Annotated in this window: 839 protein-coding genes, 2 tRNA genes and 16 pseudogenes (2 of these 857 cut by a window edge); 374 read left to right on the top strand and 483 right to left on the bottom strand. The window is 61.9% G+C overall.

Annotation, left to right across the window (positions count from 1 at the left end; genetic code table 11):
- The 6 genes and pseudogenes from ABIE49_RS33390 to ABIE49_RS33365 all read right to left on the bottom strand — a co-directional run.
- Positions 1-802, bottom strand: partial view of a bifunctional cytochrome P450/NADPH--P450 reductase gene (locus ABIE49_RS33390; RefSeq protein WP_192737252.1) — the 5' end (the start) only. Its footprint begins 2,435 nt before the window's first position; the window shows 802 of its 3,237 coding nt (coding positions 1-802); the start codon lies at positions 800-802; its stop codon lies beyond the left edge, outside the window.
- A gap of 161 nt (positions 803-963) precedes the next feature.
- Positions 964-1,960: pseudogene (locus tag ABIE49_RS33385) on the bottom strand (alpha/beta fold hydrolase).
- A 9-nt stretch (positions 1,961-1,969) separates the two neighbouring features.
- On the bottom strand, positions 1,970-3,517 hold the full coding sequence (locus ABIE49_RS33380; RefSeq protein WP_192737250.1) for a WS/DGAT/MGAT family O-acyltransferase: 1,548 nt from the start codon (positions 3,515-3,517) through the stop codon (positions 1,970-1,972).
- A 101-nt stretch (positions 3,518-3,618) separates the two neighbouring features.
- Positions 3,619-4,353, bottom strand: a complete 735-nt coding sequence (locus tag ABIE49_RS33375; protein ID WP_354067683.1) for an esterase/lipase family protein — start codon at positions 4,351-4,353, stop codon at positions 3,619-3,621.
- A gap of 62 nt (positions 4,354-4,415) precedes the next feature.
- Positions 4,416-4,670: a DUF6489 family protein gene (locus ABIE49_RS33370; RefSeq protein WP_192737248.1), complete on the bottom strand. Its 255-nt coding sequence runs from the start codon at positions 4,668-4,670 to the stop codon at positions 4,416-4,418.
- Positions 4,671-4,769: 99 nt separating this feature from the next.
- Complete coding sequence (locus ABIE49_RS33365; protein ID WP_192737247.1) at positions 4,770-6,023, bottom strand: NAD(P)/FAD-dependent oxidoreductase; 1,254 nt, start codon at positions 6,021-6,023, stop codon at positions 4,770-4,772.
- A 193-nt stretch (positions 6,024-6,216) separates the two neighbouring features.
- Here ABIE49_RS33365 and ABIE49_RS33360 point away from each other — a divergent pair, with 193 nt between their 5' ends.
- The 12 genes from ABIE49_RS33360 to ABIE49_RS33305 all read left to right on the top strand — a co-directional run bounded on the left by ABIE49_RS33360 (position 6,217) and on the right by ABIE49_RS33305 (position 20,261).
- Positions 6,217-7,812, top strand: a complete 1,596-nt coding sequence (locus tag ABIE49_RS33360) for an ABC transporter substrate-binding protein (protein ID WP_192737246.1) — start codon at positions 6,217-6,219, stop codon at positions 7,810-7,812.
- Between the two features lie 106 nt (positions 7,813-7,918).
- Positions 7,919-8,899, top strand: coding sequence for an ABC transporter permease (locus ABIE49_RS33355; protein WP_192737245.1), 981 nt, complete (start codon positions 7,919-7,921; stop codon positions 8,897-8,899).
- A gap of 14 nt (positions 8,900-8,913) precedes the next feature.
- Positions 8,914-9,885 (top strand): ABC transporter permease, encoded by a 972-nt coding sequence (locus tag ABIE49_RS33350; protein WP_192737244.1) that lies wholly within the window; start codon positions 8,914-8,916, stop codon positions 9,883-9,885.
- Entirely contained in the window at positions 9,882-10,880 is a 999-nt protein-coding gene (locus tag ABIE49_RS33345) for an ABC transporter ATP-binding protein (RefSeq protein ID WP_192737243.1), read from the top strand. Before ABIE49_RS33350 ends, ABIE49_RS33345 begins: the two co-directional genes overlap by 4 nt.
- A complete protein-coding gene (locus tag ABIE49_RS33340; protein ID WP_192737242.1) occupies positions 10,877-11,875 on the top strand; it encodes an ABC transporter ATP-binding protein in 999 nt (332 codons plus the stop codon). Before ABIE49_RS33345 ends, ABIE49_RS33340 begins: the two co-directional genes overlap by 4 nt.
- A gap of 99 nt (positions 11,876-11,974) precedes the next feature.
- Positions 11,975-13,780 (top strand): gamma-glutamyltransferase family protein, encoded by a 1,806-nt coding sequence (locus tag ABIE49_RS33335; protein ID WP_192737241.1) that lies wholly within the window; start codon positions 11,975-11,977, stop codon positions 13,778-13,780.
- A 12-nt stretch (positions 13,781-13,792) separates the two neighbouring features.
- The gene (locus tag ABIE49_RS33330; RefSeq protein ID WP_192737240.1) at positions 13,793-14,515 is read left to right on the top strand and encodes a DUF1028 domain-containing protein; all 723 of its coding nucleotides are present in this window, start codon (positions 13,793-13,795) and stop codon (positions 14,513-14,515) included.
- Complete coding sequence (locus ABIE49_RS33325) at positions 14,512-15,564, top strand: ABC transporter ATP-binding protein (RefSeq protein WP_354067116.1); 1,053 nt, start codon at positions 14,512-14,514, stop codon at positions 15,562-15,564. The genes ABIE49_RS33330 and ABIE49_RS33325 overlap by 4 nt, the downstream gene beginning before the upstream one ends.
- Positions 15,561-16,667 carry an ABC transporter ATP-binding protein gene (locus tag ABIE49_RS33320; RefSeq protein ID WP_192737239.1) on the top strand — a complete coding sequence of 369 codons (1,107 nt, stop codon included), beginning with the start codon at positions 15,561-15,563 and terminating at the stop codon, positions 16,665-16,667. The genes ABIE49_RS33325 and ABIE49_RS33320 overlap by 4 nt, the downstream gene beginning before the upstream one ends.
- 17 nt (positions 16,668-16,684) lie before the next feature.
- On the top strand, positions 16,685-18,196 hold the full coding sequence (locus tag ABIE49_RS33315; protein WP_192737238.1) for an ABC transporter substrate-binding protein: 1,512 nt from the start codon (positions 16,685-16,687) through the stop codon (positions 18,194-18,196).
- Between the two features lie 232 nt (positions 18,197-18,428).
- Positions 18,429-19,370 carry an ABC transporter permease gene (locus ABIE49_RS33310; RefSeq protein WP_192737237.1) on the top strand — a complete coding sequence of 314 codons (942 nt, stop codon included), beginning with the start codon at positions 18,429-18,431 and terminating at the stop codon, positions 19,368-19,370.
- A 3-nt stretch (positions 19,371-19,373) separates the two neighbouring features.
- Positions 19,374-20,261 (top strand): ABC transporter permease, encoded by an 888-nt coding sequence (locus ABIE49_RS33305; protein WP_192737236.1) that lies wholly within the window; start codon positions 19,374-19,376, stop codon positions 20,259-20,261.
- A gap of 192 nt (positions 20,262-20,453) precedes the next feature.
- Here ABIE49_RS33305 and cnbZ read toward each other — a convergent pair.
- From cnbZ to ABIE49_RS33270, 7 genes and pseudogenes are all read right to left on the bottom strand, one after another.
- Positions 20,454-21,199: pseudogene (gene cnbZ / locus ABIE49_RS33300) on the bottom strand (2-amino-5-chloromuconate deaminase CnbZ).
- Between the two features lie 19 nt (positions 21,200-21,218).
- Complete coding sequence (locus tag ABIE49_RS33295) at positions 21,219-22,469, bottom strand: adenylate/guanylate cyclase domain-containing protein (protein WP_192737234.1); 1,251 nt, start codon at positions 22,467-22,469, stop codon at positions 21,219-21,221.
- Positions 22,466-22,855, bottom strand: coding sequence for a response regulator (locus tag ABIE49_RS33290; RefSeq protein ID WP_192737233.1), 390 nt, complete (start codon positions 22,853-22,855; stop codon positions 22,466-22,468). The genes ABIE49_RS33295 and ABIE49_RS33290 overlap by 4 nt, the downstream gene beginning before the upstream one ends.
- 61 nt (positions 22,856-22,916) lie before the next feature.
- Positions 22,917-25,499, bottom strand: coding sequence for a sensor histidine kinase (locus ABIE49_RS33285; RefSeq protein ID WP_192737232.1), 2,583 nt, complete (start codon positions 25,497-25,499; stop codon positions 22,917-22,919).
- 121 nt (positions 25,500-25,620) lie between these two features.
- Positions 25,621-28,716: a MexW/MexI family multidrug efflux RND transporter permease subunit gene (locus ABIE49_RS33280; protein WP_192737231.1), complete on the bottom strand. Its 3,096-nt coding sequence runs from the start codon at positions 28,714-28,716 to the stop codon at positions 25,621-25,623.
- A 96-nt stretch (positions 28,717-28,812) separates the two neighbouring features.
- Positions 28,813-30,006: an efflux RND transporter periplasmic adaptor subunit gene (locus ABIE49_RS33275; protein WP_192737230.1), complete on the bottom strand. Its 1,194-nt coding sequence runs from the start codon at positions 30,004-30,006 to the stop codon at positions 28,813-28,815.
- 1 nt (position 30,007) lies between these two features.
- Entirely contained in the window at positions 30,008-30,709 is a 702-nt protein-coding gene (locus ABIE49_RS33270) for a TetR/AcrR family transcriptional regulator (RefSeq protein ID WP_192737229.1), read from the bottom strand.
- Positions 30,710-31,040: 331 nt separating this feature from the next.
- On the opposite strand from ABIE49_RS33270, the gene ABIE49_RS33265 reads away from it, so the two are divergent.
- Positions 31,041-32,279 (top strand): cytochrome P450, encoded by a 1,239-nt coding sequence (locus ABIE49_RS33265; RefSeq protein WP_192737228.1) that lies wholly within the window; start codon positions 31,041-31,043, stop codon positions 32,277-32,279.
- 12 nt (positions 32,280-32,291) lie between these two features.
- On the opposite strand, the gene ABIE49_RS33260 is transcribed toward ABIE49_RS33265, so the two are convergent.
- Positions 32,292-32,483, bottom strand: a complete 192-nt coding sequence (locus tag ABIE49_RS33260) for a hypothetical protein (protein ID WP_192737227.1) — start codon at positions 32,481-32,483, stop codon at positions 32,292-32,294.
- A 188-nt stretch (positions 32,484-32,671) separates the two neighbouring features.
- Here ABIE49_RS33260 and ABIE49_RS33255 point away from each other — a divergent pair, with 188 nt between their 5' ends.
- Positions 32,672-32,809, top strand: a complete 138-nt coding sequence (locus ABIE49_RS33255) for a hypothetical protein (protein WP_192737226.1) — start codon at positions 32,672-32,674, stop codon at positions 32,807-32,809.
- A 214-nt stretch (positions 32,810-33,023) separates the two neighbouring features.
- The gene (locus ABIE49_RS33250; RefSeq protein ID WP_192737225.1) at positions 33,024-33,512 is read left to right on the top strand and encodes a hypothetical protein; all 489 of its coding nucleotides are present in this window, start codon (positions 33,024-33,026) and stop codon (positions 33,510-33,512) included.
- A gap of 183 nt (positions 33,513-33,695) precedes the next feature.
- Here ABIE49_RS33250 and ABIE49_RS33245 read toward each other — a convergent pair whose 3' ends face one another.
- The 7 genes from ABIE49_RS33245 to ABIE49_RS33215 form a co-directional block, all read right to left on the bottom strand.
- Positions 33,696-34,559 carry a sugar phosphate isomerase/epimerase family protein gene (locus tag ABIE49_RS33245; protein WP_192737224.1) on the bottom strand — a complete coding sequence of 288 codons (864 nt, stop codon included), beginning with the start codon at positions 34,557-34,559 and terminating at the stop codon, positions 33,696-33,698.
- Positions 34,559-35,752 (bottom strand): dihydrodipicolinate synthase family protein, encoded by a 1,194-nt coding sequence (locus ABIE49_RS33240; protein WP_192737223.1) that lies wholly within the window; start codon positions 35,750-35,752, stop codon positions 34,559-34,561. The genes ABIE49_RS33245 and ABIE49_RS33240 overlap by 1 nt, the downstream gene beginning before the upstream one ends.
- A gap of 9 nt (positions 35,753-35,761) precedes the next feature.
- Positions 35,762-36,913, bottom strand: coding sequence for a Gfo/Idh/MocA family protein (locus ABIE49_RS33235; RefSeq protein ID WP_192737222.1), 1,152 nt, complete (start codon positions 36,911-36,913; stop codon positions 35,762-35,764).
- Positions 36,910-38,313 (bottom strand): mandelate racemase/muconate lactonizing enzyme family protein, encoded by a 1,404-nt coding sequence (locus tag ABIE49_RS33230; RefSeq protein ID WP_192737221.1) that lies wholly within the window; start codon positions 38,311-38,313, stop codon positions 36,910-36,912. The genes ABIE49_RS33235 and ABIE49_RS33230 overlap by 4 nt, the downstream gene beginning before the upstream one ends.
- Before the next feature lie 13 nt (positions 38,314-38,326).
- Positions 38,327-39,175: an ABC transporter ATP-binding protein gene (locus ABIE49_RS33225; protein WP_192737220.1), complete on the bottom strand. Its 849-nt coding sequence runs from the start codon at positions 39,173-39,175 to the stop codon at positions 38,327-38,329.
- Between the two features lie 160 nt (positions 39,176-39,335).
- Positions 39,336-40,331, bottom strand: coding sequence for an ABC transporter substrate-binding protein (locus tag ABIE49_RS33220; protein WP_192737219.1), 996 nt, complete (start codon positions 40,329-40,331; stop codon positions 39,336-39,338).
- A 63-nt stretch (positions 40,332-40,394) separates the two neighbouring features.
- On the bottom strand, positions 40,395-41,204 hold the full coding sequence (locus tag ABIE49_RS33215) for an ABC transporter permease (protein ID WP_192737218.1): 810 nt from the start codon (positions 41,202-41,204) through the stop codon (positions 40,395-40,397).
- 376 nt (positions 41,205-41,580) lie between these two features.
- On the opposite strand from ABIE49_RS33215, the gene ABIE49_RS33210 reads away from it, so the two are divergent.
- Positions 41,581-42,621, top strand: coding sequence for an IS110 family RNA-guided transposase (locus ABIE49_RS33210; RefSeq protein ID WP_354066976.1), 1,041 nt, complete (start codon positions 41,581-41,583; stop codon positions 42,619-42,621).
- 992 nt (positions 42,622-43,613) lie between these two features.
- On the opposite strand, the gene ABIE49_RS33205 is transcribed toward ABIE49_RS33210, so the two are convergent.
- Both ABIE49_RS33205 and ABIE49_RS33200 read right to left on the bottom strand, forming a co-directional pair.
- The gene (locus ABIE49_RS33205) at positions 43,614-44,321 is read right to left on the bottom strand and encodes a TetR family transcriptional regulator (protein ID WP_192734772.1); all 708 of its coding nucleotides are present in this window, start codon (positions 44,319-44,321) and stop codon (positions 43,614-43,616) included.
- 216 nt (positions 44,322-44,537) lie between these two features.
- Positions 44,538-45,392 (bottom strand): VOC family protein, encoded by an 855-nt coding sequence (locus tag ABIE49_RS33200; RefSeq protein WP_192734773.1) that lies wholly within the window; start codon positions 45,390-45,392, stop codon positions 44,538-44,540.
- A gap of 240 nt (positions 45,393-45,632) precedes the next feature.
- On the opposite strand from ABIE49_RS33200, the gene ABIE49_RS33195 reads away from it, so the two are divergent.
- Together ABIE49_RS33195 and ABIE49_RS33190 are read left to right on the top strand one after the other, a co-directional pair.
- Positions 45,633-46,526 carry a sugar kinase gene (locus ABIE49_RS33195; protein WP_192734774.1) on the top strand — a complete coding sequence of 298 codons (894 nt, stop codon included), beginning with the start codon at positions 45,633-45,635 and terminating at the stop codon, positions 46,524-46,526.
- Positions 46,527-46,548: 22 nt separating this feature from the next.
- Entirely contained in the window at positions 46,549-47,457 is a 909-nt protein-coding gene (locus ABIE49_RS33190) for a ribokinase (RefSeq protein ID WP_192734775.1), read from the top strand.
- A 44-nt stretch (positions 47,458-47,501) separates the two neighbouring features.
- Here the strand turns inward: ABIE49_RS33190 and ABIE49_RS33185 are convergent, their stop codons facing one another.
- Positions 47,502-48,488 (bottom strand): sialic acid TRAP transporter substrate-binding protein SiaP, encoded by a 987-nt coding sequence (locus ABIE49_RS33185; protein WP_210337176.1) that lies wholly within the window; start codon positions 48,486-48,488, stop codon positions 47,502-47,504.
- A 97-nt stretch (positions 48,489-48,585) separates the two neighbouring features.
- Positions 48,586-49,836, bottom strand: coding sequence for an NAD(P)/FAD-dependent oxidoreductase (locus tag ABIE49_RS33180; RefSeq protein ID WP_192734776.1), 1,251 nt, complete (start codon positions 49,834-49,836; stop codon positions 48,586-48,588).
- 269 nt (positions 49,837-50,105) lie between these two features.
- Here ABIE49_RS33180 and ABIE49_RS33175 point away from each other — a divergent pair, with 269 nt between their 5' ends.
- On the top strand, positions 50,106-50,909 hold the full coding sequence (locus ABIE49_RS33175) for an enoyl-CoA hydratase/isomerase family protein (RefSeq protein WP_192734777.1): 804 nt from the start codon (positions 50,106-50,108) through the stop codon (positions 50,907-50,909).
- A 45-nt stretch (positions 50,910-50,954) separates the two neighbouring features.
- Here the strand turns inward: ABIE49_RS33175 and ABIE49_RS33170 are convergent, their stop codons facing one another.
- Positions 50,955-52,664, bottom strand: a complete 1,710-nt coding sequence (locus tag ABIE49_RS33170) for an IlvD/Edd family dehydratase (RefSeq protein WP_192734778.1) — start codon at positions 52,662-52,664, stop codon at positions 50,955-50,957.
- Positions 52,665-52,833: 169 nt separating this feature from the next.
- Here ABIE49_RS33170 and ABIE49_RS33165 point away from each other — a divergent pair, with 169 nt between their 5' ends.
- Together ABIE49_RS33165 and ABIE49_RS33160 are read left to right on the top strand one after the other, a co-directional pair.
- Positions 52,834-53,841 (top strand): Gfo/Idh/MocA family protein, encoded by a 1,008-nt coding sequence (locus ABIE49_RS33165; RefSeq protein WP_192734779.1) that lies wholly within the window; start codon positions 52,834-52,836, stop codon positions 53,839-53,841.
- Complete coding sequence (locus ABIE49_RS33160) at positions 53,838-54,521, top strand: GntR family transcriptional regulator (protein ID WP_192734780.1); 684 nt, start codon at positions 53,838-53,840, stop codon at positions 54,519-54,521. The genes ABIE49_RS33165 and ABIE49_RS33160 overlap by 4 nt, the downstream gene beginning before the upstream one ends.
- Positions 54,522-54,615: 94 nt before the next feature.
- On the opposite strand, the gene ABIE49_RS33155 is transcribed toward ABIE49_RS33160, so the two are convergent.
- Positions 54,616-55,434: an NAD-dependent epimerase/dehydratase family protein gene (locus ABIE49_RS33155; protein WP_192734781.1), complete on the bottom strand. Its 819-nt coding sequence runs from the start codon at positions 55,432-55,434 to the stop codon at positions 54,616-54,618.
- A 95-nt stretch (positions 55,435-55,529) separates the two neighbouring features.
- Between ABIE49_RS33155 and ABIE49_RS33150 the strand changes: the two genes are divergently transcribed.
- Entirely contained in the window at positions 55,530-56,495 is a 966-nt protein-coding gene (locus ABIE49_RS33150) for an SMP-30/gluconolactonase/LRE family protein (protein WP_192734782.1), read from the top strand.
- A 28-nt stretch (positions 56,496-56,523) separates the two neighbouring features.
- Here ABIE49_RS33150 and bla read toward each other — a convergent pair whose 3' ends face one another.
- From bla to ABIE49_RS33135, 3 genes are all read right to left on the bottom strand, one after another.
- A complete protein-coding gene (gene bla / locus ABIE49_RS33145) occupies positions 56,524-57,414 on the bottom strand; it encodes a subclass B3 metallo-beta-lactamase (protein ID WP_192734783.1) in 891 nt (296 codons plus the stop codon).
- Between the two features lie 136 nt (positions 57,415-57,550).
- A complete protein-coding gene (locus ABIE49_RS33140) occupies positions 57,551-58,981 on the bottom strand; it encodes an aldehyde dehydrogenase family protein (protein ID WP_192734784.1) in 1,431 nt (476 codons plus the stop codon).
- 352 nt (positions 58,982-59,333) lie between these two features.
- Complete coding sequence (locus tag ABIE49_RS33135) at positions 59,334-61,712, bottom strand: thiamine pyrophosphate-binding protein (RefSeq protein ID WP_192734785.1); 2,379 nt, start codon at positions 61,710-61,712, stop codon at positions 59,334-59,336.
- A 136-nt stretch (positions 61,713-61,848) separates the two neighbouring features.
- Between ABIE49_RS33135 and ABIE49_RS33130 the strand changes: the two genes are divergently transcribed.
- On the top strand, positions 61,849-62,310 hold the full coding sequence (locus ABIE49_RS33130) for an Lrp/AsnC family transcriptional regulator (protein ID WP_192734786.1): 462 nt from the start codon (positions 61,849-61,851) through the stop codon (positions 62,308-62,310).
- 718 nt (positions 62,311-63,028) lie between these two features.
- The gene (locus tag ABIE49_RS40120) at positions 63,029-63,376 is read left to right on the top strand and encodes a YunG family protein (protein WP_210337177.1); all 348 of its coding nucleotides are present in this window, start codon (positions 63,029-63,031) and stop codon (positions 63,374-63,376) included.
- Here the strand turns inward: ABIE49_RS40120 and ABIE49_RS33120 are convergent, their stop codons facing one another.
- The 4 genes from ABIE49_RS33120 to ABIE49_RS33105 form a co-directional block, all read right to left on the bottom strand.
- Entirely contained in the window at positions 63,377-63,937 is a 561-nt protein-coding gene (locus ABIE49_RS33120) for a GNAT family N-acetyltransferase (protein ID WP_192734788.1), read from the bottom strand.
- A 184-nt stretch (positions 63,938-64,121) separates the two neighbouring features.
- Positions 64,122-65,753, bottom strand: a complete 1,632-nt coding sequence (locus tag ABIE49_RS33115) for an acetolactate synthase large subunit (protein ID WP_192734789.1) — start codon at positions 65,751-65,753, stop codon at positions 64,122-64,124.
- Positions 65,750-66,289, bottom strand: a complete 540-nt coding sequence (gene msrA / locus ABIE49_RS33110) for a peptide-methionine (S)-S-oxide reductase MsrA (RefSeq protein WP_192734790.1) — start codon at positions 66,287-66,289, stop codon at positions 65,750-65,752. The genes ABIE49_RS33115 and msrA overlap by 4 nt, the downstream gene beginning before the upstream one ends.
- 245 nt (positions 66,290-66,534) lie before the next feature.
- Entirely contained in the window at positions 66,535-66,915 is a 381-nt protein-coding gene (locus ABIE49_RS33105) for a GYD domain-containing protein (protein WP_192734791.1), read from the bottom strand.
- Positions 66,916-67,369: 454 nt separating this feature from the next.
- Here ABIE49_RS33105 and ABIE49_RS33100 point away from each other — a divergent pair, with 454 nt between their 5' ends.
- From ABIE49_RS33100 to ABIE49_RS33085, 4 genes are all read left to right on the top strand, one after another.
- Positions 67,370-69,172, top strand: coding sequence for an NAD(P)/FAD-dependent oxidoreductase (locus tag ABIE49_RS33100; protein WP_192734792.1), 1,803 nt, complete (start codon positions 67,370-67,372; stop codon positions 69,170-69,172).
- A gap of 208 nt (positions 69,173-69,380) precedes the next feature.
- On the top strand, positions 69,381-70,187 hold the full coding sequence (locus tag ABIE49_RS33095) for a hypothetical protein (RefSeq protein WP_192734793.1): 807 nt from the start codon (positions 69,381-69,383) through the stop codon (positions 70,185-70,187).
- Between the two features lie 262 nt (positions 70,188-70,449).
- Positions 70,450-72,768: a tetratricopeptide repeat protein gene (locus ABIE49_RS33090; protein WP_192734794.1), complete on the top strand. Its 2,319-nt coding sequence runs from the start codon at positions 70,450-70,452 to the stop codon at positions 72,766-72,768.
- A 240-nt stretch (positions 72,769-73,008) separates the two neighbouring features.
- Complete coding sequence (locus ABIE49_RS33085) at positions 73,009-73,353, top strand: hypothetical protein (RefSeq protein ID WP_192734795.1); 345 nt, start codon at positions 73,009-73,011, stop codon at positions 73,351-73,353.
- Positions 73,354-73,389: 36 nt separating this feature from the next.
- Here the strand turns inward: ABIE49_RS33085 and ABIE49_RS33080 are convergent, their stop codons facing one another.
- Positions 73,390-73,560, bottom strand: coding sequence for a hypothetical protein (locus ABIE49_RS33080; protein ID WP_192734796.1), 171 nt, complete (start codon positions 73,558-73,560; stop codon positions 73,390-73,392).
- Between the two features lie 406 nt (positions 73,561-73,966).
- Between ABIE49_RS33080 and ABIE49_RS33075 the strand changes: the two genes are divergently transcribed.
- The gene (locus ABIE49_RS33075) at positions 73,967-74,920 is read left to right on the top strand and encodes a cyclase family protein (RefSeq protein WP_192734797.1); all 954 of its coding nucleotides are present in this window, start codon (positions 73,967-73,969) and stop codon (positions 74,918-74,920) included.
- A 74-nt stretch (positions 74,921-74,994) separates the two neighbouring features.
- Here ABIE49_RS33075 and ABIE49_RS33070 read toward each other — a convergent pair.
- From ABIE49_RS33070 to ABIE49_RS33060, 3 genes and pseudogenes are all read right to left on the bottom strand, one after another.
- A pseudogene (locus ABIE49_RS33070) lies at positions 74,995-75,834 on the bottom strand (GNAT family N-acetyltransferase).
- Positions 75,835-75,869: 35 nt separating this feature from the next.
- Entirely contained in the window at positions 75,870-76,562 is a 693-nt protein-coding gene (locus tag ABIE49_RS33065) for an endonuclease/exonuclease/phosphatase family protein (protein WP_354067115.1), read from the bottom strand.
- A complete protein-coding gene (locus tag ABIE49_RS33060) occupies positions 76,559-78,592 on the bottom strand; it encodes a VTT domain-containing protein (RefSeq protein ID WP_192734799.1) in 2,034 nt (677 codons plus the stop codon). The genes ABIE49_RS33065 and ABIE49_RS33060 overlap by 4 nt, the downstream gene beginning before the upstream one ends.
- Before the next feature lie 209 nt (positions 78,593-78,801).
- On the opposite strand from ABIE49_RS33060, the gene ABIE49_RS33055 reads away from it, so the two are divergent.
- Together ABIE49_RS33055 and ABIE49_RS33050 are read left to right on the top strand one after the other, a co-directional pair.
- The gene (locus ABIE49_RS33055) at positions 78,802-80,865 is read left to right on the top strand and encodes an ATP-dependent helicase (protein WP_192734800.1); all 2,064 of its coding nucleotides are present in this window, start codon (positions 78,802-78,804) and stop codon (positions 80,863-80,865) included.
- Positions 80,866-81,069: 204 nt separating this feature from the next.
- Positions 81,070-81,285 carry a hypothetical protein gene (locus ABIE49_RS33050; RefSeq protein ID WP_192734801.1) on the top strand — a complete coding sequence of 72 codons (216 nt, stop codon included), beginning with the start codon at positions 81,070-81,072 and terminating at the stop codon, positions 81,283-81,285.
- Positions 81,286-81,403: 118 nt separating this feature from the next.
- Here ABIE49_RS33050 and ABIE49_RS33045 read toward each other — a convergent pair whose 3' ends face one another.
- On the bottom strand, positions 81,404-82,576 hold the full coding sequence (locus tag ABIE49_RS33045; protein ID WP_192734802.1) for a fumarylacetoacetate hydrolase family protein: 1,173 nt from the start codon (positions 82,574-82,576) through the stop codon (positions 81,404-81,406).
- A 69-nt stretch (positions 82,577-82,645) separates the two neighbouring features.
- A complete protein-coding gene (locus ABIE49_RS33040; RefSeq protein WP_192734803.1) occupies positions 82,646-83,533 on the bottom strand; it encodes a LysR substrate-binding domain-containing protein in 888 nt (295 codons plus the stop codon).
- Between the two features lie 133 nt (positions 83,534-83,666).
- On the opposite strand from ABIE49_RS33040, the gene ABIE49_RS33035 reads away from it, so the two are divergent.
- A complete protein-coding gene (locus tag ABIE49_RS33035; protein WP_192734804.1) occupies positions 83,667-84,449 on the top strand; it encodes a 2-keto-4-pentenoate hydratase in 783 nt (260 codons plus the stop codon).
- A 10-nt stretch (positions 84,450-84,459) separates the two neighbouring features.
- Here the strand turns inward: ABIE49_RS33035 and ABIE49_RS33030 are convergent, their stop codons facing one another.
- Positions 84,460-85,065, bottom strand: a complete 606-nt coding sequence (locus ABIE49_RS33030; protein WP_192734805.1) for a TetR/AcrR family transcriptional regulator — start codon at positions 85,063-85,065, stop codon at positions 84,460-84,462.
- 100 nt (positions 85,066-85,165) lie between these two features.
- On the opposite strand from ABIE49_RS33030, the gene ABIE49_RS33025 reads away from it, so the two are divergent.
- Together ABIE49_RS33025 and ABIE49_RS33020 are read left to right on the top strand one after the other, a co-directional pair.
- On the top strand, positions 85,166-85,654 hold the full coding sequence (locus tag ABIE49_RS33025) for a tautomerase family protein (RefSeq protein WP_192734806.1): 489 nt from the start codon (positions 85,166-85,168) through the stop codon (positions 85,652-85,654).
- A gap of 45 nt (positions 85,655-85,699) precedes the next feature.
- Positions 85,700-86,479, top strand: coding sequence for a crotonase/enoyl-CoA hydratase family protein (locus tag ABIE49_RS33020; RefSeq protein ID WP_192734807.1), 780 nt, complete (start codon positions 85,700-85,702; stop codon positions 86,477-86,479).
- Between the two features lie 9 nt (positions 86,480-86,488).
- Here ABIE49_RS33020 and ABIE49_RS33015 read toward each other — a convergent pair whose 3' ends face one another.
- The 7 genes from ABIE49_RS33015 to ABIE49_RS32985 all read right to left on the bottom strand — a co-directional run bounded on the left by ABIE49_RS33015 (position 86,489) and on the right by ABIE49_RS32985 (position 96,380).
- A complete protein-coding gene (locus ABIE49_RS33015; RefSeq protein WP_192734808.1) occupies positions 86,489-86,653 on the bottom strand; it encodes a hypothetical protein in 165 nt (54 codons plus the stop codon).
- Positions 86,654-86,673: 20 nt separating this feature from the next.
- Positions 86,674-88,185, bottom strand: a complete 1,512-nt coding sequence (locus tag ABIE49_RS33010; RefSeq protein ID WP_192734809.1) for a hypothetical protein — start codon at positions 88,183-88,185, stop codon at positions 86,674-86,676.
- A 167-nt stretch (positions 88,186-88,352) separates the two neighbouring features.
- The gene (locus tag ABIE49_RS33005) at positions 88,353-89,435 is read right to left on the bottom strand and encodes a zinc-binding dehydrogenase (RefSeq protein WP_192734810.1); all 1,083 of its coding nucleotides are present in this window, start codon (positions 89,433-89,435) and stop codon (positions 88,353-88,355) included.
- A gap of 98 nt (positions 89,436-89,533) precedes the next feature.
- Positions 89,534-93,424 (bottom strand): autotransporter domain-containing protein, encoded by a 3,891-nt coding sequence (locus ABIE49_RS33000; protein WP_354067114.1) that lies wholly within the window; start codon positions 93,422-93,424, stop codon positions 89,534-89,536.
- 224 nt (positions 93,425-93,648) lie between these two features.
- Positions 93,649-94,593 (bottom strand): DMT family transporter, encoded by a 945-nt coding sequence (locus ABIE49_RS32995; RefSeq protein ID WP_210337193.1) that lies wholly within the window; start codon positions 94,591-94,593, stop codon positions 93,649-93,651.
- A gap of 306 nt (positions 94,594-94,899) precedes the next feature.
- Positions 94,900-95,742, bottom strand: a complete 843-nt coding sequence (locus ABIE49_RS32990) for an aldo/keto reductase (RefSeq protein WP_192734812.1) — start codon at positions 95,740-95,742, stop codon at positions 94,900-94,902.
- Between the two features lie 8 nt (positions 95,743-95,750).
- Positions 95,751-96,380: a LysR family transcriptional regulator gene (locus ABIE49_RS32985; protein WP_192735217.1), complete on the bottom strand. Its 630-nt coding sequence runs from the start codon at positions 96,378-96,380 to the stop codon at positions 95,751-95,753.
- 128 nt (positions 96,381-96,508) lie between these two features.
- Between ABIE49_RS32985 and ABIE49_RS32980 the strand changes: the two genes are divergently transcribed.
- Positions 96,509-97,378 (top strand): VOC family protein, encoded by an 870-nt coding sequence (locus tag ABIE49_RS32980; protein WP_192734813.1) that lies wholly within the window; start codon positions 96,509-96,511, stop codon positions 97,376-97,378.
- Positions 97,378-98,052, top strand: a complete 675-nt coding sequence (locus ABIE49_RS32975; protein WP_192734814.1) for an L-2-amino-thiazoline-4-carboxylic acid hydrolase — start codon at positions 97,378-97,380, stop codon at positions 98,050-98,052. Before ABIE49_RS32980 ends, ABIE49_RS32975 begins: the two co-directional genes overlap by 1 nt.
- 144 nt (positions 98,053-98,196) lie before the next feature.
- On the opposite strand, the gene ABIE49_RS32970 is transcribed toward ABIE49_RS32975, so the two are convergent.
- The 6 genes from ABIE49_RS32970 to ABIE49_RS32945 form a co-directional block, all read right to left on the bottom strand.
- Complete coding sequence (locus tag ABIE49_RS32970; protein WP_192734815.1) at positions 98,197-100,899, bottom strand: nitrate reductase; 2,703 nt, start codon at positions 100,897-100,899, stop codon at positions 98,197-98,199.
- 13 nt (positions 100,900-100,912) lie between these two features.
- Positions 100,913-102,130: an NAD(P)/FAD-dependent oxidoreductase gene (locus ABIE49_RS32965; RefSeq protein ID WP_192734816.1), complete on the bottom strand. Its 1,218-nt coding sequence runs from the start codon at positions 102,128-102,130 to the stop codon at positions 100,913-100,915.
- A gap of 55 nt (positions 102,131-102,185) precedes the next feature.
- Complete coding sequence (locus ABIE49_RS32960; RefSeq protein ID WP_192734817.1) at positions 102,186-102,980, bottom strand: ABC transporter ATP-binding protein; 795 nt, start codon at positions 102,978-102,980, stop codon at positions 102,186-102,188.
- A gap of 12 nt (positions 102,981-102,992) precedes the next feature.
- Positions 102,993-103,901 (bottom strand): nitrate ABC transporter permease, encoded by a 909-nt coding sequence (gene ntrB, locus ABIE49_RS32955; RefSeq protein WP_192734818.1) that lies wholly within the window; start codon positions 103,899-103,901, stop codon positions 102,993-102,995.
- Positions 103,902-103,963: 62 nt separating this feature from the next.
- Positions 103,964-105,277 carry a CmpA/NrtA family ABC transporter substrate-binding protein gene (locus tag ABIE49_RS32950; protein WP_192734819.1) on the bottom strand — a complete coding sequence of 438 codons (1,314 nt, stop codon included), beginning with the start codon at positions 105,275-105,277 and terminating at the stop codon, positions 103,964-103,966.
- Positions 105,278-105,608: 331 nt separating this feature from the next.
- Positions 105,609-106,547: a dioxygenase family protein gene (locus ABIE49_RS32945; RefSeq protein WP_192734820.1), complete on the bottom strand. Its 939-nt coding sequence runs from the start codon at positions 106,545-106,547 to the stop codon at positions 105,609-105,611.
- Positions 106,548-106,682: 135 nt separating this feature from the next.
- On the opposite strand from ABIE49_RS32945, the gene ABIE49_RS32940 reads away from it, so the two are divergent.
- The gene (locus ABIE49_RS32940; RefSeq protein ID WP_192734821.1) at positions 106,683-107,945 is read left to right on the top strand and encodes a serine hydrolase domain-containing protein; all 1,263 of its coding nucleotides are present in this window, start codon (positions 106,683-106,685) and stop codon (positions 107,943-107,945) included.
- A gap of 48 nt (positions 107,946-107,993) precedes the next feature.
- Here the strand turns inward: ABIE49_RS32940 and ABIE49_RS32935 are convergent, their stop codons facing one another.
- The 3 genes from ABIE49_RS32935 to ABIE49_RS32925 all read right to left on the bottom strand — a co-directional run bounded on the left by ABIE49_RS32935 (position 107,994) and on the right by ABIE49_RS32925 (position 110,903).
- Entirely contained in the window at positions 107,994-109,313 is a 1,320-nt protein-coding gene (locus ABIE49_RS32935; protein ID WP_192734822.1) for a TRAP transporter large permease, read from the bottom strand.
- The gene (locus ABIE49_RS32930) at positions 109,310-109,825 is read right to left on the bottom strand and encodes a TRAP transporter small permease (protein ID WP_192734823.1); all 516 of its coding nucleotides are present in this window, start codon (positions 109,823-109,825) and stop codon (positions 109,310-109,312) included. The genes ABIE49_RS32935 and ABIE49_RS32930 overlap by 4 nt, the downstream gene beginning before the upstream one ends.
- Before the next feature lie 79 nt (positions 109,826-109,904).
- Entirely contained in the window at positions 109,905-110,903 is a 999-nt protein-coding gene (locus ABIE49_RS32925; RefSeq protein WP_192734824.1) for a TRAP transporter substrate-binding protein, read from the bottom strand.
- Positions 110,904-111,179: 276 nt separating this feature from the next.
- Between ABIE49_RS32925 and ABIE49_RS32920 the strand changes: the two genes are divergently transcribed.
- Positions 111,180-112,688, top strand: a complete 1,509-nt coding sequence (locus ABIE49_RS32920) for a sensor histidine kinase (protein ID WP_192734825.1) — start codon at positions 111,180-111,182, stop codon at positions 112,686-112,688.
- 193 nt (positions 112,689-112,881) lie between these two features.
- On the opposite strand, the gene ABIE49_RS32915 is transcribed toward ABIE49_RS32920, so the two are convergent.
- On the bottom strand, positions 112,882-113,148 hold the full coding sequence (locus tag ABIE49_RS32915) for a hypothetical protein (RefSeq protein WP_192734826.1): 267 nt from the start codon (positions 113,146-113,148) through the stop codon (positions 112,882-112,884).
- Between the two features lie 647 nt (positions 113,149-113,795).
- Here ABIE49_RS32915 and ABIE49_RS32910 point away from each other — a divergent pair.
- Positions 113,796-114,191 carry a helix-turn-helix domain-containing protein gene (locus ABIE49_RS32910; protein ID WP_192734827.1) on the top strand — a complete coding sequence of 132 codons (396 nt, stop codon included), beginning with the start codon at positions 113,796-113,798 and terminating at the stop codon, positions 114,189-114,191.
- Between the two features lie 195 nt (positions 114,192-114,386).
- Here the strand turns inward: ABIE49_RS32910 and ABIE49_RS32905 are convergent, their stop codons facing one another.
- Together ABIE49_RS32905 and ABIE49_RS32900 are read right to left on the bottom strand one after the other, a co-directional pair.
- Entirely contained in the window at positions 114,387-116,027 is a 1,641-nt protein-coding gene (locus tag ABIE49_RS32905) for an FAD-dependent oxidoreductase (protein WP_192734828.1), read from the bottom strand.
- Positions 116,028-116,093: 66 nt separating this feature from the next.
- Positions 116,094-117,077 (bottom strand): Bug family tripartite tricarboxylate transporter substrate binding protein, encoded by a 984-nt coding sequence (locus tag ABIE49_RS32900; protein WP_192734829.1) that lies wholly within the window; start codon positions 117,075-117,077, stop codon positions 116,094-116,096.
- Positions 117,078-117,246: 169 nt separating this feature from the next.
- On the opposite strand from ABIE49_RS32900, the gene ABIE49_RS32895 reads away from it, so the two are divergent.
- Entirely contained in the window at positions 117,247-117,972 is a 726-nt protein-coding gene (locus ABIE49_RS32895; protein WP_210337179.1) for a glutathione S-transferase family protein, read from the top strand.
- Between the two features lie 20 nt (positions 117,973-117,992).
- The gene (locus ABIE49_RS32890) at positions 117,993-118,814 is read left to right on the top strand and encodes an enoyl-CoA hydratase (protein ID WP_192734830.1); all 822 of its coding nucleotides are present in this window, start codon (positions 117,993-117,995) and stop codon (positions 118,812-118,814) included.
- A 124-nt stretch (positions 118,815-118,938) separates the two neighbouring features.
- On the opposite strand, the gene ABIE49_RS32885 is transcribed toward ABIE49_RS32890, so the two are convergent.
- The 8 genes from ABIE49_RS32885 to ABIE49_RS32850 all read right to left on the bottom strand — a co-directional run bounded on the left by ABIE49_RS32885 (position 118,939) and on the right by ABIE49_RS32850 (position 128,053).
- Complete coding sequence (locus tag ABIE49_RS32885) at positions 118,939-120,021, bottom strand: isocitrate/isopropylmalate dehydrogenase family protein (RefSeq protein ID WP_192734831.1); 1,083 nt, start codon at positions 120,019-120,021, stop codon at positions 118,939-118,941.
- 167 nt (positions 120,022-120,188) lie between these two features.
- Complete coding sequence (locus ABIE49_RS32880) at positions 120,189-121,256, bottom strand: alcohol dehydrogenase (RefSeq protein WP_192734832.1); 1,068 nt, start codon at positions 121,254-121,256, stop codon at positions 120,189-120,191.
- 111 nt (positions 121,257-121,367) lie between these two features.
- Positions 121,368-122,348, bottom strand: a complete 981-nt coding sequence (locus ABIE49_RS32875; RefSeq protein WP_192734833.1) for an ABC transporter ATP-binding protein — start codon at positions 122,346-122,348, stop codon at positions 121,368-121,370.
- Positions 122,345-123,325, bottom strand: coding sequence for an ABC transporter ATP-binding protein (locus ABIE49_RS32870; protein WP_210337180.1), 981 nt, complete (start codon positions 123,323-123,325; stop codon positions 122,345-122,347). The genes ABIE49_RS32875 and ABIE49_RS32870 overlap by 4 nt, the downstream gene beginning before the upstream one ends.
- 11 nt (positions 123,326-123,336) lie before the next feature.
- Positions 123,337-124,209, bottom strand: coding sequence for an ABC transporter permease (locus tag ABIE49_RS32865; RefSeq protein ID WP_192734835.1), 873 nt, complete (start codon positions 124,207-124,209; stop codon positions 123,337-123,339).
- Entirely contained in the window at positions 124,196-125,146 is a 951-nt protein-coding gene (locus ABIE49_RS32860) for an ABC transporter permease (RefSeq protein WP_192734836.1), read from the bottom strand. The genes ABIE49_RS32865 and ABIE49_RS32860 overlap by 14 nt, the downstream gene beginning before the upstream one ends.
- A 6-nt stretch (positions 125,147-125,152) precedes the next feature.
- On the bottom strand, positions 125,153-126,694 hold the full coding sequence (locus ABIE49_RS32855; protein ID WP_192734837.1) for an ABC transporter substrate-binding protein: 1,542 nt from the start codon (positions 126,692-126,694) through the stop codon (positions 125,153-125,155).
- A gap of 153 nt (positions 126,695-126,847) precedes the next feature.
- A complete protein-coding gene (locus ABIE49_RS32850) occupies positions 126,848-128,053 on the bottom strand; it encodes a CaiB/BaiF CoA transferase family protein (RefSeq protein WP_192734838.1) in 1,206 nt (401 codons plus the stop codon).
- A gap of 190 nt (positions 128,054-128,243) precedes the next feature.
- Here ABIE49_RS32850 and glgA point away from each other — a divergent pair, with 190 nt between their 5' ends.
- Positions 128,244-129,671, top strand: coding sequence for a glycogen synthase GlgA (gene glgA, locus ABIE49_RS32845; protein WP_192734839.1), 1,428 nt, complete (start codon positions 128,244-128,246; stop codon positions 129,669-129,671).
- Positions 129,672-129,937: 266 nt separating this feature from the next.
- Positions 129,938-130,222: a hypothetical protein gene (locus tag ABIE49_RS32840; RefSeq protein ID WP_354067113.1), complete on the top strand. Its 285-nt coding sequence runs from the start codon at positions 129,938-129,940 to the stop codon at positions 130,220-130,222.
- Between the two features lie 107 nt (positions 130,223-130,329).
- Here the strand turns inward: ABIE49_RS32840 and ABIE49_RS32835 are convergent, their stop codons facing one another.
- The 3 genes from ABIE49_RS32835 to ABIE49_RS32825 form a co-directional block, all read right to left on the bottom strand.
- A complete protein-coding gene (locus tag ABIE49_RS32835) occupies positions 130,330-132,276 on the bottom strand; it encodes an alkyl/aryl-sulfatase (RefSeq protein WP_192734840.1) in 1,947 nt (648 codons plus the stop codon).
- Between the two features lie 43 nt (positions 132,277-132,319).
- Positions 132,320-134,140, bottom strand: a complete 1,821-nt coding sequence (locus ABIE49_RS32830) for a flavin-containing monooxygenase (RefSeq protein ID WP_192734841.1) — start codon at positions 134,138-134,140, stop codon at positions 132,320-132,322.
- Positions 134,141-134,232: 92 nt separating this feature from the next.
- Entirely contained in the window at positions 134,233-134,661 is a 429-nt protein-coding gene (locus tag ABIE49_RS32825) for an anthrone oxygenase family protein (RefSeq protein ID WP_192735220.1), read from the bottom strand.
- Positions 134,662-134,714: 53 nt separating this feature from the next.
- Here ABIE49_RS32825 and ABIE49_RS32820 point away from each other — a divergent pair, with 53 nt between their 5' ends.
- Positions 134,715-135,188 (top strand): MarR family winged helix-turn-helix transcriptional regulator, encoded by a 474-nt coding sequence (locus tag ABIE49_RS32820; protein ID WP_192734842.1) that lies wholly within the window; start codon positions 134,715-134,717, stop codon positions 135,186-135,188.
- A gap of 139 nt (positions 135,189-135,327) precedes the next feature.
- Here the strand turns inward: ABIE49_RS32820 and ABIE49_RS32815 are convergent, their stop codons facing one another.
- Complete coding sequence (locus ABIE49_RS32815) at positions 135,328-136,332, bottom strand: ABC transporter substrate-binding protein (RefSeq protein WP_192734843.1); 1,005 nt, start codon at positions 136,330-136,332, stop codon at positions 135,328-135,330.
- Positions 136,333-136,441: 109 nt separating this feature from the next.
- Here ABIE49_RS32815 and ABIE49_RS32810 point away from each other — a divergent pair, with 109 nt between their 5' ends.
- The 6 genes from ABIE49_RS32810 to ABIE49_RS32785 all read left to right on the top strand — a co-directional run bounded on the left by ABIE49_RS32810 (position 136,442) and on the right by ABIE49_RS32785 (position 141,773).
- Positions 136,442-137,089, top strand: a complete 648-nt coding sequence (locus ABIE49_RS32810; protein ID WP_192734844.1) for a TetR/AcrR family transcriptional regulator — start codon at positions 136,442-136,444, stop codon at positions 137,087-137,089.
- Between the two features lie 209 nt (positions 137,090-137,298).
- Positions 137,299-138,069, top strand: coding sequence for an ABC transporter permease (locus ABIE49_RS32805; protein ID WP_192734845.1), 771 nt, complete (start codon positions 137,299-137,301; stop codon positions 138,067-138,069).
- Positions 138,070-138,084: 15 nt separating this feature from the next.
- Entirely contained in the window at positions 138,085-139,122 is a 1,038-nt protein-coding gene (locus tag ABIE49_RS32800) for an NAD-dependent epimerase/dehydratase family protein (protein WP_192734846.1), read from the top strand.
- Positions 139,109-139,933 carry a GNAT family N-acetyltransferase gene (locus ABIE49_RS32795; protein ID WP_192734847.1) on the top strand — a complete coding sequence of 275 codons (825 nt, stop codon included), beginning with the start codon at positions 139,109-139,111 and terminating at the stop codon, positions 139,931-139,933. The genes ABIE49_RS32800 and ABIE49_RS32795 overlap by 14 nt, the downstream gene beginning before the upstream one ends.
- An 8-nt stretch (positions 139,934-139,941) precedes the next feature.
- Complete coding sequence (locus ABIE49_RS32790) at positions 139,942-140,997, top strand: dihydrodipicolinate synthase family protein (protein ID WP_192734848.1); 1,056 nt, start codon at positions 139,942-139,944, stop codon at positions 140,995-140,997.
- A complete protein-coding gene (locus ABIE49_RS32785; protein WP_192734849.1) occupies positions 140,985-141,773 on the top strand; it encodes an ABC transporter ATP-binding protein in 789 nt (262 codons plus the stop codon). The genes ABIE49_RS32790 and ABIE49_RS32785 overlap by 13 nt, the downstream gene beginning before the upstream one ends.
- A gap of 38 nt (positions 141,774-141,811) precedes the next feature.
- Here ABIE49_RS32785 and ABIE49_RS32780 read toward each other — a convergent pair whose 3' ends face one another.
- The 3 genes from ABIE49_RS32780 to ABIE49_RS32770 are packed head-to-tail and all read right to left on the bottom strand — an operon-like array spanning position 141,812 to position 145,712.
- A complete protein-coding gene (locus ABIE49_RS32780) occupies positions 141,812-142,915 on the bottom strand; it encodes an ABC transporter ATP-binding protein (protein WP_192734850.1) in 1,104 nt (367 codons plus the stop codon).
- A 28-nt stretch (positions 142,916-142,943) separates the two neighbouring features.
- Entirely contained in the window at positions 142,944-143,975 is a 1,032-nt protein-coding gene (locus ABIE49_RS32775; protein WP_354067112.1) for an ABC transporter substrate-binding protein, read from the bottom strand.
- Between the two features lie 21 nt (positions 143,976-143,996).
- The gene (locus ABIE49_RS32770) at positions 143,997-145,712 is read right to left on the bottom strand and encodes an ABC transporter permease (protein ID WP_354067111.1); all 1,716 of its coding nucleotides are present in this window, start codon (positions 145,710-145,712) and stop codon (positions 143,997-143,999) included.
- 292 nt (positions 145,713-146,004) lie between these two features.
- On the opposite strand from ABIE49_RS32770, the gene ABIE49_RS32765 reads away from it, so the two are divergent.
- The 9 genes from ABIE49_RS32765 (at position 146,005) to soxA (ending at position 153,929) form a co-directional block, all read left to right on the top strand.
- Complete coding sequence (locus tag ABIE49_RS32765; protein ID WP_192734852.1) at positions 146,005-147,399, top strand: MFS transporter; 1,395 nt, start codon at positions 146,005-146,007, stop codon at positions 147,397-147,399.
- Positions 147,400-147,605: 206 nt separating this feature from the next.
- Positions 147,606-148,058 (top strand): (2Fe-2S)-binding protein, encoded by a 453-nt coding sequence (locus tag ABIE49_RS32760; RefSeq protein ID WP_192734853.1) that lies wholly within the window; start codon positions 147,606-147,608, stop codon positions 148,056-148,058.
- Positions 148,059-148,068: 10 nt separating this feature from the next.
- Positions 148,069-150,261, top strand: a complete 2,193-nt coding sequence (locus ABIE49_RS32755; RefSeq protein ID WP_192734854.1) for a xanthine dehydrogenase family protein molybdopterin-binding subunit — start codon at positions 148,069-148,071, stop codon at positions 150,259-150,261.
- Between the two features lie 57 nt (positions 150,262-150,318).
- Positions 150,319-150,615, top strand: a complete 297-nt coding sequence (locus ABIE49_RS32750; protein ID WP_192734855.1) for a c-type cytochrome — start codon at positions 150,319-150,321, stop codon at positions 150,613-150,615.
- A gap of 18 nt (positions 150,616-150,633) precedes the next feature.
- Positions 150,634-151,908 carry an FCSD flavin-binding domain-containing protein gene (locus ABIE49_RS32745; RefSeq protein WP_502916008.1) on the top strand — a complete coding sequence of 425 codons (1,275 nt, stop codon included), beginning with the start codon at positions 150,634-150,636 and terminating at the stop codon, positions 151,906-151,908.
- 7 nt (positions 151,909-151,915) lie between these two features.
- Positions 151,916-152,353: a sulfur oxidation c-type cytochrome SoxX gene (soxX, locus tag ABIE49_RS32740; protein ID WP_192734857.1), complete on the top strand. Its 438-nt coding sequence runs from the start codon at positions 151,916-151,918 to the stop codon at positions 152,351-152,353.
- 9 nt (positions 152,354-152,362) lie between these two features.
- Entirely contained in the window at positions 152,363-152,839 is a 477-nt protein-coding gene (locus ABIE49_RS32735) for a SoxY-related AACIE arm protein (RefSeq protein WP_192734858.1), read from the top strand.
- Entirely contained in the window at positions 152,839-153,159 is a 321-nt protein-coding gene (gene soxZ / locus ABIE49_RS32730; RefSeq protein ID WP_192734859.1) for a thiosulfate oxidation carrier complex protein SoxZ, read from the top strand. Before ABIE49_RS32735 ends, soxZ begins: the two co-directional genes overlap by 1 nt.
- Positions 153,156-153,929: a sulfur oxidation c-type cytochrome SoxA gene (gene soxA / locus ABIE49_RS32725; RefSeq protein ID WP_192734860.1), complete on the top strand. Its 774-nt coding sequence runs from the start codon at positions 153,156-153,158 to the stop codon at positions 153,927-153,929. The genes soxZ and soxA overlap by 4 nt, the downstream gene beginning before the upstream one ends.
- A gap of 84 nt (positions 153,930-154,013) precedes the next feature.
- Here soxA and ABIE49_RS32720 read toward each other — a convergent pair whose 3' ends face one another.
- Complete coding sequence (locus tag ABIE49_RS32720) at positions 154,014-154,787, bottom strand: ferredoxin--NADP reductase (RefSeq protein WP_192734861.1); 774 nt, start codon at positions 154,785-154,787, stop codon at positions 154,014-154,016.
- 152 nt (positions 154,788-154,939) lie between these two features.
- Here ABIE49_RS32720 and ABIE49_RS32715 point away from each other — a divergent pair, with 152 nt between their 5' ends.
- Together ABIE49_RS32715 and ABIE49_RS32710 are read left to right on the top strand one after the other, a co-directional pair.
- Complete coding sequence (locus ABIE49_RS32715; RefSeq protein WP_192735222.1) at positions 154,940-156,139, top strand: amidohydrolase family protein; 1,200 nt, start codon at positions 154,940-154,942, stop codon at positions 156,137-156,139.
- A gap of 142 nt (positions 156,140-156,281) precedes the next feature.
- Positions 156,282-156,968, top strand: coding sequence for a hypothetical protein (locus ABIE49_RS32710; RefSeq protein ID WP_192734862.1), 687 nt, complete (start codon positions 156,282-156,284; stop codon positions 156,966-156,968).
- 55 nt (positions 156,969-157,023) lie between these two features.
- On the opposite strand, the gene ABIE49_RS32705 is transcribed toward ABIE49_RS32710, so the two are convergent.
- Positions 157,024-157,320: a hypothetical protein gene (locus tag ABIE49_RS32705; protein WP_192734863.1), complete on the bottom strand. Its 297-nt coding sequence runs from the start codon at positions 157,318-157,320 to the stop codon at positions 157,024-157,026.
- A gap of 163 nt (positions 157,321-157,483) precedes the next feature.
- Between ABIE49_RS32705 and ABIE49_RS32700 the strand changes: the two genes are divergently transcribed.
- Together ABIE49_RS32700 and ABIE49_RS32695 are read left to right on the top strand one after the other, a co-directional pair.
- Positions 157,484-157,867, top strand: a complete 384-nt coding sequence (locus ABIE49_RS32700) for a RidA family protein (protein ID WP_192734864.1) — start codon at positions 157,484-157,486, stop codon at positions 157,865-157,867.
- A gap of 108 nt (positions 157,868-157,975) precedes the next feature.
- Positions 157,976-159,088, top strand: coding sequence for an NAD(P)H-dependent flavin oxidoreductase (locus ABIE49_RS32695; protein ID WP_354067110.1), 1,113 nt, complete (start codon positions 157,976-157,978; stop codon positions 159,086-159,088).
- 128 nt (positions 159,089-159,216) lie between these two features.
- Here ABIE49_RS32695 and ABIE49_RS32690 read toward each other — a convergent pair whose 3' ends face one another.
- Entirely contained in the window at positions 159,217-159,768 is a 552-nt protein-coding gene (locus tag ABIE49_RS32690) for a cytochrome P460 family protein (RefSeq protein WP_192734865.1), read from the bottom strand.
- Between the two features lie 246 nt (positions 159,769-160,014).
- Between ABIE49_RS32690 and ABIE49_RS32685 the strand changes: the two genes are divergently transcribed.
- From ABIE49_RS32685 to ABIE49_RS32660, 6 genes are all read left to right on the top strand, one after another.
- Positions 160,015-160,371: a hypothetical protein gene (locus tag ABIE49_RS32685; RefSeq protein WP_192734866.1), complete on the top strand. Its 357-nt coding sequence runs from the start codon at positions 160,015-160,017 to the stop codon at positions 160,369-160,371.
- A 316-nt stretch (positions 160,372-160,687) separates the two neighbouring features.
- Positions 160,688-160,822, top strand: a complete 135-nt coding sequence (locus ABIE49_RS32680; RefSeq protein WP_354067109.1) for a hypothetical protein — start codon at positions 160,688-160,690, stop codon at positions 160,820-160,822.
- Positions 160,823-161,561: 739 nt separating this feature from the next.
- Positions 161,562-161,744, top strand: coding sequence for a hypothetical protein (locus tag ABIE49_RS32675; protein ID WP_192734867.1), 183 nt, complete (start codon positions 161,562-161,564; stop codon positions 161,742-161,744).
- A 38-nt stretch (positions 161,745-161,782) separates the two neighbouring features.
- Complete coding sequence (locus ABIE49_RS32670) at positions 161,783-162,109, top strand: GcrA family cell cycle regulator (RefSeq protein ID WP_192734868.1); 327 nt, start codon at positions 161,783-161,785, stop codon at positions 162,107-162,109.
- Positions 162,110-162,330: 221 nt separating this feature from the next.
- A complete protein-coding gene (locus tag ABIE49_RS32665; protein WP_354067108.1) occupies positions 162,331-163,257 on the top strand; it encodes an RNA-binding protein in 927 nt (308 codons plus the stop codon).
- 473 nt (positions 163,258-163,730) lie between these two features.
- Entirely contained in the window at positions 163,731-164,702 is a 972-nt protein-coding gene (locus ABIE49_RS32660) for an ABC transporter substrate-binding protein (RefSeq protein ID WP_192734869.1), read from the top strand.
- An 83-nt stretch (positions 164,703-164,785) separates the two neighbouring features.
- On the opposite strand, the gene ABIE49_RS32655 is transcribed toward ABIE49_RS32660, so the two are convergent.
- On the bottom strand, positions 164,786-166,375 hold the full coding sequence (locus tag ABIE49_RS32655; protein ID WP_192734870.1) for an ATP-binding protein: 1,590 nt from the start codon (positions 166,373-166,375) through the stop codon (positions 164,786-164,788).
- Positions 166,376-166,933: 558 nt separating this feature from the next.
- Here ABIE49_RS32655 and ABIE49_RS32650 point away from each other — a divergent pair.
- A complete protein-coding gene (locus tag ABIE49_RS32650) occupies positions 166,934-167,863 on the top strand; it encodes an ABC transporter substrate-binding protein (protein WP_192734871.1) in 930 nt (309 codons plus the stop codon).
- Positions 167,864-167,879: 16 nt separating this feature from the next.
- On the opposite strand, the gene ABIE49_RS32645 is transcribed toward ABIE49_RS32650, so the two are convergent.
- On the bottom strand, positions 167,880-168,143 hold the full coding sequence (locus tag ABIE49_RS32645; RefSeq protein WP_192735224.1) for a DUF1127 domain-containing protein: 264 nt from the start codon (positions 168,141-168,143) through the stop codon (positions 167,880-167,882).
- A gap of 172 nt (positions 168,144-168,315) precedes the next feature.
- Between ABIE49_RS32645 and ABIE49_RS32640 the strand changes: the two genes are divergently transcribed.
- On the top strand, positions 168,316-169,887 hold the full coding sequence (locus ABIE49_RS32640) for a winged helix-turn-helix domain-containing tetratricopeptide repeat protein (protein ID WP_192734872.1): 1,572 nt from the start codon (positions 168,316-168,318) through the stop codon (positions 169,885-169,887).
- A gap of 217 nt (positions 169,888-170,104) precedes the next feature.
- Here the strand turns inward: ABIE49_RS32640 and ABIE49_RS32635 are convergent, their stop codons facing one another.
- Positions 170,105-170,893: a bestrophin-like domain gene (locus ABIE49_RS32635; RefSeq protein ID WP_192734873.1), complete on the bottom strand. Its 789-nt coding sequence runs from the start codon at positions 170,891-170,893 to the stop codon at positions 170,105-170,107.
- 351 nt (positions 170,894-171,244) lie between these two features.
- Here ABIE49_RS32635 and ABIE49_RS32630 point away from each other — a divergent pair, with 351 nt between their 5' ends.
- Together ABIE49_RS32630 and ABIE49_RS32625 are read left to right on the top strand one after the other, a co-directional pair.
- Positions 171,245-172,645, top strand: coding sequence for a selenium-binding protein SBP56-related protein (locus ABIE49_RS32630; RefSeq protein ID WP_192734874.1), 1,401 nt, complete (start codon positions 171,245-171,247; stop codon positions 172,643-172,645).
- A gap of 2 nt (positions 172,646-172,647) precedes the next feature.
- A complete protein-coding gene (locus ABIE49_RS32625; RefSeq protein WP_192734875.1) occupies positions 172,648-173,316 on the top strand; it encodes a hypothetical protein in 669 nt (222 codons plus the stop codon).
- 52 nt (positions 173,317-173,368) lie between these two features.
- Here ABIE49_RS32625 and ABIE49_RS32620 read toward each other — a convergent pair whose 3' ends face one another.
- The 8 genes from ABIE49_RS32620 to ABIE49_RS32585 all read right to left on the bottom strand — a co-directional run bounded on the left by ABIE49_RS32620 (position 173,369) and on the right by ABIE49_RS32585 (position 181,755).
- Positions 173,369-173,824: a MarR family winged helix-turn-helix transcriptional regulator gene (locus ABIE49_RS32620; RefSeq protein WP_192734876.1), complete on the bottom strand. Its 456-nt coding sequence runs from the start codon at positions 173,822-173,824 to the stop codon at positions 173,369-173,371.
- Positions 173,825-173,856: 32 nt separating this feature from the next.
- On the bottom strand, positions 173,857-174,561 hold the full coding sequence (locus tag ABIE49_RS32615; protein WP_192734877.1) for an ABC transporter ATP-binding protein: 705 nt from the start codon (positions 174,559-174,561) through the stop codon (positions 173,857-173,859).
- A complete protein-coding gene (locus ABIE49_RS32610; protein WP_192734878.1) occupies positions 174,558-175,349 on the bottom strand; it encodes an ABC transporter ATP-binding protein in 792 nt (263 codons plus the stop codon). Before ABIE49_RS32610 ends, ABIE49_RS32615 begins: the two co-directional genes overlap by 4 nt.
- Complete coding sequence (locus tag ABIE49_RS32605) at positions 175,346-177,244, bottom strand: ABC transporter permease (protein WP_192734879.1); 1,899 nt, start codon at positions 177,242-177,244, stop codon at positions 175,346-175,348. Before ABIE49_RS32605 ends, ABIE49_RS32610 begins: the two co-directional genes overlap by 4 nt.
- Positions 177,245-177,533: 289 nt before the next feature.
- Positions 177,534-178,739, bottom strand: a complete 1,206-nt coding sequence (locus ABIE49_RS32600) for an ABC transporter substrate-binding protein (RefSeq protein WP_192734880.1) — start codon at positions 178,737-178,739, stop codon at positions 177,534-177,536.
- Between the two features lie 26 nt (positions 178,740-178,765).
- On the bottom strand, positions 178,766-179,350 hold the full coding sequence (locus ABIE49_RS32595; protein WP_192734881.1) for an amino acid synthesis family protein: 585 nt from the start codon (positions 179,348-179,350) through the stop codon (positions 178,766-178,768).
- 15 nt (positions 179,351-179,365) lie between these two features.
- Positions 179,366-180,274 (bottom strand): UPF0280 family protein, encoded by a 909-nt coding sequence (locus ABIE49_RS32590; protein WP_192734882.1) that lies wholly within the window; start codon positions 180,272-180,274, stop codon positions 179,366-179,368.
- Positions 180,271-181,755, bottom strand: coding sequence for a 6-hydroxynicotinate reductase (locus ABIE49_RS32585; protein WP_502915945.1), 1,485 nt, complete (start codon positions 181,753-181,755; stop codon positions 180,271-180,273). Before ABIE49_RS32585 ends, ABIE49_RS32590 begins: the two co-directional genes overlap by 4 nt.
- 262 nt (positions 181,756-182,017) lie before the next feature.
- On the opposite strand from ABIE49_RS32585, the gene ABIE49_RS32580 reads away from it, so the two are divergent.
- From ABIE49_RS32580 to ABIE49_RS32560, 5 genes are all read left to right on the top strand, one after another.
- Positions 182,018-182,500, top strand: coding sequence for a (2Fe-2S)-binding protein (locus ABIE49_RS32580; RefSeq protein ID WP_192734883.1), 483 nt, complete (start codon positions 182,018-182,020; stop codon positions 182,498-182,500).
- Positions 182,500-186,048 (top strand): molybdopterin cofactor-binding domain-containing protein, encoded by a 3,549-nt coding sequence (locus ABIE49_RS32575; RefSeq protein WP_192734884.1) that lies wholly within the window; start codon positions 182,500-182,502, stop codon positions 186,046-186,048. The genes ABIE49_RS32580 and ABIE49_RS32575 overlap by 1 nt, the downstream gene beginning before the upstream one ends.
- Before the next feature lie 62 nt (positions 186,049-186,110).
- Positions 186,111-187,415 (top strand): nicotinate phosphoribosyltransferase, encoded by a 1,305-nt coding sequence (gene pncB, locus ABIE49_RS32570; RefSeq protein ID WP_192734885.1) that lies wholly within the window; start codon positions 186,111-186,113, stop codon positions 187,413-187,415.
- A gap of 48 nt (positions 187,416-187,463) precedes the next feature.
- Positions 187,464-188,759 carry an O-acetylhomoserine aminocarboxypropyltransferase gene (locus ABIE49_RS32565; RefSeq protein WP_192734886.1) on the top strand — a complete coding sequence of 432 codons (1,296 nt, stop codon included), beginning with the start codon at positions 187,464-187,466 and terminating at the stop codon, positions 188,757-188,759.
- 3 nt (positions 188,760-188,762) lie between these two features.
- A complete protein-coding gene (locus ABIE49_RS32560) occupies positions 188,763-189,545 on the top strand; it encodes an alpha/beta fold hydrolase (protein WP_192734887.1) in 783 nt (260 codons plus the stop codon).
- A 115-nt stretch (positions 189,546-189,660) separates the two neighbouring features.
- On the opposite strand, the gene ABIE49_RS32555 is transcribed toward ABIE49_RS32560, so the two are convergent.
- From ABIE49_RS32555 to ABIE49_RS32540, 4 genes are all read right to left on the bottom strand, one after another.
- Positions 189,661-190,686 carry a S1C family serine protease gene (locus ABIE49_RS32555; RefSeq protein WP_192734888.1) on the bottom strand — a complete coding sequence of 342 codons (1,026 nt, stop codon included), beginning with the start codon at positions 190,684-190,686 and terminating at the stop codon, positions 189,661-189,663.
- Positions 190,687-190,771: 85 nt separating this feature from the next.
- On the bottom strand, positions 190,772-191,221 hold the full coding sequence (locus tag ABIE49_RS32550; RefSeq protein ID WP_192734889.1) for a gluconate 2-dehydrogenase subunit 3 family protein: 450 nt from the start codon (positions 191,219-191,221) through the stop codon (positions 190,772-190,774).
- Positions 191,222-191,228: 7 nt separating this feature from the next.
- Positions 191,229-192,833: a GMC family oxidoreductase gene (locus ABIE49_RS32545; RefSeq protein ID WP_192734890.1), complete on the bottom strand. Its 1,605-nt coding sequence runs from the start codon at positions 192,831-192,833 to the stop codon at positions 191,229-191,231.
- Between the two features lie 109 nt (positions 192,834-192,942).
- Positions 192,943-194,166 (bottom strand): cytochrome P450, encoded by a 1,224-nt coding sequence (locus ABIE49_RS32540; protein WP_192734891.1) that lies wholly within the window; start codon positions 194,164-194,166, stop codon positions 192,943-192,945.
- Positions 194,167-194,362: 196 nt separating this feature from the next.
- Here ABIE49_RS32540 and ABIE49_RS32535 point away from each other — a divergent pair, with 196 nt between their 5' ends.
- Complete coding sequence (locus ABIE49_RS32535; protein WP_354067107.1) at positions 194,363-195,973, top strand: flavin-containing monooxygenase; 1,611 nt, start codon at positions 194,363-194,365, stop codon at positions 195,971-195,973.
- A 150-nt stretch (positions 195,974-196,123) separates the two neighbouring features.
- Here ABIE49_RS32535 and ABIE49_RS32530 read toward each other — a convergent pair whose 3' ends face one another.
- The 11 genes from ABIE49_RS32530 to ABIE49_RS32480 all read right to left on the bottom strand — a co-directional run bounded on the left by ABIE49_RS32530 (position 196,124) and on the right by ABIE49_RS32480 (position 211,768).
- Complete coding sequence (locus tag ABIE49_RS32530; RefSeq protein WP_192734892.1) at positions 196,124-199,441, bottom strand: carboxyl transferase domain-containing protein; 3,318 nt, start codon at positions 199,439-199,441, stop codon at positions 196,124-196,126.
- Between the two features lie 20 nt (positions 199,442-199,461).
- The gene (locus ABIE49_RS32525) at positions 199,462-200,346 is read right to left on the bottom strand and encodes an ABC transporter permease (RefSeq protein WP_192734893.1); all 885 of its coding nucleotides are present in this window, start codon (positions 200,344-200,346) and stop codon (positions 199,462-199,464) included.
- Positions 200,343-201,299 (bottom strand): ABC transporter permease, encoded by a 957-nt coding sequence (locus ABIE49_RS32520; protein ID WP_192734894.1) that lies wholly within the window; start codon positions 201,297-201,299, stop codon positions 200,343-200,345. The genes ABIE49_RS32525 and ABIE49_RS32520 overlap by 4 nt, the downstream gene beginning before the upstream one ends.
- 4 nt (positions 201,300-201,303) lie before the next feature.
- Positions 201,304-202,851 carry an ABC transporter substrate-binding protein gene (locus ABIE49_RS32515; RefSeq protein WP_192734895.1) on the bottom strand — a complete coding sequence of 516 codons (1,548 nt, stop codon included), beginning with the start codon at positions 202,849-202,851 and terminating at the stop codon, positions 201,304-201,306.
- Positions 202,852-202,875: 24 nt separating this feature from the next.
- Complete coding sequence (locus ABIE49_RS32510; protein WP_192734896.1) at positions 202,876-203,871, bottom strand: ABC transporter ATP-binding protein; 996 nt, start codon at positions 203,869-203,871, stop codon at positions 202,876-202,878.
- A complete protein-coding gene (locus ABIE49_RS32505; RefSeq protein WP_192734897.1) occupies positions 203,868-204,944 on the bottom strand; it encodes an ABC transporter ATP-binding protein in 1,077 nt (358 codons plus the stop codon). Before ABIE49_RS32505 ends, ABIE49_RS32510 begins: the two co-directional genes overlap by 4 nt.
- Entirely contained in the window at positions 204,944-207,388 is a 2,445-nt protein-coding gene (locus tag ABIE49_RS32500) for a CaiB/BaiF CoA transferase family protein (protein WP_192734898.1), read from the bottom strand. The genes ABIE49_RS32505 and ABIE49_RS32500 overlap by 1 nt, the downstream gene beginning before the upstream one ends.
- A gap of 140 nt (positions 207,389-207,528) precedes the next feature.
- Entirely contained in the window at positions 207,529-208,962 is a 1,434-nt protein-coding gene (locus ABIE49_RS32495; protein ID WP_192734899.1) for an amidohydrolase family protein, read from the bottom strand.
- 103 nt (positions 208,963-209,065) lie between these two features.
- Positions 209,066-210,091: an ABC transporter substrate-binding protein gene (locus ABIE49_RS32490; protein WP_192734900.1), complete on the bottom strand. Its 1,026-nt coding sequence runs from the start codon at positions 210,089-210,091 to the stop codon at positions 209,066-209,068.
- A gap of 43 nt (positions 210,092-210,134) precedes the next feature.
- A complete protein-coding gene (locus tag ABIE49_RS32485) occupies positions 210,135-210,911 on the bottom strand; it encodes an ABC transporter permease (protein ID WP_192734901.1) in 777 nt (258 codons plus the stop codon).
- Entirely contained in the window at positions 210,908-211,768 is an 861-nt protein-coding gene (locus ABIE49_RS32480; RefSeq protein ID WP_354067106.1) for an ABC transporter ATP-binding protein, read from the bottom strand. The genes ABIE49_RS32485 and ABIE49_RS32480 overlap by 4 nt, the downstream gene beginning before the upstream one ends.
- A gap of 200 nt (positions 211,769-211,968) precedes the next feature.
- Between ABIE49_RS32480 and ABIE49_RS32475 the strand changes: the two genes are divergently transcribed.
- Positions 211,969-212,727 carry a GntR family transcriptional regulator gene (locus ABIE49_RS32475; protein ID WP_192734902.1) on the top strand — a complete coding sequence of 253 codons (759 nt, stop codon included), beginning with the start codon at positions 211,969-211,971 and terminating at the stop codon, positions 212,725-212,727.
- A 146-nt stretch (positions 212,728-212,873) separates the two neighbouring features.
- Here the strand turns inward: ABIE49_RS32475 and ABIE49_RS32470 are convergent, their stop codons facing one another.
- On the bottom strand, positions 212,874-213,296 hold the full coding sequence (locus tag ABIE49_RS32470; protein ID WP_192734903.1) for a nuclear transport factor 2-like protein: 423 nt from the start codon (positions 213,294-213,296) through the stop codon (positions 212,874-212,876).
- Positions 213,297-213,464: 168 nt separating this feature from the next.
- Here ABIE49_RS32470 and ABIE49_RS32465 point away from each other — a divergent pair, with 168 nt between their 5' ends.
- Together ABIE49_RS32465 and ABIE49_RS32460 are read left to right on the top strand one after the other, a co-directional pair.
- Positions 213,465-214,700 (top strand): amidohydrolase family protein, encoded by a 1,236-nt coding sequence (locus ABIE49_RS32465; protein ID WP_192734904.1) that lies wholly within the window; start codon positions 213,465-213,467, stop codon positions 214,698-214,700.
- A 109-nt stretch (positions 214,701-214,809) separates the two neighbouring features.
- Positions 214,810-216,025: pseudogene (locus tag ABIE49_RS32460) on the top strand (mandelate racemase/muconate lactonizing enzyme family protein).
- Positions 216,026-216,224: 199 nt separating this feature from the next.
- Here ABIE49_RS32460 and ABIE49_RS32455 read toward each other — a convergent pair.
- From ABIE49_RS32455 to ABIE49_RS32430, 6 genes are all read right to left on the bottom strand, one after another.
- Positions 216,225-217,454, bottom strand: a complete 1,230-nt coding sequence (locus ABIE49_RS32455; RefSeq protein ID WP_192734906.1) for an ABC transporter substrate-binding protein — start codon at positions 217,452-217,454, stop codon at positions 216,225-216,227.
- Between the two features lie 95 nt (positions 217,455-217,549).
- Positions 217,550-219,592 (bottom strand): hydantoinase/oxoprolinase family protein, encoded by a 2,043-nt coding sequence (locus ABIE49_RS32450; RefSeq protein ID WP_192734907.1) that lies wholly within the window; start codon positions 219,590-219,592, stop codon positions 217,550-217,552.
- Between the two features lie 2 nt (positions 219,593-219,594).
- On the bottom strand, positions 219,595-221,259 hold the full coding sequence (locus tag ABIE49_RS32445) for a hydantoinase B/oxoprolinase family protein (protein WP_192734908.1): 1,665 nt from the start codon (positions 221,257-221,259) through the stop codon (positions 219,595-219,597).
- 40 nt (positions 221,260-221,299) lie between these two features.
- Positions 221,300-222,616 carry an aspartate aminotransferase family protein gene (locus tag ABIE49_RS32440; RefSeq protein ID WP_192734909.1) on the bottom strand — a complete coding sequence of 439 codons (1,317 nt, stop codon included), beginning with the start codon at positions 222,614-222,616 and terminating at the stop codon, positions 221,300-221,302.
- Between the two features lie 72 nt (positions 222,617-222,688).
- On the bottom strand, positions 222,689-223,924 hold the full coding sequence (locus ABIE49_RS32435) for an MFS transporter (protein ID WP_192734910.1): 1,236 nt from the start codon (positions 223,922-223,924) through the stop codon (positions 222,689-222,691).
- Between the two features lie 82 nt (positions 223,925-224,006).
- Positions 224,007-224,852 carry a CmcJ/NvfI family oxidoreductase gene (locus ABIE49_RS32430; protein ID WP_192734911.1) on the bottom strand — a complete coding sequence of 282 codons (846 nt, stop codon included), beginning with the start codon at positions 224,850-224,852 and terminating at the stop codon, positions 224,007-224,009.
- A gap of 283 nt (positions 224,853-225,135) precedes the next feature.
- Between ABIE49_RS32430 and ABIE49_RS32425 the strand changes: the two genes are divergently transcribed.
- Positions 225,136-225,915: an SDR family oxidoreductase gene (locus tag ABIE49_RS32425; protein ID WP_192734912.1), complete on the top strand. Its 780-nt coding sequence runs from the start codon at positions 225,136-225,138 to the stop codon at positions 225,913-225,915.
- A gap of 137 nt (positions 225,916-226,052) precedes the next feature.
- Here the strand turns inward: ABIE49_RS32425 and ABIE49_RS32420 are convergent, their stop codons facing one another.
- Positions 226,053-226,352 (bottom strand): HU family DNA-binding protein, encoded by a 300-nt coding sequence (locus ABIE49_RS32420; protein ID WP_192734913.1) that lies wholly within the window; start codon positions 226,350-226,352, stop codon positions 226,053-226,055.
- Positions 226,353-226,780: 428 nt separating this feature from the next.
- Here ABIE49_RS32420 and ABIE49_RS32415 point away from each other — a divergent pair, with 428 nt between their 5' ends.
- Genes ABIE49_RS32415 through ABIE49_RS32400 form a run of 4 tightly spaced genes read left to right on the top strand, consistent with a single transcriptional unit; the run spans position 226,781 to position 231,868 of the window.
- Positions 226,781-228,397: an ABC transporter substrate-binding protein gene (locus tag ABIE49_RS32415; protein ID WP_192734914.1), complete on the top strand. Its 1,617-nt coding sequence runs from the start codon at positions 226,781-226,783 to the stop codon at positions 228,395-228,397.
- A gap of 24 nt (positions 228,398-228,421) precedes the next feature.
- On the top strand, positions 228,422-229,399 hold the full coding sequence (locus ABIE49_RS32410; protein WP_192734915.1) for an ABC transporter permease: 978 nt from the start codon (positions 228,422-228,424) through the stop codon (positions 229,397-229,399).
- Positions 229,400-229,403: 4 nt separating this feature from the next.
- Positions 229,404-230,234 carry an ABC transporter permease gene (locus ABIE49_RS32405; protein ID WP_192734916.1) on the top strand — a complete coding sequence of 277 codons (831 nt, stop codon included), beginning with the start codon at positions 229,404-229,406 and terminating at the stop codon, positions 230,232-230,234.
- The gene (locus ABIE49_RS32400; RefSeq protein WP_192734917.1) at positions 230,231-231,868 is read left to right on the top strand and encodes an ABC transporter ATP-binding protein; all 1,638 of its coding nucleotides are present in this window, start codon (positions 230,231-230,233) and stop codon (positions 231,866-231,868) included. The genes ABIE49_RS32405 and ABIE49_RS32400 overlap by 4 nt, the downstream gene beginning before the upstream one ends.
- A 12-nt stretch (positions 231,869-231,880) precedes the next feature.
- Here ABIE49_RS32400 and ABIE49_RS32395 read toward each other — a convergent pair whose 3' ends face one another.
- Entirely contained in the window at positions 231,881-233,248 is a 1,368-nt protein-coding gene (locus ABIE49_RS32395) for an NAD(P)/FAD-dependent oxidoreductase (protein ID WP_192735228.1), read from the bottom strand.
- Positions 233,249-233,321: 73 nt separating this feature from the next.
- Between ABIE49_RS32395 and ABIE49_RS32390 the strand changes: the two genes are divergently transcribed.
- Positions 233,322-234,176 (top strand): VOC family protein, encoded by an 855-nt coding sequence (locus tag ABIE49_RS32390; protein ID WP_192734918.1) that lies wholly within the window; start codon positions 233,322-233,324, stop codon positions 234,174-234,176.
- Between the two features lie 39 nt (positions 234,177-234,215).
- Positions 234,216-234,827, top strand: a complete 612-nt coding sequence (locus tag ABIE49_RS32385; RefSeq protein WP_192734919.1) for a TetR/AcrR family transcriptional regulator C-terminal ligand-binding domain-containing protein — start codon at positions 234,216-234,218, stop codon at positions 234,825-234,827.
- On the opposite strand, the gene ABIE49_RS32380 is transcribed toward ABIE49_RS32385, so the two are convergent.
- Positions 234,814-235,782: a fatty acid desaturase gene (locus tag ABIE49_RS32380; protein WP_192734920.1), complete on the bottom strand. Its 969-nt coding sequence runs from the start codon at positions 235,780-235,782 to the stop codon at positions 234,814-234,816. The genes ABIE49_RS32385 and ABIE49_RS32380 overlap by 14 nt on opposite strands.
- 34 nt (positions 235,783-235,816) lie before the next feature.
- The gene (locus ABIE49_RS32375; protein ID WP_192734921.1) at positions 235,817-236,836 is read right to left on the bottom strand and encodes an alpha/beta fold hydrolase; all 1,020 of its coding nucleotides are present in this window, start codon (positions 236,834-236,836) and stop codon (positions 235,817-235,819) included.
- Positions 236,837-237,130: 294 nt separating this feature from the next.
- Here ABIE49_RS32375 and ABIE49_RS32370 point away from each other — a divergent pair, with 294 nt between their 5' ends.
- From ABIE49_RS32370 to ABIE49_RS32360, 3 genes are read left to right on the top strand one after another with little or no spacing between them, the layout of a single operon-like run.
- Positions 237,131-238,459, top strand: coding sequence for an ABC transporter substrate-binding protein (locus ABIE49_RS32370; protein WP_192734922.1), 1,329 nt, complete (start codon positions 237,131-237,133; stop codon positions 238,457-238,459).
- A 5-nt stretch (positions 238,460-238,464) separates the two neighbouring features.
- A complete protein-coding gene (locus tag ABIE49_RS32365) occupies positions 238,465-239,388 on the top strand; it encodes a carbohydrate ABC transporter permease (protein ID WP_502916007.1) in 924 nt (307 codons plus the stop codon).
- A complete protein-coding gene (locus tag ABIE49_RS32360) occupies positions 239,385-240,209 on the top strand; it encodes a carbohydrate ABC transporter permease (RefSeq protein WP_192734924.1) in 825 nt (274 codons plus the stop codon). Before ABIE49_RS32365 ends, ABIE49_RS32360 begins: the two co-directional genes overlap by 4 nt.
- Here the strand turns inward: ABIE49_RS32360 and ABIE49_RS32355 are convergent.
- Positions 240,196-240,906, bottom strand: coding sequence for a cysteine hydrolase family protein (locus ABIE49_RS32355; RefSeq protein WP_192734925.1), 711 nt, complete (start codon positions 240,904-240,906; stop codon positions 240,196-240,198). The two genes, ABIE49_RS32360 and ABIE49_RS32355, sit on opposite strands and share 14 nt — an antisense overlap.
- 173 nt (positions 240,907-241,079) lie before the next feature.
- On the opposite strand from ABIE49_RS32355, the gene ABIE49_RS32350 reads away from it, so the two are divergent.
- Positions 241,080-242,093 carry a formamidase gene (locus ABIE49_RS32350; protein ID WP_192734926.1) on the top strand — a complete coding sequence of 338 codons (1,014 nt, stop codon included), beginning with the start codon at positions 241,080-241,082 and terminating at the stop codon, positions 242,091-242,093.
- 772 nt (positions 242,094-242,865) lie between these two features.
- Here the strand turns inward: ABIE49_RS32350 and ABIE49_RS32345 are convergent.
- Positions 242,866-244,230: a hypothetical protein gene (locus ABIE49_RS32345; protein ID WP_192734927.1), complete on the bottom strand. Its 1,365-nt coding sequence runs from the start codon at positions 244,228-244,230 to the stop codon at positions 242,866-242,868.
- Between the two features lie 274 nt (positions 244,231-244,504).
- Entirely contained in the window at positions 244,505-245,776 is a 1,272-nt protein-coding gene (locus tag ABIE49_RS32340; protein WP_192734928.1) for an allantoate amidohydrolase, read from the bottom strand.
- 420 nt (positions 245,777-246,196) lie between these two features.
- Between ABIE49_RS32340 and ABIE49_RS32335 the strand changes: the two genes are divergently transcribed.
- The 6 genes from ABIE49_RS32335 to ABIE49_RS32310 all read left to right on the top strand — a co-directional run bounded on the left by ABIE49_RS32335 (position 246,197) and on the right by ABIE49_RS32310 (position 252,018).
- A complete protein-coding gene (locus tag ABIE49_RS32335) occupies positions 246,197-247,306 on the top strand; it encodes a BMP family ABC transporter substrate-binding protein (protein ID WP_192734929.1) in 1,110 nt (369 codons plus the stop codon).
- Positions 247,303-248,412, top strand: a complete 1,110-nt coding sequence (locus ABIE49_RS32330) for an ABC transporter permease (RefSeq protein WP_192734930.1) — start codon at positions 247,303-247,305, stop codon at positions 248,410-248,412. Before ABIE49_RS32335 ends, ABIE49_RS32330 begins: the two co-directional genes overlap by 4 nt.
- Positions 248,412-249,338 carry an ABC transporter permease gene (locus ABIE49_RS32325; protein ID WP_192734931.1) on the top strand — a complete coding sequence of 309 codons (927 nt, stop codon included), beginning with the start codon at positions 248,412-248,414 and terminating at the stop codon, positions 249,336-249,338. Before ABIE49_RS32330 ends, ABIE49_RS32325 begins: the two co-directional genes overlap by 1 nt.
- Before the next feature lie 13 nt (positions 249,339-249,351).
- Complete coding sequence (biuH, locus tag ABIE49_RS32320) at positions 249,352-250,035, top strand: biuret amidohydrolase (RefSeq protein WP_192734932.1); 684 nt, start codon at positions 249,352-249,354, stop codon at positions 250,033-250,035.
- Positions 250,032-251,564 carry an ABC transporter ATP-binding protein gene (locus ABIE49_RS32315; RefSeq protein WP_192734933.1) on the top strand — a complete coding sequence of 511 codons (1,533 nt, stop codon included), beginning with the start codon at positions 250,032-250,034 and terminating at the stop codon, positions 251,562-251,564. The genes biuH and ABIE49_RS32315 overlap by 4 nt, the downstream gene beginning before the upstream one ends.
- Before the next feature lie 181 nt (positions 251,565-251,745).
- Positions 251,746-252,018 carry a hypothetical protein gene (locus tag ABIE49_RS32310; protein WP_192734934.1) on the top strand — a complete coding sequence of 91 codons (273 nt, stop codon included), beginning with the start codon at positions 251,746-251,748 and terminating at the stop codon, positions 252,016-252,018.
- Between the two features lie 16 nt (positions 252,019-252,034).
- On the opposite strand, the gene ABIE49_RS32305 is transcribed toward ABIE49_RS32310, so the two are convergent.
- The 5 genes from ABIE49_RS32305 to ABIE49_RS32285 form a co-directional block, all read right to left on the bottom strand.
- Entirely contained in the window at positions 252,035-252,286 is a 252-nt protein-coding gene (locus ABIE49_RS32305; protein WP_192734935.1) for a DUF3551 domain-containing protein, read from the bottom strand.
- A gap of 154 nt (positions 252,287-252,440) precedes the next feature.
- Positions 252,441-252,875 (bottom strand): cupin domain-containing protein, encoded by a 435-nt coding sequence (locus tag ABIE49_RS32300; RefSeq protein ID WP_192734936.1) that lies wholly within the window; start codon positions 252,873-252,875, stop codon positions 252,441-252,443.
- A gap of 185 nt (positions 252,876-253,060) precedes the next feature.
- A complete protein-coding gene (gene puuE, locus ABIE49_RS32295) occupies positions 253,061-253,999 on the bottom strand; it encodes an allantoinase PuuE (protein WP_192734937.1) in 939 nt (312 codons plus the stop codon).
- Positions 254,000-254,413, bottom strand: coding sequence for a DUF3830 family protein (locus ABIE49_RS32290; RefSeq protein ID WP_192734938.1), 414 nt, complete (start codon positions 254,411-254,413; stop codon positions 254,000-254,002).
- Between the two features lie 150 nt (positions 254,414-254,563).
- Positions 254,564-255,427, bottom strand: a complete 864-nt coding sequence (locus ABIE49_RS32285; protein WP_192734939.1) for an aldose 1-epimerase family protein — start codon at positions 255,425-255,427, stop codon at positions 254,564-254,566.
- Positions 255,428-255,628: 201 nt separating this feature from the next.
- On the opposite strand from ABIE49_RS32285, the gene ABIE49_RS32280 reads away from it, so the two are divergent.
- From ABIE49_RS32280 to ABIE49_RS32265, 4 genes are all read left to right on the top strand, one after another.
- A complete protein-coding gene (locus ABIE49_RS32280) occupies positions 255,629-256,702 on the top strand; it encodes an LLM class flavin-dependent oxidoreductase (RefSeq protein WP_192734940.1) in 1,074 nt (357 codons plus the stop codon).
- Between the two features lie 76 nt (positions 256,703-256,778).
- A complete protein-coding gene (locus ABIE49_RS32275; protein WP_192734941.1) occupies positions 256,779-257,756 on the top strand; it encodes an NADPH:quinone oxidoreductase family protein in 978 nt (325 codons plus the stop codon).
- Between the two features lie 51 nt (positions 257,757-257,807).
- Positions 257,808-258,353 (top strand): DUF2889 domain-containing protein, encoded by a 546-nt coding sequence (locus ABIE49_RS32270; protein WP_192734942.1) that lies wholly within the window; start codon positions 257,808-257,810, stop codon positions 258,351-258,353.
- Between the two features lie 299 nt (positions 258,354-258,652).
- A complete protein-coding gene (locus tag ABIE49_RS32265) occupies positions 258,653-260,929 on the top strand; it encodes a hypothetical protein (protein ID WP_192734943.1) in 2,277 nt (758 codons plus the stop codon).
- Positions 260,930-260,941: 12 nt separating this feature from the next.
- Here the strand turns inward: ABIE49_RS32265 and ABIE49_RS32260 are convergent, their stop codons facing one another.
- The 10 genes and pseudogenes from ABIE49_RS32260 to ABIE49_RS32215 form a co-directional block, all read right to left on the bottom strand.
- On the bottom strand, positions 260,942-261,568 hold the full coding sequence (locus tag ABIE49_RS32260) for a pyridoxamine 5'-phosphate oxidase family protein (RefSeq protein WP_192734944.1): 627 nt from the start codon (positions 261,566-261,568) through the stop codon (positions 260,942-260,944).
- A gap of 71 nt (positions 261,569-261,639) precedes the next feature.
- Positions 261,640-262,256 (bottom strand): annotated as a pseudogene (locus ABIE49_RS32255) (FMN-binding negative transcriptional regulator).
- A gap of 79 nt (positions 262,257-262,335) precedes the next feature.
- Positions 262,336-263,607, bottom strand: a pseudogene (locus ABIE49_RS32250) (SulP family inorganic anion transporter); the annotation flags it as partial.
- Positions 263,608-263,630: 23 nt separating this feature from the next.
- The gene (locus tag ABIE49_RS32245; RefSeq protein WP_192734946.1) at positions 263,631-264,533 is read right to left on the bottom strand and encodes a CHAD domain-containing protein; all 903 of its coding nucleotides are present in this window, start codon (positions 264,531-264,533) and stop codon (positions 263,631-263,633) included.
- Between the two features lie 272 nt (positions 264,534-264,805).
- A complete protein-coding gene (gene uxuA / locus ABIE49_RS32240; RefSeq protein WP_192734947.1) occupies positions 264,806-266,002 on the bottom strand; it encodes a mannonate dehydratase in 1,197 nt (398 codons plus the stop codon).
- A gap of 25 nt (positions 266,003-266,027) precedes the next feature.
- Positions 266,028-267,068, bottom strand: coding sequence for an L-idonate 5-dehydrogenase (locus tag ABIE49_RS32235; protein WP_192734948.1), 1,041 nt, complete (start codon positions 267,066-267,068; stop codon positions 266,028-266,030).
- 13 nt (positions 267,069-267,081) lie between these two features.
- Positions 267,082-268,488 carry a TRAP transporter large permease gene (locus ABIE49_RS32230; RefSeq protein ID WP_192734949.1) on the bottom strand — a complete coding sequence of 469 codons (1,407 nt, stop codon included), beginning with the start codon at positions 268,486-268,488 and terminating at the stop codon, positions 267,082-267,084.
- A 4-nt stretch (positions 268,489-268,492) separates the two neighbouring features.
- The gene (locus tag ABIE49_RS32225) at positions 268,493-269,065 is read right to left on the bottom strand and encodes a TRAP transporter small permease (protein WP_192734950.1); all 573 of its coding nucleotides are present in this window, start codon (positions 269,063-269,065) and stop codon (positions 268,493-268,495) included.
- An 88-nt stretch (positions 269,066-269,153) separates the two neighbouring features.
- Entirely contained in the window at positions 269,154-270,131 is a 978-nt protein-coding gene (locus tag ABIE49_RS32220) for a sialic acid TRAP transporter substrate-binding protein SiaP (protein ID WP_192734951.1), read from the bottom strand.
- Positions 270,132-270,209: 78 nt separating this feature from the next.
- Positions 270,210-270,944 (bottom strand): FadR/GntR family transcriptional regulator, encoded by a 735-nt coding sequence (locus ABIE49_RS32215; RefSeq protein WP_192734952.1) that lies wholly within the window; start codon positions 270,942-270,944, stop codon positions 270,210-270,212.
- A gap of 187 nt (positions 270,945-271,131) precedes the next feature.
- Between ABIE49_RS32215 and ABIE49_RS32210 the strand changes: the two genes are divergently transcribed.
- From ABIE49_RS32210 to ABIE49_RS32180, 7 genes are all read left to right on the top strand, one after another.
- Positions 271,132-272,601 carry a mannitol dehydrogenase family protein gene (locus ABIE49_RS32210; protein ID WP_192734953.1) on the top strand — a complete coding sequence of 490 codons (1,470 nt, stop codon included), beginning with the start codon at positions 271,132-271,134 and terminating at the stop codon, positions 272,599-272,601.
- 136 nt (positions 272,602-272,737) lie between these two features.
- Entirely contained in the window at positions 272,738-273,067 is a 330-nt protein-coding gene (locus ABIE49_RS32205) for a hypothetical protein (protein WP_192734954.1), read from the top strand.
- Positions 273,068-273,145: 78 nt separating this feature from the next.
- The gene (locus ABIE49_RS32200) at positions 273,146-273,340 is read left to right on the top strand and encodes a hypothetical protein (RefSeq protein ID WP_192734955.1); all 195 of its coding nucleotides are present in this window, start codon (positions 273,146-273,148) and stop codon (positions 273,338-273,340) included.
- A gap of 304 nt (positions 273,341-273,644) precedes the next feature.
- Positions 273,645-274,094 (top strand): nuclear transport factor 2 family protein, encoded by a 450-nt coding sequence (locus tag ABIE49_RS32195; protein WP_192734956.1) that lies wholly within the window; start codon positions 273,645-273,647, stop codon positions 274,092-274,094.
- A gap of 107 nt (positions 274,095-274,201) precedes the next feature.
- Positions 274,202-274,993: an alpha/beta fold hydrolase gene (locus ABIE49_RS32190; protein ID WP_192734957.1), complete on the top strand. Its 792-nt coding sequence runs from the start codon at positions 274,202-274,204 to the stop codon at positions 274,991-274,993.
- 36 nt (positions 274,994-275,029) lie between these two features.
- Complete coding sequence (locus ABIE49_RS32185) at positions 275,030-275,911, top strand: MBL fold metallo-hydrolase (RefSeq protein ID WP_192734958.1); 882 nt, start codon at positions 275,030-275,032, stop codon at positions 275,909-275,911.
- Positions 275,912-276,080: 169 nt separating this feature from the next.
- Positions 276,081-276,821: a DUF3750 domain-containing protein gene (locus ABIE49_RS32180; RefSeq protein ID WP_210337182.1), complete on the top strand. Its 741-nt coding sequence runs from the start codon at positions 276,081-276,083 to the stop codon at positions 276,819-276,821.
- Positions 276,822-277,409: 588 nt separating this feature from the next.
- Here ABIE49_RS32180 and ABIE49_RS32175 read toward each other — a convergent pair.
- The 9 genes and pseudogenes from ABIE49_RS32175 to ABIE49_RS32135 form a co-directional block, all read right to left on the bottom strand.
- Positions 277,410-277,758, bottom strand: a pseudogene (locus tag ABIE49_RS32175) (RidA family protein).
- Between the two features lie 18 nt (positions 277,759-277,776).
- Positions 277,777-278,898 (bottom strand): NAD(P)/FAD-dependent oxidoreductase, encoded by a 1,122-nt coding sequence (locus ABIE49_RS32170; RefSeq protein WP_192734960.1) that lies wholly within the window; start codon positions 278,896-278,898, stop codon positions 277,777-277,779.
- Positions 278,895-280,310, bottom strand: a complete 1,416-nt coding sequence (locus tag ABIE49_RS32165) for an FAD/NAD(P)-dependent oxidoreductase (protein WP_192734961.1) — start codon at positions 280,308-280,310, stop codon at positions 278,895-278,897. Before ABIE49_RS32165 ends, ABIE49_RS32170 begins: the two co-directional genes overlap by 4 nt.
- Positions 280,307-280,604 (bottom strand): annotated as a pseudogene (locus tag ABIE49_RS32160) ((2Fe-2S)-binding protein). The gene ABIE49_RS32165 and the pseudogene ABIE49_RS32160 overlap by 4 nt, the downstream one beginning before the upstream one ends.
- Positions 280,605-280,639: 35 nt before the next feature.
- Entirely contained in the window at positions 280,640-281,779 is a 1,140-nt protein-coding gene (locus ABIE49_RS32155; RefSeq protein WP_192734963.1) for an NAD(P)/FAD-dependent oxidoreductase, read from the bottom strand.
- Between the two features lie 10 nt (positions 281,780-281,789).
- On the bottom strand, positions 281,790-282,596 hold the full coding sequence (locus ABIE49_RS32150; protein WP_192734964.1) for an ABC transporter permease: 807 nt from the start codon (positions 282,594-282,596) through the stop codon (positions 281,790-281,792).
- Positions 282,593-283,474: an ABC transporter permease gene (locus ABIE49_RS32145; RefSeq protein WP_192734965.1), complete on the bottom strand. Its 882-nt coding sequence runs from the start codon at positions 283,472-283,474 to the stop codon at positions 282,593-282,595. The genes ABIE49_RS32150 and ABIE49_RS32145 overlap by 4 nt, the downstream gene beginning before the upstream one ends.
- Entirely contained in the window at positions 283,471-284,514 is a 1,044-nt protein-coding gene (locus tag ABIE49_RS32140) for an ABC transporter ATP-binding protein (protein ID WP_192734966.1), read from the bottom strand. The genes ABIE49_RS32145 and ABIE49_RS32140 overlap by 4 nt, the downstream gene beginning before the upstream one ends.
- A 111-nt stretch (positions 284,515-284,625) precedes the next feature.
- The gene (locus ABIE49_RS32135; protein WP_192734967.1) at positions 284,626-285,660 is read right to left on the bottom strand and encodes an ABC transporter substrate-binding protein; all 1,035 of its coding nucleotides are present in this window, start codon (positions 285,658-285,660) and stop codon (positions 284,626-284,628) included.
- Positions 285,661-285,912: 252 nt separating this feature from the next.
- Here ABIE49_RS32135 and ABIE49_RS32130 point away from each other — a divergent pair, with 252 nt between their 5' ends.
- The gene (locus ABIE49_RS32130; RefSeq protein WP_192734968.1) at positions 285,913-286,824 is read left to right on the top strand and encodes a LysR substrate-binding domain-containing protein; all 912 of its coding nucleotides are present in this window, start codon (positions 285,913-285,915) and stop codon (positions 286,822-286,824) included.
- Between the two features lie 7 nt (positions 286,825-286,831).
- Here ABIE49_RS32130 and ABIE49_RS32125 read toward each other — a convergent pair whose 3' ends face one another.
- Entirely contained in the window at positions 286,832-288,349 is a 1,518-nt protein-coding gene (locus ABIE49_RS32125; RefSeq protein ID WP_192734969.1) for a porin, read from the bottom strand.
- Positions 288,350-288,997: 648 nt separating this feature from the next.
- Between ABIE49_RS32125 and ABIE49_RS32120 the strand changes: the two genes are divergently transcribed.
- Positions 288,998-289,309, top strand: coding sequence for a hypothetical protein (locus ABIE49_RS32120; protein ID WP_192734970.1), 312 nt, complete (start codon positions 288,998-289,000; stop codon positions 289,307-289,309).
- Between the two features lie 168 nt (positions 289,310-289,477).
- On the opposite strand, the gene ABIE49_RS32115 is transcribed toward ABIE49_RS32120, so the two are convergent.
- The 6 genes from ABIE49_RS32115 to ABIE49_RS32090 all read right to left on the bottom strand — a co-directional run bounded on the left by ABIE49_RS32115 (position 289,478) and on the right by ABIE49_RS32090 (position 295,012).
- Positions 289,478-290,737: a TRAP transporter large permease gene (locus tag ABIE49_RS32115; protein WP_354067105.1), complete on the bottom strand. Its 1,260-nt coding sequence runs from the start codon at positions 290,735-290,737 to the stop codon at positions 289,478-289,480.
- A gap of 50 nt (positions 290,738-290,787) precedes the next feature.
- Positions 290,788-291,315: a TRAP transporter small permease gene (locus ABIE49_RS32110; RefSeq protein ID WP_210337183.1), complete on the bottom strand. Its 528-nt coding sequence runs from the start codon at positions 291,313-291,315 to the stop codon at positions 290,788-290,790.
- Positions 291,316-291,350: 35 nt separating this feature from the next.
- Positions 291,351-292,316: a TRAP transporter substrate-binding protein DctP gene (gene dctP, locus ABIE49_RS32105; RefSeq protein WP_192734972.1), complete on the bottom strand. Its 966-nt coding sequence runs from the start codon at positions 292,314-292,316 to the stop codon at positions 291,351-291,353.
- A gap of 33 nt (positions 292,317-292,349) precedes the next feature.
- Complete coding sequence (locus ABIE49_RS32100; RefSeq protein ID WP_192734973.1) at positions 292,350-293,381, bottom strand: L-idonate 5-dehydrogenase; 1,032 nt, start codon at positions 293,379-293,381, stop codon at positions 292,350-292,352.
- Positions 293,382-293,405: 24 nt separating this feature from the next.
- Positions 293,406-294,173 carry an SDR family oxidoreductase gene (locus ABIE49_RS32095; protein WP_192734974.1) on the bottom strand — a complete coding sequence of 256 codons (768 nt, stop codon included), beginning with the start codon at positions 294,171-294,173 and terminating at the stop codon, positions 293,406-293,408.
- 170 nt (positions 294,174-294,343) lie between these two features.
- Complete coding sequence (locus tag ABIE49_RS32090; RefSeq protein WP_192734975.1) at positions 294,344-295,012, bottom strand: glutathione S-transferase family protein; 669 nt, start codon at positions 295,010-295,012, stop codon at positions 294,344-294,346.
- A gap of 109 nt (positions 295,013-295,121) precedes the next feature.
- On the opposite strand from ABIE49_RS32090, the gene ABIE49_RS32085 reads away from it, so the two are divergent.
- Both ABIE49_RS32085 and ABIE49_RS32080 read left to right on the top strand, forming a co-directional pair.
- The gene (locus ABIE49_RS32085; protein ID WP_192734976.1) at positions 295,122-295,472 is read left to right on the top strand and encodes a hypothetical protein; all 351 of its coding nucleotides are present in this window, start codon (positions 295,122-295,124) and stop codon (positions 295,470-295,472) included.
- A 790-nt stretch (positions 295,473-296,262) separates the two neighbouring features.
- Positions 296,263-298,965, top strand: coding sequence for an AMP-binding protein (locus ABIE49_RS32080; protein ID WP_354067104.1), 2,703 nt, complete (start codon positions 296,263-296,265; stop codon positions 298,963-298,965).
- 56 nt (positions 298,966-299,021) lie between these two features.
- Here the strand turns inward: ABIE49_RS32080 and ABIE49_RS32075 are convergent, their stop codons facing one another.
- Positions 299,022-299,516, bottom strand: coding sequence for an RlpA-like double-psi beta-barrel domain-containing protein (locus ABIE49_RS32075; protein ID WP_192735231.1), 495 nt, complete (start codon positions 299,514-299,516; stop codon positions 299,022-299,024).
- A gap of 708 nt (positions 299,517-300,224) precedes the next feature.
- On the opposite strand from ABIE49_RS32075, the gene ABIE49_RS32070 reads away from it, so the two are divergent.
- Positions 300,225-300,497 carry a hypothetical protein gene (locus ABIE49_RS32070; RefSeq protein WP_192734978.1) on the top strand — a complete coding sequence of 91 codons (273 nt, stop codon included), beginning with the start codon at positions 300,225-300,227 and terminating at the stop codon, positions 300,495-300,497.
- Positions 300,498-300,639: 142 nt separating this feature from the next.
- Here the strand turns inward: ABIE49_RS32070 and ABIE49_RS32065 are convergent, their stop codons facing one another.
- Entirely contained in the window at positions 300,640-301,458 is an 819-nt protein-coding gene (locus ABIE49_RS32065) for a DUF2066 domain-containing protein (protein ID WP_192734979.1), read from the bottom strand.
- A 518-nt stretch (positions 301,459-301,976) separates the two neighbouring features.
- On the opposite strand from ABIE49_RS32065, the gene ABIE49_RS32060 reads away from it, so the two are divergent.
- A complete protein-coding gene (locus tag ABIE49_RS32060; RefSeq protein WP_192734980.1) occupies positions 301,977-302,882 on the top strand; it encodes a transglutaminase family protein in 906 nt (301 codons plus the stop codon).
- Between the two features lie 73 nt (positions 302,883-302,955).
- On the opposite strand, the gene ABIE49_RS32055 is transcribed toward ABIE49_RS32060, so the two are convergent.
- The 4 genes from ABIE49_RS32055 to ABIE49_RS32040 form a co-directional block, all read right to left on the bottom strand.
- Entirely contained in the window at positions 302,956-305,046 is a 2,091-nt protein-coding gene (locus ABIE49_RS32055; protein ID WP_192734981.1) for a putative bifunctional diguanylate cyclase/phosphodiesterase, read from the bottom strand.
- Between the two features lie 33 nt (positions 305,047-305,079).
- Positions 305,080-306,744, bottom strand: coding sequence for a methyl-accepting chemotaxis protein (locus ABIE49_RS32050; RefSeq protein WP_192734982.1), 1,665 nt, complete (start codon positions 306,742-306,744; stop codon positions 305,080-305,082).
- A 314-nt stretch (positions 306,745-307,058) separates the two neighbouring features.
- Positions 307,059-308,072: a PAS domain-containing protein gene (locus ABIE49_RS32045; protein WP_192734983.1), complete on the bottom strand. Its 1,014-nt coding sequence runs from the start codon at positions 308,070-308,072 to the stop codon at positions 307,059-307,061.
- Between the two features lie 356 nt (positions 308,073-308,428).
- Positions 308,429-309,535: an AraC family transcriptional regulator gene (locus ABIE49_RS32040; protein ID WP_354067103.1), complete on the bottom strand. Its 1,107-nt coding sequence runs from the start codon at positions 309,533-309,535 to the stop codon at positions 308,429-308,431.
- Positions 309,536-309,723: 188 nt separating this feature from the next.
- Between ABIE49_RS32040 and ABIE49_RS32035 the strand changes: the two genes are divergently transcribed.
- Together ABIE49_RS32035 and ABIE49_RS32030 are read left to right on the top strand one after the other, a co-directional pair.
- Positions 309,724-310,944: an ABC transporter substrate-binding protein gene (locus ABIE49_RS32035; protein WP_192734985.1), complete on the top strand. Its 1,221-nt coding sequence runs from the start codon at positions 309,724-309,726 to the stop codon at positions 310,942-310,944.
- A 175-nt stretch (positions 310,945-311,119) separates the two neighbouring features.
- On the top strand, positions 311,120-311,551 hold the full coding sequence (locus ABIE49_RS32030; protein ID WP_192734986.1) for a hypothetical protein: 432 nt from the start codon (positions 311,120-311,122) through the stop codon (positions 311,549-311,551).
- A 96-nt stretch (positions 311,552-311,647) separates the two neighbouring features.
- On the opposite strand, the gene ABIE49_RS32025 is transcribed toward ABIE49_RS32030, so the two are convergent.
- Together ABIE49_RS32025 and ABIE49_RS32020 are read right to left on the bottom strand one after the other, a co-directional pair.
- Positions 311,648-311,911 carry a hypothetical protein gene (locus ABIE49_RS32025; RefSeq protein WP_192735232.1) on the bottom strand — a complete coding sequence of 88 codons (264 nt, stop codon included), beginning with the start codon at positions 311,909-311,911 and terminating at the stop codon, positions 311,648-311,650.
- A 534-nt stretch (positions 311,912-312,445) separates the two neighbouring features.
- Positions 312,446-312,721 carry a hypothetical protein gene (locus tag ABIE49_RS32020; protein ID WP_354067678.1) on the bottom strand — a complete coding sequence of 92 codons (276 nt, stop codon included), beginning with the start codon at positions 312,719-312,721 and terminating at the stop codon, positions 312,446-312,448.
- Between the two features lie 903 nt (positions 312,722-313,624).
- On the opposite strand from ABIE49_RS32020, the gene ABIE49_RS32015 reads away from it, so the two are divergent.
- Positions 313,625-313,816 carry a hypothetical protein gene (locus ABIE49_RS32015; protein WP_192734987.1) on the top strand — a complete coding sequence of 64 codons (192 nt, stop codon included), beginning with the start codon at positions 313,625-313,627 and terminating at the stop codon, positions 313,814-313,816.
- A gap of 41 nt (positions 313,817-313,857) precedes the next feature.
- Here the strand turns inward: ABIE49_RS32015 and ABIE49_RS32010 are convergent, their stop codons facing one another.
- The 10 genes from ABIE49_RS32010 to ABIE49_RS31965 form a co-directional block, all read right to left on the bottom strand.
- Positions 313,858-314,496 (bottom strand): NapC/NirT family cytochrome c, encoded by a 639-nt coding sequence (locus ABIE49_RS32010; protein WP_192734988.1) that lies wholly within the window; start codon positions 314,494-314,496, stop codon positions 313,858-313,860.
- Entirely contained in the window at positions 314,493-314,963 is a 471-nt protein-coding gene (locus ABIE49_RS32005) for a nitrate reductase cytochrome c-type subunit (protein ID WP_192734989.1), read from the bottom strand. Before ABIE49_RS32005 ends, ABIE49_RS32010 begins: the two co-directional genes overlap by 4 nt.
- The gene (gene napA / locus ABIE49_RS32000) at positions 314,960-317,473 is read right to left on the bottom strand and encodes a nitrate reductase catalytic subunit NapA (protein ID WP_192734990.1); all 2,514 of its coding nucleotides are present in this window, start codon (positions 317,471-317,473) and stop codon (positions 314,960-314,962) included. The genes ABIE49_RS32005 and napA overlap by 4 nt, the downstream gene beginning before the upstream one ends.
- A gap of 16 nt (positions 317,474-317,489) precedes the next feature.
- Positions 317,490-317,813, bottom strand: a complete 324-nt coding sequence (locus ABIE49_RS31995; protein WP_192734991.1) for a chaperone NapD — start codon at positions 317,811-317,813, stop codon at positions 317,490-317,492.
- Between the two features lie 25 nt (positions 317,814-317,838).
- The gene (gene napE, locus ABIE49_RS31990) at positions 317,839-318,021 is read right to left on the bottom strand and encodes a periplasmic nitrate reductase, NapE protein (protein WP_192734992.1); all 183 of its coding nucleotides are present in this window, start codon (positions 318,019-318,021) and stop codon (positions 317,839-317,841) included.
- Between the two features lie 160 nt (positions 318,022-318,181).
- Positions 318,182-318,613, bottom strand: a complete 432-nt coding sequence (locus ABIE49_RS31985) for a hypothetical protein (protein WP_192734993.1) — start codon at positions 318,611-318,613, stop codon at positions 318,182-318,184.
- A gap of 19 nt (positions 318,614-318,632) precedes the next feature.
- Entirely contained in the window at positions 318,633-319,559 is a 927-nt protein-coding gene (locus ABIE49_RS31980; RefSeq protein WP_192734994.1) for a DUF2950 domain-containing protein, read from the bottom strand.
- The gene (locus ABIE49_RS31975) at positions 319,556-321,217 is read right to left on the bottom strand and encodes a DUF3300 domain-containing protein (protein WP_192734995.1); all 1,662 of its coding nucleotides are present in this window, start codon (positions 321,215-321,217) and stop codon (positions 319,556-319,558) included. The genes ABIE49_RS31980 and ABIE49_RS31975 overlap by 4 nt, the downstream gene beginning before the upstream one ends.
- 101 nt (positions 321,218-321,318) lie before the next feature.
- A complete protein-coding gene (locus ABIE49_RS31970) occupies positions 321,319-323,217 on the bottom strand; it encodes a sensor histidine kinase (protein WP_192734996.1) in 1,899 nt (632 codons plus the stop codon).
- Between the two features lie 128 nt (positions 323,218-323,345).
- Positions 323,346-323,765, bottom strand: coding sequence for a hypothetical protein (locus tag ABIE49_RS31965; RefSeq protein WP_192734997.1), 420 nt, complete (start codon positions 323,763-323,765; stop codon positions 323,346-323,348).
- Positions 323,766-323,996: 231 nt separating this feature from the next.
- Between ABIE49_RS31965 and ABIE49_RS31960 the strand changes: the two genes are divergently transcribed.
- Together ABIE49_RS31960 and ppk2 are read left to right on the top strand one after the other, a co-directional pair.
- Positions 323,997-324,452 carry a hypothetical protein gene (locus tag ABIE49_RS31960; protein WP_192734998.1) on the top strand — a complete coding sequence of 152 codons (456 nt, stop codon included), beginning with the start codon at positions 323,997-323,999 and terminating at the stop codon, positions 324,450-324,452.
- Between the two features lie 38 nt (positions 324,453-324,490).
- Positions 324,491-325,291, top strand: a complete 801-nt coding sequence (gene ppk2, locus ABIE49_RS31955; RefSeq protein WP_192734999.1) for a polyphosphate kinase 2 — start codon at positions 324,491-324,493, stop codon at positions 325,289-325,291.
- A gap of 57 nt (positions 325,292-325,348) precedes the next feature.
- On the opposite strand, the gene ABIE49_RS31950 is transcribed toward ppk2, so the two are convergent.
- The 5 genes from ABIE49_RS31950 to ABIE49_RS31930 form a co-directional block, all read right to left on the bottom strand.
- Positions 325,349-325,783, bottom strand: coding sequence for a hypothetical protein (locus ABIE49_RS31950; RefSeq protein ID WP_192735000.1), 435 nt, complete (start codon positions 325,781-325,783; stop codon positions 325,349-325,351).
- 35 nt (positions 325,784-325,818) lie between these two features.
- Entirely contained in the window at positions 325,819-327,519 is a 1,701-nt protein-coding gene (locus tag ABIE49_RS31945) for an aspartate:alanine exchanger family transporter (RefSeq protein ID WP_192735001.1), read from the bottom strand.
- 15 nt (positions 327,520-327,534) lie between these two features.
- Positions 327,535-330,288, bottom strand: a complete 2,754-nt coding sequence (locus ABIE49_RS31940) for a decarboxylase (protein WP_192735002.1) — start codon at positions 330,286-330,288, stop codon at positions 327,535-327,537.
- Positions 330,289-330,506: 218 nt separating this feature from the next.
- Positions 330,507-332,237, bottom strand: coding sequence for a SulP family inorganic anion transporter (locus tag ABIE49_RS31935; protein WP_192735233.1), 1,731 nt, complete (start codon positions 332,235-332,237; stop codon positions 330,507-330,509).
- A complete protein-coding gene (locus ABIE49_RS31930; RefSeq protein WP_192735003.1) occupies positions 332,234-332,911 on the bottom strand; it encodes a YoaK family protein in 678 nt (225 codons plus the stop codon). Before ABIE49_RS31930 ends, ABIE49_RS31935 begins: the two co-directional genes overlap by 4 nt.
- Positions 332,912-333,205: 294 nt before the next feature.
- Here ABIE49_RS31930 and ABIE49_RS31925 point away from each other — a divergent pair, with 294 nt between their 5' ends.
- Positions 333,206-334,096 (top strand): alpha/beta hydrolase family protein, encoded by an 891-nt coding sequence (locus tag ABIE49_RS31925; RefSeq protein ID WP_192735234.1) that lies wholly within the window; start codon positions 333,206-333,208, stop codon positions 334,094-334,096.
- 28 nt (positions 334,097-334,124) lie between these two features.
- Complete coding sequence (locus ABIE49_RS31920) at positions 334,125-334,742, top strand: invasion associated locus B family protein (RefSeq protein ID WP_192735004.1); 618 nt, start codon at positions 334,125-334,127, stop codon at positions 334,740-334,742.
- Positions 334,743-334,753: 11 nt separating this feature from the next.
- On the opposite strand, the gene ABIE49_RS31915 is transcribed toward ABIE49_RS31920, so the two are convergent.
- Together ABIE49_RS31915 and ABIE49_RS31910 are read right to left on the bottom strand one after the other, a co-directional pair.
- Positions 334,754-335,125, bottom strand: a complete 372-nt coding sequence (locus ABIE49_RS31915) for a response regulator transcription factor (protein WP_192735005.1) — start codon at positions 335,123-335,125, stop codon at positions 334,754-334,756.
- 183 nt (positions 335,126-335,308) lie between these two features.
- Positions 335,309-335,944 carry a response regulator transcription factor gene (locus tag ABIE49_RS31910; RefSeq protein ID WP_192735235.1) on the bottom strand — a complete coding sequence of 212 codons (636 nt, stop codon included), beginning with the start codon at positions 335,942-335,944 and terminating at the stop codon, positions 335,309-335,311.
- 315 nt (positions 335,945-336,259) lie between these two features.
- Between ABIE49_RS31910 and ABIE49_RS31905 the strand changes: the two genes are divergently transcribed.
- Positions 336,260-336,943, top strand: a complete 684-nt coding sequence (locus tag ABIE49_RS31905) for a helix-turn-helix domain-containing protein (protein ID WP_192735006.1) — start codon at positions 336,260-336,262, stop codon at positions 336,941-336,943.
- On the opposite strand, the gene ABIE49_RS31900 is transcribed toward ABIE49_RS31905, so the two are convergent.
- From ABIE49_RS31900 to ABIE49_RS31885, 4 genes are read right to left on the bottom strand one after another with little or no spacing between them, the layout of a single operon-like run.
- The gene (locus ABIE49_RS31900) at positions 336,900-337,379 is read right to left on the bottom strand and encodes a potassium channel family protein (protein ID WP_192735007.1); all 480 of its coding nucleotides are present in this window, start codon (positions 337,377-337,379) and stop codon (positions 336,900-336,902) included. The genes ABIE49_RS31905 and ABIE49_RS31900 overlap by 44 nt on opposite strands.
- 58 nt (positions 337,380-337,437) lie before the next feature.
- Positions 337,438-337,782, bottom strand: coding sequence for a phasin family protein (locus ABIE49_RS31895; protein ID WP_192735008.1), 345 nt, complete (start codon positions 337,780-337,782; stop codon positions 337,438-337,440).
- Positions 337,783-337,808: 26 nt separating this feature from the next.
- Positions 337,809-338,678 carry an alpha/beta fold hydrolase gene (locus ABIE49_RS31890; RefSeq protein WP_192735009.1) on the bottom strand — a complete coding sequence of 290 codons (870 nt, stop codon included), beginning with the start codon at positions 338,676-338,678 and terminating at the stop codon, positions 337,809-337,811.
- 7 nt (positions 338,679-338,685) lie between these two features.
- Positions 338,686-341,193 carry an alpha/beta hydrolase gene (locus ABIE49_RS31885; protein ID WP_192735010.1) on the bottom strand — a complete coding sequence of 836 codons (2,508 nt, stop codon included), beginning with the start codon at positions 341,191-341,193 and terminating at the stop codon, positions 338,686-338,688.
- A 129-nt stretch (positions 341,194-341,322) separates the two neighbouring features.
- Here ABIE49_RS31885 and ABIE49_RS31880 point away from each other — a divergent pair, with 129 nt between their 5' ends.
- The 5 genes from ABIE49_RS31880 (at position 341,323) to ABIE49_RS31860 (ending at position 344,721) form a co-directional block, all read left to right on the top strand.
- Positions 341,323-342,249: an alpha/beta fold hydrolase gene (locus ABIE49_RS31880; RefSeq protein ID WP_192735011.1), complete on the top strand. Its 927-nt coding sequence runs from the start codon at positions 341,323-341,325 to the stop codon at positions 342,247-342,249.
- Positions 342,246-342,848 carry a hypothetical protein gene (locus tag ABIE49_RS31875; RefSeq protein ID WP_192735012.1) on the top strand — a complete coding sequence of 201 codons (603 nt, stop codon included), beginning with the start codon at positions 342,246-342,248 and terminating at the stop codon, positions 342,846-342,848. The genes ABIE49_RS31880 and ABIE49_RS31875 overlap by 4 nt, the downstream gene beginning before the upstream one ends.
- 100 nt (positions 342,849-342,948) lie before the next feature.
- The gene (locus ABIE49_RS31870; protein WP_192735013.1) at positions 342,949-343,596 is read left to right on the top strand and encodes a CoA transferase subunit A; all 648 of its coding nucleotides are present in this window, start codon (positions 342,949-342,951) and stop codon (positions 343,594-343,596) included.
- Between the two features lie 3 nt (positions 343,597-343,599).
- Positions 343,600-344,250: a 3-oxoacid CoA-transferase subunit B gene (locus ABIE49_RS31865; RefSeq protein WP_192735014.1), complete on the top strand. Its 651-nt coding sequence runs from the start codon at positions 343,600-343,602 to the stop codon at positions 344,248-344,250.
- A 12-nt stretch (positions 344,251-344,262) separates the two neighbouring features.
- Positions 344,263-344,721 (top strand): MaoC family dehydratase, encoded by a 459-nt coding sequence (locus ABIE49_RS31860; protein WP_192735015.1) that lies wholly within the window; start codon positions 344,263-344,265, stop codon positions 344,719-344,721.
- Positions 344,722-344,743: 22 nt separating this feature from the next.
- Here ABIE49_RS31860 and fabI read toward each other — a convergent pair whose 3' ends face one another.
- From fabI to ABIE49_RS31835, 5 genes are read right to left on the bottom strand one after another with little or no spacing between them, the layout of a single operon-like run.
- Entirely contained in the window at positions 344,744-345,532 is a 789-nt protein-coding gene (gene fabI / locus ABIE49_RS31855) for an enoyl-ACP reductase FabI (RefSeq protein ID WP_192735016.1), read from the bottom strand.
- Positions 345,529-346,743 (bottom strand): acetate/propionate family kinase, encoded by a 1,215-nt coding sequence (locus ABIE49_RS31850; protein WP_192735017.1) that lies wholly within the window; start codon positions 346,741-346,743, stop codon positions 345,529-345,531. Before ABIE49_RS31850 ends, fabI begins: the two co-directional genes overlap by 4 nt.
- A 5-nt stretch (positions 346,744-346,748) precedes the next feature.
- Positions 346,749-347,717: a phosphate acetyltransferase gene (locus ABIE49_RS31845; RefSeq protein ID WP_192735018.1), complete on the bottom strand. Its 969-nt coding sequence runs from the start codon at positions 347,715-347,717 to the stop codon at positions 346,749-346,751.
- A 29-nt stretch (positions 347,718-347,746) separates the two neighbouring features.
- Positions 347,747-349,975, bottom strand: coding sequence for a DUF3141 domain-containing protein (locus tag ABIE49_RS31840; RefSeq protein WP_192735019.1), 2,229 nt, complete (start codon positions 349,973-349,975; stop codon positions 347,747-347,749).
- A gap of 55 nt (positions 349,976-350,030) precedes the next feature.
- Entirely contained in the window at positions 350,031-351,131 is a 1,101-nt protein-coding gene (locus ABIE49_RS31835) for an AI-2E family transporter (protein ID WP_192735236.1), read from the bottom strand.
- A gap of 151 nt (positions 351,132-351,282) precedes the next feature.
- Between ABIE49_RS31835 and ABIE49_RS31830 the strand changes: the two genes are divergently transcribed.
- Positions 351,283-351,804 (top strand): GNAT family N-acetyltransferase, encoded by a 522-nt coding sequence (locus tag ABIE49_RS31830; RefSeq protein WP_192735020.1) that lies wholly within the window; start codon positions 351,283-351,285, stop codon positions 351,802-351,804.
- Between the two features lie 360 nt (positions 351,805-352,164).
- Here ABIE49_RS31830 and ABIE49_RS31820 read toward each other — a convergent pair whose 3' ends face one another.
- Complete coding sequence (locus tag ABIE49_RS31820; protein ID WP_192735021.1) at positions 352,165-352,677, bottom strand: DUF1269 domain-containing protein; 513 nt, start codon at positions 352,675-352,677, stop codon at positions 352,165-352,167.
- A 229-nt stretch (positions 352,678-352,906) separates the two neighbouring features.
- Here ABIE49_RS31820 and ABIE49_RS31815 point away from each other — a divergent pair, with 229 nt between their 5' ends.
- On the top strand, positions 352,907-353,089 hold the full coding sequence (locus ABIE49_RS31815; RefSeq protein WP_192735022.1) for a hypothetical protein: 183 nt from the start codon (positions 352,907-352,909) through the stop codon (positions 353,087-353,089).
- Between the two features lie 859 nt (positions 353,090-353,948).
- Here ABIE49_RS31815 and ABIE49_RS31810 read toward each other — a convergent pair.
- Together ABIE49_RS31810 and ABIE49_RS31805 are read right to left on the bottom strand one after the other, a co-directional pair.
- Positions 353,949-355,154, bottom strand: a complete 1,206-nt coding sequence (locus ABIE49_RS31810; protein ID WP_192735023.1) for an FAD-dependent monooxygenase — start codon at positions 355,152-355,154, stop codon at positions 353,949-353,951.
- 106 nt (positions 355,155-355,260) lie between these two features.
- The gene (locus ABIE49_RS31805; RefSeq protein ID WP_192735024.1) at positions 355,261-356,247 is read right to left on the bottom strand and encodes a Bug family tripartite tricarboxylate transporter substrate binding protein; all 987 of its coding nucleotides are present in this window, start codon (positions 356,245-356,247) and stop codon (positions 355,261-355,263) included.
- A 188-nt stretch (positions 356,248-356,435) separates the two neighbouring features.
- Between ABIE49_RS31805 and ABIE49_RS31800 the strand changes: the two genes are divergently transcribed.
- From ABIE49_RS31800 to ABIE49_RS31780, 5 genes and pseudogenes are all read left to right on the top strand, one after another.
- Positions 356,436-357,206, top strand: a complete 771-nt coding sequence (locus ABIE49_RS31800; RefSeq protein ID WP_192735025.1) for an IclR family transcriptional regulator — start codon at positions 356,436-356,438, stop codon at positions 357,204-357,206.
- A gap of 107 nt (positions 357,207-357,313) precedes the next feature.
- Positions 357,314-358,915 carry an FAD-dependent monooxygenase gene (locus tag ABIE49_RS31795; RefSeq protein ID WP_192735026.1) on the top strand — a complete coding sequence of 534 codons (1,602 nt, stop codon included), beginning with the start codon at positions 357,314-357,316 and terminating at the stop codon, positions 358,913-358,915.
- Between the two features lie 75 nt (positions 358,916-358,990).
- Positions 358,991-360,724 (top strand): thiamine pyrophosphate-requiring protein, encoded by a 1,734-nt coding sequence (locus tag ABIE49_RS31790; protein WP_192735027.1) that lies wholly within the window; start codon positions 358,991-358,993, stop codon positions 360,722-360,724.
- 73 nt (positions 360,725-360,797) lie between these two features.
- Positions 360,798-361,769: a Bug family tripartite tricarboxylate transporter substrate binding protein gene (locus ABIE49_RS31785; RefSeq protein WP_192735028.1), complete on the top strand. Its 972-nt coding sequence runs from the start codon at positions 360,798-360,800 to the stop codon at positions 361,767-361,769.
- A gap of 85 nt (positions 361,770-361,854) precedes the next feature.
- A pseudogene (locus tag ABIE49_RS31780) lies at positions 361,855-362,826 on the top strand (Bug family tripartite tricarboxylate transporter substrate binding protein).
- Between the two features lie 108 nt (positions 362,827-362,934).
- Here ABIE49_RS31780 and ABIE49_RS31775 read toward each other — a convergent pair.
- The gene (locus tag ABIE49_RS31775) at positions 362,935-363,915 is read right to left on the bottom strand and encodes a Bug family tripartite tricarboxylate transporter substrate binding protein (protein WP_192735031.1); all 981 of its coding nucleotides are present in this window, start codon (positions 363,913-363,915) and stop codon (positions 362,935-362,937) included.
- Between the two features lie 61 nt (positions 363,916-363,976).
- Positions 363,977-365,653: an FAD-dependent oxidoreductase gene (locus ABIE49_RS31770; protein WP_192735032.1), complete on the bottom strand. Its 1,677-nt coding sequence runs from the start codon at positions 365,651-365,653 to the stop codon at positions 363,977-363,979.
- Positions 365,654-365,772: 119 nt separating this feature from the next.
- Between ABIE49_RS31770 and ABIE49_RS31765 the strand changes: the two genes are divergently transcribed.
- Positions 365,773-366,684, top strand: a complete 912-nt coding sequence (locus ABIE49_RS31765; RefSeq protein ID WP_192735033.1) for a LysR family transcriptional regulator — start codon at positions 365,773-365,775, stop codon at positions 366,682-366,684.
- A gap of 407 nt (positions 366,685-367,091) precedes the next feature.
- Here the strand turns inward: ABIE49_RS31765 and pdxR are convergent, their stop codons facing one another.
- A complete protein-coding gene (gene pdxR, locus ABIE49_RS31760; protein ID WP_192735034.1) occupies positions 367,092-368,549 on the bottom strand; it encodes a MocR-like pyridoxine biosynthesis transcription factor PdxR in 1,458 nt (485 codons plus the stop codon).
- Positions 368,550-368,639: 90 nt separating this feature from the next.
- Between pdxR and ABIE49_RS31755 the strand changes: the two genes are divergently transcribed.
- From ABIE49_RS31755 to ABIE49_RS31720, 8 genes are all read left to right on the top strand, one after another.
- Positions 368,640-369,080 (top strand): nuclear transport factor 2 family protein, encoded by a 441-nt coding sequence (locus ABIE49_RS31755; protein ID WP_192735035.1) that lies wholly within the window; start codon positions 368,640-368,642, stop codon positions 369,078-369,080.
- The gene (locus ABIE49_RS31750) at positions 369,077-369,931 is read left to right on the top strand and encodes an NAD-dependent epimerase/dehydratase family protein (protein WP_192735036.1); all 855 of its coding nucleotides are present in this window, start codon (positions 369,077-369,079) and stop codon (positions 369,929-369,931) included. Before ABIE49_RS31755 ends, ABIE49_RS31750 begins: the two co-directional genes overlap by 4 nt.
- A 28-nt stretch (positions 369,932-369,959) precedes the next feature.
- Positions 369,960-371,204, top strand: coding sequence for a branched-chain amino acid ABC transporter substrate-binding protein (locus ABIE49_RS31745; protein WP_354067101.1), 1,245 nt, complete (start codon positions 369,960-369,962; stop codon positions 371,202-371,204).
- A 74-nt stretch (positions 371,205-371,278) separates the two neighbouring features.
- Positions 371,279-372,226: a branched-chain amino acid ABC transporter permease gene (locus tag ABIE49_RS31740; protein ID WP_192735037.1), complete on the top strand. Its 948-nt coding sequence runs from the start codon at positions 371,279-371,281 to the stop codon at positions 372,224-372,226.
- The gene (locus ABIE49_RS31735; RefSeq protein ID WP_192735038.1) at positions 372,223-373,524 is read left to right on the top strand and encodes a branched-chain amino acid ABC transporter permease; all 1,302 of its coding nucleotides are present in this window, start codon (positions 372,223-372,225) and stop codon (positions 373,522-373,524) included. Before ABIE49_RS31740 ends, ABIE49_RS31735 begins: the two co-directional genes overlap by 4 nt.
- On the top strand, positions 373,521-374,270 hold the full coding sequence (locus ABIE49_RS31730) for an ABC transporter ATP-binding protein (protein WP_192735039.1): 750 nt from the start codon (positions 373,521-373,523) through the stop codon (positions 374,268-374,270). Before ABIE49_RS31735 ends, ABIE49_RS31730 begins: the two co-directional genes overlap by 4 nt.
- Positions 374,270-374,965, top strand: a complete 696-nt coding sequence (locus tag ABIE49_RS31725) for an ABC transporter ATP-binding protein (protein WP_192735040.1) — start codon at positions 374,270-374,272, stop codon at positions 374,963-374,965. The genes ABIE49_RS31730 and ABIE49_RS31725 overlap by 1 nt, the downstream gene beginning before the upstream one ends.
- Positions 374,966-375,047: 82 nt before the next feature.
- Positions 375,048-375,611 carry an AMP-binding protein gene (locus tag ABIE49_RS31720; RefSeq protein ID WP_192735041.1) on the top strand — a complete coding sequence of 188 codons (564 nt, stop codon included), beginning with the start codon at positions 375,048-375,050 and terminating at the stop codon, positions 375,609-375,611.
- Between the two features lie 643 nt (positions 375,612-376,254).
- Here the strand turns inward: ABIE49_RS31720 and ABIE49_RS31715 are convergent.
- The 8 genes from ABIE49_RS31715 to urtA form a co-directional block, all read right to left on the bottom strand.
- A complete protein-coding gene (locus ABIE49_RS31715) occupies positions 376,255-377,295 on the bottom strand; it encodes an aliphatic amidase (protein ID WP_192735042.1) in 1,041 nt (346 codons plus the stop codon).
- A 44-nt stretch (positions 377,296-377,339) separates the two neighbouring features.
- On the bottom strand, positions 377,340-377,681 hold the full coding sequence (locus ABIE49_RS31710) for an FmdB family zinc ribbon protein (RefSeq protein WP_192735043.1): 342 nt from the start codon (positions 377,679-377,681) through the stop codon (positions 377,340-377,342).
- 84 nt (positions 377,682-377,765) lie between these two features.
- Positions 377,766-378,995: a formamidase gene (fmdA, locus tag ABIE49_RS31705; protein WP_192735044.1), complete on the bottom strand. Its 1,230-nt coding sequence runs from the start codon at positions 378,993-378,995 to the stop codon at positions 377,766-377,768.
- Between the two features lie 38 nt (positions 378,996-379,033).
- A complete protein-coding gene (gene urtE / locus ABIE49_RS31700; RefSeq protein ID WP_192735045.1) occupies positions 379,034-379,723 on the bottom strand; it encodes an urea ABC transporter ATP-binding subunit UrtE in 690 nt (229 codons plus the stop codon).
- A 70-nt stretch (positions 379,724-379,793) separates the two neighbouring features.
- Positions 379,794-380,549, bottom strand: coding sequence for an urea ABC transporter ATP-binding protein UrtD (gene urtD / locus ABIE49_RS31695; RefSeq protein ID WP_192735046.1), 756 nt, complete (start codon positions 380,547-380,549; stop codon positions 379,794-379,796).
- Positions 380,550-380,617: 68 nt separating this feature from the next.
- Complete coding sequence (gene urtC / locus ABIE49_RS31690) at positions 380,618-381,766, bottom strand: urea ABC transporter permease subunit UrtC (protein ID WP_192735047.1); 1,149 nt, start codon at positions 381,764-381,766, stop codon at positions 380,618-380,620.
- An 18-nt stretch (positions 381,767-381,784) separates the two neighbouring features.
- The gene (urtB, locus tag ABIE49_RS31685) at positions 381,785-382,711 is read right to left on the bottom strand and encodes an urea ABC transporter permease subunit UrtB (RefSeq protein ID WP_192735048.1); all 927 of its coding nucleotides are present in this window, start codon (positions 382,709-382,711) and stop codon (positions 381,785-381,787) included.
- A gap of 137 nt (positions 382,712-382,848) precedes the next feature.
- Entirely contained in the window at positions 382,849-384,108 is a 1,260-nt protein-coding gene (urtA, locus tag ABIE49_RS31680; protein WP_192735049.1) for an urea ABC transporter substrate-binding protein, read from the bottom strand.
- A 214-nt stretch (positions 384,109-384,322) separates the two neighbouring features.
- On the opposite strand from urtA, the gene ABIE49_RS31675 reads away from it, so the two are divergent.
- The 3 genes from ABIE49_RS31675 (at position 384,323) to ABIE49_RS31665 (ending at position 388,873) form a co-directional block, all read left to right on the top strand.
- Entirely contained in the window at positions 384,323-387,694 is a 3,372-nt protein-coding gene (locus tag ABIE49_RS31675) for a hybrid sensor histidine kinase/response regulator (RefSeq protein ID WP_192735050.1), read from the top strand.
- Positions 387,684-388,613 carry a response regulator gene (locus ABIE49_RS31670; RefSeq protein WP_192735051.1) on the top strand — a complete coding sequence of 310 codons (930 nt, stop codon included), beginning with the start codon at positions 387,684-387,686 and terminating at the stop codon, positions 388,611-388,613. The genes ABIE49_RS31675 and ABIE49_RS31670 overlap by 11 nt, the downstream gene beginning before the upstream one ends.
- Positions 388,614-388,714: 101 nt before the next feature.
- Complete coding sequence (locus ABIE49_RS31665) at positions 388,715-388,873, top strand: hypothetical protein (protein WP_192735052.1); 159 nt, start codon at positions 388,715-388,717, stop codon at positions 388,871-388,873.
- Between the two features lie 132 nt (positions 388,874-389,005).
- On the opposite strand, the gene ABIE49_RS31660 is transcribed toward ABIE49_RS31665, so the two are convergent.
- From ABIE49_RS31660 to ABIE49_RS31650, 3 genes and pseudogenes are all read right to left on the bottom strand, one after another.
- Positions 389,006-389,467, bottom strand: a complete 462-nt coding sequence (locus ABIE49_RS31660; RefSeq protein ID WP_192735053.1) for a hypothetical protein — start codon at positions 389,465-389,467, stop codon at positions 389,006-389,008.
- 21 nt (positions 389,468-389,488) lie between these two features.
- Positions 389,489-389,782 (bottom strand): hypothetical protein, encoded by a 294-nt coding sequence (locus ABIE49_RS31655; RefSeq protein ID WP_192735054.1) that lies wholly within the window; start codon positions 389,780-389,782, stop codon positions 389,489-389,491.
- 236 nt (positions 389,783-390,018) lie between these two features.
- A pseudogene (locus ABIE49_RS31650) lies at positions 390,019-390,373 on the bottom strand (hypothetical protein); the annotation flags it as partial.
- Positions 390,374-390,653: 280 nt separating this feature from the next.
- Here ABIE49_RS31650 and ABIE49_RS31645 point away from each other — a divergent pair.
- On the top strand, positions 390,654-392,594 hold the full coding sequence (locus ABIE49_RS31645; protein ID WP_192735055.1) for an AI-2E family transporter: 1,941 nt from the start codon (positions 390,654-390,656) through the stop codon (positions 392,592-392,594).
- Positions 392,595-393,019: 425 nt separating this feature from the next.
- Positions 393,020-393,259: a hypothetical protein gene (locus tag ABIE49_RS31640; protein ID WP_192735056.1), complete on the top strand. Its 240-nt coding sequence runs from the start codon at positions 393,020-393,022 to the stop codon at positions 393,257-393,259.
- A 197-nt stretch (positions 393,260-393,456) separates the two neighbouring features.
- Here ABIE49_RS31640 and ABIE49_RS31635 read toward each other — a convergent pair whose 3' ends face one another.
- From ABIE49_RS31635 to ABIE49_RS31610, 6 genes are all read right to left on the bottom strand, one after another.
- Positions 393,457-394,245: an SDR family oxidoreductase gene (locus ABIE49_RS31635; protein ID WP_192735057.1), complete on the bottom strand. Its 789-nt coding sequence runs from the start codon at positions 394,243-394,245 to the stop codon at positions 393,457-393,459.
- Positions 394,246-394,301: 56 nt separating this feature from the next.
- Positions 394,302-395,093 carry a crotonase/enoyl-CoA hydratase family protein gene (locus ABIE49_RS31630; protein ID WP_192735058.1) on the bottom strand — a complete coding sequence of 264 codons (792 nt, stop codon included), beginning with the start codon at positions 395,091-395,093 and terminating at the stop codon, positions 394,302-394,304.
- A 184-nt stretch (positions 395,094-395,277) separates the two neighbouring features.
- Complete coding sequence (locus ABIE49_RS31625) at positions 395,278-396,378, bottom strand: NADH:flavin oxidoreductase (protein WP_192735059.1); 1,101 nt, start codon at positions 396,376-396,378, stop codon at positions 395,278-395,280.
- Between the two features lie 69 nt (positions 396,379-396,447).
- Positions 396,448-397,647 carry an ABC transporter substrate-binding protein gene (locus tag ABIE49_RS31620; protein WP_192735060.1) on the bottom strand — a complete coding sequence of 400 codons (1,200 nt, stop codon included), beginning with the start codon at positions 397,645-397,647 and terminating at the stop codon, positions 396,448-396,450.
- Between the two features lie 114 nt (positions 397,648-397,761).
- Positions 397,762-399,357, bottom strand: coding sequence for a class I adenylate-forming enzyme family protein (locus ABIE49_RS31615; protein WP_192735061.1), 1,596 nt, complete (start codon positions 399,355-399,357; stop codon positions 397,762-397,764).
- 516 nt (positions 399,358-399,873) lie between these two features.
- Entirely contained in the window at positions 399,874-400,218 is a 345-nt protein-coding gene (locus ABIE49_RS31610; protein WP_354067100.1) for a winged helix-turn-helix transcriptional regulator, read from the bottom strand.
- A 436-nt stretch (positions 400,219-400,654) separates the two neighbouring features.
- Between ABIE49_RS31610 and acuI (ABIE49_RS31605) the strand changes: the two genes are divergently transcribed.
- The gene (gene acuI, locus ABIE49_RS31605; protein WP_192735063.1) at positions 400,655-401,641 is read left to right on the top strand and encodes an acrylyl-CoA reductase (NADPH); all 987 of its coding nucleotides are present in this window, start codon (positions 400,655-400,657) and stop codon (positions 401,639-401,641) included.
- Positions 401,642-401,927: 286 nt separating this feature from the next.
- Here the strand turns inward: acuI (ABIE49_RS31605) and ABIE49_RS31600 are convergent, their stop codons facing one another.
- The 3 genes from ABIE49_RS31600 to ABIE49_RS31590 all read right to left on the bottom strand — a co-directional run bounded on the left by ABIE49_RS31600 (position 401,928) and on the right by ABIE49_RS31590 (position 404,683).
- Positions 401,928-402,707 (bottom strand): SDR family oxidoreductase, encoded by a 780-nt coding sequence (locus ABIE49_RS31600; RefSeq protein ID WP_192735064.1) that lies wholly within the window; start codon positions 402,705-402,707, stop codon positions 401,928-401,930.
- A gap of 74 nt (positions 402,708-402,781) precedes the next feature.
- The gene (locus ABIE49_RS31595) at positions 402,782-403,786 is read right to left on the bottom strand and encodes an NADP-dependent oxidoreductase (RefSeq protein ID WP_192735065.1); all 1,005 of its coding nucleotides are present in this window, start codon (positions 403,784-403,786) and stop codon (positions 402,782-402,784) included.
- Positions 403,787-403,819: 33 nt separating this feature from the next.
- Positions 403,820-404,683, bottom strand: a complete 864-nt coding sequence (locus ABIE49_RS31590) for an alpha/beta fold hydrolase (RefSeq protein ID WP_192735238.1) — start codon at positions 404,681-404,683, stop codon at positions 403,820-403,822.
- Between the two features lie 449 nt (positions 404,684-405,132).
- Between ABIE49_RS31590 and ABIE49_RS31585 the strand changes: the two genes are divergently transcribed.
- Positions 405,133-405,726: a TetR/AcrR family transcriptional regulator gene (locus ABIE49_RS31585; RefSeq protein WP_192735066.1), complete on the top strand. Its 594-nt coding sequence runs from the start codon at positions 405,133-405,135 to the stop codon at positions 405,724-405,726.
- 49 nt (positions 405,727-405,775) lie between these two features.
- Here ABIE49_RS31585 and ABIE49_RS31580 read toward each other — a convergent pair whose 3' ends face one another.
- The 4 genes from ABIE49_RS31580 to ABIE49_RS31565 form a co-directional block, all read right to left on the bottom strand.
- On the bottom strand, positions 405,776-406,597 hold the full coding sequence (locus ABIE49_RS31580) for an enoyl-CoA hydratase-related protein (protein WP_192735067.1): 822 nt from the start codon (positions 406,595-406,597) through the stop codon (positions 405,776-405,778).
- A gap of 89 nt (positions 406,598-406,686) precedes the next feature.
- Positions 406,687-407,391 carry an SDR family NAD(P)-dependent oxidoreductase gene (locus tag ABIE49_RS31575; RefSeq protein ID WP_192735068.1) on the bottom strand — a complete coding sequence of 235 codons (705 nt, stop codon included), beginning with the start codon at positions 407,389-407,391 and terminating at the stop codon, positions 406,687-406,689.
- Between the two features lie 18 nt (positions 407,392-407,409).
- A complete protein-coding gene (locus ABIE49_RS31570) occupies positions 407,410-409,737 on the bottom strand; it encodes a molybdopterin-dependent oxidoreductase (protein WP_192735069.1) in 2,328 nt (775 codons plus the stop codon).
- Positions 409,738-409,751: 14 nt separating this feature from the next.
- The gene (locus ABIE49_RS31565) at positions 409,752-410,468 is read right to left on the bottom strand and encodes a TetR/AcrR family transcriptional regulator (RefSeq protein ID WP_354067099.1); all 717 of its coding nucleotides are present in this window, start codon (positions 410,466-410,468) and stop codon (positions 409,752-409,754) included.
- A gap of 78 nt (positions 410,469-410,546) precedes the next feature.
- On the opposite strand from ABIE49_RS31565, the gene ABIE49_RS31560 reads away from it, so the two are divergent.
- Together ABIE49_RS31560 and ABIE49_RS31555 are read left to right on the top strand one after the other, a co-directional pair.
- Positions 410,547-411,746 carry an acetyl-CoA C-acyltransferase gene (locus tag ABIE49_RS31560; RefSeq protein ID WP_192735070.1) on the top strand — a complete coding sequence of 400 codons (1,200 nt, stop codon included), beginning with the start codon at positions 410,547-410,549 and terminating at the stop codon, positions 411,744-411,746.
- Positions 411,700-413,067: a multidrug effflux MFS transporter gene (locus ABIE49_RS31555; protein ID WP_354067098.1), complete on the top strand. Its 1,368-nt coding sequence runs from the start codon at positions 411,700-411,702 to the stop codon at positions 413,065-413,067. The genes ABIE49_RS31560 and ABIE49_RS31555 overlap by 47 nt, the downstream gene beginning before the upstream one ends.
- On the opposite strand, the gene ABIE49_RS31550 is transcribed toward ABIE49_RS31555, so the two are convergent.
- Genes ABIE49_RS31550 through ABIE49_RS31520 form a run of 7 tightly spaced genes read right to left on the bottom strand, consistent with a single transcriptional unit; the run spans position 413,064 to position 420,755 of the window.
- A complete protein-coding gene (locus ABIE49_RS31550) occupies positions 413,064-413,717 on the bottom strand; it encodes a flavin reductase family protein (protein WP_192735071.1) in 654 nt (217 codons plus the stop codon). The genes ABIE49_RS31555 and ABIE49_RS31550 overlap by 4 nt on opposite strands.
- Before the next feature lie 35 nt (positions 413,718-413,752).
- Positions 413,753-414,766 (bottom strand): NAD(P)H-dependent flavin oxidoreductase, encoded by a 1,014-nt coding sequence (locus tag ABIE49_RS31545; protein ID WP_192735241.1) that lies wholly within the window; start codon positions 414,764-414,766, stop codon positions 413,753-413,755.
- A gap of 34 nt (positions 414,767-414,800) precedes the next feature.
- On the bottom strand, positions 414,801-415,988 hold the full coding sequence (locus ABIE49_RS31540) for an acetyl-CoA C-acyltransferase (protein WP_192735072.1): 1,188 nt from the start codon (positions 415,986-415,988) through the stop codon (positions 414,801-414,803).
- A gap of 53 nt (positions 415,989-416,041) precedes the next feature.
- Positions 416,042-417,172, bottom strand: coding sequence for an acyl-CoA dehydrogenase family protein (locus ABIE49_RS31535; protein ID WP_192735073.1), 1,131 nt, complete (start codon positions 417,170-417,172; stop codon positions 416,042-416,044).
- Between the two features lie 21 nt (positions 417,173-417,193).
- Positions 417,194-418,375, bottom strand: a complete 1,182-nt coding sequence (locus ABIE49_RS31530) for an acyl-CoA dehydrogenase family protein (RefSeq protein WP_192735074.1) — start codon at positions 418,373-418,375, stop codon at positions 417,194-417,196.
- A 15-nt stretch (positions 418,376-418,390) separates the two neighbouring features.
- The gene (locus ABIE49_RS31525; RefSeq protein WP_192735242.1) at positions 418,391-419,128 is read right to left on the bottom strand and encodes an SDR family oxidoreductase; all 738 of its coding nucleotides are present in this window, start codon (positions 419,126-419,128) and stop codon (positions 418,391-418,393) included.
- Between the two features lie 19 nt (positions 419,129-419,147).
- Positions 419,148-420,755 (bottom strand): class I adenylate-forming enzyme family protein, encoded by a 1,608-nt coding sequence (locus tag ABIE49_RS31520; RefSeq protein WP_192735075.1) that lies wholly within the window; start codon positions 420,753-420,755, stop codon positions 419,148-419,150.
- 235 nt (positions 420,756-420,990) lie between these two features.
- Here ABIE49_RS31520 and ABIE49_RS31515 point away from each other — a divergent pair, with 235 nt between their 5' ends.
- Both ABIE49_RS31515 and ABIE49_RS31510 read left to right on the top strand, forming a co-directional pair.
- Positions 420,991-421,734, top strand: coding sequence for an SDR family NAD(P)-dependent oxidoreductase (locus tag ABIE49_RS31515; RefSeq protein WP_192735243.1), 744 nt, complete (start codon positions 420,991-420,993; stop codon positions 421,732-421,734).
- Between the two features lies 1 nt (position 421,735).
- Positions 421,736-422,413 carry a glutathione S-transferase family protein gene (locus ABIE49_RS31510; RefSeq protein WP_192735076.1) on the top strand — a complete coding sequence of 226 codons (678 nt, stop codon included), beginning with the start codon at positions 421,736-421,738 and terminating at the stop codon, positions 422,411-422,413.
- Positions 422,414-422,445: 32 nt separating this feature from the next.
- Here ABIE49_RS31510 and ABIE49_RS31505 read toward each other — a convergent pair whose 3' ends face one another.
- Both ABIE49_RS31505 and ABIE49_RS31500 read right to left on the bottom strand, forming a co-directional pair.
- Positions 422,446-423,645 carry a CaiB/BaiF CoA transferase family protein gene (locus ABIE49_RS31505; RefSeq protein WP_192735077.1) on the bottom strand — a complete coding sequence of 400 codons (1,200 nt, stop codon included), beginning with the start codon at positions 423,643-423,645 and terminating at the stop codon, positions 422,446-422,448.
- 99 nt (positions 423,646-423,744) lie between these two features.
- Positions 423,745-424,377 carry a 2-hydroxychromene-2-carboxylate isomerase gene (locus tag ABIE49_RS31500; RefSeq protein ID WP_192735078.1) on the bottom strand — a complete coding sequence of 211 codons (633 nt, stop codon included), beginning with the start codon at positions 424,375-424,377 and terminating at the stop codon, positions 423,745-423,747.
- Positions 424,378-424,617: 240 nt separating this feature from the next.
- Here ABIE49_RS31500 and ABIE49_RS31495 point away from each other — a divergent pair, with 240 nt between their 5' ends.
- Positions 424,618-425,133, top strand: coding sequence for a winged helix-turn-helix transcriptional regulator (locus ABIE49_RS31495; protein ID WP_192735079.1), 516 nt, complete (start codon positions 424,618-424,620; stop codon positions 425,131-425,133).
- A 16-nt stretch (positions 425,134-425,149) separates the two neighbouring features.
- On the opposite strand, the gene ABIE49_RS31490 is transcribed toward ABIE49_RS31495, so the two are convergent.
- From ABIE49_RS31490 to ABIE49_RS31470, 5 genes are all read right to left on the bottom strand, one after another.
- The gene (locus ABIE49_RS31490; protein ID WP_354067097.1) at positions 425,150-426,994 is read right to left on the bottom strand and encodes an AMP-binding protein; all 1,845 of its coding nucleotides are present in this window, start codon (positions 426,992-426,994) and stop codon (positions 425,150-425,152) included.
- Between the two features lie 151 nt (positions 426,995-427,145).
- A complete protein-coding gene (locus ABIE49_RS31485; RefSeq protein WP_192735081.1) occupies positions 427,146-428,345 on the bottom strand; it encodes an ABC transporter substrate-binding protein in 1,200 nt (399 codons plus the stop codon).
- A gap of 369 nt (positions 428,346-428,714) precedes the next feature.
- A complete protein-coding gene (locus tag ABIE49_RS31480; RefSeq protein ID WP_192735082.1) occupies positions 428,715-431,828 on the bottom strand; it encodes an efflux RND transporter permease subunit in 3,114 nt (1,037 codons plus the stop codon).
- Positions 431,829-431,912: 84 nt separating this feature from the next.
- Positions 431,913-432,404 carry a nuclear transport factor 2 family protein gene (locus ABIE49_RS31475; protein WP_192735083.1) on the bottom strand — a complete coding sequence of 164 codons (492 nt, stop codon included), beginning with the start codon at positions 432,402-432,404 and terminating at the stop codon, positions 431,913-431,915.
- Positions 432,405-432,444: 40 nt separating this feature from the next.
- Positions 432,445-433,557 carry an efflux RND transporter periplasmic adaptor subunit gene (locus ABIE49_RS31470; RefSeq protein ID WP_192735084.1) on the bottom strand — a complete coding sequence of 371 codons (1,113 nt, stop codon included), beginning with the start codon at positions 433,555-433,557 and terminating at the stop codon, positions 432,445-432,447.
- A gap of 84 nt (positions 433,558-433,641) precedes the next feature.
- Between ABIE49_RS31470 and ABIE49_RS31465 the strand changes: the two genes are divergently transcribed.
- From ABIE49_RS31465 to fabF, 3 genes are read left to right on the top strand one after another with little or no spacing between them, the layout of a single operon-like run.
- Entirely contained in the window at positions 433,642-434,220 is a 579-nt protein-coding gene (locus tag ABIE49_RS31465) for a TetR/AcrR family transcriptional regulator (RefSeq protein ID WP_192735085.1), read from the top strand.
- 36 nt (positions 434,221-434,256) lie between these two features.
- Positions 434,257-435,417, top strand: coding sequence for an iron-containing alcohol dehydrogenase (locus ABIE49_RS31460; protein WP_192735086.1), 1,161 nt, complete (start codon positions 434,257-434,259; stop codon positions 435,415-435,417).
- Between the two features lie 44 nt (positions 435,418-435,461).
- Positions 435,462-436,724 carry a beta-ketoacyl-ACP synthase II gene (gene fabF / locus ABIE49_RS31455; RefSeq protein WP_192735244.1) on the top strand — a complete coding sequence of 421 codons (1,263 nt, stop codon included), beginning with the start codon at positions 435,462-435,464 and terminating at the stop codon, positions 436,722-436,724.
- Between the two features lie 183 nt (positions 436,725-436,907).
- Here the strand turns inward: fabF and ABIE49_RS31450 are convergent, their stop codons facing one another.
- The 3 genes from ABIE49_RS31450 to ABIE49_RS31440 form a co-directional block, all read right to left on the bottom strand.
- Positions 436,908-437,681 carry an SDR family NAD(P)-dependent oxidoreductase gene (locus tag ABIE49_RS31450; RefSeq protein ID WP_192735087.1) on the bottom strand — a complete coding sequence of 258 codons (774 nt, stop codon included), beginning with the start codon at positions 437,679-437,681 and terminating at the stop codon, positions 436,908-436,910.
- Positions 437,682-437,760: 79 nt separating this feature from the next.
- Entirely contained in the window at positions 437,761-438,057 is a 297-nt protein-coding gene (locus ABIE49_RS31445) for a YciI family protein (RefSeq protein WP_192735088.1), read from the bottom strand.
- A gap of 60 nt (positions 438,058-438,117) precedes the next feature.
- Complete coding sequence (locus ABIE49_RS31440) at positions 438,118-438,951, bottom strand: oxidoreductase (protein ID WP_192735089.1); 834 nt, start codon at positions 438,949-438,951, stop codon at positions 438,118-438,120.
- Positions 438,952-439,121: 170 nt separating this feature from the next.
- On the opposite strand from ABIE49_RS31440, the gene ABIE49_RS31435 reads away from it, so the two are divergent.
- Complete coding sequence (locus ABIE49_RS31435) at positions 439,122-439,715, top strand: TetR/AcrR family transcriptional regulator (protein WP_192735090.1); 594 nt, start codon at positions 439,122-439,124, stop codon at positions 439,713-439,715.
- 522 nt (positions 439,716-440,237) lie between these two features.
- Here the strand turns inward: ABIE49_RS31435 and ABIE49_RS31430 are convergent.
- From ABIE49_RS31430 to ABIE49_RS31420, 3 genes are all read right to left on the bottom strand, one after another.
- Positions 440,238-440,954 carry a cytochrome P450 gene (locus ABIE49_RS31430; RefSeq protein WP_192735091.1) on the bottom strand — a complete coding sequence of 239 codons (717 nt, stop codon included), beginning with the start codon at positions 440,952-440,954 and terminating at the stop codon, positions 440,238-440,240.
- A 47-nt stretch (positions 440,955-441,001) separates the two neighbouring features.
- Entirely contained in the window at positions 441,002-442,735 is a 1,734-nt protein-coding gene (locus ABIE49_RS31425; RefSeq protein ID WP_192735092.1) for a hypothetical protein, read from the bottom strand.
- 97 nt (positions 442,736-442,832) lie between these two features.
- A tRNA-Gln gene (locus ABIE49_RS31420) sits at positions 442,833-442,907 on the bottom strand.
- 382 nt (positions 442,908-443,289) lie between these two features.
- On the opposite strand from ABIE49_RS31420, the gene ABIE49_RS31415 reads away from it, so the two are divergent.
- Together ABIE49_RS31415 and ABIE49_RS31410 are read left to right on the top strand one after the other, a co-directional pair.
- Positions 443,290-445,071, top strand: coding sequence for an acyl-CoA dehydrogenase family protein (locus tag ABIE49_RS31415; protein ID WP_192735093.1), 1,782 nt, complete (start codon positions 443,290-443,292; stop codon positions 445,069-445,071).
- 68 nt (positions 445,072-445,139) lie between these two features.
- A complete protein-coding gene (locus tag ABIE49_RS31410; RefSeq protein ID WP_192735094.1) occupies positions 445,140-446,321 on the top strand; it encodes a MalY/PatB family protein in 1,182 nt (393 codons plus the stop codon).
- A 14-nt stretch (positions 446,322-446,335) separates the two neighbouring features.
- On the opposite strand, the gene ABIE49_RS31405 is transcribed toward ABIE49_RS31410, so the two are convergent.
- From ABIE49_RS31405 to paoA, 5 genes are all read right to left on the bottom strand, one after another.
- Positions 446,336-447,421, bottom strand: coding sequence for a hypothetical protein (locus tag ABIE49_RS31405; protein ID WP_192735095.1), 1,086 nt, complete (start codon positions 447,419-447,421; stop codon positions 446,336-446,338).
- Positions 447,422-447,783: 362 nt separating this feature from the next.
- On the bottom strand, positions 447,784-448,179 hold the full coding sequence (locus tag ABIE49_RS31400) for a (R)-mandelonitrile lyase (RefSeq protein ID WP_192735096.1): 396 nt from the start codon (positions 448,177-448,179) through the stop codon (positions 447,784-447,786).
- A gap of 133 nt (positions 448,180-448,312) precedes the next feature.
- Positions 448,313-450,517 (bottom strand): aldehyde oxidoreductase molybdenum-binding subunit PaoC, encoded by a 2,205-nt coding sequence (gene paoC / locus ABIE49_RS31395; protein ID WP_192735097.1) that lies wholly within the window; start codon positions 450,515-450,517, stop codon positions 448,313-448,315.
- Between the two features lie 3 nt (positions 450,518-450,520).
- Entirely contained in the window at positions 450,521-451,471 is a 951-nt protein-coding gene (locus tag ABIE49_RS31390; protein ID WP_192735098.1) for an FAD binding domain-containing protein, read from the bottom strand.
- A complete protein-coding gene (gene paoA / locus ABIE49_RS31385; protein ID WP_192735099.1) occupies positions 451,468-452,130 on the bottom strand; it encodes an aldehyde dehydrogenase iron-sulfur subunit PaoA in 663 nt (220 codons plus the stop codon). Before paoA ends, ABIE49_RS31390 begins: the two co-directional genes overlap by 4 nt.
- Positions 452,131-452,316: 186 nt before the next feature.
- Here paoA and ABIE49_RS31380 point away from each other — a divergent pair, with 186 nt between their 5' ends.
- The 3 genes from ABIE49_RS31380 to ABIE49_RS31370 all read left to right on the top strand — a co-directional run bounded on the left by ABIE49_RS31380 (position 452,317) and on the right by ABIE49_RS31370 (position 456,269).
- Positions 452,317-453,210, top strand: coding sequence for a LysR family transcriptional regulator (locus ABIE49_RS31380; protein ID WP_192735100.1), 894 nt, complete (start codon positions 452,317-452,319; stop codon positions 453,208-453,210).
- A gap of 114 nt (positions 453,211-453,324) precedes the next feature.
- Positions 453,325-455,682, top strand: coding sequence for an Orn/Lys/Arg family decarboxylase (locus tag ABIE49_RS31375; RefSeq protein ID WP_192735101.1), 2,358 nt, complete (start codon positions 453,325-453,327; stop codon positions 455,680-455,682).
- On the top strand, positions 455,679-456,269 hold the full coding sequence (locus ABIE49_RS31370) for a GNAT family N-acetyltransferase (RefSeq protein WP_192735102.1): 591 nt from the start codon (positions 455,679-455,681) through the stop codon (positions 456,267-456,269). Before ABIE49_RS31375 ends, ABIE49_RS31370 begins: the two co-directional genes overlap by 4 nt.
- Here ABIE49_RS31370 and ABIE49_RS31365 read toward each other — a convergent pair.
- On the bottom strand, positions 456,231-456,620 hold the full coding sequence (locus ABIE49_RS31365) for a TfoX/Sxy family protein (protein WP_192735103.1): 390 nt from the start codon (positions 456,618-456,620) through the stop codon (positions 456,231-456,233). The genes ABIE49_RS31370 and ABIE49_RS31365 overlap by 39 nt on opposite strands.
- A 6-nt stretch (positions 456,621-456,626) precedes the next feature.
- The gene (locus ABIE49_RS31360; protein ID WP_192735104.1) at positions 456,627-457,625 is read right to left on the bottom strand and encodes an aldo/keto reductase; all 999 of its coding nucleotides are present in this window, start codon (positions 457,623-457,625) and stop codon (positions 456,627-456,629) included.
- Positions 457,626-457,791: 166 nt separating this feature from the next.
- Here ABIE49_RS31360 and ABIE49_RS31355 point away from each other — a divergent pair, with 166 nt between their 5' ends.
- Positions 457,792-458,106: an EthD family reductase gene (locus tag ABIE49_RS31355; protein WP_192735105.1), complete on the top strand. Its 315-nt coding sequence runs from the start codon at positions 457,792-457,794 to the stop codon at positions 458,104-458,106.
- Positions 458,107-458,531: 425 nt separating this feature from the next.
- Positions 458,532-459,248: a type 1 glutamine amidotransferase gene (locus ABIE49_RS31350; protein ID WP_192735106.1), complete on the top strand. Its 717-nt coding sequence runs from the start codon at positions 458,532-458,534 to the stop codon at positions 459,246-459,248.
- 42 nt (positions 459,249-459,290) lie between these two features.
- On the opposite strand, the gene ABIE49_RS31345 is transcribed toward ABIE49_RS31350, so the two are convergent.
- Positions 459,291-460,313 (bottom strand): hypothetical protein, encoded by a 1,023-nt coding sequence (locus ABIE49_RS31345; protein WP_192735107.1) that lies wholly within the window; start codon positions 460,311-460,313, stop codon positions 459,291-459,293.
- A gap of 319 nt (positions 460,314-460,632) precedes the next feature.
- Here ABIE49_RS31345 and ABIE49_RS31340 point away from each other — a divergent pair.
- Positions 460,633-460,815 (top strand): annotated as a pseudogene (locus ABIE49_RS31340) (ClpX C4-type zinc finger protein); the annotation flags it as partial.
- A gap of 836 nt (positions 460,816-461,651) precedes the next feature.
- Here ABIE49_RS31340 and ABIE49_RS31335 read toward each other — a convergent pair.
- Entirely contained in the window at positions 461,652-462,344 is a 693-nt protein-coding gene (locus tag ABIE49_RS31335) for a hypothetical protein (protein WP_192735108.1), read from the bottom strand.
- Positions 462,345-463,252: 908 nt separating this feature from the next.
- Positions 463,253-464,206 (bottom strand): ring-cleaving dioxygenase, encoded by a 954-nt coding sequence (locus ABIE49_RS31330; RefSeq protein WP_192735109.1) that lies wholly within the window; start codon positions 464,204-464,206, stop codon positions 463,253-463,255.
- Between the two features lie 134 nt (positions 464,207-464,340).
- Here ABIE49_RS31330 and ABIE49_RS31325 point away from each other — a divergent pair, with 134 nt between their 5' ends.
- The 9 genes from ABIE49_RS31325 to ABIE49_RS31285 all read left to right on the top strand — a co-directional run bounded on the left by ABIE49_RS31325 (position 464,341) and on the right by ABIE49_RS31285 (position 474,796).
- Positions 464,341-465,102, top strand: coding sequence for a crotonase/enoyl-CoA hydratase family protein (locus tag ABIE49_RS31325; RefSeq protein WP_192735110.1), 762 nt, complete (start codon positions 464,341-464,343; stop codon positions 465,100-465,102).
- Between the two features lie 299 nt (positions 465,103-465,401).
- Positions 465,402-467,054 carry a bifunctional metallophosphatase/5'-nucleotidase gene (locus ABIE49_RS31320; protein ID WP_354067673.1) on the top strand — a complete coding sequence of 551 codons (1,653 nt, stop codon included), beginning with the start codon at positions 465,402-465,404 and terminating at the stop codon, positions 467,052-467,054.
- 106 nt (positions 467,055-467,160) lie between these two features.
- The gene (locus ABIE49_RS31315) at positions 467,161-468,087 is read left to right on the top strand and encodes a histone deacetylase family protein (protein ID WP_192735112.1); all 927 of its coding nucleotides are present in this window, start codon (positions 467,161-467,163) and stop codon (positions 468,085-468,087) included.
- A gap of 78 nt (positions 468,088-468,165) precedes the next feature.
- The gene (locus ABIE49_RS31310) at positions 468,166-468,417 is read left to right on the top strand and encodes an exodeoxyribonuclease VII small subunit (protein ID WP_192735113.1); all 252 of its coding nucleotides are present in this window, start codon (positions 468,166-468,168) and stop codon (positions 468,415-468,417) included.
- Between the two features lie 142 nt (positions 468,418-468,559).
- Positions 468,560-469,858, top strand: a complete 1,299-nt coding sequence (locus tag ABIE49_RS31305) for a hypothetical protein (protein ID WP_192735114.1) — start codon at positions 468,560-468,562, stop codon at positions 469,856-469,858.
- 330 nt (positions 469,859-470,188) lie between these two features.
- Positions 470,189-472,135, top strand: coding sequence for a 1-deoxy-D-xylulose-5-phosphate synthase (gene dxs / locus ABIE49_RS31300; protein WP_192735115.1), 1,947 nt, complete (start codon positions 470,189-470,191; stop codon positions 472,133-472,135).
- Between the two features lie 99 nt (positions 472,136-472,234).
- The gene (locus tag ABIE49_RS31295; protein ID WP_192735116.1) at positions 472,235-472,795 is read left to right on the top strand and encodes a nucleoside 2-deoxyribosyltransferase; all 561 of its coding nucleotides are present in this window, start codon (positions 472,235-472,237) and stop codon (positions 472,793-472,795) included.
- Positions 472,796-472,797: 2 nt separating this feature from the next.
- Positions 472,798-473,553, top strand: a complete 756-nt coding sequence (locus ABIE49_RS31290; protein WP_192735117.1) for a TlyA family RNA methyltransferase — start codon at positions 472,798-472,800, stop codon at positions 473,551-473,553.
- Positions 473,546-474,796: a class I SAM-dependent RNA methyltransferase gene (locus ABIE49_RS31285; protein WP_192735118.1), complete on the top strand. Its 1,251-nt coding sequence runs from the start codon at positions 473,546-473,548 to the stop codon at positions 474,794-474,796. Before ABIE49_RS31290 ends, ABIE49_RS31285 begins: the two co-directional genes overlap by 8 nt.
- Positions 474,797-474,812: 16 nt before the next feature.
- Here the strand turns inward: ABIE49_RS31285 and ABIE49_RS31280 are convergent, their stop codons facing one another.
- The gene (locus tag ABIE49_RS31280; RefSeq protein ID WP_192735119.1) at positions 474,813-475,682 is read right to left on the bottom strand and encodes a DUF1194 domain-containing protein; all 870 of its coding nucleotides are present in this window, start codon (positions 475,680-475,682) and stop codon (positions 474,813-474,815) included.
- Positions 475,683-475,935: 253 nt separating this feature from the next.
- Here ABIE49_RS31280 and ABIE49_RS31275 point away from each other — a divergent pair, with 253 nt between their 5' ends.
- Together ABIE49_RS31275 and clpS are read left to right on the top strand one after the other, a co-directional pair.
- Positions 475,936-477,252, top strand: coding sequence for a tetratricopeptide repeat protein (locus ABIE49_RS31275; RefSeq protein ID WP_192735120.1), 1,317 nt, complete (start codon positions 475,936-475,938; stop codon positions 477,250-477,252).
- A 144-nt stretch (positions 477,253-477,396) separates the two neighbouring features.
- The gene (clpS, locus tag ABIE49_RS31270; protein ID WP_192735121.1) at positions 477,397-477,702 is read left to right on the top strand and encodes an ATP-dependent Clp protease adapter ClpS; all 306 of its coding nucleotides are present in this window, start codon (positions 477,397-477,399) and stop codon (positions 477,700-477,702) included.
- 19 nt (positions 477,703-477,721) lie between these two features.
- Here the strand turns inward: clpS and ABIE49_RS31265 are convergent, their stop codons facing one another.
- Positions 477,722-478,906: an adenylate/guanylate cyclase domain-containing protein gene (locus ABIE49_RS31265; RefSeq protein ID WP_192735122.1), complete on the bottom strand. Its 1,185-nt coding sequence runs from the start codon at positions 478,904-478,906 to the stop codon at positions 477,722-477,724.
- Between the two features lie 1,194 nt (positions 478,907-480,100).
- On the opposite strand from ABIE49_RS31265, the gene ABIE49_RS31260 reads away from it, so the two are divergent.
- From ABIE49_RS31260 to ABIE49_RS31240, 5 genes are all read left to right on the top strand, one after another.
- Positions 480,101-481,081 (top strand): ABC transporter substrate-binding protein, encoded by a 981-nt coding sequence (locus ABIE49_RS31260; protein WP_192735123.1) that lies wholly within the window; start codon positions 480,101-480,103, stop codon positions 481,079-481,081.
- A gap of 224 nt (positions 481,082-481,305) precedes the next feature.
- Positions 481,306-482,298 (top strand): ABC transporter substrate-binding protein, encoded by a 993-nt coding sequence (locus tag ABIE49_RS31255; protein ID WP_192735124.1) that lies wholly within the window; start codon positions 481,306-481,308, stop codon positions 482,296-482,298.
- 170 nt (positions 482,299-482,468) lie between these two features.
- Positions 482,469-483,539, top strand: a complete 1,071-nt coding sequence (locus ABIE49_RS31250) for an ABC transporter substrate-binding protein (protein ID WP_192735125.1) — start codon at positions 482,469-482,471, stop codon at positions 483,537-483,539.
- A 247-nt stretch (positions 483,540-483,786) separates the two neighbouring features.
- Positions 483,787-484,344 (top strand): LabA-like NYN domain-containing protein, encoded by a 558-nt coding sequence (locus tag ABIE49_RS31245; protein ID WP_210337187.1) that lies wholly within the window; start codon positions 483,787-483,789, stop codon positions 484,342-484,344.
- 518 nt (positions 484,345-484,862) lie between these two features.
- On the top strand, positions 484,863-485,063 hold the full coding sequence (locus tag ABIE49_RS31240) for a hypothetical protein (protein WP_192735127.1): 201 nt from the start codon (positions 484,863-484,865) through the stop codon (positions 485,061-485,063).
- An 83-nt stretch (positions 485,064-485,146) separates the two neighbouring features.
- Here ABIE49_RS31240 and aroC read toward each other — a convergent pair whose 3' ends face one another.
- Complete coding sequence (gene aroC / locus ABIE49_RS31235; protein ID WP_192735128.1) at positions 485,147-486,232, bottom strand: chorismate synthase; 1,086 nt, start codon at positions 486,230-486,232, stop codon at positions 485,147-485,149.
- A gap of 191 nt (positions 486,233-486,423) precedes the next feature.
- Entirely contained in the window at positions 486,424-487,023 is a 600-nt protein-coding gene (locus tag ABIE49_RS31230) for a histidine phosphatase family protein (protein ID WP_192735246.1), read from the bottom strand.
- A 255-nt stretch (positions 487,024-487,278) separates the two neighbouring features.
- Here ABIE49_RS31230 and ABIE49_RS31225 point away from each other — a divergent pair, with 255 nt between their 5' ends.
- Together ABIE49_RS31225 and ABIE49_RS31220 are read left to right on the top strand one after the other, a co-directional pair.
- The gene (locus tag ABIE49_RS31225; protein WP_192735129.1) at positions 487,279-487,767 is read left to right on the top strand and encodes an RNA polymerase sigma factor; all 489 of its coding nucleotides are present in this window, start codon (positions 487,279-487,281) and stop codon (positions 487,765-487,767) included.
- A gap of 82 nt (positions 487,768-487,849) precedes the next feature.
- The gene (locus ABIE49_RS31220; RefSeq protein WP_192735130.1) at positions 487,850-488,623 is read left to right on the top strand and encodes an anti-sigma factor family protein; all 774 of its coding nucleotides are present in this window, start codon (positions 487,850-487,852) and stop codon (positions 488,621-488,623) included.
- A gap of 371 nt (positions 488,624-488,994) precedes the next feature.
- On the opposite strand, the gene ABIE49_RS31215 is transcribed toward ABIE49_RS31220, so the two are convergent.
- Entirely contained in the window at positions 488,995-489,948 is a 954-nt protein-coding gene (locus tag ABIE49_RS31215) for a DnaJ C-terminal domain-containing protein (protein WP_192735131.1), read from the bottom strand.
- A gap of 149 nt (positions 489,949-490,097) precedes the next feature.
- Positions 490,098-490,502, bottom strand: a complete 405-nt coding sequence (locus tag ABIE49_RS31210; RefSeq protein ID WP_192735132.1) for an RT0821/Lpp0805 family surface protein — start codon at positions 490,500-490,502, stop codon at positions 490,098-490,100.
- Between the two features lie 122 nt (positions 490,503-490,624).
- Between ABIE49_RS31210 and pdxH the strand changes: the two genes are divergently transcribed.
- The 3 genes from pdxH to ABIE49_RS31195 all read left to right on the top strand — a co-directional run bounded on the left by pdxH (position 490,625) and on the right by ABIE49_RS31195 (position 492,919).
- Complete coding sequence (pdxH, locus tag ABIE49_RS31205) at positions 490,625-491,266, top strand: pyridoxamine 5'-phosphate oxidase (RefSeq protein WP_192735133.1); 642 nt, start codon at positions 490,625-490,627, stop codon at positions 491,264-491,266.
- A gap of 63 nt (positions 491,267-491,329) precedes the next feature.
- Positions 491,330-492,082: an SDR family NAD(P)-dependent oxidoreductase gene (locus tag ABIE49_RS31200; RefSeq protein WP_192735134.1), complete on the top strand. Its 753-nt coding sequence runs from the start codon at positions 491,330-491,332 to the stop codon at positions 492,080-492,082.
- 66 nt (positions 492,083-492,148) lie between these two features.
- The gene (locus ABIE49_RS31195; protein WP_192735135.1) at positions 492,149-492,919 is read left to right on the top strand and encodes a class I SAM-dependent methyltransferase; all 771 of its coding nucleotides are present in this window, start codon (positions 492,149-492,151) and stop codon (positions 492,917-492,919) included.
- Positions 492,920-492,959: 40 nt separating this feature from the next.
- On the opposite strand, the gene ABIE49_RS31190 is transcribed toward ABIE49_RS31195, so the two are convergent.
- Together ABIE49_RS31190 and ABIE49_RS31185 are read right to left on the bottom strand one after the other, a co-directional pair.
- Positions 492,960-493,190, bottom strand: coding sequence for a hypothetical protein (locus ABIE49_RS31190; protein WP_192735136.1), 231 nt, complete (start codon positions 493,188-493,190; stop codon positions 492,960-492,962).
- A gap of 212 nt (positions 493,191-493,402) precedes the next feature.
- On the bottom strand, positions 493,403-494,380 hold the full coding sequence (locus ABIE49_RS31185; RefSeq protein WP_192735137.1) for a magnesium transporter CorA family protein: 978 nt from the start codon (positions 494,378-494,380) through the stop codon (positions 493,403-493,405).
- 399 nt (positions 494,381-494,779) lie between these two features.
- Between ABIE49_RS31185 and ABIE49_RS31180 the strand changes: the two genes are divergently transcribed.
- Positions 494,780-495,463 carry a L,D-transpeptidase gene (locus tag ABIE49_RS31180; protein ID WP_192735138.1) on the top strand — a complete coding sequence of 228 codons (684 nt, stop codon included), beginning with the start codon at positions 494,780-494,782 and terminating at the stop codon, positions 495,461-495,463.
- A 270-nt stretch (positions 495,464-495,733) separates the two neighbouring features.
- Here the strand turns inward: ABIE49_RS31180 and ABIE49_RS31175 are convergent, their stop codons facing one another.
- Positions 495,734-496,852 carry an extensin family protein gene (locus ABIE49_RS31175; RefSeq protein ID WP_502915942.1) on the bottom strand — a complete coding sequence of 373 codons (1,119 nt, stop codon included), beginning with the start codon at positions 496,850-496,852 and terminating at the stop codon, positions 495,734-495,736.
- An 82-nt stretch (positions 496,853-496,934) separates the two neighbouring features.
- On the opposite strand from ABIE49_RS31175, the gene ABIE49_RS31170 reads away from it, so the two are divergent.
- From ABIE49_RS31170 to ABIE49_RS31155, 4 genes are all read left to right on the top strand, one after another.
- Positions 496,935-498,563 (top strand): fatty-acid--CoA ligase, encoded by a 1,629-nt coding sequence (locus tag ABIE49_RS31170; protein WP_192735140.1) that lies wholly within the window; start codon positions 496,935-496,937, stop codon positions 498,561-498,563.
- 439 nt (positions 498,564-499,002) lie between these two features.
- On the top strand, positions 499,003-499,902 hold the full coding sequence (locus ABIE49_RS31165; RefSeq protein WP_354067096.1) for a LysR family transcriptional regulator: 900 nt from the start codon (positions 499,003-499,005) through the stop codon (positions 499,900-499,902).
- A 150-nt stretch (positions 499,903-500,052) separates the two neighbouring features.
- On the top strand, positions 500,053-500,898 hold the full coding sequence (locus ABIE49_RS31160; protein WP_192735141.1) for a DUF1499 domain-containing protein: 846 nt from the start codon (positions 500,053-500,055) through the stop codon (positions 500,896-500,898).
- 138 nt (positions 500,899-501,036) lie between these two features.
- Complete coding sequence (locus tag ABIE49_RS31155; protein WP_192735142.1) at positions 501,037-501,996, top strand: ABC transporter substrate-binding protein; 960 nt, start codon at positions 501,037-501,039, stop codon at positions 501,994-501,996.
- A gap of 550 nt (positions 501,997-502,546) precedes the next feature.
- On the opposite strand, the gene ABIE49_RS31150 is transcribed toward ABIE49_RS31155, so the two are convergent.
- The 4 genes from ABIE49_RS31150 to ribB all read right to left on the bottom strand — a co-directional run bounded on the left by ABIE49_RS31150 (position 502,547) and on the right by ribB (position 507,230).
- Positions 502,547-503,662 carry a L,D-transpeptidase family protein gene (locus tag ABIE49_RS31150; protein WP_354067095.1) on the bottom strand — a complete coding sequence of 372 codons (1,116 nt, stop codon included), beginning with the start codon at positions 503,660-503,662 and terminating at the stop codon, positions 502,547-502,549.
- A gap of 34 nt (positions 503,663-503,696) precedes the next feature.
- Positions 503,697-504,623 carry an MBL fold metallo-hydrolase gene (locus ABIE49_RS31145; RefSeq protein ID WP_192735143.1) on the bottom strand — a complete coding sequence of 309 codons (927 nt, stop codon included), beginning with the start codon at positions 504,621-504,623 and terminating at the stop codon, positions 503,697-503,699.
- A 138-nt stretch (positions 504,624-504,761) separates the two neighbouring features.
- Complete coding sequence (locus ABIE49_RS31140) at positions 504,762-505,976, bottom strand: acyl-CoA dehydrogenase (protein WP_192735144.1); 1,215 nt, start codon at positions 505,974-505,976, stop codon at positions 504,762-504,764.
- A gap of 177 nt (positions 505,977-506,153) precedes the next feature.
- Positions 506,154-507,230 (bottom strand): 3,4-dihydroxy-2-butanone-4-phosphate synthase, encoded by a 1,077-nt coding sequence (gene ribB / locus ABIE49_RS31135; protein ID WP_192735145.1) that lies wholly within the window; start codon positions 507,228-507,230, stop codon positions 506,154-506,156.
- A gap of 199 nt (positions 507,231-507,429) precedes the next feature.
- On the opposite strand from ribB, the gene ABIE49_RS31130 reads away from it, so the two are divergent.
- From ABIE49_RS31130 to ABIE49_RS31120, 3 genes are read left to right on the top strand one after another with little or no spacing between them, the layout of a single operon-like run.
- A complete protein-coding gene (locus ABIE49_RS31130; RefSeq protein WP_192735146.1) occupies positions 507,430-508,422 on the top strand; it encodes a Bug family tripartite tricarboxylate transporter substrate binding protein in 993 nt (330 codons plus the stop codon).
- On the top strand, positions 508,419-508,925 hold the full coding sequence (locus ABIE49_RS31125) for a tripartite tricarboxylate transporter TctB family protein (protein ID WP_192735147.1): 507 nt from the start codon (positions 508,419-508,421) through the stop codon (positions 508,923-508,925). Before ABIE49_RS31130 ends, ABIE49_RS31125 begins: the two co-directional genes overlap by 4 nt.
- Positions 508,926-508,938: 13 nt before the next feature.
- Positions 508,939-510,456 (top strand): tripartite tricarboxylate transporter permease, encoded by a 1,518-nt coding sequence (locus ABIE49_RS31120; RefSeq protein WP_192735148.1) that lies wholly within the window; start codon positions 508,939-508,941, stop codon positions 510,454-510,456.
- Position 510,457: 1 nt separating this feature from the next.
- Here ABIE49_RS31120 and ABIE49_RS31115 read toward each other — a convergent pair whose 3' ends face one another.
- Positions 510,458-511,282: a hypothetical protein gene (locus ABIE49_RS31115; RefSeq protein ID WP_192735149.1), complete on the bottom strand. Its 825-nt coding sequence runs from the start codon at positions 511,280-511,282 to the stop codon at positions 510,458-510,460.
- A 139-nt stretch (positions 511,283-511,421) separates the two neighbouring features.
- Positions 511,422-513,143 carry a cation:proton antiporter gene (locus ABIE49_RS31110; RefSeq protein WP_192735150.1) on the bottom strand — a complete coding sequence of 574 codons (1,722 nt, stop codon included), beginning with the start codon at positions 513,141-513,143 and terminating at the stop codon, positions 511,422-511,424.
- Positions 513,144-513,492: 349 nt separating this feature from the next.
- Between ABIE49_RS31110 and ABIE49_RS31105 the strand changes: the two genes are divergently transcribed.
- Positions 513,493-514,737 carry an aminotransferase-like domain-containing protein gene (locus ABIE49_RS31105; RefSeq protein WP_192735151.1) on the top strand — a complete coding sequence of 415 codons (1,245 nt, stop codon included), beginning with the start codon at positions 513,493-513,495 and terminating at the stop codon, positions 514,735-514,737.
- A 161-nt stretch (positions 514,738-514,898) separates the two neighbouring features.
- Here ABIE49_RS31105 and ABIE49_RS31100 read toward each other — a convergent pair whose 3' ends face one another.
- Positions 514,899-516,179 carry an amidohydrolase family protein gene (locus ABIE49_RS31100; RefSeq protein WP_192735152.1) on the bottom strand — a complete coding sequence of 427 codons (1,281 nt, stop codon included), beginning with the start codon at positions 516,177-516,179 and terminating at the stop codon, positions 514,899-514,901.
- 332 nt (positions 516,180-516,511) lie between these two features.
- Between ABIE49_RS31100 and ABIE49_RS31095 the strand changes: the two genes are divergently transcribed.
- The gene (locus ABIE49_RS31095) at positions 516,512-516,748 is read left to right on the top strand and encodes a hypothetical protein (protein WP_192735153.1); all 237 of its coding nucleotides are present in this window, start codon (positions 516,512-516,514) and stop codon (positions 516,746-516,748) included.
- Positions 516,749-516,858: 110 nt separating this feature from the next.
- Here the strand turns inward: ABIE49_RS31095 and ABIE49_RS31090 are convergent, their stop codons facing one another.
- Together ABIE49_RS31090 and ABIE49_RS31085 are read right to left on the bottom strand one after the other, a co-directional pair.
- The gene (locus ABIE49_RS31090; RefSeq protein WP_192735154.1) at positions 516,859-518,031 is read right to left on the bottom strand and encodes an acetyl-CoA C-acyltransferase; all 1,173 of its coding nucleotides are present in this window, start codon (positions 518,029-518,031) and stop codon (positions 516,859-516,861) included.
- A 101-nt stretch (positions 518,032-518,132) separates the two neighbouring features.
- Positions 518,133-518,951, bottom strand: a complete 819-nt coding sequence (locus ABIE49_RS31085) for an aldo/keto reductase (RefSeq protein WP_192735155.1) — start codon at positions 518,949-518,951, stop codon at positions 518,133-518,135.
- Positions 518,952-519,086: 135 nt separating this feature from the next.
- On the opposite strand from ABIE49_RS31085, the gene ABIE49_RS31080 reads away from it, so the two are divergent.
- On the top strand, positions 519,087-519,215 hold the full coding sequence (locus tag ABIE49_RS31080; protein ID WP_283813476.1) for a hypothetical protein: 129 nt from the start codon (positions 519,087-519,089) through the stop codon (positions 519,213-519,215).
- Position 519,216: 1 nt separating this feature from the next.
- Here the strand turns inward: ABIE49_RS31080 and ABIE49_RS31075 are convergent, their stop codons facing one another.
- Both ABIE49_RS31075 and ABIE49_RS31070 read right to left on the bottom strand, forming a co-directional pair.
- Positions 519,217-519,717, bottom strand: coding sequence for a hypothetical protein (locus ABIE49_RS31075; RefSeq protein ID WP_354067094.1), 501 nt, complete (start codon positions 519,715-519,717; stop codon positions 519,217-519,219).
- A 54-nt stretch (positions 519,718-519,771) separates the two neighbouring features.
- On the bottom strand, positions 519,772-523,245 hold the full coding sequence (locus tag ABIE49_RS31070) for an indolepyruvate ferredoxin oxidoreductase family protein (RefSeq protein ID WP_192735156.1): 3,474 nt from the start codon (positions 523,243-523,245) through the stop codon (positions 519,772-519,774).
- 226 nt (positions 523,246-523,471) lie between these two features.
- On the opposite strand from ABIE49_RS31070, the gene ABIE49_RS31065 reads away from it, so the two are divergent.
- The 4 genes from ABIE49_RS31065 (at position 523,472) to ABIE49_RS31050 (ending at position 526,242) form a co-directional block, all read left to right on the top strand.
- Positions 523,472-524,416, top strand: coding sequence for a hypothetical protein (locus ABIE49_RS31065; RefSeq protein WP_192735157.1), 945 nt, complete (start codon positions 523,472-523,474; stop codon positions 524,414-524,416).
- Between the two features lie 64 nt (positions 524,417-524,480).
- Positions 524,481-525,035: a carboxymuconolactone decarboxylase family protein gene (locus ABIE49_RS31060; protein ID WP_192735158.1), complete on the top strand. Its 555-nt coding sequence runs from the start codon at positions 524,481-524,483 to the stop codon at positions 525,033-525,035.
- A gap of 1 nt (position 525,036) precedes the next feature.
- Positions 525,037-525,837, top strand: a complete 801-nt coding sequence (locus tag ABIE49_RS31055; RefSeq protein WP_192735159.1) for an SDR family NAD(P)-dependent oxidoreductase — start codon at positions 525,037-525,039, stop codon at positions 525,835-525,837.
- Between the two features lie 180 nt (positions 525,838-526,017).
- Positions 526,018-526,242 carry a hypothetical protein gene (locus ABIE49_RS31050; protein ID WP_192735160.1) on the top strand — a complete coding sequence of 75 codons (225 nt, stop codon included), beginning with the start codon at positions 526,018-526,020 and terminating at the stop codon, positions 526,240-526,242.
- On the opposite strand, the gene ABIE49_RS31045 is transcribed toward ABIE49_RS31050, so the two are convergent.
- From ABIE49_RS31045 to ABIE49_RS31035, 3 genes are read right to left on the bottom strand one after another with little or no spacing between them, the layout of a single operon-like run.
- Positions 526,210-526,638, bottom strand: a complete 429-nt coding sequence (locus tag ABIE49_RS31045; protein WP_192735161.1) for a cupin domain-containing protein — start codon at positions 526,636-526,638, stop codon at positions 526,210-526,212. The genes ABIE49_RS31050 and ABIE49_RS31045 overlap by 33 nt on opposite strands.
- A gap of 26 nt (positions 526,639-526,664) precedes the next feature.
- Positions 526,665-527,369, bottom strand: a complete 705-nt coding sequence (locus ABIE49_RS31040; RefSeq protein ID WP_192735162.1) for an SDR family oxidoreductase — start codon at positions 527,367-527,369, stop codon at positions 526,665-526,667.
- Positions 527,370-527,388: 19 nt separating this feature from the next.
- Positions 527,389-529,188 (bottom strand): thiamine pyrophosphate-binding protein, encoded by a 1,800-nt coding sequence (locus ABIE49_RS31035; protein WP_192735163.1) that lies wholly within the window; start codon positions 529,186-529,188, stop codon positions 527,389-527,391.
- A gap of 202 nt (positions 529,189-529,390) precedes the next feature.
- Here ABIE49_RS31035 and ABIE49_RS31030 point away from each other — a divergent pair, with 202 nt between their 5' ends.
- The 5 genes from ABIE49_RS31030 to ABIE49_RS31010 all read left to right on the top strand — a co-directional run bounded on the left by ABIE49_RS31030 (position 529,391) and on the right by ABIE49_RS31010 (position 536,163).
- Positions 529,391-530,284, top strand: coding sequence for an IclR family transcriptional regulator (locus ABIE49_RS31030; protein ID WP_192735164.1), 894 nt, complete (start codon positions 529,391-529,393; stop codon positions 530,282-530,284).
- Positions 530,285-530,449: 165 nt separating this feature from the next.
- Positions 530,450-531,694 carry an ABC transporter substrate-binding protein gene (locus ABIE49_RS31025; RefSeq protein WP_192735165.1) on the top strand — a complete coding sequence of 415 codons (1,245 nt, stop codon included), beginning with the start codon at positions 530,450-530,452 and terminating at the stop codon, positions 531,692-531,694.
- A gap of 84 nt (positions 531,695-531,778) precedes the next feature.
- On the top strand, positions 531,779-532,654 hold the full coding sequence (locus ABIE49_RS31020) for a branched-chain amino acid ABC transporter permease (RefSeq protein WP_192735166.1): 876 nt from the start codon (positions 531,779-531,781) through the stop codon (positions 532,652-532,654).
- Positions 532,651-535,188 carry a branched-chain amino acid ABC transporter ATP-binding protein/permease gene (locus ABIE49_RS31015; RefSeq protein ID WP_192735167.1) on the top strand — a complete coding sequence of 846 codons (2,538 nt, stop codon included), beginning with the start codon at positions 532,651-532,653 and terminating at the stop codon, positions 535,186-535,188. Before ABIE49_RS31020 ends, ABIE49_RS31015 begins: the two co-directional genes overlap by 4 nt.
- Positions 535,189-535,203: 15 nt before the next feature.
- The gene (locus ABIE49_RS31010; RefSeq protein ID WP_192735168.1) at positions 535,204-536,163 is read left to right on the top strand and encodes a sugar ABC transporter substrate-binding protein; all 960 of its coding nucleotides are present in this window, start codon (positions 535,204-535,206) and stop codon (positions 536,161-536,163) included.
- On the opposite strand, the gene hemC is transcribed toward ABIE49_RS31010, so the two are convergent.
- Positions 536,160-537,149: a hydroxymethylbilane synthase gene (gene hemC / locus ABIE49_RS31005; protein WP_192735169.1), complete on the bottom strand. Its 990-nt coding sequence runs from the start codon at positions 537,147-537,149 to the stop codon at positions 536,160-536,162. The two genes, ABIE49_RS31010 and hemC, sit on opposite strands and share 4 nt — an antisense overlap.
- A gap of 1,061 nt (positions 537,150-538,210) precedes the next feature.
- Between hemC and ABIE49_RS31000 the strand changes: the two genes are divergently transcribed.
- From ABIE49_RS31000 to ABIE49_RS30990, 3 genes are all read left to right on the top strand, one after another.
- Positions 538,211-539,461, top strand: a complete 1,251-nt coding sequence (locus tag ABIE49_RS31000) for a multidrug effflux MFS transporter (protein ID WP_354067093.1) — start codon at positions 538,211-538,213, stop codon at positions 539,459-539,461.
- Positions 539,462-539,644: 183 nt separating this feature from the next.
- Entirely contained in the window at positions 539,645-539,797 is a 153-nt protein-coding gene (locus ABIE49_RS30995) for a hypothetical protein (RefSeq protein WP_192735170.1), read from the top strand.
- Between the two features lie 804 nt (positions 539,798-540,601).
- Positions 540,602-542,596: an AI-2E family transporter gene (locus tag ABIE49_RS30990; RefSeq protein ID WP_192735251.1), complete on the top strand. Its 1,995-nt coding sequence runs from the start codon at positions 540,602-540,604 to the stop codon at positions 542,594-542,596.
- Here ABIE49_RS30990 and ABIE49_RS30985 read toward each other — a convergent pair.
- From ABIE49_RS30985 to ABIE49_RS30975, 3 genes are all read right to left on the bottom strand, one after another.
- Positions 542,583-543,455 (bottom strand): alpha/beta fold hydrolase, encoded by an 873-nt coding sequence (locus ABIE49_RS30985; protein WP_192735171.1) that lies wholly within the window; start codon positions 543,453-543,455, stop codon positions 542,583-542,585. The genes ABIE49_RS30990 and ABIE49_RS30985 overlap by 14 nt on opposite strands.
- Positions 543,456-543,515: 60 nt before the next feature.
- Positions 543,516-543,956, bottom strand: coding sequence for an SgcJ/EcaC family oxidoreductase (locus ABIE49_RS30980; RefSeq protein ID WP_192735172.1), 441 nt, complete (start codon positions 543,954-543,956; stop codon positions 543,516-543,518).
- A 99-nt stretch (positions 543,957-544,055) separates the two neighbouring features.
- Entirely contained in the window at positions 544,056-545,117 is a 1,062-nt protein-coding gene (locus ABIE49_RS30975) for a ketopantoate reductase family protein (RefSeq protein WP_192735173.1), read from the bottom strand.
- Between the two features lie 213 nt (positions 545,118-545,330).
- Here ABIE49_RS30975 and garD point away from each other — a divergent pair, with 213 nt between their 5' ends.
- Together garD and ABIE49_RS30965 are read left to right on the top strand one after the other, a co-directional pair.
- The gene (gene garD / locus ABIE49_RS30970; protein ID WP_192735174.1) at positions 545,331-546,875 is read left to right on the top strand and encodes a galactarate dehydratase; all 1,545 of its coding nucleotides are present in this window, start codon (positions 545,331-545,333) and stop codon (positions 546,873-546,875) included.
- A gap of 218 nt (positions 546,876-547,093) precedes the next feature.
- Positions 547,094-549,586 (top strand): hypothetical protein, encoded by a 2,493-nt coding sequence (locus ABIE49_RS30965; protein WP_354067092.1) that lies wholly within the window; start codon positions 547,094-547,096, stop codon positions 549,584-549,586.
- Between the two features lie 32 nt (positions 549,587-549,618).
- Here ABIE49_RS30965 and ABIE49_RS30960 read toward each other — a convergent pair whose 3' ends face one another.
- From ABIE49_RS30960 to ABIE49_RS30945, 4 genes are all read right to left on the bottom strand, one after another.
- On the bottom strand, positions 549,619-550,257 hold the full coding sequence (locus tag ABIE49_RS30960) for a 2-dehydro-3-deoxy-6-phosphogalactonate aldolase (protein WP_192735175.1): 639 nt from the start codon (positions 550,255-550,257) through the stop codon (positions 549,619-549,621).
- Between the two features lie 13 nt (positions 550,258-550,270).
- Complete coding sequence (locus ABIE49_RS30955; protein ID WP_192735176.1) at positions 550,271-551,194, bottom strand: 2-dehydro-3-deoxygalactonokinase; 924 nt, start codon at positions 551,192-551,194, stop codon at positions 550,271-550,273.
- Positions 551,191-553,524 carry a xanthine dehydrogenase family protein molybdopterin-binding subunit gene (locus ABIE49_RS30950; RefSeq protein ID WP_192735177.1) on the bottom strand — a complete coding sequence of 778 codons (2,334 nt, stop codon included), beginning with the start codon at positions 553,522-553,524 and terminating at the stop codon, positions 551,191-551,193. The genes ABIE49_RS30955 and ABIE49_RS30950 overlap by 4 nt, the downstream gene beginning before the upstream one ends.
- 112 nt (positions 553,525-553,636) lie before the next feature.
- Positions 553,637-554,563, bottom strand: a complete 927-nt coding sequence (locus tag ABIE49_RS30945) for a DMT family transporter (protein WP_192735178.1) — start codon at positions 554,561-554,563, stop codon at positions 553,637-553,639.
- A 158-nt stretch (positions 554,564-554,721) separates the two neighbouring features.
- Here ABIE49_RS30945 and ABIE49_RS30940 point away from each other — a divergent pair, with 158 nt between their 5' ends.
- On the top strand, positions 554,722-555,096 hold the full coding sequence (locus ABIE49_RS30940) for a winged helix-turn-helix transcriptional regulator (protein WP_192735179.1): 375 nt from the start codon (positions 554,722-554,724) through the stop codon (positions 555,094-555,096).
- Between the two features lie 65 nt (positions 555,097-555,161).
- Here the strand turns inward: ABIE49_RS30940 and dinB are convergent, their stop codons facing one another.
- The 4 genes from dinB to ABIE49_RS30920 form a co-directional block, all read right to left on the bottom strand.
- Positions 555,162-556,409 carry a DNA polymerase IV gene (gene dinB / locus ABIE49_RS30935; RefSeq protein ID WP_192735180.1) on the bottom strand — a complete coding sequence of 416 codons (1,248 nt, stop codon included), beginning with the start codon at positions 556,407-556,409 and terminating at the stop codon, positions 555,162-555,164.
- A 108-nt stretch (positions 556,410-556,517) separates the two neighbouring features.
- A complete protein-coding gene (locus ABIE49_RS30930) occupies positions 556,518-557,717 on the bottom strand; it encodes an adenylate/guanylate cyclase domain-containing protein (RefSeq protein WP_192735181.1) in 1,200 nt (399 codons plus the stop codon).
- Between the two features lie 125 nt (positions 557,718-557,842).
- Positions 557,843-558,853, bottom strand: coding sequence for a 4-hydroxythreonine-4-phosphate dehydrogenase PdxA (gene pdxA / locus ABIE49_RS30925; protein WP_192735182.1), 1,011 nt, complete (start codon positions 558,851-558,853; stop codon positions 557,843-557,845).
- Positions 558,850-560,133, bottom strand: a complete 1,284-nt coding sequence (locus tag ABIE49_RS30920; RefSeq protein ID WP_354067091.1) for a four-carbon acid sugar kinase family protein — start codon at positions 560,131-560,133, stop codon at positions 558,850-558,852. Before ABIE49_RS30920 ends, pdxA begins: the two co-directional genes overlap by 4 nt.
- A 412-nt stretch (positions 560,134-560,545) precedes the next feature.
- Here ABIE49_RS30920 and ABIE49_RS30915 point away from each other — a divergent pair, with 412 nt between their 5' ends.
- Complete coding sequence (locus ABIE49_RS30915) at positions 560,546-561,718, top strand: patatin-like phospholipase family protein (RefSeq protein ID WP_354067670.1); 1,173 nt, start codon at positions 560,546-560,548, stop codon at positions 561,716-561,718.
- Positions 561,719-561,767: 49 nt separating this feature from the next.
- The gene (locus ABIE49_RS30910; RefSeq protein ID WP_354067090.1) at positions 561,768-562,391 is read left to right on the top strand and encodes a PepSY domain-containing protein; all 624 of its coding nucleotides are present in this window, start codon (positions 561,768-561,770) and stop codon (positions 562,389-562,391) included.
- Between the two features lie 129 nt (positions 562,392-562,520).
- Here ABIE49_RS30910 and ABIE49_RS30905 read toward each other — a convergent pair whose 3' ends face one another.
- Both ABIE49_RS30905 and ABIE49_RS30900 read right to left on the bottom strand, forming a co-directional pair.
- Positions 562,521-563,213: a DUF2270 domain-containing protein gene (locus ABIE49_RS30905; protein WP_192735184.1), complete on the bottom strand. Its 693-nt coding sequence runs from the start codon at positions 563,211-563,213 to the stop codon at positions 562,521-562,523.
- Positions 563,214-563,725: 512 nt separating this feature from the next.
- A tRNA-Pro gene (locus ABIE49_RS30900) sits at positions 563,726-563,802 on the bottom strand.
- Positions 563,803-563,870: 68 nt separating this feature from the next.
- Between ABIE49_RS30900 and ABIE49_RS30895 the strand changes: the two genes are divergently transcribed.
- From ABIE49_RS30895 to ABIE49_RS30880, 4 genes are read left to right on the top strand one after another with little or no spacing between them, the layout of a single operon-like run.
- Positions 563,871-564,863 (top strand): L-threonylcarbamoyladenylate synthase, encoded by a 993-nt coding sequence (locus tag ABIE49_RS30895; RefSeq protein ID WP_192735185.1) that lies wholly within the window; start codon positions 563,871-563,873, stop codon positions 564,861-564,863.
- 24 nt (positions 564,864-564,887) lie between these two features.
- On the top strand, positions 564,888-566,315 hold the full coding sequence (locus ABIE49_RS30890; RefSeq protein ID WP_192735186.1) for an FAD-binding oxidoreductase: 1,428 nt from the start codon (positions 564,888-564,890) through the stop codon (positions 566,313-566,315).
- An 8-nt stretch (positions 566,316-566,323) separates the two neighbouring features.
- A complete protein-coding gene (locus ABIE49_RS30885) occupies positions 566,324-566,773 on the top strand; it encodes a GNAT family acetyltransferase (protein WP_192735187.1) in 450 nt (149 codons plus the stop codon).
- A gap of 12 nt (positions 566,774-566,785) precedes the next feature.
- Positions 566,786-567,367 carry an NUDIX hydrolase gene (locus tag ABIE49_RS30880; RefSeq protein ID WP_192735188.1) on the top strand — a complete coding sequence of 194 codons (582 nt, stop codon included), beginning with the start codon at positions 566,786-566,788 and terminating at the stop codon, positions 567,365-567,367.
- A 149-nt stretch (positions 567,368-567,516) separates the two neighbouring features.
- On the opposite strand, the gene ABIE49_RS30875 is transcribed toward ABIE49_RS30880, so the two are convergent.
- On the bottom strand, positions 567,517-568,278 hold the full coding sequence (locus ABIE49_RS30875; protein WP_192735189.1) for an SOS response-associated peptidase: 762 nt from the start codon (positions 568,276-568,278) through the stop codon (positions 567,517-567,519).
- A gap of 62 nt (positions 568,279-568,340) precedes the next feature.
- Here ABIE49_RS30875 and ABIE49_RS30870 point away from each other — a divergent pair, with 62 nt between their 5' ends.
- The 5 genes and pseudogenes from ABIE49_RS30870 (at position 568,341) to ABIE49_RS30845 (ending at position 570,956) form a co-directional block, all read left to right on the top strand.
- Positions 568,341-568,856 (top strand): hypothetical protein, encoded by a 516-nt coding sequence (locus ABIE49_RS30870; RefSeq protein ID WP_249133414.1) that lies wholly within the window; start codon positions 568,341-568,343, stop codon positions 568,854-568,856.
- Positions 568,857-568,948: 92 nt separating this feature from the next.
- Positions 568,949-569,368 (top strand): NUDIX hydrolase, encoded by a 420-nt coding sequence (locus ABIE49_RS30865; protein WP_354067087.1) that lies wholly within the window; start codon positions 568,949-568,951, stop codon positions 569,366-569,368.
- Positions 569,369-569,513: 145 nt separating this feature from the next.
- Positions 569,514-569,891: a TIGR02301 family protein gene (locus ABIE49_RS30860; protein WP_192735191.1), complete on the top strand. Its 378-nt coding sequence runs from the start codon at positions 569,514-569,516 to the stop codon at positions 569,889-569,891.
- Positions 569,881-570,598: pseudogene (locus ABIE49_RS30850) on the top strand (HAD family hydrolase). Before ABIE49_RS30860 ends, ABIE49_RS30850 begins: the two are co-directional and overlap by 11 nt.
- 91 nt (positions 570,599-570,689) lie before the next feature.
- Positions 570,690-570,956: a hypothetical protein gene (locus ABIE49_RS30845; protein ID WP_192735255.1), complete on the top strand. Its 267-nt coding sequence runs from the start codon at positions 570,690-570,692 to the stop codon at positions 570,954-570,956.
- Positions 570,957-571,115: 159 nt separating this feature from the next.
- Here ABIE49_RS30845 and ABIE49_RS30840 read toward each other — a convergent pair whose 3' ends face one another.
- Positions 571,116-572,450: a dihydroorotase gene (locus ABIE49_RS30840; protein ID WP_192735193.1), complete on the bottom strand. Its 1,335-nt coding sequence runs from the start codon at positions 572,448-572,450 to the stop codon at positions 571,116-571,118.
- A gap of 162 nt (positions 572,451-572,612) precedes the next feature.
- On the opposite strand from ABIE49_RS30840, the gene ygfZ reads away from it, so the two are divergent.
- The 5 genes from ygfZ to ABIE49_RS30815 all read left to right on the top strand — a co-directional run bounded on the left by ygfZ (position 572,613) and on the right by ABIE49_RS30815 (position 578,959).
- Positions 572,613-573,494 (top strand): CAF17-like 4Fe-4S cluster assembly/insertion protein YgfZ, encoded by an 882-nt coding sequence (gene ygfZ / locus ABIE49_RS30835; protein WP_192735194.1) that lies wholly within the window; start codon positions 572,613-572,615, stop codon positions 573,492-573,494.
- Between the two features lie 10 nt (positions 573,495-573,504).
- Complete coding sequence (locus tag ABIE49_RS30830) at positions 573,505-574,131, top strand: DNA-3-methyladenine glycosylase I (protein WP_192735195.1); 627 nt, start codon at positions 573,505-573,507, stop codon at positions 574,129-574,131.
- Positions 574,132-574,142: 11 nt separating this feature from the next.
- Positions 574,143-574,751 carry a YfbR-like 5'-deoxynucleotidase gene (locus ABIE49_RS30825; protein ID WP_502915940.1) on the top strand — a complete coding sequence of 203 codons (609 nt, stop codon included), beginning with the start codon at positions 574,143-574,145 and terminating at the stop codon, positions 574,749-574,751.
- Positions 574,752-575,598: 847 nt separating this feature from the next.
- Positions 575,599-576,105 (top strand): tyrosine phosphatase family protein, encoded by a 507-nt coding sequence (locus tag ABIE49_RS30820; RefSeq protein ID WP_192735197.1) that lies wholly within the window; start codon positions 575,599-575,601, stop codon positions 576,103-576,105.
- A gap of 136 nt (positions 576,106-576,241) precedes the next feature.
- Complete coding sequence (locus tag ABIE49_RS30815; protein WP_192735198.1) at positions 576,242-578,959, top strand: DUF2339 domain-containing protein; 2,718 nt, start codon at positions 576,242-576,244, stop codon at positions 578,957-578,959.
- Positions 578,960-579,003: 44 nt separating this feature from the next.
- Here the strand turns inward: ABIE49_RS30815 and ABIE49_RS30810 are convergent, their stop codons facing one another.
- The 6 genes from ABIE49_RS30810 to ppdK form a co-directional block, all read right to left on the bottom strand.
- Entirely contained in the window at positions 579,004-579,237 is a 234-nt protein-coding gene (locus ABIE49_RS30810) for a DUF6894 family protein (RefSeq protein ID WP_192735199.1), read from the bottom strand.
- 138 nt (positions 579,238-579,375) lie between these two features.
- Positions 579,376-579,963, bottom strand: a complete 588-nt coding sequence (locus ABIE49_RS30805) for a hypothetical protein (RefSeq protein WP_192735200.1) — start codon at positions 579,961-579,963, stop codon at positions 579,376-579,378.
- 164 nt (positions 579,964-580,127) lie between these two features.
- Positions 580,128-581,114: an acrylyl-CoA reductase (NADPH) gene (gene acuI / locus ABIE49_RS30800; RefSeq protein ID WP_192735201.1), complete on the bottom strand. Its 987-nt coding sequence runs from the start codon at positions 581,112-581,114 to the stop codon at positions 580,128-580,130.
- A gap of 44 nt (positions 581,115-581,158) precedes the next feature.
- Positions 581,159-582,403 carry an MFS transporter gene (locus ABIE49_RS30795; protein WP_192735202.1) on the bottom strand — a complete coding sequence of 415 codons (1,245 nt, stop codon included), beginning with the start codon at positions 582,401-582,403 and terminating at the stop codon, positions 581,159-581,161.
- Positions 582,404-582,750: 347 nt separating this feature from the next.
- Positions 582,751-584,223, bottom strand: coding sequence for a cell wall hydrolase (locus ABIE49_RS30790; RefSeq protein WP_192735203.1), 1,473 nt, complete (start codon positions 584,221-584,223; stop codon positions 582,751-582,753).
- Positions 584,224-584,677: 454 nt separating this feature from the next.
- Entirely contained in the window at positions 584,678-587,386 is a 2,709-nt protein-coding gene (ppdK, locus tag ABIE49_RS30785; RefSeq protein ID WP_354067085.1) for a pyruvate, phosphate dikinase, read from the bottom strand.
- Here ppdK and ABIE49_RS30780 point away from each other — a divergent pair.
- The gene (locus ABIE49_RS30780) at positions 587,379-587,717 is read left to right on the top strand and encodes a hypothetical protein (protein WP_354067084.1); all 339 of its coding nucleotides are present in this window, start codon (positions 587,379-587,381) and stop codon (positions 587,715-587,717) included. The genes ppdK and ABIE49_RS30780 overlap by 8 nt on opposite strands.
- Here the strand turns inward: ABIE49_RS30780 and ABIE49_RS30775 are convergent, their stop codons facing one another.
- Positions 587,718-587,873: a DUF3096 domain-containing protein gene (locus ABIE49_RS30775; protein ID WP_192735205.1), complete on the bottom strand. Its 156-nt coding sequence runs from the start codon at positions 587,871-587,873 to the stop codon at positions 587,718-587,720.
- A 233-nt stretch (positions 587,874-588,106) separates the two neighbouring features.
- Here ABIE49_RS30775 and ABIE49_RS30770 point away from each other — a divergent pair, with 233 nt between their 5' ends.
- The gene (locus ABIE49_RS30770; protein WP_192735206.1) at positions 588,107-588,466 is read left to right on the top strand and encodes a DUF1236 domain-containing protein; all 360 of its coding nucleotides are present in this window, start codon (positions 588,107-588,109) and stop codon (positions 588,464-588,466) included.
- Between the two features lie 288 nt (positions 588,467-588,754).
- Here the strand turns inward: ABIE49_RS30770 and ABIE49_RS30765 are convergent, their stop codons facing one another.
- The 8 genes from ABIE49_RS30765 to ABIE49_RS30730 all read right to left on the bottom strand — a co-directional run bounded on the left by ABIE49_RS30765 (position 588,755) and on the right by ABIE49_RS30730 (position 595,690).
- Positions 588,755-589,357: a class I SAM-dependent methyltransferase gene (locus ABIE49_RS30765; RefSeq protein ID WP_192735207.1), complete on the bottom strand. Its 603-nt coding sequence runs from the start codon at positions 589,355-589,357 to the stop codon at positions 588,755-588,757.
- A 3-nt stretch (positions 589,358-589,360) separates the two neighbouring features.
- Positions 589,361-591,499 (bottom strand): glycine--tRNA ligase subunit beta, encoded by a 2,139-nt coding sequence (gene glyS, locus ABIE49_RS30760; RefSeq protein WP_192735208.1) that lies wholly within the window; start codon positions 591,497-591,499, stop codon positions 589,361-589,363.
- Positions 591,500-591,504: 5 nt separating this feature from the next.
- Positions 591,505-591,912: an endonuclease domain-containing protein gene (locus ABIE49_RS30755; RefSeq protein WP_192735209.1), complete on the bottom strand. Its 408-nt coding sequence runs from the start codon at positions 591,910-591,912 to the stop codon at positions 591,505-591,507.
- A 101-nt stretch (positions 591,913-592,013) separates the two neighbouring features.
- Positions 592,014-592,949, bottom strand: a complete 936-nt coding sequence (locus ABIE49_RS30750) for a glycine--tRNA ligase subunit alpha (protein WP_192735210.1) — start codon at positions 592,947-592,949, stop codon at positions 592,014-592,016.
- A 207-nt stretch (positions 592,950-593,156) separates the two neighbouring features.
- Entirely contained in the window at positions 593,157-593,348 is a 192-nt protein-coding gene (locus ABIE49_RS30745; RefSeq protein ID WP_192735211.1) for a hypothetical protein, read from the bottom strand.
- Positions 593,349-593,462: 114 nt separating this feature from the next.
- Positions 593,463-594,374, bottom strand: coding sequence for a S49 family peptidase (locus ABIE49_RS30740; RefSeq protein WP_192735212.1), 912 nt, complete (start codon positions 594,372-594,374; stop codon positions 593,463-593,465).
- 271 nt (positions 594,375-594,645) lie between these two features.
- The gene (locus ABIE49_RS30735) at positions 594,646-595,425 is read right to left on the bottom strand and encodes a tRNA1(Val) (adenine(37)-N6)-methyltransferase (protein WP_354067082.1); all 780 of its coding nucleotides are present in this window, start codon (positions 595,423-595,425) and stop codon (positions 594,646-594,648) included.
- A gap of 37 nt (positions 595,426-595,462) precedes the next feature.
- A complete protein-coding gene (locus ABIE49_RS30730; RefSeq protein ID WP_044540085.1) occupies positions 595,463-595,690 on the bottom strand; it encodes a putative signal transducing protein in 228 nt (75 codons plus the stop codon).
- A 133-nt stretch (positions 595,691-595,823) separates the two neighbouring features.
- Here ABIE49_RS30730 and ABIE49_RS30725 point away from each other — a divergent pair, with 133 nt between their 5' ends.
- The 3 genes from ABIE49_RS30725 to ABIE49_RS30715 all read left to right on the top strand — a co-directional run bounded on the left by ABIE49_RS30725 (position 595,824) and on the right by ABIE49_RS30715 (position 598,719).
- On the top strand, positions 595,824-596,831 hold the full coding sequence (locus tag ABIE49_RS30725) for a polyprenyl synthetase family protein (RefSeq protein ID WP_192735213.1): 1,008 nt from the start codon (positions 595,824-595,826) through the stop codon (positions 596,829-596,831).
- A gap of 110 nt (positions 596,832-596,941) precedes the next feature.
- On the top strand, positions 596,942-597,571 hold the full coding sequence (locus ABIE49_RS30720; RefSeq protein ID WP_192735214.1) for a LysE family translocator: 630 nt from the start codon (positions 596,942-596,944) through the stop codon (positions 597,569-597,571).
- Positions 597,572-597,779: 208 nt separating this feature from the next.
- A protein-coding gene (locus tag ABIE49_RS30715) for an IS630 family transposase (RefSeq protein ID WP_502915939.1) occupies positions 597,780-598,719 on the top strand; the annotation gives its coding sequence in 2 pieces (ribosomal slippage) (positions 597,780-598,115 and positions 598,117-598,719; 939 coding nt in all).
- 12 nt (positions 598,720-598,731) lie between these two features.
- On the opposite strand, the gene ABIE49_RS30710 is transcribed toward ABIE49_RS30715, so the two are convergent.
- From ABIE49_RS30710 to ABIE49_RS30700, 3 genes are all read right to left on the bottom strand, one after another.
- The gene (locus ABIE49_RS30710; RefSeq protein WP_192738596.1) at positions 598,732-599,616 is read right to left on the bottom strand and encodes a 4-(cytidine 5'-diphospho)-2-C-methyl-D-erythritol kinase; all 885 of its coding nucleotides are present in this window, start codon (positions 599,614-599,616) and stop codon (positions 598,732-598,734) included.
- A gap of 27 nt (positions 599,617-599,643) precedes the next feature.
- Positions 599,644-601,425, bottom strand: coding sequence for a tetratricopeptide repeat protein (locus tag ABIE49_RS30705; RefSeq protein WP_192738595.1), 1,782 nt, complete (start codon positions 601,423-601,425; stop codon positions 599,644-599,646).
- Positions 601,426-601,720: 295 nt separating this feature from the next.
- Positions 601,721-603,382 carry an electron transfer flavoprotein-ubiquinone oxidoreductase gene (locus tag ABIE49_RS30700; protein WP_192738594.1) on the bottom strand — a complete coding sequence of 554 codons (1,662 nt, stop codon included), beginning with the start codon at positions 603,380-603,382 and terminating at the stop codon, positions 601,721-601,723.
- Between the two features lie 133 nt (positions 603,383-603,515).
- Here ABIE49_RS30700 and ABIE49_RS30695 point away from each other — a divergent pair, with 133 nt between their 5' ends.
- Complete coding sequence (locus tag ABIE49_RS30695; RefSeq protein WP_192738615.1) at positions 603,516-604,343, top strand: uracil-DNA glycosylase; 828 nt, start codon at positions 603,516-603,518, stop codon at positions 604,341-604,343.
- A gap of 2 nt (positions 604,344-604,345) precedes the next feature.
- Here the strand turns inward: ABIE49_RS30695 and ABIE49_RS30690 are convergent, their stop codons facing one another.
- From ABIE49_RS30690 to ABIE49_RS30675, 4 genes are all read right to left on the bottom strand, one after another.
- On the bottom strand, positions 604,346-605,854 hold the full coding sequence (locus tag ABIE49_RS30690) for a glycosyltransferase family 39 protein (protein ID WP_192738593.1): 1,509 nt from the start codon (positions 605,852-605,854) through the stop codon (positions 604,346-604,348).
- A gap of 147 nt (positions 605,855-606,001) precedes the next feature.
- Entirely contained in the window at positions 606,002-606,781 is a 780-nt protein-coding gene (rnhB, locus tag ABIE49_RS30685; protein ID WP_192738592.1) for a ribonuclease HII, read from the bottom strand.
- 83 nt (positions 606,782-606,864) lie between these two features.
- Complete coding sequence (locus ABIE49_RS30680) at positions 606,865-607,320, bottom strand: VOC family protein (RefSeq protein WP_192738591.1); 456 nt, start codon at positions 607,318-607,320, stop codon at positions 606,865-606,867.
- A gap of 145 nt (positions 607,321-607,465) precedes the next feature.
- Complete coding sequence (locus tag ABIE49_RS30675; protein ID WP_192738590.1) at positions 607,466-608,626, bottom strand: PA0069 family radical SAM protein; 1,161 nt, start codon at positions 608,624-608,626, stop codon at positions 607,466-607,468.
- Positions 608,627-608,782: 156 nt separating this feature from the next.
- Here ABIE49_RS30675 and ABIE49_RS30670 point away from each other — a divergent pair, with 156 nt between their 5' ends.
- Complete coding sequence (locus ABIE49_RS30670) at positions 608,783-609,355, top strand: glycosyltransferase (protein ID WP_192738589.1); 573 nt, start codon at positions 608,783-608,785, stop codon at positions 609,353-609,355.
- Positions 609,356-609,473: 118 nt separating this feature from the next.
- Positions 609,474-610,403, top strand: coding sequence for a bifunctional helix-turn-helix transcriptional regulator/GNAT family N-acetyltransferase (locus ABIE49_RS30665; RefSeq protein ID WP_192738588.1), 930 nt, complete (start codon positions 609,474-609,476; stop codon positions 610,401-610,403).
- Between the two features lie 263 nt (positions 610,404-610,666).
- Here ABIE49_RS30665 and moaB read toward each other — a convergent pair whose 3' ends face one another.
- Entirely contained in the window at positions 610,667-611,230 is a 564-nt protein-coding gene (gene moaB / locus ABIE49_RS30660; RefSeq protein ID WP_192738587.1) for a molybdenum cofactor biosynthesis protein B, read from the bottom strand.
- A 161-nt stretch (positions 611,231-611,391) separates the two neighbouring features.
- Positions 611,392-612,327, bottom strand: a complete 936-nt coding sequence (gene ypfJ / locus ABIE49_RS30655) for a KPN_02809 family neutral zinc metallopeptidase (RefSeq protein ID WP_192738586.1) — start codon at positions 612,325-612,327, stop codon at positions 611,392-611,394.
- A gap of 379 nt (positions 612,328-612,706) precedes the next feature.
- On the opposite strand from ypfJ, the gene ABIE49_RS30650 reads away from it, so the two are divergent.
- The 3 genes from ABIE49_RS30650 to ABIE49_RS30640 all read left to right on the top strand — a co-directional run bounded on the left by ABIE49_RS30650 (position 612,707) and on the right by ABIE49_RS30640 (position 615,219).
- The gene (locus tag ABIE49_RS30650; protein ID WP_192738585.1) at positions 612,707-613,840 is read left to right on the top strand and encodes a site-specific DNA-methyltransferase; all 1,134 of its coding nucleotides are present in this window, start codon (positions 612,707-612,709) and stop codon (positions 613,838-613,840) included.
- Between the two features lie 206 nt (positions 613,841-614,046).
- Complete coding sequence (locus ABIE49_RS30645; RefSeq protein ID WP_354067080.1) at positions 614,047-614,346, top strand: hypothetical protein; 300 nt, start codon at positions 614,047-614,049, stop codon at positions 614,344-614,346.
- A 180-nt stretch (positions 614,347-614,526) separates the two neighbouring features.
- Positions 614,527-615,219, top strand: a complete 693-nt coding sequence (locus tag ABIE49_RS30640) for a glutathione S-transferase family protein (RefSeq protein ID WP_192738583.1) — start codon at positions 614,527-614,529, stop codon at positions 615,217-615,219.
- Between the two features lie 271 nt (positions 615,220-615,490).
- On the opposite strand, the gene ABIE49_RS30635 is transcribed toward ABIE49_RS30640, so the two are convergent.
- From ABIE49_RS30635 to ABIE49_RS30625, 3 genes are read right to left on the bottom strand one after another with little or no spacing between them, the layout of a single operon-like run.
- On the bottom strand, positions 615,491-615,892 hold the full coding sequence (locus tag ABIE49_RS30635) for a RidA family protein (RefSeq protein WP_192738582.1): 402 nt from the start codon (positions 615,890-615,892) through the stop codon (positions 615,491-615,493).
- 15 nt (positions 615,893-615,907) lie between these two features.
- Positions 615,908-616,093 (bottom strand): DUF1127 domain-containing protein, encoded by a 186-nt coding sequence (locus ABIE49_RS30630; protein ID WP_192738581.1) that lies wholly within the window; start codon positions 616,091-616,093, stop codon positions 615,908-615,910.
- Positions 616,094-616,133: 40 nt separating this feature from the next.
- Positions 616,134-616,568 (bottom strand): nuclear transport factor 2 family protein, encoded by a 435-nt coding sequence (locus tag ABIE49_RS30625; RefSeq protein ID WP_192738580.1) that lies wholly within the window; start codon positions 616,566-616,568, stop codon positions 616,134-616,136.
- A gap of 90 nt (positions 616,569-616,658) precedes the next feature.
- Here ABIE49_RS30625 and ABIE49_RS30620 point away from each other — a divergent pair, with 90 nt between their 5' ends.
- Complete coding sequence (locus ABIE49_RS30620) at positions 616,659-617,582, top strand: LysR family transcriptional regulator (protein WP_192738614.1); 924 nt, start codon at positions 616,659-616,661, stop codon at positions 617,580-617,582.
- Positions 617,583-617,719: 137 nt separating this feature from the next.
- On the opposite strand, the gene ABIE49_RS30615 is transcribed toward ABIE49_RS30620, so the two are convergent.
- The 3 genes from ABIE49_RS30615 to ABIE49_RS30605 all read right to left on the bottom strand — a co-directional run bounded on the left by ABIE49_RS30615 (position 617,720) and on the right by ABIE49_RS30605 (position 619,740).
- On the bottom strand, positions 617,720-618,340 hold the full coding sequence (locus tag ABIE49_RS30615; protein WP_192738579.1) for a glutathione S-transferase family protein: 621 nt from the start codon (positions 618,338-618,340) through the stop codon (positions 617,720-617,722).
- A 78-nt stretch (positions 618,341-618,418) separates the two neighbouring features.
- Entirely contained in the window at positions 618,419-618,895 is a 477-nt protein-coding gene (locus tag ABIE49_RS30610) for a nuclear transport factor 2 family protein (protein WP_192738578.1), read from the bottom strand.
- A 20-nt stretch (positions 618,896-618,915) separates the two neighbouring features.
- The gene (locus tag ABIE49_RS30605; RefSeq protein WP_192738577.1) at positions 618,916-619,740 is read right to left on the bottom strand and encodes a helix-turn-helix domain-containing protein; all 825 of its coding nucleotides are present in this window, start codon (positions 619,738-619,740) and stop codon (positions 618,916-618,918) included.
- 112 nt (positions 619,741-619,852) lie between these two features.
- Between ABIE49_RS30605 and ABIE49_RS30600 the strand changes: the two genes are divergently transcribed.
- Positions 619,853-620,227, top strand: coding sequence for a Cif family virulence factor (locus ABIE49_RS30600; RefSeq protein ID WP_192738576.1), 375 nt, complete (start codon positions 619,853-619,855; stop codon positions 620,225-620,227).
- 90 nt (positions 620,228-620,317) lie between these two features.
- The gene (locus tag ABIE49_RS30595) at positions 620,318-621,583 is read left to right on the top strand and encodes a flavin-dependent oxidoreductase (RefSeq protein ID WP_192738575.1); all 1,266 of its coding nucleotides are present in this window, start codon (positions 620,318-620,320) and stop codon (positions 621,581-621,583) included.
- On the opposite strand, the gene ABIE49_RS30590 is transcribed toward ABIE49_RS30595, so the two are convergent.
- The 3 genes from ABIE49_RS30590 to mutY all read right to left on the bottom strand — a co-directional run bounded on the left by ABIE49_RS30590 (position 621,580) and on the right by mutY (position 623,918).
- A complete protein-coding gene (locus ABIE49_RS30590; protein ID WP_192738574.1) occupies positions 621,580-622,002 on the bottom strand; it encodes a PaaI family thioesterase in 423 nt (140 codons plus the stop codon). The two genes, ABIE49_RS30595 and ABIE49_RS30590, sit on opposite strands and share 4 nt — an antisense overlap.
- An 88-nt stretch (positions 622,003-622,090) precedes the next feature.
- The gene (locus tag ABIE49_RS30585) at positions 622,091-622,768 is read right to left on the bottom strand and encodes a Rossmann-fold NAD(P)-binding domain-containing protein (RefSeq protein ID WP_192738573.1); all 678 of its coding nucleotides are present in this window, start codon (positions 622,766-622,768) and stop codon (positions 622,091-622,093) included.
- 55 nt (positions 622,769-622,823) lie between these two features.
- On the bottom strand, positions 622,824-623,918 hold the full coding sequence (gene mutY, locus ABIE49_RS30580; protein ID WP_192738572.1) for an A/G-specific adenine glycosylase: 1,095 nt from the start codon (positions 623,916-623,918) through the stop codon (positions 622,824-622,826).
- Between the two features lie 116 nt (positions 623,919-624,034).
- On the opposite strand from mutY, the gene ABIE49_RS30575 reads away from it, so the two are divergent.
- From ABIE49_RS30575 to ABIE49_RS30535, 9 genes are all read left to right on the top strand, one after another.
- Complete coding sequence (locus tag ABIE49_RS30575) at positions 624,035-624,514, top strand: DUF721 domain-containing protein (protein ID WP_192738571.1); 480 nt, start codon at positions 624,035-624,037, stop codon at positions 624,512-624,514.
- Positions 624,515-624,646: 132 nt separating this feature from the next.
- Positions 624,647-625,303 carry a DsbA family protein gene (locus ABIE49_RS30570; RefSeq protein ID WP_192738570.1) on the top strand — a complete coding sequence of 219 codons (657 nt, stop codon included), beginning with the start codon at positions 624,647-624,649 and terminating at the stop codon, positions 625,301-625,303.
- A 256-nt stretch (positions 625,304-625,559) separates the two neighbouring features.
- On the top strand, positions 625,560-629,024 hold the full coding sequence (gene smc, locus ABIE49_RS30565; protein ID WP_192738569.1) for a chromosome segregation protein SMC: 3,465 nt from the start codon (positions 625,560-625,562) through the stop codon (positions 629,022-629,024).
- A 162-nt stretch (positions 629,025-629,186) separates the two neighbouring features.
- Complete coding sequence (locus ABIE49_RS30560) at positions 629,187-630,164, top strand: small ribosomal subunit Rsm22 family protein (RefSeq protein ID WP_192738568.1); 978 nt, start codon at positions 629,187-629,189, stop codon at positions 630,162-630,164.
- Positions 630,165-630,442: 278 nt separating this feature from the next.
- Entirely contained in the window at positions 630,443-631,003 is a 561-nt protein-coding gene (locus tag ABIE49_RS30555) for a LemA family protein (RefSeq protein ID WP_192738567.1), read from the top strand.
- A gap of 33 nt (positions 631,004-631,036) precedes the next feature.
- Positions 631,037-632,248, top strand: a complete 1,212-nt coding sequence (locus ABIE49_RS30550) for a M48 family metallopeptidase (protein ID WP_192738566.1) — start codon at positions 631,037-631,039, stop codon at positions 632,246-632,248.
- 158 nt (positions 632,249-632,406) lie between these two features.
- Entirely contained in the window at positions 632,407-633,171 is a 765-nt protein-coding gene (locus ABIE49_RS30545; RefSeq protein ID WP_192738565.1) for a P-loop NTPase family protein, read from the top strand.
- A gap of 59 nt (positions 633,172-633,230) precedes the next feature.
- Positions 633,231-633,899: a P-loop NTPase family protein gene (locus ABIE49_RS30540; RefSeq protein ID WP_192738564.1), complete on the top strand. Its 669-nt coding sequence runs from the start codon at positions 633,231-633,233 to the stop codon at positions 633,897-633,899.
- Between the two features lie 95 nt (positions 633,900-633,994).
- Positions 633,995-634,327 (top strand): GIY-YIG nuclease family protein, encoded by a 333-nt coding sequence (locus ABIE49_RS30535; protein ID WP_192738563.1) that lies wholly within the window; start codon positions 633,995-633,997, stop codon positions 634,325-634,327.
- A 43-nt stretch (positions 634,328-634,370) separates the two neighbouring features.
- Here ABIE49_RS30535 and ABIE49_RS30530 read toward each other — a convergent pair whose 3' ends face one another.
- Entirely contained in the window at positions 634,371-634,910 is a 540-nt protein-coding gene (locus tag ABIE49_RS30530) for an adenine phosphoribosyltransferase (protein ID WP_192738562.1), read from the bottom strand.
- A gap of 101 nt (positions 634,911-635,011) precedes the next feature.
- Positions 635,012-637,168: an anthranilate synthase component I gene (locus tag ABIE49_RS30525; protein WP_192738561.1), complete on the bottom strand. Its 2,157-nt coding sequence runs from the start codon at positions 637,166-637,168 to the stop codon at positions 635,012-635,014.
- Positions 637,169-637,521: 353 nt separating this feature from the next.
- On the opposite strand from ABIE49_RS30525, the gene ABIE49_RS30520 reads away from it, so the two are divergent.
- Complete coding sequence (locus tag ABIE49_RS30520; RefSeq protein ID WP_192738560.1) at positions 637,522-638,517, top strand: VOC family protein; 996 nt, start codon at positions 637,522-637,524, stop codon at positions 638,515-638,517.
- Positions 638,518-638,572: 55 nt separating this feature from the next.
- On the opposite strand, the gene ABIE49_RS30515 is transcribed toward ABIE49_RS30520, so the two are convergent.
- The 4 genes from ABIE49_RS30515 to petA all read right to left on the bottom strand — a co-directional run bounded on the left by ABIE49_RS30515 (position 638,573) and on the right by petA (position 643,164).
- Positions 638,573-639,469 carry an NAD-dependent epimerase/dehydratase family protein gene (locus tag ABIE49_RS30515; RefSeq protein WP_192738559.1) on the bottom strand — a complete coding sequence of 299 codons (897 nt, stop codon included), beginning with the start codon at positions 639,467-639,469 and terminating at the stop codon, positions 638,573-638,575.
- 145 nt (positions 639,470-639,614) lie between these two features.
- Positions 639,615-640,289: a dienelactone hydrolase family protein gene (locus tag ABIE49_RS30510; protein WP_192738558.1), complete on the bottom strand. Its 675-nt coding sequence runs from the start codon at positions 640,287-640,289 to the stop codon at positions 639,615-639,617.
- Between the two features lie 217 nt (positions 640,290-640,506).
- Positions 640,507-642,570 carry a cytochrome c1 gene (locus ABIE49_RS30505; protein ID WP_192738557.1) on the bottom strand — a complete coding sequence of 688 codons (2,064 nt, stop codon included), beginning with the start codon at positions 642,568-642,570 and terminating at the stop codon, positions 640,507-640,509.
- A gap of 63 nt (positions 642,571-642,633) precedes the next feature.
- Complete coding sequence (petA, locus tag ABIE49_RS30500) at positions 642,634-643,164, bottom strand: ubiquinol-cytochrome c reductase iron-sulfur subunit (RefSeq protein ID WP_192738556.1); 531 nt, start codon at positions 643,162-643,164, stop codon at positions 642,634-642,636.
- A 278-nt stretch (positions 643,165-643,442) separates the two neighbouring features.
- On the opposite strand from petA, the gene ABIE49_RS30495 reads away from it, so the two are divergent.
- The 7 genes from ABIE49_RS30495 to ABIE49_RS30465 all read left to right on the top strand — a co-directional run bounded on the left by ABIE49_RS30495 (position 643,443) and on the right by ABIE49_RS30465 (position 649,385).
- Complete coding sequence (locus ABIE49_RS30495) at positions 643,443-643,898, top strand: tRNA (cytidine(34)-2'-O)-methyltransferase (RefSeq protein WP_192738555.1); 456 nt, start codon at positions 643,443-643,445, stop codon at positions 643,896-643,898.
- Between the two features lie 35 nt (positions 643,899-643,933).
- Positions 643,934-644,566: a 7-carboxy-7-deazaguanine synthase gene (gene queE / locus ABIE49_RS30490; protein ID WP_192738554.1), complete on the top strand. Its 633-nt coding sequence runs from the start codon at positions 643,934-643,936 to the stop codon at positions 644,564-644,566.
- A 32-nt stretch (positions 644,567-644,598) separates the two neighbouring features.
- On the top strand, positions 644,599-644,964 hold the full coding sequence (locus ABIE49_RS30485; RefSeq protein WP_192738553.1) for a 6-pyruvoyl trahydropterin synthase family protein: 366 nt from the start codon (positions 644,599-644,601) through the stop codon (positions 644,962-644,964).
- Positions 644,965-645,077: 113 nt separating this feature from the next.
- Positions 645,078-647,084, top strand: coding sequence for a DNA/RNA non-specific endonuclease (locus ABIE49_RS30480; protein ID WP_192738552.1), 2,007 nt, complete (start codon positions 645,078-645,080; stop codon positions 647,082-647,084).
- Positions 647,085-647,279: 195 nt separating this feature from the next.
- Positions 647,280-648,155 (top strand): oxygen-dependent coproporphyrinogen oxidase, encoded by an 876-nt coding sequence (gene hemF, locus ABIE49_RS30475; RefSeq protein ID WP_192738613.1) that lies wholly within the window; start codon positions 647,280-647,282, stop codon positions 648,153-648,155.
- Positions 648,156-648,175: 20 nt separating this feature from the next.
- Positions 648,176-648,898: an HAD family hydrolase gene (locus ABIE49_RS30470; protein ID WP_502915938.1), complete on the top strand. Its 723-nt coding sequence runs from the start codon at positions 648,176-648,178 to the stop codon at positions 648,896-648,898.
- A 211-nt stretch (positions 648,899-649,109) separates the two neighbouring features.
- Positions 649,110-649,385 (top strand): YodC family protein, encoded by a 276-nt coding sequence (locus ABIE49_RS30465; protein ID WP_192738551.1) that lies wholly within the window; start codon positions 649,110-649,112, stop codon positions 649,383-649,385.
- 85 nt (positions 649,386-649,470) lie between these two features.
- Here the strand turns inward: ABIE49_RS30465 and ABIE49_RS30460 are convergent, their stop codons facing one another.
- Genes ABIE49_RS30460 through ABIE49_RS30440 form a run of 5 tightly spaced genes read right to left on the bottom strand, consistent with a single transcriptional unit; the run spans position 649,471 to position 653,095 of the window.
- Positions 649,471-650,241, bottom strand: a complete 771-nt coding sequence (locus tag ABIE49_RS30460; RefSeq protein ID WP_192738550.1) for a TSUP family transporter — start codon at positions 650,239-650,241, stop codon at positions 649,471-649,473.
- 10 nt (positions 650,242-650,251) lie between these two features.
- The gene (locus tag ABIE49_RS30455) at positions 650,252-651,523 is read right to left on the bottom strand and encodes a CCA tRNA nucleotidyltransferase (RefSeq protein ID WP_192738549.1); all 1,272 of its coding nucleotides are present in this window, start codon (positions 651,521-651,523) and stop codon (positions 650,252-650,254) included.
- Complete coding sequence (locus ABIE49_RS30450; RefSeq protein ID WP_192738548.1) at positions 651,520-651,798, bottom strand: DUF6111 family protein; 279 nt, start codon at positions 651,796-651,798, stop codon at positions 651,520-651,522. The genes ABIE49_RS30455 and ABIE49_RS30450 overlap by 4 nt, the downstream gene beginning before the upstream one ends.
- A complete protein-coding gene (locus ABIE49_RS30445) occupies positions 651,795-652,457 on the bottom strand; it encodes a CoA pyrophosphatase (protein WP_409363283.1) in 663 nt (220 codons plus the stop codon). The genes ABIE49_RS30450 and ABIE49_RS30445 overlap by 4 nt, the downstream gene beginning before the upstream one ends.
- Before the next feature lie 8 nt (positions 652,458-652,465).
- Positions 652,466-653,095 (bottom strand): DUF1285 domain-containing protein, encoded by a 630-nt coding sequence (locus ABIE49_RS30440; protein WP_192738546.1) that lies wholly within the window; start codon positions 653,093-653,095, stop codon positions 652,466-652,468.
- Between the two features lie 229 nt (positions 653,096-653,324).
- On the opposite strand from ABIE49_RS30440, the gene ABIE49_RS30435 reads away from it, so the two are divergent.
- From ABIE49_RS30435 to ABIE49_RS30420, 4 genes are read left to right on the top strand one after another with little or no spacing between them, the layout of a single operon-like run.
- Positions 653,325-654,326: an AAA family ATPase gene (locus tag ABIE49_RS30435; RefSeq protein ID WP_192738545.1), complete on the top strand. Its 1,002-nt coding sequence runs from the start codon at positions 653,325-653,327 to the stop codon at positions 654,324-654,326.
- Complete coding sequence (locus ABIE49_RS30430) at positions 654,326-655,270, top strand: DUF58 domain-containing protein (RefSeq protein ID WP_192738544.1); 945 nt, start codon at positions 654,326-654,328, stop codon at positions 655,268-655,270. The genes ABIE49_RS30435 and ABIE49_RS30430 overlap by 1 nt, the downstream gene beginning before the upstream one ends.
- Complete coding sequence (locus tag ABIE49_RS30425; protein ID WP_192738611.1) at positions 655,270-658,080, top strand: DUF4159 domain-containing protein; 2,811 nt, start codon at positions 655,270-655,272, stop codon at positions 658,078-658,080. The genes ABIE49_RS30430 and ABIE49_RS30425 overlap by 1 nt, the downstream gene beginning before the upstream one ends.
- 4 nt (positions 658,081-658,084) lie before the next feature.
- On the top strand, positions 658,085-660,148 hold the full coding sequence (locus tag ABIE49_RS30420; RefSeq protein WP_192738543.1) for a hypothetical protein: 2,064 nt from the start codon (positions 658,085-658,087) through the stop codon (positions 660,146-660,148).
- 18 nt (positions 660,149-660,166) lie between these two features.
- Here the strand turns inward: ABIE49_RS30420 and zigA are convergent, their stop codons facing one another.
- Positions 660,167-661,375, bottom strand: a complete 1,209-nt coding sequence (gene zigA / locus ABIE49_RS30415) for a zinc metallochaperone GTPase ZigA (RefSeq protein WP_192738542.1) — start codon at positions 661,373-661,375, stop codon at positions 660,167-660,169.
- Positions 661,376-661,686: 311 nt separating this feature from the next.
- Here zigA and ABIE49_RS30410 point away from each other — a divergent pair, with 311 nt between their 5' ends.
- Both ABIE49_RS30410 and ABIE49_RS30405 read left to right on the top strand, forming a co-directional pair.
- Complete coding sequence (locus ABIE49_RS30410; protein ID WP_192738541.1) at positions 661,687-662,097, top strand: DUF2946 family protein; 411 nt, start codon at positions 661,687-661,689, stop codon at positions 662,095-662,097.
- A 107-nt stretch (positions 662,098-662,204) separates the two neighbouring features.
- Positions 662,205-664,583 carry a TonB-dependent receptor gene (locus tag ABIE49_RS30405; RefSeq protein WP_192738540.1) on the top strand — a complete coding sequence of 793 codons (2,379 nt, stop codon included), beginning with the start codon at positions 662,205-662,207 and terminating at the stop codon, positions 664,581-664,583.
- 104 nt (positions 664,584-664,687) lie between these two features.
- On the opposite strand, the gene ABIE49_RS30400 is transcribed toward ABIE49_RS30405, so the two are convergent.
- The 4 genes from ABIE49_RS30400 to ABIE49_RS30385 form a co-directional block, all read right to left on the bottom strand.
- A complete protein-coding gene (locus tag ABIE49_RS30400; protein ID WP_192738539.1) occupies positions 664,688-665,200 on the bottom strand; it encodes a GNAT family N-acetyltransferase in 513 nt (170 codons plus the stop codon).
- Between the two features lie 68 nt (positions 665,201-665,268).
- Positions 665,269-666,204, bottom strand: a complete 936-nt coding sequence (locus ABIE49_RS30395) for a glycosyltransferase family 2 protein (RefSeq protein WP_192738538.1) — start codon at positions 666,202-666,204, stop codon at positions 665,269-665,271.
- Positions 666,201-667,391 (bottom strand): hypothetical protein, encoded by a 1,191-nt coding sequence (locus tag ABIE49_RS30390; RefSeq protein WP_192738537.1) that lies wholly within the window; start codon positions 667,389-667,391, stop codon positions 666,201-666,203. The genes ABIE49_RS30395 and ABIE49_RS30390 overlap by 4 nt, the downstream gene beginning before the upstream one ends.
- 76 nt (positions 667,392-667,467) lie before the next feature.
- Complete coding sequence (locus ABIE49_RS30385; RefSeq protein WP_354067076.1) at positions 667,468-667,956, bottom strand: NUDIX domain-containing protein; 489 nt, start codon at positions 667,954-667,956, stop codon at positions 667,468-667,470.
- Positions 667,957-668,071: 115 nt separating this feature from the next.
- Here ABIE49_RS30385 and ABIE49_RS30380 point away from each other — a divergent pair, with 115 nt between their 5' ends.
- Positions 668,072-668,959 carry a metallophosphoesterase family protein gene (locus ABIE49_RS30380; RefSeq protein ID WP_192738536.1) on the top strand — a complete coding sequence of 296 codons (888 nt, stop codon included), beginning with the start codon at positions 668,072-668,074 and terminating at the stop codon, positions 668,957-668,959.
- A gap of 15 nt (positions 668,960-668,974) precedes the next feature.
- Here the strand turns inward: ABIE49_RS30380 and ABIE49_RS30375 are convergent, their stop codons facing one another.
- The 4 genes from ABIE49_RS30375 to ABIE49_RS30360 all read right to left on the bottom strand — a co-directional run bounded on the left by ABIE49_RS30375 (position 668,975) and on the right by ABIE49_RS30360 (position 672,429).
- Positions 668,975-669,694, bottom strand: a complete 720-nt coding sequence (locus tag ABIE49_RS30375; protein WP_192738535.1) for a glycine-rich domain-containing protein — start codon at positions 669,692-669,694, stop codon at positions 668,975-668,977.
- Positions 669,695-669,814: 120 nt separating this feature from the next.
- Positions 669,815-670,366: a hypothetical protein gene (locus ABIE49_RS30370; RefSeq protein ID WP_192738534.1), complete on the bottom strand. Its 552-nt coding sequence runs from the start codon at positions 670,364-670,366 to the stop codon at positions 669,815-669,817.
- Between the two features lie 195 nt (positions 670,367-670,561).
- Positions 670,562-670,768, bottom strand: coding sequence for a DUF4170 domain-containing protein (locus ABIE49_RS30365; RefSeq protein WP_192738533.1), 207 nt, complete (start codon positions 670,766-670,768; stop codon positions 670,562-670,564).
- Positions 670,769-670,791: 23 nt separating this feature from the next.
- Positions 670,792-672,429 (bottom strand): isocitrate lyase, encoded by a 1,638-nt coding sequence (locus tag ABIE49_RS30360; protein WP_192738532.1) that lies wholly within the window; start codon positions 672,427-672,429, stop codon positions 670,792-670,794.
- Between the two features lie 210 nt (positions 672,430-672,639).
- Between ABIE49_RS30360 and ABIE49_RS30355 the strand changes: the two genes are divergently transcribed.
- Both ABIE49_RS30355 and sbmA read left to right on the top strand, forming a co-directional pair.
- A complete protein-coding gene (locus ABIE49_RS30355; protein ID WP_192738531.1) occupies positions 672,640-674,085 on the top strand; it encodes a helix-turn-helix domain-containing protein in 1,446 nt (481 codons plus the stop codon).
- A 179-nt stretch (positions 674,086-674,264) separates the two neighbouring features.
- Positions 674,265-675,485 (top strand): peptide antibiotic transporter SbmA, encoded by a 1,221-nt coding sequence (gene sbmA / locus ABIE49_RS30350; RefSeq protein ID WP_192738530.1) that lies wholly within the window; start codon positions 674,265-674,267, stop codon positions 675,483-675,485.
- A gap of 1,000 nt (positions 675,486-676,485) precedes the next feature.
- On the opposite strand, the gene ABIE49_RS30345 is transcribed toward sbmA, so the two are convergent.
- Together ABIE49_RS30345 and ABIE49_RS30340 are read right to left on the bottom strand one after the other, a co-directional pair.
- A complete protein-coding gene (locus ABIE49_RS30345; RefSeq protein WP_192738529.1) occupies positions 676,486-676,746 on the bottom strand; it encodes a GlsB/YeaQ/YmgE family stress response membrane protein in 261 nt (86 codons plus the stop codon).
- 24 nt (positions 676,747-676,770) lie between these two features.
- Positions 676,771-677,226, bottom strand: coding sequence for a YidB family protein (locus ABIE49_RS30340; RefSeq protein WP_192738528.1), 456 nt, complete (start codon positions 677,224-677,226; stop codon positions 676,771-676,773).
- Positions 677,227-677,476: 250 nt separating this feature from the next.
- Here ABIE49_RS30340 and ABIE49_RS30335 point away from each other — a divergent pair, with 250 nt between their 5' ends.
- The 4 genes from ABIE49_RS30335 to ABIE49_RS30320 all read left to right on the top strand — a co-directional run bounded on the left by ABIE49_RS30335 (position 677,477) and on the right by ABIE49_RS30320 (position 680,152).
- Positions 677,477-677,794, top strand: a complete 318-nt coding sequence (locus ABIE49_RS30335) for a hypothetical protein (protein WP_192738527.1) — start codon at positions 677,477-677,479, stop codon at positions 677,792-677,794.
- Positions 677,795-677,806: 12 nt separating this feature from the next.
- Positions 677,807-678,418, top strand: a complete 612-nt coding sequence (locus ABIE49_RS30330) for a hypothetical protein (protein ID WP_192738526.1) — start codon at positions 677,807-677,809, stop codon at positions 678,416-678,418.
- A 134-nt stretch (positions 678,419-678,552) separates the two neighbouring features.
- Entirely contained in the window at positions 678,553-678,972 is a 420-nt protein-coding gene (locus tag ABIE49_RS30325) for a ribbon-helix-helix domain-containing protein (protein WP_192738609.1), read from the top strand.
- Between the two features lie 4 nt (positions 678,973-678,976).
- The gene (locus ABIE49_RS30320) at positions 678,977-680,152 is read left to right on the top strand and encodes an extracellular catalytic domain type 1 short-chain-length polyhydroxyalkanoate depolymerase (protein WP_192738525.1); all 1,176 of its coding nucleotides are present in this window, start codon (positions 678,977-678,979) and stop codon (positions 680,150-680,152) included.
- A 220-nt stretch (positions 680,153-680,372) separates the two neighbouring features.
- Here ABIE49_RS30320 and ABIE49_RS30315 read toward each other — a convergent pair whose 3' ends face one another.
- A complete protein-coding gene (locus tag ABIE49_RS30315) occupies positions 680,373-680,795 on the bottom strand; it encodes a hypothetical protein (protein WP_192738524.1) in 423 nt (140 codons plus the stop codon).
- An 84-nt stretch (positions 680,796-680,879) separates the two neighbouring features.
- Positions 680,880-682,079, bottom strand: coding sequence for a DJ-1/PfpI family protein (locus tag ABIE49_RS30310; protein ID WP_192738523.1), 1,200 nt, complete (start codon positions 682,077-682,079; stop codon positions 680,880-680,882).
- 316 nt (positions 682,080-682,395) lie between these two features.
- On the opposite strand from ABIE49_RS30310, the gene ABIE49_RS30305 reads away from it, so the two are divergent.
- From ABIE49_RS30305 to ABIE49_RS30285, 5 genes are all read left to right on the top strand, one after another.
- Positions 682,396-682,782 (top strand): response regulator, encoded by a 387-nt coding sequence (locus tag ABIE49_RS30305; RefSeq protein ID WP_192738522.1) that lies wholly within the window; start codon positions 682,396-682,398, stop codon positions 682,780-682,782.
- A gap of 151 nt (positions 682,783-682,933) precedes the next feature.
- Positions 682,934-683,311 carry a VOC family protein gene (locus tag ABIE49_RS30300; protein ID WP_192738521.1) on the top strand — a complete coding sequence of 126 codons (378 nt, stop codon included), beginning with the start codon at positions 682,934-682,936 and terminating at the stop codon, positions 683,309-683,311.
- 245 nt (positions 683,312-683,556) lie between these two features.
- A complete protein-coding gene (locus ABIE49_RS30295) occupies positions 683,557-683,916 on the top strand; it encodes a PRC-barrel domain-containing protein (RefSeq protein WP_192738520.1) in 360 nt (119 codons plus the stop codon).
- A 237-nt stretch (positions 683,917-684,153) separates the two neighbouring features.
- Positions 684,154-684,441 (top strand): hypothetical protein, encoded by a 288-nt coding sequence (locus ABIE49_RS30290; RefSeq protein WP_192738519.1) that lies wholly within the window; start codon positions 684,154-684,156, stop codon positions 684,439-684,441.
- A 49-nt stretch (positions 684,442-684,490) separates the two neighbouring features.
- Entirely contained in the window at positions 684,491-685,480 is a 990-nt protein-coding gene (locus ABIE49_RS30285; RefSeq protein ID WP_192738518.1) for a Bug family tripartite tricarboxylate transporter substrate binding protein, read from the top strand.
- A gap of 118 nt (positions 685,481-685,598) precedes the next feature.
- On the opposite strand, the gene ABIE49_RS30280 is transcribed toward ABIE49_RS30285, so the two are convergent.
- The 5 genes from ABIE49_RS30280 to ABIE49_RS30260 all read right to left on the bottom strand — a co-directional run bounded on the left by ABIE49_RS30280 (position 685,599) and on the right by ABIE49_RS30260 (position 690,521).
- On the bottom strand, positions 685,599-686,342 hold the full coding sequence (locus ABIE49_RS30280; protein WP_192738517.1) for an enoyl-CoA hydratase/isomerase family protein: 744 nt from the start codon (positions 686,340-686,342) through the stop codon (positions 685,599-685,601).
- Positions 686,343-686,425: 83 nt separating this feature from the next.
- A complete protein-coding gene (locus tag ABIE49_RS30275; protein WP_192738516.1) occupies positions 686,426-688,030 on the bottom strand; it encodes an alkaline phosphatase family protein in 1,605 nt (534 codons plus the stop codon).
- 126 nt (positions 688,031-688,156) lie between these two features.
- Complete coding sequence (locus ABIE49_RS30270; protein WP_192738515.1) at positions 688,157-689,572, bottom strand: UDP-N-acetylmuramate--L-alanine ligase; 1,416 nt, start codon at positions 689,570-689,572, stop codon at positions 688,157-688,159.
- Between the two features lie 249 nt (positions 689,573-689,821).
- On the bottom strand, positions 689,822-689,965 hold the full coding sequence (locus ABIE49_RS30265) for a hypothetical protein (protein ID WP_192738514.1): 144 nt from the start codon (positions 689,963-689,965) through the stop codon (positions 689,822-689,824).
- Positions 689,966-690,095: 130 nt separating this feature from the next.
- On the bottom strand, positions 690,096-690,521 hold the full coding sequence (locus tag ABIE49_RS30260; protein ID WP_192738513.1) for a hypothetical protein: 426 nt from the start codon (positions 690,519-690,521) through the stop codon (positions 690,096-690,098).
- A 523-nt stretch (positions 690,522-691,044) separates the two neighbouring features.
- On the opposite strand from ABIE49_RS30260, the gene ABIE49_RS30255 reads away from it, so the two are divergent.
- The gene (locus ABIE49_RS30255) at positions 691,045-692,151 is read left to right on the top strand and encodes an acyltransferase family protein (protein WP_192738512.1); all 1,107 of its coding nucleotides are present in this window, start codon (positions 691,045-691,047) and stop codon (positions 692,149-692,151) included.
- A gap of 63 nt (positions 692,152-692,214) precedes the next feature.
- Here the strand turns inward: ABIE49_RS30255 and ABIE49_RS30250 are convergent, their stop codons facing one another.
- The 4 genes from ABIE49_RS30250 to ABIE49_RS30235 all read right to left on the bottom strand — a co-directional run bounded on the left by ABIE49_RS30250 (position 692,215) and on the right by ABIE49_RS30235 (position 696,945).
- A complete protein-coding gene (locus ABIE49_RS30250) occupies positions 692,215-692,991 on the bottom strand; it encodes a 2-keto-4-pentenoate hydratase (RefSeq protein WP_354067074.1) in 777 nt (258 codons plus the stop codon).
- A gap of 320 nt (positions 692,992-693,311) precedes the next feature.
- The gene (locus tag ABIE49_RS30245; RefSeq protein WP_192738510.1) at positions 693,312-695,576 is read right to left on the bottom strand and encodes a xanthine dehydrogenase family protein molybdopterin-binding subunit; all 2,265 of its coding nucleotides are present in this window, start codon (positions 695,574-695,576) and stop codon (positions 693,312-693,314) included.
- A gap of 17 nt (positions 695,577-695,593) precedes the next feature.
- Positions 695,594-696,070: a (2Fe-2S)-binding protein gene (locus ABIE49_RS30240; protein WP_192738509.1), complete on the bottom strand. Its 477-nt coding sequence runs from the start codon at positions 696,068-696,070 to the stop codon at positions 695,594-695,596.
- Positions 696,071-696,075: 5 nt separating this feature from the next.
- Positions 696,076-696,945, bottom strand: coding sequence for an FAD binding domain-containing protein (locus ABIE49_RS30235; protein WP_192738508.1), 870 nt, complete (start codon positions 696,943-696,945; stop codon positions 696,076-696,078).
- Positions 696,946-697,228: 283 nt separating this feature from the next.
- Here ABIE49_RS30235 and ABIE49_RS30230 point away from each other — a divergent pair, with 283 nt between their 5' ends.
- From ABIE49_RS30230 to ABIE49_RS30215, 4 genes are all read left to right on the top strand, one after another.
- Positions 697,229-698,629 (top strand): lytic murein transglycosylase, encoded by a 1,401-nt coding sequence (locus tag ABIE49_RS30230; protein WP_502915937.1) that lies wholly within the window; start codon positions 697,229-697,231, stop codon positions 698,627-698,629.
- Positions 698,630-698,845: 216 nt separating this feature from the next.
- On the top strand, positions 698,846-699,349 hold the full coding sequence (locus ABIE49_RS30225; RefSeq protein WP_192738507.1) for a DUF1993 domain-containing protein: 504 nt from the start codon (positions 698,846-698,848) through the stop codon (positions 699,347-699,349).
- Positions 699,350-699,530: 181 nt separating this feature from the next.
- A complete protein-coding gene (locus ABIE49_RS30220) occupies positions 699,531-700,391 on the top strand; it encodes an SDR family NAD(P)-dependent oxidoreductase (protein ID WP_192738506.1) in 861 nt (286 codons plus the stop codon).
- Positions 700,392-700,489: 98 nt separating this feature from the next.
- A complete protein-coding gene (locus ABIE49_RS30215; RefSeq protein WP_192738505.1) occupies positions 700,490-701,590 on the top strand; it encodes an alkene reductase in 1,101 nt (366 codons plus the stop codon).
- A 189-nt stretch (positions 701,591-701,779) separates the two neighbouring features.
- Here the strand turns inward: ABIE49_RS30215 and ABIE49_RS30210 are convergent, their stop codons facing one another.
- From ABIE49_RS30210 to ABIE49_RS30175, 8 genes are all read right to left on the bottom strand, one after another.
- Positions 701,780-703,576 (bottom strand): ABC transporter substrate-binding protein, encoded by a 1,797-nt coding sequence (locus ABIE49_RS30210; protein WP_192738504.1) that lies wholly within the window; start codon positions 703,574-703,576, stop codon positions 701,780-701,782.
- A 74-nt stretch (positions 703,577-703,650) separates the two neighbouring features.
- Positions 703,651-703,977, bottom strand: coding sequence for a DUF2160 domain-containing protein (locus tag ABIE49_RS30205; protein WP_192738503.1), 327 nt, complete (start codon positions 703,975-703,977; stop codon positions 703,651-703,653).
- 69 nt (positions 703,978-704,046) lie between these two features.
- Positions 704,047-704,853 (bottom strand): carbohydrate ABC transporter permease, encoded by an 807-nt coding sequence (locus ABIE49_RS30200; RefSeq protein ID WP_192738502.1) that lies wholly within the window; start codon positions 704,851-704,853, stop codon positions 704,047-704,049.
- Positions 704,853-705,755, bottom strand: a complete 903-nt coding sequence (locus tag ABIE49_RS30195; protein ID WP_192738501.1) for a carbohydrate ABC transporter permease — start codon at positions 705,753-705,755, stop codon at positions 704,853-704,855. Before ABIE49_RS30195 ends, ABIE49_RS30200 begins: the two co-directional genes overlap by 1 nt.
- Complete coding sequence (locus tag ABIE49_RS30190; protein ID WP_192738500.1) at positions 705,755-706,840, bottom strand: ABC transporter ATP-binding protein; 1,086 nt, start codon at positions 706,838-706,840, stop codon at positions 705,755-705,757. Before ABIE49_RS30190 ends, ABIE49_RS30195 begins: the two co-directional genes overlap by 1 nt.
- Positions 706,841-706,852: 12 nt before the next feature.
- Positions 706,853-707,938, bottom strand: coding sequence for an ABC transporter ATP-binding protein (locus ABIE49_RS30185; protein WP_192738499.1), 1,086 nt, complete (start codon positions 707,936-707,938; stop codon positions 706,853-706,855).
- Positions 707,935-709,476, bottom strand: coding sequence for a glycerol-3-phosphate dehydrogenase (gene glpD, locus ABIE49_RS30180; protein ID WP_192738498.1), 1,542 nt, complete (start codon positions 709,474-709,476; stop codon positions 707,935-707,937). Before glpD ends, ABIE49_RS30185 begins: the two co-directional genes overlap by 4 nt.
- 138 nt (positions 709,477-709,614) lie before the next feature.
- Positions 709,615-710,529 carry a DMT family transporter gene (locus tag ABIE49_RS30175; RefSeq protein WP_192738497.1) on the bottom strand — a complete coding sequence of 305 codons (915 nt, stop codon included), beginning with the start codon at positions 710,527-710,529 and terminating at the stop codon, positions 709,615-709,617.
- An 87-nt stretch (positions 710,530-710,616) separates the two neighbouring features.
- Between ABIE49_RS30175 and ABIE49_RS30170 the strand changes: the two genes are divergently transcribed.
- Complete coding sequence (locus tag ABIE49_RS30170) at positions 710,617-711,216, top strand: CGNR zinc finger domain-containing protein (RefSeq protein WP_192738496.1); 600 nt, start codon at positions 710,617-710,619, stop codon at positions 711,214-711,216.
- 7 nt (positions 711,217-711,223) lie between these two features.
- Here the strand turns inward: ABIE49_RS30170 and ABIE49_RS30165 are convergent, their stop codons facing one another.
- Both ABIE49_RS30165 and ABIE49_RS30160 read right to left on the bottom strand, forming a co-directional pair.
- Positions 711,224-711,607: a RidA family protein gene (locus ABIE49_RS30165; protein ID WP_192738495.1), complete on the bottom strand. Its 384-nt coding sequence runs from the start codon at positions 711,605-711,607 to the stop codon at positions 711,224-711,226.
- 176 nt (positions 711,608-711,783) lie between these two features.
- Positions 711,784-712,614 carry a DeoR/GlpR family DNA-binding transcription regulator gene (locus tag ABIE49_RS30160; RefSeq protein WP_192738494.1) on the bottom strand — a complete coding sequence of 277 codons (831 nt, stop codon included), beginning with the start codon at positions 712,612-712,614 and terminating at the stop codon, positions 711,784-711,786.
- 253 nt (positions 712,615-712,867) lie between these two features.
- On the opposite strand from ABIE49_RS30160, the gene ABIE49_RS30155 reads away from it, so the two are divergent.
- On the top strand, positions 712,868-714,010 hold the full coding sequence (locus ABIE49_RS30155; protein WP_192738493.1) for a hypothetical protein: 1,143 nt from the start codon (positions 712,868-712,870) through the stop codon (positions 714,008-714,010).
- A gap of 164 nt (positions 714,011-714,174) precedes the next feature.
- Here ABIE49_RS30155 and ABIE49_RS30150 read toward each other — a convergent pair whose 3' ends face one another.
- Positions 714,175-714,366, bottom strand: coding sequence for a hypothetical protein (locus tag ABIE49_RS30150; RefSeq protein ID WP_192738492.1), 192 nt, complete (start codon positions 714,364-714,366; stop codon positions 714,175-714,177).
- A 245-nt stretch (positions 714,367-714,611) separates the two neighbouring features.
- Here ABIE49_RS30150 and ABIE49_RS30145 point away from each other — a divergent pair, with 245 nt between their 5' ends.
- Positions 714,612-715,046 carry a YMGG-like glycine zipper-containing protein gene (locus ABIE49_RS30145; protein ID WP_192738491.1) on the top strand — a complete coding sequence of 145 codons (435 nt, stop codon included), beginning with the start codon at positions 714,612-714,614 and terminating at the stop codon, positions 715,044-715,046.
- Positions 715,047-715,058: 12 nt separating this feature from the next.
- Here the strand turns inward: ABIE49_RS30145 and ABIE49_RS30140 are convergent, their stop codons facing one another.
- The 4 genes from ABIE49_RS30140 to ABIE49_RS30125 form a co-directional block, all read right to left on the bottom strand.
- On the bottom strand, positions 715,059-715,412 hold the full coding sequence (locus ABIE49_RS30140) for an acyl-CoA thioesterase (protein WP_210337451.1): 354 nt from the start codon (positions 715,410-715,412) through the stop codon (positions 715,059-715,061).
- A 68-nt stretch (positions 715,413-715,480) separates the two neighbouring features.
- The gene (locus ABIE49_RS30135; RefSeq protein WP_192738489.1) at positions 715,481-717,577 is read right to left on the bottom strand and encodes a 3-hydroxyacyl-CoA dehydrogenase NAD-binding domain-containing protein; all 2,097 of its coding nucleotides are present in this window, start codon (positions 717,575-717,577) and stop codon (positions 715,481-715,483) included.
- Between the two features lie 2 nt (positions 717,578-717,579).
- Entirely contained in the window at positions 717,580-718,863 is a 1,284-nt protein-coding gene (locus tag ABIE49_RS30130; RefSeq protein WP_192738488.1) for an acetyl-CoA C-acetyltransferase, read from the bottom strand.
- Entirely contained in the window at positions 718,863-721,130 is a 2,268-nt protein-coding gene (locus tag ABIE49_RS30125; RefSeq protein ID WP_192738487.1) for an acyl-CoA dehydrogenase, read from the bottom strand. Before ABIE49_RS30125 ends, ABIE49_RS30130 begins: the two co-directional genes overlap by 1 nt.
- A gap of 635 nt (positions 721,131-721,765) precedes the next feature.
- On the opposite strand from ABIE49_RS30125, the gene ABIE49_RS30120 reads away from it, so the two are divergent.
- Positions 721,766-722,872, top strand: coding sequence for a hypothetical protein (locus tag ABIE49_RS30120; protein ID WP_192738486.1), 1,107 nt, complete (start codon positions 721,766-721,768; stop codon positions 722,870-722,872).
- A gap of 75 nt (positions 722,873-722,947) precedes the next feature.
- On the opposite strand, the gene ABIE49_RS30115 is transcribed toward ABIE49_RS30120, so the two are convergent.
- Entirely contained in the window at positions 722,948-724,348 is a 1,401-nt protein-coding gene (locus ABIE49_RS30115; RefSeq protein WP_210337442.1) for an SNIPE associated domain-containing protein, read from the bottom strand.
- A gap of 264 nt (positions 724,349-724,612) precedes the next feature.
- Here ABIE49_RS30115 and ABIE49_RS30110 point away from each other — a divergent pair, with 264 nt between their 5' ends.
- Positions 724,613-726,376, top strand: coding sequence for an adenylate/guanylate cyclase domain-containing protein (locus ABIE49_RS30110; RefSeq protein ID WP_354067073.1), 1,764 nt, complete (start codon positions 724,613-724,615; stop codon positions 726,374-726,376).
- Between the two features lie 464 nt (positions 726,377-726,840).
- Here the strand turns inward: ABIE49_RS30110 and ABIE49_RS30105 are convergent, their stop codons facing one another.
- From ABIE49_RS30105 to ABIE49_RS30085, 5 genes are all read right to left on the bottom strand, one after another.
- Positions 726,841-727,596: an SDR family NAD(P)-dependent oxidoreductase gene (locus ABIE49_RS30105; protein ID WP_192738485.1), complete on the bottom strand. Its 756-nt coding sequence runs from the start codon at positions 727,594-727,596 to the stop codon at positions 726,841-726,843.
- Positions 727,597-727,700: 104 nt separating this feature from the next.
- Entirely contained in the window at positions 727,701-727,994 is a 294-nt protein-coding gene (locus ABIE49_RS30100) for a putative quinol monooxygenase (protein WP_192738484.1), read from the bottom strand.
- Positions 727,995-728,142: 148 nt separating this feature from the next.
- Positions 728,143-728,541 (bottom strand): DUF3237 domain-containing protein, encoded by a 399-nt coding sequence (locus ABIE49_RS30095; protein ID WP_210337441.1) that lies wholly within the window; start codon positions 728,539-728,541, stop codon positions 728,143-728,145.
- 117 nt (positions 728,542-728,658) lie between these two features.
- Complete coding sequence (locus ABIE49_RS30090; RefSeq protein ID WP_192738483.1) at positions 728,659-728,847, bottom strand: hypothetical protein; 189 nt, start codon at positions 728,845-728,847, stop codon at positions 728,659-728,661.
- 772 nt (positions 728,848-729,619) lie between these two features.
- Positions 729,620-731,401 (bottom strand): tetratricopeptide repeat protein, encoded by a 1,782-nt coding sequence (locus tag ABIE49_RS30085; RefSeq protein ID WP_192738482.1) that lies wholly within the window; start codon positions 731,399-731,401, stop codon positions 729,620-729,622.
- A 222-nt stretch (positions 731,402-731,623) separates the two neighbouring features.
- On the opposite strand from ABIE49_RS30085, the gene ABIE49_RS30080 reads away from it, so the two are divergent.
- A complete protein-coding gene (locus tag ABIE49_RS30080; RefSeq protein WP_192738481.1) occupies positions 731,624-731,851 on the top strand; it encodes a hypothetical protein in 228 nt (75 codons plus the stop codon).
- A 200-nt stretch (positions 731,852-732,051) separates the two neighbouring features.
- Positions 732,052-733,233 carry a DUF3800 domain-containing protein gene (locus ABIE49_RS30075; protein ID WP_192738480.1) on the top strand — a complete coding sequence of 394 codons (1,182 nt, stop codon included), beginning with the start codon at positions 732,052-732,054 and terminating at the stop codon, positions 733,231-733,233.
- Between the two features lie 185 nt (positions 733,234-733,418).
- On the opposite strand, the gene ABIE49_RS30070 is transcribed toward ABIE49_RS30075, so the two are convergent.
- From ABIE49_RS30070 to ABIE49_RS30060, 3 genes are all read right to left on the bottom strand, one after another.
- Positions 733,419-733,604 (bottom strand): hypothetical protein, encoded by a 186-nt coding sequence (locus ABIE49_RS30070; protein ID WP_192738479.1) that lies wholly within the window; start codon positions 733,602-733,604, stop codon positions 733,419-733,421.
- 549 nt (positions 733,605-734,153) lie between these two features.
- Positions 734,154-734,321 carry a hypothetical protein gene (locus ABIE49_RS30065; RefSeq protein ID WP_192738478.1) on the bottom strand — a complete coding sequence of 56 codons (168 nt, stop codon included), beginning with the start codon at positions 734,319-734,321 and terminating at the stop codon, positions 734,154-734,156.
- An 883-nt stretch (positions 734,322-735,204) separates the two neighbouring features.
- Positions 735,205-735,714, bottom strand: a complete 510-nt coding sequence (locus tag ABIE49_RS30060; RefSeq protein ID WP_192738477.1) for a hypothetical protein — start codon at positions 735,712-735,714, stop codon at positions 735,205-735,207.
- Between ABIE49_RS30060 and ABIE49_RS30055 the strand changes: the two genes are divergently transcribed.
- Positions 735,692-736,135, top strand: a complete 444-nt coding sequence (locus ABIE49_RS30055) for a hypothetical protein (protein WP_192738476.1) — start codon at positions 735,692-735,694, stop codon at positions 736,133-736,135. The genes ABIE49_RS30060 and ABIE49_RS30055 overlap by 23 nt on opposite strands.
- Positions 736,132-736,410 carry a hypothetical protein gene (locus tag ABIE49_RS30050; RefSeq protein ID WP_192738475.1) on the top strand — a complete coding sequence of 93 codons (279 nt, stop codon included), beginning with the start codon at positions 736,132-736,134 and terminating at the stop codon, positions 736,408-736,410. Before ABIE49_RS30055 ends, ABIE49_RS30050 begins: the two co-directional genes overlap by 4 nt.
- A 445-nt stretch (positions 736,411-736,855) precedes the next feature.
- Here the strand turns inward: ABIE49_RS30050 and ABIE49_RS30045 are convergent, their stop codons facing one another.
- Positions 736,856-737,062 (bottom strand): hypothetical protein, encoded by a 207-nt coding sequence (locus ABIE49_RS30045; protein WP_192738474.1) that lies wholly within the window; start codon positions 737,060-737,062, stop codon positions 736,856-736,858.
- 351 nt (positions 737,063-737,413) lie between these two features.
- Here ABIE49_RS30045 and ABIE49_RS30040 point away from each other — a divergent pair, with 351 nt between their 5' ends.
- The 3 genes from ABIE49_RS30040 to ABIE49_RS30030 all read left to right on the top strand — a co-directional run bounded on the left by ABIE49_RS30040 (position 737,414) and on the right by ABIE49_RS30030 (position 739,720).
- On the top strand, positions 737,414-737,725 hold the full coding sequence (locus ABIE49_RS30040) for a hypothetical protein (protein ID WP_354067072.1): 312 nt from the start codon (positions 737,414-737,416) through the stop codon (positions 737,723-737,725).
- Between the two features lie 54 nt (positions 737,726-737,779).
- Positions 737,780-738,607 carry an ATP-dependent DNA ligase gene (locus ABIE49_RS30035; RefSeq protein ID WP_354067071.1) on the top strand — a complete coding sequence of 276 codons (828 nt, stop codon included), beginning with the start codon at positions 737,780-737,782 and terminating at the stop codon, positions 738,605-738,607.
- Positions 738,608-739,525: 918 nt separating this feature from the next.
- The gene (locus tag ABIE49_RS30030) at positions 739,526-739,720 is read left to right on the top strand and encodes a hypothetical protein (protein WP_192738473.1); all 195 of its coding nucleotides are present in this window, start codon (positions 739,526-739,528) and stop codon (positions 739,718-739,720) included.
- Between the two features lie 1,010 nt (positions 739,721-740,730).
- On the opposite strand, the gene ABIE49_RS30025 is transcribed toward ABIE49_RS30030, so the two are convergent.
- Positions 740,731-742,296, bottom strand: a complete 1,566-nt coding sequence (locus ABIE49_RS30025; RefSeq protein ID WP_354067069.1) for an ATP-binding protein — start codon at positions 742,294-742,296, stop codon at positions 740,731-740,733.
- A gap of 91 nt (positions 742,297-742,387) precedes the next feature.
- Positions 742,388-743,908: an ATPase domain-containing protein gene (locus ABIE49_RS30020; RefSeq protein WP_192738471.1), complete on the bottom strand. Its 1,521-nt coding sequence runs from the start codon at positions 743,906-743,908 to the stop codon at positions 742,388-742,390.
- Positions 743,909-744,206: 298 nt separating this feature from the next.
- Here ABIE49_RS30020 and ABIE49_RS30015 point away from each other — a divergent pair, with 298 nt between their 5' ends.
- A complete protein-coding gene (locus ABIE49_RS30015) occupies positions 744,207-744,530 on the top strand; it encodes a hypothetical protein (protein WP_354067068.1) in 324 nt (107 codons plus the stop codon).
- Positions 744,531-744,606: 76 nt separating this feature from the next.
- Here ABIE49_RS30015 and ABIE49_RS30010 read toward each other — a convergent pair whose 3' ends face one another.
- The gene (locus ABIE49_RS30010) at positions 744,607-744,858 is read right to left on the bottom strand and encodes a DUF2934 domain-containing protein (protein ID WP_192738470.1); all 252 of its coding nucleotides are present in this window, start codon (positions 744,856-744,858) and stop codon (positions 744,607-744,609) included.
- A gap of 666 nt (positions 744,859-745,524) precedes the next feature.
- Between ABIE49_RS30010 and ABIE49_RS30000 the strand changes: the two genes are divergently transcribed.
- The 5 genes from ABIE49_RS30000 to ABIE49_RS29980 all read left to right on the top strand — a co-directional run bounded on the left by ABIE49_RS30000 (position 745,525) and on the right by ABIE49_RS29980 (position 748,296).
- Positions 745,525-745,710, top strand: a complete 186-nt coding sequence (locus ABIE49_RS30000; protein WP_192738469.1) for a hypothetical protein — start codon at positions 745,525-745,527, stop codon at positions 745,708-745,710.
- Between the two features lie 81 nt (positions 745,711-745,791).
- On the top strand, positions 745,792-746,031 hold the full coding sequence (locus ABIE49_RS29995) for a hypothetical protein (protein WP_192738468.1): 240 nt from the start codon (positions 745,792-745,794) through the stop codon (positions 746,029-746,031).
- Positions 746,032-746,056: 25 nt separating this feature from the next.
- Complete coding sequence (locus tag ABIE49_RS29990; protein ID WP_192738467.1) at positions 746,057-746,248, top strand: hypothetical protein; 192 nt, start codon at positions 746,057-746,059, stop codon at positions 746,246-746,248.
- A 1,043-nt stretch (positions 746,249-747,291) separates the two neighbouring features.
- Positions 747,292-747,498: a hypothetical protein gene (locus tag ABIE49_RS29985; protein WP_192738466.1), complete on the top strand. Its 207-nt coding sequence runs from the start codon at positions 747,292-747,294 to the stop codon at positions 747,496-747,498.
- 351 nt (positions 747,499-747,849) lie between these two features.
- Positions 747,850-748,296, top strand: a complete 447-nt coding sequence (locus ABIE49_RS29980) for a hypothetical protein (protein WP_192738465.1) — start codon at positions 747,850-747,852, stop codon at positions 748,294-748,296.
- A gap of 156 nt (positions 748,297-748,452) precedes the next feature.
- On the opposite strand, the gene ABIE49_RS29975 is transcribed toward ABIE49_RS29980, so the two are convergent.
- Together ABIE49_RS29975 and ABIE49_RS29970 are read right to left on the bottom strand one after the other, a co-directional pair.
- Complete coding sequence (locus ABIE49_RS29975; protein WP_354067065.1) at positions 748,453-748,920, bottom strand: low affinity iron permease family protein; 468 nt, start codon at positions 748,918-748,920, stop codon at positions 748,453-748,455.
- Positions 748,921-749,348: 428 nt separating this feature from the next.
- Positions 749,349-750,344 carry an alpha/beta fold hydrolase gene (locus ABIE49_RS29970; RefSeq protein WP_192738464.1) on the bottom strand — a complete coding sequence of 332 codons (996 nt, stop codon included), beginning with the start codon at positions 750,342-750,344 and terminating at the stop codon, positions 749,349-749,351.
- 208 nt (positions 750,345-750,552) lie between these two features.
- Here ABIE49_RS29970 and phaP point away from each other — a divergent pair, with 208 nt between their 5' ends.
- Together phaP and ABIE49_RS29960 are read left to right on the top strand one after the other, a co-directional pair.
- Positions 750,553-751,179 (top strand): TIGR01841 family phasin, encoded by a 627-nt coding sequence (gene phaP, locus ABIE49_RS29965; protein WP_192738463.1) that lies wholly within the window; start codon positions 750,553-750,555, stop codon positions 751,177-751,179.
- 1,623 nt (positions 751,180-752,802) lie between these two features.
- Positions 752,803-753,510, top strand: coding sequence for a Crp/Fnr family transcriptional regulator (locus tag ABIE49_RS29960; RefSeq protein WP_192738462.1), 708 nt, complete (start codon positions 752,803-752,805; stop codon positions 753,508-753,510).
- Positions 753,511-753,697: 187 nt separating this feature from the next.
- Here ABIE49_RS29960 and ABIE49_RS40115 read toward each other — a convergent pair.
- A pseudogene (locus ABIE49_RS40115) lies at positions 753,698-753,837 on the bottom strand (response regulator); the annotation flags it as partial.
- Positions 753,838-754,412: 575 nt separating this feature from the next.
- On the bottom strand, positions 754,413-755,078 hold the full coding sequence (locus ABIE49_RS29955; RefSeq protein ID WP_354067064.1) for a DUF6328 family protein: 666 nt from the start codon (positions 755,076-755,078) through the stop codon (positions 754,413-754,415).
- Between the two features lie 116 nt (positions 755,079-755,194).
- Here ABIE49_RS29955 and ABIE49_RS29950 point away from each other — a divergent pair, with 116 nt between their 5' ends.
- Both ABIE49_RS29950 and ABIE49_RS29945 read left to right on the top strand, forming a co-directional pair.
- The gene (locus ABIE49_RS29950; protein WP_192738459.1) at positions 755,195-755,860 is read left to right on the top strand and encodes an HAD family hydrolase; all 666 of its coding nucleotides are present in this window, start codon (positions 755,195-755,197) and stop codon (positions 755,858-755,860) included.
- A 321-nt stretch (positions 755,861-756,181) separates the two neighbouring features.
- Positions 756,182-756,721 (top strand): phasin family protein, encoded by a 540-nt coding sequence (locus ABIE49_RS29945; RefSeq protein ID WP_354067063.1) that lies wholly within the window; start codon positions 756,182-756,184, stop codon positions 756,719-756,721.
- Between the two features lie 117 nt (positions 756,722-756,838).
- Here ABIE49_RS29945 and ABIE49_RS29940 read toward each other — a convergent pair whose 3' ends face one another.
- The 9 genes from ABIE49_RS29940 to ABIE49_RS29900 form a co-directional block, all read right to left on the bottom strand.
- The gene (locus ABIE49_RS29940; RefSeq protein ID WP_192738458.1) at positions 756,839-758,017 is read right to left on the bottom strand and encodes a sensor histidine kinase; all 1,179 of its coding nucleotides are present in this window, start codon (positions 758,015-758,017) and stop codon (positions 756,839-756,841) included.
- 656 nt (positions 758,018-758,673) lie between these two features.
- Complete coding sequence (locus ABIE49_RS29935) at positions 758,674-759,759, bottom strand: YihY/virulence factor BrkB family protein (RefSeq protein ID WP_192738603.1); 1,086 nt, start codon at positions 759,757-759,759, stop codon at positions 758,674-758,676.
- Positions 759,760-759,999: 240 nt separating this feature from the next.
- Positions 760,000-760,425 (bottom strand): hypothetical protein, encoded by a 426-nt coding sequence (locus ABIE49_RS29930; RefSeq protein ID WP_192738457.1) that lies wholly within the window; start codon positions 760,423-760,425, stop codon positions 760,000-760,002.
- Between the two features lie 549 nt (positions 760,426-760,974).
- The gene (greA, locus tag ABIE49_RS29925; RefSeq protein WP_192738602.1) at positions 760,975-761,460 is read right to left on the bottom strand and encodes a transcription elongation factor GreA; all 486 of its coding nucleotides are present in this window, start codon (positions 761,458-761,460) and stop codon (positions 760,975-760,977) included.
- 387 nt (positions 761,461-761,847) lie between these two features.
- Positions 761,848-762,348: an Hsp20/alpha crystallin family protein gene (locus ABIE49_RS29920; RefSeq protein WP_192738456.1), complete on the bottom strand. Its 501-nt coding sequence runs from the start codon at positions 762,346-762,348 to the stop codon at positions 761,848-761,850.
- Positions 762,349-762,431: 83 nt separating this feature from the next.
- Positions 762,432-762,893 carry a small heat shock protein HspB gene (hspB, locus tag ABIE49_RS29915; RefSeq protein ID WP_192738601.1) on the bottom strand — a complete coding sequence of 154 codons (462 nt, stop codon included), beginning with the start codon at positions 762,891-762,893 and terminating at the stop codon, positions 762,432-762,434.
- Between the two features lie 197 nt (positions 762,894-763,090).
- On the bottom strand, positions 763,091-764,017 hold the full coding sequence (gene rpoH / locus ABIE49_RS29910; RefSeq protein WP_192738455.1) for an RNA polymerase sigma factor RpoH: 927 nt from the start codon (positions 764,015-764,017) through the stop codon (positions 763,091-763,093).
- A gap of 152 nt (positions 764,018-764,169) precedes the next feature.
- A complete protein-coding gene (locus ABIE49_RS29905) occupies positions 764,170-764,628 on the bottom strand; it encodes an Hsp20 family protein (RefSeq protein ID WP_192738454.1) in 459 nt (152 codons plus the stop codon).
- A gap of 510 nt (positions 764,629-765,138) precedes the next feature.
- A complete protein-coding gene (locus ABIE49_RS29900) occupies positions 765,139-765,483 on the bottom strand; it encodes a hypothetical protein (protein WP_192738453.1) in 345 nt (114 codons plus the stop codon).
- Positions 765,484-765,945: 462 nt separating this feature from the next.
- On the opposite strand from ABIE49_RS29900, the gene ABIE49_RS29895 reads away from it, so the two are divergent.
- The 5 genes from ABIE49_RS29895 to ABIE49_RS29875 all read left to right on the top strand — a co-directional run bounded on the left by ABIE49_RS29895 (position 765,946) and on the right by ABIE49_RS29875 (position 768,715).
- Positions 765,946-766,269, top strand: a complete 324-nt coding sequence (locus ABIE49_RS29895; RefSeq protein ID WP_192738452.1) for a hypothetical protein — start codon at positions 765,946-765,948, stop codon at positions 766,267-766,269.
- 584 nt (positions 766,270-766,853) lie between these two features.
- Entirely contained in the window at positions 766,854-767,048 is a 195-nt protein-coding gene (locus ABIE49_RS29890) for a hypothetical protein (protein WP_192738451.1), read from the top strand.
- Positions 767,049-767,328: 280 nt separating this feature from the next.
- Positions 767,329-767,643 carry a PepSY domain-containing protein gene (locus tag ABIE49_RS29885; protein ID WP_192738450.1) on the top strand — a complete coding sequence of 105 codons (315 nt, stop codon included), beginning with the start codon at positions 767,329-767,331 and terminating at the stop codon, positions 767,641-767,643.
- Positions 767,644-767,654: 11 nt separating this feature from the next.
- Positions 767,655-768,266 carry a hypothetical protein gene (locus ABIE49_RS29880; protein WP_192738449.1) on the top strand — a complete coding sequence of 204 codons (612 nt, stop codon included), beginning with the start codon at positions 767,655-767,657 and terminating at the stop codon, positions 768,264-768,266.
- A 173-nt stretch (positions 768,267-768,439) separates the two neighbouring features.
- On the top strand, positions 768,440-768,715 hold the full coding sequence (locus ABIE49_RS29875; protein ID WP_192738448.1) for a hypothetical protein: 276 nt from the start codon (positions 768,440-768,442) through the stop codon (positions 768,713-768,715).
- A 687-nt stretch (positions 768,716-769,402) separates the two neighbouring features.
- Here the strand turns inward: ABIE49_RS29875 and ABIE49_RS40110 are convergent.
- Positions 769,403-769,744 (bottom strand): hypothetical protein, encoded by a 342-nt coding sequence (locus ABIE49_RS40110; RefSeq protein ID WP_502915935.1) that lies wholly within the window; start codon positions 769,742-769,744, stop codon positions 769,403-769,405.
- 190 nt (positions 769,745-769,934) lie between these two features.
- On the opposite strand from ABIE49_RS40110, the gene ABIE49_RS29865 reads away from it, so the two are divergent.
- From ABIE49_RS29865 to ABIE49_RS29855, 3 genes are read left to right on the top strand one after another with little or no spacing between them, the layout of a single operon-like run.
- Positions 769,935-770,573, top strand: a complete 639-nt coding sequence (locus ABIE49_RS29865) for a cysteine hydrolase family protein (RefSeq protein WP_192738447.1) — start codon at positions 769,935-769,937, stop codon at positions 770,571-770,573.
- Positions 770,570-770,890, top strand: coding sequence for a hypothetical protein (locus ABIE49_RS29860; RefSeq protein WP_192738446.1), 321 nt, complete (start codon positions 770,570-770,572; stop codon positions 770,888-770,890). Before ABIE49_RS29865 ends, ABIE49_RS29860 begins: the two co-directional genes overlap by 4 nt.
- Positions 770,890-771,147 carry a hypothetical protein gene (locus ABIE49_RS29855; protein ID WP_192738445.1) on the top strand — a complete coding sequence of 86 codons (258 nt, stop codon included), beginning with the start codon at positions 770,890-770,892 and terminating at the stop codon, positions 771,145-771,147. The genes ABIE49_RS29860 and ABIE49_RS29855 overlap by 1 nt, the downstream gene beginning before the upstream one ends.
- Here ABIE49_RS29855 and ABIE49_RS29850 read toward each other — a convergent pair.
- Positions 771,144-772,064 (bottom strand): NAD(P)/FAD-dependent oxidoreductase, encoded by a 921-nt coding sequence (locus ABIE49_RS29850; RefSeq protein WP_192738444.1) that lies wholly within the window; start codon positions 772,062-772,064, stop codon positions 771,144-771,146. The genes ABIE49_RS29855 and ABIE49_RS29850 overlap by 4 nt on opposite strands.
- Positions 772,065-772,156: 92 nt before the next feature.
- On the opposite strand from ABIE49_RS29850, the gene ABIE49_RS29845 reads away from it, so the two are divergent.
- Positions 772,157-773,062, top strand: a complete 906-nt coding sequence (locus ABIE49_RS29845) for a DUF72 domain-containing protein (protein ID WP_192738443.1) — start codon at positions 772,157-772,159, stop codon at positions 773,060-773,062.
- On the opposite strand, the gene ABIE49_RS29840 is transcribed toward ABIE49_RS29845, so the two are convergent.
- Positions 773,055-774,389 carry a hypothetical protein gene (locus ABIE49_RS29840; protein WP_192738442.1) on the bottom strand — a complete coding sequence of 445 codons (1,335 nt, stop codon included), beginning with the start codon at positions 774,387-774,389 and terminating at the stop codon, positions 773,055-773,057. The genes ABIE49_RS29845 and ABIE49_RS29840 overlap by 8 nt on opposite strands.
- A gap of 139 nt (positions 774,390-774,528) precedes the next feature.
- Entirely contained in the window at positions 774,529-775,710 is a 1,182-nt protein-coding gene (locus ABIE49_RS29835) for a glycosyltransferase family 4 protein (RefSeq protein ID WP_192738441.1), read from the bottom strand.
- Positions 775,711-776,831: 1,121 nt separating this feature from the next.
- Here ABIE49_RS29835 and ABIE49_RS29830 point away from each other — a divergent pair.
- The 4 genes from ABIE49_RS29830 to ABIE49_RS29815 all read left to right on the top strand — a co-directional run bounded on the left by ABIE49_RS29830 (position 776,832) and on the right by ABIE49_RS29815 (position 781,036).
- A complete protein-coding gene (locus ABIE49_RS29830) occupies positions 776,832-777,347 on the top strand; it encodes a YciE/YciF ferroxidase family protein (RefSeq protein ID WP_192738440.1) in 516 nt (171 codons plus the stop codon).
- 227 nt (positions 777,348-777,574) lie between these two features.
- The gene (locus ABIE49_RS29825; protein WP_192738439.1) at positions 777,575-779,077 is read left to right on the top strand and encodes an FAD-dependent oxidoreductase; all 1,503 of its coding nucleotides are present in this window, start codon (positions 777,575-777,577) and stop codon (positions 779,075-779,077) included.
- Positions 779,078-779,164: 87 nt separating this feature from the next.
- Positions 779,165-779,755, top strand: a complete 591-nt coding sequence (locus ABIE49_RS29820) for an alpha-ketoglutarate-dependent dioxygenase AlkB (RefSeq protein ID WP_354067059.1) — start codon at positions 779,165-779,167, stop codon at positions 779,753-779,755.
- Positions 779,756-779,791: 36 nt separating this feature from the next.
- A complete protein-coding gene (locus ABIE49_RS29815; RefSeq protein WP_192738438.1) occupies positions 779,792-781,036 on the top strand; it encodes a DUF763 domain-containing protein in 1,245 nt (414 codons plus the stop codon).
- Between the two features lie 291 nt (positions 781,037-781,327).
- Here the strand turns inward: ABIE49_RS29815 and ABIE49_RS29810 are convergent.
- Positions 781,328-781,971: pseudogene (locus ABIE49_RS29810) on the bottom strand (transglutaminase-like domain-containing protein); the annotation flags it as partial.
- Positions 781,972-782,237: 266 nt separating this feature from the next.
- Between ABIE49_RS29810 and ABIE49_RS29805 the strand changes: the two are divergent.
- Complete coding sequence (locus ABIE49_RS29805) at positions 782,238-782,420, top strand: CsbD family protein (RefSeq protein WP_192738436.1); 183 nt, start codon at positions 782,238-782,240, stop codon at positions 782,418-782,420.
- 87 nt (positions 782,421-782,507) lie between these two features.
- On the opposite strand, the gene ABIE49_RS29800 is transcribed toward ABIE49_RS29805, so the two are convergent.
- Both ABIE49_RS29800 and ABIE49_RS29795 read right to left on the bottom strand, forming a co-directional pair.
- On the bottom strand, positions 782,508-782,705 hold the full coding sequence (locus tag ABIE49_RS29800; protein WP_192738435.1) for a hypothetical protein: 198 nt from the start codon (positions 782,703-782,705) through the stop codon (positions 782,508-782,510).
- Positions 782,706-782,914: 209 nt separating this feature from the next.
- Positions 782,915-783,415: an NUDIX hydrolase gene (locus tag ABIE49_RS29795; protein WP_192738434.1), complete on the bottom strand. Its 501-nt coding sequence runs from the start codon at positions 783,413-783,415 to the stop codon at positions 782,915-782,917.
- A gap of 357 nt (positions 783,416-783,772) precedes the next feature.
- Here ABIE49_RS29795 and ABIE49_RS29790 point away from each other — a divergent pair, with 357 nt between their 5' ends.
- Positions 783,773-784,267: a hypothetical protein gene (locus ABIE49_RS29790; RefSeq protein ID WP_192738433.1), complete on the top strand. Its 495-nt coding sequence runs from the start codon at positions 783,773-783,775 to the stop codon at positions 784,265-784,267.
- Between the two features lie 320 nt (positions 784,268-784,587).
- On the opposite strand, the gene ABIE49_RS29785 is transcribed toward ABIE49_RS29790, so the two are convergent.
- The 8 genes from ABIE49_RS29785 to ABIE49_RS29750 all read right to left on the bottom strand — a co-directional run bounded on the left by ABIE49_RS29785 (position 784,588) and on the right by ABIE49_RS29750 (position 794,198).
- Complete coding sequence (locus tag ABIE49_RS29785; protein ID WP_192738432.1) at positions 784,588-785,094, bottom strand: lipocalin-like domain-containing protein; 507 nt, start codon at positions 785,092-785,094, stop codon at positions 784,588-784,590.
- 1,002 nt (positions 785,095-786,096) lie between these two features.
- Complete coding sequence (locus tag ABIE49_RS29780) at positions 786,097-786,633, bottom strand: hypothetical protein (RefSeq protein WP_192738431.1); 537 nt, start codon at positions 786,631-786,633, stop codon at positions 786,097-786,099.
- A gap of 317 nt (positions 786,634-786,950) precedes the next feature.
- Positions 786,951-787,469, bottom strand: coding sequence for a hypothetical protein (locus ABIE49_RS29775; RefSeq protein WP_192738430.1), 519 nt, complete (start codon positions 787,467-787,469; stop codon positions 786,951-786,953).
- A gap of 208 nt (positions 787,470-787,677) precedes the next feature.
- Positions 787,678-787,881, bottom strand: a complete 204-nt coding sequence (locus tag ABIE49_RS29770) for a hypothetical protein (protein WP_192738429.1) — start codon at positions 787,879-787,881, stop codon at positions 787,678-787,680.
- Between the two features lie 335 nt (positions 787,882-788,216).
- A complete protein-coding gene (locus ABIE49_RS29765; RefSeq protein ID WP_192738428.1) occupies positions 788,217-790,508 on the bottom strand; it encodes a hypothetical protein in 2,292 nt (763 codons plus the stop codon).
- The gene (locus ABIE49_RS29760; protein WP_192738427.1) at positions 790,508-792,052 is read right to left on the bottom strand and encodes a bifunctional DNA primase/polymerase; all 1,545 of its coding nucleotides are present in this window, start codon (positions 792,050-792,052) and stop codon (positions 790,508-790,510) included. The genes ABIE49_RS29765 and ABIE49_RS29760 overlap by 1 nt, the downstream gene beginning before the upstream one ends.
- Positions 792,053-792,140: 88 nt before the next feature.
- Positions 792,141-792,524 (bottom strand): hypothetical protein, encoded by a 384-nt coding sequence (locus ABIE49_RS29755; RefSeq protein WP_192738426.1) that lies wholly within the window; start codon positions 792,522-792,524, stop codon positions 792,141-792,143.
- Between the two features lie 423 nt (positions 792,525-792,947).
- On the bottom strand, positions 792,948-794,198 hold the full coding sequence (locus tag ABIE49_RS29750; protein WP_192738425.1) for a site-specific integrase: 1,251 nt from the start codon (positions 794,196-794,198) through the stop codon (positions 792,948-792,950).
- 671 nt (positions 794,199-794,869) lie between these two features.
- On the opposite strand from ABIE49_RS29750, the gene ABIE49_RS29745 reads away from it, so the two are divergent.
- From ABIE49_RS29745 to ABIE49_RS29735, 3 genes are all read left to right on the top strand, one after another.
- Positions 794,870-795,187 (top strand): DUF1648 domain-containing protein, encoded by a 318-nt coding sequence (locus ABIE49_RS29745; RefSeq protein ID WP_192738424.1) that lies wholly within the window; start codon positions 794,870-794,872, stop codon positions 795,185-795,187.
- 432 nt (positions 795,188-795,619) lie between these two features.
- The gene (locus tag ABIE49_RS29740; RefSeq protein ID WP_192738423.1) at positions 795,620-795,775 is read left to right on the top strand and encodes a hypothetical protein; all 156 of its coding nucleotides are present in this window, start codon (positions 795,620-795,622) and stop codon (positions 795,773-795,775) included.
- Positions 795,776-796,187: 412 nt separating this feature from the next.
- On the top strand, positions 796,188-796,400 hold the full coding sequence (locus ABIE49_RS29735) for a hypothetical protein (RefSeq protein WP_192738422.1): 213 nt from the start codon (positions 796,188-796,190) through the stop codon (positions 796,398-796,400).
- Here ABIE49_RS29735 and ABIE49_RS29730 read toward each other — a convergent pair.
- A complete protein-coding gene (locus ABIE49_RS29730; protein ID WP_192738421.1) occupies positions 796,386-796,589 on the bottom strand; it encodes a cold-shock protein in 204 nt (67 codons plus the stop codon). The two genes, ABIE49_RS29735 and ABIE49_RS29730, sit on opposite strands and share 15 nt — an antisense overlap.
- 486 nt (positions 796,590-797,075) lie before the next feature.
- Here ABIE49_RS29730 and ABIE49_RS29725 point away from each other — a divergent pair, with 486 nt between their 5' ends.
- Complete coding sequence (locus tag ABIE49_RS29725) at positions 797,076-797,318, top strand: hypothetical protein (RefSeq protein ID WP_192738420.1); 243 nt, start codon at positions 797,076-797,078, stop codon at positions 797,316-797,318.
- 1,031 nt (positions 797,319-798,349) lie between these two features.
- Here the strand turns inward: ABIE49_RS29725 and ABIE49_RS29720 are convergent.
- The 3 genes from ABIE49_RS29720 to ABIE49_RS29710 all read right to left on the bottom strand — a co-directional run bounded on the left by ABIE49_RS29720 (position 798,350) and on the right by ABIE49_RS29710 (position 801,718).
- On the bottom strand, positions 798,350-799,132 hold the full coding sequence (locus ABIE49_RS29720; protein ID WP_192738419.1) for an alpha/beta fold hydrolase: 783 nt from the start codon (positions 799,130-799,132) through the stop codon (positions 798,350-798,352).
- A gap of 403 nt (positions 799,133-799,535) precedes the next feature.
- Positions 799,536-800,519 (bottom strand): ABC transporter substrate-binding protein, encoded by a 984-nt coding sequence (locus ABIE49_RS29715; protein WP_192738418.1) that lies wholly within the window; start codon positions 800,517-800,519, stop codon positions 799,536-799,538.
- A gap of 212 nt (positions 800,520-800,731) precedes the next feature.
- Positions 800,732-801,718: an ABC transporter substrate-binding protein gene (locus ABIE49_RS29710; protein ID WP_192738417.1), complete on the bottom strand. Its 987-nt coding sequence runs from the start codon at positions 801,716-801,718 to the stop codon at positions 800,732-800,734.
- A gap of 429 nt (positions 801,719-802,147) precedes the next feature.
- Between ABIE49_RS29710 and ABIE49_RS29705 the strand changes: the two genes are divergently transcribed.
- Positions 802,148-803,134 carry an ABC transporter substrate-binding protein gene (locus ABIE49_RS29705; RefSeq protein ID WP_192738416.1) on the top strand — a complete coding sequence of 329 codons (987 nt, stop codon included), beginning with the start codon at positions 802,148-802,150 and terminating at the stop codon, positions 803,132-803,134.
- A 796-nt stretch (positions 803,135-803,930) separates the two neighbouring features.
- The gene (locus ABIE49_RS29700) at positions 803,931-804,194 is read left to right on the top strand and encodes a hypothetical protein (protein WP_192738415.1); all 264 of its coding nucleotides are present in this window, start codon (positions 803,931-803,933) and stop codon (positions 804,192-804,194) included.
- Positions 804,195-804,212: 18 nt separating this feature from the next.
- Here ABIE49_RS29700 and ABIE49_RS29695 read toward each other — a convergent pair whose 3' ends face one another.
- The 9 genes from ABIE49_RS29695 to ABIE49_RS29655 all read right to left on the bottom strand — a co-directional run bounded on the left by ABIE49_RS29695 (position 804,213) and on the right by ABIE49_RS29655 (position 815,089).
- Entirely contained in the window at positions 804,213-805,577 is a 1,365-nt protein-coding gene (locus ABIE49_RS29695) for a tetratricopeptide repeat protein (protein ID WP_192738414.1), read from the bottom strand.
- Positions 805,578-805,746: 169 nt separating this feature from the next.
- Positions 805,747-806,166: a hypothetical protein gene (locus tag ABIE49_RS29690; RefSeq protein ID WP_192738413.1), complete on the bottom strand. Its 420-nt coding sequence runs from the start codon at positions 806,164-806,166 to the stop codon at positions 805,747-805,749.
- The gene (locus tag ABIE49_RS29685) at positions 806,163-806,795 is read right to left on the bottom strand and encodes a flavin reductase family protein (protein WP_192738412.1); all 633 of its coding nucleotides are present in this window, start codon (positions 806,793-806,795) and stop codon (positions 806,163-806,165) included. Before ABIE49_RS29685 ends, ABIE49_RS29690 begins: the two co-directional genes overlap by 4 nt.
- Before the next feature lie 119 nt (positions 806,796-806,914).
- Positions 806,915-807,520, bottom strand: a complete 606-nt coding sequence (locus tag ABIE49_RS29680) for a TetR/AcrR family transcriptional regulator (RefSeq protein WP_192738599.1) — start codon at positions 807,518-807,520, stop codon at positions 806,915-806,917.
- Between the two features lie 18 nt (positions 807,521-807,538).
- Positions 807,539-810,691 carry an efflux RND transporter permease subunit gene (locus ABIE49_RS29675; protein WP_192738411.1) on the bottom strand — a complete coding sequence of 1,051 codons (3,153 nt, stop codon included), beginning with the start codon at positions 810,689-810,691 and terminating at the stop codon, positions 807,539-807,541.
- A 38-nt stretch (positions 810,692-810,729) separates the two neighbouring features.
- Positions 810,730-811,836, bottom strand: a complete 1,107-nt coding sequence (locus ABIE49_RS29670; RefSeq protein WP_192738410.1) for an efflux RND transporter periplasmic adaptor subunit — start codon at positions 811,834-811,836, stop codon at positions 810,730-810,732.
- A 245-nt stretch (positions 811,837-812,081) separates the two neighbouring features.
- A complete protein-coding gene (locus ABIE49_RS29665; protein ID WP_192738409.1) occupies positions 812,082-813,413 on the bottom strand; it encodes an MFS transporter in 1,332 nt (443 codons plus the stop codon).
- A 131-nt stretch (positions 813,414-813,544) separates the two neighbouring features.
- The gene (locus ABIE49_RS29660) at positions 813,545-814,714 is read right to left on the bottom strand and encodes a winged helix-turn-helix domain-containing protein (RefSeq protein WP_192738408.1); all 1,170 of its coding nucleotides are present in this window, start codon (positions 814,712-814,714) and stop codon (positions 813,545-813,547) included.
- Between the two features lie 144 nt (positions 814,715-814,858).
- Positions 814,859-815,089, bottom strand: coding sequence for a hypothetical protein (locus ABIE49_RS29655; protein ID WP_192738407.1), 231 nt, complete (start codon positions 815,087-815,089; stop codon positions 814,859-814,861).
- A gap of 507 nt (positions 815,090-815,596) precedes the next feature.
- Here ABIE49_RS29655 and ABIE49_RS29650 point away from each other — a divergent pair.
- Positions 815,597-816,226, top strand: a complete 630-nt coding sequence (locus ABIE49_RS29650; protein ID WP_192738406.1) for an OmpA family protein — start codon at positions 815,597-815,599, stop codon at positions 816,224-816,226.
- Between the two features lie 50 nt (positions 816,227-816,276).
- On the opposite strand, the gene ABIE49_RS29645 is transcribed toward ABIE49_RS29650, so the two are convergent.
- Positions 816,277-817,575, bottom strand: a complete 1,299-nt coding sequence (locus tag ABIE49_RS29645) for a phospholipid carrier-dependent glycosyltransferase (RefSeq protein ID WP_502915934.1) — start codon at positions 817,573-817,575, stop codon at positions 816,277-816,279.
- 194 nt (positions 817,576-817,769) lie between these two features.
- Here ABIE49_RS29645 and ABIE49_RS29640 point away from each other — a divergent pair, with 194 nt between their 5' ends.
- Together ABIE49_RS29640 and ABIE49_RS29635 are read left to right on the top strand one after the other, a co-directional pair.
- The gene (locus tag ABIE49_RS29640; RefSeq protein ID WP_192738404.1) at positions 817,770-818,480 is read left to right on the top strand and encodes a FecR family protein; all 711 of its coding nucleotides are present in this window, start codon (positions 817,770-817,772) and stop codon (positions 818,478-818,480) included.
- A gap of 2 nt (positions 818,481-818,482) precedes the next feature.
- A complete protein-coding gene (locus ABIE49_RS29635) occupies positions 818,483-819,598 on the top strand; it encodes a hypothetical protein (protein WP_192738403.1) in 1,116 nt (371 codons plus the stop codon).
- 113 nt (positions 819,599-819,711) lie between these two features.
- On the opposite strand, the gene ABIE49_RS29630 is transcribed toward ABIE49_RS29635, so the two are convergent.
- Both ABIE49_RS29630 and ABIE49_RS29625 read right to left on the bottom strand, forming a co-directional pair.
- Entirely contained in the window at positions 819,712-820,143 is a 432-nt protein-coding gene (locus ABIE49_RS29630) for a VOC family protein (RefSeq protein ID WP_192738402.1), read from the bottom strand.
- 191 nt (positions 820,144-820,334) lie between these two features.
- Entirely contained in the window at positions 820,335-820,880 is a 546-nt protein-coding gene (locus ABIE49_RS29625) for a cupin domain-containing protein (protein ID WP_192738401.1), read from the bottom strand.
- 132 nt (positions 820,881-821,012) lie between these two features.
- Here ABIE49_RS29625 and ABIE49_RS29620 point away from each other — a divergent pair, with 132 nt between their 5' ends.
- The gene (locus tag ABIE49_RS29620) at positions 821,013-821,228 is read left to right on the top strand and encodes a CsbD family protein (protein ID WP_192738400.1); all 216 of its coding nucleotides are present in this window, start codon (positions 821,013-821,015) and stop codon (positions 821,226-821,228) included.
- Positions 821,229-821,319: 91 nt separating this feature from the next.
- On the opposite strand, the gene ABIE49_RS29615 is transcribed toward ABIE49_RS29620, so the two are convergent.
- From ABIE49_RS29615 to ggt, 6 genes are all read right to left on the bottom strand, one after another.
- Positions 821,320-821,781: an FKBP-type peptidyl-prolyl cis-trans isomerase gene (locus tag ABIE49_RS29615; RefSeq protein ID WP_192738399.1), complete on the bottom strand. Its 462-nt coding sequence runs from the start codon at positions 821,779-821,781 to the stop codon at positions 821,320-821,322.
- Positions 821,782-821,889: 108 nt separating this feature from the next.
- On the bottom strand, positions 821,890-822,225 hold the full coding sequence (locus tag ABIE49_RS29610) for a low affinity iron permease family protein (protein WP_192738398.1): 336 nt from the start codon (positions 822,223-822,225) through the stop codon (positions 821,890-821,892).
- 8 nt (positions 822,226-822,233) lie between these two features.
- Complete coding sequence (katE, locus tag ABIE49_RS29605; protein ID WP_192738397.1) at positions 822,234-824,369, bottom strand: catalase; 2,136 nt, start codon at positions 824,367-824,369, stop codon at positions 822,234-822,236.
- A gap of 172 nt (positions 824,370-824,541) precedes the next feature.
- The gene (locus tag ABIE49_RS29600) at positions 824,542-824,814 is read right to left on the bottom strand and encodes a SemiSWEET family sugar transporter (protein ID WP_192738396.1); all 273 of its coding nucleotides are present in this window, start codon (positions 824,812-824,814) and stop codon (positions 824,542-824,544) included.
- Between the two features lie 237 nt (positions 824,815-825,051).
- Entirely contained in the window at positions 825,052-826,338 is a 1,287-nt protein-coding gene (locus tag ABIE49_RS29595) for an NAD(P)/FAD-dependent oxidoreductase (RefSeq protein WP_354067058.1), read from the bottom strand.
- Positions 826,339-826,430: 92 nt separating this feature from the next.
- Positions 826,431-828,017 carry a gamma-glutamyltransferase gene (ggt, locus tag ABIE49_RS29590; protein WP_192738394.1) on the bottom strand — a complete coding sequence of 529 codons (1,587 nt, stop codon included), beginning with the start codon at positions 828,015-828,017 and terminating at the stop codon, positions 826,431-826,433.
- 198 nt (positions 828,018-828,215) lie between these two features.
- Between ggt and trhO the strand changes: the two genes are divergently transcribed.
- The gene (gene trhO / locus ABIE49_RS29585) at positions 828,216-828,968 is read left to right on the top strand and encodes an oxygen-dependent tRNA uridine(34) hydroxylase TrhO (RefSeq protein ID WP_192738393.1); all 753 of its coding nucleotides are present in this window, start codon (positions 828,216-828,218) and stop codon (positions 828,966-828,968) included.
- A complete protein-coding gene (locus tag ABIE49_RS29580; RefSeq protein ID WP_192738392.1) occupies positions 828,961-829,176 on the top strand; it encodes a SlyX family protein in 216 nt (71 codons plus the stop codon). The genes trhO and ABIE49_RS29580 overlap by 8 nt, the downstream gene beginning before the upstream one ends.
- A gap of 56 nt (positions 829,177-829,232) precedes the next feature.
- Here ABIE49_RS29580 and ABIE49_RS29575 read toward each other — a convergent pair whose 3' ends face one another.
- The 4 genes from ABIE49_RS29575 to ABIE49_RS29560 form a co-directional block, all read right to left on the bottom strand.
- The gene (locus tag ABIE49_RS29575; protein WP_192738391.1) at positions 829,233-829,499 is read right to left on the bottom strand and encodes a hypothetical protein; all 267 of its coding nucleotides are present in this window, start codon (positions 829,497-829,499) and stop codon (positions 829,233-829,235) included.
- A 96-nt stretch (positions 829,500-829,595) separates the two neighbouring features.
- Positions 829,596-829,730, bottom strand: a complete 135-nt coding sequence (locus ABIE49_RS29570; protein WP_354067057.1) for a hypothetical protein — start codon at positions 829,728-829,730, stop codon at positions 829,596-829,598.
- A 21-nt stretch (positions 829,731-829,751) separates the two neighbouring features.
- The gene (locus ABIE49_RS29565; protein ID WP_192738390.1) at positions 829,752-829,973 is read right to left on the bottom strand and encodes a hypothetical protein; all 222 of its coding nucleotides are present in this window, start codon (positions 829,971-829,973) and stop codon (positions 829,752-829,754) included.
- A 299-nt stretch (positions 829,974-830,272) separates the two neighbouring features.
- Entirely contained in the window at positions 830,273-831,133 is an 861-nt protein-coding gene (locus tag ABIE49_RS29560; protein ID WP_354067056.1) for a LysR family transcriptional regulator, read from the bottom strand.
- 332 nt (positions 831,134-831,465) lie between these two features.
- Between ABIE49_RS29560 and ABIE49_RS29555 the strand changes: the two genes are divergently transcribed.
- The 4 genes from ABIE49_RS29555 (at position 831,466) to ABIE49_RS29540 (ending at position 835,961) form a co-directional block, all read left to right on the top strand.
- Positions 831,466-831,879: a TadE/TadG family type IV pilus assembly protein gene (locus tag ABIE49_RS29555; protein ID WP_192738597.1), complete on the top strand. Its 414-nt coding sequence runs from the start codon at positions 831,466-831,468 to the stop codon at positions 831,877-831,879.
- A complete protein-coding gene (locus tag ABIE49_RS29550; RefSeq protein WP_192738598.1) occupies positions 831,866-833,548 on the top strand; it encodes a pilus assembly protein TadG-related protein in 1,683 nt (560 codons plus the stop codon). The genes ABIE49_RS29555 and ABIE49_RS29550 overlap by 14 nt, the downstream gene beginning before the upstream one ends.
- A gap of 149 nt (positions 833,549-833,697) precedes the next feature.
- On the top strand, positions 833,698-834,744 hold the full coding sequence (hemE, locus tag ABIE49_RS29545; RefSeq protein ID WP_192738388.1) for a uroporphyrinogen decarboxylase: 1,047 nt from the start codon (positions 833,698-833,700) through the stop codon (positions 834,742-834,744).
- A gap of 176 nt (positions 834,745-834,920) precedes the next feature.
- Positions 834,921-835,961: an IS110 family RNA-guided transposase gene (locus tag ABIE49_RS29540; RefSeq protein WP_192740894.1), complete on the top strand. Its 1,041-nt coding sequence runs from the start codon at positions 834,921-834,923 to the stop codon at positions 835,959-835,961.
- A 391-nt stretch (positions 835,962-836,352) separates the two neighbouring features.
- Here ABIE49_RS29540 and ABIE49_RS29535 read toward each other — a convergent pair whose 3' ends face one another.
- The 3 genes from ABIE49_RS29535 to ABIE49_RS29525 form a co-directional block, all read right to left on the bottom strand.
- On the bottom strand, positions 836,353-837,966 hold the full coding sequence (locus ABIE49_RS29535; RefSeq protein ID WP_192740617.1) for a GMC family oxidoreductase: 1,614 nt from the start codon (positions 837,964-837,966) through the stop codon (positions 836,353-836,355).
- A gap of 134 nt (positions 837,967-838,100) precedes the next feature.
- A complete protein-coding gene (locus ABIE49_RS29530) occupies positions 838,101-838,877 on the bottom strand; it encodes an enoyl-CoA hydratase (RefSeq protein WP_192740616.1) in 777 nt (258 codons plus the stop codon).
- Positions 838,874-839,314: a MarR family winged helix-turn-helix transcriptional regulator gene (locus ABIE49_RS29525; RefSeq protein WP_192740615.1), complete on the bottom strand. Its 441-nt coding sequence runs from the start codon at positions 839,312-839,314 to the stop codon at positions 838,874-838,876. Before ABIE49_RS29525 ends, ABIE49_RS29530 begins: the two co-directional genes overlap by 4 nt.
- Before the next feature lie 285 nt (positions 839,315-839,599).
- Here ABIE49_RS29525 and ABIE49_RS29520 point away from each other — a divergent pair, with 285 nt between their 5' ends.
- Positions 839,600-839,842, top strand: a complete 243-nt coding sequence (locus ABIE49_RS29520; protein WP_192740614.1) for a hypothetical protein — start codon at positions 839,600-839,602, stop codon at positions 839,840-839,842.
- A 25-nt stretch (positions 839,843-839,867) separates the two neighbouring features.
- A complete protein-coding gene (locus ABIE49_RS29515) occupies positions 839,868-840,110 on the top strand; it encodes a hypothetical protein (protein WP_192740613.1) in 243 nt (80 codons plus the stop codon).
- Positions 840,111-840,123: 13 nt separating this feature from the next.
- Here the strand turns inward: ABIE49_RS29515 and ABIE49_RS29510 are convergent, their stop codons facing one another.
- Both ABIE49_RS29510 and ABIE49_RS29505 read right to left on the bottom strand, forming a co-directional pair.
- The gene (locus ABIE49_RS29510) at positions 840,124-841,119 is read right to left on the bottom strand and encodes a glycosyltransferase family 4 protein (RefSeq protein WP_192740612.1); all 996 of its coding nucleotides are present in this window, start codon (positions 841,117-841,119) and stop codon (positions 840,124-840,126) included.
- Positions 841,120-841,155: 36 nt separating this feature from the next.
- Entirely contained in the window at positions 841,156-842,757 is a 1,602-nt protein-coding gene (locus ABIE49_RS29505; RefSeq protein ID WP_192740611.1) for an alpha-amylase family glycosyl hydrolase, read from the bottom strand.
- Between the two features lie 302 nt (positions 842,758-843,059).
- On the opposite strand from ABIE49_RS29505, the gene ABIE49_RS29500 reads away from it, so the two are divergent.
- Positions 843,060-844,100: a uroporphyrinogen decarboxylase family protein gene (locus ABIE49_RS29500; RefSeq protein ID WP_192740610.1), complete on the top strand. Its 1,041-nt coding sequence runs from the start codon at positions 843,060-843,062 to the stop codon at positions 844,098-844,100.
- A gap of 17 nt (positions 844,101-844,117) precedes the next feature.
- On the opposite strand, the gene ABIE49_RS29495 is transcribed toward ABIE49_RS29500, so the two are convergent.
- From ABIE49_RS29495 to ABIE49_RS29460, 8 genes are all read right to left on the bottom strand, one after another.
- Positions 844,118-844,510, bottom strand: coding sequence for a VOC family protein (locus ABIE49_RS29495; RefSeq protein WP_192740609.1), 393 nt, complete (start codon positions 844,508-844,510; stop codon positions 844,118-844,120).
- A gap of 91 nt (positions 844,511-844,601) precedes the next feature.
- On the bottom strand, positions 844,602-844,865 hold the full coding sequence (locus tag ABIE49_RS29490) for a hypothetical protein (RefSeq protein ID WP_192740608.1): 264 nt from the start codon (positions 844,863-844,865) through the stop codon (positions 844,602-844,604).
- Entirely contained in the window at positions 844,862-845,779 is a 918-nt protein-coding gene (locus ABIE49_RS29485) for a DUF2778 domain-containing protein (RefSeq protein ID WP_354067053.1), read from the bottom strand. Before ABIE49_RS29485 ends, ABIE49_RS29490 begins: the two co-directional genes overlap by 4 nt.
- A 269-nt stretch (positions 845,780-846,048) precedes the next feature.
- Positions 846,049-846,474, bottom strand: a complete 426-nt coding sequence (locus tag ABIE49_RS29480; protein ID WP_192740606.1) for a DOPA 4,5-dioxygenase family protein — start codon at positions 846,472-846,474, stop codon at positions 846,049-846,051.
- 60 nt (positions 846,475-846,534) lie between these two features.
- The gene (locus ABIE49_RS29475; protein WP_192740605.1) at positions 846,535-847,107 is read right to left on the bottom strand and encodes a carboxymuconolactone decarboxylase family protein; all 573 of its coding nucleotides are present in this window, start codon (positions 847,105-847,107) and stop codon (positions 846,535-846,537) included.
- Positions 847,108-847,151: 44 nt separating this feature from the next.
- The gene (locus tag ABIE49_RS29470) at positions 847,152-847,685 is read right to left on the bottom strand and encodes a VOC family protein (RefSeq protein WP_192740604.1); all 534 of its coding nucleotides are present in this window, start codon (positions 847,683-847,685) and stop codon (positions 847,152-847,154) included.
- Positions 847,686-847,751: 66 nt separating this feature from the next.
- Positions 847,752-849,389: a flavin-containing monooxygenase gene (locus tag ABIE49_RS29465; RefSeq protein ID WP_192740603.1), complete on the bottom strand. Its 1,638-nt coding sequence runs from the start codon at positions 849,387-849,389 to the stop codon at positions 847,752-847,754.
- Positions 849,390-849,403: 14 nt separating this feature from the next.
- Complete coding sequence (locus tag ABIE49_RS29460) at positions 849,404-850,201, bottom strand: SDR family NAD(P)-dependent oxidoreductase (protein WP_192740602.1); 798 nt, start codon at positions 850,199-850,201, stop codon at positions 849,404-849,406.
- 213 nt (positions 850,202-850,414) lie between these two features.
- Between ABIE49_RS29460 and ABIE49_RS29455 the strand changes: the two genes are divergently transcribed.
- Positions 850,415-851,455 (top strand): LacI family DNA-binding transcriptional regulator, encoded by a 1,041-nt coding sequence (locus ABIE49_RS29455; protein WP_192740601.1) that lies wholly within the window; start codon positions 850,415-850,417, stop codon positions 851,453-851,455.
- An 86-nt stretch (positions 851,456-851,541) separates the two neighbouring features.
- Complete coding sequence (locus ABIE49_RS29450; RefSeq protein WP_192740600.1) at positions 851,542-852,510, top strand: Bug family tripartite tricarboxylate transporter substrate binding protein; 969 nt, start codon at positions 851,542-851,544, stop codon at positions 852,508-852,510.
- A 50-nt stretch (positions 852,511-852,560) separates the two neighbouring features.
- Here the strand turns inward: ABIE49_RS29450 and ABIE49_RS29445 are convergent, their stop codons facing one another.
- Both ABIE49_RS29445 and ABIE49_RS29440 read right to left on the bottom strand, forming a co-directional pair.
- A complete protein-coding gene (locus ABIE49_RS29445) occupies positions 852,561-853,784 on the bottom strand; it encodes a cytochrome P450 (RefSeq protein ID WP_192740599.1) in 1,224 nt (407 codons plus the stop codon).
- 66 nt (positions 853,785-853,850) lie between these two features.
- Positions 853,851-854,060, bottom strand: coding sequence for a ferredoxin (locus ABIE49_RS29440; RefSeq protein ID WP_192740598.1), 210 nt, complete (start codon positions 854,058-854,060; stop codon positions 853,851-853,853).
- 163 nt (positions 854,061-854,223) lie between these two features.
- On the opposite strand from ABIE49_RS29440, the gene ABIE49_RS29435 reads away from it, so the two are divergent.
- The 3 genes from ABIE49_RS29435 to ABIE49_RS29425 all read left to right on the top strand — a co-directional run bounded on the left by ABIE49_RS29435 (position 854,224) and on the right by ABIE49_RS29425 (position 856,794).
- The gene (locus tag ABIE49_RS29435) at positions 854,224-854,862 is read left to right on the top strand and encodes a TetR/AcrR family transcriptional regulator (RefSeq protein WP_192740597.1); all 639 of its coding nucleotides are present in this window, start codon (positions 854,224-854,226) and stop codon (positions 854,860-854,862) included.
- Positions 854,863-854,961: 99 nt separating this feature from the next.
- The gene (locus ABIE49_RS29430; RefSeq protein ID WP_354067052.1) at positions 854,962-855,900 is read left to right on the top strand and encodes a hypothetical protein; all 939 of its coding nucleotides are present in this window, start codon (positions 854,962-854,964) and stop codon (positions 855,898-855,900) included.
- A 69-nt stretch (positions 855,901-855,969) separates the two neighbouring features.
- Entirely contained in the window at positions 855,970-856,794 is an 825-nt protein-coding gene (locus ABIE49_RS29425; protein WP_192740596.1) for an SDR family NAD(P)-dependent oxidoreductase, read from the top strand.
- On the opposite strand, the gene ABIE49_RS29420 is transcribed toward ABIE49_RS29425, so the two are convergent.
- Positions 856,744-856,977, bottom strand: coding sequence for a hypothetical protein (locus ABIE49_RS29420; RefSeq protein ID WP_192740622.1), 234 nt, complete (start codon positions 856,975-856,977; stop codon positions 856,744-856,746). The genes ABIE49_RS29425 and ABIE49_RS29420 overlap by 51 nt on opposite strands.
- Before the next feature lie 206 nt (positions 856,978-857,183).
- Here ABIE49_RS29420 and ABIE49_RS29415 point away from each other — a divergent pair, with 206 nt between their 5' ends.
- Together ABIE49_RS29415 and ABIE49_RS29410 are read left to right on the top strand one after the other, a co-directional pair.
- Positions 857,184-857,405 (top strand): hypothetical protein, encoded by a 222-nt coding sequence (locus ABIE49_RS29415; protein WP_192740595.1) that lies wholly within the window; start codon positions 857,184-857,186, stop codon positions 857,403-857,405.
- Positions 857,406-857,535: 130 nt separating this feature from the next.
- Complete coding sequence (locus tag ABIE49_RS29410; protein ID WP_192740594.1) at positions 857,536-858,606, top strand: putative sulfate exporter family transporter; 1,071 nt, start codon at positions 857,536-857,538, stop codon at positions 858,604-858,606.
- Positions 858,607-858,624: 18 nt separating this feature from the next.
- Here the strand turns inward: ABIE49_RS29410 and ABIE49_RS29405 are convergent, their stop codons facing one another.
- The 5 genes from ABIE49_RS29405 to ABIE49_RS29385 all read right to left on the bottom strand — a co-directional run bounded on the left by ABIE49_RS29405 (position 858,625) and on the right by ABIE49_RS29385 (position 861,780).
- Positions 858,625-858,912, bottom strand: coding sequence for a hypothetical protein (locus tag ABIE49_RS29405; RefSeq protein ID WP_354067051.1), 288 nt, complete (start codon positions 858,910-858,912; stop codon positions 858,625-858,627).
- 31 nt (positions 858,913-858,943) lie between these two features.
- On the bottom strand, positions 858,944-859,279 hold the full coding sequence (locus tag ABIE49_RS29400; protein ID WP_354067049.1) for a hypothetical protein: 336 nt from the start codon (positions 859,277-859,279) through the stop codon (positions 858,944-858,946).
- A gap of 224 nt (positions 859,280-859,503) precedes the next feature.
- Complete coding sequence (locus ABIE49_RS29395; RefSeq protein WP_192740592.1) at positions 859,504-860,274, bottom strand: amino acid ABC transporter ATP-binding protein; 771 nt, start codon at positions 860,272-860,274, stop codon at positions 859,504-859,506.
- Positions 860,271-860,933, bottom strand: a complete 663-nt coding sequence (locus ABIE49_RS29390; RefSeq protein WP_192740591.1) for an amino acid ABC transporter permease — start codon at positions 860,931-860,933, stop codon at positions 860,271-860,273. The genes ABIE49_RS29395 and ABIE49_RS29390 overlap by 4 nt, the downstream gene beginning before the upstream one ends.
- 10 nt (positions 860,934-860,943) lie before the next feature.
- Positions 860,944-861,780 carry a transporter substrate-binding domain-containing protein gene (locus ABIE49_RS29385; protein WP_192740590.1) on the bottom strand — a complete coding sequence of 279 codons (837 nt, stop codon included), beginning with the start codon at positions 861,778-861,780 and terminating at the stop codon, positions 860,944-860,946.
- Positions 861,781-862,058: 278 nt separating this feature from the next.
- On the opposite strand from ABIE49_RS29385, the gene ABIE49_RS29380 reads away from it, so the two are divergent.
- The 7 genes from ABIE49_RS29380 to ABIE49_RS29350 all read left to right on the top strand — a co-directional run bounded on the left by ABIE49_RS29380 (position 862,059) and on the right by ABIE49_RS29350 (position 869,130).
- Positions 862,059-862,976: an NAD(P)-dependent oxidoreductase gene (locus tag ABIE49_RS29380; RefSeq protein ID WP_192740589.1), complete on the top strand. Its 918-nt coding sequence runs from the start codon at positions 862,059-862,061 to the stop codon at positions 862,974-862,976.
- 27 nt (positions 862,977-863,003) lie between these two features.
- Positions 863,004-863,357 carry a RidA family protein gene (locus ABIE49_RS29375; protein WP_192740588.1) on the top strand — a complete coding sequence of 118 codons (354 nt, stop codon included), beginning with the start codon at positions 863,004-863,006 and terminating at the stop codon, positions 863,355-863,357.
- A 27-nt stretch (positions 863,358-863,384) separates the two neighbouring features.
- A complete protein-coding gene (locus ABIE49_RS29370; protein WP_192740587.1) occupies positions 863,385-864,611 on the top strand; it encodes a pyridoxal phosphate-dependent aminotransferase in 1,227 nt (408 codons plus the stop codon).
- Positions 864,608-866,275: a thiamine pyrophosphate-binding protein gene (locus ABIE49_RS29365; protein ID WP_192740586.1), complete on the top strand. Its 1,668-nt coding sequence runs from the start codon at positions 864,608-864,610 to the stop codon at positions 866,273-866,275. Before ABIE49_RS29370 ends, ABIE49_RS29365 begins: the two co-directional genes overlap by 4 nt.
- Positions 866,272-867,543 (top strand): NAD(P)/FAD-dependent oxidoreductase, encoded by a 1,272-nt coding sequence (locus tag ABIE49_RS29360; protein ID WP_192740585.1) that lies wholly within the window; start codon positions 866,272-866,274, stop codon positions 867,541-867,543. Before ABIE49_RS29365 ends, ABIE49_RS29360 begins: the two co-directional genes overlap by 4 nt.
- 11 nt (positions 867,544-867,554) lie before the next feature.
- On the top strand, positions 867,555-868,298 hold the full coding sequence (locus ABIE49_RS29355) for an aspartate/glutamate racemase family protein (RefSeq protein WP_192740584.1): 744 nt from the start codon (positions 867,555-867,557) through the stop codon (positions 868,296-868,298).
- Positions 868,299-868,440: 142 nt separating this feature from the next.
- Positions 868,441-869,130, top strand: a complete 690-nt coding sequence (locus ABIE49_RS29350) for a GntR family transcriptional regulator (protein ID WP_354067048.1) — start codon at positions 868,441-868,443, stop codon at positions 869,128-869,130.
- A 608-nt stretch (positions 869,131-869,738) separates the two neighbouring features.
- Here the strand turns inward: ABIE49_RS29350 and ABIE49_RS29345 are convergent.
- Entirely contained in the window at positions 869,739-870,764 is a 1,026-nt protein-coding gene (locus ABIE49_RS29345) for an IS110 family RNA-guided transposase (RefSeq protein ID WP_192740582.1), read from the bottom strand.
- A gap of 201 nt (positions 870,765-870,965) precedes the next feature.
- Positions 870,966-871,391: a globin domain-containing protein gene (locus ABIE49_RS29340; protein ID WP_354067660.1), complete on the bottom strand. Its 426-nt coding sequence runs from the start codon at positions 871,389-871,391 to the stop codon at positions 870,966-870,968.
- A 119-nt stretch (positions 871,392-871,510) separates the two neighbouring features.
- Here ABIE49_RS29340 and ABIE49_RS29335 point away from each other — a divergent pair, with 119 nt between their 5' ends.
- Complete coding sequence (locus ABIE49_RS29335; RefSeq protein ID WP_354067047.1) at positions 871,511-871,648, top strand: hypothetical protein; 138 nt, start codon at positions 871,511-871,513, stop codon at positions 871,646-871,648.
- A 361-nt stretch (positions 871,649-872,009) separates the two neighbouring features.
- Here the strand turns inward: ABIE49_RS29335 and ABIE49_RS29330 are convergent, their stop codons facing one another.
- The 9 genes from ABIE49_RS29330 to ABIE49_RS29290 form a co-directional block, all read right to left on the bottom strand.
- Positions 872,010-872,210: a hypothetical protein gene (locus ABIE49_RS29330; protein WP_192740619.1), complete on the bottom strand. Its 201-nt coding sequence runs from the start codon at positions 872,208-872,210 to the stop codon at positions 872,010-872,012.
- A 258-nt stretch (positions 872,211-872,468) separates the two neighbouring features.
- A complete protein-coding gene (locus tag ABIE49_RS29325) occupies positions 872,469-872,678 on the bottom strand; it encodes a hypothetical protein (RefSeq protein ID WP_354067046.1) in 210 nt (69 codons plus the stop codon).
- Between the two features lie 15 nt (positions 872,679-872,693).
- Positions 872,694-872,879, bottom strand: a complete 186-nt coding sequence (locus ABIE49_RS29320) for an ATP dependent DNA ligase (protein WP_354067656.1) — start codon at positions 872,877-872,879, stop codon at positions 872,694-872,696.
- Positions 872,852-873,211: a DNA ligase-like domain-containing protein gene (locus tag ABIE49_RS29315; protein WP_354067045.1), complete on the bottom strand. Its 360-nt coding sequence runs from the start codon at positions 873,209-873,211 to the stop codon at positions 872,852-872,854. The genes ABIE49_RS29320 and ABIE49_RS29315 overlap by 28 nt, the downstream gene beginning before the upstream one ends.
- Before the next feature lie 830 nt (positions 873,212-874,041).
- Positions 874,042-874,218 carry a hypothetical protein gene (locus ABIE49_RS29310; RefSeq protein ID WP_192740581.1) on the bottom strand — a complete coding sequence of 59 codons (177 nt, stop codon included), beginning with the start codon at positions 874,216-874,218 and terminating at the stop codon, positions 874,042-874,044.
- Between the two features lie 225 nt (positions 874,219-874,443).
- On the bottom strand, positions 874,444-874,665 hold the full coding sequence (locus ABIE49_RS29305) for a GDCCVxC domain-containing (seleno)protein (RefSeq protein ID WP_354067654.1): 222 nt from the start codon (positions 874,663-874,665) through the stop codon (positions 874,444-874,446).
- Between the two features lie 509 nt (positions 874,666-875,174).
- Positions 875,175-875,372 carry a hypothetical protein gene (locus ABIE49_RS29300; RefSeq protein WP_192740580.1) on the bottom strand — a complete coding sequence of 66 codons (198 nt, stop codon included), beginning with the start codon at positions 875,370-875,372 and terminating at the stop codon, positions 875,175-875,177.
- Between the two features lie 28 nt (positions 875,373-875,400).
- Positions 875,401-875,610 (bottom strand): ATP dependent DNA ligase, encoded by a 210-nt coding sequence (locus ABIE49_RS29295; protein WP_354067044.1) that lies wholly within the window; start codon positions 875,608-875,610, stop codon positions 875,401-875,403.
- Between the two features lie 1,880 nt (positions 875,611-877,490).
- The gene (locus ABIE49_RS29290; RefSeq protein ID WP_192740579.1) at positions 877,491-877,667 is read right to left on the bottom strand and encodes a hypothetical protein; all 177 of its coding nucleotides are present in this window, start codon (positions 877,665-877,667) and stop codon (positions 877,491-877,493) included.
- A gap of 594 nt (positions 877,668-878,261) precedes the next feature.
- Here ABIE49_RS29290 and ABIE49_RS29285 point away from each other — a divergent pair.
- A pseudogene (locus ABIE49_RS29285) lies at positions 878,262-878,677 on the top strand (hypothetical protein).
- Positions 878,678-878,768: 91 nt separating this feature from the next.
- Here ABIE49_RS29285 and ABIE49_RS29280 read toward each other — a convergent pair.
- Positions 878,769-879,131, bottom strand: a complete 363-nt coding sequence (locus ABIE49_RS29280; RefSeq protein ID WP_192740578.1) for a Cif family virulence factor — start codon at positions 879,129-879,131, stop codon at positions 878,769-878,771.
- Between the two features lie 280 nt (positions 879,132-879,411).
- A complete protein-coding gene (locus ABIE49_RS29275) occupies positions 879,412-879,630 on the bottom strand; it encodes a hypothetical protein (RefSeq protein WP_192740577.1) in 219 nt (72 codons plus the stop codon).
- 621 nt (positions 879,631-880,251) lie between these two features.
- On the opposite strand from ABIE49_RS29275, the gene ABIE49_RS29270 reads away from it, so the two are divergent.
- Together ABIE49_RS29270 and ABIE49_RS29265 are read left to right on the top strand one after the other, a co-directional pair.
- Positions 880,252-880,773 (top strand): septal ring lytic transglycosylase RlpA family protein, encoded by a 522-nt coding sequence (locus ABIE49_RS29270; RefSeq protein ID WP_192740576.1) that lies wholly within the window; start codon positions 880,252-880,254, stop codon positions 880,771-880,773.
- A 232-nt stretch (positions 880,774-881,005) separates the two neighbouring features.
- Positions 881,006-882,376 (top strand): transposase, encoded by a 1,371-nt coding sequence (locus tag ABIE49_RS29265; RefSeq protein WP_354066552.1) that lies wholly within the window; start codon positions 881,006-881,008, stop codon positions 882,374-882,376.
- Positions 882,377-882,600: 224 nt separating this feature from the next.
- Here the strand turns inward: ABIE49_RS29265 and ABIE49_RS29260 are convergent, their stop codons facing one another.
- Positions 882,601-883,632, bottom strand: a complete 1,032-nt coding sequence (locus ABIE49_RS29260; protein WP_354067043.1) for an AI-2E family transporter — start codon at positions 883,630-883,632, stop codon at positions 882,601-882,603.
- 756 nt (positions 883,633-884,388) lie between these two features.
- Between ABIE49_RS29260 and ABIE49_RS29255 the strand changes: the two genes are divergently transcribed.
- The 3 genes from ABIE49_RS29255 to ABIE49_RS40105 all read left to right on the top strand — a co-directional run bounded on the left by ABIE49_RS29255 (position 884,389) and on the right by ABIE49_RS40105 (position 886,589).
- A complete protein-coding gene (locus tag ABIE49_RS29255; protein ID WP_192740464.1) occupies positions 884,389-884,616 on the top strand; it encodes a hypothetical protein in 228 nt (75 codons plus the stop codon).
- Positions 884,617-885,068: 452 nt separating this feature from the next.
- On the top strand, positions 885,069-885,470 hold the full coding sequence (locus tag ABIE49_RS29250; RefSeq protein WP_192740465.1) for a DUF1236 domain-containing protein: 402 nt from the start codon (positions 885,069-885,071) through the stop codon (positions 885,468-885,470).
- Positions 885,471-886,373: 903 nt separating this feature from the next.
- Positions 886,374-886,589: a DUF6894 family protein gene (locus tag ABIE49_RS40105; protein WP_502915933.1), complete on the top strand. Its 216-nt coding sequence runs from the start codon at positions 886,374-886,376 to the stop codon at positions 886,587-886,589.
- Positions 886,590-887,125: 536 nt separating this feature from the next.
- Here ABIE49_RS40105 and ABIE49_RS29245 read toward each other — a convergent pair.
- Complete coding sequence (locus ABIE49_RS29245) at positions 887,126-887,329, bottom strand: cold-shock protein (RefSeq protein WP_192740466.1); 204 nt, start codon at positions 887,327-887,329, stop codon at positions 887,126-887,128.
- A 2,008-nt stretch (positions 887,330-889,337) separates the two neighbouring features.
- Here ABIE49_RS29245 and ABIE49_RS29240 point away from each other — a divergent pair.
- On the top strand, positions 889,338-889,562 hold the full coding sequence (locus tag ABIE49_RS29240) for a hypothetical protein (protein ID WP_502915932.1): 225 nt from the start codon (positions 889,338-889,340) through the stop codon (positions 889,560-889,562).
- 325 nt (positions 889,563-889,887) lie between these two features.
- Entirely contained in the window at positions 889,888-890,124 is a 237-nt protein-coding gene (locus ABIE49_RS29235; protein ID WP_192740467.1) for a DUF6894 family protein, read from the top strand.
- A gap of 1,297 nt (positions 890,125-891,421) precedes the next feature.
- On the opposite strand, the gene ABIE49_RS29230 is transcribed toward ABIE49_RS29235, so the two are convergent.
- On the bottom strand, positions 891,422-891,604 hold the full coding sequence (locus tag ABIE49_RS29230; RefSeq protein ID WP_192740468.1) for a hypothetical protein: 183 nt from the start codon (positions 891,602-891,604) through the stop codon (positions 891,422-891,424).
- A gap of 54 nt (positions 891,605-891,658) precedes the next feature.
- Positions 891,659-891,937: a DUF2934 domain-containing protein gene (locus tag ABIE49_RS29225; RefSeq protein WP_192740469.1), complete on the bottom strand. Its 279-nt coding sequence runs from the start codon at positions 891,935-891,937 to the stop codon at positions 891,659-891,661.
- 1,636 nt (positions 891,938-893,573) lie between these two features.
- Between ABIE49_RS29225 and ABIE49_RS29215 the strand changes: the two genes are divergently transcribed.
- Positions 893,574-893,744: a hypothetical protein gene (locus ABIE49_RS29215; RefSeq protein WP_192740470.1), complete on the top strand. Its 171-nt coding sequence runs from the start codon at positions 893,574-893,576 to the stop codon at positions 893,742-893,744.
- A gap of 65 nt (positions 893,745-893,809) precedes the next feature.
- Here the strand turns inward: ABIE49_RS29215 and ABIE49_RS29210 are convergent, their stop codons facing one another.
- The 4 genes from ABIE49_RS29210 to ABIE49_RS29190 all read right to left on the bottom strand — a co-directional run bounded on the left by ABIE49_RS29210 (position 893,810) and on the right by ABIE49_RS29190 (position 896,193).
- Entirely contained in the window at positions 893,810-894,019 is a 210-nt protein-coding gene (locus ABIE49_RS29210) for a hypothetical protein (RefSeq protein WP_192740471.1), read from the bottom strand.
- Positions 894,020-894,549: 530 nt separating this feature from the next.
- Positions 894,550-894,756: a DUF2188 domain-containing protein gene (locus tag ABIE49_RS29205; protein ID WP_192740472.1), complete on the bottom strand. Its 207-nt coding sequence runs from the start codon at positions 894,754-894,756 to the stop codon at positions 894,550-894,552.
- Positions 894,757-894,765: 9 nt separating this feature from the next.
- Positions 894,766-894,924, bottom strand: coding sequence for a hypothetical protein (locus ABIE49_RS29200; protein ID WP_192740473.1), 159 nt, complete (start codon positions 894,922-894,924; stop codon positions 894,766-894,768).
- A gap of 1,002 nt (positions 894,925-895,926) precedes the next feature.
- A complete protein-coding gene (locus ABIE49_RS29190; protein ID WP_192740474.1) occupies positions 895,927-896,193 on the bottom strand; it encodes a hypothetical protein in 267 nt (88 codons plus the stop codon).
- A 371-nt stretch (positions 896,194-896,564) separates the two neighbouring features.
- Between ABIE49_RS29190 and ABIE49_RS29185 the strand changes: the two are divergent.
- Positions 896,565-896,672: pseudogene (locus ABIE49_RS29185) on the top strand (NYN domain-containing protein); the annotation flags it as partial.
- 1,805 nt (positions 896,673-898,477) lie between these two features.
- Here the strand turns inward: ABIE49_RS29185 and ABIE49_RS29180 are convergent.
- Positions 898,478-898,822: a hypothetical protein gene (locus ABIE49_RS29180; protein ID WP_354067041.1), complete on the bottom strand. Its 345-nt coding sequence runs from the start codon at positions 898,820-898,822 to the stop codon at positions 898,478-898,480.
- Positions 898,823-899,092: 270 nt separating this feature from the next.
- Here ABIE49_RS29180 and ABIE49_RS29175 point away from each other — a divergent pair, with 270 nt between their 5' ends.
- Entirely contained in the window at positions 899,093-900,106 is a 1,014-nt protein-coding gene (locus ABIE49_RS29175) for an alpha/beta fold hydrolase (RefSeq protein WP_192740476.1), read from the top strand.
- Between the two features lie 40 nt (positions 900,107-900,146).
- On the opposite strand, the gene ABIE49_RS29170 is transcribed toward ABIE49_RS29175, so the two are convergent.
- The 10 genes from ABIE49_RS29170 to uvrA form a co-directional block, all read right to left on the bottom strand.
- Positions 900,147-900,314, bottom strand: coding sequence for a hypothetical protein (locus ABIE49_RS29170; protein ID WP_192740477.1), 168 nt, complete (start codon positions 900,312-900,314; stop codon positions 900,147-900,149).
- Positions 900,315-900,451: 137 nt separating this feature from the next.
- Positions 900,452-901,480 (bottom strand): type 2 periplasmic-binding domain-containing protein, encoded by a 1,029-nt coding sequence (locus ABIE49_RS29165; protein WP_192740478.1) that lies wholly within the window; start codon positions 901,478-901,480, stop codon positions 900,452-900,454.
- A gap of 1,348 nt (positions 901,481-902,828) precedes the next feature.
- Entirely contained in the window at positions 902,829-903,506 is a 678-nt protein-coding gene (locus ABIE49_RS29160; RefSeq protein ID WP_192740479.1) for a hypothetical protein, read from the bottom strand.
- Positions 903,503-903,895 (bottom strand): phage holin family protein, encoded by a 393-nt coding sequence (locus ABIE49_RS29155; protein WP_192740480.1) that lies wholly within the window; start codon positions 903,893-903,895, stop codon positions 903,503-903,505. The genes ABIE49_RS29160 and ABIE49_RS29155 overlap by 4 nt, the downstream gene beginning before the upstream one ends.
- Positions 903,879-904,505 (bottom strand): YtxH domain-containing protein, encoded by a 627-nt coding sequence (locus tag ABIE49_RS29150; protein WP_192740481.1) that lies wholly within the window; start codon positions 904,503-904,505, stop codon positions 903,879-903,881. The genes ABIE49_RS29155 and ABIE49_RS29150 overlap by 17 nt, the downstream gene beginning before the upstream one ends.
- Before the next feature lies 1 nt (position 904,506).
- Entirely contained in the window at positions 904,507-905,676 is a 1,170-nt protein-coding gene (locus ABIE49_RS29145) for a DUF3618 domain-containing protein (protein ID WP_192740482.1), read from the bottom strand.
- 47 nt (positions 905,677-905,723) lie between these two features.
- Positions 905,724-906,269, bottom strand: coding sequence for a hypothetical protein (locus tag ABIE49_RS29140; protein WP_192740483.1), 546 nt, complete (start codon positions 906,267-906,269; stop codon positions 905,724-905,726).
- The gene (locus ABIE49_RS29135) at positions 906,262-906,843 is read right to left on the bottom strand and encodes an AI-2E family transporter (RefSeq protein ID WP_192740484.1); all 582 of its coding nucleotides are present in this window, start codon (positions 906,841-906,843) and stop codon (positions 906,262-906,264) included. The genes ABIE49_RS29140 and ABIE49_RS29135 overlap by 8 nt, the downstream gene beginning before the upstream one ends.
- Positions 906,840-907,388, bottom strand: coding sequence for an AI-2E family transporter (locus tag ABIE49_RS29130; RefSeq protein WP_354067040.1), 549 nt, complete (start codon positions 907,386-907,388; stop codon positions 906,840-906,842). Before ABIE49_RS29130 ends, ABIE49_RS29135 begins: the two co-directional genes overlap by 4 nt.
- Positions 907,389-907,623: 235 nt before the next feature.
- Complete coding sequence (gene uvrA, locus ABIE49_RS29125; protein WP_192740486.1) at positions 907,624-910,149, bottom strand: excinuclease ABC subunit UvrA; 2,526 nt, start codon at positions 910,147-910,149, stop codon at positions 907,624-907,626.
- Between the two features lie 227 nt (positions 910,150-910,376).
- On the opposite strand from uvrA, the gene ABIE49_RS29120 reads away from it, so the two are divergent.
- The 6 genes from ABIE49_RS29120 to ABIE49_RS29095 form a co-directional block, all read left to right on the top strand.
- On the top strand, positions 910,377-912,311 hold the full coding sequence (locus ABIE49_RS29120) for a methyl-accepting chemotaxis protein (protein WP_192740487.1): 1,935 nt from the start codon (positions 910,377-910,379) through the stop codon (positions 912,309-912,311).
- Positions 912,304-913,830, top strand: a complete 1,527-nt coding sequence (locus ABIE49_RS29115) for a chemotaxis protein CheW (protein ID WP_192740488.1) — start codon at positions 912,304-912,306, stop codon at positions 913,828-913,830. Before ABIE49_RS29120 ends, ABIE49_RS29115 begins: the two co-directional genes overlap by 8 nt.
- Positions 913,827-914,891: a chemotaxis-specific protein-glutamate methyltransferase CheB gene (gene cheB, locus ABIE49_RS29110; RefSeq protein ID WP_192740489.1), complete on the top strand. Its 1,065-nt coding sequence runs from the start codon at positions 913,827-913,829 to the stop codon at positions 914,889-914,891. The genes ABIE49_RS29115 and cheB overlap by 4 nt, the downstream gene beginning before the upstream one ends.
- A 68-nt stretch (positions 914,892-914,959) precedes the next feature.
- On the top strand, positions 914,960-915,499 hold the full coding sequence (locus ABIE49_RS29105) for a HEAT repeat domain-containing protein (protein WP_192740490.1): 540 nt from the start codon (positions 914,960-914,962) through the stop codon (positions 915,497-915,499).
- A gap of 3 nt (positions 915,500-915,502) precedes the next feature.
- Positions 915,503-916,351 (top strand): CheR family methyltransferase, encoded by an 849-nt coding sequence (locus tag ABIE49_RS29100; RefSeq protein WP_192740491.1) that lies wholly within the window; start codon positions 915,503-915,505, stop codon positions 916,349-916,351.
- Positions 916,348-916,702, top strand: the 5' portion of a protein-coding gene (locus tag ABIE49_RS29095) for a response regulator (RefSeq protein WP_192740492.1). It continues 35 nt past the right edge of the window; the window shows 355 of its 390 coding nt (coding positions 1-355); it begins with the start codon at positions 916,348-916,350; its stop codon lies off the right edge, out of view. Before ABIE49_RS29100 ends, ABIE49_RS29095 begins: the two co-directional genes overlap by 4 nt.

The raw sequence follows: 916,702 nt of genomic DNA, 5'->3' as shown, positions 1-916,702 counted from the left end.
AGGTGTTGATCTGATAGCGGATGTTGACGTCGTCGAGCTGCTCGCCGGTGGCGCGGTCGACGCCGGTCATCATGGCGCCGAGCATGTCCTTCTTGCCCTCGGCGGCTTCCGCGTTGCCGCGGCGCTCGGCGATGATCTCGTCGACCATCTTGTTCATGAAGGCGACGTCCAGCGCCAGATCCTTTCGGCGCTTCTGCAGCCACAGGCCTTCGAGCGGGATGCCGCGGGTCATCATGATGGTCTCGAGCGAGCGCACCAGCGATTCCACGAACGGATGATAGTCGCGGCGGTAGAACGAATTGAAGCGGTAGTCGAAGCCGCAGAGGCCGATGGTGTCTAGCGTCAGCGCGGTCATGTCATGGACGACGTCGATCTCCTCGTCGCCGTTCAGCCGCTCCCACTTCTTGACCAGCTGCTCGGCGATGTCGACCATGCTCGGATGATAGGACGTCATCGCGCGGTTACCGAACGGCTGCAGCAGGATGTTGTGCGCCTTGCTCCAGTTCGGCTCTGACGTGTCGGCGGTGAAAAGCCCGTCGCCGCCTACCGCGCGCACCCGGCGCAGCGAGCCGCGCACCGCCTTGTCGAAGCGCTTCTCGTCGGACAGTTCATCGATCAGGTCGTGGCCCGACACGATCACCAGCGGCGCGCCCATCATGTCGAGCCAGAAGATCGGCCCGAGCTCCTTGGTCAGCCGCACCAGATGCTGAACGGGCGCGTTCGGATCCAGCGACAGCATGTTGCCGACAACGGGCTTTTTCGGCGGATGGGGAATCGGACTGAGTTTATTCGGTGACGCCATTGTCGAAATGTCTCCTGCCTTGGTCCGATTCTTTGTATCAGCCCGTCATTGTATCAACCCGTCATTGCGAGCGAAGCGAAGCAATCCATCTCGCCTTGAAAAGAAAGAATGGATTGCTTCGTCGCTACGCTCCTCGCAATGACGATGAGGTAATTTCTGCTTTAGCCAAACCGCTTCCTGCGCCATTCGATCAGTTTGGCGCTGACCTCGTCCGGCTTTTCCTGTTGCGTCCAATGGCCGCTGTCGCGCACCAGATATTTTTCGAGATCGGGAACGATCTTTTCCATGCCGTCAGCCGACGACGGCGGCAGTACATGATCGTTCTCGGCCATGATCATCAGCGCCGGTACTTTCACCGTGTGATCGATCCCGGCCGAACGCTGCCAGTTGCGCGACATGTTGCGGTACCAGTTGATGCCGCCGGTAAAACCTGACTTCGTGAACGTATCGACGAACACCTTCTTCTCTTCCGGCGACAGGATTGGCTTCCGCGGATCATGCTTGGCGTCGTAACCCGCAATCATCTGCGGAAACGCCAAATTGAGTCGCGGTGAAGCACCGACGCCGGCAACCACCTGATCGGCGGGCGTGTCGGCGGGCCGCGGCACCGGCTTGCGCATGAAGGCGTCAAACGTCTGCTCGACCCGGCTGCCGAAGATCCTGTCGGGCTCGCGGGGCCGGATCCTGGAACTGCACGATGTACATGCTGTCGCCGAACCGTTTTCGGAACAGCTCGATCGGGTCGGCCGGCGGGCGATCGTGATGCGGCGTGTTGATGCCGACCACGCCGGCAACGCGGTCGATGTGGCGGAGCGGCATCTGCCAGATGATGAAGCCGCCCCAGTCGTGGCCGACGAAGATCGCCTTGTCGATCTTCAGATGGTCCATCAGGCCGACGAGATCGCCGGTCAGGTGCTCGATGTCATAGGCCTCGACCGGCTCAGGCCGGTCGGTCGAACCATAGCCGCGTTGGTCGGGCGCGATCACCCGGATCCCGGCCTCGCTCAGCGCCTTGATCTGGTGACGCCAGGAGAACGCGATCTCAGGCCAGCCATGGCACAGTATGACCGGCGGCTTGTCGGTCTTCGGCCCGGCCTCGTAGTAACCCATGCGAATGCCGTTCGTCTCGGCGAACTGCAGCGGCGGCATTTCTATCATTGCAAAACCCTATTCAGCCGCGCTGGTCATCTTGGACGGCGGCGGCGCATAGGCCGCCTCCAGCGCTTCAAATTCCAGCGGGAGCATGTCGCACAGGACCTGGACATGCGGAATGATGTTGGCGCCGGCGATGAAGCCGAAATCGAGCTGGTCGCGATAGCTCTGCACGGTGATGTTGAGCGCCATCCCGTGGGTCGAGATCGACACCGGGAAGATGTGCAGCAATTCCGCGCCGGCCGCATAGAGCGTCTGCCGCGGCCCCGGCACGTTGGACACCACGATGTTCGCCGCCGGCGGCAGCACATTCGAGAGATCAGAGCGGCTGTAGAGCAGCGCCAGAATCTGCACCACGATCGGCGTGCCCAGCATCGAGATGTTGGACACCTGCGGCATCAAGGCCCGCAGCGGATGCGACATTTCCTTGGACTTGGTGGATTGCGCGATGATCGCCTCCAGCCGTCCCTTGGGATCTTCGACGTTGGTAGCGATCGAGCAGATCATGCCGAACACCTGGTTGTTGGCCTCGGTGTTGCCCTCCTCGCGCAGCGAAATCGGCACCGCTGCCGTCAGCGACTTCGTCGGCAGCGCACCCTGCTGCAGCAGATAGCGCCGCACCACGCCGGAAGAGAGCGCCAGCACGACGTCGTTGAGCTTGCCGCCGGAGGCTTTCGCCACCGCCTTGGCCCGCGACAGCGAGATCGAGGTGCCGGCAAAGCTGCGCTCCGACGAGATCGCCTTGTTCAGGACGGTCGGCGGCGAAACCATGCTGGCGATGCTGTCGCGCGACTTCGGATCGGAAATCTTGCCGACCACTTCGGAAACGCTCTTGAGCATCGTCGGCACGCTGGCGGCGAATTTCACCGCGCTCTCGATCTGGAACATGGCGTTGTCGAACAGGATCGATCCGAGATCGCTCTTGCCCGAACGCGGCAATTCCAGGCTCTTCGGCGCCGACGACGAATCGAACGGCTGCCGCCAGAGCTGCTGATAGGAATCGATCAGGTTGGCGGCGATGTCGCGCGGCTCCTGCGCGACCTTGCGCGCCGTCGGCGGTTCGACCTGGCGCGGCACCGGGGTCAGATCGTAGATCATGTTGGTGAGCGCCGCACCGGCGCCGCCGTCGATGCAGGCATGGTGCATCTTGGAATAAAGCCCGATCTCGTTGTCCTTCATACCCTCGAAGACATAGAACTCCCAGAGCGGACGGGCGCGGTTGAGCAGCTTGGCATGCATCCAGCCGACGATGCGCTCCAGCGTCGCGCGGTCGTACGGGGCCGGCAGGCTGCCGCGGAAAATGTGGCGGTCGATGTCGAACTGGTCGTCCTCGACCCAGGACGGATGATCGATGTCGAGCGGCGCCTTTTCCAGGCGCGCTTTCAGGATCGGCGCAAGATGCAGCCGGGAGCCGATCATCGCCTTGAAATCTTCGAAGAAGTTGCCGTTGTAATTCTCGGGCAGGCGGAAGATCGCCATGCTTCCGACATGCATCGGCATTTCAGGCGTTTCCAGATACAGAAACGACGCATCCATCGAGGACAGTTTCTTGGCGTCAGTCATGTTTTCCTCCCGCAGAGATCACGCGGCGCCTTGATGGCGCTTCTGGCGTTCAGATGGTCCTGAAGACGGGGGATGGGTATCCCGGTCCTCAACGACATTGGTCAGGATAGTGCATTTTCCGGGGCCCCATATGCAATGGCAAACGGCCCCGAACGGTCAAATTGCTTAAAGTCGCCTTCCGGCTGCGCCAGGCGGTCGGCCACCGCCCACAAGGCGGCCGGGTTGACGCCGAGGCCGATGTGGCTCGCGAGATGCACCTCGATATTTTCGGCCGTGCTGGAGGGGCGCAGCAGGCTGGTACGCCAGTTCACGATGCCATCGGTGCGGGAATAGATCGAGGTCGCGGGCACCGGCAGGTCGCCGGCGATGGCTTCCCGGATCTCCGGGTTGTCGTGGATGCTTTCCCCCGACAGCGCTTCATACAGTCGCGTCGCATTGGTCGCGGTGATGTCGTTGGCGAACGGGCTGCCGAGCGTGATGACCGACCGCACCATGTCCGGCAGTTGCAGCGCGAGATCGCGTGCGTAGATGCCGCCGAGACTCCAGCCAATGATGCTGACCTTTCGTCCCGTGGTCTCGTGGATTCGCTTGACGAGGTCGCGCAGCGCGCCGCGCTTGCTGGCGACGCCGCCGAAATTGCGGCCCATGTTCCAGGCATAGCTGTCGTAGCCGAGCTCCTTCAGGTAGCGGCGCATCGGCGCCATCGACAAATCGCTGGCGAGAAATCCCGGCAGCGTCAGCACCGGATGACCGTCGCCCCTCGGGGCGCGCATCAACAGCGGCGACAGCAGCAGGCTCGAATTCAGTTCGAACACGCTTCTGGCTTCGGCGAGCATCAGGAACAGGCTCGGCGGACGAAGCTTGCGTTCTGCCGCCGGCGTGTCCTCCGCGAGGCCCACTATTTCTTGTCCTTCTTGGCCATGCCGCCGAGGCCGGCCATGGTCACGAACATGTCCTGAAAGCGTTCAGCGATCTTGGGGTCGAAGGTGAACCAGGACTGGATCAGCGATTCCGGCGAGACCTTGTCGATGTTGGCCATCATCTGCTGCTGCAACTTGTCCATGACCGCGGTCTGCATCGGCTGAACGTCCGGAAGTCCGAAGAACTGCCGGGCCTCGAGCGGCGTGCAATCAATTTCAACGTTTACCTTCATGGCCGCTCCTTCATTAATGGCTTGCCGCAGTATCACCGTGACTGGCTGGGTCACGCAAGGACAAGACCGCCTTTCGGGGTCCCCAATCGCCCCCTATGGTCAACCAAAACGTTCGACAGCAAAAGGGCTAGTATCGGCAAACGGGGTCTCGCCGGTCATCATTTCCGCCAGCAGCCGGCCGGTTGCGGGTCCGAGCGTCAGGCCGTGGTGCTGGTGGCCGAAATCGAACCACAAACCGGGATGGCGGGGCGCCTTCCCGATCACCGGCAGCATATCCGGCAAACAGGGCCGCGCCCCCTTCCATGGCCGGGCGTCGACCGGCTCCCCCAGGGGAAACAGTCTATGCGCCTTTGGCATGGCCCGTTCGACCTGGACCGGGGTCGGCGGTGCATCGCGGCGGGCCATCTCGGCGCCGGTGGTCAGACGAATGCCGCGGTTCATCGGCGCCAGCAGAAAGCCCTGATCGGTATCCAGCACAGGATGATTGAGCACGGCGTTGCCGCGCGGCGCCAGATGGATGTGATAGCCGCGCTTGACGTTGAGCGGGATCGAATAGCCGAGCGGGGCGAAGATCTGATCGGACCACGGCCCCATCGCGACGACGACTTCGCGCGCGGTGATTGACCCTTTCTGGGTTGCGACGCGCCACCTTGCGCCGGATTGTTCGAGCGTTCGCGCATCGCCGACCAGGAACCGGCCGCCCTTGCGGCCGAACAGCGCCGCATAGGCCTTGGTGAGGCCGCCGGGATCGGGGACAAAACCGGGATCGGGAAAATGCACCGCGCCGGCGAAATCGCCGGTCAAATTCGGCTCGCGCGCTGCGATGGCAGATGCGCCGAGGATGTCGCCCGCGACGCCATATTGCTTGGCGCGTTCGAGTTCCTTCACCGCTTCCGCCAGCGTCGCATCGGAGCGATAGAGCTTGATCCAGCCGGTCCGGCGCAACAACTCCGGCACATCGGCTTCCGCGATCAGCGCCTCATGCTCGACCAGGCTGCGCTGGATCAGCGGCAATTCGGCCATTGCACTGTGCAGCGCACGCTCCGGCGAAGACGCGAGGAAGTAACGCACCAGCCAGGGCAGGAAGGACGGCAGATCGGCGAAATGATAACGCAACTGCGGCGTACGATTGGTCGCATATTGCAGGATCTGGCGCAGGTCGCGGGGAAACATGTAGGGAAAGACCGACGCGCATTCGATCAGTCCGCCATTGCCATAGCTGGTCTCCTCGCCGGCAAGTTCGTGGCGGTCGATCAGGACCGTATCGCGGCCCTTTTTCTGCAGGTGCAGCGCAGCGCCGACGCCGACCATGCCTGCCCCCAACACAAGAACGTCAGCCTTCAGTTCCGCCACCGGCACTCCGAAAGTTTAATGTAACGCGGTCTCGCGCTCAGCTTAAGGTAAAGCTAGACGTTGCCGCATCGCGGTGCAAACCGGTCCGCTGAAGGGGATCGCGCTTGCGCGGTGGCTGGACTTTGGCAACATGGATCGGCAATATCCGCCGCTATTGCGGAATTGGGCTGATCAAAGCGGGGAAATCGAACAAATGTCGTTACGTCAGAGTTTGCTTGCAGTGGCTACGGTTACAATGCTCGGCTTTGCGGTTACGCCGGCATCGGCCCAGACCCTGCGCTACGCCAACCAGGGCGACCTCAAATCGCTGGATCCGTATACGCTCAACGAATCCACCACGCATGCACATCTAGGGCAGGTCTATGAAGGCCTGATTGCGCGCGACAAGGACCTGAAGATCATTCCGGGGCTGGCCGAACGCTGGGAAACCCCGGAGCCGACCCGCTGGCGCTTCCATTTGCGCAAGGGTGTCAAGTTCCAGAACGGCGACCCCTTCACCGCCGACGACGTGGTGTTCTCGGCCGACCGCGCTCGCGCCAAGGGTTCGAACGTACAGGCCCGCATCGCCGCCGACGTAAAGGTCGTCAAGGTCGACGACAACACCGTCGATTTCATCCTGACCTCGCCCAATCCCATTCTGCACTACCAATGGGATACCTGGTACATCATGGACAAGAAGTGGGCCGAGGCGAACAACGCCACGGCGCCGACGCCGGCCGCAGCGACGACGCCGAGCTTCGCCTCGCTCAATGCCAACGGCACCGGCGCCTTCACCGTCGAGAGCCATCAGCCCGGCGTCAAGACCGTGTTCAAGGCGAACCCGAATTGGTGGCGCAAGCCCGAGCACAATCTCAAGGAAATCGTCTTCACGCCGATCGGGTCCGACGCCACGCGCGTCGCTGCCCTGCTGTCGGGCGAAGTCGACATCATGGAGCCGGTTCCGACCCAGGACATCGGCCGCGTCGATTCCACCCCGACTACCCAGGTGATGAAGGGGCCTGAGCTGCGCACCATCTTCCTTGGCATGGACCAGGCCCGCGACGAATTGCTGTATTCGAACATCAAGGGCAAGAATCCGTTCAAGGACATCAAGGTCCGCGAGGCCTTCTTCAAGGCGATCGATATCGAACTGATCAAGACCCGCGTGATGCGTGGGCTCTCGACGCCCTCGGCCCTGATGATTGCGCCGCAACTGTTTCCGCTTTCCAAGGACTTTACCCGCCCGAAATTCGATCCCGACGGCGCCAAGAAGCTCTTGACGGAAGCGGGCTATCCCGACGGTTTCCAGGTCACGATGGATTGCCCCAACGACCGCTATGTCAACGACGCCGCGATCTGCCAGGCGGTGGTCGGCATGCTGGCGCGCATCGGCGTCAAGGTCGATCTGCTGGCGCAGCCCAAGGCGCAGTACTTCGCCAAGATCCTGAAACCCGGCGGCTACCAGTCATCGTTCTATCTGCTCGGCTGGACGCCCGGCACGTCGGACTCGCACAACGTGCTCTATGACATCATGGGCTGCCGCGACGACCCGAAATCCTCACGCGGCGAAGCCAACGTTGCCGGCTACTGCAACAAGAAGATGGACGAGATCACCGACAAGGTGCTGGTCGAACCCGATCCGGCCAAGCGCGATCAGCTGATCAAGGAAGCGTTCGAGATCGCGGCGAAGGATTACGCCTACATCCCGCTGCATCAGCAGGCGCTGGCCTGGGGTGTATCGAAAAAACTGAAGGTGCAGCAACGCGCCGACAATCAGGTCCTGCCCTACTGGATGGTCAAAGAACCGTAGGCAGGCCCAACGACCCAGGTCCCGGTGGCTTCGCGCCCCCGGGACTTTTCGTTTCCGGCGGACAGTGACGTCCGCCACCGCGTAAAGAGAGAAGTGAAAGGATCACATGCTCGCTTTCACTCTTCGCCGGGCGATCCAGGCGATCGGCGTCATGCTTGCGGTCGGGATCATCTCGTTTTCGATGTTCCGGTTCGCCGGCGACCCCGTCAACCAGATCGTCTCGCTGGATACGTCTGCGGCCGAACGCGAAGCGGTGCGCAAGTCGCTCGGTCTCGACGATCCCGTGGTGATGCAATTCGCGCGTTATTTCGGCAATGCCGCCCAGTTCAAATTCGGCGTGTCCTATCAGTTCCGCCAGCCGGTCTCGAGCCTGCTCGCAGAGCGGATGCCAGCGACGCTCGAGCTCGCCATCTGCGCCACCATCTTCGCGATGGTGTTCGGCATCCTGATGGGGGTTTATTCGGCGCTCAAACGCGACACCGCGCTCGCCAAAATATTCCAGGCCGTATCGCTGATCGGAATCTCGCTACCGACCTTCCTGATCGGTATTTTGCTGATCTACCTGTTCTCGGTGACATTGGGCTGGCTGCCCTCGTTCGGCCGCGGCGATGTCGTGCGGGTCGGCTGGTGGACCACCGGCCTTCTGACCCTTTCCGGCCTCAAGGCGCTGATCCTGCCGTCCATCACACTTGGCCTGTTCCAGCTAACATTGATCATGCGGCTGGTGCGCGCTGAAATGCTGGAAGTCCTCCGCACCGATTACATCCGCTTCGCGCGGGCCCGCGGCCTGACCACGCGGGCGATCCATTTCGGCCACGCGCTCAAGAACACGCTGGTTCCCGTCATCACCGTGGCCGGGTTGCAATTTGGCTCGGTTATTGCATTTGCCATCATCACCGAAACCGTATTCCAGTGGCCGGGCATGGGGTTGCTGTTCGTGCAGGCAGTGCAAAACGTCGATATCCCGATCATGGCGGCCTACCTTTTGATGGTGTCGCTGATCTTCGTCACCATCAATCTGGTGGTCGATATCCTCTACACCGTCGTCGATCCGCGGCTGCGCTCGACCCTCCGCCGTCCGGCTTAAAAGAAAGATCATCGATGTCCGACGCCGTCGTTCCCCACCGAGCCGAGCCGAGCGCAGCGCCTTCGCGCGCCGGAGCGGGCTGGTTCAGACGCGCGCTCGATAGCGACATCTTCTATTCGTTCCGCCGTTCCAAGCTGACGATGGTGGCGGCAGCCGTTACGCTCCTGTTTTTCCTGCTGGCGATCTTCGCTTCGGTCCTTTCGGTTCAGAACCCGTTCGATCCGGCGCAGCTTCAGCTGATGAACTCCCGCATTTCGCCGCTGTGGACCGCCGACGGCCAGAGCCCGTTCCTGCTCGGCACCGATGAGCAGGGCCGCGACGTGTTCTCCGCTATTCTCTACGGGCTTCGGATCTCGCTCGTCGTCGGCGTGCTCGGCGTCGTCTTCGCCGGCACGCTCGGAATTACGCTTGGGTTGATCGCTGGCTATGTCGGCGGCGCGGTCGATGGCCTGATCATGCGCATCGCCGACGTGCAGCTCACCTTCCCGGCCATCCTGATCGCGCTCCTGGTCAACGGCGTCGCCAAATCGGTGTTCGGCAACCGGCTGGACGCCATGAGTACGCTGGTGGTGCTGGTGATCGCGATCGGACTGAGTTTCTGGGTGCAATATGCCCGCACCGTGCGCGGCTCCGTCATGGTCGAGAAGAACAAGGATTATGTCGCGGCCGCTCAATTGATCGGGCTCCCCGCCCCCATCATCATGCTGCGTCACGTGCTGCCGAACACGATGGGTCCGATCCTGGTGATCGCCACCATCAACCTGGCGCTCGCCGTCATTACGGAAGCCACGCTGTCGTTCCTCGGCGCCGGGATGCCCGATACCATGCCGTCGCTGGGCACGCTGATCCGGATCGGCAACAATTATCTGTTCGCGGGCGAATGGTGGATCGTGGCCTTCCCCGGCTTTGCGCTGGCCGGACTGATCCTGTCCATCAATCTGCTCGGCGACTGGCTGCGCGACGCGCTCAACCCGAAACTCCGATGACCAACCCTGTCCTTTCCGTGCGTAACCTCGAGGTGGAGTTCCACACCCGCCGTAGCGTCCTGCACGCCATCAACGGTATCTCCTTCGATATCGCCAAGGGCGAGGTGCTCGGCGTGGTCGGCGAATCCGGCGCGGGAAAATCCGTGACAGGCCTTGCCGTGATCGGCCTGATCGATCCGCCCGGGCGCATCTCGGGCGGCGAGATCTATCTGTCGGGGATGCGGATCGATCACCTGCCGCCGGAAGAGATCCGCCGCATCCGCGGTAAACGCATCGGGATGATCTTCCAGGATCCGCTGACCAGCCTCAATCCGCTCTACAAGATCGGCGACCAGATCGTCGAAACCATCCGGACCCATCTCAATCTCTCGGAGACCGCGGCGCGCAAGCGCGCCATCGACCTGTTGGCGGAGGTCGGAATTCCCGCGCCGGAAAAACGCATCGACGCCTATCCACATGAATTCTCCGGCGGCATGCGCCAGCGCGTCGTGATCGCGCTTGCGATCTGTGCCGAACCGGATCTGATCATCGCCGACGAGCCGACCACGGCCCTCGACGTCTCCGTGCAGGCGCAGATCATCTCGCTGATCAAACGCCTCGGCCGCGACCATGGCACCGCCGTGATGCTGGTAACCCACGACATGGGCGTGATCGCCGAAACCTCCGACCGCGTCGCGGTGATGTATTCGGGGCGGATTGCCGAGATCGGCCCGGTTCAGGACGTCGTGCAGAACCCGCTGCATCCCTACGCCAAGGGCCTGATGGGCGCGATCCCGACGCTGGCGGGCGAAGACAAACGGCTTGTGCAGATACCCGGTTCGATGCCGCGGCTGTCGGCGATCCCGAATGGCTGCTCGTTCAACCCGCGCTGCGGCTTCGTCTTCGACCGCTGCCGCGTCGAGCGTCCGGAGCCGATCGCGCACGGTACGCAGGCTGTGGCCTGTCATCTCTATGATGACGCGGCCAAGACGGCGATCAAGGAGACCGCGGCATGAGCGCGGCACCGTTCATCGACGTCAGGAATTTGCGCTGCCAGTTCGACGTTTCAAAACCGTGGCTCAACCGCGTGCTCGAAGGCGGGCACCTGGAATTCCTGAAAGCGGTCGACGGCGTGACCTTCGGCATCAAGAAGGGCGAGACTTTCGCCCTCGTCGGCGAATCCGGTTCAGGCAAGACCACCGTGGCACGGATGGTGGTCGGATTGCTACCGCCGAGCTCCGGCGAAGTCGTCATCGACGGCGTCTCGATGACCGACGCAAGGCAGGCACAGGTACGGCAGAAGCTGCGCCGCCGCATCCAGATGATCTTCCAGGACCCCTATGCGAGCCTCAATCCGCGCTTCCGGGTCGATGCCATCGTCTCCGAGCCGATCCGCGCCTTCGACCTGATCGCGGGCGAGCGCGACATCGCCGCGCGCGTCGGTGAATTGCTGAGCCTCGTCGGCCTGCATGCCGATGACGGCCTGAAGTTTCCGCATGAGTTTTCCGGCGGGCAGCGCCAGCGCATCGCGATCGCCCGCGCGCTGGCCTCGGAAGCCGAATTCATCGTCTGCGACGAGCCGACTTCGGCGCTTGACGTCTCCGTGCAGGCGCAGATCCTCAATCTGATGCGCGATCTGCAGGACAAGTTCGGCCTGACTTATCTCTTCATCAGCCATAACCTTGCCGTGGTGCGCCATATGGCGAGCCGCATCGGCGTGATGTATCTCGGCCGCATCGTCGAAATCGCGGAAGGACGCGAACTCTTCAGCAATCCACGGATGCCCTACACCAAGATGCTGCTGGGTGCGGTTCCTGATCTGGCGATGTCCGGCCGCCAGCGGATTCCGGTCAAGGGCGAGATCCCCAATCCGATCAATCCACCGCCCGGCTGCGCCTTCAACCCGCGCTGCCCGTTGGCCTACGATCTGTGCCGTCAGCAGGCGCCCGCGCTGATCAACGGCGTCGCCTGCCACGCCGTCAATTCGCCGGCCGAAGCCGTGCCTGCGTGATCACTGGGATGGGAGCCCGCTAAGTCAACCAAACGGTTGGCAGCAGGCCCCGCCTGTGGTCAAGTGGCGCACCAAATACCAGCGCAGCATCGGATTCCCATGAGCAACATCAATCCCGATCCGTTCACGACCAGGCCCGAAATCGAAGGCACGTTCGGGGTTGTGACCTCGACCCACTGGATCGCCACGGCGGTCGGAATGGGCATCCTGGAAAAGGGCGGCAACGCGTTCGATGCCGGCGTTGCCACCGCCTTCACACTGCAGGTGGTCGAGCCGCATCTGAACGGCCCGGGCGGCGATGTACCGATCATCGTGCATGACACCAAGCGCGGCCGCACCGAGGTGATCTGCGGCCAGGGCCCGGCGCCGGCCGGCGCCACCATCGCGCATTACCGCAGCGAGGGGCTGGAGATGGTGCCCGGCACCGGGCTGCTCGCGGCCTGCGTGCCCGGCACGTTCGAATCCTGGATGTTGCTCTTGCGCGATTACGGCACGATGCGGCTGCGCGACGTGCTGGAACCCGCGATCGCCTATGCCCGCGACGGCTATCCCTTGGTGGAGCGCGCGGCGGCGACGATCCAGATCGTCGAAAAACTGTTCCGCAATCATTGGAAGACGTCGGCTGCGGTCTACCTGCCGAACAACGAAGTGCCAAAACCCGGCACGCTCTTCACCAACAAACAGCTGTCGGAAACCTACGCCCGCATCCTGAAAGAAGCCGAGAGCGTCGGAGGTGACCGCGTCGCGCAGATCGAAGCCGCGCGCAAGGCGTGGTCGCACGGCTTCGTTGCGGAGGCGATCGACAAGTTCTGCCGCACCCAGGACGTCATGGACGTCAGCGGCTCGCCGCATCGCGGCGTGCTGCGCGCCGACGACATGGCGCGCTGGCAGCCGACCGTCGAGGCTCCGCTGACTTATGACTACGGCCGCTACACCGTGTGCAAGCCCGGTGTCTGGAGCCAGGGCCCCGTCATGCTGCAGCAGCTGGCGTTGCTCAAGGGTTTTGAACTCGACGGGCTTGATCCCGCCGGGCCCGAATTCATCCATCTGCAGACCGAATGCGCCAAGCTTGCCTTCGCCGACCGCGAGAAATTCTACGGCGATCCAAAGTTTACCGACATCCCGATCGCGACCTTGCTGTCGGACGCCTACAATGACGAACGCCGCAAGCTGATCTCGAGGGACAAGGCCTCGCTCGATTTCCTCCCCGGCTCCGTGGAAGGTTTCGGATCGGTCGTCAAGATGCGCCGCGCTGAAGGGCATCGCGAGGCGGTTGGCGCCATGGGTGCCGGCGAGCCGACCGTCGGCCGCTTCGGCGAGGTGCGCGGCGACACCGTGCATTTCGACATCATCGACCAGGCCGGCAACATGATCTCGGCGACGCCGTCCGGCGGCTGGCTGCAATCCTCACCGGTGATTCCCGAACTCGGCTTCTGCCTCGGCAGCCGCGCCCAGATGTTCTGGCTCGAGGAAGATCATCCCGCGGCACTGGCGCCCGGCAAGCGTCCGCGCACCACGCTCTCGCCGACCATGGCGCTACGCGACGGCGAGCCGTACATGGCCTGGGGTTCGCCTGGCGGCGACCAGCAGGATCAATGGACCACGCAATTCTTCCTGCGGCATGTCCACGCCAATCTGAACCTGCAAGAAGCGATCGACGCGCCGGCATGGCACTCCGAGCATTTCCCGATCTCGTTCTGGCCGCGCACCGCGCGGCCCGGCGTGCTCGTGGTTGAAAACCGCGTACCGAAGGCGACTATCGATACCTTGAAGAGCCGCGGCCATGTCGTCGAGATCGGCCCTGACTGGTCCGAAGGCCGCCTCACCGCGGCTTCCAAGGTCGGGCGCCGCCGCCGTGCGGCGGCCAATCCCCGGGGCATGCAAGGCTACGCGGCCGGACGGTAGGAGCGCGCCAAGATGACCTGGTCGATCATCGCCCGCGATCCCGCGACCGGCCAGTTCGGCATCGCGGTCGCGACCAAATTCTTCGCAGTCGGCGCGCGCGTGCCGCATATCGTCGCCGGCGTCGGCGGCATCGCGACCCAGGCATTGGTCAATCCCTATTACGGCATCGACGGCGTGAAACTGTTAAGAGAGGGACGAGAGCCAGACGACATCCTCAAAACCCTGATCGCCACCGACGACGGCCGCGAAAGCCGGCAACTGCACGTCATGGATGCGAAAGGCCGCATCGCCGCGCATACCGGCCGGGATTGCGTCGACTGGTGCGGACACATCCACGGCGACGGGTTTTCGATCGCGGGCAACATGCTGGCGGGCGCCGCCGTGCTCGACGACACCGCAAAAGCCTATGTGGCCAACGCTGGCCAGCCCTTTCCCCGTCGGCTGATCACCGCGATGCATGCGGGTGAGGCCGCGGGCGGCGACAAGCGCGGCAAGCAATCCGCGGCGCTGCTGATCCACGGCGAGGAGGAATGGTCCGAGCTCAATTTGCGTGTCGACGACCATACGGATCCGCTGCGTGAGCTCGAGCGGCTGGAAGAAGTGAGCCGCGAGCGCTGGGTGCATTTCCGCGCCTTCATGCCGACACGCAAGAATCCCGCCGGAATCACCGATCGCGCGACGATCGACGCCGGCATCGAGGCCAGCATCAAAGCGGCGACCGCAGGCAAGGTATGACCTCAAGAGCGTTTTCCAGCGAAGTGGAGACCGGTTCGCGTCAAGAAAACGCGTCAAATCCAGAATCCAGTCCGCTGATCGAGATCGAGGGCCTGCGCGTCATCTTTCATGGCGACGACGGCCGCGCGACCCATGCGGTCGATGCCGTCGATCTCAGCGTCGCCAACGGCGCGACGCTGGGGCTGGTCGGCGAATCCGGCTGCGGCAAGAGCGTGACGTCGCTCGCCATCATGGGACTTTTGTCAAAACACTCGGCGCAAGTTTCCGGCTCGATCCGCTTCGACGGCTTTGATCTGCTCGACGTTCCCGACGAGACCCTGCGCGACCTGCGCGGCAACCGTTTGGCGATGATTTTTCAGGAGCCGATGACCTCGCTCAATCCGAGTTTCACCATCGGCGACCAGATCATCGAGACCATCCTGCGCCATCGCGGCGGATCGAAGCGCCAGGCGCGCGAACACGCCATCGAACTGCTGCGCCGCGTTCACATCCCCTCGCCCGACAAGCGCATCGACGAGTATCCGCACAAGCTTTCCGGCGGCATGCGCCAGCGCGTGATGATCGCGATGGCGCTGGCCTGCGATCCCCGCCTCTTGATCGCGGACGAGCCGACCACCGCGCTCGACGTGACCCTGCAGGCGCAGATCCTCGATCTGATGCGCGAGCTGAAGGCCGCCAGCGGGGCCGCGATCATCCTGATCACCCACGATCTCGGCGTCGTCGCCGAGGTCTGTGACGAGGTCGCCGTGATGTATGCCGGCGAAATCGTCGAGCGCGCGCCGGTCGATGAGCTGTTCGCCAATCCGCAGCATCCCTACACCGTCGGCCTGCTTGGTTCGATCCCGCGGCTCGGTCGCCGCGCTTCGCATCTGGCCACCATCGAGGGCATGGTGCCGAACATGGCCAATCCGCCGCCCGGCTGCCGCTTCTCGGCGCGCTGTCCTTTTGTTGCTGACATCTGCGTCGCGGCGCCGCCGCCGCTGGCGATCCTCAGTCCCGGCCACGCCTCGCGTTGCATCCGGGCGCCGCTGGAGCGGCTGGTGTCATGACGGCGCTGCTCGAAGTCGAAGGACTTGTAAAACATTTCGTCGCGGGACGTTCGGTGTTCGGCCGCGCCACCGCCTTCGTCAAGGCTGTCGACGGCGTCAGCTTCCACGTCGAAGCTGGCAAGACGCTGGCGCTGGTCGGCGAATCCGGCTGCGGCAAATCCACCGTGAGCCGGCTGGTGCTGCGGCTGATCGAACCGGACGCCGGCAGCGTTCGCTTCGAGGGCCGCGATCTCCTGGCGCTCGATGCCAATGCATTGCGCAACTTCCGCCGCGACGCGCAGATCATCTTTCAGGACCCTTACGCCTCGCTCAACCCGCGCATGACCGTCAGCCAGATCCTGACCGAGCCGCTGGCGCTGCACGACCTGGTGCCCGCGCCGCGCCGCCGCGAGCGGGTCGAGGAATTGCTGCGGCTGGTCGGGCTGGAGCCGCGCTTTGCGCGGCGTTATCCGCATGAATTTTCCGGCGGCCAGCGCCAGCGCATCGCCATCGCACGGGCGCTGGCGGTGGAACCGAAACTGATCATCTGCGACGAGCCGGTGTCGGCGCTCGACGTCTCGATCCGCTCGCAGATCCTGAACCTGCTGCGCGATCTGCAAAACCGGCTGGGGCTTGCGTACATTTTTGTTTCGCACGATCTGGCCGTCGTCAAACACATCGCCGACCGCGTCGCGGTCATGAATCTCGGCGTCATCGTCGAGACCGCGGATGCGCAGGCGCTGTTCGCCGCCCCGCGGCATCCCTATAGCCGGGCTCTGTTGTCAGCTATTCCCGTACCCAAGCCGCAGGCCAAACGCAGCCGCATCGTGCTGCAGGGCGAGATGCCGAGCGCGCTCGATCCGCCGTCCGGCTGCCGCTTTCATACCCGCTGCCCCTATGTGGTCGAGCGCTGCCGCACCGAGGTGCCGCAGCTCCTGGCCGACAGCACGGGGCACGCCACCGCCTGCCACCGGATGGCGGAACTGCCGGCGCCTGATAGCATCGTGCCCAGTGATGGCGGCTTTTCACCGGTGCTGGAAAAACTGGTCGCCGCCTTTGGACGGGCGGAAGGCGTGGGCCGCAACGGGGTTGATATATCAGGAACACGACCAACAGCAGTGTAATCAAGAGGATGGGTGCGATGAAAATCTTGCGTTTGGCGGTGACCGCGGCGGCTCTGTTGCTGTCGTTCGAGGCGAGTGTTCAGGCCCAGACCACGCTGCGCATCGGGCTTGCCGAGGATCCGGACATTCTCGATCCGACCCTGGCGCGCACCTATGTCGGCCGCATCGTGTTCGCCGGCTTCTGCGACAAGCTGTTCGACATCGACGAGAAGATCAACATCGTGCCGCAGCTCGCGCTGTCGCACGAGACCTCGGCCGACGGCAAGGAGGTCATCATCAAGCTGCGGCCAGGCGTGAAATTCCACGACGGCGAGCCGCTGGACGCCGAGGCCGCGAAATTCTCGCTCGACCGCCACATGACGATGCCGACCTCGTTCCGCAAGCCGGAGCTGGCGCAGCTCGACCGTGTCGAGGTGGTCGACCCCCTCACCATCAAGCTGGTGCTTAAGACGCCGTTCTCGCCGCTGATCGCGCAGCTCACCGACCGCGCCGGCATGATGGTTTCGCCAAAGGCGGCTAAGGCCGAAGGCGACAAGTTCGGCCTGAAGCCTGTGTGCGCGGGTCCCTACAAATTCGTCGAGCGCGTGCAGCAGGACCGCATCGTGTTCGAGAAGTTCGCCGATTACTGGAACAAGGACGCGATCAAGATCGACCGCATCGTTTACCTGCCGCTGGTCGACGCCACCGTGCGCCTCGCCAATCTGAAATCCGGCGGCCTCGATCTGATCGAGCGTCTGCTCGCCACCGACATCAAGGCGGTGGTGGGCGACCCCAAACTGAAATTATCCAGCGCCATCGAGCTCGGCTATCAGGGCGTGACGCTGAACGTCGGCAAGGACAAGGCCAAGGGGCCGCTCAGCCAGTCGGCGAAAGTCCGGCAGGCGCTCGATCTGTCGCTCGATCGCGAGGCCATCAACCAGGTGGTGTTCAACGGCGAATTCAAACCCGGCAACCAGTGGGTCAACCCCGACCACCCCTATTACCAGAAGGCCTTTCCGGTCCGTGGGCGTGACATCGCCAAGGCCAAGGCACTCTTGAAGGAAGCCGGGGTCACGGCGCCCGTCAGCGTCGATTTCATGGTGCCGAAGGGCGCGGAAACCGAAGCCGTGGCGCAGGTGATCCAGTCGATGGCCTCGGAAGCCGGCTTCGACATGAAGATCAGGGTCACCGAATTCGCAACCTCGCTGAAGCTGGCTGAATCAGGCGAATACCAGGCCTTCATGCTGGCCTGGAGCGGACGGATCGACCCCGACGGCAATTCCTACGTGTTCCAGAAATCGAACGCGCCGCAGAACTACAGCGCGTGGTCCAATCCCGAAGCCGACAAGGCACTCGACGACGGCCGCCTCGTCACTGATCAGGCGCAGCGCAAGGCCATCTATGAGAAACTGGCCAAGCTCGTGCTGGAGGAAAAGCCCCTGCTCTACATCTATCACCGCAAGATCCTGATTGCGCATAGCACAAGACTCGAAGGCTACAAGCAGATGCCGGACGGGCTGGTGCGCGTGACCGGGTTGACGCTGAAGTGAGGGCGATTATGCCGCTTGCTCGGTGCGCTCCCTCCCCCCTTGCGGGGGAGGGTTGGGGAGAGGGGTACCACAGCGGTGGTGCCGGTGAGTTGCGAGCAGCATTGGCCGATCATGACGTCCTCGCCCGGGGCCACCCCTCCCCCTGTCCCTCCCCCGCAAGGGGGGAGGGAACCACGCAGCGCGCACCGTCAACCCCACCTAAACTGTCCGTATTCCAGACGGTGCATCCGCCATGCTGAACTTCCTCGGCCAGCGCATCCTGCAGCTGATCCCGACGCTGTTCTTCGTGTCGGTCCTGATCTTTTCGCTGCAGCATCTCCTGCCCGGCGATCCCGCGCTGGTCATGGCCGGCGAGGAGCGCGATCCCGAGGTGATTGCGCAAATCCGCGCGCAATACCGGCTCGATCAGCCGATCCCGATCCAGTACGTCTATTGGGTCAAGGGCGTGCTGTCGGGCGATTTCGGCGAGTCGCTGCGCATCAAGGTGCCCGTGCTCAGCCTGATCGCGCAGAAATTGCCGGTGACGATCCAGCTCGGCTCGATGGCGATCGTGATCGCCTTCCTGATCGGCATTCCCGCCGGCATCGTATCGGCCGTCAAGAAAGGCACGGCGTGGGACTACGGCGCCAACCTGTTCGCGCTGTGGGGCATCTCGACGCCGAATTTCTGGCTCGGCATCATGCTGATCTTCCTGTTCTCGATCGAGCTCGGCTGGCTTCCGGCCTCCGGCTATGTGCCGCTGTCGGAAAACTGGCGCGCCAGCCTCGCCTCCACCATCATGCCGGCCTTCGTGCTCGGCAACGCCATCGCCGCGATCCTGATGCGGCACACCCGCAGCGCGATGCTGCAGGTGCTGGAGAGCGATTACGTGCGGACAGCGCGCGCAAAAGGGCTTTCCGAACGTTCGGTGATCCTCAAGCACGCGATGCGCAACGCGCTGACCCCGGTAATCACGCTCGGCGCGCTCGAACTCGGCACGCTGCTGTCGGGCGCGGTGCTGACCGAGCAGATTTTTTCGATTCCGGGCTTTGGGAAATTGATCGTCGACGCCGTGTTCAACCGCGATTACGCGGTCGTGCAAGGCGTCGTGCTGACGACGGCGACGATCTACATCACGCTGAACCTTGTCGCCGATATCGCCTATGTCCTCGTCAACCCGCGACTGAGGGCGTAACCCATGACCGACGTCACTCTCGGCACCCTTCCAAAGGTCGCCTCCGATGAACTGGAGAGCCCGACCCGGCGCGCGCTGCGGCGGCTGTTCAAGCGCAAGGGCGCCGTGGTCGGCCTTGTCGTCATCGCGCTGTTCGTGGTGCTCTCGCTGTTCGCGCCGCTGATCGTGCCCTATGACCCGATCGCAACCAGCTGGTCGCTGGTGCGCAAGCCGCCGACGTGGCAGCACTGGTTCGGCACCGACGATCTCGGCCGCGATATCCTGGCCCGCGTGGTCTATGGCGCGCGGGCCTCGCTGATGGCCGGCGCGATCTCGGTCGGGATTGCGCTCGGCATCGGCGTGCCGCTCGGCTTGCTGTCGGGCTATCGCGGCGGCTTCATCGACAGCCTGATCAGCCGCATCACCGATGCGATGCTGGCCTGCCCGTTCCTGATCCTCGCGATCGCGCTGGCGGCGTTTCTCGGCCCGAGCCTCGGCAACGCCATGATCGCGATCGGCATCTCGGCGACGCCGATCTTCGTGCGGCTGACCCGCGGCCAGGTGATGAGCGTCAAGGTCGAAGATTATGTCGAGGCCGCGCGCGCGATGGGCAATCCGCGCTGGCGCATCGCGCTGTTCCATATCCTGCCGAACATCATGCCGGCGCTTTTGGTGCAGGCGACGCTGTCGATCGCGGCCGCCATCATTGCGGAGGCCGCACTGTCATTCCTCGGCCTCGGCCAGCAACCGCCCTCGCCGTCCTGGGGCAGCATGCTCAATTCAGCGCAGCGCTTCCTGACCAACGCGCCCTGGATGGCGATCTGGCCGGGACTGGCGATCTTCCTCGTGGTGCTGTCGTTCAACCTCGTCGGCGACGGCCTGCGCGACGCGCTCGATCCAAGGGAGCGGTAGGCGGAAGTCCTAAGCCCGTCATAGCGAGCGTAGCGAAGCAATCCATCCTTCCACGAGGAAAGTATGGATTGCTTCCGCCTTCGCTCGTTGAGCTACGGCGGACAAGTCGTCGCTTCGCTCCCATGCGCAAACGCCTTGCGTTTGTCGCAGGCAATGACGGCAATTGAGAGCTAACCCGGCAAAACTCAGCTCTCAGATCACAATCTCCCGCAACACCCGCGCCGGCAATCCATCTCATACTCGAGGTCGATCACGGGCGGCCTTGCGAAATGCCAGGTCAGGCCCGAACGCGCGGCGCCGCGGCGGACCAGCTCTTCGGCAAACACCGGATGGAAGTCGTGGATCGTGTAGGTCTGTGCCGCCGTCGCATCCTTCCAGCCAAAGCCAAATTCGCCCATGCGCTTTTCCATGGCGCCGACCACGTAGCTCACTTTCTCCTTCAACCCGTCGGGGCTGAGGTCGCGGTAACGCACGGTGCGCTCGGCATAGGTCGCACCGCCTTCCAGCGATTCACCGCTGCCCGCGATCACGAAGCTCGGCGTCGTATTCCCGCTCGGGCGCGTAAACGAGAAGGCATAGAACGACGGTTCGGCGGGCGGATCGATCTCGGGACAGACATTGCTGCGCGCCACCGGATTGGTGGTGCCGTCATAGATCTCCCATTCGGCGAGCGTCTTGACGTAATGCAGGTTGAAATTACGGAAGCCCTCGTCGGTGAAGGCGGCCGGCGAACGCAGCTCGCAGGCGCAGAACGAGGTCAGCGGCCTGCCCGCGGCCTGAATATATTTGGCAATCTGGGCAAAGCCTTCCGCCAGCGCCACCGGTTTGTCGAACCGCACCCGCTCGGTCTCGAAACCGGGACTGGCTGCTGCGCCAGCCGAATACTGAAACACTGCCGGGATGAACCGGTAATTGCCTGCCACAAAGTCGGTCGTCATATCCATTCTCCGTTTCTTGTTATTCCAGTTGCATGCGGACGCCCTTGGCGCCGTTGAGCAGCCGCTTCAGATGAAAGCCGGCGAGCGCATCGTCGGCATGCGCGCCGACCAGCGCCGCAAAAGCCGGCATCGCCGCCGGGTCACCAGCCTCGAGCTTGGTGAAGGCTTCGGAATATTGCGATGCCGCGGGGCTCTCAAACGCTGCCGCCGTCAACGGCTCATAGGCGCGCAGCGGTTCGCTGCGCCCGCGCAGCACGAGGTCGCCGACCGGCCGGCCGCGAAAATCTCCGGCGCCATCAGCGACGACGGCGCTGACGCAAATCCGCGTGCCCAGGAACTTGTTGGCGGCCTCCAGCCGCGCCGCGGTGTTGATGGTGTCGCCATAGGCGGTGTAATCGAAAAACCTGCTGCCGCCGAAATTTCCGACCAGCGCGGGACCGGCGTGGACGCCGACGCGCGTGGCCCCGAAATTCACACCCTTTTCCTCCCAGCGCAGGCGAAATTCCTGCGCCCAGCCATCGAGATCGTGGGCACAGGCGATCGCGCGCCTGGCGTAATCAGGCTGATCCCCCGGCGCGTTGAACAGAACGTGGATCGCATCGCCGATGATCTTGGCGACCGTCCCCTCATGGGCGAACACCACGTCGGTCATGCCGCCCACATAGTCGCCGAGCAGCGTCCCCAGCACGTCGGGCGCGGCGGTTTCCACCAGCGAGGTGAAACCGGTGATGTCGGTGAAGATCGCCGCGACCTCGCGCCAATGCACCTCCATGCCGTCGCTGTCGCCGATGGCGGCAAGACGGCTCGCAATCTGCGGCGAGAAATAGCGCGACAGCGAGGCGTGCGCGCGCTCGGCCTCGGCCTGGCGGCGGCGCGCCTCGCGCATCATCTCGACATGGCGGATGGTCTTGTCGATGGTCATTTCCAGATCGCCGAAATCGATCGGCTTGGTCAGGAAATCGAACGCGCCGCGATTCATCGCCGTGCGGATGTTGCTCATGTCGCCATAGGCGGACACGATGATGGTGGATTTCTTGTCTTCGGCCTCCTGCAGCTTGGCGAGCAGCGACAGCCCGTCCATGCGCGGCATGTTGATGTCGGATACCACCATGTCGACATGCGGGTTCTGCTCGATCGAGGCCAGCGCTTCGATCCCGTCATGGGCGAACACAAAGGCTACGATGCCGTCGCGGATCTGACGACGGAATTTCTGCAGCACCAGAGCCTCGAGATCGGGCTCGTCGTCGACGACGAGGATCGTTGCGGTCATGCGGCTTGCCCGAGCCGGGTATCGATCTCGTGGCGCAGCAGCGCAAAATCGATCGGCTTGGTCAGGAGGCCGATCGCGCCGCGCTCGATCGCCTTGCGGCGGGTTTCGGCATCGCCATAGGCGGTAATCATGATGACGGGCACATCAGGCCGCGCCGCGCGCACCTTCGGCAGCATTTCAAGCCCGCTCATGCCGGGCATGTTGATGTCGGACAGGATCAGGATCAGCGACGGGTCACGAACTTCCGCGGCACGCTCCAGCGCCGCAGGCGCCGACGGCGCGAACTCCATCGTAAAGCGACCGGATTTGAGATCGCGCCGGAACTGCTGCCGAAACAGCGTTTCGACATCGGGCTCGTCATCCACGATGAGGATGTAAACGCTCAATTTCTGCCTCCAGTATCATTGGGCATGACCTTATCCGAAAACCGGTCTCCACTTTTCGGAATCATGCCCGCGCTACGCCTTTTCGCGGCAGCGTAATAATGAATTCGGTGAATACATCAGGCTCCGTCCGTACGTCGATCTTGCCGCCATGCTGTTTCACCACGATGTCGTGACTCATCGATAATCCGAGCCCGGTTCCCTCGCCCGCGGGTTTCGTCGTGAAGAAGGGATTGAACATTTTCTCCTTCACTTCCAAAGGGATACCCGTGCCGTTATCGCGAATCCGGATTTCCACCTTGTTGCCGAGGTTTTTCGTCGTCGCCGTCAGCACAGGCTCGAAGCCCTTCTCGCCCGTCTCCTTGCGCTTGGTCGCGGCGTAAAAGCCGTTCGAGATCAGGTTGAGGAACACCCGCGTGATTTCCTGCGGATAGAGATCGACCATGCCGGCCTCGGGATCCAGATCGCGCTTTAGCGTGATGTTGAATCCGGATTTTTCCGCCCGCGCGCCGTGATAGGCGAGGTTGAGGCTTTCCTCGATGATCGTATTGATGTCGGCGGAGCGGACTTCGCCTGATCCCTCGCGCGAATGCAGCAGCATGTTCTTGACGATCGAGTCGGCGCGCCTGCCGTGCTGCACGACCTTTTCGAGATTGCCCTTCAGCATATGGGTGAGTTCGTCGATCTCCTCGCGGGTCTTGTCGTCGAGCGCGGCGGGCTTCAGCACATCGTTCAGCTCGTCGATCAGTTCCGCCGACAGCGCCGAGAAATTGTTGACGAAATTGAGCGGGTTCTTGATCTCGTGCGCGATCCCGGCGGTGAGCTGGCCGAGCGAAGCCAGTTTCTCGGTCTGAATCAGGCGGTCCTGCGCGGTGCGCAATTCGTCGAGAGACTCGCTCAGATCCTTGGTACGTTCGCGCAATTCTCGGAGCAGCCGCGTGTTCTCGATGGCGATCACGGCCTGGTTGGCGAAACTGCTGACAAGCGCGATCTGCTTGTCGGTAAATGGCCGGACCTCCTGGCGATAGATCGCGATCGTGCCGATCAACTCGTTTTCCTTGAGCAGCGGAACGATGACAATAGTCCGGGCCCCCGCAAGATCGGACATCGCAACGACGGCTGGATGGCCTTCGAGATAGGGGGCCTGTGTCCGAAGATCCTCGATTTGGATCGCCTGATGGGTTCTGACAATCGTGCCAAGGCCGCTTTTCGGGTGCGGACGGATCGGCATATCAGCCTGTGCGACATACGCGTCCGGTACATTGTAGAGCGCAACGTTACGGAAGCTTTCCCCGTCGTAAAGGTTCATCGTGCCGAAATGCGCTCCGCAGATATGGGTAGCTTTTTCGAGCATCTTCTGGAACACCGGATCCAGTTCGCCCGGAGATGAGCTGATGACTTCCAATACTTCCGACGTCGCGGTTTGCTGTTCGAGCGTTTCTCTCAGCTCCGCAGTCCGTGTCTCGACCTTCTTCTCCAGGTCGGCATAAGATTCCTGCAGCCGCGCGCCCATGTCGTTGAACTGATTGGCGAGGCCTTCGAGTTCGTCGCCGGTCTTGATGTTGATGCGCTGGGCGAAATCGCCGCTGCCAATGCGCTCGGCGCCGGCCCGCAATGCCTGGATCGGGCCGACCATGCGACGTGCCAGGAAAATTCCGGCGAGCACCGCAACGATCGATGCCGCCGCGAGCAGCAAGGCAAGCCGCTGCAACGCCTGGTACAGCGAGGCGTAGGCTTCGTTGACCGGCAGTTCGACGAACATTGTCCATCCCATCGGGGCGATCGGCGCGGATGCCGTCAGCACTTCCTGCCCCTGGATGTTCAGCGCACCCTGCAATTCAACGGCTTCGCTGGTTCTGCCGGTGCGGGCGGCGGCCTGCACTTGCGTCAGCTTCGACATGTCGGTGTTGCGCAGCACCAGGCTGATGTCGGGATGGGCAATCAGGCGTCCCGCCGAGCCGACGACATAGGCGTGGCCGCGCTCGCCGACCTTGATCTGCGAGACCACGTCCCAGATCAGCTTCAGATTGACTTCGGCGATGCTGACACCGGCATCCTTGCGGGTGCCGGCCAGCGATAGCGTCATGTAGGGCTCGGACTCCCGGCGAAAATACACCGGCCCGTAAAACACCTTGTTGGCGACGGCTTCCGTGAATTTCGGGTCTTTGGAAAGGTCGAGGCCGGAGTCGACGACATCCATCGCCAGCCGCGACACCCGCAGGCGCTCCTTGCCGGTGGAATCGATCTGCGACAGCTCGGTGATCGCCGGCACCTGCCGCAGCAGGCGGAGTGCGTCGAACCGGCGATCCTGCAGCGACCCGGCCGACCAGGGCAATTGGGTGGTCCAGCCCAGCTGGCTTTCGATTTCCTTGATGAACTGGCCGATCTTGGCAGCGGCAGCTTCGGCCTGCTCGTGCTGGATCCGGATCAGGGAGGTCTTGTGCTCCCGATAATAGAAGAAAACCTCGAAGATCCCGTTGGAAAGCAGCGCCACGCCCACCACGGCGACGAACAGCGCGACGTATTTGGTGAACAGCCGGCTGCGGGTTTTGGTCCCGGGCGCCCCCTGCACGGGCGCAGCATTCTCCGCCGGCGAGGCCGCCAGCGTTCGCCCCTCAGGGGTGCCGGGATGCAGGGAAATGCTCATCCCGGCCAAGCTATCAAGAAGCCTTGGGCTTGTCTCTTGCCGCACTGCGGCAAGCCGGAGCTCATAACGAAACGGCGGCGATCAGGACCGCCGCCGTTTCAATCCTAGCCGCCTGCCATGCTCAGGTTGGTTTGAGCCCAGGCGTTCCCAGATCGAAATCCGCGATTTCCTTCGTCCGCTGCGAGCCGGCCTTGGCCTGGTGGTCGGTGGCCATCCAGACATAGACCGCCGGGAGCACGAACAGCGTGAACAGCGTACCGATCGACATGCCGGAGACCACGACGAGACCAATCGAGAAGCGGCTCGCCGCACCTGCGCCCGTTGCGGTCAGCAGCGGGATCAGGCCAGTGACCATCGCCGCCGTCGTCATCAGGATCGGGCGCAGCCGGATCCGGGCCGCCATCTCGATCGCCGAACGCTTGTCGAGACCTTCCTTGAGCTGCAGTTCGTTGGCGAACTCCACCATCAGGATGCCGTGCTTGGTGATCAGTCCGACCAAGGTCAGCAATCCGACCTGGGTATAGATGTTGATCGTCGCCACGCCGAAGAACAGCGGGATCAGCGCGCCGACGATCGCCATGGGAACGCTGATCATGATCACCAGCGGATCGCGCAGGCTTTCGAACTGCGCCGCCAGCACCAGGAAGATGATGATCAGCGCGAAACCGAAGGTGATCGCGAGCTGATTGCCTTCCTGCACATATTGGCGGGAATCGGCCAGATAGTCGTGACCGAAGCCGGCGGGCAACTTCTTGGCTTCACCTTCGAGGAAGTCCACCGCCTGCCCAACCGTCACGCCCGGCATCGGCACCGCCTGGAAGGTCGCGGAGTTCAGCTGGTTGTAATGCGTCAGCGAATTCGGATCGGTCGCGGTCTCGATCGACACGATGGTCGACAGCGGCACCAATTGCCCCGTGTTGGTCGGGACATAGTATCCGCCGAGCGATTCCGGCGACAGCCGCATGTCGCGCGGCACCTGCGGGATCACCTGATACGAGCGCCCCTCGAGGTTGAAGCGATTGACGTAATTGCCGCCCAGCAGAGTCTGCAACGTGGCGCCGACCTGCGCCATGTTGATGCCGAGATCGCTTGCCTTGGAACGGTTGATGTTGACCCGCACCACCGGCTGATTGAAGTCGAGGTCGCTGTCGGAGACGATGAACAGGCCGCTCTTGCGCGCCGCGTCCTTTAGCTTGTTCATCTCCTCATAGACGGCCTGGAAGCCCGCGGTCGAATTGATCACCATCTGCACCGGCAGACCACCGGGCCCGCCCGGGAGCGGCGGCAGATTGAACGCGAACGCCTGGACACCTTCGATCTTGCTGATCTCTGCCTGTACCAGCGGCTTCAGCTTGATCGAGGAGCGTTCACGCTCGTCCCAGGGCTTGAGCAGCATGCCGGCGATCCCGCCCTGCGGCCCATTGATGCCGTTCAGGACGAAGCGCAGGTCGGTTTCGGGAAATTTGGCAAACGCCTTGTCGAGCTTGTCGCCGTAAAAGTCGACATAGTCGATGTTGGCGTATTTCGGCGCCTTGGTCACCGAGAACACAATGCCCTGGTCCTCTTCGGGCGCGAGTTCCTTGGCCGTGTTCATATAGAGGAACCCGACCAGACCGAGGATCGTCAGTGCGAACACGCCGGTGATCGGACGATAGTCGAGCGAGCGGTCGAGTTGCCTTCCGTACCAGCGCGTCATCGCGCCGAACACCCGGTTGACGATCCTGGCGAAACGCCCCTCTTCGGCGCTCTTGAGCAGGACCGAGCACATCATCGGCGACAGCGTCAGCGCGATCACGCCGGACACGATCACCGAGCCCGCGAGCGTGAAGGCAAATTCGCGGAACAGCGAGCCGGTCAAGCCGCCGAGGAATCCGATCGGTGCATACACGGCCGCCAGCGTAATCGTCATCGAGATCACGGGACCGACGATTTCGCGCGCCCCCTGCAGCGACGCCTGTACCGGCGTTTTTCCCTCTTCCAGATGGCGATGGATATTCTCGACCACCACGATGGCGTCGTCGACCACGAGCCCGATGGCGAGCACCATCGCCAGCAGCGTCAGCAGGTTGAAGCTGAAGCCCAGCGCCAGCATCAGGCTGCAGACGCCAATCAGCGACAGCGGTATCGTGACGACGGGAATGATGACCGAACGGAACGATGCCAGGAACAGGAAGATCACGACCACGACGATCAGCATCGCCTCGATCAGCGTGTTCTGCACCTCGTCGATCGACGACTGAATGAACTTGGTGGAATCGTAGGCCACCTTCATCTTCATCGAAGGCGGCAAGTTGCGTTCCAGCTCCGGGAACAGCGCACGCACACCCTTGACCAGCGTCAACGGATTGCCTTGCGGGGTCGCCTGCACGCCGATGAAGATCGCGCGCTCGCCGCTGAACGCGACACTCGCATCGGTGCTTTGCGCCGCAAGTTCGACGGTCGCGATATCCTCGACCCGAACAAAGCCGCCGTCCTTGGACTTGACGATCATCCGCTTGAACTGATCGAGGCTCCGCAAGTCGGTATTGGTCGTAATGTTGGAGACGATGAAGTAGCCCTTGGCCTGGCCGGCGGCAGCCTGGAAGTTGTTGGCCTGGATCGCCGCCTGGACATCGCTCGGCGATACGCCGCGCCCGGCCATCTTGACCGGATCAAGCCACAGCCGCATCGCAAATGTCTGGCCGCCCAGAATGTCGGCCGACGCCACGCCGTCAACGGTCGACAGCACCGGCTGAACCACGCGCGTCAGATAGTCCGAGATCGCCGAACCGGACAACTCCTCGCTGGAGAAGCCGAGATACATCACGGCCGTTGTCTGACCGGTTGTCTTGGTCACGATCGGATCGTTGGATTCTTTCGGGATCAGGTATTTGACCGAGTTCGTCTTGGCGAGAACTTCGGTCAGCGCCTGGTTCGGATCGAAATTCAGCTTGATGTAAACCTGGATCGTGCTCGTGCCCTGCACCGACGACGACGTGATGTAGTCGACACCTTCGGCGGAGGCGATCGCCTGCTCGATCGGTGTCGTGATGAAGCCCTGAATCAAATTCGCCGACGCACCCGGATAGACGGTGGTGACGTTGATCACCGTGTTCGACAGCTTCGGATACTGCCGGATCGGCAAGACGCTGGCGGCCCGCAGACCGAGCAAGAGAATCAGCAGGCTGACGACGACCGACAAAACCGGGCGCTTGATGAAGATATCAGTTAAGGCCATCGCTGGTTATCCAGTTCAAACATGTGGGCACGGTCGGTCCACGAGACCGATGCCTGAATCCTGATGTTGCAACGCGGCCCTACGGCCGCGTCGCGTTCAATAGCGCGGCGGCTTCGCCGGAATCACAGGCGCCGGATCGGCCGAAATCGTCACCGCGGCACCCGATTGCAGCTTGAGCTGTCCGACCGCAACGACACGATCGCCGGGCTTCAGCCCTTTCAGGATCTCGGCACGCCCGTCGATGCGGTTGCCGGTCTGCACGAAGGTGCGCACCGCCGTCAGGCCGGTCTTGCCGTCATCCGCTTTCTTCTCGGTGAGGAGATAGACGGAGTCGCCATACAGCGTGTAATCGACCGCGGTCTCCGGAATGGTGATGACCGGCGGCTTGTCCGGCAGCACCACAGTGGTGGTCGCGAACATGCCCGGCTTGAGGATGCGTTCCGGGTTGTCGATCGTCGCCTGCACGCGAATGTTGCGCGTGTCGGTAGCGATCTGCGGCTCGATGGTCGTGATCTTGCCCTCGAACTTGCGGCCCGGATAGGCGTCGACCGCGATACGAACGATCTGTCCGACCTTGAGCGCGCCTGAGTCCTTTTCCGTCACGGTGAAGTTGGCATAGAGCCGCGACAGATCGGTCAACGAAACGATCTGCGTTCCCGCCGTCAGGTACTGACCGACCTCGACCCTGCGAACGCCGAGCTCGCCGTCGAACGGGGCCCGCACCTGCTTTTGCGAGATGATGGCCTGCGTCTTGGCGATGCCGGCATTGGCCTGGTCGAACGCCGATTGCGCCTGGTCGACGGTTGCCTGCGGCCCGAACTGGCGGCTTGCCAGCTGCTTGGCGCGCTCGAGCGAGAGCTGCGCCATGGTCGCCTGCGCCTTGAAACTGGCGAGGTCGGCCTGCTCGGGACCATCGAACAGCTGCACCAGCGGGGTGCCTTCCTTCACGGTAGCACCCGCGGTGAACATGATCTCGGTAATACGGCCGTTCAAATCCGAGGTGACATTGACCTGATGCACGGCGGCGAGATCGCCCACCGCGGTCAACAGGTTCGGGATGACTTCGGACTTCGCGTCGGCAACGCTGACGCTGGTCGGCGGCGGTTTGTTGTTCGCGAAGAACTGCGCGATCATCTTGCCGCGGAAATAGTTGAACCAGACCAGACCGCCGACCAGCAGGCTCAGCAACAGCCCGACGACGATGAACCAGCGCACCATCCGGACCGGACGCTTGCGCGCCTTGTCGCCGATCGGCTGACCCTTGATGTGGCTTTCGGTTACGATATTCATTTCATGCACTTTCTGCAGTTACCGATTGTCCCGAATTCGGCGACGGCTCGTGGTCCAAATGCGTAGCAATTGCGGCTTCGTTGAGTCCGATGCCGCGGAGGATGAATTGGCAAAGCTGCCGTTCGAGATCGGCGGCGTTGCCGTAGGTAAGAACAGGCACCGCGGGAAGCCGCGACAGCGCGGCCATCAGCACGGTGTGATGCGCAAACCAGAACAGGTTGAGCGGTTCATCGCCGATCTTCAACGCATCGCCGGCCGCCACGGCGCTTTCGAGCGATTCAGTGAACACGCTGCCGATCAGATCGCTGATCTTGGTATAAAGCAGCCGCGCGAATTCGCCGTCGTCGAGATGGCTCGTCGTCATCAGCCGCAGCCGCTGCGCCTCTTCCTCGTCGGGTCCGTCGCAGATCTGCATGAAATGCCCGACCATGCCCTTGATCAGTTCGACCAGCGTGCCGGTCGACGGCGGCAGGCCGAGCAGATGCGCCAGATCCGGATCGGCCTCGCACTCTTCCGCCAGGATCTCCGCATAGAGCGCCGCCTTGGATGGGAAGTGCTTGAACAGCAGCCCTTCCGAAATGGCAGCAGCCGCCGCCACGCTCTTGGTCGTGGTGCCGGCAAAGCCGTTGCGGGCGAAGCACCGCTTGGCAGCGCTCAATATCAATTGACGCCGTAAATCACTCGTCATGCGAAGGCTGGACATGGGCGTGTGAGTAATCACTCACCTTGACCGAGTCAAGGTTTTATTGCAGCGCAAACCGGGCATTTCGGCCCAAATCAGCTGCAATCCAGGGCCCGTCAGGTGTTCTCGCCGGGGGTGCGCGGGAATGCATTTGCATGTCGGGGTGCATATTGGAAAGGACTTGTAGACCGCAGGCCGCCTGACAAAAGCGCATAAGCCGCCTAACCGCTTCAATTTGAGTTGACCCGGACCCCGGGACGGAGTTTAAATTAGTTGCAGATGAGACTAATTTAGTACACGCGACCTCGCCGGGCTTCACACCTTCTCTGTCTCGCAAAGAGTAAGACGCGCCATGAATTGGGATGCACGGGAGCTGTCGGCGAATTTCGATCTGGAGAAACTGACGCCCGACTTCTATGCCAACCCTTATCCGACCTATCGGGCCCTGCGCGAGAACGAGCCGGTCAAGCGGCTGCGCAACGGCTCCTACTTCCTGACCCGCTATGACGATCTGGTCGCGGCCTACAAGGCGACCAAGGTGTTCTCGTCCGACAAGAAGAAGGAGTTTCTTCCGAAATACGGCGACAGCCTGCTCTACGAGCACCACACCACCAGCCTCGTCTTCAACGATCCCCCCGCCCACACCAGGGTGCGGCGGCTGATCATGGGCGCGCTGTCACCGCGCGCGATCGCGGAGATGGAGCCCGATTTGATCAGGCTGGTCGACCGCCTGCTCGATGGCCTCGCCGCCAGGGGCGACGTCGAACTGATCGAGGATTTCGCCTCCGCCATCCCGATCCAGGTGATCGGCAATCTGCTCGACGTGCCGATGGAGGAGCGCGATCCGCTGCGCGACTGGTCGCTCGCCATCCTCGGTGCGCTGGAGCCCGTGATCGGTCCCGAGGTGTTTGCGCGCGGCAACAAGGCGGTGAAGGATTTTCTGAGCTATCTCGAAATCCTGGTCGAGCGGCGGCGCGCAAAACCCGGCAACCCCGTGCGTGACGTGCTGACGCGGCTCATTCAGGGGGAGGACAATGGCGAGCGGCTGACCTCGAAGGAACTGCTGCACAATTGCATCTTCCTGCTCAATGCCGGCCACGAGACCACCACCAATCTGATCGGCAACGGGCTGGTGGCGCTGTCGCATTATCCGCACCAGAAAGCGCGGCTGATCGAAAATCCCGCCCTGATCAAGACCGCGATCGAGGAGATGCTGCGCTTCGAAAGCTCGAACCAGCTCGGCAACCGCATGACGGTCGAGCCGGTCGAACTCGGCGGCATCGCAATGCCGTCAGGCACGCCGGTGACGCTGTGCATCGGCGCCGCCAACCGCGATCCTGCCCAGTTCACCGATCCTGAAAACCTCGATATCGGCCGCATGCCGAACCGGCATCTTGCGTTCGGTACCGGCGCGCATCAATGCGCCGGCATGGCGCTGGCGCGGCTGGAGGGCGCGATCGCGATCTCGCGCTTCCTGGCGCGGTTTCCGGATTATGCGCTGAACGGCGAGCCGATGCGCGGCGGCCGGGTGCGCTTCCGCGGATTTCTGAGCGTGCCGTGTCAGGTCGGCGAAACCACGCGGGCATCGTAGGCGGCAGCGTGCTTACGCCGTCGCCGGCTCGCCTGCGATCGCGCGGTCGATCGCATCGATCAGCACCTGCATCTCCACGAATTTGGCGCGCGCCCGCTCGGCCTTGTCGCGGTCGAACGGCGCCGCCAGCACCTTGGCGTGCGCATCGCGGTCTTCGAGCATGCGATCCCTCGCCTTCTTCAAATTGTCCAGTCGGTCGCTCATGCGGGCTCGCTTTGCTGTTGGGGTATCAGGCTTTGCCGGGAATCGCCGCGTGACCATAGGGCATAGCAAGGCCTATGGACCCAAATTAAATCAGCTTTCACCCGATCGCCCTGTATCTATCCTTCGCCAAGTTGCTACCCTCGCCCATCACGATGCTTTCGAAGCATCAACTCCAGGGAGAGACCGACATGGCCAAGGGCGAGCAAAAGAACAATCGCGAGGCGAAGAAACCCAAGAAGGAAAAGATCAAGACCATCGCAGCGGCTCCGAGCCAGAAGGGCGTCGGAAGCCTGCAGTCGGGTTTTGGCTCGGGCAAAAAGAAATAGTCAGCAAGGCTGTCTGACAGGCTTCGGAGTTGGACCGATCCTCCTCACCTGCACCGGCGTCTCACCTGCACCGGCCGTCGGCTGGGGTTTGCGCCGTTCGATCAGGCAGGATTCCGGCCTCGGCCGTCGGTCTGCTTGAGCCATTAATTAACCCGCGGTTTACCATGTTTGCGTACCTTTTTTCGCACCGGCGTTTCGAAAAAGGGCCTCCCGTATGGCGTACCGCGCAGATCAGCAGCTTCGTGAGGACATCTGGGACTACCGCTACCCCTCCGCGCCCGCCCCGCTGCCCGACGAAGAAGAGAAAGTCGTCAGTTTTGCCCGGCAACCCGCGAAAGGACCCGGCACCACCGCGCTGAGCCTGATGCAGCAGGCCACCGAGATGTTCGAGGGCATCGAAAACCAGGCCCGCGAGACCGAAGCCCGCGCCCAGTCGCTGTGCAAGAGCGCCACCGAGCGGCTGCGGCTGGCCGAAAAACAGCGCGACGCTTCCGAGCGCGCGCGCCGCGACCTGATCAATGATTTCAATGCCCGGATCGAGGAAATGGCGAAAGCCATGCAGCGGGCCGAAAAGCGTATCGTCAGCGCCGAGGATCATGCGATCGCCGCCGAGTTCCGCGCGCAGGCGGCCGAGGCCCAGCTTCACAAAGCCAACCGCGAACTCGCCGCCATCGAGGACATGATCCGCAAGCGGCTGGTTTGAGCGGTTTGGTACGCTTTCCATCGTCGTCCCGGCGAACGCCGGGACCCATAACCACAGGCTTTTGTGGTTAGTCCAAGCTGGTGCTCCAGCTCTTCTCAACAATCAACATCGGTGGTTATGGGTCCCCCGATGCGCAACTGCGCATCTGAGATCGCGCTTCGCTTGTCCGGGACGACGAGAACATTAAACCACCGACCGGTGCCGCTCGATGCAGGTCCGCAGCACCTCGTCCATCGGCTTGCGCCACCACTCCTCCGAAAAAATCTCGATCTCGGAATAGCCCGCAAAGCCCTGCGCCTCGACCGCTGCGCGCACCGATTTGATGTCGATGACGCCATCACCCATCATGCCGCGGTCGTTTAGGATGTCCCTGGTCGGCACCAGCCAGTCGCAGACGTGAAACGCCAATAGCCGATCTTTGCCGGCGCGCGCGATCTGCGGCAGCAATTCCGGGTCCCACCAGATGTGATAGACGTCGAGCGCGACGCCGAGCGCGCCTGATCGTTTCGGATCGAGCGCGTCGCAGATATCGAGCGCCTGTTTGGTGGTGTTGACGCAGGCGCGGTCGCCGGCATAGGCGGGATGCAGCGGCTCGATCGCCAGCGGCATGTTTGCGCTATCAGCATATTCCATCATCTCGGCGATGCCGTCGTGAACCTGGCTGCGGGCTTCAATGATATCCTTTGAGGCCGCACTGCCCGGCCGCGAATATTGCGGCAGTCCGCCGACGACCAGCACGATGCAGGGCGCGCCCAGCGCCTTGGCTTCATCGACGGCGCGGCGGTTGTCGTCGCGCGCCTCGATGCGATGCGCGGCGTCCGACGTGAACATGCCGCCGCGGCAATAGCCTGTCAGTTCCAGCCCGGCATCGCGCACCGCACGCGCGGCACGCTCGAGACCGACGGAGGCGACCTGATCGCGCCACGGGTCGATGGCGCGGATGCCATGCCGCGCGCAGGCCTCGATGATCGCGACGAGGTCGCCCTGCTTGCGAACCGTCGCCGTGTTCAGCGACAGCCAGCGATGGTCTTGCGAAAAATCCCGCATCAGGGCTCAACGCCGCGTGTCGCGAGTACGGTCTTCATCCGCCGCGTAGCCAGTTCCGGATTGGCCAGCAGGCCCGCCTGGTCGGCCAGCCGGAACAGTTCAGCCAGATGCAGCGTCGAGCGCGTACTCTCCTGCCCGCCCACCATGGTGAAATGATCCTGGTGGCCGTTGAGATAGGCCATGAACACGATTCCCGTTTTGTAGAACCGCGTCGGCGCCTTGAAGATATGCCGCGACAGCGGCACGGTCGGCCCGAGCACATCGTGGAAGCCGGCCTCGTCGCCGGCCGCCAACCGCGACAGCGCGTAGGACGCCGCCGGCGCAATCGCATCGAAGATGCCGAGCAGCGCGTGCGAAAAGCCCTTGTCGTCGCCGGCGATCAGTTCGGCATAGTTGAAATCGTCGCCGGTATACATTTTCACATTCTTGTCGAGCCGCCTGCGCATGTCGATCTCGCGCTGCTTGTCGAGCAGCGAGACCTTGACGCCGTCAACTTTTGCAACATTCGCGTTGATGATACCGACTGCGGTGTCCATGGCTTGATCGAGATTGGCCGTGCCCCAGTAACCGGCCAAAGCCGGGTCGAACATGTCGCCGAGCCAGTGGATGATCACGGGCTCGCGGACTTGCGACAGCACGCGGTTGTAAACCTTGGCGTAATCGTCGGCGTTGCGGCCGATCTTGGCCAGCGCGCGCGAGGCCATCAGGATGATCCGCCCGCCGGCCTTCTCGACCGCCGCGATCTGCTCTTCATAGGCCCGGATCACGTCGTCGATGCTCTTGGCATCCTCGACCGCGAGGTGGTCGGTGCCGGCGCCGGAGAACACCAGCGCATTACCCCTTGCTTTTGCGGCCTTCACCGAGCGCTGGATCAATTCCAGCGAGGTCGGCCAGTCCAGCCCCATGCCGCGCTGCGCGGTGTCCATCGACTCGGCAACGCCGAGACCGAGGTCCCAGATATGTTCGCGGAACGCGATGGTCCTGTCCCAGTCGATCGCTGATGTCAGCCACGGATCATTGTCGGCAAAGGGATCGGCGACCACATGCGCCGCCGAGAACGCGACGCGGTTCAGCGTGCCTTCAAGCCGCGCCGGAAAGACCCGTGACGCCGCAAGGCGATAGGTCTCGATTGAACGGTTTGCGGTCGGCAACCTCACGGACAGCGACGAGACAGGCATGACCGGCTTGTTCATGGCTTCACCTCACACCTTGATCGGAGCGACGTCGATCCAGCGCCGTTCGCGCCAGCTCTGAAGTGCGCATTCGGCGAGCTGCACGCCCTTGGCGCCTTCCAGCAGCGTATACTTGTAAGGCGCGTCCTCGCAAACGTGGCGAATGAACATTTCCCACTGTTCCTTGAAGCCGTTGTCGTAGACGACGTTCTCGGGGAGCGTCTGCCAGTCGGCGTAGAAATCATGCGTGCGCTTCTCGTCCGGATTCCACACCGGCCGCGGCGTCGCCTGCCGCGCCTGAATGACGCAGTCGGTGAGCCCCGCCACCGCCGAGCCGTGGGTACCGTCGACCTGGAAGGTAACGAGGTCATCGCGATAGACCCGCGTCACCCAGCTCATGTTGATATGCGCGATCACCCCGCCCTTGAGGCGGAAGGTGGCGTAGGCGGAATCGTCGGCGGTCGCCTTGTACTGCTTGTTCTTCTCGTCGAAACGTTCGGGGATGTCAGTGGTGCCGGTGCAGCTCACGCTCTCGACCTCGCCGAAGAGATTGTCGAGCACGTAGCGCCAGTGGCAGACCATGTCGAGGATGATGCCGCCGCCGTCCTCGCTGCGGTAATTCCAGGACGGCCGCTGCGCCTCCTGCCAGCCGCCTTCGAACACCCAATAGCCGAACTCGCCGCGCACCGAGAGCATGCGGCCGAAGAAGCCGGAGTCGCGCAGGAAGGCGAGCTTCTTCAGGCCCGGCAGGAACAGCTTGTCCTGCACCGTGCCGTGCTTGACGCCTTTTGCCGCAGCGAGCCGCAGCACCGCAACGGCCTCATCGAGATTGGTCGCGATCGGCTTTTCGCAATAGACGTGCTTGCCGGCATTGATCGCCTTGGTCAGCAGCGTAGGCCGCGCCTGCGTGGTCGCGGCATCGAAGAAGATGGTGTCGTTCTTGTCGGCCAGCGCCTTGTCGAGGTCGGTCGACCAGCGCTCGACGTTGAAGCGCTTGGCGAGACGTTCCACTTTATCTGCATCACGGCCGATCAGGATCGGGTCCGGCATCATGCGGTCGCCATTGCCAAGCACCACGCCGCCCTGGTCGCGGATCGCGACGATGGAGCGGATCAGATGCTGGTTGAGCCCCATGCGGCCGGTCACACCGTTCATGATCAGGCCGAGGCGTTTGGTCGTCATATCGCTTGCTCCTGCAAGGTTTTTGCTTTTGGTGGTTGAAGCGGCGGCAATGCCGACCACTCCGGATGTGCTGATGTCGCGAAGCCCGGGGCTGCCAGCGATCCCGTCAACAGATCGCCGTCGTGGATCGACAGCCTGATGATGTTGCCGTCGCGGATGTAGAGATCGGGATGCGCGACGAGAAACGCGTCGGCCTCGGCAGCGGGCGTCTCGGCAAATCCATCGACGTAATGGTGGCCGTTGCGCTCGGCATGGGTGACGCCGATCAGCGCGCCCAGCGCCAGATCCTGCTGCACACCGAGCCCGGCCTGACAGGTCAGGTCCTCGCCGGAGATGAAATACCGTCCGCCGTCAGTGCTCCATTTGGCCGCGCGAGCGGCGTTGATGACCGATTTGTAGATGCCCTTGCATGACTTCGAAGAGATACCGCGATAGCCCAGCGCGCGGGCGGCCGGGAAAGCATCGTAGGAATCGTCGGCTTCGTCGATGATGAAATCGCGGCCGGCGAGTGCGCCGAGCGGCGACTGCCGCGTGATGTCGCGCGGCATCGGCTGCTCGATATACAGAAGTTTTCCCGCGATCGGTTTCAACGCGCTGTCGCGGTCGAGACGCTCGACCAGCGCGCCCAGCGCACCGAGATCGGCATACTGCTCGTTGGCATCCAGCGTCACCTTGTACTCATACGGCAGCTTCGCAAGTTCCTTGCCGATCCGGATCAGGCGCGCCGCATCCGCCGCGGGATCGCCGTTCAGTTTCAGCTTGAAATAACGCGCGCCGGCGTTTTCATGTGCGTCGGCGACGCCGCCCTCGCCTTCGACCGTGTCGTCCATGCCGACCGTATGCCGGATCGCGACGCGCTCCAGCCGCCGGCGACCCGCCAGGAATTCCGCGATGGCGTCATCCCCCAGATCGGGCGACAATCGCGCATCGATCCCGGCCACATTTGCGGCCATGCCGTCAAAGAAATTGGCGCCTAGCCCGCGCAGCAGCCCATCCAGGATCGCCTTGTCGATCTCGGCCGGCCCAAAGCCGGCAGCGAGCGGCGGGATATCCTCTTTCGCACAGGCTTCGACCTGCGCGGCGATGATAGCGGCGTGGTGTCCGAACGCGGTGTCAAAGCCGGATCGCGCCAGATAAAGCCCGCGTGCGATCGCGAGCGCGCGGCGCAATCCGTCGATGGTTTGTTGCGGCGAAAGATGCGCGCGCTTGTCGAACCATTTCGAGGCCATCATTTCGGCGCTGGCGCCGATCGAAGCGCCCTTCCCTTCGATCTCGATCTCGGCGCGCACGAAAACCTGCACCGATGAGGTGATCACCACGCTGCCGAACCGGAACGGCTTCGCGAACGGGATCGGCCGCTCGAAGAATGAAATATCCCGCACGGCGATGCGAGGAGCCATGGCGTTCTCCACTCTAGTCCAGCGCGCTTTGGGTGAAGAAGTGCTTTCGAATTCGCTGCACCAGTTCGGTGAAGGCGGGATCGGCCATCGAATCCAGCGAACGCGGGCGCGGCAGCGGCACGTCGTAGATCGCAGCGATGGCGCCGGGACGTTCGGTCATGACCAGCACACGGTCGGCCAAAAACACCGCTTCGGGTATCGAATGCGTGATCAGCAGCACGGTCTTGCCGGTCTCGCGCTGGATCCGCATCAGCTCGACATTCATCTTCTCGCGTGTCATCGCATCGAGCGCGCCGAACGGCTCGTCCATCAGCATGATTTTTGGGTCGTGCACCAGCGCCCGGCAGATCGAGGCGCGCTGCTGCATGCCGCCGGAAAGCTGCCAGGGCAGCTTCTTCTCAAAACCTTCGAGCCCGACCATCTTGAGCAGCGCCTTGGCGCGCACGAGATATTCCTCGCGCGGCAGCTTTTTCATGTCGATCGGCAGCATCACATTGCCGAGGATGTTGCGCCATGGCAGCAGCAGCGCGTTCTGGAACACGATGCCGACATTGCCGTGCGGTTTTGTCACCTGCTCGCCTTCGACCAGAATTTCGCCGGTCGAGGGCGCCAGCAGGCCCGAGATCATCTTGAGCAGCGTGGACTTGCCGCAGCCGGACGGGCCGACCACGACAAAGAACTCGCCCTCGTTGATGTGAAAATCCAGCGGCTTCAGCGACGGCACATCGCCGTCGCGCGAGCGATAGGTCTTCGATACGCCTGATAGCGTGATCCCCGGCGTGCCGCCGGCCGCACGGCCCGACACCAGGCGCAGATGCGCGGCGGGCTGATCGGCGTCGGTTGCTTTGGTTGCTGCGCTCATTCAGAGAATTCCTCTCCACCCGTCGTCCCTGCGCACGCAGGGACCCATACGCCGTGCCCTTTCGCTCGGGCACGGAGGTAGAGGCCTTCTGCAACAACGCAGACCGGTGGCTATGGGTCCCTGCGTTCGCAGGGACGACGATGGATGTGTCATCAATGGCTCAAGACCCGCCCTTCGGCAGATAGTCGTTGGTATAAAACGCCTTCGGATTGTCCTTCGCCTTGGCTTCGAGGCCGCCATACTCGACCATCAGATTGACAGTGTCGGTCATGTTCTGGTCGGTGACCTCGAACGGCCGCTTGCCCTTGGTTTCCGCCGTGCGATAGAGCGGAATGGTCAGCTCAAAGCCCTGCGTCAGCGTTTCGATCTTGCCGCCCTTGGGGTTGGCGTCGAGGATCGATTGCGCCGCGGCCTTGGGCTCCTTCTCGGCGGCTTCGACCGCCTTGGTCGTCGCCGACATGAAGCGCTTGACGAGGTCGGCATTGGCCTTGACGAACTCGGTGTTGGCGACGACGCCCGAGCAGACCATGTTGATGCCGTAGTCGGCGAACTTGATCGCGTTGACGTCCTTGCCGGTGGCGTCCTTGATCTTCATCGACTGGTCCATGACGTAGCCGAGCAGCAAATCAGCCTGGCCGTTGATGACGGCGTTGAGCTTGGTCTGGCCGTCGCCGGCAACCGTCTGGAAATCGCTTTCCTTCAGGCCGGTCTTCTTCAGGAACAGCGGCCAGATCTGGGTCATGGAATCGGCGGGCGTGATCGCCACCGTCTTGCCCTTGATGTCTTCGGGCTTCTTGATGTTCTTTTCGACGAAACCCATCGCCGACATCGGGCTGGTCTGCAGCAGCACGCCGGTGGCGACGATCGGCGCGCCCTTCACCGCCGCGCGCATCATGGTGGGCACGTCGACATAGCCGAAATTTGCGGTCTTGGCCGCAACGGCCTGCGTGGTCGCCGCCGAACCGCGGCCTTCCTGGATTTCGAGATCGATGCCTTCGGCGGCATAGATGCCCTTGGCCTTTCCGTAATAGAACGGCGCGTGCTCGCCATAGACGTACCAGTTGAGCATCAGCACCACCTTGTCGGCGGCGGATGCGGGGACTGCCAGCGCAGCCCAGATCAGCGCGGCCGAAACCGCAGTCATCGCTCGTATCATTGTCGTCCTCCCGTTGGTGTTGGCTTGCGGCCCTTGGGTGGACCGCTTTTTTTGGGTTACAGTTTACGAAGCAAAGATGATGTCCTCGCGCTGGCTGACATGCCAGGGAATGACGAGGCTTTCGATCCGGTCGACGATCCAGAACAGGATCACGCCCATCAGCGCGAGAATCACCAGCGCGGCGAACATCGTCGGCAGATCGAAGGTGCCGATCGAGCGCTGCAGCACATAGCCGATCCCCGAATTGGAACCGACGAACTCACCGACCACCGCGCCGACCACAGCCAGCGTGATCGACACTTTCAAGCCGGAGAAAATCGCGGGCATCGCATGCGGCAGGTTGACGGCGCAGAATACCCGGAAGCGGCTGCCCTGCATCGCGCGCGCCAGATCCACCATGTCAGGATCGACCGATTTGAAGCCCTGCACCGCCGACACCACCACGGGGAAGAAGCCCAGCAGAAACGCCGAGATCACTTTCGGGATGATGCCGAAGCCGAACCAGACCACGAACAGCGGCGCGATCGCGATCTTGGGCACGGATTGGGAGAACACCAGCAGCGGATAGACGTAGCTTTCCACCGTCTTCGATCCCGCGATCAGCATGGCGACGGGAATGCCGAACACGGCCGAGAGCAGGAAGCCGCAGATGGTGGCGTAGGTGGTAGGCCAAGCCTGCCGCAGCAGTTCCGGCCAGTCGGTCCACAGCACGGCGACGACATCGCCGGGCGCCGGGATCTGGTAGGCGGGAATCCGGAACACGCGGATGGTCAGGTCCCAGATCACGACGATGAAAATCAGGAACAAAAACGGCCGCACCCACGCCGCGTTGAGCGCTTTGGTCACGCCGCTGGGGCCCTTCGGTTCGGCCACGTCTCGCTCCCTGATCAGCTTCTTGTCGGGGAGAAATTAACCCGTTGGATAAATACTGTCCAGTGGCTTCCCTGTGACATTTTGAGGCTCGTCGAGGCCCTCTCCGCCGTCATGCCCGGGCTTGTCCCGGGCATCCACGACTTCCTTTGCTACCAAGACGTGGATGGCCGGGACAGGCCCGGCCATGACGGCATGAAACAATGCGTAGATGGGGTAACGGGCCCCGGTCTGCCTTCCAAGCAAGCCGCGCTTGCTACGGCGCTGTTGGGTGCGCGCTTCGCGCGGCTTGCTTGGAAGGCGGGCGGTCGTCCCTCACATGGATGGTGTTTACGGAGTCGAGGATGGACCTCGCTCCAAGCATCAAGGAGAGACGACCATGGAGTATTATGCAGGAATCGACGTGTCATTGGAATGCTCAAGCGTGTGCGTTGTTGATGGGAACGGCAAGATTTTCCGCGAGAGCAAGGTGGCAAGCGAGCCGGCGGCGCTGATCGGTTGGTTCACCTCGCTCGGGATCGGGCTGGGCCGGATCGGGCTGGAAGCTGGGCCGCTGTCGCAATGGCTGTACGCGGTGATGAAGCAGGCTGGGCTCGCAGTTGAGCTGTTGGAGACGCGGCACGTGCACGACGCGTTCAAGGCGATGCCAGTGAAGTCGGACCGCAATGACGCACGGGGGATCGCGCAACTGATGCGGCTGGGCTGGTTCCGGCCGGTTCACTGCAAGTCGGTGGCGGCGCAGGAAGTGAGAGCCATGCTGACGGCGCGCAAGCTGGTTCAGAGCAAGCTTCTGGACGTCGAGAACAGCCTGCGCGGGATCTTGCGCGGCTTTGGGCTGAAGGTCGGCAAAACGACGGGAACAGATTTTGCTGGACGGATCAACGAGTTGGTGAAGGGGCATCCCAACCTGGAAGTGATCGCAGAAGCGCTGCTCAAGGTGCGGACCGTCCTGCTGAGCGAGTTCAAGGCCTTCGAGAAGCGGGCAGGCAGGATGTCGCTGATGAATGCCAAGGCCAGGTTGTTGATGTCGACGCCTGCGGTGGGGCCAATCATCTCACTGACCTATGCCGCAGCGATCGATGATCCCGCGCGGTTCACATCCTCCAAGCAAGCCGGGTCGCATTTTGGGTTGACGCCGAAGAAGCACCAGTCCGGCGAGACCGACCGATCGGGCCGGATCAGCAAGATCGGCGACGCTTCCGTGCGCGAGGCGCTCTACCAGGCCGCTCACATCATGCTGACGAAGCCGATCAAGGGATGTTCGCAGCTCAAGAGCTGGGCGATGCGGATCGCCAAACGGGCCGGCATGAACAAGGCTAAGGTCGCGCTGGCCCGCAAGCTCGCCGTGATCATGCATCGCATACTCAAGGACGGTGCGCCCTTCAATCCGGCCACCAAGGCTAACGCTGCAACGGCTTAGGAGCAAAAACGACAGGTTTTCGGGCGGGTCACGACACCAGCCTTCCCGAAGCGAAGTCCCTTCGCCGGGACGATGGATCAGGTCAGGCCGACATCCGGGATGTCGACACATCGAACGATGTGATCACGCTTCCGTAGATTGGCCGACCTATCCTCTTACGAACCCCATCAGGCGACGGCCCTTGCGCCGATCCCGTACAGAAGCAAGTTCCCGGCGAGCGGATGACGCAAAAGGGATTGACTAATCGAGGCCCGTTACAGAAGCCCGGATGAGCGAAGCGAAGTCCTGGACCGCTCTCACCTCCCGCGCAATCGAGCCGCGACAAAACGACCCGACGGGCAAATCACTTCCGATTTACGGAAGCCGTGTCAAGCCCGAGGATCAAAAATATTTCTGTTTACCGGAATGACAATCAGAGGCATATGTTTGCCCATCCCGCCCTACTCAGAAGGGCGTCGGCCGTCGTCACGGACGTTGGGCGGGTTGCGGTGGACGCTGATGTCGCGAAGACGTAACGCGACAGAGGCGTACGGCAAAACCGTGTGGTCCTGGCGCCCGTTGCAGGCGTCAAGCCGTCGGCTAGGCGTGAGCTGAACCGGCGGTGACGGAGTCAACCAAGAACTCGTCTCCGGGGAGATCACGGCATAAGCCGTAAAGCCATTGCGCAGGGAAGGCCGGGTGTTCTCCGCTGCCCTGTATGCTCGTGTGCAGCCTACTTAGTGCAAACCGCACACGGGACCGCGGGTGCAGCGCGCACCCGGTCTTCCCTGCGCCCTCTGTTTTCGGGGGCAAGGAAATTTCTGGCAAAGCTCGGGCGCAATGCGTCGCGAGATCGTCGAGGTGTGTGTCACACCCACAATTGTCGTCCCCGCGAAGGCGGGGACCCAGTATTCCAGAGACCGCAATGATTGAACCGAGAAGATCGCGGCGTACTGGGTCCCCCGCTTTCGCAGAGGACGACAGCGGAAAGCGCCGGGACGACGCGAGTTTTGTCACACCGGCTGATGCGCCGCCGTCCGCACCCCCGCCGCCTTGACCTTGCCGAAATCCGCGGTGGATTTCCCCGTCAGGGCCGCCAGCACCAATGCGACCATGTGCGCGAGGCGCTCGTCTCGCGCCTCCTTCTTCAGGAGGTCGCGGCCGAAGATCACGCTCAGCGTCGCACTGTTCGACAGATAGAAGAAGCACAGACCGGCGATCGAAATGTAAAGCTGGACCGGATCGACTGCGACGCGGAAGTCGCCGCTTTCGACGCCGCGATTGACCACCGTGCGGATCATCTCGACGAACGGCGAGTGCATCGATTTGACCTTGGTCGAGCGCTTGAGGTGGCGCGCTTTGGCAAGGTTTTCCGTATTGAGCAGCGCCAGGAATTCCGGATTGCGGATGAAGTAGTTCCAGGTGAAATCGATCAGCCGTTCGATCGCCTTGGGCGGATCGAGATGTTCGAGATCGAGGGTGCGCTCCTCGGCGCGGATCTGCTCATAGGCGCCTTCGAGCACCTCGAGGTAGAGGTCCTCCTTGTTGCCGACGTGGTAATACAGCATGCGCTTGTTGGCGCCGGCGTTGGCCGCGATCCGATCGACGCGCGCCCCGGCGAGGCCGTGGGCGGCGAATTCCTGCTTTGCGGCCTCGAGAATGCGGATCCGCATGCCCTCGGGGTCGCGCTGCCATTTCAAAGTTCGCTTCGCCTTGGCCAATTCATAGTGTCCGGTGGTCTGATAAGGATCAGGTGTAGCACGCTAGGAACAGATTGCGAATGGATGCGCATCTCTTCCCTTCTCCCCTTGTGGGAGAAGGTGGCGCGGACAAAGTCCGCGCCGGATGAGGGGTCTGCATCCGCGGAGACAGACCCCTCACCCGTCCGCGCTGCTTCGCATCGCGTCCACCCTCTCCCACAAGGGGAGAGGGAAAGATCATTCCTTGGCTGCCGACGGCTGTACCAGCAGCGTCGGCACGCAGCAGGTGCCGTTGCGCACGGTCATCACCCGCGTGCCCGGCTTGCGGCCGGTGCGGACCTCGGAAACATCGACGCCGGCAGCCGTCAGCCGCGCATGGGTGGCGTCGATATCGGCGACGCGCCAGCACAACCCGCGCAGACGGTCGTGCTGCTCCTGCGTGCCGGCAGCCGGCTTGCCCGGCCGGTGCGTGACCTCGACGATGAGATCGCCGCAGCGGAAGAACATCAGCCGGCCCCAGTCCGGATGCGACCGGTCGAGCGCCATGTCGAGCCCGAGCCGCGCCCCATAGAGCGCGGCGGCCCGCTCGGGATCCGGCGTCGAGACCACGACATGATCCATCGCGGTGATCGATGCCGGCCCGGTTCGCACCGACAGCGGGCGCTCCTTTGCCAGTTCGAGGAAGAACATGCGGATGCCACGCGTCGCATCGGACGCGGCGCGGGTGCGCTTCCACGACAAGGTCGCCTCGGTGACCGCATCGCGGCTTTCAACCTCGGTGACCGGCTCTGGCTTCAGGGTCAGCCGGTCGAGCCTGCGATGCAATTTTGTGATGTCGTTGGTGCGAAAACAAAGGCTCGCCAGCCCCTCGCCCTGCGCCGCGAGCACGGTGCGAATGCGCTCGGCCACCTCGCCGTCGCCATCAGGCGCCATCAATTCCAGCGTCACGTTATCGAGCGTGAACAACACCCGCTCGGCGCCGTCGCCGCTGTTGCGCCAGGCCGGCGTCCGCCCAAACAGCGACTGATAGGCGGCTTCGCCCGCCGAAATATCGCCGGTGAGAACGACCACATGATCGAGACCTGTAATCACGGCAAAGGCCCTCCCCTTTCGTCGCACCGTCCGGAACCCCGGGCAGCGGTCAGCCGTTATGGCGGGCATGCTGGAATGCCAAGGACGGTCCTAATCCCCTGACATGCCCTTCTCAAGCCGCAAACACGGCACGGTTGCGAATAATTTCAGCGAATGCATCCGACAAGCGGTGCTAGTGTGGCGCGCCGGGCCGGACCCACCCTTCAGCCCAAGACTCTGAAGTACAATGACGGAAAACGAATGCAGGCCCTCTTCATCGGACAGACCTATATCGACGTCACCTTCATCACCGACCACATGCCGACCGGCGATGAAAAGCATGTGGCCTCGGCCTACGCGGTGTCGTTTGGCGGCAACGCCGTCACGGCGGCGTTCTGCTGCGCCAAGCTCGGAATCGTGCCGGACCTGATTGCGACTGTCGCCAACGACTGGCTCGGCCGCATGTTCTGGGACATGAGCGCGAAGTATGGAATCTCGATCCATCCGCGCAAGGTCAACGCCTCCTCGCTGTCCTTCATCATGCCAAAGGACGGCAAGCGCGCCATCGTGCGTTGCCGCGACGACGAACACATCCATCCCTTCCCCATCCTCAATATCAAGGGATGCCGCGCGCTGCATATCGACGGCCACCAGCCGGACGCTGCCATCCATTACGCCAAACTATGTCGCGAAGCCGGCATCCTGACCTCGCTCGACGGCGGCGGCCTGCGCAGCAACACTCATGAGCTCCTGGAGTTCATCGACGTTGCCATCGTCGCCGAGCGGCTCTGCGAACAGATGGACAAGACCCCGGAGACGATGCTGGATTATCTCAAGAGCCGAGGCTGCCGGGTCGGCGGCGTCACGCTCGGCGAAAAGGGCCTGCTGTGGTACGACGAGACCGGTTCGGTTCGCAGCCTGCCCGCGCTGCCGATCCCGCGCGAGCGCGTGATCGACACCAACGGCGCCGGCGACGTCTTCCATGGCGCCTACGTCTATTCCTATTTGAGCAATCCCGGCAAAAGCTGGCGCGACCATTTCGAGTTTGCGCGCGCCGCTTCGACCTTCAAGATCCAGCGGCTCGGCAACGAGGCGGGATTGCCGACGCTGACGGATATCGAAGTGGTCAAGATGGCGTTCGCGGCCAGCCCGTGACCGGATGAATCGGAGCTAGAGTATGGGGCGCGTCTTCGTCGCCGGCAGCATCAACATGGATGTGGTGGCGACCGCCGACCGGCATCCGCTTGTCGGCGAGACCGTCGCCGGCAATGCGGTGCTGTATTTCCCCGGCGGCAAGGGCGCCAACCAGGCGGTGGCGGCCGCCAAGCTCGGTGCGCCAACCACGCTGATCGGCCGGCTGGGTACGGATGCCTTCGGGCAACAATTGCGGGCGTTTCTCGCCGCACAAGGCGTTGACCTCGCGCATCTCACGGACACCGCCGAGGCCCACACCGGAACGGCGCTGATCACCATCGCCAATGCCAACAACACCATTGTCGTCGTGCCCGGCGCCAATGCGCTTGTCAGCGCCGAGGATGTGGGCGCACCTGTCCTCGCCAAAGGCGACATTGCGGTCAGCCAGTTCGAAATCCCGCGACCCACGATCGCTGCATTCTTCAAGCGTGCCCGCGCTGCCGGTGCGACCACGATCCTCAACCCCGCGCCCGCGACCAGGTTCGGACGCGAACTGCTCGATCTCGTCGATATCCTCGTTCTCAACGAGACCGAGCTCGGGCTTCTCGCCGGCACCGAGCTTCGCGATACCGATGATGACAACAGCTTCATCGAAGCTGTCCGGTTGCTGCCGTCAAACCGCGACCAGATCGTCTGCGTGACGCTGGGCAGCCGCGGCGTGCTTGCGATGATCGATGGTCAGCCGTCGCTCATCCCCGGCCGCAAGGTGAAGGCGGTGGATACCACCGGCGCCGGCGATTGCCTTGTCGGCGCGCTCGCGGCGCAGTTGGCGGATGGAAAAGCCATCCGCGACGCCCTCGCCTATGCCAATGCCGCGGCGTCGATCTGCGTGCAACGGATGGGCGCAGCACCCTCGATGCCGACGGCCGCGGAAGTGGCTGGCATCATCTAAGCCCTCTCCGTTACGTTCGCGTCAGGGGCATCGAAACGCAGCCGTCACTTCAGCGACTGCAATTCGTCGTATTGCGCCCGCGTCCACCCGGCGCCGGCGGAGGCATCGTTGTGCAGCGGAACCGCTGCGTTCCGGAATGCCTCGCGATCCGGCTCGACCACGGTCATGCCGAGCTTCTTGAGCTGTGTCGCCAAAACCCGTTCGGAAGCCTCGATCGCCTCCGTCGCCTTCGCGGCCGCCTCCTTCATCGTATCCGCAAACAGCTTCTGCTCGTCTGGCTTCAGCTTGTTCCAGACGTGGCTGCCGATCACCGTCACCATCGATTCCGTGATATGGCCGGTCAGCACGATGTGGCTTTGCACCTCGTAGAATTTCTTGGCCATGATCGTGGGCAGCGGATTTTCCTGACCGTCGACCAAACCTTGCTTGAGCGCATTATAGACATCGGAAAAGGCAACAGGCGTGGCGCTGGCGCCGACGGATTTCGCGAACATCAGGTTGAGCGGCGCCGGCGGCACGCGCAGCTTCATGCCCTTCATGTCGTCGGGCTTGCTGATCGGCTTGTTGGCGGTGACGTGACGCTGCCCGTAATAGGTCAGCGCGAGGATCTTGTGCCGTGTCTTGTCTTCATAGTCCTTCGCAAGGTCGGCAAACAGCTTGCTGGCGCGGTAGGCCTTCCAATGATCGAAATCGCGCAGCATGAACGGCGCGCCGGTGATGCCGAGCGGCTTGTAGGTTGCCGCGACGAAGCTGATGCCGACATAGACGATATCGACGGTGCCGAGCCCAAGCCCCTCATTGAGCTGGTTCTCGTTGCCGAGCCGGGAAGCCGGAAACACCTCGATATCGAATTTGCCGCCGCTTCGTTTCCTGATCTCGCCCGCCGCCCACAGCGCTTCGGTGTGGTAGGGCTCGGTGATCTCATAGACATGCGCCCATCGCAGCTTGGTCTGGGCCGAGGTCGGGCTGGCCATGACCATGGCTAGGATGACGGCACTGCATAGCATCAGACAGCGTGTCCAGGCGGACATGCTACCCTCCCCGATTGACTCACCGAAGCCTCTGGCGGGCCTGCAGCAGCGTTGCCGAAATGGTCCGCCGATGCAAGTGGACCGACGGCGCGCCGGCTTAGGTCAGCGCGCTCTTCAGATCGAAGCTGCTATCAGCCGCCTGCTCCGGCCCGATCGAGCCGTTGGCGGCCAGCAGGCGCCGTCCGAACATGTGATCCCCGGCGCGGTTAACGGATTCGATACCGACGAGTTGCCCGGACTTGTAGCAGAAGGCGGAGAACGCCCCCTGCCCGCGATCGCCGCGCACCACCACCTGGTCATAGCCCGTCGTCAAACCCGCGATCTGAAGCTTGTTGGGACCCTGGTCGCTCCAGAACCACGGCAGCCCGTCATAGACTTTGGCATCGCCGGTGAGCCGCGCCGCGACACAGCGCGCATGGTCGGTGGCGTTCTGCACGGATTCCAGCCGCAGCGATCCGCCGAAGCGCGGGCTGGCATAGAGCGCGCAATCACCGACCGCCGAGATATCCGGATCGGCCGTCAGCAGATGTTCGTCGACGATGATGCCGGCCGCTACCGGCAGGCCGGCTTCGGCCGCCAGTTCGACGTTCGGCAGGACGCCGACCCCGACCACCACGAGATCGGCAGGCATATGCCGGCCATCGCTGAGGCTGACGCCGGTAACATTGCTGCCGGTGCTTTCGATGCTCGTGACCTGCACGCCGAGATGAATGCGAATGCCGGCCGCGGTGTGGCTCGACTGGAAGAATTCGGAGATTTCCGCGGTCACCGCGCGCGCCATCACGCGGGTGCCGAGTTCGACCACGTCGACTTCCAGGCCCTTGCCCCGGGCGGTCGCGGCGAATTCCAGTCCGATGAAGCCGGCGCCGATCACGACGACGCGCTGACCGGATCCGATCCGGTGCCGCAAGGCCTCGCTTTCGTCGAGGGTGCGCAGATAGCGCACGCCCTCCAGATTGGCGTTGGGAATATCGAGCAGGCGATTGCGCGCGCCGGTCGCCAGCACCAAATGACCGTAGTCGAGGAAGGAACCGGAGCCGAGCAACAGTTTATGCGCCCTGCGGTCGATCGACACCGCTCGGTCGGAAATCAGGTCGATCTTCTGGTCGGAAAAGAATTTTTCCGGCCGGAACATCAGGCTGTCAGGCCCGCCGGTTCCCTTCAGATAGGCCTTGGACAGCGGCGGCCGCTGGTATGGCAGATGGCCCTCATCGTTCAGCAGCGCGATACGCTCGGCAAAACCGTGCTGACGCAGCGAGGCCGCAACCTGAAAGCCGGCATGTCCGGCGCCGACGATGACAACAGGTCCTTGCACGACAGGTCCTTGCACAACAGATCCTTGCGTCATCGGGACAACCCAATTGCAGGCGCACAGGAATTACCCATGTCGTCTCCTCTCACTGCTGATGTTGGCTTTCACCTCGTGAGAGCGGCGCTCGTGTCCGCGTCCCGAACGATGGGCACCCCCATTAAGCCCAAAGGTTTGGCAACGCGCAAGGGCGTCCCTGCCCCGGAAGGGAGGATAAGGCCGCATCCTTCGGCCGGGTCCGGGATTGTCTCCCCCGGGCTTCTGCTATTTAAATGCGCGGCGTCCGTTCCGCCCGGAGGGTTTTTCCGATGACGACACAAGATCATACCGCTGCCCCATCCGATGAGCCGGCACGGCTCACGATCGAAGGTCCGATTGCGACCATCACGCTGAACCGGCCCGCGGCGTTCAACTCGATCGACCTGTCAATCGCGAAAAAGCTGGAACAGCTTGGCGCCGAGGTCGAGGGCAATGACGCGGTAAGAGTGCTGGTGATCCAGGGCGAAGGCCGCGCCTTCAGCGCCGGCGGCGATCTGCAGACTATCGGTGCTGCCGCGGCCGCCGACACCATTGCGCCCGTGGTCGGCGAACTCTTGAAGCACTATCACGCCTTCATCGAAACCATCCGGCGGATGCCGAAGATCGCGCTGTCGAGCGTTCACGGCTCGGCGGCCGGCGCCGGCATGGGCCTCGCCTTCGTGACCGATCTCTGCATCGCGGCCGAAGACGCCCGCTTCACGCCGGCCTACGCCAAGATCGGCGTGTCGCCGGATGGCGGCAGCACCGTCGGCATGGTCGGCACCGTCGGCACCCGCCGCGCGCTGCAGCTATTTCTCGCCGAAGACAGTTTTTCGGCGCAGCAGGCCTACGATTGGGGTTTGGTCGCCAGGGTTGTTCCGGCCGCAGAATTGAAGGCGGCGACGCAAAAATTCGCCGAGCGATTGGCGCAGAACCCGCCGGCGGCGATCAGCGGTACCAAGTCACTGGTTTATCAGGCCGCGGTAACGCCGGTCAGGCAGCAGCTCGATGCCGAGGAAGAGAAGATCATCGACGCCATGCTCACCGATGATTTCCGTGTTGCGGTGAAGAAGTTCACCAGCAAGGGGAAGTAGTCGACCGCCTCAGCGCCAGGCAACCAGCCGAACGCGTTGGGCTCCTTAGCCCTTCCCCTCGCCGCGCATGAAATCGAAATCGCAGCCTTCGTCGGCCTGCAGGATGGTTTCGTTGAACAGGTGCGCGTACCCGCGCCTGGCCCAGTCGGGCGTCGTTGGCGGCGCCAGCGCGGCGCGGCGTTTCTCGAGTTCGGCATTGTCGACCAAGAGATCGATGCTTCTTTTGGCGACGTCGAGCCGGATCATGTCGCCGTTCCTCACCAGCGCCAGCGGACCGCCGACGGCGGATTCCGGCGTGATGTGCAGCACGATGGTACCGAACGCCGTCCCGCTCATGCGCGCATCCGAGATCCGGACCATGTCCTTGACGCCCGTGCGGCCGAGCTTCTTTGGAATCGGCAGATAGCCCGCTTCCGGCATGCCCGGCGCGCCTTTCGGCCCGGCATTGCGCAGCACCAGCACGTCGTCGGCATTGACGTCGAGCGCGGGATCGTCGACCCGCAGCGTCATGTCTTCAACGGACTCGAACACGACCGCACGGCCGGTATGTTGCAAGAGCTTGGGGCTTGCCGCCGAATGCTTGATTACGGCGCCGCGCGGCGCAAGGTTGCCGTGCAACACCGCCATCGCGCCTTCCGGCTTGATCGGATTGCTGCGGGGACGGATCGCGTCCTGCCCCGGCACTTCCTCGGCGTTGGCCACGACGTCGCGCAGGGTCGCGCCGGTAATGGTTTTGGCATCGAGATCGATGAGGTCGCCGAGCTGCGCCATCAGCTTCGGCAAGCCGCCGGCATGATGGAAGTGCTCCATGTAATGCTCACCCGATGGCTTCAGGTCGATCAGAACAGGCACCTCGCGGCCGAGCTTGTCGAAGCCTTCGAGATCGATACGATGCTTGGTGCGGTTGGCGATCGCGGCCAGATGAATGAGGCCGTTGGTCGAGCCGCCGATCGCCTGCAGCACCACTTGCGCGTTCCGGAACGACGACGCGGTCAAAAACTCGCTCGGCCGCGGCCCCTTCGCCTTGGCCAACGCGGCGGCGACCTTGCCGCTCGCTTCGGCGGACCGGAAGCGTTCGGCGTGTGGCGCCGGAATCGTCGCGCTCATCGGCAAAGACAGGCCCAGCGCTTCGGTGATGCACGCCATTGTGGACGCCGTGCCCATCACCATGCAGGTGCCCACCGATGGCGCGAGGCGGCAGTTGACGGCTTCGATCTCGACATCGTCGATTTCGCCGGCGCGGTATTTTCCCCACAGCCGCCGGCAATCCGTGCAGGCGCCCAGCACTTCGCCCTTGTGATGCCCGACCACCATGGGCCCCACGGGAATGACGACGGTCGGCAGATCGGCACTGACCGCGGCCATGATCTGCGCCGGCAGGGTCTTGTCGCAACCGCCGATCACGACGATGGCGTCCATCGGCTGGGCGCGGATCATCTCCTCGGTATCCATCGCCATCAGGTTGCGCAGATACATCGAGGTCGGATGCGAAAAGCTTTCGGCGATCGAGATGGTCGGAAACACCATCGGCATCGCACCGGTCAGCATCACGCCGCGCTTCACCGCTTCGATAATCTGCGGCACATTGCCGTGGCAGGGATTGTAGTCGCTGTAGGTGTTGGTGATGCCGACGATCGGGCGGTTGAGCGCGTCGTCGGAATAGCCCATCGCCTTGATGAAGGCCTTGCGCAGGAACAGCGAGAAGCCAGCATCGCCATAACTTGCCAGTCCCTTGCGAAGTCCGTCATCAGCCATCTTGTTCTTCCCTATCGCTGCAGGCTCGCACTAAAGGAGTCTGCGTTATTATTGTCAATATTTGATATTCGGCGCCGAAATTTGCGCTATTCGTCCACCAATCATGCGCTATTATTGACAATAATATCCGTGCGTGCTGACTTCCAGCGATGATCGGAAGCGAGCATCCATGAACAAGCCGTTCCGCATTGGCCTTGTCGGCGCCGGCATGGTGAGCCGCCATCATCTGATCGCCTGGGCCAGTATAGCAGATCAGGCGCGCGTTGTTGCGGTCGCCGATCCCTCGGCCGACAACGCCGCACGCCGCGCGACCGAATTCGAGATATCCAGAACCTACGCCAGCGCCGAAGCGATGCTGGCGGAGACCGATCCTGACGCCATCGACATCGCGGCGCCACGCGAGATGCACGCGCCGCTGGTCCGGCTCGCGGCAGCTAAGCGCCTGCCGGTGCTCTGCCAGAAGCCGCTGGCGCCGAACCTGCAACAAGCGACCGACCTCGCTGCCGAGGTCCGCGACCAGACGCGGCTGATGGTGCACGAGAACTGGCGCTTTCGCGGATATTATCGCGACGCCGCAGCCTGGCTGCGCGAAGGCCGCATCGGCAACGTCAAGCAGGCGCAGCTCACGCTGCTGACCTCGGGCGTGCTGCCGGGACCCGACGGGCTTTGTCCGGCGCTGGAGCGGCAACCCTTCATGCGCCGCGAAAAGCGCATGCTGGTCGCGGAAGTCTTGATCCATCATCTCGATACGCTGCGGATGCTGCTCGGGCCTCTGCGCGTGACGGCAGCTGCGCTTTCGCGTTCGAGCGAGCAGCTCCTCGGCGAAGACGGCGCGGCGATCCAGCTCCAGGCTGGCAACGGCGCCGGCGTCACGGTGTTTGCGAGCTTTGCCGCGCACGGGCATGCTGCCAGCCAGATCGATCGGCTGGAAATTCTCGGCGACAAGGGCGCCATCAAGCTCGACGGGTCGCAACTCATCTGCTCGGGTGCTTCGCCCCAGGAAAAGATCTACGATCTCGCCACCGAGTATCAGGGGTCTTACAACCGGACGATTGCGCACTTCGTGCAATCGTTGCGGGACAACACGCCGTTCGAGACCGCGCCGGAGGATAATCTGGAGACGTTGCGGCTGGTGGAGGATTGCTATCGGCTGTCAGGCTGGGAGGCTTTGCAATGAAGCCGCAGGAAGCATTGACCGAGATTTCCGCGCTGACGCGAGAGGAAGAGCAGGCGGAAGTGATCCGCCGACTGGAAGAAGACATCATCTTCGGCCGCTTCGCGCCGGGTTCGCGGCTGGTCGAAGACACGCTGATGACGCGCTACCGCGCCAGCCGGCATTTCGTGCGCCAGGGCCTGTTTCAGCTCGAGCGCCAGGGCATCGTGCTGCGCGAGAAGAACATCGGCGCCACCGTGCGGTTCTATTCGGCTGAGGAAGTGCGGCAGATCTACGAGGTCCGGGAAATGCTGACTCGGCAGGCAGCATTGATGATCGCTCTGCCCGCGCCAACAAGCCTGATCGAGCAGTTGAGCGAATTGCAGCGGCAATATTGCGCCAAAGCCGACGCTCAGGATCTGCGCGGCATTCACGAAGCCAACGACGCCTTTCACGTCGCGCTGTTCTCCGCGTGCGGCAATCCCTATCTGGTGCGTTCGCTGCAGGATTACATGAACCTGACGCTGCCGATGCGCGCCAAGAATCTCGCCGACAATGAGGGGCTCGCGCTGTCACGGCGCCAGCACGAATTCATGATCGAACTGCTGAAAGGCCGCGACAACTGGGCGCTGGCGCAGCTCTGCGTCGACCACATGCAGTTCAGCAAGTCGGATTATCTCGACCGCATCGCAGGGGATGACTGACGGAGCACGAACCCGGAATCTCAAGATTCCCCGATGTGCAATTGCACATCTGAGGTTCGCATCTCCGATGCATCCCGGAATGACGCCAGAGGCGTCACTTCCAATCCACGATCCGGCTCTTGTCGCCGTCGAACTCCATGCCGCAGAACGTGCCGCCCTGGTAGAAATCGCTGACGGGATCGGCTGACATCTTGGCCTGCTCGGCCATCGCATGCTCGCGATGATCTTCGCCGCGGCCGGTCGGGCGATAGCCGAGATCGTAGGCGCGGTGATTGTCCCACCAGGCGCGCTCGTTGTAGGACGCGCCGTAGAAGATTTCGAAATGAATGTCGGGATGGTCGAGCCCGATCCGGCAGAGCTGCACCAGATCTTCCGGCTTCAGCCAGATTGCGAGACGGCGGCGATCCAGCGGCCTATCGCCGAAATTACCGATGCGCAGGCAGGTCACCCCAAGCCCGTGCTTGTCGGCGTAGAGCGAGCCGACCGCTTCGCCGAACACCTTGCTGACGCCGTAACGGCTGTCGGGGCGCGCGGGGACATCGGTGCCGATCCGGTGGTGGCGCGGGTAAAATCCGACCGCATGGTTGGATGAAGCGAACACCACGCGCTTGACGCCCTTCTTGCGCGCCGCCTCGAACAGATTGTAGCAGCCGATGATGTTGGATTGCAGGATCTGTTCCCACGGGCCTTCGACCGAATAGCCGCCGAAGTGCAGGATGCCGTCGACACCCTCGCAGATCGCCTCGACCTGCGCAGGATCGGCCAGATCAGCCGTCTTAAATTTTTCGTTCGCGCCGAGATCGGCTGGCGTTGTCAGGTCGCTCAGCAGCAGATCCGGATAGATCGGCGGCAACAGCCTGCGCAGGCTGGTGCCGATTCCTCCGGCAGCGCCGGTCATCAATATGCGTGGCATTTTCTTCCCTCTTTCTTACGAGCGATTTGCGGTCGCTGGCCGACAATGATAGCAAAACATTCTGCGAGGAAACGCAACAGCAACGAGAACAGCAAATGTCCGAGGCAACACCCCGCGCCGGCTGGCAGCCGGCGACCTATTATCCCGATCCGGCGATCCACGCGCTCGATCCGCGGTTTGAGAAATACTGGCTCAAGTTGTCGGCGGTGGAACGGCTGGCCACCGGCATGCGCTGGGCCGAAGGGCCGGTGTGGTTCGGCGACGGGCGCTATCTGCTCTGCAGCGACATTCCCAATAACCGCATCATCAAATGGGAAGAGGAGACCGGCGCGGTCAGCCACTACCGCAAGCCGTCGAATTTCGCCAACGGCCATACCCGCGACCGCCAGGGCCGGCTGATCAGCTGCGAACATGGCGGCCGCCGCGTTGTCAGAACCGAATATGACGGCTCGATCACCGTGCTGATCGACTCCTTTGGCGGCAAGCGGCTGAATTCGCCGAACGACGTCGTGGTGAAATCGGACGGCTCGATCTGGTTCACCGATCCGATCTTCGGCCTGCTCGGCAATTACGAGGGTTACAAGGCCGAGCCCGAACTCGATATGAATGTCTACCGGATCGATGGCGCCACCGGAAAGGCCACCATCGTCGCCGAGGGCATTTTGGGGCCGAACGGGCTTTGCTTCTCGCCGGATGAGAAGATTCTCTACGTAATCGAATCCCGGGGCGTGCCGACCCGCAAGATCCTCGCCTACGACGTCTCGCCCGGCGGCGACACGCTTTCCGACAAGCGCGTGTTCGTCGATGCCGGCCCCGGCACGCCCGACGGCATGCGTTCCGACATCGACGGCAATCTGTGGTGCGGCTGGGGTATGGGCGATCCTGAACTCGACGGCGTTGTCGTGTTCGCGCCCGACGGCGTCATGATCGGCCGCATCGCCCTGCCGGAGCGCTGCGCCAATCTCTGTTTCGGCGGCTTGAAGCGCAACCGGCTGTTCATGGCGGCGAGCCAGTCGATCTACGCGCTGTATGTGAACACGCAGGGTGCGCTCGGGGGATAGCTCCGCACCCTGCCCTCACCGCGCCGATTCAGCCCTTCTTATCCTGCGCGGCGGCGGTCTGCTTGGCCAGTCCCTCTTCGAACGCCTTTTCCAGCGTCGCGGCATAGACGTTGAACTCGCCGGGATTGACGAAGGGATTGGGCGCACCATCGGCCAGTTTGGCGCGCTTCTCCTGCATCTTGTAGATTTCCGGATGCGGCGCGAGCAGGACGTCCACCTTCATGTCCTTTGCCCGCGCGAACGTCTTGCGGTAATCGGCGACGATGCCGGGATAGGTCGGGTTGGTCACGAGGCGGTTGAGCGCCACGGTGCCGCTGCAGAAGATCAGGACCGTGCGGGTGGCGTCGCCGTCCTTCACCGAAAACTCCCAACTGGTGCAGCCCGGCGAATGGCCGGGCGTTTCGCGCGCCGTGATCTTCACGTCGCCCAGCGTAATCGTGTCGCCTTCGCGAACGGTGCGGTCCACCTTGACCGGCGGGAAATTCAACACGGTTTCCTCCCGCGCTCCCGGATAGTAGCCGCCTTCGAGCAGCGGCTTGTCGGCTTCACCGGCGATAAGCTGGGCGCCGCTCGCCGCCTTCATTTCGGCGAGGCCGCCGGTGTGATCGATATGGGCGTGGGTGTTCAGCACGTATTTGATGTCGGTGACCTTGAAGCCAAGCTTCTCGATATTTCCTTTGATCTGCGAGGTCGCCTCCGGCATCACGGTATCGACCAGGATGTGGCCTTGCGGCGATGTGATCAGATAGGATGACAGGCCGTTGGTGCCGACATAGTAGACGTTGCCGATCATCTTGAACGGCTCTGTCGGTTCGTTCCATTTCACCAGCAGCGTCGCGAGCCGATCCTTGAGGGTCTGGGCCTGTGCTGCGCTGGTCAACGGAATCAGCGCGACAAGCGCAATGGCCAGTTTCCTCATATCCAATCTCCCTTTTTTGTTTTTTTCTTGCGGCCGCGCGTTGATGCAAGCCACGACGATGCACTCTAACGAAAATGCCGGCTGCTTTAGGGCAGCCGGCACTTCTTGGAATAGACGACGCTAGCGTCGCATCAGCTTACGCGGCGTTGTAGCCGGCGACCGCCTTCACTTCGAGATATTCTTCCAGGCCGTACTTGCCCCACTCGCGGCCGTTGCCGGACTGCTTGTAGCCGCCGAACGGCGCGGTGCGGTCGTTCGGAACGCCCTGCAGGTTGACGTTGCCGGCGCGGATCTGCTTGCCGACACGGCGCGCGCTTTCGACGGTATCACCGGTGACGTAACCGGCGAGACCATACGGCGTGTCGTTGGCGATCTTGACCGCCTCGGCTTCGTCCTTGGCGCCAAGGATCGTGAGCACCGGCCCGAAGATTTCCTCGCGGGCGATGGTCATGTCGTTGGTGACATCGGCGAAGATGGTCGGGCGCACGTAGAAGCCCTTGTTGACGCCTTCCGGCAGACCGGGACCACCGGCCACGAGGGTTGCACCTTCCTCGATGCCCTTGTGGATCAGCGCCTGGATCTTGTCCCACTGGATGCGGGACACGACCGGGCCGATCGTGGTGCCGTCGGCGCGGGGATCACCGGCCTTGGTCTTGTCGGCGACCGCCTTCGCGATAGCGGCGACTTCCTTCATCTTCGACAGCGGCACGATCATTCGCGACGGTGCGTTGCACGACTGTCCGGAGTTGTTGAACATGTGCATGACGCCGCCGGTGACGGCCTTGGTGAGGTCGGCGCCTTCCAGGATCACGTTCGGCGACTTGCCGCCGAGTTCCTGGCTGACGCGCTTCACGGTCGGCGCGGCGCGCTTGGCGACATCGACGCCGGCGCGGGTCGAGCCGGTGAACGAGATCATGTCGATATCCGGATGCTCGCTCATCGCAGCGCCAACCTCCGGGCCGAGGCCGTTGACGAGGTTGAACACGCCCTTCGGCACGCCGGCTTCATGGAGGATTTCGGCGAAGATCAAGGCCGAGGTCGGCGTGAATTCCGACGGCTTCAGGATCATGGTGCAGCCGGCGGCGAGCGCGGGCGCGACCTTGCAGGCGATCTGGTTCAGCGGCCAGTTCCACGGCGTGATCATGCCGATGACGCCGACGGGCTCGCGCAGCACCGTGGCGGTGCCGAGGGTCTCTTCGAAGTGGTAGTTTTTGAGAACTTCCAGGGTGGAAGCGATGTGGCCGAGGCCGGCGCCGGCCTGCAGCCGCTCTGCCATCGGCAGCGGCGCGCCCATTTCGTCGGATACGGCAGCGCCGATGTCCTTCATGCGGCCCTTGTAGATCTCGATGATCTTCTCCAGGAGCGCGACGCGCTCCTCGCGGCTGGTCTGCGAGAAGGTCACGAAGGCGCGCTTGGCGGCAGCGACGGCCTTGTCGAGATCGGCCTTCGAGCCGAGCGCAACCTCATACATCGCCTCTTCGGTCGCCGGATTGACGACGGGCGTGGACTTCTTGACGGCGGGATCGACCCAGGCGCCGTCGATGTAGAATTGCATACGGTTGACCATCGGAAACCTCGTTATTTCACAGGGCGGAAGGATTTCAGGGAACGGGTGCGTTCGGCAGGCATCCTTGCACGAAAATCCCGGCAATTGAACCCGCCATATGCGGGATGCCGCGTTGCGGCGGGCACCGGATATAAGGTCAGTGGCGTGACGGATGCAAGACGGTCACTCGCGCTTCTGCCCGTGTGGAGAGACCCCCACCCCGCCCTCCCCCGCAAGCGGGAGAGGGAGTGGACCGAATTTGCGGCGAACATCGATCGCCACACAACGTGCTGCGCCCCCTCTCCCGCACTTGCGGGGGAGGGTTGGGGTGGGGGCCGGGCTTGCTCCGACCATCATTGTTTACACCACAATCTCACACCGCCATCTTCCTGTGCCGCACCGGGGCCCCCACCGTGAGGCTTTCCGCCGCATCGATGATGGCGTTGGCGTCCATGCCGTGGTGGCGGTAGAGGTCGGCGATGGTGCCGGTCTGGCCGAACTGCTCGACACCCAGCGCCTCCACCCGGTGGCCGCGTACGCTGCCGAGCCAGCCCAGTGCGGCCGGATGGCCGTCGATCACGCTGACGATGCCGCAGTCGCGTGGCAGCGGCGCCAGCATTTGTTCGATATGGCTGAGATGGGCCACGCCGCGGCGGTCGCGGCGCAGTTTTCGCGCCGCGGTCCAGCCTGCATGCAGGCGGTCCGCCGAGGTCACCGCCAATAGTCCAACGTCCCGGTGGCTCTCGCCGATGAAGCCGACCGCCTCGATCGCCTCGGGCGCGACCGCGCCGGTGTAGGCGATCACGACGTCGCAATTCGCGCCCGGCTTGCGCAGCCAATACGCGCCGTCGGTGATCTCGCGCTGCAGGTCCGGCGTCATGATCCGCTGCGGCTGGTCGATGATCCGCGTCGACAGCCGCAAATAGACCGAACCGCCGCCTTCTTCCCCTTGCCCGACTTCGCGCTGCATGTGCTGAAAACCCCAGCCCATGATCACGGAGAGTTCATCGACAAAGGCCGGTTCGAACGAGGCGAGACCATCCTGTGCGATGCCGATCAGCGGCGTTGCGATCGACTGGTGCGCGCCGCCCTCCGGCGCCAGCGTAATGCCCGACGGCGTCGCCGCCACCATGAAGCGCGCGTCCTGGTAGCAGGCGTAATTCATCGCATCGAGGCCGCGCTGGATGAAGGGATCGTAGAGCGTGCCAATCGGCAACAGCCGCTCGCCGTTGATCTGGTGCGACAGACCGAGCGCCGAGAGCATGATGAACAGGTTCATCTCGGCGATGCCGAGTTCGAGGTGCTGCCCTTTCGGCGAGAAATCCCAGTTGAAGGTCGAGGGAATTTTTTCTTGCCGGAACAGATCGTGGTTTTCCGCCTTCGCAAACAGGCCGCGCCGGTTGACCCAGGCGCCGAGATTGGTCGACACCGTCACGTCAGGCGACGTGGTGACGATGCGCGAAGCCAGTTCGGTGTCGCCGCGCGCGAGTTCGTTGAGCACGAGGCCAAAGCCCTGCTGGGTCGACATCTGCGCCGCCGGCTTGAAGGCGAGCCGTTCTGGCACCTCGATCACGGGCGCGGTCAGGCGCCGGCGCCCCTCGGCGTTGAACGGCGCTTCGGTGAGGAACGCTTCGAGATCAGCCGGGTCCTGCGACAACCCTTCGAACTTTTCCCATTCGTGGCCGGGACGGATGTTCTGCGCCGCACGCCATTTTTCCATCTGCGCGACCGTCATCAGACCGGCATGGTTGTCCTTGTGGCCCTGCATCGGCAGCCCGACGCCCTTGATGGTGTAGGCGATGAAGCAGACCGGGCGATCATGATCGATCGACTCGAAGGCATCGATCATGCTGGTCATGTCGTGGCCGCCCAAATTGGACATCAGCGCCAGCAGTTCCTCGTCGCTGCGGCGGTCGATCAGTTGGGTGACCTGTCCCTGATCGCCGATGTCGTCCTGCAGATGTTTTCGGAACGCGGCGCCGCCCTGGAAGCACAGCGCGGCATACATCTGGTTCGGGCAATTATCGATCCAGCGCCGCAGCGCCTCGCCGCCGGGTTCGGCGAACGCCGCCTGCATCAGCGTGCCGTATTTCACGATCCTGACGTCCCAGCCGAAATTGCGGAACATCGATTCGAATTTCTCCCAGAGCCCTTCGCGCACCACGGCGTCCAGGCTCTGGCGGTTGTAGTCGACGACCCACCAGGTGTTGCGCAGCCCGTGCTTCCAGCCTTCGAGCAGCGCCTCGAAGATATTGCCTTCATCCATTTCGGCGTCACCGACCAGCGCGATCATGCGCCCCTCGGGACGATCTTTCATCCAGCCATGCGACTTGACGTAATCCTGCACCAACGAAGAGAACAGGGTTTGCGCCACGCCGAGGCCGACCGAGCCGGTCGAGAAATCGACGTCGTCGGCATCCTTGGTGCGCGACGGGTAGGATTGCGCGCCCTTGAAGCCGCGGAAATTCTCCAGCTTCTCGCGGGTCTGATGCCCGAACAGATACTGGATGGCGTGGAACACCGGGCTCGCATGCGGCTTCACCGCGACGCGGTCCTGCGGCCGCAGCACCGAGAAATACAGCGCCGACATGATGTTGGCGAGCGAGGCCGACGACGCCTGATGGCCGCCGACCTTCAGGCCGTCGGCGTTGGCGCGGATGTGATTGGCGTGGTGGATGGTCCACGATGACAGCCAGAGCACCTTGCGTGCCAGCGCGGACAATAATTCCAGGCGTGCGGGCTCGATGGGCATGGCGTTGCTCCGGACTCGGGGTCAGGGTCAAATTTTACCGGGCATCAGGCTCCCAGAAATCTCAAATTTACGCGACATACCGGCCAGAATTGGGATAAAATACCAATCCGAACCCCATTATGCAGAGTTCATTCCAATGCACGCCCTCGACGCCATCGACCGCAAGATCCTCAGCCTGCTGCAATCCGACAGCCGCATGACCATGCAGGAGCTCTCCGAGAAGGTCGGGCTCTCGGTGTCGCCCTGCCACCGCCGGGTGAAATTGCTCGAGGAGCGCGGCGTCATCACCCGCTATATCGCGACCGTCGACCAGAAATCGCTGGGCCTGCATGTCAGCGTCTTCATCTCGATCAAGCTGGCGCGCCAGAAGGAGGAGGACCTCAACCGGTTTGCCAAGGCGATCTCGAAATGGGACGAGGTGCTGGAATGCTATCTGATGACGGGCAATCGCGATTACCTGCTGCGTGTCGTCGCCGCCGATCTGTCGTCCTACGAGGCGTTTTTGAAGAACAAGCTGACGCGGCTGGATGGGATTGCGTCGATCGAGTCGAGCTTTGCGCTGAGCCAGGTGAAGTATTCGATCGCGCTGCCGGTGTGATCTGTCGTCCCGGGCTTGACCCGGGACCCATACCGCGTGATCTCTCGATGAAGACTCGATAGCAGAGACCATTCGCAAAACTACTTCCTGTGGTTATGGGTCCCGGGTCAAGCCCGGGACGACGCTGAATATGTAGCTGCGTTCTCGCGACGCGATGCGCCCGAGCTTTGCCAGAAATTCCTTGCCCTCTCATGAGAGGGCGCAGGGAAGACCGGGTGCGCGCTGCACCCGCGGTCCCGTGTGCGGTTAGTGCTAAGTAGGCTGCACACGAGCATACAGGGCAGCGGAGAACACCCGGCCTTCCCTGCGCAATGGCTTTACGGCTTATGCCGTGATCTCCCCGGAGACGAGTTCTTGGTTGACTCCGTCGCTATCGTTTCCGCTTGCGCTTCTCCGACAGCTTGACACCTGCAACGGGTGCCAGGACCACACGGTTTTGCCGTACGCCCGTCCACGCCGTCGTCAGGCGTAAACCAGCGTCCACCGCAACCCGCCCAACGTCCGTGACGACGGCCGACGCCCTTCTGAGTAGGGCGGGATGGCGATAGATATGCCCTTGATTTGTCTTCCGGTAAACAGAAATATTTTTAATTTCGGGGCTTGACATGATTTCCGCAAATCCGAACAGATTTGCCCGACGGGTTGTTTTGCCGCACTTGCGGAATCGGCGGGACGGCATGATGCTGAGATCGCATCGATTGCGGGAGGATGCCGCGAAATGGATTTCGAACCCGATCAGGTAGTTACCGCGCTTCGTCGTTCGTGGTCGCGGGAGACTGGAAAGCAATGGACTGAGGACAATCCCGCAGCAGGGCAATGCAACGTTACCGCGCTGCTCGTGCACGAACTCTTTGGCGGCGAATTGCTGAAAACACCCTTGCCCGAGGGCGACCACTTCTACAATCGCCTCGGCGGCGTCCGGTTCGATTTCACGGAAAGCCAGTTTGCTCATCCGATCACTTACACTGATCTGCCGACGACCCGAGACGACGCAGAGCGCGGCGCAACGGACGCCGAAGTGGCAACACTCATGGCTGCCTTCCTGCGGCACACATCGAATGTTTGATCAAAGTACATCGCGCTGAGACAACCAGGGGTCCCGGGTTAGTCGATAAAGAACTTGTCGCCGCAGTGGGTCACTTTCCGGGATGCGAGGGTGGTCAAAATCCTCCGTGCTATCGTGAGACATCCCTAGCTTCGCCATCATGCGTCGTGATCGACCGTTGCGAAAGCTCGCGTGCGCCACAATCTCCGTGAGGCGGCTCTCTTCGAAACCAAATCGAAGCGCTGCTCGCGCTGCTTCCATGGCGAATCCTTGTTCCCAGAACGGCCGCGCTAACCGCCAACCGACTTCGACGGCAGGCGTGAAGCGGGCCGCAAAGGCGACGTGCAACAATCCGACAGCACCCATGAATATGCCGGATGCTCGCGATTCCAGAGCCCACATGCAGAAGCCATGAGAGGATTGATGGTTGATCTGGTAATCGATCCAGGCATGGCGTGCGTCTCGCGTTGAGAGCGGGCGCAGATATTCCATGACGTCAGCATCTTCAGACATTTCGGCAAACGGCTGCCTGTCTGAATCTCTCCATGATCGGAGGATCAGTCGTTGTGAAAAAAGCTGCATCCGACTTCGCCATAACTACGGCATAGGGACTATGGCTCAATAGAGCCATCAATCATGGTCGCGCAATCCCTTTTTCGCGATGCTACTGACAATCTGACGCGGCGCCACTATCGCCTTTGGCACCGAGCAGACGTCAAGGTCTATCGTGCAGTCCGTTATCACACCAAACGGACGCCCGCTTGTTTCATTGCTTTGGGCGCAGTTCCTCGACCAGCACGCGCATGTTCTCGCTGTAGTCGACGGGCACCACGACCAGATGCACGCCGCCTTCGCTGAACGCGGCCTCCAGCATGGTCGAGAGCTCCGAGACCTTGCCGACGCGCGCGCCCTTGGCGCCGTATGACTTGGCATAGGCGACGAAATCAGGGTTGCCGAACTCGAGGCCGAAGTCGGGAAAATTGTCGACTTCCTGTTTCCAGCGGATCATACCGTAGGCGCGATCCTCCAGTATCAGCATGACGAGGTTCAGCTTGAGCCGCACCGCCGTTTCCAGCTCCTGCGAATTCATCATGAAGCCGCCATCGCCGCAGACCGCGAGCACGCGCCGCTTGGGGTAAAGCAGCGCCGCTGCGATCGCCGAAGGCAGCCCCGCCCCCATGGTCGCCAGTGCGTTGTCGAGCAGCAACGTGTTGGCGACGCTGGTGCGATAGTTGCGGGCGAACCAGATCTTGTACATGCCGTTGTCGAGGGCCACGATGCCATCAGGCGGGATGACGGAGCGGACGTCGTGCACGATGCGCTGCGGCGTCAGCGGAAACCGGTCCTCGGTCGAGCGCTCGGCGAGATGGGCGAGAATGCCTTCGCGCAGGCCCAGCAATGCCTGACCGTTGGGGAGCTTGCCTTCGAGGCGATCGGCCAGCGCGGCAAGGCCGGCGCCGACGTCACCGACGATCTCGGCCTGCGGGAAATAGACCTGCTCCACCGTCGCCGGCGTGACGCCGACATGGATCACCTGCGGTCCGTCATGGCCCATCAGGAACGGCGGCTTCTCGACGGTGTCGTGGCCGATCGAAATGATCAGGTCGGCCTGGTCGATGGCCTCGTGCACCCAATCGCGTTCCGAGAGCGCCGCGGTACCCATATAGAGATTGGAGCCGGCGTTGACGGCGCCCTTGCCCATCTGGGTGTTGAAGAACGGAATCTTGCAGCGCCGCACGAACGCCGACAGCGGCTCGGCCAGTTGCGGGCGGCTCGCCGCGGCGCCCAGCATCACGAGCGGCTTCTTGGCGGCCATGATCATGGCCGCGGCGCGATCGATTGCCGCTGACGGCGCCACCGGCAGCTCGACGGTGTGCGGCGGGATCATATCGGCGGTGGCTTCATCGGCCGCGATGTCCTCGGGCAGTTCGAGATGCACCGGGCCCGGCCGCTCCTGCTGCGCGACGCGGAAGGCGTCGCGAACCAGGGTCGGAATACTCTGTGCTGACACGATCTGCGTCGCCATCTTGGTCAGCGGCCGCATGGTCGCGACGATGTCGACGATCTGGAAGCGCGCCTGACGGCTGCTCCGGATCGCCTTTTGCCCTGTCAGCATCACCATCGGCATCGCGCCGAGATGGGCGTAGGCCGCGGATGTCGTCAGGTTGAGCGCGCCGGGACCGAGCGTCGTCAGGCAGACGCCCGCCCGTCCGGTGAGCCGCCCATAGGTGGCCGCCATGAAGCCGGCGGCCTGCTCGTGCCGCGTCAGCACCAGCTTGATCTTCGAACGCCGCAGCGAGTCCAGCACGTCGAGGTTTTCCTCGCCGGGAATGGCGAAGATATATTCGACGCCCTCGTTCTCGAGGGCCGCCACCAAGAGATCGGAGGCCTTGGTCACGCGGCTCCCCTCACACCTGGCTCCGCTTTCTCCGCCCGGTGCGGCAGCGTCCAGTCCGGCCGGATGAAATGGCAGGTGTACCCGTCAGGATATTTCTCCAGATAATCCTGATGCTCGGGCTCCGCCTCCCAGAACGGCCCAACGGGCGCCACCTCGGTGACGACCTTGCCCGGCCAGAGACCTGATGCATCGACGTCGGCGATGGTGTCTTCCGCGACCCGCTTCTGCTCATCATTGGTATAGAAGATGGCCGACCGGTAGCTCGGGCCCAGATCGTTGCCCTGGCGGTTCATGGTCGAGGGATCGTGGATCTGGAAAAAGAACTCCAGCAGCTTGCGATAGCTGATCACGTTCGGATCGAAGATGATCTCGATGCCTTCGGCGTGATTGCCATGGTTGCGATAGGTCGCGTTCGCTACCTCGCCGCCGGTGTAACCCACCCGCGTCGAAATCACGCCGGGATAGCGGCGGATCAAATCCTGCACACCCCAGAAGCAGCCACCGGCAAGGACTGCGCGTTCCGTCGAAACCGTCATGTCGGTCCTCCCTTCGGTTCACTGCGGGCGTCATGCCCCGCAAGCCATCAAGCGCGCATAATGCGGCCGAACGATGCCAAATTGCAAACAGCGGCAAGCGGCTGCCTTGCGCCGGAGGCGTTCGAGTTGCAATAGCGATCCGGCAGCCCAGGCTCGGCTGGCGAAGCAGCAGCGGGCACGCCTATTGCCCACGACCCTGCCGGCTCCGTCATGTCGGCAGCAGCGCAGATCCCATAATTTGGCATTCAAGCCTCGATCTCACGGCCCGAATCGATCCCTACTCCGTAGTAATCAGCACGGCCCGCCGATCTGAATTTCAGAGTAAGCTCGCCTGCCCGCTGGAAGGCCTTTGCCGTATCACTCGCCGTGAGCGCCACGGTAGTGGTTATGTCTGAAAGGCTTCCACCCGCCGCGGCCGCAAGCACCGCTGAAATCATCGTGGGTTCATCCGGTGCTTCCGCTATGATTAGCCAATCGTAGGGTCCCAAAGTCAGATACCAACTGATCAGTCGAGCACCAGCGGCGGCGAACAACTCCGCGACCGCCTCGGAACGGTCCTCCGGCTTCGCCGTCATCCCCTTGATGGCCGCTGCGGTGTAACGACCTTGAGAAATGTAAATCGTCATGCTGGCCTCCTCTGCGTTCGCTAGTGGTCCATTCTCCGAAGTAACGTCGGTGTCGCGGTAATGTTCGCATTAGCATTGCAATAGAATGTCCGTACTTAGGGGGTGGGCTCAATTGGTCAGCGCAACACTCTAATCTTTTAGGCGCTCAGCCTTTCTAAACGAGAGGAGATCTCTCGATGGCTCGGCATGCACTGCTCGTTGCGTTCGATCGCGCGTCAAAAAACCGGACGATCCCTGAAAGTCAGGTGTCGGACCCAGTCCCGATGCCTGGCCGCATTTTAACCCCGATTGGCTGAATCCCCCTCGCCTCTTTGCCGCAAAGTGCTAGAATTTAGATATGTCCTGAATGACCGAATGACACTGCGCGAGCTCATCGCTTTCGTCGGCGCCTCGGCTTCAGTTCGCCGGAACGAGAAAAGAGCGCAGCTCTGCCATCGGCACAAGGGAGGACATCATGCTCGACAAGGCCCCGGACGGAAAAGTGTCTGATCTGCTCAACGCGCTCGACAAGGCGCTGTCCGCCGGCGAGGTGGAACGCGCCGTCGACCTCTTTCAGACTGACTGCTACTGGCGCGACCTCGTTACCTTCACCTGGAACATCAAGACAATGGAGGGCAAGGAACAGGTTCGCGACATGCTCAAGGCGCGGCTCGCCGATACGAAGCCGTCGAGCTGGAAAATTGCGGACGGAGAGGACGCTTCCGAAACAGATGGAATTATCGAGAGTTGGATACAATTCGAAACGGAGGTCGCGCGTGGCTTTGGCCACATGCGCCTGAAGGACGGCCGGATCTGGACGTTGCTGACGACCATGAGCGAACTCAAGGGACACGAAGAGGCAGTGGGCTTCGACCGTCCGATGGGGGCAAAACACGGCGCCGAACGCAATCGAAAAACGTGGAAGGAAGAACGCGAGGCCGAAGCCGCCGAACTCGGATACTCGCGTCAGCCCTATTGCGTCATTGTTGGTGGCGGTCAGGGCGGCATCGCACTCGGAGCCCGGCTGCGCCAGCTCAATGTGCCGACAATCATCATCGAAAAGAACGAACGACCTGGCGACAGCTGGCGCAAACGCTACAAGTCACTCTGCCTGCATGATCCGGTCTGGTACGATCATCTGCCCTATCTGCCGTTTCCCCGGAACTGGCCGGTCTTCTCACCGAAGGACAAGATCGGGGACTGGCTCGAGATGTATGCAAAGGTGATGGAGCTCAACTACTGGGGCTCAACCGAATGCAAGAAGGCATCCTACGACGACAAGAGCCGCGAGTGGACCGTCGTCGTGCAGCGCGACGGCAAGGAAATCGTCCTCAAGCCAAAACAGCTCGTACTTGCGACGGGAATGTCAGCCAAGCCCAACACGCCGAAGTTCGAAGGCATGGAGATTTTCACGGGCGATCAGCACCATTCGTCGCAGCATCCGGGACCGGACAAATACAAGAACAAGAAAGCCGTGGTGATCGGCTCGAACAATTCCGCTCACGACATTTGTGCCGCGCTTTGGGAAGCCGGAGCGGACGTTGCCATGGTTCAGCGCTCGACGACCCACGTTGTGAAGTCGGACTCGCTGATGGAGCTCGGATTGGCCTCGCTTTACTCCGAACAGGCGGTCCAGTCTGGAATGACGACGGCCAAGGCCGACCTGATCTTTGCGTCACTGCCTTACAAGATTCTGCACGAGTTCCAGATCCCGGTTTATAACGCGATCAGGGAACGCGATGCCGATTACTACAAACGCCTCGAGAAGGCAGGCTTCCTGCTCGATTATGGTGACGACGATTCCGGTTTGTTCATGAAATACCTGCGGCGTGGATCCGGATACTACATCGACGTCGGCGCTTCGGAATTGGTAGCCAATGGCAGCATCAGGCTGAAGAGCGGTGTCGATGTCAAAAAGCTCACGGAACATTCCGTCATCTTGACCGACGGGACCGAGCTGCCGGCCGATCTTGTCGTTTACGCCACCGGCTACGGTTCGATGAACGGCTTCGCCGCGGATCTGATCTCCAGGGAAGTTGCCGACAAGGTAGGTAAGGTCTGGGGACTAGGCTCGAATACGACCAAAGACCCCGGCCCTTGGGAAGGCGAACAGCGAAATATGTGGAAGCCGACGCAGCAGGAGGGGCTTTGGTTCCATGGCGGTAACCTGCACCAGTCACGTCACTACTCCCAGTTTCTGTCCCTCCAGTTGAAGGCACGAATGGAAGGCATTCCCACACCAGTTTACGGCCTCCAGAAGGCCCACCATCTGAGCTGATTGCCTATTCGATTGCTTTGAGCAGGCCTGGAGACGGCACCTATCGGCCGGCCCGGCTGGTCTGCTGATGTCCGACCAGCATAGGAGCATCCTCTCCATCATACGGCCATTCTTTGAACAAGACTGAACGCAGTGTCGGCGGCTGGTCGACCCGACGAATAGTCGACCTCAACCTTGGGATGACGTTGGACGGAAAAGGGAAGCGCCAATGAACTCCACACCCACTTCGAAGGCAAATGCCTCCCCCGATGCCCCGGTCCCGCGCACCGATGAACGACTCGCACACGCCTACGGACAGATCACACGCGCGAGTGAAGAGCTTGCGCGTGTGAGTGAACAGGTTGCAAAAATGGAGCACGATGCCGAGCGCCCACCTTCGGCCGGACCACCTTCGGCCGGACCTCGCCCGCAATCACCGCCTGGAAAGCCGGGGCGCCGGGCGCTCGTCGGCTTGGTGTTGGCGGCGTGCATCGTTGTCGCTGCCCTGGTTTTGCAGTCCTCCTATGGCGCCGGGGCCAAGCTGGTTGTCGCCCGTTGGGCCCCCCAGCTCGTTTCAACATTGCCGTCGGAAAATCCGCCGGTACCCGCCCTGCAGGCGCCATCTACCGTTCAAGTGGCCGCGGCGGAGCCAGCACCACCGCAAGCATCGCCCTTGCCCCAGCCCGCACCGCAAGACGCCGCGCCGACAACCACTGCAGCGCTTCCTGATCACACGGAGTTGCTGCAAACGATGGCGCGCGATCTCGCGACGCTCGAGCGAAACATCGAACAGCTCAAGACGAACCAGCAACAAATAGTCCGCGACAGTTCAAAGGCCATTGAGGAGCTCAAGGCGAACCAGGAAGAGATGAAACGCGTACTAGCGAAGGTTTCCGAGCAGAATCCGCCCAAGGCGTCTCCGCCTCCGGCGCAGCCGACTCCGACCTTGCGCAAGCCCGAGCGCACGCTTCAGTCGCCGCACGTAAGGGCGCGGCCTCGCCCCCCAAGAGAGTGGATCTACGACGACGACTGGTAACCTTCGATGCAACGTCCATCAAAGTCTTGTGCAGAAACAGCGCTTTGATCCGATACAGCGCGCTATGCGTCGCGCGATGTCGTCGAACGGGACGACACTGCACGTGGTCATGGACGAGCCCTTCATCTTCGCCTTGCGCAATCGCGCAAGCGGCCCCATTCTCGTCGCAGGCTATACTATGCCATGCCCGGGGGGCGATCCACGCCGTGACGACGATATGCGCCGCGCCGGCTCCCCCCAGGCGCTTTGGATGGAGTACGAGATGTTTCGGCGTTGCCTTTTCTTAACCCTATTCCTGGCTGTGGCGTTCCTGCCCCTGCTCGCGCCGCCGGCCTGCGCGGCCGACAAGGCGTGGGAGGATTGCGGTCAAACCGCCGATCAGGAACGCAAGATCGCCGGATGCACGGAAGTGTTGGCGCGCGGCGCAGCAGAGAGCGCGACAGGCCGGGCCAATGCCTATGTCAATCGCGGCTATGCCTACGGCACCGTTGACAACGACCGCGCCATCAAGGACTACGACGAGGCGATCCGCCTCGATCCGAAAGTTGAACGTGCCTATAACGCCCGCGGTCGAGCCTACTTCCTGAAAGGCGATTACGACCGCGCCATCAAGGATTACGACGAGGCGATCCGCCTCAATCCGAAATATGCGCTTGCTTATACCGGTCGCGGCAAGGCCTACCACGGCAAGGGCGACAACGACCGTGCCATCAGGGATCACGACGAGGCGATCCGCCTCGATCCGAAATTGGCGGACGCCTATAGCAATCGCGGCAATGCCTACTCCGGCAAGGGCGACAACGACCGCGCCATCAGGGATCACGACGAGGCGATCCGCCTCGATCCGAATTTTGCGGAGGCCTATTTCAATCGCGGGCTTGCCTACACCAGCAAGCGCGATCACGACCGCGCCATCAAGGACTACAGCGAGGCGATCCGCCTCAATCCGAAGGATGCGAGCGCCCATTTGCATCGTGGCGGCGCCTACTTCTTCAAAGGCGATTATATCAGCGCCATCAAGGAGTATGACGAGGCGATCCGCCTCGATCCAAAATATGCGCTGGCCTATGAGATCCGCGGGCGGGCCTATGAAAACAAGGGAGACTCCGCCCGGGCCAGGAAGGATTACGACGAGGCGTCACGGCTGCGGCCGAGAGCCGGACAAGCGGCATTGGTCCCAAAGAATGCCGACGACTATAACGATCGCGGACACGCCTACGCCGAAAAGGGCGATTACGACCGCGCCATCAAGGATTTCGCCGAGGCGATCCGCCTCGATCCGAAAAATGCCACGTCCTATAACAATCGCGGCAGCGCCTACTCCCACAAGGGCGGCGACAACGACCGCGTCATCAGGGATTTCGACGAGGCCATCCGCCTCGATCCGAAATTTGTGGCCGCCTATTTCAATCGCGGCAATGCCTACAGGGAGAAGGGCGATCACGACCGCGCCATCAAGGATTACAGCGAGGCGATCCGGCTCGACCCGAAATATGCGGCGGCCTATTTCAATCGCGGGGCGGTTTACGCCACCAAAGGTGATTACGATAGCGCCATCAAGGAGTACGACGAGGCGATCAGTCTCGATCCGAAGGACGCGAAGGCCTATTACAATCGCGGCGTCGTCTACTCCAACAAGCGCGATAACGATCGCGCCATCAAGGATTTCGACGAGGCCATCCGCCTCGATCCGAAATATGTGACGGCCTATTACAATCGCGGCAATCTCCACCGGGAGAAGGGCGATAACGACCGTGCCATCGCTGACTACAGCGAGGCGATCCGCTTCGACCCGAAGTTTGTGGCGGCCTATTTCAATCGCGCGGCTGCTTACGCCTATAAGGGCGACAACGACAGCGCCATCAAGGAGTACGACGAGGCGATCCGCCTCAGGCCGAACGATGCGGCGGCCTATGCCAATCGCGGCAGCGTTTACGCCAGCAAGAGCGACAACGACCGCGCCATCAAGGATTTCAGCGAGGCGATCCGCCTCGATCCGAAAAATATGCGGGCATATAGCGGTCGCGGCGATGCCTGGCGCCGCAAGAGCGATTTCGATCGCGCCGCCAGGGATTACGGCAAGGTGATCGAACTGGCCGGCAAGCCGGAAAAGGCGCACTGGACCTACTGGCTTTACCGCGGCGTGAGCTTCGAGCGCCTCGGCAAATGGCCGCAGGCCGAAGCGGATTTTCTCAAGGCGATGGAGCTCGATCCCGATCAACCCGACGTGCTCAATCAACTCGGCTTTAACTGGGTCGATCGGAAGCTCAAGCTCAGGGAAGGCCTGGCGCTGCTCGAGAAGGCCGTAAAGCTCAGGCCGGACGACGGCTATATGCTCGACAGTCTCGGCTGGGCGCACTACCGCCTCGGCGATTACCCGGAGGCGATCAACCTCCTGGAGCGCGCGGCCGCTCTTGAACCGGACAACAACGAAATAAGAGACCATCTCGGCGACGTGCACTGGCGGGCGGGACGCCAGGACGAGGCGCGCAAATCCTGGGAGCTGGCGTTATCGCTCAAGCCCGATCCAGCCGAGGCGAAGAAGATCAAGGGCAAGATCGCCCGAGGGCTGGAAAAATGAGGCGCCTGGCGACGCAAGCGGCGACACGACCGGCCGCATCCGCGTCTTGCGCCTGCACTGCTTTGAAGCAAAGCCTTCTTTGAAGCAAAGCCTTCTTTGAAGCAAAGCCTTGGGAACATCTAAAAAGATAGATAAAACGGAACGAAATCCAAAACGGTTCGCAACCTATCTAAATTGAGTGTTCCTCAACTTCGCGGGCTGATGCTCGGTGCAACCGATGGGGCGCACCAGGAGCCGATCATGCCGACCAAAGCCCGAGCAACCGCAACCACCGGCCCCGCGCAAGCGCGCGAAGATATCATCAGCGCGCAAGCCCTCAGTACCCTGAGCGCGGGCGCGGTAAGTGCGATGAGCGCCGTTGGGGCCGCAGTCCTCAAGAGGCATAAGAATGCGATGGCCAAAAAGCCGGAATGGTTTTGGCACATCTTCGCGAAGTGCGAAGCAAAAGCCGCTCGCATCGCCGAGCAGGCCGCCCGCGCCCCTCAAGCGTGCGGCGATGCGGCATTCATCGAGTCCTATGCCAGGAGCCTGCCGAAGCTGATGGCTGCCGCGCTGAAAGCTCACGAGAAAGCTCTAACAGACTGAGCCTGAGAGCATCAGAGAGGCATCGCCTGGAGCAGCCTACGGAGACCGACCTCTTTTTGTGGGTTCGACCAACACGCTGCGAAGTTCGTCGATCCGTTGCGCAAGATCTATCGCATTTTCCTTCAACACGTTCATCGCATGACCGCGGTGACCTTCATCTTCCAGTTCTGTGATCCGGTCGTTGAAGGCATTCAGTTCTTCTTCCAATCTCTGAATTCCATGTTGAATCGGAAATCGCTGAGCAGGATATTTATCGACCGCTGGTCGCTTCGCTGGACCCGTACCCTGCAAGCCTCGTCGGCGCTGTGTTGACATGGCTCCCCCGAATCGCGAGCACGTGGCTACTTCAATCTAGCGTGTTTTTCGCCGGAGGCACCATGTTGTTTGCTGCGGTGCAGGGTCTGCTTTGGCACCCAACCGACGTCGATAGTTGCGTCTGCTTCGCGCTATCTTAGCGTGCTTCTGCAATTCCGTTGCAGCACAACTGGATTACCTCGCCCGGATGGCACATCGTCTCAGGCACGTCGTCATGCCTTGAACCGCCCGGACGGGACCCGCATACTCTATCCTGGGGTGCCGTTTTCCAGAGCACCCGCTCTTGGGAGGAACAGGGATGAAAGCATTCACTTTGGGTGCGGCGATCACGCTTGCGTTTTCCGCCGCCGCCTATGCGCAAGCGCCAAGCTGGACCGTTCCGGCGGAAAGCCAGCGCTGCCCTTCGAAATGGGGCGCGGCCGACGAGCGCGGTTCGGCCAATCACCAGAAACCCGCGGCCGTGATGAACGCCGCGAAGCTGATCAAGAGCGGCGAGGTCATCGAACTCGCATACGTGCTCGGTCCCAGCATGCCGTTTTTCGGGACACGGCGCTTCGACGTGCACACCAAGCGAACCTTCATGAACCAGTTCTCCAACATGCGCGGTTCGAACGAGGAGCTCGTCGTCACCGAACTCGGCCAGGTCGGCACGCAGTTCGACGGCTTTGCGCACCAGACCCATCTCAACAGCTGGTACAATTGCCAGAAGGTCGACGAGAACGCCGAGCGCAACGGCTTCAAGAAATTCGGCATCCACAATGTCGGCACGCTGTTCACGCGCGGCGTCCTGATCGACGTCGCGGGCTTCAAGGGCGTCGAGATGCTGGGTGACAATTACGAAATCACTGTGGAGGATCTCGAAGGCGCGCTGAAGAAGCAGAACCTGACGCTGCAGCCCGGTGACGCGGTGCTCATCCACACCGGCTGGGGCAAGATCTACGGCAAGGACAATCCGCGCTACGTGAAATCCTGCCCGGGTATCGGCGTGCCGGCCGCGCTGTGGCTGGCCACGAAGGACCCGATGCTGCTCGGCGCCGACAACTGGCCGGTCGAAGTCTCGCCCAATCCCGACAAGCAATTGTCGCTGCCGGTGCACCAGATCGCACTTGTCGTGAACGGCATCCACCTGCTGGAGAACCTCAAGCTCGACGAACTCGCGCAAAAGGGCGTCGGCGAATTCGCCTTCGTGATGCAGCCGCTCAAGATTCAGGGCGGCTCGGGCTCGACGGTGTCGCCGATCGCGGTGAGGTAGCGGCGAGATCGCAACCCGCGATCACACCCGGGCGCGTGCGATGTCTGCTCTGCGGAGCGGACGTCGCACGACCGCTATCCGAGCTCGAAGGTGGTGACGCCGAACACCCGCTCCAGCCGCAGCGGCGGGATCGCGCCGGTATACATCCGCGCGGTCTCGAACACCGGCGTGAGCCCGAGGTCCTGCGCCAGCGCGACGGCGTCGCGGTTGATCGCGGGAACGTCGAGGAATATCTCGCCGCCGCCCACATCGGCCAGCAAAGCCGACAGAACCGTCTCGGCAGCAGTGCGGTCGTCGGCGACCAGCGGGCCGATCTTGTGGCCCTGCCGGCATGGACGGATCACGCCCCATCCGGCAAGCGCGCCATCGCGCATGAGCGCACGGCCGCTATGCCCGGGCGAACCGACCCAGGCGCGCAGGAAGCCGTGGCGCGGCGCCGGAAATACGGTCGCGTCATAGGCCTCCACAGCCGCCAAGGGTATTTCGCTCAGCGCGACGATGCCAGTTGGCGCAGCCGGGGCCGCGACGGTACCGCCGTAACGGATGTTGGCATAAGCCAGTTCGAACCCGGACCGCCGGTAGTTTTGCTGCTGCGCCACCACGCCGTCGAGCCCGATCACGCGCGATCCCGCATGCGCGATGGCCGCGTTCCATATCCGCAGACCTTAGCCGCGGCCGCGCAGATCCGCGCGCACGATATAGAAACCGAGGAAGGAGAAATGATCGCTGTAATTGACGCAGGAAACAGTTGCGGCCGGCGCGCCATCGAGCAAGCCGATGAAGAAACCCTGGGGATCTGCGGTTGAGAAGCAGGCGTCGTCGGCGAAGCCGGGGTTCCAGCCTTCGGCCGCCGCCCAATCGACGGCTATCGAGATTTCGTCCGGCCGCATCGGCCGAATACGCAACTCATTCATGGCGGCGGTCGCTCAGATGCAGTCATCAACCGATATCACAAATTATCAAGGGAAAACGCGATGTCCGCAATAACCGGCAGATGGTCGGAACAACTTCTGGCCTCGCGATCGGTCCACGCCTTCACCATCGTCCCGCTCGGGGTGGCGTAGATGCGGTCGAGACGCAGTATGGGAAGTCGCGACGGGAACGTCCGCAGGCGGGTTCGAACCGGACATCGCGATGCCAGGGCCCGGCGCACGGACTTGAACCAGAACCAGTCGTTGAAGTCACCGAGGACGATGGTCCGGGGCGCATTCACCAGCGCGGCTAGCGCCTGCGCTTGCGCATAGCGCTCGTGCATGGAGAGGCCAAGATGGGTCGCCACCACAGTCACTTCGCCGACCGGTGTAAGGATGCGCGCAGAGATCGCCCGGCGCGGTTCCCTTTCCTGATAGGACACGTCGGTCACTGCGGGTTCGCAGGCGAAGGGCCATCGGCTCAGCAGGGTCTGACCATAGTGACCGTCCTGCGCGACGATCGAGCGGGCCTCCACGCGGTGCTCGCCGACGGCGTCCGCTAGCCGTCCGAAAACATCGTCGGAACGTCCGCGCGAGTCGACCTCCTGCAGCGCGACGACGTCAGGCGACCATTTCTCAATGACCGAACAGACGCCTTCAAGGTCGAAATCGGGATTGAGATTGAACGTGCCGTGCACGTTCCATGTCATGACGCGCAGCGTAGCCGTCACGTTCGCCGACCGCTCAGCCAGGTCACCAGGAACTGGACCGCGAGACAAACGGCGATCCACAGCACGATGGTCAGGCCGAGCGGCACGATGTTCGACCATGAGGCATTCCTGGCGAAGTCCGCGATCTGCGCGCCCAGCGCGGCCATCGTGATGATGCCCGGCGCCATTCCGAGCAGGGTTCCGATCAGAAAGTCGCTCAGTCGGAGCTGACTCGCGCCGGCCAGAAGGTTGACCAGCGTAAAGGGAGCGATCGGGACCATCCGGATCATCGCCACCGCGACAACACCGCGGCCGGCGATGCGGTTCTGTACGCGCAAGGCGCGGGCGCCGAGTACCGCCTGAAGGCGCTTGTGACCCATGAGACGGCCGATCATGAACAGCAGCAGTGAGCTCAAGAGGACCCCGACCGTGGCGCTGAGGGCGCCGATCCAGGGCCCCAGCGCCGCCGCCGTCGCGGCAATCAGGACGATCACCGGAAATACCACCAACCCGCCCAGCACGAACAGCGCAACCGCATAGAGCGGTGCGAATGCCGATTGCGCGTGCTGCGAAATCAGCGAGGCTACATATCCAAGATCAGTGTAACTGCTCAGCGGCGTATAGCGCCAGGCCAGCGCCAGCCCCGCCAGCGCGACCGCGGTGCCGGCCGCCGCCATCACGGTACGCCCGTTCCACATCCGCCGCGCGGTGCGCTGAAGGTTGAGCGGATGCCGGGGATCCGCGATCGGCTGCACGATGCCGATCAGCGCCGGCGCATGTTCGAAATCGATCGGCACCAGCGCCCTGCCCGCGCCACTCGCCGCATGGGAATCGATAAATCCGAACAGGTCATCCTCGTGGTCGGCAATGACAGCTTCGTCCAGCCCGCAAAAATGCCCGATCAACCGCCGCCGCTGGCTGCGGATGAAATCACGGTGACGTTCGGACGTTGCCTCGAACGCCAGGTCGCATTCGGTATCCGCCCCCATGGAGCGGTTGTTGATGTTGGCGGAACCGACGCGGAGAAAGCCGTCGTCGACGATCATGACCTTGCTGTGCACCATGACAGCCGCGGATGATTTCTCATCGGCGACCGACGGATAGAGGATACGAAGACGATCGGTAACGCCGGCGGCAACGAACGGATCGAGGAAGCCTCCCCGGCCGCCCTGCATCGCCTGGGATTCGAACCATGACGAATGCCCCTTCGGGGTCACGATGAGAACACGCAGCGCGGGAACGTCCACCATCCGCCGCGCCAGCGAGCGCGCGATCTCGTTGGCGCTGGTAAACTGGTTCTCGATATAGATGAAGCGCTTCGCCGCGTTGATCGAGGCCTCGAACAACCGGGCGACTTCATCTATTTCCTCCCCGGTCTCGGTTTTGGGCTCGGTTCTCGCGATGCCGGCTGTGATGGCCTGCGCCTGCACCGGTACCGATGCCGGCCAATGATCGCCTGCGACGGGCAGCAAAGGTTCGCTGGTGCAGCCGGCCGCCGTCCACCTCGCCGTCGCGATTTCGCCGAGCGCGGCAGCCGCCGATCCCTCGACCATGCACTGGACATCGTGGAATGGCGGGTAAGGCTTGCCGTCAGGATCGCGGCGCAACGGATGGTCGAGACGGTGCTCGCTGGTGTCCCACCTGCGGATCGTGAGATCGAGGCCGCCGACGAAGGCGATCGCATTGTCGACCACGACGATCTTCTGATGCTGGGCGGAGCCCAGCGGCAGACAGGCATCCAGGCAAAAGCGAAGCCGTCCGTCACATCCGGAAGTGAATTTCTTGGCGGAATTCCATTCGCGCTCCGAGGCATACAGCGCCGCGAAGTCCCAGGTCAGGATGTTGATGCGCAGCGCCGGCTTGCTCTGCAGCAAGGCCTTCAGGAAGGCGCCGAGCCTGACCGGCAATCCATCTTCGGCACGGCCTGACGGCCCCACCAGGTCGGTCTCGCTGTGAATGTCCCAGCCGACGATATAGACCTGCCGCTCCGCACGGAGCAGCACGTCCCGCAGGGCCGCGAAGTATTCGGCCGCGTCGTTCAGCACCGCCACCCGGCTTGCTTCGCCCTTTTTCCAGATGGTCTGGCCAGGGACGAGAATCGATGCACGCTGAAGCAGTCGTCACCTCTGCGGAATGAGGACACATACCCCATTCAAACGCCCGGGAACTGGCTGAGTTCCTTTGCTCGCAGTGGCGAGGGATCATTGCGAACAAAGCGAGAATCAGTGACCGTTGATTCGCTCCTGGGGACGAACCATTCGTGTCAATTGCCGCTGCCTATCTCGACAATCTCAATCCGGAACAGCGCCGTGCGGTCGAGCATGGCGCGATCGGACCGGGCCCTGTTGCGCCGCTGCTGGTGATTGCCGGCGCCGGATCCGGCAAGACCAACACGCTTGCGCATCGCGTCGCCCACCTGATCGTCAGCGGTGCCGACCCCCGGCGCATTCTTCTCATGACGTTTTCACGCCGCGCCGCATCCGAAATGACCAGGCGCGTCGAACGGATCGCGCGGAAGGTGATGGGTGACAATGCCGGCATCATGACCGATGCCCTGGCCTGGGCAGGCACCTTCCACGGTATCGGCGCGCGTCTGCTTCGTGAATACTCCGACCAGATCGGCCTCAACCCCGCCTTCACGATCCACGACCGCGAGGACTCCGCCGACCTCATGAATCTGGTCCGGCATGACCTCGGCTTCTCCAAAACTGAAAGCCGTTTCCCGACCAAGGGTACGTGTCTTGCGATCTACTCGCGATGCGTCAACGCCGAGGCGCCGATCGAGCAGGTTTTGGGGGCGTCATTTCCCTGGTGCGCCGGATGGGCGACTGAGCTGAAAGAATTGTTCGCCGGCTATGTCGAGGCCAAACAGCGCCAGAACGTGCTCGATTATGACGACCTCCTGCTCTACTGGGCGCAGACCATGAACGAGCGTGAAATCGCCGACGATATCGGCGGCCGCTTCGACCATGTCCTGGTCGACGAATACCAGGACACCAACCGCCTGCAGTCGTCCATTCTGCTGGCACTCAAGCCCGGCGGCCACGGCCTCACGGTCGTCGGCGACGATGCGCAGGCGATCTATTCATTCCGCGCGGCGACCGTGCGCAACATCCTCGACTTCCCCACGCAATTCTCGCCGCCAGCCAGCATCATCACGCTTGATCGCAACTATCGGTCGACACAGGCCATCCTGGCCGCGGCCAACGGCGTGATCGATCTGGCGCGCGAGCGCTTCACCAAGAATCTATGGACCGACCGGAATTCGGGGACGAAGCCTCAACTAGTCACGGTGCGCGACGAAGCCGACCAGGCGCGCTGCATCGTGGAACGCGTTCTGGAGAACCGGGAGTCCGGCGCGCGGCTGAAGGAGCAGGCCGTTCTGTTCCGGACATCCAGTCATAGCGGTTCGCTGGAAGTCGAGTTGACCCGACGCAACATCCCCTTCGTCAAGTTTGGCGGCCTCAAGTTTCTCGACGCCGCCCACGTCAAGGACATGCTGGCGTTGCTGCGCTTCGTCGAGAACCCGCGCGACCGTGTGGCCGGCTTCCGGCTGATGCACCTGATCCCCGGCGTCGGCCCCGCCTCGGCACAGCGCGTGCTTGATCACATGGCCACCGATCCCGATCCGATGGCAGCGCTTGCCCGGGCGCCCATCCCGCCGCGCGCCGGCGAGGACTGGAAAACATTCACCGCCGTCCTTGCGGACCTGCGTCATTCAACCTGGCCAGCCGATCTCGAACGCGCCCGCTTGTGGTATGAACCGCATCTGGAGCGAATTCACGAGGATGCCGAAACCCGCCGGGCTGATCTTGTCCAGCTTGAACAAATCGCGAGCGGATATGCTTCCCGTGAACGCTTCCTCACCGAACTGACGCTCGACCCGCCAGACGCCACCAGCGACCAGGCCGGCGTTCCCCTGCTCGACGAGGACTATTTGATCCTGTCGACGATTCACTCCGCCAAGGGCCAGGAGTGGAAGTCGGTGTACGTGCTCAATGTGGTCGACGGCTGCATGCCCTCGGACCTCGGTACCGGAACGACGGCCGAGATCGAAGAAGAACGACGGCTGCTTTACGTCGCCATGACCAGGGCCAAGGACGATCTGCATCTTGTCGTCCCGCAGCGTTTCTTCACGCACGGGCAGCACGCGAAGGGCGACCGCCACGTCTATGCGTCGAGAACCCGTTTTATTCCCGCTTCCCTGCTCGCCTTGTTCGACAAGACGACCTGGCCAATTGCGGTGACGGGAGCCGCCTCCCGGCCCGCAAGCAACGGTCCGCGCATTGACGTCGGTGCACGCATGCGCGGGATGTGGCGGTAGTTCGCTGGACAACACTCAGGCATCTGCCAATGAGATGAGCAGTTCGTAGATCTGCGCTGGTTCCAATTGTCTTATGTTTGCAACAGGTGCGGCGAAAATTTCCGGCGACACAATCGCGCCGCAGGAAAATCCAAATTGAAAACGCAACTGGTCCCCGATCGACGCAAATCAGGGGACAACTGAATGCGACAACAACGAAATCGGATGAATGGCGATGGGGAACCGGGTGGCTATAATTTCTTCTTTCAGATCGCGAATGACGGTGAGCGGCGGGCCTGCTGCGTCAAGGTCGACGCGCCAAGCATGCAGGAGGCGTCTCTTCTGTTCCGCGAAAAATGGCCTGTCATCGAATCGATGGCGCGCGACGGCATCAAGGACGGGGTGGTCGAGGACGGCGTGATTACGCTCGTGATGCCGTAATCGCAGAGGACAGATCGTAGGGTGGGTTAGGCGAAGCCGTAACCCACCGCCATGGGAAGCAAGTTGGTGGGTTACGCTTCGCTAACCCACCCTACGAAGCTACGGCTACGAAGCAACGTTACAGCACCTTCCGCTTCGCCAGGTTTCGCATCAGTTCGCCGATGCCGAACGTCCAGGGCTCGCATTCGTCGCTGGTGCGCATGCGGTTGACGAGATTGCCTAGCTGGGGCGCCGAGATCGTGACGATGTCGTCGCGCTTGTGGGTAAAGCCCTCGCCCGGCGCATCGCGGTCTTTCACGGGTGCGAACATGGTGCCGAGGAAAAGCGCAAAGCCATCGGGATATTGATGCACCGGTCCGATGGTCTGGGCGACGAGGTCGGTGGGATCGCGGCTGATCTTGCTGATCGAGGAATGGCCGTCGAGGACAAAGCCGTCCTGCCCCTTCACGGTCAGCCCGACATCCATTTTTCTGACGTCATCGAGCGAAAAGCCGTTGTCGAACAGCCGCAGCAGCGGGCCGACCGCGCAGGAGGCGTTGTTGTCCTTGGCTTTCGACAACAGCAGCGCCGAGCGCCCCTCGAAGTCGCGAAGATTGACGTCGTTGCCGAGCATCGCGCCGACGATCGCGCCGCGGCTGGACACCACGAGCACGACTTCCGGCTCCGGATTGTTCCAGGTCGATTTCGGATGCAGGCCCGCATCCATGCCGGTGCCGACGGAAGACATCGTCGGCGCTTTGGTGAACACTTCGGCGTCCGGACCGATCCCGACTTCCAGGTACTGGCTCCAGGCGTTCTGCTCGATCAGCACCGACTTCAGCTTCATCGCTTCGCCCGAGCCGGGCTTAAGCTTTGAAAGATCGTCGCCGACCAGCCGCACCACTTCCTTGCGGATCGCGTCCGCCGAGGCCGGATTGCCGCGCGCCCGCTCCTCGATCACGCGCTCCAGCATCGAGATCGCAAACGTGACGCCCGCGGCTTTCAGGACCTGCAGGTCGAGCGGCGCCAGCAGCCAGGGTTTTGCCCGGTCACGCCGATCGGGCGGCGTGTTGGCGACGATGCTTTCGAGATCACCGATCCGCGTCCCCGCGGTGCCGCGCAGCGCCTCTGCGGGGTTGGCCTCCTCGCACAGGGCACTGACGGTGGAGAACCGTGTGCTGACATCGAAGACGCCGTCATTGCGGACTGCGACCACGGCCGGGCCTGCGAGATCGGGCATCCAGACCCGCCCCACCAGCGTGCCATTGGCGCCGTCTTGCGGTAGGACGTCCCTGGCGGTCAGCGTGATCATCGAAAGTCTCCCCTACCCTTGTTCTTGACCGGTGCGACAATACGCAATGGGGCAGACCTGACAACCCGGCTATGTGGCGCGGTCTCTCGCCAATCGTCGCATCAACCAGTCCGCGAAGGTGGACAGCGCCGGCTCGTCAACAAGGCGCGCCTCGTACTGCAGCACGAAGGAACGGCGGGTGGGACGCACGACCGGATGAGCGATTACGAGTTTGCGCCGCATGGGATCGTGCGGCAGCAGCGCCTCGATCGCGATCGCCGCGCCCATTCCAGCAGCCGCCGCCTCGATCGCGAGCCCGATGCTCTCAAAGCTGCTGCCGCCCTGCGCCGGCACCGAACCGAAGCCGACATGGTCGAGCCAGCGGCGCCAGTCGTCTGGCCGCGGACGCGCATGCAATAGGGGCACCGCGGCAAAATCGAGCGGCCCGCGCTTGAGCCAGCGCGGCGCACAGACCGGAACGGTCGATATCGGGACCAGGGGATGGGTGATCAATCCGGCGCGCGGCGCGGCGTCGGACACCGCGATGACGGCGTCATAGCGGCCGGGCAGCAGGTCGAGAGGATTCGGACTGGTGTGAAGATCGATCGCGAGTTCGGGATGCGCGGAGCGGAGTTCGGTCCACAGCGGCAGCAGCATGCGCGAGACGAAAAAGCCGTAGACGCCGATCGACAGAGGCCGCAGCCGCTGCAGCCGGACGCCGCTGGCGCCGTCGGCGATGCGATCGAGGCCGTCGCGCGTCGCCAGCGCCAGCGCCTCGCCCGCCGACGTCGGCGTCAGGCCGGTGGCCCCGCGCAAGAACAGCGCCTTCTGCAGATGTTCTTCCAGCGCGCGCACGTGCCGGCTCACCGCCCCCGGCGTGACACCGAGTTCTTCAGCCGCGCGCGTCATCGAGCGATGGCGCGCGGCAGCTTCGAACGCGCGGATCGCATGCAGCGGGGGCAGACGGCGCCAAGACATCGAGCGACTATGCCATCTGTTGAGTTTAACTCAATACCACTGGCAAAATAATCGTTTGCTAGGAGCAAAACACAATCATAAAGGCGGGTCACAGCGCCCCGGAATGCGGGGCCTCCTTCCTCGAGGTGATCCGATGGATGACGCCCACCAGCATGAACTCGCCCGCCTTCTCGCCGCGCTTCGCCGCGACGGCCGCCAGCAGAGCGGATTGGCCACGAATCTCGTGCCGCCCGACAAGGCGACGGCCTATGCCGTGGCGCGGCTTGTCGAGCACTATATGGAACGGGAGGTCACGGGTTGGAAGATCGCCGCGCAGAAGCCGGCCTTGCAACGCGCGTTGCGCACGGACTCCCCGATCTACGGCCGCGTCTACGCACCGATCCTGATTTCGCCGGCCAGCGTCGAGCATGCCAAATGCTGCAGCCCGATCCCCGAGGTCGAATATCAGGCTCGGCTCGGCGCCGACCTGCCGCCACGGGAAAAGCCCTACAGCGTCGAGGAAGTGACCGAGGCCGTGGCCTCGCTGCACACCGGGATTGAACTCGCCGAATGCCGCTTCGTCCATGACGCAGCGTTTCCACCGCTGCCTGCAATCCTCGCTGACGGCTCCGGCGCCGGCACGATCATGTGCGGACCTGCGATATCAGACTGGAAAACGCGCGACGTCGCAGGTCAGTTGGTGACGCTGACCTGCAACGGCACGCTGCGGCGGCAGGGCATGGCGGCCGAAGCACTCGATCACCCGATGATCCCGCTGGCCTGGCTCGCCAACGAATTGTCGCGAACCGGCATCGGGATGAAGGCCGGACAGACCGTCAGCACCGGGACGCTGACTGGCATGCTGCGGCCAAAACCCGGCGAGACTTTTGTCGCGGATTTCGGTCCGTTCGGGACCGTGCAGGCGACCTACCGGTGAGGGTGGCGCCTCACCCCTTTCGCAGCGCCGCCGCCAAAACCTGTTCCAGTTCCTGCCTGACATCATCGAGCGACTGCGCGCTGCGCGCCGCACGGCACATCGCCACCGTGCCCTCGACGGAGGCGACGATCAGCGTTGCCAACCGCCGCGCCCGCGCCGGGGTCACGCCCTCGCGCCGCAGGCCGGAGTCCATGATCTCCTGCCAGTCGGCAAAGATGCCGTTCGCCAGATCGAGCAACACCCGCTGCGACGCAGGATCCGGCGCGCCTTCGGCATCGTTGACATATTGCTCGACCGCGACCGCCAACACCGGGCATCCCGCCTGGAATTTGGTCTTCTCCAGCGTCTGCCGCCACAGCGCGATGAAAGCGCGCAGGCCGTCCTGCACACCGCGGTTCTCGGTCAGATGCCGTAACGGTCCGCTGACCTGGCTGCCGGCAAAGGCGATGGCGTCCTCGATGAGTTGCAGCTTGCCGCGCGGAAAATGATGGCTGATCGAGCCGCGCGGCGTGCCGGTGTGGCGGACCACCTCGCGCATGCTGGTGGCGTTGACGCCGCGGCGGCTGATCAAGTCGGCGGCGCCAGCCACCATGTTGTCGCGGGTATTGGACGTCATGAGCCCTCTCCTGTTGCCGATCTTGTACACTATGACGCTTGACATAGCCAACGGCTTCGAACTATGTCATATGACATAGTCGATATTTAGGAGGAAGCGGATGACCTTCATTCATGTAATGGCCCCGCAAGGACGGCTGAATGTCGAGCAGCGTCGCAAGCTCGCCATAACGCTGACCGACGCGGTGCTGGTGCCGGAGGTCGGCAAGCTCTCGCCCGAGGCGCGCCGCGGCTACCAGGTCTGTTTCAGCGAGCGGCCGCTCGACATGATGGCACATGGCGGCGAATTGCTGTGCGACAAGGCCAGCGACGCCATGCTGATCGACGTCGCGGCCATGGATTGCTGCTGGACACGCGAGGACCGCGCCAGGGTGATCCGCAATTTGTTCGCGGCGCTAGCCGAGGCCTGCGGGCTGGAAAAGCCGTCGCCGGCCTGGTGGATCAATTTCCGCGTCATCGATGAAGGCAACTGGGGCTCGCGCGGCGGCGTGCTGTCGTTCCTCGACCTTCTGGATCAGGGGCCGTCCGCCTTCGCGCCGGAGCGCGCGGCCGAGATCAGAACCGCCCTCGCCGTCCGCTACGAACGATAATCGTCGCATCCGGCATTGATCGTATTGCGCAAGAGGAACATCGCCATGACAACCGAAGGCACGATCCGCACCGAAACGCACGGCCGCATCTTCCGAATCATCATCGACAATCCCGCCAAGAAGAACGCTTTCTCCCCCGCGATGATGGAGCAGCTGTCGGAAGCGCTGACCGAACTGCACAACAACGACGCGCTGTGGGTCGGCGTCATCTCCGCCGAAGGTAACGACTTCACCGCGGGCCTGGACATGCCGAAATTCTTCGGGCCCAACGCCGAGAAGCGCAACCTCAAGGAAGGTAACGTCGACGTGTTCGGGCTGCAGAAGCGCTGTCGCAAACCGATCGTCACCGCCGTGCAAGGTATCGTGTTCACGATCGGCATCGAGCTGATGCTGGCGGGCGACGTCGTCGTTGCCGCAGGCGACAGCCGGTTCTGCCAGATGGAATCCAAACGCGGGATTGCGCCGTTTGGAGGTGCACATTTCCGTTTCCTGTCACGCATGGGCTGGGGCAACGCGATGTATCATTTAATGCTGTGCGACGAGTTCAGTGCGGCGCGGGCGCGCGAGATCGGCCTGGTGCAGGAGGTGGTGCCCGCCGGCCGGCAGATCGAGCGCGCACTTGAACTCGCAGCAGTCATCGCCAAAAACGCGCCTCTCGGCATCCAGGTCACCAAGGAAGCAGCCGCCAAATATATCGAACACGGCGAAGCAGCCGCGATCGGTTACATTCCCGCGATCCGCGACCGGGTCCTGCACAGCGCTGACGCCCGCGAAGGCATCCAGTCCTTCATCGAGCGCCGCGCCGCCGTGTTCCAGGGGAAATGAATTAGCGTATCAGCGCAACGGGTCCAACATGGTCTTGGTTTGCCGTTCCGGATTGGCCAGATCCGCAAACGCCTGCGCGACGCCGTCGATGCCGACGCTTGCGGCGACCAGCGAGGCCGCATCGACCTCGCCTTTCGCGATCAGGCGCAGGGAATAGGCGAATTCGTCCGGCATATAGCGCGGCGGCCACGACGCTAACGCGCCGATCGAAGCGCGGTCAGCGTTGCCAGCATTTTCGTCCGATCGGCCGAGTCCTGATATGCGTTGACCAGCGCGATGGCGTCATCCAGCTCGGCCCGGGCGGCGCAGCCATGCCGCGCCAGCCATATCAGATTGGGCAGCTGCTCGCTGGTCCCAGGCCGTTGCAGCAGTTCGGAATAGGGCCGCGGCTCGTCCGTCGGTGCCGGGCGGTAGATTTTTGCAAACTGGGCGTGCAACTCGCTCAGCGCGTTCATGCACAGAGGCTGCGTCGCCTCGAGGTCGAGCCTGACGAGGAAGCGCTGCAGTTTCCAGCGGCTTTCCTCGTCGTATTTGTCGCGCAGGATTTCGACGGCGTCGGCGGTGCGGCTGCCCACCTGGCGGGCGCCGGCCAGCGCCTGCGCCTGCAGGCCCGCCTCATCGACAAACCTGAGCCATCCCCGCAAATGCGACTGCGCGTTCAACATCGAGAAGCGCTCCGGGCGCTCTCGCGCAGTTCGTCCCAGTTGCTTGGGGTCACGAAGCTCGGCCAGGCGATGAACGTCGTAGCTGGGATCGGTATACGCCTTCGCCATGGTTTCCCACGCCTTCGACTCCGCATCGCAGGAACAGCCATATCCGACCAGCCAGCCCATCGCGGCGAGCGCACCGGATACCTGGTCGGCGATCGCGGCATAGGGTTGGGGCTTGGCGCTATTAAGCACCAGCGGCTCAACCTGCTTGCCGAGCAGCGCGCGGGCGTTCGCACACAGCGCAGGCGTCGGATCGAGATCGAAGAAGGCGAGATAGCGAAGCGGAAAGTCACCACGGTCAAGCATCGCCTCGGCCTGGACCTGGCGCTGATCGAGCTTGCGAATGCCGTCGAGCATCCTCTGTTGCTTGGTGCCGTCACGCGTGTCGAGGAATGGCGTCCACTGCCACAGCGGCGCATCGGCGGCCATGCGGGCGAGATCGGCGTCGTACTTTTGCAGCCGCGCGGCTTCCTGATCGTCCACCGCCTTGCGCATCTGCGACAGCGGCCAGATCGAGGCGCAAACCGCAACGATCATCGCCAGCAGGACCCCGCCGACAATCCGAACGGTGCCTGCGCGTAGTCGCGCGGCCGACAACGCGAACAGAGCCCACACAACGATCAGCGGCGGCACCAGCGCCGGAATAACGATGGGCCACAAAAACGGTGCAACGAAAGGGCGCGCGAGCAAATCAGCAGCAAGCGCCGCCACGAGGCCCGAAGCCGGAACGATGACCAGCGCGGCATTTTTGGCGGCCCGGGGCGCTGCCCCTGTGGCGCCGGCGAGAATCGTGAGGACCATCAGCAACAGCCACAACACGACCATCTGGATCGCCGCATAGGCCTGCGCGAGGCCGTTGCCCGCCGCATCGCTCTGGCCGAGACTGGCCACGGTCACCAGCTGCAGGCCCCATAGAAGGAGAATGACGATGCCGAGGACGGCACCGGCGGCGATGGCACCGACGGGAGGCTTTGGCTGGGCTGGTGGATTGTTCATCGGCCCTGCCTAGCACACGGATCACGCCGTCGTCCCGGCGAACGCCGGGACACAATCCCGGTCATCTGTTGTTGAAAAAAGCCGTCGAGCGGCGTGCCTAATAATTACTGCCGCGGCGTATGGGTCCCGGCTCAAGGTCGGGACGACGGCTGAGAATGCGGCGAGATTTACCGCCACGGCTCCACGATGATCTTGGTGTGCCGCTCCGGATTGGCGAGATCCGCGAACGCCTGTGCGACGCCGTCGATGCCGACGCTCGCGGTCACCAGCGAGGCCGCATCGACCTCGCCTTCCGCGATCAGGCGCAAGGAATAGGCGAATTCATCCGGCGTGTAGCCGAGCACATACTGGACGTTGAGCTCCTTGAGGATGCCGAGCATCGGCTCGGAACGGTCGGTCTCCATGCAGACGCCGACCACGACGATGCGCGCATCGCGCGGCGCGCCCTCGAACACCTGCTGGATCACGCCGGGGATGCCGACGCATTCGAAGATCAGCGCGGGTTTCAGCGCCGGCAACAGGGCCTGCAGCGGCGGCCGGGCGGCCTTTTCCTCCGGCGACATCGCGGCGTGTTCGGCCCAGGTCGTATAAGGTTGCGTGCGCGCAGGGTCCACGACGATGTCGGCGCCAAGCTTTTCGGCCAGCGCCCGGCGCGCCGGCGAATAATCCGCCGCCACGATCGGGTGCAACCCCTTGATCTTGAGCGCGGCGATGACGGCGAGCCCGACCGGGCCGCAGCCGATCACCAGCGGCACTTCGTTGCCGATGATATTGGCTTTGGCAACCGCGTGAACGCCGACCGCCAGCGGCTCGGTCAGCGCCGCATGCTCGGCCGCCAGGCCGTTCGGGACTTCCAGCAGCAGCGCTTCACTGAGCAGCATGCGCTCGGCATAGGCGCCGACATTGTCGTTGGAATAGCCGATGCCCTGCGGGCCTTCCGCGGTCAGCAGCGCCGGCAGCGAGCATACCCTGGTGCCGGCCTTGAGTTTTCGCGTGGTGCCCGGACCGTAGTCGAGAATTTCGCAGCAGAATTCGTGGCCGAACACGACGTCACGCGAAAGGTCCATCGGCTTTCGGCCAGGGAAATGTTTTGCAAGTTCGACCATGCGGTGGGCGTGCTTGCGCGCGTGCAGATCGGAGCCGCAAATGCCGCAGGCCAACGATTTGACCAGCACCATGCCGGGACCCGGCTTGGGCTCCGGCATCTGGTCGACGACGATCTCACCGTTCCGGAAGATTGCAGCCCGCATCGGCGTTCTCTCCTGTTGTTCGTTATCTTTTCCTCTCCCACAGCTGGCTGCGGAAGGAAAGAACGAAAACAGGCGGCGGTTTACCCCGGAAGACGGCGTCACCAAGTGTAGCGGATGACGCCCTTGCCGGCATAGGAGCGCGTGATGTCGGAGAACTCGCCTTCGAAGGTAGCGGCGGCGGACCAGCCGTTCAGCCATTTCATTTCGGCGGAGGCCGTAGTCAGCGCGGTGTTCGGCGCCTGCGCCGCGCCGCTGACGAGGAAGGTGGCGCCGGGCACCGACTGGAACAGCGCCGTGATGCTGCGATCGGTGTTGAAATTATGCGCCCAGGCGGCGCGGCCGCGCAGCGTGAGGACCGCGCTCTGCATCGCAAAGGAGCGGTCGAGCCGGACGCCGAGTTCGCTGCGCCCTGTCGTGACATCCTTGGCCGCATAGTTCAGCGCAAAGGCATTCGAACCCGACAGCACCTGTTCGGCATAGGCCGGCAATTGATAGGTGGTGAACTGGCCGGCGGCATAGGGCGTGATGCCCATCCATGGCGTCACGTAACGGTAGCCGCCCTCGATGCGTCCGGACCAGGCATTGGCGTTGAACTCGGCGCGCAGGCGGTCGACACCGGCCACGGTGACGGTGCGATCCGTCGTCACATCCTGCCAGCCATAAACCGCCGCGGCGGTGACATAGGCTGCCCCCATATTGTGGCGCACGAAGGCGCCGGCCTGGAACAGGTCCGACCGCCCGTAGCCGGAGCCATTGACGTTGAAATTGGTGCCGCCGCCGGCCAGCGCGAAGCCGACCAGCGTCGACGGCGAGATCCGATAGTCCGCGCCGGCGGCGAGACCGAACGCGCGCACCGCGGCGTTGTTCGATCCGACATTGGCGTTGCCGTCGCTGTTGCTGCCGCCGCCAAAGGCCGAACCCCACACGCTCCAGCGCTGATCGAACAGATCGTTGCGCGCGACATCGGCCTTGGTCGGGAATTTGGCGAAGGCGTCGCGCGCAGTTCCCTGCCGCTTCGCCGCATAGGCGTATGAACCGCTCTCGTCAGCGAACGGCGTGGCACTGCCGCCGCCCACGCTGGCGCCGCCACTGCGGCCGGCGATGAAGGGATCGGTCAACAGGCCGAGGAAGATGTTCATCGCATCGAAGGTGGATTGCTGCGATCCGGTCGCCAGCTCGCCCGATATCTGTGTCAGGCCGGCGGATGTCAGGGAGCCGACCGCGACAGGAACGCCGCTACCCGCATTGAAAGCATTCGTCAGCGCGTTGCCGACGTTCTGCTGGTTGGGGGTGAGGCCAGGGCCAAAGCTCAGTGCGAGATTGAGATAAACATTGTTGAGGTCGTAGCTCAGGGTGGGTTTGAAGTTCGGCGCGTTGGTGCCGACCACCGGATTGAACGTGCCGCCAACGCCGCCTGCAGCGTTGAGGATAGTGTATTGCTTGACCACGTTGCCGGGTCCGAAGCTCGCATTGACGGTCGCGCCGCCGAGCGTCGCGGCTCCCGTCACATTGGTGCGGTCGGCGGTGGCTCCCGAGACCTCGACCAGATAACTGGCCGCGGCGGTGAATGCCAGACTGCCCTGCACCGTGAGCAGGCCGACCGAGTTGCCCGGCGCCAGCGTGCCACCGTTGATGGTGGTGCTGCTGACGATGCCGTTGCCGCCGAGCGTGCCGCCGGCGTTGACGGTCACGCCGCTCGACGAGGCGATCGAACCGTTCACGCTGAGTATGCCGCCGTTCACCGTCGTGGTGCCGGTGTAGGTGTTGATACCGGACAGGGTCAGGTTTCCGGTGCCGACTTTCTCCAGCGAACCGGGCCCCGGGAAGCAACCGCAATCATCGGCAATCACGCCGGTCACCTCGGTGGAAAGGTTGTTGCCACCGACGACCAGGGTATTGCCGCCGCCGATATAGTAATTGCCGGAGCCGGCAAGCGAGCCCACCGTGATGCGTCCATCATTGTTGGGACCGGCGCTGCCGCCGAATTCGACGGCGCCGGTGCCGTTGGTGATGAACTGCGCAGTTCCGCCGTTGGCATTGCCGAAGAAACTGGTGGTGCCGCCGTCATTGGTGATGATCTTGGCGTTGCCGGCGGTGCTGTTGTCGAAGAAACCGGTCGCGCCGCCGTTGTTGGTAATGATGGTGGCGTTGGCCGCGGTGGAGAATGCGTTGAACTCGGTCAACCCGGAGTTATTGTTGATGATCGTGGCATTGCCGGCGGTTGGCGCATCCGGTCCACCGGGGGCCTGGCCGAACGACGTGGTGCCGAAGTCGACGTTGGTGATGGTCGCAGATCCGGCGGAAGCCTGTTCGACGAATAGCAGCTGGGCACCATTCAGGTTGTTGATCTTCGCGGTGCCGGCGTTGGAATTCGCGAAGAAACCCACGACACTGTTGTCGTTGTTGATGGTCGCACTACCCGCCGTGGCGGTATCGGTCCCGCCGAAAGTACCGAAGGCGAGCTGGCCAAAGTTGACGTTGTTGATGGTCATGCTGCCGGCGGAGGTGGCATTGAGAAAACTCGTAAGTCCACCGTCATTGGTCAGCGAGGTAACACCGGACATGTTGGCGTTGACGACATCGAGGCGCCCGAAGTTGGTGATATCGCCGACGAGCGACGCCGTATGCGTGGCGTCGCCAAGCTGCAATGAGCCGCAGCAGGAGATTTCTGTGCCGCCGGTATAGGTGTTGTTGCCGAGCAGCACGACCTTGCCGCCGCCGAGCGAGTCCAGCATCGTCAGCTTGCCGGCGCCGACGCCGTCGGAAATGTTGCCGGCAATGATCAGTGTGGTGCCGTTGGCGTCGATCGCACTGCCAGCGGCGGAGTTGTTGATCCTGAAATTGTTGTTGAAGGTCAGGTTACCGCCGAGACCATCGGGCTGGAACACCGCGTTGTCGAGCGTCACCGTTCCGGTGCCGACCGAATTGTTGTTGGTGACCTGCAGCGTGGTGTTGGTGACCGTCGTTCCGCCGGTATAGGTGTTGTTGATGCCGGACAGCAGCACCACGGTGCCCGCGGTGTTGGTCGAATCGGTGATCTTCAACGCGCCCGCGCCGCTGATGTCGCCTGCGATCGCCAGGCTGAAGCCGGCCCCAACGAAGCCGTTGGCATCGATAGTGCCGCCACCGGCATTGAGCGTGAAGTTATTGTTGAAGACCATGTCGGCAGCAGCAACCTGGAACGTGGCGTTGCTGAGCGCTACCGTCGCGTTGCCGACCGAACCGGCGGTGGTCGCTCTCACCGTAGCTCCGGTCACGTTCAGCGTGCCGGCGATCACGTTGGCGTTCGTCAGCACCAGGGTGCCAGGACCACCGGAACTGATAACGTTCAACACGGGCAATGCGGCAATGTCGGTAATGACGCCGGAGAGCGTCAGTTCGAAGGAGTTCACGTCGATGGTGCTGCCGCCCGCGCTATTGACGAGAAAATTGTTGGCGATGGTCAGATTGCCTACGGCCTGCAACGTGCCGCCGCCCATGAGCACCGTGCTGGTGCCGAGCGCGCTGGCGTTGGAAACCTGCACGGTGCCGGCCCCGATCACCGTGAAACCGCTATAGGTGTTGGCACCGGACAGTTGAAGCGTGCTCGATCCGGCCTGCACCACGTTAATGCCCGCGCCGCCGATGATATTGGAGATGCCGATAGTCTGGCCGGCATTGGCGACGTTGAAGATGCTGCCGCCGCCGGTGAAGGTTACATCCCCGCCGCTGATCGAAAACGATTTCGAGTTGGCGTTGAACGTCCAGGAATCGGGGGTGATCGGCCCGAAGGTTACATTGACCGTGCTAGATCCCGTCGCGTCGAAAACGGCCGACTGGCCGCCAGAAATGGGCGCGCCGGTGGGGGTCCAGTTGTTGTCGTCGTTGTAGTCCGACGTGTTGGCGAGGCCGCCCCAGGTGGATTGGGCGTGAGCCGTCGGCACCGCCGCGAAGGCCAAGCCAAAGCCAACCAACGACGCAGCCAAGCGCTGCCGCAGCCGTTTTTTCACGCCCGATGCCGATCGAAAATGCACGCCCAAACCCCACTACCCTCAGCGCTCTGCGGCACTGTCCGGGCACAACCTAGCATGGGGTTCCTCCGTACAATTACGGTTTGCCGGGAATCCCTTGTTCTGGCTTCGGAAAATGGGCGTTTCCGGACACACTGTGGTACCCGGGCAACGCTTGGGGCGCGGTCCTTCTCATTCAGCGCAAGATCGTCGGCCGGGATCGCTCAGGCGTTCGGCGACGACTCGGCCGCGACCGTCAGCAGCTGCGAGCGGCGCACCCGTTCGCGATGCGCGGTGTAGAGGCCGCTGGCGACGATGAAGCAAGCACCGGTCACGGTGTAGACGTCAGGCACCTCGCCGAAGATCAGGAAGCCTAGGATGCTGACCCAGAGCAATTGCGTATAGGAGAACGGCGCCAGCACCGAGGCGTCGGCGTAACGGAACGCCAGCACCACGATCCACTGTCCCGCGGTCGAGGCGACGCCGATGAAGATGCCGAAGGCGATGTCGTGCCAGCTCGGCGTCACCCAGACGAACGGCACCAGCGCGGAGAGGATGCAGACGCCGGCGATCGACGAATAGGTCATCACGGTGATGGCGCGCTCGGTGCCGCTCATCATTCGCGTCATGATCAGCGTGCAGGCCCAGGCCAGTGCCGAGACCAGCGGAAAGAACGCCGCGGGATGAAACGCACCGGTGCCCGGCCGCAGAATGATGATGACGCCGATCAGGCCGACGCCGGTCGCGATCCAGCGCCGCAGGCCGACCTTCTCGTTGAGGAACACGATCGACAGTGCGGTGACGAGCAGCGGCGCGACAAAGCCGGTGGCGGAGGCTTCCGCGATCGGCAGGTACCGCAGGCCGGAGATGAAGAACAGCGACGAGGCCAGCACCGTCACGCCGCGCATCAATTGCAGGCCGGGCCGTCTGGTCTGCAGCGCAAACAGCGGCGAGCCTGGCAGCATCGCCGGCATCATGATCATGGCGAACACCACGAACCGGATCCACGCGATCTCGATCGAGGGCAGCGTCGCGGACAGATATTTCGCCGTCACGTCCGAGATGCCGAGGAAGACCGTCGACGCCAGGATCAGCGCGATGCCCTTGAACGGACGATCGGCACGCGCGGGCGCTTTAGGGGTGGAGTACTTCTTCTCGGGCAACGGCAATGGCGCGCTGTCCAGCCTGGCGGCTGCGGCGGGGGGCGGTGTCACGGCAATCTCGAAGGCAAAATGATCGAATCGGGCGAGGCTCTAAAAAACGCCATTTGAGGGGGAACAACAAGGTCCGATAATGGGACACGGATATGCGCTGAGGGCGCGATTGCAACACTTTGTTAAGAACCGTGTTGCGCTGAAGCTCCGCCCTCATCCTGAGGAGCGGCCACTTGGCCGCGTCTCGAAGGATGGGCCACGGGCTCTCATGGTTCGAGACGCGCGATGACGCGCTCCTCACCATGAGGAAAACAGTGTTCGCTACAGCATCGGCAGACCGCGCGGCTTCGGGCCACGCGGAAAAGCCTTGTCGAGGGCTTCGATCTCGCTGGCGCTCAGCGTCAACTTCCCCGCCGCCGCATTATCCGCGGCATGCTCCGCGCTCGAGGCTTTCGGAATAGCAAACACCGCTGGAATGCGCGTCAGGAACGCGAGCGCGATCTGGCGCGCGGTGACGCGGCGCGCATCGGCAATCGCCTGCAATACCTGCCCTTCCCTGCTGTGCGGCGAGGGAAAATCATTGTGACCGAACGGTGAATAGGCGACGACGGCAACGCCGTGGCGTTCGCACCACGGGATGACAGCATGCTCGATCGCGCGCTCCTGCAAATGATAGAGCACCTGGTTGCAGGCGATCCTGCCCTCACCGGCGACCGCCAGCAGTTCGTTGAGATCGTCGGTGTCGAAATTGCTGACACCCCATGAGCGGATTTTTCCGGCCGATATCAACTGATCGAACGCCGCCACGGTGTCTTCAAGTTCATGGGATCCGCGCCAGTGCAGCAAGTAGCAGTCGAGGTAATCGGTCTTCAGCCGCTTCAGCGATCGCTCGCAGGCGGCAATGGTGCCGCGACGCGACGCGTTGCTCGGCAGCACCTTGGAGACGAGATAGAGATCCTCGCGCTTGCCGGCCGCCATCGCCTCGGCGATCACGAGTTCGGCATCGCCATACATTTCGGCGGTGTCGACATGGGTCATGCCGAGCTCGATGCCGCGGCATAGTGCTGCGACAGCGCTTTTGCGGTCGCCGCGATCGATGTACCAGGTGCCCTGCCCGATGACGGACACTTCCGGGCCTTTGACGCCGAATTTTTTCTGCTTCACGGGTCGCCTCAACTTCTGATGTTGCCGACCAGACGAGGGCGGCGTTGGACTTCGAGCGGGTTCTCGACCGGCAGCGCGCGCAACCAATCGCGGAAGCTAACGACCTCGGGACAGTCAGCGGTGCCTTCAGGCGCAATCAGCCAATCGCCCAAACCGGATCCCTCATTGACGCGGTCGCAGCGATAGCCCGGATGGTGGCCAAGGCCGCGGGCGATCAGCAGGTCGATTTTGCCCTCGACCAATTCGTGCAGGCCGGCGGGCTGCAGCACCCGCAAGCCGATTTCCGCATGCGCGCTGCGAAACGCCGCCAACTCCAGCCGGCGCAGGTCGAAGCTGCCGTCGATCCCCAACTGCAGCAGCGCCGCGCCCGCCGGTTTCAATTGCGAGGTCGCGTCCGCAATGCGACGAAAGCCGTCGGATATCTCGGGCAGATAGGCCTGGCCGGCCGCGGTCAGGATGAGCTGCTTATGCAGCCGCTCGAACAGGCGCACGCCGAGGCGCGCCTCCAGCGCTTTTACCTGCTGCCCTACGGCGGCAGGTGTCACATGCAGCTCGTGCGCAGCCAGTTTGAAGCTGAGGTGTCGCGCGGCGGCTTCGAATGCGCGAAGCGCATTGAGTGGCGGAAGGGTGTAGGTCATCGCGCTGCAGTTTGTCACTGATAGGCCCTGGCCTTGCAATAGATTTTCTAGTGCTTGAGCGAAGGAACTATGCTTTGCGCTGACTTGAGGTCCCCGGTTACGGTCGCTTCGCAACACCAGGAGCCCCCATGCCTCGCCGACTGGATCATCTCGTTATTTGCGTCCACAATCTGGCAAAGGGCGCGCTGGACTGGCAAACGCTCGGCTTTTCTCTGACGCCGACCGGCGTCCATCCCTTTGGAACCAGCAACCGTCTGGCGATGTTCGGGAATAATTTTCTGGAACTGCTGGGTGTCACCGATGCTGCCACGGTCCCGCCAGCGGCGCCCGGCCACTTCAGCTTCGCCGCCCACAACCAGGATTTTCTTCGCACCGGTGAAGGGATGTCGATGCTGGCCCTGCACAGCACCGACTCCCATGCCGAAGCGGCGCGCTTCAACGCGGCTGGCATAGGCGCCTATGCGCCGTTCGATTTTGGCCGTGACGCGGTGCTGCCGGGCGGGGGCACGGCCCGGGTCGGATTTTCACTGGCGTTTGCCACCGATCCTGCGATGCCCGGGCTCGCCTTCTTCACCTGCCAGCAGCGCCATCCGCCCGAACTGTTCTGGAAGGCGGAATATCAGCACCACCCCAACGGCGCCTTGCGCGTGATCGAGGTCGTGATGTCGGCGCCGGAGCCGGCGCAGCACCGCGCATTCCTCGAGCGCCTCACGGAGGGTGCCGCCGAGCTTGCGCCCGGGCGGCTGACGATCGGCGAGCGTGGCGACCGGATCACCGTGCTCGGCCCATCCGAGCTGGCGCGCCGGTTGCCGAATTGCGCCATCGATGGTTCGCCACGCTTTTGCGCAGCGCGGCTGGCGGTTACCGATCTCGATGCGACCGGGCGTGTCTTGAAGAATAACGGTATCGCGTTCGAGGTCATCGGCAATGTGTTGCTGACTTCGCCCGCAGCATCGCATGGCCTGGCTCTCGAGTTCGTCGAGCAGGAGGCAATCTGATGGCTGAGATTCACCCCTTTTACGAACAGCATCGCGGTGCAATGGAGGCCGCCATGCGCCATCGCCTCGACCTTGCCGAAGCGATGTTGTCCGAGCGCGCGCATCTATCCGATATTGACGGGATCAGGCAGGAGGTGATGGACGAATTCGAAATCGTGCTCACCCAAATGCCCTATGTCGGCGGCGCGGCAAGTCGCATGAGCGATTTCTTCATGCGCCTCATCGGCTTTATGGCCATCAGTCGGGTGCTCCGGCGGCACGGCATGTCGCTGCCCGTGATCGGGGAAATCGAGCGGGAAACCTACAAGGCGCAATTACTCACCGTGCCCGAAGCGGAACGCCTCGCCTCGGGGCGTCAATTCATGTCGGCAGAGAATCAGGCTTTGCTGCGCGAGCAGGCTGCAAAAAGCCATCAGCAAGAATTTCCGGAAGATTTCGTCTACGATTTCGTCGAGCCTGATACGGGTGACAAGTTTGAATTCGGCATCAACTACAAGGCTTGCGGCTTCTGCAAATTTGCAGCTCGCCATGGCGATAAGGAAATCTTGCCGCACATTTGCGGGCTTGATTTCGACGCCTATGCAACGCGAGGCATCCACCTGGAACGGACACAAACGTTGGCCGGCGGCGCGGGCCACTGTAATTTCCGATTCTCGCGGCTGGCGTCGGAGTAGGTCGACGTCGTGTGCGCTTCGGGTCATTTGCGTCGCCTCCTCCGTCAATTGCGAGCGAAGCGAAGCAATCCATCGGGCAGCAAAAAGAACGAAAGAAAGAATGGATTGCGTCGCTACGCTCGCAATGACGTTGAGGGACCTGTTCTAATTCGCCACGACCAATTGCTGCGGCACGGCAGCCGGCGTGGTCTGCGCGATCAGCCGCTTCAACTCCGGAATGCAGGAGCCGCAATTGGTGCCGGCCTTCAGCTTGGCGCCGATGTCGGCAGCGGAACGCGCGCCGGCCGCGATTGTCTCGCAGATGGTGGTGCGGCCGACGCCGAAGCAGGCGCAGACGATCGGGCCGGCATTGGCCAGGCCATCGATCGATTTGCCCGACAGCAGCATGCGGCGCTGGTCGTTGCTGAGCGCGTCGGCGGCAAACAGGCCCTTGACCACATTCCAGTCGCCGGCGTCCCGTGCAGGCCCGATGAACAGGCAGGTCTCGATGCGGTCGGCGGCAAAGGACGCCGCGCGATAGACGCCGCCGCCAAAGTCCTTGTATTCGGCGAGGTCATCGCCCGCGATCGATCCGAGCCAGGACTGCCAGCCCTTGAGATCGGCATTGTCGGCGAGCAGATAGCCATAGCCACCATTGACGGCGACACGCGCCCACCAGGCATGATCGGGCAGTTCGAGCGGCGTGCGCGACAACGCAAAGCCGCGGAACACATATTCGTAAGGGGTGATCGAGGCCGGCGTCGCCTTGTTCTCCGGCTGGCCGGAAAACGGATCGGTGAGCGGTGCGACCAGCGCTCCCACGCGTGCGCCGGTCGCCGTGACCGCGCTCCAGTGGATCGGCGCGAACAGCATGCCGCGCTGCTGACGCTCGCTGACCACAACCCGCAGCGTACATTGTCCGTAATCGGTCGTGACCCGCGCGAAGTCACCGTCGGCGACACCGTGCCGTGCGGCATCGTCCGGGTGCACCTCGACGAACGGCTCCGGCAGATGCTGGCCGAGCCGCGGGCTCATCCCGGTGCGGGTCATGGTGTGCCATTGGTCGCGGACGCGGCCGGTGTTCAGCCGCAGCGGGCGCGCGGCCGTGGTCTCGGTCCGCAGCGCGGGAGTTTCGGGCGCGATAAAGCGGGCCTTCTGTTCGCTGGCAAAGAAACCGCCTTCGGCAAAGAAGCGCGCCTGCGGCTCGGCATTTTGGCGGATCGGCCATTGCACCGGCGCCATCGCGTCAAACGCTTCGTCCGATAGCGCCTGCAAGCCGCCGATGTCGAAATCGCGGCCCCCCTCGTTTTCGAACGCCGAGAGTGCGGCGTGCTCGCGAAAAATGTCGGCGGCCGAGGCGAAATTGAACGCGGTGCCAAAGCCGAGCCGTTTTGCGATCTCGCCGATGATCCACCAATCCGGTCGCGCCTCGCCCGGTGCGGACAGGAATGCACGCTGCCGCGAGATGCGCCGTTCCGAATTGGTCACGGTGCCGGATTTCTCGCCCCACGCCTGCGCCGGGAACAGCACCTGCGCCCCGGCATCGACGGTGTCGTTGGTAACAACGTTTTCGGAGACGACGAACAATTCGAGCTTCTTCAGCGCCGCGCTGATGGCATCGGCGTTGGGCAGCGACACTGCCGGATTGGTGCCGATCACCCACAGCGCCTTGATCTCGCCGCGTGCGATGGCCTCGAACATCTGGACTGCCTTCAGCCCTTCATGGGTGGCGATTCGCGGCGCCTTCCAGAATCGGCGCACGCGGTCGATATCCGCAGGCGTAAAACCCATATGGGCCGCCAGTTGGTTGGCGAGCCCGCCGACCTCGCGGCCACCCATCGCATTGGGCTGTCCGGTCAGCGAGAACGGCGACGCGCCCGGTCTGCCGATCCGACCCGTCGCCAGATGGCAGTTGAGGATCGCATTGACCTTGTCGGTGCCCTGCGCGGACTGGTTGACGCCTTGCGAATACATCGTGACCACGCGCGGCGTGCTGGCGAACATCTGGAAGAACGCCGCGACGTCCTGCTCTGACAGGCCGGTCGCCAGCGCCGTCGCACTGAGGCTGCCCGCCATGCTGCGCGCCCGCGCCATCGCATCGTCGAAGCCAGTGGTGTGGCGTTCAATGTATTCGCGGTCGAGCACGCCGTTGTCGGCGAGGTGCACCAGCAAGCCGCTGAACAGCGCGGTGTCGGTGCCCGGCTTCAACCCCAGAAACAGATCGTCATCGCCGACCGTATCGGTCCGGCGCGGATCGATCACCACGATGCGGGCACCGCGGCTCTGCTTGTTGACCAGCATGCGCTGGTACAGCACCGGATGACACCAGGCCGCGTTGGAGCCGACCAGTACCAACAAATCGGCCTCGTCGAGATCCTCGTAACAGCCCGGCACCGTATCCGCGCCGAAGGCGCGGCGATGGCCGGCGACCGATGACGCCATGCACAGCCGTGAATTGGTGTCGACGTTGGCGCTGCCGACGAATCCCTTCATCAGCTTGTTGGCGACGTAATAGTCTTCGGTCAGCAGCTGCCCGGAGAGATAGAACGCGACGGCGCCGGGACCGTCGCGCGCGATGATGTGCTGGAACCGGTGCGCGACATGGTCGAGCGCGTCGCTCCAGGCCACGCGCTCCATGGTCCCGTTGTCGCAGCGGATCATCGGGTGCAGCAGGCGATTTTCAAGGCCCAGCGTCTCGCCGAGCGCCGAGCCCTTCGAACACAGCCGGCCGAAGTTCGCCGGGTGCTCGGGATCGCCCGAGATCGCCGCCCCGCCCCTTCCGTCCGGCGTCGCCAGAACACCGCAACCGACGCCGCAATAAGCGCAGGTGGTCTTGGTGGCGCGCAGATGGGGATCGACGGCGGTCATGCGAGGGGCCGGCTCATGCCGCCTCTGAACGGATCGCAAGCGAACGGCCGAACATCATGTCGGCGCGAATACGCGCGGTGGGCTGGCGGGTGCGGATCAGTTCGAGATACCAGAGCGCGTCGCTGACGTCACCGATCAGCACTGCGCCGGTCAGCCGTCCGTCCGCGACCACGAGTTTCTTGTAGGTGCCGTAGTTGAGATCGCTGAGCACGATGGTCTCGGAGCCCTCAGTGCCCACGAAATCGCCCGCAGAGAACACGCTGACCCCGGAGACCTTCAGATTGGTCGCCACGATGCTGCCGCTATAAGAGGCGTCGCTACCGGCGAGATGCCGCGCCAGCACGCGCGCCTGCTCATAGGCCGGCTCGACCAGGCCGTAGCAGATGCCGCGGTGTTCGGCGCATTCGCCGATCGCAAAGATGTCGGGCGCGGCGGTTTGCATGACGTCATCGACGACGACGCCCCGGTTGACGGCGATGCCGGCTTCTTTTGCCAACGCGATGTTCGGCCGGATGCCCGCTGCGAAGATCACGGCGTCGGCGTCGATACGGCGGCCGTCCGTTAGTTCGACGCCCTCGACCCTGGTTTCGCCGTGGATGTGCGCGGTATTGGCGTTGAGCAGTATCTCGATGCCTTTGCGCTCGACCAGCGATTTCAACAGTTCCGCGGCGGGCGCATCGAGCTGGCGCTCCATCAGCCGGTCCATCAAATGAACCAGCGTCACCGGCGCGCCGGCCTTGGCGAGCCCGTAAGCCGCTTCCAGTCCGAGCAAACCGCCACCCACCACCACCACGCGCTTCTTCTGCGCGGCCAGCGTCAGCAGGAGATCGACGTCGCGGCTGTCGCGAAACGTATGCACGCCGGCAAGATCGGCGCCTGATACGTTGAGCCGCAACGGCGACGAACCCGTGGTCAGGACCAGTTTTGAAAACGGGATGCTCTCTTCATTTTCGATTTTGACTTCGCGCCGCCCGACATCGACCTCGGTGGCCCGGCAGCCATATTTCAGGGTGACGCCGCGGTCGCGCCACCATGAAGCCGGCCGGAGCTCGATGTCATGCGAAGCGGTCTCGCCGGCGAGAACCGACGACAGCAGCACGCGATTATACGCAAGCCGCGGTTCGTCCCCGATCACGGCAATGGCGTAGCGCCCGAGCGCAACCTTGGCCAGCTCGTCGACCAGACGCGCGGCAGCCATTCCGTTGCCGACAATCACCAGCGGTTCGCTCATGACGTATCCTCACTCGGCCGCTTCAGCGCCCGCGCGGGCGCGGAGATAACAAGAACTACGCCGCTTCGACGAAGCGATGCCGCTCGTACAGGAATTCGAGCACGCGCTGCCGGCACTTGAGATAACCGGGGTTGGTTGCGAGCTCGAGCCGCTTGCGCGGACGCGCCAGCGGCACTTCCAGCACTTCGCCGATCCGCGCACTCGGCCCGTTGGTCATCATCACGATGCGGTCCGACAGCAGCACGGCCTCGTCGACGTCGTGGGTGATCATCAGGATGGTGTTGCCGAGCTTCTGATGCAGCGCCATCACCGAATCCTGCAGATGCGCGCGGGTCAGCGCGTCGAGCGCACCAAAGGGCTCGTCGAGCAGCAAAACCTTCGGCTCCATCGCCAGCGCCCGCGCGATACCGACGCGCTGCTTCATGCCGCCGGAGATTTCCGACGGGCGCTTGTCCTTGGCATGGGCCATCTGCACGAGGTTGAGATTGTGCATCACCCAGGCATCGCGCTCGCTGCGGGTCTTGCTCGAAGCGAACACCTTGTCGACGCCGAGGCGGACGTTCTCATAGACGGTCAGCCAGGGCAGCAGGCTGTGGTTCTGGAACACCACTGCGCGATCCGGTCCCGGCGAATTGACTTCGCGGTTCTCCAGCAGCACGCAGCCATTGGTGCAGTCGGTAAGGCCGGCCACGATGTTGAGCAGCGTGGACTTGCCGCATCCGGAATGGCCGATGATCGAAACGTACTCACCCTTGTCGATCGTCAGGTTGATTTCCTTCAGAACCTCGGTCGTGGCATTGCCGCGGGTGAAGGTCTTGTCGATGTGGTCGAGCTTCAGATAGGCCTGCATGATATGTTCCCTTCAGCCTGCGGAAGTGCCGCGGGTCACGATCTTGCCCAGTCCTGCGATCAATCGATCGAGCACGAAGCCGATAATGCCGACATAGAACAGCGCCAGGATGATTTCGCTGATGTGCGAGGAGTTCCAGGCGTCCCAGATGAAGAAGCCGATGCCGACACCGCCGATCAGCATTTCAGCCGCGACGATCGCAAGCCAGGACAGGCCGATGCCGATGCGCAGGCCCGTGAAGATGTAAGGCGCCGCGGCCGGGATCATGATCTTGCCGAAGAACTCCAGCGGATTGAGCTGAACCACGGCGGCGACGTTGCGGTAATCCTGCGGGATGTTGCGGATGCCGACCGCGGTGTTGATGATGATCGGCCACACCGAGGTGATGAAGATCACGAAGATCGCCGAGGGCTGGCCGTCGCGGAACGCGGCCAGCGACAGCGGCAGCCACGCCAGCGGCGGGATGGTGCGCAATACCTGGAACAAGGGATCGAGCCCGCGCATCGCCCAGACCGACTGGCCGACCAGCGTGCCGAGCGCGACGCCGACGATCGCAGCGATCGAATAGCCGAGCGCGACCCGCTGCAGACTTGCGGACAGGTGCCAGAACAGCCCCTTGTCGATGCCGCCACGATCGAAGAACGGATCGAAGATCAGTTCCTTGGTGTCCTTGAACACGCGCGAGGGCGGCGGCAGGGTGGAGCCGGCGCGTTGGCAGACCAGCTCCCAGAACAGCATCAGGAGCGCGATCACGATCAGCGGCGGCACGACGCGCACCGCGGTGTCCTTTGCCATCTTGCTGTATTTTTCGGCACGCGGCGGACGCTTCGGCGTCATCGTCACGACCGGGGTGGCAACCGGGGCTGCCGCGGATGCAACAATCGCGGTGGCGGGTTCGGTCTTGATCGCAGGCATGTTCATGGGAAATGCGTCTCCGTATTTAAATGGCAGGCCGCACGCCAGGGCGTGCGGCCTCACCTGGATCAGACATCAGCGCGCTTGATGGACAGCGACTTCAGGTACGCGGCCGGATCTTCCGGATCGAACACCTTGCCGTCGAAGAAGGTCTCCTTGCCACGTGACTTCGAGGTCGGAATATCCGCAGCCGCAACGCCGAGCGCCTTGGCGGCGTCGCGCCAGATGTCTTCGCGGTTGACCTTGGCGATCAGTGCCTTGGAGTCGAAGCCGGGCTCGAACTTGCCCCAGCGAATGTCCTCGGTCATGAACCAGAGATCGTGGCTCTGGAACGGATAGGAGGCGTGGTCGCGCCAGTACTTCATGATGTGCGGTGAGTTCTCGACCACCTTGCCGGTGCCGTAGTCGAACTTGCCCTTGGCGCGATCGAGAATGTCCTCAACCGGGCAGTTGATCCACTGCCGCTTGCCCATGATGGTGGCGAGTTCTTCCTTGTTCTCCATCTTGTCGCACCATTGCTGCGCCTCCAGGATCGCCATGGTGATGGCCTGCGCAGCCTTCGGATTCTTGTCGACCCAGGCCGAGCGCATCGCGAACGACTTCTCGGGGTGCTTGTTCCAGATCTCGCCGGTGTTGACCGCGGTGTAACCGATCTTCTGATGCACGAGCTGGCCGGGCCAGGGCTCGCCGACGCAGAAGCAGTCCATGGTGCCAACCTTCATGTTGGCGACCATCTGCGGCGGCGGCACGGTAATGGTTTCGATGTCCTTGTCGGGGTCGATGCCGCCGGCGGCGAGCCAGTAACGAATCCACAGATCGTGCGTGCCGCCCGGGAACGTCATCGCGGCCTTGATCGGCTTGCCGGCAGCTTTCTTCTTTTCCAGCGCTTCCTTGAACGGCTTGGCGTCCAGGCCGACCTTGAGATCGGCGTATTCATTCGAGACCGAGATGCACTGCGCGTCGAGATTGAGGCGCGCCAGGATGGACATCGGCGTCGGCTGGTTGTTCTGCGTCACCTTGCCGGCCGAGATCAAATACGGCATCGGCGTCAGGATGTGTGCGCCATCGATGCCGTTACCTTCCGATCCCAGCACGAGGTTGTCGCGCGTGGTGCCCCAGGAAGCCTGCTTCTGCACGTCGACATCGGGCACGCCGTGTTTGGCGAACAGGCCCTTGTCCTTGGCCACGAACAATGCGCCGGCATCGCTGAGCGCGATGAAGCCGAGCTTGGCCCCCTTCACTTCGGGCCCCGCCCCTTGCGCGAAGGCGCCGGCCGGGAAATTCAGCTTGGCCGCGGCCAGCAACGCCGCCGTGCCAGCGGTCGCCTTCAGGAGCCGGCGGCGGCTGAAACCATTTGAGGTCGGAATGGTGGGCTTCGTCATGGGTGTCTGCATCCTTCGTTGGAATTGGGGCCGTCCGAATGGGTCACCGCGCGAGGTCGCACGAGGGCGCGTTCCAAGGATGCCCCCGGAGTGCGGCGTCACAATTCGGATGAGTGGTCTCAAGGGACGGCATCAATGGCGTCAGCACTAGCTATTCAAGCTTCGTGCCAAGCCTTCTTCACCACAAAAAACTTATAAATATCAGTGTGATAAATAATCTATGCCATAAAAATCGGCAGTGGTCAGGAACCAGTCATCGCTTTTCAAATTTGCGATTCGCCCAATCATTGTGCGCCGCACAAGGATTGGGCAGGCTTGGCACCAGCCTGCCTCAGGCGTCCTCTTTGGCGTTGTCAGCGGTCTTGTCAGGTGCCTTCGCCATCATCGGTTTTGGGGCGGCGCCGTCGCCCGGTTTCATCCTGAATTCGTAGGTCATCAGGTGCCACGGCGCGGCCGCCGGCTTGCCGTCCGGCATCGTTGCGTCGGTGCGTTTTTCGATCTTCGCGACCAGCTCGTCCTTGACGCCGAACACCACGTCGGAATCGAGATATTTGTCGCCTTCCATGAACACATGGGTGATCAGCGGCTGATAGCCGGGCGCATCGACCAGGAAATGCACATGCGCCGGCCGCATCGCGTGCCGCCTGACCTGGATGATCATTTCGCCGACCGGACCGTCGGTCGGGATCGGATAGCTGCACGGCAAAATGGTGCGGAAGAAGAACCTGCCGTCGGCATCGGTGACGAAGCGCGCCCGCGACGAGGGTCCCTCGGTGGCATAGGACGCCTTCTGTGAATCGTAATAGCCCTCGTCGTCGGCGTGCCAGATATCGACGGGAACATTCGCCAGCGGCTTGCCGGCGAGGTCGGTGACGCGGCTCTGCACGAACATCCGCTCGCCCGGCAAATTGGCCGAGACGTCGGTGCCGTGCGGCGTCATCTTGTGTTCGCCGACATAGAACGGCCCGAGCACGGTGGTCTCGGTGGCGCCTTCGCGTTCGCGATGATTGACGGCGTCGACCAGCATCGACACGCCGAGCACGTCGGAGAGCAGGATGAATTCCTGGCGGATCGGGGTGCACTTCTGACCGGTCCGGGTCAGGAAATCGATCGCATATTCCCACTCCTCGAAGGTGAGATCGGTTCGGCTGACATAATCGTGCAGCGATTTCACCAGTTCCTGCAGCAGGAATTTCGCCCGCGGATCCGGCGTGTCTTCGAAGCTGCGGATCACGGCGGCGGTCAGTTCGGTCTCGTTGAATTGGGGCATTTTGGCTGTCCTGCGGGGTGCATGGTGGCTCGGTCAAGCCTACACCACCACACCGCAAGGGGTAAGCGCAGGCGGTTGGAACGCGGCACACTTTTCGGCTATTAAGGCTCCCTCGCCAGCCGGAGATCAGCCTTGATGTTAGCCCCTACCCCCGCCTCGCCCGAGTCTGCCGGAATGTCGAAGCCGGCGCTCGACCGTCTCGAGAACCATCTCAAGCAGCGCTACATCGATGCCGGCCGCTTCCCGGGAACACAGGTCCTGATCTACCGCCGCGGCAAGGTCGTGCACTCGACCGTGCAGGGCTTTGCCGACATCGAGCGCAAGGTCCCGGTCAAGGACGACACCATCTTCCGCATCTATTCGATGACCAAGCCGATCACAAGCGTGGCCTTCATGATGCTGCTCGAACAGGGCCGCGTCGCGCTCGATGAGCCCGTCCATAAATACATTCCGGAATGGAAGAACCTTGGCGTGTTCCAGGCCGGCATCTTCCCGGCATTCCTGACCCGGCCGCCAACGAGGCCGATGCTGATCGTGGACCTGTTGCGGCACACCTCGGGTCTTACCTATGGCTTCCAGCAGCGCTCCAATGTCGACGCCGCCTATCGCGAGAACAAGATCGGCGAGGTCATCAAGGCCGGCACGCTGCAAAGCATGATCGAGGACCTCGCCAAGATCCCGCTGGAATTTTCGCCGGGCGAAGGCTGGAACTATTCGGTTGCCACCGACGTCGTCGGCTATCTGATCGGCAAGATCAGCGGCATGCCGTTCGAGCAGTTCCTGAAGGAACGCATCTTCAATCCGCTCGGCATGAACGACACCGACTTCTTCGTGCCGGCAGACAAGGCGCATCGGTTCGCGGCCTGCTATTCGGCCGGCGTACAGATCGGCATGACGGCCGGCGAGGCCACATTGAAGCTGCAGGATGACCCGGCTACGAGCTCGTTCCTGTCGCCCCCCTCCCTCGTCTCCGGCGGCGGCGGCCTTTGCTCGACCGCGGCCGACTACCTCACCTTCTGCCGGGCGCTGCTCAATGGCGGCGAGCTTGGCGGCGTCAGGCTGCTCGGCCCGAAGACGCTGAAGCTGATGACGTCGAACCATCTGCCTGGCGGCGCGGACCTGCCGGCGATGTCGCGTTCGCTGTTCAGCGAAGCGGCCTATAACGGCATCGGGTTCGGTCTCGGCTTTGCCGTCACCATGCATCCGGAGCAGACGCTGATTCCCGGCAGCCCCGGCGAATACAACTGGGGCGGTGCGGCGACGACGTCGTTCTTCATCGATCCCGCGGAAGAACTGATCACGATCTTCATGACGCAGGTGCTGCCGTCGAGCGCCTATCCGCTGCGTCGCGAGCTGCGCACCCTGGTGTATTCGGCGATCACCGACAGCAATCTCTGAAACCGGAGCCCCATCCCGCGGCATAGTCGCCGCGGGATGGATAGCCAGCTATTTCAGCATGTCCGGCACGATCAGGCGCGGCAGGAACAGCGACACGCTGGGCCAGATGATCAGCGCCGCCAGCACCAGCAGCATCGGTATCAGCATGATCACGGTGTCCTTGAGCGCATAGCGCAGCCGCACCCCCGCGATCGAGCAGGCGATCATCAGACATAGCCCGTAGGGCGGCGTCACCAGCCCGAACGCCAGCGAGACGATCGAAATGATCGCGAACTGCACCGGGTGCAGATCGACCGACCGCGCCAGCGGCTCCAGCACGGTGCCGACGATCACGATCGCCGGAATGGCGTCGAGGAAGCAACCGACCACCAGAAAACAGAAGGCGATGAAGAAGCCCGCCGCGATCGGCCCCATACCCCAGGTCGAGACATTGGCGAGCAGCCCCTCCGGGATCTTGTAATAGGCGAGCAGCCAGCCGAACGCGCTGGCGGTGCCGATGCAGAACAGCGCGACCCCGGCCAGCCGTCCGGTGTCGAGCAGAGCCTTGTACAGCTCCTTCGCGCCGGTTTCCCGGTAGAAGAAAGCCGAGAGCGCCACCGAATACAGCACCGCGACACAAGCGGACTCGGTCGCCGTGAACCAGCCGAGCAGAATGCCACCAACGATGATGAACGGCGTGATCAATGCGGGAATCGAGCGCCAGAGCGAGCAACGCATCTCCACCCAGCTCGATTTTGGATAGGTCGGATAACCGCGGCGGACCGCATAGACGTGCACAGTCACCATCTGCGCGCCGGCAATCAGCAGTCCCGGAACGATGCCGGCGAGATACATCGCGGCGATCGATGTCGAGATCAGCCCGCCCCACACGATCATCAGGATCGACGGCGGGATGATGACCGCGAGCACCGCCGACACCGCGGTAATGGCGATGGAGAACGAGAGGTCGTAGCCCTCCTTGGTCTGGGCGTCGATGAAGATCTTGGACTGGCTCGCCGCATCCGCGGTCGAGGAGCCAGAGATTCCGGCAAAGAACACCGACAGCACGACGTTGATCTGCGCCAACGACCCCGGCCAGTGCCCGACCATCGAACGCGACAGCGCCACCAGGCGGTCGGTAATGCCGCCAATGCTCATCAGGTTCGCGGTCAGCAGGAAGAATGGCACCGCCAGCAGGATGAAGGAGTTGTAGGCGTTGAAGGTTTCCTGCGCGAGCATCATCGCGGACAGCCGCGGCTCGATCAGCAGGATCGGCAGGCAGGCAAGCCCGAGCGCAAAGGCGACCGGCACGCGGATGATCAATAGCCCGATGAACGTGCCAAACAAGACCAGCGCGGCCTCGCCGGAGGAGAGAACGCTGCCAGTCATCGCTCAGTCCCCATCAGGATCCGCGTTTCGTCGACGATCTGCTCGCCCGCGAACGCGATCCAGGTGAAGCCTGCCACCGGCCATGCGACGTGAATCAGCCAGAGCGGCAGATCTGCGAGCTCCGACGTCCTGTTCCAGGCAAAGCGCGTGAACTCGATGCCTGCCCACACGAACACCAGCGCCAGCGCCAGGATGCCGAGGCGCGCCAGTATCCGCACCAAGGCCTCGGAGCGCCGCGACAGATCGGGCCAGACATCGACCTCGAAATGCTGCGCCTCCCTGACGCCGACCATCGCCCCGATCATGATGGTCCATATGAAGAGGAACCGCGCCATTTCCTCGGTCCAGATGTAGGACGGGATGAACGGCGTATAGCGCGAGATGATCTGCAGCGTCACGGGAATGACCAGAATGCCGACGCAGGCCGCCAGCAGGATTTCCAGCAATTTGCCATAGGCGCGCGTCAGTCGCCGCCACAGCGTCGGGTTGAAATCGATCGGCAGTTCGGTCATTGGCGCCCCCGCGCGGTAACACTCATCGAACGGGGCAAGCGGTGAAGCTTGCCCCGAAACTCTGGTCTGCGACGCAGCCCTAGGCGATGTTGATTTTTTCGAAGATTCCCTCGGCGCCAATTTCCTTGGCGTAGGTAGCCATCACGGGATCGGCGAGCTTCTTCATGGCGTCGCGCTCCTGGAACGGCACGCGCTTGAGCTTGCCTGCCTTCTCCAGCGCGTCGAGCTTGATGACTTCCTCGCTGGACTCGAGCTTGCGGCCGAAATCACCGGCCTCCTTGCCCGCCTTCATGATGGCGTCCTGCAGATCCTTGGGCAGGGTCTTGAGCGTCTTCACCGAGAAGCAGATCGGCCGGATCGAGACCGCGTGCTCGGTCAGATTTAGGTGCGGCGCCACTTCGTAGAACTTCATCGCCTCGACGCCGGCGGCTTCGTTCTCGCCGGCGGCGATCACGCCGTTCTGGATGGCGTTGTAGACCTCGTTATAGGCGATTACCGTCGGGCTCATGCCAACGGCTGCGAACGTCTTCGACCAGATCGGCGCACCCTGCACGCGCACCTTGAGACCCTTGAGGTCGGCCAGATTCTTGCACGGCTTGTTGGCGAAGATGTTGCGGATGCCGCCGCCGGAATAGCCGACCAGCACCACCTCGGCCTTCGCGGCGACTTCGTCGGCGATCGGCGCCAGGATGTTCGCTTCAACGACCTTGTTCATGTGGTCGATGCCCTTGAACACAAAGGGCGCATCGATGAACGGCGCTGCCTTGGCGAAGGTCGACATGTGGGCCGGCGAGACGATGCCGTAATCGACCGCCTTGCCCTGCGACATGTATTCGAAATACTGCTTCTCGAGACCCAGCGACGAGTTCTTGTGCAGCGTGAAATTGACGGGCTTGCCGTAATACTTCTTCACCAGCTCTTCGAACCGAACCAGCGCCTTGGTAAACGCGTGGTCGTCGTTGAACTGCACGGCGCCGTTCAGCGTGACTGGTGCCTGCGCCTTCAGAATGGATGGCATTCCAAGGATGCCCGCGGCCGCTGTCGCACCGAGCCCAGCCAATACTGTTCTGCGCTTCATGTTGTCCCCTCCCTGTGCCCCGCCCTTGTACCGGGTCGTGGGCTTTGCCGACGTTGCGGCTTGCAATTTTCGGAGCGTATTCAAAAGAGCGCTGCGATGGAAGCTAATTCCAATGCGCGGATTGAACAGCATAGAGCTGCAGCGTACGCATGATGCGGCGCACCAAGCAGGCCGCCGCTCCGCCGGTCACGAACGCGAAATCGGACTAAAATCCTTGGCGGATGCCGGCTGCTTCTCCTATGCTCGCGGCGGTTGGGGGCCGATCCGGGACGAGCATTGCCAAAGCTTTCACTGCCGATGCGTCTCGTCCTACTGGTGGCGGGAACCACGCTGCCGCTGATCATTTTCGCGGCCGGCATCGTTTTCAATAATTACGTCCAGGACCGCAAGGACGCCACGCAGCGCGTGCTCGAAACCGTACGCGGCATCCGCCTCGTGCTCGATGCCGAAATGCAGCGCATGACCGGCGGGCTCCAGGTGCTGTCGCTGACCAACGCGCTGCGGGACCGCGACTTCGACGGTTTCCGGCGCATCGCTACCGGTTTCCTCGAACAATATGGCAGGGACGGCGTGGTGCTGGTGGCGGACCGCGAAGGTCGCCAGCTGTTCTCCTCGGTCACGACCGACACCGCCACCCTTCCGATGCGCAACAACCTCGACCTTGTCGAGAAGGTCTTCGCGACCAAGCGTCCATACTACTCGAACCTGTTCACCGGCGTAGTCAAGAAGAGCCTGATCGTGACGGTCGAAGTGCCGGTCATTCGCGACGGCGAGGTGCTCTACGACATCTCGTTCAGCCCGCCGATCGAGATTTTTCAGGACATGATCGAAAAGCAGCTTCCGGGCAAGGACTGGACGATTTCGATCTTCGACGGCGAAGGCACCAATTTCGCGCGTGTACCGAACCCGCAGAACACCATCGGCCAGCGGGCATCGCCGTCGCTCTATGCGGAGCTGTTCCGCAAACCCGAGGGGACCTTTGCGACCGTGTCGCTCGAAGGCGTGCCGCTGATCACCGGCGTTGCGCGCTCCTCGCTCACCGGCTGGACGGTCGCCGGCGGGATTGCGGAAAGCTCGCTGGTCGCCCCATTGTGGCGCAATCTGGCGATCACCAGCGTGATCGGAGGCGTGCTGTTGCTGGTCGGCCTTGCCTTTGCGGTGCGGATGGCGACGGCGATTGCCCGCGGCGAGATGCTGCACGATCTGCTGATCGACGAGCTCAACCACCGGGTCAAGAATACGCTCGCGATCCTGCAGTCGATCACGACCCAGACCTTCCGCAGCGCCAGTCGGGCCGAGCGCGAGAAATTCGAGGGCCGGCTGGGTGCGCTCGCCGAAGCGCATAACCTGTTGAGCCAGGAGAAATGGCAGGGCTCCGAGTTGCAGGACGTCATCGCACGGGTTCTCAAGCCCTATCTGCTGAGCAATCCGGATCGGGTGCGAATGTTCGGACCGATGGTGCCGCTAACGCCGCGGCTCGCCGTGGTGCTGTCGATGATCGTGCACGAGATCGCGACCAATGCCGCAAAATACGGTGCGCTGTCGAACGACAGCGGAACCGTTGCGCTGAATTGGGAGATCATCGCGCAAAGCGATGGCCGCAAACTTCGGATGATCTGGACTGAATCCGGCGGGCCGCACGTTTCTGCGCCGGTGCAGCGCGGTTTCGGCTCGCGCCTGATCGAACGCAGCGCGCGAGACCAACTCGGCGGCGAAGCCACCGTCGACTTTCTGCCGCGCGGCGTCGTCTGCACGGTGACCGCGGCGCTCGAGCAGGACACTTGAACGGACGGCGATTTCGACCGCGACAAGCCGCCGCGCGTGTTCGACGGGCCTAACCGGCGGATGTCACCGCAGGTGGAGCCGGGATGGGGTTGCCCGCAACCAAAGAGCGACAACGAGTCGCACCGGCCAAGGCGCCGTGCAGTTCGACCGGTCGGGGAGTTTTTACGCTGGCCTATCGGGTCGAAGGCAGCGCTTACTTGATGAGCTTCAGATAAGGCGGCAGCCGCGGGCCTGGTGCGGCCTTGGCGCTTTGCGCAGCCTGAGCATCCGTCACCATCAGGTCGCACAATGCCTTGAGTTCGGAATCCGTCACCCGATGCAGTTCCATCCGAAGCTCGAGAATGGCCAGTGACAGCAATCTCGCGGCCTCCGGGCTGGCCTTATCCATCAGAAACGCCCGGCATTCCTCCAACGTTGCAAGGAGCGACAGCAATCGTTCTTCTGAATGGGCCGCCGGCATTTTGTCAGTTCCCGAGCTTGCAAGGTAGATTGGAGGCGGTCCGGATCGTCGCTTCATGAGCCTCTCCACGAAAAGGCACCAAAATAATTCGGCCGCTGTCACGCAATGGATCGTGTGAGAGCCTGACCTGATGATCCTGAACTTTTACTCAATTGTCCAGCGCGCTATCGATTTGAAAATCGTATCGACCGTGCTGTATTTTTCTAAATATCACGGTTGAGGCGTGCGCACGATACAAGCCACGGGAAGCCTTGGGAGTACACCTGAAGAGGTATTTCATCGGCCCACAACCTGCCACAAATATCCGTAGAAGTACCGGGTACACAGGCGCTACGCGGTAAGTATGCTCCCAAAATCTGTGGCAAGTGAACTCGCGGTGGTTGTAGTTTGTCGAATAGTTTGCCAAATGTAGGAGTGCGGGGTTTTGCTAAATCATGCCCCGGGCGCCAATGGCTGGAGGCAGCCGACGGCGCCGGTATCAGGGTGTTTCCAACACGCAAATGCGATTGGCTACCATCCCGCAATCACTCGATATCCCGTGGTTCTAACGACGAACTCACGACCCTGACGGACTTAACGCGGTAAATGCGGATGAACCCCTGGCTTGATCGCTCAGGGTTTCCCGATCGAAGGACGGTAAAACCAGAATGAAAACATCAGCAGCAAAGAAGATGAAGCAGCGCAGTGCCGGCAAACCCGACATTGAATTGGGCAAGCGGATTCGCCTGCGGCGTGTTGAGCAGAAGATCTCGCAAGCAGAGCTTGGCGACAAGCTCGGCGTCAGCTTCCAGCAGGTCCAGAAGTACGAGAAGGGCGTCAACCGTGTCGGCGCAGCTCGTCTTCAGCAGATCGCTACCGCGCTCGATGTGCCCGTCACCTTCTTCTACGACGGCGACGGCAAGGCGCGTGAGGTCGAGAGCCTGCTGTTCCTCGACAGCGCTTTCAGCCTGCGGTTGTTGCGAGCCTACAGCAAGATCAAGGACCAGACCGTACAACGTCAGCTGGTGTCCTTGATGGAATCGATCGCAGCGAACGAAGACTGATCGGTTGCCTGGTATTTCGCGCGGACCGGGGGCCGGTTCGCGCGAAGAACACGCGTGAAAAAGTGTGCGTCAAAAAAGTGTGCGTCAAAAAAAATACGCCGTGAATAACCACGCCTCCAACAAACCACGCCTTCGATAAATCCACGCCTTCAACAGATTGAACCCGGTTCTGACTCCGTCAGAACCGAAACGGCGCTAGCTTCCGGCGCCGCGCACGCGATCGATCAGTCCCAGCGAATCGTCCGGCAAGCGAACGCCCCGCCAGGCCACGTGCTGGTCCGGCCGCGACAACACCAGACCGTTGCCATCATCGGTGGCAATGTCCGCTCCCTCGACATCGAGCACCCCAAGCGGCACACCTCTCAAGCGAGCCGCCGCCTCGAGCGCCGCGACATCAGCGGCGGAATCGAACCTCAACAGCGTAAACCCCTCGCCCATCGCATCATAAATCGAACTGCCGTCGGCGCGCCGGAAATGTGGCGTGCGGCAGCCCGGAACCGTCGAGGGCGTATAGAGGCTCATCGTGTAGGCCGGATGCTCGGCGCCGTCATAGGCGATGATCGGCGAGCGATCGTAATAGGTGCCGAAGTTGAGGCCGGCGCAGGCATACTGCTGGACGTTGATCTCATAGGTGAGCCGACCGATTTCTTCGCGCACGCGCTCGCCTTCCGGACCCGCCGCCTCGATGTCTGCCGGCACTGACCCTCGGCGGCGAATTTCGGCCTCCGCATGCGACATCGCAAACCGTGACACCTGGCTGGTGATCGGCCAGCGTTCCGCCTCATAGGCGTCGAGGATGGAGGGTGGCGCCCAGCCGCCCAGATGAGCCGCCAGCAGCCACGACAGATTCATGGCGTCCGCAATCCCTGCGTTCATGCCGTAGCCGGCGTAGGGCACCCAGATATGCGCGGCATCGCCGGCGATAAAGGCGCAGCGATCACGAAACTTGCTGGCGATCAGCCGGCGACCGTACCAGTCTTCCTTTGAGAGGATGTCGTAGTTGAAATCATCTTCCACGCCGAGGATGGTGCGCAGACAGGCATCGCGGTCGATCTCGTCGAAACCGCCCTCGCCCGGCTTCATGTAATTATGCACCAGCCAGCGCTCGCGGCCGTCGATCGCATAGACCATGCCCGAGCGGCGCGGGTTGATGGCGCCGGTGCCCCACGCGCGTTCGCTCTGCTGACGATCGATCAGCCGGGGTGCCCGAATGTAGGTCGACTGCACGCGCTGGATCACGGCATCGCCGGACAATTCGGCGCCGATCGCCTTGCGAACGATCGAGCGCGCGCCGTCGCAACCGATCAGGTAACGGCAATTCACGGTCCTGACGGCGCCGGTGTCGAGGTCACGCAAATTGATACGCGCGCTGGTGTCTTCCACCACGACGTCTTCGACCGAGGTCCGGTTGATGATGCGGATGCGCGATTGCGCCGCCGCATGCGCAAACAGGATCGGCTCAAGGAATATCTGGTTGATGCGGTGTGGCGGCTCCGGCGTCGGCCAGTTGCAGTCGGGGCCATCGGTTGCCGTGAAGCGGTCGCGTCGGCAGGGAATGTGAATCCGCGTCAGCTCCTGCCCGGTAAACGAGGTGCGGTAGCTGACGTCGTGCGGATAATCCGCCGGCAACCCGGCATTGCGGATTTTTTCGGCGAGGCCCAGCCGCCGGAAGATCTCCATGGTGCGGGCGGCGACGTGGTTGCATTTCGGCTCCGGCGGCGCCGCAGGTGCCCGCGTTTCCACCACCGTCACGTCGATGCCCCGCCACGCCAGATCGATCGCAAGCGTGAGCCCGACCGGTCCGGCGCCAACGATCAGCACATTGGTGTCATTCATGTCGGACGCTGACCGTGCGCTTGTAAAGGAGCCATTACAAAAGACTTCTTGGCAGTGGACTTCTTGTTATTCGAGTTCGGCGCCGGAGTTCTTGACGATCACGGCCCAGCGCTCGACTTCGGTCTTGATGTAAGCTGCAAAACTGTCCGGTGTCGATGGCGGCAGCGGCTCCAGCGAAAGCTTCACCAGCCTTTCCCGCGTTGGCGCGTCAGCCATGAGCTTCGCCAGTTGCGCCGCCAATGCATCGACGATCGGCCGCGGCGTGCCCGCCGGCGCGACAACGCCCTGCCAGGCGACCAGTTCAAAGCCGGCGAGGCCCGCCTCGGCAAGGGTGGGAATATCAGGCGCAATCGAAACGCGCTTGGGCGTGGTCACGCCGAGCACCCTGACCTTGCCTTCGCGGATCTGCTGCAGCGCCGGCTGCAGGTCCACCACCATGAAGGGGATATGCCCCGCGATCACATCGAGCATCGCCGGCACACTGCCGCGATAGGGCACGTGGCGGACATCGATTCCGGCTGATGACTTCAGCATTTCCGCGCCGAGATGTTGCGGACTTCCATTGCCGGCAGAGCCGTAGCTGAGGCCCGGTTTTGATTTGGCGTAGGCGATGAACTCCGGCAGCGTCTTGGCCGGGATCGCCGGATTGACGATCAGCGCAAAGGGCACGCCGGCCACAAGGCCGATCGGCGCAAAGTCCTTTGTGGGGTCGTAGGGTAATTTCCTGTACAGCGTCTTGTTGATGGCGAGCGTGGTCGAGGTCGCCATCAGCAGCGTGTAGCCGTCGGGCTCGGACTTTGCGACCAGGTCCGCGCCCAGCGTGGTACCAGCCCCCGGCTTGTTCTCGACAATGACGGTCGCATCCAGGCCGCTCCTGAACTGGTCGGTGACAAGCCGGCCAAGCAGGTCGGTTGTTCCGCCCGGCGGATACGGCACGATCATCCTGATCGTCCGGTTGGGATAGGCCGCCTGGGCCTGCGCTGGCGAAACGGCCAGCCAGGCCAGCCCACCGCCGCATCCCGCAATCGCTTCCCGGCGCGTCAGCGGCATGCATTCCTCCCGAGAGAATGACGCTTCTTGCTTCTTGTCTGTTGCGAACCACCATAGCACGCCACGGCAAAAAGGCATGGCAGGATTGGGCGCGATTCCAGACCTTGCCCGGGATCGCCGAACCGTGGCACGACAGCCGAAAACAAGATCGGGTTTTCGGGAGGCGACCATGATGATCCTTCACCACGGCTCGCGCTCGAGCGCATCGCGCCGGGTGCGGCTGTGCCTCGAGGAGAAGGGCATCGCATATGAAGGCCACGTCGTCGATATGGCCGCCATGGAACATCATTCGCCGGAGTATCTGAAGATCAACCCGCTCGGCGTGATCCCGACCCTGATTCATGACGGGCAGCCGCTGCATGAGAGCGGAACCATCTGCGAATATCTCGACGAGACCTTTCCGGATCCGCCGCTGCGGCCGGACACACCCTATCAGCGTGCCGAGATGCGGAATTGGATCCGGCATATCGACGGACTGATCGGCAATCTCATCATCTTCAACTGGCGGCACCATCTGCAGAAGACAGCATCGCAATGGACCGATGCAGAACTGGCGGAAAAGCTGAAGAACATCCCGAGCAAAGAGCGGCAGGAAGCCTGGCTGCGGGTGGCGAGAAAACCTTATACCGAGGAAGAGCGCGACGCCGCGCGGGCCAAGCTGGTGGCACTCCTCGATAAGATGGAAGAGGCGCTGAAGCCTTTCGGCTGGCTCGCCGGCAAGTCTTACTCGATCGCGGACATCGCGGCGGCGCCCTTCGTCAAACGCATCGACGAGGAGATTGCGCCGGATGAAATGACCCCGAAGAAACATCCCCGCGTCGCGGACTGGTGGACTAAACTGCAGGCGCGACCGGCCTATGCGCGCGCCGATTTCGGCCCCTTTGTTACCTCCTGAACCGGACTGGAACCCGACCAATGCTAGACGTTCCCAAAAACATTGAAAAATCCTACGCAGACGGCAAGATCCTGCAGGGCGTCAGCGACGGCGTCGGGGTCATCACCTTCAACAATCCCGAGAAGCGCAACGCCATGTCGCTCGAGATGTGGGAAGGGCTCGGCAGCGCGCTGATCGAATTGCGCGACAATCCCGAAGTCCGCGTCGTGATCATGGCCGGCGCCGGCGACAAGGCGTTCGTCTCGGGCGCCGACATCAGCCAGTTCGAAAAGACCCGCCACAACGCCGAAGCCTCCGAAGAGTACTCAAAACGCAGCGCCGCACAGCGCGCGCTGCTGGCGGATTATCCGAAGCCGACGATCGCCTGCATTCGGGGCTTCTGTCTCGGCGGCGGCATGCAGGTCGCGATGCTGGCCGACATCCGGCTTGCGGCCGACAACAGCCAGTTCGGCATTCCCGCGGCCAAACTCGGCATCGCCTATGGCTATGACGGGCTCAAGCATCTGGTCTCGCTGGTCGGGCCGTCCTGGGCGCGACTCATCATGTACACGGGCATGCGGATCGACTCCGCCGAAGCATTGAGGATCGGGCTCGTCGATCGCGTCCTGCCCGGGCCTGATTTGTGGGACGCGACGATGGAGATCGCGCGCACGATTTCCGGTAACGCGCCGCTCGCGATCAAGGCCGCCAAGATCACCATCGCCGAGGTGCTGAAGGACGAAAGCAAGCGCGACATGAACGCGATCAAGGCGATCGGCACCGCCTGCATGGACAGTGAGGATTTTCGCGAGGGCCGCACTGCGTTCATGGAAAAGCGCAAGCCGCAGTTCAAGGGCAAATAGTAAGCGTAGCCCGGATGAGCGAAGCGACATCCGGGACATCCGCATCAGCGGCCTCGGATTTCGCGGAGTTTATCATCGGGCGCGCATCCGCGCGACCCGTTGGTTCATCCGGGCTACAAACTTCCTACAGCGCCGCCAGCACCGCCTTGGTGATATCCGCGGTGCCGTTGCCGCCGCCGAACTCCATCGGCTTGATTCCGTCCGCATAGGCCTTGTCGACCGCGTGCTCGATGCGCTCGCCGGCCTCGGCGACATTTTCGAGACCGTGCTTGTCGGCGAGCCAGTCGAGCATCATCGCCGCCGAAAGAATCATGGCCGTTGGATTGGCCTTGCCCTGCCCCATGATATCGGGCGCCGTGCCGTGGCAGGGCTGGAACACCGCGTGGCGGTCGCCGATATCCGCCGACGGCGCCATGCCGAGGCCGCCGATCAGGCCGGCGGCAAGGTCGGAAAGAATGTCGCCGAACATGTTCTCCGTCACCATGACGTCGAAATCCCAGGGACGCTTCACCATCATCAGTGAACAGGCATCGACGTAAACCCGCTCGGCCCTGACATCGGGGTGGCGCCTGGCGGCCTCGTCGAACATCCCGCGGAAGAACGCGAACGCCCTGAACACATTTGCCTTGTCGACACAGGTTAGCCCGCCATTCGCCCGCCCGCGCGCCTTGCGGCGTTCGGCGAGACGGAACGAAAACTCGAACAGCCGTTCCGACGTCTTGCGGGTGATGACGAGCGTCTCGCGCGCTTCGGTGTCGGTCACGACGCCCTTGCCCATCGACGCGAACAGGCCTTCGGTGGATTCCCTGATCAGAACAAGATCGATGCCCTTCTGATCGGCGCCGACGATCGGGCTCGGCACGCCCGGAATCAGCCGTGCCGGGCGCACGCCGGCATAGAGATCGAAATGCATGCGCAGTTCGATCTGCGGCGCGATCTCGGTGTTGTCGGGGTAGCGTACCGACGGCAGACCGCAGGCGCCGAGCAGGATGGCGTCGGCTTCTTCGCACAGCCGCACCGTGCTGTCCGGCATCGACTTTCCCGTCGCCAGATAATTATTGGCGCCGGCCGGCGCGTCGGTGAAGCGAAATTTCAGATCCGTCGTCGCCTCGATCTTTCGCAAGACTTCGAGCGCCGGGGCCATCACTTCAGGGCCAATGCCATCGCCGCCGAGTACGGCGATGTGGAGTGCGTTGTTGGCGGACATGGATTTCCTTCACGACGATTGATAGTGAGTTCGTCATGGCCGGGCAAAGCCGTCTGAAAGGACGGCGTCGCTTCCGCTCGCCTTTCCCGGCCATCCACGTCTTCATCGCTGTTTCGAGAAGCAAGACGTGGATGGCCGGGAAAGGCCGGGCATGACGGCAATGTAGTCTACGGCGTCAGCACCGCGCGCCCTACCAGCTTGCCCTTCTGCAAGTCAGTGAGTGCCTCGTTGGCCTTGGCGAGCGGCATTGTCGTTACCGGGATCGGCGCGATCTTCTTGGTGCGGACCAGATCGAGCAATTCCTGGGTTTCGCGCAAATTGCCGACATAACTGCCCTGGATCGTGATGGCCTTGATCGGAATCAGCGGCAGCGCGAAGGTCGCCCCGCCGCCGAACAGGCCGACGATCACGAGCTTGCCGCCCTTGGTCAGACAGTCGAATCCGAGCTGCGTGGTCTGGGCGTTGCCGACGAGGTCGATCACCGCGCGGATCGGACCGCCCGCTTTTTTCTGCAGCTGCTCCAGTGCATCAGCGGCCTTGCCGTCGACGGTCGCAAGTGCGCCGGCCGCCTCGGCGGCTTCGCGTTTGCGCGCGTCGATATCGACCATGATCGCGCCCTTGCCGCCCATCGCCTTTAGCAGCGACAGCGCCATCAGGCCGAGGCCGCCGGCGCCGAAGATCACGATCGGCGTATGCAGGACGTTCTCGACCTTTTTCAGCGCGCTGTAGGTGGTGACACCCGAGCACGCATAGGGCGCGGCGGTGACGGGATCGAGCCCGTTCAGGTTCAACAGATATTTCGGGTGCGGCACCGTCATGTGATCGGCATAGCCGCCGTCGCAATAGACGCCGAGCGAGTTCGGCTTGACGACGCACATGTTCTCGTCGCCGCCGACACAGGTCTCGCATTTGCCGCAGCCGAGCCAGGGATAGACCAGCGTGACGTCGCCGACCTTGAGGCCACCGGTCGCGGCCTTGGCGTCGGGACCGAAGGCCAGGATCTCGCCGACGGTCTCGTGGCCCATCGTGCGCGGCAGCGAGACGCCGCGGTCTTTCAGCGACAGCGGCTTGCGCCCGTGGCCAAGATCGTAGCCGCCTTCCCAGATGTGGAGATCGCTGTGGCAGACGCCGGCGGCCTTCACCTTGATCAACACCTGCGACCCCGTGGGCTCCGGCGTCGGATGATCGACCTCTTTCAGGGGGGCATTGAACTCGGCGACCTGGAAACTCTTCATCGGTTCTCTCCCGTCATTCTTGTTCTTGAGCAGGGCATTTTTCGAACGGACATTTTCTCGGGATGACATTGCCACGTCCATCCGGTCGAGACAAACGCGACCTTCCGATATTCAGATCAGCGGATGATGGCAAGCCACGAACTGCCCCGATGCCACGGCGCGCAGTTCCGGCACCTCGTCGCTGCATCGCTGATCCGCTCTGGGGCAGCGGGTCCGAAAACGGCAGCCGGACGGCGGCGAAATCGGCGATGGCGGCTCGCCCACCGGCACGGTTTCGGCAGGGCGCACGTCAGGATCGGGCACCGGGATCGCCTCGATCAACAGCGCGGTATAGGGGTGCGCCGGTTTTGCGAACAGTTGCTCGGACGGACCGACCTCGCACAACCGCCCGAGATACATCACCGCGACGCGGTCGCTTACCGCCTTCACCACGGCCAGATCATGCGCGATGAACAGCAGGGTCAAGCCATAGCGCGCCTTCATCTCCTCCAGCAAATTCAGGATCTGCGCCCGGATCGAAACGTCGAGCGCGGAGACCGGTTCGTCGCAGACGATGAATTCCGGATTGAGCACCAGTGCGCGCGCAATGCAGATGCGCTGGCATTGCCCGCCGGAGAACTCATGCGGCAGCCGGCCGACCACCAGTGCCGGATCAAGACCAACGGCGCTGAGCGCTTCGTCGACGAGCTGTTGGCGTTTGGCCGCATCCTTGACGCCCGAAATGATCAGCGGCTCGGCGATGATATCGCCGATCCGCCGGCGTGGGTTCAGCGATGCGATCGGGTCCTGGAAGATCAGCTGCACGCGCTGGCGCATCAGGCGCAGCGTATCACCCTGCATCGCCGTGAGGTCCTGGCCGTCGAACAGTACCCGTCCCGATACCGGCCGGCGCAACTGCAGCACCGCGCGGCCGAGCGTCGACTTGCCGCAACCGGATTCGCCGACCAGCCCGAGCGTTTCGCCGCGGGCGATCTGCAGGGAAACGCCGGATACCGCGTGCACAATCTTGTTGCCGACCGGATACTCAACGACGAGGTTATCGACGTCGAGCAGCGGATCGTTTGAAACGGCGGGTAAGGCTTGCTGCATCATGCGCCGGCACCCGCGCTGGCGTCGATCGGACGGAAGCAGGCAAATTGGTGACCGGGCGAGTCGGCTTCCTCAAGCCGCGGCTTCTCGACATGGCATTGGGCCCATGCATAGCGGCAGCGCGGCGAGAACGAACAGCCTTTCAGCGGCCGGGTCGGATCGGGTGGACGGCCCAAGATCGCCGGCAGCGGCGTATGTGGCGCGGCGTCGATCTTTGGAAGCGCGGCAAGCAGCGCCTCGGTATAGGGCATCCGCATTTTCTTGAACAAGGCCGGCGTCGGCGCACGCTCCACCACGCGGCCGGCATACATGACCGCGACTTCGTCGGTGCGGCCGGCGACGACGCCGAGGTCATGGGTGATTATGATCATCGCCATATGCCGGCGGCGCTGCTCGCGCGCCAACAGATCGAGGATCTGGGCCTGGATCGTGACATCGAGCGCGGTGGTCGGCTCGTCCGCTATCAGCAGCTTCGGCTCGCAGGACAGCGCGATCGCGATCGCCACCCGCTGCCGCATGCCGCCCGACAGCTGATGCGGATACTGCATCAGCCGCTGCTCCGGCGCGGGAATGCCGACCGCGGAGAGCAGCTCGATGCTCCGCTTGGTCGCAGCCGCCATGTCCAGCTCGAGGTGCTCCTGCAGCGTCTCGATTAGCTGGGTGCCGATGGTCAGCACCGGATTGAGCGAGGTCATCGGGTCCTGGAACACGACCGCCAGCGACCGGCCGCGCAGCTTACGCAGTTTTTCCGGCGACAGCTGCAGCAGATCCTGCCCATCGAACATCACGCGGCCGGAGAGTTTTGCTTTCTTCGGCAGCAATTGCAGGATCGCGCGCGACAGCATGGTCTTGCCGCAACCGGACTCGCCGACCACCCCGAGCGTCCGACCGGCGCCGACGGTGAGGTCGACACGGTCCACCGCGCGCAGATTGCCGCGCGGCGTCGGCAAATCGACGATGACGTCCTCGACGGAAAGCAACGTACCCTCTGTCACAGCGCGCCCTGACGGGGATCGGTGAGCGCCCGGAGCGTGTCGCCGACCAGGTTAAAGGACAATACGGTCAGGAACATCGCGATGGCCGGAATGAACGCCAGCCGGGGCGCCATCTCGAGACTTTCGCGGCCCTCCCCGATCATGCTGCCCCAGCTCGATATCGGCGGCGGCACGCCGAGGCCCAGGAACGACAGTGAACCTTCGGCCACGATGGTGATGGCGACGGCGAGCAGGAAGAACGCAAACAACGGCAGCATCACGTTGGGCAGCAATTCGCGCAGCAGGATGCGCGTATGCGTCGCGCCAAGCGCCTGTGCCGCGATCACGAATTCGCGGCGCGCCAGTGTCAGCGTTGCCGCCCGCGCCACCCGCATGAAGGCGGGAACGCCTAGCAGGCCGAGAATAAAGGTCAAATGCAGGATCGACTGGCCGAGATAGGCGGTCACGGCCAGCGCCAGGATCAGCGGAGGAAACGCCAGCAGCACATCCATGCTGCCGACCACCACCGATTCGAACCGGCCGCGGAAATAGCCCGCCAGGATGCCGAGCGCGCCGCCGAAGGTGAGCCCGATGATCGGCGCAAACAGTCCCACAATCAGCGATATCCGCGCACCGTAGATCACGCGGGCGAGCTCGTCGCGGCCGAGGCCGTCGGTGCCAAGCCAGTGCTCTGCCGAGAACGGTGCGCGCTTTTCCAGCATGTCCATGTCGGTCGGGCTCGGTAGCGGCAGCACGTCGGCGAAGATCGCTACCGTAAACACGAACATCATCCAGACGATCGCCATCCAGAACAGCGGTCCGAGCCGGCGGCCACGCCGCGCCGGGACTTCCGCAACTGACGCGTCGATGCCGAGTTCAAGCGTGGCCATGGCGGATCCTCGGATCGAGCATGGCGTAGAGCATATCGACGATGAAGTTGATCAGCACAAACCCGGCTCCGACCAGCAGCACCACGCCCTGCAGAATGATGAGGTCGCGCGTGGTAATGGCGCCGACCAGGAGCCGGCCAATTCCCGGCAGCGCAAAAACCGTCTCGACGATGACGGCGCCGCCGATCAATCGCCCGATATTGATTCCGGTGATCGTGACCAGCGTCATCGACGAAGGCTTCAGCGCGTGCACGAACAGGATGCGCGATGCCTTCAGGCCTTTGGCCTTGGCCAGCGCGATATAGTCTTCCTGCAGCGTCGCGATCATGTCGGAGCGAAGCACGCGCATGATGCCGGGCCATTCGGCGAGCGCCAGCGTCAACGCGGGCAGCACCATGAACCGCAGGTTTTTGGCCGGATCTTCGCCGAACGGGACGTAGCCCGTCGCCGGCAGCCAGCGCAACTCCACCGCAAACAGATAGATCAGCAGGATCGCCGACAGGAAAGTCGGCACCGACAGCATGCCGAAGGCGGTGCCGGTCATGAAGCGATCGAACGGACCGCCGCTGCGCGCCGCACAAATGATCGCCAGGGGAACACCGATCGCGAGCGCGATGACCTGGGCCAGGACCATGAGTTCCAGCGAGATCGGAAGCCGCTCGGTAACCGCCTGCAATACGGTTTGTCCGGTGCGGAACGATCGGCCCAGATCGCCCTGGAGGATGTTGCCGAGCCAGCCGAAGTAACGGACCCAGATCGGCTGGTCCAATCCCATTTCCTGGCGAAGGGCTGCGACCTTCTCCGGCGTCGCCTGATCGCCGAGGATCGTGTAGGCGAGATCGCCCGGCAGCAGCGACGCGATCAGAAACGTCAGCAGCGATACCGCGATCAGCACCGGCACGAGATACAGGAGCCTTCGCGCGACGAAACCCAGCATGCGCTGTTATTCCAGCCAGACGCGGGATACGTCGACGATTCCGCTGTACATCTTCGGCAAGCCTTTAACCTTCGCGCTCGACATTGCGTAATAGGTGTTCTGGAAGGTCCAGTACCAGATCGCTTCCTTGTTGATGAGCCGGCTGATGGCGCAGTAATCCTCGGCGCGCTTGGCCTGGTCGGCGGTGACCCGCGCGCGGTCGAGCAGTTGATCGAGTTCCGGGTTCGAATAGTTAGCCAGCGCAACCGGGCTGCCGGTGCGGAAATTGGCATACATCTGCACGTCGGGATCGGCTAGATCGACGATCCGCCATGGCGTGACCTGGAACTGCCGCATGAAGGCACGTGGCGGGATCGTGGCCTGGTCGACCTGCTCGATTTCCATGTTGGCGCCGACCCGTTTCCAGAACTGTTGCAGCACCTGGCCGGTTGCGCGCCCACGCGGCGTCGCCGTGACCAGCATCTTGAACTCGACCGGCTTGCCGTATTCCTTGATCAGCGCCTTCGCCTTCTCGGCGTCTTCGGGAAGCGCACCATCATCCTTGCATTTGACCCAGGAGCCGTCGCCATAGGGGTTGGTGGCGGGCCGGGCCAGGCCATTGGTAAGCGCCTGCGACATCTTCTTGCGATCGAGCGCCATCACCAGCGCCTGGCGCACGCGAACGTCGTCGAACGGCGCGACCTTGGTGTTGAAGGCGGCAACCGCCGCTCCGGAGCCGGCATAGGTATGCACCGTCAGCTTCGGGTCCTTCTGCGCCTTCTGGATATTGTCGGCGTCGGCCTCGTCGTCCCAGATGACGTCAGCTTCGCCGGATTGCAGGCTGGCGAAACGCGACTGCGCGTCCGGCAGCGGCTTCAGGACGATGCGATCGAGATAAACGCGGTCCTTGTCCCAGTAGTCGGGGTTCTTCTCAAGCACCAAGCGGTCGCCCGCGGTCCAGGATTTCAATATGAACGGTCCGGTGCCGACCGGATTGCGGTTGTAGTCGTCTCCCTTGGCTTTCCACGCCGTCGGTGAATGCACGGAATTGTTCCCGCTTGCGAAGCTCACCAGCGACGGCAGGTTCACCGACGGATCCTTCAGATTGTAGACCAGTGTCAGTTCGTCGGTCGCCTCCACGGAATTGACGAACGAAATGTAAAACGCGCAGCGGCACTTGTTGGCCGGATCCTTCTGCCGGTCGAAATTCTCCTTGAAGGCTTTCGCATTGAACGGTGTGCCGTCGTGGAACTTGACTCCGGGCCGCAGCTTGAAGGTCCAGGTCTTGAAATCCTCCGAGGACGACCAGGACAGCGCGAGCTTCGGTTGAACGACGCCCTTGTCATCGAGATAAGTGAGGGTGTCGAAGATCGCCGCAGCCGCCGTCAAGGCGGCCGTATCGTACACGCCGACCTTCAGCGGATCGAAGCCTGCAATATCGAGTTCGAGCCCCATCGTGATGCTGCCGCCCTTCTTCTGGGCGCTGGCGGGAACGGCACACAGCGAGACTGCAAATCCCGCCACAAGAAATAATCGCGCGAGTGCGCTCGCTCGGACCGCAGCTGTCATGGATGCTCCCTCTCGAGGTGTCGTCCGTCCGGTGTTCCGGATCGTCGATGGCTGACGGTAAGATTGTCTGGAATCGCAGTCCCGGGCAAGGCCGTTCGCAAGGCGGGATGAAAAGCCGCAGGCTTGAGCCTTGTTGCCGAAGCGCGATCGCCCTCAACCGCGCGCCGACCTCGGCGGTTTGCCGGCAAAGGCCGCGATTTCGTCTTCCGACAGGCCGGTCTCTTTCAGGTAGGCACGCGTGTGCTCGCCAAGCGTCGACATGCGTTTCGCAGCTGAAACCCTGGCGCCCGACATGCGGAACGGCAGATTGAGGACCTTGAAGCTGCCGCCGCCATCCTGGACCTCCGCCAACGCGCCGCGATGGGCGATCTGCGGATCCTTCAGCGCCTCGGCCACCGTGCGATAGGCCGATGACGGCACGCCGTGCTCATTGAGCGCGACGAGGCACTGCTCGGTCGTCACCGCGCGCGACCACGCCTCGACGCCCTCCATCAGGCTGCCCCAGTTTTCACGGCGATCGGAATATTTCGCAAAGCGCGGGTCGCTGACCCATTCGGGATGACCGATCACCTTCATCAGGCTCTGGAAGGTTTTTTCGCTGGCGATCGCGACCATGACATAACCGTCCGAGGTTTCGATCGGGCCGAACATCGGCCGCTGGGTCGCCTTGACCTCGAACTGCGACCACTGCAATTCGTTCAATGTCAGGCTCAGCATCGATTCCAGCATCGAAACGTCGATGTGCTGGCCCTTTTCGCTTCCCGCGCGCTGATACAGCGCCGCCGAGACCGCGCCGAACGCGTAGACGCCGGTGAGCACGTCGGCATGATAGATGCCGCAATAATCCGGCCGGGTGCGCCCGGGCTGATAGGCCAGATGCGCCATCTCATAGCCGGAGGCAGCATGGATCACCGGCGCATAGGCCGGCAGTTCGGCCGACGGCCCGGTCTGGCCGTAGCCGGAGATCGAGCAGTAGATCAGTTTCGGATTGAGGGCGTGCAGTGAAGCGTAGTCGAGCTTCAGTCGCCGCATCACACCGGGGCGGAAATTCTCGACCAGCACGTCCGCGTTCGCCACCAGCCGGCGCACCGCCTCCACTCCCTCGGGCGATTTCAGATCGAGCACAAGGCTGTTCTTGCCCACATTGAGCTGCCCGAACGCGGTGCTGCAGTGATTCCGAACCGGCGGGCGGGTCCGCATGGTCTCGCCTTCGACGGTTTCGATCTTGATGACCTCGGCGCCCATGTCGGCGAGCATCCGCGTGCAGTGGGGTCCGGCGATCGTGGTTGAGAAATCTATAACGCGCAGGCCGGCGAAGCTCCCTGTCAAATTCCCCTCATCCGCATTATCTATAGTCATGCTCAAAGCTCCCTGGCCTTGCGGCTTCTCGTTCGCCTTTGGTTTTCCAGGCGCGGCATGACCCTAAATTGCGCCGCCACTGCATGGAAGCGTTTCTCCAGGAACCACGGGCTATCTGGCGCATTGCCCAAGATCAAAATTGGACCCTTTCTTGCATAAGTCATAGTTCAGGTTGGTACGAGGGCGTTCCTTGAAGGTCTTATTCGTAACCACGGAAATGGATGACTTCGTCCGGGTGGGCGGTCTTGCCGCCGTTTCCGCCGCCCTGCCCCGGGCGCTGCGCCCGTGGAGCGACGTCCGGATCATGTTGCCCGGCTACCGGGACATCCTCGAACAGTTCACCCACATTGAAATCGTTGGGCAATGCGCGCCTTTGGCCGAGATGCCGGCCTGCTCGCTCGGCCGGGCGTCGACGCGAGACGGCCTGCCAGTTTATGTATTGTTGTGCCCACAACTTTACGACCGGCCAGGTAACCCCTACGGCGACGAATCCGGACGCGACTGGCCGGATAACGACATCCGTTTCGCGCGATTTGCATCTGCCGCGGCCGAACTCGCCGCAGGCAGTCTGGACAAGAATTGGGCAGCGGATCTGGTCCACGCCAATGACTGGCAGGCTGCATTGACACCTGCCTACCTCGCCTGGAAAGGCGTCAAGGTCCCCTCGATCCTGACCATTCACAATCTGGCCTATCAGGGGCTATTCCCGCGGGAGTCGCTGCGGCGGATCGGCGCGCCCGACGCTTCCTTCCACATCGACGGTCTCGAGTTCTACGACCAGATGTCGTTCTTGAAGGGCGGCATCGTTTACGCCTCGCATCTGACCACGGTCAGCGCGACCTACGCAAAAGAGATCACGACGCGCGAGCTTGGCTGCGGGCTCGAGGGCCTGCTGCGGCAACGCTCGGACGCTTCGGAATTGACCGGCATCCTGAACGGCATCGACGAAAGCTGGGATCCGCGCGCCTGCGCACAACTGGCGCAGCAGTTCGGCGCCGGCGATTGGCAAGGCAAGCAAGCCAACGCCGACTACGTCCGCAAGCAGTTTGGTCTTGCGGTATCGCGCGGACCGATCTTCGGTCTGGTCGCCCGTCTCGTGCATCAAAAGGGCATCGACCTCGTTCTGTCCGCCGCCGACGCGATCGTCGAGGCCGGCGGACAAATCGTCGTCACCGGCAGCGGTGAGCCGTATATCGAACAGGCGCTGGTCGATGCGCATCGCCGCAGGCCGGACGCGATCGGCGTCGTCATCGGGTTCAACGATGGACAGGCGCGGCGAATTTTCGCCGGCAGCGATTTCACGCTGATGCCTTCGCGGTTCGAACCGTGCGGACTGAGCCAGATGTATGCGCAGCGGTTCGGATCGCTGCCGATCGGTCACCAGACCGGCGGGCTGGCGGAGACCATCAAGGACGGCGAGACCGGCTTCCTGTTCTCGCAGCCTTCGGCGGAGTCCTTCCTTGGCGGCGTGCGCCGCGCGTTCGATGCCTTCATGGCGAAAGACCGCCTCGACCTGATGCGCCGCAGCGCCATGGCGCGGTCCTTTAGCTGGGATCTTTCGGCCTCGCTCTATAACGCGCTGTATCGCAAGACGGTAGGCTCGCACGCCGGTGCCTGAGCGCGACTGCCGGCGGCGCTGTTGACCATACGGCGCGTGATCAGCCCCGACGCCCGATAGTCGGCCCCCGGAAGCACCTTCCCGCCGCAAACCCTGCACCGGACCGCGCCACTCCCGGAGGGGGCCGGGCGACACCGTCGCAGCAGGTGCTCATCTGGTTCAAACCACTTTTTTAGGTGGCGCGCTCGAACCGCCTTCCATCTGGCATCGTCGAACTCATGTGCGAACCATTCCGGTTTCGCCGAACCGAGAAATGGAGAGTTTAGATGTCGATGAAGTCGAAATTGTCTTTGGCCGCTCTCGCCGGCCTCGTTGCGATCAGCGCTCTGGCAACCACCAGCGCCAACGCTTTTTCTCCGCTGCGGATGTGTGACGAAACCTCGCCGAGGCTGGGTTGTGGAAGTGGCTGGTTCTACCAGGAGGAGGCCCGCTCCAAGCGTCTGCCAACGCCCCCGCGTCACCAGGCCTTCGGTAGCCGCGAAGATGCCATGCTCAGTGCTGGCGGCGGCGGCGGTGGTGGCGGCGGTGGTGGCGGCGGCGGTGGCCGATAAGCTGCACTGACCCCTATTACGAGTAAGACGCCGCCGGGGTGACCCGGCGGCGCTTCGTGCTTCAACGCCGCGATGAAGACTGCTTGATCTGGGCGACGGCGGACCGCTCAGGTCACCGCTGTCCGCTTCGGTTCGACAATCTCGAACATGCGCGGGAATTCATCCATCAGCATCATCAGTTCGCCAAGCCGCATCGGATTGCCGCTGACCTTGATCGCGCCGCTGCCCACCGCGTCCGGAAACGTCGTCAGCCTGGCGATCACTTCGTCGAGCACGCTGCGCGCCAGCGTGAACGTCGCATCGGCATCCGCCGCCTGTGCGCCCGCCACGTAAGTCAGCGCGCTGTTCTCCAGATTGAGCACGAAGTTTTCGTTGGTGTCCGTAAATTGCCAATTCAGCACGATACGCTTGCCTTCGGCCTTGGGGCCGTTGAGGCGCACGCCGAGCACGTCCCACAGCTGCCCGGTACGCAGCGCGGCCAGCGTTTCGCGCGGCATCGCCGCGCGTGCCGGCACCTTCGGCATGCCCAGCCGCAATTCCTGCGCGCCGAACAGATAGGCGTTGCGCCAGGTCGAGCTTTCCGAGGCATAACCGAGCTGCTCGAACGTATCGGCCAGCATCGCGCGCGCGGCCTGATTGTCCGGATCGGCAAAGACCAGATGGCTGACGGCCTGCGCCACAAAACGAAACTCGCCCTTGGCGAAGTCTTTTCGGGCGCGATCGAGGATCGCCTCCGCACCGCCCATATACTCGACATATTTCCGGCCGGATTCGACCGGCGGCAACGGATCGAGATTGACGGGATTGGCGTCGTACCAGCCGAGATATTTCTGGTAGATCGCCTTCACATTGTGCCTGATATGGCCGTAGTAACCGCGCCCGTGCCAGGCGCCGTCGAGGCTCGCCGGCAGTTCGATCGTCTCGGCGATTTCGGCCGCGGTGAGGCCGTGGTTCATCAGACGAATGGTCTGGTCATGCGCGAACTTATAGAGATCACGCTGCTGGCGGATCATGGTGTCGATCCGCTCATCGCCCCACACCGGCCAATGGTGCTGGCCGCACATCGCATCGGCCTTGCCGCCCCACATCTGCAGCGCCTCGCCTAGATATTTCGACCAGGCCAGCGCGTCGCGGACGTCGGCGCCGCGGAACGGCAGCAGATTGTGGAAATTATGCGTGCAGTTCTCCGCGAGATTCAAAAGCTTGTAGCGCGGAATGAAGAAATGCATCTCCGCCGGCGCCTCGGAGTTCGGCGCCATCTGGAATTCAAACTCGAGCCCGTCGATGGTGCGCTTATCGCCGGTTGCGATGATCAGGTCGGTCGGGCGCAACAGCGCAACCGATCCCACCGCCATCGACTTGCCGAGACCGCAATCGACCTGCCCGTGCACGCCCTTGGCCAGCAGCGGCCCGAACTGATATTGCGCCCGGCGCAGCATCGCGGGCCCGGCGATGATGTTTTCGGAGACTGCGTGCTCCATGAAGAAATTCGGCGCTAATATCGGCACCCGGCCGCTTGAGAGCGTTTCGTCATCGAGCACGCCGCGCGCCCCACCCCAATGGTCGGTGTGGGTATGGGTGAAGATCACGGCCATGACCGGGCGTTTGCCCCGGTGCTGGAAGTACAATTCCATCGCGGCGCGGGCGCCTTCGATCGAGGTCAGGGTGTCCACAACGATCACGCCCGTGTCGCCCTCGATCAGGGTCATGTTGGCGATGTCGAGCCCGCGCACCTGATAGACGCCTGATACCACCTCGAACAGGCCGTGATGCATGTTGAGGCGCGACTGCCGCCACAGGCTCGGATCCACGGTCGCGGGCGCTTCCTCGGCCGAAAGAAAGCCATAGTGCTCGAGGCTCCAGACCACCCTGCCCTGCGGCGAGGTCACCTTCGCGTTTTCGATCGTGCCGAGGAATCCCCGCGCCGCATCGTCGAAATCGCGCGTGTCCGAAAACGGCAGCGCCTTGAGCGTTGCCGCGTGCTGCGCAATGACCGGCGCGGAAGCCTGCTTGGGAGTTTCCTTGCGCGCTTCCGCACTTGTTGTTTGGGTCATACTCGTTCACTCCCTCGCGCCGTAATAGAAACCGGGAACAGCCTCAGCGGAACTCCAACCCTTCGAAGTCACCATTGCTGCGCCACGTGTCGATATATTTGAAATAGGCCAGCGGGCCTGCGGGATGGCCGACATTCAGCTTGGCCGCCGGGCCGGGTTCGCGCCCCTCATTGTTGTAATAGCCGGGGGTGCAGTCCGGCGCGCCGATCATCCGCCCGGCGCCGGTCAACAGCAGCTCGACCCATTTGTCCTCGGCCTCTCTGGTGACTTCGATCTGCCTAAAGCCGTTTTGCTGTGCGTGCCTGACCATGACGGCGATAGTCTTTGCGGCTTCGGTCAAATTATGCGGCACGTTGGAGATCAGGTTTGCGCCCTGCGTCGGCTGCACGAAGAAGGCGTTCGGAAAACCGTGGACGTGAATCCCGTGCTTGGATCGCATCCCCCCGGCCCAATGCTCCGACAGCTTGACCCCGCTCCGGCCCGCCATGTCGAAGCCGGATCGCCGCTTGTATTCGGTGCCGACCTCGAAACCCGACGCGTAGATGATGCAATCGAGCTGGTATTCCCTGCCCGCGACGACGACACCCTTCTCGGTGATTTCATCCACGCCCTTGCCGTCGGTATCGACCAGGTGCGTGCCCGGCGTGTTGAACGCCTGCAGATAGGAATCGTGGAAGCATGGCCGCTTGCAGAGCTGGCGGTACCAGGCCTTGAGCTTTGCCGCGGTCTCGCGGTCGCCGACGATGGCGTCGATCCTCGATCGGATCTCCTCCATCTTCTCGAAGTCGGAGTCCTCAAACGCGGCCAACATCTTGGCCGGAACCCGCTCCTCGCGCGGCAGCTGCATGATCTTGGCCCGGATCCGCCGCGACAGGTCGGTCCAGCCATCCTGGACCAGATCTTCCTCGGCGTTGCCGCCGGCCTGGTTGGCCGTGAAGTTTTCCAGCCAGCGCTGCTGCCAGCCGGGCGACGCAATCCCCGAAAACCATTTGGGATCGATCGGCGCGTTGGCACGGACGTCGACGGAGGACGGCGTGCGCTGGAACACGTAGAGTTCTTTGGCGGCGCGGACCAGATGCGGCACGCACTGCACGGACGTCGCCCCGGTACCGATGATGCCGACGCGCTTGTCGGCAAGTTTGTCCATGCGCGCGCCCGAGGGATCGCCGCCGGTGTAATCGTAATCCCAGCGGCTGGTGTGGAACGAATGTCCCTTGAAGGCCTCGATGCCCGAAATGCCCGGAAGTTTCGGCACGTGCAGCGGCCCCGTACCCATGCCGACGAACTGCGCCGTGAAGGCATCGCCGCGGTTGGTGGTGACGATCCAGCGCGAGTGCGCTTCATCCCATTTCAGATCGGTGACCTCTGTATGGAACAACGCGTTGTCATAGAGGCCGTACTGCTTTCCGATGCGCCGGCAATGCGCGAGAATTTCCGGCGCGTGCGCGTATTTCTCTGATGGCATGTGCCCGGTCTCTTCGAGCAGGGGCATATAGACCATCGAGGCCGTATCGCATTGCGCGCCGGGATAGCGGTTCCAGTACCAAGTGCCGCCGAAATCGCCGCCCTTCTCGATGATGCGGACGTCTTTGACTCCGGCTTCCGTCAGCCGCGCGGCGGTGGCAAGGCCCGCAAAGCCGCCGCCGATGAAAGCGAAGGTGACGTGGTCGGTCCTGGGATCGCGCGGGGTGACGGGCGTGTAGGGATCGTCCAGATAATGCGCGAGCTGTCCCTTGACCTCGATGTACTGGTCATTGCCGTCGGGACGGAGCCGCTTGTTGCGCTCCTCCATATACTTCGCCCGCAGCTGCTCCTTGTCGAAAGCGCGGCTGCGCAGGTTTTGCGGTTCTGCCGTGACCGTCATCCGAAATTGCCTCTGATCTGCTGCCGATATTCCCGTAGCCGACACGCAGTAAGCGTCCGCACGGCGAAAAGATCAACCGGGCGAAAAAGGCGTCAGTGCTGCGCCCAGAGATAGGCTGCGGTCGCGGCGACCCCGAGCGCGGTTCGCACGGCGTGCAGCCCTCCCCAATGCACGATCAGACGGCGCGACTCCGGGCCGGCATCGGCGGCGGCGATGGCGTTCAGCCTGCGGTTCGTCGGCATGATGCCGAACAACGTGTAGGGCCAGTTGGCCAGCATAAGAATGGCACCGACGGTCCAGCGCCAATCGCCGGTCTGCCACGCCGCGATCAATCCCAAAATTCCCGATATCACCGCGCAGCTCGCCTGCATCGCAAAGCCGCGCGCATAGCTGGGTTTCCATTGCGTCAGCAGGCTCCTGTCATCGAGCAGCAGACGCGCCGGCTGTTCAGCGAAATTGATGAAGAAGGCCGCGCCGGCGAAGGCGGCGGCGACGACGGTGGCCAGTTGTCCGATCAGCATCATCACGCACTCCCATATTGACAATATATTGTCATTTCGTATACTCATTGCCAATGAGAAGCAAGCCACATACGCCAGCCGGACAGGCCCTGACCGGGCTGATCCTTGCCATATTCCGGCTCAACGGTCGGCTGCTGCTGGCCGGCGACCGGCTGGTCGCCGGTCTCGAGCTCACCAGCGCGCGCTGGCAGGTGCTGGGCGCCATTGCGCTGGCCGAGCGGCCGCAGCCCGTGGCGTGGCTGGCGCGCAACATGGGCCTCAACCGTCAGGGTGTTCAGCGCATCGTCAACGAAATGCGGGATGAGGGCCTGCTCGAGCTGCAGCCCAACCCGCATCACCGCCGCGCGCATCTGGTCGTGCTGACCAAGCGGGGGAAAGAGGCGTTTGAGGCTGCGACAAAACTTCAGGTGCCGTGGGTTAATGCGCTCGCCGAAGGCGTCAGCCTGAAGGATCTTGCGACCACGCAGAGGGTGGTTGCGGAACTATGCGAGAGGCTGGAAGCAGGGTTGAGTGAGGATACTGGCTAGCGAGGGCGGATAAACACTCAGCCGCGCTCTCCGTCATGCCCGGGGCTTGTCCCGGGCATCCACGTCTTTCTTTCCAGTATCGAAGCAAGCAAGACGTGGATGGCCGGGTCAAGCCCGGACATTACGAGGAAACCGCCTCTTACTTCTTCACCTTGCTCGCATCCATCTTGATACTCGTATCGAGCATCTTGGTCGAGAACGCGGTGCCGACCTCGAACGGCTTCTCCATGCCGAGATAGGTCTGCACCAGTTCATAGTCCTTCTTCATCCGCTCGGCGTCGATCCAGCCCAGCGCCTTGGTGGTGGTGAAGTCATCCGTCATCAGGAACTTGATGCGCTCCCACTGGCGTTCCTGGTTCTCCTTGTCGAGCCCCGACGCGGCATCGAGCAGCGCCTTCAGGCAGGGCGAGACGTCGGCGACGCAGGCGGCAAACGCCTTCTGGCTGACCTTGACGAAGGCGTCGGCGATCCTTGGATTCTTTTCCAGATAGGCGCCGTTGACGATCAGCGAGTTGCCGTACGGGTTGAGCCCGATGTCCTTCCAATTGACGTAGCCGAGGTCGGCACCGAACTCGATCACCTTGAGATCGTGTTCGTTATAGAAGTCGCTGATGATATCGACCGTATGGCTCTTCAGCGCCGCGATCTTCGCGGTCGGCCCGACATTGACGAAACTGACCGCATCGGGCGCGATGCCGGCGGCCTTGGCGAACGCCGGCCACATCACCCGCGACGCGTCGCCGGGCGGGTTGCCGATCTTGTGGCCCGGAAAGTCCTTGGCGCTGTTCACGCCATAGCTCTTCAGCCAATAGAACGTCTGCCCGGTGTTGGCGTAGATGCTCATCAGCGCCACGACATCGGCGCCCTTGCTCCGCGCCACCAGCATGGTCGCGAGATCGGCGATGCCGAACGGCGACCCACCGGAGCCGACCTTCAGCGACGACACGCCGGAACCCTTGCCGGTCTCGATGGTGAGATCGATGCCGGCTTTCTCGTACCAGCCCTGCGCCTTGGCGTAGTAGAACGGCGAATGGTCCGCGGTCGGCGCCCAGTTCAGGATCAGGTTGACGGCCTCGCCGGCATGAGAGGGAGCCGCCTGGACCGCAAGCGCAAGCGCCAGTGACGCAATCTTCAAGCCCTTCATGGCATCTCTCCTGGTTTGCAGACTGGTAATATCCCGGCCTTGTCGTTGCACGCCCGCGACGTTACCAATGCAACAAGGACGAGACGAATTGTCAACTGTTTGGTTGGAAATGCCTATAAGACGAGCTGATAGCACCGGGCCCAAGCGGCGCGATCCGGCGGCGACGCGGGAGAAGCTTCTGACGGCGGCACGCCGTGAATTTGCCGATAGTGGCCTCGCCGGGGCCCGGGTCGACGAGATCGCGGCGCGCGCGGGCGTCAACAAGCAGCTGGTCTACCATTACTTCGGCGACAAGGACGCGCTCTATCTGGCGGTGCTGGAGTGGGTCTATGAGGAAATCCGCGCCCAGGAACGCAAGCTCAACCTCGAAGGCCTGCCGCCGCAGCAGGCCATCAAGCGACTGATCGAGGCCTCCTTCGACCACCTCGCCGCCCATCCCGACTTTATCGTGCTGCTGAACGACGAAAATCGCGGCGGCGCCCGCCATGTGCGCGGGTCACGCAAGCTGGAGGCGATGCACTCGCCGCTGGTCAGCATGGTTTCCACCATTCTCAGTGAGGGCGTCCGGGCCGGCGTGTTCCGCAAGGGGATCAACGCGGTGCATCTCTACATTTCGATCGCGGGGCTGAGTTATTTCTACTTCTCGAACACCCCGACCCTGTCGGCGATCTTCGGCAAGGACCTGTCGAGCCCAACGGCGAGGCGTGCCCGTCGCAAGCACGTGGTCGACCTGGTGATGCAGTCGCTGCGGCCGTGAGGGCTCGCTCATTGTGATCGGATCCGTAGGGTGGGCAAAGCGAAGCGTGCCCACCATCGCGAGCCGAGTGTTACGCGGTGGGCACGGCGTAAGCGCGCCTTTGCCCACCCTACGGTGCGGTCTAATCAACCAACTGGTTGAAACCTAGGACGACCCACGATAGACTGCCCGCGTGTCCGGGAACCGGACGCCTCAACAAGGAGTACGCGGTGTCTGGCGATGCAGGGCGATCGGCGAGGACGGTGGCGATCATCCTGATCGCGCATCTTGCCGTGATCGTGCTCTGGCAGGTGCTGGTCGACGCCTTTCAGGTGCCGAAATTCATCCTGCCCTCGCCGCTGGCCGCGCTCTCGACCCTGACGTCGGCCAAGTATGCCTGGCTCTCCAACCTCTGGGTGACGGGGGCCGAAATCCTCGGCGGCTTCTGCCTCGGCGCGCTGGTCGGCGTCATGCTGGCTGTCATGTTCACCTGGTCGCCGCTGATCAGCCTGTTGCTGCTGCCGCTGTTCGTGACGCTGAACATGATCCCGAAGGTGGCGCTGGGACCGCTGTTCATCGTCTGGTTCTCCTACGGCATCTTTCCGAACATCCTGATCGCGTTTTCGATCTGTTTCTTCCCGATCCTGCTCACCACCGCGCGCGGGCTGAGCGAGGTCGAGTCCGACCTGCTGGATCTCGTGAAATCGCTGCGCGGCTCGCGCTGGACGCTGTTCCGGAAGATCCAGTTGCCGGGCGCGCTGCCTTACGTATTTTCAGGCATGAAGGTCGGCGCCATCCTGGCGGTCGCGGGCGCCATCGTCGGCGAATTCATCGCCTCCGAGCGCGGGCTCGGCTATCTCATGATTCAGGTGCAGGCCTCGCTCGATACACCGGCGATGGTGATGGCCGTCATTCTTCTGACCCTGCTCGGCGTGGTGCTGTACGGCCTGGTGCTCGGCCTCGAGCGGCTGTTCGTGGTCCGTGACATCAGGCTGCAATAGGACAAGGGAACAGGCATGCTGCTGACACGCGACCATTTGCCGGAGACGATCCCCGATATCGCCGCCCTCGACGAACTGCTGTGCCGCCCGAGCCAGGCGCTGATCGACGACCTGCGCAAGGTCGACGGCGACATCATGGTTTTGGGCGTGGCCGGCAAGATGGGGCCGACGCTGGCGGGGCTTGCCAAGGCCGCCGCACCTGACCGGCGGGTGATCGGCGTCGCACGCTTCAGCGATCCTGGTGTCAAGGACTGGCTGCAGGCCCGCGGCGTCGAAACGATCAATTGCGACCTGCTCGACGAGACCGCCATCAAGGCGCTGCCAAAAGTTCAAAACATCATCTTCATGGCCGGCCGCAAATTCGGCGCCGAGGGCGATTTGTCGCTGACCTGGGCGATGAATTCGCACGTCCCGGCACTGGTGGCTCAGGCCTTTGCCGGCTCGCGGATCGTGGCGTTCTCGACCGGCTGCGTCTATCCCTTTGTGCCTGTGAGCGGCAAAGGCGCCGATGAAGAACTCGCGCCCAATCCGCCCGGTGAATACGCGCAATCCTGCGTCGGGCGCGAGCGCATGTTCGAATATTTCTCGCGCAAGCATTCGACGCCCGGCCGGCTGTTCCGGCTCAACTACGCGATCGACATGCGCTACGGCGTGCTGCACGACATCGCTAGCAAGGTGCTGCAGGGCAAGCCGATCGACGTCAGCCTCGGCCATGTCAATTTCATCTGGCAGGGCGATGCGTCGTCGCAGGCGCTGCGCTGCCTCGCGCATTGCGACACGCCGACCTCGCCGATCAATGTCAGTGGCCATGAAATTCTCGCGGTGCGCGATCTCGCCGCGAAATTCGGCCAACGGTTTGGAATTGCGCCCGTCATCACCGGCAAGGAAGAGCCGACGGCGTGGCTGACCAACACGTCGCAAGCCGTAAGTTTGTTTGGCCTGCCTGTTGTCGATACCGATCAGTTGATCCGCTGGACCGCCGACTGGGTGTCGCGGTCGATGCCGAGCCTCGGTAAGCCCACCAAATATGAGGTGCGCGATGGCCGGTACTGAGCACGTAGAGCTCATCGAACTCGGCGTCGGCGATGCGCCGGCCGGATTTCTGTTGTCGACGGAGGCGCACTGGAACCAGAACGAGGCCGACTGGCGGTTTTTCCTGAGCACGGGAATCGTGTTCGGGGTGCGTGACGGCAAGCAACTGGTCGCGACCGCGGCGCTATTGCCCTACTCCGCCGGCAACGCCTGGATCAGCATGGTGCTGGTGACCGCGAGCTGGCGCCGCCGCGGTGTCGCGACCCGGCTGGTCGACGCCTGCCTCAAGACAGCGACAAAGCGCGGCCTCACCACCTGGCTCGACGCGACGCCTGACGGAGCCAACGTCTATGGCCCGCTCGGCTTCACACCGACGCTGCAATTGCGGCGGCTGCGGCTGGAAGCCCCGAAAGGCGTCAGCGCCGCGCAATCACTATCGACCTGCAGCCTCGCCGATTTCATCGCGCGCGATGTCAGCGCCATGGGGTTTGACCGCGGCGCTCTGCTGACCGAGTTCGGCGGCCGCGCCGGCTCCCGCATGGTATCATCGGGCAACGCCATTGCCCTGGTCCGTGACGGCCGCACTGCCCGTCATATCGGCCCTGTATTTGCCGAGACCCGCGACAGCGCGCTGACCCTGGTCGACGCCATCGTGCGGTCCGAGCAAGGCCCGTGGCTGCTTGACGCCGTGCATTCGCAGGAAGATTTCCTGCGTGGCCTCACCGACACCGGCTGGACCATCGAGCGGCCGTTCCAGCGCATGCGGTTCGGCCGCGCCACCATGCTGGCCGGGGAACTGCCGTTCGCGGTCGCCGGCCCGGAATTTGGATAGGGATCTTCATGCACCACAGCGAAATCAAATCCGAGGTACGAAAACTGATCGCCGACGGCACGGTGATCCCCGCGCATCCGCTGGCGCTCGATGCCAACCGCACGCTCGACACCAGGCACCAGCGCGCGCTGTCGCGCTACTATATCGATGCCGGCGCCGGCGGCCTTGCGGTCGGCGTCCATACCACGCAGTTCGCGATCCGCGATGTCGGACTCTACAAGCCCGTGCTGGAACTGGCGGCGCAGACCGCGGCCGACTGGACCAGGCGGCCGCTCGCGATGGTCGCCGGCCTCGCGGGCCCGACACAGCAGGCGACTGCGGAGGCGCAGATTGCGCTCGGCATCGGCTACCACGCCGGCCTGCTCAGCCTTGCCGCGATGAAGTCGGCCTCCGAAGACGAGATCATTGCGCATTGCGAGGCCGTGGCGCGCGAGATTCCGCTGGTCGGATTCTACCTGCAGCCCGCGGTCGGCGGCGTCATTCTCAGCGCAAACTTCTGGCGGCGGTTTGCAGCGATCGACAATGTCATCGCGATCAAGATCGCGCCATTCAACCGCTACCGCACCCTCGACGTACTCCGGGGCGTCGCCGCCGCCGGTGCGCTCGACCGCGTCGCGCTCTATACCGGCAATGACGACCATATCCTGCTCGATCTGATGCTACCGTTCGACCTGCGCGACAAGGGCGTTACCACCCGCACCTATTTCAAGGGCGGGCTGCTCGGCCACTGGTCGGTGTGGACGGCGGCCGCGATCAAGCAGTTCGAAATGTGCAAGGCCGCGCGCGGCAAGGACGCCGTGCCCGCGGACCTGTTGGCACTCGACGCCCGCGTCACCGATTGCAACAGCGCGTTCTTTGACGTCGCCAATAATTTCCACGGCTGCATCGCCGGCTGCCACGAAATCCTGCGTCGGCAGGGGTTGATGCAGGGCCTGTGGTGCCTCGATCCGGCCGAGGGTTTGAGCCCCGGCCAGATGCAGGAGATCGACCGCGTCTGCCGCGAGCACGCCGATCTCTCCGACGACGCCTTCGTCGCCGACCATTTGCAGAAATGGCTGGCATGACGGCGGAAGAGCCCTTCATCAGCCTGCGCAACGTCCGCAAGGTCTACCGCTCGAAAGGCACGGAGTTTCTGGCCGTCTCCGACGTCACCATGGACGTCAGCGAGGGCGAGCTGGTCTCCCTGGTCGGCCCATCCGGCTGCGGCAAGACCACGGTGCTGAAAATTCTGGCCGGGCTGCACGAGGCCGACGGCGGCACCATCAAGATCGGCAATACCAAAACCCCGTTCGATCCCGCGCGCGACATCGGCATGGTGTTCCAGCAGGCCTTGCTGCTGAAATGGCGGACCATTCTCGACAACGTGCTGCTGCCGGCCGAAATCGTCGGCCTGCCGATGAAGGCCGCGCGCGCCCGAGCCCGCGACCTGCTCAGTCTCGTGGGCCTCGCCGGCTACGAGGACAAATATCCGCAGCAATTGTCCGGCGGCATGCAGCAGCGCACCGCGATCGCACGCGCCTTCATCCACGATCCCAAACTGATCCTGATGGACGAGCCATTCGGCGCGCTGGACGCCCTGACCCGCGAACAGATGAACCTGGAAATGCTGCGGATCTGGCGCGAGAGCGGCAAGACGATCATCTTCGTCACCCACAGCATCCAGGAAGCCGTGTTCCTCGCCTCGCATTGCGCGGTGCTCACCGCAGGCCCGGCACGAATGGCGGAGTACTTTCCGATCGAGCTGCCGTTTCCACGCGATCTGCCGATCAAGACCACGGACGAGTTCGGCGCCTATGCGCGCCGGATTTACGGGAGTTTGGGGATGGGACCGAGCGGCTAAGCCGTCATTGCGAGCCAACGGGTCGCAATGACGGGCCGTTACTCATACGACACCGGCCCGGTGTCGCGATAGGCCCAGCAGCTTTCGCGCGGCAGCGACACCGGGGTCTCGGTGCCGACCTGATGCCGGGCGGCGGTGCCGAGCTCGACCACCTCCAGCCGGCGGCCAAACAGTTCGATGCCGTAGGCGGTTTGCGTGCCCTGGTAGCGGCGGTCGAGCACGCGGGCGGGAAAAGTATTGGCGCCGTTGTGCTGGCCGATGGTGATGTTCTCCGGCCGCAGCGCGATACGCACCTTCTCATCCGGTCCCAGCGAATGCAGCAACGCCACCTCGCCGCGCCGTCCGTCGCCGAAATCGACCGTGCCAAATTCGCCGTTGCGCGACACCAGCGTGCCCGGAAGCTCGTTGGTGGCGCCGGTGAAATTGGCGACGAACAGATCCGCCGGCCGGTTATAGATCGCGTCCGGCGTATCCATCTGCAGCAATTTGCCGTCGCGCATCACGCCGATGCGGTCACCGAGCACCACGGCTTCGGCCTGATCATGGGTGACATAGAGCGCCGTCATGCCGGTCTGCTTGAGGATCACGCGCAGATCGTCGCGCAAACGTAGCCGCAGCTTGGCGTCGAGGTTCGACAGCGGCTCGTCGAGCAGCAGCAATTGCGGCCGGTAGACGATGCTGCGCGCCAAAGCGACGCGCTGCATCTGGCCGCCGGACAGCGCCACCACCGGGCGCTCGGCGTATTCCGACAGGCCGACCAGCTCGAGCGCTTCATCGACCTTGCGGCGGGCGTCGGCGCGCGAGATTTTGCGATGCTTGAGCGGATAGACCACGTTCTGCCGCACCGTCATATGCGGCCACACCGCATAGGACTGAAACACCATGCCGAGTTCGCGCAGGCGCGGCGGCACAAGGATGCCGCTAGCGGGCGCCGACACGATCCGGCCGGCGATACTGATTTCGCCGTCGGTTGGATGTTCCAACCCCGCCACGCATCGCAGCGTCGTGGTCTTGCCGCAACCGGACGGACCGAGCAGCACCACGATCTCGCCGGCCGGCACGGCGAAGCTGACACCGTCGATCGCCGGGCGACCGACCGCAAACTGCTTGCGCAGGTCGGTTACCTCGAGAGTCGCCGTCATGAAGAAGCCTGCGTCATGCGTAGATCGCTCACTGCCGGTGACCGTAGGTCTTGTCCCATTCCGCCACCCATGGCTCGTGCAGCTTGACGTATTCGTCGAACTTGGGGAACCAGACCTTGACCACCTTGGGATCGAAACCTTCGGGGTAGACCGGCGCCACCTTGAGCGAGGTCAGATTGCCGAGTTCCTTGATCATGAAAGTTTGCCCCTCCTTCGACAGGCACCAGTTCAGGAACAGCTTTGCGGCATTGGGATTGGCGGCGGTCTTGGGAATTCCCGTGGCGTAGGGATTGACCGGGGCGCCTTCGGGCGGGAAGAAAATCTTGATCGGCGCGCCGTCCTTTTGCTTCGGATAGATCGCATTATAGAGCAGCGGACCCATCGCGACTTCGCCGCGCACCAGCGAGTCCGACATCGGCGCGCCCGACGGATAAAGGATCGGGCGGGTCGCCGCCTGCTTGGCCCAATAATCCTCACCCAGCACCTGGCGCTCGAACATCACGCGGGTCCAGGTGGTGCCGCCGGAGCGGGCGAACACCTGCCCGGTCTGCTTGTCGTATTCCTTCTTGGTCAGATCCATCCACGACTTCGGTGGATTCTTGACGATCTCAGTGTTGTAGGCGATCGACCACACCAGGGTCACGCGCGGCCATAGTTTGGGAGAAATCAGCGAATCCGGGTTGTAATCCGCAGCATTCGGCGGCGCGTAGTCCTGGAACAGGTCGGCCAGCGGCTGCATCAGCGCGCGATCGGAATGATCGACCACGTCGGCGATCAGCTTGCCGGCAGCGGCCTCGGTCTTGACGCGGGTAATGAGCTGGCCGCCCGGCGCGCGCACCATCTCGACTTTGATCTCGGGGAAGCGTTTCTGAAACTCCTTGATCACCTGCTGCTCGACCTCGGCGAAATTCGCCGTGTAGAACACCAGTTTCCCCTCCTTCTTCGCCGCAGCGATCAGTTCGGGCGAACCGAACTCCTGCGCCTGCGATGGTGCGCCCCACAGGATGCCGAGACCGGCGACGCCAGCCAGCGCTATTTTGGTGAAGATCCCTCTATTCATAACAATCCTCCCTCAAGTTTTTTATCCGGTGCGGGCAACGCCGCTCTGCGTCGCCTCGCGCGACAGCCAGTTGGCGCCGCCGATGAGAACGCCGAGCAGAACCGTCTGCACCAGGCTGAATGCGGCGGTCTTGCCGAGATTTCCGCCTTCGTAATAGTCGAGCAGCAGCACCGACATCACCATGGTGTTGCTGGTGTAGAGAAACAGCGACGAGCCGAGTTCGCGGATCGCCAGCACGAACAACAGCGTCATCGATGCGATCACGCCCGGCCGCGCCAGCGGCAGCACGATGGTCCGGATGGTGGCGAACATGCCCTTGCCGCAGACCCAGGCGGCCTCCTCGAGCTCACGATGGATCTGCATGAACGAGGTCGACAACGCCTTGACGGTGTCGGGCATGAAGCGCGCGATGAACGCCAGCGCCAGGATCCAGATCGTGCCGTAGAGGCCGCCGGGAATCCCGATCCAGGCCCATAAATAAGCGACGCCGACCACGAGGCCGGGAATCGCGACCGGCACGGTCGAGATCAGGTCGATCCAGCGCCGCCCAGTGACCTGTGTGCGGTGAATGGTGTAGCCGATCGCAAACGCCAGCGCGCCGCCGACAACCGCCGTGATCACGCCGACCTCGACCGCATTGTAGATCGACCGCAGCGTCAGCGGATTGTCGAAGATGCTGTTGAAATGCACCATCGAGTATTGGCGCATGTCGAACAGGCTGGCGACGTCGCGGATGAACATGAACTTGCGGAACGCCGCCACGATCAACGCGAGCAGCGGCAACACCACCACGATCAGGAGATAGACGATACCGATGGCGAACGTGAACCAGCGCCAGCGCCCGAGATCGAGGCTGCGCGGGCGGAACGCCTTGCCGGCCACCGTCGTGTAGCTGCGGCCGCTGAGCACCCTGTTCTGCAGGAACACCAGCGCGCCGGTCACCACCATCAGGATGATCGCAACCGCGGCAGCCGTGTTGTAGAGCGGCGGAGACCAGTTGGTGAGCTTGAAGATGTAAGTCGTCAATAGCGCCAGATTGGTCGACGACCCCAGCACCGCCGGAATGCCGTAGATGCCGAGCATCACGATAAACGACAGCAGCATGCCAGAAATGATCGCCGGCATGATCAGCGGGAACGTCACCGAGAACAATGTCGCGAAAGCGCTGGCGCCGGAGATTTCGGCGGCCTCTTCCAGGCTCGGGTCCATGTTGCGCAGCGCCGAGGAAGTGAACATGTACACATACGGCGCGTAATAGATGCCGAACACAAACACCAGGCCCCACAGCGAATAGAAATCAACGCGCCAGTCGAGCCCGATCCATTTGAACATGGTGTTGATCAGGCCGGTCTTGGGTGAGCCGAGGATCGCCCATGCCACGCCCGCGACCAGCGGCGGCGCAAACAATGGCAGGATGCTGGCGGCAGCGATAAAGCCCTTGAACGGCGTGTTGGTGCGTACCACGATCCAGGAAAACAGCAGCCCGATCACGACCGCGATCGCGGTGCCGCCGCCGCAGGCGATCAACGTGTTGACCAGCGCCTCCCCGACATTGGGATTCGCCAGCACCACCAGAAAATTCGCGATCGAAAGATGACGCAGGCTGATGCCCTCGACCACCGGGTTGGTGTCGGTGAGCGCCCCCAGCAGCAGCATCAGGATCGGATAGATGACGAGAAAGCCGAGAATAACCAGCAGGAGCACAACCCACAGGTTGGCCCACACGCGCCGACGCATCCCCTCACTCGCGCTACGCATCGCTTCGCCGCGCCGGCTCGCCTGTCCGTCCAAAGCGCTTCCCCTTGGCCTGCGACCGTCCGTTTTCGGATCTTGCGCCCGCAATGCGCGGCGAGCCTAGTCGATCGGACGGCGGGCGGGAAGTAGCAGAAAGTTGGCGGCTCAAAATGCCGCGGAAGCCCGCCTTCGCATACGCATCATGCAACGGCGTGCCTGTGGAACATCTCGCGTCCGTAGTACACGCCCCCTTAAGGCCGTTACCCGCGCCGGCTGTGGAGAACCCCCGATCTCGATGTCAGAAGTTGCGACCGCCAAGCCGCCTGCCACGCCCGGTATCGACGGCTTGCCGCCGGAACTCCGGCGCTGGGCGGTCGCGGCGATCTTTACCGCGCTGGCGCTGGCTTCGCTGGATACGGCGATTGCCAACATCGCGCTGCCCGCCATCGCCGCCGACCTCCATGTCAGCCCGGCTGATGTGGTCTGGGTCGTCAATGTCTACCAGATCGCACTGGTGGCGACGCTGCTGCCGCTCGGCGCGCTCGGCGAAATCGTCGGCCATCAGCGCATCTATATCGGCGGCCTGTTGCTGTTTACAATTGCCTCGATCGGCTGCGCGTTAGCGTGGTCGCTGCCCAGTCTGGTGGCAGCACGGGCGCTGCAGGGGCTCGGCGCCAGCGGTATTATGGCGGTGAATGCGGCGCTGGTCCGCTACGTCTACCCGACCCATATGCTGGGCCGCGGCTTTGGTCACAACGCGCTGGTGGTCGGCACCGCCTTCACGCTTGGACCGACGATCGCGTCCGGCATTCTGGCGCTGGGGCCCTGGCCGTGGCTGTTTGCGATCAACGTTCCGTTCGGCCTGATCGCGGTGTGGATCGGACTAAAGACGCTGCCGCCGACGCCACGCGCGACGCACGCATTCGATTTTGCGAGCGCGGCGCTGACCACAGGCTGCCTCGGCCTGTTCATCATCGGGATCGGAAGTGCAGCACACAGCGCACCACCGGCGCTGGTCGCGGCCGAACTGGTCGGCGCCATCATCCTCGGCTGGATCATGATGCGGCGGCAGGCGGATCACCCGGCGCCGATGCTGCCGATCGATCTGTTCCGGCGGCCGATGTTTGCGCTGTCGGCGGCGACGTCGGTGTGTACCTTTGCGGTTCAGGGCATCGCCTTCGTGTCGCTGCCGTTCTATTTCGAAGACGTGCTGATGCGCACCCAGGTCGAGACCGGTTTCTTCATGACGCCATGGCCGCTGGTGGTCGCGATCATGGCGCCGATCGGCGGCCGGCTTTCCGACCGCTATCCCGTCGGCATTCTCGGCGGCATCGGCCTCGCATTGCTATGCGCGGGAATGGTGTTGCTGGCCACGCTGCCGGCGGATCCCGGCGTCGCCAACATCGTCTGGCGCATGGTGGTGTGCGGAATCGGTTTCGGATTCTTTCAAACCCCGAATTTGCGCGCGCTGATGTCAAGTGCGCCGTCGCATCGCAGCGGCAGCGCCAGCAGCATCGTCGCGACCGCACGGCTGACCGGGCAAACGCTCGGTGCTGCGTTCGCGGCACTGTGCTTTGCGCTCGGCGGCCACGATGGCGCGACGCTTGCTTTGGCGCTCGGTGCCGGATTTGCTGCGCTCGGATGCGTGATGAGTTTCCTGCGCCTGGTGGTGAGCGCGCCGCAAGATTGATGGAGAGAATGTGCCTAGAAGGCAGGCAAACCTTGGCCGAGCATGGCGAAGATGACGGCCATGTGGCGCCCCTGCCCGCACGAAACCCCGGTCCGTCAATTTTCTTCCGCGCTGCAAACGCATTTTCTTGATTTGAACTATTCCAGATTGCGGTCCAGTGTCCCCGCCGGGTTCAATTGATGAATTGAGCTAACAGGGGAAACGCGATGGCAAACCTCACTATCAACGGCAAATCAATCAATGTGGACGTCGAGGACGACACCCCGCTGCTATGGGCGATCCGGGAGAATGTCGGACTGACCGGCACCAAATACGGCTGCGGCATTGCACAATGCGGGGCCTGCACGATCCATATTGACGGCGTTGCAATGCGCTCCTGCGGCATCTCGGTCAGCGAGGCCGTTGGCAAGCAGATCACCACGATCGAAGGTCTGGCCGCCAGCGATGGCGCACTGCACAAGGTGCAGCAGGCCTGGATCAAGAACGACGTGCCGCAGTGCGGCTATTGCCAGACCGGCATGATCATGGCGGTGGCGGCGCTGCTCAAGGACAAGCCGAAGCCGACCGACAAGGACATTGACGAGACCATCACCAATATCTGCCGCTGCGGCACCTTCCAACAGGTGCGCGAGGCAATCCACGCCGCCGCGAACGCTTGAGGGGGATGTCATGAACAAGCACATCACGCCTGCACTCAGCCGCCGCGCCTTCGTCATCGGCACCGCCGCTGCCGGCGCCGGCCTCGCGGTCGGTCTCGACATCCCCTTCGGTGGCCCCACCGTGGTCCGCGCCGCCGATGGATCGCCTGAGGTCAACGTCTGGGTGGTGATCCGCCCCGACGACACCGTCGTGATCCGCATCGCCCGTTCGGAGATGGGACAGGGCACGCTCACCGGCCTCGCCCAGCTCGTCGCCGAAGAGCTCGAATGCGACTGGTCGAAGGTCACCACCGAATATCCGACACCGGGTCAAAGTGTCGCACGCAAGCGGGCCTGGGGCGATTTCTCGACCGGCGGCAGCCGCGGCATCCGCACCTCGCAGGACTACGTCCGCAAGGGCGGCGCCACCGCGCGCATGATGCTGGTCCAGGCCGCGGCCAATGAGTGGAAGGTGCCGGTTTCGGAATGCACCGCCGCCAACAGCACCATCACGCACACGCCGTCGGGCAAGAAGACGACCTACGGCAAGGTCGTGGAAGCCGCAGCCAAGCTGTCGCCTCCCGCCGATGCCGACGTCAAGCTGAAGGATCCGAAGGACTGGAAAATTGCCGGCAAGGGCGTGTTGCGGCTCGATACCGCCGACAAGACCACCGGCAAGATGATGTACGGCATCGACGTCAAGCTGCCGGGAATGCTGAACGCCGCACTGAAGGACTGCCCGGTCTTCGGCGGCAAGCTGAAGAGCTATGACGAAGCCAAGGTCATGGGCATGAAGGGCGTCAAGAAGGTGGTGCGGGTCAACGAGTCCACCGTCGCCGTCGTCGCCGACACCTGGTGGCACGCCAAGACCGCGCTCGACGCGCTGCCGATCGTCTGGGATGAAGGCGAGAACGCCAAGGTGTCGAGCGAATCGATCGCCAAGTGGCTGGCCGAGGGCCTCGACAATTCGCAGCCCGCTTTCATCGGCAACCAGAACGGCGATGCCAAAGCCGCCATCGCCGGCGCCGCCAAGAAGATCGAGGCGGTGTACAACTATCCCTACCAGAACCACGCCGCGATGGAGCCGCTCAACGCCACCGCGCTTTACACACCCGACAAGTGCGAGGTCTGGACCGGGACGCAGAACGGCGAAGCGGCATTCGCCGCGGTGATGGAAACCTCCGGCCTGCCCGCCGACAAATGCGAAGTTCACAAGCTGATCCTCGGCGGCGGCTTCGGCCGTCGCGGCATGACCGACTATGTCCGGCAGGCCGTCTCCATCGCCAAGCAGATGCCGGGCACGCCGATCAAGCTGTTGTGGTCACGCGAAGACGACATGCAGCACGGCACCTATCATCCGGTCACGCAGTGCAAGCTGACCGGCGCCTTCGACAAGGACAACAATCTGACGGCGCTGCATGTCCGGATCTCCGGCCAATCCATCCTGTTCACCGTGCGCCCGGCGGCACTGGTCAACGGCATGGACACGGCGGCATTCCAGGGCCTCGCTCCTACCGGCGACTGGGCGATCGGATACAGTTTTCCGAACCTGCTGGTCGAACATTCGATGCGCAACCCCCACGTCCCGCCGGGCTTCTGGCGCGGCGTCAACGTCAATCAGAACGCGATCTATCTCGAGTGTTTCATCGATGAACTGGCGCTTTCGGTCGGGGAAGATCCGGTCGCGTTCCGGCGCAAGTTGATGGCGAAGCATCCCAAGCACCTCGCGGTGCTCAATGCGGTGGCGGAAAAAGTCGGCTGGGACAAGCCGCCGCCAAAGGGCGTGTATCGTGGCATTTGTCAGCACATGGGCTACGGCAGCTATGTCGCGGGTGCTGCCGAAATCTCGGTGACCGACGGCAACAAGATCAAGGTGCACCGGATCGTCGCTTCCACCGATCCTGGCCACGTCGTCAATCCGGCGCAGATCGAGCGCCAGATTGCAGGCTCCTTCGTCTATGGCCTGTCCGCGCTGTTCTACGGCAATTGCACCGTCAAGGACGGCCGCATCGAGCAATCCAACTTCGACACCTACAATTCGATGCGGATCGCGGAGATGCCGAAGGTGGAGTCGGTCATCGTGCCGAGCGGCGGCTTCTGGGGCGGCGTCGGCGAACCGACGATCTGCGTCGCGGCGCCCGCCGTGCTCAATGCGTATTTCGCGGCAACGGGAAAACGCATCCGCTCGGTGCCGCTGAAGGATCAGGACATCAGCTTCGCCTGACAAATTGGGCGGCGGCCTTCACCGGCCGCCGCCCACCCAACTTCAGGATAGCCGCCGATGAAAGCGTTTTGCGTTGCCCTTGGAATTGCAACCGTCGTGGCATGGAGCTCACCGCTGCTGGCGGCGTCCATCCCCCCGCCCGGCGCTGCGGCCTGTTCCGGCTGTCACGCCGCAGGCACCGTGCCGGCCTCGCCGGTTTCGCGGCTGTACGGCCGCGACGCCGGCGACATCATGACCGCGATGACGGGCTTCCGCGACGGTTCGCTTCCCGCCACGGTGATGACCCGCATCGCCAAAGGCTTCTCCGACGACGAGCTGCGCGCGATTGCGGCGTGGCTCGCGGCACAGAAGTAAGGGGCCGCTATCATGGGCATCAACCATCGCATGAGCCGCCGGGAATTCGTTGGCGCCGGTGCTGCCGCCGTGACGGCGCTGGCGTTTCCACTGCCAGCGCTCGCACAAGCCGCGGCGCGCGTCGTCGTGATCGGCGGTGGCTTCGGCGGCGCCAGTTGCGCCCGCGCCCTGAAACAGATCGACCCAAAACTGCAGGTCACGCTGGTCGAGCCGAACCGGACCTTCACCGCCTGCCCGTTCAGCAACAACGTGATCGCCGGACTGCGTTCGCTCGAGGAACAACAATTCGGCTATGACAAGATCGGCGCCGGCGGCGTCACCGTGGTGGCGCAGGCGGCAACGGCGATCGATGCCAAGGTGCGGACCGTTGGGCTCGCCGACGGCACGTCGCTCACCTACGACCGGCTGGTGCTGTCTCCCGGCGTTGATCTGCGTTTCGAAGCGCTGCCGGGCTACGACGAAGCTGCCGCTGCAAAGATGCCGCATGCCTGGAAAGCCGGCGAGCAGACGCTGCTGCTGCGCAAGCAACTCGAAGCCATGGACGATGGCGGCCTTGTCGTGATCGCCGTGCCCGCCAATCCGTTCCGCTGCCCGCCGGGGCCTTACGAACGCGCCTGTCTGATTGCGCACTATCTGAAAACCAAGAAGCCGCGTTCGAAACTGATCATTCTCGACGCCAAGGACACCTTCTCCAAACAGCGGCTGTTCCAGAACGCCTGGAAGGAACTCTATCCGGGAATGATCGAATGGGTGTCGCTGTCACAGGGCGGCAAGGTGAACTCCGTCGACCCGGCGACCAACACGCTGATTACCGATTTCGGCAACCACACCGCGCAGGTGGCGAACGTCATTCCGCCACAGCGCGCCGGACGCATCGCCACCATCGCTGGCGCGACCGATAATACCGGCTGGTGCGCGATCGATCCCGTCACCTTCGAATCCAAATCGGCGCCGAACATCCACGTCATCGGCGACGCCTGTATTGCCGGCTCGATGCCGAAATCCGCGTTCTCCGCGAATTCCCAGGCCAAGGCTTGCGCGAGCGCGGTGGCGACGCTGATGGCGGGCCGGACACCCGAGGCGCCGAAGCTGATCAACACCTGCTACAGCCTGGCAGCGCCCGGCTACGGCTTCTCGGTCGCCGGCGTCTACCAGCCGAAGAACGGGCTGTTCGCCGACGTCGAAGGCGCCGGCGGCGTCAGCCCGGCGGATGTGCCGCGCGATTTCCGCGCGCGCGAGGCCGACTATGCGAATTCCTGGTTCGCGACCATCACGGCGGAAGTCTTTGGCTAGGCTGCGCATGTCGGGTCCGATCCTTGCGGGCGCACTGCTCGCTTTGCCCGGCCTCGCTGCCGCGCAAGAGCTGCGCCGCTATGCCGTGACCGGCGACGCCATTGCGATGTCGCTGACCGGTGCGCCCGGCGATCCCGCGCGCGGGCGGACGACCCTCCTCAACCGCCAAAGCACCTGCATCCTCTGCCACAACGGACCGTTTCCGGAAGAGAAATTCCAGGGCGATCTGGCCCCCAACCTCGCCGGCTCCGGCAGCCGCTGGTCGGAGGGGCAGTTGCGGCTGCGGCTGGTGGACGCGAGCCGCCTCAATGAAGCGACGATCATGCCGTCCTATTATCGCGTGGACGGCCTGCATCGCGTTGGTCCGGCGTGGCGCGGCAAGCCGATCCTGTCGGCAGAACAGATCGAAGATATCGTGGCTTATCTGGTGACGCTGCGCGAATAGGAAGTGACGATGCAACACAAGGATTCCACACGCCGCCAGTTCCTCGGCCTCGCCGGCGGCGCAGCCGTGCTCGGCGCCGTCCCGATCGTGACGGTGCGGCCGAGCGAAGCGACGCCCGCCGAACTCGCATCCGCGATCCGCAGCGTCACCAATGGCGCGCAAGTGCGCACCGGCAAGGTCAAGCTCGACGTGCCGCCGCTGGTCGAGAACGGCAACACCGTGCCGCTGACCGTCAACGTCGCAAGCCCGATGGCGCCGGAGGATCACGTCCGCAGCATCCACATTTTCAACGAGAAGAACCCGCAGCCCAATATCGGCAATTTTCATCTCGGCCCGCATTCCGGCCGCGCGCAGGTGTCCACGCGCATCCGCCTCGCCGACAGCCAGAAGATCGTCGCCATCGCGCGGTTGTCCGACGGCTCGTTCTGGTCGGCCAGCGTCGACGTCGTGGTGACGCTGGCGGCCTGCACCGATGAGGTGATCTGATGACCTCCGCGCTGATCAACGTTCCCGCCAAAGCCAAACGCGGCGACATCATCGAGATCAAGACGCTGATGTCGCACATCATGGAAACCGGCTATCGGCATACCGCCACCGGCGAGGTGGTGCCGCGCGACATCATCACGAGTTTTGCCTGCCGCTATAACGGCACCGAGATCTTTCGCGCCGATCTGTTTCCAGCGATCGCCGCCAACCCGTTCATCACCTTCTTCACCACGGCGACCGCGAGCGGCAAGTTCGAGTTCGAATGGATCGGCGATAACGGCTTTTCCGAAACCGCGTCGGCCTCGATAACAGTCGAATGAGGTTGGCCGGCCTCATCGTTCTGTCTGCTCTGCTCACGGTGGATGCCGCCGATGCTGAAATCCCGCAAGCAGAGCGCCGCTCCGGCTATAGCTTCATGGCGCCGGATACCAGGGCGATGCAGGACGACGACACGACAAATCCCGGCATGCTGTGGGTGCTCGACGGCGAGAAATTGTGGGCGCGCAAGACGGGCGTTGCAAACAAGGCCTGCGCCGATTGCCATCAGGACGCGCGCGCGAGCATGAAGGGCGTCGCGGCGCACTATCCCGCCTTCGACAAGGCGCTCGGCCGTCCCGTCGATCTCGAACAGCGCATCAATCTGTGCCGAACCAATCAACAGCAGGCGACGCCGCTTCCTTACGAGAGCCGCGAATTGCTGGCGCTGACCGCCTTTGTGGCGCAGCAATCGCGCGGGGCTGCGATCGAGCCCGGCAACGACCCGCAGCTGGCGCCGTTCGTCGCCAAGGGGCGCGAGTTGTTCATGCAGCGGCAGGGTCAGCTCAATCTCGGCTGCACCAATTGCCACGATGAGAATTGGGATAAGCGCCTGGCCGGATCGGCAATGACGCAAGGACACCCGACGGGTTACCCGCTTTATCGGCTGGAGTGGCAATCACTGGGATCGTTGCAACGCCGGCTGCGCGCCTGCATGTCAGGCATCCGCGCGCAGGCCTATGATTACGGCGCGCCAGAACTGGTCGAGCTGGAGCTTTATCTGATGTCGCGGGCCAAGGGCATGCCGCTGGAAGCGCCGGCCATTCGACCCTAGTCATGGGCCCCAAAGGGCCCAGGCAAAAAAATCGCGAAAACAACCCCATGCAAAGAAAGGATGGGCCGGTCTCGCGGTCCTCGGTTACCGCTCCGCGAACGCTTTCTCGACCACGAACTGCGCCGCCTCGCCGTGATTGCCCTCGACGAATCCCTTGCCGCCCAGCAGCGTGCGGGTGTCGGCGACCAGCGCCGGGCTGCCGCAGATCATGACGCGGTCATGCGCGGCTTCGAGCGGGGCAAGCCCGATATCCGCGAACAGCTTGCCGGAATTGATCAGGTCGGTGATGCGGCCGCGGTTGTGGAAGGGATCGCGTGTCACCGTCGGATAATAAATCAGCTGGTTGCGCACGAGTTCGCCGATCAGCTCATCGTTCGGCAGTTCCTTGGTGATCATCTCACCATAGGCCAGCTCCGCGACGCGGCGGCAGCCGTGCAGCAGCACGACCTTCTCGAAGCGCTCATAGGTTTCGGGATCCTTGATCACGCTGAGGAACGGGGCAAGCCCGGTGCCGGTGCCGATCAAATACAGGTTGCGGCCGTCCTGCAGATTGTCGATCACCAGCGTGCCGGTGGCCTTGCGGCTGACGATGATCTCGTCGCCTTCCTTCAGATGCTGGAGGCGCGAAGTCAGCGGCCCGTCCGGCACCTTGATCGAGAAGAATTCGAGCCGGTCTTCATAATTGGCGCTGGCGACGCTGTAAGCGCGCAGCAGCGGCTTCTCGCCGACCTTCAGCCCGATCATGGTGAACTCGCCGTTGCGAAAACGGAACGAGGGATCGCGCGTGGTGGTGAAGGAGAACAGCGTGTCGGTCCAGTGATGGACGCTGAGAACGCTTTCCTGATTGAAATTGCTCATCTTTCGATCCGATTGGAGGCAGATTGCGTCGGCAAAATCATTCGTATACGATCATTCGTATACGAATGAATAATCCTTCTTGATCCCGCCGTCAAGCCGCGGGCAAGATGGCCGGCAACGCCCCGAAGGCATTGAACAACAAGGAAAATCCGATGGCGCACGACGCACCCCAGGCAAGCGGCCCGAGCAAGCTGGTGATCCGCAATATCGGGCTGCTGCTGTCGGGGATGTTGGAGAAGCCGATCCTGGACGCCGATACGATCGTGGCCGAGAACGGCAAGATCACCGCCATCGGCCGCCTCAAGGATGTCGACATCGAGGGCGCCACCACCGTCGTCCACGCCAACGGCACCACGGTCGCCCCCGGCCTGATCGACAGCCACGTCCATCCCGTCGCCGGCGACTGGACGCCGCGGCAGAACCAGATGGGCTGGATCGACAGCTATCTGCATGGCGGCGTCACCACGATGATATCCGCCGGTGAAGTGCATATGCCCGGTCGCCCCCGCGACGTCGTCGGCGTCAAGGCGATGGCGATTTTCGCACAGCGCGCGTTCTGGACGTTGCGGCCCGGCGGCGTGAAGATCCATGCCGGTGCGCCCGTGATCGAAAACGAAATGGTCGAGGACGATTTCAAGGAGCTCGCCGCGGCCGGCGTCAAGCTGCTCGGCGAGGTCGGGCTCGGTGGCGTCAAGGACGGCCCGACCGCGCGCAAGATGGTGGGCTGGGCGCGCAAATACGGCATCCAGAGCACGATCCACACCGGCGGGCCTTCGATCCCGGGCTCCGGCCTGATCGACAAGGATGTGGTGCTGGAAGCCGACACCGATGTGGTCGGCCACATCAATGGCGGCCACACGGCCCTGCCCGACGACCAGATCCGCTGCATCTGCGAGGGCTGCAAGCGCGGCCTGGAGCTGGTTCACAACGGCAACGAACGCTCGGCGCTGTTCACGCTGCGCACCGCGCGCGAGATGGGCGACCTGCACCGCGTCATCCTCGGCACGGACGCGCCGGCCGGCTCCGGCGTGCAGCCGCTCGGCATCTTGCGCATGGTGTCGCTGCTGTCATCACTCGGCGAACTGCCGGCCGAAATCGCCTTCTGCCTCGCCACCGGCAACACCGCCCGCATGCGCGCGCTCGACTGCGGCCTGATCGAGGTCGGCCGCTCCGCCGATTTCGTCATCATGGACATGGCGCAGCACTCACCGGGAAAGAGCCTGCTGCACAGCGTGCAGCTCGGCGACCTGCCCGGCATCGGCATGACCATCATCGACGGCATCGTCCGCACCCAGCGCAGCCGCAACACACCGCCGGCGACACGGCTGCCGGAGATCATCGTCGGGCACTGACGGGAATGGACGCCATCGTGCCCGGCGCGTCGGGCCAATGTGATTTCGCCTCCAAAGCCATGAACGAATTGCCGGCCGGTCACGTCAAATGCGGACGGCCTGCGCCGCAGCCTGCTGCGCCGTCCGAGCTTTAGAGGGACATTTGAAGAATTTACCGCAAATTGCCGGCGGGGTGGCGGGTGCAGCAGTGGGCTTTGCCGCCACGTTGCTGATCGTCGAACTCGTTGGTTTTGGAAACCGTGCCGACCCCATCGGTTCCGCGCTGCTGATGCTGTTCGTCTTCGCGCCGGCCGGCGCGATCGCAGGCCTCGTGCTCGGTACCAAGCTCGCGATGCGGATGCGCGGCGAGAACACCGGCAGCCTGGCCGGCAACAGCTTGAGAGCATTCGGTGCGCTGATCCTGCTCTGCGCCGCCGCCGGCACGGCATACTATGTCTACGCGGTCACGACAGCCACGCCGTGGCTCAACCCGAACGCCGCCACCCCGCTTCTTGTCTTCGAGGTTCGGCTGCCAACAGGAACGGTGCTGCCGGCTTCGCCCCGGGAGATCGCGATTGAACTGCAGACCGACATCAACCGCATGCCGAGCGAGCCACGCTTCAACCGGTTCCGCAGCGAAGGCGACAAGCCCGTCATCGCAGGCGACGTCGAACTCGCCTTCCGCACCGCGCATCGGCAACTGGAAATCAAGATCAAGGGCCAGCCCGACCGGCTCTACCCCATCGAACTATCGGCCAAGGCGCCGCATGCCTCTCAGCTCGGACCCTGGCAACGCAACGCCGACGGCAGCGAAATCCGCTATCGGGCCCAATGGCCCGGACGCGATTGACCCGGCGGCCGCCGGGCCGGGCGCCCTATCTGCCCTCGTCAAATCGCACATCCAACTACGCATCAGATTCTATATTCACCAAAACTTCCCCGGCGATGATTTCGGGGTCTCCAAGATTCAGGTCATGCAGGCTTGCCTGAACAAACTCCAGCACCTTTTCGTTCGCCGCACTGGCGCTTGCGCGGTCCTCGAACATCATGACTGCGACACCGACGCCGTCGCCCCCATCCAGTACATGATAGGATCTGAATCCGTGCGATTCCCTCAGCATCTGACCGATGCCGCTCTTGGCGCGGCGAGCAGCATCCGCAACCGAGCGAACCTTGGTGTACTTTCGAATGATTATGTACATGAGGCCACCCACGCGTTTCAGTTCCGGCCCCCGCGCATCAAAGCATATCAGGCCGCTGCTACACTAGGGCCTGCAGCCGCCAAACCACGGGGAGCGGCAGTGCTGGCCGGCCGGGCTAATTGCAGCTAACCTCCGGGCGTCGATCCCAACTCGCGAGCCAGGCATGCCGCAAATCCAGCGCATCATCGTTCCCGACATTCCAAAGCCAGTCAGCCACTATTGCCACGTGACGCGTGCAGGCCCCCACGTCTGGGTCGCTGGCGTCGTCGGCCAGGCGCAGGACGGCAGCATACCGTCCGACGTTGTTGCCCAATTCGACATCGCCATCGCGGTGATGGACAAGTGCCTCAAGGCGGCCGGCGCCGGGCCCGAGCACGTCGTCAAGGTGCAGGTTTTCATGACCGACATCACGGAACGGCCGAAAATCAACCCGCGCCGCATAGCTTATTTCGGCGAGAATCTGCCGGCCTCCACGCTCGTCGAGGTGAAGGGGTTGGTCGATCCACGAATGAAGGTCGAGATCGAGTGCCAAGCGTACGTTGATTAGGGAACGGCGCGTGCCGCCGGCAGCGATGGCACCCGGCGTATCGGATTGCGAGAGACTTTCGGCCAACTACAAGATACTTACGATAACGAACCAGAGGACCAGGCGGGCATGCCTGACGCGCTCGAGCCCGATGTCCATGTCATGGGAAAACGATTGATGTGGTCCCAAAACGCGTTCACCGACAGGCTCAATCTCAAGTGGCCGATCCTTCAGGCGCCGATGGGCTCGCTCAGTACGCCTGCACTCGCCGCGGCGGTCAGCAATGCTGGTGGTCTGGGCGGCCTGGGCATGTGGGGGTTTTCAGCCGAGGATGCAGAGCGGCGGATCGCCGGCTTCCAACAGCTGAGCGGCGGCAGCCTCAACGTCAACTATCCGCTGTGGCCGGAGCCCAGGTTTACCCCTGATGTCAGCGGGCCGATGCGGGCGCGTCTGCAGGCGCATTTCGACGCAAAGGGTCTCGGAGCGGTACCCGAGCCGAAAGGTGCGGCGGGAGAAGTGAGCCACGAACACCTTTCGATGCTGATGCGGGCCAAGCCACAGATGGTGAGCTTCCATTTTGGCCTGCCTCATCAGGAGGTCATCAACGCCATTAAAGACGCAGGAATTTTCATAATCTCCAGCGCCACGACCGTGGCCGAGGCACGGATGCTTGAGCAGCGCGGTGTCGACGCCATCATCGCGCAGGGTATCGAGGCCGGCGGGCATCGCGGCACCTTCACCGGTGTCGACGTCAGCATGCAGCCGGGCCTGTTCGCGCTGTTGCCGCAAGTGGTGGATGTGGTGAGGGTTCCCGTCATTGCCGCCGGGGGCGTGGCCGATGGGCGAACGGTGGCTGCGGCCTTTGTTCTTGGCGCGAGCGCCGTACAGTTGGGCACGGCCTTCCTGCGCTGCGAGGAGGCGAACGTGCTCGATGCCCATCGCGCGGCGCTGCGCGAGCCCACCGACGCCTGTACTGTCGTCACGGACCTGATCACCGGCCGGCCGGCGCGCTATGTGAAAACCGGACTGATTGACGACCTCGTGGCCTCGGAGCTGAGGCCTGTACCGTTTCCCGGCCAGCTCAGCCTCACCGCGCCGCTCGGGGGCACGGGAGACAGGGAGCTTACCGCATTGTTTGCCGGTCAATCCGCAGCACTCGCCAGCGACACGACTGCCGGCGCGTTGGTCGAGCAGCTTGCGGAAGCGACGTCAGAGTGCTTGCGCGTTTTCTCGCGTTCCTAGCCCACTACTCATTTCGATTGCCATGTCTAATCGCCGTCGCGCCGATTTCCGCTCTGGGTTGCCTGATGCGGACATCCACCATTATTCGGCGCGGCCATTACGACCGTCCGTCAACACTATCGGATACTTCACCTTTTTCCGTACTCCGTGAAAACGTAGTCGCGGTTCTGCACGGCCGAGTGGCACGCGAACCCGCACTTCGCGTTGTTTTCCTGAGGCGGACGGTCCGCTGCAGTGGCCGGCCTGAACGTATCGGACGCCGCGTCATAGAAGAACTCGGCCCACCCCCATCCGCCGCTGTCCGCGAACCTCTTGCTGTCCTTCACCATGAAACCAGCGTCATGCTGGGTACCTGGCACCGTTGGCTGACCGGGATACGTCTCTTGTTTTTTCGAGTTCCAATGAATTTTCGCCATCTTGGCGCCGTCCGGGAAAGACTTGCCATTGCCGGGCACGCCTTCCCTGAAGGCGTCGATCATTACCGGATTTCCCACGATCACAGCGATCTTGCCTCCACTCTGGCTGATCGCGATCACTGGCCAGTCCTCGTATCCTCTGAACTCAGAGAACCCGAGGCCATTCGGGACTTGCACGGTGTATTTGTCCTGCGCGGAAATCGCGACACCAGCTGCAGCGATCGATACCAAAATAGTGAGACTGAACAGCGTGCTTTTTTTCATTGTCGCATCTCCCTCGTCGGTTCAGCGGCGGATGTCGATAACCCCTTGTTGGAAATTGCGTCGTCGCATTGTCTTCTCCGAGGCCAAGGACTGCGATGACCGTTGCTCACGATGAACATGATTACAGCATGGATTAGCGCATGGCGAAATGGGTCCGATGCCATGGTGCGCACCAGTATCCCTTAACTGTCGGCGATGCGCGCCAAGGTCATTGGCGGAAGTCAACGCTTACAGCGGTGAGGGGCAATGGAGACGCAGCTCGCGGTTTCGCAACGGACGAAGCCGCCACCGCGCCCCCCGGCGGCGGTGCCGTTAAGCCGCGGGTGCCATCTGCTCGTGCAGCGCTCGCTCGGTGTGACGCTGTTCAAGGGCGGCAATGGTCATCTTGAGGTTGTCGCGCCGCTCGATCAGCGTCCTCGCCAGTATCGGATATTTGACGTCGGATCGGTCGGAAACCCGGGTGCGCTCCTCTTCGGCTGCGATTTCGGATTCGATCAGTTGAACGGTGCGAACAAGATCAGCCAACATCTTGCCGATTGCTGCGACCTCTCGCAGAGCGCTTTCGCGTGCTGTCTCAAAACGAGCGTGTATGTCCATTTGTGAGCTCCCTATGGCCCGGTTCGGCACATTATGTGCATGGATGCCGAACAGCTGACACACCCATCGCAAGCTGTTTGCCAATTGCGACCCGTAAGAACACGGTGACCGGAACCCATCCCCGGGGCCTTCGGCCTCCCGCCGCCTACATCGGAAAGGAACCTGCACTGACAGTTTTTCCCCAGTGCCCCCCGAAAAGAGATGGGGTTTTCACAGCGCAACATCCATCGAGAAATAAGTTCTTGTGATCGGAGTGGATCTTACAACCATGAATATCCGAACCAACTGTTGGCGGAATGTTTTTCCAACCTTGGAGAGCCCCATGGGCGAAGTTATCCGTTTTGTTCCGAAGTCCGAACTCGAGCGAGCCCGCTTAATCCGGGAAGCCCGTGCGATCTACGAAAGCATATTCCCGTCGGATGCCGTCGGCAGCGCGCAGCATGACCGCAGGGAATGAGCGCGCCCGAACTGCGGTTACGGTGCACTCAAGGGAAGTCTGGCTCGAATCGAGCGCTATCGACGAATTGCACTGTCTCCGTAGTACGCAATAACAGAGAGAGGTCATGCGGGCGTTACCCCACATGGCCTCTGTTGGGAATGTCCCCATCGGCGCGGGAATTCCATCCTCTATCCAATAGAACGTAGATGGCGTCTGGACGTTCCGGGCCTCGGCGCCAGCTATGTTTGGTAGCGCCTTCGGAACCGCAACCTTTTTCGATTACGTGAATTTAGTTCATGGGTCTCGGGGCTTCGCAAAACTGCGAGGCACGCAATGCATGATTTAACGCCAGCCGACGCCTTTCTGGTCGTCGCAACCCTGGGGACCGGAGTCCTGATCGAGATCGCTGCGTTCATCCTCATGGGGTTGATCTGAGATCGTTCCGCAAGCTTGCTCTGAAGTTCAGATCGGCGGGCCGGGCCGATTACTGCGGAGTAGGATCGGTTCGGGGCGTGAGACGGGCGAGGGTTGAAGGCCAAATCGTGGGATGTCCGCCTGCTGCTGACATGACGAAGCCAACAAGAGGTCGCCGGCCATAGGCGTGCCCGGTGCGGCTTCGTCGGGCCGAGCGTGGGGCGCTAATGCAACTCGAAATGAATGCCCCTTCCCGCAAACGGTGTGCGGCGCTAACCCTCATGCGGAAATCCGAGCAGAAGGGGTAAAATCCCCCAGGGGTCCATATCCGAGGAGCATCAACATGAAGCGACACATCCCGGAGGAATTTTTCACGAGGTTGATCGACTGGAGTCCCTTCGTGATCATGGGCAACGAGGTGCCGCCCCGCGTTCCCGATGAAGATGAGGAAGACGACGAAGACGAAGAGGACGAGGAGGACAATGGCGACCGACCTCCGGTCGTGCGCGAACCCGACGAAGACTAGAATAGCCTGCAGCTCGCAGTTGGCGTATAGTGGCTCGCATGAGTTGGGATGCGAAAGACGTAGCGCTGCTCAAAGAACTCTGGGCCGTAGGACAGAGCGCCGCGCAGATCGCGCGCCGTTTCGGATGTAGCCGTAACGCGGTCTGCGGCAGGCTAACTCGTTTGGGCCTGAAACGTGGTCACAAGCCGCCAACAGCAAAACCCAACATAAGGCCGGTCCCGAAGCGAAGGCCGGCGCTGTTGGCCGACTGTGCCCGACCGGTGGCGAAGGATGTGTTGCGGAAGCCAGTAGCGAGGCAGCCTAAGAAATTCAGCAAGCGCGAGCTTTACGCCATGCTAGCCGACGCGGTCAGGAATACGGGCTAGCCCGCCCACCGCGACATCGTTGCGGCGCGGCCTCCGCACCTCCGTTCAGTTCGACTGGTGTCCTTGTTGCCGGCAATCCCCGATGGACCTGAACGCGCCATGAGGTAATCCGACCTCGCGCCATCGCTCCAACAACCCCATCTGAGGCCACCCGCTGGCCCTCACAGTGTGCTAATCTGAGCCGGCACGATCCCCTGTCTTCGGCCCGGAGCCGTTGCACCGTGACCCATGATCATAACCCGGCATGGAACGAGGATGGCCGCTTCTCCGGTGCCCTCGACGACGTGATCATCATCCCGCTTGTTTCTGTCGCGCTCGCCGCAAACAAAATCCTGCGTTTCATTCTTTCGATCTTGATGCGGCTGCTCGACTACGCCTTCCCGTTGGCAATGCAGGTTGTCTGGCTTCCGCTCTTCGCTGTCAGGGTTCTCGGCAATGTCATCGTTACTGTCATAAACGGCGCATTGCGCTTCCTGCCCCTTTCCGAGACGAAACGTCGACAGTGGGGTACGTCGATCCGCCGGAACTGGTCGTGGCTCCGGCGCAAGATCAGTTATCGGGCGTTCGAACATGCTGTGTACCTCGCCTTTGAAAGCGGCATGGCATGGGTGTTCCGAAAATGCCGGCACCTGACGCCGAACACCGCATTGCTCGTGATCCTGGGTGCGGTACTTTGGCTCCCGATCTCTTTCGGGGCTGCAACGGCGATGCACGCGGTATTGTTTGCCAAGGTCACGTCCTGGCCAGCCTGGATGCAACTCCTGCATCCGCTCGCAACGGTCATCGCCAAGAGCAAGCTGTTGGTGCTGCCGGTGTACCCGGCGGCCTGGCCACAGGCCCGGAAACATCCGTTCGTGCGGCGCGTGTTCAAGAGCTATGAAACCATCAGGCGCCTGTATGTGATCAAAAAGATCGGTTTTCGCTATCGGCAGGCAGAGACCGCCGGCGCCGCGGCGGTCGAGAGGCTCGAGCGCACCGCCGGCCTCACATCGGCGATAAGGTGGCTGCGTGGGGTACATGTCGCCGAACGGTTCGGCGTGGAAAAGCCCACCCAGAAGTTGCGTTCGTTCTTCTCGCGATGGTCAATTCAGTTCTCGGCCGAATACTACGAAGCGAAGGAACGGCGGCCTCAGATATCCCATCACTAAACGGCAGCAAGCTACGAACGCCAGAGATGATCATCATCTCGCGGCGTCCACGGCCGTGGCTGGCGGCCTGGCCGGCGCCAGGTATCAAAAAGACACGCCGCCGGGATCGAAATGGATCGCCCGGCGGCGCTTATTCCTGAACTGGGACACTAAAATTCCCAGCACTGCATACACTGCACGCCTCGTGCCACAGGCCCATGACATCCGGTCGTGGCTCAAGCGCGGCCTCGTCCCAGCCCAAGACTACATGGCCAGGCCGCGACTTCCATGGGCTCCCCCCGGCTCGCTTCTTCAGGGCACCACGAGATGTCTGCCTGTTGCAGAATGGCCGCGAGAGCACGGGAAACGACGACCTGACCGTATGCGAAGGGCAGCTTCTGGACCCAAAGCGTACAGGGCCCTGACGCGCAAAGGGGTCTCGTACAAGCCCGCCGAAGCCGATACTATTTCCAATCCAGAGCGTCGAGGTGAACATGCACCGTCGTGAATTTCTGGCAGCTCTTGTCGCGGCGTCATTAACGCCACAACGCGCGGCACAGGCACAGCCGACCCGCCGGACCTACCGTATTGCAGTTGTCGAGCCGACCTCGGCGCAACTCAACGCGACCAACCTCGCTGCCTTGCGGCGCGGCTTGGAAGAGCTTGGATACGTGGATGGGCGCAATCTTGTCCTGGACTATCGGTCCGCAGACGGCAATGCCGCGCTCTACCCCAGCCTTGTGGCCGAAGTGATCGGCCGCAATCCCGATCTGATCATCGCTCGCGGCACACCCGCCGCGCTTGCGGTCAAGCGGGCGACACGCACCATTCCTGCGGTCATGATCGTCGGCGAGCCGCTGCTCGTGGTCGACAGCCTCGCGCGGCCAGGCGGCAACATCACAGGCTTCAGCGGGGTGCAGCCCGAGCTTGAAACCAAGCGCATGGAATTGCTCAAGGAGATCGCACCCTCGACCACTGGCCTCGCTGCGCTCCTGAACATGGGTAATCCCGTCTCCGCGCCACAATTGGAGGAACTTCAGAAGGGGGCGCAGTCCCGGGGCTGGCGCTTCAGATTGTTCGACGTTCGCAAGCGCGAGGACATCGAGCAGGCCTTTGCTGCGCTCGACAACAGTTCCGACGCGATCATAGTGGGACTCGAGGCCCTGACCCAGGCGCACCGCGGTCTGATCGCAGATCTTGCCGCAAAGAGCCGCCTGCCGGCAATCTACGGCGGCCGGGAGTTTATGGAGGCAGGCGGGCTGATCTTTTATGGGCCGAGTTTCCCTGACGTCTATCGTCGGGTAGCGACGTATGTTGACAAGATCCTGAAAGGGGCAAAGCCCGCCGATTTGCCCGTCGAGCAGCCAACCAAGTTCGAGATGATGATAAATCTCAAGGCCGCAAGGGCGATTGGGCTCGAGGTGCCGCTGTTTCTCCAGCAGCGCGCCGACGAAGTGATCGACTGATTTCAAGCGGTGTCGGCTTCCGGGCAGCTTTGAGACAACCGCCTATCCTGAGAATTTGGGAGCGCCTCCCCATCCCGAAGAATTCACGATGCCAGCGCGGTCCGAAGCATCCGTGCGAGATCGGAGCTGAGGTAAGGCTTAGGCAGTAGCAGCACGCCGGCATCGAGCCGGCCATGGTGGACGATGGCGTTCTCGGTATAACCGGACGTATAAAGCACCTTTAGTCCCGGACGGCGTTTCAGCGCCTCGGTCGCGAGCTGACGGCCGTTCAATCCCCCGGGGATTATCACGTCGGTGAACAACAGATCGATGCGTTCGGAACGATCAATGATTGCCAGCGCCTCGGCGGCATTGCCCGCGGCCTGTGTGTGGTACCCGAAACGGCTGATCTGGGCCACGACGTATTCGCGCACCAGCGCGTCGTCCTCGACAATCAGGATGGATTCGTCGCCGTGTTCGCCCCCCGAGATTCCGGTCTCGGCAGCCAGCGCGACCGGGACACCCGCCGCCTGCGGAAGGTAAAGCTTCACGGTGGTGCCGTGGCCCTGCTCGCTGTAGATCTTGATATGTCCGTTCGACTGTTTGACGAAGCCGTAGACCATGCTGAGGCCGAGCCCCGATCCCTTCCCGACCTCCTTGGTGGTGAAGAACGGTTCAAACACCTTGTCGAGCAGGCTGCCGGGGATTCCCTCCCCTGTGTCGCTCACCGCGATCATGACGTAGTTGCCCGGATTAACCTCGCTGTTCATGCTGGCGTAGTTCTCGTCGAGCACGATATTCTTGGTTTCGAGCGTCAGCTTGCCGCCGTTCGGCATGGCGTCACGCGCATTCAGTGCAAGGTTCAGGATCGCAGTCGAGAGCTGGCTGGGATCAATCAGGGCCGGTGCGGAATCGTGCACCAGCATCGATTCGATTTCGATCTGCTCGCTGAGGGTCGGGCGTAGCAACCGCACTGCATCGATGACCAGGACGTTGACGTCGGTGTTGCGCGGCTGCAGCGGTTGTCGACGGGCGAAGGCCAGCAAATGCCGCGTCAGGTCGGCCCCCCTCGCTGCAGCGGCGCTAATCATATCGGTGATCTGCCCGAGATGCGGACGATCCTTGACCGCATCGCCGAGGATTTCGATGGTTCCGGTGATCACGGTCAGAATGTTGTTGAAGTCGTGCGCGACACCACCGGTGAGTTGGCCGATGGCTTCCATCTTCTGCGCTTGCCGGACCTGGGCCTCGCTCGCCTCTATCTCCTGAAAGCGCTTGACCATGGCCTCGGCCTTGCGCCGTTGCCGGATTTCCTCCTCAAGTGCCGCATTGGCCTGCTGAAGTTGCCTGCGTGTCGGCAGCACCAGGATCCGCGGCAGCATCAGCAGCAGAGCCGCCGTGATCACGGCCGATATCAGCGCCAGGACGCCTTTGGTAACGGCCTCGATGCCGTAGGCCGGCACCCACAAAGTGAGCACCGACAGCAGACGGGTCACCCCGCAGAATGCGGCGAAGATGGCGAATGTCCAGAATACGCTGCGGAACATAACATCGCGGCGCCGCCACACGAAAAATCCGAGGACGAACGCGGTAGCAAAGAAGGCACCGGCGAGCATGGCGTCGGAAACGACATTCAGCCAGATCAATTCCGGCTTCCACAGCAGGCACGCGCCATGCGGGGTGAGCGTCGACATGTCCAGAATATCCTATTTGAGTTGAGACAATGTTAGAAAGCCCACTCGATAAACCTTTCTCAATTCCTGCCCACCCGCATCAGGGAAGGCGAGCCACCACGCGATGGCCGAGAACGCCGAGGTATCGCGCCGGTTCATGACAACTCTGTCCCGGGCTAAGGCCGATATTTTCGATACCCAGAACGATAGCACGCAGGGGCTCCGCGGCGTGGGAGATAATCCGTGGTGCACCGCCCGCGCGATCCCACCTCCCCCGTCCTGACCGGCGGGTGATGTCGGGTATCGGTACTTTTTCGGACCTGGAAGGCCTGGCTGAAGATGCCACTTGCTGAGGGCAAAGCGGACTGCCCGGTTGCGCACTCAGACTTCCGAGTTTGCCCCAAACCGACATTTCACCTGTCGGTACCCGGATTACCGGCGTGATTGTCGCCGAGTTGGTGGGTCACATGCCGTTCGCCGGACAGCCTAAGCCTGCTATAGTTCGGCGATAGCGCGGAGAGCGACCAGCGAGGTCACATGCGGCGACGCCAGTTCATAACTCTCCTGGGCGGAGCGGTGATGTGGCCGTTTACGGCAAGAGCACAACAGCCGGCAAGAATGCCGCGCGTCATAAGTCTCGCCCCGGTCCACGTTGCGTCGCAGGCGGAAGGAACCCGCAGGGTTTTGAGGGAGCTCGGCTACGTCGAAGGACGTAATATTCGTCTTGAGTTTCGGGACGCGGCGGGCAATGTTGATGCGCTCCCTCGGCTGGCGCAAGAGTTAGTACGAGAGGGCGGCATCGACGCCATTCTCGCGATAACCACGCCAGCCGCGCTGGCAGCTTACAAAGCAACTCAAACAATTCCGATCGTCGCGCTCACTGCCGTTGACCCGGTCGGGTCAGGATTGGCGGATAGCCTCGCGCGTCCCGGCCGCAACGTAACCGGTATCGCGGTTTTTTCCGAGGAAACCACAGAAAAGCGCGTCGAACTGATGCGAGAGGTTGTCCCGCGCGCCCTCCGCCTCGGGACGGTGACGACAAAGCTAAGCAGCGGTGCGCAGAGCCTGGCGCCTGTCTTGGAGACCGGCCGTAAGCTCGGTTTTACGGTCGAGTCCATCGACATCGATGACCCCGCTGATCTTGCGAAGGCTTTAGGCCCGGAAGTCCTGACCAGATTTGACGCCCTCGTGTTTGTCCCAGATGCCTTGATCAGTGCTCACATGGCAGAGGTCATCAAGCTGGTCGGCGCGAGCAACAAACCCGCGATCTTTCCTTCGCCCGACTGGGTCACCAACGGCGGCTTTATGTCGTTCGGGCCGGACTTCTCCGATGCCAACCGTCACCTGATCTCGCAGCTTGATCGCGTTCTGAAAGGCGCGAAGCCGGGCGACCTGCCTTTCGAACGACCGACCAAGTTCTATCTCAGGATTAATCTTCGCGTCGCAAAAGAACTGGGCATCGAGCTGCCGCCGACCGTCCTCGCACGCGCCGACGAGGTAATCGAGTGAGCGTGCCGACTTTCGATTAGGGCACCTTTGGGACATGGCGACATCGAAGGGGCGGACCGCGCTCCTCGCCGTCAAAGGACCTAGTCGAGACGACGTATTCGATCTCACCGCGCGTCATGCCGATATCCGTTAACGCCCGATCGTTCAGGCTGCACAATTCATCCTCCAAGCGTCCGCGTTGACGCCATTCTCGAAACGCACCCCAACAACTCCTGAGCAAGCTGAAGATGCGCGACGTAGAGTCGGTCGTGTGTCCCAATCCGCCTGCACTATGGGTCATGCTCATTTCGGTATCTCCCGGGGCAGGTGTTACCCCAGGAGAGGATGCCAAGGCGGGGCACGGGCCGCTTAACATTGGGCTTACATTTACCTCACCAGCGGCTTACTCTTTGCGCTCTAGCGGTGCCGGAGCTCCCGATTGACGATGGGAGCTGTCCCAAGGGAATGGCAGTTTGCGCTATCTTTTCGGGGAATTCGCATTGGACACTGCCCGGCGCGAGCTATGGCGCGGGGCGGACGTCGTCGCCATCGCGCCCCAGGTATTCGACCTGCTCGATTACCTGATCCGCAACAGGGAGCGCGTCGTCAGCAAGGATGATCTCATCAGCGCGATCTGGAATGGACGTATCGTATCCGATGCAGCACTGACGACCCGCCTCAATATCGCCCGGGGCCTGATCGGCGATACCGGGCATGAACAACGCCTCATCAAGACCCTGCCGCGCAAGGGCTTCCGTTTTGTCGGTCCCGTGCTGGAAACGCAGCCGCGCGCAGGCGGGGCAATTGCCGACATCCCGGCAGAACCGTCGAAGGCCGCCCTTACGCTTCCCGACAAACCCTCCATCGCCGTGCTGCCGTTCCAGAACATGAGCGGCGACCCGGCGCAGGAATACTTCGCCGACGGCATGGCCGAAGACATATTGACCGGGCTTTCACGGCACCGCTGGCTGTTCGTAATCGCCCGTAACTCAAGCTTCACATACAAAGGTCGTGCCGTGGATGTGCGCCAGGTCGGGCGCGAGCTTGGCGTACGGTATGTGCTGGAGGGGAGCGTCAGGCGAGTCAGCAGCCGCGTCCGCTTCACTGTGCAGCTCGTCGATACGGCCACCGGCAACTATGTGTGGGGCGAAAAGTACGACGGCGAAGCGGAAGACCTGTTCGACTTGCAGGACCGGATCACCGAGGCGGTCGTGGGCATTCTGGAACCCACGATCCAGCTTGCTGAAATCGAGCGCACACGGCGAAAGCGGCCCGAGAACCTGGGCGCCTACGACTACTATCTGCGCGCCCTAGCACTGACCGACGCATTCACGCGTGACGCGGTTCAGGTCATGTTGAGCAACTGCGTCCAGGCGATCACACTTGATCCGACGTTTGCTCCGGCGTACGCGCTGGCGGCACGCACGTACATACAAACGTATACGCAAGGTTGGACTGTTGACGAGGCGAGAGAACGTGCCGAGGTTCTCGATCTCGTCGAACGTGGTCTTCGCGCTGACCGCCTCGATCCGGTCATGCTCGGCACTGCCGGTCATTGCTTTGCCTGGTTCGCTCATGATCTTGCGAAAGGCATCGCCTACATCGACGAGGCGCTGTCCGTAAACCCAAACCACGCGCACGCCTATCTGCAAAGCGGCATTGTCAGAACACGGGCTGACGATACCGAACTTGCCATCAAGCACCTCAACCATGCGAGACGCCTCAGCCCGCGCGATTCCCGTGGTTACGCGATCTTTCAGGCGTTGGCGGTGGCACACCATGTCGGTGGAAACCTCGAAACGGCACATGACTGGGCCCATCGAGCCGTGCAGCACAATCCGAACTATGTGCCCGGTTGGGCTGCTCTTGCTTCGAGCGCAGCCTCGACTGGCAGAGACGCAGAAGCGAAGATGGCCGCGGAAACGCTGCTCGGGCTCGATCCGCAATTCTCAATAAGCCGGCACATTCGCCGCTATCCGATCAGCAGGCGCGAGAAGTTCGCGCATTATTACGAAGGGCTACGCCGCGCCGGTGTTCCCGATTGAAGGAAGCGCAAGTGTGCCACAGTTGTCGGGATAGAAGCGCGCCCCCGTAGTTCCCCGGGTTAGTCACCTTAAGCGACATTGCCTATAAGACGTTCGCGAACAGCTGGGGGATGGACTTCGGTCATCACACCGATGTCCAAGGGGTTGTTTGATCGCGAGGCCCGGACTCCTAGGCACTCCGGGCCTCGTTTGATCTCCCGTTCGCTGAATACAGCGCTCACCGGCCCGTCGACGCATCCGGCATGATCTGCAGAAGCGGCTCCGGTCCGACCGAAATTTGACCGGTGAATGGCCGGTCGTGGGCGGCGATCAGCAACACCGAGGCGGCGACGCCGGTCGCGAACAGCGCCATCGCAATCCCCGATGCCAGCCGGTTGCCGCAGTGAACCAGCGCGATCACGAAGAGTTCGCAAATCGCCTGCAAATACAGGCTCCACCATTTGACCGGATTGACTTCCGCCTGGCTGATGATGATCCGCTGCCGGCGCGCATCCAGCGCTACTCCCAATGCGCTGATGATCTCGCGCTGCGCGGTCTGCTGGCCCGCTCCCTGCGGCGACATCGAGACAACGAGTTGCAGCGCCTCGGTGAGAGCGGGAGGAGCTGGCCTCAGCGAGGCTGTCTGCCCCGCCATCATCGGCCATTCGACCTTGGCGGTTTGCTCGATATAGCCGCGAACGAGATCGCGCACCCGGCCCTCCTGTTCGGGCGGCAGGCCGGCGGCGAGCAGCACGATGGCCCGCAGCGCGCTGGCTTCACGGCTCACCGCCGCACTGGCGCGATCATTGTCGCTCCAGACCTGGGCTGCGGTGAAGGCGACGAACAGGCCGAAGATGATGCCCAGCACCGGCAGCATGCCCGGCGAAATCGCCTGGAATGATTTTGCGCGTTCTCCCGTCGCGAGTGCCGCAACCGCTGCGAAGATCATGATGGCAAGCAGATAGGTGAATGCGAAGATGGAAAGCGCCATCACTGGCACAGGCAGATTGTGCAACCAGTCGCTCATTACGCTCCCCCGCCCCGTGCCCGGATCCAACCCGACGCAATTATGTGAAATTCCCGGGCTATCCGCAATCACCTCATCTCGTTCAACAAATCCATCGGCATAGCGCTCTCCCTGACGTTGAGTGCGGCCGGCATTGTCTCGAGATGGTGGGCGCGTGCGGTGCGGCCTTCCCGGCAGCCGCGGGATCGGAGCCCGGATCGTTTCTTTCACCTAATGGCATTGAGGTGTATGATCACCACCAGCGAACCCCGCCGGCGGCACAGTCAAGAGGACTTAAACGGGCCGGGTTAGTTCTGCTGCATGCCGCTGAGCCATGTTGGTACCCACCAAGGCAAACAGGGAGGCAGTACGATGACGATGAGACCAGACCCCACGTTTCACGCGTCGCCGAAGCTTGCGATGGAAGCTCCGCCAGAGAGCTTCGCCTACACCTTGCTGCTCAGCCCGGACTTTTCAAAGCCCGACGCGCTTGCCGTGATCGACGTCAAGCCCGGCTCTTCGCGTTTCGGTCAGATCGTCCACACCGTGACGATGCCCAACAAGGGCGACGAGTTTCACCATTTCGGATGGAACGCCTGCTCATCGGCCTTGTCGCCGCTCACCGGGCACGCCTTCCTCGAGCGCCGCTACCTCATCATCCCCGGCATGCGGTCATCCCGGATCTACATCGTCGATACCAAGCCAGATCCCACCCAGGCGAAGATCCACAAGATCATCGAGCCCGAGGAGGTGTTCAAAAAAACCGGGTACTCGCGGCCGCACACGATCCATTGCGGGCCGGATGGTATTTACGTTTCTACGCTCGGCGGCGGCGGCAAGGACGGCACCGATGGCCCCCCCGGCATCTTCATTATGGACTGCGAGACATTCGAAGTGCTCGGACGGTGGGAAATCGATCGCGGTCCTCAGGAGAAGCACTATGATTTCTGGTGGAACCTGCCGCGCGATTACATGGTGAGCAGCGAGTGGGCGCTGCCGCCGCAGTTCGAGAACGGAATCGTGCCGGAGGATCTGCTCTCGAACAAATACGGCCATCGAATCCACTTCTGGGACCTGCGGGCCCGGCGAAACGTCCAGACCATCGATCTCGGCGCCAACCATCAAATGGCGCTGGAGGTGCGTCCCGCGCATGATCCCGTCAAGGAGTACGGCTTCCTGGGCGTCGTGGTCGACACCACGAACCTGGAAGGCTCGATCTGGACCTGGTGGCGCGATGGCGGAAAATTTCACATCGAGAAGACCGCGACGATCCCGCCCGAGCCCGCTGCAAAGGACCAGTTGCCGCCGCTTCTGCAGGGCTTTGGCGCCGTGCCGCCGCTGGTGTCCGACATCGACCTGTCGATGGACGACAAGTTTCTCTACGTCGCCTGCTGGGGCACCGGCGAGATGCGTCAATACAATGTCAGCGATCCCAGAAAGCCCGAGCTTGCCGGATCGGTCCATATCGGCGGCATCGCACGCCGCACGCCTCATCCGAACGGCAAGGCCTATGCCGGCGGACCGCAGATGGTCGAGATCAGCCGCGACGGCAAACGCGTCTACTGGACCAACTCGCTCTACTCGACCTGGGACGACCAATTCTATCCGCAGGGCATTCCGGGCGTCGAGGTGATGGCCAACGCAAACCCGAAAGGCGGCCTCGAACTGGCAAAGGACTATTGCGTGAGCTTCCCCGACGGATACCGCGCGCATCAGATCAGGCTCGATGGTGGAGACTGTTCGACCGATTCATTCTGCTACCCGTCGGCTTGAATGTGAGCACGGCGGATTGGACACCGGCTTGGCTCTGGCTGGCTGTCATCGCGAGCGGCCTCTACCACGGCGTAAATCCGGGAATGGGATGGCCGCTCGCTGTATCCGCCGGTTTGATGGAAAGGACGACGCGTGCCCTCGGCGCCGCGCTGGTGCCGCTGACGGCCGGCCATCTGCTGGCGATGCTGCTGGTGCTCCTACCCTTCGCGCTGCTGGTCACCCTCGTCGAATGGCAGCGCCAGATCCAGATCGGCGCCAGCTTCCTTGTCATCGGGTTTGGTATCTTCCGTCTTGCCGATCGGCGCCATCCAAGAGCATTGGCGCGGATACCGCCGACGCAACTGGGGCTGTGGTCCTTTGCCGTGGCAATCGCGCACGGCGCGGGGCTGATGCTGGTGCCGATCTATCTCGGACTCTGCCGGGAGGCCGACCTCGACAAAGGCCACGAGGCAGCTTTGAGCCTCATCAATGCCAATATTGGTATGGCCGGGCTGGTCGCCGTCGTCCACGCCATCGCGATGATTGCCGCCGGCGGATTCCTGGCGTGGCTGGTGTACCGTTACCTCGGCCTCAAATTCGTATCGCGGAGCTGGTTTAATCTGGATACGTCATGGGCAATCAGCCTCATCCTCGTCGGAGCTGTTGCACTGGTGCTCAGCCTTGCGGAGTAGCGCGAACGCTGCGGCGTCTCAGCGATTCACGCTGACCAAGGCACGCCTTGCGTCAGCGCAGCTTGTCCAGCAGCGCCATCAGCGTCTCGCGTTCCTTGGCGTCGAGCGGCGCCAGGGTTTCCCGGGTGATCGCGAGTGCATTGGGCGCGGCCTTTTCAGCGAGCTGCTGCCCTGCCCGCGTGAGGCTCACCAGCAGGCGGCGGCCGTCCTCGGGGTCGGGGCTGGTCTCGGTCAGGCCGCGCGCCGTGAGGCGGTCGATCACGCCCTTGATGGTGGCAACGTCCATCGCGGTGAGGCGACCAAGGAGATTCTGCGAGCACGGACCGGTCTCGGTCAGTTTCGCAACTGCCGCCCATTGCGTCGGGGTCAGATTGATGCCGATCTCGCGGGCGAAGATCGTCGAATGGCGTTGCCAGACCTGGCGCAGGATGAAGCCGACCTGCTCGTCCAGAATGTAGGACGGCCGCGCAGGCTTGACGCTCCGTTTCGCCGAAACACTCCTGCCCATCTGCGCTCTCTCTTCTTGTTTGCCGCCGCCGGTCACAGCGACAGGTGCGCGTCGCGGATGTCCGGACGCGCGTCGAGTTCAGCCATCGTGCCGCCATAGCAGATCTTGCCGCGCTCGATGATGTAGGCGCGGTCGCAGATCAGCCGGGCGAAATGCAAGTTCTGTTCGGAGACGAGGATGCTGACGCCTTCCTTCTTCATGGCCAGGATGGCGTCGACCATCTGTTCCACGATCTTCGGCGACAGCCCTTCCGATGGTTCGTCGAGCAGCACCAGGGATGGATTGCCCATCAGCGTCCGCGCGATCGTCAGCATCTGCTGTTCGCCGCCGCTCATGCGCCCGCCCGGCCGCCCCCGCATCTCGCCAAGGTTCGGAAACAGCGTGAACAGTTTTTCGCGGGTCCAATGCGGCGCATTGGGACGCTTCGGCTGGCGTCCGACCTCGAGATTTTCCTCGACCGTCAGATCCGTGAAGATGCGCCGCTCTTCCGGCACGTAGCCGAGCCCGCCGCGCACGATCGCATGCGTCGGCTCGGTGGAGACGTCCCTGCCTTCGAACAGGATACGGCCGGAGCGTTGCTGCACCAGGCCCACGATGGAACGGAAGGTGGTGGACTTGCCGGCGCCGTTGCGGCCGAGCAGCGCGACGACCTCGCCCTCGCCGACTTCGAGCGCAATATCGAACAGGATATGCGCCGGGCCGTAATAGCTGTTGAGGTCCTGCACCGAGAGCTTCATGCGCCGGCTCCCTCGCGGTGGCGCGAATCATAGACCAGGCCCTCGCCGAGATAGATCGCGCGAACCTGCGGATTGCCGCGGACCTGTTCGGGTGTGCCCTCGGCAATCAGGCTGCCGCGGTTGAGCACGAGGATGCGGTCGGCATGTTCGAACACCACGTCCATGTCGTGTTCGGTGAAGAGCACGCCGATCGACTTTTCACGGGCGATCTGCGCGGTGAGCCGCATCAGCTCGATGCGCTCGCGCGGCGCCATGCCTGCGGTCGGCTCGTCCATCAACAGAAGTTTTGGCTGGTTGGCGAGCGCGATTGCGAGTTCCAGCCGTTTCAAGTCGCCATAGGCGAGCTCGCCGCAGGGACGCCCGGCATAGGCGCCCATGCCTACGAGATCGAGCAGCCGGCCGGCTTCCTCGCGGGCGTAACGCGCCGTCGAGCCCCAGAGATTGAATAATTGCCGCCCATACGACACCAGTGCGACCTGCACATTCTCGCGCACGGTCATGGTCGGGAATGTCGCGGTGATCTGGAACGTGCGGCCAACACCGAGCCGCCAGACCTGGCGCGGCTTTTTACCGACGGTGTCTTCGCCGAGCAAATTGATCCGGCCGCTGTCGGGGGTGTTCTGGCCGTTGAGCATGTCGAAACAGGTGCTCTTGCCCGCGCCATTGGGTCCGATCAGCGCCAGGATTTCGCCCGCGCGCAGCGCAAACGAAACGCTGCGCACGGCGTGAACTCCGCCATAGGATTTGCTCAGGTTCTCGACCGACAGCAATGTGGGGACCATGCTCATTCGGCGGTCTCGATCGGGGAAGTGGCCAAGGACGACTTAGACGATGATTCAGACGTTGAAGACTTGCGGCGATTGCGGATCGTCTCCAGCACGCCGACGATGCCCTTGGGGAAGGCCACCACGATCAGCACGACGAAGCCGCCGAGCACGAGCTTGGACAGATCGGTCTGGCTCACGAGCCAGATGTTGAGCGCCTTGAAGACGATGGCGCCGACCACAGCGCCCGACACGGTCTCGACGCCGCCGAGCAGCACCATCACCAGCGCATCGACCGACAGCGAGATGCCGAGGCTGTCGGGGAACACGCTGCCTTTCAGGTACGCGAACAACGCGCCGGCAAATCCGGCGACCGTGCCCGCGATCACAAAGGCGGTCCATTGCACACGCTTGCCGTTGATGCCGATGGCTTCGCTGCGCAGTAGTGAATCCCGGGTCGCACGCAGCGCGAAACCGAACGGCGAGAACACGATCACCCGCAATATGGCCACCGCGATCGCGGCGACGCCGAGCGACAGCCAGTAGAAACTCGCCGGACCCGCCGCCCATTTTTCGGGCCAGACGCCCAAAATGCCGTTGTCGCCGCCAGTCACCGTGACCCACTGGAACGCGATCGACCAGACGATCTGCGCGAACGCCAGCGTCAGCATCGCGAAATAGACGCCGGACAATTGCACGGCGAAGAAGCCGAAGATGGCTGCACCGACCAGACCGAGCAGCGGGCCGACGAGCAGCGAAACGATCATCGGTAGCCCCGCCATCTTGGCGAGGAACGCAACGCCGTAAGCGCCAAGTCCGAAATAGGCGGCATGGCCGAATGAGGCGAGGCCGCCGACCGACATCAGGAAATGCAGGCTGGCGGCAAAGATCACGAAGATCGCGATCTCCGAGCCGACGGTCAGCGCATAACTGCCGGCGAACAGTGGCAGCATCGCCGCGACCGCAAGCCCGGCCATTGCCAGCCAGCGCTCGTTTGACGTCAGCGGCCGCCAGGGATTGACGGTCAGCCCCGGCGTGCGACGCGCCGCGGCTTCCGGCTTGCCGAACAGGCCCCACGGACGGACGATCAGCACCACCGCCATGACAAGGAATACGAGGATGATCGAAATCTTCGGGAAGATCAGAATGCCGAAGGCGTTGAGCTCCGACACCAGCACCGCGGCCACGAACGCGCCGATGATGCTGCCGAGCCCGCCGATGACGACCACGACGAACACGTCGACGATGATGCGCAGATCGAGCGCGTGATGCACTGCGTCGCGCGGAATCTGCAGCGCGCCGCCCAGCGCCGCGAGAAAGACCCCGAGCGCGAACACGCTGGTGAACAGCCATTTTTGGTTGACGCCCAGCGCTGCGACCATATCGCGGTCCTGCGTCGCCGCGCGCACCAGCACACCCCAGCGGGTACGTTGGAACAGCAGCCAGAGCCCGCCGAGCACGACCGGACTGATCGCAATCAGGAACAAATCGTAGGTCGGAATGTTCTGGCCGAAGAAATCGACCGCGCCCTTGAAGCCCGGCGCGCGGCGGCCCAGGAGGTCATCGGGCCCCCAGATCAGCACCACGAGATCCTCGACCATCAGGGTCAGGCCGAAAGTCGCGAGCAGCTGGAACAGTTCCGGTGCGTGATAGATCCGCCGCAGCAGCACCATCTCGACGATCACGCCGACCACGGCCACGACCAGCGCCGCCACAACGATGCCGCCCCAGAAGCCGAGCGCGCCGGAGAAACGCTCGGTCAACGTGAACGCGACATAGGCGCCGAGCATGTAGAACGCGCCATGGGCGAAATTCACGATCCGCGTCACGCCGAAGATGATCGACAGGCCCGACGCGACCAGAAACAGCGACGCCGCGCTGGCAAGACCGGTCAGGAACTGAACGAAGTAGAAGGCCATGGGCGGTCTGTTGCTCGCGCGTTGGTCGGTGTCGTCTCAGTTTCTCGGCTTCATCCTTCGAGACGGCGCTCGCGTCTCCTCAGGATCAGGTCTTGCTAACCTCTCCCCGCTTGCGGGGAGAGGTCGAATTGCCTCGGCGATGCGAAGCATCGTCCGGTGCAATTCGGGTGAGGGGGTACAGGTCTAACGACGAGCACAGGACTCGCGGATAGAGCCCCTCACCCCTGCCCTCTAAGAGCGAGCTTCGCTCGTCTCGACCCCGCGAAGAGCGGGAGAGGGAGAGTAGCCCTCAATCTTTCGGGCGAAGCTTTTCGACTTCGGCATCGCTCGGGAGATAGTCCGTGCCCTTGCGATAGACCGAGTTCACCATCACACCCTTGCCGTCCTTCAGCGCGGTCTTGCCGACGTAAGCGCCGAGCGTCGACTGGTGATCGATCTTGCGGAAGGTGATTTCGCCGAACGGTGACGGCATCGACAGCCCTTCGGTCGCGGCGATCAGCTTCTCCGGATCGGTCGAGTTGGCTTTGGCAAGGATCGCTGCAGCCGCCTTGATGGTCTGATAGCCGACGATCGAACCGAGGCGCGGATAGTCGTTGAACTTCGCCTGATAGGCTTTCAGAAACTTGTCGTGGTCAGGCGTCTTGATGTCGTACCAGGGGTAACCGGTGACGATCCAGCCCTCAGGCGTTTCGTCCTTCAGCGGATCGAGATATTCCGGTTCGCCGGTGAGGAAGGACACCACCGAACGGTTCTTGAACAGGCCTCGCGTATTGCCTTCGCGAACGAGCTTCACGAGATCCGCACCGAAGGTGACGTTGAGAATCGCCTCGGGATTAGCGGCCGCGACAGCCTGCACCACCGGGCCTGCGTCGATCTTGCCCTGCGGCGGCCACTGTTCGTCAACCCAGACGATATCGGGGCGCTTTTCCGACATCAGCTTCTTGAACACGGCGACGGCCGACTGGCCGTATTCATAGTTCGGCGCGATCGTGGCCCAGCGCTTTGCCGGCAGCTTGGCGGCTTCTTCCACCAGCATCGCCGCCTGCATGTAGTTGGAAGGGCGCAGGCGGAACGTGTAGCGGTTGCCCTTCGACCAGGTGATGGCGTCGGTCAGCGGTTCTGCTGCTAGAAAAAACACCTTCTTCTGGTTTGCAAAATCGCTGACGGCAAGGCCGATGTTGGACAGGAAGGTTCCCGTCAGCATCGCGACGTTTTCGCTCGACACCAGTTCGTTGGCCGCGGTAGTGGCGTCGGCCGGCTTGCCGCCGTCGTCCTTGGAGATGACCACGAGCTTCTTGCCGTTGATCCCGCCGGCGGCGTTGACCTCCTCAACCGCGAGCTGCCAGCCCTTGCGGTAGGGTTCGGTGAAGGCCGGCAGCAGCGAATAGCTGTTGATCTCGCCGATCTTGATCTCTCCGCTCTGCGCCATAGCAGAACTCGCCATGCCCGCAACCGCGATCGCCAATCCTGCTCCCAGCAAATAACTCCGTCGCATACCCTCACCCTCCAATGTTGAAGAAATTATCTTAATCCGTCTTCGCCCTTGACTTCAGCAACCGTCAATCCGCCGACCCGCGGCAGCGGCCTGCCGCTGTCGGTGACCGCGACCGCCACCATGATCTCGTTGGCACGCGGCGCGTCGTTGATCTGCACTTCCATGCCGTCGAAATGACTACGCACGAAGGCCGCGTCCTTGTGGCCGAGCGGAATATCCAGCGTGGTGCCCGGACCGCTGCGCTTCTTCGAGGACGGGATCAGCGCCGCGCCCTTGCTCAGCACCTTGCGCACCGGCGCGCCCATCTTCGGGTGCAGGATCGCGGCCGCGTGCTCGAGTTCGCCGTTTTCGCCGACCGCTGCGGCCTTGCCGTAGCTCTGTGCCTTGGCGCCGTCGATCCCAAGCGCCGCGACCGCGCGCTTCGACAACAGTTCGCCGAGTTCCTCGCCGATCGCGATCAAGGGCGAGAGGTCTTCGACATATTTTCCGGCGAACGGATTCTCGATCACGGCAATGGCCGCGGCACGCCGTGTCGGCGGCGCGATCGTCTTTCCCATCTCCAGATGGGTTTCCTCGACCACCGTGACGATCTTGCGAATGATGGCGCTCATTGGCCTTTTTCCCGCTCAAGCATGAACTGCACTTTCTATCGCGCTTCCGTGATGGGCATGCAACGCTGGCGCCGCGCCGCCAGTAGTTCCGACCACGAGCGTTTCGCCAAGCAGGCGTAACGCCGCGCCTTCGATCAATCCGGCTGCGAACAATTGTTGCGCACAGAGCGCCCCCGCCTCCAGCGCGGCTTCGACCTCGGCTTCGGTCAACGGCCCGACGTCGCGGGTGACGCGGCGCGCGCCGAGATCGCTGTCGGGCTGCAGTTCATTGGCCGGACAGCGGACAATCGCGGGGTGGCCGGGCAGATCCACGGCATTGGCGATGATGGTGGCGGCGGCATCGGCCATTGAGGCCGTTCGTGCCAGCACGGTGACGGCGTCGGCGATGCCGAGCGAGAAGCTGCGGCCATGGCGGCCGCTGGTCGCGACGCCCCGGATCGGGTCGTCAGCATCGACGATCATTGTGCGCATCAGGCCATGCCGGTCCGGCCGGTCCATCAGTCCGACGGTGAATTGTTCGCCGCCGGTCAGATGCAGCGCGATGTCACCGCCATTATTGACATAGGCGCGATCGAGACGCGCCGCGCCTAGCATCGCGCCGAGAATCTCTTCCGCAACCGAGCCCGCTACCGCCGCCATCGGCGTGATGAAATGACCTGACGCAAACGGCGCCACCGCCGCATGCATGCGGCGCGCGACGATGCCTTTCAGTGCGCACTGCACAGGATCAGACGCCCGACGCAGCGTCGTCAATTCCTCGCAGAGTTCATCGAGCAGACCGGTGAAGCGCCGCACTGCGGCGTCATAGGCGGCGCGGACTTCCGCCAAATTGCCGCTGGCCTCGATGATCAGATCGATTGGACCGTCCTGCAAATGCAACCGCTTGCCGTCAGGAAGAAGCGCTATTTGCGGGAGGCGTTTCATGCGTGCCGTCCCGGGATGTAGGGCATCGGGCGGATCTCGGTGTTGTCCTTGAGGGAGGCCAACGGACGAACGTAATCCATGTGGCCGCCCAGCGCCGCATAGTCCGACAGCCGCAGCGTGAACTCGATCGGCGCCACCAAGGCAGGCGTCGGCACATAGCCGAAGGCCCCCGCCGGCATCTGCGTGACATCGACCATGAAGGTGATACCGCCACCCGGCCAGACATAGACCGGCGCGCCGCCGCTGGTGACCCGCGTCAGCGCGTCCTTGACCGACCGCGTCAGCCGCACCGGATTGTCGGTGACACCCGCGCGCAGCGAGCCGCCTGCGCCGCCCATGAACAACACCGTGCATAGCGCCGGTTCACAATTTTCCTGGATACGCTCGACCGAGAGTTTCAGGTCGAGCGGCATTTGCGTCTCAATCGGCCTGAGCGCCTCGTCGAGCACGTAATAGGCGGCATGCTCGCCGGTGGTCGACACCATCAGCATGGTCAGGCCCGGCCGTGCCTCCTTTGGATTGAACGGACCCAGCACCGACAAGGGATCGGAAATCTTGGTGCCGCCCCAGCCGGTACCGGGCTCGGCGACCTGAAAGTAACGGCCCGGCGTCGAGCGCCGCCCCTTCATCTTGATCCCGGTATCGGGAATATCGAGCAGCTTGCCGGCCTGATGCTCCGAGAGAACGCCGGTAATGTGGTCGTCCACGACAACGACCTCATCGACCTTGCCGTGCCACTGCTTGGCGAACATGCCGATCGTGGCCGAGCCGCAGCCGACCCGCATCCGCTCTTCCGCGACACCGTTGACGACAGGCGGATACCCGGCCTGCACCACCACGGTGGCGCCGCCATCGATTGTCAGTTCGACCGGCTTGCAATTGGACAGGTCCATCAGCGCGTCGCAGGTGACGCGTCCCTCTTTCTTGGAACCGCCGGTCAGGTGATGCACGCCGCCGAGCGAGAGCATCTGCGAGCCATATTCGCCTGTTGTGACATGGCCGATCGCCTCGCCCTGCGCGCGGACGGTCGCGGTCTCGGGCCCGAGATGGCGATCGGTGTCGATCTTCACCTTGACGCCGCAATAGCTGAAAATACCTTCGGTCACGACGGTGACCATGTCGACGCCGTCGATCTCCGACGACACGATGAAGGGCGCCGGCTTGTAATCGGGATACGTCGTACCGGCGCCGATTGCGGTCACGAATACATTGGGCTCACGGACGAGCTTGCCGTCCCAATCGCCGCCGCCGGCCTGGAACGGCACCAGCCGTCCGCCATGCGACACCGTTCGCTCCAGCACGATATGCGGATCGACGCGCACCAATACGCCGTCATGATTGGCGTAGCGATCGCACGCGCCCGCCGCGCCCGGCTTGATGTAGCACATCACCGGACAGGCATCGCAGCGGATCTTGTCGCCACCGGCAGTCGTCGTATCCGTCATCGTGAACAAGCCCGCTCGCTGGGAGGCGCCGATCATACCCGCATTCCCGCGAGACGATCATTTTGTTCGTATACGAATGATGTTGCGCGCGGACGGAAACCCTGTCAAGCGGGGCCCCAAGCGAAAAACCGCGATTGCCGCATAAAAACTCATTTGCCTCGCGTCGTGTTTATAAATCGGGCAAGGCATTGCGTCACGGAACGCCCCGCTTGCACGTTTGTATACAAACGGTATCTTCGAAGGACGTCCGCACCACATTTTGCAGCGCAACCGGGGCCCAGGGATCAAGGCGCAGAGCATGACGCAGAGCACGATGCGCCTGACCGTCAACGGCAAAAGCTGCGATGTCGACGCCGCGCCCGACACCGCGTTGCTCTATGTGTTGCGCAACGACCTCGCCTTGAACGGACCGAAATATGGCTGCGGACTCGGCGAGTGCGGCGCCTGCGCGGTGTTGATCGACGGCGAGGCGGCGCGTTCCTGCGTGATCCCGATTGAAGGCTGCGCCGGGCGCGACATTGTGACGCTCGAAGGCCTCGGTTCGCGTGAGCACCCCGATCCGGTTCAAGATGCCTTCATCCGCGAGCAGGCTGCGCAATGCGGCTATTGCCTTAACGGCATGATCATCAGCACCAAGGCGCTGCTCGCGCGCAACGCGCGTCCTTCCGAGGCGGAGGTGCTGGAAGCGCTGCGCTACAATCTGTGCCGCTGCGGCGCGCATATCGAAATTATCCGCGCCGCGATGCGGGCCGCGGGCTACGCCGTCGAGGCCCACGACTGATGGCAACGCCGGAGACGCCAGCGAGCAGCGAACGCGCACAGGGATCGCTGTCGGTGGTTCGTCCGACAGAGTCGGGCGCGTTCGAAACCTTCATCAAGATCACCGCTGATGGTTCGGTCACCGCCTATAACGGTCATGTCGATCTCGGCACCGGAATCCGCACCGCGCTTGGACAGATCGTCGCCGAGGAACTCGACGTGTCCTTTGCCCGCGTCGTGGTCGTGCTCGGCGATACCTCTGTTGTACCCAACCAGGGCGCGACGATCGCGAGCGAAACCATCCAGATCACGGCGGTGCCGCTGCGCAAGGCCGCGGCGCAGGCGAGGCAATTTTTGATCGCGCGTGCGGCGGAACGGCTGGAGGTGCCGGCCAACGATCTCAGCATCGAAGACGGACTCATCCGCGGCAAGGACAACCGCACCGTCAGCTACGGCGAATTGATCGCCGAGGACATCATTCGGCTCGAACTCACCGAAGATGTAACGGTGAAGAACGTCAGCGCCTATTCCATCGTCGGGCAATCGGTGCCGCGCGTGGACCTGCCGGCGAAAGCCACCGGCGAACTGGTCTATGTCCACGACATGCGCGTGCGCGGCATGCTGCACGGCCGCGTCGTGCGACCGCCTTATGCCGGCATCGACGCCGGCCCGTTCGTGGGCACCAGCCTGATCGCGGTCGACGAAGCCTCGGTGCGCGATATCCCGGGGCTGGTGGCCGTGGTCAGGATCGGCGATTTCATTGGCGTGGTTGCCGAACGCGAGGAGAACGCGATCAAGGCGGCGGCGCAGCTCAAGGTGAGCTGGAAGCCGGTGCCGACATTGCCTGACCTCGGCAATCTCCAAACGGCACTACGCGCCAATCCATCGACGCCGCGGACGCTGATCGACAGGGGTAATGTCGATGCTGCCATCGCATCCGCCGCCAAGCCGATGGCGCGGACTTACGTCTGGCCGTATCAGATGCATGGCTCGATCGGACCCTCCTGCGCGGTCGCCGACTATCAGGACGGCGCGATCCGGGTCTGGTCCGGCACGCAAAACCCGCACATCCTGCGCGTCGATCTGGCGCTGTTGATCGAACGGCCGGAAGCCGAGATCAATGTTGTCAGGATGGAAGCCGCCGGCTGCTATGGCCGCAACTGCGCCGACGACGTCACCGCCGACGCGCTGCTGCTGTCGCGCGCGGTCGGCCGTCCCGTGCGCGTGCAGTTGACGCGCGAGCAGGAACACGCCTGGGAGCCAAAGGGCACCGGGCAATTGATGGACGTCAATGGCGGGCTGAACGCCGACGGCAGCGTTGCGGCTTACGATTTTGCGACGCGCTATCCCTCGAACGGCGCGCCGACGCTCGCGCTGCTGCTCACCGGGCGGATCGCACCGGAGCCCGCGGTGTTCGAGATGGGCGATCGCACCGCGATCCCGCCTTACGATTACGATCACATGCGCGTGGTGGCGCACGACATGCCGCCGATCGTGCGTGCCTCCTGGTTCCGCGGCGTCTCCGCACTGCCCAACACTTTCGCGCATGAATCCTACATCGACGAGCTCGCCACCGAGGCCGGCGTCGATCCGATCGAATATCGCCTGCGCTACCTGAAGGACGCGCGCGCCGTCGATCTCGTCAATGCGGTGGCTGAGCGCGCGGGGTGGAAACCACGGCCGGTGCGACAGGAGAGCGAAGCCGAGGGCGACATCGTGCGCGGCCGTGGCTTTGCCTATGCGCTCTATGTACACAGCAAATTCCCGGGCTATGGCGCGGCGTGGTCGGCATGGATCGCCGACGTCGCGGTCAACAAGGCGACCGGCGATGTCAGCGTCACCCGCGTGGTCGCGGGCCAGGATTCCGGGCTGATGATCAACCCGGAAGGGGTGCGTCATCAGATCCACGGCAACGTGATCCAGTCGACCAGCCGCGCGCTAATGGAGGAAGTGTCGTTCGACCGTGCACAGGTGACGGCGCGCGAATGGGGCGCCTACCCCATCATCAAATTCCCTGACGTGCCCAAGATCGACGTGCTGATGCTGCCGCGGCAGGATCAGCCGCCGCTCGGCGTCGGCGAGTCCGCCTCGGTCCCCAGCGCTGCCGCCATCGCCAACGCGATCTATGATGCGACCGGCGTGCGGTTTCGCGAATTGCCGTTTACGCCGGAACGCATTTTGAGGGGATTGCATGGCGAAGCGACAGTGGTGCCGGAGGCTCTGCCTGCGCCGCAGCCCGCACCTGATCTGAGCAAATGGAAAAACCCGTTTGCCGGACGGCGCGGCGTGCTGGCGACGGCGGCGGCATTATGCGCGGCAGTGGTCGGCATCGGCGCCGCCGTGCTGCCGTGGCGCGCGATTGCCCCAATCGCGCGGCCGGATGCGTCAGTCTATTCGGCGGCGACCATCGCACGCGGCCAGCAACTCGCCGCGCTCGGCGACTGCGCGGTCTGCCACACCAGCATCAATGGCGTGCTCAATGCCGGCGGCCGGCCGCTCGAGACGCCGTTCGGGATTATCTATAGCACTAACATCACCCCCGATATCGAAACCGGAATGGGCGCGTGGTCCTATCCAGCCTTCGAGCGGTCGATGCGCGAAGGCATTCATCGCGATGGCAAGCATCTTTATCCCGCGTTTCCCTATACGCATTTCGCGAAGACAAATGATGCCGACCTGCAGGCGCTCTATGCTTACCTAATGGCGCAATCGCCGGTGCGCGCGGAAAATCCGGAAAACAAGCTGGCGTTCCCGTTCAACATCCGCCCGCTGCTGGCCGGATGGAATGCGCTATTCCACCAGCCAAAATCGTTCCAGGCGGATGCGAGCAAATCCGACATATGGAATCGCGGCGCCTATCTGGTCGAAGGCCTCGGCCATTGCAGCGCCTGCCATTCGCCGCGCAACGTACTGGGTGCAGAGAAGCAAAGTGCTTACCTCGCGGGCGGCTTCGCGGAAGGCTGGGAAGCACCCGCCCTGACATCGCTGTCGCAAGCGCCGATCCCCTGGAGCGAGGATGAGCTCTACGCCTATTTGCGGACCGGCGAGTCGCGCTTGCACGGCGTCGCCGCGGGACCGATGGCGCCGGTCGTGAAGGAACTCGCCGCACTGCCCGATCAGGACATCCGCGCCATGGCCGTCTACCTCGGCTCGTTCAACGAGACCGCTACCGATAAGCCCGCGCAGGATGCCCTCGCCGCCAAACTCGAGGCCGCGACCAGTACCAGGCTTGTTGCGGCTTCCAGCGTCGGCGCACGGATCTATCAGGGCGCCTGCGCGGTCTGCCACGAGGTCGGCGGCGCGCCGTTATTCGGCAGCCGGCCGTCGCTGGCGCTGAACAGCAATTTGCACAGCGCCGTGCCCGACAATCTGATCCAGGTGATCCTGCACGGCATCAAAGCCCCCGTGACCAGCGACCTCGGCTATATGCCCGCCTTCAAGGACAGCCTGACCGACGGCCAGGTTGCGGAGCTGGCCGTCTACCTGCGGCGACAATTTGCCCCGGATCGGCCGGGATGGGGCGATATCCACGCAACCATTGGGCGAATCCGGCAGGAAATGGCGCGCTGAGCTGCCATGCCGCCGTCAAAAACCCACTGGTTGGGCCGTCGCGACCACGATACAGTTCCGGCATGGCAGTCACAGATATTGCATCCCGGACCTACAACCACGGCTGGCGGCTCGATCCGATCGTGCGGAGCCTGCTGGATACCGACTTTTACAAGCTGCTGATGCTGCAAATGATTCGGGAATTCTACCCGGATCAGCAGGTGACGTTTTCGGTGATCAACCGCAGCAAGCATGTGCGGCTGGCCGAGATCATCGATGAGGGCGAGTTGCGCGCCCAGCTCGACCACGCCCGCTCCATCCGCTTCACCAAGAAAGAACTGATCTGGCTCGCCGGTAATACGTTCTACGGCAAGACCCAGATGTTCTCCCCGGACTTCATCAACTGGCTCGCCAATTTCCGCCTGCCCGAATACGAGCTGCGCAAGGTGGACGGCCAGTATGAGCTGCATTTCCACGGGCCGTGGACCCACACCACGATGTGGGAAATCCCGGCGCTCGCGATCCTGAACGAACTGCGCTCGCGCCAGGCACTGAAGGGACAGGGGCGGTTCGCGCTCGACGTGCTCTATGCCCGCGCCAAGGCAAAACTCTGGACCAAGGTCGAGCGGCTGCGCAAATTGGAAGGCTTGCGGTTGTCCGACTTCGGCACCCGCCGCCGCCACGGTTTTCTGTGGCAACGCTGGTGCGTCGAGGCGGTCAAGGAAGGACTTGGATCATCCTTCACCGGCACCTCCAACGTGCTGCTCGCAATGGACAATGATCTCGAAGCGATCGGCACCAATGCGCATGAATTGCCGATGGTCGCGGCTGCGCTCGCCAATGACGATACCGAGCTGCGCTGGGCGCCCTATCGCATCCTCGATCAGTGGCGCCATACCTATGGCGGCAATTTGCTGATTGCCCTGCCCGACGCCTTCGGCACCAAGCCGTTCCTGCGCGATGCGCCGGACTGGGTCGCCGACTGGACCGGCTTTCGCCCCGACAGCGCGCCGCCGATCGCGGCCGGCGAAGACATCATCAAGTGGTGGAAGCAGAAGGGCCGTGATCCCCGGGAGAAGCTGTTGGTGTTCTCCGACGGCATGGACGTCGGCTCGATCGAAGAGACCTATCGGCATTTTACCGGGCGGGTCCGCGTCAGCTTCGGCTGGGGCACCAACCTCACCAATGATTTCGTCGGCTGCGCGCCGGATGGATCGGCCGATCTCGATCCGATCTCGATCGTCTGCAAGGTGACGTCGGTCGATGGACGGCCCGCTGTCAAACTGTCGGACAATCCGGAAAAGGCGACAGGCTCGCCGTCCGAAGTCGAGCGATACATACGCGTGTTCGGAAATGCCGGCCGCGTCCGCGCCGCCGTGCACGTCTGAACCGGCAACACGCAATCCCTGGCCACCAAACGATTTGACGAGGCCCGCATGCCCGCACCCAAGCCGCCTGCCTTCGAAACCCTAAGCCTGCATGCCGGCCAGCGCCCGGACCCCGTCACCGGCGCCCGCGCGGTGCCGATCTACCAGACCACGTCCTACGTGTTCCAGGATTCCGACCACGCCGCCGCGCTGTTCAACCTCGAACGCGCCGGGCATATCTACACGCGGATTTCCAATCCGACGACCGCGGTGCTCGAAGAGCGGCTTGCGGCGCTGGAAGCCGGCGTCGGCGCGATCTGCACCGCGAGCGGCATGGCGGCGCTGCATCTGGCGATCGCCACCCTGCTCAATGCCGGCGACCATATCGTCGCCTCCTCCTCGCTCTATGGCGGCACCATCAATTTGCTGGCGCACACGCTGCCGCGCTTCGGCATCACGACGACGTTCGTCAAACCGCGCGAACTCGACGCGTTCCGCGATGCGATCAGGCCGAACACGAAGCTCGTTATCGGCGAGACCATCGGCAATCCCGGCCTCGAAGTGCTGGATATCCCTGATGTCGCGCAGATCGCGCATGACGCCAAGATCCCGCTACTGATTGACAACACCTTTGCCACGCCATTCCTGAGTCGGCCGATCGAGCTTGGCGCCGACATCGTGATGAACTCGGCGACCAAATGGATCGGCGGCCACGGCATCGCGATCGGCGGCGTCATCGTTGATGGCGGCCATTTTGATTGGCACGATTCCGGCAAGTTCCCGGTCCTGACCGAACCTTATGCCGGCTATCACGGCATCGTCTTCGACGAGCAGTTCGGCCAGGCCGCCTTCATCATGCGCGCCCGCACCGAGGGCCTGCGCGATTTCGGCGCCTGCCTGTCGCCGACCAACGCATTCCAGCTGCTGCAGGGCGTCGAGACGCTGGGCGTCCGCATGGAACGCCACATGACCAATACGCTCGCGGTGCTGGAATTCCTGAAATCCAACAAGGCGGTCGAGTGGGTGCTGCATCCTGCGCTGGAAGATCATCCGGACCATCAGCTCGCATTGCGGCTGCTGCCGAAGGGCGCCGGCTCGATCGTCAGTTTCGGCATCAAGGGCGGAAGGCCCGCGGGCAAGAAATTCATCGAGACGCTGCGCATGGTCAGCCACCTCGCCAATGTCGGTGACGCCAAGACATTGGTGATCCATCCGGCCAGCACCACCCATCAGCAGATGGACGCAGCGCAACTCAAGGCCGCCGGCGTCGGCGAGGAACTGGTGCGGCTATCGGTCGGCATTGAAGCCGTGGCTGACATCATCGACGATCTCGGCCAGGCGCTCCGCGCATCGCAGAAGGTGTGAGCCATGCAACTGTCAGTCAAAGGGTCCGATATTTTCGTTGCCACCGGCGGGCGTCCGTTCGATCCGTCCCTGCCCGCGGTGGTGATGCTGCACGGCGCGGGTTTTGATCATTCGACCTGGGCGCTGCACAGCCGCTGGTTCGCCCATCATGGCTATGCCGTGCTGGCGCCGGATCTGCCGGGCCATGGCCGCTCGTCCGGCAATGCCTTGCCGACCATCGCGGGCATGGCCGACTGGACCGCGGCGCTGCTCGATGCAGCAGGTGCGCCGAAGGCAAAACTGGTCGGGCATTCCATGGGATCGCTGATCGCGCTGGAAACCTCGGCGCGACATCCAGACAAGGTTTCTGGCCTGAGCCTCATCGGCACCGCGGCCACGATGACGGTCGGCCCCGACCTGCTCAAGGCCGCAGAGTTCAACAATCCCGATGCGATCGACATGGTCTCGATCTGGGGCCTTGGTTTCAAGGCCGAACTCGGCGGCAGTCTCGCGCCGGGATTATGGATGCATCAGGGCGCGCAGCGCGTGCTGCAGCAGACCCGCCCGGGCGTGCTCTACAACGATCTCAACGCCTGTAATTCTTACGAGGGCGCGCTCGCGGCAGCAGCGGCGGTCAAGGTGCCAGCGACGTTCATTCTCGGCGAGCGCGACATGATGACGCCCGCAAAAGCCGGCAAGACGCTGGCGGCGGCAACCCCGAACGCCCGCGTCGTGGTGCTGCCCGGCGCCGGCCACATGATGATGGCCGAAGCGCCGGATGAATTGCTGGCGGCGTTGAGGGGGTAAATTCTCTCTCCTCATCCTGAGGAGCGCGAAGCGCGTCTCGAAGGATGCAGGCCCGTCCTTGGCCGCATGGTTCGAGACGGCGCTACGCGCCTCCTCACCATGAGGGGCAGTACCTTCACTGCCGCGCCGCACGCTTGCGCTCTATCGGGTGAATATCCACCGCGCGCAACCTTCCCGTACGCAGCACGTCCATTTCCAGCTTGCGATCGATGCGGTCGCGGTCGAGCGCACGGATCAGGTCGTCGACGCCGTTGATCTCGACGCCATCCAGTTTGATCACGACATCACCCGGCAACAGGCCGGCCTGGGCCGCCGGGCTATCAGCCTCGATCTGCGCCAATAGCGCGCCCATTGTGTTGTCGACGCCGGCCACCACCGCATGCCGCCGCGGGATCGGGGCGGTCTGGCCGGACACGCCGATATAGGCGCGGCGGACATAGCCGTGGCGGATGATCTCCGACAGCACGAACTGCGCGGTGTTGCTGGCGACCGCAAAGCAGATGCCCTGCGCGCCCTGAATGATCGCGGTGTTGATCCCGATCACTTCCGCCGCCGACGACACCAGCGGCCCGCCGGAATTGCCGGGATTGAGCGCGGCGTCGGTCTGGATCACGTCCTCGATGGTCCGCCCGCTCACCGAGCGGATCGAACGTCCCAGCGCCGACACCACACCCGCGGTCACCGTCGATTCAAACCCTAAGGGGTTGCCGATCGCGACCACGAGCTGGCCGCGGCGCAGGCTTTTTGAGTTGCCGAGCGATGCATACGGCAGGTCACGTGCGCCGTCGGCCCGCAGCAAGGCAAGATCGGTGTCGGGATCGAGCCCGAGCACATGCGCGTCGGTGACGAAACCTTCGGTATCCCGCAACCGGATCTCTTTCGACGATCCGACAACATGGCTGTTGGTCAGCACCAGACCATCCGGCGAGATGACGATGCCCGAGCCGAGGCCACCGCGCTCGCGCGCGGTGCGGACTTTCGGGCCGGTTTCAACGCGCACGACGGCAGGGCCGACGCGTTCGGTCACGCCGATCACGGCGTTGGAATAGGCGTCCAGCAGCGCCTGGTCGTTGGCGGAGGCGTGTTCGGTCGCGCGCGATGACGATCCGTCATCGGCGCTATCTGTGGTAAAATCCAACATGGCCAAAATCCTTAGGCCAACTCAGATGGTTACGGGCATACGTCGCCGCAAGAGCCTCAACCAGGGCGCAAACCTGCCCCGCCGTTTAGGTAGCTCGCCGCAAGCTCGGGGGGCTGCTCTTGACCGGATCGAGCAGCGACCAGTCGCCCTGCTCCAGCGTGTAACCTTGCGGGAACGGCGCGCGGAGCTCCAGCCCGAGCGATCGCAGCACGCGATCGTCGCGGTAGTAGCATTGCAGCACGACGCGGACGAGGGTTGCGGCCGCAGCGCCACCCGATGCGCGGAACTCCTGCGCCACCGCATCGCGCCGCGCCGGATCGAGCTCGGCGAGCGGCTTGCCGGCAAGCCGCGCGAGATGGTCGAGCGCTTGCGCCACCAGCGCGGTGTCGCGCCCGAGCGTCGCCAGCATGTCGGCCTGGACAGCGGGGTCGTCCGCGCCGGGCACCTTGTACTCGTCGCTAGCGGGGACGATCATCGCTGCGACGATGCGGAGATCGTCGCGCTGGGCTGAGGTCAGTTCATTTGATACGGACATGGCGGCCTCAGTCGAAGAGATTGGCAAGACGTTGTTTCATCTGGTCGGCGACGTAGAGCGCGATCGCCTGGATGGTCGAGGTCGGGTTCACGCCGCCTGACGTCACAAACACACTGCCGTCGACGATGAAGAGATTCTTCACATCATGCGACCGGCCCCATTCGTTGACCACCGAGCGCGCCGGATCGGTACCCATCCGTGCGGTGCCGAGCAGATGCCAGCCGCCCCACGGGATCGGGTCGTTGATGCAAAGGTCGGTAGCACCCGCGGCTTCGAGAATCTCCTTACCCCGCGCCAGTCCGTGCGCCATCATCTTCCGGCTGTTTTCGCTGATCGTGTAGTCGATCTTCGGTGCGGGAATGCCATGACTATCCTTCAGCACGGGATCGAGCGTGACGCGGTTGTGTTCCTCGGGCAGATCCTCGCAAATCGCTGAGACTCCGAGCCGATGGCCGTTGAGCTTGCGGAAGACGCGGTGATGATCCGCGCCCCACGGCAAGATGCCCTTCTGCTCGCTCGCGACGGCCTCGAACACCGGCCCTGCGCCGCGGCCGAACTGGATTCCGTAGCCGCGGACGAAGCCGCGCGACAGATCGGTGTCGTAAAACTCCTTGCTCCAGAGGCAGGTCGGCGGCGCGCGGTTAGAGTCGGTCGGCTCCTTCACGAAGCCGTAGATCTGCGCATAGGGATGGAACATCAGGTTCTTGCCGACCAGGCCGGAAGAATTCGCAAGCCCGTTCGGGAAACGGCCCGAGACCGAATTCAGTAGCAGCCGCGGCGTGCCGACGCCGTTGCAGGCGATGATCACGACCTCGGCGGGCTGGAACTGCTCGACGCCATCCTTATCGTAGTAGACGACGCCCGACGCCATGCCGTGCTCGTTGGTCAGGATCTCGCGCACCCGGCAATGGGTTTTGAGTTCGACGCCGGCGCGGAGCGCGTGCGGCCAATAGGTGATGTCGGTCGACGCCTTGGCGCCTTGTGCGCAGGCCGGCGTGCAATGGCCGAGATTGATGCAGCGCGCCCTGCCCTCATAGTCCATCGTCGCGACCGTGGTGTCCGATGGCCACCAGTGCCAGCCGAGCTTGTTCATGGCCTTGCCGATCAGCGGGCCGGAGAGCCCGAGCGGCTGCGGCGGCATCGGCGGGTGCGTCAGCGGCGAACGCGGATCGCCGGATAGGCCCGAGACGCCCATCATGCGGTCGTTCTCTTCGAAGAACGGGGTGAGCGCGTCGTAATCGATCGGCCAGTCATCGGCGACGCCGTCGAGCGTCTTCACCTTGAAATCGGACGGATGCAGCCGCGGCCAATGCGCGGTGTACATGACCGTCGAGCCGCCGACGCCGTTGAAATTCACCACCTTGATTGGTGAGTTGTCGTCGTTGATCGGGTAGTCCTCGGGCCGGCCACGGACGTTCGGGCTGGTCGACCAGTCGCCGTAGAATTTTGCCTCCCAGTCGCGCCCGGTGCTCGGATAGTCCGAGGAATTCATCCAGCCGCCCTGGTCGAGGCAGAGAATGTGCATCTTGGTATCGGCCAGGCTCCAGGCGACGGCTGCGCCGGAAGCACCGGCGCCAATGATCAGGACGTCAACGGGATCGTTCTTCGTCATTCTTGGTCCTTGTTGTCGTGATTGCGAGGAGCGTAGCGACGAAGCAATCCATACTTTCTTTGCGCGGCGCGATGGATTGCTTCGCTGCGCTCGCAATGACGCTGATGGTTCAATTCACAATCCTTACCGGCAGCGAACGTATGCCGCGGATGAAATTCGAATAGAGCCGCTGCGGCGGACCGACCATCTCAAAACGAAGGTCCCTTGCCAACACTTCCTCCCAAAGAATGCGGATTTGCTGTTCGGCAAGCCGGTCGCCGACGCAGCGATGGATGCCGGCGCCGAAGGCGAGATGCTGCCGGGGTTTGGCGCGATCGACAATGAATTGGTCGGCGCGATCGATCTTTTCCTCGTCGCGATTGCCGGAGATATACCACATCACGACCTTGTCGCCTTTTGCAATTCGGCGGCCGGCCAATTCCACATCATTGCGCGCGGTGCGGCGCATATGCAGTACCGGTGTGTGGTAGCGGATGGATTCGGAAACGAGGTTGGGAATCAACTCGCGCCGGCTGCGCACCAGCTCGAACTGCTCGGGGTTTTCGACCAGCGCCATCAGCCCGCCGGTCATTGAATTGCGCGTGGTGTCGTTGCCGCCGACGATCAGAAGCGCAATCGTCCCGATGAATTCGCGTGCCTGCAGATTCTGGGTCGCTGGCGAGTGCGCCAGCATCGAGATCAGATCGAAGGTTGGCGCCGCGTTCGCGCGGGCATCCCATAATCTGCGAAAATATTCCCCCATTTTGGTGAGTTCGGCGATGCGTTCTTCCGCCGAATGCACGACGGCGTCTGATGCTTCGACATTGGCGATCGCGACATCGGACCACCAGGTCAGCCTCTCGCGGTCCTCCCAGGGAAAATCGAACAGCGTCGCGAGCATCATGTTGGTAAGATCGGTCGAGACCCGCGCCACCCAGTCAAACGTCTCGTTGCGCGGCAGCGCATCGAGCACGTCCGAGGTGCGCTTGCGGATCAGCGCCTCGAGGTTGGCGAGGTTGGACGGCGCCACGATGGGAGCAACGGTGCGGCGATGCGCGGTATGGCCCGGCGGGTCCATCCGGATAAAGTTGGCAAACTCCTGCCCGAGTGGCTGATCTGTGATCTGGATACCGCCGAGTTCCGAGCTCGACGAATAGTTGTCGTGGTCGAGTTCGACGGTAAAAATGTCGTCGTAGCGCGTTACCGACCAATACGGCCCGAACGGTGAGGCCTCGCAATAATGCACGGGATCGTCGCGGCGCAGCTGGGCGAACAGCGGCCGCCAATTGTCGTCCTGATACAAATGGGGATCGCTGACGTCGATCGAGGCCAGCTTGCGCAGCGCCTGGGCCATCGTTTCCCTCCCCCGTTTCCGTCGCCGCTTGCCGGGCGCTCCTGCCTTCGACGATAGGGGCAGACATGGCCATGAGTAAAGGCACGAGAGGCCGTCCGGCGGCAAACCTGCAACCCTGCCACGCGTCCAGGCGGGGTTTGTCCACCGGCGCAAGAACGGATAGTTTTGGGTCCAAGGACAAGCATTGAGAACAGACTTGGGAGCAACGCCGATTCCGGATCTTGACGTCATCATCATCGGCGCCGGCCTTTCCGGCATGTACCAACTCTACCGGCTGCGCGAACTGGGCTTGCGCGTGCGCGTATTCGAGGCGGGCACCGATGTCGGCGGTACCTGGTACTGGAACCGTTATCCCGGCGCACGCTTCGATTCCGAGAGTTATTCCTATGGCTATTCCTTCTCCAAGGAGTTGCTGCAGGAGTGGGACTGGTCCGAGCATTTTGCAGGCCAGCCGGAAACATTGCGCTACTGCAACTATGTCGCCGACAAGTTCGATCTGCGCCGGGACATCCAGTTCGAAAGCCGCGTCAAGGCCGCCCATTACGAGGAGGAAAGCCGGAGCTGGACGATTGCGCTGGAAGACGGCAGCCGGTTCAACTCCCGCTTCCTGATTACGGCGATCGGGCCGCTCTCGACGCCTACGCTGCCGCGAATCGAAGGACTTGGCGATTTCAAGGGTGCATCGTTCCACACCGCCCGCTGGCCCAAGGAGCCGGTGGATTTCACCGGCAAGCGCGTCGCGGTCATCGGCACCGGCGCCACCGGCATCCAGACCATCCAGACCATCGCCAGCCAGGTCGGACATCTGACGGTGTTCCAGCGAACGGCGAATTGGGCCGCGCCGCTGCACAACGGCAAGATCGACGCCGAGACGCAGAAGAAGATCAAGGCCGGCTATCCCGAGATATTTGCCCGTTGCCAGGAGACGTTTGCCTGCTTCGTCCACACGCCTGATACGCGCGGCGCGTTCGAGGTATCCGACGAGGAGCGCGAAGCCACCTACGAGCGGCTCTATGGCGAGCGCGGTTTTGGCATCTGGCAAGGCAATTTCAAGGACATCCTGATCGACCGCAAGGCCAACGCGACGATAAGCGATTTCGTGGCGCGGAAAATCCGCCAGCGGGTGAAAAACCCTGATGTCGCCGAGAAGCTGATTCCGAAGAACCATGGGTTCGGCACGCGGCGGCTGCCGCTGGAGACGTTTTATTTCGAGGTCTACAATCAGGACAATGTCGAACTGGTCGACATCAAGGAGACACCGATCGAGCGGATCACGCCAGCGGGCATCAAGACCAGCGCGAAGGAATTCGAGTTCGACATCATCATCTATGCGACCGGCTTCGACGCGCTCACCGGCAGCTTCGACAAGATCGACTTCCGCGGCGTCAATGACGCGCGGCTGAAGGAAAAATGGAAGCACGGGCCGCAGACTTACCTGGGCATCATGGTCCACGAATTCCCCAACATGATGATGCTGATGGGGCCGCACACCGCGCTCGGCAACATTCCGCGCAGCATCGAATACAGCGTCGATTGGGTGACCGGGCTGGTACGCTTTGCGTACGACAACAATCTGACACGACTGGAAGCGACCACCGCCGGCGTGCAGTCATGGACCGATCACGTCAAGGCGCTCGGCGTCGGGCTGTTGTCCAACGAGATCGATTCCTGGATGACCGGCATCAACTCCAATGTCGAAGGCAAGCAAACCCGCATCATCGCCCGCTACAGCGGCAGCGCCCCGGCCTATCGCGCACGATGCGATGAGGTGGCAGCGAAGGAATATGATGAACTGCGGCTGGGGTAGATTTCAATGTCGTCCCGGCGAAGGCCGGGACCCATACGCCGCGGCGCCAGTTGTTTTTCGCACGCTGTTCGACGGCCTCGCTTCAACAATAGATGACCGGGGTTATGGGTCCCGGCTCAAGGCCGGGACGACGTGGATGGATTCGCGTCCTCACCACGCATCGATGCACGGCCGCTTGCGGCCGCTGCGCTGTTCCGGCTTCGGCACCGACCTGAGCCCCGACATGATCCAATGCCTGGTATCCGCGGGATCGATGACCTCGTCGATCTCCAGCACCGAAGCGATCGAGACCGCCTTGCCGTTGGCGTAGAGCTCGGCGACCTTGGCCTTGTAGTATTTCTCGCGCTCCTCGGGATCGGCGATCGCTTCCATTTCCTTGCGGAAACCGAGCCGGACGTAGCCTTCGAGACCCATGCCGCCGAATTCGCCGGTCGGCCACGCCACCGTGAAGAACGAGGCATGAAAGCCGCCGCCGATCATGGCTTGCGCGCCGAGGCCATAACCCTTGCGCAGCACGATGCCGAACAACGGCACCGTGAGGCTGGCACCGGTCACGAACATCCGCGCCACGTGGCGCACGATCGCGGTTTTTTCGGCTTCGGGCCCGACCATGAAGCCCGGCGTATCGCACAGCGAAACGATCGGAATGTCGAAGGCATCGCACAATTGCAGGAAGCGCGCCGCCTTGTCACCGGCCGCAGCGTCGATGGCGCCGCCAAGATGCTTTGGATTGTTGGCGATCAGCCCGAACGGCTTGCCTTCGATGCGGATGAACGCCGTGATCATGCCGACGCCGAAATCGCGGCGGATTTCCAGCACCGATCCCTCGTCGGCGAGAAGGTCGATGACGGTCCGGATGTCATAGACCCTCAGCCGGTTCTCCGGGATCGCGCGCCGCAGCAGCCGCTGGTCCGGCGCTTTCCAGTCCGACACCGCCCCCTGGAAGTACGACAGATATTTTTGCGCGGCGGAGGTTGCTTCCGCTTCGTCCTCGACCAGGATGTCGATCACGCCGTTCGGCGCCTGGAACGACACCGGGCCGACTTCGGCCGGATGATAGACGCCAAGCCCGCCACCTTCGATCATCGCCGGCCCGCCCATGCCGATCGAGGCATTCTTGGTCGCGATGATCACGTCGCAACAGCCGAGCATCGCGGCATTGCCAGCGAAGCAATAGCCGGAGACGACGCCGATGACCGGCACCAATCCCGACAGTTTTGCAAATTGCACGAAGGACGGCCCGTCGAGACCGGTCATGCCGAGCCGGTCGGTATCGCCGGGACGGCCGCCCCCGCCTTCCGCGTAAAACACCAGCGGCATCCGCCATTGTTCGGCGAGCCCCAGCATGCGGTCGATCTTCTTGTGGTTCATATGGCCCTGGGTGCCCGCCAGCACGGTGTAATCATAGGAGATCACCATGCAGCGCGCGCCTTCCGCGCCGAATTTTTCCGCGTTCACGGTCGCGACGCCAGAGATCAGGCCGTCAGCCGGCGTGTTCTGGATGAGGTCGTCGACCTTGCGCCGCCGCCGCTGCGCCGCGATCGCGAGCGAGCCATATTCGACAAAGGACCCTTCATCGACGAGCTGCGCGAGGTTTTCGCGCGCCGTGCGCTGGTTGGTCTTGCGCCGGCGCTCGACCGAGGCCGGCCGGTTCTCATCGAGCGTAATGGCGTGGCGCGCGATCAATTCGGCAAGGTCCGGTCGGATATGGTCGAGATCAACATCCTCTTCCTCCGCCACATCGTGGGCATCGATCTCGGCCGGTTCGAGAAACAGGATGGCCTCATCCTGCATCAGCGTGACGCCGGCTTCCGCAGCGATCCTGGTCACCTTGCCGCCATGCGGCGCGGTCACCAGATGCTCCATCTTCATGGATTCGAGCACGGCAATTTGCTGGCCCGGACGGACGAGATCGCCTTCCCTGACCTCGATCGCCACGATCGTGCCCTGCAGCGGCGCCGGCACCGGGACGGAGCCGGCGGGACCGGCTGACCCGGCCGAGGTTTCACGGGCCTCGGGAATGGTCACGGCAGCGCCCGCCTCCAGCAGCTCCGGCGCCGAAAGATCGTTCGCCGAGTGCACCAATGCAGCGACATGCGTATCGATAAAGCCGGTATTGATCCGGTTGGCGACGAAATCCGGATGCGCCAGCACCGCCCCGAGGAACGGAATATTGGTCGCGACGCCGCCGATGCGGAATTCACGCAACGTGCGCGTGGCCTTCTGCACCACATCGGCCCAGTTCGGGCCGGTCGCGCGCACGATGACCTTGGCGAGCAGCGAGTCGAAGGCGGCGCTGGTCTTGTAGCCGGAATAGCCGAACGTATCGACGCGCACGCCAGGCCCGGCCGGCAGATCAAACATGGAGAGCGTGCCGCCGGTCGGCTTGGTGACGCCGTGCTCGTCCATCACCTCCATGTTGACGCGAAGCTGCATCGCATAGCCGCGCGGTTTTGGAATATAGGCCTGCGCGAGGCCGAGCGAGCCCAGCGTGGCGCCGCCGGCGACCGCGAGCTGAGCCTGCACCAGATCGACGCCGAGCACCTCCTCGGTTACGGTGTGCTCGACCTGAAGCCGCGGATTGGCTTCGATGAAGGCGAAAGCCTCCGCATCGCCTTTGGCGTCGCCATCGACCAGGAATTCGAAGGTGCCGAGATTGTCGTAGTTTGCGGCGCCGGCGAGTTCCCGGGCCGCGTCAATGATCCGCGTGCGCAGACTGTTGCTCAGCGAGGGGCTCGGCGCCACCTCGATCAGCTTCTGGTTCCGGCGCTGGATCGTGCATTCGCGTTCCCACAAATGGCTGATCGCACCATGGTGGTCGCCGATGATCTGCACTTCGATATGGCGGGCGTTGCGAATCAGACGCTCGACATAGACGCCGTCGCTGCCAAAGGCCGCCTTGGCCTCGGACTGGCAGCGCACATAGGCTTCTTCCAGCTTTGCCGCATCGTCCACGATCCGCATGCCGCGCCCGCCGCCGCCGGCGATGGCCTTGATCATGACGGCGGCGCCGGAGCCCAGCGAGGCGAAGAAGTCCTTGGCCTCGTCGAGCGTCGTCGGGCCGCTGGTACCCTTGATGATGGGCACGCCTGTCTCTTTTGCCAGCGCCTTGGCCTTGGCCTTGTCGCCGAACAGGTCCAGCGCCGCCGGCGACGGGCCGACGAAGGTGATGCCCTCTTCCGCGCAACGCCGGGCGAGCAAGGTGTTTTCGCTTAGAAAGCCGTAACCGGGATGCAGTGCATCGCAGCCGGTGGCCTTGGCGGCGGCCACGACCGCCTCGATGTCCAGATAGGCCCGCGCGCCCCGCCCCGGGATTTCATGCGCCGCGTCAGCGGAGCGGACATGCAACGACAGCGCGTCGTCGGCGGGGTAGATCGCGACGGTGGCAAGGCTGGTCTCGCCCGCGGCCCGCGCGATACGAATGGCAATCTCGCCGCGGTTGGCGATCAGGAGCTTGTTGAAGGGCATAAGAAATGTCCGCAATAGGATTATCGATCCTTCATGGTCGGATCGAGCACGATACGCAAGGACTCTCCCAGCGCATTGAATGCCAACGAGACCACCAGAATGGCAAGCCCCGGCGCATACATCTGCTCCGGCGCGATTTCCATATACTGATAGGCGCGGGCCAGCATGGCGCCCCAGCTCGGGTTTGGCGGCTGGATGCCGAGCCCGAGGAAGCTGAGGCTGGCTTCCGCCAGTAGCGCCGCCGCCAGCAGCAGCGTGACCTGCACGATCACCGGCTGCAGGGCATTCGGCAGCACATGCTTCCACAGGATATGCCAGGCCGGCGCCCCAAAACACCTGGAGGCGTCGACATAGAGCTCCTGCCGGACAATCAGCGTCCGCGCCCGGACGATTCGGGCCAGCGCCGGGAACATCACGATGCCCACGGCAATCATTCCGTTGGTAAGGCCGATGCCGAGCGCACCGGTGACCGCAATCGCGAGCACGATCGCCGGGAACGACAGGAACGTATCGATGATCCGGCTGATGATGTCGTCGGTCCAGCCGCCGAAGAACCCGGCGGCCAGGCCGACCGGCAGGCCGATCGCGACCGCCACGCTGACCGCGAGCAGGCTGGCATAGACGGTTGCCGGCGCGCCATAGATCAGCCGGCTGAAGATATCGCGGCCGAGATCGTCGGTACCGAGCAGATGCCCGGGCCCCGGTGCGGCCAGCATGTTGTTGGCGTCCTGCGCGGTCGGCAGATAGGGCGCGATCCAGGGCGCGCCGATCGCGACAACCACCAGCAGCAACAGCACCAGGATAGCCAGCGCGGCGCGCAGATCGCCCGCCAGCCAGCGGAAAAACCGCCGCAGCCGGCTCGGCTGGTCCAGTCGCTTGGGGGTTTCGAGCGCCAAATCCGTCATTGTTCGATCCGGGGATCAACGGCCGCGCACAGCAAATCCGCGATCAGGTTCACCAGAATGACTACGATCACCATCGTAAACACCACGCCCTGCACGATCGGAAAATCACGCTGGATGGCGCCGCGCACGATCAGGCTGCCGAGGCCGGGAATCGCGAACACGGCTTCGATCACGACGGTCGCCGCCAGCATGCGGTTGACCAGGATGCTGATGATCGTGAACAGATTGACGCTGACATTCTTCAGCCCGTGCTGCCACAGGATCCGCGTCATCGACAGGCCCTTGGCGTGCAGGGTGCGCACATATTGCGACGACAGCACTTCCAGCAGCGATCCCCGCAACTGCCGCGCCACCTCGGCCATGCCGTAGGCGGCAATCGCAATACCCGGCAGCAGGGCATGCCGGATCGCCTCGATGGGCGAAACGCTGAAAGATTTCGCGCCGGTCGCAGGCAGCCAGTTCAGCTTCAGCGAAATCTCGGCGACCAGAATCATCGCCAGCCAAAAGCCGGGTATAGCGACCCCGAGCGAGGCTATCATGCTGACCGTCTTGTCGACCCAACCATCGGGCTTGATCGCCGCAATCACCCCCATTGGAATTCCCGTGACCAGCGCCAGCACCAGCGCGATCGCCACAATCAGAAGCGTGTTGGGAAAGGCCCGCGAGATCGAGGTCGCGACCTTCTCGCCCGTCAGCAGCGATTGCGAGAGATCCCCTTGCACGACATTCGCCAGCCACGCGCCGTACTGGACCAGGAACGGCCGGTCGAGGCCGTAGATTTTTCGGATCTCGGTGATGCGGGCGTCGGTGGCGTTGTCGCCGGCCAGCGTCACCGCGATGTCGCCGGGCACCAGTTTGAGCAGCGCGAACACCATGAAGGTCGCGAGCAGGATCACGGGCAGCGCCTGCAGCAGGCGGCCGCCGATGACCCTTGTCGGACTTCGTCGCGCCATACCGTTAGCTCTCCAGCCAGACGTCGTCGTATTTCGGCTTGCCCAGCAAGTTCGGCCTGTAGCCCTGCACCTTCTTGTTCATGGCGACCAATTCGAACTGGAACGCGAGCGGCGCCACGAAGGCGTTTTCCATCACCAAACGCTGCACGGTCGCGAACGCCTTGCGGCGCAGCTCGATGTCTTCCGACGCCCGCGACTCCTTGATCGCGGCCTCGAGCTCCGGCGGCACCGCGCCCCGGCCGCCATTGTAATAGGCGTCCTTGGTGAACATCAGCGAATAGGTCAGGCTCGGATCGGGCCGCCCGGTCCACGCCGCGAGAATGCCGGAGCCGCGCTTCTCGGCGCCGAAGAACGCGGCAGAGGCCTCCGCGATCGGTGCGTTCAAGAAGCGCACATTCATGCCCGCTTTGCGGAACTGTTCGATCAGGATTTCCTGGCGCTGCACCGAATCCTGATCGGGATAGCCGACCAGCTCGATCGGCAAGCCATCCTTGAAACCGGCTTCAGTGAGCAGCTTCTTCGCCTTGTCGGGATCGTAAGGATAAAGCCCGGCGACGGACTTGTCGTAGGCCCAATGCGCCTTCGGCAGGTTCATGTAAGCGGGCTCGGCCAGGCCTGCGAGCGCCGCCTTGACGAAGGTCTCGCGGTCGATCGCGAAGTTGAAGGCCTGGCGCACCTTGATATTGTCGAACGGCGGTTTCGCCCAGTTCAGGAAAATCTGGAACACGTAGAGCGTCGGCCCGTTGAAGATCTTGATGCTGCTGGCGCGCTCCACGATCGCCTTCTGCCGCGGCGGAAGCTGGTACATCAGATCGTTCTGGCCGGCGGTGACCGAGCGTGATCCGGTCGTCAGTTCCGGAATGATCGAGAACTCGATTCCGTCGGGATAAGGACGGTTCGGCTTCCAGTATTTCTCGTTGCGCTTGATGACGATCTTCTCGCCGTCCGCCCAGCTGACGAAGGCATAGGCGCCGGCGCCGACTGGCGTGCGCGCGACGTTGCCAGCCGCGCTGGCCTTGACCGCGGCCGGCGACACCATCATGCCGGCGCGGTCGGAGAGAATACCGGGCAATGCTGCGTCGGGTGTGCTCAGCTTCAACGTGACTTGCAACGGACCGGTCACCGCAGCCGATTCCATCGCAGCAAGGTCAGCCTTGATATTGGATTTCGGATCGCTCTTGTTGCGCTCCAGGTTGAACTTGACGGCCTCGGCATCCAGCGGCGTGCCATCGTGGAAGATCACGCCGGAGCGGATGTTGAGCACCAGCGTGGTCGGGTCCGAAAAACTCCAGCTCTCGGCGAGGCCGGGCTTCGGCTTCAGCGTTTCAAAATCCCATTCGGTCAGCGTGTCATACATCGTGAACAGGAACGCGTGGTCCGAACCGGCGCCGCCGGTTGCGGGGTCAAGGCTCGACGGATTGGCGGGCGCCGAGATGCGCAGGATCCCGCCGCGCTTCGGCGCGCCTTGCGCAAATGCAGGGCCGCCGAGGGTTGCACCAGCCAGCGCGCCCGATATCAGCGCCATTACCTCGCGTCGCGTCGTCTGTGTCATGGCAATTCCTCCGGCGGTTTTTTGTTAGTTCGGTGAAAAATTCGGGCGGTCGGCGAAATGGCAGGCGACCCAGTGATCGGGCATCAGCTCGCGCCAGTCCGGCGTCTTTTCGGCGCAGACGGCTTGCGCATACTGGCAGCGGGTGCGGAAGCGGCATCCGGACGGCGGATCGATTGGGCTCGGAATCTCGCCCTGCAGAACGATACGATTGTTGCCGCGCATGGTCGACGGCAGCGGCCGTGGCTCCGCCGACAGCAGTGCCTGGGTATAGGGATGCAGCGGCCGTTCCGAGACTTTTTCCGTCGGCCCCAATTCGACAAACCGGCCAAGATACATCACCGCTATCCGCTCGCTGATGTGGGACACCACGGCGAGATCGTGGGTGATGAAAACGTAGGTAAGCCCGAGATCACGCTGCAGCTCGGCGAACAGATTGAGCACATCTCCACGGATCGACATATCAAGGGCGGCCACCACCTCGTCACAGACGATCAGTTTGGGGCGCAGCGTTAGCGCGCGGGCAATCACCACGCGCTGCTTCTGGCCGCCGGACAGCTGGTGCGGATAGCGCTCGCCGAGGTCCTGCGGCAGACCAACCCGGTCCATCGCCTCATGCGCCCGCTGCAACCGCTCGGGCTTCGATCCCGCCCGCGCCAGTTCCAGCGGCTCCAGCACGGATGAAAGGATCGTCATACGCGGGTTCAGCGCGGCATTCGGGTCCTGGAAGATGATCTGGTAGTCGCGGCGATGGCTTTGGAACTGCTGCCGCGGCATCGCCAGGGGATCGACGCCATTGTGCAGGATCGCGCCGCCGCTGGGTTTCAGCAGGAACACCAGCGCACGGCCGATTGTGGTCTTGCCCGATCCGGATTCGCCGATGATGCCAAAGGTCTCGCCGCGACGAACGTCAAAGCTGACGCCGTCGACCGCCTTCACGATGGCGCGGCGATCGGTGGTCTGAAAGCCGACCTGCAGATCGCGCACCGAGACGATGGCGTTATCGGCGGAGTGCGGCGTCATGGGCTCGCCACCATCGCAGCGATCGGTGCCGTCGCCGCGTGCTGCAAGGCGCCGGGCAGATCGAGCTCGCGAAAGCGCCAGCATCGAACCTTGCGGCCATTGCCGGCATCGAGCAGCGCCTGTTCTTTCTCGCAGCCGGCGACCGCGTGCGCGCAGCGCGCCTTGAAGCGGCAGCCATTGGGCATGTCCATGATCGATGGCACGCGGCCCGGGATCGACGGCAGCTTGCCGTGCCGCGGGCTCAGATGCGGCAATGAACGCAACAGCCCGGAGGTGTAGGGATGCAGCGGCCGGACCAGCGCGTCATCGACCGCGGCGTCCTCGATCACCTCGCCCGCATACATCGTAATCATGCGTGTGCAGGTCTCGGCGACGACACCGAGATCGTGCGTGATCAGCATCAGCGCCGTATTGGAGGTTTCGCTGAGGTCGCGCAGCAGTTCCAGGATCTGGGCCTGCACGGTGACATCAAGCGCCGTGGTCGGCTCGTCCGCGATCAACAGTTGCGGCCCGCAGATCAGGCTTGCTGCGATCATCACGCGCTGGCGCATGCCGCCGGAAAGCTGGTGCGGATAATCGTCGATGCGGCGCTCCGGCGAGGCGATGCCGACCCGGCGCAGCATATCAAGCGTGCGCTCCCTCGCCTCTTCCTTGGTGACGCCGGTGTGAACCCGCAGCGTCTCGGCGATCTGATGGCCCACCGTAAACACCGGATCGAGCGCGCTCATCGGCTCCTGAAAAATCATCGCGATGCGCCGGCCGCGGATCGCCCGCATCTGGCGCGTGCTGCAGGACGCCAGATCGGTGCCGTCGAAGTGGATCGATCCATCCAGCCCGGCCAAATTGTTCGGCAACAGCCGCAGGATCGAAAGACCGGTGATGGTCTTGCCGCAGCCGCTTTCGCCGACGATGCCGACGCGCTCGCCGGGCGCGATGTCGAAATCGATCCTGCGGGTCGCCTGCCAGACGCCATGCGAGGTCTTGAAGCGGATGCCGAGGCCGCGCACCGACATCAGCGCCTGCGGGCCGCCCGCAACCGCTTCCGATCCGCGCTGTGCCGGCTCAGCCGCCATCAGCCCGCCGCCCGCTTCGTCTCTTTCACGAGCTGTTCCTCCATCAGCATCTCGGTTCCGATGATACCCTCGCGGGCCAGCTGATCGATCTCGGTATCGGAAAGCCCAAGCAGCCCGCCGAGAATTTCCTGATTGTGTTCGCCGAGCGTCGGCGGCGCGCTTCGGATCGGAAACGGCTTTGCGCCCTCACGGAACGGCATCGAGGGCTGCGGGTGTTTTCCGATAAAGGCGCGGTCGATCTCCTGGATAAAGCCGCGCGCATGCAGCTGCGGATCCTGCAGCAGTTCCATCGGCAACCGCGCGACGCCTGACGCGATGCCCGCTGCCTGCAACGCCTTCATCGCCGATTCCGGGTCGCGCGCCGACGTCCATGCCTTGATAGCGGCCTCGATCTCGCGCTCGATGGCGCGCCGTCCCACCGCCGTCTTCAGCCAGGCATCGGTGGCCCAATCGGGGCGGCCGAGCAGCTTCGCAAGCCTTGGCCACATCGCATCGCTGGAACCCGCGACCACGATCCAGTTGTCGGCGCCGGCGCAGGGGAAGCAGCCATGCGGCACGAAATCCGGATGGCGGTTGCCGTACCTGACCGGTTCTTTGCCGTCGATCGAATGCGCCACGATCCAGGGCGCCGCAAACGGCATCATGCATTCGATCTGCGCGAGATCGATGAACTGGCCCTTGCCGGTGAGCTTGGCGTGGATCAACGCCGTGAGCACCGCGGCGCAGCCGTTCAAGCCGCCGACGGCATCGCCGAACGCGGTGTGGCTCATCACAGGCGGACCGCCGGGATCGCCGACCACGCTCGGCAGGCCGGAGCCTTGTTCGAGCGTCGAGCCATAGGCGCGGCAGTCGCGGTGCACGCTGCCGGCGCCGAAGGCCGACATCGACATCATCACCAGTTTTGGATTGAGTTTGCTCAGCACCTCATAGCCGAGCCCGAGCTTCGGCAACACCTCGACGGAGTAATTGTCGACAACAACGTCGGCATCGGCCAGCAGCCGTTTTGCGAGATTAAGGCCTTGCTGGCGGGTCAGGTCGAGCGTGATGCCGCGCTTGTTGCGGTTCATGATGCAGTACCGCACCGATTTCTCGTACATCTGTTCGAGAACATAGGCCGGCCGCCGGTCTACCCCGCGCCACCAATCCGGATATTGCGTGGCCTCGATCTTGATGACGTCGGCGCCGAGATCGGCCAGCGTGCGCGTGCAGATCGGGCCGGCCCAGCCCATTGAGAAATCGATCACGCGGATGCCTTCCAGCGGCAGGCGGTCTGATCCCTCCTCTGCAGGCACCGGTACCCGTTTCGCGGCCTCGCTGACATGCGCGCAGCCGAGCATTTGCTCGCCGATATCGGGCACCGCGCCGCCGCGACGTGGCGGTGTTCCGGTCAACCGTTGCATCGAGCCCGCCGTAAAGCCGGTTTCGTCGCCGATCATGATCGGCACGATCGCGCCGCGCGCCTTCTTCTCTTCGTCGGCGATGAGGTCGCCGACATCGGGTACCGGCACGATCGGAATCTTGCGGCGCAGGCTCTCGGCGAACCATTCCTGCGCGGTGCGCTGTTTCAGCCGCGGCACGATCTTGCCCTCGATGTCAGCAATATGCTGCAGGCGATCGACGCCCATGGACAGCGCCGGATCGTCGCGCAATTCCGGCAGCGCCAGCATCTCGCAAAACGACCGCCATTGCGCCGGAGTTACCGTGGTGACGCCGAGCCAGCCTTGCTTGGTTTCGTAGATGCCGGCCGGGAACGTCGGCCAGAACCTGTTAACCCCCATGCGCCGCATGATGTCGCCGTGCACGAACGACTCGAACATGATGTACTCGGTCACCGCGATGCTGGATTCGAAGATGCTCAGGGAGTTCGCCCGTCCCCGACCGTCCTGCATCCGGCCCAGCACCGAGGAAGCCGCCGCGATAAAGCCCCAGAGGCCGGCGAAGATGCCGGTCTGGAAATCCGGCGCATGCATCGGCGGCCCCTCGACCGGCCCGACCAGTTTTACCAGACCGGTCAGCGCGCGAATCGTCGAGTCCGTCGCTTCGAATTTTGCATACGGCCCCTCACGACCGAACCAGCTTATGTCGAGATGAATAAGGCCGGGGTTGCGCTGCTTGATCGCTGCGAGATCGACGGCCGGACAGTTCGCCGCATCGATGTCGCGGCCGTCCAGCAAAATGTCACACGCCGCGATCAGTTCGGTCAGGCGCGATGAAGCGTCGGCGTCACTGCAATCGAGCGCCACGCTCGACTTGTTGAAGTTCAGAAACGCAAACCAGGCGCTGTGACCTTCCGGCGTCAACGGCGCGGTGCGGCGAAGCGGATCACCCGCGGGCGGTTCGATCTTCTGCACGGTCGCACCGAAATCGGCGAACAACCGCGCGCAATAGCTCGTTGCCGCAGCGCTTCCGATCTCGACAATCCGCAGATGCGACAACGCGCCCATCACGCTTCCTCATGGCCAAACGACCGGCGTCATGCGCGTGCCGGTTCAGTTTTTTGTTGCTGACCATGAAACCTTGCCCGCCTGTCGATGCAAGCGGAATTTTCTTCCGTGATACGGAATTGGCGAACGATGCGAAGTGCTTAACTGCAATCCAGTTGCGCTTTGAACCAGTTTTGAAGCGAAGCCGAAAGCGGCGGCCACGCGCGCTGGAAGTTTCCGAATTTGCCGGCATTGACGCGGTAGATGCCGCGCAACTCCTTCTCGATCGCGGGAAGGTCGACACCGGTGCAGTGGCCTTCGCTGACGATCGTGCGTCCATCGACAACCACCTCACGCAACAGCGACGCGTTGCCTCTCGCGAACAGCAGTTCAATCGGATCGACCGGCATGATCTGGTCGCGATCGAGGCGATCGAGATCGATGGTCACGAAATCTGCCGGAGCGCCCGGCAGCAATGCGCCTGTTCCCGGCGCACCGGTCGCCTTGCGGCCATTGGCGACGGCAAGGCCGAAGAATTCCGCTGGCGTCCAGGTTCGCTTGAAGCCGAGACCGCCGTGGAACATCTGCACCAGGCGCATCTCGCGCAGCACATCGTCGTCCTCATCCAGCGCCAGGCCATCTACGCCGACCGCAACGGCACAGCCGCAAGCGTGCGCGGCGGCGATCGGTGCCAAGCCCGAGCGCAAATGCATGTTGGAACTGAAATTGGTCACGATACGCGCACCGGACGCGGCAATCATCTCAATCTCGTCGGGCCTTGCGTGAATGCAGTGCGCCAGTGTCAGCCGCTCCGACAGAAAACCGATGTCACGGAGGTAGCGAACGATACCATCAGGGAAGTGCTCATCCGCCCAGGCGCGTTGATAGACCGTTTCCAGCAGGTGCATGTGGATGCGGCGGCCGGTCAGCGCCGAATTTTCGGCGACTGCCTTCAGCAGCGGCTTTGAACACCACTGCACGCCCGCCGGCCCCAACTGCACGTCGATATTGGGGTCAGCGATCGCCGACGCGATCGCATCGGTGAGGTCGATATAGGCCTTGGGCGACATCGGCGCACGGACGAACAATTCCTCGATCGTCTTGCGATCGTCACTGGGTAACTCCGACAGTACTGGCTCACTATCGCCATAAACGATTGGATTTTGGTCGCGCACCGCAAGGGCGAACGCGATGCGGATGCCGACATCGGAGGCCGCCCGCGCGATCGCTTTGGCTTCGTCGACCAGCGGCATGGTCCCGCTCGGCCGCGTGTAATGCACCATCATCGACGCGCACCCCGCCCGCGCCGAACGCGCCAGCGCGGAGGCAGCGGTGAGATAGGGATCGACCGGCGTGCCGAGCGCGGATCGCACGATCCAGCTTTCCAGCGGCATGCCGATCGCGCCGAACGAAGACGCCGCCGGCCGTGCGTGGTCGTGGGCGTTGACGAAGGCGGGAAGGATGAGGGAGCGCGGCCCGATTGCGGGCAATGCTCCCTCAATAGAGGTGATCACGCCACCATCGTGGCGCAGCACGACGTTTTCGAGGAGGTCAGGGCCGGAGAACAGGCTGTGTGCGGTAACTTCCGTGGGCATTTCAGCACTCCGTCATTGCGAGGAGCGAAGCGACGAAGCAATCCATCTGTCCCCGAGCCGAGACATGGATTGCTTCGCTGCGCTCGCAATGACGACTAATTTATCAGTTCGCCGTATATTTTAACTCCCTTTCAGCGCGCGGCGGCAGGAATTCGCGCGAGAATATTTCCGATGCCGCCGGCGCCCGGGCAAGTTGATAGCCTTCGACGATGATGCCGATGGCGCGGGTCATGCGGTCGTCGTTGACGTCGCCGACGCCGATTTCCTTCATCTCGGCCGAGACGATCAGCTTGTCGAAGGAATATTGCAGCCGGCGCTTTTCGACGTCGACATTGATCAGATTGTCGTAATTCAGCGCCGCCTTCATGCCGGCGTTCTGGTCCTTTGCGACCGCGATCATGCCCTTGTTGACGGCGCGGACGAGCCCGGCGACCGCCTTTGGATTGGACGCGATCAGCTTGCGGGAGACCATCAGGCCGTTGGAATAGAGATCGAGGCCGTAATCACCGAACGAGAACCACTTATAGTCCTTGTCAGGATCCTGGCGGTTCAGCACCAGGTTGAAATAGCTGGTGATGTTGAACACCAGCGCCGCGTCGATATCGCCCTTGATCAGCATCGGCTCCTGCAGGTTCGGCGCCATGTTGGAGATCTTGATCTTCTCGCCCTCCAGCTTGTTCTTCTGCGCGAACACCGGCAGCAGCCGCGTGGTCGGCGTGCCCTGCGCGCCGCCGAGCGTGCGGCCTTCGAAATCCTTGATGGTGTTGATGCCGCTGGTCTTCTTCGTAACGATTGCAAACGGCGGCTGGTTCCAGATCTGGTAGACCATCACAGGCGCGTCCTGCGGCTTGGTCGAGGCGTTCTGGATGATGGCGTTGACGTCGCCGAAACCGGCGTCATAGGCGCCCGACATGATGCGCGTCACCGTCGCGCCCGAGCCCTCGCCCTGGTCGATCACGACGTTGAGGCCCTCCTCCTTGAAGTAGCCATTGTCCTTGGCATAGAAAAATGCAGCGTCGCTGCCCTGGGTTTTCCAGCCCAGCGTGAGCTTGATGGTGGTCTCCTGCGCGTTCGCGGCGCCTGCGAACAAAGCTACTCCCAACAGCGCGGCGCCTATTTTCGTTAACATCGTGAACCTCCTCGACTGGGTTGGATGGCGTTTGGTGAAATCGTCATGTCGCGATCAGGTCGTTCTTGCGGGTGGCCCAGCCGGTAACGCGGCCCTCGATCAGCGAAAAGATCACGTAGAGCGCGACGCCGAGGCCGGCGAGCACGAACAGGCCGGCGAACACCAGCGGCACGTTGAAATTCGAGGACGCGGTCATCATCACGTTGCCGATGCCGCGGTTCGACGCCACGGTCTCGGAGAGAACAGCGCCGACAAAGGCGTAGCTGATCGCAACCTTCAATGACGCAAAGAAGAACGGCATCGTGCGCGGCAAACCGACATTCCAGAGGATGTCGAGCTTGCTGGCGCCGAGTGCCTTGAGCACGTCTTCGAGTTCGGGTTCGGTGGTCGCAAGACCGGTCGCGATATTGACGACGATCGGGAAGAAACAGATCGACAGGGCGGTCAGCACTGCCGGCACCGAGCCAGAGCCGAACCAGAGGACAAAAATCGGAACGACAGCGACTTTCGGGATCGACGAGAATCCGACCAGCAGCGGATAGGCCGTGTCGTAAGCCGTCTTGGAAACGCCGATGACCGCGCCGAGGACGACCCCAAGTCCGACACCGAGAACGAAGCCGATCATCGTCGTCGCCAGCGTCTGCAGGATGTGCGGCCACAACAGCGGAAACTTCTGATACAGCGTCACGAAAACTTCCGACGGCCGCGGCAGCACCAGGTCGGACATCCCGGTCATCACGCAAAACAGTTCCCAGGCGACAAAGAACAGCACGATCAGTGCCGCCGACCAGGCCTTTTGTCTGATATCCCTTGCGGTCATGATGCCGCTCCCTCGGCTGGCGCGCTGCGCGCATCGACGATGAACGCGCGCAGCTTCTGATTCAGCGCCACGAAATCGGGCTCGAACGTCATCGCCACCGTGCGCGGGCGGCTGAAGGTGACCGGGCTGTCGTCGACGATGCGGCCGGGCCGCGCGCTCATCACGCAGATGCGGCTGGCGAGAAAAGCGGCTTCACGCAGATCATGCGTCACCAGCAGCACGGTCGCCTTGTGGGCCATCCAGAGGTCTTGCAGGATCGACCACAATTCCTCGCGCGTGAACTGGTCGAGCGCGCCGAAGGGCTCGTCGAGCAGCAGCATGCGCGGCTCGTGGATCAGCGCGCGGCACAGATTGGCGCGCTGAAGCATGCCCCCGGAAAGCTGCCAGGGATAACGGCTGCCAAAGCCCTTGAGGCCGACCTGCTCCAGCAGTGCGTTGGCCTTGTCGCGGAATTCAGTCTTGCGCAGTTTTCGAAACTGCGAGCGAAACGGCTCGACGATCTTGAGCGGCAGCATAATGTTCCGCTCGATCGTCATCCAGGGCAGCATGGTCGGATTCTGGAACGCCATGCCGACGCGCAGCGCCCGCGCCGCGACTTCCCGGCCGCCGACGATCACGACGCCGGTGGTCGGCTGGACCAGCCCGCTGGCCAGCCGCAGGATGGTGGACTTGCCGCAGCCGGACGGGCCGACCAGCGCGACGAACTCGCCGTCGGCAATCCGAAGCGTGGTTTTCGCCAGCGCCGGCACCGCCCGGTCGCCACGGCCAAAGGTGACGGACGCGTCCGACAGCTCAATTGCGACGGGCACGGCGGCGGCTGGAACGGGCGTGCCGGAGAATTCCGAATCTGGTTGCATGCGCATCATGGCAGGAAGTGCATGCAAGCCGGATGCCAGCAAAACTCGCGTTTGAAATCAACGGGATCGCAAAAGGACCCGCAAACCAGCGGATTCCTTTTAGGCAATCCGGCCGCCAAACTGCATGCAATTCAGACGCTCAATTGTCGTCCATTTGTGATATGAGGGCGCATTCGAAGCACTTCTCCAGGGATTCGCCGATGGCGCCTCGTTCGGCCGGCAAGACTGCGGAATCATCCGACAAGGTCGGGGTGATCTGCCGCGCGCTGCGCCGCGCCATCATCGAGCAGGCGTTGGAGCCCGGCGCAAAACTGCCTGAGGATTCGCTCGGCGAACGCTTCGGCGTCAGCCGCACCATTGCCCGCCACGCGCTGGGACAACTCGCCGCGGAAGGCCTCGTCGAACTTCGCCGCAACCGGATCGCTGTCGTGGCAACGCCAAGCTGGCAGGAAGCCCGTGACGCCTTTGATATCCGGATCGAACTCGAACGCCTCGTGGTGCGTCAGCTCGCCGGCAAACTGACCAAAGCCCAGATCGCGACGCTGAACGCCCACGTCGACGCCGAGGATGGCGCGCGCGACGGCACCGACGCGGTATCCATTCGTCTTGCGACTGAATTCCACATCCTGCTCGCGCAGATGACGAACAGCCCGATCCTGGTGCGTTACGTCAGCGAAGTCGCCTATCGCTGCTGTTTGACGCTATCCCTCTACAGCCGCCCGCACTCGTCGGAATGCGCGATCAATGAACACCGCGGAATTATCGCAGCTCTGGTCAAGGGCGACGAGGCCAAGGTGATGAGCCTGATGCACAGCCATCTGGATTCCGTGGCGAACCGGGCCCTGGTGGCGCCGGCACCGCAGCGCGGCCGCGATTTGCTGGATATTCTGGCGCCGTACGCCGATGAGGGCGAGAGCGACCGCGTGGTGAAAATGCCGAAGGTGGTGAGGGCGAGGTAGTTATTCCGCATGGTCGGTGGCCTCGTGGTTCGAGACGCGCGGCGTTGCCGCGCTCCTCACCATGAGGTCCAACGTTCCACACAGGTCTAGAACCTCATCCTGAGGAGCGCGCAGAGCACGCGTCTCAAAGGATGCAGGCCACAAACCTACGCCTCAATCCCCCGCTGCACCAGAATGCGTTCCGCGCTATCATTCCAGACGTCCATCTTCACGATCTGGCCACCCCTCACGACAAAGCGATCGACATAGCGGTTGCCCTCGAACGGCGTGCCGTCGATCCATTCGCCGTACAGCGTGCCGATGCTGTAGACCACGGTTTCGTCCGCCCCCGGACAGACATCGAAGCGATCCATCTTCTTCTTGACCCAGCGATAGCGCCCTGCGTTGAAGCCGGTCGGCCCGCGCGGATGATCGAACTCGCGCCCGCCCGTAAAGGTGATGATGGTGCCCGGCTTCATGTAGGCCGCCGCCGCATCCGGATCCGGAATCATCGATGCCGTGAGATAGGCTTCGACCACTTCGGCATCCGAAAGGCGGCGGTCTTCTTGGGCTTTGGCGACAATGGACATGGCGGCTGGCTCCTGATCCCAAGAATACTACAATCGGGGGCTCCAATTGCATGCACATATTTTGAACAGTTTGGCCTTGAAACTGCACACAATCTGGGGCTGCCTCTAAAGCACTCTTCCGCTAGGCTCCCCTCACCTCAAACCAGCCTGGAAACAGCTAAAGTCCTGATGAGCGCGCGAACCGCCTTCAACCTGATCTTCCGCAACGCCCGGACCCGGGCTTCGGCCACCCCGGTCGATATCGGCGTATCCGAGGGGCGGATCGCCGCCATTGGGGCACATCTGGCCTGCGACGCGCCCGAGATCGAAGTCGGCGGCAAGCTCGTTTTGCCCGGCTTCGTCGACACCCACATCCACCTCGACAAGGCCTGCCTGCTCGGTCGCTGCGGGCACGACCATGCCACTGTGGGCGAGGCGATCGCTGCGGTTGCCGCCATGAAGCGCGATTTCACCGTCGAGGACGTCTATGCCCGCGGCGCGCGGGTGCTCGAACGCGCCATCGTGCACGGCACCACACGGATGCGCACGCATGTCGAGATCGATCCACGCATCGCGCTGCGCGGCTTCGAGGCGGTCAAGGCACTGAAGCGCGACTATGCCTGGGCGATCGATCTGTCGATCTGCGTGTTCCCGCAGGAAGGCCTGACCAACGACCCCGGCGCGGAGGAACTCCTGGTCGCGGCGCTGCGCGATGGCGGCGAAGCGATCGGCGGCTGTCCCTATATGGACACCGACCCGAACGCGCATCTCGAAAGACTGTTCGATCTCGCGCAGGAATTCGACGTCGATGTCGACCTGCATCTCGACTTCGATCTCGATCCGTCCTGGTGGCATCTAGAGGAAGTCTGCCGGCAAGCCGAGCGGCGCAACTATCATGGCCGTGTCGCAATCGGGCACGCCACCAAACTCTCGGCGTTGCCGCCGGATCGTCTGAAAGCCGCGACCGAACGGCTGGCGAAAGCCGGCGTCGCCGTGACCGTGCTGCCGGCGACCGACCTCTATCTGATGGGCCGCGACGCCACCCACAATGCGCCACGCGGCCTCACCGTGGCGCACCGGCTGGTCGAGAACGGCGTGCTGTGTTCGGTCGCGACCAACAACGTGCTCAATCCGTTCACGCCGTTCGGCGATGCGTCGCTGCTGCGCATGGCCAATTTCTACGCCAATGTCGCCCATGCCGGAATCAGCGAATTCGACGCCTGTCTCGATCTGGTCACCGACTTGCCGGCGCGCCTGATGAACCTGCGGGATTACGGCATCGCGCCGGGCAATCCCGCCGATCTTGTCATCCTCGACACCGACACCGGCCCGAACGCGATCGCAGAACTGCCCGACGTGCTGATGGGCTTCAAGAACGGGCGTCAGGTATTCGAGCGACGCCAGCCGACGCTGTTTCCACCGTAAGCTTAGGCAGCGCATCTGCCGCATACGGGCATCGCGTCACCCGCGATTGACGCCCCTGCCAATCCGTTGTTGTTATCGGTCAACGAAAACAACAGCCGGGCAGGAAATCATGACCAAATCATCCACCATCAGAAGCGTCGAAACGCTCGCCTGCGACGCCGGCTGGCGCAACTACCACTTCGTCAAGATCATGACCGAAGACGGCATCGTCGGCTGGAGCGAGTACGACGAGGGTTTTGGCGCGCCCGGCGTCACGGCGGCGATCGAGCGGCTGTCGGCGCGGGTGGTCGGCAAGAACGCCTTCCAGCACGAGCGGATTTACGCGGAACTGTTTGCGGCGACGCGGCCGGCCGCCGGCGGCGTGGTGGCGCTGGCGCTCGGCGCCATCGAGAACGCATTGCTCGACGTCAAGGCGAAGGCGCTCGGCGTGCCCTGCTATGAACTGCTGGGTGGAAAAATCCGCGACCGCGTCCGGGTCTACTGGTCGCATTGCGCGACCTGGCGCATCAATCATCCGGATTGGTTCAAGCCCGCGATCACCGATCTCGATGGCGTCAAGTCGATCGGTCGCGAAGTCCGCGAAAAGCGCTTCACCGCGATGAAGACCAACATCTTCGTCTACACCGACGGCAAGCCGCAGGGCTGGCGCCCCGGCTTCGGTTCGCCATTCGAGCCGGAGATCAATGTCGATCGCACGGTGATCCGCAATCTCTGCATGCACCTCGAAGCTATCAGGGACGGCGCCGGACCCGATGTCGATCTCTTGCTGGACCTCAACTTCAACGCCAAGACCGAGGGCTATCTGAAGATCCTGCGCGCGATCAAGGATATGGACATGTTCTGGGTCGAAATCGACACCTTCAATCCGCAGGCGCTAGGCTATATCCGCCGGCAGAGCCCGCATCCGATCTCATCCTGCGAGACGCTGCTGGGCCTGCGCGAATTCCTGCCCTACTTCAACGAACAGGCAATGGATGTCGCGATCATCGACACGCCATGGAACGGGGTGTGGCAATCGATGAAGATTGCGGCCGCCGCCGAGCATTTCGAGGTCAACGTCGCCCCGCATAATTTCTACGGCCATCTCTGCACCATGATGAACGCGCATTTCTGCGCCGCGGTGCCGAATTTGCGGATCATGGAAACCGATATCGACCGGCTGGCGTGGGACCACGAACTGTTCACCCATCTGCCCGAGATCGTCGACGGCCACCTCGTGATTTCGGACCGCCCAGGCTGGGGCACCGAACCCAACGAGGAAGGCCTGCGCGCCCATCCGGGCAAAGAGCAAGGGCGGGTTGTTGAATTACGGGCAGAAGAAGTAGGCGCTGCGTAGGAGAGATGAAGGCATGCTTAGTATTCGTCGTCCCGGCCTTGAGCTCAGATGTGCAATTGCACATCGGGGGACCCATACTCCGTGGCCCTCATTGTCGAAACAAGGTCGCTTAGTCCTCCCGTTACAATTGACTTCACGGCGTGGGTCCCGGCTCAAGGCCGGGACGACGACGGAAGGACTCCCCAGCGTCAATTATCGCCCGGCTTGCGCGCAAACGCGCTCTCGATCACGTCGCCGATCGGCTGCCAGGCGTTGCCGTCGAATTGCACCAGCCGCATCTGCTTGATGGGATGAAAATCCGCAGGTCCCGTGTTGATGGCAATGCCCGGCAGAATGATCGGGCTCTGATAATTCTTCAGCGACGCGGCCTGCCGCATGATGTTCTCGCGTGACAGGTCGTCGCCGCACTGGGTCAATACCTGGACCAGGGTTTCGGCCGCAGCATAGCCGAAGATGGCGTAACTATCTTCCCTGTCGCCGTCGGGATAGTACTTGTCCATGAATGACAGCCACGCCTTGATCGAAGGATCCTCCTTCCAGGTGGTGTCGCCGGCGTCCTTGAGGAACGAGGTCGAGATCACGCCCGTGGCGTTCGCAAGCCCGGCAGGTCTCAGCGCATTCGCGATTGAAGCCGCCGCATTGACCAGCACCACCACCGGATACCAACCCAGTTCGGCCGCTCTGCGGATGGCCCGCGCCGAGATTGGCGGCGCGCAATTGAGCACGAGCACTTCAGCTCCGGAATTCTTGAGGATGTCGACCTGCGCATCGATCGACATATCGGCCTCGATGGCGATATCAGCCACGATCATGCGGGCCGTGACGCCGAGCCCTTCCTGCAATCCCCTGAACAGATCGCGTCCGAACTGATCGTTCTGCCAGAGCACCGCGATTTTGCGATCGGGATAGGAGGCCTGGATGTAGTTGGCGTAAATCCGTCCCTCGGCGCGAAACGTCGGCTGCCAACCCATGGACCACGGAAACCGCTTCGGGTGCGCCCATTCCTCGTCGCCGGACGCGACAAAGAGTTGCGGCACTTTCTTCTCGTTGAGGTAGGTCCGCGTCGCCAGATTGCTCGGCGTACCGAACGAGCCGAACATCAGCAGCACGTTCTCCTGTTCCACCAGTTGGCTTGTGTGCTCGGCTGCCATCCTTGGATTGGAGCTGTCGTCACGGGAGATGAATTTGATCTTGCGACCGTTGATGCCGCCGCGATCATTGATCATGTCAAAATAGGCGGCCTCGGCCCTGCCGATCGCCGCGAATGCAGCCAGCGGCCCACTATAGGGCATGATGTTGCCGATGCGGATTTCGGTATCGGTGACGCCGCCGCCATGGGCCTGCCGCGCTGATATTGGAATGCCGGCGAACAGCGCGGCGGCTAACAGGGCCAGGATAGTTTCTTTTATTGTTTTCATGAACATGGCCTCACGCTAACTCAAGCTTGTGACGCCTAACCCAGCGCTTGCGACCATACTGCCCAATCCGTCGCTGCTGAAATCAATTTTTGTGTTCAGCGCAGGGTAATATCCAGCCACCCCAGCGCATTGACGCTGACACGGTCGCCGGTATCGATCAGTACCGTGGTGGTTTCAGCCTCAATGATGGCAGGACCAGTGAGGGAATGACCGGGCTGCAGCGCATCGAGCGCATAGACCGGCACCTCGCGCCAGCCGCCAAAGAACGCCTGTCGCTTACCGCGTGGCACGCACGCGCTGGCGGATGCTGCCGGCCGCGTATTCTGATCGTTTGGCGCAACAGTGCCGACCGCCGCGACGCGCGCATTGACGAACACGACCTCCTGGCCGGGTGAGGCGTAAGTATAGAGTTCCTCGTGCTTGCGATGGAAGCGCTGCTCGATCCGGTCGACGAGATCGGCCGCATTCCAGTCGAGACCGTCAAGCGATACGTCAATCTCGAAAATCTGCTCGCCGTAACGCATTTCGGCGGAACGTTCGATCGACAGCGGTCCGTTGAACCATGAACGCAACCGGCCGGCGGCCGCGTGCTCCAGTTCGGCGAACAGCTCACGCACTTCTCCGGCGGAAATGCGCGCTGCCTTACCGTAATGCGTGCGGCTCATCTCATAGCGCAGATCGCTGGTCAGCATGCCCCATGCCGACAGCACGGAGGCCACCGTCGGCACGATGATGCGCTTGATCTCCAGTTCGCGCGCAACTTCGGCCGCGTGCAGACCCGCTGCGCCGCCGAAACTCAGCAGCGCGAATTTCCTGGGATCGACGCCGCGGCGCAACGTCATCAACCGGATGCCGTCGGCCATGTTCAAATTGATCATGCGGTAAATGCCGGCGGCGGCCTCGACGCGCGAGAGCTCCATGGCTGCGGCGACGCGGTCGACCGCTGCTTCCGATGCCGCGCGATCGAGCGGGCGCTGCCCGCCCATGAAGGCGGCCGCATCGAGATAGCCGAGCACGACATTGGCGTCGGTGACGGTTGCGGCCTGCCCGCCATTGCCGTAGCAGGCCGGGCCTGGAATCGAGCCGGCGCTTTCCGGACCGACCCGCAGCGTGCGGCTGCCATCGACGCTGGCGATCGAACCGCCGCCGGCCGCAATGCTCGCAATGTCGAGGCTGCGCAACGCAATGCGCAGGCCCGCGAGCAGGCCGTCGGCGGAGAGCGAGGCCTGTCCGTCCGAAATGAGAGAGATGTCCGTGCTGGTTCCACCCATGTCGAACGGCACCAGATCGGGAATGCCGAGCAGCTCCGCACAGCGTCTGCCGCCTGACATCCCGCCCGCCGGCCCTGACAGCACCGTGCCCGCGGCGAGGCGTGAGGCTTCCTCGACCGGCGCCATGCCGCCATGCGACAGGATCACGAACAGGCTGCCCTTGAGGCCGGCCTCCTTCAGGCGCCGTTCGAGGTTGGTGAGATAGCGCCGCACGATCGGTTCGACATAGGCGTTCACGATCGTGGTCGAGACGCGCTCATACTCCTTGATCTGCGGCAGCACGTCGCTGGAACGCGACACGCTGACGTCAGGCAATTCTCTTGCCAGCCGCTCGACCACGGCGAGTTCGTGGACGGGGTTGAGATAGGAATGCAGGAAGCAGATCGCGACCGAGGTCGCGCCGGATTTCCGGATGCCGTCGATGGCCTCGTCAAGCGAGCGCTCATCCAGCGCAGTCAAAACCTCGCCATTCGCCTTGAGCCGCTCGCGAACGCCAAAACGCAGTTCGCGCGGCACCAGGGGCTCCGGCGGCGGCGAGCGCAGATCGTAGCGATCGGGCTTGAGGCCTTCGCGCATTTCGATGACGTCGCGATGGCCCTCGGTGGTCAAGAGCGCGACCTTGGCACCCTTGCGTTCCAGCAACGCGTTGGTCGCAACCGTCGTCCCGTGCACCAGCCGGTCGGTGGCCGCGAGCATTTCCGCACGCGTCGTGTTCAGCCGCCGCGCCAGTTCTTCGAGGCCGGTCATGACGCCGATCGACTGATCGGCCGGTGTCGATGGCGATTTTGCGAATATGGTTCGCCCGGACGCATCCGTGGCCACCAGGTCGGTATAGGTTCCGCCGACGTCAACTCCGATTGTGTACATCGTCAGCCACGCCGCTCCGCGGAAACACTGGTCAATCCCTGCTCGGCGTCGCGTCGCCGCGCCTCCGCCGATCGCTTTGACGGTGGCCCCCAGCCACCGCCGCCGGACGAGCGTATCTCGAGGCAATCGCCGGGATGGAGCTCGATGCCGACTTCCTTGGTGCGCAACACGCGCGGCTCGCGGCCTTCGGACAGCAGGCGATAATGATGCGGCTCGCCGTCCTCGCCGCCGAGCATGCCGCAGGGGCCGTGACGTGCGCCATCGCCCGCGGTGTTGCCGCGTGACGGCTTCTCGGTCTCCAGCACCAGATCCAGGGCAACGCCGAGACCGCCGCGGAACTGTCCGTCGCCACCGGAGCCCGGTCGGAATTCATGCTGGCGGAAGTGCAACGGAAAGCGCGCCTCGGCGACCTCGATACTTCCGAACTTCAATCCACCGACGCTGTGCCATTCGCCGATCGACGAGTAACCATCGCCACCGGACGAAGCACCGCCGCCCGGTCGAGCCTGGAACAAATGCCAGATGAACTGCTTTCCGCTACGCGGATCCTCGCCCTGAATCGCGATCCGGAATCTGCGGCTCCAACCGGCCATCGCGCGTTCCGGACAGGAGGCGGACATAGCCTTCACAATTGCTTCGACGATCTCGTTGGAAGGATGGCTGGTGCAGAGCGTCACCGGCCGGCCCGGATCGGCCCAGACAATCGTCCCTTGTTTGGCGATCACCTTCAGCGGCCGCAGCGCGCCGGTGTTCTTGGGGATGTCAGCGTCGATGAGATAGGCAAAGGCCATCGCGACCGCGGCCTGCATGTTGGCATGCGAGGAATTGACAAAACTGGTCGACTGCGGATCGGACTGCGTCAGATCGACCTCGACATCGCTGCCCTTCTTGGTGACCTTGGCCGCGATCCTTATATCCGTGCGGCCGTGGCCGTCATCGTCGAGAAACGCCTCGCCGTGGAAGACGCCGTCCTTCCAGGTCGAGACCACGGCGCGGGTCTGCGCTTCGGTTGCATCCAGGATCGCTTCGATCGCGGCTTCGACGACCGGCGCGCCGAATTCGCTGAACAGTTTTGCGACGCGACGTTCGCCGAGATGCGCCGCGCCCAGCATCGCGGCAAGGTCACCGCGAAACTCGCGCGGGTTTCGCACATTCAGCGCCAGCATCTCGAGCAGGTCCTCGCGCGGCCGCCCCGCCTCAGATAGTCTGATCGGCGGAATGCGCAGGCCCTCCTGCCAGATTTCCGTTGCCCCGGGATTGTAGGCGCCATGCGTCGCGCCGCCGATATCGCTTTGGTGGGCGCGCACGATGGTCCAGAGCAACCGCTTGTCGCCGTCGAATACCGGCACGAAGACGGTGAGATCAGGCAGATGGCTGCCGCCATAATAGGGATCGTTGAGCAGGAAGACGTCGCCCGGCTTGACGTCCTTGAAGCGCTCCTCCACCGCGATCGTCGCCCATGGCAACGCGCCGACATGCACCGGAAGGTGATCGGCCTGCGCGATCAGGCGGGCGCGCGTATCGCAAATCCCTAACGAAAAGTCGCGGCTGGAATTGAGGATCTGCGAATAGGAGGTGCGAAGCATGGCTTCGCCCATCTCTTTTACGATCGAACTGAGCCGATGCTGGACGACGGACCGTGTGATGGGATCGATCTTGGCGGACATTCTTGCCTTGTTGTTCTTGCTTGCCTTGTTGTTCTTGAACCTAGAGCGAAGCCGACACTTCCGATATCGCGCCCGATACGGCATCGATGATCGCATGTATATCGGCATCCGTCATCGGGGTCGACAATGCCATCAATCCATTGCCCGCCGCCAGCACGCCACGATTGAGCAGCGCCTGGTTGAAAACCACCTGACGCCTGGCTTCCGCTTCGGTCGGATAGGCCGAGCGATAGTCGCGCACCGGACGATCGACGAGATGTATCTTCAGCAGCGAGCCGAGCCCGACGGTGCGGCCGGGAACATTGTGGCGGCGGAACGCTGCATCGATCCCTGATCGAACCGCCTCCCCCATCGTATCGAGCCGCGCGAACGCCGCCTCGTCCAGCAGTTCCATCGCCGCGATACCGGCGCGCATCGTCACCGGATTGGCGGAGAATGTGCCGCCATGCGGCAGCGCAGGCTTGCCCGGCCGGGGGTCGAACACGGCCATGAACTCCTTGTGGCCGCACACCGCGCCAACCGGAAACCCGCCGCCGATGATTTTTGCGAGCGTGGTCAGATCGGGGTCGATATTGAACAGACCCTGCGCGCCGCGATAGCCGAGCCGGAACGTGATGACTTCATCGAAAACGAGCAGCGCGCCGACCTCGCGCGTCACCTTGCGCAAGGCCTCCAGATAGGCCTGATCGGCCGGCGCCAGTCCGGCGCGATTGGGCATGGGATCGACAAGGACACAGGCGAGTTCAGGACCATGCTCGCGGATCAGGCTGACCGCGGCCTCGGTGTCGTTGAAGGGAATGGTCAGGACATCGGCCAGCACATTGTCGGGCGTGCCCTTGGCATAGGCGACGGACACTGGCGCGTTGCGGCCCCAGGCTTCCGGCGTCGGATCGAGGCTGACCTCGGCGTAATCATAGGAGCCATGATACGCGCCCTCGCATTTTGCAATTTTCGGGCGGCCGGTATGGGCGCGGGCGGCCTTCAGCGCCATCATGACAGCCTCGGTGCCCGAATTGCAAAAGCGCACCTGGTCGACCGACGGCAATCGCGCGGCGAGCAGCTCGGCAAGATCGACCTCGGATTCGGTCGGCATCCCGAATGCCGATCCCAACGCTAGTTGCGCGGTCGCGGCCTTGATCAACACGGGGTGGGCATGGCCGTGAATCTGCGAGGTGAAATTGTTGATGCAATCGATGTACTCGTTGCCGTCGAGGTCCCACACCCGACATCCCTCGCCGCGCGCGGCGTAGATCGGATACGGTTTCATGAAGACGGTGGTGCGCGTATTGCCACCGGGCAGGCTCGCCAGTGCGCGGTTGTACATTTTTTGCGACGAGGAATTTGGATCCGGATACATGCGATCTTCCACCATCCCTGAAACTTCGGCCTGACCTTGTAGCCGCTTTTGACGAAAGCCGAAAACGGTCTGCTAGGTATACAGCAAAAACAGCGTTGTCCCGATGATCAGCGCCGCGCCCATGAACAGCAGCACGGCAGGTAGTCCAAGGAGCGCCGCGACCACGCCGGTTGCCGATTGCATCAGCGCCGCTCCCAGGAAGAACGCCAGATTGACCGCTGACAGCGCCTTGCCGGTGTTCTGCTCGTCGACGAGTTGCCGCGTCATGCCGAACACCAGTGGCTGGGCCGACATGGCAAAACCGATCAACACCAGCAGGACAATGTCATACTGAGCCGGCATCGCCGCTACGCCGAACAGGTCCGAGACCGGAAAATGAGACGCGCCCGCCGCCATCAAGGCGAGCAGCAGCGCCGCCAGGAAATGCGTGGCCGCGAGCACCTCGCGGCGATGGCCAAAGCTTCGGTCGAAAAGACCGATCAGAGCCGGCCCAACGATCAGCGCGATCGTGAACAGGCCAAGCGCGTTGCCTGCCCCGATCCGGCTGAGCCCCTTGACCTCCATCAGCCACGGCCCGCCCCACAAACCCCGAAGCACCAGCACGGCCGCCAGCGAGACCAGCGCAATGGCAATCAGGCCGCGCAGCCGATACGACACGCCGATGCGCAGGACGCTTGCCATCTGCGACAGCGGCGACGAACGATCGGCATGTTCAGCCCGCTGGTTCGGCACCAGGGCATAAACGGCGAGTGCCACCATCAGGCCGAAGCCGGCGGAAATCCAGAACCCCGCCCGCCATCCCCATTGTTCGACGACGAAGGCGAGCGGGCTCGACGACAGCAGCATGCCGATATTGCCGATCGACAGGATCAGTCCGGACCACAGGCCGAACCGCGCCGGAGATAATTGCTTTGCGGCAAGCGTCATCGGGCACATCAACATGCCCGAGTTCGCAACCCCGAGCAGGAATTGTCCGAACAGAAAACTCTCCGGCCCGGTTGCCAGGCCGGACGCCAACGCGCCGACAATCGTTCCAATCAGCAGACTGAGCGAAACCGGCCGCACGCCGAAACGATCCATCGCGGCGCCGACCGGTATCTGCGATGCCGCGAACGAAAAATGATAGATCGAGGTCAGGCTCGCCAGCGCCTGCGGCGACGTTTTGAAATCCGCGGCCATCACGTCGAGGCTGACGGCCGGGATCGTCCGCAGCAGGGTCGAAAGCATGTGACCGCAGGCAAGCGCCAGAAGCGCAAAAATCAATGCACGGATGTTGACATCCGCGTCGTCGGCCTTGCCGCCGTCCATGTTTCGTTTCTTCCCGGCCTTGTTGCAGCCGGGCGTAACACCGATACGCCGGGAATACCAAATGGTATTCCCGGCGACGCGATCAGTGCTTGTGGAACACCAGTGTCCGCAGTTCGATGCTTTCGCGCGGCGCGGCGTCTTTCGGCGTCGTTGGATCGATGAAGGCGGTGTGCGGCCCGAACCGCGTGCGGCCGTCGGTGGCGGAATCGTAGCACTTCAGCAGCAGCGCCTCGTCCGCGGTCATCTCCGGAATGTAGTACCAGCGATGGTCGGGGTTGTACTTCACGGAATAGGTTTCGCCCTGCCGGTTCGGATAGATCAGGTCGGAGGCGACGAGATCGCCGGGCGCCACAGTCTGGCCGTCAAGCATCGCGAGCGGTGTATCGCGCAGCGGTCCGCGGATCGGCCGCCACAGATTGATCACCTGGACCCGGCCCTTCAGGAGTTCGTCCGCCTCGTCAGGCAGATGTTCGCGGACCCGGTTCGCTCCTGACAGTTCGGTCTGGTCGACATGGACCCGCGTGGCCGGCTGGCGCGGGCCGGCGCCCCGCACATCGGCCGCACCCTCCACCCGCTTGCGAACGGTATGGTCGAATATCACGACCCGGTCGGCTTTCAGCGTTGCGCGGAGAAAAGCTTCGGCGGCGGGATAGTAGACGTTCCGCACCTCCTTATCGTCGTAGAAATTCCGGACGCTGGTCGGGTGCCGGACCAGGGCAAAACCCTCGCGGTCCAGCGAGAGGTTACCCGCGATCAGGCGGGCGTCGAAGATCGGAACTTGATGGGGTTCGGGCAGCGCCGTCGACCTGGGCTCGCCGGGCGGCGGATCGAAGGCGTAGGTGCGGGGTTTTCCGGGGGTTGGCGCGAGGTAGTTGAGTTCGCCGGTGACGAAGGGAAGCGACTCGAGTTTTGCTTGTTGCAGGCCCATGGCATTCTCCTGGACTCTATTGTTGGTTCGATTTGATTTTGGCTGGCCGGCCCTCCCCCACAAGACCGCATTGGAAATAGCAAAATTGCCGTTCCCGCAGGTGCGATACGGGAAACATCCTTGTCGCGCACAGCGGCTCGCCCGGATGGATATTTCTGCGCTTCACGGGTTCGTTAGCCCGCAAAACGCACGCCTTGCCATGTCCGGGTTGATCTACTCTCCCCGCCCGTCCAGCGTTACAGCACGGAGCGGCCGCAAAGACGCCGCATCCAGGGAGGAATAAATGAACGTCACCATGAAGGGCCGCGTTGCCGCCGTCACCGGCGGCAGCAAGGGCATCGGGCTTGCCGTCGCGCGTCGATTTGCCGAGTCGGGCGCCAAGGTCGCGATCCTGGCGCGCGGCGCACAGGACTTGAAGGCCGCGCGCGAGGCACTCGCCAGGGAAGGCGTCGAGGTCCGCGACTATGTCTGCGACGTCTCGAAGGCGGCGGATATAGCCAAGGCCCATGAGGCGATCGCCGCCGATCTCGGCCCGGTCGACGTCCTCGTCAACAACGCCGGAACCTCGCGCGCGATGGCGTTCGAGACCGTAACCGACGAAATGTGGCAGGACGACCTCGACCTGAAACTGTTCGCCGCGATCCGTTTCAGCCGGCTGGTCTGGCCGGGCATGAAGGCGCGCAAATGGGGCCGCATCATCAACGTGCTGAACATCGGCGCCAAGGCGCCAGCTGCCGCGTCAACCCCGACCTCGGTCTCCCGGGCGGCCGGCATGGCGCTGACCAAGGCGATGGCGAACGAGGGCGGCCCGCACAACGTCCTGGTCAATGCGATGCTGGTCGGGCTGATCGTGAGCGATCAATGGGTCAAGCGGCACGCCCAGAAGGCGCCGGATACCGATTTCGACGATTTTACCCGCGACCTCGCCAAAGGCGTTCCGCTCGGGCGGATGGGCACGGCGGAGGAATTCGCCAACCTCGCCTGCTTCCTCGCCTCGGAGCAGGGATCATACATCACCGGCACGGCCATCAATGTCGATGGCGGCCGGTCGCCGGTGGTCTAGCGGCACCCCGGCCCTGATGGGCTCAGAACCGGAATCCCGCTCTGGCGCGCTTCGCTTACGCGAACCTCTGACCATTTCGCTCGAGAACGCTATGGCCCGGGCAAAAAAGGCCTCCGTCGCCGGAGGCCTTTTCGCTATCAGACCGCGTCTTTGGCGGCCTTGACCGGGCGGGCGCGGACGATCTTGCGCGCCGGCTTGGCCTTGAACATCATTTCTTCGCCCGTGAAGGGGTTGGTGCCCTTGCGAGCCTTGGTCGCGGGCTTCTTGACCACGACGAACTTGGCGAAGCCGGGGACGAGGAACACCCCGTTCTTCTTCAGCTCCTTGTGACCAACGTCAACGAGCGCGTCCATCACGCCCTTGACTTCCTTCTTCGAAACTTCGGTGGACGTCGCGATCTTCTCGATCAGCTGCGACTTAGACATTTGGGTAGCCATGGTTGCTCCATTTGATTCTGGAAGAGGCACGATATGGCGGAAATTGCCTAAAAAAACAGGCTTTTCGACATTCTGCACAACTATATCGCTATTTGACTTGCACTGATTCGCGGGAAATAGGCTAGTTTTTAAGGCTTTGGCGGTGCATTAAACCGGTTGAATGCGGCGAAATGCCTTGCCAGACAGCCTTTTTCGACGATCTCCGACCACTCCCCGCGCCTGATCGCCGTCATGGCGAGCGATGGTTTTGATGCCGAATAAACGGCGGCGATCGCGACAATGATGCGCATGTCCGGATTTTCGGAAGGATTTTCCGAACCGGGCGGCGATTAGAAAATGACTCCAGTTCCCCTTCCATCGTAGCATCGAGGCGAGCCCGCCGCCGGCTGAACGGCGCACCGCCTGATGTACCCTTCGGAGAGTTTCGCATGGATTTGACCCGCCTCCAGATCAATCGCCGCACCGCGCTGCTGACGTCAGCCGCGATTGCCGCCAATGTCATCAATCCGATGCGGGCTTTTGCGCAGGAAACCCCGAAGAAGGGCGGCGTTTTCAACGTTCATTACGGCGCCGAGCAGCGCCAGCTCAATCCGAGCATTCAGGCGTCCACCGGCGTCTACATCATCAGCGGCAAGATTCAGGAAAATCTGGTTGACCTCGACGCCAGCGGCAAACCGGTCGGCGTTCTCGCCGAGAGCTGGGAAGCCTCGCCCGACGGCAAGACCGTCACCTTCAAGCTGCGCAAGGGCGTCACCTGGCACGACGGCAAGCCGTTCACTTCGGCCGACGTCGAATTCACCGCCATGAACATGTGGAAGAAGATCCTCAACTACGGTTCGACGCTGCAGCTGTTCCTCACCGCCGTCGAGACGCCGGATCCGCAAACCGCGATCTTCAAATACGAGCGGCCGATGCCGCTCAATTTGCTGCTGCGCGCGTTGCCCGACCTCGGCTACATCTCGGCCAAGCATCTCTACGAGAGCGGCGACATCCGCCCGAATCCGACCAATCTCGCGCCTGTCGGCACCGGCCCGTTCAAGTTCGTCAAGTACGAACGCGGCCAATACATCATCGCCGACCGCAACCCGGACTACTGGCGTCCCAACGCCCCCTATCTCGATCGCATCGTCTGGCGCGTGATCACCGATCGCGCCGCTGCAGCGGCGCAGATGGAAGCCGGCGAACTGCATTACAGCCCGTTCTCGGGCCTGACGATCTCGGACATGGCGCGGCTCGCCAAGGATAAGCGCTTCGTCGTTTCGACCAAGGGCAATGAAGGCAATGCCCGCACCAACACGCTCGAGTTCAACTTCCGCCGCAAGGAACTGTCCGACATCAAGGTCCGCCGCGCGATCGCGCACGCGATCAACGTGCCGTTCTTCATCGACAACTTCCTCGGCGACTTCGCCAAGCTCGGCACCGGCCCGATCCCCTCGACCTCGACGGATTTCTATCCCGGACCGAACACGCCGCAATATCCCTACGACAAGGCCAAGGCCGCGGCGCTGCTCGACGAGGCCGGCTTCAAGGCAGGCGCTGGCGGTACGCGGTTTTCGCTGAAGCTGCTTCCGGCGCCGTGGGGCGAGGACATCTCGCTGTGGTCGACCTTTATCCAGCAATCCCTGGGCGAGATCGGCATCCCCGTCGAGATCGTGCGCAACGATGGCGGCGGCTTCCTCAAGCAGGTCTATGACGAGCACGCCTTCGATCTTGCGACCGGCTGGCATCAGTACCGCAACGACCCTGCGGTCTCGACCACGGTTTGGTATCGCTCCGGCCAGCCCAAGGGCGCGCCGTGGACCAACCAGTGGAACTGGACGGACGCAGCCGCCGACAAGACCATCGACGATGCGGCGACGGAAGTCGATCCCGCCAAGCGCAAGGCGCTCTACGCCCAGTTCGTCAAGGAAGTGAATACCGAGCTGCCGGTCTGGATGCCGATCGAGCAGATTTTCGTCACCGTGATCTCGGCCAAGGCGCGCAACCACTCCAACACGCCGCGCTGGGGCTCGTCGAGCTGGCACGATCTTTGGCTTTCCGCCTGAGGCCATATCAGCCAAGATAGGTTTATGCGCATCCTGAGCCTTGCGGGGCGGCGGCTCGCCGCCTCGATCCCGACCCTGTTTTTGATCCTGATCGGCGTGTTTCTGCTGCTGCAGTTCGCGCCGGGCGACACCGTCGATGCGATGATGGCGCAGATGGGCGGCGGCGACGCCGCGACCGCGCGCGAGCTGCGCAAATTCTACGGTCTCGACCTTTCGGTGCCGGCCCAGCTCGGCAATTATCTGTGGCGTCTGGTCCGGCTCGATCTCGGCTTTTCCTCGATCTATGGCAAGCCGGTGGCCTCAGTCATCCTGGAGCGGCTGCCGCCGACCATTCTGTTGATGACGGCGTCGCTGTCCTTTGCGTTCTTCTTCGGCCTGTTGTTCGGCGTGATCGCGGCGCGTGGTGTCAACCGCTGGCCGGATACGCTGATCTCGACGCTTGGTCTCGTGTTCTACGCCACGCCCTCTTTCTGGTTCGGGCTGATGGCGATCGTGGTGTTCTCGGTCTATCTGCAGTGGCTGCCGCCCGGAGGTTTTGAGAATATCGGCACAGTGCAAGTAGGCATCTGGCGCACCATCGACATCGCCCAGCATCTCGTGCTGCCGACGCTGACTCTCGGGCTGATCTTCCTGGCCATTTATTTGCGCATCATGCGCGCCTCGATGCTGGAGGTGCTCAACCTCGATTATGTCCGAACCGCCCGCGCCAAAGGCCTCGACGAGACCCGCGTGGTGACGCGGCACGTGTTGCGCAACGCCCTCCTCCCGATGGTAACGCTGATCGGCCTGCAGGCCGGCACCATGCTGGGCGGGTCGGTGGTGGTCGAAAGCGTGTTCTCCCTGCCGGGGCTCGGACGGCTGGCCTACGAGTCGGTCGTGCAGCGCGACCTCAATACGCTGCTCGGCATCGTGTTCGTCTCCGCCCTCCTCGTCATTGTCGTCAACTTCGCCGTCGATCTCCTCTATGCGCGGCTCGACCCCCGCATCTCGGCGGAGGGCTAGCGCGATGGATGCGGTCAAACGCTATTTCCGCAGTCCCGCCGCGGTCGCAGGCCTGGTGCTGCTGCTGATCGTGATCGCAATGGCGGTCAGCGCCGGCTGGTTCTATCCGCGCGATCCGCTCGCACTGGCCGGTCGCCCCCTGATCTGGCCATTCTCCAATCCGCGCTTCCTGCTCGGCACCGACAATTCGGGCCGCGATATCGCCGCACAGATACTCTACGGCGCGCGGATTTCACTGCTGATCGGCGGCGTCGCCACGGCGATTGCGATTTTGATCGGCATCTTCGTCGGCGCGTTCGCCGGCTATTATGGCGGCTGGGTCGATACCGTGCTGATGCGGATCACCGAGGCCTTCCAGACCTTGCCGAACTTCGTGCTGCTGCTGGTTCTGGTCGCCGTGTTCGGCTCGACCCTGACCACCGTCACCATCGCGGTCGGCGTGGTGTCGTGGCCGGCGCCGGCGCGGCTCACCCGCGCCGAATTCCTGTCGCTGCGCAACCGCGAATTCGTCCAGGCAGGCCGCACGCTCGGCATGAAGGACATTCAGCTGATCCTCGGCGAAATCCTGCCCAACGCGCTGCCGCCGGTGATCGTCTACGCCAGCGTGGTGATGGCGGTCGCGATCCTGCTCGAAAGCGCGCTGGCGTTCTTGCGCCTGTCCGATCCCAACGTGGCGTCCTGGGGCAACCTGATCGGCCTCGGCCGCGATGTGCTGCGGGTGCAGTGGTATGTTTCGGCGATCCCCGGCATCGCGATCCTGGTCACGGTGCTCGCTGTGTCGCTGGTCGGCCAGGGCCTCAACGATGCGCTCAATCCGAGGCTGAAGAGCCGATGAGCGCGCCGCCGAACGCCGTCCTCTCGATCGAGCACCTCGGCGTCCGCCTGCCGTCGGGCGCCGACCGGCGGCACGCATTGTCGGACGTGTCGCTGTCGATCGCATCGGATGAAATCCTCTGCGTGGTCGGCGAATCCGGCTCCGGCAAGTCGATGATGGCCAACGCCATCATGCGCCTGCTGCCCAACGACGTGACCATCGACGCCGGCCGGGTGATGTTCGAGGGCCGCGACCTCGCCTCCGCCACCGTCGCCGAAATGCGCCAGGTGCGCGGCGCCGGCATTGCCATGATCTTCCAGGAGCCGATGACCGCGCTCAATCCACTGCGCACCATCGGCGATCAGATCGCAGAGATGTTTTCGATCCACACCGAACTGTCCAAGGTCGAAATCGCTGCCAGGGTTTTGGCCCTGCTCGCCGACGTGCGGATCCCCGATCCCAAGGTCGCGGCGAAGGCCTATCCGCACGAATTGTCGGGCGGCCAGCGGCAGCGCGCGATGATCGCGATGGCGCTTGCGCTCGACCCGAAGCTTCTGATCGCGGATGAACCGACCACCGCGCTCGATGTCACGACGCAGGCCCAGATCCTGAAGCTGATCCGTGACCTGCAGCAACGACGGAAGGCCGCGGTCTTGTTCATCACCCATGATTTCGGCGTCGTCGCCGAGATCGCCGACCGCGTCGTGGTGATGCAGCACGGCGCGATCGTTGAACAAGGCCCGGCCACTACGGTGCTCAACCATCCCGAGCATGCCTACACCAGGCAACTCATCGCCGCCGTGCCGCCGCTGAAGGCGCCGCCGCCGCGCGCGCTCTCGACCGAGAACATTTTGACGATATCGGATGTTTCCAAGACCTACCGCACCGGCGGGTTCCTCGGCCGCGGCGCGCGCGTGACGCCCGCGGTCAAGGACGTGTCGCTCTCCCTGCCTAGAGGCGCGACGCTCGGCATCGTCGGCGAGTCCGGATCAGGCAAATCAACGCTGGCGCGCTGCATCGTTCGGCTGATTGATCCGGACAAGGGAGCGATCCTGCTCGAGGGCAATGACTGGGCGAAGATGTCGCGTGAGAACGTCCGCCGCGAGACCCGTCACATCCAGATGGTGTTCCAGGACCCGTTCGCCTCGCTCAATCCGCGCCGCAAGGCGGCCGAGCTGGTGGCGCAGGGACCGATCGTGCACGGCACGCCGCGCGCCGAGGCAATCGCGGATGCGCGGGAATTGTTTGCGTTGGTCGGGCTCGATCCTTCCGCCGGCGACCGGTTTCCGCATGAATTCTCCGGCGGCCAGCGGCAACGCATTGGCCTTGCGCGGGCGCTCGCGCTCAAGCCGGCCGTGCTGGTCGCGGACGAACCGGTCTCCGCGCTGGATGTTTCGGTGCAGGCGCAGGTGCTGAAACTGCTCGCCGAATTGCGGCAGCGGCTCGGCCTCTCCATCGTCTTCATCACGCATGATCTGCGGGTCGCCGCGCAAATCTGCGATCTCGTCGCCGTGATGAAGGATGGCGCCGTGGTCGAGCAAGGCCTCGCAGGCGACGTGTTAGGCAACCCGCAGCATCCCTATACGCAAGCTTTGCTGGCTTCGATCCCCGGCGGCGACTTCACGCGCAAGCGCGACGCGCTGATCGTCAGTTAGAATGTTCAGCGGTCACTGCGGCCGGCGCGAGGCGAGCAGACGCTCCGCCCAAGGCAGCAACTCAAATCGATTACTCTTCATCAGCTCCTGCGCATCGCGCTGCCGGTAGAACACCATCATCCACGGCGCGAGCTTGCGCAGCAATCCGTGCATCATGAACGGCATGGGATCCGTGAACGGCAAAGCCAGTTCGTTTTCCGGCACGCCGCGGACTGCCTTCGCCAGTTCGTTGCCAAGCGGGATCGTCAGCGCGACCGCGCGGCCGTTGCAGCCGGTCCATCCATAGGCATTCGGCCCCAATCGGTGGATGCGCGGCAAGAAGTCCGCCGTCATCCCGACATAGCCGTTCCAGACATAGTCGAACGAGACCTCGCCGATCTGAGGCCACAGCCGCTGCAAGCGCTCCGTCACGACAGCTTTTATCCGTTCGACCTTGTTGCCGGGGCCGAGCACGGCGCCGCCGGTGACCAGCCGATTGCGCGCGTCGTAACGCGCAAAATACAGTTCGCCATGGGTATCGGACAGCGCCTGGCGGCCGGGGATGATGGTCTTGCGGACGTTGTCGGACAGCGGCTGCGTCGACATCTGCCAGGACAGCACCGGCATCACCTCGTGTGCGATATCAGGCACCAGCGATTTCGAGAATTCGCCGCTATAGGCGTTGCTCGCAACCACCAGCGCACGGCCGCTGATCTCGCCCTTTTCGGTCTTCACTACCCAGCGATCGCCGCGACGCTCGAAACTGATTGCCGGCGAACGGGCGTAGATGCGCGCGCCGAGCCCGAGTACCGCGTGCGCCAGCCCGCGCGCCAGCGCCAGGGGATTGATGTGGCCGCCGGTCCTGTTCCAGAAGCCGCCGTACCAGGCATCCGACCCGGTCATGTCGCGCGCCTGCTCGCGCGACAGCAGTTCAACCGGCGCGCCGAACTTCGACCATTGCCGCACACGCCTTTCCGCGATCTTGATGCGGCCCGGCGAATGTACCGGCTGCACCCATCCGGCCTGCTCCTGCTCGGCTTCAATCTTGTAGCGTTGCACCACCTCGAACAATGTCGAAGCGCTGTCGCGCAGCATGCCGACGAAGCGCTCGCCGACCGCACCGTGTTTGGCAATGATGTCTTCCGGATCGGGCCGCGACAGCGTCGGAATGACCTGGCCGTTGTTACGCCCCGACGCGCCCCATCCCGGCTCCGCGGCTTCCACGATCGCGACATCGACACCGGCCTCACGCAGGTGCAGCGCCGTCGATAGTCCCGTGAAGCCCGCGCCGATCACGATCACATCGGCCTGCTGGCTGCCGATCAATTCCGGAAGATCAGGCCCTGATGGCGTCACCGCGGCCCACAGCGAAGGCGGCCAGCGGACTTCAGCGCTATTCATCATGATCCTTTCTTGCGGGCGGCAGATCGAATGGTTAGCTTAGTACGCATCATCAGCCCGGGGAAATAGCAGAGTGGCACTCAAGAACGTCGTCGGAATAGATCACGCCGTGGTCATGGTGAAGGACCTCGACAAATCAGCTGAAAATTACAGGCGGCTCGGCTTCACGGTGTCGCCGCGTGGCACCCACAGCGCGCATATGGGATCGGGCAATTACACCATCATGTTCGACCCTGACTATATGGAATTGCTCGGTGTCTTGACGCCGACAGAACATAATGCTCCGGCGCGCGCGTTTCTGGAAAAGCGCGGCGAGGGCATCGAGCGGATCGCCTTCACCGCGGTGGATTCCGCCGACGGCGCCGAAGAGATTCGCGCGCGCGGCTATCCGCCGGTTGGACCGACCGATTTCGAACGACCAGTGACGATGCCCGATGGCACCATTTCAGCGGCAAAATTCCGCACCTTCCAATGGCCGACCGCGGAAGCCCCGGGCGGCGTGCGCATCTTCGCGTGCCAGCACAAGACCCGCGAGACGGTGTGGATTCCCGAACTGATGAAGCACGCCAATGGCGCCAAGCGCCTGCGGCAGGTGCTGATCGTATCGCCGGAGCCCGCCAACGACGCCGCGCATATGTCGCGCATGATCGATCGCGATGTCAGGGCCGAGCAGGACGGCGCCATCGCCGTGCCCTCGGGCTCCGATCGCGCCGATTTCGTATTCCTGACCAGGGATCAACTGAGCAAGCGATATCCTGAAGTTTCGCTGGCCGGCCTGCCCAACCGCGGCGGCGCGGGACTGGTGATTGAGGCCGACGTCGCCGCAGCCGGGAAGGCGCTCGGTGGCACTGGTGTTCGCAGCGGTGGTGGCGTGATCGTGCCACCCGCCGCCGGCAACGGCACCCTGCTCGCCTTCGTCAGGGCGTAGCCGGCAGCGCTTGTCGCTGTATCGGGGGACAGCCGGATCATGGCGAAGGGCAAGGGCGAACCGGACGGCGACACGGCAACGACGCGCCGTGGCCGCCCCCGTTCCGCCGAGACGACCAACGCCATTCTGCAGAGCGCCTACACCCTGATGGCAACCACGGGCCTTGCCGCCACCAGCATCGATGCGGTGGCGCGGGATTCGAACGTCTCGAAGATGACCATCTACAAATGGTGGCCGTCGCGCGAGGCGCTGCTGATCGACGCGTTCCTGCACCATGCTTCCTTGATGCTGCCGCTGCCGAGCACCGGCACGCCGGCAGACCGCCTGAGAAGCCACGCCGCGGCCTATGCGAAAGCGCTGCAGGGAGAGTTTGGCAAGGTACAGCTCGCGGTGATCTCCGAATGCATTTCGAACACCGGCTCCGCGGAGATTTTCTACGAGCGCTATCTCCGGTATCGAAGGACGGCGCTGGTCGAACTGATAGCAGTCGGCCAGCAGGACGGCAGCGTTGGCGCCGCCGGGACGCCGGAAGACCTCTATGACGCGATCTATGGTAGCCTGTTCTATCGCTACATCTTCGGCATCAAGCCGATCTCGCCGGCGCAAGCCCGCAATCTCGTTGACACCCTGCTGATCATCAAGAGCCGCTGATACCATCGACGTGCCTACGCCGCTCGCGGCGGAACCAGGCCCACGTCTCGCGCGTCACGGCCAGATAGCCCTGCCCCCGGAACGCAATCCGGTCGTCGACAATCCGGTTCAATTTCGGCAGCGCATGGAAGGGTATCGAGGGGTAGGCATGATGCTCGACGTGATAGGGCATGTTCCATGCGAACCACTTCATCACGGCGCCCGTATAGGTGGTGCGGGTGTTGTCGAAGGCGCTGCGCGTTCGTTCGCATCCGGTGTGTTCGGCATAGAGGTAGGGCCGCAGGATCAACTGGCCGATCAGCAGCGGAACGATCCAGACCCAGAGCAGAAGCGCGGTATGCAGCGCGAGCGAGATCAGCAGCAGCGCGACGTAACCCGCGAGATAGAGGCGCGCTTCCCGCACGATGATGTGGCGCTTGTTCTCGGGGATCCAGGGCAACGAAACCTTGCCGGTCAGCGCGTGACGCAGCATCAGCGCCTCGCGGCCGGCGATCTGAACAAGCCCGCTATAGGCGATCGCGAGTTGCGTGTCCGAGGACGGTTTGGGGCCAACGATCAGCTCCGGATCCTTGTCGGGATCCTGCGTGTAGCGATGATGGTCCCAGTGAAACAGGCAGTAATACTCGTAGCGATGCGCGATCATGAAGGCCGACAGATGGCCGACGACAAGATTCAGCGCGCGGCCCCGGAACGCGGTTTTATGGGCGGTCTCGTGCATCGGCATGAACAGGAAGGCCACCAGATAGGCCTGCACGACGATCAGCGGCAAGGTCCACGCCAACCCGTAATTCGACGAGACCAGCCATATCAGGGTCCCGACGATGGCAATTGCGCCGTAATGGCTGACAGTGCGAACCGCGCCTCGAAGATCCGATCGTTCCGAGAGTTCGCGGAGCATCGCGGGACTGAGCGGCTTCTCCCGGAGTTTTGGTTCAACTGACGTCACGATGTTCATGGTTGCAAACGCCTCATTGGATGGGTTCTGTTTTTCAACGTTTTAGGAACGCCGATATCTCGGCGTTGATGAATGCGCGATCCGCAGGGTAGGTGATCGGATTTCCGGCGCGGTGGCCGTGGATCGACGGAATGGGGTGAAGTTCGGCCGATTTCGCATTGACGAGTTGGCCGATCTCGGCCTCGTTGTCGCGCACGTCGAAGTAACGGTCGGTCTGCCCCGGCATCAACAGCACATGCGCCCTGATCGCTGCGAGCGCGCGGGTAATGTCGCCGCCAAATTCCGGGCACTGGCTGATGTCGCCGCGCTGCCAGATGCCGATCTGCGCGAGCAGATCATTGGCGTCGCGCCTCGAGAAGGCGATATCCCACGAGCCTGCCAAATAGTCTTCCAGCGAGTTGAATCCTGCCTCGCGCCAGACTTCATCCCGGTAGAAGGCGTGCGACATCGCCCATCCCGCATAGATGCGCCCCATGGCGCGAAGGCCGGCGGAAGGTTTCGCGATGAAGCGGCCGTCCCTGAAATTGGGGTCCGTGGTCAGCGCGGCCTTCACGCCCTCGAGGAATACGTGATTATAGGGCGAGCACCGCGCGCTGCCGCAGACGATGGCGGCGCGTTCCACCATGTCGGGATGGCTGGCCGCCCAATGGTAGGCCTGCATGCCGCCCATCGACCAGCCATAGACCAGCGCGATCTTCGAGATGCCGAATTGCTCGACCAGCAGGCGGCGCTGAACCGCGACCGCGTCGTGACAGCTGATCGCCGGAAACGGTGTGATCCCGGAATTCGACGGCGAGGAAGACAGGCCGTTGCCGAACAGATTGGGAATGATGATGAAGTAGCGCTCGGGATCCAGGATGCCGCCGGGCTGGATCAGCCATTCGGTGTCGAAGTGCTGCGCGCTGAACGATGTCGGATAGACGATCACATTGTCCTTCCGCGCATTCAGGCTGCCGTAGGTCTTGTAGGCGAGGCGCATGGAAGGGAACATCACGTCAGACTGAAGCGGGACGTCGCCCGCCTCGAAGACCTGATAGTCGCCGCTGGTCGTCATTTGCCCGGCTCCGATGCCTCGACATTAACTGTACTAATTGTACATTATATAGATACGATTGCAAGCCCGTGATGCGAAGGCGCCTGTCATCGCCGGTAACGCGCGTGCCATTGCAGGAACACGGTTTGACGGTGCGGCCGCAAGCAACGAATTGCTTCGATGGCACGCCCGCGGCCGATCCGCCGCCTCAACTCCTCGCCCCTTCCACCATAATACCGCACCAAGGGGGCTAGGCAGGCCACGCACGGACGTTACTATCGCCGCAAAACAAGCCGACCCAGGGAGAGAAAAACAATGAAGAATCATCTGATCTCGCGCCGTTCCCTTCTGGCCGGCACCGCCGCCGCAGGCGCGCTGAGCCTGACCGGCTTCCCGGCCCGCGCGGCCGAACCACAGTGGAAGAAATACGCCGGCACCAAGCTCGAGGTGATCCTCGCCAAGGGTCCGCGCGGCGACAATTTTCAAAAGAACATCAAGGAATTTACCGAACTCACCGGCATCCAGGTCGAGTCGGAGCAGATCCCCGAACAGCAACAGCGCCAGAAGGCCGTGATCGAACTCGCTTCGGGCAAGCCAAGCTTCGACGTGGTTCATGTCAGCTACCACGTGCAGAAGCGCCAGTTCGAGAAGGCCGGCTGGCTCGCCGACATCTCCGGCTACATGAAAGACCCGAATCTCACCGCGCCCGACCTCGTCGAAAGCGATTTCTCGGCCGGCGGCCTGCAATACGCCAAGAACGACAAGGGGCAGATGCACTCCCTGCCTTGGTCGGTCGACTATTTCATCCTCTATTACAACAAGGAGCTGTTCCAGAAGAAGGGCGTCGCGGTGCCCAAGACCTTCGACGAGATGGTCGCGGCGGCCGAAAAGCTCACCGACGCCAAGGAAGGCACCTTCGGCTTCGTCGGGCGCGGCCTGCGCAACGCCAACATGACGCTGTGGACCAACTTCTTCCTCAACGCCGGCGGCGAATTCCTCGATGCCAAGGGCGGCATCCTGACCGACGGCCCGGAGGCGATCGAAGCCACCAAGCTCTATCAGACGCTGCTGACCAAGGTCGCGCCTCCCGGCGTCGCCGGTTTCAACTGGATGGAGTCGATGGCTTCGTTCACGCAGGGCCGTTCGGCGATGTGGATCGACGGCGTCGGCTGGGCGCCGCCGCTGGAAGACCCCGCCGCCTCGCGCATCGTCGGCAAGGTCGGCTACACCGTGGTGCCCAAGGGATCCAAGGGACAATATTCGGCAACCTATGGCGACGGCATCGGCATCGCGGCCGCCAGCAAGAACAAGGAAGCCGCCTATCTCTTGTGCCAATGGGCGGTCTCGAAGAAGCAAGGCGCGCGGCTGCTGCAGGCCGGCGGCGGCGTGCCGTTCCGCAACTCCATCCTCAACGACCCGGAGATCCAGGCCGGCGTCAAGATGCCGAAGGAATGGCTGCAGTCGGTGATCGATTCCGCCAAGATCAGCAAGCTCGGCCTGCCCGTGATCATTCCGGTCGCCGAATTCCGCGATCTCGTCGGCGCGGCCCTCACCTCGACCCTTTCTGGTGCTGATCCCGCGACGGAGTTGAAGAAGGCTCATGAGCAGTTCCGCCCGATCCTGGAGCGCAGCGAAAAAGCGTGAAGGCCATAGCAGAAGTCACTCCGGCCGCGGCTGAAGCCGCGCCGGGGCAGGAATGGCGGCCACCGTCCTACTGGCCGTTCGTGGTGCCGGCGCTGGTCGTCGTGCTCGCCGTGATCGTGTTCCCTTGGGTGTTCACGATCTGGATGAGCCTCAACGAGTGGAAGGTCGGCTCGCCGACCACCTTTGTCGGCTTCGCCAATTATTTGCGGATGCCGAACGATCCACGCTTCGTCGAAGCGGTCGGACACACGCTGCTTTACACCGCCTTGTCGGTGCTGCTGCCGCTGATCCTCGGCACTTTTGCGGCCGTGGTGTTTCACGCCAAATTTCCCGGCCGCGGATTCCTGCGCGGGGTCTTCATCATGCCGATGATGGCGACGCCGGTGGCGATCGCGCTGGTCTGGACTATGATGTTCCACCCGCAGCTCGGCATCCTGAACTATCTGCTGTCGCTGGTCGGCCTGCCGCCGCAATTGTGGGTATTTCATCCCGGCACCGTGATCCCCTCGCTGGTGCTGGTCGAGACCTGGCAATGGACTCCCCTGGTGATGCTGATCGTGCTCGGCGGCCTCGCCGCGATCCCGACCGAACCCTATGAGAGCGCGCAGATCGACGGCGCCAGCGTATGGCAGGTGTTCCGCTACATCACGCTGCCGCTGATCACCCCGTTCCTGTTCATCGCCGGCATGATCCGCATGATCGATGCGGTGAAGAGCTTCGACATCATCTTCGCGATCACCCAAGGCGGACCCGGCTCGGCGTCGGAGACCATCAACCTCTATCTCTACAGCGTCGCCTTCATCTACTACGACCTCGGCTATGGGTCGGCGATCGCGGTGATCTTCTTCCTCTTGATCGTCGCGATGGCGGCGCTGATGCTGCATCTGCGCCAGCGCACGATGTGGACCGAGATCGGGAGCGGCGCATGAGCCTCCGTCAGATCCTCGGCAAGATCGGGCTGTGGTTTGCGATCTTCGTGGTCGTATCACCCGCGATCCTGTTCTTTCTCTGGATGGCCTCGCTGTCGGTCAAGTTCGAGGTCGACAACGCCGCCTACCCGCCGGTGTTTTTCCCCGAGCGCTTTGCCTGGAAGAATTATGCCGACGTGCTCGCCTCCAACCGCTTCCTGACCTACTTCATCAACAGCCTCGTCGTAACCGGCACCGCGACCGGCCTCGCCATGCTGGTCGGCGTGCCCGCCGGCTACGGCATCGCGCGGATGGCGGCGCATAAATCCGCGATCGTGATCCTGATCGCGCGCATCACGCCGGGATTGTCTTATCTCATCCCGCTGTTCCTGCTGTTCCAGTGGCTCGGATTGCTCGGCACGCTGGTGCCGCAGATCATCATCCATCTCGTGGTCACGGTGCCGATCGTGATCTGGATCATGATCGGCTATTTCGAGACCACGCCGCTGGAGCTCGAGGAAGCCGCCCTGATCGACGGCGCCACGCGCTGGCAGGTGTTCCTTCACGTGGCGCTGCCGATCGCGCGTCCGGGACTTGCGGTTGCCTTCATTCTCGCGGTGATCTTCTCCTGGAATAATTTCGTGTTCGGCATCGTGCTGGCGGGACGAGAGACGCGGACGCTACCCGTCGCCGTCTACAACATGATTTCGTTCGACCAGTTGAGCTGGGGACCGCTTGCGGCCGCCGCGCTCATCGTGACGTTCCCCGTTCTGCTGCTGACGGTGCTGGCGCAGCGGCAGATCGTCGCCGGGCTGACCGCAGGCGCCGTCAAGGGCGGTTAGCCGCAACCTCCGGCCCAAGCGCCTCCAGTACCGCGGCTGAGTTGGTGACCCAGCCGAAAATTCCGCCCTGGGCCTTGATCATCTTCAGGCCCATCTCGTGGAACTCGGGGAAATAGGAAGCGCAGCCGTCGGCCAGCACGACGCAGCGATAGCCGCGGTCGTTGGCCTCGCGCACGGTCGTGTTGACGCAGACTTCGGTGGTGACGCCGCACACCAGCAGATTCTCGATGCCGTATTTCTCCAGGATGTCGCCAAGTTCAGTGGCGTAGAACGCGCCCTTGCCCGGCTTGTCGATCACGATCTCCGAGTCGAGCGGATAGAGTTCGGGAATGATGTCGTGGCCGGCCTCGCCGCGAATGAGAATGCGCCCCATCGGCCCGGGATCGCCGATCCGCAATGACGGCGCGCCGCGTTCGACCTTGGCCGGCGGCGCGTCGGACAGGTCGGGCAGATGTCCCTCGCGGGTGTGGACGACCAGCATGCCGGTTTCGCGCGCCGCTGACAGCACTGAAGCGATCGGCTTGACCGCGCGCGCCAGCTGCGACACGTCGTTGCCCAGCGTCTCGCCGAAGCCGCCGGGCTCCATGAAGTCGCGCTGCATGTCGATGATCAGAAGCGCCGTAGCGGTCCAGTCAAGCGCGATCGGCTCCGGCTCGGCGGCGACCTTGCCGATGGATGGCCCCTTTGAGTTCGTCATGATGCAAACGTCCGACCGAGAGTAATTTCCGGTGAGATTAAGCAAGGCGCATGCCATTGTACAATTCTTGCGCAAGCCGGGAATGAGTTGGCACGCTTGTTGCAAAATATCGCCGTATCGCAACGTCGAAACGCCGGCGGTCTGCCGCAGCGCCACAAATTCGGGAGGAACACATGAACGGGCTTGGAGGTCTCAACAAATCGCCGGAAGGCGTCGTGATCGGGCTGGTTCAACTGCAATTGCCTGTTGTCGTGACCAAGGCGGACCTCGCGCGGCAGACCGAGCGCATCGTCACCATGGTCGGCAAGGCGCGGCGCAATCTCGGCACCATGGATCTCGTCGTATTTCCGGAATATTCGCTGCACGGGCTGTCGATGGACACCAACCCCGAGATCATGTGCCGGCTCGACGGGCCGGAAGTGGCGGCCTTCAAGCAGGCCTGTGTCGACCACAGGATCTGGGGCTGCTTCTCCATCATGGAGTTCAACCCGAACGGCAATCCCTATAATTCCGGCCTGATCATCGATAACAACGGCGAGATCAAACTCTATTACCGGAAATTCCATCCCTGGATTCCGGTCGAGCCGTGGGAGCCGGGCGATATCGGCATTCCCGTGATCGAGGGACCGAAGGGCGCCAAGCTCGCGTTGATCATCTGCCATGACGGCATGTTCCCGGAGATGGCGCGCGAATGCGCCTACAAGGGCGCGGAGATCATGATCCGCACCGCCGGCTACACCGCGCCGATCCGCGAAAGCTGGCGTTTTACCAATCAGGCCAATTCGTTCCAGAACTTGATGGTGACCGCCAACGTCTGCATGTGCGGCTCCGACGGCTCGTTCGATTCCATGGGCGAAGGCATGATCGTCAATTTCGACGGCAGCATCATCGCCCACGGCACCACCGGCCGCACTGATGAGATCATCACCGCCGAAGTGCGCCCTGACCTGGTGCGCGAGGCCCGAATTCACTGGGGCGTCGAGAACAACATCTACCAGCTCTGGCACCGCGGCTACGTCGCGGTGAAGGGCGGCGCGATGGATTGCCCGTATACGTTCATGCAGGACATGGTGGCGGGTACGTTCCGGCTGCCGTGGGAGGATCAGGTCAAGGTGACGGATGGGACGTCGTGCGGTTTTCCGCCGCCGACACGGATGTTCGGGAAGACGGCGAAGGCGGCGGAGTAGTGCGTCGCGCCTATCCTTCCGGTTGTCATCCCCGCGCATGCGGGGATCCAGTACGCCGCGGCCTCTCGGTTCTATCATCAGCGTCTCTGGAATACTGGGTCGCCGGTTAAACCGGGCGATGACAACTGAATGTGTGTCTGCGATCTCGCGACGCATTGCGCCCGAGCTTTGCCAGAAACTTCCCGCCCTCTTCAAACAGAGGGCGCAGGGAAGACCGGGTGCGCGCTGCACCCGCGGTCCCGTGTGCGGTTTGCACTAAGTAGGCTGCACACGAGCATACAGGGCAGCGGAGAACACCCGGCCTTCCCTGCGCAATGGCTTTACGGCTTATGCCGTGATCTCCCCGGAGACGAGTTCTTGGTTGACTCCGTCGCTGCCGTTCCCGCTTGCGCTTCTCCGACAGCTTGACGCCTGCAACGGGCGCCAGGACCACACGGTTTTGCCGTACGCTTAATCCACGCCGTCGTCAGGCGTGAACCAGCGTCCACCGCATCCCGCCGCGCGTTCGTGACGTGCGCAACGCCCCTCTTGTCGGGCGGGACGCGAGGATTCAAACCGCTGATTTGCCCGACGAGGGAAGCGGAATTTTGCCCGTCGGGTTAATTTGTCGCAGCAATCCATTCGCACCGCCGTCATTCCGGGGCTCGCGAAGCGAGAGCCCGGAATCCATTTGGCGACAGCGCTTGTGGCTTGATGGATTCCGGGCTCGCGCTGCGCGCGCCCCGGAATGACGGAGAGATGAAAGTTCGACGCTCACCCATCCTACGGTCTACTAACTCCCCAGCAGCGAAGTCCCGAATGCGCGCCGCCAGACCGTCAGGAAGCGCGGAAACCAGGAGTGCGCGACAGCGCTCTGATAGGCCCAGGTGCGATATTTGAGGCCTTTTTCGGATACAAGTTCCTGATATCCGCCGTGGGTCTCGGTCAAGGTGCGAATGTCGCGCAATATATCGCAGGCATAAGCCCGATACGTCCCGGTACCGAAACATTCATCGTGGTCCAGCATGCGATCGGCGAATTCGACGTTGAACGTCGGCCAGGACGAACGGCCCTGATAGGCCGGCGCCGCAATTTTGTGAATGAGCTTGTTCAGCGGATTATCGGCGGACACGAGAAAGTGCGATGTATCCGGGACTCGAAACCGCGGCTCGGCAAGGATGAAATCGGTCGTGGCCGCGAACAGCGCGCGTTCTTCCGCGTCGTTCAAATCCCAAAAGCCCTGATGCACATTCACGAAATCGAGCGCGATGGAATAAACCGGCGCCTGCTGCCGGGAGTCGAGGGAATGACTGATATAGCCGTGCCTGCCGAACAGCAGCAGCAGCTCCTTCTTGTACTGTGAAAGCGCGCGTCCGAGCAGCTGCTCCAGCCCAGTTTGCTCGATGATCCCAAGCTTGATACCGCGCAGGAACGTCGCATAGACGCAGGCATTGGTGACGAACCGCCGGCGTTCGGCACGGGTATCGGTCGCCGCAGAACGGGGCGCGCTAACGTCGCACAGCAGCGCCGAAAGCCCGTTGTCATCGAAGCGTTCCAGCGCCCCGGCGAGCTTGAATATCTCCCGCTTCAAGTCGGCGCGATACTCCGCGAGCAACAGGCGGCCGGCATGCGCGCCTTGCGACATCGCCAGATACGAAGCCGGCCTTTGCTCGGCGGAGAGCAGTTGCTCCAGGCCCGCGAGGATGCCCAGCAGCGTATCCGATGGCTGCGAAAAATAATTGATGCCGATGTAGCGGTTGCGTCCCGCAGGCACGATCGTCGTGGTGACGACGCCGGCGCGAACGGCTTCCAGCATCAACCGAACGCTTTTTTCGAGCAGGCGAACCCTGCGGACGGCATCCTGGGAATCCATGATGGTTTCGGGGTCGAGGACATCTGGATAGAACCAGGCAAAGTCGCGCGGATAATAGGCGGAGGCGTGCGGCGCCCCGGTAACGAGAAAGGCTTCCTTCTCGGCAAACGCAGCATTCATCGAATGCCGGTACAGCTCCTCGATGCCTGCCGACAAATGGTATTTTCGAAGGAAACGATCACCGAGGAAATTGACGGCTTGGATGCTGTTAGCGACAAAACTGGCCAACAGCCCCTGATGAAATCGGTATTCGCGATGCGATGAAAATGTGATCTGGCTATTCATGGGCGGGGATGAGAGCAATGTCCGGCGTGTCTGGTATCACGCGTTGGTACTCCAGACATCATTGATTCGTCTCTCCGCAACAGTGCGGGGCGAAATGTCATCGAACTGTCATGTAGCCCCGCGTCGTCCCGGCGAAGGCCGGGACCCATAACCACCGGCGACAATTGTTTTTGCACGCAGGTCGTTATCTTCCTTTTACGGCAACAAGGGCCGCGGCGTATGGGTCCCCCGATGCGCAATTGCGCATCTGAGCTCAAGCCCGGGACGACGAAGCTTATGCTTCCCTCGGCCTGAAATTCTCCACCAACCTCAGCAGCACCCTCGCCCCTGCATCGGCATCAGCGAGTTCGACATGCTCCGCCGGATTGTGGCTGATGCCGCCGCGGCAGCGGACGAACAGCATGGCGACGTCTGATATATCGATCATCGCCATGCCGTCATGCCCGGCGCCGCTCGGCAGTTCGAACACGCCGAAACCTTCGGCGGCGACGGCGTCCGCGACCTGTGCTTTGAGCCAGGGCGCGCAGGGCACGGTGCGGTTTTCGTGGGTGACGTCGAGCTGCAGGACAAGATTGCGGCGCTTGGCGATGGCTTCGATGCGGCGCACGATGTCGGCGAGGGCCATCTTGCGGTGCGGATCTGATGGCGCGCGGATGTCGAGCGTGAAGGAAACGAGGCCGGGGATCACGTTGGTGGCGCCGGGCATCGCGTCGATATAGCCGACGGTGCCGACGAGACCGGCCGCGTCGGTCTTGCAGAATTCCTCCACCATGCAGATGCATTCGGCGGCGCCCGCCAGCGCATCGCGCCGGAACGCCATCGGCACCGTGCCGGCATGACCGGCCATGCCGGTCAGTTTTGCCGCCAGCCGCGTGGCGCCCGCGATCGCGGTGACGACGCCGACCGGCAGATTATTCTCTTCCAGCACCGGCCCCTGCTCGATGTGCAGTTCGACATAGGCGTGGAGTTCGCGGCGGGTCCGCGCGGCCGCGCCGATGTGCTCGGGGTCGAGGCCGAATGTGACCATCGCATCGCGCATCGAGACACCGGCATGGTCGCGTGAATTGAGCGCGCTCTCCACAAAGGTGCCCGCGACCGCGCGGCTGCCGAGCAGCGTCGAAGCAAAGCGCACGCCCTCCTCGTCGGCAAAGCCGACGACTTCGACCGCGAACGGCAGCCGCCGTCCGCGTTTGTTCAGATCGGCAACGCAGGAGATTGCCGTGATCAAGCCGAGCGGGCCGTCCCATTTACCGGCGTCGCGCACGGTGTCGTAATGCGAGCCCAGCATCAGGCAAGGCAGGCCGGGCCGGTCGCCTTCATAGCGGCCGCAGACGTTGCCGATGGCGTCGAGATGCGCGGCCATACCGGCCTCGCGCATCCATGATAGAATGAGATCGGCGGCGGCGCGGTGCTCGGGCGAAAGGAATATCCGCGCCAGATGCTCCGGAGTCTCGGAGATCGCCGCCAGCTGGTTGATCCGGCCGACGATTTCATCGCCAAGCGCTGCTTTGCCCGACGCGCTGCTGGCCACTTCTGTCTTGCTCATGCTTTTCCTGTCCAGCACCGCGCCGTTACCAGCGCCGGCCGATCGATACACATTCAATGCCGGCGGTGTCGACGCAACCCGCCGCGGCCCCTGACTGGTAGCAGCCTCAATCCACCTGACCAGCCGGCAAGGCAAGAAATCCGCCGCCAATCGGCTGGCTGACGGCGCTGGGGGATCTAACAATTGCTTAACGACCTTGCATACAATCGTGAAATGCCGCCTAAAATTTAGCCATCTCGGCCCTGCACCAATTTTACATGGCGGATAGTTCTCCCGGATAATTCAATCCGTTCATTAGCTTATGCAGGAATGCCCGCTTCACGCCCTCTGGCATGAAGATTGCGACATCCCTCCCCGAGCCCGCCGTACCGGCGCGGCCGCGAAATAGGGGGCGGTCACATCCGCCAGAGGGAGCAGCACATGGAATTTGGCAGGATTTCACGACGGCATCTGTTGCAGGGCGGTGCGGCGCTGACACTCGGCACCGCTTTCGGCGCGGGCGCCGCGCGCGCAGCCGGCACCACCATCGGCTTCGTCTATGTCGGCTCGCGCGACGACTACGGTTACAACCAGGCGCACGCGCAAGGAGCGGCGGCGCTGAAGAAGCTGCCCGGCCTCAAGGTGATCGAGGAAGAAAAGGTCCCCGAGACCGACGCGGTCGAGAAGACCATCGAGTCCATGATCAACCTCGACGGCGCGTCACTGCTGTTCCCAACCTCGTTCGGCTACTACAACCCGCACGTCATCAAGATGGCGAAGAAATTTCCAAAACTGCGCTTCGAGCATTGCGGCGGGCTCTGGAGCGACAAAGACCCGACCAACGCCGGCAGCTATTTCGGCTATATCGACGAGGCCCAGTACATTTCCGGCATCGTTGCCGGCTACTCCACCAAGAGCGGCAAGCTCGGCTTCGTCGCGGCGAAACCGATCCCGCAGGTGCTGCGCAACATCAACGCCTTCACGCTCGGCGCAAGGCTCGCCAACCCGAAGGCGACCACGCAGGTGATCTTCACCGGCGACTGGTCGATGCCGGTCAAGGAAGCCGAAGCCACCAACAGCCTGATCGACCAGGGCGTCGACGTTCTGACCTGCCACGTCGACGGTCCCAAGACGATGGTCGAGAACGCCGCGCGCCGCGGCGCGATGGTGTGCGGCTATCACGTCAACCAGTCGCCGCTGGCGCCGAAGGCGTATCTCACCGGCGCGGAGTGGAACTGGGAAGCGCTGTATCCGAAATTCGTCAAGATGATCGCGGCTGGCGAATCCATTCCGAACTTCTATCGCGGAGGCCTCAAGGAAGAGATCGTCAAATGCTCGCCCTATGGCGAGGCGGTCTCGGCCGAGGCGCGCAAGCACGCCGACGAAATCAAGGCCAAGCTCGTCGCCGGCAACTACACCATCTTCAAGGGCCCGATCATGGACAACAAGGGCAACGCGGTCATTACATCAGGCACCGATCGCGGCCAGACGGATCCTGAACTCGAGAAGATGAACTATCTGGTGGAAGGCGTGCTCGGAGCCACTTCGTGACAACAGGTTCGGCGGATCCGGTGGAGGCGGTCGGCGTTGCGCCGGCCGCCGATCCCGGCTTCCTCCAACGCTACGGCGCGACCATCGAATATATCCTGATCCCGGGCGCGGCGCTGGTCGGCGCGCTCGCAACCTTCGGGCTATTCGTGGCGCTGTTCGGCAAGAACCCGCTCGATCTGTATTTCTACATGTACCAGGGCGCGTTCGGCACCTGGTTCTCCTGGCAGAACACGCTGACGCGTGCCGCCCCCCTGATCCTGACCGCGTTGTGCACGGCGCTGCCGGCGCAACTGGGTATGGTCATTATCGGCGGCGAAGGCGCGCTGCTCATTGGCGCGCTGTCGGCGACCTCGGTCGCACTGGCGATGCCGTGGGCCTCGCCGCTCGTGGTGCAAACCGCGATGGTGTGCGCCGGCGTGATCGGCGGCGGTCTCTGGATCACGCTCGCGGGCGCGCTCCGGCAGTATCGCGGCGTCAACGAGACGATCTCGAGCCTGCTGCTGGTCTATATCGGGCTTGCGGTGCTCAACCATCTGGTCGAGGGCGCGATGCGCGACCCCGCCAGCCTCAACAAGCCATCGACCCGCGAAATCGGCGCGGCCAACATGATCGGCAGCATTCCCGGCACCGACGTGCATTTTGGGCTGGCATTCGGCCTGGTCGCGGCGTTCGCGTCCTACATCCTGATCTATCACACCGTGTTCGGATTCTCGGCGCGCGTCGCCGGCGGCAACATCCGCGCGGCGAAAATCGTAGGCCTCGGCGTCAACAAACTGATCCTGACCATCTGCTTTCTCGCCGGCGGCGCCGCCGGCATCGCCGGCATGGTCGAAGTCGCCGCCGTGCAAGGGCGCACCAACGCCAATCTCGCCGCCGGCTATGGTTTTACTGGCATCCTCGTCGCCTTCCTGGCGCGGCATAATCCGCTGGCGATCATTCCCGTGGCGATCCTGCTCGGCGGCATCAGCGCCAGCGGTGGGCTCTTACAGCGCCGGCTCGGATTGCCTGATGCATCCGTATTGGTGCTGCAAGGCATCATCTTCGTGTTCGTGCTGGCGAGCGACGCGCTGTACGGCCGGATCGGCTTCCTGAAAGGAAAATCCTGATGGCGGATGGATCGCTCGGACTCTGGACCGTTCCGCTCGCGGTACTCGGCGGCGCCATCCGCGTCTCGACGCCGTTTCTGTTCGTGAGTCTTGGCGAATGCATCACCGAGCGTTCCGGCCGCATCAACCTCGGCCTCGAAGGCACGCTGGTCATGGGCGCGATGAGCGCCTACGGCATTTCCTATCTCAGTGGCTCGCCCTGGCTCGGCGTGCTCGCCGCCGGGATCACGGGCGCGATGCTGGGCGCGCTGCATGCCGGCATCTGCTCGCTGCCGCGCGTCAACGACATCGCGGTCGGCATCGCGCTGATGCTGTTCGGGACTGGTCTGGCGTTCTATCTCGGCAAGCCGCTGATCGAGCCGACCGCGGCACGGCTGCCGGCGATCGATTTCGGCTGGTGGAGCGACGTGCCGCAGGTCCGCGCGGCGTTGCGGATCAACGTGCTGTTCCTGATCGGCATCGCGCTGGCGCCGATATTATACTGGGCGTTCAAGACCACGCGCTGGGGCTTGTTGATCCGCACCGCCGGCGAGAGCTCGGACGCGGCGCGCGCGATGGGCTATTCGGTGCTGGCGATCCGGCTACGCGCCACCATGGTCGGCGGCTTTCTGTCGGGGATCGGCGGCTCGTTCCTGTCGCTGTTCTATCCCGGCAGCTGGAACGAGGGCCTGTCCTCCGGCCAGGGCATTACGGCCGTGGCGCTGGTGATCTTCGCGCGCTGGGATCCGATGCTGTGCCTGTGGGCGTCGCTGGCGTTCGGCGGCGCCGCGGCGTTGGGACCGGCGCTGCAATCGGTCGGCGTCACCTCAGGCTATCATCTGTTCAACGCCGCGCCCTACATCCTGACGCTGGCGATCATGATCATCACCTGTTCGCCGAAGCGCACGCTGACCGGCGCGCCGGCCGAACTGTCCATCACCCGATAAGCGAGAACGTGCCATGCCCGAGCGCTATATCTCATCCGAACCCTATGCCTGGCCCTACAACGGCGACCTGCGCCCGCAAAACACCGCGCTTGTCATCATCGACATGCAGACCGATTTCTGCGGCGTCGGCGGCTATGTCGACAAGATGGGCTATGACCTCTCGCTGACCCGCGCGCCGATCGAGCCGATCAAGAAACTGCTCGCCGTGATGCGCGCGCAAAACTTTCACATCATCCACACCCGCGAGGGCCATCGCCCTGATCTCACCGACCTTCCCGCCAACAAGCAGTGGCGCTCGCGGCAGATCGGCGCAGGGATCGGCGATCCCGGCCCGTGCGGCCGCGTCTTGGTGCGCGGCGAGGCCGGCTGGGAGATCATTCCCGATCTGGCGCCGCTGCCCGGCGAGCCCATCATCGACAAGCCCGGCAAGGGATCGTTCTGCGCCACTGATCTGGAGCTGATGCTGCGGCTGCGCGGCATCGAGAACCTGGTGCTGACAGGCATCACCACCGATGTCTGCGTCCACACCACGATGCGCGAAGCCAACGACCGCGGCTTCGAATGCGTGCTGATCGAGGATTGCTGCGCGGCTACCGACAAGAGCAACCACGACCACGCGCTGAAGATGATCAAGATGCAGGGCGGCGTGTTCGGCGCGGTCGCGACCTCGGGCGCGTTCATCAAGGCCGTGTCATGATCATCGGCGAAACGCAGCTTCCCGAAGGCCCGCTCGGCGTCGACGCGGTCGCGGTGACCATGAAGTTCGGCGACTTCCTTGCGCTCGACAATGTCGCTCTGAAGGTGCGGCCGGGCTCGTTCCACGCGCTGCTCGGTGAGAACGGCGCGGGAAAAAGCACGCTCGTCAAATGCATCATGGGTTACTATCACGCGACCGAGGGCGACATCATGGTCGGCGGCCGCGAGCAGGCGATCGCCAACCCCAAGGACGCGCACGCGCTCGGCCTCGGCATGGTCTACCAGCATTTTACACTCGTGCCGGCGATGACCGTTGCGGAAAACCTGGTGCTGGCGCGCGATGACGTTCCCGCTGTCGTCAACTGGGCCAGGGAAAAGCAGGAGCTGGAAGCGTTTCTGGCGCGGATGCCGTTCAAGGTGCCGCTCAACGCCAGGGTTTCGGATATTTCCGCCGGCGAACGGCAGAAATGCGAAATCCTCAAGCAGCTTTATCTGAAGCGGCGTTTTCTGATCCTGGACGAGCCGACCTCGGTGCTGACGCCGGGCGAGGCCGACGAGGTGCTGGGCATGTTGCGCGACATGGTCGTGAACGGCGGCCTGACCATCCTGATGATCACGCATAAATTCCGCGAGGTGATGGCGTTTGCCGACGAGGTGACGATCCTGCGCCGCGGCAAGCTCGCCGGCAACGGCAAGGTCGCCGATCTCACGCCTGACAGCATGGCGCGGATGATGATCGGCGCCGAGGAACTGACGGTTCAGCCGCCGCGCGTCGGACAATTGGGCGAGGCGCGGCTGGAACTGAGCAAGCTTTGCGCAATCGACGACGCCGGCGCGGTCGCGGTCCATGATGTCTCGCTCACCGTCCGCGGCGGCGAGATCGTCGGCATCGCCGGCGTCTCCGGCAACGGCCAGCGGCAACTCGTGGAAGTGCTGGCCGGCCAGCGCGAGGCGGAAAGCGGCGAGGTTCGCGTGCGCGGCGATCTCTATTCGGCGAGCCGCGAGGAGATGCGGCGGCACAGGATGTCGCTGCTGCCGGAGGAGCCGCTGAAGAACGCCTGCGTCGGCGGCATGAGCGTTGCCGACAATATCGCGTTCCGTGAATTCGACCGCGCGCCGTTTGCCACGCGCGGCTGGTGGCTCAATCGCTCCGCTTTCCGAAAAGACGCCGAGCGCAAGATCGGGCTGTACAAGATCAAGACCCGCTCGCCGGATACGCCGATCTCGGCGCTGTCGGGCGGCAATGTGCAGCGCGCGGTGCTGGCGCGCGAACTCGGCGGCGAGGTCGAGGTGCTGATCGCCGCCAATCCCTGCTTCGGGTTGGATTTCGCCGCGGTCGCCCAGATCCATGCCGAGATCATGGCGGCGCGTAACCGCGGCGCCGCCGTGCTTCTGGTCAGCGAGGACCTCGACGAACTCCTCGAATTGTCGGACCGTCTGGTGGTGATGTTCCACGGCCAGTTCGTCCATGAAGCCCGCGCCAGCGAGGCCGATCTCACCGAGATCGGACGGCATATGGCAGGGCATTAGCCGTCCTTCGAACGGCTATACGCCCGCTCACGACCGCATTCGCGGAATAGTGATCCGCCTGCACCACGCTTTCCCTGCGGCAATGCCTAGATGCCCCCTTGGAACAATCCGGAGAGAGCGCCCGAAGGCAGCACTCGCCGCCGCAAGCTATTGCGCAAAAAAGCGATAATGGAGAACGACCATGACTGGGCTCAAGGCGCTCCTCGCGAGCGCGCTGGTCTCGACGATACTTGCAACGTCTGCGCTTGCGCAGGAGCCGGCGGCTTATGCGGCACAAAATCCGGACCGGGATGTGCTGAACGGCGGCGTGCTCACGCCTGCTGGCCGGCTGGCGCGGGAGCAGCCCGGCGACGCTGCCGCCGCGCTTTATGCGATCAACAGGGCCAACGCGGGATTGGGAGGCGCTGCGCCTTCAGCGAGCGTCCAACGCCCTCGACGCCGTCCGTTGCAGTAAGCAACGGCACGATCAATCAGTACGCGCGGCGAGACCCGCGGGGCATTTGTGCGTTCGCATAATATGGATTGGTTAGGCACTGGGCGGAGAGGCCCGACGCCGTCGCGGCGCACTGCGCCATCGAGGTAAAGCGGCAATCGATGTCGCTCCCTCCCCAGCGGTAGTTCTGGATGCAGACCGGATAATTGCCGCCAAAAGTCTGGGCCGGAGCCGGCGCAGACGTCAAAACGGTGACGGCCGTCAATATCATCAAAGCCGGAATGCGCATCGGGACCTCCATCGGGATTGATGTCACAGCATCAATCCACCGAACCAGACAAGCCATACCGCCGGCAGTCAATTCACATTCACGCGCGGGTCCGCGAAAGCGCCATGCGTTGAGCTCAGGCTATGTCCGAGCTGGGTCGTCCAGTACGTCGCGATTATCCCGCTGACGGCGGAGGCGCCGGAATAAGCCCATAGCGCAGCATCGTTGCCTTCATTTTTGCCGGATCGGGCGCGCCACCAACCAACAGCGCAGCCATCTCTTTGAAGTAAGACGGCCCCAGCACACCGGGGGTAAGCGTGCAGAGACAAGTTGCCGGCCCAGCGCTGTTATTCGTAAAACCGTGGACGACGCCGCGCTTGATGAAGACGCTTTCGCCGGGCGCTACATCGATGTCTTCGCCATCGATGCGCCAGGTTGTCGTTCCCGTCAGGCCATAGATGATTTCATCCCAATTCTCGTGATAATGCGGCACCGGCATGCGGGCATTCGGCTGCAGCGTCATTTCGAACATATCGAGACTGCCTCCGGTCTCATCTTTGGTGTGCAGGAACTTGAGCTGCAGCGTGCCCATATTGATCAATTCCGGCATGACACTTCCTTTTTCGATCGAGGTATCACGGCGCAAACGCCTTTTTGCTCGCCGTCATTGCCTGCAACAAACGCGAAGCGTTTGTGCAAGGGAGTGAAGCGACGAAGCAATCCATGCCGGCGCGTGGACCGCTATGGATTGCTTCGCTTCGCTCGCAATGACGTCCTTCATCGGTATTCCCCGGCCTAACCGATCTCAGCGGCGCTTTCGGCGAGATGGCTGAGATGGGCGTGAAAATGCTGCGCGATCTGCAACCGCGTCGGCACCCAGACGCCGTCATGCTTCATGACGTAATCGAGAAAGCGCATCAGCGACGCCGCGCGGCCGGGGCGGCCGACGACGCGGCAATGCAGGCCGACCGACATCATCTTCGGCGAGGTCGCGCCCTCGGCATAGAGTACGTCGAAGCTGTCCTTCAGATAGGTGAAGAACTCATCGCCGCCGCCAAAGCCTTGCGGGTTCACAAAGCGCATGTCGTTGGCGTCGAGCGTGTAAGGGATCACCAAATGCGGCTGCAACCCGCTCGCCGTGATCCAGTATGGCAGATCGTCGGCATAGGAATCGCTGAGGTAGAGCAGGCCGCCGGCTTCCATCAAAAGCCGCAGCGTATTGATCGAGGAACGCCCGGTGTACCAGCCGAGCGGACGCTCGCCGGTCGCCTCGGTGTGAACGCGGATCGCTTCGGCGATTTCCGCCCGCTCTTCCGCCTCCGACATGTCCTTGTGTTCGATCCATTTCAGGCTGTGGCTGGCGATATCCCAGCCGGCCTCCTTCATGGCGGCGACCACTTCGGGATTGCGCTTCAGCGCGGTCGCGACGCCGAACACCGTGGCCGGCATCTTGCGCTCGGTGAACATCCGCCACAGCCGCCAGAAGCCGGCGCGCGAGCCGTATTCGAACATCGATTCGATATTGGCGTGGCGTTTGCCGGGCCAGGGCTGCGCGCCCAGCACGTCAGACAGGAACGCCTCGGAGGCGCGATCGCCGTGCAGGATGTTGTTTTCGCCGCCCTCTTCGAAATTCACCACGAACTGCACGGCGAGGCGCGCATTGCCCGGCCAGCGCGGATCGGGCGGATTGCGGCCGTAGCCGCGGAGGTCGCGCGGGTAGCCGGGCTCCGTCACCTAGATTTCCTCGAAGCGGATCTTCTGTGCACCCTTCCACAGTACGGTTTTGCCGAATGCGGTGAGGTTCTCCAGCCCCGAGGTCAGGGTGATGAAGTGGTTGCCGGCGAGCTGGCCCATCTTGCTGGCGAAATGCACGCCGCCATAGGCGAGCAGGATTTCGGTTTCGCTGATGCCGCCGGGATAGAGGATGATCTGGCCCGGCGCGGGATAGCTGGTGTGGTTCTCGTAGGAAACGCCGAAATCGAGATCGCCGAGCGGCATCCAGACCCCCTCGCCGCTCCAGCGGACATGGATCGCCTGGCTTTCGAACGGCATCGCCTTGCGAAAGGCGGCAACCGTCTTGGGCGCCAGTTGTTCTTCAAAACGGGCCTCAAAGGTGAAGTCGCCGGCGCGGACAATCAGTTGGCTCATCGATCTCTTCTCTTGGGTGCGGATAGGGTTCAGCCATATCCATTGCAGCCGCCAAAAGCGGAAGCAAGGACCATTCAGGCCAGAAAATGCGGTTTGTGGGGCCCTGCCGATAAAATCAGCCGAAAATGCCGTCGGTTGGCGTTCGCAACCTCAACGGGCGCGTATCCGATAGCACAGGCTCCGCTTCTCGCCCGGCGCAATCTGCATCAATCCGGGCTTGCCAGTGAATTCGCCGTCGAAATCGGACGGGCTGGCAAAGCCATGCCAGGGCTCGATGCAGAGAAACGCCGCGCCTGATGGTTTCGACCAGACGCCGAGCTCGGAAAATCCTTCCCAGGACATCTCGATCGAGGGCCCACGATCGGCCGCATAGCGAGCCGAACGGCTCGCGAGCCGGTCGATAATGACCGCGTCGTCTTCGAACAGCCGCTCGGTGAGCGCGAGGCTGTTGCCGCGAACCGGCGACGGTTCGGCCTTGGCGCGCATCAGGCCGCCTGCGAGCCTGCGGATCGGCGCGGGCTCTTCGTCCGAGAAGGTGAGCGCGTAGGCTTCCTTTTCCAATCCGGGCAGCAGCGGCCAGTTGAACGCCGGATGGGCGCCGATCGAAGCCGGCAAAGTCTCGTCGCCGGTGTTGGTGACGTCGAACGCCACTTTCAGGCCGGCATCTTCAACGCTGTAGGTAACCTCGAGCCGGAACGCGAAGGGATAGCGGGCGCGCGTCGTCTCGCTATCGACAAGCACCAGCCTGCACGACGAGGCCCCCTGTTCCACCCACTCGAACCTGACATCCCGCGCAAAGCCATGCTGGGTCATCGGATAGGTTTTGCCACGGTGGCGCAGTTGATCGTCCTTGAGGCGGCCGACGATCGGAAACAGCAACGGCGAATGGCGCGGCCATGCCGGCCCCGCCTGCCACAGCAGCTCGATCCCTTCATTTCGCAGCGAGCACAGTTCGGCGCCATCGGCCTTGATGGTCGCCTCAATCGCGCCGCTGCGAAGCGTATGCTTGTCCATGCTGATACTTCACCACGCGGGGTGCCCCTGCCCCTCTCATAAGTCATGGCATTGCCCCCAGCAACGGCGATGCCCTGGCGGCGTCATTTCCTGATGGCATGGTTGCAAGGCTGACACAGCTTCCGGCCCGTGAAGCGCTTGATTTCCCCTCTTGTTGCGCGTTTCATTCAGACAACGAACGAATACCCCGGGGAAACAACCATGCCAGCAAGAATAATCGGTATGATCGGCACCCAGCAGGAGGGCGTCGCGGTTCACCTGATCAAGGGCCAGATATCGCGCCAATGGGTGATCGATTTCACCCGCCTGCATGAGCAGTGGAACTATGATTCCGTGCTGGTCGGATATTACGCCTCGGCAGCCGAAGGTTTTGCGATCGCCCTGTATGCCGCGGATCATACCGAACGAATAAAATTCCTGATCGCGCATCGCCCGGGCTCGGTGGCACCGGCGTTGGCGGCGCGGCAGATCGCGACCTTCGACCAGCTGACGCAGGGGCGGATGTCGCTGCACGTCATCGCCGGCACCAGCGACCAGGACCAGGCCAGCGAAGGCGACTTCCTGCCCAAGAACGACCGCTACCGCCGCGCCGGTGAATATCTCGACGTGATGCGCCGGATCTGGACCAGCGACGGCCCGCTCGACCACAAGGGCGAGTTCTATCGGGTCGAGGGCGGGTTCAGCGACATCAAACCGTTTCAGCAGCCCTACCCGCAGCTGTTCTTCGGCGGCTCGTCCGACGGCGCGCTGAAAATGGGCGCCGAACATTGCGACGTGTTCGCGATCTTCGGCGAGCCGCTCGCCGAGACCCGCGCCCGCGTCGACGATTTCCGCCGTCGCGCCGCCGCGTTCGGACGCCGGGTCGGCTTCAACATGTCGTTGCGTCCGATCATGGCGGACACCGAGGGCGCGGCGTGGGACAAGGCGCACGCGCTGCTGGCGGACGTCGAGCGCAAGACCGGCGAAGCGCCGCAAGCAACCAACCAGTCCGCCGAACGCCTGCTGGGCTATGCCGCACGCGCCGACGTTCATGACGAACGGTTGTGGATGGGCATTGCGCGCGCCACCGGTGCGCCCGGCAATACGTCCTGCCTGGTGGGAACGCCGGAACAGATCGCGGCTGCGGTGCTGGAGTATTACCGGATCGGCATCCATTCGTTCCTGCTGCGCGGATTTGAGAATCCGCATGACACGATGGCGATCGGCCGCGACCTCATTCCATTGATCAAGGCCGGTGCAGACGCGATCGACCAGCAGGCCGAGGCGGCCGAGTAGCGTTGGCCCTCAGAATCTGCAAACACAAGATGCCGGGTCACAGCACGGCGCCAGGGAAGACTTTGGGACCAATTGCATGAAAGCCGTGGTGGTCGAGAATTACGATTCGATTGACGGCATCTCCATCAAGGAGATGCCGATGCCCGATATGCCGCCCGGCGGTGTCCGCGTCAGGATCGGCGCCGCCGCCATCGGCTTCGTCGACGGCTTGAAAGTGCAAGGGTTGTATCAGACCAAGGACCCGCTGCCGTTCGTGCCGGGCACGGAATTCGCTGGCGTGGTCGACGCTGCCGCAGGCGACGTCGCCGCATTCAAGCCGGGCATGCCCGTGGTCGGCATGGTCAGATCCGGCGCGCTCGCCGAATACATCTGCGTGCCGCCGGCGACGCTGAAGCACTTGCCGCCAAACATTGCCTTCGAGGCAGGAGCGTCGTTTCAGGCAAATTACCTGACCGGACTTTACGCGCTGGATGCGCGCGCTGAACTTAAGCCAAGAGAAACGCTGCTGGTGCTGGGCGCCGCGGGCGGCGTCGGCATCGCGGCGGTACAACTCGGCAAGCTGATGGGCGCCAAGGTTATCGCGGCGGCCTCGACGCATGAGAAGCGCGAATTCGCCGCAGGTTACGGCGCCGATGAAACCATCGACTACACCAAGGCGGACTGGCGCGACACGCTTAAGGGCCTGACCGGCGGTAACGGTCCGGACGTTATTTTCGACCCTGTTGGCGGCGAGGTGGCGCTGCAGGCGTTCCGCTCGATCGCCTGGCGCGGACGGCACCTGGTGGTCGGATTCGCCTCCGGCACCATTCCGGCGCTGGCCTTCAATCTGCCGCTGCTCAAGGGCGGCGCCCTGCTCGGCGTCGACCTCGCGCAAATCCAGAAGCGTGAGCCGGAAACCCATACCCGCCTGATGGCCCAATTGTTCGATTGGCTGGCCTCGGGCCAGTTGAGCCCCGTGGTCGGCAAGGTCGTGCCGTTCGAGAATTTTCGTGAAGCGTTCAAGACCATGCAGTCGCGATCTGCGCTCGGTAAAATGATCGTCAAATTTTCTTAAGGACCGAAGATGCCCGAACAGAAAACAGGTAGCAAAACCGGGCGTCGCCTGATGCATACGCGAACGGTCGAATGCAACGGCTACATCAGGGATGACGGGCTCTGGGAAGTCGAGGCACGGCTGGTGGATACGAAGCCGTTCACCCAAGCCGCCGACCGCTATCGCGAGGAGCTGAAGCCCGGCGACCCCGTGCACGACATCCGCCTGCGGCTCGCGATCGACGACGCGATGAAAATCCACGAAGCCGAAGCCACCATGCAGGCGACGCCCTATCCCACCTGCATCGACGTCGAGCCGATCCTGCAGCGGCTGGTCGGCGAGAGCATCGGCAAGGGCTGGCGCGAAGTGGTCCGGCGCAAGATCGGCCGGCTCGAAGGCTGCACCCATCTGTCCGAATTGCTGGGCCCGGCGGTGACGACGCTGTTTCAGACCATGTCGCACGGCGACGCTCCGGAAGGACGCGACTCGCTGGAAATCCAGCAGAACTCCGGCAAGCGGCCGTTCTTCATCGGCGGCTGCTATTCCTGGCGCACCGACGGCCCGATCGTCGCCGACAAGTTTCCTCAATTTGCGACCAAACCGGCCGCACGGGACTAGGGTATTCGGACCAGGCAGAAACGCGTCCAACAAGAGCCAACGCGACAATCCGGCGCAGGTCCTGATCACGTAATTGCAATCCCCGGCTGCGCTGCCTTGTGAAGCCACGCGCTTGACAATGCGCTAACCTATGGTTGTCTTTCCCCAATTGATATCCGTCTCTTGATTTTTGGTCTTGATTTTTACGAAGTCGCGAACGGCGTTTTGCAAAGGTACCGCGCTTGAAGCAAAGCGCCCGTCCGGCCGTTTCTCGCTCCTGGCGCGCGGGGGATCTCATGTCGAGGCGTTTTGGAATTGGATTGCTGATCGCCTGCGTGACGGCAGTGGTGGTCCCGGTGCTGCTGGTACTGGGTATTACGGGTTACTTTCACAGAGACATGATCGATTCCATCTACAAGAATGTCGAAGACATCGCTGACGCCACCGAGATGCCGCCGACTGTTACTTCCTTTCAATCCAGTCCGGAGGTCGTCAGCACCATTGGCGGCAGCGGCGAAGGGCTGAACTGCAGCCTCCCCGGCCTGGCCAACATGTTCTTCGACGACATCAAGAACCAAGGCGGCCGACACGGCCTCGTGCTGCAACGCTTCCGGCAGGCATGCGTCTTTCACGATCTTTGCTATCGCCATGGCCTCGCCACCTATGGCTACAACCAGAACGATTGTGATCGCATTCTGCAGAACGCCGCGCTTCGGCTCTGCAATGTCTGGAATCCGATCGACAGAAAACGCTGCCAGACCGAATCAAAAATGGTTCTGGCGGGTGTCAGCCTGGGCGGCTCGGACGCCTATCGCGCCTGGGACCGGTCGACCTATTTCGAGTTCGAGCCGGATCCTTCGCGATCCAGCAGATTTCTGGTTAGCCGGGTGGTGGATCATCCTTTCAAGTCTGTCGATCGCGACAAATACAAGGACGATCCGGATCAGGTCATTCTGACTTTCGACAATGTTCGGTCCAACCTCACCGTCACCTGTCTCAACTGCAAGGACGCGCCCGTTCTCAAACCGACCAACGACCGATACGATCTCAGCGCCGAGCTCCGATCGGTCGGCATCAAGCGGATTCCGGACGATCTGCTCAAGAGGGGCAGTTCGAATCTGTCCGATACCAATGCGGTTTGGCTGCCACCACGTCGCCGTCACGCTGCACCGCATCTGCTGGTCGATGGCGCGGGCAAAAATCGTCTGATCTGGATAACCCGGAACAATTCGGGAGACACCATGACCTGCATGGTGATGGGGGATGCGGCAAAGCTGCTGACTCACACCTTGCCGGAGCGGGACCTCTGCTCCGAGGAGGCGGATTCACAGCTTTCCATGGTTGAAGCCGACATGTTCTCGACGTCGCCGCTTCCCATGGAAATCCCGGCACGAAGTCCGAAGGACAACATATTCGCAACCGCAATCACCGTGAAGTCGTTCAAGCGCGACCTGGGCTTCTGTTCGCGGTCCGCATCCAGAACCATCGATCAAAAGGCAGGGGACGACGACAAAGCCAAGTGCATGCGTCTGGACGACGTGAAGATTTTTGAAGGTGCCGGGCTGGGTGCCTTTCAAAACTTTGCAATTGTGCGGCCGGGTCAGCTCGTCCTGTTCGCCCGCGATGTTGCGTTGGCTACGACCACGAGTTCGGCATGGAGCCGATTCTCTCAGAATATCTGGGGCATCAAACACTCGCCCAGTGGCGTCATGCTGGTAATCGATGTCGCCGCGCCTACTTCGGAAAAAGGGCCTTTGGCGCCCAAGATCAGGAAAATGGTCAAGTTCAACATCGAGGACCGCTTTGATCCGATGATGCCGATCACGCGGCGAAGAGATGATCTGCGTTTCCTCAGCCTGGAGACCACGGACAAGGAGGTCGGCGTCCGCATGATCGACTTCGCGAAGGAGGACCCTGCGGTCGGCGACGTCAGACTTGAGATGAACGGAAGCAAGGTAAACTTGCATCGATCCTGGGCATCGCGGCCCGCGCTTGTGCTCGAAACACGCGAACCAAATCCCAAGACCAAGCTTGTCTTCTCTCGCGGAGCGATAGCGGCCGACCCGCACGAATCCTTTAACGATGAACCCGACATCGCCGAACCGTCAAATCGTCCCTTCAACGCCACGAAGCCGCAAACCGAGTCGCTGGCTCTGGAAACGCTGATATTCGAACGCGACGCGGACTCCTCCGCCGATAAGCCATTCGTGAAGACGAGCGCCGCGACCTGCATGGTGAAGTACACGTTCAGGCGCCACGAAGAATTCCTGTGCTATCGCAAGTTCGATCCACAGCGCCCGATGCGGGCATCGCCGGCGGCCAGAATGCAGGCATCCCAGCTGCTGGTCGGACGCTTCGCCGGGCGCGACGGATACGGCATCGCCTTCCCCGAGTTTTGCGCGAGTGGCCCTCCCATCATTCTAAGGCAGAACGGCGACGGCACCTTCGTGCCGGAGGAAGGCTCGACCGGCGGCGCAGGCACCTTCACACGCCAGGTCACGTGCAAACCGCTCGGCTCGAACGCGTATGTCAGCGGGCCAATCAAATCCACGCCGGATATGACGATATCGGCCGCCGATTGGCCGTACCAACCATAAAACGGCAACCGGTCAACTCTCGCGCGGGCCCGTCTTGACGACCTCCGCATGCGGATCGCCGGCGGGCAGGATGTCGCGGATATAATCGCGGCCCTTCCACTCCGGCGGCGGCGGAGGCCCCGCGCCTTCGCGGGGGACGTAGGGCGATGGTGAGGCGCCCGCGAGGTCCGGCACATAGCGCGGACAGTTCGGATAGATTTCGCACTCGATCCGCACCACGAGCTGCGCGCCGTAATGCCGGCCGATCGCCGCCGCGTCGTCCAGGATTGCCGCACGGCCGTTGATGCGCATGCGCCGGCTCTTGCCGTCGAAGCGCACGAACAACAGCCCGACATTCGGATTCTTCGACAGGTTGCCGAGCGTGCGGTACATCGAATTGCCGTCATACTCGGGATATTCGATTGTATTGGGGCCAACGATTTTCACGAAGCCGGGATCGCCCGACTTGATGTTGCAGTCGACATAATCCGCAAAGGAAGTGCCGATGAAGAAGAACGGTGAACTCTCGATCAGCGCCTTCTCGTCATCCCAGAACTCATAATGCTTGCGGTGCCGCTCGATCGCCTCGGCCACACGCCGCCCGTCGAACCGGTCCTGCAGTTCGCTCATGCCTTCATGATAGAACGCCCGCTGCCACATCGATGTCGCTCCCTTTTTTCTCGGGAGACATTAACGCCGATCCAGCGCAGCCGCCAGCCGTGGCCGGACGGCTAATATTCGAGATGGGGACGAAGCGCCTTCAGCTTGGCCGCAAGTTCGCGGGCGTCGGCGTCGTCCGACTGCGAAAGATGCCGCGTGATCGAGGCATAATCCTCATCTGACTTGTGCTGGTTCAGTTTGCGCTGTCCTTCCAACTGCTTCACATCCATTTCGAGCACGACGATCGATTGCAGCATCGTCTCGCGCTTGCCGGCTTCCATCGATGACAGCGACCATGGCGGCTTCGGTACCAGCCGCTCCTCGAATGTCGAGAGCAGCGCATCGCCGTGATCGCGGTGGTCTTCGATCGGCAGCCGCCGCACCGGGCCGGAAAGATGCACGGCCTCATAGAGCCAGGTGGAGACGTGGTCGGGCGTCGCATACCAGTCATTCGAAACATAGCGTCTGGGCCCCACACGATCAGCAGGAACGGATTCTTGCCGTCGGCGAGTTCGGCCAGCCTGTTGCGTGCGGTGAGGTGAAACTGCACGGTGACGGCATCGCCCGTGCGGTTGATCCTGAACGGCACATGCGAACTGATCGGGCCATCGGCGCCGCTCGCAACCATCGCACCGAACCCGCGTGAGGCGGCGAATTGCAGCGCGCCATCGCGGTCCCAGGCAAACATCGGACGAAGGATGTGCACGGCGGCCTCCTTGCTTTGCTCAGGAGGACGGGTCTTGCCGCCTGACGCGGTCGAAAATGGCGAACGCCGCCGCCAGCGCACAGCCGGCGATGATGCCGACCGTCAGATCCTCGATCAGCGTGAGTCCGAACGTGGCGAGCAGCACGCCGGCGCCGCGCCAATCGTGCAGCAGATCAAGGAATTCTTCCTTCTCCGCCATGTTCCAGCACACCACGACAAGCACGCCCGCCAGCGCCGACAGCGGGATGAAGCTTGCCAGCGGCGCTGCGACCACCATGAACACAAGCACGAACAGCGCATGCATCATGCCGGAAACCGGGCTGACGGCACCGGCGCGAATATTGGTGGCCGTGCGCGCGATCGTTCCGGTGACGCTGATGCCGCCGAACAGTGCGGAGGCGATGTTGGCGACCCCCTGCGCCACGACTTCCATATTGTAGCGGTGCTTGCGCCCCGTCATGCCATCGGCGACCTTGGCGGAGAGCAGGCTCTCCACGGCGCCGAGCAGCGTGAAGGAGAGCGCGGCCGGCAACACAGCGAGTACGGACGCATACGAGATCGATGGCAACCGGGGTCCCGGCAATCCATCCGGCAGCTGGCCAAAGCGGCTGCCGATGGTCTCGACCGGCAGGCCGAGCAGCCATGCCGCCACCGAGGCCAGCGTCACCGCAATCAGCATGCCCGGCCAGTTCGGCGCTATCAGCCGCAGCAGGAAGATCAAGGCGACTGAGCCGATGCCGACCGCAAGTGCAGCCGGGCTGATGGTCGGCAGCGCCTGACCCAGTGCCGCCAGCTTAGGCAGCAACGGTCCGGGTTCGGCACTTGGCAATTTCAGGCCGCCGAGATCGCGCAACTGGCTGGCAAAGATCGTGACTGCGATGCCGCAGGTGAAGCCGACGGTCACGGCGTGCGGAATGTAGCGAATGAGCGCGCCAAGCCGCAGCAGGCCGATCAGGGCCAGCATGAACCCGGAGAGGAAGACGGTCAGCAACAGGCCATCCAGGCCGAATTTGGTGACGGTGGCGGCGACCAGCACGATGAACGCGCCGGCCGGGCCACCGATCTGATAGCGGCTGCCGCCGAGCGCCGAGACTAAAAAGCCGCCGATGACGGCGGCATATAATCCCCGCTCGGGCGAAACCCCCGAGGCGACGGCGATCGCCATCGACAGCGGCAGCGCCACAATCGCAACCGTCAGCGCCGCCAGCATATCCCGGCGGAGGTGGCCAAGATTGTATCCCTCGGCCAGCACGGTAGCGAGTTTCGGACGATAGGTATGGGCCGTAGCGGAGCCGTCAGGCATTGCGGGTAAACCGATTTGGACTTGAGGCATCATAGCCGACGATCAAGCGTGCGTCAGCATGCGCCGGCTTCCTTGAGGGCCCGATAAGCTGATATCGCGGCGCTCCGCAACTTTTGCCGTTGCAGGCGATAGCCCGGTGGCCGGCGTTGGCCGGGATTATCGCGTTGAGCCGACAGTCCGGGCCTTGCGAAGCGCTTGAGATCGCGAAGATCGCCGAGCGTGCGTTGCAGCTGTTTCGCCGGCTTGTGGACGTGGCGGAATTCGCCATGGTCGAACACCGGGACGATGCCCGTCAGCGCCTCCAACATGTAGCGAAATCGCTTCGCCCTGATCCGGAGCCGGTGACGATCCGATGCGCCGAGGGCTTTGAGCCGCCGGCCTTTGCGGATCAGCCGCCGGCGCCAGCGATTGAGCTCGCGCTTGCAATAGGCCTCCAGCGGACTTGCGGACTTGCGGTGCAGCATCCGTTCCCAACGCGGCAGCCATGACCCGCCCCCGATCCAGCCGGAGATCGCCTCGATCAGGTCATGAAATCGCGCCGAACGCAGGCAGTGAACCATCCGGCGATGATCGCGCGTCTGATGCGCCTCGAGATCCTCGCCGATCATGCGTTGCGCCCAGTCCCGGTACCGTTTGCGGCGTGCATATTCCACGACCACATCGCTGTCGCGGGCGGCGCCGAGCGAGCCGTTCAGCCATGCAAGCTCTTTCTTCAGGCGCCGCCATTCCGCATCGACCACGATCGAAGCGAAGAAGAATACCGCGGACCGCAGCCGGGTAATGGCGACACGAATCTGATGCACGGCTTCGGCATCGCCTGCGCAGGCGCTGCTGTGATGCAGCCTGACCTTGCCGACGCAGTCCTGCGCGATTTTCTGGAACGCGGTCGCGCAATCGAACGGCGCCGCCGCAGCGGCCTTGCGCAGGCCAATTTTGGTTTTGCCAGCGCCCGTCATCTGCCACGCCCGATCGCGCGCCGAGCATACAGGCTGCCGCACCGCAAAGCTTTCATTCCCGTCACGCGCTCCGGTCCATCCCGCCTAACATGGCCTGACCCGTCGTACGGCGCCAGCCCGTACGGCTGGCCAAAAGCAGGCCGCGGCTTGCGGAGAATGATCGCCGCAGCCGTCAAGCCGGGATAGAGGGTTTTGTGTCAGGCCAATCAGCAGTTGAGAGGTCAAGCGGGAACCGCTTGATCGCGCGATGGCTCTGGAACTAGCGCGCAGCGCTATCGGCCGGCGTGCTCGATGGCGCGGATGGCGCCGCGCAGTTCGGCCAGCCCACGCAGCCGGCCGATCGCGGTATAGCCGGGATTGGTGCGCTTGGTCTCGGCGAGATCGTCGAGCATGCGATGGCCGTGGTCCGGCCGGAATATGATTTTTTCAGCCGCCGAACGCTTACGGTTTTCGGCCAGCAATGCCTTGAGCACCGCGATCATGTCGACGTCGCCGTCGAGATGATCGGATTCGAAGAACGACAGGCCGTCGGCTTCGCGCTTGGTCGCGCGCAGATGCGCAAAGCCGATTCTGGGTGCGAATTGTCTTGCGATCGCCGGCAGATCGTTCTGCGCACGTACGCCGAGCGAGCCGGTGCAGAAGCAGATGCCGTTCGCCTTGGACGGAACCGCGTCGAACAGCGCCTGGTAGTCTTCTGCCGATGAAGCGATGCGCGGCAGGCCGAACAGCGGCCGCGGCGGATCGTCCGGATGCAGCGTCAGCGTCACGCCAAGCTGCTCGGCAACGGGCGTGACGCGCGCGAGAAACTCGATCAGATGCTGGCGCAGCACAGCGGTGTTGATGCCGCTGTATTGCTGCAGGCGATCGCGGAACTGCGGAATGGTCAGGGGATCGGTGGTCGATCCCGGCAAGGCGCTGGCGATGTTGGTGACGAGGACATCGATATCGGCCTGCGTCATCCCGGCGTGAAGCCGCTTGGCACGGGCGCGCGCGCTTTCCGAATATTCCGCCGCCGCTTCCGGGCGCTGCAGGATGTGCAGATCGAACGCCGCGAACCGTTCCTGGTCGAAGCGCATCGCCTTGGCGCCGTTCGGCAGCTCCCATTCCAGATCGGTGCGGCACCAGTCCACGACAGGCATGAAATTGTAGCAGACGATATTGATGCCGGCGGAGGCCACCGCCTCCAGGCTCGCGATCCACGCCTCGATCGAGCGCGTTGCCTTACCGCCGAGCCGCTTGACGTCGTCGGGGATCGGAATCGATTCCACCACCGACCAGGTCAGCTGCGAACGGCCGGGCTGGCTTTTCTCGATGATATGCTTGCGCTCCTCGACGCCTGATCGCGTCCAGGCCTCGCCGATCGGCACCTGATGCAGCGCGGTGACGACGTCAGTGGCGCCGGCCTGGCGGATATCGTCGAGCGACACCGGATCATCCGGCCCGTACCACCGCCATCCCTGCAGCATCATGGGAAATCTCCTGAATATCTTCCGGTCACTGCGCCGTCAGCACGACCTTGACGCTCTGCGAGCGGTCGAGCGCGAGGCGAACCGCATCGGGCGCGACCGACAGCGGACGCTCAGCGGTCACCAGCGACAGCACGTCGACGCTGCCGTCGGAAATCAGTTCGACCGCGGTCAGGAATTCCGGCCCGAAGCGGAACGAGCCGCGCAGATCGATCTCCTTGGCCATCACGGCATTCGCCGGCGTCGGAATCTGCCCGCCCGGCAGATTGCCGATCTGGACGACGACGCCCCCGCGTCTGACCGCGCCGATGGCGCTGGCTAGGCCCGCCGCCGTGCCCGACACTTCAAATGCGACATCGTAGGGCGCGACAGCCTTCAGAGCTTCATCGCCCTTGGAGATGTCGATGACATGGTTGGCACCGAGCCGGGTTGCGAACGCCAACGGCGCGGCCGCGATATCGACCACGGTGACTTCGGCAATGCCGGCGCGTCGCGCGGCCAGCATCGTCAGCAGGCCGATGGGGCCCGAGCCGAACAGCACGGCGCGTTTTCCCTTGACGTCGCCGGCGCGGGCGACCGCGTGCAGGCAGACTGCGAGCGGCTCGGCCAGTGCCGCCGCCTGGTATGTCACATGGTCCGGAATCTTGACGCATTGTGCGGGAATGGCGTCGAACAGGCTGGAAAATCCCCCCTGCATGTGCGGCGTCTTCGAAGCCGAGCCCATGAAGAAGATGTTTTCGCAGAGGTTCAGCCGGCCCTCGCGGCACGGCGTGCAGTGACCGCACCAGCGCGACGGATTGACGGCGACGCGATCGCCGGTCTTCAGGCCGGGCGCGCTGCCCGAGATCTCGACGACCTCGCCCGCGATCTCGTGACCCAGCACCAGCGGCGAGGTGACGACGAAATCGCCGGTACGGGCATGGCGATAGTAATGCATGTCGGAGCCGCAAATGCCACCGGCGCCGAAACGAATCCGCACCATGCCTGACGCCAACGGATCGAGCGGCCGCTCGACCATGCGCAGATCCTCGGGGCCGAACAGTGTTGCAGCCAAAGCGTTCGATGTCATTTTGCGAATCCTATCACTTAGCAAGTCCCATGTATTTCGGCAGCCAGAGCGTCAGCTCCGGGATGTAGGTGATGGCGATGAGCGCCAGCAGCAGCGGCACCAGCCAGGGGAGGATCGCCATCGTCGTGCGCTCGACCGAGAGTTTTGCGACGCGGGCGAGTACGAACAGCACCATGCCGAGCGGCGGGTGCAACAGGCCGATCATCAGGTTGAGCGTCATGATCAGGCCGAAATGAATGGGATCGATGCCCAGTTTCAGCACGATCGGCAGCAGGATCGGCACCAGGATGGTGATCGCAGCGATGGTGTCGATGAAGCAGCCGACGAACAGGATCAGGATGTTCGCCAGCAGCAGGAACACCCATTTGTTCTGGGTGATCCCGAGTATCGCGTCGCTCAGGATCTGCGCCGCCTGCGAGACCGTCAAGAGCCAGGCGAAGATCGAGGCCGCGGTCACGATGAACAGCACAGATGCCGTGGTCTCGATGGTATCGAACGTCGCCTTCGCCACCGTCTGCAACGTCATGGAGCGATAGCGCACCAGCCCGAGGAACAGCGACCAGATCACGGCGGCGACCGCGGCCTCCGTCGGCGTGAACCAGCCCAGCGTCATGCCGCCGATCAGGATGACCGGCGCCATCAGCGCCATCACGGCGGAGAAATCGAAATACCAGTCGAGCGCCAGCAGCGCCACGAGCCCGATGCCAACAGCCATGTTGACCGAGAGCCCGGCGAGCACCAGCAGCCAGACCGCGAGCGGAAAGCACAGTACGACCACGATCTCGAGCCCGGCCGAGCCGATCTGCCGCCAGGAAAACGGCGTATCGCTGCCCCAGCCGTTCTTGTGGGCGAAATAGGCCACGGTCGCCATCATCATCAAGGTCATGACGACGCCCGGAATGAGGCCGCCAAGAAACAGCGCGCCGATCGAGACGTTCGCCATCATGCCGTAGATCACGAACGGCAGCGACGGCGGAATGATCGGGCCAAGCGTGGCGGACGCCGCGGTCACGCCGACCGAAAACTCCGTGGAATAGCCATGGTCCTTCATCGCCTTGATTTCGATGGTGCCGAGGCCGGCGGCGTCCGCGATCGCGGTGCCGGACATGCCGGAAAAGATCACCGAGCCGACGATGTTGACGTGGCCGAGGCCGCCGCGCATCCAGCCCACCAATGCTACCGCAAAGCTGTAGATGCGCCCGGTGACGCCGGCGATGTTCATCAGATTGCCAGCGAGGATGAAGAAGGGAACCGCGAGCAGCGGAAAACTCTCGACGCCCGCGATCATGCGCTGCGCCAGCGTCACGTCGGGCGTGATGCCGGTGACGAGAATATACAACAGCGACGACACCGCCATCGCCAGCGCGACGGGAAGGCCGACCAGCATCAACAGCAAAAATGCCCCAAGCAGCAGCAGCATCGCCCTACCCTTCCGTTCCGTCGAACGCGCCGGGGCGCTCCAATATCGAATAGCCGCGCCGCCAGTTTTCGATCGCAATCTGGATCGACCGGCCGAACATCAGCACGAAGCCGAGCAGCACGCCGTAATAGACAAAACCTTTTTCAATCTTGATCGTCGTCATCCGCTCTTCGCCGATGATCTGGATGTAGACCCAGACCAGCTTGATCGCATAGCCGAAGAAGGCGATCCGGATCAGGTCGATCGCGGTCGATAGCGCGCGCCCAACCGCATGCGGCAGATAGCGGAACACCAGGTCGACCTGGATGTGCCGCGACAGCCGCACGCACATCGACGAGCCGATGAACACCACGCCGATCAGGCAATAGGTCGCGATCTCCTCGGTCCAGGCGTAGCTGTCGTTGAGGACGTAGCGGGTGAAGAACTGCAGGAAGACGCACAGCGCCATGATCCAGAAGATCACCAGCGCCAGCCAGTCCTCGAACGCATACGGACTGAGGTCGGCGCCCTTCGGCGCCTCGTCCTCGAACGTATGGGCGATCTCTTCCGCCGTGATCTGCTTGTGCACTTCAGCCATGGAGTTGGGCTTTCTTTCCAAACTGGCTCGAGGTGGCCGCCCCTGCCCGCCGCGAACACCGCAGCGGACAGAGGCAAAGCCCGTCGGTTTACTTCACCGCCTGGATGCGATCCCAGTCGGCCTTGCGATAGTCGAAGCTTTCAAAGCTCGTGGTCTTGATCACGGTGTCACGGAACGCGGCCTTGTCGACCTCGGTGACGGTGAGACCCTTCTGCTTGAAGAAATCGACCAGCTTGGCTTCGTTGACCTTGATCTCGCCGGTTGCCTTGGCGGCGGCTTCCTGGGTCACGTCCGTGAAGATCTTGCGATCCTCTTCGCTGAGCTTCTTCCAGAGCCCGCCGGAGATGATCGTGTTGAGGTGGTCGACGATGTGACCGGTCAGCACGATGTGCTTCTGCACCTCGTAGAACTTCTTCGCCTCGATGGTGGTGAGCGGATTTTCCTGGGCTTCCACGGTGCCGTTCTGCAGCGCCAGGTAAACCTCGGCGAAGGCGATCGGCGCGGTGTTGGCGCCACAGGCGCGCGGCATCGCCAGATACGCCGGCACGTCGGGCACGCGGATCTTGAGGCCCTTCATGTCCGCACAGACCTTGATCGGCTTGTTCGACGAGGTGTGACGCACGCCGTAATAGGTCACCGCCACGATGCGGTGGCCGGTCTTGTCTTCATAACCCTTGGTGAGATCCTTGAAGACATCGCTCTTGGTGTAGGCCAGGAGATGATCGGCATCGCGGAAGGTGTAGGGATAATAGGTCACGCCGATCGGCGGAAAACTCTTGGCGGCGAAGCTGGAGCCGGAGATGATGATGTCGACCGAGCCCAGCGAAAGGCCCTGGTTGATATCGGCTTCCTTGCCAAGCTGCGAGGCCGGATAGACGTCGATCGCATAGCGGCCGTTGGTGCGCTTGCCGATCTCCTGTGCGGCCCACACCGACGCGGTGTGGAACGGCTCTGATGTCTCGTAGACGTGCGCCCATTTCAGCTTGGTCTGCGCCATGCCGGCGCTGGTGGCGGCAACAAGCGCGGCAGCGGAAGCCGCCAATACAATTGTCAATTTCTTCAACATTGAAATCTCCTCCGTTGTTACATTTGCTTTTCTTACTCAACCGTCTCGGCCATTTGGCCGAACCGTTCGAATGCCAGATCAGCCGCTCCTGGCCTGCGCGCGAGGCGATGCGGCTTCGGTTCCAAAATTTTGTGCAAAGCGTTCCTGCGAACGCGCCAGATGCTCGCGCATGGTAAGGCGCGCGGCGTCGGGATCGCGCGCGGCGATGGCGTCGCGGATCGCCTGATGCTCACTGAGCGCGGCACCCCAGGATTCCGGGTTCTCGAAATAATGCGCCAGCTTGGCGAAATAGGGATTGAGCCGCTGGTCGAACAGTTCGCCGACGACACGAACCAGCACGGCGTTATCGAGACTGCCTGCCACCGCGACATGGAACGCGCGGTCGTGGATCATCGAGGCGTCGCCGGGATGTTGCGTGTTTGCCATCGCCAGCAGCGATGCGTCGATGCGCGCGATATCCTCCGGCTTCGCCACCCTCGCCGCCTCTTCGGCGATGGCGCCTTCGATAAATTCGCGGGCGCGCAGCAGCTCGAACGGCCCTTCGATCATTGCGGAGGCCGGCAAAGGCGCGGCAAGCGCGGCCGGATCGCTGACATAGATTCCGGAGCCGACACGAATGCGAACACGTCCTTCGACTTCGAGCGCGATCAGCGCTTCGCGCACGGTGGGACGGGAGACCTTCAATTGTTCGGCGATATCGCGTTCGGTCGGGAGCCTGGAGCCGACGGCGTATTCGCCGCTGTCGATCAAGGCGCGCAGCTGATCGGCAACCTGGCGGTATAGGCGTCGCGCTTCCACTGCCTCTAACGGCACGCTGGTTTCCTCCGAACGACCTCGTGGATCGATTCTTTTCTGGTTGGCTCTGGCCAATCGGCTGGTCTTGAGTTACGGTGCCGATCGGTAAATTGGCCTTACCAATTGACCAAACATTGACCTTACGGGCGCGCTATGTCAAGGCGAATGGCGAAAATTCCGCCATTCCAACCCAAAGGAGGCCGATTTGCGCCTCTCGAACGCCAGCCTCGCCCGGCTCCCCGGCCATATCCGCCGCCCCGGTTACGACCGGGCACGGGTCACATCAGGCATCGTCCATCTCGGAATCGGCGCCTTCCACCGCGCGCACCAGGCGGTCGTGATCGACGACCTGCTCGCGTCAGGCGCGACGGATTGGGGAATCATCGGCGCCAGCCTTCGAAGTTCGGACACCTATGACGCCCTCGCCCCGCAGGATTGTCTCTATGCGGTTGCCGTTCGCTCCGGCGCGGGCACCGAACACCGGATCATCGGCTCGGTGCTGCAGACGGAAGTCGCCAAGCGCAACCCCGCGCAATTGATCGCACGCATGGCTGATCCCGCCACGCGCATCGTCTCGCTGACCATCACCGAGAAAGGCTATTGCCACACGCCGCAGACCGGCGATCTCAACGCTGACCATCCCGATATCGTCCACGACCTCGCAAACCCGGACGCACCACGATCGGCTCCGGGATTCCTCGTGGCTGCGCTGGCGCGCCGCCGCGCGGCTGATATCGCGCCCTTCACCGTTCTCTCCTGCGACAATCTTTCGGCCAACGGCCATACCGTGAAACGGATCCTGACGCAGTTCGCTCACCTGCGCTCGCCCGAGCTCGGAAAGTGGATCGCCGACCACGTCGCCTGCCCGTCGACGATGGTCGATCGCATCGTGCCCGAAACCACTGACGCCGATCGCGCGGCGGTCTCGTCCGAACTCGGCATGACCGACGCATGGCCCGTGATATCAGAGCCGTTCACGCAGTGGATCGTCGAAGACAATTTTCCGGCCGGCCGCCCCGATTTCGCACGCGCCGGCGTGCAGCTCGTCACTGATGTGACACCGTTCGAACACATGAAGCTGCGGCTGCTCAATGCCAGCCATTCGGCGCTGGCCTATCTCGGCTATCTCGCGGGGCATGAGACCATTGCCGCTGCGATGACCGACGATCGTTTTGCGGCGTTCGCCCACGGTGTGATGCAAGAATCCGCCGTGACGCTTTCGATGCCCGAGGGGACCGATCTGGCGGGATACAGCGCCTCGCTTCTCGAGCGCTTTGCCAACCCCGCCCTGCGTCACCGCACCTGGCAGATCGCGATGGATGGATCGCAGAAACTGCCGCAGCGGCTGCTCGGCACGATGCAGGACCGGCTGCGGCAGGGCTTGCCGATCGATACGCATGCGCTCGCCGTCGCAGGCTGGATGCGCTACGTCACGGCCAGCGATGAAAACGGACAGCCGATCGACGTGCGCGATCCCTTAGCGGCGGAACTGGCCACGATCGCCAGAAACGCCGGCCCCGTCGCAGATCGGCTGGCGCCTGCGTTGCTCGATGTTCGTTCGATCTTCGGCGAGTTCGGAACCGAGCCTGGCCTGCGCGATGCCGTGACGCGTGCGCTGGCGCAGCTCTACGAATTGGGCGCCCGTCGGGCGGTGAAGGCCTGGCTGCCGGCATAAGCGACGGCGCTGGTCGCGGTGCATTGCTTCGCAGGGTTCCGATTTGCGCGCCAAATGAGTGGCCGGGAACATTCCAAATCCGGGAACATTCGGTAAGCGGTGGGGTTGGTGTTCATCGACCTGAAGGAGTTCAGTCATGAAGAAATTTATCGTAGTGCTCGCGATTGGCGCCGGCACGCTGCTCGCTACCGGCGCAACGGCCGCACCGCTTTCGAATGGCATTACCGTGATGCCGGATAACGGTATCGAACATGTCAGAATGGTGTGCGACGAATATGGCCAGTGCTACCGTACCCGTGGCGGTCGCCGCGTCGTCGTTGAGCGGGAATACGGCGACAGCTACAATTACGCTCCGCGCGAGCGATACATCGAACGCCGCGGCTATTACAATGACGGCCCGAGCGTCGGTATCGGCGTGGGACCGGGTGGAGTCGGTGTTGGATTTGGCGCCGGACCGCGCTGGTAGGATTTCAATTTCGCAAGTCGAGGCCGCAGAGAAATCTGCGGCCTTCGGCGCGCTCGGCCTCCGCTTGAGGGTTTGTAGATGGACGAAAACAAATTCGCCACGCTGCTCGGTCACGCAGCGCTGAAGGTGTGGCCGGAGCTGTCGCGCGACGCCCAGGAAATGTTGTTTGCGGCTGCCGTCGATGACGGCGTCATTGCAAATACACTCGCAACCTACCTGCACGATCATCATCCCCGGACCGCCCATCCGCCAAAGCCGACGGCGCTGGTCTGATTCTGATCTCATGGCGGCAGCATTTTCCGATCACAGCAGAGCTGCTCGAAAGCCGCTCCTCGCCGAGCTGACGCTCGCAGACTGCAAGCACCAAGATTGCAAATCTGGCGCGGGCTGCGGGATCGACTTCGTTCCCTCTCGCAGCGCACACCGCTGATAATACTTTCAGAAGACACAACCCTGTGTTTCAATCGGTCCTGCGGAAACCGCAACCGCGTGCGTCCGCAGGCCGGGTCCCAGATCACGAGTCCCGGCCAGCAGAAAACAACGCACGGTCTAAGAACCATAACAACGGAGGAAATCCATGGACATCGATCGTCGTCAGCTTGCGTTACCGGTACTCGCCATCGGACTTCTCGGCGTGATGCCAGCCTTCGCCGGCGCCGATGAAGATGCGGTCGCCAAAAACCTCGAGGCCTTCCGCACCGCGCAGGCCGCCGCCAACGCCGAGGGGCTCGCCGCGCTTTGCGCAGCCGAACTCAGCTACAGCCACTCGGATGGCCGGGTCGAGGACAAGGCGGCCTTCATCGCCGGCGCGACCAGCGGAAAATCGAAGTGGCTGTCGCTGACCTATAAAGACCCCGTGATCCGCGTCGTCGGCCCGGCCGCGATCGTCCGGTTCCACTGGCTCGGCGAGCAGGAAGCCGTGGCCGACGGCAAGAAGAGCTCCACCAACCTCCACATCCTGATGAACTGGCAGAAGCAAGGATCGGACTGGAAATTGTTGTCCCGCTCGGCGACCAAGCTCGGCTAGCAGCCTCCGCTTCGTAACGGCCCTCGCCGCCAATCGACCACCAACAGCGCACGCCGTGCGCTGTTGGTGCGTTGGCAGGTGTCAAAAAGAGAAGCCGGGAACTTGTAATGGATTTCATCGAACTTAATGGCGTCGGGCTGCGCTACGAACTCAGCGGCAAGGGTGACCGCACCCTGGTGCTGGTGCACGAAATGGCTGGCTCGCTCGAAAGTTTTGACGACGTCGTGCCACGGTTCTCGGAAGCGCGCCGGGTGTTGCGCTACGACACCAGAGGCGCGGGAATGTCCCAGAAGGTGCGCGACGAGCTTGGCATCGATACGATGGCCGACGACATCGCAGGCCTGCTCGATGCGCTCGGCATCGCCGGCAAGGTCGCACTGGCGGGTGTCGCCCTCGGCGGCGCAATCGCACTTCATTTCGCGGCCCGATACCCCGAGCGCACCAGCGCGGTCGCGGTCAGCAGTCCGGCCACCGGCGTCGCAGCGGAGCGTCGCGCGGCAGCGCTTGAACGGCTCCTCAAGATCGAGGCCGCCGGCATGGCTTTCGCCGTCGCCGATTCGATGCAGAATGGTTATGCGCCGGAGCTTCGCGGCGACATCGCGCGCTTTGAACGATACCGGGCGCGGTGGCTCGGCAACGATCCCGCGAGCTATGCCACGATCTGGCGCATGCTGGCCGGCCTCGACATGCAGGACGAACTGACAAGGCTGCGCTGTCCCGTGCTCGTGATCGGCGGCAGTTTTGACCGCGTGCGCCCGCCCGCACTCGCGGAAGCCACGGCCAAAACGATCCCCGGGGCACGCTACGTCGAAATTCCCTCAGGCCACTACATGGCGGTGCAAACGCCTGATCTGTTTTCCGATTGCATCGACGCGTTCCTCAAGACGCTCGATGCCTGATCGCACCCCCTCCTCCATTGCACAGGGTCTTCCAACATGCCTTCGCAGCCTACACAGCAAATTCCCGGCGTCTATCATCGCAAGATCGGGGACATCGTCGTCACCACGATCAGCGATGGCTATCTCGACGGCAATCTCGAGGTGATGCGCAACGTCGACGTCGAGAAAGCACGCCGGATCCTGCAGGACGCATTCCGGCCGGCGCGGCGAACCAGCGTCAACACATTCCTGATCCATTCGAAGGGTCGTATCGCGATCGTCGACACCGGATCGGGCAATTATCTGCAGCCGACCGCCGGCCACGTGCAGCGCAATCTCGCGGCAGCCGGCATCGATCCGAAATCGATCGACACCGTGCTGCTCACGCACATGCACCCGGATCACTCCGCCGGCCTGACCGACATGTCGAACGGCCAACGCTTGTTTCCGAACGCGGAACTGGTCATGCACGAAAACGAACAGGCCTATTGGTTTGACGATGGCGAGATGAGCAAGGTCGACGAGCGAGCCAGGCAGCTCTATTTTGGCGCCGGCCGGGAGCAGGTCGAACCGTACAGGGAACGCACGCGTTTGTTTCGAGACGGCGAGGTTTTTCCCGGCGTGACCGCCGTACCCAGCCTCGGGCATACGCCGGGCCATACCGCGTATCTGATTGCATCTGATAATGATCAGTTGATGATCTGGGGTGACACCGTGCACGTGCCGGAAGTGCAGACCGCGTTTCCCGAAGCCGGCATGGCCTTCGACACCGACCTCGCCGCGGCAGCGGCCTCACGAAAACGCATGTTCGATCGCGTCAGCGCAGACGGCGTCCTGATCGCCGGGATGCACCTGCATTTCCCCGCATTCTCGCGCCTTGCACGCCGTGGCGACGCCTATGCGCTTTATCCGGAGGCATGGGTTCACAATCTGGCCTAGGGGACGCAGCGCAGCCCGGGTGGCGTGACCAGGAGCCCGTTCTACTTTGCATGGGGTTGTTTTCGCGATTTTTTGTCGGGGCCCAGTCCGGGTACCAAACTGGCGCAAACAAAGATGCGGACTATATGAGGGATCGTAGTCCGTCATATCAATCTCGCCAGCTGGCCCCTTGATCAAACCCGTCATCATCTTTCTGTCGTTGGTGTTTTTCCCGATCGGTGTATCGGCGGCCCGCTATTGGTCCGATGACCCGCGTGGAAGCTGGCAGACCGCGGACCGCTCCAGCGCCGGGCTCTTGCCCGAGGCATCCCGCCATCCCGATGCGGTCATTCGCATTTATGGCGCGCGCACGCTGCGGTGGAAGGCGATCTTCGCGATCCACACCTGGATCGTCATCAAGGAGCAGAACGCCGCGACCTACACCCGCTATGACTACACCGCCTGGGGCGAGCCGATTCGGACCAACGGCTTCGCGGCCGATGCGCGCTGGTTCGGCGCCACCCCCGAAGCCATCGTCGCGGTCGATGGCGAGGAAGCAAGTCGCCTCATTCCCAAGATCCGTCACGTCGTCGAAAATTATCGATTCCGGGCCTATGGCGACTACAGCCCGTGGCCGGGTCCGAACTCCAACACCTTCGTGCAGGCCGTCCTCAACGCGGTCCCCGAACTGATGGCTGTGCTGCCGCCCACCGCGATCGGAAAAGACTATCCCTACGAGGGCAAGTCATTCGGACTGACGGCTTCCGGGACCGGTGTTTTTGCGTCGCTCGGAGGTTATCTCGGCCTCACCATTGGATGGGTCGAAGGCCTCGAAATCAATTTCCTCGGCGCGGTGCTGGGCTTCGATATTCGCCGGCCGGCGCTGAAGTTTCCGGGCATCGGCCGATTGGGCATGGCGGCCGGAAGTTAGCACGCCGTTAACCTTTGCCGCCCGACCGGGTTGGCGTCACGCGAATGCGCGCGCGTCCTCGCTCGCATGATGCGGCAAATATTCATGCATGATGCGCGCTATTTGACCTCGCATTTGTGCACTGCAATATCTATGTAGGATTCAGGAAGGAAATCGCCCCAAGGACAACTCCGAAAAGGAGCCATCTAATGGCGAATGTTCTAACCACTGGGGCCTGGCTTTCTGCCCCGACCGAAAAGACTTCATTTTTTGCAAGATTGTTGCGCGCTCGTATCGAATCCAACGAGCGACGGGCTGCCCGTGCCGTTGAGGCGTACGTTACCGACCACGGGATGCAACAACTGTCCGATAATGCCGAGCGCCAGATTGATCGCTTGTTCTCCAGAGCGGGCCGATAGCCATGGTCACACTCATCATCATGCAGGTCGCAGCCAGGCTCGCTCGTTTTGGCAAACAGGCTCATGAGACGTGGCGCGAAACCCAGCGCCTCCGTCGCAGCCTTGCCGGCCCAGCGGAAGAATAGCCGCACCGCGCACGGTCCCCTTCGTTTCACCGGTCAGCCGGTGAAACGAGAGGGAAATGCGCGCCTCAGCCCTTGAGCGCGGTGACCACGACCTCGATCAAGGCGCCGCCACCGAGATCGGCCACGCCGACGGTGGGCGCGCGCCGGCAAATTGTCGCCGAAGAATTCGGTCCAAGCCGCGTCCATCTCCTTCTTCTTCGAGAGATCCGTCACAAAGATCGAGGCGCTGACGACGCGCGATCGATCCGTACCCGCCTCCTTCAGATAGCCCGCGATCTTGCCGAGGATGTTGCGAGTCTGCTCGCCCATCGCGACGCTGGTGTCGTCGGCGATCGTGCCGCCGACGAAGACAAAACCGTTGGCTTCAACGGCGCGGTGCATGATCGGGGTGCGGATGTTGCGGATGATGTTCATGATGTCCTCATCTTGGTTCTAGGGTGTGGAAGAATGAAAGCGGTCGATGCCGAGATCGCCGATCCGGGTCTGGGTGCCGCCGCTCGCGATCAGCTCCGTCATTACGGCGCCGGCGCCGGGGCCGAGCTGGAAGCCGTGCAGCGAAAAGCCGAACTGGTGAAAGAGCCCTGCATGGCGGGCGCTCGGGCCGAAGACGGGCAGTTCGTCTTTTGTGCGAGCCTCGATGCCGGCCCACGCGCGCACGATGGTGGCGCTGCGCATCACGGGAAATAATTCGAACACGGTGCGGGCGCTGATGGCGAGACTGCGCCAGTCCAGCACCGTCTCGTTGCGATCCTGGTCCGGCGTCGCCAGATGACCACCGCCGATCAGCACCGTGCCATTGGCGAACTGTTTGAAGGACAGCTTGCGGCCGCGCAGGATCACGACGGGATCGATGAAATGCGGCACGCGGGACGTGATCATCAGCATCGGCGCCACGGTCTCGACCGGCACCGGCTCGCCAAGATCAGCGGCGATGCGGCCGGCCCAGGCACCGGCGGCATTGACGAGCACCGGCGCGGCATAGGTTTCGGCACCGACATCGACCCGCCACAGCCCATCCTGCTTTCGAATGTTGGTTGCGGCGACGCCCTCAACGACGGTGGCGCCGAGCGCTTCGGCCTTGCGGCGGATCGCGGTGGTGGTCCGGGCCGGTTCGGCCGCGCCATCGCGCCGCGACACCACGCCGCCAGGGCAAGTCTCCGCCACCGCCGGCACCAGCCGCCGCAGTTCCGGCCCGTCAATCAGCTCCTCGTGGGTGAAGCCGAGCGCGTTCAGCTCGGCGACGCGCGCGCGACACGCTTCGAATTCGGCGTCGTTCTCGGCGACCAGCACCTGGCCGTGGCTTTCGAAGCCGCAGCTATCGTCGACCAGCGCTTCAATCCGCTCCCAAATTCCCATCGAGCGGATCGAGAGCGGGATCTCGGCGACATGCCGTGCAAGCTGGCGGACGCCGCCGGCATTCACGCCCGAGGCGTGGCGGCCGGCATAGTCCTTTTCGATCAGCACCGGCTTCATGCCGGCGAGGCACAGGTGAAGCGCGGTCGAGCATCCGTGGATGCCGCCACCGACGATGATGGCATCCGCAAGCTTCGTCATCCGCGCACCACCGCATTGACGTCGGCTTCGGTCTTCGGCACCGCCGCCAGTTCCGCCAGCGTGATCGGCTTCACCGGTGCGCGTAGCCGGTAGTAGCCGATCTCCTGGGGTGTCTTGTTACGGGCCTGCGCCATCAACTCGGTGACCGTCAGACCGCAGAGCCGGCCCTGGCAGGGACCCATGCCGGTGCGACGATAGGCCTTGAGCTGGTTCGGACCGGTCGCACCGATCGCGACGGCGTCGAGAATGTCCTTGGCCGATACCTCCTCGCAGCGGCAGACGATGGTGTCGCCTGAAGGGATGCGAAATTGCGGGGCCGGACGGAACAGCGTGTCGAGGAAAATGCGGCCGCGCTCGGCCTTTACCAGCGATGCCTTGAAGGTCGCCATCGGCGCGAGCCTGGCAGCAGCAGCCGGCGCCAGCGCCTCGACCGCAGCCCGGGCAGCGATACGGCCGCGGACAATGGCGGCTTCCGCGCCGCCGATCCCGGCCCCGTCGCCGGCGATCGCGATGCCTTCAACCGATGTGTTGCCGTCGCGATCGAGCACCGGCGACCAGCACAGCTGCAAATCATCCCAGCGATGTTCGATCCCTGCTGCCATCGCCAGGTTGACGTTGGGCACCACGCCCTGGTGCAGCAGCAGCAACTCGGCCGGAACAGTCTCGCGACGGCCGCCGGAGAGATAGGTCACGGTTGCGAGCTGGCCGTCGCCGGCAGCAGCGAGTTCGCTGACGCCGGTCACGACAGGCACTTTCGCGCGCACCTGCTTCATCAACGCCAAACCCTTTGCGAAATAGGGCGACGTCATGAAGGCGAAGGCGTGAGGCAGCGCGGCAAAATAATTTCGACGCTCGGTGGTATCGAGGATGCGGTCGATACGGCCGCCGAGGCGCAGGATCTGCGCGGCGAGCAGCCAAAGCAGCGGCCCCTGGCCGGCGATCACCGTCGGCCCGTCCGGCACGAGGCCCGACGATTTCAGCATCGTCTGCGCGGCGCCTGCGGTCATCACGCCCGGAAGGGTCCAGCCGGGAATCGGAAATGGCCGCTCCAGCGCGCCCGTTGCCAGAATCACCCGACGCGCCTTGACGAAGAACGACGCGCCGCCGACCGACACGCCGATCTCGAGATTGCGGTCGAGACTCCAGACCGTCGCGCGCTGCATGATCTCGGCGCCGCTCGATCGCGCCGCTTCGACGAGTTCCGCGCCCGCCCAATAGTCGGCGCCGAGATGGTCGCGTTCCGTGACCGGGGTCGAGGCAATGGCGCGCCAGACCTGGCCGCCGGGGCCGGCATTCTCGTCGAGCAGCAGCGTCGACAGGCCAGCCTCGGCCGCGGTCGCGGCGGCGAGCCCGGCGGGACCTGCCCCTATCACCACGACATCATAGCTGTCGCGCCTGGCGGTCGTGTTCATCGGCCGATCTCCCGCTTGCCCTTCTGGATCTCGATTTGCATGCCCTCGGCGACGGGCACCAGGCAGCCTTGCCGATTGCCGACGCCGTCGATGGTAACGAGGCAGTCGAAGCACACACCCATCATGCAATAGGGCAAGCGCGGCGCGCCGCTCACCGAGGTCGCGCGGCGCCACGTCACGGCCGGAGGCGAGCAACGCTGTGGACACCGTGTCGCCCTCGCGCGCCGCGACGGCGGCCCCGTCCACGACGATGTGCACGGATCGTCTGCTGTCCTGATCGGATCGTTTGAACATTGGCTGCCTCTTCGCCCCTTCGGGTCGTGTCGATGTCAGTAGTAGCCGCTGCCTGTCGCAGCATGGTTAGCGTCAAAGCGGCGGGCCGAGAACGCGCCGACCAGTTCCGGTTCGAGCGCGCCCGCCGCCACCATCCGCGCAATCTCGAAGGCGTGGTTGGAAGCCAGCGTCACGCCGGAATGACAGCAGGTGACGAACGCACCCGGCGCGCTCTCCGACTGATCGTAAATCGGGAAACCATCCTGCGGCATCACGCGGATGCCCGCCCAGGTCCTGATGACGTTGAGGCGCGCCAGATGCGGGAACGTGCGCTGCGCCCGATCCGCCATCACGGCGCTGACCGAATGGTTCAGCGTGCGATCGTCGAGTTGATCTTCCTTGCTGTCGCCGATCATCACCGTGCCCTCGTCGGTCTGGCGAATGGTGGTCAGGGGATGCGGCAGGAACGGCATGGTGCGCTCGGTCACCACGATCTGGCCGCGGGTCGGGCCCATCGGCGCCGACAGGCCGACCATCGGCGCTAGCGACTGGTTGGCGTTGCCGGCGGAGAGCACGACCTTGCCGGCGCGGATCTCGCCCTGCGCTGTCGAGAGGTGGAATTCGCCGCCGCGCCGCGCGATCGCCGAGACCGGCCGCTCGGGAAAGTACTCGATGCCGAACAATTTCAGCCCGGTGTGGAAGGCGCGGAAGGTGCGCAGCGAATTGACGTGGCCGTCCCAGGGACAGAAGCTGCCACCGGAGACCTCCGGACCGATCAGCGGCAGCATCTTTTTGACCTCGGAGGCCGACAGCATCTCCATCCGGTAATCGGCCGCGCCGACCTGGTTGTGCATCCGCGTCACAAGCTGCGCGCGCTGCGCAAACTCGTTCTCGCCAAGGGTCAGGTGGAAACCGCCATTCTGCTGCAGGGCCACGTCGAGCCCGGTCTGGTCCTTCAATTCGGCGGCGAGCTTGCCCCAGGTTTCGGAGGCCCGCATGGTCCAGCCGGTGTAGGCCGGCATGCCTAGGCCTTTGCTCTGCACCCAGACCAGCGCGAAGTTTGCCCGCGAGGCGCGCTTGGCGATGTCGCCCTCGTCGAGGACAACGACCCGCTTTCCGAGCCGGCCAAGACCCCAGGCGATAGCGGAGCCGAGCAGTCCGCCGCCCACGACCGCGACGTCATAGTCTTTTGACATATGGGTTCTCCTAGCGCCCCGGGTCGTTCTTGCCGGCCAGCACGCGGTCGAGCCCGTAGAAGCGGTCGAGCAGGATCAGGGCGGTCATGGTGATTGCGATCACGCTGGCCGAGACCGACGTCACCAGCGGATCGATGTTGTCCTGGATGTAGAGGAACATGCGAACCGGCAGCGTCTCGGTGCCGGGCGTGGCCAGGAAGACGGTCATGGTCAGATCGTCAAAGGATTGAATAAAGGCCAGCGCCCAGCCGCTGATGACCCCCGGCAGGATCAGCGGCAACGTCACGCGGCGGAACAGCGTCCAATCGCCGGCGCCGAGCGAGACCGCGGCCATTTCGATCGAGCGATCCATGCCGGTCGCCGCGGCCAGCGTCAGCCGCAGTGCGAACGGAAACACCACCACCACATGTGCGACCAGCAGTCCTGCAAAACTGCCGCCAATGCCGATCGCCGTGAAGAAGCGCAGGAAGGCGATGCCGAGCACGACATGCGGGATCATCAGCGGCGACAGGAACAACGCGGCGAGCGTGTCACGGCCACGAAAACTGTAACGGGCGATGGCAAGCGCCGCCGGCACCGCGAACAGCACCGCCACCAGCGATGACAGCGCACCCAACCCGAGGCTCACCCAGAAGGCATGGACGAACTCGGGATAATTCGCGATCGTCCTGAACCAGCGCAGCGAGAAACTGGTGGTCGGCAGCGACAAATAGCCCTCGGGCGTGAAGGCGACGAGGCAGACCACCAGGATCGGCGCCAGCATGACGACGACGAAGATCGTATGGAAGATCAGCGCGAGCGGGCCGTTGGTCCTCATCGGAACACCTCGGCGTAGCGCCGCTCGATCAGCGCGTTGCTGCCGACGACGATCAGCACCAGCGCCACCAGCAGCAGGACCGCCACCGCTGCGCCGAGCGGCCAGTTCAGCGTGTTGAGAAACTCGTCATAGGCGAGCGTCGCCGCGACCTTGAGCCGGCGGCCGCCGATGATGGCGGGCGTCGCGAAAGCGCTGGCGGACAGCGAGAACACGATGATCGCGCCCGACAACACGCCCGGCATGATCTGCGGCAGCACGATGCGGCGGATGATGGTGAACGGGCCGGCGCCGAGCGACAGCGCGGCGTTCTCGATTTGCGGGTCGACGCGCTGCAGCGCGGCCCAGACCGACAGCACCATGAACGGCATCATCACATGCGCGAGTGCGATCACGACGCCGGTCTCGGTGAACATGAAGGGCAGCGGCGAGCCGATAAGCCCGAGCGACATCAGGAGCTTGTTGACGAGCCCGTTAGCGCCGCCGAACAGCAGCGCCCAGCCCAGCGTGCGCGCCACCACGGAGATCAGCAACGGGCCAAGGATCACCAGCAGGAAGAAGCTCTTCCAGCGTCCGCTCATGCGGTTGAGGATGTAGGCTTCCGGCGCACCAAGCACGGCGGTGATCAGCGTCGTCAGCAGCGCGATGCGGAACGTCCGCCAGAACATCTCGGCAAAATACGGATCGGTCGCGACCTCGTGCCAGTTCTTCAGGATGAAGACCGGCTCGATGCCCTTGTACTGGCCCCAGTCGTGGAACGAGAGCATCACCGTCATGGCGAGCGGGATCACCAGTACGCCGACGAACAACATCAGCGCGGGCGCGGTCAGCAGCCACGCCGTGCGCGCATCGCGCCCGTCCGTCGCAGGTGCCGCGCTCATGCGGCATCTCCGGCGCGGCGCAGGCTCATGTCCTCCGGCCGCCAGGCGAGCCGAACGGCCTCGCCCTCCGCGGGTTGCGGCTGGCCGTCGTTCTGGCGGATCACGATCACCGCGCCGCATTCGCTCTCGCACTGGAACAGCCAGTGATTGCCCTGGAAGATGCGGGTGACGATCTTCGCCGCGAGCCCGGCGTCACCGAAGCCGATCCGCTCGGGGCGGATGCTGATCGTCACCGGACCCGCAAGGCCGGCCGGTGCCGGCGCGCTCCAGGAGCCCGCGATCAGCCGTCCCGGCGTGGCGGTCCGGTCGATGGTCGCGGCGAAATCATTGGTCTTGCCGAGGAACTGGGACACGAAGGCGGACGCCGGCCGCTCGTAGGTTTCCTGCGGCGTACCGATCTGCTCGATGCGGCCCTGGCTCATCACCACAATCCGGTCGGACAGCGACATCGCCTCGTTCTGGTCGTGGGTGACGAGAATCGTGGTGGTGCCGAGATTTCGCTGGATCTGGCGCAGCTCGATCTGCATCTCCTCGCGCAGCTTGGCGTCGAGGTTCGACAACGGCTCGTCGAGCAGCAGCACGCTCGGCCGGATCACGAGCGCGCGGGCAAGCGCGACGCGTTGCTGCTGACCGCCGGACATCCGCCGCGGATAACGCTCCTCGTAGCCGGCGAGCCCGACCATCTCCAGCGTGGCGCGGACGCGCTCGCGGCACTCGGACCGCGGCACGCGCCGCATCTCGAGGCCAAAGGCGACGTTCTCGGCCGCCGTCATATGCGGGAACAGTGCATAGCTCTGAAATACGATGCCGAGCCCGCGCTTCGCCGGCTGCACCACGGTCAGGTCGTGTCCCTCGAGCCGGATCGCGCCGCGCGAGGGATCGAGGAAACCCGCGATCATCTGCAGCGTCGTGGTCTTGCCACAACCCGACGGACCGAGGAAGGAGACGAACTCGCCCTTGCCGACAGTGAGACTGAAGTCATCGACCACAGTCTGGGCGCCGAACTGTTTTGCGACACGGTCGAGCTCAAGAAAGGACATGGATGCTTCCGGGTGCTGCTGTGGCAAAGCGCGACGATAGGCCTGCGGCGTCGCGCCGGACCATCGCCGAAATCGTGTCCGCCGGCGCCGAGTCTTGACTCGGCTCTTGGCTCAGCGCTCGACCTCGCGATTCCAGCGCTTGGTCCATTCCTCGCGCTTGTCGTTGATGACGGTCCAGTCGGGCGTATAGAGTTTCGCGGCGCGCTCGCCGATCGGAGCCATCTTGCCGAGCTCCGGCGGGACCACGACCGACTTCAATACCGGGCCGTAGCCGTAGTCCTTCAGCAGCACGAGCTGTATTTTCGGCTCGAGCAGTGTCTTGACGAATGCCGATGCAAGCGGCGATGCGTTCGGCTTGGTGATCGGACAGGCGGTCGTCAGCAACGTGGCCGCACCTTCCTTCGGATAGACGAAGTCGACGGGGAAGCCGGTGTTGGCGAAGCTCTGCACCCGGGCCGTGCCCCATACGGCCAGCACGGCCTGGCCGGACTGGAACAGCTCGGTCATCTTGCCCGGCGAAGGCTCATAGGCCAGCACGTTGGGATTGACGTCGGCCTTGATGATCTTGAAGCCGGCGTCGACATTGGCCTCGCTGCCACCGTTCATCCGGGCGAGCATCAGCAATGTGTGCAGGCCATAGGTGTTGTTGATCGGCGGAATGACCAGCTGCTTCTGGTACTTTGGATCCTTGAGATCGTTCCAGGAGGTCGGCGGCGCCCAGCCTTTCTCCGCGAAGATTTTGGTATTGTACATCAGGCCGGTTGCGACCAGACCAATGCCAACCGCGCGGTCGTCCTTGAAGCGTGCGGCCTCGTAGATATCAGCGGGAAGGCCTTCGAGCTTGCCGCAGAAGCCGAGCTGGATGGCCTGGTACATCGGACCGTCATCGACGATCGCCACATCGATCTGCTGGTTGCCCTTCTGCGCTTGCAGCTTGGCCAGCGTGTCGGTCGAGTTGCCGGCGACATATTCGACCTTGACGCCGTTCGCCTTTTCGAACGCCGGGATGACCTCGTCGCGGATCGTCTTCTCAAACGAGCCGCCGTAACCGGCGACATAGAGCGTCTTCTGCTGCGCCAGACCCGCCGACGGGGCTAAGGCGATCGCGGCAATGCTGACGGCTCCGACAAGGGCGAGATGCTTCATATCGATCGATCTCCATATCCGTTTGCTGGGTGACACCCGAAGCGCAACTGTTCTGACCCGTGTACGGTATCGCGGTACGATGCCATGTCGGATCCGCGTGGAGATTTGGCCTAAACCGGGTCCGCTCCCAACCGGTTTCGCCCAAAAAATCAGCTACCTCCACCCTTGATGAAAAAGATCGCAATCCCCGCTTTCGTCGTCCAATTAATAATGGCACCCTCTTCATGCCGAAATGTTATGAATGGAGAGAAAATGGCGCGGATCAATTCACGGCAGGTCGAAGCCTTCCGCGCGATGATGCTGACGGGCAGCGTGACGGAAGCGGCAAAACTGATGGCTGTGACGCAGCCGGCCGTCAGCCGATTGCTGCGCGACTTCCAGGCGCTGCTCAAAATGGAGCTGTTCGACAAGCGCGGCACCGGACTGGTGCCGAGGGCTGCCTCGACGGCGCTCTACATGGAGGTCGAACGGTCCTTTGTCGGTCTCGAGCGGATCACGGCGGCAGCCGAGGAAATCCGCAGCCGCCGGACCGGCACGCTGCGGATCGCGGCGCTGCCGGCGCTGTCCAACGGCTATCTGCCGAGGCTCTCCGGGCGATTCCTGATGGAGCGGCCGAACCTCAATCTGTCGTTCTTCGGCGTGATCTCACCGATTGTGGTCGACTGGGTGTTGAACAACCAATGTGACATCGGCTTCGCCGAAGTGCCGATCGCCCATGCGGGATTGTCGAGCGTGCGGTTGCCGGCGCCGGCCCGCGTCGCCGTTCTGCCAACCGGACACCGGCTTGCGGCCAAGACAACGCTGCAACCGCGCGATTTCGAAGGCGAGACCTTCGTGTCCCTGACGTCAGGATCGACCGGCCGGCATCTGATCGACCAGGCTTTCAATCGCGACGATGTCCGCCGGGTTCTCCGGGTCGAGACGAGCCTCTCGGAAATCATGTGCGGGCTGGTGTCATCCGGACTTGGCGTCGCGATCTGCGACCCGTTCACGGCGCAGGAGTTCGAGAACCGGGGCGTCGTGGCCCGCCCTTTCCTGCCGCGGATCGATTTCGAATTCGCCGCGGTGTTTCCGCCGCAGCGCAGTCCCTCGCCAGTGGCCCTGGACCTGGTGGAAGCCGTGCGGCAGGCGCTCAGCGGGATGAGCAACCCACCGCAAGGATAGGCCAGCCTTACCAGTTACGCTGGGCGCGGAAGGCGAGTGACAATGTGCCTTGGTCCTTGAGTTCGTACAGGGCTGCCGGCTTGACACTGACGGCCGGCAAGGCGGCGAGGCCGGAATATTGCTGATCCACCAGCGTGTACATCAGCTCACCCGTGAAAGTGAGGTTCTTCACGGGGGACCAGCGCGTGTTGGTGCCGATCTGCGCGACGTTGAAGTTCGGATTGCAGGTCGAGCCGGGTGTCAGGAAGGTCGTGACGGTGGCGCAGATATAACCTCTTGCCGTGGCATTGTAGCTGACCGACGTGTAGGAGCCGAACAGCGCTGAATTCCACTGGCTGTTCCAGTTGTGCGTGTAACCAGTACGAAAGCCCCACAGTTTGGTCGTCTCGATCCCATTGCCGGTCGTGAAAATGCCGTCAGAAACACCTCCAATACTCAGGCCTTGGTAAGCGCCCGCCAGGCCGCTGCTGCCATACATGGCGACGGTGGGTGCGACCAGACTCTGCCAGACGTAACGGCTGGCACCGTCCGAATAGCCGAATGAAAGATCGATGTCGTCGCCCGGGCCAGTCGGCAGGTTCTTGATCGTCATGGCCAACTGACCAGCCCAGCCCCACTTGTTGCTGGGATGGCCTGAGGTTTCCGCCGGGCCGTAGTAGCCCGCGTTGATGTCGTGCGCGGCTACCGAGGCCTGGAACATGCCCCAGGCCTGATCGACGCGAAGCATGCCGACGATGTCGGGAGACCGCGTGCCGCCGAAATTATTGCCGCCATAGGCGCCGGCCGCGAAGCCGGCCGCAGTGAGGCCCGACGCGTTCCACAAATTGGTCTGGTAGTAGGTGACCTGATCCTGCAGCGAGACCGTGCCGCTGATGCCCTGACCGAAATCGGCCGTATAGGAAAACTGGTTCACGCCGGTTTGATCGGAGTGGCCGCCGAGGAGCGCGTCAGTGATGTTGGCGGGATAGCCGGCGAAGGGTGCGTCGAACATCGATACAGCCCTGCCGATCGTGAAGCCGGCGAACTGGATGAACGCGAAGTTGACGGCGAACCCGCCGCCTGAGGTAGCGCCGTCGGCTTGGTTAAGCGGCGACGCCGAGTACGTCGTGCCACCGACGCCACCAGCGGCGGCAGCGGCATAGGTACCCGTGGTCCAGGAAAAATTCGCATCGAAGTAAGTACGGACCACGCCGTAATCGGTCGCGGTGCGGGTGTCGACGTTGAGGTTTTCGCGGGCGCGAGCGAAATAATAGTTGCTCAGCCGGCTCTTTTGACCCGCCAGGCCACTCCAGGCCGGGGTGCCCTGAATTCCGCCGCCGTTGAAGGTGACATCGGCGCGCAGGTAACCGCCGAGCTTGATACAGGTGTCGGTACCCGGGATGAAGTAGAAGCCGTTTCCATAAAGCGAGCAGATCCTGACATATTCGACTGCCTTGGCCTTGACTGGAAGATCCGCCGCCTGGGCTCCGCTCAAGGCGACAAGACATGCTGCCGTGCCAAGAACCGCACTGTTGAATATCTTCATGATCTGCTTGCCTGCTCTTTCGGAGTGGCCCTCGACAGGCCTGGCTCCGCGCCGTTCGAATCTTAGGTCGCAGATTTAGGTAACGATCGAGCAACGGACACCCTGCACAAGTGTCCTCAGACTTCTTTCCTGGCGAGTGTTACGCGAAAGGCACAAGGACCGGCTCTTCCCTCATAAAATGGAAGCACTGCTCTGCATCGTTTGCAGTGCTGCGCCTTGCGATGGCGATGATCGCGAAAAACATCGAAGCCGAGCGGGCACGGGCTAGACTAGAGGCCCAGGCTGCGACGATGCCAGCCTCTGCTGCGAAGGCCATCGAAAAAGATCAGGCAGCCGACACTACGGCTCATCGCGCTGCGTGGTTGTCGTCACCGGGACTGCAGCAACCGAGGTCGTTTTGGCACCTCAGGCTCTGGAAACGCTCAGGGCGGCGCCACTGTTCATGGAAGGAAAAAGCCCCAGCTCGGAGGCTTGCGAGCTGAGGCCAAGGCTTGCTGGACCAGATGCGCTGAAAGCCCAGCGGCGTGAGCATAGGCCCCGGTCGCGCCCTCATCTATCATCCGTTTGATTTACCTCGAATTTTCCAAACACAGAGGATTGCAACAGGGTAAGGTTCCATACCTTTTTTTCGCGCGGGAGTTACCCCGTATGCCTCGCTCCCCGTCCATCGTGCCCCATCGCGGCGATCACGACATCTATCTCGTGCTAAACGATTTTGGCAGGCTCGGACGCGCCTGGTGCGAGGCAGACGAGGAAGGCACCGACCGCGAGGCGCTGATCCGCCGTCTTCTGGAAGACCAGTTTAGCCATCCGGTGCGGATCGTCGCCTTCAATACGGCCGAGGGCTGGTCGCGCGACGTCACGGTCGATATTGCCGACGAGTTGCGTCGGCGCTTTCCTGAATTCGACGACGTGCCGCTCTCGGTGCAGGAGTTCCTGGAAACCGCTGTCCGGCGCTGAGCTGCAGCGGGACCATTGTCGTCCTCAACAATCACACCGCCGAAATCGAGGGGACTCAGTAATCCTTCTTGAGTATACCCAAACGGTCATGTTGCGTTTCGCTTAAGCCAGGGAGCCTGGCGAGGCGGCCAGGACGATCCTTTGCCGGCACCTGACAGGTCTCATGCGTTACAACGCCTTCGTCATCCAGGTCGCCACTCCAGGCACGAGATAGACCAGCGCGAGAACTGCTATGCTGATGACGAGGTATGGGACGACCGCCTGGAAGATATGCCCCATCGATACTTGAGGCGGCGTCACCCCCTTCATCGTCATCAGCAACAGGCCGTGGGGCGGCAGCAGCATTCCCAGTTGCATGCAGATCAGGAACAGCACCCCAAACCACACCGGGTCGATCGCAAGTGAGTTCACCAGCGGCATGAAGATGGGAAGCGTGATCAGCATCATGCTGACCTGATCGATGAAGACGCCGAGCGCGATCAGGATCAACAACATGACGATGACCAGGGCGTTGGCCGAAAGCCCGCTTTGCGTGATGATGTTGACGATGCCATTCGTGGCGCCCGAGAACGACAATATTTGAGAAAAGGTCGTTGCTCCGATGATGATGAAGAGAATCATCCCGGAGATAAGCACCGTGCCATGCAGGGACTGCCACAGAACTTTCGGCGTCAACGCCCGGTAGACTGCCGCGAGCACGATCGTCGCGAAAGCGCCGATCGCAGCAGACTCCGTCGGCGTTGCCCAGCCGGCCACCATCGCACCGACGACAAGCCCGAAGATCGAAACCAGCGGCACCACATAGAGTGCGAGCGGACTGAACCTCGCCCATCCGCTGTATTCCTTGAAATCGCTATCGGGCGCCAATTCCGGCTTGGATAACGTGCGCAGGATAATCCAACCGACGAAGAGAACCGAAAGAATGATGCCCGGCATAACTCCCCCGATGAGGAGCTTGGAGATCGAAATGCCGGAGAGACTCCCCAACAGAACGGCAAGGGCGCTCGGCGGAATCAGCATATCGACCGCGCCGATCGCCATGATGGGCCCCGTTGCCATCGTGGGATGATAGCCCCTCGACAGCATGATCGGCACCATCAGGCTGCCGAGCATCGCCGTCGTTGCGATGGTCGAACCCGAGATCGCGCTGAACACGGTTCCCGCCACCACCGCGACCACCGCAAGTCTGCCCGGGACGTGCTTGATAACCCTCTCGATGCCGTCGATGACCTTGACCGCCAGACCGGTGTGAAAAAGCACTTCACCCATCAGGACAAAGAGCGGAATCGGCGTCAGGGAGAACGTGGTGATCGAGGAGACCGAGCTTCGCACGAGCTGGGACAGGCCAGCTTCACCAGCCATAAAAAGGTAAGCTCCGATCAGATTGATAAGGAGAAACGCGAAGCCGACCGGCAATCCGGCGAACATCAGAACGGTTGATCCACCTAGCAGTAACCAGGCGGCAGCTTCCCAACTCATCATGACACCGACACCTGCTCGTTGCGCGGCTGCCGAGGTCCGTCGATAAGGCTTCGCAACCGGAAGATTGCCTCGAGCGACAACAGCACGAACACACACGGCAGCGGCGCCAGGCTCCACCACTCCGGATAGACGACGGTCTTGATGAGCATGGCGTCGCTGCCCGCACTGCGCGCGGTAACAATGAAGCCGTACCAGACGATCGCGAGGCAACAAACGAGCATCGCGCAGGCAGCAAGCAACTCCATCAGCCAGCCGATCCGCGCCGGCACCATGTGGAGCAGGAGATCAATCCGGATATGGCGACCGCTTCGCAACAGATACGGCGCCACCAGCAAGGTCATCAGATAGATCGCAGACTCAGACAGGTCGCTGGCCAAGGCAAACCCTCGGGGCATCCCGGGCACGGCTACGTTGCGAAGGAATACGTCAACGCAAATGGCCAGCATCATCCCGAACAGCAACGCGCATGCCAGGGATACCAACGCGAGGCAAAGTTTGCCAATCGACCGATCCAGCACATCCATAGACCACACTCTCGACACTGGCGGATGTCGCAATATCAGCGATTGCCGAACAATGCTTTCAGCTTTTCAGCATGCGCCGGACTCGCCTTGATCGCAGCGGCCCAGGCGACGCTGTAGGCGGTATCGACGAAGACCTTCGCTTTGTCGCCATCCAGCTTGATCGTCTGGATGCCGGCATCCGCCTGCCGCTTTTCCTCATCGACGGCGTACTGCTTCCAGAAGCCATTGCCGGCCTCGAGCTCCAGCGCCATGCTATTCAGGAGTTCGCGCTGCTTCTCGGTAAGGCTCTTCCATTTGTCCAAATTGACGATGATGGAAACCTCCGCATCGTAAAAGCCAGGATCGACGCGAAATTTGGTGTGCTGCTGCCAGTTCAGGTCGAATAGCCCACCGATCGGCCAGCCATAGCCATCAACCACCCCTCGCTCCAGCGCCGTATAGACTTCACCTGGAGCCGTCGTGACGACATTCGCATTGAGCGCCTGAAAAAACTCGCGATAAACCGGCGTGATCCGGATCTTGAGGCCGGTAAGGTCCGCCTTGTCGATCTTCTTGTTGAGATAGAGATGGAACGGCTGGTTCTCGACCATCCGTGCCAGGTACTGCATGTTGGCTTTCTCGTTCCACACCTTGTTGATGTAGTCGAAGGCCCCGTTCTTCCGTTGTTCGGCGACAGACCTTTCAGTGAGCTTCAACATGTCGGATTCGGGCATGACGTTGGTGTAAAAAGCCCCGGTCGACATGGCGATATCGACAACCCCCGTCTTCACGGCATTGCCGACTTCAAATGTGGGAATGGCGCGCGGCCCGCCAATGAAGTTTATCTGCAGGACCCCTTTGCCGCGCTCGTTTACCGATTTCACCCACTTCAAAAGATGGGAAACGTAAAAGCTGTTTTCCGGAAAGGCCGACACGAGACGCAGCGACACTTCCTGCGCCATTGCCGAAGCCTGAAACAGGATCAGGCAAGCCGCCGCACCCAACACACGTACGAGCTTCATTTTGTACTCCCCTATTATTTTTGTCCGATATCTTCAGAAGCTTAGCTGAACCTTCATGGATCGGCTGCGATCTCCCGCAACCTCGAAGGCGTGTATCGCCTCTTCCAGTCCAAAAACACCGGTCAGCAGCGGCGCCAGATCCACCCGTTTCTGGTTGATGAGATCGACGGCGAGACCGAATTCTTCATGGAAGCGGAAGGTGCCGCGCATCTCAATCTCCTTGGCCACCACCATGTTCTGCGGGATCGAAACGTCGCCGCCGAGGCCGAGCTGAACCAGGATGCCGCGCGGCTTGAGCACCTCCAGCCCCGAGCGGACCGCCCGTTCGTTGCCGGACGCCTCGAACTGGACATCGAAATAGCCCTTGTTGGCGGAATACGCGCCGAGCTGATCGGGGGCTTCAGCGACATTGATTACCCGGTCGGCGCCGAGCCCAAGCGCTTTCTGGAGAACCGCGGCCATGACGTCGGTCGCAACGATCTCCCGCGCACCGTGCAGACGCGCCGCCACGATCGCCAAGGCGCCGATCGGGCCGCATCCCGTCACCAGCACCCGCTTGCCGAGCAGCGATCCGGCGCGGTTGACCGCGTGCAGGACGACTGCGAACGGCTCCGCAAAAGCCGCCTCGTTGATCGAGACGCCGTCGGCGACCCTGTGGCATTGCCAGGCTTCCGCGACGAGGCGCTGGCGAAACGCACCCTGGATATGCGGCATCGGCATCGCGCTGCCGTAGAAGCGCATGCCGAGGCAATGGTTCTGCTGGCCCTTCAGGCAATAGTCGCAGGCGTTACAGGGCCGGCTCGGCGACACTGCGACGCGGTCGCCGATCGCAAGCCCCGATACCGACGCCCCCAGGGCCTTGATGGTCCCGGCCACTTCGTGACCGAGGATCATCGGCTCGCGCACCCGCACCGTGCCGAAGCCACCATGGTTGAAATAATGCAGATCCGATCCGCAGATGCCGCCGGCCTCGACGGCGATCTCGACCTGTCCCGCGCCGGCGGCCTCTGGTTCGCGTTCCTCGACCCGCAGATCGCGGGCGGCATGGATGACGACGGCTTTCATGGTGGAACTCCCGCAGCACGAACCTTACAGACTGGTGGTGATCCCGCCATCGACATAGAGCGTGTGCCCGTTGACAAAGGACGACGCCTTGCCGGACAGGAACACGGCGGCGCCGACCAACTCCTCGACATTGCCCCAGCGTCCGGCAGGGGTTCGCTTTTCGAGCCAGCCCGAGAATTCCGGATTGTCCACCAGCGCCTGGTTGAGCGGGGTCTTGAAGTAACCCGGCGCGAGCGCGTTGATCTGCAGGCCGTATTTGGCCCAGTCCGTGCACATGCCGCGGGTCAGGTTCTTGATCGCCCCCTTGGTTGCGGTGTAGGGCGCAATGCCCGGGCGCGCGAGCTCGCTCTGCACCGAGGCGATGTTGATGATCTTGCCCCGGCCGCGCGGGATCATGTGACGGGCGACGGCCTGGCCGACATAGAACGCGCTCGAAATATTGGTGGCGAGCAATTGCTCCCATCTCTCGACGGGAAAGTCTTCCAGCGGCGAGCGGAACTGCATGCCGGCGTTATTGATCAGGATATCGATCGGCCCGGTATTCTGCTCGATCGCCCCGACGCCATCCTTGGCGGCCTGCGCGTTCGTGACGTCGAAGCCGGCCACCGATACCTTGTGTCCGGCGGACTTGAGTTTCGCCGCGGCCGCCTCCAGCTTGCCGGCGTCGCGGCCGTTGAGGACGATCTCGGCGCCGTGTTCGGCAAGGCCCTGCGCCAGCGCGAAGCCGATGCCCTGCGACGAGCCGGTAATGAGCGCCCGTTGGCCGGTCAGTTGGAAAAGTTCAAATGCCATGTAACGACCCCTGCTGGCGTCGGGGGCAACAGCTTACCGCCCGAGCGGCTCCTTGATACCGCTCAATCCGGGCCGCAGGAAGGGCGGAATGGATGTAGATTATCGACAACCCGCCTGGACCGTGTCGCGGCTCATGATGCGCGTTGGCGCCTGGGGTGAACGCCGCTCGGCTATCTCACGGCTGCACCGAGCCACCCCGGCACCGGTCGCCCCTCACTCGACAGGTAACGCGCCAGCGCGGTGACAACCGGCATCACCGCGGGCCGCGAGGTCAAGCGCTCGCGCCACGCAAGCAACCTCGGTGTCTCCTGCCCCAGCACCGCTCCCATGCGTTCGCCGAACAAGGCAGCCATGTAGAAGGCAATGTCAGCGAAGCAATAATCGCCGGCGAGCCATTCGCGATCAGCCAGAATCGCATCCATCTCCAGGTAATAGCGTGACGCACGTTCACGTGCTGCGACCGCGGCCGGGTCGTCGGGCCTGTCCTGCAGTCCCATCAACTTAACGACGTGTGGGAAGTAGATTTCATCGGACTTCATCTCGAGCAGGCGTGCGGCGGCCCGCGCCGCCGGCTTGCGGGGCCACAGCGGCGGCGCCGGTTGCACGTCCTCCAGATACTCGAAGATTTGTGTCGAGTCGAAAATCTCCACGTCACCGTCGATCAGCACCGGCACCTGCCGCTTCGGATTGACCCGCAGCACCTCGGGATGTTTCGGCTCGTAGCCGCGGTCGCGATCGTACGGCACCATGACCAGCTGGAAATCGATTGCCTTCTCGATCAGGGCGATCTGGACCTTGGCACCAAACATGCTAAGCGCTGCGGAATAGAGGATCATCATTTCCAACTTCTTGTTATTCCGGGTTTGCGACCGGGTAGGATGAACGCTTGCGCCATGGTCCAATGCATCACAGTTTGATGTCAATGCAAAACCGCAGGAGACCCGTGAAGTGACCGAAGCCTGGCCGGATACGCGCGACAATCACGCCATGCGTCCTTGCGGGCGATTGCCGATTCTCGATCAATTCGAGAATTGCGAACTCGCCAAAATCGATGCGTCGGAATGGTACGTGCCGAACGCAGACGAGCGTCGCCTGCTGACGCAGGCCGGAGATCGGCTTGGCGTCTATCTGATGGCCTATCGCGTCCGGCAAGTAGCGGAGACGGGTCGCGGTCTTTGCAATCGGATCGTCGCAGCGCGTCTGGATCCTGCCGCCCTTGATGCGATCCTTGAAATCGAGAGCGCATTTCCCGATGTGGCGATCGTCGCCTACGAACGTCCGCTGCGCCGACGCGAATGAGCGTTGCCGGCAATGGCGTTCGGGAATTCTTCTCTCCCTGCTTTCTTGAGAAGCCGTCGGCGCCACCGCAGATTGGCGCATTTCCATCGCCGATTTACGCTCCCATTTTGAAGACGTGAGAGCTCTTTTCCCATAAGGATCTGCTTAGCGAATACAGACACGCCGCGTAAAGCAGAGCGCCTCCTCCTTCGGACAATGTCAGAACGGTAATTCCGAGATCGCATTGCACCACAAGAGCAGCGACCGCCAGCAAGCCCGCAATAAAAGCATACGACTCCAGGCCAACTGTTCGAACCAGCGCATACGCCAGGACGAAATTCGATACCGCCGTGAGTGCGGCATTGAGCCCCTTCAACACAAGAAGGCTAGCCAGCTATGCGTGCCGCGGCTCAGACCCGCAAGTTTTGCGCTTCGCAGGCCTCGCTTGCGAATTGCTGGTGGCGGGTGAAAACCGGAATAAGGACATAGCAATCATCCGCCCCCATCGGAGCCTGGCCGGCCGCACGCGAGCGAACAAGGCGTGCGCCCCCTGTTACATGGCGAGCATCGCCTGCCTGCGACCATTTTCGTAGGTAAGGCCATGCGCCGTCCAGAGCTCTATCGGCTGATACGCTGCCAACGGATACAGAATTCCATAGGCAGAATTCCCCTACCCATCCGAGGTACCCATCATTGCCAGTTGTCCAGTCAGTGGGGAGGTGGGTGTAATCTTTGCCACTGGCGATTGCAGTGGCGTGGTGTAGCGGCGGCGGCAACAGCGGTCACATTCTTGTGGTCACGGGAGGCTCGTGTGACGCATTTGCTCCTGGAGAACGCGACCCCGGCTCGCGTGATCTGGCCCGAGGGAGCCTCGTCCGTCCGCGACGGCGCAGAGCCCGAGTTCCAATGCACGCTGGGCCAGGTCATCGGTCGGACTGCCAGCCGGTTACCAGACCAGCCTGCGATCGTCTCCACCAGGCTTGCGCCGCTGACGTACCGCGATCTTCAGCGCCAGTTGGACGGTATCCGACGGCAGCTTCGCTTGGCCGGGTTCGATTGCAATGCCCGGATCGGGGTACTCATGCCGAACGGCGCGGAGGCGATTCTCGCCATCGTGGCAGTGGCCTGCTGCAGCATCGCGGTTCCTCTCGATCCGCGACTGTCCGAGGCGGAATTCGATCAACGTCTCGACATGCTGCACCTGGACGCTCTTCTCGCGCCGCAAGGCAGGGCCTTTGAAGCGCGTCACGCGGCCAAGCGGAGAAGGATTACCGTGATCGAAGCCGCTCCGATCGGACACGGTCAGCTTGGTCTAAATATCGCCGTGCAGGCCTCCGACTCCCCTGCGATCGACGCTGAGCCTGATCCGGGCTCACCTGCCTTCATCCTGCAGACGTCGGGCACGACCGCGCAGCCAAAGCTCATTCCGTTCAGTCATAGCAATATGCTGGCGGCGGCCGCACGGCTTCAGGCCTGGTTCGGCCTTACGCCTGAGGACCGCTGCCTGAGCGTGTCGTCCCCTCATTACTCTCATGGGCTCAAAGTAACGGTCTTCACACCACTGCTGACGGGCGGCAGCATTGCTGTGCCGGCGAACTTTGCCATCGTGGCGCTCGATGAATGGCTCGATGCCCTGCGGCCGACCTGGTACTCAGCGGGTCCCACGCTCCACACGGCCGTGCTCGACAAGGCAAAAAGCCTTGAGGATGCGCAGGCGGCGCACACGCTGCGGCTCGTTGTATCGGGCGGCGCGCCGCTTCCGAACGAGGTGCAGAACGACCTGCAGCGCATTTTGGGCGTGCCGGTGCTGGAACATTATGGCTCCAGCGAAGCCGCGCAAATCGCCACCAACCAGCCGCCGCCTGGTCCAAACAGGCCAGGGACTTGCGGACAACCCTGGCCTGATACCGTGGCCATTGTTGGTGAGGATGGACATCCCTTACCAGCCGGCGAGCGGGGCGAGGTCTGGGTTCGTGGCCCCACCGTGATATCTGGTTATCTCAATGCGCCGGAACTCAATCAAGCTGCGTTCAAAGAGGGTTGGTTTCGCACGGGCGATATTGGCAGCCTCGACCAAGACGGCTTCCTGTCGCTGCACGGGCGCCTGAGCGAACTGATCAACCGCGGCGGTGAGAAGATCGCCCCCGCTGAGGTCGAATCCGCGCTACTGCGCCATCCCGCCATAGCCGAGGCCGCTGCTTTCGCAATCCCCCATCCACGCCTCGGCGAGGACGTCGCAGCCGCCATCGTTCCCCATCCTGGTGCGCAGGCGACACCTGCGGAGCTTCGCCAGTTCCTGCAACGCGCGTTGGCCTCGTTCAAGATTCCGCGGCGCATTCTGATCCTCGACCAACTGCCAAAGGGGGCGACGGGAAAGGTTCAGCGGCGACGGCTGCGCGAGTCGTTCGACGGGCTGTTGGGTGATCAGGGCGCGATGCCCTTGCCTGCTGTGAACAAAGGGCCATTGGATCTGGAAGCTGAACTGCTGACCCTGTGGCGGAGGCTGCTCAAGTCCGAGGCCGTGACGATCGACGATGACTTTTTCGCCAGCGGTGGTGACTCCCTTCTGGCGATGGAAATGCTCATCGAACTCGAGCGGCTCATCGGCCAGCGCGTACCGGAAACGATTCTGTACGGGGCAGAAACGATCCGCCAACTTGCCCCAAGAATCGCCATGCAGACAGGCACCCCGACGACGCCGTTCTTCCAGTTCGGTGCCAGTGGCGATCGGCCTCCACTGTTCTTCTTCAATGGGAACCTCGTTACCGGCCACTCGGGTATGCGGCGGATAGTCGAGCTTTTCGGGCCCGATTACCCGATCATTTCCATCGATCCCCATGGTCTTCGTGGGGAGCGGATTCCGCCGTCGATCGAGCAGATGGCCGCCGACCGCCTGCCGCTTATTCTGGAGAGGCAGAGCAGCGGTCCTTTCCTCTTGGGCGGCAAATGCAACGGCGCCATGGTGGCGTTTGAAACAGCCCGCCTGCTGATCGCAGCCGGCCACAAGGTTGATTTGGTTGCGATGGTCGACCCGCCGACCGTCAGCTCCCGTCCGGTGCCGCGGGCGATCATCAGGCTGATGAAGCCCCTGCTCCCGCTTTACCTTCTGGGCCGGGCATTTGAAAAAATGGCGGAGCTGGAGCGTTACGCCAAGGCGTCGACGAGCGCGCCGATTGCGACCGCCGAGCTCGAGATTCCGCCGGCGTTGTGGCACGCTTATTCATCCGCAATGGCGCAATATCTTCCGGCACCGCTTGAGGTCCCCGTGACTTTTTACGCAGCCGAACACGACGGCCGGGCGTGGCGGCATCTCAGTTCTCAACTCGACGTCGTCGAGGTGCCATGGGGACATCATGGCTGCCTGACTGTCGGCGCTGAACATCTGGTTGATCATCTGCGGGGAAGAATTGATGTTCTGGTTGACGGCGCGCGCTCTGCCGTTGAACCGCACAGGTCGCCTATCGGCTCTCACGGGGCGCAAATCGGTGGCCCCGTACTGGGCATCGAAACCTAAGGATCGGACCAGGGCGGCAGCGACGCAAGTTGCGCCGCGCCGGCGCCTTGCGACGTTCAGCCAACTGGTCCGGGGATCCAATAGTCGCCGGAAAGCGGCCTGACGCTTACGCCATGAATTACCCCGAGCTGCAGGCTTGGATCGAAATGGCGCATCGTCCGCTCATTGAGGTCAATGATGCGGCCAGGCGTTAGTGGCCCTACGTCATTTATCTTGACGATGACCTTCTTGCCTACAGCCTCAACGAGGGCATATTTCGGCCTCGCGCCATATCGGACCCCACCAAATTTCTGGCGCAGGCTCGTCTTGATGGCAGCCGCCCATACAGTGGGCTCATAGCGCTCGCCGGAGGCTGTGTTCGGGCCGCCCTCCCGCCATCCGGGCCGGAACGGATTGTACGTGGATGCTGCGCCAACGATCGCATCCCCCGAAGCGGCATTGACGACGGCGCTTGAATGAACTGCAGCCATTTCACTTCGAGCAACGGTAACAGAAATGGCAAGCAGCACTACGACACCGCAAATTGCGGCGCCCGAGCGAAACAACATCATAACTCCTCGATTGATTTTCTGGATCGTTCGGTTCCCGATCCCGCAGAAAATGGTCAAGCGAACGCGGATGCGTTGACGAGCTTGCGCCGATTTTTGCGGATTCGTGCCGACACTGGCGACGGAACCGTTGTGGGAACCAGTGTGGTCCTTCCACAGGTGTCTTTCCCACCGACTAAGAAAGAAATTGCGTCATCAGCATGACTGAATAGAGGCACTTGGTGAGTGTGTGAGCGGGCGCGCGCATCTGGCCGATGTCGGCTCGGGTCACCAGCAGACGTTCCAGCTGATCTATGAGCAAGCCTGCTTCGGCTTCACCAGCGGACATGAGAGGCGACGGCGACACCTGATCAGGTAAGCGTCTTATCCGGATGTGAGTAAGCGAGGTTTGCCTCTGTCCATTGAGAAGCGGTCGAAGACGGATTGAGAGGCGTCAAATATCGGGGAATTCTTCGGCCAGATTCCACTGCCGTCCCACCGCTCAGCGAGATCGAAATTTGCCTCCGCTGACAGTCTCCTCAAAACGGGCGTTTCCGCAGTTAGCTGGGTGGAGCACTCCTGTGGTCCTTGGCAGCCCCTCGCGTGCCAACGCCTGCCTTGCATCGTGGGCGGGCAAGGCAATTATCAGCCGCAGGGGTGTCACTTCCAGAAGGGTACAGGTTGCTGCAAACTGCATGTGTAATCCGCGATTCGTAGATGTCTTGAGGACCCATGAACGAGACCTTGATATCCGCCTGCACGATGTTTCTCATTCCAGCAACGCTCTTGTTTGGCGCTTTGGGTGTCGCGAACTCGTCCTTTCTCAAGATGCTGGTCTGCTTGCTTGGCATCGCCACGACAGGGTTATGGCTTTACCGGATATGGTGGTGGACAAACCTGTCTTTGATTGATCGCAGAACGGCGCTTGGTCTCGCGGGCATGTTTGCGTGCGCATGGCTGGTGACATTCCTGGTGCAGTTTAAGAATGTGTTCTCGTCGCGCTGACTGGCTCGTTCTGTGAGGCGCATCGGCTGACAGCAGCTTGGCTCACAACGTCGTCGGCGAGGGCGGTGTAACCGTTTCGGTCGACAGCATCCGTTATCGCGCATCGATCCGCGCCACCGCTGCCTTGCCGAATTGCGGCTCGTTACTGGTGCCCGGCAAGGATTTGCGCGGCAGCGCCGATGCCTTGCCGGAAGGCCTCGTCGAACGTGACAGCCGCAAGCTGCCATTGCTGCGACCTGCCCTGCCAATCGAGCTGCCAGTTCGAGTTCCACCGCAGCTCCTGATCGTCCCAGACGAGGCGGGCGATCAGCACAACCTCTCCGCCCCGCCCGGCCACGGCTTCGGCGATTTTCGCGGGCGCAATGCCCGCAAGCGGAAGCTCATTGGCGCCGACGCCGGCCAGCGCTGCAGCATCAGGCAGCACGATGGGCATTCCCCGCTTGGCCGCAGCCGCCAGGAGGGCGGCCCGCTGTAGATCCGTCTCTTTCGAGTCGCCTGCAACCACGTATCGTCGCGCGCCCGGCTGCATCTCCACGAAGGCGCCAAGCACCGGGCGGTGGGCAAGCCATGGCTTGACGCCCAGCTTGGCCAGCATGCCGTTGATGGCCGCCTCGTCGAACTCGGCCGTCAGAATGAAGGAGCGGTCGCGGGTGCCCTGCTCGTCGTTCTTCGGCTTGCCGCCCTTTTCATCGCGGTAGGAAAAGTCCCGAACCAATTTCGCAGCATCGGCCTTGTATGGGTCGAGACGCGGGTCGCCCGCGAGCCGCAGCATGCCGCTTACCTTGATGAGGACGTCTTCCAGGCACGATGCGAAGCCGAGGATACGGTTTGCCTCGCCCTGCCCCGTCACGATGGTCTGCGCGCGATAGAGTTCTGCCGGTGGAATGGCGTTTGCCGCGTCGGCGAGCCCCGGTTGCCGTGACGTGGGTTCGGCGGCGACGGTGGGGAGCGCAAGCAGCACTACCGCCGCGATTGCCGCCAGAAAGCAGGGAATGGAGCGTGTCGTCGCTGGATGGGTCCTCAAGGCCGAAAGCCCTCACCTGATGCTGGCTGGCGACGCAGTGCCGATCGCACCCGTCTCCAGGCAAATTCCCTGGGAAACGGAAGATATTGGAGGCCAGCGAGGACATGAGAGTAGCCCAGTAGCTGGTTGCACTGCAGCCGCCTTTGGGCCAATTCCCCCTTCAGTTCACAAGGAAATATTTCCCGGTAACAGCGAACTTTTCGGAAGAAACAGCGAAAAACAAAGCCGGCCAATGGGTCTTCGAATGTGCCGCGCTCGGTCGTACCGAAGAACCCGAATCTGTTCCGGGCCTCGGAGAGCGCAGCGAATGAGGGGCCTTATTCCCTGACCGCCCTGATCGTGAGGTAGCCGGCCCTTGATCTAGATCAAGGGCGGCCTCCGCGATGTTAGAGAGCGTCTTAAACCAGCAGCCAAGCGCTTGTGGCAAAGCACCGGTTGTACAGCAGGACGAACAAATGGCGGTTCTCGGCAGGATAAGCCACACCACCACTTACCGGTATGCCAAGCCTGTTACCTTCGGTACGCACCGGGCAATGTTCTTGCCAAGGCGCGGCGCATCGGCGCGTCTCGTCAGTTGGTCCGCGACAAGCAGCGTTCCTGCGAAAATGCACTGGACCACCGATGCCCGCTCCAACACGGTCACGGTGATGGAGTTCAGTGAACCCGCCAGTGAGCTGACGATCGTTTTTGAGGCTCGCGGAGTATATTACGGCGTAAAAGGGATCGAGGCGTTTCCGCTCGAATCCCGGGCCGATGAAGTTCCGCTGCAATACACTCCCGACGAATGGACCGATCTGGCCGGTTATCTGCGCCCTCATGCCGAGGATCCGGACGCAACCCTGGCCGCGTGGACCAAGAGCTTCGTTGCCGGCGACCAGGATCGAACCACCGATGTCTTGCACCGAATGCTGCACATTTTTCGCGACACGTTCACCTATCGTCCGAGGGACGCCGAAGGAACCCAGTCGCCTGGTGAAACCCTGCGCACCAGATCCGGCACTTGCCGCGACTATGCCTGGCTCATGATCGAGGCATTGCGCCGGCTCGGGTTCGCGTCCCGCTTTGTGACCGGTTACCTTTACGATGCGGCGCTGGATGGCGGCGCAGTCGGTGTGACCGGGTCCGGCGCAACCCACGCCTGGCTGCAGGTCTTTCTCCCAGGTGCCGGCTGGCTGGACTACGATCCGACCAACCAGATCAGTGCCGGTTTTGATTTGATTCCGGTGGCGGTGGCCCGACATCCGGCGCAAGCAATCCCGCTGGAAGGCTCCTGGTTTGGTGAAGCGAACGACTACCTGGGCATGACGGTCAACGTCGCCGTGCAAAAGATCGGGAACGCGCCCGATCTGTCGGCACGATAGAAGCAATTCCAGCACAGCGTCGCACGAACCAACAAAATGCCGGCAAGCGGCCTTCCGTGGAATGCGCCGCCTTCTACACTCCGGCTTCCGAGAGTATCACCGCCGGGAACGCGATGATTCCGCAGCCATGCGACTCGAAGGAACCAAACGGCTGCGGCTTGCTGATGGCGAAACCCTGGACGTAGTCGACGCCAATCTCACGAAGCGCCTCAAGCAGGGATGGGGTTGCAACGAACTCCGCAATCGTTGCGATCCCCATGACTTTCCCGATCTTATCAATCATCTCGACCATGGCGCGATCGACGGGACTGGTCAGCATGTCTCTTATGAATGCGCCGTCGATCTTGAGGTAGTCGACCGGCAGGTTCTTCAGGTAGGCAAATGACGACATGCCGCTTCCAAAATCGTCCAGCGCAAAGCGGCAACCCGAGCTTCGCAACGCCGAAATAAAGCGCCGTGCGCTGTCCAGATTCGAGATGGCGCTGGTTTCCGTTATCTCGAAGCAAACGACGTTGCCCGGAATACTGTGGGCATCCAGTTCGCGTCGAACAAATCCAACGAAGCTGTCATCGCCAAACGTCTGGCCACTGAGGTTGATGCTGCACTGAGAAATCGGCATCGAGCGCCGTCTCGTCAACTGATCCGCCAGCTGGCTGAAGGCGCTCCGGACAACCCAGCGGTCGATGAGGGGCATCAAGCCATATCGCTCCGCTGGCGGAATAAACTCTGCCGGCGCAATGATGCTCCCCGATCTATCCTTGAGGCGCAACAGCAACTCCAGGTGTCGGCCGCCTTTGCCTCCGTCACGCACCGGAACGATTTCCTGTTCGTAAAGACAGAAGCGATGGTTTTCCAACGCTTCCTGAATGCGATGAACCCACTTCATTTCATCCACCCGCTGTTGCAGCTCGGTGTCTCCGCTGTGGAAGACCTGTACGCGATTTTTGCCTTTTTCCTTCGCGCCATAGCAGGCGATGTCCGCCTGACGTAACGCTACCTCTGTCGAAACACCGGGTTCGTCGATACACGCGCTGCCAATGCTGGCCGTCACGCCAAATGACCGCCCCTCCCAACTAAAGCTGAAGGTCTCGATGGCCACGCGCAGATTTTCGGCGATCTCTGCGGCACGTGCTGGTTGGCAGTGAGGGAGCAAAAGACCAAATTCGTCGCCGCCCAATCGGGCAAGCACGTCGTCCGGACGAACCTGCTGCTTTAGAATATCCGACAGCTCGCGCAACAGCTGATCGCCGGCGAGATGACCACATGTGTCATTCATGATTTTGAACTGGTCCAGATCGAGGAAGATGAGCGCGTGCGCCACGTCGCCGCTCCTGAACCCATCGAGACGCTCCTTGAGCCGCGCCTCGAACTCTCGCCTGTTCGCCAGGTTTGTCAGCGGATCATGGGACGCTTGCCAGGCGAGCCGCCGCTTTTCTGCGTACAAGGCCGCCTCAAACACCTGACGCTGCAGTACCAGACGTCGCGTATGCCAGATGATCAGCAAGACCAGAAGGGTTGCCGTCGCCAGATTCACGAACGTCAGCATGAACTTCACGGCTCGCGACCCGGCGCCAAGAACGTCCGAGAAAGCATTGGCCCGAACAGTAAGCTCGCTGTTGAGTTCGTAAAGTCGTGACGAGAGAAACTGAAGCCGGGAACTGTCCGTCGGCCGACCTTCGTTCATTTCGGAATGAATGGACTCTCCAAAGATAGCCAGCTCCAGCAGCATGGAGTCGGTCGCGGCCCACTGCTGTATCGCACTTTTCAAATACGTTATTTGACCGAAATGCCGAAACAGCCAGATCATGCCGGCGATGTCGTCTGGATGATTTCCGCCTTGCAAGAATCCAGCCCTGGCGATCTCAAGGTCTGGCTGGTCCTGCTCGAGTGCCCGTCGCGCCACCTGATCGCCAAGCGGAACAGCCAGCGCAGCACGATACTCATCAAAAAGAGATTGCCGGCCCGAATGCAGATAAAGATGCAGGAAGTACACCGCGTTTTTCTGCGACCTCGACCAGCTTGCTTCGCCCGCGACGTACGCTCTGACCGCCGACAGAATATCGAGACTGAGCCCGGCAACGAACGCCTGGAGCAGAACGACCGCCACGAATGGCGAAACCAGCCTCAAGAGGCGGTAACGGAAGTACTGTTTGAGCCAGTTCATCGGAAACCAGGACTCGATGTCAAATCCTTTCGTTCAAGCCAGGGCTGCCGCCGCGCGCTGCATATTGGCCGACATGTCACCTGTCACCGTGCTCTGCTCGTTCACGGCAGCCGCGGTACTCGTCACGTATTCATTGACATGTCCAATAGCCGCTTTGATCGTACCCAGAGTGCTGACGACGTCGGTGGATACGCTGTTGAGCGCATCGATCTCGGTCCGGATTTTGTCGGTCGCTTGTTTGGCCTGGTTGGCGAGGCTTTTTACCTCGGATGCCACAACCGCGAATCCCCTGCCAGCCTCGCCAGCCCTCGCCGATTCGATCGTTGCGTTGAGCGCGAGCAGATTGATCTGGCCGGTGATACCGTTAATCAACTCAATGATGCTGCCCATCGATTCCGCTGCAGCACTCAGACGCGTGGCCTGAGCGTCTGCAGATTCAACATGGCCGACGGCGGAAACCACGACGTCCTTGGATTTCACCATCGTTTCCGAGATCTCGCGTATCGATGCGGTCATCTCCTCACTGCCGGCCGCAACCGACTCGATCAACCCCCGAGCCTCCTCCGCCTTCATCCTGGCGACGGCCTTCGCCGTGACGTCGGTCGCATACTTGACGACCTTGAACGGCTTGCCATTCAAATCGAGGATCGGATTGTAGGATGCCTCTATCCAGATATCGCGCCCACCCCTTGCCAGGCGCTTGTACTCGCCGGCCTGATATTCACCGCGGTTCAAATCCTGCCAGAACTGAGCATACGATGCCGACGCGCGGTCGGCCGTCGTCACGAACATGCTGTGGTGCCGGCCTTCAATTTCAGCGCACGAATATCCCATCGCATCGAGGAAGTTCTGGTTGGCGCGTATGACCGTGCCGTCCATCTGGAATTCGATTACGGCCTGTGATTTCTTGATAGCGTCGATTTGCCCCCTCGTATCGGCCGCCAGCAACTTCTGTTCCGTAACATCGGAAGCGAACTTGACGACCCTGAACGGCGCTCCGGTCTCGTCGAGGATCGGATTATACGAGGCCAGGATCCAGACCTCCTTACCGCCCTTGCCGAACCGCTTGTATTCTCCCGCAAGAAATTCTCCCCGATTGAGCTTCGCCCACGACTCCAGATAGGCCGCACTGGCGCGAAAGCCGGGTTCGACAAACATGCCGTGATGATTGCCCCTGATTTCATCGAGTGTGTACCCCATGACTTTCAGAAAGTTGTCATTTGCGGTGATGATCGTTCCGTCCAGATTGAACTCTATCATGGCCTGAGCGCGACCGATCGCGGCGATCTTGCCGGCATCCTCCATCGCTCTGCGTCTCTCCGCTGTAATATCCGTAGCGAACTTGATTACCCTGGTCGGTTTGCCTTTGTCGTCGAGAACGGGATTGTAGGACGCCTGAATCCAGATGGCGTTTCCGTCCTTGCGGACACGCTTGTACTGCGCGGCTTGAAACTGGCCTCGATTGAGCTTCGTCCAGAACTCGCGATAGGATGCGCTATCCCGCTCACCCGTCGGCACAAAGATGCTGTGATGCTTGCCCTTGATCTCGGCGAGCGTGTATCCGAGGGCTTGAAGAAAGTTCTCGTTGGCCTCGACGATCGTGCCGTCGAGATCGAATTCGATGACGGCTTGCGATCGGCTGATCGCATCGGCCTGAGCCAGCGCACTTTCAATGAGCTTGCCTTTGCGTCCGAACATGAGTATCCCCCAATCAAAAGAAGCGGTGCGTAACGTGTCCCGCCTGAGCCCGGACGTTGACGGTCGACATCCGGCAGCGGAGCAAATCGTCCTCTGTTGAATTAAACCGATTCCAAATCTTCAAATCATTAAGCGTTTTTGCTGGATTTCAGCGCGCATCCTGCACCACAGCGACCGAATTAGCGGTCATCGCAGGTCAAGGCACCCTTACCGCGACAAAGATTGTGCGCGATGTACAAAGCTGCGGCTCTGATCCGCAAATTTTTCTATTTGAGAAACGCCTCGCGGCGAAATCGAAGCGGGGAGAATCTGTTCTATCGGAACGTGACAGTCGGCTTCAGGCTATTCGGAAAGATGAAGACCGCTCCTCGGTCCTCCAGCTCGGCACGAAGACGCCCGCTTTCGGCCGAACCGTCTCTCGATACGCCGTCCAACTCCTCCAGGCGGCGTATGACCGCGATCGACACTCCCGTCAGCTCGCTGAGCCGTTGCACCGACATGCGCAGCATGGTGCGTGCCACTCGCAATTGTGTTCCCGTCGCAGGCCTGGCGGGGTTCAGCAACGCCTGGCCCGTCCTGTCGTTGTCGATATCGAAGCTGAGGGCAAGCCATTCCGCTATCGCCCCCTCGGCCGATCGGATCGGCGCGACATGAATTTGGCGCCAACTCAGCGCCCCATCGGGAAAGCGAACCCTGACCTCCGTCCTGAATTCCTCTCCACGGCTTACCGCGTCCCGCCAAATCTTCAGCATGCCGCCGCGGTCATCGGGATCGACCCAATCGATCCAACGCGTACCCAGGACGCTGACACTTCTGCCAAAGGGCTGCTGATACAGCACGTTGGTCACTTTGCCGTCGGGAGCCGCGACGGTTACAGTGGCCTTCGACAACTTCGCAATTGCTTGCAGGTATCTTGCTCCGGCGCATAGCAAATGGTTTCTGTTTTGGTCGGCGGTTGCATCCGCCATCAATACGAGTAATGCGCTGGCTCGTCCCTGGTCATCGACGAGGAACTCGCCATACGCGCGCACCCAGCGAACCCGGCGGTCCTCGAGGATGATGCGAAAGGTGTCGTCAAATGAGATCCGGTTCTGCAGGGCGACATTGACCCTCTCTCGATCTTGCCGATCCCTGGGATGCATCCTGTCCAGCAATGCCTCGCGCGAAGGCCGTACGCTACGCTCGAAGCCGAACAGGTCGAATATCCCTTCCGACCAGGCCATTCGCTTCTCTGCGAGATTCACCCAGCAGACGCCGACCTTGAGCTGCCGTTCGAGGAATCCGAGGACGTCGTGGGGAATTGTCTGGTGCTGCGCGATACCGGTCATCTCATTGATCTGGGCTTCGAAAGATTCGGCGACCCGGAAGGCCTGATCGCGAGGCTACTGATTTCGGCAGTCGCCCACGAGACGATTTCGCGGTCAAGACGCAAGAAGCACCCATGCAGCGGCACTGCATAGGCCAAAGAACCAAACAATCGAAAGCCAAAACAATGCATCGTCGCGTGACATGAAGCTTCCGGCTATTCCAGCCCGGTGCGGCGCCTGTGCGGATATACCGGAGCGCTGCCATGCAAATCTTGTTATCGCGCGCCAAGAATTTGGGATTCCGCGCCGAAAACTTTGCGAAGATGCCTTTTCAACGATGCCCGTGGCTTTGAATGAGCGGTCGGAGCAGCCCGACCTTAGTTGTCGCCCTGTCGCTCGCCGTCGGCCTTTTCACGGGCTTCCAACGCTATCGGCGCGCCTCTCGCCGGAACGCAATTGGACAGCCGGAACTCTCTTGGCGTGGTTCCTGTCCAGCGCTTGAATGCGTGCGTGAAGGAGCTGACTTCCTGATAGCCCAACAGCCACGCTATTTGAGTGACAGGCAGTTCGCGATCACTGAGATAGCGTTGGGCAAGAGCTGATCTCAGCCTGTCGAGTATTTCGGCGAAGGTTACACCCTCGTCTCGAAGCTTCCTCGATAACGTACGCGAACTCATGCCAAGCTGACGGGCGACTTCCGAAAGTTCGACTCGCCCGTGCGGAAGCAGTTGCGGTATTATTCCCTCCACCCGTGAATGATTACTTCCGCGCAATCCCGGTCGGTGAGCAAGCGCCTCCTCCGCATACTGCCGCAGCAGATTGTTCAGATGAGGATCGTGTCCGACAATCGGCATCGAAGCCGCCAGCGCCGGAAGCATTATCTCATCCGTATCGGCGTCAAATTCCACTTCGGTTCCAAAGAAGGCATTGAACGCCGCCGGCGAGCCGGCCCTGGCATGTCTCACCTTCAATCGACGCGCGGCTATTCGACTGCCGGTAAGCTGTCGGCATATGCGCATCAGCGCAACCAGCCAAAACTCGATCTGATGCCGATCGGAGCCTCGGTCTACGTTTACGTAGTCGATCGCGATGTTCGCCGTTCCGTCCAATTTGAAGCCCAGGCGCGCTCCGTCAGTGTTGATCCTGCTATAGCGTTCAGCGTTGCGAAACGCATCCGCAAGATGTTCTGAGGATGCCATCACATAGTAAACCAGACCAATCTCGCGCAGGTCGAAGCTGCTTGCCAAATGAAACCCGAGAAGGTCATCCCGAAGTTCTTCGGCGGCCAGTTCCAGGAGCTTGATCTGGGAATGCACCTCGAGACGAACCGTTGGATCGGTAATCTCCTCAGGTCTCAACCCCGACTTCGACAGAACGGTTTTTACGTCCTTGTCTTGCTGGCGCAGTCGCGCGCATGCAAGGCGAGCGATTCGTCCGGTGGCACTCGGGATCGAACGAAATCCAGCAGATCCATTTGAACTCATGAGGTTGGACCTCATTTCCCTTCCGAACTTGCGTTCTCAGGACCCAACATTTTTCCGATAGAAGGCTTGCCTCTGACAAGAACCGGGTCGTCGCGGGCGACCGACCTTGATCTAAATCAAGTAAATCAAGCCGAATGCCTCCAATGGTTCCAAATCAGACTGATCCCCTTGGTCACCGAGCTCATCCGATGCAAACCTTTGCTCGAACGCTGATCGCGATCGTCGTGGCGCTTACGTCGCTGGGCGCGATCACCGAGCGCGTGCGCGAACCGGGCGTGACCGACACCGAAATTCGTATCGGCAATGTTATGCCCTATAGCGGGAGTTTGGAAGCATTCGGAGCGATCGGAAAGGCCGAAGCGGCGTATTTTGAGATGATCAACGAGCGTGGCGGGATCAACGGCCGCAAGGTGCGCTTCATCTCCCATGACGACAAGTCCGATCCGTCTACCGCGCTGGAACTTACGCGCGGCCTGATCGAGAAGGAGGACGTCCTCCTGATGTTCGGTTCGTTCGGTACTCCCGGCAATTTTGCCGTCCGCACATACTTGAACGAGCGGCAAATTCCTCAACTCTTTGTCGCCTCCGGAGACGATCATCTGAGCGATCCATCGCTGTTCCGCTGGACAATGAGCTGGCAGCCCTCGATCCGGGAAGAGGGGCGCATCTACGCCAACTACATCCAGGCGTTCTACCCCGGAAAACGGATCGTTGCACTTTGGCAGAACGATCATTTCGGCCGTGAACTGTTCAGGGGACTGCAGGACGGTCTCGGTGACATCGCCCGGATGATCAGGCTCGACATCGCGCACGATGCCGCAGACGATAATCTGGGCAAGCACGTATCGGTCCTGAAGCGATCAGGCGCCGAGATTTTTGTATTTGCGGGCGCGCCCGCAAACCTGACGAAAGTCATCCGAAGCGCGGCGGATCTGAACTGGCACCCTGTGTTCATCCTGAACCACATGTCGTCATCGATCGCGACGGCGCTAAAGCCTGCCGGCCCGGAAAATGCCTTGGGCGTGATTACGGCGACCTTCCTGAAGGATGCCAGTGATCCGGCCTGGAAGGACGAGCAAACCGCCAAGGATTGGCCGACTTTCGTCGAAAAGTACAATCGGGCCGGAGGCAAAGACGACAACGCCGCCGTGTTCGGATACGCGGCCGCCGAGACACTGGCCCAGGTGCTCAAACAATGTGGCAATGACCTGTCTCGCGACAACGTCATGAAGCAGGCAGCGGCCCTCGAAAACTACCAGAGTTCGATTTTGCTGCCTGGAATCAAGATCAACACCGGACGTTGGGACTTTCGGCCGATCAAGCACCTGCGACTGGTTCAATTCGACGGCCGCAGCTGGCAACCGATCGGCGACGTGCTTGAAACCGCTTTCTCCAGATCCCAAAAATAGCGGCGTCCGGCAACACACAATCGGGGACAGGCAGCATGGGTGCCGACTGAGCGGCACGCGCGGGTTCGCGGCCGAACCCGCGGCTTGATCTAGATCAAGCACGCCGCGTCGCGTCGCCCCTGGAATGGACGGTGACCGGCACGCGCCCGGCGCTTCCGCACAGGAGGAGACGATCATGACCGTGCTGAGTTCACTGCGTATCGCCGTTCTCGCTGCCACCACTGCCCTGCTTGCTGCGAGCGCGCAGGCCGGGCCAATGCCGACCAACGTGGCGGCGATGAAATCGATGGTCGACCAAAACACGACCGAAGTGCGCTGGGGCGGCGGCTGGCGCGGCGGCGGATGGGGCTATCGCGGCGGCCTTGGTTATCGCGGCTGGGGCTATCGCGGCCTCGGCTACGGCGTCGCCGCCGGCGCCCTCGTCGGCGGCGCGATCGCCAGCCGCGGCTATTATGGCGGCTACGGCGGATATTACGGCGGCTATCCTTCTTCCTACTATAGCTACGCTGCCGTCCCGTATTACGGCTATGGCGGCGGCTACGGCTATGGCGCCGGCTATTGCCCGCCCTATGGCGGCTACGCCGCCGCACGCTATTACGGCTGGTGAAACGGTCGCGCCGCTTGTTTGCACCTCCCTTGACGAGGAGGCCGGCGCTGCGCAGCAGCGCCCTCTCCCGTGATAACGCGGTGATGTTCGCGGACCTTATTTGGGAAGGCATTCCACATTGAAGGCGATGATGATCTGCGCGGGGTCGCCCTTGCCGATGCTCTTCAGGTCTTCCAAACCACTTTTCAGCTTGGCACCCGCCTCCATCAGGCTGCCCTCAAGTGTCGACTTGGCCGCCCGGCATCGCTCTTCGTTCGAGAATTCCTGAAACACCACGTTTGGGAGCAACCTCCATTCCGCCCTGTCGTTGGTCGCGGCCGGACTGACCGAGTAGGAGAAGACGTACATCAGGATCCACATCGATATGCCGCGACAAGAACGATTGCAGCGAGTGCAAACCGAAACATCGTGCTTCCTCCCTACTAGATGCGCTTCGCCTCGCATGGCGATTGAGGCGAACGTGCCGAACTTGCGGCGCACTCATGGTGGCTGCTTGATCTAGATCAACGGCAGCAGGGCTAACTTGGCCTGCAGGCGCCCACGGACACCACGGCATCGATCCGCTCGGCCGGTCAGCATCTCACCGCTTGATGGAAAGCCAGGTTCAAAACGACATCAATATTGTCGCTGGTGGCACTGAAGCCAGGCAGATTGAAGCAATCACGAGAAACGTGTTGGATTTGCGCCTGGTAGTCAGCCGCGCGGTCTCGGCATAAAGACGGGCGGCGCGCTCGCATGAAATCCCGCCGCTTCCGAAAGCGTCATCGTATCTGTTCATGCCCAGACGGCGCACGTCGTCAGGCAATCCTCGCGCAAGCCGCGCTCGAACGAGGTTGCTTTCGCGGTAGACGCCATCCACGCTTCTTGCCAGCGAAGTGACCGGCAAGAACTGCGTCAGCGGCACACGTATCGGCCATTGACAAGAACGCGGATGCAAGCGGTGCCTGCAGCTGCGGCGCCTACAGCCGCTCCGCCGACGACCGCCCGGCGCGTTGTTCGGCGTGCAACACCTGCAACGCTGGCGGGGGTAGCCGGGCGTCCAATCCTGGCTTCGGCGCTTTGGATGGATAACGTCGGGCCGTCGCCTGACGAAAAGTCGATCGAGCCAAACGTTCCAAAACCCAGGACGGCGACGACCAGCAGCATCCGCTTCGTGTGCAAGGATTTCATGGCGACCTCCATTGGCGGCTTGAATCCGGTGGGGGTCAGTCTCTGGATGCAGCAGGTCCCCGGCTTGATCTGGATCAATCAAAGCGGGGAACAGTGAAGCTGCAGCAACGTGGCACAAACTGCATAGTCCAGAGCACGATCATCAAACCGGCTGGTGCGCGGCGCAGACGAATGCCTCAAGTGGCGGCCTCAAATCTTGATTGATCCGACGCGTGCGCACTTCTTCACCGTAGAATCCCTGACCAGATTTGTGCGGGGCTGACCTGACCTTGCAGGAGTGGTCAGAGCCTCTCCTGACGCCGATGATGCGCTGCTGCGGCGTGGGGCCGACGGGAAATTCGCGCATTGACTGTTTGGGAATGGACTAAAATGGTGGCGCTGGCGCTTCTCATTTCGAGCGTATTGGCCATCCCGCTCGCGGTTTGGGTGTTCACGCGATAGGGCCTCGTCGGCCGCCTCTCCTGACGGTCCCAATAATCTGGGCCGTGGCACAAACTGCACTGGGCGGCCCGCTGATCCGGGCATATTCTGACAGGTCTTATGAGAGACGATCGCGCATTCCAGATTGGCGTCATCGGGCTGGGGTTGGTGCCGATCGCACTGACATTCGCCGTGCTTTTCATGCGCTAGCGCCCCCGGTGCATCACATGCCCGACTCTCATGCGCGTCCGGCACCATTGCTTCTTGCCATCGAGCGCCCGCGCTGTTCGAGGTGCCATGCCGGTCGCATGGTGCTGACAGGGATCAGGCCCCTCCCCAATCACTCCGATCTGCGGACCTTTCAATGCCCCAACTGCGAGCATGTTCACAAAGTGGAAGCCGAGGACCCGCTGACATCCGCTGGCAGCAGGGGCTGGCTCAACGGCGACCTCAACCCGCCAAAGTAAGAGCTTCGGGCCAATAATGCCGCGCCTGGTCAAGGAGCCCGTCGATCTGAGCAATCTCGATGCTGAGGCAATTGCGGCACTGGAGGAAGCCCGCAACCTCCCGCCCGGACCAGATCGAACAGAGGCATTGAAGAAAGCCGGCATTCTGCGCAAGGCCGCCGATCTCCAACGTCCGCTGTTGCCAAAGCGCGGCAGACCACGAAAGTAGGCAGCTCAGTTTGCATCCATTCAATAAGCCGGGCGATTTGGCTATTGCCAGCCTGGAACGCCGCGCATGTCGGGTAGATGGTGGGCGATACCCTTGTGGCAGTCGATGCAGGTTTTCTCGTTCGTGAACAGAAAGCGCTGATGCGCGGTGGCCGCGCGTGGCGATTGCCGGGTGATGTCCATGGACTCGGCGCTGTGGCAGTTGCGGCATTCCAGCGAATCATTGGCCTTCAGGCGCGCCCATTCGTGCAGGGCCAGTTCGAGCCGGTGATCGACGAACTTCTCTCGCGTATTGATCCTGCCGAACAGATGACCCCAGACCTCCTTGGACGCCTGCATCTTGCGCGCGATCTTGTCGGTCCAGTCGTGCGGCACGTGGCAATCCGGGCAGGTCGCGCGCACGCCGGAGCGGTTGGAGAAATGGATCGTGGTCTTCAGTTCCGCAAACACGTTGTCGCGCATCTCATGGCAGCTGGTGCAGAATTTCTCGGTGTTGGTCAATTCCAGCGCGGTATTGAAGCCGCCCCAAAACACCACGCCGGCGACGAAGCCGGCGAACACCAGCACGCCAAGGCCGAACACCGAACTCGGCCGTCGCAGGACCTCCCATAGTTCGACGACAAAGGCCCAAAACCGGGCGAGCCAGGATCGTCGCGACACGCCTTGGTCAGCAGCGCTCATCGCCGCCCCCCGGGTGCGGCGCGGCTGAGCAGGGTGTCGATATCGACGAAATCATTGTCGACTGGCGGCTTCACCACATTCTGCGGAACGTGGCACTCGGTGCAGAAGAAGCGCCGCGGCGACACCGAGGCAAGAAACTGGCCGTCCCGATCCATGAAGTGGGTGATGCTGACCATCGGGGCTTGCGACTCTCCGGTCCGCGCGCGCGCGTGACAGGAAAGGCACTTATTTCCGTTCATATCGATCTGATAGCCGTCGGTGGTGTGGGGGATCACCGGCGGCTGCTCGGGATAGTTTCGCACCTCCTTCTCGGTGGTGTTACGCAACGGCGTCATCGGCGCCGCCGGCCCCTCTTCATTGAGCGGCGTCGAGCCGCGCAGCCCGGAACTGACGGTTTGCGCGACCAGCGAAGTCGAGGCGCTGGCGGAGAGAATGGCCAGTGCCACAAGCCAGTGTTTTCCGATCATGTGCTTTGTACCCGCTCGATACGCACCGCGCATTTCTTGAAATCGGTCTGCAGCGAGATCGGATCGGTAGCGTCCAGCGTCACCTTGTTGATCATCTGCGCTTCGTCAAACCACGGCACAAACACCAGCCCGCGCGGCGGCTTGTCGCGGCCGCGCGTTTCGAGGCGCGTCCGGATATAGCCGCGGCGGGATTGCACTTTCACCTCGTCGCCGCGCCGCAGCTTCAGTTCGGCTGCGTCGTCCGGGTGCATGAAGCACACGGCTTCCGGGAACGCCTTGTAGAGTTCGGGGACGCGGCGCGTCATGGTGCCCGAATGCCAGTGCTCCAGCACGCGGCCGGTGGAGAGCCAGAAGGGGTATTCGCTATCAGGCAGTTCCGGCGGCGGTTCATAGGGTAGTGCGAAGATGCGCGCCTTGCCGTCCGGGAAACCGTAGAACTCCACACCCTTGCCGTTCTTCACATAGGAATCGGTACCCTCGCGGAAGCGCCATTTGGTCTCCTGGCCGTTGACCACCGGCCAGCGCAGGCCGCGTACCTGATGATACGTGTCGAACGACGCCAAATCGTGCCCGTGACCGCGGCCAAAGCCGGCATATTCCTCGAACATGCCCTTCTGGACGTAGAAACCGAACGCCTTCGACTCGTCGTTCAAATAACCGTCCTCGATATCGGACACCGGGAATTTGTCGATCTCTCCGTTGGCATAGAGCACGTCGAACAGCGTCTTGCCGCGGTATTCGGGCTTCTTGGCAATGAGCTCCTCTGGCCAAACTTCCTCGATTTTGAAACGTTTCGAAAACTCCATTAATTGCCAGAGGTCCGATCGCGACTCACCCGGCGCGGCGACCATCTGGTGCCAGAACTGTGTGCGCCGCTCGGCGTTGCCATAGGCCCCTTCCTTTTCGACCCACATCGCGGTCGGCAGGATCAGGTCGGCGGCAAGCGCCGTCACCGACGGATAGGCGTCGCTGACCACGATGAAGTTTTCGGGATTGCGGAAGCCGGGATAGGTTTCCTCGTTGACGTTAGGTCCGGCCTGCAAATTGTTGTTGACCTGAACCCAATAGGCGTTGAGCAGCCCGTCCTTGAGCATCCGGCTTTGCAGCACCGCGTGATAGCCTGGCTTGTCCGGAATGGTGCCCTCCGGCAGCTTCCAGATCCGTTCGGCGATGTCGCGATGCGCCTTGTTGTTCACGACCATATCGGCCGGCAGGCGATGCGAGAATGTGCCGACTTCACGGGCGGTCCCGCACGCCGAGGGTTGGCCGGTGAGCGAGAACGGGCTGTTGCCGGGCTCGGAGATTTTCCCCGTCAGCAAATGGATGTTGTAGACGAGATTGTTGCACCAAACGCCGCGGGTGTGCTGATTGAAGCCCATGGTCCAGAAGCTCGTGACCTTGATCTTCGGATCGGCATAGAGTTCAGCCAGCGCCTCAATCCGGTTGACCGGCACGCCCGACATCTCGGCCGCTTTCTCCAGCGTGTAGTCGGAGACGAACTTGGCGTATTCCTCGAAGGTCATGTCGGTCGCGTCATTGGCCTTGGCCGCGCCAGTTGCTTTTTTCTGCAACGGATGTTCGGGGCGAAGGCCGTAGCCGATGTCGGTCTGGCCGCGTTTGAAAACCGTATGTTTCGCAACGAAGTCCTTGTTCACCCGGCCGGTCTTGATGATGTGGTTGGCAACGGCATTGAGCAGATAAAGGTCAGTCTGTGGTTTGAACACCATGCCGATATCGGCGAGATCGAACGAGCGGTGTTCGAACGCCGACAACACGGCGACGCGAACATGCGGCGCGCTCAGCCGACGGTCTGCTATGCGCGTCCACAGGATCGGATGCATCTCGGCCATGTTGGAGCCCCACAGCACGAAAGCGTCCGCAGCCTCAATGTCGTCGTAGCAGCCCATCGGCTCGTCGATGCCAAAGGTACGCATCATGCCAGCCACCGCCGACGCCATGCAGTGCCTTGCATTGGGGTCGATGTTGTTGCTGCGCAAACCAGCCTTGAACAGCTTGGCCGCGGCGTAGCCTTCCCAGATCGTCCATTGCCCGGAGCCGAACATGCCGACACCACTCGGCCCGCGCTTTTTCAGGGCGTCCTTATACTTCTCCGCCATGATGTCGAAGGCTTCATCCCAGGACACCGGCTCGAACTCGCCGTTCTTGTCGAATTTTCCGTTGGTCTTACGCAGCATCGGTCTGGTCAGGCGGTCATGGCCGTACATGATCTTTGAAAGGAAGTAGCCCTTCACACAGTTCAGCCCGCGATTGACCTCCGATTTGATGTCGCCGTGGGTTGCGACCACGCGGTTATCCTTGGTCGCCACCATGACGCTGCATCCGGTGCCGCAGAACCGGCACGCTGCCTTTTCCCACTTCAATTCGCTTACGCCACGTTCGGTGACGAGGTTGGCGGCGGCAGCGGCGGCAGGCATCCCGCCGGCGAGAGCGGCCATCGCGGCTGCCTCGAGCTTGAGAACCTGACGGCGGTCCAGCTTGGTTTCGGTCATGACGATCCTTCCGCAATCAGGAGGTCGCGTCGAGCGCGTGGAAAACGAGCGAGGCGGAGTAAACGTCGGGCAGCCGTGCGATGTTGTTGAGCGTGGTCCCGAGTGAGCCGGACTCCGGCGAATCGATCACGACGACGAGCTTGCCTATGGGATCACGGCCATGGATCTCGCATCCCTCCATGGTCACGATGGCAGCCTCCACGGCCGCCAGGCGCTCCGGCCGGGCCTGCACCAGAATGCCGGCGATTTCGCCGCCGGGCGGCGCTATCACGCGGTCCGGCTTGATCAGTCGGCCGGTCATCAGCGCACGGCGGTCGACAGCGGAGTGAGACTTGGCCATGTACCTACCTCCGAAAACCCGGGAGTCATCGATCCGGCGGGCCCGGGGGGCCCGTAACGATCTGAGTGATCCAAACCGCGAGCCCGTAACTGCCGACAACGGCGACGGTCAGCGCGGGCATCAGCACGGCGGTCAGAAATAGAAACGCGAAGATTTCCATGCGCCTGCGGCGCGAACGTCCGCTCGTGTCATCGCTCGCCAAAGACATGCGTGATCCCACTCAGGATTTTTAGGATTAGCGGCATCGGGGCCGCTGCCGGCACCCAGCATGGCGCGCCGGGGGTGATTAGCTTTGATCTAGATCAAGGCAACCCGCGAAGTCTTGAAGGCACCAGGAGGTTGGTCTCCAAGCTGTTCGAAAAGCCGTCTCACTTCAGCGAGATCGCAATCCTGCTGACGTTGGCGGCGAACTCCATTCCCGCCTTTGGACCTCGCAGCGCGAGGACCACGCCCTTCTCGTTCCCGAGTTGGACGCCTCCGGCGCCACCAACGAAGGCGCCGCCGGCCCCTACGGAGCTGTAGGTACCGGCGAAATCGCTGACCTGCTTGATGCCTGACGCCCAACCTTCGAGACGATTGACAGATCCTCCCGCCGTGACACCGAGGCTAAGACCGGAGACTCTGAAAGGATAGTCGCGGCCGCGATAGCTCAGGACGCCGCTGCCGCCGCCGGCGCCGAGCATCAGACCTGCTTTGGCGAACTTGAGCCTGACATATCCGGAGGCTTGCGCGAACGATGATGTTGTCGAAACGAAAATTGCGAAGAGGGCGATCGCGGCGACCCGGATTGCAGACGGCATTGCTCCAACCTTCCTCCGCTCAAGGGGCCGCCACATCCACCTTCTTCCAGGTCTGATCCGGATCGAACAGGATGATGCGCGCGACGATCCTCAACGTCCGATCTCCAAGGTCCTTCTGGTAGACGGTACCGGCATGATTGACCATGAAGGTCATAACGCCGGAATTTCCATACTCTGCGGGATATGCGATCAGCGCGAAGCCGCCGATCATTTTGCCCTTGACGACGTAATTGAACGCACCGCCCGGCGCATCCGACCCCTGTCCCCGCAAAATTCGAAAATAGTATCCGTGATAGGGCTCCGCCTGCTCCGCCTTGTATCCCTCGGCAGAGGCTTGCGCCATCAGTTCGCCAAGCGGGCTTGGGTCGCTGTCGTCGCGCCAGAACAGCCCATCCTTCTTGCCGGGGCTACTGACGACACGTTGCGCGTAAACGCCTGCTCCCTCGCCGGTGCGATCTTTTTCGGCATACTCGTTCTGCGCATCCACAAAAGCCAGGCTGGTCTGGATCGCGTCCAGTTCATTGCGTCCGATACGACGGTATAGAACTTCGCGACGCCCGGCGGCCGTATCGAACTCCCACCCGGTCCTGCCATTCACCAACGGAATCGGGAATGGAAAATCATCTGCGCCCAGTATCAGCGTGGCTTTCTTGTTTCCCTCGGTCCGAATGGAATTCCTGGCGTCATAGGCCGACAGAAAACGTTGGCGCATCTCGGCGTCCGCAACATCATCGCCGGACTCGACAATGTCGGCCCCGGCATTGCCAAGGACCTTCAGAATGGCGCTCTTGGTGCCGGTCTTGACCGCTGCAACCAAAGCAGCCGCAGCGTTCTCCGGCGAGGGATAGGCCTGCTGGGCCTGAGATGTCGAAGTCAGCAGCGCCACTGCCGCGATTGTGCCGAGGACCGTCAAAGTTATTCGACAGATCGATTTGCGGATGATCATGGCAAGACCTCCCGTGGCGTGGGAATCCTTGCGCCGCCGGCAAGCCAGTCGGTATAGGAGCCGAATTTCAATCCCAGCTGTTCATAGTAGACGCGCAGATAGCCGTCCCGGCCGCGGGTCACGGCTTCCGGCATCAGGCTCTGCACTTCCTGCGCGATGACGCCGACATAGGGCTTCGTGCTGCCGAGATAGCTGAAGCGGTAGTAGCCGAGACCGTTGGCGAGATGACCGAGCAGCACGACATCGTGCTTCAAGGCGATATCGGAGCGCCGTCCTCCACCGCCGCCGCCACGAAAGCCACCACCGCCACCGCCGCCTCGGAACCCGCCTCCGCCTCCCATGGCCGCTCTGCCGCCAAAGCCGCCTCCGCCGCCTCCAGCAAAGCTCGCACCGCCACCGCGCGGGCCCATGCTCGCCATGCTGGCCCGGCCGCGGGCCGCTTGCGCGGCGGCAGCCCTGCCCGACGACACATTCATTGCCCCGCCGCGAGCGGCGCTGCCGCCACGGTTGGCAGCCTTGGCACGATCGCCGCCACTTTTGGCGGCCTTGGCACGATCGCCGCCACCCTTGGCGCGATCCGCTGTGCTTGGGCGATTGGCGCGATCACCGCCCGGCCGATCACGCGAGGCCGCGCGGTCGCCAGTACGATCACCCGCACGATCCCCGCCACGATCTCCGCCGCCCGGACGGTCCTGCCCCGGTCGAATCACCTGCTGCCCGTCGCGACCGCGGAAATCCATCCGGTTCGCGGCACCGGCCTTCAGATTGTTGTTGCCGAAGCGCTGCTGAACATTGACGTTGTTGTACCGCACGCCCTGGCGATGCGCCGGATTGTGCTGCCAGCTGTTTCCGATGTTGGTGGTCCTGTTGAAGTGGTTGACGTAGAGATTGCGGTTGCCCCAGTTGAATCCGCCGCCCCAGTAATTGCCCCAGCGGCCGATGGCCCAGGCCGCTCCGAAGGCAAGACCCGTCGCGATGACGCCCGCGCCGATATAGGACGGATAGCCAAAATAGTACGGCGGATATTCCGCGTAAGGCCAGGTCCCGTAAACCGCCGCCGGTTCGTAGTACGGCACATACATCGTATTTGGATCGGCTGACTCGATAACAATCGCCTGCTTGCTCTCTTGTGTCTGAACGCTGACCTTCTGTTGCTTTGTGGTGACCAGCTTCTTGTTGTCGTAGGCCTTGGAACGAAGGCGCTGGATCGCGTCCATCACATCCGGCTGCTGCGCGAGCACGGCATCGCCAAGACTCTTGGTCCAGTCGACCTTGTCGCTCATCATCGAAATCACGTCCGGCGTGCTGGCAAGCGCCTTGACGCTGTCATCCCAGGATTGCTTGTCGACTTCCTTTTTCAGGGCATCGCCCTTCAGCGCCTTACGCTCCTTCAGCCAGCGATCGGCCTGCACCACTTCCAGCGGGTAGGTCGACGCCGCCAGCACATTCGCCAGCAGTTCGTCTGGATAGAGCGCGATCGGCGCCACTATTGCTTCGAGCTGGGCGGGCTTCAGCAGCTCGGCGCTCGGCTGAGGCTGGCCGGCCGGCTGGGCCGGACTGCCGGCGGCAGGCGGGTTATCGGACGTCTGCCCCGAGACGGCGACTGGCATCGCCATCATCAGCGCAAACGCCATCAGGATCTTGCCGCAGCGGATCATCACGCCCTCCTTCGAGGTCCATCGCCGCAAGCATCGGTCCGGGGCCGGGTCGTTCTTTGATAAAGATCAAGGAATCCAGAAGAGGGGCGCGGCCGGCTGGATCAGGCCGAAATTGATCGGCCGCGCGCGATCGGCAGCTTGATCGTGAACAGCGCGCCACCTGACGGTAGATTCTCCGCCGAAATCTTGCCGTGATGCGCTTCGACAATGGTGCGAACAATGGCAAGCCCCATGCCCATGCCCTGCGGCTTTGTCGTGAAAAACGGGTCGAAGACCTTCTTGAGATTCTCAGCATCGATACCGGGGCCGGTGTCGCCAACCCGGATTTCCGCGGAGGCGCCGGAGAGGTTCGTGATTACGCTGATTTCGCGCTTCCTTGGCTCGGCTTCGGATATGGCGTCCATCGCGTTGATGATCAGATTCAGAATTACCTGCTGCAGCTGAACGGGATCGCCCTTGATGCGCAGATCGGCCGAGGTTGGGGCATAGCTCAGTTGCATTTCGCGCCCATGGGCCAGGGCCGAGACAAATCCGATGACTTCCCGCACCGTCTCGTTCACGTCGAGTTCAATCATTTCGAACGGTGTTTTCTTCAGCACGCCGCGAAGCCGGCGTATCACCTCGCTGGCGCGCAAATCGTCACGTCGGATGTCAGCGAGAATTTCCCTGAGCTCATCCAGATTCGGCGAACTGCCCTTGAGTATCGATTCTGCCGTCTCGGTGTTGGTAAGAATGGAACCGAGCGGCTGGTTCAGTTCATGCGCAATAGATGTCGTCAATTCTCCGACAGCCGCATAGCGGTTGACGTGCGCAAGCTCCGCCATGCGCTGGCGCGATTCGACTTCGGCAAGACGGCGGCGCTGGCGCTCATGGAGCAATCCGCTGATCAATACGCCCTGGACCAGGATGACGCCGCCAATCAACGCCAACTGCCAACCATACTTTTCCCAGATGCTGGGCTCACGAAACAGGACTTCGCTTCCTGGGGGCAAATTGCTTCGGCTGATGTCCCAGCGTTGCATCTGCCGCCAGTCGTATTTCGGAGACGCAAAACCGATCGGCTGCACCTTGATATTGCCCGGCTTCTCGCCACCGAGAATGCGGATCGTTGCGCTGGCGGTCTGGCGGCTGGATTCAGCGATCGAATGCATCGGACCACCAACGGTATCTCCATCGAAAAACGCTTCCTGGAAGGAGAAGATCGGAGCGTTCGCGACCGCATGGAGGCTACGCAAAGCGAGATCGCCTTCATGGGCAACACCCGCCGCATCGACCGACATCAAGCCCCAGAACAGGACCGTGTGCGGCGGGAGCACCCTTGCCTGCTTCAGAACTTCCTCAAATGGGAGGTCCGCGTACCAGACGAATGCGACCCGGTTTTCGAAGGGCTTGGCTTCCCGCTTTGCTTCACCGAGCCAGAACTTCTCCAGAGGCGAGGCACCGATGACGACGGCAATCGTCTGCGTGTCCGGCAGAACCTGAAGAATGCTGCCGAAAAAGGCTGAGAAGTCGTTGTAGACCGCGATGACCGTGTCATTGTCGGTCAGAAGCGAGCGGTCAACCAGTCGCTGCTCGATCGCCGTCAGCACCATGGGTGCGTCAGGGAAAAGCTGTCCGCGATATTTCTGGACAAATAGAGCCGCTGGTGCCCCAATGCTCAGCACGATATCCGGCTGACGGCCAGCGTACAGCGACCGCAAATAGTCGACAAACGGTGCCTCCGGTCCCGGGTTGTTAAACCGTGCCGTCAGCAAATTGTGCTCCTGGATGTCCAGCGGCCATGGCGATTGTTGCTCGAGCGCCGCCTTGATGCTCAGGGCATAAGCGCTCCAAGGCCGAAAGTCGCGTCCGAAGGAATGCAACATCAGGACGCGCTTGGGTTCTCCGTGCGGCGCACTGCTAGCCGAACCCGGCAACATCGCAGCCAGAATCGACAGACAGACGCAGAGACGAACGGCCACGACTGGCCAGATCGCTCCGATCTGGAGGTGTCCGCTCATGCTGTTACCCCCGGTCGTCCGAGCGGTGCATTCGAGCACAATTCGAGCACGAATCATACCGCAGCGGGCGGTCTCACCCGAGTGGAAACGCTGCCTTCAGCAACGCGTCGTGATCGGGATGTTACACCCTAGATCTGACAGCGGTGATATTTTACTTCCATTTCGTCCATCCCCGGAAACTCCCGGGAGATGGTGTTTTCATCGAGTATCTTCAGGAAAAACTGGACGTTTGAAAGCATGATGCCCGAGGCACAAGCGACGACCATATTGACGTTTTGACCGGTTTCCTTCTTCGACTTGATCGAGCAGTTCTCGAACTTCCCCCTCAGGCGATTGGCCTCGGCGATGAAGCCGCCGCCGTAGACGCCGGAAAAGTTCGTAAAGGTGACCTGGTTCGCGCGACCTTTCCGGGCAAACACTTTTCTGCATTGCTCTGCACTCGTAGCCCATGCGCCGGTGAGTTCAAACGCCTTCACCTCCTGCGGCGACAATAAGCCGGCGCCAACCGTGATCGCCGTAGCAAGCATGAGCTTTCGAAGTGCAGCCATCGGTTTCCCCCAATCAGTGGCCGCTCAATCGAAGGGCAGATGATGCTTGCCCGTCAGATGAAGCTGCGCGTTCAACTTTCTCTCTTCGAAACAACCCAGGCGGCAGATATTCCCCTTCACCGTGCGTATGCCGCCTGCCGATTTGCTTGATTTGAATCAAGGAAACGATGTCGACGCCGCCTAGCCTTGTCGGAGCGCTGATCCAAGATCGCCGTTCAGGAGCCCTCGGCCATGTCCCGCAACATCGATGATCTCATTCCCAGTGCGAAGAAGATCCAGCAGGAAGCCGCCCTCAAGGAGGCCGAAAAGGCAGAGCAATACGCGCGACTCGCAGCTGCGGCCGAAGCCGAGAAGCGGGCCCTGATCGAGCGGCTTGCCCGACCGTCAGGCAAATCAGAGGAAGAGAAGGTTCAGCTTGCTTCGACCATCATCCAGCGGGCGGTGCGAAACGGACTGACGGAAGTACAGGTGTATCGGTTCCCCAACTCGCTGTGCACCGACAAGGGGCGCGCGATCAATCAGCAGGAACGGGGTTGGGAGAACACGTTGACGGGGATTCCAAAAGAAATATTCCAACTCTGGACCGACTACCTGCAACCGCGCGGCTATCGCATCAGCTACCAGATCATTGACTACCCGGGAGGTGTGCCGGGCGACATCGGCATCACCATAGCCTGGGGCGACTGAGGATAACTCGGACAAATCTTTTCTGACGGCAGAATGGTATGTCAGCCAAGGCGCCCACCGCGGGGATGAAACGCAAGGCCTATGAGAAAGAGCTGGGAAAGCTCCAGGTCGAACTTTGCCATCTCCAGGAATGGGTAAAGGCGAACAATCTTCGTGTCATCGTCCTGTTCGAAGGCCGGGATGCCGCCGGCAAGGGCGGCACGATCAAGGCGATCACCGAAAAGGTTAGTCCTCGCGTGTTTCGGGTGGTCGCCCTGCCCGCCCCGTCGGACCGTGAGAAAACGCAACTGTTCCTGCAGCGCTACATGCAGCATTTTCCGGCGGCGGGCGAGATCGTCATCTTCGACCGTAGCTGGTACAATCGCGCCGGCGTCGAATATGTGATGGGTTTCTGCACGCCGGCAGAGCACAAGCGGTTCCTTTCGCTGTGTCCTCAGATGGAGAAATACGTCATCGAAGGCGGCATCATCCTGATCAAGCTCTGGCTCGAGGTCGGAATGGACGAACAGGAGCGCCGATTCAGGGCCCGCATCGATGATCCGCTACGGCAATGGAAGCTGAGCCCGATGGATACGGAATCGTACCAGCGATGGTACGATTATTCGCGGGCGCGAGATCTGATGCTCAAGGCAACCAGCACCAAACACGCGCCTTGGTACATCATTCGCTCCAATGACAAGCGCCGGGCACGCCTGAACTGCATCGCGCATCTGCTGAAAATGATCCCGCACAAGCGCGTGAAAAGAGCCAAGGTCGAGCTGCCGAAGCGTTCCGACAAGGGGCGCTATAACGACCAGACCGGGCTGCGGGGGATGAAGTTCGTTGCGGAACGGTACTGAACGGATCGGGCCACGCCATCGCGCAGCCCGATCGCTTTAATTTCTATTCTCGAAAAACTATTTCAAGCGTATCGTCACCCCGCCGACCGCCGCCGACACTTCAGCGCCGACCCTCGGGCCACTGAGCTGCAAGATCACGCCGTTGGCATTCTGCAGTTGAACTCCTCCCGCGCCGGCCGCAACGGCCCCACCCGCTCCGACGGTGCCATAGGTGCCTTCGATCGAAGCTGGTCCTTTCAGATTGAGCGCCCGACCGACAAACTTGGTGGTCGAGGCCCCGATCGTGAAGCCGACGCTCATGCCCGATACGGTGAACGGATATCGCTTGCCGCGGAGAACCAGCACGCCCTCGCCGCCACCCACCCCAACGATGAACCCGCCCTTGGTGAAGACGACGGCGACCTGGCCGGTCTCGGCCCGCGATGAAGTACTGAGACCTGCCACGCCGACGGCAAGGGCAATCAAGGCAACGCTGGGGCTAAACCTTCTCATGTTTCTTCCTCTCGTGAGACGCAGTGCAACACGCACTATTGGGCCAGGAGCATCGCGAAATATCCAAACACGGTGAGCAATATTCCAGACACGGCGTAGGCGACCGGGAACCCGATCCAGGGCACGCTGCTCTGGATTTCCACGGCGGCTTCGCGGCAAGGGCCGGAGTGCGAGCGCGCACCGGCAACGCCGCCCATCAGTACGGCCGGGTTGATCTTGAAGACGTGATAACCGATCGCCCAGACGATGAACGGCGGGATCGTGCAGGCGATGAACCCGACGATGAAGATCTTCAGTGCGAGCGCCCCGGTCAGTTGCGCCAGCAGTCCAGCCCCGGCATTGACGCCGACGATGGCGACGAAGACGACGAGGCCGAGATCCTCCAGCACGTTGCGTGCGGCGTTCGGCGTGTTGCCGAAGAAACGCAGCCGCGAGACGACGGACGACACGATCACACCGGACAGAAGCAGGCCGCCGGCGTTTCCGAGGCCGATGGAGGCGCCGAACGCCGGAAACGAAATCATTCCGATCAGTAGTCCCAAAATCATGCCTGCGGCGAGTGTAAGGAGGTCAGTAGCCGTATTGGTTCTGGCAACGCGGCCCCACATTTCCGCGAGTTCATTGACGGCGGATTTCAAGCCGACGACCGAAACGATGTCCATCCGCTCCAGTTCGGTCTTGAGACCCGCGGGAATCGGTACGCCACCGCGCTCGACCTTGGTGACCTGAAGCTGACCAGCCAAGGCTTCGCTGCGGAACGATTCGAACGTGCGCCCGACGACATCTTTGTTGGTGACGAGGATTTCGGCCTGGTCCAGGGGAATGCCGAGCGTCTTGGCGTCGGCAACCTCCGGGCCGATCAGCCCCATCTTCTCGGTCAGGTGTCCGGTCGCACCACCAAGCGCGACGATATCGCCTTTCCTGAGCACAAGACCGGGATCGGCGCCGAGCTGTTCGCCGCCGCGGGACACATTGACGATACGATATTCCGGATTGCTGACGCGAAACTTGGCAATACTCATGCCGACCTGAGCCTGATTTTCCAGCCTGTAGGCACGAAGACCAAACTGCCGGAACCCGGTCAGGCCGCCGCCTTCGAGATCCCTGACGCCGAACTCGGCTTCATACTGCCTCGCCGCCGCCTTGGCATCGACGCCCCACCAGCGCGGCAAATATTTGCAGATCAGAATGATACCGACGGTGCCCCAGATATAGGTGATACCGTAGGACAGCGCGATCATGCCGGTGGCGTCCTCGGGCTTCACGCCCGCCGGCAGCTTGACGACGCCCGATGTGATGGCCTGCTCCGCCGAGCCGATCGCGGCGGACATGGTCTGTGAACCCGCAAGCATGCCGCCGGCCGCGCCGGGCGGCAGCGCGAACAACTTTGCACCGAGGACGACAAGCGCAAGCCCGAGCACGCTCGACACCACTGCGAGAATGCAAAACTTGAGACCGTCTCCCCTCAGGCTGTTGACGAAGGACGGCCCGACGCGCAGGCCGACGCCATACATGAACAGGTAATAGAACAGGCTCTTGGCAAAATTGTTCAGCTCCAGCTTCACACCATATAGCGACGCCGTCACCGACAGCGCCGCACCAACCACGATGGCGCCGGCAACCATGCCAAGGCCATAACCCTTGATGTTGGCGCGCCCGATCCAGACGGCGAGGCCGACAACAAAGAACAGCAGCAGATAAGGATTCTGCTGCAGGAATGTGAAAAAGCCCTGCATGGTCGTCGTCCCTTGTTATGACGCAGCTTTCAGTTTCGGTGCGGCGCCCGGTTTCGGCCTGCCGATCTTCGCCAGGGCTTCGGTGCGCACCAGCTTCAAGCCTTCCTTGGCGTCGTAGCCGTGGATTTCCTTCACATCGAGCTTGCGCATGAAGTCGATGGTTTCCTGGGTGATGACCTGGCCCGGCACCATGATCGGGAAGCCCGGCGGATACGGGATCACGAAACTAGCCGAGACGAGATCGGGACCTGCCTTCAGGCGGCGGTCGATCTCGGCGTCGCCCAGACGGATGTATTCGCAGCCTGGGGCGTCATACGCCGCATAGAAGCCGCTGCGGATGTCGCCCTCGTTGGTCTTGGCGCCCGCATCGCCACGGAAGCTTGGATGGAAATGCGAGAAGTTCGGCAGGTCGGGCACATCGGTCATCAGGCTCTTCACCCGCGCCTCGAACGTCTTCTTCGCATTGGCGCCGCCCTGCGTCAGGCCGCGGTCCACTTCACCGGCGATCTCCGCCAGCACCCGCACGAGGTGGGCCACGTCGCTGCGCGTGTTGTTGATGTTGGACTGCAGCAGAACCGAGTTGCGGGAAGTCTTGTTGATCTGGATGTTGTACTCGCTCGCCAGAATGCCCTTGAATTGCGTCCCGTCGAATCCCGCCATGCCACAGACCAGAGTCATGCGGGTCGGATCGAGGCAGAACTCGTCGTCATCCAGGCTCTTCAGGGCGGTTGCCCAGTTCGCGCTTGGGTCCAGATAGTCTTTGAAGCCGCTTTGCCGGTATTGCGCGGGCACCATGGCGTCCGCACCGAGAATCCGGAAATACTTCGAGATCAGCGGATTGGTGTTGACCGCCCGGCGAATGGCGATCGCGATCTCGATCGCATTGGCCACGAGCCCATAACCCTCGAGCTCCATCTGGCGTCTTGAGACGTCGAGACTTGCGATGAGCTGCTGGTTTGGACTGGTCGAGGCATGGGTGAATACCGCCTCCTTGAACTGCTGCTCGACGGTATGGAATTCGACGTCCTTGACCGAAAGCATCGAGCCCTGCCGGATCGCGGACATCGACTTGTGCGTCGAATTGGTCTGGTAGACGCGTAGCCGGATCTGCCGCGGATCGGGGATGAGCCGGGTCTTGAGCAGCACTTCGTTCGACGGATTCTTGCCAAGTTCGGACTGCTGCTTTTCGTAAGCCGTGACCGATTTCGGGTCATGCATCCATGCCTCGATCTCGTTGGCGGCCCCCATCGCAGTGCGCCGCCTCAGGAACGGCGAAAACCGCGCAAAGCCGAACCAGGCCTCATCCCACAGGAAGATCAGGTCCGGTTTGATCGCAAGGCATTCCTCCATTACCCGGCGGGTGTTGTAGATGTGGCCGTCGAAGGTGCAGTTGGTCAGATCAAGCATCTTGACCCGATCGAGCCGGCCGTCGGCCTTGGCATTCAGCAACGCGTGCTTGATGGTGTTCAGCGGCACCGCGCCATACATCGAATACTCCGTCATCGGGAAAGCTTCGACATAGAGCGGCTGCGCCCCTGCGAGCACCATGCCGTAGTGGTGCGACTTGTGGCAGTTGCGATCGACGATTGCGATGTCGCCCGGCCCAAGCAGCGCCTGAACGGCCATCTTGTTCGACGTCGAGGTGCCGTTGGTCACGAAGAAGACGCGATCTGCGCCGAGCGCGCGGGCCGCCTTGTCCTGCGCCTTCTTGATGTTGCCGGTCGGCTCCAGCAGGCTATCGAGACCGCCCGTGGTCGCGCTGCTCTCGGCCAGGAACAGGTTCAGTCCATAGAACTCGCCCATGTCCCGGATCCAGTCCGATCTGAAGACGGACTTGCCGCGCGCGATCGGCAACGCATGGAACGTCCCGATCGGGCGCTGCGCATATTTCTTGAGATTGTCGAAGAACGGGGTGTCGAAGCGATCCTGGATTCCTTCCAGGATCGACAGATGGAGCTCCAAAAGTTCCTCGATCGAATAGAAGATTCGCCGGAACACGTTGGCGTCGGGACTTCCAGCCATCTGCTCGACATCGCGATTGGACATCAGGTACAGGTCAAGCTCGGGTCGCACCCGGTTGACGATATGGGCGAGCCGCAGCGCTGATGCATCCGACTCTTCGTTGAGGCCGGCGGCAGTCATCATGGGGCGGAGCACGGACGCGTCATGGCGCGAACGAAGGGCAAAGCCTTCATTGATGACCACGGACGCGATGTTCGGGTTCAACATCACGGCGCAGAAGGCATCTTCCAGGCTGCCGACGATGACCGGCTCATAGATGAACGCATCGACTGAACGACGCAGCTTGCGCCACTCGGTCGCAAGTGCCGGCCAGTCGCTGGTCGAGAGTCCGGTGACAATCAATGTTTCGAAATAGGGACGGCGCCCGGCTTGCTGCACGAATGCCGTCGGCACCAGGTCGGGATCCTCCCCGTTGCCGTCATCTTTCGGATTCCAGTCGCCGGCGTGCTGACGGAACGACCTCGTCGTCAGTGCCTGCATGATCCGTGTCGCCAGGGCAAGCGAGGCCGCCGCATCCCCGGCCGAAGCGGCCTCCCGCAACGCAGCCATCAGTCGTAGGCCGGGATAACCGTGAAACTCTTCCGTCACCGACAGAACGGCCAGCGCGGCATCGTAGGTCGCGCGATCCCCGCCTCGAGCCCACACTTTGGCGCCTTCGACCAGATCACGCCAGTCGTCCGCCCGTCCACCGGGCCCGGAAAGGAACTGATCGATGCGCTTCTGTGCGGGCTTGGTGTCCTTCGACATATATATCTCCCGATCCTTGCAGGGGTGATGGCTGCTGGGACCGTGGCCCCCTGCCCGCTCACTCCTTTGATCCAAGTCAAGGGTCGCTTGCTCCCAAGACACACTCGTCAAGCCGCTAATGCTGCGCTTCGCAACGCGAAGAGCGTGAGGGATGTCAGGTTGTGGCTTCGTGGTATCAGCGCCGCGTCACCTGGATCGGCGTGCAACCCGTCAGTTGTTCACGGGGCAGCCGGTCGTTCCAAAGGGAGATCGGATCCTTCCCTGGCCTTGCTCTCTTCCAGCACGCTGTCGAGCGTCCGGAGCCATGCGCGGCTATCCGTTTTGTCCGCCAACCCTTCCGCCCGTAACAGATCGCGCAGCTGCGCATGGGCGCCTACGATGCAGAACGTCACATGACGCGATGCCAGCTCGTCATGGAGGTCAAGCAACATGCGCGCCCCGGCCAGATCGATATAGGGGGACGCCGAGAGATCGCAGGCAACCAGCCTGACGTCAGGCGATTTTCGGAACGCCGTCACAACCGTATCCAGTATCATCTCGGCATTGATGTAGAGCAGCGAGGCTTCGGGCCGGAAAGCGATAACACCGACCAGCGGCTCCACGCCTTCGTGCCTGGCGCTGTCGGAATAGCGACCGGTTCCGGGAAGCCGCCCGAGAAACGCGATGTTGGGCCGCGACGCACGGGCAAGCAGCAGGAAGATGGATGCAAGGGCGGCAAGCAGCACGCCTTGCAGGATTCCGAGCAGCAGCACGGAGACCAGCGCGATCGCCGCGGCGTAGAAGTCAATCCGGCTGACCCTCCACATCCAGATCAGCGCGCGGACGTCGACCAGCTTGTAAACGGCAACCAGGACAATGCCGGCCAACACTGCTTTGGGAAGATTGGTCAGCAATCCCGTAAAGAACAGCAGGCAAAGCGCAAGGGCAAACGAGCAAACCACCAGTGCCAGCGGCGTGCGCGCTCCTCCCGAGTCGTTGACGGCGGATTGCGACAACCCGCCGGCGACGGGATAGCCATGGCCAAACGCGACTGCGAGGTTAGCGGCGCCCAGGCCCAGGAATTCCTGCCGCACATCGAGGCTGTATCCATGCTTCGCTGCAAAACTCCGGGCCGCCGAGACACCTTCTATGTAGGCCAGCAGCAGACACCCGGCCGCTAATGGAAATAGCTCCTGGAATTCGAGCATCCCGAAAGTCGGCACCTGGAAAGCCGGCAGTCCTTCCGGAATGCTGCCGGTAACTTGTATGCCCAGTGACGGAAGACCGAACAAGGTTGCCAGGAAAATTGACAGTGCCACCACGGTCAATCCGACCGGCCTGCCCGGCAGAAACCGGCCGCCAAGGAGCAGGAGCAGGATTGCAGCAACCCCAATTGCCAATACGAGCAGATTGCTGTCGCCGACTTGACCTGCAAGCCGGATGGCCCGGTCGAAGAAGTTGTGGCCTCCGCCGGCCACGCCGAACAGGCTCGGCAACTGACTCATGATGATTGTCAGTCCAGCCCCTGCCTTGAAGCCGACAAGGATACTGTCGCTGACCAGGCGGACGAGAATGCTGAGTTTGAAAAGCCAGGCAATCAGGCAAAGCAGCGCCACAGCGCAGGCTGCAAGGCTGGCGATCTGCGCGAATCGAACCGCGTCGCCTCCAGCCAGGGACCCAGCGGTGCCGGCAATCATCAGCGAGATCGCGGAGGTCGGGCCGACCGCGAGCTGGCGCGACGAACCGAGCAGCGCATAGCCGATGCCGCCGAGCATATAGCCGTAGATGCCGACCTGCGGCGGCAACCCGGCCAGGCCTGCATAGGCCAATGACACCGGGATCGCATAGGCGGCGAGCGTCACACCGGCGATCGCATCATGGCGCAGCCAGGACGGCTGATACTCGGCAAGCCAGATCGACGGAGGAAAAATCCGTACCCAGCCCGTTCGCTGAGACGAGCGTGATTTCATGGACGCTCCTCGTTGGGGCGTGTCTCGCAGCGCAACAAAACGATCAGCAGCGCCACCACGGGCAAGCCGAGCGCGAGGTCCGGGATGAACTTCGTTGCGTAGGCGCCAACCGCCGCCCCTACGCCGAAGGCCACGCACAGCGCGGCGAAAATACCGGGGCGGCGAAGCGAGCCGAATTGTCCGGAGACCACGGTGAACAGTCCCTCGATCGCCTGGCGTAGATTGCCTGTTATCATCACCGAGCTGTAGATCACGCCTTCGACCTTGGTGAAGATCGCCGCTTGCATGGCGGCAACGAACGAAATGCCAAGCGTGCCCGCCAGATCCGGCAAGCGATTGTGCAGGATGCCGACCGTGATGAGCAGCACAATCTCGATGAGCGTGCTGATCGCACTGGCACGCTCTCCTGTCGCGCTGCGCAGAAATGCGGCCATCACGATACCCACCGCGAATGCCAGCATGGGAGGAACAAAGTCAAGCGCCCGCGCCCATTCGCCCGCCGTGCCATAGACCCAGAGCAGGACCAGGTTCGCCGTCTGCGCGTTGGCCATCACGCCGTGGATGATCCACGTGTAGGCGTCGAGATAGCCGCCGGCGAAGGCCAGCAGCAGCGCGACCTGCACCGTTTCGTCGCGGCGTATCGGCGGACTGGCGGCGATATCCATTGAAGTCATGTCAATACGCGGGCTTGTCGCGGGTCCGGCTCGGCTTGATAGGCAACGTCTCAACCCGGACGGGGCTTGATCTGGATCAAGCCTTCCGGGAGTTCCTGGCAATCAACTCGGTACGCCATCGAACCGTGTGCCCGGGAAGGCGAGCATGGCCAATGTCAGCAGGATCACCGCTCCGGAAAGCTCTCTGCCGCCGGCGGGGACTCGCGTTCTTCTCCTTGCGCGTATCGACGTCGGTTGCCGGCACCTTTGTTGGTTGAGCATTTGCTTCAGGTGCTACATCGAGGGAGACGCGCCATGAGTCAGCAAAGCTTACGTACCCTGATCGCCGCGCTATTGCTGCTATTCGGCACCCTGATCACGCCGTCGCGCGCCGAGGATCAGGCCGCATCTCGTCCAATCCAGGAAGAGATCTGGGCGCTGCCGCTGCCGCTTCCGATGTTCGCCTATGTGGTCCGGCCGGTCGGTGACGGGCCGTTCCCGCTTGCGATCATGAATCACGGTGTCTCAATGACCGCGACCGGCCGCAGCTTTTTCCCGCTTGTGGAATTTCGCGACGCCGCCAAGTGGTTTGCCCAACGCGGCTATCTCGTGGTGGCCCCCGTCGGCACCGGATACGGCGCAGCCGCCATCGACATACCCGAGCATGGGCTCTACGGCCCGTTCTTCTCGAAAGTCGGAAAGTGCAGCAATCCCAACTTCCACGCTCCCGGCCTTGCGGTCGCTCAAGTCGACCTCTGGATCATCGACTATATGGCCGCCGAGAAACGCATCCTGCCAAAGGACGTCATCGTCGTCGGGCAATCCGCCGGCGGATGGGCCTCGATCGCGCTTTCAAGCCTGAACCCGCCCCAGGTCAAGGCAATCATCACCTTTGCCGCGGGCCGAGGCGGCCGCGTCGACGGCAAGCCGAACAACAATTGCGCGCCCGACAAACTGGTCGAAGCAACCGGCGAGTTCGGCCGCACATCGCGGGTACCGATGCTGTGGATCTATATCGAGAACGACACCTTCTTTGGCCCCGCCCTGTCGAAACGCATGCACGAGGCCTTTAGCGCCGCTGGCGGCAAGGCCGAATACCATTTGGTACCGCCGTTCGGCGGTGATGGACATTTCTTTATCGGGTCTGCCGACGCCATCCCGATCTGGTCCCCGATCGTGTCGAGATTTCTGAATGAACAAAGGTAGGGTACGGCCATAGCCTGGAGGAGCAGCCATGACGAGCTCACATCGCGCCGAACCGCGCTTCAATTATGCGAAGCCCTGTTTTAGAGGGCTTGTTCTGGCGGCGGTCGCGAGCACCGCGTTCAGCCAGTCAGCCGTATCACAACAGACCTCGACGACCGCGCCGACGGGGACCGAAATTGCGCCCCGTGGGCAACGCGAAGTCAAAGATCTCACCTATGGTGACTGGAAGAAGCTCTGCTTCAAGCCCGGCGGCGCAAAAATGATCTGCCGGACCTCGATATCAGGCACGTTCCCGACCGGTCAAATGGCTGTTCGCGTCGATATCATCGAGCGTGAAGGCGACACCACGGCGCGGCTGCAGGTGTTTTGTCCCGTCGGCATGTATCTGGCGAAGCCGGCCACGCTCACCATCGACCAGGGCAAGCCCCATGATGTGCCCTATACCTGGTGCCTCACCAACGCCTGCATCGCAGGCGCCGCGGCAGACCCGAAGATGGTCCAGGAAATGAGTTCAGGGCAAATGCTGCGGCTGGAATTCGTTGATTCAGGGCTGCTGTCGGTTTCGACGTCGCTCCCGCTCGGCCAGTTCGCGTCCATCCACAAAGGTGCGCCGGCGCAGACGTTCGAACAGGACATCGATGAATGAGACAAGTTTGCCTAAGCGGCAGCGCTTACTTTTTGGATGGGCTCGATGAGCGATGATGCGGTAAACGGCTTGATCAGGTATGCGATGCAGCCCGACCCTATTGCCGCTGCGCGGTTCGCCTCACTGTCGTTTCCGGTGATGTAAATAACTGGCAGGACGCACCCATTGTCGGCGAGGTAACGCCGCAACGCGATGCCGGATTCTCCCTTCAGGTCGATATCCAGGACAATACAAAATGCTGCGCCGAAATCCGCGTAACTGAGCAGCTCCGCACCAGATTCGAAGAGAATTGCGTTTAAGCCGTGCTTGCTCAGCAACCGCTTCATGCCCTCGCGCATTGAGGAATCATCATCAACCACGAAAATTGACTTGCGGATCGACAAAGTGCTCGGCCTTCAGGTTCATACAATTCAAAACCATTCGACGACCGCGCCAAGTATTCGGAAGTATGAGTAAGCCGCGCGAGCGCCACTGGGCATCCTTAGTTAGACACCCGTCGGCAAACTTCATATTGTCCTCATGTGCAAGGTGGCCGGAACGGGATCTCCAGCGGTATCCCAATCTGCCTATTCGCCGGAGTTGGTGTCGGGAACCAGCACCCCCATCCGCACTGCCCGCGAAACCAATTCCGCCAGCGAATGCGCTTGCAGCTTTTCCATCACCTGATGGCGGTGCGCCTTCACGGTGCGTTCGGTCGTTCCTAGATTGTTGGCAATCTGCTTGTTCAGCTTGCCGCGCACGATCAAATCGAACACCTGTCGCTCGCGCGGCGTCAGTGTTGCAACGAGTGCGAGAAAGGAATCGAGGTCAGTCTGTCGGCTGCGGGCCAGGTTGCAACGTGCCAAGGCGCGCTCGATGGCGGCGATCATTTGTTCTGATGGTATCGGCTTGGTCAGGAAGTCCTCGGCCCCCGCCTTGATAGCTCGCACGGTCGTCGGGATATCGGAATGTCCGGTGACGAACACGATCGGCATGATCGATCCGAGTTCGACGAGGTGATCTTGCAGCTCGAGACCGCCCAGCCCCGGCATTTGCACATCGAGCAGGATACATCCCGGCACTTCAATGCTACCCGGCAGACAATCCAGCAAATGTTGCGCCGATGAGTGGGTCTCTACTTGATAGCCCGCATGCCTCAGGCGCCGTTCGATCGCCGTTCGAAACGAGGCGTCGTCATCGACCACGTGAACAAGGCCAGGCATTTCCCCTCCTAGCCACCGAACCAGACCCGGCGATCCGGCCAGGTCCAAGCAACTCGCAATCCAAGCATTTCGCAATCAAGGTCTAAATGCACTCTATCAAACATATGGTTTGGCACTACGATGGTGTGCTTCTCACTTCGCAACATACTGCCGGTTGTCCTTTGGTACAATGAACATTGGGACAATAGTTTCAGGTACGGCTTTCGTCCAAGTTGAACTGCGGTCGAAAACGAAGGGCAATGTCCGCATTCTCTGCGACGAACTGTTTCACCCAAACGTGGCACTACGTAGCGCCCTCATTACAGGAGTTGGCCCATGTTTGTGCGTATCACGGCCGATTCGGCATCCCGTCCCAACACGCTCGACGCACTCGGCATGGAGAGCTATTCAAATCCCCTCGTTAATTTAAGCGAATTCAATTACAAAAAAGGGACCGAAATATTTGGAGAGAAAGAGCCTGCGGAATACGTCTATCAGGTGAAAGCCGGTGCGGTGCGAAGCTACAAACTGCTTTCGGACGGCCGTCGCCAGATCGGCGCGTTTCACCTTGTGGGCGACATCTTCGGACTCGAGAACGGAAGCGAGCACCGGTTTACCGCAGAGGCGATCGTGAACACCACGGTCCGCCTGATCAAGCGGCGCAGCCTTGAGATCGTGGCCGAGAGCGATGCGATGGTCTCGCGCAACCTGCTCAGCATGACCACGAGCAACCTGCAGCATGCCGAGGACCACATGCTCCTGCTCGGCCGCAAGACCTCGCTGGAACGGGTCGCCGCCTTCCTGATCGAGATGGATCGACGGCTTACGGCGGCGGGCGTCATGCCGCTGCCGATGTCGCGCCGCGACATTGCGGATTATCTCGGCCTGACGCTCGAAACGGTCTCGCGCGCGCTGTCGCGGCTGCATGAGCTCGGCATCATCGGATTCATCGGCACCAATCAACGCCAGATCGTGCTTATGGACCGCCAGGAGCTGGCCAATCTCGACCTGCAGCACTGAACCCCGGTGCGCCGGTTGTGGCGAGATGCTCGTGTGTCTTGCGCAGCACCTCGAACAGAACGGCGGTTGACCAGCCGAACATCAGGATGCCGTTCATCGCGGTCATCGGCCCGCTAAGCCGCCACGCCTGCACGGGCGTGATATCACCATAACCGAGCGTGGTATAATTGACGAAGGAAAAATAGAGCAGATCGCTGCCGGCAGGTGCCGCACCGACGATCGCATAGGCCAGCGCCCAAACAAAAATCTCCAGCGTGTGCGCCACCATCAGGGCCACCGCAGTCGCGACCATCACGGCCATCAAGTGCGCTCGCGGCCAGCTTGTGTGCCGCTGCCCGGCGGCGCGGGCAATGCCGGCCGCGCCGACGGTAACCAGCGCATGGATCATGATATTGAGCACGCTGACGACGAAGCCTACCAGCAATTCAAGCGCCATCGCCGTCTCTTGGATCGAAAGAGGCGCGACCCATCCTCTGATTACATTGCAGCCAATCTCAGCTCTTCGGGGTGAATGCGCTGGTCGCCGCCTTCATGGCGGATTCACCCATGCTCCTGGCCTGCTCCGTCAGCGCCCGCATCTGGTCCTGGTAGAACTCGGATTGGATCTTGAAAGCGTCCTGCGCATCCTTGGCTTGAATCAGCTTATCGCCGAGATCGAATGTCGCAGTCACATTACGCTGCACCTGACCGCAGAACTGCTTGACCTGGTCGGAAGCCGGCAGCTGCGAAGAGCCCTTCTCGAGCAATTCAAAATACTCCACCATGGCCTTTCGAATGCGGCCGTTGGCTTCGGAAAGCATCGCGCGAACGCTGTCAGCGGAAGGATTGATATCGGCCATGACACTGCTCCTCGTGAGAGATCGGACTAAACCTTATTGCGCAAGCCGCCAAACCAGGCGCCGAAATAGCCGGCGTAGAGCGCAGGCAATTCGAGATTCATCGAATGCCCGATGCCGGGTACAACTACGAGCCGGCAATCCGGCATCGCCGCCGCCATCGTCCGAAGGTCGCTTGGTGGAATCCAACCGTCCCGCTCGCCCCACAACACAAGATGCGGGTGTCGGATATCGGGCATTCGGCGCTCCAGTTCACCGCTCTCCCGCTCGCGGGTGAGATTGACCGGAGTCCCGATCCAGATGCCTTCGGAGACGCCAAAGGTCTGCTCCAGGATTCGTTCGAACAGCGCCTCGATCTCTTCAAGCCCAATGCGGAATCGCGGGACGGTGTTCGGCGCAAGGCTATCCGGCACGAACAGCGAGGACGCTGCGGTCGCCATGATTTCCCGGGTCAACTTCCTGCTCGCCATCATCGAACGGAAGAGATCGATCTGATCGGCACTGAACGCCATGCCGAGCGGCGTAACCGGATCGAGGGCAAACACCCGTCCGAACCGCTGCGGCTGCATCAGCAGCATCCGCGCGGCGATGATGCCACCGGTCGAATGGGTCGCCAAATGACAGAACGTGATGTCGAGCGCATCGAGCGCAGCCAGCATGTCCTGCGCATGCTGCTGCATCGAGTAATTGGAATAGCCGACCGCAGGCTGCGGCCGGTCGCTTTCACCGCAGCCACGCCAGTCGATCCCGATCACGCGCAGGCCGCTGGGAAACAGCGGCGCGGCCAGCTCGATCCAGTCCTTGCTGGCGAGATTGCCGTGGATGAAGACGACGGTAACATCGCCTTCTCCCCATTCTCGCCAGCCCAGCTGGACCTCGCCCGTTTGCACCCGTGCCATGACAGCTCTATTTGTTCAGGCCGGCCGTCGGGTTCGGCCCGTCCGGCGTCGGCGCCACCGGCATCGCCGAAGCGACTACGCCGTTGATCACACGATCGATCTCGAGCGGCGAGCTGGTGTCGAGGTTGCCCGTAGATACGAAGTCGGAGACGTCGGCCGAAAACTCCACCGGATTGTCGGTGTGGATGAAATGCCCGGTGTCCGGATAGATTTTCAGAATCGGCCGGTTGTTGGCGCCCGTCATCCGCGTCATGAACGGCGAGATGATATCGCGGCCGAGATCCTTCAGCCCGTTAAAGACGGTGCCGGGAATGAAGGGTTCCTTGTCGCCGAAGGCCAGGAAGATCGGCTGCTTGATATCTGTCAGCCGCCGATAGAGGTTCTTCGGGTCATCCTGCTGCAGCTCCGCCACCATGGTATAGATGTCGAAGATGAAGACGTTGGACCATTGCTCCAACTCCTTCGGATTGCCCTTGATCATGCCGGCACGCTGCTCGGTGTGCAGCCGCGCATACTGGCTGTCGTTCATGAAGTAGCCGCTCTTGCTGCGGCCGACCACGCCGGTGGCCGGATCGCGCTTCTTGAAGTAGTAGAAGTCGCGGATGTTCTGGTCCGTACGGGCGATTTCGCCCGACAGGATTCCCGTCGGTCCCCAGACTTCCTTCCACTTATCGAAATCGCGCGCAAAGGAGGCGTCGAACAGCTTCGCCTTCTTGCCCGGACCGACCGTCACCTCGCGCGGATACTCCTCGAGGCCGGCGGGGGCTTCGAGGATCAGGCTTTTCACTGCGTCCGGATAAGTCAACGCATAGCCCAGGACGAGTTGGCCACCCAGCGAATGACCGAGATAGGTCGCCTGCCTGACTTTGAGTTGGTTGACCACGAGGTCATTAACTACCTCTCGCATGTCCTGCATGGTTCGCGCCGGGCTCTTGTCGAGATTACCCGGACCGGACATGCCGTAATGCGGCAGGTCGAGTGCAATCACGCGCAGGCCGCTGCGCAGCGCATACTGAATGACGTTGCCGTAATGGCCGGCGAACGCGCCCTTGCCGTGGATGATGACGAGCACCTTCGGATCCTTGTCGGTGCCGGCATACTCGTCCATATAGCCGATCTGCCAGGTCGTGCCCTTGACGTCCTTGGCGTTGGCATACTTCACCGGATAGGGATAGGTCACGTAATCTTTCCAGAAGGACTTCTTCGGATCGATGTCGGCGGCCACGCCCGGCACCCGATAATTCTTGTCGACGAACTGCTGCGCCCTGTCGAGGCTCGCAACGTCGTCCATGAACGAAACGAATTTCGGATCGTGCTTGCGGGTATTCAGGATCGAGAACACGCCGTAATGGGCGACCGGGCTTTCTTCGGCAATCAAGTCGGCGCCGGGAATGCGTTCGACGGCCTTCTCCGCAAGGGTGAAGTTGAGCCAGAGGTCGTTCTTGATGTGCACCACCAGGGTGCGCGACTCTATGCGGCCAAGATCGTCATTGATGTTGTGAAGCTCGCCGACGCGGTTGCGCCATACCAGATCCACAGCATCATACAGCTTGGACCGATTGATCACACTGAGAGACGCCTTGTCGTTCGGCGGATTCCAGTAGAAGATTTCCGGCTGCACCGACGTGAACGCCTGTGTCGACCGGAACGCCAGGTCATACCCGGTCAAGCCCAGCACCGACCAGCCGAACGCCATACCCATCAGCGGGTGCTTTTCCTTGGGCATCTTGTAGTAATCACCCTTGGTCTGCTGCCACACCGGATCGGACTCGATCGCAGCCGTCATCAGCTGGAAGGTCCAGTTGCCGACTGGATCGCCGGCGTCCGATTGCGTGGTGCCGCCGATCGGCATGATGGCGCCGACATATTGCGGGTGCATCACGCCCCAGACGTAGGTCTGGGTGCCGCCCATCGAGACGCCGGCGGCCAGCGCCACCTTCGCCACCTTCAGATGATCGCGGAGCATGCGATAATTCGCCTGCACCATGTCGAAATAAGTGTATTGCGGAAACTTGATCCCCAGCCCGTCGGACGGTTTGCTGGCGCCCCAGGTACCGAGCGGGTCGACCATCACGACATAATAGCGATCGGTGTCGATCGGGCGGCCCGGCCCGATGATCGGGGTGCCGCCCGAGAGCGCAGCGCCCTTCACCCACTGCTCGTACATGTCGGTGGAATCGCCGGAATAATAGGAGTTGATGACCACAGCATTGGTGATCTCACCCGCCGCGTTCCGTCGTGGCGTGCCGACCGCGATGTAGGCGGTGCGTAGCTTGCCGCCGCCGAGCGATTCCAGCGTCACGCCGCCCTCGCCGCCGTTTTCCCATTTCGAGGGATTGGCAAGGTCGTATTTGCCGCCGAGCTTGAAGTCGCTGATCTCGTAATATTTCTTCAACCCGTCGTGCTGCACTTGCGACGAGCGCCGCGTAAACGGCTGTGCGACAGCGAGCGAGGTACCGACCAGAAGCAACAGCAGGCTTATGAAGCATCGCTGCAAAGCTAGTTTCCCGAGCATGGCGAATTCCTCCCGATTGGTCTTTGGCAGGAAGCTATGTGCGGTGGCCGCGCGTTCCTTGATTTAACTCAAGGGAATTGAGCCGCGGCGGGTAACCCTGCGAACACAAACTCGCACCGGGTCGCAGCGATGCCCTTCCTCCGCCACGGATCGTATCGAATCCGCTACGAGCTCGACGGCCCCGCCAACGCCCCCGCCTATGTTCTGGTGAACGGGCTCACGCAATATGCCGAGCTATGGACGGCCTATCGCGACGCACTGGTGGCGAGGCGATTTCGCGTCGCAACATTCGATCTCCTGGGCCAGGGTACATCAGACAAGCCGGCTTTGTTCATCAGCCAGGACGACCAGGTCGCGGCCGTTGCTCTCCTGATCGACGAGCTCGGCGACGGCCCTGTCTTTCTCAGCGGCATCAGCTTCGGCGGCCTGATCGCGCTTCGCTATGCCATTACGCATGGCAAGCGGCTCTCTGGACTGGTGCCTATGAGCTGCTTTGCAGAGCTCTCGCCGCAACTCCTTCTGCTCGGCAACGCCATGCGCACCGGGCTGATCCTCGGCGGCACCAGCTATCTTCAGGATCTCCTGCTGCCGATGAATCTGTCGGACCAATGGTTGAAGCCGTTGCTGGACAAGCTCGACAGTGTCAAGCGCCAGGGCTGGCTGGTCAACGACGTCTACGCCCTGCAGAATCTCATGGAATCGTTCCTCGATTTCGAGCCGTTGACGCCGCAGCTCGCTTCAATCGCAGTGCCGACCATGATCCTGAACGGTGAGTTCGACTTTCTGACGCCGCGCGCCCTGCACGAAACCCTGCGCGTCCAGATTCCCAACAGCTCGCTCGTGATCATACCTCGCGCCTATCACGCCTTCACCCTGGAGAAGCCGGCGCTTACGGCAGATCTGCTCGCGCGTTTTGCCGAGGACGTCCTTGCCGGCCGTTGGCACGGCAACAAGGCCGTTTGGATCGCCCCCGAGGAAGCAGGTGGCGCGCTTGAGCCGTTTCCGCCCGGTTACGATCATCTGCGCGCGATCCCTACGCCGAGGCCGACATCATGAGCGGGTTCTTCGGACCACTCGACCCCGGCGGCCGCGTGCCGCCGCGTCAGCAGACGCGGGTCGCGACGTTCCTGATCTCCGCTCACGGCGCATTGGCGAGGCAGTTCGCGTTTAGCCTGCCGATGAAACTCGAGTCCGCGTGGCAAACCGAATTGAATGCGCAGCTCTATCGCGAGACCGAAATCATGTCGCTGCTGCTGCGCGCGACCTCGTGGGTGCCGGATCTCGCCCTGGGTTACATGGCGGCGTCCTGGGAGACGGCATGGTTTCCGGCGCCGATGGACGGGATCGCGGACCGCAGCTTGGCGGCGGCGACCGGCCTTGCTACGCTCGCACATGCCGTGCATGCCGGCATTCGACCGGCCGCGCTGCTTCCGGTGGAAGCCAACGCCAACGATCCCTTCGTGATGGCGCTGCGCCGCATCGAATTCGAAAGCAGCCGCCTGCTGCAGGCGCAGATCGTCTTCCTGAAGGGCGCTGAACTCGCACCGTTTCGCGACACCGTGAGCGCAGCCCTTGAGCGGCGTCATGCGGAAATTGGCAAGCTATGGGCGGAAGCGCTCGAAAGCGTCGGTATTACCATCCACCGCGCGGAATAGCAGAAAGCCTTGATGCAGATCAAAGGAGCGCTGGCGGCCGTCATCAACATCACCGTTGCATCCGCCCTTTCATGGATCGCTTGCTGACTGGAGTTTCATCATGAGGGCCGTTTCCGTTGAAGAAGCCGTTGCGATGATCCCGCCCGGCGCAAGCATCATGGTTGGCGGATTCATGGGTGTCGGAACGCCGGAACGCCTGCTCGACGAAGTCGTCAGGCAGAACAAGACCGACCTTGAAGTGATCAGCAACGACGCGGCCGTCCCCGGGAAAGGCGTTGGCAAACTGTTCGATGCGACGCTCGTATCGCGCCTCACCGCAACCCATATCGGTCTCAATCCGAAGGCGCAGCAGCAGATGCTGGCCAAGCAGGTCGCCATCGACCTCGTACCCCAGGGGACCTTTGTCGAGCGCATTCGTGCCGGTGGTTGCGGCCTCGGAGGCGTGCTCACGCCGACCGGCGTCGGCACGCTGGTTGCCGAAGGCAAACGCCAGATCGAGGTCGCCGGAACGACGTTTCTGCTCGAAACCGCGCTACGCGCAAAGTTCGCCCTGGTTCATGCTTTCCTGGCGGATTATCTCGGCAACCTCACCTACGCGCTGACCGCACGCAATTTCAATCCCATCATGGCGATGGCCGCCGACACCGTGATCGTGACGGCGGAACACATCGTGCCCGTCGGCGTCATTGCACCCGACCACGTCGTGACCCCGGCGCCGCTCGTCGACTACCTCATTACGAACGGGTGAACCATGGATGCACAAGCAATCATCGCCCGGCGCGTCGCACAGGAGCTCCGTAGCGGCGACCTTGTGAACCTGGGTATCGGTATTCCGACGCTGGTCGCCAACTATGTTCCGCCAGGGCTCAAGGTTTTCTTCCAGTCGGAGAACGGATTGATCGGCACCGGTCCGATACCGGAGCAAGGGTTGGCTCATCCGCTTCTGACCGATGCCGGCGGCCGACCGATCAGCGCGCTGCCGGGCGCCAGCACTTTTGACAGCGCGATGTCCTTTGGATTGATCCGCGGCGGCCACGTCGATGTGACGGTGCTTGGCGGCCTGCAGGTCGACGCGCACGGACTTCTCGCCAACTGGATGATCCCCGGGAAGATGGTCCCGGGAATGGGCGGCGCAATGGATCTCGTCAGCGGCGCCAAGCGGGTCATCGTCGCCATGCAGCACGCCGCGAAGGGAAAATCGAAGATCGTCGCCAAATGCACCCTGCCGTTGACCTCGGCAAGACCGGTCCACCTGGTCGTGACCGACATGGCGGTGATCGCCTTCGCGGACGGCAAGGCAACCCTGGTGGAAACCGCGCCAGGTGTCAGCGTCGGCGAGGTCGTGGCCGTCACCGAGGCCGATCTCGTCATTCCCAACGCCGTTCCGGAAATGCAGATCTGACGAGGCCGGAGCATGCGGATATTCAGCGACTTCAGCGAGATCAAATCCGCCATCGGCACCGAGATCGGCGCCAGCGACTGGATCGAGGTCACGCAAGAGCGAATCAACCAGTTTGCGGAAGCGACCTGTGACGAGCAGTGGATCCATGTCGACCAGGAGCGTGCGAAGAAGGAATTGCCTGGCGGCACCACCATCGCCCACGGGCTGTTGTCGCTCGCGCTCGCGCCGCTCTTCATTCGGTCGGTCATTGGCCTGAAGGGCTTGCGCAATACGCTGAACTACGGTGCGGACAGGATACGGTATCTGTCACCGGTCCCGGCGGGCTCGAGGTTGCGTGGTCGTGTCACGGTCGCCGAAGCGGAGGACGTGCCGCCGGACGGGCTGCGCGTGAACTATCACCTCGTGATCGAGATCGAAGGCGGCAAGCGCCCAGCTTGCGTCGCCGAGTTGATTGCTCTGCACTATCGCTGATAGTGCGCCGGTACGATCGCGCTCAATCGATGATGTTGTAGCCGCCGTCGATATAAAGGACGCCGCCCGTGATCAGCTTGGCGCCGTCGAGCGCCAGAAATGCGGTGGCGTTGCCGACATCGTCGATGCTGACGAGACTGCGCGCCGGCGCCTTGGATTGCGCCTTGTCCATCAGTTCGTCGAATTCGGGAATCCCCGACGCGGCGCGCGTGGCGAGCGGCCCCGGCGAGATCGCGTGAACGCGGATGCCTTTCGGGCCCAGTTCCGCAGCCGCGTAGCGGACGGCAGCTTCAAGCGCGGCCTTCGCCACGCCCATCACGTTGTAGTTCTCGACCACCATCTGGCTGCCATAGTAAGTCATGGTGAACATGGTTCCGCCATTCTTCATCAAAGGTTCGGCCAGATGGGCCATTCGCAGGAACGACCAGCATGAGACGTCCATGGTCTTGAGGAAGCCGTCGCGGTTGACATCCACGACGCGTCCGTGAAGTGCCTCCTTGGGTGAGAAGGCGATCGAGTGCAGCAGGAAATCGAGCCGCCCCCATTCCTTCCCGATCCGTTCGAACACCTGCTCCGTCTGGCCTTCGACCATGACGTCCATGGGCATGAAGATCGGCGCCTCCAATGCCTGTGCAAGCGGCTCGACGTGCTTCTTCGCGCGATCGTTCAAATAGGTGACGGCGAGCTCCGCTCCGAGCGCGCGAAATGCCTTCGCGCATCCCCAGGCGATCGACTGGTCGTTGGCGATGCCGACGATCAGGCCTTTCTTGCCCTTCAGGGCAACCTTGGAATCCGGAAATACGGGGATCATGACACCCTCTCATGTCTGGGGTTAGGCGACGGCCTGTTCAACAGCAGCGACAAGGTGTGCTGCGCGATCATCAACTCCTCATCGGTTGGCACGACATAGACCGGAATCCGGCTGTCAGACCGCGAGATCAGCCGCGCGTGGCGGGAGTTCTCGGCCGGATCGAGCACGACGCCGAGCCATCCAAGCTGGTTGACGATACAGGCCCGAATTCGAGCCGAATTTTCCCCGATACCGGCGGTGAAGACGAAAGCGTCCACGCCCTGCAATGCGGCGGCAAGCATGCCGGCATTGAGACCGATCCGGTATACGAAATAGTCGACGGCCAGCTTTGCACGTGGATCTGCATTTCCCTCCAGCTCGCGCATATCGTTGCTGATGCCGGAAAGGCCCTTCAAGCCGCAATCGCGATACAGAAAATCCTGCACGTTGGATGCCGACATTCCCTTTTCGCTGATGAGATAGAGCACGACGCCGGGATCGATCTGTCCCGGGCGCGTTCCCATGGGAAGCCCATCGAGGGCCGTGAAACCCATGGTGCTCTCGGCACTGCGTCCTTGCTTCAGCGCGCACATCGAAGCGCCGCTTCCAAGATGCGCGACGATCACCCGGCCCTTGGCGATATCAGGCGCGATTTGCGGCAGCGCTTTCGCGATGTATTCGTAGGAGAGACCGTGAAATCCATAACGTCGCACGCCCTCCGCGTACAACTGATGAGGGATCGCATAGTGGTCGGCGACCGCGTCATGGGTACGGTGAAACGCGGTGTCGAAACAGGCCACCTGCGGAAGCGCTGGAAAATTGGTGAGAAGCGAGCGGATCGGCGCCAAATTGTGCGGCTGATGAAGCGGGGCCAGGGCAATGAACCGCTCCAGCCGAGATACGACACCATGGTCGATCAGCACCGGCCGGTCATGGTCCGGACCGCCATGAACGACACGATGTCCGACCGCCATGGGATTGATGCGAAGCTCATGCCGCAACCAGTCACCCGCGGTAGCCAGCGCGGCTGGAACGTCCGGCATGCTCTCGATCGGGTAAGCACGGTCGGCCAGCGAATCGCCGTTCGCTCCGCTCGCTCGAAGCCGCGGACGGCTGCCAATGCCATCCACCTGGCCCTTGATCTGCCGCTGTAGTCTTCCGTCTCCCTCGACCGAGAATATCTGGAACTTGACGCTCGAGGAGCCTGCATTGACAACGAGGATCGTGTCCATGGCGATCACGCGGCAACTGTCGGCGCATGTTGGCGCCTTGCATGTGCATAAAGCGCGGCCACCGCGCAGGAAGCCATCCGCGCGCGCGCTGTGTCCGCACGCGACGTCAGGACGACCGGCACCCGGGCGCCGAGCACGATACCGGCACTATCCGCCTTGGCGAAGTAAGCCAGATTCTTCGCCAGCATATTGCCGGCTTCGAGATCGGGAACGAGCAGGATCTGCGCCCGGCCGGCGACCTCGGATTTGATTCCCTTGATCCGAGCCGCTTCCATGTCGATCGCGTTGTCGAAGGCCAGCGGTCCGTCGAGCACGCCGCCGGTGATCTGCCCGCGATCCGCCATCTTGCAGAGCGCCGCGGCCTCGATCGTCGACGGGATCTTGCCGGTGACGGTTTCGACCGCCGACAGGATTGCGACACGCGGTGATCTGCCGAAGCCGGCCTGCGTATAGAGATCGATGGCGTTCTGGATGATGTCCCGCTTGGCATCGAGGTCGGGAAAGATGTTGATGGCCGCGTCGGTTACAAACAGCGTCTCGGCATAGGCCGGCACGTCCATCACGAACACATGGCTGATCCGGCGGTCGGTTCGCAGGCCACCCACTTTGGCCGTGACGCTTCGCATCAATTCGTCGGTATGCAGGCTGCCCTTCATGAGCATTTCGCCCTTGGCCGCATGAATGAGTTCGACGCCCTTTGCCGCGGCCTCCTCGCTATGAGCCGCATCGACGAGTTCGAAGCCGGAAATGTCGAGGCCGCTCTTGCCGGCCGTATCCCTGATTTTCCTTTCGGGACCGACCAACACCGGCCGGATGATGCCTGCTGCGGCGCTGTCGACGACGCCGCGTAGCGAGGTTTCATCGCAGGGGTGCACGACGATGGTCCGAGCGGCCGGCACAGCCTGGGCCGCTTTGATCAAGCGGTCATACTTGCTGGGAGACCGCGCTCCGCTCGAATCGGCCGCCGTGCTCATGGTCCTGCTCCGATCTCTTCCAACCTTCGTTACGAAGCCTTCGCCTTGGGATCGAAAGGGGCAACGTTGGAGGTCCTCTCCAACATTTCCGTGGCGTCGACGCCGAACAATTCGGCGACACGCCGCAGGCGGCTGGCGACCTCACCCGATATCGCGGCGCTGGCGGACAGCACGTCGCGGATTGCGGCAAAGGCCGCACGCCGGGCGTCGGCATTGTCCGGCAACATTTTCGGGATGGCCGCCAACGCATTCTCACGATCCAGCAGCAGCATGAAGAATTGCTCGCGGACCAGTGTCTTGAACTCGGACAGTGTCAGCCGCGCACCCTTGTCGTTTCGGCGGACGTTGCGCAGCGCTTCGAGGCTGCGCTCGTCCACCATGCCCCGCGCCGACCCGACATAGAGCAGGCCGCGAAGTGCCGCTTCCCGAAGGCCTCCTTCGCCGATCCTGGATTTCAGCTCGGCGATCCGGGCCTCCAGCATCTGGCGGTGCTTGGCCGACATCTCCTGCCGACGCGACGGTACCGACTGCGGATCGATACCGACGGCCGCCTGAATCGCCGGCGAGCCATAGACGGCAAGGAAGATCGCCTCGCTGAGCGCTTCCTGCGAATCACGCCAGCTGTCGAGCGCATGAACGATCTGCTTGGAGAATTGCTCCTGGAACGCCATGAACGGGTTGTCCGTCGACACCGGCTTGCGCTCCTCAGTCGCCCTCTCCGCAAGGGACTTGATCGCGGACATGAAAGGATTCAGGCTGCTAAACGCCTCGTACTGCATCCGCAGAGGGTGCAGATTGCGCATCGACTCCGCCATCTGTGGTGTCACCAGGCGCTTGATCAACGGCTGGAGGAACTTCTGGTAGGCGGCGAGATTGATCTCGGACACGCGTTTGGCTGCAGCAAAACGCCGCTCATCCTCGGGCGAATTGCCGCCCATGGCGCGGATGTCGTCAAGCGTCCGCGCCTCACAGCGCATCACCCATTGGCCGACGACCATATCGGCGCTTGTGGTATCGTCACCCTTGGCCTCGAAAGTTGCCTCATAGAGCCCGGGCGGCAACACGTCGATCAGGTCGATGTTGCTGGAGAACTCCGCGTGTTCCTTCTTGGCAATGCCGCCGGAAACGAAGATGCCGAGATGGCCGACACTTTCGTGAACCGTATAGACGATCGTCTGCCCGTAGGTCCGGATTTCATCGACGTCGGCATAGAGATCGAGGATCCAGTCCAGCGCTTGCTGCGGCGGCGTGATGTTGTCGCCCTTGGAGCAGAAGACCAGGATCGGTGATCGGATATTGCGCAGATCGACCATCTGTCCGTCGGACATTTGAATCCGGCCGGCGGCGAGGTTGTTGCCGACGAACAGTTCATCGACGATGAACTGGATCTCCTCGGCATTCAGGTTGACGTGTCCACCCCACCAGCGCTCGAATTCGAGGTATCGCTCGGCCTCGGTATCAACCTTCGAGTAGACGTTGTACTGCTTGGTCCACAGCGTGTTGGACGGGTTTTGGCTTTCGAAATTTTGCACCAGCCAGGCGCCGTCGAACTTGCCGGCTCCGAGATCGCTCGTCAGCGCGGTCAGCCAGCTTCCTCCCAGAAGGCCGCCGGAGTAGCGCATCGGGTATTTGCCGTGCACACCCGCCCAATAGGCGAGCGGCGCGCCGGCGATGATCACGGGCCCGAACAGCTCCGGCCGCAGCGACGCCAGGATCATGACGGCCCAGCCGGCCTGACAGTTGCCGATCACGCACGGCTTGCCGTCGGCTTGCGGATGTCGGCTGATGACTTGTTCGATGAAGACAGCCTCGGCACGCGCGATGCGCTCGATTGTCTGTCCAGGCATCGGTTCCGGCAGGAAGCCGATGAAATAGCAGGGATGACCCGCCTTCATCGCGACGCCGATTTCGCTGTCCGCCTTGAACCCGCCAATTCCCGGACCATGCCCGGCGCGCGGATCGACCACGATGAACGGTCGGCGGTCGAGATCGATCTCGACGTCTTTGGGCGGTATGATGCGCACGAGCGCATAATTGACCGGCTCATCGAGCTTGCGGCCGTCGATGATCAGTTCAGCCGAATATTGCAGAACATGCGGTGCGGTTTGGGCAAGGTGTTCCCGGTACTGGTCGCCGCGCTGACGCATGACGTCAAGGAAGAGAACGCTCCTTTGTCCGGCATCGACCATGTATTCTACGGCTGAAGCGACAAGCCCTGAGATGGGGCCGCCTGCTGACGTTGCAGTGTCTGTCGACATATTCGGACCTCATTGTCTGCTTCATTCAACGGGTCTTGCGCCAGGGAACGTTGATTTAGGTCAACGTTCGACGATCAACCGGCAGTGACGCTGCGGCCGCGCGATCGGCGTGTATCCAGGCCACCGTCAGTTCCCAGGCGAGCGAGAGAATGATCGGTCCGATAAAGAGGCCGACAATTCCGTGCGCGAGCGTTCCCCCGATCACCCCGACGAAGATGACGAGTGTCGGCGTTGTCAGGCCCCGCCCCATCACCAGCGGTCTCAGGATGTTGTCGAGCACGCCGACGATGCCGAGAAACAGCGTCAGCAGTAGCGCCGTGGTGAAATCCTTGTCGAACCAGATCCAGATGATGACAGGAAGCAGGACGATTGCCGCACCGATCTGCACGATCGTCAGGAGCATCACCACGAAGGCCAGCAGGCCCGCACTCGGAATACCGGCCAGCTTGAACCCGATGCCGGCCAGCAAAGACTGGATGATGGCGACGCCGATGACGCCCTGGGATACCGCGCGGATGGTTGCCCCCGCCAGTTCCAGGAAATGCTCGCTCTGCTCGGGCACGATGCGAAAGAGAAATCCCCTGCCCGCCGCCACGAGCTGCGAGCCGTAGGGAAACAGAAACCCGGCCAGCGCCACCGCCAGGAGGAACTGTAGCGTACCCACACCGGCATTGCCGGCGAACGCGAGCAACGTACCGGCCACCGGCTTCAGATGGGGAGCAACCTCGCGCAGCGCTGATCGAATGTTGTTGGAAGCCTGGGCCCAGAACTCGTAAAGCTGGGGACCGATGAGCGGCCAATCCTTGACGGCCGCCGGCGGCGATGGAACCACCAGGTTACCAGCACCCAGACCACCAGCGAACTCCCTCACTCCGTCGAGAGCACTCAAGCCAAGCCAGGTCGCCGGCCCAATAACGATGCCGAGATTGATCAGGGTGAGAATTGTCGCCGCGAGCCTCGGGCGCCCCCCGAGAAGTCGGGAAAGTGCGCCAAAGACGGGATAGAGCGCGACGGCGAGGACGATACTCCATGTCAGGATCGGCACGAAGGGGCGGATCAAAACGAACGTCCAGTAGATCAGGAAGGCAAGCAGTCCAAGCCGGATCACGAGCTGGATGACATCGTCTCCGGGCAAATATTGGCGAAGAGTTTTCAAGGACGCGCCTTCATCTGGGAGCGGGCATGCTGTCGCCAAGCTACCGGCCGCGCCTGCGCAATTGTCTTGATCCAGATCAAACCAATGCAGGCCGGTGACGGCTTCATCGGCAGACGAGACGGCCAGTTTGTCCGCCAGCATGCGAGACGCCATGTCCGAGGCCATCAACTACGCCGCACGCGAACGTCTCCGCGACGGCGGCGAAATCGAAATCCGCGCCCTTCGGCGGGAGGATGAAGCCGACATGCTCGCTGCGGTCGGAAACACCAGCGCCCAATCGCTGCAGCGTCGCTTCTTCGTAATGAAGCGCCACTTCTCGGACAAGGAGCGCGCCTTCTTCATGGACATCGATTTCAAGAATCACGTCGCAATTGTCGCGCTCGCCGAAGGAGCAGGTTGCAAGGCCGTCGTCGGGGGTGGCCGGTACATTGTCTTCGAACCGGGGCGCGCCGAGATGGCGTTTGTCGTCATCGATGCCTGGCAGGGACGCGGCGTCGGCTCGATCCTGATGCGTCATCTCGTCAAGCTCGCCAGAGATGGAGGATTGCAGGAATTGACGGCAGAAGTTCTGCCCGAAAACGCAGCGATGATAAAAGTATTCGGAAAATTCGGCTTCAGGCCTGGCTCGCGCCGCGACCCGCAGGCCATCCATCTGTCGCTAAAGCTCGCTTAGGGCTCACGCACCGCGGCGTCGCGCTGAAACTGGCTTCAGAACACGCGGCGAGTTGCGGCGCGGAGCCTACCTCAATCCCAGGCGCGAACGTCGATAGCCGCTATCCCGGGCCTCATGCCTGCATACGAAGCTGCCGGTAGTTCCCGACGCGTAGCGCCTCTGGCCTTTGAAGTAATAGCGCCCTCTTCCGAAATCGAGCCAGACGATCGTCTCCCCCGGACAATGACGCTGCGCCTGGGATTCACTTCGGAACGGCGTAAGGACCTGCGCCATCGCTCCCGGTGACGCACAAGAAACAAGAGCCAGAACCGCAACAGACCAGCCGCGGAAATTCAGTCGCATGCCACGCCTGTCATGCGCTCAGGAAGGCGCTGACGGAGCAGCCGCCAGGACTCCGGCCAGGGCCGCCTGCAGCGCCGCTTCCTTGGTATGGTCAAGAGACGTCTTCAGAACCGTGCCACCTTCACCCTTGAGCCCCTCGAGCACTTTGTCCGCGGTGACCTTCCGCACCAGCACGAACAGCGCCGCCGTCCCGGGCTGAATGGCAGCCGCGGTTTCCTTCATCCATTTGTCGTCGATGCCGACATCGGTCAGATACCCGCCGAGCGTGCCCGAGGCCGCGCCTAGGGCGGCACCGGCCAGCGGCATCAGAAAGATCAGGCCTATGAGCGTACCCCAAAACGTCCCGGACACCGCACCGGCAGCCGTGGTGTTGATCAGTTGATTGAGCTTGATGCTTCCGTGAGCATCCTTCACGGCAATCGCCGCATCGCCCAATTCGATCAGATACTCCTTCTGCATGGCCAGCAGTTTCTGCCGAACTTCCTCTGCCTTTGCTTCCGTCGGAAACGCAATCACGACGAGGTCACTCATTGGTCCATTCTCCTTTTTCCAAGCAAATGGAGAACTGTGACCGCTGACCTGTTGATTTACATCAAGGAACTAAGCGCAGCCGGCCCCTTCAGGGAGGGGACACTGCGCGGAAACCGCATCAGCGCTCCACAATTCATGTTGATCTAGATCAAACCCTGCGCTGGATTTGAGGCAGTACGCTTCGCCATCGATCGACGCGATAAATTATCGCCCGGATATGGGGTTAGCCATGGCTGAAACACCTAAACTCTCCGTCGAGAAAGCACTCGAAAAACTGCGCAGCGCCGATGCGCCGAAATCCAGGGACGTGCGACGCACTGAGGAAATGGACGCCCTCGATGAAGAGATAAAGCGCTTGAGGGCGCAACGACTTCGCCTGGACCGGCAGTCGGGACGTTCGAAGCGTGATTGACGCCGCGAACTGCAGTGCAATCGACGCGGCCCACAGATATGAGGCGTCATGGAAGACATCGGACAACGGCCTGTTCCGCTAACCTGCGGAGCTGCCATGCAATTTCCGATTAGAGCACGAACGTGACCAGTTGATACAGCGTATAGGCCAGCTGCACGCCCAGTACGGCCAAGGCTACGATCATCAAAAAGGAGCTGAAATGCATGAGGGTTGAAACCAGAAAGCCCTCTTGAACTGATTTTTCTCGCAAGAAGACTTCGAACAAGGATCAGTACGTCATGCTGCCCTACAAACGTTTGGCAGTTCGAGAAGGAAGCTTCCGCCGCCGCGGAAGTAATGTCATTGCCACGAACCTCTTCTTGGCCGGAGGTCGCTTGTCGGACGGTAGTTCACGCCTACGTGCCGTAGAAAATCTTCATCCCCCACACCACGACAACGACGGCCGATACCAGCGTGGCCGCCGTCAATATACTTTCTAGGGAAGCTACTCTCATACTAGTACTCCGCTTCCCAGCCCCGTTTGCGGTCTAGTTGATTCGTTCGGTCCGCCGCAATCGCGGGGGCGACTGTGTTGAGCGCTCGCACGGCAATTGTGGTTTGCGGGCCACATCATTCCCGTAGAACTACGGGCGCAGCGATGGACAGCCGACGCGTCTGGTGAGAACCGACCGGTTCCAGGGCATGCCGTCATACCTCACGAGTGCCTGCTTGGTTTGTAAGTCGTCCGGACGGATGTTGAGCGACATTCCCGGCAACTGCCCGGATTGACGCCCGTGACCGGCGGCGGGGTCACGGGTCTCGGCGGCATGTCCGCCCGCAAGTGTCCTCGCATTTGGCTGGACCGGCTCAGTCGACGTCATCACACCGCGACGGCGGTAGCGTCGTATCTGTACAACCAGTCGTATCGCTCTCGCAGACGGTCTTCCGCCCACTCGCGCTCCACATAGGCCTGTGCCGTCGCCGGATCTCCCAGCAACGGGTTGTGAAAGCGTTTCGTGTTCTCGGCCGACCCGTTAACGACGCGGGACGTGCGTTCGTACCTCGCCGATTCATAGGCGCGGAATGCCGCGGCGACGTCCGTACCGTGCGCCTCGAGCGCGCGGGACAGGATGTAGCCGTCCTCGATCGCCATGACGGCGCCTTGCGCGAGGAATGGCAGCGTCGGATGGCAGGCGTCGCCGAGCAGCGTGATGCGCCCCACCGACCATGACGGAAGCGGATGGCGCAGTTTCAATGCCCAGAGGTACGGTTGGGGAATGGCTGCGATAAGTGTCTGCACGTCTTCATGCCACCCGGCGAAGTCGGCGAGCATGTCCGCATGCGAACCCGGTGTCGTCCAGGACTCTTCGTGCCAGTCCTCGCGTTCGACCACGCCGACGAAGTTCATCAGCGTTCCGCGACGCAAGGGATACTGCACGACGTGACGGCCGGGCCCGACCCAGTTCGACGAAACCGAACGTGCCAGGCGAGGCGGCAGGTTCGCCGTCGGGATGACGCCGCGCCACGCAACGAGGCCCGTGAATTCGGCGTTGTCCGAACCATGCAGTCCTGCACGGATCACGGAGTGGATTCCGTCGGCGCCGATCAGCACGTCGCCTTCGGCGGTGCTGCCGTCGTCGAACCGCAGGATGACGCGGTCTCCTGCGGTCTCGTATCCCACGGCCCTACGTCCCAGACGAAGCGCGCCGGGAGCAGCAATCGTCACCGCATTCGACAGGATACCCAGCAGGTCCGGCCGGAACATCGTGACGTAGGGGTGACCATAGTTCTGTACCGACACGGTTCCGAGATCGAAAGCGGTCCAGGCCTGGCCGGTATTCCACATCCGAATCTCACGCCGCTCCGGATGCGCGGCCTCTTCCATGACGCGGGTAGCGAGGCCGAGTTCGTGAAAGACAAGCATACCGTTGGAGCTGATCTGCACACCGGCCCCGATCTCCTGAAGGATCGGCGCCTGCTCGTAAATCTCGACCTCGAAGCCGCGCTTGATGAGCGAAAGCGCTGCCGTCAACCCGCCTATGCCGCCGCCGGCGACGATGATTTTGGGTTTTCCGGCGTTTCTCACGGCTTGCTACCCTCTTATGGATGCTTTTGCGCCAAAGCAGTCGTTCTTCTGAGGCGACTTTGCCTCAATGCCTACGCGAGAAAGCCTCGGTGAATCTCGTTCAAAGCTATTCCGAAGTGATCTGGGCATCCTTCACGACTTTGGCCCAGCGCAGGCGATCTTTGGCGATCAGCTCTGCCAATCGTTCAGGCGGACCGCCTTGAGCGATCAAGCCTTGCCGGTCGAGCACTTCGCGTACGCCCGGCTGGGCCAGTATCTCATTGAAAACCGCATTATAGCGGTCAACGATCGCCTTCGGTGTACCGGCCGGGGCCAGCACCCCATACCACAAATCGACATCGAAATCGGTGACACCAAGTTCGGCAAGCGTCGGCACCTGCGCCGCACGCTGCGCCCGAGCCTGGCTGCCTACGGCGAGGATGCGAATTTGCCCCGCTTCCGCGAGAGGAAGCGCGGTATGGATCGGTATGAACATCGCCGAGACGTGTCCGCCCGCGAGGTCTTTCACGGCGCCGGCGGAGCTGGGGTACGGAATGTGTGTCAGGTTGATCTTCGCCGTCAGCTTCAACAGCTCCATGGCGAGATGTTGTGGTGTGCCTCGGCCGGGGGAAGCATAATTGATTTCCCCCGGCTTGCTGCGAGCAAGTGCGATCAATTCCGGGAACGTGGCGACGTTGAGCGAAGGATGAACAACGAGCGCAAGTACGCCGGTCGCGATCTCCGCGATCGGTTCAAAACTCTTCTCGGGGTCGTAGGGGATCGAGCGATAGAGGCTTGCATTCATTACGAAGGTATTGACGGTCACCAGAAGCGTGTGGCCGTCGGGAGCTGCGCGCGCGGCTGCATCTGTGCCAATGTTGCCACTTGCACCCGGCTTGTTCTCGACGATGACGGGTTGATTCCATCGCTGCCGCAATTCTTCACTGAGAATGCGCGCGAGCAGATCGGGACCTGTGCCTGGCGAGAACGGGACGTTGACCCGGATTGTTTGTTGCGACTGCCCATGCGCCGCGTTTAGCGGGGCTAGAGCCGTGACCAGAATTCCCAGCAATGTGCGGCGTGAAGGCGTCCAGCCTGCAGAATCGATCGTCACGATGTTTCCCCATCCACGCCAACGGGTGGCGTCTAGCACAAAATCTCTTATTATGAGATTATGAACCGATCATCTACCAGTTCAAGCTTGATTCCGCCAAACCGGAAAAAGTATCTGATGTGAGCTGAGCAAAGCGCGGCGGGCCGCTGGCCGAAATTGGAGCGATGTCAGACCATGCGGCCCGAGGCATGAAGCCAACGAACAGTCTGGAACGGGTACTGGCGGTTCTCGAGGTGTTTTCCGAGGACCGACTGGAATGGATGCCCGAAGATCTGATGCGCGAGCTCGGCTATAGTCGGCCGACGCTGTACCGCTATCTGAAGATCCTGAAGGACGCCGGCTTCCTGATGTCGAGCCGCAACTCCGGGGTCACGCTGGGACCCAAGGTCGTCGAGATGGATTACCTGACGCGCCGCTCCGACGCGCTGGTGCTGCACGGCGTGCCCCATCTGAAAGAACTGACTGCGGCTTATTCCTGCACCGCCATGGTTTTACGCTGGTACGGCAACAAGATTCTGTGCGTGGTCTCCGAATCTTCCGCTAAAAACCCGATCAGTTCCTATCCTCGCGGACGACCGATGCCGCTCGGGCGCGGCGCGATCGCGCGCTCGATCATGGCGTTTCTGCCGCGACCGCAGCTGCTGCCGCTGGTCGAGCGCAACCTCGCCGACCTACGCTCGGTCGGCCTCGGCGACACCGCCGAGGACGTCCTGAAAAGCCTGAAGAAGGTTCGCAAAGCCGGATTTTCCGTCGCCTATGGCGAGGTCACGCCCGGCGCGGTCGGCATCGCCGCGCCGATCTTCGACGACCGCCGTTATCCGATCGCCAGCGTCTGCGTCACCATTTCCGGCAGCCTGGTGACCGGCGCCTTGATCGATCAGATCGGTGCCGAGGTCCGGCGCGTGGCGCTCCAGATCTCGGTCGATCAGACCTCCACACAGCCAAAAACTAGATCATAATCTTATATTGTGAGATTAACCTTGACTTGGCGGCAGTCCTGTTCTCATTTTGCACGCCCGCTCGCACCCGGCGGGTAGAAAATTCACGCCAATAGCAAGAAGCCAGGATGAACACGCCCACCGCCATCACAACGCAAGTCGTCATTGTTGGCGGCGGGCCGGTTGGTCTTGGTCTTGCGATCGAACTCGGCCAGCGCGGCGTAAGGTGCATTCTGATCGAGCGCCATAGCAGTCCGCAGCAGATCCCGAAGGGACAGAACCTGACCCAGCGCACGCTGGAGCACTTCTACTTCTGGGGCGCGGAGCCGGAACTTCGTGCTGCGCGGACCATACCGCGCGACTACGGCATCGGCGGCATGACCTCCTACGGCACGCTGCTGAGCGGTTACAAGTATGATTGGCTGCAGCGCGAGTTGGTGCGGCCCTATTACTTCACCGACAACGAACGGCTGCCGCAATATGCCACCGAAGCGGTGTTGCGGCATCGCCTGAGCCAGCTGCAAAGCGTCGAGACATTCTTCGGCTGGAGCGCCGCCGGCATCGAGCAGGACGCAGATGGCGTGTGGGTGACGATAACCGAGCGCAACAGCGGTCATCGTCGCACGTTGCGGGCAGACTATGTGGTCGGCTGTGACGGCAGTCGCTCTTTGGTACGCGACGCGGCAGGCATCACCCAGACCCTGTCCGATCACGACCGGCTGATGGTGCTGCTGGTATTCCGCTCGACCGGCCTGCACAGACTGCTCGAACGCTTCCCCAACAAGTCATTCTACAATGTGCTGCATCCCGACCTGAAGGGCTATTGGCAATTCTTCGGGCGCGTCGACCTTGGCACCACCTGGTTCTTCCATGCGCCGGTGCCTCTCGGCACCACCAGGGACAATTTCGATTTCCGCCGCTATCTGTATTCAGCGGTCGGAGAGGAATTCGACGTCGAATTCGAACACACCGGCTTTTGGGATCTGCGCGTCGCAATATCAGATCAGTATCGCATCGGGCGCGTCTTTATCGCCGGCGACGCCGCGCATGGCCATCCGCCCTATGGCGGCTACGGCATCAACACCGGCCTCGAAGACGCCGCCAATCTCGGCTGGAAGCTTGCCGCAGCACTGCAGGGCTGGGCCGGAGCAAATCTGCTGGACACCTACGGCGAGGAACGGCGGCCGGTGTTCGTGTCAACCGCACGGGACTTCATCGAAAAGGCGATCCAAAGCGACAAGGATTTCCTGGCCAATTTCGACCCCGCGATCGATAGGAATGCATTTGAAGCCGAATGGCAGGCGCGCTCATCCGGTGCGCGCTCCGAGGTCAGTTCGTTCGAGCCGAACTACGAGGGATCGTCGATCGTCGCAGGTCCGCCCGGCGCCAGCTGCAGCGCGATCGGCTCGCATGAATTCGCAGCCCGGGCCGGACATCACCTGGCGCCGCGCCAGCTCGGGTCGGGCCGCAACGTCTTCGAGGAGCTGGGCGCCGGTTTTACGCTGCTCGATTTCGGCGCGCCGGACGTCGCTGTCGCTGAAATCCAGCGCGCCGCCGAGGCCAGCGGAGTGCCGCTCAAGCTGATCAGGGACGCCAGCGCGGAAAGCCGGGAATTCTACCAAGCGACGCTGGTCCTGGTCCGGCCCGATCAATTCATCGCCTGGACATCGGACGGTGAGGTGACGGACGCCGCCAGTATTGTCCGCAGCATGATCGGCGGCCACCCCTGACGCCTGCGCCAGCTCCGTCGTCAAACAAGAAAACAAAAGCCGAAAGCCGGCAAGGAAACACAGGGAATCAAGGGTATGAGCAGTCACAGTGCCGCGCATTATTTCCTCGAAGGGCTCGTCGACCTCGGCGTTGAGTATATCTTCGCCAACCTCGGCACCGATCATGTCTCGCTGATCGAGGAGATCGCGCGCTGGGACCGCGAAGGCCGCAAGCACCCCGAGATCATCCTCTGCCCGCATGAGATCGTCGCCGTTCATATGGCCGGAGGCTACGCACTGGCCACCGGCAAGGGACAGGCGGTGTTCGTGCATGTCGATGCCGGAACGGCCAATGCCTGCATGGCCATTCAGAACCTGTTTCGTTATCGGCTGCCGGTGATGCTGTTCGCCGGGCGTGCGCCCTACACGCTGCATGGCGAACTGACCGGATCGCGCGACACCTATGTGCATTTTGTGCAGGATCCCTTCGACATCGCCAGCATCGTGCGGCCCTACGTCAAATGGGAATACTCGTTGCCGTCGGGTGTCGTCGTGAAGGAAGCGCTGGCCCGCGCCGGCGCCTTCATGCACAGCGATCCGCCGGGGCCCGTCTACATGATGCTGCCGCGCGAGACGCTGGCCGAGGAATGGGACGAGGCGCAGATGCCGGCCTATCGCCCCGCGCGTTATGGCGGCGTGACGGTCGGCGGTATCGACCAGGCCCGCGTCGAGGCCATCGCCACGCGGCTGATGGCCGCGGAAAATCCGATCGCACTGACGGCCTATCTCGGGCGTAATGCGGATGCTGTGTCGGCGCTGGAACGCCTCGCGCTTGCCTGCGGCATCCGGATCGCGGAGTTCAACTCGATCGATCTCAACATCTCGCAGGATTCGCCCTGCTTTGCCGGTTTCGATCCGATGCCCCTGCTGGAACAGGCCGACGTCGGGCTGCTGCTCGATACCGACGTGCCTTTTGTGCCGCAATACGCCAAGCGCGTCGAAGCCATCGACTGGATCCAGATCGACATCGATCCGCTGAAGTCGGATTTCCCGATGTGGGGATTCCCGACCGACATCAGGATCCAAGCCGATTGCGCGACTGTTCTGCGGCAGATGCTCGAGGTGGTCGAGGCGCGCGCCGATGACCTCTATCGCAAGCGCGTCACCGAGCGCATCGCCAGTTGGAGCGCTACCCGCGATGCAGCGGCGATGCGCCGCGCAACTGCAGCTGAGAACAAGGGCCTGCCCGGCGCGCTCAGCGCCGCCTATCTGTTCGCAACCTTGAACCGTGCGTTGTCGCAGGACGATATCGTCGTCAACGAAGCGATCCGCAATGCGCCGCTGGTGCAGGAGCAGATCCGTCGCACGCAGCCACACAGCTATGTCGGCCTTGCCGGTGGAGGGCTCGGCTTTAGCGGCGGCATGGCGTTGGGGCTGAAGCTGGCGAAGCCGGAGCGGCGCATCGTGCAGATTATCGGCGACGGCGCGTTTCACTTCTCGTCGCCAGACTCGGTATTCGCGGTCGCCCAGCAATATCAAATTCCGATTCTGACGGTGGTGCTCGACAATGGCGGCTGGCAGGCGGTGAAATCATCGGTACAGCGAGTTTATCCGAAGGGCGTCGCCGCCCAGACCGATTCGTTTCAATCGCAACTGCGCTCAGGTCGGCAGGGCGAGCAACGACGCTTCTCCGACATTGGCCGCGCCTTCGGCGCACATGGCGAATTCGTCGGCGAGCCGGATGAACTCGCCGCCGCGGTCGATCGCTGCCTCGCTGCCGTCGACAGTGGCATCTCTGCCGTCCTGCATGTCGAAATCACACCGCTCTAGCGGCAATCCAGGTTTGTTCGCCGGCACCCAAATTGCGCATTTCCATGCACTCTGTCTTGGAAGGATTGAAATCATGAAGAACTTCAGCCGCGTAGCGCTTGCCGCCATCTGTTTAAGCTATTCCGGTTTCGCGCAAGCTGCCGACGAGGTGAAATATCCGACCCGCGCTATCCGTATCGTCGTCGGCTTCACGGCAGGCGGCGGCAACGACATCATCGCCCGCATCGTCGGACAGAAACTGTCGGAAAGTCTCGGCCAGCCGGTCATCATTGAAAACAAGCCCGGCGCGGGTGCGATCCTTGCCACCGAATACGTCGCGCGGTCTGCACCCGATGGCTATACGCTGCTGGTCGGTGCCAGCGGCGCCATGGTGATCAACCCGGCTGTCTACGAGAAGCTGAGTTACGACACGATGCGGGATTTCACCCCGGTGTCCGAGCTTGGCTCGTTTCCACTGATCCTGATCGTCAACGCGGCGTCGCCGTTCAAGTCGTTGGCCGATCTCGTCACCTACGCCAAGGCGAATCCGGATAAGGCGAATTATTCGAGTTCCTCCGCCGCCTTCCAACTCGCAACCGAGCTTTTCAAGCAGAAGACCGGCGCGCCGATGCAGATGATCCCCTACAAGGGCGCCAACGATTCCGTCACCGCTGTGATCTCCGGCGAGGTGACCGCGACGATCGCCGATTCCGGACCGGTGACCAGCCAGGTCAATGGCGGTCTTGCCCGCGCGCTGGCAGTTGCCGCACCGAAGCGGATGGACGGCTTGCCTGATGTGCCAACGATGAAGGAAGCGGGCGCTGACGTCGAAGCGGTGTTGTGGAGCGGCATATTCGTGCCCGCCGCGACGCCACCCGACATTGTCAGGAAGCTGGAGGCGGAATTCGTCCGCATCGCGCGCTTGCCGGACGTAATCTCCCGCCTGCAATCGCTCAACATCGAGTCCGTCGGCAATTCGTCGGAGGAATTTTCTCGCATCATCGCGACGGATCTCGAACGCTGGCGAGCGGTCGCCCGCGCCGGCAATATCAAGATAACCCAGTAGACCGTCATCTACGGGCTGCCGGCACAATGACGGATCCAATCTGTTGGCTGGCGTGCGGGCCTCATAACAAACATCGGGAGGGACCATGAGAAGCGTATCAAGGGGAGTGATAGCGATCGTACTCGCATGCCAGTGGGCCGCGGTTGGCAATGGTATGGCTGCGAGCGCCTACCCCGAACGTGCGATCCGCCTCGTCGTCGGGTTTCCCGCCGGCGGCAGTTCCGATGCAATCGCACGCATCGTACAGCCGACCGTCGAACAGCAATTAGGGCAGACGCTGGTGATTGAAAATCGTCCGGGTGCAGGCGGCGCGATCGCCATCGGCATGGTCGCCAAGGCGCCGCCGGACGGCTATCTGATCGGACTAGGCGGCGCGGCGGGTCTGGGTGTCAGCCTCGGCGTCCAGGAGAACACGGGCTATGACCCGCGCAAGGACCTTGCGCCCGTTACCGGTCTCGCGTCAGTGCCTTTCATTCTCGCCGCCTCCAATTAGCTGCGGGGAAAGACGCTTCGCGACATCGTTGCCATGGCAAAGCAGCCAAACCAGCTTGCAATCGGTCACGGGGGTAACGGCACGTTGATGCACCTGACAACCGAGATGTTGAATCAGATGGCCGATACCAAGCTGGAACTGGTGCCTTATCGCGGTATGGCTCCGGTAGTTACCGATCTGATCGGCGGGCATATGTCGCTCGGAGTGATCGATCCTCCATCGGCAATAGCCGCGATCGAGGGCGGTCTCATCACGCCTATCGCCGTCTCTTCGGCGCATCGATATCAACGTCTTCCAGGTATTCCAACATTTGCCGAACAGGGGGTCCCAGGTTTTGAAGCGACAGGCTGGTTCGGCATTGTGGCGCCGGCCGGAACTCCAGCCGATGCAATCGCGAAAATCAACGCGGCATTTGTGAAAGCGCTGAAGGATCCGGCAATCGTCGAGCGGATCCGCGCGCTGGGCTCTGATCCGTTGCCAATGGCGCCGGATGAATTTGCACGATTTATCGAGAGCGAGGTGCAGAAATGGGGAACGGTCGTCGCAAAAGCGGGGAAGAAGTAGATGGCTTGAGGCGCCATTGCACGCATTACGTTCGGGATAGCCCAGCAGACGCTGGCCAAATGATGCCGGGGACCGTGATTGAACAGGACCTTCCTCGGCTCGTTGCTGCTAGTTGGCCTTGATTCCAGCCTCGCTGACGAGCTTGCCCCATTTTGCGCTTTCGCTTTGAATGAAGCGTGCAAATTGCTCTGGCGACGTTGGCGCGGGCTCGGCGCCAAGAGACTGGATCTTCTCGATAACCGACGGATCCTTTAACGCCTTCACGAAAGCCTCGTTCAGCCTGGCCACGATGTCCGCAGGCGTACCAGCTGGCGCGACCAGTCCGAACCAACCGACGGCTTCGAAGCCGGCAATGCCACCCTCGACAAGCGTGGGCACGCCGGACAACGACGGAATACGTCGCGCGGACGAAACACCGATCGCGTTGAGCTTGCCTTCAAGAATAAGCTGCCTGGACGCCGGGATGTCGAGCACCGCAAAGGGTACGTGCCCCGCCAGCACATCGACTGTTGCCGGCGCGGTCCCGCGATACGGCACGAGTCCCATCCGAACGCCGGCCTTCTGCGCGAACAAGGCCGCGGTTAGATGCATTGCGGTCGAGTTGCCGCCGTGACCGATCGACAACTCGCCCGGCTTCGCGCTGGCGAGCGCGATCGTCTCCGCCACCGTGCGCGCGGGCACCTTCTCCGAGGCCACCAGCACGAAGGGGATCTCGGCGAGCAGGGTAACAGGAACAAGGTCTTTCGGATCGAAAGGCATCGTCGGGCCAAGGTGCGGATTCACCGTCAGCGCGCCGGCCGGCGCCACGCCGAGTGTGTAGCCATCCGGCTTGGCTTGAGCGACCGCGGTCATGCCGATGTTGCCCCCGGCCCCGGCACGGTTCTCGATGACGAGGCCCTGCTTGAGGTCGGCCGAAACCAGCGGTTCGAGCGCGCGGATGACGATATCGGCGCTGCCGCCGGGCGGGAACGTCACGATGATCTTGATCAGTTGCTCCGGGTAGGCCGCATGGCTGGCCTGCGACGGCAGGACTGCAAGCGCCGCGCCGGCCAGCGCGGCCAGGATACGATTCTTTCCGCTGTGAAACATGTTTCGTCCCCAAGCCGTTCTTCCAGCAGCAAACTTCCGATCGCTGCGATCGGCGCCGCAGTCAGGCCGGCAGTGCTATGTCAGCCTTTCTAACGTTCGCGCCGGCCGCACCGGTGATGCGTGCAATCAACGCTTCCGGATTTTCGGGCACAACCTGACCGCGCCAGGCGATATGCTGATCCGGCCGCACCAGCATCAGCTTCTCGCCATAGGCTCCGTTCGCTTCATCAATCGACAGCTCGACCACCGCGAGCGGAACGCCTCGTTCCTCTGCGGCGGAGAGCAACCGCGTGACATCGATCGTCGGATCGAACCGCATCAAGGTGTAGCCCGGACCGAATGAATCATAGAGCGACGTTGCGTCGCGCAGAAACAGATGTGGTGCACGCGCGCCGGGAACCGCAGACGGCGTGAAGTTGCCCATCGTATAGGGCGGCGGGGTTTCGCCGTCATAGGCGATAATCGGCGAGGCATCATAGTAGTAGCCGAAATTCAATCCGGCGCAGCAATATTGCTGGACGTTGAGATCATAGGCCGCCTTGGCAAGCGCGGCACGCGCGGCCTGCCCGCGCGGCGTATCATCCTCGATCTCATTGGATACACCACCTCGCTGCGCCATCATGGCGACGGCGTGGTCCATCGCAAAGCGAGACACCTGTTCGGTGATCGGCTGGCGCTCCGCCCCATAAGCGTCGAGAATCGCGGCCGGCGCCCATCCGTTCAAATGAGCGGCCAGTTGCCAGCCAAGATCGACTGCGTCGGCGATCCCGGCATTCATGCCATAGCCCGCATAGGGCATCCACAGATGCGCGGCGTCGCCGCAGATGAAGATTCGTCGGTCACGGAAGCGATCGGCTACCAGTCGGCGTCCGACCCAGTCCTCCTTGCTCAGGATCCTGTACGTGAAACGCTCGTCGACGCCGAGGATGGTGCGGATCGCCCAGTCGCGGTCGACTGAGTCGAACTCCGGTTCGTCGGGCCTCAGATGATTGTGGATCAGCCACCGGTCATGACCGTCGATCGCAACCGTGGTGCCCGAGCGGCGCGGGTTGAGCGAGAGGACCATCCACGCTGGCTTGTGCGGGCCCATCAGGTCCTTGAGCTGCGGGGCCTCGACATAGGTCGACTGCACACGCTGGATGACCGGTGTCCCCGACAGGTTCGCCCCGATCGACTTGCGCACGAGAGAACGGCTGCCGTCGCATCCGATGGCAAAGGATGCCGCGATACGGAACGACTTGCCGCTGTCGAGATCGAGGGCCAGCGCAACCACCTCCCGGTCATCCTGCGCGATCTCAACGATCTCGGTCCGCGCCAGGATCGTGATGCGCGACTGGGCGGCGGCGTGGCTGAACAGGATCGGTTCGAGATAAACCTGGTTAATCCGGTGCGGCGGCTCAGGCGTCGGCCACCACGTATCGGGGCCACCGGTTGCGCTGTAGCGGGTCGAGCGGCCGGGAATTTCGATGCGGCACAGTTCGATGCCCGTGGCCGTGGTCCGATAGGCGCAGTCGTTCGGGAAGTCTGCGGGCAACCCCGCGTCGCGGAGTTTTGCGGCGACGCCAAGCCGGCGGAATACCTCCATTGAGCGCGCCGAGACGTGATTGCACTTGACGCTTGGCGGGTCGCCGGCGTGCCGGATCTCGGCCACCACGACATCGACGCCGCGCGACGCCAGATCCATCGCCGCGGTGAGTCCCACCGGTCCCGCGCCCACCACCAGTACCTGCGTCCTCATCCGCTCCCCTCGTCTCGTTTTGACTGCCGCTGCCCGTCGGTGCGGACCAAGGTGCCTTTTAGAACGGGTTCGTTTATGAGATAAGCCTGAAAGAACTTATGAATTCATGAGCTTTTCCTATGAATGTCACTTTGCGGCAATTGCGGGCTTTCACCGGCGTCTATCGCGCGCGCAGCATTACCCGGGCCGCGCGCGAGCTCGGGATCACGCAGTCGGCGACAAGCCTGCTGATACAGCAGCTCGAGGCCCAGCTCGGCGTGAAGCTGTTCGATCGCACCACACGCGCGGTGCAGCCGACGCTGGCTGCGCATGAGGCCATTCATGCCGCCGATCGCATGCTCGGCGATGCGCAGGGGCTGTCGCGGCGCATGCGCGACCTTGCCGAGGCGCGTGCCGGCCGCGTCGCGTTCCTCGCATCGGCCGGCGCCGCGTCGGCGCTGATGCCACGGGTGCTTGCCAGATTTCGTGCCGTCTATCCCGACGTCGAGATCGACATGCGCGACGTCGCGGCCGACGATCTCGTACCGCGCATGATCGCCACGGATGCGCAGTTTGCGATCGGCAGCGTCGAAGGCGAAATCGCGGAAATGAAGATCGAAGCGCTGGTCGGCGGGCGCCTCAGCGCCATCGGTCGTCACACGGCTGAGTTCGCCGCGCGGCGTTCCCTGACTTGGGATGAACTAGCGCGCCAACCAACGATCGCGATGCGACGCGAAACGCGAATTCGCATGCAGATCGATCAGGCGCTGGGACAGCAAGGCAAGCGACTGGTCCCGACCTATGAGGTCACTTTGATAAACACCGCGCTTGCGATGACTGCGCAGGGACTTGGGCTCGCCATTCTTCCGGCGACAATGCTACCGGCCGACCAGTTTCCGATGCTGATCGCAAAGCCCCTTACGCGACCAGCCATCACGCGACAGGTGTCGCTCCTGCAACGTACCGGCAGAACGCTGTCGCCAGCAGCGAAAGCCTTGGTCACGATCGCGCGATCGGTCCTCACTCAGTCCCGAGCGGGGGATCTGCCATAACCCACGGTGGTATGGCGACGATCCAATCCAATGCGCAAATGCTGCATGTCAGGACGATACAAATGAAACAGGGTAATTGATAATCGCGTCGCACTCTGGTGCAGCGCCTGATGGCAGCAGGAGGCGTGTCCTGTTGGGGCCCAAAATGCTGGCAAGCGCATGGACAATGCATAACCGGCCATCAACATTCCCATCACGATCAGCAACGCCGCTACGGCCAGCGGGAGTGTCGTATTGACGCCGAACACCAGGTAGACCACGAGGCAACGACAGACAGCGCGAGATAGGATCCGGCAACAGAGGTCAGGAGGTTCGATGCCGAGATTTGCAGAAAGGCTCCCAATCACCCTGATCGACGTTTTTATCGACCCGGCATATGCCCGGCAGATAACCCAGGCACGGGATCATCAGCGGTCAGAGTTTTCGAGTGCCGCCGCCATACGACTGACCGCGCCCCGAATGGCAACCTCGTCGAACGCAGCCGCACCCAACAACAGACCCGGTCTTCCTCGCCGGACTCGATAGTGGGAGAGCGGCCGCGCTTCGATTCCACTGGACATCAATGTGCGGGAAACGGCAACGTCGGACGTTCCACGCGGCAACCAACCGACCACATCCAGGCCTGCCGCCGCGGTGCTGAGTTCGATTGAGCCGGACAAGAGACGGTTGCATTCGCTTCGCAGCATCGCATGCCGCGTCGCGTAAGCCTCCTGCAGGCGTCGAATATGGCGACCAAAATGCCCGAGGCTGATAAACTCGGCGAGTACGGCCTGTTCCATCGGCGCAACGAACCGCAGGGTCAGCGACATCATCGACATCAGCGGTTCCACGAGGCGATCCGGCACCACCATGTAACCCAGCCGCAGTGAAGGAAGCAGCGTCTTGCTGAACGTTCCCGCATGGATGACACATCCGTCGAGGTCGATGCCCTGCAACGCACTGAGCGGTCGCAGGCCGTATCGCAGTTCGCCATCATAGTCGTCTTCAAAGATCCATGCCCCGGCGCGCCTTGCCTGATCGAGCAACGCGTGGCGGCGGGGCAAGGACATTGTAACGCCAAGTGGGCTTTGATGCGCCGGTGTAACGAGAACCAGCCGGGGTCGTTGCGACACAGGCACATCCTTTGGTACGCGCATTCCCTCGTCGTCGACGGGGATGGGAACAACGGTTGCACCCCATTGCCTGACAAGCTGCCGCGCACCGACATAGCCGGGATCTTCAACCCAGACCGTGCCGTTGGGCTCGAGAACGGCGCGACATATCAGATCGAGTGCCGCCTGCGTACCCGGCACAATGAATACGCGTCCGACTTCGCTGCGAACGCCTCGGCTCACAGCCAAATATTCTACCAAGGCCTCGCGTAACCCGATGTGCCCCCTCGGGTCGCTGTCGCCCAGTTTTCGAGGCGAAACTTCGCGCCAATAACGCCCCGCAAGCCGCCCCCAGATCGCGCGCGGAAAGAGATCGATAGCGGGAACGTTGGCACGAAAGGGACGCGGTTCGCTTGCCCCGACCGGAAAGGGACTGCTCTGGGGTGTTCGGATCGACGGCTTCCTGAAACCGCCCCGGTGGTCGGCAGCAGGTTTCAGGATCTGTACCGGGGCTGCGCGCACATAGGTCCCGTCGCCAGTCCGCGAGGTCAAGAACCCGTCTGCGCTAAGTTGCTCGAAAACAGCAATGACGGTGCCTCGGGCGACCGCTTCCTGCTTCGCCAGATCCCGTGTCGATGGCAGCCGCGCACCGGCAGGCAGACGCCCTTCGGCGATCGCTTGCCGTAACGAGGCGTACAGCGTCGCAAATCTGCCCTGCCCCTGTGCGGCGGCAGCGAGATGGAGGGCCCGTCCACCGGATTTTCCCTTCGTCATAATGGTCCAATTAAACTGAACAAAATGGCACAATAGGCTGACCCAATAAATCGCTACTGTCCAGCCTCATTCTCAAAACGGGAGCGATGGATGGACCTGAAGACTCGCGGCGAACTGGTTGCCCGGCACGTAGCGGCCGAAAGCGCGCACGACATGGCCGGCACGCTGGCGACGCTGCATCCGGAATGCGTGTTCGAAGATCTGGCGATGGGGCGGGTATGGCGTGGCCACGAAGGCGCAAGGGATCATTATCACGAATGGTGGAACGGCCTCGACACCACGGTGGAAAGTGGACGGCGCGCCTGGGCAGACGACGGATCGCTGATCGCCGAAACCGGGTTCTCGTGCCGCCATATCGGTCCATTCCTGGGGGTCACCGCCACCCAGCGCATATTCAAACTTCGCTTCGTCGTGATCGTCTCGTTTAGAGACGGTCTCATGATGGGAGAGCGCTTCTATTACAGCCTTGATGAGTTGCTGGAACATCTGGGTCAACCAAACCGCAAGCCGTATATGGGCGAAGCCGCGTGAGTCTGGTGATCGCAGTCGTTGGCGCAAGTGGCGTCTACGGACGCCATCTCCTGCCTCGCCTCATCGCGAGGGGACATCGCGTCCGCGCGTTGATGCGCAGGCCCGAGAATGCCGCATCCCTCGCACATTGCGGTGCTGAAGTGCGGGGCGCAGACGTCTTTGATCCTGACTCGCTCCGGGTGGCGTTTGCCGGCTGTGATGCCGTCATCAATCTCGCCACGTCCGTTCCGCGTCCCGGCCAGACGCCCGACTTTGCGCTGAACGATCGCATTCGTCGCGAAGGAACGCGTGCCGTGATCGACGCCTGTTGCGCTGCCGGCATAGGTCGGCTCGTTCAGCAGAGCATAGCGATGATGCACGCTGGTGGCGGAGACAGCTGGATCGACGAATCGTCAGCTGTCCGACCGACTTCAATCACGCAATCCGCCGTCGATATGGAAGCATTGGTGACCGCTTCCGATCGTCAATGGATCATCCTGCGCGGCGGCCTGTTCTATGGTCCCGGAACAGGCCGGGAGGATGACTGGTTCGCGCGAGCAACGGAAGGAACGCTGAAGATCCCTGGCGACGGAACCGAATTCGCCTCCCTCATTCATGTCGCCGACATGGCTGATGCAACAGCTGTGGCGGTCGAGCGAGCGGCCCCGCGAAGCACGTTTCTTGTAGGCGACGATCATCCGTCTTCCTGGCGCGATCTCCTGACCTACGCCGCCGCGACGGTGCGGGCCGCCGTCCCTCTCCTCGGGGGCCCAGTCACGCTGCCTTCCTTTCGGGCCAGCAATCGTCGCCTCCGCGAGACGCTCGATTGGGCGCCCCGCTATCCCAATGTTCAGGCGGGCCTGGCTCGCTGATACCCATTGAACCGAGAAAGGATACACGATGCGTCGTCAACTTGTATGCGCAGTGGTCGCCACGGTCGCAGCGATTGCCATGGGATCAACCGAAACCCAGGCCCGGACCATCAAGCTTGCCTTCATCGATCCGCTCTCGGGCGGCATGGCCAGCATTACGGAAGCCGCGCTGAACCACTTCCGCTTTCTCATTGACAGGGCCAATGCGACTGCCGCGCTGGGTGAACACCGTCTCCAGTTGGATACCTATGACAATAAGCTCTCCACGCAGGACAGCGTGATCCAGGTTCAGAAAGCAATCGACGCAGGCGCCGAGATCGTCATCCAGGGAAACGGCTCCACTGTAGCTGCCGCGATAAGCGACTTCGTGAACAAGCATAACGAGCGCAATCCCGGCAAGAATGTCGTGTACCTGAACTATGCTGCAATCGATCCGGTTCTGACGAATGAGAAGTGCAGCTACTGGCACTTCCGTTTCGACGCCCATTCGAACATGAAGATGGAAGCCCTGACCAACTTCATGAAGGACCGCCCGCCGATCAAGAAACTCTATCTCATCAATCAGGATTACTCACTGGGACAGTCGGTGAGGCAAACGGCGCGAACGATGCTGCAGTCGAAGCGACCGGACATCGAGATCGTCGGCGACGAATTGCACCCACTCGCGAAGATTACCGATTTTTCTCCCTACATTGCCAAGATCCGGGCCTCGGGCGCGGACACCGTAATCACGGCCAATTGGGGTAACGATTTTGCACTCTTGCTCAAGGCAGCCGCCGACGCCGGCCTGAAGGCCGATTGGTTTACTTACTACGCCGGCAGCGCAGGCGGCCCGACAGCCGTGATGCGGACGGGATTGGACGGACGCGTCTTCAACATTGGCGAATGGCACCAGAATGTGCCCAACGCCGAGATGGAGCGTTTCGCAGCCGAATTCAAGATGAAGTACGGACATGACTGGCGATACCTCAACATTCGCAATGTCGTGGAGATGCTGGTTCGGGCCATCAACGAAACAAAGGAGCCAAGCGCCACGACGATCGCCGAGCGCCTCCATGCCATGAAGCATCGCTCTGCACTGGGCGCGGAAGGTCTCATGCGGCCAGCCGATCACCAGTACATGCAGGACCTTTACGTCTACTCCTTCACGCGGGTGTCGGAGGCCACCAAGTACGATGAGGAGAACACCGGCTGGGGCTGGAAAACGGTGGCCATGATCCCGGCCGCCCAAACCATGCTTCCGACCACCTGCAAGATGGAACGGCCGAATTGATCGCTCGCGTGTAGCTCGTCCGCCCCGGACCACTCCGTGGGCGGACGCGGATACCAATTTCCAGGCGGGGTGTCGTGCTTGAACTGATTGCCATCTCCACGCTCAATGGTGTGCTGTCCGGCATGCAGCTGTTCTTGATGGCGAGCGGCCTTACCGTCATCTTCAGTATGCTCGGAGTGCTGAACCTCGCGCACGCGAGCTTCTACATGCTCGGTGCATTCTTCGGATATCAAATCAGCCGATGGTTCGGCTTCTGGCCTGCCCTGCTGATCGCGCCGTTGCTGGCCGGAGCGATCGGCGCCGGCGTCGAGCGCTTTGGCCTGCGCCGTGTGCACAAAAGCGGCCATGTCGCCGAACTGCTGTTCACGTTCGGCCTGGCGTTCGCAATCGAAGAACTCGTCCAGATCATCTGGGGCAAGAGCCCGGTGGACTTCCGCGTACCACCGTCGCTGGACTTTCCGGCCTTCACGATCTTCTCCACCAACTACCCCGCCTACAAGATGTTCATGTTGCTGGTCTCCGTCGCGATCTTCACCGTCTTGCTCATCACGCTCAAGAAGACGCGGATCGGCCTGATCGTGCAAGCGGCGTTGACGCACCCGCATATGGTCGGCCATCTCGGCCACAACGTCGGACGCATCTTCATGCTGGTGTTCGGCATCGGCACCGCACTTGCGGCGGTCGCTGGTGTCATCGCCGGCCCCGCGCTGGTAACGCAGTCGAACATGGCCGGATCGCTCGGACCCATTTTGTTCGTGGTGGTCGTGGTGGGCGGGCTCGGCTCTCTGCCCGGCGCCTTCGTCGCGTCGTTGTTGATCGGCCTGATCCAGACGTTTGCCGTCTCGATGAACGGCTCATTGGCCGGTGCCTTCGGCCCGCTGAGTGCCGCCGATGAAGCCACGTGGCTTGCCGATATCTGGGGGGTAACCATCGCGCAGATCGCACCGGTGATACCCTACGCGCTGCTGGTGCTGATCCTGATCTTCCGCCCAATGGGCCTGCTAGGGACACGCGATACATGAGCGAGACGATCTCAAGCACAGCGGCTCTTTATCCGGCCGCCGCCGACAAGCTCAAATTCCGTGGATTGTTGTTTGCAGTCGCGATCGCGCTGCTGATCCTGCCAAAATTGTTCAGCTCCGGCGGATCGCTGACCACGTTCAGTCTGGTCGGCATCTCCATCATTTTCTCGATGTCCTACAACATGCTGCTGGGTCAAACTGGAATGCTGTCGTTCGGCCACGCGGTCTATTACGGCATCGGCGGTTTCCTGGCGATTCATGCCATCAACATCATCGGCACCAACAAGCTGCCGATCCCCCTGCCGGTGGTGCCGTTGATCGGCGGATTGACCGGATTGCTGTTTGCGGTCGTGCTCGGCTGGGTCTCGACCCGGCGCAGCGGGACGGCCTTTGCGATGATATCGCTCGGTGTCGCCGAACTGGTCGCTTCGTCGGCACTGGTCCTGCGTACATTCTTCGGTGGCGACTCCGGCATCTCCGCCAACCGCACCAGGCTGTTCCGCGTGTTCGACTGGAGTTTCGGGCCGCAGATCCAGATCTACTATCTGGTCGCGGCGTGGATGCTGATCGCCGTCATCGCCATGTACGCCCTCACCCGCACGCCATTGGGCCGAATGTGCAACGCGGTACGCGACAATCCGGAGCGGGTGCAGTTCGTCGGCTACGATCCGCACGTCGTGCGCTATCTGGCGTTCTGCTTTTCCGGTTTCTTTGCCGGTATCGCGGGTGCGCTCGCCGCGACCTGCTTCGAGATCGCCAATTCGGCCTACCTTGGCGCCGTGCAGTCGGGAACGGTGCTGTTCGCCACCTATATTGGCGGCGTCGGCTTCTTTATCGGTCCGATCGTCGGCGCGGTCTTTGTCACGCTCCTTTCGCTCGGCCTCAGCGATCTGACGGCTGTGTGGCAGCTCTATTTCGGATTGATCTTCATTGCGGTGGTGGTGTTCGCGCCGGGCGGCATCACCGGACTGTTGATGATGCATCGTCCGCTGTTGAAGGCCGGCACGCTCGGCCGGGTGCTGCCCAGTTATTTCATCGCCTTTGTGCCCACGGCGGCGATGCTGACCGGCTTCATCGTCGCGATCGAGGTAACGGTGCACTACGCCGTCAACGCCGGCGACGATTCTCACATCAAGGCATTCGGCGTCAGTTTCGACGCGGCGAGCCGGTATATCTGGGCGATGTCGGCGGTGCTCTTGATCGGCGGCTTTCTGGTCGCGCGCAGGACCTGGACACGCGTCCGGCAAGCCTGGGATGATGCGTCCGGCGCAGCGCGCGAACAAGGAATCCCCGCATGAGCTCCGCGATCGAATTGCGCGGGATCGAGAAGAGATTCGGCAACACATCGGTGATCCGCAACGTCAACCTGACGGTCGCGCCGGGCGAGCGCCATGCCTTGATCGGTCCGAACGGGGCCGGCAAATCCACCCTGTTCAATCTGATTAGCGGCTACATGAAACCGACCGCCGGCAGCATCCTGCTGCGTGACCGGGTGATCTCCGGCCTGCCGCCGTACCAGATCAACCGCCGCGGGCTGTCACGCAGCTTTCAGGTGACCAACGTCTTCGTCAATATGAGCGTGTGGGAGAACCTCCGTTGCGCTGTGCTCTGGGCGACCGGTTACCGCTATGCGTTCTGGAAGAACATCGACAACCTGCCCGACGTGCGCCAGCGGACCACCAGGGTTCTCGAGGACATTGGCCTCACTGGCCGGCGCGGCGTTCCTGCCGGTCTACTGACCTATGCGGAGCAGCGCGCCCTTGAGATCGGCATCACCATCGCCGGCGGCGCCGATGTCATTCTGCTCGACGAGCCGACCGCCGGCATGAGCCATGCCGAAACAGAACGGGCTGTAGCGCTGATCCGCCGCCTGACGGAAGACCGCACCCTCCTCATCGTCGAGCATGACATGAGCGTTGTGTTCGGTCTCGCCGACCGTATTTCGGTGCTGGTGTACGGCCAGATCATAGCTTCCGGATCGCCGGAGGAGATTCGCGGCAATCCAAAGGTCAAGGAAGCCTATCTCGGTGAGGAGGCCGCCTGATGCTGGAGGTCAGGGATCTGCACGCCTATTACGGCAAGAGCCACATCCTGCAAGGCGTCGGTATGCGTATCGATGCGGGCGAGGTGGTCAGCCTGCTCGGCCGCAACGGCGTCGGCCGCTCGACGACCGTCAAGGCGATCATCGGCGAGGTGCAGCCGCATGGCAGCATCCTGTTCAAGGGCCACAATATCGCGGGCCTGCCCAGTCACAAGATCGCCCATCTTGGCCTCGGCTACGTACCCGAGCATCGCGACATTTTTCCCGGGCTCACTGTACGGCAAAACCTGATGCTCGGCATCAAGGATCCCCGCAAGCCGGGTAAGTGGCGGCTGGAAGACATGCTGGAGATGTTCCCCAATCTCGCTGCGCGCGCCGATACGGCGGCTGGCGTGATGTCCGGCGGTGAAAAGCAGATGCTGACGATTTGCCGCACGCTGATGGGCGACCCCGAGCTTGTCATGATCGACGAGCCGACCGAGGGACTGGCGCCCATTATCGTGCAACAGGTTGGCGATCTCATAGCCGAAATTGCCCGCCGCGGCGTCGCGATACTGCTGGTCGAGCAGAAGCTGTCGATCGCGATGCGTATCTCGCACCGGCTCTATGTGATGGGCCACGGTCGCATCGTGTTCGAGGGCACGCCGGCCGATCTCAAGGCCAACGGCGCGATCCGCCGCGAATGGCTCGAGGTTTGACGATTTGCAGAGGACTTCAACGCCCGGACCGATTAGGTGCCGTCAGGAAGATGCGACGTTGCGTTAACGATGGGAGAATGTCATGAGCCCCGATATCGGTCTTGCAAATTGGTTCTACCAACGCGCGCAGCGTACGCCGGAAAGAAAGGCACTTACTTTCGAAGGCGTTACGTGGACCTATCGCGAGGTGCAGCGCCGAATCGACGCTCTGGCCGGTCGCCTAAGGAAGCTCGGCGTCCACAGCGGCGATCGCGTCGCCTTTCTCGGCCTCAACCAGCCCCTTTTCCTTGTCGTCACGTTCGCGGCTGCGCGGCTCGGTGCGGCGTTTGTGCCATTGAATTTCCGGCTTACCGGACCCGAGCTCGTCTTCATCGCCAACGATGCGGGTGCTTGCGCAATGGTCGTAGACACACAACACCGCGGGCTCATCGATGCGATACGCGGCGAGCTCACCACAGTTTCATCCTACTTCACCACGGAAGCAGCCGGTCAATGGTTATCGATCGAAGGAACGGAACCGGCGATTGATCATGGCGTCCGAGTAGATCCCGATGCGGCGGCGCTGATGATGTACACATCCGGAACCACGGGAACGCCGAAAGGTGCGATCCTGACGACGGCTCTCGCCGCGCTCGGCGAAAGGTAGCGACGGCGCTGCAACCCGGAGATCCTTTGCCTTATGTGCAAGCGCCGTACGACCGTCGCCTCCGCACATTCATCCCAGTCTCCAGAACCGCACCCGCTCCGGTTTGCAAGTATTCTGTCGATCGCGCCGCTAAGACCCCCCGGGCCAGACCACCTGCCGGCATGAAGAGGGATATCACGGCAATCGATTCCCAGTTTGCGCACGCGGCACGGTGCTGGGGCTTCTGGCCGCGGCCCAACGATGCCCTACGATCCCGAGAAGGATTTCGTGCCGATCGCCGAGATCGCGACGGGAGCTCTAGCGGGTGTCGGCCGGGACTCCCGGATTGCCAATCGCTCGTTCTTGTAGATCAGCTGCGGCATCGGCGCCTGGAAGGCATTCAGGGTGCTTAGGGATGGCCACGACTTCAGGCATGACCTCACCATCCCGCCGTATATCAAACCCCAGCAGACAAATTCGCAGCATGTGTTGCGGCGATCAGTTGAACCCGCCGCCAGTAGCGGACGTTCAGGCCAATTCCACCTTGACCCAAAGCAGACATCGGAGCCCATCCCGCGTCAATCGTACCGTTGCGACGCCTAGGTTCGTCGTGTTTCAATTGTGTTGCGCGCGGGCTTTCTTGACCAACGAGCACGCGCGTCGCTTAGTAGTTGGTCCCGGATGTTTCATTCGGGATGCCGTCGATCGGGCATTCAGCAGTGCCCGCGGTCGGGCGGGTCATCGCCTCGACCATTTCGCGGGTGCCTTCGGGATCGGCGATCCATTTCGAGTAGAAGTCGTAAGGGCATGTCGCCAGGCCCTTGGCGCTTTCACCGGAATTGATCATGCCGGTGTAGCCGCGATGCACCAGCTTGTAGAGATGGTTCTGCGACTGGTTGGTGCGGCGGGCGTCGCGGATCAGGTTCTTCGACAGCGCCGCATACTGGATGCCGTATTCCTCTTCGCCGGTCTCGCCCAGCGTGCGGCCATCGAAGCCGATGATCGCGGAGTGGCCGAAATAGGAATAGACGCCGTCAAAGCCGGCGGCATTGGCGACCGCCACATAGACATTGTTGGCCCAAGCCATCGCCTTGGAAATCAGGACCTGCTGTTCCTTGGCCGGATACATGTAGCCCTGGCAGCGCACGATCAGCTCGGCGCCCTTCATGGCGCAATCGCGCCAGATTTCCGGAAAATTGCCATCGTCGCAGATGATCAGGCTGACCTTCATGCCTTTTGGTCCGTCGGAAACGTAAGTGCAGTTGCCGGGATACCAGCCTTCGATCGGCACCCACGGCATGATCTTGCGGTACTTCTGGACAATCTCGCCCTTGTCGTTCATCAGGATCAGGGTGTTGTAGGGCGCCTTGTGCGGATGCTCCTCGTGACGCTCGCCGGTGAGCGAGAACACGCCCCACACTTTCGCCTTGCGGCAGGCCTCGGCGAAGATCGCGGTTTCCTCGCCGGGCACGACGGATGCGGTCTCGTACATCTCCTTGGAGTCGTACATGATGCCGTGGGTGGAATATTCCGGGAAGATCACCAGATCCATGCCCGGCAGGCCGAGCTTCATGCCCACCACCATGTCGGCGATCTTGCGGGCGTTGTCGAGCACCTCCGCCTTGGTGTGCAGGCGCGGCATTTTGTAATTGACGACGGCGACGCCAACCGTGTCGTTGCTTGAGGAAATGTCACCGTGAAGCATGGGGTTCGCCCCTCCTGTTCTGGTTCAACTCTGCCGTCACTGCATCAGTGGCTGATCATCCACGGCCGCGCGGTCGGGAAACTCTTGGCGCCGCTTCTTGTCTTGGTCACCAGCCGCGCCGGTTTCGTGCTTGAACAGCAGCCGCAGCCGGGACCATGCGAGGCCTTGTACTGATCGAGGGTTTTGGGCGCGTTGGCGCTGCGCTCGTTGGTGGCATGGGCCTTGCGCTTGTCCGACGGCATGCAGAAGAACGCCGGCGCGGTCAGGATCACACGCGGCGATTCCGTTTCGCATTGCGGGCAATCCTGCGGCGCATCGCATTCGGCCATCGGCCGCATGTCGGTGAACGGGCCGCAATCGTTGCAGAGATATTCGTAAACCGGCATTTCAATATCCTCGCGCAAATAGTACGCGACGATGGATGCGGGGCGGCAGATACGCACACCGTCCCGCATCCCGTCGCGCAGGGATTACTTATCCTGTGACAGCGGCATCTGGATGTCGCCCTTGATGTGTTTGATCGGTCCCGCCGACGACGGCATGATGTCGAAGTCGAATATCTCCGTCGGCAGCCACAGCGTGGCGCAGGCGTTCGGCACATCGACCACGCCGGAGATGTGGCCCTGGCAAGGCGCCGTGCCCAGGATCGAATAGGCCTGCGCGCCGGAGTAACCGAACTTCTTCAGATACTCGATCGCGTTCAGGCAGGCCTGCCGGTAGGCGATATGCACGTCGAGGTAATGCTGCTTGCCTTGCTCGTCGACCGAGATGCCTTCGAAGATCAGGTAGTCCTTGTAGTTCGGCGTGATCGGCGACGGCTTGAACACGGGGTTCTTGATGCCGTATTTGGCGACGCCGTCCTTGATGAGATCGACCTTGATGTGCAGCCAGCCGGCCATCTCGATGGCGCCGCAGAAGGTGATTTCGCCGTCGCCCTGGCTGAAATGCAGGTCGCCCATCGAGAGACCGGCACCGGGCACATAGACCGGGAAGTAGATTTTCGAGCCGCGCGACAGGTCCTTGATGTCGCAATTGCCGCCATGTTCGCGCGGCGGAACGGTGCGGGCGCCCTCCGCGGCGATCTTGGCCTTGGCGTCGCCCTTGGCCTGACCGGCATGCGTGGTCGGCGCGAATGGTGGGTTGGCCAATCCGGGTACGCGGGTCGGGTTGGTTGCGATCAGCTCGGCTTCACGCGCGTTCCAGGTCGCCAGCATCTTCGGATCGGGCAGGCAGCCGATCAGGCCGGGGTGAATGAGCCCCGCGAAATTGACGCCGGGAATGTGGCGCGACGACGTGTAAAGACCCTTGATGTCCCAGATCGATTTCTGCGCCAGCGGGAAGTGATCGGTCAGGAAGCCGCCGCCGTTCTTCTTGGAGAAGAAGCCGTTGAAACCCCACAGGCTCTCCTTCAGCGGACCGACGTCGAGCAGATCGACCACCAGCAGATCGCCGGGCTCGGCGCCCTTGACGCCGATCGGGCCGGACAGGAAGTGCACGATCGACAGATCGATGTCGCGCACGTCGTCGGCGGAATCGTTGTTCTTGATGAAGCCGCCGGTCCAGTCGACGGTTTCGATGATGAAGTCGTCGCCGGGGCTGACCCATTCCACGATCGGGATCTCGGGGTGCCAGCGGTTGTGGATCTTGTCGTTTTCGTAGGCCGATTTCGAAAGATCGACCTTGATCAGTGTATCTGGCATTGCAAGCTCCCCTTTTCTACAGACTTGAAGGCTACGGTTCAGACGGACAGATATTTCGAGATCTGCGCCGCATCGACGCCGTCGCGCGGGTCATCACGGACGATCTCGCCGTTCTCGATCACCAGCACGCGGTCGGCGACATCGAGCGCGAAGCTCAAAACCTGTTCGGAGACCACGATCGACAGGCCGCGCTCGTCGCGAATACGCTTCAAGGTGCGCGCCATGTCCTTGATGATCGACGGCTGGATGCCTTCGGTCGGCTCATCCAGCAGCAGCACTTTCGGCTTGGTGGCGAGCGCGCGGGCAATTGCGAGCTGCTGCTGCTGTCCGCCGGAGAGATTGCCGCCGCGGCGGTTCTTCATTTCCAGCAACACCGGAAACAGCTCATAGATGCCCTCCGGAACATCCTTCTCGCCGGACACGACGAGACCGGTCTCGATGTTCTCCTTCACCGTCATGGTGGAGAAGATCATGCGGCCCTGCGGCACATAGGCGAGGCCCCTGGCGACGCGTTCGTAGCTCGGCAGCTGGCTCAGTTCCGTGCCTGCCATCGTCACCGAGCCGCTCTTGGCGGGCAGGATGCCCATCAGCGATTTCATAAGCGTGGTCTTGCCCATGCCGTTGCGGCCCATGATCGCAACGATTTCATTGGGCGCGACCGATACGTTGAGGCCATGGAGGACTTCACTCTGGCCGTAGGCGACATGCAGATCCGAAATAGCCAGCATCGACTCGCGTTCCTTATTCCTTGCGCATGATCGTGTCCGGAAGCCGGACGCCATTTCTCGGGGTCATGCGCTAATGGCCCAGATAAACTTCGATGACCTTCGGATCGTTCTTGACGTGCTCCATAGTGCCTTCCGACAGGATCTGGCCCTGGTGCAGCACCGTGACCTTGTGGGCGATATCCTCGACGAACTTCATGTCGTGCTCGATCACCAGCACCGACCGGCCCTTGATGATGCGGTTGAGCAGTTCGGCGGTCTTGGCCCGCTCGCTGACGCTCATGCCGGCCACCGGCTCGTCGAGCATCAGCAAGTCCGGATCCTGGATCAGCAGCATGCCGATCTCGAGCCATTGTTTCTGGCCGTGGCTGAGTTCATCGGCATAGGTGTCGAGGCGATCCTTCAGGAAGATCATCTCGGCGACTTCCTCGACGCGGTCGCGCACCGCGGCGTCGCGCTGGAAAGCGAGCGAGCCGAACACGGTGCGGCCGCGCGGGTAGGAAATCTCCAGGTTCTCGAACACCGTGAGATCGACGAATACCGACGGCGTCTGGAACTTGCGGCCGACGCCGGTCTGCACGATCTGGTTCTCTTTCATCCGGGTCAGTTCCTGACCGCGAAACTGGATCGAACCCGACGTCGCCTTCGTCTTGCCGCAGATCAGATCGAGCACCGTGGTCTTGCCGGCGCCGTTGGGGCCGATGATGACCCGGATCTCGTTCTCCTCGACATAGAAGGAGAGATCGTTGACCGCCTTGAAGCCGTCAAAGGACACCGTGAGCGCCTCGACCGCGAGCAGGAACTCCTTGGGCTGGTGACCGATGAGCATGATCTATCTCCTCATTCCGCCAGTGTGGCATCGGCAACCGGGGTGACCGATGAGCATGATCTAACTCCTCATTCTGCCGGGGCGCCGTCGGCGACCGAACTGTCGGTCCACGCCTTGGCGGGTTTTGGTTTGCGCCACGCCAGTAGGCGATCGATGCGAGGCTGGACGTAATCCGCCCAGATCCCGGACAGGCCGTTCGGGAACGCCAGCACCACCGCGATGAACAGTCCGCCGAGGCCGAACAGCCAGAGCTGCGGGAACGATTCCGACAGGCCGGTCTTGGCGACGTTCACCAGCAGCGAACCCCACACCGCGCCGAAGATCGACATCCGTCCGCCGACCGCGGTGTAGATCACCATCTCGATCGACGGCACGATGCCGACAAAGGACGGCGACATGAAACCGACATTGAGCGCGAACATGGCGCCGCCGATCGCGGCGAAGATCGCGGCCATGCAGAAGGCGAATATCTTGAAGTTGGCGACGCTGTAGCCGGAGAAGCGGACGCGGTCTTCCTGTTCGCGCATCGCCACCAGGATGCGTCCGAGCTTGGTCAGGCGAATGAACTGCGCCAGCAGGATGCAGCCGAACAGCAGGAACACTTCAAAGAAGTAGAGCATGACCTTGGCGTGATCCGGCCGGATGTCCCATCCCTTCAGGGTGCGCAGGTCGGTCATGCCGTTGATGCCGCCGGTATAGCCCTGCTGCCCAACGATCAGGATGGTCAGGATGGCCGCAACGGCTTGCGTGATGATCGCAAAATAAGTGCCGCCGACGCGGCGCTTGAACATCGCGGTGCCGATGATCAGGGCGAACAGGCCGGGCACCAGGATGATGGCGAGAATAGTAAGGGTGAGACTGTGGAATGGCTGCCAGAACAGCGGCAGCGAGGTGATCTGATTCCAGTCCATGAAATCGGGGATGCCGGGGGTGGACTGGATCTTGGTGTTTTCCGGGCTCGATGCCTCGAGCTTGAGGAACATCGCCATGCAGTAGCCGCCGAGGCCGAAGAACACCCCCTGCCCCAGACTGAGAATGCCGCCATAGCCCCAGCACAGCACCAGCCCGATCCCGACGAAAGCGTAAGTCAGGTACTTGGCGACCAGATTGAGGCGAAACACATCCAGCGACAGCGGCAGGATCACGAACAGCAGGGCGGCCAGGGCAACGAAACCGATGAGCTCGGATCGATTGAAGAAGCGTGAGTTGATGATCATGACCGTGCCTGCTTTTTGTTATTTGCGGACCTTGAGGGCGAACAGCCCCTGCGGCCGCAGCATCAGAATTCCGACAATGGCGAGCAGCGTCAGCACCTTTGCCATCGACCCCGACATGAAGAATTCGAGCGTCGACTGCGTCTGCGAGATGCTGAAGGCCGACGCGATGGTGCCGAGCAGGCTGGTGGCGCCGCCGAACACGACCACGAGGAAGGTATCGACGATGTAGAGCTGGCCGGAGGTCGGCCCGGTCGAGCCGATCATGGTGAAGGCGCTGCCGGCGACGCCGGCGATGCCGCAACCGAGGCCGAAGGTGTAGCGATCGACTTTCTCGGTGTTGATGCCGACCGCGCCGGCCATAATGCGGTTCTGCACGACGGCGCGGACCTGGCGGCCCCAGCGCGACTTGTACATGATCCAGGCCACCGCGACCGTGATCAGCACAGTCAGGCACATCACGAAGATGCCGTTGATCGGGACTTCGATGGTGTCAGTGATCTGCTTGGAGCCGAGCATCCATTGCGGCAGCTCGACGCCGACTTCGCGCGCGCCGAACACCGAGCGATAGGTCTGCTGCAGGATGAGGCTGAGGCCCCAAGTCGCCAGCAGCGTATCCAGCGGGCGCTTGTAGAGGTGGCGTATCAGTCCCCATTCGACCAGCATGCCGAGCGCGCCGGAGGCCATGAAAGCGAGCACCATGGCGAGAAAGAAGTAGCCGGGAAACAGCGCCGGCAGGTAGCTCTGAAACGCACTGGAGGTGAGCCAGGTGACGTAGGCGCCGAGGATCATGAACTCGCCATGGGCCATGTTGATGACGCCCATCTGACCGAAGATGATGGCAAGCCCGAGCGCCATCAGCACATAGACGGAAAACAAGATCAGGCCCGCAAAGCCCTGCATGACGAAAATGGAGCCGAGATCGCCAATCGAATAGTCGCCGAGCATCGATGTTTCTCCGTGGGGGAAGTCCCGCGCCGCGAGCAAGCTCGCGACGCGGGGGTGTTGGACGCGGATTGACGGTCCACGCCAGGGAGACTCTTGAGAGAGACTCTTGGGGAATCGCGGGAGTTGTCCGCGAGCCTTTATTGATAGCCCTTGGGGAACGGATCCGGCTGGATCAGATCGGCGGTCTCGAACACCATGTCGAACTGGCCGTCCAGCTTGGCCTTGCCGACGCGGGTCTTCGACCACAGATGGTGGTTTTCATGGATCCGGACATAGCCTTCCGGCGCACCCTTGAACTCGATGCCGGGCGAAGCGGCCGCGACCTTGTCGACGTCGAAGGAATTCGCCTTCTCGACGGTCGCTTTCCACAGCCACGGGCCGAGATAAGCGGCTTGCGTCACGTCGCCGATCACGGTCTTGTCGCCCCACATCTTCTTGAACGCGGCAACGAACTTTTCGTTGTTCTCGTTCTTCAGCGACTGGAAGTACTTCATGCAGGCATAGGCGCCGGCGATGTTCTCGCCGCCGATGCCGTCGATCTCGTCCTCGGTCACCGAAATGGTCAGCAGGGTCTGCTTCGACAGGTCGATGCCGGCAGCCTTGAGCTGCTTGTAGAACGCGACGTTCGAACCGCCGACGACGTCGGTAAAGATCACGTCGGGCTTGGTCAGCTTGAGCTTGTTGATGACGGAGTTGAACTGGGTGTGGCCGAGCGGGAAGTATTCCTCGCCGACGACCTTCAGCTTCAGGAAGTTCTCGATGTGCTTGCGCGCGATCTTGTTCGAGGTGCGCGGCCAGATGTAGTCGGAGCCGATGAAGTAGAACGATTTGGCGTTCTTTTCCTTGGTGATCCAGTCGATGCCGGCGAGAATCTGCTGGGTCGCCTCCTGCCCGGTGTAGATCACGTTCTTGGACTGCTCGAGCCCTTCATAGAAGGTCGGGTAATAGAGCATGCCGTTGTACTGCTCCATGACAGGCAGCACCGCCTTGCGCGACGCCGAGGTCCAGCAGCCCATGATCGAGGCCACCTTGTCGTTGACCAGCAGCTTCTTGGCCTTCTCCGCGAAAGTCGGCCAGTCGCTGGCGCCGTCTTCCTGGATGATCTTGATCTTGCGGCCAAGCACACCGCCCATGGCGTTGATCTGCTCGATGGCAAGCTTTTCGGCCTGAATCGAACCGGTTTCGGAGATCGCCATCGTGCCGGTGGCGGAATGCAGGATGCCGACCGTCACTTCGGTGTCGGTAACGGCCAATCCCGTGGCGTTGACGGCCGCAGTCGGCGGTCCGGCGCCGAATGCCAGGCGCGGCAGCAGCGCCATCGCCGGCAAGACTGCCGCTCCCATCAGCAGTTTACGTCGCAGCGGAGACTGCAGGCCCCGTTTGATTTCGTCTGACATGAGCACCCCATTTTGTTCGAGAACGCGCTTATTGGTGAGGCAAGGATGCTCAGTTTTGTGCACTGCACAGATACGCAAGATTGCGTATACTGCACCGCAAAATAGCGACGTAGGTTTTGGTACGGAGTCTGCGGTACGCGGTTTGCGGTACGCAGATTGCAAGGTGTTGGATGAGCCACGAAGGGCTCGGTCGTCAGCGGTCAGGAGCAACAAAGTGGCAGGGCGGCAGCGGATCGACCGCGTCAGGCGCCAATACAATCAATGGGTTGCAAACCAGACGCTGGAAGACTACGCGCTGCGCTTTACCGCCAAGAGCGCACGGCGATGGTCCGCCGCCCGCGTCGCCAACACCGCGCTCGGCGCCATCTCGTTCCTGGCGCTGGAAGCCATCGGCGGCACCATTACGCTGAATTACGGCGCTACCAATGCGGTCGCCGCCATTCTGGTCGTCAGCGTCATCATCTTCCTTTGCGGACTGCCGATTGCCTATCACGCCGCCAAATGCGGCATCGACATCGACCTGCTGACCCGCGGCGCGGGGTTCGGTTATATCGGTTCGACCATCACGTCGCTGATCTATGCCTCCTTCACCTTCATCTTCTTCGCGCTCGAGGCGGTCATTCTCGCCAGCGCACTGGAGATGTGCTTCGGCATCCCGCGTCCGATCGGCTATCTCATCAGCGCGGTCGTCATCATTCCGCTGGTGACGTACGGCATCACGCTGATCAGCCGCTTCCAACTGTGGACGCAGCCGATCTGGATCATCCTGCACATCCTTCCTTTTGTCGCGATCGCCTACGCCAACCCGCAATCGTTTGCGGAGTGGCGCAAATTCTCCGGCGAGCATGGCGACGCCGGCGGGAATCTCGATCTGCTATTGTTCGGCACCGCCGCCTCGGTGGTGTTTTCGCTGGTGGCGCAGATCGGTGAACAGGTCGACTTCCTGCGGTTCCTGCCGCGCGACCGCCGGACCTCACGGACGTCGTGGTGGATCGCGATGCTCAGCGCCGGCCCCGGCTGGATCATCTTTGGCGCGCTAAAACTGCTGCTGGGCTCGTTCCTCGCCTACTTCGCGCTCAGCCACGGCGTTTCCACCGAACATGCGGCTGAGCCCGCGCACATGTATCTCGAAGCGTTCCGTTATGTCCTGTCGCAGCCCGATCTGGTGCTGGCGCTGACCGGCACCTTCGTCATTCTCTCGCAGATCAAGATCAACGTCACCAACGCCTATGCCGGCTCGATCGCCTGGTCGAACTTCTTCTCGCGGCTGACCCACAGCCATCCGGGCCGCGTGGTGTGGCTCGTCTTCAACGTGCTGGTCGCGCTGCTTTTGATGGAAATCGGCGTCTACAAGGCGCTGGAGCAGACGCTGGCGCTTTATTCCAACGTCGCCATCGCATGGGTCGGCGCGCTGGTCGCCGATCTCGTGGTCAACAAGCCGCTCGGTCTGCGGCCGCAGCACATCGAGTTCAAGCGCGCGCATCTCTACGATATCAATCCGGTCGGCGTCGGCGCGATGACGATCGCGACCATCGTCTCGATCAGCGCGTTCTATGGCCTGTTCGGACCGACGCCGAAGGCGTTGTCGCCGTTCGTCGCGCTCGCCGTCGCCTTTGTCACCGCGCCTTTGATCGCCTGGGCCACCGACGGCAAATATTACATCGCCCGCAAGCCGAAGCGGAGCTGGCAGAATCTGGAATCGATCCAGTGCTGTATCTGCGAGCATTCGTTCGAGCCGGAGGATATGGCCTCCTGCCCGGCCTATGCCGGCCCGATCTGTTCGCTATGCTGTTCGCTGGACGCGCGCTGCCATGATCTCTGCAAGCCGCATGCGCGGATTCAGGCGCAGGTTTCGGACGCGCTGGCCAAGGCACTGCCTCAGCCGATCTATGCCCGGATCAACTCCCAGGTCGGGCACTATCTCGGCGTGTTCGTGGTGTCCGCAGGCCTGGTCGGGCTGACGCTCGCGCTGATCTATCTTCAGACGTCGGCGACGATTCCGGTCGACGATCTCCAGCTGTCGGACGTGCTGTGGAAGGTGTTCTTCGCTCTCACCATCATTATCGGCGTCGTGGCATGGCTGTTCGTGCTGGCGCAGCAGAGCCGCCGCGCGGCGGAAGCCGAAACCCGACGCCAGACCACATTGCTGATTCAGGAAATCGACGCGCACAAGCGTACCGATGCCGAACTGCAGCGTGCCAAGGAAGTCGCCGAATCCGCTAATCTGGCCAAGAGCCGCTACGTTGTCGGGTTGAGTCACGAACTGCGCTCGCCACTCAACGCCATAAGTGGCTACGCGCAATTGCTCGAACAGGATTCCAGCCTGCAGACAAAACCGCGCGATCAGGTGCGCGTGGTCCGCCGCAGCGCAGACCATCTTTCGGGCCTGATCGACGGCATTCTGGACATCTCCAAGATAGAAGCCGGCCGGTTGTACCTGTCGCGCGACGAGGTGCGGTTGAGCGATTTCCTCGATCAGCTGGTCGGCATGTTCCGCCTGCAAGCCGCCGCCAAGGGTACCGATTTTGTCTTCAAGCGGCCGGCGGTGCTGCCGGTCGTGGTCTTTGCCGACGAGAAGCGGCTGCGCCAGATCCTGATCAACCTGTTGTCGAACGCCATCAAGTTCACCCAGGCCGGCAGCGTGCAGTTCGTGGTGCATTACCGCAGCCCGGTGGCGGAGTTCGAGGTGATCGACACCGGCCCGGGCATTCAGGCCGACGACCTCGAACGCATTTTCGCGCCGTTCGAACGCGGCGCGCTCGGCGTCTCCCAACCCCAGACCGGAACCGGTCTTGGCCTGACCATCAGCCGGCTGCTGGCCGGCGTCATGGGCGGCGACATCAAGGTCACCAGCACGGTCGGCACCGGCAGCAACTTCCGCATGAAGATCCTGCTTTCGGAAGTCACCAACCCGACGCGGATCGCGCCGGTCGGGGCGCCGATCTTCGGCTATCACGGCCCGCGCAAGACGATCCTGATCACCGACGACGATCCGACCCATCGCGATCTCCTGCGCGAGGTCTTGACGCCGCTCGGCTTCATCCTGCTCAGCGCGCCCGACGGCCCCGGCTGCCTGGAGTTGGCCCAGCATTGCCGGCCCGATCTGTTTCTGCTCGACATCTCGATGGCCGGGATGGACGGCTGGACGATCGCGGAAACCCTGCGCAAGAACGGCCACCATCAGGCGCGCATCCTGATGGTGTCGGCGAGCGCGCTGGAGGCGCATGGCGCACCGCTGGCGCAGCCCTTCCACGACGGCTACCTGATGAAGCCGATCGATATTCCGCGGCTGCTGGAAACCATTCGCCAATTACTCAAGCTCGAATGGGAATATGAGGTCGACCAGATCGCCGTTCCGAGCTGGAAGCCCGAGACCGGCTCGCGGCCGTCGGTGAAGCACGTCGAGGAACTCATCGGACTCGGGCAATTGGGTTACATCCGCGCCATCCAGCTCAAGCTCGACGAGATCGGCAACGATCACCCTGAACATGCCGACTTCGTCACCCAAATGCGCGCCCTGATCGATCGCTTCGATCTCGATCAATACATGGCGACCCTGAAGACGTTGCACAGCTATGATCATTGAACAAAAAAAACGCGACGTCGCCCTCGTCGTCGACGATTCCCCGGAAACCCTGCGGCTGCTCACCGACGCGCTCGATGGCGCGGGCATGACGGTCATGGTCGCGCTCGACGGCGCCTCGGCGATGCGGATCGTCGATCAGATCACGCCTGACATCGTGCTGCTTGACGCCGTGATGCCCGGCATGGACGGATTTGAGACCTGCAAACGGCTGAAACGCGATGCGGGTCTCGTCAACGTTCCCATCATCTTCATGACCGGCCTTGCAGAAACCGAACACATCGTCCGCGGGCTGGAGGCCGGCGGCGTGGATTACGTGACAAAACCGATCGCGATCGAGGAGATGCTGGCGCGGATTCGGGTGCACCTCGCCAATGCCCGGCTGACCCAGAGCGCCCGCGCCGCACTCGACGTCTCCGGCCGCTATCTGCTCGCCGTGAACGGCGTCGGCAAGATCATGTGGGCGACGCCGCAGGCGCAGAAACTGTTATCGGATACGCTTAGCGCCGACGCCGACGACAATATCGTGCTGCCGGATCCGATGCCGCAATGGCTGGAACAGGTGCAGAAGGGCAAGGCCGGGTCGAAGGCGTCGGTGATGGCAGCGTTCCCCGGCAACGAGCTGCTCAAGCTGCAGTATATGGGCAAGCTCGGGCCGAACGAGTTCCTGCTGCGGCTCGCCAAGGATTCCGGCGCCGATACGCCGGCGGAGTTCTCCAGCGAATTGGGACTGACCACGCGCGAGGGCGAGGTTCTGTCGTGGCTGTCGAAAGGAAAGACCAATCGCGACATCGCGCAAATCCTAGGCCTCTCGCCCCGCACCGTCGACAAGCATCTCGAGCAGATCTATTCCAAGCTCGGCGTCGAGAACCGCACCGCGGCGGCTGCGATCGCGGTCAATGCGAAGAATCTGAAGCGATGAGCTGGGAGGCCGCATAAGCGTTGCACCTTGGTCTTCTCGAATTTCTTGCGCGACGGATGTTCAAAGTTTAACCCGTTCATCCCATGATCGCTCTTAAGCGAATGTCCGCTTTGGAAGCGGCCGGTCATGAATACGCATGTGGGGGTAACCGCACCGGCGCCTTGCGAACGGCTCCCGGCGTCCGTGATCCGCACTTTTCTGATGTCGGCAGCGACGACTATCTCCTGATCGTGCTGGCGCGCGATATCGAAGACTTCTAGAGAATCCATCGGACGGCGACGTGCGGTAAATTGCCAAGGCGCTCTCGATCGGCAGCTTGGGCCTCTCGCCCCGGCCGCGCTTTTTTTGCTTGCTCTTGGTGCGGAGCTTCGAGAGGTCGATCTTGTCGAGGTTCACCAAGCCGCGCGCGCCGGCGTATAAATTTGACCGGCGAAGGTCAAATGCCGGTTGACGGTTCCGCTGCTGAGACCGCACTTGCTTTTTTCACCCTCCTTCTTGTTCTTGTCGAGCTCGTGCCCCTTCTCGCGAAGCTGCGCAATCGTCAGGTGTTCATCCCTGACCGATTTGCCGTAGTGCTTGTAGATCTCGAAAACGAGGAGATCGACGAATTTGCCGACATGCGCCTGGCGCAGCAGGTTCAGATCGTCGACCTGCTGGTCCTCGATCATGAACTTGACGAACAGGTTCGCAACGCTCCTCGCCTGCCGCTGGGTCTTTTGGTCCCACTGACCGTTCTTGGCATTAAGCTTGATGACATTTTCCGCGAACTTCGAGAATTCCGCCATTGGGACGATTTGCGGGGTCGGCGCAGGCTCTGCCGGCGGTGGATCGGGACGGCGATCCTCGCGATCCACGACGTTGCCGTCCTCGACACGCTACCCTCCATAGCGGCGGTCGATTTCGCCGTGTGCAAGCTTCATCCCCCGGAAGTAGGTTCCCTGGGCGACACTGACGTTCATGGCGGTCGGTGCAGCCGCCACGCCTTCGATCATTTGCCGAAGGACAGGATGCTTCGTCGGCACCAGACCGTTCATCTGGAGCATGGTCAGGTGACGCTCGACGGCCTCGATGTCGGCGTCCGAGAGCCCGTCGGAGATCATGCGGGAGCGATCCTCCTGACGTACGACGGCCGTGGCGCCCTGTGCGTCGAGCAGGGTGTAGGTCCACAACGCCCGCTTGTCGTCCGACCGCGCCTGGTCGATATCGAACCCGGGCGCGCTCTTTGCAGCGAGCGCGACAGCGCCGCCGCGCGACCGAGTCCGTCCGTGCTACCGGTTATGAAGACTTTGGCCATCGCTTCTGCTTCCCATCTTCGAGCACATTCGTCAGCCCAGTCACATCTCGATCACTTGCGGCAACGCTGGCCCAAGGCTCCCGACCTCGGTCGGCGGGGCCCGGAGAACACCTACTTGCCGCTGAGCGACAGGCTAATGCGAGTGACGATATCGTCCCAAGCGCGCTCTTCCCTGGCGGGATAGTTGATCAGCAGCAATGGACCAATCCCCTCGAGAAGTTGCAGCGGTCGTACCAAACTTTGTCGCCCTTGTAGCTGGAAACCGCGAAGAAGCGGGGCGTCACTCGCTTGTACTGCGCGGAGGCGGATTCTTCTTCGCAAGAAAAGCAGCGGGTGAATCGTTCGCAACGTTGGGGGCAGCTTGGATCGTGATGTTGGCGCGGCCGTCGGAGGTTTGGAATCGCCGCCCATACCCATCGGGTTGGCCCGCTTCCTCGCTGAAGACGGACGCCGGGAAATCCACCGCGCGCCATAAGCGGCGAAGAGGGCATATCGGCAACGAGCCGACTTTTTCAGGGTCGCAGGCGTGTCTTTGGAAGGCTCGGCTACAGCGTTTTATTTCTCCCGGCCAGAAACCTTTGCGCGGCTCATCTATTGGTAGGTAGCGGCGGAACCGGAAACGGCAGCCGTCTATAAGAGCCGCGCGGAGTAATGCCCGAGCGGCTTTTCTATGCGGGTTGCCCCGTTATGGAAAGCAGATGCCTCTAACCAGACAGCCATTTAGGCCACGCACTACTGAAGAGCTTATGGCGCTGCTCAGCGCCGTGGCGACTGCGATTCTGGCTGTCATCATCATCTCGATGCTCTATTTTGGCCGGGATATCTTCGTGCCCGTCGCCTTGGCTATCCTTCTCAGCTTCGTGCTGGCGCCGCTGGTCGGACTATTGCAGCGTATCCATGTCCCCCGCGCATTGGCCGTCGTCAGCGTGGTCATACTCGCCTTCTCGCTGATTTTCGCGATGGGGAGCCTTCTTGCCACGCAACTGACGCAACTCGCGGGGGATCTCCCCCGTTACCAGTCGACGATAAGCGAAAAGATCCAGTCCTTTCGGGACACAAAGGCCGGCAGGGGCACGCTGGAACGCGCCTCCGACATGCTGAAGGATCTCAGCAAGGAGCTCGATAAACCGAAAGACGCCGCATCTGCGCGTGCGCCAGGCTCCGTCCTCGGTCCCGGCGTCCCGGGGCCAGTAGCGCCGGTTCCGGTGGAAGTGCGCCAGCCCGATCCGGGCGCGCTGGAAAGCCTGCGGACCTTGATCTCCCCGCTGGTTCATCCCCTCGCGACAACCGGCATCATCGTTATTTTCGTGATCTTCATTCTGCTTCAACGCGAAGATCTTCGTAACCGGCTTATTCGGCTGGCAGGCTCATCCGATCTGCAGCGTACGACAGCGGCACTCGACGACGCGGCGAGCCGACTCAGCCGGCTGTTCCTGACCCAACTTCTCCTGAACGGTGCATTTGGCGTGGTGATCGGCACGGGCCTGTGGATCATCGGGATTCCAAGCGCGATCCTTTGGGGCATCCTGGCGGCAGCGCTTCGCTTCGTCCCCTACATCGGCGCCGTCATCGCGGCAGCATTTCCGCTGGCCTTGGCGGTAGCCGTCGATCCAGGCTGGTCGATGTTGCTCTGGACAGCAGCGCTTTTTCTTGTTGTGGAGCCGCTCGTCGGCCACGTCGTCGAGCCTATGGTTTACGGCCACAGCACCGGGCTCTCTCCCGTTGCGGTGATCGCCTCGGCGACGTTCTGGACCGCACTATGGGGACCGATCGGGCTCGTCCTCGCGACGCCTCTCACAGTGTGCCTTGTTGTGCTCGGTCGTCATGTCGAACGTCTGGAGTTTCTTGACGTCATGTTCGGGGACCGTCCGGCGCTTTCACCCCCCGAAATATTTTACCAGCGGATGCTGGCGGGCGATCCGACCGAAGCCGCCGAAAAGGCCGAAGAGTTCCTGAAAGAACGGTCGCTGGCCTCGTACTATGACGAGGTCGCCTTGAAGGGGCTGCACCTGGCGCAAGCCGATGCCGAGCGCGGCGCGCTTGACCGGGAACGTCTCATCAAGATTCGGGACGCGGTAAGCGAATTTGTAGGCGACCTGTCCGATCAGGACGATCGGCCGCCGGCGAAGGAAAGCGCGACCACCGATGCAGAAGCATCGTCTGCGGTGGAAAGCGTGGCCGAAAATGCGGTCAGTGAACATTTGCCGGTTCTCAGCAAGGAAACCCTGCCGCCGGAATGGCAAGGTGAACATCCCGTGCTCTGCGTGGCCGGACGCAGCCTCATCGACGAGGCCGCCGCGGTCATGCTGGCGCAGCTCTCGACGGCGCACGGACTGCCGGCGCGGGTGGAAGCTGCGGAAGCGCTCTCCACCACCAATGTCTTCCGCCTGGATACGTCGGGCGTTGCGATCGTCTGCCTGGTCTACCTCGACGCCAGTGGGCCCGCGCACATGCGCTACGCCGTGCGGCGCCTGAGGCGGAAGTTACCAAGTGCAACCATTGTCCTGGGCTGTTGGCTCAAGGAGGCTGACCCGGCTGCGTTGGAATTGTTGCGGGAAGGCGCCAAAGCCGACCTCGTTGCGGCGAGCCTCGGTGATGCGGTCAAGCTTTGCATCGAGGCGGCGGGAGTAAAGGACGAACGTCAGGAAGCCTCGAGGCAGGAAAAGTCTACGACGGTAGCTGCGTGAGATTTCAGTCAATGTCCGCTCCGGCCCCAAGGTGAGCGGTGTGAATAGGCGTCCAAGGCTGACCCCTTCACCTCTTGGCAGATCAATAGCTTAGCTCGCCGATCGGCGCCGGGACCCCATACCGATTAACAGATATAGCCTTCACCGCGAAAACTGACGCTATGTGCCAAGGGCTTCCCGCATTTTTTTGCTCGGTTTAGACGGAAGGGGGTCTTGGGTTTTTAATCCCAATGCGTACGGAGCCCCCGATGCGGTCGGTTCGTCCCAGACCAAAGGACAAACAGATGCCCCCCGGGGAGAATCTGGGTTTGTTTCAAACGTCCGTCGTCACCAAGGTAACCGCCACCAAGCCGCCCGAATCACGTCCCGTTACTAAGCGTTGACTCGCGCGCTGCGTAGATAGCCCACCGGACCGGGCGGCGACTATGGTTGATGCGAACTGGGACGACTTGGATAGACTTGAACAAAGGCTGCTGATCAAGTTGTTCGGCGGCGGCTCAACGCGATACGATGATCCGGCGGTTGTTGAGGGTCTTCGGCGCCGTGGCTTTGTCGATGATAACAACCAACTTTCGATGCCAGGGCTCCGCGTTTTCGCCGTTGCTGTGCGCGAACAGCAAGCCAAAGTGCAATCCCGTTTGACTGTCCGGACAGACCGCCGCTGAGTGATCTCTGAAAGACGTAAGTTAATTGACAAGACCGAGTTGTGGTTCGGCCCTTAGCGCATTGATGGCTTTCGCGAATGACGGCTTTGCGCCACGAGCGGCCGTTCGCTTACCACGCATCAGGCGAAGACTTCTCGTCACATGGCACGCAGCCAATCGCCGGCCCTGGCTGCCGAGACGCTGACGCTGGTGGTTTCCTAGCCCGAGATCACCGAAGTCAGACCGCCATCGACGGCAAGGATCTGACCGGTGATGTGCTTGCCGGCGTCGCTGGCGAAGAGAACCGCGGCGCCCTTCAGATCCTCCTCGTCGCCGATGCGGCGCAGCGGCGCGCCGGCGGCGAGCTTTTCGACCCCGACAGCTTCGATCGTGCCCTTCGTCATCCTCGACGGAAAAAAGCCCGGCGCCAGGGCATTGGCCGTAATTCCGTAACGCCCCCAACTGCCCGCCAGCGCCCGCGTGAAATTGACCACCGCGCCCTTGCTCGTGTTGTAGGCGACCATCTGCATATCCCCGGAGCTTCCGAACAGGCCCGCGATCGAAGCAAGGTTGATGATGCGGCCATACTTGTTGGGAATCATCGAGTGCTTCGCGACCTGCTGGCTGAGCAGGAACAGCGAGCGGATATTCAGATTCATCACCTTGTCCCACGCTTCGATCGGATGATCCTCGGTCGGCGCACCCCAGGTCGCGCCCGCATTGTTCACCAGAATGTCCACCCGGCCGAGCTTCTTGATCGTTTCGTCGGCGAGCCGCTTGACGTCTTCGTCCCTGGAATTATCAGCTGCGATCCACTCCGCCTTGATGCCGAGGCCGGCAAGATGCGCCTGGGCCTTTTCGAGATCCGGCGCCTTGCGAGAGGAAATCACGACCCGCGCCCCTTGCTCGCCTAGCGCCTCGGCGATCTGCAGCCCAAGGCCGCGGGAGCCGCCTGTAACAAGGGCATTCTTGCCAGTGAGATCTAATGCCTTCTTGATGCTTCCCATAGTCAAATCCTCTTGTGGACGAAGTTCTGCTGAGCGGTTATGTGGTCCGCGGGACTCTATTTCCCGCGGAATACTGCCGAGCGACGTTCCACGAAAGACTGGATGCCTTCCTTCATGTCTTCGCTGCTGAAGACGCGATCCTTGATCTTCGGGATGTAATCGATCGCAGCTTTTTCACCGGCCTCGATGTATTTCAATGCGGCTTCCTTGGTCACCTGAATGCCGATCGGCGCGTTCTTGGCGATGAGTTGTGCGATTTCCATCGCGCGGGCAACCTGTTGGCCGGGAGCGACGACTTCCTGAACAAATCCGATTTTGTGCGCTCGGGCCGCATTGAACTCGTCGCACAGCAACAAATGATACATCGCATCTCCCCAGCCAGCCCGGGTCAAATACCGGAAGTGCGCACCGCCAAGCGGCGCGATCCCGCGTTTTGACTCCATCTGGCAGAACCGGGCGTCATCGGCCGCGACGACGATATCGCCAGCCAGCATCATTTCGATACCGATCGTGAAACAGATCCCCTGCACTGCCGTGACGATCGGCTTGCGGCACCGGCTTTTGAGCGCGAACGCATCGATGTTGCCAGGCTTGATCTCGGTATTCTCAGCCTTGGGTCCAAAGAATTTCGGCATATCCAGCCCGGCCGTGAAATCCGGGCCTTCGGCGCAGAGTACCCCGACCCAGTAATCGTCCGTTCGGTCGAGAAGCGTCATCGCATCGGACATCTGGGCCATCATCTGCGGACTGAACGAGTTCTTCTTCGTCACATTGTCGATGATGATCTTGAAGACGTGCCCATGCACTTCGGTGCGGATCTGCCCGACTTGAGTTTTAGTGTCGCTCATTTGTTGCCTCCGAATTGTTTCCAGGGGACTGCGCAACGACACGCAGGCTCCGGTCGACTGGCGTGCAGCTAATTATTCCCTGCCAGCAAGCTTGGAACGGTCGCCGAAGCACTGGCTACAGAAAATTTGGATAGACCTTATTCAGTGGCGATGCGCCCTGCCTCGAACCTTATCATCGCTCAACTCAACTCAGCGCCGCGAACGCGGTCCGTTCGAAAGCCATCAGTTCATCCGTCCGGCCGTCACGTACCTTGAGCAGCCACTGCGGATCCTGAAGCAGCGCCCGGCCCACCGCGACGAGATCGAACTCCTCGCGATCGAGGCGGCGGATCAACTCGTCGAGGGACGCCGGACGGGAACTCTCGCCGCCATATGCGGCGATGAATTCACCGGTCAGACCGACCGACCCGACCGAAATCGTCGGTACTCCCGTCACCTTCTTGGCCCATCCGGCAAAATTCAAATCGGAGCCATCGAACTCCGGCTCCCAGAAGCGCCGCTGCGAGCAATGCAACATGTCGATGCCCGCGTCGACCAGAGGTTCGAGCCAGGCTTCCAATGCGCGAGGCGTATCGGCCAGCTTCACTTCAAAGTCCTGCTGCTTCCACTGGCTGATCCGCAGCACGATCGGAAAGTCCGATCCGACCGCCTTGCGCACGGCGTGAACGATATCAGCGGCGAACCGGGCCCGGCCGGGCAGGTCCTTGCCTCCGTAAGCATCCTCGCGGCGATTAGTACCCTCCCAAAAGAACTGATCAATCAGATAGCCGTGCGCGCCATGCAATTCGACGGCATCGAACCCCAGGCGCTTCGCCGCAACCGCCGCGTCGGCGAAAGCGCGAATGGCGTCTGCAATGTCCTCGTCGCTCATCGGCTCGCCGAACTTCTTCTCCGGTCGCGAAAGGCCGGACGGACTGTCGTAGGCACCGGGAGGAGACCAATTCTGGGCACGCGTGCGAACGGCTCCGACATGCCAGAGCTGCGGTGCCATCAGGCCACCCGCGGCGTGCACCTCGTCAGCCACACGCCGCCACCCTGCCAGCTCCTTCTCGCCATGAAAGCGGGGAACATTCGGATCGTTCAGGGATGCCGGACGATCCACCCCCGTGCCCTCCGATATGATGAACCCGACCGCGCCCTCGGCACGGCGGCGGTAGTACCGCGCAACGTCTTCGGTCGGAATTCCGCCCGGAGAGAATGAGCGCGTCATTGGCGCCATCACCACCCGGTTCGGCAAGTTCAGCCCTTTCAGCTTGAAAGGCCGGAAAAGTGCATCGCTCGACATTCACGCTCCCTGACTCATTAGGAGCTTTGCGGGCTCCGATCACACGCATTGCTCATTCAAGAGGTTGGCTCACTTGTCCTCGGCGCTGAGAACCTTCCCGAACTGATCCCATGTGCTGCCGTTCCAGCGCTGCAACTGCAGCTGTGTATACGCCATACTGCTGTCCGGGCCGGTGTTGACCGTAATGCCGGGAATGAGCGTCGGCAGGGACAAGCCACGTATGTTACGCGATTGCTTGACGATGTTCTCGCGCGATAGATCGTCACCGCACTGCTTGAGCACCTGCTCCAGGATCTGTCCCTGCTGCGTGCCGAACAGATAATTGGCATCGCCGATGTCGGCACCCGGCAGGTATTTCGCGAAATGGTCGCGGTACCACTTGATGCCGGGATCATCGGCCCACTTCTTGTCGCCCGGATCCTTGAAGATTGTCGCGGCGACGATGCCCACAGCTTTCTCCGGCCCCGCGGGGACGATGGTTGAAGAGACCGAGCTCGACACCAGATTGATCAGAAACAGAGGCTTCCAACCAACCTCGTCGGCCTTCTTGATAGCCTGGGCCGCGAATTTCGGTGTGCCGGCAACCATGAACGCCTCTGCGCCAGACGATTTCAACTTCACCACGTGGGAATCGATCGTCGGCTCGGTCACTTCATAGGAGGACGATACGACTTTCTTGTCGAAGTCGTCTTTCAAGTAGCCTTTGAATGCATTGAGGAAGTCCTTACCCAAATCGTCGTTCTGATACAGGATCGCTATCTTTGCGTCCGGTCGGGCCTGGGTAATGTATTTCGCGTAGATGCGTCCTTCCGTGTCATAGCTGGGGAGCCCCGTCGTGGTCATCGGAAATTCAGCGAAGCTAGTGAACTTGGTAACTCCGCTCACCACAAATAGATGAGGCACCTTTTTGCCGTTGACGTACTTTATCGTGGCGCCGATGCCGGGCGTACCCAGCGGACCGAACAGGAATGCCACCTCGTCGCTTTCGATGAGCTTTCTGGTCTGCTCGACGGTCTTGGGCGGACTGTAAGCATCGTCGTAGGTGAAGAGGTTGATCTTGCGGCCGTTGATGCCACCGCGCTCGTTGATCGAATTGATGTATGCGATCAGACCCTTCCCGGTATTGCTGAGCGGCGACGCGGGACCGCTAAACGGGAACGTAGCCCCCACTTTCACTTCGGTGCTCGTGACGCCGGGGGTTTCCGCACGCGCATGCGCGCCGAAAATCGTCACGCCGATCGCGGCTGCCAGTATGGTCTTCCTGAGCATTGATATCTCCCTTGTCCAGCGACGGGCTGCGTCGCTCATCAATCGTTGAATTTCCGTGCGGCGTCCGCGACCGAATCCTGATGCGGCTTCGTCCGATTCCTTGCAGTGCATCACTCAGCCCGCGGCTGCCGCCTCGGACGCCTTCCCGGCCGCCCGCTCGATCGCCATCTCTCGCAGCTTGTGTTTGAGTATCTTGCCGGTGGAGGCTGCCGGCAGAGCGTCGAGCACGATCAATTCAGTCGGACGCTTGTACGAAGTGAGCTGTTGGGCTGTGTACGCCTTCAGGTCTTCGGCGCTAACGGTGGCGCCGGGGAGAAGCTGCACGAACGCAACGACCTCCTCGTTGCCGTCGACCGGTCGTCCCACCACAGCCGATTGGACGACCTGGTCGTGCGCATTCAGCACCGCCTCCACCTCGGCGGGATAAACGTTGAAGCCGGAGCGGATGATGAGTTCCTTGGTGCGGCCAGCGATATAGAGATGGCCCTCGCCGTTCACCCGGGCGAGATCGCCCGTGTTGAACCATCCCTGGTCATCGATCGCCGCGGCCGTCTGTTCGGGAGAGCGATAGTAGCCAAGCATCACGTTGGGACCTCGCACGTGCAACTCGCCCACGTCGCCGGTCGCCACCTTCTTGCCCTGCCTGTCCACGATCCGGTGCTCGATACCGGGAAGAAAGGGGCCGACCGACTCGTCGGAAACGGGGTGTTCGGAACGGACACCCGACAGGCCCGGCGAACATTCGGTTATGCCGTAATTGTTCAACAGCGGGATTCCGAATTCGTCCTCGATCCGCTTCTTCAAGTCGAGGTCGAGCGGAGCGCCGGCGACGGCAATGGTCCGCAGCTTGCCTCGATCGAGTCGCTGGATGCCCTTGACCGCCTTGTGTTCGAGCAGACGCTGATATGTGGCGGGAACACCGAACAGGCTCGTGATCCCCTCCTCGGCTATGGCATGGGCCAGCGCGGCGGGATCGGCCTTGGCCACAACGTATAAGGTAGCGCCGTGCATCAGCGTGGCGATCAGCAGGATCGAATACCCGACGATGTGGGACATCGGCAGCACGCCGTAGATGCGGTCTGCCGGACCGCTTCGGCGAAGAATTCCCGAAGTCCTTGCGGTAAAGAGCAGGTTGCGATGGCTCAGCATGACTCCCTTCGGAGCACCGGTCGTGCCCGAGGTGTACAAGAGGCCCGCGACCTGGCGGGCGCCATCCTTCTCGAAGGGCTCCGCTTGCGCATCTGCATTGAGTGGACCAATACCGATTCCACCGAACGGTCCCACAGCGTCTATTTTGGCGCCGACGCGGCTGGCGTGATCGGCCGCTTCCTTCGAAAGCGCCGAGTTGAAAAGTACGCGTCGTGCGCCGCTGTGAGTCCCGATCAGGTCGATCTCCCTGGCTGAGAGGCGGGGATTAACCGCAATGCCCCAGGCATCGAGCTTGCTCGCCGCGAATAGCATCGCCCCCAGGGCCACGCTGTTCTCGCTCGCAATCATCACGCGATCGCCGGGCCCGATCCCCAAATCGGAAAGGTCCTTCGCCGCGGCGTCGACAGCTTCCGAGAATTGCCGGTAGCTCCACGAACGCCCCCCTTCCACGAACGCCGGATGATCCGGAATGTCCCGCACGAACGGCGCGTAGACCTCGTGTACCCTGGACGGCAGGCCGTCCAGCAGTTCGGCCGCAGTGATATCGTCCACGCTCCTCATGCCATCCTCCTCGCGCCTTGTTTTCGGGGGTGCTGCGTGGCCGCCTTTAAACGGCAGGTCCGCTCCTCACTTCCATCGTTGTGGCAAGTAAATAGTTCTAAAATAGAACTGTCAAGTCAGATGCCGGTATGCCTTTTTAAAAGTGGGAATGACTTCCATCTCATGAATTCAATTCCTATTTGGAATTTAATGTTTGATACGCAGATTATTCGGAGAAATCAGTAGGATAAGACTAACTTGGGGAAGTGCGTTGCTCGTTGGCACGCGCAGCCGCGATATTCAGCACTCGTTAGAGTCAGCTGATGCCACGCGAATGCTCGCTTCGCGTGGCAGGTTGAAGAAGTTTGGCACAGGCATCGTTCGTTAGCGGCTCGCAATAATCGCGTCGCTAAGTGAACACTGGCTGAAGCTGGCAACTCGCCGTACGACGCCAGCTCATTGGGCACCGTAGGGTGATACATCTCGACTGCTCAGGCGTCCGCAGCACAAAGTCCGCACGCTTCACTCAATCTCACGCTACACAAAGCATGCGCTTGGCTGCCGATCTTCCAGCGCGTGATGCGGCTCAGGGACGCCTTCAATTGAGCCTCCATGCTGCTTGCCCCAACTCCGAAGCGAAAGCAGTACAGGCCCGAGGCTCTGGCCGAAGGCAGAGATTTCATATTCCACCTTCGGAGGAATCTGCGGATAGGCATGGCGCACGATCACGCCATCGGCCTCCAACTCGCGCAATTGAAGGGTCAGTATCCTCTGCGTGGCGTTAGGGATGGCTCGGGACAGTTCCATGAACCGCTTCTTGCCAGCGAAGAGATGGAATAGGATCAGTGGCTTCCACATGCCGCCAATGACGGACAGTGTCACTCCGACCGCACATCCGCTCTTCGCGTCAAACCGTCTTGGACGCATGGACACCTCCAGAAATGGTCGCATCTGCCATAATCATGCGTTCTGCGGCATGCAGGACACGAACTCGGGTCGGCGGAGCCTAGCTACGGTCACACTCGCTCGGTTGACGTCTTGGATGTTGCCGTCGATGCTATCGAACCGACGTCGGGGTTTATATCACATGACGATCCCAATACAATAGATGGTGATTTCGGCCGGTAGCCTGCCCAGGCTTCGGGACGCTCCGTCGTCATGTCAGATCCGCTGTGGTATCGGCCAAGCCCTGCTCTCCGCTTTGGCACGCGTCGGGTACGTTCATAAATGATAGTAGCCGCTTTAATTGTGCCTTCTTGCGAAAACGAGACGCGACCCTAGGTCCGTGGACAACGCAACACCGACCCGGGATATGACGATGACGTTCAAGGCACTGCTGGCAGCAAAGACAGACGGAAAGATTACGACCAGCGTGGTCGAAATGAACGAGCAAGATCTCATGCCTGGCGACGTTACGGTCTCCGTCGACTATTCGACCGTGAACTACAAGGATGCGCTGGCAATTACCGGGCGCACAGAGGTCATTCGCCAGTTTCCCCTCATTCCCGGCATCGATCTCGCTGGAACAGTGGAGGCATCCTCCTATCCCGGCATCGCAGTCGGAGACCGCGTCGTCGCCAACAGCTGGGGCTTAAGTCAGACCCATCACGGTGGATATGCCCAGAGGGCACGGCTGAAAGGCGAATGGCTGGTGAAGATTCCGGCGCCGTTTTCGACAAAAGACGCCATGGCGATCGGCACGGCGGGTTACACCGCGATGCTGTCGGTGCTCGCCCTCGAACATGGCGGCATCACACCGCAGCGTGGCGACATCCTCGTAACCGGCGCCAACGGCGGCGTTGGGTCAATCGCGATCGCCCTCCTCGCCGATCTCGGCTATCGCGTCGTCGCATCGACGGGACGTCTTGAGGAAGCCGATTATCTGCGGAGTCTCGGCGCGGCAGAAGTCATTGATCGACGAACGCTTTCGGAGCCTGGAGCACCAATCTCGCGCGAGCGTTGGGCTGGCGCTGTCGACTCGGTCGGCAGTCATACCCTGGTGAACGTGCTGGCGCAGACGCAGTACCGCGGCGTAGTGACGGCCTGCGGACTGGCTCAGGGTGTCGATCTTCCCGGAACGGTTCTGCCGTTCATCCTGCGCAATGTCACCCTGGCAGGCATCGACTCGGTGAATACCCCTCAGGCGGCGCGACTCGAGGCATGGTCGCGTTTGGCGCGCGATCTGGACGTGAACAAGCTCGCCCGAACGATGCAGGTGGTCGGCCTCGCGGAGGTCCCCGATGTGGTGCGCCAAATGTTCGCCGGGAAGGTCCAGGGCCGCACGGTCGTCGACGTGAATGCCTAAAGCGCGATGAGATTGGGTTGAATCGTCATCGCGCTTTAGCTCCTTGTTTGAGCATGATCTTTTCGGAAAACCGCTTCACACTTTTCCGGATCATGCTCTAGCTATCTTGCGACCGGGCTTGCTGGGCGACGCCTCGATGAAAATCGGACCGCGCGGCAACAAGACAGCAAACCCTCTTGGAGTCCATTATTATAGGCCAATTTTGCGGTCGATGTCGGCGAGAGGCACATCAACTCGAAAGGCAATGGTCAGTCGCTTCGCAGGTCCGCACCGAAGCCAATGCGGTTCACCATTTCTCGGCCCACGGCCGGAGCACGACTTCGAACGCCCAGGTCGACCGATGCTGCTGATGAAGCTGCAGATAGGTTTTTGCGATATGGACGGGGTCGGCCATGTTGTCATCGACAGTCGTTCCCGCCAGCCGATGCGCGCGCGTCCCGTCCTCCTGGGTCCAGCCGATCGCGGCGTCGATCGGCACGTTCGCGACGTGGATACCCTGCGGCATCAGTTCTCTTGCCATGCTTTGCGCGAGTCCGGACTTGGCATGACATGCCATCGCAAAGGCGCCACTTGACGGGAAGCCCTTGAGCGCCGCGCTGGCGTTCGTGAAGATGATCGTTCCTCTCGCGCCATTGGCGTCGGGTTCGTTGCCGAGCATGAGCCGAGCAGCCTGTTGACCGACCAGAAACGCGCTGAATGCCGAATTGCGAAGCGTCTCGAGCGCCATCACCGGGTCGGCTTCGATAACGCTCTTGCGAAAAATGCCGGGCACCCGGCCATCGATGTTATGCACGACAAGCCTTGGCGTCCCGATGTCTTGAACGACATTCTCGAACAGCCGCGCCACGGCCGGCGGTTCGCTGGCGTCGCAGACGTACCGACGCACACCGTGTGTCTTTTCGAGGGTCTCAAGGACGGCTTTTTCGGGATTTCTGGCTGCGACGCCGACTCGCATGCCGCTTTCCGCGAACAGCCTGGCGCAACTCGAACTGATGCCCGGACCGCCGCCGACAATGAGTGCAACGTCCTGTGTGGAAGTTTGGGTGTCGCGGTTGGATTGAGTCATGCTGTTTCCTCGGATGAGTTTGGTGGCCGACTGGCGTCGTGGCGCCGCAACTCAGGCGACGCCAGTACGAAAACCTATTGTTTCACTGCAATGACGACCTTGCCTCTTGCGCGGCCGGTCTCGACGTAGACCAAAGCATCCGCGGTTTTTTCAAACGGGAAGACTTTATCCACGACCGGACGGATCACGCCGGATTCGATCAGCGATGTGATTTCGTTGAGCTGCTGCCCCTGCGCTCGCATGAACAGGAATGAATAGCGCACGCCAAGACTTTGGGCCTTGTTCCGCGCGCCACGGCTCAGGAGGCGTATCACCAGCTTCAGGAACAGGTTCAATCCTAATTCCCTGGAAAATTCGGGGTCGGGCGGCCCCGCAATCGAAATGAGGAGGCCCCCCGGCTTCAACACGCGCAGAGATTTTTCAAGCGTCTTGGCGTCCTGGCTATGCAGCACCACATCGTAGCCGGACAAAACCTTCTCGAAATCCTGCGTCTTGTAGTCGATGGCCACATCCGCACCGAGGCTCTTGACCAGCTCGATATTTTTCGCACCCGTCGTCGTCGCGACTGTCGCGCCGAGGTGCTTGGCAAGCTGGATGGCAAAAGTCCCGACGCCACCGGAGCCGGCCTGGATGAAGACCTTCTGGCTGGGCTTCAGCTTGGCCACCTCCACCAGCGCCTGCCAGGCGGTCAGCCCTACCAGCGGGATGGAGGCCGCTTCCTCCATGCTGATGTTTTTGGGCTTAAGCGCCACGTCAGATTCATTCACGGCAATGAATTCCGCGAATGTTCCGACCCGATGATCGCGCGGCCGTGCATAGACTTCGTCGCCCGCCTTGAACCGCCTGACCTTGGGACCAACCCTGGTGACGATCCCGGCCACATCGTGGCCGAGAACAAAAGGCGGACGATACGGCAGGAAGAGTTTGAATTCCCCGTCCCTGATCTTGGAGTCCAGAACGTTCACACCAGTTGCGTAAACACTAACCATGACATCATCATCCCGCACCTCCGGCTCTTGCACTTTGGCAAAGCGCAGCGCGCCCTTCTTTTTGTATTTATCGACAACGAATGCCTTCATGGTGTCTTCTCCAAATTGATCTATGTCGCGGTGTCAGGCGTCGAGGAAAGACAGTGCCTTCGGCACGAAATCGGCGTGGTTCTGAAAAATCCCGCCATGCCCGGCGTCTTCGTAGATAACCAGTTCTGCGCGCGGGATACGGCGCGCCATATCGATGCTGTTTGCGGTCGGCACCATGATATCGTTGTCGCCATTCGCGATCAGGACCGGGATCCGAATGTTCGCGAGATCTTGAGGGGCCTGTCGGCCCCAGGCAGTGATCGCCTTGACCTGCCGCAAGAAAGCGCCGGGCGTAGGTCCTTTGTCCCGGCCGGCCTTTCGCTCCTTCAGCCGTTTCAGGAAGGCCGTGGCGGCTTGGCGGCCATTGGCCGTGGACGTGAAGAACAGATAGAATTTCGGGTCCCGCAGCGTCACAAGGCCTTTGATCATCAAAGGCCAGGATACCGACCACACCTTGTCGATTCCTTCGCCGCCCGCCGGCCCCGTGCCGGTCAAAATTAGCTTTCGCACCAGGTCAGGCGCTTTCAGCGTGATATCCTGCGCCACGAATCCGCCGAGGGAAAAGCCGAGCAGATCGACTTTATCGAAGCCCAGCGCGCGGATCAGGCCGATCGCATCCCGTGCCATTTCATCGACGGTCACAGGCGCTGTTCCGCCCGACCCACCGATACCCCGGTAGTTGGTCGCGATCACACGATGCTTGCTGGCGAGACCATCGACAATCCGCGGATCGAAATTGTCGAGAACCGCGCCCCAATGGTTGAGAAGAATTATCGGCACGCCGGTGCGGGGACCGATGTCGCGGTACACGAAACTGGTCCCCCCGACATTTATCGAGAGCGTGGGTGCATCTATGTAGCGCACCCCTCGCCCGAGGTTAGTAACGGTGCTTGACATGATCTTCTCCATAGTCCGGCTCGGACCGAAAACTCCAGGATGGGACGGATAACCGGCCGGACGGCACAGCTCTCTGTTTGCGCGCCAGCACACGTGCTGATTACGCCGGCCCGAATTGCGCTCGCAGAATCTTGTCGAACAGCGACCGAGGACTCCGGTCGAATAATTCGACTTGCCGCGCGGCCTCGCGGATGCCCATCGACACGCCGAAAACTGGCTTCCTGCGTGGCGCTCTCAAGTTCGGCATTATTTTACCTCTCGGCTACGGTTGCACCGGCAGGTGACTCGCTTCACTTTTTTGATGACGATCGTCATCTTATCTGTTAGATGATGGTCGTCATGAAAAAAGTCAAGCGGAGTTTCTGCGAATCTGAGAACGCGCGGCCCGCGGCGGCGACCATCGGACGAATATCCGGTCCTGCGACCAGCGGGGTAAGCAAACCATGAGGGTGTCGCGTGAAAAGGCGCTGGAGAACCGCGAGCAGATCATCGGGACTGCGGCGCGCCTGCTGCGCGAGCGAGGTTTCGATGGGATCGGCGTTGCCGACATCATGAAAGCTGCCGGCCTGACCCATGGCGGCTTCTATCGTAACTTCGCTTCAAAGGATGATCTAGCGGTCAAGGCCAGCGAACGTGCGATCGCGGACACGACAGCGTTGCTGAAGGATGAACTGGCCCAACAGCCCAAAGATCCGTTTCGCGAACTCATCGAACGCTATGTGTCATCGGCCCATCGCGACGATCCGGGTTCCGGGTGCATTCTGCCAGCGTTGGCCGTCGACGCCGCGCGGAGCGATGATCCGGCTCTCCGCGCCGTCTTCATCACGGCGATCCAGGGCTATCTCGACCAGATTGCGAAACTGTCGTCCGCGACCCCAAGGGCTACCGGCAGCAGACATCCCGGGGCTATCCTCTCGGAGATGGTTGGCGCTGTCATATTGTCTCGGGTGCTTGCGGACGACCCTCTGGCAGAATCACTGATTGCTGCCGTCGTCGCGGATATTGCCGGACCATCCCCGGAAAACAAATCGGCCAAGGCGTGATTCGACACGGCAGCAAACGGCTCTTGGCGTTTGCTTCTTCCGATTGGTCTCACCTGAAATTGGGAACGCGTTTCTCGATGAAGGCCCGCACGGCTTCGGTGTGCTCCGCCGTACCCGCCGCAACGACCATCTTCTCGGCCTCGTGATCCAATGACGTCAGGAAGTCAGCCGATAGCGCAAGATCGAGATTATCCTTGATGGCCGCATAGGCGCTCACTGGACCGTTCGCCAACGTCCTCGCCCATGCGAACGCTTCCTTCTGCAGGTCAACATCAGGCACCACGCGATTGACCAGCCCCAGTGCTTCGCAGCGGCGTGCATCGATCCGTTCGGACAAGAACATCAGTTCGCGGGCACGCGCCGTCCCTGCCAGCCGGGTCAACAGCCACGAAATGCCGTAATCGCCCGTAAGCGCAATTCTGGCATAGCCGGTCGTCATGATGGTGGATTCGGCTGCGATACGAATGTCGCAAGCGAGCGCGATCGCAAGCCCAGCGCCAGCCGCCGGTCCCGGCAAGGCCGCGATGGTGGGTTTACGCACCGAAACAAGCACGCCGGTCAGCGTTCGCTGACGCTCCTTCAGTCGGGAAACCTTGTCGTTGAATGACATGGCCGGTGCGGCCGAACTGCCGCCCATCCCCTTGACATCGCCGCCCGAACAGAAGGCGCTGCCTGCACCGGTAATCAGCAGTGCGCCAACGTTCGGATCGTCCCCGTTGCGCTTGATCATTCGGCGCAACGCCGGCGTGAGATGGTCGGACAGCGAATTTCTCGCCTCGGGCCGATTCAAGGTGATCACGGCAACGCGATCCCGGATCGCGCACAGGAGTTCGTCCGTCCCTGTATCAATCGAGATTGACCCATCAGTCATGGTTGTGACCTTTCAAGTCCTGCGTCCGCGGCGCTCTTAAATGAGCAAGCGCATTATCCAGCTGTAACCCGTTTCTCACCGGGCAGGCTTCACCAATTTTCGCCGAATGGCCGCAGTTCCGTGAGGAATGACCAGGCCGATCGATCCTGATCATAGAGGTGGTACAGTTCGTCGGCGATGGCGGCAGGCTTGATGAAGAATTCATCCGGTTTGTCGCTCATGCGCGCGCGCATCCGGGGCGTGTCGATCACGGCGTCGATGAGAAGATAGGCAACGTGCACGCCGAGAGGCCCCATGTCACGTGCGATCGACTCGGCCAATATACGCTGCGCCGCCTTTGTCGGAGCGAAGCCGGCAAAATTGGCCTTGCCGCGAATCGAAGACGTGTTTCCGGTCACCAGGATCGCGCCCTTACCTCTCTCGATCATGTCAGGAGCCACTTCGCGGGCCAGGTACAACAAGCCCATCACGTTGACCTCGAAATTGCCCTTCAGCATCTTCGGATCGATCTCGCGAAAGCTTCCCCAGCCTCCTCCGACCGCGTTGTGGATAAGAACCTCGGCCGCTCCAAAACGGCGCTTTACGTCAGTGACCACGGTCCGCACCTGGCTCTCGTCCGACACGTCGCAGGTCACCGCGTGCACGTCGGGCAGCTCTTGCGCAAGGCGATCGATGAGCTCTGTTGAGCGAGCAAGCGCGATAACACGAAACCCGCCAGCAGAGAACCGCTTGACGATGGCAGCTCCAGTGCCCGGCCCTACCCCGGTCACGATCGCGATTGGCTTCTCGGTCATTTTAACGCTCCCTTCGAGCTATTGTGCGGCCGCACTCATATGAATTCGCTCGGACTGCGACTGATAGGCGGCAGCTTCGTGCGCGGACACCAGGGCCAGACGAACCGCGACGTTCTTGTGGTAGGGCGTGCCCGCAATGGGATCGCGGTTGCCACTTTCGGTGAGCAGGTTGATACGCGGCCCGTTGATCAGGCGCTCGCCGTCCGCCGTGGGGTATGCCTGACCGTAGCCGTGCGGCAGCGCCAGCTGGCCATTGCGCACGGCGTCGTCGACCTTGCAGCGGACGACGAGCCGTCCGACCACCGACTCGACGGCGATCCAGTCGCCATCGTTCGCGCCCAACTCGCGCAGATCGCTCGAATTGATCAACATGGCGCCGTCGGGATCCTCGCGCCGCCACGCGGGATCGCGAAAGATCTGGTTGGCGTTGAACATGCGGCGGCCACCCGCCGCCAGCATGAATGGAAACTCCTTTGGCGCGCCCGCTGCTTGCGGATCGAGCCGTGCCAGCCATTCCAGCATCTGCGGGACCACCAGCCGAACCTTGCGGTCCGAATGGCTGATCAATGACCAGACCTCATCATAATCGTGCCGGGTAACGGCAGTTCCTTGCCGGGTGGCAACGATAGTGTCGAACAGGAGATCGCCGAGCTGGTGATCCGTCACCTCGTCCGATGCGCCGATCGCCCGCCGCACCGCTTGCGGCGATCGCTTCGCGCAAGCCAGCGCCGCCCCCCACAAGGGTGCTGCGGCCGCCGTGCCATCCGGAAGCGTCTGCCCCAGCGTATGGTAGAGCACTAGGGCTGGAACTGCGCCGATCGAAGGGTTCTCCGCGATGAAAGCACGAAAGGCGATGGCGAACTCGGCACGCGAACGCCGCGCCGCCTCCCGCAGGGGCGCGAGCACATTGTCACCTGGCAGAAGCCCCAGGGCGACGGCAAGCCGCGTGTAGATCTCGGGTTCCGGCAAGGTGCCGGCGAGCGGCGGCAACACCCCGGCACGAACATGAAAATAGTTCGTCGGAAATTCGAAGTTGAACAGGGTGAATTCAGTTTTCTCGAACTGCGAGGACGCCGGGAGAACGTAATGCGCGAGCTGTGCGGTTTCGGTCATCGCAACGTCGACCACAACGCATAGGTCGAGCGAGCGCAGCGCGCGTTCCACGGCCCCGGTGTTTGCGGCCGTGTTGGCGGGATTGGAACTGTCGATCCAGGCGCATCGCAACCGGTCGGGATGGTCCTTGAGCACCGCTTCGGGGAAAATGTTCGGTGGCAAGAGGCCGCCAATAATCGCATCGCCGGTCGGTGCGAATGTCTGATTCGGAGAATTGCCCCATAGCGGTTGAAGCCAGCTATGCAGTTGGTTGGTACCTTTACGGCCGAAATTGCCGGAAAGCATGATCAGAAGCTTTTCGAGATAGGAGTTGAGCGTTGAGTTGATGCCTTGCTGGATGCCGAGCTCGACCCGCACCACCATGGCCTTCGCCGCTGCGATCATCGCGGCGCAGCGCTCCAGGTCGACGATCGAGATATCGGCAGCGGCAGCCCATTCCTCAACGGGGATATCTAATAGCGCCTGCCTCACTTCCGCGGAGCCAATCGTGTGCTCCTCAATGAAGGCATGATCGATCCGGTCGGACCGGACAAGCGTGGCCAGCAGCGCCCCAAGGAGAAACGAGTCGGCACCGGGACGGACCGCGAGATGCAGATCCGCCATTTCGGCGGTTTCGGTTCGCCTGGGATCAATGACGATCAGCTTGCGTGCGGGATCCTTGCGGATTTGATTGAGATGATCGCGCGCATTGGGGAAGCCGTGCGCAATCCAGGGATTTGCACCGATGACAAGCAAGAGATCGCAATGATGGACGTCCTCGGCGGTGTGGCACGTCTGGCTGCCGAACATGTGGCCATTGACCCAGAAGTCGCCGGTTTTTTCCTGCGAAAGGGCATTGAAGACGCTGCGCGAACCCAGTGCGCGCAACAATCCACTGGCATAGGCGCCGCCGGCGTGGTTGCCCTGCCCGCCACCGCCGTAAAGGGCGATAGTCTTGCCGCCATATCTGTCGACGATGTCTCGCAGCCGCTCTGCGATTTCTGCGATCGCCACGTCCCACTCGATTGCATCGAAGCCGCCGTCGGCGCGACGACGCAGCGGAGTCGTAAGCCGATCCTTGTCATTCGCATAATATGGAATCCGGGTCGCCTTGTTGCACAGGTAGCCCTGTGATTTCGGGCTCGAACGGTCGCCCCGTACTTTCTCGAGGCGCACCTCGTTGACCAGGACTTCGATCCCGCAATTGATGTAACACAGGTTGCAGGCCGTCTTGAGCCATTTGCCGGCCGTCATTTTGACCTCCCTTGTTATGATTTCTCGCAGCGCGTCGCCTTTGTCGTTCTTCGTTGCGGCTTCCGAGTCCGGCCGCCTGCGGTCTTGCGTCCGGCATCGAGGATGCGGTCGGAAAGTTTCCCCGCGCCGACGGCACGCGACAGCACGATCGATCCCACCATGGTTGCGATAGCGCCTGTCGCGATTTGGCGGGCCTGTCCAGGTGGCTCACCGGGAAGCAACTCGACAAGGGCGTCGATCATCCTCTCCAGTTTGGAAGCCAGGGCCTGCTGCTCGCTCGGGCTCGATCGCGCGACATCGACGGCCAGGGTTGGAAGCGCGCAACCGTGTTTGGGATTGTCGCGATGCCGGGGACTAAGATAATCGGCGATCAACGCCTCGAAACGTTCCCCGTCGGCCTTCCCGTTCGCCAGTTTTCTCCATCGTCCAGTCGTTTGGTCCATCGCAAAGGCGATCGCCTCGCTGACAAGTGCGGCACGCGACTCGAAATGGTTATAGAAGCCGCCGTGGGTCAGACCCGCGAGCTTCATCAAGTCGACAACACTGAGCCCTTCCGCGCCTTTTTGGCGCAAACCGTAGGAAGCATTTTCAACGATCCGATCGTGGGTTTGACGCCTGTGGTCTTCTACGTATCGCATCGCCACTCCATGCAAGGTCCTAAGGTGACCGGCTGCACAACCCGTCCCCATCCCCTCGAAGCAATTCTGGAACCGCGCTTCCTTGAAGTTCACGGCAACATTTCATTGCAATGCTGGCCATCTTATATGACTATCGTCATATAACAACACCTATCAACAGGAGAGTTCGCCATGGCCACCGCTTCCGACCCCGTCGTCATCCTTTCTGCCGCCCGCACGCCGCTCGGCCGCTTCATGGGCGAGTTGTCGCCTCTCAGCGCCCACATGCTCGGCTCCCACGTGATGTCAGCGGCGCTGGAGCGGGCCAAGCTTGCGCCCGAGCGGATCGATGAGGTTTTCATGGGCAACGTCTTGCCGGCCGGACAAGGCCAGGCGCCGGCACGCCAGGCCGCCCGCGGCGCCAAACTGCCGGACGCCACCGGCGCCACCACCGTCAACAAGGTCTGCGGCTCCGGCATGAAGGCGACCATGCTGGCCCACGACATCATCAATGCGGGCTCGGCCTCGATCGTATTGTCGGGCGGCATGGAGAGCATGAGCAATGCGCCCTATCTGCTGGCCAAGGCACGCGGCGGTTACCGCGCCGGCCATGACCGGATCATCGATCACATGATGATGGACGGGCTGGAGGACGCCTATGAGACCGGCCGCTCGATGGGCGATTTCGGTGAGGCCACCGCGGAAGCCTATCAGTTCACCCGCAAGGATCAGGATGCTTACGCGATCGAGACGCTTACCCGCGCGCGCAAGGCGGTCGAAGGCGGCGCGTTCAAGGCCGAGATCGTGCCGATCACGCTAACCGAAAAGATCGGGCCGCGGATCGTCGCCAACGACGAACATCCGCTGAAAGTGGACCCCGCCAAGATCCCCGGGCTGAAAGCCGCGTTCCGCGCCAACGGCACCATCACGCCGGCCGCCTCCTCCGCCAATGCCGATGGCGCCGCGGCGCTCATTCTCGCAAAGCGCTCACTCGCGGATCGCGACGGTCTCCCCGTACTGGCCGAGATCAAGGGCCACGCGACCCACAGCCAGGAACCGCAGTGGTTCACCACGGCGCCGATCCCGGCCATTCGCAAGCTGTTGGATAAGATCGGCTGGAGCGTCGGCGATGTCGATCTGTTCGAGATCAACGAGGCCTTTGCCGTGGTGGCGATGGCGGCGCAGAAGGATCTCGGCATCCCCCGCGAGAAGCTGAATGTCAACGGCGGCGCTTGCGCGCTCGGTCATCCCATTGGCGCCACCGGCGCGCGCCTGATCGTGACGCTGCTGCACGCGCTGGAGGCGCAGAACCTCAAACGCGGCGTGGCCGCCCTTTGCATCGGTGGTGGTGAAGCCACCGCCATTGCGATCGAGCGCGTCGTCCGCAGATAGCACGGCCGATCCGACAGATAAGGGCTGGGGCGAGCGGCGCGAACCGCGTCACTCGCCGCCTTGTAACCTGCCTATCCCGATTAGCGCGAAAGTTCCCATGGCTGACCAGTGCCAAACGACCAAGAGCGTGCCGCGGGATGTTCCCGTCTCCAGCGGCCTGGCGATTGCGGTCCTTTCCGTCCTGGCCGCCACGGGAACGCTCGCGACCAATATCTTGCTGCCGTCGCTGCCGCAGATTGCGATCTCTTTGAATGTCACCAGTGCGGCGGTCACGTCCGCCATCACCGTCTTTCTTGCGGTGTTCGGGATAGGCCAGCTCCTGGTCGGACCGCTTTCGGATCGCTACGGGAGACGCTGGCCAGTCCTGATCGGATTTGTTGTGTTCATCGGCGGCAGCGTCTGGTGCGGTTTGGCAACAGATCTACCTAATCTTTTGGCCGGCCGCATCGTGCAGGCTGCTGGCGCTTGCGCGACGTCAGTGCTGTCTCGCGCCATCGCCCGCGACATGTTCAGTGGGCCGGCGCTGGCGCGCGCGATGGCGCTAATCATGATCGTAATGTCCGCAGCCCCCGGATTCTCACCTCTACTTGGCGGCGCACTCGATCACAGTTTTGGCTGGCGCTCCGAATTCGCACTCGTCGCGGCCTTTGCCGCAGCTGGCGCCATCGCCTACAGCATCATCCTCGGCGAAACCCACAATTCGATCCGCACGCCGCTCAATCTGGTCGCCATCGCCAGGACCTATGTTGGCCTGATTGGCGATCGTCGTTTCGCCATCCCGGCTGCAACCGCGAGCCTGATCATAGGCGGCTTGTTCTCGATGTTTTCGGCTGCACCGCGCCTGTTCATTGAAGCAATGCACTTCACGCCGATCCAGCTCGGCCTCTTCTTCGCCGGGACCGTCTTTATCGTATTCGCCGCGGGCATGCTGGCGACGAAATTGGCACCACGCTACGGGCTCGATCGCCCGATCCGGGCAGGACTGTGGGCAACGGCCGCCAGCAGCATTGCGATCCTGCTCATCTCGATGATCAGCCCGACGTTCTTGCCATTCCTGGGCGCGATGTGCATTTTTCTCCTCGGCATGGGCGTTGTAAGTCCACTGGCTACCGCGCGGGCGCTCTCTCCCTTCGGGGAGAAGGCCGGCGCGGCCTCGGCATTGCTGGGTTTCTGGCAGATGATGAACGCCGCAATCGGCGTTTGGCTTGCTGCTTCGGTGTCGCATGAAGCAATGTTCGCGCTCGGCGTCGTGTTGAGCGCGTTTTCACTGCTAGCACTTGGCCTGTACGCGTGGGGCCTGAGGTCACCTGCTCCCCATTAGGTGCCATGGAACTCCGGTTTGCTGCTGCCAGCCGGACGCTTCATCTCGAACATGTTCTCCGTCCTGACCTCGAGGTAATCTCCACCACGGCCGGCGCGCAGTATGGGACGCGCAAGGGCCGTGTTGTATACACCGTCCTCGATCAAGGACTTGTCGATGTATACTGCCACGACCTCGCCGAGCACGAACCATCCTTCGACCTTCTCACCGCGCGCATTCGACAGCTGAGATACGTCGACAACCTTGCATTCCATAGCGGCCCTGCTCTCGCCTACCCGCGGCACAGCGACGTGGCGCCCGGGTATTGCCGTCAGCCCTGCTGCTTCGAACTCGCTCACGCCGTGATCGAGCGGCGTCGCCGTCACGTTCATGCGCTCGCCAAGATCCATCGTAACCAAATTCCAGACGAATTCGCGGGTCTCGCTGACGTTCTTGACCGTGTCCTTCCACGAAATTGAGGAGAACCCGATGATCGGAGGGTCGTAGAGGAACGCGTTGAAGAAGCTGTAAGGAGCGAGATTCAGTTGACCAGCTGCATTCCGTGACGAAATCCAGCCAATCGGACGCGGCGCGACAATCGCGTTGAATGGATTATGTCTGAGCCCGTGACCCTTCGACGGCTCGTAATAGTGGAAGTCGGTCAGATCCATGAATTCCCCCAACAGCTATATTTCGCTCGGAAAGCTCAAGCGATCGCCAGAGCGGCAGCCGGCCTCTTCCCGGCATCATCAAGGAAGCCAGTCAGACGTTGACGGATGATACGTTCGGCATCCGCCATGATGCGGTCGATCAGTTCTTTGACCGTGGGAATGTCGTGAATGAGGCCCGCGACCATGCCGCAACTCCACGCGCCAGCGTCCATGTCGCCGTCGATCATCACCTTGGGATAAACACCCGCCACCTGATCGTGGATATCCTCGATCTTGAGTTGCTTACCCTTGGCTCGTTCGATTTCGAGCAGCTGCTCGACGCCCTTGTTGTTCAAAACGCGCTCGGTATTCCGGAGCCCGCGCATGACCAGACGGGTGTCGAGTTCCGATGCCTTCACCAGCGCATCCTTGACGTTCTGGTGTACCGGTGCCTCCTTGGTAGCGATAAAGCGCGTTCCCATGTTCATGCCGGCGGCGCCCATCGCCAGTGCTGCCACCAGGCTGCGCGCATCCGCCATACCACCGGAGGCAACGAACGGTATCTTCAGTTCCTCGGCCGCGCGCGGCAACAGGATCATGTTGGGCATGTCATCCTCGCCGGGATGACCTCCGCATTCGAAGCCATCCACGCTGACAGCATCGCAACCGATCTGCTCGGCCTTCAGTGAGTGTCGAACCGAGGTGCATTTGTGGATGACCTTGATGCCTGCCGCCTTCAAGGCCGGCATGTATTGTTCGGGGCTTCGCCCGGCGGTTTCGACGATCCGGATGCCGCCTTCCCTGATGGCCGCGATGTATTCCGGATAGGGCGGAGCGCTAAACGTCGGGAGAAAGGTCAGGTTCACCCCGAACGGCTTATCAGTCATATCGTGACAGCGAGCGATTTCCTTTGCCAGCAGTTCAGGCGTCCTTTGCGTCAATCCGGTAATGAGCCCAAGGCCGCCAGCATTCGACACGGCCGCTGCCATTTCGGCAAAGCCTACAAAATGCATCCCGCCCTGGATGATTGGGTGTTCGATGCCGAACAATTCAGTAATTGCTGTCTTCACAAGGAGCTCCTGTTTCTCTATCGCGGCTTTTTGCTCAATGAACGATCTCGAGAAGTCCCGCAGCACCCATGCCGCCGCCCACGCACATCGTAACGACGGCGTACTTGGCCTTGCGCCGGCGACCCTCGATCAAGGCGTGGCCGGTCAATCGTGCTCCGGTCATGCCATAGGGATGGCCAACCGCGATCGAGCCGCCATTGACATTGAGCTTTTCCGGGTCGATCCCGAGCTTGTCGCGGCAATAGATCACCTGCACAGCGAATGCCTCGTTCAATTCCCAGAGATCGATATCGTCGATCTTAAGGCCGTGACGCTTGAGGAGTCGGGGCACCGCGTAGACGGGCCCTACTCCCATCTCGTCCGGTTCGCAGCCTGCCGAGACAAAGCCACGGAAGATGCCGAGCGGCTTTAGTCCCTTCTGCGCGGCCAGCTTGTCGCTCATGATGACAGCGGCACTTGCGCCGTCGGAGAGCTGGCTCGCATTGCCACCGGTAATGGTGAAGCCCGGCCCCTTGGCCGGCTTGACGCCTGCGAGAGCCTCAGCGGTGGTATCGGGACGCGGTCCCTCGTCAGCCGACAGCGTCACTTCCCGATATGACACGGCACTGGTCGTCTTGTCGGTGACTGCCATTGTTGTCTTGATTGGTGCAAGCTCGTCGTTGAAGCGGCCGCCCTGTTGCGCCGCGGCCGTCCGGCGCTGGCTTTCAAGGCTGTACTCGTCCTGACGCTCGCGCGAGATGTCGTAGCGCTTGGCCACGATCTCGGCCGTATCCAGCATCGCCATGTACGCGTCTCCCTTCATGGCGAGCAGTTCCGGGTCGACCGCATGAAACATATTCATCTGATTGTTTTGCACCAGGCTGATCGATTCGCCACCGCCGCCGATAGCGACTTCCAGACCGTCGAAAATCACGGACCGCGCAGCCAGGGCAATCGCCTGAAGGCCGGACGCGCACTGGCGATCGATGGTGGTCCCGGCCACGCTCACCGGAAGTCCGGCCCGCAATAGCGCCTTGCGAGCGATATTGGTGCCGGTAGTGCCCTGCTGCATGGCACACCCCATCACGACATCCTCAACCTCGGCGCCTTCGATCTTGGCGCGTGACAGCGCCGAAGAGATCGCATGCCCCAACAGGGTGGCGCCCTCGGTATGGTTGAGCGCGCCTTTGTATGCCTTGCCGATCGGAGTGCGTGCGGTCGAGACGATCACAGCTTCAGTCATGGTTATACCTTTGGTTGGATACGACAGTCGGATTGCCGCCTCGGAGGGGATATTCAATTTTGCTGCGCGTACCGCATCAGATGATAAGCGGGATCGCCAAACTGGATGTTGATGGAGTTTATCCGCTTGAAGTAATGGCCGACGTTCAATTCGTCGCTCATGCCCATGCCGCCATGTAGCTGCACGGCCTGCTCTGCGACGAAGCGGGCGGCGTTGCCAACCTTCGACTTCGCGCCCGATGCCAGCTTCGATCCATTTGGCTCCCGGGCTGCAAGGCTGAGATTCAAATGCTGTGTGAGCGAAATCGACTCTTCGAGCGCGATGAACATGTCGACCATGCGGTGCTGCAACACCTGAAACGTCCCAATTGCCGCCCCGAATTGCTTGCGTGCTTTGCTGTATTCAAGCGACGCCGAATTCAGCACCGACATCGCCCCGACGGCTTCCGCGCAGAGTGCTGCGATAGCACGGTCGCGGCACGCTTCGAGCGCTGCAACGCCTTCGCCTTCGGCACCAAGCAACTGGCTGCCCGGAACCTGGACATCCATCAGCGTCAGCTCGGCGGCGCGCCGACCATCGACCGTTTTGAAGCTTTGCAAGTGGAGATTGGCCGAATGGCGATCGACGACGAACAGGCTTACGCCGGTACGGTCGCGGGGCCCACCGGACGTTCGCGCCGAGACGATTAGCTTGTCGGCCCACGGTGCACCAATCACCGCTGCCTTTGTTCCGCTCAGGACAAAGTTGTCCCCCTGACGTCGCGCCGTCGTCGTGACGTTGTCAAAATCGTAGCGTGATCGCCCTTCCGCCCAGGCCAGCGTCCATATGGCGCTGCCATCCATGATCTTCGGCAAGAACGCCTCGCGCTGCTCCGGCGAGCCGGCGTCTTCGATCAGGCCGCCAGCGAGAACAACGGTCTCAAGGTACGGTTCGACGACCAGGTTGCGTCCGAACTCTTGCATCACGATCATTGTCGCAAGCGATCCGCCACCAAGACCACCGGAACTTTCCTGAAACGGTGCCGCGCACAAACCAAGCTCGGCAAAGGCGCTCCAGTGCTTGCGGCTCCAGCCTTCATCCGTCGCAACAATTTTTCGACGCTCGTCGAAATCATACTGTTCCCGCAGGAAGCGTTGAATGCTGGAACGGAGCAACTCCTGTTCTTCCGTCAACTGGATATCCATCCGATGCCTCGTGCGATGTGGTCAGAGACCGAGAACTGCTTTCGCGATGATGTTGCGCTGGATTTCATTCGATCCCCCGTAGATACTGAGTTTTCGGGAGTTCAGATATTTCTCCGTCGCAGTGTGCCCGTGCTCCGGCCCCGGAATGAAGCGGTTGGCGCTCACCGGGTGCTCACGGATAGCCAGGCCGTAGTTACCGATGGCCTGATGCGTTAGATCCGTGATGCGCTGGAATATTTCGGTACCCCTGATCTTGAACAGCGACGCAGCCGGCCCCGGATCGATGCCACGCGACATCTGTGCGACGATTCGCAGTTCGGTTGCCTCCAACGCGAGCACATCCAGCTCGACGCGCGCAATTTCCTTGATGAACTCCCCGAAAGTCGGATCGTCGTCGCCGATCTCGGTCTTCACAATATGCTTGAGGCGCGCAAGATAACGCGTCGAGCGGCCGATCCCGGCCATGCTGGTACGCTCGTTGCCGAGCAGAAACTTCGCGTAGGTCCAGCCCTTGTTCTCCTCGCCGATCAAGTTCTCGACGGGGACGCGCACATCCTCCAGGAAAACGTCGTTCACCTCGTGCGATCCGTCGATAGTGATAATGGGCCGCACGGTGACTCCGGGCGACTTCATGTCGATCAGCAGGAAAGAGATGCCCGCCTGAGGTTTTGCCGAAGGATCGGTCCGCACCAGGCAGAATATCCAGTCGGCATGCTGGGCCAGTGTCGTCCAGGTCTTGTGTCCGTTGACAACGTAGTGATCGCCGTCCCGCACAGCCTTGGTGCGGACCGACGCGAGGTCGGAGCCGGATCCGGGCTCCGAATAACCCTGGCACCACCAATCCTCACCGGAGAGGATTCGCGGCAGAAACTTCTGTTTCTGCGCGTCGTTGCCGAATGTGTAGATGACCGGTCCGACCATGGTCACGCTGAACGCGAGTGGCGGCAGCGTCCCGGCACGTGACGTTTCCTGTTCGAAGATAAAGCGCTGCGTGATCGACCAGCCCGGCCCGCCATGCTCCTTGGGCCAGAGCGGAGCGATCCATCCCTTCTGGTGGAGAATACGGTGCCAGAGCAGCATCTGCTCCTTGGAAAGGTCGGTTTCCGGATTGGGAACACGCATTTCCGCGGGATAGTTCTCCGCGATGAAGGCGCGCACCTCGTCACGAAACGCGGCCTCCTCACTGGAAAGATTGAGTTCCATGGTGAGAGGCTCCCGCTACCACTTCTCGCCGAAGGGACGAATCTCCAGTTCAAAGGTCCAGGCGCTTTTGGGCTGCTGATAAAGCAGCCAGTAGGACTCCGCGACCGACGATGGCGGCATTAGCAGATCAGGATCATCCAGGGCGTTCGGGCCTAGTGCCTCGATTCGCCGCTGCCGCACCCATTCGGTGTCGACACCGGAGTCGATAATGAGATGCGCGACATGGATATTCTTGGGGCCCAACTCGCGTGCGGTCGCCTGCGCAACGGCCCGCAGGCCGAACTTCGCGCTGGCGAAGGCCGCATATCCCGTCCCACCACGGAGGCTCGCTGTTGCACCGGTAAAGAAGATATTGCCTTTTCCGCGGGGAAGCATCAGGCGAGCTGCCTCACGGCCGGCGAGAAAGCCGGAATAGCAGGCCATTTCCCAGACCTTGCGGAATACGCGTTCGGTCGTGTCCAGAATCGGATAGTTGACGTTGGCACCAATGTTGAAGATGCAAACCTCGAGCGGTGCGTGCTTGTCTGCGTCGCCGAGGAAGGAAATGATTTCCTCCTCCTTGCGTGCGTCGAGCGAGCGCGCGTGAATTTCACCGCCGGCCTTCTCGATCTCCTTGACCAGCGGTTCGAGCTTGGCGCCGTTGCGGCGCCCGGCGAACACCGTAAAACCCTCCGAGGCGAACTTCTTTGCAATTTCACTGCCGATAAAGTCGCCAGCACCGATCACGGCCACGGTCGCGTTTCTCTTTTGCAAGGGTATTCTCCCGGTCAGGTTAGACATGTTGTCTGCGAAATTCGGCCGCCCGCTCCGGAGGGCTTTCATCACCCTCGCCACGCAAGGACTCCGCGAGCTTGTGCTTGAGTATCTTGCCGGTTGAGGTGGCCGGCAACGCATCGAGGATGATGATTTTGGACGGCCGCTTGTATGAGGTGAGTTGAAATCGGATGAAACCCATCAGATCGTCCGGCGTCACACGTGACCCCGGCAGCAGTTGCACAAACCCGACAATCTCTTCATTGCCGTCGACGGCACGGCCGACCACGGCGCATTGCACGACGTCCTTGTGTGAACTGAGGACCGCTTCGACCTCAGCTGGATACACGTTGAAACCCGAACGAATGATCATTTCCTTGGTGCGGCCGACAATGCAGAGGCAATCGCCGTCGAAACGAGCTAGATCGCCTGTATTGAACCAGCCCTCGCTGTCGATTGCCTTGGCGGTCAGCTCGGGGGCACGATAGTAGCCGAGCATCACGTTGCGCCCGCGGACATGCAGCTCTCCGACCTCACCTCTTGCCGTCGGAATTCCGTCCAGGGTTCTGACCCGCGCTTCTACTCCCGGAAGCACAGTGCCTACCGCCTGGTCGGCGCGTGGCGCATCGAAGCGCACGCCCGATATCCCCGGCGAACATTCGGTGATCCCGTAGCCGTTAAGCAGCGGAAGGCCGAACTCCTTTTCCACACGCAACTTCAGATTCAAATCGAGGGGCGCGCCGGCGACGCCGATCAAGCGTAACGAGCCTCGGGCGAGCTGCTCCACACCCGCCACGCTCTTGTACTCCAGCAGCCGTTGATAGGTGGCGGGCACGCCATTGAGGATAGTAACGCCCTCCTCCGCGATCGCACTGGCGGTCGCGGCAGGATCGTATTTGCTGACCATCCGCACCGTGCCGCCGGTCATCAATGTCATGATCAGGAGCGAGATGCCGACGATATGGGAGATCGGCAGGACGAGATAGATCTTGTCGTCTTCATTCATCTTGCGGATAGACGCGGTGGTCTTTGCGCTGATCAGCAGGTTGTCATGCGAGAGCATCACGCCTTTCGGCGTCCCCGTCGTTCCCGAGGTGTAGATCAGCACCGCGACTTGTTTCTGGGGATCTGCCTCCACCGGCTCGACGGTGGCGCTTTCGTAGAGCGGACCAACACCAACCTCCGGCAGAGGGCCTATTCGCTCGTTCTCGGCGCCATAGCGCGAAGCGTGAGCCGCGGCCTCCTTCGAAATACCCGATGTGAAAAACATCCGGCGGGCGCCGCTATGGTCGCGGATCTGATCCAGTTCGCGTGCGGACAATCGCGGGTTGGCGACGATGACCCAGGCATCGAGCCGGCTCGTCGCCAGCAGCAACGCGGCGAGCGCAATACAGTTTTCGCTGACAATGATCATCCGGTCTCCCGGCCTGATCCCCAGCGAGGAGAGGACGGTGGCGATCTCGGTAACGCGCCTCTCAAGATCACCATAACTCCAGGATGCCCCATCTTCGATGAGCGCGATCCGGTCGGGGGCTTTGCCAACCTGCCTTGCCGTTACTTCATGGATGCGACGCGGCAAGCCGACAGCAATCTCGTCGAGATTGATCGTCTCTGAAAGCTCCGCCACGACTGACCTCCCCGTCAACGATTGCCCGCTCGCGCACGCGCGGATGCTTGGCCGAACCTAACGTTCTTTTTTAGAACTCGTCAATGATTAAATCATCGCTCCGGCTTCACGACGTCCGAAGGGGCAACCAAGCTGCCCTATTATGATTGGTCCATTGTTGAACGCCGTCGTTTACAACGCGCCATCCGACCGTTACGATAAAAGTATCAAATCAGAACTTATTGGGAGACACGGAATGACGGCAAACCGCGGCGTAGCGATACTTGTAGGCGCAGGCGATGCCATCGGGGCGGCGGTCGCGCGGCGTTTTGCCGAGGGCGGCTATACGGTTTGTATCTGCAGGCGTGATGCGTCCAAATCGCAGGGCCTTGTGGCCGAGCTGAGGGATGCCGGACATCAAATTCACGCGTTCAGCGTCGATGCCCGTCAGGAAGCAGAGGTCCAAGGCATATTCGAGCGGATCGAAAAGGAGCTCGGACCGATCGAAGTCTGCCTCTACAATGCCGGTTCGAACGTCAACAAGCCTCTGCTGGACACTACAGAGAAGCTGTTCTTCAAGGCTTGGGAACTGGCCTGCTATGGCGGCTTCCTGGTCGGACGTGAGGCTGCACGCGTCATGCTTCCGCGCGGACACGGCACCATCTTCTTTACGGGTGCGACGGCCAGCGTGCGCGGCGGCCAGGGGTTTGCGGCGTTTTCATCAGCGAAGTTCGGACTTCGGGCAGTAGCCCAGGCGATGGCGCGCGAGCTGGGGCCGAAGAATATTCACGTCGTGCATCTCCTGATCGACGCCGGCGTCGACAGCGAGGCGATCCACCAGCGCATGAAAGCGGCGAAGGGGATCGAGGCAAGCGAAATTCCTCCGGATAGCCTGACAAAGACATCTTCCATTGCTGAGGCCTATTGGTTCACCCACCAGCAGAGCAGGGATGGCTGGACCCACGAACTCGATCTCCGTCCGTCCGTGGAGAAGTGGTAACATGAGCGCTACACCAAACCTGACCCTGTGGGGCGTTGGGACAAGCCGCACCATCCGTCCGCATTGGGCCATGCACGAACTGGGCTTGGCTTACACGACAAAGCCGATCGGACCGCGAACGGGCGAGACCAAGACCGCGGAATACACCAAGCTCAATCCGCGCCAGAAGATTCCGCTGCTTCAGGACGGCGACTTCTCCATCGGCGAGAGCGCCGCGATCGTTGCCTACCTGTCGCGAATGTACTCCACGACGGAGCGCTCGCTGATTCCTGAAACCACCCGTGAGTATGCCGCGTGGCTGGAATGGTGTTTCTTTATCGTCGCGGAACTGGATTCAACCAGCCTTTACGTGATGCGCCGCCATCGCGCCGACGCGCTCGGTCCAATCTACGGTATTGCGCCCGAGGTCGTTGCCCAGGCCGGCGAGTATTTCCGCCAGCAGCTGCGCCATGTCGAAGTAGCACTTGCAGACGACCGGCAATTCCTGATGGGCGACCGGTTTACCAGCGCTGACATCCTGCTCACGACCTGCCTTGAGTGGGCTATCGCCTATGGCGTCGGCATTTGCGACAACGCGCAGCCCTATCTCGAACGCATCAAGAAACGGGAGGCCTTCCAGCGAGCCGTCGCGGCAAATGTCCCGTTAGCACCGATCACGCCGGTGCCGGCGAAGGTTTAAAAGCCGACCAGCACTCGCGCAGGGGTTCGAGGTTAGATCGCCACGCGCACGCTACGCTCGGCGACCATCTTGTCGATGGCGCCGTCGTCGTAGCCCAGCTCGCGCAACACGTCGCGCGAGTGCTCGCCGACGCGGGGAGCTGGTCCACCAATCGCGGCCTCATTGATCTCAAAGCGAGCCGCCGGCTTCGGCTGCCGCACCCGACCGACCTTCGGCTGGTCGAACTCCGCGATGATGCCGCGCGCGATTACCTGTTCGTTGTGGATGATTTCGCCTCGCCGCAGGATCGGTGCGCAGGGCACGTCGGCCGCGTCGAGGCGCTCCAGCCATTCGGCTGTGGTGTGCTGGCCGATGTATTCCGCCATCTTGTTGATGCGGGCCGTGGCATTGACCGAGCGCGCGCCCGGAGTCGCAAAGCGGGGATCGTTGGCAAGCTCGGGATCGCCAGAGGCCCGGCAAAAGCCCTGCCATTCGGAATCCGAAATTGTACCGGCCGTGATGTAGCCATCGCTGGTCTTGAACACGAGATCCGGCCGGTCGTTGGGATCTGCGGCGGTGGTCTCGGCTCCTACCACCGTGTACTGCATCATGCCCTCGGGCCACAGATACGAAATCATCGCATCCAGCATTGCGACCTGAATATGATCGCCCTGCCCGGTCTTCTCGCGGGCGTACAGCGCCGCTGCCACCGCCTGCGCGGTGAACACGGCAGTGGTCTTGTCGCATACGATCGTGCGGATCATCTGCGGACGGTTCGTTACCGGCTGCGACTGGATATCGGCAAAGCCCGACAGCGCCTGAATGATCGGATCATAGACGCGCTTCTTCACATACGGGCCGGTTTCGCCGACGCCGCTGATCGAGACATAGATCAAGCGCGGATGGCGTTGGCGCAACTCATCGACGCCGAGGCCGAGGCGCTCCATGGTGCCGGGTCGGAAATTCTGCACCAGGACGTCGGCCTGCGCGACCAGCTTGGCGAGAACCTCTCGGCCGGCCGCGCTCTTGACGTCGATCGACAGTGAGCGCTTGCCGCGGTTCGAAGAGATAAAAAGTGCGGAGAACTCGCCATCCTTGTCGATGGTGGCACGGCTGCGCCGCGTAATATCGCCGCCAATCGGCTCGATCTTCAGGACGTCAGCGCCCTGATCCGCCAGAAACATGGTCGCGTAGGGACCGGACACCACGCCTGTCAAATCCAGGACTCGAACACCGCTAAGTGGACCGGGCATGGGCAATCTCCCTGAGTTTACTTCGTTGCTGGGCCGACTGAGTTTTCCCCGTGCATGCCCGAAACATCGGCCTGGCGCTGCAGGCCCGAATTCCCAACCTTAGGCCGTTTTCGAAACCAGCTGACTGGTCTGTTCGACGATCGATTCCTCGACGTCACGGAGCTGGTCCTTGCCGAAGAACATTTCCGTTCCGACGAAGAAAGTCGGTGAGCCGAATGCTCCTCGGTTAACCGCGTCGGTGGTCCGATCGATCAACCCCTTCTTGACGTCATCCTGCTGCGCACGGGCGATCAAACGGTCGATATCGATGCCTGAGGAGATGAATGCGTTCCGGAAGGTTTCGAGGTCATCCATCTTCTTGGGCTCTTCCCACATATGATGATAGGCCGCGCGGAAATAGGGCTCGAACACACCTTCGAACTGGGCTGCGACGGCACCGCGCATCAGCATCAGCGTGTTGACCGGAAAGAAGGGATTCTGGCGAAATTTCGTGATGTGATGGCGGCGGATGAAGCGCTGGGTCTCGAGCGCCTGGTATTCCGGCTTGTTCTTGATTCCGCGAAGCGAGTCGAACGGCGACATGTTGCCGGTCCCCTTGAAGATGCCTCCGAGCAGGACCGGGACGTATTCGAATTTCACGCCGGTGCGCCATTCGATTCCCGGCAGGACCAGTTCCGCCAGGTAAGCGTTCGGGCTGCCGAAATCGAACAGGAATTCAACTTTCAGGGGCATGTCAGTTCCTCCCGCAGAGCGAAATGGGTGGTCGGGTTTGGTGATCTTCGAGCCGAACCTCGGCTACCATACCGTCATACAGTTCTAAAATCGAACTGTCAAATCTACGCTGAATTCTGCTGGTTTTAACTAGTCGCGGGGTATTGTTTGGCATTTAGTACCTATCTAGAATGGTAGAAGCGGCTGCGGTTCCCTGGGTTGATTCGAACGGAACAGGCGCCTGCCGACCGGAGAGCAGGAATGAAATGGGATGAACTTGAGCAAGAGCCATGTTCGATGGCTCGAACCATCGGTGTAATCGGTGACCGTTGGACGCTTCTGATCCTCCGCGAATGCTTTCTGCGTACGCGCCGTTTCGAGGGCTTTCAGTCAGCGCTTGGAATCACCCGCCACTTGCTCGCAGAACGGCTGAAGAAGCTGGTTCGGCAGGGCGTGCTGCGCCGCATTCCCTATCAGGAGGCGCCCAAACGCCACGAGTATATCCTGACGCAGAAGGGTCTCGACCTCTATCCGATCATGATGGCGCTCGTCCATTGGGGCGACACCCACATGGTCGACGAACGCGGGCGGCCGTTGCTGCATCAGCACCGCAAATGCGGCAAGAACTTCGATCCGGTGATGGTGTGCTCCGAATGCGGCGAGCCGCTTTCGGCCAAGGAGGTTCATACTCACCCTGGCCCCGGTGCCCGCCCGCCTTCGGAACGGATTTCTCGCGACAAGCCCGCAAAGCCAAAGACCCGCAAGCAAGCGGCGTGATTGTCCGTCAGGCCGCTCACGCCCAAATCACTATCACGTCTTCGCTCGGCGGCTCTGCATACAGATTTTCGACGCACCACGATCGGTGGCTCAATACGGCCCGCTGATTGACGTAGGCCTTGTCGGTGATCTCTCCTGCCGCCATCGACGGCGGATCCTTGAGCAGGGAGAACGAACAAATTCTTTCGCTGCTTCCGACGGTTTCATTGTATTCCCGAAAACGGTCTTTCAGGAATTGGACTACGAGAGGGTCGCAGGTCAAATCCGACGCTGGAGTCTTCGAGATCCGCGCTGCCTCGGCCGGATTCAACCAGCAGAGCAGCGCGCACGCTTCACGATTTTCTCCCGCCACGACGAGGTCCAGCAATACGCCTCGGGTTGCAGCCAGAATTGCCGCTCGCATATTCCCGATCGAGACCCAGGTGCCGTTCGCGAGCTTGAAGTTCTCCGAAATTCTGCCTGTAAAGCGCAACCCAAGCTCCGGCTTCTGAGGGTCCAGAAACGAGACGGTATCGCCAATGCGATAGAATCCTTCCTCATCGAAGGCCTGTTCCGTCAAATCCGGCCTTCCGAGATAACCTGACGTAACGTTGGGTCCCTTGACCCTCACCTCGTACGTATCGGAAACAGGGATCAGTTTTAATTGCAGACCCGGTGCGGGAAGACCGATCTCTCCCGGCTGGTCGGTCGCCCAATGGGTCGTACTGATTGTCGGGGCCGTTTCGGTGGTGCCGTAGCCCGACATGACCGGAATTCGCCGGCCAGTGATCGACGAGGTCAACCGATAGAGTTTCTCAAGCGTGGCCTGCGAGATGGCAGCTCCGGCATAGCTCAATCGATCCATCCGCTTGAATACGCTGGCGCCAAGATCGAGGTCGTTCTCGATTGCACCACATAGGAGATTGTAGCCGGCAGGTACGTTGAACATGGCGGTGGGCGAAATCTCCTTGAGGTTCGCGACCGTCTTGTGGAAGAGCTGAGGCAGCGGCCGGCCATCGTCGATGTAGAGCGTACCGCCATTCTTGAGAATGCCGTGAAGGATGACGTTGCTGCCCATCGTATGGTGCCAGGGCAGCCACTCGACCTGCACCGGCGCATCCGGAGGAGACACCAGCTGACTCCCCATTTGCAAGGAGCTCGCCATCATGCGGTGGGTGTTGAGGACGCCTTTGGGAAAGCCTGTCGAACCGGATGTGAAGAGAATCTTTGCGACAGCGTCGCAGGAAACCGCCAATGAAGCATCCGCAAATCCTTCGCTCCCCGTTCGGGATTTCAGCGCGCCGAAAGGCACGGTATCCGGCGCTCCATCGACACTGATCCAGGTCGATGCTGCCAGTTCGGGAATAGAACGTCCCGCGGAAAAGTCGCGCGCGCTCTGAACGAAAACAAAATTCGGGCGCAGCGCTTCCGCTATATCCCTGAGCCGAGCCAGGCCGCCGGGCATCAGCGTGTAGTTTGGCGATATCGGCGCGATTATTACGCCTATCGACATCGCGGCGAACGAGATCACCGCGTTCTCGATTGAGTTTCCTGAAAGTATCGCCAGCTTGTCGGCCGGCTTTGCGCCCATGTCGATCAGGCTTTGGCCAACCGCCTGAACCTGCGACCATGCCTCGCGATAGGTGATCTCGTCCCATCCCCCTTCCGCATTGCGTTGCGCAAGAAAAATTCTATCGGGAACAGAATTTGCCCAGTTCGGAAGAAAATCCGTGATACGCCAGTCGCATTTTCCCAACTCGAGCGACGAGCTCAATATGAGCGTGCCGTCGGTTCGACGCTCTATGGAAAGCTCCCTTGGCGCGAACGTCAGTGGCTTCGTCGACATCGAAACAATCTCCTGAACCGCTGTGATGGTCGACAAGCGCGCGGGACGCGATTCGTCTCTTCTGATGCCATGTCCGCTGGACCTACCTGCCTGGATAGCGCGAACAATCAACCGAGCTTTCGGTCAGACTAGCCGGCAGTTCGCAACCGGCCCGCCAAGCCGCCCCCGTTGCTTTGCCCAGGTGAGTTCACTCGGACTTGGCGTCCAGCACTTCCCCGAAGCCCTCCCAACTAGTGCCGGTCCATCGCTGCAATCGCATCTGTGTCCAGATCATGTTCACGGTGTCGGTGGTGTTGACCTTGACGCCAGGCAGCACAGTCGGCACCACGAAATCCCTCAGGTTCTTGGCCTGCGCGAGAATATTCTTGCGGGACAGATCATTGCCGCATTGCTTTAGAATCTGCTCGAGCAGGACGCCTTGCTGGTAGCCGGTCAGGTAACTGCCATTGGTGATATCGACGCCTGGCAAATACTTGTCCAGAAATGCCCGGTAGGTCTGCATGCCTGGGTCATCTTTCCATGTCGGATCCAGGATATCCTTGTTGGTCGTGCCGACGATCACGCCGACCGATTTGTCGAGACCGGCGGGAGCGAGCGTGCCTCCGACAGAGCCGGATGGGAAATTGATGATGACGGTCGCCTTCCAGCCGATCACCGACGCCTGCCGGATGGCCTGAGCGGCGAACTTCGGAGTGCCGGCGATCACGAGGGCATCCGCACCGGAGCTCTTCAGATTGACCACCTGTGAATCAACCGTCGGTTCGGTGACCTCATAGGAAGCGGCCACGACCTTCCGGTCGAAATCCTTTCCGAGAAACGCCTTGAAGGCGCTGACGTAGTCTTTGCCGAGGTCGTCGTTCTGATAGAGGATGGCATACTTGGCGTTCGGCAATGTCTTTGTCAGATACTTGGCGTAGATCTTTCCTTCGGTGTCGTAGCTGACAAGACCTGTCGTGGTCAGGGGATAACTGGCGACGTCCGTGAACTTGGATGACCCGCTGATAATTGCGATGCTGGGCACCCCTTTCGACCGCAGGTATTTTGCCGTAGCCGAGAGGCCGGGAGTGCCAAGCTGGCCGAACATGAACGACACTTCGTCGCTCTCAACGAGTTTGCGGACATGCTCCACGGCTTTGGGAGGGCTGTAAGCATCGTCATACGCAATGTAGTTGATCTTGCGTCCGTTGATGCCGCCGCGGTCGTTGACCGACTGGATGTAGGCGATAACTCCCTTGCCCACGAGGCCGATCGATGACGCCGGTCCGCTGAAGGGAAAGACGCCACCGATCTTGATCTCGGTAGCAGAGATTCCCGGCTCGTCCGCCGCGAATGCCGGGCCGCTCAAAAGCAGAACCACAGCCGCAATGGCCTTCCAATTCACCAACATTGCTCGTCCTCCCAAACGCGCACCTTTCCGCGGTACGTCGTCTCGGAGTGAGATTACAGTTCTTTTTTAGAACTCGTCAAGCGCTTAGATCATCATCCGCCGGCCGGTCGTCGACGCGCCTCGTCAGTGTGCGTAGAAACGTGTGAGTTCTAACATTACACAGACGCTCTGTTCTGGCAGACGTTAGCTCGCGGAGAGCCATGCCCGCTCACCCGCCGAATGCCAGGCAGAAGGCTGGCGAGCCGATGCTCTCCCAGAGTTTCCCCATCATTCCATTTTCAAACTAACGCAGCGGATATATGCAACGGTGGGCAAACTGCCTTTGGTCCCATCCCAGCGGGCGAGACCTTGAAGCGTCTCCTCAGGGCCTTACTCGGCAGCCATTGCCGTTCGCAATTCCGGTTCCTCAGCAGAGCTTTCATAGATTTCGTCTGAAGTCGGCTTGATCCGAAACCACGCGGCATAAAGCGCTGGAAGGAACAGCAGGATCATTACCGTGCCGACCGCCGTGCCGCCGATCAGCGTATAGGCCATCGATCCCCAGAACACGGAGTGCGTGAGGGGGATGAAGGCCAGCACGGCGGCAAGCGCGGTCAGGATCACGGGTCGCGTACGCTGCACGGTGGCCTCGATGACCGCGTGATAATCATCAAGGCCGGCAGCGCGGTTCTCCTTGATTTGTTCGGTCAGGATCAGGGTATTGCGCATCAGGATGCCCGCGAGTCCTATCAGGCCGAGAATGGCGTTGAATCCGAAGGGCTGGTTGAAGGCGAGCAACACGGGCACGACGCCGACAAGGCCAAGCGGCGCCGTCAGCATGACCATCGCCATCGTCGAGAAGGATCGCACCTGCAGCATGATGACGATCAGCATGGCGGCGATCATGGCGGGAAAGATCGTCGCCAACGCGTCATTGGCCTTGGTTGCCTCCTCGATCGATCCACCCAACTCGATGCGGTAGCCGGCCGGAAGGGAGGTGATCAGCGGCTGAAGGGCCGTCTTGATCTCCTTGGAGACCTCTGGAGGCTGGGTTGCCTCATTGATATCCGAGCGAATCGTGACCACGGGTGTGCGATCGCGGCGCTTCATAATCGGCTCTTCCAGACGGACTTCCGAATGGCCGATCTGCTCGAGCGGAATCGGGCGGCCGTCCCGGCTCATCAGTGAGAAATCCGCCAGACGTGCCGGATCCAGTCGCTCGCCGCCGGCGCTGCGTGCAACGATGGGGACATTGCGTATGTCCTCGCGGACCTGCGTGACCGTGATGCCGGTGAGGAGGAACTGGAGTTGCCGGCCCACCTCCGCCGGCGAGAGGCCGATCAGGTTCAGTCGATCCTGATCCGGGATGAAGCGGAGCACGGGTGTACGATTACCCCAATCGCGGTTCGCTTGCCGCACATCGGGAACGCCACGCATGATTTCGAGGGCTTTTTCAGAGATAGCGTATAATTGCGCGGGATCAGGCCCCATGACGCGAAACTCGACCGGGAACGGCGTGTAGGGTCCGAACACAAGCTGCGTGACGCGCACATTGGCCTCGGGCGCAAGCCCCTCTGATACCGCCTGTCGGAGCCGGTGCTTCACAGCTTCGCGGGCCTCCGCGTCCGGTGTCAGTACGACGATCTTGGCGAAGGCCGGATCAGGCAGTTCCGGCGCCATCGCGAAGAAGAATCGGGGAGCGCCCTGACCGACATAGCTCGTGACGATCTTGGCCTCCGCCTGCTGCTCCAGCCAATGTTCGAGCTTCTCGACTGTAGCGGTCGTCGTCTCGATACTGGTGCCTTCCGGCAGGCGAACCTCGACCAGCACTTCGGGGCGGTCTGACGTCGGGAAGAACTGCTGCTTGACGGCACCCATGCCGACGACGGAAAGCGCGAAAGCGATCGCGACGATGCCGCTGGTTACGAACTTGTGGCGCACGGCGAAGGTGATGAGCCCTCGCAGGCGCCGATAGTTCGGTGTGCCGTAAATCGCGTGATGCCCGCCTTCGATCGGCTTGATCGCAGGCAGCATCTTGACGCCAAGATAGGGCGTGAAGATCACCGCGACGATCCAGGAGACGATGAGGGCGAACCCTACGACCCAGAAGATGTTGCCGGCGTATTCGCCGGCCGTCGAGCGCGCGAAGCCCACCGGCAGGAACCCGGCGACCGTCACGAGTGTGCCCGACAGCATCGGCGCCGCAGTGTGGCTCCACGCATAGGCCGCCGCCTTGATGCGGTCCATGCCCTCTTCCATTTTCACCACCATCACCTCGATGGCGATGATGGCGTCGTCCACGAGAAGGCCGAGCGCGAGGATGAGGGCGCCGAGCGTGATGCGGTCGAAGAACCGGCCGGTCTCCAGCATGATGAGGAACACGACGGCAAGCGTCAGAGGGACGGCAGCCGCCACGACGATGCCGACGCGCCAGCCGAGGCTGAGCAGACTCACCAGCAGCACCACGCCGAGCGCCATCGCGAACTTCATCATGAATTCGTCCACCGCCGAGGTGATGTTGACGGCCTGATCGCTGATCTTGGCCAGCGTCATCCCGAGTGGCAGTGTCCGAGCGATAGCTGCGGACCTGTCCTCCAGCGCCTTGCCGAGCGCAAGGCCATCCCAGCCCTCTTGCATAACCGCCGCGATCATGACGGCGGGCTCACCCTGGTGTCGGATGAGGTAAGTGGGAGGATCCTCGTAGCCGCGGCGGATTTCGGCGATGTCGGAGAGTTTCAGCGTCCGCCCGGAAGCCACGATCGGCGTGTCGGCGATCGCCTGGACGCTGTCATAAGCGCCGTCGACTCGGATGAAGACCTGCGGCCCCTTGGTGTCGATCGAGCCTGCCGGTGTGACGGTGTTCTGCCGCTGCACGGCGGCAACGATATCCTGTGCCGATACGCCGAGGGTTGCCAATTTGGCGTAGGAAAACTCAATGAATATCTGTTGAGGACGTTCGCCGAGGATGTTGATCTTCTTGACGCCGGGCACGTGCAGGAGGTCCTGGCGAATGGTTTCGGCTTGCCTGGCGAGTTCCCGCATCGGCATGCCCTTCGCCTTGAGGGCATAGAGGGCGAAGCTCACGTCCGAATATTCGTCGTTGACGAAGGGGCCGAGCACGCCGGACGGCAGCTTGCGCGCTTCATCCCCAAGCTTCTTGCGGGCCTGGTAGAACTCTTCCTGCACGCTGGATGGCGGTGTGCTGTCCTTGAGCGTAACCGTCATGTACGCATAACCTGGCCGTGTGGTCGTCTCTACCCGGTCGTACCAGGTCAGCTCCTGAATCCGCTTCTCCAGGGGTTCGGCGACCTGGTCCTGCATCTCGCGCGCCGTGGCGCCCGGCCATACCGTCGTGATCGTCAGGGTCTTGATGGTGAAGGAGGGATCCTCCGCCCGCCCGAGCATGAGGAAGGCGTAGGCGCCTGCCGCCGCCAGCAGGACGATGAAGAAGAGGGTGACGGCCCGTTCGCGAACCGCGATCGCGGAAAGATTGAAATTCGACATTTGGCCACTCCTAATTTCTGCGACGTTCGTGCTGGCGCTCGGCCCCGTCCTGCGGCAAGTGCGTGCCGAGTGAACCGCGCTTACCTAAAAAGCGCGGGCCCTCTGATTGCGCTTCTGCGAGCTTACGATTGGTTCGGCGGCAGCTTCCTTGAGGCCAGCTGCCGCTTGGGCGGCAAGCCCACGGGCCGCCTCCTGTGAATCCTGAAATTCCTCGAGTGCATGGACTCTGCCCCACCGCAGGGTGAACACGTGGAGACCACGGTTGACGTACGACGCGTCGCCGCCAAGCAGCGTTGCGGTGGCGTCCCACTCGGCAAACACGGTGGTGTGCCACGGCCAGCCTTTCACCCAGATGTTGTTGACCGTGATATGGAGGGTGGGCTGGACGCGGCCGAGACGCTCAAACCAGCGGCGCAACGCTTCTTTGTCGTGGCGCTCACCAGCAAGCGCGTGGGCGCCGGAAACGCGGTGATGGACATGCGGCGCGACCGCTTTCACGGCGTCATGCCCGCGATGGTTGTTGACGTGATCGAAGGTCTTTCGGATTTCTCTCTTGACAATGTAGCTGTACAGCATTGGCCGTCCTCCGACGGTGATCGCGGAAGATTGAAGCTCGTCAGTTTCCGTTGTTTTCAGATGCAGTCCTGACGCGAGCGCCCTCCTGGAGAAGGTGAGCGCCGAGGGCAACAACCGGATCACCAGAGCTCAATCCGGAGATCACGGCGTTTTCGCTGCTCACCCGAACAAGCCTGACTGGCCGAAAGCGTACGCTTGAGGTGGCGCTATCCAGGACCCACACACCGGTCTTCCGGCCGTCGTCGAGCACGGCTCCCAGCGGCACCTGGACTTCCGGCTCACTCGCCTGGCTTGCCAGCCGAATGGTTACCGTGGCGCCAAGCGGTGCCGCCGCGGCCTCACCGTCGAGCACATAACGGGCCTCATAGGTACGGGTCTGAGCATCGGCGGCGTCCGACAACTGCCGCAGATGCGCCGCGTAGCGCCGCCCATCGGCCGCCCCATACACGCTGGCCTCGGCCACGGAGTCGATCGCTGGCCGGATTGTTTCGGGAAGCGCGACCACCGCTTCGCGGGGGCCGGCCTTGGCGATACGAACGATTGTCTGGCCGGCCGAGACGACCTGCCCGGGCTCGCCAAGCGTTTCAACAACCGTTCCGTCCGCATCCGCAACCAGGACTGAGTAGGTAGCCTCATTCTCCGCAACCCGCGCATCCGCTTCGGCGGTGGCGAGTTGCGCCTCGGCCGTATCCAACGCGGCCTTCGCTTGCTCATAGCGCTGTCGGGAAGCCCATCCGTTGCTCACCAACTTGGCGTATCGCTGTTCATCCGCTTCGGTCTGCACGAAAGATGCACGCGCTGCTGCAACGGCGTTGCGCTTCGCGGTGACCGCAAGGCGAAGGTCGGTTTCGTCGATCCGCATCAGCGGTTGGCCGGCTTTGACCTGCTGACCGGTATTAACAAGCCGTTCCACGATCTTGCCGGCGACGCGAAACCCGAGGTTGCTCTGCACCCTCGCCCCTATGACGCCCGTGAAGCCGCGTTCGGACCCGGTCACCCGAGCTGCCGTCGCCAATCTGACGATCGGTGGTTCCTGCCTCGGGTCGCTCACGGCAGAGGCTGCGTGCGTACGGATGGAAAGCGTAACGAATCCGGCCACCCCGAACACCGCGATCAGGATGCTTCCCAGCACGATAATGGGTCTTTTTTTCATGGCACAGCCTCACCAAAATAGATTGCACTTGAACTCTATATCTGATATAGATTTCGAACGCAATCTAAAAATTGGAGATTTGCAATGCGCGTGAGTCGCATCCAGGCCGCGGAAAACCGCGAAACTGTAATCAATGTCGCAAGTCGCCTTTTTCGGGAGTGCGGCTTTGACGGCATCGGCCTCAAGGATCTGATGAAGGGTGCCGGGCTGACCCAAGGCGCCTTTTACAAGCAGTTCGCGTCAAAGGAGGACTTGGCGGCTCAGGCGTCCAAGCGGGCGTTGGAGAGCGCCACCCTCCGATGGTCGGCCGCGACCGCGGCGAAACCCAAGGATCCACTCGGCGCAGTGGTTGCGTTCTACCTCAGCGCCGACCATCGCGATGAAAAGATGGACGGCTGCCCGATCGTGGCGCTCGGCTCAGATGCCGCCAGACAGGGCAGCGACGTGAAAGCGTCATTCGAAACCGGGATCAAAGACCATCTCGAAATCCTCAGCCGAATGATTGCCGAAACCAGCGGCGAGAAGCCCAAGGGCAAAGCGATGGCCATTCTCTCGACGATGGTCGGTGCGCTGATGCTATCGCGCGTCGTCAACGACCCCGATCTGGCTCAGGCCCTTCTGAAGGCGGCAGCCAAACAGGTTCGCGAAACTGCGGCCGCTTGATAGCTGGCTAGTTTACGAATTCATGGAGCACAAGAAATGCGCAAATCGGGGATTCACAATTTTCCGGCAATCGATCGTGTCGTTTATGGCAAAGCAGCCGCTGACGCCTTGAAAGATGAGGCGGTGCGACTGGGCGCTAAACGCGTCTTCCTCATTGTCAGTCGAACCTTGAACACCAAGACCGATGAGATCGAGAAGATTTGTCGTGCTCTTGGCGACAAACATGTGGCGACCTTTGATGGAATTGCGCAACATACGACGCGCAAGCAAGCTGCCGAGGTGGCCCGTCAAGCTAATGACGCAGAAGCTGATCTAATCGTGGCTGTCGGGGGAGGTTCTGCTATCGATCTCGCCAAGATAGTCATCATGGCGATGGAACATGATATCCGCGATGAAGCGGGTTTCGATCCATTTCCCATGGGCCCGGGCGTAAACTTCTCTCCGTTCCTTTCGCCCACAGTCCGACAGATCGCGGTACCATCGACTCTAAATGGTGGTGAATACAATGCGGCAGCGCTCGTTACGGATGAGCGCCATAAGTTGAAGCAGATATTCTTCCATCCTCAGATGATGCCACTTGCGATTATCCTCGACCCTGCCCTCACCCTTCAAACGCCATCAAATCTTTGGATGGGATCGGGAACGCGCTCGATGGATCACGGTATCGAAGCGTTGTGCTCACCCGCCGGCACCCCGTTAGCTGACGAAGTCGTCTTGGCAGGTATCCGCATTCTGCGCGAGGGAATGCTGCGGACCTTGCAGCAACCTGATGATCTGGAGGCGCGTCGACAATCTCAATACGGCTCATGGCTGGCGTCTTATGGCCTCCAGGCACGCGTTCCGATGGGAGCAAGCCACGGCATTGGCCATGTGCTTGGCGGCACCTTCGAGGTTCCCCACTACTACTGCACACCTGTCATCATGCCGAGCCTTCTGCGCTACAACAAACCCTTCACCGAGGAGGCGCAGAAGCGTTTGGCGACGGCACTTGGCGCCCCGGGTGGCGACGCCGCAGACGCCTTTGCAGCATTCACAAGAGCACTTGGACTACCTGGCCGCCTCGCTGATGTCGGCATAGGCGAAGGCAAGTTCGATCAGATTAGTAAGATTGCAATCAATCATCGCTTCGTACAGGCCAATCCGAGGCCCTTCAAAAACGAAGCCGAGATCATCGATCTGCTGCGAATGGCAGCTTAGCTGCCATCTGCGACGATGGATCAAGATTGGAAGGTAATCTCATTATGCGTCGTGTAGTCGTTACGGGGTTGGGACTGGTATCACCGCTGGGTTGCGGCAGCGAGTTGGCATGGTCCCGCCTGCTCGCGGCCCGTTCAGGGCTGGCCGCCCTTCCCGAATGGGCGGCTGTCCTGCCCGCGCGGGTCGCTGGAATCGTGCCTACAAAGGCCGACGATCCGGATGGCGGCTTCGATCCGGATCTGGTCGTTCCTCCCAAGGATCAGCGGAGGATGGATCGCTTCATCCTGTTCGCACTGGTCGCCACAGCCGAGGCCGTCGCACAAGCTGCATGGACTCCTTCCGACGCACACTCGCTCGAGCGCACGGCGACTGTGATCGCATCCGGCATCGGAGGCTTTCCGGCAATCGTCGAGGCAGTTCGCACGACCGATCAGCGCGGGATCAGGCGCCTCTCACCCTTCACGGTGCCCTCCTTTCTCGCAAATCTCGCGGCCGGTCATATTTCCATCCGCTACGGCTTCAAGGGTCCCATCGGTACACCCGTTACCGCTTGCGCCGCGAGCGTGCAGGCGATCGGCGATGCCGCACGCCTCATTCGAACCGACGAAGCGGATGTCGCGATTTGCGGTGGCTCGGAAGCCTGCATCGATCTCGTAAGCCTCGGTGGCTTCGCCGCCGCCCGCGCCCTTTCGACCGGCTTTAACGAAACCCCAGCGCGTGCGTCCCGGCCCTTCGACCGCGACCGCGACGGCTTCGTCATGGGCGAAGGTGCCGGTATCCTCGTCATCGAGGAGCTCGAACATGCACTCCGCCGCGGAGCCCAACCCATCGCCGAAATCGCCGGCTATGGCACGACTGCGGATGCCTACCACATCACGTCGGGACCCGAGGACGGCGACGGCGCGCGACGTGCGATGGCGGGCGCCTTGAGGCAAGCCGGCCTCAAGCCCGGTGATATCCAGCATCTCAACGCACATTCCACTTCGACGCCGGTTGGCGACGCTTCCGAACTTGAAGCGATCAAAGCCGTGTTCGGCCGCGACGGTAAAATTGCCGTGAGCGCCACTAAATCGGCGACCGGTCATCTGCTCGGCGCAGCCGGGGGAGCGGAAGCGATCTTTACGATCCTCGCACTACGCGACCATATCGCACCGCCCACCCTCAATCTCGAAAATAGCGACGCCGCAGCCGAAGGCGTCGACCTCGTCTCTCGCGAGCCCAGACGCATGGCGATGGAGCATGCCATTTCGAATGGTTTCGGCTTCGGAGGTGTCAATGCCAGCGTCATCTTTCGCCGTTGGCAATGAAAATGCATCGATAGCTCGGACGCCGAATAACACGTCCAGGCTGGTTGTCGTACAAAATCGGCCCTTGGTGGCCGGGGAAGCACTCGAGTTCCGGCGGCGCGCTCCGAAATGGCGACCACTCTGATCGCGCAGATGTTCGATTTCCTCGCGCCATTCAGCGAACGACGACGAGCAACTTCGCCGTCAGGCGCGATAACGCGCGGCGGGCCTGGAGTTGCCGAAGCCTGCCGCTAAAACGCCGCGCGCCTTCTCAAAGGCGTCCCACGCCGCCACATCGGGCACCGGCGGAATTGTCACCAATTCCTTGCGATCGAAGCCGACCAGGGCCGCATCCACGAGATCCTCAACCTCCATGACATTGGGCACCTTGCTGGTGTCGCCACCAGCTCGTTCGTAGATCTCGGTGCGCGTGGCCGCAGGCAGCACGGCCTGCACATAGACGCCCTTCGACGCGACTTCGGCAGCGAGGCCTTGCGACAGCGTCATCAGGTAGGACTTCGTGGCGGAGTAGATGCCCCGGGAATATTCGGGGAGCAGAGCGAGCACCGACGCGATGTTGATGATCGCGCCGTTGCCGCGTTCAACCATGCGGCCGACGACGGCGGACGCGAGCAACGTCGGCGCGACCACGTTCAGCCGTAGCAGATCGTCCATCTTGACTGGATCGGCGGTCGCGAAATCTCCGATCAACGCCGCGCCTGCATTGTTGACAAGGATGTCGATGGGCGGGTCGGAGCGGAGGCGCCGGAGAACCGGTTCGAGTTGGGAGCCGTCGACCAGGTCGGCCGTGATGACTTCGACCGCAATGCCATGCGCATTGCGCAGTTCGGTGGCAAGGGCGTTGAGCCTGTCAGTCGCGCGAGCGACGAGCACGAGATCGTGGCCGCGTGCGGCCAGGCGGCGTGCGTAAACTGCGCCGATGCCGCTCGAGGCGCCGGTAACGAGTGCGGTCGTCATGGATGTTGTCCTGATTGAGTTTCGAGTATCGGGATACTCTGCCGGGGATCGGTGGTGACAAATCGTCGGAGCGGCACGGTCAGCCGCGCGCCTTCAGATGAAGCATCGGATGATGCTCATAGTGACCGGCGCCGTTCTTTACGATGGGGTCTTCCGAAGTGATCGCGTTGATGTCTTGGTCATCGGTGATCTGATAGAGCGACACGCCATAGCCGCCCCTCGGGTCCATGACAGGGCCGTGCGCGACGACCTGCCCCTTTTCGAGCAAGTCATCCAGGAACGCGCCGTGCTGCTTCATCCATGCTTTCTCGCCGGCGGTCATGGTCGCGAGAAAATCAGCGCGCGGCGGAATGTACTTGCACAAATAGTACTTCATGGGTCGCTCCTCGGTGAAAGAGACATGTCTGCTTGCTTGGCGATCGCTCGAGTAGCGCGATCAATCGGCCACGCCCATCTGCTTGCGAAAACTCTTCTCGAAAGTCTTTTCAGGAACAAAGCGTCGCATCAGGCGGAGACGGCCCGCCATCTTTCCGGGCGTGTACCGAATGCTCGGCTGTTTTTCGGTGGCAGCCTGCACCACCTTGTCCGCCACGGCTTCCACAGGATCGCCGGCCGCGATGCCGTTGCGCCAGGTCGCGTTCATGGCCGCGCGTCCTTTGTCGTAGACGCTCAGGATCCGGTCGGGCTTGGCGCCATTCTCTTCCAGCGCGGTGCGGGTGAAGACTGGCTCGACCAGTGAAACACGAATGCCGAACGTTCGCAGTTCGTGATCGAGCGACTCGGAATAGCCTTCGACGGCGTGCTTGGTGGCGTTGTAGAGCGCTGTATACGGTCCGGGCAGGAAGCCGGCCACCGAACTGATGTTGATGATCCGGCCCTGGCCCTGCTTACGCATGATGGGCAGCACTTCAGTGGTGGTGCGAAGGATGCCGAAGACGTTGATGTCGAACAGGCTCCGGGCTTGATCGAGAGATGATTCCTCGGCGGCGCCGATCAAGCTGCGGCCGGCATTGTTCACGAGCACGTCGATCCGGCCTGCAAGCCCGACGACGTCCTTGATCAGTTGTTTGACGGACACATCATCGGTGACGTCGCAGCGGAGCATATGGATGCCCTGCCGCACCTCATTGGGGGGAGCCTGACGGCTGGTGCCAAACACCCGATATCCCGCCCGTATCAGGGCAACTCCGGCCGCAAGCCCGATGCCCCCGGAAGCGCCCGTGATCAGGGCGATCTTTTCGCCCGATGCGCGTGATTTTGCCTGTGCCATCTCGAATTCCTTTGTCAGTGCCGCTTAATGATTATGCTCGTAATCATCGTCAATTTATGATTATGTATGTAATCATTGTCAAGGGCCTTCTGGACGCCGGGCCCGAGCCCCGTCGAAAGAGGTCACGCCGGCGTTGTGTGTCGGCCGCCGCCATCGGAAGGAAAGGGCTCGTGAAGGTCAGCAAGGAAACGGTCGAGCAGAATCGCGAGCGGGTGATCGCGACGGCCGCAAGGCTGTTCCGGGAACGTGGGATCGACGGTATCGGGCTTGTCGACTTGATGAAGGCTGCCGGGCTCACTCCCGGAGGCTTTTACCGGCAGTTCAAGTCAAAGGACGACCTCATCGTTCAGGCGGTCAAGCGGGCCTACGAGGATATGAGCGAGGATATCGCGGGCCGTATCGCAGCGAGCGATGATCCGCTGGAGACCCTCGTGCGTCATTACGTGTCGGACTACCACCGCGATGATCCGGGGCAAGGGTGCGGCCTTGCAGCAATGGCTGCCGACGCGGCACGTCACGACGATCCGGCGCTGCGGGAGTGCTTTGGCAGCATCGTCAGCAACTATATCGGGCTTCTAACCAACCTCGTGCCAGGAAGGAGTGCAAAAGCGAAGAGGAGCGCGGCGATAGCGGCGCTCGCCGAGATGATCGGATCGGTTGTCCTCTCCCGCGTGGTGCCAGATCCCGCACTATCCGATGAGATCATCGACACGGTCTCGAATGATCTGGTGAAACGCTATGCGAAATCTTCTCGAATTGCTTGATGAGCCGATCGGCGCCACCTCCGACCCGCCGGCGCCAGCGCCTTATCAATTTAGGGCAGCTTCCCCTCCGTCCGGCCATCCGTCAGTCACTCATCGATGCCCTATCCACCGCCCCTTTGAAATCACTTCCCCTCTACGCTTGGCCCTAGGAACCTTGCGAAGCAACTAGACTAGGAGATTGGGCCTGGCCTTGTTGCGAGCAGCCGCTTTGCGCCAGAAGCTGTCCTTCGCCGAAAGAGCGCGGGACGGTCATGGTGTCCTGACCGGACACGCCAGTAGATTTGGTAAGCTCCGAAGGGGGACGAATAACAGCGCGGCCCGACGGCGTCGCACCGATCTTCGCGCACATGCAACAGCCGATTGATGCAGCCGAGCGCCGCTTCATCCCGATCGGCGCCTACGGAGGCTACGATTTCTATGCAGACCGCCGAACGATCCCTCACGCACGTCGGATCCCGGGCCTTGTGGTTGCTCTATCCTCAAGAAGAGCGTGATCTGAACACCATTGTTGCCGAGGCGGCTCTACCTGGCCACGCCCCTGACCGGAAGTGAACTCCAAGACGAGAGCGCATTGTTGACCTTCCGGACGGGAGTACCGGCAGCTTCCATGGACGAAAACTGTTGAGCTAACCTTGAAAACAGAATATCGGCCTCCATCCTGGCAACCATCTGGCCGAGACAAGCATGAATTCCCGCGCCAAAAGAGAGATGGCCAAGCGGCTTGCGTCGGATGTCAAAGCGATCCGGATCGGGAAACTTCGCCGGATCCCGATTGGCTGCCGCAAACCCAAGACCGATCTTTGCGCCAGCCGGCAGATTTGCTCCGCCCAACTCCACAGCACGCGTTGTCGCGCGAAAGACCGTTTTGACCGACACATTGTATCGAAGCACCTCCTCGAATGCGTCGCGCGCCAATCCGGGATCGGCTCTCAGGAGCGCCCACTGTTCGGGAAAGTCGATGAAGTTCTTGATCCCGTTGGCGAGCGTATAGACGGTCGAATCCACCGACGCGCTGAGGAAAATCCGCACCAGCATCGAGGCTTCGGCCTCGGTGAACTCTCCCTGGTCTGCCGCCGCGAAAAGTTCGGCGGCCAAACCATCCGATCCAAGCGACTCCCGCCGCATCATTCGCTCGACCCACTCGAAGCTCCCCTGAGCCTTCGCATTGGTAACCGCTGCTTCGGCTCGCCAGTTCGCCGGGCCCGGCAGGTTGAGCACCACCTCACCGTAAGTCAGCATATGATCGCGCCCTTCTTTTGGGAGCCCGACCACATCGCAAATCGCGGTCAAAACAAACGGCCTGACAAGATCCTAGCAGCATTCGGAACAGCTTGATCCTGAACCTTGATCCAGTCGCCATAAAAGACGTCGCCCAACGGTGTGCGGTCGCTTGCGGCGCGCAGCTCCGGGAACAACAGTTTATGCCCGAGGGATTTGATCTCCGCGTGATAGCGAAGAAATCCGAGACGAATAACTTTACCGGTCAACGGAATTCTGCGTTTGGACTGCGGGTTCTTCACGGTCCGATGCTCGTTCGGACGAATGAAAATGTAGGAAATCCCATTCTCTTCCAGCACATCGCCGACGTCGAGACCGCAGAGTTCCTCACGTCGTCCTAACGTGTATCTCGCAAGATAAGGCACGATCGACAGGGCGTCGTGATAGATCATCTCGCCCGGGACGATCCGATTGTCGAGACTTTCGCATCCCGTCCACGGCGGCTGAGCGAAAATTGCAGCCAGGTCTTCTGGAGAGAACGGATTCCGTTCGTCGCGCGCGCGGCCTTTCTTCTTCGACAACAGCTTTGAAACACCGGAGAACTCGGGAATCTTGTGACCGCATGCCTCGATGTAGACGAGCACCTCCTGGAGCTGCGTGAGATGGCGATTGAGCGTACCGGATTCGCGTCCGACCTCTTTCTCAGGCAACTTTTTCGCTCGTTCCAGCCATTCCGAAAGAGAAGTGTCTCGGTCATTCTGGCCTTTGCCGTAGCTCCGCGGAAGAGCCAGCAGAAGCGAGCGGTATTCGGCAATTCGGCTCTGCGCGAGGGCTCGAACATGATCCTCGCCAATCATTTCGATAAACGTCGCGACAAGTGATCGAGCCTGGCGCTGGGTTTTCTCATTCCACTCGCCGAGCTTTGCCTTCTCCTTGATCAGGTTTTCGGCAAGCTTCGCAATCGAGGTCTCCTTCTGAGACGGTGCAGGAACGCCCTGAGAGGACGCTGGAACACTCTGCGAGGGAGCAGAATCATTGCTGTTCGCGACCGTGGCGACTTCCTCGGCGCTTGACTCCGGACGCTCGCGCTGGACTGGTGTTGTTGCCGTCACGCCAGATGCAACGCCATGATCCGAAAGAAGCTGGTCGATCAATCTATCGTCTTCGCGATAGTCCCCCGACCATCGCCGATCGACTGAAAGCAAGGCGGCCGCCTGTCCACGGTAGAATATCCGCTCCGCCTGCTGGATGTTGCCTTCCCCTTGGGGCGCCCCGCAGGCCTCCAACAGCGCCATCAATTTCTGATGCGGAAAACTGCCCCGCGACCCCTGCCGGAGCAACTCGAGCGTCCAGTGCACCTCCTCGATTTCCTCAAGACTAAGTCCATTCGCAGCCAACACACCGCGTTCAGTATCCCCAACGACGGCGGCGATACCCTGGGAGGCCTGGAGACGCCGAGCCCAGCCCATGACGCGGTCGGACGTGCGCCCCTCATCCGCCGTGATTCCGTCGGCCGTCTCCAACACGGCCAGCCGATCGAGCTTGGCCAGGTGGGTGCGCGCGACCGACTCCAGCATCGACCGGACCTGAACAGCCGAAAGCACTTCCCTTCCCTCCTCCTGGCGCAAGATGCCATCACTCGCCACGGCCAAATGGGCGGCGATGGTGCCGCCTTGGCAAGGTCCCGCGTTCTCAGGCTGATCGCAATCGGCGCGAGTTCTCTCTCCCCCTGCTTTCTTGAGAAGCCGTCGGCGCCACCAGTAAACGGCACCTCGCCTGAAGACATGCTGGACCACGCGCACGTAAACACCCCTGTGATACAGGCGCGTGATACAGTCGCGACGCGACTCTCCAGCCAAAGCCAGCGAATTGCGTTATTTCAAAGGGTTAGGTGTTTGCTGGCTGGGGCGGGAGGGATCGAACCTCCGAATGGCGGAATCAAAATCCGCTGCCTTACCGCTTGGCTACGCCCCAACAGGCCGGGAACACGGCAGGAAACCTGCGGCGGATTCCCCTCCGGCAACGTGGGTCTATAGGGAGAGGTGAGCCATTTCAACCGGCTAGAGCATGTTCCGGAGGGGCATGCCTCGCATGGGATGCGGGGCGGGCACCCGTTTTCCGGAAAGATCACACTCAAACAAAAGGATAGGCTTCGGATTCGGACCTGAATCGGCTCCGGAAACACGACCCATTATAATAGGCCTGCGGTTCGTCCGATGTGGACGCCTCGGGCTCGCGATGGCCTCAAACCGCCCGGCCTCGCCCCGCCGCCCCTCCCGCCCATCGGAGAGTTGAGAGAAGGCCGGTTTCGTGGGAAGACGGCCCCCCGCTTTCCCGACTGAGGCGAGTAACCGACATGACCTACCGCGCGCCGATCAACGACATCCTGCTTGCCCTCAACCATGGCGCCGGCCTCAAGGCCGCCGTGCAGGCCGGTCACTACGGCGATTTCGACGGCGATATTACCGCGGCCGTGCTGGAGGAAGCCGGCAAATTCGCTTCCGACGTGCTGGCGCCCTTGAACACGGTGGGCGACGAACACGGCATCAAGCTCGCCGACAACAAGGTGACGACCGCGCCCGGCTGGCCGGATGCGTACCAGCGCTGGATCGCCGGCGGATGGAACGCGGTGTCGGGCCCGGAAGATTTCGGCGGCCAGGGCCTGCCCATGGCGATCAACGCCGCCTGCACCGAAATCTGGAGCGCGTCGAACATCGCGTTCGGCCTCTGCCCGCTGCTGACGCTCTCGGCGATCGAGGCGCTCGACGCCCATGGCAGCGACGAGCTTAAAAAGATCTATCTGGAAAAACTGGTGTCGGGTGAATGGACCGGCACCATGCAGCTCACCGAACCCCAGGCGGGCTCCGACGTCGGCGCGCTGCGCACCCGCGCCGAGCGCGCCCCCGACGGCAGCTATCGCATCAAGGGCACGAAGATCTTCATCACCTATGGCGACCACGACATGACCGATAACATCGTGCATTTCGTGCTGGCCCGCCTGCCCGATGCGCCCGCGGGCACCAAGGGGATTTCGCTCTTTCTTATTCCAAAATTCCTCGTCAACGCCGACGGCTCGCTCGGCGCGCAGAACGACATCTATCCGAGCGGCGTCGAGCACAAGCTCGGGATGCATGCGTCGCCGACCTGCACCATGACGATGGGCGACAAGGGCGGTGCGATCGGTTATTTGATCGGCGAAGAAAATCGCGGCATGCTCTGCATGTTCACGATGATGAACCAGGCCCGCCTCGGCGTCGGCTTGGAGGGCGTCGGCATTGCCGACCGCGCCTATCAGCAGGCGCTGGCCTATGCGCAGGAGCGCCGCCAGGGCCGCGCCGTCGGCTCCAAGGGCGATGGGATGGACACGATTATCGTGCACCCCGACGTCAAGCGCATGTTGCTGCAGATGCGCAGCCTGACGGCCGCCGCGCGGACGATCTGCTACGCCACCGCGGTGGCGTTCGATGTCTCAGTGCGCGCCAAGGACGCCAAGGCGCGCAGCGATGCCGCTGCCCGCGGCGCGCTGCTGACGCCGATCGCAAAAGCCTTCTCCACCGATATCGGCAATGAGGTGGCCTATCTCGGCGTGCAGGTTCACGGCGGCATGGGCTTCATCGAGGAGACCGGCGCCGCCCAGCACTATCGCGACGCCCGCATCACCTCGATCTATGAGGGCACCAACGGCATCCAGTCGATCGACCTCGTGACGCGAAAACTCGCCGCCAATGGCGGCGCGTCGGTCTGGGCCCTGATCGACGAGCTCTCCGGCATCGTCAAGCAGGTCGAGCTATCGAACGATCCGGCCTTCGGTACCACGGGAGCAAAACTGCGCGACGCGCTCGGCTCGCTCGAACGCTCCAGCAAATGGCTGCTGGAGAAGGTCGCCTCCGCCCCGAACGACGCGCTCGCGGGTGCGACGCCCTATTTGCGGCTGTTCGGCTCGACGCTCGGCGGCTGCATGCTGGCCGGCGAGGCGCTCGCCGCCAAGAGCAATGGTGAGAGCGGCGATCCGCAGCGCTACGTCACGCTGGCGAGGTTCTTTGCCGAAAACATTTCGGTGCAGGCCACCTCGCTGGAAATGACCGTCATCGACAGCGCCGACGCCGTCAACGGCGCGGATGCGGTGTTGCTGGCATAGGACATCCCACCACCCAACCAGGCGCATCAGGCGCCGCAAGAGCTACCAACGCAGGAGCCACATTACAGATGTTTGATTTCGATCGCGTTATTAACCGCCGCGGCACGCACGCGTCGAAATGGGACATGATGGCCAAGAATTCGGGGATCACCGCAGCGGACGGAATTCCGATGTGGGTCGCCGACATGGATTTTGCGGCGCCTCCCGGCGTCACCGAAGCACTGTCCACGCTCGTTACCCGCGGCGTCCATGGTTATTATGCCGACACCGGCAGTTGGGCGGGAGCGCTCGCCGAATGGATGGCGCGCCGGCATGATCTTCCGATCGACCCGGCCTGGGTCAGCCCGACGCCCGGCGTCGTCTCCGGCCTCGGCCTGATCCTGCAGGCCGTCACCGAGGTGGGCGATGAGGTCGTGCTGTTTCCACCGGCCTATCATGCCTTCCGCAAGATCATTCTCGCCAATGAGCGACGCATCCTCGATGCGCAGCTGGTCCTGCGTCAGGGCCGCTACGAGATGGACCTCGATGCGCTGGGAAAACAACTCACGCCGAGAACCAAGATCGTCTTCTTCTGCAGCCCGCACAATCCGGGCGGCACCGTGTGGTCATCAGAGGAGATCCGTGCCCTCGCCGCCTTCTGTGCCGAACGCAATCTGATTCTGGTTTCCGACGAGATCCATTGCGACCTGCTGCTGGGCGGCGTCAAACACACGCCGACGCTGTCAGCCGCACCTGAGATCGCCGATCGCCTGATCACCTGCCTCGCCGCGACCAAGACCTTCAATCTCGCCGGCGCCCATGTCGGCGCCTGCGTCACATCGAACCCGGTTTTGAAGGCGCGGATCGACGCGCGGATCGCGGCAAGCGGGCTCGCCTCCTACAACGCCTTCGGCATGATCGCGACCGAGGCGGCCTGGCGAACCGGCGAAGCCTGGCTCGATGCGCTGCTGCCCTATCTCGCCGGCAATCGCGATACGCTCACCACACGAATAGAAAAAGCCGCGCCCGGCGCACGCTCGATGCGGCTCGATGCAACCTATCTCGCCTGGGTCGATTTCTCCGGGACCGGATTGGCGGCTGCGGACGTTGCGGCGCGGGTAAAGGATCGGGCACGGATTTTTGCCAGCCCCGGCGAGCAGTTTGGGCCCGGCGGTGAAACCTGGCTGCGCTTCAACTTTGCCACGCCACGTCCGATTCTCACCGAGGCGCTCGATCGGCTGGACGACGCCTTCCGAGACCTCCGAGCTTAGCTGCGGATGCGGTCCTAACGCAGCGGCATCGGCGGCCTCGGCACCGACGCCAGTTCCGGATCGCTCAGCGTTTCAGCGGTGGTGGGCGATTGCGCCTCAAGCTGTCGCGGCACGTAGGGTGCGGAAGTCGCCGACAACGGCGCGGCGGCGGCCGACGGCATGGCTTGCTGCCGGACCGGCCGCGGCTGCACGGGGGCCGGAGCCGGCGTCCGCGCCGGCGCTATCGCGGCGACTGGCCGCGGCGGCGCCGGTTTCTTGGCTTGCGCGTTTTGCGCGGTAGATTTCTCCGAAACCATCGCCACGAGCTGCTGCTGGCTGGCCTTGAGCTGCTCGATGCTGGCCTTGAGCTGTTCGATCTCGCGGCTGGCGCTGGCCAGGTCGCGCGCCATCGTCTCGAGCGATTGCGACTGATCGGGCGCGGCGGCGGCCGGCGGGGCTGCAGCGGCAGGCGCTGCTGTCGCAGCAACCTCCGCTGCAGCCGGCGCAGCAGCAGCTTGCGCTGCTGCCGGCGCCTGGGGCGCCGGTTGAGCCGGTGAAGTATTCGACGCGTCGACATCAGCGGCAGCCAGAGCCGGCTGCGCGGTGAGCCCGGTTTTTTCCGGCGCCTGCGATGAACTTTGCGCGAACATCGGCGCCCATTCCGCAATTATCCGTTGAGCCGCTTCGGCATGGTAATGCCAGGCCATGGCGGCGCCGCCGATACAGCCCGCCAGCAGCAACGCCGTGAGGGCACGCATCGCGCGCCTCGCCATCGACGACCTCGGCCGTCGGCGGCTCTTGATCAGGGCATCTTCGACGGCGGCGGCGCGAAACGTGATTTCATCGACGGCGGTTGCGCGAAACGTGGCGTTGACCGGCGGCACCGCTGCTCCGGCCCGGAAGACCGGTTCGATGTGAGGATGCGGACCCACCGTAGGAGCGCGCACGGCTTCGGGGGGCGGGCCGGAAAATTCTTCCTCCGCAGGCGCTATCTTGACGGGATCGGGTGCGACCCTGATGGGATCGGGTGCGACGCGGACGGCATCGGGCGTGACGCTGACGGCATCGGGCGTGACCACGAGGATGTCGTGCGGATCATCAGCTGGCTTCGGTTTCTGCATCAATTGCATCGGCGCTCCATACTCGATCCAATGTCGCCTGCGCCCCAAGAGCTTGCCTTAAGACTGTGCCTAAGACCCTGCCCAAGATTTCCACAAGAGCGACTGGCGGATTTGCGTGAGATCGACGACTTCCAGACCCCAGAATTCCCCCACACGTCCTTTCCGTTACCTCATTCCGGTTTGACGAAAGCAAGGCAGCACGGTGGAGAGGTTGCGGCCGGGGGAACTCCGCGCGGTTCCACGGACCGGGAGCACCTGGCCAAAACTCGGTCGCATGCAGCGAGCGGCGCTCGATCGCCGAGGCTTTTATTTAATTGCGTTGCAAGCTCCCGTTCTGATTCAATCAGACCCGAAACTGTGCATCATCGCGCGTACTGTTCGTCGCTGACCTTTTCCATCCAGTCGACGGTCTTGCCGTCGAGCGCTTCCTGAATTGCCAGATGCGTCATCGCCGTCGTGGGTCCGGCGCCGTGCCAGTGCTTCTCGCCGGGCGGAAACCAGACCACGTCGCCGGGCCGGATCTCCTCGATCCGCCCGCCCCAATGCTGCACCAGGCCAAAGCCTGACGTGACGACCAGGGTCTGGCCCAGCGGATGGGTGTGCCACGCGGTGCGCGCGCCGGGTTCAAACGTGACGCTGGCGCCAACCACCCGCGCCGGCTCGGTCGCCTTGAACAGCGGATCGACGCGGACGGTACCGGTGAAATAATCTGAAGGTCCCTTGCCGGACGGCTGCGAGCCGCTTCGTTTGATGTCCATGGTACTGATCCTTCGTGGTGGTGTTACCGGCGCGTTTGCGCCAGCAGCGCCCACTGCCAGCGCGGCGAGGCCGCCACCGGCTGCAAGCACATGTCTGCGCGTGATCATGGCGGTCGCTGCGCGGGTTCAGCGCTCATGCCACTTCCGGCAGCCGGGCGAGCAGCTTGTCGAGCGTGATCGGATAATCGCGCACCCGCACACCGGTCGCGTTGTAGATCGCGTTTGCGATGGCGGCCCCGACGCCGCAGATGCCGAGTTCGCCGACGCCCTTCGCCTTCATCGGCGACGACATCGGATCGGTCTCGTCGAGGAAGATCACGTCCTGATGCGGAATGTCGGCATGCACGGGCACTTCGTAGCCGGCGAGGTCATGGTTGACGAAGAAACCGGCGCGCTTGTCGACCGCCAGTTCTTCCATCAGCGCGGCGCCGGCGCCCATCGTCATCGCGCCGATCACCTGGCTGCGCGCCGATTTGGGGTTGAGAATCCGGCCCGCGGCACACACCGCCAGCATGCGGCGCACCCGAATTTCGGCGGTCGCGGCGTCGACGCCAACCTCGACGAAATGCGCGCCGAATGTCGATTGCTGATACTTTTTGCCGAGGTCGCCGAACTCCATCACATCCTCGGCGACGATGCCGCTCTCGCCCGCGGCCTGCGCCAGCGGCACGCTGCGGTTGCCCGAACGGACCTGCCCGTCGGCGAAATCTACCTCGGTGGAATTGAAACCCAGCTTCTGCGCCACGGCCTCGCGCAGCTTGACGCACGCCGCATAGACGCCGGACGTCGAGCTGTTGGCGCCCCATTGCCCGCCCGATCCGGCCGAAACCGGAAAGGCCGAATCGCCGAGGCGCACGATGATCTTGTCGAGCGGCAGGCCCATCATCTCGGCAGCCGTCTGCGCGATGATGGTGTAGGTGCCGGTGCCGATATCGGTCATGTCGGTTTCGACCGTCACGACGCCGCGGTTGTCGAGCCGCACGCGCGCCGCCGATTTCATCACCGGATTGTTGCGGAAGGCAGCCGCCATGCCGATACCGACCAGCCATCGCCCGTCACGAACCCGCCCGGGTGCGGGATTGCGCTTGGTCCAGTCGAAGCGGTTGGCGCCGAGCCCCATGCACGCGATCAGCGGCCGATGCGAATACGCCCGCTCCACCTTTTCGGGATCAACCTGGGTGTCGTTAAGGATACGGAACTCGATCGGATCGAGGCCGAGCTTTTCCGCCATCTCGTCGATCGCGATCTCCAGCGCCATCATGCCGGGCGCCTCGCCCGGCGCGCGCATCGCATTGCCTTCCGGCAGATCGAGCACCGCAAGCCGCGTCGCCGTCATGCGGTTGGCGCCGGCATACAGCAGCCGCGTCGCCTGCACCGCAGCCTCCGGCTTGCCGCCAGGCAGGTTGCCGGACCAGCCCTCATGGCCGATGGCCGTGATCTTGCCATCCCTGGTCGCGCCGATGCGGATGCGCTGGATCGTGGCCGGCCGATGCACGGTGTTGTTGAACATCATCGGGCGCGTCAGCGCCACCTTGACCGGCCGCCCGGCCGCGCGGGCGCCCAATGCCGCGAGCAACGCATCGGCCCGCACCCACAGTTTGCCGCCGAACCCGCCGCCGATGAAGGGCGATATCAGGCGGACTTTGTCCTTGCGCATGCCGAGCGTCTTGGCCAATTCGCCAACGCTCCAGTCGATCATCTGGTTTGAGGTCCACACGATCAGTTTGTCGCCGTCCCAGGCGGCCATCGAGGCGTGCGGCTCCATCATCGCATGGGCGTGATCGGGCGTGGTGTAGGTCGCGTCGAGCTGAACCGGTGCCGCGGCGAACGCGCCGGCGAAATCGCCGACCGCGGTATCGGCCGGACCGCCGGTGATGCGCGCGGGCTTGCCGGAATCCTTGACCGCTGCAAGATCGAACGCACCCTCAGCCTTCACGTAATCGACCCGGACCAGTTGCGCGGCGGCGCGGGCCTGCTCGAAGGTCTCCGCCACCACGAGCGCGACCGCCTGGTGATAATGCTCGATCTCGGGACCGCCGAGCAGCGTGGCGAAGTTGAGGTTGCCTTTGGCGAGCTTGCCGGCATTGTCGGCCGTGACGATGGCAAGCACGCCGGATGCTGTTTTAGCAGCCGTCAGATCCATCGAGGCGATCCGGCCCTTGGCAATCGCTGAACCGACCACATAGCCGCAGGCCGGATTCGCGATGTTGTCGTGCCGCTCATAGGCATAGGGCGCCGTGCCCGTGGTCTTGAACGGACCATCGATGCGGTCCGCGGGCTTGCCGATGATCTTCAACTGGTCGATCGGGTTGGTGGTCGCCGGGGTTTCGAATTTCATGGTCTATCCCCTCGCCTCTGCCAGCACCGCGCCGAGCGTCCGCTCGGCCAGCAGCAGCTTGAAGGCGTTCTCATGTGTAGGCTTGGCGTCGGCGAGCAGTTTTGCCGTCACGGCTTTCGCGCCGCGCGGCAGTTCGGCCTCGGCGGCTTCGACGCGCCACGGCTTGTGGGCGACGCCGCCGAGCGCGACGCGCCCGCTTCCGTCGCGCTGCACGATGGCGGCGACCGAGACCAGGGCGAACGCATAGGACGCGCGGTCACGCACCTTGCGATAGATTTGCTTGCCGCCTACGGGTTTTGGCAACGTCACGGCGGTGATCAGTTCGCCCGGCGCCAGCGTGGTCTCGATCTCAGGCGTATTGCCGGGCAGCCGGTGGAATTCCGCGATCGGAATTTTCCGCGCGGCTCCATCGGGCTGAATGGTTTCCACCGTGGCGTCGAGCGCGCGCATGGCGACCGCCATGTCGCTCGGATGGGTCGCGATGCACGCTTCGCTGGCGCCGATCACGGCATGCTGACGGCTGAAGCCGCCGATCGCCGAACAGCCGCTGCCGGGCTGGCGTTTGTTGCAGGGTTGGTTGGTGTCGTAAAAATAGGGGCAGCGGGTCCGCTGCAGCAGATTGCCCGCGGTCGTCGCCTTGTTGCGCAACTGGCCCGAAGCGCCGGCGAGCAGCGCGCGCGACAGCACACCATAATCGCGCCGCACCCGTTCGTGCGCGGCAAGATCGGTGTTGCGCACCAGCGCGCCCACCCGCAGTCCGCCATCGGCGGTCGGCTCGATCTTGTCGAGCCCGAGATGGTTGACGTCGATCAGATGCGCCGGCGTCTCGATTTCGAGCTTCATCAGGTCGAGCAGGTTGGTACCACCAGCGATGAATTTGGCGCCCTGCTGGCGTGCCGCCGCGGCGGCGGCCTCGGCCGGCGAATTGGCGCGCTCATAGGTAAAGGATCTCATGCCTGTCTCCCGGCGACTTCGCTGATGGCTTCGGCGATGTTGGAATAGGCGCCGCAGCGGCAGATGTTGCCGCTCATGCGCTCGCGCAATTCGGCATTGGAGAGCTGCGGGACTGCGTTCAGATCGGCGCTGACGTGGCTGGGGATGCCGGCCTTGATCTCGTCGAGCACGGCCACCGCCGAGCAGATCTGCCCGGGCGTGCAATAGCCGCATTGATAGCCGTCATGCCTGACGAAGGCCGCCTGCATCGGGTGCATGTTCTCCGGGGTGCCAAGGCCCTCGATGGTAGTGACGCTCTCGCCCTCATGCATCACAGCCAGCGTCAGGCATGAATTGATCCGGCGCCCGCCGACGATCACGGTGCACGCGCCGCACTGGCCGTGATCGCAGCCCTTCTTGGTACCGGTGAAATGCAAATTCTCGCGCAACGCATCGAGCAGCGTGGTCCGCGTATCGACCTCGAGCTCGCGCATCTTGCCGTTCAGGTTGAACGACACTTTCGACATCACCGGGGCTCCGGAAACCGCAGGCTTCAGGGCGATCTCGGCCTTGGCCACAAAGGTCGACGTCGTCACCCCGAGGGCCGGCGCCGTGAGAGAAGCGGCGCCGACCACCAACAGGTCGCGCCGAGAGAATCTGAAATCACCGGGGCTTCGCATGCCATCAATCCTTTTTGCCGCTTCGCTCGATGTGCCCCGCCGCGGTGACTAACGCCGATCGTGATCCGGGGTTGCGCGCGGCCGACATCGCGCAGGTCACGACCGCGTGCCTTCAGGGATTTAACGGGTGCAACGCCGCCGGATTAGGCCTAATAATCGGCATGGACTTATGAAACAGGCTCATGAATGCTCGGCAAAAACACCAACGACCTCATGGCGTTCCTGGCCGTGGCGCGCGAACGCAGCTTTACGCGGGCGGCAGCACAGCTCGGGGTTTCGCAATCGGCGCTCAGTCACACCATTCGAGGACTGGAAGAGCGGCTCGGCTTGCGGTTGTTGACCCGCACCACCCGCAGCGTGGCAACGACCGAGGCCGGAGAGCGGCTGGTTCGGACGGTGGGCCCCAAGTTCGAGCAAATCGACTCCGAACTATCAGCGCTCACCGAGCTACGGGAAAAACCCGCCGGTACCATCCGGATCACGGCCGGCGAGCATGCGGCCCTGGCGGTACTCTGGCCTGCCTTGACAAGGCTGCTGCCGCGTTACCCCGACATCAAGGTCGAGCTGACCATCGATTACGGCCTGACCGACATCGTCGCGGAGCGATACGACGCCGGCGTTCGTCTCGGCGAGCAAGTGGCCAAGGACATGATCGCCGTGCGGATCGGACCGGACTTCTGCATGACCGTGGTTGGCTCGCCCGCTTATTTCGAACGAAAACCGAAGCCGAAGCAGCCGCAGGATCTTACGGCGCACGACTGCATCACCGTCCGCCTGCCGACATCAGGTGGAATCTACGCCTGGGAATTCGAGAAACGCGGCCGCGAAGTCAAGGTGCGCGTCGACGGGCAGCTGGTGTTCAACAGCATCCCGCTCCGGCTGAGCGCGGTACTGGCGGGACACGGCCTCGCCTATCTCCCCGAGGACCAGGTCAAGAGGCATCTCGCCGACGGCCGTCTGATCCGCGTGCTCGACGACTGGTGCGCGCCGTTTTCCGGCTATCACCTCTATTACCCGAGCCGCCGGCAGCCCACGCCGGCGTTTGCAGTGCTGGTGGAGGCGCTGCGATACCGGGGGTGATGGGCAGCCCCTCGATCGAGCGGCAGGTTTCGGGCGGGCGGGCCGGAACCCATTTGTCATCCAGATGTCATCGAATGCCCCAACAGCTTGTTGGACACACATTCGAGGGCACCGATGGACTATTTCCGACGCTTCACCTTTCTGTTCGCCGCACCGGTCTTTGATACCGACGATCTCGAAGGCCTCCGTTTCAACCAGATCATCACCGAGATCGAGCGGTCCGGCTTTGAAGTGGTCCGGGCGCGCAAGCTCGAGGATGCGGAAATCCAGGTGCAGACCGACGCCGCGATCGGCTGCATGGTGGTCGACTGGGGCAAAAAGGGCCTCGAGGGCAAGACCATGGCCCTGATCAATCTGATGCGGCGGCGCGGCCTCGATTTTCCGATCATCCTCCTGATCCGCCGCAAGCGGTTCGAGGACCTGCCGGTCGAGGTGCTGGATTTCATCGACGGCTACGTGTTCCTGTCCGAGGAAACGCCGCCCTTCATCGCCAAGAACCTGATCAGCCGCCTGAAGCAATATGCCGAAACCCTGAAGACGCCGTTCTTCGGTGCGCTGGTCGACTATGCCGAAGAGGGCAACCAGCTATGGACCTGCCCGGGCCACAATGGCGGCGTGTTTTACAGCCGCAGCCCGATCGGCCGGGTGTTCGTCGAACATCTCGGCGAAGCGGTCTTTCGCGATGACCTCGACAATTCCGTGCTCGACCTCGGCGATCTCCTCACTCACGAAGGCCCGGCGCTGAAGGCGCAAAAGGAAGCGGCGCAAATCTTCGGCGCCGAAAAGACCTATTTCGTGCTCAACGGCACCTCGACCTCCAACAAGGTGGTGCTGGGCGCGCTGGTCACCGACGGCGACCTCGTGTTGTTCGACCGCAACAACCACAAGGCGGCGCATCATGGCGCGCTGATGATGGCCGGCGGCATTCCGGTTTACATCCCCACCGTTCGCAACGCCTGGGGCTTGATCGGCCCGATGCGCTGGGACGCGATCGACGAGACGAGTTTGCGCGAACGCATCCGCAGCCATCCGCTGGTCAAGGATCCGGAAGCCTGGCGCAAGCCGCGCCCGTTCCGGGTGGCCGTCGTCGAGCAGTGCACCTATGACGGCACGATCCACAGTGCGGAGATGATCCTGAAGGCGATCGGCCATCTCTGCGATTACATCCTGTTCGACGAGGCCTGGGCCGGCTTCATGAAGTTTCATCCGCTCTATGCCGGACGTTTCGCGATGGGATTGTCCGGTCTCGGCCCCGACGCGCCCGGCATCATCGCGACCCAGTCGACCCACAAACAGCTGGCGAGCTTCTCGCAGGCCTCGCAGATCCATATCAAGGACCGCCACATCACCGGCCAGAAGCGCCGCATCGAACACCGGCGCTTCAACGAAAGCTTCATGCAGCACGCATCGACCTCGCCGTTCTATCCGATCTTCGCCTCGCTCGATGTCGGCGCGCAGATGATGAAGGGCCGCTCCGGCGAGGTGCTGTGGGACGACACGATCCGGCTCGGCATCGAACTGCGCAAGAAGATGCGCGCGGTCCGCCGCGAGTTCGAGGAGAAGGAAGCGCGGCCCGAGCGCCGCTGGTTCTTCGAGCCGTTCGTGCCCGACCGTGTCGCGATCCCGGACGCCTCGCGCGAGGGCGCCGTGCACAATGTGGCCTGGGAGACCATCTCAACCGACATGCTGGTCACCGACCCCACCTATTGGCAGCTTTCGCCGGACCAGCTTTGGCACGGATTCCCCGATCTGACCGCGGGGTTCGCCATGACCGACCCCAACAAGCTGACGGTGCTGACCCCCGGCTTCGACCATGCCACCGGCCGCTATGCCGAGCACGGCATCCCCGCGCCCGTCGTGGCGCAATATTTGCGCGAAAACCGCATCGTGGCGGAAAAGAACGACCTCAACTCGCTGCTGTTCCTGCTCACCCCCGGCGTCGAGGCCAGCAAGGCCGGCACGCTGATCTCTGGTCTCGTTGCCTTCAAGAAGCTGCACGACGACAACGCGCTGCTGGAAGAGGTGATCCCGGAATTCTACCAGCGCCGGCCGAAACGCTATGCCGGCGTGCGCTTACGCGATCTCTGCGCCGCGATGCACGGCTTCTTCCGCGACGCCGGCGTCAGCACGCTGCAGGCCAGGCAATTCCAGGCCGAGCATCTGCCTGACATCGCAATGTCGCCGCGCGACGCCGCGCGCTATCTCGTGCGCAACGACGTCGACTATCTGCCGATCGACGCCATCGCCGGCCGCATTGCCACGACGCCGTTCGTGGTCTATCCCCCCGGCATCGCCACCATCGTGCCCGGCGAACGATTGACCGAGCGGGCGCAGCCGATGATCGACTATCTCAAAATGTTCGAAACCTGCTTCAACACCTTCCCCGGCTTCGACGTCGAGATTCAGGGCGTCTACAAGGAAGTCGATCCGTCCGGCCGCATCCGGCTGCATACTTATGTGGTCTGCGAATGAACCGGCCCGTCGAAACGACAGATCCGGCCGTGACCGACCAGCAGCCGGTACTGGTGCGGCCCTCGCGCGACGGCGATGTCGAGGCGATGCTGGCGATCTACCGGCATCATATCCGGCGCGGCATCGAGGAGGGCGTCGACGACAGCGGCACGCCGGAGCCGGAGGATTTGCGCGACCGGCGCAAGAATTTGCGCAGCCAGCGCCTGCCGCATCTGGTGGCGACCTGCGGCGGCGACGTGGTGGGCTATGCCTACGTCGTGCTGTTTCGCAAGCGGCCGGCCTATCGCTACGCGGTCAAGCATTCGATCTACGTCCATCGCGAGCATCAGGGACGCGGCGTCGGACGGCTGCTGTTGCAGGAACTGATCGATGTCTGCGCCGCGGCCGGGTTCCGGCAGATGATCGGCTATATCGATTCCGACAACACGGCCTCGCTCGCGCTGCACGAAAGGTTCGGTTTCGCCCGCGCCGGCCTGCTGCCGGGCGTCGCCTACCGCTACGGCCGCTGGGCCGACACCGTCATGGTGCAACGTTCGCTCGCCGCCGGTTCAACCGCACCGCCGCTGATTTCCAGCCCGGGCCGGTGAATCGCTCCGCCCCCGCTTCGCCGCAACCCGGTGCGCCGCCGCCAATGCGGCGCGCGCCCAAATGATCAGTTCATCGGGTTCGTCGAACAGGCGCTCCGGCACGCGCCAGAACGAGAGGTCGATCATGGCGCCCTTCTTGGCATAGTTGAGCGGCGGAAACGCCTCGGCCTCCTTGAATATCTCCCGGTTCTCGTCGTCAACCCTGAAGTACAGCGTGTTGTCAGTCACCATGGCGAACATCACGCCGTCGCAGAACACGCCGGTCTTGCCGAACATCCGCCGCATGCTGACGCGGCCGAGCGGCGCCAGCTGCTCGCGCAGGAATTCGGCATAGGTGGCGCTGGCAGTCATCCTCAATCACCGCGCCTCGCCGGCAAACGCCTGCCGCAGCACTGACAACCGCTCCAGCGCCGCCTGCGGCAGCGGGCCTTTTTCGACCGCGGCGAATGCGCCTTCGAACTCCTGCGGCGTCGCCATGCCGACCAGGATGGTGCCAACAGCCGGATGCGACAGCGCAAACCGCGTCGCGGCTTCGGTCAGGCTGGCAGCAAACCCCTCCTCCACCAGCGGCATCAGACGGCGGGCGCGCTCGATATCGGCATCATAGCTCATGCTCGATCCGATCGGCTCGGGCGCCGGGCTTGCGATCGGATGCCGCGCGGCCGAGCCCGACAGGGCGCCGCCGGCCAGCACACGGATGCCGACGACGCCAACGCCGGCCGCCCGCGTGTGATCGAACAACCGCGCATAATCCTGCGCCGGATAGTTTTTCGGCAATTGTTCGGCCGCGGATGGATTGAGCATGTTGTAGACGATTTGCGCACTGTCGAAGACGCCGGCATCGATCACCTGATGCAATGCTGCGGTGTCGCCGACCGCCGAAATCCCCAAATATCGAACCTTGCCCTGCTGACACAGCCGCTCGAACGCCGGCACCACCTCGTCCAGCACCTGCCGCGCGCTCAGCGCCGATCCGCCGCCGGAAACGGCAATCGGATTGTGCAGGTGAAAGATGTCGACGTGATCAAGACCAAGCCGCGCCAGACTGCCCTCGAGCGAGGTCGTGACGGCATCGGCAATGCGGCCGAACGCATCGGACGGTATTCGGACCTTGGTGCCGACGATGGCGCCCGCCGGTTTCAGCTTTTGCAGAACACGGCCAAGGTTCTTTTCCGATTCACCGTCGCCGTACAGCACCGCGGTGTCGAAATAATTCACGCCGACATCGATCGCCCGCGCGACGGCGCGCTCCTGGTCGGCCGGATCGCCCCGCACCATCACGCCGCCGACGGCCCCGCACCCGAAGCCCAGCACCGAGAGCTGCATTCCCGTGCGCCCAAAAACCCGCAATTGCATCGCTGTTCCTCCGGCTGCTCGCACAATGCTCGAAATTTTCGCCCCGGGGTAACTGGCGGCCGACACAATGCAAGTTTGCGTTTCGGAGTTGCGGGATCGGCAAAACTGACGCAGAGTTTGGGCCTGAGCCGGAAATCAACCGGCTGACATCAACGAGGAGCACGCCATGATCAAGGTAAGCGTCATGTATCCGAACACGCCGGGGGCGCGCTTCGACCACGATTATTACCGCGACAAGCACATGCCGCTCGTCAAGGCGCGCATGGGCGACGCCTGCAAGTCCTACACGGTGGACAAGGGCCTTGGCGGTGGCGCGCCCGGCGCGCCCGCAACCTATGTCGGGATGTGTCACATCTTCGCCGACTCGGTCGAGGCCTTCCAGGCCGGCTTTGGGCCTCACGCCAAGGAGATCATGGGCGACATCAAGAACTACACCGACATCGCCCCGGTCATGCAGATCAGCGAAGTCGTCGTCGGCTGACGGCGGCGTCGCTGCGTAGGGTGGGTCGGGTATGACTTGTTCGCCATAGCTCGCAGAGAGAAGGCGGAAAGCCATAACCCACCGCCGACGCGAATACGAACAGCGGTGGGTTACGCGGGGTTTATCACCGGGCCGCGCGTTGCACGGCTCCGGTGGCAACCCACTCTAAGCATTAACCTTATTTGTGCCTGGTCAAGCGCTGAAGCGTGCGATGGGAAAGCCAATTCGGACTACCCCCAAAGAAGCAGGTTCGTTCCACGATGTTCATTGCGGAAACCCCGATGTCTCGGCATCATTTTCAAACGCTGCCGGACATCGCCCCCCAGTAAAACATCTGGCAGCGAACCCCAAGAAGCCGCGTCGGGCCTCAGCTCTTTCCCCAAGGAGCTGGGGCTCTTTCTGTTGTGGTGCCCTGGAAAACGTTCATGCCTAAAATCACGATCATCGAAACCGGCGTCATCTCGCCTGCCAATCGCGCGCGGCACGGCACCTTCCCCCAGATGTTCGAACGGCTGCTTGGCGAGGCGGATGCCTCGGCGAGCTTTGCGACGGTGCGGCTTGCCGACGGCGAAGCGCTACCTGATCCCGCCGGCCTCGAAGCCATTCTGCTCACGGGATCGCCAGCCGGCGTCTACGACGATCTCGACTGGATCGCACCGCTCGAGCGCTTTGTACGCGCGGCATATGAGGCGAGAATTCCGATGACCGGAATCTGCTTCGGCCATCAATTGATCGCGCAGGCGCTCGGCGGAACGGTGCGCAAATCGGAAAAGGGCTGGGGCATCGGGCGCCACGTCTATGACGTCGTGCCCGGCAACGGCGTGATCGACGGCGATAGGCTAGCGATTCCCGCCTCGCATCAGGACCAGGTCATCGCGCCGCCCACGGGAGCAACCACTATTTTCCATTCGGAATTTACGCCATATGCCGGACTACTCTATGGAAACGGCGTCACGCTGTCGGTGCAGCCGCATCCCGAATTCACGATACCCTTTGCGCAGATCTGTTGCGAGAAAGCCGGCCAGAACAGCGCTCCCGAAGCACTGGTCGCAACGGCCATGGCATCACTGGATCAACCCCTCGACAACGCCGGTCTCGGCCGCGCGATCGCGCGCTTTCTGGCACGGCCGAGCGGATCGTGAGCAACTGCGCGCAACCGTCGTCTCGGCTCCTTCGCTCGCGCTTCAATCATGAACGAACAGCTTCTGTTCGTTCGCGTCAACGATCTTTCCCGCAAGCAAGCCAGGCTCCTCGGCGCTGAATACAATCTCGACGTCCCTAACGCGATCGATGACGTCAGGAGGGACCTGCGCCCTCGCGTATGCGCCAAGGACCCAGCCAGGCCCCTCGGTTATCCAGTCGGCGTCGCCCGGCCCCTTTCTCTTCATCTCCCTGGCCCACCCGATCGACGCAACGTGGTCGTCCCGGAGTTTGACGCGTCGAACTTGCTGCATGAATGAAATCACGAGCGCCAGCGCTGAATCGCTTAACCTGACCGATCCGAGGGGCGGTGCACCCTTCCGGAAGCCTGCGTCACTTTCTTCGGTGCGCAGCCTCACGGGAATGTCGTCGTACTGCTTCGCAAACAGGTCGGGATAAGCATCGAACGCAATTTTTCCGGCGAAGGACAACTCGGCGACGGCGTCCAAAAAAGGCTGCAATGCCTGTTCGGCAGCGTTCTTGTCGGCTTGTTTGTCGAGGGCTTCCCCACCAAGCCCGGATATGCGTTTCTGGAGACGCGTCAGTTCGCTGGTCAGACGCATCGCCGTCGTACGTTGGATGTCTCGCGCGGTCCCGCGGGTTGCCATTGCCGTCCGCGGCCCGGGAAGACTTTCGCTCAAGGCGGGATAAGCGCGATAAATCGGACCAAGAACGCTGGCATGGAGTCCATCGAGAATTGCGTTCAGCCGCCGAGCTGTTTCGGCCGTTGGCATTTCCTTGTCACGACGATCTGCAAGGAGGCGACAGGCTTTGTGCACATGTTGAATGACGTAAATCGCGTTGCTTCGACTGAGCTGTGCACGCCACGGCGCTTCGGATGGCGCTGCCGTCCCGGAGGGCCGACACGGGTCTTTGTGCGGAGCAAGCGCAACCCGATTTCCCAGAGATTTTTCCGGCATCAGCTCGAGGGAAGCCGCGTTCGCAATCGCAGCCGATCCCACGATGATTGCCAGATTGACGAACACTCGAAAGCAGAACGTATTCACTGGAGTTTCCGGAACGGATGCAACATCGCCAGCGTCAAATTATCAAGTCATCTGCGCGATGGCGAGATGCGAGAGCTGATGAGAAATAAGAAACAGTTAACCGCTGTGGTTGTTTCCCTGATTGAGAGATATGAATTCGATTACACCTGCGCGGTCTATAGGGTTTGGTCGGCTCGGTGAATTCAGGAGACTGCGGATGGATTGGCCTGAAACGATCCGAAGGGTAGCGGCTTTCACCGAGGTAGCGGGTCCCATTACGTTCGATCAGTTTTTCAAGTTGCTCCCGGCCGATACTGCGCCTCAAGAGATCGAGCGCTTGATGGAGGATCTGAAGGCCAAGGGCCTTCAGATCGCCGAAGACCAGACTTCGGCCGACTCGGAACCGGCCTGTTCCTTTTGCGGAAAGGCTCAACCCGAGGTGCTTCAGCTGATTGCCGGCCCGCGCGTCTTCATCTGCAATGAATGCGTTCAGCTATGTGTCGGCATCGTTGCCACTAAAAATCTAGACTGGCTCGAACGGCACCTCCAGTTCCTCACGACGCTGCCGCTAAAGCCGCAGGACTGAAGGCTGCGACGCACTTCCCGAAGCGGGGGAACCAGATATTGGATCGCGTTAATGAGCTGGGCTTTACGAGAAATTGCTGAATTGGTGCTCGCGGGCGCGGCCTTCCTGGCAGGAGCCGCAGTCTTGTACCTGTTTTCCTTCGGCCGAGTGCGGCCAAGACCGGTATCTCAATGGTGGGGCATCCAACGACTGGGAAACGGACGCATCGGAGTCGACCCTGAGTGGGTAGCCGTCTTCGGCATGATCGTATTCTTTGCGCTTGCAGGAGTAGCGATCTGGCTTGGGTGGCTGCACTAGCGGGTTAATTAACTTTGACTTTCTGTCGCCTTTCGCCGACGCTACATGCCGCCGCGGCGCTATGTATCCCCGCCAGGACCGCCTATCGAGTTGTCGGGATTGCCGTCTGCATTCGGTTTCACCTTCGTCCCCTGACGAACGGCGAAGGCGATAAATCCCACCAGCGCGCACAATGCCAACAGGGGCCCCAACCAGTTCGGCATCATCGTCCTCCGCCTCGTTTTGCACCAAGCGCTCACACGACGCATATTTCGTGCCCGTAGCGCCGCGAAACCCACCAGACCCAAGACCAATGGGCTCGGCTTCGTGAGGATCACCGCATCGTTGGACTCGCTATTGGGCATATGGGTTCAACTTGGGAAGCCCCTGTTTCCAATTGACCCATTCCTCAGCGTCCCGCAGCGACACAAAATCCGCGATCGGAATGTCCACAAGGTCGGCGCGACGCTCCGTCACACGCCAGCCGCCCCACCATCCTACGCCTGTCGCCCGACCGACCCCGCGAAACGGTGAACCCACAGTCGCACCGCTCGCAACTTCATCATAAATCGATGGGCCCAGTCTGGTGCTCCTAGATAGCGCAGTGCTTCAATTTGTCCCTGAACCTCTCGCTGCTCAAAGCTCGCATCGGAAAAGTAGTCATGGTTGCCAGCGTACCACTCCAATTTTCGCGCGACCTCTTCCCGCAAGGCTTCGGCATGTGGCAACTTGGTAACAAAGTTGAGTTCTCGCCGCATACAGATCGCTTCGATCCGGGCGCGCTTCTTTTCATCATCATAGCCGATGCCCCATCCTTCCAACCTTGCGTGGGTGGCTTCGTGGATGATTGTGGTTGCGATCCGTTCGGGTGTCGTTGTTTCAAGCAGGACATATCGCTCATCAAACACGCAAGCCTTCAGCGACCGGTCATAAGATGCACGACCGCTTGGGAGTAAGTTTACCCATATTCGTTCCAGGTTATGGACGACGCGGGAATAGTGCAGCGAATCGTGATGTTCGATCAGTCGGAGTGCATCCTCGACGCGGATCAGGCCGGGCCAAGGCTCACTTTCCATCGTCCCCACCCAGAGCCCGTCAATGCTTCGGCTCGTTGAGAGCCAAAGGTCCAGCCTGTCGATAACGGCGGGCTTTCTGGCCGGCAAACCCCGCCGCTTCTTCCCTTGCTCCAAGCGCCAAATCCTTTTTCGTGGCTTTACCGCGCTGGACGACTCATAGGCGCGGCTCCCTTTCCGGGTAATTAGAGGCTTGATTCAAATCGTATCGAATATCGGTTCCTGCCGGTAGACTTTTGACTACCCCCACCTAGCGCCGACGGCGGCGCCCGGCAAAGTCTTGGCGAAGCCGGGGCAGGTCGATTCTGATTTTCGTAATCAATGTCAAGCCCCAAAATAAAAAATATTTCGCTTTTACAGAACGAAAATCAGTGACACAACTACACCTATCCCGTCCCACTCAGAGGGGCGTCGGCCGTCGTCACGACGAGGGGCGGGTTGCGGTGGACGCTGACGTTGCGATTGACGGTCGCGGCAGAGGCGTACGGCGAAAGCGTGTGGTCCTGGCGCCCGTAACGGCGTCAAGCTCCGAAGAAGCCAACGCTTCCGAGGGGCGACGGTGGCAATAGAGGCCGTCTCACCGGGGAGAGCGCGTCATAAGCCGTAAAGCCATTGCGCAGGGAATGTCGGATGCTCTCCGCTGCCCTGTATGCTCATGTGCAGCTTCTTTAGCACAATCGCACATGAGACCGCGGGTGCAGCGCGCATCCGGCATTCCCTGCGCCCTCTGAATTCTGGGGGCGAAGATTATCTGCAAACCTCGGGCGCAATCTGCCGCGAGAACGCGGACCTATATCTACCCGTCATCCTGAGGTGCGAGCGCAGCGAGCCTCGAAGGATGAATCGGCCACAGCCGGGCCGTCGTCCTTCGAGGCGCGCAAGGGCGCGCACCTCAGGATGACGGGATTGAGATGACCGGGCGACCCAGTATTCCAGAGACATCAATGATTGAACCGAGAGGCCGCGGCGTACTGGGTCCCCCGCTTTCGCGGAGGACGACAGCGTTGTGCGCGGCGACCACCACCCTACCCGATCGGCTTCAACCCGGCTTCGATGGCCGCGCGGCGCGGTTCGAGGAACGGCGGCAGCGCCAGTTTCTCGCCCAGCGTTGCCATCGGCTCGTCGGTCGCAAAACCCGGGCCGTCGGTGGCGATCTCGAACAGGATGCCGTTGGGTTCGCGGAAATAAAGGCTGCGGAAATAGAACCGGTCGATCTCGCCGCTGTTGCGAACCCGCAGCTCGTTCAGCCGCTGCGTCCAGGCGTGATACTGAGTCTCATCGGGCGTGCGGAACGCGACGTGGTGCACGCCGCCCGCGCCTTGCCCCGCCATCGGCGACGCCTTGTCCTCGAGCACATGCAGCTCAGTGGCAGGATTGTTCTCGTCCTTTGCCTCGCCCATCGCGAACACGTGAATCTGGGCGCCGTGCGCGGCATAGTCGCGGACGCGGCGCATGTTCATGACCTCGGTCAGCACGAAAGCGGTCCGCGACAGATCGTGCACGGTGAGCACGATCGGGCCAAGACCGCGGATCTGATGCTCGGCCGAAACCGTACTGCGCTCCCAAGGCGAGGAAGCGCCCGCCCCGCCGTCATCGATCAGCACCAGGCGCTGGCCTTCGCCATCCTCGAACGGCAAGGTCAGCCGGCCGTCGACCTCGATGACATCGAAGGTCACGCCGCCGGCCGCCTTCAGGCGGTCGCGCCAGAACCCGAGCGTCTTCTCACCTGCGACCCGCAAGCCCGTGCGCGAGATCGAATTGGTGCCGCGCCGCTCCGGCGCCGCCGGAAAATCGAAGAAGGTGAGGTCCGTTCCCGGATTGGCTTTGCCGTCGGCGTAGAACAGATGGTAGGCGCTGACGTCGTCCTGGTTGACCGTCTTCTTGACCAGCCGCATGCCGAGCAGGCCGGTGTAGAAGGCCAGATTCTCGCGCGGCTTCGCCGAAATCGCGGTCAAATGGTGAATTCCGGTAAGCTGCATGGCATCATCCTTATCGCGAGGAAAAACAAGCGCGGCGATTTGGGTCTTCGGGATCATGTAGGATATGATCATGTAGGATATCGTGTGATCATTCGCCAGCGGCTCTGTCGCCGGCCTGTTCAGGGACAATTTCCATGACCGAACACCTCATTGTGTCCGATGAAGACGCGACGCGCGTGATCACGATGCGGCGGCCGGAAAAGAAGAACGCGATTACCCAGGACATGTATCGCGAGATGAGCGACGCGATCGACAAGGCGCAGGACAATCCGGCCATCCGCTGCATCATCATCACCGGCGGCTCCGGCGTATTCACCGCCGGCAATGATCTGGAGGATTTCCTCAAAGACGGCACCTCCAATCCCGATGTGCCCCGCGCCTCCAACGCTGCAAAATTCCTCTATTCGCTGGCGCACAACGCCAAGCCGCTGATCGCCGCCGTCGACGGCATTGCCATCGGCATCGGCACGACCATGCTGTTTCATTGCGACCACGTGCTGGCCAGCAAGACTGCGACGTTCTCCACGCCGTTCATCAATCTGGGCCTGGTGCCGGAAGGCGCTTCCAGCCTCTTGATGCCGCGCACCATGGGACACCATCGCGCGTTCGCGATGCTGGTGATGGGACGCAAATTCACCGCCGACGACGCGCACGCCGCCGGCTTCGTCAACGCAGTGGTGGCGCCCGGACATACCGAGGCCGAAGCGCGCAAGGTGGCGCGCGAGATCTGCGCGCTGCCGGCCGAAGCGGTGGCGATTTCGCGCAAGCTGCTAAAACTGTCGCCGGAAGACATGACCCGCCGGATCGACCAGGAACGCCATCTGTTCGGCGAACGGATGCGCTCCAAGGAAGCGATATCGGCATTCAAGGCGTTCTTCGAACGCAAGAAGGGGTAGTTGGTGTTCGCAAAAGCGTGACACCAGCTCAGTATTAAAGTGTGATGAGATTAGATCGAGTTATATCCACGATGACGCTGCGCTCCCTCTCCCGCTTGCGGGGGAGGCGTAGGCGGCCTTCGGCCGCCGTTCTTGAGTCTAAGAACGCCGATGCGCAGCATCGGCTATGGGTGGGGGTGCCGCCGCGAGTCGCACTCTTCGTGGGGAGAGAGCCCCCACCCGGCGCTTGCGCGCCGACCTCCCCCGCAAGCGGGAAAGGTGAATCGAGTACGCGGCCGCAGCAATATTCACTCTCGTCCATCCTTGGCCTCCTCGCCCTGTCGGCCGCGCTCGGCGCGGCATCACCCGCCCGCGCCCAAACCCCCACCCCCATCGGTCTGCGCATTCTCGCGATCAATGATTTTCACGGCTATCTCCGCCCGCCGCAGTTCGGGATCCGGATCGCCGACCCCGAGGACAAGACCAAAAAGACCTTCGTCGCCGCCGGCGGCGCCGAACACATGGCAACATTGGTCAAGGAACTTCGCGACGGCCACAAGAACTCGATTTTCGTCGCGGCCGGCGATCTGATCGGCGCCAGCCCGTTTTTGTCGGCGATGTTCCATGACGAGCCCACCATCGAGGCGCTGTCGATGATGGGGCTGGATGTTTCCTCGGTCGGCAATCACGAGTTCGACGAGGGCAAGGCCGAACTGCTGCGCATGCAGAACGGGGGCTGCCATCCCGTCGACAAGTGCCAGGGGCCGCATCCCTTCCTCGGCGCGAAATTCCGCTATCTCGCCGCCAGCACGTTCGAGAAGGCGACCGGCAAGACCGTGCTTCCCGCCTATGAGATCAAGACCTTCGAGAACGTTCCGGTCGCCTTCATCGGCCTCACCCTGAAGGGCACGCCCAACGTCATCTCGCCGGAGAGCGCCGCCGGCCTCGAATTCCGCGACGAGGCCGAGACGGTGAATGCGCTGATCCCCGAACTGAAGGCGCGCGGCGTCGAGGCCATCGTGGTGCTGATCCATGAAGGCGGCCTGCCGACCGGCGACTACAACGAGTGCCCGGGCATATCAGGCCCGATCGTCGACATCGTCAGGAAGTTCGACAAGGCGGTCGACATCGTCGTCTCCGGCCACACCCATCAGGCCTATGTCTGCGAGATCGACGGCAGGCTGGTCACGTCAGGCGACAAATACGGCACCATCGTTACCGCGATCGACGTCAAGCTCGACCCCAAGAGCCGCGACATCGTCAGCGCCAGGGCCAACAACACCATCGTCCGCACCGAGGCCTACGCCAAGAATCCCGAACAGACCGCGCTGATCGAAGCCTATGACAGGGTGGCGGCGCCGATCGCCAACCGTCCGGCGGGCTCGATCACGGAAACGCTGTCGCGTGTGCCCAACAATGCCGGCGAGAGCCCGCTCGGCGACGTCATCGCCGACGCGCAACTGGCCGCGACCAGCGCGCCGGCGAACGGCGGCGCTGACATGGCGTTCACCAATCCCGGCGGCGTGCGCATCGACATCACGCGCAGGGAAGACGGCGCGGTGACCTATTCCGACCTGTTCGCAAGCCAGCCGTTCCGCAACCAGCTGGTGACGCTGACGCTGACCGGAAAGCAGATCAAGGACGTGCTGGAGCAGCAATGGTTCGATCCGAAACGGCCGCGGATCCTGCAGGTCTCGAAGGGCTTCAGCTATGCCTGGGACAACAGCAAGCCAGACGGCGAGCGCATTCTCCCTGAGCGAATGACGCTGAACGGCGCGCCGATCGATCCCGCCGGGAGCTATCGCGTGACCGTCAACAATTTCCTCGCCGTCGGCGGCGACGGCTTTACGATCCTCACCCAAGGAACCGCCCCGCGAATTGGCGTCTACGACATCGATGCGTTGAACAGCTATTTCCTGGCCAACAGTCCGGTCGCGCCCGGCGCCGTCAATCGCATCGCCCGAATCAACTGAGGTCCAGTCCGCCATCCCGGCGCGGGGAGGAACCATGGCCCTTTCCGAGCGGCCGCCGAGCGCCTAGATTGTGCGTTCGCGGCCCGCCCGCACGCCAGGATTTCGCATGACGCTGTTACTGACGCATTCCGCCTGTCTCGACCATCTGACGCCGCCGGGACATCCCGAGCGTCCCGACCGGCTGCGCGCCGTCGCCGAGGTGCTCGGCGAGGATCGCTTCAAGGCTCTGCTGCGCGGCGAAGCGCCGGAAGGCAGTCTCGATTCCGTTACGCTATGCCATGGCGAGCACTATGTCGGCGAACTCCGCCACATCGCGCCCACCAGCGGTCTCATTTACATCGACGGCGACACGTCGATGTCGCCCGGCACCTGGGAAGCCGTGATGCGCGGCGTCGGCGGCGCGGTGGCCGCGACCGACGCGGTCATGTCCGGCGCCCATCACAACGCGTTCGTCGCGGTCCGCCCGCCCGGGCACCATGCCGAAGTGAGCAAGCCGATGGGCTTCTGCTTCTTCGACAATGCCGCGATCGCCGCACGCCATGCCCAGCGCAAATACGGCATCGCGCGCGCGGCGGTGGTCGATTTCGACGTCCATCACGGCAACGGCACGCAGGATATTTTCTGGTCCGATCCGACCGTGATGTATTGCTCGACGCACCAGATGCCGCTGTTTCCCGGCACCGGCGCCTCCGGTGAGCGCGGCGAGCACGACACCATCGTCAACGCACCGCTGGCGTCGGAGGACGGCAGCGTCAAGTTCCGCATGGCGTTCGAAAACCTGATCCTGCCGCAGCTGCAGAAATTCAGCCCCGAACTCATCATCATCTCCGCCGGCTTCGACGCGCATTTCCGCGATCCCCTGGCCTCGCTCAACGTGAAGGCGGAGGATTTCGGCTGGGTCACGCGCAAGCTGATGGATGTCGCGGATGCAAGCGCCGGTGGCCGGGTGGTCTCGGTGCTGGAGGGCGGCTACGATCTGCAGGGGCTGAAAGAGTCGGTCGCATCCCATGTCACCGCATTGATGGGCGCCTGAATAGCCGCCACAATACGCCCGCAAAACTTCGTTTGATTCCGCGGATCACGATCTGATCCGCGCATCCGGGAACAAAATATGGCCGAAAACACCCAAGTGGACGTCAAAAAGCTGAGCTTCGAGCGCGCGATCGAGGAACTTGAATCGATCGTCAAGCGGCTCGAGGACGGCAAGGTGCCGCTTGAGGAATCGGTGGCGATCTACGAGCGCGGCGAATCGTTGAAGCGGCGCTGCGAGGAGTTGCTGCGGCAGGCCGAGGCCCGCGTCGACAAGATCACCACCGACGCCAACGGACAGGTGACGGGCACCGAGCCGCTCGATGTTCAATAATCGAGAACATTAGGCGAATGTGACGTCCGCCATCCCGCAAGGGCCGAAATAGCGACCGAATTAGCTACCGAATCAGCCGCCGAATTAGTTCTTGGCGCGCAAAACGGCCTGATATAGTCCGGCCAGCACCCGGGGACAGTTCGTGCGCGTTCAGCACCGCCATATCATCTACATACAGGGGTACGATCCGCGCGGATTGGCGCAATACTACCGCATGTTCCGAACCGAACTGCGGAAATTCGGCCGACTGTACCAGCTTTCCGCCACCATCAGCCGGCCCAAGGTAGCAGCCGACGACGAGATGGCGTCATGGACCATCGAGACCAAGGCGGACGACTGGCAGACCCGCACCAGCTATGACTTCCTGCGCTTCGAGGACTTCATCCAGCGCGACCTCGCCTCGCCGATCTGGCGCACGGTTCTCAACGCGGTCTGGATCTACTGGCGGCTGGTGTTCAACGGCACGCTCGCGCGCTTCACACGTGCGAACTGGCGTTTCGCGGCCTTCATCACCTACCCGCATTTCGTGCTGTTGCTGGAAGCCCTGGGCTCGGCCGGCATCGCCTTCGTATTCATGAAGGGCCTGGATGCGCTGGGCATCCCGGCACCCTTCAGCATTGCCGCTTCGGTCGCGATATTCGTGGCACTGCTCGGCATCCTGCTGAAATACACGGAAAACAGCACATACGTGCTCTATCTGCTGTCCGACTGGATCTGGACCTGGGACTTTGCGCACCGCGCCCGCCCCGACTGGGACCAGCGCCTCGACCGCTTCGCGCAGCACCTCGTCAATGTGGCGCGTTCGAGTGACGCCGAAGAGATCCTTGTTGTCGGCCACAGTTCCGGATCATTCCTGGGCACCGAAATGCTGGCGCGCGCGCTTAAGCTCGATCCCGCACTGGGGCGTCACGGTCCGCGCATCGTGTTGCTGACGATCGGCGGCAATTTACCAATCATCGGCTTCCACGCGGCGGCGAAGGATTTCCGCGAGCATCTGCGCCAGCTCGCCGTCGAGCCGTCGATCGACTGGATCGACTGCCAGGCACGCAAGGACGTGATGAATTTCTACCAGTTCGATCCGATCAAGAGCCACGGCATCGAGGTCGGCACAGCCCGGCGCAATCCCACCATCGTGGCGGTGCGCTTCCGCGACATCGTCCGGGCCGACAATTACGAGACCTTCCGCTGGCAGTTCTTCCGGGTCCATTTCCAGTTCGTGATGGCCAACGAGCAGCCCGACGCCTACGATTTCTTCATGATCGTCTGCGGACCGATCCCCCTGAGCGCGCGCATGGCCGTTCCGGATGCTGCGCTGGCGGTTGCAACCGGCGACCCGGCCGCTCGCGAATGGGCCTGGAAACGGATCGAAACCGCCAGGACCGGCGCGCCGGATGCCGACGATTTAGGCGGCATGGAACCTTCCGCCCGCCGGAGCGGTTAAAAAAATCGAGGTTTTTGAACCGAACGGCCGGGAACCTTGACCTAGCACCGGGTTGGCTTTGGCCGCCGCTTTGGTGTAAAGCTTGCAATTCTATGGGCTGTGGAGAGCGGGTCTGCCGGTCATTTCCGACGGAAGCAAGTTCTTCAAATGGCTGAAGAAACTGACCGGGAAGGGTTAAACGGACCAGCGTGATGTAGATCACATGGCTCGATCCGGAGTGTATCTTGGCTTTCAAATCAGAAATCGGCCTGCCGAGATGGCACCCGGGGTCTGGATTTTCGCTGCGCGGTTAACGCGCAACCCATCTCGCGTCGGACCATTCGCTCCGACATGCAAAATTGGAATATCGCTGTGACCGAATTTAGTAAGACGCCTCTTCTCGATACCATCCGCACGCCCGATGACCTTCGTAAACTCAAGATCGAGCAGGTCCAGCAGGTTGCCGACGAGCTTCGCCAGGAAACCATCGACGCGGTTTCGGTAACCGGCGGGCACTTCGGCGCCGGCCTCGGTGTCGTCGAACTGACCACGGCCATCCATTACGTGTTCGATACGCCCCGCGACCGCCTGATCTGGGACGTCGGCCACCAAGCCTATCCGCACAAGATCCTGACCGGCCGCCGTGATCGCATCCGCACGCTGCGCACGGCGGGCGGTCTGTCCGGCTTCACCAAGCGCAGCGAGAGCGATTACGATCCTTTCGGCGCCGCGCACTCCTCGACCTCGATTTCGGCCGGCCTCGGCATGGCCGTGGCGCGCGACCTCTCCGGCGGCAAGAACAACATTATCTCCGTGATCGGTGACGGCTCGATGTCAGCGGGCATGGCCTATGAGGCGATGAACAACGCGGGCGCCATGAACTCGCGCCTGATCGTGATCCTGAACGACAACGATATGTCGATTGCGCCTCCGGTTGGAGCGATGAGCGCGTATCTGTCGCGGCTCTACTCCGGCAAGACCTATCGCACGCTGCGCGAGGCGGCAAAGCAGATCAACAAGCGCCTCCCGAAGATCATCGCCAACCGCGCCAACCGCGTCGAGGAATATTCCCGCGGCTTCATGATGGACGGCGGCACGCTGTTCGAGGAACTCGGCTTCTACTATGTCGGCCCGATCGACGGTCACAACCTCGACCATCTGCTGCCGGTGCTGAAGAACGTCCGCGACATGGAGACCGGCCCGATCCTGGTTCATGTGGTGACGCAAAAGGGCAAGGGCTATGGCCCGGCCGAAGCCTCCGCCGACAAATACCACGCCGTCGTCAAGTTCGACGTTGCCACCGGCGCGCAGGCCAAGGCCAAGCCAAACGCGCCCGCCTACCAGAACGTATTCGGCCAGAGCCTCGTCAAGGAAGCCGAGAAGGACGACAAGATCGTCGCTATCACTGCGGCGATGCCGTCGGGCACCGGCGTCGATATCTTCAACAAGGCCTTCCCCAACCGGACTTTCGACGTCGGTATCGCCGAGCAGCACGCGGTGACATTCGCGGCCGGCCTTGCCACCGAGGGCTACAAGCCGTTCTGCGCGATCTACTCGACCTTCCTGCAGCGCGGCTATGACCAGGTGGTCCACGACGTGGCGATCCAAAGCCTGCCGGTTCGTTTCGCGATCGATCGCGCCGGTCTCGTTGGCGCCGACGGCGCCACCCATGCCGGCTCGTTCGACAACGCCTATCTGGGCTGTCTGCCGAACTTCGTGATCATGGCCGCTTCCGATGAAGCCGAACTGGTTCACATGGTCGCCACGCAGGTCGCGATCAACGACCGTCCGAGCGCGGTGCGCTATCCGCGCGGCGAAGGCCGCGGCGTCGAGATGCCCGAAGTCGGTATTCCCCTCGAAATCGGCAAGGGCCGCATCGTCCGCCAGGGCAGCAAGATCGCGCTGTTGTCGTTCGGCACGCGGATGGCCGAATGCGAAAAGGCGGCCGACGAACTCGCCGCCCACGGCCTTTCCACCACGATTGCCGACGCCCGCTTCATGAAGCCGCTGGATGTCGATCTGGTGCTGAAGCTGGCGCGCGAACACGAAGTGCTGCTCACGATCGAGGAAGGCTCGATCGGCGGCTTCGGCTCGCACGTCATGCAGACGTTGTCCGACAACGGTATGCTCGACGGCGGACTGCGGATGCGCGCGATGATCCTGCCTGACGAGTTCATCGACCACGACTCGCCGAACGCGATGTATGCCTATGCCGGCCTCGACGCCAAGGGCATCGTGGCCAAGGTGTTCGAGGCGCTCGGCAAGGATTACAAGGCCGAGACGGTCAAGCTCGCCTGAGATTGCATGGCGTTTTCGGGCGAAAGCCTGCCCCGGATTTGATCCGGGGTGGGAACCGGTTCGCGTCAAGAAAACGCGTCTGAAATAACCGGTGATCCCATGAAGATCTATCTGGCAGGCCCCGATGTATTCCTGCCAGATGCGATCGAGATCGGACGGCGCAAGGTCGAAATCTGCGCACGCCATGGTCTGACCGGACTTTATCCGCTCGATAATGTCGTCGACCTGTCGGCCAGCGACGCTTCGCTTGCGATCTTCAAGGCCAATGAAGCGATGATGGATGCGGCGGATGCCATTATTGCCAATTTGACGCCATTTCGGGGCCCAAGTGCCGACGCCGGTACGGTCTATGAACTCGGCTATGCGGCGGGCCGCGGCAAGTTCTGTCTCGCCTACAGCAACGACCCGACTGTCTATCGCGATCGCGTCGCGCGAATGTGCGACGTGACGACATCCGACGGGCGGCTCATCGACCCGGAGGGGCTTACCGTGGAAGATTTCGGCTGGCCGGATAATCTCATGATGATTCACGCGCTCGATCTGCACGGTTGCCCGCTGGTGACACCGCGTCAGCTATCCGCGGACATCTGGCACGACCTCACCGCGTTCGAGGCCTGCGTCGAATTGACGGTGGATCACGTCAAAGGCAAATCGAGCTGAAATTGGCTGACACGAACGACAACAAGACTTCTTCCCGCAAGCGCGCGGACGTGCTGCTGGTCGAACGCGGCCTGTTCGAAAGCCGGGCTCGCGCCCGCGCCGCGATCGAGGCCGGCGGCGTAACAGCCGACGGCAAGCCGGTCGCAAAGGCGTCCGACCTGATCGCCGCCGACGCGAATCTGGCCGCGCAACCCGCGCATCCCTATGTTTCGCGCGGCGGCGTCAAGCTGGCGGGCGCGCTGGAACAATATCCGATCGAAATCGAAGACCATGTCTGCCTCGACGTCGGCGCATCGACCGGCGGCTTCACCGAGGTGTTGCTCGCGAATGGCGCCAGCCTCGTATTCGCGATCGATGTCGGGCACGGCCAGTTGCATCATCAGCTGCAGGGCCATCCCAGGATCGTCTCGATGGAAGCGACCGATATTCGCGCCTTCGAAGGCAAGCGCCTGCCCGCGCGACCCGACATCGTCGTGATCGACGTCAGCTTCATCTCGTTGAAGGCCGTGCTGCCGGTGGCGCTGTCGCTGGCGGCCGCCCCCATGCATCTGCTGGCGCTGATCAAGCCGCAGTTCGAGGCGGCACGAAAGCACTCCAAGCGCGGCATCATCCGCAATGCGATGGTGCATCAGGAAATTTGCGACGACATCGCGGCATTCGTGACCTCGCAGGGCTGCACCGACATCCAGATATTTCCATCCTCGATCACCGGCGGCGACGGCAACATCGAATTCTTCCTCGGTGCGCGCCGTGGCTGAAGCCGAACACCTTGTCATCGACCACGTCGGCCATCGCGGTGACGGCGTCGTCACGGCCGGCGGCATCAGCGTCTACGTGCCCTACGCGCTCGGTACCGAAACCGTCGAGGTCGAGCACGTGCCCGGTCATCCCGATCGCCGGCGCTTGATCAAGGTCGAACGTGCCAGCGCGGAGCGCATAGCACCCTTCTGTCCGCATTTCGGTGTCTGCGGCGGCTGCGCCATCCAGCATTGGGACGCCGAGCACTATCGCGCCTGGAAACGCGAGATCGTGGTCGCGACGCTGGCACAAGCCGGGATTGCTTGCGACGTCGCGCCCCTGATCGACGCCCATGGCCTTGGACGCCGCCGCATCACCCTGCACGCGCGGATGGGTACGCATGAAGTGCTCAAGGTCGGTTTTGCGGCGGCCGGTTCGCACGACATCATTCCGATCGACCGTTGCCCGATCCTCGACCCGCATCTGAACGGCGCGCTTGAGGCCGCCTGGGCGATCGCTGAACCGCTGATCTCGGTTGGAAAGCCGCTCGACATTCAGATCACGGCCACCAGCAGCGGCCTCGATGTCGACGTGCGGGGCTCCGGTGCGCTCGCGACAGCGCTGATCGCCAAATTGTCTGATGTCGCCGAGCGGCACAGACTGGCGCGGCTGACGCGCCATGGCGAACTGGTGCTGATGCGAACGCCGCCGGTCGTCAGCATCGGTGCCGCCCAGGTAGCCTTGCCGCCCGGATCGTTCCTGCAGGCGACCGTGGCCGGCGAGGAAGCGCTCGCAGCATTGGTCGCCGGCCACTGCAAGCGCGCCAAGCATATCGCCGACCTGTTTTGCGGCGTCGGCCCGTTCGCGCTTCGCCTCGCCAGCAAATCGCGGATCGCCGCCTTCGACAGCGACGCAAATGCGGTGGCGGCCTTGCAGAAGGCGGCGACATCGACGTCCGGGCTGAAGCCGGTCAAGTCCGAGGCGCGCGATCTGTTCCGCCGGCCGCTGATGCCGCAGGAGCTGCGCGATTACGATGTAGTTGTGTTCGATCCGCCGCGGCAGGGCGCGCAGGCACAGGTGACGCAGCTCGCGGCGGGCAAAATTCCGACAGTGGTGGCGGTGTCCTGCAACGTCACGACCTTCGCGCGCGACGCCAGAATCCTGATCGACGGCGGCTACACGATCGAGGGCGTGACCCCGGTCGACCAGTTTCGTCACACGCCGCATATCGAACTGGTGGCGCGCTTCGTGCGGAAGCGCTGAACCAGCAGCCGGGAACCTATCGCCCCCAGCGGTCCTGCCAGATCTTCTCACCGATCAGGCAATTGACCCGCGGCTCCTTTTCCTTGGCTGCAACCGGCACGACCGGGCGCTCCGGCGTGCGGCCCGCGATTTCGAGCAATAATTTGGTCCGGATCGCTTCCTTGAATTTCTCGCGCTCCTTGATGGTCACCACGAACGAGCCGGGACCACCGATCACGCAATCCTCATAGTAGGCATCCAGATTGTCGATATCCATGGTGGAATAAGACGGCTCCTTCACCATGATCGGCAGACCATTGATGACGACCCCTTTCTCCAGGGCAGCATCGCGGGCGACGACGACGGGACCACCGTTGTTGTTCGGACCGTCGCCGGAAATATCGATCACGCGCCGCAACCCGCGATGCGGGTTCTCGTCGAACAGCGGCATCGCAAAATTGATCGCCCCCGATATCGAGGTGCGCGATGCCCGGCGGATCGGGGTTTTCATGATCTCATTGGCAACGGCGTCCGCCGTTTCCGGACCATCGATCAGTCGCCAGGGAATGATGATCTTCTGGTCCGTGGAAGCCGCCCACTCGAAATAGGTCACCGCGATCTTGCCGTGCGGGCCGGTCTTCAGCGCCTGCAGGAACTCCTTCGAGACGATGGCCTGGGCGTACCCCTCGCGCTGGATCGCCAGTTCATCCATGTCCATCGAATAGGAGACGTCGACGGCAAGAACCAGTTCGACATCGACGGACGGCGTGGCTCCCTTGTCCGCCAATTGACGGTCCGGTGGATGGCCAAGTTGGCTCCTTGTGCCCGGCGCGGCGAGCCCCGCGACATCGCCACCGGCGAGTACGCCTGCCACAAGCACAGCTCCGATCGAGACATACCAGCGCATCGCTGCCCTCCCGTCGACTGGCGACAATGGTGACACGCAAATTGCGCCGCGCAAAGGGCAGATATCATCTGTCCTTCACATTTGGGTTAGCTCTCCACTGCCTCGATTGGAGGCAAGCGTTGCCGCGCCTCGATTCGCGATGGCGTAAGGATCCGCCACAGCACGTAGGAATACGGTGATGTCCGATTGAACAAATCCTGCATTCACCGCGACAGAAGGGGCGTGCGGCGACCAAGCCGCGGATGGCATGGACATGGTCAGCCCCCCGAAACGTCCCGAAATTGTGCGCCGGCGAATGGCGCCGCGCGCGGTCGTGCCGTCGGTCCTGCTGTTTTCCGCGCTCGCCGTCGCGGCGGCGCTGTTGCTGCCACCGAGATTGTCGGGCGCGGCGCAGCCCGAGGCTGCGCAAGCGGAACCGGCGTTGAATTCGGCCAATGCCGGCGAACTCTGTCTGCGCCTTTCCGAAAATCCCAAGGGCTATATGAGCGACGAGGCGCTGCGCCGCCGCTGGACCTTGCGGAGCGAAAGCTGCACCCTGGCATTCGTCAATCAGCCCGAAAATACCCATTTCAAGGTCGCTGTAGCGCGATCGATGCCCTACGCAAGGAAGGTCGAGGCGCTGGCCCTGCTGCGCGAGGCGGCCGCACAAGGCAACGCCGAGGCCTACTACGAACTCTATGAGCATCACAAATCCTGGGACCGCGGCGACCTCGACAAGGTGCCGATGGTGACGCGCGCCGAGGCCGATCGGGCGCTGCACAAGGCGGCCGAACTCGGACATCCCTTTTCCACGCAGATGCTGGCGATCCTGCTCAACCGGGGGTCGACGGTGAAACGCGATCCGGTGGCCGCGCGGTACTGGGCGGAGCGCGCGGTGGCCAACCCGGCGAAAGACGCGAGCAAGGCAGACCTTCAGGTGCTGCTCGGCCGCTTGCTGGTGACGTCGGACAGGCCGGACGAACGCGCCCGCGGCATCGACATCCTCGAGCGAATGGCAACGGCCGGCGTGTTCGGCGCCAAGCGGGAGTTGGCGATCGCGATCCGCAAGGACGACCCGGTTCGCGCGCGAACGCTGCTCGAAGAGTCGCTGCGGCCCGATCCAGGCGGCGCGCCGCCGCCGCTGGCCGAAATGCTGATTGCCGGTGAAGGCGGCCCCGCCGATCCCAAGCGCGCCCTCGCCTTGCTCACGGCGCGCACCGACACGACAGGCGTCAAGGGCGTGCTGGGGCGGCTCTATCTGGAAGGCAAAGTGGTGCCCCGCGACGTCCAGCAGGCGGCGAATTTGCTCGACCAGGCCGGCGTATGGGACCTCGACGCGCGTCTTGAGGTGGTGCGTATCCTCGCAGGCAATCCCGAGGTCCGGATCAAGAATGCCAAGCATCTGCTCTATTACGCCACCGAGGCCGCGGAACTCGACGAACCCGGCGCGATGGCCGCGCTGATCGACCTGAAACTGTCGAAAAACGCCCAGTTTCACGACCGGCCCGGAGCCTGTAAACTGATCGAGACGGCCGTCAGCCGTGGCGATCGGAGCATGACGCAGCGCCTGGCGGATTGCCGCGCCGGCTAACAGCGCGCCCGTCGGAACTGATTCATTTTTTGACGCGTTTTCTACCGCAGATAAGTCTACGCAATCTGCGTAAACTTGATTGCTATGCGAACCGGTATCCACTTCGCTTGAAAACGCTTTCGCCGCTTCGGAGCCGCCACAGGAATGATCGATACCGTCGCCAAGCCAAAAACAAAGGTCAAAACCAAGACCGAACGGCCTCGCCTGCACAAGGTCATCCTCGTCAACGACGATTACACCCCGCGCGAATTCGTCGTCACGGTACTGAAGGCCGAATTCCGCATGACCGAAGATCAGGCCCACAAGGTCATGATCACCGCGCACCGGCGCGGGGTATGCGTGGTCGCGGTGTTCACCAAGGACATCGCCGAGACCAAGGCGACGCGCGCCACCGACGCCGGCCGCGCCAAGGGCTATCCGCTGCTGTTCACCACCGAGCCCGAGGAATAGCCGGACAGGTTGATTGCGGCTAGGCCGGCGAGGTTTCGTCGACCAGGCCAAAGACGCGCTCCGCCTTCGAGAATCCGGCAATCGGAAACTCGCCAAGATCGCTCCACCCTCCCCGGCAGATGCCGGCGAATCCTTCCGATGCCACCACCGTGCGCTGCAGGCGGCTGGCGATCTTTTCCAGCCGCGCCGCCAGATTCACGGCAGGCCCGATGCAGGTGAAGTCGAGCCGGTTGCCGCCGCCGATATTGCCGTAGAGGATCCGCCCGAGATGCAGGGCGACACCGAAACGAAAGCGTTCGATGGTGTCCCCGATCGGATACCGCATTGCCATGACGCTGGCGCGGGACTCACGGGCGGCTTCAAGCACGCGCGAACAAACCTGCTGCTCGTCGCCGACATATTCGTCGATCGGAAACACGGCCAGCAATCCATCGCCCATATACTTCAGGACCTCGCCGCCATGGGAGCGGATCGCCGCAACCTGGCAGTCAAAATACTGGTTGAGGATGTCGACGACGGTCTCGGACGGCAGGCGGTCGGACAACGCCGTAAAGCCGCGCAGATCGGACAGCCAGATCGCGGCATTCATCGATTCGGTATGACCGCGGCGAATCTGCCCGCCCAGGATCCGTTCACCGGCGCGATTGCCGACATAGGTATCGAGTAGGCTCGACGCCGTACGGCGCAAACTGATGATCTCGATCACCCGCGCCAGCGGCGTTGTTATTTGTCGCAACGCGGACAGCTGTTCTTCGGTGAAGCCCCCCGGCTGCTTTGTGGTCCAGCTCGACGCGTGCACCGCGCCGTCCGTGAACAACAGTGGCAGCGCGACATAATCCGTGACACCTTCGGCGTGCATGTCCTCGACGATCGGAAAGCGCCTGCTCTGCGGGTCATCGACACGGGCGCGAACCTCCAGCCCCTGCTGAAACACATGGATCAGGGGACTGTTGTGAAAATCCGGCGAGTCGAGAATCTTGAAATCGACCGTTCCGAACTCGACCTCCGCGCCGAGCCGCCAGATGAAGTTGCGGCCGAAGATATCGGGATGCAGGGTTCGAACGAAGAAGCCGACGCGCCAGAGCGGCAGTCCGGCCTCCACCAGCCGTTCGCAGACTTCAGCCATCAGCCGCGGCGAGTTGACCACGGACCTTGCGCCGTCGATCAGCCAGTTGGTGATTTGGTGCAGCTCGGAAGCGTTCATGACAGGTGCATTTGCCGCGCAAGTTCAGCGCGCGTCAAGGCTGACATCGCAACCCGCCGGTATCGATGTGGGCTTCGCGCAATTTCCGATTTGATCGTCAAGCAGCCAAAATCCTTCAGACACGACTTCGCGATCTCGCGGCCTGATTTGCCCGAGGCTTGCAGGTAATTTTCGCTCCTCTCGGAAACAGAGGGCGCAGGGAATGCCGGATGCGCGCTGCACCCGCGGTCTCATGTGCGATTGTGCTAAGTAGGCTGCACACGAGCATACAGGGCAGCGGAGAACATCCGACATTCCCTGCGCAATGGCTTTACGGCTTATGACGTGATCTCCCCGGTGAGACGGCCTCTATTGCCACCGTCGCCCCTCGGAAGCGTTAGCTCCCGAAAGGCTTGACGCCGTTACGGGCGCCAGGACCACACGCTTTCACCGTACGCTTCAGCCGCGACCGTCAATCGCAACCTCAGCGTCCACCGCATCCCCGCCCCTCGTTGTGACGATGGCCAACGCCCCTCTGAGTGGGACGGGATGGACGAGAATGTGCCGGTGATTTGGGTCGAAGGAAAGGGAAATACTTTTGATTTTCGTAAATTATGGACTTGACATGATTTCCGTAAAACAGAACTGATTTGCCCGTCGGGTTGATTTGTCGCACGTGGTTGGCGAGATTGCGCTTGCGTGGGGAGCGACGCAGCCACGTCGGTAGAGCGGATTGGAGCAGGATCAACCTGAACGACGGATCGGGGTTTCGAACTGGGACATGGCCTCAAAGCCGCAGGCGTTTCCGTGCCCGTTATGTCATGACCGGTGACGATACCCTGGGGTTCGCGAGGCTCCGTATCATCCGGATGCCTCGCCTATCTCACAGAGCCGCTTTCAGCGAGGCCATTGATCAAACCGCTTGAGAGAGCTTCGGCTGTTTGACGCCGGCAAAGCCTTTGATCGCCAGCTTCCCGCTGTCACTTCCGCAATTGGCACCTTTGAGACATGCCTGCCTATCCTGAGAATGTCCGTTCACCGGCGTAGACCGGAAGTCGCCGTGGTCCGGCCAAACCGACGCATCTGACCCGAAACGGACATAAGCGGCTAGGAGTTTGCGACATATGCACCCATTTCGCCGGTCGCAATTTCCTGTTCTTATCGTCTAAATCGAAAGCCGAATTTTTCGTATCCCGATGACAGTTGGGGCAGGTAATGCGGCGACGCGATTTCATTCAAGGAATTGCTGTTTCAGCGGCGATGTGGCCGCTGCTTTTGTACGCGCAGCCGCTTCGCAGGGTGGCGCGGATCGGATTTCTGGGCTCCGCCTCGGCCGCTGGGTCATCAAGTTCCGTGGAAGCCCTGCGGACCGGTCTGCACGATCTCGGTTATGTCGAGGACAGGAACATTGTCATTGATTTCCGATGGGCGGAGGGCAAATACGATCGGCTCTCCGAGCTGGTCGCCGAGCTTATTCGTCTCAACGTCGATGTGATCGTGACCCATGGGACGCCGGGAACGCGTGCAGCCAAAACGGCAACCTCTACGATCCCTATTGTCATGGCGATCAGCGGAGACGCCGTTGCGACGGGTATCGTCACGAATCTCGCGCGGCCCGAAGCAAACGTCACGGGATCGACTTTCTTCATCCCGCAACTTAATGCGAAACGGCTGGAATTGCTCAAGGAAGCCTGTCCTCATATTGCTCGCGTGGCTGCGCTTTCGAATCCCAACAATCCGGTGAGCAAACCGATCATTCCGGCAATACAGGCAGCGGCCACGCGGTTGAAGTTGGAATTTGACGTTGCCGAAGCGGAAGGCCCTGGCGAATTCGACAGCGCATTCGCCTTGATGGCTAAGAGACGCGTTGACGCGGTTGTGGTCACCGAAGACGGGGAATTCGCACCAAGCTTTGGAGCGATTGCAACGCTCGCAGCCGCCCAAAAGCTCGCTTCGATCGGCGCCCGAGAGTATGCGCAAGCTGGCGGTCTGATTGGTTACGGTGGGAACCTGCCCTCCCTGTATCGTCGCGCGGCTTACTTCGTTGACAAGATTCTGAAGGGTGCCAAACCCGCCGACCTGCCGGTCGAGCAGCCGACACGGTTCGAACTGGTGATGAATCTAAAGACCGCCAAGACGCTGGGCCTCGCCGTATCACCATTGCTGCTCGCTCGCGCCGACGAGGTGATCGAGTGATGACGCCTGTTGGCACCTTTGAGACATGCCTGCCTATCCAGAGAATGTCCGTTCACCGGGGTAGACCGGAAGTCGCCGTGGTCCGGCCGAACCGGCGCGAATGACCCGGAACGGACATCGGGCCGAACGCCAAGCCTTGGCAATTTCAAGCCTTGGCAATTTATTGACCCTTCCCGAACATCTGTTTGCGGTTAGACTGTGGCCCCGGTCCTTTGAGGGCGGCCATGAAGCGGCGCGAATTTATCGGCCTTGTAGGCGGGGCGGCGGCTTTGCCGATCCTGCAGCCATTTGCAGCGCAGGCACAGCAATCGACGAAGCAGCACCGAATTGCTTACCTCGCTTTGCTGTCTGGCGAGAATACAACGTATGCCAAACCACTTCTGCAGAGGTTGCAAGAGTTGGGCTACCGCGAAGGGCAGAATATGGTTTGGGATTACCGGTCAGCCGAAGGCCGCACAGAATTGTTGGCACAACTAGCTTCCGAGCTTGTTCGCGCCGGCCCTGACGTACTGATCGGGGGATGGGGAACGCTTGCTCCAAAGGCCGCGATCGCCGCGACCCGCAGTATTCCGATCGTTTTTACCTCAGTTGGTGATCCAGTCGGGGCAGGCTTGGTCAAAAGCTTGCGAGAGCCGGGAGGAAATGCCACCGGCATGAGCGCCCTAGCTGCTGATATCGCGGCCAAGAAACTCCAGTTGCTCAACGACCTTGTCCCGGGAAGAAAGCTGGTTGCGGTGCTTGGCAACCCTGACACCCCTTACACTGCGCTCGCGCTGAAGCAGATCAAAACAGCAGCCACGATCATGGAGATGCCGTTTACAGTCTTCGATGCAAGAACGGTGGACGAAGTGCCGAGGGCAATTGATCGAGCCATCGATGCTGGAGCCGCGAGCATGTTGGTCTTTGAGGACCCTGTGCTGCTTGGAGCTTTGCAGCAAATCATCGACCGTGTCGCAAAGGCTCGGCTACCCGCAATCTTTGGACCAAGAGAATGCGCTGCAGCGGGCGGATTGATTGCCTATGGACCTGACCAGAAGCGTGCGTATCGCATTGCCGCAGACTACGTCGACAAGATCCTCAGAGGTGCCTCTCCAGCCAGCCTTCCAGTCCAGCAGCCAACCAAGTTCGAACTTATTATAAACCTGAATACAGCGAGGGAATTGGGGCTGAGTATTTCGCCAACACTGCTCGCCAGCGCCGACGAAGTGATCGAATAGCCGGGTTCGATTTTCGCCTATTGGCACATCGCGTCGGTTAGTGCGGCGCAGCGATATGTCCGCAGGTTGGGGTAGACCGGAAGTGATCGGCGCATTGGCAAACGGCGCGATTGACCTTAGCCGACCTTAAGCCGCCCGGCCGGTGGCCGACAGGGCTGAATTATGATCAGATGAAACGACTGAAGACTTTGGCGGCGGACGCGCGAGGCAGAAACAGGTCCCGCGAGGGTGGCAACTGGACGATTCGAATGAGGCGGCGAAGATTCATCGCGCTTTTCATGGCCACGGCAAGCTTGTGGCCGATTCGAGCCCCTGCCATTGAACCAGGCAAACTCCCTCTAGTTGGTGTGTTGATGCCGGGGTCGGAGAGCGACACAAACCGGCGGCAGCGGCTGGCAGCTTTTCGGGAGGCGCTCGCTAGAGCCGGCTGGGCTGACGGAACGAGTATTCGAATCGAAGTTCGCTGGGGTGGAGAAGACGCCGCAACGTTTGCAAGCATGGCCACCGAGTTGGCCGCGCTTAATCCCGCGGTGCTGTTTTGCGACGGCACGCCTGCGCTTCAAGCGCTGAAAGACAAGGCGACCTCAATTCCCATCGTGTTTGTGGCAGTGCTCGACCCCATCGGTCAGGGATTCGCCAAGAGCCTTGCTCGGCCCGGAGGCAACATCACTGGTTTCAGTGCATTCGACCCGTCACTCTCAGGAAAGTGGCTCGAATTTCTCGCTCAGATCACGCCGCCGATCCGGCGGCTTGCTATCCTCTACAATCCCGCGACGGCCCCTTATGCCGCGGCAATGATCGATCCTATCGTGGAAGCTGCGCCGCACTTCTCGGTGACGGTGCAATCGCTAGCTGTAGACGGCGTTTCCGATATCGAAACTGGTATTGCCGAAGCTGCGCGAAGCCCTGATGCAGGATTGCTGGTGCTGCCGAGCACCTTCACGGTAAGTCACCGCGCGCGGATCATCGATGCCGTCGCCAAAAACCGATTGCCGGCAATCTACTTCTTTACATACTTTGCGACCGACGGGGGATTAATGTCGTACGGCAACAATGCCGTAGACCAGCATCGGCGTGCAGCCGGATATATCGACCGAATAATCAAGGGCGAGAACCCGGGTACGCTACCTATACAGCGGCCAGTCAAATTTGACCTCGTCATCAACCTGAAAACGGCCAAGGCTCTCGGCGTGACTATAGCGCCCTCTTTGATCGCTCTCGCCGACGAGGTGATCGAATAGTTCTGTCGACTGCAGCGTTGCAGGTCCGCTGCTGGCACCTTTCAGACATGCCCGCCTATCCTGAGAATGTCCGTTCACCGGGGTAGACCGGAAGTCGCCGTGGTCCGGCCAGGCCGACGCGAATGCCCCTTAGCAGACATAAACGCCGCGACACGGTAGCAGTGGACAAGGCTCGTCTCCCCGCCGGCAATCTTAGTTTCTCCTTAATGCACCTCACTCCTATGGAAAATGAAGGGAGCTTGGGGTGATGATTCCTTCGGAAAAATTGGCGCTCTTTGTCGACGGCCTGAACCTCCATTACACGGCGAAAGCCCTGAACTTCAGCATTGATTTCAGAAAGCTTCTCGCCGAGGTCAGGACGCGCGGCGTGCTTGTGCGTGCTTATTACTACACGATCATCGCTGAAGAGTTTCAAGCGACCCGGCCGCTCATCGATTGGCTCGACTATAACGGTTTCACGGTGCGTACGAACTCGGTCAAAGAGTTCGATGATGGTCAGGGCCGGCGGAAATACAAGCGCAATATTGGAGTCGAACTCGCAGTCGATGCGGTCGAGATTGCGAAGCATGTAGACCACATATTGTTGTTTTCCGGGGACGGCGATTTTCGTCGCCTTGTGGAAGCAATCCAGCTCCTCGGCCCTCGCGTCACAGTCGTATCAAGCATGCGAACGAAACCTGCGATGGTCACCGACGAGTTGCGTCGGCAGGCGGATACGTTCCTCGAATTGGATGACCTCAAGGCTGCGATAGGACGGACAAAGGAGGAGGGCAGAATGCGCAACCAGAGGGATGAGTTTTCGTAAGGAGGCATTCTCGACATGCCGCTACCGGCCACTTGCATCAACCCACCTGGAAGCCGACTGATGCGTGCACGAATCGATTTTGAAAGTTGCGCGAGCAAGAGGTCTTCACGCCGGTGCCATTGCGGCTACCCTCTTTGTGTCTCGGGTTCGCAACACTTGATGTCTTTCGCTGCGGGAACCTCAATTTTGACTCCACACTCGTCGATACCGGGGGCAGTCTCTGGGATAACCGGGGTTGGCGGATCGAGCATTTTTAAGCACTAATTTATTTGCGCCCGGCGGGTCGCAGCGCGCGAATGCCTGCGACCTTTATCTCTTGTTATCGCCGCCCGTGGAAGCATTTCGCGGTGGCCGACCACCATCCGCGCAAGAAACGCTAAACGCTGCATTCGCGAGCGGTTAGGACCCGTCGGAACGGTGCCAGCAAGTCGCAGAAAATGCCTGAACTGTGTCCTCAATCACATGAACAAGACGAGATCGTCTCTATAAGCCATCGAGGTGTTTAGTGGGGATCCCAGATGGACGATGATTTTTACAAGGAGCGAGCACGAAAAATACGTGAACTCGCCACTCAAGCCGATCCATTCATTAAACAACGCCTGTTACGCCTTGCGGGCAATTACGACGCAATGATCACGCGGACCAAGCCAGCTGTTTTGTCCAATGTCCCCGACATATCTGCTGATCAGTTCGCAGACAATATCGGCCGCAAGGACTAAGGCTCAAGAACGGCGAATTACGCTTCCGCCTTCGCTCGTTGAGCTACGGCGGACAGGTCGCTAATCCGCCCTGCAAAACCTGTTCACCCCACCTGCCCGCGATGGCGCAGCAGATGATCGGCCAGCACGCAGGCCATCATGGCCTCGCCGACCGGCACCGCGCGGATGCCGACGCAGGGATCGTGACGGCCCTTGGTCATGATGTCGGTGTCCGCGCCGGAGCGATCCACGGTCTGGCGCGGCGACAGAATGGAAGACGTCGGCTTCACCGCAAAGCGCACCACCACCGGCTGGCCGGTGGAGATGCCGCCCAGCACGCCGCCGGCATGGTTGGACAGGAAGCGCGTGCCGTTATTGCCGGTGCGCATCTCGTCGGCGTTTTGCTCGCCCGACAATTCGGCGGCGCCGAAACCTGCCCCGATCTCGACGCCCTTCACCGCGTTGATGCTCATCATGGCCGCCGCCAGTTCGCCGTCGAGCTTGGCGTAGATCGGTGCGCCGAGGCCAGGCGGCACGCCTTCGGCGACGACTTCGATCACGGCGCCGATCGAGGAGCCGCTCTTGCGGATCCCGTCCAGATACTGCTCGAAGAACGCGGCCTTGTCCTTGTCCGGGCAGAAGAACGGATTGCGCGCGATCTCGTCCCAGTCCCACTTCTCGCGATCGATCTTGTGCGGGCCCATCTGTACCAGCGCGCCGCGCACCTTGACGTCGGGCAGGATCTTTCGCGCGATGGCGCCGGCCGCGACGCGCGTCGCGGTCTCGCGCGCCGACGAGCGTCCGCCGCCGCGATAATCGCGCAGGCCGTATTTGGCCTCATAGGTGAAGTCGGCATGGCCGGGACGAAACTTGTCCTTGATCTCGGAATAGTCCTTCGAACGCTGGTCGGTGTTCTCGATCAGCAGCGCGATCGGCGTTCCCGTCGTCACCTGCACCCCGGTCTCGGGATGGGCCATCACGCCGGACAGGATTTTGACCGCGTCCGGTTCCTGGCGCTGGGTGGTGAAGCGCGACTGGCCGGGACGGCGGCGATCGAGATCCTGCTGGATGTCCTCTGATGTCAGCGGGATCAGCGGCGGGCAGCCGTCGACCACGCAGCCGATCGCGACCCCGTGGCTCTCGCCGAAGGTCGTGACCCGGAACATGTGGCCGAAGGTGTTGAAGGACATGGTCTGCCTAGAAAATTGCCGGATTACGCCGTGTGGTAACGCGCGCGCCCGCGGCGGTCAAACGTTAGGCCGTCATTCCGGGATGGTGCGTTAGCACCAGACCCGGAATCTCGTGATTCCCCGGGGCGCAATTGCGCCCCTGAGGTTCGGTCCTGCGGACCGCCCCGGAATGACGGTGTCAAACGTCGCCCTTAACTATACTTCTGCAGCGCCCCGTCCCGGAAGACGTAAACCGCCCCCTGCTCGATGGTCAGGTCGGCGGCGCTGAGCGGCGTCTCGATGCCGAGCGCCACCATCAGGGCCCGCGCCGTGCCGCCATGCGCCACCGCAACCGTGTCCGCCGCCACCGACGCACACCAATCCTGCATCCTCGCCTGCACGTCGACATAGCTTTCGCCGCCCGGCGGCGACACCGTCCATTTCTCGGCCTGGCGTCTGGCATAGAGATCGGGGTCGCGCAGCTGCATCTCTGGCAGCGTCGCGCCTTCCCACTCGCCGTAGCCGATCTCGCGCAAACGATCGTCGAGCGCGTAGCCGTCGCGCGGCAGCTTCAGTGATCCGCGCACCAGCTCCATTGTCGCGCGGGCGCGGATCAGCGGGCTCGCGACAAATGCCAGCTCCGATTTGTCGCGGCCATGGCGTGCGAAGAGATCGCCGAGGACGTTGCCGGCATGGGCCGCCTGCCTGCGGCCGAGGTCGTTGAGCGGAATGTCCTGCACACCCTGCAGCCGCCCTTCGGCATTCCACGATGTCTCGCCATGGCGAATGTAATAGATGACAGGCGCAGGCATCGGACTGGCGGCTATTCCCTGAGCGACGAATGGGAGAGCGCGCGACATGCGGCTTCCAGTCGCGCTTGGTATTACGGTTGGAGGTACACCAGCGCTCCAGCGGGGTACAGTCCAAATCCGCTTGAGGGTAATCTATGGATTAACCCTGGGATCAACGCTGTCTTGCCTGAGCCTCAACAGGCGGAATAGACGCGTCGTTTAGGTGTTATGTTGGTTAAGGCGTTCGCGCCGTACCGACCTGAATATCGGGTGACAATGACCGCGTTTCGCCAAAGTGTCGAAGCCATGATCCCGGCGCTGCGCCGCTACGCGCGTGCGCTCGCGCGCGACGCCGATATCGCCGACGATCTGGTGCAGGATACGCTGGTGCGCGCGTTGCGTTCGGAACGGTTGTTTCTCGGCGGCGACGTCAGGAGCTGGCTCTATACGATCCTGACCAACCTCAACAAGAACCGGCGGCGATCGCTGGCGCGGCGGCCGCAATTCATGCCGCTGCTCGACAACAACCCGGACGCCAGCGGGACCGAGGCGGAAGGCCGCGACATTTCGCGCGCGTTGACGACGCTGGTGGAAGAGCAGCGCTCGGTGCTGCTGCTGGTGATGCTGGAAGGGTTGAGTTACCGCGAGGTCGCCGACATCCAGGGCGTACCGATCGGGACCGTCATGTCCCGGCTTGCCCGGGCGCGCGCGCACGTCAAAGCCTCGCTCGAGGGCGAACGCACCGCGCTCAGGCGGGTGAAGTGATGCAGGCGATGCAACCAAGACGCGTGATGGCAGGCGATATGCATAGGCAGATTCAGATCACGAATAGACAGAGACGACGACGATGACCAACCCCCATATTCCCGTCACCGAAGACGAGCTGCATGCTTACGTCGACAACGAGCTGCCGGCGGAGCGCCGCGGCGATGTCGAAGCGTGGCTCGCGACGCACCCCGACGATGCGGCGCGCGTGCGGTCGTGGCGCACGATGGCGGAAGCGCTGCATGTCCGCTACGACGGCATCGTCGACGAGGCGGTGCCGAGGCGGCTCGAGATCGAGCGGCTGGTGCGCCAGCCGCGCAAATGGTTCTACGGCGCGATTGCCGCAACGCTGGCGGCATTCATTGTCGGCGGCGGCGTCGGCTGGATGGCGCGCGGGGCCGCAGCAGCACCCTCGGCGCTGCAAAGTTTCACGACCGATGCGCTCGATGCGCACCGGCTCTATGTGGTCGAAGTGCGCCATCCCGTCGAAGTACCCGGCAGCGAACGCGCGCATCTGCAGGCATGGCTGACCAAGCGCTGCGGCTGGCTGGTGCGCGCGCCGGAATTGACCGCGGCGGGATTGAAGCTGGTCGGCGGGCGGCTGTTGCCCGGCGCGACCGGGCCTGCCTCGTTCATGATGTATGAGAGCGCATCGGGCGAGCGCTTCACGATCTACACGGCCAAGTCGGAAGCCGAGGCGACGCAGATGCGATTTTCGTCGGAGGGCAAGGAGAGCGCCCTGTTCTGGGCCGATCGCGGCGTGGCCTATGTGGTGGTGAGCAGCGTCGGCGACCGTGGCCGACTGACGCAGATAGCCCAGTCCGTGTACGACCAGATGGAAAAGACCGGGGGTTGAACCAAGGGGGTTGAACCAAGTCCACCACCTGTTGAATGAGCGCTTGTTTGTTGCGGTTTGCTGACGCGGGCCGTTGTCCGCTCCGCATCAAGTGCAGGGCTGGCCTCGCTTGAAAACGCTTTAGGTCAAGCGGTTTGTCCCAATTCTGACATTGAAAATCTGGAATCAAGACATCGGCGCGTCTCATTATCGCACTGGGTGATCACGCGAAAATGAGTGGCGCTCGATCCGCCGATCGGCGCAAGCGGCCTCGATCGGGGTTTGGTACCGCGCTGGTCCCCCTTTCGAGGCCGCCCTTTTAAAGGGAAGCGCCTGAATTGTTTCGGGAAATGGCCTGCCGCACTCCGCTCGTTTATTAGACGTGTTTTTGGTCAGCCGAAATCGCTGCGCGGATTGTAAGGGTGGCCGTCGCGCCACTTTTGCATCAATGCTTCAAGCTCGGCATCGTTCCCGTCGGGAAGAATAATCCTTGTCGTGACGAACAGGTCGCCGGTCCCGCCTGCCTTCGGCAGCCCCTTGCCCTTGAGACGGAAGGTGCGGCCGCTGGAGGTGTTCTTCGGGATCGGAAATTCGACCGCGCCGCCCAGCGTCGGCACCCGAATTTTGGCACCGAGCACCGCCTCATAAAGCGTGATCGGCAGATCGAGCCGCAGATCGCTGCCGTCGATCTTGAAGAAGGGATGCGGCGCAATGCTGACGGTGATCAGAAGGTCGCCGGGCGGATGGCCTTGTGCGGTTTCGCCCTGGCCCTTCAGTCGGATTTGCTGCCCGGCGGCGACGCCTGCCGGAATTTTGACGTTGAGCTCCTTGCCGTTCGGCAAGCGGACGCGCTTCTCGGCCCCCTTGACCGACTCCTCCAGCGATACCGTCATGGCGACGCTGAGATCGAGATCGAGGCCGATCCCGCCGGTGTCGAATTCAAATCCTCTGCCACCGCCGGGACGTTGCCCGCGGGCCGCACCACCGAACATGCTGTTGAGGATGTCCTCGAAGCCACCGCCGCCGCCGGGGCCGCCGCCGCTGCGGAACGTGTGGCTTTCAAAGCCGCCGCCCGGGCCGGCACGGCCGCGCGGGCCGCCGCCGGGAAAGCCCTGGAAGCGCGGCTTGCCCTCGGCGTCGATCTCACCGCGATCGAACTGCTTGCGCTTGTCCTCGTCGCCGATAATCTCGTTGGCCGAGTTGATCTCGGAAAAACGAGCCGCGGATTTCGGGTCGTTGGTGTTGTTGTCGGGGTGATGCTTCTTGGCGAGCTTGCGGTAAGCACTCTTGATCGCCGCAGCGCTGGCGCCCCGCGGCACCCCCAAGACCTCATAGGGGTCGCGCATCCGTCACGTCTCCTTCACGGGAAATCGGTTCTAACTAAAGGGCTATTCGCCCGCTTTGCCTTCATCTGGGGAGCCAGTTGCATTTTTGCAACTCCCCATGCCGCTGAAAACTGCCCCTCAAAACGGGCCCTCAAGATTCTTGGGGTAGTTTAGCTCCGTTTCCAGGGCCTGAGGGTACGAATTTCCCATCGACCCTGTTCACCCCGGCAGGCGGCGCCCTGCAGCCAGCTTTCCGCACGATCCTTGACGTAGCTGGCCAGGAAATCCCTGCAGGTGCGGCCATCGTCCGAGGCATAGGCCTGGGACAGCGGCGTCACCGAACCCCGCGCGCCGGTTTCGGGGTTTTCCCAGGGCTGGCTGGAATCCTTGCCGCCTTTTGTCAGTACATCGGAGGCGGCCGTGCGGGCAAAGGCCAGATCGCTCTCGGTCGGCACCGGAGGGGCGGCCGGTGGCGTCACCGACCCCGTCACGTCTTTTTCTTCCAGCTTGGCGAGGACGTCGGAGCGGGACATGCTGCAACCGCCCGCGCCGAGGCCGATCAAAATCATGGTCATCACCGCGCCCGCCGGCCGGATGGCCGATAGGCCAATGCGTCCCCATGTCCTATATAGGGCGAACCTATACTGGGGCTGTAGCGCGCTCTCTGACGCGAACGGACGCAACTGGAACTCCTGGCATGACCGACACAACCTCCATCAAACACCCGACACCGTTAACATCGGGTGATTTTACCGCCGCCGAGGAACCGTTTGCGTTGTTCGGTGCGTGGTTCGCCGAAGCCGTGAAGGCAGAGCCGAACGATCCCAATGCGATGGCGCTGGCAACCGTCGACGCCGACGGACTTCCCGACGTGCGGATGGTGCTGATGAAAGGCTATGATGCGGATGGTTTCGTGTTCTACAGCCACATCGCCAGCCAGAAGGGCCGCGAACTCGCCGCAAATCCTAAGGCGGCTTTACTATTTCACTGGAAATCGCTGCGCCGTCAGGTGCGCATCCGCGGCAACGTGTCGCCCGTGACGCCGGAAGAAGCCGACGCCTATTTCGCCACCCGCCCGAAGCAGGCGCAGATCGGCGCCTGGGCCTCTAAGCAGTCGCAGCCGCTGGAAAGCCGCTTTGCCTTCGAACAGGCGATCGCGCTGGTCGCCGCCAGGCACGTCATCGGCGAGGTGCCGCGTCCGCCGGGCTGGAGCGGCTGGCGCATCGAGCCGGTCCGTTTCGAATTCTGGCACGACCGTCCGTTCCGTCTCCACGACCGCATCGAATTCCGCCGCGACGCGCCGAATGGCGCATGGGACAAGACGCGGCTTTACCCCTAGAGCAAGCCCTGCGCAAAAGCAGACTACTTTGCCCGGCGATGACGGAAAACAAGAGAAACGTTTATGCAGCCAACCACCAATGCGCCGCGACGCACGTTGCTCCTGACCGGAGCCAGCCGCGGCATCGGCCATGCCACGGTGATCCGCTTTTCGTCGGCCGGCTGGCGCGTCATCACCTGCTCGCGGCATCCCTTCCCCGACAACTGCCCGTGGGACGCCGGGCCTGAGGATCACATCCAGGTCGATCTTGGCGACCATGCCGACACCACGCGGGCGATTTCGGAAATCCGCGAACGCCTCGAAGGCGGCGCGCTGCATGCGCTGGTCAACAACGCCGCGATTTCGCCGAAGACCGCGGAAGGCACGCGGATGGGCACCATGGATACCGACATCGAGACCTGGAGCCATGTTTTCCGGGTGAACTTCTTCGCACCCATCATGATGGCGCGCGGGCTGATCGAGGAATTGAAGGCCACCAAGGGCTCGGTGGTGAACGTCACCTCGATCGCGGGCTCGCGCGTGCATCCGTTCGCGGGCGTGGCCTATGCGACGTCGAAGGCGGCACTTGCTTCACTCACACGTGAAATGGCGTCCGATTTCGGCCGCGTCGGCGTCCGCGTCAATTCGATCGCGCCGGGCGAGATCGACACATCGATCCTGTCGCCGGGCACCGAGAAGATCGTCGACCAGCAGATTCCGATGCACCGCCTCGGCACACCGGACGAGGTGGCCAAGATCATCTACGTGCTGTGCACCGAAACCAGCAGTTACGTGAACGGCGCCGAGATCCACATCAACGGCGGCCAGCACGTTTAGCCGCTCGTGCGGTGCGGGTGCGATCCTGCACCCGTTCCGATCGACGAGAGGGTTGTCGGCCTCACCATGGGACGCTTTGCCACCACGGTTGCGCTGTACGAGGAATTGCGGCCGCCTTATCCGCCCGCCTTCTTTCGCGAGGTGGCGCAGCGGCTCGCATTCGGGAAGCAACACGCGCTCATCGACCTCGGGACCGGGCCCGGGCTGCTGGCGCTCGGCTTTGCCCCTTATGTCGGCCGCATCGTCGGCGTCGATCCGGAGCCGGCCATGCTCGCCGCCGCTGACAAAGCGGCGAAGCACACTTCACAGGCTTTCACCTTGATCGCAGGCAAGGCCGAAGACCTGCCTGATGACATCGGCGGCTTCGATGTCGTGACGATCGGGAGGGCGCTACATTGGATGGATCGCGAAGCTACGCTGGCGCGCCTCGAGCAGCTGGTGGTGCCCGACGGCGTCATTCTCGTTTGCGCATCTTTCTCTGCCACGGATGGACGCAACCCGTGGCTCGACGACTACAACACCACGCGGCGTACCTGGTCGAAGGAAAGCCTGTGGTCGGAGGCAGGGAGCGGCGCGCGAACCCATCGGGATCTGGCGGGCTTTTTCGCCGGCACGCGGTTTCACGCGGCCGATGTGATCAGGGTCGAGACCAGCCACGAGGTCAGCGTGCGCGACCTGGCGCGCCGGGTGCTCACCTTCTCGTCATCCTCGCCTGATGTGCTTGGCGACAAGGTGGAAGCGATGCTGCGTGATGTTGAGCAGCGTCTGCTTCCCTTGAGCCGCGACGGCCACCTCACCGAGGTCGTGGTGACGACGGCGCAGCAGGTGAAGCGATAGACTGGACAGCCAAGCGTGATCAGGCTGCCGCTCGTTCAGATCACTCCGCGTAAAACTTGCTCCGCGTTTTCCTTGGCGCGGTTCGCAGGTCACGCGTCTCGACGTTGAAGGCGCTCGAGCATTCGTCTTCGTTCTCGCCATCGGCAAGCGCAGCACCGCAATGCCGGCAGAGCCGCGCCGCGATCGCCTGCGCCTTGCCAACGATGCGGCCCTGTTGGTAGCTCGCAAAATCGATGACGTTGCGGGGTGACGTTATGAATTTTTCAACCATTGCTGTCCTCGCGGCTTGTGACTGCGTTATCGCAGAAAGCCGTCGCGCAAAGGTTCATCGCGACGCTCAAATTTTACTCGTACAATTGGGGCAGCTTCCTGTTTTTTTTGAAGGTGCATGAATGCCCCCGAGATCATGCGCGCGCCTTAACATCTCGGTTACTACGGCCACCTCGGTGACGACAGTCACTGTCGCGCACAATCAGGTTGCGACTACAGCCACTTCTTCCATCTGAAAAGAAAGTAAGGCAGCACGGCTGCCATGAGCATCATCACCAGCGCCATCGGATAGCCGTGCGCCCATTCGAGCTCCGGCATCGCCTTGAAATTCATGCCGTAGATCGAGGCGATCAGCGTCGGCGGCATCAAGACCACGGCCATCACCGAGAACAGCTTGATGATGTTGTTCTGCTCGAGATTGACGACGCCCAGCATGGCGTCGAGCACGAAGGTGATCTTGTTGGACAGGTAGGACGCGTGATCGGTCAGCGAGGCGACGTCGCGCTGCATGGTCTTGAGCTGCTCGCGCATGTCCTTGGACCATTTGACGCCTTCCATGACCGCCGAGAGGAAAGTGACGACGCGGCCGACCGAGACCAGGCTCTCGCGGACCTTCGAGGTCAAATCCCCCTTGCGCCCGATCGCGATCAGGATCTGCGAATATCGCTTGGCCTGGCCGTGACGCTCGCTTTCGGGTTCGAAGATGTCATGGGAAACCTGATCGACGTCGGCGCCGACCTTCTCCAGAATGTCGGCGCAACGGTCGATCACCGCGTCGACAAGTTCCATCAGCACCATTTCGCCGGTTATGCCTGGCATGCACGATCGCCCCAGCTTGTTCTCCACCAGGGCAAACGGCTTCGGCATGTCGTAGCGCACGGTTACCAACCGGTGACCGGCCATGATGAAGGTGACGGCCGTCGTCCGCGGCATGTCGGTGTCGGAATGGCACATCAGCGTCGCGGTCATGTAGCGCGCACCGTTCTCGATATAGAGCCGGCTCGAAATCTCGATCTCCTGCATGTCCTCCCGGGTCGGCACCGCGATCCCGGTCAGCCGCTCCACCGCGCGGTCTTCCTCGCTCGTCGGTTTCACCATGTCGATCCAGACCGCGGCCTCCGGCAGCGTCGCCGGTTCTGGCACCTCGACTTTCTTCAGGGTGGATTCAGAGGGGACGTACACTGACAACATGGGAAACTCCGGAACAGGGCAGCGGTCGTTGGTTCTGGCGTGTCTTCTTCACGCGAAACCCGTACCCGCTCCGCACGAAAACGCCACAGGCACCGAGCGGACTAAACGCGATTCTGGCAAGCGCTTGATGACTGGCGTATTAACCCTCCATCCACATTTATGGCGATGGGGTGGCGGTAGCGTGGCCACGATTCGGCAAGGGCGCCAGCGCTGCCTAAAAATCAACCGGAAATCGAAAAACTTGCGGCATAAAAGCCACAGCCAGGCTGCCGCAGCGCCGAACAAGTGTCTAAGCACTGGAATAATTACCGGTTTTTGCCAATAATGGGATTATTGGAATCGTGGCGTTTGCGACGCAATTTGGCGCGTAACCGCAGTATTGTCGATTGGAAGTGCGCAATGACGTCGCTGAAGGCAAAGTTGGGAATTCTGGCTGCAGGGCTGATGTTGTCGGGCTGCATGCAGACCACGAGCTATCAGGCCGCGCCCGAGGCCACGCTCAAGCCGAATGACAAGGCCCAGCTGGCAAAGGCGCGTTACGCCAAGGTCGCCGTGGCCGAACCGTTCCGCCGCGCCATCGTCGACTATCATCGCCGCGAACTGCCCGGCACGATCGTGGTCGATTCCGACAACCATTATCTTTACCTGGTGCAGGACGGCGGCAAGGCGATCCGTTACGGCATCACCGTCGGCGAAGAAGCCTTGGCCTTCTCCGGCATTGCCAAGGTCGGCAACATGGCTGAATGGCCGAAATGGACGCCGACCGCTGATATCCACAAGCGTATCGAAGGCCTGCCCGCGTCGGTGCCCGGCGGCGTCGACAATCCGCTCGGCGCCCGCGCGCTCTATCTCTACCAGGGCGGCCGCGACACCCTGTTCCGGATTCACGGTACCAACCAGCCGGAATATATCGGCGCATCGATTTCCTCGGGCTGCATTCGCATGACCAATGAGGACGTCATCGACCTCTACAGCAAGGTCAAGCAAGGCACGATCGTGGTGGTGCTCGACCCCAAGCAGGGTGACTCGCCGTACAATTCGAAGATGGCGCTCCAGGGCGGCGGCAGTTCGATCACGCAATAGCGGATTGCATCCCCTCGCAACGAGATCAAAACGCCGGCTTTGCCGGCGTTTTTGTTTGGCCGTGCGCTCTCGCGGCCAACCTGCGCAATCGGCAGCATTGAAACGAGGGTGTGGCCAAAATATCGACCGAAATCCATGGGTTCGCGGCAATGCGGCCAGAATGACACAGCGATCTTCCGCAACCAGCCCAAACCGGCACGTAAACGCTGGAGTTACGCCAATGAATCGTCACGTATTGGGCGCGACTGGTGAACGCCGCAAAGAGGACAATCACGAGCGCCGGTTTTGCCGGCGCTTTTTTGTTGTGGGCGTGGGTCCGGGTTCGGACGTTGCCGCATCGGATTTCTTATCCGCCGGGGCGGCGCCGGATTTCGCCGCCGCGGGTTTGGCAGCGTCGGATTTGGACCCGTCGGGTTTTGCGGCAACCTCGCGTGGCGGCGCCTCTTCCGGCCGCTCGGCCGGCATCAGCGGCGCTGTCTGCGGCAGCGGGTCCCACACGTTCCATTGGCAGATCCGGTAGTTATTCCGCCGTTCCATGAGATCGAGATGGATGTGGTCCTCGTGGTACCAGTCCGACCCCGGACCCAGCACCGTCGAGAACCGCGCGCACGCCGAATGCAGCACGGCTTCGCGCACCTCGCGCGGCACGGTGCGATCGGTGAGCGAGATTGAGCGGCCATTGGCCAGCTTGAGGGCGCGGACGTCGAGCGCATTGGCGCGGCCGTGTTCGGAGAGTCTTGCGCCGACGATGCGGTTGCGGCCGCGGCATTCGAACGAGTCGAAATTGTCGAGATCGCTGATCGTGCTGCCGAGGCGCGCCGCCAGCGGCGCGATGTCGGTCCGGATCCAGTCCGCCAATGCAGAGGCCATCGCGCAGCGCAGGATCGCCGCCGGCTTCACCGAGACCTGACGCTTGTCCGGCAACACGATCGCCTCGAGCCGCACCAGATCCTCGCCTCCACAGCCGCCGGCACCACGGATATCGGGGATGCTGGGGGCGATGGCGATGGCCTCCGTCAGTGCCAGCCGGCAGGCCGAGGGCGGAGGTGGCTGGGGTGTGGCCTGTTCGGTGGGCTTGCCTTCCTTCGTGGTCCCCTTGGCAGTTTCTTTGACAGCTTCTTTGGCGAGCTCCTCAGCGGAGGGGGCATCGGCCGGGCGCGGCTGCGGGAGCGGCACCACCGCACGGTGGACCTTTGCCCGCGGCTTCGGCGGGTGGATCCCGAACAGGTCGCCCCAAGGCGTCGATCGGGAGGCTTTGGCCGCCAGGGCCGGTTCGCAGAACACACCTGGCAGAAGCAGGCCCACCGCAACGGTAACCATTGCCGCCGCTGTGCGACCAAAGGCGCCAAAAGCCCATTTTCGGCTTGCTTTCTCCGCGCTACAGTTCATGTCAATTCCATGATCGCACGCCAGAACGCTCGCACTTTGGCGGATCATGCGCGAGGAAATAACCTTTGGGAGGGACGTGCGTATGCTCGGATTGATGCAAGACTGGCCTTTGCTTTGCCACCGGATTATCGAACACGCGGCGCAGTATCACGGTACGCAAGAGGTCGTCACGCGGTCGGTCGAAGGGCCCATTCATCGCACCAATTACGCCGAAATTCGCGATCGCGCGCTGAAAGTCTCGCAGCGCCTCGACCGCGACGGCATCAAGCTCGGTGACCGCGTCGCCACCATCGCATGGAACACCTGGCGCCACCTTGAAGCCTGGTACGGCATCATGGGCATTGGCGCGATCTGCCATACCGTCAACCCGCGGCTGTTCCCCGACCAGATCGCCTGGATCATCAACCATGCGCAAGACCGCGTGGTGATGACCGATCTCACCTTTATTCCGATCCTGGAAAAGATCGCGGGCAGCCTGCCCAGCGTCGAACGCTACATCGTATTCACCGACAAGTCCCACATGCCGCAGACCACGCTGAAGAACGCGGTCGCCTATGAGGACTGGATCGCGGAAGCCGACGGCAAGTTCGAGTGGAAGACCTTCGACGAGAATACCGCAGCCGCGATGTGCTACACCTCGGGTACGACGGGCGATCCAAAAGGCGTGTTGTATTCGCACCGCTCCAACGTGCTGCACGGGTTGATGGCCAACAATGTCGACGCGCTCGGCACCAGCGCCGCCGAGACAATGCTGCCGGTGGTGCCGTTGTTCCACGCCAACAGCTGGGGCATCGCGTTCTCCGCGCCCTCGATGGGCACCAAGCTCGTGATGCCGGGCGCCAAGCTCGACGGTGCTTCGGTCTATGAGCTTCTCGACACCGAGAAGGTCACGCACACCGCCGGCGTGCCGACGGTGTGGCTGATGCTGCTCAATCACATGGCCGCCGGAAACCTGAAACTGCCCCACCTGAAGAGCGTGGTGTGCGGCGGCTCGGCGATGCCGCGCTCGATGATCAAGTCGTTCGTCGGCATGGGCGTTCGCGTGCGCCACGCCTGGGGCATGACCGAGATGAGCCCGATCGGCACCGTGGCGGCGCTGAAGCCGCCGTTTGCCGAACTCGGCGGCGAGGAACGGCTCGATATCCTGCAGACGCAAGGGTATCCGCCGTTCGGAGTGCAGATGAAGATCACCGACGATGCCGGCAAGGAATTGCCGTGGGACGGCAAGACCTTTGGCCGGCTCAAGGTCGCAGGACCTGCGGTCGCGAAGGCCTATTTCAAGGTCGACAGCGAGATCCTCGACGAGCACGGCTATTTCGACACCGGCGACGTCGCGACCATCGACCAGCACGGCTACATGCGGATCACCGATCGCTCCAAGGACGTTATCAAGTCTGGCGGCGAGTGGATTTCATCGATCGATCTGGAGAACCTCGCGGTCGGCCATCCCGCGGTGGCAGAGGCCGCCGTGATCGGCATCTATCATCCCAAATGGGACGAGCGCCCGCTCCTGATCGTGCAACTCAAGGCCGGCCAGCAGGCAAGCCGCGAGGACATCCTGAAATTCATGGATGGCAAGATCGCGAAATGGTGGATGCCGGACGACGTGGCTTTCGTCGAGGGCATTCCGCACACCGCGACCGGCAAGATCCTGAAGACCGCTCTGCGCGACCAGTTCAAGAGCTACCGTTTCCCGAACGCGGCGGCCTAGACCTTTCCCGTTCCGAAAAATCGGAACGGGGCTCTAGATTCTTTGGTTTGACGCGTTTTCTTGATGCGAACCGGTGTCCACTTCGCTGGAAAACGCTCTAGCCTCGGAGGGGCGCATTCAATCGGATGCGCCCCGACCGGCCCAAGGACCCACCCAAGACACGCCAGATCGACGACCACATCGCGCGCAGGCTGCGGGCTGTGTCCTGCACGGCGGCAACGACGGCCGCGTCCCGCTGGTGGTGAGCGATCCTGCCGTAAGCAGCGATATCGGGGCTGCCGTCCGGATGGCGCAGCGCGCCTTCAACAGCCCTTACGTGACCGTGCAGCTTCTTTTCCCAAGACATAGCGGCCGCTCCTTTATTGACTGCGACCACTATTATTACGTTTTTGACGTGATATAATCGGCTAGCATTTACATTCACTCATGAACCTAATTCATGAATATCAACGCAGCCTCGGCCGAGATGAATGGGTTCGTGAGGGTGGTCGAGCGGGGCAGCTTTGCCGCCGCCGCAGACGACCTCGGCGTGACCCCCTCTGCCCTGTCCAAGCTGGTCACGCGCATCGAAGACCGGCTGGGTGTGCGCCTCCTGACCAGGACCACGCGCAGGCTCGCTTTGACCGCCGAGGGCGACCTGTTTCTGGCCCGGAGCCGGGACATCCTCGCATCGATCGAAGCGGCTGAAGCCGAGGTAACGGCGGCCAGCCGGCTGCCACGCGGCCATTTGCGGATCAGCGTCGGGACAGCCCTCGCCAAACAGATACTCGGGCCCGCCCTTCCTGTTTTCCTCGCCAAATATCCAGAGATCAGCGTCGAGCTTCATGTTTCCGACCACCAGGTCGACCTCGTTGCCGAGCAGGTCGACGTCGCCATCCGGTCCGGCGCGCTCGGCGACTCAACCCTTGTGGCGCGCAAGCTCGGTGACGCGACACGGGTTATTTGCGCCAGTCCGCTCTATTTGAAGCAACACGGATCGCCGCGCGTGCCGGCCGATCTGCAGCAGCATAATTGCCTGACGCTGCCCGGGCCGGCGTGGTCGCAATGGCCCTTCCACACCCATGAAGGCATCAACCGCCTCGCCGTGTCAGGCACATTTACCAGCGACAGCGCCGACCTGCTGCTCGATATGGCGGTAGCCGGGCTCGGCATCGCCAGGTTGGCGGATTTCATGGTCGCGCGGGCAATACAGCAAGGCACCCTCGTTCCGTTGCTCGGGGATAGCCACATCCCCGAGACGTTTCCGATCCATGCGCTGACCGCCCCCGGCCGCCACCGCGCCCCGCGCATCAAGGCGTTTATCGACTTTGTGGTCACGCAGTTCAGCCATCCGGCATGACGCGCCCTGATGCTCCTTGCACCACCATTTGGACTGATTTTCCGGCGCAAGCTGCTTTCCACGGGTGCGGAAAATGCGCTAGTTCAAGACGCGCCGGGTCGCCAGTATTTTGACCGGAACAGCGCCTGAATTCATGATGGAAGTTTGAGGATGGCCCGCAGGTTTTCCGCTCCCTACCAGACGGAGCCCGTGTCCAGCCTCGCCACATGGGCGCGCAACCTCGCACTGTTCTCACTGATTGCGGTGGTGGTCTCGATCATGATCGTCCGCTTCGGCTTCCTCGAAATGAAGCCGGCGCTGGCGACGTTCTTCGGCGCCCTGGGCTTGGCTGGCCTCTCCATCCTGGTCGGCCTCGCCGCGTTTGCCGCGATCTGGCAGAACGGTTCGCGCGGCATGGGCCGCATCCTGCTGGCGCTGTTGATCGACGCCGCCATCCTCGCCTACCCCGCCTATCTGGCTTTGCAATACCGCAAGCTGCCGCGGATCTACGACATCACCACCGATTCGATCGACCCGCCGCGGTTCGAGGCGCTGGCGCGGCTGCGCGCCGGCGACGGCACCAATCCCGCGGTTTATGCCGGGCTGTATTCCGCCGAGCAGCAGCGCGTCGCTTACCCTGACATCGAGACGGTGGAGCTCGAAGTCCCGGCACAGCGTGCCTATGAGATCACGCTCGCGCTCGTCAACAAGCGCAAATGGCGCGTCGTCGACGAACGCCCGCCGCAGGCGCGCCGCGAGGGGCGCATCGAGGCGATCGCGCAAACGATGATCATGGGATTTCGCGAAGACGTCTCGATCCGCATCAAGGCCGACGGCGAGGATTCCCGCGTCGATATCCGCTCCGCCTCACGCTATTTCGACAGCGACCTCGGCAGCAACGCCGCGCGCGTCACCAAGCTGATCGAGGACATCAACACCGTGGCCGACACCAAACCGGCCACCAAGAAACCGGCGGCGCCGGCGAAGGCACCGGCCAAGACGGTGAAGAAGCAGTAGCCCGCTGGCCCGTGCTCCCTCGCCCGCTCCTGCGGAGGCAGAACCGACGTGAATGCTGCCCCCTAACGGACACAAGCCTCTACCAACCCTTTGGGCGGCGCGATACCATCGACTGCAACTGTAGTCTGAGGGCGGCGGATGAGGAGACGGGAGTTCATTCTCGGTGCTGCGCTGCTCGCCAGCGTCGGCCCTGCGAGCGCTCAAGGTCGTGCGCGTCGTGTCGGGGCTCTCATAGCCTCGCCAACTCAAGCTAACGTTCTCGAAACAACTCTCAGAGAGAAGGGGTGGATGCTCGGCCGGAATCTCCAGATCGAACATCGAATAACTCAGGGCGATACTAATCTTTCACAGGCATATGCTCGGGAGCTGCTCGCTTTGCAGCCTGATGTTCTGTTCGCAGTGACAAACACATCTATGGCCGCACTGCATGCCGAACATTCTAACATTCCGACCGTTTTCGCGATGGTCAGCGATCCAGTCAGAATGCATTACGTCAACAGTTTCTCGAAGCCCGGGGGCAACGTAACTGGCTTTACGCCATTTGAACCATCCCTCGGCGGTAAATGGGTTTCGCTGATCAAGGAAGTGGCGCCAAACGTCGAGCACATAGGGATTGTTTATAACCCTGAACCGGGCAACAATTCCTCGGCGTTTCGCAAGTCAATTGATGAAGTCGCGAGCAAAGTAGGGATTGCCTCGATTGAAACGCCGAGCGGCGATAGTTCCGATATTGATCGTCTTATTCGCTCGCTCAAAGATCAGCCGAATGGTGGGCTCATTTTTCTGCCGGATGCGATCACTTTTGTCCGACGTGTTCAGGTTGCTGCGCTGGTTGCGCAGTGCAGGCTACCGGCGATCTACCCGCTTCGCGCCTTCTGCGACGCCGGCGGCCTCATGTCGTACGGGGTGAATATCGACAAGAATATCGCAGGCGCAGCATCCTATGTTGATCGAATCTTGCGCGGTGCCAATCCTGCCGAACTGCCTGTTCAAGCGCCAACCGAATTTGAGTTGGTCGTGAACCAAAAAGCTGCACGGCAATTCGGCCTGCAACTGCCGCCCGAGGTGGCCGCTCGCGCGGACGAGGTGATCGAATAAAGCGTTCTTGTTGCGACGCATGGGGCTCGTTGTGGCGTTTCGGACATGGCGAGATGTCCGCTTGAGTCTGTTATGCGCGACAAAATGGACGTCGCCAGTCACCAAGAAGCCGGCGAGCCGGCCAAGGCGCAAGCCGACCCTAGTGTCCTAAATTCAAGGTGATAGAGTGTCGTAATTCGCAGTATGAACGGTGAGGACACAATGGGATGGTTTGACCGGCTGTTTGGAAGAACCCCGGAGCCTACTAGCCAACTCTTTGCCAGATTCAGAAAGAAATCACGGGCACCAACTGATCCTGATCTTCTGAAGATTGCCAAAGAGCGAAAAGGGCATGTTTCACGAAGAGCTGTGAGAGATGAGTATAATCGGCTCCTTTTGGAGAAGTACTCGCACGATAAGGATTGATTTCTAGTTCCATCTAGTGGCGCAAGCTTTTGTAGCCCGCCGTGACGCACCTGATCGGGAATGTCCGCTGATCGGGGAGAAGCGGAAGTTTGCGGCGCGCTGTCAAAGTGACGTGTTTGACGCATAGCGGACGTTGGACAAGAGTTCAGCACCGGCTCGATGGGAAGCTGGCACGAGCCGGATCACACACAATCGGTTTGGAGAATGAAGTGCCAAACCATTTGCTCGTCAACGAGCCATCGTTGTCGATCCAGGGGATCGGCGGCAAGTGCGGCAGGTAAGATGCATACGGCATCACTTTCGCAAGCGTCACTCTGCCCGGAAACCGCGCGAGAAAAGCCTTGTTCATTCCGCCGTCCAATCCGCTGTAGATCGGGGCAACCGGCAAATTGTCTTCAAGCAATTGGGCGTATTCGAGCTCGTCGGTGCGATTTTTTTCCCGCGCCCGCCGCGCGATTTCCGGATTGACGACAAAGGATGGGCATTTTTCGGATGCATTGAACACAAGAGGATGCGGCGAATTTGGGGGAGGTTGCGCATCGAATACATAGCGGCGATTGCACACATCCACCTTGGGTTCGAGTTGCGTCGTCTCGAAATGATCGTTGCCGATCTTGAGCATTTTCCAGAAGGCCAGGTTCGGATTATTTCGGTGCCGCGCCAGATTCGCCGGCGTCAAGCGGAACGGATAGGCCTGGACCTGGAACGATGGCCGCCCGCCGAGGAATGTGTCGCGCGCCAGCGAATAAATCTCGCTGATCTGTTCGTCGGTCATGGCATAGCAACCGCTCGACCAGCAGTCGCCGTGGATCATGAGGAAGCTGCCGTCGCGGTTGTTCGCCTTGTCGAACCTGTTGGGGTAGCCGAGGTTGATCGAAAGATAGAAGCTGGAGTTGGGATTCATCAACTCAGGTGTAACTGTATAGAATCCCTCTGGAGCCTGACGGTCGCCCTCGTACAGCTTCGGCCCAAGATCGCCGGACCACCGACAGATCGGATAGGTCTTGAGGATCTGGAAACGGCCGGTGGCGTCCTGTTTCCAGACTTCGAGCTCAGCCTCTTCCTTGAAAAGGCGCACCACGATAGGTGAATGTTTGGGCATCTGCTTCTGTTGGAGCAGCGAGAGCAGCTCAGGGGGAAGTTCCCTTGTTGCCTTGGTCGGTAACCGATTGTTGCTTTCGCCAAGGCATATGACCGGCGCCAGCCCCGCGACAAATGCCGCGGTCAGTACAAGTGCACGTCGGACCATGGCGCGGATCACTGCTTACCTCGAACGTGACGAAAGATGGTTCGTTCTAGGAAGCCATCCGATAGGACCCGCCGATCACGGGATCGCCGTCGGTCGCCACGATGCCGCGCGACACCAGATCTTCCAGATGCGCCAGCACCGAATAACCGGCTGCACCGCTCAGCCGCGGATCGAGGCCGATATAGATCGCGCGCACCATGGTCGCGATGTCGGTCTCGCCCTTGGCAAGACGATGCAGGATCGAGGCTTCGCGCGCGCGGCGGTGCCGGGTCAGGAAACGCACAAAGCGCGGGCCTTCCGGAATTTCCGGCCCATGGCCTGAGAAATACAGGTCCTCAGGGCGGCTCTCCAGCCGCGCCAGCGAATCCATGTAGTCGATCATCGAGCCATCAGGCGGGGCCACGATCGAGGTCGACCAGCCCATCACGTGGTCGCCGACGAAACTGATCTTCCGCTCGGGCCAGGCGAACGCCAGATGATTGGCGGTGTGGCCGGGGGTTGCCACCGCTTCCAGCGCCCAGCCGGAGCCTTCGATGGTGTCGCCGTTCTTGACCTCGATGTCCGGCCGGAAGTTGCGATCGGCGCCCGATTCAGGATTGTGCTTCTCGCTCTCGAAGCGCGGCCGCGAGGCGCGGTGCGGCCCCTCGGCGTAGACGGGCGCGCCGGTCGCGGCCTTGATCCGCGCGGTGTTCGGCGAATGGTCGTTGTGGGTATGGGTGACCAGGATATGCGTCACGGTTTCGCCGCGCACGGCGTCCAGCAGCGCCTTGGCATGCGCCTCATTGTTCGGGCCGGGATCGATGATCGCGACCTTGCCCTTGCCGACGATGTAACTGACCGTGCCAGTGAAGGTGAAGGGGCTCGGATTGTTGCAGAGCACCCGCCGCACGCCCGGCCGGGCTTCGTCGACGACGCCCGGCTGAAGCGGGAAGTCACGGTTGAACGGGATGGTTTCGTCTTCGGTTTCGGCCATGGGGGAATGCTCGCGATTTCCGGATTTTTGATCTCGTCATGCCCGGCCTTGTGCCGGGCATCCATGTCTTACTTTGCGAGCCAAAAACGTGGATGGCCGGGACAAGCCCGGCCATGACGAGTTGGCTACAGCCTTACCTTACGAAAACGCCTGGATGCCCGTGATCGCGCGGCCCAGGATCAGGGCGTGGACGTCGTGGGCGCCTTCATAGGTGTTGACGGTTTCCAGGTTCGAAGAGTGGCGCATCACGTGATATTCGATCTGGATGCCGTTGCCGCCGTGCATGTCGCGGGCGACGCGGGCGATGTCGAGCGCCTTGCCGCAATTGTTGCGCTTGACGATCGAGATCATCTCCGGCGCCACCTTGCCCTCGTCCATCAGGCGGCCGACCCGCAAGGAGGCCTGCAGGCCCAGCGAGATCTCGGTCTGCATGTCGGCGAGCTTCTTCTGCACCAGTTGGGTTGCGGCCAGCGGCCGGCCAAACTGCTTGCGCTCGAGCGTGTATTGGCGCGCGCGCGCCATGCAGTCTTCAGCGGCGCCCATCACGCCCCAGGAGATGCCGTAGCGGGCGCGGTTAAGGCAGCCGAACGGGCCCTTCAGACCGGACACGTTGGGCAACAGCGCGCTCTCCGGCACCACCACGCCGTCCATCACGATCTCGCCGGTGATCGAGGCACGCAACGAAAGCTTGCCGCCGATCTTCGGCGCCGACAGGCCCTTCATGCCCTTTTCCAGGATGAAGCCGCGGATCTGATTGTCATGCGCGGCCGACTTGGCCCAGACCACGAACACGTCGGCGATCGGCGCGTTGGAAATCCACATCTTGCTGCCGGTCAGCCGGTAGCCGTCGGCGACCTTCTCGGCACGGGTCTTCATGCCGCCGGGATCGGAGCCGGCATCCGGCTCGGTCAGGCCGAAACAGCCGACCCATTCGCCGGTCGCGAGCTTGGGCAGATATTTCTTGCGCTGGCTGTCGTCGCCATAGGCGTAGATCGGGTGCATCACCAGCGAGGACTGCACGGAGTTCATCGAACGATAGCCGGAATCGACGCGTTCGATTTCACGCGCCACCAGGCCATAGGCGACATAGCTTGCACTGGCGCAGCCATATTCTTCCGGCAGCGTGATGCCGATCAGGCCGAGTTCGCCCATCTCGTTGAAGATCTCGCGATCGGTCTTTTCCTCGAGATAGGCCTTGGTGACGCGCGGCAGCAGCTTGTCCTGCGCATAGGCTCGCGCGGTGTCGCGGATCATGCGTTCGTCTTCGGTAAGCTGCTCGTCGAGCAGGAACGGATCATCCCACTGGAAACCCGCCGATGTCGGTTTGTCCTTGGACTGAGGGCGCACGCTCATAAAAATCCCTTTCGCATCACTGTCCTGATTGGATTGGCGGCCAAATTAGTGCGCTATCGTCCGAAGCGCAATTGAATTGGGCCTCGCCGTCATTCCGGGGCGCATCGAAGATGCGAACCCGAAATCTCGAGATTCCGGGTCTGGTGCTAACGCACCATCCCGGAATGACGGCTGCGGTTACCCTTCGAGCCGTTCGTTGGAGACGATCTCGATCCCGAAACCGGACAGTCCCTTGTAGTCATGGACCGACGACGTCAGGTGCCGGATCGAAGTGATGCCGAGATCGCGCAATATTTGTGCGCCGACGCCGACTTCACGCCATTGCCGGTTGCGATCGGCCTCGGCGGATTTCTGTTCGCCGACCGGCTCGACCGGAACGCCGGCGGCGCCGTCGCGCAAATACACCAGCACGCCGCGGCCGGCCTGCTTGAAATGGTTGAGCACGATCTGCATGCGCGCCTGGCCGGTGAAGAGGTCTTTCACGATGTTGGGCTTGTGCAGCCGCGTCAGGACGTTCTTGCCGTCGCCGATGCCGTTATAGACGAAAGCGGCGTGCGCGATCTCATCGAACGGCGAACGGTAGGCGTAGCCCTGCAGCGGCCCGATCGGGCTATCCGTTGTAAAGGTCGCGACCCGCTCGATCAGCTTCTCGCGCGCCTGGCGGTAGGCGATCATGTCAGCGATCGTGACGTGCTTGAGCTTGTGGGTGGCAGCGAATTTTGCGACCTGCATGCCCTTCATCACGGTGCCGTCGTCGTTCATCAACTCGGAGATGACGCCGACCGGCGGCAGGCCGGAGAGCTTGCAGAGATCGACCGCCGCCTCGGTATGACCGGAACGCAGCAGCACGCCGCCGTCGCGGGCGATCAGCGGAAAGATATGACCGGGCCGGGCAAAATCGCTGGCGCCGGCATTCGGGTTGGCCAGCGCGCGGCAGCAGGAGGCGCGCTCGTCCGCTGAAATTCCGGTGCCGCCGTCGGGCTTGTAGTCGATCGAGACCGTGAAGGCGGTGGTGTGGTTGGAATCATTATGCGCGACCATCGGATCGAGCCGGAACCGGCGCGCGTCGTCCTGCGTGATCGGCGCGCAGACGATGCCCGAGGTATGGCGGATGATGAACGCCATTTTCTCGGCGGTGCAGAGCGAGGCGGCGACGATCAAATCGCCCTCACCCTCCCGGTCGTCATCGTCGGTGACGACGACGAGTTCGCCGTTGGCAAAGGCTTGCAGAACTTCCTGGATCGTATCGGCCATTTTCTCAAATTCTCGCTTTGGACAGGGAGTGCATTAGCCGGACTCATGGGCCCGCGCCAGCATCAATACGCAGGGCAGAACGTCGCCTGCGACGTTTCGCTGTACGAAATCGGCATGCAGGAAACCATTGACGGGGTCCGGCTTCAATCGCCATGGTCGCACCCATAAAAACAAGAAGCACCGTTCGGGGAAGAGACATATGCGTTTTCGGTTGAATTTCCACCTGATGGCATGGGCGGGGTTCGCCCTGATGGCAGGGGTCGCGGGCCTGTCGCACCCCGCTCCCGCCGCCGACGAATGGCCGACCCGCGAAATCACCTTCTATGTGCCCTACGCGCCGGGCGGCTCGACCGACCCGATCAGCCGCAAATTTTCCGAGCTGCTGGAGAAGCAACTCAAGGTCAAGGTAATCGTCGAGAACAAGCCGGGCGCCTCCGCGACCATCGGCACGGGCGCGGTCATCCGCGCCAAGCCGGACGGCTACACGATCGGGCTCGGCTCCAGTTCGTCGCTGGCCTACCAACCCCTCGAAATGAAGGGGTTGGCCTGGAAATCGGCCGATGACTACCAGTCGATCGCCAAGCTGTCCGATCTGCCTGTTATCCTCGCGGTGCCGGCGGAATCGCGCTGGAAGAACCTCGATGACTTTCTGGCCGACGCCAAGGCCAACCCGCGCAAGCTGAAGGTTTCGGTCTCCGGCCTGCGCTCGGTCAACGACATCGCGATCCAGCAACTGAACAAGCTTTCCGGCCTGCGCATCGTCACGGTGCCGTTTACCGGCGGCGGCGGCGAGGCGACGCTGGCCGCGCTCGGTGGCCGCGTCGACGGAACCGCCGGCTTTGCGCCGGGCATGAAGGGGCAGATCGATGCCGGCAAGCTGCGCGTGCTGGCGGTGTTCCAGGACGGCAAATACGACCTGCTGCCGGACGCCAAGCCGATCGGCGAGACGCCGTGGAAGGATACCTTCCCGGTCGGCTATTACGTGATCGCCCCGAATGGATTGCCGAAGCCGATCCTCGACAAACTGCTTGCAGTATCGAAGACCATCGTCGAGAGCGATGAATTCAAGAGCTTCCTGAAAGCCAACGGCTACACGTCCGATCCCAAGATTGGCGACGACATGAAGAAGGAGCTCGCCGGCTACGACCAGAAGTTCCGCGAGGTCGTCAAGTTTCTGGACGACGACAAGTGACGCCGGCGCGAAGTTTTGGGCTGCCGCGGGCGCGGCGGTTCGCCGGCCTGCTCGCGCTGCTGCTGGCCGGGACTTACGCGTTTGACGCCTGGCAGACGCTGTCGTTCGGGCGATGGCACAAGCCCGGAGCTGCGATCTTCCCGATCGCGGTGGCCGCGCTGATGGCGCTCTCGGCGATCTCGGTGCTGCTTGAAAGGCACGGCAGTGCTGCCGATCCGATGCCGGCCACCTTTACGGTGCCTGATGGTGCTGACCTGCGCCGGCTGCTTTCCGTGCTTGTGGCGTTTGCGATCTATTTCGTCGCGATGCCCGTTCTCGGCAACATGATCGCCTCGGCGCTGTTCTTGCTGGCAAGCATGTGGCTGCTCTCGGACGATCCCAACAGGTCGATCGTGCGTCTCGCGGTCTACGCCGTCGTGATCGCAATCGTTTTCGAGGTGTTTTTCGTACGGCTGCTGAAAGTGCAGATGCCGGCGGGCGTGTTCAAGCAATGGCTGTTCTGAGAACGGGCATGACATGAACTCCCTCCAGGGCCTGCTGTACGGCCTCTCCATTGCCGCAACGCCGGGCAATCTGCTGGCCGCCTTTGCCGGGGCGTTTGCGGGCACGGCCATCGGCGTGCTGCCGGGGCTTGGTCCTGTCGCCGGCGTCGCGCTGATCCTGCCGCTGACCTTCTCGCTCGACCCGACCGCGGGCCTCATTATGATGGCCGGCATCTTCTATGGCTCGATGTATGGCGGCTCGACCACCGCGATCCTGCTCAACATCCCCGGCGAGTCCGCTTCCGTCGTCACCGCGATCGACGGCTATCAGCTCGCCAAGAAGGGTCGCGCCGGCGCGACGCTGACCATCGTCGCGGTCGGCTCTTTTGTCGGCGGCACGCTGGCCGTCATTGGCGTCATGATGTTCTCCTCGCTGCTCGCCAAGGTCGCAATCCTGTTTGGCCCCGCGGAATTCTTCGCCCTCACCGCCGGCGGGCTGATCGTGATGTCGCGGATTTCAGGCGGCACGCTGGCCTCGGCGCTGTTGCCGATGACGCTCGGGCTGATGCTGGGCACCATCGGCCAGGAGGCCGTCACCGGCGAAACCCGGTTCACCTTCGGCCTGCCCGAGCTCGCCGAGGGCGTCTCGCTGGTGCCGGTCGTCGTCGGGCTCTACGGCTTTGCCGAGCTCATGCTGCTGGTCGAAGACAGAATCCACGCCGCGAACCGGCCGGAATCCGTTGCCATGCGCGACCTGTTGCCGACCCGCACCGAATGGAAGCGCGCGGTGCCCTCCTGGCTGCGCGGGACGTTTCTGGGGTTTCTGTTCGGCCTGGTGCCGGGACCGGCGGCGACCCTGGCCTCGTTCGCCTCCTACCGGCTGGAGAAGGCGGCCTCGAAACATGGCAGCGAGATCGGCAGCGGCGCCATCGAGGGCGTCGCCGGGCCCGAGGCCGCCAACAACTCCGCCGCCACCGCCTCGCTGGTACCGCTGCTGGCGCTCGGCATTCCCTTTACGCCGATTGCCGCCCTGATGATCTCCGCGATGCTGGTGCAGGGCATCCAGCCCGGGCCGCTACTGATCACCCAGCACCCGGAAATCTTCTGGGGACTGATCGCATCGGCCTATATCGGCAACGTCATGCTGCTGGCGCTGAACATCCCGATGGTCGGCGTCTGGGTCAGCCTGCTGCGGATTCCGCATTACCTGTTCATTCCGCTGCTGCTGGTGCTGTCCGTGATCGGCACCTACAGCGTCCGCAACAGCATCTTCGACGTCTGGGTGCTGCTCGCGGCCGGTGTAGTCGGCTATGCCTTCAACAAGATGAAATTCCAGCTCGCGCCGTTGGTGGTCGGCCTGATCCTCGGCCCCAACATCGAGAAACACTTTCGCGAGGCGCTGTTCCTCAGCCAGGGCGATCCCTGGATCTATGTCGAGAGCCCGATCGCGGTCACGGTGTGGCTCCTGGTGGCTTTGATCCTGATTGCGGGATTCATCGCCCGCCGCCGTGCGGCGTTTGCGGGGGCGATGGCGCAGGAAAGCAGCCTGTAACTCACCGCTGTCGCTGCTCGCGCCATTTCGAGAAGCCTGCAGCAAGGAGGATGCAGAAGGCCCACGCCAGCAAGGGCACGGCTGCGATCCGCGCGATGGCCCGGTACTGCTCTGCAAGGGCGCCTGCAACCGAGGGGGCGCGGGTCACGATCAGCGGCTCGTCCAGGGTCTTGAGGCCGAATTTTGTGGCAGCATCCCGCGCGACGATCTGCGCGCCGGATACGGCAACGCCGACGAACCGGACATATTCACCGCCGGCCTCGTTCCAGAATTGCGGATGCGAGGCGAGAATGCGTCCGGAATCCCTGATTTCGCCCGCGACCCAGACTTCGATGGGAAGCTCCGGTCTCCAGCCGTCGCCGACCAGCGGTGCAAGACGGCGGGTGCCATAACTCTTGCTGCCGCGGCCGCCGCTCAAGCGCGCCTCGCTCGCGAACTCGCCTGCAACGCGCCAACGCGGCGCAGTGTAACCGGCGACGCCGACACCCACAGGAATATCGTCGACCAGACGCAGATTGACAGTGCGGCCCCACAAGGGCGCATCCACGACAAAGACCGGCGACACGCCCGTTAACGTCATGATCGCGACCGCAGGCATGAACAGGCCGGGCCGAGATCGCGTGATGCCAATCGCCAACGGCAGACCGAGCAGGAACACCCCGACGATCCACGGCACAACCGGCGTATACGCAACGACAAGGGTGCCGAGCGCCAGCTGAAACAGTATCGCAGCCGTTCCCGCCAGCAGGCAACCGAACAGCGTGGAGGACGAGGATGCCGGGCTCGACGCACGAGCGCTAGTTGATGACGATAGGGATAACCGCATACCGAATGAAATTTCTTTGCCGCCAGGGAATGGCGCGCCATACGGTACTCAGCGTCGGCTGCGTTAAATCCGGTTCAAGCGGCTGCGTGCGTGACGTCACACGCCCACGTCACCCCTTCCGGTCCGCAAGCAGGCAGCCTTACGGCAGCACTTCCTTGCGCTCGGCGAGCAGCGTGTCCATTTCGGCGCGCTTTTCTTCCAGCAATCCCGCCTGCGCGGCCTCGATCACGGTATACAATTCGTGGGCGTCGCTGAGCCGGGTCACGGTCACGTAGTCGGCGCCGGCTGCGTAGAGATCATTGACGTCGCGAAGCATATCCGCAGTCGCGACGATCTTAGCTGATGGGTTGAGCGTGCGGACGTGCCGCACCAGCTTCTCGTTGTTGGCGCCCTTCAGCAGCGAATCCGGCACGCTCAGGATGATCAGCTCCGACTTGCCGATACCGGCATGGAGCAGCGTATCGACATTGCTGATATCGCCATAGATCACGTGCAGGCCGCGGTCGGCCAGCGTCCGGAACACGTTGGGATTGAAATCGATCACAGTGATCTGTTCGAGCACGAGCGGATTCTGCCGCTCGATTTCGGCCAGCAGCGCGCTCGCGGCGCGGAAGAAGCCGAGAATGACGATGCGGCGGGCTTCATGGCCGCCCTCATGTACGGCCTCGCCCTGGCCGTGATCGAGATCGCGCAGGCCGATCTTCTTCATCGGATTGATCAGAGCTCGCGTGATCTCATCGCTCTTGCCCATCACGAAGGTGCTGATCACGGCCAAAATGACGAACGCGAACGACGCCGCGCTCGACGTTTCGGTCCCGATATGGTTGGCGACGACACCGGTCTGGATCACAACCAGTGAAAACTCCGAGATCTGCGCCAGATTGATCGCCGGCAACAGGCTGGCGCGCAGACCCTGCTTCATCAGATAGAGCGGCACAAATGTCGTCAGCAGGCGGCTCACAACGGTGAAGGCGGCGATCAGCAGCGCCAGCCAAATCACCGACGCGCCGGGAATGGGAATGGTCATGCCCAGGGCCACGAAGAACAGCGTGATGAAGAAATCACGCAGCGTCGTCACCTTGGCGGTGACGTCGAGCGCATAGGGGAATGTCGAGAGCGAGACACCGGCGACCAGCGAACCCATTTCGCGGGACAGATGCAAGCGTTCGGCGATCTCGCCGATCAGGAAACACCAGGCCAGAGCGCCGAGCAGGATCAACTCCGGCCGCCGCGCGATCTGGTGGAAAAGTCTTGGCAGCAAATACCGGCTCAATACCAACGCAGTCGCCACCAGCACGCCGACCCGGCCGATCGAAATCAGGATCACGCTCACCTGAAGATTGTCGAGGCTCGGCTGCACGGCGAGGAACAGGATCGCGAAGATGTCCTGCAGCACCAATACGCCGAGCGTGATGCGGCCGGGCAGCGTATCGAGTTCACGCTTCTCGTATAGCACCTTGACGATGATGACGGTCGAGGAGAGCGCACAGGCGACGCAGAGATACAGCGCGTCGAAACGGCCCGCCCCCATCGACAGCCCGATGCCCCAGAAGAACAGGATCCCGAGCACGCAGCCGCCGACCAATTGCCCGCCCGCGGCGAACAGGATGACCTTGCCGGCGCGCACGATCTTTTTCAGGTCGATTTCCAGCCCGATCATGAACAGCATGAAGATCAGGCCGAGCTCGGAGATAACGTGAATCGAGTCCTTGGAATGGACCCATTTCATGCCGAATGGACCGATGACAAACCCGGCGATAAGGTAGGCGAGGATCAGCGGTTGCCGGGTAAAATGCGCCAGCAAGCCAAGCACCCAGGCAAACAGGATGCATAAAGTGATATCGCCGATAAGCTCGTGCATATTTCCTGACTTTTCCTCATTGCAACCTAGAGGCCGGGGCGCAACGGTCAAACGAGAAATGTGTCACATCCGCCTGACGGGTCTCTTTCTAGCGATTCTTGCCTGCCTGTCGATCTTTTCCACACCGGGAACGCAGGCGCAGGCGGCCGCCAGCATCCGGCAAAATTTGGACGGTTCCTGACGGCGAACCCCGCACGCACCCCCCGCCATATGGGCAGCATCGATAGCAGACATTCCGCTTTCATCCCCCGACGGCGACCGACTAAGATCACCGGCAAGAACTGACCAAATACCGGAGGGCCGCGCCAGCAGCCGTCTCAACGAAAAACAAAACGGGAGTGAATGTCCAATGTCTACCGCATCAATCTTCGATTTCGCACCATTGCTGCCGGCCGGATTGCCGGCGCCGGCGGCGCGGTGGACGGGTCTGGCCAAATACAGTTTCGTCGGCGGCAACAATGATCCCGACCAGGTGCCGGTCGATGGCCTGATCGAGGCGCTCACCACCGTCCTCCAGCGCGAGGGCAAGACGCTCGCGACCTACGGCCTCGCCAGCGGCCCGCAGGGCTACCGCCCCCTGCGCGAATTCCTCACCAGGAAACTCAAGCGCGACGCCGGTATCGGCTGCACCGCCGACGACGTCATGATCGTCTCCGGTTCGCTGCAGGCGCTCGACCTCGTCAACGCGACGCTCCTGGCACGCGGCGATACCGTGCTGATCGAACAGGAGAGCTATCAGGGCTCGCTGAGCCGGCTGACCCGGCTCGGCGTCAAGACGGTCGGCATTCCCCTCGACGACGAGGGCATGCGGATGGACGCGCTGGCGGCTGTTCTGGCCGACCACAAGCGCCGCGGCATCATGCCGAAATACATCTACACCATCCCGACCGTGCAGAACCCGACCGGCTCGATCCTGCCGGAGGCGCGGCGCGCCGAAATGATAAAACTGTCGCAGGAATACGGCGTGCCGATCTTCGAGGACGATTGCTACGCCGACCTGATCTGGAACGGCCAGCGCCCGCCCGCGATCTATGCGATGAGCAAGCAAGGCGGCGTCATCCATATCGGCTCGTTCTCCAAATCGATTGCTCCGGCGCTGCGGGTCGGATTCATCGTCGCGCCCTGGGAGATGATGTCGCGGATGCTGGCGCTGAAGACCGATGCCGGAAGTGGCGCGCTGGAGCAGATGGTGCTGGCGGAATATTGCGCGCCGCATTTCGCAACCCACGTGCCGAAGCTGACACGCGGCCTGCGCGCCAAGCTCGACACGCTGATGGAGGCGCTCAACGAGCAGTTCGGCACAGCAGCCGAGTTCGAGGATCCCAAGGGCGGCATCTTCCTGTGGGTCAAACTCCCCGACAATGTCGATACGCTGAAGCTGTATCAGGCTGCATTGGCCGCCGGCGTCGCCATCAACCCGGGGCCGGAATGGTCGACCGACAAGTCCTATGCCGGCAGCCGCTTGCGGCTGTGCTTTGCCAGCCCCTCCCATGAGCAGATCCGCGAAGGGGTTGCCGTGCTGGCGGACGTCTGCCGCAAGGAGTTCGGCGTGCCCGAGCGAAGCGCCAATGTGGAGAAGCGGGCGCGGACTTGAGAGTCTGACTTAAAAAGAGATCAATGAAATAGCGCCTTGCACCGAACGTCGTCATGCCCGGCCTTGTGCCGGGCATCCACGTCTTGGCTTCCACCAAGCAAGAAAGACGTGGATGGCCGGGACAAGCCCGGCCATGACGAAAAAGCGACTGGCAGCGCCCCTCACCGCACCGCGAACGGCGCCTGATACGGCCGGCCGAACGGCACGCCGTTGATCACGGTCTGCACCGGTTTCAGCAGCAGCTTGCCCTCGCGCTTGTTGTTGCGGGTGTCGACGAACGAGACCTGCGCCTCCACCAGTTCCATGATCGCGACGTCGCCGGGCGCGCCGACCTGCAGCGTGCCGATTTTCGGTGCGCGGTTGATGATCTTGGCGGGCGCCGAGGTTGCCATCGCCACCACCTGCTCCACCGTAAATCCGAGCGGGATGAACTTGCTCATCACGTTCGGCAGATACGGCATGCCGGGCGAGTTGCCGGAGAAGACGTGGATGTCGGACGAGATCGTGTCGGGCGGGCAGCCGCCCGCGATCGCAGGCTCAGCCACCGTGAAATCGAAACTGCCGCCGCCATGCCCGACGTCGAACATCACGCCGCGCTGCTTGGCGGCAAGCGCTGCCGGCAGCAGCTTGCCATCCTGCACGATGTTGGTGAAGACGCCGCCGATGTTCGGCGCGCCGGAATAGGCATGGGTCAATACGTCGCCGGGCCGCAGCAGATCGAGAATCTGCGACATCAACTCCCTGGTCTCGACGCCGCCGATATGCACCATCATCTTGGCCGGCCAGCCGCACATCTCGCAGGCTTTTATCGCTCGCTTCAGCGGTTCAAGGCCGTGCTTGGCAATGACGTTCTCCGACATCCGGACTTTGACGCCGAGCAGGAAATCCGGATTCTCGGCCAGCGCCATGGCGCAGGCGTCGAGTTGCGCGTGGTCGATGTTGTAGAGTTCGGCGACCGGGAAACCCGACAAACCGTGATTGGCGATATGGACGAAGGCGTAAATCCGTGCGCGGGATTGCGCCACGATGTAGCGGCGCAGCGCCGCGATATTGTTGACGCCGGCGTCCCCCGCCGACACGACGGTCGTCGTTGCCTGGGCCTGCACCAATTCGTCGGCGGGAATGCCGATCCCCGAGCCATAGGGGTAGACGTGGGAGTGCAGGTCGATCAAACCCGGCGTCACCAGTTTGCCGGCAGCGTCGATGGTCTTCGCGGCGCGTGCGGCCGGAATATCGGCCTCAACCGCCTCGATCATGCCCCAGCGAATGCCGATATCACGTTTTCCCCGCAACGACTGGCTGGGATCGAGCACATCGCCGCCCTTGATCACGAGGTCGAACTTGTCGTTCGGACCCATCGCGGCATTCGCCGGTGCGGCCATCGCAGCAACCGCGGCCGATCCTGACAGGCTCAGAAAATCACGGCGTGAAAACCCGCTCATGGCATCGCTCCCCCATATGATTTTTATGGCGCGATGATGCGCCGGGACCGGGCTTTACGCAAGCGGGCGCATGCCCACGATCAACCTAGGCGGGTATCAATGACCGTGCGGCTGGACGGTCCGTGGGCGCGGCTGTCCCGGACGGTCACGTAAACGCAACGTTTCGAGCGCGGGTTATTGGACTAAAGAAACTCGCTCGTGCACGGAACCAACGCACGCATTGCATCCGCAGATCCTTGCTGAACAGACATTCAGAATTCTCTTCAAGTTTCGTCGGAACGTTCCCGTCGATGCGCTGTTCTATCCTCGCTCAATTGAGGAGAGGACAAGTAATGAAGAAGTTTGGATTAGTTTTGGCCGCGCTTGGCGCGATCATCATCGGGGTGCCGTCGATTGCAAGCGCACAGACTGTTGTGATCAAGCGTGGCGGCGGTTATCACCAAGGCCATCACCACTCTCACGGTGCACGCGCCGAATACCGCGGGCATCGTGACCGCGGCTACCATCGCGGACATCGTGGTCATGGTCACCACAACAAGGTCGTGATCATCAAGAAGCATCGTTACTGAGGTTGATGCCTCAGACTTAGGCCCTCAACGGAAAATGGCTCCTCGCGGAGCCATTTTCTTTGTTCGTATGATCGTCAAGCTTGTTCAGCGAAGCGGCCTGTAACGGCCGGTCAGCTGTAGATTTCGAACAGGCCTGCGCCGCCCTGGCCGCCACCGATACACATGGTGACGACGCCCCACTTCGCCTTGCGGCGACGGCCTTCCTGCAGGATGTGGCCGGTGAGCCGCGCGCCGGTCATGCCGAAGGGATGACCGATCGCGATCGAACCGCCGTTGACGTTGTACTTCTCGGGGTCGATGCCGAGCTTGTCGCGCGAATACAGGCACTGGCTGGCGAAGGCTTCGTTCAGCTCCCAGAGGTCAATGTCGTCGATCTTGAGGCCATGGCGCTTCAACAGCTTCGGCACGGCGAAGATCGGGCCGATGCCCATCTCATCCGGCTCGCAACCCGCCGCCGCCCAGGCAACGAAACGGCCGAGCGGCTGCAGGCCGCGCTTTTCGGCATCCTTGGCTTCCATCAGCACGACAGCCGCCGCACCGTCCGAGAGCTGGCTTGCATTGCCGGCGGTGACGTACTTGCCGGCGCCCTTGACCGGCTCGAGCTTGGCGAGGCCTTCCATGGTGGTCTCGGGCCGGTTGCATTCGTCGCGATCGACCGTGTAGTCGACGATGCTTTCCGCCTTGGTCGCCTTGTCGACCACCTTCATCCTGGTCTTCATCGGGACGATTTCGTCCTTGAACTTGTTGGCCTGCTGCGCGGCCGCCATGCGGCGCTGCGATTCCAGCGAGTACTCGTCCTGGTATTCGCGGCTGAGCTTGTAGCGCTCGGCGACGATGTCTGCGGTGTCGATCATCGCCATGAAGATGTCGGGCGCGGCCTTGAGCAAATCCGGATCGATCGATTCCTTGGGCGAGCCGCCGCCGGGAATTGAGATGCTTTCAACGCCGCCGGCCACGATGCAATCGGCACCGTCCGAACGAATGCTGTTGGCGGCCATCGCGATGGTCTGCAGCCCCGAGGAGCAGAAGCGGTTGACCGAAACGCCGGCCGTCGACTTTGGCATGCCAGCCAGCAGCGCCGCCTGGCGGCCGATATTGGGCGCGCCGTGCGCGCAATTGCCGAGATAGCAGTCCTCGACGTAGTCCTTCTCGACGCCGGCGCGCTCGACCGCGTGCTTGATGGCGTGGGCCGCCATGGACATCGGAGGGGTGATATTGAACCCGCCGCGGCCGGACTTCGCCAGCCCCGTACGTGCATAGGAAACGATAACAGCTTCACGCATTTTCTAGACCTCCCTTTGATGCCACCCAGTATGGACTGGACCTCAGCCCGTGTGTAGCGAAAAACCTTGAATTCCGGCGGACGGAAAAGGAGGAATCGCCTTCAATCCCACGCCGGCCCGAAGGCGGGATTTACACAACGTTTGTCCTTCGGCAAGGCCGCGATTGCTTTTCGATCGTCGTCATCAAGCCGCAGCTGCAGCGCGTCGAGATTGGCCTTTTGGCTTTCGGCGCGCGACGCCTTCGGGATCGCGGCGACGCCGTCCTGGTCGAGCAACCATTTCAGCGCCACCTGTGCGGCGCTCGCATCATGTTTCCGCCCGATCGCGGTCAGAGTCTCGTCGGAGGCCACGCGGCCCTGCGCCAGCGGGCAATAAGCAACCAGCGGAATCGATTTGGCGCTGAGATATTGGCGCAGCTTTGTCTGATTCAGCATCGCGTGGTATTCGACCTGGTTGCAGGCAATCGGAGCCTTGATCTCCTCGACCACGGTCTTTAAGAGCGCGATGTTGAAATTGGCGACCCCGATGGCGCGGGTGCGGCCTTCCTGCTTCAGCTTCATCAAGGTCTCGAACATCGCCGGCAGGTTCATGTTCTTCGACGGCCAGTGCACCAGATAGAGATCGACCTGGTCGAGCCGCAGCTTCTTCAGGGAAGCATCGAACGCCCGGCGGATCGCGTCCGGCGCCAGGTTTTCGTTCCAGACCTTGGTGGTGACATGCAGGTCCTTGCGGGCGATACGCGAGGCCGCGATCGCTGCGCCGATCGGCTCCTCATTGCCGTACATTTCCGCAGTGTCGAGATGCCGGTAGCCCAGCGCAATCGCACTTTCAACCGCGGCGCGGCAGGCATCGCCCAGCAGCCGAAAGGTGCCAAGCCCAAGCCTCGGCAGGGCAATGCCCTGCGTTTGCAGATTCTCCATTGAATGCTCCCAAAGGCGTAAAGTGTCGCGGGGAAGACGAAAGCCGCATGGACGGCATAGGATTGCGTAGGGTAGATCGCTATAAATAGACTGCCCGCAAGGCGTTGGGCAAATCAAGATCGGGTCAGGAAGAGCATGGGCAACGCGTTGCAACGATGGCTGGATTCCCATCAATTGCCGGCGATCGCCGCCGCCGTGCTCGGCGTGATCACCACGCTCTCCGTGCTGATCGTGGCTGTCTTCTTTCTGATCGGAAAACCCTGAGCTATCGCTGCCAGCTGCAGATGCCGCCGGACTTGCACGGCCAGGTTTGAATCCGGGTATCGCGCGCCTGCGCATCGAGCGGATTGTGGCGCGGCTTCGCCAGCTTCGCACGCGCTGCGGCGCGCGGCGCCTCAGTGCTGGACTTCTCGGCCTGAGATTTGGCGGCCTGCGCCTTGCGTGGCGGCAGCTTGGGCCAGATGGTCGAATCCAGATCTGCCTCCGTGTCCTCCGACCTTGCCTCGATCCGAACCGGCCCGAACCGCGCTTCCGGCCCGATCCGCTTGGGCGACAATACGGCGCTCGGAAGATCAAGGCTGAGCAACTCACCCGGACGATACTCGGCCGCCGTCGCGGAGCTGGCCAATGCCAAGAACCCCGTGCAAACCGCTGCAGCTAAAGCGCTTTTCAGGACCATTATGGGCCTCCTGAAATGACTCAAAATAAAGATAACTGGGAACATGTAGGAAGCCGGCAGGCCTTTTCCAGGCGAAATTTTCGGCAAGGTTACCCGCTAACTACGCCGGCCGCGCAAAATCCGCGGCCGGCGGCCCGGAACCTATTCCGCGGCTTGCGCAACCGGCTGCCCGATCGTGCGCTGCAGCCGCACGCATTCCTGGCGGTAGCGCGCGACATTGGCCTCCTTGATGTGGCCGTAGCCGCGCACGAGGTCAGCCGTTTTCGCCAGCGCCACCAGCCGCGGCCAGTCCTGCGGTTTGGCCGTGTCGAGGTGGCGGAGGATCATGTCAGAATATTCGCCCGGCAGTGCCCGCTCCATCCGGCGCTCGGAGGTATAGCCGAACGGATCGAACGCGGTGCCGCGCAGGAATTTGAAGCGCGTCAGGACATCGAACGCCCTTAGGATCCAGCCGCCGAATTCGCGCTTGCGCAAATGCCCGGTCACCTTGTCGCGGCGCGCCAGCAAGGGCGGCGCCAGGCTGACCTTGACGCTCGCGTCGCCGTCGAACTGCTCCTTCAACGCTCTGGCAAACTCTCCGTCGGAATAAAGCCGGGCCACCTCATACTCGTCCTTGTAGGCCATCAGCTTGAACAGGCCCTTGGCAAAGGCTTCGGTGAGGTCCTGCGCTGCAGGCGAAGCCTTGGCTTCGGCGGCCCGCACGCGCGCGACCTCGGCGAGGTAGCGCTTCGAATAGGCCTCGTTCTGGTAATCGGTCAGGAAGCCAGCACGGTGAGCGATGGTCTCGTCCAACGTCCGCTTGACCGGGGCTGTGCCCTGCGCCTTGAAGCGCGCGGCGCTGACGACGCGCTGCAGGTCGTGCGCGGCAAGCCGGCCCCAGGAGAACGCCAGCTTGTTCATCTCGATGGCCGCGCCGTTGAGGTCGATCGCCTTCATGATCGCCTCCAGCGACAGCGGAATCGCGCCGCGCTGGAAGGCAAAGCCGAGCATGAAGGAATTGGTCGCGATGCTGTCGCCCATCAGGGATGAGGCGAGACCGGTCGCATCGAGGATGTCGAGATCGGTTGCGCTAACGGCCTCATTGAGCGAGTCCCGCATCGCGCCGGCCTGGAAGTCGATATCGGGATCGATGACAAAACTTGCGGTCGGCAACAGATCGGCGTTGACGATCGCGCGCGTCAGGCCGCGCTCGGCGCGGCTCAGCGCCGGGATGCTGGTGGCGACGACGATGTCGCAGCCGAGAATGAGGTTGGCGCTGCCGGGCCCGATCCGGACATTGGCGAGATCGTCCGCCGACGGCGCGATGCGGACGTGACTCATCACCGCGCCGTTCTTCTGCGACAATCCCGTGAAGTCGAGCGTCGAGCAGGCCCTGCCGTCGACATGCGCGGCCATGCCGAGCAATGCGCCGATGGTGATGACGCCGGTGCCGCCGATGCCGGTGACGAGGATGTTGAACGCGCCGTCCAGCGCCGGCAGCGTCGGCTGCGGCAGATCGGCGAACAACGCCGACGGGTCCGCCGCGGCGCGATCGGCCTTCCGCAACTTGCCGCCATGCACGGTGACGAAACTCGGACAAAAGCCCTCGATGCAGGAGAAATCCTTGTTGCAGTTCGACTGGTCGATCCGGCGCTTGCGACCGAGTTCGGTTTCCAGCGGCTGCACCGAGACGCAGTTGGAAGCAGCCGAGCAGTCGCCGCAGCCTTCGCAGACGCGCTCATTGATGAAGACACGCTTCGGGGGATCCGGATAGAGCCCGCGCTTGCGGCGGCGGCGCTTTTCGGCGGCGCAGGTCTGGTCGTAGATCAGAACCGAGAGGCCTTTGACGTCGCGCAGTTCCTTCTGCACGGCGTCGAGTTCGCGGCGGTGATGAACAGTGGCGCCTGCGGGGAAATAATTGCTGGGGTATTTCTCGGGATCGTCAGAGACGATCGCAAGACGCTTGGCACCTTCGGCGGAAACCTGATGCGCGATCTGCGACACGGTCAGGCCGCCCTCGGCGGGCTGGCCGCCGGTCATCGCGACAGCGTCGTTGTAGAGGATCTTGTAGGTGATGTTGACGCCGGCGGCGGAAGCCGCGCGCAGCGCCAGCAAGCCCGAATGGGTGTAGGTGCCGTCGCCGAGATTCTGGAACACATGCTGTTCGCTGGTGAACGGCGCCTGCCCGATCCAGGTGACGCCTTCGGCGCCCATATGCGAGATCGTCGCGGTGCGGCGGTTCGGCACCGAGAGCGCCATGCCGTGACAGCCGATGCCGGCCATCGCGCGGCTGCCCTCGGGTACTTTGGTGGAGGTATTGTGCGGGCAGCCCGAGCAGAAGTACGGTGTGCGCTGCAGCTTTGCGGCACCAATGCCTTCCGCGGGCCGGTCGAACGCTTCGAGTTTTGCCAGACGCTGTTCCAGCGCAGGGCTGCGATGGCCGAGCCGGCGCAACCGCGCCACCACGGCCGCGGCGACCATGGTGGGCGTGAGTTCGCCTTCGCTTGGCAGCAGCATCGCGCCGGTCTCGTCGCGCTTGCCGACCACCGAGGGGCGCCTCGTAGCATCGACATTGTAGAGGATGCGCAGCAGCTGATCCTCGATGAAGCCGCGCTTCTCCTCGACCACCAGCACGTCCTGCAGGCCTTCGGCGAACGCGCGCGCGCCGTGCTCCTCCAGCGGCCAGGTCAGCGCGACCTTGTAGATGCGCAGTCCCAGCGACTGCGCCTCGGCGTCGGTAATACCAAGATCGGCCAGCGCCTGGCGCAGGTCGAGATAGGCCTTGCCGGTCGCCATGATGCCGAGCCGCGCCGGCTTGGAATCCAGCACGATACGGTCGAAGCGATTGACGCGGGTGAAGGCGGCGACCGCCTGCATCTTCGGGCCGTGAAGCCTGCGCTCCTGCTCCAGCGGCGCGTCCGGCCAGCGGATGCCAAGCCCGCCCGGCGGCATCTCGAAATCGGTAGGGATGATGATCTTGATGCGATCGGGATCGCTGACGATCGAGGCCGAGCTTTCGACCGTCTCGGAAATCGCCTTGAACCCGACCCAGCAACTGGAATAGCGCGACAGCGCAAACCCAAGAATCCCGAGGTCGAGATAGTCCTGCAGCGTCGCAGGGTTGACCACCGGCATCAGTGCCGCCGCGAACACCTGTTCGCTCTGATGCGCCAGCGTCGAGGACTGGCAACCATGATCGTCACCGGCCAGCGCGATCACGCCGCCATTGGGCGAGGTGCCGGCCGAGTTGGCATGCTTCAGCGCGTCCATCGAACGATCGACGCCGGGTCCCTTGCCGTACCAGATGCCGAACACGCCATCGACCTTGGCGCCCGGGAACATTCCGACCTGCTGGCTGCCCCACACCGCCGTCGCCGCCAGATCCTCGTTGAGGCCGGGCGCGAACTCGATGTTGTGTTCCCTGAGGAAGGATTTCGCACGCCACAGCGCGTGATCGTACATGCCGAGCGGAGAACCGCGATAACCCGAGATGAAGCCCGCGGTGTTGAGCCCCTGCGCGCGGTCGCGTTCGCGCTGCAACATCGGCAACCGGACCAGTGCCTGCGTACCGGAAAGAAAGATGCGTTTCGCATCCAGCCGGTACTTGTCGTCCAGCCCAACGTCCATCAACGTCATTTTTCGCTCCCCATCGCGTCTATCGCTCTGCCGGCGATTTTGAACCGGTCTAATTCAGGCCAGAATGCACCGGTTTTGCTATGCGTGCCCAGCCTGAATGCATGGCGGCAGGACATATCTCGGCTGCGATGTGGATTACGGTCGCACCCTTGCCGAAACCTGTCTTCTTTGAAACGCTGGACGGCAAACGGGAGAGCCCAAGGAAGACGTCAAGGAAAACCTAGAGATGACAGAAGCGGCATTCACGACAGAGATACTGGAAAGCGGCGACGTGCTCGTCGGGCCGTGGCGTCGCCCGGCGCAGATGCTGCATGCCCAAGTCTACGACTCCCACGCCTCGATCCATGACGATGCCACCGCGCAGAAGCTGGGCTTTCAGGGCGGCACCATCGAAGGCCCGACCCATTTCAGCCAGTTCGCGCCATTGTGCGAACGGATCTGGGGCCAGGCCTGGTTCGAGACCGGCTGCCTCTCGGCGCATTATCGCAATCCCGCTTTCGAAGGCGAGGAAGTCCAGGCCAATATCGAGAAGCCGAAGCCAGGCCAGACCGTTTGCACCATCGGCATGACCAAACGCGACGGCACCGAAATTTTGCGCGGCACCGCATCCGTCGGCGGCGATGGGACGGAAACCGCCCTTCACCGGCGGCTTGGCGAACTCAAGCCGCTCGCCGACCCCGTGATTCTCGGGGACCTCAAGGTCGGCATGAAGACCGGCCGGCATACGGTGAAAATGGATTTCGACCAGAACATGGGCGATCTCTATCCATTCTCGCTGGCCGAGAAGCTGAAGGTCATCACCGAACCTTCGGCCTATTACTCACAGGAACTCAATCCCTGGGGCCGGGCCATTATTCCCATGGAGATGCTGAGCGTGCTGTTTCAATACCGCGCGCGTGAGGATCGGTTGCCGGTGCGAGGCCCCGCGGTCGGACTGTTCGCGGATCAGGAGATCCGCCTTCTGCGCGGGCCGCTATTCGCCGGCGAGAACTACGTCACCGAACGCGAGGTCGTTGCGCTGAGCGGCAGCCGCCGGACCGAGAGCATGTGGGTGCGCACCACAGTGTTCGCCAGCGACGACAAGCCGGTCGCCACCATGCTGCTCAATCTCGCGAGCATCAAGGATTCCTACGCCAACTACGCGAGCGAGCACAAAGCGCTCTATGGTTGAGCCGACCTAGCGCGGTCGCGGCCGGCGCGGCCAGTCGAACTTGCCAATAAGGAAAACAACAAAAATGGCACGCCTGCCCTATCTCGAAGCCGACCAGGTCGCCCCCGAATATCGCGACATGCTGAAGCGCAACACCAATCTGCACAAGCTGCTGGTCAATTCGCCCGACATGGCGCGCGCCTTCAACGGCATCGGCGGCTACATCCGCTTCAAGAGCAAACTCGACCCGCGCTTGCGCGAACTTGCGATTCTGCAGGTCGGCTGGATGGAGAAGTCGGAATACGAATTCACCCATCACGTGAAGATTGGCAAGGAGTTCGGCGTCACCGACGACGACATCAAGGCGATGATGGCCGAGACCGAGGGCAAACCCTCGAACCTCGAACCGCTGGCGAAAGCAATTTTGCGCGGCGCCCGCGAGATGGTGCGCGAGCTTGCGATGTCGGATGCGACCTTCGCCGAGATCAAGCAAGACCTCTCCGATGAGCACATGACCGACCTCGTTGTCACCATCGCGTTCTACTGCGCCGTGGTGCGCGTGCTGGCGACGATGAAGATGGACAACGAGCCCTATTACAAAGAGGTACTGCAACAGTACCCGATCCCGGGAGTGGAATGAAATGCGCCTGAAAGATCGTGTCGCCATCGTCGTCGGCGCCGGCCAGAGCCCCGGCGAGGGCATCGGCAACGGCCGCGCCACCGCGCTCACCTTCGCGCGCGAGGGCGCCAGGGTGCTGTGCGTCGATCACCACCTCGACTCGGCGCAGGAGACCGTCGACCTGATCGCGGCCAAGCAGGGCACGGCGATCGCCTTCAAGGCCGACGTCACCAAAAATGCCGACATCAAGGCGATGGTGGCGGATGCGCATGGCCGCTGGGGCCGCGTCGATATCCTGCACAACAATGTCGGCGTCAGCCTGTCCGGCGGCGACGCCGAATTGCTTGACATCACCGAGGAGGCGTTCGACCGTTGCGTCGCGATCAATCTGAAGAGCTGCATCCTCGCCGCCAAGCATGTGATCCCGATCATGCGCCAGCAACAGAGCGGCAGCATCATCAACATCTCCTCGATGGCTGCGATCACGACCTATCCATACGTCGCCTACAAGGCGACCAAATCGGCGATGATCGCCTTCACCGAACAGCTCGCCTACCAGAACGCGCAGTATGGCATTCGCGCCAACGTGATCCTGCCCGGCCTGATGAACACGCCGATGGCGGTCGATACCCGCGCACGCGAATTCAAGAAGACCCGCGCCGAGGTCGAAGCCGAGCGCGACAGCAAGGTTCCGCTGCGCCAGAAGATGGGCACCGGCTGGGACGTCGCCAACGCCGCGCTGTTTCTCGCCTCCGACGAAGCAAGTTTCATCACCGGCGTGACGTTGCCGGTCGACGGCGGCGCCAGCGTGCGGCGCGGTTAAGGATTATGGCGCCTTGACGCAATGCAGCATGTCACGATTCGCGACAGTTGAAAGTTTCCAATGACACGATGATGTGACGGCGCATCATCGCACGTCCAAATCCTGACTCGTTGTGGTCGCATGAATTTCATGAGCGGCGGCTATCACGCGCCTTGAGAATGCGAGGAGTCTTTGGACGCCATGAACGATGAAGTCGACTACGATCTGACGCCCGACCAGTGGGCAGTGTTGAAGAACTTGCGCAGCTCCACATCCCGGCCACAGCGGATGAATCGATTCACAATTCAAGGCCTGATTGCGCTTGGACTCGTTACGATCAACGGCGATGTGCCGGTCCTCACGTCAAACGGACGCAAGGTGCTGATTAGAGGCTCATCGTGTCTGCTGCTTGATCTTGCGGCGTAATGTCGCCGTCGTGTCACACGGCTTCTCGTCATCCGTCACCGGTGACGTGATGACGAGGAACACCAGATCGACCAGGCCGGAATTCGAGATGGCGTGTTCCACGCCGGGCGGCAGGAAAATAAAATCGTGCTTGCGCACGACGTGGCTCTTGCCGGCGATTTCCATCAGCCCCTCGCCTTCGAGCACGTGATAGATCTGTTCCTGGATCTTGTGCTTGTGGCGCGCGACATGGGCCATCGGCTGGTACATCGAAATCCGGTAGTCGATGTGACGCGAGCCCGCCGTCTCCGGCATGACCAGCGGTTTCGACAGCGCGCCGCCAAAATGATTGGGGAATTCGCGCCAGGGCACTTCGGCGATATTGCGGATGAAAGCGCCGTGATCTTCTGAAGCCATTTGGTGCTCCTCAGTTACCGCGACGATCAGATCACCAGCGCGCCGCCGTCGATATAGACGATAGATCCCGTCGCAAAGCCGTTCGCCATGAACGACAGGATCTGCCGCGCGATATCGTCGCCGATCCCGACCCGGCCGACCGGCAGCGCCGCCGCGGTCTTTGCGAGCATATCACGGCGCGCCTCCTCGGGCATCGCCGCGCGGATCGGCGTATCGATCACGCCGGGCGAGACGGCGTTGACGCGCACCGGCGCCAGTTCGAGCGCCAGCGCTTTTGCCAGCGATTCGAGCGCGCCGTTGGCTGCACTGACGATGGCCGAATTCGGCCGTGGACGAACGCTGAGGAAGCCTGAGACCAGCGTCAGCGATCCGCCGGGGCGAATCTCGGCCGATCGCGCCACCCGCCATGCGCCCCAGAACTTGCTTTCCATCGTGGACCGCACATCCTCCATCGCGACCGTTTTGAACGGACCGGTGCGCAGCTGGGCCGCCGTGACCACGACATGATCGACCGGACCGCAGGCGCGAAACAGCTTTGCGATGCTTTCATCGCTGGTGACATCGGCCGGGATCGCGATCGCGTTGAGCGTTTCCGCCACCTTGTCGAGGCGCTCGACATTCCGGGACGAAACAATCACATCGGCGCCTTCGCGCCTGGCCATTTCCGCGGTCGAAAGACCGATACCGGAGGAACCACCGACGACGACGATTTTCTTGCCTGCAAGCAACATGTGCTCTCCTTAAGTAAAGTCAGACGGGCTGATAGCGGGTGCCGATGCCCGCCTTGCTTTGGCCCAGGCCGGGCAATTCCCAGACGCCCGCGCCCGTGGGATTGATGTCGGCGGCGATATCGACGTCGATCAGATAGGGCTTGTTGGCGGCGATGCCCTTGCGGATGGCTTCACCGATATCGCCGGCGCGATCGACCCGCACGCCCTCGACGCCGCAGGAGCGCGCCATCGCGGCAAAATCCGGATTGTAGCGCTGGCCGGTCACGGGATCGTGGAAGTCGGTCGCCAGTTCGCGGCCGCCGAGATAGCCGCGCTGCAGCCCGCGGATCGAGGCATAGGCGTAATTGTTCCAGACCACCCAGACCACGGGCAGATTATATTCGACCGCCGTTCCCAGCACGTTGGCGTGCATGAAGAAGGCGCCGTCGCCGCACACGGATACGCAGGGCCGGTCGGGCGCTGCGAATTTCGCACCCATCACGCCGGCGACACCAAACCCCATCGGGCCGAACCCCATCGAACCGATCAGCGAGTCCGGCCGCTTCGGCTTGCAAAAACTCAGCAGCCAATTGTGGTGCACGCCGATGTCGCTGACCAGGATGGCATTCTCGGGCAGCGCCTTGTCGATCTCGAGCGCAGCACGCTGCGGGTTGATCGGCATGGTGTCGTCGGAAAATCCGGGTGCGACGAACTTGTCCCATTCCTTGCGATAGGTATCGATCTGCGCCAGCCATTTTTTGCGGCTGTCGGCCTTTTTGGTCAGATCGGCGCGGCGATCGAGTTCGGCATGAACCTGGCGCAGGAACGTCCGCACGTCGGCCATCAGCCCGAGTGCGACCGGATAGTTGCGGCCGATCTCTTCGGGGTCGATGTCGACATGGATCAGCCGTGTCGGCGGAATAGTGAAGGAATAGCCGGGAATCCACGAACTCGAGGTGCGATCGTCGAACCGCATCCCCATCGCCAGCAGCACGTCGGCCTGACGCGTCGCGTGGTTGGCCTGGTAATGACCGGCACGCGCGACCAGCCCCAGCGCGAGCGGATGGTTGCAGTCGATCGCGCCAAGGCCGCTGGCGGAAGCCGCCACCGGAATCTGCAGTCGCTCGGCGAGCTTCAGCAATTCCTCGGCCGCGCCGCCATAGCGGACGCCCTGCCCCACGATCATCACCGGCCGCTCGGCAGCGAGCAGCATGTCGACCGCCTTGACCACGCCCTCGGGATCGGCGCCGCAGCGGCTGGAGATGTTGGCGTTCCAGGCCTGCGCGTTCGGCGCCTCCTCGGCGGCCGACTCCATGAACACGTCAAAGGGAACATCCAGCACAACAGGACCCGGACGTCCCGACATCATCGTCTTCCAGGCTTGCCGAACCGCGAGCGGCACCATCTCGCCCCGCGTCGGCTGGAACACCTTCTTGCAATAGGAACGCACCGTGGAGGGAAAGTCGGCCTGATAGTGCCGATACAATTCCTGAAACGCCCCGCGATTGAACTGGCTGGTCGGCACATTGCCGGTCACCGCCATGAACGGCACCGAATCGAGGAACGCGTTGCCGAGCGAGATCGGCAGATTGGCCGAGCCCGGCCCGCAGGAGGTGAAGGTCGCGGTCGGCCGCCCTGACACCCGGTAATAAACGTCCGCCATGAACCCGGCGACGCTCTCATGGTGGACCGAGATGGTCTTGATGTCGTCGGAACGCTCGTACAGCGCGTCGATGAACTGGATATTGCCGTGGCCGCACAGGCCGAACACCTGCGGCACCTTCTCCTGGATCAAATAGTTGACGATGATTTGGGCCCCGTTGAGCATATTGCGCGCCATCGGATCACTCTCTCCCTGCTCAACAAGCCTGGACGCCGCGTCTTGATTAGCGCGGCCGCCAGGGGCGAACCTATTTCTCATAATACTGTACGTCAATTGCTATTGTGGTATAGAGATGGACAGGCCCGCAGCGGAGCATCATGCTATTCATTGACGAGGACAGCCTGATAGAATTCGGCCCTGCCTTCCTGGAGACCCATCCGTGAAATCGCGAACCAAGCCGAAGACGAGCGAGAAGCCCGCCACGCCACGCAAGACGGCGGTCGCCCGGCTGGTGCAATCGAACGCGCCCAACATCGACGACGACGCCGAGGAGCGTCAGCGCGGCGGCGTGCAGTCGCTGGGGCGCGCGTTTTCGATCCTCGAGGAAGTCGCGCGCCACCGCGAGGGCATCAGCCTCGCTGAACTGAGCAAGCTTGTCGGCCTGCATAATTCCACCACGTTCCATCTTGCCAAGACCCTCGTCACGCTGGGCTACATGCGGCAGGAGCGGGATTCCAAGCGCTACCGCGTTGGCCGGCCGTTGTTCGCGCTCGCCGCCAGCGCGCTCGATGAAATCGAGATGGTCAATCTCGCAACACCGGTGCTGGAAGATCTCTCGCGGGAAACCGGCGAGAGCGGGCATTTTGCGGTGCGTATGGGCGATTCCGTCGTGGTTATTGCCCGCACCAGCGGCTCCGGCGCGTTCCAGCTCACCGACCGGGTCGGCGTGGTGCGACCGGCGCACTGCACCGCGCTCGGCAAGATCATCCTGGCCTCGCTGCGCCCTGACCAGTTGAAGCGCTTCCTCGAACGTGTCGAACTGAAGCCTTCGACCGGCAAGTCGATTACCGATCCTGCCGTGCTGCTGCGCGAGATTGCCGAAATCCGGCGCAGCGCGATCGCGATCGACGACGGCGAGTACCACGCGGAAGTGCGCTGCATCGCAGTGCCGGTCTATAACTTTACCGGCGACGTGATCGGGGCGCTCGGCATTTCCGGCCCGATCTGGCGGATGTCCGACCAGGTGCTGAAAAGCCGCGCCAAACTGGTGCAAACCGCCGCCGCCCGGCTGTCCGCCGAGTTCGGCGCCCGCGACACCGCGAAGTCCTCCTAACACCTCTCCACAATCGCTTGAAGCGAATCTGTGACGCATTTGGCGTTGACAGGCGCGGCTGTGTCCGAAATTATCCTCCAATAATAAAAGAACGTCTCTCACATCCTCGCAGAGCGAGAATCGGAGGCAGGACGTCGTGACGCGCCCCCAGGGAGGAGACCCGCCATGTTCAGCTACAGCCGACGTACTTTGTTGAAGACGGGCGCCGCGTTTGCCGGCGCTTCCGCTCTGGGATTTCCGGCGATCGTTCGCGCCCAGGCAACCCGGATCAAGATCGGGCATCTCGTGCCGCTGACCGGTTTTCTCGGCGCGATCGGCAGCTACGCCCAGCTCGGCGTCAAGCTCGCCGCGGAAGAGATCAATCAGTCCGGCGGCATCATGGGCAAGCAAATCGACCTGATCTCGGAAGACTCGGTCAATCCCGCGACCGCCTCGACCAAGGCCCAGCGCATGATCGAGCAGGACGGCGCCGTGGTGCTGCTCGGCGAAATCTCCTCGGCCTCCTCGCTCACCATCATGCAGGTCGCCGAGCGCAACAAGAAGGTGTTCTTCTCGACCGGCGCGCGCTCCGACGCGCTGCGCGGCAAGAACTGCAACCGCTACTCATTCCACTGCGACATTCCGAACACGGTGATGGTCAATGCCGTCGGCACCGCGCTCAATCAAAAGGGCATGGTGAAGGGCAAGAAGTTCTTCACGCTGACCGCGGACTACATTTTCGGCCACGATCTGCTGAAAGCCACCAAAACCTTCTTCGACGCCAACGGCGCCACGCTGGCCGGCGACGAACTGATCGCGACCGACGTCACCGATTTCAGCCCCTACCTGCTGAAGGTGCGGCAAGCCAAGCCGGACGTGGTGTGCTGCAACCTCGCCGGCAACCAGGTCACCAACCTGGTGAAGCAATATGCGGAGTTCGGCTTCCCCTACCCGCTGGTCGGCTTCAACCTCAACACCGGCGATGCCTGGGCCGCCGGCGAAGGCAATCTCAGCGGCACCTGGCCGACCGTCTGGTATCACACGCTCGACAACCCGGCTTCCAAGGCCTTTGTCGCCGCCTTTACCCAAAAATACGGCAAGCCTCCGGAGAACCACGCCTGGATCGAATACATCACGCTCAAGCTGCTGGCGCAGGCGATCAACGAGATCAAATCGACCGAGAGCGACGCGCTGATCGCGCATTTCGAAAAGCAGACCGAGTTCGACATCATGAAGGCGCGCAAGGGCTATTTCCGCTCCTGGGACCATCAGCTGGTGCAGGAGGCCTATCCGTTCACCGTCAAGCCGAAAGCCGAGATGAAGGACAAGTGGGACATGCTGGTGCTTGGCGACGCCGTGCCGGTGGCAGCAGAGCCGCTGGAGAAAATCTATCCGACCAGGACGCAGAACCCCTGCGAGATGAAGGCCTGACGCGCCGCTTCGCGCGCTAGCCCCGTTTGGCGTGAGCGGCGCCGGCATCGACCAGCCGGCGCCGCTCTTGTTCAAGGTAGCCACATGCAATTCGCATTCTTGCTGGAACAGGTGGTGAATGGCCTCGTGCTCGGGGGCTATTATCTCCTGATCGCGCTCGGGCTGTCGCTGATCTTCAGCGTCGGCGGCGTCGTCAATCTGGCCCATGGCGCGTTCTTCGCGCTGGGGGCGTACGTCTCCGTCGAGATCACCAAATATCTCGGCTTCGGCTCCGCCGTCGTGCTGTCGCCGATCGCGGTGGCCATGCTGGGAATCCTGTTCGAGCGATACATCCTCCGACGTTTTTACACCGCTGATCCGATCCTGAGCCTGCTGGTGACGTTCGGGCTTGCGATGGTTGCCGAACAGGCGATCCGCATCATCTGGGGCGCGCCGCCGATTTCGGCGGCGATCCCGCCGGCGCTCCGCGGCTCGGTGTTCCTCGGCGACTTCCTGTTTTCGCGATACCGCCTCCTCATTCTCGCCGTCGTGATCGGGGTGCTGGTCGCCGTATGGCTGCTGCTGCACAAGACCTCCTTCGGCCGCGTGGTGCGCGCCGGCATCCAGCGGCCCGACATGGTCGCCGCGCTCGGCATCCGGCTGCAGCCATACATGACCGCGATCGTGATGCTCGGCGTCGGCATGGCCGCGCTCGCCGGCGCGTTCTTTGCGCCGATCACCATCGTGCAGCCGGCGATGGGCGCCGACATCATCACGGTCGCCTTCGTCGTCGTCGTGATCGGCGGCCTCGGCAGTTTCTGGGGCGTGGTGATCGCGGCGCTGCTGGTCGGCGTGGTGCGCGGCATCACCATCCATTTCGAGCCCGCCGCCGGCGAGGCATCGATGTATGTCCTGATGTTCGTGGTGTTGCTGGTGCGGCCGCGCGGGCTGTTGGGCGAGCGTATCGAGAAATTCGAATGAAGCTGTCGCCTGCCTCGAAATACCGGCCGCTGCTGCTGGCGTCCCTCGCGCTGATCGCGCTGCCGTTCGGCATGCAGGCGCTCGGCCTGTCGCACAACACCGGCACCATGGTGGTGGCGCTGGCGATCGCGACCATGGGGCTCAACCTGTGCGTCGGCTACACTGGCCTCGTCTCGTTCGGCCATGGCACCTGGTTCGGGATCGGCGCCTATGCGGCGGGCCTGATCCAGCTCAACTGGTTCCCCGGCTCGATCTGGCTGCCATTGTTGCTGTCACTGGTGGTCGTGGCGGTCGCGTCGGCAGCCGTCGGTATCGTCATCCTGCGGCGGCGCGGCGTCTACTTCTCGCTGCTGACGCTGGCGCTGGCGGCGCTGGCCTACACCACCGCCTTCCGCTGGACCAAGGTGACCGGCGGCGAAGACGGCCTCGGCGGCCTGAAGCGCGGCAGCATCGGCGCCTTCGATCTCGACAACGCGCTCAACTATTACATCGTCGTCGCCGTGCTCAGCCTCGGTGTGCTCTATCTGTTGCTGCGGCTGGTGCGTTCGCCGTTCGGCCATGTGCTGGTGGCGATCCGCGAGAACCAGTTGCGCGCTACCTTCCAGGGCTATCCCGTCGAGCGCTACAAGCTCGGCGTCTTCGTGATCTCGGCTGTGGTGACAGGCTTTGCCGGCGGACTGATCGGATTCCAGAATTACCTCGTCTCCGCCGAGGCAGTGTCGGTGCCGTTCTCCGGCGAACTGCTCGCGATCGTCGTGATCGGCGGCATGCGCAGCATGCTGGGGCCGGCGCTCGGCGCATTGTTCTTCATTCTGTTCCGCGAATTGTTTTCGATCTGGACCTCGGACTGGCTGCTGTGGTTCGGGTTGATCTTCGTCGCCTTCGTGCTGTTCTCGCCGGACGGGCTGGTCGGCATCTGGGCGCGCCTCAGCAAGCGCTGGTGGCCGGCGCCGGAGGAATCCGCAGCGATGAGCCGGCGCAAGATCTACGAAGGCCTGCCGCTGCCGGCCTTCCTGATGCCGAAGGGACTCACCGGCACCGTGCTGGAAGTGAATGGTGTCTCCCGGAGCTTTGGCGGCATCCGCGCCGTCCACAATGCGAGCCTTAGCGTCGGCGCCGGTGAAATCCATGCGCTGATCGGGCCGAACGGCGCCGGCAAGACGACGCTGTTCAATCTGGTCTCGGGTCTGTTCCCGACCGACAAGGGCACCATCAAGCTCAACGGACGCGAGATTCAGGGCGTGCCGTCCGACCTGATCTGCCACCAGGGCCTGGCGCGCTCGTTCCAGATCACCAATCTGTTCAAGGGCCTTTCGATCTACGAGAATTTGCGGCTGTCGCTGCAGGCGCAGAGCGATATGCGCTTCAATTTCTGGCGCGACATCGACAGCTACGAGAGCATCCACGCCGAGACCGCGGAGCTGATCAAATTCCTCGGGCTTGAGGGCATCGAGACCATCGAAGGCGGCGAACTGTCCTATGGCGGGCAGCGGCTGGTCGATCTCGGCATCGCACTCGGCTCCAAGCCGCAGGTGCTGCTGCTCGACGAGCCGCTGGCCGGCCTTGCCGCGGCCGAACGCGAGCGCGTCTCGAATCTCGTCAAGAACGTCGCCGCCAATATTCCCGTGCTGATCGTCGAGCACGATATCGACCGCGTGCTCGGCTTCTCGCACTCCGTCACCGTGATGAACCAGGGCGAAGTGCTGATGACCGGCCCGCCCAGTGCGGTGCGTGCCGACCGCCGGGTGCAGGAAATCTATACCGGCACCGGCGTTCCCGAGGTGGAGCACAGCCGCACCGACGAAGCCAGGGAGAGTGCGGCGCAGGTCCTGCGCTTCGAAGGCGTCAATACGTTCTACGGCAAGAGCCATATCCTGCACGACGCCTCGCTGGACGTGCGCGAAGGCGAGATCGTCGCCCTGCTCGGCCGCAACGGCGCCGGCAAGTCGACGCTGCTCAAGACGCTCGCCGGATTGGTGCCGCTGTCGTCGGGCAAGATCAAATATGCCGGCACCGATATCGCCCGCCTGCCGGCGCCCGATATCGCGCGCATGGGCATCGGTTATGTCCCGCAGGGCCGCGGCCTGTTCGCGGGCATGACGGTGCGGGAAAATCTCTCGCTCGGACGTCTCGCGCGCAAGACCGACGGCAGCAACGGCGTGGTGTGGGACGAAGCGCAGATCCTGCAATACTTCCCGCGGCTGGCCGAGCGCATGGACGTCGCGGCCGACTACCTCTCCGGCGGCGAGCAGCAGATGGTGGCGGTGGCGCGCGCGATGTCGGGCAATGTCAAGCTGCTGCTGCTTGATGAGCCGTTTGAGGGATTGGCGCCGACCGTGATCCTCGAACTGTTCAGGGTGTTCGACCAATTGCGCCGGCACACCTCCATTGTGATCGTCGAACACAATCTCGACCTGGTGCTGGCGCTGGCCGACCGCGTCTTCGCACTGGAGCGCGGCGCGGTATTCCATCAGGGACCGGCCGCGCCGCTACTGTCTGATCTTGAGTACCGTAAGAAGATCTTGTGGCTGTAACCGACGGAGGCAATGATGCGACGTTTGATGACGACGGCAGTAGCCGGCGCGATAGCCATGTTCGCCAGCAATGCCACCGCGGCCGACAACCAGATGACCATCGCCGTATTCACCAAGAACTCGACCAACCCGGCCTATGAAGCCTTCCGCATTGCCGCCGACCAGATTGCGCGGACCAGCGGGGCAAAGGTCGTGCACTTCGTGCCGAAGCAGCCTGACAATGTCGACGAACAGAAGGCGATGGTGGAGCAGGTCATCAAGGACAAGCCTGACGCGATCATCTTCATTCCGGTCGACGACGTCGCGATGGTGCCTTCGGTGAAGCTGCTCAACGAGGCCAGGATTCCGGTGATCTTGGTTTCCAATCCGCTGCCGGGCAGTTTTGTGACCTATGTCGGCGCCGACGATTTCGAAATCGGCTATCGCGAGGCGCGCTATCTGTTTGAACATCTCGGCGGCAAGGGCAAGATCGTCGTCATCGAGGGCACGCCGGCCGCCCCCACCAACCGCGAGCGGCTGCGCGGTTACCAGCGCGCCTTCGGCGAATTCCCCGGCATCGAGGTGCTGGGCTCGGCGGTCGGCAATTACCAGACACCCGACGCCAGGCGCGGGATGGAGAAGCTGCTGGCCGAGCACAAGCAGATCGACGCGGTGCTCTCGGCCAATGACAGCATGGCGCTCGGCGTGCTCGACGCGCTCAAGACCGCGAACCGGAGGGCGATCGTGATCGGCATCAACGGCATCCTCCCCGCGGTGAAGCAGATCGAATCCGGCGGGATGCTCGCGAGCGTCGACTTCAACATGTTCAAGATCGGCTGCACCGCAACGCGGGCGGCGGTGCGCCATCTCAAGCGTGAACCGCTGCCGGAGAAGGTGATGCTGCCGGCCGAGGTGATCGACAAGACCAACTACAAGGCCTGGCTGGTGCCGGTCGATCAGCGTACTTGCCCGGAATGGAGCGAGGTCGCGCGTTAATGCTCCTCCGGCCGGTTGCGCGCGATGATCTCGGCGGCGCCCTTGTCGAGCAGCTCCAAGCCGACGGCGCGGCCGAGTTCGCGGGGCCGGTCCGCCGCCGCCGTCCGTGACGCCTCGATGAAGCGCGCGCCGGTTTCATCCAGCACCGCAGCGGTCAGTGTCATGTCGTTGCCGGAAATGGTCGCGTGACCCGCGATCGGCGAATTGCAATGGCCGTTCAGCACCCACAGCACCTCGCGCTCGGCCTCGGCGCAGAACCGCGAGGACACGTCCTCGATGCCAGAAAGATACCCGCGCGTAAGCCAATCTTTCTCGACGCATTCGACGGCGACGATGCCCTGGCCGACCGACGGCAGCATCTCATGAACCGAAAAATCATAGGCAATGCGCGAAATCATTCCGATACGCTCGAGGCCCGAGCGCGCCATGACAAGTGCATCCGCCGGCCCGACCTCGCCGCCATCGGGAAGCCGCTGCATGTCGCCGCGATCGAGTTTTGCAAGCCTGGTGTCGGCGGCGCCGCGGTAATGGATCACGGTGACTTCCGGAAACAGCCGGCGCAGATAGGCCGCGCGCCGCACCGCGTTGGTGCCGATCTTGAAACCCTTGCCGCGCGAGGCCCTGAACGTTTCCAGCGACAGGCCCGGACGCAGCACCAGTGAATCATTGGCGGCATCGCGCGGCAGCGTCGCCGCGATGACGAGGCCCGGCGTCTCCTCATTGCCGGGAACGTCTTTCAGCGAATGCATCGCGGCCTGCAATTCGCCGGCGCGCATGGCCTGGCGGATTTCGGCGACGAACGCACCGCCCTTGCCGCCATGGCGCAGCAGCTTGCTGGTCTGGTCCTGATCGCCACGGGTTTCGAATTTTATGATCTCGACGTTCAGCCCCGGATTGGCCGCGCGCAGCAGCCGCGCGACCTCATCCGTCTGCGCCAGCGCCATCACGCTCTTGCGCGTGCCGATGCGTAGGGGTTGGTCTGACACAGGGTCTCCGTTTCGGGGCGGTCAATGGGTGGGGGATTAAAGCAAAGGGGCGGGTAAGACAATCCGCCTTCGCCCCTTGGGCTACGGCGGGACAAGTCCGCCTTCTCTCTCGTCGTCCCGGCGAACGCCGGGACCCATACGCCGCGGCGGCTGTTGTTTGCAGAAAGTCTCTACGGCCGGCGCTCTAATCGATGGGCCGCGGCGTATGGGTCCCGGCTCAAGGTCGGGACGACGTGGATAGGTCATCGTAAACACGCCTTTGCCTTCCCGCGACGCATTGCGCCCGAGGTTTGCAAATTCGTTCCGCCCTCTCAAAAGAGAGGGCGCAGGGAATGCCGGATGCGCGCTGCACCCGCGGTCTCGCGTGCGGTTTGCACAAAACAAAGTGCACACGAGCATACAGGGCAGCGGAGAACATCCGACATTCCCTGCGCAATGGCTTTACGCCTTATATCGCGCTCTCCCCGGAGACGAGTTCTCTATTGACTCCGTCGCCCCTGATCAGCTTTTGGCCTCTCAGGAACTTGACGCCAGCAACGGGCGCCAGGACCACGCGTCTTCGCCGTACGCCTCTGTCGCGTTACGTCTCCGCAACATCGGCGTCCACCGCAACCCGTCCAACGTCCGTGACGACGGCCGACGCCCTCTGAGTGGGACGGGATGGCTATCATGTACCCTGATTTTCTATTCTGTAAAACAGAAATATTTTTTATTTCACGGCTTGACATGATTTCTGAATAGCAGAAGTGATTTGCCCGACGCGGCTACTGATGTCCGAGCAGCAAATCGCGCGAACCGTGCGTTCCCTCCCCCCTTGCGGGGTCGAGACGAGCGAAGCTCGCTCTTGGGTTAGGGAGAGGGGTGGCGTCATCGGGACTGCCCGTGAGAACCCCTCTCCCCAGCCCTCCCCCGCAAGGGGGGAGGGAGCAGACCTTTCGCGTGGCGCGACCGTCTGAACCATACCCCACAGCCCCATCCCTCCCCGACGGGCAGCCATCCCGGATTGGGCATTGTGCGGCGCAACAAAAAGAATAGATTCACGGCCTCAAACGAGGTCGTAAGTGTCTGAAATCAATGCCAATGCCTGGGTTTCCTCAGGCCACCGCCCGATGGGCTTCCCCGAATTCGTCGTCATCATCGCCTCGATCATGGCGCTGAATCCGCTGGCGATGGACATGATGCTGCCGGCGCTGCCGAACATTCGCTCCGCATTCCACCTCGCCGACGCCAACCGCCCGCAAATGGTGCTGTCGATCTTCCTGGTCGGGTTCGGCGTCGGCCAGTTCGTGATGGGGCCGCTGTCCGACCGCTTCGGCCGCCGGCCGGTGCTGCTCGGCGGCATGACCGTCTATTTCATCGCCAGCCTGCTGGCGATCGCCGCCCCCTCGTTCGAGACGTTACTACTGGCGCGCGCCCTGCAGGGCCTCGGCACCTCGGCGACCCGCGTCATCGCCACCTCGATCGTGCGCGATTGCTACGCCGGCCGCCGCATGGCCAGCGTGATGTCGCTGGCGATGATGGTGTTCATCGCGGTGCCTGTCATCGCGCCGTCGTTCGGCCAGGCGGTGCTGCTGCTGACGCAATGGCGCGGCATCTTCATCGTGCTGATGGCCTATGGCGTGGTGACGCTGATCTGGAGCGCGTGGCGCATGCCGGAGACACTGCCGGTTCCGATGCGCCGGTCGCTTGCCGTCCGCGACATTCTCGACGCCTTCCGACAGACCGTGACCAACCGCCAGACGCTGGGCTATGCGCTGGTCTCCGGCGGCGTGCTCGGATCGCTGTTCGCTTACGTGTTCAGCTCGCAGCAGGTGTTCACCGAGATCTACAAACTTGGCCATTATTTCCCCATTGCTTTTGCCTGCATCGCGATCGGCACGGCGATTGCCGGCTTCGTCAACTCCCGCTTCGTCAACCGTCTCGGCATGCGCGTGATTTCACACGCCGCGTTGCTCGGCTATGTTGCCGTGTCCGCCATCATGCTGGCGGCGGTGAAATTGCAGATGCTGCCCCTGCCGCTGTTCATGGCGCTGTCGGCGCTGATGATGTTTTCGTTCGGGCTGATGATCGCCAACTTCACGGCACTGGCGATGGAGCCGCAGGGCCACATCGCCGGCACCGCCTCGTCGCTGTACGGATCGATCACCACCCTGCTCGGCATCGGCATCGGCACCACGATCGGTCAGGATTACGACGGCACGCTGCTGCCGTTCGCGACCGGCTTCTTCCTCTGCACGCTGGCGTCGCTCGGCGTCGTGCTGGTGGTGGAAAAGGGCCGGCTGTTCAGGCCGCATCAGGTGGCGGGTTACTAGCTTCGCAGGGCGGGCAGAGCCAACGGGTCGCCGATCGACCGGAACCATCATGATCCAGGCGGCTTGGTCTCCAGCAAGGGATAGCCAACACCGGTGTTCGACCGACCCGGGTCTCGATCCAGGGGTTTGAGGCTATCTGCCAATGCCCATGAAACGCTGGAACGAGCGAAGGAACGCAGCCGTATGGCCATCAAAAAACACGGCGTCATTATCGAAACTCCAACGGAAGCTCGTCAGGCCGAGCCTGGACCGTCGATACTGTTTTTGCTCCTCATCAGCCTGAGTATTGCCGTGGTCACGTTGGCAATTGTCCTTTTCGTGTTTTTCCGGACCTGACGCTTACAATTGCATCAGCATAACGCCGGAACGATGCGGGGCACCGGACTTTACCTCTTCAAATCGAACTCCAACCGATGAGCTGGCCCAATGCAAACGCTACCCGTTGACCGCGCGCTGAGCATATACGGCGCCCTTGCGGACCGTTCCGAGACGAAGGGCGCCCGCGAGCGTCTTTCAAGGCATCTTATGAAATTATACGTCGACGGTGAAACGAACGAGCACCGCTTGACCGTGCATGGGTTGTCATACCTTCAAGAGCTGGATCGGGAAAACGATTCCAGGAACTGAAGTTTTCCGGTGTCATGCCTTTTGCGCCAGCCGCTGCTTTCGCAGTGAATTGCGCCGCATGATCCTGGCCTTCGCAGCGCGGACGGCATCGGCTCTGGTCAGTTTGGTTTTCGGCAGTGATGCTCTCAAACGATCCGCTTCGTCCGAGCCGGGCATTGCAGGAAGCAACGGTGCCGGCCTCGTCGAACCGTGATCGACGGGCTGCATGTTCATTGGGCCGGCGCAGCGCGGTTTGCCTTTTTGCATACAGGAATAACGCGTTGCTGCCGGATTAGTTCGACGTCGCGGACCGCACCGGGCTGGCAACCTGCTCGCCAGAGTGCCTTCGACGAAGGCTGGTTCGCAGTTCGCAAAATGGTTCCACGGTCTCCAGTGAATAGGCTGCCCCAACCGGTGCAACCTATGCGCCGGTCGCGCCTTGGTTACGGGAGAACCAGCTTGAGCCGCCTGTTCAACCCATTTTTTGTTCCCCGTGCCCGGCGTCTATTTCCTGCAACGCCTCAGAAAGCCTCAATGAGCTTGATCACCAGAAAAGTCAGCGCCGGACGCACGATGGACGAGCTGCTGGCTTTGCTGAGTGCCGTCGCCTGCTCGATCATGGCCGCATTGTTCATTGCGGCGCTGTATTTCGGCCGGGAAATTTTCGTACCCATCGCGCTCGCTATTCTTCTCAGCTTTGTGCTCGGACCGCCGGTCGGACTGCTGCAGCGCGCCCGCGTTCCCCGCAGCCTGGCGGTCGTGGGCATCGTCTTTCTGGCATTCTCCGTGATCTTCGGCCTGGGCACGCTGATCGCCAATCAATTGACCCAACTGGCCGGAGACCTGCCGGTTTATCAATCGACGATGCGTGAAAAGATCAAGTCGGTGCGCGGCGTCACGGCGAGCAGCGGCACCCTCGAACGTGCGGCGGACATGCTCCAGGAGTTGAGCCGGGAGCTCGACAGGCCAAAGGAGGACAAGTCGGTTCGGGGAGCGATCCCGCGTCTCGGCGCGCCGAATGCTGCCGGAACGACCCTGCCCATTCCCGTTGAAGTGCGCCAGCCCGACCCGGGAGCCCTGGAGAATTTGCGAACCCTGATCGCGCCATTGCTCAACCCGCTGGCGACCACCGGCATCATCATCATTTTCGTTATCTTCATCCTGATCCAGCGCGAGGATCTGCGAAACCGCCTAATTCGATTGGCGGGCTCGCATGATCTGCAACGCACGACGGCAGCGCTGGACGATGCGGCAACGCGCCTCAGCCGGCTGTTTCTGGCTCAGTTGATGATCAACGCCACTTTCGGCGTGATCATCGGGGCGGGACTATCGTTCATAGGTATTCCCAGCGCGATCCTCTGGGGCATTCTGGCGGCCGTGCTGCGGTTCGTCCCCTACATCGGCACAGCCATCTCGGCGGCTTTTCCGCTGGCGTTGGCGGCCGCCCTCGATCCCGGCTGGTCGATGCTCGTATGGACGGTCGTGCTTTTTCTCGGAGTCGGACCGATCATCAGCCAGGTGGTGGAGCCTCTCGCCTACGGCCAGAGCACCGGACTTTCTCCCGTCGCCATCGTCGCGTCAGCGACATTCTGGACCGCATTGTGGGGGCCCATCGGGCTCGTCCTTGCAACGCCCTTGACGGTTTGCCTCGTCGTCCTCGGACGTCATGTCGAGCGGCTCGAATTTCTCGACGTTATTTTTGGCGACAGGCCCGCATTGTCACCACCGGAAATGTTCTACCAGCGAATGCTTGCCGGCGATCCGATCGAGGCGGCAGGAAAAGCCGAAGAATTCCTGAAGGAGAAATCGCTGTCGTCGTATTTCGACGAGGTCGCCCTGAGAGGCCTTCAACTCGCGCAGGCAGACGCCAAGCGCGACGCCCTGGACCAGGCGCGCATGATCAAGATTCGCGACGCCGTTACCGAATTTGCCAGCGACCTTTCCACCCAGGATGATTCGATCCCCGAGGTGACCTCGCCGACCATGGATGCGGAGGCGGCGGCCGCGGTCGAAACCGTCCCGGATGCCGCGATATCAAGCAATTTACCGGTCGTGCAAAAAGCCGATCTACCGCTTCATTGGCAGGGAGAAGCGCCGGTGCTCTGCCTGGCCGGACGCACCCCGCTCGACGAAGCCGCAGCGGTGCTGTTTGCGCAGCTTTCCAACGCGCATGGACTCGGCGCGCGGGTTGAGCCTGCGGACGCACTCTCGTCGACCAGGATCGTGCAGCTGGATTTCAGCGGCGTCGCGATCGTCTGCCTGTCCTATCTCGACGCCAGCAGTCCCGCCCATATGCGCTACTCGGTTCGGCGGCTGCGTCGCCAATTGCCAAAGGCCACGATCATCATGCTCGGTTGCTGGGCCGAGAACCTCGACAAGGAATCGCTGGAAGAACTGCGGGAGGCGGCCAAAGCCGACATCGCCGCGGGGAACTTGCGTGAAGCGATGATGATCTGCCGGACGGCTGCCGGCGTGGAGGAAATCGATGAACCGCCGGACCTCGTTACGCCAGCCCTCAAGATCGCGTAAGAAACCGCTGGATCAACCCAAGCACTTCATCCGGTCTGTCGTGCTGCAGCCAGTGGCCGGCGCCGGCGATCTTGGCGAGTTCGGCGTGCTTGAAATGCGACATCACGCCGGCCTTCTCGGGATCGGGCAGAAAGCTTTCGCTGGCGGCAACCAGCAGCGTCGGGCACGCGATGCGTGACCACAGCCCAATATTGTCTTCGAGCGACAGCCGGTACGGCGCACGCGCCCGCAAATAGGGATCGTATTTCCAGCTGAAGCTGCCGCCGTCGTTGCGCTTCATGCCGTGGGTGGCCAGATGCATCGCCTGCTCGCGCGTCAGCCGCGGGTTGCGGCCGACGATCCGATCAGCGCCGTCGGCCACGGTCGGATAGCGGTGGATCTTGCGCTGCGCCAGCTTGTCGAGGTCGCCGGCCCAATCCGTGATCCTGACGTCGGCGGGCTTTGGGCGCCGCGCCGGAAAATTGGTCACGCCGTCGAGCACGACCAGCTTCGACACGCGCTCCGGAAAAGCACCGGCATAGGTCAGGCTGACCATGCCGCCCATCGAATGGCCGACGATGGCGACCTTCTCAAAACCTTCCGCTTTCACCAGGCCAGTCAGATCGTAGACGTGGTCGGCAAGGCTGTAGCTGGAGCCGAACGCCCAGCCGGAATCTCCGTGGCCGCGCAGATCGGGCGCCACGACGTGATAATCCGCAGCCAGCGCCCGTGCAAGATAATCCCAGCTGCGGGAGTGGTCGAGGCCGCCATGCACCAGCAGCAATGGCGGCGCCTGCGCGTTACCCCAATCCGTGAAATGAAGCTTGAGCCCCTGCGACTGAAAATAGCGCGACTGCGGCGCGTCCGATGCAATATCCATCGGGATTACTTAAGGGCTGGCGCAGGATTGGTCCAGCGCCCGCCCAAGACATCCAGCCACTTATTGCGGCATGGCCGACCGATGGAAATGCACGATCTGCCAATCGGCGCCGCGTTTTGCCACCACGAAAGTGACCCGCCCCGATGCGCTGATCGGGGTTCCGTCTTTGACACGAGTCGTCGTATCGAGACCGGTCACCAGCACGGCGTTGTCAGAGAGCACCATCGATTCATAGCTGTTGAGGGTCGCCCCTCTCGGCCGGTTGTTGAGAAGCGCGGCTTCAAAATACGTTCTGATACCCTCAGGCTTGGTCACGACCGCCTTGCTTCCGGTCCCCATGAACAACGCGTCCGGCGCATAAAGTTTGACGATCGCGTCAACGTCCGACGCCGTGAATGCCTTGGCCCATCTATCGATGATCTGAAGCGCATCTGTTTTCGAATCCGCAGCCGCCGTCGAAATCGAAGCCATCAAAATAAACTCATAAAGAAAGAGACGCATGGCACACCTCCCAATATCTCTGGCGATGGAGGTTACGACAACTCAGGAAAAATCATAGCCCCATGATAGGCGGTGGTGTTGATCGCAATCGCGTGGGGTTCAGTTCAACCGCAACTCGGTGATGTGCCGCGGATCCGGCTTCAGCTCGCCCCGTTCGACGCGCATCACGATGTCGGTCAGCGCTGCATTGGCGCGGCAAGCGATGCCGATCTTCTCGCCCTCGCCGACCACGAAGCCGTTGATGAATTCGATCTCGGTGCGCCGACCCTTCTGCATGTCCTGGCCCATCGAGGGACGTTGCCCTGATGCCGTGCGCTTGCCGTCCGCAAAGCGCTGCTCGTCGCAGGCGCGCATCGCCGCCTCGTCGCCTTCGCCGGCCCGCGCGATCGTCTCCGGTGGCAGATGCAAGATTTCCTCGAGCTGATAGCCGTGGGCCTGGCCGACGCGAATGGCTTCGCTGCCGAGCCGGGTGGAGAAGCGGCGGATCGGCTCGCTCTCCAGCATCTGGCCGCCGGTCATGCCGGTGCAGGCGGAGAGTCCGTTGCCCATGACGTTGGCAACCAGCTTGGACCAGCGTTCGCCCCACAGGTTGCTGGTGACCTTGGCGCTGTCGGTGTAACCGACCAGGTGGCAGATTTCCTCCGCCCGTGGCGTGATGCGGCCGTGCACTTCGCCGGCGCGAAACACCGTGTGCGCGGCCCCGTGCTTGCCGGCGCCGCGGTGGATGTGGCCGGGCTCGGGCAGATTGACCGTGATACTGCTGGCGATGCAGCCGAGCGTCTTGCCCCAGCCGACGATGCCGGCGATCGTTTCTTCATTCATGCAGTTCTGCAGCGACACGACATAGCCGTCCGGCGCCAGATATTGCCGGATCAGCATCGTGGACCAGGCGGTGTCGTAGGATTTCATGCAGACGAAGGCGATGTCGACCGGCGCCTCCTTCGCAAGCTGCTGCGCGTCGGTGACGTGCAGCGCGCGTACCGGAACCGAGAATTCCGGAACATCCATCGCGTGGGTAACGCGCAGGCCGTACTTGCGCATGTGCTCGACATGCTCGGGCCAGGGATCGATGAACGTCACGTCCTCGCCCGCCTGCACCATGTGTGCGCCGGCATATCCACCAACGGCGCCGGCTCCGATGATCGCAATTTTCTTGCCCATGCTTGCCCCCTAGTTCTCTGTTTGGCGTTTCTTGACACATTTTCTTGGCACCGAGGCTAGCGCACTGGCCGGCCTCGTCACAATGGCCGAATGCGTGCGGCAGCTGATCATCGCCATGCGTCAGGCGCGTGAGTTTCATATACTCGCCAAAACGGCGTATACTTGTCCGGACTGGCGCGGGATACGGCCGGAGCCAGGATTGAGGAGAATTTTGTGACGGGAACTGCGACAGCGCAGGCCTTTGAGCCGCGCTACATCCGGCTCGACCCCAACGACAATGTCGCGATCGTGGTCAATGATCTCGGGCTGCCGGCGAAGAGCCGTTTTGCCTGCGGTCTCGAGCTGCGCACCTTCGTGCCGCAGGGCCACAAGGTGGCGCTGTCGGACATTCCCGAGGGCGAGCCGATCCGCCGCTACAACGAGGTGATCGGCACCGCGGCACGACCGATCCTGGCCGGCGAATGGGTCGACGAGGCGCGCATCGACATGCCGACGCCGCCCGAACTCGACAGCCTCGAACTCGCCACCGCCGTCCCGGCCCCGCAGGCGCCGCTTGAGGGATACACGTTCGAGGGCTTTCGCAATCCCGACGGTTCGGTTGGCACCAAGAACGTGCTGGCGATCTCTACCAGCGTGCAATGCGTCGCCGGCACGCTGCAATTTGCGATCAAGCGTATCAAGGCGGAACTGCTGCCGAAATATCCCAATGTCGACGACGTCGTCGGGCTGACGCATAATTACGGCTGCGGCGCCGCGATCAATGCGCCGCTGGCGATCGTGCCGATACGGACACTGCAGAACCTCGCGTTGAACCCGAATTTCGGCGGCGAGGTCATGGTCGTCGGCCTCGGCTGCGAAAAACTGGTTCCCGAGCGGCTGCTGCCGGAAGGGACCGACAGCAGCGTGGTGCGGATGCAGGACGAGACGTTCGACGGGTTCGGCGCCATCGTCGACGCCGTCATGGAAATGGCGGACGCGCGGCTTGCAGTGCTCAACGCGCGCCGCCGCGAAACTTGCCCCGCCTCCGATCTCGTGATCGGCCTGCAATGTGGCGGCTCCGATGCGTTTTCCGGGGTCACCGCTAATCCCGCGCTCGGCTTCGCCGCCGATTTGCTGGTGCGCGCCGGGGCGGCCGTGATGTTTTCCGAAGTCACCGAGGTGCGCGACGCCATCCATCTGTTGACACGGCGTGCCGCCAATGAGGATGTCGGCCGCGCGCTGATCCGCGAAATGGACTGGTATGACGGCTATCTCGCCAAGGGCGACGCCGACCGCAGCGCCAACACCACGCCCGGCAACAAGAAGGGCGGGCTCGCCAACATCGTGGAGAAATCACTCGGCTCGATCGTCAAATCAGGCACGTCAGCGATCGTCGACGTGCTCGCTCCGGGCGAGCGCGTGCGCAAGAAAGGCATGATCTTCGCGGCAACGCCCGCCAGCGACTTCATCTGCGGCACGCTGCAGCTTGCGTCGGGAATGACGTTGCAGGTGTTCACGACCGGGCGCGGCACGCCCTATGGGTTGGCCGCCGCCCCCGTCATCAAGGTCTCGACGCGCACCGAACTGGCCCGGCGCTGGAAGGATTTGATCGACTTCGACGCCGGCCGCATCGCCACCGGCGAAGCGACGATCGAGGAAACCGGCTGGGACCTGTTCCGCCTGATCCTCGATGTCGCGAGCGGCCGCACCAAAGTGTGGTCCGACCGCTGGGGCATCCACAACGACCTCACGCTGTTCACGCCGGGGCCGGTGACGTGAGCTGCAGAAGGCCGACTCAGGTGCGATTTAAGATGTCTTAACCATTGGCCCGACGAGCTTGTTCCTGCCGGCAGGCCTGCGCCGCGCGCGCAAGCCACCGGACCGTTGCGCCCGGCGCTTCAAATCATGCGATTTATTTAAGCGAACATTACGGAATCTAGCATAGGCAAAAGGGGCAGCACCGCGCGCATTGGCCGGCGTCATTGAGGAGCCCTGTTTTGCAGCCCTTCCCAAAAATTACTGGCCGCCACTATTTTGCGATTTTCGTACTGGCTTCGGTCACGCTGTCCTACCAGATCCTGATCACGCGGTTCTTCAGCGTGATGCTGTATTACCATTTCGCGTTTGCGGCGATTTCGCTGGCGATGCTCGGGCTGACCCGCGGCGCGATGGAAGTTTACAACAACCCCACCCGCTATGCGCCCGAACGCGTTGGAACCGAATTCGCGCGCCACGCCTCCTGGTTTGCCGTTACCGGCGTCGGCGCCATGATCTGCTTCTTGTGCGCACCGGTGCTGGTTCCGCTGGAGTATTTGTGGCTGGCGCTGCTGGCCTCGACGATCGCCTTCGTGATCCCGCTCACCGAAAGCGGCGTCTGCATCACGCTGCTATTGACGCGCATGCCCTACAGCGGCGGCTGGCTCTATGCTGCTGACCTCGCCGGCGCAGCGCTCGGATGCCTCGGCATCATCTTCGTACTGCTGGTGATCGATCCGGTCAGCGCCACGCTCGGCATCGGCGCGATGGCCGCCGGCGCGGGCTGGATGGTGGTGCGCGGCAGCGGCGATGTTCGCACGCTGCGCCTCAGCGGCGCCGTGGCGTTGTCGCTGGGAGCCGCCGCGATGGTGCATGCGGCGCTGGATGTCTCCGGCAAGAGCCATCTCGGCGTGTTCTGGGCCAAGGGCGCGCAACAAACCGGAACGCTGTTCGAGCGCTGGAACACCTATTCACGCGTCCGCGTCACGGCGATGGGCGAATCCGTGCCGTTCGGCTGGGGCTTTTCGCGCACGCCGACAACCAAGATCGATCAGAAGTATCTCGACATCGACGCCGATGCCGCCACCGTCATCACCCGTTTCGACGGCGACCTCGGCAAATTCGGCTATCTGAAGGACGACGTCATCAACGGCGCCTATCTGGTGCAGCCCACGGCCGACGTCGCGGTCGTCGGCGTCGGCGGCGGCCGGGACGTTCTGTCCGCGCTTCTGTTCGGCGCCAGGAAAATCAGCGGCATCGAGATCAATCCGGCGATCTTCGAAGTGCTTACCGACAAGTTCGCCGACTTCTCCGGCCATCTCGACAAGCAGCCCGGCGTGTCCCTGATCAACGCCGAGGCCCGCAGCTACATCAACCATTCCTCCGACCGCTACGATCTGGTGCAGATCTCGCTGATCGACACCTGGGCCGCGACCGCCGCGGGCGGACTGACATTGACGGAAAACCGGCTCTATACCGTCGAGGCATGGGGCGATTTCTACCGCGCCCTGAAGCCGCGCGGCATGCTGTCGGTCTCGCGCTGGTACGACCCGGACACCCATCGCGGCGAATTCTATCGCCTGGTCTCGATCGCGGCCGAAGCCCTGCAACGCAACGGCGTGCCTGCCGCCGGACTGAAGGATCATTTGATCGCACTCAACGTCGGCAATATCGTCAACGTGATCACGCGGCCCGACGCCTTCACCTCAGCCGAATGGCGGGCCGCACGCACGCGGCTTGAGGCCCAGGGTTTCAAAATCCTGATGGGGCCGGATGTCGCCTTCGACGCCGTGACGACAAAGCTGACTTCCGGCACGGCGGATGCGGCCTACTTCGCCTCGCTGCCGGAGAACGTCACGCCGTCCACCGACGATAATCCATTCTTCTTCTACACCGCGCGCTTCGGTGATTTCGTCGCCGCCCCGATGTCGGCGCGCACCCACAACAACACCGCGATCACAATGACGCTGGCGCTGATCGCGGTGGCGCTGGTGGCTTGTCTGTTCTACGTCGTCGGGCCGTTCATTCGCCTCGCGCGCACGACGCCGCTGGCGACACTGACGCCGCCGGTGACGTTTTTCTGCGGTATCGGCATCGGCTTCATGCTGATCGAGATATCGCAGATGCAGCGGCTGATGGTGTTTCTGGGCCATCCGGTCTACGGGCTCAGCGTCGTGCTGTTCACCATCCTGCTGTTCGGTGGACTCGGCAGCACCACGGTCGGCGCGCGGTCTCCCCGGGCTCGCGAAGTCATCACCCGGCTGGTCGCGCTGCTCGCGACACTCGCGATTGCCGGGCTGCTGACGCCCGCATTGACGACCTGGGCGCGCTCGGAAACAACGGGCATGCGCATCGTGCTGTCGATACTGCTGCTGGCGCCGCCCGCGTTCTGCATGGGCATGATGTTCCCGCTGGGCTTGAGCATCTGGCGCCGCCAAAGCGAATTGCACCCATATTTCTGGAGCGCCAACGGCATCATGTCGATGCTGGCGTCGGTGCTGGGCATGGCGCTGTCGATCGAGTTCGGCATCGCCAATACCTACGCGCTCGGCGTCGGTCTCTATGTCGTCTGCGCGTTGATGATCGCTGTCGCCGGCCGCCAGATGAGCCGCATGGCGCTGTTTGCCGCAAGGCCGGCGATCAGCCCCGCGATGGTTGCGGACGCGCCGTCGATCCAGCCGAAGCAGGCCGAAACGCCGGCGATAGCAGCGCGCACCAGCGAGGTCGCCGGCTGACGGCGATCTGGCGGGCTGAGCGTTCTGGTGACCTATTTCGATTCCTGCATCGCCGCGTCATAAGCACGGATCGTTGCCTTGGCGCGTTCGGCGACTTCAGCCGCGGTCATTCCCGGCTTGTAAAGGCTGGTGCCGAGCCCGAAGGCGTGAATGCCGGCCTTGGTATATTCCGCAAAATTCTTGTCGGAGATGCCACCCACCGCGGCGATCATCAGGCCTGCGGGAAGAACGGCGCGGATCGCTGTTATGCCCGACGCGCCAAGGACGCCGGCCGGAAAGAATTTCAGCGCAGAAGCCCCTGTCTTCGCCGCCAGCAACGCCTCCGTCGCGGTAAAGACGCCGGGCATCGTGACCATGCCGCGGCCCCAGGCGGCGGCAATGACATCAGGGTCGACGTTCGGGGACACCATCAGCCGCCCGCCCACGTCATGGAGCCGCTCGACATCCTCTGGCGTCAGCACGGTGCCCGCACCGATCAGGATGTCGGCCGGGGCTTTCTTCACCGCGATCTCGATGGAGCGGAACGGATCCGGCGAGTTGAGCGGGATCTCGATCGCCGTCATGCCGTGTTCGATCAGCACGTCGACGATGCCCTCGGCCTCTTCGGGTTTCACGCCGCGCAGGATCGCAACCAGCGGACGCTTCATCGACGGGAATGGAACAGGGTTCACAAATTTGGTCCTTCTATAAAGTCCAGATGGACGTGGCGGCCAAGGACTTGGCAGCCGAGGCAAGACCGCGTCGGACCGCATCATCGGAATCGATGGATTGGACCGCAACGGAAAGGCTGTCAAACGCCAATCGGTACAGCGCCTCGAGTCTGCCTGACGCAACCAAAGTGATGTCGCGCCTCGATCGATCGCCAGCCAGCCCCGCCGCCAGTTCGAGGCCGATCAGGGTTCCCGATATTTTCTCGCGGGCCGAGGCGGCACTGCCACCGAATAGAAGCTGACCAGAACGCACCTGGAACAGCAAATTGGCCGCGAATGCAGGCGCCTCAAAGGCGGCAACGACAGCCGATTTGAAGGCCTGGGTATCCACGGCTTCGTCCGCGTTCGCTACGGCCAGCGAGAGAATCGTCCCTTGCGATACGGCGCTGAAGAGTTCGCCGGTCATGAATGTGGTGAAGCGTTCGACGGTCCCACCACGCACGCTCGCCCATTTCGAATGGGTGCCGGGCATGCAGACCAGCGCTTCACCATCTGCGCCGAGAGCACCAAGCAACTGGGTTTCTTCGCCGCGCATCACGTCCGGCGCTTTGGTGTCGCGCTGTGCGATGCCTGGAAGGATCCGGATATCACGGGATTGACCGGGAACCGGAACCGCACGCTGCAGGATGGATGTGAGGCTTGCCGGCGTATCGATGTATCCCGCTTCAACCCAGCCCTGCCGGGCCCCCGCCATTCCGCAGATGATGACGGGAAGGTGATCGGCGCCGCCGATGGCATCGAGATGCGCTTGCAACACGGCGGCGAAGCCGATTTTGGCGGCCGCCATCATGCCTTCATCGCTGCGTCGTTCCGCCAGCACGGCGCCGGAGCGATCCATCAGCCAAAGCCGGAAGCTGCTGGTGCCCCAATCGATGGCGACATAGGCGGCCTGGCTCATTTCGAAGTCCGTCCTGATGTTCGTGCTTTCTGTATGGCGCTCCACACCAGATACGGCGTCGCCGGCATGTCCAGTTCATTGATACCGAGCGGTGACAAGGCGTCGAGCACGGCGTTCATGATGGTTTGCGGCGCGGCGATGCTGCCGGCCTGCCCGGTTCCCTTCACGCCCAGCGGATTGGACTTTGTCGGCGACGATTGATTCAGACCGCCGGCGAAATTCGGCAGATCCTGCGCGCGCGGCAGCGTGTAGTCCATGAAGGAGCCGCTGAGCAGCTGCCCCTCGGGATCGAACACGATGTGCTCCAGCAGCGACTGTCCGATGCCTTGCGCCACCCCGCCATGCACCTGGCTGAGCGCCACGCGCGGATTGATCAGGCGGCCGAAATCATCGACGATGGTGTAGCGATCGAGCCGCACCACGCCGGTGTCGGGATCGATCTCGACTTCCGCGACGTGGCAGCCGTTCGGAAAATTGTAGAGTTCGGAACTGTTGGTCGCGCTTCCCTCGAGCCCCGGCGTCAAGCCCTCCGGCAGATTGGCGGCATCCCGTGCGGCATCGGCTACCTTGCCGATCTCGATGGCGCGCTCGGTGGATTTCACGACAAAGCGGCCATCGGCAAACACCACCTGATCGGCGGGCGCCTGCAGCAGATGCGCTGAAATCAGCCGGCCTTTCTCGATCAATTTCTCGATCGCCATGACAAGCGCGGTGCCGCCCATATGCATCGAACGGGCGCCGCCATGGCCGTTGCCGCCGGGCAGAAAATCCGTGTCGCCCTGCTGGAAACGGAATGCATCGATCGGCAATCCCAGCAGGTCGGCCGCGACCTGCGGATAGGCCGTCTCATGCCCCTGCCCGTTGGATTGCGTACCGACCGCCAGCGACACCGTGCCGTCGGCCTCGAACGCGGCCCGCGCCATTTCCAACGGCACACCGCGGGACGTTTCGAGGAAGCACGCAATCCCGAGGCCGCGCAGCAGGCCGGCTTTGTCAGATTGCTTGCGCCGCTTGCGAAAACCGTCGCGATCGGCGAGCGCGATCGCGTCGTCCAGATTGGCCTTGAAGCGGCCGCCGTCGATCTTCATGCCCATCGCGGTGCGATGCGGAAACCTGCTGACGATGTTGCGGCGGCGCAGCTTGACGGCATCGATGCCTGACTTGATCGATGCAAAGTTCACGAGCCGCTCGATCAGATAATTGGCCTCGGGTTTGCCGGCGCCGCGATAGGCGTCTATTGGCGGCGTGTTGGTGAAGGCGCCGCGCACCTCGTAAAACACTGACGGGATGTCATAGACGCCGCCGATCGCGCTGCCGGCCGCATTGGTGGAGCTGATCGGGCCGCTGGTCGACAGGTACGCGCCCATATTGGCGACCGCCTTCACTTCGAGCGCGAGAAACCGGCCATCGGTGTCGAGTGCGAGCCGCGCACGGGAAAAGAAATCGCGGCCATGCGCCGAGCTGACGAAATCTTCCGATCGTTCGCAGACCCAGCGCACCGGGCGGCCGAGCTTCCTTGCCGCCCACAGCACCAGCGCATATTCGGGATAGACGTAGTTCTTCATCCCAAAACCGCCGCCGACGTCGGGCACCACCACGCGCAGGCGCTCGAGCGGAATCTTGAAGACGGCGCTAGCTAGCACCTTGCGGGTGTCGTGGACGGCCTGACCGGTTACCGACAGCAGAAATTGATCCGTCTTGTGATCATGAAAGCCGATCGCGGCGCGCGTCTCCAGGGGAGCTGCCACCACGCGGTTGTTGAACAGGTCGCATTCGACGATATGCGCGGCCTCTGCCATCGCCGCGGCAACAGCTGCCGCATCGCCCCTATGGAACAGGAAGGCGGAATTGCCCGGCGCCTCCTTCCAAAGCAACGGAGCGTCCGGCTTGAGCGCCGCGGTCGCCATGGTGACGCAGGGCTTGGGCTCATAGGCGATCTCGACCGCTTCGGCGGCGTCCACCGCTGCATCCAGCGTCTCTGCGACAATCAGGACGACGGGATCACCGACATGCCGTACGAAATCACGGGCCAGCGCGGGGCGCGGCGGCGCGATGATCGGCTCAACCGCATCAATCACCGTGACGCAGGGCAACTCGCCGATCCCGTCCGCCGCGAGATCGGCTTCGGAAAGCACCGCCACAACGCCGGGAAGCGCACGCGCCGCGTCCAGACCGAGCCGGGTGATACGCGCGAAAGCGTGCGGCGAACGGACCACATGGGCGTGCAGCACGTCAGCCACGTGATCATTGGCGACGTAGGTCCCGCGCCCGGTGAGGAAGCGATGATCTTCCAGCCGGTTCAGGGACTTGCCTTGATAACGATCGCGCAACCGCTCACCTCCTTGGCGTAGAGCCAAGGGTTATATTGGGCCATTGCGGGGACCGCCACCCTTCTCGCCCTGTCGAATTTGCGTTGCGGACCTGTCGACCACTTCGCGCGCTCTAGCGGGCCGGATCCGACGACGTCTGTCGGACCCAATTCCTGTTGGCCGAGACGATACCGGTGCCGACCAGGATCCCGAGCAGAACGAGGGCCATACCGGCGACCAGCTCCACCGTCAGCGATTCGCCAAGCATCGCAATGCCCAGCGCCATCGCCGTGATTGGATTGAGCGTCAGGTACAACACGGTCGTCGTCGGGGGCAGCCAGCGCAATGCCCACATGAAAAGCGAAAACTGCAGAACACCGGCAACTGTTCCAAGGAACGCCACCGCGATCCATGCTTTTGTACTGAGCGACGGCAAAGCCGCGCTGCCTTGCTGGAGACCGACTACCGGCAACAAGACAACGACGGCGAATGCCATCGCCAATGCCGTCACGAAAATCGGCCCGTGGCGCATCAGGGTTGCGCGGCTGAACACGGAGTAGATGGCGGCGCAGAGGACGCTAAGAAGCATCAACCCGTCTCCGACCATGTAATCGGCATTTCCCCGCCCGAATGCAGCGGTGCCAAACGCCACGGCGATGCCAGAAAACGCCAGCACGACACCTGCGACCTTCGCGGTTGTCAGCTTCTCGCGTCCAAAGGCAGCTGCGACGATCAGGGTCTGGATCGGTATCGTCGCCAGACCAACCGCGCCGCGCGCGGCCGGCACGTACTGGAGCGACGCATTGAAGGCCCAGGGAAAAAGCACAAAGAACAGAATCCCGAACCCGGCGATCTTTGCACACTCGGATAGCGCAAGGCCGCCGCGCGGCCACATCGCCAGCAGAAACGGCGCAAAGCAGGCGATCGAGATCAGGTAGCGGTAGAAGACCAGCGAGATCGGGTCGATCTCTCCAATGACCGAGCGCGTGGCAACGACGGCAGCCCCCGCGATCAAGGCCGCGGCCGCCGCGGCGGCATGGGCGAGTACAATCCTGTTCATGATGCCGCCACCTCGATCAGCCACCCGGCGCCAGCCAGTCACTTTCAAATCACAAGTTACACTAGCCATGACACTTTAAAAATGCAAGTCGGTCTGATAGATTATCGAGGCACACCGTTCCGGGCAGGTCCGGTGCTGGAAACACGGGCACGTTCGCCATGGCAAAACATGACTTCCGATCGACATGCTCCATCGCGCGCGCGCTGGAAGTCGTGGGCGACAAGTGGACCCTGCTCATCGTTCGCGACCTGATGTGGCACCGCAAGCAGACCTTTCAGGCGCTGCAGGACAGCGCTGAACGCGTCCCGTCGAACATCCTGTCCGAACGGCTCAAGAGGCTCGCGGAATGGGGCCTGGTGAAACGCGAGCCCTACCAGCAAAACCCGGTCCGATACGCCTATCAGCTGACCGACGAAGGAAAACGCCTGGAGCCCGTCCTGCTGCAAATGATGAATTGGGGCCACGAGCAGCTCGGTGGGGGACGCTACGACCCGAAATCAGGCAAGAGCTGGAAAGCCCGAACCGGGCTTTAAACGCGCGGCTAGTTCGATCTGTCGCTGGATCTCTCTCGGCAACGCTTTCGTTTTGAGGGTGAAGTTCACAGGTCCTTTTCGGCGAGTATGCGAAACGCGTCGGGAACGGAAGAAGAGACGTCCGGCGCCACCGATCCGTAGCCGATCGCATCCCATCCGAAGCGTTCGCGGATTTTATCGACCGCATGGTCGGCCGCCCCACGTGCCATGCCTCTTTTGGTGCCGGGACGGCGTGCTTCATCGCCAAGTCCGAGCGGGAGTTCGAGTTCCACATCCCGCTGCTCTCCAAGATGCGACACGGAAATCCCCAGGAGCGAGATGGTTTTCTCGTGAGGATGATCGGTGAGGACAGCGCGCACCAGCTCCTCGGCGACCTCGGCCAGAATCAGGGTCGCGGAGATTGGTGCGTCGAGCGTGACCGAACGCGTGACTGAATTCAGATTGGCGAAGCGAACGCGGACCGTCACGGTCCGCCCAGGCCTGGACTTGGCGCGGAGCCGGCTTCCGATACGGTCAGCAAGATGAAGCAAGGTGGATCGAACAACCCGCTGTTCGGCAGGTTTCCTCCCAAGCGCCGATTGCGCTCCTGCCGATCGAGCCCGGCGGTGAGTCTTGATTTCCCGTGGATCACGATTCCACGCCAGCGCCGAAAGTTTCGTCCCTGCCGCGGAACCAAGCACCCGCGTGAGCGAGCATCCCGGTGTCGCTGCCAGCTGCCCGATCGTGAGCACGCCGATTTCGGCCAGCCGTGTCCGCGTCGCCGGACCCACGCCCCACATCAGCTCGACCGGCAGGTGGTGAAGGAATCCGAGCTCCGTGTCGGGATCGACAACGACGAGCCCGTCGGGTTTGGCCACTTGCGAAGCAATTTTCGCCAGATGCTTGGTGCGCGCGACACCGACCGAGATCGGAAGGCCAAGCTCTGCGCGCACGCGTTGGCGGATGGCCGTTGCGATTTCGGCGGGCGGACCGAACAGATGGGTACAGCCCGCGACGTCGGCAAAGGCCTCGTCGATGGAGATCCGCTCGACGAGGGGCGTGAAATCGCCGATCACCTTGATGGCGGCATCGCCCAGCCGTTGGTACTCCCTGAAATGCCCGCTGATAAAAATGAGCTGCGGACAGAGTTCGCACGCTTGCCGTCCCGGCATGCCGCCGCGGACACCGAAAGCCTTGGCTTCGTAAGACGCGGCAAGCACAACCCCGCCGCCGACGGCAATGGGTTTGCCGCGCAGCGATGGATCAAGCAGCTGCTCTACCGAGGCATAGAAAGCATCCAGGTCCGCATGGAGGATGGTGGCTGTCGTTGCCATCCGACCGTTCGCACATGACGTTTCGACGAGGTTCCCGCAGAGAGAACATAATGAGAACGAGAACGCCTTGTGTCAAGCGATCGGCGACGCGCGGGCGTAGATCAGCTTTCAGCCGTGATACGCAAACAGCTCGATCGGGTCATTGAAGCCGCGCACCGGATGTTCACCGACGCGTTCGAGATCGAAATCGCCCTCGACGGAGTCGGCGAACGCGCGGGACAACAGCACCGTTTTCCCCAATTGCTTGGTGAGGGCTTCGAGGCGCGACGCCATGTTGACGGCCGGACCGATGACCGTGAAGTCGAGCCGGCTGCGAGACCCGATATTGCCGTACATGACGTCACCGACGTGGACGCCGATTCCGTAATTCAACGGCGCGCGGCCGGTTTCGCTGTTCTTTTCGTTCAGCGCCGTCATGGCCTGACGCGCCTCAGTCACGGCATGCAGCAGGTTTGCACAGGCTTGGGGTTGGCTGATCGGAAAAATGGCGAGCAGACCGTCGCCGATGAATTTCAGTATTTCGCCGCCATGCCGCGTGATCGGCTCCGACATCGCGTCGAAATAGCCGTTCAGGAGATCAATGACGTCATCGCGCGGCCAGTTGTCGGAGATCCGGGTGAAATCACGTAAGTCGCAGATCATGATGGCGGCGCGAACCGTCGTCCCGGTTCCGCGCCTGGTGGCGCCCGCCAGAATGAGCTCGCCGGCATGCGAGCCGACATAAGTCTCCAGTAGCGTACGCGCCAGCCGGTTCTTGACCCGGATTTCACTGACCAGCGCCAGCACCGGCAGCAATCTCTGCAGGGCGGCGATATGCGCGGCGTCGAAACCGCCTGGCCGGTCGGTTGCAAAGGTCACGATGTGGCGCTTGCCGAGCGTATGATACAGCGGCCACGCCACATAGTCGGTCAGGCCTTTCGCCCGCATCTCGTCATAGACGGCATGCTTGCGGGCCAGCGAGGGATCGCGCTCGAGATTCTCGCGCACCTCGGTGACACCGTCATGGATTTCGTTGGCGGGACTGCCGATATATTCGGATCGCTCCTGAACATCGTAGTCAACGCGCGCAATCTCGGCCTCGCGCATCCCGTCTTCCCACATGATCCGGGCGCCGAGCCATTGCGGATGGTGGATCAGGATATGAAGCGACGCCCGCTTGACGGGAATGTTCGCTTGCTGAAGCCGGATGCACATTTCGGCAAAGATATTGTCGATGAAGCGCTGATCGCGCGTGCCGTTGGTCAGCCAGTGCACGACGTCGCCGCCGGATTGCGCTGTGACGGGATCGATATTCAGCGGCGCGTCCATACTTACTCCTGAGCGGTAACGTGGATCGATGGTGCGGGATATGTGTTCCCGCGCGGCGACGTCAATGGAGGCCGCCGCAATTTGCCTGCGCGATCGGGAACGCCGGCTTAAACACCCACACTTGGTCACACACGATCGCGGAGATCCGCGTCCGGCGCCAGATCGGCCGCCTGCCGCAGCGCCTCGATCAGGCTGCGCTCATCCGCGATACCCTTGCCAGCAATGTCGAAAGCCGTGCCGTGATCGACCGAGGTCCGGATCACGGGCAGGCCGACCGTGATGTTAACACCCGCTTCCAGCCCGAGGACCTTGATGGGGCCGTGACCCTGATCGTGGTACATCGCAACCACCATGTCGTAATCGCCGCGGCCAGCCAGGAAGAACAGCGTGTCCGCCGGCAGCGGGCCGCGTACATCCCAGCCACGGCGCTGGCAGAGGTCGATCGCGGGCGCGATCTTCGCCGCTTCCTCGCCACGGCCGAACAACCCGTTTTCGCCGGCATGCGGATTGATCGCACAAACACCAATTCTTGGATTGGCGATGCCGGCGCGTACCAGTACGCCGTGTCCGCGCGAGATCACGCGTTCGACGAGGCCGGGCTCGATCTTCTCGATCGCATCGAGAAGACCGATATGCGTGGTGACGTGGATGACGCGGAGCTTCGATGACACCAGCATCATCGAGACTTCGGGCGTTCCGGTGAGATGCGCCAGCAATTCGGTGTGGCCCGGAAATTTGTGGCCGGCCGCATGAAGAGCTTCCTTCGACAGCGGCGCAGTGCAGATCGCCTGCGCGCCGCCTGCCTGCACCACTTCGACGGCCTTTTCGATGCAGCGATAGGCGACCTCGCCTGCTGCTGCCGACACCTGGCCGAACGGCAAATCGTCCGGCACCAGTTTCAGGTCCAGGCATTGCACGGCGCTTGCGGCAAAATCCGCCTGTTTGGCATCGCCGAGGCCATCGACCGCAACCGACGCGCCGACAAGCCGGCCTGCCTTGCGCAGCCGGTTGGCGTCGCCGATCACGAGCGGATTGCAGATTGCCCGCGCCGCTTCCTGCGCCAGCGCCTTCATGATCACTTCGGGGCCGATGCCGGCGGGATCGCCCATCGTGATCGCAATCGTCGGGCGGCTCATGCAAAACTTCCTCTGGTTCGAACGGCGTGAAGGCGCGCGTTGATGCGTACAAGACTATCCGCGTCGCCGAATGCGCCCGCCTTGGTGACGACAGGAACGGACAGCGCGCCCAGCGTGAGGCCGAGCGACACGCCGGGTTCGATCTCGTCGGCAAGACGGATAGCGTTGACGCCAAGGCCCGACAAGAGCGCTGCCGCGGTTTCGCCGCCCGTTGCCGCAATCGCACCGATCACGGGCGCGGCGACTTGCAGCGCTGTCGCGAGATTATGGGCCAGAAGCGGCCCTACCGACATGTCTGGAGAATCGTTCAGCGATATCTCGACGAGAGCATCGACACCATTAGCGAGACGCGCCATCACTCCGGAAGCAAGTTCCGCGCGATCGACATCATTTCCCGCCAGGGCTTTCGGTTCGACCGGAAAATATGCGGCCGCTCCCGTCTCTCTCAAGCGGCGCGCCGCGACACGGGAGGCAGCGGCGAGCGAACCGACGACGGTGAGTGTTCCGAACTTGCTGGCGGGAATACGCAGCGCTTCGCTGCCGCCACGCCCCTCCAGATTCGCCAGCGCATGCGCAAGACCCGCGCTGCCGATGAAGACGCTCGCAGGCGATGCATGCAGCCCCGCCTCCGCGATCAGGGCCAGATCATTCTCGGTCTCGGCGTCACAGATGGCAACCATTGTGGCCGACCGATCCGCCATCGTCGCGAACCTGGCTCCGAGATCGCCCCCACGCACAGCGGCAAGTGTGACCTTCTCGCCGCAAATTCCGGCGGCAGCGAGAACGTCGTCGAGATCGGCATTCGGATAGGTGTGATCGCGCCGCCATAGCTCGGTTTCTTCCAGGGCCGCGCCGTGAACGAGGACTCGGCCATCGACGGTGGTGCGGCCGGTCGCCGGAAAGGCTGGTGCCAGCACGCCAAATATCCGCTCGGCCGCTGACTTCAGATGGGCAAGCGTCGCGGCCAGTTCCGCCGCGGGCTGTCCCCGCAACGTTGAATCGATCTTCTTGAACAGCGCACGTTCGGACATCGGCAAGCGTGCCAGCACGCCGAGATGGCGCGCCGCAGCGGCCTCGGACGAAAGACCGCGGCTTGCGACGTCATGGGCCCAAACAGCTGCCTGGCGATGCGACGGCTTTGCGGCGTCACCCCACGTCACGACCGCCTCACGCCCTATCCTGCCGAAGGCAATGGCGCAGTCGGCGGCTCCGGTCAGATCGTCTGCAAGGATCAGCCAGTGACGGGCTATCCTTGCGCAGTCGGTGATATGCTTTGTCACGCCCAGACCCTACCCTATTTGCCGTCTGCTGCAGTGCGCAGCGCTGGATCCTTTCACCATTCAGTTAAGGTATTTTAATACCTTTCGCATGATCCACTATTGACTTTCGAGCCGGCCAACTTTAGTAAGTGATTACTCACTTGATTGGTTCGGATGTGTCTTATGGCGTCAGAGTGGCCCGGTTTCCGGCGGTGCGTCCGGATGCGTGCGAGGGAATCCGGTCCAGGCCGGAGCGGCGAGAGCCGCGGCCGTCCAGCAATCGCGGGCGCCTGACGGAGCGAATGGTCGCCGCACCCCGATGGGCCAAATGGCGAAGCGACTCGCGATGCCCCGCGGGTCGCCCCTGAGCGCTCCCTTCCAATCCGGAAATGTCATGAACTGCATCGGTCTTCGGACATCCGTCGCCTTGGCCATGGTTTCAGCGCTCAGCCTCCTCACCGCCGGATGTTCGTCGCTGCCGAGGACGCCACACAGCGTTGCGGATGCATCCTCCGCGCGCGTGCTCGATCTGGCGGATTTGCGCCGCTACGCCGACGAGCCCGCCGCCACATTCCGGCTAAATCCGCCCCAGGCCGTGCTGCGCGGACCCCGCACCTACCTTGCGCTATCGGGTGGCGGGGCCGACGGCGCCTATGGCGCCGGTGTGCTGATCGGCTGGACCGAGACCGGCAGGCGTCCCTCGTTCTCGATCGTGTCTGGCGTCAGCACCGGCGCGCTCATCGCACCATTCGCGTTTCTCGGTCCCGGCTATGACGCGACCTTGCGCGAACTCTACACCAGCGGCATCGCCGAGAGCCTTCTCGACGCACCGAACCCGTTCAATGCCATCTTCGGGGCGGGTCTGTTCGGCAACGCCCGGCTGCGCGAACTGGTGGCCAAATATATCGATGCCGACTTCGTCGCGGCGGTCGCAGCCGAACACGCCAAGGGCCGGCGGCTGCTCGTCGTCACGACCAACCTCGATTCGCAGCGCACCGCGATATGGGACATGGGAGGCATCGCCTCGCTCCGCACGCCGGCGGCGCTGAACCTGTTCCGGGACGTCGTCGCCGCATCGGCCAGCCTGCCCGTGGTGTTTCCGCCGATGCTGGTGACCGCGGAAGCCAACGGCAAGCGTTTCGAGGAGATGCACGTCGATGGCGGCGTGACCGCGCCTGTCCTGACGCTGCCGGAGGCCTACCTGCTGCACGATGCCAAGCCGGGCCAGATGGGCAATCTGCAGCTCTACATCCTGATCAACAACAAGGTCGAGCGTGAATTCAAGCTGGTTCGGAATGCCACTGTCGAAATCGCGGCGCGGTCGTCATCGACGATGACGAAAATCCAGACCCGCTCGATTCTGTACAGCACCTATATCTTCGCCCGCCGCAACAAGTTCGGATTCAACCTGACTTACATCGAGGGCGATCAGCCGGCTTCGCCGACCTCCGGCTTCGACACCGCCTATATGCGCGCGCTGTTCCAGTACGGTTACGACAGGGCGCGCGGCAACCGTGTCTGGTCGGTCTCCCCGCCGCCGGACGAATTGGAACCTGCGCCGATGTCCGGCGTCTCAACCACGCGGCATCTCGCCAGCGGCAATTGATGTCAGACCCGACTTTCAATCCGGCACGTGCAAACAACGAAAGCAGCCGATGTCAAACAAGCAACGATTTGCGGTCATCCTTCTCTCCCTCCTCGCGCTTGCTCCGCCATTTGCGATACCCCAATTGTCGGCCATGCAGGAGGCTGCCACGCAGCAGGAAGGCACAGAGGACGCGCGCGTCCACCAGGAGGCGGTCAATCGCGAGCTCGAGGCATTCCGTGCCGCCCAGCTCTCACTGCGCCAGGCGATCGGGATCGCTGAAAAGCGGCACGCCGGTTCGAGAACCGCGGATATCAGCTTCGATGGCGCGTCGGGCTCCCCGGTTTATCGCGTCAAGACCGTCCAGGATAACCGTCTCTGGGAACATGCGATCGATGCAAAAACCGGCGACACGATCGGTGCGGAAACAGTGTCGCACCTGAAGGACCTCAATCCGGACGACCGGAACAACGTCATGGCGCTGCGGACCGTCCGGCAAGAGCTGTCGGACGCCGTCATCATCGCGGAACAGGTAGCGTCGGGACGCGCCATCGGCGGAAGCCTGATGGACGACAATGGCAAACTCAATTTCGTCGTCGTCGTTGTGAACGGCGGCGGCGATCTGAAGCAGGTCGTTCTCGAACCACCGCAGGCAAGAGGCCGGGGATCGAACGCCCGCCACGGATCGCGATGATTCAATCACACCACGGCGAACACCAATTCGATTCCGCCCGCTGCGTGAAGGTCATGTCGAAAAAGTTCGCGGACATCGATTGGTTGCTTGCCGTCCCACCTCCAGGATCGAAAGACATGCCTGCACGCCTCACACATGAGCATCGCCATGCGCGAGTTCGCCCTGAAGGCCGCCAGTCCTCAATGCAGCGATGACGATCCAGCCGTAAAAAGCCAGCATGACCGCCGATATGATCCAGCCGGAAACCGGACCCACGCCGGCGTTCCTGACCCAATCGTGGAAGGTGAGAGCCGGCGGGACCTCGCCGCTGAAGGAGGGAAAGGTCACTTTGAGCGCCCATGCGCCCAGCAGGATCAGGAATATCCAGATGTAGTTGCGTCGCAACCTTCGCGACACGGCCTCTGCCATCGACATCACGAATGTCGGCGCCAGGAGATCGGCAGCCATGATGCGCTGCCAGTCCTCCTCCGCTTTCACGCCGGGATCAAACAGTTTGGCGTAGTAATTGCGCTCCAGCCTGCGCACGCGAGACCGATATACGTCGAAGAAGCGATAGCGCCGCGACTCAATCATCAGCAGGAAGAATGCCAGCACCATCGCAAACATCAGCACGCTGTGGTGCGCATTCGATGTCGAAAGTGAGACCGAGAGCATCGCGGCGACCAGCGTAATGGCCCAATTGGTGGTCCGGTCGATGCGATCTCGCCATCCGGCCATGCGGGCAATCTCGGCCCGATGGAAATGAGCAAATGCAGTTATGAACTCGCTGGGAGATGAAGGAAAATAGATGCGGCCGATTTCGCGTCTTTCCGGTTCCTGCATTTTCATCTCCCTGTTTCGAATTCATCACGGCGATCGGCCGGCAACAACGGCCAGCGGCGTGCAGGCACCGATGCCTGTCATCGATAAGCTCGCGGTCGAGATCGGCTGCATCGTACGCTTCGCTTGCCGGACGTGCAGGCCAGAATGCCGGACTTCGGTTTCGGGCCGCTGGGTGACACGACCGGACCCTTCGCGGCGTTTGTGAATGCCCAAGCGGAGCGCTGGGCAGCGGCCGTCAAGGAAATAACACGGCTTCAACATTGACGATGACCGCATCTGGTGAAGAGGGCCGGTCTCGAGGACCGCATCAACGCAATGTTGATTCGCCATACGCACGGAGAACGTCGCGCGGGTGCCCAGGCTCAATATGCTCCTGACGACTTCCTGCACCATCGGGCGCGAGATGAAGGCCGTCTCGTGCGCCCCGAAAATGCTGCGTGCATTTTGCGTGCAAAACCGGGATTTTTGGTCAATAAGAGGCCGCGTGAAGGTCGCGCAAGCCATTGAAATAATGGTCGGAGTGGCAGGATTCGAACCTGCGACCCCTGCGTCCCGAACGCAGTGCTCTACCGGGCTGAGCCACACTCCGACTAAGAACGCGGCTTATAGCTGCCGGTTTCGGTCACCGCAAGGCACCGATTTGAGGAATTAATCCCTGTGAATACAAGCCTGAAAACGTCGGTTTTGCCCGCCAATGAGGCCGCGGTGGCCTCTGCCGCGCATTGTTTGCGCGAAGGCGGGCTGGTCGCGTTCCCGACCGAGACGGTTTATGGGCTCGGGGCGGACGCCACCAATGCGGCTGCAATCGCCCGGCTATACCAGGCCAAGGGCCGGCCGGCCTTCAATCCGCTGATCGCCCATGTCGGCGATCTCGCCGCAGCGCGCGAAATCGGCCGTTTTGACACGGCCGCCTTGCGGCTGGCCGAGGCGTTCTGGCCGGGGCCGCTGACGCTGGTGCTGCCGAAAGCCGAACATTGCGCGGTCGCCGACCTCGCCACCGCGGGGCTCGAGACCGTCGCGATTCGGATACCGGCGCACCCTGTGGCGTGCGACATCCTGCGCGTCTTCGGCCGGCCGGTGGTGGCGCCGTCGGCCAATCTGTCCGGGCACGTCTCGCCGACGACGGCCGCCCATGTGCAAAGCGATCTTGAGGGGCGGATCGACCTGATCGTCGATGGCGGCGCGGTCGCGGTCGGTGTCGAATCGACCATCGTTGGCATTTTCGACGAACCGATGCTGCTGCGGCCGGGTGGCCTGCCCCGCGCCGACATCGAGCGCGTGCTGGGCCGCGCGCTCAAACAACCGCCTGCGGACGCCGAGAGTGACAGCGCCCAGCCGCTGGCGCCGGGCATGCTGGCGTCCCACTATGCTCCGAGAACGCGTGTGCGGCTCGGTGCAATCAGGATCGAGCCCGGCGAAGCGCTGCTGGCGTTCGGCAGCGATGCAGTTTCGGGAATTGACGCCGCCGCCGCGGTGATGAATCTGTCCGTACGCGGCGATCTCAGCGAGGCCGCGGCCAATCTGTTCGGCTATCTTCGCGCGCTCGACAGCAAGGCTGCGCAAACCATCGCCGTGATGCCCATTCCCAACGACGGATTGGGTGAAGCCATCAACGACCGGCTGCGCCGCGCCGCGGTTGGGCGGGAGTGAATCGGACGGGAGTGAAACCAGACCATGAATATCGTCCAGCCTGCCGCGCCACAGATTCCGCCCGAGCTGATCGCGAAATTCCGCGCGATCGTGGGCGACAAGTATGCGGTGACGGATGCTGCCGATATCGCGCCTTATGTCACCGAGGAACGCGACCTGTTTCACGGAAAATCTCCGCTGGTGTTGCGGCCGGGATCAACAGCGGAAGTCTCCGAAATCTGCAAGCTCGCCACCGCGCATAGAATCGCGCTGGTGCCGCAGGGCGGCAATACCGGGCTGGTCGGCGGCCAGACGCCGCATAATGGCGAAGTTGTCGTCTCGCTGCGTCGGCTAGATAAAATCCGCGAGGTCGATGCCGCCTCCAACACCATGACCTGCGAGGCCGGGGTGGTGCTGCAGGTCGCGCAGCAGCGCGCCCGCGACGTCGACCGGCTGTTTCCGCTGTCGCTTGGCGCCGAAGGAAGCTGCACCATCGGCGGCAATCTCTCGACCAACGCGGGCGGCACGGCCGCGCTCGCCTACGGCGTGGCGCGCGAGATGGCGCTCGGCCTGGAAGTGGTCCTGGCCGACGGGCGGATCCTGAACTCGCTGTCGAAGCTGAAAAAGGACAACACCGGCTACGATCTGCGCAACCTCTTCATCGGCGCGGAAGGCACGCTCGGCATCATCACCGCGGCGACGCTAAAGCTGTTCCCGAACCCGCGGGCGATCGAGACCGCCTATGTCGGCCTGCAATCGCCGGCGCAGGCGCTGAAGCTGCTGTCGATCTCGCAGAACGAGGCCGCCGGCAGCCTGACCAGCTTTGAACTGCTGGCCGACATCGCGGTGGATTTCAGCATCCGTCACGGCATCGACATCCGCGATCCCCTCGAGAGCAAGCATCCCTGGTACGTGCTGATGGAATTGTCGTCCTCGCGCGATGATGCCCGTGACGCGCTGGAATCGATCCTGGCCAAGGGCATGGAAGAAGGCATCGTCGATGACGCCGTGATCGCGGCGAACCTCAGCCAGCGCTCGGCGTTCTGGAAGCTGCGCGACGAGATGTCGGCGGCGCAGAAGCCGGAAGGCGGCTCGATCAAGCACGACATCTCCGTGCCGGTCGCCGCCGTGCCTGATTTCATCGCAGAGGCCAACGCGGCGGTGGTGAAGTTGATCCCGGGCTCGCGGCCGGTGCCGTTCGGCCACCTCGGGGACGGCAACATCCATTACAATGTCAGCCAGCCGGTCGGCGGCAACACTGCGGACTTCCTGGCGCGCTGGCACGAGGTCAACGAGGTCGTGTTCGCGATCGTGCTCCGGATGGGCGGATCGATTTCCGCCGAGCACGGCATCGGTGTGCTCAAGCGCGACGAACTGCCTGACGTGAAAGACAAGGTCGCGATCGAACTGATGCGGAGCATCAAGGCGATGCTCGATCCCGCAGGGATCATGAACCCCGGCAAGGTGCTGTGAACACATCAGTGCCAAAGCCGCTTCCGCCACTCGCCATCGCGCCGATCGCGGATGCCGACGTCCCCGCCGTCGTCGCGCTATGGCAGGCGTGCGGACTGACGCGGCCGTGGAACGATCCGGCGTCCGACATCGCACTGGCGCGGCGCCGGCCGAATTCGACCGTGCTGATCGGCCGCGACGGCGGCGCCATGGTGGCGACCGCCATGGCCGGCCATGACGGCCATCGCGGCTGGGTCTATTACGTCGCGACTGATCCGGAACGCCGCGGCCGCGGCTATGGCCGCGTCATCATGAACGCGGCCGAGGATTGGCTGCGCGCGGCCGGCATGGCCAAGGTGCAATTGATGGTCCGGCGCGAGAACGCCCGCGCTGGCGCATTCTACCAGTCGATCGGCTATGCCGAGGCGCAGACGATCGTTTTCGCCAAATGGCTCGACGGCCGCGCGCCTACGCCTTGATGAAGGAATGCCATGACCATCTCCGACCGCGTCCGCATTAAAGACGAGCGTGTCCTCTCCCATGCGCGCTATTTGTTGAAGAGCATCACGCTCGACTACCGCCGCGGCAGCGGCGAATGGCAGACGCAAGTTCGCGAAGTCTATGACCGCGGCAATGCCGCAGCCTTGCTGCCGTATAATGTTGCCTTGCGCACCGTGGTGCTGGTGCGGCAGTTCCGCTTGCCGGCCTACGTCAACGGCCATGACGATCTCCTGATCGAAGCCGCCGCCGGCATGCTCGACGATGCATCGCCGGAGGAGCGAATCCGCGCCGAGGCCGAAGAGGAAACCGGCTATCGCCTCCACGACGTGAAGAAAGTGTTCGAGGCCTTCATGAGCCCGGGCGCGGTGACGGAGAAACTGCACTTCTTTATCGCCGAATATGAAGCCTCGATGCGGATCGGCAGCGGCGGAGGCCTGGCCGACGAAGGCGAGGACATCGAGGTGCTGGAATTGCCGATCGATTCCGCGCTCGCGATGATCGCCGACGGCCGCATCGCGGATGCCAAGACGATCATGCTGCTGCAATATGCGGCGCTGAATATTTTCAGGTGAGCTGTCGTTCCGGGGTAGCTGTCGTCCCGGCCTTGCGCCGGGACCCATACCGCGTGATGTTTATTGCTTTTAAAGGTCTCTAACGCCTTTGCTCTTACCGATAGGACACGGCGGTATGGGTCCCGGCGCAAGGCCGGGACGACGCAGAGTTAAAATAACGATCCCTGCCCTTCATCCTCCGGCTCTGATGAAACCACCTTCCGCACGGTTTTCTTCGGCTTCGGCTCCTCGGCCGCGCGCTCTTCGTCCGTGATCGGCAGCAGCAATTGCGCGTCGTCATTGGCGACGCGATTGACCCGCGTCGAAATCTCGTGCCAGGCGAATTCTCTTTCCGCGGGGCCGGTCAACAACGCCATGACGTCGTCGGCATCAAAGGCCCGGGCATCCAGCCAGCGCTCGAACTCCTCGGGCGCGATCGTCACGGGGACGCGGTGATGCAGCGCCGCCAGATCTCGGCTGGCCGGCGGGGTGACGATCGCAACGCTGTCGACCTCCTCGCCATTCGGCCCCATCCAGGTCTCGGCCAATGCGGCAAAGCCGACCGGCTTGCCGTCGCGGCGGTGGATGAAGAACGGCCGTTTGCGGCCGCTCGAATCCTGCCATTCGTAATAGCCGTCGGCGGGAATCAGGCAGCGCCGCCGCTTGATTGCGTTCTTGAAGGCGGGCTTTTCCCGCACCGTCTCGGAGCGGGCATTAATCAGCAGCGAGAACTTGCGCGGGTCCTTGACCCAGGCCGGCACCAGGCCCCAGCGCATCAACCGGAAATGCCGGCCGCCATTCTCCAGCATCACCACCGGGATCGGCTGCGTCGGAGCAATATTGTACCGCGGCGGGAAATTGGGCTGCTCAACGTAGCCGAAAATCTGCCTAAGTGCCGCCGGCGGCGAGGTAATTACGAAACGTCCGCACATAATCTAACCCGAATGGGGGTCCGTTTAATCCCTTTTAACCCCAGTTGTTAACACTGGAACAGATGAGCTTACCGGCCGCCACAGAAGCGCGACCCGATCGCCCGACACCGCCGCCACGCACGGGCCCCATCGATGAGGCCCGCGCCGCGCTGCTGCGCGCCGCCAACATCAATCCCCGCACCGGGCTTGCCACCGACTATCTGAATCATTTCAACGAAGCCATCATGCTGCTCGAGATGGTTCCGGATATGCCGGAATGCGCCGAGGATTTTCTGACCTGGAGTCCGCTGTCCTACGCCGAGCATTTCTGGGCTTCCAATTTCAAGGCCCGCGATCTCGCGATCGAGGCCTATGAATTGGCCGACCCCAAGATTCGCACCGAGTTCGACAAGGTAGCCAACACCATGACCTCGATCCTGACCGCGGTAGGCTCGGCGATGCGCGAAGCCCGCCAGGACAAGACCCGCGCCACGCTCGCCGAGCAGGCCACCGGCTGGGTCAAGCCGCTGGTGGCACTGGCGGGCGGCATCATCAACGGCGCCACCGAGGCCGACGTCGAAACCATCATGTCGAACTAAGGCCTGACCTGACGGCAGTGCATTAGACCTCTGCGCATCGATCGGGCATGATCCGGACAGAAACCGTCTGCCACTTTTGCCGGATCAAGCCCTTGGATTCGCTAGCCCCGCCCATCCGTCCCCAGCTCGCCGTCAGCGGCGCGATCTTTCGCGACGGCAAGGTGCTGCTGGTCCGCCGCTCGCGCTCGCCGGGCAAGGGCTTTTTCTCGTTCCCCGGCGGCCGGGTCGAATTCGGCGAATCGCTGCATACGGCGCTGCATCGCGAGGTCGACGAGGAAACGGGCTTGCGAATCGAGATTCTGGAGCTGGCCGGCTGGCGCGAAGTGCTGCCGGGAACCGGCGGCGGCGGGCATTATCTGATCATGTCGTTCGCGGCGCGCTGGACCGCCCGGGAGCCGGTTCTGAACGATGAGCACGACGATTTCGGATGGTTTGACCCCGATGCGCTCGGCGATCTCAGGCTCACCGGCGGCCTTCTGGAGGTCTTAGCAGCGGCACGGAAGCTGGTTTAGGCGCGAGTCCTTTGTTTTGACGCGTTTTCTTGACGCGAACCGGTGTCCACCCCGGATCAAGTCCGAGGGCATGCTTCGCTTGAAAACGCTATGTCTTGCCTCCGGCGCATTGAGGGGGCATATCGGGCGGGTTCTGGACCCCCAAATGCGCAAGCACTTTTTCGCCGTCCTCATCGTCATCTCGGCCTGCCATCTGACGCCCGCGCGGGCCCAGGATGGTGCTGCCCCGTTCGACCGCGATTTGCAGCGGCTGGCCGAAATCCTCGGCACGCTGCACTATTTGCGTGGCATCTGCGGCAACAATGAAGGCGCGAAATGGCGCAACGAAATGCAGGCGCTGGTCGATGCCGAAACGCCCTCGGGCGAACGCCGCGCGCGCATGATCGCCGGCTTCAACCGCGGCTACAACGGCTTCCAGCAGACCTACCGCACCTGTACGCCCGCCGCCTCGATCGCGATCCGCCGCTACATCGAGGAAGGCTCGAAAATCTCGCGCGACCTGACTGCCCGCTATGCGAACTGACCTGCCCCTCGACGCAATCTATTTCGATCTCGACGGCACGCTGACCGATCCAAAACCCGGCATCACCCGCTCGATCCAGTATGCGCTGCAAAAAGCTCGACCATCACAGCATCCCGACCGAGGACGAACTGACCTGGTGCATCGGCCCGCCGCTGCGCGCCAGTTTTGTCAGACTGCTGGGCGCGGAAGATTCCGCCGACCGCGCCGTGTCGCTGTACCGCGAGCGGTTTTCCGATGTCGGGCTGTACGAGAACGGCGTGTATGACGGGATCAGCGAAGTGCTGACGAAACTCCGCCAGTCCGGCCACCGGTTGTTCGTCGCCACCAGCAAGCCGCATGTGTTCGCGACACGCATCGTCGAGCATTTCGGGCTGCGCCATCATTTCGAGCATGTGTTCGGCTCCGAGCTCGACGGCACCCGCGTCGACAAGTCCGATCTCCTGGACTACGCGCTGAAGATCGCGGCCGTCGATCCGTCCAAGACGCTGATGATCGGCGACCGCAGCCACGACATCGTCGGCGCCAAGAACAACGGCATGCAGGCAATCGGAGTGCTCTACGGCTATGGCAGCAAGGACGAATTGATCGGGGCCGGCGCGCTGCATGTCTGCGCCACGCCGCAGGCCATACTCGACTGCATTTCCCGGGATTTTTCTGCGGAACCCGCGACCCCATCAAATGCCGGGAGCGGCGTTAACCTTTCTTAAAGATGTGGCCTAGCAGGCCCCTCTGCTCATGCTACAGCTTGGCGATCAGATGCGCTCCGCTGGGGAACGCGCGCAACGTCTGTCGAGTTTCATGAGCCATCCTGCGTCTTATTCGCTTCACCGCGATCCGCTGCCCGACCACGAACAGAAGCAGGCTGCGCTCAGCTACCTCCATGAGGCCTGGGCCGAGGCGCGCCACGATGGCGTCGACGGCGACTGCCTGGCGCAGGCGAGCCTGTTCACGGCGCTGGCCGAACTGGTCTCGACCTATGGCGAGGACGCGGTGGCGAAATTCGTCGAAGGCCTTCCCGCGCGCGTACGCAACGGCGAATTTTCGTTGTCGCTGGCGCGGCAGTAATCCTTCGCACACTCCGCTGTCGTCGCCCGCGAAGGCGGGCGACCCAGTACGCCGCGGCCTCTCGGCTTTATCACAACCGTCTCTGGAATACTGGATCACCCGCCTGCGCGGGTGATGACACCTGTGATGGAGCCGCGTGTCCCGCCCGCGCTCAGAGCACTACGCCCTCAACGTCTCCAGGAAGCGCACCGCCTCGCCGGTCGCTGGCGTCGTCAGTTCGCCCTGCCACATCACGCGCTTGCCGCGCACGAAGGTGCCGACCGGCCAGCCGGTGACGCGCATGCCGTCATAGGGCGTCCAGCCCGCCTTCGAAGCCACCCATTTGTTGGTGATGGTCTCGGAGCGCTTGAGATCGACCACGGTGAAGTCGGCGTCGTAGCCGGCGGCGATGCGGCCCTTGGTCGCGATGTTGTAGAGCCGCGCCGGGCCGGCACTGCTGAGATCGACGAAACGCTGCAGCGACAGGCGCCCGGCGTTGACGTGGTCGAGCATGACAGGCACCAGCGTTTGCACCCCCGTCATGCCCGAGGGCGAGGCCGGATAGGTTTTTGACTTCTCTTCCAGCGTATGCGGCGCGTGGTCGGAGCCGAGCACGTCGATGATGCCCTGCTCGATGCCGTACCAGATGCGGTCGCGGTGATCGGCCGAGCGCACCGGCGGATTCATCTGGGCATGGGTGCCGAGCCGCTCGTAGCATTCGGGCGCCACCAATGTGAGATGATGCGGCGTCGCCTCGCAGGAGGCGACGTCCTTGTGGTCGCGCAGATAGTCGATCTCCTGCTTGGTCGAGATATGCAGCACGTGGATCCGCTTGCCGCTCTCGCGGGCAATATTCACCAGGCGCTGCGTCGCCATCAGCGCCGCGGTCTCGTCGCGCCACACCGGATGCGAACGCGGATCGCCTTCGATGCGCAGCGACTTGCGCTCGTTGAGGCGGTATTCGTCCTCGGCATGGAAGGCGGCGCGGCGCTTGATGACCGCAAAGATCCGCCGCAGGCTTTCGTCGTCCTCGACCAGCAGCGCGCCGGTCGACGAGCCGATGAACACCTTGACGCCGGCGCAGCCCGGCGCGCGTTCCAACTCCGGCAGATCGGCGACGTTGTCGCGGGTGCCGCCGATGAAAAACGCAAAGTCGCAATGCATGCGATGATGGGCGCGCTTGATCTTGTCGCTGAAGGTCGCCTCGGTGACGGTCAGGGGATCGGTGTTCGGCATTTCGAACACCGCGGTGACCCCGCCCATCACGGCGCTGCGCGATCCCGTTTCGAGGTCTTCCTTCTGGGTCAGGCCCGGCTCGCGGAAATGCACCTGGGTGTCGATCACGCCGGGCAGGATGTGCAGGCCCTTGCAGTCGATCGTCTCGGCCGCAGACGCCTGCCCGAGCCCGCCGATCGCGGCGATCCGGCCATTGGAAATGCCGACGTCGCGGATGGCCTCGCCGTCCTGATTGACCACGGTGCCGGATTTTAGAATGGTATCAAATCGCTGATTCATCGGTCCTCGACGCCCGTTTTAGGCTGCCTCTCGGGCTTGTTGACGGCACCTTAGCGCCTTAACTTCCCATGTGATATCCGGCACCTGTGTTTCCCCAGGAACTTGAACGAGAACTTCAACGAGAAGTTCGAGCACGAACCTCAAAATAGGCCTTTTCAGCGCATGAAAGCAGCGTTTCTTACCGACCGGGGCGTGGTCAAGGTTTCGGGCGAGGACGCCCGCAACTTCCTCAATGGCCTCGTCACGACCGACCTCACGCTGCTGCGGCCGGGCCTTGGCCGGTTCGGCGCGCTGCTGACGCCGCAGGGCAAGATAACAGCGGATTTCCTGATCACGGAGGCTCCCAGCGGCCATGGCGGCGGGTTCCTGATCGACGTGCCGCGCCCCTTGGCAAAAGGCCTCGCCGACAAGCTCGGCTTCTACAAGCTGCGCGCCAAGGTCGCGGTGGAAAACCTCTCCGACAGCCTCGGCGTGCTCGCGGTGTGGGACGGCGAGCCTGACATGAAGCCCGATCTTTCATTTGCCGACCCGCGCAACGAAACGCTCGGCTGGCGCATTCTGGTTCCCGAAGAGCTCAAGCAAAAGGTCGCCGATTTGATCGGCGCAGAGCTCGTCGATGAAGCCGCCTATGAGGTGCATCGCATCGCCATTGGCGTGCCGCGCGGTGGGCTCGATTTCATGTACAGCGACGCGTTTCCGCACGAAACCAACATGGACCGCCTGCAGGGCATCGATTTCGACAAGGGCTGTTACGTCGGGCAGGAGGTGGTGTCGCGGATGCAGCATCGCGGCACAGCACGCACCCGCGCGCTTCGGGTCACGCTGGAGGATTTCTCGCCCGAAGTCGGCATTCCCGTCGTTGCCGGCGACAAGCCGGTCGGCACCATGGGGTCGACCGCCGGCGGCCACGGCATCGCGCTGCTGCGAACCGATCGCGTCGCCGACGCGCTCGACGCCGGCCTGACGCTGTCGGCCGGCGGGCTTGCGATCCGCCTCACCGATCCGAACGACGTGCGCACGCCGCCGAAGCAGACCGTCGCATGAGCATAGTCCAATGAGCCGCTCCGCACGCCTGCACGCCGACGGCAAGACCCGCTGCCCGTGGCCGGGCGAAGACCCGTTCTACATGGCCTATCACGACACCGAATGGGGCGTGCCTGAATATGACGACCGCGCGCTGTATGAAAAGCTGATCCTCGACGGCTTTCAGGCCGGCCTTTCCTGGATCACGATCCTGCGCAAGCGCGAGAACTTTCGCAAAGCCTTCGACGATTTCCAGCCGGAGAAGATCGCGCGCTACAACGAGAAGAAAGTCCACGCGCTGATGAACGATGCCGGCATCGTCCGCAACCGCGCCAAGATCGAAGGCGCCGTCAACAGCGCCAAGGGCTATCTCAAGATCATGGAAGAAGGCGTGGGCTTCTCGAAATTCCTGTGGGACTTCGTCGAGGGCAAGCCGAAGGTCAACCAGTTCAAGACCACCGCCAGCGTGCCGGCCTCGACGCCGTTGTCGATCAAAATATCGAAGGAGCTCGGCGCGCGCGGATTCAAGTTCGTCGGGCCGACCATCGTCTACGCGTTCATGCAGGCCACCGGCATGGTCAACGACCATCTGGTCACGTGCTTCTGCCATGAGACCTGCAGCGGACAACATCGCAAGCCCCGCCTCAAGGCCAAATGACGACAAGAAGGATGGCTGGCAAATCTTCCGATGTCTCGACCCGGGCCTGGCAGCGGATGCTGTCGGGACGGCGGCTCGATCTGCTCGACCCCTCGCCGCTCGATATCGAGGTCGCCGATATCGCCCATGGCCTGGCGCGCGTCGCGCGCTGGAACGGCCAGACCAGCGGCGCGCATATTTTTTCGGTGGCGCAGCACACGCTGCTGGTGGAAGCCGTGCTGCGCGAGCAGATGCCGCGCGTCGACCTGAAATTCCGGCTCGCCGCATTGCTGCACGATGCGCCGGAATATGTCATCGGCGACATGATCTCGCCGTTCAAGGCTGTCATCGGCGGCGATTACAAGGTGGTGGAGAAACGCCTGCTGGCGGCGATCCATGTCCGCTTCGGCCTGCCGCCGGTACTGGCGGATGCCATCACGCAGGCGATCAAGGCCGCCGACCGCGGCGCGGCCTATCTCGAAGCCACGCATCTCGCAGGCTTCGCCGAAGCCGAGGCGAAGCGCCTGTTCGGCAAAGATCCCGGCTTGCCCGAACCAACCGTGCGCGAATATCTGACGCCATGGACCGCAGCCAAGGCGGAGAAGCAGTTTCTGGCGCGGTTTGGCGCGGTGGCGTCGTAGCGGCTGCACCCTGAGATTTATCAACCCGTCGTCCCGGCCTTGGGCCGGGACCCATACCGCGTGATCTCTCGGTGAAGAATCGGTAACAGAGACCGTTCGCAAAACTTCTTCCTGTGGCTATGGGTCCCGGGTCAAGCCCGGGACGACAGCGGTGCTTGTTGTTGCACCATCATATCCAAAACGCAGTTTTGCATTCTCGCGGCGCATCGCGCCCGAGCTTTGCCAGAAATCCTTGCCCTCGAAGATAGAGGGCGCAGGGAAGACCGGGTGCGCGCTGCACCCGCGGTCCCGTGTGCGGTTTGCACTAAGTAGGCTGCACACGAGCATACAGGGCAGCGGAGAACACCCGGCCTTCCCTGCGCAATGGCTTTACGGCTTATGCCGTGATCTCCCCGGAGACGAGTTCTTGGTTGACTCCGTCACCACCGGTTCAGCTTGCGCCTAGCCGACGGCTTGACGCCTGCAACGGGCGCCAGGACCACACGGTTTTGCCGTACGCTTATCCACGCCGTCGTCTCAGCGCAAACCAGCGTCCACCGCAACCCGTCCAACGTCCGTGACGACGGCCGACGCCCTTCTGACCAGGACGGGATGGGCAAACATATGCACCTGATTTTCATTCTGGTAAACAGAAATATTTTTTATTTCGGGGCTTGACATGACTTCCGAATACCAGAAGTGATTTGCCCCGGCTACGCCAAGGCGACGCCGGGCGCGGCCGTCGGGCTAGATGTTGTGGTCCGTAGCCCACCCGGGCCGAAGGGCGCTTTGACCGGCCCCCACCCGGGCCTATAATGGCTCCTGCCCAGGGACGGTCCGCAATGGACGCCTCCCCAAAAGGATCGCCATGCTTCACGTCTGCTCGCTTGCCGCCCTTCCCGAAACCGTCAAGGCCACCGGCGCCAGCCATATCCTCACCGTGATGGCCAATGTCGATCAGGTGCAGCGGCCGGCCTCGGTGCTCGAGGCCAACCATTTGCGCGTGTCGATGGACGACATCACCGAGGTGATGGACGGCTTTCTGGCGCCGTCGGACGCGCATATCGAGAAGGTGCTGAACTTCGTGCGCGGCTGGGACCGCAGTGCGCCGATGGTGGTGCATTGCTATGCCGGCATCAGCCGTTCAACCGCCAGCGCCTTTGCGGCCGCCTGCATGCTCAATCCGCACCGCGACGAGATTTCGATCGCCCGGCAGATCCGCGCCGCCTCGCCGATCGCCCAGCCCAACCGGCTGATCGTCAGCCTCGCCGACAAGGCGCTGGGGCGCGAGGGGCGGATGCTGCGGGCGCTCGATGAGATGGGCCCCGGCAGCATGACTGTGGAGGGCCGCCCCTTCCGCGTGGACCTCGAATAATCTTGCGCGAATAGCTGTGCTAAAATGCCGCCAGCCGGGGGCGGTTTGAACTTTTTTCGGGCAGAACTGCACTCACAGCATTGCGACGGGCCGCATAGAGGCGGTTAACGTTTCTGCGTGCCCGCCTGGAGGCCTGATGCTCGACGAGTTCATAATTCTTCCGTTCCTGTTCGCCATTGTCGCCGTTATCGTTGCCGTCAAAGCGATGAACGAGATCGGGGAGTTGCGAAGGCGGCTGGACAGGATGGAAGCATCAGCGGCGCTCGCCAGGTCCGTCCCGCCACCGCTTCCCCAGATGTTCGAGCAAGGCACCACGCCCGCCTCTCCCGGCGTCGCGGCCGAACCGCCGCCGATCGCGCCCGAGGCTGAATGGACCCCTCCCGCCACCGGGCCGCAAACCGAAGCGCCGACCGAGTCGGCCGCGGAAACGGCTGACGGCCCGCCCGCCGCGCCGCCGCCGCCCCTACCGCAGCCCGATCGCGGCTTCGAGGAAACCATCGGCACCCGCTGGGTGGTGTGGATCGGCGGCCTGACGCTGGCGCTCGGCGGCTTCTTCATGGTGCGCTATTCGATCGAGGCCGGCCTGCTCGGCCCCGGAGTGCGTGTGCTGCTCGGCGGGCTGTTCGCGCTGGCGCTGCTCGCTGCCGGCGAATGGACCCGCCGCAAGGAGAGCATCTCCACGATCGAAGCGACGCCGATCGCCAACATCCCAGCGATCCTGACCGCCGCCGGCACTGCCGTGGCCTTTGCGACCGTCTACGCAGCCTATGCGCTGTACGGCTTCCTGGTCCCCGCCACCGCGTTCATCCTGCTTGGGCTGGTCGCGATGGGCACGCTGGCCGCGGCACTGCTGCACGGGCCGGCGCTGGCCGGGCTCGGCATCGCCGCCGCCTTCGTCACCCCGGTCCTGGTCTCCTCCGGCAAGCCGGACTTCTGGGCGCTCTATGTCTATCTCGCGATCGTCACCGCGGCCGCCTTCGGCCTGGCGCGGGTGCGGATGTGGCGCTGGCTTGCGGTCACCACCATCGTGTTCGCACTGCTCTGGACGCTTCCCTGCCTGCAATGCGGCCCGTCGATGGTCGCGCCGCATGTGTTCCATGTGATCGCCGGCTTCATCCTCGCCGCATTGCTTGTCGTGTGCGGCTTCATGTTCGGGCCTTCGGCGCAAGAAGGCGAGATCGAACCGATTTCGTCCGGCTCGCTCGCGGCCTATCTGCTCGGCGCGACCCTGATCGTGCTGAACAGTTCTCATGCCGACGTCGCGATGGTTACGTTCGGCCTGCTGGTAGCCGGCAGCCTGTTTGTGGCCTGGCGCACCGATGCCGCGGTCGGCGCGGTCGGCGCCGCCGCCGGTCTCGTCTTCATCGTGTTCGCCGAATGGGCGATCCGCGCCAACCCTGACATGCTGGTGCTGCCCGGCGGGCCGATCGCGGGCATCGGGCCGAGCGCAACGGATGGTTCTGTTTCGCTGCACATGATCTCGGCTGCGATCTTCGCGGCAGGTTTCGGCGTCGCGGGATTCCTGGCGCAGGGCCGCTCGGCCAGTCCGATCATTCCCGTGGTGTGGTCGGCTGCGGCCGTGTTTACGCCGCTGGCACTGTTGGTCGCGCTCTATGCCCGAATTGCGAATCTCGACCGCTCGATCCCGTTCGCGATCCTCGCGGTGATCCTGGCCGCCGCCTATGCTGCGGCGACCGAGATCCTGACCAAGCGCGAGGACCGTCCGGGCCTGCAGGCCTCGATCGCGCTGTTTGCGACCGGCGCGCTCGCGGCGCTGGCGCTGGCGCTGACGTTCGCGCTGGAAAAAGGCTGGCTGACCATCGCGCTGGCGCTGATGTCGGCAGGCACCGCCTGGATCTCGATGCAGCGCCCGATCCCGTTCCTGCGTTCGCTGGCCGCGATCCTCGCCGCCATCGTGGTGCTGCGGATCGGCTACGAGCCACGCATCGTAGGCCACGCCGTCGGAACCACGCCGATTTTCAACTGGCTGCTGTGGGGCTACGGCATTCCGGCGCTATCGTTCTGGGCCGGCAGCATCTTCCTGCGCCGCGGCGGCGACGATGCGCCGCTGCGCATCGTGGAATCCGCTGCCATCCTGTTCACGGTGCTGCTGGCGTTCATGGAAATCCGCCATGCCGTCAATAATGGCGACGTCTATCGCCCGAGCGCCGGCCTGGCCGAAATCGCGCTGCAGGTCTGTGTCGCGCTGGCGATGGCGATCGGGCTGGAGCGCCTGCGCCTCCGGACCGGAAGTGTCGTTCACAATGCCGGCGCAATCCTGCTCACCGCCTTTGCAGGCCTGGCCGCCGCGTTCGGGCTGCTGGTGCTGGAGAACCCGATGCTATGGTCGATCGATGTCGGCGGCGCCGTCATCAACCTGCTGCTGCTCGGCTATGCCCTGCCCGCGGTGCTGGCGCTGCTGTTGTCCTATGCGGTGGCGGGGCGGCGTCCGGTCGAATACGCCAACACGATCGCGGCAGGCGCGCTGATTCTGGCGCTGGCCTATGTGACGTTTGAAATCCGCAGGATCTATCACGGTCCGGTCATGGCCGTCGGCCCGACCACTGGCGCCGAGCAATACACCTACTCGATCGCCTATCTGGCGTTCGGCGTCGTCATGCTCGGGGTTGGCATCCTCTTCAACTCGCAACGCGCGCGGCTGGCATCAGCGGTCGTGATCGCACTGACGATCCTGAAAGCCTTCCTGATCGACATGTCGACGCTGACCGGGGTTTATCGCGCGCTGTCGTTTATGTGCCTGGGCCTGGTGCTGGTGGCAATCGGCTGGCTGTATCAGCGGATCCTGTTCCGCAGGCGGGCGGCGATGGCGCCTGCTGTGCCGACGGAGAGTTGATCGGTCAGGCCGCGCGCCGAACGGAGGAACTTGCCGATCGAAAATTAGGTGACGGATTCCGCCACGAGGCGGATCCTGAACACCGGCTTCTTGGATTCGTCCAGCATTTCCATCTGCCATTCGGCATTCTGCTTCATGCTGCGCGAAATGCTGCCGAGCAGGTTGCCGGACACCTTGGTCATCTCGGCCCAGGCGGCTTCGCGGCTTTCGAATTCGGAGCCCTGTTCGGATGCACCAGCGTAGTGACCGTTGCTAATCCGGAAAAAATACAGCGGCATAGTTGATCTCACGTATGAGCCGCCCCCAGGCCGTCATTGGCCGTCACGGTGGGCTAGACTCGCTACCAAGACGTGAAAACGCCAGCCCGTATGACTACGGGCACACTTTCCCAACTTTGGGCTTCATTTCGCCTGATATCACTCGGTGGAGCGGCGCAGCTCCGGCGCGCTTTCGACCTTCGCCGGCTCCGCCTTCACCGGCTCGAGCTTCGCTGCCTCAACCGCCGGCGTCTCGACCCGAGCCGAGACCTCCGTGCGCGAGGCGTCGGCCGAGCGTGTCTGCGCCGGCGCATGCAGCGAACGCGGCCGCGCCACCGAGCGGGCCATCAGCATCTGCTGCGCGCCCTGGTGACGGAAATCGCAATAGGCGAAGCCCATGCCCGACACCGATCCCCGGAAAGAGCGGTCATCCCGCTTTTCGAGATTGAAGCACGGCTCGAACGGAAGACCCTTGATGGAAGCGCAAACGGCCTGGCCGCGGATCTGCAGCGTGTTGCCGGGCAGGCGCACATGGCGGGTGGGCCCCGCGCCGCTGAATTGAATGGAGCCGGCCGCCCCGAGATCGTCGAGCACGCGGCCTGCGCCGCGGGAGCCGTCGAAACAGGTGAAGGCGAAAACCTTGCCGGCCACAAACTTGCGGGCTTCATCGGCATTCATCATCCCGGCCAGCGCCGGCACCACCATCGCCGTGGCCGTGACGGCCCCCAACACCAAACGCGCAAGCATGCAGCAACTCCACCCTACTGAGCGCGGGCACCCGCCTTGCTAGACATGACCTCCGCAGAAAACCGTTATCCCGTTTTCCGGATCATGCAGGCCTCTTTACCCGCTGCTTACCATACGAACCGTGGCAACATTGGAGCAGCATGGTTGGTAAAGTCTGAACGCCGTTAGAGAATTTTTACCACGATTCGACCGCGGACCTCGCCGGCGAGGATTTTGGCACCGGCGCCGATGACCTGGTCCAGGCCGATTTCATGAGTAATATCAGCTAGTTTACCGTGATCCAAATCGCTGGCGAGGCGGCTCCAGGCAAGCTTGCGCTGCTCGATCGGGCACATCACGGAATCGATGCCGAGAAGGCACACTCCGCGCAAAATGAACGGCGCCACCGAAGACGGCAGGTCCATGCCCGCCGCAAGGCCGCACGCGGCGATAGCGCCGCCATATTTCGTCATCGAAAGGATGTTGGCGAGCGTGGTCGACCCGACGCTGTCGATGCCCCCGGCCCAGCGCTCCTTGGCCAGCGGCTTTGCGGGGCCTGACAATTCGTTGCGGTCGATCACTTCGGCGGCGCCGAGACCTTTCAAGTAATCGGCCTCCGACACCCGCCCGGTGGAGGCGATGACCTGATAGCCGAGTTTCGACAGCACGGCGGTCGCGACCGAACCGACGCCGCCCGCAGCACCTGTCACGACGACGGGACCGCTTTTGGGCGTCAGGCCGTGCTTCTCCAGCGCCAGCACCGACAGCATTGCGGTGTAGCCCGCAGTGCCGATCGCCATCGCGTCGCGGGTCGAGATATTATCGGGCAGCCGCACCAGCCAGTCGCCCTTGACGCGGGCCTTCTCGGCGTAGCTGCCGAGATGGGTCTCCCCCATGCCCCAGCCGTTGCAGACCACCCTGTCGCCGGCCTTCCACTGCGGATGGGTGGATTGCTCGACGATCCCTGCGAAGTCGATGCCGGCGATCATCGGGAAGCGCCGCACCACCGGGGCCTTGCCGGTGAGGGCCAGACCGTCCTTGTAGTTCAGCGTCGACCATTCGACGCGGACGGTGACGTCGCCTTCCATCAATTCGGCTTCGTCGAACTGCGTCAGCGCTGATGTGGTGCCTTTTTCCGCCTTGTCGATCCTGATGGCCTTGAACGTTCCCACGATGACTCTCCCGAACTTTGTCAGTTGGGAGAGTGTTTACCGGATCAGGCGGGCTGCGCAACCGGGCGCACGACCGGCTGTTCCACGATCGGCAGGTTGATCAATGCCGACAGCACGCCGAAGAAGATCGAGAGCCACCAAAGCGGCGTATACGACCCGAACTGCTCGAAAACGATGCCGCCAAGCCATACTCCAAGGAAACCGCCTACCTGGTGGCTGACGAAGGCAAAACCATACAGCGTCGCGAACCAGCGGGTGCCGAACATGATCGCCACCAGCGCCGAGGTCGGCGGTACCGTCGAGAGCCAGGTCAGACCGGTGGCAGCGCCGAACATGATCGCCGAGAAAGTGGTGATCGGGAATGAAATGAACGCCAGGATGGTCAGTGCCCGGGCAAAATAGAGCATCGAGAGGATGTAGCGCTTCGGATATTTGTTCTGCAGCCAGCCGACGCTGAGCGAGCCGATGATGTTGAACAGGCCGATGGCGGCGACTACCCAGCCGCCGGTCTGCGCCGAGACGCCGCGATCGGAAAGATAGGCCGGCAGATGCACCGTGATGAAGGCGAGCTGGAAACCGCAGGTGAAGAAGCCGAGCACCAGCAATACGTAAGAGCGGTGGCCGAACGCTTCCGCGAGCGCGGTCTTGAACGATTGCTGGTCGGCGACGGGAACGTTCGACGACGTTGCGGGCGGTGTGGCGATCGCCAGCGACAGCGGCACGATCAACAGCATCAGCAGGGCAAACACGGTCAGCGCCGGCTGCCAGCCGAAATTATCGATCAACGCAACGCCAAAGGGCGCGAACAGGAATTGCCCGAACGAGCCGGCGGCGGTGCCGGCGCCGAGCGCCAGGCCACGCTTCTCCGGTGGCAGCAATTTGCTGAACGCCGACAGCACCAGGTTGAACGAACAGCCGGAGAGCCCAAAGCCGATCAGGACGCCGGCACCGAGATCAAGCGAGGCCGGCGTCGACGCGTAACGCATCAAGAGCAGCCCGCCGGCGTAGAGCAGCGCGCCGATGACCATCACGCGCAGGATGCCGAAGCGGTCGGCGATCGCGCCTGCGATCGGCTGGCCCAATCCCCACAACAGGTTCTGCAGCGCCAGCGCGAGGCCGAAGACGTCGCGGCCCCAGGTAAACTCCTTGCTCATCGGCTGGATGAAGAAACCAAGGCTCGATCGCGGCCCGAAACTGAGCAGCGCGATCGCGCATCCGCAGATGATGATCACCAAGGGCGTCCGCCAGCTGGCTTTGGCCGGGCGAAGATTGTCTGCGGTGACAGCCATGCGTTTCCTCGATGCTTGACGCCCGGGCCGGAGGGGACCGGCCGGGTGCGCCGGGAGGAGTTAATGCATTCGCATGGAAATCCCAAGAGCGGCAGAGAAAATTTTTCCGCTGCAGGGCAGCCCTGCAAAATCGTCGAGTGCAATTTTGGGGTCGCGGCGGGTTGGTGCACGGAGCCAACCGCGCAATCAACTGGTCGTCCCGGCCTTGAGCCGGGACCCATAACCACAGGACGCTGTGAGTTAAGGAAGTCGTCGATTACCGTCTCAATCAGCACGGCCGCAGCGTATGGGTCCCCCGATGCGCAATTGCGCATCTGAGGTCAAGCCCGGGACGACGGATGAGAGACCTACCTTCTGAAACTCGCCTGCTCCGCCGAGCTCTTTGCGGCTTCGGCGAGCTTGGCGGAAATTTGCGCCGTCTCCGCCGCGGTGCCCCAGCTTGGCGCGTCGCTGCCGTCGCCCCAGTTGCGGGGCCGGTAGAAGGTGTGCACGCCGGTCTTGTACATCTTCTTCATCTCGCTGACCCAGGACGGACGCACCCAATAGGCATGGTAGTGCGTCGACTTGTCGACCTCGGGCAGCCAGAGCTGGCCGTCCAGCATCGCCTTGGCGATCCGTTGCGCGCGATCCCACATGTCGGGCTCTTTGACGACGTCCTTGTTGTTGTCGCAGGCGAAGGTGAACTGGCAGGCCAGATGGCGGTGCTTGTTCTGGTAGACCACGCCGCACACCGTATCCGGATATTTGCCGGAGAAGGCGCGGTTCAACACCACTTGCGCCACCGCGATCTGGCCGCGCACCGCTTCGCCGCGGGCTTCGAAATAGACGACTTCAGTCAGACATTTTTCCGACTTGGCGCGCGACTTGTCGTCGAACAGGCCGAGCCGCTCGGCAGGGGTCTTGGCGCGCTGGTTGTCGGAATTGACCTCGCCCTTCGGCGCGACGCTGACGCCCATCTCACCGGCCTTGACCGGGCCGTCGGCATCGACCGGCAGCGAGGCCATGATCTTCATGTCGGGATCGGCAACCACCGCGCTCGGCAGCATCACGATGGGCTCTTCGCCCGGCCGCCAGCGCTCCATGGTTTCGGGCGAGCCGAGCGACGAGCCAAAAAACAGGCTCGAGGTCTTGAAGGAGAAATTGTCGCGCGGCGGCGCGGGCGCAAGCGCCACTTCCGGTGCTGCCGAGACGTCCTTTGGCTTAACGAGCGGCTTGTCGTCGAGCGGTTTGGCTTCGAGTGACATCGACACATCGAATTGCGGCAGCGGCGGCGCGCGCAGCGCGGCCTGAAGTTCGGGGTCGAGCGGCGCGGGCTCACCTGAAAGCGGCGTGGCCGCGGTCTTCTGGCCTTTGACAGACGCGTTTGAAGACGAAGGATCTTCGATGGCGGGCGCGCTGCCGGCCGGAATTGAACTCTCCGCAGGCGCGGACGGCGCGATGACGAGGCGATCGCCCTTCATGGTGCGATCGACCTTGGGGAAATCGGCGGCATGATAACGCGGCGGCGGGGCGATGATCGGGTTGCGCGTCACTGCGCCGGTGATGTCGATGCCCTGATTGTCGAGGCTGGCGAGCCGAAAGGTTGCGGTCTGCGGCGAAGAGGTTCCGATCGGACGGCCGAAGCTGAAGGTCGCGACATGGATATTGCCGGCACTGGAGAACACACGCTTCTGCCAGCGTTCGGCGACGCCCGGCTGCCGGGCCAGCAGTGACGCGATATCCTGATATCCGATCTCGGTCGGCATCAATGCGAAGATGCAAAGACCGAGACCGAAGGACGCGAACCGCGCGCCCTTCGGCTGGTTACGCAACACATTCATCGATACGCTCTACGCAACGCTTACAAAAAACGACCGAACTCAGTACATCCGTGCAATTCGATCTTTATTGTTGGTATCGAATTTAGGTTGCCGGGGAGTTAATCGGCGTGGCCTGCGTGCACCACGCAAGATATCGCGCGCATTTGCCGTGGCGCTTGAGAGAGCTTGGTAAACGGGGACGTGATGAAAGTGGTAAACATCCCGTCAACGAAGATGATGAAGAAAATGTTGCGGGCTCCCGTGTTGCTACGGAGCAGTGATCGCAGCATCACGCTGTCATTCCGGGGCGATGCAAAGCATCGAACCCGGAATCTCGAGATTCCCCGGTGCGCAATTGCGCACCTGAGGTCTGGTGCTAACGCACCACCCCGGAATGACGAACTAGAACCAAGAGCAGATGCAAAAAAATGGCCGGGAAAATCCCGGCCATTTCAATTCAACACTCTGTTGTCGCTTACGCCTGGCTCGCAACCGTCTTGCCGAGCGCGGCTTGCGCCGCGGCGAGGCGCGCGATCGGCACGCGATAGGGGGAGCACGAGACGTAGTCGAGGCCGATCTCGTGGCAGAACGCCACCGAGGCGGGATCGCCGCCATGCTCGCCGCAAATCCCGACCTTGAGATCGGGCCGCGTCTTGCGTCCCCGCGCGACGCCAATCTTGACGAGTTCGCCGACACCATCGCGGTCGACCGAGATGAACGGATCGATCTCGAGGATGCCCTTCGCCACATAGGTGCCAAGGAAGCTCGCGGCGTCGTCGCGGCTGATGCCGTAGGTGGTCTGCGTCAAATCGTTGGTGCCGAACGAGAAGAACTCCGCGGTGTTCGCGATGTCGCCGGCCATCAGGCACGCGCGCGGCAACTCGATCATGGTGCCGACCTGATAGACGAGTTTCTTGCCGGTCTCCTTCATCACCGACTGCGCGGTGGCGTCGATCCGCGCCTTGACCAGGTCGAACTCGGCCTTGGTCGCGATCAGCGGCACCATCACCTCGAGGCCGACGGCCTTGCTGGTGCGCTTCTCGGCCTCGACCGCGGCTTCGAAGATCGCACGCGCCTGCATCTCGGCGATTTCAGGATAGGCGATCGCAAGACGGCAGCCGCGGAAGCCCAGCATCGGGTTGAACTCGGCAAGATCCCTGGCACGGTCCGCGAGCTTGCGCGGATCGGTGTTCATCGCACGCGCGACTTCCTCGATCTCGGCCTGGGTGTGCGGCAGGAACTCGTGCAGCGGGGGATCGAGCAGACGGATCGTGACGGGAAGCCCCTTCATGATCTCGAACAATTCGACGAAATCCGCGCGCTGCATCGGCAGCAGTTTCGACAGCGCCGCGCGGCGTGACTGCTCGTCCTCGGAAAGGATCATCTCGCGCACGGTGCGGATGCGGGTTTCCTCGAAGAACATGTGCTCGGTACGGCAAAGGCCGATGCCCTCGCCGCCGAACTTGATCGCGGTGCGCGCGTCTTCCGGCGTGTCGGCGTTGACGCGAACGCCGAGCTTGCGAACGGCATCGGCCCAGCCCATCAGCGTGCCGAATTCGCCCGACAGTTTCGGCTCGATCATCGGCATCCGTCCGGCCAGCACCTGGCCGACCGATCCGTCGATGGTGATGACGTCGCCGGTCTTGAAGGTGCGGGTGCCGATGCTCATGGTGCCGCGGCCGTAATCGACGCGGATGGTGCCGCAACCGGAGACACAGGGCTTGCCCATGCCGCGCGCCACCACGGCGGCGTGCGAGGTCATGCCGCCGCGGGTGGTGAGAATGCCCTCGGCCGCGTGCATGCCGTGAATGTCTTCCGGGCTGGTCTCGACCCGCACCAGAATGACCTTGCGGCCATCGGCCTGCAGCTTGGCCGCTTCATCGGACGAGAACACGATTTCGCCGGAGGCGGCGCCGGGCGAGGCCGGCAGGCCGGTCGCGATGACGTCGCGCTTGGCGGCGGGATCGATCGTCGGATGCAGCAACTGGTCGAGCGAGGCGGGATCGATCCGCATCACCGCGTCCTTTTTCGAGATCAGTCCTTCATTGGCGAGCTCGACCGCAATCCGCAGCGCCGCCTTGGCGGTGCGCTTGCCGCCGCGGGTCTGCAGCATCCACAATTTGCCCTGCTCGACCGTGAACTCCATGTCCTGCATGTCGCGGTAGTGCTTTTCGAGCAGCGTGTAGATCCGCGTCAGTTCCTTGAACGCGTCGGGCATCGCGACTTCCATCGACGCCTTGTCGGAGCCGGATTCCTGGCGCGCATATTCGGTGATGTCCTGCGGCGTGCGGATGCCCGCCACCACGTCTTCGCCCTGCGCGTTGATCAGGAATTCGCCGTACAGCTTGCTCTCGCCGGTCGAGGGATTGCGCGTGAACGCAACGCCGGTCGCCGAGGTCTCGCCCATATTGCCGAACACCATGGCCTGGATGTTGACAGCGGTGCCCCAGGATTCCGGAATGTCGTGCAGGCGCCGGTAGGTCACCGCGCGCGCGTTCATCCAGGATGAGAACACCGCGCCGATCGCGCCCCACAATTGCGCGTGCGGATCCTGCGGGAAATCGTGGCCGGTCTCGCGCGCCACCGCATCCTTGTAGCGGCCGACCAGTTCGACCCAGTCGTCGCCGGTCAGATCGGTGTCGAGCGTATAGCCCTGGCCGTCCTTGAAGGTGTCGAGGATGTCCTCGAAATGATGATGCTCGAAGCCGAGCACGACATCCGAATACATCGTGATGAAGCGGCGGTAGCTGTCATAGGCGAAGCGGCGGTCGCCGGACAATTCGGCGAGCGCTTCGACGGTCTGGTCGTTGAGGCCGAGATTGAGCACGGTGTCCATCATGCCCGGCATCGAAGCGCGGCCGCCGGAGCGCACCGAAACCAGCAGCGGATTTTTGGGATCGCCGAACGACTTGCCGGCGAGCTTGCCGACATGCTCCAGCGCCTTCTCGACCTGCGCCTTCAACGCGGCCGGATAGGATTTGTCGTGGGCGTAGAAGTAAGTGCAGACCGAGGTCGGAATCGTGAAGCCCGGAGGCACCGGCAGGCCGAGATTGGCCATTTCGGCGAGATTGGCGCCCTTGCCGCCGAGCAGATCGCGCAAGCCGGCTTTGCCCTCGGCCTTGCCGTCGCCAAACGTGTAGACCCACTTGCCCGATTTTACAGCTTCGACGGCGGGCTTGCTCACCTTCTTCGCCGTCTTGCTGGCAGGCTTGCTCGGAGCCTTCACAGCTGCCTTGGCAACCGGCTTGGCAACTGGCTTCGTAACCGCCTTGGGTGCCGGCTTCGCAACTGCCTTCGGTGCCGGAGCCTTCGCTAGCGTCTTGCGCGCCGAGGCCGCCGGCGCGGCTTTGCCCGGCGCCGATGACTTTGATTTCGCTACGATTTTCACAAGGTTTTTCTTGGACTTCGCAACCGCTTTGGCCATGGCAGATGACAATCCGAAAAGAGAGGAGAAGGTGCGCGCCTTACACCACTTTGAGGGGTTCCGCGCAAGCCGCGAAACCCCGCTAGCCTGATTAGAAGCGCAGCATCTTGAACACGCCGAGCCCGGCCAGACCGACGATGATCAGGTAGATTGCGACGATGAAATTCAGGAACCGCGGCATGATCAGGATCAGGACTCCCGCAATCAGGGCAACGATCGGGGAAATATGCGCGGCGGTGATGGTCATTTGAAATTTCTCCTGATGATGAGGGGAAGCTCGAATCGAGGGCGGCAACTTAACCGCTGGCGCGGTTCCGGAATAGGAGACGCCCACCGCTTCAACGGGTTCCGGCGTTCGCAACAATTCCCCAGAAATGCCGCGTTTGTGGCTCCGCTTTTTCCGGAACTATGCCGCGCGCGATGAATTGGCTCCCATTGTACGCTGGCTAGCCGGCGTTCTTCTGCACGAGGGAGTACACTATGCAGAACAGACTACTTGCCATCGCAGTTATCGCCGGCGCGATGGCTGCACCGATCGCAGCACAGGCGCAGAGCGGTACCGTGGGTGTCGTTGGCGGCGGCAGCGTGGTCGTCGGCGAGCATGAAGGCATCACCATCGAACAACGCCCGGCGTTCCGGGAATATGTCGTGCGCGAGCGCGTGCCGACTTTCACCATTCCGGATCGCGTGACCGTCGGCGGGGTGCTGCCGGAAGCCGGCATCACCTATTACGACGTACCGCAGACCTATGCGGCAACGCCCTATCGCTACACCGTGGTGAACGGCCAGACGGTCCTGGTCGAACCGCGTTCGCGTCGCATCGTTCAGGTGGTCGACTAATCCCGCCAGCCTGAACGATTGGTCCGGGCGCCGCGCAAGCGGATGTGCGCGAGATACGACCGGACAAGAAAGCCCCGCCCGGTTTCCCCCTGGGCGGGGCTTTTCTTTGAGCATTTGCGTGCATGCTGATCCAGTCAGATCCAATGCGGCCTATCCCGGCCTCGTGGTTCGAGACGCGCTTCGCGCTCCTCACCATGAGGGTCTAAGACCTTCTGGTCGGCTAGTAGTAGACCTCATCCTGAGGAGCGCGAAGCGCGTCTCGAAGGATGGAGCCACCGAACGGAAATCTTATTCCCTGATCTCCAGACCCGGCTTCTTGGCCACGAGGCGGTGAATCTTCTTGCCCGAGGAGGCGCTGACGACCTCTTCATCGAGCAACAGCGACGTCGACTTCAATTCCGCCAGCACCACCGCGGTATCGAACGCACAGTAAAGCCGCCCCTGCGAATCGCGCAGGTCGGCATTGTCGGTGATCCGCCAGCTCAGGTAGAGAATCCCGCTGGGCTTGACGGCGGTGAGCAAGCGGCGGACGGCAGGGGCGATCTGCGCGCGATCCAGATGCATGATCACGGTCTCGCACAGCACGTTGTCGTAGGTGCCGATGCCTTTCAGGTCGGGCAATTCGGCATGCGCGAACTTCAAACCGGGATAACGCTGCCGCGCCTCCGTCAGCAGGCCTTCCGAGGCGTCGAAACCGGTGGCGGAAAAGCCGTTGGCGTTGAGCCAGGCCACCTCTCGGCCGCAGCCGCAGCCGATATCGGCTGAATTGCCGCCGCGCACGAAGAAGCGCTCGACGACTTCGTGCAAGTCAACGGGCGCCGGCTGCTCGTGCCAGTCCTTGGCGAACGCCGCCGCATCCGAATCGTAAGCGGCCAGCGTCTTCTGATCCACGTGTCAGCCCTCGATCTTCGAAAAGTCCGCCACCGCGCGCGTCGCCGCGCGGATTTCGTTCAAGAGCTTCAGTCTGTTCTCGCGCACTTTTGGTTCATCGTCATTGACCTTGACCTTGTCAAAGAACGCATCGACCGCCGGACGCAGCTTCGCCATCGCGCTCATCGCGGCGGCGAAATCTTCCTTGGCCACCGCAGCACCGGCCTCGCTCTTCACCTGGTCGATCGCCTTCGCCAGCGCTTTCTCTTCGTCGAGCTTGTAGAGCGTCGTATCCGCCGCGCCCTCGAAGGTCCGCTTGTCCTTCTTCTCTTCGATCGAGAGGATGTTGCTGGCGCGTTTTGCCCCCGCGAGCAGGTTCTTGCCGTCGTCGCTGTCGAGGAATTTGCCGAGCGCCTCGACGCGGCGGACCACCATCAAGAGGTCGTCCTGGCCGCCGAGCGCAAATACGGCGTCAACGAGATCGTGACGTGCCCCCTGATCGCGGAGCTGGACCTTTAAGCGGTCGGCGAAGAAGGAGAGGAGATCGCCCGGAAGCTTTTGCGCATCGGCGGCCGGATACTTGGCTCCCTTTTCGGGAAGACCGAGAATAGCCGATTTTGCAGCTTTCAGGATTGGAAGCCTGATCGTGTTCTCGACGATCAGCCTGATGACTCCGAGCGCCGCCCTTCGCAGCGCATACGGATCCTTGCTTCCCGTGGGCTTCTCGTCGATCGCCCAGAAACCAACCAGCGTGTCGAGCTTATCAGCCAACGCCACGGCAACACTGACGCGATCGGTCGGCACCCGATCGGCTGGCCCCTGCGGCTTGTAATGCTCTTCGCTCGCGGCGGCGACGGAAGCGTCCTCGCCCTGCGCCAGCGCGTAGTATTTTCCCATCAAGCCCTGCAGCTCCGGGAATTCGCCGACCACTTCGGTCAGCAAATCCGCCTTCGCCAGATGCGCGGCGCGTTTTGTCTTCTCGACGTCAGCGCCGACCAGTGGCGCGATTTCCGCCGCCAGCCGCTCGATGCGCTTGATGCGCTCGCCCTGCGTGCCTAGCTTCTCGTGAAACACGATGTTCTCGAATTTCGGTAGCCGCTCTTCGAGCCTGGTCTTTAGATCGGTCTCATAGAAAAACTTCGCATCGCTCAGCCGTGCGCGGATGACGCGCTCGTTGCCGGCAATGATCGCCTTGCCGCCGTCCGTCGCCTCGATGTTGGCGGTGAGGATGAATTTGTTGGTGAGCTTTCCGGTTTTGTCAGGATTCTTATCAGAATCCTTGGGATCGCTGACCACAAAGCATTTCTGATTGTTGCGGATGGTGGCGCGGATCACCTCGCCGGGGATCGACAGAAACTCCTGGTCGAACGATCCCATCAGCACAACAGGCCATTCGACGAGGCCTGACACCTCATCGAGCAGCACCTGGTCCTCGACCAGCTCAAAGCCCTGCGCGAACGCCAACTGCTTGGCGTCGGCCAGAATGATATCCTTGCGCGCCTGCGGGTCGAGCACGACCTTGGCGGCCTTCAGTTTTGCCTCGTAATCCTCGAAGCGCCGCACCGAGATCGCTGATGGCGCCAGGAAGCGATGCCCAAAAGTGGTCTGGCCGGCCTCGATACCGTCGACCCCGAATTTCACCACTTCCGGCTCTTCGGTCTCCGGACCGAAGGTCGCGATGATCGAGTGCAGCGGCCGCACCCAGGTCAGCGCGCCTGATTTGGCCGAGCGCTCGCCCCAGCGCATCGATTTCGGCCATGGGAAGGTGCGGACGATGACCGGAAGAATATCGGCGAGCACGTCGAGCGTCGGGCGGCCGGGCTTCTCGATCAGCGCGACATAGAAGTCGCCCTTCGGGTCGCGCTGGATTGTTGCCTCATCCAGCGATTTGAGGCCGGTCGCTTTCAAAAAGCCCTGCACGGCCGCATCGGGCGCGCCGATTTTCGGACCCTTGCGTTCGGTCTTCAGGTCGGATTGCCGTGCTGGAATCCCGTGCACCGTCAGCGCCAGCCGCCGCGGCGTCACGAACGCCTTGGCGCCCTCGTAGACCAGCCCCTCGGCAACGAGCTTGTCGGTCACCATGCGGCGCAGATCGTCAGCCGCCTTCGCCTGCATGCGCGCCGGGATTTCTTCCGAAAACAATTCGAGCAAAAGATCAGGCATTGGCTCTACTCCCCTCCCCCCGCTTGCGGCGGGGAGGGGTCGGGGGTGGGGGGTCTCTCGGCGTTCACTACTGTATCAATCGTCAAAAGAACGCCAGACATGTTCTCCAAGACGTCGTTGTTCCAGAAGCGCAGTACACGATAGCCATTTGCTTCGAGATAGTTCGTGCGCACCTGATCAGAGGCGCTGCCAGCGTGCTGACCGCCATCGAGTTCAATGACAATTTTTGCCTGATGACTGGCAAAGTCGGCGAAGTAATTGCCTATGGTCGCCTGGCGTCGAAAGTGATGCTCCTTGAACGGAGGCTGCCGCAAATGTTGCCACAGCTTCTTTTCGGCTTCGGTCGCGTCACGGCGCAAGGCGCGCGCACGTGGGACGCGCTTGTCGATTCGACGTTGCGGTCTTTCCTGCATCTGGCACCCCCCACCCCCGACCCCTCCCCGCCACGCGCTTCGCGCGCGGAGGGAGGGGAGCAGGTTTGTGCTCGCCGAACGAGTTAGCCTCAAACCCCTTATCACGATGCCCTGCCCGCTTCGGTGTGGACCCAGGCGTCGCCGCAGGCTTTTGCGAGGTCGCGCACGCGCCCGATGTAGCTTTGGCGTTCGGTCACCGAGATCACGCCGCGGGCATCGAGCAGGTTGAAGACGTGGCTCGCCTTGATGCACTGGTCATAGGCCGGCAGCGCCATCAGATGTTCTTTCTGGTTGCTGCCGGATTTCCAGCCCGCCGCGAGATATTTCTTGCAGGCTTCTTCGGCCATCACGAACTGCTTGAACAGCATTTCGGAATCGGAGTGCTCGAAATTGTGCAGGGAATATTCCTGCTCGGCCTGCAGGAACACGTCGCCATAGGTCACCTTGTCGGCGCCCTCGCGGCCGTTGAAGTTGAGATCCATGACGTGGTCGACGCCCTGCAGGTAGCAGGCGAGCCGCTCCATGCCGTAGGTGAGCTCGCCGGCGACCGGCGCGCATTCGACGCCCGCCACCTGCTGGAAGTAAGTGAATTGTGACACTTCCATGCCGTCGCACCAGCACTCCCAGCCGAGGCCCCAGGCGCCCAGCGTCGGGCTTTCCCAGTCGTCCTCGACGAAACGAATATCGTGCAGGCTGGAATCGAGGCCGATCGCGGCGAGCGACTTCAGGTACAATTCCTGAAGGTTCGGCGGCGATGGCTTCATGATCACCTGATACTGGTAGTAGTGCTGCATCCGGTTCGGGTTTTTGCCGTAGCGGCCATCCTTGGGCCGGCGCGAGGGCTGCACATAGGCGGCCCGCCACGGCTTTGGTCCGAGCGCGCGCAAAGTGGTCGCCGGATGGAAGGTGCCCGCGCCCATTTCCATGTCGTAGGGCTGCAGGATCACGCAGCCTTGTTCGGCCCAGAACCGTTGCAGAGCGAGAATGAAGCCCTGGAACGAACGTTCCGGGCGCATATGGGCAGGCAATTCGTCCATCGGCAGAATCGGTCTCGCGAGGGGGTTTTGGGCGCGCGGGACCGTATCGGCGGTGGCGAGGGGAATCAAGGCGATGTCGGGGGGTGGATTTCCTCATGGTGAGGAGCGCGGCTTCGCGCGTCTCGAACCATGAGGCCCCGATTTTGCGGCCATCCTTCGAGACGCGGGCTTGCGCCCCCTCCTCAGGATGAGGTCCAGTGGATGCGGCTAACCCGGCCGATAGGCCCCGGTGACGGGATCCCGGCGCAGGGTCGGAATTTCGCTGGTTTGAGCCGATTCCGAGACGCGGGCCAGCCGCGCTTCTTCCAGTTCCCGGTTGATCCGGACGGCGGTCTTGTAAGCCCAGCGGACCACGGCGAGCCCACCCAGGGCCCCTGCAAATGCGATCAACGGTGGCATCGGTCGATCCTTGTCGTTCACGTCGGTCACGCCCCCAATAGGTGCATTCTCGCGCAAGCCGGGCTGCGCCGCAATTCCCGCCTTTAGGACTAAATGGCGCGGCGGAGCCCAGCCCTAGAACCCGAATTTGGCCCAAATTGCCCTGGTTTCGAGCGCGGAGATCAGCTCATCCGGCAGGCCCCCAAAACCGTCGAGCGCGCCCATGGAGCCCGCCCCCGGCGACCGCCGCCCGAGCAGGCCGGACAGCATCCCGCTGGCCGGCGCGATCACGGGGGTCAGCACCTTGTCGCCGTAGCGGGTCCGCAGCGTCGAACGCAGATCGCCGACAGCATCCGCAAGGCCCAGCGACACCGAGGTTTCGCCGGCCCAATATTCGCCGGTGAACAGCGTGTCGTCGGCGCCCTTGAGGCGGCTGCCGCGGCTCTGCTTAACCAGCGCAATGAAGATGGCGTGGATCTCGCGCTGGAGCGCCTTGATACGCGCCACGTCATCGGGGTTTTCGGGGAGGAACGGATCGAGCGTCGCCTTGTGGACGCCCGCCGTATAGAGCCGTCGCTCGACGCCGATTTTCTTGATCAGCTCCTGGAAGCCGAAGGTGCCGCCGACCACGCCGATCGAACCGAGGATCGAGGACGGATCGCAGAAAATCTCGTCGCCGGCACAGGCGATCATGTAGCCGCCGGATGCGGCAACGTCCTCGACGAACACCAGCACCGGCAAATTCTTTTCGGCGGCGAGTTGCCTGATCCGCAAATAGATCTGGCGCGATTGCACCGGCGAGCCGCCGGGCGAATTGATCACGAGCGCAACCGCCTTGGCATTCTTGGTACCGAAGGCGCGCTCCAGCGTCTTGGCGACACCGGCGAGCGACATGCCCGGCCGCAGCGGCGTCACCGCGCCGATCACGCCGGACAACCGCACCACCGGCACCACCGCGGCCCCGCGCCGGAATTTGGCCGGGACCAATCGCTTCAGCCGCTCGATAAGGCCCGGCAATCCCACACGATCACTTATTTGTTCACTCATGCCGTTACCTCGAATTAACCATTTTTTATCACGCCACTGTCATTGAAAGAGCTGGAACGAACTGGGGCAGGAATGCCTTGTGCAACGTGGCCGTTACGGCTGCAATGGCGCAGCGGAGAGTGACATGAAAATCTACCTGCTGATATTGTTGATCGGCACCATCCTGACCGCGGTTCACTTCACCAACACTCCGAAACGGCAGTCGGAAACCCTTCCGCAATAGGCTTTTCCGCTTCATCTCGCGTTCGAGACATCAGTTCTTCGGCCACCTCTAGGGGGTGGCCAACGGCAACATCCCCCTCCCCGCCAAAATCTCCTGCACCTCTTTATTGGGCACCCCTCGCTCATCATTGAGCATCAGTCCGGCATGAATTCTCGTCGGCGCGCGACCGCCCTTGGTGGCGCGAACCAGGATTCGATTCGCAGGCGCCTTCACATCGCCGTGAATGGGCAAAATTTCCAGACTGCCAAAACCGTGATCGAGCGCCGCCAGCACCTCGGCAACCCCGTCCGCGCGCCAGATCAGCGTCAGCATGCCCCTGGATTTGAGGATGCGGCGGGCTGCGTGAATCCAGTTCGAGAGCGTGGTGGATGTCGCGACATGCGCAATCCCGCGCGCGCGGTCCGGCGAGACCCGATGCCTCACAGAATCGTTGAAGGGCGGATTCATCAAAACGACATCGACGCTATCGGGATGCAAATTGACCGCGGCGTAGGCGTCGGTGGCCGCCTCGACATCGAGCACGATGATCTCGGCGGCAAGCGCATTCGCCTCGGCATTGGCGCGCGCCAGGCCTGCGAGATCGGCATCGATCTCGACCAGCACGAGATCGATATCCGCGACGCGCCTGGCCACCGCCAGCCCTGCCGCGCCAACACCGGCGCCGAGATCGGCCACGCGATTGCCTGAACGCGCCGGCGTCGCCGCCGCCAGCAGCATGGCATCGTGACCGGCGCGGTGCCCCGATCTCAGTTGCCGCAAACGCAAGGCCCCACCGAGAAACGCGTCCTCGGTGACATCCAGATTATTGTCTTGACGCGTTTTCTTCACGCGAACCGGTTCCCACTTCGCTCGAAAACGCTATGCCTTACTCATCCGCGCGCAATTCATGGGCAAGCCCGGCATCGGTCAGGAGCTGGCGCGCCTCGCGGTTGTCGTCCTCATGGACCAGGATGCGGCGTGGCAGCACGCCGAGCGATCCCTCGATGATGCTCATGTTCTGGTCCAGCACCAGATGATGGATATTGGCGCCGTCGAGCAGCGCGCCGACCGCGGAAACCAGCACAATATCGTTGGTCCGAACCAATTCCCGCAATTTGCGCCCTCCTTAGGCCGACCCGGTCCGAGGCCGGCCGGTACCTGTCAACCACTACCTGCCCTTGCCGCTTCAGCCTGCACTTTCTATTGTAAGTAAGGATAGTGCGAATTGGCCAGATTTGGAGACCCGCGTGGCGGTTATTGTACCCTTCGAAAGCCCAAACGCTTCGATCGATGAGCTGGTCGGGCTCGTCGCCGCCGACATGGAGCGGGTCAACGCCACGATCCTGTCGCGGACCGGTTCCGAAGTCACCATGATTCCCGAGGTCGCCAACCACCTGATCTCCTCCGGGGGAAAACGGCTGCGCCCGATGCTGACGCTGGCGATGGCCGGCCTCACCGGCTATTCCGGCGACGGCCATATCAAGCTCGCCGCCTCGGTCGAGTTCATGCATACCGCAACCCTGCTCCACGACGACGTGGTCGACGAGAGCGAATTGCGGCGCGGCAAATTGTCCGCGCGGATGCTGTGGGGCAATGAGGCGAGCGTGCTGGTCGGCGACTTCCTGCTCGGCCAGGCCTTCCGCATGATGGTCGAGGTCGGCTCGTTGCGGGCGCTCGACATCCTGTCTTCGGCGGCCGCGACCATCGCCGAGGGCGAGGTGATGCAGCTCGCAGCGGCCAAAAACACCGCGACCACCGAAGACGAATACCTCGCTGTGATCCGCGGCAAGACCGCGGAATTGTTCGCGGCTGCCTGCGAGGTCGGCCCCGTGATTGCCAACCGGCCGAAGGCCGAGCAGACCGCGTGCCGCTCCGTCGGCATGAATCTCGGCATCGCGTTCCAGCTGGTGGACGACGTGCTGGACTACGGCGGCAAATCGGCAAAGCTCGGCAAGAACGTCGGCGACGATTTCCGCGAGGGCAAGATCACGCTGCCGGTGGTGCTGGCGTTCCGCCGCGGCAACGCCTCTGAGCGCGCGTTCTGGGTCAAGGCGCTGGAGCGCGGCGAGATCGGTAGCAACGATCTCGATCACGCCATCGGGTTGATGACCAAGCACCGCGCGCTGGAGGATACGATCAGCCGCGCCCATCATTACGGCGCGATGGCCGTCGATGCGCTGGCGCTGTTTCCGGCTTCCCCGATGAAGACCGCGCTCGAGCAGGTCGTGGCGTTCTGCCTGGCCCGCTCGCATTGATGGCGTCGTAAGGTGGGCAAAGGCGCAACTGAGCCGTGCCCACCATCCATCCAAACCGTTATTCTGAATGGTGGGCACGCTGCGCTTTGCCCACCCTACGAAGGGGTCGCATGAGCGGCGCACAATTTTCGCTGTTTCTCGCCGCCGCGCTGATCATCGCCTTCGTGCCTGGTCCCGGGATCTTCTATGTCGCCGCCAGGACGCTGTCCGGCGGCCGGAAGACCGGCATCGCCTCGACATTGGGGACCGCGCTTGGCGGGCTGGTGCATGTGATCGCAGGCGCGCTGGGGGTGTCCGCGATCATCCTGGCCAGCGCCGAACTTTTCACGGTGCTCAAACTCGCCGGTGCGCTCTATCTGGTCTGGCTTGGCGTCCGGACATTTCGCGAGGGCCGACAGGCGATTGTGGAGGCGATCAGCCCGGCCGGCGCGCGACAGGCGTTTCGCGAGGGCGTGCTGGTCGAAGCCCTGAACCCGAAAACTGCGGCGTTCTTTCTGGCGTTCATTCCGCAGTTCATCGACCCCGCCGGCGCTCACCCTGCGCTGCAGTTCATCGCGCTCGGCCTGATCTCGGTATTGCTGAACACGCTCGCTGATGTCGTCGTGGTGATGATGGCCGCGACCGCGCGCGCGGGCCTGGTGCGGCGGCCGCGTCTCATTCAACGTTTGCGACAGGGCTCGGGGTTGTTCATCGCCGGGCTGGGCGTTTCGCTGGCGCTGGTGCGGCGGCCGGCGATTTAATGCGTTGGGTGGGCAAAGGCGCGCTTGCGCCGTGCCCACCATCATCTATCCAGATCGTGATTGTGAATGGTGGGCACGCTTCGCTTTGCCCACCCTACGAAACCGTTCGTTATGGCTAAAGCGGGATGGGGTTAGGTTGAATCGATTTGGGATTCCCAAATCAGTGGGTTTCTGATTCACCATGATGGCTGGACGGAGGCCAGCATGGATGGGCAAGCCTTATTCTCTGGATCTTCGCAAGCGTGTCGTGTCCGCGATCGAGGGCGGGATGTCCCGCAATCAGGCAGCCAAGCAGTTTGGGGTCGCGATCAGCACAGCGATCGGTTGGATGCAGCGGGTCGAGGATACTGGCAGCGTTGCTCCGGGCCAGATGGGTGGTCATAAGCCGAAGGCAGTTTCGGGAGACCATGCGGTTTGGCTGTCGCAACGGATCAAAGACGGCGATTTCACCATACGAGGGCTCGTTGCCGAGCTTGCCGGACGCGGCCTGAAGGTCGACTACCACTCGGTGTGGGACTTCGTGCATGCCGAGAAGCTCAGCTTCAAAAAAAAGCGTGGCGGCTGACGAACGCGATCGACCCGACGTGGCGCGGCGGCGCCTCCAATGGACAAAGTATCAAGGTCGCGTCGAAGCTGAGCGACTGGTCTTCATCGACGAGACCTGGACGCGGACCGATATGGCTCCCTTGCGGGGATGGGCGCCGCGCGGGCGCAGGCTTCACGCCAAGGTTCCCCACGGCCGCTGGAAGACCATGACCTTCCTGGCGGCCCTGCGCCATGACCGGATCGATGCGCCATGGTTTATCGAGGGGCCGATCGATGGCGTGAGCTTTCGCACCTATGTCGAGAAGGTTCTTCTGCCCATCCTTCGACCCGGCGATATCGTCGTTTTGGATAACCTCGGCAGCCACAAGAGCAAAGCAGTTCGCCAGCTCATCCGTTCGGTCGGCGCCAAACTCTTCTTCCTGCCAAAATACTCGCCTGACCTGAACCCGATCGAGCAGGTCTTTGCCAAGCTCAAGCATCTGGTCCGCAAAGCTGCCGCGCGAACCGTCGACGCGGTCTGCGCCGCAATCGGCTACGCACTCGATGCCTTCACCTCAGAGGAATGTGCCGACTACCTCAAAAATTCAGGCTATCGAACTTAATGCCATCACGCTTTAGCTCAACGTTCCCGCATGCACCCACCAGCCGGGGTGCTCGCGCCGGATTTTTTCAGCGGCGCGGCCGGCGTCGGCGGTGTTTTCATAGATCGCAAAGCAGGTCGCGCCCGAGCCCGACATCCGCGCCAGCCAGGCACCATTGGTGGCGTTGAGGGCTGATATCACTTCGCCGATGACCGGCTGAATGCGCATCGCCGGGGCTTCCAGATCGTTGGCGCTGGCCGCCAGGACTTCGACCCAGTCTTCGACCGAGGCGCCAGCTTCCGGCCAGTCGACGCCCCGGAAAACGTCGGTGACGCCGACCAGCAATTCGCCGCTACGCAGGCCGAGTGCCTTGAACACGTCCTTGGTCGGAACGGGAACGCAGGGGTTGATCATCACGCACGGCATGATCGGCAGGCTGAGCGGCGTCAGGGTATCGCCGACCCCGGTCATGTCGCAGGCACGCGAGGCCAGGCAGACCGGCACGTCGGCGCCGGTCGCAAGCGCTACCTCGCGCAGCCGCTCGTCATCGAGCGACAGCCCGTTCAATTTTGCCAGCAGCCGAAGCGCGGCAGCCGCATCCGCCGAACCACCGCCGATGCCCGCTGCGACCGGCAGCACCTTGTCGAGCGTGAAACTGCCGGACTTCAGGCCCGGCACGCGCTCGGCCAGCAGGCGCGTCGCCTTCAGCACCAGATTGTCCGATGTCTCGCCGCAGGCCTGCGCCAAAGGTCCGGACATTTGCAATGTCAGATCGGAACCCGGCGTCAGCGTCAGACGATCAGCGCAGTCGGCAAACGCCACCACGCTTTCCAGGTCATGAAAACCGTCGGTGCGGCGGCCAACCACCCTCAAGGTCAGGTTGACCTTGGCACGCCCCTCATCAATCAAAGCCGGCATTGCCGAACAAGCCCCCCAAGCCTTCGATCAGCCGCCCCTGCCGTCTTCTTTTTTCTTGTCGGCCGAAGCCGCAGACGACGTGTCCTCGGGCAGACCGTTGGCGATCTTGGCCTCGATCTTCGGCAATTCTTCCGCCTCGGGCTTCAGGTCGCGCGCGTGCGCCCACTGGAACTTGGCTTCCAGCGTGCGGCCGACGCGCCAATAGGCGTCACCGAGGTGGTCATTGATGGTCGGATCCTCGGGCTTGAGATCGATCGCGCGCTCGAGGTTCTTCACCGCGTCCTCGAAATTGCCGATGCGGTAGAACGCCCAGCCCAGCGAGTCCACGATATAGCCGTCGTCGGGACGCTGATCGACGGCGCGCCGGATCATCTTCATGCCTTCGTCGAGATTGATGCCCTGATCGATCCAGGAATAGCCGAGATAGTTCAGCACATGTGGCTGTTCGGGCTGCAGCTCGAGCGCCTTGCGCATGTCGGCCTCGGCCTTGCTCCACTGCTTGGAGCGCTCCTGGCAAATGCCGCGATAGTAATAGGTGACCCAGGTGTTCTTGTCGGTCACGCCGGGCATCACGTCGATCGCCCTGGAATAGGTCGTCGCGCAATCGGCGAACTTCTTGCGGCCGCGCTCGATATTGCCGAGCGCCATGATGGCTTCGATGTCCTTGGGGTCTTCGGCGGTGACGTCCTTGAGGATCTTGATCGCCTGCTCGCTGCGATCGGCGGCGTCGAGATTGGTGGCGAGCTGAATCTGCGCGTTGCGCTTCAGCGGCGAACTCGCCGGCATGCGCTCATAGACCTTGATCGCCATCGGCGGCTTCTTCACCGACTCATAGAGATCGGCCAGCGAGAGCAGCGCCAGCGGATGGTTGGGCTGCAGATAAAGCGAGAGCTGCAGATAGACCAGCGCCAGATCCTCGCCGCCGCGGCGGGTCAGGGTAGCCCCGATGCCGTACAGCGCCTCGGCCGCACCGGCCTGCGCCGATTCGATCAGCGGCGGCATCTTCTTGCCGGCCCGCGTCTCGCGCAGCGCCTCCTGTACCAGGGGATGCCGGGGCAGCTTCTTGTCGAACGCCTCGTAGATGCCGATCGCCGCCGCCGAATCCTTGTTGCGCGACAGCCAGCGCCCATAGGCGTCGGACACGCGCAGCATGGAATCATCGAGCTTGTAGGCGCGCTCGAAGCGGGCACCGGCGTCCTTTTCCTTGTTGGCGAGTTCAAGGATCATGCCGGTGTGCAGATCCTTGAAGATCGGATACCACTCCGGCCCGGTCAGCTTGTCGATATTGGCGACCGCCGCCTTGGAATCGCCCGCGCCGAAGCTGGCCCAGCCCGACAACAGCGTCGCGACCAGATCGGTGATCGGTCCGCGGATCGACTGATTGATGTTGATCTGCGCGGTCGCGTATTTCTTCTGCTTCAGGTCGCGGACGCCGACGACCAGCCGGGCCACGCGATTGGATTTGTCCTGCGTCAGAATGCGGTCGGCGAGCTTGACGGCCTCGTCGATATCCCCATCCGCGAGCGAGGAGATGAAGGCGCGGTCGAGCAGCTCGTTGTTCTTCGGATCGGTGCGCAGCGCCGAACGGTAGAACGCCGCGGCCGAGCTGGCGTCGCGTTCGACGCTGGCATGACGCGCGGCCAGATAGCTGCCGGACGTGGTCAGCGATTTCAGATCGCTCTTGCTCGGAAACTGCGCCGAATTGTCGCCGGTATGCTCGGGCGTCTGCGCCAGCAGCGAGCCGGGCGCGGCAAGCGCGGCGACGGTGACAGCGGCGATGGTCCAGCGATTGAAACGAGTGGAAAGCATCACGGTTCGCCTAGCTCCAGGATTTATGGCGGAATCTTTTCGAGCGCTCTCGAATGCGGACATACGCGGCGGCATCAAGGCCCAGCGACAATGCCGCTTTTGGCGTTCAACCGCAAGGATACGGGGTGGCGAATCGATCGGCAGCAGGGTCCCCAAGATCTCCCCGTGCGCCGCCAATTCCACCCATTTTTGCCAGCAGCCCCGGAAGACGCTTGTACTGTGGCGGTATCGTGGCCGGTGCCGGGGTTACCCGGACACCTGCGGCCCCTCCGCCATTAAACTCACGCAATCGTGGTCACATCCCCTGGTAATTGGGCCCGCCGCCACCTTCCGGCGGAACCCAGGTGATGTTGCCGTTCGGGTCTTTGACGTCGCAGGTTTTGCAGTGGACGCAGTTCTGGGCGTTGATCTGGAAGCGCGGGCCCGAGTCCTCCTCGACCCATTCGTAGACGCCGGCCGGGCAATAACGGTTGGACGGACCGGCAAAGACGTCGTGCTCGGAAGTCTTCTGCAGGTTCATGTCGGCGACCTTGAGGTGGATCGGCTGGTCTTCCTCATGGTTGGTGTTGGACAGGAATACCGACGACAGCTTGTCGAAGGTCAGTTTGCCGTCCGGCTTCACCGGCGCGATCGGCGTGTGCGTCCTGGCCGGATCCAGCGTCTTGCGATCCGGCTTGGCGTGCGACAGGGTTCCGAACAGCGAGAAGCCGAACAACGTGTTGGTCCACATGTCGAGGCCGCCGAGCGGTACGCCGATCAGGGTGCCGAACTTCGACCACAGGGGTTTGACGTTGCGGATCGGGTAGAGGTCCTTGCCGACCTGCGAACCGCGCCACGCATTTTCGTATTCGGCCAGTTCATCATTGGCACGGCCGGCGGCGAGCGCGGCCACGAGGTGTTCGGCGGCGAGCATGCCGCTGCCCATCGCGTTGTGCACGCCCTTGATGCGCGGCACGTTGACAAAGCCTGCCGCGCAGCCGATCAGCGCGCCGCCCGGAAAGCTTAAGCGCGGCACCGACTGGTAGCCGCCCTCGGTGATCGCGCGCGCGCCGTAAGCCAGCCGCTTGCCGCCTTCGAACACGGTGCGGATCGAAGGATGGGTCTTGAAACGCTGGAACTCGTCGAACGGCGACAGATACGGATCGTCGTAATTGAGATGCAGAACGAAACCGACCGCCACCTTGTTGTCGTCGTAGTGATAGAGGAACGAGCCGCCCCCGGTCTTATTGTTCAGCGGCCAGCCGAACGAATGCTGGATCAGGCCCTTCTGGTGTTTGGCCGGGTCGATCTCCCAGACTTCCTTCAGCCCGATGCCGAATTTCGGCGGCTCGCTGTTGGCGTCGAGCGAGAATTTCGCGATCAATTGCTTGGAGAGGCTGCCGCGCGCGCCTTCGGCGAACAGCGTGTATTTACCGAGCAGTTCCATGCCGCGGGTGAACGAATCCTTGTGGCTGCCGTCCCTCGCGATACCCATGTCGCCGGTCGCAATGCCGCGCACCGCGCCTTGTTCGTCGTAGAGCACTTCGGTAGCGGCAAAGCCCGGATAGATCTCGACGCCGAGGGCTTCGGCTTTCGGCGCCAGCCAGCGGCAGACATTACCGAGCGAGCCGATATAGCAATGATGGTTGTTCATCAGCGGCGGCATCGCGAAACCCGGCAGCCGGATCGCGCTTCCGCCCGTCATCCAATAGAATCGGTCGTCCTTGACCTGCGTCGTCAGCGGGCAATCGGCGTCCTCACGCCAGTCCGGAATCAGTTTGTCGAGCGAGACCGGATCGATCACGGCACCCGACAGGATATGTGCACCGACTTCGGAGCCCTTCTCCACCACGACGATGTTGAGATCGGCATTGAGTTGCTTGAGACGGATCGCAGCCGCGAGGCCAGACGGCCCGGCGCCGACGATCACGACGTCAAATTCCATGGACTCACGCGGCGGTAATTCTTCGGTGCTCATGTTCTGGTCTCAGCCCAATTGAGAACGGCTCTAAGGTTCGTTTGTTTCCGATTTTTGCGTCGAGAACAACCATCGAAATGAAATCTCAGGCATTTCGCTGCCCCCGAATACATCCTAGATTGGAGCGATGTCCATCGCGCCCGAACCCTCCCCTACCGTTCAGCAATTGCTGGCCTTTTATCTCGAGGCCGGGGTCGATTGCGCGTTGGCCGATGACCCGATCGACCGGCTTGCCGAGCCCGACAGCGCTACCATCGCCGCGCCGCGCGAAACCCCGCCGCAAAGACTGGTGCGGGAAATGCCCGCGGCGGCGCCGGCTGTTTCGCGCAGCGAAATAGCGCCGGCGCCGGAAGCCGCGATCGCCTCGGCGCGGGAAGCGGCCCGAACCGCGCCGTCACTGGAGGCGCTGCGCGCGCTTCTGGAGAATTTCGACGGCTGCGCGCTCAAGCACACCGCGACACGGCTGGTGTTCTGCGACGGCAATCCGCAGGCGCGAATCATGTTCGTCGGCGAAGCCCCCGGACGTGACGAGGATATCGAGGGACTGCCGTTCGTCGGCCGATCCGGCAAATTGCTCGACCGCATGATCGCGGCGATCGGCCTCGACCGCAGCAAGGCTTATATCGCCAACGTGATCCCATGGCGGCCGCCCGGCAATCGCACGCCGACGCCGCAGGAGACGCAAATCTGCCTGCCGTTCATTCAGCGGCAGATCGAACTGGTCAATCCGGACGTGCTGGTGACGCTCGGCAATCCCTCGACGCAGGCGTTGCTGTCGACGCGCGAGGGCATCATGAAGATCCGTGGCAAATGGTTCGATTACGACACCGGCACCCGCACCATCCGCGCCATGGCGACGTTCCACCCAGCGTATCTGTTGCGCTCGCCTCCCTACAAGCGGATGTCGTGGCTGGATCTGCGCGCCATCGCGAAGGAATTGGAGAAGGTTTCCGCGACCTGAACCTACGGCGCTTTCGGCCGCACGATGGCCCAGCCGACGCGCAGCAGCGGCTGCCTGCCATTGACCATCCATTCGAACGCGCGCGGCACTTCCGGCACCAGGCCCGGAAAACGCAGTGCGATCTCGGGAGGCGGCGCGCCTGACGTGTCCGATGCGCGCCAGACCACGACGCCGCCGGTTTCATTGAACTTCGCGAGCGAAAGCCACGGCGTGCGTTCCGGCGTTGCGTCGAGCAACAGATGCGGCCGGCCTTTATCCATCGCGACGAAGCTCGCGAGCTGCGGATCGCCGGCCACCGCGCGCAGCCGCTGGTTGGTGCGCCGCTCAAAACTGTCGCCGAAGAAATGCGCGATCGTCCGCGCCGGCAGCGAGGTCGGCACTTCGGCGCCGCTGGTCCAGGGCAGGAACAGCGTGGCCGCGATGGCCACGAAAGCCGGGGCTGCGACCGCCCCGGCCCAGACCGTGCGGAGCAGCCGCTGGCGCCGCAAATACACGAGATCGCCGGTCGCCACGATCACGGCCAGCCCCGACATCAGCAAGGCAACGCCGGCGCCGCCGGTAACGCGCTCGAGATTGAATACGCCCGCAATCAGGCTGCCAAACAGCGCCGGAGCGATCGCGAACGTGTAGACGAATTGGCGCGCCAGCGGATCGACCTGCGGCCGATAGATGATCGGCGCGTCCTCGGCCTTGCGGACAAACGCGCCGGAGTTGAGGATCACCAGCAGCACGATGCCGGCCGTCGCCAGCAACAGGCCGCCGAGCAGTCCGCCCCAGTGCATCGCCCTGCCCGACAGATCATCGATGGCAGGCAAAGGCGGCATCGCCAGCACGTCGGCGCGAACGACCCAGATCAGATAGGGCAGCACAAGTACCACGATCACCAGCAGCGCATACAGCGGATCGAGCGACATCAAGGTGCGCCGTCCGCGCGCGGTGGCGACGGCAAATCCGGCGACCAGCAGCAACAGCCCGAGCGCAGCCGGCGTCGTCAGCAGCAGCAGGCCCGCTTCGATCGACCAGGCGAACCAGGCGCTGCGCCGGTTCTGGCCGATCAATCGCCAGGAATGCAGCAACAGCAGCGCCCACAGCGGCCGCGCCAGCACCAGCGGGCCGAACTCGACGCCGGGCGAGCTGAAGGCCACCACCGTCATGCTCAGGAGCACCGCGAGCACCGCCTGCTGACCGCCGACAATGGCGCGCGCGAGCTGATAGAAGCCCCAGAAAGTGACGACCGCGCAGATCTGCGCGAGCAGATAGACCCCGAACACATGATTGCCGGCCGCGCGGAAGGCGATGTCGGCGAGCCAGAACGCCAGCGGGGGGCCGAACCAGGTTCCGACCTGATATTCCCTGCCGAATGCCAGAACCGTGGCGATATCGCCGGGTGGGCTGCGATAGAGCAGCATCGGCAGGATCAGCCACATTGCCGCCTGCAGCAGCACCACGAGCCAGACCACCAGCCGCGGCCGGGCGCGGATCAGTTCGACAACCAGGGAGGTGAAACGCATGAAACGTCCGAAATGCCCCAGCCGATCCCGTGGGTCCGGCCTATTCGAGACCATTTGATAGAGCGCGCCAGCCGCCGAGGCAACTATCGCGTTCTCAAGCGAGGTGGATAGCGGCTCGCGTCAGGAAACGCGTCAATGCAAGGTGCGCTAGAGAGCCGCCGAGACATCCGCGTCGATCTGCGTTTCGACCGTGAACAGATCAGGCTCGACGGTGCCGGGCTGATGCTTTTCGCGCGCGGCGATGACGGGCGCGAAGAAACGGCGGTGGTGGACGCTGGGTCCTAACCGGTCCAGTGCCTCGCGATGTTCCGGCACGGCGTAGCCCTTGTGGGTCTCGAACCCGTAGCCCGGGCAATCCAGCGCCAGCGCGCACATCAGGCGGTCGCGCGTCACCTTGGCGATGATCGAAGCAGCCGCAATCGACATCACGATGCCATCGCCGCCGATCACGGCGTCGCAGTCGCATGGCGCCTCGATCCGGTCGCGGCCGTCGACGAACACATGTTTGGGGATTTCCGGTAAGCCCCGCACGGCGCGCGTCAGCGCCCACAGCGAGGCGCGCAGGATATTGTCGCGATCGATACGCGCCGGCGAGGCAAAGGCGACCGCAAACGACGAGGTTGCGCAAATCTCTTCGAACAGTTCCTCACGGCGCTCCGCCGTCAGCCGCTTTGAATCGTCGATGCCTTTGGGAATTCGTTTGGGATCGAGAATCACGGCAGCGGCCACCACGGGGCCCGCCAGCGGACCCCGTCCGGCCTCGTCGCAACCGGCGATCGGCCAGACGCCGCGCTTGATCAGCGCGCGCTCGCGGCGAAAGCTCGGCGGCGCCACCGCGATCACGCCGTTCGGCAGTTTTGCCTTTTTGGCGACCGGCTTGGCCGCTGGTTTGGCCGCTAGTTTCTTGGACGACTTATCCCGAATCATGCGGGGATGGTGGGCAAGCACGCGCCAGCGCGCAACCGGGAACCGGAGGCAATTCCCGCTATTCAGTCACGACAGGCCAAGCCCTAATCCGCCAAATGCACCCGCCGGTCCTCTCCGACCTCGATGCCGGGGGCGACCACGACTTCCCAGGGATGATTGTCGGGATCGGCGAAATATCCGGAGTAGCCGCCATACGCCGTCTCATGCGCGGCCTTGAGCAGCGAGGCGCCCTTTGCGATGGCGAAATCCAGCACGGTATCGACTTCCTCGCGTGAGGCGCAATTCCACGCCAGCGTCACGCCGCGGAAGGCTTTGGGCCGCGGTTGGTCCGGCAGCGTCGCGTCCTCTGCGAGCTGATCCCACGAAAACAGGGCGATCACCGGGCCGCCGGTGTCGAAGAAGGCGACCGCCTCGCCGGTCGAGCGAACTCTTCGCGCAAAACCCAGCGCTTCATAAAAGGTGATGCTGGCGCGCATGTTGGTTACGCCGAGCGTGATGACGGTGAGGCGTGGGATTGGGGCTGTCATTTTCTTGCTCATGCTGCCTCCACATTCGTCATTGCCTGCGACAAACGCGGAGCGTTTGCGCAAGGGAGCAACGCGACGAAGCTATCCATGCTTCTTGCGCGGATGCATGGATTGCTTCGCTGCGCTCGCAATGACGGCGGAAAGATTCCCCGTTGTGTTAGAACAAACTCAACTGCTGTCCGTTTCGCTTCGGCTTGACGAAATGGTCGGTGGTCAGTTTCAGGCGCCGCTTGTTCAGTCCAAGCTTCTCGCAGGCGATTTCGAAGCGGCGTCCGATCATCCAGGCCATCGGCCCGGTTCCCTTCATCCGGGTTCCCCATTGCGAGTCGTAGTCGCGGCCGCCGCGCATGTCGCGGATCAAAGTGAAGACGTGGCGATAACGGTCGGGATAATTCGCCATCAGCCATTCGCGGAAGAGATCGCGCACTTCCAGCGGCAGCCGCAGCAGCACATAACTCGCCTCTTTCGCGCCGGCATGCGCCGCGGCATCGAGGATGCGCTCGATCTCGGAATCGTTCAGCGCGGGGATCACGGGCGCGACCATGACTGTTGCCGGAATGCCGGCCTCAGCCAGTTGCCTTATCGCCTCCAGCCGCTTCGGCGGTGTCGAGGCCCGCGGCTCCATGGTGCGCGCGAGTTTCGGGTCGAGCGTCGTCACTGACAGGGCGACCTTGACCAGATTGCGTTTTGCCATCCGCTGGAGGATGTCGATGTCGCGCGTCACCAGCGCCGATTTGGTGACGATGCCGACCGGATGGCCGGCACGCTCCAGCACTTCGAGAATGCCGCGCATGATCTTGTATTTGCGCTCGATCGGTTGATAGGGATCGGTATTGGTGCCGATCGCGATCATGCGCGGTTCGTAGCCCGCCGCCGCCAGTTCCTTTTCCAGCAACTCCGGCGCATCGGGTTTGGCGAGCAGCTGGGTTTCAAAATCAAGTCCGGGCGACAGCCCGAGATAGGCGTGGGTCGGCCGCGCGAAGCAGTAGACGCAGCCATGCTCGCAGCCGCGATAGGGGTTGATCGAGCGGTCGAAGCCGATATCGGGCGAGTCGTTGCGCGTGATGACCTTGCGCGAGGTGTCGAGCCCGACCGTGGTCTTGAACGGCGGCAGGTCTTCGAGGCTCTGCCAACCGTCGTCGAAGGCGACGCGCGCCTCGGCCTCGAAGCGGCCGCTGTCGTTGGACTGGGCGCCGCGGCCGCGCCGCCGCTCGCGCTCGATCGCGACCTCGAGCTCAGGAAAAGGAGTAGCACCCGCCGGTTCGGAGGGCGCCGTGACCGGCGGGTGCTTGAGGGCATGAGAGGATGCTCGGCTCATGCTTGGAACGTAACACGTCTTTAGAACAAAGCAAGAACAGCAACGACAAATCCACACGAGAGGTGCCGCAAAAATCCGCATGCCAACGGATGTTTTGAATGTGACAAGGTGATAACAAACGGCGTTTTTCACCGTTTGAGCCAACGAAGCCTCATTATGCTGAGCGTGATCATCCCCACTGAAGGCGTCGAACAGCCCGCCGTCGCCACCCTGGCGGCGCTGGTGCCGGGCGCCGCTGCCGGTTTGATCCGCGAAGTGGTGCTGGTCGACCGTTCCGCAAGCAGCGTGATCGAGCGGGTCGCCGACGTAGCCGGCTGCCGCTTCATGGCCTTCGAGGGAACCCGCGCTGCGGCGCTCGCCGCCGGCGCCCGCCAAGCGCGCTCGCCATGGCTGATGTTCCTGCACGCCGGCGCCGTGCTCGACTCGGGCTGGATCGAAGAGACCGCGCAATTCATCCAGAGCGTATCGAGCAGCGGCAGGCCTCGCGCTGGAATCTTCCGCTATGCCCGCTCGCCTTACGCCGATGCCGGCTTGCGCGATGGCCTCAAATTCATCGCCCGCATGGTCACGGGACCCTCGGCGGAACAGGGCCTGCTCATCGCGCACGATCATTACGACCGGCTCGGCGGCTACCGGCCGGACGTCCGCGGTTCCGAAGCCCGCCTGCTGCGCCAGCTCGGCCGGCGCTCCCGCACGATGCTGCGCAGCCGGGTCATGGTGGTGGCCTAAGCCCCCGAGCCCAGACACAAAATCGCGAAAACAACCCCATGCAAAGATAGAATGGGCACCGGAATATACTTGCCAAAGTCAAATATTTATCTGACAATGGCAAGTATCGAGGTACGCCATGTCCCAAAGCAATTCCGATGAAGCAGTCGCGGCGGTCCGCGCCTTCAACCGCTTCTACACCCGCAAGCTCGGCGTGCTCGACCAGCAACTGATGAAGAGCCCGTTCTCGCTCAGCGAGGCGCGGGTGCTGTACGAGCTCGCCTACCGCGAAGACCTCTCGGCCAAGGAGATCGGCGCTGAACTCGGGCTCGACGCCGGCTATCTCAGCCGGATCGTGCAGAACTTCGACGAGAATGGCTTGATCACCCGCAAGCCGCTGCCGGCGGACCGGCGGCAATTCCAGCTCGCCCTGACGGCCAAGGGACGCCAGACCTTCGCCAAGCTCGAACGCAGCATGCAGGACGACATCGGCGCCATGCTGGCCGCGTTGCCGCGCGGCGGCAGCCAAAAGCTCGTCGGCGCGATGGCCGAGATCGAGCGGCTGCTCGGCATATCAGGCGCGGCGGCGGCGCCAGCGATCCTGCGCACCCACCGCCCCGGCGACATGGGCTGGGTAGTGCAGAGCCACGGCGCGTTCTACGCCAGCGAATATGGCTTTGACTCCTCGTTCGAAGCGCTGGTGGCGGAGATCGCGGCGAAATTCCTGACCTCGTTCGACGCCTCGCGCGAGCGTTGCTGGATTGCCGAGCTTGATGGCGTCCAGGTCGGCTCGGTGTTTGTGGTCAAGCACAGCGACGACGTTGCCAAGCTGCGCCTGCTGCTGGTCGATCCGGCCGGACGCGGCCAGCGATTGGGCCAGCGGCTGGTCGCCGAATGCGTCGCCTTCGCGCGGGCGACCGGCTATCGCAGGATGACGCTGTGGACCCAGAGCATCCTGGTCGCCGCGCGCAAGATCTATCAGGACGCCGGCTTCAAGCTGGTCGCGACCGAGCCGCATCGAAGTTTTGGCCAGAGCCTTGTTGGCGAGACCTGGGAACGCGAGCTGTGAAGCCGGGGCGTCGCGACACGCCGCGGCGCGTCACGCCGGACCTGCTCGATTTTTACAAGGCGAGAGCAAAGCAGCTCCGCGATGAAGCGTTCCGGGAGATGTGGCGGGGGTTGTGGGCGCTGCTGACGAAGGCCGTTGGGCGGCGATAATTCTCTCCTTCGTCATTCCGGGGCGCGCGAAGCGCGAACCCGGAATCTCGAGATTCCCCTGTGCGCAATTGCGCACCTGAGGTTCGATGCTGCGCATCGCCCCGGAATGACAACTCAGACCGACGCCCCCTTGGCCTTCGGGCGGCGCAGATGTTCGTCGAGCCGCGGCATTATCTCGACGAAATTGCACGGGCGGGTGCGGTAATCGAGCTGGGCGGCGAGGATGCCGTCCCAGCCGTCGCGGCAGGCGCCGGGCGAGCCCGGCAGGCAGAAGATGAAGGTCGCGCCCGCGACCCCGGCGGTGGCGCGGCTCTGCACCGTCGAGGCGCCGATCTTGGCGTAGCTCAGCATGTGGAAGGCGGTGGAGAAACCGTCCATCCGCTTTTCGAACAGCGGCTCGACCGCCTCCGGCGTGACGTCGCGGCCGGTAAAACCGGTGCCGCCTGTCGTGATGATGGCATCGACACCGGGATCGGCGATCCATCTTCGGATGATGACGCGGATCGCATCGACGTCGTCGACGATGATCTCGCGCGCCGCGAGGTGATGGCCGGCGGCGACCAGCCGGTCCGCCAGCGTCGCCCCCGACTTGTCATCGGCAAGCGCGCGCGTGTCCGAGATCGTCAGCACGGCGATATTCAGCGGTACGAATTGCTTGGTTTCGTCGATGGAGGACATGATTTCTTCTTCTCGTCATGCCCGGCCTTGTGCCGGGCATCCACGTCTTAAAGTCTCTCAAAAAGCAAAGACGTGGATGGCCGGGCATAGCCGTGAAGGACGGCGTCGCTTCACTCGCCTACGCCCTGCCATGACGCCAATCCTTGTCGAGCTACCGCGTTCTACATCGCCCCCGCGGCAAACGTATTGCAGGACTGCACAGTGCCCTGCTTGTAGCCGGTCATGAACCATTGCTTGCGCTGGGCGGCGGAGCCGTGGGTGAATGAATCAGGCACCACCCTGCCCGTCGCCTTGCGCTGCAGCGTGTCGTCGCCGATCGCGGTGGCCGTAGTCAGCGCGGCTTCGATATCGCCGGGTTCGACGAAGCCCGGACGTTTCTTTTCCTCGCGGTTGACCCAGACGCCGGACAGGCAATCCGCCTGCAACTCGACCTTGACCTGCAGCGCGTTGGCTTCCGCCTTGCTGCCGGCCTGCTCCTGCATCCGCTGCACGCGCGGCAGGATGCCGAGCAGGTTCTGGATGTGATGGCCGGCCTCATGCGCGATGATATAGGCGGTGGTGAATTTGCAGGAGCTGCCCGAACAGCCGCGAAACTTCGTCTCGACGTCGCGGAAGAACTGGGTGTCGAGGAATATCTGCCTGTCCGGCGGGCAGTAGAACGGCCCCATCGCCGACTGCGCCATGCCGCAGCGCCCGCCATTGGTGGCGTTGCGGAACAGCACGATGCGCGGCCCCTTGTAGGTTTGCCCACTGGCCTGGAAGATCTCGTTCCAGCGATCGTCGATCTCGCCGAGCACGCCGGCGATCATGCTGCCCATCTCGTCCTTGGGCGCGCCTGTGGTGGCCGGGCCCGACTTGCGCTCGGTCTGGTAGGTCGGCGCCTGCTGGCTGCCGCCGGTGAGAATTTCCGCGCCGCCGATCAGGATGCGCGGGTCGATGCCGAAGGCATAGCCGAGAAGGCCAAGCACGATGATGGTGCCGATGCCGAGCCCGCCACCGCCGCCCATCGGAATGCCGAAGCCGCCGCCACCACCACCACCGCTGTCATCGCGACGGTCGTCGATAGAGTCGCTGCGGCGGAAGTCATCGTAACGCATGGCGCAAATTCCTCATCCCGGCGGATTGCCCTTGGATACCCAACGCGGCACAGACGTAAAATTTCCATTCCATTAATCAATAACCCGCCCGGCAATTATTGCCTAGCGCCGTTTCCATTCCGATTGAATCGGAACGGGGCGCCAGATTCTTGATTTGACGCGTTTTCCTGACGCGAACCGGCATCCGTCCCGCATCAAGTGCGGGACAGGCCTCGCTGCAAATCGCTTTAGTGCGCTTAAACGCTAATCAGCCCCGGCAAATCTGTCCGAGCAGCAATACTGATTAAGTCGATTTTTACTTTGCCCGGTCAATGTATCGCCAGTCGGTTGTTTAGTCCCGCGTCGCCGACAGCGTCGCCTGAGTCAGAGTAATTGAGTCATGGTAGAGTCGCGTCGCGGGGCGTCTGCAAGGGCGCCCCGCACTAAATTCGAGTCCGAAGAGAGTGTTCGTATCGTCGTAGGCGATTGCGTCGCCGAGATGTCGAAGCTTCCGGCAGGCTCCGTCGATCTGGTGTTCGCAGATCCGCCGTACAATCTGCAGCTCAAGGGCGATCTCAAGCGTCCCGACGAATCGCATGTCGATGCCGTCAACAACGACTGGGACAAGTTTTCATCCTTTGCCGCCTATGACGATTTCACCCGCGCCTGGCTGCTCGCCTGCCGCCGCATCATGAAGCCGTCGGCAACGCTCTGGGTGATCGGCTCCTACCACAATATCTTCCGCGTCGGCTCGATCATGCAGGACCTCGGCTTCTGGGTTCTCAACGACATCGTCTGGCGCAAGACCAATCCGATGCCGAATTTCCGCGGCCGCCGCTTCACCAATGCGCACGAGACCATGATCTGGGCGGCGCGGGACGAGAAAGCCAAGGGTTACACCTTCAACTATGAAGCCCTGAAGGCCGCCAACGAGGACGTGCAGGCGCGTTCCGACTGGCTGATTCCGCTTTGCACCGGCGACGAGCGCCTCAAGGGCGACGACGGCAAGAAAGTACATCCGACCCAGAAGCCCGAGGGCCTCCTGGCGCGCGTGCTGCTGTCGTCGTCGAAGCCCGGCGATCTCGTGATCGATCCCTTCAACGGCACCGGCACGACAGGCGCCGTGGCAAAACGTCTCGGCCGCCGCTACATCGGCTTCGAGCGCGACAAGACCTATGCGAGCGCGGCCGAAGCCCGCATCGCGGCGATCGAACCGCTGCCCGAGGCGACGCTGGCGCCCTTCATGACCGCGCGCGACGCACCCCGCGTGGCGTTCTCCGAACTGATCGAGCGCGGCATGATCTCGCCCGGCACCAAACTGGTCGATTCCAAGAAGCGCCACGGCGCTTTGGTCCGCGCCGACGGCGCCATCATGCTCGGCGACAAGGTCGGCTCGATCCACCGCATCGGCGCGGTGGCGCAGGGCTCCGGCGCCTGCAACGGCTGGACCTTCTGGCACGTCGAGACCAAGAAGGGCCTGCGGCTGATCGACGAGCTGCGCGCCGAGATCCGCTCCGGGATGGCGGCGGGCTGACGCCGCCGCTGCGGCTTTTTTCATCCTGCCTTCCGCATGGCCATGGCACCGCAACAAGCGAGATGGCAGCCCTGTGATTTTCGCAGTCTGCCGCCCCCTGTTTTGCCGTGATTCGTAGCTATATTTGTTGCTTGCTTAACCCATACAGGCCGTCATTTGCGGCCGCAGCGAGCCGTCCGATGCGCTCCCAATCCGATTCATTACTCGTGTTGCCGCTGCTGCCGATCTTCCTGATCGGCGTGCCCCCGATCCTGCTGTTCACCTTGCTGGGCTTTGCCGGCTTCGTCATCCTCGGCGTGCTCCTGATCTGCGTCGGCCTGACCGAGCGGCTGGAAGCGAACAGCGATTTCAACCAGCAGATCATCGTCCACGGCTATGCGCGCCGGTCGGAGCGGATGATTCAGGCGTCGAACCTGCACTCGGCCATTCGCTTCGCCACCATCATCGACCTGGCGGGTGCGGGATTGATCGTGGTCGGGCTGCTGGGTTTTTTCTACCTCGGCTGATCGGCTCCTACCTAAGCTGAGCGGCGCGGTGGGCATCTTTGCCGCGCCGCGCCCTGCCTCACGGACTCGTCGGTTGCGCTCCTTCCGAAAATTTGAGCAAGGACATGCCGCGCTGCGGTAGGATCACCCGCGCCCGGTTCACAGTGCTGGCAGGCAAGAAGCAAAGGGAGTTTTCCAAAAATGCTCAAATTTTATTTCAACGGCTCGCCCAACCCGACCAAAGTCGCGCTCTTCCTCGAGGAATTGGGTCAGCCATTCGAGCCGGTCGCGGTCGACACCCGCAAGGGCGATCAGTTCAAGCCGGAATTCTTGAAGATCAATCCCAACGCCAAGGTGCCGGCGATCGACGACGACGGCGTGCTCGTGTTCGACAGCAACGCCATCCTGCTCTACCTCGCCGAGAAAACCGGCAAATTCCTGCCATCGAACACGCCGCAGAACCGCGCGCAGCTGCTCTCATGGCTGATGTTCGTCGCGACCGGCATCGGGCCCTATTCGGGCCAGGCGGTGCACTTCAAGCACTTTGCGCCGAAGGACCAGAACCACGACTATGCCCATAACCGCTACCAGTTCGAGGCGCAGCGCCACTACGCCGTGCTGAACGATCACCTCGCGGGCAAGAAGTATATGGTCGGCGACACCTACACCGTTGCAGACATGGCGCTGTGGGGCTGGGCGCGGATGGCCGCCTTCGTGATGAACGACGAAGCCGTCGCGAAATACGCCAACGTCAAGCGGCTGGTCGACGAGATATCGGCGCGTCCCGCGGCGGCCAAGGCGATCGCGCTGAAAGACAAGTTCACCTTCAAGGCCGAGATGGACGACGAGGCGCGCGGCAACATGTTCAAGCACCTCTCTACCAAGGCGGCGTAAGCGTCCCGACCTCCAAAAGAACGGCGCCCCTTCGGGCGCCGTTTTCATTTCCAGAGCGTGATGAAGCTTGTTGGATCGATCTGGCGGCAGTCTCGCTGCACCTCTCCCGCTTGCGGGGGAGGTCGGATCGCATTGAAGATGCGATCCGGGTGGGGGCTCTCTCCGCGAGTCGTATCGCGGAGAGAGCCCCCACCCCGCCCCTCCCCCGCAAGCGCGGGAGAGGGAGCGCAGCTTCTTCGCGGTTGCTATTTGACCTAATTTCAATGCGCCTCTAATCAATCGCCGCCACCACCTCGATTTCGATCAGCCAGCCCGGCCGCGCCAGGCGGCTGACCACCACGAGCGTGCTCGCAGGCGGCTTTTCCTTGTTCAGGTAGCGGTCGCGTATCGCCCGCATTTTCGGCAGGTCGTCCTGGCTGACCTCGGCGACGAGATAGGTGTTCAGCTTGACGATGTCGGCCATGGTGGCGCCGGCCGCGTCCAGCGCGAGTTTGAGGTTCTTGAACACCTGCTCGACCTGCGCCTCGAAATTGCCTTCGCCGACCATCTTGCCGGATGCGTCGGCCGAAACCTGACCCGCCACATAAACCAGCGTGCCCTTGTTGACCTTGGCGACGTGCGAATAGCCCGTCGGCGGCGGCAGCGTCGCCGGGCTGAAGATTTCCTTGATCATATCGATCTCCCTATATTATTTCCGCCAGAACGGCTTGCCGATCTCGCAGCCCAGCTCGGGCCGGCAGAGTCCGATATCCTCTAGTTCGCGCGCGCTCATGACAGAGAGTTGACGCCGGGAACGGCGGCGCTCCCGCCAGACCCGGACGAGAGCGATGATAGCCGCGATGACCGCGCGCGTCGAACGGGAGCGTGTTCGCACCTGCTGGCGCTGCTTGCCAGCGCAAACGCTGCTCAACGCTTCAGCCCGCAACCGTCTGCGCCTTCAAGTTTTCCTTGGGAAACGGGCCCAAAACCCGCTCGCACAAGCTTGAATCATTGTATTCGCGGATTTCGCGAATCTTGCCGTTCTCGATCCGGTAGATCAGGCAATAATGATTGTCGTAGCGCTCACCGGCGTGGGTCACCATGTCGCCCCGCGCCTCCACCGCGACCCATTCATCATCAGCGATGAGCCGAAACGGAACGGTGCGGCGATGCTTCAACAACGAGGCGACATAGCCGTAGAGATCGCGAAGCACCGATTCCTTGCCGTGAAAGGTCTGCGACCAGGAATACTGTCCGGTGACGGTCATGGTGACGTCATCGGCCAGCGCATCGACGTACATGGTGCGGTCACCGTCGGCAACGCCGGCGAAAATTGTCTCCATTAACTTCTTGTTGTCGGCGGCGCTCATGGCGGCTTCTCCTGTGATCTGATGTTTCAGATCATCGCGCGCAGGACCGCATTCTTCCAATCGATAGAGAATATGATATATATTCACCTGATGAATTTGAATTCGCTTGACCTTAATCTACTGGTCGCGCTCGACGCGCTGCTAAGGGAAGGCAATGTCAGCCGGGCCGCGATGCGGATCGGGTTGTCGCAGCCCGCCACCAGCCACGCGCTGCAGCGGCTGCGCGACCTGATCGGCGATCCCCTGCTGGTGCGCAACGGCGCCCGCATGGAGCTGACGCCGCGCGCGCTGGCGTTGCGCGGCCCGCTGGCGCAGGCGCTCGACCAGGTGCGCTCCCTGTTCATATCGGACGATTTCGACGCCGCGCGCAGCGAGCGGCAGTTTCGCCTGATGATGCCGGACCTCGCGGTCGAACTCTTGATGCCGCCGCTGATGGAGAAGATCACGAAGGCTGCGCCGAACGTCCGCATCGACGTGGTGCCGTGGCGGAGTTCGGCGATCATGACCGCCGAATTCGCCCGCACCCTCGATCTCGTGATCTCGATCGGTGACGGCTTCCGCGGCTTTCACCGCCAGCGTCTCTATACCGACAGCGATGCGCTGGCGGTGCGGCGCGGCCATCCCGCCGCCGCCAAACTGAAGAAGCGCGAGGGATTCCTGAATGCTCGGCATGTCGCCGTTGTCATCCGTGGCCAGAGCGAGGATCTGATCGACGTCTGGCTGCGACCCAAGGGCATCGAACGCAAGATCGCGCTGGTCGTGCCCGGCTATATCGAGGCGCTGCACGTCACCGCGCGCACGGATCTGGTCGCCTTCGTGCCGCGCCGCCTGATCGGCGCTTTGTCGAAGCAATTGTCGCTCGCAGCCATCGCGCCACCGTTCGATCCCGGAACCGACGAGCAGTTCATGTTCTACCCGACCCGCGCCCAGATGGATCCCGGCTCGATCTGGCTGCGCAACATCATGCTCGGCATCGGCCGCGAGATGGAGCGGGAGAAGCGGAAAGTGGCGTAGTTTTTAGTCGTCGTCCCGGCCTTGAGCCGGGACCCATACGCCGCGGCCCCGATTATTTTGGAAGGTATCTAACGCCGGCACATCAACCGATAGGCCGCGGCGTATGGGTCCCGGGTCAAGCCCGGGACGACAGGAAACTACATCTTCTCTTCTGCCAGCGCCTTCTGCACGGCGGGCCGGTCCTTCATGCGCTTGAAATGGTCGGCGACCTTCGGCAGCGTCGCGATGTCGACGCCGTCGCCTTCCAGCCATCCCGTCAGCGTGAACAGATAGGGGTCGCAGATCGTGTAGGTCTCGCCCATCATCCATGGGCCCTTGAGCATCTTCTGCTCGAGCAGCGCAAAGACCGCGCCCATGCTTTTCGGAAGCGTCTTCTTCATGTCCGCAAAGGAGGATTCTTCCGTGGCCCAACGGTAGCCACGTCCCTTATGGGAATGCGCCACGTGTACCGTCGAAGACAAATAGCTGTTGATGGCCTGCACCTGCGCGAACGCAAAGGGATCATCGAGCGGCGCCAACTTCGCCTTTGGAAAACTCTGCGCGATGTAGGCCAGCATCGCCACGTTCTCGGTCAGGACGCCGCGATCGGTGACCAGCGCCGGCACGCGGCCTTTCGGATTGATCGCCAAATATTCCGGACTTTGCTGCTGGTTGGTCTTGAAGTCGATCCGCTCGGCGGTGTAGTCGGCGCCGGCTTCCGCCAGCGCGATGTGGGTGGCGAGCGCGCAGGTGCCGGGAGCAAAATAGAGCTTGAGCATGTTGGTCCTCACGGGTGATGCCTCAGGTTACCTGCGCATTGCTGCGCCGTCTATCCCAGGCGAACCCTGAAGTGGCACTCACGCCGCGCGGGGCTGCAACTTGCCGTCGATGTAGACGCTGACGATGGTGTCGTCGGCGGGATAAAACTCGGGCGCCACCGCCTGGATCTGAGCCTGGATGCACTTCCACGCACCGTTCTCAAACAGGTAGGTGTCGGTGTACATGGTCATCCCGGTCACTTCGTTGCCGTCGCGCCGCCGGATCGCCTTGTTGGTGGAGCGCACCAGCGCGACATCGCCGACGACGGTGATGAGTTCATCGCGGACGTCCCAGTACGGGATCAGTTTCGGATCGAAGGCGGTCGCCCAGTATTTCAGATATGTCGCGCGATCCCATCGCTGTCCGGTCGGCCAGATGTTGATGAAGGCGGGGTGCAGGATGGCGTCGTGCGAGGCCACGTCGTTGGTGATGAAATTATGGATGAAGCGGGCGTTTAGCGCGCGCAATTCGTCCAACGTCTCGGCGGATTGGTCCTTACGTGTAGCGAGTTGCATCGTCAGCTCCTCTGGTTTTATTAGAGCGCCATCGTGCGCGCCATCTCGGCGGTGGCGTCATCCGCCGGGAAAAAGCATTCGATCTTGATCTGTTGCAGCGCCGCGTCCGTCGGCATCGCGAGCGTCGTAAAGGTGGAAAAGAACGCGAGCCGGAAATCACCTTTGGCGAGTTGCATGATCATGACGGGCGAACTGGCCTGCGAATGGCGCGGAAGCCGCCATTCGGCCGGCAGCCCGGGATAGGCCATGATCTCGTCGAACAGGCGCGCGGCCGCACGGCTGCCCTGCGCGACGTCGCGGTGCAGGATCTGGATCATCTGGCCGGCGAACTCTTCCCAGTTCACGATGAACTGCCGCAGGCCTTTGGGATGGAAAACGACGTGCATGGCGTTGTCGGCAACGCCGGCTTCCATCCGGTAGGAATCGCGAAACGGCTTGAGCAGGCGCGCGGACCCCTGGTTGCGCATCCGAACGTCCCAGTGCCCGTCGACCACGATCCCCGGATACGGCTCCTGCTGCCGCAGGATGAAATCCAGCGCCTGCTGCACCGGCTGCAGATTGTCCGCCGCCAATCCCTTGTCGCCATAGGGCGGCACGAAACCCGCCGCGACGTGCAAGGCATTGCGCTCCTCGAGCGGCAGATCGAGCGCGCTGCCGAGCAGTTGCACCATCTCGCGGCTCGGCTGCGACCGGCCGGTTTCCAGAAAGCACAGATGCCGCGCCGATACGTTGGCGTCAGCCGCCAGTTCGATCTGGGTGAGGCGGCGCACGCCACGCCAATGCCTCAGCAGGCTGCTGAAATGCCCGGCTGCGGCATCGTGGGAATTGTGTGTCGGCGCGCTCATGTGAGGCAATCTAGACCATCACGTCAGAACGGCAATTACCTCCGATGTAAGTGACAAGCCGACAATTCCCTGAAAGACTCGACCATGCCTTTGATCGTGCGGGAGAGCATTCATGGACGGCAGCGCAATCAGGGAAGTCGTGACGCAGTACTTGGCTGCATGGAACGAACCGGAGGCTACCGCACGGCAGGCGCTGCTTGCGCGATGCTGGAGCGATGGCGGCGTCTATCTCGATCCCAGGGTCTCGCTGACGGGGCGGGACGAACTCGCCCGCCACATCGCCGCGATGCAGGCGTCGCGGCCGGGCGCGCGGCTGGAGTTCATGAGCGGCATCGATGTGCACCACAACGTGTTCCGCGTCCTCTGGCGCCTGGTGCGCGAGGACGGCAGCTGCGGCGACATCTCGATCGATTTTGGCGAGGTCGGCCCCGATGGCCGGGTGGTCAAGAACGTCGGCTTTTTCGGCGCGCCGCCCGCGCTGCCGTAAGGTCTCGGGAGGGGAATACCTGCCGGCTTTTCGCAGTTGCCCCCTGCCGCCCCTCATGTCATGACGCCCCTGTATGACAGGGGCGTAGACATGACCGTACTCATCGCCGGCGGCGGCATCGGCGGACTGACGCTGGCGCTCAGCCTGCACCAGATCGGCGTTCCCGCCAAAGTCTTCGAAAGCGTGCCCGAGCTGCGGCCGCTCGGCGTCGGTATCAACGTGCTGCCGCATGCGGTGCGCGAGCTGATCGAGCTCGGCCTGCACGACCAACTTGACGCAGCCGCCGTCCGCACCATGGAACTGGCGTATTTTTCCAAGCACGGCAAACCGATCTGGAGCGAGCCGCGCGGTGTCGAAGCCGGGTACAAATGGCCGCAATTCTCGATCCACCGCGGCACGCTGCAGCAGATCCTGCTCGACGCAGCGACCGAACGGCTCGGAAAAGAGAACATCCTCACCAGCCACCATCTCACCGGCTGGACGGAAAGCGCCGATGGCGTCCGCGCCGAATTCATCGACAAGGCGACCGGAAAAGCTGCTGGCCACCACGAAGGCGTATTGCTGATCGCGGCCGACGGCATTCATTCGGCGATTCGCGAAAAACTTTATCCGCAGGAAGGCCCACCGATCTGGAACGGGCGCATCCTGTGGCGCGGCATTACCAAATCGGACGCCTTCCTGTCCGGCCGCACCATGATCATGGCCGGTCACGAGATCCTGAAATTCGTCTGCTATCCGATTTCGAAGGCGCCTGACGCCTCAGGCAAATCTAGCATCAACTGGGTGGCCGAGCGGCACATGCCGCCGACCTATCAGTGGCGCCGCGAGGACTATAACCGGACCGCCAAGCTCGACGAATTCCTGCCCTGGTTCAAGGACTGGAAATTCGACTGGCTCGACGTGCCCGGCCTGATCCGCGATTGCCCGCATGCCTACGAATATCCGCTGGTCGACCGCGATCCGATCCCGCAATGGACGTTCGGCCGCGTCACGCTAATGGGCGACGCCGCACATCCGATGTACCCGATCGGCTCCAACGGCGCCTCGCAGGCGATTTTGGATGCCCGCGTCATTACCCGCGAAATCCTGGCGCACGGCCCGACTAACGCGGCGCTCACAGCCTACGAGGCCGAGCGCCGGCCCGCCACCACTGATCTCGTCATGCTGAACCGGCGCAACGGGCCGGAACAGGTAATGCAGATGGTCGAGGAACGCGCGCCCGACGGCTATGAGGTCGTCACCGACGTGCTGTCGCTGCAAGAGTTGGAAGACATCGCCGCCAATTACAAGCGCGTCGCCGGCTTTCAGGTCGAAGGCCTCAACGCCAAGCCGCCGATCGTGCAGCTCGGGCGCTAGCGACCGGATAGCTTCGCAGTCTCTACCAGCCGCGCGCTGGTGGTGGCCGTTGCCAGGACGGTGCCGTCTTCAGACATCAGCCTGCCCTCGACAAAGGCGATGGTCTTGCCGAGCTGCGTCACGGTCGCTTCACCGACAATCTTGCCCGGCTTGGCCGGGGTTAGAAAATTCACGGTCATGGTGATGGTCGCGGTGTAGAGTTTTCCGTCGGTCATTGCGAACACCGCCGGCCCCATGGTGTCGTCAAGCATCGCGGAGAGAATGCCGCCCTGCACGAAGCCGGCCGGGTTGCAGAAATCCTTGCGGCCGTCGAAGCCGATCCGGACCCAGCCTTTCTCGGGGCGTGCATCGAGCAGGTGCCAGCCGAGCAGCTTTGAGGACGGCGGGGGCGTGAGATGGTCGAGCGCGGTTGCGGTCATGGGAATCTCCTGATCGCCGCGTTGTAGCGGAGGCCTGCTGACAGCATGGTGTCAGCAGACCAGAACCGCTTCCCAAATAAATAGTGGACTACTCAAGCGCACGAGACCTCTGTCTCATCGCTCCATTTTCGAGATACACAACCCCGTTTGGGGCCGAACTGCTGATGAACTCAGCGACAAAGGCGCGCCCGATATCGTCCTGCTCAATCGTGCCAAAAGGTCCCGGAATCAGACGCCCCAACCAGGCCACATAACGCGGCGTGTGAGCATTGCCCGCGATAATTCCCGGACGAAAAATCGCGAGGCGTTGGAAGCCTATCCCTTGAACCGTCTCTTCTTTCAACCCCATGACCCGCACATAGCGAATCCTGCTTTTCGAGGTGCTTCCCACTGCCGAGAGCAGTGAAAACCGTGTGATACCCCCGGCCTGACAACCGCGGGCAAAGCCACCCACCACGTCAATTTCGAGGGCCTTTAATTCCTCCTCACTCCACTTCAAGCTGCCTTTGCCGACACCCACACAGGATGCCCCATAGACAGGATCGCCTTGCGCAACCATGCTCTGCGCAAGCTTGGTCACTTCTGCCGGAAACTGAGCAGCTGCCGTATCCAGGATCACCTGCCGCACACGGGGATCAGCGCTCAGGGAAATCGCCCTGCGATTGACCATCACGACTTCAGCGCAGGACGACTCTGCAGCCAGCGCGCCCACCACCGCAGCTCCCACCTGCCCCGTGCCACCGATGATCAAGATGCGAAATGCCATTTTAGGCCTTTTACTGTTTGGTGCTTCGTCCTGAGCGAGATTTGGCGATGGCTTGCTAGAGATCCAGCCCGTGCGCGATCGCCTTGCGCATGACATTGGGCAGGGCTTCACCCGCGAGCGTTGCGATCGGCACCCAGCGCATTCCCTCAGGCGGGCGCGTCCGCGCGGCCACCTTCGCCGTGAAGATCACCAGCTCAAGCGGAAAATGCGTGAACACATGCGTCACTACACCCACCTTGCGATGCCATTTAGCGATGCCCTTGAGGGCAGGCGCCTGCTGCAACGCCGCCTTGTCGTCATGGCCGGCGAGCCAGTCCGAGCCCGGGACTTCAGTCATGCCGCCGAGCAGGCCTTTTTCCGCGCGGGTGCGAACCAGCAATTCATCGCCCCGCGTGACGATGAAGGCCGCGCCGCGGCGCATCGTTCCGGTCTTCTTCGGCGCCTTGCGCGGAAAAATCTCCTGATCGCCGCGTGACCGTGCCAGGCAATCGTCGTTGAGCGGACACAACACACATGCCGGTTTCTTCGGTGTGCAAATCGAAGAGCCCAAATCCATCAGAGCCTGCGCGCTGTCCCCGGCGCGAGAAGGACCCAGCAACGTCGCTGCGAGCTGCTGGATCAACGGTTTGGCCTGCGGCAGCGGTTCCTCGACCGCAAACAGCCGCGACACCACGCGCTCGATATTGCCGTCGACCGGCATGGTGCGCCGGTCGAACGCAATCGCCGAAATCGCGGCTGCCGTATACGGCCCAATCCCCGGCAGCGAACGGAGGCCCTCTTCCGTATCCGGAAACACCCCGCCATGGTCGCGCAGCACCACCACCGCGCAGGCGTGCAGATTGCGCGCCCGCGAATAGTATCCGAGCCCGGCCCACATCCGCAGCACGTCATCGAGCGAGGCCCGGCCGAGGGCGGCGACATCGGGCCAGCGCGTCACAAACTTCAGGAAATACGGCCCGACCGTTTTGACGCCGGTCTGCTGCAGCATGATTTCGGACAGCCAGACCCGGTACGGGTCCGCGCGCTCCCCCGCCGGCGGCCGCCACGGCAGCACGCGGCGATGGCGGTCGTACCAATCGAGCAGCAACGCGGGGCGGCCGGCCGCGTCACTTCCTCGTCGTTTGGGTTTGGTGGCCACGGCAGGATTCATGAAGGCACTGTAATAGCGGGATGACAATCTCTCCACGTCATGCCCGCGCCTGTCGCGGGCATCCACGTCTTTCTTTGACCGTTCCTGTCGCGAGCCCCGGCATGCTATAAGCCCCCATGGCAAAACCCGGTCCGATCTCCGCAAAACCGCTTTCCGTCCTGCTCGGCGACGTGTTTTCCGACGCCTATGCCAAGCAGGGGTTCGCCGCGCGCGAACTGGTGACGCGCTGGGCCGAGATTGCGGGCCGCGAGATTGCGGCCCATTCCGAGCCCCTGAAGATGCAATGGCCCCGCCCGGTCGAAGGCCAGCCGCAGGAACCGGCCACCCTGGTGCTACGGGTCGAGGGCCCGATGGCGCTGGAAATCCAGCATTCCTCCGATGTGATCCTGGAGCGGGTCAACCGCTTCTTCGGCTGGAGCGCGGTCGGACGGCTGGCGCTGCGGCAGGCGCCGCTGTCGCGCCGGGACCGGCCAAAACCGTCCCGCGCGCCGGACCCGAAGGCGGTCGCCGAGATCGCCAAAACCCTGTCCTCGGTCGAGGATGACGAATTGCGCGACGCGCTGGCGCGGCTTGGTGCCTCGATCAAGCGAAATTGAGCCTGCCGCGCGCCCGGCCCGCGGCAACCTGCCATTGCCACAATTATCGTTTCAAGCTAGCCAAAGCTTTCCAAGACTTGACCTTGTTTATCGTATTTCTTCGGGCGTGAACGCGCCAATCGGGAGCTGACCTTGATCATCACGCGCCGCGCCTTCACCGCCGCCCTTTCGCTGACCGGGCTTGCCGCCCTCGCCGGCTTCTCGCCGCTGCGGCTGATCAATGACGCGCTGGCGCAGGGCGCCGCCGACGTCGCCAAGCCGCAGTCGCTGCCGGACATGGCGCTCGGCCCGGCGAATGCATCGGTCACCATCACTGAATACGCCTCGATGACTTGCCCGCATTGCGCGGCGTTCACCGAAAACGTTTTCCCCAAGATCAAGTCGGAATTCATCGACAGCGGCAAGATCCGTTTCGTGTTCCGCGAATTCCCGCTCGACATCAAGGCGGCCGCCGGTTCGATGCTGGCGCGCTGCATCGCCAAGGACGACGCGCCGAAATATTTCGCGGTCATCGACCTCCTGTTCAAGCAGCAGAACGACTGGGTTCTGAAGAACACCACGGAGACGCTGATCCGGATCGGCAAGCAGGCCGGCCTCACGCAGGCGGCGGTGGAAGATTGTCTCAAGGACCAGAAGCTGCTCGACAAGATCGCCGCCGACCAGAAATACGCCGCCGAAGTGCTGAAGGTGCAGTCGACGCCGACCTTCTTCATCAATGGCGAGATGATCAAGGGCGAGCAGAGCTTCGAAGAGTTCAGCAAACGCATCAACGCGATGCTCAAGAGCTGACCGGCGCGCTACGGCGCGTCAAATCCTGTTGAAAACCCGATTCGCCCACCGGATTCATACGGGCCGGTAAGCCCTGCAAAAACCTCGATAAAAGGCTTGGGAAAAGCCCTCCGCGGGCGTTGCCCTTCGGCCCCGGCCTCGCCATTGTCGCAGCCGATAAGAGCCGCAACGCGCGACTCGTCCACACACCGACATTGCCTTCCATGGTATTGTCACGGCAGGGAGATTCGCGCCCGGCCAACAGAGAATCGTGTTCATGAAACTCACGCGCCTCCGCCTTCATGGTTTCAAGTCGTTCGTTGAACCCACTGACTTCATGATCGAGCCGGGCCTGACCGGTGTGGTCGGGCCGAACGGCTGCGGCAAATCCAACCTGGTCGAGGCACTGCGCTGGGCGATGGGCGAGACCTCGCACAAATCGCTGCGCGCCGCCGACATGGATGCCGTGATCTTTGCCGGTTCCGGCAACCGTCCGGCGCGCAATCACGCCGAAGTGGTGATGACGATCGACAATGCCGATCGCTCGGCGCCGGCGGCGATGAACGACCGCGAGATCCTGGAAATTTCCCGGCGCATCGAGCGCGAAGCCGGCTCGGTCTATCGCATCAACGGCCGCGACGTGCGCGCCCGTGACGTACAGATCCTGTTTGCCGATGCCGCCACCGGCGCGCGTTCGCCGGCACTGGTTCACCAGGGCAAGATCGGCGAAATCATTCAGGCCAAGCCCGAACAGCGCCGCCGCGTGCTGGAAGACGCCGCCGGCGTCGCCGGGCTGCACGCCCGCCGCCATGAAGCCGAATTGCGGCTGCGGGCGGCCGAGACCAACCTCACCCGCGTCGAGGACGTGATCGGCCAGCTCTCCGGCCAGGTCGACGGGCTGAAGAAGCAGGCGCGGCAGGCGATCCGGTTCCGCGAAGTCGCCGCCAAGGTGCGCAAGGCCGAGGCCACGCTGTTCCATCTGCGCTGGCTCGAAGCCAACACCGACGTGGCGGAAGCCGCCCGCACCCATGACCTCAACGTGCGCGAGATGGCTGAACGCACCCGTGAACAGGCCGAAGCGGCCCGTATCCAGGCGATCCGCGCCTCCGAACTGCCGGCGCTGCGCGAGGGCGAAGCCCGCGCCGCGGCCGGACTGCAACGCCTGACCAACGCGCGCGAGCTGCTCGATCGCGAGGAAGAGCGTGCCAAAGAGCGCGTCGCCGAACTCGACCGGCGCCTGACCCAGTTCACCGCCGACATCGCGCGCGAACAGCAGCAGACCTCGGACGCCGAAGTTGCCTTGCTGCGGCTCGACACCGAAGATTCCGAAATCAAGGAAGAGATCAAGTCGCGCGTCGAGAAGCGCAGCGGCGTCGATGAACGCGTCTCCGAAGCGGAAGCGACGCTCGCCGCCGCCGAGCGCATGTTCTCGGAACTGACGACGGTGCTGGCCGACCTCACCGCCAAGCGCAATCAGCTAGAGGCCGGCGTGCGCACCCATCGCGACCGCCTCGCCCGGCTGGACCAGGAAATCGCCAACGTCCAGAGCGAGGAGCAAAAGCTCGCGCAGGAAACCGGCAATCTCGGCGACCTCGACGCGCTTGCCGGCGCGATGGAGACCGCGCAGGAAACGCTCGCCGCTTCCGAAGCTGCGGCGCAGGCCAACGAGGCCGGCCATGTCGCCGCGCGTGCACGGCTGGAAGCGTCCCGTTCGCCGCTGGCGGAAGCCGACAAGCGCGTGCAACGGCTCGAGACTGAAGCGCGCACGATCTCGAAGCTCGTCAATGGCGAAACCAAGAACCTGTGGCCGCCGATCATCGACGGCGTCACCGTCACCAAGGGCTATGAAAAGGCGCTCGGCGCCGTGCTCGGCGACGACCTCGACGCGCCGATCGATCCGTCCGCGCCGATGCGCTGGAGCAATGCGGGTGCAACCTTCGACGATCCGGCGTTGCCCGCGGGCGTCGAGGCGCTTGCCGCCCATGTCGAAGCCCCGACCGAACTGGCGCGGCGTCTGGCGCAGATTGGCGTCGTCGCCAAGGAGCGCGGCGCGGAACTGGTGTCTCAACTCAAGACCGGCCAGCGGCTGGTGTCGCTGGAAGGCGACGTCTGGCGCTGGGACGGCTTTGTCGCCGCCGCCCACGCCCCGACCGGCGCCGCACGGCGTCTCGCCGAACGCGCCCGCCTGGTCGATATCGAAAACGAACTGGAGCAGGCCCGCGCAGATGCTGCCGCCAAGCGGCAGGCGCTGGAAGACGCCGAGAGCGAACTGAAGGTGGCATCGGGCGCCGAATCTGCCGCCCGCGACGCCTGGCGTGCCGCGCAGCGCGAGGCCGATGCCGCGCGCGAACGCCATGCCGCGACCGAGCGCGAGATCAACCGCCACGCCGCGCGCAGAGCGACGCTGACGGAAGCCCATACTCGCCTCGCCGCCGACCGCGCCGAGGCCGACGCCGCCCACGAAAACGCCAATGCGGCGCTGGCCGAGCTGCCGCCGAGCCTCGAGACCGAAACCAGGCTCTCCACGGTTCGCACCGACATCGAGGGCCATCGCCGCTTCGCCGCGCAGATGCGTGCCGAAGCGCAGGCGCTGGCGCGCGAGGCTGAGCTGGCCGACCGCCGTGTGCAGGCGATCCTCGCCGAGCGCACCGAATGGCAGAACCGCAAGCAAAGCGCGGCCTCGCAGGTTTCCACCATTGAAGCCCGCGTCACCGAAGTGACCGCAGAGCGTGCCGAACTCGAAGACGCTCCGGCGCTGTTCGCCCAGAAGCGCCGCGCGCTGATCAGCGAGATCGAGTCCGCCGAAAGCGCGCGCCGCGTCGCCGCCGATGCGCTGGCTGCGGCCGAGAGCGTGATGGCGGAGACCGACCGCGAGGCAAAGGCCTCGCTGGAAGCGCTCTCCAGCGCCCGCGAGGCGTGCGCCCGCGCCGAGGAACGCATGGACGGCACCAGGCGCCGTCTCTCCGACATCGAGCGCGAAATCCACGACATGCTCGAAGTCGAACCGCATGCCGTGGCTGCTCTGGCCGAGATCGAGCCGGGCGCGGAACTGCCACCGCTCGCCGAGATCGAGGAAAACCTCGAAAAGCTGCGCCGCGACCGCGAGCGTCTCGGCGCGGTCAATCTGCGCGCCGAGGAAGAGCTGCGTGAAGTCGAAACCCAGCATACGGCGCTCACCACCGAACGCGACGATCTCGTGGAAGCCATCAAGCGGCTGCGCCAGGGCATCCAAAGCCTCAACAAGGAGGCGCGCGAGCGGCTGCTGACCTCGTTCGAAACCGTCAACGAGCACTTCAAGCGGCTGTTCACCGAATTGTTCGGCGGCGGCGAAGCCGCATTGCACCTGATCGAGAGCGAAGATCCGCTGGAAGCCGGCCTCGAAATCATCGCCAAACCGCCCGGCAAGAAGCCGCAGACGCTCTCGCTGCTGTCGGGCGGCGAGCAGGCGCTGACTGCGCTGGCGCTGATCTTTGCGGTGTTCCTCACCAACCCGTCGCCGATCTGCGTGCTGGACGAAGTCGACGCGCCGCTCGACGACCACAACGTCGAGCGGTTCTGCAACCTCCTGCATGAAATGACGTCCTCGACCGAAACCCGCTTCATCATCATCACGCATAATCCGATCACGATGGCGCGGATGAACCGGCTGTTCGGCGTCACCATGGCCGAACGGGGCGTCTCGCAGCTGGTCTCGGTCGGCCTCGACGATGCGGTGAAGATCCTCGACCAGCACGTGGCGTGAGCTCTTGCTTCCCTCTCCCCTTGTGGGAGAGGGTGGCTTCGCGAAGCGAAGACGGGTGAGGGGTTCTCCCCTCACGGCAAAATGTTCAGATGAGGATAGAGACCCCTCATCCGGCGCTTCGCGCCACCTTCTCCCACAAGGGGAGAAGGGGAAGAGCAAACGATGACCTCACCCGACCTTCCCGCCGAACTGAAAGCCGCGCTTGACGCCAAGCTGCGCGGTTTTTCGCGGAGCGACGCGGCGGAACGCTCGGCGTCGATCTCGAAAAATTACCGCGATGGCGGCGGCTCCGGCACGATCCGGTCCGAGACCGATGCACTGGCCTATGCATTGGCGCGGATGCCGGCGACCTATGCCGCGGTCACCGCCAGCCTCAATGCGCTCGGTCAAATCCGCCCCGATTTTGCACCCGGAACCCTGCTCGATATCGGCGCCGGGCCGGGCACGGCGAGCTGGGCCGCGGCGGAAGCCTTTGCCTCGCTGCAACATTTCACCCTGCTCGATGCCAACGACGCACTGCGCAAGCTGGCGCTCGACCTGGTCAGCGAGAGTTTTCGCCTGCGCGAACTCCATTACGAGCGGGGCGAAGCCCGTGCTTCCCTGATCAAGGCTGACGCCGCCGACCTCGTCGTCGCCAGCTACGTGATCGGCGAACTCAACGCCACCGAACAAAGCGCACTCGCCGCCCTGATGTGGGAAAAGACTCGCGACACGCTGCTGGTGGTCGAGCCCGGAACGCCGGCCGGCTATGCGCGGATCATCGCGCTGCGCGAGCGGCTGATCGCGGCCGGCGCGCACGTCGCCGCTCCGTGCCCGCACGACGGAACATGTCCGCTCGCCGCACCGGACTGGTGCCATTTCACCCAGCGCCTGCAGCGCTCGCGCGCGCACAAGCAGGTCAAGGGCGCCGAGCTGCCGTTCGAGGACGAACGATTTGCCTATGTGGCGCTGACGCGTGCGCCGTTAGGGGCGCGCCCGTCCCGCGTGCTGGCGCAGCCGACCGTGTCCAAAGTCGAAGTCACGGCCAAGCTCTGCACCCCGGCCGGCCTCGTCTTAAGCCGGACACCCCGGCGCGCGAAGGCGGATTATGCCCTCGCCCGGCGCTGGCGCTGGGGCGATGCGGTGGCGCAAGACCCTTAGCGGCCGTTCCCCGGATGCTGCGCAGCGCGCCGCTTGGCGTGGTGCGCTGCTGATCCGGGGTCCATCCCGCTGCGGGATGTGGGTCCCCCGATGCGCAATTGCGCATCTGAGTTCTGCGAAGCGGTGCTTCGCACCGCATCGCGCCCGGGACACGAGGGCCATGAACTTATCCCGCCCTGGTTTCGACTAAACCAAGCCCCCACGTCGCGGCGGGCTGCCGCACGCCCCGGTTTTCGTCTAGGTTCCACCCTTTCTTCGCCTCATCAGGAGTTGTTGCCATGTCGACGAGCTGGATCGTTATCGGCGTCATTGTCATTCTCGTGCTGTTCGCCATCGGTGCGTATAACCGCCTGGTCGCGCTAAGCCAGCGTGTCGGCCAGGCCTTTGCCGACATCGACGTCCAGCTCAAACAGCGCCACGACCTGATCCCGAACCTGGTCGAGACCGTAAAGGGCTACGCCAGCCACGAGCGCGGCACGCTCGACGACGTGATCAAGGCCCGCAACTCCGCGATGTCGGCGCAGGGGCCGGCCCAGATCGGCGCCGCCGAGAACCAGCTGAGCGGCGCGCTCGGCCGCCTGATCGCGCTGTCGGAGGCCTATCCGGACCTCAAGGCCAACGCCAATTTCCAGCAGCTCGCCGGCGAACTGTCCGACCTCGAGAACAAGATCGCCTCGAGCCGCCGCTTCTTCAACAACGCGGTTCAGGAATACAACACCGGTATCCAGCAGCTGCCCGCCGCGCTGTTCGCCGGCATGTTCGGCTTCACCAAAAAGGATTTCTTCGACCTCGGCGCCAGCCGCACCGAAGTCGAGGTCGTGCCGACCGTAAAGTTCTAACGGCCGCGACATTCCAGCGAGAAGCAGCACATCATGGCCGCGTACGGGCTCTACACGCATATTGCATCGAACAAGTTTCGTTCGATGCTGCTGCTCGCCGGCCTGTTCCTGCTGATCTACGTGCTGGTCTATGCCGGCGCGCTGCTCGCCGAAGTCGTGATCCGCAGCGACCGCTCGGTCGATTATTATTTGCGGGCCGCGGCGCGAGATCTGGTCACGGCCTTCCCCTATGCGACCGGCATCGCGGCGCTGTGGATCGTGATCGCCTATTTCTTCCACCAGAACATGATCGACGCCGTCACCGGCGGCGAGGACGTGACGCGCAAGCAGCAGCCGCGGCTCTATAATCTCCTAGAAAACCTCTGCATCTCGCGCGGCCTTCCGATGCCGAAGCTGAAGGTGATGGACAGCCCGGCGCTGAACGCATTCGCGAGCGGCCTCAACCGCCGGCAATACGCCATCACCGTCACCACAGGGCTGCTGAGGACGCTCAACGACCAGGAGATCGAGGCGGTGCTGGGCCATGAGCTGACCCATATCCGCAACGGCGACGTGCAGCTGATGGTGATCGCGGTCATCATCGCCGGCGTGGTCGGCTTCTTCGGCGAATTGTTCTTCCGGATGTTCACCAATTTGTCGTGGAATTCGTCCGGCGGATCCTGGTCATCCTCGTCCTCGCGTTCGTCGTCCTCCTCGTCCTCGGACAGCGACAACAAGAGCTCCGGCGGCGGTGCCATCATCGTCGTCATTATCGCGGTCGCGCTGATCCTGCTGGCCTGGCTGCTGTCGCAGGTGGTCAAACTGGCGCTGTCGCGGTCGCGCGAATTGCTGGCCGATGCCGGCTCGGTCGAACTGACCAAGAACCCGGACGCCATGATCACGGCGCTGCGCAAGATCGAGAATCGCGGCGAGCTTCCCGGCGCCACCTCGGCGGTGATGGAACTGTGCTTCGACAATCCCCGCGAGGGATTTGCCGATTTGTTCGCGACCCATCCGTCGGTGGATTCGCGGGTCAAGGCGCTGGTGCAATATGCCGGCGGCCGCGATCCCGGCCCGCTGGCCCTGCCTGAGGAGGCCGACGACGAACCGGAGGATCAGGCGGAACCGCAGTCGGCGGATCAACTGCCGCCCCCGGTCACCCACGGTCCGTGGAGCGATGCCGCAGCGCCCGCGGGCCTGCCGCAAGGTCAGCGGCAGGGCGCACGACGGGGTCCTGGCTGGGGACCCTGGGGCCGGCACAGCTGAGCCCTCGGTACGGCGCCATTAACGAATTACCTACGAATAACGCCGGCGCAGGCTCAAGGAATTGAATTCTCCCTTGTTTCTGCCATGTTCGCGCCCAAACAGGTATATGGGGACCTGCCGATCGCTCCCGCGATCGGGGGCGCGTAGTAGGAAATTCCATGGCAAAGCCAGTCGTGATTGTGGTGGGCGCGGACAAGGGCGGGGTCGGCAAGACGACCGTGTCGCGAACGCTCCTGGATTATTTCAGCGCCAACAACGTCCCGACCCGGGCGTTCGACACCGAGTCGCCGCGCGGCACGCTGATGCGCTTCCACCCCGACATCACCCAGATCGTCGATATGACGACGACCGCGGACCAGATGAAGATTTTCGACACGCTCAATGCCGGGACCTCGGTGACCGTGATCGACGTCCGCGCCGGACTGCTGTCGCCCGCGCTGGCCTCGCTCCGCGACATCGGCTTCCTCGATGCCGCCAAGGCCGGCCAGATCACCTTTGCCGTGTTCCATATCCTGGGCCCCTCGATCGCCTCGCTGGACGAAATCGCCGAGACCGCGAATTTCATGCAGGGCGCCAAATATTACCTGGTGAAGAACTTCATCAACGACACCCAGTTCTTCCAGTGGGACCAGGCGACCTACAATTCCTATTTCCACCGCATCAAGGATGCCACCGAGCTCACGATCCCCAAGCTCAACGAAATGGCCTATGAGCAGGTCGAGGTCTCCTCGGTGCCGTTCCTCAAATTCGTCGCCAACAAGGGCACCAACGACGAGGCCGCGAACTATTCGTTCGTGCTCCGCGGCTACGTCCGGCACTGGCTCGCCAATGTCTGGAGCGAGTTCGACCGCATCAAGCTGACCGACCTGGTCGGCGGCGGCAGCGGCAGCGGCAAATCGAGCACCCGCAGCGGCGAAAAATAATCGCGCCAGGCGCGCGATGGGGCTGGATTAGGCGGAAAAATCGCCTGATATAGCGCGTGATGAGCCCCACGTCCGTCTACATCATCTGCTCGCCCCGCCCGCTGGTCGGCAAGACGCTGATCGCGCGGCTGCTCAGCGAGTTCCTGCTGCTGAAGAACGGCACGGTGACCTCCTTCGACATCAATCTGAAGGAGCCGTCGCTGCTGGAATATCTGCCGCGCACCACCGAGACGGCCGACGTCATCGACACCTTCGGCAAGATGCAGCTGATGGACCGCCTGATCGTCAATGACAGCGTCGCCAAGGTCATCGACCTCGGTTTCCACGCCTTCGACGAGTTCTTCAGGATGACGGATGAGATCGGCTTCATGAAGGAAGCCGTGCGCCGCGGCGTCGCGCCCGTGATCCTGTTCGTGGCCGATACCGACCGCGCCTCGGCCACGGCCTACCAGATGCTGAAACAGCAAATTCCTGCGAATGCCCTGATCGCGATCGACAATGAGCACGTGGTGCGCGGCGAATTGCCCGCCGCGATGGAACGGGGACGCGTGCTGCGGATATCGGCGCTTCCGGTGTTCCTGAAGACCTATATCGACCGGCTGACCTTCTCCTTCACGGGCTATCTGCGCCAGGAGAAGGATTCCTCGACCGAACTGCATCAGTGGATCCGCAGGAACTACACCAGTTTTCGGGAGCTGGAACTCAGCCTGATACTGCAGCGGTCGTGAAGCCGACCAAATAATATTACCCGGATAATATTGACGCAAGCCTGTCGGACTGGTACCGCCTCCCCGACAGCAAATCTCCCTGCGCGAGGCCTCCGGTGACATCAGACAGAAAAGCTGCCATCGCCGCCTACAAGGAGCGGAAGACCGTCGCGGGGATCTTCGTGATCCGCAGCAACGCCTCCGCCGAGCAATGGGTCGGTCAGGCCCCTGACCTCGAAAAGATCCAGAACCGGATCTGGTTTTCGCTGCGCCAGGGCAGCCACACCTGCCGCAGCCTGCAGACGGCATGGACCACGCATGGACCCGAAAATCTGACCTTCGTGGAATGCGAGCGGCTGGAAGAGGACGAGACGTCCTACATCAGGGACGCGCTGTTGAAAGAGCGTATGAAGCACTGGCGCACGCAACTCGGCGCCCAGGCGGTGTAGCCTTCGCCGGGACGACATGGAGAGAGTTTCAAACGAAAAAAACTCAATGCCCTTCGAACGCCATCAGCGTTCGTACCGGCACATCCATCGCCCGCAGCTTGTCGGCGCCGCCCAGATCAGGCAGGTCGACGATGAAGCAGGCCGCGACCACATTGGCGCCGATCTGGCGCAGCAGTTTTACGGCCCCTTCCGCGGTGCCGCCGGTGGCGATGAGATCGTCGACAAGAATGACGCGCTCGCCGGGCTGCACGGCATCGGCATGCATCTCCATTTCATCGAGGCCGTATTCCAGCGAATAGGCGATCCGCACGGTGGTGTGCGGCAGCTTGCCTTTCTTGCGGATCGGCACGAAGCCGGCGGAGACCTGATGCGCCACCGCGCCGCCGAGGATGAAGCCCCTCGCCTCGATGCCGGCGACCTTGTCGACCTTGCTGCCGGCCCAGGGCTGCACCAGTTCATCGACCGAGCGGCGGAACGCGCGCGCATCCGCGAGCAGCGTGGTGATGTCGCGGAACAGGATGCCCTTCTTCGGGTAATCCGGAATGGTGCGGACGGTGGCCTTCAGGTCATGGTCAAACGTCATCTTTGTCTCTTTTCAATTGTCATTCCGGGACGGTCCGAAGGACCAGACCCGGAATCTCGAGATTCCGGGTTCGATGCTTCGCATCGCCCCGGAATGACAAGTTAAACATGCAGCCGGAACGCGTTCTCGACAATACGTAAACCCACCTCGCCGCCGAGCGACATCAGCGATTCCGGGTGAAACTGCACGCCGCCGACCGGCAGGGTCTTGTGTTCGATCGCCATCGCGACGCCGTCCTCGGTGGTCGCGGTGACCGTGAGCACGTCGGGAACGCTGTCGCGCTCGACATAGAGCGAGTGATAGCGGCCGATCACAATTTCATTGGGCAGGTTCTGCATCAAGCGCCCGCCCCTCACCTGGACCCGCGACGGCCGGCCGTGCGCGGGCTGGCCGAGTTGCCCGAGCTGGCCGCCGAAATATTCGCCAATCGCCTGCACGCCGAGGCAGACGCCGAAGATCGGCAACTTCTTCTCCAGCGCCGTTCCAATGGTTTTCGATATCCCGAAATCCTCAGGCCGGCCGGGACCCGGCGACAGCACCAGCAGATCCCAGTTTTTCTGGTTCAGCATCTGCTGCGCATGAACGTGCCGGACCACGGTCACGGACGCGCCGACCTGCCGGAAATAATCCGCCAGCATGTGCACAAAACTGTCGTCGTGATCGATCAGCAGCACCTTCTTGCCCGAACCGGTCGCATCGGGCGCAAACGCCGACAGCGGCTTCGGCGGATCGCCGCGCAGCGCCTGGAACAGGGCGGCCGCCTTGACCTGGCATTCCCTGTCCTCGGCGGCGGGATCTGAATCGAACAAGCAGGTCGCGCCGACGCGCACTTCGGCGAGCCCATCCTTCATCCGGATGGTGCGGATGGTAAGCCCGGTGTTGATGCTGCCGTCGAAACTCACGGCACCGATCGCGCCGGCATACCAGCGCCGGGACGAGCGCTCATTGTCCTCGACGAACTGCATCGCCCATAATTTCGGCGCACCGGTCACCGTCACGGCCCAGGCATGGGTCATGAACGCATCGAGCGAGTCGAAGCCGGGGCGCAAAATGCCTTCGACATGGTCGACGGTGTGAAACAGCTTTGAGTAGGTCTCGATCTGGCGCCGCGCCAGCACCTTGATGGTGCCGGGCACGCAGACGCGCGCCTTGTCGTTGCGGTCGACGTCGGTGCACATGTTGAGCTCGAATTCGTCTTTTTCCGAATTCAGCAATTGCCGGATCTGCTCGGCATCGCCGATCGCGTCGACACCGCGCGCGATGGTGCCCGAGATCGGGCAGGTCTCGACCCGTCGTCCGTCGGAGCGCACGAACATTTCCGGCGAGGCGGCGACCAGAAACTCACCCTCGCCGAGATTCATCAGCGCGCCATAGGGCGACGGGTTGATGCGGCAGAGCCGCTGGAACACTTCGGCGGGCGAACGCTCGCACGGCTCAGCGAATAACTGCCCGGGCACCGCCTCGAACAGATCGCCGCGCGCGAACGCGGCGCGTGCGGTCTCAACCGTCGCCTGATATTCGCCGGGCGCGTGATCGGCAAAACCCTGCCGCGGCGTCTTGGCGTAGACGCTCTCGGCAGTGTCGCGCGAAAGGCCGGCGGTGGATCTGCCGTTCCAGGCGAAATCGTAGCTCAACACCACGCCGCGGCCGGTGGCGCGGTCATAGGCGAGCAGGCGATCCGGCACATACAGCACGATGTCGCGCTGGTCGGCCTCACGGGCGCGCTTCTGCACGAGGTCCTCGATCTGGAATACGAGGTCGTAGGCGAAGGCGCCGAACAGGCCGAGCAGCGGATCGTCATTGGCGGTGAAGCTTGCGACCAGATCGCGCACCAGCGACATCACGCTGGCGCGTCGGGTACGCTGGTCTTCATCGACAGGCGCGGGACCCCGGATGATATGGCCGGCGAGACGCGACGCGCTCTGCTCGGTGACGACGATGCAAGGCTCGCGCAGGACGTCGCCGAGAAAGGCGATCAGCACCTCGCCGCGCCCGTTCAGCGCGCTAAGCGCGAAATTCGCCCCCTCGGTTTCCAGCACCAGCGGCGGATCGGAAAAACCGAGGTCAAAGCTCTCGTAGCGGCCCGGCACCGTGGTGCCCGAAGACAGCACCACGCCACGGCGGCGGTCGAGCAGGTCGATCAGGTCATCGAGCCGCTTGGCGTCGCCGGAAAATTGCTCGACGGCGCGCGAGATCGCAAGACCGCTGGCGGTCCGGTATTCGCTGTGCTCGGGCAGGGAGAAGACGGTCCTGTTCATGTGATCCTCTTACGAAACTTGGTGAGGGAACGCCACACAGGACAAACGAAGGGCAAATAAACAAACCGCCGGTCACACTGCGATGGCGACCTTCGACGATTGTTAAAATGAAATCGCACCGGCCACCTCGTTAAGAGGTGCGCCACCAAAGACGGGATGGGCGAACGGCGGTGCTCATGGCGCTTAATCACCATCCGCCGCGATCGATGTCAAGGGAGGCCCCCGGCCCTGGTCTGCCCATGCCTGGCCCGCCGGCCATCTTTTGGGGTTTGAAACGGCCAAAATCCGCGTAGCATCCGGCCCAATGGCGGCGGCAACAACGCCCGAAAACAACAAGCAGGCGGAGGCAAGGGATGGCATTGCTGGGTCTGGGATACGCGGGCTTCGGATCGGATGCGCTGGAGGACTGGCGCCAGTTCGGGACCTCCCTGGTCGGCCTGCAGGCGGTCGAGCGCGGCAATTCGCTGCTGGCCTTCCGGATGGACGACCGCAAGCAGCGCATCGTGATCGACCGCGCGATGGGCGAAGGCGCGCGCTTCTTCGGCTGGGAAGTCGCCGACGCGGCGGCGTTGGACCAGCTTGCAGCCCGGCTCGAACAAGCCGGCGTCAATGTCACGGCCGAACCAACGACGCTGGCCGATGCCCGGCGCGTGCGCGGCCTGATCTCGTTTCGCGATCCCGGCGGCAACCGGCTCGAGGCGTTTTACGGCGCCGAGATCGACGAGACGCCGTTCAGTCCGGGCCGCTCGATCTCGGGTTTTCGCACCGGTCCGCTCGGCCTCGGACATGCGGTGCTGACCGTCGAGCACATCGATCCGATGATGGCGTTCTATGTCGATGTGCTCGGCTTCAGGCTTTCCGACTACATCGAAAAACCGTTCCGCGCCTATTTCTTCCACGTCAACGCGCGGCATCACAGCCTGGCGCTGATCGAGACCGGCAAGAACGGCATGCACCATCTGATGGTGGAATTGTTCTCGCTCGACGATGTCGGCCAATCCTACGACATCGCGATGATGCAGCCGGACCGCATCGGCGTCACGCTGGGCCGTCACACCAATGACCTCGTGACATCGTTCTACGCCAAGACGCCGTCATCCTTCATGATCGAGTGCGGGTGGGGCGGCCGCGAGATCGATCCGGCGACATGGCAGCCGGTCGAAATGCATCACGGCCCGAGCCTGTGGGGACACGACCGCGTCTGGCTGCCGCCGAAAGACCGCGAGACCGCGCGCCAGATGCGGATGCAAGCCGCGACCGAAGGCCTGCGCGCGCCGGTGCAGGTGATGGAGGGTAATTACCAGCTGATGTCTGGCACGTGTGCGTGGTGGGACGGGGTGAAGCAATAACCGGCGACTGACAATATATGTCGTCCCTGCGAACGCTCAGATGCGCAATTAATGCCTACCGATAACAGCCCTGCTCGATCTCCTCGATCAGGCTGCGCGCCTGCGGCTTCCAGCCGAGTTCTCGCGCTCGGACCGCGCGCACGCGGCTGTTCGAAGCCATCGTGTTTTCAGCGGTGCCCTCACCCCATTCGGCGGCCGCCTCTTCCATCGACATTACCGACGGCGCGCCCGCAAAGCCCAGCATGCGGTTGATGGCTTCGCAAACCTCGCGCATCGACCCCTCGCCATTCTCGGCGAAGTAGAACGCGCCGGCCGGCGCCTTCTCGATCGCGAGCGCATAGAGCGTCACGAGATCGTCGATATGAACGTTCGACCAGACATTCTCGCCGGGACCGGCATGGGCCGCGTTGCCTCGTTTTTTCGCGAGTTTGATCAGGAAAGGTACCTGCACGCTGTCGCGCCCCGCCCCATGGCCGATGCCGTAGATCAGGCTCGGGCAAATGATGACGGGACGGCAACCCTTGTCGCGATAGGAGAGGATCAATTCGTTCAGCGCGACCCGCGCCGCACGCGCAGGCGATGGCGTGAACGGCGTGTCTTCATCAAACACCGCATCGGAGCGCTGGCCCTTGGATTGCGTGCCGATGATGCTCGAACCCGAGGTGTGGATGAACGGCTTGCCGCTGCCGGCGAGCGCGCCAAGCAGGGCGTCCACCGCGCCCTTGTGATCGGCACTGGCCGCATTGATGACGACGTCGGCGGCGCGCGCCGCCTGCGCGAGGATTTCCGCGTCATCCAGCGTTCCCGATAACGGCTCGATGCCGCGGGCGCGAACCGCATCGGCCTTTTCCGGAGAACGAACCAGGCCGGTGACCTGATGTCCGGCGGCCACGAGATGAGCGGCCACCGATCCGCCGATATAACCGGACGCGCCTGTGCAGAAGATTTTCATTCTCAACCTCTATCTATCGTCACTGCCTGCAACAAACGCGAAGCATTTGTGCAAGGGAGCGACGCGACGAAGCAATCCATCTATCGGATACGCCGCGCGATGGATTGCTTCGCCTCGCTCGCAATGACGAGCAAGCACTCTCGGATTATCCCAGATGCTTCCTGAAAAATTCCGTCGCGCGGCCCCAGGCGAGTTCCGCGCACTGCCGGTCGTGCACCGACAGGCGCTGTTCGTTGCCGAAGCCGTGCTCGGCGTCATAGCGGAACAGCTCCAGCGACTTGCTTGCTTCCTTCATCGCCTTTTCGAAACCGTCGACCAGCGCCGGCGTGCACCAGTCGTCCTTGTTGGCGAAATGACCCTGCAGCGGAATTTTGACATCCGCCGGTTTCGCCGCCTGCTCCGGCGGGATGCCGTAGAACACGACACCGGCCGTGAGCTCCGGAATCTTGGTGGCGCCGATGATGGTGACAGCGCCGCCGAGACAAAAGCCGGTCAGGCCGACCTTGGCGCCGTTCTTTGCGAGATATTGCGCCGCGCCGCGCACCGTCTGCGTGGTCGCATCCATGAAATCCAGCGAGTTCATCTCTTTGCCGGCGGCATCGGTGTCGTGATACGGCACCACCGTGCCCTTGTAGAGATCCGGAGCCAGCGCGTCGAAGCCGGCCGCCGCGAAGCGGTCGCACATGCCCTTGATCTGGTCCTGCAGCCCCCACCATTCCTGGATCACGACCACGCCCGGCGCGTTGCCGCGCGCGGCATTGGCGAGATAGCCGGCTGCGTCCTTGCCGTCGGGACGCTTGAAAGTGATGCTGGTTCCCATGGGGTCCTCCGTATTTTTTTGGGGAGCGATTGGCGGCTATTTTGTCCGCAGTGAAGCCGGGAAGCAATCCGCCTCCACCGTCATTCCGGGATGATGCGCTAGCACCAGACCCGGAATCTCGAGATTCCGGGTTCGATGCTAACGCATCGCCCCGGAATGACGAACCCAACAAAAAAGCCCCCGCAGGGGCTTTTCCGAATTGCGATGAACCCAGCGCTTAGTGCGCGTTGGCCCAGACCTTCTTCTTGGTGAAGTACAGCAGCCCCGTGAGCAGGATCAGGAACACGAACACCTGCAGGCCGAGCCGCTTGCGCGCCTCCATGTGCGGTTCCGCGGTCCACATCAGGAACGTGGTGACGTCCTTGGAGTACTGCGCGACGGTGGCCGGCGCGCCGTCGTCATACGTCACCTGGCCGTCACTGAGCGGCTTTGGCATCTTGATGGCGTGGCCGGGGAAATACTTGTTGTAGTAGGAACCTTCCGGAAGCGAGAAGCCGGCCGGCGCCTTGTCTTCATAGCCCTGCAGCACGGCCGTAACGTAGTCCGGGCCCTGCTCCTGGTACTGGGTGAAGAAGTCGACCAGGAACATCGGGAAGCCGCGCTTGTAGGAGCGCGCCTTGGTGATCAGCGACAGGTCCGGCGGAAATGCGCCGCCATTGGCGGCCCGCGCCGCATTCTCGTTCGGGAACGGCGACGGGAAATAGTCGGCCGGCCGGCCCGGCCGCTCGAACATCTCACCCTTGTCGTCCGGGCCGTCCTTGACCTTGTAATCGGACGCGAACGCTGCGGCCTGCGCCACCGAATAACCGGGACCGCCGGCTTCGGCGAGATTGCGGAAGGCGACGTAAGACAGCCCGTGACAGGACGCACAGACTTCCTTGTAGACCTTCAGGCCGCGCTGCAGCGCGCCACGATCGAACTTGCCCATCGGGCCGGAGAACGACCACTTGTTTCCGGGCGGCGCGACGCCATGGTCTTCGGCGCGTGCGGTCTGCGTACCACCGAGCAGGAGACCGCCGGCGACGACGAGCGCGACCAGCACTGAGGCCACCTTGCCGCCGTGCTTGGCCAGCACGTCGTCGGCGATCGAGTTCGGCACCGGACGCGGCGTCTCGATCCGGCTCAAGAGCGGCAGCAGGATCAGGAAATAGGCGAAGTACAGGAAGGTCAGGATACGGCCGGCGATCACGTAGATGCCTTCCGGCGGCTGCGAGCCGAGATAGCCGAGCCCGAGGCAGACCACGACGAAGATCCAGAAGAACTGCTTCGCCAGCGGACGATACTTCGAGGAACGGGTCCGGGCATTATCGAGCCAGGGCAGGAACGCCAGGATGACGATCGCGCCGAACATCGCCACCACACCGGCGAGCTTGTTCGGGATCGAGCGCAGGATCGCGTAGAACGGCAGATAGTACCATTCGGGCACGATGTGCGCGGGTGTCACGCCGGGATTGGCGGGGATGTAGTTGTCGGCATCGCCGAGATAGTTCGGCATGTAGAAGATGAACCAGGCGAAGAACAGCAGGAAGCACGAGACGCCGAACGCATCCTTGATGGTCGCGTAGGGCGTGAAAGGCACGGTGTCCTTTTCGGCCTTCGCCTCGACGCCGGCCGGATTGTTCTGACCCGCAACGTGCAGCGCCCAGACGTGCAGCACGACCACGCCGGCGATCACGAACGGCAGCAAATAGTGCAGCGAGAAGAACCGGTTCAGCGTCGGGTTGCCGACGGCATAACCGCCCCACAGCAGCGTCACGATGCTCTCGCCGAAATACGGCACGGCAGAGAACAGATTGGTGATGACGGTGGCGCCCCAGAAGCTCATCTGGCCCCACGGCAGCACGTAGCCCATGAAGCCGGTCGCCATCATCAAGAGGTAGATGATGACGCCGAGGATCCAGAGGATTTCGCGCGGCTCCTTGTACGACCCGTAATACAGGCCGCGGAACATGTGGATGTAGACGGCGAAGAAGAACATCGAGGCGCCGCAGGCGTGCATGTTGCGCAGCAGCCAGCCGTAATTGACGTCGCGGACGATCAGTTCGATCGACTTGAAGGCCATGTCGGCATGCGGCGTGTAGTGCATCGCCAGGATCACGCCGGTCAGGATCTGCAGGGCCAGCATCATCGAGAGGATGGCGCCGAAGGTCCACCAGTAGTTCAGGTTACGCGGCGTCGGATAGGCCACGAACGAGGAATGGACGAGGCCCATGATCGGGAGACGCCGTTCGATCCACTTCAAGGCGGGATTGGTCGGCTGGAAATCGGATGGTCCGCTCATTGATGCGATCCTGAGGAAGTAAAACGACGCGACGGATTAAGGTCCCGGACGGGCGTCCGGGCCTTAGCCGATCTGGATTTTGGTGTCGGAAACGAACGTGTAGGGCGGCACCGGCAAGTTGCTGGGCGCCGGTCCCGAGCGGATGCGGCCCGAGGTGTCGTACACCGAACCGTGGCAGGGGCAGAAGAAGCCGTCGTAACTGCCCTCATGGGCGATCGGGATGCAGCCGAGATGGGTGCAGATGCCGATCACGACCAGCCACTGGTCGTGGCCCGCCTTGACGCGTGCCGAGTCGGGCTGCGGATCGGGCAGGCTCGACAGCGAGACCTTCTGCGCCTCTTCGATCTGCTTCTTGGTGCGATGGCTGATGTAGATCGGCTTGCCGCGCCAGAACACCTTGATGTCCTGCCCCTCGGCGATCGGCGTCAGATCGACCTCGATCGGCGCACCGGCCGCGATCGTCGCGGCGTCCGGGTTCATCTGGGCAACGAGCGGCCAAACTGCGGCCGCGGCGCCTACGGCGGCGACGGCTCCCGTTGCAACAAAAAGAAAATCACGGCGTGTCGGATGGTCCGCCGAAGACGCTGTCGTCACGATTCCAAGCCCTTTCTCATCTGCAGCCAGCGGAACCGCCCCTGAAACGCTGAAAACGCACCCAGAAGAGGCTGCCGGCGCCCGCGGCCCCCGCGGCGGCAGAAAGACCACTTTTCCCCGCCAAATCCGGCGGAACAAGCAATCCAGAATCGTTCTATTGGCACCCTTGCCGTAAGAGCGCAAGCCCGCTATCGGCTCGCAAGCGTGCAATGCACTAAATCCGCGCCGAGCTGTGATTTTTCAGTCATTTCATCAGGGCTTCACAGGCCGCCAACATCATGCAGATTGCGCTTTTCCAGCCCGATATCCCCCAGAACACCGGAACGATTCTGCGCCTGTGCGCATGCCTGGATGTCGCGGCCCACATTATCGAGCCCGCAGGCTTTCCGGTCTCCGACCGGCATTTCCGCCGCTCCGGCATGGACTATCTCGACCATGTCGCTATTACACGCCACGACTCATGGTCAAAATTCGAACAATGGCGTAACGACGGGGGTTTCCGGCTGGTCCTGTTTACGACCAAGGGCGCCGGTTCCTATCTGGATTACCGCTACCAGCGGGACGACGTCCTGCTGTTCGGGCGGGAATCCGCGGGGGTCCCCGACGAGGTCGCCGGCGTCGCCGATGCGCGGCTGGTGATCCCGATCAAGCCGGGCCTGCGTTCGCTCAACGTCGCGATGGCGGCCGCCATGGCATTGGGCGAGGCGCTGCGGCAAACCGGTTCCAAAACTTGATTGAGAAGACCTGATCGAGACCTGATGGAGAGATGGTGAGTTACGCGGTCAAAGAGATATTTCTGACCCTGCAAGGCGAAGGCGCGCATGCCGGCCGTGCGGCCGTGTTTTGCCGTTTCGCCGGCTGCAACCTCTGGACCGGTCGCGAACAGGACCGCAGCTCCGCCACGTGCAAATTCTGCGACACCGATTTCGTCGGCACCGACGGCACGCTGGGCGGCCGCTACGCCTCGGCCGATGAGCTCGCCGATACCATCGCCGCGCAATGGACCGGTGCCAACGCCAACCGCTACGTCGTGCTGACCGGCGGCGAGCCGCTGCTGCAGGTGGACACACCGTTCATCGACGCGCTGCATGCGCGCGGCTTCGAGATCGGCATCGAAACCAACGGCACCATCGAGCCGCCCGAGGGCATGGACTGGGTCTGCGTCAGCCCGAAAGCCGGCTCCGATCTCGTGGTGCGCCGGGGCCAAGAGTTGAAGCTGGTCTATCCGCAAGCGGGTGCAGCGCCCGAGCAATTCGAAGGTCTCGCCTTCGAGCGCTTCTCGCTGCAGCCGATGGATGGACCCGACGTGGCCGCAAACACCGCAAGCGCAATCGACTATTGCCTGCAGCACCCGCAATGGCGACTCAGCCTGCAGACACACAAGACACTCGGTATCAGGTAGTACTGGCATCAGACAGGATTTGAGCTTTCACAATGTGGGAACTGACGAAATCGTTTCGCTTCGAGGCCGCGCATTCGCTGCCGGGAACGACGTTTGGCGAGGCCAGTGAGGAAATCCACGGCCACTCGTTTCGCGCCGAAGTGAGCATGCGCGGCACGCCCGATCCCGCCACGGGGATGGTACTCGATCTCGGCCTGCTCGAACGCAGCATGGCGGAGGTCCAGAAGACGCTTGACCACAAGCTGCTCAACAAGGTCGAGGCGCTTGGCCCGCCGACGCTGGAAAACCTGTCCCGCTTCATCTGGGAGCGGGTCCAGCACGCCGGAAAGATCACCCGCGTCAGTGTCCACCGCGATAGCTGCAACGAGAGCTGCACTTATTACGGCCCGCAAGGCTAGACCGTACGCAGTCGATTGCGTCAAAACGACCCTAGCGTGTAATCTACAGTTCTGGCAACTTACACCAACGCCTCGCGAGCATCCCGCTCCGCGCGCCCGGCTTGGTGATTGAGATGGCCCGTGTTGATCCGCAGACACAGCAAGCGAACGACCAAGCCGGTTTGACGCTGGCAGCAAAGGAAGCTGTCGACAAGCAGAAGGCTGAGGATCGGAAAGCGCCGAAGTCTGACCCGTCCATCGAATCCAAATTGGCCGAGATCGATACTGCGGCTCGCATCGCCTTCAGGCTCGACCTGATCAGCCGCAACGATCCGAAAGCACTCGAGCGACTGATCGGCAAGCGCAATATCGTGAGCGTGAATTTCTTTGCGCGCGGGCTTCAGACCGCCAAGGCGGTCTGCCGCATCAAAACGCTCGGCCAGGTAGCGGGCCCACCGGATTACGCGACCGGATTTCTAATCACGCCGAACCTGCTGATAACCAATAATCACGTCCTGCCCGATCCGGAAACCGCCAGCCGCAGTCTCGCTGAATTCGACTATCAGCTCGATTCCAACTTTGTCGAAACCCGGGGGCGCATTTTTCCGTTCATACCGGGCGAAGCCTTTTACACCAGCGTCGATCTTGACTTCACAATCGTCGGCATCTCGCCAATGGGCCACGACGGCACACCAATCACCGATTTCGGCGTGCTGCCGCTCATGCCCGTCAGCGGCAAGGCCCTCATCAATGAGCATGTCTCGATTATCCAGCATCCCCAGGGTGGCACCAAGCAGGTAGTCGTGCGAGAAAATCGCATCATCGAACTCGACAAGGCGAAGTTTCCCAACCTCAATCCGGCCTTCATGCACTATACGGCCGATACCGAACCCGGATCGTCCGGCTCGCCGATTTTCAACGACCAATGGGATGTGGTCGCGATCCACCACCAGGCCATCGGCGACCGCGATGCGCAAAACCGGCCGATCAACAAACGCGGCGAAGTCTGGACCGAGGACCAGGGTGAAGACGCGAGGGTCTGGATTGCCAACGAAGGCATTCGGATCAGCGCCTTGTGGGATAGCATCAAGACTGCTGCCCCGTTCAACGCCGATGCGGCGAAGATTATGGCCATGCTCGCGTACGATCCGCACGTCGGACAGCGGCCACGCCGCTCCCGCGACGAGCGGGCTCCGCAAAAGTGGGAAGCAATTCCGAATATCCCCGACGCACCGGCCTTCGAATCCACGCGCTTTACGGATCGCGCTTTTGTCGCTTCGCTCGGCTACGATCCGAAATTTCTGGGTGCGGATCTGCCCGTGCCGCTGCCGAAAACGGGAAGCACTTTCAAGGGAACGCTGGCGACCAACAACACCAACAACAAGACGGTGTTCGATTACACCCATTTCAGCCTGGCCATGCATGCCGAACGGCGTCTGGCGGCCTGGACCGCCGTGAATATTGAGGGGAAGACGCTGAAATCGTCGAACGCCAGTCCCGGCTGGAGGCGTGACAAACGCTTGCCAGACAGCGAACAAACCCTGGCGGAGGTCTACGGCAAGGTGCCGGGCAAGACCGTTCAGATTGACCGCGGCCATTTGGTACGCCGCCTTGACCCGGTTTGGGGAACGCAAGAGGTGGCCGATCGCGCAGCGGCGGATACCTATCACTACACCAACGCAGCGCCTCAGGAGCACGTTTACAACAGCGAAACATGGGGCAATCTTGAGGATTTCGTTCTGGCGCGAGCCGATCAGCGCGACCACAAAGTGTCGATCATGACCGGGCCCATCCTGAGACCAGATGACAGCTTCTACGGTGAAGGCCTCAAGGGAGGCCCCTGGCAAATTCCCTGGTCGTTCTGGAAAATAGCCGTGTTCAAGCGCGCCGATGGCTCGGCGTCGGTTACGGGGTTCATCGTGGAACAGACCTCCACGATCAAGCCGATCTTCGAAGCGACGCGCTACAATCCGTACAGCGTCGATGAGGCGCGCGTATTCCAGCGCCCGATTGCGTTGATCGAGGAACTGACGGGTCTCGACTTCGGCAAGCTTCGCAGGATGGACCGTATGGGTAGCGTCGAGACAACTACCGCAGCCTCGGCTCGTCCGATCCGCGGGCCGGAGGACATTGCGTTCTGAGTTCCACGTCCTCGCGTCCGAGGCCATCATCCGAACCACCGCGCTTGCCAAGTCGCGCGCGGCTGCATAACGCGGCTGCGTGATCTCGCAAGAGACATCCCGCCAATTGTGGGATACCAAAGCCGCGCGCGCCTTGCCGCAGTGCTATGCAAGGCCCACGATGGTTGCAGCCGGAGGATATCGCTTGCGATGTCAATGATCGACGTTCAAAAACAACGGGCGCGGGGCTGGTTCGAGGCGCTGCGCAACGACATCTGCGCGGCCTTCGAACGGCTGGAAGACGATGCGCCCGCCTCGCTCTATCCCGGCAGCGCGGGGCGCTTCGTGCGCACGCTGTGGGACCGTGCCGACCACACCGGCAAGCCCGGCGGCGGCGGCGTGATGTCGATGATGTACGGACGGCTGTTCGAGAAGGTCGGCGTGCATTGCTCGACGGTTCATGGCGAATTCAGCCCCGAATTCCGCTCGCAGATTCCGGGCGCCACCGATGACCCCAGATTCTGGGCATCCGGTATTTCTGTCATCGCGCATATGCGTAACCCGCACGTTCCCGCCGTGCATATGAATACCCGCTTCGTGGTGACGACGAAAGCGTGGTTCGGCGGCGGCGCCGACCTGACGCCGGTGCTCGACCGGCGCCGCAGCCAGGAAGACGCCGACACCATCGCCTTTCACGCGGCGATGAAGCAGGCCTGCACCGGGCCGAACGGCGTTGCCGATTACGACCGATACAAGAAATGGTGCGACGAGTATTTCTACCTGCCGCATCGCAAGGAAGCGCGCGGCATCGGCGGCATCTTCTATGATCATCACGATTCCGGCGACTGGGATGCCGACCTCGCCTTCACCCAGGACGTCGGCCGCGCCTTTTTGAAAATCTATCCCAAGCTGGTACGGAAGAACTTCGAAACACCGTGGACGCCGGCCGATCGCGACGAGCAACTTGTGCGCCGCGGACGCTACGTCGAATTCAATCTGCTCTACGACCGCGGCACCACCTTTGGCCTGAAGACCGGCGGCAACGTCGATTCAATCCTGTCGTCGATGCCGCCCGAAGTGAAATGGCCCTGAACAGGATGGCCCTGGACAAGATGACACAACTGCCTCGCGCGATGCTGATCGACATGGACGACACCATCCTGTCGGCCTATGGCCGCCCCGAGATCGCCTGGAACAATGTCGCGGCGGAATTTGCCGATGAGCTGGGTGCCATCACACCGCAACAGGTCGCCGCGGCGATCGTGGAGTCCGGCCGGAAATTCTGGGCCGCGGCCGCAGCCGAGTGGCGGCTGAAGCTCGAGGAGGCCCGACATATCGTGGTCGGCAACGGATTTGCAGCGCTTGCCGCCGCCGGCCACGCGCCGCTGTCGCCGGATCTCGCCGCACGGCTCGCCATCCGGTTCCATGCCTACCGCGAGGAAGAGATGTTCGTCTTCCCGGGCGCGCACGACGCGATCGACGCGCTGAAGGCGCACGGGGTGAAGCTGGCGCTGGTGACCAACGGCGCCGCCGGTCCGCAGCGCGCCAAGGTCGAACGTTTCGCGCTGTCGCACCGGTTCGATCACATCCAGATCGAGGGCGAGCACGGGTTCGGCAAGCCGGAAGAGCGCGCCTATCTGCACGCGATGGAGGCCCTCGGCGTCACCGCGCCCGAGACCTGGATGATCGGCGACAATCTGGAATGGGAAGTCGTGGCGCCGCAGCGCCTCGGCATCTACGCGATCTGGATCGACGTGCACGGCGACGGCCTGCCCGCGGATTCGACGATCAAGCCCGACCGCATCATCCGCTCGCTGACGGAACTGTTGCCGTAGAGCGTTTTCAGCGAAGTGGATACCGGTTCGCATAGCAATCAAGCTTGCGCAGATTGCGTAGACTTATCTGCGGTAGAAAACGCGTCAAACAAGAGTCTAGAGCTTCGGTTCCACCACTCAAATCTCCACCGCGAAAACCGCCGGCCGTGATCGGCCTGTCATGACCGATCGCTAGCTTGCCAAGCGCGTCAATCAGCGCGGAGGGAAGATAATGGAATTGAAGCCAGGCGATGTTGTTATTCTGAAATCCGGCGGTCACCCGCTGACGGTGGCCGAGGTCAACGACGACACGGTCGAGTGCCTGTGGATGGGCGGCGAAGGCGATCTGTTTCGCGAAACGCTTCCCAAGGCGGTCCTCGAGCCTGCCGAAATCGATGATGCTGAAGACGAAGATCAGGACGAAGACGATCAGGATGAAGACGAGAGCGAAGACGACGAAGATGAGGACGACGACCACAAGAAGAAAAAGAGCAAGAAGGTAGCGTAATAACTCCCTGCGATACCGCCGGGTCAGGATACCCGGCGGTATCCTTTTCCCTGGGCATTCCACCCGACGGTCGAATCGAAGAGAGCTAGCCGAAGAGAGACGGCGCGGCGGTTGAGATCATCACCACGCCGCCGGTGATGACGGCAGCATCGAGGATCGCGGTGTGGATATGCACCGGCATGCGCTCGACAAAGGCCTTGGCGAGGAACGCGCCGGGGACCGAGATAGCCCCGATCAGGATTGCAAAGGCGAGCACCTGCGCGGTGACGGCGCCGGCCAGGCCAAACACCGAAATCTTGATGATTGAGGTCGCAACCGAGATCACGGCATCGGTGGCGATTACGGCTGCGCCTTCGAGGCCGACCGCCATCAACAGCGACAGCAGGATTACGCCGGAGCCCGAGGTGCCACCGACCACCACGCCATAGCCGACCGCGCTGGCGCCAAGTCCGGCGTCGCTGATCCTGATATCGCGGCGCTTGGCAAAACGGCGCAGCGGCACGCTCAGGATCAGCATGCTGCCGATCACCAGCGCCGCGCCGGCACCGGACAGCCGCGTATAGCCGTAAGCCCCGAGCGCTGTGGTCAACGCCGCGGCCGATATCACGATCAGCGCGCGGCGGCGGTCGGCATAACGGACATAGGCGACGAAGCGGCTGATATTGGTGAAGATCGAGGAGATCGCGATGATCGGCACGACAGGCTCGGCGCCGATCAACGGCACCAGCACCAGCGGCATCAGCGCGCCGGTGCCGTAACCGGCAAGGCCGCCGACCACGGAAGCAAACAACGCCACGCCGGCGACCAGCAACAGCTGGACGATCGAGATGTCGGCAAAGCCTGCGAGAATATTCACGGTTGCCGTTTCACAGCCGGTGGTCGCGGGTGAAGCGGGCGACGGTCTGGTCGGCAATGGCCGACAGCGCGGGTTGATCGAGCGGAAAATCCGCCGCCAGCCAGGCGTCCTCGGCCAGCGTCAGCACGTGGCCGAGCGCCGGGCCCTCGGCAATGCCGCGCGCGATGAAATCAGCCGCCTTCAGCAGGAATTTCGGCGCGCTCCAGCGCTGCGGCAGGGTGGCAAATTCACGCCAATAGGCGGTGCGATTGTCAGCGAAGTCCTGGCTCCCCCCGGAGCGCGCCCAGGCCAGCAGCAGCCGGTCGCGATATTGTTCCTCGCCGAGCCGGTAGAGCCGCCGCCGCGCCCTCGCCTCGTCCATGTCGGCGAGCCGCCACCAGCGGTGACCCATGGAATCCAGCGCCTTGGCTTCCGCGTTGGTCAGACGCAGCCGCGCCGCAACACGCTTGGCGTCCTCGGTTACCGCCACCGAGAGCGCGCCAAGCCTGCGCACCGGGCTCGGCGTCAGCCCCAGCATACGCTCCGCCGATATCATCGCAGCCATCGGTCCCGTGTAGGTGACGCCGCCGAAGATCGCTTGCAGAAGACCGGCATCCGCCATCGCGGTGACGGCGACCAGCGCGCCCTCCGCGACCATGATCTTCAGCATTTCCATCCGCACGCGTTCGGCGGAGAGACTGGCCAGTCCCGCACGGCCGCCGATGCAGGCGAGATAGCCGGTGCGGTCGGGCGCGCCCACGCCATAGACGGCGTTCATGCGGAAGAACCGCAGGATGCGCAAATAATCCTCGGCGATGCGCTGGCCGGCATCGCCGATGAAGCGCACGCGACGGGCCGCGATGTCGGCGAGCCCGCCGACATGATCGTGCACGACGCCGTCGGCATCGACAGAGAGGCCGTTGATGGTGAAGTCGCGCCGTTCCGCATCGCGAACCCAGTCGCGGCCGAACGCGACCTTGGCCTTGCGGCCAAAGGTCTCGGTATCCTCGCGCAAGGTCGTGACCTCGAACGGCACGGCGTCGACCACCAGCGTCACGGTGCCATGCTCGATGCCGGTCGGCACACATTTGATGCCCGCCGTCTTGGCGCGACGCGCCACTTCATCAGGCAGCGCCGTGGTGGCGATGTCGAGATCGCCGGGCGGGATGTTCAGAAGCGCATTGCGGACGGCACCGCCGACCACGCGAGCCTCCTCGCCATCGCCATTGAGCAGAGCGAGCACGCGGGCCGCCGGTCCTGATTTGAGCCAGGGCGTGTTGGCGAGCACGCGCACCTCGCTCATTTTCCGGCTCCAGGTCTATCGGTCCCCGGAACGAATTTGCCGTTCTCGAGGTGCGCGGGAACGTAGGTCGAATCCGGCGGCGCGCCTCTGAAATGCGCGAGCAGGACGAAACTGATGATCACGAGCAGCAGCGACCCCAGCACGAGCTTGGCGACGAGATGCGCCGGCCATGAAGATTTCGCCAGCACGCCGGAACGCGTTGCAAGCAGGAACAGTGCATAGGCCGCGAACGGGATCAGAAAAATTGCAAGTTCGGTCAGTACCGGACGGATCATGCGAGATAAATCCGCTCGTACAATACCCGCAGGATGCCGGCGGTCGCGCCCCAGATGTAACGTTCGGCGAACGGCATCGCGTAATAGGAGCGCTCCATGCCGCGGAATTCCTTGGAGTGGATCTGGTGGTTCTCCGGGTTCATCAGGAACGCCAGTGGCACCTCGAAGGCGTCAACGACCTCGCCCTCGTTGATGTCCAGTTTGAACCCGGGCTTCACCCGCGCCACCGTCGGCAGGATGCGAAAGCCGAACGCGGTGCCATAGAGATCGAGATAGCCGATCGGCTCGATGAAGTCGCGCTTCAGCCCGACTTCCTCGTCGGCCTCGCGCAAGGCAGCATCCATCGGCGAAGCATCGGTCGCATCGATCTTGCCGCCGGGAAACGAAATCTGGCCGGCATGGCTGCTCAAATGCTCCGAGCGCTGCGTCAGCAGCACCGTCGGCTCCGGATGATCGACCACCGGGATCAGCACCGCCGCCGGCCGCACCGGCTGTTCCTGGGCGATGATCTCAAGCATCCGATCATTGCCCTCGTCGCCGGTTCTGGGAATGATATTCGGATCGATCAGGCCGGGCGGGACGTCGAAGTTCAGCCGCGCCTTGGTCCGCGCGAAGAATTCCGCCGAGCTGACCGCAGCCGGTTCCAACTTCTTCAGCATCGGCTCGTTCAAAGCGCGTCCCTCACCTGCTTCGCATCGGCCATCGCGAAGAATTCGCCGCCGGATTCGATTCCGAACATTGGCTGTCCATCGACCACCCGCTCTTCCCCCATGTCAACCAGATCGTAGTAGAGCGCGCGGGTGACCTTGGCCCAGAGATCGCTGCGGACGTGGAGATAGGGCGTGAGTCCGCCATCGGCAGCCATCTCGAACCGCAACCGGTGCCCGGCATCACAAGGCACCCAATCGTCCACATTGGTGCGGAAGCGCAGCAGGCGGCCACCGCCCTCGCTCTGCTCGTTCTGCATTTCGACCGCCAGGAACGGCGCATCGTCGACACGGATGCCGACCTTCTCGACCGGGGTCACGAGAAAGTGCTTGCCGTCCTCGCGCTTCAGGATGGTTGAAAACAGCCGGACCAGCGCCGGCCGGCCGATTGGCGTGCCCATGTAGAACCACGTGCCATCGCCGGCGATTCGCATGTCGAGATCGCCGCAAAATGGCGGATTCCACAGATGCACCGGTGGCAGGCCGCGTCCGGCGGGGCTGGCCTTTGCGGCGTCGGTCGCTGCAGCGGTCAGACCTTCGAGACCGGTGTTTTCACGGCCTGGTTTGCTGGTTTGCCCTTGCTTCGCCATTGTTTGCCTTAAAGCTTCTGCGGCTCAATCTGGCACGATTGGTGCACGTCCGAGAGACGTGAGCGGGAACAATATTCTCGCCATATCGTGATGCCGTTCATACCCCCATATACCGATAATGTGGGGATAGTTTAATTCAGCGAATACATGGCCTTTGCGCAGGTTTAGCATGAGGTTCGTGGCATGACGACGCATTCGGCGGGGTCATGAAGCGGTGAAGGAGATGGATATGCCTGGCGCAGATGGTGTTGAAAAGCTCGAGGACGCAATCGTCCGTTCGGCCGAACAAGTCGCCGGCCAGATCAAGGCCGCGAAAGAAGCCATCTCCACCGTCATTTTCGGCCAGGAACGGGTGATCGAAAACACCTTGGTAACCATCCTGTCCGGCGGCCACGCGCTCCTGATCGGTGTCCCCGGCCTCGCCAAGACCAAGCTGGTCGAAACTCTCGGCATCACCCTCGGTCTCGATGCCAAGCGCATCCAGTTCACGCCTGACCTGATGCCGTCTGACATTCTCGGCGCCGAAGTGCTGGACGAGAGCAACTCCGGCAAACGCTCGTTCCGCTTCATCTCCGGCCCGGTATTCGCGCAGCTTCTGATGGCCGACGAAATCAACCGTGCCAGCCCGCGCACCCAGTCGGCCCTGCTGCAAGCCATGCAGGAACAGCACATCACGGTTGCAGGCGCGCGGCACGATCTGCCCAAGCCGTTCCATGTGCTCGCGACCCAGAACCCGCTGGAACAGGAAGGCACCTATCCGCTGCCGGAGGCCCAGCTCGACCGCTTCCTGATGGAAATCGACGTCGACTATCCTGACCGCGACGCCGAGCGCCGCATCCTGTTCGAGACGACAGGCGCGGATGAGACGCTCGCCAAGGCCTCCATGAACGCGGAAATCCTGATCACCGCCCAGCGGCTGGTGCGCCGCCTGCCGGTCGGCGACAGCGTCGTCGAGGCCATTCTTTCGCTGGTGCGGGCCGCACGTCCCAATCCGGATGGCGAGAGCGAGAAGCTGATCGCCTGGGGCCCCGGTCCGCGCGCCAGCCAGTCGCTGATGCTGGCGGTCCGCGCCCGCGCGTTGCTCGACGGCCGCCTTGCGCCTTCGATCGACGACGTGCTCGACCTCGCCGAACCGGTGCTCAAACACCGCATGGCGCTGACCTTCTCGGCGCGCGCGGAAGGCCGCACCATTCCTGACGTGATCAAGCAATTGAAGACGCGGATCGGTTGATGGCCGCAGAGACCAAGCACGCCAACGGGGAGATCACAGCAATCCGACGTGCCGATGGCGAAAGCCGTACGCTCGCCGCATCGCTGCCGCGTCTCGTGCTTGAAGCCCGCCGCATCGCCGCCAACGTAATTCACGGCCTGCACGGCCGCCGCCGCGCCGGCTCCGGCGAAAGTTTCTGGCAATACCGCCGCTTCGTCTCGGGCGAGCCGTCGCAGAACGTCGACTGGCGCCGCTCGGCGCGCGACGATCATCTCTATGTCCGCGAGCAGGAATGGGAGGCCGCGCATACCGTATGGGTGTGGCCCGACCGCTCGCCGTCGATGGCCTTTGCCTCGAAGCAGGCGCGCGACAGCAAGCTGGAGCGCGGCCTGATCGTGACCTTCGCGCTGGCTGAACTTTTGGTCGCGGGCGGCGAACGCGTCGGCATCCCCGGCCTGATGAACCCGACCGCCAGCCGCAGCGTCATCGACAAGATGGCGCAGGCGATGCTGCATGACGATGCCGCACGCGCGAGCCTGCCGCCGTCGTTCATCCCGTCGGCGCTGGCCGAGATCGTCGTGCTGTCGGATTTCTGGTCGCCGATGAGCGAAATACACACCATGCTCGCGGGCCTGTCGGCCTCCGGCGCGCATGGCACGCTGATTCAGATCGTCGATCCCGCCGAAGAGACCTTTCCCTATTCCGGACGCGTCGAGTTCGTCGAACCGGAAAGCGGCGGCGTCATCACCGCGGGCCGTGCCGAGAGCTGGGCCAGCGACTATGTCGCGCGCGTGGCGCTGCATCGCGACGAGATCCGGGGCGAAACCAACAAGCTCGACTGGCTGTTTTCGACCCATACCACCAGCCGCTCCGCGGCCGAGCTGTTGTTGTTCCTGCACTCGGGCATGATGGTGAGCAAGGGTGCGGCGCGTTCCTACACCGTCAAAGCGGGGCGAAGCGCATGATCGCGGGCCTGCCCCTCTCCTTTGCTCAACCGCTGCTGCTGCTGGGTCTGTTGTCCCTTCCGGTGCTGTGGTGGCTGCTGCGGGTGATGCCGCCGCGGCCGAGGCGGATCGAATTTCCGCCGACGCGGCTACTGTTCGACATCAAGCCCAAGGAAGAAACCCCGTCGCGGACGCCGTGGTGGCTGACGCTGTTGCGCCTGACCGCGGCAGCCCTGGTGATCCTCGCCGCTGCAGGTCCGATCTGGAATCCGCAGACCGCCGCCGGCGGCAGCAGGGCGCCGCTGGTGATCCTGCTCGATGACGGCTGGAGCGCGGCCTCGAGCTGGGAAACGCGGATCAAGGCCGCCGACGAATTGATCGCCAATGCCGACAATGACCGCCGCGGCGTCGCGCTGGTACCATTGTCCGAGCCGGCGCGCGACGTCACGCTGATGCCGGGCGGCACGGCGCGCGTCGCACTGCGCCAGCTGGCGCCTAAGCCCTATTCGATCGAACGCGTCGAAACGCTCGCCGCACTCGATCGCTTCCTCAAGACCACCGGCGATGCCGAACTGGCCTGGCTATCCGACGGCGTTGATACCGGACGCGGCGCCGAATTCCTGGAGGCGCTGGCCAAGACGGTCGGCGACCGCACGCTGACGATCTATGAAGGCGGCGCATCCCCGGCCCTGGCGCTGGTCGCCGCCGAAAACGCCGCGGCGAAGATGACGGTGAAAGTATTGCGCACCAATAGCGACATTGCCGCCGGCGTGGTGCGCGCGATCGACGCCAAGGGTTCGCCGATCGGCGAGGCCCGTTATGCGTTCGGACCGCAGGACCGCGAAGCCGAAGCCGCGTTCGAGCTGCCGGTCGAGTTGCGCAACGACATCTCGCGGCTGGAAATCGCCGGCGAGCGATCCGCCGGCGCCGTGCAGCTGCTCGACAAGCGATGGCGGCGGCGCGCGATCGGCGTCGTCACGGGCGCCACCAGCGACACCGCACAGCCGCTGCTCGCCTCCACCTTCTATCTCACCCGCGCGCTGTCGCCTTTCGCCGACGTGCGGCTCGGCGACCGCGGCGCGCCGCAGCAGGTGATCGGACAGTTCCTCGATCAGCGACTCCCGATGATCGTGCTGGCCGATGTCGGCACGCTGTCGCCGGAAATCCGCGAACGCCTCAACGCCTGGATCGATCAGGGCGGCGTGCTGGTGCGTTTCGCAGGGCCTCGTCTTGCTCAGGCCGATGACGATCTGGTGCCGGTCAAGCTGCGCCGCGGCGGCCGCAGCCTTGGCGGCAGCCTGACCTGGGAAAAGCCGCAGCATATGGCCTCGTTCGCCGCCGACGGTCCGTTCGCGGGCTTGCAGGTACCGAAGGACGTCACCGTCAACCGCCAGGTTCTGGCTGAACCGGATGCCGTGCTCGCAACCAAGAGCTGGGCCTCGCTGGAAGACGGCACGCCGCTGGTGACCGGCGAACATCGCGGCAAGGGCATCCTCAGCCTGTTCCATGTCGGCGCCGACTCGCGCTGGTCCGACCTGCCGATGTCCGGCAGCTTCGTCGAGATGCTGCGGCGGCTGGTCGACACGTCCGGCTACACGCAAAAGCCGGGCGCGGGCGTCGCCAGCGAAGCGACAAATGTCGAGACCGTGGCGCCGCTGCGCACGCTCGATGGCTTTGGCGCATTCGGCCCGCCGCCCTCCACCGCCAAGCCGATGCCGGCCGATTATCGCGACCGCGCCACCGCGGATCATCCGCCGGGCTTCTATGGCGCGGCCGAAGGTCCGATCGCCGTCAACACGCTGGCCTCCGCCGATCGTATCGCAGCACTCGACACGACCTCGCTGCGCGCCCGGCGCGCCAGCTACACCAACGCCGAACCGCGCGATCTGCGCGGCATCCTGTTGTCGTCATCGCTGGCGCTGTTCCTGATCGATGCGATCGTGGTCGCCGTGCTCGGCGCGGGCCTTGCCGCGCTGTGGCGGCGACGTGCCGCACCCGCAGCAATGGTGTTGGCGATGATCCTGGCCGCAACGTCGATCGCCCCCGCCCCGCTCCGCGCCGCCGACAATGACGATTTTGCGATCAAGTCAGTCTCGCAGACGCGCCTCGCCTATGTCGTGACCGGCAATGCCGACGTCGATTCCATCGTCAAGTCAGGCATGTCGGGACTGACGCTGTTTCTCGCCCAGCGCACCGCGCTGGAAGCCGGCGACCCCGTCGGCATCGATCCCGCGCGCGACGAGCTGGCGTTCTTCCCGCTGATCTACTGGCCGGTGGTACCGGGTGCGCCGAAACCGCCGCAGGACGCCATCAACCGCATCGACGCCTATATGAAGCAGGGCGGCACGGTCGTATTCGACACCCGCGACGCCATCGAGGCCCCGCCGGGCGAAAACGGCGCATCGCAGACGCCGGGCATGCGCACCTTGCGCGAGATTCTCTCCTCGCTCGATGTGCCCGAGCTCGAGCCGGTGCCGCGCGAGCACGTGCTGACCAAGACGTTTTATCTGCTGCGGGATTTTCCGGGCCGGTTCAACTCGGGCCAGACCTGGGTCGAAACCCTGCCGCGCGAGGATGACGACGAAGCCGCATCGCGGCCCGCGCGCGGCGGCGACGGCGTCTCGCCTATCATCATCACATCGAACGATCTTGCGGGGGCCTGGGCGATCCGTCCCGACGGCCAGCCGATGCTGCCGCTGACGCCGAGCGAGCCGCGCCAGCGCGAATTCGCCTTCCGCGCCGGCGTCAACATCGTGATGTACACGCTGACCGGCAACTACAAGGCCGACCAGGTGCACGCGCCTGCCCTCATCGAACGGTTGGGGCAATAACGGCATGCAGTATGGCATCGCGTTCACCCCCCTCGTCCCCACCCTCGTGCTGTGGATCGCGCTGGCCGCGATCGTCGCGATCTCGGTGCTGCTGCTGATCGGCCGTGCGCGGGGCGCAGCCGTGCGCGTCACCGCGCTGGCGCTGATCTTGCTCGCGCTCGCCAACCCTTCTTTCACGCGCGAAGACCGCGAGCCGTTGTCGTCGGTCGCCGCCGTGGTCATCGACAAGAGCCCGAGCCAGAATTTCGGCACCCGCAATGAGGAGACGGCGAAGGCGCAGGAGGCCCTGGTCGACAGCCTCAAGAAGGTCAAGGGACTGGAAGTGCGTGTCGTCGATGCCGGACAGGCCGATGGCGAGACCGACGGCACCAAGCTGTTCGGCGCGTTGTCGTCGGCGCTGGCGGATGTTCCCGTCGATCGCGTCGCCGGCGCCTTCCTGATCACCGACGGCCGCGTCCATGACATTCCCGCCAACGCCGCGGCGCTCGGCTTCCAGGCGCCGGTGCATGCGCTGATCACCGGCCGCAAGGACGAGCGCGACCGCCGCATCGCGATTTCAGCCGCGCCGAGATTTGGCATCGTCGGCCAACCCCAGACCATCACCTACCGCCTGGACGACCAGGGCGTCACCGGCCAGCGCGCCAGGATCGTCGTGCGCCGCGACGGCGAAGTGATCAACGAACGCACCTTGCAGAGCGGCCAGACCGCCAATGTTGATATCGACATCAAGCATGCCGGCTCCAACATCGTCGAGATCGAGGCCTCGCCGCTCGAGAACGAGCTGACGCTTGTCAACAACCGCGCCGTGGTCGCGATCGAAGGTGTGCGCGATAAATTGCGGGTGTTGCTGGTATCCGGCGAGCCGCATTCCGGCGAGCGCACCTGGCGCAATCTGTTGAAGTCGGACGCCAGCATCGACCTCGTGCACTTCACCATTCTGCGCCCGCCGGAGAAGCAGGACGGCACGCCGATCAACGAACTGTCGCTGATCGCGTTTCCGACCCGCGAACTGTTCCAGCAGAAGATCAACGAATTCCAGCTGATCATCTTCGATCGCTACGCCCGCCAGGGCGTGCTGCCGATCCCCTATTTCGAGAATATGGCGCGCTACGTGCGCGCCGGCGGGGCAGTGCTGGTGTCCGCCGGACCGGACTACGCCTCGACCAGCAGCATCTGGCGCACGCCTTTGGATTCGGTGCTGCCGGCCGAACCCGTCGGCGTCTCGGAGAAGCCGTTTTACGCACGTCTGAGCGACATCGGTAAACGTCATCCGGTCACGCGCGGCCTCGAAGGCTCCGCCAACGAGCCACCCCGCTGGAGCCGGTTCTTCCGCACCGTGGAGACCCGCAACGCCATCACGCCTCCGGTCATGACCGGCGCCGACGGCAAGCCGCTGCTGCTGCTGTCGCGTTTCGGCGAGGGCCGCGTCGCGCTGCTGCTGTCCGACCATATCTGGCTGTGGGCGCGCGGCTATGAAGGCGGCGGTCCGCATCTCGATCTGTTGCGGCGGATGTCGCATTGGCTGATGAAGCAACCCGATCTGGATGAAGAGGCACTGCGCCTGCAGATCCAGGGCAAGGACCTCGTCGTGTTGCGGCAGACCATGGCCGACAACGTCGCACCCGTAACGGTGACCTCGCCGAGCGGCGCGACGCGCGAACTGACGTTGAGCGCGAGCGATCCCGGCACCTGGCGTTCGACCCTGCCGGCGAACGAACTCGGCCTGTGGCAGGCGACCGACGGCACGCTGAAGGCGCTGATCAATGTCGGGCCGACCAACCCGAGGGAATTTTCCGAAGTCACTTCGACGATCGAAATGCTCAAGCCGCTGGCGCAAGCGACCGGTGGCGACGCGCGTCGCGTGGTCGATGGGTCAAGCATCGACCTGCCCCGCATCGTGCCGGTGCGCTCCACCAGCATCTTCCGCGGCGACGGCTGGATGGGCGTGAAGATGCGCGACGCCAGCGTCGTCAAGGGCGTCGGCGTGCTGCCGATGTTCGCCGGCCTGATCGGCCTGCTGCTGCTGCTCGGTGCCTTCGCAGCGACCTGGATCCGCGAAGGGCGCTAGAAGCAACGCGCCGAATGGCTAAGCGGCCTCATCGGCGCGCCGCCATCTGGGGAATGGATCGGGCAGGCTAGCCCATTCCTTGATGCGCATGCCGGACTTTCCCGGAACAAGACATGCGTCGAGGCGCACCGTGATGGCGTCCTGGTCCATGGCGGTGCCGATGAAGACGATCTCCTGCCGGCGATCGCCGTACAGTTCGTTCCAGTTCTTCTTGAGCGATTGCCGCCAGAACGGGTCATCCGGCCAGCGGTCGGCAGGGACGTTGGCCCACCAAAAGCCCAGACCTTCCGTTCGGACAATCGCGCCAGCCTGACTCAATTCACCCAGCCATTGCGGACGCGTCGCGATCCAGAAATGCCCTTTGGCGCGGATGACTCCGGCCCAGCTTTCCCCCAGAAACTGATGGAACTTCATGGGATCGAACGGTCGACGCGCCCGATAGACAAAGCTGCCGACGCCGTATTGTTCTGTCTCCGGTGTATGGTTGGCGAAGCCGTATAGTTCCTTGAACCACAGCGGATGCTGCTGCGCCCGCTCAAAATCAAAACGACCGGTATTGAGAATGCGCTCGAACGGCGCGTTGGAGAAATCGGTCTCCACGATGTCGGCGGCGGGGTTCAGCGCGCGAATGATTCTGCGGGCGGCCTCCAACTGGTCATTGGAAGCATCGCCGATCTTGTTGAGCACCACCACGTCAGCGAATTCGATCTGCTCAACCAGCAGATCCACCATCGTTCGCTTGTCATCAGCGCCGAGCGATTCACCGCGATCCCTGATGAAGTCGGTCGAGGAATAGTCCCGCAGCAAGTTTACGGCATCGACCACGGTTACCATGGTGTCGAGTACTGCCACGTCGGAAAGACTGTCGCCCTCCTCGGTCCGGAAATCGAACGTCGCCGCAACCGGAAGCGGTTCGGAAATGCCGGTCGATTCGATCAGGAGGTAGTCGAACCTGTCGCTTTCGGCGAGCCCACGGATTTCCTTCAAGAGATCGTCTCGCAGCGTGCAGCAAATGCACCCGTTGGTCATTTCAACCAGTTTTTCGTCAGTCCGCGACAGGTTCGCACCGCCATCGCGGACGAGGTCGGCGTCGATGTTGACTTCGCTCATGTCGTTCACAATCACCGCCACTTTCAGGCCGCGACGGTTGTTCAGCACGCGGTTTAGCAAAGTTGTCTTTCCAGCCCCGAGGAAGCCGGACAAGACGGTGACGGGGAGTTTTCGCATCGAGGTCAAAGAGCCTGTTCAGTTCACGGAATCCCAAACGACGACGGCGAGGCATGGACGATCCGCAAGTATGTAATGTTATAACATAACATCAACTAACGCTCCGACTGTCAATCCGAAATATCGAGGCTGCTCTTGAGCGCCCAAGCGCAACGAGTTTGCTGAGCCGTTGCGTGAATCACACAGTCGTTTCGAATTGCGCGAGGACATGGACCAAGCACGATTGACCCGTCCTGGTATCGCTGATGTTATAATATAACATTGGGACGGCCGAGACACCTTGGCCGGCCCGGGACAAGGCCTCCATCGTCGTGAAGTGGTTCCGGAATAACGTCAAACACGGCTCGCGGCTGGCGCTGCTCGCGCTCGCGATCCAGTTTGCGCTGTCGTTCGGGCATTACCACGCGGTCTCGGCCGCACCCGCGATCGCGACCAGCCTGACGCGGGTTGACCTCGATCATGCACAGATCCCCGCCGTACCGGATGCAGCAAGCGAAACCGCCCAGACGCAGCCACCGTCCAGTCACGACACCGATCATCCGGCTGAGGCTTGCGCGATCTGCGCCGTCGTTTCGCTGGCCAACAACCTCGTATTCCCGGCACCGCCGCTGTTGCTGCTGCCGCAGGCCATCGAACTTCTGTTTCTAACGACCGACGCCGAATTCGCGCATCTGAGTTCGGTCCGCTCACCGTTCCAGTCCCGCGCCCCTCCCGCCTCCTGACATCGATTGACTGATGCGCCCGAAGGGGATCGCCGCGTGACACGTGGCCGATCCGCCAAGGGATAATCGAATCGATCCGTCGCTGACGGAATCAGGATCGGGACAAAATGACATTCACTAAAAGACGAGCGTTCCACATCGGTGGCGCAAGCTGGCTATTCCTGTGCGCGGTCGGCAACGGCGCGATGGCCCAGGACGCGGCCGCGCCATCCTCCTCGACACAACTGCCGGAAATTACCGTGACGGCACCAAGCCCGATCGTGCGGCGAAACGTGACCCCGGCGCGAAAGCCGGCGCGCGTCGCCCGCGGCGTGCCCGGCCGCAATCGCGAACGCGATACCGAGCCGCAACCGGTCCCCGTCGCCGCCGCACCTCAACAGGGCGTGCTGCCTGTTGTGACCGACCAGTTCGCAACCGTCACCGTCATGCCCAGCGAGGAAATCCGCCGGCAGGGCGGTGGCACGCTCGGCGATCTCCTGTTCTCCAAGCCGGGGATCACCGGCTCGAGCTTTGCACCGGGAGCGTCAAGCCGGCCGATCATCCGAGGGCTCGACGTCAATCGCGTCGGCATCGTCGAGAACGGAATCGGCAGCAACGGTGCGTCGGACCTCGGCGAAGATCACTTCGTGCCGATCGATCCGCTTTCGACCAACCAGATCGAGGTCATCCGTGGACCGGCAACCCTGCGTTACGGGTCCACGGCGATCGGTGGCGTTGTCAGCGCCACCAACAACCGTATTCCGGACGCTTTGCCCACCTGCGCGGCACCCGCATTTCAGACCTATGGGCTTCCGGTGAAGGCGCCGCTCGCCAATGCCGCATCGCCGGGATGCGTGAACGTCGAGACCCGTACCGCGGTCAATTCGGTCGATCGCGGCGTCGAAGGCGGCATTCTGCTCGACGCCGGCGGCGGCAATGTTGCGATTCATGCCGACGCCTACGGACGAAAGTCGGGCGACTACGGCATTCCGAGCTATCCCTATTTGTTCGACCAGACCCGCCCCGTCGATGGACGCCAGCCGAATTCCGCGGCGCAGGCCACCGGCGCATCGATCGGCGGCTCGTATTTCTTCCATGGCGGCTTCATCGGCGCGGCCGTCACGCAGAACGACACGCTCTATCACATACCCGGCATCGACGGCGCCGATCACCAGACGCGGATCGATGCGCGTCAAACCAAATTCACGACCAAGGGCGAATACCGGCCGGACGCGGCGGCGATCGACGCGGTGCGCTTCTGGGCGGGCGCCACCGACTATAAGCACAATGAGATCGGCCTCGCCGACCCCGCCGACTTGACGACGCTGGGCGTGCGCCAGACCTTCACCAACAAGGAGCAGGAAGGCCGCGTCGAGGTACAGTTGGCACCGTTCAACGTCCGCTTCGCCGCCCTCACCACGGCTGTCGGCATCCAGGCGTCGCATCAGGAACTCACAGCACCGAGCCCGGATGATATCGGCAGTCCAGTGAACGGCTTGTGGGATCCCAACAAGAACACCAAGGTCGCCGGATACATCTTCAACGAACTGAAATTCAGCGATACGACAAAGGCGCAGATTGCCGGGCGTATCGAGCACGCCAACCTGACTGGAACGACGCCCGCCTTCATTCCCGATGAGTTCGACCTCAACGTCGATCCCGGTGCCATTGGCCCCGCCACGCCGCGCAATCTCAACTTCGCGCCGAAGAGCGGGAGTATCGGCCTGATCCAGAATCTTCCATGGAATCTGGTTGCGAGCATCACCGGCCAATATGTCGAGCGCGCCCCCAAGCCCGCCGAACTGTTTTCACGCGGCGGTCACGATGCGACCGTCACGTTCGATATCGGCAATCCCAATCTGGGTATCGAGACCGCGAAATCCGTCGAAGTCGGATTGCGGCGGGCAACAGGCCCGCTGCGATTTGAAATCACCGGCTATTACACAAAGTTCAACGGCTTCATCTATCGGCGGCTGACCGGTAACACGTGCGAAGACGGCGTGTGCCAGGCCGGCCCGGGCCTCGAACTCAACCAGGCAATCTACTCCCAGCGCGACGCCACCTTCCGCGGCGGCGAATTCCAGTTTCAGTACGATGTGCTGCCGGTCTGGAACGGCCTGTTCGGGATCGAGGGACAATACGATATCGTCCGCGCGACCTTCGAGGACGGGACCAACGTACCGCGGATTCCACCGCAGCGGCTCGGAGGCGGCCTGTTCTATCGCGACGCCAACTGGCTGGCGCGCGTCAATCTGCTGCACGCCTTCGCGCAGAACGATATCGCCGTGATCGGCGAGACGCCGACGGCGGGATATAATCTGTTGAAGGCGGAGCTCAGTTACAGGACCAAGCTCGATGCGTCCTGGTTCGGCGCGCGCGAAATGACGGTTGGCCTCGTCGGCAACAACCTGTTGAACGAAAACATCCGCAACTCGGTGTCGTACAACAAGGACGAGGTTCTGTTGCCAGGCATCGGCGTACGCGCCTTTGCGAACTTGAAGTTCTAGACTTCGTAGGGCGGGCAAAGCGTGCCCACCCTTGCGTGCACCGAATGGACGATGGTGGGCACGGCGCAAGAGCGCCTTTGCCCACCCTACACGCTACACACTGCTTAGCGCGCCTTGCTCCAGTCCGGGCGAATGGCACCGGAGACGCCATCGAAGGCGCCGTCGACGAGTTCGGCGACCAGGAGGCGGCTGTAATCGACCGGGCCGGGCATGGTCATCCGCCCCTTCGGCACGGCCTTGAAACCGACACGGCTGTAATAGGCCTCGTCGCCGACCAGAATGACCAGGCGATGGCCCTTTGCCTTGGCATCCGCAAGGGCGCGATCGAGCAGCATGCGCCCGACGCCGCGGCTGCGAAACGGCGGCTCGACCGTCAACGGCCCGAGCATCAAGGCGGGGGTATCGCCGATGCAAACCGGCAGCTGGCGCACCGAGCCGACCATCAGCGTACCGATCCGTGCCGTGAACGACAGATCGAGCAGATGATCGACGTGCTCGCGCAGCCGGTAGGCACTCAGCACGAAGCGGCCGGGGCCGAAGGTGCGTTCGAGCAGGCGCTCGATCGCCTGCGCGTCCTTTGGCGTTTCGGGCAATATGGTGACGGAAAGTTCGCTCATGGTAAGGCGCGGAATAGCATCTGGCAGCGGCGCGGTCCATTGCCGCCAGCGCTAAAGCCCGCTTTGTCTCATTTCTTGTTAATCGCCGGTTGCGACAGATAGGACAGCAGTTTCATCTCGCGGCGGCCACGCGTCACCGTGTCCAGCACCAGCCCGGATGAAACCGACAGCACCGCCATAATCATCAGCCCCATCGACAATACCGCGGTCGGTAGCCGCGGAACGAGGCCATGCTCGAGATAGGTGATGATGACGGGGATCGCGAGGACGACGGAAATCACCATCAGGACCAGGCCGATCGCGGTGAAGAACCGCAGCGGCTTTTCCGAGCGATAGAGTTTCAGGATGGTGCCGAGGATCCGGCAGCCGTCGCGCCAGGTGTTCAGCTTGCTGAACGACCCCTCCGGCCGGGCGAAATAGGGTGTCTCGATTTCGGCCACCGGCAGCGCCAGTTCGAGCGCATGCACGCTGAGCTCGGTTTCGATCTCGAAGCCGTCCGACAGCACCGGAAACGATTTGACGAAGCGGCGCGAGAACACGCGGTAGCCGGAAAGGATATCCTTGAACGCCTGACCGAACACCATCGAAAGGAATCCGGTCAGCATCCAGTTTCCGGTGCGGTGACCGGGTCGGTAGGCGGCCGCCGATTGATCGACGCGAAAGCCCACCACCATGTCGAGGTGGTCGTTGACCAGGGCCTCGATCATGCATGGGGCGCTGGCGGCGGCGTAGGTCGCGTCGCCGTCGACCAGCACATAGATGTCGGCCTCGATATCGGCAAACATCCGCCGGATGACATGTCCCTTGCCCTGACGGCGTTCGCTACGCACCTCCGCGCCGGCCGTCCGCGCGACGTCGGCGGTGCGATCTGTTGAATTGTTGTCATAGACGAAGATTGCGGCCGTCGGCAGCACTTTGCGAAAATCGGCGACCACGGTCGCGACGGCCGCCTCCTCATTGAAGCACGGCACCAGAACCGCAACCCGCAACGCCGGTGTCGTCATCGCGGACCTGCCGGGCCAAGGTGGATCATGGATCGCCGATGCCGCTTCAGGGCCTCTTCCAGTTGAGGGACGCCCGGCTCTGCGGCGGCCCTGCCGCGCAGATCGAGCGTTGCGAACAGCAGCGTCCACAGCGTGAGCATGTCGATCGGCATGATGTAATAGGGTGTGAAGATCGGATGCGTCATGAAGAAGATCAGGTTTACCACGAGATTGGCGGCCAGCACGATGGCCACCCGCCTCGCACCGCCGCGATTGAAACGCCAGAGCCAGGCGGTCCATGCCGCCGCGATCGCCAGCAAGGTGAACTGCACGTCCCTGAAATACTGCCAGAGGACGCTTGCATCCAGCTCGGGCGGCGCGAGATCCTGTCCGCCATAGGTCGTCGAGAACGGGCTTCCCGCATTGATCGCATTCGCCACCAGCGTCGGCGCCATCCCGATCAGCAAGGCTGCGCCGAATGCCGCGCCCTGCAGAAACGTCTCCCGGTTTCGCGCCAGCAGGAATGCGCCGGCGAGATACAGGCAATAGCCCGCCGACAGGAACAGGTTCGGCAGGCGCAAATTCACGGACAGGCCGATCAGCAGCCCCACCAGCGCGAGCAGAACAAGCCGGTGCCGCGACCGATCCGCGAACAGCTTCGCGGTGAGCCAGCCCGCAAGCGCGCAGACCATCATGGTCGGTGCAACCGAATAGCTCGCCTTGGTCGGATTGATCATCAGGTAGATCGCGACATCCCCGAAGACGGCCACCAATGCGAGCGAAGCGAGCGTTGATGCATAAGTCATTGCAAGGAACGCAAAACCGACCATCACGATCGACGCCAGAACATAGAGCGGTATGACCTGAAAGCCTTCCGGGAACAACGCCAGCATGAACCCGGTGCCAGGTGGATATTGAAGGACGGTTTTTTTCGTCTTCTCCATCCAGACGTGACAGGGAGCCCGCGTCGTCACGTTCCACTCGGGATAGTCCATCTCCTTCAGCTTGTTGGCGAGATATTGGTCGTCCTCACGCTTGAGGTCGGTGTTGAGCCCATCCAGGCCGAACAGCTTGAACAGATGCGCCTGCCGCAAATAGCAGATGTCGTCATAAACCCCGCGGCTTTCGCTCCAGCGCGAGATGGTCGAGATATTGCTCGCCAGCACCACCAGGAAGCCGATGCCGCAGAGAAGTTTAATCAGTTTCATCCTGTCCGGCCCCCGCTCGACTGCTCCGCTTCTAGGGACTGTGATGGCGGGGCGCAACCGAGCGCCCGCGCAAAAATCAGCGCCAGGTCGCGGTCCGCGCCTTGAAATCCAGCACTTCGGCGATCCGAAGGCGCGTCCCTCGGGTAGTGTCCGCCGGCAATGCAGCCGCAGCGTAGAACCCGCATTCCACGATCTCGCGGTTGGGCTCCGGCAAGCGGTCCTGGCGGTATTGCTTCACGACATAGACCGCGACGTGGTCGCGGCGCGATACGTGGACGTTGAAGAACAGGCCATGCAAGGGTGGTTCGTCGGTGAGTTCGATCCGCCCCTCCTCCATGAGTTCGCGCCGCAATGCCTCGAGGAACGTCTCGCCGACCTCGACCCCGCCGCCCGGCAGATGCCAGCCGGAGATATAGCTGTGTTTGACCAGAAACACCCTGTTGCTGCCGTCGAGCACGACGCCGCGGACCCCGAGCGTCATGCCGCGGGCGATCCGCCAATAGAGGTGCATTACCCGCCGCAGCTGCGGCTCGAAGCGTTTTCGAAGATTCTGCAGAGCGGTCACAAATACCTCAGATGCCGGACATGATGTTTGATCCTTGCGCAGATACGGTTGGCTTGCCAATACATTGCAAGGATTCTGGCAAGGTTTCTGGCAAGGATTCCTGACGAGGGTTTCGATGGCGGCATTCACGCTGGCGCATTTGTCCGATCCGCACCTGCCGCCGCTGCCGGCGGCACGGTTGCGCGATCTCGCGGGCAAGCGCGCGCTCGGCTATCTCAACTGGACCCGCAACCGCCACAAATACCACCGCCGCGAGGTGCTCGACGCATTGGTCGCGGACATGCAGGTCCAGCAGCCTGACCATATCGCGGTCACCGGCGATCTGGTCAATCTCGCGCTGGAAGCCGAGTTCTCGCCGGCGCAGGCCTGGCTTGAAAGCGTCGGCGCGCCGCAGGAAGTCACGGTGATTCCCGGCAATCACGACGCCTATGTGCGCGCCACCAGGCATCGCTTCGCCGGAACGTTCGGCGACTATCTGCGCGGCGATGCCGGACCCAACGGCGCGACGTTTCCGTTCGTGCGCCGGCGCGGCCCGCTGGCGCTGATCGGCGTATCCTCGGCGGTGCCGACGCTGCCGCTGATGGCGACCGGCAGGCTCGGGCGGGCCCAGCTCGATGAACTGGATCGAATCCTGACGCAATTGGCGTCCGAACAGGCATTCCGGGTGCTGCTGGTCCATCACCCCCTGCATTCGGATTCCCGCATCAAGCGGCTGACGGATTCGCGGCAGCTGCGCGCGCTCCTGAAGCGCCATGGCGTGGAATTGGTGCTGCACGGGCACGACCACATCCATTCGACCATGTGGATCGAAGGCACTGACCGCCAGATTCCCGCGATCGGCGTGCCGTCGGCGTCGGCGCTGGCGCACCGGCATTATCCCGCCGCGGCCTATAATCTGTTTTCGATCGAGCGCGACGGCGACCACTGGCGCTGCGTGCAGACCGTGCGCGGCTTTGGCGATGACAATGTGATCCGGCAGTTGGCGCAAGTCAGGTTGTCGTAACTGGTTCAAGCAGGGCTAGTCCCCGCCCCCACCGCCGCAACCTCCGCCGCCGCCGTCTCCACCACCACCCCCATCGCTACCCCCGCCATCGCCGCTACCGTGGCCGCCGTCGCCATCGCCGAAGCCCGACGACGAGCCATCGACCGACGAGTCCGCGAAATCACCGCCGCAGTATGCGGTACCGCTGCCGTTCTTGCGCAACTCCTCGCAGTCGGGGTGATAGACAAAGCCGTTGGCGATCTTGAACTTGCTGTCGAGCGCAAATAACAGCGGCAACCGGCTCGGCCTGACAGGGTCGATACTCTCGTACTTGCAGCAGTACCACCAGACCCGCCGCAGGCCCTCATTGCTCTTGCGATGCTCGCTCAGCACCACCGCCGGGGTGTGATGCAGGAAACCGCCGAACGCGCGGCGGCAAAACGCATCATACTCGCGCGTGTAGAGAATGAACTCGTGCCACAGATCGTCCGCGACTTGCGAGGGCATCGAGACGTAGCGCTTGCCGCTCATGAGATAGGCGAGGAAAAACTGCCGCAGGCCGCGCGAGACCAGCGCGCTGTCCTTGCGCTGGAAGCCCGGGTGATGCTGCTCCAGCCGCTGCAGCAGCCCGCTTGGCCAGCGGAAGGTGCGGATAAATTCGGCACGCCTCAACGTCAGCCATTTGCCGTACAGGCTCGCGGCGATGACCAGGACGATCACCGCCACGATGGCGTTGCCGATGATGATGGCTGGCACGAGGTCCCCTTCAGGCTCCGCGCTAGAGCCCCGTTCCGATGGAATCGGAACGGGGCTCTAGATTTTTGTTTTGACGCGTTTTCTTGACGCGAACCGGTGTCCACTTCGCTGGAAAACGCTCTAAAGGTTTCGCAGGCTGGCAAACAGCGCGAGGCCGAACAGGGCGGCGGCGCCGAGCAGGAAGCCGAGCACGAACATCCCGAAGCCGCCGCGGCGTTTCGGCGGCTCTTCGGCTGCCGGCTCGACCATCGGCGTTGCCACCATCGCATGCTCGCGCTCGATCATGCGGCGCGCGACATAATCGGTGACGGCATCGACGATGACCGGCACGTCGTGGGATTCGGCGAGCACGATGCGGCCGAAGCGGGTGTCCTGCACGAAGCGGTAGATACGCTTGTCGCGGCCCATCAGGATATGCGCGACCACGTCGATCCACAGCCGCGGCGTCTCGCCCTGGCTGACGCCGCGATCGAACAGGTCAACCTTTTCCGGGACCTGCGCGAACAACGGATCGAGCGCCTCGTTCATGATCTCGAGCCGCGCCACTTCGGCGTCGCGCAGTTCGACGACGACGCCGGTACGGTCAGCGGCCTCGATCCGCGCCTTGCGCAGCGCGTCGCGCAGCCGGGTCGGTTGCGGCTCAATAGGGGCGGTACTCTGTACTTCTGACATCTTGCGGCCCGCCTTTGTCCTGAAGGGTTGGCGGCGGTTAACCTAGCAGTAACCATGTTTTCCGCAAAGCTCGTTTGTTCCCAATGACTTAGGTTTCCGTTGAAAACGGCAGACGGCCCCACCCGGAGATCCGGATGGGGGCCGACCACTTAGGTTTTCCTTGGACGTTTCTTCTAGTCTATCGGCAGCAGCGGCTCAGGCCGAGATGCGGGAGGGCTCTTCGACGATCGAAAAGCGCACGCCGGCCTTGTGACGGTTCTCTTCCGAGACCGCGCGCCAGGCATCCTCTGCCTCTTTGCGGGTCTTGAAAGGTCCCTGTACCTGGGCCGAGCCTTCCACGAGCTTGTGGAAGTTCATCGAGCCGAACTCGCCGCCAATCACCCAGAAATTGCTCTTCGTCATGACTAGTCTCCTGCTTGTTACCGTTAGCCGAACTGGTTCATCGTGTTGTGGGCGCCGCCCGCCTTCAGAGCGGCTTCCCCGGCGAAATATTCCTTGTGCTCGTCACCGATATCGGAGCCGGCCATGTTCTGATGCTTGGCGCAGGCGATGCCCTGACGGATCTCCTGGCGCTGAACGTTCTTCACATAGCCCAGCATGCCCTGCTCGCCGAAATACTCCCTCGCGAGATTATCAGTCGACAGAGCCGCCGTGTGATAGGTCGGCAACGTGATCAGATGATGGAAGATGCCGGCGCGCTTGGCTGAATCGGCCTGGAAGGTGCGGATGCGCTCGTCGGCTTCAATGCCAAGCGGCGTATCGTCGTATTCCGGCTTCATCAGTTCGGCGCGGTTGTACTTGCTGACATCCTTGCCGGCTTCCTTCATCGCGTCGTAGACCTGCCAACGGAAGTTGAGCGTCCAGTTGAACGACGGCGAGTTGTTGTAGGCCAGCTTCGCGTTCGGAACGACCTCGCGAATGCGGTCGACCATCTTGGCGATCTGCTCGATATGCGGCTTCTCGGTCTCGATCCACAACAGGTCGGCGCCGTTCTGCAGCGAGGTGATGCTGTCGAGCACGCAGCGGTCTTCGCCCGTGCCGGCACGGAACTGATAGAGGTTGCTGGCGAGCCGCTTCGGACGCAGCATCTTGCCGTTGCGGTTGATGATGACATCGCCATTCCGGGCATTCTCGGCCGTGATTTCCTCGCAATCCAGGAAGCTGTTGTACTGATCGCCGATGTCGCCGGGCTTGTGGCTGACAGCGATCTGCTGCGTGAGACCGGCACCCAGCGAGTCGGTGCGGGTCACGACGATGCCGTCTTCGACGCCGAGTTCGAGGAAGGCATGGCGGCACGCCCGGATCTTCGCCAGGAACACCTCGTGCGGCACAGTCACCTTGCCGTCTTGGTGGCCGCACTGCTTTTCGTCGGAGACCTGGTTTTCGATCTGCAGGGCGCACGCACCTGCTTCAATCATCTTCTTTGCGAGCAGGTAGGTCGCCTCCGCATTGCCGAAGCCGGCGTCGATGTCGGCGATCACGGGCACGACATGGGTCTGGAAATTGTCGACCTTCTCGATCAGTTCCTTTTCCTTCGCCTTCTCGCCTGCCTTGCGGGCGGCGTCGATGGCGCGGAAGATATCGTTGAGCTCACGGGAGTCGGCCTGACGGAGGAAGGTGTAGAGCTCTTCGATCAGCGCCGGCACCGAGGTCTTCTCGTGCATCGACTGATCGGGAAGCGGTCCGAACTCCGAACGCAGCGCGGCGATCATCCAGCCGGACAAATAGAGATAGCGGCGATCGGTCTTGCCGCCGAAATGCTTCTTCACCGAGATCAGTTTCTGCTGCGCGATGAAGCCATGCCAGCAACCCAGCGACTGGGTGTACTTGGTCGGATCGGCGTCATAGGCAGCCATATCGCTGCGCATCAGCGCCGCGGTGTAGCGGGCGATGTCCAGGCCGGTCCTGAAGCGGTTCTGCAGACGCATGCGCGCCACGGCCTCGGCGGTGACGCCGTTCCAGGTCGGCTGGGTCTCGAGCAGCGCCTTGGCAGCGCCAAGCTCGCTCGCGTAGGAAGCGGGTCCCTTGATGGCCTGGTCGATGCCACGTGGCTGATAGTTCATTTGCTTAATCCTTTCGGTGACGACTAATTTGCCGTCTTTGCCGTAATCGACATTCATGACAGTGCATTGCAAAACGTAGCGAGAGCTAAACGCCAAAATACTGATTTCGTATAGATAGCTTGATTTTGAATGGTGATGTCATGTAACATCTAAACTTGTCATAAATGTCATTTTGTCAACTTTGTCACAAAATCCGTCAGAAGGGCTGACATGGCCAGCGAGTCCGGAAAGAAGCTGTTTGTCGGTCCGCGGTTTCGCCGGATCCGCCAGCAGCTCGGCCTGTCGCAGACCCAGATGGCCGAAGGCCTGGAGATTTCTCCGAGCTATATCAACCTGATAGAGCGCAACCAGCGCCCGGTGACTGCGCAGCTGCTGCTCCGGCTGGCGGAGACCTATGACCTTGATTTGCGCGACCTTGCGACCGCCGACGAGGATCGCTTTTTCGCCGAACTGAACGAGATATTCTCCGATCCGCTGTTCCGGCAAATCGACCTGCCGAAGCAGGAATTGCGCGATCTCGCTGAATTGTGCCCCGGTGTGACTCATTCCCTGCAACGGCTGTACGCCGCCTATACCGAGGCCCGCCGCGGCGAAACGCTGGTGGCCGCGCAAATGGCGGACCGCGACGAGGGAACCCGATTCGAGGCCAATCCGATCGAGCGGGTGCGCGACCTGATCGAGGCCAACCGCAACTATTTCCCCGAGCTCGAACAGGCCGCGGAAAGCCTGCGCGACGAACTGGGCGTGCCGTCCGAGGAATTGTTTGCGGCCCTCGCCGCGCGATTGCGCGAAAAGCATTCGATCGTCACCCGCATCATGCCTGTCGACGTGATGCGCGAGACGCTGCGGCGGTTCGACCGCCATCGCCGGCAGCTGTTGGTCTCCGAACTGGTCGATGGCCCCGGCCGGGCCTTCCAGCTCGCGCTGCAGATCGGGCTTGCCGAATGCAGCGCCAGCATCGACGCCATCGTCAACCGCGCCGGCCCGCTCGACGACACGCCGCGAAGGCTCTACCGGATAACGCTGGCGAATTATTTCGCCGCCGCCACCATGATGCCCTACCAGGCGTTTCATTCCGCGGCCGAAGCGCTGAACTACGATGTTCACGTGCTGGCGCAGCGCTTCAATGCCGGTTTCGAGCAGGTCTGCCATCGCCTGACCACGCTGCAGCGGCCGAACGCGCGCGGCGTGCCGTTCTTCCTGCTGCGCGTCGACAATGCCGGCAATGTTTCCAAGCGGTTTTCCTCCGGCACGTTTCCGTTCTCGAAATTCGGCGGCACCTGCCCGCTGTGGAACGTGCATTCGACCTTCGATACGCCGGACCGGCTGCTCAAGCAGGTCATCGAATTGCCTGATGGCACACGTTACTTCTCGATCGCGCAGATGGTGCGCCGGCCGGTGGCGCCGCACCCGCAGCCGCAGCCGCGCTTTGCGATCGGCCTGGGGTGCGAAATCCGCCATGCCGCCAAACTGGTTTATGCCGCCGGCATGGACCTCGAGAAAACCGAGGGCACGCCGATCGGGGTCAACTGCCGGCTCTGCGAGCGCGAAAACTGCAGCCAGCGCGCCGAGCCGCCGATCACGCGCACGCTGATCCTGGATGAGAACACGCGGCGCGTGTCGTCGTTTGCGTTCAGCAATGCGAGAGAGTTGTGAGTGTTTGAGATTTCTGACTGCATAAGATTTTGGGATCATTCCGGGGCGATGCGAAGCATCGAACTACGATGTGCTATTGCTCATCGGAGAATCTCGAGGCTCCGGGTCTGGTCCTGCGGACCATCCCGGAATGACGGCCTCCCCAGAGCCACAAATCCTCTGACCTGAGAGACAACCGAATGTTCGTTTCATTCTTCCCCCGCCCGAAAATCTTCTTTCTGTCGGCGATCGCCTGGACGGCGCTGGCGATGACGCTCTGGTACAGCTTCGCCAGCGAACTGTACGGGTCGTCGGGGCCGGGAGGCGTCGGCGTCGCCATCTTCTGGTCGGAGCGGTCGCTGTGGTTCGATCTCTACTTTGTCCTTTTCGTCGGCGCCTTCGCCGCCTTCTGGATGTGGTTCGAGCCGCATCCCTGGTCGTTTTGGTCCATTCTGGGCTCCGCACTGATCCTGTTCGCCACATATTTTCAGGTCCAGGTCAGCGTCGCCGTCAACACCTGGTACGGGCCGTTCTACAACATGATCCAGGCGGCGCTCTCGAAATCCGCCCCGGTCACGGTCGAACAATTCTACGCCCAATTGTCGACGTTTGCCGGCATTGCGCTTGTGGCCGTCATCGTCGGCGTACTGACGCGGTTCTTCGTCAGCCACTACATCTTTCGCTGGCGTACCGCGATGAACGACTTCTACATCTCGAACTGGCCGCGCCTGCGCACCATCGAGGGCGCCTCGCAGCGGGTGCAGGAAGACACCATGCGGTTCGCCACCATCACCGAACAGCTCGGCGTCAATTTCATCAGCGCGGTGCTGACGCTGATCGCCTTCCTGCCGGTGCTGGTGAAGCTGTCCGCCGACATCACCGAACTGCCCCTGATCGGCGCCATTCCCTACCCGCTGGTGTTCGCTGCAATCATCTGGTCGATCCTCGGCACCGGCGCACTGGCCCTGATCGGCATCAAGCTGCCGGGCATCGAGTTCTTCAACCAGCGCGTCGAAGCGGCCTACCGCAAGGAGCTCGTGCTCGGCGAAGACGATCCGGCCCGCGCCGATCCGCCAACGCTCGACGAGCTTTTCCTCAACATACGGAAAAACTACTTCCGGCTCTATTTGAACTTTCTGTACTTCAACATCGGCCGCATCGTGTATCTGCAGACCGACGTCGTCTTTCCCTACATCCTGCTGGGGCCGACGATCGTCGCCGGCAAGATCACGCTCGGCACCTTGAACCAGATCCTCAATGCGTTCACGCAGGTGAGAAACGCGTTTCAGTATCTCATCAACTCCTGGAGCACGATCGTCGACCTGATCTCGATCTATCAACGTCTGCGCGGCTTCGAAGCCATGATCGCCGGCGCCCCGCTGCCCGACATCGAACATGTGAAGGAGCCGGCGGGGATCTGAGGCGATCTTTTTCATTGCGAGCGTTTCCTCCCCCCTTGCGGGGTCGAGACGAGCGAAGCTCGCTCTTGGGTTAGGGAGAGGGGTGGCGTCATCGGGACTGCCCGTGAGAACCCCTCTCCCCAGCCCTCCCCCGCAAGGGGGGGAGGGAGCCGACCGTTCGTATGGCGCGCATTCCTGATTCAAATTTTCAAACAATTGACCACGCAACTCCGCATTCTCGCGGCGCATCGCGTCCGAGCTTTGCAAGTAACTTCCTTACCCTCAAAAATTCAGAGGGCGCAGGGAATGCCGGATGCGCGCTGCACCCGCGGTCTCATGTGCGATTGTGCATAAAAATGCTGCACACGAGCATACAGGGCAGCGGAGAGCATCCGACATTCCCTGCGCAATGGCTTTACGGCTTATAACGCGCTCTCCCCGGTGAGACGGCCTCTATTGCCACCGTCGCCCCTCGGAAGCGTTAGCTCCCGAAAGGCTTGACGCCGTTACGGGCGCCAGGACCACACGCTTTCGCCGTACGCTTCAGCCGCGACCGTCAATCGCAAACCTCAGCGTCCACCGCAACCCGCCCCTCGTCGTGACGACGGCCGACGCCCCTCTGAGTGGGACGGGATGGGTAAGAATGTGCCGGTGATTTGGGTCCAAGGAAAGGGAAATATTTTCGATTTTCGGAAATTTTGGACTTGACACGATTTCTATAAATCAGAAATGATTTGCCCGTCGCGCCAGATTGCCGCAGCCGCCCCGTCATCCTGCCGTCAGGTACACTTGCCTTGTACCGAACGTCGTCATGCCCGGCCTTGCCGCCTTCGCTAAAGCTTCGGCGGGCCTGCGACTCGTGGCCTCGTCGAAGCCTTGGCGGAGACGGGTGCCGGGCATCCACGTCTTACCCTCGATTAGCAAGAAAGACGTGGATGGCCGGGACATAGGCGAGCGGAAGCGACGCCGTCTTACAGACGGCTATGCCCGGCCATGACGAGAAAGGCGATCGATGCGTCGCTCAGACCGCGCGGCGGCGACCTGCAACCATGCTGTAGACAAGCAGGACCACAATGGCGCCCACGACCGCGCCGATCAGGCCGGCGCCTTCGCCGGGCCGATACCAGCCGAGTGCCTGGCCGAGAAACGACGCAACGAACGCCCCGACGATGCCGAGGATCGTCGTGAGGATGAACCCCGAGGGCTCGTTGTCTCCGGGCATGATGAACTTCGCTATCACGCCGGCCACGAAACCAATAATAATCGTCCAGATAATGCCCATATCAAAATCCTCAGTTTGTGAGCGTCAGCTCGGAAGGCGTCCGTCGGGCGTGTATTGATCGACGGCATTCGGAAGTTCGCGTGAGAGCCTTGCCAGGAGTTCCTCCTGCGACAGGCCGGTTTGCTGTTCCAGCGCGGCCAGCACATCCGCGCCGATAGCCTGTTTCAGTTGCGGGGCCGGAAGCTCCTTGTTCGGTCCCTTGCCAACCCAGGACTCGGCAGCATCTCCCTGGCCGTTCTCCTTGAAACGTTCGAGCAACTCGCCGAGCCCGCCGCCCAGCAGTCCGCCGACACCGCCGCCGCCGAGAGCTCCGCCAAGATTGCCGAGCAAGCCGCCCAGAGGATTTTGCTGGTTGCCGGCGCCTGGCTGCGTATTGCCGGTCGCTCCCTTCAGCATCTCGGCGATCTTGTCCCTGTTCTGGTAGCCCGCCAAAGCGAGCAAGCCCAATAGCGCCGTCATCGATGGCATCCCGCGGGACATGTGCGTCTCCTTCGTTGAATCACTGAATCACCGCGCCTGTAACGTGCCAGTTCCCGCCGGGTTCCATGCAAGCCGCCAGATAGGTTCGATTGTCGTCTGAGAGGATTTTTCCATCGCACAGCGGCGGCACTGACCGCCACGAAAGCCGCCAATGATCATAGCGCCGGACGGAAGACGCATAACGTCGCGATGCGAGGAACCAAAGACATAACGAGAGATTAGGCCCGCTCCTGAAACTCTGGAGAAAATTATGAAACGCTCAGTTCTTTTCGTTTGTATCGGATTGCTGGCGGCCACCACGGCCTCGGCGCAAAACCCGCCGGCGCAGCCCGGACCAAACAACAACGCGATCAACAGCGCCGGACAAAACAACTCCAACGCTCCTGTCGCGGGTCGCAACAGTTTCACCGAAGGACAAGCCAAGTCGAAAATCGAGGATGCCGGCTACACCAACGTCACCGAACTCAAGAAGGACGACAATGGCGTGTGGCGCGGCAAGGCCAGCAAGAGCGGGTCCGCTACTGCGGTGAGCGTCGATTTTCAAGGCAACGTCAATACTGCCAAGTAAGGAACAATAAAAATGACCGTCACAATCTCTCGCCTATACGACAATCACGCTGACGCTCGGCAAGCCGTGCAGCGCCTCGAGACCGCCGGCGTGCCGCACTCGGACATCAGTCTGGTCGCCAATAATTCCGACGGCTGGTTCAACACCGACAAGAAGGTGGATCGCGACCACGATGGCACCGACGACCGCGCCGAAGGTGCCGGCACGGGTGCCGGCATCGGCGCCGGCGTCGGTGGCGCAGCCGGCCTGCTGGCCGGACTGGGCTTGCTGGCGATCCCCGGGCTGGGGCCCGTTGTTGCGGCCGGTTGGCTGGCCGCAACTGCGGTTGGCGCGGCCGCAGGTGCCGCCACCGGCGGTATCGTCGGCGCGCTCACGCAAGCCGGCGTTTCGGAAGCCGATGCTCACTCCTACGCCGAAGGCATTCGCCGAGGCGGCACGCTGGTGTCGGCACGCGTAGCCGATGCGGATCGTTCCCGCTTTGAGACGGCATTGAACGAATCTTCCGTCAACCTGCGCGACCGCAGCGCCGCCTGGCAGAAGGCCGGGTGGAAGTCGTTCGATCCCGCCAGCAAGCCCTACGGCGCGGATGAGGTCCGAAAGGAGCGCGCGCTGTACGGCGGCTGAATTCGATAGGCGAAACCACGAGACGGCCCGCTCCGGCGGGCCGTTTTTTTGCCGAACTGGAGGTTCTGACCTTGCTTGACGCCACAGACCATCCATATACCATCCATACAGATGTCGCATGGAGCTAGATGATGATGGCGAGCAATGTGCAGGAGTTTCGACCTAAGCCCCCTGACACCGAAAAAATCACGATCAATCTTGGTTATGTCGACCTTGGTCATGTCGATCTAATGGTTCAGGAAGGATTCTATTCGAACCGAACTGATTTCATCCGGACAGCGATCCGGAACCAACTCGAACGTCACGCAGACGTTGTAAAGCAGTCAACGGCCCGAAAAAGTCTGGACCTCGGTCTGCGGAACTACAGCCGCGAGGATCTTGAAGCAGCACGACGAGCCGGTGAGACACTCCACATCAATGTCCTCGGCCTTGCCAATATCGCCCAAGACGTCACGCCCGAGCTTGCGCGCGCGACCATAGCCTCCGTCTCCGTGCTGGGAGCTTTGCATGCCAGTCCGGCGGTCAAAGCGGCTCTCGCCGACAGGATGCGGTGACGGCATGATTAAGCAGGACATTGTTCGCGAAGCCACCCGCCTCACGCGCGCAGGCCAACTCGTTGAGGCCACCGCACTCCTTCAGCGCATGCTTCGTGGGGAGAGCGCGCCAGACGCGACATGGCGCAGCGGTGCGCTGATCATCGACGCCAAGGCCAATCCCATTGAGGAGACGGATAGTCCTCAATTGGCTGGGTCCACATCTTCCCAACCGCGTATGCTCCGAGCGCTGCTCGATCGCGCAAAGGAGCACTCGGGGATCGGGCTGCAAGGTGTATTGAATCGCACGCCGCTGTCCATGCCGGACATCGTGCCGGCGGGCGCGAGGTTCATCGAGGGTGCCTACAGCAATCCGGCGGGGAGTCGCGCCTACAGGCTTTTCATCCCCAGCCGCTATCAGGGACAACCGCTTCCTTTGGTCGTCATGCTTCACGGCTGCAGCCAGTCACCGGACGATTTCGCCGCCGGTACCAGAATGAACTTTGTTGCAGAGGAACAAAAGTGCTTCGTGGTCTATCCTGCACAGCACAGCAAGGCCAACCAGGCGAAATGCTGGAATTGGTTTCGCACGGCAGACCAGCAGCGGGACAGAGGTGAACCCTCGCTTATCGCAGGTATCACGCGTCAAATCATGCACGACTATTCGGTCGATCAAAGGCGCGTCTACGTCGGCGGCCTGTCGGCCGGAGCCGCCGCTGCGGCTATCATGGGAGCAACCTACAAAGATCTGTATGCGGCGGTTGGAATCCATTCCGGCCTCGCCTGCGGGGCCGCCACTGACATACCCTCTGCATTTGCCGCCATGCGGCAAGGTGGCAGCCCCGGTAGCGTCATTTCAGGTGACGAACCATCTGTCCCAACCATTGTTTTTCACGGCGATCGCGACACTACGGTGCATCCAAACAACGGCGACCAAATTCTCAAGTCTATGAGAACGAGGAGGACACAAGAGAAGGTGCACCGCGGGCAGGTAGCGGGGGGCCGTGCCTATACCCGCACAATTCATAGCGACGCGAACGGGCGCGCAATGTTGGAGCATTGGAATGTGCACGGTGCCGGACACGCATGGTCGGGAGGCAGCCCCGCGGGCTCCTATACTGATCCGCGAGGACCCGATGCCACAAGGGAAATGCTGCGTTTTTTCCTCGATCATTCGCTCCCGTCGCCGCCTGTCGCATAGTTGAATCAAAGCAGCTGCAACGCGGCATGTTGTAAGGAAAACAGCCCGCATTGCTGCGGGCTGCGGCTGCGGCATGCGTAAGAGCGAAAAAGCCGCAAAACAGTTGAGGCTGCTGGCGGAGCAATCGACGAGCCGAAAACCGCAGCTGGCGCCCAAGCCGAGAGGAGCGGCACGAGCGCATAGCCGGGAGCTATGTGTACCGCCTCGGGGGACACAAATTCTAATCGTCGTCCGCGGCCCAGGGGACGGTGCCGCTCTTCCACTTGCCTTCGACCTTGTCCGTATCCTCGATCAGTTGATCGATGACGCTGATCGGCTTCTTGCCCGGGTTCTTCTGGCAGAATTCAAAGATCAGCGGGAGGATCTTCTTTTCGTTCATCAAATAGAGGTCGACATACTGGCTGTCGCCCTCCAGCAATGCGATGTTGGCGGCGCTCATATAGCCCTGGACCCAATAGAATATCAGGGAGTTGGTCACGTTATTGAAGCCCTCTTCCGGCTTCATGTCCTTGGCCAGCTTTTCACAAGACGCGACGCCGATCCCGTTGGTCGCCAATGGTTGTGCGCCGGCCGGCGCGGCGAAGGTGAAGAAGCAAGCCGCAACGGCCGATAGTCCGTAAGGAATGCGATTGATAGCGCTCATGGAAGCTCCGTTTGTGCGCGCAATGGCTGCAAGTATGTCATGCAGATTGCCCCATCGGCGGATTCGAGTCGACTCCCCGGCTCCCTAAGGTAAGCGATTCTGCCGCAACGACGGTGCGGCCGCTCCGCCTATCTCAACGAGCGCACCATGCCTCGGATATTCCAGCTGCATTGCAACGAAGTCGGCGGTCGGCATGCCGTAACGCGTCTCGATTGCAGCCAGCGTCTGGTCCAGCATCTTGGCCGGCGGCGAAGCGCCGATGTCAGGCAACCGCCGCTCCGCCGGCCAGTTGGCCGCGACCTCATCGGGCACAATGCGGATGCCGTTGCGGGTCTCCTGCCCGCCGGCGGTGGCAGCAAAAGTCACCGCGCGTGAGCGGTAGGTGCGCGACCAGGCGTCCGCGACGAGGGCCAGCGACACTTCGTCCATGCCGGGCGAAAGCTCGATGCCGAGCTGCTCGCGATTCCAGAAGGCCATGACGTTGCGCATCGCCGTCAGCGCGAACGGGCGCGTGAACTGAAAGGCGCTGCTGTCATGACGCGCGTCCCAGTCGCCAAGACCGATGTCGCGGCCAACGGCCTTGGCCTTGTCGCGTCCGGCAATGGCCTCGATCAGGGTCAGCGACATCGGCATCGACGCTGATATTCCCGTCGTCGTCGCCACGGCGCCGTCGACCACCAGCCGCCGGTTCGCGACATAGCGGATCGACGGATGCTTGCCCTGCAATTCCTTCAGCGAATACCAGTGCGTCGTCGCCCGCTTGCCGTGGAGCAATCCGGCATCGCCGACGACTTTTGCCCCGGCACAGACGCCGACGACGATCGCACCCTTGGCGGCCTGGCTCCGGATCCATTGCAGCGCGGATGGATCGTCGTCACGGCTCATGGCGGGGACGATGACGTAATCGGCGCCATCAGGATGCTGCGCGTCGAAATCAGCGGTGGTCGCCTGCGGCTCCACCTTCAGCACCGGGAACAGCGTCATCGGACCCGGATTGGTTGCGAGTGTCACCACATCGGCCACATCGGCGCGCGCCAGGATGCCATAGGGCATCAGATAGTCCGTGGTTTCGGTGGCGTCATTGATGCCGATGATCGCGATCAGCGGACGCTGGCGTTTCGGCGGCTTCAGCGCGGCAATGGTGGCCTCGGCCTCCTCTTTCGCGATCGGCGGCGGAGCCGCAAACGAAGCCGCCGGAGGCAGCGTGAAAATCCAGCCCGCAAAGACGAGTGCGAACAGCGCGGGGGCGCCGAGGCCGATCCATTTTACAAGTCGCCAGTTCATGGTTGCTTGGCTCTGACATCCGTTTCGATTTGTCGCGCAAGCTACTGCGCGCATGGCCGAGCCGAAATGGCGTAAATCGCGCAAAAACAGACATGCGTTGGAACGCCGTCGTCGTTCACGAATTGATGAACCAGCGCCGTACCGCGGTTCCGGGCGGCGAATGGCGCAGTGGTCAATCTCGATGCCTGTTATGCGTCCGTCAGGTCATCATCTTGCCAACGTTATGGACTGAACAGGATTTCGGTTGGTTGGACGGCGCAGGCGCCCGCACGCCGCGCACCTTACCCAATACGGTCGATCAAGCCAGAGGTTAGTATTGTCGGAATCTCCACTCATTCTCGTCGTCGAAGACGAGTATCCGTTGCAGGGCATCGTCGAATCAACGTTGAACGATGGCGGTTTTGAAGCCGACATTCTGTCGTCGGGCGAAGAGGCGCTGACCCTTGTCAGGGGCCGGGTCAAGAACTACCGGGCGCTCGTCACCGATGTCAGCCTGAAGGGCACGATGAGCGGCTGGGACGTAGCTCAACAGATCAGGGAGATCGACCCGCATTGTCCGGTCATCTACATGACGGGCCTGGCTGCGGATGAATGGTCATCGCGGGGCGTGCCCAACAGCGTGCTGTTGCAAAAGCCGTTCGCGCCGGCGCAACTCGTCACGGCGGTTTCCCAGCTGCTGAATGCCGGCCCGGCCACCGCGTAGGCGCTTGCCGAACGCACCCTCATTTCGCGTTGCCCGATGAGCCCGACGTCAATCACTTCCCTATTCCGGCCTGCGCTGTTACGTTCGACCTCGCAAAAAACAGGACAGAACGTCGCCGATCGCTCGGCGCAACTTTGGGGAGAAAGACAAGATGTTTTCGCACGTCATGATCGGGACCAACGACCTGGAAAAAGCCAAGGTGTTTTATGACGCCTTGCTGGGCACGCTCGACATTCCGCCCGGGCGGGTCGACCGCCACCGCATCTTCTACCGCAGCAAAACCGGCACCTTCTCGGTGTCGAAGCCGATCGACGGCAAGGAAGCATGCCACGCCAATGGCGGCACGATCGGCTTTACCGCCAATTCCCCCGAACAGGCCGACGCGTTTCACGCGGCCGGCCTCGCCCATGGCGGCAAGACCTGCGAGGATCCGCCCGGCATCCGCGAAGGCAGCGGGGTGAAACTCTACATCGCCTATCTGCGCGACCCCGACGGCAACAAGCTCTGCGCGCTGCACCGCGTGGCGTGAGGCGTATGTAGAGAGGCAAATGTAGCCCGCATGAGCGGAGCGATATGCGGGTAGATCCAAGGTCCCGGATGTCGCGGAGTTTATCATCGGGCGCGCATTCGCGCGACCCGTTGGCTCATCCGGGCTACGATTGCATCCTGGCATTGACGAAGGACCGCCGCGTTGCCGTGACGGCGCGTCGAATCTTCGCAGGAACAATTCGTGATGCCGCCGGTTGCTCGTTCTCAGACAATGGAGGAGCAACCATGGTTACGGAAGCAAGAGAAACCGGTTCCCTGATCGGCAGCGACAAGGTGGAAGGAACCGCCGTGTACGGCGCCGATGACACCAAGATCGGATCGATCGAACGCGTCATGATCGACAAGATGAGCGGCAAGGTCTCGTATGCCGTGTTGAGCTTTGGCGGCTTTCTCGGGATCGGTGACGACCATTATCCGCTGCCCTGGCAGTCGCTGAAGTACGACACCAATCTCGGCGGCTATCGCACTGGCATTACAGAGACGCAGCTGCAAGGCGCGCCGAGATACGGCAATGACAACGCCTGGAACTGGTCCGATCCAGCGAGGGTACGCACGGTCAACGACTATTACGGCATCGCGATGTAGCCACCGCCACCGCGCAAGGACTGCAAAGGCCCGCTGTGAGGCGGGCCTTTACGTTTGGCGGGACGGAGTTTCGGGATGGTTAATCATAAGCTTCAAGGATTGGCCTGGAATCGCAGTGCCGAAAGCTAAATGGCCACAGGATGCGAGGACAATCTCTTAAGGAAGCTCCGGTACAGCTGCCGGATAATCGACCTTCCAAACAAGACGGGCAACGGCCCGCGGCCCAGGGACCAGACGATGGACGATTCGGTTCAGATCCGCTGCCACCGCTGCAAATCGTGTTTTCGCGAAAAGGCGCGACGGCTGCAGAGCGGCTATTCCCGGCAGTGCATCAGCTGCGAAACGATGCTGTTCTTTGACGACGGCTCCGCCGACAAGAACATCCAGCGGACGCTGCGGGACGCGAGAAGAATTCGCAAGGAGCTGCGCGATGCCGAAGCCGTGAAGTTTGCCACCTCGGCGCTGGTGTCCTCAAGCCGCGAGGCCTCAAGCGCAAGGTCCATGACCTCGGGTCGCGAAGAGTAGGCCGCCCCCGTAAATTGAGCTAGCATTGGCGTTCCCGGGGGGCACACCGATGACAATTCACCGTCAAATTCATCGCCGACAATTCCTGCAGTTCACGGCCGCCGGCCTCGCCGCGCCGGCGTTTCCGCATGCCGCCGCGGCGGAGGATTACCCGTCCCGGCCGGTGCGCATCGTTGCCGGTTTTGCTGCCGGCGGCGGCGTCGACATCACGGCGCGGCTGATCGGCCAGTGGCTCAACGAGCGGCTCGGGCAATCCTTCGTGGTCGAAAACCGCACCGGCGCCGGCGGCAACATCGGCACCGAGGCCGTGGTCGGCGCCGCGCCCGACGGCTACACGCTGCTGCTCGCCACCGTGCCGAACGCGGTCAACGCCGCGCTCTACAGTAATCTGAAGTTCAACTTCATCCGCGACATCGCCCCGGTCGCCGGCATCATCCGCGTGCCGATGATCATCCTGTTGCACCCGACCGTGCCGGTGAAAACCGTTCCCGAATTGATCGCCTATGCCAAGGCCAATCCGGGCAAGGTCAACATGGCCTCCGCCGGCAATGGCAGCGCGCCGCATATGGCGGGCGAGCTGTTCAAGACGATGACCGGCGTCAACATGGTGCATGTGCCCTATCGCGGCCAGGGCCCGGCGCTGACCGATCTCCTGGGCGGCGAGGTGCAGGTGCTGTTCGCAACCGCCCCGGGCACGACGGATTATATCGCCAGCGGCAGACTGCGTGCGCTGGCGGTGACCACGGCGGCGCGGGCGGAAGTGGCGCCGGAGCTGCCGCCGGTCGGCGATTTCGTGCCGGGCTACGAGACGAGCCAGTGGTACGGCATGTGCGCGCCCGCCAGGACGCCGGCTGACATCATCGGAAAGCTCAACAAGGAGATCAACGCAGGCATCGCCGACGCCCGCATGAAAGGCCGCCTCGCCGCGATCGGCGGCGAACCGCTGCCGGGCACGCCAGCCGATTTCGGCAAGCTGATCGCGGAAGAGACGGTGAAATGGGCCAAGGTGGTTCAGGCGGGCGGATTGAAGCCGGACTAGTCAGTACCCCGCATGAGGTCCGTAGGGTGGGTTAGGCGAAGCCGTAACCCACCGCAGATGTGGCCACGAAGATGGTGGGTTACGCTTCGCTAACCCACCCTACGAAGCAACAGAAATACTATCTTCCCTTATAAACCGCCCGGCGCTTTTCCTTGACCGCGGCGGCGGCCTCGATCGCGTCTTCGCTTTCCTTGACTTCATGAAGCTGGCGCTGGGCGCGGCCGGATTGCTCGGAGGGTCCGTGCGGCAGGACGCCTTCGGTGACGAAGCGCTTCAGGGTTTTCAGCACCAGCGGCGAGAACTCGGTCATCTCGCGCGCCATCTTCAGCGCGACCTCGACCTGCTGCCCGACCGGCACCACCTCGTTGACAAGGCCGATATTCCAGGCGCGCTGCACCTCGACGATACGGCACAGCAGCATCATCTCCATCGCGATCTTGTGCGGGATGCGTGCCGCCAATCCTGCGATCATGCCGCCGGTAAATCCCATCCGCGCTTCGGGGTAGGAGAATTTGGCGTTCTCGGCGGCGACCGTGAGATCGCACATCATCGACAGCACCAGCGCGCCGCCGACGCACCAGCCGCCCACCGCCGAGATGATCGGTTTTGTCGTCTCAAACCCGACGGTCGGAATGCAGCGCCACAGTTCGGGAAAATTGCCGGTGTCGGCGCCGCCGGAAAACGCCTCATTGCCGGCGCCGGTCAATACCGCGGCCCTCTGCGTCGGCGAGCGCTCGAACTCGACAAAGACCTTCTGCAGCAACAGCGCGGTCTCGGCGCAGATGGCGTTGCGGCGCTCCGGCCGGTTGATCGTGACCAGCGTGGTGCCGTCGGCATTGTTCTCGACCAGAACTTTTTGCATTTTTGTTTTCCTCCCCGGATGCGGGGAGCGTAGCATCGGGCGGGCGCCTGTGCGACCCGCCCGGAAGGCGCGCCGGTGCCCGCTCAGCGCATGCGCCAGCTCTTGTCGATGTAGCGCTGGCGGTCGAGTTCGGTCAGCTGCAACGCGGCGCGGTAGCTGTCGTCATCGGTCTTGACGAAATAGGTTTTGACCTGGATCGGCACCTGTTCCTCATCGGGGCCGTCGGCGAAAGCCTCGCGCAGCGGCCGTCCATCAAAGCGGCTGAGGTCGACCTCGCCGTCGAGATTCATCAGTGCCAGCAAGGTCGGCGCAAGGTCGACATTGCTCGAGGGCGTGCGCACGGTCACGCCACGCTTGAAATCGGCGCCCCAGGCCAGGAACGTGTTGCGGACGGTCCATGGGCTCATGCTGCCGTGGTTGCCGGCGGTGCCGGTGAGCGGCCCGGTGGTGGCCGCCTCGGTGTAGTCGGATCCGCTCACGCCCGAGGGGCTCTTGGCCGAACTCCAGGGAAAGGTGAACACGATGTCGGGACCGCGTTCGCTGTTGGCGAGATGAACCAGTTCGAGCGCGAAGGTGCCGGGCACCTGTCCCTCCACCGGCACGCCCGAGCCGCCGGGTTTACCCGCGGTGAAGAGCACGCCGACCCATTGCTGCCGCTGCAGGAAGGAAACAATGGCGCCGATCCGCTCCGGATTTCGATCGCGGACATGCAGCGACATGGTCTGTCCGCTGCTGGCGAGGACGACGTCATCGCTGTCGGGACCGAGCTTGAGCCCGGCCTTGATCAGTTCATCAGCGACATTGACGCCGAAGATACCGTGACCAAAGCCATGGTCGGAAACGACGATGATATTGGTCTTCTCGATCAGCCCGAGCTCGCGCAACCGCCCGAGCACGAGGCCGACCTCGCGGTCGTCATGACGGATGGCGGCGCGGGCCTCGGTGGAGCCTGCGCCGGCCGCGTGCTGGACATGGTCCGGCTCGGTGAGCCAGTTGACGATCACGTCGGGCTTGAGCTCGGGCAGCACGTAGTCGCGCAGCACCTGCCCCGTCCAGCTGACCTGATCGAGATACGGATCCTTGGCGCCGCCCTTTTTCGGTGCGGCCGGAAAGCGGCGCAGGATTGCCTCGTTCGCAGTGTCGGGGAATGCCACCCGCACCCCCGGCTCCCAATCGGCATTCACCAGCACGCCAACGCCCTTTGGCGCGCGCGGGTTGACCAGAAGCGCGCTCCCGGTCGAACCCGAACTGACGACGGCCAGGGTCTTGCCGCGCTCGGCGAGAATTTCACCCAGGGTCTTGGACAGCACCATGCGCTCGCCGGTGACGGCATCGAGGCGGAGCAGGTTCTTGTGATTATCATTGTTGAATGCCCGGTTCGGATCGACCTGCCGGACATAGAGTCGATTGCCGAAAATGCCGTTGCGGTCGGGATAGACGCCGGTCCCGATCGCTGCCGCGTTGGCACGGGTCACGGTCGGGAATACCGCGTGACCGTTTGGAAAATTCACGCCCTGCTCGCGCAGCCGCCAGAGATTGGGGGTTTCCTGCTCGGTAATGGAGTCGGGCCGCAAGCCGTCGAGCACAAGCACGAGATTCAGGGTTGCTTTGCCGGCCGCTGCCGGGCCGGCCGCGGTCGCTGCCGCAATGGCGGCGGCAATTGCAACCACGAAGGAAGGCTTCATCATCGATCGTCCCCGCTAAGCGCATTTTTCAGGATTTGGTGCTGCGCGTGGGTTAGCCAAAAGCTGTTGCAGTTCGATGACTTGCAGGCCGAATGGCAAGCACCGTTCCGCACCATCAAGCCGCGGCCCTCAGCTCGGATACTTCGCCTCGACGAGTTGTGGAATGGTTCGTATCAGCCCACCAAGCTCGCCTGACGTCAGCAACAGGACAACATCATCCGGCCGCAAGATGTCGCCCAATCTCGCCAATGCCCCGTCCGGGTCGCTGATCGCCTCTGCATCGAAGTTCGCCGCCCTGACGCGGGCGACGATTTCGTCCTGGGTCAATTGGGCATGGGTGCCGGCGCCCTGCGAAGCCGGCTGATAGATGAAAATCCTGGACGCTCCGGCAAATGCGTCGTCATAGGCTGATATCGCCGCCCGGTTTCGCCAGGTGAATGTATGCGGCTCGAACACGATGATCAGCCGACGATCGGGGAAATGGAGTTTTGTGGCGACGATGGCGCTCCGGGCTTTTTCGTAGGACGAGCCAAACCCTTCGTAGACCGGCACCTTTGATGCGGGCGAGAGCAATTCCATGCGGCGCTTGACGCCCAGGAACGTGCTCATGCCGGCGTTCAGCTCCTCGGGCGACAGCAGCTTCTTCTCCAGCAGCATCGCGCTGACGCCGACGATATTTTCGATGTTGTGATCGCCGAGCATGCGGGTCGAGAGGCGAATGATCTTTTCGCTGCCGCGCATCAGGTCGAAACCGGTTTCCGCGCCACGCTCGATGTTCGCGGCATGCCAATGCGCCTTGTCGTCCAAGGCATAAAAAACCGTGGCGCAGGCGAGGCCTTCGGAAAGGGCGCGCGCGTGGGGCTCGCTGCTGCAGACCACCAGAAGTCCGTCTGAAGGCAGTGAGCCAACCAGGCTTTGATACGGGGCCAGATAATCCGCGTGCGTCGGAAAGACGTTGATGTGGTCGTGGGTCGCCGAGGTCAGCAGGACATTCCTTGCGTTGTAAAGGAGGAATTTCGACCTGTTGTCCCAATTCGACGCCGGGTATTCGTCGCCTTCGAGAACGAACGTCGGGCCTTGCCCGCGGTGCGCGTGCCGTTCGAACCCGTTGGTGATCTCACCGATAAAATAGCTCGGGTCCCTGTTCGAGACCTTCAGGCACCACGCCAGCAGCGCAGAGCAGGTCGACTTGCCGTAACTTCCTGCGGCCACGATCGTCTCGGAACCGGCGGTCATGTCGTGCAGCAAATCCGCAAACGATCGCACCAGCTTTCCGCTGTCCATCGCCGCGCGAACTTCTTCATTGCTGTCAGGCTGAAGCTTTGCGTTCTTGCCGATCACGATGACATCGGCATCGTCAGGAATGTTCTCTTTGCGGTATCCCGCGGCAAACGGGATCTTCTCGTTCCTGAGATAGTCGCTGACCGGCGGGTAAAAGCCTTCGTCGGAGCCGCTGATCTGCACGCCCATCTGCCGGAGCAGCAGCGCGGTCGCGCTCATGCCCTTTCCGGCAATGCCAATGAAATGCGCCTTCGAAAAATTCATCTGCCCCCCTGATTCGGGGATATTAGAGCGTTTTCGAGCGAAGTGGATACGGTTCGCTTCAAGAAAGCGCGTCACATCCAGAATCTGGAGCCCCGTTCCGATTCAATCGGAACGGGGTCTGGCGCTTACCGAGGGGTGATGAAACCGGTTCGGTGCCAACTGTGACGCGTATTCGCGCGGCCCGGCAGCTCAATCTTCCCGGGCTGCCATGCAAAAAGGGCCCCCGCATATCTCGAGGGCCCCGTCCGCCTAGTCCTCTGTTGTCTGCAATTCCTTTGTCTCGACCTTATCCGACGAAGACCTGATCCGCTCCAGCAGTTGCAGGAATTCAGCGGTTTCGTCCGCGATCGATTTCGGCTGGGGCTTCGGTGGGAACGGTATCACTTCAGACATGGGCAAACCTCCCTGGGTGCCATTCCGCGCGGCACGTCCTTCTCATGCGAAATTGGCGCGTTTGTGCGGCGCGCCGTTTCGCGCGCGCCCGGAAGCCGCCTTAAATAATTCCAATTCTGCTCGGACGCGATCAGCCCCTGGACAATCCACGCACAACGGGATTGCGGAGCGGGCGCCTGGCATCGAAGCCATCAGGTAATTTTCCTGCGCGACTTCGATCGGGTTCAGGCGAGTGTTCTTCGCGGGGGATCAGCGTGGCTTCGAATGGCAGGCCCGGCGCCTGCTTGGCCGTTCCCGAGCAGGACGCCAGCCTGCCCTTGAATCTCCCCGCAAGTTCTACGTCGACCACGTCGAGGCCGAACAGCGTGGGCGGACCTGCGGCATGCCGCGTGGTCGTCAACGCCGCGGTGAAATGGTCGTTATCGACCTGGTAGGAGCCGCTATAGGTGAAGAAGCTGTCGCCGCCCGATATAATGCCATTTGCAAGGTTCACGATGCCGGTGCCTTCGCCACGCGACGTCTTGAACCAAACAGCATATTGGCCGTCTCTGCGCATGAAGAACTCTCGCATGAGGAGAACTAACGATCGGTACCAACTAATGGTTGGCGCATCGAACCGCTACAAAGGCGTCGCGCGGTAGTTAATGATCCAGAAAACGCGAGACGAAAATTGTAATCGCGAGCATGAACTGATTTGCAAGCTGAATGCACATCCCGATCCGCGCGCGCGAGAGGCGATCGCCGGTCACGACGCACGGCCTTCCCGGCCGCTTCAGATGTTCACGTGAGTTACCGTTAACAGAAGCCTTCGCAAATGCCGCGGCTTCCTTTCCTGAACAACACAACCGTCACGCGTGACGACATCACCGCAGGATCGACGGCCGAAAACAGCGCTGTAGCGTGCAATACATAACGAATCCGGCGAGAGAGGTTAGCAAGTTTAGGTTGTGAAGTTAAGGAGTGCGTAAACTTTCCTCAGTATTTTCCCTTATAGAACTGCCAGGGTCCCGGAAAGAACCCATGGCTGCGGCGGTTCAGTTACAACAACCGTCGCGGCTGCGCCGCACAAGGGGGCTTTGTTGGCACTGCCGTTTCCATACAATCCAGCATTGGATGGATTGCGGGCGGTCGCAGTGCTCCTGGTCATCGCAGATCATTGCGACGTTACGGTATTCGACCAGGGTTATTTTGGCGTCGATCTGTTTTTCGTTCTGAGCGGCTTTCTGATTACGCGGCTTCTCGTGGACGAAATTGGCGCGACGGGACGGATCGACCTGTGGAGATTCTATCTGCGCCGGTTGCTCCGTCTCACCCCGCCCCTGCTGCTGTTTCTGGCGGCGTATCTGCTGATTGCCCCCCTGCTCTGGCCGCAGCTCGGCCTCATGTCGCATGTGCGCGACGCCGCGCTGGCGGCATTTTATCTGACCGACTATTCGCAGGCCTTCTGGCACAATCCGAAAGTGCTGATTCACACATGGTCGCTCTCGGTCGAGGAGCACTTCTATCTGATCTGGCCGTTCGCAGTTCTGCTGCTGGCGCGCATCGGGCCTCGCGGGCGTCTGGCCGTTCTCTTCGGCCTCTATTTGCTCGCCAGCGCATGGCGCATATACATCTATGAAACCCTGGGATGGGACGCGACGTATTATCGCTTTGATGCGCGGATCGACGGCCTGGTTTGCGGCGCGCTGCTGGCGACAGCCCTCCGGCACAAGGACCTGATCTCGGAAAGAGCAGCCAATGTCGCGGGCGTCGTCGCGTGGGCAGCACTCACCGTCTGCCTCTCGATCGGCTTCTGGCGCGCGCCCTGGTCGTTGGTGATCATGACCAATGTTGCCCATGTCGCCGCCGCAGGCTTGCTGATCTCGGCCTCGACAAGAGAATCGAGGGTCAGTCTGGTGTTGTCCGCACCCCCGCTGGTTGGCATCGGCCTCATCTCTTACGGCATGTATCTGTGGCATTATCCGGCAGCCATCTACTTCAGGGAGTTGTTTCCCTGGTACCTGACTGGTCCGATCGTCCTCGGTTTTTCGATCGCCATGGCTACGGTCAGCTATTTGGCTGTCGAACGGCCACTGCAGCGCTATCGCCGCGGTCTCGGAGGACATCAGCGCAACGCCGCGACCAAGCCCGCAGCAGTAGGCGGCGAGCAAGTGCCACAGACCGCAATTGGCGCCACGACGACGTAGCGAGCAGGTCGTCGCGCGCGACGCCATTACCTTTGCCAGGATCGACCGCAGGCCCTCGCTGTTCTAACGCACCTGCACGTCGACGATGCCAATGCCCTCGAGACTGAAGCGATAGCTGGCATCGCTATCCGGAAACACTGTCTTCATGACGCTGCCGGTCATCACAACCTGCCCCGCCTTCAAGCCAACTCCACGCGCATTGAGTTGCGTGGCGAGCCAGGCGACGGAATTGAAGGGATGGCCGAGGATGTCGCGACCATGGCCCTCGCCGATGTCAACGCCATCCTTTGTGGCACGTCCCATCACCGTCTCCAGGTCGGGCCATTTCGCCGCGAATTCCGACAGGACGATGCCGCCGTTCCAGGAATTATCCGATACCAGCGAAAGCACATCGAGATTGCCGTAATCGGCGTTGCGGTCATCCACGATTTCGATGGCTGCGCAGACACCGCCGACATGCGGCGCAATCATTTCAGCGGTCACCGGCGCAGCCGTGCCCGGCACGTCGGATTTGATGCGAACCGCGATCTCGAATTCGAGACCGAGCCGGCCGAAATCCGCGCGGCGGATGGTCGCGCCGGATTGATGCACGCGCCTTGCGAGCACCACGCCGGCGATGGGGTGGTCGATCCCGCAGAATTTCTGCATCGTCGCCGAGGTCAGGCCGACCTTGTAGCCCACGGTGTCGCCATGCTCGCTCCGGAGCAACGCGACGTACCTGTCCTGAATGTCATAGGCGTCCGAGATCGTGGCAGGCTTGTCCGGCGGCGCGAGCGAGGTGAACTGCGCGTTGGCTTTATGTGCCGCAAGCTGCGATTGCGCCGCGCGCCCGGGCTGCAACGTCTTCCATGGTGGTCTCCCCTGTTGTTTTCTTGTAGCCGCATGAGCGCAGTTCGTAGGGTGGGTTAGCGAAGCGCAACCCACCAACTTCTTTCGTCGAACAACTGGTGGGTATCGCTTCCGCCTTCGCTCTTTGAGCTACGGCGGACAAGTCGCTCCACCCACCCTACGCGGATATGTTGTAGCCCGCATGAGCGCAGCGCAATGCGGGATTCGAAAGAAGACCCGGATCGCTTTCGCTCATCCGGGCTACGCTTGCTTTCGTCGGGACAAGTGGTGGGTATCGCTTACGCTCCACCCACCCTACGCAATCAATTATTTCACTCCGCCGCTTGACGGGTCTCCGGTGCGTCGATCACTTCGAGCACCTTCGGCGGCGACATCGGCAAGGCGTAGAAGCGCTTGCCGAGCGCGTTGTAGATCGCATTGGCCACGGCGGCCATCACGGGGACCAGCGGCACTTCGCCCACGCCCTTGACGCCTTGCGGGTGTTTCGGGTTCGGCACCTCGACCATGATGCAGTCGATCATCGGCAGGTCCGAACAAACCGGCATGCGATAGTCGAGGAAGCCGGGATTATCGACCTTGCCCTCCTTCGTATAGATGTATTCCTCGTTCAGCGCCCAGCCGATGCCCTGCGCGACGCCGCCCTGCAGCTGGCCCTCGACATAGCCGGGATGAATGGCGCGGCCGACATCCTGCACCGCGGTGTAGCGGATCACGCGCGCGATACCGAGATCGACGTCGACCTCGACGTCGCAGACATGCGTGCCGAAGCCGCCGTCCGCGCCTTGGGTGTTGAGCTGCACGCCGGCGCCGATCGGGCCGCCCATCGCGTTCGCCTTCTCGGCGAGATCCTTCAGGGTCAGCGGCGGGAACTGGCCGGCATTCGGGCTCACCGGATGCGCCGCGCCGTCTTCCCACTTCACCGCCTCGGGGTCGATTTCCCAGATTTTTGCGGCGCGTTCGCGCAAGGTCTTGATGATCTGTTCGGTCGACTGCGTCACCACGATCGAGGAGGCGAACAGCACGCGGCTGCCGCCGGTGAGGTTGGAGAAGCCGATGGTTTGCGTGTCGCCGATGATGACGGAGACGCGGCGATAATCGATGCCGAGCAGCTCGGCGCAGATGTTGGCGATGCCGGCGCGCGAGCCGCCGATATCGGGATGGCCCGTGGTGACGACGACGTTGCCGTCCTCGGTGATGTTAACCTGCGCGGAGGATTCGCCGCCGGCGTTGAACCAGAATCCGGATGCGACGCCCCTACCCTGCAATTTGCCGAGCGGCGCCTTGTAGTGGTCCGATTGCTTCGCGGCTTCCACCGTCTCGATGTAGCCGATGCGCGGGAAGGTCGGTCCGTGCGCGGCTTTCGTTCCTTCCTTGGCGGCGTTCTTCAGGCGGAAGTCGAGCGGGTCCATCTTCAGCGCCTCGGCGACCTCGTCGAGCACGCATTCCACCGCATAAGCGCCGATCGGCGCGCCCGGCGCGCGATAGGCCGCCACTTTCGAGCGGTTGGAGCAGACGTCATAGCCTTCCGACAGCAGGTTCGGGATGTCGTAGGGTGTGAAGCTGCAGCCGACCGCGCCGCGGATCGGCGAGCCCGGGAGAGCGCCGGCCTGCAGATAGAAGGTGCCGTGCGCGGCGACGATCTTGCCGTCCTTGGTGGCGCCGATCTTCACCGTGCTCTTCGAGCCTGAGGTGGGCCCGGTCGCGCGCATCACTTCCTCGCGCGTCATCACCATCTTCACCGGGCGGCCGGACTTTTTCGCCAGCAGCGTCGCCAGCGGCTCGAGATAGACGATGGTCTTGCCACCAAAACCGCCGCCGATCTCGGCGGGGATGGCGCGGATGTCGCTCTGCGGGATGCCGGTGAGATGGGCCGTCATCGCGCGGACCATGAACTGGCCCTGGCTGGAGCTCCAGATCGTGGTCTTGCCATCGGGCGCGACGCTGATCAGACAGGCATGCGGCTCGATATAGCCCTGATGCACCGGGCGCGTCGTGAAGCTGCGCTCGATGACGACGTCGGCCTTCTTGAAGCCTTCGGCGAGATCACCCTTCTTGTGCTCGATCCGGCCGGCGATGTTGGAAGGCTTGCCCTCGAACTTGTTGAACTCGTGCAGTATCGGCGCGTCGGATTTGATCGCGTCCTCGATCTCGATCGCGAAGGGCAGCACTTCGTAGTCGACCTCGATCAGCTTGCAGGCTTCGGCCGCAATCGCTTCTGATGTAGCGGCAACGGCCGCAATGGGGTGTCCGGGAAACAGCGCCTTTTCGCGCGCCATCACGTTGCGGCACATCCAGCGCATGTCCTGGATGCCGAGCATGACGGCGCCCTTCTCGATCGGGAAATCGACGATGTCGCGCGCGGTGACGACGGCCTTGACGCCGGGCAGCGCTTCCGCCTTCGCCGTGTTGATCGATTTGATGCGTGCATGCGCGTGCGGGCTGCGCAACACCTTGCCCCAGATCATGCCGGGCATATTGGTGTCGGCGGCGAATTGCGCGCGGCCGGTCACCTTGTCCATACCATCAGGACGAATGGTGCGCTGGCCGATCCACTTGTTGTTGGTGACGACGGTCATGGTGCTGGCTCCGGCTGTTATTGGGCGCGCATTTCGGCCGCGGTGTCCATGACAGCGCGAACGATCTTGTCATAACCGGTGCACCGGCAGAGATTGCCGGCGAGCCAGAAGCGAACCTCTTCCTCGCTCGGCTTCGGATTCCGCTTCAGCAGCGCGTCCGATGCCACCAGCATGCCCGAGGTGCAGATGCCGCACTGAAGCGCGGCCATTTCCAGAAACTTCTGCTGCAGCGGATGCAGCTTTTCGCCCTGGGCCATGCCTTCGATGGTACGGAGTTCGTGGCCTTCGGATTCGACCGCGAGCATCAGGCAGGAACAGATGAGGTTGTCGTCGACCGTGATGCTGCACGCGCCGCAATCGCCGGAGGCGCAGCCTTCCTTGGAGCCGGTGAGCCCGAGCGGCCCGCGCAGCGCATCGAGCATGGTGTCGTTCGGCTCGCAGAGAAACTCTGACGGTTCGCCATTAATCGTGGTGGTGACGTGGACCTTGGCCATGAAGCTTAATTCCCTTTGGCGCGTTGGGCGGCAATCGCGGTGGTGCGCTTGAGCAGCACACCGGCCACTTTGGTGCGGTAAGCGATCGTGCCGCGCTTGTCGTCGATCGGACGGCAGGCGGCGGAACAGGCGGCGGCGGCGGCATTGAGCGCGGCTTCGTCGAGCTTGCTGCCGATCAGGGCTTTGGCGGCCGCTTCAACCAGCAGTACGGTCGGCGCGACAGCTCCGAGGCCGACGCGGGCGGCGGTGCAGACGCCGTCCTTCAGCGTCAGGCTGACGCCGAGGCCGACCACAGCGATGTCCATTTCGGTGCGCGGGATCATGCGCAAATACGCGTCGCTCGAGCCTTTCGGCCGCGGCGGCAGCGTGAAGCTGACGAGGATTTCGCCGGGCTTGAAATTGGTGCGGCCGGGACCGGCCGGCACCTGTTCCACTGGCATTTCGCGGCGGCCGTCCGGCCCTTGCACCGTGACGATGGCACCGGCCGCGACCATGGCCGGCACGCTGTCGCCGGCCGGCGAGCCGTTGCAGAGATTACCGCCGGCGGACGCCCGCCCCTGGACCTGCTTGGAGCCGATCAGGTTGACGGCTTCCAGCACGCCGGGCCAGACCTTGCCGAAACTGACATGATCATGCAGCGCCATGCCGGAAACGGCGGCGCCGACGCGAAACCCGCCATCGGCGGTTTGCTCGATTTCCGTCATCTCGGCGATTTTCTTGATGTCGACGATCAGGCCCGGCTTCACGACGCCGGCGCGCATTTGCACCAGAAGATCGGTACCGCCGGCCAGGATGCGCCCTGCACTTCCGGCCGCGGCGAACGCCTTGATCGCTTCATCAAGCGAATTGGGCGCCAAATATCGGAGTTCCGTCATGGTTGTCCGTCATCTCCCCTTTTCTGCCCGCCCCATTTGGACGTCGGCCTATGTGGCCGGCAGTTGCGGTAGCCTACACGGGCGATGCGGGTTGGAACAGCCTCCGGGCTGCGGTTCTGGCGGCAGGCTCCTATGCAGGAAGCGGGCTTGTTCTCACATCGTCGGACACCGGCTTGCGCCGTTTGGCCGGGGATTGGTGGAGGTGGCGACGGATTACGCTTGCACTGATGCGGCCCACAGGCTGTACAAATTGCAGTCCCTCCCACGCGAGCCGGTGAACTTGATGCCGACCCTTCCGATCAGAATGCACGTTGCGGTCACAATTTTTGCAGCCCTCGCCGTTTCCTCTGCCGCATTGTCACAGCCGGCCCCGGCTCCCGCGCGCCCCGCGCCCGCCAGACCCGCCGTTGCGCCTCAGCCCAGGCCGGCCGCGGTGCCCAGGCCCGCTGCGGTACCCGGTGAGCAGCCGGCCGCGCGACCCGTCGCCGCGGCTCCGCGCGGCGGTGCGGCGTGCCACAACGGCATGAGTTTCGATCGCTTTCTCACTGAGCTGAATCAGAAGGCGGTGGCGGAAGGCGTCTCGCAGCGCGCGATGGCGGAAGCCGCCCCTTACCTTGTCTACGACCAGAGCATCGTCAACCGCGACCGCGGCCAGCGCGTGTTCGGCCAGGTGTTCACCGAATTCTCACGGAACAGAGCGTCCGACGGCGCGGCGAAAAATGCGCAGGCGCGAATCCGGATGCATCAGGCCGCGTTCAACCGCGCCGAGAAGGAGTACGGCGTGCCGCCGGCCGTGATCGCCGCGTTCTGGGGGCTGGAGAGCAGCTTTGGCGCCGAGCTCGGCAAGCTGCATACGCTCCCCTCGCTGGTGTCGCTGGCCTATGACTGCCGCCGCTCGGAGATGTTCCAGAAGGAAACCATCGCCGCGCTGAAGATCGTCGATCGCGGCGACCTCACGGCAAGCGAGATGATCGGATCGTGGGCCGGCGAACTCGGCCAGACGCAATTTTTGCCGACGCATTATTTCAACTATGCGGTCGACTACGACGGCGACGGCCATCGCAATCTCCTGAGCAGCGCGCCCGACGTGATCGGCTCGACCGCGAACTACATCGCCAACGGATTGAAATGGCGGCGCGGCGAGCCGTGGCTGCAGGAAGTGCGCGTGCCGCAAAACCTGCCCTGGGATCAGGCCGATCTAACCATCAAACTGCCGCGCTCGAAATGGGCGCAGCTCGGCGTCACCTTTGCCGACGGCAAACCGTTGCCGAACGACGATCTGCCGGCGTCGATGCTGTTGCCGATGGGCCGCACCGGTCCGGCGTTCCTGGCCTACGCGAATTTCGCGGCCTATACCGAATGGAACAACTCGCTGATCTATTCGACCACCGCCGGCTATCTCGCGGCCCGCATCGCGGGTGCCGCACCGATGCGCCAGCCCAGCGCGCCGGTGGCGCAACTACCGCTCAACGAGCTCAAGGAATTGCAGCAGCTTTTGGTGCGCGCCGGTTTCAACGTCGGCAAGGTCGACGGCATCATGGGACAGCTCAGCCGCACCGCCGTGAAGACGATGCAGATCAAATACGGTCTGCCGGCGGATTCCTGGCCGACCGCGGAGTTACTGGCGCGGATGCGCGGCACGCGTGCGGAGCCGGCGGCAGCGGTGATGCCGCAGGCGCGATAGGACGTCGTAGCCCGGATGGAGCGTAGCGAAATCCGGGAAGGCTGGTGATGTAGATCCCCGGATTGCGCTGCGCTCCATCCGGGCTACGGCTCCGGCGCCGGAAATATTTGACTACTTCCCCCACCTTCCCGGCGTTGCAATCTCCTCTCCCCCGCCCCACCTGCAGCACGCAGTCTCTGCATGCGATAAAATTCCACACAACGAAAAGAGCATCTCATGTCTTTCTACGACGCCACCGTTCCGGCCTATCTGCAAATTCTCAACAGCCTCTCCGGCTTGCTTTCCAAGGCAGAAGCGCATTGCGAGGTGAAGAAGATCCAGCCCGAGGTGCTGTTAGGTTCGCGCCTCTATCCGGACATGCTGCCGCTCTCCAAGCAGATTCAGCTTGCCACCGATTTTGCGGTCAGGGGCTGCGCCCGCGTCACCCATAGCGAAGTGCCGTCGACACCCGATACCGAAAAGACGTTTGAGGAATTGCGCCAGCGGCTCGCCAGGACCGTCGACTACGTCAAGTCGTTCAAATCAGAGCAGTTCGAGGGCGCCGACACCAAAGACGTCACCTTTCCGATGGGGCCGGACAAGACCATGACGCTGAAGGGTCAGCAGTTCATCTCGAACTTCTCTCTCCCCCAATTCTACTTCCATGCCGCCATCGCCCACGGCATCCTGCGCCACAATGGCGTCGAGGTCGGCAAGCGCGATTATATGGGCGCGAATTGACCGTTAGGTCATCCCGGGGCAGTCCGCAGGACTGAACCCGGGATCTCGAGATTCCGGGTTCGCGCTTCGCGCGCCCCGGAATGACTCGAATTGGTTTCGCCTAGCCGACGCCTTAGCCTCACAGGCAATGCCGTGCTAGTGCTCCCTTCAGCAAGAACAAAATGCTGAAGGGAGACTGCCGATGTCCACCACCACGCAAGCACCAAAGCAACTCGATCCCGCCGCTTCGCTCCACGCCGAAACGCTCGGGCTCGCTCCGGGTCGCGGCCGCCTGCAGGGCCGCCGCATCATCGTGGTCGGGGCCGGCCAGCGCAACATCGTCGACGAGGAGCCGCCTGTTGGTAACGGCCGCGCGATGTCGGTATTGTTCGCGCGCGAGGGCGCGCATGTCGCCTGCATCGACATCAACAAGGAAGCCGCCGATGACACGGTCAGGCAGATCACCAGCGAAGGCGGCAGGGCGTTTACCGACGTCGTCGACGTCTCCGACGCATCAGCGATTGGGCCGGCGATCGCGCGCTGCGCCAGGCAACTCGGCGGCCTCGACGGGCTGGCGCTGAATGTCGGCATTTCCTGCGGGCTGTCGCTGCCGAAGATGACGGCGGAAGCCTGGGACAGGGATTATGCCGTCAACGTGCGCAGCCACATGCTGTTCGCGCAAGCGGCGCTCGACGTGATGTCGCCGGGTGGCGCGATCACGCTGACCTCGTCGATGGCGAGCCAGCGCGCCAATGGCCGCAACCCGGCCTATGAATCCTCCAAGGCCGCCCAGATCGCGCTCGGCCGCGCCATCGCGCGCGCCGGCGAAGAAAAAGGCATTCGCTGCAATGTGATCGCGCCCGGCTTCATCGATTCCCCGATGGGCCGCGATGCCAGCCGCAGGCGCGCCGACCGCGCGCTGACGGTGCCGTTCGGCCGCCAGGGCACCGGCTGGGAGGTCGCCTATGCTGCGCTGTTCCTGATTTCGAATGAATCATCCTACGTCAACGCCCACACCCTGTTCCTCGACGCAGGTCATATGGCCGGGATTGTGCGGGCCTAGCCTGCAGCAACCGAATGGCTTCCGAGTACCTTTGGGCATTGCGCAATCCGCCGTAATGCCCAACTCTCCCCTATCATCCATCCATCGGAAATCCCTTCATGAGCCAGACCAAACTATTCGAGCCCTACAAGCTTGGCGGAATCACGCTGCCGAACCGCCTCGTCATGGCGCCGCTGACCCGCAACCGCGCGGTCCCTGGCAGCTTTGTGCCGAGCGAGCTTGCCATCGACTATTACGGCCAGCGCGCTTCCGCGGGATTGCTGATTACCGAGGCCAGCCAGATCTCGCAGCAGGGCCAGGGTTATCAGGACACGCCCGGCATCTATTCGAAGGAGCAGGTCGCGGGCTGGCGCAAGGTCACCGACCGCGTGCATGAAAACGGCGGACGCATCTTCATCCAGATCTGGCATGTCGGCCGCATCTCGCATGATTCATTGCAGCCCGGCGGCGGCAAGCCGGTGGGTCCGTCAGCGATCCGCGCCAAGGGCAAGACCTTTGTCAACGGCACCTTCACCGACATCTCCGAGCCGCGCGAACTCGAGCTGTCCGAAATTCCAGGGATCATCGAAGACTTCAAGCGCGGCACCGAGAATGCGCTCGCCGCCGGTTTTGACGGCATCGAAATCCACGGCGCCAATGGTTATCTGCTCGACCAGTTCGCCAAGGACGGCACCAACAAGCGTACCGATGCCTATGGTGGTTCAATCGAGAACCGCGCCAAATTGATGCTGGAAGTATCGAAGGCGGTGGCCGCGGTCGCCGGCCCGGAGCGCACCGGAATCCGCATCTCGCCGGTGACGCCGGCCAATGATGTGTCAGATTCAAATGCGCAACCGCTGTTCGACCACATCGTCGATGGGCTCAACGCGCTGAAGCTGACCTACATCCACGTCGTCGAGGGCGCGACCGGCGGGCCGCGCGATCACGCGCCGTTCGACTACGGCTCGTTGCGCAAGCGCTTCAAGCAGGCCTATGTCGCCAACAACGGCTACGATTTCGATCTGGCGACAAAGCAACTCGATGCCAACGCGGCCGACCTGATCGCATTTGGAAAACCGTTCATCTCCAACCCCGACCTGGTCGAACGGCTGAAGAAGGGCGCACCGCTGAACGCGTTCGACAAGGCGACGTTCTACGGCGGCGGCGCCAAGGGATATACGGACTATCCGACGCTCGGCGCGAAGCAGGCGGCGGAGTAGGTTTCTGTCATTCCGGGATGGTCCGAAGGACCAGACCCGGAATCCATCAGGCGGCATCGCTCGTATTGCCATGGATTCCGGGCTCGCGCTGCGCGCGCCCCGGAATGACGGAGAGTTTCATCGACGAAACGAAAAAAGGCCGGGATCGCTCCCGGCCTGTAGTTTTTGCATCACTCGTAATCGCGAGGCTTACTTCGCTTCTGCCCGCTTCGGCGGCGTTGCCGGCCACGACTTCACCAGTGTGTCGTAGTCGACGGTTTCACCCTTCGGCTTCTCGTTCGCCAGCTTGCGCTGCGGAGCGACGTTGCCGTCCTTCTCCGACTTGGCGAACCAGAATTCGGCGGTCTCCTTCTTGTTCAGCTTCGGTCCGCAGGCGCCCTGCACGTTGGATTTCTCCAGACGCTCGAGCACGGAGTCCTGGGCTGCCGCCAGGGCGTCCATCGCGGCTTGCGGCGTCTTCGCACCGGACGACGCATCGCCGATGTTCTGCCACCACAATTGCGCGAGCTTCGGATAGTCAGGCACGTTGTTGCCGGTCGGGGTCCACTGCACGCGCGCGGGCGAACGGTAGAACTCGATCAGGCCGCCGAGCTTCGGCGCGCGCTCGGTGAACGACTTGTCCCAGATGTCGGATTCACGAATGAACGTGAGACCGACATGGCTCTTCTTCAGGCTCACCGTCTTGGAGGTGATGAACTGCAGATAGAGCCAGGCCGCCTTGCGGCGGTCCGCCGGGGTCGACTTCAGGAGCGTCGCGGAGCCGGCGTCCTGGTAGCCGAGCTTCATGCCTTCCTTCCAGTACGAGCCGTGCGGCGACGGCGCCATACGCCACTTCGGCGAACCGTCGGCGTTCACGACGGCAATACCGGGCTTCACCATGTCGGCGGTGAAGGCGGTGTACCAGAAGATCTGCTGGGCGATGTTGCCTTGCGCCGGTACCGGTCCAGCTTCGCCGAAGGTCATGCCTTGCGCCTGCGGCGGGGCATACTTCTTCATCCAGTCGAGATATTTGGCGATCGAATAGACCGCCGCCGGTCCGTTGGTGTCACCGCCGCGCTCGACGGATGAACCCACCGGACGGCAGCCTTCCATACGGATGCCCCATTCGTCGACCGGCTTGCCGTTCGGGATGCCCTTGTCGCCGTTGCCGGCCATCGACAGCCAGGCATCGGTGAACCGCCAGCCGAGCGAGGGATCCTTCTTGCCGTAGTCCATGTGACCATAGACCTTGGCGCCGTTGATCTCCTTGATGTCGTTGGTGAAGAACTCGGCGATGTCTTCATAGGCCGACCAGTTCACGGGAACGCCGAGATCGTAGCCATATTTGGCCTTGAACTTGGCCTTGTAGTCCGGATTGGAGAACCAGTCGTAGCGGAACCAATAGAGGTTCGCGAACTGCTGGACGGGCAGCTGATAGAGCTTGCCGTCCGGCCCCGTCGTGAAGGATTTTCCGATGAAGTCGTTGACGTCGAGCCCGGGGTTGGTGACGTCCTTGCCTTCGCCGGTCATGTAATCCGACAGCACGACCGTCTGGTTGTAGCGGAAGTGGGTGCCGATCAAGTCCGAGTCGTTGATCCAGCCGTCATAGACATTCTTGCCGGACTGCATCTGGGTCTGCAGCTTTTCGACCACGTCACCTTCCTGGATCAAATCGTGTTTGAGCTTGATGCCGGTGATCTCGGTGAAGGCCTTCGCCAGGGTCTTGGATTCATATTCATGCGTGGTGATGGTTTCCGACACCACGTTGATTTCCATCCCCTTGAAGGGCTGGGCCGCCTTTTCGAACCACTGCAGTTCCTTCAGCTGGTCGGCCTTCGACAGCGTCGAGGGCTGGAATTCGCTGTCGATCCAGCGCTGATTGACCGCATCGTCCGCACGCGCAGGTGCTGCGATCGTCATCGAAGCTGCGATCAGCGCAACCGCGCTGGTCATCGTCAGAAAGCGCTCCTTGGTCAATGGGCCGTTCCTTCCTCTAAAACGTCGCATGTTGAGTCCTCCGGTTGCAGCGACAAACAATTTTCAGGCCCGGGTTGATCCCGGATCTGTCTTTTTTCGCTTCATCAGACGGTGCGGAAAACCACCACGGCCGAAACAAGCGAAATCACGGTAGCGAGCCACAGGCTCGATATTTCAACGCCCTCTCCGATCGGCAGCGTCGCGATCGCATCGATGCCGACAAAGGCGATCCACAACAGGTGGATGACCGCGGCGAGCACCAGCGAGATGAACAGCCGGTCGCCGCGCGTGGTCGGAATGCGCAGCACGCCGACGCGCTCGGCCTCGGGATACGCCGCCGCAAGCCACGTCATGACACCCAGCGTCAGCGACAGCATCACGAAGAAGATCGCGGTCGGAAGCGTCCAGGCCATCCATGCGATGTGTTCCATGATGCGTTAGTCCTCATGCCTGCGCATGATCTTGTCCGAAAACCGGTGTCCACTTTTCGGGATCATGCGCTACACCCGTCCGAGCGCGAAACCGCGCGCGATGTAGTTGCGGACGAACCAGATCACCAGCGCGCCGGGGATGATGGTGAGCACGCCGGCCGCAGCCAACAGGCCCCAATCCATGCCGGCGGCCGAGACCGTTCGGGTCATGATCGCCGAGATCGGTTTTGCGTTCACCGACGTCAGCGTGCGTGCCAGCAGCAGTTCGACCCAGGAGAACATGAAGCAGAAGAACGCCGCCACGCCGATGCCGCTCGCGATCAAGGGCACCAGGATCTTGATGAAGAAGCGCGGGAACGAATAACCGTCGAGGAACGCCGTCTCGTCGATCTCGCGTGGCACGCCCGAGACAAAACCTTCGAGGATCCAGACCGCGAGCGGGACGTTGAAGATGCAATGCGCCAGCGCCACCGCCCACGGTGTATCGAACAAATTGATCGCCGAATAGAGATTGAAGAACGGCAGCGCATAGACCGCCGCCGGCGCCATGCGGTTCGACAGCAGCCAGAAGAACAGATGCTTGTCGCCGAGAAAACGGTAGCGCGAAAAGCCGTAGGCCGCGGGCAGCGCCACCGCAATCGAGATCACAGTGTTGATCAGGACATAGGTCAGCGAGTTGATGTAGCCGGAATACCAGCTCTCGTCGATGAAGATGCGCTTGTAGTTTTCCAGCGTCGGCTGGTGCGGCCACAGCGTCATGGTGGAGACGATCTCGGCATTGGTCTTGAAGCTCATGTTGACGAGCCAGTAGATCGGCAACAGCAGGAAGATCAGGAAGGTGATGAGGATGACGCGGCGTCCGGGAATCGAATGCATCATTCAGCTCCCTGTTTGACCGGGCGCTCGGCCCCGGCGTTTGTCATCACGGTATAGAACACCCAGCACACGATCAGGATGATGAGGTTGTAGACCAGCGAGAGCGCCGCGGCCTTGCCGAGGTCGAACTGGCCGAGCGCGATCTTGACCAGTTCGATCGAGACGAAGGTGGTCGAATTGCCGGGGCCGCCGCCGGTCACCACGAACGGCTCGGTGTAGATCATGAAACTGTCCATGAAGCGAAGCAGCACCGCGATCAGCAGCACGCGGTTCATTTTCGGCAACTGGATCGCCGTGAACACCGCCCAGCGCGAGGCGCCGTCGATCTGCGCCGCCTGGTAATAGGCGTCGGGGATCGACTTCAGTCCGGCGTAGCACAACAGCGCGACCAGGCTGGTCCAGTGCCAGACATCCATCACGATGACGGTGGCCCAGGCGTCGAACTCGTTGGAGACGTAGTTGTAGTTGATGCCCAGGCTGTTCAGCGTGTAGCCGAGCAGGCCGATGTCGGGCCGCCCGAAGATCTGCCAGATGGTGCCGACCACGTTCCACGGAATCAAAAGCGGCAGCGCCAGGATCACGAGGCAGGCAGCGACGCTCCAGCCGTCGCGCGGCATCGACAGCGCGACCACGATCCCGAGCGGCACCTCGATCGCGAGAATGATGGCCGAGAACAGCAGGTTGCGGCCGAGCGACGCCAGGAAGCGTCCGCCGAGATCGGTCGATGGATCGAGCAGTTCCTTGAACCAGCCGACGCCGTTCCAGAAGAACTGGTTGTTGCCGAAGGTGTCCTGCATCGAATAGTTCACCACCGTCATCAGCGGCAGGATCGCGGAGAACGCGACCACCAGAAACACCGGCAGCACCAGGAACCAGGCTTTTTGGTTGATCGTCTTGTCCATCAGGCGGTCCCCTCGACCAGACGGCTGTCGGCATAGACGTGAACATGCGACGGATTGAAAACCAGTCCGGCGGTTTCGCCGGAGACTGAAAACCCCGGCGGCACGCGCGCGGCGAACTTGGCGTCGCCGATCCGCACGCGCGCGAAACGGACGCGGCCGAGATCGTCGATGCGCTCGATATTGGCGGACAGCAATCCCGGCGCGGGCGCGGCGACGTCGACGAACTCCGGACGCACGCCAACTTCGATCTTCGCGCCCGGCGGCAGCGTGTCATAGCTGCGGTTCAGCGCGATCGGGTGGCCGCTGATCCGGGCCTCGCGGCCCCTCACCTCGGCCGGCACGATGTTCATGCCGGGCGAGCCGATAAAGTAACCGACGAAGGTATGCGCGGGCTTGTCGAACAGTTCGGCCGGCGTGCCGCTCTGCACCACCCTGCCGTCATGCATCACCACCACCGTATCGGCAAAGGTCAGCGCCTCGGTCTGGTCATGGGTGACGTAGATCATCGTGAGATCGAGGTCGCGATGCAGCGCCTTGAGTTTGGAGCGCAACTGCCACTTCAATTCGGGATCGATCACCGTCAGCGGCTCGTCGAACAGTATCGCGGCGACGTCTGATCGCACCAGGCCGCGGCCGAGCGAGATCTTCTGCTTGGCGTCCGCCGTCAGCCGCGTTGCCTTGCGATCGAGATGCGGCGTGAGGTCGAGCAGGTCGGCGATCTGCTTCACGCGCGCGTCGATTTCGGCTTTCGGGACGCCGCGGTTCTTCAAGGGAAATGCGAGGTTCTGCCCGACCGTCATGGTGTCGTAGATCACCGGAAACTGGAACACCTGCGCGATATTGCGCTTCTGGGTTGACAGCGGTGTGATATCGGCGCCGTCGAACAGTATCTGGCCGCGCGACGGCGTCACGATCCCGGAAATCAGGTTGAGCAGCGTGGTCTTGCCGCAGCCGGACGGCCCGAGCAGCGCATAGGCGCCGCCCTGCCGCCAGGTCATCGTCACCGGCTTCAGCGCAAATGATTCGGGCGCGGCGTCATTGCCGCCGTAGGAATGCGCGAGATCGACGAGGTCAATGCGGGCCATGCGGCATCTCCCTCACGCGTTGTCTTGGCTGGGCGCCGCGACCAGACGGTCAGCCGCGTCGAACACGAAAAGATTGTCGGGATCGAGCACGGCGTCGAGCACGTGGCCCGGCTCGAACTCGTGGACGCCCTGCAGCACCGCGACCCAGTTCGACGCGTCGCGGTTGAGATGCACGAAGCTTTCCGAGCCGGTGATTTCGGTCACGGTGACGGTGGCCTGAAACGCGTGGCGCCCGGCGATGCCATTGGCGACTTCAAGCTGATGGGCGCGGAAGCCGACGCGATAGGGCCCATCGGCAAGCGAGGCATAAAGCCCGCTGGCCGGCGCCTGGATGCCGCCGGCATATTGCACCGTGCCGTTCTTCTTTTCGATCCCGACAATATTGAGCGGCGGATCGGAAAACACCTGCGCCACGCGCAGCGTATCGGGATGCCGGTATACCTTTGGGGTGTCGCCGGCCTGCAGCACCTGGCCTTCCCACATGCAGACGGTTCGGCCGCCGAGCAGCAGGGCTTCGGAAGGCTCGGTGGTCGCATAGACGAAGATCGCGCCCGACGCCTCGAAGATGCGCGGCAGTTCGGTGCGCAACTCCTCGCGCAGCTTGTAGTCGAGATTGGCGAGCGGCTCGTCGAGCAACACCAGATCCGCGCCCTTGACCAGCGCGCGTGCAATCGCAGTGCGCTGCTGCTGGCCACCGGAGAGTTGCAGCGGCGTGCGGTGCAGATACGGCTCGAGCTTGAGCAGGCGCGACGCCTCCTGCACGCGCTTCTCGATTTCCGCGCGCGGCTTGCCCTGCACCCGCAAGGGCGAGGCGATATTCTCATAGACCGTCAGCGAGGGATAATTGATGAACTGCTGATAGACCATCGCTACCGAACGCTTGCGCACGTCGAAGCCGGTAACATCGTTGCCGTCGACCAGCACGCGGCCTGATGCCGGCTTGTCGAGCCCGGCGAGCAGCCGCATGATCGAGGTCTTGCCGGAAAGCGTCGGCCCGAGCAGTACACTCAGCGTGCCGCGCTCAAGCGTCAACGACACATCGCGGATGGTCGCGATGCCGTCGACGGTTCGCGTGACGTGTTCGAGCGTGACGCTCATGTCCGTCCTCCCGCTTCACGCAGGGGTCGTTCACCGGACGTGCGATGGGCGGCCATCCATTCGTCGAGGACGGCGATTTCGCCCGCGGACAGCCGCAATCCGAGCTTGGAGCGGCGCCACGCGACGTCTTCGGCGGTGCAGGCCCATTCGGCCGACATCAGGTACCTGACTTCCCTCTCCGTCAAGGTCGCGCCAAAGGACTGGCCGAGATCGGCCGCCGATTTCGCGTTGCCAAGCACCTTGCTGGCGCGGGTGCCATAGGCATGCGCCAACCGCTTTGCATGTGCGGGAACGAGGAACGGATAGTCGCGCGTCAGTTCCGCGGTCAGCGCCGCGATTGCGGAAACATCCATGTCGCCGCCGGGCAGCGCGGCCTTGCCGGTCCAGCCTTCCTTCTTTGAACTGCGCAAGTAGGGCGCCAGCCGTTCCAGCGCTTCTTCGGCCAGCCGCCGATAGGTCGTGATCTTGCCGCCATAGATCGACAGCAGCGGCGCGCCGCCCGGCGTATCGAGTTCGAACACGTAATCGCGGGTCGCGGCCTTGGCTTCGCTGGCGCCGTCGTCATAGAGCGGACGAACGCCCGAATAAGTCCAGACCACGTCCTCCGGCTTTACCGGTTTGGCGAGGTATTCGCTGGCGGACGCGCAGAGATAGGCGATCTCTTCGGTGGAGGCTTTCACCTTGGCCGGGTCGCCGTCGTAATCGCGATCCGTGGTGCCGATCAGCGTGAAATCATCCTGATAGGGGATGACGAAGATGATGCGGCCGTCGGCGTTCTGGAAAATGTAGGCGCGGTCGTGGTCGTAGAGCTTGCGCACCACGATGTGCGAGCCCTGCACCAGGCGAACCTTTGCGCGCGCGTTGACGCCCGATCCCGACGACAGCACCTGTTCGACCCAGGGGCCGCCGGCATTGACCAGCGCGCGCGCCTGGATCGTGGTGCGCGTGCCGCTTGACGTATCCTCGACGGTGAGCTGCCAGATGCCGTCGACCTGCCTGATCTCGACCGCCCGCGTGCGCGTGTGGATCTCGGCGCCACGATCGGCCGCGTCCCGCGCGGTGAGCACGACCAGGCGCGCGTCATCGACAAAGCAGTCGGAATACTCAAAGCCTTTGGTGTAGCGGTTGGCGATCAAGGGTTTTCCGACCTCGTCATGCGCGAGATCGACCGAACGTGTCGGCGGCAGCAGATGACGGCCGCCGATGTGGTCGTACAGGAACAACCCTAGCCTCAGCAGCCATGCCGGCCGCAACCCCGAATGGTGCGGCAAAACGAAACGCAGCGGGCGGATAATGTGGGGCGCTATCTGCCAGAGGATTTCGCGTTCGATCAACGCCTCGCGGACCAAACGAAACTCGTAATATTCGAGATAGCGCAGGCCGCCGTGCACCAGCTTGGTCGACCAGGACGACGTCCCGCTCGCCAAATCATTCATTTCACAAAGGAAAACGGAATTTCCCCGGCCCACCGCATCGCGCGCGATGCCGCAGCCGTTGATGCCGCCTCCGATGATGGCGAGGTCGAAAATCCGATCCAACAGACGCTTCCCCGGGCGATCGCCTCTTCACTTCGGCGATTTAACTTTCGGATCGGAGTTAATCACAAAGAAAAACGAAAGCAAATCGAAAATGGGGAACCAGCCGGTTTTCTCTACGGCGCAAATCGACCGGAGCTGTCAGTTCCGTCGACGCGGCAGCGGGCCTCCGCTCACGACGTACACGCCGGCGGAGATGCCAGCGATGGCGATCCAGTCCATTGCCGTCGGCCACTCACCCAGAATTGGAATGGCCATGACGGCCGTCAGCGCCGGCGACAGCGCTGCGAACGCGGCACCGCTGGACGCGCCAAGGATGCTGACCGCCCGTCCGTAGAAAACCAGCGAAACGATCGCCGTCAGAAGCCCCTGCACGATGGCCTGAAGCGCCAGGTCTTCCCAAGGCGCCTTGGCGAGACTGGCACCCTCCACGGCGCAATAGACGGGTATGTAGATAAACAGAGCGCCGACCGCGGCGATAGCGGCCGCATGCAGACCATCGAGCCGCGCGCGACGCATCGCGACCGTGTAGCAGGCCCATGCCACGGCAGAGCCGAGAAACAGCGCGTGCCCGATCGTCTGTCCGGAGCCGACTGCGCCGCCAGCGTTCCAGGCGATGGCGAAGACGCCGAGCAGGATCAGCACGAAGCCAAGTTTCTTCGCATCGGTGAACGGCTCATGCAGGATGGCCGCAGCCAGCAGCGCCACCGCCAGCGGCATGACGCCGGGAAACAGTGCGCCCGCATGCGCCGCTGGCGCGAACAACAGGCCGGCATTCGCCAACAGGACCGGAGCGCCGCCGCCAATCACGATCGCCGCCAGCCCGATCCAGCCGAGCCGCTCGAACGCGAGCCCCCGTCGCATCACATAGGGCAGCAGAAGCAAACCGGCCACACCAAAGCGAAGCGCAGCGATGTCCCATGGCGTCAGGCTGGTCCGCAATCCGAGGCGCGCGACCACGATCCAACCGGACCAGATGCTGACGGCGGCAAGGCCGTAGAGGGCGCCGCGGAGATACTGCGCGGCAGTGCGGCCATCGACGGTGAGATCAGTCATCATCGCCCTCCTCCGACCGCAATGGACAGCATAACCCTTTTACTATACTTTACAGGTTATGATGGCGCGCAACGTGAGGCAAGCAGGATGAGCGGCCGCGCCAATCCGTTCGAATGGAGCGGCGGCCATCCGGCGCTGGATCTCGTGAACACCCTGGATGAGCGGCCCTCGACCGTGCCGATCGAGAACCTGGCAACGTATCGTGACCTGACACAGTTCGCTGCGCTGGCGGGCCTGATCGACGATCGGACGGCCGCACGCCTGAAGCAGATAGGAAACAGCGGCTCGCATATTGCGAAACGCGCGCGCAGGCTTCGTGAACACCTTCACGATGTCCTCGCTGCCGCACACGCGCGACGGCCGGTGCGGCAGTCCGATCTCGACGCGCTGTCTGCTGCGATCCAGGCGGCACATGCGGCCCGAACGCTGGTCGCATCGCCCTCACCCGGGTTGGCCGACCGCCGCTGGTCGCCTGCGCTGGCGCGTGAAATCCCACTGCATGCCTGTGCGCTCGCGATCGAGCGTCTGCTCGTTGACGAGGAGCGCAAGAGAATCCGCAAATGCGGAGCCTTCGACTGCGACGTCTATTATCTCGACACCAGCAAGGGCCAGCGCCGGCAATGGTGCAGCATGATCGGCTGCGGCAATCGCGAGAAGCAGCGGCGATGGCGCTGCGCGACGCACTAGAAAGACTTCAACCCGCAGCCACCGCCTCGATCTCAAGCAGCCACGCCTCGTCGAAGATTCCGGCGATGACGACGGTCAGCGCGGTTTCCCGGCTGCCAAGCACCTCGCTTCGCACCGCGCGATTGAGCATGGTGTAGCGCCGGTCCGCGAGGTAGGTCCGGTGCATGACCAGATTGTCGAGCGTCATGCCGGCTGCCTTGAGCTGCGCCTCGACATTGCTCCAGGCGAGCCTGCACTGCGCTTCAAAACCCTCGGGCACCGTACCGTCAGCCGCGGCCGGGATTTGGCCGCTCACAAAAAGCATCCTTGTATGACCAGCCACCTCAAGCGCCTGGCTGTAACCGGTCGTCGGCACGAGTGCCGCTTCGGAATTGATGCGTCGGATCTGCATTACGGTTCTCCTTTTTCCTGAGAGAACCTCGTGCACCGGTCGATCCAGCACAAACCATTTTTCCTGCACTGCTGGCTTAGATTTTCTATTCCAAGTCAGAATTCTCATGAATAGGCCCCGGACGATGCCGGGGCCTATTCATGCTGGAACGAAGTGAGGGTCGGTACTTTCCGCGTCTAGCGCAGCCGCGTGACGGTCAATGCCGTCTCAGCCACCGGCTCATCGATATCGGGGGCCGGCTTGTCCATCGCCTCGACCACGTCGATGCCGCGGGTGTGGCAGATGTTGGCGAGACCTGCGGGAAGCGCGGCGTCGGTCACGAAGGTCTGGATCTGGCTGAGATGGGCGATGCGCACCGGCGCGCTGCGCCTGAGCTTGGTCGAGTCGGCGACCAGCATTACGCTGCGCGCATTCGCGATGATCGCCTGCGCGGCCTGCACTTCGCGGTAGTCGAAATCCAGGAGCGCGCCCTCCTCGTCGATCGCGGAGGCGCCGATGATGGCGTAGTCGACCTTGAACTGGCCGATCAGGCTGATCGCGGTCGAGCCGATCACCGCCCCGTCGGCGCGGCGCACCGCGCCGCCCGCCACGATCACCTCGATGCGCGGATGGCGATACAGCAGCATCGCGACGTTGAGGTTGTTGGTGATGACGAGCAGGTCCTCATGCGAGGTCAGCGCGCTGGCGACTTCTTCGGTCGTGGTGCCGATATTGATGAACAGCGAGCAGCCGTTCGGAATCCGCGAGGCGGCGGCAATGCCGATCGCCCGCTTCTCCTCGGCGGCGACGAAGCGGCGCGCTTCATAGGCGAGGTTCTCGACGCCGGAGGCGATGATGGCGCCGCCATGGATCCGCGTCAGCGAGCGCTGGTCGCAGAGATCGTTGAGGTCCTTGCGGATGGTCTGAGCCGAAACCTCGAAACGCTTGGCGAGATCCTCCACCATCACCCGGCCGAAGGCGCGGGCGATGTTGAGAATTTCAGTCTGGCGGTTGGACAGTCCGGCCACGGGTGGCACCTCAGGGAAAAAGTTTCTTATCGTGCGGTGGTTTGTGGTTCCGGTCAACGCGGCCGAAACCGGATGCGCCCGAACATCATGGTTAACCATCTGTTAAAAAGGCCGCGCGCGAGAGGCATGATAAGCCCATTTGCATCGCGCCAGCCGCATTTTACCGGTGCGATTTTGCCGTTCTTAACGGTTTTGTGATTGCATTGCCGTCGCTGGCTCGGGAAATGGGCCAGATATCGGAAAATCGCTGCAAATGCGGGTCGATCGGATCTGGGAATTCCTCCAGCGGTTGAGCCCGCTGACGCGTAGCTGCCTGCTCACCGAGCTGGAGCGGCTGGAGGCGTGCGGCGTCGACATGCCGGGCACCGCGGACCTGCAGGCCAGGCTGCGGGCCGAACTGCGCCCGGACGGACCTAACGAAGCTCCAACGCCGTCTAAATACTTCTTCGCGCCGCTGGCGGCGCTGGTCGTCGCCGGTGCGCCGGAGCATGCCAATACGGGCCGGATTGCGCGGAGTTCACTCGTTCCGATCTGGGAATGGATCAACCGCGATCTGCTGCCGATCATGGCCCGCGACTACGAAGACCAGATGAAGGGGTTTATCGCTTCCAACCGGCCGCGCGACGCGCAGCAGGCGGCATCGATCTTCCAGACCAAGGTCGCAAAATCGCTGGAGGGAAACCTGGCTTCGGCCGATGGCGCGGAGCGGGCACGCACCAAGCTTGCGGCCTACACGGCTTCGCCGTCGGTCTATAGCGACCTCGTCAAGATCATGGGCGCGCTTCGCGCACGCGAGGCGCTGGCAGGGTTCGGCAAAGCCTTGCCGGAAAAGATCCCAAAATTCAACGACGCGCAGGTCGACAAGATCACGTCGCTGCTGGATGCATTCCGGAAAAAGGATCCCGGCGCGGTGCCGTTTGCGCTGGCGCTGGTTGCTGGACGTCTCAAGACGCCCCGCGAGTTGCTCCGTCTTGCCACCAAACCCGCGCGCAGCCGGCGCGCAACCGACGTCGCAGCCACGCCCTATGCGATATCCGTCTCGATGGTGCTGGACCAGATCGACGACAAGCGCATCACCTTGCGCGTTGCCCTGAAGAAAAACCGTGTCGTCGACGCGCGCGACATCCTGGCCGACATCGACAAGACAGAAGCAGCGGTGCAGGCCGCCATCCGGGAACTTGCTGCCTCCGAGTGGGGCGCGCGGCTGCGCGACATCAGGAGCGCCATCGTGGCCGATGTGGAGACTGAAGTGAGCCGGTTTCCCGATGAAGTCGGCCACATCCTGCAACTGCGCGGCGCGCGCGGCAATGGATTGTTGTCCGGCCTGGCCTGGAAGGGCCGCGATGCGATCAGCGATAGCGCCGCATTCTGCAAGCGGCTGATCGGCCAGGGCTGAACGCGGCTCCGGCGCTCTTTCCCGCGCGGCCCGCGAGACGCCTTTGGGTTATGTCGCGGTACGGATGTGGCCGGCTGGATCGCCGCGGCCCGGTTCTGCTTCTTGAGGCCTTTCAGCATCAGCGTTGCACGCGCAACGTTCTCGATCAGCACGCCCTCGGTAATTCACGCGGCCAGCGTCAGATCGCCGGTGGCAAGACGCCTCGCCGCGCGCTCGGCTTCGCGGGCATTGCGGAACAGCTGGCCTTCCAGCTGGTCGAAACGACGAGAGGCCGCGAAGAAGCGGTACCCGCCGGGGCCACGCACGACGATCCCGGCGGTCTGCGAACCGACTTCGATAATGTAGGTATCCGACATATTTTCCAGCCTCGATGGTATTCCGCGCAAACAACCGAGCGCCTGCCGAAATGTTCCTCAGCCCGGCAAGCGCGCCTACACGGAAACGTCGTCGAGGATTGTCTGGCGAATCAGCGCCCGGCAAGGCCGGTCCAATACGGATTCGTGGGAAAAACGGCCCCTCCGCAGGCTTGACCTGCGACAAAGTCGCCGCCAGTGTTCCCCGCGAATCCAGTGATTTGCGACAAACAGGCCGGAGAACGGACATGGTATCGAAATTGGCGGTTACGACGCTTCTGGCCCTCGCGATTTGCGCACCGGTCCAGCAGGCCGCGGCGCAGGATGCGATCGGCGGCGCGATCGTCGGCGGCGTGCTTGGCGGTGTCGTCGGCGGCGCCCTCGGTGGACGCGGCGGCGCGGCGGCAGGCGCCATCATCGGCGCCGGCACGGGAGCGGCGATTGCATCCCAGGGCGAGGCGCGCCCGGGTGGCTACCGCTATTACAACAACGGCTGCTATGTGGAGCAGCCCGGCGGCTGGGTGGCGGTTTCGCCGCGTTATTGCGGCGTCCAGGCACAATATGCGCCGCCCCCGCCGCAGCAGTATTATGACGATACGCCGCGCTGCATGCGCGCAAGGAGCTATGATCCGCGCCGCGGCACGTTCATCGGCCGTGACGGCTACGAGCGTCCCTGCCCGTAAGATTCATATGGCTCAAGTCGAGATTGGAGCCCCCTCACGCTTGATGGCTTGAGGGTGGCCCTGCTCGTCGATCGAGACGTAGGTAAAATTGCCGTCGGTCACCAGGATCGACTGCCTGTCCTCGCGGCGCAGCGACCAGGCCTCGAGATGGACCGTGATCGAGGTCCGGCCGATCCGGACCAGATTGGCGTGCACCGAGACGAGGTCGCCGACATAGACGGCCTTGCGAAAATTCATCGCATCGATCGCAACCGTGACGGTGCGCGAATTCGCGATCTTGGAAGCGAACACACCGCCGCCGATATCCATCTGGCTGAGCAGCCAGCCGCCAAAGATGTCGCCATTGGCGTTGGTGTCGGCCGGCATCGCCAGCGTGCGGATGCAGAGATCGCCGCGCGGCTCGGTTTCGGTACTTAGCGGGGCATGCGTCTCGTTCACTTGAAATTCTCCCAGCCGGCATCGGGCGTGAATCTGTCGCCGAATTTTTCCGTGAGCGCGCGCAGGGTCGCGACCACATTGTCCACGCCGCGGGTGCGGGCATAATTCAGCGGGCCGCCGCGGAACGGCGCATAACCGGTGCCGAAGATGACAGCGCCGTCGACCACATCGGCATTGTCGACGATGCCTTCGTGCAGGCACGCGACGCAGACATTCGACATCGGCAGCATCAGGCGATCGATCATTTCGGCCGATGGCTCCGTCGTGGAAGGCGCGGCCGACGAGGTATCCGCCTTGCCGTCCTTCCAGACATAAAATCCCTTGCCGGACTTGCGGCCGAGCTCGCCCTTGGCGACCTTTTCGCGCAGCCATGCTGGTGTGGGCGGCAGTGCGTCGCCGAACTTCGAGCGCAGCATGTCGCCGACGTCGAGGCAGATATCGAGGCCGACCTGGTCGGCGAGTTCGATCGGGCCCATCGGCATGCCGAACTTTTTCGCCGCGGCGTCGATGACCGATTTGTCGATCTTCTCGTCGAGCATCACCATGGCTTCAAGCATGTAGGGCGTCAGCGCGCGGTTGACGAGGAAGCCCGGCGAAGACTTGACCGGCAGCGGCAACCGGTCGATGGCGCCGACGAACGCGAGCGCCTCCTTCAACAGTTGCGCATCCGTGCCGTCATGACTAACGACCTCGACCAGCTGCAGCCGCGACACCGGATTGAAGAAATGCAGGCCGAGCAGCCGCTCCGGCTTTTGCAGACTGGTGCGCAAATCCTGCAGCGGAATGCTCGACGTATTGGTGGCGAGGATCGCGCCGGGCTTCATGATGGGCTCGAGCCCGGCATAGACCTTCTGCTTCAGCGCGAGCTTTTCCGGCACCGCCTCGATGATGAGATCGGCGCTGCGGACACCCTCGCCGCCCATGTCGGGTATCAATCGATCCAGCGCATCGCGCACGCTAGTGCGCTTGCGCAGGATCTTGCCGAACAAGTCTGACGCGCGCTTGATCGCGCCGGCGATCGGCTCGGGCTTCATGTCGGCCAGCGTCACCCGCATGTCCTGACCTGCACACCAGGCCGCGATATCGCCGCCCATCGCACCGGCGCCGATGACGTGAACGTGGTTGATCTTGTTGCCGCTGCCGGCGAGCTTCTTCATCTGCTCGCGCAGGAAGAATACCCGGATCAGGTTCTGCGCCGTCGGCGTCACCATCAATTTGGCGAACGAGGCCTGCTCAGCGCGCAGCATGCCGTACTTGTCACCGCCGTAGCTTTCCCAGAGATCGATCAGCGCATAGGGCGCGGGATAATGTTCCTGCGGCGCCGCCTTGGCCGCCTCGCTGCGCATCCGCGAGGCGAGCAGTTTGCGTGCCGGCTCCCAGTTCAGAACCGCGGTCAGCAGGCCGGGTGCAGCGCGCTTCAGCCGCCCGAACACGGCATCCTTCACCGCGCTGCGGACGTGCCGCTCCTGCGTCACCGCGTCGACCAGACCCAGCGATTTGGCTTTGCGGGCGTCGATGGTCTTGCCGGTCAGCATCAACGGCATCGACTGCATCGGATTGACCAGCTGCGTGAAACGCACGGTGCCGCCGAGACCGGGATGCAGACCGAGCATCACCTCGGGAAAGCCGAAGCGCGCATCATCGATCGCGATCCGCATCTGGCAGGCCAGCGCAACCTCCAGGCCACCGCCGAGACAGAAGCCGTGGATCACGGCGACCGTGGGGATCCGCAGCGCTTCGAGCCGGTCGATCACCTTATGCGCGCGGCCGATTTCGGTCTCGACGGCCAGCACATCGCTCGCGCCGCGAAACGCGTTGACATCAGCGCCGGCAATGAAGCCGGATTCCTTCGCGGAACGGATCACGAGGCCGGCGGGCCGAGCGCTTTCCAGCTCAGCTATCACCTTGTTGAGTTCTTCGATCAGATCCGCCGACAGCGTATTGGCGCTGGCGCCTTCGCGGTCGAACAGCAGCCAGGCGATCCCGTCGGAATCGCGGGTCAATTTGAAATTCCTGTACGGCCCGCCCGCATCGGGTGTCGGCCCGAGTTCGAGCACGCGATCGCCGAGAACGTCCATGATCCTTGATTCCATGATCACACCGTCTCTATCAGCATCGCGCCGCCCTGCCCGCCGCCGATACATTCGGTGGCGATGCCGCGTCGTGTGCCCAGCCGCTTCATGGCGTTGACGAGATGCAGCACGATGCGGTTGCCGCTGCAACCGACGGGATGGCCGAGGCTGATCGCGCCGCCATCGACATTCATTTTGGTCTGGTCGATGGCACCGGCCGCACCGTCGAGGCCCAGAATCTCCTTGCAGAACTTTTCGTCGTTCCAGGCCGCGAGACAGCCCAGCACCTGCGTCGCAAAGGCCTCGTTCAATTCCCAGGTCTCGATATCGCCGAGCGTCAATTCGTTGCGCTTCAACAGTTCAGTCGCCGACAGCACCGGGCCGAGGCCCATGATCGAGGGATCGAGCGCCGACCATTGGCTGTCGAGGATGACCGCCTTCGGCGTCAGGCCATGCTTGGCAACGGCTTTCTCGGAAGCGAGGATCACCCATGACGCGCCGTCGGTGATCTGCGAGGAATTGCCGGCGGTGACCTTGCCCCAGGGCCGTTCGAACACCGGCTTCAGTTTTGCCAATGTCTCGGCCGTGGAATCCGGCCGCACGCCGTCGTCATGGTCATAGAATTTTCCGTCGCGGGCAAAAGCGGTTTCGACCTCGCCCTTCAGCCAGCCTTGGCTCTGGGCATTGGCGAGCCGCTTGTGGCTCTCGGCGGCATAGGCATCGGACTGCGCGCGGGTGATGCCGAAGAGATGCCCGACCACCTCGGCGGTCTGGCCCATGTTGAGGTCGGTGATGGGATCCGTCAGCCCGCGTTCGAGGCCGATGATCGGTTTGAAATAGGACGGCCGAACCTTGAGCGCGGCCATGATCTTGGCGCCGATACCCCGGGCTCCGGCAAGGCCGGCGAACCAGCGCACGCCCTGCTGCGGCCACACCAGCGGCGCGTGGCTCAGCGCCTCGGCGCCGCCGGCCAGGATCAGGTCGGAGACGCCCTCGCGGATGTAGCGGTAACCCGTGTCGATCGACTGCATGCCGGAGCCGCAATTTATCTGTACGGTGAAGGCGACCATTTTTTCACCCATGCCGAGCCGCAGCGCTGCGACCCGCGCCGGGTTCATCTCGTCGGCAATGACGTTGACGCAGCCCAAAATCACCTGATCGAAGGCGGTGGGCGCAAAGGGCTGCCGGGCCAATAGCGGCCGGCCGCATTGCACGGCGAGATCGACCGGGGTGAAGGGTCCGGGACCGGAACGCGCTTTCAGGAACGGCGTCCGGCTGCCGTCGACAATAAAAACCGGTCGCGCCATCAGCTCGCCGCCCTCTGCTCACCCAATTCCTGGAAGAACTGATGCACGTCGGCGGCTTTCCTGTAAATCGGCGACAGCGCTTCCGGCGCAAAATCGTCGACCTCGATCACTTTTGCGACAGCTTCGTGAACCGCAGCGAGCCTTTCGCCCTCGGATTGCGTGATGACGCCCTTCTGCACCGCCTCTTTCCAGTCATGCAGTCGCGCGGCATGCATTTGCTTCGAAATATTTTCCGCCGCCGTCACCAGCAGGAACGCCTTTTCCAGCCGGGCAACGCCGCGATCGTCATCGACGTGTGACAAATCCGCCGTCAGCCGGTCACGCGCCGCCGATGGCGACAGCACCAGTTGCGCGCAGAGATGGACGACCCGGTCTGATGGCCCGACCACCCGCGCCCCGAACGGCTGGATCAGGAATTTCAGGATGATTGCGACGAAGCGATTGGGCAGATTATTGAGGATTTCGGCAAAGCGGTTCTCGATGGTCTTGAAGCCGCTCGCCATGCACCATTCCAGTGCGGCGAAATCGGCTTGCTGGCGGCCTTCGTCCTGCCAGCGCTTCAGCGCGGCCGAAAGCAGATAGAGTTCGGAGAGAATATCGCCGAACCGGGCCGAGAGCATTTCCTTGCGCTTGAGCGCACCGCCCAGGGTCAGCAGCGCCATGTCGGCGCAGAGCGCGAACGCCGAGGAATAGCGCGAGAGCTGGCGACAGAATTTGGTCGCATCGCCTGCGTCCGGCGCCGGCGCGAACATGCCACCGGTCCAGTTGCGGCCCCAGGCACGGAACATGGTCTTGAAGCTGTGGCCGACATGGCTCCAGAACGCCTTGTCGAAAGCATCCAGCCCCTTGGCGCGGTCTTGCTCGCCGAGCGCATTCATCTCGTCGAGCAGATAGGGATGGGCGCGGATCGCGCCCTGCCCGAACACGATCAGATTGCGGGTCAGGATGTTGGCGCCTTCCACGGTGATGCCGACCGGCACCGAACGGTAGAGATGGCCCAAATAATTCTGCGGGCCGTCGATCACCGCCTTGCCGCCGTGGATGTCCATGGCGTCGTCGATCGCGATCCGCATCCGCTCGGTGGCGTGCAGCTTCATGATGCCGGAAATGACCGCGGGATGATGGCCTTGATTGAGTGCCGCACAGGTCAGCCGCCGCGCGGCGTCGAGCAAATAGGCCGTGCCGGCGATGCGCGCCAGCGGCTCCTCGATGCCTTCGAATTTCGAGATCGAGATGCCGAACTGCTCGCGGATGCGGGCATAGGCGCCAGAGGTGCGCGCGGCATAGGCCGCACCGGCGGCCGACAATGACGGCAGCGAAATGCCGCGGCCGGCGGCAAGTGCCGTCATCAGCATTTTCCAGCCTTGGCCGAGGCGCTCCTGGCCGCCGATGATGTAATCCATCGGGATAAAGACATCGTGGCCCCAGTTCGGGCCGTTCTGAAACACCTGCATCGCCGGCAGATGGCGCTTGCCGATTTCGACGCCCGGAAGATGCGTCGGGATCAGCGCCACGGTGATGCCGAGGTCTTCCTCGGCGCCAAGGAGATGATCGGGGTCACGGGCCTTGAAAGCCAAGCCCAGCAGCGTCGCGACCGGGCCGAGCGTAATGTAGCGCTTGTGCCAGTTGAGGCGCAGCCCCAAGACTTCGCGGCCTTCAAATGTACCCTTGCAGATGATGCCGGTGTCGATCATCGAGGCGGCGTCGGAGCCTGCTTCCGGACTGGTCAGCCCGAAGCAGGGAATGTCGCGGCCGTCGGCCAGCCGCGGCAGCCATTGCTGCTGCTGTTCCTTGGTGCCGAAGCGCATCAGGAGTTCGCCGGGCCCGAGCGAGTTCGGCACCATCACCGTGACGGCGGCGGTGAGCGAACGCGACGAAAGTTTTCGCACCACTTCGGAATGCGCATAAGGCGAGAAGCCGAGGCCGCCATACTCTTTGGGAATGATCATGCCGAAGAATTTGTGACGCTTGATGAAGGTCCACGCCTCCGGGGGCAGGTCGCGCCATTCCCAATTGATCTTCCAGTCGTCGAGCATGGCGCAGAGTTCGTCGACCGGACCATGCAGGAAGGCTTCTTCTTCCGCGGTCAGCGTCGCCGGCGCGTAGCCAAGCAATTTCGACCAGTCGGGATTGCCGGTGAAGAGGTCGGCGTCCCACCAGACGTCGCCCGCCTCCAGCGCCTCGCGCTCGGTGTCGGACATCGACGGCAACACGCCGCGGGCCCAGGAGAAGATCGGCTTGGTGATGAAATCGCGGCGGAAGCTCATGGCGGTCCTCATGGATCGGCGGCGCGGAAGGCTATTTTAGCTGATGATGCGGGGTTTGGGTGAACACTTCGCCTTGAAAATCGGGCGAAATTGACGCGGCCGGGCGGCTGATAACGGCTTTGGAGCTTGTCCGTTCCGGGTTGTGGGGTGCATGTCTGCCGTCCGCAATCACAATCATCGTCGTCCCGGCGAAGGCCGGGACGACACGCGGATACAGTTTCGCATTCTCGCGGCGCCTTGCGCCCGAGGTTTGCAGGTTACTTTCGCCCCCTAAGACAGAGGGCGCAGGGAATGCCGGATGCGCGCTGCACCCGCGGTCTCGTGTGCGAATAGTGCAAACAAAGCTGCACACGAGCATACAGGGCAGCGGAGAGCATCCGACATTCCCTGCGCAGGGGAAGATAAGCACATCGAAAACCTAACTAATCAATGCGATATGGCTTGAGTGTCCTCCGTTGTGTCCCAATCAGCCGGAGCGAAAATTCTTGTGAAAAATTTGGGAGCACGAGCTGAACTACCAATGCGGCCTCGTTCCGGCTGGCGGTCCGTCATAACCTCTTTGCCTATTTTGATGAGCAACGCGGGGCGCGCGCCGTGCCAATCGTCGTTACCAATAAGCCGCTTCGAGGACCCGAATGACATTGATCTTCGGCTTCAGCCGACAAGATGTCCCGATCCTATGTGGCGACACGCTCCTCACTCACTATTCGGAGACACCAACCACGCGTCGATTGCCTGCATCTGGCACGTTGCCCGACAGCATAGCTGTGGACTTCGGTGTCTCCATTAGTGGACTCAAGCAAAAGGTAAACATTATTCATGACACGGTCGTCTTGGCGTGGGCGGGGCCATACGTGTCCGCATTCGGCCTAGCAAAAGAAATCAAATCCCACGTCGAGCGTTTCGGTCCGTCCGCAAAAGAGATCATGCGGATACTCGAAGCCAACGCTGAACCGGACCTCAGTTGTTTAGCAATGGTCTTAGACGGAGACGGAACTAAGCTAAGTTACGTTTGGCATCGAGTTGAGGGGACCGATCTACGGCGCTTTCAGCATGTTCGGTATGCCGGAACGGGATCAGACTACTTTAAAGAAACGATTGCCAAGCTTGATAGCGTTGATCCGATCCCGAACCCCGCGATTGATAATTTTGCAAGCGTGCTTTGCGATGCGCTGGCCTTCGCGTCGCAATCGATAGGGAGAGAGCTATATACCTTCCAAAATCTCGTGGAGCGATGGGGAGGCGCAATTGAGTTGTGCTATCGCGGTCCCACAGGATTTACAAAGCTGGATAAAATTGCGTTCGCCCACTTTGAGTACGATGAGACCACACCCGAACGCGGATTAACTTGGAAGCCCAAACTACTCCTAAATCGTTACAATGGCGAAGAGTTGGAATGCATTGCACTCCTTTGCGCACAAACCAATGACACCAGCATTTTCTCAATTGTCCGTGATGACACTACTGTCATCAGACCGTTGATTTCCGAAAAAGCAACCCACCCGCAACTACTGCCGAAGACTTTCGACTATAATTGGCTTTGTACTCATTTCACGTACAGCCGCGCAGGCAAATCACTTTGGAGCATGGCGCACGTCACCGCCTGCTCGAACGGCCCTCGCCCGTTTCGCGTAACGGTACAGGGCACGGACGTGATTGTGAAATTCACCAATAAGCTTGGTGATTGGATGCGCAAACAAATTCTCGCTTATCAACGGGGTGAAAAACCTAGCGCGTTATGACAACCGGCGCGTGCTGTTGATAAGACGACGGCGCGCTGAGGCCGAAATGGCCAAATCGTCTCACGCCCCTGGCTATCATCGCTCGCTTGTCGAGGGGCGCATCTGCAAGCTTTGCCTATACTCAATCGCTTCCGCCAGCTCGCGAAACTCCAACAGTTGACCCGTCAACTGACCGAGATGTGCTTTCACCTCTAGTGGTGTCGCTCGGAAGAATTCCCGTCTCAGATTAACGCCGTTCACACGAAACTCAGACAGCCGATCATGCATCGCGCCTTCGATACCAACTGCATCGTCAGAAAAGAAAAGCGCATGAACGTCGAAATTGAATGGCACCGATGCGTCGCTCAGCTCTCGGATACGCTCCATCGGATCGAGCCGTCTCGTCATCCCGACCTTGACCATTCGCTCACCGAATGAACCGAGGTTCGAAATCACATATACATACCCAGCACGAGTGTTCGCGGCACGAGCATCAACGCTTTCGATGGCTTTGTTGACCTCAACGATCTGCTCTTGCAGCCTTTGCATTCCCTCTACATCGCCATTGGCTGTCACGGCCTCTAGCGCATTCTGATAGTGCTGCATCTCTTTGGCGAGCTTTGCTCGTTCACGCTCTATCTCTTGCTGGGCCTTCTTCTCTTCGCGCAATTTTTCGCGCTCTTGACGTTCCGCCTCCTTTTCTTCCGCCTGCTTTTGCAAAAAATCTGCCGTAAGTTTCAATTCATCGATACGAAGCTGCACATAAGTGTCCGCGATACGCACATTCATCGTGACGCCCAGTTTTCGGATCGTATCCTCAACCTTCTTTAGACGTTCTATCGCACTGTCCAGCTTATACGGCTTCAAGCTGCGGACGAGGTTGTCAGCTTCCGCATTGAAAGCACGCAACATTAGCTTAGATATTTCCCGGAGCATCTTGCTGCCCTCGGCCTTTGATCCATTTACGGTCCAATCGGTCGCGGTTAGAACTGCGCCACCATCTTTTTTTGCCGCCGCTTTGATCACATTTTGCAAGCGATCCAATGCCTCTTCATACGCCAGCGCGTCCGTGAGCGGATGCCGATACTCATAGATACCGACCTCTTGAAGAAGGGCCGTCTCGCGGGTTTCGACAATTGTTCGTCGCGCTTCCGCGACTTCCTTTTGGATGGCCGCTCGCTCTGCCGCAATCTCTGCCTGTTCGCTCACAACTTTTTCATTTAACGCATCGACCGAGGTTTGCAGTTCTCGACGGCGGGCATCCAGGTCCAATAACGGAACCGCCCCGATCATGACAAGTTGCTGGCGAGCGAGATCACGTTCTGCTGTCAGTTGGCCGACCTCGGCTCTGAGTTGAGCGAGACTGGCAGAAGCTCCGTTCATCTCGGCTTCGGCAGAGTGCACCCTTGCACTAAGCAGGTTCGCCTCCTCCAAGAGTTTTCGCGCGAACGCGCGAGCGCCAAAGAATGGAATGGCTCTTTCAGAAAATTGCTGCATGAAAAGCCCTCGTAAGAGAAAGTCTTGAACTGCGAGCCACGATCACTGGTTGAGTAGAATTCCAGAACCCAGCCATCCATTCAAGCGGTCTTGAATCGCTACCGTACCGTCGAAATACGGTCTGTGCGGTGCGGAAAGCTGCATTTCCTTTAGGAGGTTACTGAGCTAATCGCCTGCCAAACCACCGTAATCGGGCTGGCAGCCCCTCAATTCCCATGATTTTATGCAACTGGGTTAGCAAATGGACGGGGCAAGGACTTTCGGGTGACCAGCGGGCGCATCGAGCGGCGACTAGCGGCAGTACTCGCAGCCGACGTAGCTGGCTATTCTCGCCTGATGGGAGCCGACGAGGTCGGCACGCTCCAAGCGCTCAAGCGGCTCCGCCGCGAGATCGTCGATCCCGCCATCGCAAGCCACAAGGGTCGCATCGTCAAGACAACCGGCGACGGCTTGCTAGTCGAGTTTGCCAGCGCCGTGGATGCCGTGACCTGCGCCATGGCCGTTCAAGGGCAGATGGCCGAACGCGAGAGCGAAACACAGATCAAATTCCGTATTGGCATCAATGTCGGGGATATCATCATCGATGATGGCGATATCTTCGGTGACGGCGTCAACGTTGCGGCACGTGTTGAGAACGAATGCGAGCCTGGCGGCGTGTGTCTGTCCGGCGGCGCGTATGAGCATGTTCGCGGAAAAACGGACTTCGCCTTTATCGATCTAGGCGAACGGTCGCTGAAAAATATTGAACGGCCGGTGCGGCTATACTCCACAGCGTCTTCTAACGGAACTGAGCCCCAGAAGGGAGCGGTCAAGGCACTACCACTTCCCGACAAGCCTTCAATCGCCGTCCTACCATTCCAAAACATGAGCGGTGACCCCGAACAGGAGTATTTTGCCGACGGTATGGTAGAGGACATCATTACCGAACTTTCGCGGTTTAGAGAATTTGCCGTCATCGCACGAAACTCGACATTTTTTTACAAGAACAAGCCACTCGACGTAATGCAGATCGCGCGAGACCTACGGGTCAATTACGTTCTCGAAGGCAGTGTCCGACGAATTGGCAATCGAGTTAGAGTAACGGCCCAGCTAATTGATGCAGTTAACAACGAGCACGTTTGGGCGGAACGCTACGACCGAGATCACGCAGACATGATCGACGTGCAGGATGAGATCACGCGAACGGTCGTCGCAAGCATCGCGCCAGAAATTAATCTCGCCGAAATTGCACGCTCCCGTCGAGAAACTGCAAATCCGCAAGGAAAGCAACTCGCCTGGCGAGCGGAAGGTATGTTCATCGAAGCCTACCAGAGCGCCGATGGAGCGCTCATGCAACAAGCCATTAGTGTTTGCCAAGAGGCAATTTCGGCCGACCCAAAATCGCTCGCCGCCCATAGTGTCCTCGCTATGGCGTTCTATCTATGCCACCTGTACCGCTGGGGAAGTCATCCCGAAACTGCGGTTGCTCAGGCATGGAACATCGTTGAGCGAATGTCAGTGATCAATTCACAGGATGAGCGAACGTTAACGCTTCGCGGCTGGGTCCGCTTCAATCGAGGCGAATACGAAGGCGGCCTTGCCGATATGCGACGTGCGCGCGAGGTAAACCCGAACTATGCATTCGCCGTTATCGCTTTGGCATTCGCGGAAGCGAAAGCTGGCATGGCTAATGAAGCTATCGAACACGCTGACATCGCACTTCGGCTTAGCCCGCGAGATTATTGGGCTGGCACCGCTCACTTAGCGATGGCACTAGCTCATTTCACATCGCGAAACTATGCCGAGACAATTCGCTGGTGCGAGTCTGGCATTCAGGTTTCCCATCGCGCGCCGATCCGTCGCGCGCTCATGATTGCATGCTGCGCTCAGAATGGTGGCTTGGGGCGGGCTCGTGTCGAGATCGACGCACTGAACGGCTTCGCACCAGGTTTTCTGACGAGCCTCATGGTCGGGGATAATCCGGTGTTTATACGACCAGAAGACAATGCACATCTCTTGGAAAGCCTGCGCATCGCTGGCATCCAATAATTTTTCTCGTCCATCGGGGCACCGTTTCAGCTCCGGATGCGGCGCCGCTATCCGTAGAACCCCGGTCCCCGACTCAACGCTAAGCCTCGACAGACGACAATCGCGATGCCCTGCGTTCGCTTCTCGCCTATGGTGTTCGGCGATGGAGCCGAAATGCAAACCACACTACAGTAATTGCAAAACACTCAGACTGTTGCGAGCGTTCTGGAAAATCAGAGACAATGCAGCCCGAGAGGCGAACATCAAGGCTGCTGAGTTGGCGCGTGATGAACAGGAGCCGGGCAGCAAACCGACTGCGGAGTCCTAGTTGCCCGCATAGGCCGTCAACCCATAAATGGCTGAGCTGACGGGTCACGAGAGAGGCCGCCATGCCTCAACAGCCACCAAATTTCGCAGCATAGCGAAATGACGTGATGGGCCAGCAGTAAGACCTCAAAGCCCCGTTGCGGAGGCAAGTTACGCTTTCAATGCATTCCCATTGGGTTTCCGCCATCCACGACAATCGTTTGCCCCGTGACGCTGTCCGTTCGGCAATAAGCGACCACCATCTGGGCGATGTCATCAGCACTTCCGGTTCGTCCAAGGACTGACTGAGCACGAGCGCTCTGCTTCACTGCGTCCGGTACCCGCTCAGCCATGCGCGTTCCCTCAACTAAACCAGGTGCTACACAGTTGACGGTCACGTCGGGCGACAGTGCAACTGCTAAGCAATGTGTGAGATGGATCAACGCCGCCTTGCTGGCCGCGTAAGCGATGCTGCTGCCACCCGGAGCGATCCCGGCGAGCGTTGCGATATTTACAATGCGACCTGATTTGTGTCGCCGAAGTTCAGCGCCAAAACCTCGTGCAAGCAGAAACGGGCCGCGAAGGTTGGTTTCGAGGACCCGATCCCAAATTTCCGGTGTTAATGCAGCGAGATCCCCGAACGGGATGCCGATGTTCCACCCTGCATTGTTGATTAGAATGTCTATCCGACCAAAGTGGCCGATTACACTTCTCACGCAATCATCAATTGATTTAGGGTCTCTTTGGTCAAGTTGTACGGCGTAGCTGCGCCGACCAGCCTTCCGCAGCACCTCAACGACTTCGCCAGCGCGTGCCGCCTCCCCTATGTAGGAAACAGCAACATCCGCGCCAGCGTCGGCGAGAGCCTCGGCAATCGTTCTTCCAATATCACCCGACCCTCCGGTTACCAGCGCAACCTTTCCACTGAAATCCATTTTCTCCCCCAAGTGCGTCGGAGTGCCAGCGTTCGAAGGGGCAACGATACATCACCCTCAACACGTCGGCATCATCTAGATTATCGTAAACGACGAGGCTGAGCCTATTCAAGCATGTCGTGCCGGGTTGCGGACATGCTTTGCACCGTCCCCTCGATCGCGGACCGAAATCTCTTTAGCAACTCGCCGCTTTGGTGAGCGGCAAGCGCGTCCGCACTCTCGTAAACTTCCCAGAGCACAAGGGTCTCTGGATCATCGGGCGGCAACAGCAACTCAAGGCGCAACGTGCCCGGCTCTTGCTCGATAAAGAGTGGCGCAAGTTCTCGACACTGTAGGATTAATTCATCTCGTTTGCCCGGCACCGCCTTTAGCGTCGCCGCAATAGCTATTCTTGCCATCAGTTGGTTTTTCCCGTTGCGTGGTAAGTAAACAGTGAGGCGGGCAGCAAACCGTCTCCTGAACCGTAGTTTGCTGCCCGCCCCCAATCACGCTCGCTACAGGACGCGATACACCTTGTATTCGACCATTCCGCCGCCGACACGGCCCTCAGCTACGAAACAAGCTCTGATTGAGCCAAGTGTAGCGCGGATCGCCGGTTTCAAATCGCGGTGTCGTTCGGAAGTATTGATCGCCGTAATCGGTTTTGCCGCCAGTCGCCAACGCCTGACCAACCTTCTCATTCAATTCGAGTAAGCCAGGATAATTTGCGTAAATGAATGCGCCGTCCTCCGTAGCGATCTGAGCACGCACGTCGAGGCGCGCGAAGCCATCTGATCCAACGAGCAACCAATCGCCGCCGCCTGACGAGGCTTTGCCTTTCAGCCTCTTGCCCTCAATCGATCCGTCACTGACTTCGAAGAAGCGGCGTATGCCGAACGGGCCTGCGCCCATGTCTATCGGAGGCTTCAGCGTAGCTGACAACGTAAATTCAAACTCGAAGTTCATAGTTGGTTCCCCCTTGCTGTTCCCCAGCGATCGGACTTTGCCTCGCGGGGGTTCCAGCGGCAATATCCTTTGGCAGCTTCACAGGCAGCGGGATCGCTGATCGTGTCGGGTAACCATTTAGTCTCGCTCGCTCTCAGCTTTCGTCTGCCAACCGATTGAAATCGGCGTTACAGATTTCATCGCTACTGGAATTTCATATCGGGAGACGAGATCGAGCAGCCGCCGCTTAATGAACGGATCGTCCGCGCGGTCCGCGAGATCACGGACGAGGCTGGCGCGTTCTTTTTTGAAATCGTCGGTCAGCATGGTTCCAACCCTATACCGACACGGCACTATCAAAGGTTGGTCTGTGCTCGGACGGTTAAGGGGCAGAAGCTCGTGGTGACGGCACATTGGCCGTAACGCCCCTGCATCTTTGGGAAAATGGGGAAACCGGGGAAAACCTTGCAAATGCGAACGACGGATGCCGGTTCTTAAAGCAGATTTCCGGCGACAGGCAGTCAAAATTTGAAGGGCCGCCTTGATCGAGACTGATCCGCTTAGCGCGGTGTGATTATGCAGATGGCATTGTGATATGACTAATTTCGACGACCGAACAAGCGCGAATATGGACGTGGTCCTCGATAACGTTTGTCGCGTCCTACCGAACCATGGCGGCGACCATGAAAGTCGGAAGTTCATCGCGCTGAATTTAATGCGCGCGGCACGGCATGGAAAAAGAACGCTAGGCGCATTGGAAATGGTCGCGCGCCAGGCCATGCAGAAGTTGCTTCGAACGAAAGAGACTCGTCACGCCGCAGTTTCGCACCGCGCGGCGAAGAGCAATCACAAAACTGAGGACACAGATGTACGACGTTTACACTAATCGAACCAACGATTTGCTGGTCTTACTTCGTGGCAATGAGATACCGGCCGAAGTAAGCGGAAGTTGGCGGAAAAAGCGGGCAGTGCGGTCGGTAAGCGCGCCAATTCGCGAAGACGTTTTGACGATTGGCTTCCATCGACGGAGCTTGAGTGCGTTGCCTGATGCTGCGACATCGGCAATTGCAGCGGGCGGCACCTATGTCTGAAGCGAAGATTAACCCTCAGGCAATCCGGCTATGCGCAGACCCTCATAAATACGCTCGCGCGCTTCGAGATACTGTGGATGGTCACTTGCGGAGTTTTTGCGGTACCTGAGGACTGAGAATGTCGGGTCAAGCGAGAGCGCGGCCGCGGCCACCGTCCGGGCTTCTTTCTCTTCACCGGACAGAGCGAGGGCCGCAGCCAGATGGATATAAGCGATGGAATAGTTTCGATTAGCTTCAATACAACGACGAAGCCAAGTCACAGCCGACGGCCAATCAGCAAGCAGTAATTTCGACACGCCCGCCGAGTTCAACCAACGAAAAGCGAAGATATCGCGCGGAGATAGCCGCTCCGCCTCTTTCACATAGGTCTCGGTCTCTTCCGCTCGCCCGATTAGCTGCTTTGCATAGGCGATAACGCCCAATGCGTTAGCCATATTTCTGTCCAAGGTCAGCGCTCTTTCGCATTCGGCTATTCCAGCCGCGACGCGTTTGGTTTGCACAAGAACGATACCCAAAAATAGATGAGCCGTAGCATTGCTAGGCTCGGCAGCGAGTACGCTCGTTAAAATTGGTTCCGCTTCGGCAAAATGCTTCCATCGCGTCTCGTCCACGAATGTCGATCCGAGACCAGTTTCGACGCGCGCTTTCCCTAGTTGCGCATGTATCGAATTCGGATCAATTAATAAAGCTCGTTCAAAATAGTCGCGCGCGACGGCCATGTTTTCGCGAGTTGGACCTTTATAAATCCAAGCCATCCCTTGAAAACATAAATTCAGCGCATTTGGGTTAAGTTCGCGCTCCGCCCGCTTAGCCTCAGCAATCACAAGTTCCGCGCCCAATTCATTGGCGAGCCTTGAAACTATCTCATCCTGCATATCGAACAGATCGGCTATTGGCTTGTCGAACCGCTCAGCCCATAAGTGATTACCTGTTTCGGCGCTTATCAACTGCACGTTTACGCGAAACCTGCTGCCTCCGCGCTGTACTGAGCCCTCTAGCACATACCGAACGTTCAACTCTCGTCCGACACTTTTAACGTCAATGGCCTTGTTCTTGAACGTAAATGCAGTATTGCGCGCTATGACAAATGAACCGCTGATGCGGGAAAGATCGGTAGTCAGACTTTCGGTTACACCATCAACAAAGTCATCCTGTTCAGGACCGCCACCAATATTTGCGAACGGAAGAACGACAATGGACAGAACGGGCGCGGACGAGAGCGCTGAAATCGCATTTTTCGAAGGCACTGGGTTGCCGATGACTACAGCATAAACTTTGACCGGCATTGTAATATTTTTTAGAGCCCGTTCGCCCAGGTCTGTAACGACCAGCGATAACTTCCCTCGAACTTGATCGTATGCGGAACCGGAAATGCAGATGCCACCGGGTTCGGCGATTGCTTCAAGCCTCGCCGCAATGTTGACGCCATCGCCGAAAATATCGTGCGCTTCTACTATCACGTCGCCGATATTGATCCCAACGCGAAAAGTTAGTCGCTGATCGTTCGGCTCTGCGGCTTCAAGCTCCAATATACGGCCCTGAAATGTTTCGGCAGCTCGAACAGCTTCGACTGCGCTTGGGAACTCAGCCAAGAACCCATCGCCTGTGTGCTTAACTATTCGTCCGCCAAATTGGTCGATGGTCGGGTTGATTACATCGGCGAGCAGATTGCTGAGCCGGATGTGCGTCCTTTCTTCGTCGCCATGCATTAGCCGAGAATAGCCAGCTATGTCGGCGGCCATGATTGCCAGTAACTTGCGTTTAATTCGATTTGGCGTGGGTGTACTCATCCAGTTTCAATCGAAGCAGAACCAGCGCGCAAAGCACGTCATCGCTGGAATGCGCGTTACGCGCGATCTTACCCGCCTTTTGATTGCCGCACGACTGATAGTTGAGCTGGCAAAGAAGCCGTAGGAAGTGCTCTCAACACACGCCATCAGCAACACCCCAAGCGGCTTGACATTCTGTTCTCTATTCGTTCTATAAGGTCTGTCATACCGCAGGCCCACCACATGCCATCGCTCGATCATATTAGGGCTGAAATCGACTACATGCGCTTGCAGTTGGGGCGTCAACGCAAGGACATCCTCTCGCTGCAACGAGCCGGTATCCCGACAGCTTCGGCCGAAATGCTGCTCCAGCGCATGCAGGCCAAGATCGAAGGACTTTGCATGCAGCGCGACCAATTGAAAGCAGAGCGGCCAAAGCCTGCCAAGGTACTCGGTGCCCGCAAGTGGTAGAGCCGCGCTACTTCGACGATGGTACCGATAGCGCATGGTTGAAAGCCCTAGAAGAAGTTCGTCGCCGCGCGACGCGTGAAGGCCACTGCTATCAACATGTTCAGGCGGTCATCGTCGCGATTGACCAATACGCTGAGCTGCCACAAGTAATTGTCAGTTCTTCCTGAATAAGCCGCAGCGCATCGGTTAGGAATGTCGCCATGTTGCAGGCATATGTAGACGCGAGCGGGACCGGCGATCCGAACGCAATTGTGTTAGCTGGGTTTGTTGCCGAAGCCGACGTTTGGACTGCTTTTTCTGCTGAATGGAAGTCGCGCTTAGACCACGCGGGACTTTCTGCGTTCAAGATGACTGAAATGGCTCGCAGTGAAGCAAGCCTAGAGAAAGCTGCCTATTTCTATCGAACCCTCGAAGAATTCGAGATCGAAGCTGCCATATCGTGCGCCATCAATACCGCTGGTTTGGTGAAGGTCGTAAATGACCTCGATCTGCCAGTGTCGGCCAAGGAAAAACTTCGCAATCCCTATTACCTGGGCATAAGAGCACTCGTCGAGCAGGTGGCGCACAATCAGTCGAGCATCCACCTGAGCGGGCCAATTGATTTCATCTTTGATGATCAATCGGAGAAGCGCGAAATCATTGCGATGTGGCATACGCTGAAATTTGCAGCGCCGAGCAGCATGCGACCACTGCTAGGCGACACTCCGAAATTTCGTGACGACAAGCTGGTAATGCCCCTGCAGGGTGCGGACCTATATGCTTGGTGGGTGATGAAATGGCACAAGGAAGGCAGCGCACCTTCTGCAGTCCGGAAGCGCAGGTTTCCATGGTCAATCAAAAAGAGGATGAAGTATCTACATGTTGAATACGACGAGGACCGACTTAGAGAAGGCGCATCCGGCATATTAGACAAGGCCGAAATCCTGAGGATGGATGCTTATTTTGGCCGTAGAGGACTAATCCAAGAGGCGCGAGGCGACCTTGGGCGCATCGACTTCGAAGTCACTTACTACATAGCTAGCCTTGATACCGAATATTACGATGTTCCCGACGCGGAATTTGACGCAGAGACACAGGAGGCGGCCCGCGAACAGTTAGCCAGCATCAAGATATTCATTCGGAAAAGCGATGGTGTGAAATTCAACGCTTCTGAAATGCTTTCATTCATTCTCCAAAAATCGAGGAAAACATTGGAAGACTACGTTCCCAGACAGGAAGCTGCGGCCGCACTTCCTGCTGGAAAGCGTTCCTTCGCGCTGTTGTTTCCCGCCCACTTTTCCCGCAACACCTTTCACATGAAGACCCAGTCCGGGTTACTCGATTTGAAGCAGCTAAAGATTGGCGTTAATTGCGCCGTTTGCCCGATCGTCCGGGAATATTAGCAACGCGCCTTTGCCTTTGATGTGTAACGGCGGACCGTCTCCGCGAGTTGGGAAACAGCCGCGACGCCTATCTGACGTCGCCGTAAGGCATCAGCAAGTGTCGCGGCGACATCGCAGTGTCTGATGTAGCTCTCGGCGGCCTGCTCGCTTTTGCCGAGCAGCATGGCCAGCTCACGCCCTGAACATCAATTCAGCTTACGCGCACCTTCAAAACAGCTCTGGCTGATGCCGCGTTCCCTTCTCAAGTCGGCTTCAAGTTCTTCGACAATGAGCCGAAGCAAACATATGGCAAGCGGATCAGTAACCTCACGCGATAGAAACTGATAACGCGCGATCTGAACTTCCTGCTCTCTAAGCTGGCGATTTGTCATGGGTTGTGCCCTCCGACAAACCTACGCCGAGACGGCTAAGTTGTTTCGTTAAAGTTTTCGGATCATTTGAGATGGTTTCTAATTGCTGAATCAAACGATGGCGACCGGCGAGCGTTGTTGCCGAGCTACGCCTTGGCGTTTGACTACCGCGCCGCGCGTAGATTCGCAGCGGTCTGATGGCGCAGCGATCAACGATAACATCGACGAACCGTCCATCATCAACGCGGTACCTGGGTGTGAGTGAGCATCGCCAATAATACCGCTCGGGCTGTTGCATTCACGCAACCTTCTGTCTGGTCCGAAACGATAGGGTTTGGGCTTTTGGATCGGAGGTGGCACATGTTCGACGTGTACCTAAATCATAAACGAGACCTGCTAGTGGTGAGACAGGGATCGTCGATACCTCTAGGTGACGCGTCGGGGAGATGGCAAAGAGAAAGCGGCGGGTCGCCAGCGTTAGCCACGAGATCAAGTCCACCGTTCAGAGGCAGGGCTATTACATGCGGAAGCGCAGTGAGTTGAAGACAAACTAGGATCAAGCCCCGGATTTTAAGCCGGCGGCTGTAACTCCTTAGAAGCGACCCAGTTGTCCATTTTGGCGTAGGACCGATATTGCCGAACTTTCTCAATCAGAGCATCGCGCTCTGGGCTTGGTGGCATCGCGTCGGCTTGTTGAGAGCACTCTTCCGCCATGCGCGCGTAATCAGCTGCTTTCATTTCGTCCCCCTGTTCTGTTAGTACAAGAATCTTGGTTAGAAATCCGGGCGGAACTTTGCCGAAATTAAAGCCATAGGTTGCGTTTTCTTGCCTCAAAGTGCTTCGCGCCTCGTCGATCGCCCAATGCTTTCGATCCTAGCGGCGCCCCTGCTGTCCAACGCAACACGTAGCGGCAAGCTTGCACCGCGCGACCCGCTGCAAGCCCGGTGGGTAACAAGTCACGGCAGAGGATTTACGGATCTCGGATCGGCTCTGCATGCGAAGTCTGGAACAAACGCGTGCTCGGCCTTGCCACTTCCTGTCCCAAGGGCGAGGCTCAACGCTGGTGCTTCTATCTTGAAGTCAAATGTCTCGGCTGCAAGACGCATCACATGGTGCGGCACTATCGTGCGCAGACCGCTGTCTGGCGGCGATCACAAGGCGTTCGCGGGTCGGACCAATGTTGGTTTAGCAAAATCAATTGCAACAAGCGACCCGTCACCCCGGGTGACGAACAAGCCGAGCAAGAATGCGATCGCCAGCGAAAGGAATAGGCGCCTCGCGCGTTAAGCGCGCACCTGGTCAGTTTGGCCGCGGCGCTTCGTGGGCGAGATCTCACGACATGCTTGCATCCGTCGCATACTCAATGCTTAGAAATCCCCGCTTATCACTTCACGGGAATAATTGCCTTCAACGCCTCGTCGCCTGCCGCTGTTGTGCAATACGTTCGCCCGTCAGGCTGCTTCTTTATCCAGCCCTTCATCACCATGTTGGCGATAAGGACCTTGCCCGCGGGATACAGCTTTTCTGGAGGAGACCACGGGTGAGGCTCACCTTCTGCAACACGGCACCTCGTTGGCTCGCGGTATATGATGTGGCTGCGGTGACACTGTCGGTCCTGCGCTTATTTCTTGAGAACGCCCGCGTCTGTATTGCCAAAATTTTGCGTGGCTGCTTTTGCTGCGGGGGTATCCACGGCATTGCCGTGAGTGGCAGCGGGTCCAGCGGAGGGGCGGTTTGGCGGCGCGCCGAGGTTATTCCCCGTCGAGTCGCGGTTGAGCGCATTCGAGGTATTCGGGCCAGGCGATCCGCCGATACCGCTGATGGTGTTTCCGTTCGAAAGCGTGGAGCCTGCCGTGCCGCCCGCTCCGGTCGATCCGGCTGCGCTGCCGGCCGAACTTTGCGCGCAGGCCAGCGCACAGGTGCCGAGATAAACGGCCACAACTATCGTCACCATCTTCATATCCGCTCCTCCATCGGATGTGCGAGCCCAGCTCCAAAGATCGCTGGAATACCGCACATCCTTGTCAGCCACCGGTGCGATAATTTGCACCAGCGGCCTTCGTTCCTCGGACGGGATCTTTTCCACACCCACTAGGAACTGTACCTTCGTGGCGATCTTGCCCCAAGACATCGATAACCCCGAACGCTCCGACTGCTGGCACGTCTACTACGGTGACGTTCAGGTCGGCACGATAGCGATCCAGTCGGGATTGCCGTTGCACGCGAAGCAATGGCGATGGGACGTGGGTTTCTATCCGGCCTCACGCCGCGGTCTTTCCCGCACTGGCTACGCGCCAAGCTTTGACGAGGCGCGGGCCGGCTTCGAAGCCGCATGGAAAGGCTATCTGCCACGGTGCACAAAAGCCGACTTCGACGAGTACCGGCGCCAACGAGCCTGGACGGCATGGAAATACGCCATGTATGCCGCTGGCCTGCCACTGCCGACGCAATCAACCAGTGGAAAGGCACGCTGTTTCTGCGGCGCCGCGATCGACATAGCGGTAACCGACCGTCACGTTCACGAAGTACATATGGATTCGCAGCAAGCATGAAGTTCAGCACTGACCGCCCCTATTCCGACCCTGAAAAGGCCGCGCGCAAGTTGCTGGAGATAGCCAACGCGACCGAGCCGGTAGACGGAAAGATTTATATAGAGAAGATAAACGCGCCGATGCTGTATCAGGAGCGCGCCACTCCGGCCGAATACAAGGCCGGGCTTGATCTGGCGATATCGCGCGGGTACCGGATGCCATGGTTACGCTGTCCCGATGCTCAGCGCTGGGTACTGGAAGAAATAAGCCACTCCAGATGCGAAATAGGCCACTAATAAAAAACGCCCGGCTCAAAGGCCGGGCAATTAGAGAGGGGTCGAGCAATCAAAGAGTCGAGTACCGTCCTGGATTGGCAACTCCCTAACGCTAATTTCTTGGGCCGATCTTTGTCTGTCCGCTAGCCGACATTCGCACGCAGATTTCGGGAACAACTGGCAATGACCGGAATTGATGGGCTGTCCGAAAGGACGACATGTATGGTGGATACGGCAATTTCCGGCCTCGGCGCGCTCCTTCCCCAAAAGCGCTGGGGCCGCTTCTTTTGATGCGAAGTGGAATTTCCTGCGGGATGTCAGAATGAAATAGGCCGCTAACGGAGGCGGCCTCAAGCTAACAGCCACAACGTAAGCCCGGCAGCGGTCAGCCCGACAAGCCATCCCAGCGAAAGCCTGAAATACAGTGTATCGCGATCCATGATCGCGGAAGCGTGCGGCGCTGTCATCACCGCCCGTGTTGATGTAGATCAACGTACCCGTTGAGATGGTGGAAGGTGGCGATCTTAGTGGTGCCATGCCAAAGTTCAACGTCATGGCCGTCAACGAGTAGCTTCGCGCGCGCTCTGGCGCCGTCTTCATCTGTGCAGATCAAATCAACGCGGCGGCAAATACGGCCATGCTTATCGACCAAATAAGCGCGATATTCCAACATGTGTGACATCCCGCCGAGTGACCCAACGTCACATTTAGGGCGGGCCAAAATTGGAGTCTACCAACTTAGGGTTACTCACTCTGGGTGATGAACATAGGGAGGCAACATCGCCGTCTTAAACAGGCCAGTACCCCGGCGCGGGACGTAGGAACCTTTGCGCTAGAGGCGGATTGAAACCGAGTGCCGGGCCGCCCCCGGCACGCTCCCGAAAGGCAGCGGCCTCAGCTACGTCCCCCTCGAGCTGAGGCCGTTTTCGTGTCCGGATGATTCGCAAATCCGGGGTCCTCTCCTATCTTGGACAGGGGCGTATGGAGTTGCGTATGAGTTCGCCGTCGATCATTCCAAGACCGTTTGGACCGGGACTTTTATATCGTTCTTGAGGACTTCAGCAGTGGCGCGGCGTTCCGGGAGACCGATGAAGGCGTCGATTATGCGACCCTGATCTCCGACCTGCTCCGCGGCGAGTATTCGCGCGTGCTGCGGGTTGTTGCCTTCAACCCGTCCGAAGGCTGGTCGCGCGACGCGTCCGAGGACGTCGCGCGTGATCTGGAACGGCGCGTCAGTGCCGAGGGCCGGGAGGTTTCCGACAGCCTGCAGGATTTCATCGAGGGCCAACTCGGCCGCAAGATAGGCGTGCAGCTGCCGCTACCGCTTCAGATTTAACTGCGCTTTTTAGCCTTTTTCTTTTTCACCGCGCGCTTCTCGACGCGAACGCCCTTGAATTTTTTGGCGGCCTTTTTCTTTTTGCCCGGCTTCTTCAGGGCGATGAACTCCCCGCTGTTCCTGCTGCGCTTCGTCCAGGCGCTCGCGCCTCCGAGAGTTGTCTTGACCTGGGAGCGCTTCTTCACGGCGCCCTTGCGGGCTTTGTCCCCGACCGGTTTATTGACTGCCACTTCGCTTCCTCCGATTGCACATCAAAGCTTTAAAAGCCCGACCAATCAGAAGGTTCCTTGTAATGCCCGCCTCGCAATTCCAACTGCAAATACTATCTTCACGGCCATGATCAAATTTGAGTATTGCAAGCCTGTTCTGGCAAAATCAGTCCCGACCGGTACCGACTGGATTCACGAAGTCAAATACGACGGCTACCGCGGGCGCATCGTCCGCGACGGCCGTGACATCAAACTGCTTTCCAAGAGTGGCCTCGACTGGGCATGGCGCTTCCCGTTCATCGTGGAAACGGCACTGAAGATGAAGCAGTCCCGGTTCATCATCGACGGCGAGATTTGCGTCCTCGACGTGCAGGGCATCTCGGATTTCAACGCCCTGCATTCGAACCGGCACAACGAGGAAGCCCAGCTCTATGCCTTCGATCTGGTCGCGATCGATGGCGACGACCTGCGGGACGTGCCGCTGTTCGAACGCAAGGCCAGGCTTGGCAAGCTGCTGAAGGGCCGGCGGGAAGGCATATCGTCGCGCCGTACGAGGCGGGCGAAATCGGGTCCGGGCTGTTCGACGCCGCCTGCCGCATGGGCCTCGAGGGCCTGGTGTCAAAGCACCGGAAGCGGCGGTACCGGCCGCGAACCTGCGACTGGGTCAAGGTGAAGAACCGCAAGCACCCGGCCTTCAGCCGGGTCATGGATCAGTTCTGACGCGGCCGCGATTCGATTGTCCTAATGCGCGCCAAAGTTCACTTTGTAACTTAACTCATTGATGGCGCGTCGGTTGGACTGTGGACAACTGATCTTCGTCTTCTAACTATGAGGACTTGTTGCCCATTTGCGCCTCACGAAACCGGCGATGGGTACCCTACCCTTTTTTGAGGGAGGGCGTCATGGAGCTGTTTCGAGCTGAGAAGATTGCCACTGCTCAGGACCGATCAAACCATGACTGCCGCTTCTGCGGAGGGAGGCTCATGCTTCTTAAAACGATCATGGAAGCTGAAAGCGGAGTTGTTATTCATTTGTTCGACTGCCAGCAGTGCGGAGAACGCGTTTGGAGCGACTAGGCTGAGACCTCGAGCAAACAAACCGGCCCGCGGGCCGTGGACACATGGTAGGTTTTCCCGAATCCGGAAACTGATCGTAAACCCACCTCCCGTACGCTCGGCTCGTGGATGACGATCCGCCGGCAGAACCATGCCTGACCGCATGGCAGCGAAGTTTACAGCGCCTTGCCTTTTGGATGGTGCGCTTCAACCGAACACCCGAGCCCACGCGCCCGGAAGCTCGTGACAGGAATCCGCAGCCCTCTCGGAACGAGGTGCCGAGCAGGCGATCTGTCCCATCACGCCCTTGAAGGCTGCCTCACTGAGTGATGCGCGCGACCACTGGTTCCCGGTACAAATACCAAGTTTCCCCAAATCTCCTTTCCAGCAAAAAAATCCGCCGTTAGATTTTTGGCCGGCGCTCACCAAGCCGCCGCCGGGAGCGCTTTGGAATGCCCCCGTCCGCGCTAGCCCCCCGGACGGGGGATTTCGCGTTATCTGAAGATGCTGGAGTTTCGATTCGGAATCACTGGTTCATGCCATTTTCAGTCTCTGCCTACGTTGACGATCATCTCGTTTCCGCGACTACCGAAACTGCGAAAGAAGCATTTGCCAAAGCGGTAGAATGGCATGTCGTGAGTAAGCTCTCCGATGTTTCTATTAGCGACGGCATCGAGCGCTATTCGATTGCCGAGTTTTCATTAATTCTCGCGAACGATGGGCAAGAGTGAATCGATACTTGGCCTTCATACTGACGTTCGAGGGGGCAGTCGTCAGCTCGGTCGAGCTTTACTGCGCCGACGAGGCCGAGGCGATCGAGCGCGCCAAGGCTATTGTTGCAGATGGGCCGGTCGAGCTTTGGGATGGGCCGCGCCGGATAGGCCGGTTTAACCTGTCGTCTCCGAGGTCATAGCCCCGCCTGTGAAAAGCAACGGCCCCAGCCTAGGGGGACCATGCTGGGGCCGTCGATTGAAACACACCCTGGCGGCAGGGGGTGTCAGACCCACGCTAATCCTGCGATGGCGCAACGCAAATTAATTCGATTCCGTGACGCAAAATGGAATTTGGTACTTGTGTTACTTTGTGCACCGAACCCGTCCCAACTTTTTTCACAGAAACGACTCCCGACTGTCGGATCGGGGCCTATCTGGTCGTCATCATGGTAACGCGTAGCCGGACCGTCCGCGTTCGCTTCGATGGCAATAAAAACATTAGTGCGATTCACAAAGATTATATCGAGCTTGAACCACGAGGAGCTGTATCTAGGCGCCGTCCCGATCACCAAGGGATTGATAATTTGCGTTAGCTGCGGAGCAGCGCTTCAATAGTGCTATGTCCGCCCTCACCCGCCACCGTCACCCCGAACGCTCTGATTGCTGGCACATCTTTTACGGTGACGTTCAGGTCGGCACGATCGCGATTCAATCAGGCCTGCCAGTCAAGGCCAAGCAATGGAGATGGGATGTCGGCTTCTACCCGGCATCACACCGCGGACATAACCGCTCCGGCTATTCGGCGAGCTTCGAGGAGGCGCGGGCGGGCTTCGAGGTCGCATGGAAAGCCTACCTCCCGAAATGTACGGAAGCTGATTTCAGCGAGTATCGGCGCCAGCGCGCCTGGACGGCTTGGAAATACGCCATGCGCGAGGCCGGCCTCCCGCTGCCGACGCGTCGACCAAGTCCGCCACCAAGGGGAGCGAACCTTGGTCGCTGGCCCTTTAGCCCAAGCCTATCTGATCCCCTTACTTTTCGAGCGGGAGTAGACGCGCGATCTCGCTCGCGAGTTGATCCAGCGTATAGGGCTTACCAAGCCGCGGGAGGTCAGCCACTTTGTCGCCATCCAGCTCGGCAAATCCCGTGGCAAGCAGGATGGGAAGTCGTGAATGTCGGCGACGCACTTCAAGGGCGAGTTCGCTACCTGTCATTCCCGGCATCGCGTGATCCGTTATTAGCAGGTCCGGAACCAATCCTCGTTCTAGAAGCCGCAACGCCTCTGGCGCCGAGTGCGCTTCGATCACATCGTGGCCCAGATCTTCCAGGAGAGAGACCGTGCTGGCTGCAATCAGAGGATCGTCGTCCACGAACAGTATCCTTGCTGAGGCCGATCGCTTAGGGGTAACCGGCGCGCGGCCGGGGACCGCCGGAGCTTTCATCGCAATCGGCAGGTAAAGCCTGACGGTTGTTCCGCCCGATAGGGAGCTTTCCAGACGCAAAGCGCCTCCGGATTGTTGCGCCAACCCGAATACCATCGAAAGGCCTAAACCGGTGCCCTTACCTACCCCCTTAGTCGAGAAGAAAGGCTCGACGGCTCGCGCCAGAGTCTCTGCGTCCATGCCGACGCCCGTGTCCTGAACCGAAAGCTCGACGTATCGTCCGGACGAAATGCCAATATGATGGTCATCATGCACATCTTTCAAGCTCAGCCCTATCGTGAGCACTCCACCAGAAAGCATGGCATCTCGCGCATTCAAGGCAAGATTAAGCAGCGCCATTTCGAGCTGGTTGGGATCAACATCGATGGCCGGCAGGCTATCCTCCGCCTTTAGTTCGACGCGTACCATCGGTCCGACCGAACGCTCGATGAGATTGAGCATATCCGAGACAAGCCTTCGGACATCCGTCGCCTGCGCCTTGAGTTCCTGCTTGCGGGCAAATGCGAGCAGCCTTTGCGTGAGAATGGCGCCGCGCTGGGCACCTGCCATTGCGCCATTCAGAAGCCTCTGAAGCCGCGCGTCCTCTCCCAATTTTTTTGTAAGAAGGTCAAGGTTGCCAATGATAGCCATGAGCAGGTTATTGAAGTCATGCGCTACACCGCCGACAAGTTGTCCCAACGCCTCGATTTTTTGCGCCTGCAGCAACGCTGCCTGGGCCCGCTCGCGACCCGCTATTTCTTCACGTAGTTGGCGATTCGCCCGCTCAAGGTCCGCGGTTCTCTCAGCCACCAAGCGTTCGAGCACCTGCGCCGCGTCGCGTTGATTTTCAAGATAAGCGCGTGCTTCATATTGCCGCCTTCGAGCGCGTTCGGCAGAAACAACAGTCGTCTGAAGCGTGATGGCCTGCAATGGACGCTCAAGGAAGGCGACATTGCGCAGGCGCTTCACAACTTCTCGCCGGAAAGCTGAAAACTTAGGACCTTCATTATGGTTAGTCAGAACGATAAATGGTTGATCAGACCACGGCGGTTGACGGTCTACCCATTCTTCCAGAACGAAAATGTTACTGCCGTAAAGGGCCTCCTCCGCCAACAGCACCACCTCGACGATGCGTTCCAGATTATCCCCCACCTCCTGCGTCGTCTTGCAAATCACGGAGCTTAAGCCCGTCCTTCCGACTAGGTCGGCTACAGTAGCCGAGTCACGACCGACGGGCATCAGGATCAGGGCCACCCCTGTTGGCGTTTCAACCCGGACCATCGGCGTCCTGAGACAGCAGAGGTGTCTCCTCCCCTTTGTAGATCGGCGTGCCGCTGAAAATGCCGCTGAACCCTTTGAGTGGAGGTCCGACGGTAATGCCTTGGCTGCTGAGCTTGAATTCCCGAATTGTATGTTCGTGATTGCCGCTTCGTTTTTTCACGACCGACAGTGCGCGGCGCACGCTGCCGTCAAATTCGAAATAACGCAGCATCAGCACGCCGTCGGCGAGATAGCTGATATCGAGCGGGGTATCCATTGGTCCGACCAGGCCATGTTGCGCCAGTACCAGAATAGTCGATACGCCTCGCTGACTGAGATAGCTCAGCAGTTCGTGCATCTGCAGGATCAAAAACCGCTCGTCAGGCATCGAGTTGAGATAACCATTAAGACTGTCGATGATCACCACTTGCGCATTTCCGACCTCTACACTCCGTCGAACGGCATCGGCGAACTCGCCGGGCGCCATTTCAGCAGGGTCGATCTGATGGACCTCGATTAGGCCATTCTCGAGGCCCTCCTGAAGCGGAAGCCCCAAGGTCTTGGCGCGTGCGCTCATCGTGCCGCGCCCTTCGTCGAAGGCGAAAATTGCGGAACGCTCGTTCCGAGATGCAGCCGCGATAACGTAAGTAAGCGCTAGCGATGATTTTCCGACGCCGGCGGCGCCGATGAGCAGCACGTTCGTTCCACGCTCCAAACCACCACCCAGCATCAAGTCGAGCTCGGCGTTTCCGCTCAAGACCGCCTCTGTATCGAACTCCTTATGATGTTCGGCAGCGACGAGCCGGGGATAGATCCGGAGGCCGCCATGTCGGATGGTGAAGTCGTGAAATCCACCCTTGAAATCGATACCTCGCATCTTCACGACCCGAAGCCGGCGCCGCTGCGCGCCGTAATCGATGGCCAATTGCTCTAGCAAAACGACCCCGTGGACAATCGAATGCAGTTGCAGATCGTTCTGCTGTGATGAGAGGTCGTCGAGCAGGACAACCGTGGACCTGCGACCAGAAAAGAAGTGTTTGAGCGCAAGGATCTGGCGACGATATCTAAGCGGGCTTTGTGCCAAGAGCCGAAGCTCCGAAAGGCTGTCCAGCACGATGCGGCCAGGGCCCAGGGCTTCGACCCGATCAAAGATCATTTGCGTGGTTTCGCTGAGCTCCATCTCGGCAGGATGAAGCACGGTGAGTTCCTGGGTCGGATCCAGGCTGGCCTCTGCCGGGATCAACTCGAAGATCGTGATTCCTTCGAGAGACCAGCCGTGACGCTTCGCAACGAGTCGCAGTTCGCGCTCGGTCTCCGAGAGCGTGATGTAAAGTGTGGGCTGGCTTCTGCGAACGCCCTCCAGCAGGAATTCAAGCGCGAGCGTGGTCTTGCCTGAGCCGGGTTGCCCTTCATACAGGTACATCCTCTCAGGGTCGATGCCGCCGCCGAGAATGTCATCCAGACCGGAATTTCCGGTGGAGATTTTCGGAAGCTCTAGTTCATCAAGCAGCTCCTTATCCTGGATCATAATAGCTCCCCATCTCGCAAAGTGCATAAGCAACTAGTTTTTGCCCCGAGAGTTCCATATCTAACTCCTTGATCAGGCAACGTAATACGTCCCCAGAGGAGAAATCTGATGCGTTTTTACCGTACTGATCAATTGAAGCGGTGCCTTCGGCACGATCAGATCGTCATCCGCTGAATGAATTTTCTGGAAGCACTTTTTGCCCAAGCCCTTCCGCGCTGGTTGATGCGGTAAGCTGCCAAAGAGCCGGGCTGGTCGTCCGCGGCAAAACCGATGCGAGCGCAACATTCCTGGCAGCCGGATGACCGTGCTGAAGGCGACCGGCCATTGTCCAAACCTGAGCGCTCCGGCCGAAGTGGTCACAATGAATGTGTCTACTCGTCGGCAATCAGGCAGCGTGCCTGAAGAGCTCGGGCTCGGCTCCGAACCGGAGCAACCGCCAGCGGCCGGCCGGGTCGCGGCCTTTATGTCGACCGTTGGTCGATTTTACTTGGCTGATGGGACTCGAGGGCTTGGTGTCCAAGCTGCACGATCGAGCTTACCGGCCGGGCCGGTCGCCAAACTGGGTGAAGAGCAAAAACCCCGCCTCTCCCGCCATGCTGCGGCCGAGGCTGCGTTTTCTTGAGGGGTGATCGGCTCACACGCCGCCCGCGCGTTCAAGGCCCTCGGCGGCGCCTACTCGCTTCACGCTCTCTTAGTTCCTATTCGGCCTGCAGCCAAAAGTCCAAATCCCGCCCACTCGGGCGCCCGTGTTGCACCCAGAGATCGTGGGCGCGCGCCCTGATTTCTTCTTTAGTACGTCTCGCCGCGAGGCGCTGCCGTAGCCTCTGTCTTAGCTCTTCGACCCAAGCGGTAAGCCGCTGATAGGTCGTCTGATCTGTCACGCGAGAGGCAATTCGGCTCGCCTGTTCGATCTTGCGCTCTAGGTCGCGGGGGTCCTCGAGCTGTTCCATGGCCATCCTCCGTCCAATATAAGACGGGCACGGGCGCGGATTGTTCATTACGCCTAGGTGAGCGAGGGACAGGCTGTTTTCACTTCTGTTCGCGGCGCTACGCCCCGATAATATGCCTGCATAAACACGTCGAGACTCCCACATGCACGACTATCAAGCCCGCCTAGACAAGCTCCGGACCGACGCCGCCGAATGCCGACTGATTAGCGACCTTGCCACGGACCCGGCAAAGCGGGATCTATTTGACCGGCTGGCCTTGCATCTATCAACCCTTGCCGATCAGGTTGAGTTGGCGATGATTGAGGCAGTAAAGTCCGCAAGGGGGTAGCCCGCCTGCGCACCATCGTCACAAACGGCCCTGCGCGGAGAACGCCACGCCGCACCAAGGCCGCCAACCCAGTGGGGGTTTTCTCCCGGTTGGGGGTTAGGGGCATACCGGGAGCAGGGAATCGATTCAGACGGCACCGGTTGGTTCCTAGAGGCCAAGAAAAACCCGCCGGTAACTGCCCCCGGCGGATTTCCTTACGCATTACTCTCTGCATTTAACAATTTTTTGGAACGATCGATTGGGAAGCGTGTCGATCCGAAGCCTCCAGCCGAACGGTGCCCCCGACCGCTGGAGGAAAATCCGTATCATTCGGGTTGGCGGCCCTAGGTGAAGGCTGCATGCCTTCCCCCCTTCGAACCGTGCATTCCGACCCGCTTTCCGACACGCCTGCAAGTCCGGGCTGGGGCGGGCTGGTGTCGAAATGGCGCGACAGCATCTACCGCTCCGGCAGGTCTCCGAGCTGGACCAAGGTCAAGAACCGGCAGCACCCGGCGATGCAACGGGTCATGGAGCCGGTCTCCTAAATGCTTATGCGGCCTGTCAGGAACCAACTGGAGGGATCGCTATTTATCGGTTCCGGAAACTGCGGGCTGGAGATGTGGTCGATGAGGCTCATGGGTCGGTTTAAACGGTTGGCAGCCGAAGATCGTCCGCAAGACCCCACGCTCGATGGCAAGGACCTGCGGTTTGAAACTATGGACCATGGTGGTGAGTATGACGATACGATGCCGCAAGCGATCAAGGTGACTGATCGCCAAGGTCGCTCCTGCATCTATGTTCCCCTGGCGCAGGACGGCAGGGTCGTGGACACACGGAGTCCGCCTTTCGACGCAGACGACGAGTGAACCTACAGGGCAGTAAGCGGAGTCTATGAGCACGGATCGCGACCTTGTCGTCGACGCAATGGAGGAAGCCCAGCGCATCCTCACAGAACACTTTGCGCCCGGCGCGCTGCACCATCCGGCCAGCACAATTCACCGGCTTGTCATGGTGCTGGATCGACCGGACTTGACCGCCGCGCTTAAGCGCATGAAGGCGCGTAACGGCTTGCGAACTGTGTGAAGGTCTTGAGAGGATCGTCCGATCGCACTCTGCTCGCGCCGGGTCGCTCCGACGCATCCAAAGCACATTCCTAATGGAAAAGTTCATCGCTTTGATGGCCGTCGCGGCAATTCTGATCTTCGCCTGTTATGCGGTTACAGCGCGGAAAACGCATCGGTAGTGCATGATTGAAGGCGCTTCTCGTTTCCAGAGGGATTCAAGGAGAAAAAGTCGCTCCGGACATCCGCGCCTAGCGAGAAAGTCGCTCGCGGTGATTGCAAAAAGCCTCAAACGCTCCGAAGCGTCGATTGAATGCCGGCTTGCTCTCTTGAAAATGAGGGGATTTACTTTAACGCTACACACGGGTGCACCCTTTCCAAGCGAAAGAAGCCCCGACCGAAACCTGCACTCTGAAGGCCTCCGAGGGCCTAAACCAATACACGCGGGGGCACCCGAACAGAGAACATAGAACAAAAAAGAGGGAGACCTACACCGAGCCAGACGGGCCTCGCCAGCGCGCTGACGCGCTCGGCCCGCCACGACAGACAGGCAAGCGGCTCGGCAATGGCCCCGACGGGGCGGCAGCGGAACCAGCACGTGATCCATCGCTCGTCGCGCTGGAAACCGAGATCCGACAGAAGCTCGGCGAACGGGCCGACTGGTTGAGCATGGCAAGCCTGGTGGCTTGCACCGCGGATGCGGCCAAGTTCGCGGTTTTGAACATCCACCAGGCGATGCGACAACATTCGTCGGCTTTGCAAATGCACCATCCTGGAAACCACCGGCGCTCATGAGCTCGATCAATGGGGAAAGACCGGCTGTTTCAAATCGCGATTGTCGCGTTGGGAATGCTCCCGCCGCTGCTACTGATAATTTTCGTGATTTTTGCAAAGTAAGCCCTCGCGCTCGGCGACCTGGTGCGAACCGGCGGCGACCTGGTGGGGGCCCATTAGGCCAGGTCGATGCGGACAATCGCGTTCGCGTGACTTGAGTCCGGTGCCGGACAGACAAGAAACCGAGGGAGAAATTAATTTAACGTGGCATCGAAAGTGGAGGACCGCGCCATGAAACAACGACGATTGCGGATCAAGCACAAGACCACCTTTGAAGAGCGGCTCGCGCAAGAGGCAATTAGGTTCAAGGAAGCCGCCAAGAAAGAACCCGCCGGTAGCCTCGCCAGGGAACATCTATTGCGCCGGGCGCACCAAGCCGAAACGGCTTTAAGCATGCACGCCTGGCTTTCATCTCCCGGACTGGCACCGCCGAAGTGAAAGAGTACCGGGCTTATACGGTCGGTGAAGACGGCCATATTACTGCGTCCCGCGCGTTCAGATGCGCCGACGATAGAGAGGCTATTGTTTGGGCCAAGCACCTGGTAGATGGCTTCGATATTGAGCTTTGGAGCGGCGACCGCTTCGTGATCCGGCTTGAACATCAACCGAAGTAAGGTCACGGCAGTCGGAACTCGCGCCATCCCTGTCCTATGGGTCAATATTCATATCGAACCGCCGCGCTAAAATCCGGCGATGAGTCGCAACATTGTCCTCATCCGCGCAATGATCGCATGGCTCGCAGCCGTGTCGGCCGGCTGCCTGTGGATGCTTTTCGTGTAAGAGCCGGCGATGGTCCATAAGGGCATAGAATACGAAATTGAAATGATCGAACCCGGCGCCTGGAAGTACCAATTTCGTATCGGCGCGGTGATCAGAACCGGCAAGACGAAGTGTAGTCTCGAACAACTGGCGGATAAACGAGTTCGAATGAAAATCGACCGGCTCTTGCGGCCGCCGCCGGTAAAAACGCGCAGTTCATCGCGACACAATCTAACAGATGCCCAATACCTTGCGCTGCAAGCCACGGCGCGGGGTGAGGTCTATCGGATGCACACCGGCAGCGCTTACACGCTCACCGGACCATGCGGCAGCAAAGCCCTGTGGGCGTTGGTCCGATTGAACCTAATTGCCGACGCAGCGAATGCCATAAAGGACCCACGCTACCAGATGATGGTCACAAAAAAGGGTCGTGCCACCCTCGCGGCCCATGACGGGACAAAAAAAGCTCGGCGTTGACACCAGCGCGCGTTCAGTGGTGGTTCTCCGCACCGAGGCCGTTTTGCGAATCTGGCGCGCGGCGGCTGCGAATTTGCGACGATTGCCAAGCCTTCAAGTCAACTGCCCTACCAGAGACGTCCATTGCAGGCCACTGCGCGCAGAACCCTGCTCGATTCAGGCAGTGATCTGGTCGGCGGCTTTGCGCGCCTTTCGCCCTGTTCGTTTGACCGCGTCATCGCCCGCCTCCTCCGCAGCCGCGCGGCTTTCACAGGTTTTCCTGATATTTTCGAGCTCCTCGTCCGTTAGATGCTCGATGCCGACGAATGAATTATGCGCGGTGCTGACCCGGATCAGTTCGTCAAGCTTGACCTGGATAGCAGCACTGTCACGATTTTGGGAATTCTGGATAAGGAACACCATCAGAAAAGTCACGATGGTCGTGCCTGTGTTGATAATCAGCTGCCACGTATCCGAATAGTTAAAGATCGGCCCGGTCACCGCCCAGATGACGATGATCAGGGCCGCGCACAAGAAAGTGGTGGCTCGCCCGGCGGTTTGCGAGATGTGGGTCGCGATATCACCAAAGATTTTCGAAAACCCGAACTTCTCAATTGCTTTGCTGTTTCTCATATCCTTGCTCATTTTGCGTTCCCGCTGTCCAATCGCCTGCGCCCGTTTCTCAACGTCCGCCGCGCAAGCGGCGCGAGAAGACGGCGCCCCTTCACTCGATGGGCCCGGCCCACGTAAAACGTTCAACGGAACTCGGTCTGTCGGGTTCCACTCCCGCCCTTGAGACTCGGGCTGCACGGCGCTTCCGTGATCTGAAAAACTTGCGTGCATCTCGCGCGTCCCGGATAAAAACAAAAAGCCGCCTCCGGGCCGATCGGGGACGGCTTTTGAACTACGCGACTACAAGCCCGGTAAGGCGACGACCACGACGCAATTATTGGTGAACAAACGTTAGAATCGAGCTGACCTCGGCTTTTCGGCCCTTAGTAGAATTGAAAATGCACCGGCGTCCCGCCCGCGCCAGCACCCGGGCTGGTTGCCGAACAACGGTTTCGCTTCGTTCATTCGATTACTTGGTCCGCGCGGGCGTCTTCATGCGGCGACGAGATGATGATCGGCTGCTCCACCCTCAGGCTATCGACAGCCTCCACAATGGCGTCACCGTCGGCATAAGTCGCCATGTGCCCTGCATCATTCACGAGGTGCAGGTTGGACCGACGAAGTACCCTGTATAGACGTCGCGCCTGTTCGGGTTCGATGAGGTGGTCCTCTGCGCCGTGAAAAATATGAATTGGGCACCGAATGCTTGAATAGTGCGACTGAAGTCGCGTCGCTTCCGGAATGAGAAGCGCGCTTTCCTCGGCGGCCGCCCTCAGTTGCTTCGGCCGGCACGTCAGGGCGGCTGGAAAGTTATCTTTGAATTTGCCAGGAACGGAGCAAGGCGCAAATATTTTGCGAAGTAGCGCAGGCAAAATGGCCCATGAGACAACCGGCGCTACCGTGTAGCGCATGATATCACCCAACACCGGCACCGCGGGACCGGACATCATCCAGAAGTCCCAGCGCGCCGTTGGAAAGTAATAGCCGGACACAAGCACAAGACCACGGACGGGGTAGCTATCCTGCAATCCGATGGCGGTAGCGACCAGCGCACCCCATGAATGGCCCAGCACAACAGGATCGCGCACACCGAGCTGATGCAGAGCATTCACGAACAGCGCCGCTTGGGACGTCGCAGTCCAGACGCGCGGGCGGGGCCGTTGACTGTAACCAAAGCCCGGCCGATCAAAGCATAGAACGCGGTTGCGGCGAGCAAGCATGTCCACCAGACCGCTGATGATGAGATCCTGCATCAGCGAGCCGTTGCCATGAAACAGCACGACGGGCGGGGCCGTCTTATCACCACGCTCCAGGTAATGGAGGCGCACGCCTTCGCAGTCGATGAAACTGCCGATAGGTGGATTCCGTCGTTCCGCCACGAGCGAGAACGCAACATTCCCGATCACCAAAAGAAGCATGCCCACCATAACGACGAAGACAAGTTCAACAGAGAGCATTTTGCTATGCCTCCCGACGTGAATAGGCAACCGAGGTATGCCGAGCAAAAGCCAGCCTGCGGCATAACCGGGACATATGGCCGTCGTTCCTAAGGGGCATAGCGCACTCATGGAAAAAACCCGCGGGCCTGGAACGGTCGCACGCAGATCGCGTTGCTCGACACGAAGCTGGGGCAAATCGTCAACCTGCAATCATCGGAGAACAATGATGACAAACCCACGCGAAGATAAACTTAGGCAGGGCATGGAAGATGCGGTCCACCGCGGCGGCGAGCGGGCTGCTGAGCATACCAGCCGCATTGGACAAGCAGCGGCCGATCAAACGGCGCGTGTTGGGCAAGCGGCGGCTGATGCCGGGGAGGAAGTGGCTCGGGCAAGTGCGAACCTGCTCAAGCAAAACGCCGAGACGTTACAGAATGCATTGCGCTTTGGCCTGGAAGCGGCGACCGCGGTCATGGGACGGTCCACCGACCAATTTGGTCGCACGCTCGGCTTATCAGGAGAAGGGATGGAAGAGGCAACGGAACGTTCCGCCCGCAACGCGCAAACAATACTCTACACAGGTACCGCCGCCGCCAGAGCTATGGATGGGGTGTCTCGAGAATACTTTCAGATGGTTCGGCATCAAGTCGAGAAAAGTATGGACCGTATGAACCAGTTGTGGACCTGTCGAACTCCCCAGGAGCTCGCGGCCGTACAAACCGACGTGGTGCGGGAGACCATCGAAACCGCTCTGGAGAGCAGCCGTCGCATAGCCGACTTGTCGCTGAAAATGGCTGACGAAACCGGAAAACAGATCAAAAAGAATATGGAAGAAAGCAGGCGTGCTGCTTAGATATGGTGATAAGAAGGGCCAGTCAGTCGCCAGCACCATGCGAGGCGTGTGGTATTCAAATGGGTCAGAGGGGCCGGCTTCACTCAGTCGGCCCCGCCACGATTCTAATCGCCGGATGAAAGTAAGTTCGGGGGCGATCAACTGTTTAACGGGCAGATATTCGACCATTGGTCTTTTGTGCGGGACGGCTCGCGCTCAATGATAGCGGTCGAAAACAACCACGAGATACGAAGGCCCTCCATCATACCGACCCTAAACCATCAGCAGCGATTCCAAGACAGCCATTGTATTGCCTCGTTGCCGTCTCTTTCATGGTACTGGCCGAAAAAAGAGCGCGCTCGCCAGACGTTAGTAAAGTCCGCTACCTATGCAGGCTTTATCGATCAGGCTACTGGACGCTTTGTGAAGCCGGGCATCGCGGCGCGCGATGAGACGACGTCGTCATCGCCAAACCCAGACGAAGGTAAGAAGCGAAACGACGGCAGCGACGGCAATGAGCCGCGGACCTTCATCCGTTCGTGCAGGGCCTCTTAAAGGACGCAGTGGCCGGAAGCGCAGCGCAAGCTTTGGCTCGATACTGCGGCCAGCATCAAGATGATCTACAAGGATGCTCCTACCGGTAAGGCCTGCCATGGCCGCAGACGCCGGGACAATCCAAATGAAAGGGGCCGCCAACTGAGGCGGCCCCTCCGGGGGTACCCCGGCATCAGCCTTGTTGGCTCGGGAAAAACAGGCAATCATCTGTTTGGGCCCGGTGGCGGAAGTGGACTTTTACGCAAGAGCCGCAGCAATGCTCTGTATCCTGCTCCTGCGCCCATCTTGCCCATAGATAAAAAGGGGCCGCTAACTGAGGCGGGCTAGCTAGGTTTGCGCGTTGCCTCAATTCCCTTGTTGAGTTGCGGCAGTGGCACGAACCTGCTGCATGTAGGGCAAGCCATGGCAGCAACACCGCAACCGCAGGCGAATCTGCCTGACCATGGGCGGTCAGGGTGAGCTTCACAGACAAGCCGCGTTGCGTCGCAGACGTAACACCCTGACACCTTGAGAAGCATGGCGCGGTTCCCTCGTTCGTCCCACTGTCATAATCCGTAGCGGGTGCGCCGGGTTCCATAGGGAACAGACCGACCCATCTAAATCGGGGTACCTCCAAAAGGGGTGCATGAACATACCGCAGTCATACGGGGCACAGGTCGCGGCAGAAGTGCGCCGCCTTAGAGGGCCTGTTCATAAAGATGAACGAACGCGTTCGGCCCTCTTCGTTAAATCAAACTAGGCCAATGCGAATTTCAAATTAGGCCACTGTGGCCGGAAACAGGCCAGCACCTCTTTTATGGGGTGCAATCCGAGGGGCACAAATTCATGGTTTTTGATCGGCTGGGCGCGGTCGCAGCAGCACCGAAGAGCCAAGCTCCGCGATCATGGTTGCCATTGTTCTGGACGCGTTTGTGCATGCGCGACGTCCTCCCGCACGCGTTGCGGTAAGATCCGATTACCCTATTTGTAATAAAAATCCGCTTGCTATGTCAGGTACCGCGCGTAGGGTCCGTGCATTATCGGCTAACTTTTGGGCGCCGATAGCTGAGAGTGTTGCGCTCCCGCCTGGTAGGCAGTGGAGTGGATCGCGTGCAGCATCCTCAAAATTTTCTCCTCAGCAGGCTCCCGGCTGACGTTCTGAGCCGCTTGGCACCCGACCTTTCAATTATCGATCTCATCCACGGCGATGTTCTGGCCGAAACCCATGGCCGCGTCGAGAAAGTCTACTTCCCGCATAGTGGAATTATCTCATCCGTTGTGGAGACACTTGGCGGTGGCGCCATCGAGACAGGGATGATCGGGAAGGACGGGGAATTTGGGGCCATGCAGGCGCTCGATGAAAAGCTTTCCCTCAATCATGTCGTGATCCAGGTCCCGGGTTCGGCGTCAGTAATTTCATCTGACCGGTTGCGAGAAATCATGGACACGCTGCCGGTGGTTCGCGGGCTCCTGATAAAGTACGAACAATTCTTTCTCGCTCAGGTTCAACAGACCGCAGCTTGCAACGCAATCCACACCGTTCAGGCCCGCATGTGCAAGTGGCTGGTTCGGATGCACGATCTTGCTGGCAATGACATTCCGCTAACGCAGGAATTTCTTGCTCAGATGATGGGTGTGCGGCGGACCAGCGTCACCACCGTAGCCAGTGAACTTCAGAAATCAGGTTTGATTTCTTACGTGCGAGGCCGCATCCGCATTCTCGACCTTGATCTGACGCGGCAGTGGGCCTGTCATTGTGATGCCGACGTGCGTTCTCACTATCGTCGGGTCTTTGAGCCCGACAGAGGTGATGATTAAGTGTTGTGGTCAGGTCGGCACAACAGCGGGGGCGGCTTTTGCGACACGCCCCGACCGCTTGCGCGCTCGAAGGCCGTTCGGCGGTCGCCCAAATGAGATTTGAACCATTTCCCTCGCCATTCGTCTGACTCTGCGGAGACAGCGCAAATGATGCCGGACACCCACAAGCGACCAACAGCTATTCTGTCTATACGGTCGGCCCGCCAGCGTTTAGCAGCTGCGAAACAGCGTGACGAGCTGCGCCAGAGCATAGGGCTTTGCGAGCAGGATGCTATTCGGAACCCCCTTTGATGGCCATTCATCGCCGTTAGTACCCGTCAAATAGACGCGGGCATGGATCGGGAAAAACAAGCAATCCAAGCTATCTTGGTCGCTGGGGGAAGCCGTCATCCCGTGCATCAAAGATAGTGGCGCGGGGGGACGCAACGCCTGCACCAGGCCGCCGACCCAGCGGGGTTTTCTCCCCCTTTGAGCTAGGGTTCCGGCCCCGTACAAGCCCGCCGGTTAGGGTTGGGCCTAAGTCCATTGCTCAATGAGCGAGCACGTCATGGCAAACGAAGGGACCTTGCAGAGGCAAAACTTCTCTGGTCCTACTTCTTCCCTTTGGGCGCGGACGCGATGGGCGCACTGGCGCCTGCGTTGGGCGGAGCGGCGCCTGCTTTGTGCTGGTAATCAAGGCCTGCCATTGGAGTCGGCTTCTTCGCTTTTGCACGCGCGGGAGACCGCCCCGCGAGGCAGGTTAAGAACCGAAATTTGTGACGAATAGGACGGCACTCAATAATGCAAGGCCACCTAGTGTCCAGCCGGTCCCGTAGCGATCATCGCTGCGGACTGTACGCCAGCGCTTTGCCATTTCAGTCTCCTTGATGCTTGCCACACCCATCGATCCAAACGCGTATTGGTTAAAGATTTTCTAAGACCGGCCCCGCAGCGCACTGGTCCTTGCGCTGCAAGCCGCACATTGCGCGGCTTAAAAACACAACAGAAAGCAGCATGTTCCACACAAAACCAATCTTGAAGCGGTCGAACGTCAGCGAACCGGCGGCGGGCCAAGCGCTTCGCGCTTCGGTCAGAAGCTGCTCGATCTTCGTTTTCAGTGAGGTCCCAGTCTCGGGCGGTAGGCCCTTTCGCTGCTTGCGAAGTGAAAAGCCCAACCCGTAGAGCAGTGCGAGCCCCGTCGCAGTCAACAGACCTGCAAAGATAATGCCCGTCTGGTTACCTGCAAAGCGTGCCAAGATGACATATGCTGATGTGCCCAGGCCCAACGTTAGAGGAAGCAGGCTCCATGCAGCAAACGCCGTCGCTACGTTAAGCGCACTGTGGAGTGTTCGGCCATGGCAGGCAATCTGGTGGTGGAGGGAAGGAACTATCAAGAGCATGACGCTAATACTGAGGAGGGCAAGTGCAAAAATCTGCGCAGTCCGACCGACCGTATCCACCTCAACGAACAACTCTTGAAATGCAGCCTGGAACGCAAAGCCAAATAAGACCTGCGCCCCCAGGATAAGGAGGCGTGACTCGTCAAGAGCGGTCTTAAGCTTACTGTCGAGTTCTTCTGACGTCGACAATCAACCAAAGGATTGGGCTCCGGTTCCTTCGCGCCCAGCAGTGCCCCCGGTTGGATTAGGAACCCCTTCCCTAGGCCGGAATTGAAGCAATATTCCAGCCCACACCGGGGTCAGTGATGTTTTCAGGTTTCATTTTCGACGTGGAAGGCACTCTGGTCGATTGCGTTCCGCAAACCTTGAAGAGCCTGCAGGAAGCGATCGAGCGCTACGGTCCGCCGGTACCATACAATACGCTTCAACTTTACTCTGGCCTAGACGGCGATCAAACGCTCCAACTAGTTGTGCCTGACGCCGCAGAGGCGGTGAGGAAGGACATTCTCGCGATGCAGGGAAAGATATATCGAGAGAAGTATCTGAACGACGTACATTCTTTCGAGGGTATCCGCGACGTGTTTCAGTCGCTCGTCCGGCAGGGCGGCCGGATCGCGCTTGCGACGGATTGCAAAGGACCCGAACTGAAGCACTATCTCTCTTTACTTGACGTTGACGAGTTCATCACCGCAAAGGCGTGCGGCGACGACGTGGAACATGGCAAACCCGATCCCCGCCTCATCGGTTTGGCCCTCAGAAAACTTGGACTCACAGGATCGCGAGCCGTCATGGTGGGCGATACGCCATACGATGCCGAAGCCGCCCTTGAAGCGGGAGCGTCTGCCGCAGGGGTGCTTACAGGTGGATTTTCCTCCGAAGCACTTTTGGAAGCTGGCTGCTTTGCCGTGCAGGAGGAGTTGCGTGCACTTCTGCCCAGTCTGGTAACGGCCAACCCGCGTCCTAACCCTTGACGTTCCCCTTCTACTACCACGCTGCTCTGGCAGTATGGAAGACGAGCAACCCGACGTCTACCAATGCGACGAGGTCCCTCACCGCCGACGGTGCTATAGTCCGAGGATGTTCGGCGTTGTCGCCTGTCGTTCTTATTGGTCGCCATTCTAAAAGGTTAATTTTGGTTTTCCAACGGCGGCCGCCGGTGTGAATTCCCAGCCTCCCAACTCTGCTGTCTACGCTACCTCGCTGGCGACCGAAGCCGGGCTGACGCTACTCGACCGATCGCGATCAGCGCTTGGCGATCTTGTAATGCCGAAGTCGTCGTAGAATCCGTCAGTTTGCGCCTTCAAGCAGCCGCCGATCAGACAGCGCGTATCGGACAAGTTGCGGTTGATACCCGCGAGCAAGTGGCTCGAGCAAGTGCAGAGCTGCTCAAGCAAAACGTCACGACGTTACAAAATGCATGGCGCTTCAGCTTGGAAGCTGCGACCTCGGTCATGGGACGGTCCACCGAGCAATTTGGTCGTACGCTCGGCTTATCAGGAGAAGGCGCGGAAGAGGCAACGGAACGGTCCACCCGCAACGCGCAAACCCTGCTCTACGTGGTCACCGCCGCTGTCAAAGCGATGGATGTGGTGTCACGCGAGTACTTTCACATGGTTCGGCATCAAGTCGTGAACAACATGGATCGCATGAGCCAGTTGGGGACCTGTCGAACTCCTCAGGACTTTGCAGTCGTACAAACCGACATGGTGCGTGAGACCGTCGAAACTGCTCTGGAAAGTGGCCGTCGGATAGCCGACATGTCGCTCAAAATGGCCGATGAGACCGAAAAGCAGATCAAACGAAGCATGGAAGAGACCCGGCGCGCCGCCTAACCCGCCCTAACTTGAAGAGCGGCTGCGTCAGCCGCTCGCACCGCCTCGACTCCTCGGGGCCGACTACGCCTTCTGATCTGTGGCCGGATCGTTTGTGTTTGTCCGCGTTGCTGAAAATCACGCCATCAATGGAAAGGTGAGCGAGGTTGTCGTCCCCCTGTCACTGCTTTCCTGATTGATTGCGCCGCCGATCTGTCTTGCAAGCGAGGCAATCAATTTGAGGCCCGAACCCTGTTCGTTCGGATTCTGGACGCCGCGGCCGTTGTCGGATATCGTCAAACGGGCCTCACCATAGCCGATCCCTCCTATCAGACGCACCCGTATTCTTCCGCCCTCCGGGCCGAATGCATGCTTGATACTGTTCATCGCTGCCTCATTCAGGATGAGGCCAACCGGCAACGCGCGCTCAATGCTCAATTCGAGTTCGTCGCATTCGACGTCCACCTCGACTTCTTCGACCTGCTGACGGATCGCGCTGCAAAGGGCGCGAACATAGCAGGACAGTTTGACGGTTTGACCTTCGTTTCGAAATGAGAGCTGATCGTGTGCAAGAGAGATCGCGTGGATGCGGCTCGCGACGTGATCCAGCGCGCGGTGAGCCACCGCTTCGGAGTATCGACGTTTCTGAATTGAAATAGAGGACAAAACGAGCTGGAAGTTATTTTTTACGCGATGTTGCATTTCACGAAGCAAAATCTCGCGCTTTTGAGCCTCGGCGGCGGCGGCCATCAAGCGTGCCTCTTCATCCGGCCGATCCGGGCGTCCATTGCGGCCGAGCACCGTTGCGATGAGAGCTGCGGCCGCGGTCAGGAAATCCGTCGTGTCCTCCGTGAAGTCCCTTGGCGTAGTACTGTCGACCTCCAACACACCCCAAGCCGCGCCATCAATCAGTACCGGCACGTTCGTTACCGAGACGATTCCGTGTTCCTTCAGGAAGTCCGACGCAATGTACTCGTCTTGCTCGCGGAAATCCCTGATGGTGACCGGCTCGGCCGTCTGAAATGCCCGCCCCGGCGCAGAACGCAGATCGATGATGAAGGTGGAAGAACGCACAGCGCCTTCTTTCCATCCGACACCGGCGACGAGAAGGAGATCTGACGTACTCGGACGATATTGCAGCACCTTTACATGATGGATCTCCACGGCCCGGGCAATCTGGACCACGGTCTGATCTAGGAAGCGATTTAAATCGGCGTTCTCACCCGCCAGTCGTCCAAGATCGACCAGAATGCGAATATGACGCCGGAGCTTATCCAGCACACAGTCTTCAGTTACCTCGCTTGGACGTTCTTCCATCAGGTTTTAACATTCCGTTCCGCTAAAAGTGCCAACGATCGTTGATCGCCGTTGTTGTGCCGAAAGGTATAATATAGACGCGCGCCGCGTCATTTGCAGACATCGGGAGTGCCGTGGATTGGCGCCCCCTGTCACCCTCTGTCCGTAGGGAGGCCGCCAATTGAGGCGGCCTTTGGAACTTGGACTAGTCCTTCGAAATTAAAGGCGGAGGCCGATCATCGTCCCCTTTATGCTGGGGGCAATTGGAAGTGGTCGGCTCAGGGGTCGCCGGTCATTTTCATCGACTTCCGGCGACCCCGATTCACAAGTGCGCCAGCCGACATTTGTTCAATCGGCCAGACTCCCAAACCACTCGAACTTAGGCTTGGCTCAGTACGGGCATGTCAAGGCCGCCCGTGCCAGCCCTCGCCGGCGATCTTCACATGCAGCTGAAGTTGCGCCAAACTCACCGCATTTAGTACACCTTCCGTCCGCCGTCGGTGTGACAGTGCAGGATCCCCGGTGCTCTTGTCATTTCGCCCATCGTCTAGGTGCGAATCTGCCTCCTTTTTCAGACGGCACCGCCTGTGGGCTTATTCGTGGGCCCCATTGTCGAATCCTCTCAAAGGTAAAAGCAAGATCTCGCGCGCGCTCTGCGGGCAAGGAGTTTTGGAAAGTTAAATCATGCTATGCGCGGATCCGACGGTATCGGCCATTCTGGCGCCACGCGTTCCCATCGGTTTGCTTGAGCCGGTCGTGGTGTCGCGAGCGGTCTGATGCTCCATCTCGGCATCGAGTTCGGCGCCCAGCAGAATGACGATGGCCGAGATCCAGAGCCAGGTCATGAAGCCAATCACGGCCCCGAGGGAGCCGTAGGTTTCGTTGAACTTGCCAAAGCTCGCCGCATACCAAGAAAACAGCGCGGACCCCACAAGCCAGAACACCGCGGCCGCGGCACTGCCCCAGGTGATCCAGCGCCATTGCGGCGCCTCGCGGCTGGGCCCGTAGCGGTAGATGAGCGCGAGCGCCAACGCGACCGCGATGAACATCGCGGGCCAGCGCGCGAGGCGCAGCATCAGGTCGGCGAAGTTCGACAGGCCGATAAAGTTGAGGACGACCGGGATGACCACGACCGCGCCCAGGGCCGTGAGCACGAAGACGATTCCGGCGAATGTGAAGGACAGCGAGACGACGTTCAATTTCAGGAATCCACGCTTCTCCGTCTCGCCGTAAACGATGTTCAACGTGTCAAACAGCGACTTCATTGCGGCGTTGGCACTCCAAAGTGAAACCACAAGCCCGATGACGAAGGTCGCCCCCAGCGTCCCGCTGCCCTTCGATGCGACCCGCGTGAGTTGGTCCCGGGCGACGTCGACCGCGCCTCCTGGCAAAATCCCGGAGACCTGATCCAGATGCCTGGTGATGGCCGTCGGATCGGCAAACAGACCGTAGACTGCGACCAGCGCCGCGATCGCGGGAAAGATCGCCAGCAGGCTGTAGTAGGTCATGCCCGCGGCTAGTGCCAACACACGGTGCTCGGAAATGTTCGAATAGACCCGCAGCAGAATGTCCTTCCATCCACGCGCCGGGATCTCGGAAGGCGAACTCGCCAGCCGGCCGCGGTCGTTCTGATCCTGGACCTCAGTGGCGGCCTCCCGCGGCGCCGTGTCGCGTGACCTTTCTCGCAAAGGATTTCTTTCATCCTCGGTTGGCAAAGGCCGGCGTCCTTCGGGCGCCAGCACTGCCGTCAGGGTTGCCGCCATTAGAACAACGGCCCCTGAGATGACGGTCCACTTGTCCAGCCGGGTCGATCGTTCTTCCCGACCGGATCCTGCGGAGTGTCTCGCGTTGTTGGGAACCATCGCCATGAATTCCGCTCGCGGGAATACACAGGCCGCCATCACTGACATGAAGCCCGACCAGGCGAGCAACGACCGTCTCGGCAGAACGTTCCAACGCCCACCATGCTGCGGCATCTGGTCGATGGTGCCGAAACGCGAGCATTATTTGAGTTCAAGTTGCGTCTGAACGGACCGGACGATCCTATCGAATGCGGCCTTAGCGGACTGATCGTCGGTGGCCCATTCCATTGTCCAATTCGGTCGCTCGTTCAACGGCTTGAACGTAGCGATTTCGTATGGCCCGCCTTCGCGCGACAGCGACGCCGCGAGTGTCGGGTGGTCATGGACCAACGACCAAACCCTTGCTTCGATATCGCGCCGGCAAGCCTGGACGGGATGCAATTCATATCTCTGCTGAAGGTCTCTGGCAATCTGGTCCAGGCGCTTAAAGCAAGCCACGGACACTTTGTTCTCCCTGCCCGCGATCCCGAAACCCCAATTGGCATCCCGGCGCGGCGCGGGCCCGAATATGAAAAGGTCTTCCAGATCGTTGCATTCTACGTGCTGGCGAGCAGCCGCCAGCATCATCTGGCGCAGTTCCTTTTCGCTTCTTCGCTTGGGAGCTACGCGAATTGGAGACGGCATATGGGCAAGGAACCACGCGCTCAACAGAAATGTGGGCGTTTGTGGTCGGGTAGCAAGCGGACAACGGGTCGTGCTGTGACCAGACAGGGGGGCGACAAATTGTTGCGCCGACTGCGCCCTTGCTGCGGCCGAACAGCCGATGTTCCGAAGTGTGTGCCAGCATAGGCAATTTTTGCTGGCAAAATGGCTCGCACCCCGGCGTTCGCCGCCGCCATGAATACCGACGCCGACCGGTCACGCTAAGAGCAGATAGCGGGGGACTATGGAAGCGAGTTGGTCAGATTTCGCCCGGCAGCGTCTTCTCACCGACGGGAAACATCGGCAAGCTGGCGGGAAGGGTCAGGTCGGCTCAGCGTAGCTGCGTAAGCTGGCACTGCACTTTCCGTTGGCGCCATCCTCAAGTGCTGGTCAACTACCCGGCGGCTTCAAGAGCTTCATCTCCTCCCGGATGAGCTTATATATATCCAATCGCCCTCATCGCGCGCGAAGTCGTCATGAACTCGAGGACCAGTCCACATCGGTGATCTTGTAAGCCTTGACCCCACCGGGCGTAATAACCTCCACAGTTGTATTTTTGGATTTTCCAATTAGCGCACGGGCAAGCGGCGCAGAGACTGAAATTTTGCCCCTTCTTACGTCGGCTTCAGGCACGCCGACGATCTGCCAACGCCGTCGTTCGCCGGTGTCCTCATCGACAATGCTCACTCTTGCGCCGAATTTGACAGTGTTGCCGGAAAGCCCCGAAACTTCGATCACTTCGGCCCGCGCGAGCTTGTTCTGGAGTTCTGCAATGCGAGCGTCATTGACGTCCTGCTCGGATTTAGCGGCTTGATAGTCCGCGTTTTCGGGCAGATTTGGATCGTCCGCAATAGCTTCCCTGATGCGTTCGACGATGCGCGAACGCTCGACCTGAAGACGGTGCCCAAGTTCGTCTCTATGAGTTGCGAAGCCTTCACTTGTCATGGGCAGTTTCTCAATTGGCTGATCGATATCGCGATTCATCGGAACCCACCTCCAGTGCCGTCAGCTTTCCACAAGGACGTTGGGCGATTGTTACGCCGGCATGCTGACCCGGGCCCAAGCACCACAGCAGGTCGGCTGCCACACTTAGGCTTGGAGTAATCAGATGCTCTTCTGGCTTCGCTCGAAGGGGACCGTTTCTTTTCCTGCTTTCCCTTGGCCTTCAGCACGTCCAAAATCCCAACCAAGCTTTCAACATGCGTCAGCGCGACCAACGTGCCGCGTTCGCCTGAGGGCGAACGCGCAAGGAAGCACCGCCCATGCAAAGCGTCGATACACTTTTGCCGGTGAATTATTGGAGAATTTCCACGTCCGGACGATTAAGCGCCCGAACGTTGGAAATTGTCAGCCGTTGCGATTGATCGCGATGCGGCGGACGTTCTTTGCTTCCGCGGATTTCGGCGCGGTTATGGTCAAGACGCCGTTCTTGAACGCAGCCGACACTTTGTCCTCATCGACGTCCTCCAGCGGTATTCGCCGTTCGAACCGGCCGTAGTACCGCTCGCTGAACCGACGCGCCTTGTCCTCCGATTCCGATTTTTTCTCGCCGGAGATCGAAAGAACGCCGTTCGCGATTTGCAAGCTGACGTCCTTCTCGTCGAGGCCAGGCAATTCGGCGGTGATGCGTACCTCCTTGTCCGTCTCATCGATGTCGATCTGAGGCCAGCCAAGCCCGCTCAGTCCCCGGGGCGATCCGAACGGCGCAAGATCGAACCCGCGGAACACATCGTCGAACATGCGGTTCATTTCGCGGTGCAGCGTGAAGAATGGATTCGCCTCGGCACCACGGTGAGTGCCGATTTCGCGTCCGCCGTTGTTCCAGGGAATGAGATCTTTAATACCCATGGTATGTTCTCCTCTCAAGCAACTTCCGCCGCGGACAAAATCCGCCGCGGAAGTGGGTTCGCTCATGTAAGTTGTGTTCGCGGTCAGGCTGCCTTGCCGTCGATCTGCCGGACGTTCGACGCGGGCGAGCTGTCGATCGAAATCCGGCGCGGCTTCATGGCCTCCGGGATCTCGCGCACCAGTTCGATTTGCAGCAAGCCGTTGTCGAACGCGGCTCCCTTGACCTGGACATAGTCCGCTAGATTGAACTGCCGCTTGAATGGCCGCGATGAAATTCCCTGGTACAGGAACTCGCGCTGTTGCTTTTCCGATTTCCGTCCTTCCACCGTCAGCACGCTTTGTTCTGCGGTTATCGCAATTTCATCGGCTGAGAAGCCCGCCACAGCCAGCGAGATCTGATACCGGTCTTCGCCCAGGCGCTCGACGTTGCAAGGGGGATAGTTATCCTCCGTGCCGGCCTGTTGCGCGGCGTCCACGAGATCGAACAGGCGATCAAAACCGACGGTCGACCGCCAAAGGGGAGCAAAATCGTAGCTAGTCCTCATAGCCAAATTCTCCATTGAGCAAGATGGGTACGAGCAGGCGTCGGACACCTCCGGCGCCCGTCTCCGCCGGGCCCCCGAAGGGCGCCCGGACCGCTCATCGCGGCAGACTAAAAATTAGAAAAAGTCGATCGAATTTCAAGTGGGCCGTCACGTTCATTCTCCTAAGATGTCAGGAAACGGAATTCGCCGATCTAGGATTAGAGCCGCGCCTCCCGCTGCTTCATTTCCTTCGCGCGGCAAGTGGGTAGGCCGTCGACCTCATGCTGAGCTTTCAGGATCGCAGCCTTTACCTTTTGAAACGCTCGTTGCTCGATCTGGCGGACCCGTTCGCGGGATACTCCATATTCTGCGGCAAGTTGTTCAAGGGTCGCCGCCTCCTCGTTCAGCCAGCGGGCGGTGAAGATATTGCGTTCGCGAGGGTTGAGCTTGGCGAGGGCATTAGCCAAGGCCTGCCGACGATGTTTGGTCTCCTGCTCCTCGGCCAAGGTGATTTCACTGGTCGGCGCGGGATCCACAAGCCAGTCCAACGCTTGTCCGGTTTCATCCTCGTCGTGGATCGGCGCATTCAGAGAAACGTCTCCACGCAGGCGCCGATCCATGGTGACAACGTCGCGCTCGGCCACCTTGAGACCCTCCGCGATTTGCCTGACCTGCTCTGGACGCAAATCTCCGTCCTGCAACGCGGAAATCGCGCTTTTGGCCCTCCGCAATTTGAAGAAAAGCTTCTTCTGGCTAGCGCTGGCGGCGATCTTGACCAGCGACCAGGACCGCAGGATGTACTCCTGGATGGTGGCCCTGATCCACCACATGGCATAGGTGGCAAGGCGGACGCCCCGGTCCGGTTCAAACCGCTTCACGGCCTGCATCAAGCCGATATTGCCTTCGGAGACGATTTCCGCGATCGGGAGGCCGTAGCCGCGATAGCGCATCGCTATCTTGGCGACTAACCTGAGATGACTAGTGACAAGATGGTACGCTGCGTCACGATCCCGATGCTCGCGCCAGCGCCTTGCGTAGGCAAGCTCTTGCTCGGGCTTGAGCATGGGAAACTTGCGTATCTCGACGAGATATTTCGATAGCCCGGCGTCGACAGACGGAGCAGGTAGAGCGGCAACGTTAAACATGTAAACCCCCATTGAAGTTGGGAATGAGAATCACTTCAAAATGCGAACGGCTCGTTCTGTATTGATCGCGGGAGCGGGCGCGTGGACACGCCGCACAGGTGCGGCGGCCTGTAAGCTGCGCGGCTCTGCGAAGCCCATCGAACAACCAGCCTTCAAGCCGCTTCGCGCTCGATCTGGTGGACGTCGGATGCGGACAGATTGTTGATCGGGACCCGGCGAGGCTTTATGGCGTCCGGGATCTCTCGAATCAACTCGACCTGCAGCAAGCCGTTTTCGAGCCGTGCTCCCTCGACGCGGACGTGGGCGGCCAGAACGAATTGCCGCTTGAACGGCCGCGATGAGATGCCCCGATAGAGCAGTTTATGCTGCCCGTTATCGGCCTCGCGACCTTCGACGGTGAGCACGTTCTGCCCGGCCGTTATCGCGATGTCATCAGGGGAGAGACCGGCCAGCGCTAGTGAAATCCGATACCGGCCGTCGGATAAGCGTTCCACGTTGCAGGGTGGGTAATTGTCACTGCCAGCGGCGTACCTGGCCGCGTCGACCAAGTCCAATAAGCGGTCGAATCCTATAGTTGATCGCCACAAGGGGCTGATCCCGTAAGTCCTCATAGCCAAATCCTCCAAGGAGCAAGATGGGTACGAGCAGGCGTCGGACACCTCCGGCGCCCGTCTCCGCCGGGCCCCGAGGGCACCCGGACCGTTTATCGCGGCAAGCAAAAAACTAGCAAATCGCCTTTTGGTTTCAAGTGGAATTTCGCGAATTTTTGTTCGAGGCCTACCGCGGCGCGCCGCTGCATCCGTTAACGACCGCGGCAGTATCGTAGTGAGCTAGGTCGTCAGGCCTATAAACGCTGCAATTCAACTTCGGCCAGTTCGACCAGCCGGTTGAGGCGTTGGCGATGTTCTGTGGCGAGATCCTGAGCTTAGAGGAGTCGCCTGCAATGCTCGATTACTCTGCGCTGGCCCTCGGTCAGGAAGGAACGGACGCTGGGGGCCAGCTCAAATACGGGCGTTTTGGACGGGGACCGGATGTTGGTCAGTACGTCAGCCATGATCGAATAAACGATGGGGATACGATCCGCGCAATCGGTAGGAGATCGCATCCCCGTGTGAAATAATCTAGCTGATCGCTGGCCTCCCCTTATCGCGGCCGTCCGGCGTGAGCTTGATTCCCGATGGGTCCAGGATCGGTGAAAGCAGGGTGTCGACCTTCAACGTGTTCACACCGGCATTCCACTCAAACCATGGCATCGTATCCAAATATGGAATCGGCGGCAGCGCGATTGTCTCGAAGGCGTTCCGCGACTTTGGTGTTTCGCGAGGGCCGTCCAACGCCCAAGCCGCCATCGACGGTAGGGTCAAAACCGCTGCCATCGATGCCGTGCAAATCCTCCGGAACACGCGACTTCCGAGAGCCTTTTGTTTCTCCGCACGAGCGGAGACAATGGTTTGATCACTGATCATCTCATCCTCCAATCGGTCGAAAACTGATCCAGGCAATCGTCCCGAAGCTCATCGCGAACATGAGCCAATCCAGAACAACCGACCTGGCCTTACGCAGCCTTCCCTGAACTTGTGGGCTCATCTCAGGCTCCTTCGTTCTTCGATATATCCTTTCTTCGTTCGATTGGTGGGAGCCCGGCCTCTAAAGCCAGGCTCCCACGAACGTCCACCTACAGCGATGTCAGAACGGCCCCCCGGGCGGAAACGACTTGGGAGCGCCGAAAATCAGGTTCAAGAGGGCAGGCGAAAATTTTTCAGACGGCAGGGAGCCTGCGCAAAACACATGGCGAATAAGATGGCAAAGAACCCTTTGTGAGCGCCAGCCTCGAACCAAAGAAATAATTATTTAGCCAGCCTTGAATATCGTCGGCCTTTTTCTAAGTGGATTTTTGTCCTCGAAACGAAAGGAGTTGGAGGAAGGACATGACGGACCGACATTTCGACGAGAATATCTATGACCTGAACGCCATTCTGCATCCCGGCAAAGTCTTCAATCATCCTCAGGATGTCCTGGCCGACGCAACGCTTTCAAGAGCCGAGAAACGGGCGATCCTGGCATCCTGGGCTTCCGATGCTGCTGCGGTGACCTCGTGCCCGAGCTTGCGGGAGATGCCTGGCACAAAGAACGTAGTGTCGATCGATGACGTCCTGGAAGCCCTTTCCAGTCTAGATCATTCGCCGCGAACGCCACCCGGCGGCAAGCCGGCCAGGCTGAAGTCGACCGAACGGGTCGTGATGGCAGCTTGATCGACCCGCATCGGTATGGTGAGAGCGACCAAGAGAGGAGGTGAGATATTCGATCAATGCTAAAGCAAACCACCGAAGCTTGATTGATACATTAAATGCAAAGCAATCGTCAGTCGTGCAACTCCTTCGGTAGAATGCTAAAGGGCCGGGAACGAAATGCTTTTGGCGTAGTTTCTGCACCGCAGCCGTCGCCCGCCGTTCACAACGGCGCCTGTCGCGGCTAGCCAAAGGTTTCGGACCCGCTGTTATTCCATCACGAGCGCTCGCGCGGATAGCCAAAGGCGATGGCTGTCGCCGTAAATATTTCGACATACGATGTGGATGACCGTACGACTTTTCTAAGCATGTTTGCGTTGGCGGTCACTGCAGTCATGCTTGTGGCGAGCGAACTTTACCTCGCGGCAAGACCGGAGGCACCGGAAGCCCTCTCGCCGCCGGCCTCGATAGTAACATCATCGATCCGGTAAGTTGGTCGAAAAACGCGGCGGCGGAAACGCTATGGGTCCGGAGACAGTCTAACGCGCCGCCGCCGGCGGGGACTGAGGGCTAGCTAGTAAGACGATCTTTATCCGGCGAGGCGAGCAATGACTGAGTCTGCTAAGAAAGACTTGGTGAACGCGCTGGCGACGTTGGTGAAGGAGCGCAGGCTGTGCGCCCAGCTTCTTTCCAAACCCTATGAACGTGGCACTTATGAAGCCACAATGGCGCGGTTTGTGGAATTCCAAACGGCGATTGAAGCCGTAGAGCGCGCCCTTGTATCGGAAGCTGACTATCCTTGAAGCGAGCAACCCACGATCGGTACAAGTTCGAACGGTGACCGCCGGCGAGGTTCTTACTTCTAAAACTGGGTACCCCCGGAAAGCAACGTTCTGCGCTTCGGCGCGGAGCATCAACTCGACCGTCGTTCGGCGGGCGCGGGGTATTGGCCTGTTTCGACCGCAAATTGAACTAGCCCCATGAAACTGCATGATTGAGTTTTCGCTCGGATCGGCGCCGCGCACGAGGAACTTAGCGTTTTGAGCGCAGTTTATCGGAGGGACATTGAAAGAGGAGAACCCAATGAAACGATCGATACTCGCGTTTGGCATACTGATGGCTGTGAGCGCAGCTTATGCGCAGAACCCGCCAGCTCAATCTGGGCCGAACAACAATGCCGTCAACAGTTCGGGTCAGAACAACTCCAACGCTCCTGTCGCCGGCCGGAATAGCTTTACCGAGGGCCAGGCAAAATCAAAAATTGAAGAAGCTGGATACAGCAACGTCAGCGACCTCACGAAAGACGACAATGGCGTTTGGCGGGCTAAGGCGAGTAAAGGCGGCGCGCCGACCGACGTCAGCCTCGATTTCCAGGGCAATGTAAATCCAATTAAGTAAAGGACACCGAGATGACCGTTACGATTTCGCGTTTATATGACAGTTACGCGGATGCTGAGAGGGCCGTGGCTCGCCTTGAGTCGGCTGGCGTGGCACATTCCGACATCAGCATCGTCGCAAACAATTCGGACAATTGGTTCGGCGGCGATAGGAAAGATCGCGACCGAGATGGCGTGGACGATCGCGCCGAGAGTGCCGGCAAAGGCGCTGGCATCGGTGCCGGATTGGGAGGTGCAGCAGGCCTGCTCGCTGGTTTAGGACTTTTGGCTATTCCCGGCCTTGGACCGGTCGTCGCCGCGGGATGGCTTGCATCGACGGCCGTAGGTGCGGCCGCCGGTGCGGCTACTGGCGGAATCGTGGGCGCATTGACCGAGGCTGGCATATCCAAAGAAGACGCTGACGCCTATGCCGAGGGCGTCCGACGAGGCGGAACGCTTGTTTCCGCGAGGGTTGCGGACGCGGATCGTGCCCGGCTCGATGGTTTGCTGAACGAGTCAGCAGTGAACCTTCGGGACCGAACTGCGGGTTGGCAAAAGAGCGGATGGCAATCGTTCGATCCTGCTGCACCGCCCTATGGGGCCGACGAGATACGGCGAGAACGCGAACTTTATCGCAACCTCTAAACTAAGGCCCGCCTCGGCGGGCCTTTTAATTCGGGTGCCCTCGGGCAGACGGCCACAGGCCCATGGAGGGAGCAGCCCGGCCGATGACGCCCACGACCAGTGGCACCCACCCGTAAGGAACAATAGCAACGGCATGGCGTTCCTCACGAAAATATTGCGGTTGAGTAAAGGTGATGCGATATCCTTGGCCGTTCGAGAGCCCCGACCCCGTCCTCCAGGCGTCGCTCGATATAGCGTTGGACTACCTGGAAGCAACGAGGCAGGCGTACCCCTATTCGATGACCGAGGTCGTTTGTGCGCGCATCATCCTTGACGAATGGCTGACTGGGGGCCGCAAGTGCCGGCACCAGATATGGCTCGCCAACAAGGCCATCGTCGCGATAGAGACCAAACAGCCCCCGCCGGGGCCTGTCGCGGTCAGGGCGGCGGGGCCGCGCTACCTGACATAGGCCCGCTCCCCGCCTCACTTCTACCGCCGCACGCCCTTACACTTTTCGCAACCTTGGTCTTCTTCGCCGGCGTCTTGACAGCCTGACGCTCCCCTCTTCTAGCTCCGTTTCGTCCATGTGCTCGCGCTGCCGAGCGTAGTATTCAGGAAGCCCGTTTTCACCGTCCCCTTGCGCGCATGTCGCCCTTCGGTTTGTTGACGGCTCGTTATGGTGGTTCGCGACGAAAAAACCTTTCACCGGGCAGATGTTCCTGCGGCGGACCGCCTCAGTGAAGCTTGCTGTTTAGTAGCCGAGCAATGTGCTTTAGCTCAATGGAGCGCGATGCCTGTTCGCCTACGAAAAGTGTGCTGGTATACCGGGTGACAAGCTAATCGCGTTGTCGGCCCTTCTCTCGATCGCGAAAAGCGCCATCAATCCCGTCGATCGGCATGCTTCTAATTCTGGATTTGGAGTTTGGGCGGACGTCGGTCCGATCAAAGCGCAGAGCGCGAGCTTCGAGCAACCTTTGAACCCCCATTTTTGAGGCTCCAAATTTGAAATCCGTGCGGCAGGACCGAACGGAGATCGATTTCGTGGGGAAATGCAGGATTGCAGTGAGAACCAGCCAAAGAAAGAATCGTTCCTTGCCACGATCCTGGGGCTTGCGTCGTTTCTCTGATGCGGATCGGAGAGCAGTGACCGGCGGCCTTACTCCGGGTGCAGGGCGGCTTTTTCACCACTTCGGCAAGCAAACTGCCCATGCCCACGAGCGCCCTCAGGAAGAGCGTCGTCTCCGAAAAGATCGAGAGTGGGACTAGCGTTTGGCACGCGTTTTCTTTCGAGCCGGAGCTCGCCCCGTCCGGGCTTGGCGGCCTTCTTCGCCTTCCGGCGGCGGTCCTGTGACAGCGAGCGGCTCACATCATCGCTTTCTTTGATCCGGCCCGCGGCGTCGCGCCGGATGTAGCGCTTGTCCCCGCGCGGTGAAATCAATTCGCGTTTCGCTGGCGATTTCTTCTTCGCTGCCTTTTTGGTCGTTGCCCGTTTTGCCATTATCGTCTCCTGGACTGTCTGGTCGATATTCAACACCAGTCGCATAACAGGAGTTCCAGCCAGCGCGCCCCCGCATGCGCCGCGACCGCTCATTGGCCGCAGGCCTTGCCGGGTTGCGTACCCTTGCGGCCTTCGCCCTACAGGAACCATGTCGACCGTCCGTCGTTGGAGGGCTTTTAGGAAGATAGCCATGCCGAAGAATGATGAGTTGCGCTACGGCGCGCCCGGGGAGACGGCGGTTCATCTCTGCGTGGACATGCAGAGGATGTTTGCCGAAAGCACCGAGTGGAGAATGCCCCGGCTTGAGCGGGTTCTGCCCAACATCCTGTCGATCACTTCCACCCATCCTGAGAAAACGATTTTCACCCGCTTCATCCCGGCGCGTAGTTCCGGTCAGGGCGTCGGCATGTGGCGTCATTATTATGAGCGGTGGGACTCTATGACCATAGACCAGCTGGGTCCGGAGATGATCGGCCTGGTCCCGGACCTCGCCAGGTACGTGCCCCCGGCCCGCACCTTCGACAAGCATGTGTACTCTCCCTGGACCGGCACCGACCTGCACCAGCAGCTGGGGGGCGCCGGGATCGATACCGTCATCATCACCGGCGGCGAAACCGACGTTTGCGTGCTGGCGACCATGCTTGGCGCGATCGACTGGGGATTCCGCGTGATTCTCGTCACCGACGCGCTTTGCAGCTCGGCGAACGAAACCCACGATGCGATGATGAATGTCTACATGAACCGCTTCGGCGAACAGGTCGAAACCGTGACGACGCAAACGCTGCTGGATAACTGGCCCGGAGGCATAGGGGAGCGCAGGGCGTCGTGAGCGCCGGCAACTCTCACCTCGTGGAGATCCTGCTCCCAAAAGAGACCGGCAAGGGGCAGCCGATCGGTCAGCACTGGTTCGACTGCTTCCTCAAAGAGCTGACGGACAGGTTCGGCGGCGCGACCAGCTTTCTGCGGGCGCCGGGACAGGGCCTGTGGCAGAGCGGCGGCGGGACAGAGAAGGACAGCATTGCTGTTGTCGAAGTCATGGTGGAAGAACTCGATAGTAGCTACTGGCAGACTCTGCGCGAAAGACTGCAGCGCGAGCTCTCGCAGGATGAGATTGTCATCCGCGCCCAAGAAATCAGGCGACTGTGATGGATGAGCTTATGATCCTGAGAACCTTCGCGGCAGTGACAACAGTTTTGGCCGCAACCCTCGTGGCGGCCAATCTGAACGCACGCGTCACCGTCGCCGGTTTCATGATTTTCATCGTTGCATCCATCGCCTGGATGGTCGACGGCTGGCTGGAGACCAAAGCATCGCTCGTGATCCAGAACGTGATCCTCCTCGTGATCAACATAATAGGGGTCTGGCGCTGGTTTCCGAAGGCGGAGAAAGAAGCGAACAGCTAGGGCATGCTATTCGATTCGCAAAATCCGTCGCGGCGCAGGAAAGCCTTATTAATCGACACGGCTGCCTGCGCGCCCTCCGCGATAGCTACCGCGACGAGGAGGACGTCGCGCGACACATCACCTGCAACATAGACACCGGGAACGCTGCTTTCTTCGGTGTCCGGATCGATGACGACGCCTCCTTTCTCATTACGCGCGCACCCGAGACTTTCGGACAGATCAGAAGCCTGATGGCAGCCGGTCGAAAAGAACAAACCGGTCCGGGGGAGTTCAGGCCCGCTCTCAAATACTATTCTCGCAAGCTCCCCGTCCGCGCCTTCCAGGGACCGGATTGGCTCAGATCGCAGTGGAATCTTGTATTCTTCGAGCTTCCTGATCGCTTTCGCACTGACCTCCGTACCATCGCTGCAGGCCACCACATCGGACATCCAGTGCCTCATCATGATGGCAAGCTCCGCGCCCTTATCACCCTTGCCATAGGCAGCTGCCGGCTTCCCGGCGTATTCGAAACCGTCGCAGTAGAGACAGTGATGCACCGAAACCCCGTAGAGGGGTTCGAGCCCGGCAACTTCCGGGAGTTCGTCAACGAGCCCGGTCGCAAGAAGGACTTTCGAGGCCGTGCCGTGCGTCCCGTCCGCGCATACGAACTTAAAGGCCTCGTTGGCTGGAACGATATCGGTGACCCGTGTCCCGCGTACCTCGACGGATTTATAGCGTGAGAGCTCCTCCAGCGCCTCGTCGAGGAAATCTGACGGCGAGCGCCCTTCCCGTCCGACTAGGCCGTGGATGGCGTGCGAGCTCAGATTCCGCTGGCGGCCCTCATCGCAGAGCAGCGCCTTCCGGTGGCACCTTCCCAGGATGAGCGCGGCACTTAGTCCCGCGGGTCCACCGCCGACGATGAGAACCTCGAATTGCATCAAAAGCCCTTTCGTTGCCAAAGCATATAGATTTCCCGGCTTTGCTTGGAACCCCTCACCACTGTCCGGACGTTAGCAGTCGGGATAATAGTATGTCGCGCGCAATAACAGCAGCTCTATGGACCGAACTTACGCTCGATGAGCGCCGCGAACGGCGTCGGCTTCGCCGCGAAAAGCAGCGTGAGGACAATGTCCAACGCGCCGCAAAGATGCATGCCGCCCGCCTAAAGAGCGAAACAAATATCGCGAGGAAGATGGCCGGGCATAAGCAAGCGGTTTTTGTGGGATGCTCGGGCTGGCGTTACTGGAAATGGCGCGATTCATTCTATGAGGGCGTGCCGCAGAACGACTGGTTCGCGCACTACCTGAAGAGCTTCGACACCGTCGAGATCAATGCCTCCTTCTACTCATGGCCCACGGTTGCCGGTGTCCAGGCCTGGAGGCGCCAGCCGGGCAAGAAGAAGTTCGTCTACACGGTCAAGGTCAGCGAGTACATCACTCACATCAAGAAGTTCAAAGGCACGAAGACGCTCGTAACGGATTTTGGAATGATTGCAGACATTCTCGGCGATCGCATGGGCTGCTTCCTATTTCAGCTTCCGCCGAGCTACCGGTACACTATGACCCGGCTGGGCGATATCGTCAGCCAGCTCGATCCGGCGCGCCGCAACGTTGTGGAATTCCGGCACGCCAGCTGGTGGAATGAAGAGGTTTACAAGGCTTTCCGGGCGGCGGGAATTATCTTCTGCTCCTGCAGCGGACCGCGCCTGCCCGACGAGCTTATCCGCACAGCGGATGAAGTATATGTCCGCCTGCACGGCCCAAAGCGATGGTATCGGCACGACTACTCCAAGAGTGAGTTGGCGATTTGGGCGGACAGGATTAAATCGAGCGGGGCGAAGAACGCCTGGATTTACTTCAATAACGACAACGAAGCTCGTGCCCCAAAGAACGCCGTAGCTTTGCGGCGCATGCTCGGGCGAGATGGTTCTAAGTAACGGTACCAAGGGGGACCTCCGTCGCCGTTCCGACATTTTGCGGGCTCATCCCCACCCGGCGCTCGCGCGCTTTCCACCAGGCGCCTACGGCTGCGACGATCTCGTCCCACAGCGAGGTTGGCAAATCGGGGGCTGCGATCCTGACCACGTAGCGGTCGCGGATTCTATCCGTTGACCACTCCGCCGCCCCAAAATCGAATCCGAAGCTTCCCGCATGGCGTAGAGGCATGCCTCTGCGTCGCAAGTCGGCACATAGTTCCGCGACGATGTCCCGCGCTTGGTTCTCATCCAGTGCCTTGGCGGAAGCCAAAGTGACGTAAAGACCGTGTGCGAAATGGCGTTCGGCAGCTAATCCGGCGAGTTTGGCGGAAAAATAATGCGTCATCCGACGACTGTTTACCAGCATGGCGGCCACCCGCTTATTGGTCAGCGAGCGATAGGCCGGAGACCCCACGTAAGGCGGGAAGTGCGCCGGCAATGCCGCGCCACCGAATAGTCGGACGGCGTTTCGCATCTCTGTCAGGAGGACTTCCAGCCATTGCTGCTTTGCGTCCCCGGCGAGCGGACAAGGAGCGAAGACGGCCGAACCAAGCCGCCCATATTCGACGCCGAGGGAATCAAGCTTCGTATGGCTACGAAGCAATATAACCGGAATTGCTGCACGGCCGGCCCAGCTCAAAGCTCGCAGGATCCAGCCGGAGCCGCTTGAAAAACAGGTCGTATCGAACACAATCAAATCGAGCCGCGGTTGAGCGCATTTAAGTGTCCCCTCAAACGCGCTTGCTGTGGTACAGGAGTCCAATATCAAAACCCGTGGCCGTGATCCCCGAAGTGTAGCTATTTCGGCAAATGATCCGCCGAGTTCGATCCTTCTTAGATGCTTCGTATGACTGTCTATGAGCTCGGTCGTCTCGCCGTAGGAGTTTGGCATTGTGATGATGTCAGCTTCGGAGAAAACCGGAGCTGTCGCCATCAGCAGTCCTGAAATGGCGGCCATTCCCGACGCCGTATAAACAGTTTCGCTACCTGACTGGTTCTCGAGCGCGTAGAATGATGGACCCTTCACTTGCAGATCGGCGCGTTGATAGTCGTATTTGAATTCGAACGGGCCCGATCTAGGCCGACCTGAATGCGTCCAGGCCGTTTCCGTCTGCGCCCAATCATGAAGAGCGTGTTCAGCTTTAAGGGCTGCGGCAAGATGAAATTTCTGCTCGATCACCTCGGCTACCGACTTTGGAAACTGAATCGTCAAAGGATGTTTGAGACAGCCGTTCAGCAGCTCAAGCTCTTGCTTCTTTCTAGTGAGGTAGGCTTCTACGCTTTCCATGACGGCCTCTAATCGTCACGTCAACTCGACATAGACGAATTAGGTCCTAAAGTGAGTGATTCCTATTTTTGCAGCTCGCCCAATGGAGCGCCGTGGCGTCATTGTGTCCCAGGAACATCCCGCGCGCGCACGCTAAGGGTTAATTGGTGCCGGAAGGAGCGACGACGTGCGCATCGACTGTCGTCAACAAACGAGAACACGTTGGTCGCTGAACGGCAGAGGTGAGACGATCAGCTTGCTGAGCATTTCCGAGAGAACCTCTTCGGAAAGTGCTTCGGAGGAGACATTCCTGCTCGCCTTTTAGCAAATCTTGATAAAGTCTAACATGATCACTGGCCATTCGTTGAGCCGAAAAACGCCGCTCGAACTCGTGCCGGACCCTAGGTCGATCCAACGTTAAAAGGCGGGGTAATTTCTCGATCGCCTCGTTCTTTGACTGGACTACGATACCCGTCTTGCCGTCCTCCACGATCTCCGATACCGAGCCTCGATTAAAAGCCAAAACCGGCGTGCCGCATGCCATTGCCTCGATCATCACTAAGCCAAACGGCTCGGGCCAATCAATCGGAAAAAGCAAGCCGACGGCCTGACCCAGAAATTCCGCCTTCTGTTGTTCGTTGATTTCTCCAAGAAATTCGATACCCGGTTGATCCAATAAGGGCGCGATTCGTTCGCGAAAGTATTGTTCGTCTACGCGATCGATCTTGGCAGCGATTTTGAGTGGAATACCGGCAGATCGTGCGATTTGAATAGCGGCTTCTGGACCCTTCTCCGGAGCAATGCGACCAAGAAAAGCAAGATAGCCCCCTTGCGGTTGTAAGGTTGGCTTAAGATCTGTCCCTGGGATTCCGTGGTAAATTGTTGCGGCAAAGTTTGCGTTCGGGATCGGAATCCGCTGGCTATCGGAAATGGAGACCAAACGCATCTCATCAAAGCCCGTTAAGATCGGCTTGTTGTCAGGGAGATCCTGCCTTCCGTGCAGTGTGGTCAGGACTCGCGGGGACATGTCGCGGAAAAGTGGAAAATGCAAATAGTCGATGTGGAAGTGGAGAACGTCGAATTGGTGTGCCTGGCGCCGGACCCGGTCTAGCGTGAGCATGTAGTACGGAATGACATCACAGACTTCAGGGTCCAGCCGCAGGGCGGTCGGAACGCAGCCCACCAATTTCGCCGAGGTCACGGAATCTCCACTGGCGAATAGCGTAACGTCGTGACCTAATTTTACCAACTCTTCCGTAAGGTAGGAAACGATCCGTTCAGTCCCACCGTAGAGCTTTGGCGGCACGCTCTCCATCAGCGGGGCAATCTGAGCGATCCTCATCTCCTTTTTCACCCATGTATAAACGCTTGATGTCTAGCAATTCCTCGAACGCTCAATGTTACCAAATGTTCCTAATTGTCGCGCCTCATTTCATGAGCAACCCTTCGTTGCCGAGTATAAAACTGGTGCTCACCTGTCGCGGTCTGCAAATGCAGATAAAAGAACGCGGCCACACACTCTTTCCTCACGGACGAGACCGCGATAGGCTCAGGCCCCATGTTGAGGGCTATCAACACCCGCTCCTCCCGCAGCTCACGATAGAAGAGCAGCAGTTCGCAGCTCGCCATAAGGAGCTTAACCGGCGACCAGTCACCCTATAAATAGCATCTTCGACCAAATGGCCCCGAAACCCAGATCCACAGCGTAAAGCACGGTGGACAGTACGCGCAGACATCCGGCTCAGCACCGGTAACAATTAGGGTGTCCGACACTTTTCTCTGGAGAAACGCCGTAAGACCGGATTCCACGAACGCGAAATAGGCGGGCTCAATCTATCTATGACTGTTGCCGGGGGTATCGGGCGGGATAGCGCGGACACAGTATCGAGCTGCGCACCTGGCGGACGAGAACGGGTCGGACATTCCCTCTTGAAACACCGTCCGGCCTATCCTGTGCGTGTAGAGGCGTCACAAATCGGGTGAACACGGTGCAGCTGAGGATTAAGCTCCGCTACTGCGACGATTGCCGGAAGCACCGCCCCATCCAGGGACTCGCCCAGATCCCGCCGGGTGCGAATAGGTTTTGCATGTCGATCGATAGGTGGACGGCATTCGAAATCGACTCAAGTGATTGCGGCAGTGCCGTAACCTTACGCCCCGATAGTTAACCTTTCAGGCCGACTTGTCTCCTCCAAGACCACGCCTCGGTGGATGCACGGTTCGCGGATGACGGTCGTGAGGGATACGGGCAAATTCCCGTCGGCGGTTTGACCTTTCATTGCCGTTTCACAGAGCCTCCTGAATATCGCGCGGCATGTCGCCCCAACGTCCATAGCCGCCCATCCTAAGATAGCGAAGCGTTTCAGTCCGTCAGCCATTGGTCCTGCGAAATGCTGTCGTTCAGAGAAAGGAACCGCGAACGGGCCTCGGCGTTCCTTTGCCACATTCCAGAAGGAGGTTCGAATGGGACTTTTTACCAAAGACATCAAAACTATGGAGGATTTGCTGCTTCATGGCCTTCAGGACATCTACTACACCGAGCAGCAGATCCTTAAATCGCTGCCCAAGATGATCGAAAAGGCCACCAATCGGGACTTGGTCGCCGGGCTGAAGGGGCATCTCGAAGAAACCAACAAGCAGGTCGAGCGGCTTCAGAAAGCCTTCGAAAAGCTGGGCAAAGAACCCAGTGGGACCAAGTGTCCGGCGATCGATGGCATCATCAAGGAGGCCGACGAGACAGCCGGCGAGATCGAAGACAAGGCCGTGCTGGACGCGGCCATCGTAGCGAACGCACAGGCTGTCGAGCACTACGAAATCTGCCGTTACGGAACACTGATCGCTTGGGCCGAAGAACTGGGCCACGACGAAATCGTTCGCTTTCTGACAACAAATCTGAACGAGGAGAAGGCGGCGAATACCAAGCTAAACACGGTCGCGCTGCGCAAAGGCGTTAACTCGAAGGCCTCAACTGCAGCCTGACCTCGATTAATCTGGCGGCTTCGCAATGGCGAAGCCGCCGAATTTACGACATCCGCCTCAACGAGCCTTACAGGGCTTAGCGACGAGCCGTCAGCGGTCGTCGTACGCCGCGCCTCGTATAGTGCAAAAGCCGCCGCATGCCGCGGTCGACTCTCATTTTTGCGCCATTGCCCGGATGGAACTGATGATACGCCAAGCCGTTTGCATAAATTGAAGCGAGAATTTCAATGACCAGCAAATCTCTTTGGATGTCGATTGCGGTGGCGCCTCAGGCCATCACCATGCAAGGTGACGAACGGTGCGACGTAGTCGTAGTCGGGAGCGGCATTGCCGGCCTGTCGACGGCGTATGAGCTTAGCGAGCGCGGGCGGTCGGTGATCGTTATTGATCGCGGGCCGATTGCAGGCGGAATGACGGCGCGTACCTCCGCTCATTTGGCGCCACTGTGCGATGACCTGATGAGCGAGATGCAAAAGATCAAAGGGGACGAACAGTCGAAGCTCTTTTATCAAAGCCAGGCTGCGGCGGTGGACCGCATCGAGGAACTACAGAAAAGAGAAGGGATCGATTGCGATTTTCGCCGTCTCGACGGCTACTTGTTTCAGGGCGACGATATGCCGGCCGACGTGATCGACGAGGAACTCGATGCTGTGCGGGCGGTAGGCGCTGCTGTCGAGCGTTTGGTCGGCGTGCCACTCAGCGGGTGCAACAGCCGCCATGCGTTGCGTTACCCCCGCCAAGCAACTTTTCATCCGCTCAAGTATCTGGCGGGTGTCGCCGAATCCTGCGCAAAGCGCGGGGTTCGCTTCTTTGCCAATACGGCCGCAGATGAAATCGTCGAAGAAAATGGCGCCGTAACGGTCAAGACTACGGGGGGTCTGATCCGTGCCGGCCATGCCGTTGTTGCCACAAACTCATCGATCGTCGACCGCGTGGCGCTGCATTCGAAAACGTCGCCCTACCGGACCTATGTCATTGGATTCGCCATCAATCGCGGCGCACTGCCGGATGCGCTCTACTGGGACACGGAAGAACCCTATCACTACGTGCGCCTTCAGCCGGGGGATAACGGCATGGATTTCGTCCTGGTCGGCGGCGAGGATCATAAGAGCGGCGAAGCCGATGACGCCGACAAGCGTTTCGAGCGCCTGGAGCAATGGGCGCGTGGCAAAATGCCGATGCTGAAAGATGTCACACATCGCTGGTCGGGACAGGTGCTCGATACGATCGACTACGCCGGCTTCATCGGCAAAAACCCCGGGTCGGAGTACATTTACGTCGCAACCGGCGACTCCGGACAGGGCCTGACCCACGGCGTGATGGGTGCGATTCTGAATGCGACCCTCGTTACGGGCGGCGACAGCAAATGGACGGAGCTGTATGCGCCCGACCGCAAGCCACTGAAGGCTGCTAAGAACTGGGTAATGGAAAACAGCACCGCACTCAAGAATCTGGCAGAATATGTGACGCCGGGCGAAATCAGCTCTGCGGATGAATTGGAGCCCGGAGAGGGAGCAATCATCCGCAAGGGCCTACGGAAGATTGCGGCTTATCGCGATGCAAAAGGGAATGTCCATGAGCATTCCGGTGCGTGCACACATCTCGGGTGCCATCTACACTGGAATAGCTTCGAGAGCTGCTGGGACTGTCCGTGTCATGGATCTATCTTCGGGCCCGAGGGACAAGTGCTGAACGCGCCTGCCATATCCGGACTTACTTCCATTTCCTGACGCCAATCCAGCCCCACCCTGCCCGTAGGCCGTTCTTTCAACCGCGCCTTGGAAACCTACATACTTGGCACCGCCTATGGAGGCTTCGTGTCCGAGCAATTGACCCTGTTTGATAAAGTGCGTCCGAAGCCAGAAGGACTGCGCTACGCTGCCGAGTTCGTAACGCCGGCGATCGAACAGGAACTTATTTTAGGAATTCAGACCCTACCGCTCCAGCCTTTTCATTTCGGCGAATTTGAAGGCAAGCGGCGGGTTGCCTCGTTCGGCTTCCGCTACGACTACGACCTGCGCCAATTGAGGCGCGCCGAACCGATCCCCCGCTGGCTGGCGGAAATCGTTGCAAACGTCGAGACATTTGGAGGCCCTGCGATCCGTATCCAGCAGGTTCTCTGTACCGAATACGGCGTGGGGGTCGGCATCGGCTGGCACCGCGACAAGCCGCATTTCGACGAAATATTCGGCCTATCGCTGAGATCCGCCCGCAAGTTTCGATTCCGCAAACGGGCTGGCAAGACATGGGATCGCTTCACGATCGATGCCGAGCCCCGATCACTCTACATGATGACCGGCGCGTCGCGACAGATATGGGAACACAGTATTTCCGCCGTTGAGGCGCCGAGATATTCAGTTACGTTTCGAACGATGACCAATGGACCTGACCCGATGACGCCGGCCTGATACGCTTCGGGTCGAACACGGATTGCGCGATTCGAAATGGCAAGACGCTCCGGCACAGCGATTCTTCCCCTGCACGGTGGGCGGGTACCGCCCTGGCTTGCGACACGCATGTCTTCGCTCGGCGCCGTCATCGCTCAGGCGGTCGTCCACCACTACGGTCGGGATGAATTCCTTCAAAGACTAGCTCATCCATTCTGGTTCCAATCGTTCGGTGCGGTCATGGGCATGGACTGGCACTCGTCCGGCATCACCACCAGCGTCATCGGCGCACTCAAGCGCGGGCTGGGACCGCTTTCAGGCGAGCTTGGCATCCACGTCTGCGGCGGACGAGGACAGCATTCGCGGAAGACGCCAGACGAATTGCGGTTGCTGGGCGAGCGCGTCGGTTTCGACGGTGCTAAGCTCACCCGCGCGAGCCGCTTGGTCGCCAAAGTCGACAGCGCCGCCGTCCAAGATGGCTTCGATCTCTACCTGCACGGGTTCTTCGTGACCGACGACGGCAAATGGACGGTCGTGCAGCAGGGCATGAACGCCGACAATAAGCAGGCGCGGCGGTACCATTGGCATTCAGGGGACCTGAAGAGCTTCGTCGACGAACCGCATAGCGGGATCGAGGGACCCGCGCAGGGCGAGATCGTGAACCTAACCGACAGGCGCGCCGAGGCCTCTCGCAGCGCCCAGCTGCAGTTGCTGACCTGCTTGGGCCCCGACCGTATCGTTTCGGAGCTGTCCGCCCTAGCGGGCGAGGTCCCGGCGCAAGCCTTGCTTCCGCATCTCGTCATGCCGGCGCATCACGACGTCCGATCGAGCGATGTCTTTACGCGGCGGCTTCACGGCACGCTCGCAGCAGCGGCCGAGCGCGGCCCAGTGGATTTCCCAGAACTCCTGCTAACGCCCGGCGTCGGAGCGCGCACGGTCCGGTCGCTCGCCATGGTGGCAGAGGTCGTGCACGGGACCCCATACCGCTTTCTAGACCCCGCCCGCTTCTCACTCGCCCATGGCGGCAAGGATCGCCACCCCTACCCGGTCCCCCTGAAGGTCTACGACGAGACCATCCGGGTGATGAAGTCCGCGGTGCTGCAAGCAAAGCTCGGACGGGACGAGGAGATGCAGGCCCTGAAACGCCTCGACAGCCAAGCCCGCCGCCTTGAGGTCGTTGCCGGGGGTCCGTCGCTCGAGTCCTTTAATGCCGTTGAACGCGCGGCCTCGCCGGCGCTGGACGGCAGATCAGTATTCGGCTGGGAGAAAGATTTGGCTGCGAAAAGGTCTGCTGGTTCTTAGCTGGGGTGGCTGGTCGGGGAAAACGCCTCTCAGACGTCGCCGGAACCGCCGCCAGTGGTTCAGCTAAGGGAGCAGCTCTATTGACCAGGCAGGCCAACAGACGGCTTCAGAATCGTGTCGGTCACCGGCCGACTGGAACGTTCGGCAGATTGGAAGCACGGTGGCCGTTGTGCGAGGCGATCGCCTCACCATCTGGCTGGATATCCGATATGGCGGCGAATTCGGCGGCCTATCGATGATCGGCTGAGCCTGCAGCGGCCGAACTAGCCGGAGCGCCGGTTCGTCCAGTGTCCCGTCGAGATACACCTCGAACCAGGCGCTGAAATCCATCGGCGCGGGATCTTTGGGCACGCCGCTGTCGCCCAAATAGCCCGTGCAGTAACGCGCTGGAATGTTCATGCACCGACAAAGGGCGACGGCCAGATGAGCGAAGTCACGACAGACCCCAACCCGCTCTTCGTAACCCTCTGACGCCGTGCGGTCGGAGCGCGCGTGGTGGTAGCCAAACTGAATGCGTTGATCGACGTAGTCGCTGATCGCCTGCACGCGTTGCCAACCGCTCGCGATCGGCCCAAACAGCGACCACGCGAGATTGGTTAGGCGTTGGGTATCGCAATAGCGGCTTCCATAGAGAAATGGCAAGACCTCGTCGGGCAGGTCATTGACGCCCCATTGCTGGGCTGCCGGAGCCGACTCATCCGGTTGGCCACTGTCCTCAATCAGGAAGTCGTTTCGGATTTCGATCCGGCCGGCGGGCGCAACAAATCTGGTCCAGATATTGCCAAACGGATCGAGGCCGTCGCGGGTGACAACGCGTGGCGACACTTCAATCTTGTGCTCGCTGCGGAGATCTTGCTGGCGTGACGGATGCACGGACAGAAGCACCACCATTGGCACCTATCAAATGCGATGTCGTATCCTGCACGGATGATCAACGGTGACTCCTGAAATGTAATATTTCTGATGGCCTCAAATAATCCTGCGCACGTGGGTTGGTTCCGGTCCGAGCTTGCGCAAAAATCAGCCAAAAAGGCGCGGACGCTGCCTTGTGTTCACTTTCGTACTCTGGCGTGCGAGCCACGCTACGTCCGTACCGAAAGCTCCAGGCGTGTAACCTCTGCAATCCGCGTGCTGGTCACCAAATCGTCAAGCAACTCGGGCGCTCTCCCTTCGTTACATCCGCTCACAAAGGAGAGTAATCATGGATAAAGACCGCATTGAAGGTGCCGCTAAGCAGGCAAAGGGCGCGATCAAAGAAACTGTTGGTAAGGTGACGGGCGACAGTAAGACCGAAGCCGAAGGAACTGCAGACAAGGCCGAGGGCAAGGTGCAGAATACCGTCGGCGGCATCAAGGATAAGGCTCGCGAAGTGCTCAACAAGTAAAGTATCGACCTTGGGTCGTTGGAAGCCGGACGTGCGGGTTAATCCCGTACGCCGGCTTTTTTGCAACGTTAAGCCCCGCTGCCACTTTCAAAACCCCTTCTTCTTACTCTTGTCGAATTTGTCGAATTTCCAAGTCCAGTACGGGCGGTCTGGATAACGCTTCTTCCTCGGCAGCTTTACGATCGGTAGGCGCTGCTCGCTACCGTCGGCAAAGGTCTTGACGATGAAGCGCTCCTCACCCTCTTGAACGATCTCGATACTGAGGGGAGTTTTCGCCATGCCCATCAAGTGCCGCGATCGTACGATGGTTCCCACGAGTCGCGGACAGCCGGCCGGATATTGACCGGACGCTATGCTCGACGCGTACAGAAGCGGGCGTGCTCAGTCCCTTTCCGCATCTACGAGCCGCGCGCAATAGTCGGCGACGCGGCAGAGACGTGATGATTTTGACAATACGGCGCCGAGCTCGCGGCGATGGAAAACACGCTCTCTCGCTAATGATCAGCTCTCGTCAATCTGACCAACGCCTCCAACAGACGATCGATAAAGAGGACCTGACCTTTCAGAATCTTTAGGCGCGCCTCGTACACGTTGAACCAAGCCGCCCGATCAAGTTCGGGAAATGCCTGGCGCCGCCCGGATCGCGGCGGCCATTCCACTTCGAACGTATTGCTTCGAAGACCAGCAGGATCCCAGTCACCTTGAATAGCCCAAGCGTGAACCACCTTCCCGCCCGCTTGCTTCACCGCGCCGAGCGGGATGAAATCTCCCGTAGGATGGTTCCCGGTCTCCTCGGCAAACTCACGCCGCGCGGCCGCTAGTGGCTCCTCGCCGGGAGAGATCAGCCCTTTCGGTATGCTCCACGCACCAGCATCCTTACGGCTCCAGAACGGGCCCCCCGGGTGGCCGAGCAGGAACTGGATGTCACCATCACGTTTTCTGAACAGGAGAAGACCCGCACTCTCAGCCTTGGTAGTTGAAGCTCTCGCCGGCAACGATACCTCCCCACAATCGTTACTCGTTGCGCAGGTTTATCGAAGTTGCACAGAAGACGAAATGGATTACGCATTGTGGTGCAAGCGAAAAAACATCCAAAAAGGAAATATAGCGGAGCGAAAATCCAAAACGGTTCGCAACTATCTAAAACTGAGTGTTCCTCAACTTTGCGGGCTATGCTCGGTGCTTGGCGTGTAAGAACCGAGCATGCCAACCGAAGCTTGAGCAGCCGCAACGGCCCTGCGTAGCGCGTTAGCCGGCGATTTCCATACAATCCTCACAATTGAGTGTATTCCGCCCTTTAAGCGCCAAAATCCATACTGAGGCTACCCGCTGATACCTGTCTAGGGTAGCAGATGATCAGGACGGTCTGGCTTGCGATTGTATGTCTAGCGCTGCTCAGCGCCTTGGCTGTCGGCCAGGTGCTCAGGACGCCTGCCGGCACCACACCCCCAGAGATGCCAGCAGACGGGGCGACGGTCGGCATTGCTGACGCTGAACACGCACTCAGCAAGGCCGATCGACTTGAGATTAACTACGAGCGTCAGGAAACCCCGCCCCAAGCTGTCTTGCAGCCAATCGAGCCAACCGCACCTGTCGTAATTCCGCCTAGCCCGCCGGTGGAAACCAAAATCATAAGCCGACATTGGCGCGATCCCAATGCATTTTCATCTTCGCTCAAAGATTCCCAACGGAACGAATCCAAAAAGAAGAGCAAAAACGTCGACCGAAAACGAAATCAAGCTATGGATCGATCCAAACCACCTGACCCGGTCAAGCCTTGCAGCCGGCCTAGTCCTTTTGGGGATCTGTTAAGGGCTGTGAATTTGGCGCCCGCATGCTCGTCGTAGGTTTCAATCTGTTGCACTCATTCGAGCCGCATTCGCCAATCAGATTCTACTGGTGATTACTAAGGTTTATGCGCGCGTTGGTTTAGCGACGCCGGATTGATGTCTGTAACACCAGCGGAGGGACATGGACATGCTTTCGGATCTCACCACCAGCCCGGGTCAACCCGGTGTGCTGATCGCGTTGCCCGAGTGAATCGTCCACCAACCTAGGCGCGGTGTGTGAACCGAGCGATTTCCCGAAGCGCGGGTCGGGCCATGCGGCCGCGTGCTCTTGAGACACGCGCCCTCATGGGCTCTCCGCTCAGACAGAATTTTCGGACCTACTTGGCGCGCCTGTAGACGAGCTCAGAAGACCCGCCCATCGATGTTGATGGATTGGCGACCTTCAATTCGTCCGCAGTAATTTCGAATGCTCGCGTCTGTTCGGTTTCTGCCCGATTTGGGAACGAACTGCCTTCAAATTTCAGCGTGTAGGTTTTTTTCGTGTCGTCGACCGTGTATTTGCCGAAGGTGGCAATGCTTCCCTGTACCACTGATCTATTTTCCTCTGGCGTACCCTGTGCGCGGTTATTCGACGCAAACTTCGGCAGATCGGAGCGCACAATTTGCGAGGAGAAGTAACCGTTCTCGGTAAAGATCAGCAGCCCTTTTGGATTGGTGCCCCACGCCGGACTGCCATCGGGCAGTTTGGTTGTCGAGGAGACAAATGTCCAGGTCCCCACCAGTTGCTCCTTGACCGACTTCTGTTGACCAACGACGTTTCCCGGCAGCAGAGCAGCTCCCAAGGCCAACAGTACAGACGCGCTGAAAAGACTGGTCCGGTTCATATTATCCTCCTCATTTCCGTTGGTCAGATCTCCTTTTCGATCCTCGGGCTCCAGAACCGCTCGGGCGGGCCGCTGTTCGTAGAAGGAAAATGCCCGCTCGGATGCCGCAATCCCGAGGCCAAGGCTCGCTGAACGAGATGCGGGACACGTCCAGCGGCGTGAGCATAGGCTCCCAACACGCCGCGTTCCATCATCCGATTGATTTACCTCGGATTATCCAACACACAGGAAGATCGCAACAGAGTAAAGGTTACGTGCTCGGTCTTCGCGCGGGAGCCATACGCGGCCTCGCCGAGGAGCCGAGCTAAGGCAACCCGCGCAGCTTAAGTCTACCTTCAAGAAATCACTGGCGGTCACCAGCGGTGGTCTTCTCGGCGCAACACGCGCCCAGGCGCTGTCGCGCGTTCGATCACGCTCAAGGCACCGTGCGGCGACCGCTGAGCCCGCGAGCGACCGCCGCGTTGAGCGCGCGAACGATGATGTCTAAAGTTTCGCGTTCAGAAAGCAGTTCGATCTTGCCGTGTGGGTGCACGCGAAAACCGGCTGGTTGATCACTCTTCTGTTTAGAACGAGCAGTGAGGGATCGTCGCTATTGACATCCCCAAGGTCTCTCCCAATTGCACCAAGCTTATGGGCACAACCAACGTATCCTCTTCTGCTGGATCGTCCTCTCGAATCATCTGAGGCCATATCGGACGCAATGTCATTCTCTGTCCCGGCGCGGCGCCGCCCGATCGCCACCCTGCGCAGGGGGCAGCGCTTCGAGCGTTGGAACGACGAAACATCTTATCAACCCCCTAGCAAAACCTAGGACTAGATACCTAGCATGCTGGAGCGCCCACCGCATATGCCGGGGTCCAGGAAGGACCCGGATACAACGATTTACCAGAACGGCGGCACCTGCCGGTCAGCCAGAGGCAGTCGAGAAATTGGTTTGCTTGGCTGACTGGACAGGCGCCGCCCTTCCGGATTTGAATGTGTTAGTCGCGGCGACCGAAGCCGTTAAAGGGAAAGCACCTCGTCAACTTCATCTTTGGTCAGCACGTGTAGCAAACTCTCGATGCCATCATCTTCGGGGTTTTCCGTGCTGTACGTTGCTGTCATTTTCACCTTTTCCGCAGCGTGATGAACTGCCTCTTTTGTGAAATTTTCTGGCATCGATGGATGATAAAAGTCGCCCACGAGAATGAAAAAGCCAAGCTTCACCAGCGTCGGAAATTCGGCCCAGTAGTGCATGGGCGAGATCTCCGAATTGAATATCGCCACGGTTTGCTTTGACTCTACACCTTCTTCACGTCGACGCTCGATCGATGAGATCAGAAACTTTCCAAAATTGCCCAAGCAGATCTTGCTCATCCAAGGCCACGACGCTTTATAGGCCGTTTCCTTGAGCAGCTCTTTCCACATCGAACGCGCTTCTTCTATTTTCAGAAGCCACGCATCGGAGAATTCGCGGTGGTGCAGTTTTTTTGTTTCGACCAACACATGAGGTACGAACTCGGTCGAGTCGGTAAAGTCATCAGCATTGTAGTTCTTCACGTGATTATCCCTTTTTTGGACTTGAAGTGAACCGCTGATGATGCGTCCGTTAATCATCACGGGCGCGGCAGTTTTTCCACCGCTGTCACACACGAGTGAGCCCGCCGCCGCTAACTGACGTCAGCGTCGCTCATCTCATGGGCAATTCTTGTCAAACTTCGCGTTGGCAACGGGACAGTGCCGCCCTTGCCACCTTCCTCAATCGTCTATTGCGCGAAATGCGCGCGGCACGCCCGGTCGACGGTCAAGGGCGATCGCCCAAATGACTGCAACTCGTTTCGTTAGTATCATAGCGCGCGCGGCGGCTTTTAATGCAGCTACACACGAGATGAGTCCGCTCTCGTAAAATGCCGCATCCATTCCGAAAATGGCAGTTGTTTCATCGGTAATGCTTGCGACCATGAGTGCGAGAAATGTGACTTCGACGCATGTACCTGCACGAATTGATCCTCAATGCCCGCCAAGTATGTGCGAAACGCGTAATGCATACCGCCATGCGTGCGATTGAGCAGATGCCCGATTTTGCTTGCGCCCGCTTTCGTCAGCACCTGAATGACGCAAGCGATCTTCATTCTCGCCGGGCCGATTGGATGTGCCCGAGACTTGCCACGCAGATCGGCTATCGAGACATTGAACGCGGCGGCAGCAAGGTCGCGAGCTAGCTGCCCTTTGCCGTATTTTGGCGAGTGCGCAACGCGGCGCGCGTATTCGCTCTTGATCCACGCGTAACGCTCGCGATCAGAAGCGAATTCAGGTAACGCGCTCTGAATTCGGGCAATAAAACTCGTTTGCGGCGAGCCATTATCGGCCGCCGCTGACATCATCAGCGTTGACATGGTGAGCTTTCCTTGGCGACACAGCTTGCGGTCAAACGAGCTATGCGCGCCAAAAGAATGCGCTTCCGGCTCTACGTCAAGAAAAAGTTGACAAGCAATTGAAAATACAGTTTGCGATTGTTCGAATTGTTCCTACTAACCATCTCGCGAAAACAAAAAATAAGCGCCATGAATGACATGGCGCTTATTCGGTAAAAAATCCCCGTAATTACACGGCGTGGAAAATCGCCATGGCGCGGCCGAGCACACGCGAATTGCCGACATCGACCGGCTGATTGTTGAGCTGAAATGCAGTCACGAGTTGCCCGTCAACCAACGATGCAATCACACGGCGGGCCTCGCGGCCTTCGGGATCGGCGACATAGTACAAGCCCGGCTCGTTGATCACGTTGCGGCTCTCATCGATCAGCACATAGTCACCACGACGCAGCGGCAGCCGTCAGGAAGCGCAGGGCCGTCGATGGGCGCGCGTTTGAATGCGCGAGACCGAAACACGCTTGCTGTCATTGACGCGCGTGGCTACCCTGCCTGCCAATGTGTACGTAGGTCCGCTTGTTACGCGACACGATGCTGAGCGCGTTGACCCCGCAAGATCGGGCGGGTGCGATTCGCCGTCGTCACAAGCGGCCACTGCTTGAAGTTGCGCATCGGCGTGCCGTAAGTCGCAGGGAGGAGCTGATGAAGCCTTCAGAACTCTGCCGGGCCGGGCGCCAGCCCAATTCGAACGGCGCAGTCTTTAGACGGACGTCAGGGACCAACTAACTCGAACGAAACGAGTTGGCCCAGCGCGCCCTCGATCCGCTCCCGCGCGACCGGCGCCATTTCCGCAGCGACCAGCGCCCGGCGCGCGCGTTGACCGCGGCCCATAGATTTGAAACGGCATAATTTTGAGGTGAGCCTAAAATCACTATAAGAATATATATCTATAGTATGATTAGGCTCACCTCGGGCTGATGTAAGCCCAATGGCGCTATAAGAGCCGGCCGACGAAGTGAGCCCAATCGCGCTATAAGACGCGGCGGCGAACATCATCGCAACCCGGCCATCTCGGCGGTATCGATAGTCGGCCGCCTTCCGGTTCTTGAACAAATCCGGATAAAGCCGCGCCGCATCCGCAGGCCATTCAGGAACCAACCCGCGCTCCATCATCGCGTCAATTTCGTTTGGCTCAACGTCAGTGACATGCAGGAGCGCGTCGACCGCAACCGGCAACGTCAGATCATCCAGGATAACGAATGCCTCCACCGGGTTCTGCCACGTTCGATTTACGGCCCGTGAACGGCCGAGCGCCTGCAAGACGCCGCCTTCAGCGATTGCCCGGCTGATCAGATTGGCAATCGGGTTATCGTAGGCGCTGCACAGCAACGGTCGTTCTGTGCCATCCTTGAATTGGACGACGCGCTGTTCCTTAAGCCGCTTGCCGACCGATACCGCTTTGCCCGTCAGAGCCGATCCGGATATCTCGATGGCCGCCGGGCTCGGCATCGGCCGGCCGATCGTGATCAGCACTTCAACATCGCCATAGTTGTCCAGGCCCTCGATGGCGCCGAAGTGGGCGGTATCGACGCCCGGGATGTCGTCAAAAACGTCTTCGACATGCTTCTGGGAGATCACCAACGTGCGGCGGCCGCGCGCCAGATGGATGACCAGTTCACGTAATCGATCGCGGCGGCCCTGCTGCTTCTTGAAGGCTTCTGGATGTGCTGCCTCATCCGGCAGCGCGAGGATTTTCTTGCCAACCGCAAGACCAACGATCTGCGTGATGCGCTCGTGCGGCGCACGGATGTTAATTTCCTGTAACATTGTGAGGTACGGCAGGTGATACCGGACCAGATCAATCTCCATGGTGGCGTCGGCGTGCAGTAGCGGCAATGCGGTGAACGTCTCGTGGATATCCTTCTTGCCGAGCACGCGAAGGTACCGAGTCGCGACACCCGACTCCGTCACGGTCTCGACCAGCAGACGGCCGGCAGTCTCCTGATCGCCATTCAGGAACTCCTCGAAGGCCTTCAGCATGCGGGCGCGGCGCCGCACTTGTCGCATGTATTTATACTGCTCAATCAATTTCGATCGCTCGTCTGCACTCGTATCCGGACGTAATTCGATCTTGACCATCCGCTTGTATTCGAGCTTGGCCGCCTCGGAATAGCTGATGTTCACCTGCCCGGCGTCAAATAGCGCCTGTCGTGTCACACGGCCGTCGGGCATCTGCATCAAGGTGGATTGCAGCTTCGTGCTAAGCTCGCGCAGTTGCCGCGTTTCGGTCCCCAAGATCTCATCTTTCTTGCGCACGGGATAAGCCGTGAGATTGTCGTCGCAGATTGCGCTGATTTTCATTCGCGTTTGACGGGGATCCTGAATGATGCCTTTCATCGAAAAGCCTTCGTCGACGATCACCAGGCCGAACGTGTCCTTGCCAAATCGGTTGAGCGACGCGAACATCACTTCATGAGGCGCGAATACAACATCAACGCATTTTGCTTTCTCGCGCTGCACCTGAAATGCACATTGGTCAAAAAACCGGCACCTACTACCTCCCCCGTCGTCACAACAGGTCTTCTGCACATCAGCGCCGATGCTATGGGCCGCCTTGACGGCCTCCAGGTTCTGGCAGAGCGGTTGGCCGGTCTTCAAATCCTTCGCTTCGCGCGACTGATAGATCGCTGTTGAAACGCCGAGCGCACCGAACACGGCCAACAGCTTGTCGCTTGCCTCATCAGCCAGCCGATGTGTCGGCACGAGAAACATAACGCGATACAGCGAATGGCCTCGACGCTTCTGTTCCAAGACAAATCTGGCGGCGCCTTGCCGCATCTGTTCGGACTTGCCACCTCCCGTCGTGACCTTGAGGGCACCATGCTGCGCGGGTTCGTGGTTGAGATCCATCAGGCCCGCTTGCGGCGCCGGTGTCGCATGAAATTGCAGAGCTTGATTGACGAAAAGATCGATGATCGCGCCCATCTGCTCGCGTGCGGCATCCACCAATACCGCACCACCGTGATCCTGCCCTTGTTCGAGAGCGACAAACATATCGTTCATCACTGCACCACAGGCAGGGTGCTATCGAACGGAAACAGTTCGGCCGACTTATGCGCCGACACGACAATACGAGCGAGACTGCCCCACGCTTGCGTGCATTTTTGTGCGGCCGCGATACCGTCTTCGCAATCGACCATCACGGTCAACTGCTTGATGTTGTGATAACGAGGCTTCGGGAAACAGGCGATCCCATCCACGGATAGCACCGACCATGCCGGGCCTAGGCCGCACATCATTGCGGCCAGTGCCGCTTCGATCGTAGTCGCAATTGTCAATTCGCCTGGGACCGATAGCTCCCCGCCGAGCTTAATGACACCGCAGGAACGCCCGATTATCTTCCGCTCGATCACGGTGGCGTCGATGCTGAGCGCAGTCAGGTGAACCGCGACCGGCTCGCCTGTGAGGACATCCTGCACATAAGCAACGAGGCAAGGCAGATTGCGGTCGCCAAATGGGCAGGACGGGTGAAAACGAAGCACATCATGCGCCGCCTCCGGCACCGTGAGCTCGAGGCCAGTGAGATATTTCTCGGCTAGTGAACCACGTAACGGCTGCGCCGTATCGAATAGCTCGATGGCCTGTTCGACCAGGTCCGTCTCGTCGGCGTCAGTATCGAATAAAACTGCAAGAGAGCAAATAGATGCCAGCCGGTAGTCGGATCGCCACGTCGTCGACGCCTGATCGGCGAGATAGAAAAGCGTGCCAGCGCCAATCTCAGTCGGCGGACAATTTTCGAGCGCCTGCCACTTGGCGGCGGTTTCATCAAAATCGTAGCCAGGATATTTCTGCGACCATCGATCGAACATCGCAAAGCCGGCGGCTGAGCCACCCGTTGCAGCGAATATGGCCATGGCGATCCGGTTCCATTCCTGCCAGTTCACGCCGGCATGATTGGGGATTGCCATGATTGCCGCTTCGATTTCTCCGAGATCGCCAGCGACCTGAGCCTCGTCTTGGCGCTGAAAGTTGGCCTGCGACGGCGCCGCTTTGGGAGCACGAGCCGGCGGTTTCTTCACTTCCTTCTTGGACACGCGCTCAATCAGCCAGCCCGGCGCATGGGCAATAGGTACGTCGTTCTCCCAGCGGTATTCACCAATGTCCGGCTTGATGCTGGGCGGCGCGATCACCATCCCACCATCACCGCGAACGTCGACACCGGACGCGAGTTCGCTGGTGCTATTCTTGATGTAGATACCGGCGCCGGGATGCAGAAAATAGCGGTGTATTGACCCGCTGGGGCTCACCGCCATGCGGGTTTCAGGGAGAGGCCCATGCTCGGCTTCGAGCGCCTGGATCGAAGCGAGGCCATCGACGCCATGGCCAACGACAGTGTCGGCCTCGACGACAAAGATTCCCGATTCGGCGCCGGTGACGATGGCAACATTGGCATTGGGCCATTTGCGGAAGTCCGCGCGAATGAGTTCGGGATCGGTGGTCTTGCCCCATTTGGCGCCGCTGTGTTCCTGCGACTTGTGAGACTTTTTTTGGCCGGGCGGCGCAGGAAAAACCTCCCAACCCATGGCCGCATATTTGAGAGCGGCCACGGCGCAAGCGCTTAGCTGGCGGGCGGGACGCAGAATGCCACGGAGAGCGGCGCTCCTCGGGCGTGCCGTTCTTTCAGGGGGAGCGCTGTTATGCATTGCGCACACTCAAGGCACAGCTCAGTTCGAGCTCTGCCATTCGGCTGGCGTCCCTGCGATTCGTTGCCTCGAAATACGCGCGTGCTTCTGCCTCCGAAACATCCGTGTCCAGGCCCTCCGGGCCGATCGCGTAAACCATCAGTATGCGAGCAGCTGCATAGTTATTGACCACCATGGCATAATACTTCGAGCTTGCCGGCAGGGGATTGGGAATCGCGCCGCCCATAGATGCGCACTTAATTTCGACACGCCCTGCGAGCCGGAACCGATAATGACGATGCGGAAAACGCTCAAAAAACTTGTGATCTCCGGCACGGATCTGCTCGAACCGACTAATCTCCGCGCTGGTCAGAGACATTTCAGTATAATCACCCATGGCGCACCTCCTTCGGGGCTGACGATTTCGACTGGGCGGCTTGCTCACGCGATCGACGCCATGCGTCGGCGGCCTCGCACGAAATCAACGTGCGAGCGCCTACGTTAAAGGTTGCGGGCATCAAGCCTTTGGGCTTTTGCTTATAGAAAAGCTGCTTGCTGATGCTATGACGCGCGCAGAATTCGTCTACGCTGTAGGCGTCAACATTGTCCTGAAATTCGCGTTGATTGGTAGAGTGCATTGATATGCTCCGTGGTTGGTGGGAGTGAGGCTTGTGATCGCCCAACTCACATGGAGCCCTATCAATATACTCGCGTTTCCCGTTGTCACCGACGTTGGTGTTTGTAAGTGGCCGAAAATGACGATTAATGTTTGTAAGTCAGCTGACCGATGATGAAGTGAGGCATCATCGCCTCGAGAGGCTCAGCTCGCCAAAGCAAACACGTTGTCACCGTCCGGCAGCGTGGATTGCAGCAACGCATCGCGGCAAATCTCGTCGCTGTGTTCCACGATATACTTGGAGTAGTGAGCTTCAATCATGCGGACGCTGGTGTTGTGCAGTGCCGCCACCACTCTGGTCGGCTTGTTCTTGAGCAGCATGCGAACGATGCTTGAATGCCGCAACGCGTACATCGTTACGATCTCAGGATCGAGTCCGATAGCCGTAACAGCCGCGCTGACCTCGCGGTGATACCGCTGGCCCGGGTTGTCGCCCCAAGGACTGCCATCGCTTTGAAGCAGTAGTGGTGCGTCGTCAGCGCGGCCTGTCGCAGCCAGCGCGAGTTTGGCCGCCAGTTGTGGCGTGATCGGCACAGAATAGCGTTCAGTTTTCTTCGCGCTGCGATTTCTGCCACCGCCCTTTGCGGATTTAGGCATTGCCAGCTTCGGCTGCACCGGATGATCGCGCAAGTCGGCGACGCGCAGGCGGGCGGCTTGGCTCGGGCGCGCGCCGGTAACTGCCAGCGTTTCAGCAAGCAGGCCGAACTGATGGTCCAGCTCGTAGGAAGCGGCAACAAACTCGCGGGCCTTGTCATCTGAAATGATGATGTTCCGCGCCTCTTGCGCGTTCGGCAGAATGGCAAGCCCGACTTCCCATGCCTGCCGGTTCTGTATCCGATCATCGTGTTGTGCCGCCAGCTCCAGCGCAGCACAAAGACAACGACCAAGTCTGTTGATCGTGGATGCCACCATCTTGTCCAGGAAACCATCGCGCCATTTCTTCAATTCGACGGGCGTCAGCAATGCCACTGGTTTGGCCAGGAGCGCGCTGGGAAGGTGTCGGCGCGGCCAGTCGGCGTTGTAGGGGTTGGCATTACGGGCTTCCAGATCGGCTCTGTAGGCCGTCAGCGCGGCATCCACGGTGATCGGCGCATTGTCGCCGCAGCCATCATCACCGCGCGCCAGTGCTTTGGCCCGATCCTGCGCCTCGAAGAACGTGAGAATGGTGGTGCCATTGCTTTCGTCGTGGTCGTCGGCTTGGGCTATGGCCTTCGTCCAATACGCGCCGTGCCCATTGCTTGCCTTGAGCACCCAAGAGCCGTTGCCCTTGTTGCGACGATACTGAAGCGATGCACCGCGCGCGAGCGACGGACCCCTATAAGGCTTACGACGACCGTCCAGTTTCAATCGAGCGGTACGTGTCTCAAGACTGGAATGACGAACCTTGCGAGCCATGTTGGGTCCCGGTTTTGTCCCAGGGATGGGAGCGAATGCCAATGAACGCGCATGGCATCATATTGGGATACACCTAGAAGAATCAAGGAGTTACGGTTTCCACACAGGTCTCTGCAGGTCCACGCGTGTATTTATTTTCCCTGCGCAGTGGCTTTACGGCTTATGACGCGCTCTCCCCGGTGAGACGGCCTCTATTGCCACCGTCGCCCCTCGGAAGCGTTAGCTCCCTTAAGGCTTGACGCCGTTACGGGCGCCAGGACCACACGCTTTCGCCGTACGCTTCAGCCGCGACCGTCCATCGCAACTGTCACGTCCACCGCGACCCGCCCCTCGTTGTGACGATGGCCAACGCCCCTCTGAGTGGGACGGGATGGGTGAGAATGTGCAGGTGATTTGGCTCGAAGGAAAGAGAAATATTTTTGATTTTCGGAAATTATTTACTTGACACGACTTCCGTAAAACCGAATTGACTTGCCCCGCTTCGCCAAGGCTACGCCGGGCGCAGCCGTCGGGTCAATTTGTCGCGGGAAAGCGCAGGACCCATTGCAAGCAGGCGGACCCGATCGATCAAGCTTGATAATTCTGTTCAGATGCCCGTTAACCCGTTGGGGACATAATCGACCAAATAGCAGGCCGCCAACCGAGGTGGCTTGACTGCAGAAAGTACACTCATGTTGGTTGCTGACCTTGTGTTCTGGCCGGCCGTCGCCTGTCTTGCCGCGTGCAATCTTTATTTTGGTCCGCGCATCAGGAGCGCTCGCATGGCCATGCAGTGGGGGCTCGACGGCGAGCCAACCTGGTACGCACCCAAGGCGGCGGGGCTCTGGGGCATGGTGGCGCTTGCCCTTGCAGTTCGATCGCTGATTTGGGGCGCTTCGACTTACGCTCCGGAAAAAGTTCACGGCGCTGAAATAGGCTTGCTGCTGTTCTCGGTCATCATTGTCGCGGTTCATGTGGTGACACTCAGACGAGCCGCGCGAGCAAGTTAGGCCACCGCCAAATTCAGCATACGAATTGAACGAAGGCGTAATCCGCCGTTCGTGCCTACACCAGCAACAGTTTGCCTGATCGAAATCTCCACGCATCAATCGCAGGCGGCGCCGATCGTTCGACATGACCGCCATCGACATTGCAGCCGCAAAGGCGGATTACGCCTGCGGCTCAATCTGCCCTACGGCGTAAACCTAAGTATCATCGCCTCAAACGAATGTAAGGCACTGATGAACGTCTGTGCAATGGCCCGATCCGCCCCTCTGCGAGAGGTTGCAGTTCGACGGCGTTATGCCGTTCGAACCGGGATTGAGCGGCGGAGCCGAGAAGGCCGCACACGCTGAAGCGGCCAGGGCATTGGCTCGGTCAGTTGCTTACCAATGTGAGCGCTGGGCGGAGCACCGCGAAACCTGCAAGAAGGAAGCATTGTCATGGACGTCATCATCCAGAAGATCAACGGCTTGTGGCACCTCATCGTCGGGTCGTGTCAGATCCGGACTCCGTTCCTCGAGACGCAGCACCGCTCGCTGGTCGTTGCCTACGCCCGCCAGGTCTACCCCGGCGCCAAGGTCCTCGAACGCGACTGAGCACCCACGCAGATCAAGTGCGCTGCGCCAGCGCTCGGACCCGTTGATCGGCTAGCTGAAACCTGCATCCAGAGCGTTGCCGTTGAGCTCGGCCAATGTCTCAGTTGGGTCATTCGCGTCGATGCTGGCGTGCCCGTCGATGTCCGCTCACCGGGGCAACTCGAGCATGCCGACCGGATCGTCGGCAGCCAGCGCGCCACGCGCGGCCTCGTACATCATAGTGAGGCTTTCGTTCGTGGACGCCTGATAGTCCACCGGATTACCTCACGAAAAAGCCGCCGCTGGGTTCGCTGAGCGACGGCCTTAACTCAAGCGTGACCACCAGAAGGTCACGAGGATCGTGATGGATCTTGGTTAACAAAACAGCAAGGCTGCTGTCCTAAGATGTAACTACTCGCTTATGGGGGCCGGAATGACCGAATACGTCATCACGGAAGTTGGCCATCATCAATGGCTCGTGTTTGCGAATAGGCAGAGCATTGCTTTTTGCGCCGACGAAAACGAGGCGGTGAAAGCAATGACCGAACATAGCGCACGCAGCCGTCAATCACGTGGGTCTGCGCAAAATTCGCCAGAACAAAGCCCGCCGTCGCGAACCAGCGGGCTTGATTCACCCGACTCTTAGATTTTCCGCGGACGTTTTGCCCCGGTTGCTCATTTCTTCATAGCTCACCTTGGCACCCTCATTGAGGCTGCTCAGGCCGGCTTTCTCAACAGCTGAAATGTGGACGAAAACATCCTTGCCGCCGCCGTCGGGTTGGATAAACCCGTACCCTTTGGTTGCATTAAACCACTTCACTGTCCCTATCGCCACTTCAGTATCTCCCGCTAATGAAAAGGTGGGATTCAAACACGCGCGATTCGTTGGCCAAGCTGGTGGCACGTTGGTGGCAAAAAGCGGGCGCTATGACGATTTTGCGACGGCCTTGCCCTAGGCGTTACGAGATCATTACCGTCTGAGCCTTCGCGTGTGCGAGGCCAGCCGCCGCCGGTTGCGCTTCCTGATCGATCGGCGCCGGCGCTTCATGACGGCTCCCTCTCGTCGTGCCAGCGCTTGTAGTAGAGGACCTTGAAGTCCCGCAGCATCTTGGCCTGCTGCGTGACGGCAAAGGTGGAGAGTTCCAGCGCGCGAAAGCCAGCCCGAGCTTACAGGCGTGCTCAAACATCTGGCCGATCACGTCCATTGTGGTGCCATACAAATGGGCAGCTTGAGATTAACCAACGCTAATCTACCCTAGAGATTGGAGCACCCGGTGGCGCGTGTGCTGGCTTACGGCCAGCCTAAGGGTAGGCATGGAAAATGGCCTTAGACCCGGAAGAGCTTGTTGCCCTGACCAATCACGGCATCATGAAACTTCGTTCCGCAGTGGCGCGAGGGATGATGTTGCCCCCCGAAGAGCGCGATGCGGCGGCGATAATCGTCCGAAAAGGCGCCCTGGCACAGTCGACCCTCGATTTCGAGCAGATCAAGCAGCTTGCGGCGCGGTGGAAGCAGGAGGAGCAGCCCGCACCTTCCAGCCAGACCACCCCATGCCATCGATGAAGAAGGATTATGTCCGAAAGCTTTTGGCCGTCTTGCTGATCAGCGGATTGGACCAGTCATAGTCGGTGTCGCGGGTCGTGGAGATAAACGGGCCACTTTAGAGCGTGCTATGGAGCGTTACCTCCTAAGAAGGGGCGTTTTAGCCGGGACTTGGATGGTGTGGGACCGGCTGAAGCGCGGTCCCGCGACTAGGGATGATCGTGAGCTCATTCGGCTGTCGCGAGAAGAAGCTGATGCTGAGTTTGCGAGATTGATTGGGCGGGGTGACCGCGATGCCCCCGAGCCATCGGCTACACCTAAGCCATCGGCTAAGTGGGTAATAAGCTATGGCGGGCTGACGATTGAATGCCGTGACGAGCACGATGCTAAGAAGGTGGCGGGCGATCTCTACAGGAAGGGGCATCGCGTTTCCGCCAGGAGATGCAAACCCGAGCGGTCTATCGAGCCAAGTCAAATGCGCGGTTGGCTCTCGGAAAAGCTCCCGACAAAGGTTAAGCATAAGCTCCACTAGCCTAACCCCTGGGCATTTTCCAAAATCCGCCGAAAATCGGGCCCTGAGGCACGGCACATGTGTCGCAGATTAGATGCCACCCACTCCGCTATTTGACATGGGTCAAGATCAATCTGAGAGTGATCATCGTCAGGCTCGACTTCGCCTAAGGTGTTGCGAGGTCCGGTATGGGCCCATGAGCGGACAATAAGTCGCCCGTCACTGATGTTTGCTAGACGGGGTAGCGCCACCGCAGAGCGCGGCGGACGACAACCAGCGCCAGTACATTTGCTGGGAGGCTAGGCCAAAGGATGGCCGGGACCGATAACGCGATGCATGCGTGGATCAGGTAAATGACCTGACCGACCAGGCCCGCAAGCAGCCCGACTCTGGTCCAGCCCGATAGTGTTCGCGGTATCCAATCATCGGACTCGCCGACCAGGTATGCTGCGATCCATGCCGACAAGGACTCCATGGCCTGCTGTAACACCCGCTCCTTCACGGGCACTTAAGAACTCGCACTGCCCGGCAGCGACGAAGCTTACCCGTGTCTTCGCACGTAAAGCGCGATAAACCGGTCGATCATCGGGTTGATCTGCTCCGGCACTTCCAGCGACAGGAAATGCCCGGAGCCGACGGCCTTGGCCGTGACCAGTTGCGGGCACAGCACCGCAAAACGATCCAGATCCGCGAGCCGATGGGCCGCTTCGATGTAGAGCACCGGGGCCTGGCACGCCTGGGCGCACTCACGCGCCCGATGCACATCCCAGGGGAACAGACTTGTAAACGTGGACACCAGCACGTGCTGTGGCGTCGCCAGAAAGGTCTGTTCAACATGAGCGCGGCATCTGTCGGTCGGCAGACAGGAGTCCGCCACAATTGTCCGCACCTCGCTCGCAAAATCGGCGCCCCGTAAGCCTTCCAGATATCCGGCGAACACCGTCCCTGCTGAGGCAGGGAAGAGAACCCCCGAATCGAGCAACACCAGGCCTGCAGGAAAGTCCGGATAGCGGGCGGCGATTTCGAGCGCCATGTTGCCACCCATGCTTTGACCCACGATGACCGGATTTGTGATCTGCTGCTGGTTGCACAGCCAGACGAGATCATCGGCGAAGCCTTCGATCGAATACGCCTGTTGTGGCTTGTCGCTCTCACCATGCCCCCGCAGTTCGGCATTCAACGCCCGACCTTGACGGGCGAAATACTCCATCTGCGGCGCAAAATGCGTGCGATCCCCGCCCAAGCCATGGACGAACAGGAATTGAAGCGGTCCCGCCCCGGCGATGTCAAAGGACAGCTGCACGCCATCATGCGCGAGTTTCATGGGGCATCTCCAAATCACTATCCCGTCGAACAGTACCTTGCCAATCTCCACTGCTAGCCGCAGCAGCGGATACCCAGGACGAGGAGTAGCAGAACCAGCAATGGGCGTATTTTATCTTCTTCGACGTGAGAGGCCATAGCATTCGCACCGAGCGCCGGATGGATCGAACAAAAGGCCATGGTGACAACTGGACACCTTCGGCGCTTCCGCACTTTCTCAGCGGGGCGTCCGCTCTACCATTTAAGATGGACGTCGCCGATCCGGTTGCCATGTCGGCTGTGGGTCATGCGCGTCGATGCTGGCGTGCCCGTCGATGTCCGCTCACTTGGGCAGCTCGGACCTGCCGGGCGGACCGCGCCATGGCCAACAGGTGCCAACAACGGACCTATGCACTCCAACAAGCTCACTCAATCACTTCGTCGGCGCGGCCAAGCAGCGAAGTTGGTACACCTAGGCCCAACGCCTTTGCTGTCTTCATGTTGATGACGAGTTCGAATTTTGTGACTTGCTGGACCGGCAGGTTTTCCGGCCTTTCGCCGTTCAGAACCCGGCCAAGATAGTCGCCCACCTGCCGGCGGGCCTCGGCGTAGTTCGGTCCGTAACTTACCAATCCGCCATCAGCAGCGAATTCACGAATTGGATAGAGTGCCGGTATGCGGTGTTGAGCTGTCAGACCAACAAGGCTTTCGCGGTTTCGAAGCATCAATGCGTCAGCCGAAATCAACAACGCATCCGGCCGCACGCCAGCCATCCTTGCGAAAGCCTCCATGAAATCATCGGGGCCTCCTGTCTCGACACGGAGCAGCTTCACTCCCAAGATATCAGCCGCCAGTTCCAATCTCCTCAGAGTGTCCTCATACCCTGATACGAGGCTTGTTGGATTATAGAAGAACCCAATGGACTTCGCCGTCGGCACCAGTTCACCAAGCATCTGCAGCCGTTTGGCCATTACCTCTACATTGAGAACTGAAACCCCCGTCGCGTTGCCGCCCGGTCTGTTCAGGCTTACGACGAAACCGCTTGCGACAGGGTCAAAACCGGTCAGAAAAATGATCGGAATTGACGTGGTGGCGGCCTTGGCGGCCATGATTGAAGGCCCTGCAAACACAGCGATGGCATTTACTCGATGCCGAACCAGATCACGGGCCAACTCACCTAATCGGTCCTCGTGACTATCGGCGCAACGGTATTCAAGCGCGAGATTTCGGCCCTCGACATAGCCCATTTCGGCCAAGCGGTCCTGGACCGAACCAAAATTTCTCCGTGCCCCCTCGAGCGATCCGACGTCAAGGACGCCCAGAGCCCGCAAAGCCGCCTGTTGTCCCAGAGCAGGAAGCGACCACGCGGCCGCGCTCCCAATTGCAGCGATGAACTCGCGCCGCCTCATCGATTTTTCCTCGGCCCACGACCGGCATTGTAGCCACTCCGACCGGCCAACAGGAAGTAGCCAGATTGAAGTCCAATAACGTTGGTCATTCGCGTCGATGCTGGCGTGCCCGCCGATATCAGCTCACGGGGGCAGCTCGGACATGCCGCGCGGATCGCGCCATGGCCGACAAGTGCCAGCAGCGGATTCATGCACTGCAGAAAATTGCATCCCTATTCAATCACCTCATCAGCGCGGGCTAGCAGCGCCGGAGGCATAATAATGCCAAGCGCTTTGGCGGTCCTCAAATTGATCACCAGCTCGAACCTGGTCGGTTGTTCGACCGGCAGGTCGGCAGGCCTTGCACCCTTGAAAATCTTGTCGACGAAGGCGGCGGATCGACGAAATCCATCACGTAAGTCAATCCCGTACGTCAGAAGAAAATCTGTCTCAGCATACTCTCTTGCGGCAGCGATTGCCGGCAGCCGATCTCTGACGGCCATGACGCCAATCTGTCCACGAAAGTTGAAGAGCACGCCATCGCTCAGTACGACGAGCGCCTGCGCGCGCTCCCTCACCATCGTCGCGAACGCTTGTTCGAGTGCGTCCAGCCCGCGTGCTTCGGCCGGGACAAGGGTCAAGCCCAGCGCCGGGGCAGCCTCCCGCATCGACGACAGCCGGGCGGGATTGGGCGCAAAGTCCGGATTCCACAGAACGCCCACGCGCGAGACGTTGGGCAGTGTGTCCTTCACCAACTCGAGCCGCTTGACATGTTGCTCGCCGCCCGTGTCCTGAGCGATCCCGGTCACGTTCCCGCCGGGGCGCGCCAGACTGGCGACGAGCCCGGCACTGACTGGATCGGCACTGCTGGCCACGACGATCGGGATGGTCGTGGTCACCTTCATGGCGGCAACCGTATTTGTATTGTTCCCTGCAACGATGACGTCGACACCGAGCCGGACCAGGTCTGTGGCGAGCGCGGATAGCCGCCCCATCTCGCCATCGGCAAAGCGGTACTCGATAGCGACATTCTCGCCAACGCGGTAGCCGAGGCTCCGCAGGCCCTCTTCGAACGCCTTCATGAGATGGAGCGATCGTTCCCGCGAGGTGGTTGCGAAGTAACCCACCCGGTAGACCCGCCCTGCGGGCTGCTGCGCGCGCGCGGCCAGCGGCCAAGCCGCCGCAGCTCCTAGCAACGTCATGAACTCGCGTCGCCGCATGCATCCCCCAAGAACACGTCTCGTCCCGGGCCTAAAGCCTAGCACTTTGCGAATGCGCTGCGAGTGAGAAATGGCGCCCGACCGGCCTCAGATACTGGTCAGGCTCGGATGTCTCAGTTGGGTCATGTGCGGAAGTCATCGCCTGCATCGGCGGGGGCCGCTCCCATAATCGGAGGTGATCGGTTCGGCTCCGCAAGTCTGACAAGCGCCACAACCGGTCCTTCTTCCTCCTTCGGATTCGCACGAATTTGGGGTAGGTTGCCGCGAGCCGGCAGCCAGGGCGCGCCGCAGTCCCGTTGGTTCGCTGGTGCCGATGGCGGCCGAAGAATTTCAGGTCCAGTGGCAGGCGGCGAATGCCGCGGCCGTTCGCGTGTTGGCGTGCGCCCGCCACTGCGTTGCGATTTCGCAATCCTCATTTGGGAGGATAAAATGCGACGGCGCGATTTTGTTTTCGGTTCCTCGGGCGCGGCTCTTGCGATGCTGGACAGCGCGCGCGCCCAACCGGTTGGGCGGGTATGGCGCGTGGGCACTGTCGGGCCGGAGCCGCGTGACAGGGGGCAGTATTTGTTCGACGCCTTCTCACAAAAATTGGCCGAGTTCGGCTACCAGCAAGGGCGCAATGTTGATCTGACCGCACACTTCACTGAAGCTCGCATCGAAAAATTCGCGGAGCTTCTTGGTCCCTTGGTGGCCAATCTCGACCTTTTGGTTGTTTGGACCACGATCGGCCTCATCGCCGCCAAGAAAGTTGTTCCTCCCGCTCTGCCAGCAATTTTTCTTGGTGTGGGCGATCCGGTGCGCATAGGCGCGGTTCAGAGCCTTTCGCACCCTGGAGGAAACATGACCGGGGTGACATATGAGTCGGCGACCGAGACATGGGCAAAGCGAATTGAGCTCCTCAAGGAGATCGTGCCCGATCTCGACAGAGTTGGCGTTCTCAAAGCGGGAAATGATCCAAATTCAGTATACGCCATGGCTTCGCTGGAGCCTTGGCTGCCGGCACTCGGCGTCACATTGGTGGCCGTGGATTTTACGTCGACCGATGAGCTGGACGCTGCATTCTCTGAAATGATGCGAAACAACGTCAAAGGCGTGTTGGTCATTTCCGGAGCTCTTACGTTCGTCAACGGCAAGCGGATTTCGGAGCTCGCTTTGGAGCATGGATTGCCATCCGTTCACGGATTCAGGGAGACCGTTGCATTGGGAGGATTGGTGAGCCTCGGACCGGAGCTGGTCGCAATAGCCCGGCAGGGCGCGCGGCTCGCAGACAAGATCATGAAAGGGGAGAAGCCGGCCAATATCCCCGTGGAAGAGCCTACCGTTTATGAAGTATGGCTCAATTTGCGCACCGCGCGCGCACTCAACATCACGATACCAGCGTCCGTTACCGCCCGCGCCGACCGTGTGATCGAATGAGCCACGAGGTCCGTGAGGTGGATTGAGCCGCCCTGCCCGAAGATTGGTGCCCGCCATCAACTACCGCGCCGGCGCGTGCCGAGTGACGTTCATCACAGTGGCACCGTGCAGGTAGGTGTAGATCACGAACGGGGACGGATGGGACCGCCCGACTGCGAACAGGGGATTATCGGCTATGACAACAAGCTCCGACGACCATTGTAGCGACTTCAGAGATGCCGACCATAATTTGCGTCGCGCGCGCATAGCCGGTTATGTGCTGCTTACCGGTCTTTCTCTTGAGGTTGTGAGCTGCATAGTTTGGTTTCATGGCGTAGAGACCTTAGCTTCGTTGATATGCGTCGCGTTGGTGGCTGGAGGTGTCGCGGGCGAGATCTTCTTTGAATACAAGGCCAGACTGGCTCACAAGGGCACGCCCATCGTCGCTGCACCACCCATCAGCAGGGTTGATCAGCCGGCGCCAGACCGCAGCTATTCGAGGAGCAGCGTGAACAGGACAGGCCTGCCCTTCAGCATCGGGCTCGGCGAACTCCTTCGCAATCGCAATACGCCGTCTTCGCCGAACAATTCCAGGCCACGGTCGCCATTTCCTGAACGAACTCGCAGAAGCCTGCCGCTGCGCCGCTGGCGAGAGCGCTTTGCGTCAAGCTAGAATAGCTCGTCGGAGCCGACCGGTCCGGAAGCCCCCAGAAGGGTGCGCGGGAGCCGGACCATCGCACAGGCAGCGCGTGTAAGCGCCCGCTGGACGGCCGGGTTTTGGCTATTAGAATACATGCGGGGAAACGAGGGATAGCCAATGCTGTTCAAGCGATTTCGACGGGCCGTCGAACCCAGTCCCAGCAAATGGAAGCGAATAGAGGAAACACCGATACCATTGAGCCTCGGCCGGATTTGGCTCGTTGATATTGATGGCAGTATCACGCGCGCGATGGCGTTTACCTGGCCGATCCTCAAACGCCGCGAGCCGCGCAAATATCGGTTTTGGATGTCCCGCGAGCCTCACGCACGAGAACCTTCCGCTGAGGCGATCGCAGCTCTCAAATCGCTCAAAGCCAAATAGACCGGCGCCGAGCCTCTGTCACGGAAAGCGCGAGGCTATCTCAATCGCCAACCGTGCGCTCTGCATCGCCAAACGTGACATTTTCTCGAGCAAGCTTCGCTGCTCGTTGGCGAGCTTGTAGAGACGAGCGGCCTCCTGCTCATCCTTTGGCAGACCGCCGCGCCCTTCTTCGTAGAACAGCCCGAGGTTTTGCTGCGCTGTCGGATTTCCCTGCTCCGCAGCCAGCTTGAACAGGCGAGCGGCTTCGCCTTCGTCCTTCTGCAGACCACCCAGACCTTCGGCGTAGAAGTGCCCGAGACTGACCTGGGCGCTGACGCTTCCCTGGTCGGCGGCGAGCCTGTAGAGGCGGGCGGCCTCGCGGTCGTCCTGTTGCAGTCCGCCATGACCCTGCCTGTAGAAGAGCCCGAGGTTGAATTGCGCGGCCGGGTTTCCCTGCTCCGCAGCGAGCTTGAACAGCCGAGCGGCCTCGCGCGCATCCTTCCGCAAACCGCCCAGGCCATCGTCGTAGAAGTTCCCGAGACTGAGCTGAGCGCTGGCGTCGCCCTGGTCAGCGGCGAGCCTGTAGAGGCGCGCGGCCTCGCGTTCGTCCTTTGGCAGTCCGCCATGACCCACGCTGTAGAAGAGCCCGAGATTGTACTGCGCCGTCGCGTCTCCCTGATCCGCGGCGAGCCGGTAGAGGCGAGCCGCTTCCCGCGCATTCTTTTGCAGGCCGCCGAGACCCTCGTCGTAGAAATACGCGAGATTGACCTGCGCACTGGCGTATTCCTGGTCAGCGGCGAGCTTGTAGAGGCGGACGGCCTCGCGGTCGTCCTTTGGCAATCCGCCACGGCCCTGGTCGTAATGGACCCCGAGATTGTATTGCGCCGTGGCGTCGCCCTGGTCCGCAGCGAGCCTGTAGAGGCGAGCGGCCTCGCGGCGATCGTGCGGCAGTCCGCCAGCACCCTCGCTGTAGAAGTGCCCGAGATTGACCTGAGCGCTGGCGTATCCCTGATCGGCGGCCAGCTTGAAGAGGCGGGCGGCCTCTTGGTCGTCTTGTTGCAATCCGCCACGGCCCTCGTCGTAGAAGACGCCGAGGTTGTATTGCGCGACGGGATTTCCCTGGCCCGCAGCGAGCTTGAAGAGGCGCGCGGCTTCGCGGTCATCGTTCGGCAGGCCGCGCCCTTGCGCATAGACGATCCCGAGATCGACCTGCGCGCCGGCGTCTCCTTGGTCAGCGGCGAACTGAAGGATACCAGCGGCCTCGCGGTCGTCCTTTGACAGTTCGTCACCATCCTGCTGATGGTGCACCGGATCGTTTGACAGCGCCTGCGTCGCAGCGCCATAGGCCAATGGAAGCGCAACCACGAGCACAGCTGTGATGGAGAACAAAGCCCGCTTGTTCATGTTCGTCTCTAAAGCCAATTTGGCTGGATCAAGGGAGAAATCATTGCCGGCGACTGGCCGGCGCGGCCGACCGGACAATTAGTCGCGTCCAGTGCCAAGCCGGTTCAGGGACCGGCCATTGTCGCGCGCGGGGCGATCGGGTTGAGCTGCATGCTGCGACAGCGGAGGCTCAGGTGTTCGGGAGCCACCACCCGAATATCGCAACAACGACGCACGCAGCCAGGGTGATCAAATTCCAACCCATTGAGATCCAGTAACGGACCGGCGCTTCGTCTTTCTGAAAAATCCAGGTCTCGTAGTCCAGAATATCCTGGCCCTCGAGCTCGATTCTTCTTTCGACGAGGCCATTCCAGAACCTGCGGCCGCAATCGAAGCAAAAATAGATCGCGACGAGGCGAGCGACGATCTCACAAAGGAAAAACTGCATCCGACACCCGTCATCAAGCGCTGCCTCGATGACCGGGCCGCAATCGGCCGGGTCACGCCAGTCATGGCAGCGCGCTACTCGGTTTGGGTGTAGCCGGAACCGGTGTTGGTTCAATTGCAGGAACGATTTGCGGACCCCGCGAGCGCCGGGCGAGGCGATCAATCCGGGCGGATCATCTCGAACATGTTTTCCGGCTTGATCTCGAAATAGTCGCCGCTGCGGCCGGCGCGGACGATCGGGCGGGCCATCGCGGTCTGGTAGACGCCGTCCTTGATCATGGCCTTGTCGATGTGGACGGCGACGACTTCGCCGAGCGTCAGCCACGCCTGCGCCTTATCGCCATTGGCGCCCTGCAGCTGGATGATCTGGGTCAGCCGACATTCGAACGCGACCGGGCTTTCGGCAACCCGCGGCACGTTGACGAGCCTGCCGGGCACCGCCGTGAGGCCGGCGATATTGAACTCGCTGACGTCGCGGGCGACGTGGGCCGCGGTGGCGTTCATCTGCTGTGCCAGATCCTTGGTGGCGAGATTCCAGACGAACTCCTTGGTCTCCTGGATGTTGGCGGCGCTGTCCTTCCAGTTGGTGGAGGAGAAGCCGATGATCGGCGGCTTGTAGCAGAACGCGTTGAAGAAGCTGTAGGGCGCCAGATTGACGTTACCCCCGGTATCGCGCGACGAAATCCACCCGATCGGGCGCGGCGCGATGATGGCGTTGAAGGGGTCGTGCTTGAGGCCGTGGCCCTTGGCGGGTTCGTAAAAATGCAGGTCTTTGGGGCTCTTGGCGTCCATTTTCCGGTGTTTCCTTCAATCGCAGGGTCGGCAAAGCGTAGCCTTCCCGCCAACTTTATTGAAGTAACAATGGTGGGCACGGCGCATGCGCCTTTGCCCACCCTGCGTCGGAAATCCGGCTATTTCGCCTTCCGCGGCTCCAGCGCGCGGAACAGGAAATCGATCATCTGGTCGATCGTGGCGGTCGGCTTGTTGACGGCCTGCGCGATCATCTGCGGGTGGAAAAAGCGGATCATGCCGGTGCAGGTGCAGAGCGCGGCCAGCGGCAGGTCCGGGGCCTCGAACTCGCCCGACGCCACGCCCTGCCCGATCACCTCGCCGATCATGCCGGTGACGCACTCGATATGGGCGACGCAGACGTCCCAGTCCTCCTCCATCGCGATCGCGACCATCTCATGCAGCTTGTTATCGCCGACATAGCGCTCCGAGTTCATGCGATTGATGGTCGTGAGCAGATCACGCAGCCGCTGCTTGGCCGGACCGGGTTTCGCCACGATCCGCCGCGCCTCGGTCTCGACCTCGCCCATCAGGGTGCGCGCCACGCCTTCGTGGATCGACTTTTTCGAGTCGAAGAAGCGATAGACGTTGGCCGGGCTCATGCGCAGCTCTTTGGCGATGTCGGCGACCGTCGTCTTCTGGTAGCCGAGCTGCCTGAACAGACGCTCCGCCACTACGAGAATACGCTCCCGCGTGTCGGTTTCCACATTTTCAGCAATCAGCGTCATGTCAGAACCAATGTTCAATTATTCCGCCGCGTCGGCAAGCGGAAATGCGAGTGGAGACGTGCTCAGCTCCTTGGCGGCATGTTGCGGCGCAAGATCGGGCTGCTTGGCTTGGCCGCTTTCTTCCAGGCTCTTGCGGAACCAGAGCGCGTAGAGGCCCGGCAGGTACAGCAAGGTCAGGAAGGTTGCAACGAACAAACCGCCCATGATGGTGATCGCCATCGGGCCCCAGAAGGCCGAACGCGACAGCGGGATCATGGCCAGGATCGCGGCCAGCGCCGTCAGGATCACGGGGCGGGCACGCCGCACGGTGGCTTCGACGATGGCCTCCTTGCGCGTCATGCCATGGGAAACGTCGGTCTCGATCTGATCGACCAGAATCACCGCGTTGCGCATGATCATGCCGGCCAGCGCGATCAGCCCGAGCAGCGCCACGAAGCCGAACGGCTGGCCCGCGATATTGAGGCCGAGCGAGGCGCCGACGATGCCGAGCGGTGCCGTCAAGAACACCAGGATCAGGCGCGAGAAGCTCTGCAGCTGGATCATCAGCAGCGTCAGCATGACAAGCGCCATCAGCGGAAACAGCACGGCAATCGAGGCGTTGCCCTTGGCGGATTCCTCGAACGCGCCACCCGGCTCGATCCGGTAGGCCGGCTCGAGGCTGTCGCGGATCTGCTGCAGTTTCGGCCAGATCTGGTTGGTTACGTCGGGCGCCTGCACGCCGTCGGCGACGTCGGTACGCACGGTGATCGCCATGTCGCGGTTACGCCGCCACAGGATCGGTTCCTCATGGGCGTATTCGATTTTTGCAATTTGCTGCAGCGGCACGGCGACGCCATTGCGCGAGGTGACCGTGAGGTCGCCGACATGGCCGAGATCGAGCCGCTCGGAGGGCACGGCGCGGGCGACCACGCCGACCTTCTCGATGCCGTCGCGGATGGTCGTCACCGGCGCGCCCGAGATCAGCATGCTGAGCGCCTGCGAGACGTCCTGCGGGGTAAGACCCAGCGCACGGGCACGGTCCTGATCGACCACGAGCTTGAGGTAGGGCGACTGCTCGTTCCAGTCGAGCTGCGGCTCCAGGGCATTGGGATTCTGCCGCATCACGTCACGCACCTGATAGGCGATGTCGCGGACCTTGTTGGGGTCGGGGCCGATCACGCGGAACTGGACCGGGAAGCCGACCGGCGGGCCGAAATTGAAGCGGTCGATGCGCACGCGCGCCTCGGAGAGGTCGCCGCCGGCGACCGCCTTCTCCAGCCGCGCCTTGATGCGCTCGCGGGCGTCGACGTCCTTGGAGACGATCACGATTTCGGCGAAGGCCTCGTTCGGCAGTTGCGGGTTGAGGCCGAGCCAGAACCGCGGCGAACCCTGGCCGACATAGGAGGTGTAGGTCGCGATGTCCTTGTCGTCCTTGAGCAACGCCTCGGCCTTCTTCACCGACTTCTCGGTGACGTTGAAGGCGGTGCCTTCGGGCAGGCGCAGCTGCAGGAACAGCTCGGGGCGTTCCGACAGCGGGAAGAACTGCTGCTGGACGTTGCCGAAGCCGACGATCGAGAGCGCGAACACGCCCACCGTCGCCACCACCACCTTGATGCGGTGGTCGACGCACCACTGCACCATGCTGCGCAGGATGCGGTAGACGCGCGTCTCATAGACCGCGTGCGGATCGTGGTTGTGGTGGACCTTGATGTTCGGCAGCAGCTTGACGCCGATATAGGGTGTGAAGATCACCGCGACGAACCAGGACGCCACCAGCGAAATCGCCACGATCCAGAAGATGCCGCCGGCATATTCGCCGACCGCGGAATTGGCAAAGCCGATGGGGAGGAAGCCAGCGGCCGTGACCAGCGTTCCCGTGAGCATCGGAAACGCAGTAGATTCCCAGGCAAAGGACGCCGCGCGGACGCGGTCCCAGCCCTGCTCCATCTTCACCACCATCATCTCAACCGCGATGATGGCGTCGTCGACGAGCAGGCCGAGCGCGATGATCAGCGCGCCCAATGTAATACGGTGCAGATCGATCGACATCGCGTTCATGACGATGAAGACGATTGCCAGCACCAGCGGCACCGACATGGCCACCACGATGCCGGTTCGCCAGCCGAGCGCCAGGAACGAGACGAACAGCACGATCGCCAGCGCCTCGACGAAGGAGTGCACGAACTCGCCGACGGCACGCTCGACCACCTTGGGCTGGTCGGCGATCTGCTCGACATTGATGCCCTGCGGCACCGCCTTCATGAAGTCATTGGTCGCGTTCTCGACTTCCTTGCCGAGCTCGAGGATGTTGGCGCCCTTGGCGGTGACCACGCCGATACCGAGCGCGGGCTTGCCTTCCTGGCGCGCCTTGAAGGTCGGCGGATCGACGAAGCCGTGGGTGACGGTGGCGATATCGCCGAGGCGGAAGATCCGACCGTTGCTCTCGACCGGCGTTTCTGCAACCGCCTTGGCGCCGTCGAGCGCGCCGGTGACGCGCAACGGCACGCGCTGCGAGGAAGTTTCCACCGTGCCGGCCGGCGTGACGTTGTTCTGCTTGGCAAGCGAGTCGAACAGCGCCTGCGGCGTGATGCCAAGCGTCGCCAGCTTGGCGTGCGAGAACTCGACGAAGATGCGCTCGTCCTGGGTGCCGTAGAGGTTGACCTTGGTAACGCCGTTCACCTTCAGCAGCCGCTGGCGCATGCCTTCGGCCGCCTTCTTCAGCTGCGCGTAATCGGCGCCGTCGCCGGTCATCATGTAGAGGATGGAATCGACGTCGCTGAATTCGTCATTGACGTTGGGGCCGAGCAGGCCCGCCGGCAACTGGCCCTGCACGTCGGCGAGCTTCTTGCGCAGCAAATAGAACAGATACGGCACTTGCGCCGGCGGCGTCGAATCCTTGAACGTGACCTGCATCGCGGTGAACGCGGGCTTGGAATAGGTCTGCACCTTCTCGAAGTAGGGCAGCTCCTGCAGCTTCTTCTCGATGGGATCGGCGACCTGGGTCTGCATCTCCTGCGCGGTGGCACCCGGCCAGATCGCGGAGACATTGACCACCTTCACGGTGAAGAACGGATCCTCGGCGCGGCCAAGCCGCTCGTAGGAGAAGTAGCCGGCCACACCCAGCGCGATCATCAGGAACAGGATCAGCGTCGGATGGCTTACCGCCCAGCCCGAGAGATTGAAGCGTTTCATGTCACTCTCCAACGTTTTCCGTTGTTACCGACCGCGGATCAGAACGACAGCGACGAGACGACCCGGACCTTCTGGGCCGGATCGAGCTTCTGCACGCCGAGCGCCACAACCTTGGCGCCTTCAGGCACGCCGCCGGTGATGACGACGGAATTGCTCTCGTAGGATTTCACGACGACCGGCTTCAGCGTCACGGCGCCGGCATCGTCCACGATGTAGAGCGAGGGATTGCCGCCCTGGCTGTACAGCGCCGACAGCGGCAGCTTCGCGACGTTCTCGGTCGCGGGGTCGGACAGCGTCAGCGTTGCGGTCATGCCGAGCGAAACGCTGTCGCCGGCGCCGGGCAGCGAGAACTTTGCCAGATAGGTGCGCGTTGCCGGATCCGCCGTCGGCGCGATCTCGCGCAGTTTTGCGACGTATTTCTTGTTGGCGTCCGACCACAGCGTGACGGAGGCGGCGCCATCCTTGGCGCGGCCAACAAGCGTTTCCGGGATCGCGACCACGGCTTCCTTTTCAGCAAAGCGCGCGACGCGGACCGCGGTCTGGCCGGAGGCGACCACCTGGCCGGCGTCGATAAGGGTCGCGGTGACGACGCCGCGGGTATCTGCGACCAGCGTCGCATAGGAGAGCGAGTTCTTGGTCAGTTCGACCGAACGTTCGGCACGATAGAAGCGCGCGCGGGCCTCATCGGCGGCGGCGCGGCTCTGATCCATTTGCGCGTCCGTGGTCCAGCCCTTGGCGCGCAGATCCTTGGCGCGCTGCTCGGACGCGGAGGCCTGCGCCAGCACGCCGGTCGCGGCGCGGTATTCCGCTTCCGACTGCTCGGCCTGCAGCTTCAGATCGACTTCATCGAGGGTGGCGAGCGGCTGGCCGACATCAACGGTCTGGCCGACCTCCACGAGGCGCTTGGCGACCTTGCCCGGGACCCGGAAACCCATGTCGGTCTCGATCCGGGGCCTGATGGTGCCAACAAAACTGCGTTCCGGCGTTTCCGCCTCGTAATGTACGGTGGCGACCAGAACCGGACGCCCGGGAGCGGCCTTTTCGGCTGCCTTTTCATTGCAGCCGGTCAACGAAAACACAGCCAACGCCAGCGTCGCTCCGGTCAAGAGCCTGTAATAGCTGGAAAAAATTGATCGGGCGAACATCGAATTCTCCATCGGCTATATGCTGATGAAGATTATTGAATGTTCACTGACGAATGTCAATATTCGTCAGTGAACACCAATTCGTGAGTTAACGGGAGTTAAGGAGTCCAAATCTCCCGTCGCCCCTGCGAACGCAGGGGCCCATAGCCACCGATGGTCGCGGTTACGAAAGCCGCTCGCCAGCGTGCCCCTTTCCCGAGGCCGCGGCGTATGGGCCCCTGCGTTCGCAGGGGCGACGGCGCGGGTTATTTCCCCCGTATTCCGCCGAACTCGGTCTTGGTGTCGTGCCCGGCCAGAAACACCAGCAGCCCCGCCGCGAGCGGCAACAGCGACAGCACCAGCAAGCCGGTTGAGGTGCTTCCGGTGGCTTCCTTGACCCAGCCGACCAGATACGGCCCGCCAAAACCCGCGAGGTTGCCGATCGAATTGATCAGCGCGATCGCGCCGGCTGCCGCCGTGCCCGACAGCCACGCCGTCGGCAACGTCCAGAACACCGCAAACGTACAAAACACGCCGATCGCGGCGATCGTCAGCAGCACCATCGTCGTGACGGGATCGGAGATGTAGCTGGAGGCGCCGAGCGCGACGGCGGTGAGCAGCAGCGGCCCACCGACATGGGCGACGCGCTCGCGCGTGGCGTCGGAGTGGCGCGCCCACAGGATCATCGCGATGGTGCCGAACAGGAACGGGATCGCGGTGACGAAACCGGTCTGCGCATTGCTGAGGCCGAATGCTTTGACGATCTGCGGCAGCCAGAACTGCATGCCGTAGAGCGCACCGACGAAGCCGAAATAGACGATGCTCAGCATGAGCACCTTCGGCGATGACAGCGCCTGCCCGAGCGTCAGGTGCTTTGCCGCCTGCTTGGTCGCGATCTCCGCCTGCAGCTTTGCCGCCAGCCACGCCTTCTGTTCCGACGTCAGCCAGTCCGCCTTCTCCGGTCTGTCGGTGAGATAGAACCAGGTGACGATGCCGAGCAGGACCGAGGGAATACCCTCGAGAATGAACAGCCACTGCCAGCCCTTCAGGCCCATCATGCCGTCGAGCCCGAGCAGCAGACCCGAGATCGGCGCGCCGATCACGGTGGAGACGGGAACGGCAATCGCAAACGCGGCGAGGAACCGCGCACGATATTCCGCCGGATACCAATAGGTCAGATAGAGAATGATGCCGGGAAAGAAGCCGGCTTCGGCGACGCCGAGCAGAAAGCGCAGCACGTAAAAACTCAACTCGCCGCTCACCAGCGCCATCGCCGCCGAGATGATGCCCCAGGTCACCATGATGCGGGCGATCCAGCGGCTGGCGCCGAATTTTTCCAGCGCCAGGTTGCTCGGCACTTCGAAGATGAAATAGCCGATGAAGAAGATGCCGGCGCCCCAGGCGAAGATCAGCGGCGTGAATTTGAGTTCCGCGTTCATGGTGAGCGCGGCGAAGCCGAGATTGACGCGGTCGAGATAGGAAAAGAAATAAGCCAGGATCAGGAATGGAATGAGCCGCCATGAGATCGTGCGGATGGTCGAGGTTTCGATGTCGCTCCTGGCGCCGCCGGCGGCGACTGACGTGGTGGCAAGACTCATAAGTTTGTTCCCGGGCCGTTTGTTGCTGTTGCCGGGGTTTTGAGCATTGGCAAAACGGTGTCAATCCGATTTGCGGGAGCAGCGCATCCGCAATCGGATGGGGGCAATGCGCGGGACGCAATGGCTGCGCTTCACTCCGCCAGTTGAAACCGCTCGAAGCGATGCAGCTCTTCCTCGATGCGGCGCTTGAGCTCCTTGCGCGGAGCCTTCGCGGCGCCCTTGCCGACCCAGTTCCATTTCTGCATCAGCAGTTTCCTTTCCTTGCGGTCGGTCTTCAGATCGACTGCGGCAACGATGTCTTCGCCGACCAGCACCGGCAACGCGAAATAGCCGAACTGGCGCTTTTCCCGGGGTACATAGGCCTCGAAACGATGGCCGTAGTCGAAGAACAATTCGGTGCGCTTGCGCTGGATGATCAGGGGATCGAACGGCGAAAGGATGTGCACCAGGCCGCCATCGCCCTCGCCCGCGGGTTGCTCCAGCGTCTCGGCCCGCGCCCAATGTTCCTGCTTGCCTGCGCCTTCGAGGGCGATCGCCACCATCTCCTTGCGGCGGACGCGCGCCTCGATCAGGTGGCGGACGGCGGCCTTGCTCGGCGCATCGAGATGGCAGATCGAATCGAGGCTGACGAGTCCCTGTGCGCGCAAGGCGCGGTCGAGCAGATAGGTGGTCGTCTCGAGGTTCGATGCCGGCTTCGGCGACTTGTCCCAGCCGAAATGCCGCGTCATCAGCTCATATGTCTTCAGCATGCCGGTGCGTTCGGAAATGGTGACCGCGCCGGTATAGAACGCCAGCTGCAGCGCGCGCTTCGACGGCTTGCGGCTCGCCCACAGATGCTCCTTCTCGGTCAGCACGTCGTCCTCGATGTCGCGGATGGTCAGCGCGCCGTCCCGCTTGAGCAGCCGCATCACCTTGCGGGTGTCGGCGGGGCTGACGGACGCGAACCATTTATGGCCCTCGCGCTTGTGCAGCTTCATGCCCGGCACGAAGAAGCGAAAGTCCTTCGACGGCACATAGGACAGCGCATGGGTCCAGTATTCGAACACACTCTTGTCGACGCTCTGGGCCTGCCGCAGGTCCGCGCGGCGATAATTAGGAATGCGGCTGAAGAGAATGTGGTGGTGGCAGCGCTCGATCACGTTGATGGTGTCGATCTGCACATAGCCGAGATGCTCCACCGCGGCGGCAGTGGCCCCCGGCCCCTCGCCGAACGGGTCAAGCGTATCGAGCCGCTGGGCACGCAGCCAGATTCGCCGGGCCTCGGTCTTGGTCAGGGGGTGGGGTTTTGTCGCGCGGGGCATCGCCCGACAATGTAATCGGATTCGCCCATTGGAGAAGTCCCCGATCTGGGATGAGGAACAGACTCTTTTGTTTGACGCGTTTTCTTGAACGCGAACCGGTACCCACCCCGGATCAAGTCCGGGGCAGGCGTCGCTCGAAAAACGCTATCTTTTCGACCGGTCCGGGACGCTACCGGTTGCGATATCCGCCTCGCAGGACGCCTTGCCATGGTCCGGGGCGCGGCATTTGTAGACGCTGCCGGTCAGGCGATCGACCAGCCACGCGCTCTCTTCGCTCGGACCTTCGATGGCGGTATAGCGGGTGCCAAGCGCGTTGATGAACGTCGACAGCAGGATTGCCGCCGCGATCATCGCCGCGCCGATCAAGGTCGGCATCGAACTTGCCGAGCCCGTGCGCTCCGGTGGAACGTTACGATAATTTTGATACTCACGTTGACGCTTTACCGACTGAAACACCCGCCCGCCTGCTCTTGCTTGCCCAAACCTTTTCTTCTGATTTTCTTTTGGGATTCTCTTCGTGGAGAATCTTGCTAGGTGTCCATCATGCCGATTTGTTGTTCGCAGATCGGCGCTGACGCGACGGCTTTGCGACCAGCAAACAGCAACGAAGAGGCCGGGAAGCGGCGCGGGTTCGCTGATACCTGCAACATGAGGCAATTGCGCTTTGGATCATTGCGGGCGGTTCGCAAGCGCCCTTTCAAGGAGTCGCAGGGAACACAGTGATCTAGATCACACAGACTAACGAAGCGACCCTATATCAACGGAAACCGGCTGCTTCCAACGTGACCTAGATCACATTAGTCGGTTTGAACCTGTCTTATCGTCGCAGCATCAAACCGCCAACCAGCCAATATGGCAGGCGTAACAGTGAGGAAGACGACAATGACCCGCTTTAAAGGATTTTCCATCCTGACATTCGGCGCCGTGCTGTCGATGACAGCGGGCGTGGCGTTTGCCGGCGAGACCGTCTCGGCAGACAAGATCATCCGCGCGCTGAAGCCGACATCGGCAACCCGCAGCCTCTCGATGACCCCGCAGGTAGACACCGCCAAGCAGGCAAAGGAAGCCAGCTTCGTTAATTCACTGCGCAACCGGAAGACCCGGTCGCTCTCATTCGACGAGCGCCAGGAAATGGCCGAGCTCGCGGCGACCAAACCCAAGATCGATCTCGAAATCCGGTTCGACTACAACTCGGCCGCAATCAGCAAGAGTTCCGAGCAGGCGGTGGGAGAACTCGGCAAGGCGCTCTCGGACCCCGCCCTGAAGGGCTCGACCTTCATGGTCGCCGGTCATACCGATGCGGTCGGCGGCGAGGCCTACAACCAGGACCTCTCCGAGCGCCGCGCGGATACGATCAAGAAGGTGCTGACCGAGGAGTTCGGCATCATCGGCTCTGATCTCGTGACCGTCGGCTACGGCAAGACCAAGCCGAAGGATGCGAACGCGCCGCTGGACCCGGCCAACCGCCGCGTCCAGGTCGTCAACATGGATACCAAGACCGCCGCGAAGTAAGTTCGCGCGCTTCGATCCGCCTGGCGGAAACGGCAGGCGGATTTTCGCGTTTAGATCCAGTTCTGGAAAATCATCAGGCGGTTGAACGTCGCCATCGATGTTTCCACGAACGCGGCCGAGATCGGCAGCATCACGGCGAAGCCCGCCGCTCCGACAGCGACAAAGGCCCATAGCAGCCAGCCTGGCGCGTTGCCGCGGCGGAGCGCGTAGACCAGCACGAAACTCGCGGTGGTCGCGGCCGGCAGATAATAATAGATGAAGCCGAGCGTTCGCGGCAGCAGCGCCCAGGCGAGATACGGGCCGACATAGAACGCCAGCACCAGAAACGCATCCGCCCGCCGCGTCACGATCCAGTCGCGCAGGCAGACCAACAGCGCGATCAGCGCCGGCCACAGGATCAGGGGATTGCCGAGAAAGACCACGGCCGAGATCCTGTCGTCGCCGACCTTGTCGAACAGATACCAGACCGGCCGCACCAGGAACGGCCAGGACGGCCACGAACTCATATAGGTGTGGCCCGCGATCGCGGTCGTGGTGTTGTCGCTGAAGATCCGCCGTTGCGCCTCGATGATATCGGGGACCGACAGGCCGTAGAGCGGGACGAAGGTCGAGAGATAGGCCAGCGCCGGGATCAGCAGGAAGCAGGCCGCGAAATGCCAGGCCTTGAAACCGGGCCACAGGTCGGGCCGGTACCAGTCATCGGCATTGCCGTCGACAAATTGCGTACGCCAGCTTTGCAGGAGGCGGATCACCGCCACGATGACGACGCAGACCGCCAGCACGAACAGCCCGCTCCATTTGCAGCCGATCGCAAACCCGCAACACAGCCCGGTCAGCGCGAACCACAGATGCGGCCGCTGCTGCCGGAAGCCGTGCATGAACGCGGCGATGGCGAACAGGCTGAAGGTCAGCGCGAAAATATCCAGCATCGCGATCCGCGATTGCACGAACAGCATCTGATTGAAAAAGGCGAGCAGGCTCGCGGCGATGGCCGGCCCCTGCGCCGCGAACAATGCGAGGCCGCACAGATACACCGCGACAATGGCGAGCGCGCCTGCCAGCACCGCCGGATAACGCCAGCCCAGCGGCACGTCGCCGAAGGTGTGGATCGACAGCGCGATGAATTGCTTGGCCAGCGGCGGGTGCATCGGGTTGAGCATCGGCTGCGGCATCACGGGCAGAAGCATCTGCCGCGCCGCCGGCACGTAATGCACCTCGTCGAAGTAGAATTTTTCGGGCGTGGTGATGCCGATCAGCATCGCGAAATGCGCGAAGAAAAACAGGGTACCCGCGATGATAGCGGTGCGCGCAATCGCCTGACTGGGAATGGAAGCTGGTGATTCTTGCACTGTCTTCAGAAACCAAATGAAATTGCGGCAAAATTCAGTGTGGGCGGTACAGATTTTTATGTCCATCGCATTGAACGCGATTGGAATCCGGCAGCACTAACCGACGGGCTAGTAAGGCGCCGCTTGTGATAATTCTGCCACATCGCTTGCGCGCGTGATCCGGTACGATGTCGGGATAATCGATCGGCTTTGAAATGAAATCGCGTAACTTCTCTTTTTTTCTTTTTGTGCTTGGCGCAATCGCGGTGCTGGCGGCAAGTCCGCTTTCAGCACAAACGCGCGTCGGTGAAGCCGCCGTCGTCAAGAATCAGGTTCTCCGTGTTGCCGGATCGGCAACCAGCCAGCTCAATGTCGGCGATGGATTGCTGCGCGACGAAATCGTGCGCACCGGCCTCGACAGCGCCGCGCGGCTGGTGATGTCCGACAGCACCAACCTTTCGCTCGGGCCGAGCGCGTCGCTCAAGCTCGACCGCACCGTGTTCGACGACGAGACCCATTACCGCGACGTCGCGATCCGCCTGACCTCCGGCGCGTTCCGCTTCGTCACCGGCAATTCGGAAAAAGCCGCCTACAAGATCACGACGCCACTTGCGACCATCGGCGTCCGCGGCACCACGCTCGACATCCTGTCGCAGCGCGGCCAGACCGTCGTCAACTTGCGGGAAGGCCAGGCCTCGGTCTGCACCGTCAGCTTCGAATGCGTCCAGCTCACCAATCCCGGCGATACCGCCGTCATCACCCTGAGCGGCGGCAAGACATCCATCAAGAAGACCAACAACCCGCCATGGACCTTCGCCAAGACCTGCAGCGCCGCGGCGGGGCTGTGCAGCGCGACGCAATATGCCAACGCCTCGCCGACGGTGACGCCGCCGGTCGATGACGGCGGCATGCTGTGCGGGCGCTGATGATGGCAAACCGCATCAAGGGCGTCATTGTGTCGGCCGCGCTGACCGCCGGGGTTTTGCTGACGCCGATGCTGATCGGGCCCGCGTCGGCGCAGTCGCCGTCACCAACGTATTCGCCGTCACCAACACCAACCCCCACATATTCACCCACACCAACGCCCTCGCCGTCGCCGACTCCCATTGCGGCGCCAACGCCGACGCCAACGCCGAGTCCAGGCCCAACCGGCGCGGATTCCAGCGCGGGATCGATCAACGATCTGGCCAAGCAGCGCTTCAACCAGATGATCACCAACCGTGTGCTCGGCACGGTGCTTTTGGGCATCAACGAGCAGGTCAATTGCGGCGATTGCGTCAGCGCGTTCGGTTCGGCGGGGTCGTTCTCGGCCGGCATTCACGGCCGCAAGAACCTGACCGCCAATCTGTCGCTGCTGGCCGGCATCGCCTACACCCATTACAGCGAAGGCGGCTACAGCGTCACGGCGGCCCCGATCGGCGCGTTCGCGCTGCGCTACGATTTCGCCGACTGGGGATCGTCACGGCCGTTCTTCGACATCGGCGCCATCCTGACGCCCTATGAGAAGATACGCTATCGCCGCACCTATGCGACGAGCTTGGGGGCGGTTTCGCTGGACAGCCACACCACCGGCGACAATTACGGCGTCTATGGCCGTGCGGGCTGGATCAGCCGGCTGTCACCGCGCGACGAGGTCGCCGCCTCCGTCGAGGTCTGGCAATTATGGCAGCGCGTGAAGGGCTATACCGATCCCGCCGCCGCGTTCAATCCGTTCGACGCCTCGATATCAGGCGGCACCGACAAGACCAATCTGGTCAAGATCGGCGGACAGTGGACGCATCTGTTCGGCAACAATGTCGAGGCCAACATCAATGGCGGCTTCGTGCAATCGTTCGGCACGCAATCCGGCATCGTCGCCACCGTGACCGGCAACGGCACCGTGGTGCCGACGATCGGCAACCAGGGCTGGTTCGAATATGGCGGCCGCCTCGGCTTCCGGATCAGCAAGGGCTGGGTCGCCGACCTCTTCGTCAACGGCACCGCCGGCCCGCAGCCGGTCGGCAACACCCTGCATGGCGGCGTCGGCTTGCGGATCACGTATTAGCTGAGAATGTAGGGTGGGCAAAGCGCAAGCGTGCCCACCATTCAGCGCGAGAAATGTAGATGGTGGGCACGGCGCTTTCGCGCCTTTGCCCACCCTACGTATTCGAGGCGAGATCAGGCGTTGGCGGCTGCCGGTTGCGCCGCATTCGCGGCCGCGACGTCCATCCACATCACTTCCCAGATATGGCCGTCGGGATCCTCGAAGCTGCGGCCGTACATGAAGCCGTAATCCTGCTTCGGACAGGGATCGACGCCGCCGCCCGCCCTCTGCGCCCTGCCGACGAGATCGTCGACTTCCGCCCGGCTGTCGGCCGAGACGCAGATCAGGACTTCGCAAGAGGTTTTCGTGTCCGCGATCTTCTTCGGCGAGAACTGCATGAACTTCTCGTGAGTCAGCAGCATCGCGTAAATGGTCTCGGAAAACACCATGCAGGACGCGGTGTCGTCGCAGAACTGATCGTTCTTCACGGCGCCGATCGCCTGGTAGAACGCGGTGGCGCGGGCAAGGTCGCTGACCGGCAGGTTGACGAAGATCATTTTGGCCATGAATGGGCTCCTTTCGAGGGGTTCGGATAGAGGACGAACCAGCCGGGACCGATCCGACATCGGTTTTGGAGATTTTTTCGGGCTGATTTTCCGTGCCGTGAAGGGGCTTTGGCAAGACTTCGGCAACCCAATACGCAAATGCCCGGCACGAGGCCGAGCATTTAACCGTCATCGCGATGGGCGACGGGAAGTTACGCTTTCTTCTCCGCGGGATCCCGGTGCACCGGATCGACCCACAGCACGGTCTCCGGCTTTTCGATCGGCTCGATGTCGAGGTTGATCGCGACAGCTTCGCCGTCGCTGCGCACCAGCACGCATTCCAGCACCTCGTCGCGGCTGGCGTTGATCTCCTGGTGCGGCACATAGGGCGGCACAAAGATGAAATCGCCGGGACCGGCTTCGGCGGTGAACTGCAGCTGCTCACCCCAGCGCATCCGCGCCTTGCCCTTCACGACATAGATGATGCTTTCGAGATGGCCGTGATGATGCGCGCCGGTCTTGGCGTCGGGGCGGATCGTCACGGTGCCCGCCCATAATTTCTGCGCGCCGACGCGGGCGAAATTGATTGCGGCCTTGCGGTCCATGCCCGCGGTCGACGGCACGTTGGGATCGAGCTGATTGCCGGGAATGACGCGGACGCCATCATGCTTCCAGCGATCGGCGTCGTGGCTGTGCGAGTGATCGCCATGAGAATGATCGTGCGAGTGATCGTGTGTGTGGTCGTGAGAGCCTGACATCGCGCTGCTTTCCGTAAAATCGTTCGGTGGCCAAGCGTACATAAAAACGTGAACAGAAACCAGCGTTTAGAGGAACCGCCGGCGCATTGGTGCGTTGCCTTATCGAAGTACAGACATCAAAAGGAATGTTCCATGGGAAGCACGGCAGACAAGATCAAAGGCGCCACCAACGAAGCGATCGGCAAGGCCAAGCAGGGCATCGGCGAAGCCACCGGTTCTGAGCAACTGCAGGGCGAAGGCGTGATCCAGGAAGTCAAAGGCAAGGGCCAGAAGGCGATGGGCGACGCCAAGGAAGCTACCAAGGAGGCCCTCGACAAGGCTGCCAACGCGGCAAACAAGAACCTCTGATCGCGCCGATTGCGTGAAACTCAAAGACCGGCCCTTTGGGGCCGGTCTTTTTTGTTTGCACCATAGGGGCGCAGCAAGCGAGAAGCCGCGATTACTTCACCGCCAGCAGTTCGACATCGAACATCAGCGTGGCGTTGGGCGGAATGACGCCGCCGGCGCCGCGCGCGCCATAGCCCAGCGCGGGCGGAATGATCAGCGTGCGCTTGCCGCCGACCTTCATCGAGGCGACGCCCTCGTCCCAGCCCTTGATGACGCGGCCCTGGCCGATCGGAAAATCGAACGGCTCGTTGCGGTCGACCGAAGAGTCGAACTTCTTGCCCTTCTGGCCATTTTCATAAAGCCAGCCGGTGTAGTGCATGACGCAGGTCTGGCCGGGTTTCGGCGAAGCGCCGGTGCCGACCGTGCTGTCGATGATCTGCAAACCTGAAGCTGTGGTCATGGGTTGTTTTCCTGCGGTCTGGGCCGATGCCGGGGCCGGAATAAGGGTTGAAGTAGCAGCCGCCGCCACGGCGGCAAACGCGTTCTGAATGATCGTGCGTCTGGAAGATCGCATCTCGTTGCCTTTCTCGATAAGTCGGAGCGTGTCTAGCGCAACGGAGCTGGCGTTGTCACCCCGTCGGCGCAGGCAAATACGCATGAAATCGGCGCGCATCCGGCGTGGTCAATCGGCATCCTTGTTCACTTCTTTATCCCGATGCCGCTCAATCTCTTCAGGCTCCTGCTCGTCGAGGTGAGTAAGCTCCGACCTTGCATCGCAATCCACGCGCAAAAGCTCATCCAGCTTGGCATGAAGTGCCAGATTATCGCGCCGGTTGGTGCGCTGGATGAACAGCGTCATCATGAAAACCGCCAGGGTGCCGACGGCCTCCCAACCGAAGGTTTCCCTGGCAAAGGCGAACCACAGCGCACCGTAGGTGACGACCCCGAGGAAGGCGGCGGGGTGTCCCGCCGCTTGCCCGATGTGGGTTGTCCAGTGCTGCTCGGGTACCTTCGCCATCGCTCCTGCTATTTCATCTTGACGCTGGGCTCCCGGCCCCAAACCCGCAATTGACCCAGCTTGCCGACAAAGCCTGCCGCGTCCTTTGGCGAAGCCAGCGAAATGAAGCCTTCGTCGATATCGGCCTCGGCGATCCCGGCTTTCGCAAACAGCGGCGTTACTGCTTCCACGTGACCGATGAACTTGCAATGGGCGAACGCATCGGCGACGAAATCCCGTGCGGTGGATTCCTGCAGCAGATCGTCCATTGCCGCAGCCGCCGGCAGCAGCGCAACCGCGTCGTACAATACAGAGGGACCACCATCGATCATCTGATCGGCCTCGATCCAGCTGCCGTCGCCGGCCTTGGCTCCTCCAACTTTCGGGGCGATGATTTCGAAAGTGGCGCCTTCCTTGGTGAGCGCCTTCTGCAACGCTTTCAGCAGTGCCGCATCGGTACCGTCGGTCACGAGAATACCGAGCTTGCGGCCTTCGAACCGTTGCGGCCCGTTCTCGACGATGCTGAGCTTCGGCGATGGATCGAGGTCCTGCCGCGTCGGCATTGCCGCAGCGGCCGGCTTGGGCATCGCTTTCAGCCCGAGCCCTGTACCGACCCTGCCGGCCAGCGTCTCGTCGATGTTGAGCAAATGCGACACCATCCGCTCGCGAATGACAGGGGTTTTCACCTTGCTGAGTTCGAAGGTCAGCGCCGCCGCGATATGATGCTGCTCGCCGCGGGTTTGGCTGATCAGGAACTGCCGCGCCTGGCTGTAGTGATCGGCGAAGCTCTCCGCGCGCAGGCGGCGTTTGGCGCCCTGCTCCACGTCCGCAAATGGCACGAAGCCGCGCTGCGGGGACTGGCGCGGTCCTTCGCCGAACGAGTTCGGCTGATAGTTGACGCGCCCGACGGGGTTGCGCATCGCCATATGACCATCCTGCTGGAAATGAGCGAACGGACATTTCGGCGCGTTGATCGGGATATGGGTAAAGTTCGGGCCGCCCAGCCGCTTCAACTGGGTGTCCAGATAGGAAAAATTGCGTCCCTGCAACAGCGGATCGTTGGAGAAGTCGATGCCGGGCGGCACGTTCTGGGTCATGAACGCGACCTGCTCGGTTTCGGCGAAGAAATTATCCGGCATCCGGTCCAGCACCAGACGGCCGACCGGGATCGGCGGCAGCATTTCTTCCGGAATGATTTTTGTGGGGTCCAGCACATCGAACTCGAAACGGTCTGCGAAGGCCTGATCGAACAGCTGAAACTGCAGCTCCCATTCGGGGAAATTTCCGGTCTGTATGGCGGTCCAAAGGTCGCGGCGATGGAAATCCGGATCGGCGCCGTTGATCTTCACGGCCTCGTTCCACAACACCGACTGCAACCCGAGCTTCGGCTTCCAGTGAAACTTGACGAACGTCGACTCGTTCTTCGCATTGACGAGACGGAACGTGTGGACGCCGAACCCTTCCATGAATCGGAACGAGCGCGGGATGGCGCGGTCCGACATCACCCACATGATCATATGCATGCTTTCGGGGGTCAGGCTGATGAAATCCCAGAAATTGTCGTGGGCGGATTGGGCCTGGGGAAAGGCGCAGTCCGGCTCTTCCTTCACCGCATGAACGAGGTCCGGAAACTTGATCGCGTCCTGGATGAAGAACACCGGAATGTTGTTGCCGACGATGTCCCAGTTGCCTTCCTGGGTATAAAGCTTGACGGCAAACCCGCGTACATCGCGCGCCAGATCGAACGAGCCCTTTGCGCCTGCTACTGTCGAAAACCGTACGAAGGCCGGCGTTCGCTCGCCGGCGCGCTGAAACAGGCCGGCACGGGTGTACTTCGAAAGTGGCTTGTAGTTCTCGAAGAAGCCGTGTGCGCCGTAGCCGCGGGCATGAACCACCCGCTCCGGAATGCGCTCGTGGTCGAAGTGGAAGATCTTCTCGCGAAAATGGAAATCTTCGAGCAGGGTTGGTCCGCGGGGGCCGATCTTGAGCGAGTTCTGATCGTCCGACACCGGGCCGCCCTGGGCGGTGGTCAGCACCGGAACATCAGCTGTCGCAACCTGATGCAGTTCGCCGCCGTCGCCACGACTGGGTTTCTGATCGTGAATCGTTACCGATCGGGCGGATATCGCTTTGCCCTTGACGGCGGGCTTGGAAGATTTGGCCATGAATTTTCCTTGTTAAGACAACGGCACCAGGTTTTGAATTCAGCTCGCCGCTTTGCGCGTTGACGCCCTTGCGGAGCGCGACTGCAAGCCGTGCAGCAACAGATCGCCCGTTAAACAGATCAGGATGATCAATGTTCCTGTCGGCGATTCCGCAAATGGAAGAGCCGCCGGACTAGGTTTCCGACTTCAGATCGCGGAGCTTGAAGGCAAGCACGCTTGCCGAAAGGCCGGCCCCGACGCTGTTAGCAGCGATGATGACCCAGTCGCCTTTCAACAATCCATAAGCGATCCAGCACACGAGACCTGTCGTCAGAACGACCAGCATGGTCAGCGACAGATCGTCGGTCGATCCGCGCGGCCACGCCTTCCGTACCTGCGGAATATAAGACAGGGAAGTAAGAGCGGCGGCGCAGGCTCCGATCCACGGAGCGAAGTCCTGGATCATTTCGACGGCGCCATAAGGTGAATAAGGTGCATCCGGAGCCTCACGGGAGTTGTCCGTCGAGGGCTCCGGACGCTCAGTGCCTAGCGATTCAAGAAAAGTGCAAGGAGTAGAATGATCGGAAGCGGAATTCCGATTAACCAGAGAAGTGCGCCTTTACCGAAACCCATGTCAGCCTCCACGTTTGATGACTGCATGGACAACGCGTGTCGAAGAGCGGGGTTCCGATGATGCAATCCTTCAGCCGATCGATCCGCCATCCCGGTCCAGCGCGAAATCGCGCAGCAAGGGCGAGGTCGCGCCCGCGATCAGGTCGCCGATCAGCTGCGCGGCGAGATAGCTGAACGTGATCCCGTTGCCGCCATAGCCGTACGCCGCAAAGACGCCCTTGTGTCCCGGCACCGGGCCGATCAGCGGCAGGCCGTCGCGCGTGGTGTCGAACGTGCCGGACCAGCGGAATTCGATTTCGGTGTTTGCGACCGGCCATAGCGCCGCAAGCTTTTGTGCGAGAATCCTCGACTTCTCGGGGATCAGGCGGTCGCGCGCCTCCGGTTCGATAATGTCTTCACTATCCTCGCCGCCGATGATGATCCGCCCTGCCCGCGTCGTGCGCGCATAATGATAATCCTTGCTGTTCTCCCAGATCAGCACGGCATCTTTCCAGATGTTCTGCGGCTGCGGCGTGGTCGCAATCGCCCAGCTCGATGACACCGCATGCACCGTCGAATGCACGATGTCGGGCATCGTATAACCGGTCGCGAGTATTACCGAACGCGCCTCGATCTCGCGGCCATTGGCCATGGCGACGCCAACTGAGCGGCCGGCGGCATCGAACGCCACGGCCTCGCCGTCGAACAAACGCGCGCCACGCGCGACGCTCGCGTTGAGAAGCCCGCGCGCCAGTTGCATCGGATCGGAATCGGCGGCGCCCTTCGATACGATCGCACCGGCCCGCGCAATGCCATAAATTTCCAGCAATCTGGCATGGTCGAGATAATCGCCGGGCAGACCGGCGCGTTGGCGCAGGCGATGCTCCTCGATCAATTCACCTCCGGTGTCACCCGCCGCCAAATAAAGCGAATCCCTGTCATGCATGTCGCAGGCGATGCCGAGCTGCGCTACCAGCAATTTCAGGCCAGTGACCGCACTAAGGCTGGCGCGATAGGCACGCGAGGCGCGCTCGAAACCATAAGCCTCCGTCAGCTCCGTCAGCGAGCGGTCGATTTCCCACAGCAGCATCGAGGTACTGGCCGCGGTGCTGCCGTGACCCGGCAATTCGCGATCGACGATCACGACGTCTAGGCCCTGGCGCGTCAGGCGCTCGGCGACCAGCGATCCCGTGATCCCCGCGCCGACGATCAGCGCATCGCATTTGAGACTCTCGGTGACCTCACGGCGCGCCGGATGTCCGGCCGCAGCAAACCACGGCGATTGGCCGCCGTGCAGATCGGCCTGCTCGCTGTCGTCGGTATCGAGAACGCTGATGGCAGACCTCAGGGGGCTGACGCAGGAGACAAACCGGCGCACGTCCGCGCCCATCGCTTAACGAAAGCGATGGGAACTGGTTCCGATGTCAGTGAGGTAGAGACAGCGGCGGACAGCAAACCTGCCCGATCGCTTTAGTATCCCAGCGCGCAGCCATCCTTGCGGGGATCGGAACCGCCGACCAGCGTGCCCTTGTCCCAGTCGATCCAGATCGCCTGGCCGCCGCCGAGCGGGCCGACCACACTGGTGGTCTTGTGCCCGATCTTCTTCAGGCCTTCGACGATGTCAGCCGGCACGCTGTCCTCGAGCTGGTAGACGCCCTCGTAATGCAGGCCGCGCGGCATATCGATCGCTTCCTGCACGTCGCAGCCATAGTCGAGCATGTTGGTCAGCACATGGCTCTGGCCCACCGGCTGATACTGCCCGCCCATCACGCCGAACGGCATCAGCGCACGGCCATTCTTCGTCACGAGGCTCGGGATGATCGTATGCAGCGGCCGCTTGCCCGGCGCGATGCAATTGGGATGGCCGGGCTGGATACGGAAACCGCCGGCGCGGTTCTGCAGCAGCACGCCGGTGTTGTTGGAAACGATCGCCGAGCCGAACGAGTGCGCGATCGAGTTGATGAACGAGCAGACGTTGCGGTCCTTGTCGACCACGGTGATGTAGACGGTGGACGGATTCATCGGCGGCGCGACGTTGGGCAGGTCGAGCAGTCCGTCCATCCGGATCTTGCTGATGTGCTCTTCGGCGAACTCCTTGGCGAGGATGCCGGCGACATCGACATGAACCTGGGCGGGATCACCGATATATTGCTCCCGCATCATGTAGGCGATGCGCGCGGCCTCGGCCTCGAGATGAAAACGTTCGACGCTCAGCGCGGGATATTTCGTCAGGTCGAAGCGCGAGAGGATGTTGAGCATGACCAGCATGGTGATGCCCGGGCCGTTCGGCGGACACTGCCAGACGTCGTGGCCCTTATAGATGGTGCCGATCGGCGAGGTTGTCTCGGTAGAGTGGGCTGCGAAATCCTCCAGCGTGTGCAGACCGCCGATACCGCGCAGGGTATCGACCATGTCCGCGGCGATCTCGCCGGTATAGAACGCGTCGCGGCCATTCTTGGCGATCGCGCGCAGCGTCTTGCCCAACTCAGGCTGGTGGATCACATCGCCGGCGGAGGCCGGCTTGCCGTGCGGCAGCAAATAGCGCTCGGTGTTGGTGCCGTTCTTGAGTTTCTCGAAACCGTTCTTCCAGTCGAAGGCGATGCGCGGGGCGACGATGTAGCCTTCTTCGGCGGCCTTGATCGCCGGCTGCAGCAGGGTATCGAGGCCCATCTTGCCGTGATCGCGCAGGATCGTATCCCAGGCGTCGATGCTGCCTGGAATGCTGACGGCGTGCGCCGAGGTCAGCGGCACCGAGTTGATCTTGCGCTCCAGATACCATTCGGCGTTTGCCGCCATCGGCGCGCGGCCGGAGCCGTTATAGGCTGTTATCTTGCCTTCGCCCTTGGGCTGGATCAGCGCGAAACAATCGCCGCCGATGCCGGTCGATTGCGGCTCGATGACGCCGAGCAGCGCGCAGGCCGCGACCGCGGCATCCGCGGCGGTGCCGCCGGCGCGCATCACGTCGACCGCCACCAGCGCCGCGGCGGGATGCGAGGTCGCCACCATCGCGTTCTGGGCATGGACCGTCGAGCGGCCGGCGAAATGGAAATTCCTCATCAGGAAAGCTTTCTTTTTCAGCGTTTTCTTTGGCCACGCCGGGGTCAGGCGCGGGCTAACCGTGGGTTCTTGGCATATTCATCCCGGGCAGGGCAATGGCTGGTATGCCAGAGATTTGGCCCCGAGGGCAGGCCGGCAAAGGCTGGCGGCTGATTTTGCAGGGTTTCCCCCTCCCTGCCCGCCTGATAAACGGTCGCCATGCCCCTCAAGGTCGCCGCCTTCTACCAATTCGCCGCGCTGCCGGATTTCCGGGAGCTGCGCGAGCCCCTGCGCGCGATCTGCGCGGGGCTCGGGCTGAAAGGCAGCGTGCTGCTGGCGCATGAGGGCATCAACGGTACCTTGGCCGGAGAGGCCATAGCGATCGACGCCCTGGCCGAGGAGTTGCAGACCGGCGCCCTGTTCGGCGGCCGGCTCGACAACCTCGAACTCAAATTCTCGCAGGCCGCCGCGATGCCGTTTGCGCGGCTGAAGATCCGGCTCAAGAAGGAAATCGTCACACTGGGCGACGCGATTGCCGATCCGACGCGGCAGGTCGGCACCTATGTGGAGCCGGCCGACTGGAACGCGCTGATATCAGCGCCCGATACCCTCGTGATCGACACCCGCAACGCCTTCGAGGTCGCGATGGGGACGTTCGAAGGCGCGCTCGATCCCGGCATCAGGAGTTTTGGGCAGTTCAAGGATTTTGCCGCGCGGCAGCTTGATCCGGCCAAGCACCGCAAGATCGCGATGTTCTGCACCGGCGGGATTCGCTGCGAAAAAGCCAGCGCCTATTTGCTGGCGCATGGATTTAACGAAGTCTATCACCTCAAAGGCGGCATCCTGCGTTATCTGGAAGGCGTGCCGAAGGAACAAAGCCGCTGGCGCGGCGAATGCTTCGTGTTCGACGAGCGCGTAGCGCTGGGGCATGGCTTGCAGGAACGGCAGATCAGCGAGGGCTCTCATGAGTGATGCCAACGCACTCAGCGAGCGCATCGACGCGCTGGAGATGCGGCTGACGTTTCAAGACGTAACCATCGAGACGCTGAACCAGACCATCACCGAGCAGTGGAAGCAGATCGACGCCCTGACGCGCCAGCTCGCGGAGCTGAAGGATCGGCTACAAGATGCCGAAAGCAACATCACCGGTCCGGTCAACGAACGGCCGCCGCACTACTAAGCGCACAAACAGAAGCGGCCTCCACCAGGAGGCCGCTTCGACAAGCTCAACGCTGGTTAATAACGTTCGCGCTCGATGATGACCTTGCGGTCAGGATCGTAATCGCGCTTGCGCTTGATCACCACGGTCTCGTCGCGATCACGGTACTCACGCTCGCGGATCACCTCACGGTCGCGATAGCGGTCACGGTCGACGCGGCCGACGGTGACGCCAGCGCCTCCCGGTCCAACGCCGACGCCGACGCCCACATCCTGCGCACTCACCGGCTGAACGAAGGAAATTCCGGCTACCGCGACGGCAGCCATGACAAGATGCTTGATCATCGCATGTTCCTCTCTATGAATTTACTTCTGAGTTATCTGGGAGCAATTCGCGGTGATATGAATTGTTCCTGCGCGATCACGCGCGCGGCAATTGCACTACGCGTGCATGCCAAACCAGATCGCGAGCGCGATCATGGCAGCCACGATCGCGGCCCCGACCACTGGCGTGACTTTCTTCGAACTGCCGCTGCGCGGCGAGTTGTTGGCGGCATGGTTGAATTCAGTCTTCATCACGTCACCCGCCAGTAAGTGCTAGCGGAAAACCGCGAGCACCTTGTCCCAAAGCGTTTCGTTGGCGCGATCACCGTCATGTTTCGACGGCGCCGGTTGCGCGGCGCTGGCGGGATCGGACGCGGGAAAACTGCCTTCCAGCCCGGCATCGAGCTTCTCGTGCATTTCCCGATCGGCCAACAGCGCGTCACGGGGGTCATCGGCGTGCTTGTCATGCGCCGCCGGATTGAATTTCTCAGCCATGTGGTTCCTCCATGGGAAGACAACCATGCCAATTGACCGCAGTTCCACCCGTTCACTCCCAAAAATATTTGAAACAAGCGGAACTTACGCCGGTTTCCACGGTATGCTGGCGCAGCGATTGCGAGACAGGGAAACTCCGAGAAACTTCACTGATGTCCACCCCTGAAGAGCCGACTCCCCGCCCCCTTTGTCCCAAATGCAAGATGAGAATGATACCGGGTTCCACCCGGCAGACTCCACGAATGTTGGAGTGTCTGCGCTGCGGCCACAAAGAACCCGTTTCAGACAATCACTAGCCTTCAGCCTGGTCGCCGCTTCCTGCGACGCCACCGAAGAACAGCGCGGATAGCTGCTTCATGACGACCCGAGCATGATCGTTGTCCAGCTCCAACTTCGCGCAAAGCAACCCTTTGATGGGAGGCAGCGGAGGCAAATAATATTCCTTTGCGTAAACCAGGTCCGGCGGAATCATGCGTCTGGGGATGGCGGTAATCCCGATGCCCGCCCCTTAGCGCGGCCAGCTTCGCATGAAAATCGGGGCTACTGAAAACGATCCTGTAGGAAAGCCCCTGCTTCACCATCGTCCTTATCATCCAATCGTCGCCGGGCCATGTCAGAAGCGGGATCGGAGCACCGGGACTAAGCACAAAGTCTTTCGACCGTACCCAAAGCATCGGCTCTTCGAATTCATTGATGACCAGCTCTTCGACCTCGGCCTTGATCGTCTCGTTTTCGTAGATGCAGGCCATGTCGATATAGCCGTCGGTCAATCCCTTCCCGATCGCCGTCGAATGATCCGTGTGGATCAAGACGTTTGCCAGTGATTGCTGCGTTTGATGCTTGACGAACTCCGGGACAAACAGAGTACTTAGTCCGAGCCGCAGTGGTTTCGGGCCGAGAGTGTTACCACCGAGCCGCAACATCTGGTCGTTCGCTTCGAGAATTCGCCGCGCATGGTGCAAAGCAAGCTTGCCAAGCTCGGTGGTCGTCGTCCCATTGGCCGTCTTCACAAACAACGAGCCGCCGATCATGCTTTGCAGGCGTTTCACCTGCGAACTTATCGCCGGCTGGCTTAATCCCAGCCGCTCACCTGCTTTGGACAGGCTTCCGGTCTCTGATATGGCGACTACGGTACGAATAACCTCGATTGGAATATGCATGTGAAAATTTTGTCGGTGCGTCAAAACGCTCCTCCACAACCGCACTAATGCCCCCGCCCCCGGGATCAACAAGAATCAATATTGGTATTGCAGGCGGTTGTACGCCAATAAGGTCACACTCCAACAGGAAAACACATTCCATGTGACCGCTAGGGTGCATATCCCGTATTTGCCCGGGCGCGTCCTTTCGATTGCGCGCATTGATGAACCCATAAAAAGCTGAGGTCCCACAGCAATGGATCAACCGTTCCAATTCTCAGAAGAAGTATTATAGCGCGTGTTCACCCGTCCCTGAGATGCTGAACGAAAATCAGCGTCGTGAGGTACAGGTGATGCGTAAACTGGCTCGTTGCTGCCGTGGAGTATCTGCGATCGAGTTTGCGATACTGGCACCGGTGTTTCTGTTGCTGGTATTCGGAATCGTTGTCTTTGGCGCCTATCTGGCCATGGTCCACGGCGTGCAGCAGCTGGCCGCCGAAGCCGCCCGCTCGTCCATTGCGGGGATGAATGATAGCGAGCGAAGGAGTCTCGCCACGAGTTACGTCACCGCCAATGTATCGACCTATCCACTGCTTACGGCGAATGCGCTCTCCGTCAATGCCGGTGCATCGGCCGGCGACGCCAACGTATACGTCGTCACGGTAAACTATGACGCGTCGCGGAGCTTCATCTATCAATTGCCGTTCGTTCCTGCCCCGCCATCCACGATCGTCCGCTCCGCGGCGATCCCAAATGGAGGGTTCTGACTTGATAACGAAACCGATGTTCCGGCGGTTTCGCGCCGACGAACGGGGCAACATAGCCATCATGGGCGCAGGCCTGATGGTCCTGGTGATCGGATGCACCGCGCTTGCGGTTGATCTTGGAACGATCTTCGCTGACCGGCGCAGGACCCAGAGCACCGCTGACCTCGCTGCGATGGTTGCTGCCAGCAATCTTTCCAACGCGGTGAACGCTGCGACGGCGACGGTCGTAAAAAATAACTATCCCGCAAGCTCAATGGTAAAGCTCGAACTCGGAACATACACTGCCAACAGCGCCGTTTCGCCGCAGACCCGCTTCGCGACACCGGGGACCGGCACCGCGAATGCAGCACGCGTAACCTTGAACACCCAGACGCCGCTGTATTTTGCACGCGTCTTCACTGGCACCAATCAGTTCACGATAAAGACGTCAGCCACCGCGTCGTCGACCGCCACCGCGTCGTTTGCCATCGGCTCGAGACTCCTATCGGTGAATAACGGATTGATCAATGCCATGCTCGGCGCGACCCTCGGAACCAATCTGTCGCTGTCGGTGATGGACTATGAAGCCCTCGTCAGCGCTCGCATCGACGCGCTGGATTTCCTCACCGCGTTGGCGACACGTATCAACCTGACCGGCGCCACCTATGACAGCGTGCTCACCAGCAACGTCACAATCTCCGACATCATCGCGGCGGCATTGACGACCCATCAGGCTGCCAATGGAGCGAACGCTGCGACGGCTGCGTTATCGACGATCTCGCAAGCCGTCTCAAACAGCACGACGAAAATCAAACCAGGATCACTGGTCGACGCCGGTCCGTATGCCAATCTCCCTACGGGACAGAAAGCCAAGGTTGGCGTCGGCGTGTCGGCGCTTGATCTGGTGTCCGCCACGGGCCAGGTCGCCAATGGCACAAACCAGATCGCCACTTCCGTCAATCTCGGCTTGCCGGGCATCGCCGGCGCCTCCCTCACCGCGACCATCGGTGAGCGGCCGGTCGGCTCCGGATGGATTACGCTCGGCACCAAAGGCGCCAGCGTGCACACCGCGCAGACCCGCATTCTGCTGACGGTACAATTGGTCGGTAGCGGCGCTGTTCCCGTGGTCAATCTGCCGCTGTACGTCGAAATAGCGTCCGGCACGGCCACGCTCAACGCCCTGAACTGCGGGCGCCCGAATATCAACACATCGACCGTCACGCTCGGCGTAACGCCCGGAATCGTCGATGCATGGATCGGCAACGTGACGACAGCCGAGCTGAAGAACTTCACAAGCAAGCCGAACCCGCCCGCGGCCACGCTGGTCAATCTGGGTGCAGTGACAGTCACCGGTCGCGCCCACGCCGGGATGGGCAACACGACCGCCAAGAACGTCGACTTCAGCTACGCGGACATCCAATCGCAGGTCAAACGGACGGTGACGACCACTAACTTCACTTCGTCCCTCACGTCGAGCCTGCTTGGGGATCTGTCGCTGTCCGTGAATGTGGGCCCGCTGGGACTTCCCGTTCCCGGGCTGGGTTCGACAGTCAGCGGCATCCTTGGCGGTGCGACCGGTTCGATCGATCAATTGCTGGCCTCGGTGCTTGCGACGCTCGGTGTCGGAATCGGACAGGCCGACGTCTGGGTGCTTGGAATCCGCTGCGACGGAGCGGTGCTGGTAAACTAGCAATCCTCTCTGAGGGTTGAACCGGATTGGGGAATCCGGCGCCTACCATCGATTGAATAGCGATAGCCATCAAACGCTTGGCCAAGCCTCAACCGGCGTGTATCAGGAACGGCAAAGTCTCCTTTCTGATACATGGCTGGAACCAGAGTTTGACCTCCTCTCCTGCAATCAAGCCGTTTCTCGACGTATTAGCCGGCCACCGTCAGCCGGTGCCCCCGGTCTGGATGATGCGGCAGGCAGGGCGTTATCTGCCCGAGTATCGCGAACTGCGCGCCAAGGCCGGCGGCTTTCTCGATCTGTGCTTCACGCCGGAATACGCCGCCGAAGTGACGCTGCAGCCGATCCGCCGTTTCAACTTCGATGCCGCGATCATCTTTTCCGACATTCTCGTCATCCCCTACGCGCTCGGCCGTTCCGTGCGCTTCGAGGCCGGCGAAGGTCCGCGGCTCGATCCGCTGGATAGGCCGGAGCAGGTGACGGGCCTGGCCACGCAGGCCGACTTCAGCAAACTCGAACCGGTGTATGAGGCGCTGCGCCGCGTTCGCCGCGAACTCGATTCCAACATCGCGCTGATCGGCTTCTGCGGCGCGCCGTGGACGGTGGCGACCTACATGGTCGCAGGCCAGGGCACGCCGGACCAGGCGCCGGCCCGGATGATGGCCTATCGCCATCCCGAGGCGTTCTCGACAATCATCGACGTGCTGGTCGAGAATTCGATCCAGTATCTGCTCGGCCAGCTCAAGGCCGGCGCCGACGTGCTGCAGATTTTCGACACCTGGGCCGGCGTGCTGCCGCCGCGCGAATTCCAGCGCTGGTCGATCGAGCCGGCCAAACGCATCGTCGCGGGCGTCCGCGCGCAAGCGCCCGATGCCAAGATCATCGGCTTTCCGCGCGGCGCCGGCGCGCTGCTGCCTGCTTACGTCGAAGCGACCGCCGTCGATGCCGTCAGCATCGACTGGGCGGCCGAGCCGTCATTGATCCGCGAGCGCGTGCAGAACCGCGTCGCCGTGCAGGGCAATCTCGATCCGCTGGCGCTGATCGCCGGCGGCGCGGCGCTCGATCGCGCGGTCGACGACGTGCTGGCGAATTACGCCAGCGGCCGGCTGATCTTCAATCTCGGCCACGGCATCCAGCCGGAAACCCCGATCGCGCATGTCGAGCAGATGATCAGGCGGGTGCGGGCCTATAAGGGGTAGCTTCGTAGATGGGGTAACGGGCCCCGGTCTGCCTTCCAAGCAAGCCGCGCTTGCTACGGCGCTGTTGGGTGCGCGCTTCGCGCGGCTTGCTTGGAAGGCGGGCGGTCGTCCCTCACATGGATGGTGTTTACGGAGTCGAGGATGGACCTCGCTCCAAGCATCAAGGAGAGACGACCATGGAGTATTATGCAGGAATCGACGTGTCATTGGAATGCTCAAGCGTGTGCGTTGTTGATGGGAACGGCAAGATTTTCCGCGAGAGCAAGGTGGCAAGCGAGCCGGCGGCGCTGATCGGTTGGTTCACCTCGCTCGGGATCGGGCTGGGCCGGATCGGGCTGGAAGCTGGGCCGCTGTCGCAATGGCTGTACGCGGTGATGAAGCAGGCTGGGCTCGCAGTTGAGCTGTTGGAGACGCGGCACGTGCACGACGCGTTCAAGGCGATGCCAGTGAAGTCGGACCGCAATGACGCACGGGGGATCGCGCAACTGATGCGGCTGGGCTGGTTCCGGCCGGTTCACTGCAAGTCGGTGGCGGCGCAGGAAGTGAGAGCCTTGCTGACGGCGCGCAAGCTGGTTCAGAGCAAGCTTCTGGACGTCGAGAACAGCCTGCGCGGGATCTTGCGCGGCTTTGGGCTGAAGGTCGGCAAAACGACGGGAACAGATTTTGCTGGACGGATCAACGAGTTGGTGAAGGGGCATCCCAACCTGGAAGTGATCGCAGAAGCGCTGCTCAAGGTGCGGACCGTCCTGCTGAGCGAGTTCAAGGCCTTCGAGAAGCGGGCAGGCAGGATGTCGCTGATGAATGCCAAGGCCAGGTTGTTGATGTCGACGCCTGCGGTGGGGCCAATCATCTCACTGACCTATGCCGCAGCGATCGATGATCCCGCGCGGTTCACATCCTCCAAGCAAGCCGGGTCGCATTTTGGGTTGACGCCGAAGAAGCACCAGTCCGGCGAGACCGACCGATCGGGCCGGATCAGCAAGATCGGCGACGCTTCCGTGCGCGAGGCGCTCTACCAGGCCGCTCACATCATGCTGACGAAGCCGATCAAGGGATGTTCGCAGCTCAAGAGCTGGGCGATGCGGATCGCCAAACGGGCCGGCATGAACAAGGCTAAGGTCGCGCTGGCCCGCAAGCTCGCCGTGATCATGCATCGCATACTCAAGGACGGTGCGCCCTTCAATCCGGCCACCAAGGCTAACGCTGCAACGGCTTAGGAGCAAAAACGACAGGTTTTCGGGCGGGTCACGACACCAGCCTTCCCGAAGCGAAGTCCCTTCGCCGGGACGATGGATCAGGTCAGGCCGACATCCGGGATGTCGACACATCGAACGATGTGATCACGCTTCCGTAGATTGGCCGACCTATCCTCTTACGAACCCCATCAGGCGACGGCCCTTGCGCCGATCCCGTACAGAAGCAAGTTCCCGGCGAGCGGATGACGCAAAAGGGATTGACTAATCGAGGCCCGTTACAGAAGCCCGGATGAAGCGCAGCGCAATCCGGGGACGGTTGCTTCACTGGCAAGAGAATCCCGGATTGCGCGGAGCCTGTCATCGAGCGCGCATCCGCACGACCCGTTGGCTCCATCCGGGCTACGCTCAACCGTTACCGCGCATCCTCCAAAATCATGTCGGAGGCCTTTTCGGCGATCATGATGGTGGGCGCGTTGGTATTGCCGGACATCAGGTCCGGCATGATCGAGGCATCGACCACGCGCAGGCCCTCGATGCCGCGCACGCGCAAGCGTTGATCGACCACGGCCAGCGGATCGTTGCCCATCCGGCAGGTCGAGGTCGGATGATAGACCGTGCTGCCGGTGCGGCGGCAGAAATCCAGCAACTCGTCGTCGCTCGCGACCTTCGGGCCGGGATCGACCTCGCCGACCGCAAACGGCTTTAGCGCGGGCGCCGCGAGAATCTTGCGCAATATCCTGATGCCGTCGATGAAGGCGCGGCGGTCGGTTTCGGTCGCGAGATAATTGATACGGATTTCCGGCGCCACGCTGGGGTCCGCGCTCTTGATGCGCAGCGAGCCGCGGCTTTCCGGGCGCAACTGACAGACCGAGGCCGTGAAGCCCGATTGCGCATGCAGCTTCTCGCCCATCTTGTCGGTCGAGAACGGCAGGAAGTGAATCTGGATGTCGGGTGAGGCCAAACGGGGACTGGTCTTGAAGAACGCGCCCGAGGTGCCGGCCGCGATCGTCAGCGCGCCCTTGCGGAACGCCGCATATTGCAGACCGGCCATCACCCGCCGAACCGGATTGTTGACGATGTCGTTCAGCGTGATGGCCTGGGCGCAACGCGTCACCAGCCGGACCTGCAAATGATCCTGCAGGTCGTTGCCGACGCCTTGCGCGTCGAGCACCACCTCGATGCCGTGGCTCTTCAGAAGGTCGGCAGGGCCGACGCCGGAGAGCTGCAGCAATTGCGGGGAATTGTATGCGCCGCTGGACACCAGGATTTCCTTGCGCGCCCGCGCAACGCGCACGCGGCCTTCCTGCTTGTACTCGACCGCTTTGGCGCGGCGGCCTTCGAACAGAATGCGCTGCGCCAGCGCCGAGGTTTCGATGTGCAGATTGCTGCGGTTCTTCGCGGGACGCAGATAGGAGAACGCCGAACTGGCGCGGCGGCCGCGCTGCGTCGTGGTCTGGAAAAACCCGGCGCCCTCTTGCGTAGCGCCGTTAAAATCAGGATTGGTGGGAATGCCGACTTCGGCGGCCGCAACGACAAACGCTTCCGACAGCGGATCGTGATGCCGCCAATCCGATACCGGCAGCGGGCCCCCGGCGCCGTGATACTTGTCGCCGCCGCGCTGCTGGTTCTCGGCCTTCTTGAAATAGGGCAGCACGTCGTCATAACCCCAGCCGGCATTGCCGCGCTGGCGCCAGCGATCATAATCCTCGTGCTGGCCGCGCACATAGAGCAGGCCGTTGATCGAACTCGAGCCGCCCAGCACCTTGCCACGCGGCTGAAACACCTGCCGGCCGTTCAAGCCCGGTTCGGGCTCGGTCTGGTACATCCAGTTGACGGATTTTTCCTTGAACAGCTTGCCGTAGCCGAGCGGCACGTGGATCCAGAGATTGCTGTCCTTCGGTCCGGCCTCCAGCAGCAACACCGAATGCTTGCCGTTCGCGCTCAGCCGGTTGGCGAGCACGCAGCCGGCCGAGCCGGCACCGACGATGACGTAATCGAATTCGGAAGCGTCGTTATTATTGTTCATTGCTTTCCCCGCGCATTATCCGGCGCCCTCCTCCCTATGCGACGATGTGGGGATCATGGGCGATGCACCATTCGGGTGCATCGCCACACAGGATGCCGGCTAGGGAAAACAGGTAGCGGGGGCGTCCGATAGGGTCAAGTTGCCGCAAGCTTCGAGAAATCCGGCGGGCGGCGCTCGGCGAATGCCGTGAAGGCTTCGCGCGCCTCCATCGTCTTCAACCGTTCCGCGAACCGTTCACTCTCTGCCAGTATCTGCGCCATCAACATCTCGGGATTGCGCATCAGCCGCTTGGTCGTGCTGACGGCACCGGCCGGTTGCCTGGCGAGACGCCCCGCAAGCGCCTTTGCCTCGGCATCGAGCCGGTCGAGCGGCACGACGCGGTTGGCAATGCCCCACGCAAGCGCGGAGGCAGCATTCACGGGTTCGCCGAGCGCAAACATCTCGAAGGCGCGCGCATAACCGATCCGAAGCGGCATCAGCAGGCTGGAGGCGGCTTCCGGCACCAGTGCCAGATTGACGAACGGCGTTGAAAGCAGTGCGTTTTCGGCGAGCACCACGAGATCGCAATGCAGCAGCATCGTGGTGCCGACGCCTACGGCACGGCCCTGGACAGCAGCGACCAGCGGGCGGCTCGACTGTGCGAGCGATTTCAGGAAGCGGCTGACGTGGCGCTCGCCCTGCATCTGGCCGGTGGCAATCGCCGCGAACTCGCCGACGTCGTTGCCGGCAGTGAACATGTCGCCTTCGCCCCGGATCAGGACCACGCGGACGGCGGGATCGGTCTCCGCACCCTCGATCGCGTCCGCCAGCGCGCCGTACATCGCGTTGGTCAGCGCGTTCTTCTTGTCGGGCCGCGCCATCGTCAGAATCAGGACGCCGCCGTCGTTTTCGATTTTGATGTGTTCGGTCATTGCACTTCTCCTCTTGGAAACCTGGTTTGAAAACTGGTGAGCCAGCGCGCGACGATTTCGATTTCGGCGTCGGTGAATCCCTCGGCGAGGCGTGCGTTGATTTCGGCAAGCCCGGCCTTCGACTGCGCCAGTGCCACGCGCCCGACCGGCGTCAGCCAAAGCCGCCACGCGCGGCCGTCATCCGGATCGGCGCGCCGCTCGATCAGGCGAGCCGCCGTCATCCGGTCCACCAGGCCGCTGATGCCGGGCGGACCGAGGTCCAGCGCCGCACCCGCCTCGCCCATCAGCGCCCCGTCGTGTTGACCGAGGATAAAGAGCAAGCCCGACTGCGCGGCCGTCACCCCGTTCCTCTCTGTCTTCGTGGCGACCCATCGCTGCAGCCGCCGCTGGGCGACGTTGAGCAGGAAGACCAGCCGGCGGTCCGGGCGGGAGGTCACTGGCGGAGGCGCTCCTGGAATTTAGTTCGCATGCGAAATATCTACCCGAAGGCCGGGGGCTTGTCACTACTGAATGTGGTGTCGCCCCCTCGGCGCCGAGCGAGGTTCCACGGCCGGCCCGCGCCGGCGGCGCCCGCTTCCACCCGGAATTCCTGCTCGAGCGTACCAACCTGTCCCAAGGCCGCGGCCCGACCCGAGAAAGCGGCCCAAGACAGCGGCCAAGTGATTGGTTGCCCTTTGGTCGCGGCAGGAGGATGCTGTCGGCCTGGGCAAAGGGAGCGCGACATGAGCAAGACAGGTCTCGACAATCGCCACCGCAACCACGATGGCGAAATCAGCCACAAGCACGGCGCTACGCTGGTTGGCACGTTCCGCAAGATTTACGGACAGGGATTCGCCGCCGGTTATCCGGCAACCGAGAAGCTGAGCGACGTCTTGCTTCAGCTCAACGATACCTCGTTGAGCCAGCTTCGCCGGGATTACGAGACCGGCCACCTCGAACACAAAATCGCGAAATCTGCGAAATAAGGCGCCCGCACAGGTAAAGATCTGCATGGCGAAGATCCTGCTTTCGATACAAGACTTGCAGGCACATGCGTTGGCAAAGCTCCGCAATGAACCCGGCTGCTCCAGCGTTCGCAGGATCGCCATCAATCGCACCACGGATGAGCGGGCTGAGAACAATTGGTCGATGTGCGTGGTGTCCGCGGGCGACGCCGATGCCAACGCGGCGGCACGCGCCGCGCTCGATATCCAGAAGGCACTGCGCCACGACTACAATCTGGCGGCGGAGTGACCGCGAGGGGCTCTCAGCCGAGGATTGACCGGTACAGGCCCAGATATCTATCGGCCATGCGGTCTACCGTGAAACGGGCCGATACCGCAGCACGGCAAGCAGCGCGATCGATCTCGTCGATGCGAGCTATCGCATCGACCGCCGCATCGAGGCTGTCGACCAGAAATCCGGTCACACCATCATCTATGAGCTCGGGCATCGATCCGCGGTTGCGGGCGATGACCGGCGTTCCGCAGGCGAGCGCTTCCACCACCGACAGACCGAACGGCTCGTCGAAATTGATGAGGTGGAGCAGCGCGCGCGCGGAGCCCAGAGTCTTCGCGCGTACCGTTCCGCCAACCGGGCCAAGATAGACCACGGATTCGTCGTCGAGTGCGGGCGCTACCTGCTCGTCGTAGTAATTCTGGTCCTGGACGATGCCGGCCATGATCAATTTCCGGCCGGATCGATCTGCCGCAGCGATCGCCTCAGCCGCCCCCTTGTCCGGGTGAATGCGACCGAAGAAGAGCAGATCTTCGCTGCCGTGCGGGTCGAACGGGAAATCCCCCAGCGGGATGCCATGGTGGATTGTTGCGGCATAGCGCAGGTCCGGATGGCGATCGGCGTCGCTGATCGCAACATAGTGGACGCGTTCTTCGTATTCCTTGTAGGCCGGCAGGATGCGCGCGGAAGAGAAACCGTGGATCGTCGTTACGACAGGGGTTCCGACCAGCCGCGAGAAGGCGAGCGGGACGAAATCGGCCTGGTTGTGAATCAAGTCGAACTGACCAGCCTGCTCAAAGACGTGGGCGACATGGAGCATCTCCCACACCTTTGCGTCGATCGCGGGATCCTCGGAATAGGGCGCAGGGCAGATGGCATCGAGCTTGCCTGCCGTCCTGCTGTCCTTGGTGGCGAACAGGGTGACGTCGACACCGCGCGCGACCAAGGCCTCGGTCAAGAGACTAGTCACCTGCTCCCAGGGGCCGTAATGGCGCGGCGGTGTACGCCAGGAGATCGGCGCCAGCATGGCGATACGCAAATGACCATCCTTCTCTGCTGTGTGCTATCCGGCCTCGAGCACGACAGCTTCGTTCGACCCTAGCAGGAGGGCACCGTCTTCGACCAGCGCCGCATCCGCGACCGTGGACAGCAGCACCCGGCTCCCGCGCCCCCAATCCGGCAACGGCAGTCGATGCGACTGTGCGCCGAGGTTGAGCGCCACAATCAGCCTCTCCGAATCGTGCCGGCGTTCGTAAGCCAGCATCTCGTCTTCCACATTCAACAGAGCGAAGTCGCCGATCGACAAAGCGCGGCAATTGCGTCTGAGCGCAAGCAACCGACGATAAAGTGTCAGGATTGAGTGAGGATCCTCCGACATCCGCGCCACGTTGCGCGTCGGAAAATCGGCATTGAGCGGCAGCCACGGATTCGCTGTGGTGAAACCGGCATTTTCGCAGTCATCCCATGGCATCGGCGTGCGCACGGGATCCCGGCCCAACGCCAGACCGGGCTCACGCAACTCGCGCGGATCCCGTACTTGCGATGCTTCGATCATGACATCGCTCAAACCAAGCTCGTCGCCGTAGTAGAGCGTGGGCGTGCCTCGGAGTGTCAGCAACAACACCGCCGCGACGCGGGCCTGGGCCTGCCCACGCTTGGCCGCAACGCGCGGCCGATCATGGTTGCCGAGCACCCAGTTTGGCCAACCACCCGGCGGTAGTGCTGCTTCATAGCTGGTGATGACGGTCGCCAGCGAGCGCGCCTCCCACGGTGTATCGATGAGCTGGAAATTGAAGGGCAAGTGCACCTCCGGGCGCTCACCGCCGTAATAGTGCATCAGACGATCGACCGGCAGGTAAATCTCACCGATCAGAACCCGTTCGCCTTGTCCCCTGGCGCCATAGCCGTCGGCGATGTCACGCATTTCGGCGGCGATCCGGTGCACCTCGGGCTGGTCTGTGGAATGGAGTTGAAGCAGGCGATGCATTTCACCCATTTCGGGCCGATAGGCCGGGTTGGGCGGATTGTTCGGGAAGTCTGCGGCCTTCACCATGTGCCAGAGCACGTCAATGCGGAAGCCGTCGACGCCGCGATCGAACCAGAAACGCATCACGTCATACATCGCCGCCCGCACGGCTGGATGACGCCAGTTGAGATCCGGCTGCTCCTTCAGGAAGGCGTGGTAGTAATATTGTCCGGTGGTTTCGTCCCATTCCCAGGCCGGGCCGCCGAAATCGCTGATCCAGTTATTGGGCGGTCCGCCGTCAGCCGCAGCATCGCGCCAGATGTACCAATCTCTTTTCTGATTTCCACGCGAAGCACGGCTCTCGACGAACCATGGATGCTGGTCGGACGTGTGGTTGGGCACGAAGTCGAGCAGAACCTTGAGCCCTCGCCGATGGGCTTGCATCAGCACGTCGTCGAAGTCTGCCAGTGTCCCAAAGCGTGGATCGACGTCGCAATAGTCGGCAACGTCATAGCCGAAATCAACCATCGGCGACGGATAGATCGGGGAGATCCAGATCGCATCGACGCCAAGCCTGACAAGATAATCGAGCCGCCGCTCGATCCCTCTGAGGTCGCCTATGCCGTCACCGTTGGTGTCCTGAAAGGAACGCGGGTAGATCTGATAGATCACGCCATTCTGCCACCAGGGCGCGGTCATGCCGACACCGCCTCTGGCAGGCGCGCCGATTGCCGTTTATTGATCACGCGAGATCATCAAAGCTCGTCCACCCTATCCACCGCGTCAACCCGACGGATTGCGACGAACAGCGGCAAAACGACTCTGTTCCTGTTGCGATCGGAAGTCGACGGTTTTCTCCCGTTGTCGCGGCGCGAAGCGACACTAGGCCCTATCCAGGCATCCGATTGGGCAATTATGATGCCTTCGATGAGGTCAAAAGCCACGATCGCCACCGCCTACAAGAGGACCGACGCGACAACAACAAGAGCAAGGATACCGTGATGAACCTGCCAACGCATTTGCTGCCGACCACCGTGGTCGGAAGCTATCCGCAGCCGGAATGGCTGGTGGACCGCGCGATGCTGTCGAAGGTGGTGCCGCGTACGCGCATGCATGCGATGTGGCGGCTGCCGCCGGAGCATCTGCAGGAAGCGCAGGACGACGCCACCATCGTTGCCATCAGAGACATGGAGCGCGCCGGCATCGACATCGTCACCGACGGCGAAATCCGCCGGGAAAGCTATTCCAACCGGTTTGCGACCGCACTCGAAGGTATCGACGACGAAAAGCCTGACATGATCACCTCGCGCAGCGGGCATCAAACGCCGGTGCCGCGCGTGGTCGGCCCGGTCAAGCGCAAGGGACCGGTCGAGATCCACGACATAAAATTCCTGCGCAAGAATACCGACCGCGCGGCCAAGATCACGCTGCCCGGCCCGTTCACGATGAGCCAGCAGGCCAGGAACGAGTTCTACAAGGACGACGAAGAACTCGCGATGGCTTTTGCGGATGCCGTCAACGCCGAAGCGCTGGACCTGCAAAAGGCCGGCGCCGACGTGATCCAGCTCGACGAGCCCTGGGTGCGCAACAACCCGGACCTCGCAAGGCGCTATGCCGTCAAGGCCATCAACCGCGCATTGGCCGGCATCACTGTGCCGACGGTCGTGCATCTGTGCTTCGGCTATGCCGCGGTGGTGCCGGGTTCAAGCAAGCCGGCGGGTTATTCGTTCCTCGCCGAACTCGCCGACACGACAGCCGAACAGATTTCGATCGAGGCCGCGCAGCCGAAGCTCGATCTCGGTGTACTCAAGGATTTGTCGTCGAAGAAGATCATGCTGGGCGTCCTCGATCTCGGTAATCCCGAAATCGAGACGGCCGCGATCGTCGCCGATCGCATCCGCAACGGCCTCAAGGATGTCGCGGCCGAACGTCTGGTGGTGGCGCCCGATTGCGGCATGAAATACATGCCGCGCCACGTCGCATTCGGAAAGCTGAAGGCGATGTGCGAGGCAGCTGCGATCGTACGCAAGGAGATCGGCTAGGGCGCTTCCCCTCGTACTCAAACCTCGGCGTAGAGTTCGATGACGTTATCCTCGGGGTCGCGGAAGAACAGTGCGCGATGGTGCCAGCTCGGTATATCCCGGGGCGGGCTGAGGATCGTCACGCCCTTGGATTGCAAGGTCGCATAACAGGAATCGATCAGATGCGGCGCGACCCGGAAGGCGAGCTGGACCGCAGCCGAGCCGGGCGAAAACGGACCATCGTGCCACGCAGCCCAGGGACCGCGCGGCCTCAAGGTGAGCAGCGCGGAGCCGACCTGAAAGCTGACCCAGTTGTCACTGTCGTGAGCGAGCGGAAAGCCCATCACGTCGAGATAGAATTGCTTGGTCTCCTGCATCTTCGAACACAGCAGAATCGTGTAATCGAGATTGCGGATGTCACCCAGACTCATGCAGCTGCCACCTTGACAAAAATCGATTTGAAATGACTGGCCACGCCGCGAGATGGCCCGACGAGAAATGATAGCTCTTATCGAACGATCGTCAAAGCAGCTTGGCGCGAACGAAGAGCGCGCGCAATGCAGTGGTCGCCTGCACCGTCAGCATCGCATTGTCAGCGGCGCCTCGCAGCGTCCTGACCGCATCGGCGTGCAACGACTTGAACTCGATCCATTCGACCGAGCTCAGATTGGTGATAAACTGATAGGCCTGGCCGACGGTACCGATCGATACCGTCTTGCCGTTCAAACTGATCTTGAACGTGGCCCGCAGCGGCGTGTCGGAATTGGAGACGTTGTTCGCAATCATGACGGCGACGTCGAACGTCGCGACGCGGTCAAGCCCTCGCTCAGGCTCGGCACCACGACGAGGCGTTTGATCTGCCCGTTTCGATAGGCCTGCAGGAACTTGTCATATTCCTTGATCGAGACGCAGCCGTTGGAATCGCCATTGGGCCCGAGCAGGTAGGAGTGCACCAGCAAGCCGGTTCGTCCGAGCGTGTCGGCATCGCCCACCGGCGTCATGCGAAGCGCCGCGACACCATGAAACAGCTTCTCCCGCGGCTTCAGATCATAGACGTTCGGCGGCGTCGCCCCGACCATGCGCATGGCGACCGAGGCTGGATTATCCATCAGGCCGCCGAGGCCTGAATGCGCCTCGAGCTTGGCGCCGTTCGGCATGTAAACGGTCCGCGCCGAGATGTCGTAGACCGCGGTAAAGTTGTCATATCCGAGCGCGCCAAGATCCGGCTTGTTGGCGAACAGACCGTCGCCTGGCGTCAACGACGCCAGCGTAAAGCGCATCGGCACCATATCGGCCAGCTTCTGGAACATGGTCCGGTCGTCCGACCGCGCCGGCGGAGGCGGCGACGGATCAACCCTCAGCGCCAGACTGGCTTCGGCGGGCCGCGACCTCGGCAGCGGAATCGCGGGCCCGGCCGGCGATGCGGGCTGGTCGGCCTGCACATCCGGCGACAGCTCGGCCAGCTGGCTTTCGATGTGACCGAACTCGGCGTCGAAATCCGTTCGCGCCGGACGGAAGACGGGACGCGAGGGATACCTGATCGCCGGCGCATTGCGCGCCGAGCCCGATCCGAACCTGTCATCGAACGAGAATGCGCCGGCGCTTTTGGCGGCTTGCGGATTTCGTAGCCAGGCAACGAGATCAACATTCATCGACCAGGCGGCCAGCGCCGACGTCACCACGAGCAAGGCAGCGGCCAAGGCGGCCTTGCCTATCAATGGAAAACCGCGGCTCGAAGCAGGCCCGGTCGTGCTGGTGGTCCTGTTATCCATCCGTCCCCGGCTCGGCGCTTCGGAATCAGACCTGATTCCGCAAGGGATTCACCGAATAAGCCCAAATATAATGCAATTCAAAGTAAGGCATAATCGAGACACCGGACCACGGCTAGGGTCATCCATCGAATTCGCAGCGACCCGGGCAATCTTGGTAAACAGCCGCCGGTTCCGGGTGTGACAATAATGAACGCACCTCAGGGCCGGAGCGTCGGGCTGGTATTCGGCGCAGGCGCCTGTTCCAGCTCGGAATCTTCCGGCAGCCTGTCCGCATGCACCGATAGCGCGGGCCCGATCCAGATCGGATCGGCAAGATGGTCGCGGCGCGGATTGGTCGTGTTTGGATGGACCAGAACGCTCAGCCTGCCATGATTCAGCATCAGCCAGGGCACCAGTTCGGGGAACACCTCCTTGGCAAAGGCCACCTGGTACATCGCCTGATCGTGGGGGCCGACCTTGACGTCATGCCACCGGCCGAGCGTCACCGAAAAGCGCTCGCCGATCCAGCCGCGCAACTGCTCGGCCTCGCCCCGCGTCGTCGCCGGATCGTAATAGACATGGGCGTGGTAGCTGGCGATCTCGCTCAGGGATCGCGCAGCCCCCTTCTCCGGCAACTCGCTCATCGCAACCGCTCCGCCTACCGTTCAAACCGGCCGCGATGATCGCTGGTGCCGAGCGCGCGGTCAATCCGCAGAGGCGGCCTTCCCGCGCTTGCTGCTCTCGTAAACGGTCATCCCGGCGGCAGGATCGAGATCGGTCTCGGTCGCCTCGGTCAGGCGCGCCATCATCATGTAGAACCCGATCGTCATGATCGATTCGACGATTTCCTGCTCGCTGAAATGCGCGCGCATCCCGGCAAACACCGGCTCAGGCACACGCACATTGTCGACCACTTCCCGGCCGAAGGCCAGCAGCGCCTGTTCGGCGGCATTGAACGCGGCGTCGGCGTAATTGCCCTGTTCGAGGCAGTCGATCTGCGGCTGCGTGACGCCGACCCCGAGCGCGATCGGGACGTGCTGGCGCCACTCATAGGCACCGCCTTCCCGCTGCGCGGCCTGGAGGATCAGCAACTCGCGATTGACGTGGCTGAGCTTCTGCTTGTGCAGGATGGAGTTGGCGAACCGCATCGCGGGAATGAAATTGGTCTCGGCATGCGCCAGCATCCGGAAGATGTTCAGCTTCACCGGCATCCTGTCGAAGGCCGTGCGGGTGTCGCCGCTGGTTTTCTCGGGGTCGATCAGGGGTAATCTGGCCATGTGCGTATCCTTGTGTTTGCTGTTTTTCGACGCTGACCGGCGGCTCAGCGAGCTCTGACGTCACGGATCGGCTCGGAGCCGTCCCAGGTGGCCGCGATCTGCTTGATGTGCTCGAAGAACCGTCCCTTGCCACCGCTGATGTCGGAGATCTCCACAATGGTGCCAGGATGGGATTCCGTATCGAAATAGCAGAAGCGGCCCTGCTCGCCGCCGATCTGACCCTCGTGCCCCACCTTGTAGCCCAGCGACAACGCGCGGTCATAGAGGCCCTGATAATCCCTCGTCCAGTATGACATGTGCTGCATGCCTTCGCGGCCGGAGTCGAGGAACTCCTTGTACATGGAAGGCGCGTCATTCCGTTGCTGGATCAGCTCGATCTGAAGATCGCCGGAATTGGCGAGCGCGATGCTCATCTCCACGCCGGACTCGACACCGCGGTGGCGGAAATAGTCGGTCTTGACCCGGTCGATGTAGAACCAGGGCCCGACGCCCATTACGTTGATCCAGTGATCCATCGCAGCGCGGATGTCGCGCACCACATATCCGTTCTGACAGACGGCGCCAAAAATGCGGCTCATGTTACCCTCCGTTGTCGGCGGCGTTCGCCCGCCTGTTGCGCCTGATGTTGTTTCCGCTTCCGCGCCTCAGGTCAGGTGAAAACCCTCATAGCCACGCGCGGCGATCTGCGCGCAGCGGTAACGGTAGCCTTCCCCGACATAGGGCATGAAGACGCGCGGTTTTCCGGCGATGTTCGCGCCGAGATACCAGGAGTCCGCCTTCGGAAACAACGTGCGTTCGGCCATCTCGGCGACATGCGCCATCCAGGCGCGCTCGGCTGCGGGATCAGGTTCGATGATCCGAAGATCCTGCGCGCGCATATGGTCGATGCAGTCGGTCAGCCAGTCGACATGCTGTTCGCAGGCGTTGATCATGTTGCCGATCACCGACGGGCTGCCGGGCCCGGTGATGATGAACAGGTTGGGAAAGTCAGCCACAGCGATGCCGAGATAGGCGCGCGGTCCCTCGGCCCACGCGTCCTGCAGACGAAGCTCGTTTCGTCCGCGAATGTCCATCGCGAACAGCGCACCGGTGATAGCGTCGAAGCCGGTCGCGAACACCAGCGCGTCCAGATCAAACTGGCGCGCCGAGGTCTTGACGCCGTCCACCGTCAGCGCTTCGAGCGGCTCTTCCTTGAGATTCACCAGTTCGACATTGTCGCGGTTGAAGGTCTCGTAATAGTTCGTATCGACGCAGATGCGCTTGACGCCCAGTGGATATCCCGAGGGGCTCAGCGCCGCGGCCGTTTTGGGATTCTTGACGATCTGGCGGATCTTCTCGCGCACGAAATCGCAGGCGACGTTGTTGACGGCCTCGTGGGTCAGGAGATTCGGGAACGACAGCAAAAACCCGCCGCCACCCTCCTGCCAGAGCTCCTCGTAGCGCCGCCATTGTTCGTCGCGTGAGGGTATCGGCGCCTCGAACGCGAAAGAGTTTACGCGGCCGGCATTCGGACTTGCGAGGCTCTCGCAATAGGCAGGAAAGGCCGCATCGAACTGCTTGAAGTCCTCGTCCCCAAGCGCGCGGTTGCGCGCGGGCACGGAGAAATTCGGCGTGCGCTGGAACACCACGACGTGTTTGGCCACTTCCGCGATCAGCGGAATCGCCTGCACGCCCGATGAGCCCGTGCCGACGACGCCGACGCGCAGACCGGAGAAGTCGACCTCCTGTTCCGGCCAGCGGGCGGTGTGGTAGATTGGGCCGCGAAAGCTCTCCACGCCCGGCGTCTTCGGGCTGTTCGGCACCGAGAGCGCGCCAGTCGCCATGATGCAGAAGCGCGCGCGGATCTGGTCGCCGCGATCGGTCCGCACCTGCCACCGCCCGCTCGCTTCATCGAAAGAGGCTGACACAACGCGGGTCTGAAACCGCAGCAGGTCGCGCAGTTGGAAGCGATCGGCGACGTATTTGGCGTAGTCCAGGATCTCGCGCCTGGCGGCGTATTTCTCCGACCAGCGCCACTCCCGCCGCAACTCCTCCGACCATGTGTAGGAATAATAGAGGCTCGGGACGTCGCAGCGCACGCCGGGATAGCGGTTCCAGTACCAGGTGCCGCCGACTTCGGGGGCGGCCTCGAAGCCGATCACGGACAGGCCCTTCTCGCGCAGCCGGTGCAGCGCATAGAGGCCGCCAAAACCAGCGCCGACCACGACCGCGTCATAATCGCCTTCGACCGCCGCGCGTTCGGCGCGATCCCCCGTGTCTTGCTTGTTCGCCTGAGTTGCCATGGTCTGTTTTCTCGTCAACCGATCGAGCGGCCACCGTCGATCACGAGCTCGGTGCCCGTGACGTAGCGGCTCTCATCGCTGGCGAGCCACAGAATGCCGCTCGCGATGTCTTCCGGCATCGCCTTGAAACCGAGCGGCACCGCGCGTTCGGTCAGCTTGTCCAGGGTCGCGCCGCGTGGCGGCCCTGAATTCGAACCCTCCTCGGCGGTGCCGATCAGCGTGTCCCAGATCGCGGTTTCGGTGATGCCGGGGTGAAGCGAGTTGACCCGCACGCCGTCCTTGGCGGCGGCGCATTCCAGCGCGACGGACTTTGTGAACAGGCGAACGCCGCCCTTGGTCGCGCAATAGCCGGACACGTTGGGCGACGCCTTGATTCCCGCAATCGAGGAAACGTTGATGATGCTGCCGCCGCCACCTGCGCGCATCAGCGGAAGCGCGGTTTTGACGCCGAGGAAGACGCCATCGAGGTTGACGGCGACCTGGCGTCGCCAGTCGGCAAGCGACATGTCGACGACAGGACTGGAGAGACCGATCCCGGCGTTGTTGACGAGCACGTCGAGCCGGCCGAACCGCGCCTTGGTTTCGGCGATCACCGACTGCCAATCATCCTCGCTGGTCACGTCGTGATGGAGATATTCCGCCTCGCAACCGGCCGATCGCAGTTCGCCCAGCAGGCGCTCGCCGTTCTCGTCCTGCAGATCGGTCGCGACGATCTTCGCGCCCTCGCGGGCCAGCACGATGACCGCGCCGCGGCCGATCCCGTTGGCGGCGCCGGTCACCAGCGCGACCTTGCCTTCGACCCGCCGTTTCATGCGCTCTGCCCGTTCACGCCAAATCCTCCCGGCCCGCTCGGGGGTCGTTCTTGGAAACGTTTCCACGATTGAGCTTGATGTTTCCATTGATGTCAATATTAATAGGCAAAGTGCTCAAAATAACGTTTCCAGAACCAGCTGATCTTTGAGCTGACCGGGGCGAATCCAAACGAATCCGGGCACTTAGGACGAGACAGCGGGCAAGCAGGACCGATGGCCAGAACCCAGCCGACCTCATCCCTTCGGCCGACCATTCGCGATGTCGCCGCGCAAGCCGGCGTGTCGGTCAGTAGCGTCAGCCGGGTGTTGAACCGCGAGCCGCACACGAGTCCTGAACTGCACGCCCGGATCATGCGCGTGGTGGACCGTCTCGGGTTCGAGCCACATTCCGCCGCGCAGGCGCTGCGCTCGCGCGCCAGCAACACGATCGGCTGCATGGTCTCGGATATCTCCAACCCGCTCTACAGCGAGATGGTCAACGCCGCGGAAGAGGAATTGCAACGCGCCGGCTACGTCCTGATGCTCGGTGCAACCCGGCACGCCGAGGAACGCGAAACCGCGTTCATATCCGCGGTGCGCCGGCGGCGGATGGATGGATTGCTGCTGTTCGCCGGAGACAACACCCACAAGGATTTTACAAGCGCGCTGGCTACGCTCGACCTGCCCTGTGTCGGGATCGACCGCGAGGTGCCGGGCGCGCCGTCGGTGCGCGCCGATCATCGCGGCGGCGGCTTTGAGGTGACGCGCTATCTCATCGGCCTCGGCCATCGCCGCATCGCGCTGCTGACCGGGCCTGCGGCGGTGCTGCCGAGTACGGAGCGGGTAGCCGGATATCGGCAGGCGCATGTCGAAGCCGGGCTTGACGTCGATCTCGATCTCGTTCGCCCGCAGGTGCACGGCTCGGGCATCGCCTTCAGCGACGTCTGCCAGTTGCTGCAAGGGCCAGCGCCACCGACGGCCATCATCACGCTGGGAACGCATATGCTGGCCAGCGTGATGGACGCGCTCGCCAGCAACGGCATTCGCTATCCGGGCGACATCTCGCTCGTGTGTATCGGCGACACGGACCTGGCCCGGCACGCGACGCCGGCAATCAGCACGCTGACATGGGACCTGAGCGAAATCGGCAGGATCGCCGCAAAAACCCTGCTTGAGCGCATACGCGATGGCGATCAGGCCCGGGACACAAGGCCGATTTATCTGCCGACCCGATTCATCCTTCGACATTCCTGCGCCGAGCCGCGCGCCAATTGATTTGAGGAATTGCCTGCCCTGCCGATCTGCCCAGTTTGACGACCACCTACAAAAAACAAATACCGGGAAACCCAAGGGAGTTGCGTATGAAGTACCGCACGACGTTGCTGACGTTATTGACGCTCGCATTGGCCACCTGTTCGGCACGGGCGCAGGATGCGGCGGACTACCCCTCCAGAAAAATAAAAATGCTGTTGCCGTTCGCGGCCGGCGGCGGCGGCGACGTCATCGGCCGCCTGCTGGCCGACAAGATGGGCAAGCGCCTGGGGCAAACCATTTTCGTCGAGAACCGCACGGGAGCGGCCGGCACCATCGGCACGCAGATGGTCGCGACCTCGCCGGCGGACGGTTACACCATCATGATCGGCGGCATGACCACGCATGTGCTTGCGCCCGCGTCCTATGCGAGCCTGCCCTATGATCCAATCAAGGATTTTGCAGTCATCGGACGCATCGGAACGTCGGCGATCCTGGTGGTAGCCTCGAAGGATTTTCCGGCGAGCGACCTGCGCGGCCTGATCGCGATGGCGAAAAAGGGCGATCAGATCCAGTACGGATCCTGGGGCGTCGGCTCGACCGGGCATTTCTGCGCGGAGATCCTGTCGCAGAAGGCCGGCATCAAACTCGAACACGTGCCTTTCAGCGGCGCGGCCAAGATTGCCAACGATCTGATCGGCGGCCACATCTCGCTCGGCACGCTGGATATGGCGACGGCGACGCCGCTGGTGAAGGATGGAAAAGTAAAGGCGCTGGGCACATGCGGGGATCGCTCGTCAAGCCTGCCTGAAGTCGCAACCTACAAGGACCAGGGGATCGATTTTGAGCGCAGCCTGTCCTGGGTCATGTACGCGCCCTCAGGCATTCCCGACATCGCCGCGAAGAAGCTTTCAGCAGCACTGCAGGAATCGATCGCCGAAGCGGACATGACCGAAAGGCTGCTCGCGCTCGGCGTCACCGCGGACTTCATCCCCGGAGACCGGCAGCGCGACATCAATTTGCGCGACATCGAAGCCTGGAAGGTGGTCGCCAGAGAAGCCAAGATCGAGATCAAGTGAACGCGCGGCGATCCGGCCGAAATTGCCGGCGCGCCGCGCCCCAACCATGCTCAGTTCTTCTTGCCGAACAGCACCGGAAGCTGGCGCGGGCCACGCACCGTGCCTTCCGACCAGGTGACCTTGCCGGCCGGATCGAGTTTGAAGTCCGGAATTCGTTTGAGCCATTCCTCGATCGCGACCGTCATTTCCATGCGCGCGAGGTTGGAGCCGACGCAGCGGTGAATGCCAAGACCGAACGCGGCGTGCCGGTTCTCCTTGCGGTCGATCACCACCTTGTCGGCATCCGGGAACATCGCGGGGTCGCGGTTGGCCGCCGGGAACGACAGCAGCACCATATTGCCCGGCTTGACCGGGCAACCGCTGATGGTGGTTTCCTTCATCACTTCGCGCGCCATCGTGACAGGCGAATAGGCCCGCAGAAACTCCTCGATCGCGCTCGGCATCAGTTCCGGCTCCGCGATCAGCCGGTCGCGGTCCGCGGGCGTATTCGCCAGATGCCACAGCGAGGAGCCGATCGCGCTCCAGGTGGTGTCGATGCCGGCAATCAGCAGCAGGCGCAGCGAACCCAGCACCTGGGAATCTTCCAGGGGATTGCCGTCCTTGTCCTTGGCCTTCATCAGCGTCGAGATCAGATCGTCGGTCGGATGCGTCTTGCGATGCTCGATATGGCCGGCGAAATAGGCGCTCATCTCCTGCACCGCCTGCACCAGCATGCTCTCGTTCTTGATGCTGAGCTCGAGGATCATGTGGATCCATTTGACGAAGAGATCGCCATCCTTCTCGGGAATGCCGAGCATGTGCGCAATCGCGCGCACCGGAACATGCTTGGTGTAGCGCGCCGCGGCGTCGCATTGGCCGTCGGCGATGAATTCGTCGATCAACTCGTTGCAGATGGCGCGGACCCGCGGCTCCAGCTTCGTCATCGCGTCCGGCGTGAACGGCGGCAGCAGCAATTGCTTGGCGGGCTTGTGCTCGGGCGGATCGGACGTGATCGGAGGCGCGGCGTTGCGCTGCACTTCAGGCCGCACGTCGCGCACGATGACGCGCCGCGAGGAGAAATGCTCGGTGTCGTAGGCGATCTCCTTCACCGCCTGATAGGTGGTCGGCAGATAGCAGCCCAGGAAACGCTTGGTGTGCACGACAGGGCATTCGTTGCGCAACTCGTCCCAGATCGGAAACGGATTCTCGGTCCAGCGCGGATCGGTATGATCGAAATCGTTGACCCAATCGGTGACCGGAGGATGTTCGGGCATCATGCTGACGGAATCGGACATCGCGCAAATTCCTTTTGCTTAGGTTCGTTCAGGACGAGCTTGATTCAAAAGAACGGACTATCGCCGCTATTCTTCCTGCACTTCGATCGCGATTTCGGGGCAATTGGTCTGGGCGAGCCAGGCCTTGTCTTCCAGGCCCGCGGGGACCGAACCGTCGCCGACTTCATGGGCATTGCCGAACTCGTCGAGCTCGAACAGTTCCGGCGCCAGCGACTTGCAGCGTGCGTGTCCCTGACATTTGTCCTGGTCGACGCGGATCTTCAGCTTTCCCGACATGCGAGCGCTCCTTCAAGCCGCGCGCGCTCAACCGGCGCGTCGCATTTCCTCATGTTGATTTGGGCGTTACCGACCGCGGCCGGCCCGCCTCTTCAAGTTATATCCTATTACATTATCGTCGCGATTGTGCTGTCAAGCGGAAAGTTATAGATCATTACACTGAATGCCGCCTCGCCCCGCACGTAAAGCGCTCAACACCTATCACCATGGGGATCTCCGCGATGCCCTGGTTCAGGCCGCGCTCGGCGAAGTGGAACTCGGCGGCCCCGAAGCGATCAGCATCAGTGCGCTGGCCAAGAAGCTCGGCGTCTCGCAGCCGGCTCCCTACAAGCATTTTGCCGACCGCGAGAGCCTGCTCACGGCGGTAACGGCCGAAGCCTTCCGCCAGTTCAACGCCATCCTGCGCGAGTCGATCGGAAAACCCTCCAGGCGTTCGAAGCTGTCGCGCCTGGCGCAAGCCACATTGGATTTCGGTCTTCGCCGCAACGGCGTCTACCGCCTGATGTTCGCCTCACGGATCATGGCATGTGCACCCAAGGGCAGCGAGCTGCACGTCGCGGCGATGGAAACCTTCGAGCTGCTGCTCGAATCCCTCGAAGCGCCGGCGGTCGGATTGCTGCGCGAACGCAGCGCCCTGCAAATCTGGGCCGCGCTGCACGGCGTGGTCATGCTGGCCGAACAGGGACTTCTCACCGGCCAGCTTGCCAATGTCAGCCGGGAAGAGCTGGTCGAAGATATCGTCAAGCAGACCAAGCTGGCGTTGGCGGTCGGCATCAAGGCGGCAGGCAAGAACGGCCGATAAGGCTCGCCCGGTCCTCATGGTGCGGCGTCCGCAAATCCGTTACCATGCGGCCTGCGTAGCTGTTGCCGGAAAGCGGCTGCCCTGGATGCGAGTGGGCCGGTGCAAGTTCGATTGAAGATGCGATTTGCGCACACCCGGCCGGTGCGAACCGGCCGGCGGCTGGCGCTCGGGATATTGCTGTCGCTGTGCTGTTGCGGTCTGGCGTTCGGCCAAAACAACAGCAAGGACAATGGCGAGGACGAAGATGAGCCGGCCAAGCCGAAGCCGGTATTGCCGAACATCTATCTCGACTTGCGAACGATCTACACCACCCTGCCGGCAGGTACGCTCTCGATCGGCTTCAACGCGCCGCCACTATTGTCGACGCTGTCGAACCTGACATCGCTCGGGACCTTGTCCTCGCCGGCCAGCCGAAGCATCAATCTCGACATTCCCCTGACGGTTGACGTCAACGAGTGGCTGTCGGTCTATGGTGGCGTCAGCGGCGCTTCGTCCCAATCGGGCAGCCTGCCCTGGTCGTCATTCGATATCTACGGTTTTACGGTCGGATTTCAGGCCGACCTCTATCAGCAAAACGGCGGCATGTTTCCAACGGTGACGATACAAAGCAACGCATCGCGATCGATTTCCGACGCGCCATTGGCCACGACCTCCTACAATACGATCCTCGAATTCGGCTACGCGCTGAACCCGGACGAAACGCGAGGACTGCTCGCCGGCGCGCAGTACACAAAGATCATCGTCGATTCCATATTCGCTGAAGTGAAGCCCGGCTACATGGGTTATGTCGGCGGCTACTATCAGTGGGACAACAACTGGAAGCTGACCGGCCGCTTCGGCGTGCAATCGTTCGGCGGTGCGCAGCTTCTCAATCTCGCGCCGTTCCCGGCCTTCACCCAGCCGATTGTGCGGCTCGATCTCGACCGCATGGACGACGACGACAACCGCCTGTTCGGCGTCACCGCGCAGATCGCCTGGACGCCGAAACCGTCCTATCAGCTGACGGTGAGGACGCCGCTCTATGCGATCAAGAATTAGGGCGCATTCCATCACCCGCGGATGCCGCCCGCGATCACAGCGACACATTCACATCCAGGAGAAGACATCATGACTTCCAGCGACGGCGCACGGACGCTCAAGGGCAAGGTTGCATTGGTCACCGGCGCGGGCCGCGGGCTCGGCCGCGCCTTCGCGGAAAAACTGGCTGCGATGGGCGCCGACGTCGCGATCCACGGCATGCGCGAGAACGGACCGGCGGAATATGGCGAGGGATCGACGCTGACGGCGGTCGCGGAAGAGATCGCCAAGGCGCATGGCGTGCGCACCATTCGCGTGCTCGGCGACCTCACGCAAGGTGCCGACATCACCCGCGTGGTCGAGACCACGACGCGAGAACTGGGGCCGATCGAGATCCTCGTTCACAACGCCGGCGGCGACATCGCCGCCAAGGGCGGCAAGCCCGATCCGAACGACGCCATCGGCATCAAGGAAGAAGACGTGCGCGCGGTGCTCGATCGCAACCTGCTCAGCACGATCCTGACCTGCCAGGCGGTAGCGCAGGAGATGATGAAGCGACGCCAGGGCCGCATCGTCACCATCGGTTCGGTCGCGGCCTTCAAGGGCCGTACCAACGGTTCGATCTATGCCGTCGCCAAAGCCGGCATGACGCATTACACGCGCTGCCTCGCCGATCAGCTGCGCGCCTACGACATCAATGTGAACTGCATCGCGCCGGGCGACACCCGCACCGGCCGCTTCATGGGGACGCGCGCAGTCGATCAGAACAGGATGGTCGAAACCGGCACGCTCGACCGCATCGCCACCGTCGATGAAGTCGCGCGCGTCGTCGAAATGTTCGCAGGTCCGATGGGGGCGTTCATCTCAGGACAGGTGCTGCGCGTCGACGGCGCCGGGCAGTGCTGGGCGGCCTGACACCCGCTCTCTCAACTGGTCAAACTCGCCGGAATGGTAGGTGGCGCCGTCAGGCGTAACGATTTCGACGTCCCAGCAGCCGTCCGATATCAGTTCATCGGCTTTTTTCATCGCGGCCAGCACCGACTCCCGCCGCAAGGTCACGGTTCCCGATGTATCGAGCGCGGTAATGAGAAATACCATGGGCGGCTCCTGTTTCGGATTCGCACCAGTGTGGCTGGGAATACGGCCGGGTCAAGCGGCTTGAATTGGGGGCCAGGAGAAGAAAAGCCTCCCCCGGAACGGCGGCGGGAAAGGGGCTTCCACGTTCCGGCCGCAGATTGCATACCGCTACCCTTGCTTCCGGGCCGAACTGCGCGACATTAGGGGCTCATTCAATGGAAGCCGTCATGAGCCCTCCCGCCTTCGATCCCTTTGGAGAACTGGTCCCGACCGCCGATTCGGCGGCCGCGCCGGAGCGCGCGTCGGGCTGGTTGAAATCGGCCGGTGTCGGGCTGTTCTGGGGGTTGGTCGGCGTCATCGTGCTGGCACGCGCGATGTACTTCGAACCGGGCGCTTTCAGCTTCGGGCAGGCCGTGGCGTGGGCGCAGGGCCTGTTCGGGTTGCTCTAGGGCGCGCACGCGATGCGCCCGCCCCGGTTGAAGCGGGAAGAAAAATACTCTCCCTATCTCGCTGAATCGAAAATTTATTGGTGAAGCCGAGCAGGCCGGCGCATAAACTGTTCTCCAAAACGGGGGGCATGTGCCGCAACAACAACACGAGTCTGACGGGATAAGATCGGACCCTGGCGCTTTCAGGCGCAGCCTGGCCCTCATTCCGGGCATCGCACTTTGCGGCGCGATCACCGCCGTTTCGCTTGGCGCCCAACTGGTCGAAGAGCGCATCTTCGCCCACCCCTATGTCGAAGCGCTGGTCATCGCGATCCTGCTCGGGATGGCGATTCGCACCGCCTGGCAACCCTCCCAGCGCTGGCGCTCCGGCATTGCCTTCAGCGCCAAACAGCTGCTCGAGGTCGCCGTCATGCTGCTCGGCGCTTCCGTCAGCTTTGCCGCGATCGTGGCGTCCGGCTACCTTCTGGTCGCAGCGATTGTCGCCACCGTCATCATCATGCTCGCTGTCAGCTACGGCCTCAGCCGGATGCTCGGCCTGCCGACCAAAATGTCGATCCTGATCGCCTGCGGCAATTCGATCTGCGGCAATTCCGCAATCGCTGCGGTGGCGCCCGTGATCGGCGCCGATGGCGACGATGTCGCCTCGTCGATCTCCTTCACCGCGATCCTCGGCGTCTTGATGGTGCTGGGCCTGCCGCTCCTGATCCCGTTGCTCGCCCTGTCCGCGACGCAATATGGCATTCTGGCGGGTCTTACCGTCTATGCCGTTCCGCAAGTGCTGGCGGCGACCGTCCCCGCCGGTATCGTCGCCACGCAGATCGGCACGCTGGTGAAACTGGTGCGCGTGCTGATGCTGGGGCCGATCGTGGTCGGGCTCTCGCTCATAGCCGCGCACCGCCGCAAGCGCCATGCCGACGCGACCAGGGCGGTTGCGATCAGCCCGTTCAAGCTCGTGCCATGGTTCATCATCGGCTTTCTGGTGCTCGCCGCGCTGCGCTCGCTTCAGCTCGTGCCTGACATCGCGGTCGCGCCGGTGACAAAAACCGCTGGTATCCTCACCGTGCTGTCGATGGCCGCGCTCGGGCTCGGTGTCGACGTGCGCGTTCTCTCAACGGTCGGCGGAAGGGTCACCGCCGCGGTCACGCTGTCGCTGCTCCTGCTGCTCGGCCTGAGCATCGGACTTGTCCACTTCTTCAGGTGAAGCGAGCCGTCAGAGTGGCTACGCCGTTCTCAATCCCTTGGACAATATCTCCTGCAATCTGGGATCGCTCACTGCGAAGAACGCGCCTTCTATTCGTGCCGTCAGGTTCGGCTGCAATAGCCATTCACCCACTCTTTTGGCCGCATCCTCGTGGCTCTCCAGGTACGGAGAGTGGAGATAGGTCTTCTGCCGCTCCTCGAGCACGTCCTCGCGCAACGCGGCCATGTGGATGGCCGCGGCCGGGTCCTCGGCACCGGCCCAATTGTGCAAGAGCCGATCGATATCGCCGCCTGCAGTCACGACCATCGTCACGACGTCCTTGATATCGAAGGCGAGACTATATCCAGCAGGCCACAGCTCCAGATCGAGGCGTAGTCAGGCTGTCGCTCAGGAATGCATCGAAGAAGCGGTCGATGCTCTCCACCTCCGCTTCCGGCCACTTGTTCCGATAGTCGGCCTGGCCAAGCCGGCGCAGGCAAATATCCAGTCCGTTATGGTCGGGGTAATCATGCGCGGCGATCAGTTCGAAATAACGTGGCAGGAAACAGCGTAGCTCACGCGAGACCCGATCATCGTCATAGTCATGCGCGGAGTTGGTGTACTCGGCCAGCAGATCGGCCGGGATTGACCGCAAGGGCCTGTTGACCAGCTGTCGTTCCTGCTCCTCGGTCATGCAACTTCGGCAATGGCATACGACGAGGTCATGGCCCAATCGATACGCGCCGAAGACGCGGTAGGCTTCCTCAATGGCGGCCGTGAGTTCTGAAGGCATCTTGCTCAAAACGTTTGGTGATGACGTCACAAGCTAGCACGGACGCCGCGCTCAGGCGATCGGCTCACAAATGTAGTCAGCGATGGCCGAAATTCGCCGACTGTCTTGACAGGAAGCCATCGCACCTAGTGGGCCTGATGGAAGCGGCTCAAGAACGATTTCAGCCGCTCACTGCGCGGTTGACGGATGATCTCGTCAGGTGTGCCGACTTCAGCCATGACACCATCGTTCATGAAACCGACCCGGCTCGATACGTCGGCGGCAAAGGCCATCTCGTGCGTCACCAAAACCATGGTCATGCCTTCGCTCGCGAGGCTGCTGATCACGGCCAGGACCTCACCGACAAGCTCGGGATCGAGCGCCGACGTCGGCTCGTCGAACAACATCACGTCCGGCTTCATGGCCAGCGCCCGCGCAATCGCAACGCGCTGCTTTTGCCCGCCTGATAACCGGCTCGGAAACGTGTCGGCCTTGTCGGCCAATCCCACTTTGGCAAGCAGGTCGCGGCCGAGGTCGTTGGCTTCCGCCTGCGTCATCCCCTTCACCTGCACGGGACCTTCGGTAACGTTACCGAGCACCGACATATGCGGGAACAGGTTGAAGTGCTGAAACACCATGCCGACGCTTCGGCGGAGCAGCGCCAGTTGGCCATCCGTCGGCGCGCGAACGCCCGGGCCGAAGTCGAACCGATGGTTGCCGATGGCGAGTTGGCCCTGCTGCGGCATTTCGAGCAGATTGAGGCAGCGCAGGAACGTCGACTTGCCCGAGCCGCTGGCCCCTATCAAGGTCACGACTTCGCCGCGCGACACCAGGAGCGATGCGCCCTTGAGGACCTTGTTGCTGCCGAAGGCCTTGTGAATGTTGTTCGCGGCAAGGGTCGCGTCGTTCGCATTCATCGATGCGCTCCCAACCGCCGCTCGACCTGGTCGGCCACCAGCGTCAGCGGAAACAGCACGGCGAAATAGAGCACCGCAATCGTCGTATAGACCTCCAGCGGCCGATAGCTCGCCGCCGTGATCACCGAACCCTGATACAGGAGGTCGCCGACGGCGACCACCGATACCAGCGACGTGTTCTTCAATTGCAGGATGGTTTGATTGATGAAGGAGGGAATCATCACCTGGATCGCCTGCGGCAGCACAATGCGCCGGAAGATATTGCTACGGCGCATGCCGATGGCGCGCCCGGCCTCCCACTGGCCGACGTCCACCGCCTCGATGCCGCCGCGAAAGATCTCGGCATAAAACGCGCCGGCATAGAGCGACAGCGCAAGGAAACAGGCCATCGCAGCCGACATGTCGACCCCGATCAGCACCGGGAGCGCATAGTAGACCCAGACCAGTTGCACGAGGAGCGGCGTGCAGCGGAAGACCTCGATATAGCCACGCAGGGGGATCCTGACCCAGAGCGGCGAGTTCGTGCGCAGGATGCCGACAACGAGCCCGATCACGAGGCCCGCAATCACCGTGGTCAGCGTGTAGGCCACGGTGATGAGGAGGCCGTGCCAGATCAGGCCCCAGTACGGCTTTAGCGCTGCAAAGTCCCAGGCGTACATCGCCGCTCCGTCAGAACTGCACTTCGGCCGGAATGTCCTCTGCGCTCACCTTGACGGCCTCGAAGCCTTTCAGCATCCACTCGCGGGTCTGGCCGAGCGAGCGGTTGTAGTCGGCCCACGCGCTGAGGAAGTCCTTGTAGCGGCGGTCGGCCTCCGCGCGGATTCCCATATTGGTCGGCAGCGTCAAGAGCGGCCGCGGAATCGCCAGTTCGCCGAGATTGGGATTCTTCTTGAGCGTGGACACCGAGAGCACCGCCAGCGACACGTTGCAGTCCGCGCGTCCCGTGGCGACGGCAAGGATCGCCTCGTCCCGGTTCTTGAAGCCGGAGATCGTCGCCTTCGGACAATAGCGGCGCGCGATCATCTCGTGGGTCGATCCGATGTCCACGGCAATCTTGACCTCGGGCTTGTTGAGCTCGGCCCAGGTCTGCGGCTTGGCGAAGCCCTTTTTGGTGATCACCGTGAACGAGTGGACCAGGATCGGCGTCGAGAAGTCGATGACCAGCGCACGCTCGGGCGTCGGGTTCACGGCGAAGGCGAGATCGACCTTGTCGCCCTGCAGATCGAGGATCTGGTTACCCCAGGTCGATTCGACCCTCTCGACCTTGGCGCCGAGCTTCGCGGCAATGTCGTTGGCCATGTCGATGCAGGCGCCCGACCACTCGCCGCTCGCGAGATCCTTATGGAAATAGGGCTCCTGGCCTACGATCACCGCGACCCGCAATACGCCGTTCTTCTTGATGCGATCGAGCGTGGACGTCGTCTGAGCATTGGCCGGGGCCGAGGCGGTCGCGGCAAGTGCGGCGCCTGCGAGCGCCACGGTGGTGAGTGCGTCCCTGCGATTCATCGTCAGTCCCTCCTCGCTGTTAACTCCGACCCGTCAAATATTCTGTATTCAGATCAAAATGCAAGTCCGTATTTTAGAAATTGCCCGTTTGCGGGTCAAGCGTTCCGACCGCCCGTTATTTTTGCAGCGCACCCAAAAATTCCTTTCAGACGGGATTGCAAATCGCATTCATCTCTGAATACAAGACTGAACGCAGCAAAGCACGATCGCTTGGCAGGGCAAGTTATGTCCGCGCCTGGCGACGGCCCGCTGCCTGTTCATGATCTGAGGAGATGCCTGTGCGCGCCCTATTCGTGGATGCGAACGACACATTGGCGGCGGTGACGGAAAAGCTGCTGCGCCCCGAAACCCTGCCAGTCGCCATCAACCGCGACCCCGGCATCAAGCCCGATGACCTGCCGCGTCTGCTTGAGGGCGCAGAGATCGCGATCGTCGACCACACCGCGGTGCCGACGGCCATCGCGGCGAAGTGCGACGGCCTCAAGCACGTGGTTTTTCTCGGCACCGGCGCGCGCAGCTACATGAATCCGGAAGAGCTCGCCGAGCATGGCATCACGGTCCATACCATCAAGGGCTATGGCGACACCGCCGTCGCCGAATGCGCGATCGCGTTGATGTGGGCCTCCGCCAAGAGCTTTGGCGAAATGGATCGGGGGATGCGTGCCGGCAACTGGCTGCGCCGCGACGCGATGCAGCTCACCGGCAAGACGCTCGGGCTGATCGGCTTTGGCGGCATCGCGGCCGAGGCCGCGCGTATGGCGCTCGGCTGCGGCATGAAGGTGATCGCCTGGAACCGGACACCGAAGGCGCATCCGGGTGTCGAGTTCGTGCCGATCGAGCGTCTCCTCGCCGAGAGCCACGTGGTCTCGCTGCATTTGCTGCTGAACGACAACACCAAAAACTTCCTGTCGCGCGAACGTATCGGGATGATGCGGCCCGGCACCATCCTCATCAACACGGCACGCGGCGCGCTGGTCGACGAGGCCGCCATGCTCGACGCGCTGCGCTCGGGCCATCTCGCCCATGCCGGTCTCGACGTGTTCACGGTCGAGCCGCTGCCGGCCGAACACCCGCTCACCACGCTGCCCAACGTGACGCTGTCGGCGCATTCGGCGTTCCGCACACCGGAGGCCAGCGACAATCTCATTGGTGCCGCGCTCGACCATTGCCGCCGCATCATCGCCACCGGCCGGTGACGAAACCTGAACAGGTAGGGATAGCCTATGTCTGAGATCATTCGCATCGATCAGAATGCACGACGCAGCCGCGCCAGCGTGTTCGGCGATCTCGTCTTTCTCGCCGGCCAGGTCGCCGACGACAAGAGCGGCGATATCGCCCAGCAGACCCGCGAGGCGCTGGCGAAAGTCGACGACATGCTGGCGCGCGCCGACACCGACAAGTCGCGCCTGCTCAGCGTCCATATCTGGCTCAAGAGCATGGACGATTTCGACGCCATGAACGCGGTCTATGATGCCTGGGTGGTGCCCGGCAACGCGCCGACGCGCGCCTGCGGCAAGGTCGAACTGGCGGATCCCGGCTATCGCATCGAAGTCATCGCCACCGCTGCGCGCCGATGAACCTGTAACCTGGCAACGGAGCGTTCCGTGACGGTCCCGGCTTCACCCGCAACTTTTCTCGCCGCAAAACGGCTCGGCGCGATCGGCGTCTCCGAGATTTTGAAGATCGGAGCGACCGCACAGCGGCTGAAGCGCGAGGGGCGGCCGGTGATCGTGCTCGGCGCCGGCGAGCCGGATTTCGACACGCCCGATCACGTCAAGGCCGCGGCGGAAGCGGCCATTCGTGCCGGCCAGACCAAATATACGATCCTCGACGGCACGTCCGAGCTAAAGGCGGCTGTTGCCGAAAAATTCCGTCGCGAGAACGGCCTCAACTATGCCAGCGACGAGATCACTTGCGGTGCGGGCGCCAAGCAAGTGATCCACAACGCCTTCATGGCGACGCTGAGCGCCGGCGACGAAGTCATTCTCGCGGCCCCCTACTGGACGAGCTACGCCGATATGGTGCGGATCGCGGACGGTACGCCGGTCGACGTGCCGTGTCGCGAAGCCGACGGCTTCCGGCTCGACGCCGACGATCTCGAGCGCGCGATTACGCCGCGCACGCGCTGGCTGTTGTTGAATTCGCCGTCCAATCCGGCCGGCGCCGCCTATTCCGCGGCGCAGCTCCGTCCGATCCTCGACGTGCTGATACGCCACCCGCAGGTCTGGCTGATGGCGGACGATATCTACGAGCATCTGAGCTATGACGGCGCGCCCTTCGTCACCGCCGCGGCGCTCGAACCACGCCTCAAGGCCCGCACGCTCACCATCAATGGCGTCTCCAAGGCTTATGCCATGACCGGCTGGCGCGTCGGCTATGGCGGCGGACCGCGTGAATTGATCGCGGCCATCGCCGTGGTGCAGAGCCAGAGCACGACCAACCCATGCTCGATCAGCCAGGCCGCCGCGATCGCGGCGCTGAGCGGACCGCAGGACATCCTCGCCGAGCGCCGCATCGCGTTCCAGCGCCGTCGCGACCTTGTGGTGGACGCGTTGAACGCGATCGACGGCATCAGTTGCCGCAGGCCCGAAGGCGCGTTCTATGTCTTTGCGAGTTGCGCCGGATTGATCGGCCGACGCACCCCTGAGGGCACGGAGATCGACAGCGACAGCGCTTTCTGCCGCTATCTGCTAGAACGGCACGATGTTGCCGTGGTGCCCGGCAGTTGTTTCGGCCTTGCGTCCTTTTTCCGTCTATCCTACGCCACGTCAGAACAAAACCTGCGCGAAGCCCTCCGACGCATCACCAATGCTTGCAAGGAACTGTCGTGACCGCACCGAAAAGCAACGCCCGCTCCGGGGGCCAGATTCTGATCGATCAACTCGTCGCACAGGGCATCGAGCGCGTGACCTGCGTGCCGGGCGAGAGCTATCTCGCTGCGCTCGACGCGCTCCATGACAGCCCGATCGACGTCATGATCTGCCGCGCCGAAGGCGGCGCCGCGATGATGGCGGAAGCCTATGGCAAGCTTACCGGCCGCCCCGGAATCTGCTTCGTCACCCGCGGCCCCGGCGCGACCAACGCCAGCCACGGCGTGCACATTGCGATGCAGGACTCGACGCCGATGATCCTGTTCGTCGGCCAGGTCGATACCGGCATGCGCGAGCGCGAGGCGTTTCAGGAACTCGACTACAAGGCCGTGTTCGGAACGATGGCGAAATGGGTGGTCGAGATCGACCGCCCCGACCGCATCCCGGAACTGGTCGCGCGAGCATTTCGCGTGGCGCTGCAGGGCCGTCCCGGCCCCGTGGTGATCGCCCTGCCCGAGAACATGCTGACCGAAACGGCGGCGGTGGCGGATGCGCCGCGCGTCGAGCCGGCGGCGAGCTGGCCTGCGCCTGCCGATCTCGACCGTCTCGGCGCCATGCTCGCAGGCGCCAGGGCGCCGATCGTCATTCTCGGCGGCTCGGGCTGGACCGCCGAGGCGACCCAAGCCATCGCGCGCTTCGCCGAGCGGTTCGATCTCCCCGTCGCAACCTCCTTCCGCCGCGCCTCGCTGATCGACGCCGATCATTCGCACTATGCCGGCGACCTCGGCATCGGCCCGAGCCCGGGACTCAAGGCGCGCATCACCGGCGCCGATGTTATTCTCCTGATCGGCGGGCGCATGTCGGAGATGCCGTCATCGTCCTACACGCTGCTCGACATCCCCGTGCCGAGCCAGAAGCTCATCCATGTCCATCCGGGCTCCGAAGAGCTCGGCCGCGTCTACCAGCCGACGCTCGCGATCCAGGCGACGCCGACCGCGTTCGCCGCTGCGGTCGAAACACTGAAGCCTGCGGCCACGCCGGCCTGGAAGGGTGAGGCCGCCAAGGCGCACGTGGATTATCTCGAATGGACGGGAGGCGCGCGCGAACTGCCCGGCGCCTTCCAGTATGGCAAGATCGTCACCTGGCTGCGCGACCGCCTGCCAAAGAACGCGATCGTCTGCAACGGCGCGGGCAACTACGCCGGCTGGCTGCATCGCCATCATCGCTTCCACAGCTTTGCCGCCCAGATCGCGCCGACTTCCGGCTCGATGGGCTATGGCGTGCCGGCGGCCGTGCTCGCCAAGCGGCAATATCCGGAGCGCGTCGTCGTCGCCTTCGCCGGCGACGGCTGCTTCCTGATGAACGGTCAGGAGTTCGCCACCGCCGTGCAATACGACGCGGCGCTGATCGTGATCGTCATCGACAACGCGCAATACGGCACCATCCGCATGCACCAGGAACGCGACTATCCCGGTCGCGTCGTCGGCACGCAGCTCAAGAACCCGGATTTCGCGCTCTACGCCAAGGCATTCGGCGGCCATGGCGAACGGGTCGAGCGCACCGAAGAATTCGCGCCAGCCTTCGAGCGCGCGCTCGCTTCGGGCAAGCCGTCGATCCTGCACTGCCTGATCGACCCGCGCGCGATTTCAGTCAGCAAGGACTTTGCGCCAGAGGACGAGGCATGAGCCAAAAGACCGGCCGCCACGTTGCCATTATCGGCGCCGGCGCGGTCGGCGTGATCAGCGCGATCGAGGCGCTGCGCGACGGCCATCGCGTGACGCTGATCGATCCCGGTGAGCCCGGCGGCACGCAAGCCGCGAGCTACGGCAACGCCGGCTGGCTGTCATCGCATTCGGTGATCCCGCCGGCGGAGCCCGGCACGTGGAAGAAGGTGCCCGGTTATCTGATGGACCCTATGGGGCCGCTTGCGATCCGCTGGTCGTACCTGCCGAAGGCGTTGCCTTGGCTGATCAAGTATCTGCTGTCGAGCTGGACCGAGGCGCAGGTCGAAAAGACGGCACGGGCGCTGCGCGATCTCCTCAAGGACGCGCCGCTGCTGCACAAGCGGCTCGCGGAAGAAGCCGGCGTTCCCGAATTGATTGAGCGGCGCGGGGTGATGCATGTGTTTCCCTCGCGCGCGCCCTTTGACGGAGATCTCGGCTGGCGCATCCGCAAGCGCGTCGGCATCGAGTGGCTGGAGCTGACCGAAGACGAGATGCGCCAGCGCGAGCCTGATCTTCATCCGCGCTACAAATTCGGTGTGGTGGTGGAAGAAGCCGGGCATTGTCGCGACCCTGGCAGCTATGTCGCCGCACTTGGCGCGCACGCGATTGCGCTCGGCGCCAAGAGTGTCGCGGCCAAGGCGACGGGTCTCAAGCTCGACGGTAACAAGCTCATCGCCGTCATCACGGAGAGCGGCGAAATTCCGTGCGATGCCGCGGTCGTGGCCGCTGGTGCGCATTCGAGACGATTGACCGCCTCGATCGGCGATCCGTTGCCGCTGGAAACCGAGCGCGGATATCACGTCATGATCGAGCACCCGGAATCGGGGCCGCGCAGCTCGATGATGGCTTCAGATGCCAAGATGGTCGTCAACTGGACCGACAAGGGCCTGCGCGCCGCCGGCACGGTGGAGATTGCGGGCCTCGATGCCGAACCGAACTGGAAGCGCGCCGAGGTCCTGCGCGACAATCTCTTCAGCATGTTCCCAAAACTGCCGAAGAACATTCCGGCCTCGCGCATCAAGACCTGGTTCGGCCATCGCCCGAGCATGCCGGACGGGCGTCCCTGCATCGGCTATGCACGCGCCACGCGCGACGTCGTCTACGCTTTCGGCCACGGCCATATCGGCCTGGTCGGTTCGGCCCGCACCGGCCGGCTGGTCGCGCAATTGTTGAGCGGCAAGCCGCCGGAAATTCCGCTTGATCCCTTCGCTCCCTCCCGCTTCCTCTGAGACATCGAGCCATGACCCATCCAGCCAATTCCTCTTCCCGTATCGCCCGCGGCGGCAAGGCGCTCTACGGCGCGCCGCTCGGCATTCTCATGCTCGAAGCGCGCTTTCCGCGGATCCCCGGCGACATGGGTAACGGCACCACCTGGCCGTTCCCGGTGCTGTATCGCGTGGTGAGCGGAGCCTCCCCGGAAACAGTCGTGCTCAAGGGCGCGGCCGGGCTGCTGCCGGATTTCATCGATGCCGCGAAGGACCTGGTGCGGCTCGGCGCCGAGGCCATCACCACCAATTGCGGTTTCCTGGCGCTGTTCCAGAAGGAGCTCGCGGCCGCGGTCGGCGTGCCCGTTGCGACCTCTTCCCTGATGCAGGTGCCGTGGGTGCAGGCGACACTGCCGCCGGGCAAGCGCGTCGGCCTCGTCACCGTGTCGGGCTCGACATTATCGCCGGCGCATCTCGAAGGCGCCGGCGTGCCGCTCGACACGCCACTGGTCGGCACAGAGAACGGCCGTGAATTCTTCCGCGTTCTGATCAAGGCCGAAAAGGACGACATGGACGTCGCGCTGGCCGAACAGGATGTGGTCGAAGCCGGCAAGGAACTCGTTGCCCGGCATCCGGAGGTCGGCGCGATCGTGCTCGAATGCACCAACATGCCGCCCTACGCCGCCGCACTGCAGGCCGAGGTCGGACTGCCGGTCTACGACATCTACTCCATGATCACCTGGTTCCACGCAGGGCTGCGCCCGCGCGTCTTTGGCTGATCGCCCGGCCCAAAAGCCTCTAATAAGCCTCTCAAAAAGCCTTGGGACATCAACGCCCGACGGCTTTGCGCATTTGCCATTGCCCGCACAGCCTCGGTATATTCGGCTGTGTTCGGCAATGCATTCAGCTGGGGTATGTCACGTGGAACTCGGTTCCGATAGCGTCGTCGATCGCGTCTATGAAAAGCTCAAGGCGATGGCCGTGAGCTATGAGTTGAAGCCCGGCGAACGACTCAATGAGGGCGAACTGGCCAAGCGCCTCGGCGTGAGCCGCACGCCGCTGCGCGAAGCCTTGAACCGCCTGAACACCGAAGGCTTCCTGCGCTTCACGCCGGGAAAGGGCTTTTTCTGCCGCGAGCTCGATGCGCACGAGATCTTCGATCTCTATGAGTTGCGCAAGTCGATCGAGATCGCCTCCATCCGTCTCGCGATCAAACGCGCCAGCGATGAAGACATCGACGCGCTGCTGGTGTTTCTCCAGGCGACCGGTCCCGACCCCGGCGAGCGCTCGTCCGTCGAGTTGGTCGAGCTTGATGAAACGTTCCATGAGCGGCTGATGGCGATGTCGAACAATGCCGAGATGCTGCGCGTGCTGCGCAACGTCAACGCCCGCATCCGCTTCGTGCGCTGGATCGACATGGATCGTATCAACCGCTCCAACACCCAGGCCGAGCATCGCGCCGTGGTGCTGGGCCTGAAGGCGCGGGACGAAGAGACTTGTGTCTCGGTGCTGGAAAAGCACATCGACCGACGGCTCGATCGGATCACCTCCGCGATCAAGGAAGGCTACGCCCAGATCTACATGCCGGCCGCAAGAACGGCGGCGAATTAGACCGGATCACGCGCCATCAGCACGCCCTTCGGCGCGACGGCTGACATGCTCGAATGTCTGCAGGGGGCGTTGCGGGAAGCGCAACCACCGATTCCGACATGGAGTTAGATGGGTAAATTGGTAGCGAGAGACCGCTACCGCTTTTCCCCACTGCGATATTTCCTCCGATCGTCCGCCTAAATGCAGAAAGCTGTTCCAGGTGCGGGGTCAAGTCGAGCGCAATGGCTGCTTTGCACCAGAAGCAGCCGGTCGCAAATTGAATAATAACGATATCTGCTTTTCACCCAGAAGCGGACATCGCCCGCCAGGTTAGCCATGTCGGCAAAGTGCCATGTATGGACGGCGCCCGCGGTGCAAGAGGAATCTGACAATTCGGCGAAGCGTTCGGGTGCAGCCATGTATCCGGCCTATGAATGCAGCCGCTTTGGCCGCTGGCCCTGATGTGATCCGCTGATCGGGTCCCAACCAAAAGCACGCGTTCTTTCCTCGCGTGGCACTTTACGGGTTTTCCCAATCGACGGTCTCGACCGTTTCGCATCAATGTCGTCATCACCCCTGCAGTTCGTGAACGCACGGACGCAACCTCATCCTCCCATTGCCGAGCCCTTTTAGACCGCCACGAGTTGGGGCGCCCGGTAGGTCCCGCCCTTGGCCAACAACGCCCAGGCGACCCGCGCCATCTTGTTGGCAAGTGCGACCGCGACGACCTTGAACGGTCGCCGGGCCAGAAGCTGAGTGAGCCAGGGATACTTCTCCGGCTGCTGGCGCGCGCGCCGCAAGACCGAATGGGCTCCGACGATAAGAATGCGCCTGAGATATTGGTCGCCCTGTTTCGAGATCGGCCTCAGCTTCGGTTTGCCACCGGTTGAATCTTGCCGTGGCACGATCCCGATCCAAGCCGCAAAATCACGACCCGACCGGAACGCCTTCGGGTCGGTCATGACGGCCGTGATGGTGGTCGCGCCTACGACGCCGATACCGGGGATGGTCTCGAGCCGCTTACTGGCCTCGTTCGAGCGATGCTGTGCAACGATCCGCTTCTCGATCGACCCGATCAGCGTCTGGACAGTCTGAAGCTGTGTCGCCAGAACCATCAGGCTCGCACCAGCATCAACCGGCAAGCGCGAACCATCATCCTGTGTGACGATCGCCAACAACTCTTTGATCCCCTCGCGTCCCTGCACCGCTGTAATGCCGAGCTCGGCCAAATGCGCCCGTAATGCGTTGATCAACTGAGTTCGCTGGCGCATCAGCAGATCCCGCGTACGATGCTGCATCAACTGCCCCTGCTGTTCGGCAGTCTTAATCCTCACGAAACGCATGGTCGGACGCCGCACCGCCTCACAGATTGCCTCCGCGTCGGCGGCATCGTTCTTATTGCGCTTGACGTAGGCCTTCACATCCTTCGCCGGCATCAGGCGGACCTCGTGGCCCAGCTTCGTCAACTCACGCGCCCAATGGTGCGACGTGGCACAGGCCTCCATGCCGACGACGCATGGCGCCAGAGCTTCGAAAAACGCCATAACCTGGCCGCGGCGAAGCTGCTTTCTGACGATGACCTTCTCGGCCCCGTCAATGCCGTGAACCTGGAACACGTTCTTGGCGATATCCAAACCAACCGTGGTAATTTGCATGTGGACGGCTCCTGTGATTCGTCTCCGACGAGCCACCCTATGGCACTTCGATGCCGGGAGCGGGCGCCGTCCACCACATCAGAAACAGACTCGTTGCACCGCAGCTCGTAGTTCTACTTCTTTGATCTCGTTGGGGCGCAGCGACACTTCCCGCCCAACGCTGGCTGGGCGGGATCGTCTGGACGAGGCGGTACAGCAGCTTCAGCCGCGCTTGCCCGCTGCGACGTAGCCGGCCGTGACCTCATGCTTGTGGGCCGCAAAGGCTGACAGGACTTCCGCCTTCTCCCGCTTTTGGACCTTAGCGAAGTCCAGCGTCCGTCCAAGTTCGGCTGCGACCTCATCGAATTCGGCCGGGGAGATCCGGAGATCCCGATGAGCCTCCTCCAGGCCGACAGGCGTCTTGCCGGGCTTGGTCGCGGTGAACTGGAAAGGCCCACCAGAAACGTTGCAGACCCACAGCGTGCGCATGAACCTGAGGCCGGGCAACCTTTTCAGGTTCTTGGTATGCCATTCCCGCAGCTGCGGGTTCTTGGACTTCTGGCCGACGACCGGGTTCTTCACGACGGCGTCGCTGAAGTGATCAACCACCGCCGCGATGGCAAATACACCCCCAAGCCGCGCATACAGACTTTTCTCAGACGGGATGTCCTTCGCATTTTCCAGCCGCGCGCAAGCTGCTAGAGATTGCTAACACGATCGAGGCGATGTAGGAGGGCCGCATTCACATCGAAAAGATCAACGCACCGATGCTGTATAAAGAAGGTGCCAGCCCAGCCGAATACAGGGCCGGCCTTGATCTCGCGATCTCGCGCGGTTGGCTGCTGCTTCACGAGAGCGGCACCTTCGTGAAGTTCACCCCGGCCGGGGCGGACCTGTTCGGCTAGGAACCAATTCGTCCTGTCGCGATTGATTGGGCTGCCGGGATGACGCCCGGTGGGCCGCGCCTTGCCACGGAAGGCTGTCATGGTTGAATCCTCACTACCCCGCTTCCTTGTTAGGCAAGACGGCAGCGGCACAAATTGGATGGTGTGGGACCGACTATTAAAGCGACCAGCCAGGCTTAAGGGCGAAGAGCTGGTGAAGCTGGCATTCTCGGCCGCTGAAGCCCTCAGGGATTCTCTGAACGCTGGTCCACCGACCCATGGCTGACCGTCAGCATTGGCCGCCGTTAACTTCCAAAGCGTTTCTTCACGGGCGACCACTTCGCCACCCTGACGCACTAGCACGCTCGGAGCGTTGCGAGCTTCACCCCGGGTTTGCCGCACCCGTCGCCGTCCCGTGGCCGGGAGCTTTGACGATTACCTCATGACCCTGCCGGAGCGCCAATGAAGCTGCGGCAACCGCGGCCTCGAACGCCGATTCCTTGGTTTGATAGACATTCTCTGCCTTGCCGTCATGGCTCACTCGCCACTCCCCTGCGTAAAGCGCAACAATGCCGGCGGTCAGTTCATGGCCGTCAAAAAGTCCGCGAAGAAGTTCAAGGGCGTGCGGAAGGAGAAGTGATGGCCAGGCAATTTGAATTAAGCCCCAAGCCTCCCGCTAAACCTGAAAAGCCCGCGCCTGTGTTGCAGGCTCAGGCAAGTTGGCGGGGTTAACCCCAGCGTCAGACCGTCTTGGCACCATAAGCGCGGGCCCTACTTCGGATATCGCAGGAATACCGCGCGCCCATATGACGACCATCCTTGAAGGAAGAACGCCGCCGAACTATGCCGCCTTAGGCTGCTTGAGCCGTTCGTAGGCCGAGATGGCACGGTTGGTCAGTATCAACTGCCGGCGCTCACCTATGCGAACGGCGTGCTCTACGTTGTTCAGCAGGAATTTGCTTGTGAACTCGGGATCGTCGATCTGACCCGTTCGCTCCAGGTAATTCCAGGCAATCTGGATCGAATTTTCCATCAGGGGATACACACTCATGGGAAGGAAACGCCCCTAAGCCTTCCCCGTTCCTTTTTTCAGGCCTTTGAATGAACTTTGCCGTAACAGCCCTTCCGAGGTGATGTCCCGAAATTCCACATCCGCCACGAATGAGGGCTCAACCCATGTCGCCTTGGGCTTTTTAATAGATTTGGTCAGTTTGGATTTCGGGCTCACCACGGCGTCGAGGGCGTCCCTGATCTTCCGGGAGGTGGTTCGATTCCAACCTGTCCGACTTTGCCCATGTAGACCAGCTCTTTGCCCTCCCTCTTACCGAGGTACAGCGCAGCAACCTCGGTGGGATCATCTTTGACGAACCCGATGACCGGGAATTTCCCCTTCTGGACGGGTTTGATTTTCAGCCAAGCTTCGGTTCGCTCCGATCGGTACGGGGAGTCACCTCGCTTGGACACGATCCCTTCCCAACCGAGTTTGGCGGCGTGCTCGAACATTTCCTGCCCGTCGCCGGCCAGATGTTCGGAATACAGAACCGGAAGGCCGATGTCGTTTTCCCCGACAAGGTCGGCCAGCATCTGCTTGCGTTCGAGCTGAAGCAGTTTCCGGAAGTCGCCATCCCTTCATAAAAGGTCGAAGCCATAGAACACCAGCCTGCCTTGATCGCCGCGGGCGAGTTCGGCCTGGAGTTCTGAAAAATTGGTCCGGCCCTCGTGGACGACCTCCACTTCACCATCGATGATGGCTCGTCCGGGAATATCGAGCGCCGGCGATTAGAGAAAATCGCTTCGTCCAGTCCAGCCCTTGCGGGTGCAGACCTTCTTCTTTCCGACGCGTATGAGCTCTGCGGCGGCCGAGAAATCGGCGATGCCCGGATTCATCAAGCCGCAACTGGCCACCCTGAAGAGCAAGGCTCCTGCTGGCCAAGACTTCGCCACGCTACGCTCACCAACAGGACTGCAATACTAAAACCCGCAAACCGGCAAAGTTCAGTAAACAGGTCAGGTTTAATAGAGCAAGCGCGGCCCCAGGAGGATCAGCACCACGATCACGATGGCGGCGATGAGGCCCCACGGTCCCTTAGCGTCGAAGTCGAAGCCGGGGCCTTTGGGCCTTAAGCGTATTTGCCCTCGCGCATTTCCGATTTAATTGTCTATAGGGGATCGACTGGTTTACGGCCGAAACGAAAGAGGCCGCCAACTTGAGGCGGCCTTCTAATACAACGCAAGCGCAACGGCAAAGCACGCAATCAACGTTGCTGTGCTTAGCGAGAGGTAGACGAGAGCCTCGTCCTTGCGCTGGTTCAAATTGTCCATGCGATGTTTATGCTCGGATCGCTGCTTTGTTCCGACCACAGGGGATTGCATTCTCCGCATGAGAACACCTTTCCCGGTCGAAGAACTTGCGACTAATGCTTGCGGGTGAACTTCGCGACCTTCACGGTGCCTTGCCATAGCTCTACGTCGTGGCCGTCCACTAACCGCTTGGCCTGCTCTCGGGCCGTAGCCTCATCGGTGGCTGTCAGGTCGAAGCGCTGTTGAATGTGGCCGTCCGAGCCGATGGTGTAGGCCCTGTATTCTTGCATCTTGCGCCCCGCATTTGGGGACATTTAGAAAGGGTCTAAACCTCTTGTCCAGTTACTTACATAACGACGCCGCGCGTAATCACCGTGGTGAGCAGCGCCGTACTTAGGATCGCAATAATGAGACATATGCGCGCTGCGATTGAGTACGAAGTGAGACTTGGTTGTTCCATCACGGCACGCGCGCTCCCTCTGGCCGGTGATGCCGATGGCAACGAAACGGGGCGGTTAAGGTTCCAGTGGGGATCTTCGCAGCCACTTGCCGTTCGCCTGGATCGTCGGGCACGGCACGGTTCCGTAGGAGCAGAATACGCAACAGTCGAACGCGTCGGGTTTCAGGCGAGTGCCGCAACCGGCGCAGTCATAGAAAACTGGCATGCATTGGTCCATTGGTCGCATTGTCTCGGTCGCTTGGTGCTGAAGGCCGTGCGGTGTCCGAAGTCTGTAGATTTCATCGACGGCCCTCGAGCCGCAAAGATCGGCATGCAGCTGCCGCTACCGCTGAAAGAACTCAAGCGATTTCGACTGCACATCCCAGCTACAGCCAACGCTAACGGCATTGGAAAAACTCACTAATCACGTCACGATCGCTTCGCAGGTCGGCTTCAAGTTCTTTCGACAATGACCCGGAGCAAACACACGGTAAGCGGATCAGTTACCTCACGCGACAGAAATGATTACGCACGATCTGCAGTTCCTGCTCTCCGACAAACCTGCGCCGAGACGGGTAACTTGTTTCGCTAAACGTTGCCGCTAGCAGCCGAGTGCTCGTGCTTGATAGGCGAGCTCTCGCTGAGTACCGCACTCACGTCCGGTTGCTCTGGTCCGTTGGCCCTCTGACATTCGCACGGCATCCCGGCACCACACTGACAGCCCAACTCTTGATCCCACGCGCGGTCGGGATGATTTTCGCAAACCCAGCCGAGGCCGAAACACGCTGGACAATTAGGGTCGATCACTTAATGCCTCTCACTAGCCTCTGCGACTTCGGCCTCGTATTGCTTAACCTTCACCAGAAGCGCATCGCGGAGCGTTCCCGGTGCCAGCAAGGCTGCCTGCTTGCGCGCCTCTCTCGCGCACTCGGCGGCTTTCACTTTCTTTTCCGGCTGCTTAATCAGCGAGCGGTCCGGCCGCGCCTTTTTCGTCAAGCTGTCCATTGGCGTATACCTCTAAAGGAAAACGCGACTAGGAACCCTTCGTTCCTTTTGACAGGCCCTTGAACGAACTTGCCCTTAAAAGCCCCTCAGATGTGATGTCGCGATAGTCAATGTCTGCGAAAAGCCGAGGTTCAACCCATGTCGCATTTGGCTTTTTGATTGGCTTACTCAATTTGCTCTTTGGACTAACGATCGTATCAAGCCGTTTTCGGATTTGCCCGGGATCGTGTGGGACCATCCGGTCTCGACCTTGCCCCGTGTCGCAACCGCGCGGCATCAAGCGGCTCACATTCAACGCCAAAGCGTTCGGCCGCCAACTCACTCTTACGCCACTCGGCCCGGCGCTTATGCTCAATCGCCAACGCCTTACGCGTTTCCACGTCCAGAATGATCTGATCGATCTCGCGGCCATCCAGTGTCCGCTTGGTGCGCAGCACCGTGGACAGCACGATTATGATATCGCAAGGGCATCAGCAAATCTCGCGCGGCAACGTCGCAGTGTGCAATGAATGTCTGGTGCCCCTTCGCTGGAGCAGATCAGCGTGGCCGGCTCGCGCCGTAAACATCCGTCGAGCTTACGCGCGCGACCCACATTCAGACTAACTCTGATCTATGGCGCGATCCCGTCGCAGGTCCGCCTCAAGCTCTTCGACAATGACGCGAAGCAAACACGCCGCAAGCGGGTCAGTAACCTCACGCGACAGAAACTGATAACGCGCGATCTGAACTTCCTGCTCTCTAAGCCGGCGATTTGTCATGGGTTGTGCCCTCCGACAAACCTACGCCGAGACGGCTAAGTTGTTTCGTTAAAGTTTTCGGATCATTTAAGATGGTTTCTAATTGATGAATCAAACGATGGCGCCCCGCGAGCGTTGTTGCCGAGCTACGCCTTGGCGTTTGATTACCGCCGCGCGTAGATTCGCAGCGGTCTGATGGCGCAACGATCAACGATAACATCGACCAACCATCCATCATCAACGCGGTAGCTGGGTGCGCGGTGAAGATCACCAAAATACCGCTCGGCCTGTTGCTTTCACGCAACCTTCTGTTTGAACTGAAACGATAGTGTTTCGGCTTCGGATCGGAGGTGGCACATGTTCGACGTGTACCTAAACCATAAACGTGATCTGCTGGTGGTGAGACAGGGATCGTCGATACCTCTCGGTGACACGCCGGGGAGATGGCAAAAGAGAAAGCGGAGGGTCGCGAGCGTTAGCGACGAGATTAGATGCACCGTTCAGAGGCAGGGCTATTACATGCGGAAGCGAAGTGAGTTGAAGCCAAACTAGGATTGTGAGTCCGGGTTTTTAAGCCGGTGGCTGCAACTCCTTAGAAGCCACCCAATTGTCCATTTTGGCGTAGGACCGATACAGCCGGGCTTTCTCAATCAGGGCATCGCGCTCTGGGCTTGGTGGCATCGCGTCGGCTCGGCGAGAGCACTCTTCCGCCATGCGCGCATAATCAGCTGCTTTCATTTGGTCCCCCGTTTTGTTAGTATGAGAATCTTGGCCAGAAATCCGGGCGGAACTTTGCCGAAAATAAAGCCATAGGTTGCGTTTTCTTGCTTCCCAGTGCTTCGCGCTCGTCGATCGCCCAATGCCTAGGATCCTAGCGGCGCCCCTGCTGTCCAACGCAACACGTAGCGGCAAGCTTGCACCGCGCAACCCGGCGCAAGCCCGGTGGGTAACAAGTCAGGGCAGAGGATTTACGGATCTCGGATCGGCTCTGCATGCGAAGTCTGGAACAGACGCGTGCTCGGCTTGCCACTCCCTGTTCCAAGGCCAAGGCTCAACGCTGGTGCTTCTATCTTGAAGTCAAATGTCTCGGCTGCAAGACGCATCACATGGTGCGGCACTATCGTGCGCAGACCGCTGTCTGGCGGCGATCACAAGGCGTTCGCGGGTCGGACCAATGCTGGTTTAGCAAAATCAATTGCAACAAGCGACCCTCACCCCGGGTGACGATCAAGCCGAGCCAGAAAGCGATCGCCAGCGAAATGAATAGGCGCATCGCGCGTTAAGCGCGCACCTGGTCAGTTTGGCCGCGGCGCTTCGTCGGCGAGATCTCGCGACATGCTTGCATCCGTCGCGTACTCGATGCTTAGAAATCTCGGCTTAATCACTTCACAGGAATAATCGCCTTCAACGCCTCGTCGCCTGCCGCTGTTCTGCAATAGGTTCGCCCGTCAGGCTGCTTCTTTATCCAGCCCTTCACCACCATATTGGCGATAAGAACCTTGCCCGCCGGATACAGCTTTTCTAGAGGAAGACCACGGGTGAGGCTCAACTTCTGCAATACTCCGCGCTCGTTAGCTTGCGGAATGTGGGGTGGCGGCGGTGGCACTGTCGGACCTTCGGTTATTTCTTGAGAACGCCCGCGTCTGTATTGCCAAGATTTTGCGTGGCTGCTTTTGCTGCGGGAGTATCAACAGCATTGCCGTGCTTAGCAGCAGGCCCAGGGGCGGTTTGGCGGCGCGCCGAGGTTATTTCCGGTCGTCCCGCGGTTGAGCGCATTTGAGGTATTCGGGCCAGGCGATCCGCCGGTCCCGCTGATGGTGCTTCCGTTCGAAAGAGTGGAGCCGGCCGCGCCGCCCGCCCCTGTCGATCCCGCGCCGCCGGCCGAACTTTGCGCGCAGACGAGCGAACAGGTACTGAGGTATAGGGCCGCAACTACTGACGCCGTTTGCATATCCGCCGCTCCTCCATCAGATGTGGAAGCCCAGCTCCTCTTGCCTGCCGCCGGAGCGATAATTTGCGGCAACGAGCTTCGTTCCTCGGCTCAGAAACCAATCTTTGTCCACACCCACGAGGGCCAGTATCGTCCGATCGGGCTTGTCCCCCAGACATTGATAATTTGCGGAAAGCGAACAGCCGCGCTTTATGGTGACCGATGAGCACCAAATCTCGCGAGTATCTGTTCGGCTCAAGCGTTCGGGCGAAGTTTGACGAAGCAACCAGGGCGCGGAAGAATGCAGATCGCCTCGCCTGCGAGGCGTGGAACGCGCGGATGTTGGGTTTCGGGGGCCGGCGCAACCCTCGCTCTTGATTGGCGACGCTTTGAACGCGGGCTACGGCTACCTCGAAGTGAAGTGCCTCGGATGCAACACCAACCAAACAGTTGCCCTCGACATCATTCGCCGTCCGAAGACGACGCCGGTGCACGAGCTTGAGCGTTACATGCGCTGCAAGGAATGCTCTGAGCAGCGCCGATATCCCTACAAGAGAAGTCAGCTGATCGCCCTACGACCGACCAAGATCTCGGCGGACACGCCCGCCTCCGAAATGTGGCCGGGCGATCGGGATTGAAATGTGCAATCCCTCAAGCTGCAATTGCAGCTCTTCGAGTGGTCAACTACGTCGGCAATGTGCCGCGAGCAAGCGATGAGCGGTCAGACGGTCAGGCGGCGCAACGCTGACTGAACAGCCCACACTCAGTGTGCAGTATCTGGCCGGAGGAGGTGAACCGGAAGAGCATCCGCACGGGGTCGCCTTCATAATTTCGATAGTCAAGACAAACGCCGTCAGCGGTGAGCGTCAAGTTGTCCATTGCGAATGCCGTCGAAGACGCCATCGCAAGTTTCGGTCCCCAGTAAGCCGCGATGGACGCTCGTCCGATGAGGGTCACACCATCGCAGCCGCATTCAAGCGTCGCCCGCTCGTCGTACATGTCGACTAGGGCTCCAAGATCGCCGAAGCGACAGGTATCAAGCCAGTCTACGACAATAGCAAGAGGATCGAACTGGTCGGGTGACGTCACCATCGATGCCCATCCTAAAACGACCGCGCCTCCCCGGTCGCGCTGTTAGTCGGTTCATCATGAACAGTCGTTGAACGTCTTTTCGTAATACTACGGATGTCGCGGGTCATAGCCTCTCCCAATCGTATTCCGGACCATCCCGCGCCCATCGTGCCTAACGACCAAAGAGAGCGGGAAGTGCTCAGGATGCGCTGGGAATGCCGGCGCCTCCGAAGCCTGCACGACATTCGGACCGCCACAGAGGATTCAGTGGCTCAGATCCGTGAAGCTGCCAAGTCCGTTGTTAAAAGAGTCCGCCAACCGAGGCGGCCTTCAATCGAGAGATTTCTTGCGCAGTTTTTTTGATGACCTCGCACAGGCCGTGCGGGCACTCCTCCTCAACGATTGGGAAGGCTTGATCCGTGCAGAGCGCCTTATCTTTCATCTCGTCGGCGGCGTACCGCTCACGGATACGGCGCAGTATCTCTTCCATTGAGATCGGATGATTGGAGTTGTCGGTCATTTGGCCACGTTACGGCTCGGTCATTAATCGATCCTTGCTCGCAAACTCCGTTTACACTCGGAGAACTACGGACCTAGCTGTTGAGTTGGTGGAAGGTGGCAATTTTCGCGGTGCCTAGCCACAGCTCAACGTCGTGGCCATCAACTAGTAGCTTCGAGCGCGCTCTGGCTACCTCACCAAATCAACCCGGCGCTTAATATGGCCGTCCCGGTGGTCGATCAAATAGGCACGGTACTCTTTCATCACTGCCCCCAAGACAGAAGATACTAGGTACGAAAACGTCAGGCCGTCTGTCCACTATCGGACTTAATTACCCGCTTCTGAGTATGGACAGCGCCCGGCAGGAACGCGGAGGAGCAAATGCCTAATTGATGGGAGGATCTAAATTGTCGCACCTAGTCGCGGTTGATCTAACTCTCACTACCTCGCCGTGATAGGGAGCAACAAACTTTCACTTAAGCAATACCTCGGAAATAGGCGTTTGTTGCTGCGGTGCGCCTAAAGCACCAAACGGATGAGTTGGAAGCATCGGTATATATCCCTTGATCGCCTGCAGGACAGGAACAGAGCCTCAACAGCTTACGTTATTCATTTGTACTATTTGTTTGTGAGGCCCGTCCCATGCGCCCTATTTTTGGAATAGTTGCAATCGTATCAGTACCCGTTTGGTTGTGCGTAAACGTAGATTCTGCTTCAGCGCAGACCTTTCTTGATCGATGGTCTATCATTCCAAAAGCGCACGCAGAACCGGCACCCGAGGCACAGGACCAGCCCAAACAGGATCCTCCGCTTGAGCAACCTCCGACCGGAGGGGAGACAGTTCGTCGTTCGGAAGAGCGCTCAGCCCCTCGATCTGTAAACCGGGTTTTTTCTGGAAAGGCCTCTTACTATTCATATCCGACAGGAAAAACAGCGAGCGGTGCCCCGTTCATTCGGAATTCTCTGACCGCTGCCCACCGCAACCTACCGTTCGGTACAAGAGTTCGTGTAACTGATCTTGCGAGCAGCAAGTCCGTAATAGTTCGTATCAACGACCGGGGACCCTGGGTTCGCGGCCGGGTCATCGACCTTTCACTCGGCGCTGCGCGTCATTTAGGGATTACGGACCGTGGCGTGGCGCAGGTTCGCGCTGAAGTACTATAGCTTGTGTCTGCTAGCGGAAATCTCGCAGCAAGATGAAGCGAGCTACAGGGTCACGGTTTGACCGGACCACGGCGACTTCCGGTCTATCCCCGGCGAGCGGACATTCTCAGGATAGGCAGGTATGTCTGAGCAGGTATGTCTGAAAAGTGCCGATTTTGTTGCAAAAGTCAGTTGAGACAGGCCGCGAAGCGTGATTCCGTTGAGGTTACGCGATTCTCGGTGAGGTCGATCCATGATGGGCCGTCTGCAGAGTGACCAAGGTCAACTGTTCTACGAGTTTCGTCTTGGCGATGCGGTCCCCGAAGATCATCTGGTGCGGAAGATCGACACTGCGCTCGATCTGTCGTGGCTTCGCAGCGAGCTTGCGCCTCATTATTCGTCGATGGGTCGTCCATCGATCGACCCGGAACTGATGATCCGGATGCTGGTGGTGGGGTATGTGTTTGCGATCCGCTCGGAGCGATTGATCTGTCGTGAAGTGCAGGTGAACCTGGCCTATCGCTGGTTCTGCAAGCTCGGTATCGAGGATGCTGTCCCGGATCATTCGGCGTTTTCGCGTGCCCGGAACGAGCGTTTTCGCGAGGGGGATATTTTTCGCCGGGTGTTCGAGCGGGTCGTCGAGGCGTGCATTGCGGCCGGTCTGGTTGGCGGCGAAGGCTTCGCCGTCGATGCGAGCCTGATCCAAGCCGATGCCAACAAGCAGCGCTCAATCGCAGGTCAGGATTGGCGCAGGGATCGTGATCCGGCGAGATCAAGCCGCGCTGTGAAGGAGTATCTGGCGACCCTCGACGATACGGCGTGGGGCGCCGCCAGCGACGTTGTGCCAAAGTTCGTCTCGCCGTCCGATCCCGCGGCCCAGTGGACCGGGGCGCACAAGGGGCCGGCATTCTTCGCTTACTCCGACAACTATCTCATCGACGTGAAGTTCGGCGTGATCGTTGACGTCGAGGCCTCCCGCTCCATTCGACAGGCCGAGGTCGGCGCGGCAAAGACCATGATCGAGCGAACAGAGGAACGCTTCGGCCTTAAGCCGGAACGGCTTGTCGGAGATACCGCTTACGGGGCAGCTCCGATGCTGAACTGGCTGGTCGAGGAGAAAGGCATCGCGCCACATATCCCCGTGTTCGACAAGTCGAAGAGAGATGACGGCACCCTCTCGCGCAGCGACTTTCGATATGATCCGACCAGCGACGTCTACCACTGCCCGGGCGGGAAGCAGCTCGGAACGAGCGGCACCGTGCACGAGGGCAAGACACTTCTATATCGCGCCAGCAAACTCGACTGCGATGTATGTCCGCTCAAACCGCAATGCTGTCCGAAAGACCCATCGCGCAAGATCCCGCGCGACATCCATGAACACGCCCGAGACGTTGCCCGTTCGCTTGCGGAGACTGAAGCCTTCGAGCAGTCACGCCGTGAGCGCAAGAAGATCGAGATGCGGTTTGCGCACCTCAAGCGCATCCTGAAGCTCGGCCGCCTTCGACTGCGCGGTCCACGAGGCGCCCAGGATGAGTTCGTTCTGGCTGCCATCGCCCAGAACCTGCGGCGGCTCGCATCGCTGGTTGCGCGACCGCCACCCGCTCGGGCTCTCTGTATTGCGTAAGCGTAATAGTTGCGTAGAGAGTGTCAGGGTCGAGGGACCAAACCCCGTCGCCCGAAGTCAAATGGCCGAACGACATCATCGGTCACAGCCGACTTTTGCAACAAAATCTGCCAAGAGGCGACATTGAGTTGGCGTCACGCCCCCGGCGGCAACTCAATCACCTGTTTCGGATATCGAATACCGACGGCGCTCAGAGCCGTGATCGGAGGCGCCGCTGGAGAACTCTATTGTGGAACCGGCCGGTAGATCCACTCGCGCCAAACGGTCAGCAACGCCGCCATGATCACAGGCCCCAGAAACAACCCGAACAACCCGAAGGCAGCAAGGCCTCCGAAGATTCCGACAAAGGCGAGAAGAAACGGGAGACGCGCCGAGCCGCCGACCAGGGTTGGCCAGACGAAGTGATCGAGGGCAAGCATGACGATCGCGCCCCAGCAAAATACGGCTGCGGCTGCGAACCCACTGCCGCCGCCGGAGACCAGGACCAACGCCGCCGTGGTGAAGGCGAGCCATGCACCAAACGGCAGCATCGCGAAAGCCGTCGTCAGAATCGTAAACATCACCGGATTCGGTACACCTGCGACGAAGAAGCCAACGCCGATCAGCAATCCCTCGCCCACGGCGACGAGAACCGTGCCGTTCACCGTGCCGCGCGTGGCTTCGACCATCTTCTCGACCAACCCCTCCCCGGCATCGCCGATGAGACGATCACACGTCTCGAGGAAACGGCTCGCGACGGCGCGACCGTTACGGAGCAGAAAGAACAAGGTCAGGAGCGAGAATAACAACAGAAACAGCCGATGAAGCAGCTGCCCGCCGAACGTTTTGAAAAACTCCGACGCATTATCCGCATTGACGGTTTGAAGCCAGGCGGTGGCAGCTCTCGGGTCCGAGAGGTTGGCGCGCCACCATGATTGCATACTTTCCGCAGCAATCGGCAGACGAGTGACCCAATCCGGTACTTCAACCCCGCTCTCCTTGGCCTGCTTGAGCCAACTCACGAGCACGTCGCCTTGCTGCGCGATCTGGTAGACGGCAAGCGACATCGGGGTGAACAGGACAAGCGCAACGATTGCGGTGAAGATGAATGCGGACAGGCTGGAGGGACCTGAGGAAAAGCGCGCCGCAAATTTGAGATACAGCGGCCACAGGGCGACCGCGAGAATCGTGGCCCAGATCAGCGCCGGCAGAAAGCCCGCAGCGGTCCATAGCGCGAGGCCAAACAGGACTAGGGCAAGCACGACCCGCGCGTTCATGCGCGCGCCCGCGCCCAACGGAAGGGGCTTTCTCTCCGTCCTGGCAGGCGCTTCCTCGATCTGCTCGGACGGCCGCTTTTTGGACGCGGCTGAACTCACTTTTCCTGCCATCAACTGTCGCGCCCCTATTGTCATGAAAGAACTGCAGGACGGTCGTTCGGTTCCCGCTGGGAAACAGTGGCAATCCGACGAAAGACGGGCGCTCGCGACGGGAAGCCAATCTAATTAGTTCAGTCGCGGGACAGTCATTCCCTTCGGGTCCCTCGTGAGCTCAATCGGCGCGGACGGCTCGCTGCCATTCCGATTTGGGTCAACAGGGCGACCTTGGCCCGTCATCCCAGTTATCCGGTCTAACCCCGTCAGCGACCAAACGAAGGGCATCCAAGCGAAAACCGTCTAGTTTGCCGTGTCGCCAACGGCGTCTGCCTCGACTACCGAAACCTCCGTGTGGCTGCTTTCCCGTTCACTCCTCGGGCAGCATACTGCACACTGAATGCTGCCCGTTCCGTCAGCGTTATGCGGCCTGATGCCCTTACCCGCTTCCCTCGCTTCACCTAACCGGCTGCCCCGAGTCGGGAACAAGTGGCAATAGGGCGCGTTTGAACCTCGTAGGCATACCGAGGAGAAGAACATGCCAGCACTTATCTTTGGGCCGTTCCTGCTGTCGTCACTTTAGGTGGCGCGAGCTATTTCCTGCTTCGAGCCGTCCTCTAGCACCTTGTTTTTAACGAAGCTTAGACACCACTGGAGGAAACCATGAAGAAGCTTCTACTTTCGACCGCTGTCGTCGCCTTTACCGTCACTTCGGCGTTCGCGCAGACCACCGAATTCTACGTCGTGAGGGACACCACGACCAAGAAGTGCACCATTGTCGACAAAAAGCCGACCACGACCACCACGACGATTGTCGATAACGGCACGTTCAAGACCCGGACCGAAGCCGAGACTGGCATGAAGTCCATCAAGGTTTGCTCCGAGAACTGATTGTAAGAACGCAGACCCTCGACGGGCCACCAAGTTTCCCCGCTTGCCGTCTGTCGACTTCTCTGCGCAGCCCTGCCGAGCACCCCACTCGGCAGGGCTTTTCTTTGGCTCAAGCAAAATTCAGCGGAACACCGCGCCCCCTATCCTCGTTGTGGTTAAAATTTTACAAAGAGGCGGATCAATGAAACGTAACCTGTCAGCTATCGCACTACTGCTTCTCCTGGCAACAGGTGCTCGCGCAGAGGAAGCGACGGCGCCGAGCGACAAAGCGAACACCCCAACGGAGGACTGCTCGAAGCAAGTGTGGCCGAATTTCACTCCGTCATGTCTCCGCAATGCCGGACAGCACGCAACGAACGTTCGCCTGGTTTCTACGGAGCGCCGCTAACGCCGGGAACAACCGGCAATCGATCTTGTTGGCTCCCCACAACGCAACATTGGAGAATGACGTTATGAAGAAAGTAGTACTGGGAAGCCTGCTGATTGCCCTCGTGAGTTCAACCGGAGCGTTTGCACAAGGCGGTGCCGCGACTGGTGCGGCAACGGGCGCTGTCGGCGGCGCTATCGTGGGCGGCCCGGCGGGTGCTGCAGTTGGCGCTACTGTCGGCGCAGTGGCGGGCGGCATCTCGGACGAGACCCGTCCGCGCTTTCGCACCTATGTATCCGGCCAGAAGCACGGCTCGTATCGTTATGAACGCGAAGTCCGAGTTGGCGCTGATTTGCCCTCGAGCGGCGTGACCTATTACGAAGTGCCGCGCGAATACGGCGTCACCAAGTATCGCTACACAGTCGTCAATGATCGGACGGTCTTGGTCGATCTAGGTACTCATCGGATCATCGAAGTCATCGATTGATAAATGCGGCCCGCTTCGGCGGGCCGTACTTTTTCGGCCTTATGCGTTCGGCTGCAAGGACATCCTCACCGCCCAGAGGGAGGCGCATCCCTCGCGTCCTCGACGTGGGCAGATAGAGTACCGGCCATATCAAGGCGGTCCGCTGGTCCGAAGTCCGCTCTGGGTCAAAAGCTGCCTCGACAGCCCCGCAATGCCACTTCCTCTTTGCTTCGACGAACTGACATTTACCGACCGGCGCCGCTGGTCCGTTTCGTACCCGAAACTGCCGGCCGGCCCACCGATAGCTTCCATCGCTCGTCAGGATCACCGGCATCGCGTTCGGGATGGATCAGTGCGACCAACGGCAGGAGACGTATCATGCGTAATCATGACTTCGTGTCCGACGGTTTCCTCGCGCTAATTGTAACCGCCCTTGTGATGTTGTGTTCAGGTTGGCTCGTTCTCGCGTTCAGCTAGGCACTCAATCGCGTGCACGAGGGAAACTAGCTTCCTATCCGGCCGCGATTGAACTGGCTGACGTGCTTGTTAAAAAACGGCCCCAGCGCGGGGAAGCAACTGGAGCCGTCAAGACTTAACGCGGGGCCCAATATGGACCTCAGAGTTCGCGAGCGTCTGTACACTTGTGAACGCAGGAACTCAGTTGTGCGGCGTTGCCAGACGCGCGGAGACTCGTTTCTCGCGCCACTCGAAATAGGCGGTACGTTGCCTCGGGTATTGGCGACATCCTTCGCCCGTATCGGGCGGGCCGAGCGGCACACTGGATCAGTGAAAGAGTCTACCTCACCTGCCAAATCCGGGTCGCCGATAGCGAGTGATGGGAGGCACGAACGTCTGGATCGAGATTCGCGTTGATCGAATGGGCCCGCCTGGGGAACGATAACCCAGCATCTGCATTTCCCATCAATGCCGCACTATCATTTTGAATTAGCGAATGGACATCGGATTCCAGACCCGCGTGGCCTTCATTGTAGAGATAACGAGGATGCAATCGCCAAAGTGCACCAAATTGCGGATGCGATGGCCGCTGAGGTCGGCGAAACGCCTCGTTGCCTGGTCGTAGTGGACGATGAGGGAAACGATCTCTGCAAGGTGCCGATTGCTCCATCACTCTCACCCTGATGTCGTGAAACTTGCGATGGTTGGAAGTAGGAACAGACCTTGGACGGAGGAGGATGATCACCGGCTGCTTGAATTGCGAGACAGCGGCAGATCTTATCTTTCGATAGCGGTGGCCATGAGACGCTCGGCCTCTGCGATTAGAGGTCGTCTGTGTATTGTCCGGGCTCGGGTGAGATCCATCCCAGAATCGCTAAAGGTCGATGCGTAGCGCCACGTTCTAGCCCACCCGCCCGCACAGTGCTTCAGTTCACTTTTGAACATTTATCGGAACGCGGATGGCGCAAACGGCCCCGGCGCGGAGAACGCCACGCTGCACCAAGGGACCGCCAACCCAATGAGGGTTTTCTCCCGGTTGGAGGCTGAGGAGTCACCGGAAGCGCAGAGTCGATTCCTGCGGCGCCGGATCGTTCCTAACATCAAGAAGAAAGCCCGCCGCTCAACCGTCGGGCCGCTCCGAACAGGCTAAGGCGACACGGGCGTTACACCGTATGGCCTTTAACCAGGACTGTCCCGCCCTCGCAAGGTTTCCGTCGCCGTCAGCCGACCCTCAGATTCTCCGCCGACATTTTTCCGCGATTTTCCTTCACTTCATAACTTACTTTGGTGCCTTCGTTCAGATTGCTGAGGCCGGCCCTCTCCACGGCCGAGATGTGGACGAACACATCATTGCCCCCGCCGTCCGGTTGAATAAAACCAAAACCCTTGGTCGCGTTGAACCACTTCACCGTACCTGTCGCCACGCCCGTTCTCCCGTTGCAAAACAATGCCCAGCCTAGGTCGGCGGCCGGTGTGCGGCAAGAAGAACCCACTGTTACTGCCCCCGGCGGGTTTTCTACGCGATACTCTCGCCGCGGCGGCTTTGGGGCTTCGGATTTCGTGCACGAGGGCCGTCTTTTCATTAAATCAGGGCTCTGTCCGAAACCGGACATAGACCGAGCCGTTGAATTGGTATCACCGCACGGTTAGTGGCTTATATTGGTGATGAGAACGCCAGTTGCGCTCCCGCCTTCCTCAGGAATGGAGCAGCCCCATGTAGCGACGCCGTTTCAAACAGTCCGAACCGCTCGATCAACGTCTATCTCACGAAGCTGAACGCCTCCGTAAAGGTAGCCCAAGGCACGCGCCCAGGGATCAAGCGCGACAATCTAATACGTCAGGTTCGCCAGTTGGAGACCGCCTTGGAGGTCCAAGAGTGGCTACGGTGCCGGGCCTGCAAGTGCGCCGATGATGCCAGAGTATCGTGCTTACATTGTAGGCGAGGACGGGCATTTCATCGGATACGAGCCGCTAGTTTGCGCCAATGACAGAGAGGCCACGGAAACGGCTGGCGCGGGAGGGCGACGAGGCCATCACCATCGGCGCCTAAGACAAGAGAAGGGCAATCAGCGCCAGCCGGGCTAGGACCAGCGAGCCATATCCCGCAATACCGAGCCAATCGATGCGTCCATTCATACCGGCATGCAGATCGTAGGAAATCCGGGATTCTTGACCTAAATCAATAAGCCCACCATTGCCCGTTTTTCCCGAATCAGGAGAACTGTTGAGTGGGTCGCTTTCCGGGGGATGGAAAAACCCCGCCGGTTAGGGCGGGGCTAAGTCGAGGTAGCATCGCTTCTTTAAGCCCGCGTGAGGGCTGCTGACAGAGTAACGATGCGGTCGGTATAGTCGACCGCCTTTCCTGCATGCTTGCCTACTTATCCCGCATGCTTCCCGATATAATTATGCGGCCTGAGCACCATCGGCGCTCGCCGGAACAAAAACTAAGCCCCGTGTCTTCCCTCCTCATGGAGCACCGCACGGTCAAGTACGACGTTCGCGAGATCGAGCCCTCCAGATGGGTTTGGATTATCTTCGCGGCTAGCGAACCCAATAGTCAGTCCCGCCCTATTTCTCAGTCGAGAGGCCGCCGTCGCAGCCTGCATCAACGAAATCAACAACGGGATCGAGCGCACCCGCACACGCGGGCCGTAATCCGCGCACCCTCGGCACAAACGGCCCCGGCGCGGAGAACGCCACGCTGACCAAGGCCGCCAACCCGGTGGGGGGTTTTCTCCCGGTCGGAGGTTCGGGGCATACCGGGAGCGCAGAGTCGATTCTTAGAGCGCTCAGGAGTTCCAAAGAAACGGCCCCAGCGCCGCGCGGTGGGCGAACACTGGGGCCGACATTTCCTCGAATGAAGCTCGGGGGGACGTTGCACCATTCGGTCTTGCACAACTAAGCGAACCGGTCAGGAATTGTTCCGCTCCTCTTAGCGGTCGGCCCATTTCGACATTCCTACGGAAGATAACGTCTCGGTGAACGAAACCCATTGCCTTCCCCCACGCAGTCGTCCGGAAACGAAGCCGGAGCAGTCTCCTCGTCACTGACAACAGGGGATTTCAAAATGATTGCTCTCACAGTCACCGCCATTTTAGCCGTCTGTGCCGGAACATTGATCGCGCTGGCATTGAGTGAACTCGGCCCCGATCTAGTCCTTGCCGTTGTCAGCCTCGTATAAGGGTCCTTTGCACGGGCAAAGAAAAACCCGCCGGTAACTGCCCCCTGACGGGCCTGTTATTGCGTCTCATGCCCACAGGTCGGACGCAGAGAGCCTTGGTCGGGATTACCCCGGAATGGCTGCAACTTTGATCGAGAATCCTGGCCAAAATAGTTTAAATGCGGGTTCTTGACTGAAGCCGGCCTTCGCCTAATTTTTTCCCGCGGGGCCCGTCCCCTCTCACCAAACGAAAGCTGGCGACCGTCTGAGGAATGACGACGATGATCGGCGAACAGTTGGCCCGCTTGCGCGCGCACCGCAATAATATCAGGCGTTACCGCGGGCTACTCAAGACAATCCTGACAGACTTAGAGCGCGCCTTCATCGAACGCCGCTTGGCAGAGGAGCAGTCGGCCTTTCAGGCGTTGGCTACAGGCACGTTCCCCCTCACACTCACTTTGCCTTCTGACGTGTGCACCGAACATTCAGCTACGTAATTTGTTGAGAGGAGATCGTCTGGACGCGACACGGCGTCGAAACCCGGCGATCTCAAAGTTTAGATTCGCATTCCCGCCGGTAGCAGCAAGCTCATAGCGGGCCCGCGTGACCCCCGCTCCGACCGACCGCGCAGGCAATTAACTTCCTGATGGCTGCGCTGCTCCCTGGGCCAACGAACGCTGAAAAGGCAAAGAAATCGAACTCGAAGGGTTCACAAGTGAACAGACCGGCCAGGAACGGCGCGCTTAATTCAGTTCATTGCGTCTAGCTGTGTAAGACTTGCAAGCGACCCGATAGCGCTCCCGCCGAACCGGAGAGTGCGCGATGATCCGCTACTACTTCGACATCGTCATAGATGATGATGTAACGGTTGATGAAGAGGGTGAACTCCTTCTTGATGTAGGTTCGGCACGACAAGAGGCTGCCCGAACGTTAGCTGAAATTGCGCGCGACCATCTCCTCTTAGAGCGGACAATCGCACACTTGTCGATAATAGTGCGAACCGCTAAGGGCCGAGTTTGCGAGGTCATCTTTCAGTGGGACCCGAAGTCTCTGCAGTGAAGCGCCCCGACGCGAAGCTTGCGAACCTTCTTAATTCCTCGTTGTGCTCGTTTGCCTCGGCGCTATTGCGCAGCGATTGATGGTGCTGACCCGGCGCGTGGTGCTGGGGCTAAAGGCTAAGCCCCCATCCTTATCTAGCGATTTGCCCCTTCGATAATCTCCGAGCTGCGCAGAGAAGCTGGCCCCAGCAGGGCGGGAAGCTCGCTGGGGCCGGCCCATCCCGCAACGCCGAAAAAAGCGCCAACGGCGACCAAAGTTAGCGCAACTTCGTTGGATCGTTCCGAGCTACTTTGGAGCACCTCCGCTGCCCCTTCGTAAACAAGCCGTCCGTTTGGAACAGCTGGGCCGGGCAGTAGTTTGAAAATTTCATTCTAAGTCTGTTTTTTTACCGTGGAGTAAAATTGTGAGTGACGTGGAAGAATTTAACAGACTAGTCGTCGGCGCTCGCTTCAAGATCAGTGAACTCGGAGCCGCTCGATTGCGATCGCTGGCCGGCAAGACTGGGATCGTTGTCGAGGTTTTCCGAAGCAATACAGGCGTCACCGTGCTATTCGATGGTGCCAAAAGCCCAACCTGCCTGTACAGGGATTTCATCACCCCGATCTCGCGTAACGCATCGGCATCGGCGCCGGACTATAGCTCCGCCGGCCCTAGCTCGGAGTCACACACCCCATTGTAATCAAAGCGTCACAGACGTGGGGCAGGCTTAGCCCCGCCGGGATTTAAAGACCCGGCCGGGGAAATGCCGATGCCGCCAGAGCGAATATACTTCGCTCTTGCCCGCGTTGCGCGGTGAGAAGGAATTAAACCCCTCGTCAAGGGACGACAAATGATTGATCAACAGTTGGCTCGCTTGCGTACACACCGCAGCAATATTCAACGCTATCGAAACCTATTGCAGACCAGCTTGACAGAGCTTGAGCGCCAGTTTGTCCAAAGGCGCTTGACCGAAGAGCAATCCAATCTGGAGAGGGTGGTCACTTCCCTTCCCAACGGGGTGAAGGGCGCCCCGCCTCCTCTGGCTTAGCAAAGCGCTACGCGTCGCCAAGCGGGCTTAAATGCTGTCACCGCCCTGCAACACGCGGAATGTTCCGCTTCCTGGAACACTGATTATGACTCCACCACTCGAGTGTCTTGCGGCAGCTTCGACGTTATCGGGACTGGGAGTATTGTTATTGCACTGACAATCAGTTTTCCCGGACAAGGCCGCAGCGCGCAACGCCTGCGGCCTTTTTCATTGGCCACAAAAGCCGACGCAAATTACCGTTGAACCGGCGGGCATGCTTGCGTCTAGGTATCACGCCGACCACTTATCTTCTTCGCGCCGGGCTTCGTCGTCGTTAAGACGTTCGGCAATGTCACCAGCAACAGCCGGATCATCGGTGTCTGCAATCGGAGCGCCGTCTTGCTTCTTGATCTTTTTACCGTCGGCATTCACCGGAAAATCGCCGGGCTTCAGAGGCTTTTTGGGAACTGACATCGCGTCCTCCTCTTGCGCGCAATCGCCCCGGTCAGGGCGTAAGCGCACCCAGATCTACTCGTCTCGAGATTTCCCGCGCTCCGACTCTGCCTGCAGCCAGAACTCCTCGTCCCGGCCAACCGGGCGGCCGTGCTGCTCCCATAGTTCGTGAGCGCGCGCTCTAATCTCTTCCTTAGATCGCCTAGCAGCAAGGTGTTTTTGCAGTTTCTGTCTTAGTTCATCGACCCAAGCGGTAAGGCGCTGATAAGTCGTCTGGTCTGTTACGCGAGAGGCTATACGGCTCGCTTGTTCAATCTTGCGCTCCAGGTCGCGGGGGTCTTCGAGCTGGTCCATGGCCAACCTCCGTCCATATAAGACGGCCCGGGCCGGAAATGGTTCAGTTTCCTCACCTTGAAGGAATCCATTTTCCCGGCGCGCTTCTTATCTTCCGATCGTTGTTTGGTTGCGTAAGGAATTGGCCCGTGAGTACTCCCAAAGCCGTAAAACACCGTCGCTTAGCGCTCATCGAACCCGACCAAGACAAAGCGCGGTCGCTCCACAAGCTCGCTGAAGAGTCCGGGCGAGCAAGGTATCTTCGTAACGGCAGACTGGCGGGCCCGCCCCTCAAGGGCGGCAACCGCGCCTCAGCCTGTTAATGATTAGACGCCTTAGAACCTGCGATGGTGGGAAATAACAATAGGCCTTGGACTGAAGACGTGGCTGCTTGAATTACGAGACAGCCGCAGATCTATCTTTCGATAGCAGTGGCCATGAGACGCTCGGTCTCTGCGGTCAAGGGTCGTCTGTGTATCGTCCGGGCCCGGGCGAGATCCAGCCTAAACTCACTGAAGGTCGATGCGTAGCGCCGCGTTCAAGCCCCATCCGCCCGCGCAGTGCTTCAGTTCACTTTTGAACATTCATCGGAACGCGAATCGCGCAAACGGCCCCGGCGCGGAGAACGCCACGTGCACCAAAGGCCGCCAACCCAATGGGGGTTTTCTCCCGGTTGGAGGCTGAGGAGTCACCGGGAGCGCGGAATCGATTCCTGCGGCGCCGGATCGTTCCTAACTCATCGAAACGTCCCGTCGTTAGGCAGGGGCTAAAGTTGATCGTCTTGGTGACGCTGCTTTTTGTAATGGACTGGCCGGGCCGTTTGGAACGGTCGCGGCGGTCGTGAATTAGCGAAGCGTCGTGCCAACCCCGTGCACGATAGATCACTTCCCAGATGGCCCTGGATTACGCGCTCCAGGGTCGTCATTTTTTGAGGACGGTCTGAATTAAGCGGTGTTAGGGTGTGCTCATGGCTAGCTGGAGTGCCCGCCGTGAAGGACTACCAAAAACAATTAGAAAGGCTCAGGGCCGACGCGGCTGAATGCAGACTGATTAGCGACCTCGCCACGGACCCGGCAAAGCGGGATCTGTTTGACCGACTGGCCTTGCATCTCTCAACCCTTGCCGATCAGGTTGAAGAGGCCTTGCTTCATTGGAAGCCAACGCGAACTTAAGAAGTACGGTCGCCTGAAGCGATGAAGACCAACCAGTAAATAGCTAGGACCGCTACCGCTAAAACCACAGACACCAGCGCCCAATCGCGTTTCGTAAGCAGTTCAAGCAGATTTGGTTCGCAAAGGTCCAAGGGCTAACGGGGGCGTTGCATCGAGATAAATGAGCAGCATGCACGGAAACCGAATAGCGGTAAGTGCACAAGTGAACAGAACTCTGGACTTGGCCGCGCGTTGTTGTTCCACCAGAAATTAGAGCAGCGCCATGCAGCCACGCCGTTTCGCACCGCAAACAATCTCACTTGATGAGCGCGCCAAGGAACGGGCCGCGCAACTTCTCGAGAAAGCTCAGAGCACCCCACCTGGGGCTGAACGCGATAAGCTCCTACGCAGGGCGCGCCAGGCTGAAATTGTTTCCCATATGCAAGAGTGGCTTTCATCCCCTGGCCTACGACCGCCCAGATAGGCGCGCTCAACACCCTTCGACCATGATCAGCATTACCGACCTTCAGGTAGGCCAGCGCGTCGCGCGGGACGACGTCGGCGACATCGGCACGATTGTCGAAGCTGACGGCGAGATCAAAGTGAAATGGGATAGTGGCCGGACCAGCTATCACCGGCGCAAAAGTCGTGCCAAAATCCAATTAGTAGAGGAGTGAGGCGCCCTGCTTGCGTAGTGCGGCTGTTCACATGGGACGGGTTTCGACTGAAGTGTTCTCTTCGCCTAATCCTCAGTACGACGGAGGAATTTGGCAGGATGAGCAGGCAGCAAATGGAAATCAGCAGGTTCGAAATTTCTTCCGTGTTCGTCGGTAATAGAAGTTTTCCAACCTTCTTCGATGAAGATTTTGGCCTTGGCTACAGCGATAAGGGCACTCTCTCTTGTGCTTCGTATAGTTTCGTCGCCACGTTCTGCGACCACTTTATAGGTCAAAGTGTTACTCCCGGTCGTTCTTCACATATGACTAAGGCCATGCGGGCGTTGCACCGCATGACCTTTAGCCGGGACTGTCCCGCTCCTCGCGTGATTCCGTCTCCGCTTGCACTAACCGCGGACGGGCGAAGACGTTCCTGACGAGATCGGTGCAAAGGCAACGAAAAAGCGCCGGCGGGATCCTGATAAGTTGACTTGGCACCCTAGACTATGACAGCCAGGGATTATCGTCAAAAGCTATAGCTCGCCACAAACGCCTCTTTCATCCTCACTACGAGGAAGTCCTTCTGACCTTCGCCGTACCTAAATCTGCCAGCGGTATATACGCCCGCTCGTCCATCAACTTGCTGACATCAGGCTGCTCGAGGCCATTGGCGCGCTGGCATTCGCACGGCATGCCCGCGCCGGTCCCACCTTGTCCGGGTGGTTCTCGCATACACCCAGCCAAGGCCAGCGCAAATGGGGCAGTCGGGATCTATCACTTCGCGAGTCCGCGGAAAATGACATCGCACGTGCTGCACACGGATTGCTTACCCCGAGTTCGCCGCACCCGTAGCCGTCCCGTGGCCGGGAGCTTTCACGATCACCTCATGACCCTGCCGGAGCGCCAATGAAGCTGCGGCAACCGCGGCCTCGAATGCCGATTCCTTGGTTTGATAGACATTCTCGGCCTTGCCGTCATGGCTCACCCGCCACTCCCCAGCGTCGCCAACGATTTCGTAAGACGCCAATCCCATTGTCAGCTCCTAATGTGTTCCGGACTTTTGCCATTTCTCAAGATCGATCTTGGCTCCGTCGTTGCGCTGCTCTTTCTCCGGGTTGCCTTTCCATGGCTTGTCCGTCTGTGCGTGCGAGCCTTGATCGGTGCGTTGGCGAGCGTCGTCTTTCGGGGTTTCTTTGCTCATGGTTCCTCCTTCTAATTTAATCGCTTAGCCGCCATCCCGTTCCAGTGTGAGGGAACGAATCAGCAGCGTTTCGCTTGAATCCCGGTTCTGCAGCGGAGTTGCGTCGTGGCGTTTCAGCGGAAGAAACCGGCGGCGATCGGCGTCAAGGCGCCGTTCCCCGGACATTGAACCCGCTCTTGCCACCGTCGGTTAGCGTCCCGGATGGCGAACGCTGGCTTCACGAGATCAAGTTCGACGGCTACCGCGTTCAGGTCCACCTAGCTAACGAAGCGATCAAGGTCTACACCCGGCGCGGCACCCGCCGACAATCCTTGTGCTCGCGGATCAGCTGATCGAGTGAAGCCCAGAAGCGTTTTTGGGGGGATGCGTTCTCATAAACGTCTGGGTCTACGTCGACACGAGCAAGCAGTCGGAGATGCCGACCATCTGCAGGCATTCGCGGGGACAGTAGCCCTCGCGCCAGAACGAAAGATTGCGGCCAACTGCGGCAGCCACTATTGGTTTAAGATGATCCTGAGCACACATGCGGTCGTTGGGGCGGCTCTTGCCACTCTGATGCCGTCCCACCCGGTCGCCGCATTCGTGGCGGGCTTTGCAAGCCATTTCGTGATCGACTCAATCCCTCATTGGGATTATTCACTCAGATCGAGATCGTGGAGAGCCGGCGCTCGAAATAGTTGGCGAATATCCGCGGCACGGATACGCGATTTGGCCGTGATTGGCTTCGACGCATTCGCGGGCCTAGTTCTCGCAGTCGGAATCTTTGGGACGAAAGCCAACATGGTCGCTGTACTGGCTGGTGCCGTTGGGGGGATGCTCCCGGATCCGCTAAAGTTGGTTTATATGCTTTATCCTCGCCAGCCCTTGGCCACCCTTGTACGCTTTCACAACTGGATGCACACCAAGCGCAAACTTGATTGGCCTCTTGGTGTGAGCTCCCAGATTGCCATTGCATCCGCAGTTATCGGGGCGTCTGTTGCCGTGCGATTGGTAATCTAGGGGTTATTGCCGGCGAACGCCGTCCCGGCCTGACCAATCGAACGGAAGCTTCTCCTGGCCCTCGTGCCATTCGATCACGCTGAAATTCATTCCTCGCTTCAGCATCTCAGCTTCAAGGTCGGCTGCATGCTTTTTCCAGTCCGGCGTGTCGCGGACCTTGAATTTTGGCTCGCCGCCCTCGCGCTCCACCGCGTCATCGGCAGCCAGCGCTCCCCGGACGGCTTCGTACATCATGGTGAGGCTCTCATTCGTAAATGCCTGGTAGTCCATCCACCCCCCACGAAAAAAGGCCGTCGCGGAATTCCCAGCGACGGCCTAGTACTCGGTACGCGCGACCATCCAAAAGGTCAGGATAGAGAGTGATACCGAAGGGTTAATGGGCGGTTACGGATCCATTCGCGACCGAAGGCGTTCCCGAGCCGTCTGGCGTGCCCCGCAATCCGCGGCCGGTTGCGCTTGCGCATCGGCGCCGGCGCTTCAATTCCTTCCGCCGGCAATGCACAGAGCAAAGGACACGTTCGGATAGATCTGACCGTGATCTAGATCAACGGTTCGCCTATAGCAGTAGGCGCTGATTGAAAGCCATGGATCGTGACCTTCCTTACTGTCGGCTTCTCTTGGTCTGGCTGGGGTGTGTTCAGGGCCGGCGGAAATACAAGCGCAATATTGGAGTTGAACTCGCAGTCAATGCGCTCGTGATTGCGAAGTATCTCGACCACATAGTGTTGTTTTCCGGGGACGGCGATTTTCTGGCCTTCGCGCCTGAGCACGCTGTTTCAGTGGCGCCACGATCGATATGGCGAGCATAAACCCACACGTCCAGTTATTCTGGTGCAGGGCGCAAGAATTAAGTGAATCGCGATTCGTTCAGGTCGGCACGATCCGGTCCACGCACGCTGCGCTTGAGATTGTGTAAAGCAGCTCTGCACCCTCTCCCAACATAGAGGCTAGGAACTAAACGCTTCGCCCAATGGTTTGAAGCTCTGTATGCAACGCGATGGACAAATGTCGGATATCAAAAAGCTCACTTGGGCACAGGTTGGGCGTGTCAAAGATCCAGGCCGATACATGTTTAGGTTCGGCTGGCTGACGATAACAGCCGAGGATTTATGGGTATGGGAGAACAACCCAACCGCAGCTTTCACTCTCGTCCGAACCCTAGGCCGCTCAATAGAAACCGATGAATTCCGGCTGGGAACGTTCGAACTGCGAACAGCTTCGAATTATTCCGAAAGCGAAAAATAGCCACTCATTTTCGGACGCTTCCCCGCGTCCGTCGGCACGAGAAACACTGGCCACCCCGCAAACAAGCGCGGTCAACAGGTCTTTTGTTCCAACACATCAACGCTGAAATACCGTGCGGCTTGCTCACCAAATCGCCTTGCTCAAACTTGGCATCCGCGCTTCGATCCATCCTGCGGGTCCTTGGCGCGACACCTAGAGACCCGAGCTTTAGCCTCGTACCATCTTTCCTGCATGACCCCCGCCCTCTACCAGACCGGCGGGGGGTCCCGCTTTGCTTTTTTCCTCGCCGTTGTCCTGGTGCGGTATTTGGCGTGTCGCGTCGCAACACCACGTTGTGTTCATGGAGAAACAGGATTCGACTCCACTTCGAGTCGCTCTTGCCTCATAACGCATTCACCGATCGGCGGGAGCAGACCGCATGCCATGCGGAACTTCTGAACCCGAGAAACGGCGTCAGCGCGGGGGCGGGCTGAGGCCGTCTTTTCCGGCTACGCGCTTGGCGGTAGGCGCGCCCATCCACGCTAGACCGACCTCGCCACGGCTCAAAATTAATTCGATTTCGCGATGCGGCGTCGCGGTGCGAACCAGCCAACCGGGCCAGCGCCGTCTGTTGAGTAATCTGTTCACTTTTGAACGTTGCGCGTCGGGCGCCTTATCGTTCGCTCGCCCGCGCTGGTTTCGAAACTCCCGGCTTTTAGAGATATGGGCTGAGGGCGAAGGGGGAAATAAGGAAGGACTGATGGTCCGAAGGATACGTGATGGACGGAAAGATATTCGACAGCGAAGGACTTTACGTCGCCTACGTCCTCGCGAATGCAGTTTATGATCTATCGAGCAACAAGCGATACGCGTTAGGGTCAAAATACCTACAACCCGACCGGGCGAACTAGTAGAACACCTCAATTAGACAGGCACGGACAAGCGGCTGGCAGGTCGACGACGAATTGTTTCCGAGAAATAATCCAAAGTCGCCAATCATTTACACCATTAACCGACGCTAACGTTCACGGGCTATGCTCGTGAAGCCGCCGAAATTTGTAAAGAAGCGTGGCTTCGGTCCGAGTTTACCAAACTCACTTCATGTTGGAGACCGCACTTCCTGACGCGAGGCCGCGGTCGCGCTGGCAGGAAAGGTTTTGCGATTTTGCCGGGACAGCGGAGCGCAAGCGACGAAATGAGCCGAATTCCCACAAGCTCGTGCGAAGGGTTGCTGATCAGCCGCCTGCCTCCAGTACCACGGTCGCGGGGGTTGGTTCTTGCGCGCGGTCATCGCATCAACCGTCGTGGCTTGTGTGTTGCCCCATCCTGGCTAGTTGGCGTCGCGGTTCTCTTTCACATAAAGGTCTTTTGTAGCCTGATCGGTCATTCGTCTTTCCGCACTAGTGCGGCTGCGGGTGCGCAAGATTCCGTAAGCAATAGCAATACCCAAAACAACAGCCCCGCCGAGCCAAAGCGCTACCGGGAGATGCGAACCAGTCTCAACCGGCAATCCTTGGGCTGCGGCACCTTCCGGTAAGCAAAGCAAGAAAAGCGACCCGATCGTGGCTGTGCCGGATAGGTAAATGGCCGCTAGGCCGCGATGCAAAATCCACATCTGCATATCCTCCGTTGAGGAGTCTAAATCCCCGACGATATCGAACGTTCCTGTACGCATCTTTGGGCGCTGGCGCTTTTTAACGCGCCTTTTCACCGCAGCTTAGCTGGCAGCCGCGCCAATCCTAGAACCGAAGCTTAAAGGTACAATCTCGACCCGGGCGCCATTCGCGCGGTTCCCCGATGTGAACTGATCCCTGCGATCCGGCACAATGTTTCGACCTCAAGAAAAATGAGTCGGAACGATCCGCGCTATCGCAGGTTCACTCTGCGCTGCAACATTTCCCAGGATCATCCGGATTTCGTGCACGCGCCGAAACGAGAGTGATCTATGACTGCAGTCCATTCTATCAAACGCCTTCGCCGATCTGTTCCGCGTCGGCGCACGACCAATTCAACTTCCATCGTAGCAGCCTCGGTTGCGACTGGAGTTTTGGCCGCCATCGCCTTGCTCAATCAGCACCTTGCGAGGAAAGCCGAACGCGAAAACCCACCTTCCGGTCGGTTCTTAGAAGTGAACGGCGTCCGACTGCATTACGTTGAACGTGGCACAGGCGATCCTGTTGTTCTTCTTCACGGCAACGGAAGCATGATCCAGGATTTTGAATCAAGCGGTCTGATCGATCTTGTTGCCAAGGATTACCGGGTTATCGTTTTCGATCGTCCCGGGTTCGGCCATAGCGATCGGCCGCGCAATGTCATGTGGACGCCGGATGCCCAAGCGGAATTGATCAAGCTCGCCCTGGCGCAGCTTGGCATTTCGAACGCAATTGTCCTTGGGCACTCGTGGGGCGCCTCCGTTGCAGCCGCAATGGCCCTGAAATATCCCGGCCTCGTCCGAGGACTCGTTCTTGCCTCTGGATACTATTATCCGACCCTAAGACCAGACGTGGTTGCGTTGGCCGCGCCGTCCCTGCCCCTGGTCGGAGACATCCTTAGTCATACCTTGTCGCCCCTTCTGAGCCGAGCCATCTGGCCGCTGATGATGGCGAAGATCTTTGGTCCAAGATCCGTGCCGAAGAAGTTTGAAGCATTTCCGAAGGAAATGGCACTGCGGCCATCTCAGATAAGGGCATCGGCCGCGGAGTCGGCGCTAATGATCCCGGACGCGTTCATACTGCGCAATCAGTATGCGGACCTCAAAATGCCAGTTGTCATCATTGCTGGCGAGCAGGACAAGCTGATCGATATCGACACTCAATCGGCGCGCCTGCACTCCGACGTCACCCAGAGCAAGTTTCATAGGGTCGCGGCGAACGGCCACATGATCCAACAGACTGCCACCGATCAGGTGATGTCAGCGATCAAGGAAGTCGCGGGCCAATCTACTGAACTTGCCGCCTGAATAGCTGGACCCAAGGCCGGGCTTGCGGCGCGCAAGAGCGTCAATCTTTGGACGGCTTTGGTTGAGTTTCGCTGACCGGATCAGATGCCGGAAAGGTATCCTCCAGACCCTTTTCAAGCTTTCTCTGCTCCTTGTCGGCTTGCACGGCGTGCTTTGGATCGTCTGCGTGCTTGTCGTGAGGCGCCGGGTTGAATTCCTTTTTCGACAAACCCTGCGCCCGTCGGCCGTCAAGTCAGCGGCACTTTTAATAACTCCTGGATGCGCCAAAGTTTCAGGGGAAAGCCAGGAGCTCCAAGCCCGCGGTGGCAGCGTGCCGGAAAGCCTGGCCGAGAGCAGAATGCGGGTTTACGAAGTCCGCTTGGTAACGGAGCGACGCTTGTTGAAGTTTCGGCTCGCAGCCACGGAGCGGAATTGTTCGATGGCTATGCCTAGCGCCGTGAGGGCGCCTTCCCCAATGACCCCCTGGTCATATTTGTCGAGCGTTTCGCGTATGATGTGGTCAACTTCATTTTCGATCTGCACCATATCCTCATCCGCGGAATCACGGATCTTAGCTGCTAGATCCAGCACTCTATCCCTGAGCGACGATACGTTTTCTTGCTCGTCTGGATAAAGAAAAGCGCGAAGACCTGCACTAAACGAACCTAACGCCGACAGCACAAGGATACCGCCCCAAAAGTAATCGCCGTAGCGCTCAAGAAACGTTCGCTCTGCTCCGTCGATGTACGCGGCTACGCCAGGATGCGCGGGAATAGCCGCATCCTTTTCTGTATTAGGTTTTTCGATCGTCGCTGTATCAGGTATCTCGCGCAATATCATTTGACGATGAGCGAATAGCTCACGGGAAAAGGCCGCAGCAGACTGCTCCGAGAGGGCTTTGCCAGCGACGACAAGATCGCTAACCGCGACCACACTTACTGCTTCTGGCGGCAATGCTGGGTTAGATCCGAAAGCAGACTTTGGTATCTCTACAGTCTCAATCGTCGGCTGTCGCAGGACGATCGCTTCGGCTGTTTCCAAGCCAAGAAAATTTGGCGCTTCCCGAAGCCGTGAGAACGATCGGAAGATCTCCGCAAGCGCCTTGCTCTTGATTGCACCCATGGTCGCAAAGAAATTGAAACTTTTGTCTCCTGCCATGGCATCCATGCTGCCAAGTGGCACGATTTCGACTTTGTTGGGGGGAACGCCCTCTGAGGATAGAACAACATTGAGCAACGCGAGGTCTGCAGATGTCCCGTTTAGTACAGCGATTCTGGAGCCGACGAGGTTCTTCCACTCTGTGGTTCGAGAAGGCTTTTGACCAGGTATGTGTGCCGCCCAAAGAAAGAGTGCGCTTTTTCGTAGCACTGCAATAGAAAGGAGATCGGCGGACATTACATCGCTCCGGGCGGCAGCTAAGTCTGCGTCGCCTCTCCTCAGTAGCGCTATCTCCTGACCGTGGTCCACCACACTTACTGATAGACGTACTGAGCTTCGTTCACGTGTAAGAACGCGAGCTATAGCTTCGACAATCCTGGCTTCCTCGCTGGCGAAGGCCACAGCGATACGAAGTGTCATAGGCCTCAAGGTAGCAAACAGGATACCACTGGCGATCATTGCAACGAAAAAGCCTGCCACGGCCAAAGCGTAAAGAACTCTGCGTCGATGTTCATTTCTCCGCCGCCTAGACTTCCGCGACGCCGCCTTTATGGCCATGAAATTGCGCCTTTCGAAGGATTCTAGATGCTAGAGAGCAGGACGTCGCGTGACGACTTCTGCTATCGCTTTGGCTTCGTTGGCGGCTTGACTAACGACGATCCCGTCAGACCACTGGCTCATTGTATTCACAGTTGAGCCTGTTCAGTCCTGCCGACCGGCCATACCGATCGCCGCGAAAGCATCACCGATTTTGCCATGCAAACCTTAGCCGCTCCCACTTTTTTTCCATCCAGGTCAGAGCTCCAATGAGAGGTTTTTGCAAGAATGGGACATCCTGCGCAATGAACAGAAGACCGAGGGGCAGCATCCAGATACCCAATACAGGCAAGAAGCTAAAGACCCCGCCAAGAATCAGCAATAAAGCGACAGTTAGACGAGCCGCGAATGAGGATGGCTTTCGCAACCAGTGAATGAACCGAGAGATCCCGGCCGGCACTCGCCGATTGATCATCTCGAAATACCTATTCATCTCTTTATGAGAGGCGGTCATTTTCATCTCGCATTAGTTATCGCCCGCGCAACTATTGGGAACAACGCTGGAGCTCCAGAGTTCCGCGGCTGCGAGACGTAGCTCGAAAGAGGCGCCGTAAGCTGGCGACAAGACGATCCATCCCTCGCCCAACCCATCCGAAGAGAATTAGTTCGCCCGCGTGCCCCTTGCCTCCCTGTTCGGGGCGGGCATCTCGAACGAACTACCTGCGCCGAACAATTGGTGGGCCGAACAACCTCATGCCGACGCCCCGTTTGGTGCTTATGCACACACCGGCCCACGCGGCAGGCGTGTTGCATGGCTAATGACGGCGGTGCGTGAGGACAGAATGCCGCTGGACGATACCGGCGCCGAACAGCCGCTCGAACTTGCGCTCAAACGAGCGCTACTCGAAGCGGCGCTTCTTTCGAAGACTCGGTGATGGAAGCGGGCACACCGGGATTGAAAGGCACTCGACTGATTTAGCCGCTAAACTCGTCCGCGAGCACTCTTCGCATAGACGACCCTCGTTTTGCTATCGATCGCACTTGCAGTTCATGTTGCGCTTTGCGACGCACTCTTTCCTGCCGCGTCAACCACGCGGCTTACCTTGCCTGAAAGGTCGTCCATTGCCGCCTTTGCGTTATCCATCGTGAGGCCCTGCCTGCGCGCTTCGTCCGCCGCGGTTTCGACGACGCTCGCCGCAACCGTGGCCGCCTTCTCGATCTGCTGGTCTGCGATTTCGGCCGCCTTGCTTCTTAGGGCGTCGCTGGATTCGCCAAGGTATGATTTTTCGATGTCGGTGTTGGGCAAGGCCGCGGCGATGCCGGCGCCGATGGCCAATCCGATGGCGCCCAACGCCAGGGGCTGTGCCTTGAACAGATCGGCCAGGTTGCCTCGCACGGTGCCAAGAACATCGGCAGAATCGGGCAGGGCCTTTGCGTATTCCGAGGCCATGCGGGTCGCGGTTTCAATACCGTCGCTGCCCGTCTCACGGACGGCTTCGGCAGCAGATGCAACCCGGTCCTGGGTGGCGCTCATCGCATTCCTTGCCGCGTCTGGGAGGCGATCGAGGCCGGTCTTCTGAAGGATATCGCCCGGTGCCCCCCCGGCTTTGCCGGCGAACAGCCATACCAGTCCCATTCCGATGAGTGCCGCAGAGACCGGATTGCGTCGCGCCGCGTTGCCAAGGTCCTTGATAAAGTCCGAGCCTTTTTCAGTCATGTCGGTCATCGAACCATCTCCCTCGCCGCCGCTTTGTCGCGCTGTACTTCTTTAATCGTTGCCGTCGGCTTCAACGCATCGCCCGACAGGCGGTTAAGGCCCACCACGATGAGGGCGACCGATAGGGCCGCTGCGCCGCCACCGGCGATGAGATATGCGATGGGCTCCGAAAAGCCGCCTTGTACGAGGGCAGCCGCCGCGGCAAACAACAGCAGGACAAGAGCTGGAATCATGATGACTGCCCCAGCACCCATCATTGCGGCAGCTCTCCCGGCCTGCCCGGCCTTTTCGGACAGTTCGGCGCGAGCCAGCGCAAATTCGTTTCCGATCAGCTTTGCAAGCTGACCGACCGCATCGCTGAACAGTTCCGGGATCGAACGATCAGTTCGAGAAGTCATCGCGGTACCCTCGGTTGTCTGCTGCGGAGGAGCGGCTGTCCGTTCTCATGGCTTGCGAACTCGGGCCGTCGTCACTGGAGGAGCTCTTGAGAAACCGAACGGCTCCAAAACCCGCCAGGACCGCCAACCCAAGGAAGGCCGTGGGTTGACGGCGCGCAAAGGATTGCGCTTTCCGGACCACGTCGTTCAGGTTGCCGTTGCGGATGTGATCAGAAACTCCCTCGATCTGGGAGGCCGCCTTCCGGATGTAGGTACCCGCGAGCGGGAGATCCGTATCGAACTCCCGTGCCGCGCGCCGCATTGTATCCGCCAGGTTGCCGACGTATTCCGCGCCGGACGATTTTTGACTGTTGACCGCGTCCTTGATCTTGTCAGTAGCCTGAGATGCAACATCCTTGGCCGCATCGACGAGATCGGAGGCTTGGCCCTTGATGGCGTCGGTCGAGCTTTCAGCAAGATCCTTCGCCTTGTCGGTGAGCTCTCGGCCAGCCGACATGGCCTGCTCGCTCAAACTTTTCGTTGATGCAACCGCGTCGTCAAACTTCGCTCTTGCGGAGTCCTGGCCGGAGGACGGCGTGCCTTGATGTGCAGTTCCAATGAGGTCAGCCATGTCAGTTTCCTCCGCCGGTATGTGAATGGGGTGTCTTGTCCGGATCGAACGCGGTCGTGACAGCGCTTTCCGCCACACGCCTGACTCGTTGCAGGATCTCGCTTGCCGACTCGTCCAGCTTGTCCGGAGTAAGGCCTTCGGCGCCGGCCTGCCGCGCCACATTCTCTAGAATTTCGCCCGCTGCGCCCTTGGCAGCGTCGAAGCCTTTGGAAGCTGCTTCGCTCGCCCGCCTTCTGGCCGCCGCGGCCGCGTCGCCCACGAGATCCTCCTCCAGCTCACTCCTAGGAAGCGCACTCGCGATCAGGCCTCCGACCAACAGACCGACGCCGGCCACCAGAAGAGGATTCTGCTGGATGGTGTCCACCAGGGTCTTTCCGGCGCGATTTGAATATTCCGAAGCCTTGTCCCGAACGTCCCGGGCCATTTCCAGCCCCGCATTCGTCGCGGAAGACGCGGCGCTGCGCGTGGCGGCGGCTGCGTCAGCGGCCATGTCACGCGACGAATCCATCGCGGAACCGGCCAGTTCGGACGCACCATCTTTCATATTGGAGACACGCGTGTTGATCGCGTCGCCGACCGAAGTGGCCTGGTCCTTTAACCGGTCTGCCAAACTCAGATCTGCGGTCGCGGACGTTGCGGTACGGCGGACTTGGTCCGCACCTTCGGACAAAACTTCGCCAACCCGCTCCGCGGCATCCGACGCCGCATCTTTTGCCGAACTGACCGCCATTCCGACTTGCGCCGCCATATCCTCGCCGCGCCGGCCGAGTTCGTCCGATAGATCGGAGGCCATATCGGAGGCTTTCTGCGTGATCGATTGTCCGCTCTTCGTGCCGGCGAAAAAGATCCCCGCGCCGACCATCAGCACGGGCAAGGGAATAGCCCTTGCGAACCTGAGCAGCGGATAGGCGAGACTTGCGCCCACCGCCACCGCCTGCATGGGATTGCGGCGCGCTGCCGCCGCTATGTCCTCCAACATGCTTTCGCCTTTGGAGCGGACGTAGTTCGAGACTTCCGCCTTTATGTTTTCTGGACTGATGCGCTGCCGGATTTCGCTCGCGGTGTCGGTTACGGTCGCCTTGAGCTGATCCACCGTGTGGGTCAGCCCCGCGCGCGTCTGCTCCGCTTCACGCTGTAGCTCCTGGAGCGATCGATCGGCCGTCTGTTGCATGACCTGGATTCCTTGCGCTGTACCAAGCCTGAACTCTCCGACATTGCCTATTGTTCCCGGCGCGTTTTGACGCTGGCAGTTTTGGCTACTGCAGCGATAACGGTCGCGAGCGACTGCGGCGCTACATCATCACCTCGTTGCTCCTTCTCCGCTTCGAACTGATTTCCCAACCGGCAAAGGATGATCCTGGCGGAAGCTACCCGCCGGGAGAACTTGCGAACCGTAAACGACAACCTCGCCTCCGATACCTCCTCCAGAAAACAGGCGCAGATCGTCTCCGCGTTGCCGGCATCAATCTCGGTATCGGCGCCGGAAACACGGGCGTTGAACCCTTCACGTTTCAGCGCATCTGCAACAATCAGCGCAGCGCAATCGCCGAGTCGACCCAGTCCGGGTATGCAGAAAACCGGCTTGCCCAGCTTGCGAGCGTCGATGTTGACAATCTTCCCCTTTTTGGCGGGCGCTTCGGCACTCGCGTTCCCCTCAGCGGTCTCGTGCGAGGCCATATCCTCGATGATTTCGGAAACCGTCTCGTGGATATTCTCGAGCCTGACGTCGTCAAGCCGGCCTTGGGCGGCATCGGCCTCAGCCAATCGCAGGGCGCCCAGCATGACGTCGATAAACTGGAGACGGTCGACGTGCCTGGCAAAGACGACCAGACACAGCGTGAGCGGCGTGGAGAGCAAAAGCCCCAAGTGGGCCCCAGAGCCAAGTCCAGAACGACGCGGCCACGACCACGGCGACCGGGGACAGGCCGGCACTTCGCCCGCAGACCAGCCGCTCGACAACATGGCCAGTCAGCGGCTCCACTACTACGAACAAGGCGGCCGTCCACAAGGTCATGGTCCAGTCGCTCCCGACCGCGGCGGCCAGAGCAATTGGCAAGCCGGCAGCGAGGATCGCGCCGATGTAGGGCACAAACCGAAGGATCATAGCCAGCAATCCCCATAGCGGCGAACTCGGGACGCCGATGACGGCGAGGCCTAATCCGATCACGACGCCGAAAGTCGCATTCAGAATGAGTTGGGTCAGGAACAGCCTGCCTAACCGTTGCCCTGCGTCATCGAGCGCCGCCGTGGTGCGCTTCAAATCCTCGCTGCCGAGCAACCGGATGAACCGGTCGCGCAGATCCTCGCGCTGAAAAAGGAAGAAGATGAGGAAGATCACCACGATTCCGTGGTGAAGGGAGCTGCGAGTGGTCGCAGCATGGCGATCAGTGCCTCCGACGCGCCCGGGTCTGGCTGATGGACTTCGACCGGAATAGGCGTTCTTGCCGGAGCGTCGGACAACGAAGGCTTCGCCGTTTCGGCATCGCCACTTCCGGGCGACTTGAGCTCCCTGTCCAGGTTCTTCAACAGGCTGGAGGCGTTCTTGAGCACGCCAACGCTGCCGACCCTGTCGCGCAGGTTATGGATTTTTTCGCCGAGCGTGGATTGATAGCGCGGCACGTCGTTCGCGAACTGGTTGACCTCGATCATCACCATCGCCGCTAGACTGAGGGCGATGGCCAGCGCCAGGCTGACAGCACCGAGCACCGCGATCGACCGCGGCACCTTCATGCGCCGGAACGCCCTCACGAGCGGCGACTCGACGAAACTCAAGAGGACGGAGACTGCGATCGGGACGAGGATTTCGCGCGTGAAATAGAGGGCGGCGACGACAAGTGCGCCGATCAGGAAATTTGAAAATGCCAGGCCAGCTCGGACCAACACCTCTATCTACCGATGCGCGAGCCAACCCGGCACGGGAGTGCGCCGCGTAACCACTTAATGGAAATCGCATTGGAAGGTTCCAAAAGCCAACAACATGCGACGTGGTCTCGGTCCGATGCGACTCCCCAGATGTTGGGGGCCTGTGGGAAGAAGCGGTAATCGTCGGCGCCCTGTTGCTTCTGCATTTTGCGCTCTACGATGACCAGCCACTTGCCGTCACGGGTCAGTCGATCGTTTACCTAACTCGAGCGAGATATATAGCTGTCCGACTTTGGGGCGTGGACGCAACCCGTTCTGGCGGCCCTGATGCAACGATACGGCCGCCCTCGTCGCCTGCTCCCGGCCCCATGTCGATGATCCAGTCGCTGGCTGCCGCTACTCCCATATCATGCTCGACTACGACTACGGTGTTGCCAGACTCGACGAGACCGTCAAGTTGATTCATCAGTTTCACCACGTCCGACGGGTGCAAGCCCGTGGTGGGTTCATCAAGCACGTAGAGTGTCTCGCCACGTTGCGAACGTTGCAATTCGGTGGCGAGCTTAATGCGCTGTGCCTCGCCACCCGATAGTTCCGTGGCTGATTGGCCGATCCGAATGTATCCCAGCCCGACCTCTTGAAGAACGCCCAAGGATCGACGGAGGGATGCGTCGTCCGCGAAAAACTCAAGTGCTGAATTCACGGTCATGGCAAGCACGTCAGCAATCGACTTGTCGCGGATCTTGATCTCTAGCGTCTTGGCGTTGTAGCGCGCTCCCTTACAGGTTGGGCAAGGTGCGTACACGCTCGGGAGGAATAGCAGTTCAACGCAAACAAATCCCTCCCCCTGGCAGTTCTCGCAGCGTCCCTTCGCGACATTGAATGAGAAACGACCAGCATCATAGCGCCTGGTGCGAGCCTGCTTCGTGGCTGCGAACAGCTTGCGAACATGATCGAAGAGACCCGTATAGGTCGCAAGGTTCGAGCGCGGCGTTCGGCCAATCGGCTTCTGATCGACCACCACCAGCCGCTTTATGCCGTCGAGACCCTCGGTAATCTCGCCACCTAGCGTTTCTACGCTCGCATCAAGCGCGTCATCATCAGCGCTGGGCTCCTTTCGCTGCCCCAGTTTGTCGCCAACGGCCTCCACCAGAAACTGACTGATGAGGCTCGACTTCCCAGACCCCGAAATTCCGGTGACGCTGGTAAAGACTGCCAGCGGAATGTCGACATCGAGACGGTCGAGGTTGTTGCGGGCGACTCCCCGAAGCTTGAGCCATTTGTGAGGATGCCGGAGCGACCTGGCGGCCGTTTGAGCTTCCGCAAACAAGTAGTGCCGCGTCTGAGAGTTTCGCACTTCGGCGAGACCAGGTAATGGACCGCTGTACAATATCTCACCGCCCTGCTCTCCGGCTCGCGGTCCGACGTCGACAATCCAGTCCGCGTGTCGGATGATGTCGAGTTCGTGCTCGACGACGAAAAGCGAATTTCCGGCAGCTTTCAAACGCTGCACCGCGCGGAGCAATGCTTCGGTATCAGCCGGATGAAGTCCAGCCGACGGTTCGTCCAACACGTAGACCACCCCAAACAGGTTGGATCGAACCTGTGTGGCTAGACGAAGTCGCTGTAGTTCGCCGGGAGACAGCGTCGGCGTGCTGCGTTCAGGCGTCAAATAGCCGAGCCCGAGATCGAGCAATACGTCCAAACGCCCGAGCAAATCTTCCGCAATACGTTGAACGACGAGAGCCTTCTCAGGATGAGTGTCGGAAACACTGCGTCTGCCATCCAGATAGGGTTGAAGAAGTTCGCCAAGTCGCTTCAGCGGCAGCCGTGAGATTTCGGCGATATCCATTCCGGCAAAGGTAACCGATAGCGCCTCCGGCCGTAACCGCTTGCCGTTGCAGACCGGGCAGTCGGTACTGGACAGAAACTGCGTCACACGACGTTTCATCATCGCACTTTGCGTCGTGGCGAAGGTCTGCAGCACATACTTGCGGGCCCCGGTGAAGGTCCCCTGATAACTGGGCTCCTCCTTGCGCTTGAGCGCTCGCTTTGTCTCGGCGGGAGTATATCCGGCGTAGACCGGCACTGTCGGTTGTTCGTCGGTAAAGAGGATCCAATTGCGATCCTTCTTCGGAAGCTCTCGCCATGGCCTATCGACGTCGTAGCCCAGGGTGACGAGAATGTCTCGCAGGTTCTGCCCTTGCCAGGCAGTCGGCCACGCGGCGACGGCCCGTTCCCGGATGGTCAGCCTGTCATTAGGCACCAACGAACGCTCACTGACCTCGTGGACGCGGCCGATCCCATGGCAATTCGGACAGGCCCCCTCAGGCGTATTCGGCGAGAAAGCCTCCGCATACAGCAGCGGCTGATTGGGCGGGTAGTCACCAGCGCGCGAATACAGCATTCGCAGGAGGTTCGACAATGTCGTGACACTTCCCACCGACGACCTAGTGGTGGGCGATCCGCGCTGTTGCTGCAGTGCGACCGCCGGCGGCAGGCCCTCAATCTCGTCGACCTCCGGCACCGCCATCTGGTGAAATAGCCGGCGTGCGTAGGGCGAAACAGATTCAAGATAGCGGCGCTGCGCTTCCGCATAGAGCGTTCCAAACGCCAAAGACGACTTGCCGGATCCTGAAACGCCTGTGAATACCACGAGGGCGTTGCGAGGAATCTCAAGCGAGACGTTCTTTAGATTGTGCTCACGGGCTCCGTGAATGCGGACGAAACCCCCGTAAGCACCATTTGTCGGCAATTTGCGGTTGCTAACTTGGGCGTCCATTTTTGTCCTTTCGCTCAATCAAGGACAGCATTCCGCTACGTCCAAGAGCCAAGGGGAAACCGTTCGACACGGGCGCGGGTTCCATACAAGGTCAGTTCTGACCGTAAGGGGTCTGGCCTGCAGGCAGGCCCAGATGGATCGCAGAGTCCCATGATAGCGATATCCACGTCGGGGGAAATATGGCCTATGCTTCAGTGATAGCTGAGCCCACCCAATCCGAGAGCCAAATGACCCTTGTAAAAACTTCGAAAATTGCGGGTTCCGCGTCCAAAACACGTCGTTTGGCTGAGGCTAACCAATCTGCCATTGTCGCAGCGCCACCGGCGTCCCGAAACCGCAAGTCCGGGAAGACGCTAGGAAAGGACAAGATCTCGGAAAGGGTAGCGGCGGCTACAGAAGAATTGGCCAGCGGACTGGCGCAGGCTTCCGCGGCGGCGGAGGAGCTTCGGCGATCCATGGAGCAGATCGCGGCTGGCGCCGATGAGGCAGCGGGAGCGTCACAGGAACAGTTGACGGCCATCAAGCAAGTTACCGCCAACCTGGCGACCGCCCGCGGGGAAGCTGATAATTCACGGAGCAGGACCGAATCCGCACAGATACTGCTTACTGAGTCCGCTGCCCTGATTGGTGCGTCAATCCAATCTATTGAACGAAACTCGGAACGACAGGTCTCCTCTGGAGTCATTATAAGCGAACTTGAACGTAGGGCGAAGGATGTGAGCGAAATCACCGGCGCCGTTAGCCGGATTTCCGATCAAACGAACCTACTGGCGTTGAACGCAGCCATCGAAGCCGCACGCGCAGGAGACCATGGGCGCGGTTTTGCGGTCGTCGCCGAAGAAGTGCGAGCTCTCGCCGACGTCTCGGACAAGAGCGCGGTTCAAGTGCAGGGGTTTGCGGAGGAGATCCAGACAAATGTTCGGCAGTCAGCCTTGGCAGTCAAGGCGGCGGCCGAAGTGGCGGTTGAACAGGCCAAATCGGGTCGATCCGTTATCGAAACGCTGAGCGGCCTGCGGGAAAGCATGGTTGAACTCGCCAAGGGGAGCCAGGATACGCTTACGGCAGCGATGGAAGCCGAGCGCGCCATCCAGGAGGCACAAAAAGGCGCAGAGCTTGTAGCTGGAGCTGCTGAGGAGCAAGCTTCCGCAGCCAGCGAGGCCCAGTCGGCCGTCCAACAGCAAGCTCAGTCCCTCGATCAAGGTCAGGTAGCCGCCCAGTCGCTCGCTTCCCTGTCGGAAAAACTTCGTAGCGGGTCAGCAGGAGACTCGGCGCCCGAGCAGATCGCGAGCACGGCCGAGGAATTGTCGGCGACCATTCAGGAACTTTCCAGCGCTGCCAGTCAGATCTCGACTGCGGTGGAGCAAATAAATCGCGGATCTCAACAGCAGTCCGCTGCCGCACAACAAACTTCGGCAGCTCTCGCTCAAATTGAGAAAAGTGCGCGTCTCGCCCAGGAGAAGGGACGACTCGCCACAGATCGTGTTTCGGTAATGGGAAAATCACTCGCTGATGGCCGCAAGGCAGTCGAACTCCTGATCGAGGGAGTCGCGGGAGCTCTCGACAATACCCGGGAGAGCCTTGAAACGATCATCTCTCTGGAAGTCATTGGTCGAAAGATCGAAAAAATTGTCGACGCAATCACGCTGGTCAACATTCAAACCAACATGCTTGCGGTGAGCGGGGCAGTAGAAGCCGCGCGTGCGGGCGATGCCGGCCGGGGGTTTGCACTAGTATCAAATGACATACGGGCGCTCGCGCGCGAAGCGTCAGATAGCGTCGAGCGTATCAAAGATACGGTGCGCGGAATTCTCGACCAGATCGCACTTTTGCGCCGCGACCTAGAACAAATCATCTCCGCGGGAGAGATGGAGGTTCAAAATAACCGAGCTGTCATCAAGACACTCGAAGGCATCACCGGCGAGTTCGCCGCGCTAGGAAGTGCCAACAAGGCGATCCAGCAGGGAGCTGATGCAATACTTGCCGCTGCCGGAGAGACTGCTGCTGCGGCCCGTCAAATAGCTGCGGCTGCAGAAGAAGCGAGTGCGGCCTCGCGTCAAGCCGCCACGGCATCCGCAGAACAGGCCCAGGGCGCGGACGACCTTGCGGCTGCCATTGAAGAGATTGCGTCCCTTTCGGACGAATTGAAGAAGCAAAATGGCTGAGATAGCCAAGACGATAGCGTTGACCGACGAGCGTTTTCTGACATTCAGGAGCGAAGGGCACTTCTATGCCTTGCCGGCCGAAACCGTGTCGGAAGTCGCGCGGCTGCCGCCGATCGCCCGAGTTCCGCAGGCGCCGCCGAGTCTGATGGGTCTTGCCAACTTGCGAGGGGCGGTCCTGCCGGTCGCAAGCGTCCGCGCCCTTTTGGGCCGTGCGGATGTAGCTGCGACCCCTGCTTCGCGTCTTATTGTCCTCGAAGGCGCCTCGCCAGTTGCTTTAGCGGTGGACGAAGTCTCCGGCCTGGTCCGCATTCCACCTGAGAAGGTTAAGACGGCGGAGGCCGACATTGCCTCCGAAGCAGGCGAGCATCTGCGAGGCGTATTCGAAAGCGGTTCGCACGTCACCAAGATCTTGGATATCCCGGAATTGCTGCGCCGGGGCTTCGCGCAAACCGCACCAAAACAGCAATCGCTCCACACCGCTACTGGCACGGCAACTATCGCAAAGGATGCGGCGGTCGAAATGACTCGTCCGCGCCTGGTGACGTTCGAGGTCGCCGGTCAGGACTACGCTCTTCCTCTTGAAGTGGTCAAAGAAATCGTTACCGCTCCAGAACACCTGATGTTCGTTCCGGGAAGCGACGATGCGGTACGCGGCGTCATGCCCTATCGAGGCGGACTATTGCCATTACTATCGTTACGACGGCTCCTCGGATTGCCACCGGCGATCCTTTTGCTTGAGAAGGTGCTCGTCGTCGCAATCAGCGACGTATTGATCGGGTTCGTCGCAGACCGTACGCGGGCCGTCCTTTCGATCGATCCTGATCGCGTCGATCCGGCCCCGCCACTGCTTGCAGCCCGCGCCGGCGGTGAAGCGCAGATCAAGGAAATCTATCGGGCTGGACAAGGCAAACTCGTTTCGATCCTGGCACCGGAACGCTTACTTCGGGAAGACGTCATGCAGAAACTCGCGCAAGGCGAGACAACCATGAAGCCGACAGATGAAGCTCGTGACGCGTCGGATGCAAAGGAGCTGCGGTTCCTGATTTTCCAGCTAGACGACAACGATTTCGCGCTGCCAATCGATGCGGTCGAAGAAGTCGCACGGGTACCAGATCAGATCACGCGCCTGCCAAAGACTCCGAAATTTCTTGAAGGCGTCGTCAACCTTCGAGGCGAAGTCCTTCCTGTCGTGGACCAGCGCCGCCGTTTTGACATGCAGGCGACGACCGTTAACGCGAACCGGCGGCTTGTGGTGGTTCGTACCGAGCAGCATCGCGCCGGCCTGATCGTGGATAGCGTGTCAGAGGTCCTGCGTTGCTCGCCGGACACGATCAAGCCATCTCCGGATTTGACCGGAGACGCGCTTGGCATCGTGCACTCAGTAATTAATCTTGAGGCGTCTGGCAGGATCATTCTGCTGCTGGATCCATCCGAGTTGCTGACCCGGACAGAAAGAGGTCTGCTGGACACGTTCAACAAGCAGCCACGCAGTCAAGAGTTCCGGCAGACTAAACCGTGATCAAAATACTCGTTGTCGACGACTCCGCGCTCGTGCGGAAGTTGATCGGCCAGGCATTTTCGACGCAGGCTGATTTCGAGGTTCGGTTCGCGCGCAACGGACGAGAAGCACTCGCTGCGATAGCTACTTCTCGGCCGGACGTCATTACCCTCGACATTCATATGCCGGAAATGGACGGGCTTGCTTGCCTCGACAGGATAATGATCGAGACCCCCTGCCCGGTGGTTATGGTATCGTCGATGACGGCAGCGGGCGCGGACGCCACGCTTGAAGCACTACGTTTGGGTGCGGTCGATTTCGTGGCAAAGCCCACGGGGGCGGTATCGCTCCAGTTCGACAGCCTTGCCCGTCCGCTAATTGAGAAGGTGCGGGCCGCGGCTGGCGCCCGGTTGAGAACCAGTTTGCGATTGCGCGAGAGGGTTCGCTTCCGGATGGGGGAAGGTACCAGGACACGCTCATCCGTCAGAAAAGCCAAGCACGTCCCAGAAGGAGAAGGTCTCGTCCTGGTCGGGACATCAACCGGTGGTCCACCGGCTCTGGAGGCGCTACTGGACGGCCTTCCCGCCTCGTTCCCTTGGCCAATCGTGGTTGCCCAGCACATGCCGGCTACGTTCACGGGGCCCCTGGCTCGCCGCCTGGACGGGATTAGCCGACTTGGCGTGCAGGAAGTCCGGGATCCAACGGCGCTCGTGCAGGGGAATGTCTACATCGGCCGCGGCGACGCCGACATCATTGTCTCAAGGCGAGGACCAGGTCTCGTCGCCATGGCCGCCCCGGCCCAGGCTGACTACCCGTGGCACCCCAGCACTGACCGCTTGGTCCGCAGCGCGCTGAACCATATGGCTCCGAGCCAGTTGATCGGCATACTCATGACGGGCATGGGAAACGACGGAGCGGAGGCTATGGCGCTGATCCATGCAGGTGGCGGCCGGACCATAGCGGAAGCCGAGGAAACTGCGGTCGTCTGGGGTATGCCCGGAGAACTCGTCAAGGCCAATGCCGCTGATTTTGTTGAGCCCCTCTACAGGATTGCAGCACTCTTGAAAAAATTGGTGAGTTGATGCCGCTCATACGGAAACCTGCATCTCCCTCGGAGACGCCTGCGCCAGATGATCGGAATATCGCCGAGATGCTTATCGAGGGATCCGATGACGAACGTTGGACCGCAGCGCGGAGGGCCACCCTGCTTCCCGAAGCGCTCCCGTTGTTGACCACAGCATTATCCAAGGAACGCGTAGCGCGAGTCCGCGAAGCCATATTCACGGCGCTTGCCAAGATGGGCTCATCAGAAAGCGCCGCTGTCATCATTCCATATTTACGTTCGGACGACGCAGCCCAGCGCACCGCAGCACTCGATGCGTTGCGGGCCATGCCGGGGGCAGCAGCAGTGCATCTTCCCGGACTGCTGAAGGATGCCGACGCGGACGTCCGGCTGTTAGTATGCGAAATTGCGCGTATGCTTCCTGCCGATGAGGCGAGCCGACTGCTGGGAGAACTTATTGAGCGCGAATTAAACGCTAACGTGTGTGCCGCAGCCATCGAGGTTCTTGCAGAGACAGGCACTGCCGCGAGCTTGCCGATTTTAGAGCAGTGCGCCATCCGCTTTTCAGACGAACCGTTTCTTGCATTTGCCATCAGGACTGCCCGCGATCGCATTGGATCGCGCTGACCGATGGATGATACGCAGCAGATAACCGAAGACGAATTCAAAAGACTTGCCGACTTTCTTTATCGTCGGACCGGCATGGTCTTTACAGAGACGAAGCGCTACTATGTGGAGCGTCGCATTATAGAACGGATAGTTGCGACCTCAAGCCGATCGTTTGCTGGATATTTTGCATATCTCCGCAGTGAAACGCGCAACGAGGTCGAACACCTCATTAACGCCTTCACAGTCAACGAAACGTACTTTTATCGCGAAGACCACCAACTCGCATGTCTGAGCTCCGATCTTCTGAACGAACGCGTCGCGGCTAAAAAGCCGGGCGACCCAATCCGGATCTGGTCGGTCCCTTGCTCGACGGGAGAAGAGCCCTACTCGATCGCAATTTGGTTGCTGGAAAACTGGAAGGACGTAGACGCTTACGACATTGAGATCGTTGGTTCCGACATCGATACCCGCGTACTTGAAGCCGCAGCGGAGGGCATATTCGGCAAGCGGGCTCTCATGAGATTGTCGCCGGAATTGATCGAGCGCTACTTTCATGGGTTGGACGACGAGCGGTGGCAGATCCTGGAAGATCTCCGCCAATCGGTTCGCTTTTCTCGGGTGAATCTGATCGAGACCAAGGAAACTAGACCGCAGGGCCGATTCGACGTGATCTTCTGCAGGAACGTTCTAATCTACTTCGACGATGAATCTCGCCGCATTGCAGCAGAAAACCTTTACGATAATTTATTGCCGGGTGGCTTCATTTGCCTGGGACATACTGAATCTATGAGCCGCATCTCGCCCCTTTTCGAGGTTTGTCGGTACTCGGGAGCGATCGTTTACCGCAGGCCACAGGAGTTGCGCGCGTGAGCGATTATTCCAAAAAACGGGTCCTTGTCATCGACGATGCCGCACTCGTCAGGACGTACTACCGCTCGGCCCTGGAGGCCCGCGGGTTCGTTGTCGAAGAAGCGTTAAACGGGTTGGAGGGTCTAGAGAAGGTGCTTTTGCAAGCGTTCGACTTGGCTATCGTCGATGTCAACATGCCGCAGATGGACGGCATCACATTCCTGAATACGTTGCGATCGAAGGAACTTCCGATATCAGGCATTCCGGTCCTGGTGACCAGCACGGAATCCGGAATGCAGGACATGGCAGCAGCCCGACGCGCCGGCGCCAATTATTACCTTGTGAAGCCTATCAAGCAGGAGACGCTCGCCG

The organism is Bradyrhizobium sp. OAE829 (assembly GCF_040546575.1).
Taxonomy (GTDB): Bacteria; Pseudomonadota; Alphaproteobacteria; order Rhizobiales; family Xanthobacteraceae; genus Bradyrhizobium.
This window is presented reverse-complemented; position numbering and strand designations above follow the sequence as displayed.

Bases quoted from the DNA above. Each gene is read 5' to 3' on its own strand.
- ABIE49_RS33255 (WP_192737226.1), top strand. From the start codon at position 32,672: ATGGCCAAGGGCGAGCAAAAGAACAATCGCGAGGCGAAGAAACCCAAG.
- ABIE49_RS32450 (WP_192734907.1), bottom strand. From the start codon at position 219,592: ATGTACACAATCGGAGTTGACGTCGGCGGAACCTATACCGACCTGGTG.
- ABIE49_RS33105 (WP_192734791.1), bottom strand. From the start codon at position 66,915: ATGACGATTTACATTTCTCAAGGTCGTTACACCGCAGCGGCCATCAAG.
- ABIE49_RS29265 (WP_354066552.1), top strand. From the start codon at position 881,006: ATGATGGGCCGTCTGCAGAGTGACCAAGGTCAACTGTTCTACGAGTTT.
- ABIE49_RS30130 (WP_192738488.1), bottom strand. From the start codon at position 718,863: ATGGCGCGACCGGTTTTTATTGTCGACGGCAGCCGGACGCCGTTCCTG.
- ABIE49_RS31940 (WP_192735002.1), bottom strand. From the start codon at position 330,288: ATGTCGAAGGACACCAAGCCCGCACAGAAGCGCATCGATCAGTTCCTT.
- ABIE49_RS32125 (WP_192734969.1), bottom strand. From the start codon at position 288,349: ATGAAGATATTCAACAGTGCGGTTCTTGGCACGGCAGCATGTCTTGTC.
- ABIE49_RS30860 (WP_192735191.1), top strand. From the start codon at position 569,514: ATGCGCAAGCACTTTTTCGCCGTCCTCATCGTCATCTCGGCCTGCCAT.
- ABIE49_RS33155 (WP_192734781.1), bottom strand. From the start codon at position 55,434: ATGCCACGCATATTGATGACCGGCGCTGCCGGAGGAATCGGCACCAGC.
- ABIE49_RS30285 (WP_192738518.1), top strand. From the start codon at position 684,491: ATGACAATTCACCGTCAAATTCATCGCCGACAATTCCTGCAGTTCACG.
- ABIE49_RS30405 (WP_192738540.1), top strand. From the start codon at position 662,205: ATGACATTCACTAAAAGACGAGCGTTCCACATCGGTGGCGCAAGCTGG.
- ABIE49_RS32150 (WP_192734964.1), bottom strand. From the start codon at position 282,596: ATGAGGACCAACGGCCCGCTCGCGCTGATCTTCCATACGATCTTCGTC.
- ABIE49_RS32555 (WP_192734888.1), bottom strand. From the start codon at position 190,686: ATGTTGGATTTTACCACAGATAGCGCCGATGACGGATCGTCATCGCGC.
- ABIE49_RS32695 (WP_354067110.1), top strand. From the start codon at position 157,976: ATGCCTGACGCGCTCGAGCCCGATGTCCATGTCATGGGAAAACGATTG.
- smc (WP_192738569.1), top strand. From the start codon at position 625,560: ATGAAACTCACGCGCCTCCGCCTTCATGGTTTCAAGTCGTTCGTTGAA.
- ABIE49_RS32010 (WP_192734988.1), bottom strand. From the start codon at position 314,496: ATGAGCGCTGCTGACCAAGGCGTGTCGCGACGATCCTGGCTCGCCCGG.
- ABIE49_RS30060 (WP_192738477.1), bottom strand. From the start codon at position 735,714: ATGTCTTGGGGCAAGATCGCCACGAAGGTACAGTTCCTAGTGGGTGTG.
- ABIE49_RS31100 (WP_192735152.1), bottom strand. From the start codon at position 516,179: ATGAGCGGGTTTTCACGCCGTGATTTTCTGAGCCTGTCAGGATCGGCC.
- ntrB (WP_192734818.1), bottom strand. From the start codon at position 103,901: ATGAACATGCCTGCGATCAAGACCGAACCCGCCACCGCGATTGTTGCA.
- ABIE49_RS29710 (WP_192738417.1), bottom strand. From the start codon at position 801,718: ATGCGGCGACGCGAGTTCATGACGTTGCTAGGAGCTGCGGCGGCTTGG.
- ABIE49_RS32970 (WP_192734815.1), bottom strand. From the start codon at position 100,899: ATGACCGCCGTCGATCCCCATCTGCGCGCCACCAAGACCACCTGCGCT.
- ABIE49_RS32650 (WP_192734871.1), top strand. From the start codon at position 166,934: ATGTGGCCGTTTACGGCAAGAGCACAACAGCCGGCAAGAATGCCGCGC.
- ABIE49_RS29700 (WP_192738415.1), top strand. From the start codon at position 803,931: ATGCTGTTCAAGCGATTTCGACGGGCCGTCGAACCCAGTCCCAGCAAA.
- ABIE49_RS29755 (WP_192738426.1), bottom strand. From the start codon at position 792,524: ATGGGTGATTATACTGAAATGTCTCTGACCAGCGCGGAGATTAGTCGG.
- ABIE49_RS32760 (WP_192734853.1), top strand. From the start codon at position 147,606: ATGGCAAACCTCACTATCAACGGCAAATCAATCAATGTGGACGTCGAG.
- ABIE49_RS31045 (WP_192735161.1), bottom strand. From the start codon at position 526,638: ATGGCTTCAGAAGATCACGGCGCTTTCATCCGCAATATCGCCGAAGTG.
- ABIE49_RS30905 (WP_192735184.1), bottom strand. From the start codon at position 563,213: ATGCAGGAACCGGAAAGACGCGAAATCGGCCGCATCTATTTTCCTTCA.
- ABIE49_RS31725 (WP_192735040.1), top strand. From the start codon at position 374,270: ATGCTGGAGGTCAGGGATCTGCACGCCTATTACGGCAAGAGCCACATC.
- ABIE49_RS32100 (WP_192734973.1), bottom strand. From the start codon at position 293,381: ATGAAAGCCGTCGTCATCCATGCCGCCCGCGATCTGCGGGTCGAGGAA.
- ABIE49_RS29480 (WP_192740606.1), bottom strand. From the start codon at position 846,474: ATGAGCGAGTTGCCGGAGAAGGGGGCTGCGCGATCCCTGAGCGAGATC.
- ABIE49_RS30345 (WP_192738529.1), bottom strand. From the start codon at position 676,746: ATGGGCATTATCTGGACGATTATTATTGGTTTCGTGGCCGGCGTGATA.
- ABIE49_RS31625 (WP_192735059.1), bottom strand. From the start codon at position 396,378: ATGTCGAGCGATGCACTTTTCCGGCCTTTCAAGCTGAAAGGGCTGAAC.
- rpoH (WP_192738455.1), bottom strand. From the start codon at position 764,017: ATGTTTAACGTTGCCGCTCTACCTGCTCCGTCTGTCGACGCCGGGCTA.
- ABIE49_RS30555 (WP_192738567.1), top strand. From the start codon at position 630,443: ATGTCGACGAGCTGGATCGTTATCGGCGTCATTGTCATTCTCGTGCTG.
- ABIE49_RS30200 (WP_192738502.1), bottom strand. From the start codon at position 704,853: ATGCATTCGATTCCCGGACGCCGCGTCATCCTCATCACCTTCCTGATC.
- ABIE49_RS30310 (WP_192738523.1), bottom strand. From the start codon at position 682,079: ATGAACTGGCGACTTGTAAAATGGATCGGCCTCGGCGCCCCCGCGCTG.
- ABIE49_RS32220 (WP_192734951.1), bottom strand. From the start codon at position 270,131: ATGTTGAAGAAATTGACAATTGTATTGGCGGCTTCCGCTGCCGCGCTT.
- ABIE49_RS32575 (WP_192734884.1), top strand. From the start codon at position 182,500: ATGGCAACGCCGGAGACGCCAGCGAGCAGCGAACGCGCACAGGGATCG.
- soxX (WP_192734857.1), top strand. From the start codon at position 151,916: ATGTCGGGTCCGATCCTTGCGGGCGCACTGCTCGCTTTGCCCGGCCTC.
- ABIE49_RS31710 (WP_192735043.1), bottom strand. From the start codon at position 377,681: ATGCCGGTTTACGAATATCTCTGCAACGATTGCGGCCCGTTCACCGAC.
- ABIE49_RS31850 (WP_192735017.1), bottom strand. From the start codon at position 346,743: ATGGACACGATCCTCGTTGTCAATGCAGGCTCCTCGAGCGTCAAGTTC.
- ABIE49_RS29240 (WP_502915932.1), top strand. From the start codon at position 889,338: ATGACGACGATGATCGGCGAACAGTTGGCCCGCTTGCGCGCGCACCGC.
- ABIE49_RS32775 (WP_354067112.1), bottom strand. From the start codon at position 143,975: ATGAATAGAGGGATCTTCACCAAAATAGCGCTGGCTGGCGTCGCCGGT.
- ABIE49_RS31795 (WP_192735026.1), top strand. From the start codon at position 357,314: ATGAACACGCCCACCGCCATCACAACGCAAGTCGTCATTGTTGGCGGC.
- ABIE49_RS32580 (WP_192734883.1), top strand. From the start codon at position 182,018: ATGACGCAGAGCACGATGCGCCTGACCGTCAACGGCAAAAGCTGCGAT.
- ABIE49_RS29725 (WP_192738420.1), top strand. From the start codon at position 797,076: ATGGCCTTAGACCCGGAAGAGCTTGTTGCCCTGACCAATCACGGCATC.
- ABIE49_RS29490 (WP_192740608.1), bottom strand. From the start codon at position 844,865: ATGATTGCGAACAACGTCTCCAATTCCGACACGCCGCTGCGGGCCACG.
- ABIE49_RS30830 (WP_192735195.1), top strand. From the start codon at position 573,505: ATGAGCCGCTCCGCACGCCTGCACGCCGACGGCAAGACCCGCTGCCCG.
- ABIE49_RS31380 (WP_192735100.1), top strand. From the start codon at position 452,317: ATGCTCGGCAAAAACACCAACGACCTCATGGCGTTCCTGGCCGTGGCG.
- ABIE49_RS29775 (WP_192738430.1), bottom strand. From the start codon at position 787,469: ATGTCAACGCTGATGATGTCAGCGGCGGCCGATAATGGCTCGCCGCAA.
- ABIE49_RS32200 (WP_192734955.1), top strand. From the start codon at position 273,146: ATGGACGAAAACAAATTCGCCACGCTGCTCGGTCACGCAGCGCTGAAG.
- ABIE49_RS31895 (WP_192735008.1), bottom strand. From the start codon at position 337,782: ATGGCCGATATCAATCCTTCCGCTGACAGCGTTCGCGCGATGCTTTCC.
- ABIE49_RS29230 (WP_192740468.1), bottom strand. From the start codon at position 891,604: ATGTCAGTTCCCAAAAAGCCTCTGAAGCCCGGCGATTTTCCGGTGAAT.
- ABIE49_RS32525 (WP_192734893.1), bottom strand. From the start codon at position 200,346: ATGACGGATTTGGCGCTCGAAACCCCCAAGCGACTGGACCAGCCGAGC.
- ABIE49_RS31840 (WP_192735019.1), bottom strand. From the start codon at position 349,975: ATGTCGACAGACACTGCAACGTCAGCAGGCGGCCCCATCTCAGGGCTT.
- ABIE49_RS29535 (WP_192740617.1), bottom strand. From the start codon at position 837,966: ATGAACAATAATAACGACGCTTCCGAATTCGATTACGTCATCGTCGGT.
- ABIE49_RS29155 (WP_192740480.1), bottom strand. From the start codon at position 903,895: ATGACTTCTCGAACTGATCGTTCGATCCCGGAACTGTTCAGCGATGCG.
- ABIE49_RS31500 (WP_192735078.1), bottom strand. From the start codon at position 424,377: ATGCCCCTGAAAGTTGAATTCCTGTTCGATTTCGGCAGCCCGAACGCT.
- ABIE49_RS32060 (WP_192734980.1), top strand. From the start codon at position 301,977: ATGGCGGTTCTCGGCAGGATAAGCCACACCACCACTTACCGGTATGCC.
- ABIE49_RS30790 (WP_192735203.1), bottom strand. From the start codon at position 584,223: ATGAATGTGTTGCGTAACCAGCCGAAGGGCGCGCGGTTCGCGTCCTTC.
- ABIE49_RS31800 (WP_192735025.1), top strand. From the start codon at position 356,436: ATGAAGCCAACGAACAGTCTGGAACGGGTACTGGCGGTTCTCGAGGTG.
- ABIE49_RS31745 (WP_354067101.1), top strand. From the start codon at position 369,960: ATGCGTCGTCAACTTGTATGCGCAGTGGTCGCCACGGTCGCAGCGATT.
- ABIE49_RS31230 (WP_192735246.1), bottom strand. From the start codon at position 487,023: ATGCCTGCGCCTGTCATCTATTACATTCGCCATGGCGAGACATCGTGG.
- ABIE49_RS32940 (WP_192734821.1), top strand. From the start codon at position 106,683: ATGTTAGCCCCTACCCCCGCCTCGCCCGAGTCTGCCGGAATGTCGAAG.
- ABIE49_RS33170 (WP_192734778.1), bottom strand. From the start codon at position 52,664: ATGGCTGATGACGGACTTCGCAAGGGACTGGCAAGTTATGGCGATGCT.
- ABIE49_RS30195 (WP_192738501.1), bottom strand. From the start codon at position 705,755: ATGGACAAGACGATCAACCAAAAAGCCTGGTTCCTGGTGCTGCCGGTG.
- ABIE49_RS33035 (WP_192734804.1), top strand. From the start codon at position 83,667: ATGGATGACGCCCACCAGCATGAACTCGCCCGCCTTCTCGCCGCGCTT.
- ABIE49_RS32090 (WP_192734975.1), bottom strand. From the start codon at position 295,012: ATGATGATCCTCTATTCCGCAGCGCTTAGCATGTTTGGTGCCAAGGTC.
- ABIE49_RS33050 (WP_192734801.1), top strand. From the start codon at position 81,070: ATGAATGGCGATGGGGAACCGGGTGGCTATAATTTCTTCTTTCAGATC.
- ABIE49_RS29530 (WP_192740616.1), bottom strand. From the start codon at position 838,877: ATGACCGAACACATCAAAATCGAAAACGACGGCGGCGTCCTGATTCTG.
- ABIE49_RS31085 (WP_192735155.1), bottom strand. From the start codon at position 518,951: ATGGAGAATCTGCAAACGCAGGGCATTGCCCTGCCGAGGCTTGGGCTT.
- ABIE49_RS30290 (WP_192738519.1), top strand. From the start codon at position 684,154: ATGGACGATTCGGTTCAGATCCGCTGCCACCGCTGCAAATCGTGTTTT.
- ABIE49_RS30450 (WP_192738548.1), bottom strand. From the start codon at position 651,798: ATGATCCGTCCGGTACTGACCGAACTTGCAATTTTTCTGATCCCGTTC.
- ABIE49_RS29200 (WP_192740473.1), bottom strand. From the start codon at position 894,924: ATGAGCAAAGAAACCCCGAAAGACGACGCTCGCCAACGCACCGATCAA.
- ABIE49_RS30770 (WP_192735206.1), top strand. From the start codon at position 588,107: ATGCAGAACAGACTACTTGCCATCGCAGTTATCGCCGGCGCGATGGCT.
- ABIE49_RS32420 (WP_192734913.1), bottom strand. From the start codon at position 226,352: ATGGCTACCCAAATGTCTAAGTCGCAGCTGATCGAGAAGATCGCGACG.
- ABIE49_RS29100 (WP_192740491.1), top strand. From the start codon at position 915,503: ATGGATGATACGCAGCAGATAACCGAAGACGAATTCAAAAGACTTGCC.
- ABIE49_RS29695 (WP_192738414.1), bottom strand. From the start codon at position 805,577: ATGAACAAGCGGGCTTTGTTCTCCATCACAGCTGTGCTCGTGGTTGCG.
- ABIE49_RS31575 (WP_192735068.1), bottom strand. From the start codon at position 407,391: ATGACCGAGAAGCCAATCGCGATCGTGACCGGGGTAGGGCCGGGCACT.
- ABIE49_RS33320 (WP_192737239.1), top strand. From the start codon at position 15,561: ATGACGGCGCTGCTCGAAGTCGAAGGACTTGTAAAACATTTCGTCGCG.
- ABIE49_RS29970 (WP_192738464.1), bottom strand. From the start codon at position 750,344: ATGCTCTCTGTTGAACTTGTCTTCGTCGTTATGGTGGGCATGCTTCTT.
- ABIE49_RS32040 (WP_354067103.1), bottom strand. From the start codon at position 309,535: ATGAGTTCAAATGGATCTGCTGGATTTCGTTCGATCCCGAGTGCCACC.
- ABIE49_RS31440 (WP_192735089.1), bottom strand. From the start codon at position 438,951: ATGGCACAGGCAAAATCACGCGCATCGGGCGAAAAGATCGCCCTGATC.
- ABIE49_RS29395 (WP_192740592.1), bottom strand. From the start codon at position 860,274: ATGAATGCGAACGACGCGACCCTTGCCGCGAACAACATTCACAAGGCC.
- ABIE49_RS33315 (WP_192737238.1), top strand. From the start codon at position 16,685: ATGAAAATCTTGCGTTTGGCGGTGACCGCGGCGGCTCTGTTGCTGTCG.
- ABIE49_RS29685 (WP_192738412.1), bottom strand. From the start codon at position 806,795: ATGGACGCCAAGAGCCCCAAAGACCTGCATTTTTACGAACCCGCCAAG.
- soxZ (WP_192734859.1), top strand. From the start codon at position 152,839: ATGACCTCCGCGCTGATCAACGTTCCCGCCAAAGCCAAACGCGGCGAC.
- ABIE49_RS29950 (WP_192738459.1), top strand. From the start codon at position 755,195: ATGTTTTCAGGTTTCATTTTCGACGTGGAAGGCACTCTGGTCGATTGC.
- ABIE49_RS30740 (WP_192735212.1), bottom strand. From the start codon at position 594,374: ATGAGTGAACAAATAAGTGATCGTGTGGGATTGCCGGGCCTTATCGAG.
- ABIE49_RS33140 (WP_192734784.1), bottom strand. From the start codon at position 58,981: ATGGTCAACCGTATGCAATTCTACATCGACGGCGCCTGGGTCGATCCC.
- ABIE49_RS32910 (WP_192734827.1), top strand. From the start codon at position 113,796: ATGAAAACATCAGCAGCAAAGAAGATGAAGCAGCGCAGTGCCGGCAAA.
- ABIE49_RS32325 (WP_192734931.1), top strand. From the start codon at position 248,412: ATGGCGGATGGATCGCTCGGACTCTGGACCGTTCCGCTCGCGGTACTC.
- ABIE49_RS33220 (WP_192737219.1), bottom strand. From the start codon at position 40,331: ATGATACGAGCGATGACTGCGGTTTCGGCCGCGCTGATCTGGGCTGCG.
- ABIE49_RS29855 (WP_192738445.1), top strand. From the start codon at position 770,890: ATGGATGAGCTTATGATCCTGAGAACCTTCGCGGCAGTGACAACAGTT.
- ABIE49_RS30480 (WP_192738552.1), top strand. From the start codon at position 645,078: ATGGCCCGTGTTGATCCGCAGACACAGCAAGCGAACGACCAAGCCGGT.
- ABIE49_RS29600 (WP_192738396.1), bottom strand. From the start codon at position 824,814: ATGATCCAGGACTTCGCTCCGTGGATCGGAGCCTGCGCCGCCGCTCTT.
- ABIE49_RS32440 (WP_192734909.1), bottom strand. From the start codon at position 222,616: ATGTATCCGGATCCAAATTCCTCGTCGCAAAAAATGTACAACCGCGCA.
- ABIE49_RS32070 (WP_192734978.1), top strand. From the start codon at position 300,225: ATGAACGAGACCTTGATATCCGCCTGCACGATGTTTCTCATTCCAGCA.
- ABIE49_RS32285 (WP_192734939.1), bottom strand. From the start codon at position 255,427: ATGGACAAGCATACGCTTCGCAGCGGCGCGATTGAGGCGACCATCAAG.
- ABIE49_RS31325 (WP_192735110.1), top strand. From the start codon at position 464,341: ATGACCGAACACCTCATTGTGTCCGATGAAGACGCGACGCGCGTGATC.
- ABIE49_RS30390 (WP_192738537.1), bottom strand. From the start codon at position 667,391: ATGAAACTGATTAAACTTCTCTGCGGCATCGGCTTCCTGGTGGTGCTG.
- ABIE49_RS29295 (WP_354067044.1), bottom strand. From the start codon at position 875,610: ATGGTCCCACACGATCCCGGGCAAATCCGAAAACGGCTTGATACGATC.
- ABIE49_RS30370 (WP_192738534.1), bottom strand. From the start codon at position 670,366: ATGTCAGAAGTACAGAGTACCGCCCCTATTGAGCCGCAACCGACCCGG.
- ABIE49_RS33135 (WP_192734785.1), bottom strand. From the start codon at position 61,712: ATGCCCATCGAGCCCGCACGCCTGGAATTATTGTCCGCGCTGGCACGC.
- ABIE49_RS32560 (WP_192734887.1), top strand. From the start codon at position 188,763: ATGCAACTGTCAGTCAAAGGGTCCGATATTTTCGTTGCCACCGGCGGG.
- ABIE49_RS33275 (WP_192737230.1), bottom strand. From the start codon at position 30,006: ATGAATATCGTAACCGAAAGCCACATCAAGGGTCAGCCGATCGGCGAC.
- ABIE49_RS32930 (WP_192734823.1), bottom strand. From the start codon at position 109,825: ATGACCGAACTGCCGATCGATTTCAACCCGACGCTGTGGCGGCGACTG.
- ABIE49_RS31220 (WP_192735130.1), top strand. From the start codon at position 487,850: ATGACCAACCCCCATATTCCCGTCACCGAAGACGAGCTGCATGCTTAC.
- ABIE49_RS32050 (WP_192734982.1), bottom strand. From the start codon at position 306,744: ATGTTCGGACGCAAAGGCAAGCTCATTGAAAGTGCGCTGGCTCAGGCC.
- ABIE49_RS33075 (WP_192734797.1), top strand. From the start codon at position 73,967: ATGAAAGCATTCACTTTGGGTGCGGCGATCACGCTTGCGTTTTCCGCC.
- ABIE49_RS29715 (WP_192738418.1), bottom strand. From the start codon at position 800,519: ATGAGGCGGCGCGAGTTCATCGCTGCAATTGGGAGCGCGGCCGCGTGG.
- ABIE49_RS30190 (WP_192738500.1), bottom strand. From the start codon at position 706,840: ATGGCCCGCATTGACCTCGTCGATCTCGCGCATTCCTACGGCGGCAAT.
- ABIE49_RS29150 (WP_192740481.1), bottom strand. From the start codon at position 904,505: ATGGCTGACCTCATTGGAACTGCACATCAAGGCACGCCGTCCTCCGGC.
- ABIE49_RS32360 (WP_192734924.1), top strand. From the start codon at position 239,385: ATGAGCCTCCGTCAGATCCTCGGCAAGATCGGGCTGTGGTTTGCGATC.
- ABIE49_RS32735 (WP_192734858.1), top strand. From the start codon at position 152,363: ATGCAACACAAGGATTCCACACGCCGCCAGTTCCTCGGCCTCGCCGGC.
- ABIE49_RS29400 (WP_354067049.1), bottom strand. From the start codon at position 859,279: ATGACCGAGGAGCAGGAACGACAGCTGGTCAACAGGCCCTTGCGGTCA.
- ABIE49_RS31275 (WP_192735120.1), top strand. From the start codon at position 475,936: ATGGTCAGCCCCCCGAAACGTCCCGAAATTGTGCGCCGGCGAATGGCG.
- ABIE49_RS29940 (WP_192738458.1), bottom strand. From the start codon at position 758,017: ATGGAAGAACGTCCAAGCGAGGTAACTGAAGACTGTGTGCTGGATAAG.
- ABIE49_RS30940 (WP_192735179.1), top strand. From the start codon at position 554,722: ATGGCAAAACATGACTTCCGATCGACATGCTCCATCGCGCGCGCGCTG.
- ABIE49_RS30870 (WP_249133414.1), top strand. From the start codon at position 568,341: ATGAGCTTACCGGCCGCCACAGAAGCGCGACCCGATCGCCCGACACCG.
- ABIE49_RS29990 (WP_192738467.1), top strand. From the start codon at position 746,057: ATGAGCACGGATCGCGACCTTGTCGTCGACGCAATGGAGGAAGCCCAG.
- ABIE49_RS33040 (WP_192734803.1), bottom strand. From the start codon at position 83,533: ATGTCTTGGCGCCGTCTGCCCCCGCTGCATGCGATCCGCGCGTTCGAA.
- ABIE49_RS32305 (WP_192734935.1), bottom strand. From the start codon at position 252,286: ATGCGCATTCCGGCTTTGATGATATTGACGGCCGTCACCGTTTTGACG.
- ABIE49_RS30755 (WP_192735209.1), bottom strand. From the start codon at position 591,912: ATGCAGGAAAGACCGCAACGTCGAATCGACAAGCGCGTCCCACGTGCG.
- ABIE49_RS29680 (WP_192738599.1), bottom strand. From the start codon at position 807,520: ATGACGCTGATTGCTGAAAATGTGGAAACCGACACGCGGGAGCGTATT.
- ABIE49_RS31595 (WP_192735065.1), bottom strand. From the start codon at position 403,786: ATGAAGGCATTCGTTGTCGATAAATACAAAAAGAAGGGCGCGCTGCGC.
- ABIE49_RS31830 (WP_192735020.1), top strand. From the start codon at position 351,283: ATGTCCGAGGCCATCAACTACGCCGCACGCGAACGTCTCCGCGACGGC.
- ABIE49_RS31550 (WP_192735071.1), bottom strand. From the start codon at position 413,717: ATGGATCTGACCGACTTCCACTATTACGAGCCGTCGAAGGGTCACGGG.
- ABIE49_RS33360 (WP_192737246.1), top strand. From the start codon at position 6,217: ATGTCGTTACGTCAGAGTTTGCTTGCAGTGGCTACGGTTACAATGCTC.
- ABIE49_RS31485 (WP_192735081.1), bottom strand. From the start codon at position 428,345: ATGTTGGTGAATTGGAAGGCCATTGCGGCTGTGGTTCTGCTTTTGAGC.
- ABIE49_RS30845 (WP_192735255.1), top strand. From the start codon at position 570,690: ATGAGCCATCCTGCGTCTTATTCGCTTCACCGCGATCCGCTGCCCGAC.
- ABIE49_RS33130 (WP_192734786.1), top strand. From the start codon at position 61,849: ATGCACGCCCTCGACGCCATCGACCGCAAGATCCTCAGCCTGCTGCAA.
- ABIE49_RS32540 (WP_192734891.1), bottom strand. From the start codon at position 194,166: ATGGCCCAGGCGCTGCGCAAGCTGGCCTCGATCGACGTCAGCGATCCC.
- ABIE49_RS29575 (WP_192738391.1), bottom strand. From the start codon at position 829,499: ATGATCAAGCATCTTGTCATGGCTGCCGTCGCGGTAGCCGGAATTTCC.
- ABIE49_RS32595 (WP_192734881.1), bottom strand. From the start codon at position 179,350: ATGAGCGCCATCATTCGCAAGATCGTCACGGTGGTCGAGGAAACCCAT.
- ABIE49_RS32030 (WP_192734986.1), top strand. From the start codon at position 311,120: ATGACCGTGCTGAGTTCACTGCGTATCGCCGTTCTCGCTGCCACCACT.
- ABIE49_RS32630 (WP_192734874.1), top strand. From the start codon at position 171,245: ATGACGATGAGACCAGACCCCACGTTTCACGCGTCGCCGAAGCTTGCG.
- pncB (WP_192734885.1), top strand. From the start codon at position 186,111: ATGGCAGTCACAGATATTGCATCCCGGACCTACAACCACGGCTGGCGG.
- ABIE49_RS33375 (WP_354067683.1), bottom strand. From the start codon at position 4,353: ATGCTCGCCGAAGCCAGAAGCGTGTTCGAACTGAATTCGAGCCTGCTG.
- ABIE49_RS31900 (WP_192735007.1), bottom strand. From the start codon at position 337,379: ATGGCGCTTGAATTGCTGGTAGGCTTCGTCGTCAGCGTGCTCAATATC.
- ABIE49_RS29355 (WP_192740584.1), top strand. From the start codon at position 867,555: ATGACCCATCCAGCCAATTCCTCTTCCCGTATCGCCCGCGGCGGCAAG.
- ABIE49_RS29455 (WP_192740601.1), top strand. From the start codon at position 850,415: ATGGCCAGAACCCAGCCGACCTCATCCCTTCGGCCGACCATTCGCGAT.
- ABIE49_RS32225 (WP_192734950.1), bottom strand. From the start codon at position 269,065: ATGGCTGAAGTGCACAAGCAGATCACGGCGGAAGAGATCGCCCATACG.
- ABIE49_RS29310 (WP_192740581.1), bottom strand. From the start codon at position 874,218: ATGCAAGAATACAGGGCCTACACCATCGGCTCGGACGGCCACATTCAA.
- ABIE49_RS31145 (WP_192735143.1), bottom strand. From the start codon at position 504,623: ATGGCCGAAACCGAAGACGAAACCATCCCGTTCAACCGTGACTTCCCG.
- dxs (WP_192735115.1), top strand. From the start codon at position 470,189: ATGCAAAATTGGAATATCGCTGTGACCGAATTTAGTAAGACGCCTCTT.
- ABIE49_RS31635 (WP_192735057.1), bottom strand. From the start codon at position 394,245: ATGGGAAGCATCAAGAAGGCATTAGATCTCACTGGCAAGAATGCCCTT.
- ABIE49_RS29225 (WP_192740469.1), bottom strand. From the start codon at position 891,937: ATGGACCAGCTCGAAGACCCCCGCGACCTGGAGCGCAAGATTGAACAA.
- ABIE49_RS33210 (WP_354066976.1), top strand. From the start codon at position 41,581: ATGGAGTATTATGCAGGAATCGACGTGTCATTGGAATGCTCAAGCGTG.
- ABIE49_RS33245 (WP_192737224.1), bottom strand. From the start codon at position 34,559: ATGCGGGATTTTTCGCAAGACCATCGCTGGCTGTCGCTGAACACGGCG.
- ABIE49_RS30680 (WP_192738591.1), bottom strand. From the start codon at position 607,320: ATGAGCAAGAAAATGACAGCCCCAATCCCACGCCTCACCGTCATCACG.
- ABIE49_RS33270 (WP_192737229.1), bottom strand. From the start codon at position 30,709: ATGTCCAGCCTTCGCATGACGAGTGATTTACGGCGTCAATTGATATTG.
- ABIE49_RS32510 (WP_192734896.1), bottom strand. From the start codon at position 203,871: ATGACGCCGCACTCCGCCGATAACGCCATCGTCTCGGTGCGCGATCTG.
- hspB (WP_192738601.1), bottom strand. From the start codon at position 762,893: ATGAGGACTAGCTACGATTTTGCTCCCCTTTGGCGGTCGACCGTCGGT.
- ABIE49_RS31465 (WP_192735085.1), top strand. From the start codon at position 433,642: ATGCGCGTGAGTCGCATCCAGGCCGCGGAAAACCGCGAAACTGTAATC.
- ABIE49_RS30465 (WP_192738551.1), top strand. From the start codon at position 649,110: ATGGAATTGAAGCCAGGCGATGTTGTTATTCTGAAATCCGGCGGTCAC.
- ABIE49_RS32655 (WP_192734870.1), bottom strand. From the start codon at position 166,375: ATGTCGACGCTCACCCCGCATGGCGCGTGCCTGCTGTGGAAGCCGGAA.
- moaB (WP_192738587.1), bottom strand. From the start codon at position 611,230: ATGTCCTCCATCGACGAAACCAAGCAATTCGTACCGCTGAATATCGCC.
- uvrA (WP_192740486.1), bottom strand. From the start codon at position 910,149: ATGGACGCCCAAGTTAGCAACCGCAAATTGCCGACAAATGGTGCTTAC.
- ABIE49_RS29635 (WP_192738403.1), top strand. From the start codon at position 818,483: ATGGCAAACCGCATCAAGGGCGTCATTGTGTCGGCCGCGCTGACCGCC.
- ABIE49_RS29885 (WP_192738450.1), top strand. From the start codon at position 767,329: ATGAAACGATCGATACTCGCGTTTGGCATACTGATGGCTGTGAGCGCA.
- ABIE49_RS32985 (WP_192735217.1), bottom strand. From the start codon at position 96,380: ATGACCTACACCCTTCCGCCACTCAATGCGCTTCGCGCATTCGAAGCC.
- ABIE49_RS30400 (WP_192738539.1), bottom strand. From the start codon at position 665,200: ATGAGCGAACTTTCCGTCACCATATTGCCCGAAACGCCAAAGGACGCG.
- ABIE49_RS31105 (WP_192735151.1), top strand. From the start codon at position 513,493: ATGTCTACCGCATCAATCTTCGATTTCGCACCATTGCTGCCGGCCGGA.
- ABIE49_RS30215 (WP_192738505.1), top strand. From the start codon at position 700,490: ATGAGCCAGACCAAACTATTCGAGCCCTACAAGCTTGGCGGAATCACG.
- ABIE49_RS33355 (WP_192737245.1), top strand. From the start codon at position 7,919: ATGCTCGCTTTCACTCTTCGCCGGGCGATCCAGGCGATCGGCGTCATG.
- ABIE49_RS29735 (WP_192738422.1), top strand. From the start codon at position 796,188: ATGACCGAATACGTCATCACGGAAGTTGGCCATCATCAATGGCTCGTG.
- ABIE49_RS30775 (WP_192735205.1), bottom strand. From the start codon at position 587,873: ATGACCATCACCGCCGCGCATATTTCCCCGATCGTTGCCCTGATTGCG.
- ABIE49_RS31480 (WP_192735082.1), bottom strand. From the start codon at position 431,828: ATGTCGAATTTCAATCTTTCCGCGATCGCGGTTCGCGAACGGGCCGTC.
- ABIE49_RS31225 (WP_192735129.1), top strand. From the start codon at position 487,279: ATGACCGCGTTTCGCCAAAGTGTCGAAGCCATGATCCCGGCGCTGCGC.
- ABIE49_RS29705 (WP_192738416.1), top strand. From the start codon at position 802,148: ATGCGACGGCGCGATTTTGTTTTCGGTTCCTCGGGCGCGGCTCTTGCG.
- ABIE49_RS29900 (WP_192738453.1), bottom strand. From the start codon at position 765,483: ATGATCAGTGATCAAACCATTGTCTCCGCTCGTGCGGAGAAACAAAAG.
- ABIE49_RS32400 (WP_192734917.1), top strand. From the start codon at position 230,231: ATGAGCGCGCCGCCGAACGCCGTCCTCTCGATCGAGCACCTCGGCGTC.
- ABIE49_RS29665 (WP_192738409.1), bottom strand. From the start codon at position 813,413: ATGAGTCTTGCCACCACGTCAGTCGCCGCCGGCGGCGCCAGGAGCGAC.
- ABIE49_RS30575 (WP_192738571.1), top strand. From the start codon at position 624,035: ATGGCAAAACCCGGTCCGATCTCCGCAAAACCGCTTTCCGTCCTGCTC.
- biuH (WP_192734932.1), top strand. From the start codon at position 249,352: ATGCCCGAGCGCTATATCTCATCCGAACCCTATGCCTGGCCCTACAAC.
- ABIE49_RS30710 (WP_192738596.1), bottom strand. From the start codon at position 599,616: ATGCCGGCTTTGATTGATGAGGGGCGTGCCAAGGTCAACCTGACCTTG.
- ABIE49_RS31735 (WP_192735038.1), top strand. From the start codon at position 372,223: ATGAGCGAGACGATCTCAAGCACAGCGGCTCTTTATCCGGCCGCCGCC.
- ABIE49_RS31090 (WP_192735154.1), bottom strand. From the start codon at position 518,031: ATGCGTGAAGCTGTTATCGTTTCCTATGCACGTACGGGGCTGGCGAAG.
- ABIE49_RS30135 (WP_192738489.1), bottom strand. From the start codon at position 717,577: ATGGAATCAAGGATCATGGACGTTCTCGGCGATCGCGTGCTCGAACTC.
- ABIE49_RS32055 (WP_192734981.1), bottom strand. From the start codon at position 305,046: ATGAACTGGCTCAAACAGTACTTCCGTTACCGCCTCTTGAGGCTGGTT.
- ABIE49_RS32165 (WP_192734961.1), bottom strand. From the start codon at position 280,310: ATGAACACGACCGCCAGGCGCGACAGCTATGATGTCGTGGTGATAGGG.
- ABIE49_RS31355 (WP_192735105.1), top strand. From the start codon at position 457,792: ATGATCAAGGTAAGCGTCATGTATCCGAACACGCCGGGGGCGCGCTTC.
- ABIE49_RS32415 (WP_192734914.1), top strand. From the start codon at position 226,781: ATGGATTTGACCCGCCTCCAGATCAATCGCCGCACCGCGCTGCTGACG.
- ABIE49_RS30910 (WP_354067090.1), top strand. From the start codon at position 561,768: ATGTCAAACAAGCAACGATTTGCGGTCATCCTTCTCTCCCTCCTCGCG.
- ABIE49_RS32680 (WP_354067109.1), top strand. From the start codon at position 160,688: ATGGGCGAAGTTATCCGTTTTGTTCCGAAGTCCGAACTCGAGCGAGCC.
- ABIE49_RS29115 (WP_192740488.1), top strand. From the start codon at position 912,304: ATGGCTGAGATAGCCAAGACGATAGCGTTGACCGACGAGCGTTTTCTG.
- ABIE49_RS31315 (WP_192735112.1), top strand. From the start codon at position 467,161: ATGACGCTGTTACTGACGCATTCCGCCTGTCTCGACCATCTGACGCCG.
- ABIE49_RS32950 (WP_192734819.1), bottom strand. From the start codon at position 105,277: ATGACGAAGCCCACCATTCCGACCTCAAATGGTTTCAGCCGCCGCCGG.
- ABIE49_RS30455 (WP_192738549.1), bottom strand. From the start codon at position 651,523: ATGAGCGAGGTGCGCGTGCTCGCCAACACGCCCTGGCTCAAATCAGGA.
- ABIE49_RS29835 (WP_192738441.1), bottom strand. From the start codon at position 775,710: ATGAGGATCGCTCAGATTGCCCCGCTGATGGAGAGCGTGCCGCCAAAG.
- mutY (WP_192738572.1), bottom strand. From the start codon at position 623,918: ATGAATCCTGCCGTGGCCACCAAACCCAAACGACGAGGAAGTGACGCG.
- ABIE49_RS29675 (WP_192738411.1), bottom strand. From the start codon at position 810,691: ATGAAACGCTTCAATCTCTCGGGCTGGGCGGTAAGCCATCCGACGCTG.
- ABIE49_RS32280 (WP_192734940.1), top strand. From the start codon at position 255,629: ATGCCAGCAAGAATAATCGGTATGATCGGCACCCAGCAGGAGGGCGTC.
- ABIE49_RS32960 (WP_192734817.1), bottom strand. From the start codon at position 102,980: ATGCAGGCCTATCTGAAGCTCGACCACATCGACAAGACCTTCACCCGC.
- ABIE49_RS32755 (WP_192734854.1), top strand. From the start codon at position 148,069: ATGAACAAGCACATCACGCCTGCACTCAGCCGCCGCGCCTTCGTCATC.
- ABIE49_RS31295 (WP_192735116.1), top strand. From the start codon at position 472,235: ATGAAGATCTATCTGGCAGGCCCCGATGTATTCCTGCCAGATGCGATC.
- ABIE49_RS32715 (WP_192735222.1), top strand. From the start codon at position 154,940: ATGGCGCACGACGCACCCCAGGCAAGCGGCCCGAGCAAGCTGGTGATC.
- ABIE49_RS30050 (WP_192738475.1), top strand. From the start codon at position 736,132: ATGAAGTTCAGCACTGACCGCCCCTATTCCGACCCTGAAAAGGCCGCG.
- ABIE49_RS30690 (WP_192738593.1), bottom strand. From the start codon at position 605,854: ATGCGTTTCACCTCCCTGGTTGTCGAACTGATCCGCGCCCGGCCGCGG.
- ABIE49_RS30270 (WP_192738515.1), bottom strand. From the start codon at position 689,572: ATGAATTTTTCGAAGGCGCATTTCATTGGCATTGCCGGAAAGGGCATG.
- ABIE49_RS29540 (WP_192740894.1), top strand. From the start codon at position 834,921: ATGGAGTATTATGCAGGAATCGACGTGTCATTGGAATGCTCAAGCGTG.
- napA (WP_192734990.1), bottom strand. From the start codon at position 317,473: ATGACCGAAACCAAGCTGGACCGCCGTCAGGTTCTCAAGCTCGAGGCA.
- ABIE49_RS33285 (WP_192737232.1), bottom strand. From the start codon at position 25,499: ATGAGCATTTCCCTGCATCCCGGCACCCCTGAGGGGCGAACGCTGGCG.
- ABIE49_RS33370 (WP_192737248.1), bottom strand. From the start codon at position 4,670: ATGAAGGTAAACGTTGAAATTGATTGCACGCCGCTCGAGGCCCGGCAG.
- ABIE49_RS32130 (WP_192734968.1), top strand. From the start codon at position 285,913: ATGGCGCGGATCAATTCACGGCAGGTCGAAGCCTTCCGCGCGATGATG.
- ABIE49_RS29785 (WP_192738432.1), bottom strand. From the start codon at position 785,094: ATGAACCGGACCAGTCTTTTCAGCGCGTCTGTACTGTTGGCCTTGGGA.
- ABIE49_RS31820 (WP_192735021.1), bottom strand. From the start codon at position 352,677: ATGAGTGACCTCGTCGTGATTGCGTTTCCGACGGAAGCAAAGGCAGAG.
- ABIE49_RS31755 (WP_192735035.1), top strand. From the start codon at position 368,640: ATGGACCTGAAGACTCGCGGCGAACTGGTTGCCCGGCACGTAGCGGCC.
- ABIE49_RS31925 (WP_192735234.1), top strand. From the start codon at position 333,206: ATGAGTCAGCAAAGCTTACGTACCCTGATCGCCGCGCTATTGCTGCTA.
- ABIE49_RS29515 (WP_192740613.1), top strand. From the start codon at position 839,868: ATGGCGAAGATCCTGCTTTCGATACAAGACTTGCAGGCACATGCGTTG.
- ABIE49_RS32600 (WP_192734880.1), bottom strand. From the start codon at position 178,739: ATGCGACGGAGTTATTTGCTGGGAGCAGGATTGGCGATCGCGGTTGCG.
- ABIE49_RS33010 (WP_192734809.1), bottom strand. From the start codon at position 88,185: ATGAACAATCCACCAGCCCAGCCAAAGCCTCCCGTCGGTGCCATCGCC.
- ABIE49_RS33120 (WP_192734788.1), bottom strand. From the start codon at position 63,937: ATGCAGCTTTTTTCACAACGACTGATCCTCCGATCATGGAGAGATTCA.
- ABIE49_RS31930 (WP_192735003.1), bottom strand. From the start codon at position 332,911: ATGACTTCAATGGATATCGCCGCCAGTCCGCCGATACGCCGCGACGAA.
- trhO (WP_192738393.1), top strand. From the start codon at position 828,216: ATGCCCCTCAAGGTCGCCGCCTTCTACCAATTCGCCGCGCTGCCGGAT.
- ABIE49_RS29190 (WP_192740474.1), bottom strand. From the start codon at position 896,193: ATGGACTACCAGGCATTTACGAATGAGAGCCTCACCATGATGTACGAA.
- ABIE49_RS33100 (WP_192734792.1), top strand. From the start codon at position 67,370: ATGCTCGACAAGGCCCCGGACGGAAAAGTGTCTGATCTGCTCAACGCG.
- ABIE49_RS32935 (WP_192734822.1), bottom strand. From the start codon at position 109,313: ATGACTGGCAGCGTTCTCTCCTCCGGCGAGGCCGCGCTGGTCTTGTTT.
- ypfJ (WP_192738586.1), bottom strand. From the start codon at position 612,327: ATGCGTTACGATGACTTCCGCCGCAGCGACTCTATCGACGACCGTCGC.
- ABIE49_RS30545 (WP_192738565.1), top strand. From the start codon at position 632,407: ATGGCAAAGCCAGTCGTGATTGTGGTGGGCGCGGACAAGGGCGGGGTC.
- ABIE49_RS30100 (WP_192738484.1), bottom strand. From the start codon at position 727,994: ATGGCAAGAATAGCTATTGCGGCGACGCTAAAGGCGGTGCCGGGCAAA.
- ABIE49_RS30230 (WP_502915937.1), top strand. From the start codon at position 697,229: ATGCCGACCCTTCCGATCAGAATGCACGTTGCGGTCACAATTTTTGCA.
- ABIE49_RS31540 (WP_192735072.1), bottom strand. From the start codon at position 415,988: ATGACTGAAGCTGTGATCGTCTCGACCGCACGCACTCCGATCGGCAAG.
- ABIE49_RS32475 (WP_192734902.1), top strand. From the start codon at position 211,969: ATGGCGCCTCGTTCGGCCGGCAAGACTGCGGAATCATCCGACAAGGTC.
- ABIE49_RS32750 (WP_192734855.1), top strand. From the start codon at position 150,319: ATGAAAGCGTTTTGCGTTGCCCTTGGAATTGCAACCGTCGTGGCATGG.
- ABIE49_RS30115 (WP_210337442.1), bottom strand. From the start codon at position 724,348: ATGCAGCAATTTTCTGAAAGAGCCATTCCATTCTTTGGCGCTCGCGCG.
- ABIE49_RS33020 (WP_192734807.1), top strand. From the start codon at position 85,700: ATGACAACCGAAGGCACGATCCGCACCGAAACGCACGGCCGCATCTTC.
- urtC (WP_192735047.1), bottom strand. From the start codon at position 381,766: ATGATCATCAACTCACGCTTCTTCAATCGATCCGAGCTCATCGGTTTC.
- ABIE49_RS30985 (WP_192735171.1), bottom strand. From the start codon at position 543,455: ATGGATATTGCATCGGACGCGCCGCAGTCGCGCTATTTTCAGTCGCAG.
- ABIE49_RS33305 (WP_192737236.1), top strand. From the start codon at position 19,374: ATGACCGACGTCACTCTCGGCACCCTTCCAAAGGTCGCCTCCGATGAA.
- urtB (WP_192735048.1), bottom strand. From the start codon at position 382,711: ATGCTCGGCGACTATTCGATTGGCGATCTCGGCTCCATTTTCGTCATG.
- ABIE49_RS30520 (WP_192738560.1), top strand. From the start codon at position 637,522: ATGGCATTGCTGGGTCTGGGATACGCGGGCTTCGGATCGGATGCGCTG.
- msrA (WP_192734790.1), bottom strand. From the start codon at position 66,289: ATGACGGTTTCGACGGAACGCGCAGTCCTTGCCGGTGGCTGCTTCTGG.
- ABIE49_RS31310 (WP_192735113.1), top strand. From the start codon at position 468,166: ATGGCCGAAAACACCCAAGTGGACGTCAAAAAGCTGAGCTTCGAGCGC.
- ABIE49_RS29500 (WP_192740610.1), top strand. From the start codon at position 843,060: ATGAACCTGCCAACGCATTTGCTGCCGACCACCGTGGTCGGAAGCTAT.
- ABIE49_RS31600 (WP_192735064.1), bottom strand. From the start codon at position 402,707: ATGACTCAATCCAACCGCGACACCCAAACTTCCACACAGGACGTTGCA.
- hemF (WP_192738613.1), top strand. From the start codon at position 647,280: ATGATCGACGTTCAAAAACAACGGGCGCGGGGCTGGTTCGAGGCGCTG.
- ABIE49_RS31350 (WP_192735106.1), top strand. From the start codon at position 458,532: ATGCCTAAAATCACGATCATCGAAACCGGCGTCATCTCGCCTGCCAAT.
- ABIE49_RS32810 (WP_192734844.1), top strand. From the start codon at position 136,442: ATGCCTATAAGACGAGCTGATAGCACCGGGCCCAAGCGGCGCGATCCG.
- ABIE49_RS29815 (WP_192738438.1), top strand. From the start codon at position 779,792: ATGGCAAGACGCTCCGGCACAGCGATTCTTCCCCTGCACGGTGGGCGG.
- ABIE49_RS30945 (WP_192735178.1), bottom strand. From the start codon at position 554,563: ATGAACAGGATTGTACTCGCCCATGCCGCCGCGGCGGCCGCGGCCTTG.
- ABIE49_RS33265 (WP_192737228.1), top strand. From the start codon at position 31,041: ATGAATTGGGATGCACGGGAGCTGTCGGCGAATTTCGATCTGGAGAAA.
- ABIE49_RS30295 (WP_192738520.1), top strand. From the start codon at position 683,557: ATGGTTACGGAAGCAAGAGAAACCGGTTCCCTGATCGGCAGCGACAAG.
- pdxH (WP_192735133.1), top strand. From the start codon at position 490,625: ATGACCGACACAACCTCCATCAAACACCCGACACCGTTAACATCGGGT.
- ABIE49_RS32685 (WP_192734866.1), top strand. From the start codon at position 160,015: ATGGAGACGCAGCTCGCGGTTTCGCAACGGACGAAGCCGCCACCGCGC.
- ABIE49_RS30525 (WP_192738561.1), bottom strand. From the start codon at position 637,168: ATGAACAGGACCGTCTTCTCCCTGCCCGAGCACAGCGAATACCGGACC.
- ABIE49_RS30365 (WP_192738533.1), bottom strand. From the start codon at position 670,768: ATGACGAAGAGCAATTTCTGGGTGATTGGCGGCGAGTTCGGCTCGATG.
- ABIE49_RS31530 (WP_192735074.1), bottom strand. From the start codon at position 418,375: ATGGAACTCAATCTTTCCAGTGAGGAGGCCGCGTTTCGTGACGAGGTG.
- ABIE49_RS29445 (WP_192740599.1), bottom strand. From the start codon at position 853,784: ATGTCCGATTCCGTCAGCATGATGCCCGAACATCCTCCGGTCACCGAT.
- ABIE49_RS32015 (WP_192734987.1), top strand. From the start codon at position 313,625: ATGCCGCGCCTGGTCAAGGAGCCCGTCGATCTGAGCAATCTCGATGCT.
- ABIE49_RS32965 (WP_192734816.1), bottom strand. From the start codon at position 102,130: ATGAGCGAACCGCTGGTGATTGTCGGCAACGGAATGGCTGCCGCGCGT.
- ABIE49_RS31945 (WP_192735001.1), bottom strand. From the start codon at position 327,519: ATGCAGGGCTTTTTCACATTCCTGCAGCAGAATCCTTATCTGCTGCTG.
- ABIE49_RS30635 (WP_192738582.1), bottom strand. From the start codon at position 615,892: ATGATCAAGGAAATCTTCAGCCCGGCGACGCTGCCGCCGCCGACGGGC.
- ABIE49_RS30700 (WP_192738594.1), bottom strand. From the start codon at position 603,382: ATGAGCACCGAAGAATTACCGCCGCGTGAGTCCATGGAATTTGACGTC.
- ABIE49_RS30155 (WP_192738493.1), top strand. From the start codon at position 712,868: ATGCGGGTCGATCGGATCTGGGAATTCCTCCAGCGGTTGAGCCCGCTG.
- ABIE49_RS32495 (WP_192734899.1), bottom strand. From the start codon at position 208,962: ATGCCCACGGAAGTTACCGCACACAGCCTGTTCTCCGGCCCTGACCTC.
- ABIE49_RS30090 (WP_192738483.1), bottom strand. From the start codon at position 728,847: ATGCTGACCGACGATTTCAAAAAAGAACGCGCCAGCCTCGTCCGTGAT.
- ABIE49_RS29415 (WP_192740595.1), top strand. From the start codon at position 857,184: ATGAGCCCTCCCGCCTTCGATCCCTTTGGAGAACTGGTCCCGACCGCC.
- ABIE49_RS29280 (WP_192740578.1), bottom strand. From the start codon at position 879,131: ATGGTGACGTCACCCGACCAGTTCGATCCTCTTGCTATTGTCGTAGAC.
- ABIE49_RS32245 (WP_192734946.1), bottom strand. From the start codon at position 264,533: ATGACGGGCGCTGGCAAAACCAAAATTGGCCTGCGCAAGGCCGCTGCG.
- ABIE49_RS31260 (WP_192735123.1), top strand. From the start codon at position 480,101: ATGCGGCGACGCGATTTCATTCAAGGAATTGCTGTTTCAGCGGCGATG.
- ABIE49_RS32980 (WP_192734813.1), top strand. From the start codon at position 96,509: ATGCCTCGCCGACTGGATCATCTCGTTATTTGCGTCCACAATCTGGCA.
- ABIE49_RS32455 (WP_192734906.1), bottom strand. From the start codon at position 217,454: ATGAAAACAATAAAAGAAACTATCCTGGCCCTGTTAGCCGCCGCGCTG.
- ABIE49_RS29560 (WP_354067056.1), bottom strand. From the start codon at position 831,133: ATGCATATTCCAATCGAGGTTATTCGTACCGTAGTCGCCATATCAGAG.
- ABIE49_RS32140 (WP_192734966.1), bottom strand. From the start codon at position 284,514: ATGTCCTTTCTTGAGCTCGACCGTGTCGCAAAACAGTTCGGCGCCCAG.
- ABIE49_RS29895 (WP_192738452.1), top strand. From the start codon at position 765,946: ATGACGGACCGACATTTCGACGAGAATATCTATGACCTGAACGCCATT.
- ABIE49_RS32190 (WP_192734957.1), top strand. From the start codon at position 274,202: ATGGATTTCATCGAACTTAATGGCGTCGGGCTGCGCTACGAACTCAGC.
- ABIE49_RS31715 (WP_192735042.1), bottom strand. From the start codon at position 377,295: ATGCTTCACGGTGACATTTCCTCAAGCAACGACACGGTTGGCGTCGCC.
- ABIE49_RS30505 (WP_192738557.1), bottom strand. From the start codon at position 642,570: ATGAGCGGACCATCCGATTTCCAGCCGACCAATCCCGCCTTGAAGTGG.
- ABIE49_RS29630 (WP_192738402.1), bottom strand. From the start codon at position 820,143: ATGGCCAAAATGATCTTCGTCAACCTGCCGGTCAGCGACCTTGCCCGC.
- ABIE49_RS30975 (WP_192735173.1), bottom strand. From the start codon at position 545,117: ATGGGCAAGAAAATTGCGATCATCGGAGCCGGCGCCGTTGGTGGATAT.
- ABIE49_RS32835 (WP_192734840.1), bottom strand. From the start codon at position 132,276: ATGACCCAAACAACAAGTGCGGAAGCGCGCAAGGAAACTCCCAAGCAG.
- clpS (WP_192735121.1), top strand. From the start codon at position 477,397: ATGATCGATACCGTCGCCAAGCCAAAAACAAAGGTCAAAACCAAGACC.
- ABIE49_RS31980 (WP_192734994.1), bottom strand. From the start codon at position 319,559: ATGATCATCCGCAAATCGATCTGTCGAATAACTTTGACGGTCCTCGGC.
- ABIE49_RS31375 (WP_192735101.1), top strand. From the start codon at position 453,325: ATGGACTATTTCCGACGCTTCACCTTTCTGTTCGCCGCACCGGTCTTT.
- ABIE49_RS33330 (WP_192737240.1), top strand. From the start codon at position 13,793: ATGACCTGGTCGATCATCGCCCGCGATCCCGCGACCGGCCAGTTCGGC.
- ABIE49_RS30125 (WP_192738487.1), bottom strand. From the start codon at position 721,130: ATGAGCTTCCGCCGCGATTTCATCACCAAGCCGATCTTCTCCTGGGCC.
- ABIE49_RS32490 (WP_192734900.1), bottom strand. From the start codon at position 210,091: ATGTTAACGAAAATAGGCGCCGCGCTGTTGGGAGTAGCTTTGTTCGCA.
- ABIE49_RS33025 (WP_192734806.1), top strand. From the start codon at position 85,166: ATGACCTTCATTCATGTAATGGCCCCGCAAGGACGGCTGAATGTCGAG.
- ABIE49_RS30300 (WP_192738521.1), top strand. From the start codon at position 682,934: ATGTTTTCGCACGTCATGATCGGGACCAACGACCTGGAAAAAGCCAAG.
- ABIE49_RS32425 (WP_192734912.1), top strand. From the start codon at position 225,136: ATGAACGTCACCATGAAGGGCCGCGTTGCCGCCGTCACCGGCGGCAGC.
- ABIE49_RS29865 (WP_192738447.1), top strand. From the start codon at position 769,935: ATGCCGAAGAATGATGAGTTGCGCTACGGCGCGCCCGGGGAGACGGCG.
- ABIE49_RS32185 (WP_192734958.1), top strand. From the start codon at position 275,030: ATGCCTTCGCAGCCTACACAGCAAATTCCCGGCGTCTATCATCGCAAG.
- ABIE49_RS29420 (WP_192740622.1), bottom strand. From the start codon at position 856,977: ATGGTATTTCTCATTACCGCGCTCGATACATCGGGAACCGTGACCTTG.
- ABIE49_RS29275 (WP_192740577.1), bottom strand. From the start codon at position 879,630: ATGACCGACAACTCCAATCATCCGATCTCAATGGAAGAGATACTGCGC.
- ABIE49_RS29175 (WP_192740476.1), top strand. From the start codon at position 899,093: ATGACTGCAGTCCATTCTATCAAACGCCTTCGCCGATCTGTTCCGCGT.
- ABIE49_RS31535 (WP_192735073.1), bottom strand. From the start codon at position 417,172: ATGGATATCCAGTTGACGGAAGAACAGGAGTTGCTCCGTTCCAGCATT.
- ABIE49_RS29580 (WP_192738392.1), top strand. From the start codon at position 828,961: ATGAGTGATGCCAACGCACTCAGCGAGCGCATCGACGCGCTGGAGATG.
- ABIE49_RS29620 (WP_192738400.1), top strand. From the start codon at position 821,013: ATGGGAAGCACGGCAGACAAGATCAAAGGCGCCACCAACGAAGCGATC.
- bla (WP_192734783.1), bottom strand. From the start codon at position 57,414: ATGAGGAAACTGGCCATTGCGCTTGTCGCGCTGATTCCGTTGACCAGC.
- dctP (WP_192734972.1), bottom strand. From the start codon at position 292,316: ATGAAGCTCGTACGTGTGTTGGGTGCGGCGGCTTGCCTGATCCTGTTT.
- ABIE49_RS30395 (WP_192738538.1), bottom strand. From the start codon at position 666,204: ATGACGACACCGGCGTTGCGGGTTGCGGTTCTGGTGCCGTGCTTCAAT.
- pdxA (WP_192735182.1), bottom strand. From the start codon at position 558,853: ATGAGCCGCCCGACGATTGCGATCACGATGGGCGATCCCGCCGGCATC.
- ABIE49_RS29300 (WP_192740580.1), bottom strand. From the start codon at position 875,372: ATGGACAGCTTGACGAAAAAGGCGCGGCCGGACCGCTCGCTGATTAAG.
- ABIE49_RS29360 (WP_192740585.1), top strand. From the start codon at position 866,272: ATGAGCCAAAAGACCGGCCGCCACGTTGCCATTATCGGCGCCGGCGCG.
- ABIE49_RS32395 (WP_192735228.1), bottom strand. From the start codon at position 233,248: ATGAATAGCGCTGAAGTCCGCTGGCCGCCTTCGCTGTGGGCCGCGGTG.
- ABIE49_RS32885 (WP_192734831.1), bottom strand. From the start codon at position 120,021: ATGTCCGCCAACAACGCACTCCACATCGCCGTACTCGGCGGCGATGGC.
- ABIE49_RS30745 (WP_192735211.1), bottom strand. From the start codon at position 593,348: ATGCCACCGTTGATCGCATTTGCAGGGGCCCTGGGTGGGCTCGCCGTG.
- ABIE49_RS31180 (WP_192735138.1), top strand. From the start codon at position 494,780: ATGACGTCGCTGAAGGCAAAGTTGGGAATTCTGGCTGCAGGGCTGATG.
- ABIE49_RS32135 (WP_192734967.1), bottom strand. From the start codon at position 285,660: ATGAAGCATCTCGCCCTTGTCGGAGCCGTCAGCATTGCCGCGATCGCC.
- ABIE49_RS33335 (WP_192737241.1), top strand. From the start codon at position 11,975: ATGAGCAACATCAATCCCGATCCGTTCACGACCAGGCCCGAAATCGAA.
- ABIE49_RS31880 (WP_192735011.1), top strand. From the start codon at position 341,323: ATGCCCTTCCTCCGCCACGGATCGTATCGAATCCGCTACGAGCTCGAC.
- ABIE49_RS29315 (WP_354067045.1), bottom strand. From the start codon at position 873,211: ATGCTGGCCGACCTTGTCGGGGAAAACGACATCGGCCTTCCGGTTCTG.
- ABIE49_RS32790 (WP_192734848.1), top strand. From the start codon at position 139,942: ATGCACCACAGCGAAATCAAATCCGAGGTACGAAAACTGATCGCCGAC.
- ABIE49_RS31165 (WP_354067096.1), top strand. From the start codon at position 499,003: ATGAATATCAACGCAGCCTCGGCCGAGATGAATGGGTTCGTGAGGGTG.
- ABIE49_RS32880 (WP_192734832.1), bottom strand. From the start codon at position 121,256: ATGAAGAGTTTCCAGGTCGCCGAGTTCAATGCCCCCCTGAAAGAGGTC.
- ABIE49_RS31155 (WP_192735142.1), top strand. From the start codon at position 501,037: ATGAGGAGACGGGAGTTCATTCTCGGTGCTGCGCTGCTCGCCAGCGTC.
- ABIE49_RS31720 (WP_192735041.1), top strand. From the start codon at position 375,048: ATGAGCCCCGATATCGGTCTTGCAAATTGGTTCTACCAACGCGCGCAG.
- paoA (WP_192735099.1), bottom strand. From the start codon at position 452,130: ATGCGAAGCCCCGGTGATTTCAGATTCTCTCGGCGCGACCTGTTGGTG.
- ABIE49_RS31765 (WP_192735033.1), top strand. From the start codon at position 365,773: ATGAATGTCACTTTGCGGCAATTGCGGGCTTTCACCGGCGTCTATCGC.
- ABIE49_RS29995 (WP_192738468.1), top strand. From the start codon at position 745,792: ATGAGGCTCATGGGTCGGTTTAAACGGTTGGCAGCCGAAGATCGTCCG.
- ABIE49_RS31960 (WP_192734998.1), top strand. From the start codon at position 323,997: ATGTCCCGCAACATCGATGATCTCATTCCCAGTGCGAAGAAGATCCAG.
- ABIE49_RS31240 (WP_192735127.1), top strand. From the start codon at position 484,863: ATGGACGATGATTTTTACAAGGAGCGAGCACGAAAAATACGTGAACTC.
- ABIE49_RS29450 (WP_192740600.1), top strand. From the start codon at position 851,542: ATGAAGTACCGCACGACGTTGCTGACGTTATTGACGCTCGCATTGGCC.
- ABIE49_RS29505 (WP_192740611.1), bottom strand. From the start codon at position 842,757: ATGACCGCGCCCTGGTGGCAGAATGGCGTGATCTATCAGATCTACCCG.
- ppk2 (WP_192734999.1), top strand. From the start codon at position 324,491: ATGTCAGCCAAGGCGCCCACCGCGGGGATGAAACGCAAGGCCTATGAG.
- ABIE49_RS30530 (WP_192738562.1), bottom strand. From the start codon at position 634,910: ATGACGTTTGACCATGACCTGAAGGCCACCGTCCGCACCATTCCGGAT.
- ABIE49_RS29565 (WP_192738390.1), bottom strand. From the start codon at position 829,973: ATGGCTGAGAAATTCAATCCGGCGGCGCATGACAAGCACGCCGATGAC.
- ABIE49_RS29375 (WP_192740588.1), top strand. From the start codon at position 863,004: ATGTCTGAGATCATTCGCATCGATCAGAATGCACGACGCAGCCGCGCC.
- ABIE49_RS33250 (WP_192737225.1), top strand. From the start codon at position 33,024: ATGGCGTACCGCGCAGATCAGCAGCTTCGTGAGGACATCTGGGACTAC.
- urtD (WP_192735046.1), bottom strand. From the start codon at position 380,549: ATGCTCATCGGTCACCAGCCCAAGGAGTTCCTGCTCGCGGTCGAGGCG.
- ABIE49_RS32435 (WP_192734910.1), bottom strand. From the start codon at position 223,924: ATGGACGGCGGCAAGGCCGACGACGCGGATGTCAACATCCGTGCATTG.
- ABIE49_RS31640 (WP_192735056.1), top strand. From the start codon at position 393,020: ATGGTTGATGCGAACTGGGACGACTTGGATAGACTTGAACAAAGGCTG.
- ABIE49_RS32470 (WP_192734903.1), bottom strand. From the start codon at position 213,296: ATGTCCATTGTCGCCAAAGCCCAAGAAGACCGCCGCCTTTCGGATGCC.
- ABIE49_RS29790 (WP_192738433.1), top strand. From the start codon at position 783,773: ATGATCAGGACGGTCTGGCTTGCGATTGTATGTCTAGCGCTGCTCAGC.
- ABIE49_RS32020 (WP_354067678.1), bottom strand. From the start codon at position 312,721: ATGAAATCCTTGCACACGAAGCGGATGCTGCTGGTCGTCGCCGTCCTG.
- ABIE49_RS33235 (WP_192737222.1), bottom strand. From the start codon at position 36,913: ATGACGACCAAACGCCTCGGCCTGATCATGAACGGTGTGACCGGCCGC.
- ABIE49_RS31400 (WP_192735096.1), bottom strand. From the start codon at position 448,179: ATGGACATCAAACGAAGCGGCTCGCAGCCGTCCGGCAAGGGACCTTCA.
- ABIE49_RS31875 (WP_192735012.1), top strand. From the start codon at position 342,246: ATGAGCGGGTTCTTCGGACCACTCGACCCCGGCGGCCGCGTGCCGCCG.
- ABIE49_RS33340 (WP_192737242.1), top strand. From the start codon at position 10,877: ATGAGCGCGGCACCGTTCATCGACGTCAGGAATTTGCGCTGCCAGTTC.
- ABIE49_RS31995 (WP_192734991.1), bottom strand. From the start codon at position 317,813: ATGGCCAAGTCTCACTCCGCTGTCGACCGCCGTGCGCTGATGACCGGC.
- ABIE49_RS30795 (WP_192735202.1), bottom strand. From the start codon at position 582,403: ATGGCTGTCACCGCAGACAATCTTCGCCCGGCCAAAGCCAGCTGGCGG.
- ABIE49_RS30070 (WP_192738479.1), bottom strand. From the start codon at position 733,604: ATGACAAATCGCCAGCTTAGAGAGCAGGAAGTTCAGATCGCGCGTTAT.
- ABIE49_RS29980 (WP_192738465.1), top strand. From the start codon at position 747,850: ATGGTCCATAAGGGCATAGAATACGAAATTGAAATGATCGAACCCGGC.
- fabI (WP_192735016.1), bottom strand. From the start codon at position 345,532: ATGATCCCCGTATTTCCGGATTCCAAGGTTGCCCTGAAGGGCAAGAAA.
- ABIE49_RS30825 (WP_502915940.1), top strand. From the start codon at position 574,143: ATGGCTGGCAAATCTTCCGATGTCTCGACCCGGGCCTGGCAGCGGATG.
- ABIE49_RS29655 (WP_192738407.1), bottom strand. From the start codon at position 815,089: ATGCCGACCTTGATCGGCGCGGCGATGATCGCGGCGGCAATCCTGCTG.
- ABIE49_RS30890 (WP_192735186.1), top strand. From the start codon at position 564,888: ATGAATATCGTCCAGCCTGCCGCGCCACAGATTCCGCCCGAGCTGATC.
- katE (WP_192738397.1), bottom strand. From the start codon at position 824,369: ATGGCCAAATCTTCCAAGCCCGCCGTCAAGGGCAAAGCGATATCCGCC.
- ABIE49_RS29165 (WP_192740478.1), bottom strand. From the start codon at position 901,480: ATGTCCGCCGATCTCCTTTCTATTGCAGTGCTACGAAAAAGCGCACTC.
- ABIE49_RS31505 (WP_192735077.1), bottom strand. From the start codon at position 423,645: ATGCCCGGTCCACTTAGCGGTGTTCGAGTCCTGGATTTGACAGGCGTG.
- ABIE49_RS30095 (WP_210337441.1), bottom strand. From the start codon at position 728,541: ATGAACTTCGAGTTTGAATTTACGTTGTCAGCTACGCTGAAGCCTCCG.
- ABIE49_RS29920 (WP_192738456.1), bottom strand. From the start codon at position 762,348: ATGGGTATTAAAGATCTCATTCCCTGGAACAACGGCGGACGCGAAATC.
- ABIE49_RS32005 (WP_192734989.1), bottom strand. From the start codon at position 314,963: ATGATCGGAAAACACTGGCTTGTGGCACTGGCCATTCTCTCCGCCAGC.
- ABIE49_RS32520 (WP_192734894.1), bottom strand. From the start codon at position 201,299: ATGGCGCGACGAAGTCCGACAAGGGTCATCGGCGGCCGCCTGCTGCAG.
- ABIE49_RS33280 (WP_192737231.1), bottom strand. From the start codon at position 28,716: ATGGCCTTAACTGATATCTTCATCAAGCGCCCGGTTTTGTCGGTCGTC.
- ABIE49_RS29260 (WP_354067043.1), bottom strand. From the start codon at position 883,632: ATGAACGCGCGGGTCGTGCTTGCCCTAGTCCTGTTTGGCCTCGCGCTA.
- ABIE49_RS29765 (WP_192738428.1), bottom strand. From the start codon at position 790,508: ATGAACGATATGTTTGTCGCTCTCGAACAAGGGCAGGATCACGGTGGT.
- pdxR (WP_192735034.1), bottom strand. From the start codon at position 368,549: ATGACGAAGGGAAAATCCGGTGGACGGGCCCTCCATCTCGCTGCCGCC.
- ABIE49_RS30020 (WP_192738471.1), bottom strand. From the start codon at position 743,908: ATGATCCAGGATAAGGAGCTGCTTGATGAACTAGAGCTTCCGAAAATC.
- ABIE49_RS30140 (WP_210337451.1), bottom strand. From the start codon at position 715,412: ATGCCGGCCGACACCAACGCCAATGGCGACATCTTTGGCGGCTGGCTG.
- ABIE49_RS32110 (WP_210337183.1), bottom strand. From the start codon at position 291,315: ATGGATGTGCTGGATCGGTCGATTGGCAAACTTTGCCTCGCGTTGGTA.
- ABIE49_RS30995 (WP_192735170.1), top strand. From the start codon at position 539,645: ATGGCCATCAAAAAACACGGCGTCATTATCGAAACTCCAACGGAAGCT.
- ABIE49_RS31195 (WP_192735135.1), top strand. From the start codon at position 492,149: ATGGGACGCTTTGCCACCACGGTTGCGCTGTACGAGGAATTGCGGCCG.
- ABIE49_RS31970 (WP_192734996.1), bottom strand. From the start codon at position 323,217: ATGAGCGGACACCTCCAGATCGGAGCGATCTGGCCAGTCGTGGCCGTT.
- ABIE49_RS29985 (WP_192738466.1), top strand. From the start codon at position 747,292: ATGAAACAACGACGATTGCGGATCAAGCACAAGACCACCTTTGAAGAG.
- ABIE49_RS31255 (WP_192735124.1), top strand. From the start codon at position 481,306: ATGAAGCGGCGCGAATTTATCGGCCTTGTAGGCGGGGCGGCGGCTTTG.
- ABIE49_RS33175 (WP_192734777.1), top strand. From the start codon at position 50,106: ATGACGACACAAGATCATACCGCTGCCCCATCCGATGAGCCGGCACGG.
- ABIE49_RS29440 (WP_192740598.1), bottom strand. From the start codon at position 854,060: ATGTCGGGAAAGCTGAAGATCCGCGTCGACCAGGACAAATGTCAGGGA.
- ABIE49_RS30750 (WP_192735210.1), bottom strand. From the start codon at position 592,949: ATGGACGAATTGCCTGCCCATATGCGCCCGGAACGTTCGTTCCAGGGC.
- ABIE49_RS32300 (WP_192734936.1), bottom strand. From the start codon at position 252,875: ATGCCGGAATTGATCAATATGGGCACGCTGCAGCTCAAGTTCCTGCAC.
- ABIE49_RS30145 (WP_192738491.1), top strand. From the start codon at position 714,612: ATGGTATCGAAATTGGCGGTTACGACGCTTCTGGCCCTCGCGATTTGC.
- ABIE49_RS29105 (WP_192740490.1), top strand. From the start codon at position 914,960: ATGCTTATCGAGGGATCCGATGACGAACGTTGGACCGCAGCGCGGAGG.
- ABIE49_RS33085 (WP_192734795.1), top strand. From the start codon at position 73,009: ATGCCGACCAAAGCCCGAGCAACCGCAACCACCGGCCCCGCGCAAGCG.
- ABIE49_RS29495 (WP_192740609.1), bottom strand. From the start codon at position 844,510: ATGAGTCTGGGTGACATCCGCAATCTCGATTACACGATTCTGCTGTGT.
- ABIE49_RS33295 (WP_192737234.1), bottom strand. From the start codon at position 22,469: ATGACCGCAACGATCCTCGTCGTCGACGACGAGCCCGATCTCGAGGCT.
- ABIE49_RS30015 (WP_354067068.1), top strand. From the start codon at position 744,207: ATGACCGTGCTGAAGGCGACCGGCCATTGTCCAAACCTGAGCGCTCCG.
- ABIE49_RS31730 (WP_192735039.1), top strand. From the start codon at position 373,521: ATGAGCTCCGCGATCGAATTGCGCGGGATCGAGAAGAGATTCGGCAAC.
- ABIE49_RS29405 (WP_354067051.1), bottom strand. From the start codon at position 858,912: ATGGTCGTGACTGCAGGCGGCGATATCGATCGGCTCTTGCACAATTGG.
- ABIE49_RS31410 (WP_192735094.1), top strand. From the start codon at position 445,140: ATGTTTGATTTCGATCGCGTTATTAACCGCCGCGGCACGCACGCGTCG.
- ABIE49_RS32480 (WP_354067106.1), bottom strand. From the start codon at position 211,768: ATGCAACCAGATTCGGAATTCTCCGGCACGCCCGTTCCAGCCGCCGCC.
- ABIE49_RS30650 (WP_192738585.1), top strand. From the start codon at position 612,707: ATGGTAGAGTCGCGTCGCGGGGCGTCTGCAAGGGCGCCCCGCACTAAA.
- ABIE49_RS32370 (WP_192734922.1), top strand. From the start codon at position 237,131: ATGAAGAATCATCTGATCTCGCGCCGTTCCCTTCTGGCCGGCACCGCC.
- ABIE49_RS31905 (WP_192735006.1), top strand. From the start codon at position 336,260: ATGTTTGTGCGTATCACGGCCGATTCGGCATCCCGTCCCAACACGCTC.
- ABIE49_RS31265 (WP_192735122.1), bottom strand. From the start codon at position 478,906: ATGAACGCTTCCGAGCTGCACCAAATCACCAACTGGCTGATCGACGGC.
- napE (WP_192734992.1), bottom strand. From the start codon at position 318,021: ATGTCTTTGGCGAGCGATGACACGAGCGGACGTTCGCGCCGCAGGCGC.
- ABIE49_RS32635 (WP_192734873.1), bottom strand. From the start codon at position 170,893: ATGAGCGACTGGTTGCACAATCTGCCTGTGCCAGTGATGGCGCTTTCC.
- ABIE49_RS31160 (WP_192735141.1), top strand. From the start codon at position 500,053: ATGGCCCGCAGGTTTTCCGCTCCCTACCAGACGGAGCCCGTGTCCAGC.
- ABIE49_RS32405 (WP_192734916.1), top strand. From the start codon at position 229,404: ATGGATGCGGTCAAACGCTATTTCCGCAGTCCCGCCGCGGTCGCAGGC.
- ABIE49_RS31965 (WP_192734997.1), bottom strand. From the start codon at position 323,765: ATGGCTGCACTTCGAAAGCTCATGCTTGCTACGGCGATCACGGTTGGC.
- ABIE49_RS31430 (WP_192735091.1), bottom strand. From the start codon at position 440,954: ATGCTGACTTACGGTGAGGTGGTGCTCAACCTGCCGGGCCCGGCGAAC.
- ABIE49_RS32785 (WP_192734849.1), top strand. From the start codon at position 140,985: ATGGCTGGCATGACGGCGGAAGAGCCCTTCATCAGCCTGCGCAACGTC.
- ABIE49_RS33350 (WP_192737244.1), top strand. From the start codon at position 8,914: ATGTCCGACGCCGTCGTTCCCCACCGAGCCGAGCCGAGCGCAGCGCCT.
- ABIE49_RS32120 (WP_192734970.1), top strand. From the start codon at position 288,998: ATGCCTCGCTCCCCGTCCATCGTGCCCCATCGCGGCGATCACGACATC.
- ABIE49_RS29160 (WP_192740479.1), bottom strand. From the start codon at position 903,506: ATGACCGACATGACTGAAAAAGGCTCGGACTTTATCAAGGACCTTGGC.
- ABIE49_RS33240 (WP_192737223.1), bottom strand. From the start codon at position 35,752: ATGAACAAGCCGGTCATGCCTGTCTCGTCGCTGTCCGTGAGGTTGCCG.
- ABIE49_RS32620 (WP_192734876.1), bottom strand. From the start codon at position 173,824: ATGGGCAGGAGTGTTTCGGCGAAACGGAGCGTCAAGCCTGCGCGGCCG.
- ABIE49_RS33325 (WP_354067116.1), top strand. From the start codon at position 14,512: ATGACCTCAAGAGCGTTTTCCAGCGAAGTGGAGACCGGTTCGCGTCAA.
- ABIE49_RS32690 (WP_192734865.1), bottom strand. From the start codon at position 159,768: ATGAAAAAAAGCACGCTGTTCAGTCTCACTATTTTGGTATCGATCGCT.
- ABIE49_RS30610 (WP_192738578.1), bottom strand. From the start codon at position 618,895: ATGCAACTCGCTACACGTAAGGACCAATCCGCCGAGACGTTGGACGAA.
- ABIE49_RS29615 (WP_192738399.1), bottom strand. From the start codon at position 821,781: ATGCGATCTTCCAGACGCACGATCATTCAGAACGCGTTTGCCGCCGTG.
- ABIE49_RS31495 (WP_192735079.1), top strand. From the start codon at position 424,618: ATGAAATGGGATGAACTTGAGCAAGAGCCATGTTCGATGGCTCGAACC.
- ABIE49_RS32115 (WP_354067105.1), bottom strand. From the start codon at position 290,737: ATGTTCGCCGGATTGCCGGTCGGCTTCGCGTTTCTCCTTATCAATCTG.
- ABIE49_RS29660 (WP_192738408.1), bottom strand. From the start codon at position 814,714: ATGCCCCGCGCGACAAAACCCCACCCCCTGACCAAGACCGAGGCCCGG.
- ABIE49_RS32230 (WP_192734949.1), bottom strand. From the start codon at position 268,488: ATGCTGCTGCTGCTTGGGGCATTTTTGCTGTTGATGCTGGTCGGCCTT.
- ABIE49_RS29425 (WP_192740596.1), top strand. From the start codon at position 855,970: ATGACTTCCAGCGACGGCGCACGGACGCTCAAGGGCAAGGTTGCATTG.
- ABIE49_RS31140 (WP_192735144.1), bottom strand. From the start codon at position 505,976: ATGAGCGTGCGCCCTCAGTCCAAGGACAAACCGACATCGGCGGGTTTC.
- ABIE49_RS30085 (WP_192738482.1), bottom strand. From the start codon at position 731,401: ATGAGTACACCCACGCCAAATCGAATTAAACGCAAGTTACTGGCAATC.
- ABIE49_RS31790 (WP_192735027.1), top strand. From the start codon at position 358,991: ATGAGCAGTCACAGTGCCGCGCATTATTTCCTCGAAGGGCTCGTCGAC.
- ABIE49_RS29205 (WP_192740472.1), bottom strand. From the start codon at position 894,756: ATGGGATTGGCGTCTTACGAAATCGTTGGCGACGCTGGGGAGTGGCGG.
- ABIE49_RS32345 (WP_192734927.1), bottom strand. From the start codon at position 244,230: ATGAATAGCCAGATCACATTTTCATCGCATCGCGAATACCGATTTCAT.
- ABIE49_RS30165 (WP_192738495.1), bottom strand. From the start codon at position 711,607: ATGCAGATCCGACGCATCAATTCCGAAGCGGCACTCGTGCCGACGACC.
- ABIE49_RS32465 (WP_192734904.1), top strand. From the start codon at position 213,465: ATGAGCGCGCGAACCGCCTTCAACCTGATCTTCCGCAACGCCCGGACC.
- ABIE49_RS32430 (WP_192734911.1), bottom strand. From the start codon at position 224,852: ATGGGCCTGCAACAAGCAAAACTCGAGTCGCTTCCCTTCGTCACCGGC.
- ABIE49_RS32605 (WP_192734879.1), bottom strand. From the start codon at position 177,244: ATGGCCTTCTACTTCGTTCAGTTCCTGACCGGTCTTGCCAGCGCGGCG.
- aroC (WP_192735128.1), bottom strand. From the start codon at position 486,232: ATGTCCTTCAACACCTTCGGCCACATGTTCCGGGTCACGACCTTCGGC.
- ABIE49_RS32830 (WP_192734841.1), bottom strand. From the start codon at position 134,140: ATGACGGTCACGGCAGAACCGCAAAACCTGCGCAGCCGCGCTTTCGAC.
- ABIE49_RS30540 (WP_192738564.1), top strand. From the start codon at position 633,231: ATGAGCCCCACGTCCGTCTACATCATCTGCTCGCCCCGCCCGCTGGTC.
- ABIE49_RS29750 (WP_192738425.1), bottom strand. From the start codon at position 794,198: ATGGCTCGCAAGGTTCGTCATTCCAGTCTTGAGACACGTACCGCTCGA.
- ABIE49_RS31055 (WP_192735159.1), top strand. From the start codon at position 525,037: ATGCGCCTGAAAGATCGTGTCGCCATCGTCGTCGGCGCCGGCCAGAGC.
- ABIE49_RS31615 (WP_192735061.1), bottom strand. From the start codon at position 399,357: ATGAGGAGCGTGGACGATATCACTGCGGCCGAACTGCTGGACGGCCTG.
- ABIE49_RS30615 (WP_192738579.1), bottom strand. From the start codon at position 618,340: ATGCTCAAGCTCTATTTTGCTCCCGGCACCTGCGCGCTCGCCACCCAC.
- ABIE49_RS29890 (WP_192738451.1), top strand. From the start codon at position 766,854: ATGACTGAGTCTGCTAAGAAAGACTTGGTGAACGCGCTGGCGACGTTG.
- ABIE49_RS32170 (WP_192734960.1), bottom strand. From the start codon at position 278,898: ATGACGAAGCTTGCGGATGCCATCATCGTCGGTGGCGGCATCCACGGA.
- ABIE49_RS30980 (WP_192735172.1), bottom strand. From the start codon at position 543,956: ATGCGTCTCTTTCTTTATGAGTTTATTTTGATGGCTTCGATTTCGACG.
- ABIE49_RS32205 (WP_192734954.1), top strand. From the start codon at position 272,738: ATGAAGAAATTTATCGTAGTGCTCGCGATTGGCGCCGGCACGCTGCTC.
- zigA (WP_192738542.1), bottom strand. From the start codon at position 661,375: ATGCGAAAACTCCCCGTCACCGTCTTGTCCGGCTTCCTCGGGGCTGGA.
- ABIE49_RS29640 (WP_192738404.1), top strand. From the start codon at position 817,770: ATGAAATCGCGTAACTTCTCTTTTTTTCTTTTTGTGCTTGGCGCAATC.
- ABIE49_RS33150 (WP_192734782.1), top strand. From the start codon at position 55,530: ATGTCCGAGGCAACACCCCGCGCCGGCTGGCAGCCGGCGACCTATTAT.
- ABIE49_RS33190 (WP_192734775.1), top strand. From the start codon at position 46,549: ATGGGGCGCGTCTTCGTCGCCGGCAGCATCAACATGGATGTGGTGGCG.
- ABIE49_RS31890 (WP_192735009.1), bottom strand. From the start codon at position 338,678: ATGGCACGGGTGCAAACGGGCGAGGTCCAGCTGGGCTGGCGAGAATGG.
- ABIE49_RS29740 (WP_192738423.1), top strand. From the start codon at position 795,620: ATGGACGTCATCATCCAGAAGATCAACGGCTTGTGGCACCTCATCGTC.
- ABIE49_RS33005 (WP_192734810.1), bottom strand. From the start codon at position 89,435: ATGCGGGCTGCAATCTTCCGGAACGGTGAGATCGTCGTCGACCAGATG.
- ABIE49_RS31620 (WP_192735060.1), bottom strand. From the start codon at position 397,647: ATGCTCAGGAAGACCATACTGGCAGCCGCGATCGGCGTGACGATTTTC.
- ABIE49_RS30065 (WP_192738478.1), bottom strand. From the start codon at position 734,321: ATGAAAGCAGCTGATTACGCGCGCATGGCGGAAGAGTGCTCTCAACAA.
- ABIE49_RS31450 (WP_192735087.1), bottom strand. From the start codon at position 437,681: ATGACGACCGCACTCGTTACCGGCGCCTCGAGCGGCATCGGCGCAGTT.
- ABIE49_RS29650 (WP_192738406.1), top strand. From the start codon at position 815,597: ATGACCCGCTTTAAAGGATTTTCCATCCTGACATTCGGCGCCGTGCTG.
- ABIE49_RS31510 (WP_192735076.1), top strand. From the start codon at position 421,736: ATGAGCGCTACACCAAACCTGACCCTGTGGGGCGTTGGGACAAGCCGC.
- ABIE49_RS31560 (WP_192735070.1), top strand. From the start codon at position 410,547: ATGGCCACCGCTTCCGACCCCGTCGTCATCCTTTCTGCCGCCCGCACG.
- ABIE49_RS30600 (WP_192738576.1), top strand. From the start codon at position 619,853: ATGGACGGCAGCGCAATCAGGGAAGTCGTGACGCAGTACTTGGCTGCA.
- ABIE49_RS30010 (WP_192738470.1), bottom strand. From the start codon at position 744,858: ATGGAACAGCTCGAGGACCCCCGCGACCTAGAGCGCAAGATCGAACAG.
- ABIE49_RS31870 (WP_192735013.1), top strand. From the start codon at position 342,949: ATGAGGGCCGTTTCCGTTGAAGAAGCCGTTGCGATGATCCCGCCCGGC.
- ABIE49_RS30030 (WP_192738473.1), top strand. From the start codon at position 739,526: ATGCCATTTTCAGTCTCTGCCTACGTTGACGATCATCTCGTTTCCGCG.
- acuI (WP_192735063.1), top strand. From the start codon at position 400,655: ATGACGTTCAAGGCACTGCTGGCAGCAAAGACAGACGGAAAGATTACG.
- ABIE49_RS29840 (WP_192738442.1), bottom strand. From the start codon at position 774,389: ATGGAAAGCGTAGAAGCCTACCTCACTAGAAAGAAGCAAGAGCTTGAG.
- ABIE49_RS30510 (WP_192738558.1), bottom strand. From the start codon at position 640,289: ATGGGAACCAGCATCACTTTCAAGCGTCCCGACGGCAAGGACGCAGCC.
- ABIE49_RS31405 (WP_192735095.1), bottom strand. From the start codon at position 447,421: ATGCAGAAACCGAAGCCAGCTGATGATCCGCACGACATCCTCGTGGTC.
- ABIE49_RS32515 (WP_192734895.1), bottom strand. From the start codon at position 202,851: ATGACACAGACGACGCGACGCGAGGTAATGGCGCTGATATCGGGCGCG.
- ABIE49_RS29470 (WP_192740604.1), bottom strand. From the start codon at position 847,685: ATGAGCCGCATTTTTGGCGCCGTCTGTCAGAACGGATATGTGGTGCGC.
- ABIE49_RS30380 (WP_192738536.1), top strand. From the start codon at position 668,072: ATGGCGGCATTCACGCTGGCGCATTTGTCCGATCCGCACCTGCCGCCG.
- ABIE49_RS30335 (WP_192738527.1), top strand. From the start codon at position 677,477: ATGAAACGCTCAGTTCTTTTCGTTTGTATCGGATTGCTGGCGGCCACC.
- ABIE49_RS40105 (WP_502915933.1), top strand. From the start codon at position 886,374: ATGCCGCACTATCATTTTGAATTAGCGAATGGACATCGGATTCCAGAC.
- ABIE49_RS29120 (WP_192740487.1), top strand. From the start codon at position 910,377: ATGACCCTTGTAAAAACTTCGAAAATTGCGGGTTCCGCGTCCAAAACA.
- ABIE49_RS31785 (WP_192735028.1), top strand. From the start codon at position 360,798: ATGAAGAACTTCAGCCGCGTAGCGCTTGCCGCCATCTGTTTAAGCTAT.
- ABIE49_RS29825 (WP_192738439.1), top strand. From the start codon at position 777,575: ATGACCAGCAAATCTCTTTGGATGTCGATTGCGGTGGCGCCTCAGGCC.
- ABIE49_RS32410 (WP_192734915.1), top strand. From the start codon at position 228,422: ATGCGCATCCTGAGCCTTGCGGGGCGGCGGCTCGCCGCCTCGATCCCG.
- ABIE49_RS31415 (WP_192735093.1), top strand. From the start codon at position 443,290: ATGACCTACCGCGCGCCGATCAACGACATCCTGCTTGCCCTCAACCAT.
- ABIE49_RS31080 (WP_283813476.1), top strand. From the start codon at position 519,087: ATGGGCAACGCGTTGCAACGATGGCTGGATTCCCATCAATTGCCGGCG.
- ABIE49_RS32765 (WP_192734852.1), top strand. From the start codon at position 146,005: ATGTCAGAAGTTGCGACCGCCAAGCCGCCTGCCACGCCCGGTATCGAC.
- ABIE49_RS30990 (WP_192735251.1), top strand. From the start codon at position 540,602: ATGAGCTTGATCACCAGAAAAGTCAGCGCCGGACGCACGATGGACGAG.
- ABIE49_RS31770 (WP_192735032.1), bottom strand. From the start codon at position 365,653: ATGAGGACGCAGGTACTGGTGGTGGGCGCGGGACCGGTGGGACTCACC.
- ABIE49_RS30225 (WP_192738507.1), top strand. From the start codon at position 698,846: ATGTCTTTCTACGACGCCACCGTTCCGGCCTATCTGCAAATTCTCAAC.
- ABIE49_RS33030 (WP_192734805.1), bottom strand. From the start codon at position 85,065: ATGACGTCCAATACCCGCGACAACATGGTGGCTGGCGCCGCCGACTTG.
- ABIE49_RS32925 (WP_192734824.1), bottom strand. From the start codon at position 110,903: ATGAAGCGCAGAACAGTATTGGCTGGGCTCGGTGCGACAGCGGCCGCG.
- ABIE49_RS31950 (WP_192735000.1), bottom strand. From the start codon at position 325,783: ATGAGAAGGTTTAGCCCCAGCGTTGCCTTGATTGCCCTTGCCGTCGGC.
- ABIE49_RS30670 (WP_192738589.1), top strand. From the start codon at position 608,783: ATGCTGAGCGTGATCATCCCCACTGAAGGCGTCGAACAGCCCGCCGTC.
- urtE (WP_192735045.1), bottom strand. From the start codon at position 379,723: ATGCTGGCTATTTCGGATCTGCATGTCGCCTACGGCCAGAGTGAAGTC.
- ABIE49_RS30585 (WP_192738573.1), bottom strand. From the start codon at position 622,768: ATGGCATTTCGCATCTTGATCATCGGTGGCACGGGGCAGGTGGGAGCT.
- ABIE49_RS31845 (WP_192735018.1), bottom strand. From the start codon at position 347,717: ATGAGCACGGCGGCCGATTCGAGCGGAGCGCGGTCTCCCAGCAAGTAT.
- ABIE49_RS29435 (WP_192740597.1), top strand. From the start codon at position 854,224: ATGCCGCCTCGCCCCGCACGTAAAGCGCTCAACACCTATCACCATGGG.
- ABIE49_RS29250 (WP_192740465.1), top strand. From the start codon at position 885,069: ATGAAGAAAGTAGTACTGGGAAGCCTGCTGATTGCCCTCGTGAGTTCA.
- ABIE49_RS29935 (WP_192738603.1), bottom strand. From the start codon at position 759,759: ATGGCGGCAACCCTGACGGCAGTGCTGGCGCCCGAAGGACGCCGGCCT.
- ABIE49_RS29325 (WP_354067046.1), bottom strand. From the start codon at position 872,678: ATGAGTGTGTATCCCCTGATGGAAAATTCGATCCAGATTGCCTGGAAT.
- ABIE49_RS32610 (WP_192734878.1), bottom strand. From the start codon at position 175,349: ATGAGCATGGTCCCCACATTGCTGTCGGTCGAGAACCTGAGCAAATCC.
- ABIE49_RS32445 (WP_192734908.1), bottom strand. From the start codon at position 221,259: ATGTCCGCCAAGATCGATCCCATCACACGGTCCGTCGTCCAGCATCGG.
- ABIE49_RS31935 (WP_192735233.1), bottom strand. From the start codon at position 332,237: ATGAAATCACGCTCGTCTCAGCGAACGGGCTGGGTACGGATTTTTCCT.
- ABIE49_RS30430 (WP_192738544.1), top strand. From the start codon at position 654,326: ATGGCCGCAGAGACCAAGCACGCCAACGGGGAGATCACAGCAATCCGA.
- ABIE49_RS30640 (WP_192738583.1), top strand. From the start codon at position 614,527: ATGCTCAAATTTTATTTCAACGGCTCGCCCAACCCGACCAAAGTCGCG.
- ABIE49_RS32290 (WP_192734938.1), bottom strand. From the start codon at position 254,413: ATGAGCCAACTGATTGTCCGCGCCGGCGACTTCACCTTTGAGGCCCGT.
- ABIE49_RS32045 (WP_192734983.1), bottom strand. From the start codon at position 308,072: ATGACCGGTATCGCGCAGCACCAGACAATTCCCCACGACGTCCTCGGA.
- ABIE49_RS30595 (WP_192738575.1), top strand. From the start codon at position 620,318: ATGACCGTACTCATCGCCGGCGGCGGCATCGGCGGACTGACGCTGGCG.
- ABIE49_RS30220 (WP_192738506.1), top strand. From the start codon at position 699,531: ATGTCCACCACCACGCAAGCACCAAAGCAACTCGATCCCGCCGCTTCG.
- ABIE49_RS30240 (WP_192738509.1), bottom strand. From the start codon at position 696,070: ATGGCCAAGGTCCACGTCACCACCACGATTAATGGCGAACCGTCAGAG.
- ABIE49_RS29385 (WP_192740590.1), bottom strand. From the start codon at position 861,780: ATGAATCGCAGGGACGCACTCACCACCGTGGCGCTCGCAGGCGCCGCA.
- ggt (WP_192738394.1), bottom strand. From the start codon at position 828,017: ATGAGGAATTTCCATTTCGCCGGCCGCTCGACGGTCCATGCCCAGAAC.
- ABIE49_RS31390 (WP_192735098.1), bottom strand. From the start codon at position 451,471: ATGAGATCCTTTACCTATGAGCGCGCCAATTCGCCGGCCGAGGCCGCC.
- ABIE49_RS32500 (WP_192734898.1), bottom strand. From the start codon at position 207,388: ATGGGCGCGTTGTCGCATCTGCGGATTGTCGAGATCGGAAGCGCTGCG.
- ABIE49_RS29270 (WP_192740576.1), top strand. From the start codon at position 880,252: ATGCGCCCTATTTTTGGAATAGTTGCAATCGTATCAGTACCCGTTTGG.
- ABIE49_RS33195 (WP_192734774.1), top strand. From the start codon at position 45,633: ATGCAGGCCCTCTTCATCGGACAGACCTATATCGACGTCACCTTCATC.
- ABIE49_RS32565 (WP_192734886.1), top strand. From the start codon at position 187,464: ATGCCCGCACCCAAGCCGCCTGCCTTCGAAACCCTAAGCCTGCATGCC.
- ABIE49_RS32975 (WP_192734814.1), top strand. From the start codon at position 97,378: ATGGCTGAGATTCACCCCTTTTACGAACAGCATCGCGGTGCAATGGAG.
- ABIE49_RS29805 (WP_192738436.1), top strand. From the start codon at position 782,238: ATGGATAAAGACCGCATTGAAGGTGCCGCTAAGCAGGCAAAGGGCGCG.
- ABIE49_RS32850 (WP_192734838.1), bottom strand. From the start codon at position 128,053: ATGACTATAGATAATGCGGATGAGGGGAATTTGACAGGGAGCTTCGCC.
- ABIE49_RS30120 (WP_192738486.1), top strand. From the start codon at position 721,766: ATGACATTGATCTTCGGCTTCAGCCGACAAGATGTCCCGATCCTATGT.
- ABIE49_RS32890 (WP_192734830.1), top strand. From the start codon at position 117,993: ATGCTAGACGTTCCCAAAAACATTGAAAAATCCTACGCAGACGGCAAG.
- ABIE49_RS30810 (WP_192735199.1), bottom strand. From the start codon at position 579,237: ATGCCGCTGTATTTTTTCCGGATTAGCAACGGTCACTACGCTGGTGCA.
- ABIE49_RS32485 (WP_192734901.1), bottom strand. From the start codon at position 210,911: ATGACCGCAAGGGATATCAGACAAAAGGCCTGGTCGGCGGCACTGATC.
- ABIE49_RS32355 (WP_192734925.1), bottom strand. From the start codon at position 240,906: ATGACGAACTCAAAGGGGCCATCCATCGGCAAGGTCGCCGCCGAGCCG.
- ABIE49_RS30550 (WP_192738566.1), top strand. From the start codon at position 631,037: ATGGCCGCGTACGGGCTCTACACGCATATTGCATCGAACAAGTTTCGT.
- rnhB (WP_192738592.1), bottom strand. From the start codon at position 606,781: ATGATTCGGGATAAGTCGTCCAAGAAACTAGCGGCCAAACCAGCGGCC.
- dinB (WP_192735180.1), bottom strand. From the start codon at position 556,409: ATGGCAACGACAGCCACCATCCTCCATGCGGACCTGGATGCTTTCTAT.
- ABIE49_RS33090 (WP_192734794.1), top strand. From the start codon at position 70,450: ATGTTTCGGCGTTGCCTTTTCTTAACCCTATTCCTGGCTGTGGCGTTC.
- ABIE49_RS32310 (WP_192734934.1), top strand. From the start codon at position 251,746: ATGACTGGGCTCAAGGCGCTCCTCGCGAGCGCGCTGGTCTCGACGATA.
- ABIE49_RS29335 (WP_354067047.1), top strand. From the start codon at position 871,511: ATGCTGTATAAAGAAGGTGCCAGCCCAGCCGAATACAGGGCCGGCCTT.
- ABIE49_RS32275 (WP_192734941.1), top strand. From the start codon at position 256,779: ATGAAAGCCGTGGTGGTCGAGAATTACGATTCGATTGACGGCATCTCC.
- ABIE49_RS31360 (WP_192735104.1), bottom strand. From the start codon at position 457,625: ATGCAATTGCGGGTTTTTGGGCGCACGGGAATGCAGCTCTCGGTGCTG.
- ABIE49_RS32340 (WP_192734928.1), bottom strand. From the start codon at position 245,776: ATGAGCAAGACAGAAGTGGCCAGCAGCGCGTCGGGCAAAGCAGCGCTT.
- ABIE49_RS30445 (WP_409363283.1), bottom strand. From the start codon at position 652,457: ATGCTGAAGAAGTTGGAACCGGCTGCGGTCAGCTCGGCGGAATTCTTC.
- ABIE49_RS31215 (WP_192735131.1), bottom strand. From the start codon at position 489,948: ATGCGCGACCCCTATGAGGTCTTGGGGGTGCCGCGGGGCGCCAGCGCT.
- ABIE49_RS29845 (WP_192738443.1), top strand. From the start codon at position 772,157: ATGTCGCGCGCAATAACAGCAGCTCTATGGACCGAACTTACGCTCGAT.
- ABIE49_RS30185 (WP_192738499.1), bottom strand. From the start codon at position 707,938: ATGAGCGTCACGCTCGAACACGTCACGCGAACCGTCGACGGCATCGCG.
- ABIE49_RS29345 (WP_192740582.1), bottom strand. From the start codon at position 870,764: ATGCAAATTACCACGGTTGGTTTGGATATCGCCAAGAACGTGTTCCAG.
- glyS (WP_192735208.1), bottom strand. From the start codon at position 591,499: ATGCCTGATCTTTTGCTCGAATTGTTTTCGGAAGAAATCCCGGCGCGC.
- ABIE49_RS31775 (WP_192735031.1), bottom strand. From the start codon at position 363,915: ATGTTTCACAGCGGAAAGAATCGTATCCTGGCCGCGCTGGCCGGCGCG.
- ABIE49_RS32615 (WP_192734877.1), bottom strand. From the start codon at position 174,561: ATGAAGCTCTCGGTGCAGGACCTCAACAGCTATTACGGCCCGGCGCAT.
- ABIE49_RS33160 (WP_192734780.1), top strand. From the start codon at position 53,838: ATGAAGCCGCAGGAAGCATTGACCGAGATTTCCGCGCTGACGCGAGAG.
- ABIE49_RS32820 (WP_192734842.1), top strand. From the start codon at position 134,715: ATGAGAAGCAAGCCACATACGCCAGCCGGACAGGCCCTGACCGGGCTG.
- ABIE49_RS30360 (WP_192738532.1), bottom strand. From the start codon at position 672,429: ATGAACTATCAGCCACGTGGCATCGACCAGGCCATCAAGGGACCCGCT.
- ygfZ (WP_192735194.1), top strand. From the start codon at position 572,613: ATGAAAGCAGCGTTTCTTACCGACCGGGGCGTGGTCAAGGTTTCGGGC.
- ABIE49_RS31035 (WP_192735163.1), bottom strand. From the start codon at position 529,188: ATGGCGCGCAATATGCTCAACGGGGCCCAAATCATCGTCAACTATTTG.
- ABIE49_RS32335 (WP_192734929.1), top strand. From the start codon at position 246,197: ATGGAATTTGGCAGGATTTCACGACGGCATCTGTTGCAGGGCGGTGCG.
- ABIE49_RS30260 (WP_192738513.1), bottom strand. From the start codon at position 690,521: ATGCGCAGAGACGGCCAATATGCTGTTTGGTTCAAGACGTCGCGTGGC.
- ABIE49_RS30280 (WP_192738517.1), bottom strand. From the start codon at position 686,342: ATGCAAAAAGTTCTGGTCGAGAACAATGCCGACGGCACCACGCTGGTC.
- ABIE49_RS32780 (WP_192734850.1), bottom strand. From the start codon at position 142,915: ATGACGGCGACTCTCGAGGTAACCGACCTGCGCAAGCAGTTTGCGGTC.
- ABIE49_RS31115 (WP_192735149.1), bottom strand. From the start codon at position 511,282: ATGCGGTTATCCCTATCGTCATCAACTAGCGCTCGTGCGTCGAGCCCG.
- ABIE49_RS31120 (WP_192735148.1), top strand. From the start codon at position 508,939: ATGAACTCCCTCCAGGGCCTGCTGTACGGCCTCTCCATTGCCGCAACG.
- soxA (WP_192734860.1), top strand. From the start codon at position 153,156: ATGAGGTTGGCCGGCCTCATCGTTCTGTCTGCTCTGCTCACGGTGGAT.
- ABIE49_RS32645 (WP_192735224.1), bottom strand. From the start codon at position 168,143: ATGACCCATAGTGCAGGCGGATTGGGACACACGACCGACTCTACGTCG.
- ABIE49_RS31645 (WP_192735055.1), top strand. From the start codon at position 390,654: ATGGCGCTGCTCAGCGCCGTGGCGACTGCGATTCTGGCTGTCATCATC.
- ABIE49_RS31630 (WP_192735058.1), bottom strand. From the start codon at position 395,093: ATGAGCGACACTAAAACTCAAGTCGGGCAGATCCGCACCGAAGTGCAT.
- ABIE49_RS30440 (WP_192738546.1), bottom strand. From the start codon at position 653,095: ATGGCGAAGCAAGGGCAAACCAGCAAACCAGGCCGTGAAAACACCGGT.
- ABIE49_RS30275 (WP_192738516.1), bottom strand. From the start codon at position 688,030: ATGATGAAGCCTTCCTTCGTGGTTGCAATTGCCGCCGCCATTGCGGCA.
- ABIE49_RS32825 (WP_192735220.1), bottom strand. From the start codon at position 134,661: ATGCTGATCGGACAACTGGCCACCGTCGTCGCCGCCGCCTTCGCCGGC.
- ABIE49_RS33185 (WP_210337176.1), bottom strand. From the start codon at position 48,488: ATGTCCGCCTGGACACGCTGTCTGATGCTATGCAGTGCCGTCATCCTA.
- ABIE49_RS31010 (WP_192735168.1), top strand. From the start codon at position 535,204: ATGCGACGTTTGATGACGACGGCAGTAGCCGGCGCGATAGCCATGTTC.
- fmdA (WP_192735044.1), bottom strand. From the start codon at position 378,995: ATGCCAGATACACTGATCAAGGTCGATCTTTCGAAATCGGCCTACGAA.
- ABIE49_RS29670 (WP_192738410.1), bottom strand. From the start codon at position 811,836: ATGTTCGCCCGATCAATTTTTTCCAGCTATTACAGGCTCTTGACCGGA.
- ABIE49_RS30420 (WP_192738543.1), top strand. From the start codon at position 658,085: ATGCAGTATGGCATCGCGTTCACCCCCCTCGTCCCCACCCTCGTGCTG.
- ABIE49_RS32700 (WP_192734864.1), top strand. From the start codon at position 157,484: ATGCCGCAAATCCAGCGCATCATCGTTCCCGACATTCCAAAGCCAGTC.
- ABIE49_RS30175 (WP_192738497.1), bottom strand. From the start codon at position 710,529: ATGACTGATCTCACCGTCGATGGCCGCACTGCCGCGCAGTATCTCCGC.
- ABIE49_RS30875 (WP_192735189.1), bottom strand. From the start codon at position 568,278: ATGTGCGGACGTTTCGTAATTACCTCGCCGCCGGCGGCACTTAGGCAG.
- ABIE49_RS32800 (WP_192734846.1), top strand. From the start codon at position 138,085: ATGCTGCTGACACGCGACCATTTGCCGGAGACGATCCCCGATATCGCC.
- ABIE49_RS30625 (WP_192738580.1), bottom strand. From the start codon at position 616,568: ATGAGCGCCGCCGACAACAAGAAGTTAATGGAGACAATTTTCGCCGGC.
- ABIE49_RS30675 (WP_192738590.1), bottom strand. From the start codon at position 608,626: ATGAGCCGAGCATCCTCTCATGCCCTCAAGCACCCGCCGGTCACGGCG.
- ABIE49_RS32235 (WP_192734948.1), bottom strand. From the start codon at position 267,068: ATGACATCGAACGCTTTGGCTGCAACACTGTTCGGCCCCGAGGATCTG.
- ABIE49_RS30720 (WP_192735214.1), top strand. From the start codon at position 596,942: ATGAGCGGCGCACAATTTTCGCTGTTTCTCGCCGCCGCGCTGATCATC.
- ABIE49_RS31020 (WP_192735166.1), top strand. From the start codon at position 531,779: ATGCAATTCGCATTCTTGCTGGAACAGGTGGTGAATGGCCTCGTGCTC.
- ABIE49_RS31065 (WP_192735157.1), top strand. From the start codon at position 523,472: ATGACAGAAGCGGCATTCACGACAGAGATACTGGAAAGCGGCGACGTG.
- ABIE49_RS30075 (WP_192738480.1), top strand. From the start codon at position 732,052: ATGTTGCAGGCATATGTAGACGCGAGCGGGACCGGCGATCCGAACGCA.
- ABIE49_RS32675 (WP_192734867.1), top strand. From the start codon at position 161,562: ATGAAGCGACACATCCCGGAGGAATTTTTCACGAGGTTGATCGACTGG.
- ABIE49_RS32855 (WP_192734837.1), bottom strand. From the start codon at position 126,694: ATGACAGCTGCGGTCCGAGCGAGCGCACTCGCGCGATTATTTCTTGTG.
- ABIE49_RS31110 (WP_192735150.1), bottom strand. From the start codon at position 513,143: ATGCACGAGCTTATCGGCGATATCACTTTATGCATCCTGTTTGCCTGG.
- ABIE49_RS40110 (WP_502915935.1), bottom strand. From the start codon at position 769,744: ATGGCAAAACGGGCAACGACCAAAAAGGCAGCGAAGAAGAAATCGCCA.
- ABIE49_RS30515 (WP_192738559.1), bottom strand. From the start codon at position 639,469: ATGAAAATCTTCTGCACAGGCGCGTCCGGTTATATCGGCGGATCGGTG.
- ABIE49_RS29830 (WP_192738440.1), top strand. From the start codon at position 776,832: ATGGGACTTTTTACCAAAGACATCAAAACTATGGAGGATTTGCTGCTT.
- ABIE49_RS31170 (WP_192735140.1), top strand. From the start codon at position 496,935: ATGCTCGGATTGATGCAAGACTGGCCTTTGCTTTGCCACCGGATTATC.
- ABIE49_RS29745 (WP_192738424.1), top strand. From the start codon at position 794,870: ATGTTGGTTGCTGACCTTGTGTTCTGGCCGGCCGTCGCCTGTCTTGCC.
- ABIE49_RS32385 (WP_192734919.1), top strand. From the start codon at position 234,216: ATGGCGAAGGGCAAGGGCGAACCGGACGGCGACACGGCAACGACGCGC.
- ABIE49_RS31860 (WP_192735015.1), top strand. From the start codon at position 344,263: ATGCGGATATTCAGCGACTTCAGCGAGATCAAATCCGCCATCGGCACC.
- ABIE49_RS30210 (WP_192738504.1), bottom strand. From the start codon at position 703,576: ATGCGACGTTTTAGAGGAAGGAACGGCCCATTGACCAAGGAGCGCTTT.
- ABIE49_RS32315 (WP_192734933.1), top strand. From the start codon at position 250,032: ATGATCATCGGCGAAACGCAGCTTCCCGAAGGCCCGCTCGGCGTCGAC.
- ABIE49_RS32795 (WP_192734847.1), top strand. From the start codon at position 139,109: ATGGCCGGTACTGAGCACGTAGAGCTCATCGAACTCGGCGTCGGCGAT.
- ABIE49_RS32270 (WP_192734942.1), top strand. From the start codon at position 257,808: ATGCATACGCGAACGGTCGAATGCAACGGCTACATCAGGGATGACGGG.
- sbmA (WP_192738530.1), top strand. From the start codon at position 674,265: ATGTTCGTTTCATTCTTCCCCCGCCCGAAAATCTTCTTTCTGTCGGCG.
- ABIE49_RS29800 (WP_192738435.1), bottom strand. From the start codon at position 782,705: ATGGGCATGGCGAAAACTCCCCTCAGTATCGAGATCGTTCAAGAGGGT.
- ABIE49_RS29180 (WP_354067041.1), bottom strand. From the start codon at position 898,822: ATGCGTACAGGAACGTTCGATATCGTCGGGGATTTAGACTCCTCAACG.
- ABIE49_RS31445 (WP_192735088.1), bottom strand. From the start codon at position 438,057: ATGAAGTACTATTTGTGCAAGTACATTCCGCCGCGCGCTGATTTTCTC.
- ABIE49_RS31040 (WP_192735162.1), bottom strand. From the start codon at position 527,369: ATGTTGCTTGCAGGCAAGAAAATCGTCGTCGTCGGTGGTTCCTCCGGT.
- ABIE49_RS30315 (WP_192738524.1), bottom strand. From the start codon at position 680,795: ATGAGCGCTATCAATCGCATTCCTTACGGACTATCGGCCGTTGCGGCT.
- ABIE49_RS30485 (WP_192738553.1), top strand. From the start codon at position 644,599: ATGTGGGAACTGACGAAATCGTTTCGCTTCGAGGCCGCGCATTCGCTG.
- ABIE49_RS33225 (WP_192737220.1), bottom strand. From the start codon at position 39,175: ATGAGCGCAGCAACCAAAGCAACCGACGCCGATCAGCCCGCCGCGCAT.
- ABIE49_RS29550 (WP_192738598.1), top strand. From the start codon at position 831,866: ATGGAGGGTTCTGACTTGATAACGAAACCGATGTTCCGGCGGTTTCGC.
- ABIE49_RS31865 (WP_192735014.1), top strand. From the start codon at position 343,600: ATGGATGCACAAGCAATCATCGCCCGGCGCGTCGCACAGGAGCTCCGT.
- ABIE49_RS31590 (WP_192735238.1), bottom strand. From the start codon at position 404,683: ATGTCAAGCACCGTTACTAACCTCGGGCGAGGGGTGCGCTACATAGAT.
- ABIE49_RS30105 (WP_192738485.1), bottom strand. From the start codon at position 727,596: ATGGATTTCAGTGGAAAGGTTGCGCTGGTAACCGGAGGGTCGGGTGAT.
- ABIE49_RS30605 (WP_192738577.1), bottom strand. From the start codon at position 619,740: ATGAGCGCGCCGACACACAATTCCCACGATGCCGCAGCCGGGCATTTC.
- ABIE49_RS29850 (WP_192738444.1), bottom strand. From the start codon at position 772,064: ATGCAATTCGAGGTTCTCATCGTCGGCGGTGGACCCGCGGGACTAAGT.
- ABIE49_RS31985 (WP_192734993.1), bottom strand. From the start codon at position 318,613: ATGCCGTCTGCAATCCGGGTCGCCGCGATCGCCCTCTTCGCAATTTTC.
- ABIE49_RS30265 (WP_192738514.1), bottom strand. From the start codon at position 689,965: ATGTCTGAAGTGATACCGTTCCCACCGAAGCCCCAGCCGAAATCGATC.
- ABIE49_RS31025 (WP_192735165.1), top strand. From the start codon at position 530,450: ATGTTCAGCTACAGCCGACGTACTTTGTTGAAGACGGGCGCCGCGTTT.
- ABIE49_RS32865 (WP_192734835.1), bottom strand. From the start codon at position 124,209: ATGGCCACGCTTGAACTCGGCATCGACGCGTCAGTTGCGGAAGTCCCG.
- ABIE49_RS31365 (WP_192735103.1), bottom strand. From the start codon at position 456,620: ATGACTGCCAGCGCCACCTATGCCGAATTCCTGCGCGAGCAGCTGGCG.
- ABIE49_RS32895 (WP_210337179.1), top strand. From the start codon at position 117,247: ATGATGATCCTTCACCACGGCTCGCGCTCGAGCGCATCGCGCCGGGTG.
- ABIE49_RS30470 (WP_502915938.1), top strand. From the start codon at position 648,176: ATGACACAACTGCCTCGCGCGATGCTGATCGACATGGACGACACCATC.
- ABIE49_RS30560 (WP_192738568.1), top strand. From the start codon at position 629,187: ATGACCTCACCCGACCTTCCCGCCGAACTGAAAGCCGCGCTTGACGCC.
- ABIE49_RS32505 (WP_192734897.1), bottom strand. From the start codon at position 204,944: ATGGCGGCTGAGCCGGCACAGCGCGGATCGGAAGCGGTTGCGGGCGGC.
- ABIE49_RS29390 (WP_192740591.1), bottom strand. From the start codon at position 860,933: ATGTACGCCTGGGACTTTGCAGCGCTAAAGCCGTACTGGGGCCTGATC.
- ABIE49_RS31250 (WP_192735125.1), top strand. From the start codon at position 482,469: ATGAAACGACTGAAGACTTTGGCGGCGGACGCGCGAGGCAGAAACAGG.
- ABIE49_RS32770 (WP_354067111.1), bottom strand. From the start codon at position 145,712: ATGCGTCGGCGCGTGTGGGCCAACCTGTGGGTTGTGCTCCTGCTGGTT.
- ABIE49_RS33095 (WP_192734793.1), top strand. From the start codon at position 69,381: ATGAACTCCACACCCACTTCGAAGGCAAATGCCTCCCCCGATGCCCCG.
- ABIE49_RS31515 (WP_192735243.1), top strand. From the start codon at position 420,991: ATGACGGCAAACCGCGGCGTAGCGATACTTGTAGGCGCAGGCGATGCC.
- ABIE49_RS29975 (WP_354067065.1), bottom strand. From the start codon at position 748,920: ATGAGCAAGGATATGAGAAACAGCAAAGCAATTGAGAAGTTCGGGTTT.
- ABIE49_RS32840 (WP_354067113.1), top strand. From the start codon at position 129,938: ATGTCGATGAAGTCGAAATTGTCTTTGGCCGCTCTCGCCGGCCTCGTT.
- ABIE49_RS30815 (WP_192735198.1), top strand. From the start codon at position 576,242: ATGCTCGACGAGTTCATAATTCTTCCGTTCCTGTTCGCCATTGTCGCC.
- paoC (WP_192735097.1), bottom strand. From the start codon at position 450,517: ATGAAATTCGAAACCCCGGCGACCACCAACCCGATCGACCAGTTGAAG.
- uxuA (WP_192734947.1), bottom strand. From the start codon at position 266,002: ATGATGCTGCAGGGATGGCGGTGGTACGGGCCGGATGATCCGGTGTCG.
- ribB (WP_192735145.1), bottom strand. From the start codon at position 507,230: ATGGCCGATACGATCCAGGAAGTTCTGCAAGCCTTTGCCAACGGCGAA.
- ABIE49_RS31130 (WP_192735146.1), top strand. From the start codon at position 507,430: ATGCGTTTTCGGTTGAATTTCCACCTGATGGCATGGGCGGGGTTCGCC.
- ABIE49_RS32350 (WP_192734926.1), top strand. From the start codon at position 241,080: ATGAACGGGCTTGGAGGTCTCAACAAATCGCCGGAAGGCGTCGTGATC.
- urtA (WP_192735049.1), bottom strand. From the start codon at position 384,108: ATGTCAGACGAAATCAAACGGGGCCTGCAGTCTCCGCTGCGACGTAAA.
- ABIE49_RS32155 (WP_192734963.1), bottom strand. From the start codon at position 281,779: ATGTCAAAAGACTATGACGTCGCGGTCGTGGGCGGCGGACTGCTCGGC.
- ABIE49_RS30330 (WP_192738526.1), top strand. From the start codon at position 677,807: ATGACCGTCACAATCTCTCGCCTATACGACAATCACGCTGACGCTCGG.
- ABIE49_RS32705 (WP_192734863.1), bottom strand. From the start codon at position 157,320: ATGTACATAATCATTCGAAAGTACACCAAGGTTCGCTCGGTTGCGGAT.
- ABIE49_RS32545 (WP_192734890.1), bottom strand. From the start codon at position 192,833: ATGACGAAGAACGATCCCGTTGACGTCCTGATCATTGGCGCCGGTGCT.
- fabF (WP_192735244.1), top strand. From the start codon at position 435,462: ATGCGTCGTGTAGTCGTTACGGGGTTGGGACTGGTATCACCGCTGGGT.
- ABIE49_RS32380 (WP_192734920.1), bottom strand. From the start codon at position 235,782: ATGAACATCGTGACGTCAGTTGAACCAAAACTCCGGGAGAAGCCGCTC.
- ABIE49_RS32875 (WP_192734833.1), bottom strand. From the start codon at position 122,348: ATGATGCAGCAAGCCTTACCCGCCGTTTCAAACGATCCGCTGCTCGAC.
- ABIE49_RS29465 (WP_192740603.1), bottom strand. From the start codon at position 849,389: ATGGCAACTCAGGCGAACAAGCAAGACACGGGGGATCGCGCCGAACGC.
- ABIE49_RS31280 (WP_192735119.1), bottom strand. From the start codon at position 475,682: ATGCGCTGGTATGTCTCGATCGGAGCTGTGCTTGTGGCAGGCGTACTC.
- ABIE49_RS29555 (WP_192738597.1), top strand. From the start codon at position 831,466: ATGCGTAAACTGGCTCGTTGCTGCCGTGGAGTATCTGCGATCGAGTTT.
- ABIE49_RS32195 (WP_192734956.1), top strand. From the start codon at position 273,645: ATGGACATCGATCGTCGTCAGCTTGCGTTACCGGTACTCGCCATCGGA.
- ABIE49_RS32035 (WP_192734985.1), top strand. From the start codon at position 309,724: ATGCAAACCTTTGCTCGAACGCTGATCGCGATCGTCGTGGCGCTTACG.
- ABIE49_RS32075 (WP_192735231.1), bottom strand. From the start codon at position 299,516: ATGATGTTGTTTCGCTCGGGCGCCGCAATTTGCGGTGTCGTAGTGCTG.
- ABIE49_RS31975 (WP_192734995.1), bottom strand. From the start codon at position 321,217: ATGATCCGCTGCGGCAAGATCCTGATGGCGTTTGCGCTGATGATGGCG.
- ABIE49_RS30955 (WP_192735176.1), bottom strand. From the start codon at position 551,194: ATGAGCCAGGCCGCCTATGTCGCCATCGATTGGGGCACCAGCAGCTTC.
- ABIE49_RS30150 (WP_192738492.1), bottom strand. From the start codon at position 714,366: ATGTCGGATACCTACATTATCGAAGTCGGTTCGCAGACCGCCGGGATC.
- ABIE49_RS30880 (WP_192735188.1), top strand. From the start codon at position 566,786: ATGACCATCTCCGACCGCGTCCGCATTAAAGACGAGCGTGTCCTCTCC.
- ABIE49_RS29215 (WP_192740470.1), top strand. From the start codon at position 893,574: ATGATCAGCATTACCGACCTTCAGGTAGGCCAGCGCGTCGCGCGGGAC.
- ABIE49_RS29875 (WP_192738448.1), top strand. From the start codon at position 768,440: ATGCGATATCCTTGGCCGTTCGAGAGCCCCGACCCCGTCCTCCAGGCG.
- ABIE49_RS30340 (WP_192738528.1), bottom strand. From the start codon at position 677,226: ATGTCCCGCGGGATGCCATCGATGACGGCGCTATTGGGCTTGCTCGCT.
- ABIE49_RS30045 (WP_192738474.1), bottom strand. From the start codon at position 737,062: ATGTTGGAATATCGCGCTTATTTGGTCGATAAGCATGGCCGTATTTGC.
- ABIE49_RS31060 (WP_192735158.1), top strand. From the start codon at position 524,481: ATGGCACGCCTGCCCTATCTCGAAGCCGACCAGGTCGCCCCCGAATAT.
- ABIE49_RS32145 (WP_192734965.1), bottom strand. From the start codon at position 283,474: ATGAGCGCGGCACCTGCGACGGACGGGCGCGATGCGCGCACGGCGTGG.
- ABIE49_RS30205 (WP_192738503.1), bottom strand. From the start codon at position 703,977: ATGGAACACATCGCATGGATGGCCTGGACGCTTCCGACCGCGATCTTC.
- ABIE49_RS31665 (WP_192735052.1), top strand. From the start codon at position 388,715: ATGTCCGCTTTGGAAGCGGCCGGTCATGAATACGCATGTGGGGGTAAC.
- ABIE49_RS29255 (WP_192740464.1), top strand. From the start codon at position 884,389: ATGAAGAAGCTTCTACTTTCGACCGCTGTCGTCGCCTTTACCGTCACT.
- ABIE49_RS32905 (WP_192734828.1), bottom strand. From the start codon at position 116,027: ATGAATGACACCAATGTGCTGATCGTTGGCGCCGGACCGGTCGGGCTC.
- ABIE49_RS30495 (WP_192738555.1), top strand. From the start codon at position 643,443: ATGCAGATTGCGCTTTTCCAGCCCGATATCCCCCAGAACACCGGAACG.
- ABIE49_RS30170 (WP_192738496.1), top strand. From the start codon at position 710,617: ATGAGCGGCCGCGCCAATCCGTTCGAATGGAGCGGCGGCCATCCGGCG.
- ABIE49_RS33165 (WP_192734779.1), top strand. From the start codon at position 52,834: ATGAACAAGCCGTTCCGCATTGGCCTTGTCGGCGCCGGCATGGTGAGC.
- phaP (WP_192738463.1), top strand. From the start codon at position 750,553: ATGACAAACCCACGCGAAGATAAACTTAGGCAGGGCATGGAAGATGCG.
- ABIE49_RS30325 (WP_192738609.1), top strand. From the start codon at position 678,553: ATGGCGAGCAATGTGCAGGAGTTTCGACCTAAGCCCCCTGACACCGAA.
- ABIE49_RS30355 (WP_192738531.1), top strand. From the start codon at position 672,640: ATGGCCAGCGAGTCCGGAAAGAAGCTGTTTGTCGGTCCGCGGTTTCGC.
- ABIE49_RS32815 (WP_192734843.1), bottom strand. From the start codon at position 136,332: ATGAAGGGCTTGAAGATTGCGTCACTGGCGCTTGCGCTTGCGGTCCAG.
- ABIE49_RS30000 (WP_192738469.1), top strand. From the start codon at position 745,525: ATGCCTTCCCCCCTTCGAACCGTGCATTCCGACCCGCTTTCCGACACG.
- ABIE49_RS32260 (WP_192734944.1), bottom strand. From the start codon at position 261,568: ATGTGGCAGCGGGCGTTCTATCATGAAGGCATGAGCGAACTGCAGGAC.
- ABIE49_RS31245 (WP_210337187.1), top strand. From the start codon at position 483,787: ATGATTCCTTCGGAAAAATTGGCGCTCTTTGTCGACGGCCTGAACCTC.
- ABIE49_RS30665 (WP_192738588.1), top strand. From the start codon at position 609,474: ATGTCCCAAAGCAATTCCGATGAAGCAGTCGCGGCGGTCCGCGCCTTC.
- ABIE49_RS30080 (WP_192738481.1), top strand. From the start codon at position 731,624: ATGCCATCGCTCGATCATATTAGGGCTGAAATCGACTACATGCGCTTG.
- ABIE49_RS33180 (WP_192734776.1), bottom strand. From the start codon at position 49,836: ATGACGCAAGGATCTGTTGTGCAAGGACCTGTCGTGCAAGGACCTGTT.
- ABIE49_RS30820 (WP_192735197.1), top strand. From the start codon at position 575,599: ATGCTTCACGTCTGCTCGCTTGCCGCCCTTCCCGAAACCGTCAAGGCC.
- ABIE49_RS32025 (WP_192735232.1), bottom strand. From the start codon at position 311,911: ATGTGGATCCTGATGTACGTCTTCTCCTACTCGGTCAGTCCGGCCGCG.
- ABIE49_RS30620 (WP_192738614.1), top strand. From the start codon at position 616,659: ATGAATTTGAATTCGCTTGACCTTAATCTACTGGTCGCGCTCGACGCG.
- ABIE49_RS31070 (WP_192735156.1), bottom strand. From the start codon at position 523,245: ATGACGTTGATGGACGTTGGGCTGGACGACAAGTACCGGCTGGATGCG.
- ABIE49_RS31200 (WP_192735134.1), top strand. From the start codon at position 491,330: ATGCAGCCAACCACCAATGCGCCGCGACGCACGTTGCTCCTGACCGGA.
- ABIE49_RS32095 (WP_192734974.1), bottom strand. From the start codon at position 294,173: ATGGCATTTGAACTTTTCCAACTGACCGGCCAACGGGCGCTCATTACC.
- ABIE49_RS30435 (WP_192738545.1), top strand. From the start codon at position 653,325: ATGCCTGGCGCAGATGGTGTTGAAAAGCTCGAGGACGCAATCGTCCGT.
- ABIE49_RS33260 (WP_192737227.1), bottom strand. From the start codon at position 32,483: ATGAGCGACCGACTGGACAATTTGAAGAAGGCGAGGGATCGCATGCTC.
- ABIE49_RS31370 (WP_192735102.1), top strand. From the start codon at position 455,679: ATGAACCGGCCCGTCGAAACGACAGATCCGGCCGTGACCGACCAGCAG.
- ABIE49_RS33230 (WP_192737221.1), bottom strand. From the start codon at position 38,313: ATGGCTCCTCGCATCGCCGTGCGGGATATTTCATTCTTCGAGCGGCCG.
- ABIE49_RS33015 (WP_192734808.1), bottom strand. From the start codon at position 86,653: ATGCCGGACGAATTCGCCTATTCCCTGCGCCTGATCGCGAAAGGCGAG.
- ABIE49_RS31815 (WP_192735022.1), top strand. From the start codon at position 352,907: ATGGCTGAAACACCTAAACTCTCCGTCGAGAAAGCACTCGAAAAACTG.
- ABIE49_RS30840 (WP_192735193.1), bottom strand. From the start codon at position 572,450: ATGAATCAGCGATTTGATACCATTCTAAAATCCGGCACCGTGGTCAAT.
- ABIE49_RS32720 (WP_192734861.1), bottom strand. From the start codon at position 154,787: ATGAGCAATTTCAATCAGGAAAGCGTTCTCAGCGTCCATCACTGGACC.
- ABIE49_RS30915 (WP_354067670.1), top strand. From the start codon at position 560,546: ATGGTTTCAGCGCTCAGCCTCCTCACCGCCGGATGTTCGTCGCTGCCG.
- ABIE49_RS30705 (WP_192738595.1), bottom strand. From the start codon at position 601,425: ATGCTTTCCACTCGTTTCAATCGCTGGACCATCGCCGCTGTCACCGTC.
- ABIE49_RS31095 (WP_192735153.1), top strand. From the start codon at position 516,512: ATGAAGAAGTTTGGATTAGTTTTGGCCGCGCTTGGCGCGATCATCATC.
- ABIE49_RS30805 (WP_192735200.1), bottom strand. From the start codon at position 579,963: ATGCTTGCGCGTTTGGTGTTGGGGGCCGTCACGGCCACGGCGATGGTG.
- ABIE49_RS32550 (WP_192734889.1), bottom strand. From the start codon at position 191,221: ATGTCCGTATCAAATGAACTGACCTCAGCCCAGCGCGACGATCTCCGC.
- ABIE49_RS29475 (WP_192740605.1), bottom strand. From the start codon at position 847,107: ATGGCCAGATTACCCCTGATCGACCCCGAGAAAACCAGCGGCGACACC.
- ABIE49_RS29145 (WP_192740482.1), bottom strand. From the start codon at position 905,676: ATGCAACAGACGGCCGATCGATCGCTCCAGGAGCTACAGCGTGAAGCG.
- ABIE49_RS32945 (WP_192734820.1), bottom strand. From the start codon at position 106,547: ATGCCCCAATTCAACGAGACCGAACTGACCGCCGCCGTGATCCGCAGC.
- ABIE49_RS29510 (WP_192740612.1), bottom strand. From the start codon at position 841,119: ATGCTGGCGCCGATCTCCTGGCGTACACCGCCGCGCCATTACGGCCCC.
- ABIE49_RS33310 (WP_192737237.1), top strand. From the start codon at position 18,429: ATGCTGAACTTCCTCGGCCAGCGCATCCTGCAGCTGATCCCGACGCTG.
- ABIE49_RS29520 (WP_192740614.1), top strand. From the start codon at position 839,600: ATGAGCAAGACAGGTCTCGACAATCGCCACCGCAACCACGATGGCGAA.
- ABIE49_RS30590 (WP_192738574.1), bottom strand. From the start codon at position 622,002: ATGACCGCAACCGCGCTCGACCATCTCACGCCCCCGCCGTCCTCAAAG.
- ABIE49_RS30245 (WP_192738510.1), bottom strand. From the start codon at position 695,576: ATGACCGTCGTCACCAACAACAAGTGGATCGGCCAGCGCACCATTCGT.
- ABIE49_RS31570 (WP_192735069.1), bottom strand. From the start codon at position 409,737: ATGACGGCCGGCAAATGGCTCAAGACGGCCTGCAACCTGTGTTACATC.
- ABIE49_RS31330 (WP_192735109.1), bottom strand. From the start codon at position 464,206: ATGCAGCTTACCGGAATTCACCATTTGACCGCGATTTCGGCGAAGCCG.
- ABIE49_RS31670 (WP_192735051.1), top strand. From the start codon at position 387,684: ATGATCATTGAACAAAAAAAACGCGACGTCGCCCTCGTCGTCGACGAT.
- ABIE49_RS32860 (WP_192734836.1), bottom strand. From the start codon at position 125,146: ATGCTGGGTTTCGTCGCGCGAAGGCTCCTGTATCTCGTGCCGGTGCTG.
- ABIE49_RS31190 (WP_192735136.1), bottom strand. From the start codon at position 493,190: ATGGTTGAAAAATTCATAACGTCACCCCGCAACGTCATCGATTTTGCG.
- ABIE49_RS30235 (WP_192738508.1), bottom strand. From the start codon at position 696,945: ATGACGGAACTCCGATATTTGGCGCCCAATTCGCTTGATGAAGCGATC.
- ABIE49_RS32590 (WP_192734882.1), bottom strand. From the start codon at position 180,274: ATGAAACGCCTCCCGCAAATAGCGCTTCTTCCTGACGGCAAGCGGTTG.
- ABIE49_RS40120 (WP_210337177.1), top strand. From the start codon at position 63,029: ATGGATTTCGAACCCGATCAGGTAGTTACCGCGCTTCGTCGTTCGTGG.
- ABIE49_RS32660 (WP_192734869.1), top strand. From the start codon at position 163,731: ATGCACCGTCGTGAATTTCTGGCAGCTCTTGTCGCGGCGTCATTAACG.
- ABIE49_RS31015 (WP_192735167.1), top strand. From the start codon at position 532,651: ATGAAGCTGTCGCCTGCCTCGAAATACCGGCCGCTGCTGCTGGCGTCC.
- ABIE49_RS32670 (WP_192734868.1), top strand. From the start codon at position 161,783: ATGAGTTGGGATGCGAAAGACGTAGCGCTGCTCAAAGAACTCTGGGCC.
- ABIE49_RS29460 (WP_192740602.1), bottom strand. From the start codon at position 850,201: ATGAAACGGCGGGTCGAAGGCAAGGTCGCGCTGGTGACCGGCGCCGCC.
- ABIE49_RS29570 (WP_354067057.1), bottom strand. From the start codon at position 829,730: ATGAAGACTGAATTCAACCATGCCGCCAACAACTCGCCGCGCAGCGGC.
- ABIE49_RS31175 (WP_502915942.1), bottom strand. From the start codon at position 496,852: ATGAACTGTAGCGCGGAGAAAGCAAGCCGAAAATGGGCTTTTGGCGCC.
- ABIE49_RS31580 (WP_192735067.1), bottom strand. From the start codon at position 406,597: ATGACTGATGGGTCAATCTCGATTGATACAGGGACGGACGAACTCCTG.
- ABIE49_RS29905 (WP_192738454.1), bottom strand. From the start codon at position 764,628: ATGAGGACTTACGGGATCAGCCCCTTGTGGCGATCAACTATAGGATTC.
- ABIE49_RS33345 (WP_192737243.1), top strand. From the start codon at position 9,882: ATGACCAACCCTGTCCTTTCCGTGCGTAACCTCGAGGTGGAGTTCCAC.
- ABIE49_RS30930 (WP_192735181.1), bottom strand. From the start codon at position 557,717: ATGGACGCGCCGCTGAATATCGATCCCGTCACAGCGCAATCCGGCGGC.
- ABIE49_RS32375 (WP_192734921.1), bottom strand. From the start codon at position 236,836: ATGACGACCAGCGGCGACTATCAGGTCTTCGAGGCGGGCGACGTCCCG.
- ABIE49_RS31475 (WP_192735083.1), bottom strand. From the start codon at position 432,404: ATGCTGTACAGCTACATTGTCAAGAGAGAAATCCGAAAGACCTTCGAT.
- ABIE49_RS31910 (WP_192735235.1), bottom strand. From the start codon at position 335,944: ATGCCTGGCCTTGTTCACGTGGTCGATGACGACGCCTCGTTTCGAACG.
- ABIE49_RS29235 (WP_192740467.1), top strand. From the start codon at position 889,888: ATGATCCGCTACTACTTCGACATCGTCATAGATGATGATGTAACGGTT.
- ABIE49_RS33380 (WP_192737250.1), bottom strand. From the start codon at position 3,517: ATGACTGACGCCAAGAAACTGTCCTCGATGGATGCGTCGTTTCTGTAT.
- ABIE49_RS29720 (WP_192738419.1), bottom strand. From the start codon at position 799,132: ATGAAACTCGCGCATGATGGCGTGCAGCTGTCCTTTGACATCGCCGGG.
- ABIE49_RS30320 (WP_192738525.1), top strand. From the start codon at position 678,977: ATGATTAAGCAGGACATTGTTCGCGAAGCCACCCGCCTCACGCGCGCA.
- ABIE49_RS31885 (WP_192735010.1), bottom strand. From the start codon at position 341,193: ATGCTCGGGAAACTAGCTTTGCAGCGATGCTTCATAAGCCTGCTGTTG.
- ABIE49_RS32900 (WP_192734829.1), bottom strand. From the start codon at position 117,077: ATGCCGCTGACGCGCCGGGAAGCGATTGCGGGATGCGGCGGTGGGCTG.
- ABIE49_RS31050 (WP_192735160.1), top strand. From the start codon at position 526,018: ATGAACGATGAAGTCGACTACGATCTGACGCCCGACCAGTGGGCAGTG.
- ABIE49_RS33045 (WP_192734802.1), bottom strand. From the start codon at position 82,576: ATGATCACGCTGACCGCCAGGGACGTCCTACCGCAAGACGGCGCCAAT.
- ABIE49_RS31210 (WP_192735132.1), bottom strand. From the start codon at position 490,502: ATGACCATGATTTTGATCGGCCTCGGCGCGGGCGGTTGCAGCATGTCC.
- ABIE49_RS32915 (WP_192734826.1), bottom strand. From the start codon at position 113,148: ATGCCGGCGGCCCATTCAGAAGAACGATTGCTGTCGCTCCTTGCAACG.
- ABIE49_RS31470 (WP_192735084.1), bottom strand. From the start codon at position 433,557: ATGAAAAAAAGACCCATTATCGTGCTGGGAAGCATCCTGATCGCGGTG.
- ABIE49_RS29880 (WP_192738449.1), top strand. From the start codon at position 767,655: ATGACCGTTACGATTTCGCGTTTATATGACAGTTACGCGGATGCTGAG.
- ABIE49_RS32585 (WP_502915945.1), bottom strand. From the start codon at position 181,755: ATGATCGGCGCCTCCCAGCGAGCGGGCTTGTTCACGATGACGGATACG.
- ABIE49_RS29610 (WP_192738398.1), bottom strand. From the start codon at position 822,225: ATGGCGAAGGTACCCGAGCAGCACTGGACAACCCACATCGGGCAAGCG.
- ABIE49_RS32530 (WP_192734892.1), bottom strand. From the start codon at position 199,441: ATGCCCTTCAACAAGCTCCTGATCGCCAACCGCGGCGAGATTGCCATT.
- ABIE49_RS31460 (WP_192735086.1), top strand. From the start codon at position 434,257: ATGCGCAAATCGGGGATTCACAATTTTCCGGCAATCGATCGTGTCGTT.
- ABIE49_RS31920 (WP_192735004.1), top strand. From the start codon at position 334,125: ATGACGAGCTCACATCGCGCCGAACCGCGCTTCAATTATGCGAAGCCC.
- ABIE49_RS29930 (WP_192738457.1), bottom strand. From the start codon at position 760,425: ATGATGCTGGCGGCTGCTCGCCAGCACGTAGAATGCAACGATCTGGAA.
- ABIE49_RS31185 (WP_192735137.1), bottom strand. From the start codon at position 494,380: ATGTTGTCAGTGTACGTCCCCTCTGAATCCACCCTGAAGAAAGTCGAG.
- ABIE49_RS29625 (WP_192738401.1), bottom strand. From the start codon at position 820,880: ATGTCAGGCTCTCACGACCACACACACGATCACTCGCACGATCATTCT.